At 37.4% G+C, this 922,746-nt stretch carries 817 protein-coding genes, 58 tRNA genes, 10 rRNA genes, 1 other RNA gene, 6 pseudogenes, 11 riboswitches and 6 other annotated features (2 of these 909 running past the window's edge); of the genes and pseudogenes, 688 read left to right on the top strand and 204 right to left on the bottom strand.

Going from position 1 to position 922,746, the window contains the following annotated elements; genetic code table 11:
* The 19 genes from guaA to purD all read left to right on the top strand — a co-directional run.
* Nucleotides 1-999, top strand: partial view of a glutamine-hydrolyzing GMP synthase gene (guaA, locus tag MHH88_RS19625; RefSeq protein WP_024363990.1) — the 3' portion only. 555 nt of this gene lie to the left of the window's left edge; 999 of the gene's 1,554 nt are visible here — the last part of the coding sequence; the start codon falls outside the window, past its left edge; its stop codon occupies nt 997-999.
* A gap of 192 nt (nt 1,000-1,191) precedes the next feature.
* Entirely contained in the window at nt 1,192-1,860 is a 669-nt protein-coding gene (locus tag MHH88_RS19620; protein WP_339260151.1) for an MOSC domain-containing protein, read from the top strand.
* Between the two features lie 1,019 nt (nt 1,861-2,879).
* Nucleotides 2,880-2,981: riboswitch (purine riboswitch) on the top strand.
* Between the two features lie 130 nt (nt 2,982-3,111).
* Nucleotides 3,112-4,416: an NCS2 family permease gene (locus MHH88_RS19615; RefSeq protein ID WP_069511267.1), complete on the top strand. Its 1,305-nt coding sequence runs from the start codon at nt 3,112-3,114 to the stop codon at nt 4,414-4,416.
* Nucleotides 4,417-4,826: 410 nt separating this feature from the next.
* A 16S ribosomal RNA gene (locus tag MHH88_RS19610) occupies nt 4,827-6,378 on the top strand.
* A 242-nt stretch (nt 6,379-6,620) separates the two neighbouring features.
* Nucleotides 6,621-9,548: ribosomal RNA gene (locus MHH88_RS19605) — 23S ribosomal RNA — on the top strand.
* A gap of 186 nt (nt 9,549-9,734) precedes the next feature.
* A 5S ribosomal RNA gene (gene rrf, locus MHH88_RS19600) occupies nt 9,735-9,850 on the top strand.
* Together the 16S, 23S and 5S rRNA genes form the textbook arrangement of a ribosomal RNA operon.
* 223 nt (nt 9,851-10,073) lie before the next feature.
* Nucleotides 10,074-10,268, top strand: a complete 195-nt coding sequence (locus tag MHH88_RS19595; RefSeq protein ID WP_024364453.1) for an NETI motif-containing protein — start codon at nt 10,074-10,076, stop codon at nt 10,266-10,268.
* A gap of 92 nt (nt 10,269-10,360) precedes the next feature.
* A riboswitch (purine riboswitch) is annotated at nt 10,361-10,459 on the top strand.
* Nucleotides 10,460-10,672: 213 nt separating this feature from the next.
* Complete coding sequence (gene purE, locus MHH88_RS19590) at nt 10,673-11,161, top strand: 5-(carboxyamino)imidazole ribonucleotide mutase (protein WP_024364454.1); 489 nt, start codon at nt 10,673-10,675, stop codon at nt 11,159-11,161.
* A complete protein-coding gene (gene purK / locus MHH88_RS19585) occupies nt 11,158-12,282 on the top strand; it encodes a 5-(carboxyamino)imidazole ribonucleotide synthase (protein ID WP_024364455.1) in 1,125 nt (374 codons plus the stop codon). Before purE ends, purK begins: the two co-directional genes overlap by 4 nt.
* A 13-nt stretch (nt 12,283-12,295) precedes the next feature.
* The gene (purB, locus tag MHH88_RS19580) at nt 12,296-13,591 is read left to right on the top strand and encodes an adenylosuccinate lyase (protein ID WP_069509576.1); all 1,296 of its coding nucleotides are present in this window, start codon (nt 12,296-12,298) and stop codon (nt 13,589-13,591) included.
* A gap of 128 nt (nt 13,592-13,719) precedes the next feature.
* The gene (gene purC, locus MHH88_RS19575) at nt 13,720-14,430 is read left to right on the top strand and encodes a phosphoribosylaminoimidazolesuccinocarboxamide synthase (RefSeq protein ID WP_339260148.1); all 711 of its coding nucleotides are present in this window, start codon (nt 13,720-13,722) and stop codon (nt 14,428-14,430) included.
* Nucleotides 14,431-14,432: 2 nt separating this feature from the next.
* Nucleotides 14,433-14,681, top strand: a complete 249-nt coding sequence (gene purS, locus MHH88_RS19570; RefSeq protein ID WP_024364458.1) for a phosphoribosylformylglycinamidine synthase subunit PurS — start codon at nt 14,433-14,435, stop codon at nt 14,679-14,681.
* A gap of 2 nt (nt 14,682-14,683) precedes the next feature.
* Nucleotides 14,684-15,367, top strand: a complete 684-nt coding sequence (gene purQ, locus MHH88_RS19565) for a phosphoribosylformylglycinamidine synthase subunit PurQ (RefSeq protein WP_025220660.1) — start codon at nt 14,684-14,686, stop codon at nt 15,365-15,367.
* Nucleotides 15,354-17,588: a phosphoribosylformylglycinamidine synthase subunit PurL gene (gene purL, locus MHH88_RS19560; RefSeq protein ID WP_069509580.1), complete on the top strand. Its 2,235-nt coding sequence runs from the start codon at nt 15,354-15,356 to the stop codon at nt 17,586-17,588. The genes purQ and purL overlap by 14 nt, the downstream gene beginning before the upstream one ends.
* Entirely contained in the window at nt 17,564-18,988 is a 1,425-nt protein-coding gene (purF, locus tag MHH88_RS19555) for an amidophosphoribosyltransferase (protein ID WP_069509582.1), read from the top strand. The genes purL and purF overlap by 25 nt, the downstream gene beginning before the upstream one ends.
* A 188-nt stretch (nt 18,989-19,176) precedes the next feature.
* Nucleotides 19,177-20,232, top strand: a complete 1,056-nt coding sequence (gene purM, locus MHH88_RS19550; RefSeq protein WP_069509589.1) for a phosphoribosylformylglycinamidine cyclo-ligase — start codon at nt 19,177-19,179, stop codon at nt 20,230-20,232.
* Nucleotides 20,232-20,801: a phosphoribosylglycinamide formyltransferase gene (gene purN, locus MHH88_RS19545; protein WP_339260144.1), complete on the top strand. Its 570-nt coding sequence runs from the start codon at nt 20,232-20,234 to the stop codon at nt 20,799-20,801. The genes purM and purN overlap by 1 nt, the downstream gene beginning before the upstream one ends.
* Before the next feature lie 187 nt (nt 20,802-20,988).
* Complete coding sequence (purH, locus tag MHH88_RS19540; RefSeq protein ID WP_024364464.1) at nt 20,989-22,515, top strand: bifunctional phosphoribosylaminoimidazolecarboxamide formyltransferase/IMP cyclohydrolase; 1,527 nt, start codon at nt 20,989-20,991, stop codon at nt 22,513-22,515.
* A gap of 193 nt (nt 22,516-22,708) precedes the next feature.
* A complete protein-coding gene (purD, locus tag MHH88_RS19535) occupies nt 22,709-23,965 on the top strand; it encodes a phosphoribosylamine--glycine ligase (protein WP_339260142.1) in 1,257 nt (418 codons plus the stop codon).
* A gap of 84 nt (nt 23,966-24,049) precedes the next feature.
* On the opposite strand, the gene MHH88_RS19530 is transcribed toward purD, so the two are convergent.
* Nucleotides 24,050-24,502 (bottom strand): YgaP-like transmembrane domain, encoded by a 453-nt coding sequence (locus tag MHH88_RS19530; RefSeq protein ID WP_339260140.1) that lies wholly within the window; start codon nt 24,500-24,502, stop codon nt 24,050-24,052.
* 311 nt (nt 24,503-24,813) lie between these two features.
* Here MHH88_RS19530 and MHH88_RS19525 point away from each other — a divergent pair, with 311 nt between their 5' ends.
* The 17 genes from MHH88_RS19525 to MHH88_RS19445 all read left to right on the top strand — a co-directional run bounded on the left by MHH88_RS19525 (nt 24,814) and on the right by MHH88_RS19445 (nt 45,179).
* Nucleotides 24,814-26,535: an adenine deaminase C-terminal domain-containing protein gene (locus MHH88_RS19525; protein WP_339260138.1), complete on the top strand. Its 1,722-nt coding sequence runs from the start codon at nt 24,814-24,816 to the stop codon at nt 26,533-26,535.
* A gap of 86 nt (nt 26,536-26,621) precedes the next feature.
* Nucleotides 26,622-27,674, top strand: a complete 1,053-nt coding sequence (locus MHH88_RS19520) for a DUF3048 domain-containing protein (protein WP_339260136.1) — start codon at nt 26,622-26,624, stop codon at nt 27,672-27,674.
* A gap of 16 nt (nt 27,675-27,690) precedes the next feature.
* Nucleotides 27,691-28,011, top strand: a complete 321-nt coding sequence (locus MHH88_RS19515) for a YerC/YecD family TrpR-related protein (protein WP_004225717.1) — start codon at nt 27,691-27,693, stop codon at nt 28,009-28,011.
* Between the two features lie 109 nt (nt 28,012-28,120).
* Complete coding sequence (locus MHH88_RS19510; RefSeq protein ID WP_069509607.1) at nt 28,121-28,810, top strand: heptaprenylglyceryl phosphate synthase; 690 nt, start codon at nt 28,121-28,123, stop codon at nt 28,808-28,810.
* 31 nt (nt 28,811-28,841) lie between these two features.
* Nucleotides 28,842-31,094, top strand: a complete 2,253-nt coding sequence (gene pcrA, locus MHH88_RS19505; RefSeq protein ID WP_339260133.1) for a DNA helicase PcrA — start codon at nt 28,842-28,844, stop codon at nt 31,092-31,094.
* Between the two features lie 14 nt (nt 31,095-31,108).
* Nucleotides 31,109-33,106: an NAD-dependent DNA ligase LigA gene (gene ligA, locus MHH88_RS19500; protein WP_339260131.1), complete on the top strand. Its 1,998-nt coding sequence runs from the start codon at nt 31,109-31,111 to the stop codon at nt 33,104-33,106.
* A 131-nt stretch (nt 33,107-33,237) separates the two neighbouring features.
* Complete coding sequence (locus MHH88_RS19495; protein ID WP_024364472.1) at nt 33,238-34,374, top strand: CamS family sex pheromone protein; 1,137 nt, start codon at nt 33,238-33,240, stop codon at nt 34,372-34,374.
* A 300-nt stretch (nt 34,375-34,674) separates the two neighbouring features.
* Nucleotides 34,675-34,962 (top strand): Asp-tRNA(Asn)/Glu-tRNA(Gln) amidotransferase subunit GatC, encoded by a 288-nt coding sequence (gene gatC / locus MHH88_RS19490; RefSeq protein WP_024364473.1) that lies wholly within the window; start codon nt 34,675-34,677, stop codon nt 34,960-34,962.
* A gap of 24 nt (nt 34,963-34,986) precedes the next feature.
* Complete coding sequence (gatA, locus tag MHH88_RS19485) at nt 34,987-36,450, top strand: Asp-tRNA(Asn)/Glu-tRNA(Gln) amidotransferase subunit GatA (RefSeq protein WP_025220652.1); 1,464 nt, start codon at nt 34,987-34,989, stop codon at nt 36,448-36,450.
* Nucleotide 36,451: 1 nt separating this feature from the next.
* Complete coding sequence (gene gatB / locus MHH88_RS19480; protein ID WP_069509620.1) at nt 36,452-37,879, top strand: Asp-tRNA(Asn)/Glu-tRNA(Gln) amidotransferase subunit GatB; 1,428 nt, start codon at nt 36,452-36,454, stop codon at nt 37,877-37,879.
* 167 nt (nt 37,880-38,046) lie between these two features.
* On the top strand, nt 38,047-38,610 hold the full coding sequence (locus MHH88_RS19475; RefSeq protein ID WP_339260127.1) for a thioredoxin family protein: 564 nt from the start codon (nt 38,047-38,049) through the stop codon (nt 38,608-38,610).
* Nucleotides 38,611-38,722: 112 nt separating this feature from the next.
* The gene (locus tag MHH88_RS19470) at nt 38,723-39,637 is read left to right on the top strand and encodes a diacylglycerol kinase (protein WP_069509626.1); all 915 of its coding nucleotides are present in this window, start codon (nt 38,723-38,725) and stop codon (nt 39,635-39,637) included.
* A gap of 338 nt (nt 39,638-39,975) precedes the next feature.
* Nucleotides 39,976-41,322 (top strand): cytochrome ubiquinol oxidase subunit I, encoded by a 1,347-nt coding sequence (locus tag MHH88_RS19465; protein WP_339260125.1) that lies wholly within the window; start codon nt 39,976-39,978, stop codon nt 41,320-41,322.
* Nucleotides 41,319-42,344: a cytochrome d ubiquinol oxidase subunit II gene (locus MHH88_RS19460; RefSeq protein WP_069509632.1), complete on the top strand. Its 1,026-nt coding sequence runs from the start codon at nt 41,319-41,321 to the stop codon at nt 42,342-42,344. The genes MHH88_RS19465 and MHH88_RS19460 overlap by 4 nt, the downstream gene beginning before the upstream one ends.
* 12 nt (nt 42,345-42,356) lie before the next feature.
* A complete protein-coding gene (locus tag MHH88_RS19455) occupies nt 42,357-42,479 on the top strand; it encodes a hypothetical protein (RefSeq protein ID WP_256093130.1) in 123 nt (40 codons plus the stop codon).
* Nucleotides 42,480-42,586: 107 nt separating this feature from the next.
* Entirely contained in the window at nt 42,587-43,954 is a 1,368-nt protein-coding gene (rlmD, locus tag MHH88_RS19450) for a 23S rRNA (uracil(1939)-C(5))-methyltransferase RlmD (protein ID WP_339263129.1), read from the top strand.
* Nucleotides 43,955-44,216: 262 nt separating this feature from the next.
* On the top strand, nt 44,217-45,179 hold the full coding sequence (locus MHH88_RS19445) for an FRG domain-containing protein (RefSeq protein WP_339260122.1): 963 nt from the start codon (nt 44,217-44,219) through the stop codon (nt 45,177-45,179).
* 205 nt (nt 45,180-45,384) lie between these two features.
* Here the strand turns inward: MHH88_RS19445 and MHH88_RS19440 are convergent, their stop codons facing one another.
* The gene (locus tag MHH88_RS19440) at nt 45,385-46,110 is read right to left on the bottom strand and encodes a FadR/GntR family transcriptional regulator (RefSeq protein WP_339260120.1); all 726 of its coding nucleotides are present in this window, start codon (nt 46,108-46,110) and stop codon (nt 45,385-45,387) included.
* A gap of 227 nt (nt 46,111-46,337) precedes the next feature.
* Between MHH88_RS19440 and MHH88_RS19435 the strand changes: the two genes are divergently transcribed.
* The 8 genes and pseudogenes from MHH88_RS19435 to MHH88_RS19400 all read left to right on the top strand — a co-directional run bounded on the left by MHH88_RS19435 (nt 46,338) and on the right by MHH88_RS19400 (nt 56,290).
* Nucleotides 46,338-47,729, top strand: coding sequence for an FAD-linked oxidase C-terminal domain-containing protein (locus tag MHH88_RS19435; protein ID WP_339260118.1), 1,392 nt, complete (start codon nt 46,338-46,340; stop codon nt 47,727-47,729).
* Between the two features lie 11 nt (nt 47,730-47,740).
* Nucleotides 47,741-48,724, top strand: a complete 984-nt coding sequence (locus MHH88_RS19430) for a bile acid:sodium symporter family protein (RefSeq protein WP_339260116.1) — start codon at nt 47,741-47,743, stop codon at nt 48,722-48,724.
* A gap of 426 nt (nt 48,725-49,150) precedes the next feature.
* A pseudogene (locus tag MHH88_RS19425) lies at nt 49,151-51,102 on the top strand (LTA synthase family protein).
* 255 nt (nt 51,103-51,357) lie between these two features.
* Entirely contained in the window at nt 51,358-52,311 is a 954-nt protein-coding gene (locus tag MHH88_RS19420; RefSeq protein ID WP_339260115.1) for a tRNA-dihydrouridine synthase, read from the top strand.
* Between the two features lie 182 nt (nt 52,312-52,493).
* Nucleotides 52,494-52,581: riboswitch (cyclic di-GMP riboswitch) on the top strand.
* A 148-nt stretch (nt 52,582-52,729) separates the two neighbouring features.
* Nucleotides 52,730-53,104 carry a hypothetical protein gene (locus MHH88_RS19415; protein ID WP_024364486.1) on the top strand — a complete coding sequence of 125 codons (375 nt, stop codon included), beginning with the start codon at nt 52,730-52,732 and terminating at the stop codon, nt 53,102-53,104.
* Nucleotides 53,105-53,141: 37 nt separating this feature from the next.
* Complete coding sequence (locus tag MHH88_RS19410; protein ID WP_339260112.1) at nt 53,142-53,858, top strand: hypothetical protein; 717 nt, start codon at nt 53,142-53,144, stop codon at nt 53,856-53,858.
* Nucleotides 53,859-53,894: 36 nt separating this feature from the next.
* Nucleotides 53,895-54,929 (top strand): methyl-accepting chemotaxis protein, encoded by a 1,035-nt coding sequence (locus MHH88_RS19405; RefSeq protein ID WP_069509659.1) that lies wholly within the window; start codon nt 53,895-53,897, stop codon nt 54,927-54,929.
* Nucleotides 54,930-55,024: 95 nt separating this feature from the next.
* Nucleotides 55,025-56,290, top strand: a complete 1,266-nt coding sequence (locus tag MHH88_RS19400) for an MFS transporter (RefSeq protein WP_339260109.1) — start codon at nt 55,025-55,027, stop codon at nt 56,288-56,290.
* Nucleotides 56,291-56,652: 362 nt separating this feature from the next.
* Here the strand turns inward: MHH88_RS19400 and MHH88_RS19395 are convergent, their stop codons facing one another.
* On the bottom strand, nt 56,653-56,847 hold the full coding sequence (locus MHH88_RS19395) for an alpha/beta-type small acid-soluble spore protein (protein ID WP_029747426.1): 195 nt from the start codon (nt 56,845-56,847) through the stop codon (nt 56,653-56,655).
* A 194-nt stretch (nt 56,848-57,041) separates the two neighbouring features.
* Between MHH88_RS19395 and MHH88_RS19390 the strand changes: the two genes are divergently transcribed.
* The 6 genes from MHH88_RS19390 to MHH88_RS19365 all read left to right on the top strand — a co-directional run bounded on the left by MHH88_RS19390 (nt 57,042) and on the right by MHH88_RS19365 (nt 63,249).
* Nucleotides 57,042-57,539 (top strand): DUF1456 family protein, encoded by a 498-nt coding sequence (locus MHH88_RS19390; protein ID WP_339260107.1) that lies wholly within the window; start codon nt 57,042-57,044, stop codon nt 57,537-57,539.
* Between the two features lie 238 nt (nt 57,540-57,777).
* A complete protein-coding gene (locus tag MHH88_RS19385; RefSeq protein ID WP_069509664.1) occupies nt 57,778-57,972 on the top strand; it encodes a hypothetical protein in 195 nt (64 codons plus the stop codon).
* A 214-nt stretch (nt 57,973-58,186) separates the two neighbouring features.
* A riboswitch (cyclic di-GMP riboswitch) is annotated at nt 58,187-58,272 on the top strand.
* 106 nt (nt 58,273-58,378) lie between these two features.
* Entirely contained in the window at nt 58,379-60,127 is a 1,749-nt protein-coding gene (locus MHH88_RS19380) for a HAMP domain-containing methyl-accepting chemotaxis protein (RefSeq protein WP_103977963.1), read from the top strand.
* Nucleotides 60,117-60,869, top strand: coding sequence for a 3-oxoacyl-ACP reductase family protein (locus tag MHH88_RS19375; protein ID WP_339260104.1), 753 nt, complete (start codon nt 60,117-60,119; stop codon nt 60,867-60,869). The genes MHH88_RS19380 and MHH88_RS19375 overlap by 11 nt, the downstream gene beginning before the upstream one ends.
* Before the next feature lie 24 nt (nt 60,870-60,893).
* Entirely contained in the window at nt 60,894-62,384 is a 1,491-nt protein-coding gene (locus tag MHH88_RS19370) for a sodium:solute symporter family protein (protein ID WP_103977961.1), read from the top strand.
* Between the two features lie 172 nt (nt 62,385-62,556).
* Nucleotides 62,557-63,249, top strand: coding sequence for a hypothetical protein (locus MHH88_RS19365; RefSeq protein ID WP_339260101.1), 693 nt, complete (start codon nt 62,557-62,559; stop codon nt 63,247-63,249).
* Nucleotides 63,250-63,319: 70 nt separating this feature from the next.
* On the opposite strand, the gene MHH88_RS19360 is transcribed toward MHH88_RS19365, so the two are convergent.
* Nucleotides 63,320-65,014, bottom strand: coding sequence for a methyl-accepting chemotaxis protein (locus tag MHH88_RS19360; protein ID WP_339260099.1), 1,695 nt, complete (start codon nt 65,012-65,014; stop codon nt 63,320-63,322).
* A 623-nt stretch (nt 65,015-65,637) separates the two neighbouring features.
* A complete protein-coding gene (locus MHH88_RS19355) occupies nt 65,638-66,633 on the bottom strand; it encodes a M23 family metallopeptidase (protein WP_339260097.1) in 996 nt (331 codons plus the stop codon).
* Nucleotides 66,634-66,838: 205 nt separating this feature from the next.
* Here MHH88_RS19355 and MHH88_RS19350 point away from each other — a divergent pair, with 205 nt between their 5' ends.
* The 3 genes from MHH88_RS19350 to MHH88_RS19340 all read left to right on the top strand — a co-directional run bounded on the left by MHH88_RS19350 (nt 66,839) and on the right by MHH88_RS19340 (nt 71,508).
* Nucleotides 66,839-68,734, top strand: a complete 1,896-nt coding sequence (locus MHH88_RS19350) for a PrkA family serine protein kinase (RefSeq protein ID WP_069509680.1) — start codon at nt 66,839-66,841, stop codon at nt 68,732-68,734.
* Nucleotides 68,735-68,891: 157 nt separating this feature from the next.
* A complete protein-coding gene (gene yhbH, locus MHH88_RS19345; RefSeq protein ID WP_069509683.1) occupies nt 68,892-70,061 on the top strand; it encodes a sporulation protein YhbH in 1,170 nt (389 codons plus the stop codon).
* Nucleotides 70,062-70,107: 46 nt separating this feature from the next.
* On the top strand, nt 70,108-71,508 hold the full coding sequence (locus MHH88_RS19340; protein WP_069509686.1) for a SpoVR family protein: 1,401 nt from the start codon (nt 70,108-70,110) through the stop codon (nt 71,506-71,508).
* Nucleotides 71,509-71,587: 79 nt separating this feature from the next.
* On the opposite strand, the gene MHH88_RS19335 is transcribed toward MHH88_RS19340, so the two are convergent.
* Nucleotides 71,588-72,034, bottom strand: a complete 447-nt coding sequence (locus MHH88_RS19335; protein WP_069509689.1) for a hypothetical protein — start codon at nt 72,032-72,034, stop codon at nt 71,588-71,590.
* A gap of 252 nt (nt 72,035-72,286) precedes the next feature.
* Between MHH88_RS19335 and MHH88_RS19330 the strand changes: the two genes are divergently transcribed.
* Complete coding sequence (locus MHH88_RS19330; protein ID WP_069509692.1) at nt 72,287-73,171, top strand: radical SAM/SPASM domain-containing protein; 885 nt, start codon at nt 72,287-72,289, stop codon at nt 73,169-73,171.
* 333 nt (nt 73,172-73,504) lie between these two features.
* On the opposite strand, the gene MHH88_RS19325 is transcribed toward MHH88_RS19330, so the two are convergent.
* Nucleotides 73,505-73,894, bottom strand: coding sequence for a helix-turn-helix transcriptional regulator (locus tag MHH88_RS19325; RefSeq protein WP_024364503.1), 390 nt, complete (start codon nt 73,892-73,894; stop codon nt 73,505-73,507).
* Between the two features lie 212 nt (nt 73,895-74,106).
* Between MHH88_RS19325 and MHH88_RS19320 the strand changes: the two genes are divergently transcribed.
* The gene (locus MHH88_RS19320) at nt 74,107-74,754 is read left to right on the top strand and encodes a restriction endonuclease subunit S (protein ID WP_339260093.1); all 648 of its coding nucleotides are present in this window, start codon (nt 74,107-74,109) and stop codon (nt 74,752-74,754) included.
* A gap of 68 nt (nt 74,755-74,822) precedes the next feature.
* Here the strand turns inward: MHH88_RS19320 and MHH88_RS19315 are convergent, their stop codons facing one another.
* Nucleotides 74,823-76,496, bottom strand: a complete 1,674-nt coding sequence (locus MHH88_RS19315) for a ribonuclease J (protein ID WP_069509698.1) — start codon at nt 76,494-76,496, stop codon at nt 74,823-74,825.
* Between the two features lie 161 nt (nt 76,497-76,657).
* On the opposite strand from MHH88_RS19315, the gene MHH88_RS19310 reads away from it, so the two are divergent.
* The 18 genes from MHH88_RS19310 (at nt 76,658) to MHH88_RS19225 (ending at nt 96,259) form a co-directional block, all read left to right on the top strand.
* A complete protein-coding gene (locus tag MHH88_RS19310) occupies nt 76,658-76,882 on the top strand; it encodes a hypothetical protein (RefSeq protein ID WP_339260090.1) in 225 nt (74 codons plus the stop codon).
* A gap of 711 nt (nt 76,883-77,593) precedes the next feature.
* Complete coding sequence (locus tag MHH88_RS19305; protein WP_339260088.1) at nt 77,594-79,003, top strand: hypothetical protein; 1,410 nt, start codon at nt 77,594-77,596, stop codon at nt 79,001-79,003.
* A complete protein-coding gene (locus MHH88_RS19300; RefSeq protein WP_339260086.1) occupies nt 78,958-79,299 on the top strand; it encodes a hypothetical protein in 342 nt (113 codons plus the stop codon). The genes MHH88_RS19305 and MHH88_RS19300 overlap by 46 nt, the downstream gene beginning before the upstream one ends.
* A gap of 1 nt (nt 79,300) precedes the next feature.
* Nucleotides 79,301-79,447 (top strand): hypothetical protein, encoded by a 147-nt coding sequence (locus MHH88_RS19295; RefSeq protein WP_339260085.1) that lies wholly within the window; start codon nt 79,301-79,303, stop codon nt 79,445-79,447.
* A 197-nt stretch (nt 79,448-79,644) separates the two neighbouring features.
* Nucleotides 79,645-81,117, top strand: a complete 1,473-nt coding sequence (locus MHH88_RS19290; protein ID WP_339260083.1) for a helix-turn-helix domain-containing protein — start codon at nt 79,645-79,647, stop codon at nt 81,115-81,117.
* Between the two features lie 305 nt (nt 81,118-81,422).
* Nucleotides 81,423-81,632, top strand: a complete 210-nt coding sequence (locus MHH88_RS19285) for a hypothetical protein (protein ID WP_339260081.1) — start codon at nt 81,423-81,425, stop codon at nt 81,630-81,632.
* A gap of 15 nt (nt 81,633-81,647) precedes the next feature.
* Nucleotides 81,648-81,851: a gamma-type small acid-soluble spore protein gene (locus MHH88_RS19280; RefSeq protein ID WP_339260079.1), complete on the top strand. Its 204-nt coding sequence runs from the start codon at nt 81,648-81,650 to the stop codon at nt 81,849-81,851.
* A 22-nt stretch (nt 81,852-81,873) separates the two neighbouring features.
* Nucleotides 81,874-82,113: a cysteine-rich CWC family protein gene (locus MHH88_RS19275; RefSeq protein ID WP_339260077.1), complete on the top strand. Its 240-nt coding sequence runs from the start codon at nt 81,874-81,876 to the stop codon at nt 82,111-82,113.
* A 93-nt stretch (nt 82,114-82,206) separates the two neighbouring features.
* Complete coding sequence (locus tag MHH88_RS19270; RefSeq protein WP_339260075.1) at nt 82,207-82,779, top strand: DUF305 domain-containing protein; 573 nt, start codon at nt 82,207-82,209, stop codon at nt 82,777-82,779.
* A gap of 477 nt (nt 82,780-83,256) precedes the next feature.
* Nucleotides 83,257-84,753 carry a long-chain fatty acid--CoA ligase gene (locus MHH88_RS19265; protein ID WP_339263126.1) on the top strand — a complete coding sequence of 499 codons (1,497 nt, stop codon included), beginning with the start codon at nt 83,257-83,259 and terminating at the stop codon, nt 84,751-84,753.
* A gap of 194 nt (nt 84,754-84,947) precedes the next feature.
* Nucleotides 84,948-85,895 carry a C39 family peptidase gene (locus tag MHH88_RS19260; protein WP_339260073.1) on the top strand — a complete coding sequence of 316 codons (948 nt, stop codon included), beginning with the start codon at nt 84,948-84,950 and terminating at the stop codon, nt 85,893-85,895.
* Between the two features lie 88 nt (nt 85,896-85,983).
* The gene (locus MHH88_RS19255) at nt 85,984-87,213 is read left to right on the top strand and encodes an ATP-grasp domain-containing protein (protein ID WP_339260071.1); all 1,230 of its coding nucleotides are present in this window, start codon (nt 85,984-85,986) and stop codon (nt 87,211-87,213) included.
* Nucleotides 87,210-87,911 carry an amino acid racemase gene (locus tag MHH88_RS19250; protein ID WP_339260070.1) on the top strand — a complete coding sequence of 234 codons (702 nt, stop codon included), beginning with the start codon at nt 87,210-87,212 and terminating at the stop codon, nt 87,909-87,911. The genes MHH88_RS19255 and MHH88_RS19250 overlap by 4 nt, the downstream gene beginning before the upstream one ends.
* A 429-nt stretch (nt 87,912-88,340) precedes the next feature.
* Nucleotides 88,341-89,489: a DEAD/DEAH box helicase gene (locus MHH88_RS19245; protein WP_069509535.1), complete on the top strand. Its 1,149-nt coding sequence runs from the start codon at nt 88,341-88,343 to the stop codon at nt 89,487-89,489.
* Nucleotide 89,490: 1 nt separating this feature from the next.
* Nucleotides 89,491-90,720, top strand: coding sequence for an aminopeptidase (locus MHH88_RS19240; RefSeq protein WP_069509532.1), 1,230 nt, complete (start codon nt 89,491-89,493; stop codon nt 90,718-90,720).
* Nucleotides 90,721-90,752: 32 nt separating this feature from the next.
* A complete protein-coding gene (locus MHH88_RS19235) occupies nt 90,753-91,685 on the top strand; it encodes an SGNH/GDSL hydrolase family protein (RefSeq protein ID WP_339260067.1) in 933 nt (310 codons plus the stop codon).
* 339 nt (nt 91,686-92,024) lie between these two features.
* On the top strand, nt 92,025-93,182 hold the full coding sequence (locus MHH88_RS19230) for an exonuclease SbcCD subunit D (RefSeq protein WP_339260065.1): 1,158 nt from the start codon (nt 92,025-92,027) through the stop codon (nt 93,180-93,182).
* On the top strand, nt 93,179-96,259 hold the full coding sequence (locus tag MHH88_RS19225) for an SMC family ATPase (protein ID WP_339260064.1): 3,081 nt from the start codon (nt 93,179-93,181) through the stop codon (nt 96,257-96,259). The genes MHH88_RS19230 and MHH88_RS19225 overlap by 4 nt, the downstream gene beginning before the upstream one ends.
* Nucleotides 96,260-96,358: 99 nt before the next feature.
* Here the strand turns inward: MHH88_RS19225 and MHH88_RS19220 are convergent, their stop codons facing one another.
* Together MHH88_RS19220 and MHH88_RS19215 are read right to left on the bottom strand one after the other, a co-directional pair.
* The gene (locus MHH88_RS19220; RefSeq protein WP_255313776.1) at nt 96,359-96,481 is read right to left on the bottom strand and encodes a hypothetical protein; all 123 of its coding nucleotides are present in this window, start codon (nt 96,479-96,481) and stop codon (nt 96,359-96,361) included.
* Between the two features lie 28 nt (nt 96,482-96,509).
* Complete coding sequence (locus tag MHH88_RS19215; RefSeq protein WP_339260062.1) at nt 96,510-96,842, bottom strand: hypothetical protein; 333 nt, start codon at nt 96,840-96,842, stop codon at nt 96,510-96,512.
* Between the two features lie 128 nt (nt 96,843-96,970).
* A riboswitch (TPP riboswitch) is annotated at nt 96,971-97,078 on the top strand.
* A gap of 125 nt (nt 97,079-97,203) precedes the next feature.
* Here MHH88_RS19215 and thiT point away from each other — a divergent pair.
* Nucleotides 97,204-97,764, top strand: coding sequence for an energy-coupled thiamine transporter ThiT (gene thiT, locus MHH88_RS19210; protein WP_339260060.1), 561 nt, complete (start codon nt 97,204-97,206; stop codon nt 97,762-97,764).
* Between the two features lie 542 nt (nt 97,765-98,306).
* Nucleotides 98,307-99,062 carry a type I methionyl aminopeptidase gene (gene map, locus MHH88_RS19205; protein WP_024364522.1) on the top strand — a complete coding sequence of 252 codons (756 nt, stop codon included), beginning with the start codon at nt 98,307-98,309 and terminating at the stop codon, nt 99,060-99,062.
* A gap of 25 nt (nt 99,063-99,087) precedes the next feature.
* Here map and MHH88_RS19200 read toward each other — a convergent pair whose 3' ends face one another.
* Nucleotides 99,088-99,801 (bottom strand): hypothetical protein, encoded by a 714-nt coding sequence (locus tag MHH88_RS19200; RefSeq protein ID WP_069509516.1) that lies wholly within the window; start codon nt 99,799-99,801, stop codon nt 99,088-99,090.
* A gap of 206 nt (nt 99,802-100,007) precedes the next feature.
* On the opposite strand from MHH88_RS19200, the gene MHH88_RS19195 reads away from it, so the two are divergent.
* Nucleotides 100,008-100,835 (top strand): polyphosphate kinase, encoded by an 828-nt coding sequence (locus MHH88_RS19195; protein WP_069509513.1) that lies wholly within the window; start codon nt 100,008-100,010, stop codon nt 100,833-100,835.
* Nucleotides 100,836-100,948: 113 nt separating this feature from the next.
* Nucleotides 100,949-101,539 (top strand): GNAT family protein, encoded by a 591-nt coding sequence (locus MHH88_RS19190; protein ID WP_051147783.1) that lies wholly within the window; start codon nt 100,949-100,951, stop codon nt 101,537-101,539.
* A 302-nt stretch (nt 101,540-101,841) separates the two neighbouring features.
* Here MHH88_RS19190 and MHH88_RS19185 read toward each other — a convergent pair whose 3' ends face one another.
* The 4 genes from MHH88_RS19185 to MHH88_RS19170 form a co-directional block, all read right to left on the bottom strand.
* A complete protein-coding gene (locus tag MHH88_RS19185; protein WP_339260057.1) occupies nt 101,842-102,591 on the bottom strand; it encodes a class I SAM-dependent methyltransferase in 750 nt (249 codons plus the stop codon).
* A 238-nt stretch (nt 102,592-102,829) separates the two neighbouring features.
* Nucleotides 102,830-103,390, bottom strand: coding sequence for a carbonic anhydrase (locus MHH88_RS19180; RefSeq protein WP_069509507.1), 561 nt, complete (start codon nt 103,388-103,390; stop codon nt 102,830-102,832).
* 183 nt (nt 103,391-103,573) lie between these two features.
* Nucleotides 103,574-103,708, bottom strand: coding sequence for a hypothetical protein (locus MHH88_RS19175; protein ID WP_255313775.1), 135 nt, complete (start codon nt 103,706-103,708; stop codon nt 103,574-103,576).
* 143 nt (nt 103,709-103,851) lie between these two features.
* Nucleotides 103,852-105,087: an aminopeptidase gene (locus MHH88_RS19170; RefSeq protein ID WP_339260055.1), complete on the bottom strand. Its 1,236-nt coding sequence runs from the start codon at nt 105,085-105,087 to the stop codon at nt 103,852-103,854.
* 199 nt (nt 105,088-105,286) lie between these two features.
* On the opposite strand from MHH88_RS19170, the gene motA reads away from it, so the two are divergent.
* Together motA and motB are read left to right on the top strand one after the other, a co-directional pair.
* Complete coding sequence (gene motA, locus MHH88_RS19165; protein ID WP_025220619.1) at nt 105,287-106,090, top strand: flagellar motor stator protein MotA; 804 nt, start codon at nt 105,287-105,289, stop codon at nt 106,088-106,090.
* On the top strand, nt 106,074-106,850 hold the full coding sequence (gene motB, locus MHH88_RS19160) for a flagellar motor protein MotB (RefSeq protein WP_339260053.1): 777 nt from the start codon (nt 106,074-106,076) through the stop codon (nt 106,848-106,850). The genes motA and motB overlap by 17 nt, the downstream gene beginning before the upstream one ends.
* Before the next feature lie 88 nt (nt 106,851-106,938).
* Here motB and MHH88_RS19155 read toward each other — a convergent pair whose 3' ends face one another.
* On the bottom strand, nt 106,939-107,160 hold the full coding sequence (locus MHH88_RS19155; RefSeq protein ID WP_024364531.1) for a DUF1128 domain-containing protein: 222 nt from the start codon (nt 107,158-107,160) through the stop codon (nt 106,939-106,941).
* Nucleotides 107,161-107,340: 180 nt separating this feature from the next.
* Between MHH88_RS19155 and MHH88_RS19150 the strand changes: the two genes are divergently transcribed.
* Together MHH88_RS19150 and MHH88_RS19145 are read left to right on the top strand one after the other, a co-directional pair.
* Nucleotides 107,341-107,667: a YtxH domain-containing protein gene (locus MHH88_RS19150; RefSeq protein ID WP_024364532.1), complete on the top strand. Its 327-nt coding sequence runs from the start codon at nt 107,341-107,343 to the stop codon at nt 107,665-107,667.
* A 24-nt stretch (nt 107,668-107,691) separates the two neighbouring features.
* A complete protein-coding gene (locus MHH88_RS19145) occupies nt 107,692-108,615 on the top strand; it encodes a YihY/virulence factor BrkB family protein (RefSeq protein WP_069509500.1) in 924 nt (307 codons plus the stop codon).
* A gap of 660 nt (nt 108,616-109,275) precedes the next feature.
* On the opposite strand, the gene MHH88_RS19140 is transcribed toward MHH88_RS19145, so the two are convergent.
* Nucleotides 109,276-111,180: a heavy metal translocating P-type ATPase gene (locus MHH88_RS19140; RefSeq protein ID WP_069509497.1), complete on the bottom strand. Its 1,905-nt coding sequence runs from the start codon at nt 111,178-111,180 to the stop codon at nt 109,276-109,278.
* A gap of 356 nt (nt 111,181-111,536) precedes the next feature.
* Nucleotides 111,537-113,072, bottom strand: a complete 1,536-nt coding sequence (locus tag MHH88_RS19135) for a fumarate hydratase (RefSeq protein ID WP_339260051.1) — start codon at nt 113,070-113,072, stop codon at nt 111,537-111,539.
* Between the two features lie 222 nt (nt 113,073-113,294).
* Here MHH88_RS19135 and MHH88_RS19130 point away from each other — a divergent pair, with 222 nt between their 5' ends.
* Nucleotides 113,295-114,095: a YwqG family protein gene (locus tag MHH88_RS19130; protein WP_339260049.1), complete on the top strand. Its 801-nt coding sequence runs from the start codon at nt 113,295-113,297 to the stop codon at nt 114,093-114,095.
* Between the two features lie 44 nt (nt 114,096-114,139).
* Here MHH88_RS19130 and MHH88_RS19125 read toward each other — a convergent pair whose 3' ends face one another.
* Nucleotides 114,140-114,325: an SE1561 family protein gene (locus MHH88_RS19125; protein WP_069509488.1), complete on the bottom strand. Its 186-nt coding sequence runs from the start codon at nt 114,323-114,325 to the stop codon at nt 114,140-114,142.
* A gap of 365 nt (nt 114,326-114,690) precedes the next feature.
* On the opposite strand from MHH88_RS19125, the gene MHH88_RS19120 reads away from it, so the two are divergent.
* Complete coding sequence (locus MHH88_RS19120) at nt 114,691-115,872, top strand: MFS transporter (RefSeq protein ID WP_339260047.1); 1,182 nt, start codon at nt 114,691-114,693, stop codon at nt 115,870-115,872.
* Nucleotides 115,873-116,425: 553 nt separating this feature from the next.
* On the opposite strand, the gene MHH88_RS19115 is transcribed toward MHH88_RS19120, so the two are convergent.
* The 5 genes from MHH88_RS19115 to MHH88_RS19095 form a co-directional block, all read right to left on the bottom strand.
* Nucleotides 116,426-117,085, bottom strand: coding sequence for a peroxiredoxin-like family protein (locus tag MHH88_RS19115; RefSeq protein WP_339260045.1), 660 nt, complete (start codon nt 117,083-117,085; stop codon nt 116,426-116,428).
* Between the two features lie 130 nt (nt 117,086-117,215).
* On the bottom strand, nt 117,216-117,902 hold the full coding sequence (locus MHH88_RS19110) for a Crp/Fnr family transcriptional regulator (RefSeq protein WP_339260043.1): 687 nt from the start codon (nt 117,900-117,902) through the stop codon (nt 117,216-117,218).
* Nucleotides 117,903-118,059: 157 nt separating this feature from the next.
* On the bottom strand, nt 118,060-119,448 hold the full coding sequence (gene rlmD, locus MHH88_RS19105; protein ID WP_339260041.1) for a 23S rRNA (uracil(1939)-C(5))-methyltransferase RlmD: 1,389 nt from the start codon (nt 119,446-119,448) through the stop codon (nt 118,060-118,062).
* A gap of 70 nt (nt 119,449-119,518) precedes the next feature.
* On the bottom strand, nt 119,519-120,337 hold the full coding sequence (locus MHH88_RS19100; protein WP_029747431.1) for a polysaccharide deacetylase family protein: 819 nt from the start codon (nt 120,335-120,337) through the stop codon (nt 119,519-119,521).
* A gap of 83 nt (nt 120,338-120,420) precedes the next feature.
* The gene (locus MHH88_RS19095; protein WP_339260038.1) at nt 120,421-121,317 is read right to left on the bottom strand and encodes a TIGR01777 family oxidoreductase; all 897 of its coding nucleotides are present in this window, start codon (nt 121,315-121,317) and stop codon (nt 120,421-120,423) included.
* A gap of 100 nt (nt 121,318-121,417) precedes the next feature.
* Here MHH88_RS19095 and recX point away from each other — a divergent pair, with 100 nt between their 5' ends.
* From recX to MHH88_RS19080, 3 genes are read left to right on the top strand one after another with little or no spacing between them, the layout of a single operon-like run.
* Complete coding sequence (gene recX / locus MHH88_RS19090; RefSeq protein WP_339260037.1) at nt 121,418-122,221, top strand: recombination regulator RecX; 804 nt, start codon at nt 121,418-121,420, stop codon at nt 122,219-122,221.
* On the top strand, nt 122,218-122,547 hold the full coding sequence (locus MHH88_RS19085) for a YfhH family protein (RefSeq protein WP_024364546.1): 330 nt from the start codon (nt 122,218-122,220) through the stop codon (nt 122,545-122,547). Before recX ends, MHH88_RS19085 begins: the two co-directional genes overlap by 4 nt.
* Entirely contained in the window at nt 122,548-122,817 is a 270-nt protein-coding gene (locus tag MHH88_RS19080) for a YfhJ family protein (protein ID WP_025220610.1), read from the top strand.
* 86 nt (nt 122,818-122,903) lie between these two features.
* Here MHH88_RS19080 and MHH88_RS19075 read toward each other — a convergent pair whose 3' ends face one another.
* Nucleotides 122,904-123,890, bottom strand: coding sequence for a metal-dependent hydrolase (locus tag MHH88_RS19075; RefSeq protein WP_103977947.1), 987 nt, complete (start codon nt 123,888-123,890; stop codon nt 122,904-122,906).
* A gap of 229 nt (nt 123,891-124,119) precedes the next feature.
* On the opposite strand from MHH88_RS19075, the gene mutY reads away from it, so the two are divergent.
* The 18 genes from mutY to MHH88_RS18985 all read left to right on the top strand — a co-directional run bounded on the left by mutY (nt 124,120) and on the right by MHH88_RS18985 (nt 143,867).
* On the top strand, nt 124,120-125,151 hold the full coding sequence (gene mutY, locus MHH88_RS19070) for an A/G-specific adenine glycosylase (RefSeq protein WP_339260034.1): 1,032 nt from the start codon (nt 124,120-124,122) through the stop codon (nt 125,149-125,151).
* 80 nt (nt 125,152-125,231) lie between these two features.
* Nucleotides 125,232-125,408 carry a gamma-type small acid-soluble spore protein gene (locus MHH88_RS19065; RefSeq protein WP_080653394.1) on the top strand — a complete coding sequence of 59 codons (177 nt, stop codon included), beginning with the start codon at nt 125,232-125,234 and terminating at the stop codon, nt 125,406-125,408.
* Between the two features lie 296 nt (nt 125,409-125,704).
* Entirely contained in the window at nt 125,705-126,256 is a 552-nt protein-coding gene (locus MHH88_RS19060) for a DUF402 domain-containing protein (protein ID WP_024364550.1), read from the top strand.
* A gap of 222 nt (nt 126,257-126,478) precedes the next feature.
* On the top strand, nt 126,479-128,224 hold the full coding sequence (locus MHH88_RS19055; protein ID WP_339260032.1) for an ABC transporter ATP-binding protein: 1,746 nt from the start codon (nt 126,479-126,481) through the stop codon (nt 128,222-128,224).
* A gap of 328 nt (nt 128,225-128,552) precedes the next feature.
* Complete coding sequence (locus MHH88_RS19050; RefSeq protein ID WP_339260030.1) at nt 128,553-129,566, top strand: ABC transporter ATP-binding protein; 1,014 nt, start codon at nt 128,553-128,555, stop codon at nt 129,564-129,566.
* Entirely contained in the window at nt 129,541-130,521 is a 981-nt protein-coding gene (locus MHH88_RS19045) for a dipeptide ABC transporter ATP-binding protein (RefSeq protein WP_339260028.1), read from the top strand. Before MHH88_RS19050 ends, MHH88_RS19045 begins: the two co-directional genes overlap by 26 nt.
* Nucleotides 130,522-130,552: 31 nt before the next feature.
* On the top strand, nt 130,553-132,169 hold the full coding sequence (locus MHH88_RS19040; RefSeq protein ID WP_339260027.1) for an ABC transporter substrate-binding protein: 1,617 nt from the start codon (nt 130,553-130,555) through the stop codon (nt 132,167-132,169).
* A gap of 246 nt (nt 132,170-132,415) precedes the next feature.
* Nucleotides 132,416-133,420, top strand: coding sequence for an ABC transporter permease (locus tag MHH88_RS19035; protein WP_069509459.1), 1,005 nt, complete (start codon nt 132,416-132,418; stop codon nt 133,418-133,420).
* Between the two features lie 15 nt (nt 133,421-133,435).
* Complete coding sequence (nikC, locus tag MHH88_RS19030; RefSeq protein ID WP_339260024.1) at nt 133,436-134,329, top strand: nickel transporter permease; 894 nt, start codon at nt 133,436-133,438, stop codon at nt 134,327-134,329.
* Between the two features lie 371 nt (nt 134,330-134,700).
* The gene (locus MHH88_RS19025) at nt 134,701-135,315 is read left to right on the top strand and encodes a TerD family protein (RefSeq protein WP_069509454.1); all 615 of its coding nucleotides are present in this window, start codon (nt 134,701-134,703) and stop codon (nt 135,313-135,315) included.
* Between the two features lie 31 nt (nt 135,316-135,346).
* A complete protein-coding gene (locus MHH88_RS19020; protein WP_069509451.1) occupies nt 135,347-135,928 on the top strand; it encodes a TerD family protein in 582 nt (193 codons plus the stop codon).
* A 36-nt stretch (nt 135,929-135,964) separates the two neighbouring features.
* Complete coding sequence (locus tag MHH88_RS19015; RefSeq protein WP_025220601.1) at nt 135,965-136,540, top strand: TerD family protein; 576 nt, start codon at nt 135,965-135,967, stop codon at nt 136,538-136,540.
* Between the two features lie 145 nt (nt 136,541-136,685).
* On the top strand, nt 136,686-137,903 hold the full coding sequence (locus tag MHH88_RS19010; RefSeq protein ID WP_103977944.1) for an HpcH/HpaI aldolase/citrate lyase family protein: 1,218 nt from the start codon (nt 136,686-136,688) through the stop codon (nt 137,901-137,903).
* Complete coding sequence (locus MHH88_RS19005) at nt 137,860-139,221, top strand: phosphoribosyltransferase family protein (RefSeq protein WP_339260021.1); 1,362 nt, start codon at nt 137,860-137,862, stop codon at nt 139,219-139,221. The genes MHH88_RS19010 and MHH88_RS19005 overlap by 44 nt, the downstream gene beginning before the upstream one ends.
* Nucleotides 139,221-140,321: a cysteine protease StiP family protein gene (locus MHH88_RS19000; RefSeq protein ID WP_339260019.1), complete on the top strand. Its 1,101-nt coding sequence runs from the start codon at nt 139,221-139,223 to the stop codon at nt 140,319-140,321. Before MHH88_RS19005 ends, MHH88_RS19000 begins: the two co-directional genes overlap by 1 nt.
* 12 nt (nt 140,322-140,333) lie before the next feature.
* Nucleotides 140,334-141,146, top strand: coding sequence for an HAD family hydrolase (locus MHH88_RS18995; protein WP_069509439.1), 813 nt, complete (start codon nt 140,334-140,336; stop codon nt 141,144-141,146).
* Between the two features lie 26 nt (nt 141,147-141,172).
* A complete protein-coding gene (locus tag MHH88_RS18990) occupies nt 141,173-142,804 on the top strand; it encodes a YceG family protein (protein ID WP_103977941.1) in 1,632 nt (543 codons plus the stop codon).
* 22 nt (nt 142,805-142,826) lie between these two features.
* The gene (locus MHH88_RS18985; protein WP_339260014.1) at nt 142,827-143,867 is read left to right on the top strand and encodes a toxic anion resistance protein; all 1,041 of its coding nucleotides are present in this window, start codon (nt 142,827-142,829) and stop codon (nt 143,865-143,867) included.
* Nucleotides 143,868-143,985: 118 nt separating this feature from the next.
* Here the strand turns inward: MHH88_RS18985 and MHH88_RS18980 are convergent, their stop codons facing one another.
* Nucleotides 143,986-145,074, bottom strand: coding sequence for an aromatic acid exporter family protein (locus MHH88_RS18980; protein ID WP_069509431.1), 1,089 nt, complete (start codon nt 145,072-145,074; stop codon nt 143,986-143,988).
* Nucleotides 145,075-145,394: 320 nt separating this feature from the next.
* On the bottom strand, nt 145,395-146,681 hold the full coding sequence (locus MHH88_RS18975; protein WP_339260012.1) for a glutamate-1-semialdehyde 2,1-aminomutase: 1,287 nt from the start codon (nt 146,679-146,681) through the stop codon (nt 145,395-145,397).
* A gap of 131 nt (nt 146,682-146,812) precedes the next feature.
* On the opposite strand from MHH88_RS18975, the gene bcp reads away from it, so the two are divergent.
* The 5 genes and pseudogenes from bcp (at nt 146,813) to MHH88_RS18950 (ending at nt 150,116) form a co-directional block, all read left to right on the top strand.
* Nucleotides 146,813-147,286, top strand: coding sequence for a thioredoxin-dependent thiol peroxidase (gene bcp / locus MHH88_RS18970; protein ID WP_069509424.1), 474 nt, complete (start codon nt 146,813-146,815; stop codon nt 147,284-147,286).
* Nucleotides 147,286-148,230 (top strand): D-2-hydroxyacid dehydrogenase, encoded by a 945-nt coding sequence (locus MHH88_RS18965; RefSeq protein WP_339260009.1) that lies wholly within the window; start codon nt 147,286-147,288, stop codon nt 148,228-148,230. Before bcp ends, MHH88_RS18965 begins: the two co-directional genes overlap by 1 nt.
* A gap of 115 nt (nt 148,231-148,345) precedes the next feature.
* Nucleotides 148,346-148,789, top strand: coding sequence for a peroxide-responsive transcriptional repressor PerR (gene perR / locus MHH88_RS18960; protein WP_024364570.1), 444 nt, complete (start codon nt 148,346-148,348; stop codon nt 148,787-148,789).
* Between the two features lie 211 nt (nt 148,790-149,000).
* Nucleotides 149,001-149,480: pseudogene (gene tnpA, locus MHH88_RS18955) on the top strand (IS200/IS605 family transposase).
* A 273-nt stretch (nt 149,481-149,753) separates the two neighbouring features.
* The gene (locus MHH88_RS18950; protein WP_339260007.1) at nt 149,754-150,116 is read left to right on the top strand and encodes a hypothetical protein; all 363 of its coding nucleotides are present in this window, start codon (nt 149,754-149,756) and stop codon (nt 150,114-150,116) included.
* Nucleotides 150,117-150,178: 62 nt separating this feature from the next.
* On the opposite strand, the gene MHH88_RS18945 is transcribed toward MHH88_RS18950, so the two are convergent.
* Complete coding sequence (locus MHH88_RS18945) at nt 150,179-150,532, bottom strand: YgzB family protein (protein WP_024364572.1); 354 nt, start codon at nt 150,530-150,532, stop codon at nt 150,179-150,181.
* Nucleotides 150,533-150,682: 150 nt separating this feature from the next.
* On the opposite strand from MHH88_RS18945, the gene MHH88_RS18940 reads away from it, so the two are divergent.
* The 20 genes from MHH88_RS18940 to MHH88_RS18845 all read left to right on the top strand — a co-directional run bounded on the left by MHH88_RS18940 (nt 150,683) and on the right by MHH88_RS18845 (nt 158,429).
* Entirely contained in the window at nt 150,683-151,567 is an 885-nt protein-coding gene (locus MHH88_RS18940; protein ID WP_069509412.1) for a nucleotidyltransferase-like protein, read from the top strand.
* Between the two features lie 351 nt (nt 151,568-151,918).
* A 16S ribosomal RNA gene (locus MHH88_RS18935) occupies nt 151,919-153,470 on the top strand.
* Nucleotides 153,471-153,771: 301 nt separating this feature from the next.
* A 23S ribosomal RNA gene (locus tag MHH88_RS18930) occupies nt 153,772-156,699 on the top strand.
* Between the two features lie 116 nt (nt 156,700-156,815).
* A 5S ribosomal RNA gene (rrf, locus tag MHH88_RS18925) occupies nt 156,816-156,931 on the top strand.
* 18 nt (nt 156,932-156,949) lie between these two features.
* Nucleotides 156,950-157,026: transfer RNA gene (locus MHH88_RS18920), tRNA-Asn, on the top strand.
* A 5-nt stretch (nt 157,027-157,031) separates the two neighbouring features.
* A tRNA-Ser gene (locus MHH88_RS18915) sits at nt 157,032-157,123 on the top strand.
* Nucleotides 157,124-157,148: 25 nt separating this feature from the next.
* Nucleotides 157,149-157,223: transfer RNA gene (locus MHH88_RS18910), tRNA-Glu, on the top strand.
* A gap of 20 nt (nt 157,224-157,243) precedes the next feature.
* Nucleotides 157,244-157,319: transfer RNA gene (locus MHH88_RS18905), tRNA-Val, on the top strand.
* A gap of 25 nt (nt 157,320-157,344) precedes the next feature.
* Nucleotides 157,345-157,419, top strand: a tRNA-Met gene (locus MHH88_RS18900).
* 5 nt (nt 157,420-157,424) lie between these two features.
* Nucleotides 157,425-157,500 (top strand) — tRNA-Asp (locus tag MHH88_RS18895).
* A gap of 19 nt (nt 157,501-157,519) precedes the next feature.
* Nucleotides 157,520-157,592 (top strand) — tRNA-Phe (locus MHH88_RS18890).
* Between the two features lie 12 nt (nt 157,593-157,604).
* Nucleotides 157,605-157,680, top strand: a tRNA-Thr gene (locus MHH88_RS18885).
* Between the two features lie 9 nt (nt 157,681-157,689).
* Nucleotides 157,690-157,773: transfer RNA gene (locus tag MHH88_RS18880), tRNA-Tyr, on the top strand.
* Nucleotides 157,774-157,783: 10 nt separating this feature from the next.
* Nucleotides 157,784-157,857, top strand: a tRNA-Trp gene (locus tag MHH88_RS18875).
* A gap of 12 nt (nt 157,858-157,869) precedes the next feature.
* Nucleotides 157,870-157,945: transfer RNA gene (locus MHH88_RS18870), tRNA-His, on the top strand.
* Between the two features lie 36 nt (nt 157,946-157,981).
* Nucleotides 157,982-158,057: transfer RNA gene (locus MHH88_RS18865), tRNA-His, on the top strand.
* Between the two features lie 4 nt (nt 158,058-158,061).
* Nucleotides 158,062-158,136, top strand: a tRNA-Gln gene (locus MHH88_RS18860).
* A gap of 5 nt (nt 158,137-158,141) precedes the next feature.
* Nucleotides 158,142-158,216 (top strand) — tRNA-Gly (locus tag MHH88_RS18855).
* A 7-nt stretch (nt 158,217-158,223) separates the two neighbouring features.
* Nucleotides 158,224-158,297, top strand: a tRNA-Cys gene (locus MHH88_RS18850).
* A gap of 51 nt (nt 158,298-158,348) precedes the next feature.
* A tRNA-Leu gene (locus MHH88_RS18845) sits at nt 158,349-158,429 on the top strand.
* 499 nt (nt 158,430-158,928) lie between these two features.
* Here the strand turns inward: MHH88_RS18845 and MHH88_RS18840 are convergent.
* Nucleotides 158,929-160,224: a S8 family peptidase gene (locus MHH88_RS18840; RefSeq protein WP_069514781.1), complete on the bottom strand. Its 1,296-nt coding sequence runs from the start codon at nt 160,222-160,224 to the stop codon at nt 158,929-158,931.
* Nucleotides 160,225-160,360: 136 nt separating this feature from the next.
* Here MHH88_RS18840 and MHH88_RS18835 point away from each other — a divergent pair, with 136 nt between their 5' ends.
* A complete protein-coding gene (locus MHH88_RS18835; RefSeq protein WP_339260002.1) occupies nt 160,361-161,581 on the top strand; it encodes a tetratricopeptide repeat protein in 1,221 nt (406 codons plus the stop codon).
* A gap of 1,039 nt (nt 161,582-162,620) precedes the next feature.
* Nucleotides 162,621-163,712, top strand: coding sequence for an S-layer homology domain-containing protein (locus tag MHH88_RS18830; protein WP_339260000.1), 1,092 nt, complete (start codon nt 162,621-162,623; stop codon nt 163,710-163,712).
* A 36-nt stretch (nt 163,713-163,748) separates the two neighbouring features.
* Here MHH88_RS18830 and MHH88_RS18825 read toward each other — a convergent pair whose 3' ends face one another.
* Entirely contained in the window at nt 163,749-164,492 is a 744-nt protein-coding gene (locus tag MHH88_RS18825; RefSeq protein ID WP_339259998.1) for an arylamine N-acetyltransferase, read from the bottom strand.
* Between the two features lie 196 nt (nt 164,493-164,688).
* Here MHH88_RS18825 and nagB point away from each other — a divergent pair, with 196 nt between their 5' ends.
* Nucleotides 164,689-165,402 (top strand): glucosamine-6-phosphate deaminase, encoded by a 714-nt coding sequence (nagB, locus tag MHH88_RS18820; protein ID WP_339263124.1) that lies wholly within the window; start codon nt 164,689-164,691, stop codon nt 165,400-165,402.
* Between the two features lie 326 nt (nt 165,403-165,728).
* Here nagB and MHH88_RS18815 read toward each other — a convergent pair.
* Both MHH88_RS18815 and MHH88_RS18810 read right to left on the bottom strand, forming a co-directional pair.
* Nucleotides 165,729-166,879 (bottom strand): IS3 family transposase gene (locus MHH88_RS18815; RefSeq protein ID WP_339259661.1). Its coding sequence is split into 2 segments (ribosomal slippage): nt 165,729-166,606 and nt 166,606-166,879, totalling 1,152 coding nucleotides; the frame shifts between segments, so codons are not numbered across the junction.
* Between the two features lie 140 nt (nt 166,880-167,019).
* Complete coding sequence (locus MHH88_RS18810; RefSeq protein WP_069514766.1) at nt 167,020-167,898, bottom strand: DMT family transporter; 879 nt, start codon at nt 167,896-167,898, stop codon at nt 167,020-167,022.
* Between the two features lie 119 nt (nt 167,899-168,017).
* On the opposite strand from MHH88_RS18810, the gene MHH88_RS18805 reads away from it, so the two are divergent.
* Entirely contained in the window at nt 168,018-168,920 is a 903-nt protein-coding gene (locus MHH88_RS18805; protein WP_339259995.1) for an LD-carboxypeptidase, read from the top strand.
* Nucleotides 168,921-169,047: 127 nt separating this feature from the next.
* On the opposite strand, the gene MHH88_RS18800 is transcribed toward MHH88_RS18805, so the two are convergent.
* From MHH88_RS18800 to MHH88_RS18790, 3 genes are all read right to left on the bottom strand, one after another.
* The gene (locus MHH88_RS18800) at nt 169,048-170,622 is read right to left on the bottom strand and encodes a catalase (protein WP_339259993.1); all 1,575 of its coding nucleotides are present in this window, start codon (nt 170,620-170,622) and stop codon (nt 169,048-169,050) included.
* Between the two features lie 281 nt (nt 170,623-170,903).
* Nucleotides 170,904-171,413 (bottom strand): hypothetical protein, encoded by a 510-nt coding sequence (locus MHH88_RS18795; RefSeq protein WP_024362339.1) that lies wholly within the window; start codon nt 171,411-171,413, stop codon nt 170,904-170,906.
* Nucleotides 171,414-171,426: 13 nt separating this feature from the next.
* Nucleotides 171,427-172,116, bottom strand: a complete 690-nt coding sequence (locus MHH88_RS18790; RefSeq protein WP_339259991.1) for a phenylalanine--tRNA ligase beta subunit-related protein — start codon at nt 172,114-172,116, stop codon at nt 171,427-171,429.
* A 59-nt stretch (nt 172,117-172,175) separates the two neighbouring features.
* Here MHH88_RS18790 and queG point away from each other — a divergent pair, with 59 nt between their 5' ends.
* Together queG and trmL are read left to right on the top strand one after the other, a co-directional pair.
* On the top strand, nt 172,176-173,306 hold the full coding sequence (gene queG / locus MHH88_RS18785) for a tRNA epoxyqueuosine(34) reductase QueG (RefSeq protein ID WP_103977660.1): 1,131 nt from the start codon (nt 172,176-172,178) through the stop codon (nt 173,304-173,306).
* 14 nt (nt 173,307-173,320) lie between these two features.
* Nucleotides 173,321-173,794 (top strand): tRNA (uridine(34)/cytosine(34)/5-carboxymethylaminomethyluridine(34)-2'-O)-methyltransferase TrmL, encoded by a 474-nt coding sequence (trmL, locus tag MHH88_RS18780; RefSeq protein WP_069514752.1) that lies wholly within the window; start codon nt 173,321-173,323, stop codon nt 173,792-173,794.
* A gap of 88 nt (nt 173,795-173,882) precedes the next feature.
* Here trmL and MHH88_RS18775 read toward each other — a convergent pair whose 3' ends face one another.
* Nucleotides 173,883-174,917 (bottom strand): LLM class flavin-dependent oxidoreductase, encoded by a 1,035-nt coding sequence (locus MHH88_RS18775; RefSeq protein ID WP_339259989.1) that lies wholly within the window; start codon nt 174,915-174,917, stop codon nt 173,883-173,885.
* Nucleotides 174,918-174,929: 12 nt separating this feature from the next.
* Entirely contained in the window at nt 174,930-175,775 is an 846-nt protein-coding gene (locus tag MHH88_RS18770) for a VOC family protein (RefSeq protein WP_339259987.1), read from the bottom strand.
* A gap of 462 nt (nt 175,776-176,237) precedes the next feature.
* On the opposite strand from MHH88_RS18770, the gene MHH88_RS18765 reads away from it, so the two are divergent.
* On the top strand, nt 176,238-176,372 hold the full coding sequence (locus MHH88_RS18765; protein ID WP_339259985.1) for a hypothetical protein: 135 nt from the start codon (nt 176,238-176,240) through the stop codon (nt 176,370-176,372).
* Between the two features lie 369 nt (nt 176,373-176,741).
* A complete protein-coding gene (locus tag MHH88_RS18760; RefSeq protein ID WP_339259983.1) occupies nt 176,742-177,572 on the top strand; it encodes an aldo/keto reductase in 831 nt (276 codons plus the stop codon).
* A gap of 49 nt (nt 177,573-177,621) precedes the next feature.
* Here the strand turns inward: MHH88_RS18760 and MHH88_RS18755 are convergent, their stop codons facing one another.
* The 3 genes from MHH88_RS18755 to MHH88_RS18745 form a co-directional block, all read right to left on the bottom strand.
* The gene (locus tag MHH88_RS18755) at nt 177,622-179,796 is read right to left on the bottom strand and encodes a 5'-nucleotidase C-terminal domain-containing protein (protein WP_339259982.1); all 2,175 of its coding nucleotides are present in this window, start codon (nt 179,794-179,796) and stop codon (nt 177,622-177,624) included.
* Nucleotides 179,797-180,053: 257 nt separating this feature from the next.
* Entirely contained in the window at nt 180,054-180,893 is an 840-nt protein-coding gene (locus MHH88_RS18750) for an RluA family pseudouridine synthase (RefSeq protein ID WP_339259980.1), read from the bottom strand.
* A gap of 220 nt (nt 180,894-181,113) precedes the next feature.
* A complete protein-coding gene (locus tag MHH88_RS18745; protein ID WP_103977666.1) occupies nt 181,114-181,539 on the bottom strand; it encodes a disulfide oxidoreductase in 426 nt (141 codons plus the stop codon).
* A gap of 214 nt (nt 181,540-181,753) precedes the next feature.
* Here MHH88_RS18745 and MHH88_RS18740 point away from each other — a divergent pair, with 214 nt between their 5' ends.
* Together MHH88_RS18740 and MHH88_RS18735 are read left to right on the top strand one after the other, a co-directional pair.
* Nucleotides 181,754-182,869, top strand: a complete 1,116-nt coding sequence (locus tag MHH88_RS18740; RefSeq protein WP_103977667.1) for a GAF domain-containing sensor histidine kinase — start codon at nt 181,754-181,756, stop codon at nt 182,867-182,869.
* 13 nt (nt 182,870-182,882) lie between these two features.
* Nucleotides 182,883-183,530, top strand: coding sequence for a response regulator transcription factor (locus MHH88_RS18735; protein ID WP_024362328.1), 648 nt, complete (start codon nt 182,883-182,885; stop codon nt 183,528-183,530).
* A gap of 109 nt (nt 183,531-183,639) precedes the next feature.
* On the opposite strand, the gene MHH88_RS18730 is transcribed toward MHH88_RS18735, so the two are convergent.
* Complete coding sequence (locus tag MHH88_RS18730; protein ID WP_069514730.1) at nt 183,640-184,761, bottom strand: response regulator; 1,122 nt, start codon at nt 184,759-184,761, stop codon at nt 183,640-183,642.
* A 409-nt stretch (nt 184,762-185,170) separates the two neighbouring features.
* Between MHH88_RS18730 and MHH88_RS18725 the strand changes: the two genes are divergently transcribed.
* Both MHH88_RS18725 and MHH88_RS18720 read left to right on the top strand, forming a co-directional pair.
* The gene (locus MHH88_RS18725) at nt 185,171-186,097 is read left to right on the top strand and encodes a YafY family protein (protein ID WP_339259977.1); all 927 of its coding nucleotides are present in this window, start codon (nt 185,171-185,173) and stop codon (nt 186,095-186,097) included.
* A 91-nt stretch (nt 186,098-186,188) separates the two neighbouring features.
* A complete protein-coding gene (locus MHH88_RS18720) occupies nt 186,189-186,935 on the top strand; it encodes an effector binding domain-containing protein (protein ID WP_339259975.1) in 747 nt (248 codons plus the stop codon).
* Between the two features lie 58 nt (nt 186,936-186,993).
* Here MHH88_RS18720 and MHH88_RS18715 read toward each other — a convergent pair whose 3' ends face one another.
* The 4 genes from MHH88_RS18715 to MHH88_RS18700 form a co-directional block, all read right to left on the bottom strand.
* Nucleotides 186,994-187,902, bottom strand: coding sequence for a cation diffusion facilitator family transporter (locus MHH88_RS18715; protein WP_339259973.1), 909 nt, complete (start codon nt 187,900-187,902; stop codon nt 186,994-186,996).
* A gap of 74 nt (nt 187,903-187,976) precedes the next feature.
* Complete coding sequence (locus MHH88_RS18710; RefSeq protein WP_176723253.1) at nt 187,977-189,302, bottom strand: hemolysin family protein; 1,326 nt, start codon at nt 189,300-189,302, stop codon at nt 187,977-187,979.
* Between the two features lie 477 nt (nt 189,303-189,779).
* Complete coding sequence (locus tag MHH88_RS18705; RefSeq protein ID WP_339259971.1) at nt 189,780-190,190, bottom strand: hypothetical protein; 411 nt, start codon at nt 190,188-190,190, stop codon at nt 189,780-189,782.
* 170 nt (nt 190,191-190,360) lie between these two features.
* Entirely contained in the window at nt 190,361-190,564 is a 204-nt protein-coding gene (locus tag MHH88_RS18700; protein WP_024362321.1) for a YheE family protein, read from the bottom strand.
* A gap of 221 nt (nt 190,565-190,785) precedes the next feature.
* Between MHH88_RS18700 and MHH88_RS18695 the strand changes: the two genes are divergently transcribed.
* From MHH88_RS18695 to MHH88_RS18685, 3 genes are all read left to right on the top strand, one after another.
* The gene (locus tag MHH88_RS18695; protein WP_339259968.1) at nt 190,786-191,928 is read left to right on the top strand and encodes a DUF445 family protein; all 1,143 of its coding nucleotides are present in this window, start codon (nt 190,786-190,788) and stop codon (nt 191,926-191,928) included.
* Nucleotides 191,929-191,943: 15 nt separating this feature from the next.
* Complete coding sequence (locus MHH88_RS18690; protein WP_024362319.1) at nt 191,944-192,288, top strand: YlbF family regulator; 345 nt, start codon at nt 191,944-191,946, stop codon at nt 192,286-192,288.
* A 163-nt stretch (nt 192,289-192,451) separates the two neighbouring features.
* Nucleotides 192,452-193,114 carry a ribonuclease H family protein gene (locus tag MHH88_RS18685; protein ID WP_339259965.1) on the top strand — a complete coding sequence of 221 codons (663 nt, stop codon included), beginning with the start codon at nt 192,452-192,454 and terminating at the stop codon, nt 193,112-193,114.
* 152 nt (nt 193,115-193,266) lie between these two features.
* Here MHH88_RS18685 and MHH88_RS18680 read toward each other — a convergent pair whose 3' ends face one another.
* Complete coding sequence (locus MHH88_RS18680) at nt 193,267-193,644, bottom strand: hypothetical protein (RefSeq protein WP_339259963.1); 378 nt, start codon at nt 193,642-193,644, stop codon at nt 193,267-193,269.
* 178 nt (nt 193,645-193,822) lie between these two features.
* On the opposite strand from MHH88_RS18680, the gene MHH88_RS18675 reads away from it, so the two are divergent.
* The 14 genes and pseudogenes from MHH88_RS18675 to MHH88_RS18610 form a co-directional block, all read left to right on the top strand.
* Entirely contained in the window at nt 193,823-195,328 is a 1,506-nt protein-coding gene (locus tag MHH88_RS18675) for a coproporphyrinogen III oxidase (protein WP_339259961.1), read from the top strand.
* 263 nt (nt 195,329-195,591) lie between these two features.
* Nucleotides 195,592-196,728 carry a glycerate kinase gene (locus MHH88_RS18670; protein WP_339259959.1) on the top strand — a complete coding sequence of 379 codons (1,137 nt, stop codon included), beginning with the start codon at nt 195,592-195,594 and terminating at the stop codon, nt 196,726-196,728.
* A gap of 158 nt (nt 196,729-196,886) precedes the next feature.
* Complete coding sequence (locus MHH88_RS18665; RefSeq protein ID WP_339259957.1) at nt 196,887-197,675, top strand: HAD family hydrolase; 789 nt, start codon at nt 196,887-196,889, stop codon at nt 197,673-197,675.
* Nucleotides 197,676-197,970: 295 nt separating this feature from the next.
* Nucleotides 197,971-199,755, top strand: a complete 1,785-nt coding sequence (locus MHH88_RS18660; protein ID WP_339259955.1) for a XylR N-terminal domain-containing protein — start codon at nt 197,971-197,973, stop codon at nt 199,753-199,755.
* A 171-nt stretch (nt 199,756-199,926) separates the two neighbouring features.
* Nucleotides 199,927-201,465, top strand: a complete 1,539-nt coding sequence (locus MHH88_RS18655) for a 4-hydroxyphenylacetate 3-hydroxylase N-terminal domain-containing protein (RefSeq protein WP_069514693.1) — start codon at nt 199,927-199,929, stop codon at nt 201,463-201,465.
* Between the two features lie 20 nt (nt 201,466-201,485).
* On the top strand, nt 201,486-202,451 hold the full coding sequence (locus tag MHH88_RS18650) for a catechol 2,3-dioxygenase (RefSeq protein WP_024362311.1): 966 nt from the start codon (nt 201,486-201,488) through the stop codon (nt 202,449-202,451).
* A gap of 92 nt (nt 202,452-202,543) precedes the next feature.
* Nucleotides 202,544-203,023 carry a flavin reductase family protein gene (locus MHH88_RS18645; protein ID WP_339259952.1) on the top strand — a complete coding sequence of 160 codons (480 nt, stop codon included), beginning with the start codon at nt 202,544-202,546 and terminating at the stop codon, nt 203,021-203,023.
* A gap of 10 nt (nt 203,024-203,033) precedes the next feature.
* Nucleotides 203,034-203,822 (top strand): fumarylacetoacetate hydrolase family protein, encoded by a 789-nt coding sequence (locus MHH88_RS18640; protein WP_069514686.1) that lies wholly within the window; start codon nt 203,034-203,036, stop codon nt 203,820-203,822.
* Nucleotides 203,823-203,824: 2 nt separating this feature from the next.
* Nucleotides 203,825-204,709, top strand: coding sequence for an acetaldehyde dehydrogenase (acetylating) (locus MHH88_RS18635; RefSeq protein ID WP_103977674.1), 885 nt, complete (start codon nt 203,825-203,827; stop codon nt 204,707-204,709).
* Between the two features lie 15 nt (nt 204,710-204,724).
* On the top strand, nt 204,725-205,738 hold the full coding sequence (dmpG, locus tag MHH88_RS18630; protein WP_339263121.1) for a 4-hydroxy-2-oxovalerate aldolase: 1,014 nt from the start codon (nt 204,725-204,727) through the stop codon (nt 205,736-205,738).
* A gap of 20 nt (nt 205,739-205,758) precedes the next feature.
* A complete protein-coding gene (locus tag MHH88_RS18625) occupies nt 205,759-206,550 on the top strand; it encodes a fumarylacetoacetate hydrolase family protein (protein ID WP_339259950.1) in 792 nt (263 codons plus the stop codon).
* A 16-nt stretch (nt 206,551-206,566) separates the two neighbouring features.
* Nucleotides 206,567-206,764 (top strand): 4-oxalocrotonate tautomerase, encoded by a 198-nt coding sequence (locus tag MHH88_RS18620; protein ID WP_339259948.1) that lies wholly within the window; start codon nt 206,567-206,569, stop codon nt 206,762-206,764.
* A 13-nt stretch (nt 206,765-206,777) separates the two neighbouring features.
* Nucleotides 206,778-208,253, top strand: coding sequence for an aldehyde dehydrogenase (locus MHH88_RS18615; protein ID WP_231785067.1), 1,476 nt, complete (start codon nt 206,778-206,780; stop codon nt 208,251-208,253).
* Between the two features lie 390 nt (nt 208,254-208,643).
* Nucleotides 208,644-208,958 (top strand): annotated as a pseudogene (locus MHH88_RS18610) (transposase); the annotation flags it as partial.
* A 158-nt stretch (nt 208,959-209,116) separates the two neighbouring features.
* Here MHH88_RS18610 and serA read toward each other — a convergent pair.
* Nucleotides 209,117-210,724, bottom strand: coding sequence for a phosphoglycerate dehydrogenase (gene serA, locus MHH88_RS18605; RefSeq protein WP_069514668.1), 1,608 nt, complete (start codon nt 210,722-210,724; stop codon nt 209,117-209,119).
* Nucleotides 210,725-211,536: 812 nt separating this feature from the next.
* Here serA and MHH88_RS18600 point away from each other — a divergent pair.
* A complete protein-coding gene (locus tag MHH88_RS18600) occupies nt 211,537-213,201 on the top strand; it encodes an FAD-binding dehydrogenase (protein ID WP_339259944.1) in 1,665 nt (554 codons plus the stop codon).
* 61 nt (nt 213,202-213,262) lie between these two features.
* Here MHH88_RS18600 and MHH88_RS18595 read toward each other — a convergent pair whose 3' ends face one another.
* Nucleotides 213,263-214,225 carry a rhodanese-related sulfurtransferase gene (locus tag MHH88_RS18595; protein ID WP_339259942.1) on the bottom strand — a complete coding sequence of 321 codons (963 nt, stop codon included), beginning with the start codon at nt 214,223-214,225 and terminating at the stop codon, nt 213,263-213,265.
* A 138-nt stretch (nt 214,226-214,363) separates the two neighbouring features.
* Here MHH88_RS18595 and MHH88_RS18590 point away from each other — a divergent pair, with 138 nt between their 5' ends.
* Complete coding sequence (locus tag MHH88_RS18590; protein ID WP_339259940.1) at nt 214,364-215,146, top strand: enoyl-CoA hydratase; 783 nt, start codon at nt 214,364-214,366, stop codon at nt 215,144-215,146.
* A gap of 224 nt (nt 215,147-215,370) precedes the next feature.
* On the opposite strand, the gene MHH88_RS18585 is transcribed toward MHH88_RS18590, so the two are convergent.
* Nucleotides 215,371-215,556, bottom strand: a complete 186-nt coding sequence (locus MHH88_RS18585; RefSeq protein ID WP_024362299.1) for a YhzD family protein — start codon at nt 215,554-215,556, stop codon at nt 215,371-215,373.
* 288 nt (nt 215,557-215,844) lie between these two features.
* Between MHH88_RS18585 and MHH88_RS18580 the strand changes: the two genes are divergently transcribed.
* From MHH88_RS18580 to yhaM, 3 genes are read left to right on the top strand one after another with little or no spacing between them, the layout of a single operon-like run.
* A complete protein-coding gene (locus MHH88_RS18580) occupies nt 215,845-217,059 on the top strand; it encodes a DNA repair exonuclease (RefSeq protein ID WP_339259937.1) in 1,215 nt (404 codons plus the stop codon).
* Between the two features lie 5 nt (nt 217,060-217,064).
* Nucleotides 217,065-219,956, top strand: a complete 2,892-nt coding sequence (locus MHH88_RS18575) for an AAA family ATPase (protein ID WP_339259935.1) — start codon at nt 217,065-217,067, stop codon at nt 219,954-219,956.
* Complete coding sequence (gene yhaM / locus MHH88_RS18570) at nt 219,953-220,891, top strand: 3'-5' exoribonuclease YhaM (protein ID WP_069514654.1); 939 nt, start codon at nt 219,953-219,955, stop codon at nt 220,889-220,891. The genes MHH88_RS18575 and yhaM overlap by 4 nt, the downstream gene beginning before the upstream one ends.
* A gap of 67 nt (nt 220,892-220,958) precedes the next feature.
* On the opposite strand, the gene MHH88_RS18565 is transcribed toward yhaM, so the two are convergent.
* Complete coding sequence (locus MHH88_RS18565) at nt 220,959-221,915, bottom strand: peptidylprolyl isomerase (RefSeq protein ID WP_069514651.1); 957 nt, start codon at nt 221,913-221,915, stop codon at nt 220,959-220,961.
* A gap of 142 nt (nt 221,916-222,057) precedes the next feature.
* On the opposite strand from MHH88_RS18565, the gene MHH88_RS18560 reads away from it, so the two are divergent.
* Nucleotides 222,058-222,165: a YjcZ family sporulation protein gene (locus MHH88_RS18560; protein WP_080647610.1), complete on the top strand. Its 108-nt coding sequence runs from the start codon at nt 222,058-222,060 to the stop codon at nt 222,163-222,165.
* Nucleotides 222,166-222,346: 181 nt separating this feature from the next.
* On the opposite strand, the gene MHH88_RS18555 is transcribed toward MHH88_RS18560, so the two are convergent.
* The 6 genes from MHH88_RS18555 to MHH88_RS18530 all read right to left on the bottom strand — a co-directional run bounded on the left by MHH88_RS18555 (nt 222,347) and on the right by MHH88_RS18530 (nt 225,719).
* Complete coding sequence (locus MHH88_RS18555; protein ID WP_010857338.1) at nt 222,347-222,532, bottom strand: hypothetical protein; 186 nt, start codon at nt 222,530-222,532, stop codon at nt 222,347-222,349.
* 70 nt (nt 222,533-222,602) lie between these two features.
* Nucleotides 222,603-223,148, bottom strand: coding sequence for a DUF3267 domain-containing protein (locus MHH88_RS18550; protein ID WP_339259930.1), 546 nt, complete (start codon nt 223,146-223,148; stop codon nt 222,603-222,605).
* A 121-nt stretch (nt 223,149-223,269) separates the two neighbouring features.
* Nucleotides 223,270-223,830, bottom strand: coding sequence for an HTH-type transcriptional regulator Hpr (locus MHH88_RS18545; RefSeq protein WP_029747195.1), 561 nt, complete (start codon nt 223,828-223,830; stop codon nt 223,270-223,272).
* A gap of 156 nt (nt 223,831-223,986) precedes the next feature.
* Nucleotides 223,987-224,382, bottom strand: a complete 396-nt coding sequence (locus MHH88_RS18540; RefSeq protein WP_339259928.1) for a YtxH domain-containing protein — start codon at nt 224,380-224,382, stop codon at nt 223,987-223,989.
* A 207-nt stretch (nt 224,383-224,589) separates the two neighbouring features.
* On the bottom strand, nt 224,590-225,126 hold the full coding sequence (locus MHH88_RS18535) for a tryptophan transporter (protein ID WP_069514646.1): 537 nt from the start codon (nt 225,124-225,126) through the stop codon (nt 224,590-224,592).
* 179 nt (nt 225,127-225,305) lie between these two features.
* Nucleotides 225,306-225,719, bottom strand: a complete 414-nt coding sequence (locus MHH88_RS18530; protein WP_107895431.1) for an HIT family protein — start codon at nt 225,717-225,719, stop codon at nt 225,306-225,308.
* Between the two features lie 104 nt (nt 225,720-225,823).
* Between MHH88_RS18530 and MHH88_RS18525 the strand changes: the two genes are divergently transcribed.
* Together MHH88_RS18525 and MHH88_RS18520 are read left to right on the top strand one after the other, a co-directional pair.
* On the top strand, nt 225,824-226,573 hold the full coding sequence (locus tag MHH88_RS18525) for an ABC transporter ATP-binding protein (RefSeq protein ID WP_069514640.1): 750 nt from the start codon (nt 225,824-225,826) through the stop codon (nt 226,571-226,573).
* Nucleotides 226,557-227,741, top strand: a complete 1,185-nt coding sequence (locus MHH88_RS18520) for an ABC transporter permease (RefSeq protein WP_339259925.1) — start codon at nt 226,557-226,559, stop codon at nt 227,739-227,741. Before MHH88_RS18525 ends, MHH88_RS18520 begins: the two co-directional genes overlap by 17 nt.
* A gap of 69 nt (nt 227,742-227,810) precedes the next feature.
* Here the strand turns inward: MHH88_RS18520 and MHH88_RS18515 are convergent, their stop codons facing one another.
* Nucleotides 227,811-228,971: an amidohydrolase gene (locus MHH88_RS18515; protein ID WP_069514634.1), complete on the bottom strand. Its 1,161-nt coding sequence runs from the start codon at nt 228,969-228,971 to the stop codon at nt 227,811-227,813.
* 22 nt (nt 228,972-228,993) lie between these two features.
* Nucleotides 228,994-229,509 (bottom strand): antibiotic biosynthesis monooxygenase, encoded by a 516-nt coding sequence (locus MHH88_RS18510; protein ID WP_339259923.1) that lies wholly within the window; start codon nt 229,507-229,509, stop codon nt 228,994-228,996.
* Nucleotides 229,510-229,742: 233 nt separating this feature from the next.
* Between MHH88_RS18510 and hemE the strand changes: the two genes are divergently transcribed.
* From hemE to hemY, 3 genes are all read left to right on the top strand, one after another.
* Nucleotides 229,743-230,795 (top strand): uroporphyrinogen decarboxylase, encoded by a 1,053-nt coding sequence (hemE, locus tag MHH88_RS18505; protein WP_069514628.1) that lies wholly within the window; start codon nt 229,743-229,745, stop codon nt 230,793-230,795.
* A gap of 122 nt (nt 230,796-230,917) precedes the next feature.
* Nucleotides 230,918-231,838, top strand: coding sequence for a ferrochelatase (gene hemH / locus MHH88_RS18500; protein ID WP_339259921.1), 921 nt, complete (start codon nt 230,918-230,920; stop codon nt 231,836-231,838).
* A 14-nt stretch (nt 231,839-231,852) separates the two neighbouring features.
* Complete coding sequence (gene hemY, locus MHH88_RS18495) at nt 231,853-233,283, top strand: protoporphyrinogen oxidase (protein WP_069514622.1); 1,431 nt, start codon at nt 231,853-231,855, stop codon at nt 233,281-233,283.
* A gap of 301 nt (nt 233,284-233,584) precedes the next feature.
* Here the strand turns inward: hemY and MHH88_RS18490 are convergent, their stop codons facing one another.
* Together MHH88_RS18490 and MHH88_RS18485 are read right to left on the bottom strand one after the other, a co-directional pair.
* Nucleotides 233,585-235,342 (bottom strand): collagen-like protein, encoded by a 1,758-nt coding sequence (locus tag MHH88_RS18490; protein WP_339259918.1) that lies wholly within the window; start codon nt 235,340-235,342, stop codon nt 233,585-233,587.
* A gap of 220 nt (nt 235,343-235,562) precedes the next feature.
* Nucleotides 235,563-236,648, bottom strand: a complete 1,086-nt coding sequence (locus MHH88_RS18485; RefSeq protein WP_339259917.1) for a glycosyltransferase — start codon at nt 236,646-236,648, stop codon at nt 235,563-235,565.
* Between the two features lie 183 nt (nt 236,649-236,831).
* Between MHH88_RS18485 and MHH88_RS18480 the strand changes: the two genes are divergently transcribed.
* The 6 genes from MHH88_RS18480 (at nt 236,832) to MHH88_RS18455 (ending at nt 243,362) form a co-directional block, all read left to right on the top strand.
* Nucleotides 236,832-237,800, top strand: a complete 969-nt coding sequence (locus MHH88_RS18480; protein WP_256093283.1) for a YncE family protein — start codon at nt 236,832-236,834, stop codon at nt 237,798-237,800.
* Nucleotides 237,797-238,480 (top strand): response regulator transcription factor, encoded by a 684-nt coding sequence (locus MHH88_RS18475; protein ID WP_081328071.1) that lies wholly within the window; start codon nt 237,797-237,799, stop codon nt 238,478-238,480. Before MHH88_RS18480 ends, MHH88_RS18475 begins: the two co-directional genes overlap by 4 nt.
* Nucleotides 238,477-239,865, top strand: a complete 1,389-nt coding sequence (locus tag MHH88_RS18470) for an ATP-binding protein (protein ID WP_339259914.1) — start codon at nt 238,477-238,479, stop codon at nt 239,863-239,865. The genes MHH88_RS18475 and MHH88_RS18470 overlap by 4 nt, the downstream gene beginning before the upstream one ends.
* Nucleotides 239,866-239,870: 5 nt before the next feature.
* Complete coding sequence (locus MHH88_RS18465) at nt 239,871-240,380, top strand: FixH family protein (protein ID WP_069514614.1); 510 nt, start codon at nt 239,871-239,873, stop codon at nt 240,378-240,380.
* A 123-nt stretch (nt 240,381-240,503) separates the two neighbouring features.
* Nucleotides 240,504-241,073, top strand: a complete 570-nt coding sequence (locus MHH88_RS18460) for a TetR/AcrR family transcriptional regulator (RefSeq protein ID WP_069514611.1) — start codon at nt 240,504-240,506, stop codon at nt 241,071-241,073.
* A gap of 102 nt (nt 241,074-241,175) precedes the next feature.
* Nucleotides 241,176-243,362, top strand: a complete 2,187-nt coding sequence (locus MHH88_RS18455) for a YhgE/Pip domain-containing protein (RefSeq protein ID WP_339259911.1) — start codon at nt 241,176-241,178, stop codon at nt 243,360-243,362.
* A 473-nt stretch (nt 243,363-243,835) separates the two neighbouring features.
* On the opposite strand, the gene yhfH is transcribed toward MHH88_RS18455, so the two are convergent.
* A complete protein-coding gene (yhfH, locus tag MHH88_RS18450; RefSeq protein ID WP_069514604.1) occupies nt 243,836-243,961 on the bottom strand; it encodes a protein YhfH in 126 nt (41 codons plus the stop codon).
* A gap of 142 nt (nt 243,962-244,103) precedes the next feature.
* Here yhfH and MHH88_RS18445 point away from each other — a divergent pair, with 142 nt between their 5' ends.
* From MHH88_RS18445 to MHH88_RS18305, 29 genes are all read left to right on the top strand, one after another.
* A complete protein-coding gene (locus MHH88_RS18445; RefSeq protein WP_069514601.1) occupies nt 244,104-245,096 on the top strand; it encodes a lipoate--protein ligase in 993 nt (330 codons plus the stop codon).
* 221 nt (nt 245,097-245,317) lie between these two features.
* The gene (locus MHH88_RS18440; RefSeq protein ID WP_339259908.1) at nt 245,318-246,022 is read left to right on the top strand and encodes a response regulator transcription factor; all 705 of its coding nucleotides are present in this window, start codon (nt 245,318-245,320) and stop codon (nt 246,020-246,022) included.
* On the top strand, nt 246,022-247,005 hold the full coding sequence (locus MHH88_RS18435; RefSeq protein WP_339259906.1) for a sensor histidine kinase: 984 nt from the start codon (nt 246,022-246,024) through the stop codon (nt 247,003-247,005). The genes MHH88_RS18440 and MHH88_RS18435 overlap by 1 nt, the downstream gene beginning before the upstream one ends.
* Nucleotides 247,006-247,016: 11 nt before the next feature.
* Complete coding sequence (locus MHH88_RS18430) at nt 247,017-247,448, top strand: hypothetical protein (RefSeq protein WP_339259904.1); 432 nt, start codon at nt 247,017-247,019, stop codon at nt 247,446-247,448.
* Nucleotides 247,449-247,460: 12 nt separating this feature from the next.
* Nucleotides 247,461-248,237, top strand: coding sequence for an ABC transporter ATP-binding protein (locus MHH88_RS18425; RefSeq protein ID WP_025220500.1), 777 nt, complete (start codon nt 247,461-247,463; stop codon nt 248,235-248,237).
* The gene (locus tag MHH88_RS18420; protein WP_069514589.1) at nt 248,209-250,149 is read left to right on the top strand and encodes an ABC transporter permease; all 1,941 of its coding nucleotides are present in this window, start codon (nt 248,209-248,211) and stop codon (nt 250,147-250,149) included. Before MHH88_RS18425 ends, MHH88_RS18420 begins: the two co-directional genes overlap by 29 nt.
* Before the next feature lie 141 nt (nt 250,150-250,290).
* A complete protein-coding gene (locus MHH88_RS18415) occupies nt 250,291-251,838 on the top strand; it encodes a fatty acid--CoA ligase family protein (RefSeq protein WP_069514586.1) in 1,548 nt (515 codons plus the stop codon).
* A gap of 305 nt (nt 251,839-252,143) precedes the next feature.
* Nucleotides 252,144-252,794: a VTT domain-containing protein gene (locus MHH88_RS18410; RefSeq protein WP_069514583.1), complete on the top strand. Its 651-nt coding sequence runs from the start codon at nt 252,144-252,146 to the stop codon at nt 252,792-252,794.
* 431 nt (nt 252,795-253,225) lie between these two features.
* Nucleotides 253,226-254,455 (top strand): HDOD domain-containing protein, encoded by a 1,230-nt coding sequence (locus tag MHH88_RS18405; protein ID WP_069514579.1) that lies wholly within the window; start codon nt 253,226-253,228, stop codon nt 254,453-254,455.
* A 300-nt stretch (nt 254,456-254,755) separates the two neighbouring features.
* Nucleotides 254,756-255,604, top strand: a complete 849-nt coding sequence (locus tag MHH88_RS18400; protein ID WP_069514576.1) for a YitT family protein — start codon at nt 254,756-254,758, stop codon at nt 255,602-255,604.
* 50 nt (nt 255,605-255,654) lie between these two features.
* Entirely contained in the window at nt 255,655-255,981 is a 327-nt protein-coding gene (gene cccB, locus MHH88_RS18395; protein WP_069514573.1) for a cytochrome c551, read from the top strand.
* Between the two features lie 226 nt (nt 255,982-256,207).
* Nucleotides 256,208-257,143, top strand: a complete 936-nt coding sequence (hprK, locus tag MHH88_RS18390) for an HPr(Ser) kinase/phosphatase (RefSeq protein WP_069514570.1) — start codon at nt 256,208-256,210, stop codon at nt 257,141-257,143.
* A 37-nt stretch (nt 257,144-257,180) separates the two neighbouring features.
* Nucleotides 257,181-258,002 carry a prolipoprotein diacylglyceryl transferase gene (lgt, locus tag MHH88_RS18385; protein WP_339259898.1) on the top strand — a complete coding sequence of 274 codons (822 nt, stop codon included), beginning with the start codon at nt 257,181-257,183 and terminating at the stop codon, nt 258,000-258,002.
* A 12-nt stretch (nt 258,003-258,014) separates the two neighbouring features.
* A complete protein-coding gene (gene ppaX / locus MHH88_RS18380; RefSeq protein ID WP_069514564.1) occupies nt 258,015-258,656 on the top strand; it encodes a pyrophosphatase PpaX in 642 nt (213 codons plus the stop codon).
* Nucleotides 258,657-258,660: 4 nt separating this feature from the next.
* Complete coding sequence (locus tag MHH88_RS18375) at nt 258,661-259,203, top strand: acyltransferase (protein ID WP_024363886.1); 543 nt, start codon at nt 258,661-258,663, stop codon at nt 259,201-259,203.
* A 399-nt stretch (nt 259,204-259,602) separates the two neighbouring features.
* Nucleotides 259,603-260,775, top strand: coding sequence for an ATP phosphoribosyltransferase regulatory subunit (locus MHH88_RS18370; protein WP_339259895.1), 1,173 nt, complete (start codon nt 259,603-259,605; stop codon nt 260,773-260,775).
* Nucleotides 260,768-261,391, top strand: a complete 624-nt coding sequence (gene hisG, locus MHH88_RS18365) for an ATP phosphoribosyltransferase (RefSeq protein ID WP_024363888.1) — start codon at nt 260,768-260,770, stop codon at nt 261,389-261,391. The genes MHH88_RS18370 and hisG overlap by 8 nt, the downstream gene beginning before the upstream one ends.
* Before the next feature lie 89 nt (nt 261,392-261,480).
* Complete coding sequence (hisD, locus tag MHH88_RS18360; RefSeq protein ID WP_339259893.1) at nt 261,481-262,755, top strand: histidinol dehydrogenase; 1,275 nt, start codon at nt 261,481-261,483, stop codon at nt 262,753-262,755.
* A 4-nt stretch (nt 262,756-262,759) separates the two neighbouring features.
* Nucleotides 262,760-263,359, top strand: a complete 600-nt coding sequence (hisB, locus tag MHH88_RS18355; protein WP_069514555.1) for an imidazoleglycerol-phosphate dehydratase HisB — start codon at nt 262,760-262,762, stop codon at nt 263,357-263,359.
* Nucleotides 263,356-263,988, top strand: a complete 633-nt coding sequence (gene hisH / locus MHH88_RS18350; protein ID WP_069514552.1) for an imidazole glycerol phosphate synthase subunit HisH — start codon at nt 263,356-263,358, stop codon at nt 263,986-263,988. The genes hisB and hisH overlap by 4 nt, the downstream gene beginning before the upstream one ends.
* The gene (gene hisF / locus MHH88_RS18345) at nt 263,982-264,743 is read left to right on the top strand and encodes an imidazole glycerol phosphate synthase subunit HisF (RefSeq protein WP_339259890.1); all 762 of its coding nucleotides are present in this window, start codon (nt 263,982-263,984) and stop codon (nt 264,741-264,743) included. Before hisH ends, hisF begins: the two co-directional genes overlap by 7 nt.
* Nucleotides 264,740-265,357 (top strand): bifunctional phosphoribosyl-AMP cyclohydrolase/phosphoribosyl-ATP diphosphatase HisIE, encoded by a 618-nt coding sequence (gene hisIE / locus MHH88_RS18340; RefSeq protein ID WP_069514546.1) that lies wholly within the window; start codon nt 264,740-264,742, stop codon nt 265,355-265,357. Before hisF ends, hisIE begins: the two co-directional genes overlap by 4 nt.
* A 90-nt stretch (nt 265,358-265,447) precedes the next feature.
* Entirely contained in the window at nt 265,448-266,965 is a 1,518-nt protein-coding gene (locus MHH88_RS18335; RefSeq protein ID WP_024363894.1) for a tetratricopeptide repeat protein, read from the top strand.
* Between the two features lie 105 nt (nt 266,966-267,070).
* Nucleotides 267,071-268,015: a thioredoxin-disulfide reductase gene (trxB, locus tag MHH88_RS18330; RefSeq protein ID WP_024363895.1), complete on the top strand. Its 945-nt coding sequence runs from the start codon at nt 267,071-267,073 to the stop codon at nt 268,013-268,015.
* A gap of 580 nt (nt 268,016-268,595) precedes the next feature.
* Nucleotides 268,596-269,063 carry an 8-oxo-dGTP diphosphatase gene (locus tag MHH88_RS18325; protein WP_024363896.1) on the top strand — a complete coding sequence of 156 codons (468 nt, stop codon included), beginning with the start codon at nt 268,596-268,598 and terminating at the stop codon, nt 269,061-269,063.
* A 9-nt stretch (nt 269,064-269,072) separates the two neighbouring features.
* Nucleotides 269,073-269,966 carry an RNase adapter RapZ gene (rapZ, locus tag MHH88_RS18320; protein ID WP_339259887.1) on the top strand — a complete coding sequence of 298 codons (894 nt, stop codon included), beginning with the start codon at nt 269,073-269,075 and terminating at the stop codon, nt 269,964-269,966.
* Between the two features lie 4 nt (nt 269,967-269,970).
* Entirely contained in the window at nt 269,971-270,942 is a 972-nt protein-coding gene (locus tag MHH88_RS18315; RefSeq protein WP_069514536.1) for a YvcK family protein, read from the top strand.
* A 90-nt stretch (nt 270,943-271,032) separates the two neighbouring features.
* Entirely contained in the window at nt 271,033-271,980 is a 948-nt protein-coding gene (whiA, locus tag MHH88_RS18310; protein WP_024363899.1) for a DNA-binding protein WhiA, read from the top strand.
* A gap of 112 nt (nt 271,981-272,092) precedes the next feature.
* Entirely contained in the window at nt 272,093-272,350 is a 258-nt protein-coding gene (locus MHH88_RS18305) for an HPr family phosphocarrier protein (protein ID WP_024363900.1), read from the top strand.
* Between the two features lie 167 nt (nt 272,351-272,517).
* On the opposite strand, the gene clpP is transcribed toward MHH88_RS18305, so the two are convergent.
* On the bottom strand, nt 272,518-273,105 hold the full coding sequence (gene clpP / locus MHH88_RS18300; protein WP_024363901.1) for an ATP-dependent Clp endopeptidase proteolytic subunit ClpP: 588 nt from the start codon (nt 273,103-273,105) through the stop codon (nt 272,518-272,520).
* Nucleotides 273,106-273,412: 307 nt separating this feature from the next.
* Between clpP and MHH88_RS18295 the strand changes: the two genes are divergently transcribed.
* The 4 genes from MHH88_RS18295 (at nt 273,413) to MHH88_RS18280 (ending at nt 276,306) form a co-directional block, all read left to right on the top strand.
* Nucleotides 273,413-273,487 (top strand) — tRNA-Arg (locus MHH88_RS18295).
* 505 nt (nt 273,488-273,992) lie between these two features.
* On the top strand, nt 273,993-274,787 hold the full coding sequence (locus tag MHH88_RS18290) for a basic amino acid ABC transporter substrate-binding protein (protein WP_024363902.1): 795 nt from the start codon (nt 273,993-273,995) through the stop codon (nt 274,785-274,787).
* Between the two features lie 95 nt (nt 274,788-274,882).
* Nucleotides 274,883-275,587 (top strand): amino acid ABC transporter permease, encoded by a 705-nt coding sequence (locus tag MHH88_RS18285; protein WP_024363903.1) that lies wholly within the window; start codon nt 274,883-274,885, stop codon nt 275,585-275,587.
* Nucleotides 275,584-276,306: an amino acid ABC transporter ATP-binding protein gene (locus tag MHH88_RS18280; RefSeq protein ID WP_339259882.1), complete on the top strand. Its 723-nt coding sequence runs from the start codon at nt 275,584-275,586 to the stop codon at nt 276,304-276,306. The genes MHH88_RS18285 and MHH88_RS18280 overlap by 4 nt, the downstream gene beginning before the upstream one ends.
* A 49-nt stretch (nt 276,307-276,355) precedes the next feature.
* Here MHH88_RS18280 and MHH88_RS18275 read toward each other — a convergent pair whose 3' ends face one another.
* Nucleotides 276,356-276,970, bottom strand: a complete 615-nt coding sequence (locus MHH88_RS18275; protein ID WP_069514527.1) for a spore coat protein — start codon at nt 276,968-276,970, stop codon at nt 276,356-276,358.
* 157 nt (nt 276,971-277,127) lie between these two features.
* Between MHH88_RS18275 and MHH88_RS18270 the strand changes: the two genes are divergently transcribed.
* The 18 genes from MHH88_RS18270 (at nt 277,128) to ssrA (ending at nt 296,945) form a co-directional block, all read left to right on the top strand.
* On the top strand, nt 277,128-277,709 hold the full coding sequence (locus tag MHH88_RS18270) for a LemA family protein (protein WP_339259879.1): 582 nt from the start codon (nt 277,128-277,130) through the stop codon (nt 277,707-277,709).
* A 32-nt stretch (nt 277,710-277,741) separates the two neighbouring features.
* A complete protein-coding gene (locus MHH88_RS18265) occupies nt 277,742-278,467 on the top strand; it encodes a TPM domain-containing protein (RefSeq protein WP_339259877.1) in 726 nt (241 codons plus the stop codon).
* Between the two features lie 234 nt (nt 278,468-278,701).
* The gene (locus tag MHH88_RS18260) at nt 278,702-280,978 is read left to right on the top strand and encodes a S9 family peptidase (RefSeq protein ID WP_339259875.1); all 2,277 of its coding nucleotides are present in this window, start codon (nt 278,702-278,704) and stop codon (nt 280,976-280,978) included.
* Between the two features lie 147 nt (nt 280,979-281,125).
* Nucleotides 281,126-281,353 carry a glutaredoxin family protein gene (locus tag MHH88_RS18255; RefSeq protein WP_339259874.1) on the top strand — a complete coding sequence of 76 codons (228 nt, stop codon included), beginning with the start codon at nt 281,126-281,128 and terminating at the stop codon, nt 281,351-281,353.
* Nucleotides 281,354-281,719: 366 nt separating this feature from the next.
* Nucleotides 281,720-281,842, top strand: coding sequence for a hypothetical protein (locus MHH88_RS18250; protein WP_255313811.1), 123 nt, complete (start codon nt 281,720-281,722; stop codon nt 281,840-281,842).
* Between the two features lie 246 nt (nt 281,843-282,088).
* Nucleotides 282,089-283,117, top strand: a complete 1,029-nt coding sequence (locus MHH88_RS18245) for a sugar-binding domain-containing protein (protein ID WP_339259870.1) — start codon at nt 282,089-282,091, stop codon at nt 283,115-283,117.
* A gap of 37 nt (nt 283,118-283,154) precedes the next feature.
* Entirely contained in the window at nt 283,155-284,171 is a 1,017-nt protein-coding gene (gap, locus tag MHH88_RS18240; RefSeq protein ID WP_339259868.1) for a type I glyceraldehyde-3-phosphate dehydrogenase, read from the top strand.
* A 427-nt stretch (nt 284,172-284,598) separates the two neighbouring features.
* Nucleotides 284,599-285,783, top strand: a complete 1,185-nt coding sequence (locus MHH88_RS18235; protein ID WP_069514501.1) for a phosphoglycerate kinase — start codon at nt 284,599-284,601, stop codon at nt 285,781-285,783.
* A 54-nt stretch (nt 285,784-285,837) separates the two neighbouring features.
* Nucleotides 285,838-286,599: a triose-phosphate isomerase gene (gene tpiA, locus MHH88_RS18230; protein ID WP_339259865.1), complete on the top strand. Its 762-nt coding sequence runs from the start codon at nt 285,838-285,840 to the stop codon at nt 286,597-286,599.
* Nucleotides 286,592-288,133 carry a 2,3-bisphosphoglycerate-independent phosphoglycerate mutase gene (gene gpmI / locus MHH88_RS18225; RefSeq protein WP_339259863.1) on the top strand — a complete coding sequence of 514 codons (1,542 nt, stop codon included), beginning with the start codon at nt 286,592-286,594 and terminating at the stop codon, nt 288,131-288,133. Before tpiA ends, gpmI begins: the two co-directional genes overlap by 8 nt.
* A 2-nt stretch (nt 288,134-288,135) precedes the next feature.
* The gene (gene eno, locus MHH88_RS18220) at nt 288,136-289,428 is read left to right on the top strand and encodes a phosphopyruvate hydratase (protein ID WP_024363916.1); all 1,293 of its coding nucleotides are present in this window, start codon (nt 288,136-288,138) and stop codon (nt 289,426-289,428) included.
* Nucleotides 289,429-289,704: 276 nt separating this feature from the next.
* The gene (gene secG / locus MHH88_RS18215) at nt 289,705-289,932 is read left to right on the top strand and encodes a preprotein translocase subunit SecG (protein ID WP_024363917.1); all 228 of its coding nucleotides are present in this window, start codon (nt 289,705-289,707) and stop codon (nt 289,930-289,932) included.
* A gap of 204 nt (nt 289,933-290,136) precedes the next feature.
* Entirely contained in the window at nt 290,137-290,883 is a 747-nt protein-coding gene (locus MHH88_RS18210) for a carboxylesterase (protein WP_339259860.1), read from the top strand.
* 37 nt (nt 290,884-290,920) lie between these two features.
* The gene (gene rnr, locus MHH88_RS18205) at nt 290,921-293,371 is read left to right on the top strand and encodes a ribonuclease R (protein ID WP_339259858.1); all 2,451 of its coding nucleotides are present in this window, start codon (nt 290,921-290,923) and stop codon (nt 293,369-293,371) included.
* Nucleotides 293,372-293,432: 61 nt separating this feature from the next.
* A complete protein-coding gene (gene smpB / locus MHH88_RS18200; RefSeq protein ID WP_339259856.1) occupies nt 293,433-293,900 on the top strand; it encodes an SsrA-binding protein SmpB in 468 nt (155 codons plus the stop codon).
* A 562-nt stretch (nt 293,901-294,462) separates the two neighbouring features.
* A complete protein-coding gene (locus MHH88_RS18195) occupies nt 294,463-295,002 on the top strand; it encodes an RNA polymerase sigma factor (RefSeq protein ID WP_339259854.1) in 540 nt (179 codons plus the stop codon).
* The gene (locus tag MHH88_RS18190) at nt 294,983-296,347 is read left to right on the top strand and encodes a hypothetical protein (RefSeq protein WP_339259852.1); all 1,365 of its coding nucleotides are present in this window, start codon (nt 294,983-294,985) and stop codon (nt 296,345-296,347) included. Before MHH88_RS18195 ends, MHH88_RS18190 begins: the two co-directional genes overlap by 20 nt.
* 242 nt (nt 296,348-296,589) lie before the next feature.
* Nucleotides 296,590-296,945: a transfer-messenger RNA gene (ssrA, locus tag MHH88_RS18185) on the top strand.
* Nucleotides 296,946-297,090: 145 nt separating this feature from the next.
* Here the strand turns inward: ssrA and MHH88_RS18180 are convergent.
* The 5 genes from MHH88_RS18180 to MHH88_RS18160 form a co-directional block, all read right to left on the bottom strand.
* Nucleotides 297,091-298,254: a site-specific integrase gene (locus MHH88_RS18180; protein ID WP_339259850.1), complete on the bottom strand. Its 1,164-nt coding sequence runs from the start codon at nt 298,252-298,254 to the stop codon at nt 297,091-297,093.
* A gap of 290 nt (nt 298,255-298,544) precedes the next feature.
* Nucleotides 298,545-299,723, bottom strand: a complete 1,179-nt coding sequence (locus MHH88_RS18175) for a tyrosine-type recombinase/integrase (RefSeq protein WP_339259848.1) — start codon at nt 299,721-299,723, stop codon at nt 298,545-298,547.
* A 79-nt stretch (nt 299,724-299,802) separates the two neighbouring features.
* Nucleotides 299,803-299,988 (bottom strand): helix-turn-helix domain-containing protein, encoded by a 186-nt coding sequence (locus tag MHH88_RS18170; RefSeq protein ID WP_258860346.1) that lies wholly within the window; start codon nt 299,986-299,988, stop codon nt 299,803-299,805.
* An 89-nt stretch (nt 299,989-300,077) separates the two neighbouring features.
* Nucleotides 300,078-301,790, bottom strand: coding sequence for a YfjI family protein (locus MHH88_RS18165; RefSeq protein ID WP_339259846.1), 1,713 nt, complete (start codon nt 301,788-301,790; stop codon nt 300,078-300,080).
* A gap of 410 nt (nt 301,791-302,200) precedes the next feature.
* Nucleotides 302,201-303,316 (bottom strand): competence protein CoiA family protein, encoded by a 1,116-nt coding sequence (locus MHH88_RS18160; protein WP_339259844.1) that lies wholly within the window; start codon nt 303,314-303,316, stop codon nt 302,201-302,203.
* A 214-nt stretch (nt 303,317-303,530) separates the two neighbouring features.
* Between MHH88_RS18160 and drmA the strand changes: the two genes are divergently transcribed.
* From drmA to MHH88_RS18110, 10 genes are all read left to right on the top strand, one after another.
* Nucleotides 303,531-306,638, top strand: coding sequence for a DISARM system helicase DrmA (gene drmA, locus MHH88_RS18155; RefSeq protein WP_339259842.1), 3,108 nt, complete (start codon nt 303,531-303,533; stop codon nt 306,636-306,638).
* A complete protein-coding gene (locus MHH88_RS18150; protein ID WP_339259840.1) occupies nt 306,635-308,365 on the top strand; it encodes a DUF1998 domain-containing protein in 1,731 nt (576 codons plus the stop codon). Before drmA ends, MHH88_RS18150 begins: the two co-directional genes overlap by 4 nt.
* 18 nt (nt 308,366-308,383) lie before the next feature.
* Nucleotides 308,384-311,638 carry a helicase-related protein gene (locus MHH88_RS18145; RefSeq protein WP_339259838.1) on the top strand — a complete coding sequence of 1,085 codons (3,255 nt, stop codon included), beginning with the start codon at nt 308,384-308,386 and terminating at the stop codon, nt 311,636-311,638.
* Nucleotides 311,635-312,363, top strand: a complete 729-nt coding sequence (locus MHH88_RS18140; protein WP_339259836.1) for a DUF4391 domain-containing protein — start codon at nt 311,635-311,637, stop codon at nt 312,361-312,363. Before MHH88_RS18145 ends, MHH88_RS18140 begins: the two co-directional genes overlap by 4 nt.
* Complete coding sequence (locus MHH88_RS18135) at nt 312,356-314,332, top strand: site-specific DNA-methyltransferase (protein ID WP_339259834.1); 1,977 nt, start codon at nt 312,356-312,358, stop codon at nt 314,330-314,332. Before MHH88_RS18140 ends, MHH88_RS18135 begins: the two co-directional genes overlap by 8 nt.
* A 12-nt stretch (nt 314,333-314,344) precedes the next feature.
* The gene (locus MHH88_RS18130) at nt 314,345-317,299 is read left to right on the top strand and encodes a DEAD/DEAH box helicase family protein (protein WP_339259832.1); all 2,955 of its coding nucleotides are present in this window, start codon (nt 314,345-314,347) and stop codon (nt 317,297-317,299) included.
* 18 nt (nt 317,300-317,317) lie between these two features.
* On the top strand, nt 317,318-317,533 hold the full coding sequence (locus tag MHH88_RS18125) for a YdbC family protein (protein WP_315060156.1): 216 nt from the start codon (nt 317,318-317,320) through the stop codon (nt 317,531-317,533).
* Between the two features lie 67 nt (nt 317,534-317,600).
* Nucleotides 317,601-318,050, top strand: coding sequence for a hypothetical protein (locus MHH88_RS18120; RefSeq protein ID WP_339259828.1), 450 nt, complete (start codon nt 317,601-317,603; stop codon nt 318,048-318,050).
* On the top strand, nt 318,019-318,282 hold the full coding sequence (locus tag MHH88_RS18115) for a hypothetical protein (RefSeq protein WP_339259826.1): 264 nt from the start codon (nt 318,019-318,021) through the stop codon (nt 318,280-318,282). The genes MHH88_RS18120 and MHH88_RS18115 overlap by 32 nt, the downstream gene beginning before the upstream one ends.
* A gap of 97 nt (nt 318,283-318,379) precedes the next feature.
* On the top strand, nt 318,380-319,447 hold the full coding sequence (locus MHH88_RS18110) for a DUF4145 domain-containing protein (RefSeq protein WP_339259824.1): 1,068 nt from the start codon (nt 318,380-318,382) through the stop codon (nt 319,445-319,447).
* A 202-nt stretch (nt 319,448-319,649) separates the two neighbouring features.
* On the opposite strand, the gene MHH88_RS18105 is transcribed toward MHH88_RS18110, so the two are convergent.
* The 4 genes from MHH88_RS18105 to MHH88_RS18090 all read right to left on the bottom strand — a co-directional run bounded on the left by MHH88_RS18105 (nt 319,650) and on the right by MHH88_RS18090 (nt 324,261).
* Entirely contained in the window at nt 319,650-320,570 is a 921-nt protein-coding gene (locus MHH88_RS18105) for a ParB/RepB/Spo0J family partition protein (protein WP_339259823.1), read from the bottom strand.
* A 20-nt stretch (nt 320,571-320,590) separates the two neighbouring features.
* On the bottom strand, nt 320,591-321,499 hold the full coding sequence (locus MHH88_RS18100; RefSeq protein ID WP_066037118.1) for a ParB/RepB/Spo0J family partition protein: 909 nt from the start codon (nt 321,497-321,499) through the stop codon (nt 320,591-320,593).
* 26 nt (nt 321,500-321,525) lie between these two features.
* Nucleotides 321,526-322,152 carry a hypothetical protein gene (locus MHH88_RS18095; protein ID WP_339259819.1) on the bottom strand — a complete coding sequence of 209 codons (627 nt, stop codon included), beginning with the start codon at nt 322,150-322,152 and terminating at the stop codon, nt 321,526-321,528.
* A gap of 1,764 nt (nt 322,153-323,916) precedes the next feature.
* Nucleotides 323,917-324,261, bottom strand: a complete 345-nt coding sequence (locus tag MHH88_RS18090) for a helix-turn-helix transcriptional regulator (protein WP_258860361.1) — start codon at nt 324,259-324,261, stop codon at nt 323,917-323,919.
* A gap of 115 nt (nt 324,262-324,376) precedes the next feature.
* On the opposite strand from MHH88_RS18090, the gene MHH88_RS18085 reads away from it, so the two are divergent.
* The 3 genes from MHH88_RS18085 (at nt 324,377) to MHH88_RS18075 (ending at nt 325,978) form a co-directional block, all read left to right on the top strand.
* A complete protein-coding gene (locus MHH88_RS18085; RefSeq protein ID WP_339259816.1) occupies nt 324,377-324,667 on the top strand; it encodes a hypothetical protein in 291 nt (96 codons plus the stop codon).
* Nucleotides 324,668-324,967, top strand: coding sequence for a hypothetical protein (locus tag MHH88_RS18080; RefSeq protein ID WP_339259814.1), 300 nt, complete (start codon nt 324,668-324,670; stop codon nt 324,965-324,967).
* Between the two features lie 390 nt (nt 324,968-325,357).
* A complete protein-coding gene (locus MHH88_RS18075; RefSeq protein ID WP_339259812.1) occupies nt 325,358-325,978 on the top strand; it encodes a hypothetical protein in 621 nt (206 codons plus the stop codon).
* A 554-nt stretch (nt 325,979-326,532) separates the two neighbouring features.
* Here the strand turns inward: MHH88_RS18075 and MHH88_RS18070 are convergent.
* Nucleotides 326,533-329,448, bottom strand: coding sequence for a DEAD/DEAH box helicase (locus MHH88_RS18070; RefSeq protein WP_339259810.1), 2,916 nt, complete (start codon nt 329,446-329,448; stop codon nt 326,533-326,535).
* Nucleotides 329,449-330,000: 552 nt separating this feature from the next.
* Between MHH88_RS18070 and MHH88_RS18065 the strand changes: the two genes are divergently transcribed.
* The 6 genes from MHH88_RS18065 (at nt 330,001) to MHH88_RS18040 (ending at nt 343,972) form a co-directional block, all read left to right on the top strand.
* Nucleotides 330,001-331,713 (top strand): cation diffusion facilitator family transporter, encoded by a 1,713-nt coding sequence (locus MHH88_RS18065; RefSeq protein ID WP_339259808.1) that lies wholly within the window; start codon nt 330,001-330,003, stop codon nt 331,711-331,713.
* Nucleotides 331,714-331,870: 157 nt separating this feature from the next.
* A complete protein-coding gene (locus MHH88_RS18060) occupies nt 331,871-333,040 on the top strand; it encodes a hypothetical protein (RefSeq protein WP_339259806.1) in 1,170 nt (389 codons plus the stop codon).
* Nucleotides 333,037-334,191 (top strand): AAA family ATPase, encoded by a 1,155-nt coding sequence (locus MHH88_RS18055; RefSeq protein WP_339259804.1) that lies wholly within the window; start codon nt 333,037-333,039, stop codon nt 334,189-334,191. Before MHH88_RS18060 ends, MHH88_RS18055 begins: the two co-directional genes overlap by 4 nt.
* An 851-nt stretch (nt 334,192-335,042) precedes the next feature.
* Entirely contained in the window at nt 335,043-339,749 is a 4,707-nt protein-coding gene (gene avs4 / locus MHH88_RS18050; protein WP_339259802.1) for an AVAST type 4 anti-phage nuclease Avs4, read from the top strand.
* A gap of 568 nt (nt 339,750-340,317) precedes the next feature.
* Nucleotides 340,318-340,515, top strand: a complete 198-nt coding sequence (locus tag MHH88_RS18045) for a hypothetical protein (protein WP_339259800.1) — start codon at nt 340,318-340,320, stop codon at nt 340,513-340,515.
* Nucleotides 340,516-340,567: 52 nt separating this feature from the next.
* Nucleotides 340,568-343,972, top strand: coding sequence for an AAA family ATPase (locus MHH88_RS18040; RefSeq protein ID WP_339259798.1), 3,405 nt, complete (start codon nt 340,568-340,570; stop codon nt 343,970-343,972).
* Nucleotides 343,973-344,982: 1,010 nt separating this feature from the next.
* Here MHH88_RS18040 and MHH88_RS18035 read toward each other — a convergent pair.
* Both MHH88_RS18035 and mutT read right to left on the bottom strand, forming a co-directional pair.
* On the bottom strand, nt 344,983-347,874 hold the full coding sequence (locus MHH88_RS18035; protein WP_339259796.1) for a DEAD/DEAH box helicase: 2,892 nt from the start codon (nt 347,872-347,874) through the stop codon (nt 344,983-344,985).
* A gap of 24 nt (nt 347,875-347,898) precedes the next feature.
* Complete coding sequence (gene mutT, locus MHH88_RS18030) at nt 347,899-348,297, bottom strand: 8-oxo-dGTP diphosphatase MutT (RefSeq protein ID WP_339259794.1); 399 nt, start codon at nt 348,295-348,297, stop codon at nt 347,899-347,901.
* A 345-nt stretch (nt 348,298-348,642) separates the two neighbouring features.
* On the opposite strand from mutT, the gene MHH88_RS18025 reads away from it, so the two are divergent.
* From MHH88_RS18025 to MHH88_RS18000, 6 genes are all read left to right on the top strand, one after another.
* On the top strand, nt 348,643-349,560 hold the full coding sequence (locus MHH88_RS18025) for an HNH endonuclease (protein WP_339259792.1): 918 nt from the start codon (nt 348,643-348,645) through the stop codon (nt 349,558-349,560).
* Nucleotides 349,533-350,441 carry a GIY-YIG nuclease family protein gene (locus tag MHH88_RS18020; RefSeq protein ID WP_339259791.1) on the top strand — a complete coding sequence of 303 codons (909 nt, stop codon included), beginning with the start codon at nt 349,533-349,535 and terminating at the stop codon, nt 350,439-350,441. Before MHH88_RS18025 ends, MHH88_RS18020 begins: the two co-directional genes overlap by 28 nt.
* 105 nt (nt 350,442-350,546) lie before the next feature.
* Nucleotides 350,547-351,119 carry a branched-chain amino acid aminotransferase gene (locus tag MHH88_RS18015; protein WP_339259789.1) on the top strand — a complete coding sequence of 191 codons (573 nt, stop codon included), beginning with the start codon at nt 350,547-350,549 and terminating at the stop codon, nt 351,117-351,119.
* Nucleotides 351,120-351,477: 358 nt separating this feature from the next.
* On the top strand, nt 351,478-353,181 hold the full coding sequence (locus tag MHH88_RS18010; protein WP_339259787.1) for a hypothetical protein: 1,704 nt from the start codon (nt 351,478-351,480) through the stop codon (nt 353,179-353,181).
* Nucleotides 353,182-353,444: 263 nt separating this feature from the next.
* Nucleotides 353,445-354,452, top strand: coding sequence for a hypothetical protein (locus MHH88_RS18005; protein ID WP_024364191.1), 1,008 nt, complete (start codon nt 353,445-353,447; stop codon nt 354,450-354,452).
* Nucleotides 354,453-354,723: 271 nt separating this feature from the next.
* Entirely contained in the window at nt 354,724-355,572 is an 849-nt protein-coding gene (locus MHH88_RS18000; protein ID WP_339259784.1) for an MBL fold metallo-hydrolase, read from the top strand.
* Nucleotides 355,573-355,633: 61 nt separating this feature from the next.
* On the opposite strand, the gene MHH88_RS17995 is transcribed toward MHH88_RS18000, so the two are convergent.
* The gene (locus MHH88_RS17995; protein ID WP_069514431.1) at nt 355,634-356,812 is read right to left on the bottom strand and encodes a nucleoside transporter C-terminal domain-containing protein; all 1,179 of its coding nucleotides are present in this window, start codon (nt 356,810-356,812) and stop codon (nt 355,634-355,636) included.
* Between the two features lie 361 nt (nt 356,813-357,173).
* Between MHH88_RS17995 and MHH88_RS17990 the strand changes: the two genes are divergently transcribed.
* From MHH88_RS17990 to MHH88_RS17980, 3 genes are all read left to right on the top strand, one after another.
* On the top strand, nt 357,174-357,881 hold the full coding sequence (locus MHH88_RS17990) for a DNA alkylation repair protein (RefSeq protein WP_339259783.1): 708 nt from the start codon (nt 357,174-357,176) through the stop codon (nt 357,879-357,881).
* A 126-nt stretch (nt 357,882-358,007) separates the two neighbouring features.
* Nucleotides 358,008-358,457: a GNAT family N-acetyltransferase gene (locus tag MHH88_RS17985; RefSeq protein ID WP_339259781.1), complete on the top strand. Its 450-nt coding sequence runs from the start codon at nt 358,008-358,010 to the stop codon at nt 358,455-358,457.
* Between the two features lie 214 nt (nt 358,458-358,671).
* The gene (locus MHH88_RS17980; protein ID WP_339259779.1) at nt 358,672-359,538 is read left to right on the top strand and encodes a M23 family metallopeptidase; all 867 of its coding nucleotides are present in this window, start codon (nt 358,672-358,674) and stop codon (nt 359,536-359,538) included.
* A 65-nt stretch (nt 359,539-359,603) separates the two neighbouring features.
* On the opposite strand, the gene MHH88_RS17975 is transcribed toward MHH88_RS17980, so the two are convergent.
* Nucleotides 359,604-359,975, bottom strand: coding sequence for a hypothetical protein (locus MHH88_RS17975; protein WP_025220440.1), 372 nt, complete (start codon nt 359,973-359,975; stop codon nt 359,604-359,606).
* A gap of 326 nt (nt 359,976-360,301) precedes the next feature.
* Between MHH88_RS17975 and MHH88_RS17970 the strand changes: the two genes are divergently transcribed.
* The gene (locus MHH88_RS17970) at nt 360,302-360,598 is read left to right on the top strand and encodes a hypothetical protein (RefSeq protein WP_024364198.1); all 297 of its coding nucleotides are present in this window, start codon (nt 360,302-360,304) and stop codon (nt 360,596-360,598) included.
* A gap of 100 nt (nt 360,599-360,698) precedes the next feature.
* Here MHH88_RS17970 and MHH88_RS17965 read toward each other — a convergent pair whose 3' ends face one another.
* Nucleotides 360,699-366,503 (bottom strand): NPCBM/NEW2 domain-containing protein, encoded by a 5,805-nt coding sequence (locus tag MHH88_RS17965; RefSeq protein WP_339259775.1) that lies wholly within the window; start codon nt 366,501-366,503, stop codon nt 360,699-360,701.
* Nucleotides 366,504-366,682: 179 nt separating this feature from the next.
* Nucleotides 366,683-366,769, bottom strand: a riboswitch (cyclic di-GMP riboswitch).
* Between the two features lie 262 nt (nt 366,770-367,031).
* Here MHH88_RS17965 and MHH88_RS17960 point away from each other — a divergent pair.
* The 3 genes from MHH88_RS17960 to MHH88_RS17950 all read left to right on the top strand — a co-directional run bounded on the left by MHH88_RS17960 (nt 367,032) and on the right by MHH88_RS17950 (nt 370,003).
* The gene (locus tag MHH88_RS17960; protein ID WP_339259773.1) at nt 367,032-368,039 is read left to right on the top strand and encodes a hypothetical protein; all 1,008 of its coding nucleotides are present in this window, start codon (nt 367,032-367,034) and stop codon (nt 368,037-368,039) included.
* Nucleotides 368,040-368,280: 241 nt separating this feature from the next.
* Nucleotides 368,281-369,315 carry an ABC transporter permease gene (locus MHH88_RS17955; protein ID WP_337982713.1) on the top strand — a complete coding sequence of 345 codons (1,035 nt, stop codon included), beginning with the start codon at nt 368,281-368,283 and terminating at the stop codon, nt 369,313-369,315.
* Between the two features lies 1 nt (nt 369,316).
* Complete coding sequence (locus tag MHH88_RS17950) at nt 369,317-370,003, top strand: ABC transporter ATP-binding protein (RefSeq protein ID WP_339259770.1); 687 nt, start codon at nt 369,317-369,319, stop codon at nt 370,001-370,003.
* A gap of 289 nt (nt 370,004-370,292) precedes the next feature.
* Here the strand turns inward: MHH88_RS17950 and MHH88_RS17945 are convergent, their stop codons facing one another.
* A complete protein-coding gene (locus MHH88_RS17945) occupies nt 370,293-370,742 on the bottom strand; it encodes a GyrI-like domain-containing protein (RefSeq protein WP_339259769.1) in 450 nt (149 codons plus the stop codon).
* A gap of 161 nt (nt 370,743-370,903) precedes the next feature.
* Between MHH88_RS17945 and MHH88_RS17940 the strand changes: the two genes are divergently transcribed.
* The gene (locus tag MHH88_RS17940; RefSeq protein ID WP_339259768.1) at nt 370,904-371,542 is read left to right on the top strand and encodes a hypothetical protein; all 639 of its coding nucleotides are present in this window, start codon (nt 370,904-370,906) and stop codon (nt 371,540-371,542) included.
* An 87-nt stretch (nt 371,543-371,629) separates the two neighbouring features.
* Here MHH88_RS17940 and MHH88_RS17935 read toward each other — a convergent pair whose 3' ends face one another.
* Nucleotides 371,630-372,529, bottom strand: coding sequence for a 3-hydroxyacyl-CoA dehydrogenase (locus tag MHH88_RS17935; protein WP_069514400.1), 900 nt, complete (start codon nt 372,527-372,529; stop codon nt 371,630-371,632).
* A gap of 478 nt (nt 372,530-373,007) precedes the next feature.
* On the opposite strand from MHH88_RS17935, the gene MHH88_RS17930 reads away from it, so the two are divergent.
* Nucleotides 373,008-374,066, top strand: coding sequence for an S-layer homology domain-containing protein (locus MHH88_RS17930; RefSeq protein WP_069514398.1), 1,059 nt, complete (start codon nt 373,008-373,010; stop codon nt 374,064-374,066).
* A gap of 76 nt (nt 374,067-374,142) precedes the next feature.
* Here MHH88_RS17930 and MHH88_RS17925 read toward each other — a convergent pair whose 3' ends face one another.
* Both MHH88_RS17925 and MHH88_RS17920 read right to left on the bottom strand, forming a co-directional pair.
* A complete protein-coding gene (locus tag MHH88_RS17925) occupies nt 374,143-374,799 on the bottom strand; it encodes a zinc transporter family protein (protein WP_339259764.1) in 657 nt (218 codons plus the stop codon).
* Nucleotides 374,800-375,050: 251 nt separating this feature from the next.
* A complete protein-coding gene (locus tag MHH88_RS17920; protein ID WP_339259762.1) occupies nt 375,051-375,959 on the bottom strand; it encodes a MerR family transcriptional regulator in 909 nt (302 codons plus the stop codon).
* Nucleotides 375,960-376,176: 217 nt separating this feature from the next.
* Between MHH88_RS17920 and MHH88_RS17915 the strand changes: the two genes are divergently transcribed.
* From MHH88_RS17915 to MHH88_RS17905, 3 genes are all read left to right on the top strand, one after another.
* Entirely contained in the window at nt 376,177-377,484 is a 1,308-nt protein-coding gene (locus tag MHH88_RS17915; protein ID WP_339259760.1) for a globin-coupled sensor protein, read from the top strand.
* A gap of 233 nt (nt 377,485-377,717) precedes the next feature.
* Nucleotides 377,718-378,425, top strand: coding sequence for a TspO/MBR family protein (locus MHH88_RS17910; RefSeq protein ID WP_339259758.1), 708 nt, complete (start codon nt 377,718-377,720; stop codon nt 378,423-378,425).
* Nucleotides 378,426-378,690: 265 nt separating this feature from the next.
* On the top strand, nt 378,691-380,382 hold the full coding sequence (locus MHH88_RS17905; protein ID WP_339259756.1) for a GNAT family N-acetyltransferase: 1,692 nt from the start codon (nt 378,691-378,693) through the stop codon (nt 380,380-380,382).
* A 123-nt stretch (nt 380,383-380,505) separates the two neighbouring features.
* Here MHH88_RS17905 and MHH88_RS17900 read toward each other — a convergent pair whose 3' ends face one another.
* Nucleotides 380,506-381,102 (bottom strand): NUMOD4 domain-containing protein, encoded by a 597-nt coding sequence (locus tag MHH88_RS17900; protein ID WP_339259754.1) that lies wholly within the window; start codon nt 381,100-381,102, stop codon nt 380,506-380,508.
* Between the two features lie 193 nt (nt 381,103-381,295).
* Here MHH88_RS17900 and MHH88_RS17895 point away from each other — a divergent pair, with 193 nt between their 5' ends.
* The 11 genes from MHH88_RS17895 (at nt 381,296) to MHH88_RS17845 (ending at nt 391,173) form a co-directional block, all read left to right on the top strand.
* Nucleotides 381,296-381,502, top strand: a complete 207-nt coding sequence (locus MHH88_RS17895) for a helix-turn-helix transcriptional regulator (RefSeq protein ID WP_024364213.1) — start codon at nt 381,296-381,298, stop codon at nt 381,500-381,502.
* Nucleotides 381,502-381,804 carry a hypothetical protein gene (locus tag MHH88_RS17890; RefSeq protein ID WP_069509408.1) on the top strand — a complete coding sequence of 101 codons (303 nt, stop codon included), beginning with the start codon at nt 381,502-381,504 and terminating at the stop codon, nt 381,802-381,804. The genes MHH88_RS17895 and MHH88_RS17890 overlap by 1 nt, the downstream gene beginning before the upstream one ends.
* 22 nt (nt 381,805-381,826) lie before the next feature.
* Entirely contained in the window at nt 381,827-382,297 is a 471-nt protein-coding gene (locus MHH88_RS17885) for an SACOL1771 family peroxiredoxin (protein WP_339259751.1), read from the top strand.
* Between the two features lie 146 nt (nt 382,298-382,443).
* Nucleotides 382,444-383,079 carry a sugar transferase gene (locus MHH88_RS17880; protein WP_339259749.1) on the top strand — a complete coding sequence of 212 codons (636 nt, stop codon included), beginning with the start codon at nt 382,444-382,446 and terminating at the stop codon, nt 383,077-383,079.
* A 46-nt stretch (nt 383,080-383,125) separates the two neighbouring features.
* Nucleotides 383,126-384,226: a glycosyltransferase family 4 protein gene (locus MHH88_RS17875; protein ID WP_339259747.1), complete on the top strand. Its 1,101-nt coding sequence runs from the start codon at nt 383,126-383,128 to the stop codon at nt 384,224-384,226.
* A gap of 1 nt (nt 384,227) precedes the next feature.
* Complete coding sequence (locus tag MHH88_RS17870) at nt 384,228-385,901, top strand: GNAT family N-acetyltransferase (RefSeq protein WP_339259745.1); 1,674 nt, start codon at nt 384,228-384,230, stop codon at nt 385,899-385,901.
* Nucleotides 385,882-386,628: a hypothetical protein gene (locus MHH88_RS17865; protein WP_339259743.1), complete on the top strand. Its 747-nt coding sequence runs from the start codon at nt 385,882-385,884 to the stop codon at nt 386,626-386,628. Before MHH88_RS17870 ends, MHH88_RS17865 begins: the two co-directional genes overlap by 20 nt.
* Complete coding sequence (locus MHH88_RS17860; protein WP_339259741.1) at nt 386,616-387,620, top strand: polysaccharide deacetylase family protein; 1,005 nt, start codon at nt 386,616-386,618, stop codon at nt 387,618-387,620. Before MHH88_RS17865 ends, MHH88_RS17860 begins: the two co-directional genes overlap by 13 nt.
* Before the next feature lie 286 nt (nt 387,621-387,906).
* Complete coding sequence (gene hutI / locus MHH88_RS17855) at nt 387,907-389,178, top strand: imidazolonepropionase (RefSeq protein ID WP_339259739.1); 1,272 nt, start codon at nt 387,907-387,909, stop codon at nt 389,176-389,178.
* Nucleotide 389,179: 1 nt separating this feature from the next.
* Complete coding sequence (locus MHH88_RS17850) at nt 389,180-390,178, top strand: agmatinase family protein (RefSeq protein WP_069509360.1); 999 nt, start codon at nt 389,180-389,182, stop codon at nt 390,176-390,178.
* Between the two features lie 107 nt (nt 390,179-390,285).
* The gene (locus MHH88_RS17845; RefSeq protein WP_069509357.1) at nt 390,286-391,173 is read left to right on the top strand and encodes a 5'-3' exonuclease; all 888 of its coding nucleotides are present in this window, start codon (nt 390,286-390,288) and stop codon (nt 391,171-391,173) included.
* On the opposite strand, the gene MHH88_RS17840 is transcribed toward MHH88_RS17845, so the two are convergent.
* Together MHH88_RS17840 and MHH88_RS17835 are read right to left on the bottom strand one after the other, a co-directional pair.
* Nucleotides 391,166-391,669 (bottom strand): C39 family peptidase, encoded by a 504-nt coding sequence (locus MHH88_RS17840; RefSeq protein ID WP_339259736.1) that lies wholly within the window; start codon nt 391,667-391,669, stop codon nt 391,166-391,168. The genes MHH88_RS17845 and MHH88_RS17840 overlap by 8 nt on opposite strands.
* Nucleotides 391,670-391,802: 133 nt before the next feature.
* Nucleotides 391,803-392,147, bottom strand: coding sequence for a thioredoxin family protein (locus tag MHH88_RS17835; RefSeq protein WP_081327870.1), 345 nt, complete (start codon nt 392,145-392,147; stop codon nt 391,803-391,805).
* 402 nt (nt 392,148-392,549) lie between these two features.
* Here MHH88_RS17835 and MHH88_RS17830 point away from each other — a divergent pair, with 402 nt between their 5' ends.
* The 19 genes from MHH88_RS17830 (at nt 392,550) to MHH88_RS17740 (ending at nt 417,680) form a co-directional block, all read left to right on the top strand.
* On the top strand, nt 392,550-394,934 hold the full coding sequence (locus MHH88_RS17830) for a 3-hydroxyacyl-CoA dehydrogenase/enoyl-CoA hydratase family protein (RefSeq protein WP_339259734.1): 2,385 nt from the start codon (nt 392,550-392,552) through the stop codon (nt 394,932-394,934).
* A gap of 48 nt (nt 394,935-394,982) precedes the next feature.
* Complete coding sequence (locus MHH88_RS17825; protein WP_069509344.1) at nt 394,983-396,155, top strand: acetyl-CoA C-acetyltransferase; 1,173 nt, start codon at nt 394,983-394,985, stop codon at nt 396,153-396,155.
* A 76-nt stretch (nt 396,156-396,231) separates the two neighbouring features.
* The gene (locus MHH88_RS17820; RefSeq protein WP_069509342.1) at nt 396,232-398,016 is read left to right on the top strand and encodes an acyl-CoA dehydrogenase family protein; all 1,785 of its coding nucleotides are present in this window, start codon (nt 396,232-396,234) and stop codon (nt 398,014-398,016) included.
* A gap of 209 nt (nt 398,017-398,225) precedes the next feature.
* The gene (locus MHH88_RS17815; RefSeq protein ID WP_339259730.1) at nt 398,226-398,579 is read left to right on the top strand and encodes an arsenate reductase family protein; all 354 of its coding nucleotides are present in this window, start codon (nt 398,226-398,228) and stop codon (nt 398,577-398,579) included.
* Between the two features lie 81 nt (nt 398,580-398,660).
* Complete coding sequence (gcvH, locus tag MHH88_RS17810) at nt 398,661-399,041, top strand: glycine cleavage system protein GcvH (protein WP_024362696.1); 381 nt, start codon at nt 398,661-398,663, stop codon at nt 399,039-399,041.
* A 198-nt stretch (nt 399,042-399,239) separates the two neighbouring features.
* A complete protein-coding gene (locus tag MHH88_RS17805) occupies nt 399,240-399,581 on the top strand; it encodes a hypothetical protein (RefSeq protein WP_024362697.1) in 342 nt (113 codons plus the stop codon).
* Nucleotides 399,582-399,595: 14 nt separating this feature from the next.
* Nucleotides 399,596-399,907 (top strand): thioredoxin family protein, encoded by a 312-nt coding sequence (locus MHH88_RS17800; protein ID WP_339259727.1) that lies wholly within the window; start codon nt 399,596-399,598, stop codon nt 399,905-399,907.
* A gap of 56 nt (nt 399,908-399,963) precedes the next feature.
* Nucleotides 399,964-400,068, top strand: a riboswitch (SAM riboswitch).
* Between the two features lie 83 nt (nt 400,069-400,151).
* Entirely contained in the window at nt 400,152-401,180 is a 1,029-nt protein-coding gene (locus MHH88_RS17795; RefSeq protein WP_107894885.1) for a methionine ABC transporter ATP-binding protein, read from the top strand.
* Complete coding sequence (locus MHH88_RS17790) at nt 401,170-401,838, top strand: methionine ABC transporter permease (RefSeq protein WP_069509329.1); 669 nt, start codon at nt 401,170-401,172, stop codon at nt 401,836-401,838. The genes MHH88_RS17795 and MHH88_RS17790 overlap by 11 nt, the downstream gene beginning before the upstream one ends.
* A gap of 67 nt (nt 401,839-401,905) precedes the next feature.
* Nucleotides 401,906-402,763, top strand: a complete 858-nt coding sequence (locus MHH88_RS17785; RefSeq protein ID WP_069509326.1) for a MetQ/NlpA family ABC transporter substrate-binding protein — start codon at nt 401,906-401,908, stop codon at nt 402,761-402,763.
* A 619-nt stretch (nt 402,764-403,382) separates the two neighbouring features.
* Complete coding sequence (locus MHH88_RS17780) at nt 403,383-404,708, top strand: nucleotide sugar dehydrogenase (protein ID WP_069509323.1); 1,326 nt, start codon at nt 403,383-403,385, stop codon at nt 404,706-404,708.
* A 16-nt stretch (nt 404,709-404,724) separates the two neighbouring features.
* Nucleotides 404,725-406,152, top strand: coding sequence for a polysaccharide deacetylase family protein (locus MHH88_RS17775; RefSeq protein WP_339259725.1), 1,428 nt, complete (start codon nt 404,725-404,727; stop codon nt 406,150-406,152).
* Between the two features lie 5 nt (nt 406,153-406,157).
* Entirely contained in the window at nt 406,158-408,029 is a 1,872-nt protein-coding gene (locus MHH88_RS17770) for a glycosyltransferase (protein WP_339259723.1), read from the top strand.
* Nucleotides 408,026-409,777, top strand: a complete 1,752-nt coding sequence (locus MHH88_RS17765) for a polysaccharide deacetylase family protein (RefSeq protein WP_339259721.1) — start codon at nt 408,026-408,028, stop codon at nt 409,775-409,777. The genes MHH88_RS17770 and MHH88_RS17765 overlap by 4 nt, the downstream gene beginning before the upstream one ends.
* A 22-nt stretch (nt 409,778-409,799) precedes the next feature.
* On the top strand, nt 409,800-410,846 hold the full coding sequence (locus tag MHH88_RS17760) for a glycosyl hydrolase family 18 protein (protein ID WP_339259719.1): 1,047 nt from the start codon (nt 409,800-409,802) through the stop codon (nt 410,844-410,846).
* A 309-nt stretch (nt 410,847-411,155) separates the two neighbouring features.
* On the top strand, nt 411,156-412,040 hold the full coding sequence (locus MHH88_RS17755) for a response regulator (protein ID WP_069509311.1): 885 nt from the start codon (nt 411,156-411,158) through the stop codon (nt 412,038-412,040).
* A 65-nt stretch (nt 412,041-412,105) separates the two neighbouring features.
* Entirely contained in the window at nt 412,106-413,083 is a 978-nt protein-coding gene (locus MHH88_RS17750; RefSeq protein WP_339259717.1) for a HEAT repeat domain-containing protein, read from the top strand.
* Nucleotides 413,080-414,501 carry a glycosyltransferase gene (locus MHH88_RS17745; RefSeq protein WP_069509305.1) on the top strand — a complete coding sequence of 474 codons (1,422 nt, stop codon included), beginning with the start codon at nt 413,080-413,082 and terminating at the stop codon, nt 414,499-414,501. Before MHH88_RS17750 ends, MHH88_RS17745 begins: the two co-directional genes overlap by 4 nt.
* The gene (locus MHH88_RS17740) at nt 414,498-417,680 is read left to right on the top strand and encodes a hypothetical protein (protein WP_339259714.1); all 3,183 of its coding nucleotides are present in this window, start codon (nt 414,498-414,500) and stop codon (nt 417,678-417,680) included. The genes MHH88_RS17745 and MHH88_RS17740 overlap by 4 nt, the downstream gene beginning before the upstream one ends.
* Before the next feature lie 841 nt (nt 417,681-418,521).
* Here MHH88_RS17740 and MHH88_RS17735 read toward each other — a convergent pair.
* Nucleotides 418,522-419,424 carry a LysR family transcriptional regulator gene (locus MHH88_RS17735; protein ID WP_025220406.1) on the bottom strand — a complete coding sequence of 301 codons (903 nt, stop codon included), beginning with the start codon at nt 419,422-419,424 and terminating at the stop codon, nt 418,522-418,524.
* 247 nt (nt 419,425-419,671) lie between these two features.
* Here MHH88_RS17735 and MHH88_RS17730 point away from each other — a divergent pair, with 247 nt between their 5' ends.
* From MHH88_RS17730 to MHH88_RS17645, 18 genes are all read left to right on the top strand, one after another.
* Entirely contained in the window at nt 419,672-422,617 is a 2,946-nt protein-coding gene (locus MHH88_RS17730; protein ID WP_339259712.1) for a histidine kinase, read from the top strand.
* A complete protein-coding gene (locus tag MHH88_RS17725; RefSeq protein WP_339259710.1) occupies nt 422,589-423,347 on the top strand; it encodes a response regulator in 759 nt (252 codons plus the stop codon). Before MHH88_RS17730 ends, MHH88_RS17725 begins: the two co-directional genes overlap by 29 nt.
* Before the next feature lie 780 nt (nt 423,348-424,127).
* Nucleotides 424,128-424,913: a Fe-S cluster assembly ATPase SufC gene (sufC, locus tag MHH88_RS17720; RefSeq protein ID WP_172583049.1), complete on the top strand. Its 786-nt coding sequence runs from the start codon at nt 424,128-424,130 to the stop codon at nt 424,911-424,913.
* Between the two features lie 18 nt (nt 424,914-424,931).
* The gene (gene sufD / locus MHH88_RS17715; RefSeq protein WP_024362715.1) at nt 424,932-426,239 is read left to right on the top strand and encodes a Fe-S cluster assembly protein SufD; all 1,308 of its coding nucleotides are present in this window, start codon (nt 424,932-424,934) and stop codon (nt 426,237-426,239) included.
* A complete protein-coding gene (locus MHH88_RS17710) occupies nt 426,239-427,468 on the top strand; it encodes a cysteine desulfurase (protein ID WP_069509294.1) in 1,230 nt (409 codons plus the stop codon). The genes sufD and MHH88_RS17710 overlap by 1 nt, the downstream gene beginning before the upstream one ends.
* Nucleotides 427,458-427,886: a Fe-S cluster assembly sulfur transfer protein SufU gene (gene sufU, locus MHH88_RS17705; RefSeq protein ID WP_069509291.1), complete on the top strand. Its 429-nt coding sequence runs from the start codon at nt 427,458-427,460 to the stop codon at nt 427,884-427,886. The genes MHH88_RS17710 and sufU overlap by 11 nt, the downstream gene beginning before the upstream one ends.
* A 24-nt stretch (nt 427,887-427,910) precedes the next feature.
* Nucleotides 427,911-429,308 carry a Fe-S cluster assembly protein SufB gene (sufB, locus tag MHH88_RS17700; RefSeq protein WP_024362718.1) on the top strand — a complete coding sequence of 466 codons (1,398 nt, stop codon included), beginning with the start codon at nt 427,911-427,913 and terminating at the stop codon, nt 429,306-429,308.
* A 116-nt stretch (nt 429,309-429,424) separates the two neighbouring features.
* Nucleotides 429,425-430,282 carry a DUF72 domain-containing protein gene (locus MHH88_RS17695; protein WP_339259705.1) on the top strand — a complete coding sequence of 286 codons (858 nt, stop codon included), beginning with the start codon at nt 429,425-429,427 and terminating at the stop codon, nt 430,280-430,282.
* Entirely contained in the window at nt 430,282-431,103 is an 822-nt protein-coding gene (locus MHH88_RS17690; protein ID WP_069509868.1) for a sulfite exporter TauE/SafE family protein, read from the top strand. Before MHH88_RS17695 ends, MHH88_RS17690 begins: the two co-directional genes overlap by 1 nt.
* 16 nt (nt 431,104-431,119) lie before the next feature.
* Nucleotides 431,120-432,487 carry a bifunctional UDP-sugar hydrolase/5'-nucleotidase gene (locus tag MHH88_RS17685; protein ID WP_069509866.1) on the top strand — a complete coding sequence of 456 codons (1,368 nt, stop codon included), beginning with the start codon at nt 431,120-431,122 and terminating at the stop codon, nt 432,485-432,487.
* Nucleotides 432,488-432,522: 35 nt separating this feature from the next.
* Nucleotides 432,523-433,632, top strand: a complete 1,110-nt coding sequence (locus MHH88_RS17680; protein ID WP_069509864.1) for an HD-GYP domain-containing protein — start codon at nt 432,523-432,525, stop codon at nt 433,630-433,632.
* 65 nt (nt 433,633-433,697) lie between these two features.
* Nucleotides 433,698-434,447 carry a sporulation protein YunB gene (yunB, locus tag MHH88_RS17675; RefSeq protein ID WP_069509888.1) on the top strand — a complete coding sequence of 250 codons (750 nt, stop codon included), beginning with the start codon at nt 433,698-433,700 and terminating at the stop codon, nt 434,445-434,447.
* 115 nt (nt 434,448-434,562) lie between these two features.
* Nucleotides 434,563-435,486 carry a lipoyl synthase gene (gene lipA / locus MHH88_RS17670; RefSeq protein WP_069509861.1) on the top strand — a complete coding sequence of 308 codons (924 nt, stop codon included), beginning with the start codon at nt 434,563-434,565 and terminating at the stop codon, nt 435,484-435,486.
* 34 nt (nt 435,487-435,520) lie between these two features.
* Entirely contained in the window at nt 435,521-435,874 is a 354-nt protein-coding gene (locus MHH88_RS17665; RefSeq protein WP_069509858.1) for a YutD family protein, read from the top strand.
* 793 nt (nt 435,875-436,667) lie between these two features.
* Complete coding sequence (locus MHH88_RS17660) at nt 436,668-437,423, top strand: hypothetical protein (protein WP_339259700.1); 756 nt, start codon at nt 436,668-436,670, stop codon at nt 437,421-437,423.
* A 154-nt stretch (nt 437,424-437,577) separates the two neighbouring features.
* Nucleotides 437,578-437,760, top strand: a complete 183-nt coding sequence (locus MHH88_RS17655) for a hypothetical protein (protein WP_069509855.1) — start codon at nt 437,578-437,580, stop codon at nt 437,758-437,760.
* Nucleotides 437,761-438,177: 417 nt separating this feature from the next.
* On the top strand, nt 438,178-438,702 hold the full coding sequence (locus MHH88_RS17650) for an HAD family hydrolase (protein WP_069509884.1): 525 nt from the start codon (nt 438,178-438,180) through the stop codon (nt 438,700-438,702).
* A 60-nt stretch (nt 438,703-438,762) separates the two neighbouring features.
* A complete protein-coding gene (locus tag MHH88_RS17645; protein ID WP_069509853.1) occupies nt 438,763-438,942 on the top strand; it encodes a hypothetical protein in 180 nt (59 codons plus the stop codon).
* Nucleotides 438,943-439,103: 161 nt separating this feature from the next.
* Here the strand turns inward: MHH88_RS17645 and MHH88_RS17640 are convergent, their stop codons facing one another.
* Nucleotides 439,104-439,370 carry a DUF3055 domain-containing protein gene (locus MHH88_RS17640; protein WP_069509851.1) on the bottom strand — a complete coding sequence of 89 codons (267 nt, stop codon included), beginning with the start codon at nt 439,368-439,370 and terminating at the stop codon, nt 439,104-439,106.
* An 88-nt stretch (nt 439,371-439,458) separates the two neighbouring features.
* Here MHH88_RS17640 and MHH88_RS17635 point away from each other — a divergent pair, with 88 nt between their 5' ends.
* Together MHH88_RS17635 and MHH88_RS17630 are read left to right on the top strand one after the other, a co-directional pair.
* On the top strand, nt 439,459-439,911 hold the full coding sequence (locus MHH88_RS17635) for a DUF86 domain-containing protein (RefSeq protein ID WP_069509848.1): 453 nt from the start codon (nt 439,459-439,461) through the stop codon (nt 439,909-439,911).
* Nucleotides 439,908-440,660 carry a TIGR01457 family HAD-type hydrolase gene (locus MHH88_RS17630; RefSeq protein WP_069509845.1) on the top strand — a complete coding sequence of 251 codons (753 nt, stop codon included), beginning with the start codon at nt 439,908-439,910 and terminating at the stop codon, nt 440,658-440,660. The genes MHH88_RS17635 and MHH88_RS17630 overlap by 4 nt, the downstream gene beginning before the upstream one ends.
* Before the next feature lie 100 nt (nt 440,661-440,760).
* On the opposite strand, the gene MHH88_RS17625 is transcribed toward MHH88_RS17630, so the two are convergent.
* A complete protein-coding gene (locus tag MHH88_RS17625) occupies nt 440,761-440,997 on the bottom strand; it encodes a YuzB family protein (RefSeq protein ID WP_024364838.1) in 237 nt (78 codons plus the stop codon).
* Between the two features lie 383 nt (nt 440,998-441,380).
* Here MHH88_RS17625 and MHH88_RS17620 point away from each other — a divergent pair, with 383 nt between their 5' ends.
* The gene (locus MHH88_RS17620) at nt 441,381-442,448 is read left to right on the top strand and encodes an NAD(P)/FAD-dependent oxidoreductase (RefSeq protein ID WP_069509842.1); all 1,068 of its coding nucleotides are present in this window, start codon (nt 441,381-441,383) and stop codon (nt 442,446-442,448) included.
* Between the two features lie 89 nt (nt 442,449-442,537).
* On the opposite strand, the gene MHH88_RS17615 is transcribed toward MHH88_RS17620, so the two are convergent.
* Nucleotides 442,538-442,873 (bottom strand): YuzD family protein, encoded by a 336-nt coding sequence (locus tag MHH88_RS17615; protein ID WP_024364840.1) that lies wholly within the window; start codon nt 442,871-442,873, stop codon nt 442,538-442,540.
* A gap of 84 nt (nt 442,874-442,957) precedes the next feature.
* On the opposite strand from MHH88_RS17615, the gene MHH88_RS17610 reads away from it, so the two are divergent.
* On the top strand, nt 442,958-443,194 hold the full coding sequence (locus MHH88_RS17610) for a NifU family protein (protein WP_024364841.1): 237 nt from the start codon (nt 442,958-442,960) through the stop codon (nt 443,192-443,194).
* 50 nt (nt 443,195-443,244) lie between these two features.
* Here MHH88_RS17610 and MHH88_RS17605 read toward each other — a convergent pair whose 3' ends face one another.
* Complete coding sequence (locus MHH88_RS17605) at nt 443,245-443,937, bottom strand: DUF2225 domain-containing protein (RefSeq protein WP_339263116.1); 693 nt, start codon at nt 443,935-443,937, stop codon at nt 443,245-443,247.
* Between the two features lie 182 nt (nt 443,938-444,119).
* Here MHH88_RS17605 and MHH88_RS17600 point away from each other — a divergent pair, with 182 nt between their 5' ends.
* On the top strand, nt 444,120-444,494 hold the full coding sequence (locus MHH88_RS17600; RefSeq protein ID WP_069509836.1) for an iron-sulfur cluster assembly accessory protein: 375 nt from the start codon (nt 444,120-444,122) through the stop codon (nt 444,492-444,494).
* Nucleotides 444,495-444,835: 341 nt separating this feature from the next.
* On the opposite strand, the gene MHH88_RS17595 is transcribed toward MHH88_RS17600, so the two are convergent.
* Together MHH88_RS17595 and MHH88_RS17590 are read right to left on the bottom strand one after the other, a co-directional pair.
* Nucleotides 444,836-445,180 (bottom strand): hypothetical protein, encoded by a 345-nt coding sequence (locus MHH88_RS17595; RefSeq protein WP_339259695.1) that lies wholly within the window; start codon nt 445,178-445,180, stop codon nt 444,836-444,838.
* Nucleotides 445,181-445,275: 95 nt separating this feature from the next.
* On the bottom strand, nt 445,276-445,674 hold the full coding sequence (locus MHH88_RS17590; RefSeq protein ID WP_339259693.1) for a topoisomerase: 399 nt from the start codon (nt 445,672-445,674) through the stop codon (nt 445,276-445,278).
* 367 nt (nt 445,675-446,041) lie between these two features.
* Between MHH88_RS17590 and MHH88_RS17585 the strand changes: the two genes are divergently transcribed.
* On the top strand, nt 446,042-447,127 hold the full coding sequence (locus MHH88_RS17585) for an SH3 domain-containing protein (RefSeq protein WP_339259691.1): 1,086 nt from the start codon (nt 446,042-446,044) through the stop codon (nt 447,125-447,127).
* Nucleotides 447,128-447,421: 294 nt separating this feature from the next.
* On the opposite strand, the gene MHH88_RS17580 is transcribed toward MHH88_RS17585, so the two are convergent.
* Nucleotides 447,422-447,985, bottom strand: a complete 564-nt coding sequence (locus tag MHH88_RS17580) for a hypothetical protein (RefSeq protein ID WP_339259689.1) — start codon at nt 447,983-447,985, stop codon at nt 447,422-447,424.
* A 272-nt stretch (nt 447,986-448,257) separates the two neighbouring features.
* The gene (locus MHH88_RS17575) at nt 448,258-448,749 is read right to left on the bottom strand and encodes a CarD family transcriptional regulator (RefSeq protein ID WP_339259687.1); all 492 of its coding nucleotides are present in this window, start codon (nt 448,747-448,749) and stop codon (nt 448,258-448,260) included.
* Nucleotides 448,750-448,785: 36 nt separating this feature from the next.
* Between MHH88_RS17575 and MHH88_RS17570 the strand changes: the two genes are divergently transcribed.
* From MHH88_RS17570 to MHH88_RS17560, 3 genes are all read left to right on the top strand, one after another.
* Nucleotides 448,786-449,343: a MarR family transcriptional regulator gene (locus tag MHH88_RS17570; RefSeq protein WP_339259685.1), complete on the top strand. Its 558-nt coding sequence runs from the start codon at nt 448,786-448,788 to the stop codon at nt 449,341-449,343.
* Nucleotides 449,344-449,478: 135 nt separating this feature from the next.
* Nucleotides 449,479-449,976, top strand: coding sequence for an NUDIX domain-containing protein (locus tag MHH88_RS17565; RefSeq protein WP_069509818.1), 498 nt, complete (start codon nt 449,479-449,481; stop codon nt 449,974-449,976).
* Nucleotides 449,977-450,115: 139 nt separating this feature from the next.
* Nucleotides 450,116-450,445: a YuiB family protein gene (locus tag MHH88_RS17560; RefSeq protein ID WP_024364851.1), complete on the top strand. Its 330-nt coding sequence runs from the start codon at nt 450,116-450,118 to the stop codon at nt 450,443-450,445.
* Between the two features lie 63 nt (nt 450,446-450,508).
* Here MHH88_RS17560 and MHH88_RS17555 read toward each other — a convergent pair whose 3' ends face one another.
* Complete coding sequence (locus tag MHH88_RS17555) at nt 450,509-450,991, bottom strand: divergent PAP2 family protein (RefSeq protein ID WP_036205676.1); 483 nt, start codon at nt 450,989-450,991, stop codon at nt 450,509-450,511.
* A 124-nt stretch (nt 450,992-451,115) separates the two neighbouring features.
* Between MHH88_RS17555 and MHH88_RS17550 the strand changes: the two genes are divergently transcribed.
* The 7 genes from MHH88_RS17550 (at nt 451,116) to cysI (ending at nt 458,457) form a co-directional block, all read left to right on the top strand.
* Entirely contained in the window at nt 451,116-452,624 is a 1,509-nt protein-coding gene (locus MHH88_RS17550; protein WP_103977751.1) for a leucyl aminopeptidase, read from the top strand.
* A gap of 65 nt (nt 452,625-452,689) precedes the next feature.
* Entirely contained in the window at nt 452,690-452,908 is a 219-nt protein-coding gene (locus MHH88_RS17545; protein WP_069509812.1) for a uroporphyrin-III methyltransferase, read from the top strand.
* A 310-nt stretch (nt 452,909-453,218) separates the two neighbouring features.
* On the top strand, nt 453,219-453,995 hold the full coding sequence (cobA, locus tag MHH88_RS17540; RefSeq protein WP_339259682.1) for a uroporphyrinogen-III C-methyltransferase: 777 nt from the start codon (nt 453,219-453,221) through the stop codon (nt 453,993-453,995).
* 12 nt (nt 453,996-454,007) lie between these two features.
* Complete coding sequence (locus MHH88_RS17535; protein ID WP_339259680.1) at nt 454,008-454,757, top strand: sirohydrochlorin chelatase; 750 nt, start codon at nt 454,008-454,010, stop codon at nt 454,755-454,757.
* Complete coding sequence (locus tag MHH88_RS17530) at nt 454,757-454,906, top strand: YezD family protein (RefSeq protein WP_080653410.1); 150 nt, start codon at nt 454,757-454,759, stop codon at nt 454,904-454,906. Before MHH88_RS17535 ends, MHH88_RS17530 begins: the two co-directional genes overlap by 1 nt.
* A 28-nt stretch (nt 454,907-454,934) precedes the next feature.
* Nucleotides 454,935-456,719 (top strand): assimilatory sulfite reductase (NADPH) flavoprotein subunit, encoded by a 1,785-nt coding sequence (locus MHH88_RS17525; RefSeq protein ID WP_339259678.1) that lies wholly within the window; start codon nt 454,935-454,937, stop codon nt 456,717-456,719.
* Nucleotides 456,720-456,735: 16 nt separating this feature from the next.
* On the top strand, nt 456,736-458,457 hold the full coding sequence (gene cysI, locus MHH88_RS17520) for an assimilatory sulfite reductase (NADPH) hemoprotein subunit (RefSeq protein WP_339259676.1): 1,722 nt from the start codon (nt 456,736-456,738) through the stop codon (nt 458,455-458,457).
* Nucleotides 458,458-458,608: 151 nt separating this feature from the next.
* Here cysI and MHH88_RS17515 read toward each other — a convergent pair whose 3' ends face one another.
* The 4 genes from MHH88_RS17515 to MHH88_RS17500 are packed head-to-tail and all read right to left on the bottom strand — an operon-like array spanning nt 458,609 to nt 462,477.
* On the bottom strand, nt 458,609-459,679 hold the full coding sequence (locus tag MHH88_RS17515) for a sulfate/molybdate ABC transporter ATP-binding protein (protein ID WP_339259674.1): 1,071 nt from the start codon (nt 459,677-459,679) through the stop codon (nt 458,609-458,611).
* A gap of 15 nt (nt 459,680-459,694) precedes the next feature.
* On the bottom strand, nt 459,695-460,570 hold the full coding sequence (cysW, locus tag MHH88_RS17510) for a sulfate ABC transporter permease subunit CysW (RefSeq protein WP_339259672.1): 876 nt from the start codon (nt 460,568-460,570) through the stop codon (nt 459,695-459,697).
* A gap of 9 nt (nt 460,571-460,579) precedes the next feature.
* Nucleotides 460,580-461,413, bottom strand: coding sequence for a sulfate ABC transporter permease subunit CysT (cysT, locus tag MHH88_RS17505; RefSeq protein WP_339263115.1), 834 nt, complete (start codon nt 461,411-461,413; stop codon nt 460,580-460,582).
* Between the two features lie 11 nt (nt 461,414-461,424).
* On the bottom strand, nt 461,425-462,477 hold the full coding sequence (locus MHH88_RS17500) for a sulfate ABC transporter substrate-binding protein (RefSeq protein WP_339259670.1): 1,053 nt from the start codon (nt 462,475-462,477) through the stop codon (nt 461,425-461,427).
* Nucleotides 462,478-462,996: 519 nt separating this feature from the next.
* Between MHH88_RS17500 and MHH88_RS17495 the strand changes: the two genes are divergently transcribed.
* Genes MHH88_RS17495 through cysC form a run of 4 tightly spaced genes read left to right on the top strand, consistent with a single transcriptional unit; the run spans nt 462,997 to nt 466,548 of the window.
* Complete coding sequence (locus MHH88_RS17495) at nt 462,997-463,698, top strand: phosphoadenylyl-sulfate reductase (protein WP_339259668.1); 702 nt, start codon at nt 462,997-462,999, stop codon at nt 463,696-463,698.
* A gap of 13 nt (nt 463,699-463,711) precedes the next feature.
* On the top strand, nt 463,712-464,776 hold the full coding sequence (locus MHH88_RS17490; RefSeq protein ID WP_339259666.1) for an inorganic phosphate transporter: 1,065 nt from the start codon (nt 463,712-463,714) through the stop codon (nt 464,774-464,776).
* Nucleotides 464,777-464,818: 42 nt separating this feature from the next.
* Complete coding sequence (sat, locus tag MHH88_RS17485; protein WP_339259665.1) at nt 464,819-465,958, top strand: sulfate adenylyltransferase; 1,140 nt, start codon at nt 464,819-464,821, stop codon at nt 465,956-465,958.
* The gene (cysC, locus tag MHH88_RS17480) at nt 465,955-466,548 is read left to right on the top strand and encodes an adenylyl-sulfate kinase (protein WP_339259663.1); all 594 of its coding nucleotides are present in this window, start codon (nt 465,955-465,957) and stop codon (nt 466,546-466,548) included. Before sat ends, cysC begins: the two co-directional genes overlap by 4 nt.
* A gap of 416 nt (nt 466,549-466,964) precedes the next feature.
* Here cysC and MHH88_RS17475 read toward each other — a convergent pair.
* The 8 genes from MHH88_RS17475 to MHH88_RS17440 all read right to left on the bottom strand — a co-directional run bounded on the left by MHH88_RS17475 (nt 466,965) and on the right by MHH88_RS17440 (nt 474,014).
* A protein-coding gene (locus MHH88_RS17475) for an IS3 family transposase (RefSeq protein ID WP_339259661.1) occupies nt 466,965-468,115 on the bottom strand; the annotation gives its coding sequence in 2 pieces (ribosomal slippage) (nt 466,965-467,842 and nt 467,842-468,115; 1,152 coding nt in all).
* A gap of 137 nt (nt 468,116-468,252) precedes the next feature.
* Nucleotides 468,253-468,621, bottom strand: coding sequence for a monovalent cation/H(+) antiporter subunit G (gene mnhG, locus MHH88_RS17470; RefSeq protein ID WP_024364867.1), 369 nt, complete (start codon nt 468,619-468,621; stop codon nt 468,253-468,255).
* Entirely contained in the window at nt 468,605-468,886 is a 282-nt protein-coding gene (locus MHH88_RS17465) for a Na(+)/H(+) antiporter subunit F1 (protein WP_024364868.1), read from the bottom strand. Before MHH88_RS17465 ends, mnhG begins: the two co-directional genes overlap by 17 nt.
* Nucleotides 468,883-469,362, bottom strand: a complete 480-nt coding sequence (locus MHH88_RS17460; protein ID WP_069509773.1) for a Na+/H+ antiporter subunit E — start codon at nt 469,360-469,362, stop codon at nt 468,883-468,885. Before MHH88_RS17460 ends, MHH88_RS17465 begins: the two co-directional genes overlap by 4 nt.
* A 4-nt stretch (nt 469,363-469,366) precedes the next feature.
* Entirely contained in the window at nt 469,367-470,854 is a 1,488-nt protein-coding gene (locus MHH88_RS17455; RefSeq protein WP_339259657.1) for a Na+/H+ antiporter subunit D, read from the bottom strand.
* On the bottom strand, nt 470,847-471,188 hold the full coding sequence (locus tag MHH88_RS17450; RefSeq protein WP_024364871.1) for a Na(+)/H(+) antiporter subunit C: 342 nt from the start codon (nt 471,186-471,188) through the stop codon (nt 470,847-470,849). The genes MHH88_RS17455 and MHH88_RS17450 overlap by 8 nt, the downstream gene beginning before the upstream one ends.
* Nucleotides 471,188-471,610, bottom strand: a complete 423-nt coding sequence (locus MHH88_RS17445) for a Na(+)/H(+) antiporter subunit B (RefSeq protein ID WP_339259655.1) — start codon at nt 471,608-471,610, stop codon at nt 471,188-471,190. The genes MHH88_RS17450 and MHH88_RS17445 overlap by 1 nt, the downstream gene beginning before the upstream one ends.
* On the bottom strand, nt 471,597-474,014 hold the full coding sequence (locus tag MHH88_RS17440; protein ID WP_339259653.1) for a Na+/H+ antiporter subunit A: 2,418 nt from the start codon (nt 474,012-474,014) through the stop codon (nt 471,597-471,599). Before MHH88_RS17440 ends, MHH88_RS17445 begins: the two co-directional genes overlap by 14 nt.
* Before the next feature lie 154 nt (nt 474,015-474,168).
* On the opposite strand from MHH88_RS17440, the gene MHH88_RS17435 reads away from it, so the two are divergent.
* Nucleotides 474,169-474,732 (top strand): DUF5366 family protein, encoded by a 564-nt coding sequence (locus MHH88_RS17435; protein WP_069509765.1) that lies wholly within the window; start codon nt 474,169-474,171, stop codon nt 474,730-474,732.
* Between the two features lie 148 nt (nt 474,733-474,880).
* Here MHH88_RS17435 and MHH88_RS17430 read toward each other — a convergent pair whose 3' ends face one another.
* Nucleotides 474,881-476,731, bottom strand: coding sequence for a transglycosylase domain-containing protein (locus MHH88_RS17430; protein ID WP_339259651.1), 1,851 nt, complete (start codon nt 476,729-476,731; stop codon nt 474,881-474,883).
* Nucleotides 476,732-477,079: 348 nt separating this feature from the next.
* Between MHH88_RS17430 and MHH88_RS17425 the strand changes: the two genes are divergently transcribed.
* Entirely contained in the window at nt 477,080-477,667 is a 588-nt protein-coding gene (locus MHH88_RS17425; protein WP_024364876.1) for a peptidylprolyl isomerase, read from the top strand.
* 24 nt (nt 477,668-477,691) lie between these two features.
* Nucleotides 477,692-477,901, top strand: coding sequence for a hypothetical protein (locus tag MHH88_RS17420; protein ID WP_025220379.1), 210 nt, complete (start codon nt 477,692-477,694; stop codon nt 477,899-477,901).
* 145 nt (nt 477,902-478,046) lie between these two features.
* Here MHH88_RS17420 and MHH88_RS17415 read toward each other — a convergent pair whose 3' ends face one another.
* Nucleotides 478,047-479,216: a MalY/PatB family protein gene (locus tag MHH88_RS17415; protein WP_069509758.1), complete on the bottom strand. Its 1,170-nt coding sequence runs from the start codon at nt 479,214-479,216 to the stop codon at nt 478,047-478,049.
* A gap of 73 nt (nt 479,217-479,289) precedes the next feature.
* Here MHH88_RS17415 and MHH88_RS17410 point away from each other — a divergent pair, with 73 nt between their 5' ends.
* On the top strand, nt 479,290-479,550 hold the full coding sequence (locus MHH88_RS17410; RefSeq protein ID WP_024364879.1) for a DUF1871 family protein: 261 nt from the start codon (nt 479,290-479,292) through the stop codon (nt 479,548-479,550).
* A 109-nt stretch (nt 479,551-479,659) separates the two neighbouring features.
* On the opposite strand, the gene MHH88_RS17405 is transcribed toward MHH88_RS17410, so the two are convergent.
* Nucleotides 479,660-481,000 carry a sodium-dependent transporter gene (locus MHH88_RS17405; protein ID WP_107894868.1) on the bottom strand — a complete coding sequence of 447 codons (1,341 nt, stop codon included), beginning with the start codon at nt 480,998-481,000 and terminating at the stop codon, nt 479,660-479,662.
* 244 nt (nt 481,001-481,244) lie between these two features.
* On the opposite strand from MHH88_RS17405, the gene MHH88_RS17400 reads away from it, so the two are divergent.
* From MHH88_RS17400 to yugI, 3 genes are all read left to right on the top strand, one after another.
* Nucleotides 481,245-481,793 carry a sigma-70 family RNA polymerase sigma factor gene (locus MHH88_RS17400; RefSeq protein WP_069509750.1) on the top strand — a complete coding sequence of 183 codons (549 nt, stop codon included), beginning with the start codon at nt 481,245-481,247 and terminating at the stop codon, nt 481,791-481,793.
* Nucleotides 481,786-483,444, top strand: a complete 1,659-nt coding sequence (locus MHH88_RS17395) for a hypothetical protein (RefSeq protein ID WP_339259644.1) — start codon at nt 481,786-481,788, stop codon at nt 483,442-483,444. Before MHH88_RS17400 ends, MHH88_RS17395 begins: the two co-directional genes overlap by 8 nt.
* 88 nt (nt 483,445-483,532) lie before the next feature.
* On the top strand, nt 483,533-483,910 hold the full coding sequence (yugI, locus tag MHH88_RS17390; protein ID WP_069509744.1) for a S1 domain-containing post-transcriptional regulator GSP13: 378 nt from the start codon (nt 483,533-483,535) through the stop codon (nt 483,908-483,910).
* Nucleotides 483,911-483,962: 52 nt separating this feature from the next.
* Here the strand turns inward: yugI and MHH88_RS17385 are convergent, their stop codons facing one another.
* Entirely contained in the window at nt 483,963-485,270 is a 1,308-nt protein-coding gene (locus MHH88_RS17385) for a sigma 54-interacting transcriptional regulator (protein WP_069509741.1), read from the bottom strand.
* A 148-nt stretch (nt 485,271-485,418) separates the two neighbouring features.
* Here MHH88_RS17385 and pruA point away from each other — a divergent pair, with 148 nt between their 5' ends.
* The 7 genes from pruA (at nt 485,419) to MHH88_RS17350 (ending at nt 496,717) form a co-directional block, all read left to right on the top strand.
* Entirely contained in the window at nt 485,419-486,963 is a 1,545-nt protein-coding gene (gene pruA / locus MHH88_RS17380) for an L-glutamate gamma-semialdehyde dehydrogenase (RefSeq protein ID WP_024364885.1), read from the top strand.
* Nucleotides 486,964-487,201: 238 nt separating this feature from the next.
* On the top strand, nt 487,202-488,395 hold the full coding sequence (locus MHH88_RS17375; protein ID WP_069509735.1) for an ornithine--oxo-acid transaminase: 1,194 nt from the start codon (nt 487,202-487,204) through the stop codon (nt 488,393-488,395).
* 82 nt (nt 488,396-488,477) lie between these two features.
* Entirely contained in the window at nt 488,478-489,722 is a 1,245-nt protein-coding gene (locus tag MHH88_RS17370) for a Glu/Leu/Phe/Val dehydrogenase (RefSeq protein ID WP_069509732.1), read from the top strand.
* Between the two features lie 715 nt (nt 489,723-490,437).
* The gene (locus MHH88_RS17365) at nt 490,438-493,485 is read left to right on the top strand and encodes an ATP-binding protein (protein ID WP_339259641.1); all 3,048 of its coding nucleotides are present in this window, start codon (nt 490,438-490,440) and stop codon (nt 493,483-493,485) included.
* Complete coding sequence (locus tag MHH88_RS17360) at nt 493,482-494,594, top strand: response regulator (protein WP_339259639.1); 1,113 nt, start codon at nt 493,482-493,484, stop codon at nt 494,592-494,594. Before MHH88_RS17365 ends, MHH88_RS17360 begins: the two co-directional genes overlap by 4 nt.
* Nucleotides 494,595-494,661: 67 nt before the next feature.
* Nucleotides 494,662-495,825 carry an iron-containing alcohol dehydrogenase gene (locus tag MHH88_RS17355; RefSeq protein ID WP_339259637.1) on the top strand — a complete coding sequence of 388 codons (1,164 nt, stop codon included), beginning with the start codon at nt 494,662-494,664 and terminating at the stop codon, nt 495,823-495,825.
* Between the two features lie 202 nt (nt 495,826-496,027).
* The gene (locus tag MHH88_RS17350; RefSeq protein WP_103977763.1) at nt 496,028-496,717 is read left to right on the top strand and encodes a hypothetical protein; all 690 of its coding nucleotides are present in this window, start codon (nt 496,028-496,030) and stop codon (nt 496,715-496,717) included.
* 61 nt (nt 496,718-496,778) lie between these two features.
* On the opposite strand, the gene MHH88_RS17345 is transcribed toward MHH88_RS17350, so the two are convergent.
* Together MHH88_RS17345 and MHH88_RS17340 are read right to left on the bottom strand one after the other, a co-directional pair.
* Entirely contained in the window at nt 496,779-497,762 is a 984-nt protein-coding gene (locus MHH88_RS17345; protein WP_339259634.1) for a cation diffusion facilitator family transporter, read from the bottom strand.
* Between the two features lie 12 nt (nt 497,763-497,774).
* Nucleotides 497,775-498,497, bottom strand: coding sequence for an MgtC/SapB family protein (locus tag MHH88_RS17340; RefSeq protein ID WP_069509711.1), 723 nt, complete (start codon nt 498,495-498,497; stop codon nt 497,775-497,777).
* A 131-nt stretch (nt 498,498-498,628) separates the two neighbouring features.
* On the opposite strand from MHH88_RS17340, the gene MHH88_RS17335 reads away from it, so the two are divergent.
* From MHH88_RS17335 to MHH88_RS17220, 24 genes are all read left to right on the top strand, one after another.
* Nucleotides 498,629-499,600: a DMT family transporter gene (locus MHH88_RS17335; RefSeq protein ID WP_339259630.1), complete on the top strand. Its 972-nt coding sequence runs from the start codon at nt 498,629-498,631 to the stop codon at nt 499,598-499,600.
* Nucleotides 499,601-499,798: 198 nt separating this feature from the next.
* Nucleotides 499,799-501,350, top strand: a 16S ribosomal RNA gene (locus tag MHH88_RS17330).
* 369 nt (nt 501,351-501,719) lie between these two features.
* A 23S ribosomal RNA gene (locus MHH88_RS17325) occupies nt 501,720-504,647 on the top strand.
* A 185-nt stretch (nt 504,648-504,832) separates the two neighbouring features.
* Nucleotides 504,833-504,948, top strand: a 5S ribosomal RNA gene (gene rrf, locus MHH88_RS17320).
* Between the two features lie 10 nt (nt 504,949-504,958).
* A tRNA-Val gene (locus MHH88_RS17315) sits at nt 504,959-505,034 on the top strand.
* Nucleotides 505,035-505,037: 3 nt separating this feature from the next.
* Nucleotides 505,038-505,113, top strand: a tRNA-Thr gene (locus tag MHH88_RS17310).
* A 6-nt stretch (nt 505,114-505,119) separates the two neighbouring features.
* Nucleotides 505,120-505,195 (top strand) — tRNA-Lys (locus tag MHH88_RS17305).
* Nucleotides 505,196-505,218: 23 nt separating this feature from the next.
* A tRNA-Leu gene (locus MHH88_RS17300) sits at nt 505,219-505,303 on the top strand.
* Between the two features lie 47 nt (nt 505,304-505,350).
* Nucleotides 505,351-505,425: transfer RNA gene (locus MHH88_RS17295), tRNA-Gly, on the top strand.
* Between the two features lie 4 nt (nt 505,426-505,429).
* Nucleotides 505,430-505,518 (top strand) — tRNA-Leu (locus MHH88_RS17290).
* 9 nt (nt 505,519-505,527) lie between these two features.
* Nucleotides 505,528-505,604 (top strand) — tRNA-Arg (locus tag MHH88_RS17285).
* A 9-nt stretch (nt 505,605-505,613) separates the two neighbouring features.
* A tRNA-Pro gene (locus tag MHH88_RS17280) sits at nt 505,614-505,690 on the top strand.
* Nucleotides 505,691-505,712: 22 nt separating this feature from the next.
* A tRNA-Ala gene (locus tag MHH88_RS17275) sits at nt 505,713-505,788 on the top strand.
* A gap of 26 nt (nt 505,789-505,814) precedes the next feature.
* Nucleotides 505,815-505,888 (top strand) — tRNA-Met (locus MHH88_RS17270).
* Nucleotides 505,889-505,895: 7 nt separating this feature from the next.
* A tRNA-Ile gene (locus MHH88_RS17265) sits at nt 505,896-505,972 on the top strand.
* Nucleotides 505,973-505,987: 15 nt separating this feature from the next.
* Nucleotides 505,988-506,080: transfer RNA gene (locus MHH88_RS17260), tRNA-Ser, on the top strand.
* A 54-nt stretch (nt 506,081-506,134) separates the two neighbouring features.
* A tRNA-Met gene (locus MHH88_RS17255) sits at nt 506,135-506,209 on the top strand.
* Between the two features lie 3 nt (nt 506,210-506,212).
* A tRNA-Asp gene (locus MHH88_RS17250) sits at nt 506,213-506,288 on the top strand.
* A gap of 28 nt (nt 506,289-506,316) precedes the next feature.
* Nucleotides 506,317-506,392: transfer RNA gene (locus MHH88_RS17245), tRNA-Phe, on the top strand.
* 5 nt (nt 506,393-506,397) lie between these two features.
* Nucleotides 506,398-506,471: transfer RNA gene (locus tag MHH88_RS17240), tRNA-Gly, on the top strand.
* Between the two features lie 2 nt (nt 506,472-506,473).
* A tRNA-Ile gene (locus MHH88_RS17235) sits at nt 506,474-506,550 on the top strand.
* Nucleotides 506,551-506,554: 4 nt separating this feature from the next.
* A tRNA-Asn gene (locus tag MHH88_RS17230) sits at nt 506,555-506,631 on the top strand.
* A 13-nt stretch (nt 506,632-506,644) separates the two neighbouring features.
* Nucleotides 506,645-506,735, top strand: a tRNA-Ser gene (locus MHH88_RS17225).
* A 2-nt stretch (nt 506,736-506,737) separates the two neighbouring features.
* Nucleotides 506,738-506,809, top strand: a tRNA-Glu gene (locus tag MHH88_RS17220).
* Nucleotides 506,810-506,910: 101 nt separating this feature from the next.
* On the opposite strand, the gene nadA is transcribed toward MHH88_RS17220, so the two are convergent.
* The 3 genes from nadA to nadB are packed head-to-tail and all read right to left on the bottom strand — an operon-like array spanning nt 506,911 to nt 510,404.
* Nucleotides 506,911-508,014, bottom strand: coding sequence for a quinolinate synthase NadA (gene nadA, locus MHH88_RS17215; protein WP_339259628.1), 1,104 nt, complete (start codon nt 508,012-508,014; stop codon nt 506,911-506,913).
* Nucleotides 508,001-508,861: a carboxylating nicotinate-nucleotide diphosphorylase gene (gene nadC, locus MHH88_RS17210; RefSeq protein ID WP_339259626.1), complete on the bottom strand. Its 861-nt coding sequence runs from the start codon at nt 508,859-508,861 to the stop codon at nt 508,001-508,003. Before nadC ends, nadA begins: the two co-directional genes overlap by 14 nt.
* Nucleotides 508,818-510,404, bottom strand: a complete 1,587-nt coding sequence (gene nadB, locus MHH88_RS17205; RefSeq protein ID WP_339259624.1) for an L-aspartate oxidase — start codon at nt 510,402-510,404, stop codon at nt 508,818-508,820. Before nadB ends, nadC begins: the two co-directional genes overlap by 44 nt.
* A gap of 99 nt (nt 510,405-510,503) precedes the next feature.
* On the opposite strand from nadB, the gene MHH88_RS17200 reads away from it, so the two are divergent.
* The 26 genes from MHH88_RS17200 (at nt 510,504) to MHH88_RS17075 (ending at nt 517,990) form a co-directional block, all read left to right on the top strand.
* A complete protein-coding gene (locus tag MHH88_RS17200) occupies nt 510,504-511,592 on the top strand; it encodes a cysteine desulfurase family protein (protein ID WP_339263113.1) in 1,089 nt (362 codons plus the stop codon).
* Nucleotides 511,593-512,220: 628 nt separating this feature from the next.
* A 5S ribosomal RNA gene (gene rrf / locus MHH88_RS17195) occupies nt 512,221-512,336 on the top strand.
* Between the two features lie 10 nt (nt 512,337-512,346).
* Nucleotides 512,347-512,422 (top strand) — tRNA-Val (locus MHH88_RS17190).
* Between the two features lie 3 nt (nt 512,423-512,425).
* A tRNA-Thr gene (locus tag MHH88_RS17185) sits at nt 512,426-512,501 on the top strand.
* A gap of 6 nt (nt 512,502-512,507) precedes the next feature.
* Nucleotides 512,508-512,583, top strand: a tRNA-Lys gene (locus MHH88_RS17180).
* 23 nt (nt 512,584-512,606) lie between these two features.
* A tRNA-Leu gene (locus MHH88_RS17175) sits at nt 512,607-512,691 on the top strand.
* A 47-nt stretch (nt 512,692-512,738) separates the two neighbouring features.
* Nucleotides 512,739-512,813, top strand: a tRNA-Gly gene (locus MHH88_RS17170).
* A 4-nt stretch (nt 512,814-512,817) separates the two neighbouring features.
* A tRNA-Leu gene (locus MHH88_RS17165) sits at nt 512,818-512,906 on the top strand.
* A gap of 9 nt (nt 512,907-512,915) precedes the next feature.
* Nucleotides 512,916-512,992 (top strand) — tRNA-Arg (locus MHH88_RS17160).
* Between the two features lie 9 nt (nt 512,993-513,001).
* Nucleotides 513,002-513,078 (top strand) — tRNA-Pro (locus MHH88_RS17155).
* 22 nt (nt 513,079-513,100) lie between these two features.
* A tRNA-Ala gene (locus MHH88_RS17150) sits at nt 513,101-513,176 on the top strand.
* Nucleotides 513,177-513,202: 26 nt separating this feature from the next.
* Nucleotides 513,203-513,276: transfer RNA gene (locus MHH88_RS17145), tRNA-Met, on the top strand.
* Between the two features lie 7 nt (nt 513,277-513,283).
* Nucleotides 513,284-513,360, top strand: a tRNA-Ile gene (locus MHH88_RS17140).
* 15 nt (nt 513,361-513,375) lie between these two features.
* Nucleotides 513,376-513,468, top strand: a tRNA-Ser gene (locus MHH88_RS17135).
* 54 nt (nt 513,469-513,522) lie between these two features.
* Nucleotides 513,523-513,597, top strand: a tRNA-Met gene (locus MHH88_RS17130).
* 3 nt (nt 513,598-513,600) lie between these two features.
* Nucleotides 513,601-513,676: transfer RNA gene (locus MHH88_RS17125), tRNA-Asp, on the top strand.
* Between the two features lie 28 nt (nt 513,677-513,704).
* A tRNA-Phe gene (locus MHH88_RS17120) sits at nt 513,705-513,780 on the top strand.
* Nucleotides 513,781-513,785: 5 nt separating this feature from the next.
* Nucleotides 513,786-513,859 (top strand) — tRNA-Gly (locus MHH88_RS17115).
* A 2-nt stretch (nt 513,860-513,861) separates the two neighbouring features.
* Nucleotides 513,862-513,938: transfer RNA gene (locus tag MHH88_RS17110), tRNA-Ile, on the top strand.
* Between the two features lie 4 nt (nt 513,939-513,942).
* A tRNA-Asn gene (locus MHH88_RS17105) sits at nt 513,943-514,019 on the top strand.
* Nucleotides 514,020-514,032: 13 nt separating this feature from the next.
* A tRNA-Ser gene (locus tag MHH88_RS17100) sits at nt 514,033-514,123 on the top strand.
* A gap of 2 nt (nt 514,124-514,125) precedes the next feature.
* Nucleotides 514,126-514,197, top strand: a tRNA-Glu gene (locus MHH88_RS17095).
* A 169-nt stretch (nt 514,198-514,366) separates the two neighbouring features.
* Nucleotides 514,367-515,578 carry a diaminopropionate ammonia-lyase gene (gene dpaL, locus MHH88_RS17090; RefSeq protein ID WP_339259622.1) on the top strand — a complete coding sequence of 404 codons (1,212 nt, stop codon included), beginning with the start codon at nt 514,367-514,369 and terminating at the stop codon, nt 515,576-515,578.
* Nucleotides 515,579-515,723: 145 nt separating this feature from the next.
* Nucleotides 515,724-516,485 carry a MerR family transcriptional regulator gene (locus tag MHH88_RS17085; RefSeq protein WP_339259620.1) on the top strand — a complete coding sequence of 254 codons (762 nt, stop codon included), beginning with the start codon at nt 515,724-515,726 and terminating at the stop codon, nt 516,483-516,485.
* Between the two features lie 73 nt (nt 516,486-516,558).
* Nucleotides 516,559-517,008 (top strand): TraR/DksA C4-type zinc finger protein, encoded by a 450-nt coding sequence (locus tag MHH88_RS17080; RefSeq protein ID WP_069513943.1) that lies wholly within the window; start codon nt 516,559-516,561, stop codon nt 517,006-517,008.
* A 55-nt stretch (nt 517,009-517,063) separates the two neighbouring features.
* The gene (locus tag MHH88_RS17075) at nt 517,064-517,990 is read left to right on the top strand and encodes a dipeptidase (protein ID WP_339259618.1); all 927 of its coding nucleotides are present in this window, start codon (nt 517,064-517,066) and stop codon (nt 517,988-517,990) included.
* Between the two features lie 172 nt (nt 517,991-518,162).
* Here MHH88_RS17075 and MHH88_RS17070 read toward each other — a convergent pair whose 3' ends face one another.
* Nucleotides 518,163-519,083: a 1,4-dihydroxy-2-naphthoate polyprenyltransferase gene (locus MHH88_RS17070; protein WP_339259616.1), complete on the bottom strand. Its 921-nt coding sequence runs from the start codon at nt 519,081-519,083 to the stop codon at nt 518,163-518,165.
* A gap of 207 nt (nt 519,084-519,290) precedes the next feature.
* Here MHH88_RS17070 and MHH88_RS17065 point away from each other — a divergent pair, with 207 nt between their 5' ends.
* From MHH88_RS17065 to MHH88_RS17035, 7 genes are all read left to right on the top strand, one after another.
* Nucleotides 519,291-519,422, top strand: coding sequence for a hypothetical protein (locus MHH88_RS17065; protein ID WP_339259614.1), 132 nt, complete (start codon nt 519,291-519,293; stop codon nt 519,420-519,422).
* Nucleotides 519,423-519,436: 14 nt separating this feature from the next.
* The gene (locus MHH88_RS17060) at nt 519,437-520,822 is read left to right on the top strand and encodes an isochorismate synthase (protein ID WP_339259613.1); all 1,386 of its coding nucleotides are present in this window, start codon (nt 519,437-519,439) and stop codon (nt 520,820-520,822) included.
* Complete coding sequence (gene menD, locus MHH88_RS17055) at nt 520,815-522,539, top strand: 2-succinyl-5-enolpyruvyl-6-hydroxy-3-cyclohexene-1-carboxylic-acid synthase (RefSeq protein ID WP_339259611.1); 1,725 nt, start codon at nt 520,815-520,817, stop codon at nt 522,537-522,539. The genes MHH88_RS17060 and menD overlap by 8 nt, the downstream gene beginning before the upstream one ends.
* Complete coding sequence (menH, locus tag MHH88_RS17050) at nt 522,527-523,336, top strand: 2-succinyl-6-hydroxy-2,4-cyclohexadiene-1-carboxylate synthase (protein ID WP_339259609.1); 810 nt, start codon at nt 522,527-522,529, stop codon at nt 523,334-523,336. The genes menD and menH overlap by 13 nt, the downstream gene beginning before the upstream one ends.
* Before the next feature lie 63 nt (nt 523,337-523,399).
* Nucleotides 523,400-524,218 carry a 1,4-dihydroxy-2-naphthoyl-CoA synthase gene (gene menB / locus MHH88_RS17045; RefSeq protein WP_339259607.1) on the top strand — a complete coding sequence of 273 codons (819 nt, stop codon included), beginning with the start codon at nt 523,400-523,402 and terminating at the stop codon, nt 524,216-524,218.
* Nucleotides 524,219-524,552: 334 nt separating this feature from the next.
* A complete protein-coding gene (locus tag MHH88_RS17040) occupies nt 524,553-525,992 on the top strand; it encodes an o-succinylbenzoate--CoA ligase (RefSeq protein WP_339259605.1) in 1,440 nt (479 codons plus the stop codon).
* Nucleotides 525,993-526,568: 576 nt separating this feature from the next.
* Nucleotides 526,569-527,825 carry a transglutaminase domain-containing protein gene (locus MHH88_RS17035; RefSeq protein WP_339259603.1) on the top strand — a complete coding sequence of 419 codons (1,257 nt, stop codon included), beginning with the start codon at nt 526,569-526,571 and terminating at the stop codon, nt 527,823-527,825.
* Here MHH88_RS17035 and MHH88_RS17030 read toward each other — a convergent pair.
* The 4 genes from MHH88_RS17030 to ytzI all read right to left on the bottom strand — a co-directional run bounded on the left by MHH88_RS17030 (nt 527,767) and on the right by ytzI (nt 529,549).
* Nucleotides 527,767-528,834, bottom strand: a complete 1,068-nt coding sequence (locus tag MHH88_RS17030) for a zinc ABC transporter substrate-binding protein (protein WP_339259601.1) — start codon at nt 528,832-528,834, stop codon at nt 527,767-527,769. The genes MHH88_RS17035 and MHH88_RS17030 overlap by 59 nt on opposite strands.
* 106 nt (nt 528,835-528,940) lie before the next feature.
* Nucleotides 528,941-529,174: a membrane protein insertion efficiency factor YidD gene (yidD, locus tag MHH88_RS17025; RefSeq protein WP_339259599.1), complete on the bottom strand. Its 234-nt coding sequence runs from the start codon at nt 529,172-529,174 to the stop codon at nt 528,941-528,943.
* Nucleotides 529,171-529,332, bottom strand: a complete 162-nt coding sequence (locus MHH88_RS17020) for a hypothetical protein (RefSeq protein WP_339259597.1) — start codon at nt 529,330-529,332, stop codon at nt 529,171-529,173. Before MHH88_RS17020 ends, yidD begins: the two co-directional genes overlap by 4 nt.
* A 70-nt stretch (nt 529,333-529,402) precedes the next feature.
* Nucleotides 529,403-529,549, bottom strand: coding sequence for a YtzI protein (gene ytzI / locus MHH88_RS17015; RefSeq protein WP_103976058.1), 147 nt, complete (start codon nt 529,547-529,549; stop codon nt 529,403-529,405).
* A gap of 133 nt (nt 529,550-529,682) precedes the next feature.
* Between ytzI and MHH88_RS17010 the strand changes: the two genes are divergently transcribed.
* Nucleotides 529,683-530,000 (top strand): hypothetical protein, encoded by a 318-nt coding sequence (locus MHH88_RS17010; protein WP_024363697.1) that lies wholly within the window; start codon nt 529,683-529,685, stop codon nt 529,998-530,000.
* Between the two features lie 48 nt (nt 530,001-530,048).
* Here the strand turns inward: MHH88_RS17010 and MHH88_RS17005 are convergent, their stop codons facing one another.
* The gene (locus MHH88_RS17005; protein WP_339259594.1) at nt 530,049-531,515 is read right to left on the bottom strand and encodes an L-lactate permease; all 1,467 of its coding nucleotides are present in this window, start codon (nt 531,513-531,515) and stop codon (nt 530,049-530,051) included.
* A gap of 223 nt (nt 531,516-531,738) precedes the next feature.
* Between MHH88_RS17005 and MHH88_RS17000 the strand changes: the two genes are divergently transcribed.
* From MHH88_RS17000 to MHH88_RS16990, 3 genes are read left to right on the top strand one after another with little or no spacing between them, the layout of a single operon-like run.
* Entirely contained in the window at nt 531,739-532,299 is a 561-nt protein-coding gene (locus MHH88_RS17000) for an XRE family transcriptional regulator (protein WP_024363699.1), read from the top strand.
* Between the two features lie 58 nt (nt 532,300-532,357).
* Nucleotides 532,358-532,825 carry an NUDIX domain-containing protein gene (locus tag MHH88_RS16995; RefSeq protein WP_339259591.1) on the top strand — a complete coding sequence of 156 codons (468 nt, stop codon included), beginning with the start codon at nt 532,358-532,360 and terminating at the stop codon, nt 532,823-532,825.
* A complete protein-coding gene (locus MHH88_RS16990; RefSeq protein WP_069513908.1) occupies nt 532,809-533,585 on the top strand; it encodes a prolyl oligopeptidase family serine peptidase in 777 nt (258 codons plus the stop codon). The genes MHH88_RS16995 and MHH88_RS16990 overlap by 17 nt, the downstream gene beginning before the upstream one ends.
* Nucleotides 533,586-533,661: 76 nt before the next feature.
* Here MHH88_RS16990 and pckA read toward each other — a convergent pair whose 3' ends face one another.
* The gene (gene pckA / locus MHH88_RS16985; protein WP_339259589.1) at nt 533,662-535,248 is read right to left on the bottom strand and encodes a phosphoenolpyruvate carboxykinase (ATP); all 1,587 of its coding nucleotides are present in this window, start codon (nt 535,246-535,248) and stop codon (nt 533,662-533,664) included.
* A 202-nt stretch (nt 535,249-535,450) separates the two neighbouring features.
* Nucleotides 535,451-535,569, top strand: a riboswitch (SAM riboswitch).
* Nucleotides 535,570-535,826: 257 nt separating this feature from the next.
* Between pckA and metK the strand changes: the two genes are divergently transcribed.
* Nucleotides 535,827-537,023, top strand: a complete 1,197-nt coding sequence (metK, locus tag MHH88_RS16980) for a methionine adenosyltransferase (RefSeq protein WP_025220354.1) — start codon at nt 535,827-535,829, stop codon at nt 537,021-537,023.
* A 355-nt stretch (nt 537,024-537,378) separates the two neighbouring features.
* Here metK and MHH88_RS16975 read toward each other — a convergent pair whose 3' ends face one another.
* On the bottom strand, nt 537,379-537,891 hold the full coding sequence (locus tag MHH88_RS16975; protein WP_024363704.1) for a gamma carbonic anhydrase family protein: 513 nt from the start codon (nt 537,889-537,891) through the stop codon (nt 537,379-537,381).
* Between the two features lie 135 nt (nt 537,892-538,026).
* On the opposite strand from MHH88_RS16975, the gene MHH88_RS16970 reads away from it, so the two are divergent.
* Nucleotides 538,027-538,833, top strand: coding sequence for an alpha/beta hydrolase (locus MHH88_RS16970; protein ID WP_069513902.1), 807 nt, complete (start codon nt 538,027-538,029; stop codon nt 538,831-538,833).
* A 129-nt stretch (nt 538,834-538,962) separates the two neighbouring features.
* Nucleotides 538,963-540,471 (top strand): alanine/glycine:cation symporter family protein, encoded by a 1,509-nt coding sequence (locus MHH88_RS16965; protein ID WP_339259585.1) that lies wholly within the window; start codon nt 538,963-538,965, stop codon nt 540,469-540,471.
* Between the two features lie 41 nt (nt 540,472-540,512).
* Here MHH88_RS16965 and MHH88_RS16960 read toward each other — a convergent pair whose 3' ends face one another.
* Together MHH88_RS16960 and MHH88_RS16955 are read right to left on the bottom strand one after the other, a co-directional pair.
* On the bottom strand, nt 540,513-541,139 hold the full coding sequence (locus MHH88_RS16960; RefSeq protein ID WP_339259583.1) for a class I SAM-dependent methyltransferase: 627 nt from the start codon (nt 541,137-541,139) through the stop codon (nt 540,513-540,515).
* Nucleotides 541,136-542,092, bottom strand: a complete 957-nt coding sequence (locus MHH88_RS16955) for a TIGR01212 family radical SAM protein (RefSeq protein WP_069513893.1) — start codon at nt 542,090-542,092, stop codon at nt 541,136-541,138. Before MHH88_RS16955 ends, MHH88_RS16960 begins: the two co-directional genes overlap by 4 nt.
* A gap of 292 nt (nt 542,093-542,384) precedes the next feature.
* Here MHH88_RS16955 and MHH88_RS16950 point away from each other — a divergent pair, with 292 nt between their 5' ends.
* The 3 genes from MHH88_RS16950 to sulP all read left to right on the top strand — a co-directional run bounded on the left by MHH88_RS16950 (nt 542,385) and on the right by sulP (nt 545,864).
* A complete protein-coding gene (locus MHH88_RS16950) occupies nt 542,385-543,557 on the top strand; it encodes an MFS transporter (protein ID WP_103976060.1) in 1,173 nt (390 codons plus the stop codon).
* A gap of 144 nt (nt 543,558-543,701) precedes the next feature.
* The gene (locus MHH88_RS16945; protein WP_069513889.1) at nt 543,702-544,049 is read left to right on the top strand and encodes a metalloregulator ArsR/SmtB family transcription factor; all 348 of its coding nucleotides are present in this window, start codon (nt 543,702-543,704) and stop codon (nt 544,047-544,049) included.
* Nucleotides 544,050-544,124: 75 nt separating this feature from the next.
* Complete coding sequence (gene sulP / locus MHH88_RS16940; RefSeq protein WP_339259581.1) at nt 544,125-545,864, top strand: sulfate permease; 1,740 nt, start codon at nt 544,125-544,127, stop codon at nt 545,862-545,864.
* Between the two features lie 51 nt (nt 545,865-545,915).
* Here sulP and MHH88_RS16935 read toward each other — a convergent pair whose 3' ends face one another.
* Nucleotides 545,916-546,500 carry a transposase gene (locus tag MHH88_RS16935; protein WP_339259579.1) on the bottom strand — a complete coding sequence of 195 codons (585 nt, stop codon included), beginning with the start codon at nt 546,498-546,500 and terminating at the stop codon, nt 545,916-545,918.
* 251 nt (nt 546,501-546,751) lie between these two features.
* Nucleotides 546,752-546,971: a binding site (T-box leader), on the top strand.
* A 91-nt stretch (nt 546,972-547,062) separates the two neighbouring features.
* Here MHH88_RS16935 and leuS point away from each other — a divergent pair.
* The 4 genes from leuS to MHH88_RS16915 all read left to right on the top strand — a co-directional run bounded on the left by leuS (nt 547,063) and on the right by MHH88_RS16915 (nt 551,426).
* Nucleotides 547,063-549,480: a leucine--tRNA ligase gene (leuS, locus tag MHH88_RS16930; RefSeq protein ID WP_339259577.1), complete on the top strand. Its 2,418-nt coding sequence runs from the start codon at nt 547,063-547,065 to the stop codon at nt 549,478-549,480.
* 64 nt (nt 549,481-549,544) lie between these two features.
* Nucleotides 549,545-549,712 carry a hypothetical protein gene (locus MHH88_RS16925; protein ID WP_339259575.1) on the top strand — a complete coding sequence of 56 codons (168 nt, stop codon included), beginning with the start codon at nt 549,545-549,547 and terminating at the stop codon, nt 549,710-549,712.
* A 267-nt stretch (nt 549,713-549,979) separates the two neighbouring features.
* Nucleotides 549,980-550,501, top strand: a complete 522-nt coding sequence (locus tag MHH88_RS16920; RefSeq protein ID WP_024363713.1) for a sigma-70 family RNA polymerase sigma factor — start codon at nt 549,980-549,982, stop codon at nt 550,499-550,501.
* On the top strand, nt 550,488-551,426 hold the full coding sequence (locus MHH88_RS16915) for a hypothetical protein (RefSeq protein ID WP_339259573.1): 939 nt from the start codon (nt 550,488-550,490) through the stop codon (nt 551,424-551,426). The genes MHH88_RS16920 and MHH88_RS16915 overlap by 14 nt, the downstream gene beginning before the upstream one ends.
* A gap of 55 nt (nt 551,427-551,481) precedes the next feature.
* Here the strand turns inward: MHH88_RS16915 and MHH88_RS16910 are convergent, their stop codons facing one another.
* From MHH88_RS16910 to MHH88_RS16885, 6 genes are all read right to left on the bottom strand, one after another.
* On the bottom strand, nt 551,482-552,750 hold the full coding sequence (locus MHH88_RS16910) for a TRAP transporter large permease subunit (RefSeq protein ID WP_069513873.1): 1,269 nt from the start codon (nt 552,748-552,750) through the stop codon (nt 551,482-551,484).
* On the bottom strand, nt 552,731-553,228 hold the full coding sequence (locus MHH88_RS16905) for a TRAP transporter small permease (RefSeq protein ID WP_103976063.1): 498 nt from the start codon (nt 553,226-553,228) through the stop codon (nt 552,731-552,733). The genes MHH88_RS16910 and MHH88_RS16905 overlap by 20 nt, the downstream gene beginning before the upstream one ends.
* Before the next feature lie 154 nt (nt 553,229-553,382).
* A complete protein-coding gene (locus MHH88_RS16900) occupies nt 553,383-554,429 on the bottom strand; it encodes a DctP family TRAP transporter solute-binding subunit (RefSeq protein ID WP_339259570.1) in 1,047 nt (348 codons plus the stop codon).
* Between the two features lie 56 nt (nt 554,430-554,485).
* Complete coding sequence (locus tag MHH88_RS16895) at nt 554,486-555,529, bottom strand: DctP family TRAP transporter solute-binding subunit (RefSeq protein ID WP_339259568.1); 1,044 nt, start codon at nt 555,527-555,529, stop codon at nt 554,486-554,488.
* 377 nt (nt 555,530-555,906) lie between these two features.
* Nucleotides 555,907-556,575 (bottom strand): response regulator, encoded by a 669-nt coding sequence (locus tag MHH88_RS16890; protein WP_339259566.1) that lies wholly within the window; start codon nt 556,573-556,575, stop codon nt 555,907-555,909.
* The gene (locus tag MHH88_RS16885; protein WP_069513862.1) at nt 556,572-558,143 is read right to left on the bottom strand and encodes a sensor histidine kinase; all 1,572 of its coding nucleotides are present in this window, start codon (nt 558,141-558,143) and stop codon (nt 556,572-556,574) included. The genes MHH88_RS16890 and MHH88_RS16885 overlap by 4 nt, the downstream gene beginning before the upstream one ends.
* 902 nt (nt 558,144-559,045) lie before the next feature.
* On the opposite strand from MHH88_RS16885, the gene MHH88_RS16880 reads away from it, so the two are divergent.
* Nucleotides 559,046-560,317 (top strand): OFA family MFS transporter, encoded by a 1,272-nt coding sequence (locus MHH88_RS16880; RefSeq protein WP_024363732.1) that lies wholly within the window; start codon nt 559,046-559,048, stop codon nt 560,315-560,317.
* A 354-nt stretch (nt 560,318-560,671) separates the two neighbouring features.
* Complete coding sequence (locus MHH88_RS16875; protein ID WP_069513859.1) at nt 560,672-561,364, top strand: AIM24 family protein; 693 nt, start codon at nt 560,672-560,674, stop codon at nt 561,362-561,364.
* A gap of 378 nt (nt 561,365-561,742) precedes the next feature.
* Here the strand turns inward: MHH88_RS16875 and MHH88_RS16870 are convergent, their stop codons facing one another.
* Nucleotides 561,743-562,993 carry an NAD(P)/FAD-dependent oxidoreductase gene (locus MHH88_RS16870; protein WP_339259563.1) on the bottom strand — a complete coding sequence of 417 codons (1,251 nt, stop codon included), beginning with the start codon at nt 562,991-562,993 and terminating at the stop codon, nt 561,743-561,745.
* Nucleotides 562,994-563,190: 197 nt separating this feature from the next.
* Between MHH88_RS16870 and asnB the strand changes: the two genes are divergently transcribed.
* The 4 genes from asnB (at nt 563,191) to MHH88_RS16850 (ending at nt 569,311) form a co-directional block, all read left to right on the top strand.
* Nucleotides 563,191-565,038 carry an asparagine synthase (glutamine-hydrolyzing) gene (gene asnB, locus MHH88_RS16865; RefSeq protein WP_069513853.1) on the top strand — a complete coding sequence of 616 codons (1,848 nt, stop codon included), beginning with the start codon at nt 563,191-563,193 and terminating at the stop codon, nt 565,036-565,038.
* Nucleotides 565,039-565,292: 254 nt separating this feature from the next.
* On the top strand, nt 565,293-566,906 hold the full coding sequence (locus MHH88_RS16860) for a polysaccharide biosynthesis protein (RefSeq protein ID WP_339259561.1): 1,614 nt from the start codon (nt 565,293-565,295) through the stop codon (nt 566,904-566,906).
* A gap of 8 nt (nt 566,907-566,914) precedes the next feature.
* Nucleotides 566,915-567,628, top strand: coding sequence for a pseudouridine synthase (locus MHH88_RS16855; RefSeq protein ID WP_339259559.1), 714 nt, complete (start codon nt 566,915-566,917; stop codon nt 567,626-567,628).
* Nucleotides 567,629-567,796: 168 nt separating this feature from the next.
* Entirely contained in the window at nt 567,797-569,311 is a 1,515-nt protein-coding gene (locus MHH88_RS16850) for a diguanylate cyclase (protein ID WP_339259557.1), read from the top strand.
* A gap of 68 nt (nt 569,312-569,379) precedes the next feature.
* Here the strand turns inward: MHH88_RS16850 and MHH88_RS16845 are convergent, their stop codons facing one another.
* Together MHH88_RS16845 and MHH88_RS16840 are read right to left on the bottom strand one after the other, a co-directional pair.
* Complete coding sequence (locus MHH88_RS16845) at nt 569,380-570,543, bottom strand: MFS transporter (protein WP_069513845.1); 1,164 nt, start codon at nt 570,541-570,543, stop codon at nt 569,380-569,382.
* A 139-nt stretch (nt 570,544-570,682) separates the two neighbouring features.
* Nucleotides 570,683-570,904 carry a DeoR family transcriptional regulator gene (locus MHH88_RS16840; RefSeq protein ID WP_025220342.1) on the bottom strand — a complete coding sequence of 74 codons (222 nt, stop codon included), beginning with the start codon at nt 570,902-570,904 and terminating at the stop codon, nt 570,683-570,685.
* Nucleotides 570,905-571,261: 357 nt separating this feature from the next.
* Here MHH88_RS16840 and pepV point away from each other — a divergent pair, with 357 nt between their 5' ends.
* The 8 genes from pepV (at nt 571,262) to MHH88_RS16800 (ending at nt 580,144) form a co-directional block, all read left to right on the top strand.
* On the top strand, nt 571,262-572,665 hold the full coding sequence (pepV, locus tag MHH88_RS16835; RefSeq protein ID WP_339259555.1) for a dipeptidase PepV: 1,404 nt from the start codon (nt 571,262-571,264) through the stop codon (nt 572,663-572,665).
* 174 nt (nt 572,666-572,839) lie between these two features.
* Nucleotides 572,840-573,691 carry a D-amino-acid transaminase gene (gene dat, locus MHH88_RS16830; RefSeq protein WP_339259553.1) on the top strand — a complete coding sequence of 284 codons (852 nt, stop codon included), beginning with the start codon at nt 572,840-572,842 and terminating at the stop codon, nt 573,689-573,691.
* A gap of 209 nt (nt 573,692-573,900) precedes the next feature.
* Nucleotides 573,901-574,908, top strand: a complete 1,008-nt coding sequence (locus MHH88_RS16825; RefSeq protein ID WP_339259551.1) for a nuclease-related domain-containing protein — start codon at nt 573,901-573,903, stop codon at nt 574,906-574,908.
* A 3-nt stretch (nt 574,909-574,911) separates the two neighbouring features.
* Nucleotides 574,912-575,865: a diacylglycerol kinase family protein gene (locus MHH88_RS16820; protein WP_339259549.1), complete on the top strand. Its 954-nt coding sequence runs from the start codon at nt 574,912-574,914 to the stop codon at nt 575,863-575,865.
* 76 nt (nt 575,866-575,941) lie between these two features.
* Nucleotides 575,942-576,589: a tRNA (guanosine(46)-N7)-methyltransferase TrmB gene (trmB, locus tag MHH88_RS16815; RefSeq protein ID WP_024363744.1), complete on the top strand. Its 648-nt coding sequence runs from the start codon at nt 575,942-575,944 to the stop codon at nt 576,587-576,589.
* 21 nt (nt 576,590-576,610) lie between these two features.
* Nucleotides 576,611-577,474, top strand: coding sequence for an MBL fold metallo-hydrolase (locus MHH88_RS16810; protein ID WP_069513835.1), 864 nt, complete (start codon nt 576,611-576,613; stop codon nt 577,472-577,474).
* 315 nt (nt 577,475-577,789) lie between these two features.
* Nucleotides 577,790-578,818: a PTS sugar transporter subunit IIC gene (locus MHH88_RS16805; protein WP_069513833.1), complete on the top strand. Its 1,029-nt coding sequence runs from the start codon at nt 577,790-577,792 to the stop codon at nt 578,816-578,818.
* Between the two features lie 99 nt (nt 578,819-578,917).
* Complete coding sequence (locus MHH88_RS16800) at nt 578,918-580,144, top strand: ATP-grasp domain-containing protein (RefSeq protein WP_069513831.1); 1,227 nt, start codon at nt 578,918-578,920, stop codon at nt 580,142-580,144.
* A gap of 114 nt (nt 580,145-580,258) precedes the next feature.
* Here MHH88_RS16800 and MHH88_RS16795 read toward each other — a convergent pair.
* Nucleotides 580,259-581,811, bottom strand: a pseudogene (locus MHH88_RS16795) (IS1182 family transposase).
* Between the two features lie 645 nt (nt 581,812-582,456).
* On the bottom strand, nt 582,457-582,771 hold the full coding sequence (locus MHH88_RS16790; RefSeq protein ID WP_024363748.1) for a peptidase M4: 315 nt from the start codon (nt 582,769-582,771) through the stop codon (nt 582,457-582,459).
* A gap of 166 nt (nt 582,772-582,937) precedes the next feature.
* On the opposite strand from MHH88_RS16790, the gene MHH88_RS16785 reads away from it, so the two are divergent.
* From MHH88_RS16785 to MHH88_RS16745, 9 genes are all read left to right on the top strand, one after another.
* Entirely contained in the window at nt 582,938-584,014 is a 1,077-nt protein-coding gene (locus tag MHH88_RS16785) for a M42 family metallopeptidase (protein ID WP_339259543.1), read from the top strand.
* 59 nt (nt 584,015-584,073) lie between these two features.
* Nucleotides 584,074-584,595, top strand: coding sequence for a DUF84 family protein (locus MHH88_RS16780; RefSeq protein WP_339259541.1), 522 nt, complete (start codon nt 584,074-584,076; stop codon nt 584,593-584,595).
* 94 nt (nt 584,596-584,689) lie between these two features.
* Nucleotides 584,690-585,208 carry a hypothetical protein gene (locus tag MHH88_RS16775; RefSeq protein WP_339259539.1) on the top strand — a complete coding sequence of 173 codons (519 nt, stop codon included), beginning with the start codon at nt 584,690-584,692 and terminating at the stop codon, nt 585,206-585,208.
* A 71-nt stretch (nt 585,209-585,279) separates the two neighbouring features.
* Complete coding sequence (locus MHH88_RS16770) at nt 585,280-586,104, top strand: DUF1444 domain-containing protein (protein WP_081328058.1); 825 nt, start codon at nt 585,280-585,282, stop codon at nt 586,102-586,104.
* Entirely contained in the window at nt 586,101-586,715 is a 615-nt protein-coding gene (gene ytpR / locus MHH88_RS16765) for a YtpR family tRNA-binding protein (RefSeq protein WP_339259536.1), read from the top strand. The genes MHH88_RS16770 and ytpR overlap by 4 nt, the downstream gene beginning before the upstream one ends.
* Before the next feature lie 1,317 nt (nt 586,716-588,032).
* Nucleotides 588,033-590,507 carry a DNA translocase FtsK gene (locus MHH88_RS16760; RefSeq protein WP_339263111.1) on the top strand — a complete coding sequence of 825 codons (2,475 nt, stop codon included), beginning with the start codon at nt 588,033-588,035 and terminating at the stop codon, nt 590,505-590,507.
* A gap of 222 nt (nt 590,508-590,729) precedes the next feature.
* Nucleotides 590,730-592,043 (top strand): UDP-N-acetylmuramate--L-alanine ligase, encoded by a 1,314-nt coding sequence (gene murC, locus MHH88_RS16755; RefSeq protein ID WP_069513821.1) that lies wholly within the window; start codon nt 590,730-590,732, stop codon nt 592,041-592,043.
* A 113-nt stretch (nt 592,044-592,156) separates the two neighbouring features.
* Nucleotides 592,157-592,663, top strand: coding sequence for a DUF948 domain-containing protein (locus MHH88_RS16750; RefSeq protein ID WP_339259534.1), 507 nt, complete (start codon nt 592,157-592,159; stop codon nt 592,661-592,663).
* Between the two features lie 131 nt (nt 592,664-592,794).
* Complete coding sequence (locus MHH88_RS16745) at nt 592,795-593,304, top strand: YtxH domain-containing protein (protein WP_339259532.1); 510 nt, start codon at nt 592,795-592,797, stop codon at nt 593,302-593,304.
* A gap of 223 nt (nt 593,305-593,527) precedes the next feature.
* Here the strand turns inward: MHH88_RS16745 and MHH88_RS16740 are convergent, their stop codons facing one another.
* Nucleotides 593,528-595,684 (bottom strand): cell division FtsA domain-containing protein, encoded by a 2,157-nt coding sequence (locus MHH88_RS16740; protein ID WP_339259530.1) that lies wholly within the window; start codon nt 595,682-595,684, stop codon nt 593,528-593,530.
* 172 nt (nt 595,685-595,856) lie between these two features.
* On the opposite strand from MHH88_RS16740, the gene MHH88_RS16735 reads away from it, so the two are divergent.
* Together MHH88_RS16735 and ccpA are read left to right on the top strand one after the other, a co-directional pair.
* Entirely contained in the window at nt 595,857-596,942 is a 1,086-nt protein-coding gene (locus tag MHH88_RS16735; RefSeq protein WP_069513813.1) for a bifunctional 3-deoxy-7-phosphoheptulonate synthase/chorismate mutase, read from the top strand.
* A gap of 176 nt (nt 596,943-597,118) precedes the next feature.
* A complete protein-coding gene (gene ccpA / locus MHH88_RS16730) occupies nt 597,119-598,123 on the top strand; it encodes a catabolite control protein A (protein WP_069513811.1) in 1,005 nt (334 codons plus the stop codon).
* A gap of 88 nt (nt 598,124-598,211) precedes the next feature.
* On the opposite strand, the gene MHH88_RS16725 is transcribed toward ccpA, so the two are convergent.
* From MHH88_RS16725 to MHH88_RS16715, 3 genes are read right to left on the bottom strand one after another with little or no spacing between them, the layout of a single operon-like run.
* The gene (locus tag MHH88_RS16725) at nt 598,212-599,372 is read right to left on the bottom strand and encodes an acetoin utilization protein AcuC (RefSeq protein WP_339259527.1); all 1,161 of its coding nucleotides are present in this window, start codon (nt 599,370-599,372) and stop codon (nt 598,212-598,214) included.
* Nucleotides 599,372-600,019: an acetoin utilization AcuB family protein gene (locus tag MHH88_RS16720; protein WP_069513802.1), complete on the bottom strand. Its 648-nt coding sequence runs from the start codon at nt 600,017-600,019 to the stop codon at nt 599,372-599,374. Before MHH88_RS16720 ends, MHH88_RS16725 begins: the two co-directional genes overlap by 1 nt.
* A 24-nt stretch (nt 600,020-600,043) precedes the next feature.
* Entirely contained in the window at nt 600,044-600,676 is a 633-nt protein-coding gene (locus MHH88_RS16715; RefSeq protein ID WP_025220327.1) for a GNAT family N-acetyltransferase, read from the bottom strand.
* Between the two features lie 287 nt (nt 600,677-600,963).
* Between MHH88_RS16715 and MHH88_RS16710 the strand changes: the two genes are divergently transcribed.
* From MHH88_RS16710 to MHH88_RS16685, 6 genes are all read left to right on the top strand, one after another.
* The gene (locus MHH88_RS16710) at nt 600,964-601,152 is read left to right on the top strand and encodes a hypothetical protein (RefSeq protein ID WP_339259523.1); all 189 of its coding nucleotides are present in this window, start codon (nt 600,964-600,966) and stop codon (nt 601,150-601,152) included.
* 53 nt (nt 601,153-601,205) lie between these two features.
* Nucleotides 601,206-602,927: an acetate--CoA ligase gene (gene acsA / locus MHH88_RS16705; protein ID WP_339263109.1), complete on the top strand. Its 1,722-nt coding sequence runs from the start codon at nt 601,206-601,208 to the stop codon at nt 602,925-602,927.
* 232 nt (nt 602,928-603,159) lie between these two features.
* Entirely contained in the window at nt 603,160-604,194 is a 1,035-nt protein-coding gene (gene argC / locus MHH88_RS16700) for an N-acetyl-gamma-glutamyl-phosphate reductase (RefSeq protein ID WP_339259521.1), read from the top strand.
* Between the two features lie 80 nt (nt 604,195-604,274).
* Complete coding sequence (gene argJ / locus MHH88_RS16695) at nt 604,275-605,507, top strand: bifunctional glutamate N-acetyltransferase/amino-acid acetyltransferase ArgJ (RefSeq protein ID WP_069513798.1); 1,233 nt, start codon at nt 604,275-604,277, stop codon at nt 605,505-605,507.
* Complete coding sequence (argB, locus tag MHH88_RS16690) at nt 605,470-606,234, top strand: acetylglutamate kinase (RefSeq protein ID WP_069513796.1); 765 nt, start codon at nt 605,470-605,472, stop codon at nt 606,232-606,234. Before argJ ends, argB begins: the two co-directional genes overlap by 38 nt.
* Nucleotides 606,235-606,299: 65 nt before the next feature.
* Entirely contained in the window at nt 606,300-607,430 is a 1,131-nt protein-coding gene (locus MHH88_RS16685) for an acetylornithine transaminase (RefSeq protein ID WP_069513794.1), read from the top strand.
* A gap of 139 nt (nt 607,431-607,569) precedes the next feature.
* Here the strand turns inward: MHH88_RS16685 and MHH88_RS16680 are convergent, their stop codons facing one another.
* Both MHH88_RS16680 and MHH88_RS16675 read right to left on the bottom strand, forming a co-directional pair.
* A complete protein-coding gene (locus tag MHH88_RS16680) occupies nt 607,570-608,451 on the bottom strand; it encodes an NAD-dependent epimerase/dehydratase family protein (RefSeq protein WP_339259517.1) in 882 nt (293 codons plus the stop codon).
* Between the two features lie 91 nt (nt 608,452-608,542).
* Entirely contained in the window at nt 608,543-611,626 is a 3,084-nt protein-coding gene (locus MHH88_RS16675; protein WP_339259515.1) for a transglycosylase domain-containing protein, read from the bottom strand.
* A 102-nt stretch (nt 611,627-611,728) separates the two neighbouring features.
* Nucleotides 611,729-611,932, top strand: a binding site (T-box leader).
* Between the two features lie 71 nt (nt 611,933-612,003).
* Between MHH88_RS16675 and tyrS the strand changes: the two genes are divergently transcribed.
* Nucleotides 612,004-613,272, top strand: a complete 1,269-nt coding sequence (gene tyrS / locus MHH88_RS16670) for a tyrosine--tRNA ligase (protein WP_069513788.1) — start codon at nt 612,004-612,006, stop codon at nt 613,270-613,272.
* 76 nt (nt 613,273-613,348) lie between these two features.
* Here the strand turns inward: tyrS and MHH88_RS16665 are convergent, their stop codons facing one another.
* Both MHH88_RS16665 and MHH88_RS16660 read right to left on the bottom strand, forming a co-directional pair.
* Complete coding sequence (locus MHH88_RS16665; protein ID WP_339259513.1) at nt 613,349-614,158, bottom strand: cobalamin-binding protein; 810 nt, start codon at nt 614,156-614,158, stop codon at nt 613,349-613,351.
* A gap of 124 nt (nt 614,159-614,282) precedes the next feature.
* Nucleotides 614,283-615,488, bottom strand: a complete 1,206-nt coding sequence (locus MHH88_RS16660) for an iron-containing alcohol dehydrogenase (RefSeq protein ID WP_339259511.1) — start codon at nt 615,486-615,488, stop codon at nt 614,283-614,285.
* Nucleotides 615,489-616,033: 545 nt separating this feature from the next.
* Between MHH88_RS16660 and MHH88_RS16655 the strand changes: the two genes are divergently transcribed.
* The gene (locus MHH88_RS16655; RefSeq protein ID WP_069513782.1) at nt 616,034-616,351 is read left to right on the top strand and encodes a hypothetical protein; all 318 of its coding nucleotides are present in this window, start codon (nt 616,034-616,036) and stop codon (nt 616,349-616,351) included.
* A 424-nt stretch (nt 616,352-616,775) separates the two neighbouring features.
* On the opposite strand, the gene rpsD is transcribed toward MHH88_RS16655, so the two are convergent.
* Nucleotides 616,776-617,378: a 30S ribosomal protein S4 gene (gene rpsD / locus MHH88_RS16650; protein ID WP_024363774.1), complete on the bottom strand. Its 603-nt coding sequence runs from the start codon at nt 617,376-617,378 to the stop codon at nt 616,776-616,778.
* Between the two features lie 669 nt (nt 617,379-618,047).
* Here rpsD and MHH88_RS16645 point away from each other — a divergent pair.
* Nucleotides 618,048-619,730 (top strand): GGDEF domain-containing protein, encoded by a 1,683-nt coding sequence (locus MHH88_RS16645; RefSeq protein ID WP_256093265.1) that lies wholly within the window; start codon nt 618,048-618,050, stop codon nt 619,728-619,730.
* A gap of 93 nt (nt 619,731-619,823) precedes the next feature.
* On the opposite strand, the gene MHH88_RS16640 is transcribed toward MHH88_RS16645, so the two are convergent.
* Nucleotides 619,824-620,303: a GAF domain-containing protein gene (locus tag MHH88_RS16640; protein ID WP_339259506.1), complete on the bottom strand. Its 480-nt coding sequence runs from the start codon at nt 620,301-620,303 to the stop codon at nt 619,824-619,826.
* Between the two features lie 20 nt (nt 620,304-620,323).
* Entirely contained in the window at nt 620,324-621,121 is a 798-nt protein-coding gene (gene hisJ / locus MHH88_RS16635; RefSeq protein ID WP_339259504.1) for a histidinol-phosphatase HisJ, read from the bottom strand.
* Nucleotides 621,122-621,320: 199 nt separating this feature from the next.
* On the opposite strand from hisJ, the gene ezrA reads away from it, so the two are divergent.
* From ezrA to MHH88_RS16615, 4 genes are all read left to right on the top strand, one after another.
* Nucleotides 621,321-623,024: a septation ring formation regulator EzrA gene (gene ezrA / locus MHH88_RS16630; RefSeq protein WP_069513773.1), complete on the top strand. Its 1,704-nt coding sequence runs from the start codon at nt 621,321-621,323 to the stop codon at nt 623,022-623,024.
* Between the two features lie 306 nt (nt 623,025-623,330).
* Entirely contained in the window at nt 623,331-624,488 is a 1,158-nt protein-coding gene (locus tag MHH88_RS16625; RefSeq protein ID WP_339259501.1) for a cysteine desulfurase family protein, read from the top strand.
* Nucleotides 624,488-625,696, top strand: a complete 1,209-nt coding sequence (thiI, locus tag MHH88_RS16620) for a tRNA uracil 4-sulfurtransferase ThiI (RefSeq protein WP_069513986.1) — start codon at nt 624,488-624,490, stop codon at nt 625,694-625,696. The genes MHH88_RS16625 and thiI overlap by 1 nt, the downstream gene beginning before the upstream one ends.
* Nucleotides 625,697-625,910: 214 nt before the next feature.
* A complete protein-coding gene (locus MHH88_RS16615) occupies nt 625,911-626,129 on the top strand; it encodes an alpha/beta-type small acid-soluble spore protein (protein WP_053592369.1) in 219 nt (72 codons plus the stop codon).
* Between the two features lie 107 nt (nt 626,130-626,236).
* Here MHH88_RS16615 and thiE read toward each other — a convergent pair whose 3' ends face one another.
* The 3 genes from thiE to thiM are packed head-to-tail and all read right to left on the bottom strand — an operon-like array spanning nt 626,237 to nt 628,435.
* Nucleotides 626,237-626,866 carry a thiamine phosphate synthase gene (gene thiE / locus MHH88_RS16610; protein ID WP_339259498.1) on the bottom strand — a complete coding sequence of 210 codons (630 nt, stop codon included), beginning with the start codon at nt 626,864-626,866 and terminating at the stop codon, nt 626,237-626,239.
* Nucleotides 626,853-627,680 (bottom strand): bifunctional hydroxymethylpyrimidine kinase/phosphomethylpyrimidine kinase, encoded by an 828-nt coding sequence (thiD, locus tag MHH88_RS16605; protein WP_339259496.1) that lies wholly within the window; start codon nt 627,678-627,680, stop codon nt 626,853-626,855. Before thiD ends, thiE begins: the two co-directional genes overlap by 14 nt.
* Nucleotides 627,680-628,435 carry a hydroxyethylthiazole kinase gene (thiM, locus tag MHH88_RS16600; RefSeq protein WP_339259494.1) on the bottom strand — a complete coding sequence of 252 codons (756 nt, stop codon included), beginning with the start codon at nt 628,433-628,435 and terminating at the stop codon, nt 627,680-627,682. The genes thiD and thiM overlap by 1 nt, the downstream gene beginning before the upstream one ends.
* Before the next feature lie 93 nt (nt 628,436-628,528).
* A riboswitch (TPP riboswitch) is annotated at nt 628,529-628,626 on the bottom strand.
* Between the two features lie 194 nt (nt 628,627-628,820).
* On the opposite strand from thiM, the gene MHH88_RS16595 reads away from it, so the two are divergent.
* From MHH88_RS16595 to MHH88_RS16575, 5 genes are all read left to right on the top strand, one after another.
* Nucleotides 628,821-630,407, top strand: coding sequence for an acyl--CoA ligase (locus tag MHH88_RS16595; RefSeq protein ID WP_339263106.1), 1,587 nt, complete (start codon nt 628,821-628,823; stop codon nt 630,405-630,407).
* 186 nt (nt 630,408-630,593) lie between these two features.
* On the top strand, nt 630,594-631,607 hold the full coding sequence (gene sppA / locus MHH88_RS16590) for a signal peptide peptidase SppA (protein WP_339259492.1): 1,014 nt from the start codon (nt 630,594-630,596) through the stop codon (nt 631,605-631,607).
* A 12-nt stretch (nt 631,608-631,619) separates the two neighbouring features.
* Nucleotides 631,620-632,228, top strand: coding sequence for an RDD family protein (locus MHH88_RS16585; RefSeq protein WP_339259490.1), 609 nt, complete (start codon nt 631,620-631,622; stop codon nt 632,226-632,228).
* Between the two features lie 240 nt (nt 632,229-632,468).
* A complete protein-coding gene (tpx, locus tag MHH88_RS16580; RefSeq protein WP_024363789.1) occupies nt 632,469-632,972 on the top strand; it encodes a thiol peroxidase in 504 nt (167 codons plus the stop codon).
* 88 nt (nt 632,973-633,060) lie between these two features.
* The gene (locus tag MHH88_RS16575; protein ID WP_339259488.1) at nt 633,061-633,990 is read left to right on the top strand and encodes a class I SAM-dependent methyltransferase; all 930 of its coding nucleotides are present in this window, start codon (nt 633,061-633,063) and stop codon (nt 633,988-633,990) included.
* A 48-nt stretch (nt 633,991-634,038) separates the two neighbouring features.
* Here MHH88_RS16575 and MHH88_RS16570 read toward each other — a convergent pair whose 3' ends face one another.
* Nucleotides 634,039-634,488, bottom strand: a complete 450-nt coding sequence (locus MHH88_RS16570; protein ID WP_024363791.1) for a universal stress protein — start codon at nt 634,486-634,488, stop codon at nt 634,039-634,041.
* 298 nt (nt 634,489-634,786) lie between these two features.
* Here MHH88_RS16570 and ald point away from each other — a divergent pair, with 298 nt between their 5' ends.
* Nucleotides 634,787-635,902, top strand: a complete 1,116-nt coding sequence (gene ald / locus MHH88_RS16565; protein ID WP_103976081.1) for an alanine dehydrogenase — start codon at nt 634,787-634,789, stop codon at nt 635,900-635,902.
* Nucleotides 635,903-636,285: 383 nt separating this feature from the next.
* On the opposite strand, the gene MHH88_RS16560 is transcribed toward ald, so the two are convergent.
* Nucleotides 636,286-637,374, bottom strand: coding sequence for a Xaa-Pro peptidase family protein (locus MHH88_RS16560; protein WP_339263105.1), 1,089 nt, complete (start codon nt 637,372-637,374; stop codon nt 636,286-636,288).
* A gap of 304 nt (nt 637,375-637,678) precedes the next feature.
* Here MHH88_RS16560 and MHH88_RS16555 point away from each other — a divergent pair, with 304 nt between their 5' ends.
* Together MHH88_RS16555 and MHH88_RS16550 are read left to right on the top strand one after the other, a co-directional pair.
* Nucleotides 637,679-638,362 (top strand): metal-dependent hydrolase, encoded by a 684-nt coding sequence (locus tag MHH88_RS16555; protein WP_339259485.1) that lies wholly within the window; start codon nt 637,679-637,681, stop codon nt 638,360-638,362.
* A gap of 152 nt (nt 638,363-638,514) precedes the next feature.
* A complete protein-coding gene (locus tag MHH88_RS16550; protein WP_339259483.1) occupies nt 638,515-639,822 on the top strand; it encodes a DRTGG domain-containing protein in 1,308 nt (435 codons plus the stop codon).
* An 85-nt stretch (nt 639,823-639,907) separates the two neighbouring features.
* Here the strand turns inward: MHH88_RS16550 and MHH88_RS16545 are convergent, their stop codons facing one another.
* Nucleotides 639,908-640,213 (bottom strand): YtpI family protein, encoded by a 306-nt coding sequence (locus tag MHH88_RS16545; RefSeq protein WP_024363796.1) that lies wholly within the window; start codon nt 640,211-640,213, stop codon nt 639,908-639,910.
* 90 nt (nt 640,214-640,303) lie between these two features.
* Between MHH88_RS16545 and MHH88_RS16540 the strand changes: the two genes are divergently transcribed.
* The 8 genes from MHH88_RS16540 to MHH88_RS16505 all read left to right on the top strand — a co-directional run bounded on the left by MHH88_RS16540 (nt 640,304) and on the right by MHH88_RS16505 (nt 650,475).
* On the top strand, nt 640,304-641,251 hold the full coding sequence (locus tag MHH88_RS16540) for a bifunctional oligoribonuclease/PAP phosphatase NrnA (protein WP_339259480.1): 948 nt from the start codon (nt 640,304-640,306) through the stop codon (nt 641,249-641,251).
* Nucleotides 641,252-641,291: 40 nt separating this feature from the next.
* A complete protein-coding gene (dnaE, locus tag MHH88_RS16535; protein ID WP_339259478.1) occupies nt 641,292-644,354 on the top strand; it encodes a DNA polymerase III subunit alpha in 3,063 nt (1,020 codons plus the stop codon).
* Nucleotides 644,355-644,484: 130 nt separating this feature from the next.
* Entirely contained in the window at nt 644,485-645,126 is a 642-nt protein-coding gene (locus tag MHH88_RS16530) for a GntR family transcriptional regulator (RefSeq protein ID WP_025220305.1), read from the top strand.
* Between the two features lie 21 nt (nt 645,127-645,147).
* A complete protein-coding gene (gene accD / locus MHH88_RS16525; protein WP_024363800.1) occupies nt 645,148-646,005 on the top strand; it encodes an acetyl-CoA carboxylase, carboxyltransferase subunit beta in 858 nt (285 codons plus the stop codon).
* On the top strand, nt 645,998-646,954 hold the full coding sequence (locus tag MHH88_RS16520; RefSeq protein WP_024363801.1) for an acetyl-CoA carboxylase carboxyltransferase subunit alpha: 957 nt from the start codon (nt 645,998-646,000) through the stop codon (nt 646,952-646,954). Before accD ends, MHH88_RS16520 begins: the two co-directional genes overlap by 8 nt.
* Before the next feature lie 227 nt (nt 646,955-647,181).
* The gene (pfkA, locus tag MHH88_RS16515) at nt 647,182-648,141 is read left to right on the top strand and encodes a 6-phosphofructokinase (protein WP_069513750.1); all 960 of its coding nucleotides are present in this window, start codon (nt 647,182-647,184) and stop codon (nt 648,139-648,141) included.
* A 27-nt stretch (nt 648,142-648,168) separates the two neighbouring features.
* Nucleotides 648,169-649,929 (top strand): pyruvate kinase, encoded by a 1,761-nt coding sequence (pyk, locus tag MHH88_RS16510; RefSeq protein WP_069513748.1) that lies wholly within the window; start codon nt 648,169-648,171, stop codon nt 649,927-649,929.
* 156 nt (nt 649,930-650,085) lie between these two features.
* Complete coding sequence (locus tag MHH88_RS16505) at nt 650,086-650,475, top strand: FxsA family protein (protein ID WP_024363804.1); 390 nt, start codon at nt 650,086-650,088, stop codon at nt 650,473-650,475.
* Here MHH88_RS16505 and MHH88_RS16500 read toward each other — a convergent pair.
* Nucleotides 650,459-651,424: an AI-2E family transporter gene (locus MHH88_RS16500; protein ID WP_069513974.1), complete on the bottom strand. Its 966-nt coding sequence runs from the start codon at nt 651,422-651,424 to the stop codon at nt 650,459-650,461. The genes MHH88_RS16505 and MHH88_RS16500 overlap by 17 nt on opposite strands.
* Nucleotides 651,425-651,676: 252 nt before the next feature.
* Here MHH88_RS16500 and citZ point away from each other — a divergent pair, with 252 nt between their 5' ends.
* The 23 genes from citZ (at nt 651,677) to MHH88_RS16385 (ending at nt 675,879) form a co-directional block, all read left to right on the top strand.
* Complete coding sequence (citZ, locus tag MHH88_RS16495; protein ID WP_339259469.1) at nt 651,677-652,792, top strand: citrate synthase; 1,116 nt, start codon at nt 651,677-651,679, stop codon at nt 652,790-652,792.
* An 80-nt stretch (nt 652,793-652,872) separates the two neighbouring features.
* Nucleotides 652,873-654,135 (top strand): NADP-dependent isocitrate dehydrogenase, encoded by a 1,263-nt coding sequence (gene icd / locus MHH88_RS16490; RefSeq protein ID WP_024363807.1) that lies wholly within the window; start codon nt 652,873-652,875, stop codon nt 654,133-654,135.
* Between the two features lie 178 nt (nt 654,136-654,313).
* Complete coding sequence (gene mdh, locus MHH88_RS16485) at nt 654,314-655,252, top strand: malate dehydrogenase (protein WP_024363808.1); 939 nt, start codon at nt 654,314-654,316, stop codon at nt 655,250-655,252.
* A 189-nt stretch (nt 655,253-655,441) separates the two neighbouring features.
* Nucleotides 655,442-655,882, top strand: coding sequence for a MaoC/PaaZ C-terminal domain-containing protein (locus MHH88_RS16480; protein ID WP_339259466.1), 441 nt, complete (start codon nt 655,442-655,444; stop codon nt 655,880-655,882).
* Nucleotides 655,883-655,937: 55 nt separating this feature from the next.
* Nucleotides 655,938-656,654 carry a response regulator transcription factor gene (locus MHH88_RS16475; protein ID WP_024363810.1) on the top strand — a complete coding sequence of 239 codons (717 nt, stop codon included), beginning with the start codon at nt 655,938-655,940 and terminating at the stop codon, nt 656,652-656,654.
* On the top strand, nt 656,651-658,204 hold the full coding sequence (locus MHH88_RS16470; RefSeq protein ID WP_339259464.1) for an ATP-binding protein: 1,554 nt from the start codon (nt 656,651-656,653) through the stop codon (nt 658,202-658,204). Before MHH88_RS16475 ends, MHH88_RS16470 begins: the two co-directional genes overlap by 4 nt.
* A 242-nt stretch (nt 658,205-658,446) precedes the next feature.
* Entirely contained in the window at nt 658,447-658,812 is a 366-nt protein-coding gene (locus MHH88_RS16465; protein WP_069513741.1) for a CidA/LrgA family holin-like protein, read from the top strand.
* On the top strand, nt 658,809-659,528 hold the full coding sequence (locus tag MHH88_RS16460) for an LrgB family protein (protein ID WP_339259461.1): 720 nt from the start codon (nt 658,809-658,811) through the stop codon (nt 659,526-659,528). The genes MHH88_RS16465 and MHH88_RS16460 overlap by 4 nt, the downstream gene beginning before the upstream one ends.
* Nucleotides 659,529-659,662: 134 nt before the next feature.
* Nucleotides 659,663-660,649, top strand: a complete 987-nt coding sequence (gene hflK, locus MHH88_RS16455) for an FtsH protease activity modulator HflK (RefSeq protein WP_069513738.1) — start codon at nt 659,663-659,665, stop codon at nt 660,647-660,649.
* Entirely contained in the window at nt 660,649-661,650 is a 1,002-nt protein-coding gene (locus MHH88_RS16450) for a protease modulator HflC (protein WP_339259459.1), read from the top strand. Before hflK ends, MHH88_RS16450 begins: the two co-directional genes overlap by 1 nt.
* 364 nt (nt 661,651-662,014) lie before the next feature.
* On the top strand, nt 662,015-662,446 hold the full coding sequence (locus MHH88_RS16445) for a hypothetical protein (protein ID WP_024363816.1): 432 nt from the start codon (nt 662,015-662,017) through the stop codon (nt 662,444-662,446).
* Nucleotides 662,447-662,656: 210 nt separating this feature from the next.
* The gene (gene polA / locus MHH88_RS16440; protein ID WP_339259456.1) at nt 662,657-665,284 is read left to right on the top strand and encodes a DNA polymerase I; all 2,628 of its coding nucleotides are present in this window, start codon (nt 662,657-662,659) and stop codon (nt 665,282-665,284) included.
* Between the two features lie 11 nt (nt 665,285-665,295).
* Entirely contained in the window at nt 665,296-666,168 is an 873-nt protein-coding gene (gene mutM, locus MHH88_RS16435; protein WP_339259454.1) for a bifunctional DNA-formamidopyrimidine glycosylase/DNA-(apurinic or apyrimidinic site) lyase, read from the top strand.
* A gap of 13 nt (nt 666,169-666,181) precedes the next feature.
* Nucleotides 666,182-666,775 carry a dephospho-CoA kinase gene (coaE, locus tag MHH88_RS16430; RefSeq protein ID WP_339259452.1) on the top strand — a complete coding sequence of 198 codons (594 nt, stop codon included), beginning with the start codon at nt 666,182-666,184 and terminating at the stop codon, nt 666,773-666,775.
* Between the two features lie 701 nt (nt 666,776-667,476).
* The gene (locus tag MHH88_RS16425) at nt 667,477-668,499 is read left to right on the top strand and encodes a glyceraldehyde-3-phosphate dehydrogenase (RefSeq protein WP_069513729.1); all 1,023 of its coding nucleotides are present in this window, start codon (nt 667,477-667,479) and stop codon (nt 668,497-668,499) included.
* A 168-nt stretch (nt 668,500-668,667) separates the two neighbouring features.
* Complete coding sequence (gene nrdR / locus MHH88_RS16420) at nt 668,668-669,138, top strand: transcriptional regulator NrdR (protein ID WP_024363821.1); 471 nt, start codon at nt 668,668-668,670, stop codon at nt 669,136-669,138.
* Nucleotides 669,139-669,156: 18 nt separating this feature from the next.
* A complete protein-coding gene (locus tag MHH88_RS16415; protein ID WP_339259448.1) occupies nt 669,157-670,530 on the top strand; it encodes a DnaD domain protein in 1,374 nt (457 codons plus the stop codon).
* Nucleotides 670,531-670,554: 24 nt separating this feature from the next.
* Entirely contained in the window at nt 670,555-671,484 is a 930-nt protein-coding gene (gene dnaI / locus MHH88_RS16410; protein WP_255313727.1) for a primosomal protein DnaI, read from the top strand.
* A 393-nt stretch (nt 671,485-671,877) separates the two neighbouring features.
* Nucleotides 671,878-673,812, top strand: a complete 1,935-nt coding sequence (thrS, locus tag MHH88_RS16405; RefSeq protein ID WP_339259446.1) for a threonine--tRNA ligase — start codon at nt 671,878-671,880, stop codon at nt 673,810-673,812.
* Between the two features lie 152 nt (nt 673,813-673,964).
* Nucleotides 673,965-674,110 (top strand) — a sequence feature (ribosomal protein L20 leader region).
* 95 nt (nt 674,111-674,205) lie between these two features.
* The gene (infC, locus tag MHH88_RS16400; RefSeq protein WP_024363824.1) at nt 674,206-674,709 is read left to right on the top strand and encodes a translation initiation factor IF-3; all 504 of its coding nucleotides are present in this window, start codon (nt 674,206-674,208) and stop codon (nt 674,707-674,709) included.
* Between the two features lie 31 nt (nt 674,710-674,740).
* Nucleotides 674,741-674,941: a 50S ribosomal protein L35 gene (gene rpmI / locus MHH88_RS16395; RefSeq protein WP_069513721.1), complete on the top strand. Its 201-nt coding sequence runs from the start codon at nt 674,741-674,743 to the stop codon at nt 674,939-674,941.
* Nucleotides 674,942-674,999: 58 nt separating this feature from the next.
* Nucleotides 675,000-675,359: a 50S ribosomal protein L20 gene (gene rplT, locus MHH88_RS16390; RefSeq protein ID WP_069513715.1), complete on the top strand. Its 360-nt coding sequence runs from the start codon at nt 675,000-675,002 to the stop codon at nt 675,357-675,359.
* A gap of 247 nt (nt 675,360-675,606) precedes the next feature.
* A complete protein-coding gene (locus MHH88_RS16385) occupies nt 675,607-675,879 on the top strand; it encodes a DUF1294 domain-containing protein (RefSeq protein ID WP_069513714.1) in 273 nt (90 codons plus the stop codon).
* A 61-nt stretch (nt 675,880-675,940) separates the two neighbouring features.
* Here the strand turns inward: MHH88_RS16385 and MHH88_RS16380 are convergent, their stop codons facing one another.
* The gene (locus MHH88_RS16380; protein ID WP_069513713.1) at nt 675,941-676,336 is read right to left on the bottom strand and encodes a sigma-w pathway protein ysdB; all 396 of its coding nucleotides are present in this window, start codon (nt 676,334-676,336) and stop codon (nt 675,941-675,943) included.
* 103 nt (nt 676,337-676,439) lie between these two features.
* Here MHH88_RS16380 and MHH88_RS16375 point away from each other — a divergent pair, with 103 nt between their 5' ends.
* From MHH88_RS16375 to MHH88_RS16310, 14 genes are all read left to right on the top strand, one after another.
* Nucleotides 676,440-676,925 carry a dUTP diphosphatase gene (locus MHH88_RS16375; RefSeq protein ID WP_069513712.1) on the top strand — a complete coding sequence of 162 codons (486 nt, stop codon included), beginning with the start codon at nt 676,440-676,442 and terminating at the stop codon, nt 676,923-676,925.
* Between the two features lie 108 nt (nt 676,926-677,033).
* On the top strand, nt 677,034-678,122 hold the full coding sequence (locus tag MHH88_RS16370; protein ID WP_069513711.1) for a M42 family metallopeptidase: 1,089 nt from the start codon (nt 677,034-677,036) through the stop codon (nt 678,120-678,122).
* 595 nt (nt 678,123-678,717) lie between these two features.
* Nucleotides 678,718-679,425, top strand: a complete 708-nt coding sequence (locus MHH88_RS16365) for a zinc-ribbon domain-containing protein (protein ID WP_339259441.1) — start codon at nt 678,718-678,720, stop codon at nt 679,423-679,425.
* 264 nt (nt 679,426-679,689) lie between these two features.
* Nucleotides 679,690-680,172, top strand: coding sequence for a DUF2975 domain-containing protein (locus tag MHH88_RS16360; RefSeq protein WP_069513710.1), 483 nt, complete (start codon nt 679,690-679,692; stop codon nt 680,170-680,172).
* A 369-nt stretch (nt 680,173-680,541) separates the two neighbouring features.
* On the top strand, nt 680,542-680,757 hold the full coding sequence (locus tag MHH88_RS16355; RefSeq protein WP_024363833.1) for a helix-turn-helix transcriptional regulator: 216 nt from the start codon (nt 680,542-680,544) through the stop codon (nt 680,755-680,757).
* Between the two features lie 293 nt (nt 680,758-681,050).
* On the top strand, nt 681,051-682,016 hold the full coding sequence (gene argF, locus MHH88_RS16350; protein ID WP_069513704.1) for an ornithine carbamoyltransferase: 966 nt from the start codon (nt 681,051-681,053) through the stop codon (nt 682,014-682,016).
* A gap of 296 nt (nt 682,017-682,312) precedes the next feature.
* Nucleotides 682,313-683,209 carry a LysR family transcriptional regulator gene (locus tag MHH88_RS16345; protein WP_103976090.1) on the top strand — a complete coding sequence of 299 codons (897 nt, stop codon included), beginning with the start codon at nt 682,313-682,315 and terminating at the stop codon, nt 683,207-683,209.
* 201 nt (nt 683,210-683,410) lie between these two features.
* On the top strand, nt 683,411-684,739 hold the full coding sequence (locus tag MHH88_RS16340; protein WP_339259438.1) for an LLM class flavin-dependent oxidoreductase: 1,329 nt from the start codon (nt 683,411-683,413) through the stop codon (nt 684,737-684,739).
* 47 nt (nt 684,740-684,786) lie between these two features.
* Entirely contained in the window at nt 684,787-685,800 is a 1,014-nt protein-coding gene (locus MHH88_RS16335) for an LLM class flavin-dependent oxidoreductase (RefSeq protein WP_069513700.1), read from the top strand.
* Between the two features lie 15 nt (nt 685,801-685,815).
* Nucleotides 685,816-686,094, top strand: a complete 279-nt coding sequence (locus MHH88_RS16330) for a glutaredoxin family protein (protein ID WP_069513699.1) — start codon at nt 685,816-685,818, stop codon at nt 686,092-686,094.
* A 16-nt stretch (nt 686,095-686,110) separates the two neighbouring features.
* A complete protein-coding gene (locus MHH88_RS16325) occupies nt 686,111-686,935 on the top strand; it encodes a transporter substrate-binding domain-containing protein (RefSeq protein WP_069513697.1) in 825 nt (274 codons plus the stop codon).
* A gap of 24 nt (nt 686,936-686,959) precedes the next feature.
* On the top strand, nt 686,960-687,661 hold the full coding sequence (locus tag MHH88_RS16320; RefSeq protein ID WP_339259434.1) for an amino acid ABC transporter permease: 702 nt from the start codon (nt 686,960-686,962) through the stop codon (nt 687,659-687,661).
* 13 nt (nt 687,662-687,674) lie between these two features.
* Nucleotides 687,675-688,382 carry an amino acid ABC transporter permease gene (locus tag MHH88_RS16315; RefSeq protein WP_339259432.1) on the top strand — a complete coding sequence of 236 codons (708 nt, stop codon included), beginning with the start codon at nt 687,675-687,677 and terminating at the stop codon, nt 688,380-688,382.
* Nucleotides 688,383-688,454: 72 nt separating this feature from the next.
* Nucleotides 688,455-688,967 carry a GNAT family N-acetyltransferase gene (locus MHH88_RS16310; protein WP_339259430.1) on the top strand — a complete coding sequence of 171 codons (513 nt, stop codon included), beginning with the start codon at nt 688,455-688,457 and terminating at the stop codon, nt 688,965-688,967.
* Nucleotides 688,968-689,013: 46 nt separating this feature from the next.
* Here MHH88_RS16310 and MHH88_RS16305 read toward each other — a convergent pair whose 3' ends face one another.
* Complete coding sequence (locus MHH88_RS16305; RefSeq protein ID WP_339259428.1) at nt 689,014-689,622, bottom strand: hypothetical protein; 609 nt, start codon at nt 689,620-689,622, stop codon at nt 689,014-689,016.
* Entirely contained in the window at nt 689,619-690,254 is a 636-nt protein-coding gene (locus MHH88_RS16300; protein ID WP_339259426.1) for a hypothetical protein, read from the bottom strand. The genes MHH88_RS16305 and MHH88_RS16300 overlap by 4 nt, the downstream gene beginning before the upstream one ends.
* 239 nt (nt 690,255-690,493) lie before the next feature.
* Here MHH88_RS16300 and MHH88_RS16295 point away from each other — a divergent pair, with 239 nt between their 5' ends.
* Genes MHH88_RS16295 through MHH88_RS16275 form a run of 5 tightly spaced genes read left to right on the top strand, consistent with a single transcriptional unit; the run spans nt 690,494 to nt 694,708 of the window.
* On the top strand, nt 690,494-691,126 hold the full coding sequence (locus MHH88_RS16295) for a hypothetical protein (protein WP_339259424.1): 633 nt from the start codon (nt 690,494-690,496) through the stop codon (nt 691,124-691,126).
* Complete coding sequence (locus MHH88_RS16290) at nt 691,123-691,725, top strand: hypothetical protein (protein WP_339259422.1); 603 nt, start codon at nt 691,123-691,125, stop codon at nt 691,723-691,725. The genes MHH88_RS16295 and MHH88_RS16290 overlap by 4 nt, the downstream gene beginning before the upstream one ends.
* A complete protein-coding gene (locus MHH88_RS16285; protein ID WP_339259420.1) occupies nt 691,722-692,861 on the top strand; it encodes an ABC transporter substrate-binding protein in 1,140 nt (379 codons plus the stop codon). The genes MHH88_RS16290 and MHH88_RS16285 overlap by 4 nt, the downstream gene beginning before the upstream one ends.
* Nucleotides 692,862-692,876: 15 nt before the next feature.
* Nucleotides 692,877-693,878, top strand: coding sequence for an iron ABC transporter permease (locus tag MHH88_RS16280; RefSeq protein WP_339259418.1), 1,002 nt, complete (start codon nt 692,877-692,879; stop codon nt 693,876-693,878).
* Complete coding sequence (locus MHH88_RS16275) at nt 693,875-694,708, top strand: ABC transporter ATP-binding protein (RefSeq protein ID WP_025220280.1); 834 nt, start codon at nt 693,875-693,877, stop codon at nt 694,706-694,708. Before MHH88_RS16280 ends, MHH88_RS16275 begins: the two co-directional genes overlap by 4 nt.
* An 80-nt stretch (nt 694,709-694,788) precedes the next feature.
* Here MHH88_RS16275 and MHH88_RS16270 read toward each other — a convergent pair whose 3' ends face one another.
* Nucleotides 694,789-696,168: an FAD-linked oxidase C-terminal domain-containing protein gene (locus MHH88_RS16270; protein WP_339259416.1), complete on the bottom strand. Its 1,380-nt coding sequence runs from the start codon at nt 696,166-696,168 to the stop codon at nt 694,789-694,791.
* A 77-nt stretch (nt 696,169-696,245) separates the two neighbouring features.
* On the bottom strand, nt 696,246-696,455 hold the full coding sequence (gene sspI / locus MHH88_RS16265; protein ID WP_024363844.1) for a small acid-soluble spore protein SspI: 210 nt from the start codon (nt 696,453-696,455) through the stop codon (nt 696,246-696,248).
* 236 nt (nt 696,456-696,691) lie between these two features.
* Here sspI and MHH88_RS16260 point away from each other — a divergent pair, with 236 nt between their 5' ends.
* Together MHH88_RS16260 and MHH88_RS16255 are read left to right on the top strand one after the other, a co-directional pair.
* Nucleotides 696,692-697,216, top strand: coding sequence for a sigma-70 family RNA polymerase sigma factor (locus tag MHH88_RS16260; RefSeq protein ID WP_339259414.1), 525 nt, complete (start codon nt 696,692-696,694; stop codon nt 697,214-697,216).
* Between the two features lie 212 nt (nt 697,217-697,428).
* A complete protein-coding gene (locus MHH88_RS16255) occupies nt 697,429-699,582 on the top strand; it encodes an EAL domain-containing protein (RefSeq protein ID WP_339259412.1) in 2,154 nt (717 codons plus the stop codon).
* A 103-nt stretch (nt 699,583-699,685) separates the two neighbouring features.
* On the opposite strand, the gene MHH88_RS16250 is transcribed toward MHH88_RS16255, so the two are convergent.
* The 3 genes from MHH88_RS16250 to MHH88_RS16240 all read right to left on the bottom strand — a co-directional run bounded on the left by MHH88_RS16250 (nt 699,686) and on the right by MHH88_RS16240 (nt 701,625).
* Nucleotides 699,686-699,877: an H-type small acid-soluble spore protein gene (locus tag MHH88_RS16250; protein WP_024363847.1), complete on the bottom strand. Its 192-nt coding sequence runs from the start codon at nt 699,875-699,877 to the stop codon at nt 699,686-699,688.
* Nucleotides 699,878-699,889: 12 nt separating this feature from the next.
* Nucleotides 699,890-700,048, bottom strand: coding sequence for a YfhD family protein (locus tag MHH88_RS16245; protein WP_105928897.1), 159 nt, complete (start codon nt 700,046-700,048; stop codon nt 699,890-699,892).
* Between the two features lie 170 nt (nt 700,049-700,218).
* Complete coding sequence (locus tag MHH88_RS16240; protein ID WP_339259409.1) at nt 700,219-701,625, bottom strand: LysM peptidoglycan-binding domain-containing protein; 1,407 nt, start codon at nt 701,623-701,625, stop codon at nt 700,219-700,221.
* 174 nt (nt 701,626-701,799) lie between these two features.
* Here MHH88_RS16240 and MHH88_RS16235 point away from each other — a divergent pair, with 174 nt between their 5' ends.
* The 6 genes from MHH88_RS16235 to pheT all read left to right on the top strand — a co-directional run bounded on the left by MHH88_RS16235 (nt 701,800) and on the right by pheT (nt 710,131).
* Entirely contained in the window at nt 701,800-703,149 is a 1,350-nt protein-coding gene (locus MHH88_RS16235; protein WP_339263102.1) for an FAD-binding oxidoreductase, read from the top strand.
* Nucleotides 703,150-703,509: 360 nt separating this feature from the next.
* Nucleotides 703,510-704,304: an alpha/beta hydrolase gene (locus MHH88_RS16230; RefSeq protein WP_103976095.1), complete on the top strand. Its 795-nt coding sequence runs from the start codon at nt 703,510-703,512 to the stop codon at nt 704,302-704,304.
* Nucleotides 704,305-704,331: 27 nt separating this feature from the next.
* Nucleotides 704,332-705,300, top strand: a complete 969-nt coding sequence (locus MHH88_RS16225; RefSeq protein WP_339259406.1) for a sensor domain-containing diguanylate cyclase — start codon at nt 704,332-704,334, stop codon at nt 705,298-705,300.
* Between the two features lie 112 nt (nt 705,301-705,412).
* Nucleotides 705,413-706,177, top strand: a complete 765-nt coding sequence (locus tag MHH88_RS16220; RefSeq protein ID WP_339259404.1) for an RNA methyltransferase — start codon at nt 705,413-705,415, stop codon at nt 706,175-706,177.
* Between the two features lie 486 nt (nt 706,178-706,663).
* On the top strand, nt 706,664-707,701 hold the full coding sequence (pheS, locus tag MHH88_RS16215) for a phenylalanine--tRNA ligase subunit alpha (protein ID WP_339259402.1): 1,038 nt from the start codon (nt 706,664-706,666) through the stop codon (nt 707,699-707,701).
* A 12-nt stretch (nt 707,702-707,713) separates the two neighbouring features.
* The gene (pheT, locus tag MHH88_RS16210) at nt 707,714-710,131 is read left to right on the top strand and encodes a phenylalanine--tRNA ligase subunit beta (RefSeq protein WP_339259400.1); all 2,418 of its coding nucleotides are present in this window, start codon (nt 707,714-707,716) and stop codon (nt 710,129-710,131) included.
* A 294-nt stretch (nt 710,132-710,425) separates the two neighbouring features.
* Here pheT and rnhC read toward each other — a convergent pair whose 3' ends face one another.
* Nucleotides 710,426-711,352: a ribonuclease HIII gene (rnhC, locus tag MHH88_RS16205; RefSeq protein WP_339259398.1), complete on the bottom strand. Its 927-nt coding sequence runs from the start codon at nt 711,350-711,352 to the stop codon at nt 710,426-710,428.
* Nucleotides 711,353-711,487: 135 nt separating this feature from the next.
* Between rnhC and zapA the strand changes: the two genes are divergently transcribed.
* From zapA to MHH88_RS16140, 13 genes are all read left to right on the top strand, one after another.
* Complete coding sequence (gene zapA / locus MHH88_RS16200; protein ID WP_024363855.1) at nt 711,488-711,748, top strand: cell division protein ZapA; 261 nt, start codon at nt 711,488-711,490, stop codon at nt 711,746-711,748.
* Nucleotides 711,749-711,753: 5 nt separating this feature from the next.
* A complete protein-coding gene (locus MHH88_RS16195) occupies nt 711,754-712,299 on the top strand; it encodes a CvpA family protein (RefSeq protein ID WP_069513679.1) in 546 nt (181 codons plus the stop codon).
* A 259-nt stretch (nt 712,300-712,558) separates the two neighbouring features.
* Complete coding sequence (gene polX / locus MHH88_RS16190) at nt 712,559-714,268, top strand: DNA polymerase/3'-5' exonuclease PolX (RefSeq protein WP_339259395.1); 1,710 nt, start codon at nt 712,559-712,561, stop codon at nt 714,266-714,268.
* Nucleotides 714,269-714,286: 18 nt separating this feature from the next.
* Nucleotides 714,287-716,653 carry an endonuclease MutS2 gene (locus tag MHH88_RS16185; protein WP_069513675.1) on the top strand — a complete coding sequence of 789 codons (2,367 nt, stop codon included), beginning with the start codon at nt 714,287-714,289 and terminating at the stop codon, nt 716,651-716,653.
* A gap of 21 nt (nt 716,654-716,674) precedes the next feature.
* Complete coding sequence (locus MHH88_RS16180; RefSeq protein WP_010860124.1) at nt 716,675-717,088, top strand: DUF350 domain-containing protein; 414 nt, start codon at nt 716,675-716,677, stop codon at nt 717,086-717,088.
* A gap of 455 nt (nt 717,089-717,543) precedes the next feature.
* Nucleotides 717,544-719,235: an AMP-binding protein gene (locus MHH88_RS16175; RefSeq protein ID WP_339259391.1), complete on the top strand. Its 1,692-nt coding sequence runs from the start codon at nt 717,544-717,546 to the stop codon at nt 719,233-719,235.
* A gap of 236 nt (nt 719,236-719,471) precedes the next feature.
* Nucleotides 719,472-720,053 carry a TetR/AcrR family transcriptional regulator gene (locus MHH88_RS16170; protein WP_024363860.1) on the top strand — a complete coding sequence of 194 codons (582 nt, stop codon included), beginning with the start codon at nt 719,472-719,474 and terminating at the stop codon, nt 720,051-720,053.
* A gap of 14 nt (nt 720,054-720,067) precedes the next feature.
* On the top strand, nt 720,068-720,841 hold the full coding sequence (locus MHH88_RS16165) for an enoyl-CoA hydratase (RefSeq protein WP_069513670.1): 774 nt from the start codon (nt 720,068-720,070) through the stop codon (nt 720,839-720,841).
* A 110-nt stretch (nt 720,842-720,951) separates the two neighbouring features.
* Nucleotides 720,952-721,725 carry an electron transfer flavoprotein subunit beta/FixA family protein gene (locus MHH88_RS16160; RefSeq protein WP_024363862.1) on the top strand — a complete coding sequence of 258 codons (774 nt, stop codon included), beginning with the start codon at nt 720,952-720,954 and terminating at the stop codon, nt 721,723-721,725.
* Between the two features lie 51 nt (nt 721,726-721,776).
* Complete coding sequence (locus tag MHH88_RS16155) at nt 721,777-722,754, top strand: electron transfer flavoprotein subunit alpha/FixB family protein (protein ID WP_069513669.1); 978 nt, start codon at nt 721,777-721,779, stop codon at nt 722,752-722,754.
* A gap of 181 nt (nt 722,755-722,935) precedes the next feature.
* On the top strand, nt 722,936-723,247 hold the full coding sequence (gene trxA, locus MHH88_RS16150; RefSeq protein WP_024363864.1) for a thioredoxin: 312 nt from the start codon (nt 722,936-722,938) through the stop codon (nt 723,245-723,247).
* A 156-nt stretch (nt 723,248-723,403) separates the two neighbouring features.
* Complete coding sequence (gene uvrC / locus MHH88_RS16145; RefSeq protein WP_339259385.1) at nt 723,404-725,194, top strand: excinuclease ABC subunit UvrC; 1,791 nt, start codon at nt 723,404-723,406, stop codon at nt 725,192-725,194.
* 137 nt (nt 725,195-725,331) lie between these two features.
* A riboswitch (Lysine riboswitch) is annotated at nt 725,332-725,509 on the top strand.
* Between the two features lie 103 nt (nt 725,510-725,612).
* Nucleotides 725,613-726,842 (top strand): aspartate kinase, encoded by a 1,230-nt coding sequence (locus tag MHH88_RS16140; protein ID WP_339259383.1) that lies wholly within the window; start codon nt 725,613-725,615, stop codon nt 726,840-726,842.
* Between the two features lie 101 nt (nt 726,843-726,943).
* On the opposite strand, the gene MHH88_RS16135 is transcribed toward MHH88_RS16140, so the two are convergent.
* A complete protein-coding gene (locus MHH88_RS16135; RefSeq protein WP_103976101.1) occupies nt 726,944-727,378 on the bottom strand; it encodes a YslB family protein in 435 nt (144 codons plus the stop codon).
* A 272-nt stretch (nt 727,379-727,650) separates the two neighbouring features.
* Between MHH88_RS16135 and MHH88_RS16130 the strand changes: the two genes are divergently transcribed.
* The 7 genes from MHH88_RS16130 to racE all read left to right on the top strand — a co-directional run bounded on the left by MHH88_RS16130 (nt 727,651) and on the right by racE (nt 733,365).
* On the top strand, nt 727,651-728,259 hold the full coding sequence (locus tag MHH88_RS16130; protein ID WP_024363274.1) for a succinate dehydrogenase cytochrome b558 subunit: 609 nt from the start codon (nt 727,651-727,653) through the stop codon (nt 728,257-728,259).
* A 67-nt stretch (nt 728,260-728,326) separates the two neighbouring features.
* Nucleotides 728,327-730,081: a succinate dehydrogenase flavoprotein subunit gene (sdhA, locus tag MHH88_RS16125; RefSeq protein WP_069513662.1), complete on the top strand. Its 1,755-nt coding sequence runs from the start codon at nt 728,327-728,329 to the stop codon at nt 730,079-730,081.
* Between the two features lie 5 nt (nt 730,082-730,086).
* Nucleotides 730,087-730,866: a succinate dehydrogenase iron-sulfur subunit gene (gene sdhB, locus MHH88_RS16120; RefSeq protein ID WP_024363272.1), complete on the top strand. Its 780-nt coding sequence runs from the start codon at nt 730,087-730,089 to the stop codon at nt 730,864-730,866.
* Between the two features lie 212 nt (nt 730,867-731,078).
* The gene (locus MHH88_RS16115; RefSeq protein ID WP_069513661.1) at nt 731,079-731,537 is read left to right on the top strand and encodes a thioesterase family protein; all 459 of its coding nucleotides are present in this window, start codon (nt 731,079-731,081) and stop codon (nt 731,535-731,537) included.
* Nucleotides 731,538-731,808: 271 nt separating this feature from the next.
* Nucleotides 731,809-732,030 carry a LuxR C-terminal-related transcriptional regulator gene (locus tag MHH88_RS16110; protein ID WP_004226437.1) on the top strand — a complete coding sequence of 74 codons (222 nt, stop codon included), beginning with the start codon at nt 731,809-731,811 and terminating at the stop codon, nt 732,028-732,030.
* Between the two features lie 74 nt (nt 732,031-732,104).
* Nucleotides 732,105-732,557: a MarR family transcriptional regulator gene (locus MHH88_RS16105; protein WP_339259379.1), complete on the top strand. Its 453-nt coding sequence runs from the start codon at nt 732,105-732,107 to the stop codon at nt 732,555-732,557.
* Between the two features lie 10 nt (nt 732,558-732,567).
* Nucleotides 732,568-733,365, top strand: a complete 798-nt coding sequence (gene racE, locus MHH88_RS16100; RefSeq protein WP_024363268.1) for a glutamate racemase — start codon at nt 732,568-732,570, stop codon at nt 733,363-733,365.
* 63 nt (nt 733,366-733,428) lie between these two features.
* Here racE and MHH88_RS16095 read toward each other — a convergent pair whose 3' ends face one another.
* Nucleotides 733,429-734,070 (bottom strand): hemolysin III family protein, encoded by a 642-nt coding sequence (locus MHH88_RS16095; protein ID WP_339259376.1) that lies wholly within the window; start codon nt 734,068-734,070, stop codon nt 733,429-733,431.
* A gap of 175 nt (nt 734,071-734,245) precedes the next feature.
* Between MHH88_RS16095 and rph the strand changes: the two genes are divergently transcribed.
* The 5 genes from rph to MHH88_RS16070 all read left to right on the top strand — a co-directional run bounded on the left by rph (nt 734,246) and on the right by MHH88_RS16070 (nt 738,010).
* Nucleotides 734,246-734,995, top strand: coding sequence for a ribonuclease PH (gene rph, locus MHH88_RS16090; RefSeq protein WP_103977571.1), 750 nt, complete (start codon nt 734,246-734,248; stop codon nt 734,993-734,995).
* Between the two features lies 1 nt (nt 734,996).
* Nucleotides 734,997-735,590, top strand: coding sequence for an XTP/dITP diphosphatase (locus MHH88_RS16085; protein ID WP_069513659.1), 594 nt, complete (start codon nt 734,997-734,999; stop codon nt 735,588-735,590).
* Between the two features lie 12 nt (nt 735,591-735,602).
* A complete protein-coding gene (locus MHH88_RS16080) occupies nt 735,603-736,106 on the top strand; it encodes a metallophosphoesterase (RefSeq protein ID WP_339259373.1) in 504 nt (167 codons plus the stop codon).
* A 145-nt stretch (nt 736,107-736,251) separates the two neighbouring features.
* Nucleotides 736,252-737,718, top strand: a complete 1,467-nt coding sequence (locus tag MHH88_RS16075) for a YdiU family protein (protein ID WP_339259372.1) — start codon at nt 736,252-736,254, stop codon at nt 737,716-737,718.
* 127 nt (nt 737,719-737,845) lie between these two features.
* Entirely contained in the window at nt 737,846-738,010 is a 165-nt protein-coding gene (locus tag MHH88_RS16070) for a DUF2639 domain-containing protein (protein WP_081328050.1), read from the top strand.
* Between the two features lie 72 nt (nt 738,011-738,082).
* On the opposite strand, the gene MHH88_RS16065 is transcribed toward MHH88_RS16070, so the two are convergent.
* Together MHH88_RS16065 and MHH88_RS16060 are read right to left on the bottom strand one after the other, a co-directional pair.
* Nucleotides 738,083-738,751, bottom strand: a complete 669-nt coding sequence (locus tag MHH88_RS16065) for a hypothetical protein (RefSeq protein ID WP_339259370.1) — start codon at nt 738,749-738,751, stop codon at nt 738,083-738,085.
* Between the two features lie 85 nt (nt 738,752-738,836).
* Nucleotides 738,837-739,583, bottom strand: a complete 747-nt coding sequence (locus MHH88_RS16060; protein ID WP_258841888.1) for a glucose 1-dehydrogenase — start codon at nt 739,581-739,583, stop codon at nt 738,837-738,839.
* Between the two features lie 218 nt (nt 739,584-739,801).
* Between MHH88_RS16060 and MHH88_RS16055 the strand changes: the two genes are divergently transcribed.
* From MHH88_RS16055 to MHH88_RS16035, 5 genes are all read left to right on the top strand, one after another.
* A tRNA-Arg gene (locus tag MHH88_RS16055) sits at nt 739,802-739,875 on the top strand.
* A 164-nt stretch (nt 739,876-740,039) separates the two neighbouring features.
* Nucleotides 740,040-740,279 (top strand): hypothetical protein, encoded by a 240-nt coding sequence (locus MHH88_RS16050; RefSeq protein ID WP_339259366.1) that lies wholly within the window; start codon nt 740,040-740,042, stop codon nt 740,277-740,279.
* A gap of 137 nt (nt 740,280-740,416) precedes the next feature.
* Entirely contained in the window at nt 740,417-741,016 is a 600-nt protein-coding gene (locus MHH88_RS16045; RefSeq protein WP_339259364.1) for a site-specific integrase, read from the top strand.
* A gap of 599 nt (nt 741,017-741,615) precedes the next feature.
* Nucleotides 741,616-741,759, top strand: a complete 144-nt coding sequence (locus MHH88_RS16040) for a hypothetical protein (protein WP_339259362.1) — start codon at nt 741,616-741,618, stop codon at nt 741,757-741,759.
* A 202-nt stretch (nt 741,760-741,961) separates the two neighbouring features.
* Nucleotides 741,962-743,473: a PIN domain-containing protein gene (locus MHH88_RS16035; protein ID WP_339259360.1), complete on the top strand. Its 1,512-nt coding sequence runs from the start codon at nt 741,962-741,964 to the stop codon at nt 743,471-743,473.
* Between the two features lie 281 nt (nt 743,474-743,754).
* Here the strand turns inward: MHH88_RS16035 and MHH88_RS16030 are convergent, their stop codons facing one another.
* The 5 genes from MHH88_RS16030 to MHH88_RS16010 form a co-directional block, all read right to left on the bottom strand.
* Nucleotides 743,755-744,261, bottom strand: coding sequence for a hypothetical protein (locus MHH88_RS16030; RefSeq protein ID WP_339259358.1), 507 nt, complete (start codon nt 744,259-744,261; stop codon nt 743,755-743,757).
* A 27-nt stretch (nt 744,262-744,288) separates the two neighbouring features.
* Entirely contained in the window at nt 744,289-744,843 is a 555-nt protein-coding gene (locus MHH88_RS16025) for a hypothetical protein (protein WP_339259356.1), read from the bottom strand.
* 976 nt (nt 744,844-745,819) lie between these two features.
* On the bottom strand, nt 745,820-747,793 hold the full coding sequence (locus MHH88_RS16020; protein ID WP_339259354.1) for a DEAD/DEAH box helicase: 1,974 nt from the start codon (nt 747,791-747,793) through the stop codon (nt 745,820-745,822).
* A gap of 445 nt (nt 747,794-748,238) precedes the next feature.
* On the bottom strand, nt 748,239-748,841 hold the full coding sequence (locus tag MHH88_RS16015; protein WP_339259352.1) for a hypothetical protein: 603 nt from the start codon (nt 748,839-748,841) through the stop codon (nt 748,239-748,241).
* A 404-nt stretch (nt 748,842-749,245) separates the two neighbouring features.
* Entirely contained in the window at nt 749,246-749,602 is a 357-nt protein-coding gene (locus MHH88_RS16010) for a helix-turn-helix transcriptional regulator (RefSeq protein WP_339259350.1), read from the bottom strand.
* Nucleotides 749,603-749,978: 376 nt separating this feature from the next.
* Here MHH88_RS16010 and MHH88_RS16005 point away from each other — a divergent pair, with 376 nt between their 5' ends.
* Nucleotides 749,979-750,596: a DUF6241 domain-containing protein gene (locus MHH88_RS16005; protein ID WP_339259348.1), complete on the top strand. Its 618-nt coding sequence runs from the start codon at nt 749,979-749,981 to the stop codon at nt 750,594-750,596.
* Nucleotides 750,597-751,123: 527 nt separating this feature from the next.
* Here the strand turns inward: MHH88_RS16005 and MHH88_RS16000 are convergent.
* Together MHH88_RS16000 and MHH88_RS15995 are read right to left on the bottom strand one after the other, a co-directional pair.
* On the bottom strand, nt 751,124-752,083 hold the full coding sequence (locus MHH88_RS16000) for a hypothetical protein (RefSeq protein WP_339259346.1): 960 nt from the start codon (nt 752,081-752,083) through the stop codon (nt 751,124-751,126).
* Nucleotides 752,077-752,682 carry a hypothetical protein gene (locus MHH88_RS15995; RefSeq protein ID WP_339259344.1) on the bottom strand — a complete coding sequence of 202 codons (606 nt, stop codon included), beginning with the start codon at nt 752,680-752,682 and terminating at the stop codon, nt 752,077-752,079. Before MHH88_RS15995 ends, MHH88_RS16000 begins: the two co-directional genes overlap by 7 nt.
* A 288-nt stretch (nt 752,683-752,970) precedes the next feature.
* On the opposite strand from MHH88_RS15995, the gene MHH88_RS15990 reads away from it, so the two are divergent.
* The 9 genes from MHH88_RS15990 to MHH88_RS15950 all read left to right on the top strand — a co-directional run bounded on the left by MHH88_RS15990 (nt 752,971) and on the right by MHH88_RS15950 (nt 763,784).
* Complete coding sequence (locus MHH88_RS15990; protein WP_339259342.1) at nt 752,971-753,444, top strand: hypothetical protein; 474 nt, start codon at nt 752,971-752,973, stop codon at nt 753,442-753,444.
* Nucleotides 753,445-753,664: 220 nt separating this feature from the next.
* Nucleotides 753,665-754,489 (top strand): hypothetical protein, encoded by an 825-nt coding sequence (locus tag MHH88_RS15985; protein WP_339259340.1) that lies wholly within the window; start codon nt 753,665-753,667, stop codon nt 754,487-754,489.
* Nucleotides 754,490-754,501: 12 nt separating this feature from the next.
* Nucleotides 754,502-754,717, top strand: a complete 216-nt coding sequence (locus MHH88_RS15980; protein ID WP_339259338.1) for a hypothetical protein — start codon at nt 754,502-754,504, stop codon at nt 754,715-754,717.
* A 436-nt stretch (nt 754,718-755,153) separates the two neighbouring features.
* The gene (locus MHH88_RS15975; protein WP_339259336.1) at nt 755,154-756,566 is read left to right on the top strand and encodes a Wadjet anti-phage system protein JetA family protein; all 1,413 of its coding nucleotides are present in this window, start codon (nt 755,154-755,156) and stop codon (nt 756,564-756,566) included.
* 1 nt (nt 756,567) lies between these two features.
* Nucleotides 756,568-757,197 (top strand): DUF4194 domain-containing protein, encoded by a 630-nt coding sequence (locus tag MHH88_RS15970; protein ID WP_339259334.1) that lies wholly within the window; start codon nt 756,568-756,570, stop codon nt 757,195-757,197.
* On the top strand, nt 757,190-760,540 hold the full coding sequence (locus tag MHH88_RS15965) for an SbcC/MukB-like Walker B domain-containing protein (RefSeq protein WP_339263099.1): 3,351 nt from the start codon (nt 757,190-757,192) through the stop codon (nt 760,538-760,540). Before MHH88_RS15970 ends, MHH88_RS15965 begins: the two co-directional genes overlap by 8 nt.
* Complete coding sequence (locus tag MHH88_RS15960) at nt 760,503-761,777, top strand: Wadjet anti-phage system protein JetD domain-containing protein (protein ID WP_339259332.1); 1,275 nt, start codon at nt 760,503-760,505, stop codon at nt 761,775-761,777. The genes MHH88_RS15965 and MHH88_RS15960 overlap by 38 nt, the downstream gene beginning before the upstream one ends.
* Before the next feature lie 192 nt (nt 761,778-761,969).
* Complete coding sequence (locus MHH88_RS15955) at nt 761,970-763,199, top strand: hypothetical protein (protein ID WP_339259330.1); 1,230 nt, start codon at nt 761,970-761,972, stop codon at nt 763,197-763,199.
* Nucleotides 763,200-763,394: 195 nt separating this feature from the next.
* Nucleotides 763,395-763,784, top strand: coding sequence for a four helix bundle protein (locus tag MHH88_RS15950; RefSeq protein ID WP_339259328.1), 390 nt, complete (start codon nt 763,395-763,397; stop codon nt 763,782-763,784).
* 149 nt (nt 763,785-763,933) lie between these two features.
* Here MHH88_RS15950 and MHH88_RS15945 read toward each other — a convergent pair whose 3' ends face one another.
* Complete coding sequence (locus MHH88_RS15945; protein ID WP_339259326.1) at nt 763,934-765,682, bottom strand: DUF262 domain-containing HNH endonuclease family protein; 1,749 nt, start codon at nt 765,680-765,682, stop codon at nt 763,934-763,936.
* 224 nt (nt 765,683-765,906) lie between these two features.
* Here MHH88_RS15945 and MHH88_RS15940 point away from each other — a divergent pair, with 224 nt between their 5' ends.
* From MHH88_RS15940 to MHH88_RS15915, 6 genes are all read left to right on the top strand, one after another.
* Nucleotides 765,907-766,503 (top strand): recombinase family protein, encoded by a 597-nt coding sequence (locus MHH88_RS15940; RefSeq protein ID WP_339259324.1) that lies wholly within the window; start codon nt 765,907-765,909, stop codon nt 766,501-766,503.
* Complete coding sequence (locus MHH88_RS15935) at nt 766,490-767,299, top strand: sce7726 family protein (protein WP_339259322.1); 810 nt, start codon at nt 766,490-766,492, stop codon at nt 767,297-767,299. Before MHH88_RS15940 ends, MHH88_RS15935 begins: the two co-directional genes overlap by 14 nt.
* Before the next feature lie 13 nt (nt 767,300-767,312).
* Nucleotides 767,313-768,275, top strand: a complete 963-nt coding sequence (locus MHH88_RS15930; RefSeq protein ID WP_339259320.1) for a sce7725 family protein — start codon at nt 767,313-767,315, stop codon at nt 768,273-768,275.
* A 1-nt stretch (nt 768,276) separates the two neighbouring features.
* The gene (locus tag MHH88_RS15925; protein ID WP_339259318.1) at nt 768,277-769,350 is read left to right on the top strand and encodes an RES domain-containing protein; all 1,074 of its coding nucleotides are present in this window, start codon (nt 768,277-768,279) and stop codon (nt 769,348-769,350) included.
* Nucleotides 769,351-769,785: 435 nt separating this feature from the next.
* Complete coding sequence (locus tag MHH88_RS15920) at nt 769,786-771,015, top strand: Shedu anti-phage system protein SduA domain-containing protein (RefSeq protein WP_339259316.1); 1,230 nt, start codon at nt 769,786-769,788, stop codon at nt 771,013-771,015.
* A gap of 208 nt (nt 771,016-771,223) precedes the next feature.
* Nucleotides 771,224-773,071, top strand: a complete 1,848-nt coding sequence (locus MHH88_RS15915) for an ATP-binding protein (protein ID WP_339259314.1) — start codon at nt 771,224-771,226, stop codon at nt 773,069-773,071.
* Between the two features lie 516 nt (nt 773,072-773,587).
* On the opposite strand, the gene MHH88_RS15910 is transcribed toward MHH88_RS15915, so the two are convergent.
* Nucleotides 773,588-774,703, bottom strand: a complete 1,116-nt coding sequence (locus MHH88_RS15910) for a GTPase (RefSeq protein ID WP_339259312.1) — start codon at nt 774,701-774,703, stop codon at nt 773,588-773,590.
* 283 nt (nt 774,704-774,986) lie between these two features.
* On the opposite strand from MHH88_RS15910, the gene MHH88_RS15905 reads away from it, so the two are divergent.
* The 3 genes and pseudogenes from MHH88_RS15905 (at nt 774,987) to tnpA (MHH88_RS15895) (ending at nt 780,435) form a co-directional block, all read left to right on the top strand.
* The gene (locus tag MHH88_RS15905; RefSeq protein ID WP_339259310.1) at nt 774,987-775,835 is read left to right on the top strand and encodes a Hachiman antiphage defense system protein HamA; all 849 of its coding nucleotides are present in this window, start codon (nt 774,987-774,989) and stop codon (nt 775,833-775,835) included.
* Nucleotides 775,828-779,049, top strand: a complete 3,222-nt coding sequence (locus MHH88_RS15900) for a DEAD/DEAH box helicase (protein ID WP_339259308.1) — start codon at nt 775,828-775,830, stop codon at nt 779,047-779,049. Before MHH88_RS15905 ends, MHH88_RS15900 begins: the two co-directional genes overlap by 8 nt.
* Nucleotides 779,050-779,955: 906 nt before the next feature.
* Nucleotides 779,956-780,435 (top strand): annotated as a pseudogene (gene tnpA, locus MHH88_RS15895) (IS200/IS605 family transposase).
* Nucleotides 780,436-780,905: 470 nt separating this feature from the next.
* On the opposite strand, the gene MHH88_RS15890 reads toward tnpA (MHH88_RS15895), so the two are convergent.
* Nucleotides 780,906-781,409, bottom strand: coding sequence for an ImmA/IrrE family metallo-endopeptidase (locus MHH88_RS15890; protein WP_339259306.1), 504 nt, complete (start codon nt 781,407-781,409; stop codon nt 780,906-780,908).
* A 107-nt stretch (nt 781,410-781,516) separates the two neighbouring features.
* Complete coding sequence (locus MHH88_RS15885) at nt 781,517-781,915, bottom strand: helix-turn-helix domain-containing protein (protein WP_339259304.1); 399 nt, start codon at nt 781,913-781,915, stop codon at nt 781,517-781,519.
* A 152-nt stretch (nt 781,916-782,067) separates the two neighbouring features.
* Between MHH88_RS15885 and MHH88_RS15880 the strand changes: the two genes are divergently transcribed.
* From MHH88_RS15880 to MHH88_RS15755, 26 genes and pseudogenes are all read left to right on the top strand, one after another.
* Complete coding sequence (locus MHH88_RS15880; RefSeq protein ID WP_339259302.1) at nt 782,068-782,316, top strand: helix-turn-helix transcriptional regulator; 249 nt, start codon at nt 782,068-782,070, stop codon at nt 782,314-782,316.
* A gap of 33 nt (nt 782,317-782,349) precedes the next feature.
* A complete protein-coding gene (locus MHH88_RS15875; RefSeq protein WP_339259300.1) occupies nt 782,350-783,048 on the top strand; it encodes an ORF6N domain-containing protein in 699 nt (232 codons plus the stop codon).
* A 356-nt stretch (nt 783,049-783,404) separates the two neighbouring features.
* Entirely contained in the window at nt 783,405-784,214 is an 810-nt protein-coding gene (locus MHH88_RS15870; protein ID WP_339259298.1) for a DnaA/Hda family protein, read from the top strand.
* A gap of 142 nt (nt 784,215-784,356) precedes the next feature.
* Nucleotides 784,357-784,542: a hypothetical protein gene (locus tag MHH88_RS15865; RefSeq protein ID WP_339259296.1), complete on the top strand. Its 186-nt coding sequence runs from the start codon at nt 784,357-784,359 to the stop codon at nt 784,540-784,542.
* A 34-nt stretch (nt 784,543-784,576) separates the two neighbouring features.
* Nucleotides 784,577-784,990: a LuxR C-terminal-related transcriptional regulator gene (locus MHH88_RS15860; protein ID WP_339259294.1), complete on the top strand. Its 414-nt coding sequence runs from the start codon at nt 784,577-784,579 to the stop codon at nt 784,988-784,990.
* A gap of 869 nt (nt 784,991-785,859) precedes the next feature.
* On the top strand, nt 785,860-786,255 hold the full coding sequence (locus MHH88_RS15855; protein ID WP_339259293.1) for an HK97 gp10 family phage protein: 396 nt from the start codon (nt 785,860-785,862) through the stop codon (nt 786,253-786,255).
* Entirely contained in the window at nt 786,248-786,685 is a 438-nt protein-coding gene (locus tag MHH88_RS15850) for a DUF6838 family protein (protein ID WP_339259291.1), read from the top strand. Before MHH88_RS15855 ends, MHH88_RS15850 begins: the two co-directional genes overlap by 8 nt.
* The gene (locus tag MHH88_RS15845; protein ID WP_339259289.1) at nt 786,675-786,866 is read left to right on the top strand and encodes a hypothetical protein; all 192 of its coding nucleotides are present in this window, start codon (nt 786,675-786,677) and stop codon (nt 786,864-786,866) included. The genes MHH88_RS15850 and MHH88_RS15845 overlap by 11 nt, the downstream gene beginning before the upstream one ends.
* Entirely contained in the window at nt 786,866-788,161 is a 1,296-nt protein-coding gene (locus MHH88_RS15840) for a phage tail sheath C-terminal domain-containing protein (RefSeq protein WP_339259287.1), read from the top strand. The genes MHH88_RS15845 and MHH88_RS15840 overlap by 1 nt, the downstream gene beginning before the upstream one ends.
* Before the next feature lie 15 nt (nt 788,162-788,176).
* The gene (locus MHH88_RS15835; RefSeq protein ID WP_108029912.1) at nt 788,177-788,644 is read left to right on the top strand and encodes a phage tail tube protein; all 468 of its coding nucleotides are present in this window, start codon (nt 788,177-788,179) and stop codon (nt 788,642-788,644) included.
* Nucleotides 788,645-788,658: 14 nt separating this feature from the next.
* Nucleotides 788,659-789,060, top strand: a complete 402-nt coding sequence (locus MHH88_RS15830; RefSeq protein WP_339259283.1) for a phage portal protein — start codon at nt 788,659-788,661, stop codon at nt 789,058-789,060.
* A 250-nt stretch (nt 789,061-789,310) separates the two neighbouring features.
* A complete protein-coding gene (locus MHH88_RS15825; RefSeq protein ID WP_339259281.1) occupies nt 789,311-792,025 on the top strand; it encodes a tape measure protein in 2,715 nt (904 codons plus the stop codon).
* Nucleotides 792,022-792,723 (top strand): LysM peptidoglycan-binding domain-containing protein, encoded by a 702-nt coding sequence (locus MHH88_RS15820; protein WP_339259279.1) that lies wholly within the window; start codon nt 792,022-792,024, stop codon nt 792,721-792,723. Before MHH88_RS15825 ends, MHH88_RS15820 begins: the two co-directional genes overlap by 4 nt.
* A 1-nt stretch (nt 792,724) precedes the next feature.
* Complete coding sequence (locus tag MHH88_RS15815) at nt 792,725-793,693, top strand: hypothetical protein (RefSeq protein WP_339259277.1); 969 nt, start codon at nt 792,725-792,727, stop codon at nt 793,691-793,693.
* A complete protein-coding gene (locus MHH88_RS15810) occupies nt 793,690-794,145 on the top strand; it encodes a DUF2577 domain-containing protein (protein ID WP_339259275.1) in 456 nt (151 codons plus the stop codon). Before MHH88_RS15815 ends, MHH88_RS15810 begins: the two co-directional genes overlap by 4 nt.
* Nucleotides 794,121-794,537 (top strand): DUF2634 domain-containing protein, encoded by a 417-nt coding sequence (locus MHH88_RS15805; protein ID WP_339259273.1) that lies wholly within the window; start codon nt 794,121-794,123, stop codon nt 794,535-794,537. Before MHH88_RS15810 ends, MHH88_RS15805 begins: the two co-directional genes overlap by 25 nt.
* On the top strand, nt 794,530-795,621 hold the full coding sequence (locus tag MHH88_RS15800; RefSeq protein ID WP_339259271.1) for a baseplate J/gp47 family protein: 1,092 nt from the start codon (nt 794,530-794,532) through the stop codon (nt 795,619-795,621). Before MHH88_RS15805 ends, MHH88_RS15800 begins: the two co-directional genes overlap by 8 nt.
* Entirely contained in the window at nt 795,618-796,271 is a 654-nt protein-coding gene (locus tag MHH88_RS15795) for a putative phage tail protein (protein ID WP_339259269.1), read from the top strand. Before MHH88_RS15800 ends, MHH88_RS15795 begins: the two co-directional genes overlap by 4 nt.
* Complete coding sequence (locus MHH88_RS15790; protein ID WP_339259267.1) at nt 796,268-796,576, top strand: hypothetical protein; 309 nt, start codon at nt 796,268-796,270, stop codon at nt 796,574-796,576. The genes MHH88_RS15795 and MHH88_RS15790 overlap by 4 nt, the downstream gene beginning before the upstream one ends.
* Nucleotides 796,569-797,168 carry an integrase gene (locus tag MHH88_RS15785; protein WP_339259265.1) on the top strand — a complete coding sequence of 200 codons (600 nt, stop codon included), beginning with the start codon at nt 796,569-796,571 and terminating at the stop codon, nt 797,166-797,168. The genes MHH88_RS15790 and MHH88_RS15785 overlap by 8 nt, the downstream gene beginning before the upstream one ends.
* Before the next feature lie 2 nt (nt 797,169-797,170).
* Entirely contained in the window at nt 797,171-799,696 is a 2,526-nt protein-coding gene (locus MHH88_RS15780; RefSeq protein WP_339259263.1) for a hypothetical protein, read from the top strand.
* Entirely contained in the window at nt 799,696-799,947 is a 252-nt protein-coding gene (locus MHH88_RS15775) for a hypothetical protein (protein ID WP_339259261.1), read from the top strand. Before MHH88_RS15780 ends, MHH88_RS15775 begins: the two co-directional genes overlap by 1 nt.
* Nucleotides 799,940-800,092, top strand: a complete 153-nt coding sequence (locus MHH88_RS15770; protein WP_167492614.1) for a hypothetical protein — start codon at nt 799,940-799,942, stop codon at nt 800,090-800,092. The genes MHH88_RS15775 and MHH88_RS15770 overlap by 8 nt, the downstream gene beginning before the upstream one ends.
* Nucleotides 800,093-800,175: 83 nt before the next feature.
* A complete protein-coding gene (locus MHH88_RS15765; RefSeq protein WP_108029899.1) occupies nt 800,176-800,367 on the top strand; it encodes a DUF4177 domain-containing protein in 192 nt (63 codons plus the stop codon).
* Nucleotides 800,368-800,507: 140 nt separating this feature from the next.
* Nucleotides 800,508-800,912, top strand: a complete 405-nt coding sequence (locus MHH88_RS15760; RefSeq protein WP_339259255.1) for a phage holin family protein — start codon at nt 800,508-800,510, stop codon at nt 800,910-800,912.
* Nucleotides 800,909-801,361 (top strand): annotated as a pseudogene (locus MHH88_RS15755) (N-acetylmuramoyl-L-alanine amidase); the annotation flags it as partial. The gene MHH88_RS15760 and the pseudogene MHH88_RS15755, both read left to right, overlap by 4 nt.
* 587 nt (nt 801,362-801,948) lie before the next feature.
* Here the strand turns inward: MHH88_RS15755 and MHH88_RS15750 are convergent.
* Nucleotides 801,949-802,518, bottom strand: a complete 570-nt coding sequence (locus tag MHH88_RS15750; RefSeq protein WP_339259253.1) for a hypothetical protein — start codon at nt 802,516-802,518, stop codon at nt 801,949-801,951.
* Between the two features lie 274 nt (nt 802,519-802,792).
* On the opposite strand from MHH88_RS15750, the gene MHH88_RS15745 reads away from it, so the two are divergent.
* Nucleotides 802,793-803,290 carry an ATP-binding protein gene (locus MHH88_RS15745; RefSeq protein ID WP_069513648.1) on the top strand — a complete coding sequence of 166 codons (498 nt, stop codon included), beginning with the start codon at nt 802,793-802,795 and terminating at the stop codon, nt 803,288-803,290.
* 428 nt (nt 803,291-803,718) lie between these two features.
* Here the strand turns inward: MHH88_RS15745 and MHH88_RS15740 are convergent, their stop codons facing one another.
* Together MHH88_RS15740 and MHH88_RS15735 are read right to left on the bottom strand one after the other, a co-directional pair.
* Nucleotides 803,719-804,528, bottom strand: a complete 810-nt coding sequence (locus MHH88_RS15740) for an endonuclease (protein ID WP_339259251.1) — start codon at nt 804,526-804,528, stop codon at nt 803,719-803,721.
* Complete coding sequence (locus tag MHH88_RS15735) at nt 804,528-805,490, bottom strand: S8 family peptidase (RefSeq protein ID WP_339259249.1); 963 nt, start codon at nt 805,488-805,490, stop codon at nt 804,528-804,530. Before MHH88_RS15735 ends, MHH88_RS15740 begins: the two co-directional genes overlap by 1 nt.
* A 188-nt stretch (nt 805,491-805,678) precedes the next feature.
* Between MHH88_RS15735 and MHH88_RS15730 the strand changes: the two genes are divergently transcribed.
* A complete protein-coding gene (locus MHH88_RS15730) occupies nt 805,679-805,915 on the top strand; it encodes a hypothetical protein (protein ID WP_339259247.1) in 237 nt (78 codons plus the stop codon).
* A gap of 325 nt (nt 805,916-806,240) precedes the next feature.
* Entirely contained in the window at nt 806,241-806,621 is a 381-nt protein-coding gene (locus MHH88_RS15725; RefSeq protein ID WP_069513643.1) for a DUF1801 domain-containing protein, read from the top strand.
* Nucleotides 806,622-806,974: 353 nt separating this feature from the next.
* Here the strand turns inward: MHH88_RS15725 and MHH88_RS15720 are convergent, their stop codons facing one another.
* On the bottom strand, nt 806,975-807,859 hold the full coding sequence (locus MHH88_RS15720) for a LysR family transcriptional regulator (RefSeq protein WP_339259244.1): 885 nt from the start codon (nt 807,857-807,859) through the stop codon (nt 806,975-806,977).
* Between the two features lie 106 nt (nt 807,860-807,965).
* Between MHH88_RS15720 and MHH88_RS15715 the strand changes: the two genes are divergently transcribed.
* The 6 genes from MHH88_RS15715 (at nt 807,966) to MHH88_RS15690 (ending at nt 812,887) form a co-directional block, all read left to right on the top strand.
* Nucleotides 807,966-808,790: a sulfite exporter TauE/SafE family protein gene (locus tag MHH88_RS15715; protein ID WP_339259242.1), complete on the top strand. Its 825-nt coding sequence runs from the start codon at nt 807,966-807,968 to the stop codon at nt 808,788-808,790.
* A gap of 1,020 nt (nt 808,791-809,810) precedes the next feature.
* A complete protein-coding gene (locus MHH88_RS15710; RefSeq protein WP_339259240.1) occupies nt 809,811-810,737 on the top strand; it encodes an alpha/beta hydrolase in 927 nt (308 codons plus the stop codon).
* A 249-nt stretch (nt 810,738-810,986) separates the two neighbouring features.
* Nucleotides 810,987-811,142, top strand: coding sequence for a hypothetical protein (locus MHH88_RS15705; protein WP_339259238.1), 156 nt, complete (start codon nt 810,987-810,989; stop codon nt 811,140-811,142).
* A gap of 158 nt (nt 811,143-811,300) precedes the next feature.
* Nucleotides 811,301-811,516 carry a hypothetical protein gene (locus tag MHH88_RS15700; protein WP_339259236.1) on the top strand — a complete coding sequence of 72 codons (216 nt, stop codon included), beginning with the start codon at nt 811,301-811,303 and terminating at the stop codon, nt 811,514-811,516.
* A gap of 91 nt (nt 811,517-811,607) precedes the next feature.
* Nucleotides 811,608-811,919 carry a DUF2834 domain-containing protein gene (locus MHH88_RS15695; protein WP_024363249.1) on the top strand — a complete coding sequence of 104 codons (312 nt, stop codon included), beginning with the start codon at nt 811,608-811,610 and terminating at the stop codon, nt 811,917-811,919.
* A gap of 371 nt (nt 811,920-812,290) precedes the next feature.
* Nucleotides 812,291-812,887 (top strand): hypothetical protein, encoded by a 597-nt coding sequence (locus tag MHH88_RS15690; protein ID WP_339259233.1) that lies wholly within the window; start codon nt 812,291-812,293, stop codon nt 812,885-812,887.
* 591 nt (nt 812,888-813,478) lie between these two features.
* On the opposite strand, the gene MHH88_RS15685 is transcribed toward MHH88_RS15690, so the two are convergent.
* The 6 genes from MHH88_RS15685 to MHH88_RS15660 all read right to left on the bottom strand — a co-directional run bounded on the left by MHH88_RS15685 (nt 813,479) and on the right by MHH88_RS15660 (nt 818,252).
* Nucleotides 813,479-814,573, bottom strand: a complete 1,095-nt coding sequence (locus MHH88_RS15685) for an NADH-dependent flavin oxidoreductase (RefSeq protein WP_339259231.1) — start codon at nt 814,571-814,573, stop codon at nt 813,479-813,481.
* Between the two features lie 329 nt (nt 814,574-814,902).
* Entirely contained in the window at nt 814,903-815,490 is a 588-nt protein-coding gene (locus MHH88_RS15680) for a hypothetical protein (RefSeq protein ID WP_339259229.1), read from the bottom strand.
* On the bottom strand, nt 815,487-816,071 hold the full coding sequence (locus tag MHH88_RS15675; protein ID WP_103976121.1) for a hypothetical protein: 585 nt from the start codon (nt 816,069-816,071) through the stop codon (nt 815,487-815,489). Before MHH88_RS15675 ends, MHH88_RS15680 begins: the two co-directional genes overlap by 4 nt.
* Nucleotides 816,072-816,496: 425 nt before the next feature.
* Nucleotides 816,497-816,661, bottom strand: coding sequence for a hypothetical protein (locus MHH88_RS15670; protein WP_176723179.1), 165 nt, complete (start codon nt 816,659-816,661; stop codon nt 816,497-816,499).
* 186 nt (nt 816,662-816,847) lie between these two features.
* Nucleotides 816,848-817,453, bottom strand: a complete 606-nt coding sequence (locus MHH88_RS15665) for a stalk domain-containing protein (protein WP_339259225.1) — start codon at nt 817,451-817,453, stop codon at nt 816,848-816,850.
* A gap of 394 nt (nt 817,454-817,847) precedes the next feature.
* Nucleotides 817,848-818,252, bottom strand: a complete 405-nt coding sequence (locus MHH88_RS15660) for a hypothetical protein (protein WP_103976123.1) — start codon at nt 818,250-818,252, stop codon at nt 817,848-817,850.
* 198 nt (nt 818,253-818,450) lie between these two features.
* Here MHH88_RS15660 and MHH88_RS15655 point away from each other — a divergent pair, with 198 nt between their 5' ends.
* The 4 genes from MHH88_RS15655 (at nt 818,451) to MHH88_RS15640 (ending at nt 822,742) form a co-directional block, all read left to right on the top strand.
* On the top strand, nt 818,451-819,506 hold the full coding sequence (locus MHH88_RS15655; protein WP_339259222.1) for an ankyrin repeat domain-containing protein: 1,056 nt from the start codon (nt 818,451-818,453) through the stop codon (nt 819,504-819,506).
* Nucleotides 819,507-819,648: 142 nt separating this feature from the next.
* Nucleotides 819,649-820,677 (top strand): DUF4303 domain-containing protein, encoded by a 1,029-nt coding sequence (locus MHH88_RS15650; protein WP_339259220.1) that lies wholly within the window; start codon nt 819,649-819,651, stop codon nt 820,675-820,677.
* 39 nt (nt 820,678-820,716) lie between these two features.
* A complete protein-coding gene (locus MHH88_RS15645; protein ID WP_339259218.1) occupies nt 820,717-822,003 on the top strand; it encodes a DUF1963 domain-containing protein in 1,287 nt (428 codons plus the stop codon).
* A gap of 31 nt (nt 822,004-822,034) precedes the next feature.
* Nucleotides 822,035-822,742, top strand: coding sequence for a DUF4274 domain-containing protein (locus MHH88_RS15640; RefSeq protein WP_339259216.1), 708 nt, complete (start codon nt 822,035-822,037; stop codon nt 822,740-822,742).
* A gap of 276 nt (nt 822,743-823,018) precedes the next feature.
* Here MHH88_RS15640 and MHH88_RS15635 read toward each other — a convergent pair whose 3' ends face one another.
* Entirely contained in the window at nt 823,019-824,401 is a 1,383-nt protein-coding gene (locus MHH88_RS15635) for an SMI1/KNR4 family protein (protein WP_339263097.1), read from the bottom strand.
* A gap of 196 nt (nt 824,402-824,597) precedes the next feature.
* Here MHH88_RS15635 and MHH88_RS15630 point away from each other — a divergent pair, with 196 nt between their 5' ends.
* The 3 genes from MHH88_RS15630 (at nt 824,598) to MHH88_RS15620 (ending at nt 827,396) form a co-directional block, all read left to right on the top strand.
* On the top strand, nt 824,598-824,825 hold the full coding sequence (locus MHH88_RS15630; RefSeq protein WP_069508694.1) for a hypothetical protein: 228 nt from the start codon (nt 824,598-824,600) through the stop codon (nt 824,823-824,825).
* A gap of 115 nt (nt 824,826-824,940) precedes the next feature.
* Entirely contained in the window at nt 824,941-826,308 is a 1,368-nt protein-coding gene (locus MHH88_RS15625) for a nuclease-related domain-containing protein (RefSeq protein ID WP_339259214.1), read from the top strand.
* Nucleotides 826,309-826,550: 242 nt separating this feature from the next.
* Nucleotides 826,551-827,396 (top strand): aldo/keto reductase, encoded by an 846-nt coding sequence (locus MHH88_RS15620; protein ID WP_069508691.1) that lies wholly within the window; start codon nt 826,551-826,553, stop codon nt 827,394-827,396.
* Between the two features lie 54 nt (nt 827,397-827,450).
* Here the strand turns inward: MHH88_RS15620 and MHH88_RS15615 are convergent, their stop codons facing one another.
* The gene (locus MHH88_RS15615; RefSeq protein ID WP_069508689.1) at nt 827,451-827,834 is read right to left on the bottom strand and encodes a helix-turn-helix domain-containing protein; all 384 of its coding nucleotides are present in this window, start codon (nt 827,832-827,834) and stop codon (nt 827,451-827,453) included.
* A 108-nt stretch (nt 827,835-827,942) separates the two neighbouring features.
* Here MHH88_RS15615 and MHH88_RS15610 point away from each other — a divergent pair, with 108 nt between their 5' ends.
* Nucleotides 827,943-829,127 carry an MFS transporter gene (locus tag MHH88_RS15610; RefSeq protein WP_339259210.1) on the top strand — a complete coding sequence of 395 codons (1,185 nt, stop codon included), beginning with the start codon at nt 827,943-827,945 and terminating at the stop codon, nt 829,125-829,127.
* 129 nt (nt 829,128-829,256) lie between these two features.
* Here the strand turns inward: MHH88_RS15610 and MHH88_RS15605 are convergent, their stop codons facing one another.
* Nucleotides 829,257-829,481, bottom strand: a complete 225-nt coding sequence (locus MHH88_RS15605) for a phosphoglycerate mutase (protein ID WP_069508680.1) — start codon at nt 829,479-829,481, stop codon at nt 829,257-829,259.
* Between the two features lie 200 nt (nt 829,482-829,681).
* On the opposite strand from MHH88_RS15605, the gene MHH88_RS15600 reads away from it, so the two are divergent.
* The 6 genes from MHH88_RS15600 (at nt 829,682) to MHH88_RS15575 (ending at nt 834,899) form a co-directional block, all read left to right on the top strand.
* Nucleotides 829,682-830,056 carry an HsmA family protein gene (locus tag MHH88_RS15600; RefSeq protein WP_069508677.1) on the top strand — a complete coding sequence of 125 codons (375 nt, stop codon included), beginning with the start codon at nt 829,682-829,684 and terminating at the stop codon, nt 830,054-830,056.
* A 337-nt stretch (nt 830,057-830,393) separates the two neighbouring features.
* Nucleotides 830,394-830,834: a YfmQ family protein gene (locus MHH88_RS15595; protein WP_069508675.1), complete on the top strand. Its 441-nt coding sequence runs from the start codon at nt 830,394-830,396 to the stop codon at nt 830,832-830,834.
* Nucleotides 830,835-831,538: 704 nt separating this feature from the next.
* On the top strand, nt 831,539-832,828 hold the full coding sequence (locus MHH88_RS15590; RefSeq protein ID WP_339259206.1) for a DNA methyltransferase: 1,290 nt from the start codon (nt 831,539-831,541) through the stop codon (nt 832,826-832,828).
* Complete coding sequence (locus MHH88_RS15585; RefSeq protein WP_339259204.1) at nt 832,825-833,649, top strand: hypothetical protein; 825 nt, start codon at nt 832,825-832,827, stop codon at nt 833,647-833,649. Before MHH88_RS15590 ends, MHH88_RS15585 begins: the two co-directional genes overlap by 4 nt.
* A 58-nt stretch (nt 833,650-833,707) precedes the next feature.
* The gene (locus tag MHH88_RS15580) at nt 833,708-834,274 is read left to right on the top strand and encodes a DUF4256 domain-containing protein (protein ID WP_339259202.1); all 567 of its coding nucleotides are present in this window, start codon (nt 833,708-833,710) and stop codon (nt 834,272-834,274) included.
* Nucleotides 834,275-834,476: 202 nt separating this feature from the next.
* The gene (locus MHH88_RS15575; protein ID WP_339263095.1) at nt 834,477-834,899 is read left to right on the top strand and encodes an NUDIX domain-containing protein; all 423 of its coding nucleotides are present in this window, start codon (nt 834,477-834,479) and stop codon (nt 834,897-834,899) included.
* Nucleotides 834,900-835,082: 183 nt separating this feature from the next.
* On the opposite strand, the gene MHH88_RS15570 is transcribed toward MHH88_RS15575, so the two are convergent.
* Nucleotides 835,083-835,253: a YjcZ family sporulation protein gene (locus MHH88_RS15570; RefSeq protein ID WP_081327855.1), complete on the bottom strand. Its 171-nt coding sequence runs from the start codon at nt 835,251-835,253 to the stop codon at nt 835,083-835,085.
* A gap of 55 nt (nt 835,254-835,308) precedes the next feature.
* On the opposite strand from MHH88_RS15570, the gene MHH88_RS15565 reads away from it, so the two are divergent.
* Nucleotides 835,309-835,479: a hypothetical protein gene (locus MHH88_RS15565; protein WP_339259200.1), complete on the top strand. Its 171-nt coding sequence runs from the start codon at nt 835,309-835,311 to the stop codon at nt 835,477-835,479.
* Here MHH88_RS15565 and MHH88_RS15560 read toward each other — a convergent pair.
* Nucleotides 835,461-837,197 (bottom strand): ABC transporter ATP-binding protein, encoded by a 1,737-nt coding sequence (locus MHH88_RS15560; protein ID WP_339259198.1) that lies wholly within the window; start codon nt 837,195-837,197, stop codon nt 835,461-835,463. The two genes, MHH88_RS15565 and MHH88_RS15560, sit on opposite strands and share 19 nt — an antisense overlap.
* A 168-nt stretch (nt 837,198-837,365) precedes the next feature.
* Here MHH88_RS15560 and MHH88_RS15555 point away from each other — a divergent pair, with 168 nt between their 5' ends.
* From MHH88_RS15555 to MHH88_RS15505, 11 genes are all read left to right on the top strand, one after another.
* Entirely contained in the window at nt 837,366-838,796 is a 1,431-nt protein-coding gene (locus tag MHH88_RS15555; RefSeq protein ID WP_339259196.1) for an ABC transporter permease, read from the top strand.
* A 16-nt stretch (nt 838,797-838,812) separates the two neighbouring features.
* Nucleotides 838,813-840,309, top strand: coding sequence for an ABC transporter permease (locus tag MHH88_RS15550; RefSeq protein WP_339259194.1), 1,497 nt, complete (start codon nt 838,813-838,815; stop codon nt 840,307-840,309).
* 25 nt (nt 840,310-840,334) lie between these two features.
* Nucleotides 840,335-842,146, top strand: coding sequence for an ABC transporter substrate-binding protein (locus tag MHH88_RS15545; RefSeq protein ID WP_339259192.1), 1,812 nt, complete (start codon nt 840,335-840,337; stop codon nt 842,144-842,146).
* A 151-nt stretch (nt 842,147-842,297) separates the two neighbouring features.
* Complete coding sequence (locus MHH88_RS15540) at nt 842,298-842,636, top strand: hypothetical protein (RefSeq protein ID WP_069508656.1); 339 nt, start codon at nt 842,298-842,300, stop codon at nt 842,634-842,636.
* A 195-nt stretch (nt 842,637-842,831) separates the two neighbouring features.
* A complete protein-coding gene (locus MHH88_RS15535; protein ID WP_080653336.1) occupies nt 842,832-843,032 on the top strand; it encodes a hypothetical protein in 201 nt (66 codons plus the stop codon).
* A 208-nt stretch (nt 843,033-843,240) separates the two neighbouring features.
* On the top strand, nt 843,241-844,419 hold the full coding sequence (locus MHH88_RS15530) for a beta-ketoacyl synthase N-terminal-like domain-containing protein (RefSeq protein WP_339259187.1): 1,179 nt from the start codon (nt 843,241-843,243) through the stop codon (nt 844,417-844,419).
* Between the two features lie 12 nt (nt 844,420-844,431).
* The gene (locus MHH88_RS15525) at nt 844,432-846,822 is read left to right on the top strand and encodes an EAL domain-containing protein (RefSeq protein ID WP_069508652.1); all 2,391 of its coding nucleotides are present in this window, start codon (nt 844,432-844,434) and stop codon (nt 846,820-846,822) included.
* Between the two features lie 155 nt (nt 846,823-846,977).
* Nucleotides 846,978-848,183: a hypothetical protein gene (locus MHH88_RS15520; RefSeq protein WP_339259184.1), complete on the top strand. Its 1,206-nt coding sequence runs from the start codon at nt 846,978-846,980 to the stop codon at nt 848,181-848,183.
* Between the two features lie 465 nt (nt 848,184-848,648).
* The gene (locus MHH88_RS15515) at nt 848,649-849,026 is read left to right on the top strand and encodes an SET domain-containing protein (protein WP_339259182.1); all 378 of its coding nucleotides are present in this window, start codon (nt 848,649-848,651) and stop codon (nt 849,024-849,026) included.
* A gap of 571 nt (nt 849,027-849,597) precedes the next feature.
* Nucleotides 849,598-849,801 (top strand): cold-shock protein, encoded by a 204-nt coding sequence (locus MHH88_RS15510; protein WP_024363221.1) that lies wholly within the window; start codon nt 849,598-849,600, stop codon nt 849,799-849,801.
* A gap of 396 nt (nt 849,802-850,197) precedes the next feature.
* Nucleotides 850,198-850,611: a YugN family protein gene (locus MHH88_RS15505; protein WP_069508646.1), complete on the top strand. Its 414-nt coding sequence runs from the start codon at nt 850,198-850,200 to the stop codon at nt 850,609-850,611.
* Between the two features lie 125 nt (nt 850,612-850,736).
* Here MHH88_RS15505 and MHH88_RS15500 read toward each other — a convergent pair whose 3' ends face one another.
* Nucleotides 850,737-851,150: an NUDIX hydrolase gene (locus MHH88_RS15500; protein ID WP_339259179.1), complete on the bottom strand. Its 414-nt coding sequence runs from the start codon at nt 851,148-851,150 to the stop codon at nt 850,737-850,739.
* Nucleotides 851,151-851,352: 202 nt separating this feature from the next.
* On the opposite strand from MHH88_RS15500, the gene MHH88_RS15495 reads away from it, so the two are divergent.
* On the top strand, nt 851,353-851,775 hold the full coding sequence (locus tag MHH88_RS15495) for a universal stress protein (protein ID WP_069508642.1): 423 nt from the start codon (nt 851,353-851,355) through the stop codon (nt 851,773-851,775).
* Nucleotides 851,776-851,918: 143 nt separating this feature from the next.
* On the opposite strand, the gene qoxD is transcribed toward MHH88_RS15495, so the two are convergent.
* The 6 genes from qoxD to MHH88_RS15465 all read right to left on the bottom strand — a co-directional run bounded on the left by qoxD (nt 851,919) and on the right by MHH88_RS15465 (nt 858,031).
* Nucleotides 851,919-852,200, bottom strand: coding sequence for a cytochrome aa3 quinol oxidase subunit IV (qoxD, locus tag MHH88_RS15490; protein ID WP_069508640.1), 282 nt, complete (start codon nt 852,198-852,200; stop codon nt 851,919-851,921).
* Entirely contained in the window at nt 852,200-852,799 is a 600-nt protein-coding gene (qoxC, locus tag MHH88_RS15485; protein ID WP_069508638.1) for a cytochrome aa3 quinol oxidase subunit III, read from the bottom strand. Before qoxC ends, qoxD begins: the two co-directional genes overlap by 1 nt.
* Before the next feature lies 1 nt (nt 852,800).
* Entirely contained in the window at nt 852,801-854,744 is a 1,944-nt protein-coding gene (gene qoxB, locus MHH88_RS15480) for a cytochrome aa3 quinol oxidase subunit I (protein WP_069508637.1), read from the bottom strand.
* Nucleotides 854,745-854,771: 27 nt separating this feature from the next.
* Nucleotides 854,772-855,710, bottom strand: a complete 939-nt coding sequence (qoxA, locus tag MHH88_RS15475; protein WP_069508635.1) for a cytochrome aa3 quinol oxidase subunit II — start codon at nt 855,708-855,710, stop codon at nt 854,772-854,774.
* Nucleotides 855,711-856,477: 767 nt separating this feature from the next.
* Entirely contained in the window at nt 856,478-857,320 is an 843-nt protein-coding gene (locus MHH88_RS15470) for a DUF2785 domain-containing protein (RefSeq protein WP_339259174.1), read from the bottom strand.
* A gap of 243 nt (nt 857,321-857,563) precedes the next feature.
* A complete protein-coding gene (locus MHH88_RS15465; RefSeq protein WP_339259172.1) occupies nt 857,564-858,031 on the bottom strand; it encodes a hypothetical protein in 468 nt (155 codons plus the stop codon).
* Between the two features lie 180 nt (nt 858,032-858,211).
* Here MHH88_RS15465 and MHH88_RS15460 point away from each other — a divergent pair, with 180 nt between their 5' ends.
* The 39 genes from MHH88_RS15460 (at nt 858,212) to MHH88_RS15270 (ending at nt 901,149) form a co-directional block, all read left to right on the top strand.
* Nucleotides 858,212-859,201, top strand: coding sequence for a DUF3196 family protein (locus MHH88_RS15460; protein WP_339259170.1), 990 nt, complete (start codon nt 858,212-858,214; stop codon nt 859,199-859,201).
* 274 nt (nt 859,202-859,475) lie between these two features.
* Nucleotides 859,476-860,765, top strand: coding sequence for a trigger factor (tig, locus tag MHH88_RS15455; RefSeq protein ID WP_103976143.1), 1,290 nt, complete (start codon nt 859,476-859,478; stop codon nt 860,763-860,765).
* 601 nt (nt 860,766-861,366) lie between these two features.
* A complete protein-coding gene (gene clpX / locus MHH88_RS15450) occupies nt 861,367-862,638 on the top strand; it encodes an ATP-dependent protease ATP-binding subunit ClpX (protein ID WP_024363210.1) in 1,272 nt (423 codons plus the stop codon).
* A gap of 233 nt (nt 862,639-862,871) precedes the next feature.
* A complete protein-coding gene (gene lon / locus MHH88_RS15445) occupies nt 862,872-865,196 on the top strand; it encodes an endopeptidase La (protein WP_024363209.1) in 2,325 nt (774 codons plus the stop codon).
* Between the two features lie 4 nt (nt 865,197-865,200).
* Nucleotides 865,201-865,782 carry a ribosome biogenesis GTP-binding protein YihA/YsxC gene (yihA, locus tag MHH88_RS15440; RefSeq protein ID WP_024363208.1) on the top strand — a complete coding sequence of 194 codons (582 nt, stop codon included), beginning with the start codon at nt 865,201-865,203 and terminating at the stop codon, nt 865,780-865,782.
* Between the two features lie 198 nt (nt 865,783-865,980).
* Nucleotides 865,981-866,154, top strand: coding sequence for a YjfB family protein (locus MHH88_RS15435; protein WP_080653334.1), 174 nt, complete (start codon nt 865,981-865,983; stop codon nt 866,152-866,154).
* Nucleotides 866,155-866,319: 165 nt separating this feature from the next.
* On the top strand, nt 866,320-867,972 hold the full coding sequence (locus MHH88_RS15430) for a hypothetical protein (protein ID WP_339259165.1): 1,653 nt from the start codon (nt 866,320-866,322) through the stop codon (nt 867,970-867,972).
* A 77-nt stretch (nt 867,973-868,049) separates the two neighbouring features.
* On the top strand, nt 868,050-869,498 hold the full coding sequence (locus MHH88_RS15425) for an S-layer homology domain-containing protein (RefSeq protein WP_069508622.1): 1,449 nt from the start codon (nt 868,050-868,052) through the stop codon (nt 869,496-869,498).
* Between the two features lie 17 nt (nt 869,499-869,515).
* Complete coding sequence (locus tag MHH88_RS15420) at nt 869,516-872,446, top strand: VWA domain-containing protein (protein WP_339259163.1); 2,931 nt, start codon at nt 869,516-869,518, stop codon at nt 872,444-872,446.
* A 339-nt stretch (nt 872,447-872,785) separates the two neighbouring features.
* Nucleotides 872,786-874,150, top strand: coding sequence for a glutamyl-tRNA reductase (hemA, locus tag MHH88_RS15415; RefSeq protein WP_069508618.1), 1,365 nt, complete (start codon nt 872,786-872,788; stop codon nt 874,148-874,150).
* Between the two features lie 222 nt (nt 874,151-874,372).
* Complete coding sequence (gene ccsA / locus MHH88_RS15410; RefSeq protein ID WP_024363203.1) at nt 874,373-875,200, top strand: cytochrome c biogenesis protein CcsA; 828 nt, start codon at nt 874,373-874,375, stop codon at nt 875,198-875,200.
* An 18-nt stretch (nt 875,201-875,218) separates the two neighbouring features.
* Entirely contained in the window at nt 875,219-876,151 is a 933-nt protein-coding gene (gene hemC, locus MHH88_RS15405; protein WP_069508616.1) for a hydroxymethylbilane synthase, read from the top strand.
* On the top strand, nt 876,141-876,902 hold the full coding sequence (locus MHH88_RS15400; protein WP_069508614.1) for a uroporphyrinogen-III synthase: 762 nt from the start codon (nt 876,141-876,143) through the stop codon (nt 876,900-876,902). Before hemC ends, MHH88_RS15400 begins: the two co-directional genes overlap by 11 nt.
* The gene (gene hemB / locus MHH88_RS15395; protein ID WP_069508612.1) at nt 876,899-877,879 is read left to right on the top strand and encodes a porphobilinogen synthase; all 981 of its coding nucleotides are present in this window, start codon (nt 876,899-876,901) and stop codon (nt 877,877-877,879) included. Before MHH88_RS15400 ends, hemB begins: the two co-directional genes overlap by 4 nt.
* Nucleotides 877,879-879,171 carry a glutamate-1-semialdehyde 2,1-aminomutase gene (gene hemL, locus MHH88_RS15390; RefSeq protein WP_339259159.1) on the top strand — a complete coding sequence of 431 codons (1,293 nt, stop codon included), beginning with the start codon at nt 877,879-877,881 and terminating at the stop codon, nt 879,169-879,171. Before hemB ends, hemL begins: the two co-directional genes overlap by 1 nt.
* A gap of 123 nt (nt 879,172-879,294) precedes the next feature.
* Entirely contained in the window at nt 879,295-879,741 is a 447-nt protein-coding gene (locus MHH88_RS15385; protein ID WP_069508608.1) for an SRPBCC family protein, read from the top strand.
* A 140-nt stretch (nt 879,742-879,881) separates the two neighbouring features.
* A complete protein-coding gene (locus tag MHH88_RS15380; RefSeq protein WP_339259157.1) occupies nt 879,882-880,565 on the top strand; it encodes a valyl-tRNA synthetase in 684 nt (227 codons plus the stop codon).
* Nucleotides 880,566-880,847: 282 nt separating this feature from the next.
* Nucleotides 880,848-881,170: a binding site (T-box leader), on the top strand.
* A 179-nt stretch (nt 881,171-881,349) separates the two neighbouring features.
* Nucleotides 881,350-883,995 (top strand): valine--tRNA ligase, encoded by a 2,646-nt coding sequence (locus MHH88_RS15375; RefSeq protein ID WP_103976147.1) that lies wholly within the window; start codon nt 881,350-881,352, stop codon nt 883,993-883,995.
* A gap of 124 nt (nt 883,996-884,119) precedes the next feature.
* A riboswitch (cyclic di-GMP riboswitch) is annotated at nt 884,120-884,221 on the top strand.
* Nucleotides 884,222-884,308: 87 nt separating this feature from the next.
* Nucleotides 884,309-884,710 (top strand): hypothetical protein, encoded by a 402-nt coding sequence (locus MHH88_RS15370; protein ID WP_069508603.1) that lies wholly within the window; start codon nt 884,309-884,311, stop codon nt 884,708-884,710.
* Between the two features lie 141 nt (nt 884,711-884,851).
* Complete coding sequence (locus MHH88_RS15365; RefSeq protein WP_339259151.1) at nt 884,852-886,144, top strand: folylpolyglutamate synthase/dihydrofolate synthase family protein; 1,293 nt, start codon at nt 884,852-884,854, stop codon at nt 886,142-886,144.
* The gene (locus MHH88_RS15360) at nt 886,141-887,403 is read left to right on the top strand and encodes a folylpolyglutamate synthase/dihydrofolate synthase family protein (RefSeq protein WP_339259149.1); all 1,263 of its coding nucleotides are present in this window, start codon (nt 886,141-886,143) and stop codon (nt 887,401-887,403) included. The genes MHH88_RS15365 and MHH88_RS15360 overlap by 4 nt, the downstream gene beginning before the upstream one ends.
* Nucleotides 887,404-887,713: 310 nt before the next feature.
* Nucleotides 887,714-888,358: a hypothetical protein gene (locus tag MHH88_RS15355; RefSeq protein ID WP_339259147.1), complete on the top strand. Its 645-nt coding sequence runs from the start codon at nt 887,714-887,716 to the stop codon at nt 888,356-888,358.
* A gap of 98 nt (nt 888,359-888,456) precedes the next feature.
* Nucleotides 888,457-889,050: a Maf family protein gene (locus MHH88_RS15350; RefSeq protein WP_339259145.1), complete on the top strand. Its 594-nt coding sequence runs from the start codon at nt 888,457-888,459 to the stop codon at nt 889,048-889,050.
* A 32-nt stretch (nt 889,051-889,082) separates the two neighbouring features.
* Entirely contained in the window at nt 889,083-889,754 is a 672-nt protein-coding gene (radC, locus tag MHH88_RS15345) for a DNA repair protein RadC (protein ID WP_141705613.1), read from the top strand.
* A 924-nt stretch (nt 889,755-890,678) separates the two neighbouring features.
* Entirely contained in the window at nt 890,679-891,698 is a 1,020-nt protein-coding gene (locus MHH88_RS15340) for a rod shape-determining protein (RefSeq protein WP_339259143.1), read from the top strand.
* Nucleotides 891,699-891,711: 13 nt separating this feature from the next.
* On the top strand, nt 891,712-892,623 hold the full coding sequence (gene mreC, locus MHH88_RS15335) for a rod shape-determining protein MreC (protein ID WP_339259141.1): 912 nt from the start codon (nt 891,712-891,714) through the stop codon (nt 892,621-892,623).
* Nucleotides 892,623-893,147 carry a rod shape-determining protein MreD gene (mreD, locus tag MHH88_RS15330; RefSeq protein ID WP_024363187.1) on the top strand — a complete coding sequence of 175 codons (525 nt, stop codon included), beginning with the start codon at nt 892,623-892,625 and terminating at the stop codon, nt 893,145-893,147. The genes mreC and mreD overlap by 1 nt, the downstream gene beginning before the upstream one ends.
* A 29-nt stretch (nt 893,148-893,176) precedes the next feature.
* Complete coding sequence (gene minC / locus MHH88_RS15325) at nt 893,177-893,845, top strand: septum site-determining protein MinC (RefSeq protein WP_339259139.1); 669 nt, start codon at nt 893,177-893,179, stop codon at nt 893,843-893,845.
* Nucleotide 893,846: 1 nt separating this feature from the next.
* Nucleotides 893,847-894,644, top strand: coding sequence for a septum site-determining protein MinD (gene minD, locus MHH88_RS15320; protein WP_069513299.1), 798 nt, complete (start codon nt 893,847-893,849; stop codon nt 894,642-894,644).
* 129 nt (nt 894,645-894,773) lie between these two features.
* Nucleotides 894,774-895,328 (top strand): M23 family metallopeptidase, encoded by a 555-nt coding sequence (locus tag MHH88_RS15315; RefSeq protein ID WP_069513300.1) that lies wholly within the window; start codon nt 894,774-894,776, stop codon nt 895,326-895,328.
* Entirely contained in the window at nt 895,318-895,929 is a 612-nt protein-coding gene (locus tag MHH88_RS15310) for a site-2 protease family protein (RefSeq protein ID WP_339259136.1), read from the top strand. Before MHH88_RS15315 ends, MHH88_RS15310 begins: the two co-directional genes overlap by 11 nt.
* Nucleotides 895,930-895,974: 45 nt before the next feature.
* Nucleotides 895,975-896,050, top strand: a sequence feature (ribosomal protein L21 leader region).
* 14 nt (nt 896,051-896,064) lie between these two features.
* Nucleotides 896,065-896,373: a 50S ribosomal protein L21 gene (gene rplU / locus MHH88_RS15305; protein WP_010860053.1), complete on the top strand. Its 309-nt coding sequence runs from the start codon at nt 896,065-896,067 to the stop codon at nt 896,371-896,373.
* 14 nt (nt 896,374-896,387) lie between these two features.
* Nucleotides 896,388-896,744 carry a ribosomal-processing cysteine protease Prp gene (locus tag MHH88_RS15300; protein WP_024363182.1) on the top strand — a complete coding sequence of 119 codons (357 nt, stop codon included), beginning with the start codon at nt 896,388-896,390 and terminating at the stop codon, nt 896,742-896,744.
* Nucleotides 896,741-897,040 carry a 50S ribosomal protein L27 gene (rpmA, locus tag MHH88_RS15295; protein WP_024363181.1) on the top strand — a complete coding sequence of 100 codons (300 nt, stop codon included), beginning with the start codon at nt 896,741-896,743 and terminating at the stop codon, nt 897,038-897,040. Before MHH88_RS15300 ends, rpmA begins: the two co-directional genes overlap by 4 nt.
* A 137-nt stretch (nt 897,041-897,177) precedes the next feature.
* Complete coding sequence (locus MHH88_RS15290) at nt 897,178-897,705, top strand: Spo0B domain-containing protein (RefSeq protein ID WP_024363180.1); 528 nt, start codon at nt 897,178-897,180, stop codon at nt 897,703-897,705.
* 5 nt (nt 897,706-897,710) lie between these two features.
* Complete coding sequence (gene obgE / locus MHH88_RS15285; RefSeq protein WP_025220116.1) at nt 897,711-899,000, top strand: GTPase ObgE; 1,290 nt, start codon at nt 897,711-897,713, stop codon at nt 898,998-899,000.
* 24 nt (nt 899,001-899,024) lie between these two features.
* Complete coding sequence (locus tag MHH88_RS15280; protein WP_024363178.1) at nt 899,025-899,480, top strand: ACT domain-containing protein; 456 nt, start codon at nt 899,025-899,027, stop codon at nt 899,478-899,480.
* Between the two features lie 365 nt (nt 899,481-899,845).
* The gene (gene pheA / locus MHH88_RS15275; RefSeq protein WP_069513302.1) at nt 899,846-900,727 is read left to right on the top strand and encodes a prephenate dehydratase; all 882 of its coding nucleotides are present in this window, start codon (nt 899,846-899,848) and stop codon (nt 900,725-900,727) included.
* 23 nt (nt 900,728-900,750) lie between these two features.
* Entirely contained in the window at nt 900,751-901,149 is a 399-nt protein-coding gene (locus MHH88_RS15270) for a thiol-disulfide oxidoreductase DCC family protein (protein ID WP_339259125.1), read from the top strand.
* A 149-nt stretch (nt 901,150-901,298) separates the two neighbouring features.
* Here the strand turns inward: MHH88_RS15270 and MHH88_RS15265 are convergent, their stop codons facing one another.
* Nucleotides 901,299-901,832, bottom strand: coding sequence for a transcription repressor NadR (locus MHH88_RS15265; RefSeq protein WP_069513304.1), 534 nt, complete (start codon nt 901,830-901,832; stop codon nt 901,299-901,301).
* A 143-nt stretch (nt 901,833-901,975) separates the two neighbouring features.
* On the opposite strand from MHH88_RS15265, the gene MHH88_RS15260 reads away from it, so the two are divergent.
* The 8 genes from MHH88_RS15260 to MHH88_RS15225 all read left to right on the top strand — a co-directional run bounded on the left by MHH88_RS15260 (nt 901,976) and on the right by MHH88_RS15225 (nt 909,166).
* Nucleotides 901,976-903,022 (top strand): LysM domain-containing protein, encoded by a 1,047-nt coding sequence (locus tag MHH88_RS15260; protein WP_103976154.1) that lies wholly within the window; start codon nt 901,976-901,978, stop codon nt 903,020-903,022.
* A complete protein-coding gene (locus tag MHH88_RS15255) occupies nt 903,012-903,890 on the top strand; it encodes a phosphotransferase (protein ID WP_339263093.1) in 879 nt (292 codons plus the stop codon). Before MHH88_RS15260 ends, MHH88_RS15255 begins: the two co-directional genes overlap by 11 nt.
* A gap of 113 nt (nt 903,891-904,003) precedes the next feature.
* The gene (gene ruvA / locus MHH88_RS15250; RefSeq protein WP_339259122.1) at nt 904,004-904,624 is read left to right on the top strand and encodes a Holliday junction branch migration protein RuvA; all 621 of its coding nucleotides are present in this window, start codon (nt 904,004-904,006) and stop codon (nt 904,622-904,624) included.
* Nucleotides 904,625-904,642: 18 nt separating this feature from the next.
* Complete coding sequence (gene ruvB, locus MHH88_RS15245; protein ID WP_339259120.1) at nt 904,643-905,647, top strand: Holliday junction branch migration DNA helicase RuvB; 1,005 nt, start codon at nt 904,643-904,645, stop codon at nt 905,645-905,647.
* A gap of 18 nt (nt 905,648-905,665) precedes the next feature.
* On the top strand, nt 905,666-906,709 hold the full coding sequence (gene queA, locus MHH88_RS15240; RefSeq protein ID WP_069513309.1) for a tRNA preQ1(34) S-adenosylmethionine ribosyltransferase-isomerase QueA: 1,044 nt from the start codon (nt 905,666-905,668) through the stop codon (nt 906,707-906,709).
* Between the two features lie 119 nt (nt 906,710-906,828).
* On the top strand, nt 906,829-907,974 hold the full coding sequence (gene tgt / locus MHH88_RS15235) for a tRNA guanosine(34) transglycosylase Tgt (protein ID WP_069513310.1): 1,146 nt from the start codon (nt 906,829-906,831) through the stop codon (nt 907,972-907,974).
* A 147-nt stretch (nt 907,975-908,121) separates the two neighbouring features.
* Nucleotides 908,122-908,388: a preprotein translocase subunit YajC gene (yajC, locus tag MHH88_RS15230; protein WP_024363168.1), complete on the top strand. Its 267-nt coding sequence runs from the start codon at nt 908,122-908,124 to the stop codon at nt 908,386-908,388.
* 142 nt (nt 908,389-908,530) lie between these two features.
* Complete coding sequence (locus tag MHH88_RS15225) at nt 908,531-909,166, top strand: DUF421 domain-containing protein (protein WP_069513311.1); 636 nt, start codon at nt 908,531-908,533, stop codon at nt 909,164-909,166.
* Here MHH88_RS15225 and MHH88_RS15220 read toward each other — a convergent pair.
* Nucleotides 909,163-910,680 (bottom strand): oligosaccharide flippase family protein, encoded by a 1,518-nt coding sequence (locus MHH88_RS15220; RefSeq protein ID WP_069513312.1) that lies wholly within the window; start codon nt 910,678-910,680, stop codon nt 909,163-909,165. The two genes, MHH88_RS15225 and MHH88_RS15220, sit on opposite strands and share 4 nt — an antisense overlap.
* 93 nt (nt 910,681-910,773) lie before the next feature.
* Here MHH88_RS15220 and MHH88_RS15215 point away from each other — a divergent pair, with 93 nt between their 5' ends.
* The 10 genes from MHH88_RS15215 to recJ form a co-directional block, all read left to right on the top strand.
* Complete coding sequence (locus MHH88_RS15215) at nt 910,774-911,112, top strand: post-transcriptional regulator (RefSeq protein WP_339259116.1); 339 nt, start codon at nt 910,774-910,776, stop codon at nt 911,110-911,112.
* Between the two features lie 345 nt (nt 911,113-911,457).
* On the top strand, nt 911,458-913,725 hold the full coding sequence (secDF, locus tag MHH88_RS15210) for a protein translocase subunit SecDF (RefSeq protein ID WP_339259114.1): 2,268 nt from the start codon (nt 911,458-911,460) through the stop codon (nt 913,723-913,725).
* 151 nt (nt 913,726-913,876) lie between these two features.
* Nucleotides 913,877-914,050 (top strand): hypothetical protein, encoded by a 174-nt coding sequence (locus MHH88_RS15205; RefSeq protein WP_339259112.1) that lies wholly within the window; start codon nt 913,877-913,879, stop codon nt 914,048-914,050.
* 881 nt (nt 914,051-914,931) lie between these two features.
* Nucleotides 914,932-915,249: a binding site (T-box leader), on the top strand.
* A gap of 101 nt (nt 915,250-915,350) precedes the next feature.
* Entirely contained in the window at nt 915,351-916,715 is a 1,365-nt protein-coding gene (locus MHH88_RS15200) for a chorismate-binding protein (protein ID WP_339259110.1), read from the top strand.
* Nucleotides 916,715-917,746, top strand: coding sequence for an anthranilate phosphoribosyltransferase (trpD, locus tag MHH88_RS15195; protein WP_339263090.1), 1,032 nt, complete (start codon nt 916,715-916,717; stop codon nt 917,744-917,746). The genes MHH88_RS15200 and trpD overlap by 1 nt, the downstream gene beginning before the upstream one ends.
* A complete protein-coding gene (gene trpC / locus MHH88_RS15190) occupies nt 917,743-918,534 on the top strand; it encodes an indole-3-glycerol phosphate synthase TrpC (RefSeq protein ID WP_339259108.1) in 792 nt (263 codons plus the stop codon). The genes trpD and trpC overlap by 4 nt, the downstream gene beginning before the upstream one ends.
* Complete coding sequence (locus MHH88_RS15185; protein ID WP_339259106.1) at nt 918,531-919,145, top strand: phosphoribosylanthranilate isomerase; 615 nt, start codon at nt 918,531-918,533, stop codon at nt 919,143-919,145. Before trpC ends, MHH88_RS15185 begins: the two co-directional genes overlap by 4 nt.
* A complete protein-coding gene (gene trpB, locus MHH88_RS15180; RefSeq protein WP_339259104.1) occupies nt 919,145-920,353 on the top strand; it encodes a tryptophan synthase subunit beta in 1,209 nt (402 codons plus the stop codon). The genes MHH88_RS15185 and trpB overlap by 1 nt, the downstream gene beginning before the upstream one ends.
* Nucleotides 920,350-921,144: a tryptophan synthase subunit alpha gene (gene trpA, locus MHH88_RS15175; RefSeq protein WP_339259102.1), complete on the top strand. Its 795-nt coding sequence runs from the start codon at nt 920,350-920,352 to the stop codon at nt 921,142-921,144. The genes trpB and trpA overlap by 4 nt, the downstream gene beginning before the upstream one ends.
* A gap of 159 nt (nt 921,145-921,303) precedes the next feature.
* Nucleotides 921,304-922,746, top strand: the 5' portion of a protein-coding gene (gene recJ, locus MHH88_RS15170; RefSeq protein ID WP_339259100.1) for a single-stranded-DNA-specific exonuclease RecJ. It continues 897 nt past the right edge of the window; the window shows 1,443 of its 2,340 coding nt (coding positions 1-1,443); it begins with the start codon at nt 921,304-921,306; the stop codon falls past the right edge of the window.

Raw genomic sequence — 922,746 nt, 5'->3', positions numbered from 1 at the left:
AATGATTTACTACGTCAATTCGTATTCGATATTTGTGGCGCTAAAGGCGATTGGTCAATGGCAAACTTTATCGAAATCGAAATTGCTAAAATTCGCGAAATCGTTGGCGATAAAAAAGTATTATGTGCACTTTCAGGCGGAGTAGACTCTTCTGTTGTTGCAGTACTTATTCATAAAGCAATCGGTGACCAACTGACTTGTATGTTCGTAGACCACAACTTAAACCGTAAAGGTGAAGTTGAACAGGTGATGAAAACTTTCACAGAAGATTTCGATATGAACCTAATTAAAATCGATGCACGTCAACGCTTCATGGACAAACTAGCGGGTGTATCTGATCCAGAGAAAAAACGTAAAATTATCGGTAACGAATTTATTTATGTATTCGATGAAGAAGCTTCAAAATTAGAAGGTATGGATTTCCTTGCACAAGGAACGTTATACACAGACATTATTGAATCTGGTACATCGACTGCGCAAACAATCAAATCTCACCATAATGTAGGCGGTCTTCCTGAAGACATGCAGTTCAAATTAATTGAACCATTAAAAACATTATTCAAAGACGAAGTGCGTGCACTTGGCTTAGAACTTGGTTTAGATGAAAAAATTGTTTGGCGTCAACCATTCCCAGGTCCTGGTTTAGGTATTCGTGTACTTGGTGAAGTAACAGAAGAAAAACTTGAAATTGTTCGTGAATCTGATTTCATCTTACGTGAAGAAATCGCAAAAGCTGGTCTTGATCGTGACATTTGGCAATACTTCACGGTATTACCTGATATCCGTTCAGTAGGTGTAATGGGCGATGCTCGTACGTATGACTACGCAATCGGTATCCGTGCCGTAACGTCTATCGACGGTATGACTTCTGACTGGGCACGTATCCCTTGGGACGTTCTAGAAAAAATCTCTGTTCGTCTAGTAAACGAAGTAAAACACGTAAACCGCGTGCTGTATGATATTACTTCTAAGCCACCAGCAACAATTGAGTGGGAATAATCGCAAATAGCAAGAGTCCTAAATGCCCTGGTAACACAGGGGTTTAGGGCTTTTTTGTTGCGTGAGGATGACGGGTGCAACATGGAGACAGACCATAAACCATTGTAGAAAGAGTGGAATTGCTGGAAAAGTGTTGGATGTAGTAAACTAAGTTTATGAAATGACGTTGGCTTTTAATTGAGGGGGATGAAAATGGAGAAAAGTATTGCGACGATTCACACATTAGCTGTCGGTATGCCAAAAGAATTGAACTATAGCAACGGGCGATCAATGATAACGGGAATTGAAAAACAAGAAGTACAAGAAGTTTATTTGAGAAAGAGTGGATTTGAGGGAGATGATGTAGCAGATAAAAAACATCATGGTGGACCTGATCGTGCTGTTTGTTTATATCCTGCAGAGCATTACATACAATGGGAACAAGAACTAGGAAAAAAACTGCCGACTGCAACATTCGGTGAGAATTTAACGGTAACGAACATGTTGGAAGCGGATGTTTGTATAGGAGATACTTATAAAATTGGAAATGCTGTTATTCAAATTACGCAAGGGCGTATTCCGTGTAGCACGATTGATAGATATGCAAAGGCAGATATATTGCTCAAACGTTTAATTGAAACGGGATATACGGGCTACCTTGCACGTGTGCTAATCGAGGGAACAATCAGTGCAGATTCAACGATTGAATTGATTGAAAGACATCCTGCGGGTATATCTGTTTTATATTGCAACGAAGTCTATTATAAAAACAATGATGTAGGTGCGATGAAGAACATTCAAGCGGTGGATGCATTAGCGTTAGATTGGCAACAAAAATTAGAAAAAAAGATTCAGTCGTTGCAGAGTCGAGTAGGGAAGTAAAGCACAAAAGTATAAGAACCCCCTTTAGCTTTTAGGCTATAGGGGGTTCTTATTTATGTAAGGAATTTCAATGTATTAGCTTACGATCAAATGAATTGCATCCTAAATAGCATGTTATTACAATAAAATCGTCTAAAAACTATAATTGTTTCTGTAGTAATGAGTAGTGAAAAAATTGAAAGGAATGGTTATAATGTTACGAAAATATAAGTATAGCGTGATTTTATTTAGTTACATATCACTGGTGCTTGTATTGCCAAAGCTTTTTAATTCGCCCGCTAATCAGACTGAACTAAATACTTTCTTAATGCTATTTTGTCTTGCACATGGAATGGTTTGCATCATAGCCTTTATATCATTACATAGCCAAATAATTCTTGGTTTGAAAGATATTCGAAACAAACCTTTAAAATTTATTCAATTGTTTATTGTTGGATTGTTGTTACTATATCTAGGTGTAATGTTTATAGATCCATTGGTTGATTCCTTTGCTAACTCGTCAAATCAATCTAGCGTCAACCATGTTTTGCAGATAGCGCAAGGTATGATGCTATTTATCTTTTTGTTTCCAGTCGTTTTGCTGGGGCCGGTGAATGAGGAGATAATATTTAGGGAAATCATCCTGAAAAAGTTAAAGACAAAGATAGGGGTTTATTTCTCGATTGGAATTTCAAGTTTCTTATTTGGCCTTTTACATGTACATAGTTTTTCAGAAATTGTTCAAGTGATACCTTACTTTTACTCTGGGCTCGTCTTTGGCGTCATTTATTACAAATCGAATTTTAATATCGTGTATTCAATTACCCTCCATATCTTTAATAATTGTATTGCGATGCTCTTTGCACTTTAGTGCTAACGCTAAAAAGAACTCATAGAAAAAGAGTTCTTTTTCTTTATTTTTCTGTGTTTTTTCCAAAAACTGAACATTAATTCCGTATTTTATACGAACTTTCGTATTTTTTTTATAAGAAATGTTCGGAAATGGGGTTGAAATCTAAAAAACGAAATGATATATTACGATTGTAAATTAAATAAGTCGTCGTATAATGTCGGGGATAAGGCCCGTGAGTTTCTACCAAGTTACCGTAAATAACTTGACTACGATTTTAGTTTTATACGAATGTATAGTAACTAATTTATTTCACACATTATGAGTGCTGAAATATATCGTAGACATGCGACTAGTAGAGTAGTCAGCGTGTCTTTTTTGTTTTCGGTATTGAAGACGACAATACGGAGGATCTTTCAAAAATGAAAAAATATTTCATGTTCGATGAATTAGGTACTAATTATCGCCGCGAAATAATTGGTGGTATTACAACATTCCTTGCCATGGCTTATATTTTAGCGGTTAACCCAGGTATTCTGGAAAATGCAGGAATGGATAAAGGTGCTGTATTCGTAGCAACAGCATTAGCAGCAGCAGTCGGTTCTTTGATTATGGGTATTTTCGCTAAATTCCCAATCTCATTAGCCCCAGGTATGGGATTGAATGCATTCTTTGCTTTCACTGTAGTAGGAGCGTATGGTATTCCTTGGCAAACTGGGTTAACAGGTGTGTTTTTCTCAGGGATTATTTTTATTATCCTTTCACTTACAGGTATTCGTGAAACAGTTATTAATGCAATTCCAGCACAACTTAAATATGCAGTATCAGCTGGTATTGGTTTATTTATTACATTCGTAGGGTTACAAGGAGCGGGTATCGTTGTAGATAGTCCAGCAACTTTAGTAACATTAGGTGCATTTACAGGTTCAACTCTTTTAGCGGTTTTCGGTATTATTATTTCTGTCATTCTTATCTTAAAATTCCGCAGCGTCGGTATTTTCTTAGGGATGGTTATTACAGCGGTCGTTGGTATGATCACAGGTGTCATTGCACCACCTGTATCGGTTGTATCAGCAATTCCAAGTGTAGATTCAACATTTATGGTTGCACTTAAACCGATTTTTAATGACTTTGATTCTTTAATAAACGTTAAATTTTTAGTCGTAGTACTAACATTTTTATTCGTTGACTTTTTCGATACAGCAGGGACATTAATGGCTGTTGCTACTCAAGCTGGTCTAGTAAAAGACGATAAATTACCACGCGCAAGCCGTGCACTTATGGCGGATGCATTAGCTACAACAATTGGTTCGTTATTTGGTACTTCAACAACTACTGCTTATGTAGAATCAACTTCAGGTGTAGCAGCAGGTGCCCGTTCAGGTTTTGCTGCAGTTGTTACAGCAGTGCTATTCATAATCGCGCTATTCTTCTCACCATTACTTGCTGTTGTTACTTCAGCGGTAACAGCACCAGCACTTGTTATCGTAGGTGTATTAATGGTTTCATCATTACGTTTAATTGAATGGGATAAATTTGAAATTGCAGTTCCAGCGTTCTTCACAGTATTAATGATGCCGCTTGGTTATTCAATTGCAACAGGGATTGCAATCGGTTTCGTATTCTATCCTGTAACAATGCTTTTAGCAGGTCGTAAAAAAGAAGTTCACCCAATGATGTACGGATTGTTCTTTGTCTTCCTTGCATACTTTATTTGGGTTCGATAATGTAAAGACGAAAAAGCTCCTCTTTGTGAAAACGAAGAGGAGCTTTTTATTCGAAATTGCTTGAGTACCTGACACTTAATATACTATAGAAGAAACTACTAGTTATTATTGACTGAATAGTTTTATTTCAATTAAACACTTGCAAACTATGATACGAGATGTTATATTTAAACACGTTGTTACGAAACATGTGAACAACACACTGCAAGAAAAAAATAGTTGACATCATATTGAATGTGTGTTAAATTATAAAAAGTTACTTATTAGTAACTAGCAAAATGAACCTTGAAAACTGAACAAGCAAAACGTAATCAATATAGTTTTTACTAGCTAACTTCGTTAGTGAACGAAACAAAATTTTGGACATCAAAATTGATGCCAGTAAAACAATTTGAGCTAATCAAATTTCTTTTATGGAGAGTTTGATCCTGGCTCAGGACGAACGCTGGCGGCGTGCCTAATACATGCAAGTCGAGCGAACAGAGAAGGAGCTTGCTCCTTTGACGTTAGCGGCGGACGGGTGAGTAACACGTGGGCAACCTACCCTATAGTTTGGGATAACTCCGGGAAACCGGGGCTAATACCGAATAATCTATTGTCCCTCATGGGACAATACTGAAAGACGGTTTCGGCTGTCGCTATAGGATGGGCCCGCGGCGCATTAGCTAGTTGGTGAGGTAACGGCTCACCAAGGCGACGATGCGTAGCCGACCTGAGAGGGTGATCGGCCACACTGGGACTGAGACACGGCCCAGACTCCTACGGGAGGCAGCAGTAGGGAATCTTCCACAATGGGCGAAAGCCTGATGGAGCAACGCCGCGTGAGTGAAGAAGGATTTCGGTTCGTAAAACTCTGTTGTAAGGGAAGAACAAGTACAGTAGTAACTGGCTGTACCTTGACGGTACCTTATTAGAAAGCCACGGCTAACTACGTGCCAGCAGCCGCGGTAATACGTAGGTGGCAAGCGTTGTCCGGAATTATTGGGCGTAAAGCGCGCGCAGGTGGTTTCTTAAGTCTGATGTGAAAGCCCACGGCTCAACCGTGGAGGGTCATTGGAAACTGGGAGACTTGAGTGCAGAAGAGGATAGTGGAATTCCAAGTGTAGCGGTGAAATGCGTAGAGATTTGGAGGAACACCAGTGGCGAAGGCGACTATCTGGTCTGTAACTGACACTGAGGCGCGAAAGCGTGGGGAGCAAACAGGATTAGATACCCTGGTAGTCCACGCCGTAAACGATGAGTGCTAAGTGTTAGGGGGTTTCCGCCCCTTAGTGCTGCAGCTAACGCATTAAGCACTCCGCCTGGGGAGTACGGTCGCAAGACTGAAACTCAAAGGAATTGACGGGGGCCCGCACAAGCGGTGGAGCATGTGGTTTAATTCGAAGCAACGCGAAGAACCTTACCAGGTCTTGACATCCCGTTGACCACTGTAGAGATATGGTTTTCCCTTCGGGGACAACGGTGACAGGTGGTGCATGGTTGTCGTCAGCTCGTGTCGTGAGATGTTGGGTTAAGTCCCGCAACGAGCGCAACCCTTGATCTTAGTTGCCATCATTTAGTTGGGCACTCTAAGGTGACTGCCGGTGACAAACCGGAGGAAGGTGGGGATGACGTCAAATCATCATGCCCCTTATGACCTGGGCTACACACGTGCTACAATGGACGATACAAACGGTTGCCAACTCGCGAGAGGGAGCTAATCCGATAAAGTCGTTCTCAGTTCGGATTGTAGGCTGCAACTCGCCTACATGAAGCCGGAATCGCTAGTAATCGCGGATCAGCATGCCGCGGTGAATACGTTCCCGGGCCTTGTACACACCGCCCGTCACACCACGAGAGTTTGTAACACCCGAAGTCGGTGAGGTAACCTTTTGGAGCCAGCCGCCGAAGGTGGGATAGATGATTGGGGTGAAGTCGTAACAAGGTAGCCGTATCGGAAGGTGCGGCTGGATCACCTCCTTTCTAAGGATATTTTCGGAATACAAACCTTGGGTTTGTAAGATTACGTTTTGCGTTCAGTTTTGAAGGTTCATCATTACGATGAAATACTTCAAAACTGTGCTCCTGTCGCTACGCTTTCGTCGCAAATTTGCGAAGAAGTAGAAACAGGTAGTGAATTTGTTCTTTGAAAACTGGATAAAACGACATTGAAATTGTAACAAACACATTTATTTTTTAAATTAAGTTTTTAGGCTTAATAACTAGGTTAAGTTATTAAGGGCGCACGGCGAATGCCTTGGCACTAGGAGCCGAAGAAGGACGGCACTAACACCGATATGCTTCGGGGAGCTGTAAGTGAGCTTTGATCCGGAGATTTCCGAATGGGGGAACCCACTACGTTTAATCGCGTAGTATCTTGACGTGAATACATAGCGTCTTGAAGGCAGACCCAGGGAACTGAAACATCTAAGTACCTGGAGGAAGAGAAAGAAAAATCGATTCCCTGAGTAGCGGCGAGCGAAACGGGAAGAGCCCAAACCAAGAGGCTTGCCTCTTGGGGTTGTAGGACACTCTATACGGAGTTACAAAGGAATGAGTTAGATGAAGCGACTTGGAAAGGTCCGCCAGAGCAGGTAAAAGCCCTGTAGTCGAAAGTTTATTCCCTCCAGAGTGGATCCTGAGTACGGCGGAACACGTGAAATTCCGTCGGAATCCGGGAGGACCATCTCCCAAGGCTAAATACTACCTAGTGACCGATAGTGAACCAGTACCGTGAGGGAAAGGTGAAAAGCACCCCGGGAGGGGAGTGAAAGAGATCCTGAAACCGTGTGCCTACAAGTAGTTAGAGCCCGTTAATGGGTGATAGCGTGCCTTTTGTAGAATGAACCGGCGAGTTACGATTACGTGCGAGGTTAAGCTTTAGAAGGCGGAGCCGCAGCGAAAGCGAGTCTGAATAGGGCGAATTAGTACGTGGTCGTAGACCCGAAACCAGGTGATCTACCCATGTCCAGGGTGAAGGTGAGGTAACACTTACTGGAGGCCCGAACCCACGCACGTTGAAAAGTGCGGGGATGAGGTGTGGGTAGCGGAGAAATTCCAATCGAACTTGGAGATAGCTGGTTCTCTCCGAAATAGCTTTAGGGCTAGCCTCGTGATGAGAATACTGGAGGTAGAGCACTGTTTGGACTAGGGGGCCATCCCGGTTTACCGAATTCAGACAAACTCCGAATGCCAGATATTTATACACGGGAGTCAGACTGCGAGTGATAAGATCCGTAGTCAAAAGGGAAACAGCCCAGACCACCAGCTAAGGTCCCAAAGTAATCGTTAAGTGGAAAAGGATGTGGCGTTGCACAGACAACCAGGATGTTGGCTTAGAAGCAGCCATCATTTAAAGAGTGCGTAATAGCTCACTGGTCGAGTGACGCTGCGCCGAAAATGTATCGGGGCTAAACGATTCACCGAAGCTGTGGATTGACATCTACGATGTCAGTGGTAGGAGAGCGTTCTAAGTGCGTTGAAGTCAGACCGGAAGGACTGGTGGAGCGCTTAGAAGTGAGAATGCCGGTATGAGTAGCGAAAGACGGGTGAGAATCCCGTCCACCGTATGACTAAGGTTTCCTGAGGAAGGCTCGTCCGCTCAGGGTTAGTCGGGACCTAAGCCGAGGCCGATAGGCGTAGGCGATGGACAACAGGTTGATATTCCTGTACCACCTCCTCACCGTTTGAGAAATGGGGGGACGCAGTAGGATAGGGTAAGCGCGCCGTTGGTTGTGCGCGTCCAAGCAGTAAGGCGTGTGTGTAGGCAAATCCGCACACTGTAACGTTGAGCTGTGATGGCGAGTCCGTATGGACGAAGTTCCTGATTTCACACTGCCAAGAAAAGCCTCTATCGAGGTGAGAGGTGCCCGTACCGCAAACCGACACAGGTAGTCGAGGAGAGAATCCTAAGGTGTGCGAGAGAACTCTCGTTAAGGAACTCGGCAAAATGACCCCGTAACTTCGGGAGAAGGGGTGCTCTTGAGCGTGCAAGCGCATGAGAGCCGCAGTGAATAGGCCCAGGCGACTGTTTAGCAAAAACACAGGTCTCTGCAAAACCGTAAGGTGACGTATAGGGGCTGACGCCTGCCCGGTGCTGGAAGGTTAAGAGGAGTGGTTAGCGCAAGCGAAGCTGCGAATTGAAGCCCCAGTAAACGGCGGCCGTAACTATAACGGTCCTAAGGTAGCGAAATTCCTTGTCGGGTAAGTTCCGACCCGCACGAAAGGCGTAACGATCTGGGCACTGTCTCAACGAGAGACTCGGTGAAATTATAGTACCTGTGAAGATGCAGGTTACCCGCGACAGGACGGAAAGACCCCGTGGAGCTTTACTGTAGCCTGATATTGAATTTTGGTACAACTTGTACAGGATAGGTAGGAGCCAGAGATCTCGGAGCGCCAGCTTCGAAGGAGGCGTCGGTGGGATACTACCCTGGTTGTATTGAAATTCTAACCCATGCCCCTTAGCGGGGCAGGAGACAGTGTCAGGCGGACAGTTTGACTGGGGCGGTCGCCTCCTAAAAGGTAACGGAGGCGCCCAAAGGTTCCCTCAGAATGGTTGGAAATCATTCGTAGAGTGTAAAGGCACAAGGGAGCTTGACTGCGAGACCTACAAGTCGAGCAGGGTCGAAAGACGGGCTTAGTGATCCGGTGGTTCCGCATGGAAGGGCCATCGCTCAACGGATAAAAGCTACCCCGGGGATAACAGGCTTATCTCCCCCAAGAGTCCACATCGACGGGGAGGTTTGGCACCTCGATGTCGGCTCATCGCATCCTGGGGCTGTAGTCGGTCCCAAGGGTTGGGCTGTTCGCCCATTAAAGCGGTACGCGAGCTGGGTTCAGAACGTCGTGAGACAGTTCGGTCCCTATCCGTCGTGGGCGTAGGAAATTTGAGAGGAGCTGTCCTTAGTACGAGAGGACCGGGATGGACACACCGCTGGTGTACCAGTTGTCTTGCCAAAGGCATCGCTGGGTAGCTATGTGTGGACGGGATAAGTGCTGAAAGCATCTAAGCATGAAGCCCCCCTCAAGATGAGATTTCCCATTACGCAAGTAAGTAAGATCCCTCAAAGACGATGAGGTAGATAGGTTCGAGGTGGAAGTGTGGTGACACATGGAGCTGACGAATACTAATCGATCGAGGACTTAACCAAAAAAGTTTGAAACATTCAATGTACCGTTTATCCAGTTTTGAAAGAACAATCTTTCATAAAAGGATTTCAAGATACGAGTAGTTCGCGGAAGCAATTGAGAGAAGGAAGGAGCGTATATCTGTACGTGACTGACTGAACGAATGAAGCTGACAAAGAAATACGATGTATATTGAAAGCCGTAAATAGTCTAGTGATGATGGCAAAGAGGTCACACCCGTTCCCATACCGAACACGGAAGTTAAGCTCTTTAGCGCCGATGGTAGTTGGGGGCTTCCCCCTGTGAGAGTAGGACGTCGCTAGGCAAATTTAAAAGCCAAGGATATATTCCTTGGTTTTTTTGTTTTCTCTATAATGTTTTTATGTAAAGGTACCAGTTATACAATTGCGAAGCTTGAAATATGGATATAAAACGCTACTATGATTACGAATTGTTACAATTTCGTGCATTTTTGAAGTGCCTTATCAGGTATAATGGATTACAAGTAAGGAAGAATAATCATGACATGGATTGGAAGGAAGAACAGTTTGGGCAAAAAGCAAATTTGGTATGAAGTAGAAGAAAATGAAACAATCGAACAATGTTTGGAGAGAATGCGTCAAGATGGATATATGGCGATGGGACGGAAGGAAGAGCCTATTTTTCATCTAGTAAATGGCGAACCAACGTATTTACGTCAAAAAATACAATTTAAAGCGATGTTATGTCAAGATTCTGACTAAATACGACTTAAAACCGAACGATATTTAATGGTGAAAATAAAATGTTCGCATTTTTGCATTGACGATAGTGTTTTCACTTGTTAAAATGTGATAAGGAAAACAATTAAATCCCTCATATATGCTAGAGAATTGGCTCTAGTGTCTCTACCCGGCACCGTAAATGCTGGACTATGCGGGAAAGCAACTTTTGGCATGTTACGGGAAGGTGTGTGTACAGATGTCTAAATCTGCATATTCTTTTCATAATAAGTCCTCAAGTAAGCTGCTTTCACGTGTATGTGTAGAGAGTAGCTTATTTGAGGATTTTCTTTGTTCAAAAAGTAAAGAAATGCAGTGACTATTGAATAATAGAGGCTTGCACAATAATCGATCATTTTTCTATCGTTTAAAAGGAGCGACAATTCATGAATCCGAAAATCGGTGTCATTATGGGTAGTTCAAGTGACTGGGAAACTATGAAACATGCGTGTGATATTTTAGATGAATTACAAGTACCGTACGAGAAAAAAGTAGTATCAGCACATCGTACGCCTGATTTAATGTTTGAGTACGCTGAAGCAGCACGTGGGCGAGGTATTCAAGTGATTATTGCAGGTGCTGGAGGTGCAGCACATTTACCAGGTATGGTAGCAGCTAAAACAACATTACCTGTTATTGGCGTGCCAGTACAATCTCGTGCACTTAATGGTCTTGATTCACTGTTATCAATTGTACAAATGCCAGGTGGTGTACCTGTAGCAACTGTTGCAATCGGAAAAGCAGGTGCAACAAATGCAGGTTTGCTTGCAGCGCAAATTTTGTCGACAACAGACATAGAGCTTGCTAATAAACTAGATGCTAGACGCGAGGCGACGAAGCAACAAGTATTGGAAAGCACAGGTGACTTAGTGTGACAAAAATTATTTATCCAGGACAAACGATAGGTATTATCGGAGGAGGACAGCTTGGCCGTATGATGGCACTTGCTGCAAAGGAAGCAGGATTTAAAATAGCTGTTCTTGAGCCGACAATGGATTCACCATGTGGACAGGTTGCAGATATTCGAATTGTGGCACCTTATGATGATGAGGCTGCATTAGAGGAACTTGCAGAAGTCAGTGACGTTATTACGTATGAGTTTGAAAATATTGATTACGATGGTTTAAAACGATTAACTCAAATGGCTTACGTACCACAAGGAGCTGAATTAGTACGCATTACACAAAACCGTGTGACTGAGAAGGAAGCAATTGTGAAAGCTGGCTGTCCAGTAGCTCCTTATATAGTAGCTAATACATATGAGGAATTGGTCGCGAGTATTGACAAGATCAGTTATCCGTGTATCGTAAAAACTGCAAGAGGTGGCTATGATGGCAAAGGGCAGCAGCTTCTAAATTCAGCAGCGGATTTACCATTAGCAGAAGGGCTTTTCGCTCATTCACAATGTATTGCTGAGGGGTTTGTACCTTTTGTGAAAGAAGTATCAGTTATTGTACAGCGAAACGGTGATGGAGAATTATATTGTCAGCCTGTTGGTGAAAATATTCATGTTCATCATATTTTACACGAAACAATTGTACCTGCTCGTATCGAAAAGATGACAGCACAGTCTGCTGAGCAAGAGGCTATAAAAATAGCCGATTACTTAAATTTAGTAGGGACGCTGGCGGTAGAAATGTTCGTTTTAGAAAACGGCGAAATTATTATTAATGAACTAGCACCGAGACCTCATAATTCTGGTCACTATTCAATAGAGGCATGTAATATATCACAATTCCATCAGCATATCCGTGCTATTTGTGGTTGGCCATTGCGCAAACCGCAACTTTGGGCACCATCAATAATGGTGAATGTATTAGGGCAGCATGTTATGCCACTTAGTAACTCAATTGCAAAATATCCTGAATGGTCATTGCATCTTTATGGGAAAGCTGAAGCTAAGGTGAACCGTAAGATGGGCCACGTAACGATTATGACAAAAGATTTAGAAGCAACATTACAACAAATCGAAAGTTCTGGCATTTGGTCAGAATAGAAGGAGATACGCAATGATTGAACGTTACACAAGACCCGAGATGGGCGCAATTTGGACAGAACAAAATAAATACCAAGCTTGGTTAGAGGTTGAAATTTTAGCATGTGAAGCTTGGGCGGAGATTGGCGATATTCCAAAAGAAGATGTAGCTAAAATTCGTGAAAATGCTTCATTTGATGTAAATCGTATTTTAGAAATTGAGAAAGAAACGCGTCATGACGTAGTAGCATTTACACGTGCTGTATCTGAAACACTTGGCGAAGAGCGTAAATGGGTGCACTACGGTTTAACTTCAACAGACGTGGTTGACACAGCCCTTTCTTATTTGATTAAACAAGCGAATGATATTTTACGAAAAGATATTGTGAATTTTATTGATATTATTGCAGCAAAAGCGAAAGAGCATAAACATACGGTTATGATGGGTCGTACACATGGTGTACATGCTGAACCAACAACGTTCGGTTTAAAATTAGGCTTATGGTATGAAGAAATGAAACGTAACTTAGAACGCTTTGAAGCAGCTGCCACAGTAATTGAAACAGGTAAAATGTCTGGTGCAGTTGGCACATATGCAAATATCGATCCACGCGTTGAACAATACGTATGTGATAAATTAGGGCTCGCAGCATCACCTATTTCTACACAAACATTACAGCGTGACCGCCATGCACAATATTTAGGCGCTCTTGCATTAATTGCAACATCAATTGAAAAATTCGCAACTGAAATTCGCGGATTGCAAAAGTCTGAAACACGAGAAGTAGAGGAAGCCTTTGCAAAAGGACAAAAAGGTTCATCTGCTATGCCGCATAAACGCAATCCAATCGGCTCTGAAAATATGGTTGGTATGTCACGTTTAATGCGTGGTTACATGGTAACAGCTTACGAAAACGTAGCGTTATGGCATGAGCGTGATATTTCACACTCATCTGCGGAACGAGTTATTTTACCGGATGCAACAATTACACTGAACTATATGTTAAACCGCTTCGGTAACATCGTGAAAAATTTAACAGTATTCCCTGAAAACATGAAACGTAATATGGGTCGTACATTTGGACTGATTTACTCACAAAGAATTTTATTAGCACTAATCGATAAAGGATTAGTACGTGAGGAAGCGTATGATACAGTTCAGCCATTAGCGATGCAGGCGTGGGACGAGCAAGTACAATTCCGTACATTAGTTGATGCAAGTGAAAAAATCACTTCTTATTTAACGAAGGAAGAGTTAGATCACTGCTTTGATTACAACTACCACTTACAGCATGTAGATATGATTTTTGAACGTCTTGGACTTAACTAACATTATTGAATCGATAGACAGTTAGTGCCACGACGGATGTTACGGGTTTTGAATCATACTTCAAGATTCAAAATCCATAACATCAATACGTCGAGGCGTATTTCATAATAATCTGGGGGAATGACGAAATGACGAAAGACCAACTTTTGTATGAAGGTAAAGCAAAAAAATTATATGCAACGGAAGATCCTACAATACTTTTAGTTGAATATAAGGATAGTGCAACAGCATTTAACGGTGAGAAAAAAGAGGAAATTGACGGGAAAGGCGTTTTAAATAATCGCATTACCTCATTAATTTTCGAAAAATTAAAAGCTAACGGAATTGCGTCACATTTCGTAAAACAATTATCTGCTACAGAACAGCTAGTGAAAAAGGTTGAAATCATTCCAATTGAAGTTGTTGTTCGTAACATAGCTGCAGGTAGCTTAGCAAAACGCCTTGGTTTAGAAGAAGGCACACCATTAAAGCGCCCAATCGTAGAATTCTATTATAAGGATGATGCATTAGGCGATCCATTTATTACAACGGAGCATATTGATGTACTTGACCTTGCAACATCAGAAGAAGTAACAGCGATGTATAACGGTGCATTAGCTGTGAACAAAGTATTGCAACCGATTTTTGCTGATGTGGATGTTACGCTAATTGACTTTAAACTTGAATTTGGCCGTGATACGAACGGAGATGTATTATTGGCTGATGAAATCTCACCAGATACATGCAGACTTTGGGATACAAAAACAAAGCAAAAGTTGGACAAAGATGTCTTTCGTCGAGACCTTGGTAATTTAACTGAAGTATACACTATTATTCTTTCTAGACTCGGAGGCAAATAACAATGAAAAAAGTTAAAATTTACGTAACATTACGTGAGAGTATTCTAGATCCACAAGGTTCAGCAGTACAAGGTTCTTTAGCGAAAATGGGCTACGGTGAAGTAGAAGATTTACGTATCGGTAAATATCTTGAACTAACTGTCGGAGATTCAGCGCGCGATATTGATACTCTAGTAAAAGAAATGTGTGAAAAAGTTTTAACAAATGTAGTAATTGAGGACTACCGTTACGAAGTCGAGGAGGCTAACTAATCATGAAATTCGCAGTACTCGTATTCCCTGGGTCAAACTGTGACATCGATATGTATCATGCGATTAAAGACGAACTAGGTGAAGAAGTAGAATATGTATGGCACGCAGAAACAGATTTAAGTGGCTTTGACGGTATTCTAGTACCAGGTGGCTTCTCTTATGGTGACTATTTACGTTGTGGCGCTATGGCAAACCAATCCAATATTATGGCAGAAGTAAAAAAAGCAGCAGATGCGGGTAAGCCAGTCTTGGGTGTTTGTAACGGGTTCCAAATTCTAACAGAAGCAGGCTTATTACCAGGTGCTTTACTTCGCAATAAAAACCTAAAATTCATGTGTCGTACAATACAGCTTAAAGTTGAAAACAACAATACATTATTCACAAATCAATATGAGCAAGGTCAAGTAATCAATATTCCAATCGCACACGGTGAAGGTAACTATTATTGTGACGAGGAAACATTACAAAAACTAAAAGATAACAATCAAATTGTGTTCACATACTCAGGAGAAAATCCAAACGGTTCTTTAGAAGATATCGCAGGGATTATTAACGAGCGCGGAAATGTATTAGGAATGATGCCTCACCCAGAACGAGCTGTCGATGCACTTGTGGGCGGAGCCGATGGTCTAGCAGTATTTAAATCAATTGTGAAGCAGTGGAGGGAAAATCATGTCAACAACTAAGTTTGAGCCAACAGCACAGCAAATTAAAGATGAAAAGCTATACGCTGGAATGGGGATGTCAGACGAAGAATTTGCAATGGTAGAAGGTATTCTCGGTCGCCTACCAAACTGGACAGAGACAGGTCTTTTCTCAGTAATGTGGTCTGAACACTGCTCATATAAAAATTCAAAACCAGTATTACGTAAATTCCCAACAAAAGGGCCACAAGTATTACAAGGTCCTGGTGAAGGCGCAGGGATTGTAGATATTGGTGATGAGCAAGCCGTTGTATTTAAAATGGAATCACATAACCACCCTTCGGCAATCGAGCCGTATCAAGGTGCAGCAACAGGTGTTGGTGGTATTATTCGCGACGTATTCTCAATGGGTGCACGTCCAATTGCGATGCTAAACTCATTACGCTTCGGAGAGTTAAAATCTGCACGTGGTAAATATTTATTTGAAGAAGTAGTTGCTGGTATTGCTGGCTATGGTAACTGTATCGGGATTCCAACTGTTGGTGGCGAAATTCAATTCGACCCTTGCTACGAAGGTAATCCATTAGTAAACGCAATGTGCGTTGGGCTAATTGACCACAAGGATATTCAACGCGGTATTGCTGCGGGTGTAGGAAATACAGTGATGTACGTAGGAGCAAAAACAGGTCGTGACGGTATCCATGGAGCGACGTTTGCCTCTGAAGAATTAACAGAGGAATCAGAAAATCAACGTCCAGCTGTGCAAGTAGGGGACCCATTTATGGAAAAACTACTACTTGAAGCTTGTTTAGAAGTTGTAAAATCTGATGCGTTAGTTGGTATTCAAGATATGGGTGCTGCGGGTCTTACTTCATCTTCAGCAGAGATGGCTTCAAAAGCTGGTTCTGGTGTAGAAATGAACCTAGATTTAGTACCACAACGTGAAACAGGTATGACTGCATATGAGATGATGCTATCTGAATCTCAAGAACGTATGTTACTAGTCGTGAAAAAAGGTCGCGAAGATGAAATTAAAGCGATTTTCGATAAATATGATTTAGATGCAGTAGCAATTGGTGTTGTAACAGATGATAAAATGCTGCGTTTACTTCACAAAGGTGAAGTTGTAGCGAATGTTCCAGCAGATGCATTAGCAGAAGATGCGCCAGTTTATCATAAGCCATCTGCTGAGCCTGCATACTACGCACAGTTCCAAGCAATGGACAATGCAGAACCAGTTGTAACAGATTATAAAGAAACGTTAAACGCATTGTTAAAAGCACCTACGATTGCTTCAAAAGAATGGGTTTACGATCAATACGATTATCAAGTTCGTACATCAACAGTTGTGGCACCTGGTTCAGATGCTGCAGTTATCCGTGTACGTGGCACAAATAAAGGTCTTGCGATGACTACAGACTGTAACTCTCGCTACATTTACCTTGATCCTGAAGTGGGCGGGGCGATTGCAGTAGCAGAAGCAGCGCGTAATATTGTCGCAACGGGTGGTACACCACTTGCTATTACAGACTGCTTAAACTTTGGTAATCCAGAGAAACCAGAAATTTTCTGGCAAATTGAAAAATCTGCCGATGGTATTTCAGCAGCATGTACTGCACTCAATGCACCAGTAATCGGTGGTAACGTTTCTTTATACAATGAACGTTCCGGAGAAGCAGTTTATCCAACACCAACAATCGGTATGGTAGGTCTAATCGAAGACTTAGCACATGTAACAACGCAAGATGTGAAAGCAGCTGGCGATGTAGTATTTGTTATCGGTGAAACGAATACTGAATTTGGTGGTTCAGAGCTTCAAAAATTATTAAATAACGGTGTCATCTCAGGACAAGCACCTGCTATTAACCTAGAAGTAGAAGCAGCTCGTCAACAAGCATTGTTGAAAGCAATTAAAGCTGGACTTGTACAATCTGCACATGACGTAGCAGAAGGTGGTCTTGCTGTAGCACTTGCAGAAACGACATTTGGTGCACAAGGCTTAGGTATTGATGTGACACTAACAGGCTCTGCAACAACGGCTTTATTCAGTGAAACACAATCCCGTTTCGTTGTAACAGTCAAAGAAGAAAATGCAGCTGCATTTGTAGAAACTGTAAAAGATGCACAAAAAATCGGTGTCGTAACAAACGATGCGCTTGTTAAAATCAACGGTGACAACGGTGTGCTTGTAGAAGGTACAGTGGAGGAATTCCGTTCTAATTGGAAAGGAGCAATCCCATGCTTGCTGAACTCAGAGGCTTAAACGAAGAATGTGGGGTGTTTGGTATTTGGGGTAACCCAAATCCAGCACACCTTAGTTATTACGGGCTTCATGCTCTTCAACACCGTGGACAAGAAGGTGCTGGTATCGTCGTTTCTGACGGTCTACACCTACGCGCGGTGAAAGGCGAAGGATTAGTAAATGATGTTTTCAACGAAGAGAAATTAAAAGCAGTGGACGGAAAAGCGGCAATTGCCCATGTTCGTTATACGACTGCTGGCGGTGGCGGAATCGAAAATGTACAGCCATTACTATTTCATTCATCAACAGGTAGCCTTTCAATTGCTCATAACGGTAACTTAGTCAATGCGACACACTTAAAACAGTATTTAGAGCGTCAAGGTAGTATTTTCCACTCTAGCTCAGATACAGAAGTGTTAGCGCATCTTATTAAGAAAAGCTCGCATTCACCATTCCGAGCAAAGGTGAAAAATGCCCTTTCGTTATTAAAGGGAGCGTATTCATTCTTAATTATGACCAAAGATGAAATGCTTGTTGCACGTGATCCACATGGTCTACGTCCTCTATCTCTTGGAAAACTAGGAGACGGTTGGGTTGTTGCTTCTGAAACTTGTGCTTTTGATTTAATAGGAGCAGAGTTTATACGTTCTGTGGAACCAGGTGAATTATTAATAATAAACGATGAAGGTGTAAAATCAGATCGTTTTGCAGATATGGAAAATCGCGCAATGTGTGCGATGGAGTATGTATACTTAGCACGTCCTGATTCAGATATTGATGGCATTAATGTGCATATGGCACGTAAACGTATGGGGAAACAACTCGCACGTGAATGCGCACATATTGAAGCGGATGTCGTAACTGGTGTACCTGACTCAAGTATTTCAGCAGCAATTGGCTTTGCTGAAGAAAGCGGTATTCCATATGAGCTAGGGTTAATAAAGAACCGCTATGTTGGTCGTACATTCATTCAACCGACCCAAGAATTGCGTGAACGTGGTGTAAAAATGAAGCTGTCACCTGTTGTGCAAGTTGTCAAAGGGAAACGCGTTATAATGGTGGATGATTCGATTGTTCGTGGTACAACATCACGCCGTATTGTCAAAATGCTAAAGGATGCAGGTGCAGCAGAGGTGCATGTTGTTATTTCTTCTCCACCAATGACGGACCCTTGTTATTACGGTATTGATACTTCGACACATGAAGAGCTGATTGCTTCAAGTCACAGTGTGGATGAAATAAGAGACGCAATTGGTGCTGATTCACTAACATTCCTTTCAGTTGAAGGCATGGTCGAAACGATCGCACGTCCATTTGAGGATGAAAATAAAGGTCTTTGCTTAGCATGTTTTACAAGCAAATACCCAACAGAAATTTTCCCAGATACAATCTTACCACACGAAAAAGAACTGTTACGCTAAGTGTATGTTAATCAATAAAGCCTTGTTGGAGTACCCACATTCAAACGATGTTGGGTATCCTCTAAAGGTGAAAATGACATTGAGTTAGGATTGATATTCCCAGCATGATGTTGAACATAATTTTGTACAACTCTCTATATGTAAAAGTTAGGGACTTGTGCTGAATTAATTTAAAGGAGGATCTCTGCATGTCAAAAGCATATGAACAAGCAGGTGTAAATATTGAAGCGGGCTACGAAGCTGTTAAACGAATGAAGTCTCACGTTGAACGTACGAATCGACTAGGCGTGATGGGTACATTTGGAGGCTTTGGTGGTATGTTTGACTTGTCAGAACTAAATCTTAAAGAACCTGTTTTAATTTCAGGGACAGATGGTGTTGGGACAAAATTAAAATTAGCTTTCATGGTAGACAAGCACGATACAATTGGCGTGGACTGTGTTGCTATGTGTGTAAACGATATTGTAGCGCAAGGTGCAGAACCACTTTACTTTTTAGATTACGTGGCACTTGGTAAAGCAGAACCAGCGAAAATCGAACAAATCGTCAAAGGTGTTGCAGATGGCTGTGTGCAATCTGGTGCTGCTTTAATCGGTGGTGAGACTGCGGAAATGCCAGGTCTTTATGAAGAAGATGAGTATGATTTAGCAGGATTTGCTGTAGGCGCTTGTGAAAAATCAGCAATCGTAACAGGTGAAAAAATCGTTGAAGGTGATGTGCTTGTTGGATTAGCGTCAAGTGGCGTCCATTCGAACGGCTATTCATTAGTGCGCAAAATCGTGTTTGCTGACAACGGCTATGCAGTGGATGCAGTTGTTGAAGGCTTCGAAGATTTAGGCCCAATCGGTGAAGCACTGTTAGTCCCAACTAAGTTATATGCAAAACCAGTTCTAGCAGCATTAAAAGCGGCAGATGTACATGGTTGTGCACATGTAACAGGTGGCGGCTTCTATGAGAACTTACCACGTATGATGCCAGAAGGCTTAGCAACAGAAATTGACCTAGGTTCTTGGCCGGTTCTTCGTATTTTCGAATTTTTAAAAGAAAAAGGTCAGCTTGAAGATAAGGATTTATATAATGTCTTTAATATGGGCATTGGTTTCGTATTGGCTGTACCAGCAGCAGAAGCAGATAAAGTCATTGCTACAGCAGAAGCAAATGGTGAAAAAGCATACAAAATCGGTCGCGTTGTGAAAGGCGAGGGCGTTGTATTTAACGGCTCACATGATGGGAGCTTAGTGTAATGACTGCACCAGTAAAAATTGCCGTCTTTGCTTCAGGGAGTGGCAGTAATTTTCAAGCAATTCAAGAAGCGATTGAACGTGGCGAACTACATGCTAAAGTGGAGCTTGTTGTGACAGATAAGCCTGCTGCATTTGTTGTGACGCGTGCTGAAAAATTTGGTATCCCCGTCCTAGCTTTAAATCCAAAAGAATTTGCATCGAAAGCAGACTACGAAACGGCGATTATTGAAGCCTTACGTGAATGTGGTGTGCAGTGGATTGTACTTGCAGGGTATATGCGTCTAATTAGCGAAGTATTATTGGCGGCATATCCACAGCGTATTGTGAATATCCACCCTTCATTGTTACCATCCTTCCCAGGAAAAGATGCTATTGGACAAGCAATCGAACATGGTGTGAAAGTGACGGGTGTTACAGTGCATTTTGTAGATGAAGGCATGGATACAGGGCCTATTATTGCACAGGCTGCCGTTGCTGTTATCGAAGGTGATCGTGAGGCAACTGAAATGGCCATTCATCAGCAAGAGCATGTGTTATATACAAAAGCATTACAACAATTATTAAAGTAATGGATTGGTAGGTAGTTAGGTTTGGCTCATTGTAACAGGAAACGTTATTTGTTCCTGTAAGATTCGCTCAAATCATGATGAACTCCGCTCAAGTAGAACGAGTCGTTCAATTAGCACCTAACGCCGCTAAATCAAGATGGATCGATAATTCGTGGTTTTACACGAGACAAATTAGGAGGATTTCGTTGTGACAAAACGTGCATTAATCAGTGTTTCCAATAAAGATGGTATTTTAGAATTTGCAAAAGAATTAGTGGCATTAGGTTATGAAATTTTATCAACTGGTGGTACCAAAAAAATGTTACAGGACAATAATGTCGCAGTAACAGCAGTGGATGAAGTAACAAAATTCCCAGAAATTTTAGATGGGCGTGTAAAAACTTTAAATCCAATGATCCACGGTGGACTATTAGGGAAATTCGATGATGCTTCTCATCAAGCGCAAATGAATGAGCATGGAATTGAACCAATTGAAATTGTTTGTGTTAATCTTTACCCGTTTGTTGAAACAATTTCAAAGCCTAATGTAACATGGGATGATGCCATCGAAAATATTGATATTGGTGGTCCAACAATGCTACGTTCAGCAGCTAAAAATCATCAATATGTAACAGTCATTGTAGATAGCAATGACTATGCAACTGTATTAGAAGAATTGAAAGCAACGGGTGCTACAACGATTGAAACGCGTCGTAAGCTAGCAGCAAAAGTTTTCCGTCACACAGCAGCGTATGATTCTTATATTTCCAATCACTTAACAGAGGAAGCATTCCCTGAAAGCTTAACGCTTACTTATGAATTAAAGCAAAACTTACGTTACGGTGAAAATCCTCATCAAAAAGCAGCGTTTTATCAAAAACGTCTTGGTTCGGATTTCTCATTAGCTTATGCTACGCAATTGCACGGAAAAGAATTATCATACAATAACATTCAAGATGGTAATGCCGCACTTCAAATCGTCAAAGAATTTGAAATGCCTGCAGCAGTTGCTGTAAAGCATATGAATCCTTGTGGTGTTGGTACAGGTGTAACGTTAGAAGAAGCTTTTGACAAAGCATATGCAGCCGATCCTACATCTATTTTTGGTGGAATTATTGCATTGAACATGGAAGTAGATGCGGCAACGGCAGAAAAGTTAAGCCATATTTTCTTAGAAATAATTATTGCGCCATCTTTCACGCAAGAAGCATTAGACATTCTTACACAAAAGAAAAATATTCGCTTATTAACAATTCCATTTGAGCAAGCTAAAAAAGATCAATTTAACGTTGTCTCTGTTGAAGGTGGCTTACTTGTACAAGAGCCAGATAGCTATGGCTTTGGTGATGCAGACATTAAAGTCGTGACAGATAGAGAGCCTACTGACAAAGAATGGGAAGCATTACAACTTGGCTGGGCTGTAGTTAAACATGTGAAATCAAATGCAATCGTTGTAACAGATTCTCAAATGACATTAGGTGTTGGCGCTGGTCAAATGAACCGTGTAGGTGCTGCGAAAATCGCTTTCGAACAAGCTGGCGATAAAGCAAAAGGTGCAGCTTTAGCATCTGACGCATTCTTCCCTATGAGTGATACAGTAGAAGCGGCTCATGCGGCAGGAATTACAGCCATTATTCAACCAGGTGGCTCTATTAAAGACCAAGATTCGATTGATAAAGCAAATGAGTACGGCATTGCAATGGTGTTTACAGGCGTACGTCACTTCAAGCATTAATCATCGCTATATAAAAATATACAAATAATAAAGGGTTTGTCCTAATAAGGAAAATAGTATACTGGGAGCGTTTCTAGTATACTATTTTTTCTATAAAAGCATATAAATGCTCTAACTCACATGAGATTCGAAGGATTTACTTAGAGCCGCTTATTAGACAGCTCTTACTCTTAAAGAGGAGGATTCACTAATTATGAACGTATTAGTTATAGGAAGTGGCGGTCGTGAGCATGCAATTGCCAAACAATTTAGCATTTCTCCGTCCGTAAAAAAAGTATTCGTAGCGCCAGGTAATGATGGGATGCGAGAAGATGTAGAAGTTGTTGCGATTGACACAATGGATTTTGCAGGACTTGCACAATTTGCTAAAGAAAACGAAGTAGACTTAACATTTGTTGGTCCAGAGCAACCACTTGCAGAAGGGATTGTCGATTTCTTTACGCAACGTGGTTTACGCGTATTTGGTCCAACGAAGGCAGCAGCGCAAATTGAAAGCAGTAAATCATATGCCAAAGATATTATGAATAAATATCATATTCCTACCGCTGCACATGCAACATTTACAGAATCAGAAAAAGCAATTGACTATATTAAAGCCCAAGGTGCACCAATTGTTATTAAGGCAGATGGCTTAGCGGCAGGTAAAGGTGTAGTAGTAGCTATGACAGAAGAAGAAGCGATTGATGCCGTACAGGATATGATCGGGAATCAGCGTTTCGGTGAGTCTTCATCTCGTGTCGTGATTGAAGAATTCCTTGATGGTGAAGAATTCTCCTTTATGTCTTTTGTACATAAAGGACAAATTTATCCAATGGTGATTGCTCAAGACCATAAACGAGCACATGACGGCGATAAAGGGCCAAACACAGGTGGCATGGGTGCATATTCTCCTGTTCCACAAATATCGCAGGATGTAGTAGATGTCGCCTATCGAACAGTAGTTGAGCCGACTGTTAAAGGAATGGAAGCAGATGGGGTATCATTTACGGGTATTTTGTACGCAGGTCTCATTTTAACAAAAACGGGTCCTAAAGTAATCGAATTCAATGCGCGCTTTGGTGATCCAGAAACGCAAGTCGTCCTGCCACGCATGCAATCCGATTTCGGTGCCTTTATGAACGCATTAATGGAGGAAAAACCATTTGATTTGCAATGGTCAAATGAAGCGATGTTAGGTGTTGTTATTGCTGCTGAAGGATATCCTGGTGATGTGGAAAAAGGAAATGCGTTACCGAACTTAGAAACATTATCAGCTTCACATGCAGTCTACCATGCAGGTACGAAGTTTGTAGATGGAAAGTATGTAGGGAATGGTGGGCGTGTTTTACTTGTCGCTGCAAAAGCATCTACCTTACAAGAAGCACAAGAAAAAGTGTATGCTGGTATTGCCACAGTTGAATGGAACAACTTCTTCTATCGCAAAGATATTGGCTGGCGTACATTTAAATAACATTTACAAATATTTTTCATAGACTTTTCATTTCTCTAAAAAGTAAGGAGCCGTCTCAAATTTGTATTGAGACGGCTTCTTTGACTAAGAAGGATTTTGTGCTTTTGTTGTAGAATTTTTACTGTCCGAGGAATGTTGGTTTGAAGTGCTGGTGTCAGATGAGTTAGAAGAACTTGCAGAACTTGCAGTTATATCTGACGAGTTACCAGTAATCGCAGAGGAGAAATCCTTCATAAGCTTACCAATTTGTTCAGAGGACATTGGATTTTGTTCAGAAGACATAGAATTTTGCCCACTGAACATACTTTGCATAGAGGTGTTCATGGCAGTTTCCACATTTGAGTTTAACATTGCCTTTGCAGGACAATATTTAAAAATACCCTCAGCCATTTTCATTGCCCCTAATGCGATCATCAGTCGACTTTTCAAACAGTTAGGATTTCTTGAAACTTTAGCGATACCAAATGCCGTCATACTTGTGCCAAGGGCAAAGCGGCAAAAGGCATTTTTATCACTAAGATTTGCTTGTTGCATCATATCGTTTCCTCCTTTAGTCATAGTGGAAAAAATAAAGCGGGGTGCACTTTGCTTTATGAAAGTGCTGTGTTACGATTGAAACAAGATGATTGCATAAAGCATTATTTTGCTTCATGTTGCAGATAATCTGAAATGAAGATGTACATGGCTCGGATTTTGAAAGGCGTCAACTTGTGAGTCCTATTCAAAATGCGAACGCCAATACATCCATATGCACAATGAATGCAAAAGCGTTTATGCAGTAGTAGTATGTGAATTCAAATAGGAATTACACAATGAAATTTTACGCAAATTAGGAAGGAGCGATTTACATGGATCCGGTATGGAAAATTACGGAATTGCGTCAGCATTTAGCTGTTATAGATGGCAAAAAATCGCCTAATATTGTCTTAAAAAATGCACGTTATTTACATAGCATGCTGAAACAATGGGTGATAGGGAATATTTGGATTTCAGGAGACCGTATCGTTTATGCGGGAGAAAAAATGCCTCCATTAATAGATGGAACAGAAATAGTGGATTGTTCGGATAAAACGATTGTACCTGGCTACATTGAACCACATGTTCATCCGTTCCAGTTGTATCATCCTCAATCCTTTGCTGATTTTTGTGGGCAACTTGGAACTACAGCTTTTATATCGGATAATTTAAGCTTCGTCTTATCTTTAGAAAACAAGAAAGCGTTTTCAATATTAGATGACTTAAAGAAATTACCGTTTTCGTTCTATTGGTGGACGCGCTTTGATTCACAAACTGAAATGGAGCAAGAGGAAGAAATTTTTTCAAACACTTCTATTCTAGAATGGTTAGAACGTGACGATGTATTGTTAGGTGGAGAGCTAACGGGTTGGCCACGCTTACTACATGGTGATGATTTAATGCTTTATCGCATGCAAATGGCGAAAGGATATGGCAAAAAAATTGAAGGTCATTTTCCAGGCGCATCAGAGCGCACTTTAGCGCGGATGAAATTACTTGGTGCAGATGGAGACCACGAAGCCATGACGGTGGAAGAAGTAGAACGTCGTATTATGCAAGGATTTGCGGTAACGCTTCGTCATTCTTCGATTCGTCCAGATTTACCAAATCTATTGAAAGGAATCGTAGAAAAACAACTACCGATATTCGACCATCTCATGATGACAACGGATGGCTCAACGCCTTCATTCCATCAGGATGGTGTGATGGATAAATGTATTCAAGTCGCATTAGATGCAGGAGTTTCACCAATCGATGCTTACCAAATGGCATCCTACAATGTTGCGCGTTATTACAATATGTCAAACTTACATGGTTTTATTGCGACGGGACGCTTTGCCTCACTAAATATTCTACAAGATGAATATCATCCAATACCGGAAAGTGTACTATCAAAAGGTGTTTGGTTAAAGCGTGATGGCGAACGGGTGCATCGTTTTGCTGACATAGATTATTCAGCAATTCCTTCTTTTGATTTGGACTTTTCGCTAACTTCTCATGATTTCCAATTTTCAATGCCATTTGGAATTGAATTAGTGAATGACGTTATAACGAAACCTTATAATTCATTGATTACACGAGAAGGGCAGCTTGCAAACCATGATGAAAGTTATTTAATGCTGATTAATCGAAATGGTAACTGGCATGTTAATACGATGATTAAAGGTTTTGCCACAAACGTTCAAGGTTTTGCCTCCTCCTATTCAAATACTGGGGATATTTTGCTTATCGGGAAAAATAAAGACGATATGCAAAAGGCATTTGAAGAGATGAAGGCAATGCGTGGAGGCATTGTGCTTGTAGAAAAAGGAGAGGTCGTAGCATCTGTTCCGTTAACTATCGGTGGTATTCTGTATCAAGGGAATATGGAGGAACTGACAGTGAAAGAGCTTGATTTAAAACAAGCATTGGCAGAACGTGGCTATCGTTTAGGAGACGCTATTTATACTTTGCTATTTTTACAATCTACACATTTGCCGTATATTCGAATAACACCAAAAGGGATTTTTGATGTCCTGAAGAATAAATTATTATTACCAGCAGTAATGCGGTAGTTAAAGTAGTACAATTTATGTAGCGCCAGAGCACCAGCAAGTAGACATTACATCAGAGCGGCATTGACTAAAGGAGAGTAATGCAAGTGTTAAAATCAAAAAAACTACTAGTTGGCTTAGCATTAAGCGCCTTGTTCATCGGTGGATGTTCAAAAGATGCGTCTGAATCAGATGAGGGAGCAACGAAAGTAGATGACAAGCCAGCTATCGAAGAGCCTGCAAAGCAAGAGACATTTGTGGCTCCGTTAACAGGAGAGAGTGTTAAAGAAGAAGTAACACAGCGTCCAATTATAGTAACCATTAATAATCATCCTGCCGCACGCCCTCAATCAGGTTTGGCATCAGCAGATATTATTTATGAAATGCTAGCTGAAGGAGATGTTACGCGTTTACTAGCAGTCTATCAAAGCGATTTACCAGAAAACATTGGCCCAGTACGAAGTGCACGTTCATATTTTGTAGATATGGCAAAAGGTTTTGGGGCATTTTATGTCGCACATGGCTACAGTCCAGAGGCAAAATCAATGCTTAGCAATAATGTCGTGGATAATATAAATGGTATGAATTACGATGGTACACTGTTTAAACGCTCGAATGATCGCGTAGCGCCACATAACTCTTATATTACCTCTGAAAATATATTAAAAGGTGCCGAAAAAGTAGGCGCTTCAATGAATTACAGTGAAAAAGTGCATCAGGCTTTTTATGAAGCCGATGAACGTGGTAAAATAGGCGTTGAAACAAGTCAAGTTGACATTAGCTATGGGAATAGTAATTATTTCCACAATACGTATGTGTACGATCATCAAACAAATCGTTATGGACGACAATCGGCAGGCGTGGAAACGAAAGATATGTTGACAGGCGAAGCATTATCATTTGCAAATGTTTTATTTTTTGAAATGAATCACCAAACAATTGATAATGTAGGTCGTCAAGATATTGATTTAACCTCTGGTGGAAATGCGTATGTATTTCAAAATGGTTATTTAAGAGAAGTAAAATGGGCTAATATCGATGGATTACCAATGGCTGTCGAAGAATCTGGTGACCTAGTAAAGCTCGTTCCAGGAAAGTCATGGATTCATTTCGTACCAGCTTCACCAGGGTTACAAGCAATGGTGAAAACGCAGCCTTAAGAGGGAGGAAAACTGTATGCAAATCGAAAAAATTCGAGGGCATCAAACAGATCAGTTATTTAAAGCAGTACTAGAACTGAAGGACATTGAAGAATGCTATAAATTTTTTGATGATTTATGTACGATTAGTGAAATTCAATCACTAGCACAACGCTTTGAGGTAGCACATTTATTACGTTTAAAGAAAACCTATGAATCCATTAAAAAGGAGACAGGGGCAAGTACTGCAACAATTTCTCGTGTACGTCGCTGCTTTGATTATGGTAACGATACATATGATGAAATGTTAGGTCGTTTGTATCCAGATGAAAAGCCGTTTCAAGCACCAAAAGAATAGTAGGTAAGAGGCTGGGTAGAGTTTCTGCTCAGTCTTTTATATTTTTTTGTAGAGAGCCATAAGCTATACTTGTAAACGAATAGATAGAAAATGATAGGTGGTAAAATAGATGGATTATTTAGAGTGGAGACATGTGTTCAAGTTAGACCCAGCAAAGGACATATCGGATGAAGCACTAGAAAAAATTTGTGAATCTGGAACGGATGTTATTTTGGTTGGCGGCACAGATGGCGTAACATTAGATGGCGTATTGGATTTGCTTGTCCGTGTGCGTCGCTTTGAAGTACCAATAGCGCTGGAAATTTCAACAATTGATGCAGTAACGCCTGGCTATGACTATTATTTTATTCCAACGGTGTTAAATAGTGATGACCCGAAATGGATTAAAAATTTACACCATGAGGCTATTAAAGAATATGGCGATATTATGGTTTGGGATGAGTTAGTAGCTGAAGGGTATTGTATTTTAAATCCAAATTGTAAAGTTGCAGAAGTAACACAAGCGAATACCGATTTATCGACGGATGATGTAGTGGCCTATGCACGAATGGCAGAAAACTTCTTCAAACTGCCTGTATTTTATTTAGAATATAGCGGAGAATATGGCGATATTGAAATCGTGCGTGCGGTGAAAAGTGAATTGCAAAATACAAAGCTCTTTTACGGTGGTGGCATAACTTCTTCTAAGCAAGCTGCTGAAATGGCACAAGTTGCTGATACTGTGGTTGTTGGAAATATTATATATGAGGATTTAAAAGCTGCACTTTCGACTGTTAAGGCTGTAAAAAATGCGATATAATTAAGAACAAATGTTTGTAAGGCGGTGCGAAATGGAGCATTTAACAAAAAACTTATTAGTAGGTATGAACCCCGAACAGGAAAAAGCAGTGAAAACAACTGAAGGGCCATTGCTTATTATGGCAGGCGCTGGTTCGGGCAAAACGAGAGTACTAACACATCGTATTGCGTACTTAATCATAGAAAAAGAAGTATACCCATCAAAGATTTTAGCGATTACGTTCACGAATAAGGCTGCTCGTGAAATGAGAGAGCGGATAGATGGTATTCTCGGAAATGGAACGGGCGACAGCATGTGGGTATCCACATTTCACTCGATGTGTGTACGCATTTTGCGCCGTAATATCGAGCAACTAGGTATTTCACGCAACTTCTCGATTTTAGATTCGACAGATCAGCTATCAGTTATTAAAAATGTTTTAAAAGATGAAAATATTGACCCTAAGCGTTTTGAACCACGTGCTATTTTAAATGCGATAAGTTCAGCAAAAAATGAATGCATAACTGCAGATGAATATGCAGGGCAAATCAATGAACATAATCCGTATGAAAAAACGGTTGCCCGTGTGTATAAAGGCTATGAAAAAAGATTACGACGCAATCAGTCACTAGATTTTGATGATTTAATCATGACAACGATTACCTTATTTAAACGAGTACCTGAAGTATTAGAATACTATCAAAATAAATTTCAATATATTCATGTTGACGAATATCAAGATACTAATAAATCGCAATATTTATTAGTGCAATTACTTGCGAAAAAATTTAAAAATATTTGTGTCGTAGGGGATTCGGACCAATCCATTTATCGTTGGCGAGGGGCTGATATTGGCAATATCTTATCGTTCGAAAAAGATTATCCAAATGCTAAGGTCATTATGTTAGAGCAAAATTATCGCTCTACAAAGCGCATCCTCCAAGCGGCAAATGACGTCATTCAAAATAATACAAGCCGTTATCCGAAAGAGCTGCGCACAGAAAATGCACATGGTGAAAAAATTGCTTTATATAAAGCATATAATGAGCAGGAAGAAGCGCAGTTTGTCGTGCAAACAATCCAACAGCTTATGGAGAAGGAAAATCGTTCATTTGATGATTTCGCCATCTTATACCGTACAAATGCACAGTCTCGTGTGATGGAAGAAGTGCTTGTGAAGTCCAATATGGCGTATCAAATTGTGGGTGGTACAAAATTCTATGACCGTAAAGAAATAAAGGATTTATTGGCGTATTTACGTCTAATCGCCAACAATGACGATGATTTATCGCTTGCGCGTATTATCAACGAACCGAAGCGTAGTATTGGTGCTACCTCATTTGAAAAAATGGCACGCTATGCAATTGATCAGGATCGCTCCATTTTTGATGCGATGAATGATCTAATCTTTATGGGACTAACAGGAAAAGCAGCTGCTTCAGCAGAACATTTTTATGCCATGATTAAAGGTTTTACGGAAATGCAAAATTACTTATCTGTAACGGAAATCGTGGAACAAGTAATTGAGAAGTCAGGCTATCGTGCGATGTTACAAAACGAAAAGTCCATTGAAGCGGAAAGTCGTTTAGAAAATATTGAGGAATTTTTATCTGTAACAAAAGCGTTTGAAGAACGCAGTGAAGATAAGAGCTTAATCGCCTTCTTGACGGACTTAGCTCTTATTGCTGATATCGATGCGCTCGACAAGGAAGATGCATCAAAAGGAAATATTATTTTAATGACGATGCATGCCGCAAAAGGATTAGAATTCCCCGTCGTTTTCATTATTGGCATGGAAGAAAATATTTTCCCTCACTCTCGTTCTTTAGATGACAACGATGAAATGGAAGAGGAACGACGACTGGCATATGTTGGAATTACACGGGCAGAGGAACGGTTGTATTTAACATGTGCACAATCTCGTACGATTTTTGGTCGTTCAAGCTTTAACAATGCTTCCCGTTTCTTACGTGAAATTTCAGAGGACATTTTAGAGTCAATCTCCAAAGGTGGTTCAAAACCTGAAGTACCATTTGCATCAAGTAATCGCTCGTCTAGTGGGTATTCAAAACGCACACTTGGCTCGCACCAGCATACACAACCAGCAACTGCACGCCTGCAAGCAACTGGAGGCGACCAATTCGGTTGGAAGGCTGGGGATAAAGCGATTCATAAAAAATGGGGAACAGGTATGGTTGTTAGCGTAAAAGGTGAAGGTGATAGTACAGAACTTGATATCGCATTTCCACAACCAATCGGTATTAAGCGACTATTGGCGCAATTTGCACCTATTGAAAAAGCGTAAGCGGAGGAACTTAAATGAATGAAATTGAACAGCGCATAGCAGAGTTAAATAAATTATTGCATGAATATGGGCATGCGTATTACGTGCTAGATAATCCTCTAGTTGCAGATAGTGTATATGACCAACTATTACATGAACTCATTGCATTAGAAGAGGCGAATCCTTCACTTATTTATCCTGATTCTCCGACACAGCGTGTAGGTGGTGCAATCGTAGAAGGATTTAAAAAAGTGACGCATGATTATCCGATGCTAAGTCTGTCAAACGCATTTAATGAAGCAGACTTACAAGAGTTTGACCGTAAAATTCGTCAAGCAATCGGCGATCGCTTTTCTTATGTTTGCGAATTAAAAATAGATGGTCTTGCTATTTCTTTAAAATATGAGAATGGCGTTTTTGTGCAAGGAGCTACACGCGGTGATGGCGTTGTAGGTGAAGATATAACGGCAAATTTAAAAACGATTCGTGCTGTGCCACTGCGCTTAAAAGAACCAATTACGATTGAAGTACGTGGCGAAGCCTATATGCCTAAAAAATCATTTGAAAAATTGAATGCCCAGCGAGCGGAAAATGGCGAAGAATTATTTGCAAATCCTCGCAATGCCGCTGCTGGCTCATTGCGTCAATTAGATCCTAAAATTGCCGCAAGTCGTCAATTATCAACCTTTATCTATGCAATTGGGGGAGATGGTGAGGCGTACGGAATTGATGGACATGGCGAAATGCTAGATTATTTAGAAGGAATCGGCTTCCCTTCAAATAAGGAGCGTCAACGTTGCGCGTCCATTGAGGAAGTATTGTCCTTTATTGAATATTGGACAGAAAACAGACCGAATTTAGCCTATGAAATTGATGGTATTGTTATCAAAGTCGACCGTTTTGCACAGCAAGATGAACTCGGCTATACGGCAAAAAGTCCAAGATGGGCAATTGCCTACAAATTCCCAGCAGAAGAAGTTGTCACAACATTACTTGATATTCATTTAACAGTAGGACGCACTGGCGTTGTCACACCAACTGCGATTTTAGCACCCGTACTTGTAGCTGGAACTACAGTGCAACGCGCCTCCCTACACAATGAAGATTTAATTCGCGAGAAGGATATTCGCATTGGAGATACCGTCATTATCCGAAAAGCTGGGGATATTATTCCTCAAGTAGTCGGGGTATTATTAGAGCAACGTCCAGAAGATTCAATTCTTTACGAAATGCCGGCAAATTGCCCGGTATGTGATAGTGAGCTTATTCGAATTGAGGGGGAGGTTGCCTTACGCTGTGTGAATCCAGCTTGTTTTGCCCAAATTGCAGAGAGCATCAAGTACTTTGTTTCCCGTAACGCCATGAATATTGATGGGCTTGGAGAGAAAGTTGTCGAGCAACTGTTGCGCGCTGATTTAATTCATGATGTATCCGATTTATATCAGTTAACAGTAGAGCAATTAGTAGAGTTGGAACGAATGGGTGAGAAATCAGCAACCAACCTAGTGAAAGCTATTCAAGCATCTAAGGACAATTCGATGGAACGTCTATTGATTGGGTTAGGGATACGGCATGTTGGAGAAAAGGCAGCGAAAATCGTGTCAGAGGAATTTGAGACGATGGAGGCGGTGATGGCTGCATCTGAGGAACAACTTGTTGCGATTCATGAAATTGGCGATAAAATGGCCTCGTCGCTCGTTGAGTATTTTGCTAATGAAGATGCTCGTGCTGTTATTACGCGACTTGCTGAAGCGGGTGTCAATATGACGTATAAAGGCAAAAAGGTAGAAGTAATCGTTGGAGACAATCCATTCGCAGGGAAAACAATCGTATTAACTGGTAAACTTGAGCAATTGACACGGAACGATGCAAAGGCGAAAATAGAAGAGTTAGGTGGAATTGTCACAGGCAGTGTTAGTAAGAAAACAGACCTTGTTATTGCTGGTTCGGATGCGGGTTCCAAACTAACGAAAGCACAACAACTAGGCATTGAAATTTGGAACGAAGATGACCTAATTGAGCAACTGACTTAACATCATTTAAAGTAAAGTTTCATAACGCAAGAAAACAGTAAAGCATGAAGAATATTTGCGCCCAAAAATTAGTGGCGTCAAATATAATTTGTCCAAGACGAATCTGATATTAGTAAAGGGGTACTAACATAATGAAGTCATTTCGACTCATTCCAGCAATTGTAGCTGCTGCAATGCTAGTCGGCTGTGTGCCTTCGAATAAGAAGGAGACAGAGCTTACACAGGAAACGCAACAGGAAAAAGCGGAAACAACGATTATTCCTAGTCTACAGATTGATGAATCTTTTTATAAAACACTCATTCCATATAAAGAAAGTGCAAGCCGTGGATTAGTTGTTTCGAATATTTACACGAAGTATGATATGAAGGAAGTTGAAACAGGGCTAATGCGTCTTTCTCAAAATGAGTTTGACACAGAAAATTATTACTTCCAAGAAGGGCAATATTTAGCTGAAAGCACAGTAAGCTCCTGGTTAGCGCGTAGTTCACAAACGGAGGATGGGTTAAACCCTCCGACAACAGACGCTATGACGCCAGAAGAACGTGCAACAAAAGCGCCTGTTTATTTGGCCCATATTGTCGAGCAAAACTACTTAAAGAAAACGGATGATAACAAAGTAAAACTAGGTGGTATTTCCATCGGGCTCGCTTTGAATTCTATTTATTATTATCAGAAAGAACAATATGGGGAGTATTACGAGGAGCCTATTCCGGAGTCTGCTCTTATTGAACAAGGCAAAAAGATGGCGGCTGAAATCGTTTCCCGTATGCGTACACGTGATGAACTAAAAGATGTACCGATTGTCGTTGGGCTATTTAAACAGCGAGCGCGCAATGAAATAATTCCAGGTACGTATTTTACTTATGGTGTTGCCAAAGAAGGGCAAAATGATATTGGCGATTGGCAGGCGCTTGATGAAGAATATGTGATGTTCCCTACAGATGACACACATGATGCTTATCGAGATGTAAGTAATAATTTTAAAAACTTCAAACAAGATGTTGATAAATATTTTTCTAACTATACAAGTGTAATTGGCACTGGCTTCTATCAAAATAAAAAAATACAAAAGCTCTCAATTGAAATTCCAATCCAATTTTTCGGCACGGCTGAAATTATAGGTTTTACACAATATTTGACGGGCGTCCTTATCAATCAATTTGATAATATCAATGTCGAAGTGAGCATTACATCGGTTAATGGTCCAGAAGCTTTAATTATGAAAGAAGCGAATGATAAAGACCCATATGTACACGTGTATGAGTAAAAAATAGTCAGCCTTGTGCTGGCTATTTTTTAATGTGCTAATATCCAATGGTATTTGTTGCTCTTTATTGCAATGAGGACCTTAGAGTACGGAAATCCGCTATGGATGATGTTGTCCATTTCAACAATAGCAGACATCATAAGACAACACTTTGTCATAGTAGTGAAAGTTTCTATATTTTTGGTGAAAGTTGTGATTTTTAGTAGGAAAAATGTTATGATAATGGGCATGGTTAACTTTATTCAACCCTATTGTTATCAATAAAAACAATGAATTGGATAGTATTCGGAGGTGTGAACAATGGCAAAATTAACAAAAGAAGAGGTTAAGCACGTTGCGAATTTAGCACGTCTTGCAATTACAGAAGAAGAAGCGGAAAAATTTGCTGAGCAACTTGGGAAAATTACTGACTTTGCAGAGCAGTTAAACGAGTTAGATACTACAAATGTTGAACCAACAACACACGTTTTACCATTAGTAAACGTAATGCGTGAAGACGTGGCAACAAAAGGTTTAGACCGCGATGTAATGATGTTAAATGTAAAAGAACAAGAAGATGGTCAAGTAAAAGTACCAGCTATCATGTAATTCTAAAACATAGGAGGATTCCTCATGACGTTATTTGAACGTTCAGCAAAGGAGCTACAAGCTGATATTAAAGCTGGTAACCTAACAATCGCTGACTTAACAAAAGAAGCATATGAACGAGTGGCAAAGCTTGACGGCGATGTACAAGCTTTCCTTGCTTCAAACGAAGAAAAAGCAACTGCACAAGCAGCTGAAATGGACAAAGTACCATTTGAAAAACGTGGACCACTTTTTGGTCTTCCTATTGGCGTGAAAGACAATATCGTAACAGAAGGCTTAGAAACAACATGTGCTTCTAAAATTCTTGAAGGATTTATGCCAATATACGATGCAACTGTCGTGAATAAGCTACGCGAAGCGGGCATGATTACAATTGGTAAATTAAACATGGACGAGTTTGCAATGGGTTCTTCAAATGAAAACTCATACTATAAAACAACAAAAAATCCATGGAACTTAAACCACGTACCAGGTGGTTCATCAGGTGCATCTGCAGCAGCAGTAGCAGCAGGCGAAGTGCCATTTTCACTTGGTTCAGATACAGGTGGTTCAATCCGCCAACCTGCAGCATATTGCGGTGTCGTAGGGATGAAACCTACATATGGTCGTGTATCTCGTTTTGGACTAGTAGCATTTGCTTCTTCATTAGACCAAATCGGACCAATTACACGTAATGTTGAAGACAATGCGCTTCTACTAGAAGCCATTTCAGGCTTAGACCCTAACGATTCAACTTCAGCAAATGTAGAAGTACCAAACTTCGCAGCAGCACTAACTGGCGATGTCAAAGGCTTACGTATTGCTGTACCAAAAGAATTTTTAGGTGAAGGTGTTGGCGAAGCAGCACGTCAATCCGTACTGGATGCATTAGAAGTATTAAAAGGCTTAGGTGCAACAGTAGAAGAAGTATCACTTCCTCATTCTAAATATGCGCTTGCAGCTTACTATATCCTTTCTTCTTCTGAAGCTTCATCAAACCTTTCTCGTTTCGATGGGATCCGTTATGGCTTCCGTGCTGAAAACGTGACGAACTTAATGGACCTTTACAAAGAAACACGTGCGCAAGGCTTTGGTGATGAAGTAAAACGTCGTATCATGCTAGGAACATACTCGCTTAGCGCAGGTACTTATGACGCTTACTACAAAAAAGCGCAACAAGCACGTACACTTATCAAAGCAGACTACGACAAAGTATTCGAAGACTTTGATGTAATTATTGGACCAACTGCCCCAACACCAGCATTTAAAATTGGTGAAAATGTAGATGATCCGATGACGATGTATGCTAACGATATTTTAACAATTCCTATGAACTTAGCGGGCGTACCAGCTATTTCAATTCCATGTGGCTTTGAAAATGGTCTACCACTAGGCTTGCAAATTATTGGTAAATACTTCGATGAAGCAACAATTTACCGTGTAGCGCATGCGTTCGAGCAAGCTACTGCGTTCCATAAAGAAGTTCCTCAAATTTGGGAGGGAAAATAACATGAACTTTGAAACAGTCATTGGTTTAGAAGTACACGTTGAGTTAAAAACAAACTCAAAAATCTTCTCGCCAGCGCCAGCTCACTTCGGTGCTGAACCAAATACAAACACAACAGTAATCGACCTAGGTTACCCTGGTGTCCTACCTGTCTTAAATAAAAACGTTGTAGATTTCGCAATGCGTGCAGCACTTGCATTAAACATGGAAATCGAACAAGAAACAAAATTTGACCGTAAAAACTACTTCTATCCAGATAATCCGAAAGCTTATCAAATTTCGCAATTCGATAAGCCAATCGGTAAAAACGGTTGGATTGATATTGAAGTAGATGGTTATACAAAACGTATCGGTATTACACGTCTTCATATGGAAGAAGATGCAGGTAAACTAACGCATGCTGGTGACCATTCACTTGTTGACTTTAACCGTCAAGGGACGCCGCTTGTAGAAATCGTTTCTGAGCCAGATATTCGAACAGCAAATGAAGCGTATGCTTATCTTGAAAAATTAAAATCCATTATCCAATATACAGATGTTTCAGACTGTAAAATGGAAGAAGGTTCACTGCGCTGTGATGCCAACATTTCGATTCGCCCATATGGTCAAGAAGAATTCGGTACAAAAACAGAGCTTAAAAACCTGAACTCATTCAACTACGTACGTCGTGGGATTGAGCACGAAGAGTTACGCCAAGCGGACGTATTACTTTCAGGTGGCGTGATTGATCAAGAAACGCGTCGCTTTGATGAAAAAACAGGTAAAACAATTTTAATGCGCGTGAAAGAAGGAACAGATGATTATCGTTACTTCCCAGAGCCTGACTTGGTGCGCCTGTCAATCGACGATGAATGGTTAGAGCGCGTGAAATCAGAAATTCCTGAACTGCCAGATGCTCGTAAAAAACGCTATGTTGAAGAATTAGGCTTAACACCTTATGATGCGGGCGTGCTTGTTATTTCTAAAGAAATTTCAGATTTCTTTGAAGCGATGGTAGCTGATGGTGCAGATGCAAAACTTTCAGCTAACTGGTTAATGGGCGATGTTTCAGCTTATTTAAATGCTGAACAAAAGGATCTTAAAGATACAGCGTTAACACCAGAAAACCTTGCTGGTATGGTGAAGTTAATTACGGACGGTACAATTTCTTCTAAAATCGGTAAAAAAGTATTTGCTGAATTAGTAGAAAACGGCGGTTCAGCTAATGACATTGTAAAAGCAAAAGGTTTAGTTCAAATTTCAGATGAGAGTGCCTTATTAGCAATTGTTACAGAAGTATTAGATAACAATGCACAATCAATCGAGGACTTTAAAAATGGTAAGGATCGTGCAATTGGTTTCTTAGTCGGTCAAATTATGAAAGCGACAAAAGGCCAAGCGAACCCACCAATGGTTAATAAATTATTACAACAAGAAATTGCTAAACGCTAATTTTTTGCTATTACAATGAGTCAAGAAAGTGTCTTCACTTTCTTGACTTTTTAAATGGAAAGACTATACATACTAACAAAAAGTAGCACTTAATAGTTGTCTAAAATGAGTATTCATAGCAAAATATAGAATAGAAACAATCACATCACTTAAAAAGGGGATAGTATATGAAAACTGAGCAACAATATTTTGAAGAAGCCATTTCAATTCAACAATATATGAATCATATGACGACGCTAAAGGAAGATAGCTTTGTAATTTATGATGGTTTTGAAGTGCCGACAAACGATGGTTTTGTAACGTTACTGAAGGACAAGCAACCAAAAATTTTAACCATTACAGAAGATTGGTGCGGGGATGCAATGCTAAATAATCCAATTATTCGCCGTGTTGCAGAAGCTGCAGGATTAGATATGCGTACAGTTTTCCGTGATGCAGATACGGATTTAATCGACCGTTATTTAACAAATGGTGGACGCGCGATTCCAATGTATATTTTATTAAACGAGTCAGGACAAGTGATAGGTAAATGGGGACCACGTGCGCCAGAGTTACAGGATATTGTTGTGAACAAAAGAGCGATGTTGCCAGATAAAGAAGACCCGAATTTTGAGGAAGCACAAAAATCGCTTTACGCTGAAATTCGTGAAGACAATATTACCAACAAAACAAATTGGACTTATGTATATGAAGATTTCAAAAAACATGTAACAGCAGCATTACAAAAATAAAACATTTTACTTAGCGGCAGTGGTGTTTGGGCTGGCGTAGTAATAGTAGTGCAACATTTCAACGAAAAATTCGTTGAAAGTATTAGAATCTTATGAAGCAGGAAGGTATGTTATGAAACGAGCAAGAATCATTTATAATCCTACATCTGGGCGAGAAGTGTTTAAAAAGCATCTACCAGAAGTATTGGAGAAACTAGAGGTAGCAGGCTATGAGACATCTTGTCACGCAACAACTTGTGAAGGTGATGCGATAGAGGCAGCAAAAAATGCAGTAGAACGTGGATTTGATATTATCATAGCAGTTGGTGGCGATGGGACGTTAAATGAGGTTGTTTCTGGTGTAGGCCAATTCGAAAAACGTCCGAAGATTGGTCTAATTCCTATGGGGACAACGAACGATTTTGCACGTGCTGTCCATATACCACGAAATATTGATGAAGCTGTTGATATTATTATTAAAGGCGATACCTTACCAGTTGATGTTGGATTGTTAAATGGAGAACGCTATTTCATCAATATTGCTGCTGGAGGACGTATTACAGAGCTAACGTACGAAGTACCTAGCAAAATGAAAACAATGCTTGGACAGCTCGCCTACTATTTAAAAGCAGTTGAAATGATTCCATCTATTAAGGCATCACATATGCGTATTGAATATGATGGTGAAGTATTCGATGGCGATGCCATGATGTTTTTATGTGGCTTAACGAATTCAGTAGGAGGCTTTGAAAAGCTTGCACCAGATGCGAGCATAAACGATGGCTATTTCACATTATTAGTATTAAAAAAAGTAAGCTTGCCAGAATTTATTCAACTTGCAGCAATGGCTTTACGAGGCGAACATTTAAAGGATGATCGTGTTATTTATAAAAAAGCAAGTGTCGTAAAAGTAACGACGGATAGTGAAGTTCATTTAAATTTAGATGGTGAATATGGTGGAGATGCGCCTGCGACTTTTGAAAACTTAAAGCGCCATATTGAAATTTTTGTCCCAATTGAAGATATTCGTGAGGAAGACCGTATTTAGATTAACAAAAAGCGTAAATTTTATTTTATAAATTTACGCTTTTTGTATTTTATTCCCATATAATGAAGGGTTGTGAACGAATTAAGAAAAATGTTTGGCAAATGTGCGTATATTACTTGAACAAAATTTGAAACCTTTATAATAGGCCGAAATATCGGACCATTATAAAGGTTTTTTTCGTTGGAATAGTGGAAAATATGGGTATGGGAAAGGGAAAGGAAGTGGTGCAGTTGTATAAGTCACAGGAAAAGAAGCTTATTTGGTTAAGTTTTGGTGTTGCAATTATCATGCTACTTTCCATACTTGGAAGAATATTTGGAAGTTAGGAGGGCAATGAGATGATTAATGAATCAGCAGTCTTTTGGAGTCGTGCGTTAACGGAGCTTACGTTATCATTCCACATCATTTATGCAACGATTGGTGTCGGGGTGCCGTTAATGATCATGATTGCACAATGGACTGGATATAAAAAGAACGATGAACATTATATTTTGATGGCGCGACGTTGGGCACGAGGTTTCGTCATTACCGTTGCTGTAGGGGTCGTAACAGGAACGGCTATCGGATTGCAATTATCGTTACTATGGCCGAATTTTATGCAACTTGCAGGGCAAACGATAGCATTACCGCTCTTTATGGAGACCTTTGCATTTTTCTTTGAAGCCATTTTCTTAGGAATTTATTTATATACGTGGGATCGCTTTGATAGCCAGAAAAAGCATATGTTACTCCTAATACCTGTTGCAGTTGGTGCATCTATGTCAGCTGTCTTTATCACAATGGTAAATGCCTTTATGAATGCACCTCAAGGCTTTGATATTGTGGACGGACAGCTTGTAAATATTCAACCATTTCTAGCAATGTTTAACCCAGCCATGCCAACAAAAGTTGCGCATGTTCTTGTAACAGCCTATATGACATCAGCATTCGTCTTGGCAGCCATTGCAGGCTACCGTATGCTCAAAGGCTCAGATCATGTTTACCATAAAAAGTCTCTATTTTTATTGATGAAAATCGGTTTAGTTTCATCCATTGCTGCAGCAATTATAGGCGATTTCTCAGGTAAATACTTAGCGGAATACCAACCAGAAAAATTAGCAGCGGCTGAATGGCATTTTGAAACAACAGATAAAGCATCTTTGATTTTGTTCGGTGTTTTGGACGGCGAAGAAGTTAAATACGCCATCAAGGTTCCTTATGCTTTAAGTATACTAGCACGCAATAATCCAAATGCAGAAGTTATTGGTTTAGATCAATATGCGGAGGAAGACAGACCACCACTTTATATACACTATCTTTTTAATATTATGGTCTTTATCGGCATGTTTATGGTATTAGTGTCCTTCCTTTACGTAGTAGGAAAACCCCGTGGTTGGCGCTTTATTCATACTCGATGGTTTAGATGGGTTATTGTTGCAGGTGCACCACTGTCAATTATTGCGATTGAAGCCGGTTGGTGGCTTGCGGAAGTTGGACGTCAACCGTGGATATTATACGGTATTATGCGCACACCAGACGGCGCTACAACGAGCGATCATGTAGATTTGATGATGCTGTTATTTACAGGTGTGTATACCGTACTTGGAATAGGAAGTACAGTCGTATTAGTGCGTATGTTTAAAAAGAATCCGATTGAACGTGAAATTGAAGATCGACATACAGAAAAGGGCGGTGACATCATATGACATTAGAGGTTTTAGGAATTTCAGTTTTATGGATATTCCTTTTCGGTTATGTGATGGTGGCATCTATTGATTTTGGGGCAGGTTTTTTCAATGCTTACAGTTTACTTATTGGAAAAAATCATGTCATAACCAATATTATTAAGCGTTATTTATCGCCTGTATGGGAAGTAACAAATGTCTTTTTAGTATTTTTCTTTGTAGGGATTGTAGGATTCTTTCCACAAACCGCCTTCTACTATGGAACAATCTTGCTTGTTCCAGTCAGCATTTCATTAGTGTTACTGGCAATTCGAGGGTCGTATTATGCATTTGAGGCGTACGGTGCACGCGGGCATATTGGTTACACGCTGACATATGGCGTATCAGGTTTATTGATTCCAGCTTCGCTCTCTGTTGTCTTTGCTATTGCAGGTGGTGGTTATGTAGACATTGTAGAAGGGCAACCTGTATTAAATTATTGGACATTATATACAAGTACATTTGCTTGGAGTATTGTCGTATTAAGTATAGCGGCAGTTCTCTATATATCCGCAGTATTTTTAACATGGTATGCACATAAAGCAACCGATGTAGAGGCTACAAATTTAATGCGAAAATACGCCCTTATTTGGGCAGCGCCTTTAATGATTAGTGCACTTGGTATTATGTATGAGATGAAATCCATTAACCCTGAAAGCTATCAGAATATGGTTGATTTATGGTGGATGTTTGCTATTTCCGCCGTATTATTTATCATTACAGTGATATTACTATGGATGCGAAAAAATTACGGTCTTGCAGTAGGATTATTAATCGCTCAGTTTGCGGTAGCATTTTTCGCCTATGGCATTGCACAATATCCATATTTACTGTATCCGTATTTAACAATTTACGATAGCTTCACAAGCACGCAAATGGCCGTTGCATTAGTCATCGTCTTTATTTTAGGATTATGCTTGCTTCTGCCTTCACTTTATTTATTGTTGAAATTATTCCTATTCAACAAAAATTACGTGACAGGAAAAGAAGACCATCATGCATAGGGGGATATAGGTATGGAACAAATCGAAATATTTTATGCGCCATTTATAGTCGTCATTATTAGTATCTTAATTATGTTTTGGTGGGCACCAAAGGATGATTATGTAAGAAAAAATAAAAAAGGGAGTCGCGAATAGCGGCTCTTTTTTAGCAAAATTAGTACAACCTTATAAATTCAAGCCTTGTTCTTTTTTCCTCCGCTATCACATGCTACAATAAGGAGATTGAAATGGAGGATGTACGAATGTCAGCACCCGTAAAAAAGAATGACCAACTAACAGTTTATATAGAAGATTTAACACATGATGGCAATGGTGTCGCAAAAGTCGACGGCTATCCATTATTTATTCAAGGGGCTTTACCGAATGAAACAGCAGAAGTACATGTTTTAAAAACATTAAAAAATTATGGCTTTGCAAAAGTCTTGGATATTTTAAAGCCTTCACCTGATCGAGTAGAAGCACCTTGTGATTATTTCAAGCAATGTGGGGGCTGTCAGTTACAGCACTTATCGTATGAAGGTCAGTTAAAGTGGAAGGAAAATATGGTGCGCAATGTTATGCAACGTCTAGGCAAAATCGACGCACCTGTTTTACCAGTGAAAGGGATGGCGGAACCATGGCAATATCGTAATAAAGCCCAAATTCCATTTTCCACAAATGACGCCGGTCAAGTGATTGCTGGTTTTTACAAAACAAAATCGCATACGATTGTCGATATGGATCGTTGTCTCATTCAAACAGGCGAGGCGGACGCAATTCTTTCTGGTCTCAAAAAAGAATTAACAACTATCGGCATGCAACCATACAATGAGGCATCACATGAAGGCATGCTACGTCACGTCGTAATCCGTACAGCACGTGCAACAGGTGAGGTCATGGTTGTACTTGTGACGAAAAAGAAAAAATTCCCGCAAAAAGATGCCGCTGTAGCGAGCATAGTAAAGCTAGTACCAAATGTTACATCCATTATGCAAAACATCAATAGCGATAAAACAAACGTTATTTTTGGTGATGAAACGATTAACCTTTGGGGCAAAGACGTCATTATTGACGCTATCGGCGATGTACGCTTTGAAATTTCAGCACGTTCTTTCTATCAAGTAAATCCTCAGCAAACCGAAGTGCTATACAAGCAAGCTCTCGACTATGCTGATTTACAAGGACATGAACGTGTCATTGATGCCTATTGCGGCATCGGTACAATCTCTTTATTCCTAGCACAAAAGGCAAAAGCGGTGATGGGTGTTGAAATCGTACCCCAAGCTATTGAAGATGCAAAACGCAATGCAGAGCTGAACGGCTTTACCAATACGTACTTCGAGGCAGGCCCAGCAGAGGAAGTCATTCCACGCTGGTATAAAGAGGGCAAAGAAGCAGATGTCCTAGTTGTCGACCCACCACGTAAAGGATGCGACGAAGCCCTTTTACAAACAATTTTAGAGCAGCGTCCTAAACGAGTCGTATACGTATCATGTAACCCAGCCACACTCGCACGCGACCTACGCATCCTGGAAGATGGTGGATACAAAACACAAGAAATACAACCAGTTGATATGTTCCCGCATTCTACGCATTGTGAGGCTGTTGCGTGGCTTGAACTAGCTGACTAAACCTACATTAAGCATGCTTTCAACATACACTTTATTAGTGTGAACCCTCTTTGGTATATCTAATTTAATGGTTAAAAACTTAAAAAGCAGATTTCTTTGAAGTACTAATGCATTTCAAAGAAATCTGTTTTTACTTTTATCTTTTATGAAAAAGCTAAAAATGCTTTTTCATAAAAGATAAAATGGTAGAATTGAATTATTGGATGATATTTAAAGTATTTGTAAAAATTTTCTATAAGGTAATCCAAGGAGGATGGACTAAGTGAGTAATAGTTCCTTTAATACTTATATTGTAAGAAATTTTAATGATTACATAAGGGTTATAAAGTCAATTCGAGAACAGGAGGATACAGTTTGGTTTCGAGGACAAGCGAATGCATCTTATCGATTATTGCCTAGTGCTATTAGAAATGGTTGGGAGGTAGCTAATCAATTTGGTGAAAATTTTAAACCTAAACCTTTAAAAAATAACTTTCATACTAGAGGAACCAAAGTTTTGTACCCAAACCCAAATAAAATGCTAGAAGAGTTTAAAAAATTGGCGCAGAAGGAAATACGGATTACCCCTAAGAATAATCTCGAATGGATGGCTTTAGCTCAACATTATGGCTTACCTACTTTGTTATTAGATTGGAGCACAGATCCATTGGTTGCTTTGTATTTTTCTAAGCCGGAGGAAGAATTAATTGAGGATATATCAATAGAGGATTCAATAGAAAATTTTAAGCAGGATCATTTTAGTGATTTAGGTGCAGCAATTTTTGCGATTAATCCTGGAAAAATGAATAGTATTTTTTATGAATTTAAGAATAATGCAACGGGTGAGCCTATAAATTATCCTCTGGATATTTTAAGACACGAGGATTTACTAAAAAACTATGAAGAACATAGTATATTACCTTGTTGTGTTACTACCTCAGCTATTGATAGGCGTATATGTAGGCAATCAGGTAATTTTACGATTCATGGAAGCATGGTATGGCCGATTGATTTACAATCTGAAGCACAAAAAGCAATATATAAAATCTTTATACCTTATGGAGTATATAAAGAATTAAATGAGATTTTAGATACTTTAGATATAAATAATAATACTATTTACGGAGAGTCAAACCTAGATGTTGCTTCAAAAGAGATAAGAGCTAAAGCTACAATTGCATTTAGTAATGAAATAGAACGACTAAGTCAGAAATTTAAAGTAATACCTTCACCTTCTGTTTTTTAGTTTTGTGTGACACTCAGTAGTCACCACATTGCGAGGCTGTCGCGTGGTGGCATTAGTTTAATAAAAGTACGAACATTCAATTAAATTTTTCTTTAATGTTCGTTTCTATTACTAGTAGCAATGCATGTAATTTAAAAATAAAACCTCAATAAGCTCCCGGATTTAATAATAATCCGGGGCTTTTTTTATTGAGGGTAGATGTAGTTTATTTATGTTGCTCGCCAATATGATTGAAAAGGGAGGCGGTCAATTCTCTTCGGATTTGTTTAATATGCTTTTCCATTAGTTGTTTGGCTTGATTGGCATCGCCGGCTGCAATGGCCAAGTAAATTTCTTTATGTTCATCTATAGTTTCTTGCGTACGGTCTAAGTCCTTCAAGCGCTGTGTTCGGGTCACACGGATTGTATCTTGCATATGTTCGCTAAGGGTTTGAAATAATTGCGAGAAGATTGAATTGTGAGCAGCGAGAACGATATTAATATGAAAGCTTAAATCAGCTTGAATGCCTAGTTCCACGTCATTTTTAACTTGATTCATCATTTCCAATGCTTGCCCAATTCGTTCTAAATCTTCAGAAGTGGCCCGTTGTGAAGCTAAAAAGGCACATTCTACTTCAAGTGTTTGGCGAAGCTCTAGCATTTCATAAATAAGTTTTTTTTCTGTTTTTAAAATGGTAGAGGAAAGCTCTTGTCCTAGTGAATGGCATTCAGGTGATTTCAGAAAACTGCCACTGCCTTGTTTAATGTCTATAATTCCTTTTATTTCAAGCTTTCGCAGTGCCTCTCTAACCGAAGTTCGACTTACATTAAAGCGACTCGCTAATTCTCTTTCCGTCGGCAGTTTTTCTCCAGGCTGTAATTCTCCATTTAAAAAATATTTCTGTATTTGATCTACAATAACTTGATAAGCTTTTTTCTTTGGTTGCAGCATTTCCTATGTCCTTCCCCTCAATTACATAGTAAAAGTATAAACGCTTTAATCATACAGAATTCCTACCTCGTTAGCAATGAAAGGAAATGATTAATTATTGATATTTTCTGAATATTAAGTATAATAAAAATGGTTGGACCAATTTTATTATTTATGAAGATTGGTATAACCTATTCATTTATCATTCATGACTTTGGGAAAATGGGAGAAAAGAAGGGGAGAATAAAATGATAGCAAGTGCAACAAATGAACAATTGGTGAGCGCGCTACAAGGTGTACTGTCAGAAAGCCAAGTAACGATTAATCAAACAATTTTAGAACAACATAGTAGTGATGAATCTTATCATCAAGCTAGTTTGCCAGATATCGTTGTGTTTCCAACAACAACTGAACAAGTGAGTCACATACTAACTATTGCAAATCAATACAAAGTTCCAATTGTCCCATTTGGCAGAGGAACAAGCTTAGAAGGACATGTAATTCCTTATGAACAAGGGATTACCATTGATTTTTCAGAAATGAACAACATAGTAGAAGTGAGGGAGAAGGACTTTCTCGTAAAAGTTCAACCAGGAGTAACGCGTTCGCAGTTAAATAAAGAGTTAAAACAATACGGTTTGTTTTTTTCAGTGGACCCTGGAGCAGATGCAACACTAGGTGGAATGGCCGCGACAAATGCGAGTGGCACAACATCTGTTAAATATGGAGTAATGCGCGATCAAGTTCGAGATTTAGAAGTTGTGCTGTCAGATGGTACGGTTATTCATACCGGTAATTTAGCGGAAAAATCTTCATCTGGCTTTCATTTGAACGGTCTTTTTGTAGGGTCGGAAGGAACGCTCGGTTGCTTTACGGAACTGACGCTAAAAGTTTATGGACTTCCTGAATATGTCATGGCTGCTCGAGCATCTTTCAAAACAGTCAATGATGCAGTCGAAGCAGTCGTTAGTATTTTACAGGCCGGAATTCCAATCGCAAGAGTCGAACTGGTTGATGAACCTTCCATGAAACAAGTGAATTTGCATAGTAAAACAGCTTATAAGGAGCAACCAACGTTATTTTTAGAGTTTCATGGAAATGAAGCTGGCTTAAAGCAAGATGTTGATTTTATGAAAGAAATTGTAGCAGAGCATAATTGTGAAAATATAGATTTTGAGACTGACAATGCAGCGCGAAATCAGCTATGGGAAGCTCGCCATAATTTAGCTTACGCCTATGTCCATGGACATCCAGGAAAAAAACTAATGGTGACGGATGTTTGTTTACCGATTTCCGAGTTAGCAGGGGCTATTGAACATGCGAGAAAAACACTGAATATGTTTGCCCTTACAGGGGGGATTGTTGGACATGTCGGTGATGGCAATTTCCATGTTCTTTTAATGATTGATATGCAGGATGCTAATGAAATAGCAAAGGCGGATGAATTCAATGAATTAATTGTTATGTATGCGCTTGAACGAGGGGGAACTTGTACAGGAGAGCATGGTGTCGGTATAGGGAAACAGAAATACCAAGAGAAAGAACATGGGAAAGCACTGCTTGTGATGGAAAAGATTAAACAAGCGCTTGATCCGGACGCACTGTTGAATCCAAATAAAATATTAAAAATAAAGAAATAGGGAGTGGGAATATGAAAATATTAGAAGCGATTAGTACGATAGCTGGAAAATACTTTGCGCTATGGGTCATCTGCATAGCTGTTATTGCTTTTATCGTTCCCGACCCATTTTTACTATTTGGGGGCTATATTACAATATTGCTCGGCATCGTTATGTTTGGTATGGGACTAACATTGAAAGCGGTTGATTTCAAATTAATTTTAACGAATCCTGTGCCCGTTATTATTGGTGTTTGTGCTCAATATCTTATTATGCCGCTGACTGCTTTTTCCATTGCCTATATCATGAACTTACCCGCAGAATTAGCGGCAGGGCTTGTTCTTCTCGGTTCAGTTCCAGGGGGGACTGCTTCGAACGTTATGGTGTATTTAGCGAAGGGCAATGTACCGTTATCCATTACGATGACTTCTTTTTCAACGTTATTAGCACCAATTGCCACACCATTCATACTACTATTACTTGCAGGTAAATGGATGCCGGTCGATCCAATGGCAATGTTTACTTCTATTATTCAAGTGATTATTTTGCCAATTATTTTAGGCATCGTCATACGAAAATTTGCTCCACAGATTGTGGAAAAGAGCATTAATGTCATTCCTCTTATCTCAGTAGTAGCTATTATCATTATTGTCTCTGCAGTTGTTGCTGGCAATGTTGATAGCATTGCATCGGCAGGGTTTATTATTTTTACGGCAGTAATGCTTCATAATGCATTTGGACTGATGCTTGGCTATTTAACAGCGCTACTGTTAGGACTTGATGAAAGTAATCGGAGAGCGATTTCCATTGAAGTGGGGATGCAAAACTCTGGTCTTGGGGTAGCATTAGCCACTGCCCATTTTGGTCCGTTAGCTGCCTTGCCGAGTGTTCTTGGTGCTGTGTGGCATAATATTTCTGGTCCAATTCTTGCCACGTATTGGTCGAAAAAAACGGAAAACATTAAACATCAGCTTAGTGAAAAAATACAAGAAAGCAACGTCGAAACACAAGTATAAAAGATGGTAGACGTTATCAATATAATAAGACAAGAACGAATTCCAATTTTGCTGGAATTCGTTCTTCTTTTTGCTCGTTCCAATCACATCAAAAACTTGAGCAATCCATTTTAGTAATTAGTATGGTCGTTTATAAATAGTTATTCATCATGTTTAAGAAGACACAAAGCATAGTTTGGCTTAAATTGCCCTGTAAATGTTAGTAAAACTAACGTTTGCAGGGTGATTTTATGGCAGGAACTGCACAACTAGAGAGAAACGAAACTTATTCTCTTGCAATATCGTCAACAACTTGACAGAAGTACAAAAACGGGAGTATTATACATTAGCTACCGAAAAAAAGCTATAGTGAAGTAATAATTTCCGAATTTTATACGAACAATCTAACACTAGATTGCAATTAATAAGTAATAGGTAGGTGCAGAAATGAAAAGTCTAATAAGTAAAAAAAGTGACTTATTAAACAGCTTTTTAGGGATATATATAGTAGCTGTCGTCATGTTATGGATGAAAACATACATCACGCAAACAGCACAATTTGATTTAGGTGTAGAAGGAGCGCTTCAACATTTCCTTTTACTGTTAAATCCACTAGGATCAGCAATGTTATTTTTAGGGATTGCTTTTTTAATTAGAGGAAAGAAAAGATATACATTACTGCTTGTTATTTACACGCTTATGTCAATTCTTTTATACGCCAATGTAGTGTATTATAGATTTTTTAGTGATTTTATTACGTTACCGACCATTTTCCAAACGCAAAACTTTGGCGATTTAGGTGGTAGTATTCTTTCATTATTAAAACCTTATGATATTTTGTTCTTTGTGGATGTCGTTGTCATGTTTTATCTACGATTCTCAAGCAAAGTTCCAAAAGAAACAAAATCATTTGGATATAAAAAAGCAATGGCGATTATTGCTTGTGCATTAATCGTATCCGTTGTCAATTTAGGATTAGCTGAGGCTAGTCGCCCTCAATTATTAACGCGAGGTTTTGATAGAAACTATATTGTGAAATATTTAGGTATGTATAACTATACGATTTATGATTCAGTAGAAACGATGAAAGCTTCCTCACAAAGAGCATTGGCTGATAGTAGTGATATTACCGAAGTAATTAACTATACAAAATCGAACTATGCTAATCCGAATGCAAAATATTTTGGTGCAGCAAAAGGAATGAACGTAATTTATTTACACTTAGAATCATTCCAAAACTTCCTAATTGACTATAAATTAAACGGTCAAGAAGTTACACCATTTTTAAATTCATTAGCAAAAGATAATCATACATTGTATTTCGATAATTTCTTCCATCAAACAGGTCAAGGTAAAACGTCTGATGCAGAATTTATGTTAGAAAACTCTTTATTCGGATTACCACAAGGTTCTGCCTATATTACAAAAGCACAAAATACGTATCAAGCAGCACCTAGTATTTTAAAAGATTATGGTTATACATCGGCTGTTTTCCACGGCAACAACGGAAGCTTCTGGAACCGAAATGTTATTTATAAATCATTTGGATTCGATAAGTTTTATGATGCAAGTTATTATGACACAGCTTCTTCAGATAATATGGCTGAATATGGTTTATTAGATAAACCGTTCTTTGAACAATCACAAAGTTTTTTAAATTCTTTACCACAACCGTTCTATACAAAATTAATTACTGTAGGGAACCATTATCCGTATAAAATGAATCAGGACTTAGTCACAATTGATAAAGCGAATACGGGCGATGCAAGTGTAGATAATTATTTCCAAACAGCACGCTATGCCGACGAAGCAATTGAACAAATGTTTAATCAACTAAAAGAATCAGGTTTATATGATAATTCAATGATTGTTCTTTATGGTGACCATTATGGTATTTCAGATAATCATAATGCAGCAATGGAACAAGTTATTGGGAAAGAAATTACACCATATGAAAGTGCTAATTTACAACGTGTCCCATTATTTATTCATGTTCCAGGTATGCAAGGTGGTATCAACCATACGTATGGTGGTCAAACAGACTTGCTTCCAACGCTTTTACATTTACTAGGAATTGATACACAAAACTTTATTCAATTCGGCTCAGACTTATTATCAGAAGAGCATAATGAAATTGTGCCATTTAGAAATGGCGATTTTGTGAGTCCTAAGATTTATTCAATTAATGAAAAATTTTATGATAATAAAACAGGATTACCACTAGATGATAGCCAATTAGAGGCAGCTCAAGCTATTAAAAAAGAAGTAGATTTTAAATTAGGCTTATCTGACAAAGTAGTGAATGGTGATTTACTGCGATTTTATAAACCACAGGTTACACGCCAGTAGATCCTTCAAAGTACAATTACAACAAAGATGAGAGTACAGAAGCTAAATAATAATTAGTAGGCAGTTCAAGATAATGTGTTTGATATCAAGAAGATTATGATATTGTACCGTTAGCTTGGACTGCCTTTTCACTGCTTGCTTTTTGTATTGCCTGATTTTTAAAAAGTGAAAATCTAGTTATGTGTGAAGATAAATTACAAAAGCTAGGTTATACTATAATAATGACTTTATTGCTTGAAGCAATTAAGTTTTAGGGGATAAGTGTATAACCGAATATCCTATAATGAGAGGGTTTGAATTAAAATATGACGAATAATTTTTGGCGGGATTTACCGCGACCATTTTTTGTACTTGCTCCAATGGAAGATGTGACGGATGTTGTATTTCGTCATGTCGTAAGTAAAGCAGGTAGACCAGATGTATTTTTTACCGAGTTTACAAATTCGGATAGCTATTGTCATCCAGAGGGTCAGAAAAGTGTGCGAGGACGTTTGCTTTTTACTGAAGATGAACAGCCTATGGTTGCGCATATATGGGGAGATAATCCTGAATATTTCCGACAAATGAGTATAGGCATGGCGGAGCTTGGTTTTAAAGGTATTGATATTAATATGGGCTGTCCTGTTCCGAATGTGGCATCACGAGGCAAGGGAAGCGGTCTTATTTTACGTCCTGATGTTGCGGCGGAACTTATTCAAGCGGCGAAAGCGGGTGGACTGCCTGTTAGTGTGAAAACAAGACTTGGCTTCACGGAAGTGGATGAGTGGCAGGAATGGCTTACACATATTTTAAAACAAGATATCGCCAATCTATCAATCCATCTGCGTACGAGAAAAGAAATGAGCCAAGTAGAAGCACACTGGGAGCTAATTCCGGAAATTAAAAAATTGCGAGATCAAATTGCACCAAATACGCTATTAACAATCAATGGAGACATCCCTGACCGTACAACAGGTATGAAGCTAGTTGAACAATATGGTGTGGATGGCGTGATGATTGGACGAGGTATTTTTAAAAATCCATTTGCTTTTGAAAAAGAGCCGAAGGAACACAGTAGTAAAGAATATCTTAATCTTTTAAGATTACAGCTTGATCTTCAAGATCAATATGCCGAGGAGTTACCACGTTCAGTTACTGCGTTGCATCGCTTTTTCAAAATCTATGTTAAAGGATTCCGCGGGGCAAGCGAATTAAGAAATCAGTTGATGAATACAAAGACAACAGATGAAGTACGCGAATTGCTTAATCAATTTGAATAGGTGCCAGTCACTCAAACAATTCTAAATTGTTTGAGTGACTGGCACGTACTACATTCTTACTACATAGTATCTTAATATTACTTATATTTACCTAATATTCTTTAGATAATACTACTAGTGTCGACAAAAATTGACATGTAATTTATAATGTAAAATTGTAATAATGTTAGTATTATTTTAAGAAAATGAAAAGGCAAACTTACTGAAAGGTAAGGACGCAAAGCTACGAGTCTAAAATCCTATTGGGATTATGATAGTCGGGTTGCCAAAATAATAAACGATTATTTGGCTACCCTTAATTTTTATAATAAGGGTAGTTTTTATTTTCCTAAAAGGAGACGAATTAAAGAACTATAGCGTTAATAAAGTCTTATTAGTATAGGATAGTAAAAAAACTATATGAAAAAGGAGATTAAAAATGTTAGTCGTTGATAAACCGAAATATAATATGGCGATTTATGAAGCCAAAAAAGAAGTACACGTTCAAGTTCACGGGTTTATTAAAACAGAGCTTGTAGAGGAATATATAAAAGATTTGGAAGAAACCGTGGCGAAAGTACCAAAAAAATCCTATACCTTTGTAGTTGATGCAACGTATCAATCACCTGTTCCATCTAAAGTTTCAGCGGAGCTAGGGCAAACATTAATGTTTTATGCATCACTTGGCTTCAAAGATATCTATATCGTCAATCCAGCCTCTAAAATTGCCTATGTGCAAGTGAGAAATGCTTTAGAGGGAGTGAATTTCCCAGGAACAGTAGTTGACAATGTATCACAATTAGCAACACGATAGTTTTTAAAATCACAAGAAGCATATTTTGGAGGAATGTATGATGCCAACATTACAAGATGTATATACATATGAAATCATTACAAAAGACCAACCAGATTTAATTGAAAAAGCGGCAACATGTTTAGCTAAAACATTTGTTGGAGTAGATGTAGCCGGTAAATGGGTGCAAGAGCCGATAATCGGGTACTCTTTAAAATTGCCTTATGATGATTTCTACCAATTCACGAAGGAATACATTGAAGACAATGTGCATCAAGGATACTGTGTGGTTGCGCTTGATGCAGAGCACAATGTCGTAGGCGCTCTAGTTGGTGATACAAACGCACTGGAAATACATGAAGGTGATATTTTTAGTGGTACGTTTTCTGATATGAATATTGTGATGGATGTCTTAGTGGATATTGATGTTCGTTTCCTAAATGACTATAAACAACGTTATGGGAAAGAAATGGAAGATAATGAAGTGCTGCATTTATTTTTATTAGGAGTTATAGCTGAGCACAATCGCCATGAAATTGTACAAACGTTAGGTGATATTTTAGTTCAAAAAGCATCTGAAGAAGGGTTAAGACTTGTGTTAGCTGAAGCTACAAATCCAAAGTCAATGACTTTGTTACAGAAGTATCAAGGATTTGAAAAATATGTAAATGTTGAAGGGGATTTCATTGTTCATAAATACGAAACAAATGAGCATTTAAACGATATCCCAGCGTCTGTTGCTGATGGAATTTACATTATTGTAAAAGAGTTATAAACATCATAGGTTGAGAGAATAGGAGATTATTATATCATGGATGCTATTATGCTAGTGATTATAGTATTTTTATTATGCACGTCCTTGTATTTTGCTTACCGATATTTTTCGCTTAAACGCCAGGCCGATAGTCAGAGTGAAGTGACAAACGGGGCAGAGGAATTATCTGCAAGTCAATTAAAAGAGCAATTACATCTATACGAAAAAAATATAAATGAAAAAGGTCAAAACCTTGTTGAACATGGAGAATATGCAGCGGAAAAGGCTGATATCGTTAGAGCCGCCATTGATGAGGTAGGAAAAGGATTAAAAAAACAATTAGTAGCTACTGAAGAAAGTTCAACTTCGATTGAAGACATTACAGTGGCTATCGAAGAATTATCTATTAGATCAAACCAAATTTCAGAACAATCGAATACGACGTTAGAATTGACGCAAGAAGGTAACGAAAAGCTAAAAGATTCGATGGTGAAAATGGAGCAATTTGATCAAACGATTAATACAACATTTGATGCAATCAACATCCTTGGAGAAAAATCACATGAGATTGGCAAGATTGTCAAAGTAATTACGGGGATTTCGGAGCAAATCAACTTATTAGCATTGAACGCAGCTATTGAAGCAGCTCGTGCAGGTGAACATGGTAAAGGGTTTGCTGTAGTAGCTGATGAAGTTCGTAAATTAGCAGAACAGTCACAACAGTCCGCTGCTGAAGTATCGAATATCGTAAAAAATATTCAAGTAGAGACGGATCGAGTTGTTACATCTATGAAGCAAGGAACAGAAGAGTTTGCACAAACGAATACTACCATTTTAGAAATTGGTACGATGTTCGAAAGAATTGTAGAAACGACAAAAATTATTGCTGAAAATAATGCGAATTCATCTGCAAGTACAGAAGAATTATCTTCAAGCTCTCAACAAATCATGGTGGCAATGAGAGACATTTCTTTCATTTCGCGTGAATCTGTGGAAATGTTTGAAGAGTTAGTTGAAATTAGCGATGACGAATTAAGTACAATGGATAAATTAGTGCAAGAAGCAGGAAACCTTGTCAGCTTAAAAATATAGAGAAATCGGTGCCAGACACTAAAACAATTCAAAATTGTTTTAGTGTCTGGCACTCTTTCATATATTCTAGTAAAAGCTAATGGGAGTAGATATCCATGGACAAACAAAATAGCAGATACAGATGGGTTGTATTTGTTGTTGTATTGTTTACTTATTTGTTAATGGCGAGTCAACGCACAGCGCCAGGATTAATTACAGACCAATTAATGAGCGATTTTCAGGTAACGGCAGCAACGATTGGCTTGTTAACAAGTATCCAATTTTTTGTATATACAAGCTTACAAGTACCAATGGGGATATTGGCTGATCGGTACGGTCCAAATACTTTTTTAATTTTAGGGGCGACACTTACAGGGTTAGGTACAATCATTTATAGCCTTAGCACCCATGAACTCATGCTATTTTTTTCGAGAATACTGACCGGTCTAGGAGATGCAACGATTTGGGTTAATATGGTGCTAATTTTGGCACAATGGTTTCATCGTAAGGAGTTTGTACGGTTAATTGGTCTGGCAGGTATGACTGGGAGTCTAGGGTTTTTATTGGCGACAGTCCCCTTCTCCACGTGGATTGATTTACTAGGTTGGCGGATGGCTTTTTGTAGCGCAGGACTACTATTAAGCTTGTGTGGCTTTGTCCTTTATTTTGTACTTGTCAAAAAGCCTAAAACACGCTTTATCAACGAGCAAGTTTTTGTAACCGATGAAGAACAACGTGATAAAACATCCGTTTTACTGAAAAGAATATTTTCAAATCCGCAAGCATGGGCTCTATTTTTTTGTCATTTTGGTGTAGTAGGGGGTTATGTAGGATTTATCAGTTCCTGGGCTGTACCATACGGTATGACTTTATATGAAATGACACGTTCGGATGCAAGCCAATTGATTATGGTTGGTCTTATAGGGGCACTAATCGGAGCTCCTCTAACTAGTTGGCTGGCTAGCAAGCTAGATACCATTAAAAGGCCCTATATTGTCGTGCATAGTATTGTTTTACTTAGTTGGTGTACGTTTCTTATATGCAATGGACATCCAGCTTTTTTCTTGCTGTTAGTACTATTTTTTATTATCGGCTTTGGATACGGGGCAAGTGCATTAACTTTTGCTGCTGTACGGCAATCTTTCCCTTTACACGAAGCGGGCGTAGTTTCTGGATTTGCCAATACGGGAGGCTTTTTAAGTGCCGTTTTGCTACCCATTATTTTTGGTTATTTATTAGATCATTTTCAATCTGTTTCAGGTTACGTAGATGATGGCTACTACTATGGCTTTATTGTGCCAGTTCTTTTCTCCATCATTGGTTTGTTTGGTGTGCTGTACTTTAAGGAAAAGCGAAGCGCTAAAGATACAATCTATAATTAAAAGTTTATAAATTGTGTTTATCGGAAAAAATGAAATTACTGTGAATGAATAGAAAGCTGTAGTCGTTGAATTTATTATACTAATAGAGCAGTTTAGTTGAAGAAATAGAAGTAGAAGGGTATTTTAAATAAGTAAACTAAAGTGGAAATATAGCGGTTCTATATTGGGGAATTTTTCGTTCCGCTTTACGTATGGAAGGAGTATTAGTGTTTTGGGAATAACAAGTATGGTCGGATACGTAATTATAGGTGCATTACTTATTCTTTTATTAGCATTCATCTTCGTCATGATAAAAGGAGCAAGAAAGTAAGTGCCAGGTACTAAAACAATTCTGAATTGTTTTAGTGCCTGGCACCTTTTATTTATTTTTGTCTTTTTTCAGCCATTTCTACAAGTCGTTTCGTGATTTCTCCACCTACGGAACCGTTCGCGCGAGAAGAAGCATCTGGCCCAAGTTGTACGCCGAACTCTTGTGCGATTTCATATTTCATTTGATTAACAGCTTCTTGTACACCAGGAACTTGAAGTTTATTGGAACTTCGATTTTTATTAGCCATTTTTCTCACCTCCTTGTGCTATTAGAATGGTCGGCAGTTTGATTTTCATACATTTAAAAACAAGGAAATGTGCAATCTAGATACTATAGATGAGGAATAATCACAAAGCTAGCTAAAAATACATTTTACTCTGTTATAATAAAGCCTGGCTCTTTTAAATTAAGGTTTTGCAAGAAAATCAAGGAGGTTTTGAGATGACGAATAATGATATTTTGATTCGTTTACGATATGCACTAGATATTAAAAATACGGATATGGTAGAAATTTTTAAGCTGGGCGGCATGAAATACACAAAAGAGGATGTATTAAACATGCTTATCAAAATTAAAGATGATGAAGAAGATATCCCAGAGAATTACATTAAATGTAATAATAAAATGGTAGAGGTATTTTTAAATGGTTTAATTACATTTAAACGTGGCCCTCAACAATCAAAACAAGGTCAACAAGAAGGACCACCACCGGTTACAGGGAAAGAAAGTCCGAATAATATGCTTTTGAAAAAAGTAAAAATTGCAATGGCTTTAACAACGGAAGATATGCTTGATATCTTATATGAAGGTGGCGTAACAGTATCGAAAGGTGAGCTAGGTGCGATTTTAAGAAATCCTAGTCACCGCAATTATAAAGAATGTGGCGATCGCTTTGTGAGAAACTTTTTAAAAGGGTTAACATATAAATATAGAGATTAAGTATTAATTTTCTTTATAGTGAATTGTGGTGGGATGCTTACTTACAGTAAGCGTCCCGCCTTTGTTTGTATTGGATGATGAAATACATAATATAAATGAAAGCAATAAAAAATAAATTGTAAAATCACCATTATTTTCTTTTAACTGTTGATAAATGTGACGGAATTGTGTACAATTAAATTGACACAAAGTTGTCACAAAGGGAAAAGAAATGTTCATGAACAGAGGGGTGCTTTTTATGATATTTTTTGATCTTATTTTAATTGCTATTTCTTGCATTAGTATTCCATTAATAGTTGCTGTTATGTTAGACATTTTTTACGCAGAACGCAAAAAAGTTCGTTTTTCATTACGCCGTACTTCTGTATGGTATATGTGCGTTTTTGCATTATCCTTTATTCCATCCGTCTTACTCGTAACACAACTTGCATAATTGAATAAACATTTAGGGGTAAGTGTTTATCAGAAATTTAAGCAGCAATAACGTATGTTTACGTTGTCGCTGCTTATTTTTTTTACAATAAAAAAGAATATTTTTACATAGTAATTATTTCATTGTTTGTACAGAAGTAGTAAAATAAGAGCATGGACGAAATAGTATTTTCGTAAGCTATATTGATTATTTTTTACTATTATGTTAATTTGAGGAGAAATAAGGGCAAATCTACTGAAAGGTAGAGACGCAAAGCTACAGGTCTAAGGCAGATGGCGCTATGACGGCTGGGTTGCAAAAGATTAGTCGTTATTGGGATTTATTGTTTTTTATCTTTAATAACCTATTTCTTTTGAAATAGGTTATTTTTTTTTGACCTATAAAATATAAAGAGGAGGAACTATCAATGCAATTTTTAAAAAATGTTTCATTGAAAAACAAATTATTACTTACAGTTTCTATTATTGTTTTACTGTTGATTTCTATCATCACAACACAAAGTATTAGTGAGCTAAATAAAAGAATGAATGTAGATTTGGAACAAGAGTTAAAAAGTGTTGGTATATTGACAGCTATGAATCTCGATAGTGATCAGATTAAACATTTATTAACTGAAAAAGGGGAAAGTAATCCCGATTTTAAAAATCTCCAAAAACAGCTAGACATGATCCAAGAAGAGCAAGGGATAATGAGCTGGAGTTATATTTGGGATATGAAAGATAAAGGTGTTAATCCGATAGGGTATACATCCAACTTGAATGAGGTATATGAAGCTGGTGAGATTTTCGAAGAGTTAGCAGATGAACATGTAGCAACAGCTAAGCGTGCAATTGACAATAATCAGTCTGAAGTAACGAACGTATTCGAAGATCAATATGGTGCTTGGAGAACAGTATTTACCCCTATTAAAGATGATAATGGCAAAATAATTGCTTTGTTAGGTATTGATTATTCCGCAGATTACATAAATACGATCATCAAAACAAGCATGACAAAACAAATTGCAATCGCAGTTGTTGGTTTAATTATTTTACTAATTTTACTTTACATAATTATCGATCGACTATTAAAGCCTCTTAAGAAAGTAGTCGATGTTGCAAATCAAGTGGCAAATGGTGAATTGCATCATGTTGAATTAGAAATTACGAAAGATGAAATAGGGAATTTATCGCAATCAATTCAAACGATGGTTACCAATTTACAACATATTATTTTAAATATTAGAAATACTTCTAATCATGTTTCTTCAGCTGCAAGTCAGTTAACTGTCAATGCAGGAGAGTCGTATAACAGTTCTACCGATATTGCAAAGGATATGAGACGTATAAATGAGAATGCAGAAGCAGCTATGGTGATGACAGAAGAAACTGCTGCAGCTATGGAGGAAACAGCAACAGGAATTCAACAAATAGCCGATTCAGCAAATACAGCTGCCGAATCATCTATAGCAGCGTCTCTTGCATCTGAACGTGGAGATAAAGTCGTGCAACAAGTTATATCCCAAATGGAGCTAATTAATGGTTCAGTAGAACAAATTGGCAAAACGATTAATGGCTTACATGTTAATACGAATAAAATTAGCGATATTGTGAGTCTTATTACAGCAATTGCGGATCAAACTAACCTACTTGCTCTAAACGCGGCTATTGAAGCAGCAAGAGCAGGAGAACATGGTAAAGGGTTTGCAGTTGTAGCAGATGAAGTGAGAAGGTTGGCAGAACAATCATCCCAATCAGCAACAGAAATTTATAATCTTATTAGTACGATTCAATCCGATTCAAATGCTTCCATTGTCGTGATGGAAAAAGGAAAAGCAGATGTAAAAACTGGTATGGAATATACAGATGAAGTAGGGGAAATCTTTAAAGAAATTCTTACATCATCGGAAGAAGTCGCAAGTCAAATTCGTGAAATTTCAGCAGCTTCTCAGCAAATTTCTGCTTCATCGGAAGAAGTTGCGGCGTCTGTAAATAACATTAAACAATCATCGGAGCTTTCATCAGAGTTTTCATCTAATGTCTCAAAAGCGACACAGGAACAATTAACGACGATGCAAGAAGTGAAAGAGGCTTCTTCTTCTTTAGGAATAACAGCACAAGAATTACAAGCACTTGTAGCAAAATTCAAATTGGAGAATGATGAAAATGGAAAATAATTTAACAGAAAAAAATGTTCTGATTACGGGTTCTAGTAAGGGCATCGGAAAAGCAATTGCACTTGCATTCGCAAAACAAGGTGCCAATGTATTCATTAACTATATTGGTGACGATCAAGAAGCAGAAGAAGTGCGAGCACAGGCTGAAAAACTAGGTGTGCGTGCTTATAAATACCGTGCTGATGTATCAGACTCTCATCAAGTACAGGACATGTTCCGATACATGGACAAGCATCTAGGGCAGATTGATATTCTTGTCAATAATGCAGGATTTGCCCAAGCTTCTAGCGTGCTAGATTTAACAGACGAACAATGGGACAGAATGATTAAAGTACATCTTTATGGATGTTTTTATAATTGCCGAGAAGCAGCGAAACGAATGAAGGAAAGAAACAAAGGCAAGATTATTAATATTTCTTCAGATATTGGTAGTTTAGGTTGTGAAGAGTTTACGCATTACTCAGCTGCAAAAGGCGGCATTAATGCATTTACAAAAGCTTTGGCAAGAGAATTAGCGCCCAACATATTAGTAAACGCTGTAGCTCCTAGTGGGACACTCACAGATATCCTACAAGAATTTGGAGAGAACTATATTGAAGAGGAATCCGCAAAGTATCCATTAAAACGCTTGGCACAGCCTGAGGAAATCGCAAAAAGTGTACTTTTTTTAGCCTCTGACAATGCTGATTTCTATACAGGTCAAATTTTAACGCCTAATGGTGGAGTAGTAATGAATGGATAATGTAAGAACTAAGGAGCAATAAAAATGTTGAATATTTTAATCTTTAGCTTGTACTTAATTTTTATTTATTATATTGGTTATAAGGGGTATAAGCGCGTGAATACGGCAGAAGATTTAATCGTAGCCGGTTGGAGTATGCCTCTCTCAGTAGTTACGGGAAGTTTAATTGCGGCTTTATTAGCCGCTCCGTTCTTTTTTGCCGCTGTCGGCTCTGGTTATACGAGTGGTGGCTTTGAGGGATCAGCGACTATGGGTGGTTTAGGTACCTGTATGATTCTTGGTGCGCTTATATGGACAAAACCGCTTAGAAGATTAAAAGGATGGACATTAGCAGACTACTATGGCTTAAGATATGGTAGTAAAAAGTTAGGGGCTTATACAGGGATTGTAATGGCTATCGCCTTTGGGATCTTTAATGCAGCAGCTTTAACTGTTGGCGGAACGTATATTATCCAGCAATTGCTGCAAATAGATTTTGTTCCAGCAGCATTATTATTTGTATCGTTAACAGCACTGTATTCAGTAATTGGCGGTTTATGGGCTGTAGCCTACACAGAAATCGTACAAGGTGCGCTAGCAGTAGCTGGTATTTTAGGAATTACCATTTTTGTGTTCATTTATTATCCTGATGTGACGTTTAATCCGGAGTGGTGGAATATAAGTGAATTGTTTAATAAGGCTGGAGCTGAATTTTGGACGTTATATCTTGTATTAGCGCTTGGTGACATCCCTGCTGTTGACTTAGGTCAAAGGGTGGCGGCCGCAAAAAGCCCGAAAGTAGCACAACGCAGTATGATTATCGCTGGTCTCGTTATTATAGCGATTAGTTGGATTCCAGGTATGTTAGGTGAAGCATTTAAGACAATTTATCCTAATAGCACAAATCCAGAAACGTTAATGCTAGCATTTGCACAAGGATACTTTCCTCCTCTTTTAGCTGCAATCTTTTTAACGGCAATGGCAGCGATGGGAATGTCGACTGTTGCCGCATGTTACGTTGCAACTTCTGGTATTATCACAAAGAATATTTATTTAGACTTTATTAATCGTAATCCTAATCCTAAAACTTTATTGAGATTTTCTAGACTTGTGATTTTAAGCAGTGCAGTATTAGGCTTAATATTGGCAGTTAGCTTTCAAAAAGTAATTGATTTAGCTTACTTAGCTTGGGACGTAATATTCGTGACGATTTTTTGGCCAATTGTCTTAGGTCCATTTTGGAAGCGGGTCAGTACGCCAGCTGTCTGGGCAAGTATATCGGTCGGGCTTATCTATTATATAATCACAACACTAACTTTTGTACCTAGTTTATCCATACAGTCTGAAGGCTTTATAGGTTTAATAAACGAATTATGGCAGGCACCTGTTTTCTCTGGAGTTGTCATTTCAGGTATAACGATTGTGATTGTCAGTTTGCTTGTGCCTCCTTCACAACATGTGCTTGATATGCATAAAATTGAAAAAGATAAAACATTAGATAATGTAGGTAGTAAGGATGAGCTAGTGAAACAATAAGCTTGTTTTTATCCTAAAAAGACATGTTCAACAACACGAAACACTGCAATACGCAGTGTTTCGTGTTTTTTATTATCCAAAAATGAAGCATGAAAAGAGAGATAGCTGAATAAGATTTCTACTATAGAGATGTATTTTCCCTATCTATTAATTTGTTGAAAGTGGGATAATAATGAAAACAATCTTTCTAGTATTGTTAGGTACGATATATTTGTTTTTAGCAATGGCAATGAATGCTGAACTGATAAAAAAATTGTACTTTTTAATTGGCATAACCTTAGTCATCATTGGCGTAATACGTTATATTAAATGGAAATATCATACTTTTAGAATGATGGCAGAGCTTAAAAGTGCAAGTGAAGAAGAGTTAAAGAATATCCCTCATACCCATGCCACCATCGCAAATGATGCTTTACATGCATTATTACTGAATGAGCAAACCAAAACACTTATACTGGCAGTTAGAGAAGATTGGGAAGCTGCAGTAGCAAAGAAAGAAGTCTGTTTTAATGAAATTTATGAGGTAGCGATTGTAGAGGACGGTCATATTGTGGCAAGAACTAGTAATGGTTTGTTTAGTGACTCTTTACTAGAGGAGGAAAACCGTGTATTAGCAGAAGAAGCAGAGATTGAGGAAGAAGCGTGTGAGGAACAAGAAGTGTCGCAATTAGCTTTAAAAATGGTGGTAGACAATCTAAGCGATCCAATTATAGAGTATATCTTTTTAGAACAAGAGGATGGCATTTCAATAGAAGATGATACGTATATCGAAGCAATGGCATTGTGTGAACAATGGTATCAAAAAGTCAGTATTATTATTAAGCACTATGAATTAGAGAGAGTACCTATCCGACATTGGCAATAACCTATACTAGATGTAATCTAGCCTAATAAAAAAGCTATCACGAAGACATTCGGATAGCTTTTTCCTTGTATTAAAGTGTGAATTTTTGTAGTTGTGTGTTTAGCTCTTCAGCCATTTCAGCTAATTGATTGGCACTCTTTGAAATTTCATCCATTGTTGCAGCCGTTTCTTCAACAGTAGCTGTTGTTTGCTCAACACCAGCAGCGGATTCTTGTGAAATAGAAGCCATTTCATCAATTGAACCATTAATCGCTTCGGAATGTTGGGAAATTTTTGTTAAGTTATTTGAAATCACATTAATATTGTTATTCATATCCTCTATCGCTTGGGAAATTTGATCGAAAGTATGATTTGTTTGATTTAATTGTGCTGTTCCTTTTCTTACTTCTTCATAACCAGATTGAAGGGAATTTGTGACATTGCCTGTTTCGCTTTGAATACGATGAACAATTGTTGAAATATCTGTCACAGAGAATTGTACTTGTTCTGCTAGCTTACGCACTTCATCGGCAACCACTGCAAAGCCTTTGCCATGCTCTCCTGCACGTGCGGCTTCAATGGCAGCATTTAAAGCAAGCAAATTCGTCTGGTTAGAAATTTCATCAATTACAGAAACCAACTTTGAAATTTCAGCAGACTGTTCGTTTAAACCTTCTACCTTTTTTACGGAATCTAACACAATGTCATTAATAGTTGCCATTTGTTGTGTAGATTGAACCATTAATGTTTTTCCTGTGTTTGTTAATTCATGCACTTGCCCCGAATGCTCTTTCAACTCAATACCCTCTTGCGTTGTTTCGTAAATATGGCGTTGGAACGTTGTCATGGTTTCAGCTAAATCACTAGCTGTAGAGGCTTGTGTTTCTGTTCCAGTGGCAAGCTCTTGCATTGTATAAGAAATTTGTTCTGTACCTGTTTGAACTTCATTAGAAGATTGCGCTAATTCCTCACTGCTTGCAGCTACCGTTTCTGATACATTATGAATAGAGCTGATCGTATCTTTTAATTTTTCATTTAGGTCATTGGCAGAAAGCATTAAGTGACCAATTTCATCTTGATGGGTTACGGTGAATTTTTCATTGCGTAAATTTCCATCAGCTAATTCCCTCATACGATGGGAAACTATAGAAATAGGCTTAGAGATTCTACTTGCTGTAAAAATAGCGATAAGAATTCCTGCAAGGGATAAGATGATACTTGCAATAACCCCGATTGTTTTATTGCTTGAACTTGTTGATACGACATCATTGCCGACCTTCGTAATGGCTTCTGCGCGTTTATCAGCTACTTCTTCATAGCCAGCACGCACTTCAGTTACAAGATGATTGATAGCTGTTAAATTTTCTAATGCTAATTGTTTATCACCTTGCTTGTATACTTCAAATACTTCACTATTTACTCGGTTGCTCCATTCACGAGCCATTTCTACCAGCTTTTTTCTTTCTGGCGTATTTTCATACTTTTCAACGATAAGGTTATTATCTTCAGCAATTTTACGGTATTCATTAAACGTCTCTATGTATTTTTCATCACCAGATACAACATAACTTAAGGCTGCAGATAGTCGGACACTCGTAGACATTGCTAGATTTTTACTTGCAGTTAACACCATTAAATCTTCTTCAACGAGGACTTTAGCCTGTTTCTCCATGTTTGTATTTGAAAAATAAGTATACGTAGTAAAACAAGCAAATAATACTAATAACATAATAAATGTACTTAATAAACGTGCTTTAATTGTTTTAAATTGAAATAAACGATTCATTTTTTCCATCCTTTAGCTTTTTCTTTAAAACTTATCCTACTCTATTTATTTTATTACTATTTCAAAAGAAAAGTAGAATTTTTTTGTTGAAAATACTAAAAAAGGTTTTTTGGCATAATTAAATTCATATTTTTCAAATATTCTTGTTTGTTTGCTAAAATCGTGTGTCTATTTACCTATTGTCATGGTGTTTTTAGAAAAAATAAATTTGACAATACTATATATTTTTTTAGAAGTACTATAGGGGATATCAAAAAACTGCAAGAGGCTGAGACAAAACTAAAAAAATTTAAGGAACAGAGGAAGGGTGTTCATAAATTTTAGCTATATGGAGAACTTAGCTATTCTTGCTTTTGCAATAAAAAAAATTAGAAGTGCTCATTAGTTGTTGATAGCGGAGGCGGTGGCTCCTGCTCAGAACTTACACAGCGTAAGACGCGGGCATTCTGCGCGTTAGTGAGGGTTGCGGCTTACTGTGCTGAGCGGAAAGCACAGCCGAAGCAAAAAAGTGTTAGATTGACTGCCATCAATCTAACACTTTTTCTCTTTTGTCCCAGCTTCTTGCCTTGTCTTATAGACGAATCTCCATCTGATTTCGCTGTGAATAAGAGCATTTAAGTTCTTTACTGCTTATCTTTTTTTGCTTGACGCTCCCATTGCAGTAAAGATGGATATGGATCAAATGCCCATTCTGTTCGACCATTAAATTTGTAAATACCGTAATGAAGATGTGGAGGGAATTTTCCAGATGTGCCTTCTTTTCCATAACCTGAGCTGCCGACATAACCGAGTACTTGCCCTGGTTCTACAACATCTCCAACCTTTATTTCCTTATGATAGCTCCCGAGATGGGCATAATAGTGATAAGAATTATGATTATCGCGAATGCCAATTCGCCAACCTCCGAATTGATTCCAGCCTTTAACTTCGACTACACCATAGGAGGTGGACAGTACAGGTGTCCCGTAGCCTGCAAAAATGTCAGTTCCCTCGTGGATTCGCCTGCCTCCCCAACCTCTATTATCACCCCAAGTACCTCTATAGCTGTAATCGGAGCGTGTTGGAATCGGGAATGTATGGGCATCCAACTCAGTCGTTTTAAAATGTTTATACAAAGTGGAAATCGTGACGATTTGATTAACGGCTTCTTCACTTTTGTAGTATTCCCATAAAGCAAGTTTAAAGTCCTCATCTGTAGAACCAAATTGACTTATAAAACTAGCCATGGAGAAGATCACATCTACATCATCTGAAGGGCTTGCAATTCCATCACCGTTGCCATCAAGTCCCATTCCACCAAAATAACTGATTGTTTCAGGTATCGTATCTTCCTTGACAGGATTTAATGCACCGGACCAATACTCATCAGAAAATTGAATGGCGATGAAGCCATCTCGCTTCGGAATATCTTTACGAACGGATTGAAGATTTCGCTCATATTGATCGATAGCCGCTAAAAAATGCCATGGAATTAGTAATTCATCGAATTGTACGTAATAGGACATACGTTGTTGTAAAATTTCTTCATTACTCGGTCCTTCATTTGCCAGTGTAACCGTTGGGGGAAAATAACTCCACAGCAGCATACATGTTAGAAGGAAAATTAAATAACGATTCAAAATTGGACCTCCTTTCTACAGATAGAATAACCGAAATTTTATATTTCATAAGTCCACTTTAAATGCAGTAAATCCCTTTTATGTAGCGAGAAAAAAACTTGAACAATAAGAAGAAACTAATTCAATGAAAAAGTAATGGGTATCATAATGTATCTAACTTCATACTATGTTATAAATCAAGCCCTGAAAGAATGGAGGGAAGGCTATCAACATTTTAGATAAAGTGAAGAGCTATCGCGAAGAAGAAAATCGACTGAAGTGGGAAGGTACATTTGCAGATTATTTACGCATCATAAAGGAAAGACCTGAAGTTGCTCAAACAGCCCATTCTCGCGTCTACAATATGATTAAAAGCGCTGGTGTAGAGGAACGCGATGGGCAAAAGATGTATCAATTTTTCGGAAAAGAAATTTTTGGGCTTGAATCAGCAATTGAAAGACTGGTGGAGGAATATTTCCATCCTGCAGCAAGAAGATTAGATGTTAGAAAGCGGATTTTGTTATTGATGGGGCCTGTAAGTGGAGGAAAGTCAACGATCGTAACGTTGTTAAAGCGAGGGCTTGAACAATTCTCGCGCACGGAAGAGGGAGCAGTTTATGCAATTAAGGGATGTCCAATGCATGAGGACCCGCTGCATTTAATTCCACATCATTTACGAAATGAATTTTTTGAAGAGTATGGAATACGAATTGAGGGCAGCTTATCGCCTTTAAATACGATGCGTCTTGAAAAAGAATACGATGGACGTATTGAAAATGTCATTATTGAGCGTATCACTTTTTCTGAAGACAAACGTGTGGGTATAGGAACCTTCACACCTTCTGACCCAAAATCTCAAGATATTGCAGATTTAACGGGGAGCATTGATTTCTCGACTATTGGCGTATTTGGCTCAGAGTCGGACCCTCGTGCTTATCGCTTTGATGGAGAGTTAAATAAAGCGAACCGAGGAATGATGGAATTCCAAGAAATGCTGAAATTAGACGAAAAGTTTTTATGGAATTTGTTGTCACTGACGCAAGAAGGGAATTTTAAGGCAGGAAGATTCGCTTTAATAAGTGCCGATGAATTAATTGTTGCTCATACAAACGAAACGGAATATCGTTCCTTTATTTCGAATAAAAAGAACGAAGCGTTACACTCGCGCATTATTGTTATGCCAATTCCATATAACCTAAAAGTGAGCGAGGAAGAACATATTTATGAAAAAATGATTAATGAAAGTGATATGGCTCATGTTCATATTGCGCCACATGCATTGAAGGCCGCAGCAATCTTTTCGGTCCTAACAAGGCTGGAAGTTCCGAAAAAACAAGGTGTGGATCTTATTAAAAAAATGCGCTTGTACGACGGAGAAAATGTGGAGGGATTTAATTCCGTTGACTTAGAGGAGCTGAAAAAAGAGTTTCCTAACGAAGGCATGAACGGTATTGATCCACGGTATATTATTAACCGTATTTCATCAGCAATCATTCGCAAAGAAATCCCATCTATTAATGCATTGGATGTGTTGCGCGCACTGAAAGATGGTCTTGATCAGCATGCTTCTATATCTCAAGAAGATCGAGAAAAATATATGAATTATATTGCTGTTGCAAGAAGAGAGTACGATGAAATTGCGAAAAATGAAGTGCAAAAAGCATTTGTCTACTCGTACGAAGAATCTGCCAAAACATTAATGAATAATTACCTCGATAATGTAGAGGCGTTTTGTAATAAAAACAAAATATTTGATCGCCTAACTGGCGAAGAAATGAATCCAGATGAAAAGCTAATGCGTTCCATTGAAGAGCAAATTGGCATTTCTGAAAATGCGAAAAAAGCATTCCGTGAGGAAATATTAATTCGCATTTCAGCTTATGCAAGAAATGGCAAGCGCTTCGACTATAATTCTCATGAGAGATTACGAGAAGCAATCCAAAAGAAACTATTTGCTGATTTGAAAGATGTCGTGAAAATTACAACGTCTTCAAAAATGCCTGATGAGTCACAACTGAAGAAAATTAATGAAGTTGTAGCAAGGCTTGTGGATGAGCATGGCTATAACACAACTTCAGCGAATGAATTATTACAATATGTAGGTAGTTTGTTAAACCGCTAACTTAGTGTCAGTGACAATTATGCAGGGGCGTAATGAATCGTCGGTATAGGAGTGTCCCATTTTTAGGGCACTCCTTTTATTTCTCTAAAAAGTTCAAGAAAGCTGATTGCTAGCATAGGATAGAAAAAGCGAATTTGATAGATGGGTGAGGATAAAAATGACTGAAAACGAAAATAAGCGATTTGTCATCTCTCAGGAAAATTGGTCCCTCCATCGTAAAGGGCACCAAGACCAACAACGTCATATGGAAAAGGTTAAAGATGCGATTAAAAACAATTTACCCGATTTAGTAAGTGAGGAAAGTATTGTTATGTCAAATGGCCGAGAGGTTATTAAAATACCTATACGCTCCCTCGATGAATATAAAATTCGATATAACTATGATAATTCAAAGCATGTCGGTCAAGGACAAGGTGATAGTAGTGTGGGGGATGTTGTTGCACGTGACGGTAGCAAGAGCGATCAAGGCAATGGCAATGGAAAAGAAGCTGGTGACAAGCCTGGTCAAGATTATTATGAAGCAGAAGTCAGCATGGAAGAAGTGCAAAATGTGTTATTTAAAGAGCTAGAACTCCCTAATTTACAGCAAAAAGAAAAAGCAGATATTAAAACCGAAAAAATTGAATTCAATGATATAAGGAAAAAAGGGCTTATGGGCAATGTTGATAAGAAGCGTACCATTTTAAATGCGATCAAACGCAATGCCATGGAAGGGAATGCTCAAATTACGCCTATTCATAATGATGATTTACGCTTTAAAACATGGGATGAAGTGGAGAAGCCTGAATCGAAGGCAGTCGTGCTTGCAATGATGGATACAAGTGGCTCCATGGGCACTTTTGAAAAATATTGTGCAAGAAGCTTTTTCTTTTGGATGACAAGATTTTTACGCTCGAAATATGAAACAGTGGAAATAGAGTTTATTGCCCATCATACAGAGGCAAAAGTGGTGACAGAAGAAGAGTTTTTCACAAAGGGAGAAAGTGGTGGAACGATTTGTTCATCTGCGTATATAAAAGCATTAGAGTTAATACGCGATAAATATAACCCAAGTCGTTACAATATTTACCCTGTTCATTTTTCGGATGGCGAAAACATTTCGATGGATAATGAAAAATGTTTAAAACTCGTGAGTGAATTGATGGAAGTATCAAGTATGTTTGGCTATGGAGAAGTAAATCAGCATAACCGTTTCTCGACGCTAATGTATACGTATAAAAAAATTGATGATCCCAAATTTAGATATCATATTTTAAAGAAAAAAGGCGATGTCTATGATGCCTTAAAAAGCTTTTTCCAAAAAACTGAATTGCAAAATGAAAATTAAATTGGAAGGTGCTAAGCATTCATTTCCGAAAGGAGGAGGCTGAAAAATGGAGAAGGAGCTTCACCGTGCGATTGATGAAATAACAGAGATTGCAACAGGGTTTGGTTTAGATTTTTTCCCGATGCGTTATGAAATATGTCCTGCAGATATTATTTATACATTTGGCGCATATGGTATGCCTACTCGTTTTTCCCACTGGAGCTTTGGCAAGCAATTTCATAAGATGAAACTGCAATATGATTTAGGATTAAGTCAAATTTATGAGCTCGTAATTAACTCCAATCCGTGCTATGCATTTTTACTTGATACGAATTCACTTACACAAAATAAGCTAATTATTGCGCATGTATTAGCGCACTGTGATTTCTTTAAAAACAATGTGCGATTTTCTAATACAAGACGCGATATGGTCGAGAGTATGACAGCGACAGCAGAGCGTATTGCCAGTTATGAAAGAGAATATGGCAAGGAAGAGGTGGAACAGTTTTTAGATGCGATTTTAGCCATTCAAGAACATATCGACCCTTCCTTATTAAGACCAAAGCTGTCATCCGAAGATGATGAACAAGATGAAGAAGACGTGATTACTGCCAAATCACCGTACGATGATCTTTGGAATTTAGATACGAAAGAAAAAGAGCAGAGACCAGTACGTAGAAAAATTAAACAGTTTCCATTAAAACCGGAAAAAGATTTATTACTGTTTATTGAGGAGCATAGTCGGGAGCTTGAGGACTGGCAGCGAGATATTTTAACGATGATGCGTGAGGAAATGCTATATTTTTGGCCGCAATTAGAAACCAAAATAATGAATGAAGGATGGGCTTCTTATTGGCATCAACGAATTATGCGCGAACTTAATTTAACTACAGTGGAGACAATTGAATATGCCAAATTAAACGCAGGGGTTGTGCAACCATCAAAAACATCGATTAATCCATATTATTTAGGTTTGAAAATATTTGAGGATATTGAAAAACGCTATAATAACCCAAGTGAAGAAATGCGCAGATTAGGCGTTCTACCGAACACAGGGCGTGAAAAGATGTTTGAGGTGCGAGAAATTGAATCGGATATTTCTTTTATTCGCAACTATTTAACAAAGGATTTAGCCAAGCAAGAAGATTTGTATTTGTTTCAAAAAAAGGGCAATGAATATCGTATAACAGATAAGGATCATGAAATGGTGCGTGACCAGCTTGTATCAATGCGCGTTAATGGAGGATTCCCATATATCGTTGTGAAAAATGGCGATTACCTGCGAAATGGTGAATTATATTTGGTACATGGTTATGAAGGAACGGAACTAGATCCACATTATTTAGAAAATGTCTTGCCATATATTTATCAATTGTGGGGGCGTCCTGTGCATTTAGAGACGTATGTTGAAGGAAAGCCAATGCTTTATTCGTATGATGGTACAAAAAATTATAAGCGTTCTGTTTAAAGCAAAGCTTCTATCAGGTAGGATGAAAGTACCTACAGATAGAAGTTTTACTTTTTTAGTTAGCAATGGCTTCGAACTTTTATTCATTGTGGTCGCTGTTAGATGGTTGTTCTTCAGGTACTGTATCTAGTAGCCCTTCTTCAACATCTTGAGACTGACTAGCGTGCGAATGGATATCGCTATCAATAACTAAACTATCCCGAACTTTAATACCTTGTTGTCCACCCGCCTCATCGTTATCATCTCCAGCAATTCCACTTCTGCCATTGCCATCCGCAAACTGAGAATTTAGATTTCTAGTTTGACTGTGATTTAGCGCGTTTTGCCCACCTTGGTTGGCATTTGTTCCAACATCTTTATTAATTTGACCGCCACCTTCAGCCCTTTGCTCAAAATGGTTTTCGGTATTGCCAATATTAAATGTAATATTTATTGTTACGTTATTTTTCGCTTGTTTATTAGAGCTTTCTCTTTCAGGATCCTCCGAGTGATTTGAATGTTTCGGAGAATTATAAAAACCTGTCATAGTTTCCACTCCTTTCTTTTCAGTATTATTATTAAAGTATTAAATTATTAAAAATTTACTTGTACGTGTAGCCTTATATCGACAGAGAATATGAAGAAAATTATTTGTTGCTATGTGTGAAAGTAGTAAAAAGTCATGATAGAAACATTTCATTTAGGGTATCCATCATGAATTTCTGCGCGTCATCGTGAAAATTTGTTAAAATGAATAAGATTATATGAATATCTATGGAACTGGAACGGTGAATAAACGTTGAAAACATTTAAAAAGGTTTATATAGAAATAACAAGTGTTTGTAATTTAGCTTGTAGTTTCTGCCCGCCAACTGAGCGTGCAAAGGGACTTATTAAGGTAGAACAATTTAATAAAATATTGGATGAAATACGCCCACATACGAAATACATTTATTTGCATGTAAAGGGTGAACCACTTTTACATCCACGTATTCATCAGCTTTTGGATGCGGCTCATGAAAAAGGCTTTAAGGTCAATATTACAACGAATGGTACGCTGATTAAAAAAAATCGCGAAAAGTTACTAGGAAAGCCTGCATTACGTCAAATCAATTTTTCATTACACAGCTTTGATGGGCATGAGGGGTCTGAAAATCGTGAAAAATATTTAGGGGATATTTTAGAATTTGTGCGTGAAGCAAGCAAATTTAATACGATTATTTCGTATCGTTTGTGGAATTTACAACAGGATCATATTTCAGATTTAGCCGCAAGAAGAAACCGTGAGACGCTTGAAATTATAGAAAATGAATATAATCTCGATTTTCGAATCGAAGAAAAAGTGCAGCCTGGTAAGGGTGTAAAAATTGCGAACAATATTTATTTAAATCAAGACCATGAATTTAGATGGCCAAGTCTACTTGCTCCAGAGGATGAAGGGAAAGGCTTTTGCCATGCGTTACGTAGCCAAGCAGCTATTCTTGTAGATGGCACAGTTGTACCTTGCTGCCTTGATGGAGAGGGTGTTATTAACTTAGGCAATGTTCATGAGCAATCCTTTAGTGAAATTGTAGAAGGTGAGCGTGCCAATAATATAGTAGAAGGCTTTTCAAGACGAGAAGCGGTCGAAGAGCTATGTAGAAAATGTGGCTATCGACAGAAGTTTGGGATGGAAGGAGAATAGGGGAATGAGAGTACTGTGACCGTCGATGTCCGCTAATGACGGTAGTTTCCCGCGGGCACAACGTAAGCTATTGATTTCCGTTCTATGCGCTCCCATTCCGCAGGCACGGCTTCAACTAATTTTTGCGGCTCGTGCTGTTCCTGCTTGGGTGTTGCGCCCTCCACTCATCGCAGAAAATTGTGTGAGTGACTGGCACCCACATATGATTGTAGTGAAGGGTTGCTCGACTCCTGCGGGATAAGCGTGAGACTTAAGACCCCGCACGTAGCGGAAATCAATCAACACATTAAATCTTGCAAGGCAACCCGTGTTTACAGTCAAACAGCTCTAATGTTATTCAACATTAGAGCTGTTTTTCTTTGTTTGCGCATCAATGGTATTTAGAAAATCTCTTGTGATGCGTACTACATATTTTACTTCGTCTAAATTGCGCTCTCTTAATAATGAGCGATGAATGTCAAGCATAAGATTTTTCTCTTCAATATCAGTAACACCCGATAATCGTTGGAAATTAAAGAGTTCTTCAGGTGCAATATCTAACGCCTTCATAAGCATTTCCAATGTACTTAACGTAATATTAGATTGCCCATGCTCAATATTTGAAATGCGACCTTTACTAAAACCTAACTTCCCCGTTCTCTCTGCAACTTCTTCTTGACTAAGCCCTTTGGAAACTCTAATGATACGGAGTTGTTCACCTACTAGCTTTAAAAAGTCTGACATATCATTCACCTCTATGTAAAAAGCTAGTGAAAAACAAAGAAAATGCATATACCATTAAAGTTATACAATATAGATAATATTACATTAAAATGGTACAATAATCACTATATGAATGCTAATTGAGGAAATATCTATCATTTTATTCACTAAAATCAGGCGTTAACAATTATTTATGTGAGGATGGCATATTGTGAAGAATGGAGGATCTAAACGTGTTGAAGCGTTATAGACTAGATGAAATAGCTCTTATTGTTGCTAGAACAACACCTTATATTCCAAATTTCTCAAAAGTAAATCAACCGCTTATTACCGCAGAAAAGTTAAAATGGTTGTCTCTTGGCGAAGATATTCATCGATTATCTCAATTGGATAGTGCGATAGATCAATGGAAATGGGCGAAGGTTCCCGCAAAAACAATTGTATTTGAAAAAAATAGCCTAGATGGTGCTAACAAGCATATATTTCAATGTGAAAATGTAGCGTATATAGCACATGATGTTGTCGCGATTATTCCAAATGAATCCATTATTTTAAGCGATTATTTATACTATTTTTTTAGTTGGTATCAACCAAATACAGACTGGAGACAGTTGCATCATATTCTAATAGATATACCTTCACTTGAAATGCAAACGAACATTGTCAAACTATTAAAAACAAGTCAACAACTATTGAAAAATAAAAAATCTTTACTAACGGCTGTAGAGGAGTTACCACTGCATATTGGTAATATTGCGCAGCAAACGGAACAACATACTAGACAGTTAAATGACGGCTTTGACCAACTACAAATGTATTATAATTACACACTGCATAAAATTTTTACAGGAGAGCTATTTCGGTTGAACAATACATCCTAATAGGCAAATAAAATAGAAAAGTCGGTGTAATCACTAAAGAAGTGAAGCTTACACCGACTTTTAAATAGTTAAATTTCAATAATAATAGGTAAAATCATTGGTTTACGTTTCGTCTGTGAAAAAAGATACTGGCCGACAGCCTTTTTTATTTCCCGTTTTAAAACAAACAGTTGCTGCTTGCTTTCCTCTTGTAGTTCACCAATGGTTGCTTTTACAAGAACATTTACTTTAAGAAGAAGATCCTCTGATTCTTTAGCATAAACAAATCCCCGTGAAATGGTATCAGGTTCTAAAATAATCGACCCATCTGCCTTACTAAGCGTTAACACGATAACGAGCATGCCATCCTCTGATAGTTGTTTACGGTCACGTAATACGATGCCTTCAACTTCTCCAATGCCAATACCATCTACATACGTATCGCCAGATGGAATTTTTCGCGTTTGCCTCGCTTTAGCATTTTCAATATCGACAACGTCTCCGTTTTTAATAATAAAGGTATGTCCTCTTTTAACACCAACAGATTCTGCTAACAAACGGTGTTGGTGTAACATGCGAAATTCACCATGAATCGGAATAAAAAACTTCGGTTTCATTAGTGTCAGCATTAGTTTTAAATCTTCTTGATAACCATGTCCAGAAACATGCATGCCAGTGTTACTGGATGAACCATAAATCACCTTAGCCCCAAGCTGAAATAAATTATCGACAATTCGAGAAACACCTTTTTCATTTCCTGGTATTGGAGAGGCGGCTAAAATAACGGTATCATCTGGTAAAATCTTCACTTCTCGATGGTTGCCACTAGCTAAACGGGCAAGAGCTGCTAATGGTTCCCCTTGACTACCTGTACATAAAACAACGACATCTTCTGGTGGGAGGTACTTTACTTCACGGGCATCTATTAACAAATCTTCCGGTATTGTTAAATATCCTCGCTCTAAAGCGACATCTACAACATTTACCATGCTGCGACCTAATAGTGCTAGTTTACGATTCGTTACGATTGTGGCATCTACAATTTGCTGAATACGATTCACATTGGAAGCAAAGGTAGAAATAATAACTTTGCGTTCAGCATGTAGAAAGGCTTCTTCAATATGATGACCTACCAGTTTTTCTGACGGTGTTAAGCCCGGTCGTTCAGCGTTGGTACTTTCAGAAATTAATACTAATACACCTTGTGTACCAACCTCAGCCATCTTATGAATATCAGCAAATTGATTATTTACAGGTGTTAAATCAAACTTGAAATCGCCCGTGTGTACAACATTTCCTTCGGGTGTTTGAAAAACGATTCCTAGACAGTCAGGTATACTATGATTTGTTCTGAAAAAACTAACGTCAATTTGACCGAAATGTAAAGCTGAATCAGAGCCAATCTCAATTAATTCTGTCTCTCTTAAAAGTTTATGTTCCTTTAGTTTTAGTTCGATTAAGCCTAATGTAAAACGAGTACCATAAATAGGAACATTTATTTTTTTTAAGAGGTATGGAATGCCACCTATATGATCTTCGTGTCCATGAGTAACAATCAATCCTTTTATTTTTTCTTTATGCTCCTGTAAATAAGTGATATCTGGAATGATTAGATCAATACCAAGTAGGCTTTCATCCGGAAACTTCGCACCGCAATCGACAATTAACAAATCGTCAGCGTATTGTATAACATACATATTTTTACCGATTTCATTGATGCCACCAAGAGCAAAAATAGATAATGCATTTTTTGTTACAGTCAATGTTATTACCTCCGTATAAATGTATTACGATAATTTTTAGTATTGCTTAAGTCTTCAATCTTATACTTTTGAAGGTATTCAAACTTGTCAGTAAAAGCTGACAGAGGATGACGAATTCAAGATTGGATATGATAAGTGCATGAATGAAGGAGTTGTTTAATATGAAAGAATTTAAAATAACCTATTTTTTTAATGAGCTGCATTATGTAAGACGATTTATCCATATAGAGTCACAGGAAAAAGCGCAACAATTGGTTGAAAGTGAGCGCGATCAATATATTACATTTACAGACAGCAGAGGGATTTATCATGAATTGCATACAAGGGATGTTCGGGTCATTCAAATTTCTGAATATCATCGTGTAGATAAAACAGTCAAAATGTAGAACACATAATCGTTAGATGTTTACACAGATATGGTTGATTCAGATACAATTAGCATTTTTGACTTGCATGAAGAGATGCAAACGGTGAAGAGCTCAATAAAAAGGTGAAAAGGGAGATTAGCTGAGTGAAATGCAGCCTGATGAATTATAGAAAGAGGGAAGCGCTTGAGCCTTTATAATGTATAAAAAGCAAATTGATGTGAGTTTATCCTATATGTTTGAATAACTTGTATCAGCCTACAATTCAACCTATAGCAACTGGACAGTTTAAGTCCAGTTTTCTATAGAGTATGTGTTGGACCAAATCCTCCATCCTACTTCTTCAATGGGAATAACAATCAATATTTTTCCATTCCACAATCCACGGTTTTTACCCACTTTTTCGGCTACATTACTTGTTAAATCTTAAATATGTTTTCACATTTTATCAAAAAAAAAATTCAAATTAAAAAATATGATTTTTATATCAATAGATTTTAATCTTAAAAAAATCGTTAATAAGTAATTGTATTTAAAAAGTGTAATTGTAAATTAATAAATTAGATTATAAAACCTTTTTTTGTAATATTTAATATAAAAAATCGGTTTAACTTTATTTAATTGTCTCAAAAAAAAAATAAAAATAAAAAAAGAAGGTCTTACGTGACCTGAAAAATTTATTATTCTTTCTATCAGAAATACAATGAAAATAAGGAAAGGATACATGTAGAGATGAAAAGAAAGAAAAAAAGATATAAAACACCAGCAATTTTTGCAGCAGCAGCAGTAGTAGTAACACCAGCAATAGTAGCTCCAATTGCCACTGAAGCCTCTCCTAAATCCATTGACATTAAAATGTTGGTAGACGGTGAAGAAGTAACTAATCATCAATGGAAGAACAGAACTTATCGTTTAGTCCATGAACCAAGCGGTGCATTTTATACAAGAGTACTAGCGACTGATGAGATGACAGTAGGAGTAACGGGGGCATATATCATCTATGATTTAACAGATTTACCAGACGCCGAACGTCAAAGAGCAGATGCTCATAAAAAATTACAACCAGTCGGGAAATTTGATGTGCTTAAGGAGGGTACTGTTACGCCTATTGAGTTGAATTACCATACGGTAAAAATTTATGGAGATTCGGAGAAGACTAATCTGTTAGCTACATTCTTGGTTCTTTCAGAAAACAGTGTTGAAGAGAAGCTGAAAGCTCTAAGTAAGAACAATAAATTTGTCGAGTGGGTAGTAAATAGATATGGAGAAACATTTGATATTACTAAACTGCTGGCAGCTCTTGAAGCAAGTAATATTGGCGAAAACGAAGAAGTCTTTTTTATTAAAGATGAACCAGCAACACCGATAGCACCAGAAGTAACAACAGCACCAGAAGTAACAACAACACCAGAAGTAACAACAACACCAGAAGTAACAACAGCACCAGAAGTAACAACAACACCAGAAATAACAACAGCATCAGAAGTAACAACAACACCAGAAGTAACAACAGCACCAGAAGTAACAACAACACCAGAAGTAACAACAGCACCAGAAGTAACAACAACACCAGAAGTAACAACAGCATCAGAAGTAACAACAACACCAGAAGTAACAACAGCACCAAAAGTAACGACAACACCAGAAGTAACAACAGTACCAGAAGTAACAACGGTACCAGAAGTAACAGAGGATGATTTAGAACTAGCAGATGCGTTACTAGGAGATTTATCGGAGGAGGAAGCAGACCTAGTAGTTGATTTGCTAGAGGCAGATGCGTTACTAGAAGATTTATCGGAGGAGGAAGCAGACCTAGTAGTTGATTTGCTGGAAGCAGATGCGTTACTCGGAGAATTATCGGAGGAGGAAGCAGACCTAGTAGTTGATTTACTAGAGGCAGATGCGTTACTAGAAGATTTATCGGAGGAGGAAGCAGACCTAGTAGTTGATTTGCTGGAAGCAGATGCGTTACTCGGAGAATTATCGGAGGAGGAAGCAGACCTAGTAGTTGATTTACTAGAGGCAGATGCGTTACTCGGAGATTTATCGGAGGAGGAAGCAGACCTAGTAGTTGATTTGCTAGAGAATTATCGCAGATGCGTTATTTGCTCGGAGAATTATCGGAGGAGGAAGCAGACCTAGTAGTTGATTTGCTGGAGGCAGATGCGTTACTCGGAGATTTATCGGAGGAGGAAGCAGACCTAGTAGTTGATTTGCTAGAGGCAGATGCGTTACTCGGAGAATTATCGGAGGAGGAAGCAGACCTAGTAGTTGATTTGCTAGAGGCAGATGCGTTACTCGGAGATTTATCGGAGGAGGAAGCAGACCTAGTAGTTGATTTGCTAGAGGCAGATGCGTTACTCGGAGAATTATCGGAGGAGGAAGCAGACCTAGTAGTTGATTTGCTGGAGGCAGATGCGTTAGTTTATCGATTTTGATTTGCTAGAGGCAGATGCGTTACTCGGAGAATTATCGGAGGAGGAAGCAGACCTAGTAGTTGATTTACTAGAGGCAGAAGCATTAGAAGAATTAAATGAGATTCTGTTAGATATTGAGTGGGAACTCTTCTTATCAGAGGAAGAGTAATTAGGCGGTATATGCAATAAAAATTCATCTTCAGAAAATTACTTTAATATATTGCAATAAACTACTATTCATACCCTCGATATAAAGGCAAAGTCGCTAATGGCTTTGTCTTTATATTTTTTAAGAAACTTTTAGTATCGGAGTGTTTTAATTTTAAAATTTAGTATATTGATAAAATAAAAAGGAGCTGATAGACTATGGAAAGGTTTTTAGATCGTCCAGAAAAAATACTGATTTATCTTCATTTTAACAGCGGAGAAGCAAAGATTGATGAGTTGGCAGAACATTTACAAGTTGGACGAGCAACTATAGAAAAAGAACTTCAATTTTTAATGGAGACATTAAGTAGCACAAGTTTTTCGATAAAATCTGGGGAAGTCCATGTAGATATAGTTTCTCCTTCACTTATAGACGATATGCTGAAAATACTATATAAAGAGAATATATTTTTGAAAATAATAACATTGCTTTTTGAAAAAAATATATATTCTATAAATGAAATAATCAATACTCTTAATATGAGCAAATCCACAGTATACCGTAAATTTAAAGTTATAAAAGAGTGGCTACAAGAATATAAATTACAATTAGTAACTACTCCAGTGCTAACGATTCAAGGTGATGAAAAAACTATTAGAAATTTGATGCAACAGTTTTATGACTTTTATTTATCTCGTTCTTTATCAGAAATAAGATTTTTTGACAAAGAACTCTTTGTGAAGAAAATTGATGAAATTTGTGTTGAGAATAATTTCAATTTGACACCACAAGGTCTACGGAAATTGTCAATTTCCATGGAGATTATGCATATTAGGAATCGACTTTCAAAGTATATACAATATAAAAATTTCCCTACTGAAGAAAACTCTCTTTATATAAATATAACGAAAAAGCTACAATCTTTTTTTCCTAATTATATGAACAAAAACATTAAACAATATGAGATTATTTATTATGCAACGAATTTATATAATTATTTAATACGCAAAAGAAAGGCAACGATAGATGAAATATATTCTTTAAAAGATACTAATTTACGTTATAGTATGATTTTTGATTTTTTAGATAATATATCTGAAAATTTTTATTTTAATTTCTCTTCGGACATAAGACTCGTTGAAGGGTTAAGTAGATATACAGAACTCTACTATATTGATTTACGCTTAGGAACTAATAATAGATTAAATGGGTTAAGCGGTTACATAAATATTTGTAAAAATCATCCTTTTTATGCTCTTGTAAAAGAAGCTGCATTAAAGTTATTTAAGCAATATAATTTTCTTCCTGAAATTAAAGAAATTGATATATTTGCTCTTTACTATTTGCTCTCAATAAGTCAACTTAGAATAAAAAAGATACAATCTGTATCAATAGCGATTATTACTGAATCTGAAATTGAACAAGAAAGTATTTCAGAATACCTAACATTTAAATACGGAACAAATATACAAACCTACGCATTAAACCTATACGCTTTCAAGAAGAATATATTTTATCAAGAATATGATTTGTTAATAAATATGGAAAATAATAATAATCTTTTCGAAGGTGTTGAAAGTTTAACCATCTCCCCTATATTAAGTAACGCTGATAAGAGCAAACTTGATTATAAAATTAACGAACTTTTAAATAAAAAAATGACTAAATATACTGAGCTAATCGTTTTTTAGCATAATCGCAATATGACTTTGTGCTTGCAACTCTATTTAGCAATTATTTTAGATTCCTCTTAAACATCTTCCACATGAAAAATAACCATCACTCCAAAATATATACGACAATCTTGCTCGTTCTTTTATAACTACTAAGTTGTCAATTACCCTATTAATTTGTTTTATATTCAATTATTTCTTTACCATCTAAATGCACCGGTCATCCAAATTTGCGAATATCATCGTGTAGATAAAACAGTCACAATATAAAACGCATAATCTTTGCATGTTTACACACATTAATGGAAAAGGAGTGAGCAAACATGGACAAAGAAAATGTGCCACATGAGAAGAAAATATTTATGAATTTATCAAGTAAGGACAAGCCAGATATGGTTGATTCGGATACAATTAGCATTTTTGATTTGCATGAAGATATGCAAACGGTTGATATTATCCCAATTGAAGAACTGAATAAAAGAGTGAAGAGAGAGGGAGACGAACTGATTGAAATGCAGCCTGATGAATTATAGAAAGGATGGGTTTCCTTGCATAATATAAATGAAGAACAGCTTACGGTGTCCGGTACAAATATTAGTGAAGTAAAACGTAAAAATGCACAAGCGGGTTTATCTTATAATGAAGTAAAAGAGGTTTTAGCAAAGAACGGTGGGTTTGGTACCGCCAAATATAGTGATACAAACAGTGAAGAAGTAAAGGCGGAAATAAATCAATCTATGCGCAAGCAATGATAATTAAGGGAGTGCGAACAGAATGTATGTCGTACTCCTTTTATTGTACAGTACAATGATTATGGAAAGGAGTGTGTTGGAAGTGCAATATGAAGAAAAGCGTTGCCCTTTATGTGGGAAAGAAAATCATTGTGGCGTAGAAGGTCAAAAGACATGCTGGTGTATGACGGAAAAATTTCCGGAAGGTATTTTAAAGGCAATCTCTAAGGAATCTAAAAAGTGCATTTGTCAAAATTGTTTACATACATATAAAGAGATATAGATGATCCTTGGCATTATTAGCGATTTTGGTGGTACAAATGTCTATCACACAACAACCTATTTGGCATACATTACTCTGAAAGGAGTGTGTCTAATGACCAAACCAATTCCACTTAGTAATGTAACACAGGCATATTTAGAGGAAAACAAAAGAATAATCAACAAGATGATGCAAGGGATGACGTATGTCACGATAACATGTAGCATATCCGAAAATTTCATCAAACAAATTATTCCACATCAAGTCGCAGCCATTAAAATGTCCGAAAATGTTTTGCAATATACAACGAATATCCCCGTTCAAAATTTCGCATTAGAAGTGATCAAAACGCATACTGAAATAGTAGATAATTTAGAAGCAATACAAAACAGATGCTGTATCGTCCAAAATTCAGAATATGAATTATATGAATATATGTGTACCTTTAAAGAAATTGCTGAAACGATGTTCCAAGCATTATGCTCACCACCAACTTCTAATAGTATCAATGTAAATTATCTACAAGATATGATTGTCCACCATCAAGCAGGTGTACGACTCGCCCAAAACGTTTTAAGATTCTGCATATGCCAAGAGTTAATACCAATTCTTCAATGCATGATTCAAACACTATGTTGTCAAATTGATGAAATGCAAAAATTACTGGATGGGCTACAAGATTGTTAAAAATTAAAACGCTAAAATTGTCCGCAATTTTAGCGTTTTAAAATATTTCCAATTTCTAAAATAAACTAGAAAAGAAATTTTTCGCAGTATTGGCAATCGACTTGAAAGAAGAAGCGATATAATCAATAGCTTTAGTTATAGTCGCTATTACACTAGTGAAAACTTCCATACTAGTCAACTGCAAATAGATTTTTTTGATTGAATTTCAGTAATCTTTTATAGGCGTTTTTCGCAAAGCAATGAAAGCACTTGTTGTTTCTATCTAGTTCTAAACAAACGAAAAAATAATACGTCGAAGAATATTCTGTGGCATCTTTTACATATTTTGAATGTGTAGAAAATTGCTTCAACGTCACTAGCTTGTTAAAATAGTTTGTGTAATCTAAATTTTCTGAATTTTGTTAGTATAATTTTCTTTTATTACTTGTAAGTATGGACAAGATTAGTTAGTAACGAAAAATAATGAGGGGGTTTATGATGACGATGTTTATGACAGATATTTTACAACATTATGCTACACAGCAACCAAATGCTATTGCGACAATTTATGCACAACAAAAAGTAACGTATAGTGAGTTTTATAAGCATACAGAAAGATTTGCTGCGTATTTGCAACAACAGGGCTTTGAAAAAGACGATGTCATTGCGTTATATACACTTAATTCTGATTTATTTTTAATTGCTTACATGGGTATTCAGTTAGCCGGTTTTGTTGTAATGCCTATTAATACGAAATTAGCAGCACGGGAGGTAGACTTTATTGTCAAACACTCTGAAGCAAAAGGGCTTATTTATGATGAGCGAATAGCCGAAATATTAGCGGATGTTAGCTATCCATTTCAACATATAATCGGCTTAAAGGAAATGAAAGAGGTTATTGAAGACTGTCAGGTTCAAAGAACAATTATCCCATTACATGCGAATGATACGGCAGTTGTTATGTATACGTCCGGTACGACAGGCAAGCCGAAAGGTGTCATGCTCACGCATCAAAATATTGCATCGACGGCGGCTATTTGGTCAGCATCAATGAATATGGCAGCTCAAGATAGAATGTTTATTTGTACGCCATTGTTTCATTGTGCGGGACTGCATGTATTTGCGATGCCGATGTTTTATAAAGGTGGAACCGTAATTATAGAGGAAAGCTTTTCACCTATCAATACTTTACAACAGCTTGCCAAAACGCAGGCAACAATTTTCTTTGGTGTCCCTTCCATGTATACAATCCTATTAAATACACCTGCATTTAAGAATCATAGTTTTAACGATTTACGTCTATTATGTTATGGGGCGGCTCCGATGCCATATGAACTTGTCAAGCAAGTGAAAGAGGCATTACCGAATGTAAACGTGCAAAATTTATATGGACAAACTGAAAATTCACCGGCTGCTACATCACTGTTAGACGCTGATGCATTGACGAAAATCGGTTCAGTCGGCAAACCGTTAGCACAGACAGAAGTTCGTGTAGTAGATAGTTTGGGAGAAACTGTACCAGCAGGCGAGGTTGGAGAAATTTGCGTGAGAGGGCCACAGGTGATGAAAGGGTATTTACGCAATGAGGAAGAAACGGCTCGAACAATTCGAGATGGCTGGCTCTATTCAGGTGATTTAGGAAGGTTCGATGAAGAAGGTTACTTATATATAGTGGATCGCAAAAAAGATATGATTATTCGTGGTGGGGAAAATATTTATCCAATTGAAATTGAAGAAGTGTTATATCAATTGCCAGAAATTTTAGAAGCAGCAGTTGTCGGTTTACCACATGAAGTATACGGTGAAGTACCAAAAGCCTTTGTTGTATTAAAGGAAGGAAAGGTGTTAGAGGAAGATACGATTTTAGCTTATTGTCAAACACAGCTTGCCAAATATAAAGTACCTTTTGACATTGAATTTTTAGCGCAGCTTCCGCGCAATGCATCGGGAAAGGTGTTAAAACATACACTACGACCTAAAATAGCAACTACTTAAAGTAGCAGTAAGTGCACTAGTTTTGTCTAATCATTGAAAAGTAGCAGGATAAAATATGAACACCTACTAAATTAGCGTATAATGAGACTACGACAAATAGTAAAAATAGTATAGAAGATTGCCTAATTCTTCGAAAGATAGGAGCGGAATTTGTCTTGTGGAGGGATTATAAACGTCTTTTAATAGTAGGGATTATGATTATCATGCTACTTTCTGGTTGTAATCAATTTACAAAGCAGAGTCGACCTAAAAATGAATTAACAGTTTTGACGGTAGAATTTAATAGTGGTGCACCGATTCCTAATTTATATATAAAACTGACAGATGTGGAGTCTGGTAAGAAAATCGAAGAAGCGATGGGTTCTGATGAGGGAGAAGCTACTTTTACAAACCTTGTAGAAGGTAGGGAATATACGATTACTGCAACAACGCTTAATAACGTAGGTGACAATGATGGCTATACGACAATCGAAAAATTCACGTATGACGTGACAAAGCCCTATTACCGATTGCCAGCACATTCATCTAGAGCAGAACAGGAGCTAGCAGTTCCAGTCATTATGCAAAAGCCAGAACTTCCCCAAGGTTGTGAAATTACCTCACTAACAGCAGTTTTAAATTATTATGGTATGGATGTGACAAAGCTTGAAATGGCGGATAGCTATTTGCCTAAACAGAATATTTATACAGCAGGTGGCCAGCGATATGGGCCGAATCCAGCTGTTGCCTACGCAGGAAATCCGCGCGATAAGGCTAATGGTATGTATGTCTTTGCTGCGCCAATTGTAAAAGCGGCAGAAGCGGTGATTGCAGATAAGCAATCCAACTTGCGGGTAACGAATATGAGCGGGGCATCACAAAGTGATATTTTAGAGCTTGTAGAGGAGGGGGTACCGGTTGTTGTATGGGTAACACTAGATTTATCGACACCTAAAACAACTGGCAGTAAAGGATGGATTTATGAAGGAGAAACGCTGAAACGTGATGCATACATAAATTTACATGCTGTCGTATTAACCGGTTATTCAAATAAGCAAGTTGTCGTAATGGATCCATTGCAGGGCAATGTTTCATACAATGTAGATGAATTTTTCAAGAGCTATCAGGAGCTAAATATGCAAGCGGTAGCGGTTCATAAATAATGTATGGAGAAGTACTACAGAGCGCAGCTTGGATTGCACGAAAGTATGTTACACTAATAAATAAAAAAGCTAAAGTGAGTTGAGTAGAATGGCCATTGAGCACACTTTTTTACCAGTTTTATTGGGCGATGAAATGAATGCTTACGGCATGGCACGAGCATTTTACGAGTCCTATGGCGTTAAACCACTGGCATTAAATCATACGACTATGGAAAGAATTCACCAAAGTGATTTATTAACGTTCCGTGAAGTACCAAGATTACATATTGAAGAGCGCTTTGTTGTTGCTTTACAAGCCATTGCTGAAGAATTTTCCGAAAAGAAGTTATTGCTTTTAGCCTGTGATGAGTTTTACGTCAAGAAAATTGTGCAGCATAAAGCGGAGCTATGTGATGATTATGTAATTCCCTATGTCGATGCACCGCTTGCCAATCAATTATTAACCCGAGAAAGCATGTATCAGCTATGTGAGCAGTATGGGTTCCATTATCCTGATATGCATGTATGTACGGTCAATGATTACGAGGAATTGAAGACACTTGACTATCCAGTTGTCATTAAGCCGATGAATATGACGAAGTACGCAAGTTGTATTTTCCCTGGTAAGAAAAAGGTATATATTGCACAAAATGAAGAAGAAAAAGATGCTATTTTCCAAGCAATCTATAAGGAGTCAGCATATCGCGATGACTTAATGGTTCAGCAATATATTCCAGGCGAAGATGCTAATATGCGTGTTGTGAATGCTTATGTTGGACAAGATCACAAAGTCAAGCTACTATCTGTAGGGAACCCAATTTTAGAAGAGCATTCACCAGATGGTATTGGGCGTTATGTCGCCATTATAACGACTTACGACAAAGAACTAATGGAATGTGTGAAAACATTTCTAGAGGCGGTAAAATTTCAAGGCTTTGCTACATTCGATATGAAATTTGATGAACGTGATGGGTTGTACAAATTGCTAAGTATAGAATTACATAATGAACTTTCGAATTATTATGTGACGGCAAGCGGCTATAATTTAATGCAGTATGTAGCGGATGATTTTATTCGAGGGAGTAAACAACAGCTTACATATGTGCAGAACAAGCACCTCTGGACGATTGTGCCAAATGGTGTATTATTTAAATACGTATTAAATGAAAAGCTTGTGATTGAAGCTAAAAGTTTAATTCGCCAAGGTTTAGCAACAGATTCTATTTTTAATTATAAAGATATGAATGCGAAACGTTGGTTAAATGTAACGCTTGAAAACTTAAGCTTTTATCGCAAATATAAGAAATATTTTAACAACAAAGGTCTGTCTAACTCATGAAAAAACAAACTCTAGGTATAATTGGTGGCGTTGGTCCACTTGCAACAATGTTTATTGGCGAAATGATTGTAAGACGTACAAAGGCAACAAAAGATCAGGAGCATGTCCATACTATTATTGACAATGATACAAATATTCCTGATCGAACGGCCTTTATTTTGGATAATACAAAGGAAAACCCTGTTCCAGTATTAGTGGAGGATGCGAAAAAACTAGCTTCGGTCGGAGCGAATTTAATTGCGATTCCGTGTAATACGGCGCATACCTTTTACGATGAATTAGCGCAAGGCTCTCCAGTTCCTGTGTTACATATGATTCGTGAAACGGCGAAACGTGCGCATGATTTAGGGGCAAAGCGCGTTGGTATTTTAGCGACAACTGGTACGTTAACTTCAGGTATGTATCAAAGCGCTTTAGAGGAATATGGCATTACACCAGTTATACCAGATAATCATATGAAAGAAAAAGTGATGTCAATCATTTACGATTATGTGAAAGCTGGCAAAGATGTAAGGGAAGAAGATTGGCTGCCTATCGAAGAGGCAATGTTGGCTTTAAATTGTGATCGTATCGTGCTAGGATGTACAGAGTTATCTATCGTCAATCGAGATTTAAAATTAAGTGATAAATATATAGATTCATTAATCGTTTTAGCGGAATGTGCTATTGTAGCATGTGGTTATGAATTAGTGGATTAACATGTGAGGCTAGGCTGGGACATAACTAAAAAAAATTTAAGGAACAGAGGAAAGGTGTTCGTAAATTTTTGCTATTATGGGAACTTGGCTATTTGCAAAAAAATAGAAGTGTTCACTAGTTGTTGGTAGCGAAGGCGGTGACTCCTGCTCAGAACGCACACAGCGTAAGACGCTGGCATTCCGCGCGTTAGCGAGGGTTGCGGCTTACTGTGCTGAGCGGAAAGCACCGCCGAAGCGGACAACAACGGCGCAGCAAAAAAGTGTTAGATTGATGGCAGTCAAACTAACACTTTTTCTCTTTTGTCCCAGCCTCTTTTCCATACAGGTCTTACATAAAAATAACGCGAACAATCTATTTAGCAGGAAAATGCTTGTGCACAGTTAGTGTGTTAAACTAGTGTCAAGCAGGATAATAAGGTGGGAATTAACATGTCAGTAATTAATTTATTAAAAGAAGAATTGCAAGCAAAATGGAACTTTGAAGAACCGATGAAAATTCAAGAAGAAATGATTCCAGCAATGCTTGAAGGCAAAGATATTGTAGCAGAATCCCCGACAGGCTCAGGTAAAACATTGGCTTATGTGTTGCCATTACTAAATAAAGTAAATGGGGCGAAAAAGCAAACACAAGGACTGATTGTTGCGCCGTCTCAAGAATTAGCAATGCAAATCGTCGAGGTCATCCGGGAATGGATTGCAGGTACTGATATTACAGTACAACAACTAATTGGCGGAGCAAACTCTGCAAGACAAATCGAGAAGTTAAAGAAAAAACCGACAATCGTAGTTGGTACACCAGGTCGTCTAAATGAATTAGTGCGTTCAGGGAAATTGAAGTTAAAAGAAATTGAAACCGTTATTTTAGATGAATGCGATCAGCTATTGAGCCGCGAGTATCGCGTTGTTGTAAAGTCATTTATCGAAGGTGCGGCTTACGGACGCCAAGTAGTTGTAGTTTCTGCAACAATTACGGAGGAAATTGAATTGGTCGCTAGCCGTATGATGTTTGAACCTTTACGTTTCAAAATTAAACCTGAAGATATGGTGAAGGTTGGCAAAGTTGTCCATTCATTTGTGAAAGTAGAAGAGCGTGATAAAACGGACTTATTACGTAGAATGGCGCATACAGAAGGATTACGTGCGCTTGCTTTCGTCAATAATATCGATCAATTATTAATGAAAGAAACGAAGTTACAATATCGTTCAGCGCCAATTGTCACTTTACATTCTGATATGAAAAAAGAAGAACGTAAAAAAGCATTAGATGCATTTCGTAAAGGAGAAGCGCGTATTTTAATCGCCACGGATATTGCCGCACGTGGTTTAGATATTGCCGGTTTAACACATGTTATTCATGTCGATGTACCACGTACAATTGAACAGTATTTGCATCGTTCAGGCCGTACTGGTCGAGCGGGAGCAGATGGTGAAGTCCTTACGTTGTTATCATACAACGATGAAAAAACTTATAAAAAGTGGACGCGTGAAGTTCCTGGCAAACCTGTGCAAAAAATATGGCACGATGGCAAGCTAGTAGAAGGTAATTCAAAAACAATTGGACAAAAGCGAGGGAAATAATATGACATTTGAAGAAAAATTACAAGCATATGCTGAGCTTGCGGTGAAGGTTGGTGTCAATATTCAACCAGGGCAATATTTATTAGTCAATACATCGGTGGAAGCAATAGACTTTGCGCGTTTAGTAGTGAAAGAGGCATACAAGGCTGGAGCTGGTCGAGTTCATGTGAATTTTTCAGATGATGAAATGGATCGCGCTTATTTCGAGCATGCGTCTGATGAAGAATTTAATCGTTTCCCAGAATGGGTTGTTAAAATGCGTGATGAGTTAATCGAACGCAAAGGGGCATTATTATGGATTGATGCTGCAGATCCAGATAAATTAACGGGTATTCCAGCTGAGCGATTAGCCACACACCAAAAAGTATCAGGCGCTGCATTGAAAAACTATCGTAATGCGGTGATGAAGGATTTAATCGCTTGGTCGATTGTAGCTGTACCATCAGCCAAATGGGCAGGAAAAGTATTCCCGAATTTAGCAGTGGAAAAACAAGTACCAGCGCTATGGGAAGCAATCTTTAAAACGGTGCATATTGGTGAAGGCAATGCGGTTGAAAACTGGCGTACACATGTTGCAAACTTAGAATCACGAGCTGCTTTATTAAACAATAAAAAATATGCAAAACTACATTATACTGCACCAGGCACTGACTTAACGATTGCATTAGCACCACAGCATAAATGGTTAACGGGTGGTAGCAAAACACCTGAAGGTACAGTATTTATCGCTAATATGCCGACGGAAGAAGTGTATACCTTACCAATGAAACAAGGTGTCGAGGGGTATGTAAGTAATACCAAGCCATTAGTATACCAAGGCAATATTATTGATGGCTTTAAGCTTACCTTTGAAGAAGGAAAAATTATTGATGCACAAGCGCAAGTTGGGCATGATTTATTGCAAGAGTTAATCGCTGTCGATGAAGGATCTTGTTATTTAGGAGAAGTTGCACTTGTCCCACATGAATCCCCAATTTCAGCTTCAGAGATCTTATATTTTAATACATTATTTGATGAAAATGCATCCAACCATTTAGCGATTGGTGAAGCGTATCCAACTTGTTTAGAAGGCGGAAGAGATTTAGAAAATGGTCAACTTGAAGCATTAGGTGCCAATATTTCCGTAACACATGAGGACTTTATGATTGGTAGTGGCGACATGGATATTGACGGTATTTTACCAGATGGTACTGTGGAGCCAATTTTCCGTAAAGGTAGCTGGGCTTTTTAATAGACTAACGACATTGATTGTGAGGTGAGCAGATGAAACGACTAATAAGCCTAGTAAGTATAACTGTACTTTCGTTAACACTTGGTGTTTCATCTGCCTTTGCACGTGGTGAAAATTATGTAGCACTTGGGGATTCCTTGGCGGCTGGTCAAACACCGTATCAGGAAATTGATGCAGGCTATAGCGATTTGGTTGCGATGCGGCTAGGAATGATTGGGCAATTGAATCACTATACAAAGCAGCTTGCTTTTCCTGGTTTTACAACGGCAGATGTTTTAGAGCGTGTTCAGTCTGAAGAAGCAAGCGCGCTACTAGCCAATGCAACGCTGATTACTATTTCCGCAGGTGCCAATGATTTACTACGTCTTGTGCAGGTTAACTCATCAGCTGGTACATTAACATTTTCACAGCTTCAAGTAGATTTTGCGTTAAATAGTGCGCGAAAAAATATGGCGGATTTATTAGCTGAGCTGAAATTACGCGCACCCAATGCGAAAGTCTATGTCATGGGCTATTATTTTGCCTACCCCAATGTACATGCTACTCAAAAAGAGGGAACGAATGCACAGCTCTTAAAGTTAAATACGATTCTAAAACAACAAGCTGAGCAGGCAGGGATGACTTATGTTAATGTCTACGATACTTTTGGATTGCAAGCTACTCACTACTTGCCAAATATAGCAGATGTCCATCCTAATTTTGAAGGATATCGTCAAATGGCAAATGCCTTTTTGAAATCGTATAGCGGTAGTGATGGCTTAGCTATTTCTACTACAGAGTTGCCTAAGCCGAACCCCATGACATTTCAGGAAATAATGGAGAAACAAGCAGAGTCCAACGAAAAATCTGTAGCGGAACAACAAGAGAAAGTCGCAACCGTCAGAAGCATTCAAGGTTTTATTGGCTATGCCACTTTTATAGAAAAGGTCAGAGCCAATCAGTCCTTACAGCCACTAAGAATCTAAGTGGAAAAACACCAAGAACAAAAGTATGCTAAGTACATAAATTGCCACCTATTGGGGGTAATTTAAACAACTTAGCATACTTTTTTAGTGCCGCTGTTTGAGTACCTCTGTTTGAGTACCTCTGTTTGAGTGTCTGGCACCGAAACAATTCTGAATTTAACAAGTGTCTGGCACCGAAACAATTCTGAATTTAACAAGTGTCTGGCACCGAAACAATTCTGAATATAACGAGTGCCAGTCACCCAAACAATTACCAAATAAAAGATGGTCTATTAAAACAAGAATATAGTTGCAGGCATGATAAAATAAAAGAAAAGCAAAACAGGAGGTGCATAGACAATGAAAATATTCCATACAGCCGATTGGCATTTAGGAAAACTTGTACAAGGTATCTATATGACCGAGGATCAGCGTTATATTTTACAGCAATTTTTGCATGCGATTGAAGAAGAACAACCTGATGCAATTATTGTAGCAGGCGATTTATATGATCGTTCAATGCCACCTGTAGAAGCGGTTAACTTATTAAACGATGTTTTCGCAGAAATTGTACTTGAAAAGAAAATTCCGGTGTTGGCAGTTGCTGGAAATCATGACAGTGCAGGACGATTAAATTTTGGTAGTCGTTTAATGCGGGATAGTGGGTTACATATCGTAGGGCAATTCACAAAAGAACATTCACCAATCATCCTAACAGATGAATTCGGTGAGGTGCATTTTCACCTAGTGCCATATGCAGAACCAGCCTCCGTACGCACGATTTTAGAAGATGATACGATTCAGTCACATCAAGATGCAATGCAAAAAATCATCGCCCATATTAAGCAAACGATGGATACAACAAAGCGTCATATTTTTATTGGACATGCTTTTGTGACGAAATATGGCTTTGAAGAAGAAAATACAAGTGATTCGGAACGACCGCTATCCATCGGTGGGTCAGATTGCGTGGACGCTGCCTTATTTGAACATTTCAACTATACGGCACTCGGCCATTTGCATAAAGCCCACTTTGTACTGAATAACACAATTCGCTATGCAGGTTCACCGTTGAAATATTCGTTGTCGGAACATTTACATGAGAAAGGCTTTTTAATTGTAGAGCTAGATGCTAATGGACATGTAGAGGTGAACAAACGCAAGCTTGTGCCAAGACGTGATCTACGAGTGGTAGAAGGCTTCATGGATGATTTATTAAAACTACCACCATGTGATGATTATGTCTTTGTGCGTTTAACAGACACGACACCTGTAGCCTCACCGATGGAGCGAATCCGTACTGTTTTTCCACATGCAATGCATATTGAACGTAAAGCATCACGAATACAAGTAGCCCAAGAAATACAAGCTGTTGAAACGGAAAAAGTAGAGGATATTGACTTGTTTCGTGGATTTTATGCAGACGTTTTGGGCGATCAACCTGATCCAGAAACCGAGCGCTTGTTTTTAGAAATGCTACAAGAATTATTAGATGAGGAACGGGAGGCAGTTCGATGAAACCACTCAAGTTAACGATTACTGCTTTCGGTCCATATAAACATACAGAAGTGATTGACTTCCAACAGCTTGGAGAGTACCGTTTATTTGCTATTTCAGGCAAAACAGGCGCTGGGAAAACGACGATTTTTGATGCGATTTGTTATGCGCTGTATGGTGCAGGAAGCGGTGAAGATCGTCAGGATACAGCTATGCTTCGGAGCGGCTTTGCTGCGGATGATGTTTACACTGCAGTAGAATTGGTTTTTGAAATGCGCGGTAAAGTGTATCACATTGTACGCCAGCCGGGTCATATTAAAGCAAAAAATAAAAGTGTCACAGGAAGAAAAGTTGAATTAGCAGAAATAAAAGATGGTAAATTTGACTTTAGTATAGTGGAGAAGCAGCAAACAAATGAAGTAGATAAAAAACTGCTTGAAATTATAGGGCTAACAAAAGATCAGTTTAGTCAAATTGTGATGTTGCCCCAAGGGGAATTTCGCAAATTATTAACTTCTGATTCCTCCAATAAAGAAGTCATTTTACGTAAAATTTTTAAAACAGATCGTTTTAGCGCAATGACTAAAAAACTAGATATCAAAAGGAAAGAAGCCGAAAAGGATGTCGAGCGTGCCCAACAATTGAAAGAACATTTACTTGGACAAATTGCAGGTGCATTACCACAGCGATTATCAACATTATTTACTTGTATCAGCAATAATACGGATAATATGCACCAACTAAAAAATGCCCTTGAAGAAGAGCAATTCTTTTATAATGCTAGTATCCAAACGGAACAGTTACGCTATGAAGAAGCCTATGCGCATCATCAAAAAGAACAAGAATATTACAGTATGGCAAAAGCTCTGAACGAGCAGTTCGAGCAACAGGAGCAACGACAAGCCCGTTTGCAAATGCTGTTACAACAACAACATTTATATACAGCCAAGGAACAGGAAATACAATTAGCTGAACAAGCGGAGCGTCTTCTTACTTTTGAACAACAGTGTGTAGAATTACGGACAGAGCAAAATCATAAGGAACAACTTTATCAGCAAGCTACAATAAATCATCAAAACGCTTTGGCACAACTAGAAATAGCGCAGCAATTATTTTCAGAGGAAGAAGCGAAAGAACCAGCGCGTCAGCAAATATTGCAACAAGAAATGCAGCTATTAGCGCTGTTACCGAAGTTTGAGGCATTTGAGCATAATCAGCAACAACTAGAAATAACGCAACAACTTGTTGAAAATGCTAAACGTGCAGTAGCAGATAATCTAAACATTTTAGAAAAAGAGCAAACTCAACTTCAAGAGTTAACAACTACCATTGAGCAATATGAAAAACAAATGGAGCCCTATGCAGGTTATTTAGAACAACTTCCTAAGCTTAAAGAACAAGTGACATTATTAGCTCAATTGGAAAAATATGAGCAAGCGAGTGAGCTAGCTGAGCAAGCACTTCAAAGGGCGCAACAGCTCTTTCAAGAAAGTAACAAAGCACTACAGACTAAGGAACAACAATGGATTACCAGTCAGGCTAGTATTTTAGCAGCCAAGTTAAAGGATGGCGATGCTTGTCCAGTTTGTGGCAGTACAACACACCACTTAACACATAGTGAGCCACTAGCGGTCGTGGATGAAGTGGAGCTGGAAACAATCCGCGCGACAGCTCATGCAAATGAGAGAAATTATTACGAAAAAGAAGCGACAGTCAAAACAACAAAGCAATTGCTTCAAGAGGTGGCTGAACAGGTAGAAGCTAGCCATATATCACTAGCTGATCGTGTAGAACTTACAACTTCATTACAATTCATTGAGCAACAAGTTACTGTCTTAAAAATCATTAACGATCAACTATCTATCGCACGGACTAAGCTAAAAGGGCAACTGGCAAGAAATGAACAATTGCAACACAAACAAGTCCAGTTAGAGCACTATTTTGCTGAGCAATCGAAAGAATTAATTAAACAGCAAGCAATTGTAGAAGAACAACAAAAGTACATTCCTGAACATGTAAAGTCATTGCAACAATTAAAGCAAACAATGGAAGATATAAAATCGCAAAAGAATGCATTACAAGCAGCATGGAACGCAAGTCAGCATAATCTACAAGCAACAAAAGAAGCGTCACATAAGGCAGCTATAGCAGAAGAACTGGCGAAAAAAGCATATGAGGAATTGCAAAACAAACTGAATGAAAAACGAGAACAATTTGTTACAAGCATGAACAATGTTGGTTTTACAACATATGAAGCATATGCGGCGGCAAAGCGAAGTATTGTACAAATCGAGGAATTACGTAAAGCGTGCCGTGATTACGCTTTACAACAGCATTCTTTACAGCAACAAATCTTAGATGGAGCACAACATCTTGAAGGAAAAGAGAAGCAAAATTTAACGATATTAGAAGACAAGCTTGAGATGCTGCGAGCTACATCTGAAGAGGCATTTAAAATATTACAACAGACGAAAAATTATGCAACTGCATGTGCTGACTTTATTGTTAAAGTTGATGAAACAGCGAGGGAAATACGGATACTCGAAAAAGAAGCAGGTCGTGTAAAAGAACTTTACACCGTGTTGAATGGGCAAAATCCAAAAAAACTGTCATTTGAGCGTTACATTCAAATCAATTATTTAGATAAGATTACAGCAGCAGCCAATCTTCGTTTATTCCATTTATCAAATGGACAGTTTGAATTGCGGCGCTCTGATCGCTTGGAGAAGCATGCCAAGCAAAGTGGGTTAGGGTTAGATGTGTATGATGCTTATACGGACCAATTAAGAGATGTAAAAACATTATCTGGTGGGGAGAAGTTTAATGCGTCATTAAGTCTTGCATTAGGTATGGCAGATGTTATTCAAAGCTTCCAAGGGAATATTCAAATTGAAACGATGTTTATCGACGAGGGCTTTGGTTCTTTAGATGAGGAAGCGTTAAATAAAGCAATTGATACGTTAATTGATTTACAAGATTCAGGAAGAATGATTGGTGTTATTTCACATGTCGCCGAGTTAAAAGCCGCAATGCCAGCCGTTTTACATGTTGAAAAAACGTTAAGTGGGCATAGTACAACACACTTTGAAGTAAAGTAGTGCCAGTCAAACAATTCTAAATAAAAACCCACTTGCACTCTATGGTGTAAGTGGGTTTTGTGTGCCAGTCACTCAAACAATTAAAAGAAGTCATTGCGCTTATTTTCTACGTGTTGATACGTAAGGTGTTGTCCCTTTTTTTGCAGCAACTACTTTTTTGACAATAGGAATGACAATAGGTGCAAATTTTATAGCGGTTTTCACTACTTTGGATACTTTCATGAATATGACATCTCCTTCGTACTAAATTTTAACGTATAACTCGTACAGCTTGCACAATATTCCAAATAACAATACCTAATGATACGAGTAAATAAATTGCAAATGAAGCAAACCAAATGATAATAAATGTATTCCCATTTGAAGAAGGATCAAACGTGTTCAATGACATTGAAGAAAATATAGAGATAGAAAAGAAAATGATACCTAAGACTAATGGAATCAAGTGAGAAATAAGTGCTCGAATGGAATGTCTTTTGACTTCACTATCTTTTGAAACAAAGTAAACGACTAATGGAACGACAAATGGTGCAATAAAAACACTGAGATAACTAAACGCAGATAAAACTTTTTGATTCTCCATAATTGTTCCTCCCTTTTTAATATTTACGCATAGAAAGCGTAAAAGTTTCAAAAAAAAATAATTGAGGAAAAGGTTGTAATCGCAAAGGTGTTTGCGTACAATGAGTGTGTTCAATAAAAATGAGATGTAACGACCACAAGGGGAGCTGATGATGTCAGCTGAGACTGGGCACGTAATGCCTTTACTCTTTGAACCTGTAAGTTAACACTTGCGTAGGGATGTGGATAGAAACCGACACTTTTACGATGTGAGGCTCTGTCCTGGCATCGTTTTTTTATGCCGGATTGAGATACATATCCAAATAATTGTTTTCTATTCCTGCTCTTGTATCCTACATCGGAACAAAGGAGAGAATAATAGTATGGACAAAAAAAGATTACTCATGCTGGTGGAGATTGCAATTTTCGCAGCGGTAGGACTTGTGCTCGATCAAGTTTCCTTTAAAGTATGGGCACAAGGCGGCTCGGTAAGCTTAGTCATGATACCAATAATTTTAATGGCGTTTCGTTGGGGGCTTTTGTCAGGGCTCACAACAGGTCTATTAATTGGTGTTTTACAAACAATGTTTGGTGCTTATATTGTGCACTGGCTTCAAGGATTACTAGATTACGGGGTAGCCTTTACTGTAGTAGGTTTAGCGGCAATCGTTCGTGAACCTGTATTAAAAGCCGCAACAGCACTCAACAAAAAGAAAATGGCTCTGTACATAGTGATTGGTACGGTGCTAGCTGGTTTTTTACGCTATCTTGCACACACCATTGCAGGTGCAGTATTCTTTGCGGAGTATGCGGGCGATCAAAATGCATGGATTTATTCAATTATCTATAATGGAACATATATGTTACCAGCAACTATTTTAACCGCTATTGTCGGTGTTCTATTATTTACAGCGGCGCCACAATTAATGCAACGAAAATTATAAATGAATGGAAATGAGGCTTGGACATAACTAAAAAAATTTAAGAAACAGACGAAAGGTGTTCATAATTTTTTGCTATATGGAGACCTTAGCTATTCTTGCTTTTGCAATAAAAAAAATTAGAAGTGTTCACTAGTTGTTGGTAGCGAAGACGGTGACTCCTGCTCAGAACAGCACACAATGTAAGACACGGGCATTCCGCGCGTTAGCGAGGGTTGCGGCTTACGGTGCTGAGCGGAAAGCAACGCCGTAGCGGACAACAACGGAATAGCAAAAAAGTGTTAGATTGATTGCAGTCAATCTAACACTTTTTCTCTTTTGTCTCAGCCACATTTTTTTTATAATGAGAACTACCGTTTTAACTGTAGATAGCGCGTTAGAGAAAGGCGGTTTTATGGTCTAAAGACTGTTAAAATCGTCTGTTTTTTCTATGAGGAGCACTATTGAAATCCTATTGGCATAGAATAATTAAAGCTTTTGGCGTTATGCACATAAAAAGTTATGTTATATTAAAGAGTAGATATTAGATGAAAGGGACGTTAAAAATGATTGTAAAAACCCAAGAAGAAATTGAAGCCTTTAAAAAAATTGGTCGCATTTGTGCTGAAATTCGTGAGGCGATGAAAGCAGCTACAAAACCTGGTGTGACAACACTTGAATTAGATGAAATTGCAGGACGCATGTTTGCTGAAGCAGGAGCTATTTCAGGTCCTAAGGGAGAGTATGATTTCCCAGGTTACACTTGTATTAGTGTCAATGAAGAAGTTGCCCATGGTATCCCAGGACAACGTATTATTAAAGAGGGGGATATTGTTAATATTGATGTATCCGGCTCTTTAAATGGTTACTTTGCAGATACAGGTATTTCTTTTGTAGTAGGGGAAGGTTATGAGGATAAAGAAAAACTTTGTCGCGTAGCAAAAAGCGCGTTTGATCGTGCAATGACAAAAGTAAAAGCTGGTTCGAAATTAAACCAAATTGGGAAAGCGGTAGAGCGTGAGGCTTATGCCAATGACTTAACAGTTATTATGAACTTAACGGGTCATGGATTAGGTCGTTCATTACATGATGAGCCAAACCACATTTTAAACTATTACGATGCGTGGGATTCAACAATTATGAAAGAGGGCATGGTGTTAGCTGTGGAGCCGTTTATTTCAGCAAAAGCAGAGCATATCGTTGAAGCTGGCGATGGCTGGACATTTATTACGCCTGACAAATCTTTAGTTGCCCAAATTGAGCATTCGATTATTGTAACAAAAGACAAACCAATCATTTTAACTTCATTAGATGAGCAATAAGACGAAAAAAAAACTGCTTACCGATTTATTTTTGGTAAGCAGGTTTTTTTTTGACGAATAGAATACCAACAACAAGCACACCACATAAAAATAAGGCTGCGGTCGTCACAAGCAACTCGTCAAGATGATTATGAAATGCAATGCCAATGAATGCCCAAATGAAAACGCTAGGATAGACAATATCAAAATGATGATAACGTATATGTAAGGCGATTACGACACCAATTGTCAGTAAAATAACTGCCCAAAGTGGATTGCTAAGACCGAAGCCATTCCATTCATATGAAGTTAACGTAAAACTCGTATTTGTCATCAATAAAAATGTAGACCAAGCAAAGTAAAGTGAAATCGGTAGGCGGCCAGATAATGCATTATTGGAATGTGAGTACGTATTGTAAAGGAAAAATAAGTATAGTACTAACATTACTGTACAGATGAAAAATACTATGAATAATTCATAATGCCAAAATAAAATAGAAATCGCTTGTAATATACATACATTGCTAAAGAGAACAGTCTGTTTTATAGTTGTCTTTTTAAAATTCATAACTAACCAATAAGCGAGCAAAATGTAAATGACTATCCATATCATATAACTAATATTAATAGGTGCAAACATTACGGGAAAACGATTTGAGATTTCTAACGAAGATTGACCATTTATTTTTATAAAATAGGATGAAAAGGTTAGGATGAGTGAGACAATATACGTTATTGTCATTAAAATAAACTTAGGCAAGGTTTCCTCTCCCTTCGTGTTAAATTGTATAGGGAAAAGACAAATAAGTATAGGACTGTCACAGAATATCTATTTTATTATAGCGGAAAATCCTTACAATGTATCAAGTGAATTTGTTGAAATTATCTACAATTTACCATTTGGATATGCATCCAAATACTTCTTTAGTACAATAGAAATATCCAATTTGAAGGAGTGGAATTTTAATGACTCAAAATCTAAAAAATCTTGACCTATCGATTGAACTAGATAAAAAAATGTATAAAAAGAAATTAAAAGTACTTCAATATGAAATGTTAAATGCACAGCAATTTTTACTAAATAATAAAATCGGCCTTATTCTAGTATTTGAAGGAATGGATGCTGCTGGTAAGGGAGGCGCCATTAAACGTCTTATTGAGCGGGTAGACCCTAGGGGTTACGTTGTTCATCCAATTTCAGCACCACAGCCTCACGAATTACGCTATAACTACTTGCAACGTTTTTGGAGAAAATTACCTCAGCATGGTCAGATTGCCATTTTCGACCGCTCTTGGTATGGACGAGTGCTAGTAGAGCGTATCGAAGGATTTGCAAATAAAGAAGAATGGTCTCGTGCGTATGAAGAGATTAACAACTTTGAGAAAATTTTAACGGCTGGAGACTACATTGTTATAAAATTCTGGTTACATGTGTCAGACGAAGAGCAATTGAAGCGTTTTAATGAGCGTGCGCAAGATCCATATAAATCATGGAAGTTAACAGATGAGGACTGGAGAAATCGCGAAAAAACACCAGAATATATCGCAGCAGCGAATGATATGTTTGAAAAAACAGACAAGAAAAATGCGCCATGGGTTTTGGTAGCAGGAAACGATAAAAAACATGCACGCGTACAAGTGCTACAAGAAACGCTTGCACATATTGAACGCGAGGCACAAAAGCGTGGTTTACATTTAACAAATGTTTTAGATAAGTCCGATTTAGAGGATGCTGAATCGTCTAGTATTGAATTGTTACAAATTCAACCAAAAAAACAAGTGAAAAATAAATAAATAATATGATTGATGCTGTGATAACAAGACAGGAGCTGTTTTGGTTGTAGCAGCATCTTTTTTTACATACAATGAACTTGTACTGACAATTATCGGAAGGCTTGTGGAGAGAAATGGTGCTAAAAATTTGGAATTTATTAAGGAAAAAGGGTGGAAATGTGGTCTCGATTCAGGGGGAGAAATGCTACGTTCGCACATTCCAAGAAAAAGATGCACAAAGTTTAACGGGTCTTGTAAGCCGAAACAAATATTTTTGGTCTACATATGAACCGTTACAGCGTCCTGAATACTATACAGTTGATGCACAATATAAAAAAATCCAAGAAAGTTTATATTTAATGAGCTCAAAGAGAGAATTTACTTTCGGGATATATGAGCAAGGTACAAATAATTTAATAGGTCACATTGCGTTGTATGCTATCAAACGTTTACCGTATTCAAGCGCCTTTGTTGGTTATGCGATGGATGAAATCTATATAGGAAAAGGAATTGTAACAGAAGCGGTAGAATTGGTTGTACAATTTGCCTTTGAACAAATAGGGCTACATCGTGTGGAGGCGTATGTATCGACTGAAAATAACGCTTCGATTCGGGTGTTGGAGAAATCAGGATTTCAACGAGAAGGCTTATTAAGAAAATTACTGTATATCAATGGGCAATGGGTAGATCACTATATGTATGCTCGCCTAGAGCCATCATCATGAACACACAACAAGTTATAATAATGTACAAAAAGTGTTAGATGACTGCTATCAATCTAACACTTTTTTGCTGCGCCATTGTTGTCCGCTTCGACGGTGCTTTCCGCTCAGCACAGTAAGCCTCAACCCTCTGCTTGCGCGCAGAATGCCCGCGTCTTACGCAGTGTGCGTTCTGAGCAGGAGTCACCGCCTTTGCTACCAACAACTAATGCTCACTTCTAATTAAAGAATGAATAGCTAAGGTTTCGTTAATTGTACTAACACCTTTGTTACATTTTCATTTTTTAGAACCTAAACTAGCAAAATCATTTAACAGCTTCAAAGGTGATTGTTTGATTTCGATTTGTAGGATATTGCTTATAACAATAATCAGATGAAATAACGATATCTTTAAAGCCAATTTGCATTAAAAGCCTTTTAAATTCTTGAATTCCATACCATTTTAAGGTGAATATTTCAAATTCGCTTTCGATACATTTGCCTTCTCTCCATTTATCATAGCGATGGTGGGTAGTTGTCGTTTGTTCAATATAATTGATTGCAGATTGTGTTATTTGCAATGTAATCAATTCATCTTGCTTATTTGTAAACGTTCGATATTGAGAGCTGCCTTCATGAAAATCTGGTTGCAAAAATATATCGACTATCAATCTTCCATTTGGTTCTAAATGATGATAAAAATTAGATAGACTAGTCATAGCTTTTTCATCATCAGTAATTAATAAAAATGTTCCAGTAGGGATTATGATTGCTTCATAAAGTTGATCAGATTGGAATGTCTCCATATTTGCTTGATAAATAGTTGTTTCTTTTTGTGCCTTTTTTAGATTGCCTCGACAGTAGTCTAACATTTTTTCGGATAAATCAAAGCCTTCAATAGCAAAACCTTGTTCAAGTAAAGGAATTAAAATACGCCCTGTTCCAACAGCTGGTTCTAATATTTTTCCTTTGACATGCTGAAGTCTGTCGCTATAATATTCGACATCACCGAATGATGTGCCGATTGGTTTATCTAGATTATAAACTTCTGCTGAAATCGAATGATAAGTATACATATAGTCCTCCAATTATAGTTTACTTTTTATAGTATTATTACATAAATTTACCTAATTATTATGTGAAACGCAAGATATGTTCAATAAAAGGAATGTCTACTACATTATTTACAGCGATATAATATAACAAAAGCCAATAAAAAATGTGTCTATCATTCGATAATTCGAAACGATAGACACATTTTTAAATTATATAGAAAGCTTTTCTGCCAAAAACTATGCCTTTGGCGTTATCGTTTTATTTACTACCGTCGTCAATTAAATCAAGGCGACCAGTATTTGGGTCAATAACTAAACCGTGAACAGGGACACTATCAACCATTAACGGGTGATTACGAATTGTATCGACACTTTTCTTCACGCTTGTTGCTACATCGCCGAAACCGCGTAAGAAATCTTTTAAATCAATACCAGAGTACTCCATCATCTTAATGGTTTCTTCTTTAATACCTCGGTCTACCATTTGGTTAAGCATTGCATCTGGATCAACTGCGCTCATACCACAGTCATAATGCCCAACTACATACACTTCATCAGCTTGCAATCCATAAACCGCAACGAGTAAACTACGCATTACTGCACCGAATGGGTGACTCACTAAAGCACCAGCACTTTTTACAATTTTAACGTCGCCGTTTCTTAAATTCATCGCTTTTGGTAATAGTTCTACAAGGCGAGTGTCCATACAAGATAAAATAACGATACGCTTATCTGGGTACTTAGTTGTAATAAAAGGCTCATATTTTTTTTCTTGAACGAAATCTTCATTAAACTTTAAAATCTCTTTTAACATTGTCATGAAAGTTTGCTCCCTTCCCTAATGAAATATTTTAGAGCAAAAATGTAAATATGCAAATAATAATGACAATATTCACGCAATTTTCATGAAAAAAAAAGGAGTTTGGTAAATTATTTAGCTAATCTAATATGACATATTTATAAATAAAAAAAACAGCTACTTGAAGTAGCTGTTTTTATATGATTAATATTTTTCTTTTGGTTGTGGATCTACAGTTACAGAAGATTTGCTATCTAAGCCAACTTGTAGATAGTGGATAAAGAATCCCATAGAAATTAATAATACGGCTGAAAAGCCAAGTACAGTTGTAATGAACATTATAAAAGCTCCTCTCTACTTACAATAATCTACTATATGAACTACACTAATTATACAATAGGTTGCTAGGAAAATGTAAGGATAATTTATGACATCCATAAGATACCTAGCCTAGAATAATATTATTAGGACTGACTATTTACTTAAAAGGCCCAGTTGCCATTGCGGAAAATTGGTTCAATTTGACCATCAGCTGCGATGCCATCAATATCCATATTAGCAGAGCCAATCATAAATTCAACATGCGTTAAACTTTGATTTAGACCGTGAGACAGCAATTCTTTTGATGACATTTCTTTGCCACCTTCTATACAAAAGGAATAGGCATTACCTATAGCTAAATGGTTAGAGGCATTTTCATCGAATAATGTATTGTAAAATAATAATCCGGATTGTGAGATAGGCGATTGGTGGGGAACAAGTGCTATTTCCCCAAGATACTGTGCACCTTCATCTGTTGCAACAAGTGATGCTAAAATATCTTGTCCTTGCTGTGCTTGTATATCGATAATACGACCATCTTTAAATGTTAATGTAAACTGGTCGATAATATTGCCACTATAGCTTAAAGGTTTCGTACTTGAGACAAAGCCATTGACACCTGTTTTGAGTGGGGCTGTAAAAACTTCTTCTGTTGGCATATTTGCCATAAATGTATTGCCATATATATTGACACTACTGCCACCTGTCCAAATATGCTTCTTTGGTAACTCAATTGTTAAATCTGTTCCCGGAGCTTGATAGCGCAGGAACTTAAATTGTTTCTTATTTAGGTAGTCGGCTTTGTTATGTAGCTGTTCGTCGTGAGTTTTCCAAGCATTGACCGGTTCATCTTGGTCTGTGCGTGTAGCAGCAAAGATTGCTTCCCATAATGCCTCAACTTGCTGTTCTTCTGGTAGATATGGAAATACTTTGGCTGCCCATTGTTTAGAAGGAGCAGCAATTACTGTCCAGCTAAATTTATCTGCTCGCATCATAGTATAGTAGTTAGCGAGTGCTTGACCTGATGCTTTTTGGAAAGTCATAATTTTTTCATGATCGATATCCTTTAAGAGGTCTGGGTTTTGTGAAACGATGCTTAAAAAGGCAGCACCTTGCTCTGCAAGCCATTCACGCTCTTGAATTTTCCATGGAGGATAAAAATCAAATGAGTCTTTTGGAGCTTTTTCATAACGTGTGCGCACAAGTCGATCATCTGATAAATCAACAAAAACCTGTTTTGCACCATTTTCATAAGCAATTTTAGTAATTATTTCAGCTAATTTTAAGTTATCGGTCGAACAACTCACATAAAGGTATTGATTTTTCTGGATATTTACTCCTATTTTCACGGCTAATTCGGCATATCTTAGTAATTTTGTGTCAAATGATAATAACAAATTCTTAACTCCTTTCGATAATAGACAATTTAGTGTATTATTCTTAATTCAATATAATCAAATATGGTCGAAATGTGAATAAAAAGCATTTATTTCATCGAAAAAATAATGAAATACATTTATACTATATAATATGTTTATTTAAAATATGGAAAATAGGACGAAAATAAGTAAGTATAGAAGATTTGGAGGTTCTAATATGGATTTATCGTCAGTAGTAGGGATAATTTTAGCGCTAGTTGCACTATTAACAGGGATGGTGTTAAAGGGAGTAAGTTTAAGTGCCTTTTACAATCCAGCGGCTATTTTAATTATCATCTTCGGTACAATATCTGCTGTAACAATTGCCTTTCCTATGAAGGAACTAAAGCGGGTACCAAAGCTATTTAAAATTCTTTTTAAAGAAACAAAACTAGCAGATGATATTGAAATTATTAAGATGTTTTCACAATGGGCCGATTTAGCTCGTCGTGAAGGATTGTTAGCGCTAGAAAGTAAGGCTTCAGAAATTGAAGATCCATTTTTAAAAAATGGTCTTACATTAGCAATTGATGGTCAAAACGCAGATTATATCCGTGATGTATTAACGGAAGAAGTAGAAGCGATGGAAGAACGACATATAAGTGGTTCGGCTATTTTTACACAAGCAGGTACATATGCCCCGACATTAGGGGTACTCGGTGCGGTAGTAGGGTTAATCGCAGCATTAGGAAATATGAATGATATTGATAAGTTAGGTCATGCTATATCAGGTGCATTTATGGCAACATTATTAGGTATTTTTACAGGTTACGTGTTATGGCATCCATTTGCCAACAAGTTAAAACGTAAATCAGCAGTTGAAGTAAAGCAAAAACGTATGATGATTGAAGGCATTCTTTCTGTATTAGAGGGGGAAGCGCCACGTGTTATTGAACAAAAATTATCTTCTTATTTAACGATGGAAGAGCGTCGTCAAATTACGGGTGAAAGCGGGGCGGGCGGCCTTGGCAAAGAAAGCTAAGAAAAAAAAGCATGAAGATCATGTTGATGAGTCTTGGTTAGTACCATATGCTGATATTTTAACGTTATTACTGGCGTTATTTATCGTACTTTTTGCATCTAGTTCAGTTGACCAAGAAAAATTAGAGCGTATGTCGGCAGTGTTTAATCAAATATTTGATGGTGGGTCGAGCTTTTTAGAACAACCATCTCCAATTCAAACACCAGATGCAAAGAATGATGAAACACCGCAACAGCCACAGCAAAACTCAGCGTATTTAAAAGATCAACAGGAGCTAGCTGAAATTAAAGATAGTGTCGATAATTTTATTGCAGTCAATGAGATGGAAGGTCAATTCGCAACAGAAATGACAGATGAAGGTTTACTTGTTACAATTCGCGATAGCATTTTGTTCGATCCAGGTAAAGCTACTATTAAGCCAGAGTATAACAAAATTGCTAGTGAACTTGCAGCAGTATTAGTGTCTGACCCAGCACGTAGTGTTGTCATTACTGGTCATACAGATAACGTACCACAAACAGGTCCTGAATTCGCTTCAAACTGGGAATTATCGGTAATGCGAGCGGTGAATTTTTTAAAGGTTTTAGTGAATAGTAATTCAGAACTTGATCGTGTTTATTTTAGTGCAAAAGGGTATGGGGAATATAAAGCCATTGCACCGAATAATACGGCTGAAGGGCGCGCGAAAAATCGTCGTGTGGAAGTATTAATTCAACCACTTGTTGCTGAAGATGGCTCTGCTGCGAAAAATACGCAGTAGTCAAAAGAAAAAGCTATTAGCAAATGACTTAAAGGTCCTTGCTAATAGCTTTTTTAGTGTAGAGAGGGAAGGTTATAGGGCATTGCTATTATTTGCGTAAAGAGCCCAATTCAGCAACGATAGCCTGCATTTCACTAGGGCTAAATGTGTCACGTTTCATAACCATTTCGTAAAGATAGACTAAATCTTCATAATTTGCTTCATCAAAATTCTCTGATTTCATGGCATCTACATTGACCATGCGAAGCTTATCTTTCATTTGATCGACCATATAAATAACGTTTTCTTTTGACGATATAGATAAATCCATTCAATTAACCTACCTTTCATAATCCTAGCCAATATCATTTCATTGAATAAAAAAAATGTCAACACTGTAATTGGGCGTTGCTTTAAAAATAGACTGTAATTGGGTAGAATAAGGGCAGTAAGCTGTTTAATTATAATAAAAAAGGGAATAAACATTACACAAGCAGGGGGTATATAAAATATGGGACAAAGTAAATTATTAGCATCCATCGTTGTAGGTGCTGCTGTAGGTGCTGCATTAAGCATGTTTGATCGTACTACACGAGAGAAAACGGTCGCTACTACTAAAAAAATGAAGGAAGCAGTATCATATTACGCATCGCATCGTAATGAACTGCAAGATTTAATTGAGGAAAAGGTAATCGCAGCTAAAGTACTTTGTGATAGCGTATCAGAAAATGTCAATACAATAGCTGAGAAAGTCGATGAATTTAAAGAATTACCTTCCACTATTCAAGGCATGATTAGCGATACAAAAACAGCCTTTACCTCACCAGAAAAAGAATAGGCTGTAGTTCAAGGAGGGAATTAAATGGAAAAGAAAAAAGCATCCATACGTTCTTCATTTGCGGAAGTAAAAGCATTTTTTTCGCCAAATGAAGATATGGTAGATGTGATGACATCGAAAGGCTTTATCCAAGATTTAATGCTTCGCATACAACGCGTTGAAATATCGGCGCTCGGGGCGCAACTTGCTTATTTCTTTTTGCTATCTTTCTTCCCCCTACTCATTTTCCTTGTAACGCTTTTGCCATATTTAAATTTAGAAACAACGCAAGTGTATTCGTTTTTAGTTAATTTAATGCCTGATGAAGTATACAGGTTGATAGAAAGTACATTAAATGAGGTGCTAACGAACCGTAATAGCAGCCTATTATCAATTGGTGTACTTGGGACGATTTGGTCTGCGTCAAAAGGAATCAATGCGTTATTAAGAGCTTTAAATAAAGCGTACGATACCGAAAATAGGGTGACCTTTATAGATCGAGGGCTCTCTCTTGTATTTACTATAGCTTTAGTAATTGTAATAGCAGTCGCGCTTTTATTACCTGTTTTTGGACAGCAAATTGGTCACTTTTTATTTTCAATTGTTAGTATTGAAGATGAGTTTGAATCCCTTTGGCGCAATATTCGCTGGTCGATGCCACCGTTACTTATTTTTGTAGTGTTGATGGCAATTTACTGGTTAGTACCGAATACGACACCTCGATTGAAATTAATGGGTGTTTGGCCAGGCGCAATGTTTTCGACGCTCGCATGGTTGCTTGTGACATATGGTTTTTCTTTCTATATTAGTAATTTTGGAAACTATTCTGCTACATATGGTAGTATTGGTGGCGTTATTATATTAATGCTTTGGCTATATTTTACTGGGATGATTTTAATTTTTGGTGGTGTCTTAAATGCCACGATGCAAAAGAGAGCATTGCTTAAAGCTGAAGGTGCTATTAAATAACTGTAAAAGTAGCTCAAAAGAGAAAAAGTGTTAGATTGACAGCAATCAATCTAACACTTTTTGCTATGCGTGGATATAGATACAATGGATGCTTCCGTGGGCACACCGTTGATTTCCGTTCTAGGCGCTCCCTTTCCGCAGGCACGGCTTCAACTAATTTTGCGGCTGTCGCCGCAAAAATGGATTTTCAGCTCGTGCTGTTCCTGCTGGAGTGTCGCGCCTTTCACTCCAATCAACTAATCACGCATCGCAGAAAATTGTGTGAGTGACTGGCACTAGGGAGTCTTCTTAAAGTGCAATCCACTTTGCTTTCCGCGGGCACGACGTAAGCCGCAACCCTCGCTAACGCGCGGAATGCCAGCGTCTTACGTTCTGTGACTTCCCGCAGGAGTCTACGTGGATTTTTACTTAGTAAAATTGTGTGAGTGACTGGCACCCACATATGCTAGCAGATACAAATTTTGCGATTGTAGTGAAGGGTTGCTCGACTCCTGCGGGACAAACGTGAGACTTAAGACTCCGCACGTAGCGCAGTGGAGGAGGAGGCTTAAGCCACGCCCGCGGAAAGCGAGCAACCCGTAACGAAAATCAATGGTAGTAGTTTATTTTTATGAATTGGATGACACTTTAAAAGGTGGTCTCGGTTTGAGACCACCTTTTTTATACATTTTTATTAAGCATTCGTAAGCCGTTTAAAATAACGAGAATTGTACTGCCTTCATGACCGATCACACCTAGTGGTAAATCGACAACTTGTAAAAAGTTAGAGGCAATTAATAAAACAATAATGCCGATAGAGAAGAAAATATTTTGTTTCACGATTCGTTGCATTTTGCGAGAAAGACGAACCGCATAGGCAATTTTAGATAAATCGTTTTTCATTAACACGACATCTGCTGTTTCTAAGGCAACATCTGTCCCCTCGCCCATTGCAATACCAGTAGTGGCTGTTGCTAATGCTGGTGCGTCATTGATACCGTCACCAACCATCCCTACATATTTATGTTGATCGAGGAGGCGTTTCATTTCCGTCACTTTTGTTTCAGGAAGACATTCTGCCACAAATTCAGTAACGCCTGCCTCTTTTGCAATAACTTTAGCCGTTTTCTCATTATCGCCAGTCAGCATAATGACATCAATTCCTAATTCTTTTAACAATGCGACAGCTTTTTTTGCCTCATCACGAACCGTATCTTTTAATGCAGCAAGTGCGACAATACCTTCCTTGTCACGTATAAAAATTACTGTTTTACCTTCAGCAGAAAGCTTTGATAATGCGTTATTAGCGAATGTGTTAGCTTCTTCACTTCCAACAAAATCAGGTTTACCTATTAAATACTCTGTTCCATTAACAAAGCCTTTCATGCCCCAGCCAGGGATATCTTCAATCGTTGCTTGCGCAAACTGTGATATGTGTTGTGCTTTAGCGTAGGTAGTAATCGCTTGTGCTAAAGGATGGTTTGATTGAGCTTCAATACCTGCAAGAATCGCTAATGTTTCTTCTTGATTTAAACCATCGCGTACGATGAAGTCTGTTACGATTGGTTTACCTTGTGTTAAAGTTCCTGTTTTATCGACTGCTAATGCACGTAACGCACTTAAGTGCTCGAGGTGTAAGCCACCTTTAAATAGTATCCCGTTTTTCGCGCCATTCGAAATAGCTGCTAATGTGGCGGGCATAATGGATGCAACCAATGCGCATGGAGATGCCACTACTAAAAGTACCATTGCTCGATAAAACGTTGTCGTCCAGTCCCAACCTATTAAAAAGTGGGGAAGGAACATCATAAGTGCAACAGATAGTAACACGAATTTTACATAAGTACCTTCAAATTTTTCGATAAATTGCTGTGAAGGTGATTTTTCACTTTGAGCATTTTGAACAAGCATAATAATTTTTTGGAATAATGTTTCGGAATTTGGTTTTGTCATTTCCATAGTAATCGCGCCATTTAAATTAACTGTCCCTGCAAATACTTCGTCACCTTCGAACTTGGCAATCGGTAATGGCTCACCACTAATAGCAGCTTCATCGATAGAAGACTGTCCTTTAAAGATAATACCGTCTGCTGGGACACGTTCACCAGGTTTAATCAGTAAATGGTCACCAATTTTTAGTGTTGAGACAGCGACTTTCATCGGTTCAAACCCACCGCGTACTAACCAAGCTTCCTCAGGTTGTAAATTCATGAGTGCAGATATTTCGCGGTGACTTTTGTTCATAGCATATGTTTCTAGAGCGCCACTGACAGCAAAGATAAAAATAAGAATGGCTCCCTCTGTCCAATAGCCAATAGCTGCTGAGCCAATTGCAGCTAAAATCATTAGTAACTCTACGTTTAATTTTTTTTCTTTTATAGTTTCTTCGATGCCTTCTTTTGCTTTTGCAAATCCTCCAACACAAAAAGCAACAATATATAAAAGAACTGAAGCAGTTGTTTGATCATTTGTATCTAAACGCCATGCAAGCAAGATAAATAAACCTGCCATAATAGCAGCAATTAGTTCAGCGTGCACTTTTATATTCTCAATTAATCCAACATTTTCTCGATTAGAGTACTCCATCTAAATCCCCCCTGATAATGAAAATCAATATCAAAAACCTTATAAATTAAAGAAAAACAAGCGTTTCTGTAGTTGATAACCACTTTCAATCAAGTCCTTCTTAATTTAGAATTATTATAACAAAGCTGTTTGGAAAAAGAAAGGAATAAATTTAAATTAGAATAAAAAGTACTTTGAAATATTTGGTTTAGGGGAGTTACAAATCAATATACTGATAAAATAGTGAGCTTGTTCAAGAAAAAATAGGGGTTTATCTAGCGCAAAAAAAGACACAGTATATTCACTAGGAATATTCTGTGCCTCTATATTTTGTGTTCGTTACAGGTAAATCTTTTCGTTAAAAATGTGCTATTAGCTTAGAAGACTCTTTCTGCATGTAGCGCAAGTTTCTCTAGAGAAGATTTATCTACATCAGCGTGAAGCGAGTTACCGTGAGAGTCCATTGTTACAACGGCTGTGAACCCTTCAACGTTTAAATGCCACATAGCTTCTGGAATACCGAATTCCATTAAGTCTACACCATCTACACCTTTAATGCAGTCTGCGTAGTATTGAGCGGCACCACCGATTGCATTTAAGTAAACCCCACCGTGTTCACCTAAAGCGGCAAGTGTTTTTGGACCCATACCGCCTTTACCAATTACAGCACGGATACCAAATTTTTTCATGATATCTCCTTGGTATGGCTCCTCACGAATAGAAGTAGTTGGACCAGCAGCTTTCACTGTCCAGTTACCTTCTTCATCTTTAGCCATTACAGGACCACAGTGATAAATTACTTGTCCGTTCAGATCAACTGGTGCATCGTGACTCATTAAGTGATGGTGAATTGCATCGCGACCAGTGTACATACGACCAGTAATAGACACAACGTCACCTACTTTAAGTGAACGAATTTGTTCTTCTGTGATCGGTGCAGTTAGTTCTACAACATTTGTAGAAGTCTCTTCTGCTGTTGCAGCAACTTCATCTTTAAATGTAATTTTTTCGCCTTCTTGATAGTGCCAGTTAATGATTTCACCAGTTTCTGGATTAATATCAACTGCCATACGACGGTATGCCCAGCAGTTATAGGCTACTGATACGTAGAATGATGCAGGAATACGGTGCATAACGCCAATTTTACAACCAAGTAAAGTTGCTTCACCACCGAAGCCCATTGTACCAATACCGAAAGTGTTGGCAGTTTTTACAACATATTCTTCTAATTTTGCAAGATCAGGATTTGCATTCGTATCTTCCACATGACGGAATAATTGCTCTTTTGCTAAATCATAGCCAGAAGAGCGGTCGCCACCGATACCTACGCCGATGAAGCCTGCAGAACAGCCTTGACCTTGTGCTTGGTAAACAGAGTGTAGAATACATTTACGGATACCGTCTAAGTCACGACCAGCACGACCAAGACCTTCTAACTCACATGGTAAGCTGTATTGGATGTTTTTATTTTCACAGCCGCCACCTTTAAGAATTAATTTAATCGTAATATAGTCTTTTTCCCATTGCTCGAATTTCATAACTGGTAGTCCATCACCAAGGTTGTTGCCACTGTTTGCACCAGTTAAAGAATCAACAGCATTTGGACGTAATTTTGCATCGGCTGTTGTATCGATAATTGCTTTTTTGATTGCTTCTTTAATCTCTAATTGGTTTACACCTACAGGAGTGTAGATTTTAAATGTTGGTAGACCAGTATCTTGACAGATTGGTGATACATTGTCTTCTGCCATAATAATATTATTAGAGATTGTTTCTAAACTCATTGCTGCACGAGTGCCTGCATTTTCAGCTTCTTTCGCTTTTTTAATGGCACGACGTACATCTTTTGGTAAGTTTGTTGACGTTTCTGTAATTAAATCGTATAGACTTTTCTCCAAAGTTTGAAGATTCATTTTGGTATTGCCCCCCATAGAAAATTTAATTATTTCCACGAACCATTATACTCTTTTCCACTAATGAAAAAAAGAGTGCATGTAATTGTGGTAGGAATTAGCGAATAACTTTATAGAATTCTAATGTTTCGTAATTTGCCATTAAATGTTCAAAGAGAGTAATTGCTTATCAGGAACGTTTGTTCTATAATGGAATTAACTTTAATTCAAGGAGGATATTTCATGTCAGAAACAATTTCGTTAAAGTTACCAAAGGAAGTTGAATCATATCGAAATATAATAGAAGAAACCATGAGTCCTGTTGTTGTAATGGAAGCGCATGAAAAGGAAACGACTTTATTTGCAAGTAAATTAGCAGGGAATCCATATTTTCCACTGACTATGGAATATCCTAAAAACGAGGAACAACAACCATTAAAGCTTTTAGCACAAATTAATTTTGCGGATGTTCCTAAGCACGTGCCTCATTTCCCAGAGCAGGGGATATTGCAATTTTACATTGACGGTTATGATGATGTCTTAGGGATGGATTTCGATAATGGGAAAAATCAAGCGGGTTTTCGCGTTATTTTCCACGATACAATCATTGATGATGAATCGCAACTTGTGCAAGACTTCTCATTTATCGAAAATGAGGATGAAGAAATGTATTTTCCTGTAGAGAAAGAACTGGCATTAAGCTTTAAAGCAAAATTTGAACCTTTATCAATGGGTGATTTTCGAAGCGATGAAAAGTACGCAAGTCTCTTAGCGGCTATTGAAGAAGACGAAGAATTAGCAGATGTATTGTATGATGTATTATCTGGAGCAGGGCATAAAATGGGGGGATATCCATTCTTTACACAGGATGATCCTAGAGCTTATGGCGATTATAACGATTCTACAACGTTGTTATTGCAAATAGATAGTGAAGGAGATCATATATTGTGGGGAGATTGCGGTGTTGGCAATTTCTTTATTACAGAAGAAGAACTTAAAAATAAAGATTTTAGTCAAGTTGTTTATAATTGGGATTGTCATTAAAAAGCAAGCGGGCAAATTATTTGCTCGCTTGCTTTTGCGTGTCATTATTGTTCACGAGCGTTGAATTGCTCCATTTTCTCTTCTAAATCATCCATCATTTCAATTAGACGATCAATATCCTGTAATTCAGTCGTTTCTGGGTCGATGGCATCTAATACTTCTAAAAACATTTCAAGACGTTCTTTTAAGTAAGTTACTTGTTGCTCTTTATCAGTGATTGGCTTTGACATACATACACCTCATTTCGTCCCTTACATAGTAGCTGATTTAGGACTAAATTTCAATGCCTAGGTAAACACCTAGGACTTAGAGATTATTTTGAAAAATTAATAGACAGAATATTTACAATATTGATGTTGTATGTTAAAGTTGTTTTAAGAAATAGTAAAGGAGCTGATGGTACTAAACGGTGAACTCTAACTCGAAAAGGAGGGAGTTTAAACAAGTAATCGGCAAATAAAAAGCCGAAATTCGTGTTTATACAATTGAATGGAGATAAGTGTTAGTTAAGCCTTAGCGTAAAATCACATGTGGTGAGCGCTAAGGCTTTTTGGTATGCTGTTATGTGGAAGATGACTTGATGTTGGAGGAAAAAATGACTTACTTCTCAGATTACAGCAAAAAAAGGTTTGCAATCCTAGTGTTAATTGTATCTATATCAGGGTTTTCACAAGGAATGCTACTGCCACTTATTTCTATTATTTTTGAACGTGACGGTGTATCCTCTGCATTAAATGGTTTAAATGCGACAGGTCTATACATAGGAACTTTATTAATCTCACCGTTTATCGAACAACCTTTACGAAGATGGGGCTACAAACCAATTATTTTAATAGGTGGTGCACTTGTATTTGTCTCACTCCTTGTATTTCCTTTATGGAAAAGTGTTACATTTTGGTTCGTGTTGCGTTTGCTGATCGGTGTAGGCGATCATGCGCTACATTATGCAACTCAAACATGGATTACAAGCACAGCTGATCATAAAAGTTTAGGGAAAGGCATGGCTATTTATGGGTTGTCTTTTAGCACAGGTTTTGCGGTAGGGCCATTGATGGTAAAGCTTATACAAATTGCTGAACCATTGCCGTTTATTGTGTCGTCGATTATGTGCTTATTTGCATGGTCATTTGTATTTTTATTACGCAACGAGAAGCCAGAGCGTCTAACTGGTGATATGAATGCAAGAGGATGGAATCGCTATAAGGTGGCTATTGTATTTGGGTGGATTGCATTTTTAGGCCCTTTTGTTTACGGTTTTTTAGAATCGTCGTTAAATGCTTTATTTCCAGTATACGCCTTGCGTAAAGGTTTTGATGTGGATATGATTCCCATTATTTTATCGGTCTTTACCTTTGGAGGTATTTTAACGCAAGTTCCTCTTGGCGCATTGGGCGATAAAATTGGACGGCGAAATATCTTGATGACTGGAGCATTTGGAGGAGCTATCCTTTTTAGTGTGGCCAGTTTTTTAGAGCATTCACCATTAGCGGTAGCAATCGTATTTTTCTTTGCAGGTACATTGGTTGGTTCGATGTTTTCTCTTGGAATTACATACATGGCGGATTTAACGCCGAAAGAACTGTTACCGACTGGCAACTTACTTTGTGGAATTGCCTTAAGCATCGGTAGTTTAACAGGACCGTTTTTAGGCGGGGTTTATTTAGAGTTTGTAAAAAATTATAGCTTCCTTTTACTTGTGGCGTTGCTCTTACTAACTGTGGCAATCGTTTTAATGATATTCGGGAAGCATAAAAATAAGCGACCAGTGACGGTTTAACGTCATGGTCGCTTTTATATGCAAAATAAAAGAGCGGGGCTCATCTCCCGCTCATAAAACAAAAAACGCCCAGCAAATCCGTGCTGTAATGGCGTTTTTCGGTGTGACACGGATGTTCCGTCCATGCCACGTAGGTTTGGCACCCAACAACATATTATACAGATAAGCTATTATAAAAGCAATGAGATAGTTGATAGATATATAAGGAATTAAATGGGATTCCCACGGTGATGGGGGGAATCCATTTGATAAATAGTGATACCCGCGGAATGGAGCGAAATATTCGCGAAATTAGAGTGAATACCCGCGGAATGGAGCGAAATATCCGCGGAATTAGAGTGAATACCCGCGGAGTGAAGTGAAATACCCGCGAAAGCAGAGTGAATACCCGCGGAGTGAAGTGAAATACCCGCGAAAGCAGAGTGAATACCCGCGAAGTGAAGCGAAATATCCGCGAAATTAGAGTGAATACCCGCGGAATGAAGTGAAATACCCGCGAAAGATCTCATCATAATTTTTTGAAACGTGTTCGCTTTTTAATTCGAGGATGTTGCTAAAGTGACTGGAGAATATGCATCACCTCACTAGGTTCCATGCGTTTTTTATAGTCTGCTTCGGCGCTAGCAAAACGGATAATGCCTGCTTTATCAATTACATAAGTAGCTGGTACTGGAAGTTCCCAAGAATGATCACCATTAAATGTTTCGAGTGAAATATCAAGCGATCTGTAGATAGGATATACATATTCAGGCAATTTAAATTTAAGATTATATTTTTCTGCTGTTTTATTGTGCAAGTCGCTTAAAACATGAAAATTTAATTCGTTCTTTTCTTGTACAGACGCAGAATAGTTTGGAGTTTGAGGGCTAACTGCAATCAATTGGCCCCCAATTGCCTTAATGTCATCATTCATGCGCTGGTATGCTTTCAACTCAAGGTTACAGAATGGACACCATGTACCGCGGTAAAATATAAGAACAACAGGACCTTTCAAAAGTTCTTCAGATAAAGTTATCTTTTGACCTGTAGAATCCACTAAAGTGAAGTCAGGCGCTTTGACTCCAGCTATTAAACCCCTACCGGAATCAGAAGTACGTAAATCCTGAATCGATTTTTCGAATGCATCCAGCACTTCCTTTGGGAGCACCTTTTCCATATGTGTAGCTGCTATATCTAAATCTCTTTGCAATTTTTGAAATGATGTGTTTTCCATTATGTCATCTCCGTATCGTATTATATTTTGTATGTAGTTATACGATACATCTTTTTCTAGAAGGAAGATGTAATGTTGTTTACAACTCATTTTGAAAATCTCTTTTCTACTTGATACGCTCCAGCATTTTTCAGTCTAAGAGATGTTTCTCTCCAAAAGCTTTCCGATGGATATAGATTGTTTTAAATTCTGTCTTAATGACTTCTTCTTTAACAAGTTCTTGTAAAACCACAGTTACAGCTTCTCTGGTTGCACCAACTAAATTGGCGATTTCTTGATGCGAAATAGGAAAATCTATTTTGTAATACTCATTATCACCCGTAAGTCCAAACTGATCAGATAGTTTAATAAGCGCATATAAAACTTTGTCATGTAGTTTCCCAAGAGCTAGATTTTGCGTTAATTGACTCATAAGTATAACTCGATTACTAAGTACTTTTAACAATGTCATCATAAATTGAGGCCGCTGAATTAAAAAATTTTCAAATCTTTCCTTATCCATCAAACATATATGGCTTTCCTCTATCGTTTCAATAAAATTCTCTCGGGTACCAAATGATATAATAGCCATTTCCCCAAATACATTACCTTCGTTGAGTATATCCGAAGTAAATTGCTTACCTTGAGCATTTACCTTATACAGGCGCAACTTCCCCTTTTTAACAAAGTAAAGCCCCTCCGAAAAAGTTTCTGGTGTTTGAATAAAAGTGTTTTTTGGAAAAGTCGTTATTAAAGTTAATTGTTCCATTTCTATTAAATCTTCCATCGAGAGCGAATTAAGCAGATTAAATTGCGATAAGTATTGAATGTTATCCATTTTTCCTCCTTATAATTGCATGGGCTCTACAAGACTATAACATATGAAATCAATCGACAATCATGACAGTACTCAGCTTAAGCAGAACTGTAAAAAAAGCGCAGTCTACAAAATGTAGACTACGCCTAATCAAGATCAACAAAATTTTAAAAGTATATCATTTTCGATGTTCTGCTTTAAGAACCAAGGAGCAAATGCACTCCACTTGGGCAGTTTGTGCGAACATGTCAACGGGCTGAATATATTCTATATCATAAAGTTTTGATAATTCCTGTAAATCTTTAGCTAGTGTGGATGGGTTGCAAGAAGTATAGACAAAACGTTTTGGCTTTAGTTTTAGAACTGTACGAATAAATTCTGGTGCAAGGCCTGTGCGCGGCGGATCGACTGTAATGACATCCGGCGTAAAGCCCTCTTTTCGCCATTTCGCTAAGACACTTTCGGCAGTGCCCACCGCGTATTTCGTATGTTTAAAACCATGCTTGCGCGCGTTTGTTCGAGCATCTTGAATGCTCTCGGGAATAACATCCATACCGCGAACTTCTTTCGCTTGATCAGCTAACCATAAACCAATTGTTCCCACACCACAGTAAGCATCAACAACCGTTTCTTTACCTGTTAATGCAGCTGCTTTTTTAATTTCATTGTATAAATGTACGGTTTGTGTTGGATTCAATTGGAAGAATGCACGAGCAGAAAGGTCGAAGGCTAATTCCCCAAGCTCCTCATGAATTGTTTCCTTGCCGTCCAGCACAATCGTTTCATCACCGAAAATTAGAGAAGTTTTTTCACGATTAATATTTTGTGCAATCGACACAATACTTGGGTCGATTTTTTTAATGCGTGTTATAAGCTCAGCAAGGTGGGGAATTTCTTTGCGTGTCGTTACAAGCACGACTTGCGTTTCACCTGTACGAATCCCTGTACGGACAACAATCGTACGTACTAAACCATCGAGCGTACGACCATCGTAAATCGTAATATTTAGTTTTTGTAAGATTTTACGTGTTGCCACTGTAATTTTCGATGTGATTGGATGTTGTACAAGACAATCGTTAATATTCAGTAGCTTGTTGCTGCCTTCAGTAAAAAGACCTGCATAAACACGTTTACCTTCTTTACGTACTTGGAACTGGCTTTTGTTGCGATAATGCCATGGGTTATCCATACCCAGTGTATGGCGAACTTCTACTGATGCAGCTAATGGCTTAGCATAGCGTTCTAAAGCTTGCATCACGATATCACGTTTTTCAAGAAGTTGTTTTTCGTATGTCATATGTTGAAGCTGACAACCGCCGCATTCATTGTAAACAGGGCAAGGTGCTTCCTGACGATGCGGTGATGCTTTGCGAATCGCCAGGATTTCAGCCTCTGCGAAATTTTGTTGTGTTTTTGTAACTTGAGCAGTAATTTCTTCTCCTGGAATTGCGCCTTTTACGAAGACAACGTTGCGTTTGTAAAAGCCCACTCCTTCGCCATTAATACCAAGTCTCTTTATCGTTAATGGGAATTTTTGTCCCACTTCCATCGTTGTTTGTTGCGTCAAGCGATCCACGTCCTTTAACTTTGTTCAGCATGTAAGTAAATAACGTGCTGATGTCATCTCCCCATTATAACTAAGGAGTGGACGATTGCATAGTGACAGGGAAATCTTCATACTCCAATACTAAATCATCGAGCGATAAAAATGTATAGCCCTGCTTTTTCGCTTCAGCAATAAATAAAGGAAGTGCTTCTGCATTATCTTGCGCTACTGTATGCATTAAAATGACAGCACCAGGGTGAAGTTGCTCCATTAACGCATTATACGCATAATCTGCTCCACGGCGTTCATCCTTTAGCCAATCTTTAAAAGCGACAGACCAGAAAATATGACGATAACCTTCAGCATTGCCGACTTCCAACAACTTCGCATTGAAAATTCCTTCTGGTGGGCGGGCATAAGTTGTACGATCAATGCCTGTTAATTCACGTAATTTCCCATCGAATTTGCGCCATTCTGCACGCATACCATCTCTCGTTAACCTAGCCATATTGGGATGACCATAGGAATGGTTGCCGATAGTATGACCATCTTGCACCATACGTTTAACAAGGTCACTAGCACTTTCTAAATAATGCCCCGTTAAGAAGAAAGTTGCTGGCGCTTTTTCTTTTTCTAACGTATCCAATATACTTTCGGTAAAGCCATTTTCGTATCCATTATCGAAGGTTAAGTAAACAACTTTTTTATCGGGTTTTCCTTTATAAATTGCGCCATATTGGTCGAGTAGCTTGTCAAGTTGTGCTCCTGCTTGTGCTGGTTCGCCATTCTGTGCTTTTTTAATGCCCCAATGATATTCATCTGAGCCAGAAGCAAAGTATGGATTAAAGCTAATTGCTGCGGCAATAATAAATGTAGCAATTACCGCGCCTACAATATGTTGTTTCCACATAAAAACGCATCCTTTCCTTTTCGTTTAGGATGCGTTACTTTTTAAAATTTATCCTACTTTAAGTTTCACTTTGCACTTGGATTTTATAATAAATTTTCAAGTGCTTCTTTTAAATGTGGAAATTTAAATTCGAAGTTGTGCGCTTGTAAAACAGTAGGTAATACATGCTGGCCTTCTAAGACAAGCATACTTTGTTCGCCAAGAGCTAAACGCATGGCAAAACTCGGGACTGGCAACCAATGACGGCGCTTCATTACCTGTGCGATAGTTTGTCCGAACTCCTTCATGCGTGTAGCATAAGGAGCTGTGACATTAAATGGTCCGCTGATAGACGCATTTGTAATCGCAAAATAAATGGCACGTGCCACATCCTCGATATGGACCCATGATAGCCATTGCTCACCCGAACCAATCGTTCCGCCTATATGCATTTTATAAGGCAATAGCATGGAAGGCAGCGCGCCATTGTCACGACCTAAAATAACACCAAAGCGTGCGAGTGCTACACGAACGCCTAGTTTTTCAGCTCGCAAAGCATGGCGTTCCCAATCATGAACGGTCCATCCTAAAAAATCAGTTGCGTAATCATTAAAATTTTCACTATAGGTTGTTGCTATGGAAGGTGGATAAATGCCAACTGCACTGGCATTTACAAGAACTTCAGGTGTATTATCTAGTTCCTCTATAATGCGAACGATTTCTAGTGTAGCATCCATCCGACTCGTATAAATCGCCTTCTTCTGTTTTTTTGTCCAACGGCCGTCATTTAGTGACACACCAGCCAAATTGACGAATGCATCAATATTATTTAATTCCTTTTCCGGTCGTGCGCCATCTTGTAGCCATTGGACATAATGAATGCCATTTTCGTATTTAGAATTGCTGCGTGACAAGACAAATAGTTCATGGCCTTGCTCTTGTAACAGTTTGGTTAGCGCTTTCCCAACAAAACCAGTACCGCCCGCAATAACGATTTTCATAAGAACCCCTCCTTTTCCCAAATAGATGTAACTCAACTATACACAAAGATAGAAAAAAAGAAAAAGATGTTATAATGTTTAGGCAAAGGAGTGGTTTCATATGCGTGTTATTACAAAAATTGCACGTCAAAAAAACAATCCAGAACGTTATAATATATATTTGAACGAGGAATACGCTTTCCCAGTAGATGAGGCGATTCTCATCCAATTTGGTCTGACAAAAGGGAAGGTACTCGAAGAATTTGATATTCAGGAAATTGCCTATGAAGATGAAATTCGTAAGGCATTTAATAAAGGGCTGAATTATTTATCTTATCAAATGCGAAGTGAGCATGAGGTGAAGAAAAAGTTAAGCTCACTAGAGTTCGGTGAAGCAGTCATATTAGAAGCTATCCAAAAGTTAAAATCATATGGCTTTTTAAATGATGAATCTTATTCAAAAGCATTGCTAAATACAAAAAAAGCTACCATGAAAAAAGGTCCACGGGCTATCCGACAAGATCTTATGAAAAAGGGAATCGATAAAAGTTTGCAAGATGAAGTACTGGAAACATTTAGCCATGAGGAACAAGTTAAGCTAGCCACACAGCTTGCTGAAAAAGTAATTCGTTCTGAAAAAAAGAAAACACCATCGCAAGTAAAGGCCAAAATTCAAGATTTTTTAATGCGAAAAGGGTATTCATTCACTATTGTAGATGAAGTACTTGGACAGATCGAAATCGAACAAGCAGAAGATGGATGGCAGGCATTGCTTGATGTGCAAGGCGAAAAAGTTTGGAAAAAGTATGCCACGAAGTATACTGGTTATGAATTAAAAATGAAAACGAAGCAGGCGCTTTATCAAAAGGGATTTCCTGTAGAAATTATAGATCGTTTTATTGAAGAGAAGGAGAATGAAGAATGAATGACAAAAACTATGCTGCGATGACAGAGCATGAATTACGTGAAGAAGTAGCTAAGCTTAAAGAAAAGGCTCGCAAAGCGGAACAACTAGGCATACTGAATGAATTTGCAGTATACGAACGTAAAGCTTTAATGGCAGCAGCTTATTTAGTTGATTTAGATACAATTGTCCCAGGGGAAATGTACCGAATTGATGGCTCTGACAACAACTTTTTCCAAGTGGATTATTTAAAAGGGCGATTTGCTTGGGGTCATCGTCTTGGCGGCGATAAGTATCAGGAAGCCTTACCTGTTTCTATACTATCACCAATAAAGGTGGGCAAGTAAATGCAAGAAAAAATTGACAAACTAACAACAGAATTACTGGCAAAAAACCCTGAAATGTCTGTAGGTCGTGCGCGTGTTTGGGTGGAGCTTCTTTGGAGTGATTTTGAATCTTCGTCTGCCAAAGCGGGCTACAATTACCGAGGGGCTGACTATACTGAAACGTTAGTGCGCCAATTAATCGGCAGCTATGGTGATAAGCTCCATCTATTTGCAGGGCGCAATCCTAAATACGCTCATTTACTGGATACAAGTGACGATATCGTACAATAAATCGAAAACGGAATAGGTTAAAAAAAGCAATAAAGCCGGTGTTCCTTAGTAGGATACCCCGGCTTTATTAGCTTTGTGTAGACTCTTTAATTGCTAGCGCCAATTTGTAATTTCTTCTGAAGTTTATCTTCGGTGAAAATCCAACCAGTGTAAGAGGTAATGATTTCATTGGCATCGTTTAAATGAGCGACTGCAACGAAAGGATAGCGATTGTCACTACGGTAACGAAGATCAATTAACCTTACTTCTGTTAAGCCGTTTTCAAGCTCTGAAATTTCCCATCGATATAATGGCGAGAATGACACAAAGGCATCGAGATTCGGATCTTTCATAGCAGCTTCAACAGTTGGTGTTTTCGGTAATGGTTTGATTTCAAATTTATCGTAAATATTAACTGTTCGCCCATAAGCACGACCAACATAGTAATGCGTTTTAGATTTTGCAGCGATGCGCCAGTGAAAAAATCGCATTGTAGGAGCTACAATAACATAATCTTCATCCTGTATGGTATTATGAACAGCTCTTTTAACCGCTTTTTGCACAGCAAATCGTAAAATATAATAGACGATAATAATGCCATACATGACACTAAATGTCCAAACTGGATTTGCTCCAAATGCCCATAGTAATATACCGAGGCAATGGAGAGTGAATATTATCGGATCGAATGTATTAATAACACCAAGTGCAACCCATTTTCTAGAGAATGGACGAATGGCTTGTGTTCCATATGCATTAAAAATATCAACGAAAACGTGAATGGCTACTGCAAGAAATGTCCAAAGCCATAAATGCAACACATTCGCGTCTTGAATAATTAGTGATAGCACTATTGTAATTAAAATTGGCCAGATGGCTACAGCTGGAATTGAATGAGTGATACCGCGATGATGTCGAATGTAAATCGCATTATTGCGAAGCTTTAAGACCGTATCAACATCAGGTGCTTGTGAGCCGATAATGGTACCAGCCATGACGGCGGTAAAGGTCATTGAATGATTTGCAACTACTGGGTCAGCTAAAGCGAGACCTCCGAGTGCTATGCCCATAACGAAATGTGTACCTGAATCCAAAATTATCCACTCCTAGCATGCGTGAAAAAGGCGTACAATGCATACATGTATATTTCAATATTGGTATTGCTTTATACAGTTTACCTTTCTATCGCTAAGTATTCATTCACATAATACGGTAAATCATACCGTATTAAAAATACGTTTTTGTCATATTATGCGAATTAGCTTTTCTTAATTGTATACCCTTTTTATCATAAATTAAATCGTAAAAACACGGGAGGTCACTGTGAATTATCCATATGTAACAGAATTTCGACAATCTTTAGTCGAATGGTTCGAAAAAGAAAAACGAGATTTACCATGGAGACATACAAAGGACCCTTATAAAATTTGGGTTTCAGAGGTTATGCTACAGCAAACACGAGTTGACACAGTAATTCCTTATTATAATCGCTTTATGGAAAGCTTTCCAACGCTAGAATTATTAGCAGAGGCACCACAGGAATATTTATTAAAGCATTGGGAAGGCCTCGGTTATTACTCACGAGCACGGAATTTGCAAGCAGGTGTGCGTGAGGTTTTAGAAAGTTACGGGGGAATTGTACCTGATAATCGGCATGAAATTTCAAAACTAAAAGGAATCGGTCCCTATACTGCAGGCGCTATATTAAGTATTGCCTATAATAAGCCCGAGCATGCAGTTGATGGTAATGTTATGCGTGTTTTAAGTCGTGTCCTTAATATCCATGATGATATTGCACTTCCAAAAACAAAGAAAATTTTTGAAGCGGCTGTTGCAGAACTAATTGATCCTGAAAATGCATCTTCTTTTAACCAAGGCTTAATGGAACTTGGGGCACTTATTTGTTTCCCAACTTCACCAAAGTGTTTATTATGTCCCGTCCGAGAATACTGTACAGCTTTTAACGAGGGTGAACCCGAAAATCTGCCTATTAAATCTAAAAAAGTAAAGATGAAGCATATCTCATACGATGTCTATGTTTGTGAGGATGAAGATGGACGGATATTGATGGAGCAGCGTCCGGAAGAAGGATTACTCGCGAATATGTGGCAGTTTCCAATGGTGGAACAAGAAGATGATTCATTGATAAAATTTGCTCACCATCATGATTTAAATGTCCAAGCACACCAGCAAATTTTAACATTTAAGCATATCTTCTCTCATTTAACTTGGCATGTGAATGCTTATTATATGAAGAGTAAAACAGGTGAGAAGGGTGAATGGCTGACACGTGAGCAAATAGAATTATTACCAATGCCTGTACCTATGCTGAAGATATGGCAAGCGATTAAATAGTGGAAATGAAAATTAAAAAAATTAGGAGCATAAAAGTAATCACCTCTGTACACAATAATTAGCGTGGAGGTGAATGACTGATGAAGAAAAATCAAAACAACAACCAACAAGCAAATAAAAACATGCAACGCCAAAGTGAAGAGTTTGGTTATGAAACAGACTTCAACGAAGTGCAAAAGCAAAATGCTAAAGCTGAGCAGAATAAAGCTCAAGCTTCAGGCAAATACGCTAAGAATAACCAAAACGCGAGCGAGTAATCTCTCACTTTGTAACTGCATAATTGCATTTACCTTCTAAGGGGCTGTCTAACAATCGAAAAGATGAAAAGGGCAGCCCTTTTCTATTCCTTATGACAACGTTTATATAGAAAGATAAAACATTCCAAAGGTTTTTGTTATTATGGAATTTGCTGTTAATTTACGAAAATTTGTACATAAATAACATGACACAGTGAAATTTGTAGTTTTCAACTACACCTTTCGCGTACAGATTGCTATAATATACTAGAGACTGCTAGATTTAGGTAGCATAGACGAAAAGGTGGGCTTCAAAAATGGCAATACCGGTAGAAGGAGAAACGATACAAATACATAGTTATAAGCACAACGGCCGCATCCACCGTGTTTGGCAAGAAACAATGGTTTTAAAAGGGACGAAAAACATTATAATCGGTGCGAATGAACGAACACTTGTGACAGAATCCGATGGTCGTACGTGGCTAACGAGAGAGCCTTCTATTTGTTATTTCCATGCGGAGCACTGGTTCAACATCATCTGCATGCTGCGTGAGGACGGTGTGTATTATTATTGTAATCTAAGCTCACCATTTGTTTTCGATAATAATGCCATTAAATATATTGACTACGATTTAGATATTAAGGTTTTTCCGGATATGTCGTATACCCTTTTAGATGAAGATGAATATGAACAACATCGACAGGAAATGTCTTACCCAGATGTAATCGATAAAATTTTAAAGCGCAATGTCGAAAAATTAATTAGCTGGATACAACAAAAAAGAGGACCTTTTGCACCTGATTTTATCGATGCTTGGACGAATCGTTATAAGTTTCAGCTCGATATGCAAGCAGATGATTGTCAGTAACACCTATTAGTTTAACTAATGGGTGTTTTTTTTCATGTAAAGGGTATTTTATAAAGAGAGATTGCGATGAAAGCGAAAAATAGTTAGCGCAAAAGTTTTACTCACTGTACTTCATGCTAAATATTGCTATAATACGTAAGGGCATTCAATATTGAATGTCTGTTTCTTTTTGAATGTAGAAAGCCATTGAAAAGTGGTTTCCGAATAAGGAAGTGATGATAATTGGGTAGCGTAAAGCGTTATATGCGTTTTGTCAAACCATATACATGGGAAATACTTTTAACCGTATTAATTGGTATTGTGAAATTTGCGATTCCGTTATTTATTCCATTGCTTATAAAAATAGTACTTGATGATATTATTGGTGCTGAGGATTTAACGGATACAGAAAAAACGAAGGAATTGTTTTATTGGCTAGGTGGAACAATTATTGTATTTTTCGTTATACGTCCACCAATAGAATACTACCGTCAATACTTTGCACAGCATGTGAGTAATAAGGTACTTTTTGATATCCGAAAAGAAATTTATGCGCATCTACAGCGACTAAGCCTGAAGTATTACGCAAATACAAGAGCTGGCGAGGTCATTTCACGTGTTATTAATGATGTGGAACAAACGAAAAACTTTGTTATGACCGGTTTAATGAATGTTTGGCTTGATTTTGCAACAATTGTCATTGCGGTAGGTATTATGCTAGCAATGGATGTCAAACTGACACTTGTCGCATTAATTGCATTCCCATTCTATGCAATTAGTGTAAAGTTCTTCTTTGGTAAACTACGAACTTTAACACGTAACCGTTCACAGGCACTTGCAGGTGTGCAAAGTTATTTACATGAGCGAGTAGCTGGAATGAGTATTATTAAAAGCTTTACGCTAGAAAAACATGAACAACAGTTATTCAATGAAGCAAATGGCGAGTTTTTTGAAAAAGCACTTGATCATACAAAATGGAATGCCAAGTCCTTTGCGGTAGTCAATACGATTACGGACGTGGCACCATTACTTGTTATTGCTTATGCTGGCTATCAAGTGATAAATGGCCCATTATCACTAGGAACGATGGTTGCTTTTATCGCTTATATTGAGCGTCTCTACGGACCACTTCGTCGATTAGTAAGTTCATCTACAACGTTAACACAATCTATCGCTTCGATGGATCGTATGTTTGAACTAATAGACGAGCCTTATGAAGTGAAAAATAAGGAAAATGCCCTTACATTACCGCGAGCATCAGGTGAAGTGCGATTTGAAAATGTAGCCTTTCAATATGAAGTGGATGGTTCGTCAATTTTAAAAAACATGAACTTCACCATAAAACCAGGGGAGACGGTTGCGTTTGTTGGGATGAGTGGCGGTGGGAAATCTACCATTATTAGTTTAATCCCTCGTTTTTATGATGCAACAGATGGAGCGGTTTTTGTAGATGGACATAATGTTAAAGATGTCACAATCCATTCATTGCGCGCTCAAATTGGCATTGTGCTTCAAGATAATATTTTGTTTAGCGATTCAGTTAAGGAAAATATTTTGATGGGGAAACCAGGAGCGTCAGATGAGGAAGTAATGGCAGCTGCCAAAGCGGCTAATGCACATGACTTTATTATGAACTTACCAAATGGTTATAACACTAAGGTAGGAGAGCGTGGCGTAAAATTATCGGGTGGCCAAAAGCAACGTGTTGCTATTGCCCGTGTATTTTTAAAAAACCCACCGATTTTAATTTTAGATGAAGCGACATCAGCGCTAGATTTGGAAAGTGAAGCACTTATTCAAGAATCATTAGATGCCCTTGTGCATGATCGCACAACGATTATTATTGCGCACCGACTTTCAACCATTACACATGCTGATAATATATTTGTTATTGATCATGGACAATTAATAGAAAAAGGTAATCATGAACAACTAATGAAGAAGCAAGGCACTTACTATAATTTATTCCAAGTACAACATTTAGATTAAGGATTAAACGATATACGGATGCCGATGATTTTCCCTTTAGTTTGGGTTTAAGTTCCGAATTGTTTGCGTGCCTGACACCATAAAAGAGACTTCCATTGTTAATACTTTGGAAGTCTTTTTTTGTGGAAATTTATCGATTTAGCAGAAGTTTTTAGAGGAGGGGGAGAAAAATGTAGAAAATATATGTAATTTGCAGAATAATAATGATTGAAAGAGAGAAAATATTTGGTTAGAATTATCTGAAAATAGAGAATTTAGAGATAGTTAGTATATAATATTCAATAAAATTGTATTTTTTAAAAATATTGGTAGGACGGAGCGATTGAACATGCGAAAAAAGCTGTTAGAAGTAAAAGGTTTACAAACAACGTTTTTCACAGATGATGGACAGATTCCTGCCGTTGACGATATTGATTTTTCAGTCCATGAAGGGGAAATTTTAGGGATTGTTGGGGAATCGGGTAGTGGGAAAAGTGTGACATCTTTATCCATTATGGGATTGATCCCTTCACCACCTGGAAATATTACAGGTGGACAAGTACTGTTAGATGGCAAAAATTTAGCGAAATTAACGGATAAGCAAATGCAAAAAGTGCGTGGGAAGGATGTAGCGATGATTTTTCAAGAGCCAATGACTTCCTTAAATCCTTTATTTACAATTGGCGAGCAATTAAAAGAAGCTATTTTAATCCATAATCCCAAGTGGTCGAAAAAGAAGGCTTTTGCGCGGGCGGTAGAAATTATGAAACTAGTTGGATTACCACGTGCAGAGGAACTACTAAAGGATTATCCTCATCAACTATCAGGTGGGATGCGCCAACGAGTGATGATTGCTATGGCATTGGTCTGTGACCCGAAGGTACTAATTGCCGATGAGCCGACGACTGCCCTTGATGTGACGATTCAGGCACAAATTTTGCAACTGATGAAAGATTTGAACAAGCGTATGAATACGGCTGTCTTATTAATTACGCACGATTTAGGGGTCGTAGCAGAAACTTGCGAACGCGTTATTGTTATGTACGCAGGGCAAATTGTTGAAGAAGCACCTATTCAAGAAATGTTTAAAAATCCTAAGCATCCTTATACACAAGGACTCATTAAATCTGTACCAGATATGCGTTACAAAAAAGATAGCCTGTACTCAATACCTGGAAGTGTACCTAGGCCAGGCACGATAAAAGATGGCTGTCGTTTTGCAGCACGCTGTGAATTTGCAATGGAACGTTGCCTACAACAAACACCACCTTTATTTGAAGCGACAGAGCAACATAGAGCAAGGTGCTTTTTAATGGAGGAACAGGAGGTGAACCAATATGTCGAAAGTGCTGTTGAAAGTTGAAGGGTTAAAAAAATATTTTCCAATCCGCAAAGGATTCTTGAATACGCAAGTTGGGGATGTAAAAGCGGTGGACAATGTATCCTTTGAAGTATTTGAAGGGGAAACATTAGGGATTGTGGGCGAATCAGGATGTGGTAAGTCAACGACAGGTCGCCTTTTAATGCGCTTGCTCGAACCGACCGCAGGGAACATTGAATTTGGTGGCAAAATGCTTTCTTCCTTATCGAATAGTGAAATGCGGAAAGCACGAAGGGATATCCAAATGATTTTCCAAGATCCATATGCTTCACTTAACCCACGTCATTCGATTGGCAAGATTTTAGAGGAGCCACTTATTGTGCATGGAATGGGTAATTCCAAAGAACGCAAGCACAAAGTAATCGAGCTGCTTAAAATTGTTGGCTTAAATGAATATCATGTAAAACGCTATCCTCATCAATTTAGTGGAGGACAGAGACAACGCATTGGCATTGCGCGAGCGCTGATGACCAACCCTCGTTTAATTATTGCGGACGAACCTGTTTCTGCGTTAGATGTATCAATTCAGGCTCAAGTTTTAAACCTAATGCAATCTTTGCAAAAGGAACTAAAGCTTACCTATATTTTTATCTCACATGACTTAGGTGTTGTGCGCCATATTAGTAATCGTGTTGGGGTTATGTACTTAGGTAAATTAGTAGAGCTGACCGCAAGTGAAAATTTATATGCAGAGCCGCTCCACCCATATACGCAGGCATTATTATCTTCTGTTCCTGTGCCTGACCCAACTTTTGAACGTGAGCAGCTTATTATAGCTGGAGATATTCCGAGTGCATCCAATCCGCCAAGTGGTTGTGCATTCCATACAAGATGTCCGTTTAAGAAAGCACAATGCTCAAGCGTTGTACCAAACATGCAAGAAGTGAAACCGGGTCATTATGTTGCTTGTCATCTTTATGATGCCATTCAACATTGAATGATATAAAAAAGTTTTAGGGGGAAAATAGATGAAGAAAAAGAAGCTTTGGTCTTTAAGCGTAATGCTAATCCTTGTTCTCTCGACAATCTTAGCTGCGTGTAATTCTGGCTCTGATGGCAAGGATACAGGTTCGAAAGATACGTCAACTGGCGGCGATTCAGCTAGCAGCGGTGAAAAAACATTAGTATATGGTCGTGGTGGCGACTCCACAGCTCTTGACCCTGCAACAGTAACAGAAGGTGAATCTTTTAAAGTAACAGTGAATATCTATGAAACACTTATTAATTTTGGAGAACAAGATGTTACTTTAAAGCCTGGTTTAGCAAAATCATGGGAAGCTTCAGTAGATGGCTTAACTTACACATTCCAGCTTGAAGAAGGTGTAAAGTTCCACGACGGTTCAGATTTTAATGCAGAAGCGGTTGCAAAAAACTTTGAGCGCTGGAAAGCTGGTGCAGATAAGTTCCCATACTTTATGTCTCAATTTACGATGGGCGGGGAGCAAATCATTGAATCCATTACACCAGAAGGCGATTATACAGTTGTCTTTAAGTTGAAACAACCACAAGCACCATTCTTGAAAAATTTAGCGATGGTGCCATTTGCCATTGCTTCTCCAAAAGCATTTGAAGCGAATGACGATGCACTAATTGATAATCCAGTTGGAACAGGTCCATTCAAATTTGTAAATTGGACACGTAATGATTCTATTACAATTGAGAAAAATCCTGATTATCGTATTGCAGGGTTACCAAAATTAGATAAAGTAATTTTCCGTTCGATCCCTGATAATTCAGCACGCTTAAATGCGCTAAATAATGGTGAGGTAGATGTAGTAGATGGCTTAAGCCCATCAGATAAAGGGTCGATTGAAACAAATGGCGATTTACAATTAATCGAGCGTCCATCTATGAACGTAGGCTATCTTGGATTAACAGTAACACGTCCACCTTTCGATAACGTTAAAGTTCGTCAAGCTGTAAACTATGCTATTGATAAGCAAGCGTTAGTAGATGCGTTCTATGAAGGTCTAGCTGAGCCTGCGAAAAATCCAATGCCACCAGTTATTGCTGGCTATAATGATGATATTACAGGCTATGCTTATGACCCTGAAAAAGCAAAAGCGTTGCTAAAAGAAGCAGGTTATGATGGCAAAGAAATTGAGCTATGGGCAATGCCAGTACCACGTCCGTATATGCCAGATGGTCAAAAAATTGCAGAAGCGATTCAAAAGAATTTAGCTGATGTCGGAATTCCATCTAAAATCGTCTCATTCGAATGGGCTACGTATTTAGAAAAAGCTCAAAATGGTGAAGCGGATGCGTTCTTACTTGGTTGGACAGGTGATAACGGCGATGCTGATAACTTTATTTACACATTATTAGACGCTGATAATATCGGTTCAAACAACTACACATTCTACGACAACCCTGAGTTACACAAATTATTAGTTGCTGCGCAAACAGAAGTGAATGAAGACAAACGTAATGAGCTTTACAAACAAGCGCAGGTAATTATTTCTGAAGATGCGCCTTGGGTTCCACTAGCACACTCTATTCCTATCTTAGCTGCAAGTACAAAAGTGACAAATTACTTTGCACATCCAACTGGTTCTGATCGTTTAGAAGCAGTAGATATGAATTAAACAATTAAGAAATAAAAATTGTCGCTACTCATAGTGACGTAACAAGATTTTTACAGCTTTGGACTTTGTCTAGTGTTGTAAAAACGGGTTGTGACTATGTTTGTCGCAACCCGTTTTTCTGTATGACAGACAAACCATCTAAACGTCTATCGTTTGTTGAAAGCTGTCCCTTTCTACAGTATGTGTATAGACTTCATGCTTTTCGCAGCAAAAGTATAATTAGAAAATTACAGAGAGGTGAAGAAAATGCTTCACTATATGGGAAGACGTTTATTTCAATTAATCCCAGTTTTGCTTGGAATGACTTTTATCGTCTTTATGCTCATTCGTCTAATTCCTGGTAATCCTGCACAAGTTATTTTAGGGCAGCAGGCGACGAAAGAGGCGGTTGAGGCATTAAACGCAAGTTTAGGATTAGATAAGCCTTGGTACACACAATATTTTGGCTATTTGGGTGGTATTTTTCAGGGCGATTTAGGCGTGTCATTACGTACAAAGTTACCTGTGTCACAAGAAATTTTTCCTTATTTAGCGGCAACAGCGGAATTAGCGATATTTGCAATGATTATAGCAGTCATTATTGGTGTCAATGCAGGTATTATTTCAGCTTGGTTCCAAAATTCATGGTTTGATTATATTGCTATGGTTGTTGCGTTAATTGGTGTATCTGTTCCGGTATTTTGGTTAGGTTTGATGGAACAATGGGCATTTAGCATTCAGCTTGGTTGGTTGCCTACATCTGGACGTAATGATGTACGAGACCCGATAACCGCGATTACGCATTTTTATTTGCTAGATACATTGATACAAGGCAGATTTGACCAATTTACAGAAGTGGTAAAGCGGTTAATCTTACCAGGGGTGGCGCTTGCCACGATTCCTATGGCGATTATTGCAAGGATTACCCGTTCGTCTATGCTTGAGGTCATGCGCTCTGATTATGTTCGAACAGCTAGAGCAAAAGGACAAAAAATGTTTATTGTCGTTTATAAACATGCATTAAAAAATGCTGTTATTCCAGTGTTAACAGTTATTGGTTTACAAACAGGGCTGCTACTTGGTGGCGCCATTTTAACAGAAACAATTTTCAGTTGGCCTGGCATTGGTCGTTATATTTATGATGCAATCGGGTTTCGAGACTATCCAGTAATCCAATCAGGTATTTTAGTAGTTGCTTTTATTTTCATTATGATTAATTTAATTGTTGATCTGCTTTACACTGTGATAGATCCACGCATTAAATACAAATAGGAGGGAGATGCGATAATGACTGGTGCGATAGATATAAAAAAAGAAGCAATGGCGAGTCAAGAACGGGCGGCAGGTCCTTGGAGAGAGGGCTGGCGCAGCTTTAGAAAAAGCAAAATCTCCCTTGTTGGTGCTGGTATTGTCATATTTTTTATTGTTCTTGCTGTCTTTGGCCCTTCCATTGCGCCACAAGGAATCAATGAACAGGACTTATCTAAGCGATTATTGGCACCTTCCAGTGTACATTGGTTTGGAACAGATGACTTTGGACGAGATATTTTCTCCAGAATTATTCATGGTGCCCGTATTTCGTTAAGAATTGGATTTTTTGCTGTAATTCTTTCAGTTATTGTAGGGAGCTTACTTGGAATTCTTGCAGGGTATTATGGCAAATGGGTTGATACGATTATTTCTCGAATTTTTGATATTATGTTGGCGTTTCCTAGTATTCTATTGGCAATTGCTGTAGTGGCTGTACTTGGACCATCATTACAAAATGCATTAATTGCCATTGCGATTATTAATGTACCAAACTTTGGGCGCTTAATTCGCTCAAAAGTATTGAGTGTAAAAGAAGAGGAATATATCGTAGCTGCCAAAGCGATAGGGATGCGTGATTCACGTATTTTATTCTCACATATTTTACCCAATTCGATGACACCGATTATTGTGCAGGGGACGCTTGCAATTGCGACAGCAATTATTGAAGCGGCTGCTCTAGGTTTCCTTGGATTAGGGGCACAGGCACCCGCACCTGAATGGGGAAAAATGCTAGCCGATGCGCGTATCTACTTACTTAAAGCACCATGGACGATGATTTTCCCAGGGTTAGCTATAATGCTGACGGTATTAGGGTTTAATTTAATGGGAGATGGTCTGCGGGATGCGCTCGATCCGAAAATGAAAAGCTAATATGGTAAAGAGCCTTCTACTGAAAAGCTAGAAGGTTTTTATTTAGCAAAAAAAGGGAAATACAAAAATCTACTTTCATGTGGAGCCATTATTTGAATTTTATGTAATATTATTTTAGACTTAATGTATGTTGATATACATACTATTTGACGTAATAGCTTTAAATTGAAGAATTTAAAGCAGTGTATTGAACAGTTGATTAAGAAAATGAATCGTACGATGATGATATGTATCGAAAAGTTATTCGACTTTCGCAAGAAAGCAGTAACTGAACGTTTCTATTATTGGAATTGCTAAAACCTGTTAATCAACATATTTAAAATACTATTCACGATTTTTTAGCAAGTATTCAGATTAAGGAGGGCTTTAACATGGGGATTAATTTACAAAAGGGACAGCGTGTAGATTTAACAAAAGGCAATGCTGGTTTAAATAAAATTAAAGTAGGCTTAGGATGGGATCCGGTAGGCCAAACAAAAAGTGGTGGCTTATTAGGTGGCTTATTTTCTAGTGGTAGATCAGGAGGTAGAGATGTTGACTGTGATTCTTCAGTTTTAATGTTGCAAGATGATCGTATAGTGGCAGGAGATGACGTCGTTTACTTCGGGAAATTATCAAGTAAATGCGGATCAGTTAAGCATTCTGGCGATAATTTAACAGGTGATGGTGCAGGTGATGATGAGGTCATTACAGTGGAGTTAGGAGCTGTGCCTGCACAATACAATAAATTAGTATTTGTTGTAAACATCTATGATGCAGCTGGTCGTAATCAACATTTCGGTATGATTCAAAATGCGTATATTCGCGTATACGATGACAAGACAGGCAATGAATTAATTCGCTATAATTTAAGTGATGATTATTCGAATTTAACAACACTAGTATGTGGTGAAATTTATCGTCACGGCAACGAGTGGAAATTTGCCGCTATTGGTAACGGTACAAATGATGTAAAACTTGGTGATGTAGTTCGAAGATATCAATAATTATAAATAATAAATTTGAGGAGGAATACAAATGGGTATTTCATTACAAAAAGGTCAAAAAGTTGATTTAACAAAAACAAATCCAGGATTATCAAATGTTATTGTAGGTTTAGGCTGGGATACGAATAAGTACGATGGCGGACATGATTTCGATTTAGACTCTTCTATTTTTTTACTTGCTGATACAGGGAAAGTAGCAGACCAAAATGATTTTGTCTTCTACAACAATACTATCGGTGGTAATGGTTCTGTTGAACACTCTGGCGATAACTTAACAGGGGTTGGTGAAGGGGATGACGAAATCGTTAAAGTTTCGTTAAAAGAAGTACCTGCCCATGTGCAACGTCTAGCATTCACCGTTACAATCCATGATGCAGAAGCACGTAGCCAAAACTTTGGTATGGTATCGAACGCATTTATCCGCATTATTAATGCTGCGACGAATGAAGAAATCGTGCGCTATGATTTAGGTGAAGACTTTAGTATTGAAACTGCAGTTGTTGTCGGAGAACTATACCGTCACAATGGTGAATGGAAATTCAACGCAGTTGGTGCTGGATACCAAGGTGGTTTAGCGGCACTTTGTAATGATTATGGTTTAAGTGTAAACTAACTTTTAACTTTATATGAGAAAGGGAGTTTCTTCTAAATGGGTATTCAGTTAAGTAAAGGACAACGCATTGATTTAATGAAGCAAGACCCAGGCTTAAATAATGTAGGTATTGGTTTAGGTTGGGATGTTAAACAATTCGATGGAGGAAATGACTTTGACTTAGATGCATCTGTATTTTTGTTAGATGCATCGGGAAAATGCCGTAATGAACAAGACTTTATTTTCTATAATAATTTAACAAGTCCAGACAAATCTGTTCAGCATATGGGTGATAACCGTACTGGTGTAGGTGATGGAGACGATGAAAAAATTCTTGTTAATTTAAAACAAGTGTCTCCTCAAATCGAAAAAATTGTTGTAACCGTGACAATTTATGATGCGGAAGGTCGCCGTCAAAACTTTGGACAAGTACTAAACGCTTATGTTCGATTAACGAACGAAGAATCCGGTTCAGAAGTACTTCGTTATGATTTAGGTGAAGATTTCAGCATAGAGACAGCGGTCGTATTTTGTGAGCTTTACCGACATAATGGCGAGTGGAAATTTGCTGCTGTTGGCTCTGGCTATCAAGGTGGTTTAGCTGCATTAATTAATGCTTATGGACTGCAATAATTAAAATACCATTTATAACTAGATGGTTGTGATTGTGAATTGAATAGGGAAAGCGACGTAATGGAAGGCACTGTATTAGTCTGTATAAAACAGGTTGATGCAGTGTCTTTTTTACAAAATCATTCTTAAATGGGGAGAGAATTGGATGCAATATTTTGCAACAGAAGCGGAGACGATTTTTTATCAACAACCACACAAATTTACGAAATTAGATTCACCTAATATTTTGTCCTATGCATTAGGTGCAACATTATATATGCCTGCGTCTATGCCTAACATTATTGACATGATACAATCGCAAAAATATCAAGAATTAAAGTCACTTGTTATCGATTTAGAAGATGCCGTTGGGGATGCAGAGTTAACAAGCTGTGAAGAAAAAATTATAGAAGATATAAATACGCTTTATACTTTATATCTTCAAAAGAATATTTTACTTGAAGATTTACCGCTTCTTTTTATTCGTGTGCGTAATGTTGAGCAATTTAAGCTTTTAACCTCTAAATTAGGAAAGCGTCAAGAAGTGATTACAGGATACGTGTTTCCTAAATTTACAGCAGTACAAGGGAGAGCTTATTTTGAAATACTAGAGCAAACAATCGCACAGCATCAACTAACGTTATATGGGATGCCGATTTTGGAAAGTCAGGACATCTTATATAAGGAGTCGCGCATGACAGCATTATTTGCGATTAAAGACGTACTTCGTCAATACAGAAAACGTGTACTAAATGTCCGTATTGGTGCGACCGATTTTTGTGGAATTTACGGAATTCGGCGCAGAGTAGACGCAACCATTTACGATATTGCGGTAATTCGAGATTGCATTGCGGATATCATCAATGTACTTGGGCGTGAAGAAGATGACTTTGTTATTTCCGGTCCAGTTTGGGAATATTTCAGCAATGAGCGTGTATTAAAGCCAACGCTAAGAGCCACTCCGTTCAGTGAACAAGGAGCGTTGTTTGCCCGTAAGGCACTACTCGATGATTATTTAGATGGCCTAATGAAGGAAGTACTATTAGATCAACAAAATGGTATTTTGGGTAAAACGATTATTCATCCTAGCCATATTCGAATTGTTCATGCTTTATATGTTGTTTCGTATGAGGAATATTTAGATGCCATCAGTATTGTTGAAAATAATAATGGGCAAAAGGGTGTTTTAAAAAGCCATTATGCCAATAAAATGAATGAAATGAAACCACATATGAGATGGGCGCAGCAAATTTTACGCCAAGCACATATTTACGGTGTATACAATGAATCTGCAAATTTTGCCTCTCTTTTATTGAACACAACAGTAGGGGGAACGACGGATGACGAAGCTCGACAACAAGTTGAACATTATTCAGGATTATAAAATTGCAATTGAGATTACCGACAATCCTTATAATTTTGCCATAACAGATTTATTTAAAATGGCGACACGTATTAATAAAAAGAGACAGTTTTTATTTGTTAGTACAGTTCTTGGTAAGCATTTAGCAGTCCAGCCACAAGTACCGATACTGACAGGGGCTTTACTAGCTATGATGTATTATGAGCGATTGACAGGAAAAGAGCCTTTGTTAGTACAGTCTGTTGTACAGGCTATGCAAAATAGAGATAATGTGCAAGAGATTTTGCAGCAAGTGGAGGAACAAGGATTGGAACTAGCAGAAGACGTGCTATTTATTGGCTTTGCTGAAACAGCAACAGCGTTAGGGCATGCAGTATTTAATGTTTTTAAGTCTAATGCTACGTATATTCATACGACGCGTGAACTAGTGCCAGAGCTTGAACCATTTGTTACATTTGAAGAAGAACACTCACATGCCACAAGTCATCGAGTATATTGCGAACAACCAGAAAAATTGCTACAAGCAAAACAGATTGTGCTTATTGATGATGAAATAACGACGGGCAATACAGTAGTAAATATTATCGAAACCTTGCAACGAAAATTCCCTCATGTCCAACGCTACTCGGTATTATCAATTTTAGATTGGCGTTCATCTAAACAACGAGCAATGTTTGCTCAGCTAGAAGCGCAATGGGGGATAACAATAGATTTTGTAGCTATTATGTCTGGGCACTTTACTTGTGAGGGTACACCGCTTTTAACGAGCAACCAAGTAGCAGCTACATTACCGCAAACAGCTGACATAACTTTGCTGTCGGTGGACGAGGTAGTCGAACAAAAACAGTACCATTCTATTGCTGAGAATGGCGTTATCAATAGAGCGCCATACATGTTAGCGACAGGTCGATTCACGATAACAGCCGAGCAGCATGTTGCGCAAAAGCAAACACTGCAAGCCATCGCGGATCAATTACGAGCACTTCGTACGGGTGGTCCAGCACTTGTCATTGGGACAGGTGAATTTATGTATGTGCCAATGCAAATAGCGACTTGTTTAGGACAGGAAGTATATTTTCAATCAACAACACGTAGTCCTATTTATTGTGCAGATGACCCTTCCTATACCATTACTGATAAAATAGCTTTCGAAAGTCCAGAAAATAATGGTGTCGAAAATTACTTATACAACTTACATAGTCATCCGTATTCGGAACTTTTTTTAGTCATAGAACGTATAGCCAATCAAGAGGTCGTTGCAAGGACAGTGCAAGCATTGAAGGCAGTGAGTAACGCAAATATTTACGTTATTTGTATGCACGACTGGGGGACTATATAATGCATGAAATAAAACAACCAGATAAAATGGGAAGCTATTCTTCAGAAGATGTTGTGTTTTTGCTACGAGATATTAGTAACATAAGCTTAGAAATAGATAATGAACAGCGGGAACAACTTATTCAATCGGGGACACATTATTCAGAAATGTTACCAGTAGAATATCTTCCTTCCGAAGCGTACATGACGTTGTTTTATCAAACATTGGAAGACTATGCAGAACGCATTGCACTAGCTGTTGGTGTGGTGGCACAGCAAATTGTAGCACGTCAAGGTTTAGAGCATTTAGTGCTTGTTAGTTTAGCAAGAGCAGGAACGCCAATAGGTATTTTAATTAAACGATATATAAAAATGCATTATAACGTCAGCGTTCCGCATTATACGATATCGATTCTTCGTGGTCGTGGTATAGATGAGACTGCTATTCGATATATATTTACTCAGCACCCACATGCACGCATCCAATTTATTGATGGTTGGACAGGGAAAGGGGCCATAACAAGGGAATTACAACAAGCGTGCGCAAGCTATAATGAACAAAATATTCAACAACTGGATGCTACATTAGCTGTGCTTGCTGATCCAGGACATTGTGCAGCTATTTACGGCACGCGAGCAGATTTCTTAATACCTTCCGCATGTTTAAATTCAACAGTTTCAGGTTTAGTGAGCCGTACGGTATGGAATGAGCAGTTTATGGATGTCAATGATTTTCATGGGGCGAAATATTATAAAGAACTACAAGATGCCGACGTATCCAATTTCTATATAGACCGTATCAGTGCCCATTTTTCACAAGTACAGAAGGCTGTAGCGCAACAACTTAGCGAGCGAAAATCATCTGCTATTACATGGCAAGGAATGGAATCGGTTGTGGCTATTCAACAACAGTATGGCATTACCAATCATCATCTAGTAAAGCCGGGCGTGGGCGAAACAACGCGCGTCTTACTTCGAAGAGTTCCGTGGAAAATTTTAGTTAACCCAACATATGTACAGGAATTGGCGCACATTTTACTATTAGCGAAAGAAAAAAATGTTCAAATTGAAGAATATCCACAAATGTCCTATGCATGCTGTGGTTTAATAAAAGAAGTGTAGAGGAGAGAAGACATGCTACTATTTACATCAGATTTAGATCGTACGCTTATTTACTCCCAGCGCATGATGGAGAAATTCCCATCGAAAACAGCACCGATTATAGCTGAACGAAAAGAAGGAGTGGGCCTTAGTATGATGACGGAAGTTACGATGTCATTATTGCAGCAAGTTCACCAACAAACCTTATTCGTACCAGTTACAACACGAGCTGTGCATCAATATGAACGCATCCATGTTATAAAGGAATTGCGTCCTACTTTTGCAATTACGAGCAATGGCGGTACAATAATAGAACAGGGACATCCTAATAAGGAATGGTCAAAAATATTACGTAAAAGAATAGAAGATTCCTCTATTCCAAAGGCGGATTTGGTACGCAAATTTAATAGCTACCAATCAGATGAATGGCTTCAACAATCGTTTTATGTTGATGAGCTATTTTATGTCCATTATGTCGATGTCAATGTTATACAGGATGTCGAAGTGCAAGCAATGATTCATGAATTTGCAGTCCATGGTTGGCACGTCTTGCTGCAAGGAAGAAAATTATATTTTTTGCCAAAAGTGCTTACAAAAGAAGCTGCAATCTCGTATTTGAAGGAGCATTGTACATATAATATGCACGTGGCGGCAGGCGATTCCATAATGGATTACGGCATGCTCGCTATTGCTGATAAAGGCTATACACCAAATCACGGTGATTTAAAAGACAAACAACCACAAATACTAAAGAACACAATGTATTCGGCTCATAGTGGTGAAGCATTTACGAAATATTTACTCGAGGATGTTTTACAATTGGCTAATAAGCAACCAATTGTGTAAGTATGATGTAAGGAGGTGACGCTTGTATGCAAACAGTCACAATTGAATCTGTTTTAGAAAGAGATTCTTATGATTGGCTACAAGCCTTCCAAGATTCAGCGAATGTGCGAACAGTTTACGAGGTGACACCACAGCAGGTCCGTTTTAGTCGTATCGCTGTTCGTATATTGGGCGTACCGATTGAAGAAGATGATTATTTTAATTCCTTATATACAATGTCCCAAAATCCCAATGTTCATATATTAAGTGAAGAATTAAATAAACATATTGAGCAAAAGGATTTTCAAGCATTGCAAACGATTTTAGAGCAACATCAGCAATCCCCTAAAGGCTTGTCTATAAATCGACTGATTGCCATGATGTATGGTCATCAACTCATTCCTAAGCACGATGATGCTTCAATGAATCGTCATTTACAGCTAGTGACGATGCGTGTAGTGGAACGCTTCCGAGAGCAGCAATCACTCGGTTTACTTGCCAATGATTTTCGACGCTTTTTAATAGATATGGTCAAGTGGCTAAAAAATCATTGGATTCAGTGGACAAAAACGATGAAGCCGACAGATGATTTTCCTAAGGTTGTTTGGTATGGTGAGACAACAATGAGTCAGCGCTATTTTCTTCTATTACTAATGGAGCTGGGCTGTGATGTGTTAATCTTCCATCCATCAGCGATTGATGAGTTTGCAACAGTAGATCCTACTGATGCATTTTCTGTTTCGTACGCCTACGTCAGTCAAACAGCGTTACAACCATTTCCTGATAAATTACGAGAGCGTCAAGCAACTGTTGGCTATAGTTCTAGCCAACATTACGAGCATTTAATGCATGACCATCAATCGGGTGTTTATCGACCTTGGCAATTTAAAGATCATATGCCACAATCATTAACATTACGCATGACCTATGATGATATTTTTATTTATGCTAACGAAAAGGCAATGGTTCGTCCGAAATTTGAGGCTCTCCGAGATAAAGTAATTATTCCTGTTATTTTCGCCAAAATAAGCGGTGTTTCTAGTAGACGTGAAGAGTATTGGGCCAATATGCATCAGTTGCTAGCTAGCCCGCAAACTGTATTTGTACAGGAATTTCCGTATGCTAAAACGAGCAGAGCGAATTTCCATTTTCACTATAAACATTGTTTAGTAAATGGTGAGCTATCTACGGAGCGCATCTTGCAAAGTGATTGGTGGCAATACGGGGAGTTAACACTGGAGTTACAACAAGCCATTGCTCATACGATTAAAACTTCTTGTGAACAGCCATTGCTTAAACGACAACCTAATGAGTCGCCATATGATTTGCAATTATTTTTATTTAAGCAAATGACGATGATCCCAAAGGAAATATTGCGCCTGTTACAAAGCTTTGATTATGCACAGGAAGTACCAAAGTTGGTGCTTTATCAATCACCTCAGCAACCGGCATTGTCCCGCGAAGATATTGCATTATTTGCATTTTTAAATCGCTTTGGTGTGGATATTATTTTCTACAACCCAACAGGAAAGCTTGATATAGAAAAGCACTTACTAGAGGATACGTTTGATGGGCATCGTTTAGAGCATATGGTGTTTGACTTACAATTTGAAGAGCCAAAGCAGCAAAAGTCAAAACCGGATAAAATGATTAAAAAATTGTTTAACCGTTTCTTCTGACTGCTTGGAAAGGAGGAACTTGATGTCAAATAGCGCAATAACTATAGAACGATTGACAGCAGAAACCGCAGATTTTACAAAACAACAGCTATGTCAAAGTCCTGAAGTTCAGCATATTGCCAATCATATTAATGTGAAAAATAAAATAGAACTAACAGAGCTTGGTAAAGAGCCTGCCATTAAGCTTTCGCGATTCTCCGATCAAATATTAAGAACAATTGCCCAGTCAAAAGTAAATGAATCGAATGACTTATTAAAGCAGCTTGAAGCCTTAATGGAGCAATTCGATAAAAAAGAAGTGATGGAGCAACAAAGTTTCTTTAGTAAACTGTTTAAACGAGCACCAAGAAATAAAGAAGATTTGTATGCTAAATATAATCGTCTTGGCAGAGATATCGAAAAAATTCATTATCAATTTGTTCTAATGGAAGAAGCATTGGCGAATGATAATCGGATGCTTGCTCGTTTGTATAACGAAAATTTGACATACTATCTGGAGCTTGAAAAATACATTGTAGCAGCAGAAATGAAGCTAGAGGAAATCAAGACAACATTAATTCCGATGTATGAAAAACAAAGTGAAGCAGGAAATCAAATCGCTCAAATGGAGCTTACAACGTTACAAGCGATTGCCGAAACACTTGCCCAAAAAATTGATGAGCTTGAGAAATCGCGTATGGTAGCTATTTTAGGGGCAACACAAATGGATATGTTACGCAATGGCAATAGCGCATTAATGGAGCAAATAAACGGAGCTTTTGTCACGACCATTCCTGTATTTAAGATGGGGATTATGAATGCAGTAAATGAAAAACGCCAACAGCTACAAGATAAATCGGCAGCCGCTTTTGAAAAACGTATGAAACAATATGGTGAAACAAACAGCAATACTGTTACGCAGAGTATAATGCATGCGCAACAAAATGAGCCGACACTGACGCTTGAAGAAATGTGGGAGACAATCATTACTGGTATTGCAAGTTACCGTCAACTACGCGCCGAGCACACAACAAAGCGCCAACAAATAGAGCAGCAACTAATGGCTTTAACTAGTGAAGCCTAACAATAATTGTGTGAGTGACTGGCACTTAGCAAAAAGCCGCAACCTCCGCTGTCACGCGGATTGTTGCGGCTTTTATTTGCGTTGTTCAGGGAAATTGTGTGAGTGACTGGCACTTAAATTAAATAAATTCTTCTTCGATTTCTAAGTTGATTTCTTCACCATGATGGCTTTGGTATGACACAATGAGCGTATCCAAATGTTCTAAGTTTTCTTCGTAATCTAGAATACGCGATAAAATATAAAGGAGATGATAGCTAGAAAATTCCGTATCTCCTTCTGCGTGTGCATAGGTTATTTGATTGATGAAAATTTCCATTAACTGATTGCGCTGAATGTAGTCGATATGCTTACTCCATTCTGAATGCTCAGGCTTTAATTTCCCTGTATATTTCAGTAACAGTTGCTCATGGTAGGTAAGCAGGAAGTCCAGTCGTTCTTGAATCATTAAATGAAATTGAGTCGGCAGTTGTGCCAATTCATTTTCATGCTTATGCAACCGTTGTAACAATTCTAAACTTTTTTTAGAAGTTGTAATCATTTGGCGATAGACAACTAATTTCCGTGCTTTAACAAATTTTTTATTTTTAAAGTAATTGCGTTCTTCCTTGAAAAAATCATAGAGTGTGTCCACTCGTAGCATACGGTCTTTAAATTTGCTTAAAGCAGTTTTAGTAGACGTATGTTCAGAGGCTTGACGAACAGCTAAACGCGTCCAACGGATAATGTCATCCTGTAAAAAGTAAATTTTACGGAAAAGTTTTACTTCGTATTTAGGTGGCAAAAACACAAGGTTGACGACAAATGCTGCTAAAACCCCAACTAAAATGGTAAGAAAGCGGATAAGACCGAATGTCAGAAAGTCATCGCCTTGAATTTCCATAATAGCTACAACAGATACAAGTGCTAAGGAAAGAGACTTTTCAAGCTTGAATTTTAACATTATGCCGATTGCTGTAATGACTGCAATGCCAACAGCCACAACGTGATGGCCGAAAAGTAAACCAAAAATAACTGCAATGGTAGCTCCTATAACGTTGGCTTGAACTTGCTCAACAATCGTTTGATAGGAGCGATAAATTGACGGTTGAATGGCAAAGATTGCTGCGATTCCAGCAAAAACTGGAGACGGTAATTGCAGGAGCTCAGCAACAAATAACGCAAAGACAATAGCTACACCAGTTTTAAATACGCGGGCACCTAATTTCATAAAAAAAACGATGTCCTTTCTGTCTAAAATTTTTAACTTGCTTCAGCAGCAGTTCACCACTTCAATAACAGTGGACAATCATGTCTATACACTGGCATCAGTAAATTTAAACATCTGCTCAATCAAGTTAAAGACCTCGCGGATGTCGCAGATTTTTACTTGAGCTTTTCGGGATAGACTCAAAAAACTGGACGTATTTACGCCGAGGGTAATGGATGCTTCTTTACATTATAGAAGGAAGTTTCTATAAAATACATAGATTTGTATAACAGGATAAAAAAAAGACGACGCTCAAATGAGTGTCGCCTTTTTTGTTTCTATTAAAGCTGTGAAAATGCATAGTCGACAGCTTCGATTGTTTCACGAATATCTGCTTCTGTATGCTCTGTAGTTAAAAACCATGCTTCATATTTTGATGGAGCAAGGTTAATACCTTGGTTAAGCATTAATTTAAAGAATCGACCGAAAATTTCTCCGTCACTGCTTTCTGCTTGCTCATAGTTTTCAACTTTTACATCTGTAAAGTAAATTGTTAGTGCACCTTTTAGACGATTTAAAGTGATTGTGACACCGTGTTTTTTGGCTGCAGTTAAAATACCATCTTCTAAAATAGCACCAAGACGATCCATTTCATCGTAAATGCCTGGAGTTGCTAATACTTCTAGGCATGCTATACCTGCTTGCATCGATGCTGGATTTCCTGCCATTGTTCCTGCTTGATATGCTGGTCCAAGTGGGGCAACGGTATCCATAATTTCTTTGCGTCCACCATATGCACCGATAGGTAAACCACCACCAATGACTTTTCCTAATGCAGTAAGGTCAGGTGTTAATCCAAGTAGCGTTTGTGCGCCACCGTAATGGAAACGGAATGCAGTAATAACCTCATCATAAATCGTAAGTGCCCCTTTTTCTTTAGCTGTAGCGTGCACTAACTCCAAAAATCCAGGGTTTGGTTCAACAATACCGAAGTTGCCGACAATTGGCTCTATTAAAATAGCAGCGATTTCATCGCCCCATGCATCCATCGCTTCAGTAAAAGCTTGTGGATTATTAAACGGTACGGTAATCACTTCTTCAGCAGTCGCAGTCGTTACACCTGCTGAGTCTGGTGTGCCTAATGTAGCTGGGCCAGAACCTGCAGCTACTAATACTAAGTCAAAGTGACCGTGGTAACAGCCAGCGAATTTCATAATTTTTGTACGGCCAGTATAAGCACGAGCAACACGAATCGTTGTCATGACCGCTTCTGTACCAGAGTTATTAAAACGTACTTTATCCATTGAAGGAATGGCTTCTTTTAGCATTTTTGCGAAAGTTACTTCATATTCAGTTGGTGTCCCAAATAATGTACCGTTTTCAGCAGCATGAGAAATTGCTTTCGCAATATGTGGATGTCCATGCCCTGTAACAATTGGACCGTATGCAGCTAAATAGTCAATATAACGGTTGCCGTCAACATCCCAGAAATAAGCTCCTTTTCCTCGGGCCATTGCAACAGGGGAGCCACCACCTACTGCTTTATAAGAACGAGAAGGGCTGTTCACACCACCAACGATATGCAAAAGCGCTTCTTCGTGTACTGCTTCTGATTTTGAGTGATTCATTAATATTGCCTCCTAAGTCATTATACTTAATCTATTGTAGACCTATCAGTGTAAGAAATCCAAAGAAAATAAGGGATATGACTTGATTTGTGACTTAGAGTAAAATAAGACATGCAAAGGAGGAGTTTAATATGACTTTAGTAGAAGGACAGAAAGCACCGGATTTTTCACTTGTTAATGACAAGGGGGAGCAAGTGCAATTAGCAGATTTCAGAGGCAAATATGTTATTTTGTATTTTTATCCGAAAGATATGACACCAGGTTGTACGACAGAGGCTTGTGATTTCCGTGATAAGCACGATGACTTTAGTCAGTTGAATGCAGTTGTATTAGGTGTGAGCCCTGATGATGCTCAAAAGCATACGAAATTTATTGATAAGCATGGGCTGCCATTTTCTCTTTTAGTGGATGAGGATCACGCTGTAGCTGAGGCTTATGGTGTATGGGTCTTAAAAAAAATGTATGGACGTGAATATATGGGGATCGAACGTTCTACTTTTTTAATTGATACGGAAGGTAAGCTTGTAAAGGTATGGCGGAAAGTGCGTGTGAAAAATCATATTGAAGAAGTTTACGCTTTTTTAGCCAAGCAGGAGGAGCACTAATGAGAATCTATTTTACGTTTGAGCCAAGACCAGATTTACGTAAACCGTTAGTAGAGGAATTCCCACAATGTGATTTTGTATTTGAAAATCGTTTATCTACGGATGAATTACAAAAAGCAGATGTACTGGTTACATATGGTGAAGATTTAAATGATGCCAATATACAGTATGCTACAAAACTAAAGTGGATTTTTGTTGCTTCAGCAGGTGTAGAGAAAATGCCAGCACAAGCCATTATGGATCGGGATATTTTAGTATCTAATGTGCGAGGGATTCATAAAACACCGATGGCCGAGTCAATACTTGCTCATATTTTAGCCATTAAGCGTGCATTGCCATGGATGTATGAGCAACAAAAGAAAAGTGAATGGTCGAAAAAAGGAAAGCAAACGGAATTACGAGATAGTACAGCACTTATTTTAGGACCGGGTGCCATTGGATCGGAAGTAGGTCGATTACTACAAGCGTTTGGGGTAACAACAATAGGCTGTAACCGTTCAGGCAATGCAGCACCTTATATGGATGAGATGGTGAATTTCACCGAGTTAACAGAAGCTTTGCCTAAGGCGGATATCGTTCTTTCTGTCTTACCGAAAACACCGGATACTACGCACTTATTGAAGGATGAGCATTTTAATGCTATGAAAAACGATGCCATTTTCATGAATTTTGGTCGTGGAAATTTAGTAGATGAGAAAGTTCTTATTCGTGCTATTGAAGCGGGTGAGATTGGTTATGCCGTATTAGATGTGTTTGAAGAAGAACCACTTAGTACAAACAATCCTTTATGGTCATACTCGAATGTAATTGTTTCACCACATGTTTCAAGTCATTCTTCACGTTATGTAGAGCGTAGCTTAGATATTTTTAAGCCAAGTTTGACGAAATGGTTGGATGGAGATACCGCTTTAGAAAATGTTATGGATTTGTCGAGGGGCTATTAAATTGTAATTTAATTTAGATGACGCATAGGCGAATGTTGACAGATGTTAGCTTAATTCGATACACTAATTGTAACAATTATAAATTAATAATACTTATGAAAAGGGGTGCATGACGATGTCTATACCGCATTTACAGGATGCACTTGACACGTTAAAAACAACTGGTGTGCGCATTACTCCTCAGCGTCATGCTATTTTAGAATATTTAATTCAATCGATGACACATCCAACTGCCGATGAAATTTATAAAGCACTTGAAGGGAAATTTCCGAATATGAGTGTGGCAACTGTCTACAATAATTTACGAGTTTTCAGGGAAGTAGGATTAGTGAAAGAGTTGACGTATGGGGATGCTTCTAGCCGTTTTGATTTTGTGACCAACGATCACTATCATATGATTTGTGAATGCTGTGGTAAGATTGTCGATTTCCATTACCCAGGTTTAGATGAAATCGAACATTTCGCTTCTCAAGTAACAGACTTTGATGTGCATTCACACCGTCTAGAAATATACGGCACATGTCCAGCTTGTAAAGATGTTGAAGCGAAAGTACAGTAAATTTCTTGGGGTCTTTGGGTTTTAATAAGGTTAAGTGAATAATTTAAAGAGGCAAGTGGGCGTTTCGCTCGCTTGCTTTTTATTGTATCTTTTGAAAACCCCTTGCTATGCGAGGGGTTCTAAAGAGCTTCTAGCTATGGACAAGAAAAAAACCCCAGCCGTACAATGAAATCAGGTCTGGTCAACCGACTCCGTACGAAAGGGGATCCAAATGGATAATAAAAGTTTAGCACACACGACATGGAATTGTAAGTATCACATCGTCTTTGCGCCAAAATATAGAAGACAGATTATCTATGGACAAATCAAGGCAGATGTTGGTCGAATTCTTCGGCAGTTATGTGAAAGAAAAGGTGTAGAAATTATCGAAGCCACGGCATGTCCTAATCATATTCATATGTTGGTAAGTATCCCACCAAAATTAAGTGTTTCATCATTTGTGGGTTATTTGAAAGGGAAAAGTAGTTTAATGATATTTGATCGACATGCGAATCTGAAATACAAATAGGGGAACAGGAAGTTTTGGTGCCGAGGATATTATGTAGACACCGTGGGAAGAAATAGAAAAATTATTCAGGAATATATAAAAAATCAATTACAAGAAGATATTCTAGAGGATCAAATGAGCATGAAAGAATTCATTGACCCATTCACAGGAGAAGAAATAAAAAATAAGAAGAGAAAAAAATAAACCCACTTTAGTGGTAGCGTGAAAACGGAGTGCGGGTGGTGGACCTTTCAGTGTGTCTTTAGACATGGGCCAGTACCCCAGCGTTTCACGCGTAGAGCAAACCACCAGTTAGACTGGTGGTTCTGATTGTGGAGTGGCGAAAATTACTTTAAATAGCCGATATATTCACGATATTAATAGCGTAATGAAAATTGACAAGGTGTTGATGGTTCAAAAAACTGCTGTGTTGCTATAGCAACTTTGTATTAACAGTAACTAGAGAGGAGGGATTGAATGAATGTACAATTAGGGAGTAGTAATTACTTTAGTACATTGAAAAAAGAAGAGCGTTTATCGGAGGATTTATTTTTAGTAAAGAAAAGAAAAGCAACATATGAAATAAGAAAAGAGAATGGTTATATACGTCATATAGTCACGAAAGAAAATGGGGAAAAGGTCGTTGTAAGAGAAGTGAAAATTTCAAAGCAAGAAGAAAAAGAACATTCTTTTGGTGACATAAACGATATGATTGCACAAAAATTAGTAGACCAAATGATAAAATCATTCGATGACAGACAGAACCAACAAAAATTATTAAAAACAGGCATAGCTGGTCTAAAAGAAAAACAAATTACTAAATATATAGTGAGTATATAATTGGTAGTAGTGATTAACCAAAATATCAACAAAGCAAAAAAATCCTAGCTCTTGTATAAGGTCTAGGATTTTTTTGCTTTGTTATTATAAGATTGGTCAAACTCTTTTCCTTCAAGTGTAGGATCAAGTGTTAACGGTTCATTACAGTACATGCACATATCAACACGGCCTAAAACTTTCGTATGTTTATGACAATTTGGGCATTCTACTTGAACGGCTCTTGTGGACAGAAGACCAATCCAAGCATAGACAACTGTACTACCAATAATACATAGTAAACCAAGTGTCATGAAGATTAAGACAAGGATGGGATTGTTTTTAAAGAATATCCCCCCATACATAACAACAAAGCCGATAAAAATAAGTGCTAATGCGAATGAACGGATTTTATTAATTTTACTTTTGTAAGGTTTCATACAATATCTTGCCTCCCAATCTAAAATCTACTATAACATATAAGAACGAAGTATTTTAGCTTTGAGTAGGAGTCAAAGAAGGAATAGTTTTAGAGTATGTCGAAATTTTAACGAAATAAAGGTCTTACAATAAATAGAGGAGGGCTGAACATGGAGCAAGTATTGCGTCCTATATATCAAGAACGCGCGAGTCAGTCTAATACATTAGGTGTTATTTTAATGGAGAAACGTGAAGAGCAAAGTAATGTTACTGACACATTTGATACGGTATTACTAATTATCGTGAAGGAAGCGGATCAGCCTGTTTATACAAAGCACTACCTATATGAGGGGAATAAGGTAGCCTTACATACTGTTACAGAAAAATTGTTACGGAAGTGGTTACTAATCGGCTCTAATAAGAAAGTCGTTGATTGGATTTTCTTTGGGAGAGTGTTGTTTGATCGCAATGAGTTCCTTCATAAACTAAAAATTGAACTGCAAGAGTTTCCGTTTAGTGGTCGGAAAATTAAAACGGGTATTCAATTCTCAAAGTTAATTCGACGTTACTTAGAAGGAAAAGAATATTTTGATAAGGGTAGTTACCTAGATGCATACAATCATGTAGTGGATTCCTTGCATCATTTAGGGCGATTGTCCATTATAGATAGTGGGTTGTATCCAGAAGTTACAGTCTGGGCACAAGTGAAAAAAATTGAACCAGCCATTTACAAGCTCTACGAAGAACTAGTTATGAGCAGTGAACCAATTGAAAAGCGTTTAGAGCTTCTATTTTTAGCAAGTGAGTTTTTAATTCATTCACGTACACATGACGGAGCGCAACATATATTAGAAGTAATGCAAACAAAAGAGTCATGGACTATTCAGGAATTACATGATCACCATGAGCTTGTAAACTATTCTGTTGACTTAGAAGTATTCGTAGAATATTTAGTGGGGAAAGGCTACATTTTGATTGACCCTGTCGTTGCAAAAAGTGAGATGATATTTCATCGACATTATAAGGTGAATAAAGAGTCTATAGAAATTGAATAAACCTTGTAGTATGCTAGTAATCGAGGTATAAAAATGTACCTCGATATTTTTTTGAAAAAAGTGTTGACGTTTAATATACTGATATTGTATTATATTAATTGTCGCTAAGACGTAACAGAAACATTCGAGAAAATTAGTGAAAAAAACTTTTAAAAAGTTGTTGACACAAATTGAATGAGATGTTAATATAAAGAAGTCGCTAAAAAACGACGAAACAAAATGAACCTTGAAAACTGAACAAGCAAAACGTAATCAATATAGTTTTTACTAGCTAACTTTGTTAGTGAATGAAACAAAATTTTGGACATCGAAATTGATGCCAGCAAAACAATTTGAGCTAATCAAATTTCTTTTATGGAGAGTTTGATCCTGGCTCAGGACGAACGCTGGCGGCGTGCCTAATACATGCAAGTCGAGCGAACAGAGAAGGAGCTTGCTCCTTTGACGTTAGCGGCGGACGGGTGAGTAACACGTGGGCAACCTACCCTATAGTTTGGGATAACTCCGGGAAACCGGGGCTAATACCGAATAATCTATTGTCCCTCATGGGACAATACTGAAAGACGGTCTCGGCTGTCGCTATAGGATGGGCCCGCGGCGCATTAGCTAGTTGGTGAGGTAACGGCTCACCAAGGCGACGATGCGTAGCCGACCTGAGAGGGTGATCGGCCACACTGGGACTGAGACACGGCCCAGACTCCTACGGGAGGCAGCAGTAGGGAATCTTCCACAATGGGCGAAAGCCTGATGGAGCAACGCCGCGTGAGTGAAGAAGGATTTCGGTTCGTAAAACTCTGTTGTAAGGGAAGAACAAGTACAGTAGTAACTGGCTGTACCTTGACGGTACCTTATTAGAAAGCCACGGCTAACTACGTGCCAGCAGCCGCGGTAATACGTAGGTGGCAAGCGTTGTCCGGAATTATTGGGCGTAAAGCGCGCGCAGGTGGTTTCTTAAGTCTGATGTGAAAGCCCACGGCTCAACCGTGGAGGGTCATTGGAAACTGGGAGACTTGAGTGCAGAAGAGGATAGTGGAATTCCAAGTGTAGCGGTGAAATGCGTAGAGATTTGGAGGAACACCAGTGGCGAAGGCGACTATCTGGTCTGTAACTGACACTGAGGCGCGAAAGCGTGGGGAGCAAACAGGATTAGATACCCTGGTAGTCCACGCCGTAAACGATGAGTGCTAAGTGTTAGGGGGTTTCCGCCCCTTAGTGCTGCAGCTAACGCATTAAGCACTCCGCCTGGGGAGTACGGTCGCAAGACTGAAACTCAAAGGAATTGACGGGGGCCCGCACAAGCGGTGGAGCATGTGGTTTAATTCGAAGCAACGCGAAGAACCTTACCAGGTCTTGACATCCCGTTGACCACTGTAGAGATATGGTTTTCCCTTCGGGGACAACGGTGACAGGTGGTGCATGGTTGTCGTCAGCTCGTGTCGTGAGATGTTGGGTTAAGTCCCGCAACGAGCGCAACCCTTGATCTTAGTTGCCATCATTTAGTTGGGCACTCTAAGGTGACTGCCGGTGACAAACCGGAGGAAGGTGGGGATGACGTCAAATCATCATGCCCCTTATGACCTGGGCTACACACGTGCTACAATGGACGATACAAACGGTTGCCAACTCGCGAGAGGGAGCTAATCCGATAAAGTCGTTCTCAGTTCGGATTGTAGGCTGCAACTCGCCTACATGAAGCCGGAATCGCTAGTAATCGCGGATCAGCATGCCGCGGTGAATACGTTCCCGGGCCTTGTACACACCGCCCGTCACACCACGAGAGTTTGTAACACCCGAAGTCGGTGAGGTAACCTTTTGGAGCCAGCCGCCGAAGGTGGGATAGATGATTGGGGTGAAGTCGTAACAAGGTAGCCGTATCGGAAGGTGCGGCTGGATCACCTCCTTTCTAAGGATATTTTCGGAATACAAACCTTGGGTTTGTAAGATTACGTTTTGCGTTCAGTTTTGAAGGTTCATTCTTCTGAATGACTTCAAAATTTGTTCTTTGAAAACTGGATAAAACGACATTGAAATTGTAACAAACACATTTATTTTTTTAAGTTTTTTATAGGCTTAATAACAAATGAAGGTTTCGAGATACGAGTAAGACAAGGAAGCGATTGAGTGAGAGAAGGAGCGTACCTCTGTACGTGACTGACCGAACGAATGAAGCTGACGCTGGATTACGATGTATATCGGAAGCTGCAGGTTAAGTTATTAAGGGCGCACGGCGAATGCCTTGGCACTAGGAGCCGAAGAAGGACGGCACTAACACCGATATGCTTCGGGGAGCTGTAAGTGAGCTTTGATCCGGAGATTTCCGAATGGGGGAACCCACTACGTTTAATCGCGTAGTATCTTGACGTGAATACATAGCGTCTTGAAGGCAGACCCAGGGAACTGAAACATCTAAGTACCTGGAGGAAGAGAAAGAAAAATCGATTCCCTGAGTAGCGGCGAGCGAAACGGGAAGAGCCCAAACCAAGAGGCTTGCCTCTTGGGGTTGTAGGACACTCTATACGGAGTTACAAAGGAATGAGTTAGATGAAGCGACTTGGAAAGGTCCGCCAGAGCAGGTAAAAGCCCTGTAGTCGAAAGTTTATTCCCTCCAGAGTGGATCCTGAGTACGGCGGAACACGTGAAATTCCGTCGGAATCCGGGAGGACCATCTCCCAAGGCTAAATACTACCTAGTGACCGATAGTGAACCAGTACCGTGAGGGAAAGGTGAAAAGCACCCCGGGAGGGGAGTGAAAGAGATCCTGAAACCGTGTGCCTACAAGTAGTTAGAGCCCGTTAATGGGTGATAGCGTGCCTTTTGTAGAATGAACCGGCGAGTTACGATTACGTGCGAGGTTAAGCTTTAGAAGGCGGAGCCGCAGCGAAAGCGAGTCTGAATAGGGCGAATTAGTACGTGGTCGTAGACCCGAAACCAGGTGATCTACCCATGTCCAGGGTGAAGGTGAGGTAACACTTACTGGAGGCCCGAACCCACGCACGTTGAAAAGTGCGGGGATGAGGTGTGGGTAGCGGAGAAATTCCAATCGAACTTGGAGATAGCTGGTTCTCTCCGAAATAGCTTTAGGGCTAGCCTCGTGATGAGAATACTGGAGGTAGAGCACTGTTTGGACTAGGGGGCCATCCCGGTTTACCGAATTCAGACAAACTCCGAATGCCAGATATTTATACACGGGAGTCAGACTGCGAGTGATAAGATCCGTAGTCAAAAGGGAAACAGCCCAGACCACCAGCTAAGGTCCCAAAGTAATCGTTAAGTGGAAAAGGATGTGGCGTTGCACAGACAACCAGGATGTTGGCTTAGAAGCAGCCATCATTTAAAGAGTGCGTAATAGCTCACTGGTCGAGTGACGCTGCGCCGAAAATGTATCGGGGCTAAACGATTCACCGAAGCTGTGGATTGACATCTACGATGTCAGTGGTAGGAGAGCGTTCTAAGTGCGTTGAAGTCAGACCGGAAGGACTGGTGGAGCGCTTAGAAGTGAGAATGCCGGTATGAGTAGCGAAAGACGGGTGAGAATCCCGTCCACCGTATGACTAAGGTTTCCTGAGGAAGGCTCGTCCGCTCAGGGTTAGTCGGGACCTAAGCCGAGGCCGATAGGCGTAGGCGATGGACAACAGGTTGATATTCCTGTACCACCTCCTCACCGTTTGAGAAATGGGGGGACGCAGTAGGATAGGGTAAGCGCGCCGTTGGTTGTGCGCGTCCAAGCAGTAAGGCGTGTGTGTAGGCAAATCCGCACACTGTAACGTTGAGCTGTGATGGCGAGTCCGTATGGACGAAGTTCCTGATTTCACACTGCCAAGAAAAGCCTCTATCGAGGTGAGAGGTGCCCGTACCGCAAACCGACACAGGTAGTCGAGGAGAGAATCCTAAGGTGTGCGAGAGAACTCTCGTTAAGGAACTCGGCAAAATGACCCCGTAACTTCGGGAGAAGGGGTGCTCTTGAGCGTGCAAGCGCATGAGAGCCGCAGTGAATAGGCCCAGGCGACTGTTTAGCAAAAACACAGGTCTCTGCAAAACCGTAAGGTGACGTATAGGGGCTGACGCCTGCCCGGTGCTGGAAGGTTAAGAGGAGTGGTTAGCGCAAGCGAAGCTGCGAATTGAAGCCCCAGTAAACGGCGGCCGTAACTATAACGGTCCTAAGGTAGCGAAATTCCTTGTCGGGTAAGTTCCGACCCGCACGAAAGGCGTAACGATCTGGGCACTGTCTCAACGAGAGACTCGGTGAAATTATAGTACCTGTGAAGATGCAGGTTACCCGCGACAGGACGGAAAGACCCCGTGGAGCTTTACTGTAGCCTGATATTGAATTTTGGTACAACTTGTACAGGATAGGTAGGAGCCAGAGATCTCGGAGCGCCAGCTTCGAAGGAGGCGTCGGTGGGATACTACCCTGGTTGTATTGAAATTCTAACCCATGCCCCTTAGCGGGGCAGGAGACAGTGTCAGGCGGACAGTTTGACTGGGGCGGTCGCCTCCTAAAAGGTAACGGAGGCGCCCAAAGGTTCCCTCAGAATGGTTGGAAATCATTCGTAGAGTGTAAAGGCACAAGGGAGCTTGACTGCGAGACCTACAAGTCGAGCAGGGTCGAAAGACGGGCTTAGTGATCCGGTGGTTCCGCATGGAAGGGCCATCGCTCAACGGATAAAAGCTACCCCGGGGATAACAGGCTTATCTCCCCCAAGAGTCCACATCGACGGGGAGGTTTGGCACCTCGATGTCGGCTCATCGCATCCTGGGGCTGTAGTCGGTCCCAAGGGTTGGGCTGTTCGCCCATTAAAGCGGTACGCGAGCTGGGTTCAGAACGTCGTGAGACAGTTCGGTCCCTATCCGTCGTGGGCGTAGGAAATTTGAGAGGAGCTGTCCTTAGTACGAGAGGACCGGGATGGACACACCGCTGGTGTACCAGTTGTCTTGCCAAAGGCATCGCTGGGTAGCTATGTGTGGACGGGATAAGTGCTGAAAGCATCTAAGCATGAAGCCCCCCTCAAGATGAGATTTCCCATTACGCAAGTAAGTAAGATCCCTCAAAGACGATGAGGTAGATAGGTTCGAGGTGGAAGTGTGGTGACACATGGAGCTGACGAATACTAATCGATCGAGGACTTAACCAAAAAGTTTGAAACATTTCAATGCACCGTTTATCCAGTTTTGAAAGAATGAAAAAGTATTTCTTAAATACTTGTAATTATAATGATATATGTTATAATAGGTAATGTCTTTCAAATAGTCTAGTGATGATGGCAAAGAGGTCACACCCGTTCCCATACCGAACACGGAAGTTAAGCTCTTTAGCGCCGATGGTAGTTGGGGGCTTCCCCCTGTGAGAGTAGGACGTCGCTAGGCTATACATACTAAAATTATTCCGAAGTAGCTCAGTTGGTAGTAGCACCTGACTGTTAATCAGGTTGTCGCAGGTTCGAGTCCTGCCTTCGGAGCCATTCTTGGAGAGTTGTCCGAGTGGCCGAAGGAGCACGATTGGAAATCGTGTAGGCGGTTAACACTGTCTCAAGGGTTCAAATCCCTTACTCTCCGCCAGCACTTTAGGATTCCAATCATTAAAGGCCCCTTGGTCAAGCGGTTAAGACACCGCCCTTTCACGGCGGTAACACGGGTTCGAATCCCGTAGGGGTCACCATTTATAACGAATACCCAGATGGAGGATTAGCTCAGCTGGGAGAGCATCTGCCTTACAAGCAGAGGGTCGGCGGTTCGAGCCCGTCATCCTCCACCATTTTTTAAAATCAAAATAGCATTATCGCGGGGTGGAGCAGTGGTAGCTCGTCGGGCTCATAACCCGAAGGTCACAGGTTCAAATCCTGTCTCCGCAACCAAAAATGGTCCCGTGGTGTAGCGGTTAACATGCCTGCCTGTCACGCAGGAGATCGCCGGTTCGATCCCGGTCGGGACCGCCATTTTTAAAATAATAAATATGGGTCAGTAGCTCAGTTGGTAGAGCATTAGATTGAAGCTCTAAGTGTCGGCGGTTCGATTCCGTCCTGACCCATCATGTTTTTTTGCCGGTTTAGCTCAGCAGGTAGAGCAACTGACTTGTAATCAGTAGGTCGTGGGTTCGATTCCTATAGCCGGCACCATGTTTTCCCGGAGGGGTAGCGAAGTGGCTAAACGCGGCGGACTGTAAATCCGCTCCTTAGGGTTCGGCGGTTCGAATCCGTCCCCCTCCACCAGTTTTTTTATAGGGGCATAGTTCAACGGTAGAATAGAGGTCTCCAAAACCTTTGGTGTGGGTTCGATTCCTACTGCCCCTGCCAATTAATTTTATGGCGATTGTGGCGAAGTGGTTAACGCACCGGATTGTGGTTCCGGCATTCGTGGGTTCGATTCCCATCAGTCGCCCCATTTACTATAAAATTAAAATATAACTATAAAGCAATGGCGATTGTGGCGAAGTGGTTAACGCACCGGATTGTGGTTCCGGCATTCGTGGGTTCGATTCCCATCAGTCGCCCCATTGTTGGGGTATAGCCAAGCGGTAAGGCAACGGATTTTGATTCCGTCATGCCTAGGTTCGAATCCTAGTACCCCAGCCATTTATGCGGAAGTAGTTCAGTGGTAGAACACCACCTTGCCAAGGTGGGGGTCGCGAGTTCGAACCTCGTCTTCCGCTCCAATAATATGGCGGCATAGCCAAGTGGTAAGGCACAGGTCTGCAACACCTTTATCACCGGTTCAAATCCGGTTGCCGCCTCCATATTTTTTTCTTAATCGGATACTCCGATTTTTTTTATCTCTAAAGTATTATGCCGGTGTGGCGGAATTGGCAGACGCGCACGACTCAAAATCGTGTTCCTTTGGAGTGTCGGTTCGACCCCGACCACCGGTATCATCACGTACATATACGTTACGTTTAGTAAGATTAGAAAGCTCACAAACCTTGACAGAACAGGGTTTGTGAGCTTTTTACATTTCTTGGGTTACAATAGGAAACGATAAGAATCGAAATCTTTTTACACACAGGCAGGTTCATTTTACACAAGTTTTTACACAAGCTGCAATCCGATAAAATGTGATCGATAAAGGAGAGCAAACTAAAAAAGCTCATGTTTGAAAAATAAACATGGGCTTTTTAATTGGATTTAATAAAAGAGGATAATTGTATGTTTGATTCGGCAGCATAGCATGCCTCTGCCTTATGAATAGACCGAACGAAGGAATGTAAGCGCAAATGACGCAAAGAGACATGGGAGATACGTCGTCATAAGTATCACAAAGATTCATTGTGTATAAGGGTACTGGTGAATACGTTTAGAACCAAGAAAATAGTAATACAAACCAAAGCGATGGTTTGTATTACTAATGTTAGTATGCTTCACCTTTTAAAATTATTGAACGCGAGCAAATCCAAATCCTGAAGCGTAGTCATCACCTATAGCAGCTCCATAACCACCTTTAATATCTACTGATTGTGCTCTCGCTTGTAAGTTAGAACGTAGTTGCGTGTTAGACAATGACGGATTTTCAGCCCAAATTTTCGCTGCTAAACCAGAGACATGAGGAGTAGCCATTGATGTGCCGCTAATTGTATTATAACCGCCATTATACCATGTAGAATAAACGGATGAGCCAGGAGCTGAGATTTCAATATCACCTTCCTGGATTACATAATCTCCAGCTGTAGATATATAACCACGTGAAGAGTAATCAGCTACACGATAAGTCCCATTTTGTTGTACATTTTCTAAAGCTGCAACGGCGATTGCATTTGGTAATGCCCCCGGATAACCAATTGTTCCTTGCGCATAGCCTGAATTACCAGCTGCAGCTACTATTAGAACTCCTTTACTGTATGCGTAATTGACAGCACTTGAAATGAGGCTATTATTCGCTGAAGAACCTAGAGACATACTAATAATTGTTTTGGTACCAGTAGCTGTTGCTTGATCTGCTGCATGTCGAATAGCAGCAGCAATATCATCTGAGTATCCAGAGCCGCTATCTAATAACACTTTGTAAGCCCAAAGATCAGCATTTGGAGCTACACCGTAAACGCCTGCTTGATCGCTTCCACCATCAGCTAAGGCCGTACCAGCAACATGTGTACCATGTCCGTTTCTGTCTGTACAGCTGTTGTTAATGGGTGTTGTCGCACCTGTAAAGTCTTTACATTGCTCTACGTTATTGACAAGGTCAGGATGAGAAGTATTTACACCCGTATCGAGTACAGCAATATTAATGTCACTTCCTCCAGTTGTCGATGTTAAAGTATCATTGTTATAAATTGCTTTAATTCCCCAAGGTATTTGTTGAGAAGCTCTTAAAGAAGTTACCAAATCCAGGGTTTCATTTTCTACCATACTATCGTCTTCCAAACCTATCGTATCTAATGTAACGATAGGAACTTTTGTAACTGTGTAATTTTTATTCTTCTGTAATGCTTCGAATTGTTTTTCATTCATATCAGTTGAAAATCCATTCTCTGTTAATTCCCAACGAACAGAATATTGATTTTTTAATGTTGATTTTTCTGATTTTTTGTTTGTCTCAACATAAACACGGAATTTCTCCTGACCACCGTCGTTTCCTGAGCTATCTTCGCTATCCATCGCTGTTGCGTACACCGGATTTATTACTGATCCTGCAATCAAAAGACTTAGCAACGTACTTTTCACTTTTTTCATTCATTCCAACCCCTTTTCAAATTTAAGTTATAGTACTACAATTTGAATCTACCATAATTTAGGTTTTTTGATTATTGGGAAAATTATGATTATAATAAATGTAAAATATAGTCATTCTATACGGGAGGTTATGAAAATGAAGATAGGTTCATTAATTAAGTACTATCGTACAAAGCTAGGAATGACACAGAATTCAGTGGCGATGGGGATTTGCTCGATTCCTCATTTAAGTAAAATTGAGAATAATAATAAAGAAGCAAATAGCGAGACAATACGTCTACTGCTAGAACGATTAAATATTAGTATTCACGATGTAGAGAATAACGAACAAAATATTATTTGCCTATTAAATGATTTACAAAAACAAATAAATTACCTAGAGAATGAGAAAGTAAAAGAGACAATGAGCAGATTAAAAGAATATGAAGAAATAATAGGTTTTACAGAATCTATTTATTTATATGAACTTTATAAGTTACGTTATTATGTGTTTGTTAAAGAGCACAAATTAGCAGACAATCAATTAAGATGGCTAAATGCCCACCGACAAAATTTTTCCCAACATGAAAGGTATTTACATTCATATTATTATGCATTAGTTTTAATTACAAAAGGTAAATATGAGGAAGCAGCTAAAGAACTAACTCAAATACTTCAAATACATCCAGAACTAGGGTCACTAGAAGGAGAGTTTTACTATCATTTCGCTTTAATAAAAGGGCGGTTAGAAGAACCAAGTCAAGCAATTATTTATGGGAAAAAAGCTCTTCAATTCTATAAGGACCAATTTAATTTTAAGAGAATTGTTTTTACATTAATGTCTCTGGCACTCAATTACTCTCGAGGAAAAGTGTTTCACGAAGCAATCGAAATCTATGAACATTTAGTGAGAAATGCGGAGCTATTACAGCAACAGCAGCTATTACCTGCTATATATCACAATTTGGGGGATTTGTACCAAATGAGATGGGAATATGAAAATGCATTAATTTACTTTGAAAAAAGCGCTTCTTTAATGTCAAAGAACTGTGATCATTATCTGCTTTGCTTATATAATTTAGGTGTTACACAATTTCGCTTAGAACAAACAGAAAAAAGTATAAAAACCTTTACTATTCTAAAGGAAGAAGCAAAAAATAAGAAAAAATTAAGTTTTAATTTATTTGCTACTTTTTATTTATATTTGCTAGGAGAAGAAAAAAAGAAAGCAATGGATTTTTTAGAAGGGAGGTTAATTCCATTTACAGCAGATAATGAAGAATTAAAAGAAATGCACCAACAATTTTCTAATTTATTGGGAGAGTATTATCGACAAGAAAAGCAGTTTGAGAAAGCTATGCAATTTATTGAAATCTAAAGGAGAGTGTGAATATGAAGAAAAATGTTGGATTATCAATCTTAATACTGAGTGCTGCAGTAATAATTATATCTGTTCCAATTCATCCACCGGTTTTATAAAAGGCAAGAGTGGTAGAAGGTAGTGGCTCTATCTTATGTTGCATATGTATTAAGGGTTCTCATTAATTTGAGAACTCTTTTTTGTTTGGATAGGCTACACTTAGTTGGACAGTTTTATAGAGGGTAATGTGCAATTACTAAGCCCTTCAACGAAGAAGAGCTTTATATGGAGCAATGGGCATGATAGCCTCGTTTGGCTAAGCCAGCCCTATTTAGCTGGATTCTTGGCGCAATGAATCATGCCTATAGAGGCTCCATGTCAAGCAACCTGTCCGTCCCTTATGCTTTAAAGGAACCCTTAAAAAAGTTGTCCAAAAGTGTTACCATTCCAGTTTTATAAGGAATCGTCTTATTACAAGAGGTAGTTAAACATCAAGGGGATTATAAGAATTAAACGCAACTCACATTGAAATGGTATAAAAAATTACAAGAAATTACTAAGTGCATAAAGCTAGCTAGAACATAGCTAGTTAGCGGATATTGCAAATCCATATTTTATCATTTTACTCCAAAACAAGAATTTAGTTTTATGGTACAATATATTTTAAATGTTATTTAGGTATATTATGTATAAAAAGGGGTATTTCTACTAACTGCTTGTGGAAGTAGTGAGAGTAGTTCTGCTAAGGCAAATGGGGAATGGCGTTGATGAAGTAAATAATCTCTCTTACTAATAAGGGAAGCTAGAGTGATAATTTGCTAGGCTTTGATTTATATAAAAACTACAAAACTTAATAGACCTATCAACACCCCTTGCAACGTATTGCAGGGGCATTTTGCTTTAGAAAAGCTATGTAAGCAATTAGAAGTGTAAATATAAGATGACTTGGGTATATGGACACTAATGCAATGCAACTCTTCAAAACAGTTTTTAGTTAATATTTATTTTACTTGATGAATAGGATAACAAAGATGGAAGTAAATATAGGGGGAAAAGTATGAAAAAAATAAGTAAGATTTTGATTGTAGTTTTAATTTTAGGGATACTCCAGATTCAGCCTGTTTATGCAGCTAGTTTTAAAGATGTATCATCGGACAATACGTTAAGTACGGAAATAGATTATTTAGTAGAGCGGGGGATTATTAAAGGGTATCCTAATGGTACTTTTAAGCCAAATGAATATGTCACAAGGGCACAGGTAGCTGTTATGATAACACGTGCGTTAGCCTTAAAAACAACGAATGTAAAAAATCCGAAGTATCAAGATGTACCGACATCTCATATTTACTATAAGGAGATTGCTGCGACTCAAAATGCTGGAATATTTGATGCAACCAAAAAGTTTAATCCAAACGGTACGTTGACGAGAGCAGATATGGCTATTGTTTTGCAACGAGCTTTTAAATTAAAGGGAACGACGAGCCCATATTACTTTACAGATGTTACAGAAAAGACACCGGGTTATAAAGAAATTTTAGCGGTAGCGAACAATAATATTACGAGCGGTTATCAAGATGGCTCATTTAAACCAAAATTGCCATTAACAAGAGCTCATTTTTCAGCATTCGTAGCTCGTGCATTAACTCTTTCAAATCCTAATTTATTAAAGGACCCAGCCTATACCTATACTTATGCCTATTATTCACCTGATGATGGTCTAAGATATACATTAAATTATCAATATAGTCATAATGATAATAAAAATGATGTTTGGACAATTACGAATATGACTAATAATAAGCCGTTTTATGATGAATTATTATATTATGATGGCTCAGTATATGCGCAAGCAATCGCTCAAGAGTATAGCTCACATTACGATTTTTATATAGGGCTACCACTAAGAATTGGCGTGATAGTTCATGAAGACGATGAACGTCCTGTAAACGGCAATCGCATTACCGTCCAAACGACGGATGGAACAGTTCGAGCAGGTGGTGTTAACTATAAAAATGTAGCGATATTAGAAGAAAGTTTTAAATATATTGATGTAGTGAAGACGTATTATTTTGTAGATGGTATTGGCTTAGTTAAGGAACTTCACAATGGGGAAGTTGTTTATGAGTTACTAAAACGAACAGCAAATTAAAGATTGAAAAGGATGCATTGAAAAATGCATCCTTTTTTAAGTAAGCGATATATGAAAAAAACGTTTAAGCGCTTGTAGCCATTCTTTATCGGTATGTGTTGTATAAGTTGTTAATGATTGCCCTTCGTATATACGAAATTCATTATTGAACATCGTATGTCGACCAGTAGGGGTGCGAATCATGGCGATTTTATTCTTTTGTTGAGAAAGACGTGGTGCAAAATTGGCATCATTCCCGTTATCCGTGAAATTGTACAGTAGGCGCCAATTGTGTGATGTTTGCTCATACAGCATCCAACCGTACGTGTCATGCCATTCAATTTTGTAAAGCTCATTGCCTTCGCGATGTTCGTGATGTGCAATTAAAGGCACTGGTTTACACGGAGCTAAAGCACCTACACCTACGTCCGAGATATAAGCTATGCCGTCAAATTGAACGAGGAGTAGCTGATGCATGGGAACTTCTTCAATCGGTGTACTATCATCCGTATTACGCCAAAATTGCGCATAGCGATTTGTTACAGAAAAACCGAGTTCTCGAAGTAGCCAACTATATAAAATGTTAAGTTCAAAGCAATTGCCTCCGCGTTGTTGAACAATAATTTTTTGAAAAATATCTGGGATAGCAAAGGAAATGTCACGTTTCAAAGCAATATCTAAATTTTCATAGGGAATGGTATGTAGATGTTTCGTTTGTAATTGACCAAGTAGCTTTATAGACGGCTCTAAAGATCCTTGAAATTGAATGAATTTTAAATATTGTTGAATTTGAGCATTCATAAAATCGCCTCACTTCCTTACTAATTAACATAACCGAAATAGCACTAGAATACACGTGAAAAATAGAGAAAGAAAATAATAGAAATAGAGCTAAATAACTTGTAAAATTAATATATTCACTACTAGTTCGTAATGAATTTCCCATTTTTAGTTAAAAATAACGTTTCTAAAGGTAGGTATATAAATGAAGAATGAAATAAAATGGATTGAAGTAAATTCATATGATGAAATGAGTAACGTAGCTGCACATATTTTTACTGAGCAACTACAAGCAAAACCAGCTAGCATACTAGGGCTTGCAACAGGGGGTTCACCAGTTGGGATGTATAAGGAATTAGTTAAGCGTCAACAAGCTGGTGATATTTCTTTCAAGGAAGTTACAACATTTAATCTAGATGAATATGTGGGCTTAGAACAAAATAGCCCAGCAAGCTACTGGACGTTCATGCATGAAAATTTATTTAATCATGTGGATATTAACGAAGAAAAGATACATTTACCAAACGGCAAGGCAACTGATTTAGAAGCCGAGTGTGTGGCATATGATGCGCAAATTGCCGAAGCAGGTGGAATTGATTTACAGTTGCTTGGAATAGGGGTAAATGGACATATAGGTTTTAATGAGCCTGGTACATCATTTAATTCACTGACAAACATTGTAGAGCTTACAGAATCAACACGAACTGAAAATGCTATTTATTTTGACAAACCAGAAGCTGTGCCTACTCATGCTATTACAATGGGTATTCAATCTATCATGAATGCAAGGGCGATTGTGCTCATCGCATTTGGTGAAAAAAAATTAGAAGCCATTGAAAAATTAAAAGGTGGAGAAGTGACTGAAGCTTTTCCAGCTAGCAGATTATTAAATCATCCAAATGTAACGATTATTTATGGCGGTACAAAATAAAAGAAACAAGAGGCTGGGACATAACTAGAAAAATTTAAGGAATAGAGGAAAGGTGTTCGTAATTTTTCTATATGGAGACCTTAGCTATTCTTGCTTTTGCAATAAAAAAATTAGAAGTGTTCACTAGTTGTTGGTAGCGAAGGCGGTGACTCCAGCTCAGAACAGCACATAATGTAAGACGCGGGCATTCCGCGCGTAGCGAGGGTTGCGGCTTACTGTGCTGAGCGGAAAGCACAGTCGTAGCGGACAACAACGGCATAGCAAAAAAAGTGTTAGATTGATTAGGGGGACTGACCCCGATATATAAGACAGTAATCAAAAAAGCATCACTCAACCAGTTGTCGGTATTGAACCGGCGACTGGTTGTTTAGTTTCGTTTGAATACGGTTATTGTTATAATAGTTTATATAGTCTTTGACAGTTTGTTCTACGATGGCCGTCGTAGTACTGTTCAAATTGTCTAAGTAGAATGTTTCAGACTTTAACACAGAATGAAACGATTCGATTGGGGCATTATCAGCGGGCGTACCTTTACGGGACATGCTCATGGTAATGCCTTTTGCTTTTACGGCCTGTTGATAATCATACGATGTGTATACCGCCCCTTGGTCACTGTGCAACGTACACCCTTCGGGCAAATGGTGAAGTTGAGCTAATGTATCCAGCACAAAATCAGTATCTTGACAGTCTCCAATCGAATAGGCAATAATTTCACCATTATATAAATCTTGAATACTTGAAAGATACAACTGTTTTTGACCAAATGGCAAGTAAGTAATATCAGTTACGAGCTTCTGTAACGGTGCTGTGGCTTCAAAATCGCGATTTAATAAATTTGCTGCGATTGCATATGGTTGTCCTGTTCGTTTCCGTTTTTTCACTTTCACGCGACATTGCCAACCATATTTTTGCATGATACGTTGAACAACTTTATGATTGACGCACATTTCTTGACGTAAGAGTGCTGTAATTTTTCTGTAGCCATAGCGAAATTTATTTGCACGACAGAGTTCACCGATACGTCTCTCTATTGCTTGACGAGACCTTGCATCGGTAGATGCCTGTTTCCAACGATAGTAGGTAGATCGTGCAATCCCAAAGTGTTTACAAATGTCCTTTACAGACATCATGCTTCTTAGTGACGCAACTAACTGTACAGCTACTTCTCCAACCACTTCCTCTCCAACTCTGCGTACTTTTTTAGCACCTCAATTTGTTGCTTTAAATAACGGTTTTCCAATGCTAATTTCGTTTGTTCATTGTCCGGTTCAGGACCTTTATTAAAGATATATTGTTTGCCTACAGGTTGTTTCAAACGATTGACTTCACCATTTCTATACCAACGCACCCATGTTTCGACCTGTGTTTTATGGCGTATATTTAATTCCAATAGAATCTGTTTGACAGGTACCCCCGCTAATCGCATCTCAATCGCTTTCATTTTTACTTCATATGGATAACTCACTCTTGTTCCCATAGAAAAAACACCTCCAAATTGAAATTTAAGTATCTATACCCGAATTTCAATCGAAGATGCTTTTTTTATTTGTCTTTACCTATTGGGGTCAGTTCCAGGTTCAATCTAACACTTTTTCTCTTATGTCCCAGCTACTTATTTTATTTTTTACTTGATAATAGGACACCTGCAACGACGGCAAGACCGCCGATAATTTGAAAAATATGTAGTTGCTCATCTAAAAAAAGCACGGCAAAAATAGAGGCAAAGACCGGAATAAAGTTTAAATAAATACCTGCTTTATTCGCGCCAAGTTGTACGACCCCATGATTCCAGCATAGAAATGCTACAATAGAAGCAAAAATACCTACATATAGAATAGCGGCAATCGTTGACCAGTGCCAGTGTATAGCGTTGGTCATTGTTGTGATTTCGTATAGGTAAAATGGCAAGAGCATGACAGCACCAATAAAGATTGTGACAAGAAATGTTGACTGTCCTGGTAAACGACCCGCGTAATGTTTTACAAGAAGTGAATAAATACTCCAACAGAAAACGGCGACGACAACAATTAAGTCCCCTTTATTGAACGTAAAATCGACTAAGCTTGCAAACGAACCTCCTGAAATAATAAAAAGGACACCGCTAAGTGATAGTGCAGTTCCAAGAATTTGGAATGACGAGAGTTTTTCCTTCAAAAATATAAAGGATAGTATGTAAATCATAATGGGTGTCGAAGAATTCATCAATGATGCATTGATCGAAGTTGTATAGTGGAGAGCAATATAGACGAGCGTATTAAAAGCTGCCACACCAGTAAAGGCTAGTATAAGGACAATTTTCCAATGTTCTTTGAGCATGTGCCACTCACGTTTTACGCTGCGATAAGCAATCGGTAAAAATACGATAAAGGCGACACACCAACGAAGAAAAGCCAATGTAAAGGGTGGGATATTGCCACTCACGGCTCGGCCAATGACAAAATTACCACCCCATAGAACGGTAGCAAGTAATAATAACGCATATGGTGGGATTTTCATGAAGCGATAACTCCTTTTAATTTAAAATACTAATGTCAATTATAGGCATTAAGGGAGTGAATAATCAATGCTACATATATCCATATGCTAGAATGAGAGAAAGAATAGGAGGAAGTAAAGTGATAAGTACAGTAGCGCATTTAAAAAAAGGGGATACAGTTGGCATTGTATGTTTGTCCAGCCTTGTTGAGCCAGAGAACTTAGGAAATGCTTTAGCCTTTTTAGATGAGCTGGGTCTCCGCTATAAAATAGGGGATACGATAACGGCAAAACATGACTATTTAGCAGGTAGTGATGACGTAAGACTTGCGGACTTTCATGCTATGGTTCAAGATCCTGACGTGAAGGCCATCTTTTGCGTAAAGGGTGGCTATGGCTCTGCTCGTATTGCTGGAAAGATTGATTATGAGTTGCTAGCTGAAAATCCAAAAATTTTCTGGGGCTTTTCTGATCTTACCTATTTGCATTGTGCTATTAATGAGTATGCAAATATCGTGACGTTTCATGGACCGATGCTAATGGCTGCCAATGACATGGATGAGTTATCGAAAAAAATGTTTTTACAGCTGTTTTCTCCGATTGAAATACAGTATACAGAGGCTATATCTCCATTAACTGTAGTTACCCCTGGCTTTGCACGTGGACCAATTATTGGTGGTAATTTACGTCGAATAGTCAGCACTTTAGGCACAAAATTTGAGGTTCGAACTGAAGGCAGAATTTTATTAATAGAAGATATTGCAGAGACAATTCCACGTATTGATTCGATGTTGCAACAGTTAAAACAAGCTAGAAAGCTGGAACAATTAGCGGGGGTAGTAATTGGCTCCTTTACAGAAACAGGAGCAAGTGATGAGGCTCTTCTAGTGTTAATGCAAGAATATTTTGGTGATTTAGAAATACCTGTTGTAGCTGGTTTTAAAATAGGGCATGAAACGACGAATATTGCCATCCCATTAGGGGTCGATGCCATTTTAGATGCACAAGAAAAAGTGCTTCGAATTTTACCAGGCGTCTATTAAGTGTTTGAATTGTGCGAATTGTGTGGGTGACTGGCACTCGAGCAATATGAAAGCCGCAACTCTCGCTACATGCGATTTGTTGCGGCTATTGTTTTGTGCGTAAAATTGTGTGGGTGACTGGCACTTCTTAGTAAGGTTCGGCATCATGGCCTTTATCGACTGCGTCTTTTGGTGCATTATCACCGTTAATGTTACCAAGAGGCTTTGCAGACGAAGTGTTTTGCTGCGCCTTTTGTAAACCTTCTTTTAGTAAACGTCCATATTCCTCATCTGCTTCAGCAGCCAATGCGATCATCGCCTCTTGGATAGCTGTATTACATGCGGATAAATCCCGAATTAAATTTGCTAGTAATTCGTCACGTTCCCATTGTTCAAAATTACGATAAGTTTCACCAGCTTGCTTCGTATTATTTTGGCGATCAATGGATTCGCGCACTAAATTGCCTTCAATATATGGTGTGTATTCTTTCGCCGTTTGGGTAGCTTCTTTTAAACCATTTAACATTGATGGCTCATAGTTAATATGTGGATTTTGTCCTGGTGCTAAATCTCGTTTATACATCATTTGCCCACCGCTTTGGTTGGTCGCTACTCGTTTCTTCGGCGCATTGATTGGTAATTGTAAATAGTTGGCACCCACTCGATGACGTTGCGTATCAGAATAAGAGAAAGTACGCCCTTGGAGCATTTTATCGTCTGAGAAATCCAATCCATCAACGAGGACACCTGTGCCGAAAGTCGCTTGTTCTACCTCGGCAAAATAGTCTTCAGGGTTTTTATTTAATACCATTTTTCCGACTGGATACCAAGGGAATTTGTCATTCGGCCATAGCTTCGTATCATCCAGTGGGTCAAAATCAAGCTCAGGATGAGGGCCATCCTCCATTATTTGTACATTTAACTCCCATTCAGGATAATCTCCACGTTTAATAGCGTCGTATAAGTCTTGTGTGGCATGGTTGAAATTTTTTTGTTGAATTTCTTCTGCTTCTTTTTGTGTTAAGTTTTTAATGCCTTGTAATGGCTCCCAATGGTACTTCACAAGGACTGCTTTGCCCTCACTATTTACCCATTTATACGTATTGACTCCAGAACCTTGCATCATGCGATAGTTGGCAGGAATGCCCCAAGGTGAATAAATAAAAGTGACCATATGGAAGGATTCAGGAGAACTTGTACAGAAATCAAAGAAGCGCTCGACGTCTTGAATATTTGTAATAGGATCTGGCTTAAAAGCATGAATCATATCTGGAAATTTCATGGCATCACGGATAAAGAAGATTTTTAAATTGTTGCCAACTAAATCCCAGTTTCCGTCTTCTGTATAAAACTTGACAGCAAAGCCGCGCGGATCACGTAATGTTTCCGGTGAATGTCCACCATGAATAACCGTAGAGAAGCGGACGAAAACAGGTGTTTGTTTGCCTTTATCCTGAAATACTTTTGCTCTTGTATAGTTAGAAATAGGCTCATCGCCAACAACTCCATATGTTTCGAAGTAGCCATGTGCTCCAGCACCACGAGCATGCACAACACGTTCAGGAACTCTTTCTCGGTCAAAATGACTTATTTTTTCAAGGAAATCATAATTTTCAAGAGTTGCTGGCCCTCGATTGCCGACTGTTCGTAAATTTTGATTGTTGGTAACCGGATGACCTTGGCGATTGGTTAATGTATCATCTTTTTCATGAGAATGGTTCATGACTATTGCTCCTTCCAATTGTACTAAACAAAGTTTGTCCAATTGATTAGCAAAATAGACATAAAAAAACTCTCTTACACACAAGGTGTAAGAGAGTTTCGGATGGCGTTTTCCAATTCATCTGATTGAGTTTTTTCATGCCATTGCCAATAGTTGGTGATAGGTCATCGGTCATAAAGTAACTGGTCACATGTCATTGGTTGATCTAAGTTTTAAGTCTACATTAAAGTAGTTTTGAAAACAGCACATCCGACTCGGTTTGGAGTCTCACCGCCCCGAGTTTAGAAATAGCGAGAATCGTCAAATTGTATTTCAACGCTATAGTTTTTGGCATTAATCAAATTAGAGAGCTTATGTGCATCCTTTTCTAGTTGAAGTGAACGTTCACGGTATGCATCTGGCTCGAACATAGCAATTTCATATAACATTGTACCTTCACCATAGCCCATACGTACAGTTTCTTTTTCATGTGTGCCCAAGTGTTTACAAAGTTCAGCTTCAGCGCGAAGTTGTGAAGCCAGTTCAATTGCCTCTACAAGTGCAAGTTGCTCGCCTTTAAAGTCTACTTTGTTCTGAATATTCGCCTCATAGACAAGGCGATCTAATGTGCGTATATCAAGGCGTACTTGCGCTAGCTCACTTTCAATAACAGCCATTGCGCGATTACTCGTTTTAGGAGCTTGTCCTTTTTCAACAGTGACAAAAGAACTGCGATGTAATTCATTAATAAGCTCTTGAACCTTCTTAGCTAAAATGCTTTTTAGTTTAACTGCTTCTGCAAGATTAATCATGAAAACACTTCCTTTATAGTGTAGTAGATGGTGTTGCATTCGTTAAAAGGGCAATTTGATAGTCTCCACCATGAATTTGGTTGAACATTTTTCCCGCAGAGGCAAGAAGCTTTTGTGCATCCACAGTTGCAAGGGAAGGGCGAAGATAGAAAATATGGAGCGCTTCAGTTGTTGCTTCGGAGACAGCTGTACGTTGTGAATCAACGAATGGTGAACCAAAAGGCCCTTCCTCGTCTCGACTAAACAGAATATGATTGAGCGTATTGAAGCGCGCATTTAACCCTTCGTAGCCCGTTTCTTCATTGCCAAGTGCAATTTCTATGTTTCCTTTAAGGTGTGCTATATCATAAATGCCAACTGGAATTTCGTATTGTAGGGAGAAAAAATTATTTAAATCGACACCAGAATGCAACGGTGTTAAATAGTTTTGCTTACTTACTCGACGCATTAAGCTTTCAGCCGAGTGACGATAACGGTTCGGATCAGCGCCAAGTTGTTTCCAAAGTTGTCGCCATTCTGCAATACCTTCACGTTCAGTTACAGGTTGATCTTGCATTTCTAAATAGAGGTTTTCCTGATATAATTGCAGGCGACCTTTAATCATTTGGGGCGATTCTGCTACGACAATTTTGGTATAATGAATAATGCCGATTTTCAGCTCTGGAAGTTGCGTTAACAACGATGGATTAAGTGAGACTTCCATAAAAAATCACCTACTTTATTTGTTTCTATTATTATATCATGTAAGGAGTTGGAAATAAAATGAACATACATGACCTACAACGAGAGTTTGTGGCGTATGCAATGTCCATTGGCGTTGATAAGATTGGCTTCACAACGGCAGCTCCCTTTACAGAATTGAAAAATAGACTGCGTCGCCAGCAGGAGCTTGGTTTCCAATCAGGTTTTGAAGAGAGCGATATTGAAAAACGTACGGAGCCACTTCAATTATTAGAAGGTGCAGAAAGTATTGTTGCGATAGCTGTCGCATATCCTTCAAAGATGAAGGACGCACCTGCTGGTAAAAAGGGGGCTCGACGTGGGATATTTTGCAGAGCTTCTTGGGGCGTCGATTACCATACAGCATTACGACAGCGTTTAGCATTATTAAAAGCTTGGCTGGAGGAGCGAGTGAGCAATGTACGGATTGAATCAATGGTTGATACAGGTGCGCTTGTAGATAGGGCGGTGGCGGAGCGTGCAGGTATTGGCTGGAGCGGGAAAAACTGCTCGATTATAACACCGGAGTTTGGTTCATATGTTTATTTGGGCGAGTTAGTGACAAATATCCCATTTGCACCGGACAAGCCAATGGAGGACGAGTGTGGGGAGTGCCGTTTATGTTTGGATGTTTGTCCAACAGGTGCGTTAATCGAAGGGGGACAACTTAATTCACAGCGTTGTATCGCCTTTTTAACGCAAACGAAAGGTTACCTCCCAGATGAATTCCGCTCACATATAGGAAACCGGCTATATGGCTGTGATACTTGTCAAACAGTCTGTCCAAAAAATAAAGGCAAAATCAATTGGATACATGAGGAATTTAAACCCGATCCAGAGCTTGCAAAACCCTTACTAACACCACTTTTAACGATTTCTAATCGGGAATTTAAAGCAAAGTTTGGTCATGTTTCAGGCTCATGGCGAGGAAAAAAACCAATTCAACGCAATGCTATATTAGCGCTAGCGCATTTTAAAGAGGACGCAGCAGTACCTGATTTAATTGAGCTTCTCGAAAAAGATGAGCGACCAGTTATTCGAGGGACAGCGGCGTGGGCATTGGGGAAGATTGGTGGAGAGCAGGCGGAAAATGCTTTACTCGCTGCGCAGGATCAAGAACAAGATGAGGAAGTCCTCGTGGAAATAAACAAAGGTTTACAATTTTTTAGCTAAGGAAGTGTTTCGTTATGCCATTGCATATCGTTTTATATCAACCAGAAATACCAGCAAATACAGGCAATATTGCACGTACTTGTGCTGGTACGAATACCTCACTCCATTTAATACGGCCGCTTGGCTTTTCAACCGACGATAAAATGCTAAAACGTGCTGGCTTGGATTATTGGCATAGTGTTAACGTGGTGTACCACGATTCCCTTGAGGATTTTTTAGAAGTATCAAAAAATGGGGATGTCTATTTAATTGAAACGTATAGTGAAGAACCGTTTACTACGCATGATTTTAGTGATAAGGATCGGGATATTTACTTTATGTTTGGAAAAGAAACGACAGGTTTGCCAAAGGATTTTGCCTATGAGCGTAAAGAAATGTGTTTACGCATTCCACAAAGTGAACATGTGCGTTCACTAAATTTATCGAATACAGCCGCAATTGTTATTTACGAGGCTTTACGACAACAGGGCTACCCAGGGCTACACTAATAAAAAGCGTTCGATTGTTTCGAACGCTTTTTGTTATGTCGCAGATGCCCGTTTTGCATGGAAATTGTGTTAGTACCTGGCACCACTTTTATTCTTTTAGCGCTTTATTGACTGCCGGCATAATATGAGTGCCAAGCAGCTCAATAGATTTAGCCACCTGCTTGAATGGTACTGCGCCAATATCAAGCTGTGCCATAAAACGTGAATGACCGAATATTTCATGCTGCATTAATATTTTTTCAATGATTTCATTTGGACTACCAACAAATAGCGCATTTTGACCAGCTGTCATATTGTCAAAGCCTTCTTTAGATAAATGATAGCGCATACCACGTTGTGCATTAACATAGTGCCAATAATTTGAGTAATGTGGATAAAATTCATCCTTAGCCTGCGCTAAATTTTCAGCAAAGTATGCGTGCCCTGAAACAGTGATTTTTGCTTTAATCTCATCGTGTCCTGCTGTGAGTAATGCTTCGCGGTAAATATCAACCAAATGTTTGAAACGTCTTGGATCCCCACCTAAAATGGCTAAGTTTAGACCTACGCCATAACGACCCGCTCGACTAGCACTTTCAGGCGTTCCACCCACACCGATATGAATGGGGATTTCACGACTAGCACGTGGTGCAATGTCAGCATGTTGAAGCGGCTTACGATAGCTGCCACTCCACGTTACACGCTCTTCTCGATTTATCTTTAACAGTAAGGCTAAATGTTCCTCAAATAGTGCATCATAATCATCTACATCATAACCAAACAACGGGAACGATTCGATAAATGCGCCTCGTCCAGCAACAATTTCTGCACGACCATTTGACAGTAAATCCAGTGTTGCGAAATCTTCGTATAAGCGCACTGGATCGACCGTGCTAAGTACAGTCGTCGTACTTATTAATTGAATGTTTTTTGTCCGCTGGGAAAGTGCAGATAATACGACTGGTACGGCTGAAACAGCATAATCTAAACGATGATGTTCTCCAACACCAAATACTTGAAGACCAGCTTCATCCGCTAATTGCCCGTATTGCATTACTTCATCGAGGCGTTCTTTAGCAGTTGGCATATAGCCATTCACCGGATTTTGTCCGATATCTGCCAATGTGTAAATACCAAATTCCATACGATAGCCTCCTTAAAATTTCAGCAAAATAACATTCCCAGCAGGATCTTCTGTTTGGAAACCACCCTCTATATCAGTAACAGGCGCTCCTAAGTGTCGCAAGTTTGCTTTTAATGTATTTGCCTGCTCTTCATTATCTAGACGCAGTGTAAAAGATTTTAGACCAATTTGATTTTCCCCAAGTTTTGATGCACCTTCAGAATACCAAGTATTTAAACCGATATGATGGTGATAACGGCCAGTAGAAATAAATAATGCTTGCTCACCATAACGAGTGACAATGTCAAAGCCTAAGCCCTTTGTATAGAACGTTTCGGCTGCAACTAAGCTTGAAACCGATAAATGAATATGCCCCATAACCGTATTAGCAGGTAAACCATGCCATTGTCCATCAGCTTCTACCAATATAGAAGGAATATTAAGCGGCTCAGTTACCATATGCACTTGGTCTGAGCGCCAAGTCCAGTCATTTTCAGGGCGATCTACATAAATTTCAATACCATTTTCATCTGGATCACGTAAATAAAGTGCTTCACTCACATCGTGATCAGAGGCACCAAAGTAAACGCCTGATTGACGGAAATGAGTAATGATATTTGCTAAATCACGGCGTGTAGGTAATAGTAGTGCAAAGTGATAAAGTCCACTTGTTGAGCTCGTTTTTTGTTCAATTGTTTCCAGTTGAACAATTGTAAGCAATGCTGTTTTACCGTCAGCGGTTAAGGTAGCTCGATTCGCTTCCTGCTGCAAAACTTTAAAGCCAATAATGTCTTGATAGTATGTTAAAGATTGTTGTAAATCACTTACTTTAATTTCAACATTTGTGACATATGTGTTCGGTTGTTCATGAAAATGCATGATAGTATTCCTCCAATATTTTAGTTATCATTAATTATCAAGTTACTTAATGTAAGTAAGTATATTTTATAAAGTGATGGAAGTCAAGTAGTTAAATTGGTCGAAAAAAAGAAGTAACCGCAATGGCTACTTCTATAAAATAAGAAAATCACTAAGTATTAAAATATACTTAGTGATTTTCTTGGAGTATTATTTGTCCGCTTTGTAGTCGCCTTCGTACCCAGCAGTGAAAATAGCAGCTAGGAAAGCAACAGTTACACCAATAATTAATAATAACTTCATGGAAGAACCCTCCTCATGTTTATAAGCAATCTCTTTTTAGTATAGCCTATCTATTATAAAAATGAAACGACCTTGCTGAATAAAATATGTCAGAAATGGTTCAGACTTTAATATTTCGGGAAAACTATAACAGAGGTGATAAAAATGGAAAAGAAGGTTCCTAATATAGAAAACGGGACAATGGCTAGAAATTTTAAAGAGTTGCAAGATCTAGGCAAACAAATGGAGCATTTGCGAGATGGTCTTGAACTTGCCGAGGATGAACGCATTGCAGACCCAATTCAAGTAGATGATGAACCCGAAGACAAACAATAGGTAGAAGATCAAAGGAAATACCTGCTTGAGTAGGAGCTTTACCCGCGGGTGAGGAGAGTTACCCGCGGGATAGAAGTAAAGCCCCACGATTGAGGTGAGATACCCGCGGAATGAGAGAGAATACCCGCGAAATAGAGGTAAATACCCGCGGAAAGGGAGAGAATACCCGCGAAATAGAGGTAAATACCCGCGGAAAGGGAGAGAATCCCCGCGAAGCAGAGGTAAATACCCGCGAAGCAGGAGTAAATCCCTCGGAATGAGAACAATCCTTGCGCACAGCAGAAAGAATTCGATAACAGAAACGAATGGTATTATTTTTAATCCAATTTTTTGTATAATGAAACTAGGAAAAGAAAGGGGCTGATGTTTTTGAATATACAATCAACAAAAACGTTAACAAATGGTATTGAAATGCCTCGCTTTGGTCTAGGCGTATACAAAATGACGGAACGTGATGAAACATTACAGGCGATTGATAAGGCATTGAAAGTGGGTTATCGTGCAATTGATACTGCTTCGTTATATGGTAATGAGGTGGAAGTGGGTGAGGCGATTCGTTACTCAGGCATTAAGCGCGAGGATATTTTTGTCACAACAAAGGTTTGGAATACGGACCAAGGTTATGATGAAACGCTGCGTGCCTTTGAAGTGTCACTAAAAAAATTAAATATGGATTATTTAGATTTATATTTAACGCATTGGGCAGTGCCTGAAACATTTGAAGAAACGTACAGAGCTATTGAGCGTTTGTATGATAAGAAGTTAATACGAGCAACAGGTGTGTCGAATCACCATGAACATCATTTACAAAAACTATTATCAAAAGCCAATATCGCGCCAATGGTCAATCAGGTTGAATTACACCCATACTTACAACAAGAGGCATTAAAAGCATTTTGTGCAGAGCATGGAATTGCAGTCACAGCATGGTCACCACTAGGGCGTGGGGGTGTGCTTGATAATCCTACTATTCTTGAAATCGCTCAAGAAATAGGGAAGACAGCGGCTCAAGTCGTACTTCGTTGGCATTTGCAAAAAGATACATTGATTATTCCGAAATCTGTAACAGCCAGTCGTATTGAGGAAAATGCACAAATATACGATTTTGAATTAACGCAGGCTCAGATGGATCAAATGACAACATTAAATCGTGATCATCGTTTTGGTCAAGATCCAGATAATTTCAAATTTAATTTTTAACTATAGAAAATCCCGCTATCAAACTAGTTGAAGCGGGATTTTGTTCATGTTATTTCGATTCTTTTACATAAGGGATATAGTTTGATAGCATTTTTGCCATATGCGCACGTGTCGCATTGTTACTTGGCATGAATTTGCCATTTGAACCGCTAGCAATCTTTAAATCTTGCATAAGTGCGATAGCATTTTGTGTTTCTTTATTGTATTTAGAAATATCGCTGAAATCAGCAGTTAAACCAGTTTTCGCATCATGTTGTAAGTTATAGGCACGTGCAAACATTAATGCAAGTTGAGAGCGCGTTACTTTTGCATTAGGGTTGAACTTGCCATTTTGACCTTGAACAATGCCAGCTTCTGCAAGTGCTGTAATCTCTTTTTGAGTCGCTGCTTCTAAACTAGTAATATCAGAGAATGTTGTTGCACCTTTTGCTTCTAGTTTTAAGACACGCGCAATAAATGATGCAGCTTGTGAACGAGTTAAGTTAGCATTTGGCGAATAGGTTGTTGCCGATGTACCTTGTGTTAAATCACGATAGTAAAGATCACGCACGTAACCTTCTGTTTCAGAACCTTTAGCAATATCCGTAAATGGAATTGTTGCGATAATGCGTCCTTCCACGTTAGCGTCTACTGTTTTAAGTGAATTTAAGTGATCAATGAACATTTCAAAGTCTACTGTACCAGGTTCACTTACACGGCCGTCTGCATAAACTTTTGCAAGTGTTTCGTAGCCATCGCCACCTTTAGCAGTGAACGTATTTGTAGCACCTTTATAGTAAGCTGCTTTATCAAGTTCTTTACCGTTTAATTTAATGGATTGAACACGTTTGCCAGCAGGTGCCTTTCCATCAAATTCTACTTGTAGACCAGAGAAGTGTAGGAAGCCACCTGATTCTTTCGGGAACTCTTTTACGCTATGTTCAGCAATTTCATAGAGTTCAGCACCTGTTAATTTTACGATACCTAGTGCATTACCGAAAGGCATTACCGTCATTACTTCCCCAACAGTGATATCTCCTGCGTCAATGCTCGCACGGATACCGCCACCATTTTGGAATGCGAATTGTACTTCTGGGTCAATTTTTTTAGCGCCAGCTAGCATACCATCCGTAATAACGTTCCCTAGATTTGTTTCACCAGCACGAACGCCCCAAAGTCCACGTTTACCATCAAGTACTGAAACAGCTGTATTGCCTGTTGATTGTTGCTTAACTGCTGCAATTTTTTCATTATAAGGCGCTAATAGTTTCGTTGCATCAGCATCTGCTGCTACAGGATTTTCTTTATTATTTAAAGCATGTAATTGGCCGAAGTATTCAACAACAGCACCGTTATCGTCAAACGTTAAATCTAGCTCACCTAAGTTTTCACTATATTGTCCTGTTTGTACAATAATTGTTGGATTTTTAAATGAAGTATCTGCTTTCACAGCTTTATCTAGTTTTGTATGTGTATGTCCACCTACAATAACGTCGATACCTTCTACTGCTGATGCCAGTAGTTTATCATTATCCCAATCAGCAGAATCGTCATAGCCTATATGAGTAAGGGCAATAATTTTATTGACACCTTGTTTTTCAAATTCAGCTACTGCTTTTTTTGCAGAGTCGATATAGTTTGCAAATTGTACGTTTGCTACGCTTGAAATAGATGGTGTTTCCTCTGTCGTTAAACCGAAAATACCAACTTTTTCACCGTCAACATCTTTAATTATGCCGTTATAGATTTTACCGTTTTGGAAGTCTTTTGTTACTGTTTGGAATTGTAAGCCATCAAATAATGGGTCTTTTGAGAAGTCGAGGTTGCCTCCAAGTAATGGGAATTCAGCACCTTTAACAAATTTTGCAAGAGCAGCATGACCTTCTGGGCTTGACCCTAAATCGAACTCATGGTTACCAAATGTCATCGCATCGTAACCCATTAGGTTCATTAACTTCATTTCTACTTCTCCAGTAAATTCGTTGAAGTAAAGCGTACCAGTTAATGCGTCACCTGCATCTAATAGAAGTGAATTTGGATTTGCTGCACGTAACTCTTTAATTTTTGTTGTACGTTGCTGAGCATATTCAGCGTGCGAATGTGTATCATTAGAATGTAAAATTGTTAAATTAAAGCCTTCCTTTGTAGCAGCTGGTGCTGTTTCTGCTGCATGTGCGGCAAAGCCTGGTGAAGCTAGCAAACTGGCAGCTAGAGTTGTTGCTGCAATACTTTTAACCCATTTCATATAATGAATTCCTCCCTCATGTATATGTCAGATGACTGACAATTTACTCTATTCTAACATGAAAGAAATCCATCGTCATTACCAATATTGGAAAAATCAATATTAAAATTATTGTAAAAAATAGGTGAAGTAATTATTAATTCATAAATTCATATTTTAATTTGAAATAAATATTAAAAATGGATATTTTTATTTTCGGAACTTTTCCATAAAAAAATAGCACAAACCTTGAGCAGGTTTGTACTACGATGAGGTTGCTATGATTCGTCTTTCACTAAAATGAGCTTATTTAAAAATGGGTGTTCCAATTCTAATTGGATAGCATGTAGTTCATAGTCACCACTTGCCGTTTCACGTGCACCGTACATTGTATCGCCAATAATAGGATGTCCGATATGCGCCAAATGTACACGAATTTGATGTGTACGACCTGTTTCTAGGACAAGATGGACAACACAAGAATGTTTATAGCGTGCTACAACTTCATAGTGTGTGACGGCATGTTGACCTGTATTTGACACGACGCGTCGTGTCGGGTGGTGACGATCTTTCCCAATAGATTCAGCAATCGTACCAGATGTGGAGCGAAGATTGCCTTGTACCTCGGCAGCATACGTACGAATAATCGTCTTTTCTTCAATCATCCGATCAAAAATGGATTTGGCTAGAGGATGTTTTGCAACTAATAACAAACCTTCAGTGCCCTTATCTAGACGATGTACATGCTCTGCATAGTGAAGGCCTTGCTCTTTCATATGAGCCATTACATGGTTCATACAAGTATGTGTATCATGGTCATCATTTGGATGGGTAGACATACCCTTTGGTTTAGAGACAATTAAACAGTGATCATCTTCATAAACAACATCAATTGCACAAACAGGTGTTGGCTTATAGCTAGAAGCTGGGATTGGGAATGTGAATTTTAGCATGGTTCCTGCTGGAAGTGGCTCCTTCCAAAGTAAGGGCTCGCCATCTATTGTTGTGACAGCCTTTGCCATACGTAATTCATGTACTAGCTTTTTTCCCAGTCGCCAATGATTTCGCAAAAGCTCCTCAACTGTGATATTACTGTCTTTTATTTCATATTGAAACATCGATTTTCCTCCGTGGAATAGGGTTTATTTAGATACCCTTGTTTTTGATACAAAAAAATCCGCTCCATTTCCGCAGGTGATTCACACGAAACAAATGTTAAAGCCGCTAAATAATCTAGCTTGAATCGCAGTCCCGCAGGCATAGCGCGAATTTTCTTATGTTATTCTGTCTTTCAAACATTATACTTACATGAAAGAGAACTTTACGCATTAAGTTGGATTACTTTGCAGCTTTAGAAGCCTTTAATAAATAGAAGCTAGCTCCTGCAATTAAAATAAATGCAGTTAGAGCCAAAAACGGGATTGTAATGAACCCAAGCCAGTTTATGTATTGACCTGTACAAGATACAGCACCACAAGATGGGGCAGATTCAGCTAAAAAGCTTAGTTTCTGAATACCATAATGATAAAGTGATACTGTACCACCCATCATAGCAAAGACGGCTGTTGTTACCGCAATACGTGTATTTTTTTGAATAAGGGCTATAGTAGTCATGATTACAATTGGATACATAAATATACGTTGAATCCAACACATTTTACAAGGCTCGTAGTGACGGATTTCAGAAAAATATAAAGAACCGAGTGTTGCTACGACGGACACTATCCAAATAAATAATAAACTATTTTCCTCTTTTTTTGACATATCAAAACTCCCTTTAATATAACGCTGTACTTGTTAAGATTATATGTGTTTTAAATTTAGAAGTAAAATGTTTCAATTATAACCAGCCAATACGCTTATACCATTCCAAAATCTGTTGGAAATTCAGTCTAAAGTATGAATGGCTTAGGCAGACACCTGCGACTTGGAAATGTTATCATTATTAGAAGTAATGCCAATAAAAAGAGGTGTTTTTGTGAGAGAGAACGAGCACTCCAATATTAGTATTTTAAAGGAAATTGCTGAGTTATTGAACGAAGAAACAGAAATCGTCACAACATTAAAAGGCGCACTAGTAAAGTTTTTAAATGGCACAAATTTTGAAACAGGCTGGATATTCTTTATTGATGAAAAGGGACGATCAGAGCTCGTTGTCCATGAAAATTTGCCCGAGGCACTTGAATATAAAAATTGTCACTATTTAAAAAAGGGTGGTTGTTGGTGTGTATCCCGCTATCGCAATGAAGAGTTAAAAAAGGCTTCGAACATTATTGAATGTCAACGTATTGAAAGTGCAATTGCTGCGAATGTTGGCGATCATGATGGTATCACACATCATGCAACAGTACCTCTTCAATCGGGGCAGGAACGTTTTGGTGTCTTGAATGTAGCATCCAAAAATACGGTGCGTTTTTCAGAGGAGGAGCTCGCTTTACTTGAATCAGTTGCCTTTCAAATGGGCTCGGCTATTAAACGGATATTATTGACCAAACAGGAGCAGGAAATGGCACTTGTGAAAGAACGTAACCGATTAGCGCGTGACTTACATGATTCTGTCAACCAGCTATTATTTTCCGTGACATTAACGGCGAGGGCTGGCATTGAAATGAGCAACGATAGTGAAGTAAAGGAAACGTTTAAGGAAATTCAACATTTAACACAAGATGCTTTAACTGAAATGCGTGCACTAATATGGCAGCTACGACCAAAAGGCTTGGAAAATGGGTTACTAGAAGCGATAAAAGTGTATGCAGAAATGCTTGGCTTAAAGCTTCATGTTACCGTATCAGGCGTACTGCAATTTCCATCTCGTATTGAAGAAACATTATTTCGTGTGGCACAAGAGGCACTTAATAATGTCCGTCGCCATGCTGGAGTACTTGAGGCGGCACTTTATATTACTGTCACAGCTACGGATATATTATTAGTTATTCGTGATGAGGGACGAGGCTTTGTGATTGATCATAATACGAAGCTTCTATCCATGGGCTTACAATCGATAAAGGATCGGGCTAAATCGGTAGGAGGTACTGCTGACTGGGTAAGCGAAATTGGCAAGGGAACGGAACTGCTAATTCGTTTACCGTATTGAGGGGGGAACGAAAATGATTCGTGTACTAATTGCAGATGACCATCATGTAGTCCGACGAGGATTATTATTTTTTTTAAAGACACAGAAAGATATTGAAGTGGTAGGGGAAGCGAAAAATGGTGTGGAAGCGGTCGCACTTGCTGAAAGTATACAGCCGGATATTATCTTAATGGATTTAGTAATGCCAGAAATGGATGGTATTCAAGCAACGAAACGTATAAAAGCTAAGTTTCCACAAATCGAAATTTTAATGTTGACGAGTTTTTCTGACCGTGATCATGTTGTACCAGCTATGGAAGCTGGAGCAGCAGGCTATCAGCTAAAGGATATTGAGCCCGATGAATTAGTATTATCAATTCGTCGCATTATGCAAGGGGAACATACTTTGCACCCTGAAGCAACATCGACGCTTGAAATGGATCGACAACAATCAGAAAATGCACTACATGTCTTAAATCCACTAACCCCGCGTGAGCAAGATGTACTTGCTGAACTGACGAAGGGAAAAAGCAATCGAGAAATTGCATCATCTTTATTCGTTACGGAAAAAACAGTGAAAACACATATTTCAAATATTTTTACAAAACTACAAGTACAAGATCGGACGCAGGCTGCGCTTTATGCAGTAAAGCATGGATTGACAGAGGGCAGTGGTCAGTAGAATAACCAGAAATGGGACAAAAGCGAAAAAGTGTTAGATTGCCGTTAATCAATCTAACACTTTTTGCTATGTGCATTTTGCAAAGAGTCACCATGTCGTTCATATAAGTTTATTGATTATGACTAAATAATTTGTTCGACATTTCTTGCAATGTAGTACTAGGTGTAAGGGCCAAGTCTTCATTTAATTTTTGTTCGTAGGTTAAAAAAACAGAGTGAGCCTGTTTTTGCATTCCTGCATCAATCAACAGTTGTAAGTATTGTTCGATTTTATAATCATTATAAGGGTCGAACTCTAATAAGCGATTCAGATAATCTATGGCCACTTCGGTTTCGTTCATTATGCTAATTTGAAAGCCTTTTTCCAATAACTCTATGTAGGATTTAGTTAGCTTATCTCTGTCTGCAGTAGCCCATTCATAATCATCAAAAATGAGTAGCCCATCTTTGTAGATGGTAAGGCATTGATTGATTAATGACAGAGGGGGGCAATCTAACTTCTTGAAATCACTAAAATAATCTTGGAAGTCATATAAATCACACATAATATTCGGTTTTTCAAAAACATAATACTTATTTGAAAATATAATACAATTGGAATAACCCAAATTATTTAACGTTTTTCTTAAATAGGATAAGGCTGTATGCAAATTCGATTTTGCGCGAACATAATCTAAATTTGGCCAAAGAATTTCAATGAGAACATCCCGATGAATGGGCATGTTTGGATGTAATATGAAATAAGCAAATAATTCCTTTGTTTTTTCTGTTTTGAAGGAAACGAGACTATTGTTGCTATAGGTAGCGAATTGATTAAAACATTGGACGTTTAACGTAGTATTAGAAGTTTGATGTACCAACTGTTGCATAGAAAATTCATGTTCAATACGTGATACGGTTTTTTCTAATCGTGCTAGGCTAATCGGTTTAAGTAAATAATCAAGTCCTCCAATTTCATATGCTTGTATGGCAAAATCTGAATACGAAGTAATAAAGATAACAATTACATGTGGTCGATTGCTTTTGATAATATCAGCAACTTCAAGCCCATTCAGTTCATCAAGCTTTATTTCTAAAAATATGACTTCAAAGTCCAGTGATGGAAGGCTATTTAAAAATAGCTTTACACTAGTGAAGGTTTTAGTAACCTCTATTTGTTGAAAGTTTTGTAGCTTATTTTGAAAATAGTGTAAAGCTAGAGGTTCTTTGTCTATTAAAACGGCTCGAATCACATCAAAATCTCCTTTATACAATTAAATTGAAAACCATTAAACTCTAGTTCATTGTTTTTGAAAAGGTCTCCCCTTATATAGAGGATAGAAGTTTTTTATGTACTGTTAAGAGAATTGAAATAATTGTATAAGCGTTTATAATTAAACTATTTTGAAAAAATAAAAATATAATAGTTAAACTAGAAATTTGATTGAAGGGTTAAAGTTTGTTTTTTTTCTTATTTTATAAAACCTTTTTAATGCTTGTATTATGTAATAGCCGTTATTATAGTACATTTGACTTAAAGAAAACTCAAAAGGTACTTAAAAAATACTTAAAAATAATAGGATATAAGTAATTGAAAATTACTTTGTTGTGGAAAAGTAGTGTGTGATTTAAAAAAATGTACAAAGTTGAGGGATTGAAGAAATGAAAGTAGATCGTTTACTCACAATGACAATGATTTTAATTAATCGTAAAAAAGTAAAAGCACAGGAATTAGCCGAGTTATTTGACGTATCTGTTCGAACTATTTATCGGGATGTCGAAACCCTGAGCTGTGCGGGGGTTCCAATCTTAAGCCAACAAGGGGTTAATGGCGGAATAAGTTTAATGGATGGCTATCGAATGGATAAACAAGTATTAACAAAAGAAGAGCTAACCTCTCTTTCAATTGCCCTTAAAAGTGCTTTAACCTCCTATGAGGATGCCCACGCCAAAGCTGTTTTAGAAAAATTAACTGGTGTAGCAGATGAGCAAGTAAAACAATCCATTGATCATTTTTTTATTGATCTTAGTCCATGGGGACAAAATGTACTATTAAAAGAACAAATCACATTATTGAAAAAAGCAATCGAGGGCGAGCATTGTGTAAGCTTCTATTATTCGACTACTCATGGTACGATGACCAATCGAATAATAGAGCCGCACACTTTAGTGCAAAAGGGCAAAATGTGGTATATCTACGGCTATTGCACATTAAGAAACGGTTTTCGCTTATTCAAAATATCAAGAATGAAGCAAATTAAAGAGGAGCAACGCAGTTTTGAACGAAAGGAAGTACATTTATCTGATCTTCCTTGGGATAAAGCATGGCAACAACCAGAAAATTTAGTAGAGCTCACACTGTCATTTGATGCACAGATTTTAACATTAATGGAGGAAACATTTGGTGTGGAACAGATAGATTATGAGAGGTCCATCGTGCAAGTTGCATTGCCGGAAGATGAATGGCTCTATGGCTTTTTGTTAAGCTTTGGTAATCGAATAAAGCTTCTTGACCCACCTTACTTAGTTGATATCGTGCAAAAACGGGCACAAGAAATCGTCGAAATATATACAGCAAATAATAGGTAAAATCATTTTTGTCCTTTCAATAGATGACATACAGATGTCAAGTTTGCTTTGTTATAGTAATAACAAATTAAACGAAGGGTGGACGTAAACTATGCAAAGTTATTGCCAAAGCTGTGGGATGCCATTAGTGCATGAAAAATTATTTGGAACAGAAAAAGAAGGGCAAGTTTGTCGGGACTATTGCACATATTGTTACGAATTAGGAGCGTTTAAACAGCCGAATGTAACGATCCATGAAATGATTGACATATGTGTACCTCATTTAAAGGAAGAAGGGATGGCAGAAGAAGAAGCACGACAAATGTTAGCTTCCTTTTTACCACGTTTAAAAAGATGGAGAGCAGATACTGGCAAACAACCTGTGATGAAAGAAAAACAAAGCTTTCATATCGCTGGGATTTCAGCAAAAACGAATAATGCGAACGAAATCACGGCACAAGCGAAAATACCGCAATTATGGACCACTTATTACCAGCAAGATATTGCAGGTCAATTACCAAGTCTAAAAAACAATGCCGTCATGTATGGGCTGTATTCAGATTACGAAACAGATGTGAACGGAGAATATACACTCACACTTGGAGTGGAGGTATCGGCTGACGAAGAAGTTCCAACAGGAATGGTCATTAAAACAATCCCAGCATCAAAATATTTAGTGTTCACTTCAGAAAAAGGGCTAATGCCGGATATTGTAATCCAAGCTTGGCAAGATATTTGGTCTTGGTTTGCCAATACTACGGAAGTAGAACGAACGTATAGTGGGGACTTCGAATTGTATGATGAACGATGTGCCCAAACTAATGAGGCACAGGTGGATATTTATATTGCAATCAAGTAAATACAATACTGTTAGTTAAAACGCGGGTGTCATAATGTAAAAAAGCCAGCACCTACCATCAAGTGGTAGGTGACTGGCTTTTGCTTGTTGGAGGTAGTTCTTCGATATGTGGTTCAATATGCACAAGCACCTGACAAAAGCGATTTTCGCGCATAATGGTATGTTCTATTTCCTCTGTAATACGATGACTTTCAAAGACATTTAAATAAGGATTGACAGTCACTGTTACATCGATAAAGTACATATTCCCATGCGCACGCCCTTTGAAATCTAAAAGCTCAATAACACCACTAACATTGCGAATTAATACCGATAATGTCTCGACTTCATCAATATCGAAGGCATCTGTAAGACTTTGAACTGCTTCCCAAAATATTTCTACAGCAGTTTTAATTATTAGAAAAGCGACAACAAGGGCTGTTAATGTATCAATAATCGGAAAGCCAAAAATTGCTCCGAATATCCCGATGGCTGTGCCGATACTGACCAGCGCATCCGAGCGATTATCATAGGCAGCAGCTTTTACAGCCGCACTTCGTATTTTTTTTGCCAGCGCTAAATTATAACGATAGACAACATACATGACGGCTGCACTTCCGATTGCAACAAATGCTGTTAACAAAGATGGTGTTGTGCCAGATGGCTCCCATAGTCCTTGTAAAGAAGCAATTAAAACTTGTAAGCCGACGATTAGCATAATAAATGAGGCAACGAGTGACGCAACAGTTTCAGCTCGTAAATGACCATATTGGTGATTTGAATCTGGAGGTCTTTGAGCAATGCGTAAGCCGATTAAAACAGCAATGGATGCGATGATATCCGTTGTATTGTTTAATCCATCTGCTTTTAAAGCTTCTGATGTTCCGATATAGCCAATTGTTAGTTTTACTGAGCTCAGTATTAAGTAAGTGGCAATTGATAGCCAAGCTCCTTTTTCCCCTTGACGTAAATTTGTATAGAGCTCCATTTTGTTTCCTCCTCGCAAAACTTTCGGGCATTATAAAACGACCCCCTTATATGAAAGGGAGTCGTTTTGCATTTTTATTTATCGTCTTTCGATTCTTCGATTTCATTTGTTAAATCAAGTTCAGGTAATTTCAGAACTTCTAAGTATAATATGTGGTGACCATCTAATTCTTTTGCTGTAAATTCATAACCTTGCTCTTCAATGCTATCACCTTCGATTGCATCAAAACGCTTTGTCATGAACCAACCACCAATCGTATCGATATCATCATCTTCTATGTCAGTACCTAGCATATCATTGACGTTTTCTAGTAGCATTTTTGCATCTAAAATAAAATGATTTTCTGCAATTTCCTGCACTTCTGGAATTTCATCTTCATCAAACTCATCTTGAATATCCCCGACAATTTCCTCGATAATATCTTCAATGGTTACAAGACCTGATGTACCACCATACTCATCCATTAAAATAGCCATATGAATACGTTCACGTTGAATCTTGAGTAACAATTCGTTAATTTGCGTAGTTTCCATCACGCGAATAATCGGTTGCATATAGTCAATTACTAATTTATCGCCATTTGCAGGGTCTTTAATATAAGCAGTTAATAAGTGCTTCATATTGACTAAACCAATAATATGGTCTTTATCCCCGTCGATAATTGGATAACGAGTATATTGCTCCACACCCATTAAATCAAATACTTCTTTAATCGTAAGTTCTTTCTCAATACCGACGATTTCAGTACGTGGCACCATGATTTCTTTTGCAAGACGATCTGAGAACTCGAAGATACTGTTAACATATTCATATTCTGCGTTATTAATTTCTCCACCTTTTAAACTATCTGACAAAATCATGCGCAATTCTTCTTCAGTATGTGCAACTTCTGATTCTGACATCATTTTAAGACCGAATAGACCTGTTAAACCACGTGCAGAGCCATTCAATAATTTAATGATTGGATAAGTAATGTTGTGGAATAAAATTAATGCACCAGAAAAGTTTAATGTTACAAATTCTGCTTTTTGGATGGCTAAAGTTTTTGGCGCCAATTCCCCAATAACTACATGCATAAACGTGACGATTGAGAATGCAAGTATAAATGAAAGGATAGATGTTATGCTACCGCTCAGATTTAGAAACTCGAACACTGGATGTAAAATGATTTCAAATGTAGGTTCACCTAGCCAGCCAAGTCCAAGTGCTGTAATGGTAATACCTAACTGACATGCAGATAAGTACTCGTCTAAATCCGATACAACACGTTTTGCATTTTTCGCTTTTTTATGTCCTTCTGCGAGTAATTGATCGATGCGGGTAGTTCTTACTTTTACGATTGCAAATTCAGTTGCAACGAAAAATCCTGTCATTATAATTAGTAGGGCGAATGCCGCCAACCTAATGGTTATTTCCAATATGTCTCCGTCCAAATAATTCCTTTGTCCCCGCCCAAATGAGGGAAGTAAACAAAGTGTACACCTCCTATGATTTAAAAAATTGTTGGATGTTTTAATCATAAGTTATTTGTAACTAAAACACAAATATTGACAACGACTTTTTTATACTATTTTAAGATGAATTTGCGAATAAAGAAAACGGATACTTTCAGATGACAAATGATTGAAAAACAATTGGCATTATGCTAACTTTAAATGGAGCAAGGATAGTTTGTTTAGAGAAAGAAGCATTTGCATCTCATATAAAACGACACGTCAAAAATCTCAAGAGAGCTTTACTTGCGGATTTTTTTAAATGAATTATTTTAATATGCAACAAAAAAAGGTTGTCTCATATGAGGCAACCTTTTTTGCGCGAACGAGAAGCACATGTACGGACACTTTTATAATATGTATTTCTAAAAAGGCAATAATTATTTACTGTTGGAAGCGCAACTTTAGACAAGCTTTTTCCACATCGTGAACAGTTTCTTTTAAAGGAATCGTGTCTAAGTGTGTGGAGATGGTGATAGGAGCCTTTTCTGTTAGTCCTTGTTGTGTTAGGATATACTGTTTCCCATTGTAAGATAAGTATAAATGTTTAATGGAACGTTTTCCTATAGCACTTGGAGATTCAAAAATAGCTTTTAGTTGGCTGCAATACTCATTGTAAAAATTACTACTGTATCCAGATAGTGCTTCGAATTTTTTACTATCGATTGAACTAGACTCATCGACTAACTCGAAAATTTTTGCGGAAAATTCGGAAAAAAGTTCTTTTACTTTAGCGCGAATTAATGCTTTTGTATTATAGTTGTTTAAGTCATCAGAAAGTGCGACTTTACTCATTGAAATAGCCCCCTGCATATAAAACATTTAGAATTAAATTCATTTATTAAATGTATAAGAAAAATACAGGAATATCAATATAAACAGACACTTTTCGTATAATAGCAGTGTTTTTAATAGTAAAAATTAGGCGTTTTTAATTAGACAAAGGCAAAAATATATTGGTTTTTTTAGTCATAAATATGGAAGAGCATTAACTCATGAATCATTTTTTTAACATCTTCTTCATGTGGAGGAATAGGACCAATCCATTGGATGACGCCATCCTTTAAATATTCTGCCGCGTAACGTTCACGTTGATAGAAAAAGGAAATGGCCCATCCAGGAAGCTGTGTATTTTCAAATAAAGGTTTAAAGCTAAAATGCTGAATCATATACAAACCCCATTTCTAATGATATGTATTTAATATTATTCAAGGATAGTGGTAATATTGCAACTAAACAATATCGGATGATGTTTTGATAGGAACAATTATGCTTTGTCGTAATAAAATGGAGGGTATTTCTTTCGTTGGATTTCATTGCTCTGCTATAATGAGTGCAATAGGCGACAAATTACGCCAAATGTGAATACGATTGAAATGAGAGGATGCTAATGGACAATTTTTTAGTGACATTATTATTTATGGCAATTATCGGCGCCGCAATCGGTGGTATAACAAATCATCTAGCGATTAAAATGCTTTTTCGACCGCACGAAGCGATCTATATTAAAAATTGGCGCGTACCATTTACACCGGGTCTTATTCCAAAGAGACGTGATGAACTAGCGAAACAACTTGGTCTTACAGTTGTAAATTATTTATTAACACCTGAGACGTTTAGAAAGAAATTTTTCTCTAAAGATATTCAAGATAAAGTTGAACAATTTGCACAAGTAAAAGTGGAAGAGACATTTTTCACGAACGATAAAACAATTCAGGACTGGTTAGATTTAGCTGGCTTCTCCAATATGCCTGCTACTATTGAACAAAAGGTAGAACGAATTGTAGCGGGACAATTTGAATCAGTAAAGAATACATTATCTACGAGATCAATTCGTACACTGTTATCGGAGGACATCCAAAATACGATTGATGCTAAAATTCCATTAGCAGTGGGACATATTTTAGAGAAGGGTGAGGAGTATTTTTTATCACCCGCAGGCGAGATGACGATAAAAGCAATGATTGATGACTTTTTATCGTCAAAAGGGTCACTTGGCGGTATGATTAATATGTTTTTAGGGGATTCCTCCTCACTTGTCGGCAAAGTACAACGCGAGCTTGTAAAGTTTTTACAAGCCCCAGGTACAACATCGCTTCTGACAAATATTTTTACGCAAGAGTGGGAGAAGTTAAAGGATCGACCAGCTATGGATTATTTAGGGGATATTGACTTTGAACCGATATTGGCAAATTTACAAAGCTATGTAAAAGAACAATTAGCAGTAGCAGAACGCTTACAGCATCCTATTTCCTATTATTGGCCAACAGGTAGTTCTTGGATGAGGGAAACGGTAATACCTCAAGTAATTGATAAAGCATTTGTTAGAGCGGAAGATAAATTAGAAGATGTACTAAAACGTTTAAATTTACAAGAAGTAGTTCGTGAACAAGTGGATTCGTTCCCAGTATCGAAACTAGAAGAGCTTGTACTTGGTATTTCTAAACGTGAATTTAAAATGATTACAGTGCTAGGTGCAGTTCTTGGTGGTTTAATTGGTATTGTGCAAGGTTTAATTGTCTACTTGATTTAGAAAGGGGAAATAAAAATGGTTAATATTTATAATGAAATTAATGCTTTGGAGGCTACTTTCCGTAAAACAGAGGAGTTTAAAGCATTGGAAGCGGCAGTAGCTGTCGTGAAAGCAGATGAAGATGCGATAAAGTTATTCCAAAACTTCCGCAAAATTCAGGTGGATTTACAGAAAAAACAAATGGCTGGTGAGGATTTACAAGAAGATGAACTGATTTATGCACAAAAAACTGCTCAGCTTGCGCAACAAAATGAGAAAATTGTAGCGATGCTGGAGGCAGAGATGAAGCTTAGTGGTGTAATCGAAGAAGTAAATCGCATTTTAGTAAAACCGATACAGTCGTTGTATGAAGGCATGTAAGTAAGTCAGAAAAAATAGTTGTCGATAGTCTGTTACGTGTTGCGACGAATAAATAAACGGTTATTTGCACATATAACAAAGTAAGTAGGAAAACGTGTCTCGGCTATTCGGGACACGTTTTCACTTTAGCTAATCGTAGGTTATATATTATGGAGGGAATGTCATGCATGTTTTAATTGAATGGGCTTACAAGACACCAAAGGGTGCGGGAACAGTATTAAGGTCAGAAGAAATGCCGGCAGCACAAGCTTTATTGTTGGCAGAGGATATGGAACGTACTGGACGTGTCAAATCACTACAATTTATTGACCGTCAGGATACGAACTGGTCTATTAAGGAGCTTAAGGCATATTTAAAGGAAGTTGAAACAGAACCTCATAACATTACTGTTTATTTTGATGGGGGCTTTGACCGTGCAACGAGACAATCTGGTCTTGGGTGTGCTATTTATTATGAGCAAAATGGTAAGCCTTATAGATTAAGAAAAAATGCATTTTCTTCGGAACTTAAATCAAATAATGAGGCAGAATATGCCGCGCTATATTTAGGTTTAGTAGAGCTTGAATTATTAAATGCTCACCATTTACCGATACAGATTGTAGGCGATTCGCAAGTAGTTATTAATCAGCTAACTGGCGAGTGGCCAGCTATGGAAAAGGATTTGTCAGGCTGGGCAGATAAAATTGATGCAAAACTAAGCGAGCTTGGTCTGCAAGCAGACTATCAACTTATTTCAAGAAAAGAAAATACTGAAGCGGACAGATTGGCTACACAAGCATTAAACGGTATTGATATTACAGGAGTGAGTGAAATGATAAAGGAATAACACACTAGAGAGCAGTGTCAAAATTACTGATAGCTCTCAAGACTGAAGATTAGGTCAAAGAAATTTGACATTGTCTTCAGTCTTTTTATTGACCATACATATTGAGTCTTGGGATGTTTTTAGGTAGGATTTTTCGTGCTTTCTTACTTGTCCTATATGAGTTGTTTATTTGTTATATACTTTGGGTACTTTTTGGCGAATTGCTGTAAAGCTTGCTTGAAATGAAATGTATGCATAAAGTTTTTAGCTAAACGTAATTCATCCGAATAGAGAAGGATATGGCGAAAATGTTGTTGAATAAAGTTTCGGGCGTGTTTATAATGCTCGTTGATAGAGATAGCACCGTACATTTCTTGTTGATTGATAAGATAAATCAAATCACAAAGAACTTTTTGCCCACGATATTTCAGTAATATCGTCACATACAGAGTTTTTTCATCACAGCGTTGTAAATCAAAATGATGGAAAGCCACTTCTAATTGCTCAATGAAGCTAGAAACAGGAGAATACTTGTCTTTAACTAGAACCACTATCAACACCACCTTTTTTTAAAATTATAAGTAATAGTACTTAATATGTCTATCATTAGACGGAATATTCTGTCATTATGGCAGTTTTGCTTATCATTAATAAAATTTGTTAAACTATTGAGGCAATCCATTTATTGAACAAAGTACATTGGAATATTGAAAGAAGAGAGCGAATACGATGAAAATTATTCAAATAGATCAAAAGTATCCTGAAGATTGGATTCGCGTGTTAAATCATATTGCGAATTTATTTTTTGAGGATTCGAAGTTAAGTACAAATGCACAAGAAGCCGAGATGTCCGTTGCATTCAGTTACCGCGTTGATGCTAATTTTACTGTCTATACAAGCGCGGTATTAGAGGTTGATGGTAAACGCTATACAAATGATTACCATATTGAATATGCGACAGAAGCTGTTGGACGTGAGCAAAATATACGTATGAAACGTGCATTATCGCATGTATTTTTAGATGTGCTCGAGCAACATACGGGGATGCATCAACAATGGGGTATTTTAACAGGTGTCCGTCCGACAAAGCTCTATCATAAATTCCGTAAGGCTGGTATGGATGACGCAGCAATTGCGGAAGTGTTAATTCGTGATTTTCGATTGTCAGAGGAAAAGGTAGCATTGTTGAAAAACATTGTTGAACGACAGTTAGTCACAATTCCTGACTTAGATCATATCGGGAAAGAGATTAGCGTTTATATTGGCATTCCGTTCTGCCCAACCAAATGCGCTTATTGTACTTTCCCAGCCTATGCGATTGGTAGTAATCGTAAGCAGGGGCGTGTAACCACGTTTTTAGATGGACTACACATTGAATTACGTGAAATGGGTAAATGGCTGACAGAAAATAATATGACCATAACTTCTATTTATTGGGGCGGGGGTACACCAACTTCAATCGAAGCACATGAAATGGACGCATTATATCAAACGATGTATGACGCTTTCCCACATCCTGAAACGATTCGAGAGGTAACAGTTGAAGCTGGTCGTCCGGATACGATTACACCAGAAAAATTAGCTGTTTTAAAAAAATGGGGCATTGATCGAATTAGTGTTAATCCACAGTCTTATACAGATGAAACACTGAAGGCAATCGGACGCCATCATACGGTACAAGAAACGGTTGATAAGTTTTGGTTAGCACGTGAATCCGGTATGAATAATATTAATATGGATTTAATTATTGGCTTGCCCAATGAAGGGACAGAGGAGTTCCAACATTCGTTAGAGGAATCCGCAAAAATGCAACCAGAGTCGTTAACTGTGCACACGCTATCCTTTAAGCGTGCTTCAGAAATGACGCGTAATAAAGATAAATATAAAGTAGCTGATCGCGATACGGTAGCAGAAATGATGCAGATGGCACAAGTATGGACGAAGGAAAATGATTATGTTCCCTATTATCTATACCGTCAAAAAAATATTTTAGGTAATTTAGAAAATGTAGGCTATAGTAAAGCAGGCGAAGAAAGCATTTATAATATTGTCATTATGGAGGAAGTGCAGACGATTTTAGGTATTGGCTGCGGAGCATCTTCTAAATTTGTTCACCCTGAGACAGGGAAGATTACACAGTTCCATAATCCAAAAGATCCGGCGGCTTATATCATGACGTTTGAAGAAGCCATAGGTAAAAAAATTGAGCTATTAAATGATTTATATCATGCATAAAGAGCAAAGTGTTAGATTGATTGTGACCAATCTAACACTTTTTGCTGTTTAAAAGTTTGTGAATCGCCACTAAATGACCAAGAATCGCTACAAAGGCAGGACAAATAGCTGCACAACCTTCCCTTAGGAATCAACGAAATGTGCAGGTCATTTTAATGTTTTCTGAATTTATTATCATTATAATAATTTGTAAGCGCTTAATATTTTATAGGATTGTCTGATTGCTAACACGAAGGAAAATATGAACAGAGTGGGGGTATAAAATGAAAGTCATTATTTGTCCAGATTCTTATAAAGGTACTTTATCTGCATTTGAGGTTGCAAATGCAATGCAGGCAGGCGTCATGGATGTAGATCAAGCAATTAAGACCGTTATTTTACCAATAGCGGATGGAGGAGAGGGTACATTAGAATCACTTATTGCTTCAACGGGCGGGAGATATATTTCAGCAAGTGTACTTGATCCGCTAGGTAGAATGATTAAAGCAAACTATGGAGTGCTTGGGGATGATGAAACCTGTGTTATTGAGATGGCACAAGCTTCGGGTATTCTGCTGTTGCGGGACAGCGAAAAAAACCCTGAGCTCGCATCAACGTATGGCACGGGACAGTTAATTAAGGCTGCACTGGATAAAGGTTTTCGTCAGTTTATTATCGGTATTGGTGGCAGTGCTACTAACGATGCGGGTATTGGTCTATTAAAGGCACTTGGGGTGCAATTTAGGAAAGGTGATGGTTCATCCATTGCTAATGGCGTGTCGGGATTACTAGATTTAGCATCCATTGATAGTAGTCAACTCGATGCACGTCTGTCTGAGGCAACATTTACTATTGCCTGTGATGTGGATAATCCTTTGGTTGGAGAGCGCGGAGCTACAGCAATTTTTGGTCCGCAAAAGGGTGTCAAAGAGCATGAAATTGCTTTGTTTGATGAGTGTTTGAAACGTTTTGCAGATATTGTAGAAAGACAATTTCACATTCGTTTACACGATTATAAAGGAGCTGGTGCGGCAGGAGGCGTTGGTGGCGCATTAATTGCCTTTTTAAACGGCACTTTCCAAGCAGGCATAGATATTGTGTTAGAGGCTGTACAGTTAAAAAGGCATCTACTAGACGCTCAAATAGTTTTTACTGGTGAGGGGAAATCGGATCGTCAAACATTACATGGAAAGGCGCCATTGGGGGTAGCACTAGCTGCAAAATCAACAAATGCACATGTCGTGCTATTGTCTGGTGCTATTGATGAAGAACATAAGCCTGCTTTGCTGGAGCATTTTACCGTTGTGGAATCACTAGTAGATGAATCGACTACTGTTGTGCAGGCAATGCAAGAACCATATCGTTTCATTCGCATGAAAACAAAACAACTAGTTGAGCATTACGTAAAAAATGGCGGATGAGTAGATGTTGTATTTCAGTGTCAGTCACGCAAACAATTATGATGTTTGTAGGAGCGAGAACCTGCTCAAAAAGCTATGCTAACTATTTTGAAAATATGCTAAAATAAGCGATATGAATGCTTTTTGTTCAAGTAGAAAAGAAGCTAGGAGCTGACACTATGTCAATTAATACAATTATTTTTGATTTGGATGATACGTTGTTATGGGACAAAAAATCTGTTAAAACAGCTTTTGAAAAAACATGTGAATATGCAGCGACAATACATAATGTGGATTCAGCAGCATTAGAGGAAGCTGTGCGCAAAGAAGCACGTGCACTTTATGAGGGCTACGAAACATATGATTATACAGTGTTAATCGGTATTAACCCTTTTGAAGGGCTTTGGGGAACGTTTGATGACCCTACTGATTCTTTTCAAAAAATGAAAGAACTTGTGCCAGGTTATCGTACTGAAGCATGGACAAAGGGTTTAGCGGCACTTGGTATAGACGATGCAAAGTTAGGTGCAAAACTAGGAGAACGCTTTGTAGCTGAACGCAAAGTTTCACCTTTTTTATACGAAGATACGTTTGCAGTTCTAGATGAGCTAAAAGGCAAATATCAACTGATATTACTAACGAACGGTGCACCAAGTTTACAAAATTTAAAGCTTGAAATTACACCTGAAATCGCACCGTACTTCGACCATATCATTATTTCTGGTGACTTTGGTAAAGGAAAGCCTGATGCCTCTATTTTTGAGCATGTAATGGAAACGGCGGGCATTACTGCTAACGATGCTATTATGGTTGGCGATAACTTAAATACGGATATTTTAGGTTCTTCTCGAGTGGGCATGCGCAATGTGTGGATTAACCGTGAAAACAACAAACTAACTGGGAATGTAACACCAACCTTTGAGGTAGATTCGTTAACAGCCTTATTAAAGCTTGTACAAGAACTTTAATATCTTTACTATTTTTTAAGTACTGATTCTTAAATGGTCAGTACTTTTTTTATGCAAACATATTGGCGTCTAGTAATTTAAATTGTCTGAAAACTAAAAATATACTATGATTGTTAGTAAACTTAAACACTTTAAATCTTCGAATTATCTATCTGGCAACGCTTTTGTGCTCTTCTTTGTTTAATGTCAAGAAAACGCTTACTTATTCGTATGGGAAATCGTAGTAGTAAGGGAAAATGTGTAGACAGTAAAAACATGATGGGAGAAAACAGCATGTTTATGGGGGTGCCTATTCATGAAAGCAAATCGTTTAGTGTTTGAAAATGCTATAGATATTAATCCACGCTCAGGCATTATAAAATTCAATGGGAATCGAATGATTTTAAAGTCAGCTGAAGCGCTTGGCTTTTTTAGACGTGATATTATTCAAACCTTGAATATGGAGCGTGCAAAAGGTTTTTTATTACGATATGGCTGGGCATGCGGCTACAGTGCTGGTGGCTCTATCAAGAAAATGTACAACTGGAAGGAGTTAAAAGAGTTAATTAGGGCTGGTGCTGCCATTCATACATTAGAGGGCGTTGTCAGTGTACAAATTGATGTATTGGAAATAACTAATGATAAGTTCGAAATGGAAGGGAAATGGTTTCATTCTTACGAGGCAGAGGAACATGTCCGCCATTTTGGTTTTAGTGATGAAAGTGTTTGTTGGACATTAATCGGTTATGTAGCAGGATTTTTAGCCAAAACGTATCCAAAAGAGATTGTCGTTTTTGAGGAGAAATGTCGGGGGAAATGCGATGATTATTGTAAATTTGTTGTACGGACAAAGGAGCACGCTACTGAAGAACAGTTGGAAATATTGCGCTACTTTCAAGATACTTCGTTAGCTGATGAATTAGATAATACATTTAATGAGTTAAAAAGTCTTAATAATTCCATTGTGCATTCAGACACAATTCATAAACAAATGACACATGCAATGCTTGAAGGATATACATTAAACCAGCTGTTATACCTGTTAAGTGATGCGTTACAATGCAGTGTAACTGTGGAACGAAGATACTTAATGAAACCAATTGGTTACTATTTTATGCATGAAGACGATGAACGAGTTTATATAGAGGCGAGTCGTAAGAAAAAAGAGTTTCGCCATGAATATGATATTATGACGATGAAAAAACAATTGGGTACATTGGTAATTTTAAGTCACAAAGCATTAACACGTGAACAGGAAATGATTATTGAACGTGCTGTAACGGTTTTTTCGATTTATTTATATACGCAAATACAAATTGCACAATCGCAGTGGAAGAAAAAATCGGATTTTTTAGATGAAGTTATGAGTCAACAATCTCCCTCAGAGGAGCTTATTAAAAAAGCACGAAATATTTTTTATTTTGATCCGAGTAAAAATAATCGTGTTATCGTTATAACAATGGAACATGAAGAACCGGAAATAGTGCATAGCTTTTTAGCGACTGAGTATTTAAACGTGGAGTGCTTTATTAAAAATCAGGAAGTACTGCTTATTCTTGAAGACTGCAAGAAAGATGTTCAATATATGTCGAACTTCCTTAGTGCCTTATCGAAAAGGGTAATGGAGCGCTTTAAGCAAGCAACTTTCCAAATAGGCGTAGGAAAAAATGCAGAGAAGTTAGAAGAAATCGGGAATAGCTATAACGATGCGAAATTAATATGCCAATTTTTACGTTACGCAGCGCCACAACAGTCACAAGCGGCCATTTACGAAAACTTCCAACATATTATGTTATTTTTAAAAACGACAAATCCAAGAGAGCTTTTACAGTTTTACAAAGAGGTACTTGGTCAGTTATTAGAATATGATGAGCAAAATCATGCAACCCTTGTCCATACGTTAGAAGTTTTTTTAAACCATAGTGGTAACGTCAATCAAACTGCAAAAGCTTTGAATCTATCAATCCCTGGTTTTCGTTATCGAATGGAAAAAATTGAATCATTATTGCAGGAAGACATGCGTACAGGGGATGGCCGTTTTCGCTGTCATTTGGCATTGAAAATTTATTATGCAATTAAAACTTTAGAAAATAAAAAGTGAGAAAAGCCAGCGATTTTGCTGGCTTTTTTCTAGTTTATACGAAAATTTCTTTCAAATTTTAAAGAAAAAAAAGAGAAGACTATACTTTTTGTTAATTATCTAAAAATTCAAAAAGTATTAAATTGAAATAGACATGTCAAACAAGAAAAAAGATTTGTAGGAGGGAAGAGAATGGTTGTTCAACAAGGTACGAAGCCATTGACAGGGCAGGAATATTTAGAAAGTTTAAAGGATGGTCGGGAAATTTGGTTACATGGTGAACGTGTGAAGGATGTCACGACACATCCAGCTTTTCGAAATTCAGCACGATCGATTTCACGTTTATATGATGCCATGCATGACCCGCAATACAAAGATATTTTAACTTGTGAAACGGATACGGGGAGCGGGGGGTATACACATAAGTATTTCCGAGCAGCACGGAGCGCAGATGATTTAATTCAAGGGCGAGACGCAATTGTTGCTTGGGCAAAACTGACTTATGGACAAATGGGACGCACACCAGATTATAAAGCATCCTTCCTTGCAACGCTCGGAGGAAATCCCGAATACTATTCACCTTTTCAAGAAAATGCAAAGCGTTGGTATAAAGAGTCACAAGAGCGCAATTGGTTTTTCAATCATGCCATTGTCAATCCACCAGTGGACCGCCATAAAGACGTGCATGAAGTCGGCGATGTATTTATTCAAGTAGAGCGTGAAACGGATAAGGGCTTAATCGTCAGTGGTTCAAAAATGGTGGCTACTGGCTCTGCAATCACAAACTACAATTTCGTTGGTACGTATGGTTTACCTATCAAAGATAAAAAATTTGCGGTGGTTTTTATTGCACCTATGGATGCACCAGGAGTGAAGCTTATAAGCCGTGCTTCATATGAAATGACGTCTGCGATTATGGGAAGTCCGTTCGATTACCCATTAAGTAGCCGCTTCGATGAAAATGACGCAGTACTTGTATTCGAACAAGCGCTTATTCCGTGGGAAAATATTTTAATTTATGAAGATATGCAGAAGACGACTTCATTCTTTGTAGAAAGCGGTTTCATTAATCGTTTTACGTTCCAAGGTGTCACACGCTTAGCTGTGAAATTAGATTTTATTATCGGTGTCTTGCTAAAGGCATTAAAGACAGCAGGTACGGATCAATTCCGAGGTGTTCAAGTGCATATTGGTGAGATTATGGCATGGCGTCATATGTTCTGGTCATTAAGCGATGCGATGGCGCTGAATCCAGAGAAAAAAGAGAATGGCATTGTCATTCCAAATTTAAATGGTGGCTTAGCCTATCGCGTATTTTTGCAGGAAGGCTGGCCGAAGATTAAAGGCATTATACAGCAAATCGTAGCAGGGAATTTAATTGTACAGCCATCCAGTGCTAGAGACTTTTTAAATGAGGAATTCCGTCCAACATTGGATAAGCTTTATCGAGGTTCAAATGGTATTGAGGCTCTTGAAAAAATTAAAACAATCAAGCTACTGTGGGATGCCATTGGTACAGAATTCGGTGGTCGAAGTGAGCTATATGAACGAAATTACGCTGGAAACCATGAAGACATAAGATTACAAACGTTGTTTGGTGCACAGGGAAGCGGGAAAACAGACGAGTTTATCGCTTTTGCTGAGCAATGTATGGCTGATTATGATTTAACGGGTTGGACAGACCCAACTTGGGTAAATCCGGATGATGTGAATTACTTTACAAATAAATAAAAAATCAGGGGGAATGATGGATGACAAATTTTGATGTAGCACAGTTAGCGCACGTGGAGCTTTTTACACCGAAACCAGAGGAATCTTTAAAATTTTTCACCGATTATATGGGGCTACAAATTACAGCGCGTGAAGGGCAATCGGTTTATTTACGAGGGTATGAGGATTTTTATCATCACACATTAAAGTTAACAGAAGGTAAAGAAGCAGGTCTTGGACATTCGGCATGGCGTGCAAGTTCACCTGAAGCGTTAGAACGAAGGGTTGCATCGTTAGAGAAAAGCGGCTATGGAAAAGGTTGGATTGATGGCGATTTAGGGCATGGTCGTGCTTATCAATTTGTTACACCTGATGGTCATAAACAAGAAATTTTGTGGGAAGTAGATTATTTCCAGCCAGCGGAAGATCAAAAAACATTATTAAAAAGCCGTCCACAAAAACGACCATTAATGGGTGTCCCTGCCCGACGTTTAGATCATATCAACTTAATGTGTAGAGATGTAGCAAAAAATCGTGAATTTATGTCTGAACATTTAGGCTTTAAGCTACGTGAACAAATTGTCTTGAATAATAATGAAGAAATTGGTGCGTGGATGAGTGTGAGCCCATTAGTACATGAAGTGGCATTAATGAACGATCAAACTGGTAATAGTGGTCGCTTCCATCATATTGCATTTTGGTATGGCTATCCACAGCATTTAATGGATACAGCGGATATTTTCGTAGAAAACGGAATTCAAATAGAAGCGGGCCCAGGAAAACATGGTGTAAGCCAAGCGTATTTCATGTATGTAATGGAGCCTGGTGGAAACCGAGTAGAATTATTTGGTGACTCTGGTTATCTTATTTTCGACCCTGACTGGAAGCCAATCACTTGGCGCGAAAATGAGTTAGACGAGGCGATTATTTGGTATGGCTCACCTCTACCTAATGAGTATTTCTTATATGGCACACCTGATCGTGCAGTGAAAGTTCCAGTGAAATAAATAGATGAGTAATAAATAGCGTGCCTAAATAGCTGTCTTAACTACTACTTTTTAGTATTTGAGACAGCACTAATTGATGAGGAGGTTATGTAATGGATGATCGTCTTTTTAGAAATGCAATGGGGAAATTTGCAACAGGTGTAACTGTCATTACAACAAATGTGAATGGCACTATTCATGGCATGACGGCAAATGCGTTCATGTCTGTTTCACTTAATCCAAAACTAGTAGTGATCTCGATTGGGGAGAAGGCTTCAATGCTGGAGCATATCAAGCAAAGTGGGACATTTACAGTCAATATATTATCTGCACAACAGCAAGAATTATCTATGTTATTTGCCGGCCAAATAAAAGAAAAGCGCGAGGTCCAATTCAGTGATTTACAAGGGGCCCCGACAATTGAGGGCGCGCTTGCACAAATTAGCTGTAAGGTAGCGAGCACATATGTTGAAGGCGACCACACTTTATTTATCGGCAGTGTAAAGGACATTCAACTAGAAGATGGAGAGCCGTTACTATTTTTCAATGGAAGATACGGCTCACTTGCAGTGGAAACAACAATGCAGGCTTAGGAGGTTGACAATGGATAGACAACTTTATGCAAAGAAGTTATTAGAAGCAGAAGAAGCAAAGCGACCTATTGCCCCATTAACGTCCACTGTACCAGATATTACTGTCGATGACGCTTATACGATTCAATTACTTCAAATTGCAGCAAAGCAACAAATGGGCAAACAAATTATCGGTAAAAAAATAGGTTTAACAAGCAAGGCGATGCAACAACAATTTCAAGTAACAGAACCAGATTACGGTCATATTTTATCGGATATGGTTGAGGTGGACGGTGCAACCATTTCTCTCAATCATTTTATTCAGCCGAAGTTGGAATTTGAAATAGCATTTATCTTGAAGAAGGATTTATATGGGCCCTCTATTACGGAGATGGATGTTATCGAAGCGACAGATTATATTGTGCCAGCTTTAGAAATTATTGATAGTCGTATTACCGATTGGAAAATTAATTTTGAAGATACAGTAGCAGATAACGGTTCTTCCGCAATGGTTATTATTGGCGGCACTCCAACAAAATTGACTGAGGTAGATTTACCGCATATTGGTATGAATGTTTATCGCAATGGCGAGCTTTTTGATAGTGCAGCAGCGGCTGCTGTAATGGGAAATCCACTACGGGCAGTAGCATGGCTTGCTAATAAGCTAAGTAAATACCATATTGGCTTGCAAGCAGGGGAAATGGTTTTAGCAGGCGCATTAACATCAGCCGTAACGATAGAAGATGGAGATAGTTTTACAGCGGACTTTGCTCATCTTGGTGCAGTTTCCGCCACGTTTCGAAGAAAGGAGGAGAAATAAAAGTGGTCAAATTGAAAGTTGCCATTTTAGGCTCTGGAAATATTGGGACAGATTTAATGTACAAAATTGAGCGCAGTGAGTATTTAACGATGAGTGTAATGGTGGGAATAGACCCTACATCGGATGGCATTCAGCGTGCGAAGGATCGTGGCTATCATACCATTACAAATGGTATTGCGGGTTTAGTTGCATGCCCAGAACTCTTCGATATTGTGTTTGATGCAACAACTGCCAATGCCCATACTGCGCACAGTGAACAAGTACTGGCACTTGGCAAAAAGATAGTCGATTTAACACCAGCGGCTATTGGTCCATTTGTTGTGCCGTGTGCAAACTTGGAAAAGTACGTGGCGGTTGACAATGTCAATATGGTGACTTGTGGGGGGCAAGCGACGATTCCTATTGTGTATGCCATTAATCAAGTGGTGGATGTTACGTATGCAGAAATTGTGGCAACGGTGGCGAGTAAAAGTGCAGGGCCTGGCACACGGGCTAACATTGATGAATTTACACGCACAACAGCTAGGGCGCTGGAGGAAGTAGGCGGTGCAAACAAAGGGAAAGCCATTATTATATTAAATCCCGCAGAGCCGCCAATTATGATGCGTGACACTGTACATGTATTAGTGAATGAAGGTGGCAAGGAAGAGGAAATTACAAAGGCTATTGAAGAGATTGTGAACGCTGTACAACAATATGTACCGGGTTATCGCATGACGAGTGCGCCTATTTTTGAAGGTCAACAAATATCAGTTTTTTTGGAAGTTGAGGGGGCGGGAGACTTTTTCCCACCGTATTCAGGAAATCTCGATATTATGACAGCGGCAGCAGTGCAAGTCGGAAATCAAATGGCTAAGCTGCAACATGGAACAGTCAAGTCGAACTAATTGGAGGTGAGGATGATGACAAAACAATTAACCGTTTTAGATGTGACATTGAGGGATGGCAGTCATTCAATGCGCCATGCATTTACGGAGCAGCAAGTGCGAGATGTTGCAAGAGGTTTAGGAGAAGCAAAAGTGAAATACTTTGAGGTTTCCCATGGGGATGGATTAGGTGGTTCCTCTTTGCAATACGGTTTTTCGAAAGTGGATGAACTGAAGTTAATAGCGGCGGCAAAAGAAGAATGTGGTGATTCGGCAATTTCAGTCTTAATATTACCTGGAATTGGTCTAAAGGAAGATTTAAAAAATGCTGTGAAGGCGGGCGCTACCATGGCGAGGGTTGCAACGCATGTCACGGAGGCAAATGTTGCTGGTCAACATATTTATTTAAGTCGAGAATTAGGATTGACAACAGTCGGCTTTTTAATGATGGCACATATGGCTCCGACGTCAGTAATAGTGGAGCAGGCGAAATTATTTGAAAGTTATGGAGCTGAAATTATCTATGTGACAGATTCAGCAGGTGCCATGCTTCCCCATGAGGTGAAAGAGCGGGTAGCTGCACTAAAATCGCATGTTTCTTGCGAAATTGGCTTCCATGCCCATAATAATTTATCACTTGCTATGGCAAATACGATGGCTGCAGTCGAAGCAGGTGCTACGTATGTGGATGGTAGTTTACGCTGTTTAGGTGCGGGTAGTGGAAATACTCAAACAGAAGTAATGGTAGCGGTTTTCGACCGTCTAGGCTATGAAACAGGCATTGATTTATATCGAACAATCGACGTTGCCAATGAAGTCGTAGCGCCATTTATGCCACGACCACAGGAAATAACGGGGTCTAGCTTAATGATGGGCTATGCAGGCGTTTACTCAAGCTTTTTACTATTCACTCAAGAAGCAGCGAAAAAATATAACGTAGATGAACGCGAAATTTTAGTAGAACTTGGCAAAATGAAAGCAGTAGGTGGTCAGGAAGATTTAATAGCAGAGATTGCACGTAACATAGCAGATGTGAAACAGTCAGTATAAAGAGAATGGAGGAACGAGCGATGATGAAAACCGATACGCTAGATCAAATTGCATATGCGTTGTATTTAGCAGAGCGGGATGTGTATGAGGTTACGAAGTTTGTCGAGCGCTATCCAGAATTAACCGTTGAAACAGCTTATGATATTCAAGACAAACTTATTGAACTAAAGTGCAAACATGAGCAAACATCCATCTCGGGACTTAAGCTCGGTTTAACAAGCAAAGCTAAACAGCAAATGATGGGCGTGCATGAGCCTACTTATGGCGTGTTATTAGCGAATATGGCGGTCAATGCCCAACATCCAATATCATTAAAATCACTTATTCACCCCAAAATTGAGCCAGAGATTGCCTTCGTGTTTAAGGAAGATTTAGTCGGCCCAGTAGTGACTGTCGCGCACGTACTGACAGCAACTGCCTATGTTGCACCTGCCATGGAAATAATTGATAGTCGCTATTTAAACTTCCATTTTACATTGCCAGATGTAATCGCTGATAATTCCTCTTCCTCTCGCTACATAGTGGGTTCGCAAAAATATGCAGTGAATGAAGTGGATCTGGTGAATATGGGCTGTATTTTTACACAAAATGATGAAATGATTGCGACGAGTACAGCAGGTTCCGTTATGGGGCATCCAGCAAGAGCCATTGCATGGATGGCGAATAAATTAATTGCCCGTGGGCAGCATATTCGAGCAGGAGATATTGTACTTAGTGGCGCATTAACAGGTTCTGCCACAATGCATGCAGGAGATAGCTTTACTGTCAGTTTTGACGGAATGGAATCATTATCCGTTCAAGTAGAGCGATAGATAAGGAGGAGTTGAGATGCCATTTATTCAAGTAACGTTTATTGAGGGGCGAACGAAAGAACAGAAGGAACTATTAATAGAAGAACTAAGTAAAACCGTTTCTTCGGTACTCGATGCACCACTGGAAACGGTTCGTGTATGTTTAAATGAAATCCCAAGTTCTCATTGGGGGATTGCAGGAAAGTCCATCCAACGTCGACAAAATGAAGAGTAAGGAGTGGTCTATCATGGCAAATACACAAACGAAATTGAAGGAAGTTAAACTATTCATAAATGGAGAATATGTAGAATCTTCTTCTCAAACATTGTTCGAGGTGAAAAATCCAGCGACTCAGGAAATTATTGCAAAAGTTCACGAAGCTAGTTTTGAAGATGTGGATCGTGCTTGTGAAGCTGCACGTCAAGCTTTTGAAGAAGGTCCTTGGCGAACGATGCCACTATCGGAACGTTGTGCAAAAATTCGACGGATGGCAGAAATCATCATCGAACGCAAAGAAGAGTTAGCACGCTTAGAAGCATTAGACGTAGGGAAGCCTTACCAAGTAGCATTAGAGCGTGAAATCCCACGGGCAGCAGAAAATTTAAAGTTTTTTGCGGATTTTATGGAACAGCAAGGTGGTGAGGTATATCCAATGGATGATGCGTATTTAAATTATACGCGTTATGAGCCAGTTGGAGTGGCTGCATTAATTACTCCATGGAATTTACCTTTTATGCTGACAACATGGAAGCTTGGGCCTTGTTTAGCTTCAGGGAATACGGCAGTTATTAAACCAGCAGAAATTACTCCATTAACCGTATCGTTACTTGGAGAGATTGCACAACAGGCTGGTATTCCAGATGGGGTCGTTAATGTCGTGCATGGTTTTGGTGTTCAGTCGGCAGGAGAATTTATGACGACACATCCTGAAGTTGATTTAATTTCTTTTACGGGGGAAACAACAACAGGGAAAGCTATAATGAAAAATGGTGCAGATTCATTAAAAAAGGTATCGTTTGAATTAGGTGGAAAGGCAGCTAATATTATTTTTGAAGATGCGAATTTAGATAAGGCCATTCCTGTCTCCATTCAGGCAGCATTTATGAATTCGGGTCAAGTATGCTTAGCAGGATCACGTATTTTAGTGCAGCGTACTATTTTAGATGAATTTCTCACACGTTTTAAAGAAGCGGCTGCAGCATTAGTTGTTGGCGATCCGCAAGATGCTAAAACGAATATGGGGCCAGTCGTAAGTCAAGCCCATTACAACAAAGTAACTAGCTATTTAAGCATTGCTGAATATGAAAACTCGACGCTTATTTATGGTGGCAAACGTCCTGAATTACCAGCACATTTAAGCACGGGTTATTACCTACAACCGACTATATATTTGCAGGAAAATGCTCAAGCACGTATTTGCCAAGAGGAAATTTTCGGGCCAATCGTTACGATTATTCCATTTGACACAGAAGCGGAAGCATTAGCGATTGCAAATGGCACAGAATATGGATTGAATGCAGTGGTCTGGACGGAAAATTTACAACGTGCTCATCGTATTTCACATGATGTGCGGGCGGGAACAATTTGGGTCAATTGCTGGTTTGTACGCGACTTACGTGCCCCGTTTGGCGGCTTTAAAAAGAGCGGTGTAGGGCGTGAAGGTGGTCACCATAGTCTAGAATTTTTCACCGAGGCAAAAAATATTTGTATTGCGTTAAAATAACATCCCAAGCAAAAAGTAAGGCAGACAACAACGGCATAGCAAAAAGAGTTAGATTGACTGCCATCAATCTAACTCTTCTTTTTTTGTCCCAGCTTGTTAAAATAAACTCCGTTTTTCATGAATAAGAAAAAAAGCAGAGAGTAATCACTCTCTGCTCAGACTGTAGACAAACTCGAAAAATTTCGAGTTTGCCTACAGTCTTTTTTCATTTTAAAATAAAAATAGATGTCTACTCCCGTTGATTTCCGCTACGTTCGGGCGCTTTCCGCGGGCACATCGTAAGCCGCAACCCTCGCTAACGCGCGGTCTGTTGCGTCTTACGTACTGTGCGTTCCCGCAGGAGTCGCCCGCCCTTCGCTCCAATCAACTTGATATGAATTGCTATCAATCAACTATAAATTTTGTGCTAATTGCCCCTGGCTATCACAATGTACAGAAAGCAAGAATCATCAAAAACTTATTCAACGTCATATATGGGAAACATATATGGAAGAAGCTGAACATTTACGCCATTCATATGATATTAAACAAATTTATGCAAAGCGCAAAGAAACGATTGAACGTGTCTTTGCAGATGCAAAAGAAAAGCATGGTATGCGATGGACAAACTTAAGGGGTCTTAAAAAATTGTCCATGCAGGCGATGCTTACTTTTGCTGCCATGAACTTGAAAAAGCTTGCTACTTGGACATGGCAAGCTGCTTAAGGAGAGTAGATCTGCTCATAGAGAATGGTCAACTTGGGAATGAAATCCAATTATTTACTATAAAAAATGACAAAAGGCATCAAGGTTAAAACTTCTTGATGCCTTTTGTCGACAATCTGAGCAGAGAGTAATCACTCTCTGCTTGTGTATGTTAATGATTAAAGATCAATTGCTTTTACTTCGTCGATGTTTTCAAGTTGTGCAACGAATGCTAAATCTTCTTCTGTCACAACATTATCAATAGTAAGCATCATAACAGCTGTTCCGCCAATTTCAGCGCGTCCCACTTGCATCGTAGCGATGTTAATGTCTTTTTCAGCTAACTTTGTTGCCACACGTCCAATTGCACCTGGTTTATCTGTGTTTTTAATGTAAAGAAGGTGACCTTCTGGTACAACGTCTACTACGTAGTTTTCTACTTTTACAATACGTGCGCCAAGGCCATTTAGTAATGTACCAGCTACTGTATGTGTTTCATTTGCTGTTTTTACTTCAATCGTAATTAAGCTTGTGAAGCCTTTAGCAGTAGTAGTTTTATGTTCGTTAATTTTCATGCCGATACGTTCAGATAAGTAGCGAGCATTAACGTCATTGACGTGGTTACCATGGTTTTTAGCTAGTAATCCTTTTAATGCATTTGAAGTTAAAGGACGTACGTCGTAATTTGCTACTTCACCAGCATAAGATAAGTTAATCTCTTTTACTGGTTCTACTGTTACTTGTGATAAGAATGAACCAAGTTTTTCAGCTAATTCAAAGAAAGGTTCTACTTGTGCAAGAAGTTCTTTTGGAATTGAAGGCATATTAACTGGGTTTGTCACTGTACCTGTTTTGTAGAATTTAATAATGTCATTAGAAACGTCAACCGCTACAGATTCTTGCGCCTCAATTGTAGATGCACCTAAGTGAGGTGTTGCAATAACTTGTGGTAAAGTTAGTAATTTATGATCAGTTGCTGGTTCAGAAACGAATACGTCTAGTGCTGCACCTGCTACTTTGCCTTCTACAATCGCATCATATAAATCGTCTTCATTGATGATACCACCACGTGCGCAGTTAATGATGCGTACGCCATCTTTCATCATAGCGAATTTTTCTTTGTTAATAAGGTTACGTGTTTCAGGAAGTAATGGTGTGTGTACTGTAATGAAATCAGCAGCAGCACAAATTTCTTCTACAGTAGATTTTGTCACACCTAATTCAATTGCACGTTCATCAGTTAAGAATGGATCGTACGCCATAATATTCATACGTTGCCCTTTTGCACGGTAAGCTACCTCTACACCGATACGACCGAAACCAACAACACCTAATGTTTTATTTTTAAGCTCAACCCCAACATATGATTTACGGTCCCATTTACCGTTTTTCAGTGTGTTGAAAGCTTGTGGAATGTGACGAGCAAGAGAAGTCATCATGGCGATTGTATGTTCAGCTGCAGAGTTTGTGTTACCATCTGGAGCATTTACTACGATAATACCATGCTCTGTTGCAGCAGCTAGGTCAATGTTGTCAACGCCTACACCGGCACGTCCGATTAATTTTAAATTTTTTGCAGCTTCGATTACTTCACGTGTCACAGTAGTTTGAGAACGCACAAGTAATACGTCGATATCAGCGATTTTTGCAATTAATTCCTCTGGTGCTAGCCCAGTATCAATAATAACGTTTAAGTTTAAATCTTTTTCTTGGCGTAGTGGGAAAATACCATCTTCACTTAGTGGGTCAGCGATAAATACGTTAATAGTTTTTGTTGCAGTTGTCATTTGTAATTAGCTCCTTTTAAATAAAATTATTAGTGGTGTCTCTATGTGACAGTCCGGATTTTGTAATATTGCGGCATCTTACAGCATGCAAACAATCTCCTTTCTTTATTCGAAACAATATAAAAGCCCTCCACGCCTTACAAACACAGGTATTGTGTCGTAAGGGGCGAAAGGCTGAATAAATATAGGTTCGCGGTACCACCCTTAATCACTGAACGAAAGGATTTCGTTGCAGTCTTAGCTATATGCGTAACGTGCATGTGACGGATAGGCTTACTTTGACAGTTTCGGCTTATCTATTCGGGAGTGGAACTATATCGTAGAAATCACTGATTTACACCAACCATCAGCTCTCTTTGGATTTTCTTTCGACTAGCGTGTCTCCGTCGTTATATTTTTGTGTGATTAAATTTGATAACATCATAATCCTTATTGTTCACCTTTGTCAACAATAAATCGAAAAAAGATTAAAATTCTTCACTTCAAAAGTCTGAAAAATACCTAAAAACGAACTATATCAACTTTTTAATTTAATAATGTTCGTCTTTTTGTAGAGGACAATGTAAGCGCTAACGAATCTGTCAAGACAGGTGACATGGGGATTTCTAGAGAATGAAATGATGAAAAAACAATAAATAATTATTGGAATATAATAGATTATTTCCAATAAACTTTCTTTATTTTGATGCGGAAGGCGAACAATTTTGTGCTGAAACATTTTTGGCAAAGTAATAAAAAGTTAGAAGGTAAAGCAACCACAAGAGAAGAATGTATGTAAAGAAAGCTGGATTTAGATTTTAGGGGGTGTGGGCATGAAATATGATGTAGCGATTGTTGGTGCTGGACTGGCTGGACTTGTTGCTGCCTGTGAATTAATAGATGCGAAGAAGCGTGTACTGTTAGTAGATCAGGAGCCGGAAAATTCGATGGGGGGACAGGCATTTTGGTCTTTTGGTGGCATCTTTTTAGTAAATTCACCAGAGCAAAAGAGGCTTGGCATTAAGGATAGTAAAGAACTTGCATGGCAGGATTGGCTAGGGACTGCTGGTTTCGACCGATTGGAAGATGAGGATGCATGGGCTTACAAATGGGCACGAGCGTATGTAGATTTTGCTGCCGGAGAAAAATATGCTTGGCTTAAATCGTTCGGAATAAAGTTTTTCCCTGTTGTTGGTTGGGCTGAACGTGGGGGCTCATTAGCAGGTGGTCACGGTAATTCAGTTCCGCGTTTTCATATTGTGTGGGGCACAGGTCCAGGGATTGTAAAGCCATTTGCCGATAAAGTGAAAAAAGCGATTAAGGAAGGCTTTGTAGATTTTAAGCCGAGGCACCGTGTCGATGAATTTATACAAAAAAGCGACAAAATTGCAGGGATAAGTGGCACAATTTTAGCAGAAAGCTTTGCCCAACGTGGAGAGCAAAGTTCGCGTCTAGGCATTGGTGCATTTTCCTATGAAGCAGATGCGGTTATTGTAGCAAGTGGTGGTATTGGTGCCAATATTGACTTAGTGCGCAAAAATTGGCCAGCTCGACTTGGGGCACCACCAAAAAATATGGTATGTGGTGTGCCAGCATATGTAGACGGCCGAATGCTAGAAATTACTGAACATGTAGGTGGTCGTATCGTTAATCGTGATCGTATGTGGCATTATACAGAGGGATTGAAAAATTGGGATCCAATTTGGCCCAATCACGGTATTCGTATTTTACCAGGCCCATCTTCTTTGTGGTTTGATGCCGAGGGAAATCGCTTTGGGACACCCAACTTTCCAGGGTTTGATACATTAAGCACATTAGAGGCTATTCAAAAAACAGGTTATGATTATTCATGGTTTATTTTAACGGAGAAAATTATTGAAAAGGAGTTTGCTTTATCTGGTTCAGAGCAAAATCCAGATTTAACAAATAGAAGCATCCCGCAGTTGCTGAAACGTATATTGCCTGGTCCACCTGCGCCGATTCAAGCATTCAAAAATCATGGTGAGGACTTTGTTATAGCGAACGATTTAAAGCAACTCGTCGATGGTATGAATAAACTTGCAGGTAATGACTTGCTTGATTTTATAAAAATTAAGGAACAAATTCTAGCACGAGATCGCGAAATGGATAATAAATTTACGAAGGATGTACAAGTGAATGCTATTTACGGAGCGAGAAATTATATTGGTGATAAGGTCGTGCGCGTTGCAAAGCCTCATAAAATGTTAGATACAAAAAATTGGCCACTAATTGCAGTGCGCTTAAATATTTTAACCCGTAAAACATTAGGGGGATTACAAACCAATTTAGATGGAGCTGTAATTGGTATGGACGGACTGCCAGTACCAGGGTTATTTGCAGCTGGAGAAGTGAGTGGTTTCGGTGGCGGTGGGGTACACGGATACCGCGCGTTGGAAGGCACATTTGTTGGCGGATGTTTATTCACTGGACGGCAAGTAGGACGTTATTTAGCCGGTGCCAGTCACTCACACAATTAGGGCTTCTGCGGGAAGCACGAAATGTAAGTCGCTTGCCCGCAGTGCCAGTCACTCAAACAATTTAACGTTGAACTTGTGCAATTTTTGCGATTTGTTCTTCCACTTGCTCTTCTGTCCAGCCATTTTCTTCAACAAAGAAATTCCGTTTGGCGCGACGACAATCATCTGAACAGCTGCGCATATAAAATGCCTCATGCTTTTCCTCGCATAGCATTAATTTATGACATTCCGGATTAGCGCAATTTGTATAACGCTCTGTTGGCTCTCCTGTGAAATAGTCTTTGCCAACAATCACATGCTCTACCTGATTAATCGGCACACTGCGACGGCGGTCAAAAACAAACATCTGTCCATCCCATAATTGTCCCTGAACGTCAGGGTCTTTAGCATACGTGGCAATACCGCCATGTAATTGACCGACACTTTCACCGTAGCCCTCTCGCTTTAACCAACCAGAGAACTTTTCGCAGCGAATGCCACCTGTGCAATAAGTTAAAATGTCTTTACCAACAAAATCCTCTTTATGTTCCTCCATCCAAGCAGGAAGATCGCGGAAGTTTTCGATATCTGGACGCACAGCATTGCGGAAATGTCCTAAATCAAATTCATAATCATTTCGTGCATCGATAATAACGGTATTATCTTTCTGCATAAGCGTCATAAATTCCTTAGGTGTTAAATAATCGCCTGTTATTTCTAATGGGTTAATATCCTGTTCTAGCCCTAGGTGGACAATCTCTTTGCGAGGACGTACATGCATTTTTTTAAAGGTATGTCCTTCTGCTTCATCGATTTTCCACATAATATCTTTAAAACGAGGGTCCGCCTTCATATGATTCATATACTGTTCCGTTTGTTCAACCGTACCAGAAACTGTCCCGTTAATGCCCTCTAATCCTACTAAAATACGACCGAGTAATCCAAGTTCTTTACAGAATGCTAAATGCTCTGCTGCAAATGCTTCAGGATCCTCGATAGCAACATATTTATAATAAAGTAATACACGAAAGTCCTTTTGTGTCACAAAAATACCCACCTTTAATTTCATTATTCGACATTAAATATAGCATAACAACCGCTATTTTGCGTAGAACAGAAGGAGTTTTCCAAAAAAAGCCGAATAGTACATAGTGAATGACTATTCATATTTGGGGGTGTGGACATGGAATTTTCAACAATTACATTAGAAAAATTAGAGCGTCGTGCAACATTAACGCTCAATCGACCACAAGCGATGAATGCAATGGATGATGTGATGATGCGTGAATTAGCAGAGTGTTTTGAAGCATTACAGCAAGAACAGGAAATACAGGTTTTGGTTATTCGCGGGGAAGGTAAAGTTTTTTCTGCGGGCGGGGATATTAAGGCAATGCTTGATCCTCATAAGCCGTTAAATATTGATGAGGCAATGGGCTATTTAACCCGAATTGTTAAGGCTTATTACCAACTACCAATGATTGTGATAGCTGCAGTTCATGGTGCTTCAGCGGGGTTAGGATTTAGTTTAACACTTGGTGCAGATATTATCGTTGCTTGTGAAAATAGCAAGCTGGCAATGAACTTTATCGGGATTGGCTTAATACCAGATGGTGGGGGTCATTTCTTTATGAAGGAAAGAATTGGCACTGTAAAGGCAAAACAAATGATTTGGGAAGGAAAAGTGCTAACAGCCGAGGAAGCACATAGTGTAGGCTTAATTGATTATGTTGCACCTGAAGGGTCGGTTTTTGCAGTGGCTGATCAGTTAGTAGGAAAGATGCTTGCTTCACCAATTGCGTCAATGATTATGACAAAAAGAATTTTGCATAGTCAGAATATGCCTCAATTAGAGAGCATTTTAGCGATGGAAGCTCAAGGGCAATCTGCTATGCGAAAAACGGCAGATCATTTAGAAGGCATTCATGCATTTGTTGAAAAAAGAACACCTGTCTTTGTAGGACAATAAGGCATTTATGTAATCAAAGATATAGGTCACAGCTTAACATTTTCGAAAAGAATAAATGATACAACGTAAGCCCCGCCACGAACATTTCTGTAGCGAGACAACGAGATTCCATTGCATGCATGATGCAAGGAGAGAATGCTCGTTGCTCGACCACAAAAAGCGAAGTGGCGGGGCTTACCTATTTTCACAAATATAGCTGATTACAATGTGACATGCGTCATCAATTAAACATGGAATAATATTAATTTTCCTGAAGAGTTCACAAGGCGGTGTGTTTTTTCCGCAACTCCCTTTTCTTCGATTTGCTGTTGACCGTTTACTTTTGCTGCTTCATCGTTTTCAAATGTCCAAGTTTCATCATACAAAGTTTCCCCAGTTTTCTCAAAAGCTGTAAAACGATAATTATTCATACACAAACCCCACCCTTTACTAAATTATATCTCTATTATACATAGAAGAAATATAAACTTCACGGTATATCTAGCGAATATTTCGATAATTTACGAAAATTGTGGAAAATTTAGTACAACCTCAAGAAGGGCTGTTACATGAATTCGTTTCTCATATTGTAGGAAGTATGATAAAATAGAACAAATATTCGCTTTTGATTCATCCTTTCTGTAGATAGCACAAATCTACAAGCAAAATCAAAATCTAGACTTAATTATGAGATTCCATTTATTTATAGAGGTGATTAGATGTCCGCAATTCGTTTTTTCCATATGGCAGATTTACATTTAGATAGTCCTTTTAAAGGCTTATTTGGATTACCTGACAATAATCTTAAGAAAATTAGAGCAAGTACCTTTGAAGCATTTGATAAAATTATTCATAGGGCAATCGAAGAAAGACCGGATTTCTTGCTTATTGTTGGTGATATTTATGATGGAGAAAATCGCAGTTTACAGGCACAAAGACGTTTTCAATCAGCAATGGAAACACTTTTTGAGCATAACATCCCTGTTATTGTCAGCTATGGCAATCACGATCATTTACACGGTTCTTGGACACGCTTTGCCTTGCCGAGCAATGTTTACGAATTACCAGCAGATACAAGTGTTGTGCAATTAAAAATTCGTGGTCAGCAGGTAAATATTTATGGCTTCAGCTATGGTCAGCGTCATGTAAAGGAAGCGATGATCCACCATTATCCAGTTGCGCAGGATCAGCATGCTATCCATATAGGTATGTTGCATGGCAGTGAAGCTAGTGATTTAACACACGCGGTCTATGCACCATTTAAAAAAGAGCAACTTCTTGCAAAAGGATATCATTATTGGGCGCTTGGGCATATTCATAAACGACAGTTATTACACAAAGAACCGCCAATAGTTTATCCGGGCAATATTCAAAGCCGCCATCGTAATGAACAAGGCATAAAAGGGTTTTACGATGTAACCTTGTCACAAACCTCTGCTAATTTAACATTTGTACCAACCTCTGCTGTTGTTTATAACGTCGTAGAAGTGGATTGTACAAATGTAATGCATGCCAACGAGTTACTGCAAAAATGCGAGGAGGCCATCGCCATTAATCGTATGGAATATGGTGCCTCTGTTATTGACTTGCACCTAAACCATATAGATGATGAGGCTGAAGCATTATTTGAACATGCCACAATAGATGAATGGCTAGAAACCATTCGCGAAGCAGAGGATGGCATTGAACCGATGGGGTGGGTGCAAAAACTATTTATCCATAAGAGTACAGCATCTTCTGAACCGACAGCTATAACAGAATCGGTAATAAGTGTTATGGATCAATGGGACATTACGGAGTGGAAGGATATTTTAAAGGATTTGTACCAACATGCGAGTGGTGCGAGATTTGTTGAACCTTTAACGGAACGAGAAATTAAGCATTTGAAGCTTGAGGCGCAGGCGTTATTAGCGGATGAAATTCAAAGGGTGTGAGAACTTTGTTAACGATACAGAAAATCCACATTTACGGCTTTGGTAAACATGAAAATATCACCATCTCTCTCCAAGACGGTGTGACCATTTTTTACGGTATGAATGAAGCTGGGAAAACGACAATCCAGCAATTTATACTGCAGATGCTTTTTGGTTTTCCAACAAAGCAGCAAAGCCAGCGGAAATATGAGCCGAAAACATCACCGAAATTTGGCGGTCAGTTGACCATTCAACACCCAATCTATGGTCAGTGTACAATTGAACGTGTAAAAGGAAAGGCAACGGGTGATGTCACAGTTTATACAGCAGATGGTACAAAGGGGCATGAGGAACTGTTAGCGAAGCTTTTATATGGCTATTCACGCGCATCATTCGAAGCTATTTTTTCATTTTCCATTCATGAACTACAAGGCATTGAAAAAATGTCGGAGGATGAACTGACGCATTTATTGCTCGCATCGGGAACGACCGGTATTCATCAACTATCTGCACTTGAAAAGAAAGTAGACAAAGATGCTGGCGAGCTTTTTAAAAAATCTGGTAAGCTGCCACTTATTAATCAAAAGATTGAGCATTTAAAGCAGCTTGAAAAGACGATTAAAAAAGAACAGGCGACCATTCAGACCTTTGAAGCTAAATCGCTTAAATTACAGCACCTCGAACACCAGCTAAAGGATTTATACGGCCAGCAAAAAACTTTGCAACATCAATGGCAACAACTCACTATCATGAAACAAGCGCTGCCACTGATTGAACAGCAAGATAAGCTACAGCAGTCACTGAATAGCAATGCACCTGTTCAATTCCCTCCAGAAGGAATTAGACGCTATGAACAGTTAAAAGATCGACTGACGCATGAAACGTTGCAACTGACGCAACTAGAGGACCAATATCAAGCTCTACAAAGTAAGCTACAATTGACCGCAGATGAAAAGACCATTGAAGAAATAACAAGGCTGATGCATAAAGAAGCAACGTGGAATCAGCTTGTTGTTAAAGAACAGAACTTAAAGGACGAGCTATTTGTCCTACAGCAAGACATCGAAGCCCAGTTTCGTTTATTAGGTGTACAAGAAAAAGAGGCGCAAGCAATACTTCTGGAGGGAACTGTATCATTACAACAAGAAGAACAATTTCAACGACAATTGACCGTCTTAAATACAACAGAAGAAGAGCTGAAGTTTTATTTACAATCATTAGAGCAAATACATGCGGAATTAGATAACATTGCTCGACAGAAAAAGCAGCTTCAACAGGAGGCATTAACCGCTGAAGAAGAACATATTTTAGCACAGTGGCCCCAGAAAAAAAGGCGCTTGGAACAATTACGGCATGTTCAGTTACAACGCTCGAAACCGAAGCAACCAATACTTTTTATTTATCTCGTGTTAGCTATAAGTATTGTGGCAGTTGTTTATGGTGTTGTTGAAAAGAATTGGGCGGTCATTGTAATAGGAGCCATCTTAGGCTTATTATTCTTATTGTTTTTAAACCATGCTAAACAAGTGGAAGAAGAGCCGCTAGAGCGTAATAGCCACTTACTAAAGGAATTAGAGCAAGAAGAACACGTAGTTCAACAGTTGCTTGTAAACAAACAGCGTCTTGAGGATCGATGGATAGTAGCTAATGAACAACAGCGCGATAAAGAACGTCAGTATGCACAGCTCGAACATAAAATTCAACAAGCAGAACAAACAAGCGCTGAAGCAAATCAAATGCTGGAAAACTTTTTGCGGCGTTTTCATTTAGAAGGAAATGTACCAAGGACTTTATTGCCGGAGTTGTTTATGCGCATTCGCGCTGTACAGGAAATGGACGTAAAGCAAAGGAGCACATTCAAGCTTTTGCATGCGATACAAAATGAAAAAAACGAGCTTTATGAAGCGGTACAGCAAGTTTTAAAAAATGAATATAGTGAGCAGGAAATTTTTATGCATCTGCGCACAAGCTACTTAGCGATTCAGCAGGCACAACAACAAATGTTACAAACAACAGAACAAGTTGCCCATCTACTTTCAAAAAAGCAAGAGACACAATCACTTTTGCAAAACTATGAATCGCAAATAAAACAGTTATTTACTAGCGCAAACGTCAATTCAGAACATGCTTTTTATGAGACGTTTGAGCTCTTTCAGCAGCAACAAAAGCTACAAGGACAATTACAAACGATTCAAAATCAGTTAACTTCTCTAGAGATACAGCAGCAAGAGCATTTGCTAAATGGGGAACAACTTCATGAAAAAATACAAGCTGTAGAAGAAGAGCGCAATGCCCTTCAAGTGACAATTGATCAATGTCTAGAAGAGCGAGCTACATTGCAGATTGAAAAAGAACAATTGCTCAACGACGAAAAATATGGACTATTGCTGCAACAATTTGAGCAAGAAAAAGCACTATTGCAACAACTGATAGAACAATGGGCTAGTAAAAAAATGTTAGCAACCGCAATTCATGAAACATTATTCCGCCTACGTGAGGAGAAATTGCCACATGTCCTTACGCAGGTAAATGCTATTTTCAATTCCTTAACAGCTGGCCGTTACGATAAGCTCTTTATTCATGAAGAAGGCTATTTTGAAGCACAAGCCGTTTCTGGCTTACGCTATCATGTAGCAGAATTATCACAAGCTACAAAGGAGCAAGCTTATATTTCACTGCGAATGGCACTTGCGAAAACCCTTGCAACTTCAGCACCATTCCCGTTTATAATGGATGACCCTTTTGTCCATTTTGATCGAAACCGTACAAACAAAATGGTACAATTAATGAAAGAAGTAGGATATGAACGTCAAATTTTATATTTTACTTGCCATGAAGGGATGCTCGAACTTTGGCAAAAAGAACAAATTGTCGATCTAGGAGCACTAGCAAATGAAAGGGGAGTGACGTCCACATGAAAGGTATTACGACGCTCCAAGTAGGAGAATCAGTTGATCAATTTTTATTAATTAAACAGTCGACAAAAGGGGTTACTACTGTAGGTAAGCCATTTATGTCACTATTACTACAAGATAAAAGTGGAGATATTGAGGCGAAACTATGGGACACAAACGAAGAGCATGAAAAAATGTATCATGCAGAGGCGATTGTTCATGTAGGTGGAGAAATTCACGACTATCGTGGTAAAAATCAATTACGTATTAAAACGATTCGTGTGGCAAAACCAGAGGAGGGAATTGCAGTTAATGATTTAGTTCCTTCGGCAGCTACTCCAAAAGAACAGCTTTACGAAGAATTAACACAATTTTTCTTTGATATTAAAAACCCGAATATTTCCCGTATTACACGTGCAGCTATTAAAAAGCACCAGGATGCTATTTTAGTATATCCTGCAGCAACAAAAAACCATCATGATTATGCTTCTGGCTTGCTGGATCATATGGTATCGATGCTGAGACTAGGAAAAGCAATTGCTGATTTATATCCAACGTTAAATCGAGATTTATTATACGCGGGTATTATTTTACACGATATAGGAAAAGTTGTTGAATTATCCGGACCTGTGGCAACAATGTACACAGTGGAAGGGAATTTACTTGGTCATATTACCATTATGGTCAATGAAATAGCTAAAATCGCAAGTGAGCTTGGAATCGAAGGCGAAGAAGTGATGCTTTTACAACATTTAGTGCTTTCACATCACGGGAAAGAAGAATGGGGCAGTCCGAAAAAACCGATGATTCAAGAAGCAGAAATCTTACATTATATTGATAATATTGATGCGAAAATGAATATGCTTACGCGAGCATTGGGTAAAACGGCTCCTGGAGAATTTACAGAGCGACTATTCCCGCTCGATAATCGTTCGTTTTACAAGCCAAGTATTCAGTAAACAAAAAGGAAATAAAAAGGGTTACGCTTTATCAGCGTAACCCTTTTTTTCTATCGACAAGCCTTGATTATTTAGACTCTTTATCAGTAGACTCGTCTTTGCTTTTTTCTTCAGCTTTTTTAGCAGCTTCTTCAGCCGCTTTTGCTTGTTCTTCAGATGTTGTTGTAAATGATTGTAATGCATCTTTTAATTCTTTATCAGAAGTTTTAAAGTCTGCATCTTTTGCCATTTTTGCAACAATGTCTTTTAGCAATGTTTGAGCTTCACCAGATTGTGTTAATTTGTTAATCATTGTTGTACGAATTTTATCTTCTTCGTCTTTAAATGAGCCAACACCTTTTACATCGCGCTTTTCCGTAATTTCAATTACGTGATAGCCGTAGCTTGATTTAACTGGTTCGCTTAATGTATTTAATGGAAGTGCATAAGCAGCATCGTTGAACTCATCTACCATAGAGCCAACAGTAAACCAACCTAACTCGCCGCCTTTTGCTGCAGAACCAGTATCAGTTGAGTATTCTTTTGCAACATCAGCAAAAGATGCGCCTCCTTTGATTTTCTCAATAGCTTCTTTCGCAGTTTTTTCATCTGCTACAAGAATATGACGACCATTTAATTCTGTTTTCATTTGTTCATAATATTTTTTTACGTCTTCTTCTTTAATCGCTTTGTCTTTTAAAGCTTTTTCTTGAAGCAGTTGTACACGTAAAGAATCTTTAAAGCCTTGTTCTGTTAAGCCGTTTTCAGCAAGTGCTTGTGCGAAGCTATCACCAAACTGTGATGCTGTTGCGTCGTATTGTTCTTTAATTTCTTTATCAGTCACTTCATATTTGTCGGCTAAAACTTTTTCTGTCACCATCTGTTGTAATACATAAGAGCCTGTTAAAGTCTTTGCTTTGTCGTTAAAATCAGATACTGAAATATCGCCTACTTTAGATGTAACTAACGCTTTATCAGCTCCACTACAAGCACCAAGAGCTAAAATTGAGGCTGCTAATGTTAAAGATAATACAGTCTTTTTCATATGGATATTCTCTCCTTATTTCGTTTCGTCCATTTTTTACTATAACATAAACGTTTTAAAAACAAAATGGTTCCCCCTTGAGTATAGCCTAAATTTCAAATTTCAACGCGCATAGGATATAGAAAAGAAAGGGGGTGAAGTTATGAGCAACGGAGGATACGGTGGTGGCGGTGGCTACGGCTCAGGCTTTGCTTTATTAGTTGTGCTATTTATTTTATTAATTATTGTTGGTGCAGCGTTCCTATACTAATTAATAAAATGCCAAAAAGCTAAGGATATGTTTTTCCTTAGCTTTTCTTAGCAATATCTAGGCATTCGCACCGCACGCTTGGGTCGAGGCCAAAAGAATTTTGGCGTCACTTAAAACCGATAGCTGTTTCACTATTTTAAAAATAAAGACCCGCGTGCGGACGGGCGCGGATGCGTCTTCATTAGACAGCAAATAAAATTTCAACATAAAATGATACAAGTAAAATTGTAATAAGTATATTGATAGTTCGGAATATCTTTGGTTGGTTTTCTTCGGGAATTTCACGTCGCATGCACAGTGCGTATGTCATGCGGTTAATTTGAAATAAATAGAATACCGAGAATAGAACTACAATCATTAATAGCAAGTCTATTCCTCCCCTCTTTCAGTATTATTAGCATATCAAAAAACTTCAATAAAACACAAGTACAAGCGAATCAATGAATCGTAGGTGGTACTAAAATTTCATAGCCCTTCGGTGTTTCTTCGATTTGGGCATCTTTAGGTGAATTCAATAAATATTTCACGTAAAGAATATCAATTAAACATAAACTGCAATGATACGCTAAAAGTAATGTTCCATAATGTGTATAGGCAGGTAATAGCCATGTACCGATAACGATACTTGTATTTAACACAATAAAGGGTGCAAGTAATGCAAAAATATATCTGGTTTTTGATAAGGGCTCTCGGATACGCATGTGTAGTACAGGAATAACGTAAAATTGGGTACGGACACGTAATTTGAGATGCTGGCGTAAGTCAAATAATGCGAGAAAGTGTATATATTTATGGATAGGGTAAAGAGCAAGTACAACAACCACGAATAGCCAGAATAAATGGTCAGTATAGTACTCATCATTGAATAAATTAAATGTCACATAGGACACTGAAAAGACAGATAGAAAGACGATTACAGCCATCATGATGATACGTGTCGTGCCATAATGATGTTCGAGGTTTAAAATTTTCCAGCAATGCATGTTCAATATCAACTCCATAATAGGGAAGGGTCCTATTTAATGTAAATTGATTTCTAACAGAATGCAAGAGAAAGGAGGTATTTCAGAAATGTTTCTGAAACGCCTCCTTTTTAACATACATTTATCCTTTTACAGTTGAACGTTCTTCTAACGTGTCAAAGGAATCACGGAAGTGTTGAAATGAGCGTTCAAAAATATCGATAAAGTCTTCACCATAAATATTACGAATAACAGCCATCACATCTAAAAATTCCGGGAAGCGACCATATAAGTCTTTTAACGCTAACGAGCCCTCAAGTACAGAATGATATGTGTTATGATAATTGCTATTCATTTCAATAATAAGGTCTGTCCCTGTTTCAGTGAGCTCTACATAAGTATTACGTTTGTCATCATCACGTTTTGAAAACTTTAGTAATCCACGTTCTTCTAGTTTTTTAGAGAAGTTAAAAGCGGTTGAAACGTGCATTACGCCAAATTTTGCTACATCTGAAATGGAAGCCCCTTTTAAATGATAGGAAATCCACAGTATATGGTGCTCGTTAATGTTTAGATCATAAGGTTTAATCCACTGTTGCCAATCCTTTTCAACTGCTTTCCATAAGGCCTTTGATAACTGTGCAATTCTTTGACTGTAAAGCATCGCTTCTTTTTGCGTGTATAATTCCTCTGACAAAGCCATCACCTGCTGCTTTCTTTAACGTTTTAAAATTATTATAGCAATAAAGAAAAAAAGTTTAAAGTTAGAAAAATTAAAAAATTGAAAAGTGGTTAAAAAATAATATTTTGATGATTATTTTTGATAAAAAAACGTGATTTTATTTCGGTTTGTGAAACTTTATGCCTGTTCTTTTTCTTGTGGTTTTTTCTTTTTGTCAGTAAATTGTGCAATGTTTTTCTCGATTTCGTTAATTGAATTCTGTAATGCTTCTATTTCTTGTTGTAAATTATTCTTTGTCGGTTCGATTTCCTGTGAGAAAGTAGTAATCGACTGTTTTAGATCATTTATTATTTGTGGTATATTATTTTTCGCTTCATTTGTTAATGTGCTAACGGATTGTTTCACGTTGTTGACTTGATATTTTACATCTTGAAGCTTTTCTTTTGCACTATCTGTGTTTGACAGTAAAGTAGTGCGTAATTGTTGGCCTGATTGAGGTGTTGAAAAAAGGACCGCAATGGCGCCACCAATAATGCCTGTTGTTAATCCGAGTAAAAATGGTCTTGCTTTCATAATTAAGTACCCTCATTTCTATATTTGTTATCTTTTCCTCTATTAAACCATGAAATCTATAGATTCAAAAAGAAAAAAGAAGCTAAACGAGTGATTTTGCTTCACATTTTAGCTTCTTCCCTTATATTTAGGCTTGAAACGTCGTACGTTCGTACCTGTCTTCATTGTTCGTTTAAAAAGTGTAGCAACAAGCAATAGCTGCTGCTGTTATAAAGCTTGTGAAATGGCCGTGTTGAATTTAGAGCGTTTCACTAATTTTGCAACGATTGGATAGATAATCACAAAGGCTACGACGTTAAATGCAACAGCTGGTATGACAACACCAACAAATAACATTGTGAATGTTGCGCCAACGTTTGCGTTAAACACAAAAAGGGCAACGGATAAAAAGACTGTACCTGATAAAATGGTACCTAACCCAACTAAAATAGCTGATACAGCAAAATGACTCACGACTTTTTTCAGCACGATCAGTATTGCTAAAAACGCAAATCCAGTAACTGCTTTATCAATAATATTTGGGATAAAGCCTGCTGGGAAAGTTGTAAACAAACCTGATAGTACCCCTGTTGACAAGGAAAGTAAAAACGTTTCTTTTATTGTAGGGAACAATAAAATACCGATAAACATCATTGTTAACATGAAGTCAGGTTTCATGCCATTAACCATACCTGGTGTGACCACATAAAGGGCAGCACCGACACCAACTAAGAGTGCCATTAACACTAAATTTTTTGTATTCATTTCTAATCTCTCCTCAACTATGCTAATCTAGTCATCTCCTAACGTGTCCTCTTGACCGTTAGCGAAACTTACTAGTGATTGTACGCTAAAATTGTTCGTTTGACAATAGCGTTTCATGTCCAATTGTAACCAGCATTCATGTATGCAAATTGTTTGCGTGCCTGGCACCAAAGAATGGATTAAAGATTCGCTTTAATGCTGTCGGCAACTTCTGTCAATTGCGCTGGGGTATATTTTTGTGTTTGCCAAATTAAGCCTAAGCCTTCTTTTTCGTCATAACGCGGAATAAAATGTAAGTGGTAGTGGAAAACAGTTTGTCCAGCTGCTGCACCATTGTTATTAATAGTATTCATGCCAATTGGGTTAAATGCTGCTTTAATGGCATTGGCTAGCTTAGGTGCGACCGCATATAAATTACGCGCTACATCTTCAGGCATTTCAAATAGGTCTTGGCAGTGCTGTTTAGGTATTAATAAAGTATGACCTTTTGCAACAGGTGCAATGTCCGTGAATGCATAGACATGTTCATCTTCATATACTTTTGTGCTTGGAATTGTTCCATCAATGATTTTGCAAAATAGGCAATCGCTCATTCGTAAAATCCCCCTTATTTAATATGTAAGTTTATTCTATCATACTCATAACTGAATCATTTGCTAATTTTTGATAAAATAATAACTAGAAGAGGAGTGAGGGTATGTCGGTATTAGAAGTGCAACATGTGACAGGTGGTTATACGAAAAAGCCTGTTATTAAAGATTTGTCATTTACAATAGGTAAAGGAGAACTTGTCGGGCTAATAGGTTTAAATGGTGCAGGTAAAAGTACGACCATTAAACATATCATAGGTACAATGCTTCCAAAAGAAGGCGACATTCGTCTAAATGGCGTAACGTTAAAAGAAAACACGGACAAGTATCGAACAGCATTTTCATATATTCCTGAAACACCAGTTTTATATGATGAGTTAACATTGCGTGAACATCTGGCATTAACAGCAATGGCCTATGGTTTAGATGAGGCTACACTCGCGGCCCGTTCTGAACTATTGTTAAAAGAATTTCGAATGGAAAAGCGTTTAAACTGGTTTCCATCGCATTTCTCTAAAGGGATGCGTCAAAAAGTAATGATCATGTGTGCGTTTTTAGTTAATCCAAGCCTCTATATTATAGACGAGCCGTTTGTTGGGCTCGACCCGCTTGGTATTCAATCATTGCTAGATCAAATGGATACAAAGAAAAAAGAGGGGGCATCGATTTTAATGTCTACGCACATTTTATCGACGGCCGAAAAACATTGTGACCGCATTATTTTATTGCATGAAGGAAGAGTGCGAGCGCAAGGAACGATGGCTGATTTACGTAAAGCATTTGCAATGCCACATGCAACGTTAGATGACCTCTATATTGCTATGACGAAGGAGCGGGACCATGAAGAACATGCGTGATGTATGGTCCTCGCGCTTCATGCACTATATCAGTGAAGTACAAAAATATATGCAGTTTATTTTTACTGGACATATTGCGATTGTACTTGTATTTCTTGTTGGAGCCGGGGGCTATCAATATAGTGAATGGTTGAAAATCGTAGAAACAGATTTTCCGGCGGAAGGGCTCATTGCTTTAATAATCGGTATCCTATTAGCATTTAGCCGCCCAACAACATTATTGCGCGAGCCAGACCAAGTATATTTATTGCCATTAGAATCAAAAATGTCACAGTATTTTAAAAAGGCGCTAGCGTGGACATTTTGGTCACAAGTTTGGATTGTGGCAATTGTTTATATCATTAGTATTCCGTTAATAAAAGCTGTCACAGAGTTAACAACTTTTAATATTTGGTCCATATTTTTTATTGTCATCGCCTTGAAATTTGTAAGTGTACAGGGAGAATTTAGTTATCGTTATAGTGAACGTGGTCACTATGTATGGGTCGATCGATTAGTACGCGCGATCATATTTGGTGTAACCGTTTATATGGGGCTTCAAATGCAGCTTCTTTTAGCACTCGTTGTGGCGGTCATCGGATGTATCTATGTATTGGTGTTTCGCAAAAAATGTGCGAATGAGCCTGTACCGTATGAACATTTTGTAAAACTAGAACAAAATCGCATGATGAGTTTCTACCGTTTTGCAAATTATTTCACAGATGTACCCCATCTGCATGGAAGTATTCGACGGAGAGCGTGGCTTGACTGGTTTTACAATTTTATTCCCTACCAAAAGGGCAATGCTCAAAAGTATTTAGTGTTCCGTACTTTTATTCGTACAGACGATCATTTTTATTTATGGCTTCGATTAACGGTTATCTCAGCCGTAATTGCAGCCTTTGTCAATATCCCATTGGTAACATGGATTGTGGCGGGTGCACTTAGCTTTGCAACGACGATTCAGCTAAAGCAAGCATTAATAGCTAGTGGAGAATTCCGTATGGACATGCTTTATCCATTGCCAGAAAATGCACGTAAAGTTGCCGTTCAGCAACTAGTGCGCTTGACTATGATTGCTCAGGCTGTCATTGTTGGTCTTTGTGGCGTGACACAGCCGATGTTTTATGTGACACCAATCATTATCTTTGTAATAAGTGAATTGACTGCCAAGATGTCTAAGTCTTAAAAAGGATGTTTGTGGCAATGTTAAAAAGCTCATTTTCCCTATTTTTCGTAGGTAAAATGAGCTTTTTGTTTATTTTACATATTGATATTCGAGCGCAGCGTTTAACATAACTTTTGCTGCGACAAGCATACCTTTTTCATCAATATCAAATTTTGGATGATGATGTGGTGCATATTCAGTAGGAGCAGCTCCTGTGAAGAAAAATGTCCCTGGCTTTTCCTCTAAATAGTACGCGAAATCTTCTCCGCCCATTGTAGCTGGTATTTCAACAACATCGCAAATATCTTGCGCGATATCTCGAACAAAACATGTTTCTTTTTCATGATTGACAATGGCTGGATAGCCTCGACGGTAATCAAGTTCTATCGTGCAATCTTGAGCAATTTCAGTACCATGTACAACCCGTTTAAATTCACGTTCCATCGTTTCACGTACCTCTTTGTCAAAAGTACGGATTGTTCCATTTAAATAGGCTGTATCTGCAATAATGTTATCAGCATTCGAAGCAACGAATGAGCCAACTGTAAGAACTGCTGACTCAGTTGGCGCTACACGGCGTGCCACAAGTTGTTGCAAGTTCATAACAAGTTGTGAGCCAATCACAATAGCGTCTTTTGTTTGATGAGGGTGTGCGCCATGTCCACCTTTACCTTGAATTTTCAGTTCAAAACTATCAACTGCCGCCATTAATGGACCAACCCTGTAGCCAATCATACCCGTTGGATGATTGGATGATAGATGTGTTCCAAATATAGCATCAACCCCGTTCAGTGCCCCTGCTTGTACCATACCGATAGCACCACCTGGATCGGCTTCTTCAGCATGTTGATGAATCAGCACATATTCTCCTGCTAAGTCATCGCGCATTTCCCATAAAAGTTTCCCTATGATTAATAATGTAGCGGTATGCCCATCATGACCACAAGCATGCATAACACCAGCTACTGTCGATTTGTAAGGGACGTCCTTTTCATCTTGGATAGGAAGTGCATCAAAATCTGCACGTAAGGCAATTCTTTTACCAGGTTTGTTCCCTTTAATGCGCGCGATTAGTCCGTAACCGCTAACATTTGGTTCAACAGGGACACCGAGCTTTTGATAATATTGCATAATATAATTGGCTGTTTCTTGTTCTTGGAAGCTTAGTTCTGGATGCATATGTAGATGGCGGCGAATCGCCACCATTTCTTCAAAATGAGCATCAATTTTTTCGAGTAATTGTTGATTCATAAATAAGTGCTCCTTTTAAAAATTAAGCCTCTTCTTCTTGAGGGGCAACGCTATATGTTGAAACATAGGAAGCGGCAGAAAAAATATTTTGTTGTCGCACGCCAGTCGGCTCTTCACGTTGGGCATGAGCTGTTTTATAAGCTTGTGAGCTTTTCCATGCTTCGAATGAGTGTGGTCCATTCCATTGTGTCATGACAATATACGTGTCACCATTTGCTGGGCGTAGTAGGCGGAATGCCACAAAACCAGGCTCGTCCTCAATTGCACGTGCGCGATTTAAAAAACGATGTTCAAAAACAGGACGACCTTCATCAGTAACAGGAATATTGTTGAAGACAAAGAAGCCGCGTTCTTCTAATTCGTTTACAGAATCCAATACTTCGAATTTACGTGGCGTTGCAAAAACAGATTTGCCTTCTGTTTCATGTATAAGCACAGAATTTCCTTCTCCGTGCAATAAAATCATTTGCTCATCAGGGTACTTATTTTTCACCTGTTCCATAAATTCTCCTGTGCCAGAAGTTAAATAAATATACATTATTTTGCCCTCCTTATAAATAGCTAAAATTGCGTGATTAACTCCATTTAAGTGCAAGTCGAACGCTTTGTCAAAAAAGAAGGCGCGTAGAAAGAACAATTTTATGACATTTCATGAGGAAAACTATACAATAGCAGAGGAAGCGTTTACTATTGAAAACGGATATCAATAATAATGGAATAAACAAGTGATTTTTTAAGATTTGAATTTCATCGAGGGGAAGGAAATAATCAATGACAACACATTTTAATGATACACTTTTACGTGCTGCAAAAGGAGAAAGGACTGAACATACACCAGTCTGGTATATGCGACAGGCAGGTCGTTCTCAGCCAGAATATCGTGCAATTAAAGAAAAATATTCATTAGAAGAAATTACACATCAACCTGAGCTTTGTGCGTATGTAACACGTTTGCCGGTAGAAAACTACAATGTGGACGCTGCAATTTTATATAAAGATATCGTAACGCCACTACCAGGTATCGGTATAGATGTGAAAATTAAAGCGGGTGTAGGCCCAGTTATTTCTAATCCAATTCGCTCAGTAGCAGATGTAGAAAAATTAGGTGAGTTCAATGCAAAGGAACATACACCTTTCGTATTAGAGACAATAAAATTACTAACAGAAGAACAACTTCATGTGCCATTAATATGTTTTGCAGGAGCGCCATTTACATTAGCGAGCTATATGATTGAAGGCGGACCTTCTAAAAACTATAATAAAACAAAATCATTTATGGTTTCAGAACCACAAGCATGGTTTGCGCTAATGGATAAATTAGCAGATATGATTATTGCGGACGTTTCTGCACAAGTAGAAGCAGGTGCTAAAGCGATCCAAATATTTGACTCATGGGTAGGTGCTTTAAGTGTTGAAGACTATCGTGTCTTTATTAAACCTGTAATGACACGTATTTTCGGCGAGTTAAAAAAAGAAAATGTACCACTTATTCAATTCGGTGTAGGTGCAAGCCATTTAGTAAAAGAATGGCATGATTTACCAATCGACGTAGTAGGCTTAGATTGGCGCTTACCGATTAAAGAAGCGCGCGCAAAAGGTATAACAAAACCAGTACAAGGAAACTTAGATCCTTCATTATTACTGGCTGATTGGTCAGTAATTGAAAAACGAACAAAAGATATTATCGATCAAGGCTTAGAGGTGCCAGGTCATATCTTTAATTTAGGCCATGGTGTATTCCCAGAGGTTGATCCAGCCGTATTAAAACGTTTAACAACACTTATTCATGAATATAGTGCCCAACAAATTCAAGCACATTCGTAAAGTAGTGTAAGTAAAAAGCAAATTTAACTAAACGATTACACTTCTTTTGATGTAGTTGTTGTTAACGTATAGAAACCATACAAAAAATATAGCTTAACAATTATTTAGAGGTGAAAAGGACTATGAAAAAAGTTAAAGGTTTATTAGTGATGGCATATGGTACACCCTATAAAGAAGAAGATATTGAACCGTACTACACACATATTCGTCATGGACGTAAACCATCTGACGAGCATTTAGAAGATTTACGCGGTCGCTATGAGGCAATTGGTGGTTTATCACCACTGGCTGCTGCAACAGAAGCACAGGCTGAAGCTTTGTGTGCACGTTTAAATGAAGTGCAAGATGAGGTAGAATACAAGCTATTTATTGGTTTAAAGCATATTCATCCATTTATTGAGGATGCAGTAGAGGAAATGGTCGCTGCGGGCATTAAAGAAGCCGTATCAATCGTCTTAGCACCACATTTTTCAACATTCTCTATTAAATCATACAATGGCCGCGCAGCGGAAACAGCAGGTGACCGCCTAACAATTACGTCTGTTGAGTCTTGGTATGATGAGCCTAAGTTTATTGAATATTGGAAGGAGAAAGTGAACGAAACATTCGATGCTATGTCTGCTGAAGAACGCGAGAAGGCTTGCTTAATCGTATCAGCGCATTCACTTCCAGTAAAAATTAAAGAACTAGGCGATCCTTACGAAGACCAATTAATAGAAACAGCTCGCTTAATTCAAGAAGCTACGGGTGTGAAAAATGTAGAAGTGGGCTGGCAATCAGCAGGACAAACACCAGAGCCATGGTTTGGTCCAGATGTACAAGATTTAACACGTGATCTTTATGAGCAAAAGGGGTACCGTTCATTTGTTTACACACCAGTAGGATTTGTAACAGAACATTTAGAGGTACTTTACGATAACGATTATGAATGTAAAGTTGTTTGCGATGAGTTAGGTGCTAACTATTATCGTCCTGCAATGCCAAATACACATCCATTATTTATTGATGCGATGGTAGATGCCATTCATAAAAAATTAAGCTAAGCGAAAAGAAAGTGATGATGTTGGTGACTCAAAAAAGACGAAAGGTAGTTGTTGTTGGCGGTGGCATTACAGGCCTTACAGCTGCGTTCTATATGCAAAAACAAGCGCGTACAAAAGAATTGCCGGTAGATATCGTACTTGTCGAGTCGTCATTACGTCTTGGCGGAAAAATCCAAACGCTTAGAAAAGACGGCTTTATTATCGAGCGTGGACCAGAATCCTTTTTCGATCGTGAAAATCATGTGCAAGCATTGGCAAAAGAGCTTAGTATTGAACATGAGATGATTACCGGAGATTCGGGACCTACTTATGTAGCTGTAGGAAGTAAATTGTACCCTATTCCGAGCAGTCTGATGTCAGGAGCAACGCCACATATCTCGTCATTCATTACATCTGGCTTGTTTTCACTTAGTGGAAAAATTCGTGCAGCGGGAGATTTTATTCTCCCGCGTTCTGCACGGGATGACGACCAGCCATTAGGGGAATTTTTTCGAAGAAGATTTGGCGCAGAGGTTGTAGAAAACCTAGTGGAACCTTTACTTGCAGGAACCTTTGCGGGGGATATTGAACAATTAAGTATGCGCTCTATATTTCCACAGCTTTACGAATTGGAGCAAAAATATCGTAGTTTGCTTTTGGGTATGAAGAAATCAGGGACAAATTTTCTAAGTTACAATCAGATAACGAAGGATAAGGGAATTTTTCAAACCTTTGAAAATGGACTTGAGACACTTATCGAAAAGTTAGAAGAATCTCTACTTCCAGGGACAGTTATGAAGGGTGCGAAAGTAGAACAAATTGATCATGGTAAAGATGGTGCTGTGCAAGTCGTACTAAATAATTTTTCGCATATAACAGCAGATGCAATTATTATCGCAACACCATTTAATGTTGCACAAAAGATGTTTAATAAGCATCAGCTTTTGACAGAGTTAAATACGATGAAAGCCGCAACTATTGCTACAGTGACAATGGCATTTAAAAAAGAGCAGCTTGGAGACTTAGATGCACTTTCGTTTTTTGTCTCTAGAAATAGTGATTTTTCAATAACATCTTGTACGTGGATTAACCGAAAATGGCCGAATGCTACCCCTGAAGGCTATGTATTATTACGTAGTTATATTGGTCGTGTCGGTGATGAAACAATAGTTGCCTTATCTGATTCAGAGATTGAAAAGACAGTATTACAAGATTTAAAGAATACAATAGGGCTAGACGGTGAACCCGTGACAACCGTTGTCTCTCGTTGGAAAAACGCTATGCCACAATATACTGTTGGACATGAAGCGAAAATTGCTCGTGTAAAGGAAGAACTTTATGAACACTTTCCAACAGTTAAACTTGCAGGTAGCTCTTTTGAGGGAATTTCAATTCCGGAATGTGTTGAGCAAGGCTGTAAAGTGGCAAATGAAGTTTTAAGTAATATGTTTAAACAGGAACAGTAAAAGAGTAGTGCAAATTTACATTTGTACTACTTTTTTTGATAGGATGTTTTTTAATTATTTGTTTAAATAATCATAATAGCAATCATTGAAAGCACTTCTTTTGTTCTTCACAGTGTTGGATTACTTAAATGTTGAAATAAAGAAAGGCGCCTTAAAACCAAATTAGCATGGCAATTTTAAGGCGCCCTATTGAAAAGAAACTGCAATGTTAATTAGGATGGGAGCACGATGGATTAGTAGATTTCCATCTTTCTTAAAAGTGATAGGAGTTGTTGAACATAGAATAGACTATGTCTAGCAATTAAGAAATTCTGTGGCATGACCAAACAATACCACCTGAGTTAGCGCCCCCTAAGGTCAATGCAATGCTTAATCCATTTGCATCATAAAATAAATCAATCAAATCGCCTGCATTCAAATTGACTTCTCCAGCTAATGTAACAGTACCATTACCGAGAACTGCTCTAATGGTTAAAAGGGTAACAGCTAAATTTAATACTGGGAATAAACCACTTATTAAATTAGTTGTTGTATTTCTACGAATTGTAAATGAGGGGTTAACACCTGCGCCAATGCCCAGACTGATCGCAGCTACTGTTGAGTAGTTAATTGTTGCTTCAAAGCTATACCTTCCAGTTGTTGGAACTGTGAATATACCAGTTGTTGGGTTAAATGCAGGTGTTGTGAAATAAGGTGAGGCTACACTCCAATTAGTTAAGGTAGCAGAGTTACTAACAGATAGAGTATTTAAAAATGCAGAGAAGCCTTCTGTAAAAGCAGGCCCTGTAGGTCCCGTCGCCCCCGTAGCGCCAGTGTCGCCCGTAGGCCCAGTTGGCCCAATAGCGCCAGTAGCCCCAGTAGCCCCAGTGGAACCCGTTGCGCCCGTAGGTCCGGTAGGCCCAATAGCGCCAGTGGCCCCAGTGTCACCCGTAGGTCCAATAGCCCCGGTCGCGCCAGTGGAACCCGTTGCGCCCGTAGGTCCAGTCGGTCCAATAGCCCCAGTCACGCCAGTGGCCCCAGCAGGACCGATAGCGCCGGTGATGCCTGTCGCGCCCGTAGGCCCAGTCGGCCCGATGTCACCGGTCGCGCCAGTGGCTCCAGCAGGACCGATAGCGCCAGTGATACCCGTCGCGCCCGTAGGCCCAGTCGGCCCGATGTCACCGGTTGCGCCAGTGGCCCCAGCAGGACCGATAGCGCCGGTGATGCCTGTCGCGCCCGTAGGCCCAGTCGGCCCGATGTCACCGGTCGCGCCAGTGGCTCCAGCAGGACCGATAGCGCCGGTGATGCCTGTCGCGCCCGTAGGCCCAGTCGGTCCGATGTCACCGGTCGCGCCAGTGGCTCCAGCAGGACCGATAGCGCCAGTGATACCCGTCGCGCCCGTAGGCCCAGTCGGCCCGATGTCACCGGTCGTGCCAGTGGCTCCAGCAGGACCGATAGCGCCAGTGATACCCGTCGCGCCCGTAGGCCCAGTCGGCCCAATAGCGCCAGTGATGCCTGTCGCGCCCGTAGGTCCGGTAGGCCCAATATCGCCAGTGGCCCCAGCAGGACCGATAGCGCCGGTGATGCCTGTCGCGCCCGTAGGTCCAGTCGGTCCAATAGCCCCAGTTGCGCCAGTGGCCCCAGCAGGACCGATAGCGCCAGTGATACCCGTCGCGCCCGTAGGCCCAGTTGGTCCAATAGCACCAGTGGCCCCCGTCGGTCCAATCGGTCCAATCGGTCCAATAGCGCCGGTCGCGCCAGTGATACCCGTTGCGCCCGTAGGCCCAGTCGGCCCGATGTCACCGGTTGCGCCAGTGATGCCTGTCGCGCCCGTAGGCCCAGTCTGCCCAATAGCGCCAGTGATGCCTGTCGCGCCCGTAGGCCCAGTTGGCCCAATAGCACCAGTGGCCCCCGTAGGTCCTGTAGGCCCCGTTGCGCCCGTAGGCCCAGTCGTCCCTGTTGTACCAGTAGGTTTAACAGGCCAAATTGAACAGTTTTGCTCTGGTCTATTAACACAACGGCATGGATAACTATTACATCTCTTGCAAATATTATTTAAAATAAAATCATGGAAATTCATTTATTCACCTCCTCTCTCAAATATCCTATTCATGAAAATGATAGAGGAAGTGGACGGTTAACTACTTTGCTTATTCATATAAGAATTTAAAATCTGTCGAACTTATAACTACGATTTAATAGGGTAGAGAAAGGCGGTAAGGGGCTTGGGATTAAAGAGACTTTCTTATAAAACTAGAAATCCCCTGAATTTGGTATATACTTCTGAATTAATAGTTAATCTAATTGTTATCATGTATCTTTTTAAACATCTGCTCAAAATAGGTTTTGTTGTGTAGGATTTTTTCATCGTTCGGTAAGTAGGCTCGTGCTAATTCATTATGGATATTGGCTAATTCATATTGTTGTAAACGGTCATAGAGGACACAAAGTTGTATATGAGGTAACCACGTGGTGAAAGTTGTATTTAGAAATGGAGCGTTTGGTTTTGTTTTTATTGTCAATGCTTGTTCATACCAAAAGATTGCCTCCTGATTTTTCCCTTGTTCCATAAAATGATGGCCAAGCCTACAGCATGCCTCTGGACGTGGGATATCATATTCAAAGCTTCTTAAAATAGAACTTACATTATTTTCTTTATCATTTAAAGTCGTGTAACAGTCTGCTAGTTTAAAACAAGATTGAATATTATCTTCTACCCAACCACGTTTTGATGTTAAAAAAAGTTCATAATAAAAGATTGCATCCTCAATTTCATTATGATCTAGTAATTCATTGGCATAATAAAATGTGTCACGTGGAGTTAATGCTTCACCTGATTCAATGAGTTTCTTATAAATAGTAATATTCCGCTGGTGGTCATGATGAAGTGGTAAGTGGCTAACAGCGACATCACTTTCGTAAAGATGTCCACTAACCTCTAAATATTCATGAACTGCTCCAATCCATTTAAATTGCTTATCTCTTTTAACTAATCGATATCTTCTTAAAAGAGAATTCACTTTTCCTTCAGCATCAAAGCTTAAATAATAATTCATCGAGACAGCATCAATTTCAGGTGTTAAAGATTCCTTTAAGGCTTTAAATTTCTCTTGATCTTCCGCCAATAACACATCATCAGCGTCTAACCAAAGAATATAGTCCTGTGTAGCTTGTTGGAATGAAAAATTTCGCGCTTGGGCAAAATGATGCACCCACTCAAATTCAAAAATACGATTAGTAAACTGTTTTACAATTTTCTTTGTATTGTCCGTGGAGCCAGTATCTACTATATTTATTTCATCAACTAAATCCTTTACTGATTCAAGACATCTGGCAATAACATCTTCTTCATTTTTCACAATCATACATAAACTAATGGTTACCATAATGTGATTCCTCCTTACGATAATCTTTGTAGTATATGTGTGAATAGGCTTTTTTGCGATGCTTAAGTCTTTTGCTATTGATAGGAAACACGCGCTGTTATCAGCTGGGAATGTGTCATAAATTTACCTTCCAAGTTTCACGCAGATTTCACAAATGTGAAGTATAGTTAGAGGGCAGAGGTGATGATTTTGAAAAAATGGGCATTCTTCATTTTTTCTTTTATACAAATTATTTGGTTAGCAGGGTGTACAGAGATATCTTTTGAGCCAATTGAACGTAATCAGCATTTTATTGCGTCTCTCAATATTCAAGAACCATCGCTTGATTTTATTGATGATCAGGGTGGAGTTTTTGCATCTTGGACATTTGACAAAGCCTATACAGGCGCAATACTCCTCGATAAGGACCGAGTTTTACTATATGGTCATCAATTAGATGAAATAGATGTTTTTGCACTTTCGACAGGTAAAAAGCTCTATTCAAAAAAAGTAGAAATTGGCACGACCAATGTGTATTATGCGCCGAAGTTCAAACAATTTTTTATTACGAATAGTAAGATGAATACAGTGACAAGCTTTGATGTGGAAGGCAATGAACTTGCTTCACAGCGACTTGGCAACTATCCGATGTCGATGGCAACGTATAAAGATAAGCTTTATGTCGTGAACTATAAAGACACCAAACTATCCGTGTTATCCATTAAGGATTTAACGATAGAACAACAGTGGCCAATAGAAAAATCGTCACATGGGATTGTCATTATTGAAGAGACAAATGAGTTATGGATTGGTGGACATGGTGAAGGCAGCAAACCAAATAGTTCGGTGAAGCGTTATGATCTTACAACGGGTGCTGTTCATGGTGAAATAGAAATGCCTTTAATGCCAGTAGGTTTAACAAAGACGAAAGATAATGTGTTAGTGGTCAGCCATGGTCATAATGAATTATATGTCGTTGATTTTAATGGAACGGTAAAATGGCATAAAGAGGTAGGGGCTAATCCATTTGTTGTAAATCAATTTAAGAATTATATTGTTGTAGCTGGCTATGACGACCACACATTATATTTTATAAAAGACGGTCAGGTACAAAAAACAGTTGATGTTGGTAAAGGTGCATTTCAACTGTTAGTAAGGGAGGAAGAAAAGTGACAACGGTATTAATTGTTGATGATGAGCAAGATATGCGTAATTTAATCGAGATGATGCTCAATAATTCCAAGTTCGAGACCTTTACAGCTGCAAATGGAACTGAGGCGTACGATATTATTGTGCGGGAAAAAATTGACTTAGTTCTATTAGATGTAATGATGCCGCATGAAGATGGTTTTACAGTTTGTCAAAGTATTCGTGCGATGTCGAATGTCCCTGTGATTTTCTTAACGGCACGAGATGCGAATGAGGATAAAGTAAAGGGTCTGACACTCGGTGGAGATGATTATATCGTAAAGCCGTTTACAAATGATGAACTAGTGGCACGAATGCATGCTGTATTAAGAAGAAGTGGCTCGAATATAACCGATTTGCAGCAAAAAATTATTGTCTTTGGGTCCATTAAATTAGATGAAATTTCTCGGAAAGTTTCTGTTGAAGGAAAAGTGATTCCGTTAACTTTAAAGGAATTTGAATTATTACATTTATTTATGAAAAATCCAGGCAATGCCTATTCACGTGAACAATTGTTAGAGCGTATTTGGGATATAGATTATTTAGGGGGAACAAGAACGGTTGATACCCATATTAAAACATTACGCTTGAAGCTTGGAAAGGAAGCGGCAGGGTATATTCAAACCGTTTGGGGAGTAGGCTACCGCTTTGACCCTGGCGAATGAAAAAGATTTCCACACGTATTTGGCTACTAATATTTGCATTTTTGATTATTACAGTTGTTTTTATGTATGTTCTGACTGATTTTTTATATGAACAGCTTTATGTGGAAGATACAGAAAGCATGATGATCGAGGTCGGTACAAAGTTACAAACAATGTATACGAGTGGCAAAGTGACAGATGAATTTATTGCTGATATTGAACATTATAATAATTATTCTAATTTAAATATTTTTGCTGTTAGAAATCCACGTGAACTTAGTGCATGTGTTCCGTTTGATATTGATTATGAAACATTGATAGGCGCAGAAGAACGGCAACAATTGCTAGAAGGTAATTATGTGCAAAAGATTGGCTATGAGCCTCGGTTCGATCGGCAACTTATTTCAGTTGTACTACCCTTAGTAGATCAAAACAGGCTAGAGGGCATTATTTATATTTACTTCCCATTAGCAAAAATCAGTGAGTTAGCAAGCCAAGAAGTGATTTTCTTATTTTTGAGCGCATTTGTCTTTTTGATTGTGATGAGCTTCTTTGTATATAAAGGAATTCAACGTATTATGCGCCCATTAAATAACTTGCAAACAGCAGTGGAGCAAATGTCGTATGGACATTATGAAACACGAGTGCCTGTTAAATCTAGTGATGAAATAGGTAAACTATCCAGCACTTTTAATGGCATGGCGGAGGCTATACAACGTGAAGATGAAGTACAAAAAACATTTTTAGCAACTGTTTCTCATGAATTACGAACACCTATTAGCTATGTAAAAGGGTATAGTGAAGCAATGCAAAATGGTATTATTGCAGAAGAGCAAAAACAAGAGACCATTCAGTTAATCGTGCGAGAAGCAAATCGTATGGAACGTTTAACAAATGAGCTTCTTCAACTTGCTCGAATGGAAAATGAACAGAAGGATATTGCTCTTTATCCGATTCCACTTGCAGAAACATTACGGGAAGTACGAAAAATTTTAATGCATCAAGCTCAAAAAAAGAATATTACGTTGCATCTTAATGTAGATGATGAACTAATTGTCAAAGCGGATGAAGTGAAGCTTAAGCAAATATTTATTAACATTATCGAAAATGCTATTAATTACTCTTATGAACAGTCAAAAGTGGACATTGTCGCAATCGAAAATAATGGGAATGCACTTATTACGATAAAGGATGATGGCATTGGTATACCGCTGGAAGATTTATCACATGTGACAGAGCGTTTCTATCGTGTTAATAAAGCGCGCAGTCGTGCAGATGGTGGTAGTGGTTTAGGCCTATCTATAGTGGAACAATTATTAAAGCAGTTACATGGTAAAATTGAAATCGAAAGTGAATTAGATAAAGGTACAACAGTAAAGATTACGATGCCGTTAATGGAGGAATAGAGAACATGAAGAAGTGGATTTTGACATTGTTAGCTGTACCCGCATTATTAGTTGGGTGTGGGGATAAGAAAGAACCAGCTTCACCTGCCGCATTAGAGGAGCCTCAAATGTTGGAAGTAGACATTTTAACGTCAAAAGAAGTAGCAATTAATGCTCCGATAGAGCTTGCTGCTCACGTTACGCAAGGTGATAAAAATATTGATGATGCAATCGTAGAATTCGAAGTGTGGGAATCAGGTAAACGCGATGAAGGTCAAATGTTAGAAGGTAAATTAGAGAAAGATGGCGTCTATAAAGCCCAGACAACATTCGATCATGACGGCGTATATTATATGTTTGCACATACTACAGCTAATGGCATTCATAATATGCCGAAACAGCAAATTACTGCTGGTACACCTGATATGACAAAAGTAATTCAAGAAGATGAAAAAGCCAATATGAACATGCCAAATCAAGGTACAGATTCATCAGAGGGCACAGAGCAACAAGAAAATGAAAAAAATCATCATTAAAAGCTTGCATTATTTTTAAAATAGGAATATTATAATGACCAGATGACCGAAATGGTTTTCTGGTCATTATTTAATTTCAGTGTACAAAAGGTGTACATAACTTAACAGGAAAGGATGTCACAAATGGATCGTAGGCAGGAAATTATTGAAGCAGCTGCAAAATCATTTACGTTGTTTGGCTACAAAGCAACGACGATGGAACAAGTGGCGAAAATTGCGAATGTCGGTAAAGGAACGATTTATACATTCTTTGCAAATAAAGAAATTTTATTTCAAGAGATTGCGATGTCACTTGTACGTGAGATGAAGGCGGAAGCGGATGCAGTGTTGGATGTATCAGCAAGCTTTATGGATAATGCGCATCATGCTTTGATGAAAATGCTACAGTTCCGTGAGAAGCATCTTTTATTTGCAAAGTTAATAGAAGAAGAAAAAGAATTACGTACGCCAGCGGTCAAACAAGTTCTAATTCGCATTGAGTCTGAAATATTATCTTATGTAGCAACATTAATTCAACGACGAATTGATAAAGGTGAAATTCGAGATTGTGATGCAGAGTTAGTAAGTTACCTGTTATTAAAAGCGTATTTAGCGTTCGTAGTAGATTGGCATGAGCTACATGGCGACATGATTCCAGAAGAAAAGATACTCAATCTTTTCAAGGAGACAATCTTTCGAGGGCTCGTTCTTTAAGAAAAAATCTACAAATTTTACACATGATGAAGTTTACGATTTTTTTGCAATAAAATGACCAAATGACGTTTTCGGTCAACAAGTATAGGAGTGAGAAAAAATATGATTAAAGCTGAATGGCTGAAAATCCTTAAAACAAGAAAAATGCTTGTTTCAATAATCGCTGTCCTATTTATTCCGGTCATGTATGCAGGCATGTTTTTATGGGCGTTTTGGGATCCATATGCAGGTATGTCTAATTTGCCGGTAGCGATTGTTAATGATGATAAGGGTGCAGAAATGGATGGAGTGAAGTTAGACTTAGGAAATACCTTAGTCGACAAACTCGTCGATAGTAAGCAATTTGACTTTATAGAAGTGTCAAAAGAAGAAGCAGAAAAAGGTTTAAATGGTCGAGACTATTACATGATTTTAGAAATCCCAACAAATTTCTCAGAACATGCTACGACTTTACTTGATGATAAACCTTCTAAATTAGTAATGAATTACATTCCGAATGAAGGCTTGAACTTCTTAGGAGCACAAATTGGCGAGACAGCAATGGATCGCATTCGTGCGGAAGTAAATACGCAAGTTTCTGCTACGTATGCAGAAAAATTATTTGATTCTATTGCCACAATGGGAGATGGCTTTACAGAAGCAGCTGATGGTTCTGTTAAGTTAGACGAAGGCGCTCAAAAAGTAGCAAATGGAGCAAAAGATTTAAAAGGATACTTAGAGCAGTTAGCTTCTAGCACAATCGAACTTTCTGATGGGACAGATAAAATTACCAAAGGTGCAGCGAAAGCGGCTACTGGTGCTAACGACTTATCAAGTGGTCTTGTGAAATTAGAAAACGGTACAGTGCAGTTACAGCAAGGTGCACAGCAGGCGGCTGACGGTGCAACAAGTCTTCAACAAGGTCTATCTCAATACACACAAGGTGTAGCGAAAGTAGAAGCAGGTCTTACAACAATAACTGAAAAACAACAGCAAATCATTGCCGGTGCAACATCAGTTGCTGAAAATGCTGGTAAGCTAAACAGTTCAGCAAATCAGTTATCTACTGGTTCTGCACAAGTGGAAGCGGGTATTGCGGCTTTAACAGCACAGTTAAAAAGTACAATTGATGCAATGCCAGCAGAGCAAGCCGCTGCTTTAAAACAAACGTTAGCTGAGCTACAAGCTGGTAGTACCAATGTGCATAATGGTTTAAATGCATTAGCAGCAGGTACTGAAAAATTACAAGCTGGTGCTAACCAAGTTAGCGGTGGTGCATCACAAATAGCAGCAGGTCAAAAAGATGTTTTAGCTGGTGCAAATGCATTAGCAGCAAAAAGCAATGAACTAGTGCAAGGTGCACAAAGCCTTCAAGCTGGTAATGCAACTCTTGCTAGTAAACTAGGTGAATTACATGCAGGTGTAAACACAGCTGTTGCTGGTTCACAAACATTAGCTTCAGGATTAAATGACTTAGCGAGTGGTACAACAACATTGAATAAAGGCACTTCAACACTTGCTTCAAAATCTGGTGAGTTAGCAGAAGGCTCTGCAACACTTGCTGATGGTTCAACTGAACTTGCTGATGGTACAGCGACATTATCTAGCAAATTAGGTGAAGCTAGTGAAAAAGCAAACGAAGTACATGCAAATAATGACACATATGATATGGTCGGTAGTCCGGTTGAAGTAGAAAAAGAATCAATCAACCATGTTCCAAACTATGGTACAGGTTTCGCACCTTACTTTATTTCACTTGGATTATTTGTTGGAGCATTGCTAATTTCAATCGTATTCCCACTTGTAGAACCAGCAATTCGTCCGAAAAATGGCGCATCATGGTTTACAAGTAAGGTGACAGTCCTTGCATTCGTAGGTTTAGTGCAAACTTTATTAACAGTTGCCATTGTAAAATGGGGATTAGGTCTTGAAGTACAAAATTTAGGTTACTTTGTACTAACGGCGTTACTAACAAGTTATGTGTTCTTAGCTTTAATTCAAATGTTAGTTTCTATTTTCGGTGATCCAGGTCGTTTCATTGCCATTGTTGTACTGATTTTACAGCTTACAACAAGCGCGGGTACATTCCCACTTGAACTGATTCCATCACCATTGCAAGTATTCAATAAATTATTGCCAATGACATATACTGTTCAAGCGTTTAAAGCAAGCATCTCAACAGGCGACATGACATATTTATGGCAAAACTACGGTATGTTATTTGGCTACCTAATTGTGTTCTTAGTCATTACTTTTGGTTATTTCATGTTATTACACACAAAACGTTACTCAAAAGTAGCGGAAGATTAACAACACTTTGCACCCACCATTTACTTGGTGGGTGTTTTTTAGTGCCAGTCACTTAAATAATTTAGCACCTAGCATAATATAGGCTCCTAAATCGTAAAAATCCACTTCGCTTTCCGCGGGCACAGTGTAAGCCACAACCCTCGCTGTCGCGCGGTTTGTTGCGTCTTACAACTTGTGCTGTTCCCGCAGGAGTCTACGTGGATTTTTACTTAGTAAGCTATAAAATATACAGCTAGCATGGAAATTGTATTAGTGTCTGTACCCGCCCTAATGTCATGGCTGGCACATATGCAAAGTGCCAGTCACTTAAACAATTTCATTTTAAAGTAAAACAGCAGCTGATATGAGCGTATCAGCTGCTGTTTTGTGTAAGTGTAAGAGATTTAATTAATGGTTCATCATAAATGTATGATGAGTGGTGTCATTATTAGTTCGTGTGGGGCACGAAATGACGTTACAGCATAGGCAAATGCTTATAGGCAGTTACATTTTTCACAAGTGTTGCTGTAGCATTCGCTTTGTTCTTCGATCTTTTCACCGCATTCTGTGCATTGTTTTGCAGGTAAGTTCTTGAAAAATTCAACTACGTTTTCTAACATTGTGGACTCCTCCTTTAAGTTCATCTGTACTATTACTGTTTTATTATTTTCTAGTGTATTATAACAGATGCGTTTCGTCAACACAAAATGCCTAATTTACGTTAAAATAAAATATGGATATTTTGTGAAGGAGGAAACGACTATGATTTTCGTTGATAATAAAGGGATTCATGATCCACGCATTAACCTTGCCATTGAGGAGTATTTACTAAAGACAATGGATGTAGAGAAGGAACCAGTGCTGTTATTTTACATAAATCAGCCATCTATTATTATTGGGAAGAACCAAAATACGATTGAAGAGATTAATACAGATTATGTTGAAGATAATGGTATCATCGTTGTGCGCCGCCTTTCTGGTGGTGGTGCGGTGTATCATGACCTTGGAAACTTGAACTATAGCTTTATTACAAAGGACGATGGCGATAGCTTTATGAATTATAAGAAATTCACACAGCCAGTTGTCGACGCGCTTGCAAAAATGGGCGTAAATGCTGAACTATCAGGTCGTAATGATATTTTAGCTGAAGGACGTAAAGTATCTGGTAACGCGCAGTTTTCTACTAAAGGCCGTATGTTTAGTCATGGGACATTACTGTTTGATACAGAAATAGATGCAGTTGTATCTGCATTGAAAGTAAAGAAAGATAAAATTGAATCAAAGGGCATTAAATCCATTCGTTCACGTGTAGCCAATATTTCCGAGTTTTTAGAGGACAAAATGACGGTTGAAGCATTCCGCTTAGAAATTTTAAAATCCATTTTCGGTGGAGAAGAAAACATTCGCTATTATGAGCTTTCAGAGGAAGACTGGGCAAATATTCATCAATTATCTGCTGAACGCTATCAAACTTGGGAATGGAACTACGGTAAATCTCCTCGCTTTAATATTCAAAAAACACATCGTTTCCCTTCAGGTGGGATTGACATTCGCTTAGAAGTGAATCACGGTGTAATTGAAGAAGCACATATATTCGGTGATTTCTTCGGTGTAGGCGATATTGCAGATGTTGAGCAACGCTTAGTTGGTACAAACTATGATCGTGCTGCGATTGCGAAGTCTTTAGCGGATATTAATATCCCAACATACTTTGGTGGCATTGCTACAGAAGAGTTTTTACAGTTAATTTATTAAACAGCAGGCAAAAAATAGTTGGCGAATGCCTTTTCCTAAAAAAGATATTTTAGCCTAACTTGGCGCATGTGATGGCAGTTATATTGCTGAAAAATTTCAAGGCGAAATATAATGAAATCACTGAAAATGATGTTACCAATATATTCACAATAAATAGGGCACGCGCAATTAGGGCGCGTAGCCTTTTTTTGGTACAATATATGATAGAAAGGAGTGTCATTATGGAGAAGCATCGAATATTTATTGTCGAGGATGATGTGAAGATTGCATCATTGCTTGCAGAAACACTAAGAAAATATCAATACGAAGTGGAAACGATTCAAGAATTTGACCACTTAATAGAAGAATTTACAGCTTTTAATCCACATATGGTATTGCTTGATATAAATTTACCTGCGTATGACGGCTATTATTGGTGTCGTCAGCTACGTCAACATACAACATGTCCCATCATTTTCATTTCAGCGCGCTCTGGCGAAATGGATCAAATTTTTGCGCTTGAAAATGGGGGTGACGATTTTATTACAAAGCCATTTAATTATGAAATCGTTCTCGCTAAAATCCGTAGTCACTTGCGTCGTACATATGGAGAATATGCCGCTAGACAAGAAGAACGGACGATTAAACAAGGACAGCTTGTACTGCATTTAGAGCGAATGGAGCTGCACAAAAATGAGTTAGAAATTCCATTACAGAAAAAAGAATGTATTATTTTAGAATTGTTAATGGGCCATGCACCTAAAGTAGTTACGCGTGAGCAACTGTTAGAGGAGCTATGGGACGATCAAGCATTTGTCGATGAAAATACGTTAAATGTGAACATGACACGTGTTCGCAAGAAGCTAGCCGATTATCATATTGCCTCAACAATTGAGACGGTTCGCGGAGCAGGCTATCGTTTTATATTAAGTGCGGGTGAGTTGTAATGGGCTGGAAATTATTTTTACGTGATTATGCAACATTTTTTATTTTTCAACTGATTTTAGTCGGTTTTATTATGGTGTTGTACTGGCTCGATGGCTTTCGTAACGTCGATACGGCTATTTATTCTGTAAGTATTAGCTTGGTATTACTATGCTCATTTTTACTTATTCGTTATTTAATGCGCCAAAGTTATTTGGGTAAAATATTACATCTGCCAAAATCAATGGAGGATGTGTTACAAAAAAATGCCAAGACACCAGAAGCCGTGCAAGTTGAAAAATATATGCATGAACTGTACCGACTCTATCAGCATGAGCTTCATTCCTTGTATGCTAGTCAAAAGCGCCACGATCAATTTATGAATCAATGGGTACACCAAATGAAAACGCCTATTTCTGTCATTGAGATGCTGTTGCAGGATGAGCGCCCTCTCGATAAAAAGAATGTGCAAGAGGAAATAGATCGTTTACGTAGAGGATTGGATATGGTGCTTGTTAACGCACGTCTAGAAAACTTTGAAGAGGATATGCAAGTCGAACAAATTCCGTTAAAAACAATTGTCACTGCAACTGTTAATGAAAATAAACGTTTATTTATTACGAATCGTGTTTTTCCGGAAATCCATATTGAGGACGACATTATCGTAGCAAGTGATTCAAAGTGGCTTCGATTTATCATCGGGCAATTTGTAACAAATGCAGTGAAATATACATTTGAAGAGAATAAAAAGATCGTGATGTCTGCTATTAAACAAGATGATCATATTCAGTTAGCGATTTGTGATGAAGGAATTGGTATTCCTGCTTCTGACCTTTCACGTGTGACCAAAGCTTTTTTTACGGGTGAAAATGGGCGTAAAACTGGGGAATCCACAGGTATGGGCTTATATTTAGCAAAGGAAATCTGCGAAAAATTAGGGCATAAATTGGACATTATATCAGAAGTAGGCAAAGGTACGATTGTCACCGTGACATTTACAAATTAGGGGGAGCAGAAATGGGAGAAGTACGGATTGAAGACTGGGTATTAAATATTGAATTAGAAAAAACGAAGGAGTTGTACGCGTCACACACAGAACTTTGTGACTGTTTGTTTTGTGAAAATTTCCGTCAGGCTAGCTTCTTACTGCAAGATGAAGTTGTGCATTTTTGCGATGCACTTGGGCTAAACTTACATAAACCAAGTCTCCTAAATGCTTTTCCAGTTGAAGGCGAGCAAGTGATGTATAGTGGGCACTATTCAGTTTATGGTGAAATAATTGAAGGTGAGTTAGATGCATGGGATGTCGTAGTTGGAGAACATTGCTTTAGTCTAGTGCAAGAAGAAGGAAAGAATGCTTCAGCCCTAATAGAACCGCACTTTCAAATTGGCTTTGAGGTCGTATTCAATTGGCTTTTACCAAAATCTATGGAATTAATCGAGAAATAAGGTGAACAAAGTATGCCTATTTTAGAAATAAAAGATGTTACGAAAGTATATGAGGGCAAGGTGACGCATCGTGCACTCAATCAATTAAGCTTTGAAGTTGAACAAGGCGAGTTTTTAGCGGTAATGGGTCCATCAGGAAGCGGCAAGACGACATTATTAAATTTGATTTCTACAATTGATGAACCAACAAGTGGGGAAATCATCTTAGATGGCATGAACCCGCATAAGTTAAATGCGACAGAGCTTGCCTATTTTAGAAGAAGACAGCTCGGTTTTGTATTTCAAGATTTTAATCTATTGCATATGCTTACGGTTGAAGAAAATATTGTATTGCCGTTAACGCTCGATCAGCAACCATTAGAAGTAATGGAGGAGCGCCTTGCAGGTATTGTAGAAAAGCTTGATTTAACGTCCTTTTTGCATAAACGTCCAAATGAAATTTCAGGTGGACAAGCACAAAGAACCGCTATTGGACGGGCGCTGATTCACAACCCAAGCCTTATTTTAGCGGATGAACCAACAGGGAATTTAGATTCGAATTCGTCTCGTGATGTCCTTGAACTATTAACCAAAATTAATAAGGAAAAACAAACGACAATCGTAATGGTGACACATGATCCCATTGCCGCAAGTTATTGTGATCGTGTGCTCTTTATTAAGGATGGAGAATTTTTCAATGAGATTTATCGTGATGATCGCCGTCAAATGTTTTTCCAACGGATTTTAAATGTATTGAGCTTACTAGGAGGAGGGCAAGTAGGTGACCTTTCGACAATTCGCTTACCGTAATGTCGTACGGAACAGCCGTATTTACGGTGCCTTTTTTATGGCAAGCTTTTTTTCTGTGGCTGTATTTTTTATCTATTCAATGCTGATGTTTCATCCAGATATTGAACGAGGTATTTTAGGAGAAGTATCGTTAGTCGGCATGATTGGTGCAGAAATCGTACTTGTCCTCTTTACTTTGTTCTTTTTATATTATTCCATGAGTGCCTTTTTAGAGGCGAGATCCCATGAGTTTGCTATTTTATTGCATCTTGGTATGGAAAAGCGCCAAATGAACAAACTTGTCTTTTTAGAAACAATGATTATTGGCTCTGGTTCGATTATTGTGGGCATTATTTTTGGCTTCTCATTTTCTAAGTTTTTCTTTATGATTGTTCGAGAAATTTTACATTTAGAGAATTTGCCGCTCTATGTATCTTGGCAACCTTTTTTACTAACGATAGGGGTCTTCACTAGTGCTTTTGTGGTTATTTCGTTTATTAGCGTATATTTTACACGTGAGAGAAAATTGCGAGATCTTATCAAAGGAAATGATTATTTAACTAGTGTAGCTAGTTATTCAAAGATTCGCGCAGCATATGGAGTTGTTTTGATTTTAGCAACGTATGCATTGGCAGTTATCGTTTCCCATACAACGATGATAGGTTTAACGTTATTGATACCTTTCTCGGCAACTTTTGGAACGTATTATTTTTTTAGTGATTCAGTACCGTTCTTTTTAGAAATTGCACGAGGGAAACGTAAATTTCATTGGCGACGTTATCGCTTATTATCGTTAGCCGAGCAGACACATATTATGATGGATAATGTGAAAATGTTTTTCGTTGTCACAATGGTTTCGACACTAGCATTTTTATCAGTCGGTGTTTTAGCTACAATGTCTTCTTATACGACGCAATATGACCGATTAAATCCATTGGGGCTTATTTATAAAGGGGATATTAATAATCCGTTTGAGGCTGAACATATTAATTCTTTGCGTATGCAGTTAGAAGACAAGGGCTTATCCTATCATTTATCCCGTTTTCTTGTTGTAAAGCAAACATCCTCCTTTACACATAATGAGGTAGAAGTGTTTCGCGAATCTGATATGAATGTCTTGTTGTCTTCTTTTAACTATCCGTTAATTGATTTGGCGTCTGGTGAGGCAGTGTTTATACCATATTCCGAAGAGTCTTTGAAAAAACTTAAAAATATAGTAGTCCATACAATTTTAGAAGAAAACGACATTCCTATTACCATTGATAGTGTCTATCCTAAAATCGTATTCCCAGGTTCCATTGTTAGTGTAAACTCGATTGTGATCAGTGATGAAGACTTTGTAAAGCTTGTAAAGCCGATTACTAGTAAGGGCGTTGTCCAACCAGTCTATCATTTATTTACATTTGATATTCCACAGTGGATGGAGACGAAGGAAATTGGCAAGGACATAGTGGATGTTGCCTCAACGGAATATTTTTATAGTATAAAGAAGGGCAAGCATAGTCCATTTTATTTTGAAAATGCAGGATTAAATTATTCTTATATATTAGCTACCTACTCATTATTTACATTAGTTGGTGTTTTAGTGGCCACTGTATTTTTATTAGCTGCTGGTAGTTTTATTTACTTTAAATTGCATACCTCACTTGAACGAGAAAAGCGAAAATTTGATGTGTTAAAACGCATGGGCTTAACAGATATTGAGTTGAAAAAGCTAGTCAACCGTCATTTATTCCCACAATTTTTCTTACCTTGGGGCGTTGCTATGATGCACAGTGGCTTTGCTTTCTTTATGGTGCAGGGCATTTTAAAGGACATTGCTAATATTTCAATTGTGAAAGAAGTGTTTTTTGCATTTGGTTTCTTTGTCCTAATACAAGTTATCTATTTTTACTTAATTCGTTGGCGTTACATCTCCCATATCCGTTCTTAAAAATACGTACAAAAGAGAAAAAAATGATTTTTTTAAAGGTAATATTGACACGAAATAAAAAGTTTCATTGTTTTTTAGATATATTTCTTATATAATATTACTGAATAACGATTCATTTTATACGATAAGGGGATGGTGTAATTGAATTTAGTTTCATGTGTTCGTCAACAAGCAGTAGAGCAGCCGGAAAAAATTGCGTATCATTTTATGGGGAAAGATACATCCTATGGGGAATTTGAGCACACAGTTGGTCGCTTTGCACAGGGGTTACAAGATTTAGGGGTACAAAAAGGGGACCATGTGGCGTTTTTACTCGGCAATACGCCACATTATTTAATCGCTTTATATGCAACGCTGCGTCTAGGAGCAACAGCAATTCCTGTGAATCCAATCTATACGCCAGATGAGATATCTTATATTTTACGAAATGGCGATGTTAAAGCGGTTATTGCACTCGATGCACTGCTTCCATTAGTAGAAGTAGGTGTACAGGCATTCCCAGAAGTAGTGACATTTGTCGTTTGTGAAACAACAGCGGATGTAGCTGAAAAAATAGCTGCTTTATCGGAAGCGGCAAAAGCGAAAACACATTTATTTTCACATATTATTGCAAGTGCTTCGGGATCGTTAGAACCGGCAGACGTAGCACCAGATGACACGGCCATTATATTATACACTTCGGGAACAACAGGCAATCCAAAAGGTGCTATGCTGACTCACGGAAATGTTTATTCAAATGCACGTGATGTCTCAACGTATTTAGGGTATCGAGCAGATGATCGGATTATTGCTACATTACCAGTTTTCCATGTGTTTGCATTAACAGTTGTAGTCAATGCACCATTAATTAGTGGAGCAACCGTTTTGCTTACACCTCGCTTTAGCCCAAGTGAAATTTTCACATTGGCGAGAGAGCAACAGGCAACTGTCTTTGCGGGTGTGCCTACGATGTATAACTTTTTGTATTTATTACCAGAAGGCAAGCCGGAAGATTTTTCAACCATTCGTTTAGCCATTTCAGGAGGCGCATCATTACCTGTTGCACTATTACATAATTTCGAGAAGAAATTTAATGTACGTGTATCAGAGGGCTATGGCTTATCAGAAGCTTCACCAGTTACATGTTTTAATCCATTAGACCGTGAACGAAAAGCTGGCTCTATCGGTACATCTATTAATAACGTTGAAAATAGAGTGGTCGATGTTAATGGCATAGATGTTCCTGTCGGTGAAGTTGGTGAGTTAGTCGTTCGTGGTCCAAATGTCATGAAAGGCTATTATAAAATGCCTGAAGAAACGGCGATGGCCATTCGTGATGGTTGGCTTTATACAGGGGATCTTGCAAAAGTGGATGACGAAGGTTATTTCTATATCGTCGATCGTAAAAAGGATATGATTATTGTTGGCGGTTATAATGTCTATCCGAGAGAAGTAGAGGAAGTATTGTTTGCACATGATAATATCGTAGAGGCGGCAGTTGTTGGCTATCCAGACCCTAATTTTGGTGAAGCAGTACATGCATATATAGTACTCAAAGAAGTAGCGGCAACGACAACAGATGATATTTTGGCATATTGTGCAAAGCATATGGTGAAATATAAAGTACCAAAAGTTGTAGAAATATTGGATGAGCTACCGAAAAATACAACAGGTAAAATTTTGCGTCGTACTTTAAAAGAAAAAGTATAAACGAATTGATAAGTCAGGCCCACCACAGAAAGTTTGTGGTGGGCTTGTTGGTTTTGGAACAGCTACCAATTTGAATTGTCAGAATTGTTTGGGTGTCTGGCACTTACGGCGAAATAAGTTGAGTGCATAGAGCTGGAGTGATAAAATCAGTCATGTGTAATCCTTCTACATACTTTAAAAGGGCTTGTCATATAGTAGGGGAGTAGTAACTTGTATACTTTGTTGTATTGTTTTGGAACCCTTTTGTGCGCAACAACGTCCAAGCTATTAAGAAAAATTAAATTGAAAGAGAGCATACAAAACCAATGATAGGACTCATTCAAGAGTTAATAAGTTTTATAATGCATATTGATGTGCATTTGGAAGAAATCATTCGTGATTTTGGTAATTGGAGTTATCTTATTTTATTTGCCATTGTCTTTGTTGAAACAGGTGTTGTCATTTTCCCATTTTTACCGGGTGACTCATTACTTTTCGCCAGTGGAACATTAACAGCCGCAATGGGCGCCTTTGACTTATGGATACTAATTCCTGTATTTTTGGCAGCAGCAATTTTAGGCGATACAATGAATTACCATATCGGTCATAAAGTTGGGACATCAATTCCTCCGAAAAGTTTTTTAGGCCGTATCGTTAAAAAAGAACGTATGGAAGCAGCGGAGAAATTTTTTAACACGCATGGTGGCAAAACAATTGTAATTGCTCGTTTCATGCCTTTCATTCGTACGTTTATTCCGTTTGTTGCAGGGGCAAGTAAGATGCATTATAGCTACTTTTTACTGTACAACATTGTAGGCGCTGTTTTATGGGTATTCAGCTGTACACTCCTTGGGTATTTCTTTGGGAATATTCCAATTATTAAAGATAACTTCTCGGTAGTTCTTATTTTAATCATAGTTATCTCAGTCGTACCGGCTGTTATTGGTGCTCTTAAATCTAAATTTGGTGGAAAATAAAAAGATGCCTCAGATAACAATTGCGAGCTGACACTAAAAGAAATTTATGTGAAGCATTATTTACACCGGCAAGCCCTACCACTATTTTGGATGGTAGGGCTTTTTGCTATATTCCATAGCAAGAGGAAAAATGAAGTTAGTTACATAAAGAGTGCATCTTCTTAGCACCAATATAAAAAAATACATTATCTTAAAAATTTACTATAACAATGCAAAATAGTAGTAGTATGCAAGTGAAAAGTGAAAGCAAATTTTTAATATAAATGCATAAATTAGTACTGCTTTATCTTTTTAAGTAATAAAATTCCAATTTTATAGGTAAATGCTAGTTTATCGATAAGAAAAATTTATTATAGTGTTGAAAAAATAAGCGTAAGGTAATGAAAAGTGCTATAATAATTACTAGAAAATGGTGAATTGGGGGCAACGAAATGGAAGTATTCATCGGAAGACAGCCAATCTTTAATCTTCACGAACAGGTCGTTGCATATGAGTTGTTATATCGAAACAAAAATGTAAATTCATTTCCTGATGTCGATTCAGATGCTGCAACAGTGGATGTGTTAGTGAACTCATTTTTATCAATTGGTATTGATGAGGTGACGAAAGGTAAGCCTTGTTTTGTTAATTTTACGGAAAACTTGCTTATGAGTTCCATCGATGAATTTTTAGATCCTTCACAAGTAGTAATCGAGATTTTAGAAGATGTACCACTAACACCAAATCTAGTTAAGCGTGTCATTGAGCTGAAGTCGCATGGGTTTAAAATAGCGTTAGATGATTTTATTTTAAAAGAAAATGCACCAATATATGATAAGCTTTTCCCGCATATTGATTTAATTAAAGTGGATTTTTTAATATCTTCTTTAGTTGAAAGAATGGAAATTGAAAATATGGTAAAGGAAAATTTCCCCCATATTAAATTGCTTGCGGAAAAAGTGGAAACACAAGAGCAATATAGAGTCGCCAAGCATTCGGGCTATGAGTTTTTTCAAGGTTACTTTTTTGAGCAACCTCAAATCATTAAAGCGATGGATATTCCCGCAAATGCTATCCAATATTTTCATATAATTTCGCTCTTAAAGGAAGAAGAGCCGAACGTTCATCTGTTAGCAGAAAATATTGAACGGGATATATCGTTGACGTATAAATTATTACAAATGATCAATAATTCTAGTAAACGTTCAAAATCGAAAATACGCTCCATTAAGCAAGCCATTTTATTACTTGGCTTAGCAAATCTTCGAAAGTGGATTTATTTACTAGCTCTGCGTGAATTCGATGACAGGGCGGATACAGATCTTTTTCAAGAGTTGATGCGAACATCTTTGTTCAGAGCAAAGGTTTGTGAAAAATTAGCAAAGCGATCCTATAAGCAAAACTTTTCTGAATACTTTTTAGTTGGGATGTTTTCATTGATCGATGCGATCTTACAAAGACCGATGAATGTTATTTTGCAACAATTACCTTTTTCAGAGGCGATTACAGAAACAATATTAGGTGGTCAAACAGAGATGACACCTTATCTTGAATTTAGTATTGCGCTAGGAAAATTAGATTGGCAACGATTAGAAGAATTAGCACCACAAATCAATATTGAAATGGCAAGCATTGATCTTTTATATAATGAAGCACTAGAATGGGCTGAAACATCATTATAGTTAGGGCAAACTACAGAAAAAACATTCTTCCTTATAGGAGTTACTTGTAGCAAAGAGGTGACTCCTGTTGAAAGGTATTGCGCCGCAAGAAGGGATTACGGTGCGGAGCGGAAAGTGCACCTGTAACGGACATCGACGGCTTAGAAAAAGTGTTGGATTGATTGGAATCAATCTAGCACTTTTTCTCATTTATTCCAACTACTTTCTCTTTATCATGATGAAGTTCTCAACGTTAAAACTATTTGCTATAATCATGTCGTCATCTTTAGAAAAATCTGATAGTTGAGTGGGCGTGAGGAAATGAATCAAACACAAGATGTAAGGGCAAGTATTGTGGAATATGTTTATGTGATTGTTGGTGCCGCAGTAGTGGCAATAGGTTTTAATGTCTTTTTACTACCAAATCAAGTAGCGTCAGGTGGAGTTAGTGGCATAAGTACCATATTGCATGGTTTATTTGGTTGGAATCCTGGCCTTGTACAATATGCATTTAATATCCCATTGTTTCTAGCAGGAGTAATAATACTGGGTAAAAAGTTTGGCGTAAAATCTTTTATTGGGACAATAACATTACCGTTTATTGTGTTATTGACAAATCACTGGGAGCCGTGGACAGATAATCCTTTACTTGGTGCGCTTTTTGGCGGAATTGTAGTTGGCTTAGGAATAGGACTTGTCTTTAAGGGGAATGCTTCTACTGGTGGCACTGATTTACTAGCCCAAATTATTACAAAGTATACCGGATTATCGCTTGGTACAAGTGTACTGTTAATTGATGGAATTATCGCAATTAGTGCGGCAATTGTTTTTGACTTAGAAAAAGGGCTCTATGCGTTAATCGGACTGTATGTTACAACGAAGACGATTGATATTATCCAGCTAGGTTTTAGTCAATCGAAAATGGTTTATATTATTACGTTAAAACAAGATGAAGTGCGTGATGCGATATATGCCGAAATTGATCGTGGTGTGACAAAGTTACCTGCAATTGGCGGTTATACAGGAGAAGCACGACCAGTTCTGATGGTCGTTGTCTATCAAACAGAGTTCACAAAGCTGAAACAACTCATTAAAAACGTTGATCCATCAGCGTTTGTCATTGTTTCTGATGCTTATGAGGTGTTAGGCGAAGGTTTCAAACGTGCATAATTTTGGTATAATAGCTTGGAAAGATATTCATTTACTTAGGAGGGGTACTAATGAAAAAAGCAATGTTAACATTAGTGTTCGGTTCAGCGATTTTCTTAGCAGCATGTGGTGGTGGCGGAGATAAAGCAGCTACAGGTAACAAAGATACTGCTGCTGAACCAGACGGTAAAGCAATCGCAATGAAATCATGTGTTTCTTGTCACGGTGGCGAGCTACAAGGTATGGGTAATACACCTGCACTAAACAATGTAGGTTCTCGTTTATCTGAGCAAGAAATTTTAGACGTAATTAACAATGGCCGTGGGGCTATGCCAGCTGGACTTATTAAAGGTGCAGATGCTGAAGCCGTTGCAAAATGGTTAGCTACACAAAAATAATAGAATGAAAAAAACTAGCGGTTCTGGAGACCGCTAGTTTTTCTATTTTTATCATGTGCATAAGCTTTCTGAAGTAGTTTTACATTTGTTATGTACCACCTTTAACTAGAACTAAGTATAATAGTGTTACTAATAATCATGCACGCAAGTGTAAATTCATTTCTTTTATACATAGGCATGCTAAAATAAAACAATATTCAATTCGTTTGAATGGAGGCTGCAAATATTGGTCGTAGTATTGACAAGGGATGTAATGGAAAAATTTAAGCTAGAGTTATTAGGCGGCGAGGAAGGTATAGGAAGAACAATTACCACAAGTGATATTTCTAGACCAGGGCTTGAAATGGCTGGGTATTTTACGCATTATCCTGCTAATCGAGTACAGCTACTAGGGAAAACAGAGCTTTCCTTTTTTGAAATGTTACCAGCGAATGTTAAACTTGAACGCATGCGTTTGCTATGTTCACAGGATACGCCTGCTATTATTATTTCACGTGATTTAGAAGTACCGGAGGAGCTTATACAAGCATCAAACGAAAAGCATGTACCCGTATTTAAAACACATATGACAACAACGAAATTTTCGAGTAGGTTAACCAATTATTTAGAGGGACGTTTAGCACCTATGACAGCGGCACACGGTGTGTTAGTCGATGTATATGGCATTGGTGTGCTCATTATCGGAAAAAGCGGGGTTGGGAAAAGTGAAACAGCTCTCGAACTTGTAAAAAAAGGGCATCGATTAGTTGCAGATGATTGTGTGGAGATCCGTCAAGAGTCGGAGAACTTTTTAATAGGGAGTCCGCCACCGCTATTAGAACATTTATTGGAAATACGAGGTATTGGTATTATCGATATCATGACACTTTTTGGGGCAAGTGCCGTACGACCATATAAACGTATTACCTTAATTATTGAGTTAGAAATATGGGATCCAGACAAGGTTTATGATCGTTTAGGTTTAGAAGAAGAAAAAATGAAAATCATTGATACGGAACTAACAAAACTCACAATCCCAGTACGACCTGGACGAAATGTATCCGTAATTATCGAAGTAGCGGCGATGAATTACCGTTTGAAGAAAATGGGTGTCAATGCAGCGGAAGAGTTTTCAAGACGCTTAGATGAAGTTATTGCTTCATCAGATGAGTTAGATGATTAATCGGAAACGGATTGTAACATATTGAGAGGAGCATAAGATGGATTTATTACTATTAGATATTAACCCGATCGCCTTTCACTTAGGGCCAATTCCTGTGCGTTGGTACGGACTTTTAATTGTATCGGGGATAATATTAGCATATTTTGTTGGACAAAGAGAGGCAGTAAAACGCGGATTACCTGAGGATTTTCTAGCTGACTTATTATTATGGGCAGTACCAATTTCCATCGTCTGCGCGCGCATCTATTATGTTTCTATGCGTTGGGATTATTATAGTGAAAATCCAGGCAATATTATTGAAATTTGGAATGGCGGTATTGCGATTCATGGTGCGCTATTAGGTGCATTTGCGACGGCTTACATATTTACGCGGATAAAAGGGGTAAGCTTTTTACGAGTGGCTGATATTGCAGCACCGAGTATTTTGATTGGTCAAATTATTGGTCGTTGGGGCAACTTTATGAATCAAGAAGCATTTGGCGGCCCAGTGTCACGTTCATTTTTAGAAAACCTGATGCTACCTGATTGGATTATTAATCAAATGTACATTGAAGAACTAGGCACATATGTACATCCTACATTTTTATATGAATCTGTTTGGAATTTCATCGGTTTATTAATATTACTGGCATTACGAAAAGTGAATTTAAATCGTGGTGAAATTTTCTTTAGCTATTTAATATGGTATTCAATTGGTCGTTTCTATATAGAAGGTTTACGTACAGATAGTCTTTATTTAGTAGGAGACTTACGTTCAGCACAAGTTGTTTCCATTATCGGCATTGTGATAGGTCTTGGGGCAATTATTTACCGAAGATTGAAAGTAAAGCCTGCTGTGAAATATTTGGACAATAAGTAAGGAGTGTGTCATATGGCTGTAAAAGCATTACTTTTTGATTTTGATGGTACATTGTTAAATACAAATGACTTAATCATTCAATCATTTATGCACGTGTTAGAAGAACGATTTCCCGGGCAATATTCGCCAAAAGATTGCTTGAAATTCATGGGTCCGTCATTAAAACAGACATTTAGTGTTTTAACGCCAGGAGAAGAAGATGAAATGATAGCAAAATACCGCGCTTGGAATGAACCGCATCATGATGAGCTTGTCACAGAGTTTCCTGATGTTGTGTCAACTTTAGAGCAATTAAAGTCAATGGGGATTAAATTAGCCATTGTCTCAACAAAGCGCAATGCGATGATTGATCGAGGGTTAAACATCCTAGGTGCTAGTCATCTATTTGAGGTGATAGTGGGAACCGATGATGTCCAACATGTGAAGCCTGATCCAGAGCCAGTTTTACTTGCTCTTACACGTCTTGGTGTCGCAAAGGAAGACGCCATTATGATTGGTGATAATTCGCATGATATTGAAGCTGCACACAATGCGGGTGTAAGAGCTGCGGGTGTCGCATGGTCCATTAAAGGGGAGCAATATTTACAGCAGTTTAAGCCAGAATATCTATTGCACCATATGAAGGATTTACTTGCTATTGTGAAAGAGGGGTAATGGCATGGCGCGTAAAACGGAAAGATATCGTGTCGAAGGAGCAAACTCGCTATGGAATGTATATGATACGGTGTCCTTTTGGAAGGTGATGAAGTGCTTCATTGTCATTCAAATTGGACGCTTCACACCTTTTTTACGCGTGAAGAACTGGCTGTATCGTACTTTTTTAAAAATGAAAATTGGTGACCAAACGTCTTTCGCTTTAATGGTCATGCCAGATACGATGTTTCCAGAGCGTATTCATGTCGGCAATAATACAGTCATTGGCTTTAATACGACAATTTTAGCGCATGAATACTTAATTGAAGAGTATCGTTTAGGAGATGTCCATATTGGCAATGAAGTAATGGTTGGTGCCAATTCGACCATTTTACCAGGAGTGACAATAGGGGACGGTGCTATTGTGTCTGCGGCAACACTCGTACATAAGGATGTACCAGCAGGTTGTCTAGCAGGTGGCAACCCGATGCAAATTATTTACACTGCGGAACAGATGGCGGAGCGCAAACGAAGTGAAGTTGTTCAATGGTGCACGCCGAAAAAGTAAAATAATGAAGATGAAAAGTGTTAGATTGACTGCAAATCAATCTAACACTTTTTTGCTATGCCGTTCGTTGTTGTCCGCTATGGCGGTGCTTTCTGTTCAGCACAATAAGGCTGCAACCCTCAACTCGTTTCGCCTCCAATTATTATATTTTTGCCAAAGCAAGATGAGCTAAATTTACAGTGATGTCCGCACTTTGATGTTCCCTACATAAGTGAGGCAATAGTCTCGATTAACGTTCCACTTTATATAAATAGGTGTATAATTAACAGAAGTATTGAAATTATTTGTGAATTTAATGTGTAAAACATTGACTGAACTGAAGGAATGAGTTAAAATACTTTCATATTCTAATTCTCTAATACTCTAGTGAATTAAAGTGAAACGTAAGGAAGTGTCCACATGTCGTCGATTAAAATGTTCGAAAAGCCACTTGGTATGCGTGATAAATTTCCGCAAATTTACGAAAAAGTAGAAGCTGTAAGACATACAGGTCGAAATTTTTTACGCTCAAGAGGCTATGAATTTATTAAAACGCCTACAGTAGAGTATTTCGATACGGTAGGGAAAGCATCTGCAATTTTCGATGCGCATTTATTTAAGCTTGTAGATAGCCAGGGCAATACGCTCGTCCTACGTCCTGATATGACAACACCGATTGCTCGAGTAGCCACTTCAAAATTATTAAAAGAAATGATACCGCTGCGCTTAGCTTACTTTGCAAGTGTATTCCGTGCACAGGAAACAGAAGGTGGACGTCCCGCAGAATTTGAGCAAATGGGCATTGAGTTAATAGGTGATCATTCCGTGTTTGCGGATGCTGAAGTAATCGTTACAGCAATGGAGCTATTAAAACAATTTGGATTAGAAAATTTCAAAGTCACAATAGGCCATGCAGGTGTCTTGAATTGTATTTTGCAGGACTATACTGAAAGCATTGAACAAGAAGATGTTCTACGTACACTGCTTGTACAGCGCAATTATGTAGGCTTTGAGGAGGCGGTTGCATCATTTGATTTACCAAAAACAAAATCAGATGCATTGTTACAGTTTATTGAAGAGGCGATGACCTTAAAGGAAATTCGCGATATTGAAAAATATGTACGTAAAAATGACGCATTAGAATATATGCAACAACTTGCAAAATTATTAGAAGTCGCTGATCTTGCACAGTATGTCGCGTTTGATTTTACTCTTTCAAGCCATATGAGCTATTACACAGGTATGTTATTTGAAGTATTTGCTTCAGGCAGTGGTTTCCCATTAGGAAATGGTGGCCGTTACGACGGTTTGCTTGAAGTATTTGGATCAAAGGTCGGTGCTACAGGCTTTAGCATTCGTGTAGATAGATTATTAGAAACGATTACTGCACAAGCTTCGGACAAGGAAGAAGCCATTGTGGTGCTATTCGAGGAAGAAAATTTTGAAGAGGCTCTAGAAAAAATAGAGGCTTTAAGAGCAGCGGGTAAACAAGCGACTTTACAGTTGAGAAGTAGTTTAGTTGATGAAGCAGCCTTTTTAACGCATTTTACAAAGGTAGTTGTTGTTGGACAGGAGGAAATTCGCGGTGAATGAATTAACCATTGCTATGCCGAAAGGGCGCATTTTTGAAGAGGCATACCAAATGCTTATTGAAGCAGGCTTTAATTTACCAGAAGAGGTTGAAATGTCGCGTAAATTAATGATCGAAATCCCAGAAGAAAAAATTCGTTTTATTCTAGCGAAACCTATGGATGTACCTGTTTATGTTGAGCACGGTGTAGCCGATATTGGAATTGCTGGCAAAGATGTTCTACTGGAGCAACAGCGCGTGGTACATGAGCTTCTTGATTTGAAAATAAGTACTTGCTATATTGCTTCAGCGGGCTTACCGAATACGACGATGAACGAACTTGCGCCACGCATTGCGACGAAGTATCCGAACATTGCTATGAAGTATTATAAAGGGATTGGCGAACAAGTAGAAATTATTGAATTAAACGGGTCGATTGAGCTTGCGCCAATGATTGGTTTAGCGGATCGTATTGTGGATATCGTATCAACTGGACGTACGTTAAAAGAAAATGGCTTGGTCGAGTATGAGTATATTACGGAAGTGTCATCACGCTTAATTGCCAATCCAGTAAGTTACCGCATGAAAGGTGACCGCATAATCGATTTGGTGAAACGTTTAAAGAAGTGTGTCGACTAATGAATGTTGTTTCATCGTAATAACTGCAAAGACGCAAGTTGCGAAAAGGAACTGCACGAATAGCTAGAAATTTAAAGGAGACTTTTTCCATGAAAATCACAAAGTTAGCAAAAGGTATTTCCTTGAAACGACCACTTGAAGGTGGCAACGAAGAACAATTAAAAATTGTACGACAAGTATTGGCAGATGTTCGAGCGCAAGGTGACAGCGCAATACGTACATATACAGAAAAATGGGATGGCTTTGCTCCAGACAATTTACGTGTTACAAAGGCAGAGATTGAAGAGGGAGTAAGGGCAATAGACGCGCAATTATTTGCAGATTTAACAGAAGCTGCCCACAATATTCGCGTTTATCATGAGCAACAAAAACGTTCTGGCTATCGTTTGGAATTAGCGGATGGCTCTTGGCTTGGGCAACGAATTACTGCACTCGATGCAGTAGGTCTTTACGTTCCAGGAGGAACAGCGGCCTATCCTTCTTCCGTGTTGATGAACGTTATTCCTGCTCAAGTAGCTGGGGTTAAGCGAATTGTTATCACATCACCTGCGGGGCGTGACGGGAAATTACCTGCTGGTGTACTTGCCGCAGCTCATATTTTAGGTGTGGAAGAAGTATATAAAATTGGCGGGGCACAGGCAATTGCAGCACTTGCCTATGGAACGGAAACAATTCAAGCCGTCGATAAAATAACGGGTCCAGGTAATATTTACGTTGCACTTGCTAAACGCGAAGTATTTGGTGAGGTCGCGATTGATATGATTGCCGGACCAAGTGAAATTGCCGTAATCGCAGATGAAACAGCTTTTGCAGATGAGGTAGCTGCAGACCTATTATCACAAGCAGAACACGATAAGATGGCCTGCGCCATTTTAGTGACAACGTCTGAGCAACTTGCTCACGATGTAGCACTTGAAGTGGAAAGACAATTAGCGACTTTACCACGTGAAGAAGTAGCGCGTGCCTCAATCGAAAATTTTGGCGCGATTTATATTGCTGAAACGATGTCAGATGCAGTGGAGGCAATTAATTCATTAGCACCTGAGCATTTAGAAATCGTGACTAAAAATGCCGAAGCGGTGGCAGAGCAAGTGCGCCATGCAGGTGGTATTTTCATCGGTCGATATAGCTCCGAGCCTGTTGGAGATTATTTTGCTGGCACAAACCATGTGCTACCAACAAACAGCACAGCGCGTTTTGCAAGTGGCTTAAATGTAGATGACTTCGTAAAAAAATCGAGCATCGTTTATTATACTGAAAAAACTTGGGCAATGAACGCCCCGAAAATTGCACGCTTAGCTCGGATGGAAGGCTTAGAGGGCCATGCTCGTGCTGTAGAATCTCGTGGATGGGAAAAGGAGTAATACGATGACAGAACAGAAACGCTACGCAAAGGTAGAACGCAAAACAAATGAAACGCAAATTTCAGTTGCCATTGACTTAGATGGCGAGGGCAAAGCGGATATCAAAACTGGTGTTGGTTTTATGGATCACATGCTGGATTTATTTATTAAACATGGTCTATTTAATGGCACAATTCAAGCGAACGGTGATACGCATATTGACGATCACCATACAACGGAAGACCTTGGCATTGTATTAGGACAAGCCATTCGTCAAGCGCTCGGCGATAAGAAAGGCATTAAACGTTATGGTAATGCCTTTGTACCAATGGATGATGCACTGGCACAAGTTGTTGTCGATTGTTCAAATCGTCCACATTTAGAGTATCGTGTGCCTGAACTAAAAGAGAAAGTAGGAACTTTTGATACTGAGCTAGTGCATGAGTTTTTATGGAAATTCGCACTTGAAGCAAGAATGAATGTCCACGTTATCGTACCGTATGGTCATAATACACACCACATTATCGAAGCTATTTTTAAAGCATTAGCTCGTGCCATTGATGCGGCAGTTGAAATTGATCCTCGCGTTAAAGGTGTACCTTCTACAAAGGGGCTGTTAACGTGAAAATAGGTGTCATTGACTATGGGATGGGTAATTTATTTAGTGTTGAACAAGCACTAAAACGACTTGGCTGTGAAGTCATTGTAACAGCACAAGAACAGGAACTAGATAAAGCTGATGCCCTGTTACTGCCAGGTGTGGGCGCTTTCCCCGATGCTATGAAACGTTTAGCTGAAACAAAATTAGATTGCTATTTACAAAAAGTACAAGCAGAAAGTCGACCATTGCTCGGTATTTGTTTAGGTATGCAGTTATTATTTGAGGAAAGCGTAGAGGTGACACCTACGAAGGGACTAGGTTTCTTCAAAGGTAGCATTCAACGTTTTAGCGGCATTCAGGGGGAGCAGTCTTATCGAGTGCCTCATATGGGGTGGAATGAATTAATTGTGACGAATCGACCAGCATGGCTCAAAGACGAGGCACCTGCCGAGCACGTTTATTTTGTTCATTCTTTTTATGCGACGAATATTGAACCGACAGAACTAGTGGCCTATGCTGACTACCATGGCATTGAAGTCCCAGGGATTGTTGCCAAAGGCTCGATCACAGGTATGCAATTCCATCCTGAAAAATCGGGTGAGTTAGGCGTGTACTTATTAGAACAATGGTTAAAAGGGGTGGCGGCGTGCTAACGAAACGTATTATTCCATGTCTTGATGTGAAGGAAGGACGAGTTGTTAAAGGTGTACAGTTCGTATCATTACGTGATGCAGGAGATCCGGTAGAACTTGCAAAGTTTTATGATGAACAAGGTGCAGATGAGCTTGTTTTCCTAGATATCTCCGCATCGCATGAAGGCCGTGAAACAATGGTCGATGTAGTGCGCCAAACTGCGGCGACACTAGCTATACCATTTACTGTTGGTGGCGGTATTCGCTCGTTAGAGGATATGAAGCGTATTTTACGCGCTGGAGCTGACAAAGTATCTGTTAATACTTCTGCCTTAGAACGCCCAGCGCTGATTAAAGAAGGTTCTGACTATTTCGGTGCACAATGTATTGTTGTTGCCATTGATGCGCGCTATAGTGAAGAAGACGGCACGTGGATGGTCTATACACACGGTGGTCGCAACAAAACATCTTGGCAAGTAATAGAGTGGGCAAAAGAAGCTGTCCGTTTAGGTGCTGGTGAGATTTTATTAACAAGTATGAATCAAGACGGTGAAAAATCTGGCTTTGATTTAGCTTTAACGAAGGCTGTACGACAGGCCGTGACAGTCCCAGTCATTGCAAGTGGTGGTGCAGGGAATGCCGAACATTTTTACGAAGTATTAGCGGAAGATGTTGATGCTGATGCAGCACTTGCAGCATCCATTTTTCATTACAAAGAAACGAGTGTAGCGCAAGTAAAACAATACTTACGTGAAAAAGGAGTGGCAGTAAGATGATAGAGAACATTAAATTTGACGATAAAGGTCTTGTGACAGCAGTTGTGCAAGATGCCAATACAAAAGAAGTATTAACTGTAGCCTATATGAATAAAGAATCATTAGAAAAAACATTAGAATCAGGCGAAACATGGTTTTACTCACGTTCTCGTGAAGCGCTTTGGCATAAAGGAGAGACGAGTGGTAACGTACAAAAAGTAGTGTCCATTAAAGCAGACTGTGATGGCGATGCATTAGTTGTAGAAGTACTTCCTGCTGGTCCTGCATGCCACAATGGCACAACATCTTGCTTTACGAAGGTACTGCAAGAAAAAGCAAAAGTTGGTTCGGTTAGTATTATCCCTGAGCTAGTTAAAGTAATTGAAAAACGTGAGCAAGAAATGCCAGAGGGTGCATATACTACATATTTATTCGATAAAGGCATCGATAAAATTTGTAAAAAAGTTGGGGAAGAAGCTACAGAGGTAGTTATTGGTGCAAAAAATCGTGATGCAGAAGAAGTAAAATGGGAAGCGGCTGATTTAATTTACCACTTATTAGTTTTACTGCAAGAACAAAAAGTAAATGTTTTTGACGTATTACATGTGTTGGAAAAACGTCACGAGGAGAAATAACAGCATATCGCTTATTGTATGGTATAATATAAGTTACTGTAAAAAGGAACGTATAATGCGTTCCTTATTTCTTGTTTCGGAGGAAATATTTTGGAAAAGAAACGTCAAAAAGAGAAGCAAACGAATGTCGTATCGTTCATTCCAACAGGCGACTATTATTATAAAAAATCAATTCAAGCGATGAATAGTGGTCAAATGGACAAAGCCTATAAATACTTACAACGTGCTGTAGATTTAAGTCCAGATGATCCAATGATTTTATTGCAATTAGCGATTGTAGAGTTAGAAGGTCAAGGTTTTGAGGAAGCCTATGATCTGCTTCGTCGTGCCTATCAATTAGACCCAAATGAGCCGGAAATTATTTTTTATATGGCTGAGGTATCAGGATGTGTCGGCATTATTCAAGATGCCAAACGCTTTGCAGAGCAATACTTAGAAATGGAACCTGAGGGTGCATATGCGGACGAAGCGGCAGAGATATTAGACTTTGTTGCTTTTGAGCACAATGAATATGAAGAGCTTGAAGGCAGTGGCGAGGATTTATATCGTCAAGAGCAAGCACGTCGTTGCATGGAAAAGGGTGACTTTCCAGAAGCAATCAATATTTTAGAACAATTAGTAGAAGATAGACCGGAATTTTGGTCAGCGTACAATAATTTAGCTTTAGCTTATTTTTATGTAGGTGAAGCGGAACAGGCTAAAGCGATTTTGAACACGGTTTTGCGTGAGAATAAAGGGAATCTCCATGCATTGTGTAATCTAACGGTTATTGCCTACTATGAGAAAAATGATGAGGAATTAAATGCTCTTTTAGAAGTATTGGTGAAAATTCAACCTTATGCTTGGGATCATCGTTACAAATTGGGCGCAACGCTTGCACTGATTGGTCAATATGAAACTGCATTTAAATGGCTACGAAGCATGCAGAAGCGTGGTTATTTAGGTGATCCAGGGTTTTACTTTTGGTTATCTCATGCGGCCTACTTTTCTGGTTACGATGATATTGCCAAAAATGCTTGGGAGCAGTTGCTTGAGTTAGATCCAGATAAAGAAGGTTTTGAACCTTGGCGTCAGCAGGAAAATACATATGAGCTTGACGCATTAGAGCATGATCGTGACTTCATTGTAGCGAAGCTTGAAAGTGAGTATATAAGTGATCGTTTATTTGGCTTATTTTTATTACGAGGAACAGCGCATAAGCAGGAAATCATTGCGCATCCTAAATGGATAGATGTAGAGCAATTTGGTGCTTTTGAAAAGCTTTTTTTAGCTTATGCACTAGGCCATCAGTTTGATGAGAAAAACAAAGTAGAGGCAAGTTTTTTAAGAGCCGTACGTGTACCCGAGATTTTGTTGGAGCACTATGGAAAATTGACGACAATCGTCGCACCGATGTTCCAAATGTGGTTCGTGCTTTGTGAACAAGCACTTAGTCAAAATTATCGCTTTACAAATCCGGCTGCTATTGCAGGTGCAAATGACTTTTTATTCCGCTCATCTCGCATGTTGAAGGTGACGAAAAAAGAAATCGCAGAGCAATATGGCATATCTGTAGCAACATTATCGAAATATATAGATGAAATATTAATGTACTTACCAACGAGTTAAATTGAAGTTGTGAGCAACTTAGTTGAATAACTTCATGCTTTCACATACGATGAACATACTGAACGTTATTATAAAAAAGTATTACAAGTTTAGGAGGAAGTAAGTATGTCAGAAGAAAAAATTTATGATGTTGTAATTATTGGTGCAGGTCCTGCCGGAATGACTGCGGCTGTTTATACATCACGTGCAAATCTTTCAACATTAATGATTGAACGTGGTATCCCTGGTGGACAAATGGCGAATACGGAAGAAGTAGAAAACTATCCAGGATTTGATACTATTTTAGGGCCAGAGCTATCTACTAAAATGTTCGAACATGCGAAAAAATTTGGTGCTGAATATGCTTACGGTGATGTCTCAGAAATCATCGATGGTGAAGAATATAAAACGATAAAATCTGGTGCTAAGGAATATAAAACACGCTCAATTATCCTTTCTACTGGTGCAGAATATAAAAAAATGGGTGTACCTGGCGAAAAAGAGCTTGGTGGACGTGGTGTCAGCTACTGTGCCGTATGTGATGGTGCATTCTTTAAACAAAAAAATCTCGTTGTCGTAGGTGGCGGAGATTCTGCTGTTGAAGAAGGTGTGTATTTAACGCGTTTTGCTGATAAAGTAACAATTGTTCACCGTCGTGATAAATTACGTGCACAAAAAATTCTACAAGATCGTGCATTTGCAAACGACAAAATTGATTTCATTTGGAATGCAACAGTGAAAGAAATTAACGAAGCTGATGGTAAAGTAGGCAGCGTTACATTGCAATCAACTGTCGATGGCACAGAATCTGAATTTGCGGCTGATGGCGTATTTATTTACATTGGGATGTTGCCATTAACAAAACCTTTTGAATCTCTAGGCATTTTAAATGAAGCTGGTTATATTGTGACTAACGACAATATGGAAACAAATGTACCAGGTATTTTTGCTGCTGGGGATGTGCGTGAAAAAACGCTTCGTCAAATCGTTACTGCGACTGGCGATGGCAGTATTGCAGCGCAAGCAGCACAACATTATGTTGAAGAGTTATTAGAGAAAATTAACGCATAATAAGTTATACCAAGTGACGGTCTAAACAATTGTGAAAGTGTATTGTAATTGGCCGTTATTACCGGAAAAAAATACAAATTTTTAATACGGTTTTAATATTGCTGTAACTTGAATGACATATAAAAGGTGTAATATAAATACTGTAATTAGCAATCCCCCTTTTATTTTTTTAGTAGGTTGTTTCCGCCTAAATCAGGTGGGAGCAACCTATTTTTAGTGCCAGGCACCCAAACAATTCTGAATTCTTAAAGCGTTGCAAGTAGCTAAATCCACTTAGACTCCTGTGGCTTAGGTCGTGCCCGCGGGAAGCGAAGTGGTTTTTTACGCAATAATAATGCTTATTATTTTTGGATATGTCATGTCTTACAGTAGAAAACTGTATACTAGTTGTATAAGGGGTAGTGTAAAATAATGGTTATTGAAAGATGTGTTGACTTTTTCTGCATGAATTCAAAACCCTTTGGATTAAGTTGATATAATCATTTTTTTGCGCAAGATTCCATAGTTGTGAAATGAGGACAAACTCTGATAGGTCTTGCTATAATAAAAATAGAATGCAAAAGAGATTAGAGGTGTGCCTATGCAAAGAATTGCAAACTTGATAGCCGTAAAAGACGGCCAAGTATTATTACTTCAAAAGCCGAGACGTGGCTGGTATGTAGCACCAGGCGGAAAAATGGAGAGCGGTGAGTCTATTTATGAGGCCGCATTACGTGAGTTTCAGGAAGAAACAAATGTAATCCCATTGAAAGCGCATTTAAAAGGTGTCTATACGATGGTTATTAAAGAAGATAACGTTAAGGTAGATGAATGGATGTTGTATACTTTTGTAGCGAAGGATATAGAAGGTGTACCATTCGAAGAAACAAGAGAAGGTAAGCTTGCATGGCACCCAATTGAGGATTTGAAACATTTGCCAATGGCTGAAGGTGACCGAACAAATTTACAATTTGCTGTATCACAATCAGGCATTCAGTACGGTACATTCGAATACACGAAGGATTTTGAATTACTTCATGAAAAAATACAAATATCAATAGAACAATAAAGGAGCTGCATGACAGTGGTGGTTGAAAGTCAACAATGTACACATGAATTGGTCATTATTACAGGAATGTCTGGAGCTGGAAAAACCGTAGCTATTCAAAGCTTTGAGGATTTAGGGTATTACTGTATTGATAATTTACCACCAGCGTTACTCCCAACTTTTTTAACTTTACTTAGAGATTCAGGTAAAAATATTACACGTATTGCCGCAGTCATGGATATGCGTGGCGGTGACTTTTTTGATTCGCTCATTGGTGCGCTTGACCATATATTAAAAGAAGGCGATATCGTAGCTCGCATTTTATTTTTAGATGCAGATGATCAAACGCTTGTAAGACGATATAAGGAAACAAGACGTGCACACCCATTAGCTGTTACTGGTTTACCGTTAGATGGTATTAAACAAGAACGCGTACTTCTATCCGAAGTAAAAGGTCGCGCTAAATTTGTTTACAATACATCCAACATGAAACCAAAAGAGCTACGCGAGAAAATCGTCAATGAATTTGCAAGCGATGCAGATCATACTTTTTCAATTAATATTATGTCCTTTGGATTTAAACATGGTATGCCAATAGATGCAGATTTAGTATTTGATGTGCGCTTTTTAAAAAATCCATATTATGTGGAGGAATTGCGCCATAAAACAGGTTTGCAAACAGAAGTTTCTTCTTATGTATTAGCGTTAGAGGATACACAAATCCTAATTCAAAAACTAACGGATTTGTTTGAATTTATGGTACCGCTTTATAAACAAGAGGGGAAATCACAACTTGTCATTGCTTTTGGTTGTACAGGAGGACAGCATCGTTCGGTGACGTTGGCAGAATATTTTGGTGCTTGCTTAGCCAAAAATGAAAATGCTGTGATATCGCACCGTGACATCAATCGAAGAAAGGATTGAGTGAATGGGGAAAAAGCATACAAGGCTAGTTGTAATAGGTGGTGGTACTGGCCTTTCCACGTTACTGCGTGGTTTAAAGCATCACCCGTTTGATATCACTGCAATCGTAACCGTTGCGGATGATGGTGGTTCCTCAGGACGTCTACGTGATGACTATGATATTCCCCCACCTGGGGATGTCCGCAATGTCATCGCTGCATTATCAGACGTGGAGCCACTTGTTGAGCAAATGTTTCAATATCGTTTTTCAGTATCAGATGATTTGAACGGTCATTCTTTAGGTAATTTAATGTTAACGGCTTTAACAGATATCACTGGGGATTTTAGCCATGCTATTAGTGAGATGGGAAAAGTGCTAAAAGTACATGGGCGAGTGATTCCAGCTGCAAATAAAAAGATTACTTTACATGCCGAGTTAGAAGATGGCGTAATAATTGAAGGTGAGTCTAAAATCCCGACAGCATCAAAACGCATTAACCGCGTTTTTTTAGTGCCTGAAAATGTGCAACCGCTACCAGAAGCAATACGGGCAATTCATCGGGCAGACTATATTTTAATAGGACCTGGAAGCTTATATACAAGTATTATTCCGAATTTGCTTGTGAAAGCAATTGGGGAGGCTGTTGTAAAAGCAAGGGGCCGCAAAATTTATGTATGTAATTTAATGACTCAAAAAGGTGAGACAATTTCCTATACAGCAGGGGACCATGTGCAAGCAATACACAAGCATGTTGGTAATTCTTTTATCGATTCTATTTTAGTCAATGATGAGCAACTGCCACATCCTGTTAAAGAACTGTATAAAGAAGAATGTGCAGAGCCCGTAACATTTGATGTAGGAAAGCTTGAAAGTATGGGATTAGAGGTTATTAAACGAGATATTGCAACCATTCGACCTGATGGGACAGTTCGCCATAATGCGGCAAATGTTGCAAAATGGCTTGTGGATTATGCAAAAATCTTACCCAAAAAGTAAGGAAGCCTACAATAGAGTCCTAAAGAATGCTTGTTGTATATGGTAAGATGAACATATACATAGAAATAAAGGTCGAAAGGGGGGCGTGCTATGTCATTTGCTTCAGAAACAAAAAAAGAGCTTACACAGGTAGAAGCGGACGATTACTGTATGAAAGCGGAAGTATCCGCGTTAATTCGTATGAATGGTTCGTTATCTTTTGCTAACAAACAACTTAGCTTAGACGTGCAAACCGAAAATGCTGCAATCGCACGAAGGCTTTATACGATAATGAAGAAGTTGTATCCATATAATGTGGAGCTACTTGTACGTAAGAAAATGCGATTGAAAAAAAATAATGTGTATATATGTCGTGTACGTGAAGGTGCACGTGAATTGCTCATTAACTTAGCTATTATTTCAGATGATTTTCAATTTAATCATACGATTTCTAAAGAGCTGATAAAAAAGAGTGGTCATAAAAGAGCCTACTTACGTGGAGCGTTTTTAGCAGGTGGCTCGGTAAATAATCCTGAAACGTCTGCCTATCATTTAGAAATTTATTCTTTGTATAAAGAGCACGGTGAGGCATTAATGGATTTAATGAATGAATTTGAATTGAATGCAAAAACCATTGAACGCAAGAAGGGCTTTGTGACATACTTAAAGGAAGCAGAAAAGATTTCCGACTTTTTAAATATTGTCGGAGCCCATCAAGCCATGATGAAATTTGAAGATGTTCGTATATTACGCGATATGCGCAATAGTGTGAATCGGATTGTCAACTGTGAAACAGCAAACTTGAATAAAACGATAGGTGCTGCACTGCGTCAGGTAGAAAATATTCGATTTATCGAAAATTCCATTGGCTTGGATCAGTTGCCAGAAAAACTGCGCGAAATTGCACGCCTACGTGTGGAATACCAAGATGTGACGTTAAAAGAACTTGGTGAAATGGTATCAAGTGGAACGGTTAGTAAATCAGGAGTCAATCATCGATTGCGTAAAATAGACGAAATAGCAGATGCATTAAGAAGAGGTGAAAAGATAGGCGGTTAAGTTTTCATGCGTATTTGATATGAAAGCGAGCACAATCGCTTATTGTTCTTCTGCAGTTAAGTGAGGTAATATAATACTAATAGATGAACGGTAGTGAAGGGGAGTATTGCGAATGACTGAAAAAACAGTCCAGGTAAAATTAAAATTAGGACTTCAAGCTAGACAAGCAGCGTTGTTTGTACAGGAAGCAAATCGTTTCAGCGCTGATATTTTTCTTGAGAAAGACGATAAAAAAGTAAATGCCAAATCCATTATGGGTGTAATGAGCTTAGCCATTGCAAAAGGCACAAAGGTTGTTTTAAGCAGTGAAGGTAGCGATGCAGAGCAAGCGGTTTCATCCTTAGCTGCGCTTATTGAAAAGGAAGACTAATCAAAAACCTCTAAGTCACAAGAGCTTAGAGGTTTTTAATATGGCCGTTGCGCGGACACACATGAAAGTTGCGACTCTCGCTAGTGAGCGGATGTTTTATGTCTTACGTGAGTGCTTAGCACCCATTAAAAAACCGCTAAGTCATTTGAGCTTAGCGGTTTTTCTAATTAGCGTTCGTTACGTACAAAAATATGGTCGATTAAGCCGTATTCTTTCGCACGTTCAGCTGTCATGAAGTTATCACGGTCAGTATCTCTTGAAATGACTTCTAATGGCTGACCTGTACGTTCAGATAAAATACCATTTAATTTTTCGCGAAGGAATAAAATGCGTTTTGCCGCAATTTCAATTTCAGTCGCTTGACCTTGTGCACCACCAAGTGGTTGGTGAATCATTACTTCTGCATTTGGTAATGCATAACGTTTACCAGGTTCACCAGCAGCAAGCAGGAATGCACCCATAGATGCAGCCATACCAATACAAATTGTTTGTACTTTTGGCTTGATGAATTGCATTGTATCGTAGATTGCCATACCAGCTGTAATCGAACCACCTGGTGAGTTAATATAAAGAGAAATATCTTTATCTGGATCTTCTGCTTCTAAGAATAGAAGCTGTGCAACGATTGAGTTTGCAACGTTGTCATCAATCGCACTACCTAATAGGATAATACGGTCTTTTAGTAGTCGTGAATAAATGTCATAAGCACGTTCACCACGACTTGTTTGTTCAATAACTGTAGGAATTAAATTCATGTTAAATCCTCCTTAAAAAGCTAAATTCGAATACTTTTACTGAAATCATCCATTATATTTCAGTTGTAACCTTATCATACACATTATAGTCAGGGAAGGTCAAATATTAACGCTGATATTAAAAAATAAAATACATAACAAAAATAATAATTTATAGTTGAAAAATGGGCAAGACGTTTGTATAATGGAAAGGTCGTAAGTTAAAGTACAGTACACTATTTTGCAGGTATGCTTCTGAAATGAGGATTATCTACATGATGCTTTACCGTAAAGCCTTAGAGTGAGTACTTTTTTTTTATGTTCAATTGCCCTCGTGGTGTAATGGATAACACGTAAGATTCCGGTTCTTGCACTGGGGGTTCGATTCCCTCCGAGGGCGCCATTTTACTGATTATTTGATATACTTTTATAGCTCGTTCTCCTATAAGTAGTTTAGCAGCCTGCTTAGGGGAGAAAGAGAGGAATAGGGGGGAATATTGTCCCGTAGGCATTATTCCCAGATTTATTCCTTTCTAAACCTTCAAAAAGCAACAACTCCAAAAAGTTTTTTAGTGAACATACCGAACGTGAGGCTAGCACGCTAGCCCAAAAGAAGAATCCTATCTGAGGGGATTCTTTTTTTGTGCTCCAAAATATCTAAAATCTGTATAAAAACAATCTTAAAATTGCATAAGTATACATTTTGCGACAAGCATCTTGTTTTTATTACATAATTTTTCTTTATTATGTTTAGTAAAATTCATTTTTATGAAAAAATAATCACTTTTATACGAAATCGTATTGTATATCAACTCTATTGACACTATAATTGACCTAATAGTCTAACATTTCCGAATTGAGAAAAATGAAGTGATCGGAAAATCATTAAATGTTTAGGGGGAAAAACTATGAAAAAACGTTTTTGGACGTTATTGATGATTGTGGCGGCATTTACGCTTGTGCTAGCGGGCTGCGGTGCTAAAGAAGATACATCTACTGGTGATGCACCGGCTGATGGTGGCGCGAAGGACAAGGTGTATAAGGTAGGAACAGAGGCTACATTTGCACCGTTCGAGTCAATTGACGATAAAGGGAATATTGTGGGATTAGATGTCGATATTTTGCAAGCGATTGCGGATGAAATGGGCTTTAAAGTAGAATGGGAAAACATTGGCTGGGAGCCAGTATTCCAAACAATTAAAAATGGTGAAACACATATCGGTGCTTCTGGTATTACGATCAATGAAGAACGTAAAGCATCATTTGATTTTACAGAACCATATTATGAATCTCAATTATTAATCGTTGTAAAAGAAGATTCTGATATTAAGTCTTTAGCAGATTTAAAAGATAAAAAGATTTCTGTACAAATTAATGCAACGGGTCATATGGCAGCAAAAAAATTACAAGGTGATGCAAGTACAAACATCATGGCATTTGAAAACCAACCTGTTGCTATTCAAGAAATGTTAAACGGTAACGTAGATGCAACAATTGGCGACAATGCAGTTATTTATGAATATATCAAGGCAAATCCAAATGCAAAACTTAAAGTAATTGAAGATGATGCATTTGAAAAAGAATACTATGGCTTTATGGTGAAAAAAGGCAATACGGAGTTATTAAAACTATTAAATGAAGGTCTACAAAAAATTAAAGACAATGGTAAATTAGCAGAAATTACTGGTCAGGACTTTAAGTAATAAACGATGCCGTTAGCCCTAATCATGCTAGCGGCTCATTTGATTTATTAGGGGATTTAATAGTAGAGAATTTGAATGGGAAAGTAGGGGTTCTGATGGACATCTTTGATTTACAATGGGACATAGTTTGGAACTACCGTGATATGTTTATACGTGGTATAGGTATAACAATCATTTTAACACTCAGCGGTTATTTTGGTGGTATTATTTTAGGCTTACTATTAGGTTTAGGAAAACTATCGCAAAATAAATTAATTTACTGGCCATCTAAACTATATGTGGATTTATTCCGTGGAACACCAATGCTTGTGCAAATTTTACTAATTCATTTAGCGGTTATTCCAACAATTTTTGGTCATTCATTAGGTTATATGGTTTCTGGTATTACAGCACTTGTATTAAACTGTGCTGCTTATAATGCAGAAATTTTTCGTGCGGGTATTCAGAGCATTGATAAAGGGCAAATGGAAGCAGCACGTTCACTTGGCCTAACACACAATCAAGCGATGAAAAAAGTAATTTTACCACAAGCTTTTAGACGTATGATTCCACCACTTGGTAACGAATTTATTGCGTTACTAAAAGATTCTTCTCTAGTAACGGTTATTGCAGCACCAGATATTTTATATGCAAGTAAAGTAGTAGCGGGTGCGAGCTTCCGTTTCTGGGAACCGTATATTGTCGCTGCCCTACTATACTTGGTTTTAACATATGTTGTAACAAAGGTAGTCGCATTTATAGAGAAGCGATTTAGCAATAGTTATGTCCCTCGTAAAGCAGAAGGGAGAGAAGCAAGATGATTAAAATTGAAAACCTACACAAATACTTTGGGAAGCTAGAAGTATTGAAGGGTATTGATTACGAAATACAAGAGAAGCAAGTGGTTTGTGTCATTGGTCCTTCAGGGTCAGGGAAAAGTACTTTTTTACGTTGCATCAATATGCTCGAAGAAGTAACGGACGGTGCCATTTATATAGAAGATATCAAGATAAATGCACCAAAAACAAATATTAATACCATCCGAGCAGAAGTCGGGATGGTGTTCCAACAATTTAATTTGTTCCCTCATATGAATGTCATTGATAATGTTACAATGGCGCCAATGCAAATTCGTAAAATGAGTCGTGCGGATGCAGAGCAATTAGGTCATGAGCTTTTGAAAAAGGTCGGTCTTGATAGCAAAGCTTATAGCTATCCAGAACAGCTTTCAGGTGGACAACAACAACGAGTAGCGATTGCTAGAGCGTTAGCGATGAAACCAAAGGCTATATTATTCGATGAACCAACTTCTGCACTTGACCCAGAAATGGTGAAAGAAGTATTAGATGTTATGAAAAATCTAGCATCTGAAGGGATGACAATGATTGTAGTCACACATGAAATGGGCTTTGCGCGAGAAGTGGGCGATCGTGTTGTGTTCATGGATGGTGGTTTTATTGTAGAGGAAGGTACGCCAGAAGAGATTTTTGGTAATCCACAAAATGAGCGAACAAAAGCCTTTTTAGGGAAAGTTCTTTAATATTAGGAAAAACCATTCATCGCATTTCGCAGTGAATGGTTTTTTGTTATTAATGAAGGGGATTTGTAGTAGTAGCGAACGAATCAAGCATTGCACGCATATCTTGTTGCGAGTATTGCGGCACTTGATAATAGCCATGCTTATTTTGGTAAATAGAAAGTTCGTATGCCATTTCGATACAGTTGGGAATACTATCTGCAACAACACGACGCACAACTGGATTTGTTGTTTCTGTCGCTGCTGCCGTTAAACATTTAGCAGACCCTTTATGTGCACCAAGCAAGAAGCCAGAAATGATTTCATCATTGATTTCACTTACATTTTGCATTGGCTTTTTCGGCTGTGAAGGTGTAATGCCGTATTGGAAGTTGTTTCCTGTTTGCATTTCATAACGACCTGTTGGCACAGATGGATCATGCCCTGTTTTAAATGACTCCACAATCGTATTGTACATACCGAGTGTGAAATTATATTGATTGTCCAAAATGCTAAGTAATTCTGGATCTTTTACTTGCGGACGTAAAAGCATGGATTGATTCAGACATGCAATAATTTCGCCAATTGCTTCATGCATGTCCATTACTTCATGTCCACCGTGATTTAGGCTTTGTTGTTGGTTTGATGATGTTACATCATTTGATTCATTATAAAAAGATTGTGACAAAAAAAACGCCTCCTGAATGTATAGTTTGTTGCAGTAATTAGTATGTCTTGTTCGCCATATTTCATACGACATAAATCTGTTTGCATATATTTAGCATAGCGATGTTTTTTTGCAACACATTAGAGGTATAAGAAAAGAAAGTAAGGAGGCTGTAAAATTGAAAAAAGTACTTGGACCTGTCGCAATAATCATCATTATTTTAGGTGTATGCGCTTTATTATTTATTCCAAAATATAATAGCCTTGTGACCGCAGAGGAAAATGTGGATTCGAAATGGGCTCAAGTCGAAAATCAGCTACAACGCCGCTATGATCTAATTCCGAATTTAGTGGAATCGGTCAAAGGATACGCAAAACATGAGCAAGAAGTCATTGCCAGCATAACAGAGGCACGTGCGCAGTTAGGTAATGCACAAACACCAGAGCAACAAGCAATCGCCAATGATGCGTTAAATGGTGCGCTTAGTCGATTGCTGGTAGTAGTAGAAAATTATCCGAATTTAAAAGCAGATGCGAATTTCCGCCAATTAATGGATGAACTTGCAGGCACGGAAAATCGTTTAGCAGTAGCACGAGAAGATTACAATAATGAAGTGCAAGGCTTTAATAAAATAGTAAAACGCTTCCCAGGTAATATAGTAGCAAGTATGTTTGGCTTCGAGCAAAAGGAATACTTTAAGGCAGCAGCTGGGGCTGAAAAAGCGCCGGCAGTAGATTTTAGTGATTCAGGTAAACAATAATGAAGCGTTTGACCGTAATAATTGCTTGTTTCATGTTTTTTGTAATAGTCAACAATGCATATGCCCAGTTCCCAACACCGATGAAAAATACGTACATTCATGATTTCGCCAATGTACTATCAACGCCTGTAAAGGAAGAACTCAATTCTTATTCAGAGCAGTTAGATAAAGGCACTGGTGCTGAAATTATGATTGTAACGGTGGATAGTATTCATGGGCAAGAGGCTAAAATGTATGCCACCCAATTGATTCGTGCTTGGGGCATTGGTGATGCACAGAAAAACAACGGTGTTTTGCTACTGGCTACATTTGGGCAAGGGCAAGGAAAAAATGATGTGGTGATCGCGGTGGGCCAAGGTCTTGAGGGAGCGTTACCAGATGGGAAATTAGGACGGATATTGGATTCTGCTTTTTATCCTTCTGCAAGTAATGGTGAAATTGACCAAGCATTTCAAGCGACGTATACAGCATTGTATCAAACTGTAGCACAAGAATATCATTGGGAAGGTCAAATGCCAACTCAAACAGTAGAGGATGAATCGATGCCCACTTGGATGTTTGTACTAATCGTGATTCTCGTCCTCGTCGTCATTATCTTCTCCAATGGAGGAGGCGGACCACGTTCAAGAGGACGGGGAAGAGGAGGATATCCAGGTGGTTTTGGTGGTGGTTTTGGCAGAGGCGGCTCCGGTAGCGGAGGATTTGGCGGCTTTGGCGGTGGATCATCTGCTGGTGGCGGCGCTAGCCGAAAATGGTGACCGAAAATGGTGACAGGCACCCAAACAATTTTGTCACTAGAACCGCAGTGGATTGACCCGTTTTCGTAATAGAATAATTAACTTGCTAAAAGACTCTTCCATAGAGTCTTTTTAATTTGGATAAAGAGGATAATTAAATAAGTTTTATCATTTATTGACAAAAAAACTAGATTTGTTATAATTTCTTTGTATCGACTAACGATATAACGCACACTGATATAAGGAGGAATCATTTTGAAAAAAAGATTTTTGTCAGCATCTTTAGCGGTCATTTTAACAGCTTCTGTTGTCTATCCTGTTTCCATTCAGGAAGTACGAGCTGCAAATGAAACGAGCAATGTGATTGTTGCACAAGAAGAGCGCCTAACAGCAAAAGAATTTCTTGAATTGGCTGTGACTTCTTTAACATTCCAACATGGGTCAGAGGCAATGCGTCAAGAAATCATGGATAAGTGGGTTAAAGAGGGAGAATTACAAAATTTAAGTACGGCCATTAAACGTGATGAAGTTGCTCGAATTTTAGTAAGAGCTCTTGATAAAGAGGAAAAAGAAGCATCATTAGCAGATTATTTGGAAAAAGCGAATAAGCTAGGCTTATTTAAAGGTATCTCTGAAAATAGTGAAACCATTTCAAAACAAGATGCTACTAAAATCTTTTCAACTTTTAAGACGATCAAAAACGGAACGAATAACGAAGGGGTAAAAGAAATTTCTGTAGAGGATTTTATGAAAAATCCAGGAAACTTCGGTTACCAATTGTCGCCAGATGGTAATTACATTACATTTGCTTCAGCATGGGAATCTCGTTCGAATGTATTTGTAAAGAAAATGAATGACGATAGTGAACCTGTTCGTGTATCAAGTTCAAAAGATCGTGATATTTCAGGATTCTTCTGGAAAGACGATACATTGCTTTATGCCAAAGATAAAGGCGGCGATGAGAACTTCCATATCTATTCATCTTCATTTAATGGGAAAGAAGAAAAAGATTTAACACCTTATCCTGGGGTAACTGTAGGCGTATTAAGTAATTTACAAGGTGTTAAAGATGAAATATTAATTATGATGAACAAAGAAGATGCGAAAGTTTTCGATGTGTACAAGCTTAATGTCAAAACAGGCGAAACAAAACATGTTGCAAAAAATCCTGGGAACGTATCGAATTGGGTAGCGGACCGTGATGGCAATATTCGTATCGCTGTCGTTTCAGATGGTGTAGAAGGTACAATTTTATACCGAGAAACAGAAAAAGATGAATTCAAACCATTTATTGAAATGGCGGCAGGAGATGAAGTAAATCCACTTGCCTTCTCTAAAGATAATAAATATATTTACGCAACTTCAAATAAAGGTCGAGATAAAGTACAAGCAGTGAAATACGATCTTGAAGGTAAAGAAGAAGTGATTATGTCGAACGATGAAGTAGACGTTGCAGGCGTATTATATAATAGTGAAAAAGATAAAATTTTATACGGTGCTTATATGACTGATAAAGCACATTACCAATTCTTTGATGAAGATTTTGAAAAACTATTCCGCAAAATTCAAAACAAACTAGGTGTTGAAGAAAGCGAACTAGGTATCAATGACTACAATAAAGAAATGACTAAGTTTATCGTCAGCGTGTCAAGTGACACTGTGTACGGCAAATATTATTACTATGACTCAACAACAGATGAAATGACAGAACTAGCAACATTAAGTCCTTGGTTAAAGTCAGAAGAACTTGCTGAAATGCATCCAATTTCGTATAAGAGCCGAGATGGACTGACAATTAACGGTTATTTAACATTACCGAAAAACAAAGAAGCAAAAGACTTACCGCTTATCGTAAATCCACACGGCGGTCCATGGGCACGTGATATGTGGGGCTTTAACCCAGAAGTACAGCTTCTTGCAAACCGAGGATATGCTGTGCTACAAGTGAATTTCCGCTCTTCAACTGGATACGGAAAAGAATTTTTACAAGCTGGTAATAAGCAATGGGGTCTAAAAATTCAAGATGATATTACAGATGGCGTGCAATGGGCAATCGATCAAGGCATCGCGGACCCTGAGCGCATCGGTATTTATGGTGCATCATTCGGTGGCTATGCTACATTAGCTGGTATTACAAAGACACCTGATTTATATGCTGCGGCAGTTGACTATGTTGGTGTATCAAATATCTTCACATTGCTTGATACAATCCCACCTTATTGGGAAACAATGCGTAACATGTTCTATGAGCGTGTAGGGCATCCAGAGACAGATAAAGAGCTATTAACAGAAGCTTCTCCTGTCTTCCATGTTGATAAAATTAAAACACCATTATTTGTTGCGCAAGGTGCAAACGATCCACGAGTTAATCAGGCAGAATCTGATCAAATCGTAGAAGCATTGCGTGCTAGAGGTGTGGAAGTAGAGTACATGCTGAAAGAAAATGAAGGGCATGGCTTCCAAAACGAAGAAAACCGCATTGAATTCTATAATGCAATGGTTAAATTCTTCGACAGCCATTTAAAAAAATAACAAACGATGAGACTGTGCAAAAATTACCTTGCACAGTCTTTTTTCATTTAAAATAAAGATAAATAGTTACGCCAAAATCACAAGTAAATCGAAATTGTTTGCGAATTGTTTGCGTGCCTGGCACCATAAAGTAAAGGGGTTGGTAAAATGGACGTGAAATTTTTTAGTCGTTCCCAGTGTGAGCTTTGTGTGGAAGGATTGCGCACATTAAAGCTTGTTCAAGAAGAGTTAGGTTTTACCATTGATATAATCGATATTGAAACCGATGAAGCGATACATGAAAAATATATGCTGATGATACCGGTAGTGGAAAAGGATGGAGAAGTTATACAGTATGGCAATTTAGATTATGTAACATTAATGGAACGTTTGTGACAAATCAAAGAGCCATTACGTGAGAAGAGCATAGATATTTAGCCAACAAAATTATCATTTACTAAATGGAGTAAAATCGAATGAGGTAAAAGGTTATAAATAAAGCGAAAAAATTCGTTATTCTCTAGTCGAGAGAATAACGAATTTTTTATTTTAAACCTGAAAATGCATGTTATTCACAAATTGTTCAATGAAAGCGTTATGAATATGAACAGTTTGTGAAGACCTTCACACAAAGCTTTCTTTTTTAAAAAATAGGAGTAGAATAAGAATCAAGTAAAGGTTGTTATAAAACAGTTTAGAAAAAGTACCGCATTTTTACGTGGTTGTTATATTACAAAAATAAACTTAAAGGGAGATTTGACTATGTGGGTTATTACAGTATTTGAACAAAAGGACGTTCGTATTTTTGAATACACAAACAAAACGGAAGCTACAAAAGCTTTAGCAGGCTTCAAGAAAAACGCAGTATTATCTTTCACTAAATAAGAACCAAGCCATCTCGCAATCATAATGGATGATTGCGAGATTTTTTTTGCCAACAAAACAGACAGCGTGGCATTTTTACTTTCCTAATAATGGGTTTCGCTATGTATAAAGGTTGTACTAGCAACACATACCATTAATTACTTGCTCTTTTTTATAAAGCATATTATAATTAAATTGTAAGTGGGACATTATTTAGTATAGTGGGTTAAAAAACGACCCACTGTAAGTGAAAGGGAGTAGATAGATATGTTAACTGTACCTGAGGCACAGCGAAGACTACTTCCGGAAATGAATCCGCTTCTACAATCGAGATATCGTATTCTACAATCGGTACAGCTGATGCAACCAATTGGCAGACGAACGCTTGCAGAGTCCCTAAAAATGACAGAACGTGAAATCCGTAAAGAAACAGATATTTTACGTGAGCAAGGGTTATTAGATTCCAAAAAGTCGGGTATGGTATGTACGAGTGATGGCGAATTAGTGATTGAACAGCTAAGAGCATTAGTGTATGAATGGTCGGGTCTTACTCAACTAGGCAAAGCGCTCGAACAACAATTAGGGTTGCAACATGTGCTCGTTGTTCCAGGTGATTACAACGATGACGAAACCGTTTTAACATTGCTCGGAAAAGAAGCGGCACAGCAATTTCTTTCGACTATTGCCAATGAGCAAGTAGTAGCTGTTACTGGAGGGAAATCAGTTGCCTCCTTAGCGCAGTTTTTACAACCAGTCGATCATCAGCAAAACATTACATTTGTTGCTGCTCGTGGTGGTATTGGTCATGAAATGCACATGCAGGCCAATACACTTGTTGCTACGTTCGCTATGCAAATGGATGCCCAGCACCGTACATTATTTTTACCAGAGCATTTAAGTGAACAGGCTTATCAAGCCATGTTAACAGAGCCTATGGTAACAGAAATAATGGCTTACTATGACCGTGCTGACTGCGTTATTCATGGCATCGGCTCTGCTGAAGAAATGGCGATTCGTCGTAATACATCCGCCGAAGATTTACGTATTCTCGAAGAAAAAGGTGCTGTTAGTGAAGCATTCGGCTATTATTTTAATGCCGAAGGACAAATTGTGCATCGTATTCGCACGATTGGTATTCAACTTGAACAAGTTGAAAAATGTAAGCATATTATTGCGGTGGCAGCAGGCAAACAAAAGGTGAATGCCATGCTATCTTACTTTAAGGTAGCACCGAAGCAGACGATTTTTATAACTGATGAAGCTGCAGCAAAGGCAATCGCTGAACGTTTACTGTAAAAATAAATCAATGAAAACATTATTGGAGGAATTGACAATGGCATTAAAGTTAGCAATTAATGGATTTGGACGTATTGGTCGTTTAGTATTTCGTGAAGCAATGAAGCATGATGAATTTGAAGTAGTTGCAGTGAATGACTTAACAGATGCTAGTCAGCTTGCACACTTATTAAAATACGATTCTGTACATGGTATCTATGATGCTGATGTAAATGCAGATAAAGATTCTTTCGTCGTGAATGGAAAAACGGTTAAAGTATATGCTGAAAAAGATCCAGCGCAATTGCCTTGGGGCGAGCTTGGTGTAGATGTTGTGCTTGAATGTACAGGTCGATTCCGTTCAATGGAAGATGTAGGGAAGCATATTGAAGCAGGTGCTAAAAAAGCCATTTTATCTGCACCAGCTAAAGGAGATATGCCGACATTCGTAATGGGTGTGAATCATGAGGATTACAATCCAAAAACAGACGATGTCATTTCAAATGCATCTTGTACAACAAACTGTCTTGCACCAGTAGCCAAAATTTTGGATGAAAAATTTGGCATTGAACGCGGTATGATGACAACAATCCATTCTTATACAAACGACCAACGTATCCTGGACTTCCCGCACTCTGATCCGCGTCGTGCGCGTGCAGGGGCAGTGTCAATGATTCCAACAACGACAGGTGCAGCAGTAGCGGTTTCTAAAGTATTACCTCAATTAAAAGGTAAACTAGATGGATTTTCTATGCGTGTTCCAACACCGAATGTATCATGTGTGGATTTAGTGGTAGAACTAAAAGCAGATGTTACAAAAGAGTCTATTAATGCCGCTTTAAAAGAAGCTTCAGAAAATGAGCTAAAAGGTATTTTAGGCTACAATGAACTACCATTAGTATCAATTGATTACAATGGTAATCATCATTCTTCAACAGTAGATGGCCTTTCTACAATGGTTTTAGAAAATAGTATGGTGAAAGTTCTTGCTTGGTACGATAACGAAATTGGTTACTCTACTCGTTTAATGGATCTTGCATTATACATTGCTCAACAAGGGTTAAATCATAAATAAGTGTCATAATTCGCAATTTGAAGTAAAAAGTGTGACATAATACCGCTTTTTACGCAAAAATAGTATAGCCTTTATAATATCGAAAAGATATAATATACAAGGGTAAAAGGAGTAAGGGATGTACCCTTACTCCTTTTTTTAATAAATATATTTAGCGCATGGCTTGTTATAACGTACACAGATATAGGAGATGTTTGATTGGCTTGTGCAAGACATCAAACGGTACTTTTGCTACTATTAAAATTGGTAAAGGTATACTTTCACTTGCTTGGACATTTTGCCATTCGATAAGCAAAGGAATTTTACAAGCATAGTCCAAAAATCTTGTTACCAAAACTGTTATTCGCCAATTCAAAATGTGAATAGCCAAGATGGGTGAAGCACATTTTATTATGTCCGTACTACAAACTTTGAAGGGGGTTTCTTCATGTTAAATAAGAAAACAATGAAAGATATTGATGTAAAAGGTAAGCGCGTCTTCGTACGTGTTGATTTTAATGTACCAATGGCAGATGGGGTCATCACAGACGAAACGCGTATTCGTGCAGCCATTCCTACGATTGACTATTTAGTCGAACAAGGGGCAAAGGTGATTTTAGCATCTCATTTAGGTCGTCCTAAAGGTGAAGTAAAAGAAGATATGCGTTTAACAGCAGTCGGTATTCGCCTAGCTGAAATCATTGGCAAGCCTGTCACTAAATTAGACGAGTCCATCGGTCAAGACGTAGAAGCAACTGTCGCGAACATGCAAAACGGCGATATCGTTCTGCTTGAAAATGTACGCTTCCATGCGGGTGAAGAGAAAAATGATCCTGCATTAGCGGAACAATTTGCTAAAATTGCGGACGTCTATGTGAACGATGCATTCGGTGCTGCTCACCGTGCACATGCATCAACAGAAGGCATTGCTAAGCATGTTCCTGCTGTATCAGGTTTCCTTATGCAAAAGGAATTAGATGTGCTAGGTAAAGCATTATCAAACCCAGAGCGTCCTTTCACAGCCATTATTGGTGGCGCAAAAGTGAAAGATAAAATCGGTGTGATTGAGAGCTTACTTGAAAAGGTCGATCATTTAATTATTGGTGGGGGACTATCATTTACCTTCATTAAAGCGCAAGGTCATGATATCGGTAAATCTTTATTAGAAGAAGATAAAATTGAACTAGCAAAATCTTTCATTGAAAAAGCACAGGCAAAAGGCGTGCAGTTACATATGCCAATTGATGCGGTAGTAGCAAATGAATTTTCGAAAGATGCAGAGACAAAAATTGTCGATGTTGATGCTATTCCTGCTGATTGGATGGGTCTTGATATTGGACCGAAAACAGCTGCGCATTATGCAGAGGTGATTAAAAAATCGAAGTTAATCATTTGGAATGGACCAATGGGCGTATTTGAAATGGAACCATTCGCAAATGGTACGAAAACTGTAGCAGAGGCAATGGCAACAACTGCTGGTTACACGGTAATCGGTGGCGGAGATTCTGCAGCAGCAGTAGAAAAATTCGAAGTAGCTGATAAGATGGATCACATTTCGACAGGTGGCGGTGCTTCACTTGAATTAATGGAAGGCAAAGAGCTTCCTGGCATTGTGGCATTAAACGATAAATAATAGCGTTTATTAAGTAATCTTTTTAGCAAACATAATAGATAGGAGGCATAAACGATGCGTAAACCAATTATTGCAGGTAACTGGAAGATGTATAAAACATTTGAAGAGGCAATACAGTTTGTCGAAGCTGTGCAGGATAAACTACCTTCAAATGACAACGTAGATGCAGTTATTTGCGCACCGGCACTATTCCTACCAACGCTTGTGCAAATTGCTAGTGAAACTGAATTAGCAATTGGCGCACAAACAATGCATTACGAAAATGAAGGGGCGTTTACCGGCGAAATTAGCCCGTCGCAGCTTGCCAGCGTTGCTGTGGACTATGTCATCTTAGGTCACTCTGAACGACGTGAGTATTATAACGAAACAGATGAAGCCATTAACAAAAAGGTGGCTGCAGCACTTTCACATAATATCGTGCCAATTATTTGCTGTGGTGAAACATTGCAAGAACGTGAGGCTGGCACGACAGAGCAAAAGGTAGCTGGTCAAATTACAGCAGCCCTTGCCGGTTTTGCCGCACAGGATGTGGAGCATATGGTACTTGCCTATGAGCCTATCTGGGCAATCGGCACAGGTAAAACAGCAACGGCAGAAGATGCCAACCAAGTATGTGGTGCTATTCGTGCAGTTGTTGAAAAATTATACGATACCGCAACAGCACAGGCTGTTCGTATTCAATACGGCGGTAGCGTAAAGCCTGATAATATTGAAGAACTGTTATCAAAAGAGCATATCGATGGTGCGTTAGTCGGTGGTGCGAGCTTACAAGCCGAATCATATTTAAAATTATTGGAGGCGGCAGCAAATGCCTAAAAAGCCAGTAGCATTAATTATTTTAGATGGTTTTGCATTTCGTGATGAAACATTCGGAAATGCAGTTGCGCAAGCAAAGAAACCAAACTTCGATCGTTTTTGGAATCAGTTTCCACATGCAACATTAACAGCGGCAGGTGAAGCAGTAGGGTTGCCAGACGGTCAAATGGGGAACTCTGAAGTAGGGCACTTAAATATTGGTGCCGGTCGTATCGTCTATCAAAGCTTAACACGTTTAAATAAGTCGATTCGTGAAGGAGACTTCTTTAAAAACCAAGCATTTTTAGATGCTGTAGCGCATGTAAAAGCACATAGGTCGAAGCTACATGTAATGGGTTTACTATCAGATGGTGGCGTTCACAGCCATTATGAGCATATGTTTGCGCTGTTAAAGCTAGCGAAGGAACAAGGCGTAGATGAAGTATTTGTACATGCATTTTTAGATGGTCGTGATGTAGGTCCAACGACAGCAATCAACTATATTGAAGAAACTGAAAAACAAATGGCTTCTATTGGCATTGGTAAATTCGCTTCGATTCATGGTCGCTATTATGCGATGGACCGTGACAAGCGTTGGGATCGTGTAGCATTGACGTACAATGTGCTGGTGGATGGTGTAGGACAAACAGCGGACAGTGCAATTGCTGGTGTGAAGGAGTCCTATGAGCGTGAAGTAACAGATGAATTTGTTATTCCATTTAGTGTGCAAGAACATGGTGAAGCAGTTGCGACAATTGCAGATAATGATGCGGTTATTTTCTTTAATTTCCGACCTGACCGCGCGATTCAATTATCAAAAGTATTTACAAATCCAACATTTGACGGTTTTGCGCTGTCAGCAAAACACCCGCAAAATGTAAAATTCGTATCGTTCACTCATTATAGTGATGAAGTGAATGCGCAAGTTGCTTTTGAAAATGACAACTTAAAAAATACGATTGGTGAAGTGTTAGCCTCTAATGGGAAAACACAGCTTCGTATTGCAGAAACAGAAAAGTATCCACATGTTACATTCTTTATGAGTGGTGGTCGTGAGGAGAAATTCGCTGGTGAAGAACGTATTTTAATTGCTTCTCCAAAGGTCGCAACATACGATTTAAAACCTGAAATGAGTGCATACGAAGTAACAGAAGCATTGCTTGCAGAGATTGCAGCCGATAAATTTGATGGCATCCTTCTAAACTTTGCCAACCCCGATATGGTGGGACATAGTGGCATGTTAGAGCCAACAATCAAAGCAATTGAAGCAGTGGATGAATGTCTTGGGAAAGTAGTAGATGCTCTGCTGGCAAAAGGCGGTGCAGCTATTATTACAGCTGACCACGGTAACTCTGACGAGGTTGTTACGTTAGAAGGGGAACCGATGACAGCTCATACAACAAATCCTGTTCCAGTAATTGTGACAAAACCAAATTTAATGTTAAGAAATGGTGGCATTTTAGCCGATTTGGCGCCAACCATGTTAGAATTATTAGAGGTGTCACAACCTATTGAAATGACAGGGAAATCATTAATCGAAAAAGAGGAGAATTAGTTATGCCATTTATTACACAAGTTTATGCGCGCGAAGTTTTAGACTCACGTGGGAACCCAACAGTAGAAGTTGAAGTATTTACAGAATCAGGTGCTTTCGGTCGCGCAATCGTGCCATCAGGTGCCTCTACAGGTGAATACGAAGCGGTAGAATTACGCGATGGTGACAAATCACGTTACCTAGGCAAAGGTGTATTAAAAGCTGTCGAAAATGTCAACACAATTATTGCACAAGAATTAGAAGGTAATTTCTCAGTTCTTGACCAAGTAGTAATTGACAAAGCTTTAATCGAGCTAGATGGCACAGAAAACAAAGGTAAACTAGGTGCGAACGCAATCCTAGGTGTATCAATGGCAGTTGCACATGCTGCAGCAGATTATTTAGATGTACCTCTTTATCAATATCTTGGCGGTTTCAACTCAAAACAATTACCAGTACCAATGATGAACATCTTAAATGGTGGTGCGCATGCGGATAACAACGTAGACATCCAAGAATTCATGGTAATGCCAGTAGGCGCAGAAAACTTCCGTCATGCATTACGTATGGGTGCTGAAATTTTCCACAGCTTAAAAGCAGTATTAAAAGACAAAGGCTACAACACAGCTGTAGGTGATGAAGGTGGTTTCGCACCGAACCTTGGTTCGAACGAAGAAGCAATCACTGTAATCCTTGAAGCTATCGAAAAAGCTGGCTACAAAGCTGGTGAAGAAGTGAAATTAGCAATGGACGTTGCTTCTTCTGAATTATTTAATAAAGAAGACGGCAAATACCATTTAGATGGTGAAGGTGTTGTCAAAACATCTGAAGAAATGGTGGACTGGTATGAACAGTTAACGGCTAAATACCCAATCATCTCAATCGAAGACGGCTTAGATGAAAACGACTGGGCTGGTCATAAATTATTAACAGATCGCATTGGCGCTCGCGTTCAATTAGTAGGAGACGATTTATTCGTCACAAATACGAAAAAATTAGCTGCTGGTATTGAGCAAGGCGTTGGTAACTCAATTTTAATCAAAGTAAACCAAATCGGTACATTAACAGAAACATTCGAAGCAATCGAAATGGCGAAACGCGCTGGTTACACAGCTGTTATCTCTCACCGTTCTGGTGAATCTGAAGATGCGACAATCGCTGATATCGCAGTTGCGACAAATGCTGGTCAAATCAAAACAGGTGCGCCATCTCGTACAGACCGTGTTGCGAAATATAACCAACTTCTTCGCATCGAAGATCAACTTGGTGCAACATCAGAATACCTTGGTTTAAACTCTTTCTATAACTTAAAATAAGGTGAATCGCTAGTACTAGCCGTTCCTTTATGAAAATGAAAATTGCCTCGAAAGCATGAATGTGCTTTTAGAGGCAATTTTTTTTAGGCGAGTGCTAAAATTGTGTGACTTTCACTGACATGCATTCTCGCAGGAGTTTACATAGAGATTTTTTAGTATTATAAAATTCTGAATTGTTTCGGTGCCTGTCACCCTATATTCTGTGTTTGTCATGAGAACCTTTATTTGTTATAATATAGTATGTTGTGATGTTTCAAAGTTCGGGAGGTGCAGTGTATGCATACAGCAGTATTAGTAGCTTTAATTATCGTATCATTAGCATTGATTGTCGTAGTCTTATTACAATCTAGTAAAAGTGCAGGCTTGTCAGGTGCCATCTCGGGTGGAGCTGAACAACTATTCGGCAAGCAAAAAGCACGTGGTATGGATTTAATTCTTCACCGTACAACAATTGTATTATCTATTTTATTCTTTATTTTAGCAGTTGCGATTGCAAAACTATAATAGTTGAAGATATGCCGCCTAACCTCGAATGGTTGGGCGTTTTCTTTTATCTTTTAGTTCAAAGCGTAATGTTGATATTATGTACATAGACAAACGAAGATAAATAGGTATGAATTATACTAAATATGCACTAAAATAAGCCAATGTATCATGGATATGGCTATAATAGAGTGTAGATGTTTTACAGTGAAGGAGAACTTGCAAATGAATAAATCATTATCACAGCCATTTTTCTTTCAAGCAGGCCCTCGTGCTGTGTTATTATTACACGGCTTTACAGGTAGCTCGGCAGATGTGCGTATGCTTGGTAGATTTTTAGAGAAAAAAGGGTATACTACATTAGCGCCGCATTATAAAGGCCACGGTGTGCAACCTGAAGAACTCATCACAACAGGTCCAACTGATTGGTGGCAAGATGTCAAAGCGGCCTACCAACAATTACAAGATGCTGGCTATCAAGAAATTGCGGTGGCAGGCTTATCACTTGGCGGTGTGATGGCTTTAAATGTAGCGCTCAACAATCCTGTACAAGGTATCGTGACAATGTGTGCACCAATGACCATGCGAACAACAGATATAATGTTCGAAGGCGTCTTAAAATATGCAAAAGACTATAAAAAATTTGAAGGTAAAACTGAAGCGGAAATTGATGCAGAAGTGGCGTTAATTGCTGACAAAGGGATGCCATCATTACAAGAACTTCGTGAGTTTATTGCGCAGACTCGAAAAGAAATTGATATGATTTATGCCCCTATATTTGTCGTACAAGCGACAAATGATGAGGTTATAGAGACAGAATCTGCCAACATTATATATAATCAAACTGAATCACTAGAAAAGTATATCAAGTGGTATGAAAACTCAAAACATGTCATTACATTAGATCAAGAAAAAGATCAACTACATGAAGATATTTATCGTTTTTTAGAAGGGCTAAATTGGGCACACTAAAAATGAATAAGGATTTTTATATGAGGGAGGGAATAGTATGACAGACAAAAAAGATTCACTACAAAGTCGTTTACTCGATTTTTTCGGTGAAGAAGAATATAAACCGTTAACCGTTGGAGAAATTGAAGACGAATTCGGCTTTGAAGATGCAGAAGAATTTAAGGAGCTTGTCAAAACACTTGTGCGAATGGAAGGGCAAGGCTTAGTTGTTCGCTCACGCTCCAATCGCTATGGCTTACCGGAGCGTATGAATTTACTCCGTGGTAAATTTATCGGTCATGCAAAAGGATTTGGCTTTGTGACACCGGATATTGAAGGGATGGATGATGTTTTCATTCCACCGCACGAAGTAAATGGTGCCATCAATGGCGACACGGTCCTAATTCGCGTATTAAAGGAATCCTTTGGCGATCGCCGTGAAGGCACTGTGACAAAGGTTGTGGAACGCGGACAAACAACATTTGTAGGCACATTCCAAGCAAATAGAGGCTTTGGCTTCGTCGTATTGGACGATAAAAAACTACCAATGGACATCTTTATCGCAAAAGGCGATACATTAGGTGCGGTTGATGGTCACAAAGTTGTCGTGGAAATTGCCACATGGCCAGAAGATTTAAAATCAGCAACAGGTTATATTACAAAAATTTTAGGGCATAAAAATGACCCAGGTGTCGATATTTTATCGATTCTGTATAAACATGACATTCCACCAGAGTTTCCGGAAGAAGTCATCGCAGCTGCACAACGTGTGCCAGATGAAATTTCACCAGCCGATTTAGAAGGTCGTCGTGATTTACGCCATGAAACCATCGTTACAATTGATGGTGCAGATGCAAAAGATTTAGATGATGCGGTAACAGTGACAAAAAATGTAGACGGTACTTACAAGCTTGGCGTACATATTGCAGATGTCAGCTACTATGTAACACAAGGCTCTGTAATTGATATTGAAGCATATGACCGAGCGACAAGTGTCTATTTAACAGACCGCGTTATCCCAATGATTCCACATCGACTGTCAAATGGTATTTGTTCATTAAATCCACAAGTAGACCGACTAACGCTATCATGTGAAATGATTATTGATGGCAATGGGAATGTGATTGCGCATGAAATTTTCCAAAGTGTCATTAATACGACAGAGCGTATGACGTACAAAGATGTTTATAAAATTCTAGAAGAACAAGATGAAGCATTAATTGCTCGCTATGAGCCACTTGTACCGATGTTTAAAAACATGGCAGAGCTATCGAAAATCTTACGTCGCAAACGTGAACTACGTGGTGCTATTGACTTTGACTTTAAAGAGTCGAAAGTAATCGTCGATGAAGATGGCTGGCCAGTCGATATTGAACTACGTGAACGAACAGTTGCAGAGAAGTTAATTGAAGATTTCATGCTTGCTGCCAACGAAACAGTGGCAGAACATTTCCACTGGATGAATGTACCGTTCCTATACCGTATTCACGAAGATCCAAAGCCAGAAAAACTACAACGCTTCTTTGAATTCGTCACGAACTTCGGTATTTTAATTAAAGGTACAGGCAATACAGTGCATCCAAAAGCATTGCAAGATGTGTTAACAGCCATTGAAGGCATGCCAGAGGAGCCAGTTATTTCGACGATGTTACTACGCTCGATGCAACAAGCGAAGTACTATCCAGAAAGCATTGGTCACTTCGGTTTATCGACAGATTTCTATACCCATTTCACATCACCAATTCGTCGTTATCCTGACTTAGTTGTCCACCGTTTAATTCGCACGTACTTAATTAATAAAGATACGTCGAAAGAAACGCTTGCACAATGGGCAATGGCAATGGATGAAATTGCCGACCACACATCTGAACGCGAACGTCGTGCAGTTGATGCAGAACGCGATACAGACTCGCTGAAAAAAGCACAATATATGTCTGATAAAATCGGTGAAGAATTCGAAGGTATTGTGTCTTCTGTTACAAACTTCGGTATCTTTATCGAGCTACCAAACACGATTGAAGGACTTGTGCATATTAGCAACATGACCGACGATTACTATCGCTTCGATGATCGCCAAATGATGATGATTGGTGAACGTACAAACCGCCAATTCCGCATCGGTGATGAAGTCAAAGTACGTGTTGCAAACGTCATTATCGAGGAGTCATCAATTGACTTTGAAATCGTAGGAATGGTAACTTCTTATGGAAGAACAAGAAAAGCAGCTCCTACTGTTATTCATGCACGTAAAAACTATAGCGACAACAAAGATGGGCGCAGTAGCCGTAGCAATCGTTCAGGCGGTGGCAGAGGTCGCCGTGACGAGGAGAAACAAAGCCGTGGCGACTCATCAAAACGCAGAGAACGCGGTGACAGCAGCGATCGCGATCCACGTGGCCGACGCAAAGATAGCTCAAGCCCTGGCCCGAAAAAAGGCGTAAAACAAAAACAAAAGTTCTACGAAGGCATCGCCAAAAAAGGCAAAAAGAAAAAAACAAAACGTAAATAATGAAAAAATCCAGCGTGAGCAGGCTAAGCCCTGCTCAACCTTTGAATAGAGGGTGAACTAAATGGCAAAAGGTACTGGGAAAGTATTAGCACAAAACAAAAAAGCGGGACATGACTACTTTATTGAAGACACAATTGAAGCGGGCATGGTACTAACAGGCACAGAAATTAAAGCTATTCGTGCAGGCAAAGTCCAATTGCGCGACTCATACGTTCGAATTGCAAACGGCGAAGCATGGATTAGCAACATGCACGTTAGCCCATTCGACCAAGGGAACCGTTTCAACCACGACCCATTACGCGCCCGTAAATTGCTACTACATAAAAAGCAAATCGGCGAACTAGTCGGCGCAGTCAAACGCGACGGTTACACCATCATCCCTTTAAAAATGTACATTAAAGACGGCTATGCCAAACTGCTAATCGGCGTCGGCAAAGGGAAAAAAGACTACGATAAACGCGACGACATGCGCAAAAAAGAAGCAAAACGCGAAATGGAACGCACCTTCAAAGCAAAAAATCAATACTAATAGATTAAGAGGAAGGCTCACCACTTGTTGTGGTGAGCTTTTTTCAATGATGTTCGCGGGTATTTAAGCGGGTGAGGTGGTTTACCCGCGGAATTGTGGGAAATACCCGCGAAGAGAGGAGGTTTATCCGCGAAACGAGGGAGAATACCCGCGAAAAGAGGTGGTTTACCCGCGGAATAAAGAGAAATACCCGCGAAGAGATGTGATTTACCCGCGGAATAAAGGAAAATATCCCGAAGAGAGGAGGTTTATCCGCGAAACGAGGGAGAATACCCGCGAAGTAAGATTGTTTACCCGCGGAATAAAGAGAAATACCCGCGAAGAGATGTGATTTACCCGCGGAATAAAGGAAAATACCCCGAAGAGAGGAGGTTTATCCGCGAAACGAGGGAGAATACCCGCGAAGTAAGATTGTTTACCCGCGGAACAAAGAGAAATACCCGCGAAGAGATGTGATTTACCCGCGGAACAAAAGAATCCCACCTAAAGAACAAAAAAATTTTCCATTTACTTGAGATTTTTTAAAAGTTTTTACGTTGTTAAAGTAAGGAGGTGGGGTCTCATGGATATGCAGCTGATACAAAAAATCATTGCCGGGGATCAACAAGCTTTTCGCATCATTGTTGATACATATAAGCAGCCACTTGTCAGCTATTTAACATATCAAACGAATGACGAGGAATTGGCGAAAGATATTGCACAAGAGTCATTTATTAAATGCTATGAAAACTTACTTCATTTTAAAGGTGGCTCTTTTAAGGCTTGGCTTTTTCGCATCGCGATTAATCAACTGATTGATTTTAAAAGAAAGCATAAGGAAGATGCAACACCACTTGAGGAAACACCCTCATTAGAAACACCTGAAGTATTAATAATCAAAAAAGAACAGAACGCGTTACTTCAGCAATGGCTTGCAACATTGGAACACAAAACGTACCAAGTTTTCGTCCTCAAGTATGCCAGTAATTGCTCTTACGAAGAAATCGCTGAGACACTTAATATTCCAATATCCGAAGTACGAAACCGACTGCATAGAACAAAGAAACGGCTAAGAAACGCTATGTTGAAGGGAGAGATTAATAATGAACTGCTTATCAACTGAAGAAATGCACGATTTTATCGATGGACGAATAGAAGATAACAAAATGATGCAAATAGACAAGCATATTCAATCATGCGCAACCTGCTCTGCATTATTGGATGAACAACTTGCAACCGAACAGCTAATAAGCTCCCTGTTTCCTCCAGTACATGTTGACGATTCATTTACAAATCAAGTGATGAATCAATTACCAAAGAAAAAGACTTCACTTACAAAAAAGCGAGACTGGCGAGCAACTTTTGTAGCAGTCGCATTCGTCACAGCGGCATTATTATTTCTAGTATTCTCGACTATGCAGCAGGAGCCAACAACTAGTTCTACACCCATTACGATAAAAGTAAAAGACGTTAAGCTCACAGACGCTTACATTACAGTGACTCTAGCTACATCTGGCTACAATGGTGATGAAAATTTCTTCAATGAAGCAACCGTGGGGGATGTAGCACTCGTACTACCAAGCGGAAAAAGTGAAATAGCTAGTTATACTGCAGAGCAATCAATGAATGAGATTAAATTTGAGTTCCCCTTATTTAATGTGACACATGATAAATTTAAACTTCTTTTTAACTATCAACACATTTATGACGTAGATGGTCAGTGGACGTTTGAAGTACCGATTGATCGCAAGGAATTGTTAGCTCAAACAGAGACTGTCACGCTACGTTCTGCGTTTGAAAAAGACGGCGTTGACGTAAACTTTATCCGTGCACAACATGGACCACAAAACTCTCTCTTCAAATTTGAAACAAAATTTACGGAGGACATGGCAACATTTGTAGAGCAACAAGTTGAAAAGTTTACATCTGATTTACCGCTAGCAGAAAAAGAAGCTTATGCAGGCTATAATGCACAAATATTATATGACGTTATTGACGCTGATGGACAAAAATTACAACGCTCGATGCCTGAAGATAACGTCAATATTCAAAATGATCGTTACGCTCATACGGAAACAATTAGTGCCTATCCAAGTGTAAAAGAAGGCGGCTATATAGCTGTTACTGGAGCCAAGTTTGAGTTGCCGACGAATGTCCGACATCCGCTAACTTTGGACCAATTACCTTACTCCTTTACTTATAAAGATACAGTATATGAAGTAAAGCTCTTAACCAACCAACGTCTTGAAATTTCGTCAGACGCAAAGGCAACGACGATTAACGACTGGCATATTACAGTGAATAATAAACCAGCATGGGATACATCCCGTGTCCGAAAAGATAAAGAAAAACAGTATACAACAATCACATTCGATAAGGGGATTCAACTAGATTCGTTTATCCTTTACGGTCAAACAGAATTACAATATGTTTACTTTGATGAACCAGTTCGTGTGGATATACGATAACCTAAACACCTTTTGATTAATAACTTTCAAAAGGTGTTTTTCATTTGCTATGCTTTTTTGGCATTGAAAGGGGACCTATCAATCTGTAAATAAGGTACTATACTTGAAGTAAAGCTTGGTTTGTTTTATAATATGAATTGTTAATGCCAGATGTATTGAAGCGTAGTACTACTCTTCAACCGTACTAGAAGCAATTCTAGCTCTTTGTTTGATCGACGCCACGTGCCTCGCATCATATTCAAGGGGACGTTACGGATTCGACAGGGATGGTTCAAGCTTTAGTCGCGCGTCGGAGGTCTCGGCTCCGTCATCAACGGAAGTTATATAATAACTGGCAAACAACAAAACTTAGCTTTCGCAGCGTAAGCTCGTAAGCGCTCTGCCTCTCTATCGCCCATGTAGAGTACGTAGGGCCCAACTTTAGTGGGATACGGTCGATGGTGCCACCTGAGTCACCGGCAAGAGATTTCCAGGTTAGCGTACAGGACGCCTGTTTGTCGGCATAATGCTACGCGAATCGCAAATGGACAAACTACACGCGTAGAAGCTGAAGTATTGGAGTCTTTGGACGCGGGTTCGACTCCCGCCGTCTCCATACAGTGAAATTTACTGAATTTCATGGAGTGTCATAAATGTTGATATATCAACGTTTATGGCGCTTTTTTATTGCCTTTGAGTTGTACTGAATAGGATTGAATCCTTATTAAAAACCTTATTAACCTTTGTTAAACCTTTGTTAGAAATTAATCGGATTCATTGTTTAAAAAGGCTGTAAATTTATTAATAGTACCTTCTTTCGTTTTTCGCGTAACATGGGCATAAATTTCTAATGTTGTTTTCACATCGTTATGGCCTAAACGATACTGAACTTCTTTAATCGAGGCACCCGCTTCGAATAACAACGAGCAATGTGTGTGACGTAGTCCGTGTGTCGTAATATGCACCAAACTGTGTTTTACAAGGAAGTCTGAAAGCCATTGTACAGTTTTATTAGGGTCTTGAAGAACGTTGTAAATATTAGAGAACACTAATTGTAGCTTCTTATTAGTGTTAATCCCTTTCTCAGCAAAAATCTTTTCTTGCTCACTTCGCCATAATTTTAAAATCTCAATGGTTTCTTCATCAATTTTGATTGTTCGAGGTTTACCATTTTTTGTTGGTCCAAGATAAAGTCCTTTCTCGCCACGTTTCACTGCTTTAGTAATTCGAACATCAAAAGTATCAAAGTCGATATCCTTCCATTTTAAAGCGAAAATTTCCCCTTTACGCATTCCAGAGAAAGCGAGCAAACGAAAAACAGCTCGCTTTTTAATATTAGGGTCTTCTTGTAAAAGGGTTAAGAACTGTACAAGCTCCTCACGCGAATAAAAATTTTCAAACTCTTCATCGTCCTCATCAATTGAAATTTTTGCTTTGATAATAGGCATTTCGATTAATTCAAAAGGGTTATTATCAATGATGCCATGTTTCATAGCGTACTTCATAACAAGAGCTGCATAGTTCTTCACCATTTTGAAGCGCTTTAGTTTTTTGGCCCATTGGTTTACATGCTTTTGGCAGATTGCGGCATCAATATTAGCAATTCGATATGATCCGAAGGAAGTTAAAATGTGATTGCTGAAAATACGTTTAGTTTTTAATAGGGTGCTATCCTCTACTGTATTTTCATATTGTTCTAACCATAATTCATAGACCTCTTGATACGTGTCTTTAGAAACTTTTCCAAAAGTACCATTTTTAATTTCTTGTTGCAACTCATAATAAGCCTCTTTAGATTCTTTCTTTGTTTTAAAGCCGCTACGAGTAGTTGTTTTTTCCTTGCCTGTTAATGGATCTGTGCCAATATAAATGTGGAATTTATATCGGATTTCATTAGTTTTTAGTTTGTAACTTTTAATATTAACCATATGTTCCTCCTGTTTCGTGCTTACGGAGACAAAGAGGTTGTAGTAACTAGTACTACAGTTTCAGTTTATGTGATAGGCGACGCTTTAGCAAATAAGACATTGTAAGACAACAAAAAACGCAATAGAGTTTTGAGGCTCTATTGCGTATAACTATATGTTTATGCGACTAGATATGTGAAGGTAAAGAGTGAAAAGTCATCGAATGAAGTGAATTCCTTCGTGAGGTATTCTTCGCACATTTTAAGTCTGGTATTTTCTTTTAAATTTCATTTTTCTGTTTTTCCTCCTGATTAATTGATATCAAATTCTTTATAGTAATCAAGTAAACATTGTAAAGTATTTTGTTTTATTTTATTTGTAGCATGCGAATAAAACATATGAGTCGTATTCTCCTTTTTTGAATGTCCTACACGATCCTTAATACCAAAAAAGTCTGCTTCGGCTTCAAGAAGGTGTGTCACGTGGGTATGGCGTAAACCATGAACTGTAACATACTTGATATTAGCTTTATCAATAGCTTCAGTTAGATAGTCATTTGGAGAACTTGTTTTTAAATATTTATTGACTGTGTTATTGAAAATTATCTGTTCGTTATCCGATTTACGAGGTAGACCCAATTGCTTCAACTGTCTAAATTGTAACTCTTCCCATGTTTTCAACATCTCTAAGGTTGTAGGGTCTAAAGGAATAATATGACTAATTTTCCCTTTGGTAAGACCAACATTTTTACCCCTGTTATGTTTTGAAAAGGAGTAAGCTGAATGAATCGAAAGTTGTCCGTTATCAAAATCTACATCAGACCAGGTTAAAACCAATAATTCGCCTTTACGCATCCCTGTATACATAAGAAGACGTAATAAACATTGTTTTTTATAATCTAGTTCGGGTAAAACTTGAAGTAATTTTTTGAAATCTGCTACTTCGATGTAATTATCGTTTTGAGTATGAGGTACTTCCTTTGGAATTCGTGCAAACTTGAAAGGATTTTTATGAATATCTCCGAGACGAAACGCTGTTTCCATAACATCTGAAGCATAGTTAATAATGTGATGAAAATACTTCAGTTTTTTTGAAAGTCCGATAGCAAATTGCTCGCACATTGCGACATTAATTTTTGCTAATTTCTTTTCGCCGAAGAACGGTAAAATATGATTTTTAAAATAACCCTCTGTTTTAGAGTAAGTACTCATCGTAATTCCTGATACTTTATATGCTTCGTCCCAAAATACATAAGCATCTTTAAACGTCTTTAACATATTTGAGGGATTTAGCCCGTTACTAAATTCAAATTTTAACTTTTCAATTGCTCGCTCCGCTTGTTTTACAGTTTTAAATTTACTTCGAGTTACGATTTTTTCTTTACCTGTTAAAGGATCAACGCCAAGGTATACGGTAAAACGAAATACTGTTGTTCCATCCTTTAATTGATATGATTTAATTTGTGGGTACTTTTTTGAAATATTTTGCATGTTATATATCCTCCTCGATTGAATTTTATTTAATTGAAGAGATTAATTTTGCGAAGTAATTCCCCTCAAATTCCTAGTTTTAAAAGCTATTTTGTTTCATAAATTCATCTAATGCTGATTTTGATACACGTCGAATACGACCGATTTCTGCTACCTCTAATCCCTTTGCACGAAAAGACATTAGCGTTTTGTAAGATACATTTAAATACTCAGCAGCGGTTTTTAAATTCATCCATTCTTCATTTTCTAATTCACGTGGTTGCATTGAATTTCCTACCTTTCTCTAATCTAGCTTTGTTGTTTAAAAGCTGGAAATATAATAACAGCCGTTTTTTCATATTCGAATAGCTACTGTTAAGTTTTTTTATCTTTGTTTACAAAAGGTGATAAGATAATAAATTCTTTTCGTCCTGATTTACCACCGAAGTCAAACTGGATAAAACCGCGCTCTTCTAAAATTTTTAATGATAGGTTAAAGGTTGGGGCAGTAGTAAAAATCTTTTTTGTCTTTTGCCATAAATCTTGCTTAGAAACTTTACGCTGTTTCTTTTCTTCTGTTAGTAGTTCTAACTTACCTAGTAAATATTGAGCCATATCGTTCGATTCTTTGCTAAACATGATGCCATAAGCGTTAATAATTTGGGAATCAAAATATTCCTTTAACTTTAGTGCTGCCTTTAAAGTTTTTACTTCAATTGTTGTAGGAATATCTGATTTGTCCTTTGCAATGTCGGTGTGTTTAGCAACATGTAATAAACCTGTAATTCGTAATAAATTACCGATAATTTTCCCACCCCAACTTTTTAAAGAGTCACAATATAGCTGTTCTGGTAAAAATAATGTCTCCACATGGTGTTCAAATTTCTTCAGGACATCGTATGATTCCGAGGAAAGTTCAAGTGCAATAGAATCTTTATCTTCGAAATTTAGTAGTTTAGAAATTAAATTGTTATATAAATATTTAGTTTCTGAATCTACTGGTTTAGCATTGTACACATCTCGTTTACCTAATAAATCTTCAGGCATAGAGATTAAAAAACGAGGAATTAAGCCTCGATCAATGATTTTCTGAGGCATATCCTGAATAACGGTCGGCTGGGCTGAGATGCAAATTGTTACTAAAGGTTCTTCTATTCGTTCAGTATCTCTTGAGATTCGGTCAGTTCGCAGGTAGTCACCCGAATAACCCTTTAAATACACATCTAGTTTACTTGCTTCAAATTTAATAGATGATTTTAACCGTTCAAATAAATCTCCTTCTGAAGAGGCAATCGCAATACGTTCAGAATTTTGGGAAATCCTAGATACTATTACTTCTTCAGTTGAGTTATCTAAAATGAGAGTTGGAGCTGGCTTTGGTTTTAATTTTTCTCTTAAGGTCCACAAATTTTCCAAATCGTCTAGTGGCTCAGTGTCACCTGATTTTGCATATTCATTTTCAAGTTTATCTATACGCCTATTTAGTAAAGATAGATGTTTTTCATTCTTTTTCTGCACTTCTTGATGCGATTTAATAAGATTCGATTCATAATCGAATAAAGGTCCAATCATTAATCCAAAAACAGCCGACTTACGATTTGATGCTTGTAATAGCACGGCTGTGTATGTGTTTAAAGGTTCTTTCCATCCTTTGATTGGTTCAACGTGAAACTTTTTTTGTAAAACAGTTGATAGTACACCAATTAAACAAATTGCAGCAAGATCTACTGGGGTCTGTGTAAAGCGACTTACTGCTAAAACCATATTTTTTAAAGTGTTAGGAAAAATATTAACGTCAAATTGCTTTAGAGCTGATTCTTCAAATGTTATGGGTGGTTGCCATTCAAACCCATACTCATCTAGGCTATTAATACTTTCGTACAACTCTTCATACAACTCTTCATACAATTTAATACTTGATTGTTGTCCGTCGCTTTGAACATTAGATGGCTTTTCCTTAGCATGTTTTTTTTCACTTTTAATATCTAGTTCTAATTTAGCTTCAGCTAATTTTAGTTCTGAAAAATCGTCTTCTACTTCTTGATTTTCTTTTTGTTCGAATTCATTACATTCCTGATTGTTTTGCATATCGAATTTTCCTCCGTTATTACTAATTTCATGCCTAGGTACCTAAAGATTAAAAAAATGCATTAATAGCAACCCTTCCTTCTAGGATGCTGTTGAATCCTAGAAGGACTAAAAAGGCTTGTCCTACTAAAATTTGAAGTATTCTACCATGGCTTTTTAAGTATTCGAATAACTTTGATCATTTTTTTGATTATTTTCGAAAATGTAAATGGCAGTGAATTGTTTCAAATCTGCAAATCATTATATCTTTAAACTTTTTAATTCTTATAGGTCTAAAGAATCTTTTTGAAGGTTGTAAAATAGTATTGTAATTAGCAATGAAAAAAGCAAAAAGGGTCACCCGTTAGGACAACCCTTTTCGCTTTTTGATATATGATTTGGTTTCAATTGAGGAAAAATAAATTTTGCATTTAATTATTAGAAAGGAAGGCTTTCATTACTAGTTCACGCTTTTTATCCTTATCTGATTTTACATAGTTACTTTGACTATATCTTTCTAAAAATGTTTGCTGGTTTTCGATAGCTTGTTTTCTGTTTTCTTCCGCCGCTAACTTAGCTGAAAGAGCCTTTTCTTCAAGTTGGCGTTCAAAAGCTTCCTTTGCCTGTAAAAAATGTTCAGCGTATTTTGATTGATTATTAATTTCGATGTCTAGGTCCGCTAGGCTAAGTTTTTCATTGTTTATTTTAAATGCTTGAGCAAATGTTAGTTTATAAGGCATTGAGAAGAAGTGTGCTTTAAGTGGTAAAGTGTTTGGGTGTTCTAAAACATGGAAAGCTTCAATAGAAATGGCTTCATTAGCAGGCGTAATATACATTATACTTTTCACGTTTAAGTCTGTTTTAGGTAACTTTAGTACTGCCTGTAGGTCCCCTAATTCCCCTAGTTGTTTTAAAAAATTCTTCCAATGAATATCCGCTTTTTGACTTGTTAACGCCTGTAGTTCGGTTTTCCATAGAACAAGTGATTGTCCATCAATATCAATGCCCAGATGGTTGCGCTCAATGAAAAATAGTGGTTCATAACCTAATGATGCATAATAATTTTTTTGATTTTGAATGGATTTTGCAATAGCTTGATCTGTAGAAGCAGTAATGTGAGTGACAACTATAATTGCGTACTTATAATTATTAATTTTTAAAGTGATGTCTGGAATGTGTTTTGAAAAGTCCTGGTTTAGATATCCTGGGTTGACTGTAACGTGTGGATAAACTTTTGCTAATACATTTAATTCGTCGTTTATTAAAGCTACTATATGTGGTTGTCGTGGTGTGTCGTTCTTCTTTTGCTTTTCATACTTGTTATAACGTGCTTCGCTTTGTTTGGATGCTTCACAACTCTCCCCATGCAAATGTGAAAAGAAATTCCCTAAAATTTCTCCGCTTTTTACATATAACTTTGCTTTGCAGTATTGGCAAATAAACGTACCTTTTTTGGCAATTTGCTTGTAATTATCTATTTCAACGGCGGGTAAATTTTGTGGGATTATGTATAGTTTCTCTTCGTTCGTATGCCAAGCTTCTCTCATAATATAACCTCCTATAAAATGATATTTATAAGGTATACGGGTAATATCAGTAGAAGGTTTCAATATTTTTACATTTAAATAGGTTGGATTCTAAATATAGGGAATTTATACAAAATATTTTAAATTATCATTATTCTACACAAAATTTACTTCCTTTAATTACAAGGTGCTATAATAGTAGAAACTACCTAAAGTGAAAGGCTGTGTAAGTCAGATGGAGCAATATTCAATTTTACGTAAAGACTTAATTCATGAATTAGAATCATATTTAGTTGGCCCACGCAGAGAAGATGAAATACTTGGTGAAAACATTAGACCGATGCAGTTTTATTTAACAGGTAAATTAGTTCCGTTAGGTTCAACATCGGATGTAGTAAATGAGCGAGATAACGCAATAGAAACGCATATACAAGTAAGTGAAGAAGAGTTAAGTGAGCAACTTACAACAAAGAAGCTCTTTCGTCCTTCTACGATGGGATTTAGTTTTAAATTACAGGAATTAACGACTGTTGAAATAGAAGCATCTTGGGCTATCTATGAGGATAAAGAACATAAACGTATGTCACAATCAGAAAAGTGGCAAATTGACCTTTCAAAAAATAGAACCGATTCGCTGGAAAATTTGAATGACTCTAAGTACGGCAAAGTACGTTATACCGTTACTTATCGAAATAACTTGTATCACGTAAATATTTTTTTAATGAATAGTTTAAAGCGGGAACAGTACCCATTACAAAATGAGGTCATGTTTCAAAGCTCGTTAAAGGTACATATACCTACAATTCATGTTGCTAAATTTACATCAAAGGCTGATCAGTATAATGTCCAAAATGAACTTCTTTATCGTGATAAAGAAGAGCTAGCAATAGGGCATGGTGTAGGGGTTGATTGGGAAGTAGTTGGAAATATTACAACGATTTATTCAACATGGATGCCACGATATGAATTGCCGAATGTGGAGCATTGTAAAATCGAAAATCAGTCATTTAAGATGAAGGATTTAAGTGAATATACTGCAGATATATTGAAAGAAAAATTAAGTGTTATACCAGCAGCTTATAAATTGTGGTTGAATCATGAAATGCAAATAGTAAATGAGCTACAAGATCATTTAAAAGTTGAGGCAGAACAAAACGTTTTAAAAGTAAATGAAATTATTCAACGTTTAGAAGAAGGTATTTCACTTGTGACGGAAAGTAACAACTCTCTATGTTATCTAGCGTTTCAGTTTGCTAACCGCGCAATGTTATTGCAACGTGCGCAATCTTCAGTGGCTCAAACATATCGTACAACAGGTGAGCGAATAAAACCCACATTAGATGGCGAATGGCGTTTATTCCAATTAATATTTTTACTCATGAATATTGCAGGCGCATCGGATGAACAACATCGAGATAGAGAAATTGTTGATTTAATTTGGTTTCCAACTGGTGGCGGTAAAACAGAGGCGTATTTAGGAGTAGCTGCTTATGTCATGGCTTACCGCCGATTATTAGCGCCAAATCAAATAGACAAGTACGCTGGAGTTACAGTTTTTATGCGATATACATTACGTTTATTAACAACTCAACAATTCCAACGGGCTGCAGCTTTGATTTGCGCGGCAGAAGTTTTGCGTAAGCCGAATGCAAAATTATTTGGAGAAGAGCCATTTAGTATAGGGCTGTGGATTGGAAAGGATTCATCACCTAATAAATTTGAAGATGCAATGGATAAGCTTGAACAATTACTAGAAGGTAAGGAAGTTAAAACTGGCAATCCTATTCAGCTAATGCATTGTCCATGGTGTGGGTCGGAACTAGGTCCAGAGCAGTATGAAATTAACTATAATTCTCAGAAAATATGTTGTTCTAATAATGAATGTACTTTTAAACATGGGATTCCTGTATATACAATCGATGAGGCAATTTACAAGAAGTTACCAACATTGTTAATAGGCACAGTGGATAAAATCGCACAGTTACCATGGAAACAAGATATGCATGAGCTATTTGGAAATAAAAATGTTTATCACCGAGAGAAAGGATTTGAATATAGCGAATCTACTCCAAGAGGATACAGTCGTATTAATCGTTTGAAACCACCTGAATTAATCATTCAAGATGAGCTTCATTTGATTTCAGGTCCACTAGGCTCTTTAACAGGCTTATATGAGGTAGCGATTGATTTATTAACAAGACATAATGGAAGACCGGCTAAAGTCATCGCTTCAACTGCGACGATTAGTGGTGCGGACGAGCAAATTCGAGCGCTCTATGGACGAAAAATGCAGCAGTTCCCATTAGCTGTGCAAAAAGTAAATGATAATTTTGTTTCAAAGGAAGTCCCTACTTCTGAAAAGCCAGGGCGATTTTATGTAGGAATATGTGCGCCGGGGGTAAGTAATAAAATTCAAGCGATTCAAACATATAGTGCTTATGCAACAATTACCAGAAGTGAACCAAAGTATAAACAAGATCCATATTATACAATGCTAGGTTATTTCAATACGGTTAAAGAATTGGCAGGGATGGTCACTACGTTTAAAGACGAAATAAACTCACGATTAAATATGTTAGATCCAACTAACAAATTTGAACACGATTTAATAGTTGAAGAATTAACTAGTCGAAAAAAAGCCCAAGAAATTCCTCAATTACTCACGCAAATGGAAAAAACAATGGATGAAGCGGGCGTTCTTGACGCAGTACTCGCAACGAATATGATTTCTGTAGGCGTCGATGTGGATCGTTTAGGAACGATGATTGTACAAGGACAACCTAAAACGACTTCAGAATACATTCAAGCAACAAGTCGTGTGGGGCGTAAATATCCAGGGATTGTGTTTATTCTATTAAATTCACTGCGTTCTAGAGACTTATCACATTTCGAACGTTTTAAAGTGTATCATCAAGCGTTATATCGTCATGTAGAAACGATGAGTGTGACCCCGTTTGCTAAAGGGGCATTATATAAAGGGTTGACAGGTACATTTATTGGGTATATTCGTCAAACGATTATGGAAATCAATGCTGAGCAAAGTCCGAAAAAAATAGTACAGCTACAAAATAAAGTAGATACTGCTACCGTTCAATTTTTAGAAAGAGTCCTGGAAGCTTACGGTGCAACAATCGAATCGGAAGTAAAGGATATATTAGAATGGTGGCAAGAGCAAGCTTTCAAATATGCAGAAAATACATTAGCCTATAAAGAATCGAAATATGTAAAAGCATATTTATTAAAAAACTTTAATGAAGAAGTAAAAGTAAAAGATGCTCGTCCAGCTATGATGTCACTGAGAAACGTAGAAGCAGCTATTGAAATTGAGGTGTTAAAATCATGACCGAACAAAATGAAACAATCAGACCGTCCCAATTAATATATCAATCAGGACCAGGGGCAATCGTTGAACTATTAAATCAAAGTGTTATTGTTAAATCTGCGGATCAGTGGCAAACAAGAAGGGCGCCACAAGAAAAGGATGTCCGAATTACATCTTTTCTTGGTGTAGATCATGTACGTATTTTAAATGAAAATCCTGATAAACAAAAAATAAAAGCAGTTGAATTCCCAAAATGGAAAATCTGTCCGAAATGCCACAATATGACGAGGTATGATAATGCTACGTGTTACTATTGTACGCGCAAAAATGAAGACGATCTACAGGAGCTATATGCAAGCCGTTTTGTATTAGCATGTGAAAATGGACATCTTTCGGATTTTCCTTATGATGAATGGATTCATCGAAATAAGCCTTGTACAGAACAATCTAAAGATCCGCGATTAATGTTGAAAACGCGTGGATCAAGTGGATCATTATCAGACTTACACGTAATTTGCTTGCATTGTAAGCATAGTGAAAGTTTGGGGAATATTATGAAGCCCGAAGAAAGAGATAATCACAGTTTATTTGATTGCCAAGGGGAAAGACCTTGGATTAGTGAAAGTGCAAAACAGAAATGTAACTGCAAAATGAAAACAACATTACGCGGGGCCTCTAATGTATATTCACCGTCGATTGTGAGCTTTTTACAGGTTCCTTTAACAACTTCTAGCTCTGAATTCGATGTTCTATATTTAGTAGAAAAAGATAAAGAAAATTTTAGTAAAGCGTATCTAGGTATGGGTGAATCAGGTCTTGAGATGGCGTGTAGTTTCAAAAATATCCCTTCTTCATTTGTACCTATTATCAAACGATATTTAGATGGGGAAATAACGCTTGAAGAAAGTTCGACCTATGAATCGATTAAAAAGCAGGAGTGGAATACATTAATACAGGATGAAATAAACGAAGAACATTTTTCATCTAAAAAAGTCGACATTGCACCAATTTTAGTACCGTATTTTGATGGTATTTTCCGCATAGATTCTGTACCGGAAGTTCAAGTGCTAAAAGAATTTACTCGTCTAGATTACATTGATCGGTTTACAGATGATGAAGTGAAAACACAGCCAGTCGTTATAACAAATGAACCCAAATGGCTACCTGCTGTGCGAAATTACGGTGAGGGTATTTTCTTTCAATTTAATATAGAGAAGTTACTACAATGGGAACAAACCGAACAGGTAACGAGCGCTATTATTAAGTCATATAATGCTTACCGTGAAGAATTTAATAATACTCAATTAGATATTTTGCCACGTCAAATCTTGCTGCATACATTTAGTCACGCATTGTTACAACAATTAGCTGCTCATTGTGGTTACACAACGACATCTTTAAAAGAGCGTATTTACGCGAGTGAAGATATGTATGGCGTATTTATTTACACTGCTTCTGGCGATTCAGAAGGAAGTTTAGGTGGTTTAACAAATTTAGCACAGAGTGAGAAGTTATTACCTATTATTATTAGGTCGTTGGAGAAAATGAGCTATTGTTCTTCAGATCCAATCTGTTCAGACGGAGAATTTGAATATCATACGTCAGCGAACGGGGCGGCATGTCATGCATGTACTTTCGTATCTGAAACATCTTGTGAATGGGGCAATTTATTGTTAGATCGTCGCACATTAATCAATATTAATCCGAATGAAAAAGATGGTTATTTCGATCAATTATTAGAAATGTAAGGTAAGAGGTGTAGATGGTTGAAAATAGATTTAGTCGATAATAAAGGGAACAACACCCTCGTCCAAGTTATGAAAAATGAAATAAAAAAAGGTTCCAAAATTGCAGTTGCTTCTGCAAAATTTAGTATGAATGTCTTTCAAGAGTTAAAGAAAGCGTTAGCTAAAGGTGAATCTTTACGTTTTCTCTATACAGAGCCAACTTTTTATAAACAAGAAATCGATGAAAATAATCAATTTAAATTGGTAGAACGAAAAGGCCAACAGATTCAGTTAGAGGGAAATCAGTTTGAAATTCCTTTACGAAATCAGATGGTAGCTAAACAGATCGCAAGAGAATTATCAGAATGGATTCGTGAAAATGCGGAATTTAAAACGATTTTAGGGGAAGTAATGTATCCTAAACAAATTATGATTAAAAACAAAACAGATGAAGACGTTTTTATTCAATCGGAAATTGAATTTACAGCGGATGGATTAGGCATTACACCTTCGAATCGACAAGCTAGTTATACTGTCATGAAAGAAACGATGGGTGTTACACAAAACATGCTCTCAGAGTTTGATAGACTTTGGCAGGATGAAACAAAATCTAAGGAAATTACTGCTGAAGTATTGCAACAACTGGACGCCTTTTATAAAGAAAATGCACCAGAGTGGCTATATTTTGTCACGCTTTATAATATTTTTTCTGAAAATCTAGAAGGTCTTTCAGAGGATAATATTATTAAAGAGGGAACCAATTTTAAAGATACGGTCATTTGGAATAAGCTTTACCCATTCCAACGTGACGGTGTACTCGGCATGATTGATAAAATGGAGAAATATAATGGCTGTATTTTAGCTGATAGTGTCGGGTTAGGGAAAACTTTTTCGGCTCTAGCAGTCATTAAATATTATGAACTGCGAAATGATCGTGTACTAGTTTTATGTCCGAAAAAACTACGTGATAACTGGACTGTCTATACGCAGAACGATAAAAGAAATGTCTTAAATGAAGATCGCTTTAACTATGATGTATTAAATCATACAGATTTAAGCCGTGAAAGCGGTATGTCAGGTGAAATACGTCTCGATACGGTAAATTGGTCAAATTATGATTTAGTTGTAATCGACGAATCGCACAACTTCCGCAATAACAATGCGCACAAGGGCCGACTAACGCGCTATCAAAAGCTTATGCGGGATATCATTAAAAAAGGTGTAAAAACGAAAGTGCTATTACTTTCTGCTACACCTGTAAACAATAAAATGAATGATATTAAAAATCAAATTGCCTTTATTATGGAAGATAATGACCATGCACTACAACAAGAAGGTATTGAGAGTATTGAACAAACGTTACGAGCTGCACAAGCTGCGTTTAATCGTTGGACAGCATTGCCGGCACCGAAGAGAACTACAGAAGAATTTTTAAATATGGTCGAGCAAGACTATTTCCAATTGCTTGATTTATTAACGATTGCTCGTAGTCGTAAGCATATTGAAAAATATTATAACGTTGAAGATATAGGTAGTTTCCCAACACGATTAAAACCGATTTCAATTAAAGCGGATGTGGACACAGAACAACGCTTTGTAGAAATGAACGAAGTCAATGAGCGTCTGGAGTCATTAAGTTTTAGTATTTATCAACCAATGAAATATGTCTTACCACATAAACGTAAGCATTACGAAGAAATGTATGACACAAAAGTAAAAGACGGTCAATCGACTTTTAAACAAACGGATAGAGAATATGCAGTAGCAGCATTAATGAAAGTTAACTTGTTCAAACGTTTAGAAAGTTCAATTCATGCATTTAGGCTTACGCTTGAAAAGTTAGTCGCACGAATGCAAGGGACACTTCAAACTTTAGAGCTTCAAAACGAGCAAACATATTCGGAACAGTATGACGATGCAACGGAGCTTGATGATGAGCAACTTGAAGCAATCACAGTTGGTAGTGACAAAGTTCAAATTCAATTAAATGATATTGACGCATTAAAATGGGCAGGCGATTTACGTGCTGATTTAGCTACATTGCAGGATTTATTGCAACAAGCAACGCAAATTTCGACTACGCGCGATGCAAAGCTTGAACAATTAGTAAATTTAATTCAAGAAAAAATCGATAACCCAATAAATCCAGGAAATAAAAAGGTTATCATTTTCTCAGCCTTTGCTGATACAGCCAAATATTTGTACGACCATTTATCAGAGCGTTTACTGAATAAGCAGCTTCATTCCGCGTTAGTTGTAGGAAGCGGAGCGAACAAATGTACATTAAAAGGTGTTCGGTTAAAAGACATTAATGACATATTAATCAACTTTTCACCGAAATCGAAAGAACGACACAAAGTGGATAATAAACGTACAGATGAGATTGATATACTTTTTGCGACAGACTGTATTTCAGAAGGTCAAAACTTACAAGACTGCGATTATTTAATTAACTATGATATTCACTGGAACCCAGTACGTGTAATTCAACGTTTTGGACGTATTGATCGTATCGGCTCAACAAATACACAAATTCAACTAGTTAACTTCTGGCCGAACATGGATTTAGATGAATACATCAATTTGGAAGAACGTGTAAAAGGACGTATGAAAATATTAAATACTTCTGCTTCGGGGGAAGAAGATATTTTAGATGCGTCATCAAAGGAAATGAATGATTTAGAATATCGTAGAAACCAGCTAAAAGCGTTGCAAAATGATGTATTAAACTTAGAAGATGTTTCTGGTGCTATTTCAATTACTGACTTAACGTATACGGATTTTAAAAGCGATTTAAGTACAGCGTTAAAATCATATAAAAAAGAGCTAGCAATTGCACCGAAAGGCTTATATGCAGTTGTTAGTAATGAGATTCTGCCAGAAGCACAGCCAGGTGTTATTTTCTGCTTTAAACAGTATAAAGACGTAGCGATAGAAAGTAATAGTCTTGCTCCATACATCTTATTGTATGTTACTGATGCAGGTGAAGCGTTTATTCATTACACACATGCGAAGAAAGTTTTAGATGTTTATCGTAAACTAGTACTTGGAAAAAAAGAGCCTGAGATTGATGCAGTTCAATTGTTCAATGAACAAACAAGTGATGCGTCGGAAATGGAGCATTATCAGGATTTATTGAAGCAGGCGGTAAATATAATTAAAGATAAACAAGAAGAGGTTGGGTTTGAAAGCTTGTTTAGCTTCGGTGCAAATACATTACAAGCTCAGTTAGACTTAGGTGACGATGAAATCGAATTAATTTCATTTCTAGTTGTAAAGGATGAAGCGCAATGAATGAAAGCCAGTTATTAAAAGCAATCAGTTTTCCTAAAGCAACACAAATACTGAAAACATTGCCGTATAATCAAATGGAAAACAAGCTAACAACTGCTCAAAAAAAAATCATTTCTGAACAAATTGTTTCGAGAGGTATTCGTATATTAGCGACAATCCAAACTAATAATACGAATATTAAAGTATTTGAAAGTGAAACAGAGCGTTACGATTCAATCGTTTTTTTAGCAGTAAACGTAAAAGAACTAAAGAAGTTAGCACAAATTTTTAAAGTGTTTATGAGCATTTTGCCAAATCCATTGGTTATTTTATTCTTTGATGAAACACGTACTAAATGGGTGTTTGCGACACATGAGAAGAAAAAGGATGGTTTGTTAGCAAGTAAAACTCTTTATGAGGTGCAAGAAATCGTAACACTTCAACAAGTGGAAGAACAGTTGAACTTTGAAAATCTTAATAAAACTAATTTAAAAACGTTTTATGAATCGTGGCTTGAGCGATTGTTACAAATTGAATTACATTCTCGTTATAACATTTATTCACCAGTTTCATTACAAAATAATTTGCTAGAGAAACTCGTTGTCATGGAAGCACAAATTGATGATTACGTGAAGCAGGCAAAAAAAGAAACACAACTTAATAAGCGTATTGAGTTACAACAAGCAGCAAATAAAGTAAAGCTTGCAAAAAAAGCATTAATAGAAAAGGAGCAAGGTAATGGTTAATAAAATGAACGGAGAATCATTAGATATAACGGCACAAAATATTGCACGTTTAAAAGAATTATTCCCAGAAATCTTAACAGATGGCGATAAAATTGATTTTGATATGCTCAAAACAGTATTAGGAGAAGTTGTAGAAACGGAACAAGAACGTTACCAGTTCACATGGCTTGGTAAGAAAAAAATGATCTTAGGCGTTCAAAAACCTTCAAAGGGTACATTACGACCTGTTTCAGAAAAAAGTAAAAACTTTGATACAACAGAGAACCTTTATATTGAAGGAGATAACTTAGAAGTATTGAAACTTCTACAAAAATCGTATAATGGCAAAATTAAAATGATATATATCGATCCTCCATATAATACGGGGAATGATTTTATATATAAAGATAACTTTAAGGATGGTATAAATAATTATTTAGAGCAAACTGGTCAAATAGATTCTGAAGGAAATAGGCTTTCAACGAACACGGAAAGTAACGGAAGATTTCATACAGATTGGTTAAATATGATTTATTCTAGGTTGAAAGTTTCTAAAAATTTGTTGAGTGAAGATGGTATTGTTTTTATTAGTATAGATGACAAGGAACAAAGTAACTTAAAGAAAGTTTGCGATGAAATATATGGAGAAAATAATTTTATTGCACAGTTAATTCATGTAAATAATTCTTCAAAAAATCAAGCAAAGCATATAGGCACTAATCACGAATATTGTTTGGTATATTGTAAAAATAAAAATAGTTTAACAAATTCTAATTGGAATGTACCAAAAAATAATATTAAAGAATTTATTAAACGGGCAAATTATTTAGTTTCACAAAACTTAAGTCAAACCGAAGTTGAAAATGAATTAAAACAACTAGTTAAATATCCTAGATTTTATGACTTTGACCATTATTATTATGTTGATAATAAAGGTGTATATAGAACCGATAATCCGGGTGGAGTTTCTGATGGAAATACTGAAAGTGAAATCATTCATCCTATAACTCAGAAACCATGTAACAAACCTTCTCATGGATGGCGATATAAAGAAAGTACTATAAGGGAAATGGAATCACAGAATATGTGGCACTTTGGTAAAGATGAAACAATAATACCTACTCCTAAGCGATATCTATTGGATTATCCTGTTCAAACTCCTAAATCTGTACTATTCTATGATTCACAAATCGATTCGAAAATTTTGTTGAAAGAGAAATTATTTTTTGATTTCCCTAAACCGGTTGCATTCATTAAACAACTTTTAGTAATGCATACAAAAAAAGATGATATAGTTTTGGATTTCTTCTCTGGCTCAGCAACTACAGCACATGCAACGATGCAACTGAACGCTGAAGATGGTGGGAACCGAAAATTCATTATGGTACAGTTACCAGAAGTTTTAGATGAAAAATCAGAGGCTTATAAAAATGGTTACCGTACAATTTGTGATATTGGTGAAGAACGTATTCGTCGTGCAGGAGAAAAAATAATAGCTGAACTAAAAGAAAAGCAACAAAAAGCGGGTATGCTTGATGAAAATACTGTAGATCTAGATTCACTTGACATTGGCTTTAAAGTGTTAAAACTTGATACATCTAACATTCGTGAATGGAATGTTGATTTTGCTAATTTAGCAGATGAACTAGATTTATATGAAACTCCGTTTATCGATGGTCGTTCAGAGTTAGATATTGTGTATGAAATTATGTTAAAACAAGGTTTAGAGTTAACATATCCAATTGAAACATTTGAAGAAAAAGGAAAAACGATTTACGACATCGCTTATGGAAGTCTGTTCATTTGTTTATCACAAGAGATTACGACAGACATTGCTAAAGCGATTATTGCACGCCGTGATGAGCATGGTACAGAGACAAGTAGCGTGATTTTCAGTGATGCAGGTTTCAGCAATGATTCAGATAAATTGAATTGTATGGAGATTCTAAAAGATGCAGGTTATCCAGAAGATAACTTGTTAACGATTTAGAGGTGAGTAGAAATGAAAATTCAATTTGATGAATTAACGTATCAAACAGATGCAATAAACGCTGTATTAAGTGTATTTGAAGGGCAACAAATTCGTAAGTCAGAATTTACGATTATGGATCAAGATGCACAAGGAAAGCTATTTGGTGAAAAGGGAATCGGAAATAAAATAGATGTCTCGGAAAGTAAACTTTTACAAAACGTGCAGCAAATTCAAATTAAGCAAGGTATTCCGATTACTCAATCTATCCCATCTCTATTTCCACAATTTAATATCGAAATGGAAACAGGGACAGGGAAAACATTCGTTTATTTAAAGTCGATATTAGAAATGAACCGTAAATATGGATTTACTAAATTTATCATTGTCGTTCCTTCTGTAGCGATTAAAGAAGGGGTCATGAAGACGTTACAAATGACAAAAGATTATTTTAAAACGCAAATGCATGGAATTGTTTATCGCGAATTTATGTACGATAGTTCTAAGTTAGAGAATGTACGAGCATTTGCTTCAAACGAAAATGTGGAAATTATGGTTATCAACATTCAAGCATTCAATAGTGAAGATAATATTTTTAATCGTAATGATCGTGATAGCTTATATGGTATTTCACCTAAGGATTATATTGCGGAAACGAATCCAATTGTCGTGATTGACGAGCCACAAAGTGTAGATAATACAGCCAATGCAAAGGCTGCGGTTGCCGCCTTAAATCCGTCGTTTGTTTTCCGTTTCTCTGCAACGCACAAAGAAGAAGGTTATCCTCTACTTTATAAATTGGGACCAGTTGAAGCGTATCAAAACAAGCTAGTAAAGCAAATCGAAGTGGCAGGCGTTAAACGTACAATCGATGGTAATGTGGCTCACTTACGATTACTAGGTATTAAAGCGACAAAGACTTCTGTTACAGCAACCGTAGAGGTTTTTGAAAAAAAGAAAACTGGCATTGAGAAAAAGATTATCTCATTAAAGAAAAATGATGACTTAGTAAAAAAGACAAAGTTAACGGCGTATGAAGAGATTGGTTATGTTCGCGATATATCGTCTGAAAAAGATAATGAGTACATTGAGTTTTCAGGCGAGCCATCAGTTATTCATTTAAGCCAGGCACACTATGCCGATTTAGAGGTTAAGCGCGGTCAAATTCGTAAAACAATTGAGGAACACTTAAATAAAGAGCTAAAGCTAAATGCTTCTGGAATTAAAGTGTTAAGTCTTTTCTTCATCGATAATGTAGCAAACTACCGAAAGTACGATGAGGAAGGTAAGCATTATTTAGGTGAATATGGTCAAATTTTTGAAGAAGAGTATAAGGATGTATTAAAATCTCCTAAATATAAAAAGCTTCGTGATTGTCATGTTCCTGTTGAAGAAGTGCATAATGGATACTTCTCAATCGATAAAAAAGGTAATTTTAAAAATGGTGGGGAAAAGGATGAAAGTGCCTTTCAAATCATCATGAAAGACAAAGAAGATTTACTGACGATGTATGATGAAGAAAAAGGGAAGACGAAAACAGCTCATAAATTGCGTTTTATTTTCTCACACTCAGCCTTAAAAGAAGGATGGGACAACCCAAACGTCTTCCAAATTTGTACGTTAATTGATTCGAAAGATGAACTTACGAAGCGCCAAAAAATCGGTCGAGGTCTCCGCATAGCTGTTAATCAAAATGGTGAGCGTGTACATGGCTTCGAAGTAAATACATTAACGGTTATGGCAAACGAAAGTTATGAGGACTTTGCAAGCGGTTTACAACATGAGTATGAAAAAGATGGCATGGAGTTTGGTATTTTCACGAACGAAACCTTTAGTTCTCTAGTTTTAGAAGTAGATGAGCTTACTGGATATCAAAAACCATTAGGTCATGAATATTCGAGAAAACTTGTTGAATATCTAACTGAGCAAGAATACATTGATTCAAAAGGTAAAGGGACCGTTGCATTAGCGAAAGCTATTAAAGATCAAGTGTTTGAACTGCCTGAAGAGTATACAATACTCGCACCAGATATGACGGAGAAGGTTATTGCTGCAATTGAGTTGAAGTTTAATACGGAAAAGGTCGAAATTAAAGATCATGCGAAAAAAGAAACGGTTAGATTAAATAAAGAGGCGTTATCTGGACCATTTATTGAACTATGGGAACGCATTAAATATAAAACGACTTATTCGATTTATTTTGATAGCGAGCAATTTATTAAAGATGCAGCAGACAAATTACGTGATGAACTCCTAGTACGTATTCAAAAACTCGAATATGAGCGCAGGCAGTTAAAAATTGAAGAAGCGGGAATTGAAGAAAAAACTACTGTTAAAACAAGCTTTAGCACGGTTCAGCGTGAATATACGAAAGCACCAGATATTTTAACAGAGTTACAACAAGATACAAAGCTGACTCGTAAAACGATAATTGCTATTTTAAAGCAAAGTGGCACGTTACATGATTTTAAACGTAATCCACAAATGTATATGTTAGAGGCAGCACGCATTATTAATGCTGCAAAGCGATTAGCGATGGTTGATGGCGTTAAATATGAAAAACTAGAAACAGAAGAAGTGTACGATCAAAGCTTATTCAATCAAGAAGAAATTGAATCGTATGAAGATAGTATTGTGAAAGTTTCAGACAATCGTTCTCCTTATGATCATGTTATTGTTGACTCTAACATTGAACGAGCTTTTGCAGAATCGTGCGAACAAGATCCGAATGTAAAGTTTTATATTAAATTGCCAGCAGATTTTAAAATCAAAACACCGCTCGGAAACTATAATCCTGACTGGGCATTATCTGTTGAAGAAGACGGTAAAGAGAAACTGTACTTTATTGTGGAGACAAAAGGAAGTGTAGCGGCGGAAGATTTACGCAAAACAGAAATAGGAAAAATTCGCTGTGGAGAAAAGCACTTTGCCGCTATCAATACAGGCATAACATTCAAACGAGCAGTCGAACTAGAGCAAATTTACTAAAAGTTAGGGGATTCTTAAATGGCAGAAATCAAATTTGAAGTTGTTGAACACATTGGTGTGTTATCTGAATCAGCAAAAGGTTGGAAGAAAGAATTGAACCGTATTAGCTGGAATGGTAATGCCCCGAAATATGACATCCGCGAATGGGCGCCAAATCGTGAGAAGATGGGGAAAGGTATTACGTTGTCGGAGGAAGAATTTGAAGCGTTAAAGGGCTTGTTAAATCAAATATAACGAACAGAGAGCGTATCATGTTTTTAAACTGGTACGCTTTCATTTTAAATTTATGGAGGGTTTTTTTATGCACTTAGAATTAATCAACAATACATTAACAACCATGCTACTTGACTGTATTAGCCATTATCCAAAGCGCGGTCAGCAAAAGGAATGCTTTGGTTTAATATTTGGTGAACAAAATGAAATGTCAATCGGTGAATATACGTTTCCAATTGGGAACGTTATTGAGAAAACAGCGGATAGTGTATTGCCAGATGAATATGTAAATATCATACTTAGAGAATCGAGAAAGCTAGTAACGACGAGTGATTTTGTAGCATATTATCATAGCCATCCATATGATGAGCTGTTCGATTCTTGGGCAGATCCAAGTGTTGGTGATGTTCGTTTTGCACAATCTATAGGGGAAAACCACCTACAAATTATTTTTGCTGTCGTAAAAAATGAAGCGGAAGATTCGAATGCTAATCTTCAGTTTGAATATGCAACTGATAAACAATATCTTTTTTTTTGATAAGAAAGGAAGACGGACAAATGTTTTTCCTAAACATGAGCTAAAAAGTGAAAATGGACAAATTATTACAGGTTATTATAAAGATTATGATTTCCAAGTAAGAGCGTATTTTTGGACTGGGCAAGCTCTTGAAGAAGTACATCTATACTCATCCGAAGTGGAAATGAATCTATTATTACACAAAACAACATCATACTCGAACAATTGCCAAAAGAAGCAATGTATCATTTGAAAAAGCTAGAGTACTCTTTACGCTTAGCAAACAAAGATAAGTATAAAGAAAAAATTCCATATTTTATTGAAAAAATTAAACAAGTAGGTGTGAAATAGTGTCACAAAAATTACAAGAAATTTTATACGGAATTAATCCAAGTTTAGCTGAGCTAACGCAAGATATCGAAAAGCTCCTTTTTGTTTCACCCAGAGCAGCGATGCAAACAGCGCGAACAATGGCAGAAACTTTAGTTCGTCAAGTTGCACAATTGGAAGGGTTTGAGCATAGCGAGTTCAATTTCGGTGAATTACAAATGAAGTTAAAAAATGAAGGTATTGTTACCCCGACAACGGATAATGCGATTCACTTCGTTCGTCGCCAAGGAAATACAGCAAGTCATGATGGTACGCGCAAAATGTTAATTAGAGAAGCATTAACTTGTTGGGAGTATCAACATTTGATTTTGACATGGTTTATCGAAATATATGCATCACCAGAAATTGAGGTACCTGAGTATATTGAGCCGATTCCTGAGAAAAGCACGGCTGATAGTGAATATTTAATTGAACATATTGAAGCATTAATGCAGACGTTTGTACAAAAACAGCCGAGGCCAGAAAATGTTGTAACCGAGCAAAAGGTTAGTCGCAGAATTTACTATAAAGAACAATTTGTAGAGATACCAGATTTTTTACGTGATGCATTTTTATTGCCACAGCGTTTCCCAAAATCGACAACGTTTTTAATTCGTTTGAATGGGGAACAGCAAGCACATATTATGAGTGAACTGCCATATCAATTAGAAGGTATGCACCGGCATGTAAAGCGATTTAAAGAAGTTAATGATGAATGTTTCTTTGAAGAATTACGATTATTCGTTGAAGAAGAACAAAAGCGCAAAATATTGATGGAGCAATATCGCGGCGAAGTCTTGTTATTTTACAAATCAGATTTTGTTATTTTAACAGAGGCATTAGGAAATGTTGCGTTAACGAAGGACGACTTTCCTGGGCAAACGAGCTTGCTTAACTCGTTACAAGAACAAGGTTTTTTACATGTTAAAGATCTCCCGAAAGAGCTAGTACTATTAGGCAAGTACCGCAATGTCGGCGAGACGGCATTAGCGAATTTATTTAATCAGTTGAAGGTGAAGGGAATGGAGTTTACAAAGGTTGAGATTTAAGGTTAGTAAAGGGTGTGTTACTCTAGTATAAAGAAATATATATAAGAAGAAAATATGCTACAAGCAAATAAAGTGTAAGAAGATAACCTAATTACCCCATCGGTTCTGGCCTCCAGTAAGTGTTACGAAGGAAGAAGGATATATTAAAGGGTTGACTAAAAGTACATATGCCTTTAAAGATTTGGCACATGTACAAATATAGTTATTTATTTAAGTATTCTTCAAGTTCTTCTTTTTTCAACTTAATAAAAATGTCTAGTGATTCTAGCTCTTTAAACAATTTAATGGAGTCTTCAGTATTATTAGTGTCCATTTGAGAAATTTCGGTAGTTCTTTTTTGTAATGTTTTAATCTCTCTTTTAATTTTTGAATCGATGATTATTTCATCTTCTTCAATCAAAGAATAAACTTCCATATAATTCATTTTAGGTGTTCTAAAAAATGTTTTTAGAACGGATTTAGGAGCAGTTTCTAACAATTTATCTGATCTCAAATGATTGGAAGTAATTCTTTTGTGTTCAGCTTTATTAACTAGACTATCACGAATCATTTGTTCAGAAAGTTCCTCTACAATATCAGGGTGATGTTGTTTTAATTGCCCAATAAAATCTACTATTCTTGCTAATATAGTAATGGAAAGATTCTTTTTCTGAAGTTTTTCTTCAATATCCATATGAGGATAATAATTAAAAACTTTTAAAGCTTCTCGTACAACTTTCACTCCTTTGTCCGTTTTATATGCAAGCTCTTTCATAGTCCAATTTTCTGTACTATTATTAGAAAGGTCAAAAATATATTTACCCCATTCATAGGTAGTCCAATCCTCCTTACCTCTTTGAGCTGAAGAAAGTCTATCTAATTCTTCTTCAATACTCTCAGGAGGAGAAACAACATATACTGGTATTTGCTTCATTCCAATTTGGTTAGCTGCATAATGTCTACGATGACCAGATAAAATAATATATTTTCCATCTTTCGGATAGCAAGTGATAGCAGTTTCCCATCCACGATTTTCAAGAATACGTTGTAATTTTTCAGAGTCAATTTTATAGTCTTTGCGGGGGTTTAAAGGGTTGGGTTTTATTTGTTCTATAGGGATATATTTTAAATGTAAACGTGTCATTTGATTACTCCTATCTGTTATTAATTAGAATTTAATTTTTTTAATAAGGTTTCAACTTGATTCTCTAAGTTCCTGATTTCTTCTAGTATTTTTGATGCTTCATTTTTTCTGTTGTATTTAATACCATTAATGTTTTTTGTCGCCTTTTTTATGATGGATACATTTGTTTTGACATCATAATTTTTAGTTGTGTTATTTAATAAATTTACTTCCTGTATAAAAGAAGATATTTTCTTGTTTGGGTCAAAGAGAAAAGTCATTAACTCATTTTGGGTAGCCTTTTCTATATAATTGCCCTTTAAAATTTCACTGTGTAGACACTTGTTTTCAAATTTTCTAAGCATTATCTCTTTAATATATTTTTCGCCTAAATCATGGTACAAGTTGGGATGGAATTTTTTCACTCTTAAACACCATAGGCGAATGGTATCTAACATATTTACAGAGTAGGTATTATTGTTTAACTGAACTTCAATTTCATTTCTCTCGTAAAACTTACCCACAGCAATGCGTTTTTTTATTGTGGGAATAGACTCACTTAATTTAATTGCAATATCTTCGATTTTAGAATTTAAATCATTTTCAAATAAATTTATAGTGTGCGTAATCCATTCATATGGACTCCAATCAGTTTGATTACCTTGAATTGATCCCAATCTTTCTAATTCTTCCAAGGTGTTTTTAGGTTCTGGAACTAAATAAATAGGGATTTCTTTCAATCCAAGAGACTGACTCGCTTGCCATCTTCTGTGACCACTAAGTATGCAGTAAAAAGGACCAGATTTATAAGCAACGATAGCTTCTTCAAACCCTTTAGTCTTAAGAATATGTTTCATTTCTTTTGATTTGAAATTAGGGTCCTTTCTAGGGTTTTTGGGATTAGGAATGACTCTATTTATATCAGCCCAAATGAGTTTGTTAGTTAGCATAGTTATAGACTCCTATATGTTCAAAATTAGTTTTTGTTTTTTGATGCTTTTCTTTTTCTTTCACGATCTTTTTGTTTTTTATATTCATCTCGGCAGTGAGGATGGAGAATGGTTCTATGATTGCTTAAATTACTTTTTTGTTTTGGTGTAACATTAAAAATAGGCTCTTTACAGAAGCTACAAATGTAATATTCTTTTTTCATGTGGATGTATTTAGCGGTAATAAAAAAGAGATATTCTCGTACAGTATTAAATTTAAAAGTAAGTATAGGTGAAGCATCTGTAAGTGTTGGTACAATTTGCAGTTCAGGATTAACAACAGAAATCTCTGAGTTAATCAAGCTATATATTCGGTTTATAGCATTTCCAGATGTACTATTCTTTTTTAAGTCATCTAATAACATTTTAATTTCATTAGTTAGACTATTTAGGAATCCTGCGTTATTAAAAGACACAAAAATAAAGTTTTCAACTGTAAGTTTATCTGTGATATTTTTCAGATCTTCTCGAGGAAGTAGTTTATAAAGCAAAGGAAAAAAATCTTCCATACTTATATACTCGCCTTTAAAAGGTAACTTATGAGCTAGATGAGTAATGGACTTTATGTCTTTAAAATCTGTTGATAACAATATTAAGAAGATGTCATCATTCATTATATAGACCTCTTTTTCTAAAGTAATTAATAATAATGAAATGATAATAGTTATTAAGTCCTTATTCAAGAAGGAAACGGGGTGGAAATGATAAAATGGTTCTAAATAACTTTATAAATACCTTTTTTAGGTAATACAAAGTACTTTGGATATAATTTTTTCGGTTCTTGAATTTAAAAAGAGATCGTTCTATTGCAAACATTGAGTTATAGATAAGTTAGAGGAGTTGTTTGGTAGTTTAGTCATTCGGTAATCCGGAGTGTAGAGATTAGTAACTGCTTTTCTTTTTTTCAGTGCTGCTAGGACCGTTGTATTCTATGTAACCACTATTAGCCAAACATGCCATTAATCCTTACTTACTTCGTTTTTATCAAAACAGCACCAACAAGAAATGTCGCAGGATGTGTTAGGGGATGAACATTCACTTTATAAGAGACTTGGAATAAAAGTTGATAGCATTTGCTAAAAAGGTGGTTTATATTATTGTAGTTAAAGAAGAGTGTGAAAGTAAATAAAATAATAAATGCCTAAATTGTAAGTGCCTTTGAGAAATAGAATACCTTTAATCCTTAGGTATTTGAAGTCACTAAAAGACTCTGATTAAAGCTAAAAATATTACAAAATAGTCCCCAAAAATGTGATGTGATGTGACTTATATATTTTTTGATCATTATAGGGGTTTTCCAGAGATATTTGTCTGCTCGGAAGCCATGTAATTGCACGTATGAAACATAGACGTATAAAGGCCTTATATAGGTTTGGGGTTATGAAGTCGTTCATACACTTAAAGGGGTATACTTAGCTATACCCCCTTAAGTGTATGAAACGATGGTTGAATAGATTAAAGAAATTAGAAATTTATTAATACGGAGGCATAAATAATGAAAAAATCATTCGTAATAAAATAAGTTGCAAACAGTGTAATGACAATTGAATCTTAGCATAATTATGATTTTAGGTACTATAAATGTAATTCAATTTTTAAGGATGGAGGCAAAGAGTATCAGAAGTTTGGAGGGCATAAAATAATCCAGAAGAAGGAACAACGGTAGATGATTATATAGATTTTAGTTATTCAATTTATGATGAGAATGGATAATTAATTTTGACACTATTAAAAATCGCTATAGCTTTCTATCATTTAAAACGTAAAGCAAATATTAGTAATGCCATTTACATCATAACAGATAGTTAGATTCCTAATTATTAGCGAACCGCTTCATTTGAAATCCCCTAAATGATATCGAATAGATACTATTAAAAGTACTTATTTGCCAATATGATAACTAATAATAGTTACTATAAAAAATGTTATAGTAACCATTATCGGTGACTATTCAGAATCCCTTCTATAAAGGGGAGATGACCAGTTTAGTCAAGTAGCAATATGTTTAATATTATCAATTTAAACTATTGGTTACTATAAAAGAGCCAATAATGGCAACCACTAGTGGTAACTATTCAGAGTCTCTCTTCTAAAGGTAAACATTTGGTTTTAGTTATAATAAATAAAGTTTTAACTCTATATGTAGCATGTAAAGGAATAATCTCAATTTCCAACGCAGCTCTTCCATTTTGTCATTCTAATATTAGACAGTCTTTAAAGTAAATAAGGATTTTTTTAAATAGTTCGGCTTTGAGTATATTTCGCGTATTCAATTTTTGCTTTTTTACTAGTAAATTTAGTATTTTGAAACAAAAACACTTCCAGGTATTATCTTTAAAAAGTAAAAATCGCCACTTAGATTCTAAGTAGCGATTTTTTCATTTTACATATGGTTGTAATAAAACATACAGCCCCTTTTTTTGATCATCTGATAACTGCTGGATGATATCAATTAATTTGTCGTCGATGGTTTTAACTTCTACAGGAGAGACATCTAATTTAAAGTCCATTTGCTTTTCGACCATAGCAAAAAATTCAGTTAGTGTAAGTTCAAATACTTCACATACATTTGATAGTTGTGCAAAGTTTATATCAGTGACACCGCTTTCTAGTCTAGAGATTGAGGCCTGAGATAGTGCGACTTTATCGCCTAATTCTTGCATACTCATATTGTTTTGTTTTCGTAAACTTCTTATTGTACGTCCGATTGATACTGAATTCATCGTCCTATCAACTCCAGTTAATTAGTCAATTTAAGCGTACAATTATTCCGTTTTACAATCAATATTTAATGTTTTATACTATTATTGAGAATTCTAAAAAACTGCATAAAAGGAGATGGCTATTATCGATAATTTTAATGCAGCAATGCAACAATTTTTGAATCAACGCGTTGATGGAGTATTGTATGAAATCAGTTTAAATGTAAAAAATGAAGGTTTATCGCAGAGTATCGACAAATTGCTAAATCAATCTAATTTATCTTTGAATAAAGAGGCACGGGATGAATTTACAGAAAAAATTCATGATTTAGTGTTTGAGTATCAGCATAATATTCTGCAACAAGTTTATCTAGTTGGGTTTCTGGATGGATTAAAACTTGATTCTAAAATGAAAGAGGTCTTATAAATGCTAAAGTGGTACAACGGTCAAATTACAATTCAGTTAAGTACAATTGTTGAAGAACAAGAAGATAGCACAAAAGAACGCAACTCTGCACACGATGCTATCAGTCTCGATTTTTTAACTGAATTAAAAGAGTTAGTGAAGGCTAAGGGCTACTCTTCAAATTTCGTTGGCTTTGATTTGCAACTCGCTGGCGATGCTACTTCGACTGACATTGAAGAGTTAGAGAAAAATGTTCGTCAAGCTAAAGCGAAGGAAGATGTAATTCGAGGAAAAGCTACTGTTACTAAAATTTATTTTTAATACGTGGACGTTAAACAGTCATTTTCTGTTGATTGTTTAACGTTTTTTATTTAAAAATTTATTTAATCATATTACAGATTAAAATAATCTTACGAAGGATAAGATACTAAAAAATTCAGGAATTATGAGAATTAGAGGGTGATGGCAATTCTAGTATTGAAGAATAAAAGCAACAATTTGAAAAGGATTTATTATACATATATCCGAAAAGAGAAGAAGACGAGCGAAAGAAAGGATACTTCTAAACACAATTCGATTTAAAGTTCTACCTATTCAAACTACTAATGAGATTTCGAAACTTTTACAAATCCTTGCAAATGTGGGAGTTCCAACTATAATTAAAGTTAGTATTGCTAGTTCTATTTAAAAGGGATACATAGGAGGATATTTATGTTATTTGTAACTAGGCAACCTGTAAATGTAATGAATTATCTTATCCAGACACAAAAAGATTATTATGCACCAGCATTTTCAAAGTATACGAACGGTGAAGGAGTTAGTAATTTACCTATTGAAAAATTATTTGGATATACACCAATCTTTGTTTCTTCAATAGAAAGTGATGAAGATTTAATTTTTACTGCAATTACATCTAGCCCTAGTGTAATTGAATGTTATATTGTATTTGAAACTGAAGATTTTGATGTAATTAGTTTAAGTAAATGGTTAGACTATTTGAAACATAGAGACGTTAATGTAAATTTATCATTACAAAAAGGAGAAGAACCGGAGTATGTTGTAAAGAAGATTTGCTATCACCAAATAAGAAAAATAATACCTGTAGCAGGCGCTTTTAATAAGGGGCAAGATTTTAGTTATCTTTTATCTGATAATTTTTATAAACAAACTCCTCTTTTTAATAAGACAGGAGGAGCTATAGGTTCTTTTTGTGAATCAAGAGTAAATGAATTAAATAAAATTACTGAAGATTTCTTGAAAATAGCTATAAATGATAATTATAAAAAGGCATTAAATAATTTAAGAAAAGATTTAAGGGATTTATTATCTTAAAATAATAATAAAATGAGTTATATTGATTTATGACAAAGCAAAGAATTATGATTCTACTACATCATTATATAATCATTAATCCACCCTCAACACTCATTAAAATGTGAAGCGATGGCAGGGTTAAGTATGAATTAAACTAGCTATAATGTACAAATATAATTAATATTTTATAGTTGTTTTTTTATTGAGTTTAAATGCAGTATAATCAATTTTGGAAATAATGGATATTGTTATGGAGGAGAAAAGTGGTAGAGAAATTAAAGAGTGGAGTTTTACTAAATAAAAATTAAAAAACTCATTCATACCGAACATTGTGAATCTGTTTCTTAGCTTGAACTAGTTGACTAATTCTTACCTAACTATTTTTTGAGACATAATTATTGTTAGCATCAGACTTAAAAATATCTAATTCAATATTCGTTGAAACATGAAAAGCAGACGGTTTAGAAGTGCGATAATGCACCTCTAATTGGCCCTGCTTCAAATAAGCGAATTTTTTTACTTCTGTACTTAGATTTAGAATTTGGAATCTTTAATCGATATTATTAGTTTTCTTATTTAATAGGTACAGTCCAACTCTTACTAATCTTATATTGAGAATACAAATCGTTAGATTCTGACATTTGCCATGCCTGCAATTCATAAAGTATCCCTTTTGTCCAATAATCATTTACGTAGACAAGACCATCTTTCGGAATTTCTAAGTTTCTAGTAAAAGGATAATCTACCCATGCTCTTGTATTCCCACTGTCACTAAATAAGATATGGCTAAAAAGTGAGCGATAACTTCTAATTGTTTTAAGTTTTGTATCATAGTCTATTTTTAAATTTAACAACGCTTTATATTCTTCATCAATTTGTTCATTAACAACAACTTCCTTTAACATCACAACACCGGATGATACGGTACTGCCAGCTATTTCATTCCATTGCTCTTTGTAAGACAGCAGCTGTGGATACTTAGTTTCTAGCAACAACATTACACGTTTGTTTTTTTCTAGATTTTTAAAGTAAGGGAAATCTCCTTCTCTTAGCACATGTTCTTTAAACAATACTTTGGCGTAAACTTCCTTACGGGAGCCATGATAAATGATTTTCAACCAATTGGAAGCTTCAAATGTATTCTCTTCATTACTGATTAATTTTATGCGTAACTTCTTTGAATCATCTTCTGAAAATTTGTTTATCTCTTCACGCATTGCGTCACCTAATTCAAAAATATGATTATTTATATATTTGATAGCCTTTGCAAAATGATTCCCATCAGAATACTTCATTCTAGATCCAGTTATTGAATAATCATTTGTCATACTTCTCTTACACAAATTTAATGAAATCTCTTTAAAATACATGAAAACAGGTAATGTCTCCACCCAACCATCCACTTCATTGAGGATCACATCACGCTCATCTTTATTACGATTTTCTTCCACAAATTGTTTCAACTCTGAATCTTCTTCCATTGCTTTTTTGATTTGCTGTTGATAGGTTTCATTTACTATATAAGGAAACAAATTAATAAATTTATTTTCTAAGAACATTCTTTCGAAATATTCATTTAATGGCTGCTTAATTTTATTGAAAATGTATGTGTTCTTTAATTCATCCATAAACTGTTGCTTATAGATGTTAAACTCCGGTGATTTCTTGATAAAATTTGCACAACCTGATATAGCATTAATTGTCCCTAATGATTCAAACGAATCATCCTCATTTTTCTTCTTATAAAAAATTTCATCCCATATGTATTCTTTTTTATTAAGTAAGTCCTCTGCTAATTTTCTTCGCTTTTCTTCGCTTTTACTATCAGTGACTTCTAATTCTATTAGCTGACTCAGAAACGCTTTAAATAAAGACAGCTCTCGTACATATTCTGACTGCGTTAACTCTTCTTGTTCACTATTAATCTCAAATCGTTCCTCGCCCTCTAATAACGCGATTAATATCTCTGCCTCTTCATTTGCTTTTTCTAAGATGGTCTCTTGTTTTTGATTATTGTTTGAATGAGTCGTCTCATCTTCTACATTCTCTATATCTTCTACGTGTACATGTTGTTTTTCTTGTTCAATATAAAAGTCAAACGCAGTCTTTACTGCCAATATATTTTCAACAGCCTGTTGTAATTTATCATGCATATCCTTTCTATGTTCGCTAATATCTAAATAATTTTGTAAAGTCTGCTTCGATAAAATTACATTACGAGAAGGTAAGTGCTTTAATAAATTATGTAAACTAATTGAGACAGCCTTCCTAAAATTTTCTTCATTTGTTCCATAGTTACCGCTTCTTAAAATGAAGCAATTGAAAATTTGCTTATATCCATCCTTAGTTAGACGATCAATCCTACCATATCTTTGCTCTAATGCAGCTGGATACGCAGGCACATGATAGTTGATGATATGGTTGAATCCTGGTAAATTTACTCCCTGTTCTGCTAATTGATAAGAAACAATTAAAATTTGTGGTAAATTCTCGTCGCTTTTAGTCTTTCCAGAATACCTTGCTAGCTCCCAACTATTTTCCCCCGTTACTTTGGCATATGTTTTTTCTGTTTCCTCACAAAATGGTTTATAACCCTCATATTGGTATAAATAATCAGCGATATATTGTGCCTCTTTTTGTATATATCGCGTAAAAATCACGAACCTTGAATCAGGCTCCTCTTTTAGTCTGCTGTTTATAAAACGAACCAATGCTTTAACACGTAATTCATCCCATTCTTTGTAATTTCCATAATTAACATCATAATTTTCGATTAACGTATGATAGCGTTTAGAAATTTCTTTTTCAAAGTTATCAATATTTAAATCCTGAATCGTATCTTTAAAATAACGAGTAACAGGTAATTCTTTATTTAAAAAGCTGCAAATTAATTGTTCTGGTTTTTTGCCAATTGTTGATACTGTATTTTTTAAGGTCTCAAACGTAATACCATTGTTTTCTTCTAAAATTTCATCAGCAATTGTAATATATACATTTAAATCTTGTTCGGAATTTTTAATAGGTGTTGCCGTTAAAAATACAACTTTATGTGCGTTCATTTTTATTAACTGTTCATATTTTTTTGTCTTTTTTTCAATAAATAAATGCGCCTCATCAATTATGATAAGTCCATAATTACCAATGTTTTTTTCGATATTTTTGAAATGATTATTTATTAAATGAACGCTATTTTCAAATCCCATTTCTTTAAATGGTAATTTACTAAACCAGTCATTTAAAAATTGCCCATTATTTCCTTGACCACCCTTTGATAATGCATTTGTTGTAATAACCAATACTTTTTCTTTCGGGTTTTTCTCTAAATAGTCTAATGCCATTAAACCACTACTGATTGTTTTCCCACTACCAACTTCATCAAAAATAAATACGGCATCGTTCGCTTCTAAGCGATCACAATTTGCAAATTGAATTGGGTATAAATCTACTTTTTTAGGATCTACTACTTCTAACCACTTTCTTTGGCTCACAGAAACAACCTCCCAATTTATTAGTAACCTTCATTAGATTGTAATAAATACCCAATAAAATATCCATACTGATTATTATTTTTATAAAATAATAATCAATAACATTTATTCCTTATTCACTCGAACTAATGACCAATGTTTACTTTGCTTAACAAAATGGACAAAACAGACTATAAATGTAGAACATTTAAATACAACTTCCTGAAAATAGCACTGTCAGAATGCTCTTTTACTCTTTTCATGGATGGTAAACACGAGCAGAATAATTGGAAAATTATTATCAGATTTTATTCAATAATAGGCCCATTATCTTAAATAACCTTCCAGAATAAACAAGAACACGGAGGTTATATCATAAAAGAAGGAGGTGTCTACATTCAAAATAGGCACCTTTTAACATTCTAATAATGTTAGAGATAATTTATTTAGGTGTTAATCAAAATAAATTGTTTCAAAGTATTCAATTGGAATTTACATATATTAGAATTATAATATGAATTAAGAATTATAAGGGTTGATAATTATGTTTAGAGGAAAAATCGAGGTGGAAAAATGTCAAAAGAAAATGCTGAATTAAATATTAATAAAATCGAAGTTGCTGATTCGTTTGACTTTGATGAATTGGAAAATAAATTACAAAGCGAGCTAGAGCTTCAACTTTCTGATTTAGATGTTTTGAAAGACGAAAAAGAAAAAATCGGTAATGAAGATAACTTAGGAAATATAATTAAGGATGTAGTTTGGGAACAATTTATAAATCAAATTGCTGCCAAGGCAGGGACGGATTTTATAAAGGAAAATAAAGAACTTACTTTAGATTTAAGAAAAGAAGCTCATATTCAGACCACTGAAAACTTTGAAAAAGGTAAAATAGCAAAACATAATACTTATATAAACTATCAGGAACGGTACGACAATTATCAAGATAGCTTTGAAAAGAATGAGAATGGGGAAATTAAAACAAGATATGATAATAGAACCGGAACATATAAAAAGGTTTTGCGACAAGATAAAAAGGATGAAAATAAAAAGATAGTTAGATATGGTTTACGACATGAGTTTGATCAAGGAAGAGATAAAGGTTCTTCCAGTGTACACAAGGATCATACTGTTTCAGTAGGAGAAATCGTTAGGGACCCAGAAGCCAATACACATCTAAGCAGAAACGAACAAATTACTTTTGCTAACAGTGATAAAAATCTCAATGATTTAGATTCAGTGGCAAATCAATCTAAGGGCGACAGTAGCATGAATGATTGGTTAGAAAGTGAACGTGAAGGTAAAAAGCCAGCCGAGAGATTTAACATAAATGAAGAAAAGTTGAGAGAACAAGAACGAATTGCACGCGAAGAATATGAGAAAAAAAAGCAAGAAGGTATTCAAAAATCTATGGAAGAAGGCAAAAAATCGCGTAAGGAAGAAGCCTTCAGAATAACAGGAAAGGCACTTCGTACAGCGGTTATGCTGATGTTTACCGAATTTATTAAAGAAGTAATTAGCAAACTGATTAAGTGGTTGAAATCAGCTCAGAAAAATCTGAATACACTATTTGAACATATTAAAGAAGCGATTAATTCATTTATTAGTAAAATGAAAACATATTTGAGAAATGTTGGAAATTCAGTATTAACAACTATTTTCACTGCTATATATGGCCCAATCGTTGCTACTATTAAAAAAGTATGGATTTTATTAAAGCAAGGATGGAAATCTATTAAAGAGGCCATTAATTATCTAAAAAGTCCTGATAACAAAGACAAACCTCTAGGTATACTTTTGTTAGAAACTGGGAAAATAGTGATGGCAGGATTAAGTGCTGTTAGTGCAATTGTACTTGGGGAAGTGGTAGAAAAAAGCTTAATGACAATTCCTTTTCTTGCAGTTGAAATTCCGTTGTTGGGGAGTTTGGCTAATTTGATAGGGTTATTCACAGGTGGTATAACAGCAGGGATAATTGGAGCTATTGCCATAAACCTAATCGATAAAGCTGTCGAAAAAAAACAAATAAATTATAACGTAAGTAAACAAATTGAAAAAGGGAATGAAATTTTGAATACCCAATCTCAATTAATTGCAGTGAGTAGCGAAAAACTTTCTAATACTAAAGAAACAGTATCTAATTCAATAACTGAAAGACATGCAAAGGCTAGAGATGAAGTGAATGAATCATTGGATTTAATTTTTAATGAAGATGTATCGAATTCGAAAAATAATAAGGATACATTCGATGAAATGGAGAAAATTATAAAAGGCCTTTTGGATTAAATATTGATTCAGATGGAAAATGGGATATTGTTATGATATTTAAATCGACTTTAGATTTTTTTATGGAACTAGTACTGAAGAAAATAGAAATGATGATGAATTTGATTTTCTAGCTAATGAACTCAAAACATTATCTAAATAAAGATAGAGGGTTAATATGAACAAACTTGTTATTCAAACGCATAATTTTGAGAAAGCTAAAAATCAGTTAAAAGAATTTTCATTGACAAAACCTGAAGAATTGGCTTTAAAGGAAGTTGAAATAAACGGAGGCCTATTTAACTGGTTTGATCATAAGGTAACGGGACAAGAATTAAATGATTTAACAAATCAAATACAAGGTTACTTAGTCAAATTTAATACGCTAAATACAAAGTTTATTAAAGAATTTGGTGAAGTTTATAATGCTTTAGAGGCTTTAGACAAAGAATATATACAAGCAATACTTATTTCCATTAAAGCGGCTGAGAAAGCTAGTAAAGAAGCGAAAGATGCTCAGCAAGATATTAATAAAACAATAGAAGTACAAAAGCAAACAATTACAGTCTTAAAAAAGTTTAAAGAAAAGTTAGATAAATATGAACATCTTGAAAATGTTGATGAGGTTTGGAAAGACACCCAAAGGTTTGGAAAAGAGCTGAAATTCATTAATAAGCAAATCGATAATATAAAACAAACTTCTGAAGAACAGTCTTATTCAATTTTACAATTGGATAAGTTTCTAGAAGAATTAAGAAAATTCAAACATCTGGCAAATATCGATGTCTTATGGGAAGAAGTTCAAGTTTTTAAGCGCAATATAAATTCACTTAACGAACAAATAAAAAACAGTAAAAATGTGATTGAATTTCAAGGACAAGCATTAGGGACTTTACAAAATTTCAAGAAAGATTTAAATAAACTTAATCATCTTTATGACATTGATCAAGTATGGGAAAATACACAAACTATCTGTGAAAATATTGATTCAATTAAAGAGCAGATTAGTGATTTTAAAAAGACAATTAAAGTCCAGGCGAATGAAGTAGAAGCTTTAAATCAGTTCATAGAGATGATAAGAAAGTACAAACATCTTAAAGACATCGATCAAATATGGGAGGATGTTCAAAAATCTAAATTTGAAGCTAAATCGCTAAAAGTAGAGGTGGATGATCTTGAAGAAAGGCTGCTTGAAACTAAGCAACAAATGGGTGAAGATAAGACTAATTACGAAAGTCAAATAAATTCTCTGTTTAAGAAAACGAAAATTGCTTATGCTTTAGCTGGAGGTTCTATAGGTATTGCATTACTTCAATTTCTATTGAGTTTGATGGGGATTCTAAAATGAGAAATAAATATGAAAACGACTTTTTAGATTTAGCTTCGAAATTAGATGCATTAGTCGGCGAATATGGAGAAATAACGAAACATGCAATAGCAATTACGGATAGTCAAGACCATCAGGCAACGATTACATTACTAAAAAAAATATCTGACGTAGCTGATTTGAAAAACAATATTCCGGGAGTTAAATTGTTGGCAAAAACATTGAAAGATAGCTTGGTTAAATATTATGGGTATATTACAGTCCTAGATATCTGTAATAAGGAATTGATAGTTGAAGACAATCGTACTTTGCCTGAACTACTATCTGAACTGAATGCGTTAATAGGTTTGGATAATGTGAAAACAAAAGTAAATGACCTTATTGCTTATCAAAAGGTACAGCAAATGCGAAAAGTTAAAGGTTTAACTTCGACTAAAAATACTCTTCATCTAGCTTTTCTAGGAAAACCAGGTACTGGGAAAACTACTGTGGCTAGAATTGTAGGAAGAATTTATAAACAACTAGGTTTGCTTTCGAAAGGGCATTTCATTGAAGCTTCAAGAACAGACTTAATAGCAGGTTATCAAGGTCAGACTGCTTTGAAAGTTAAAAAAGTTATTGAAAAGGCAAAAGGAGGAGTCTTATTTATTGACGAGGCCTATAGTATAACTGAAAATGACCACAGTGATTCTTACGGTCGAGAGTGTTTGACTGAACTTACAAAAGCATTAGAAGACTATCGGGAAGATCTGGTCGTAATTGTAGCAGGCTATACAGAGCCGATGAATAAATTTTTTGATTCTAACCCTGGACTTAAATCTCGTTTTAATACATTTATAGAGTTCGAAGATTATACAGCTATTGAATTAGAAAAAATTTTAATGACGATGTGTAGTGGTAATGAGTATGTTTTGAGTGAGGAAGCAAAAATGAAAATTAGATTGGCATTAAAAGAATTAGTTAAAACAAAAGACGAGAGTTTTGCCAATGGGCGTCTCGTTCGAAATATATATGATGAGTTGATTATGAATCACGCTAAAAGGGTCGTGAATATCGAAAATCCTAGTAAAGAAGAATTATCAATTATAACTGCTGATGATTTTAAGGGATTACAATTGAATCAAACAGTTAATACAGAGGATATAGCAGTTTTGTTAGATGGGCATAATTGAAAAACTACAGGTGATCTCACTGCATCTTTTTTTGATTTTTGTCCACGTTCACACTCATGGCATTGTGAAGCTGTCGCATGTAGAGTTAGTATAATGAAGAAGAACGAAATTTCCAATATGGAATTCGTTCTTTTCTTTGTAGTTCTTAAAAGGTTAAAGATTTTTTTGTTGAATTTATTGTAATAGATAATAGTACAGTCTAGTTTAAAAAGTAGTTAGTTTTGTTCAATAATGGGGTGCGATTGTGCCAGAAGCTTCCCTTTACTTAATTCACTTCCATGAAAAGTTGAATAAGAAAAATAGGCTCGTTCCACAGAGATAGGAATCGAGCCTAATTTAACCCTCCAACACATTGTAAAGCGGTGGCTTGGCTTGAACTAGCTGACTAAACCTAATTTAAGCGTGTTTTTCAACGTATGCTTTATTTGGTATATCTAACTTAATATTGGTTGAAACGTAAGCGTCAAATAGCGTTAAACCTGTTATTTAGGGGGCGCTATTATTACAGTGTTTCTACAACTGTTGGTTTTTTAGGAATATGACAATTAGACGGTATTTTAACACTTAAAGAAACTCGCTTAATCTATAAAGATGGCCGTTTACCAAGTAGGCTAGAGGCTACAACATTATTTGTTGATATGCCGGAGGAAGAAGGTATCACAGCAAAAGAAAAAAGATATATTAAAGGGATTTTTGAGTAAGTGAACTTAGAAGCATGTCTTAGGAAACTAAGATGTGCTTCTTTTACTTAGAAACTAATTAATTTCAAATAAAGATAGAAGGGAAAAAGAGTCTATAAACCCAATAATTGTTGTAAAATAAAGTGAAATCATATGAAATGAGGTGTGATTATGATTAAACCTGATTGGAAGGTTTTTGAGGCTAAATTTAGTGAGAATCCACAAAGTAATTTTGAATGGCTTTGTTATATTCTTTTTTGTTTAGAGTTCAAAAAAGAAACTGGGATTTTCAGGTATAAAAATCAATCTGGAATTGAGACAAATCCGATTTCTATGAATGAAGATATCATTGGATGGCAAGCAAAATTTTATGATACGACTTTATCAGCACATAAAAAAGAATTAATCGAGTCTTTAGTTAAAAGCAAAAGAGATTATCCACAAGTTAACAAAATTCTTTTTTATACTAATCAAGAATGGGGGCAAAGTCATCATTTTGATAAACCGGAACAAAATGATCCTCAAGCCAAAATTGATATTGAAACCAAAGCTAATGAATTAGAAATACGAGTAGAATGGAGAACTGCTAGCTTTTTTGAATCTCCATTTGTGACTTTGGAAAATGAACTTATCGCTAAACACTTTTTTACTTTCGAAATGAGTATCTTCCAATCATTATTGGAAAAGAAATCACATACTGAGTCGATTTTAGAAGGAATTCAGACATCTATTACTTACCGAGATAAGAGTCTAGAAATTAATAGAACCAATTTATTGCAAGATATTCTAGATAAAATCGAAAGAGAACAGGTTTTAATTGTCACAGGTATGGGCGGTGTTGGTAAAACAGCTGTAATTAAAAAGTTATATGAAGATATGAAAGGGAGTAATTCTTTCTACATTTTTAAATCAAGTGAATTTGAAATCAATAATATAAATAACCTATTTAGTGGCTGTAGTTTTAGGGGTTTTATAGAAGCTCATAAAGAAGATGAAAAAAAGTTAATAGTGGTCGATTCTGCTGAAAAGATTTTAGATTTAGAAAAGACTGATCCATTTAACGAATTTATTAATACTTTAATTAAATTCGGATGGAAAATTATATTTACGGCAAGAAGTAATTATTTGTCTGATTTAGATATGAAGTTTATAGATCATTACAAAATGAAGCCTTTTAAATTTTATATTGAGTCTTTATCGATGGAAGAATTAGTAGAATACGCTCAACAATATGGCTTTAATTTGCCTAGTGATGAAAAGTTACTTGAGGTACTTAGGAATCCGTTTTATTTAAATGAGTATTTAAGATTTTATGATAATGAAGAGGTAATTAACTATCTGAATTTTAAAGAAAAGTTATGGGACAAGGTAATAAAAAAATCGAAGCCATCTAGGGAACAATGTTTTATGAAAATTGCTTTTCAAAGGGCAAATGAAGGTCAATTTTTTATTTCACCAAACTCTAATGAAATGACAATTTCTACTCTAGTACAGGATGGTGTTTTAGGGTATGAAACTGCAGGTTATTTTATAGCACATGACATATATGAAGAATGGGCATTAGAGAAAATAATAGAATCTGAATACATTAAAAGAGTTAGCTTACTTGATTTTTTCAATAAAATCGGAGAATCTCTGCCTATTCGGCGAAGTTTTAGAAAATGGGTATCTGATAAACTTTTACTGGAGGATAGTTCGATTGAAAATCTTATTGAAGAAGTTTTTGAAGCCGAAGATATCTCTTATTTTTGGAAAGATGAAATCATAGTGTCTGTTTTACTTTCACCATATTCTGATTATTTCATTAGTTTATTTGAAGATGAAATATTTAGAAATAATCATAAGTGGTTAAAAAAAATCACCTTTTTATTAAGGGTAGCATGCAAAGAAGTTGATGAGGATTATCTAAAATTAATTGGTTTAGATAAATATTCAATATCAGATATGAAGTATATAGTAACAAAGCCAAAAGGACATGGTTGGGCAAGTGTAATTAAGCTAATTTATCAATACAAAGAATCTTTTGAAATAGAAACAGTAAACTATATATTACCTGTAATTTATGAATGGAATAATAAATTCAGAAGTGGAGAAACAACAAGGCTAGCAGCTTTGATAGCTTTGAAATATTATAAATTAATTATAGAAAAAGATAATTATGCTTTCAGGGCAAATGAAACTGAAGAGAAAACAATCCAAACTATTTTATATGGGGCAAGCGAAATTAGCAATGAACTTACAGAGGTTTTTTCAGAAGTAATTAATAATAATTGGAGAAAATATAGAGATCCGTATTATAGTCTTGTAAACGCAGTTTTATCTAAGTTAGGCGATAATCAAGAAGTTATAAAAATCCTTCCTAATTATGTATTAAAGTTAGCTGAATTATATTGGATTAAACCAAGTGAGCCACCTCACCCTTTTTATAGTAGATCAGATGTTTCAGATGATTTTTCGATTAGTAGTGATAAAAGGGATTACTATCCTTCTAGTGCATACCAAACCCCTATTTATTGGCTCTTGAAGTACTCTTTTAAAGAAACCATTGATTTTATTCTCAAGTTTGTAAACTATGCTGTCGAAAGCTATGCAAATTCTGATTTGGGTAAAAGAGAAGTAGAAGAAGTAGAAGTTAATATTAATAAAAAGGTAATCAAACAATATATAAGTAATAGGCTATGGAATACCTATAGAGGAACACAAGTTTCACCGGAAATATTTGAATCTGTACATATGGCTCTAGAGAAATTTTTGTTGGAAAGGTCAGAACATACGGATTCAGAAATATTGGAAAATATTCTACTGTATTTATTAGAAAATACTAAGTCTGCTTCTATAACAGGGATTATTTCAAGTATAGTCATAGCTAATCACGAGAAAACATTTAATGTAGCAAAAGTTTTATTTCAAACAAAGGAATTCTTTTTTTATGATAGTAGTAGAATGGTTTTGGACCAAACAGCAATAAGTACATTTAGGTTTGGATATGGTTTGAATTATAAAGAGAAAATTCATAAGGATGAAAGAATAGAAAGTTGTGACCATGAACATAGAAAAAAAACTCTTGAAACAATTGCGCTGATGTATCAGTTTTTTAGAAACGAAGAGATACCAGATGAGATAGCTACTAAAAGAATGGAAGATTTATGGACCATTTTTGATAAATACTATGATGAACTTGAAAACTATTCCTTTGCAGAAGATAAAACTTGGAGGCTTTTTTTAGCACGTATGGATAGAAGGAAAATGAAACCTACTGTTGAAAAAGTGGATCAAGGCGTACAGATTGATTTTAATCCTGAGATAGATGCAGACTTAATGGAATATAGTGAGTTAGCACTTCAAAAAAGCTCTAAAGCAACAAAATATTTACCGTTAAGATTGTGGGCTGATTCTAAATTTAAAAATGAGGGTCAGTCAAGTGAGTATAAAAAGTACGAGAAAAATCCTTTATTAGCTCTACTAGAAATTAGAGAAATGTTAGAAGACTTACATGATGGTAACGGCGAAGATTATATTTTTGCAGAAGGTGTGCCATCATATGTATGTGCTGTTTTACTTCGAGATTATTATAGTCTTCTGTCACAAATGGATAAAGAATTTTGTAAAGAAGTTATTCTAGCTTTTGCTTCATCTTCTTTGGAGCCTAATTATGCTTATCAAATTGGAGATGGTGTTGAAGCTGCCATTTCAAGTTTACCAATTCTGTTGAGATATTTTCCTGAAGACAAAGAACCTATTAAAGTTATCCTATTATTTACTCTGCTCGATAATCATCCTATAGGGATATCTATAGATTTTTCGAGTTATTCAACTAAAACAATCTTAAATGGATTATGGAATATAAATTTTGAAGATGCACAATCTTTATTATTAGGATATTTATATTTAAAACCTAAGTATGAAGATATGAAAGAGCGATTGCATATAGAAAGTTTTGAAAAGTATAGACGAATAGATGGTGAAGAGGGTTTTTTAGAAAGATTTTCAGAAGAATATGAAGTAGACATAGAGAAAATTATAGGTGACGAAATAACCTTTGAAGAAATTGGAAAAATAAATAATATCAATCCACGCATTTTAAAAACAGCTTTTCAATTAATACCGTTAGATACTAATAATGACGTTCATAAGCATTTAATCAAAAATATAATAATAGTTTTTGCTGAGAAGCTATTATTGGATGATAGAAGAAATAGAATGGATTATGAAGTTAGTCATGATTTTCTAGTAAAGTTAGCAGAAATTATTTTATCTTCTTCAAGTGATGACATACCAGAATATTTAAGTCCGTTTATAACAAAATTTAATAATAATGAATCTATGGCTGACTTATTTAAAGAATTTATTTATGTAGAAGATACTCTAAAAAAATATGATAACTTTTGGTTGGTATGGGATTTATTTTTCGAAAAAGTTGTTGAGTTAAATAATAAACGAAAAAATAGTTATGGTAATTCGCGACTCATCAAAAGCTACCTTTTTGCCGAAACATTATGGAATGATAACATTAAAGAATGGCATTCTTTAACTGAACAAAACAAAAGGTTTTTAATGAAAGTTACAAGACGATTAGGAGATTCACCAGCAGTTCTATATTCTATCGCAAAATTATTAGATGGAATAGGACAAAAATTTATTAATGACGGAATATCTTGGATTTCACGTATGTTATTAGAAAATCAAAGTATATGGAGTGCTGAATTAGAAGATTGTACTGTATATTATTTAGAAAATGTCATTAAAAGATATATTCATATCAATCGGGAAAATATTCGAAGAGAAGTTAGATTAAAGGGAGAAGTTATAATTGTACTGGATTTCCTAGTTGAAAAGGGATCGGTACCTGGATATATGTTAAGGGAAAGCATATTATGAAAGATATAATTTGTTTTAAAGACCGATATAGAGAACGATTTTTTAGAGGTAATTTATAGTTAATTATTGGTGACTCTAATACATCTTTATTTTTAAATTATCCACGCTCAGCACTCGTGGCATTGTGCATGGTTAGAATAAAAATGATGAAAAAAGAGGCTCGATTCCACTGACCTTGGAGTCGAGCCTCTATAACTAATCCCACCAACATCCTTTGTGTTGCCACATACATTCGACACATGTGGAGTGTGTGCTATTGATGTCGATAGTGTAAGACCTGATTTTACTAGGGAGCTGAAATAAATTAATCTTACCTATTTGACCTACAGGATAAAAATGAGTTCTTGGGAACATATGATAGAAAAAGGGCCAGAAAATGAAGTAAGGTTGAGTGAATAGCTTGGATAACATTTAAAGGTTGCAGAGTTATAATATATATAAAAATAGCATTAGTTCCAATCGTCCTTAAAACACTTGGTTTGCGATTTTTATATTCATAATACACAAAATATGGAAGTGCATATATAATGTTATTAACAATATTGTTAATAAGGAGATGACCAATGTTTTGATTGATAAAGAAGAGAAAGTTAAATCACAAACAACCTATGTACAACACTTTTCAACAAGAATTCCCTGGAAGGATAACGATTATACAGGGAGGATTGACAATAATCCTAGGTTTAATGTAGCTGCTCAAGTAATCCCAAATATTGCATCATCACGGGACTTGGAGTTTGAGGAAACTAATAAAGAAAAGTTATGAACAAGTAGGATCGGTAAAAATGCAAAGCTGGATTACAGAGAACGCTGCTTTCATGAGTGATACCAAGCTTAATCTTAAAATGAACCATCCATATAAAAAAGGAAATGCAAATGATAAGTTCAAGCATTTCGAAGAAACAACTTTTGAGATGGACCCATATTCATTCTTATTACGTCCCTTTTCATGGACTTTAAAGGATAATGCGAATGAGAAGAAAAGATATTACAATTTTCATTTTGACTTAGATAAAACAGAACAAATGCTGAGCTGGTCAAGTGCGTGGGTATCACATGGAGAATCTCAAAAAGGGATTTTTGATTACTTCTTTTCGGGAATTAGTCCACACAATTCATTGATATTTCCGTACTACAAACAAGTTCCATTTATTGAAGATAATCGGCGTGTAATTGCAGGAATAGGAAATATAGTATCAAATGTAGAAATTCATGAGTATGATTCAGATGGAAGTAGTGATGAAAAAAACTACATCTGGGAGACGAATGCAGCACATTCAATAAGATTAGATGGCAAGACTGGGTTTTTAATGCCATATCTCGAAATTGCCAAGTATGCAAAAAAGCATCCTGATTTTGATGTATCGAGTGTCACATTGTTTGAAGCGGCAGGTTTTAAATCGGAGTTTTCATATGCAGCTGAATGGGTTAGCTACGATGCGGCTATTGATGTGCTAAATCAAGCGAAAAATGCATTGAAAAATATAGTGAAACTTAATCTGAAAGAAGCTAATCATGAATGGGTTAATATTCAACTTGAATATGTAGATAATCAATTAAAAAATGTTTGGAATCAACGTGGTATTTTCCCTGGATTAGGTTCGATTTTATCAGCTTTCGGTGTTAGATATGGTTTTGATGTTGCTCGTCATGTTGATATTTCTGAAAACGACTTGATGTCTGAATTGAAGTTATATTTCACAGGGGAGAGAGAAACTGGCAACGAGAAACTGGATGACGGTTTGGCTGATAAAGAGGATGAGTTTTTTGGTTTATTAAGAGATGAAAACAAAACTCGGTATTTCGAACTTTTGTCACGATTGAATCTTTCTGTTGAACAAGCTATTTATGCCTGGGGTCATCTGAAAAATTATGCAGCTGAAATTGTTGGAAACCCATACCGATTATTTGAACTTACACGAAAAGAAAAGCACGAACACCAAGTTACTATTTCGCAAATCGACAATGCAATGTTTGTAAATCCGTTAGTGGAAAATAGATATCCTCTAAATAAACCAACCAAAATGAGAACTGAAGGTGATAAGCGCCGATTTAGAGCTATGGTGATATTTGTTTTAGTTCAAGCCGCAAATCAAGGCCATACGTTACTCAGCTATGATCAAATTGTTGAAGAAATTAACAAATTACCATTAGATCAAAAAACGGATTTTCAAACTGAAAAAATTGAAGGTGTTTTAGATTTCTTGCAGGATGGTGAATTGTATGTTGATACGGAAAATTCGTACATAAAGCTGAAAGAATATCAAGATTATAAACAATTGGTAGTCGATATAGTAAATAGCCGTTTAGAAACTAGTTTATCGAGTGAACAAAACTGGGAAAAGATTATTAACGACCAATTTGGAAAACTTCAAGAAAATAATGAAGAAAACGATAAACTGGCTCGTGATGAAAAGGCGACAGCGTTAAAGATACTTGAGTCATCTAAAATATCTGTCTTATTGGGAAGAGCGGGAACGGGTAAAACATCAGCATTGGGGATTTTAGCTTCTTCAAAAGAAATTAAAGCTGGTGGAGTATTAGCATTGACTCCTACTGGGAAAGCAAGGGTTCAACTTGAGAATTCATTTAGGAAGAATAGTGTTGCAGCTGAGTTTATGACTGTGGCACAATTTTTAATTCGTTCAAAGGGTTTCTGTTGGAACACAATGAGTTATAAGATGCCAAGCCAACCTAGTTCGAGTATTGCCAAAACAGTCATTATCGATGAAAGTTCAATGCTGACTGAAGATATGTTTGCTGGCATACTAAAGCTTGTTGATTCTCATGCTGAAAGAATTATCTTTATAGGAGATCCAAATCAATTACCTCCAATAGGAGCAGGACGCCCATTTGTTGATTTGATTAATTATTTGGAGAGTACTTATCCTGATAAGGTTGCAAAGTTGAAAACTGAGATGAGACAGGGTTCAGGTGGTGATGATTTATCTTTTGCTCAAATATTCTCTAATTCAGATTTAGTAGATAAAGATGTAATTTACCGTATACACAACAGTCAAACAGATAATCGTCTTAAATATATTCAATACAACAATTTAGACGAGTTCGAAAAATTGTTCTTTGATGAAATGGTAGAAATTATTAATATGACATCTGTAGATGATATTGATGGTTTCAATAAAAGTTTAGGCGCTGAGCAGAACGGTAAATATACAAATTATAATACCGGAAAGCATATTGAAGACTGGCAAGTTCTATCTCCTACTAAATTTATTGGTACGGGGAGTTATTATTTAAACAACCAAATCCATCAAAAATATCGACAAAAAACAGTTGTGAATTGGCAAACATGGGAATGGAAAAATAAATATAAACCTCAATCTGTTCAAAATATTGTTTTAGGTGACAAAGTTATTTCAAATAGAAATGAAATTAGAAAAGCCTGGGATAAGGCGGAAGAATATATAGCAAACGGTGAACTTGGAATATTAAGTAGAGTTCAAAAAAATGAATCTTATACTGCTTCATATAGCTTCCGTTTCGGCTCATTTGAAGGAAAATTATTTTCATATACAAAATCAGATTTTGGTGGAGAAAATAGTGACTCTAAATTAGAGCTTGCATATGCCCTTACTGTTCATAAGTCACAGGGTTCTGGTTTTGGTAAAACAATAGTAGTTATTAATGGCAAAAGTTCATTTGTTACAAAAGAACTTTTATATACTGCATTTTCTCGTCAAAGAGAAAAACTAATTGTATTAAGTGATTTGTCAATTCAAGAATTAGTTCAGTATGCAAATGATTGGTATTCGGATACTAAACAACGATATACAGATTTATTTGAAGTTCCAAACATCATTGAGATAGAGTTTGGTAAACAAAAACGGTACTTTGAAGAAAGATTGATCCATAAAACAATTCGTGGTGAAATGGTAAGATCAAAGTCCGAAGTAATCGTAGCTAACATTCTTGATAAGATGAAAATTGAGTATTCCTATGAAGAACCATTAGATGTTAGTGGTAAAACTTATATTCCTGATTTTACTCTACGCCACCAAGGCAAAACTGCTTATTTAGAACATCTTGGAATGCTAAGAGATAAATCATATAAAAGGGATTGGGACAGAAAAAGAGCAAATTATGAAAGTGTAGGAATTTCAGAAATTCATGGAAATTTAATTATTACAGAGGATGGAATAGACGGAAGTTTGGATGCAACGTTAATTGAGAGTAAAATTCAAACATGGATAAAAAATAGTTGATTTATTCCCACCAACCAACATACAAAATTAGATAACTCGCTATTTTCCTTTATACCCGACATCTACTTCATCTGATCACGGAGCAGGTGAAGTAGCCGATTATATCGGAATTCGAACAACAGGCAAAGAAATATTTATTGATTTATTTCATATAAAGGCAATGAAAGTAAATACCTATAATAATTCAGTGAATAATTTATATGATCTTTTTAGGCCAATCAATCAAATCGGTTATTTAGCTAACAACTAAACCCATATAGCGTCAGAAGCTATCTAGTAGAAGAAAGAGAGGATATTGTAATTATTTAATAGATACAGATGAAAATTTGAAATAAATTTGTTTTCGAATAGAATTATAAAAGCAAAAATTATAGTAGTTCAGCCATCTATTAGAAAAGAGTTTAAAATGAAAGATAAAGTAGCTGAATTACTAGCTGTTACAAATCATTATATTAAACATACTGGAACTTCTTAAATAATGTAGCTTAGTATTAAACTAGTCTCCGTAAGCATTTTTACCAAACCTTATTAATTCCTTTGTAAGAGCTATTTTTGACCCTCAAAAAAGCCCTTCAAACGTTGATTTAATAAGGTTTGTATGTTTTATAGACTGAACACCCGCCGTCTCCATAAGTTTAGTTTGGCGGAACTTAATAGACATATAAAGATATTCCAAAAGAAAATAAATGATAATCCTAATAGCAAAAAAGTTAAAGAATGGGAAGTAGAAATTAAAAAAGCTAAATCACAGAGAAAAAAGGCTACGGTGAATGGATATAAATAGATATGAACACAGAAGAGAACTGCACTTTCATTATTTTCGATAAACCTTATCATATGTAAGTGCGGATTGAGTATTTACTAAAATAAGTTTAAATAAAAATAATATATAATGGAGTGTGTCATTGTCTCACTCCATTATTATTATTTAAAAAATTTATGCTTGGTATAAGCAGGGAGAAATAAAGATGGGAAAAACCGAAGCAATTAATTCACTTCGAGTTTAACTTCTATTCACCAACTAAATAATGATAAATATCATAATGTACAGGTTGCTTTAGTATTAAATTCATTGTAACGACTGATAGATGATTTCCTTTCCCATCAGGCATTACTTCGTTTTTGGCACTACCTTCTGCAATGTCTGCCTCACCCAGGTAATAGAAATCTGTGCCTTCACCGTCATCTTTTTTCGTAAATAGATGAATTTCCATCCCTGACTTTTTATAATTTAATATGTTCTTTACTTCACTGGACTCCAGTGTTAAGCGATTACGGGTGAACCATCTAAATAATTCGGGTGCTAAAAATTCATCACTATAAGCTTGGCTTGTTTCGACTTCATCCTTTTTATGATATGTAACAAAGATTGGACAAGTGTTATGCTTTGCGCGGTAACCGTAAATGGTTGATGAATCATCATGTGGCCAATTCAATAATCGGCAAGCATCACGACGGGAATATTTTTCAAATAACGTCAATGCTTTTGTTTTATCATACTTTTTATTTTTTTCATAAGCGCATTTTACAATATCCTCAATATGTCCTTTGAAATACGAATTTCTCAAACTCTCTTGAATTTCCTTGTTAAATTGATAGTGTCCATCAGAGGTTTCAATAATTGGCTTAAATTTATACTTTTTCACGTCATTTTGAACATGGAATTTTAGTGAGAACATGTTTTCAACTGATTGAATTGTTGCATCATCTGTATATGTTCCAAATTCCTCTAATTTTCGAACGAAAGACTCTCTTGAAATGGATTCATCAGAAAGTAACGTTTCAATTAAAAGAATTTCGTGTATTCGATTTCCATTCAAAAACTCTTTTGAAAACATTGTTAAAACAGAAAGTTCGTATTCAGTGAGAGAAGGAATGGACTCTTTCATTTTTAATATGAAACTATAATAGTTATCTGCATACCCTATAATAACTTCGGGGTCGATTGAGTTTTGCTCAATAAAGTCAATGAGGAAAGGGATTCGACCCAAACGGTTTTTCATTTCTGTATAAGCATCCCGTAAAGTTTTTAATGTCGATAAATTTGTATTGTTAATAGCATCAAAAATTTTCTTTTTGGCAATTTCCTCGAAGTTTATCGTCGATACACCGTGTATATATTCTGTATTTACCGTTTTTCGGCGGATGTTATCTTTGTTCATAGTTTGGTCCCCAGAGAGTGCGATCGGAATTAGATAGTTATTTTTATAGTTTCCAATAAAATCAATAATTGTTACATACTCTTTAGAATTGTGTTTACGTAGACCACGACCAAGCTGTTGTATAAATATAATGCTCGATTGCGTTTGGCGAAGCATTACGATTTGATTTAAGTATGGGATATCAATGCCTTCGTTAAAAATATCAACTGTTAAAATATACTCCAGTTCACCACTATTCAATTTTTGAATTGCTTCTTCGCGTTCATTTTGAGAATTATCACCAGTTAAACCAATTGTTTTAAGACCTTCACTGTTTAAAGAAGTAGAAAGTTCATGAACTTCCTCCTTGGAACTACAAAACATTAATCCGCGAATATGATCACCTGAATAGCCATAATAATTAATCTTTTCAATAATATGTTTTACACGTTCAGAAGATACTAATTTTTGAAGTTCTGTTGCATCATCAATAGTTATTCCATCTTTTTCGTAGTCCAAAACACCGAAATAATGGAAAGGGCAGAGCATCTCTTCTTCAAGGGCTGCTTGTAGACGGATTTCATAGGCGATGTTGTAATCAAACAACTCATAAATATTGAATCTATCTGTTCGTTCAGGTGTTGCGGTCATACCAAGTAAGAAATTTGGAGTAAAATAATTGATAATTTTTAAATAGGATTCAGCACCTGCTTTATGAACCTCATCTATCAACACATAATCAAATTGATCTTTCGAAAATTGTTGTAAGTATCCGTCCCTTGAAATTGTTTGGATTGTTGCAAATAAGTATTTAGCATGAACATCTTTTGAAGTACCGGAAAGAATGCCAAAATCATCTTCATTTCCACCAAGAATTTTCCGATAATCTTGCATCGCTTTCTTTAAGATTTGCTCACGGTGTACAATAAATAGCATTTTTTTAGGTGAAAAGCTTCGAACATCAAAAGCAGATAAATACGTTTTACCTGTACCTGTTGCAGAGATAATTAATCCTTTTTTAGCGCCTGTTGCACGAAGCGTATTTAATTGTTCTAATGCAGCTGTTTGCATTTTATTTGGTTGAATTGCTAAGCTTTCTTTAAGCGTATTTGTTAAATATTCAGCATTTAGTTCTAATGTATTCGAAGTAGTATATTTAACAAGAGGCTGTAACTCGTAATGTTGTTTGTAATAAGCAATCCATTCTTCCTTTAAAGGAAGCGCTTTATTCCAAGCATCTTCAAATTGATTTTTTAATTGATTAATAATTTCTCCATTTACTAATGAAGTTAAAAATACATTCCACTCATAGTTTGCTTTTAAAGCACTATCAGTTAAATTGGAGCTTCCGACAATTAAAGAGTAGTAGTCTTGATGTTCAAAAATATAGCCTTTTGAATGAAAACCTTTTTCACTAGTTACTCGCACTTCAACGTTTTCAAGTTTAAGAAGCTCTTTAAACATTTTCGGCTGGTTAAAGTTTAGAAACGTTGACGTTAAAATGCGCCCATTAATTCCTTTTTGCTTTAAGTCGTAAAGCATTGTTTTTAAGGTTGCTAAACCCCCCTCAGTAATAAAGGCGACTGAAAAAATAAATGTCTTACATGTTTTTAATTCTTGAAGTATTGTCGATAAGACAGTTTCATGATGCTTGTTTGTTAGAAGTTTTGGTTTAAATTGTGCAGTGACAGTCTTGTTTTGATCTATAAACCCCTTGTAAAGAGAGTTTTCGATTTTTTGAATCAGTTGCAATTGCTCCATATAAATTCACATCATTTCATTCATTTATTTTGCTTCATTTGTAATCTTCACTACTGCAGGGACATCCGCAGGGGCGAAATTCAACTGTGTAAGTTTATCTCGCGTAACCCATTTTGTGGCAGCATGTTCTAATGCATTTGGTTGTCCTTCTTCTAATTTTGCTTTGTATGTTTCTAGTCGAACAATTACTCTTTCATATTCATATGTTGTATCTTCTACTTTTGCACCTACTTGAACCGTACAAGCAAATTCCTCCTGAATTTCTCGTTTTAACGCTTGTTCAGGTGTTTCTCCAATTTCAATTTTCCCACCAGGAAATTCCCAGTGATTTGCTAAATCCATTTCTGGACTTCTTAGGGCACAGAAGATTTCATTTTTTTCATTTTCGATAATCGCCCCAACGACATGGACAGTTTTTTTCATAATATATCACCCTTTTTCTTTTTAATAATTTAAGTTTAGCTTATTTTAGTAGCATATTACATCTCATAGACGAACTCAATCATATTCCTTAAAGCCTAGTTTTATAAATAATGCTTAGGTTTTTCTTATTTTTGAGGATAAGATTTATCTGGAAGGTGAACAAAAAAGTAAAAATAATCAAAAGCATACTAAAAACAAAGGTCTCATATGATGACGGGATTAAAAATAAGTACGTTATTAAAAAGAAATGGTACAAGAACAAAAGAAAGACATTCATTCTATTGATCAAATGAAATTGTTCTTTAGTTATAATAGAAGAAATGGATAATAGAATAGGAGAAAAAAATGAACCACTACATCGTCATGCAAGGGCACACCTATCAAGAAGAAAAAGAAGCACAAATCATTTGGTCACCACAAAAAGATAAAGGCGGAAACACTCCGCACTCATGGCGACGTATGATGGAAGTGAACGAGGGAGACCGTATTTTTCATTATGTAAAAGGTAAGATCGTCGCAATTAGCATTGTTTTGTCTAATTGTGAGGAAGGCATAAAGCCTACGTCAATGACATCATATGACCAATGGGAAGAGCGAGGTTTTCTCGTAAAGCTGCAATATCATGAATTAGAACAACCATTAACGATTAAAGATTATTTTAATGAGTTAAAAATGTTATTGCCTGTTAAATATTCAGCTTTTCAGCAAGATGGGGATGGAAACCAAGGTTACCTATATCCCTGTAATGAAGAGCTGGCAATCAAGCTGCTGGATATTATTAGTGATATGAATATTTATCAAGTAGATGATGAACAGCTAGAATTTGCGATTGGAACTGTAGTACGGACAGAACGAAATACGCTTATTCCTGTGATTACAGAAACAGAAGCTGAAGCGAAACGTAAAATACGTATTGGTCAAGAGAAATTTAAAGCAGCTTTATTACCTTTATGGAATCATCAATGTGCACTTTGTGGTATCGAGCTACCGGCTCTTTTACGTGCAAGCCATTCAAAGCCTTGGCGCGAGAGTTCGAATGAAGAACGCTTAGATCCGTATAATGGTGTGTTGCTTTGCTGTAATCATGATGCGTTATACGACCAAGGTTATATTACATTTGATGGAACTGGCTTAATTCACATTTCAGAACGGATTCCAGCCACAGACTATGGAATGTATAACATCCATCAAAAGATGAAGGTTTCAAGGTATGAAGAGAATAAGCTGTACTTTAGATGGCATCGGAAATATATATTTCAATAAGCAGGGAGGCGTTAAAGCTTTCCTCAATAGGAGTGATTAAAATGACTTTCGGCAAAACAATAAAAATGTTTTTGATTGATGGAGACCCAAGTGGAAGATTAACGTGTGAATTATCTAACTGGACGGGGCTGGCGTATAGAATTCCTAGAACTGAAGTGAAAAAATGCTTGGATCGTCCTAATTTGAATTCTACTGGTGTGTATATGTTATTTGGTCGAAATATTGATGATAAAGAGGCTGTATACATAGGGGAAGCAGAGGAAGTTTATACTCGATTACAAAGCCATTTGCGTGAAAAAGATTTTTGGAATGAAGTGATTGTATTTATAAGTAAAGATGAGAATCTAAATAAAGCTCATATTAAGTACATTGAAAACAAGTTATATGAAAAAGCTAAAGTCGCAAATCGTTACTTTCTAATGAATGGCAATATCCCTCCCATGCCATCCATTTCTGAAGCAGACCGTGCAGAAATGGATGAATATATTAGCAATCTTGTAATGATGGTCAATACATTGGGCCATAAATTATTTGAAGAGATCAAAGATAGCTCAGAAGTTAATGCAGATGATGTTTTATCTATAAAATCGACTCGTGGTGTGGATGCTAAAGGTATCCAAACACAAGAAGGTTTTGTCGTATTAAAGGGATCTAAAATTGCAAATAGCATTGTAAATTCGTATTCAGAGCGTTTATTAGCAAAAAGAAATGATTTATTACATACAGAAAAAGTGAAAGTTGTTAATGATGAATTTATAGTAATGGAGGATCTTTTATTTACTAGTCCTTCGGCAGCAGCTGATATTGTAACGGGGCGAAGTGCGAATGGATTGATTGAATGGAAAGATAGAAATGGAAAAAGTCTGAAGGATTTAGTTTGATAATTTGATCCAATTGGGGGAAATCCTATTTATAAATTATCTCCATACTCCACCCTTCCTAAGCTATACTTATACCTAAACCAATCGAATGGAGCAGGATACTAAGTGTTAAAAAATCAAATTGAATCAATAATAAATGAGCAAGCCCATAGTAAATTACTAGATGTAGAAAAGACATACGCCCAAAAGCACGAATTGTTAGACGAGGATGCAACAGTAGAAGCAATTTCTTTGCCATTTGACGTGATTGAACGTTGCCATAAGGAAACGGAAGAATTACTAGCGGAAGAAACAGCTTCTTTTCTAACAAAGCCTGTGCATTATTTAAAAGAGCATGCGAATGAATTTATGTATGTGACGTCTGAACGTTTGGATGTGATCCGTGTGGATTCGTTTGCGCTTGAATTTGATGGGGCGTTTGGTGTGTACAGTGCCATGTTTGGACTGCGATTGCAAAAGAAGTATAGTGCGTTTTTGCATTCGTATTTAACAGCACATTTGCAACATAAGCAGATGACGTATAGTGCGGTATTTTCTGGGGAAGACGGTCTTTGGGAAGTGAATCTTGCATTAGATGCACTCGATGGATTTAGTGCACAACAGCCGTTTGATGAAGTGTTAACACAATTATATTGTCTTGTTTTTGGGCTTCTTGAAGAACTTGAGGCGAGCGTATAACAAGGATACTTTTGAAAGCTAATTATAGTATTTAAATAAAAAATGACCAATAAAGTCCAAATAAGACTTTATTGGTCATTTTTTTATCCTACTAGGCTACCGTAATCTTTTGACATTCAGAAATTATATACCGCTAGAATATCTTAGGTTAGCAAGTATGATGGAGGTCGAGAGCGTAGACTGTTTTAATTCTTTAAAAATCATTGCTTGCTTTGATATAAATTTTATAAAAAGATTATAATGGACTTATTTTGTCCAATACATGGTATATAATCGAGTTTAATATCCTTGTTTTATGTAAAAAATATGAAACTGGATGGGATAATAATATTATCGTAAATGAAGTTGAGGTGATTATATGGCTATTGAAACTTATGGGGTCCTTAATGAGTTACAAAATAATGAAATAGAGGATTCTAATGAAAGTACCCTGAAAAAACTATTTAATGAATATGAACAAGTTATTGTAAAAAGTTTAATTACCTCATTTGGAATGGATTTTTTATTAATTAAAGATCGACATGGTGGAGATGTGGATACTATTCATAATGTTCGCCAAATGCAAAAGGGTGATAATCGCTTTGATGGATATGCAAATAAAAAGAATGAGGATACTTATTCTAAAAATGAAACATATGATAAGCATATTTCGCATGATTATCACAGTGATTCACGTTACATTGAGCGAAATAGACAAGCTTCTGTGCAAAAGGATAATGGTACTTTAGTAGATGCGTATACAGGAAAGAAGATTGCTCAAAATGAAAAAGTTGATTTGGATCATGTGATATCTGCTAAAGAAATACATGAGGATGCTGGGCGCATATTAGCGGAGATTAACGGTGTAGAATTAGCCAATCAAAATACTAATCTACAGCATACTAATCGTTCTGCCAATCGTTCCAAGGGAAAGAAAACTGTAAATCAATTTGCAGATACGTTAGAAAATAATCGTCAAATTCGCCAAAATCGTATAGCGGAACTAAAAACAACTAAGCATTTAACAGATATAGAACGTAAAGAATTACGTAAGCTTGAAAATTTAGAAGCAGTAGACATCAAAAAAATGAAAAAGGCTGATGAAGTAGCTCGTGCAGCTTATGAAAAAGAAATAGCTTCTAAATATTATACAAGTCAGAAGTTTATTAATGACACATTGAAAGCTAGTTATAAAAAGGGAATGCAGATGGGTCTTCGACAGGCTTTGGGAACTATTTTAACTGCTGTGTGGATGAGTGTTCGTGAAGAAGTGCCAAAACTAGTAACAAAGTTAAAAGTAAAATTCGACTTAAAGTGTTTCTTTAATGGGCTAGTAGACATTTTTAAAGGGGCTTTCAAAAAAGTTCAAGAAGCATACAAAGAAGTAATTCAAAGTTACTCAAATGGGTTACTTTCTGGTATTTTATCATCGTTAATGACAACGTTTATTAATATTTTTACTACATCTGCAAAAAATGTTGGGAAAATAATTCGTGAGTGTTGGTCGTCAATTGTTGAAGCGTTAAATATTTTGTTATTTAATCCAAATAAATTACCATTTGGAGATGTCATAAAAGCAGTTGCAGTAATCATTTGTACAGCATCCTCTGTAGTGTTAGGAACGGTTGTTTCTGAAGCAATGGGACAAATTCCAGCATTAAAAATTCCTATTATAGGTGATGTATTACCTAATTTTGTAGGTGCTGTCGTGACAGGGCTAATGAGTATTAGTTTATTGTACTTTTTGGATCACTCTTCTATGGTTCAAAAATTTGTTGATTGGGCAAATCAATTAAAGTCGTCGATAGATTATAAAATTGACTATTATCGTGAAGTACATGCAGAACTTGTAAAATATGCAGCAAAGTTAGCTGAAATTGATTTAGATACGTTTCAAAATAAAGTGCATGCTGTACAAAAAATGAGTGTAAGTTTACAAATGGCAAATACAACACAAGAAATGAATGTTACTTTAACATCAATTGTTAAAGAATTCAAAATAGATTTGCCATATGATGGAACCGTTGAAGGGCTAAATCAATTTATAAAAAATAAAAATTCAACGTTAACATTTAAACTATGATGAAATTTAATTGTGATCAATGTGGATTATGTTGTAAAGCACTTAATGATTCGGAGCTATACAAAGATCTAAATCGTGGTGATGGAATATGTAAGTATTTTAGTGAAGCTACGAATCTTTGCACTATTTATGATAACAGACCGTTAAAATGTCGAATTGACGATATGTATGACAAATACTTTAAAGAAACATTAACGTTAGAACAGTACTATGAGCTAAATTATGAAGGTTGTAAAAACTTAAAAATGAAGGAGAAGATTTGAATGCCATTACCAATTATCGTTGGAGGAATTGCACTTGCAGCAGGTGCAGCAGGACTAGTAACAGGAGCAAAAGGTGCAAAAAAGATTGCTGATGCAAAATCGCGCGTTAATGAAGCTGATGAAAAATATGAAAATTCTAAATCTCTTTTAAATGAGACGGAAATGAAAACGACAAATCAATTAGATATATTAGGTGCTTTAAAAGTACAAGTGTGGAAAGATTTTGAGCGTTTTTCAAATGCATTTGAAAAAATTCATAATCGTCCAGACTTTGAAGAAAAGATTTCTGGAGAATTTACTATGCCTAAGCATGCATTAATTGAAATTAAACAAGTTCAAATTAAAGCTATTGAAATTATTGGTACTACAATGGCTTCTGCAGGTGCAGGTGCTGTAACTGGGATGGCTGCATATAGTGGTGTACTCGCTTTAGGCACAGCATCTACAGGGACAGCAATTAGCTCATTATCCGGTGTAGCTGCAACGAATGCGGCATTAGCAGCATTAGGAGGCGGTTCAATTGCTAGTGGTGGTGGTGGCATTGCATTGGGTACACAGATTTTAACAGGTGCAGTAGCAGGGCCTATAATTGCAGTTGGTGGATTATTATTAAATGCCAAAGGAAATTCTAGTCTCGATAAAGCGGAAGAAGCTGAACGTGAAGTTGAGAAAATAGTGTCTGTTATCAATAAGTCAGTGCAATTTTTAAAGAAAGTAACTTTACTTGCCAAAAATTTTGAAAAGGAATTATCAATTATTCACAATGTTTATTTAAAAGAGGTTTCTAAGTTAGAAGCTTTAGTTGCATATAAAAACGATTATGATAATTATTCATTTGAAGAACGTCTAATCGTAGATAATAATATAAAGTTAGTGTCAATATTATTTAAATTATCAACACAAGATTTAATAACGCCTGCAGAAAAAGAAGACCAATTACCTACAGTATTAGTAGAAGAGGTCAATGAAGTTATTTCATTGTCAAAAGAAGCAGTAAAAAATATTTAAGAGACAAAGCGTATTGAGGCGGTATTCTAAAAATTCATCTTTATTAAGTATTACATTTTGTTGTTATTTGAAATTTAAAACGTCAAAACCTTTAAATTTAAAGGTTTTGACGTTTTTACCTTTTCTAATAACAGTATAAGTGGGACTGCTAAAACGGTAGCTACAATTCCTAAAGTGATTCTAAAGCGGTTATATGTATAAAAAAAATTCTTTCAAAGAGTAAATTGCCCTTTTTTGAATTAAACTATTATGAAAGGGGGGCTTACCCATTATGCATTCAATAAATAAAATAGGTGATTGTTTTTGGTATATGACGCCTATAGCGGAAACGGATCGTCCCATTTTAGGGATGGTAGTTGGTCAAAACAAAACATTAATGATCGATGCAGGGAATTCGGAGGAGCATGCACATTATTTTCAGGAAGAACTTTTAAAAATGGGCGTTCCTAAACCGGATATGGTCGTTTTAACGCATTGGCATTGGGATCATATTTTTGGACTTTCTGCATTACGTCATATGGTGTCTATCGCTTCGGAAAAAACAAAAACAGCGATGGAGAAGTTGATTCCATTTTCTTGGTCAGATGAGGCGCTTGATGCACGTGTGAAGGAAGGGATAGAAATTGAATTTTGTGCCAGGGCTATTAAAGAAGAATTCAAAGATCACCGAGATATTCAGATTGTTTTGCCGAATGTCACGTTTGATAAACGGGTGGAGATTGACCTAGGTGGTGTCACTTGTATCCTTCAACATGTTGGAGGGGATCATGCGGCTGACTCGGTTGTGGTTCATATAAAAGAAGAAAAAATTCTGTTCCTTGCTGATTGTATTTATCCTAATCTGTATGCTGAAAAAGTACATTATACAGTTAAGAAAACGCTTCGTCTGTTGGCTGAATTAGAACAATTTGATGCGGATACATATATTCCTTCGCATCAACAGCCAATAACAAAAGAAGCGTTTAATCAAGAAGTAGCGATGCTTAGAACGATTGCTACATATACCGATAGTTGTGATGGAGATTCACAAAAAATTATGCAAGCATATAAAAAGCATGTGAAAAGAGAACTAACAGAAGATGAAATTGAAACTATCTCTGACTTTGTGAATGGTTATTAACAATCGTCAGAATTGTTTTAGTGCCTGGCACAAGGAAGTGGAGCTCACCACTTCCTTTTCTTTATAAAATTAAGCTTACGATAATACCTGAAAGGACACTTACAAGGGTAGCACCAAATAATAATTTTAAGCCAAAGCGTGCGACAACATTTCCTTGTTTTTCGTTAAGACTTTTTACAGCACCGACAATAATACCAATTGAAGAGAAGTTGGCGAAGGACACAAGGAATACGGAAAGAATGCCCATTGTCCGCTCACTAAAGTGATAATCGCCTCCAGATAAATCCAACATCGCTACGAACTCATTTGTTACTAGTTTCGTCGCCATAATGGATCCTGCACTAACCGCTTCCGAGGAAGGAATGCCCATAATAAAGGCAACTGGCGCAAAGATATAGCCTAGAATCGTTTGGAAAGTAACGCCGAACAGTAACTCGAAGACACTATTAAATCCTGCCATCAATGCAATAAAGCCGATTAACATGGCACCGACAATAATTGCCACCTTAAAGCCATCCAAAATATATTCGCCAAGCATTTCAAAAAACGATTGCTTTTCGTGCTCGATTTCTAAAATATCTTCTTTCGGGTCAATGTCATATGGATTCATAATTGAGGCGATGATAAAACCGCCAAATAAATTTAAAACTAAAGCCGTGACAACATATTTTGGTTCTAGCATCGTCATATATGCACCAACGATGGCCATGGATACAGTGGACATCGCTGACGCACAAAGTGTATATAAGCGCTGTTTTGACAGCAGACCAAGTTGTCTTTTTAATGTGATGAAAACTTCTGATTGACCGACCATTAATGAAGCAACGGCATTATAAGATTCCAATTGCCCCATGCCGTTTACTTTACTTAAAACCCAGCCAATACCTTTCATAATAAAGGGGAGGATTTTTAAATGTTGAAGAATACCAATTAATGCTGAAATAAAAATAATGGGTAGCAATACGGTTAAAAAGAACGGCGTTTCTCCCTCATTGGCTAAGCCGCCAAATACAAAGGTAACTCCTTCACTTGCATATTCCAGTAATTTGTTAAAGACAGTAGCAATTCCCTTAATAATAATTAAGCCAAATTGTGTATTTAACAACAGTAATGAGAACAGAATTTGAATGATCATCATTGTAATAATTGGTTTGAATTTAATCTCTTTTCGATTGGAACTAGCAAGCCAAGCGAAAAACAATACAATGAGAATACCTAAAATAGAAATAACGTATTGCATATGTAACCTCCTGATGTTGAAAACATGATGTGATAATTACCTTCGCATAGTACCTTTATTAATTGTGAGTGTTGTCTTGAATATGTTGTCCAAATTACTAAAAAAGAACCGCACTTATTTAATATAAATACCCTTTGTTGAAGAAAGGTAACATAGAGATATTAATAGAAAGTTATTAAAAAAGCAAAAAAATATCTATTTAACTGAAATTTTGATAGGCACTAGGGAATAAAAGCAAGGATTATGCTTTTTTTTACAATATAGAGCTAGCTGACAAATGCCCTAGTGATATAGCATAATGAAAATAAATTGAAGATGGGCAAAATTGTAACAATGCTAACGTAAGGAGAGTGCAGTGAAAATGAATGTTGAAATGGTGATGCAAGAGCTTGAAGCACTTGGTAAGGAGCGTACGAAAAAAATATATATGTCAAATGGTGCACAGGAGCCACTTTTTGGGGTGGCTACGGGGGCGATGAAGCCAATAGCTAAGAAAATCAAATTGAATCAACCGTTAGCGGAAGCGCTTTATGCCACAGGAAATTATGACGCAATGTATTTTGCAGGTATTATTGCGGAGCCAAAAGCTATGACCGAGTCGGATTTTGAGCGCTGGATTGATGGGGCGTATTTTTATATGTTGTCTGATTATGTGGTGGCAGTGACGTTGGCGGAAGCGGATATTGCGCAACAGGTTGCCGATAAATGGATTGCTAGTGGGGAAGAACTAAAAATGTCTGCTGGCTGGAGTTGTTACTGCTGGCTATTAGGAAATCGTCCCGATGTTGAATTTTCCGAAAGTAAAATGGCTAATATGCTTGAATTGGTGAAAAGTGCGATTCACGATTCACCTGAACGAACAAAATCTGCTATGAATAATTTCCTCTATACGGTAGGGGTCTCGTATGTCCCGTTACACGACAAAGCGTTAGCTACAGCACAACAGATAGGGCCTGTAGAACTTAAAAAGAATAATAAAAAAAGTAGTTTCCTCAACGCTTATGAAAGTATTCAAAAGGATGTAGAGAAAGGCAGAATTGGCTTTAAACGCAAATATGTAAGATGTTAAATCCTAGCAAGTACCAAATTACGATTCCCTGTGGATTTCGTGGCGATAACACAAGATTACATGCCGATTCCAGCGCATCTCCCGTGGAATAAGCATATTCCATCTCTATAAAAAGGAGGCACAATAATGACGCAACAAAAAATAATGATTATACCGTACAAATCTGCATTTGCAGAGCAAACAGTAGCGATGTGGCGAGATAGCAAGGAACAGGCTATTGGTCAGAAAGAAATGCATAGCGTTGAAAATCATGTGTACTTTTTAAATCATCTATTACCAGAACAGTTTCAAATTGAGTTAGCGATTATTGATGAAACAGTTGTTGGTATGATTGCCTATAACGATAGTGAAATAAGTCAACTGTATATTCATATAAACTATCAAGGGCTTGGTATCGGGCAAACATTGTTGGATAGAGCGAAAGCCCAATCAAGTGGAAAATTAACTTTATATACATTTGAAGTAAATGAAAAAGCCCAACGTTTTTATGAAAAACACGGATTTAAGGTGATCGGTAGAGGGCATGAAAATGAAGAAAATTTACCTGATATTTTATATGAATGGATTTTCGAATAACGAGAGAGCGAAAAATGGGAGCTTGTCCTGCGTTTAGTTTTCTTTTATAAAACAAGCAAGAAACTTACAATCTTTTTGCTTGTTTATTTTGTCTGCGATTTTTTGATGGCGATGCGTACATAGTCCTTTACCTGAATTTGAAATGGTAAATATTGAAACTTATTATCCGATCAAACGTATAAGTAATATAGTCAGCGTAAAGGGGATGTTTAGAATGCGAATTAGTTCAAGTGAAGTAACACCTCAAAATTTCGGGATGTTTTTTTTGGAAGAAAGATTTGATGAAATTTATAACCAATGTCATGCAACGTTTCAAGACATGGTTTCGAATGAGCAATTTAATGAATTAGCTCAATCTTTTAATGCCAATGTACAAAACTATGAGTTATTTAATGAATCAACAATCGCTCATTATCATCAATATGTTTGGTTGGATAATCGACAAGAGAAAGCGATTCAGGTAACGATGGATTCAAGTAATATTATTTATAGCTTGTTAATTAAGCCTTATGTGGTTTTTCCAGAAAGCGATAAAAAGTATAGTCAAAATACATATATAATGCCTATAAAAGAGGAGTGGTTTGTATTTTGGGGAGGGGTTAATGAGTTTGTCAATTACCATTACGCATATGAAGCACAAAGATTTGCATATGACTTGGTGATCATGAAAAATGATTCGACCTTTAAAGATTCTCCTAACGTCAATGAAAACTATTATGCCTTTAATAAAGAAGTTACTGCACCTGCAGATGGAAAGGTAATTAAAGTTGTCAATCATCTAGAAGATAATATCCCTGGAGAAATGTATGAAATGGAGCCAGCAGGAAATGTAATTATTATCGAACATACCAATCATGAATATAGTATGGTAGCGCATTTAAAAAAGAACTCTTGTCTTGTGCAACAAGGAGATACGGTTAAACAAGGTGATGTGATAGCGCTTTGCGGAAATTCAGGAAATTCCTCAGAGGCACATATCCATTTTCAAGTGATGGACGCACCAGACTTTCTGAATTGTCAATCTTTACGCATTCGTTTTGCGGATGGTTTAGAGCCCATTCAAGGTGATGTTGTAAAATAAAATAGTTAAAGGACCGATGAGCGAATTTCCCGTTCATCGGTTCTTCTTTATAGGACTAATCACTATTAAATACTTTGAATTAATTCGCTATATTTTAGGGAAAGTAAGTTTAATGAATAGTTTTTAATTTTATCGGTTGCAATAATACCCGTTAGGATACATTCAATCATTTCTTTATATTGATAGATTAAATGGACTTCCTGCATAAAAGATGAATCAATCGTAATGCCGTTCGTCATCGTTTTTAAAATTACTTGTTGCTCTTCATATAAGTAAACTAATTCGAATTTTGAATTATGTATTAATGTTGTAATTTCTGGAAAAATAGTAGCGTCGTTTAAAGCCGCTACTATATCGTCGACCGGCTTTACACCTTCTATTGATTGTAAATACGAGAAAGTTTCTCTTAGTTTTTCTTCTAAAAAATCAGTACTCATTGAAAATGCTCCTTCGTGTTGTGCTTCATCCATTTTAATCATTTTATGATTATTGTATGCCTATTTTAGTAGTAAAAATTATTAAAAAACTTACTTTTTTTTGAATTAATCAGGATAATTTCATTTTAAATAAATAATTTATAGTAGTAAATACTATTTAAATAAAATCGTAAATATGGACTATACTAATGAGTGTTATCCATTTTATTAGGAAAAACGGTTCGGTTAATGCGCATTTATTTAAAAATCTATTATTTTCTGTTTGAAATAAAAGTAGTAAAATATAAAAAATAAATTTTTTACAGCATTTTATGGAGGTGCAGAGTATGAATTATGTTAGGGTCGAAATAATTGATACTGTGGGGTTAAATCCAAGGGAAAGAAAAATGTTGCAAAATACGGTGTTAAACTTTGTTGCGATGAGCAATGCGTTAATTTTGAAAGAAGATGTCGTGATGAACCCGTTGGAACCCAACAACGAAAATATTGGGATGATCTTAATTTATGCCAAATCACTGAATGAAGAACAGTGTAAGACAATAACAGAGGCATTGTCCAATCGATTCACCACGTATTTTAAAATGAGTGAGTTGGATTTGGAAGCGCAAATTAGCGTTTATTGAACGATGCCACGTGCAGTTCTCTGTATATAAGCTAAAACGCCCACGGAAAAATCCGTGGGCGTTATTTATAAGAGAGGATTATTTATCTACAGCACAATGCTTAGTTTTTTACATAATAAGTTAATTGGATCAGTGTGTCTTCGTTTAATTTATAAGCGATGACGAGCATATATGTGCCTTGTTCTTCGTATGAAAGGTCGATTGTAAAGTGGTCTGTATTTGGTGTAAGTAGTTCCACATCTACGTAGATTTCTTTCATAGTTTTCGTATTTCTTAGACCGATTTGATAAGGGTTTAAGTATTGCCCATCCAAACCTTTTACTAAGTTCTCAACCGTCGCTATTGGACCTGTTAAGCTTGATACTTCCACAACTTGTGGATGCGCAGTGATAGTATCTAATTGACCTAGACTTTGCAATGGTGAGAAATCGGTAATACTATTCGCCGAAATATCGAGTGATGTTAAATTTTTAGCATATTGTAAGCCTTCTAGATTTGTAATACGGGCATTGGGTGCATGTAGACTTGTTAGTGTAATCATATCACCTAATGTGATTTCCCCAGACAGTCCCAATGTTTGCTGAATTGCCTGTTTAAGATTGTAATCTGCAATCGGTATGATTTGAGTAAAGTCAATAGCGATAAGGGCAGCTTTAGTGCGTGTTAATTCCTCTAATGCTTCATCGATTTGTGCTTGAGTTGCTTGAGGATTGGCAAGTACTTCCTCAGCTTTTGCTATACTCGCTTGTAATGCTTGAATGGACTCCGCTGTATAGTTTTCTATAGGAATGGCTTTGGCATCCTCTAGTGCTAGCGTTAATGCTTGTGTAAAAACGCGCTCTGCATTTGCGAAATGTAATTTAGTATCTCCCCATGAAGCATGGTCTGAACCGTTGCCGTTGCCGCCATCAGTTACGACCAGTTTTAGTTCTTTGGCGCCTGTAATGCTTACTTCAATGTATTGTTGAGGGTCTCGCGATTGCATCAAGCCACTGTCAAATTGCTTCTCTCCATCAACAAACACTTGGAATGTAACAGAGCCAACCGTACCGTACATTTGACGGTCTACACCAACAAAGGCAGTAAAGAAATCGGCATTTTTATCGCTTAAATCATAGATAATAGTAGAATTTGAATGAGCGCCAATACCTCTTTCGTATGCTTTCTCACGACCATCATCACCTGTTAGGCGAATGGCATTATGACTAATAGAAACATCTTTTAATGGTGCTGTATAGCTGTTTTGTGTAGATTGCCATTCAAAATCAGTTAAGTAATGATAATCATCCATGTTAACTACTGAAATCATGCGTTTTTTCGATACTTTATTGCCATCACTGTCGACAACCGTATACGTAATGTCATAACGACCAGCGCGATCGAAGTTTACTTGATCTAAGCCCGTTACTTGTACTTGAGATGTTAAATCGCCATCTTCAGCATCAGTTGCCACATAGCTATCGTTCATGGTAATAGGTGTTCCAACTTTTGTTGCGATTGATTTTGCAATTGTTAGTTCTGGCATCCCGTTTGATACATAGAACTTAGCATCAGCAAAGTTAGCGTGATCGGATGCATTACCATTGCCAGAGTCATGTGCAATCAGTTTTAACTCGTTAACACCTGCAAGTGGAACTCTTACTAATTTTGCTTCTGTTTGATATTTCATCACGCCGCTGTTATATACTTCTTGTCCATCAGCAAGTATTTTAAATGTTACGCTAGAGTTATTGTTTTCAGCTATGTTGCGGTCAATGCCAACAAGTGTTTCGAAATAATCATAGTTTTTGCCTGTTAAATCGTAAACAATTTCAGAATTCGCATGCGTACCAATACCTTTGGCAAAAGTTTTTACTTCACCATTCGTTAATACTTTAATTGAACCGCCTGATGATGCTTTGTCTTTGTTGACGGTACTATATGCAGTTTGTGCCGATTGCCAACCGATGTCAGAGGCGAATTTTTCATCGCTATAAACATAGACAGTTCTTGTTGCAGTGACGACATTGTGATCACTATCTGTTACGGTATAGTCGACTTGGTAAGTACCTGTTTTCTTCGTATTAAAATCGTTGGCAGTGACTAGGATTTGATTACTGACATCACCGTCTTCGATATCAGTTGCTGTTACATCGCTTAATAAATCGAAATCACTGTTTAATTTCACCATCGTCAAATCTTCAGGTAGCGTTAAAGTAGGTTGACTCGAGTCTTTACCGAACTTAGCATCAGCCCAAATCGTATGGTCTGAAGAATTACCACTATCATTGGCATCTGTTGTAATGAGCTTTACTTCCTTTGCTCCTGTAACAGGGATATGGATGTAGCCGTGATCTGTGTTTGCTTTGAATACATCACTGGCAAATTTTTTCTCACCATCGACCCAAACTTCAAACGTGGCAGATGAAGCTTTGCCTTTTGAAACTTGATCAATACCGATGTAACTTTCAAAGAAGGTAAAGCCTTTACCATCTATGTTATATACGATTTCTGAGTTTGCGTGTGCACCGAGTCCTTTGGCATACGTTGCCTCAACACCTTGTCTTAATAACGTAATAGTGTCACCTGCAACAGATTTATCTTTTTGTAATGAACCCCAACCTACTTTGGCAGAGGTAGCTGTCATATCAGAAATATACTGCATATCACTTACGACATTGACAGTCATAGTTTTTGTTTCTTGGATGCCTTCATCGTTGATTTCATAGACAACTTCATAGATTCCTTTTTTTGTCGTATCCACTGTATTCGATTTAATAACGACCGTATTCGTGATATCTTTGCCATTATAGGAAATTGCTTTAACATAATCCATTGGATCGAATGTTTGATGTAGCTTGACTGTAACCTTATTTTCAATAGATAGGGTAGGGGTAAATGCCTTTACTTCTACTGGTTGAAGTGTATTTAATTGTTTATCATAGCCAACAACCTTGTACGTGTAATTTTTTGTACTATCGATATGTTGATCGATAAATTGTTGAGTGCTTGTAAAGCCGATTAATTCATTATCTCTAAAAATTTCATAACCTAAAAAGTCATCTTGCTTTTCTTTATCAACGGATAAATAGAGCGTATTTGTTTTAGCAGCTTGGTTTGAGGCCAATGTTACGTTTACTGCTTTTCCTTTCAAACCATTCCCTTTATAGTCGACCGCGCTATTATTTAAATACCATATTTTTTTATCTGGTTTTGGATACTTACTTGTTTTTGCTCTTGTTTCGTCCGTTACAACAAAGCCATGACGAGCAAAGTGTTCACTTAAATCTAAACCAAGAGCTTCAGAAGAAAACTCGACTAAGTATTGTTGTTTAGAACGTTCACCATCTGTTAGTGTCACATTTTTTTCGCGGTAAAGAGCGTTTAATTTTCCCCAATAGCCAGGGCTATACATTTCAAGTTGCCAGTAAACGGCTAGTTTTTCAAACAAACCTTGATCGTTATAATCTTTTGTGTTTTCTTTCAGTACGTTTTTATAAACGTTCGTTTCATATGGAATGCGTCCATCGATTTTCCCGTAAAGTGCTGACATATGCTGTGGAAGCATATTGTTTGTTACTTCGCCGATTGTTCGTACACCTATATCCATACGGTGACCGATTTCATGGATAAGGCCCCAAGAACCGCCTTTTTTTTCTAACGGAACTAAAATATCAGCCACAACATCATCGAGTGTGCCAATATGATCGCCAGCTGCATACATGTACGCATAAGGCTGTGCGAGTCGTACGTTTTCTCTTATTAGTTTTGGATCATGTTTTTCACTACGTCCGTCTAAACCGTAATATTTAAATAATTCGTCCATAAGGCGATTATATGATTCAATGGTTTGGAGCGGGCTGTAGCCATTTTCTATATAGGTTTTGTAAGCACCTGTTGCAGTACCTGTCCAAAATAAATGGTCACCAACGACTTCTACAATATCAAGCACTTTGCGATCTTCAACATTTGGATGCTTCGCTATATCTTCATCAATTTTTTTCTTATAGTCGATTAAAAATTGTTTGAACTCCTCTACGTTTGTAGACTTTGTTGCAAATGGAATTCTCTCAACACCTTCGAATCTTAAGGTCGGTGCTTTACCTTGCTGTTCCGCTGTATAAGGATTTTCAATATAGATTGTGCCACCAGGTGTAACGGCCTTCTTATTATAAGAAGTTTTAGGGATGGCAGGAACAGTAATGACGTTTTTACCGACTTTTAAGCTGACACCTTGTCGCCAACTATTCCAAGCACCTTCTTGTTGTGAAAATGCCAAGCGTGGTAACGGACCAGTTGATGATGCGTCAACGTAAACGGTAATTTGATCACCCGGTTGGGCAGCAAGGCCAGTTGGTTGTAAATTGTTACCGAAGCCGAATTTCAATTGTTGATTGGCATGTTTGACCATATCCCCGTGTTGCTCGGCTACTATAATTCTTCCTTCTGTAACCACTTCACCGTTAAGTATTTTTTTGGCTAATTCGATATTGTCTTTATAAGTAGCATATAGTGGATGTGTTTTCGCTTCTTCTTCTAATGCGTTAATATGTTCGATGCTGTTGAATGCAGGGGAAACTGTATTCATCGTTCCGTCAGTAAATAACTGCGCCATTTTATCGTCTAATGCATCTTCTTTATAGAAGGCGAATTCAGAAAGCGTTGCCCAATTTTGATTGGATTTAGTGAATTTAAATTTCACCCGTTTAAATGTCGTCGTTGCAAATTTTGCCTCTACTAATCCTGCGACCATATTGTGTTTACCTGTTGACACAAGTTCATAGGTATCGCCTTTTGATGTTTGGGAAGCGTAAATTTCAAATTCCTCGGCAAAGCCTTTACGGTCAGAAGGTCTTGCTCCATAAATAATACGATTTAAAGTAACAGGTTCTATAAATTCAACTTCTACTTCATTTGAGAATGTAGCTGTGTTGCTTCTATTTGTTTCCCAATATGTATGAACATCGCCATCGATAGCATTTTTGATAACGGCGCTCGCATAGTGTCCGCCATTGTTGGTAATTTCTTTGATGTTAGCCTTATCCATTCTAAATCGCGTTGAATACGCTTCGTTGGCATAATGGCTAAATGACGAAGTTAGTGCAGTGGTCGCTGTAATTTTTTCATTGCTTAGCAGTGCTTTCGCATTGTCAATATCTTCTTTGAATTGTGCGTAGAAGGGGTGGCCTTGGGCTTCGACTTCTAATTGATTGATAGCATCTATGGTGTTGAATTTGTCACTTACAGCGCTCATTGTATTATCTGTAAAGAGTGTCGCCATTTTGTCAGAGACAGAATCTTCTTTATAAAATTGAAACTCGGATGCACTTGCCCAATCTTGATTTGCTTTCGTAAAAACAAATTTTAGTCGTTTAAATTTTGTAGGGTTGAATTGGATTTCGACAATATCTCCTGTAGAACCTGTATATTGTCCTGATGAAACGAGTGTAAAATCATCGTCTGTATCTGTAGTGGAGCTATAAATTTCAAACTGCTGTGCAAAGCCTTTCCCTTTTGTAGAAGATTGACGAGCTGCATAGACAATTCGATTTAATGTAGATGCTTCATGGAACTGAATGATCACTTCATTTGTGAAGGAGGTACTATTTGGTTTCCCTGTTTCCCAATGGCTGTTCATATCACCATCAATCGCTTTATCTATAGTAGAACTTCCATATTTTCCGCCGTTGTTCGTAATCGATTGAATGTTTGATTTTGCCATTTTAAATACGTCATCGTATGCTTTTAAAATATCTGTTCCGTACAATTCAAATTTTTTCACCGAAGCGATGGAATAAATAGTACGAGCTTCGGTTGAAGTTCTAATGATGTCTCCATTTGGATTTTCAGCCGCTAAAACATTCATTGGACCACCGACTAAATTTAAAGCAAGGGCAGACACTGTTACAATCTTTACTACTTTCATCTATATTCCTCCTTATGCATTTTTCCTACAGAGTACATAAAAAAGCTACTCAAAAAAGAGTAGCTTTATTTCAAATAAGGCAATCATAAAAAATCCCACATACAGAAAAATGCCTTTTATAAATTATATTCTGTGGGTTGTATGTTACGTCCTTACTAAACAAAAAGTAGTATGTACTCTTCGGCAACTGGCAGACATAGTTATTTAAAACCTTAGTCCCTATAGCTTTGCGTCCCTAAATTTCTTTAGGTTTGCCTATTAAATTTTCTACAATAAAGAATAGCATAAGGAAAATTATTGCCAAAGTACAATTCGCACTATATTTTACCACCTTTAATTCGGGTAAAATGGGCGAGTTTTTTTATGGGGTGAAAAATAATGTCATTTAATGGTGGTTCGATTGTTATGTGTAAAAGACTTTAGTAAGAGAAAGATGGTTTATCTGTAAACTACTTATGTCATGGGTACTGATATTGAAAATATTTACAATAGGTGGAATAATATATTTGATACTATTAATGAAAGGAAATGGTCTACATGTTATATAAATTAAATAAGTCCTCATGGGATTATGAAAAGGTTAAAAGAGTGAGTCTTGATGCGATTGGCTGGAAAGAAAAGGATTTAGAAAGGTTAGTATCTAACCATCTGCAAGATTTTATTTCTAGTAAAGATTTAATGACAATATTTAACGAGCGTCCAAGACAAGAAGAACCCGATATTTTAGCTGTTGATAAAGATGGCGATTTATACATATTTGAATTGAAAAGATGGGGTTCAAATCAAGAGAATTTGTTACAAGTATTAAGATATGGTCAATTATTCGGCAATAGTAGTTACGATGAGCTCAATGAAAAATACCTTAAATATAGCCAAGGCAATATATCGTTAATGGATGCTCATAAAGAGTATTTTGGTAAAGACGCAAGTAATCAAATTACCCAAGAGATGTTTAATAATAAACAACATTTCATTGTGATGACAAATGGCTTAGACCAACAAACGGTAGAAGCAATTATTTATTGGAAGAAGAACGGTTTGACTATTGATGCCATTGTCTACTGGATATTTGAAGTGAATGGTGAACATTATATTGAGTTTAATATGTATTCTCCAATTGAAAGTTATTTAGAATATGAGAGTAGCGCCTACGTTTTAAACACGAATCATAACAATAATCCACTAACGACAGACGAAATGTTAACTGGAATGAAAGCAGCGGCTTATCATAAAGGATGGCAAGAAAAAATAGAAAAGATTCAAAAGGGCGATATTGTATTCCTTTATAAAAGCGGCGCTGGAATTGTAGGATACGGAAAAGGTTCGGGTAAATATAACAAGCAAGATTATAATGGCTATGCTAATGCAGAGACAAATACACCTTTACAAGATTTTTGTATATTAAAGCGTCCGTTAAGCGCTTCAGAAATGAAAACTATTTGTGGACAAGGTTTTAACTTTAGACAAACGATGTTCTCAATTAGTGAAGAAAATGCCAATAAATTAATGCGAGTAATTCAAAAACATTACTTGTAACGATTCTTTTAGGAGCGTTATTCTAGCCGTTTAGCTTTACTGCGGTAAACGAGCTTCCATCCCCATTTAAAAAATCTTCTACGTCATTATGCGTAGAAGGTTTTTTATGTTTGTTTGAGTAGGAAGCGGCAGCGATGTTCAACTGTAATGTTTAGTTCATCTTCCGTTCATGTTCAGTTCATGTTGTGTTCATGTTGACTCTTTATTCTAAGAATGTAAAAAGAAATAGGAGGGGTTTAAAATGAACCTGGCTTTAAAAGAAATGAAGAAAAATAAAGTACGATTTGTGATTTTAGGTTCGATTGTTTTTCTGGTGAGTTTATTAACCTTTATTATTTCGGGTTTGGCAAATGGATTATCGCAAGACAATGCTGCGCTTATTAAAGATTTACCAGCGGGGCAGTTTTACATGAACGAAGATGCAGATGAAACATATAATCTTTCTAGAATAGATAGCAGTACCCAAGATGAAATTTTAAGCAAACAAAAAGATGCTGTCGCCTTTTCTATTCAAATGGGCTTTATTAATGATAAGGCAGGGAAGCAGCAAAGCGTGGCATTTGTAACAGCTACCGACTCGCCGTTATTTGCAAATGTTAAACATGAAGAAATTATTTTAGATAGCTCATTAAAGGATAAAGGTATACAGATAGGCGATACAGTAACAAACAATCAGTTTAGTGGCAAGTTTATTGTAAAAGATTTTGTTGAACAAAAGAAATATAGCCATGCGCCAGTAGCCTATATTAGTATGGAAGATTACCAAGAAATTTATCGAGTTAAAGAAATGCAATTAGTGTTTACACCAGATGGAGATGCCTCACAAGCGTACACAGGATTACAAGCTTTTTCAAAAAGTGATTTTTTAAATACGATTCCGAGTTATAGCGCAGAACAAATGTCTCTTAATATGATTGTCTGGTTTTTAGTTGTCATTAGTGGCATGCTGTTTGCAATCTTTTTCTATATGATGAACGTTCAGAAGATTGGCTTATATGGTATTTTAAAAGCAATTGGTTTAAAAACAAGTAAGTTATTCAAAATGATTTGGACGCAAATGATTGTGATTACTGCGATTTCTCTGGTGCTATCAATTACACTAAGCCAAGTTTTTAATCAGTTTGCACCACAAGGAATGCCATTTAGTTTAAGTTTTGCTACAATAACACAATTGTCGATTGTATTCCTTATTATTGGATTTATCGGAGCTACTATTTCTGGTATCCAAATTAAAAAAATTCAACCATTACAAGCGATACAACAAGGAGAGGTCTAATATGACACAATTTACAATGGAGAATGTTAGAAAAACGTTTACAAATGGTGAAGTGCAGGAAGAAATATTAAAAGGCATTAACCTGACCCTGAAAGAAGGAGAAGTAACAGCATTAGTGGGCGCTTCAGGTTCTGGTAAAAGTACACTACTAACGATTGCAGCAGGTTTGCAACCTACAACCGATGGGCAGGTAATCTTTGAAGGGAAAAACATGACGACATTGAGTGCAGATCAAGTTCGTCAAGTACGGGCAAGTAAATTTGGCTTTGTCTTTCAATTTGCACATTTAGTGCCGTTTCTTACGGTAGAAGAACAGCTTCTGCTGATGTTGGAAGTTTCTGAATCGCCATTAAAGAAACACGAGCAGCAAAGAGAGGTAGAGCGTATTTTAAATTTAGTAGGGATGGATCATCGTAAAAATGCCTATCCTTCTTCATTATCAGGTGGGGAGAAGCAGCGAGTTGCTATTGCCCGAGCGATTATTCATAAACCGAAAGTGCTCTTTGCGGATGAGCCAACAGCAAGTCTGGATTCGACACGATCGAAGGACGTAATGGAGTTAATTCGAAATCTTACTAAATCATTAAATATCACGACGTTAATGGTTACACATGATGAAGAAATGCTTATGTATACAGATCAAGTCATTAAAATGAATGACGGTAAAATTTTGCAAAATGTAAATTAATAAAATGTACAAAAAGTGTTAGATTGATTAGGTTCAATCTAACACTTTTTTGCTGCGCTGTTGTTGGCCGCGTCTTACGGTGTGGGCGTTCTGAGCAGGAGTCACCGCCTTCGCTATCAACAACTAGTGAACACTTCTAATTTTTTATTTTTGCAAAAGCAAGAATTGCTAAGTTCCTATAATAGCAAAAATTTATGAACATCTTTCCTCTGTTCCTTAAATTTGTTTAGTTATGTCCCAACCTCTTATTTTGCATTAACGTTGACCCCGAGAAGTCAATTCGAATACTTTACTGAACCGGAACTAATATTTCGCATAAATGATTATCAATCATTTGCGATGTATATCTTTCAATTATTGGTTCTTGTCTCATGATTAGCTGATGTTGTTCGATTTCTGAAAAGACAGTGCTCCAAAATGTGCTGATTGCTTCTTTAGTATGGTCGAGCAAGAAAACAGCATATTTCCCGCCACTAAATGTACCAACATGTGCAGGTTTTGACACATGGAACTTTTCATGAATCATTATGCCCACATCATATCGACATTGCTCTTTAGGAGTTATTTCGGGATTATCTTGCGCTATGCCGAATATGGCTGATTGATTCAACAAGTCATTTAAATGTGCCCATTGTTTAAAAGACTCCATTAACCCTTTGTTTTGTCGTTCACCATATTCACCAACGTTTCTAAAAAAGGCAATTTTTGAAGCGGGTAATTCTTCGATTGTGATTTTCATTGTATCGTCCTCCTTCTTTAGCTAAGGTAATATGATTAAAAATGTTTCTCAAGAACTTTTTTTAAAGTAATGAAAGAATGCAAATTAACAAGAAACATCGTGTGGATGATGGCATTTTTTATGTTTTCTATGTCATACCTTCTAATTAGGGGGAATGCACGGTGAGAAAGATAGTAATGATTGTTGGTGTGTTACTAGTGACTATAGTTACTTTTAACTTTGTCGATAGGCTTTTAGCAGATGATACTTTAAAAAATAATGAGGGGCAGGATTCATTCATTAGTCAAGAACAATTAAGTATGGCTACATTGAAAGATAAGTTGCGTGCAATCTATGTTGGAGTAGATGTGAAAACGACACCAAAGAAAGAATTGGTGTTACAAGTTGTTGCGGACGAAGATTACTTTAATTTGGTAACAAAGGATATGGAACCGATTGCCAAAAGTGTGATAGCAAACTCTCCATTTATGGACTATACGCTTGTTTTTGAACGCTGGGAACTAACCTCACAGGATGAAGAGGATATCAATCTCGATAATGGGGTATCCAATTTTATTAAAACGATTGTGGAAAGTCTTGAAAGTTATACAGTATTCAAACATGTAACGACGGATCACCAGTCTTTCATTACTATCCAAACGACAATAGATAGTTCTGAGAAAGACGCGCAAAAATTAGCGCTGGAGATGGAAGAGACAGTTTATGAAATAATTAATTTTCAAAACCGAAATGAGCAATCTCAGAAGAGTACATATGACATTAAAATAGTGAGTGCTCAGGGAAAAGTATTAAATCAATAAAATTGTGTGGGTGACAGGCACTAAAAAAAAGCCGCTACATGCGCTAAGTGCGACATGTTGCGGCTTAAATTGTATGAGTGACAGGCACTAGCCTTTTAGGAAATCGGGTTTAGCGAAGCTTGGGTTAGGGTATTGGTAGAAGCCTTCACCTGTAGCTCGTCCTAATTTACCTTTATCGATATACTCTGTTTTCAACAAGTTAGCTAATTTTTTCATGTTTTCATCCCCTGTAGCGGCAGCTTTTGCTTCTACAATGTTATGGGCTGTATTAATACCTACAACGTCTAAAATAGCAAATGGTCCAAGAGGAGCGCCAGTACCAATCATCCATGTTTTATCAATTGTTTCAGGGTCAGCTACTTCTTTTACTAATAGCATTTCAGCAGCATCTAAAAATGGCACTAGTAAAGAGTTTAAAATATAGCCAGGCTGTTCTTTATATAAAGGTAGTGGGACCATGCCGATAGCACGTGCAAATTCCACCACTTCATCGAATACTTTCATATCTGTACCTGGGTGTTTCATAATTTCAGCCGTATTGTTTACCCAAATAGTATTAGCAAAATGTAATGCTAAAAATTTTTCTGGACGACCTGTTGCCTCTGCAAATTGGCTAGGTAATAAAGTGGATGAGTTTGTAGCAAAAATTGTTTTTGCAGGTGCAACTTTACCAAGGTTTGTGTAAAATTCAGTTTTAATTTTTACAACTTCAGGAATAGCTTCGATAACTAAATCAGCATTTGCTACAGCATCTGCTAAATCACTATTAAATGATAGACGAGCGTAAGCAGCATCTACTTCTTCCTGTGTGGCACCTAAATCGTGCTGATACAATGGTTTTAACTTTGTAATACGCTCTTGCGCATTTTTTAAAGCATCGTCATTAATATCGTATACAGTAACGTTAAATCCTTTAAATGCAGACTGATAAGCAATCTGGCTTCCTAAAACTCCGCTTCCTGCTACAGTAATGTTTTGATAATTCATCTGACTTCCTCCTCTGATAATGTTACATCAATATAATAGTTTCATTGTAAAATGACTTCTTTGTTACACTCCCATAGTACTGCTTCCAATGAACTAAAATCAAATAATAAACTCAATTATTATAATGATATAAAAATATGTCTGATTACTATTTAAATTTACCTTTTTAGAGTATGTGCTGATGGAGAATAAAAATAACAGCACATCTACATGTTTTTAGATGGAGGTCTCTAAGACTAGATGAGTACCGTACAAATGTTGTTGTTGTGAATCAAAAAGACTATATGAGGTGAGGAGTTATCCCTTTTGTGAATAAATGTATTAATGAATTAGACCTATGTAACTAATTATTTTGACGGTAAATTTAGTTTTTAGAATATAGGACTTTATTATAATTTTGAATAATTTACATATATTTATAGATTTGTTAACAGATGATTTAGTACACTAAATTTATGAATTGAAAGGGGAAAGAAAAATGAAGAAAACGATTTTAGCTGGAGCTTTAAGTATTGCTTGTTTTACAGGAGGTTTTGCTACACAAGCACAAGCTCAAGGTAATGACAATATTGCCAATATTATTCATCCAAATCAGGTTGTTGTAGCAACAAACCAAGCGCAGTCTATGTCTTATCAAGATATCTACAAAATGCTATTACTTTCAGAATTAGGTATTGACAATCCTGATAATATGACTGTAGTAACAACTAAAAATAGCATTACTTTGAAAGTTTCACTAAAGGCAGTAATGGATAGCTATTCAGATGGGACAAACTTATATCCTGAGGGTGAAAAAGAGTTTAAAGAAAACTACGAAGAAATTAAAAAGCTATTTGGTGATGCTATGCAAATGCGCTTTATTCAATCTGGTAATAGTTACAAGGCTGAAGTTTATGCAGAGGGGAAATGGCAAACTGCAAGTAATGAAGATGTGAATGATTGGTTGACAGTATTAAACCGTGCAGATTTTGATCTTAAACCAGGTGGTTATTTTACAGATGCAATTGGTCACTGGGCTGAAAGCTATATCCAATTACTTTATCAAGCTGGAATAGTGACAGGTGTTACGGATACAACGTTTAATCCGAATGGTCAAGTAACACGTGGACAATTAGCTGCGATGATTTTCCGTGCTTCAGGACTAGATGTTAATGAAGATTATGAAGGTCCAGCTACATACAAAGATATGCAAGGCTTCTGGGGGGCAAAGGAAGTAGCGATTTTACAAGAGTATGGATTACTCGAAATTTTTGATGGAGAAAATTTCGAACCAAATAAACCGGCTACACGTGAGGAAATGGCTCATGTAACGGCAAGCTACTTGGAATCAGTAGAATTCGATGTAGAAAAGGCTAATAAAAATAATACTTTTACAGATAAAGGTGACATGCGTCAGGAAGCGGTAGCATCGATTGGCTTATTACAGCAATTAGGAATTATTGAAGGCGCAAATGGTAAGTTTAATCCAAAAGGCAATTTGACTCGTGCGCAATTTACGAAAATCTTATCGCTTACACTGATGACAGTAAATAAATAGTAAGAGTAAAAAACCACTTTGCTAAGGCAAAAGTGGTTTTTTTACGTGCCAGTCACCGAAACAATTTTGACACAATTCATCCTGCAAGTACGTGGAACATATAGCTTAAAAAATAGCCTAATAATATATAGGTGAGAAAGGCTTTACAAGTGACTGTTTGTACATGGTGCAAAATAAACTCTGAAATACTAGCCGTCCCGATTAACCCGATTGATAAGCCCATTAATATTCCTTGTGCTCTTATTGTTAAATCCCAATACTGACCAATTAAAATAAAAATGATAAAGAAGATGGAGAAGCCGATGAAATAAATAAATAGCTTCCATAGCTTTTCACTTTGTGAGAGAAAGGCTGTTGTAAGTGCAAAGCCTTCAGGGAGATGATGAAGAATAATGGAAGCAGTAATCGTTATACTTAATGCAGAATTTCCTAGTAAATTGCCTACTGTAAGACTGATTGGGATGGTATGAATGACCATTGCAATGGCGAGCAAGGAAACGGAGGGATTTTGATAATTAGTAGGGTGAAATAAGCTACTAAGTAGTTGGAAAATTAAATAGCCGATGAGAATGCCTAGTATGATGCCAAAAGACTTGTACATTTGAAATGAGGATGGAATGATGTCTAGTATAAGCAATCCTACTAAAAATCCGCCACATAATAACGATAAGCCCTGGGTTGTATGTTGAAAAAGCTTAGAGAAAACCCAAGCAATTGTTCCTCCTATACTCACGCTGAAAAAAAGAAAACCTCCAAGTATCATTGCACTCAACTGCGAAATTCCCCCGCCCCATTATAATCTGAAGTCCGTTTTACAAAATATATGCAATTCAAGGGTTTATATGAGGATAAGCTGTTAAAAATATACAATCTTGCTATCTATGTTGTAGAGCAGGAAAACACAAATTAGCAAATAAACTTACAGCTCGTACAAATGAAAAGGAGCAGTATCAAGCTTCCCTTCCATCTGTAGACCGTATAGGGTTATTGGAAGACTTCTTCAATCGTTTGAGCAATGGTAATGAAATGTAAGTCTTTATCTTTTGTATATTCGATTGCGCCAGCTCCACCTAAATAAAATTGTATAGCTGGATACTTTGAAGCAAAATCCTCTAATTGCTGTAAAAGAGCAGGGTACATTTCAAAAGGCATAGTTGTTAGAGCGGACAAAATTACAATTTGAGGCTGAAACTTCGAAACGAGCGATTCAATTGCCCCTAGTGCAGGTGAGCTCCCTATTAAAAATGACTTCCATCCGAGCAACATCGCTTGTAAAAGCAAAATATGGAGTGGGACTTCATGATATTCCCCTGGTAAACATGCCCCCATAATGAGAGGGGCGTTGTCTTTGTATTGATAGTTGCGTCTAATCTGTACTAAATAATCTCGGATTACCATCGTCATAACAGATTCCTGATATTCTGACCATTCCCTTTTTTCCCATCGCATACCTACTTCATGTAACAAAGGAATAACTACAGTCGATAGAAATTTGGGTAAGCCAAGCGCATAATGGGCTTCTTGAAGAATTCGGTTAATTTCTATTTCGTCACAATGCGCCCCTTTTTCTAGTAGAAGAAAAACATAATCGTTCATTTCGTGATGGATAGTTGGAACAGGAATTGGTTTAGAATCCGATTCTTGTTGTGTCTCCATTGTTTTGATAACTGTGGCGGCTTGTTTTATAGAATATCCTTGTTCGGATAGTTTTCGTACCTTTAGCAGTATTTGAATATCTTGTTCTGTGTAAACTCTGTGGCCGTTATCTAATCGCTTTGGTTCAACAAGTTGATAGCGTTCTTCCCATTTTCGAATGACTTGCTTAGAAAGACCCGTTACTTCAGAAACTTGTTTAATATTATAATGCCATGTTGTTGAATTGACAGATGTCATTGTTCGTCAACCCTCTTTCCAGTTTGAAAAGTATCGAATTATCATAACAATTATACTGTAGATTTATCAAGTGGAAAATTTAAACCTATAGCTCTATTTTAAACGATAACACATAATTTGTATAATTTTTGTATAACTATTATAACTAATAGTTTGACAATGTTTAATTTTTCATGATATACAGGTACTAAACAATTATGTGATTGAGGTGGAGAATGTGGCGAAATGGTGGAAACGGAAGTTAGAAGCTTCTAAAGATGAATTGTTTAGTTTGGAAGATGGCTTTGAACCAGTTATAGAATTGTCTGCTATGCCAGAGTTAGAAAAACAGATGGTATTAATAGGGCTTAAACGAGAAGATCTTTACATAATAAAAGCATGTCAGCCATTTGTTCGCGACGGTATCGAAGAAGTAACGGCTGTATTTTACCAAAACATACTCGCTGTTCCATCGTTGCGTAAAATCATTGAGGAGCGTACCCAAATCGATCGCTTAAAAAAAACATTAGGGAACTATTTAATTGCAATGTTTGATGGAGCTTTTAATGTAGAAGCAATTGAAAGAAAAAGAAAGCTAGCTCGCATGCATTTTAAAATTGGCCTAGAGCCAAAGTGGTATATGGGTACTTTTCAACATATCCAAGAAGCAATCATCAATTTGATTGTGAAAGGGATGACAGCACCTGCTCTTCGTGAGCAAATTATGCTAACTATTTCAAAATTAATTAATCTTGAAATGCAAATTGTGTTGGAAGAATACGAAAAGGAAAACGTTAAAATAAGAAATGATCAATACAATCACATTAAAAATGAGCTAAAACAAAAGATATCTTTAATCAGTCAAGATTTGGCTAATTTAACGGAAGAAACAAATTCGTCTATTGATGAAGTAGATGTTCAAACGACGATGATTGCACAAGTAATTGAAAGAAATGTCGAGACTGTTCATCATATTAATCAAGATGCAGATGTTGGTAATCAACATGTCATGAAGTTGGAACAAGAGATGCGCCATATTTATAACCGGACAGAAGAAATGGGTGCATTAATCGGCAACTTAAAAGTGTCTTCGGATCGTATTATTGATATTGTTTTGCTCGTCAAAGCCATTGCAGATCAAACCAATTTGCTTGCCTTAAATGCCTCTATTGAAGCGGCAAGAGCAGGTGAACATGGTAAAGGATTCGCGGTAGTTGCTCAGGAGGTACGCAATTTAGCTGAACAGTCAAAACAATCTGTCGAGGAAATTACGAAACTTGTTCAAACATCTACTACTTTAACGATGCGTGCGGTTGAAATGATTGATCGTATTGAAGAAAGCGTGGCAGATGGTGTGGAGGCTGCTGTTGAAACACAATCGAAATTTCACGATATCCTACAAGCTATTGTGGAAAATGAGCGATGTATTGTACAGGTAGAAACGGATGTAAAAAATTTAGAAAAGGTAATTGGCTCTATTGGGAACGAAACACGCACTGTTGCCAGTACAGCCGATAGTTTATATCAGACAGCCATGCATTTGTAGAGAACACATATACTGATAGATTTTTCACTAAGATAGAACGATCTCCAACTGTAGATCATTCTATTTTTTTATGTCCTTGAGTAGAAACAATCGGTCTCTGTTCATCATGGACTGTTTTAAAAGTAGCTACTACAGGTATAAAAGGGGAGAGCGTGTTTTTAAAGGAAACATGTATATCAATAATTAAAAGGCTATATAGTAACTTATATAGATAAAAATAAGGAGGGATGGCTATGAAATGGGTTGCACTGTTAAGTTATATAGCAATGATTATTATCAATGGTTTAGCAAGTACAATTGGTATTAATGGCAAAACAACAGCGGAAATATCCAATCAATTAGAAGTGCTTTTCACACCAGCAGGCTATGTTTTTGCCATTTGGATTGTGATTTATATTGTTTTGGGTATATGGATTTTTCTTCATCTATTTTCGAAAGCAGAAAATCAGGAGACCGCCATTATCAATCTAGTTACATTAACGTGTTTGTTTAATATTGCGTGGCTTTTATGTTGGCATTATGCATATTTCGTATTATCCATTGTAATGATGGTAGGTCTCCTTATAAGTTTAATCTTGATATACAGTAGTTATCCAAAAGGGGATACTCGTTTTGCAGGAAGATTACCGTTCTCGATTTATTTAGGCTGGATTAGTGTAGCCTTAATGGCAAATATTAGTTTTGTACTGAAATATTATCAATGGAATGGCTTTGGTATCTCTGAAATATGGTGGACAAATTTATTGCTCTTTGTCGCTACATGTCTTGCCATTTATATACGCACTGTAGAAGTAGATGTTGTGTTTCCACTAGTTATTATTTGGGCTTTTATCGGCATTGCTGTCAAAAATGGAGTGGATGCAGGAAGTTTATTTTATATGCCTATACTGTATAGCATAGTGCTCTTGATATGGATTTTTGTAGGAAAGCGGAAAGAGTAACTAGTTGACGGTAACAGCCATCAACGACATAGCAAAAAGTGTTAGATTGATTGTAGTTAATCTAACACTTTTTCGCTTTTGTCCCAGTCTCTTTCATTCATTGGATTATGGTCAAGGACCGTGCTAGTTGTTCTAATTTTGTTCTTATATGAATATAGTGGCTACTAAGTGCTGAAATAGGATGCGAAGTGTAACACTAGAAAATAAGCGTTTGGCAAAGAACGTGATGCTTTGTTATTGAAGGCAAAAAGGAGTGACTACACACGTGCTAGAGTATAGACTCGTGACAACGATTGACGAGCTTGAGTCGTATAAGGAAACTTGGTCTGAAATACTTGAACGTGAAAAAAATGATAATCCATTTATAGAGTATCGTTGGGTGTCGACGTGGTGGACGATACTTGGGTGCGAAGAAAATGTGGAAATTTACGTAGTTGAGCATAGTGGAGAGCCGATTGCGTTTTTTCCATTTGTTCATGCTATTCGATTTGGTGGCATTCATCAATTTAGCTTTTTAGGACAAGGACTTGCTTCTTATATGGAGGTGATTTCCGAGAAAATTTGGAAAGAGCGAGTGGTGCAATATTTATTAAAAGAACTGATAAACCAATATAAACGGGTTCTTTTCTTGTTCCATGGTTTGCTTGAAAGTAAGGATACTTCTCAGATTTTAGAAAAGTATACTTTAGAACGGCAATTGCCTCATTCAATTTTTCGTGTGGTCACACCTTATATAGATTTTAGAGCAATTGAATTATCGGATTTTTTAAAGAAGCATAAGCGTAAATTTAAAAGTATTCATCGTCGAGAGAAACGATTAAAAGCATATGGTCAACTTACGTTTCAAAAAGTTGAGGATGGAAATTTAGATACTATGTTTCAGTTGTTCGAAAGAAGATGGCAAAAGAAAGTAGATACGAGTGGATTTACAAAGGAGCGGACGCGGACATTTATTGAACAGCTTGCAAAACAACAAGATGCAGTATTGGGTTTACAAGTTCATCGTTTGCAATTTGAAAATATTTGGATTGGCTTTACAGTAGATATTTGCTGTCGAGGTAGAAACTTTTGTCACACAATGGGGCATGAGCCGGATTTCAATATGTTCGGACCTGGACGATTGATTGAGAAGGAAAATATGCTGCAAGCACATAGTACAAACTTACATCTTTACGATTTTGGCAGTGGCTACGAACCTTATAAGTTTGAATGGTATACTCATTTAGATTTTACAAGAAAATTCATTATGAGTACGACAGGAATTAGGGAACGACTTTTTCGAAATGCATTGGTGCTCCATGAAACGGTTTTAACAATAGTAAAAGCAAATCGCAGAATTGTTGAATGGAAACGCAATACATTAGGAGAAGTGCGATACTGGTTGACAAAGGCAACTTTGCACGAGTGGTTTTCAATGCTAAAATGTAGGGTGTTTAGTGGACGGCTATTTCATATTTATTATTTACAGACAAAACGAGGTCATAACAAATCGAACTTTCACGAAATCTATATCCCATCCGTGCTGGAACACGATAAGCGTTCCGAGCTTCTTATACATTATTTTAAAGGCTATAAACTGTACGGACAAACCAAACAGGAAATCGCTTATTTGCGACATGATCAATTGATTCATGAGGAAACAATTGGATTTATACAGGAGTTGCCACCGAATACTACATATATTAAAAATTATGAACTACCAAATCTCCCAATAATAGTCGGGGAAGTGCAACGAGAAGGGCGAGCAATTTGTACGTCTGCCAATTGGTTTGAATGGCGGAAACGTAAGAAGTTGTCAGCATTAGGATTTCAAAAGGTAGAACGTGTATGGATAACTCAATTTTTAAAATGGAAAAAAATATATCGTCAACAGGATAAGTGGGGAAAGTATTTTTTAAAACAAGGGCATACATTAGAACATATTTGGCATCTCGCCATACTTTCTTTACTTATATAACAAAAAATCCTTAGCACCTTTTATGGATGCTAAGGATTTTTTAGCTTGTCTAATTTTAATTATAACTGTCATGCTATCATGCAGGTGATATTTTGTTTACGTAGTGCATTAGCAAAAATCAAATTAAAAGTGAATGCCAGGTTTGTCAATTAGCTTACAGCCTGTGCCGTATTTCGCTTTTAAGGCACCTTTAAAGTGTGTTTGTTCAAGCTCTGGGAATGTCTGCTTCCATAGTTCGAAGACATTATGATTGGACGCTGTGCCGTCTTTTGTTAGGCGGACAATATGGAAACCGTATTCGTCATTACAACGAGCGAGTGGACGATTTTCTCGCACTGTTATAATGCGCCCGCTTGCTGTTATTTCATAGAGTCCTTCATAGCCTACAATTGCACGGCTTTCTTCATCTAAATTAGTTGTTTTAATAACTGCTTTGTCAACAGGTTTTTGTTCTTGAGCAGGCGCTTCGGGTTCCTTTTCCTCTGGAAGTTGTTCAACGACAATAAAATCTTTATTGGAAGCTTTATCGCTCATCGTTGCCATTACGTTCATAATGGAGCCTACATAATGTAATGGTTTGTCGCTACCTTTTTCATAGACAAAAATATTATAGTCAGTTTTATTTACCTTTTTCATAATAATGTTTCCTGTCGTAATCGTAAAACCGATAAATTTGTTTTTATTTAGTGCTTGTAGTGCTTGTTGCTTTGTTAAAGTCATTATTAATTCTCCTAAAAAAATGTTTTTTCTATTTTACCATAAAATTAGGAATGCTGTTTTCGAATCTTGTTGCAATAACCGTAGGAATGAAAAATGCAAGCAATTCAAGGAAGATATGTAAAGGATGCTTTACAAAATAAAAAAAGTAAAGTACACTTTACGTAAAGTAAGCTTTACATAGGGGTGGTGAAAAATGGAACAACGCATAAAGGAGCTAAGGGCTTCCTTTGGGTGGACACAGGAACAGCTATCCGAAAAATTAGGTGTTTCTAGACAAACGATTATTTCGATAGAGAATGGTCGTTATAATCCGTCTTTAGAACTGGCGTATAAGATTGCAAAATCATTTCAACTAAGTATTGAAGAGGTATTTATTTTTGAGGAAGGTAGTGATGAGTGATGACTTTGGAACAAATGCTAGGCTTACTTGGTATTGTATTAGGACTTTCAGGTGGTCTTTTTGGACTATGGTGGGGACGTAGAATGGCTGCACGTAAAAATGGGCTAGATGAAAGATATGAAAAAATTACAGTTCATTCACTGGCGACTGGTTGGAAAATAACTATTATCTCCATTTATCTGCTACTCCTTTTAGTGATTCTTGGTACGCAGTTTTCTACTGCCCAAGTATTAGGGATTCTGTTATTCATTCATATGGCAGGATGGGCATTTTCAACATTGTATTATAATTTAAAGTTTTAGAGTTGAAGGGGGCAAATTCAATATGCAACATCAGTTTAGTATGAATTTATCTTGGTCACAAGGAAGAAATGGTACAGGCAATTTATCAGCCGCTCATTTGAAAACAAATGTATCTATTCCTCGGGAAATGAATGGGCCAGGAATAGGAACAAATCCGGATGAGATGTTATTGGGTGCTTCCGCAACTTGTTATTTAATTACATTTGCTGCTTTACTTGAAAATTCTAAAATTCCTGTCGTGGCATTATCAATGGAGGCAGAAGGATTTGTCGATGTAACGGATGGTGTTTTTACATATGAAAAAATTATCCACAAACCGAATGTCAAAGTAGCTCATCTCACGGAGCGTGAGAAAAGACGTATTAATCGATTAGCACATAAAGCAGAACAAACTTGTATGATTAGTAAAGCTTTAAAAGGAAATGTGCAAATTGAATGTCACCTGCAAATTGATCATTCGTCTGATGGTCAACCATCCACCTCAAAGATTTAATGATGAAAGGAATTATGCTAGAAGTTTTTCTAGCGTAATTCCTTTTGTCATTTTTACATAGTATTTACTTGGATTGAAATAGTTCTATAAATGGGCGAAATGAATATATAAAGTTAAGCACTAAAAAAATAAAAAAGGGTGATGTATTGCACGTACAGACAGCCGAGACACTCACATTTTACGGTCAGTATGGAAAACGAATTTTTGATATAGTAGGGGCACTTGTTTTATTGTTTTTAACAATTCCTCTTATGATAGCTATTTTCCTCCTATTACTCATTACGACAGGGCGCCCCATCTTTTTCAAACAAATTCGAACGGGATATGATCATCAACGTTTTATCATATGGAAATTAAGAACCATGTCCATACAGGCAACACCTGTCAACATGCCTTTGATATGTACAGATGGTATACCAGATGATTTCTATTTTAAAACTGACCAAGATACGCGCATTACAAAAATCGGTGCAGTCCTTCGTAAGTTAAGTATTGATGAAATTCCACAACTTCTCAACGTATTAAAAGGTGATATGAGTATTGTTGGGCCCAGGCCTGAAATTCCTGCAATTACAAATAGCTATAGCGCATTACAAGCACGTCGTTTGGAAGTAAAGCCAGGTTTAACAGGGCTTGCCCAAATTAACGGTCGCTCTAATATATCGCATGGACAAAAAATCACATATGACATTCACTATGTGGACCATGTAACTTTTTGGATGGATGTAAAAATTGTTGTAAAAACGCTTTATGTCGTGCTAGCTAGAACAGGTGCTTATTGAAAGCAGGAGGTGGAGGATACTGAAGATTGTTCAATTAATCACACGTATGGATAAGGTAGGTGGCGCTCAAAAGCATGTCGAGGCGCTTGCTATAAAATTAAAGCAAGATGCCCATGAAGTGACGATTGTGACAGGGAGTTATGATGCATCTTTATGGCGCTTACAAGAGGCGCAAATTGAAGTTATCAGTATCCCAGCCATGCAGCGAGCAATTCATCTGACAAAAGATATGCAAGCGCTTTGGCAATTACGAGCAGCATTTAAAAAAATGCAGCCTGACATTATTGCGGCACATTCTTCTAAAGCAGGTGCCATTGGACGTGTTGCCGGTCGTCTTTTACGTATTCCAACAATTTTTACTGCGCATAGCTGGAGCTTTACAGAGGGAGTGCCGCCCAAAAAACAATTAATGTATCGTCAGCTTGAAAAAACTGTCCAACCATTGACAACAAAAATTATTACTGTATCTGATTACGATCACAAGTTGGCGCTAACGAAAGGAATTGCACCCGCTCATAAAATGCAGACCATTCACAATGGGATAGAACATTTAGAAAGCGTAATGGCACCAAATAGAGTACGGAATGAGCAGCCTCAACTTGTTATGGTCGCTCGCTTTGAGATACCGAAAAGACAGGATCGATTGCTAGAAGCTTTGTTGGCGTTACGTGACATTCCTTGGCATCTTCAATTTATTGGGGATGGTTCTTTACGTCTGCCATTAGAAAATTATGTGAAAGACAAAGGGTTATCAGAGAGAGTGACCTTTTTAGGCAATCAATTGGATGTCACAACATTACTTGCTGAAAGTCAAATTTTTGTTTTGTTATCCGACTGGGAGGGCCTGCCTATTTCAATTATTGAAGCGATGAGAGCTGGGCTTCCCATTATTGCGACGGATGTTGGTGGAGTGAATGAGTTAGTGACTGATGGTGAAAATGGATTTTTAATTCCTCGTGACGATGAAAATCAGAGTCTATTAATAAAAAAACTAAAACAGCTTTTAACAGATAAAACACTGTGCGAAAAAATGGGCGATGCAAGCGAACGCCGTTTTTTACGAAACTTTACGTTTTTGCCTATGTATCAAAAGACGCTCGATATTTATGAACAAGCTATTTCAAAGTTTGCTAAGAAGGGTGATTAAATTGCAATTACTTCGCATTCGAACGGACGATGAACTTGTGCTTTATAAGGAGATATGGGATGACATTTTAGCGCATGAACAAAATGATAATCCATTTATTGAATACGCATGGTTTTATAACTGGTGGATCACGATAGGAAGAAAAGAACGAGTGGAGCTATATGCTGTTCAAAAGGATGAGGATATTATAGCGTTTTTGCCATTTACGGTAAAAATGCTTTGGGGAGTGCGCATATATGCTTTTACAGGTGAAAAAATAGCTCATTATACAGGAATCGTCGCAAGGAAAGAGTGGCAACTCTCTGCCATTACGTTCGTATTTGATGAACTTATGAAAAAGCACCGCCACGTACTATTTTCTTTTCATGGATTACTAGAAAGTAAAGAATCATCCAAAGTAATCGAACAGTATTTTGTTGAAAAGCAATTACAACTTCGTATTTTTCGAGATGTCACACCTTATCTCGCCTTTAGCGAAGTTGATTTCGATAACTATTTTAAGGAAAGAGAAAAAATGCATGATGTAAAACTTCGGAAAAATAAGCTGCGAACACTTGGCTATTTGCGCAAGAAATCCCCCGTACAAGAAGACCTAAGAGCATTATTTCAGTTATACGATAGATGTTGGGTAAAAAAAATAGATACTAGTGGGTTTACGGTAGGAAAGAAAAAAGATTTCTTTGAAAGGCTTATGCTCCTGAAAGGAGAAGCAATGCAAGTCGAGGTAGATGCTCTTGCTTTTGACAATCAATGGCTCGCTTTTAATTACGGTATTTGTTGTCGGGGACGTTATGTAACGTATGCAAGCGGTTATGAGCCAAACTTTACAAGTTTTGGGGTAGACCACTTACTGAATCAATCCACAATAAAACGTATTTTTACAGAAAACTATCTTTTGTACGATATGAGTGCTGGTTATGAGCCCTCTAAATTAGCGTGGCGTTCTGGCATTGATTTTACAAGGCGGCTAGCGGTGAATAGTAACACGAAGCGTGCCAAGTTATTATTTAGACGATTAGTATGGAAGGAACGCATAAAGGGGATGCTGCGCAGTAATCAACGCGTTGTCAAATGGACACGTCATACGCTTGGTCATTTACGCTATTTAGTAAAGTATGGGAAAGGGAAAGATTGGCTAGAATATGGACAACAATTCGTTGAAAAGTTTGTTCGTTTAAAGCGCGTGGAATTGTACGAGTTATCCCCAACGGATCGGGTAATACCACAGCAACCAGTAGGAGAGTTGTTTGAGGAAATGACGATTCAAGAGGCGATACAAATCGATCAGGAAGAGCTTATTTCCTTATTATCTAAGGGATATACCATCTATAAAGATTCCTTTGCCCAAACGAGTAAGCCTGCTTTTGCTTTACATACGGAAAATTTACGTGTGGATGCATTGCAAATTGTTGAACCGTTGCCAAAGCAAACCTATTTTTTAACCTATGATCTCTATAAAAATATCGACATTATCACAGCGTATATTCAAAAAGTAAAACCAGATAAAACACTGTGGATAACGGCAAGTTTTTGGCAATGGCGTAAGCGAAAACGTCTACAACAAATAGGCTATAAACGTATTTCTCGAATGAAGCATTTTAAATGTGCTCGTTATGAGCGCAATCATGTAGAAAATTACACAGAGAGTGGGGGCGATGTTCATTCTATCCATTAGAAGTAAGCGATGGAATATCGCGATGCAGCATATTTACTTTGCAGAAAAGCTAGCAAATACTAGAAAGCCGATGAAGTTAGTTTGTCACACACATTCACTTGTTCCAAGTCGTAAGTTGATTAAGCGTGAAGCGGTTCATATTCGATTAACAGATGATGAGTACACGATGTTGAGCGCACTGTCGAAAAACACTCGGAAACTATTGCGTCGTGCACAAGAAGAGTCCTATCAAGTTTTCTTATATAAAGAGCCTTCGGAGGAAAATTTACGAGCATTTCAACAGTTTTATAATGAGTTTGCCAAAAGGAAAAAAATCGACCAAATAAATAAGCCTCAAATGGAAGCAATCATGCTGTTAAATCAACAACATGCTTTGTTATTGTCAGAGGTGCGAAGTATTTGTGGACAAACCTTATGCTATCGACTGGATATTGTCCATGCACAAAAAGCGATGTCCTATTATGTAGCAACCTGTCATGCTTGCACATTACCTACACATTTAAAACGTCCTATGCGCTATGCGAATCGTTTCTTGTTATGGCACAATTTCATGTATTTAAAACAGCAAGGGTTCGTTTTATATGATATGGGTGAGCTAACAGATATCGAAACGGTTCGTCAATTTAAATTGAGTTTTGGTGGACAAGTTGTAAACGTATATTCTGGTTACATCGCACATTCGAGAATAAGTGCGTTGTTATTGGGCGTGCAAAAGTGGAGAAAATAGCAAGCAAAGTCAATCATGGTGGTGGTGGTTTTGTTATTTCATTGGACTTTGAGCTAAATTGGGGTGTCCATGATGTATTTAGGCATGGGCAATATAATAAAAACTTATATGGAGTACGTCAGGCCCTACCTAAAATCCTAATGCTGTTTAAGGAATATGAAATTCATGCAACATGGGCTACTGTAGGCTTATTATTTGCTGAATCTAAAGGAGAAATGGCGCACTACTTGCGAGGCATTCCAGTGAAGTACGAGCAAATGAAATATGCCGCACATTCACAGCTTGCAAAAGTAGGTGAAAATGAGCAAGAAGATCTTTTACACTTTGGCAAATCGTTAATAGAACAAATTATTCAAACACCTTATCAGGAAATTGGTAGTCATACGTTTTCGCATTATTATTGTTTAGAGAGTGGACAAATAGAATCGGATTTTGAATCGGATTTACAAGCGATGGCCATGATTTGTGAAGGATATATTGCACCGATGAAGTCGATTGTTTTTCCACGTAATCAAGTAAACGACAACTATTTTGCGGCGTGTCAGCAAGCAGGATATGTTTGCTATAGAGGAAATGAACGTCATGATTTATACAATCCGAAAAAGTTCACAACAAAAAATCGACTATCATTAGGTGCGATGAAATGGCTGGATAGCTATGTTAATATAACGGGCAATCATATGGTCCGATTAGAAGAAATGACAGAGGATGCCTTTATCAATGTTCGAGCAAGTGCATTTTTAAGGCCTTATAGTAGTATTTTACGTGCATTTGAGCATCGCAAGATACAACGAATCAAAGAAGGGATGCTTGCTGCTGCGAAGGAAGGGGCTTTTTATCATTTGTGGTGGCATCCGCATAATTTTGGAAGACATATTGATAAAAATTTAGCGATGCTTGAGGAGCTTTTGCAATATTATCAAGAATTGCAAAGAGACTATGATTTCCAAAGTTATTCCATGTATGAGGTAGCAATGCTATGTAAGCAATAACATTTCTGAATAGAGTGTTATTGCTTTTTTATTTGGCTTGGTTCAAAATTTAGCCTCTACTCTACGTGGTCATTAAGCGTGCTGAAACTAACTCGCTGGATGTTAGGTTTTATAGAAATTTTAAGACAATAAGAGGGAATTGCGCGGGGCGTGACGAAGATGTAAGTACCTTACTATAGGACTGCTTTAGAATGACTATGCGTGTGCACGATTTTAGTGAAGGAATCATAGTAATGAAAAGTGCATTTAACGGAGAGGGTTATACATAGACAAAGGGGAGTTAGGGATGAAGGACAAGCAACAAAAGCCAATTTGGATTCAAAATATTTCTCAATTAGTAACACTTGCGAGTGACAAGAAAGGACCGCGAGTACGAGAAGAAATGCGAGAGCTTGCTATTATTGAAGGAGGAAGTGTTTGGCTTGAAGATGGTGTGATTCAAGATCTTGGTACAACACGAGAAATGATATTAAAATATTTACCCCGTGCAGAGGAAGCGGAGATTGTGGATGCTACAGGGAAAATTGTCACGCCCGGTTTGATTGATCCTCATACCCATGTTGTTTTTGGCGGTAGTCGTGAACATGAATTTGAGATGCGTTTAGAAGGCGCGAGCTATATGGACATTATGAATGCTGGGGGAGGCATCCATGCAACAACTCGAAAAATGCGCTCGTTGACAGAAGAACATATTTTCAATCAGACGACGAGACGCTTGGACTTATTTTTACAACATGGTGTTACGACGTTAGAAAGTAAAAGTGGCTATGGCTTAGACTTAGAAAACGAGTTAAAACAATTACGGGTTATGCAACGATTGCAAAATAAGCATCCGATGGACATTGTGCCGACCTTTATGGGCGCACATGCAGTACCAGAAGAATATCGAGAAAACCCAGAGCACTTTGTTAACTTAGTTATTAATGAGATGATTCCTGCGGTGGTGGAAGAAAAGCTTGCAAAATTCATTGATGTATTTTGTGAAGTTGATGTCTTTACACCCGAGCAAGCAGAACGTATTTTATTGGCTGGCAAGGCACGAGGGCTTATACCTAAAATACATGCCGATGAAATTGAAGAAAATCAAGGTGCGCATGTTGCGGCAAGAGTAGGTGCTATTTCTGCTGAGCATTTATTAAAAGTGTCGGATGAAGGTATTGAAGAACTTGCTAAATCGGGCGTAATTGCATGCTTATTACCAGCAACAGCATTATATTTAGGTGAAAAACCAGCACGTGCCCGAGCTATTATTGACGCAGGTGTACCTGTAGCGATTTCGACTGATTGTAATCCAGGTTCTTCGCCGACAATTTCGCTACCACTTGTTATGAACTTAGCATGCATCACAATGAAAATGACGCCGGCAGAAAGCTTATGTGCTGCTACCTATAATGCGGCTTGTGCATTGCAAATTGAAGATCACGTAGGCTCTATCGAAATTGGAAAACAAGCTGATTTAGTGCTGTGGGATGTCCATAATCATCAAAAGTTACATTATATTTTTGGTGTAAATCATGTGAAAAAGGTTTGGAAAAAAGGTGTGAAGGTGGTAGGTTAAGATGTTTATCCAACCTGAATGGCAATGGAAACAAGAAAACGGCTCAGGCATGCATCAGTGGATTAAGCAAAAGCAAAACCCACATGCAAATGATGTAGATATTATTGTCTATGGCGCCTTATTATCTTATGCGAGCGATCCAATGAAAAAAGCACAGTATCCTACTGCTTTTCGGAAAGCGTGGTCGAGCTTTCAATCCTATAATTTAGATGAACAAGTAGATTTGCGTTCATTAGCAATTGTTGATATTGGAGACGTGGCAATCGACTCGACCAATCGTATGCTTTCGGAATCTGCTATTGAGGCAGCTGCTGAAAACTTAAGTATCGCTTATCAAAAAAGCTTCACTTGCCTGATTGGTGGTGATCATGCAATCACGGCTTGTTCATTAAGAGGGATTAAAAATGCTTTTCCGAATGAGCGAATTGGTATTATTCAACTTGATACGCATTTAGATGCAAGAAATCAAGAAGATATAGGTTTAGCTATGAATTCACCGATTCATCAACTAATCGCATCAGGCGTTGTAGAAGGGAAACATATTTATAACGTTGGCTTGCACGGCTTTTTTAATTCACCAGAAATGATTTATTATGCTCGTGAACAAGGAATTCATATGATTACGTTAAAGCAGATGCGACGTGATGGTATCCAGTTGACTATCCGTGAAATGCTACGTCAGCTTATGTATGAGGTAGATAGAATTTATGTATCCGTGGATTTAGATGCATTGGATATTACGTTTGCCCCAGATGTACCTGCTGCTACACCTGGTGGATTAACGGCCTATGAATTATTTGATATTTTAAAGCTCATTGGTGAAAATGAAGGTGTACGTCATATTGACTTTATTTATCCTGATCCAAAACAAAATGAACTTCGCTTAGAAACGGTGAAAACGGGGGTTACTGCATTTTTGCAATGGCTAACTGGCATTCAATTGGATCATCGTAATCGTATATCAAGGAAAGAAAAGGCAGGCTATGGAGCTACTCCATAGTCTGTTTTGCTACGGGTGGACGCTTTCTGCGGGCACATCTAAATTGTTTGGGTGCCTGACACCTTAAACTGTTATAATAGAATAATAGATAAGAGAGGATTTTTATTATGACTACAAAACCAAAATTACTCATTGTTGATGGTATGGCGTTGTTATTTCGTTCTTTTTTTGCATCAGCAGCAATGGGGCATTTTATTCGATTAAAGGACGGCACACCAACGAATGGTGCGCAAGGATTTGTGCGCCATGTGTTGACGGCGCAATCTATTATGCAACCAACACATTTAGCTATTTGCTGGGATATGGGGGCACAAACATTCCGCAATGAATTATATGATGGCTATAAAGCTAACCGCCCAGCACCGCCAGAGGAAATGCTTCCTCAATTTGATATGGCTAAAAATTTAGCTCAACATATCGGATGGCAAAATTTTGGCGTTGTCGGTATGGAGGCGGATGATGTAATCGGCTCGATGATTACGAAGTGGCAGGATGAAGCTGATATTACGGTTATTAGTGGGGATAAGGATTTATTACAATTGCTCACGCCGACAACGCAAATTGCTTTTACAAAAAAAGGTTACACTGAATATGATCTTTATACACATACACGCTTTAAAGAAGAATATGGTATAGAGCCAATTCAATTTGCGCAAGTAAAAGCGTTTATGGGGGATACGAGTGATGGCTACCCAGGAGTTAAAGGAATTGGTCCTAAGCAGGCACTGACACTTATACAAATGTATGGCTCGATTGATAATGTGATCGCTTCCTTAGAGGACTTAAAGCCTGGTCAGCGTACCAAAATTAAAGACAATCTGGATATGTTGAAGTTATCACACGAACTTGCAACGATACAAACGAATGTACAGATTGAAGCGGACTTTGCCCATTTAGCAGTACCAAACTATGAGCACCAGACAATTAATGCAATAGAGGAACGTGGCTTTACACTTATTGCGAAGCAAGCACGTTCATTGTATGCCCTTAGTTAGGCGCTATTTTAACGAAGCGTAACACGTTTTTATTTTGATGAAATAGAGCACTATGGATTTGACTGTCGCGATTGTTTCCTCCGTTATCGTGGAAAATTAACAATAGCTTATCAGCTTGCACTTCATAGCCAATAAGTGGTACCCAATGGTAGGCAAAGGTTGATTTTTTATCAAACCATTGTAGGCTAAAATAACGGTCAAAGCGCATTGCTACGGGGCGACCTGCGTCAATTTCTTGCAGTGCCTCTTTTAATGTGCAATTGCGTATATCCCATGTTGGTAACAGCTTTCGAAGGTTAGTAATTAAACGCCATTTAAACAAACCAACTTTGGTGCTACCTAGGATTTGGTAAAGGTCATTTACCGATGGAGCTAAAGGATTAAAGTACTTTAGGATGACATGGACTGTTGTCGGTCCACAGGCAGAGTTACGATAATGAGCTGCGATGGATGCATCGTATTGTGATGTGCCTTGTAATGACAAATGCTGTTTCATTATTATCTCCCTTCCAAAATACGCTTTATTATGTACGTGTTTTTAATAAGGTGTTTGTTTTCGATTGATATAGAAGAAAAAATAGTATGCCAAGGGATACCCAGCATACTATTTTTACGTTTGTTACGATGTATTATTGTTGAGCAGCTAAAAACTCAGTAACTTGTTGAGGTGTTTTAGCGTTCGCACTATGTAAGTGGGCTAATTTTTCACCGTTTTGGAAAATTAATAAACTTGGAATACCCATTACATCGTATTTATCAGCGATTTCAGGTAGCTCGTCACGGTTAAGCTCATACCAATCAAATTGGTTGTACTCTTCAATAATTGGATCGATGAACATATTCATACGTGTGCAATCTGGGCACCAGCCAGCATAAAATTTTACAAGTACTTTTTGTTCACCAGCAATAAGCTCATTAAATTGCTCTGCAGTTGTTATTGTTTTCATTAGTAAATCACTCTCCTTGCTTTCCATTTTACACATTTTCTCTTCAACCTGAAAGTTATCTGTTTGGGATATGTGGAAGCTACTTATTGTCTTGTTTTCGCTCGTAAAAAACAAAAAAAGTTGTATATCGCAAAAATAATTATAGAAAAAAGATTGCTAATTTAGACAAAATAATCTACACTAAAAACAGAAAAAGTAGTTTTATTTTCATTCAGTGGAAGACATTTCTCGTAATTTAAGAAAGTGAATTGAGTGAAAATAAGTGTTTAGCGACTGTCACAGATTTTGAGCGATGCTAGTGTGAAAACTTCGCATTCAGGCTATATGGGCCAAAATCTATGCACAAAAACGCCGAAGCACAATTTTGATTTTTTTTGACCAAAAAATGAATGGTCATTCATTCAATGGGAGAATAAGGGGGAATTGCTTGTGACTTACAACATTAAAAAAGCGGCTGTTCTAGGTTCTGGGGTAATGGGTTCTGGCATTGCAGCACATTTAGCAAACATCGGTATTCCAACATTATTATTAGACATTGCACCGAAGGAACTAACGAAAGAGGAGGAAGCAAAGGGGCTTACGTTAGCACATCCAACTGTAAGAAACCGCTTTGTAAATGGAGCTCTTCAAAAGTTATTAAAGCAAAAACCAGCACCACTTACTTCTAAGAAAAACTTATCGCTTCTAACGGTGGGGAATTTTGAAGACGATTTAGACAAACTGAAAGATGTTGATTGGATTATTGAAGTTGTCGTAGAAAATCTAGCGATTAAACAAAGCTTGTATGAAAAAATTGATGCTGTTCGTACGCCAGGTACAATAATCAGTTCTAATACATCGGGCATTAGCATTAATGCGATGGCTGAAGGACGTTCAGAAGATTTCCAACAACATTTTTTAGGGACACACTTCTTCAACCCTCCGCGCTATTTAAAATTACTTGAAGTGATTCCGGCAACGACAACAACACCAGACGTTGTTGACTTTATGAAAAAATTTGGTGAGGACATTCTTGGGAAAGGTGTTGTCTTGGCTAAGGATACACCAAACTTTATTGCCAATCGCATCGGCACATACGGTCTGTTAATCACTTTACAGCAAATGATGCAAGGTGGTTATTCAGTCGGAGAGGTAGATTCAGTGACAGGGCCGCTCATTGGTCGCCCAAAATCAGCTACTTTCCGTACATTAGATGTCGTTGGATTAGATACATTTATACATGTGGCAAAAAATGTATATGACCAAACGGCAGGCGAGGAACAGCAAGTATTTGCAGTACCTGAGTTTCTACAAAAAATGGTTACGAACGGCTGGCTAGGTGCAAAGTCTGGTCAAGGTTTCTTCCAAAAGCAAGGAAAAGAAATTTTAGAAATTGACCCACATACTTTAGCTTATAGTCCAGCTAAAAAATTACAAACACCTTCGATTGAAATGGCGAAACAAACGCGCGGACTAGCGAACAAAGTGAAGACATTAACATACGCAAAAGATCGTACAGGTGAGCTTTTATGGGGAATTTTTGCACCTACACTAATTTACTCTGCGCAGTTACATGGTGAAATTGCTGATGATATCGTCGCAATAGATAATGCCATGAAGTGGGGATTCGGCTGGCAGCAAGGCCCATTTGAAATTTGGGATGCTATTGGTGTAACAGAATCTGTTGCGAAAATGGAGGCAGAAGGTCGAGAAGTTCCACTATTTGTGAAAGATATGTTAGCGCAGGGCTTTACTACATTCTATTCAGAAATAGATGGTGACGTAGCGTATTATAACGGCTCACAATACGTGAAAGTTCCAGTGAATGAGAAAGAAATTAACTTAAAGCGTTATAAGAAAAAACATGGTGTTATTAAGTCTAATAGCGGTGCTAGCTTAATAGATTTGGGTGACGGTATTGCGTTACTAGAGTTCCATTCCCAATCCAATGCCATTGGTTTAGATATTATTCAAATGATTAACTACGCAATAGACGAAGTAGAAGCAAATTATAAAGGCTTGGTAATCGGAAACCAAGGTAAAAACTTCTGTGTCGGAGCGAACTTAGGCATGATTTTAGTAGAAGCACAGGATGATAACATTTTCGAATTAGATTTTGTTATTAAAGCATTCCAAGATGCTATGCAAAAAATAAAATATTCAAGAAAACCAGTTGTCGCTGCACCGTTCGCTATGACATTAGGTGGGGGCGCAGAAGTATGCTTACCTGCTGCACATATCCAAGCGACGATGGAAACTTATATGGGCTTAGTAGAAGTCGGTGTTGGCTTAATTCCTGGGGGTGGCGGTAACAAAGCACTTTACCAAAAATTCTTAAAAGGTTTACCGCATGGTGTGGAAGTAGATTATCAACAAATTGCCAATAAAGTATTTGAAACAATTGCCATGGCGAAAGTATCAACTTCAGGTGAGGAAGCACGCGACAATAATTTCCTAAACTTTGCAGATGGTATTTCAGTCAATGCAGATCACCAAATTTATGATGCAAAGCAGGCTGCTTTGGCACTCTATGAGGCAGGCTACCAACCACCGGTGCCAACAAAAGTTCCTGTTGTCGGTGCATCAGGCTATGGTACGTTACTAATCGGTGCTCAAGGGATGTTTGAATCAGGCTTCATCAGTGAACATGATTTAAAAATTGCCAAGAAGTTAGCGTATGTTATCGCAGGTGGAAAAGTACCATACGGCACATTAGTAGATGAACAATATCTATTAAACTTAGAACGTGAAGCATTCTTAAGTCTGGTAGCAGATCCACTATCGCAGCAAAGAATGCAACATATGTTGTTAAAGGGCAAACCACTTCGTAACTAATTAGATAGATGACTATATTTGCACATGAAACAAAGGGGGATTTAGACGATGCGTGAAGCCGTTATTGTAGCAGGAGCACGAACTCCTATTGGAAAAGCGAAAAAAGGTTCATTAGCAACAGTAAGACCAGATGATTTTGGAGCAGCAGTTGTCAAAGAGACATTGAAAAGAGCGGGCTATGAAGGTCCTATTGATGACTTAATTTTAGGGTGTGCGATGCCTGAAGCAGAGCAAGGCATGAATGTAGCACGTAGCATTGGTGCGCTTGCAGGGCTGCCAGATACGACACCTGCTTTGACTATTAACCGTTTTTGTTCATCGGGTTTACAGGCAATAGCGTATGCAGCTGAACGGATTATGCTTGGTCATTCAAAGGCAATTCTTGCTGGCGGTGTTGAGTCTATGAGTATGGTACCAATGGTAGGGAATACACCACGCTTAAATCCAACATTAGCTGAAACAGCCCCTCAATATTATATGGGGATGGGACATACAGCCGAGGAAGTCGCACGACAGTATAATGTTAGCCGTGAAGATCAAGATGCATTTGCGGTACGCTCGCATGTGCTTGCAGAAAAAGCAATTCAAGAAGGCAAATTTAATGATGAAATCGTCCCAATTGAAGTAGAACAACATTATGTGGATGCTAATAATAAACTACAGGTGAAAAAATTTACTTTCAGTATGGATGAGGGGGTCCGCCCTGGCACATCTGTAGAAGGTTTAGCGAAACTTCGTCCTGCCTTTCATGTAAAAGGTAGTGTGACAGCAGGTAACGCTTCACAAACTTCTGATGGTGCAGCAACAGTTTTGGTGATGGATCGTGAGGAAGCTGAAAAGCAAGGGATGACACCAATGGCGAAGTTTTTAGGCTTTGCGGTGGGCGGTGTTCCTCCAGAAGTGATGGGCATCGGTCCAATCGTTGCAGTACCGAAAGCACTTGAAATTGCAGGTTTATCTATAGAGGATATCGATTTGTGGGAAATTAACGAAGCATTTGCTTCGCAGTCTTTACAAGTTGTACGTCATTTAGGCATCGACCAAGAGAAGGTTAATGTCAATGGTGGCGCAATTGCATTAGGACATCCGCTTGGCGCAACCGGTGCAATTTTAACATTAAAACTTATTCATGAGCTGAAACGTCAAGGTAAAAAATACGGAGTTGTCACAATGTGTATCGGCGGCGGTATGGGCGCTGCTGGGGTATTTGAGATTCTATAAATTGTGTAAAAATTAATTGTTTAAGAATTGCGAATTGTATGCGTGCCTGGCACCGAAAAATAAGGAGGAATTGGACATGACAGAAAAAACTACAGATATCATTAAAGGCGGCGGATTTATTATTGAGGATGTGGCGTTAGATCGCGTATTTACACCTGAAGATTTTACAGATGAGCAAAAAATGATCGCCAAAACAACGGAAGAGTACGTTGCGAATGAAGTATTACCTGTCGTTGAAAACTTAGAACATCATGAGTTCGAACATTCCGTACGTTTACTAAAAACTGCTGGTGAGCTAGGTCTATTAGCGGCGGATGTACCGGAAGAATATGAAGGTCTTGGTTTAGATAAAGTTTCTTCGGCATTAATCGCAGAAAAAATGTCTGTAGCAGGTGGTTTCTCGATTACACATGGTGCGCATGTGGGGATTGGTTCATTACCAATCGTGCTTTTTGGGAACGAAGAGCAAAAGCAAAAGTATTTACCAAAGCTTGCTTCAGGTGAGTTAATTGCAGCGTATGCTTTAACAGAGCCAGGTTCGGGTTCAGATGCATTAGGTGCTAAAACGACTGCCAAGCTAAATGCTGCTGGTACTCATTATGTTTTAAATGGTGAAAAACAATGGATTACAAATGCTGGATTTGCTGACGTATTTGTTGTGTATGCAAAAATCGATGGCGATAAATTCTCGGCATTTATCGTAGAACGTGCATATAATGGTGTTTCTGTTGGGCCAGAAGAAAAGAAAATGGGTATTAAATCTTCATCAACTCGTACATTAGTGCTTGAAGATGCAGAAGTACCTGTTGAAAATCTGCTTGGTGAAGTAGGTCGTGGACACGTCATTGCCTTTAACATTTTAAATATCGGTCGCTATAAATTAGGTGTCGGTACAATCGGTGGCTCAAAACGTGCATTAGAGCTAGCGATTCAATATACGAACCAACGTCAACAATTTAAAACAAAGCTTTCTGATTTCAACCTAACAAAAGAAAAGCTATCGACTATGGCGTCTCAATTATATGCGTCAGAATCATTAAATTATCGTACAGTGGGATTATTCGAAGATCGTCTAAGCCAATTAAGCCCTGAAGAACAAAAGCAAGGGAAAGTCATTGCTAATGCAATAGCAGAATATGCAATTGAATGTTCGATTGCGAAAGTGTTTGGGTCAGAAACATTGGATTATATTGCTGATGAAGCGGTACAATTACATGGTGGCTATGGCTTTATGGCAGAATATGAGGTAGAGCGCATTTATCGCGACTCTCGTATTAATCGCATTTTCGAAGGAACAAATGAAATTAACCGCATGATTGTGCCTGGCACATTTATGAAAAAAGCATTAAAAGGCGAATTGCCATTATTGCAAGTCGCACAAAATTTACAACAAGAATTGCTGATGATGATGCCAGAAGAAGTAGGTACAGAACCATTAGCACAAGAAAAATACCTTGTGAAAAATGCTAAGAAGATCGCTGTGTTAGCAGCAGGTATGGCAGCACAACGCTATGGTGCGAAGCTTGACCAAGAGCAAGAAGTATTGGTAAATATCGCGAATATTGCAAACCAACTATTCGCTATGGAGTCTGCTGTGTTACGTACAGACAAAGCGATTGCGCGTGAGGGTGCAGAAAAATCACAACAAAAATTACTTTACACGCAAATTTTCTGCCAAGAAGCATTTGCAGAAATTGAGAAAGAGGCAAAGGATACGATTCTTGCTTCAGCAGATGGAGATGCTGCACGGATGACATTGTCAGCGCTTCGCAAACTGACTCGCAACAACCCTTATAACCTTATTGCTAAAAAACGTGAAGCTTCAGTTAAACTTATCGAAGCTGAAAAATTCATCGTCTAATACTAGCTATGAACAGACTGTAGATACCTTAATCTACAGTCTGTTTTAGTGCCAGGCACTCATACAATTTGCCCGCGGAAGTGCCAGGCACCGAAACAATTCTGAAATCCACTGGTGTCAGGCACTCAAACAATTATAATTGTTTCATTTTGGCACATACTAGTTATGATGGTATACTACAGAAAATGATAGTAGAGGAGCCTACAAATATGATTCAATTTATCCATTATCCTAAATGTACAACTTGTAAAAAAGCACAGAAGTGGTTAAACGACAATGGCGTTTTATACGAAGAGGTACACATCGTTGAACAAGTACCTACGAAAGAACAATTAAAGCAATATTGGCAAGCGAGCGGGTTGCCACTGAAGAAGTTTTTTAACACTTCTGGCATGAAATACCGTGAACTTGGATTGAAGGATAAATTGGCGGAAATGCCGGAAGATGAGCAACTTACACTGCTTGCGTCAGATGGTATGCTAATGAAACGACCAATCGTGACAGATGGAAAAAAAGTAACATTAGGTTTTAAAGAAACAGAATTTGAGCAAGCTTGGAAATAACTGCTTTTATCCTTGTTTTTATGATAGAAGTATGGCACACTGATAGTGAATATATTACATATTTATGGAGGGGTTTTTGGCATGAGCACACCTAAAGACTTACGTTACTCTGAAGAACACGAATGGGTAAAATTAGAAGATGGTAAAGTACGTATCGGTATTTCTCACTTCGCACAATCAGAACTAGGAGATATCGTTTTCGTTGAGCTTCCACAAGTTGGCGATGAAATTAAAACAGATGATCCATTCGGTAGTGTAGAATCAGTAAAAACTGTTTCTGAACTTTACGCACCAATTTCAGGTACTGTAGTTGAAGTAAATGCAGACTTAGAAGATAGCCCAGAATTCGTAAATGAATCACCATATGAAAAAGCATGGATGATCGTTGTAGAGCCTGCTGATGCATCAGAGATTGAAAACCTTATGACAGCTGAGCAATACGAAAAATTGATTGCAGAATAAACAAGCCTGTAATAGAAAAACGTCGGAAAATTTGCCGGCGTTTTTTATTATATCATGCTACAGTTTTTCGGCGCATCATAGGAATTGCTAGCTCAATAAGTTATCACAGAAACGCCCGAAATTGCGATGCAATAGTATGAAATTCGGTTATTCAAATGGTATGCTGTAGTAGATAACTGTCTAAATGGGGGTGGCGTGATGTTCGAAGGGAAATGTTTAATCGTGGAAGGCCGTTCGGATAAGCTTCAAATTGAACCTATTCTGAGTGAAGATGTTACAATCCTTTGTACAAATGGTACAATTGGTGTGCATCAATTAGAAGAATTACTCGACCCATATGAGGGCTGTGAGCTCTATACATTTTTTGATGCGGATACATCAGGCGATAAACTACGAGCATTAATGGATAGACATTATCCAGAGGCTGAGCATTTACGGACAATGCCAACATATAAAGAAGTAGAAACAACACCGAGGAAAGTGCTAGCGACGATTTTATTGCGTGCACATTTTTCAATCCATAATGAATATATTTTGTAAGGTTGCGTGAAATCATGGAAGAATGGTCAAAAGAGCAGTGGGAAACGGCTGTAAAGTCTGGAGACAAAACTGCCTTTTATTTATATACACCGATGTGCGGAACTTGTGCCGTTGCATCCAAAATGATGAATATCATTGAACAGTTACTACCAGAGGTGAAAATAGGCAAGGCAAACATCAATTTTCTAGGACAAATAGCTTTTGATTTTCAAATTGAAAGTGTACCTTGTTTACTCGTTAGCGATGGTGGAAAGGTTATTGATAAGATTTATGCATTTCAATCCGTACCATTTTTATACGAATTGTTAAAAAAACCAATTGACTGAACTTTGCTAGCGTGGTAAAGTAACAAATATATTAAAAAACTATTAAATATATCGAACTCTTATAAAGAGCGGCGGAGGGAAGTGCCCTATGAAGCCCGGCAACCATCACATTTGTGAAAAGGTGCCAAATCACCCAAAGATTTATCTTTGAAAGATGAGAGAACGGTTTAGCGTATAAAGTACGTGACCCCTTCTACTTGTCTTGAGAGAAGGGGTTTTCTATATGAGAAAAGGAGTATTCGCTATGATACAGCTTCAAAATATTACGAAGAAATACAAAACCGCAAATGGCGAATTGACTGCTGTCAAAGATGTAAATCTTTCGATTAACAAAGGTGAAATTTTTGGCATTATCGGCTACAGTGGTGCTGGTAAAAGTACGATGATTCGTTTATTAAACGGTTTAGAAAAACCTACGACAGGTACAGTGAAGGTCAACAACCAAGAATTTTCATCTATTAAGGGGCAAAAGCTCCGTGATGCTAGACAAAAAGTAAGTATGATTTTCCAACATTTTAACTTACTTTGGTCTCGAACAGTGGCAGAAAACATTGCTTTTCCACTAGAAATCGCAGGCGTTTCTAAGCGTGAGCGAGAAGCACGTGTGAAAGAACTAATTGCACTCGTTGGCTTAGAAGGTCGCGATAAAGCGTACCCATCACAGCTATCAGGTGGTCAAAAGCAACGGGTTGGTATAGCGCGAGCACTTGCCAATAATCCTGAAGTATTGTTATGTGACGAAGCTACATCTGCACTTGATCCAGAAACTACAGATGCAATTCTCGATTTACTTGTTGATATTAATGAACGATTAGGCTTAACCATTGTGTTAATTACGCATGAAATGCATGTTATTCGCAAAATTTGTCATCGCGTGGCGGTGATGGAGGCTGGAGAAATTGTAGAACGCGGAGAAGTATTGCAAGTGTTCCAAGCACCTCAAGCGGCCATTACAAAAAAATTCGTCTCTCAAATTACTGATACGAAGGAAACGCAAGAGACTGTTGCACAGCTTAGAGCAAATTATCCTACAGGACAACTGGTCAAACTTGTCTTTGTAGGAGAAAAAACCGAGCAACCCGTAATATCGCATTTAGTGAAGCAGTTTGATGTAGAAATTAGTATTGTTCATGGTAATATCTCACAAACTAAAAACGGCGCATACGGCACACTTGTTGTGCAAATTGATGGCTCAGAGACAAATGTAGCAGCTGCATTAAATTATTTGAATACAGTTGAAGTACAAACGGAGGTGATTGCAAATGCTAACTAGTCTCTTTCCGAATGTCGACTGGGAAAAAATGTGGTCTGCCACATACGAAACACTTTATATGACCACTATTTCAACGGTCATCACATTCATACTTGGTTTAGCCATTGGTATTATCCTCTTTTTAACGAGCCCAAACCAATTATGGGCAAATAAAATCGTTAACTTTTTAACGGGGTCGATCGTCAATATATTCCGTTCGATACCATTTATCGTGTTAATTATTTTACTAATACCGTTTACAAAGTTTTTACTTGGGACAATCCGTGGAGCAGATGCAGCTTTACCAGCACTTATTATTGGTGCAGCACCATTCTATGCCCGAATGGTATTAATTGCACTACGAGAAATTGATAAGGGCGTTATAGAAGCAGCTCGCTCAATGGGTGCTAAAACGTCCACGATTATATGGAAAGTACTAATTCCAGAATCATTACCAGCACTTATTTCCGGGATTACGGTAACGGCTGTTGCCCTTGTTGGCTATACGGCGATGGCTGGTATTATTGGTGCTGGCGGTCTAGGAAACTTAGCCTTTTTAGATGGCTTCCAACGTAATCGCCAAGATGTGACATTAATGGCAACTATTTTAATCTTAGTAGTCGTATTTATCATCCAATGGATTGGCGATATGATTACTTCGAAAACAGACAAACGTTAAAAAGGTTATACCGGTTATTTACCGCTAACATATTATGGTTTGAACAAAATAAAGGGAGTGTAGACAAATGAAGAAGTTATTAGCAGGATTATTTTTATCAGTACTTGTACTAGCTTTAGCAGCTTGTGGTGCTGGTAACAAAGATGAAGCAGGCTCTGGAGATAAGGCAGACGACAGTGCAAAAACTGAAGAAAAAGTAACATTAAAAATAGGTGCTTCTAACACACCTCACGCAGTTATTTTAGAAAAAGCAAAACCGATTTTAGCTAAAGAAGGCATTGACTTAGAAATCGAAACATACCAAGATTATGTATTACCAAACCAAGATTTAGATTCAGGAACAATCGATGCAAACTATTTCCAACATATCCCTTATTTAAATTTACAAATTAAAGATAATGGCTATGACTTTGTAAATGCTGGCGGTGTACATATCGAGCCAATCGGTATTTACTCTAAAAAATATAAAACTCTTGAAGACCTTCCTAAAGGTGCAACAATCTTATTATCTAATTCTGTTTCAGACCATGGTCGTATGCTGTCATTATTAGAAGCGAAAGGCTTAATTAAATTAAAAGATGGTATCGATAAAACTGCAGCTGAAATTAAAGATATTGTAGATAATCCGAAAGACTTTAAATTTGATGCGAATACTGCACCAGAACTACTTGTTCAAATGTTTGAAAATGAAGAAGGCGACGCAGTCCTTATCAACTCTAACTACGCAATCGATAATGGTCTAAACCCAATCAAAGATGCAATTGCGCTAGAAGACAAAGAATCTCCATATGTGAACATTATTGCGGTACGTGCTGGAGATGAAAATAAACCAGAAATTAAAAAATTATTAGAAGTATTAACTTCTAAAGAAATCCAAGACTTCATTCTAGATGAATGGAAAGGTGCAGTAGTACCAGTTAAATAATATGTAGCTTTTAAAAAGAGTATGTAAGTGAAAACTTACATACTCTTTTTTTATGTAAGAATACTATCCGTAATCACCCTCTTACGTACGTAAGAGGGTTCTAAAAAACGATAGAAAGAATGTTAAATGTGAATTATTAACATTGTTCAGTGTTACAACGGGACTTTAATTAATACAGTTAAAAAGAGGTGCGTGAAAAGGTGAACAATTTTGAAAGGGTCTTTCCATTTTAATGTAATGCAATAAAACTGTTGTTCCATAATGATTGTATAGCAAGTTTACATGCAATCGGAGTGGGACGATACTTTTTTGTTTAATCATTTTTATCTTTGTATCTAGTTAATTATATTTAGAAAAATAGTGCATGTATTAATTTACCAAAAATGATATAATACTAAAGGATTATATTGAATTTTTTGGAGAAATTAACTTATTTAAAATAGTTATTTATACATTTATTTAAAAATTGTTTAGAATTTGTTTAGTTGATATTAGTACTATAGGTATGTTGGAAATGTGTGCTTTTTTGTGGTGGCAAAAATCAATATAAATGCTTTTTGCACGAAAAAGGATTTTTTTGTATTTAATGTTTAAAAATAGGTAAAGGGGTAATTTGTTTATGGGGATTAAAATTGACTCACCAAAAATAGCTTTATCGAAAAAAATCATAACAAAACAGGCGAAAATTGGTGTAATCGGGCTCGGATATGTAGGATTACCACTCGCTATAGAAATGGTTAAAAAAGGGTTTCAAGTAATCGGTATTGATAAAAGTACCGAAAAAATCGCTAAGTTAACGAATGGAGAAAGTTATATTGCAGATTTATCTAATGCTGTTATCCAAGAGGTCTTAAAAGAAGAGAAATTTGAAACGACTGCGGATTTTTCAAAGCTTGCAAATGTAGATGTCATGATTATTTGTGTTCCAACTCCAACATCAGCAGATGGTACGCCGAATATTACTTACATTGAAGATGCGTCCGAATCAATCGCACAATATATTTCTGCTAATACTCTAGTGATTCTTGAAAGCACGACGTACCCTGGAACGACAGAAGAGGTCGTTCAACCAATTTTAGAAAAAAGTAATTATGTGATTGGGCAGGATATCTTTTTAACTTATTCCCCTGAACGTGTTGATCCTGGAAATATTAATTTTACCGTTTCAAATACACCGAAAGTAGTCGGTGGTGTAACAGAAGCATGTTTAGAAATAGCAAAACTATTTTACGAAACAATCATCAATACCAATGTTTTTCCTGTTTCTAATCCAAAGGTTGCTGAGATGGAGAAGTTACTCGAAAATACATTTCGCCAAATCAATATCGCACTTGTTAATGAGCTAAGTAAAGTATGCTACAAAATGAATGTAGATATTTGGGAAGTAATTGAAGCTGCTTCCACAAAACCATATGGATTTATGCCATTTACACCTGGTCCGGGGGTAGGCGGGCATTGCATCCCTGTTGACCCTAAATATTTATTATGGGCAGGACAGCAACATGGTATTACAGCTTCATTAATTGAGACGGCAGATAAAATCAATGATTCAATGCCAAGCTTTGTGGTTGAAAGATTGGAAAATTATCTAATGGCACAGAAGAAAGAGCTTCGAGCAGGAAAGATTATTGTTATTGGTGTCACGTATAAGCCAAATATTAATGATTTCCGTGAATCTCCTGCGCTCCAAGTCATCCAAGAATTATTGGAGAAGCAATATGATGTCATGGTTGTGGACCCATTTATCGAAACTTTTTCAGTCAACCAATACACACTTAATACTGTTGCATTATCGAAACAATTAATTGAAGAAGCTGAAGCTGTATTAATTTTAACGAATCATGCAGAAATTGATTATGGATTGCTCGATCAATATGCTGCATTAATTTTTGATACACGGAATACCCATTTTTTATTTGCCAATAAAAACTATCATAAATTGTAAGGAGAACTGTGTGGAAATGAAAAGACTAAAATTATGTAGTTTACTAGTCGCTTTGTTCATAGCAGGATGTCAATCCGAAACACAAAGTCAAGTTGCACCAGTAGATTCGTCGATTGAAATAAAAGAACATGATGGAACGATGAGCGATATTTTACGTCATGCCAATATTCTTACTCCGAAAGTGGCATTAACGTTTAATGGACTTGCGGACAATGAGACAATGCAAAAGCTTTTAAAGGTATTGGACCAATCGAATATCAAGGCAACGTTTTTTATCGAAGGTATGCGTCTAGCACAAGAACCTGAATTGGTTAAGGACATATTGAGCAAAGGCCATGAAGTAGAAAACGGTACATTAACGTTCCCTGATATGGCAGATATTGATTATGAAGAAACTTATAAGGAAATATATTTAACAAATGAAATTTTTGAAGAGCAATTAGGTTATACACCGAAGTATGTGAGAAGTCGTTCAGGGGACGCAACAGACAATATGCGTTATGCTACAAATGCTCTTAATATGAAAGCTGTTGTAGAGGCATCTGTTAATCCGAAAGATCGTAATATGCAAAGTGCAGATGAAATGATGACGTATATTCGAAAGTATGTAGATAGTGGTTCAGTCATCCATTTAAATACGTATATTAATCCGGCTGTCATTGATGTTGTCCCGTTACTTGCACAGTTTGGCAAAGAAAAAGGCTTTATATTTTCTACGTTAACGGACGTATTTGAAAACGAATATTTGGTTAAATCGTTAGAAGATATTAAAGGCTATGATGCGATAAAAATAAATCCGGCATACGAAAATGTCCAACCGCATGTATATTATCGAAAAAATACAACAAAAAAAGAAATTGCTATATCCTTTGATGACTGGGCAAGTGAGGAACGAACGAAGGAAATTTTAGATGTTTTAGATAAGTACAATATTCAATGTACATTTTTCTTAATCGGGAAGGGTGTAGAAAAAAACCCTCAATTAGCACGATTAATTGTTGATCGAGGACACGAAGTAGCGAGTCATTCTTATAATCATGTTGATGTAACAACGATGACACCAGAGGAGTTACAAGAAGATGTATTGAAGGCACACCAAGCACTCACGTATGCTCTACAGGAATCACCGTTATTGTATTTTAGACCAAATCAAGGTGTTATCAATGAGGAGTCTGCTAAAATTATTGCCGCTACTGGCGTTCAAACCATCGCCATGTACGATATTGCATCATTTGATTGGAACTTAGATTATACGGCACAAGATATTTATGATCGGGTTATGAGTAGGGCTGCTCCAGGAAAGGTAGTGGTGATGCATATATTAGACGGTACAAAAACAGTCGAAGCACTGCCATTAATTATTGAACAACTTCAAAAGCAAGGCTATAGTTTTGCAAAAATGTCGACTTGGATTGAAGAAGATTCAAATAAGAAAGTGAATTGATAATCATGAAAAAGAAAAAAGAGATTTTAACAATGCCGCGCTCTGATCGACGTATTTTATCGAATATTCCTGATCCTGAAAATGTGCGGAGCCTCGTTAATCGTCGAGGGGCTTCGTACCAAACAGAAGGCGGGGATATTGACCCTACAAATGTAAATGAAATTTATCGTTTACAGTTATTAAGTTTGCGTTATGAAACTGCATTTGAAGTGAACATTAAAAGAGCTAGACAAAAGAATCCTTATCAATATTATGCTGAAGATATTTCGGTGACAGGTATCCTTGTTTATACGGATAGTGCAAATAAATTATTAGCTGATGAAATTGTTACGATGCAGTTCACAATACCTGATGGAGCGATGCCTGAGGGTTATGAATCAAAAGTAAAGTTAAAAGCTAAAGTAGTCCGTCAATTTACAAAAGAGGTAGATGGAAAAACGAGATACTACTATGCGTTTGAATTTTTAAATCCTTTAAATGAGTATTTAACGAAAAAACGTTGGGGACTTTCAATTTTTGTAGCGAGTTTATTTTTATTTATTGTTTCACTTATCGTTGTCTTAATGCGTGCTGAAAGTGTCATCTATTTTAAGTTTAATAAGTTCTTATATTTATATAGTATAATCGCAGCTACATTTCTTCTAAGTAGATATTTGTTTGGTATTTTCTATAGGAATGTGCCAATCAATCCTCAATATGAACCTGGTGTTTCTATTATTATTCCAGTATTTAATGAAGAACAATGGATTCATAGAACCATTTTAAGCTGTATCAATCAATATTACCCTGTGGATAAATTAGAAGTTATTGTCGTAGATGATTACTCTACAGATAGAACAGAGGAAGCCGCCAATAACATGATTGAGCTGATTCATCGGGAAGGTGGGCGTTTTAAAACAGAAGGACGTTTGAAATTTCATAAGTTACCTCAAAATGGGGGGAAGCGTGAAGCGTTAATAGCGGGAGTGCATTTGGCCAAACATGATTTAGTCGTTTTCGTCGATTCAGATAGCTTCTTAGAGCCTCACGCCATTCGAAATTTAGTACAACCTTTCCAGGATCCTAAAATGGGCGGTGTAGCAGGAAGAACAGAAGTAGAAAACAAGTTTACAAATGCGCTAACAAAACTACAAACGGTTCGATATTATATAGCCTTTCGTATAATGAAAGCGGCAGAGTCTTGGTTTGACACCGTAACATGCTTATCGGGGCCACTGGCATGCTATCGAAAAGAACTTATATTAAAAAATGAAACAGCGTGGTTAAATCAAAAGTTCTTAGGGCAACCGGCAACTTTTGGTGATGATCGTAGTATGACGAACTATATTTTAAAGACGCATCGCACAGGTTATCAAGATAATGCCGTATGTTCTACAATTGTACCTTCAGAGACAAAAGTCTTTTTGTCGCAACAAATGCGCTGGAAACGATCATGGTTACGAGAGTCGTTACGAGCATTTTTATTTATGTGGAAAAAAGAACCTTTTATGTTTTTGTTCTTTATCATTGGTTTAATTGTACCAATCGCAGCACCGATTGTCGTAGTTTACAATTTAATCTATGTGCCTATTATGCATGGGATATTTCCAACAACATTTTTAATGGGCCTAATGTTAATGGCAATGCTGATGAGCTTGGCCCACCTATTCTTTAGACGAAGTAAGTTGTGGACGTTTGGCTTTATATTTGTCCTTTTCTACGAATTTATTTTACTTTGGCAAATGCCTGTGGCGTGGGTGACATTTTGGAAATCAACTTGGGGCACAAGAGAAACACCTCAAGATGTATTGGCAAGGGAAAAGAAATTGGAAAAACAAAAGATTCGGAAATCCCGATTTTCAATGCTGAAAATAAGAAAAATGGGTGAGAAGGAATGAGTGAAAAAAATGTTGTATTAGATCCAGCTAAAAAAAATCGCAGAAAATTACTTCGTTCTATTGCTCAATTCGTTATCGTTGTATTTTTAGCGGTGATTTTAATACGTGTCGTGTTCTTAACAGAAAAAAAAGAAGAGGAAACAGTTCCTCTAATTAATAAAGATGGTTTTATTGCATTATCCTACTTTGGCGTAAGTAGAAATGATTCTCCAAAATACGTGTCCAGAAAGAACTTGGAAAAACAGTTGGAGTTACTTGAAGGGCAAGGTTACAAAACGATTACCCAGCAAGATATAGTAGATTTTTATGAAAAGAACAAACCTCTACCCGAGAAAGCATTGTTTTTATCATTTGAAGATGGACGCACAGACTCAAGTATTTTCGCTCAAAACATTATGGAAGAGTTAAATTATAAAGCAACCATGTTTACGTATGCCAATAAGATGGATACGAGAGACAATAAATTTTTAAAACCTAAAGATTTATTACTGATGCAAAAAAGTGGCTTTTGGGAATTAGGTTCCAATGGATACCGTCTGACGTACATTAATATTTATAATGATCAAGGACAGTCATTAGGCATGATCGACGAGAATGATGTGCCAAATAAAACGACAATCGAATATTATAATCACTATTTAATGGACTTTATTCGCAATCAGTTTATGATTCCGAGTGAAACGCGTAAAGAAATGGAGACGCGAATTAAAAAGGATTATAAATTAATGCACGATATTTATGAAGAAAAGTTAGATGAAGTGCCAAAGGCGTATGCCATTATGCATGCCAATGCACTTTACAATAACATGGACCCTTTAGTAGAGAGTATTAACGATACCGAAATTAAAAAGACATTTGGTATGCATTTCAATTTAGAGCTAGGTGCCTATAATAACAAAGACGCAGATCTCTATAACTTAAGCCGATTACAAGTATCGCCATATTGGTCAACAAACCATGTGATGATGAAAATCCGCCAAGCGAGTAAACAAAATGTAGCATTTGAAGTAGGGGATGCGCAACAAGCAAAAAAATGGTCCATTATTAATGGCGCTGCAGAATTTAAAAATAATGAAATCATTATAACGTCTGCCCCATCAAGTGAAGGGCGCATTATTTTAAAGGATGAATTGCCTAATCAATATAATGTCAATTTTGCTTTTAAAGGAAATGTAGTAGGGCAGCAATCTCTATATGTGAACTATGATGAAAAAAGCAATAGCTATATGCGTATTGCATTAATAGACAATGAGATCGTTGTGTCAGAAAAATTACCTGGAGCAAGTGTTGTTGAAAAGGAACGCTTACAGTTAAATGATATTAAGTGGGATGAAGAACAATACGCATTTAATAAAGCAACTGTTTATAACTATCAAGATACACAAAAAGGTTCGAGAATTGATGAAGATGAATATCCACGAAATTTAACACAAAAAAGAGTATTTAATATCGCTGTGAATAAAGATAAAATAGAGATAAATGTCGACGATGAATTATCGAAGACAATAAAGGTAAATCCAGTTATTAATGGGACACAATTAGGAATCGGAGCAATGTATAGTAAAAAAGATACGACACATGAACAGTATGCAGATGATATTTACGATACATTGATCGACGATCTATTAATAACAGATGGAAACAAGACGACACTCTTTTCAAATCAATATACGAATTTTGATAAAGTGAAGTATAAAACAACGACTTTGTTTAATAACGTTGTAGACTTCTTTATTGAAACCTTCTAAACCGAGGGGAAGTTAGATTCACGTGAGAAAATTTATTTTGTTTATCTGTATGGCACTACTAATTATCACAGCATGTAGCAATAGTAAAGAAGTTCCGGTTGAAGCAAAGGAAGAGCTAAAGAATAAAAATAAGTTGCAATTATCTATTTGGTTGCCCGAATGGCAAAAAAAATCAGCAATAGAAGATGTGAAAAATTCACAGCAGGGTCTACAGGATGTTCGTGTATTTGGCGCTTATTTCAACAGTAAAGATCAATTATTATTAACAGATAATGCGGTAGAGATGTTGCAACAAACACAGCAACAATTTCATGCAACACATTCTGTGATACTTACGTTAATCAATGACTATGTTACAGATAACGCCCCATCAGTTCAGAAGGATAGTAAGTTATTACATCGCCTGCTCCAAGATACTTCAACAAGACAAAAGCATATCGATAATATATTGCAAATTGTTGAGCAATATCAGGTCAAGGGAATAGAAATTGATTATGAAAAGGTAGCGAAAGAGGATCTTCCGAAATATCTACTTTTTTTAGAAGAGCTTTATCAACAATTATCCAAAAAAAATATCACACTAAATGTTGTATTAGAACCGCGTTATCCATTTGATATGAAATTGCCCGATGGCCCAAAGTATACTGTTATGGCGTACAATGTCCATGGTTATCATAGTGGACCGGGAGCGAAAGCAACATTCTCATTTTTAGATGACTTACTAAAAAAAATACAAAAGTCTAATCAAGACTTAGCCATTGCTTTTGCAACGGGCGGATTTAAATGGCCTGCACAAGGGAAAGCAGTTGCTTTAACGGAAATTGAGGCAGAGCAACTACTCGCCAAAACGAAAGCAAAGAAACAACGAGATCAAGCAAGCGGGGCTGCATATTTCACTTATTCAGATGACAATAATGTGCGTTATGAGGTATGGTATGCGGATCAAGAGACACTTGAAAAATGGATTAGCTATGTCCAACAAAAAAGCTATCATGAGGTAGTATTATGGCGCGCTGGCGGTTTAAGTTCAGATACATTAAAGTGGATTGACAAACAATCTATCAAATGAAGGATAGATAAGTCAATTAAACGTATTTTTTACTGTAGTTTGAAATAGCGAAAAGCTATATAATGATTAATTATGACAAGCCCCACCATTTAACTTTTTGTGGGCGAGCATCGAGCATCCTCAATATGGCATGTGTCATATTGAGGGGGCTTGTCTGACTCGCTTTCCTATAAAAGTTTATTTGGTGGGGTTTACCTTGTTTATCAAACATAATGTACGGTTAGTACAAGGTTTATTTTTGTTCCTATCGGGCACTAAACAAGTAAGGCTTTGAATTATTTCGAGGAGAGCTACAAGGAGGTAGGAATAATGAATGAAGTAATTTTCACAAAAGATATAATGCTAGAACAAGATGTTAAAAAATATTTTGAAATTATGCTTGAAAGTGCTATTCGTTCACATATGACGATTACCACAATTTTTTTAAAGTGTGTACACAGTACCTCTTCAGAAGTAAATCAAAGCAATGTAAATACTCAAATTACTGATTTTTTAACGGAAAATATTCGGAAGACAGATTTACTCTTCCAATTGGAAGATGGAGAGCATTGGGGCATTATTTTTTTACAAAGTAGTGATGTTGAAGCGAATGCATTTTTAAAAAGAATCTTCCAGTTACTAAAGAAAGATACAACGCTAGAAAGTCGCGTTGCCTTAAAAGCTTCTATAACAGAAATACGTAATAATCAGATCAACTTTGAAATACTAGTAGAAAAAAATAAAGCATTGCTGGCTGACAACAATCAACAGCCATGGTGGATTGAACAGATAGAGGATTATCGTTTACAATCCATTGAACTTGTAAAAGTGAGTATTATTGAACAAAATGCAATTTTTAGAAAAGTACTAGAAACGACTTTAAATTCCATGGATATCGCTAATTTCACCTTTGATGTCACAGCATATGAAGATGGTTATAGTTTTTTACAATCTAATACTTATCAATCTGGGCATCTGCATTTAATTATTATGAATGATATTTTACCGCGCAATAATGGCTTAGAAATTTTACACAGCTTACGAACAATGCCGAACGAAAAAAAATTCCTTATTTACATGATGTCTGAACGTAACTCAGAGATCGCTGCACTAAATGCTTATGAAGGTGGCGTAGATGAATTTATAGTCAAACCGTTTAATTTACGTTTATTAGAAGCAAAAATTAAACGAACTTTTGCGAGGTATTGGCTATGATAGACTTATCGCTTGATTTTCTTTTATCAGTAATAGCTATACTGTTCATTGTTCTGTGCGGCTTCATGATATATATATTTTATCAACGTCAAAGTGAAGTGCGTTTTAAAAAATCGAGAGATATCTATTTAAAAGACTACTCACAGCTTTGGTATGAATATCTTTTTAATAATGAAATTTTTTCAGTGGTGCTTATACCTCGTGGCAAGCCCCAAGTTCAGGCAATCGAAATGATTTTTTCATCCTATTTAAAGAACATTACGAATGATGATATGAGATGGAAAATGAAGAATTTTGCCAATCAGTATTTAAAGACATTTTATGAAAATGATTTAATGAATAAACGTTGGAGCATTCGCATGAACGCTTTATATCGTATCGCCGATTTGCAGCTCGATGAATTGCTCGATGCTTGTAAAAAATTAGAGACAACGAAATACTCTAAGGAAGAGTTTTTTCAATTGCTTAAAATATATTCCTTATTTCAGCCAGAATTATTTATTCAAAAAATTAAGGTTCCCAATGCAAATTACTCTGAAAGTGAGTATAGAAGATTATTCGTTTTATTAGAGGAAGATATATTTATGCGATTTTTTGATGAGTTTACGAGCTGGTCAATGAGCATTCAGTTTGCTGTAATTGATACAGCTGCTGCCAAAAAAAATATGAAATATATTGGGGAATTAGAGCAATTATTAACGAATGAAAATGATGAAATTAAAATACGCGCGCTAAAGGGCCTGTTTGAAATCGGCGTAATTGAAAATATCAATCCGTATATTCCTTTTGTAACGTCAGATTTATGGGAAGTGCGTTTAATGGTAGGGAAGATTTTTAAATATGTCCCCTTGTCCTATTCTTATCCATATTTAGAACAGCTTCTTCAAGATGAAAATTGGTGGGTTCGCTCTCAAGCTGCGAAGACGATTGCTGAAGACCGTGAAGGATTAGAGAAATTAAAAGAGTTTATTTCTTATTCTACTGATCATTATGCAGTAGAGATGGCACAAGAAACAATAATGAGAAAGCAGGGAACGAGATGAAAATTTTACATTACTCCATGTTGTTTTTTGGCGGCGTAATTGTATTTTATATGCTGTTTGTTATTGTTTCGTATTGCACCATGTTAATCATCGCAATGCTTGATTTGCGTAAGCGATATCGTTTAGACCCTTCGGAGTATGACGATGCGCATATTGATGCCTTTTATTCCAAGCCTGTGTCCTTACTAGTTCCTGCCTATAATGAAGAAGTAGGTGTAGTAGATACCGTCTATTCATTGCTTAATTTACGTTATCCGCAAACAGAAATTATTATTATTAATGATGGTTCCACTGACAATACATTACAAACGGTCATTGAGCACTTTCAAATGAAACCTGTAAATAAAATTATAAAAACAAATATTCATACGAAGCAAGTGATCCAAATTTATGAATCAGAAATTTATATGAATTGTATATTGGTAGATAAAGTGAATGGTGGCAAGGCTGATGCATTGAATGTCGGTATCAACGTATCACAATATCCGTATTTTTGTTCCATTGATGGGGATTCCATTTTAGATGAAAAAGCATTGCTTCGTGTGATGAAGCCGATTGTTTTATCTGATGGAGAAGTGATTGCAGCTGGGGGCAATATACGTATCGCCAACGGAGCGAAAATGCAGCTTGGCTCGATTTATGATATGCGCTTACCTAGTAATTATTTAGTTATCATGCAAATAATTGAATATTTGCGAGCCTTTTTAATGGGGCGAATTGCATTAAGTAAATTTAATCTTGTGTTGATTATTTCAGGTGCATTTAGTGTCTTTTCAAAAAAATGGGCTGTTGAAGCAGGAGGCTATTCGACCAATATTATTGGTGAAGACATGGAGCTTGTTGTCAATGTTCATCGACTTATTAAAGAGAAAAAAGTAAATAAACGAATTGAATTTGTACCAGACCCTGTCTGTTGGACAGAAGCACCACATACATTAAGTGTCTTGCGAAATCAACGCAGACGTTGGCATCAAGGAATGTTTGAAAGTCTTTGGAAACATAAGAAGATGACGTTAAATCCACGATACGGTTTGATTGGTATGGTTTCGTTTCCGTATTTTTGGTTAGTAGAATGTTTAGGGCCTGTTGTAGAACTAGGTGGCTATATCTATATTATTATCGCGTTTTTCTTAGGGCAAATTTATTATGAAATGGCGATTTTGTTATTATTACTTTTTGTTATTTATGGTGTTATTTTTTCCGTTGCTTCCGTATTATTTGAGGCTTGGAGCATGAATACGTACCCAAGAAAGAGAGACTTGTTACGTATGATTACTTTAGCGTTTACTGAAATTTTTTGGTATCGCCCACTTACACTGCTATGGCGTTGTGAAGGGTTAATTCGATTTGTACGTAGAAAGAGTGAATGGGGAAATATGAAGCGTGTCGGGATTGCTGAAAAGGAGAAAAGTGTATGAAGCGAATATATATAGGGATTATCATTACATTAATGCTCATTATTACTCCGATTATTATTTGGTACTTGGATGATAATACCCCGCTAAACGTAGCGATTTTAGATAAAACAGTTCCAAATGAAACATATCGCGAACATCTCGGCGTGAATTGGTTTTTAAATCATTACAAGTATACGATGGACAATCAGCCTTATGATTTAGTTGACAGTTATTTCGGTACGCAACCAGATGACAAATTAAAAAGTGTAACGGAAAAAAAATTCCCAACAGACTACAGTAACTATGATGTGATTTATTTAGCAGATACGTATGGTGTGTATAAAGATGATTTGGGACAAGAAAAAAGGCTAGGACAACGCTCAGAAAAAATTGTCGGTGGTTTAGAGATGGAAGAGTGGCAGTCAATTGTATCTCGACTAGCTAGTAATAAAAAAAGCATGTTAATAGCCGAGTACAATACATTCGCTTCGCCAACAACGGAAGCTGTCCGAAAAGAGCTTCAAGATTATTTGGGAATTTCATGGTCAGGATGGATTGGGCGTTATTTTGATGAGCTCGATTATCATAAAAATTTAGAAATACCACAATGGATAGTAGATGAATACGGAGACGATTGGTCCTATAAAGGCGGAGGATTTATCGTATTTAATGAAATTACAGAAAAGCTCGTAGTATTAGAGTTGGACAAACATATTAAAACGCCAGGGATTGAGCTTCAATTTACGGAAGCAGGTAAGCAATTTTTTAATACCTCTAGCAGTGCAAAATATGAGTATTGGTTTGATATTATTACGCCGAAATATGCTGAAGATGCATTAGCCAACTATAAGTGGGATTTAACTAAAGAGGGGTCCAAGATTTTAGATGACAATCATATTCCACAACAATTTGCAGCGATTGTCTCGCAGGATAAACGTTATACAACAAGCTATTATTTTGCGGGAGACTTCAATGATATGGATCGTTTACCTACGCTATCTAAAGTCAAAGGTTTACCTACTCTTTATAAATATGCTGAGAAGTTTGCGGACAGCTCTTTTTATTGGTCTATTTACATACCAGTTATGCACAAAGTATTTGAGACATTTGAGAAAAAAGAAGTGCAAGAAACAAATCATGCAAACAAATTAAACTATAATGCACGTGTTCAAGGTGAAACGTTTGAAGTGTTACAGGATGGAAAATGGGCGCCGATAACATTCAAAGGTGTCAATATTGGTATGGGGAAACCAGGTGCATTTCCTGGGGAAGCGGCAATCACTGAAGAAGAGTACTATCGTTGGTTTAATCAAATTGCTGCTATGAATGCCAATACGATACGGGTATATACGTTACATCCGCCAGGCTTCTATCGAGCGTTGGCAAAGTACAACGAAGAAAATCCTAATCGACCATTATACGTTTTACATGGTGTTTGGATTAATGAAGAAGGCTTATCTGAATCACTTGATGCCTATGATGCAACTACGTTAAAGGATTTTCAACATGAAATGAAGCGCATGGTTGATGTTATTCACGGTAACATTTATGTGAAGCCTGTTACAGGACATGCATCCGGCTTATACGATGTAGATGTTTCAAAATATGTAATCGGTTGGGTGCTTGGGATTGAGTGGTATCCACATATGGTCGTCGGAACAAATGAAAAGCATGCTAATTTAGGGCAATATAATGGAACATATTTCGAAACGAAAAATGCGACACCTTTTGAGCATTGGCTTGCTGAGCAGATGGACATGATTACAGTATATGAGAAAGAGAAATACAATTGGATGCGACCGATGAGTTTTACCAACTGGGTAACAACAGATTTACTAGAGCATCCATCTGAACCATCAGAAGATGAAGATTTAGTAGGCGTTAACCCGAATGTCATCTTTACAAAAGGGGACATGCAAGCACCAGGACAATTTGCTTCATATCATGTCTATCCTTATTACCCAGATTTCTTTAATTTCGATAAAGATTATTTAAATTATGTAGATTTCCGTGGTCAAAAAAATAGTTATGCAGGCTATCTAAATGAATTGCATAAGGCGCATACAATGCCTGTACTTATCGCGGAATTCGGCATTCCAGCATCGCGTGGAATGACACATGAAAATGTCTACGGTTGGAATCAGGGGCACATGTCTGAAAAGAAACAAGGGGAAACATTGCAGCATTTGTATGAAGATATCATGCATGAAGGCTTGCTTGGTGGGCTTGTATTTACATGGCAGGATGAGTGGTTTAAACGCACGTGGAATACAATGGATTACGACGACCCGAATCGTCGACCGTTTTGGTCCAATGCTCAAACCAATGAACAGCAATTCGGTCTAATGAGCTTTGATCGAAATAAAGTAAAAGTGGATGGAAAGCTAAATGATTGGGAAGAAGGTACACAATTATATAAAACTTCGCCTTCTAGCTCGACTGATTTTGCAGTGGATTACGATGAAAAGTATGTGTACATGAAGTTGAAAAGTGATGAGATAAAAACGGCATCACCACGTATTTTACTAGACGTAGTACCAGAGCAAGGCAATACATCTGCAACAACTATTAAAAATATAACTTTTTCAAATGGTATTGACTTTATTGTTGAGTTAAATAAAAAAGGCGATTCTCGAGTTGTCATTGATGAATACTATGATTTCTATGATTATTTCTATGGACATCGTTTAAGCATGATTCCACCACGCATGAAAGCAGCGGTTAAAAATAGCGGTAAGTTTGCGCCGATTTATTATGTTTTAAATAAACAACTGTACTTACCTGAACAAAAAAAGACGACAGACTTTAGCTTTTATGAAACAGGTAAATTGCTACAAGGAAATGCAAATCCTGAAGCGTCTAACTATAATTCACTCGTTGACTACACATGGACAGATGATAATGTGATTGAGCTACGAATACCTTGGCTTCTGCTACAATCCAAAGATCCAAGTCAGCGAGAGTTTATGGGAGATTTATATGCGAATGGTGAAACAGCGTCAGTTAAAGTGGACAATATTTTTGTAGGTGTAGTATTTGTTAATGAAGAAGGAAAAGTAGTCCAATCTTTACCGAAGGCTACGAATAATATATTACCGGCATTAGATTCATATAGTTGGGATACTTGGCAACAACCGAAGTACAATGAACGTTTAAAACAATCGTATTATATTTTACAAAAAGTATTTAAAGACGATTAACGCCTACACTTGAAGCATTGTATAAACAGAAAAAGAGGTTGGGACAAAAGAGAAAAGGTGTTAGATTGATGGCAGTCAATCTAACACTTTTTTGCTACGCCGTTGTTGTCCGCTACGGCGGTGCTTTCCGCTCAGCACAGTAAGCCGCAACCCTCGCTAACGCGCGGTCTGTTACGTCTTACATTGTGCGCTGTTCTGAGCAGGAGTCACCGCTTCCGCTACCAACAACTAGTGAACACTTCTAATTTTTTATTTATTGCAAAAGCAAGAAAAGATAAGTTCTCCATATAGCAAAAATTTATGAACACCTTTCCTCTGTTCTTTAAATTTTTTTAGTTATGTCCCATCCTCTTTTTTTACTGCGCTGCTGTTGTCCGCTTCGGCGGTGCTTTCCGCTCAGCACAGTAAGCCGCAACCCTCGCTAACGCGCGGGTTCGTTGCGTCTTACGCTGTGTGCGTTCTGAGCAGGAGTCACCGCCTCCGCTACCAACAACTAGTGAACCCTTCTAATTTTTTATTTATTGCAAAAGCAAGAATAGCTAAGTTATCCAAGTTCACCATATAGCAAAAAATTATGGACACCTTTCCTCTGTTCCTTAAATTTTTTAAGTTATGCCCCATCCACTTTTTTTACTGCGCCGTTTTTGTCCTCTACGGCGGTGCTTTCCGCAGGCACACACGAAAGCCGCAACCCTCGCTAACGCGCAGAATGCCAGCGTCTTACGCAGTGTGGCGTTCTGAGCAGGAGTCACCGCCAAAATTTTAAGGTTATGTCCCATCCTCTTTTTTACTGTGAATGTTGTTATCCGCACCGTCGTCGGACGCATCTCAATTATTTAGTTCATTGAAACTGTGAAAGTCGAGAATAGAAATTAGTAACGAACTCTAAAAATATTTTTTCAGATGGAGCGATTTCACGATTTATCGGTGAAATAATGCCAACAGTTCTTGGAATTGTAGGTGATTCAATGGGTACCTTAATCGTGAAGCGGGCAGCTGAATCATATAGTGAGCTTTCAGGAAGTAAGCTAACGCCAATTCCAGCTGCAACTAGACCTTTTAAGGCATCTAAGTCTTCACCTTCCGATATTACATTCGGTAAAAAGCCAGCAGCACGACAGGCGTCCATTGCAACTTTATGCAATATATAGCCATCTGGAAATAGAACGAAAAGGTCATTACGTAAGTCTGCCAGTTGAATACTTTCTCGTTTAGCTAATGGATGGTTTGCTGGCAATAAGGCTGCAATGTTTTCTGTAAATAGTATAGTTGATTGGATTGCCTCGTCCTTTGGTGGAAGCGGTCCTAAAAATGCTAAGTTTAACTCACGGTTTTTGACAGCATCAATTAAAAAGCGATAGGAGCCCTGACGCAATTGGAATTGCAAATCTGGGTATTCCCGCTTAAAGGCTGAAATAACGGTCGGCAGCACATAGCTTGCTAAGCTTGTAGGAAAGCCTATCTTAATAGTGCCTTTTGCAGGGTCTAAATATTCCTCTACCTGCTTCGCTGCAAAATCTATGGCTTTTAAAGCAGTAATGGTATGTTCGAGAAAAGTTTTTCCGATCGGTGTTAATTTTACATTTCGACCGACGCGTTCAAAAAGTGGTGTGCCTAATTCGTCCTCTAAATTAGCAATTTGACGACTTATTGCTGACTGAGCAACATGAAGATGTTCAGCAGCTTCAGAAATATGTTCCCGTTCTGCAACCTCCACAAAATAACGTAATTGACGTAACTCCACTGGATATTCACCTCTATTAATCGAAAAATCCGATTGATTATACTTTAATTATATAATATTTAATATATAAATAGTCTGAAAAAATAGCATAGTGCGAAATAAAAATATGATAAATTACAGAAAAGACAATTGAAACAAAAAGATTTTAGACAATCTTTTAATGATTATATTAAAAAAGGGAAATTACACTTATTCTGTTAGTAATTTGAGAGTTGGGTCTTATAAGATGTATATGAGGTGGAAATTTATGATAAAGAAAGGAATTAGCTGGCTACTAATTCTACTGGCCATTACAATGTTAGCTGGTTTAACATTTAACGATCAAGATACGAGCAATACAGATTTGCAAGCAAAAGATGGCATATTAGATCTTACGGGTATTTCTAAAAATGAAAAAGTAGTTGCCTTGTCAGGTGAATGGAAGTTTGTTGGCAATGAATACGTAAAACCAACAGATTTTCTGCAAAATGCTAAGGTGGAAATGGTACCAGGGCCTTGGAAAGAAAACGTCCAATATGGTACTTATCAGCTTCAAGTTGAATTGCCTACCCATTTCGATAAAATGGGCATTCGTGTACGAAATATTTGGTCTGCACATCGCCTCTTTATTAACGGAGAAGAGTTGGCGTCTTACGGAACGCTTGTAACAAAAAAGGAAGGGGCAGTACCGAGTAATCCAGTGTATGAAATATATTTTAAGCCTAAAACAAAATCACTGAACATTACATTGCAAGTAGCAGATTTCTATAATGCACGGCATGGCGTCATTTTCCCAATTGATCTTGGTGATGCAGAAACGATTGCCAACGATGTTGTAAAGGATGTTAATTTAGAAAAAACGACAATCATTATCCTATTTATTTTTTCAATCTTTCATTTTAGCTTGTATTTATTGAGGACAAAAGATCGAGCTTTTTTCTACAGTGCTCTGTACTTTTTCACACTGGCATTGTTAGTATCGACAAGAGGTGAACGGACGCTTATTCGGGAGTACCCTGCCATCTCCTTCGAATGGTACTTTCGATTGCAAGATTTTATAACTTATATCAATGCCGTTACATTATTCTTTTTCTTTGTCTATACAGTTGAAACACTAGTGAAGCGTCGAACGGCTATTACGTTGGCGATGCCCCTTATTTTATATGGAGTAGGAACGCTACTCTTTCCTGCAAGGTCATTATCATTTTTACAATATTTCTTCTTTGGATACATAAATGTTTTGGCTTTAATCATTATTGGGAGATTGGTCCACTTACTTATCACTAAAAGTACGAAAATACCTAGAAATGAACTAATGATTTTAAGTGCCTCGATGTTTTCACTCCTTATCTTTTCGATAAGTGGCACAGTCGATCAGCTTTTTTTCTCTGGCAAAAATGTTCTAAATCGAGCTGGATTACTATTTTTTATTCTAGGCATGAATGTCTTTCTTGCAATGCGTCTAATTAATCGAACGACGGAAGCAGAAGTTTTTAGCGAAAGATTGGAAAAGGCTACAATAGGTAAAGATTCTTTTTTAGAAGTTACAACAAAAGAACTCGAACAACCTCTTTATCATGCACTGAACGTCACAAAATCATTATCTGCACATCGAACTTTAATAGAGCATCAATTACTTGAGCAACAGCTTGAACGTTTATTATATTTAGTAAATGACCTAAAGGATTTTACAAGAATTCGTTTCCAAGATTTTCAAATTGATGTTCATCCGGTAAATGTGCAAATGGTTTTTCAGCATGTTGTGAAAATGCATGAACGGACGATGGAAAAAGCGAATATCCGATTTTATACGCATGCAGATAGTCAATTGCTAATACAGGCAGATGAACAAAGAATTAGTCAAATTGTTTATCGTGTAGTAGAAACAGCCATTGCTCACGCGGTCAATGGAGAAGTCGTCCTAACAATTATGCATCTTGATGCAGATGTAAGAATAGTAGTTGAAGGGACTGGACCTGACGTTATCAAGCAAATCGCTGCAGATGAAACGGGCCAATCCATCGGAAAAGCAATAATTGAACAAATGGGTGGCAGCTATTCCGTAGATATTTTACATAATGGCATAAGGTTTTTAATCACATTGCCTTTTGGGGGATATGAGAAAAAACTACATAATAAAACAGATTATATTCTGCCATTATCTCTACCAACACTAAATGATAATTTACCAAATTTATTGATTGTGGAGGATGATGTTATACATGCGGAAGTATTGCGAAGTCTCCTTCAGAATCATTACGCAATATCTTTAGCGCATAGTGCTGAAGAAGCGCTTTACACTATTCAGCATAAAAAACCGGATTATTTATTAATTGATGAAGTGATGCCAGTGATGGATGGCTTAGTGCTAACCCAAAAAATAAGAAGTCAATATAGCTATATTGATCTACCGATTATTATGCTAGTAGCTAATGAATATCCTACGAATATTTCACTTGTACTTGAATCAGGCGCTAACGATTATATTCGAAAGCCTGCATCCAAGGAATCATTATTGGCACGACTCTCTGCCATTTCTTTAACGAAAGAAGCGATGACGAATGCTATTGAGCATGAAATGAACTTTTTACAAGCGCAAATTAAACCACACTTTTTATATAATGCACTTAGTAGTATTATTTCCTTTTGCTATACAGATGGAGAACGTGCAGGCCATTTATTAACCATGTTATCTACGTATTTACGTTATATTTTTGATTCTGGAAAGGAAGGCCATCGAGCAACGCTTGAAAAAGAACTGGAAATTATTCAGGCTTATGTAGAAATTGAACAAGCTCGTTTTGGTAGTAGATTAAGTGTTGTAATTGAAATTGATGAAACAATTGATACAGCAAAAGTTGAGGTGCCAAGCCTACTAATACAGCCTCTTGTCGAAAATGCGATTCGTCATGGGATTTTTGAAAAAGAAGGAAATGGCTGTGTAATTGTGAAAATAGAAAAAGAAGAAGATTTCCTTGTAGTTCAAATTGTCGATGATGGCGTTGGGATGACAGCAGAACAAGTAGCCGCTTTAACAATGGGTAAAAATATCAGTTCAAATGGCATTGGTTTTACGAATGTCTTACGCCGTGTTAAAGAGTTACCAAAAGCTTCGCTTGTGATTCAATCTAAATTGGATGAAGGAACAACTATGATTTTAAAACAACCTTTAAAGGAGCATGCCAATGTGGAAAATTATTATGGTAGAAGATGAAGAACCTATTCTAAACTTGCATAAGCGTTTACTGGAGAAGAGTGGTCTTTTTAAGGTTATTGCATCTTATGCGTCGCCCATAGAAGCAGCCAAAGAGCTTTCAACAATTCAGGCAGATGCGATTCTGTTAGATATCGAAATGCCTAAAATAAATGGCTTAGAGCTTGCGTTAAAGCTAGTAGAGGAAGGGATTGATGTACCGATTATTTTTTCGACAGCTTATACGAAGTATGCAGTAGATGCTTTTCGCGTACAGGCGCTTGATTATGTCTTAAAACCGATGACACCCAATACGGTTCTACAGTTAGATGAACGACTTGCAAAATATTATGGTCGTCAGAAACAGCACAATATTTCGAAGCTTGAAGTTCGCCTTCGAGGTGAGGCTGGAACACGTATGAATGGTCAAGCGATTAAATGGCGCACAAAAGTTACAGAGGAACTGTTTTACTATTTGTTGCTGAATGAAGGAGTAGTCGTTTCTAAATATCGTATTTTAGATGATATTTGGCCAAATCTTGATGAGCGAAAGGCATTGGCGAACCTTTATAATACGATTTATCGCTTGCGCCAGCTATTTAATGAATTAGAAGTGCCAATCCAAATTGAACGTATCAATGATGGCTATGAGTTAAAAACAAATAATGCTGTTGTGCTGCAAATGCCCAATGAGCCTGATTCATTCCTTCTTGAATCAAAGGGCTATTTATGGGCATATAAAATAAGCTAAATAAAAAATAGTAAAAGAACAGATTTAAGTAAAAAGCGTTAGATTGGTTGCTAGCAATCTAACGCTTTTTGTTATGTTGCTAATGGCCTGTTACCGTGGCTATGCTTCCGCCGGCACACAGTAAGCTGCACCCCGTTATATGCCACGTTTTGTTGACCTTCATGGCTATGTTGTTCCTACTATAGCCATGTCCTTTGCTACAACTCGTATGCTTTTTACATTGGTAAAATAATTGTACAGGAAGGAATCACTAGGTTTTCCATTCATTGAACCTAGCTAAAAGTTACGAACAAGTTTATCCTTGTTTTTTATATTTGCATACAAATTTTATGGAGACTTCTGCTGAAAGCAAAGTAAATTTTTATCATACAGTAAAAAGTGTAAATTTGCTAAACGTGTTTATTATGCTAGTACTCTATAATTTTATTTCTTGAAGTGATTCCATTAGAATGAAATAGGATATAGTATAGATAGGGTTGTTTGTGCGTATTTGTCACAAAACCGTTACAATTAACGCTCTATGCGAGGTTTCCACTATGTAGCTAGATGAAATCTATTCTCAATTAGGGATATTTCATTGAAAATAAACTTTGTTGATTCTCATTGTCAGTTTCGATTTCCAATAATCTGAAAATGCTTACAAAGTCTTTATATTTCACGATTTCATCATTGAAAAGTGAAAGTGGTCAAAATGGTTTGCATAGAGAACGATTTTCAGTTAAGATTAGAATGATAATAATTAAGGAATGGTTGCCCATTCATAGAACACATTATGGAGGTATTTTCATGTCAACTTTAGTAATTAAAGATCTTCACGTTGAAATCGACGGGAAAGAGATTTTAAAAGGCGTAAACCTTACAATTAATACAAATGAAATCCATGCAATTATGGGACCAAACGGAACTGGTAAATCAACACTAGCTTCTGCAATTATGGGACACCCTAAATACGAAGTTACTTCTGGTACAGTTGAACTTGATGGTGAAAACGTACTTGAAATGGAAGTTGATGAGCGTGCACAAGCAGGTTTATTCCTTGCAATGCAATACCCATCAGAAATCGCTGGTGTGACGAACGCTGATTTCTTACGTTCAGCTATTAATGCTCGTCGTGAAGAAGGCGACGAAATTTCACTAATGAAATTTATTCGTGAATTAGATAAAAATATGGAATTCCTTGAAATGCATGAAGACATGGCGCAACGTTATTTAAATGAAGGTTTCTCTGGCGGTGAGAAAAAACGTAACGAGATTCTTCAATTAATGATGATTAAACCAACTTTTGCGATTTTAGATGAAATTGACTCTGGTCTTGATATTGATGCACTTAAAGTTGTGTCAAAAGGTATCAATGCAATGCGTGGCGAAGGCTTCGGATGCTTAATGATTACGCACTATCAACGTCTACTAAACTACATCACACCAGATCATGTACACGTAATGATGCAAGGTCGTGTTGTAAAATCAGGCGGCGAAGAATTAGCACAACGTTTAGAAGCAGAAGGTTACGATTGGATTAAAAAAGAACTAGGAATCGAAGAAGAAACAGAAGAACAAGAAGCATAAGAAGGAGGACGAACTAGCATGACAGTGGAACTTAACTTGCCTGTAACAGTACAGGACGTGCGCTCGTTCTCAGAAGCGAATGGTGAGCCAACTTGGTTTGCAGAGCTTCGTACGGCAGCACTAGACAAAGCAGCTGGTTTAGATATGCCAAAACCAGATAGAACAAATATTACAAAATGGGATTTCATGAATTTCCCAACTCACACAGTTGTCAGTGAAGAATTAACTTCATTAGATGAATTACCAGAAGAGGCAAGAGGGTTAATTAATCTTGAGTCTCAAGAAAACTTATATATTCAACGTAACAACACACCAGCGTTTATTAAAACGTCACAGGAGCTTGCTGACAAAGGCGTTATTTTTACAGATATGTTAACAGCTGTACGTGAACATGGTGAGCTTGTACAAAAGTATTTCATGACTGAAGCAGTAAAAGTCGATGAACATAAATTAACTGCACTTCATGCAGCACTTGTAAATGGTGGCGTATTTGTTTACGTACCGAAAAATGTCGTTATTGAGCAACCGTTACAAGTAGTATTTTTAAATGATAATGCCGAAGCTTCTCTATATAACCATGTATTAGTTGTTGCTGAAGCCAATGCAGCTGTCACATACGTAGAAACATATATTTCTACAGTTGAAGAAGCGAAAGGTCAGGCAAATATAATTTCCGAAGTCATTGTACAAGATAACGCGCAAGTAATTTACGGTGCGGTTGATGTACTTGCGAAAGGTTATACTACTTATGTAAATCGTCGTGCTCGTTTAGCGCGTGATGCAAAAGTAGACTGGGCACTAGGTTTAATGAATGATTCGGATACAATCTCTGAAAACATTACTCACCTTATCGGTGATGGTTCTCATGCTGATACAAAAACAGTTGTAGTTGGTCGCGGAGAGCAAAAGCTAAACTTCACTACAGAAGTTCGTCACTGGGGTAAAAACTCAAATGGTCACATCTTGAAACACGGTGTGATGAAAGATGCAGCACAGTCAATCTTTAATGGTATTGGTTACATTGAACACGGTGCTACAAAGGCGGATGCACAGCAAGAATCACGTGTGCTAATGCTTTCTGAAAAAGCTCGTGGCGATGCGAACCCAATTCTTTTAATTGACGAAGATGATGTAACAGCAGGACACGCAGCATCTGTAGGACGAGTAGATCCACTACAACTTTATTACTTAATGAGTCGTGGTATCTCGAAAGCAGAAGCAGAGCGCCTTGTTATCCATGGATTCCTTGCGCCAGTTGTTACGCAATTACCAATTGAGGGCGTTCAAAAGCAACTGACGGAGGTTATTGAAAGGAAAGTTCGCTAATGATCAATAAAGACATTAAAAGCTATTTCCCAATATTAAATCAACAGGTGAATGGTCACCCGCTTGTTTATCTTGATAGTGCAGCAACATCTCAAAAGCCTATTCAAGTAATTGAAGCAATTAAGCATTACTATGAATTTGATAACTCAAATGTCCACCGAGGTGTGCATACATTGGGGAATCGTGCGACTGACAAATACGAGGGTGCTCGTGAAAAGGTTCGCAATTTCATTAATGCGAAAACAACAGAAGAAATTATTTTCACTCGCGGTACAACAACTGCGTTAAATACAGTAGCTTCTAGTTATGGTCGTGCAAATGTTGAACAAGGTGATGAAATTGTCATCACACATATGGAACACCATTCCAATATTATTCCTTGGCAACAGCTTGCAAAAGAAAAAAATGCAACATTAAAGTACATCGACCTTGAGGCAGATGGAACGCTTGATCTAGAAAAAGTTCGAGCAACTATTACGCCGAAAACAAAAATCGTGTCTGTATCAATGGCATCGAATGTTCTCGGTACGATTAATCCGATTAAAGAAATTGCTAAAATCGCACATGCCAATGGTGCAGTTATGGTAGCAGATGGTGCACAAGCAGCGCCGCATATGAAAATTGATGTGCAAGATTTAAATATCGATTTCTTAGGATTTTCAGGACATAAAATGTGCGGACCGACTGGAATAGGTGTACTATATGGAAAAAAAGAGCACCTAGAAAAGATGGAGCCAATTGAATTTGGTGGCGAAATGATCGACTTTGTTGGACTGCATGATTCAACGTGGAAAGAATTACCGTGGAAATTTGAAGGTGGTACGCCTATTATTGCAGGTGCAATTGGTTTAGGAGCTGCCATTGATTTCTTAAATGAAGTAGGGTTAGACAATATTGCACAGCACGAGCATAAGCTTGTAGGCTATGCGATGGATCAGCTCGAAACAATTGACGGACTTAAAATTTTTGGCCCACGCGATCCTATGAAGCGTTGTGGACTTGTTACATTTAATTTAGATGATGTACATCCGCATGATGTTGCAACTGTTCTTGACATGAATGGCATCGCTGTTCGTGCAGGACATCATTGCGCGCAGCCACTAATGAAATGTCTCCAACAAGTAGCGACAGCGCGTGCAAGCTTTTATCTGTACAATACGGAGGAAGATATTGACCGCTTAGTTGCTGGGTTGCGTTCTGCGAAGGAGTATTTTGGCGATGTCTTTTAATAATTTAGATCAACTATACCGTTCAGTAATCATGGATCATTATAAAAATCCTCGAAACAAAGGATCTTTAGAAACAGATGCTGTAACAATTGATATGAACAATCCGACTTGTGGTGACCGTATTCACTTAACGCTTAAAGTGAATGATGGTGTTGTAGAAGATGCGAAATTTGACGGTGAAGGCTGTTCAATTTCAATGTCTTCTGCATCGATGATGACACAAATTATCAAAGGGAAAAAAGTAGAAGAAGCATTAGAACTTGCTGATATTTTCTCGAAAATGATGATGGGTGAAGAATATAGCGACAAATACGACCTAGAGGATGTTGAAGCATTGCAAGGTGTTTCACAATTCCCCGCACGCATAAAATGTGCGACATTGGCTTGGAAAGCAATGGAAAAAGGCGTAAAAGAATAATAATTCGTGAACGGAGGAGAAATAATGGCTAAAAAAATGCCGGATATTGGCGATTACAAATACGGATTCCATGACAAGGACGTATCAATTTTCCGTTCAAAACGTGGTTTGACTGAAGAAATCGTCCGTGAAATTTCAAATATGAAGCAAGAGCCAGAGTGGATGCTTGAATACCGCTTAAAAGCGCTTGAAACTTTCTATACAAAACCGATGCCACAATGGGGTGGCGACCTTGGCGATTTAGATTTCGATGAGATTACGTACTACGTAAAACCATCTGAAGCGACGCAAAAATCTTGGGATGAAGTACCTGAAGAAATTAAAGCAACGTTTGATAAATTAGGTATTCCTGAAGCAGAGCAAAAATATCTTGCTGGTGTATCAGCTCAGTACGAATCTGAGGTAGTATACCACAACATGAAACAAGATCTTGAAGACCTTGGTATTGTGTTTAAAGATACTGATTCAGCTTTACGTGAAAACGAAGAGATTTTCAAAAAATATTGGGGCAAAGTAATCCCATACACTGATAACAAATTTGCTGCATTAAATTCAGCAGTTTGGTCAGGTGGTTCATTTATCTACGTGCCACCAGGTGTAAAAGTTGAAACGCCTTTACAAGCATACTTCCGTATTAACTCTGAAAACATGGGGCAGTTTGAGCGTACGTTAATTATCGTTGATGAAGGCGCACACGTACATTATGTTGAAGGATGTACAGCTCCAGTTTATACTACAAACTCTTTACACTCTGCAGTTGTAGAGATTATCGTCGAAAAAAATGCCTACTGCCGTTATACAACAATTCAAAACTGGGCAAACAATGTTTACAACCTAGTAACAAAACGTACAGTTGTTGAAGAAAATGGTACGATGGAATGGATTGACGGTAATATCGGTTCAAAATTAACGATGAAATATCCAGCTTGTATCCTAAAAGGTGAAGGCGCTCGTGGTATGACATTATCAATTGCATTAGCTGGTAAAGGACAACACCAACATGCTGGGGCAAAAATGATTCATATGGCACCTAATACATCTTCTACAATCGTTTCTAAATCGATTGCCAAACAAGGTGGTAAAGTAACATATATGGGTCAAGTTCGTTTCGGTCCTAAAGCAAGTGGTGCACGTGCTAACATTGAATGTGACACGTTAATCATGGATAATCAATCTACTTCGGATACAATTCCTTACAACGAAATCTTAAATGATAATGTTTCTTTAGAACATGAAGCGAAAGTTTCAAAAGTTTCAGAAGAGCAATTATTCTACTTAATGTCTCGTGGTATTTCTGAAGAAGAAGCAACAGAAATGATCGTAATGGGCTTTATCGAACCATTTACGAAAGAATTACCAATGGAATACGCAGTAGAAATGAATCGTCTTATCAAGTTCGAGATGGAAGGTTCAATCGGCTGATTTTTTGATAATGTATATGCGACTAGAGCTATTTTAGCTTTAGTCGCTTTTTTATTTTTGTAAGTATTTGCACTAGAAAGTGTATGCTATCATTAGGTACATAGGGAGGGAGTCTTATGATTCGAATTGGGTTAACAGGCTGGGGCGATCATCCTTCGTTATACAGTGGTGTGACTGCCTCAAAGGACAAATTATTTGATTATGCAGGTCATTTTTTGACAGTAGAAGTAGATACATCATTTTATGCTATTCCATCAGTTGACAATGTGCGAAAATGGTGTGAACTAACACCAGATTCATTTCGTTTTGTTATAAAAGCTTATCAAGGAATGACTGGTCATTTACGTGGGGAAATTCCCTTCGAATCCAAAAATGATATGTTTAACGCGTTTATCGAATGTGCCAATGAATTTAAACGTCATGGAAAATTAGCGATGGTACTCGCACAGTTTCCACCATGGTTTGATTGTCAGTCAAAAAATGTCCAATATTTATTGTATATTAGGCAACAATTAAAAGAGTTTAATGTGGCAATTGAATTTCGTAATCGCACGTGGTATGCAGACAAGCTTGTCCAGCAAACAATGGATTTCTTAAAGGAACATCAATTTATTCATACGATTTGTGATGAACCACAAGCGGGTATTGGCTCTGTTCCCTTTTACCCTGAAGTAACTGCTAATAGGGCACTCGTACGTATTCATGGTCGCAATATTCATGGCTGGCGTAATACTGGCAATATGGAAAACTGGCGCAAAGTTCGTTTTCTATATGATTATAATAAAGAAGAGTTGCAACAACTCAGTCAGCATATTCAAGCTATACAGCCGAAGGTACAGGAGCTATTTGTGTTATTTAATAATAATTCAGGATTGCATGCTGCGAAAAATGCAAAGGAGCTTCAGGAGCTATTAGCAATACGAGATGTTGGTTTAGCGCCAAAACAATTAAATATGTTTGAAGGAGAAATATAATGGAGTTTATTCTTTTAGTTATCATTGCACTAGCATCGGGGCTAATCGGCTCTCTTGTTGGGCTAGGTGGAGGGATTATTTTAGTACCGGCTACTTTATTTGTTGGCTTAAATCTTGGGTTGCTTCCAGATATAACACCGCAAAAGGTGGTTGGGCTATCTGTTGTGATGATGATTTTCACCGGGCTAGCATCAACATTAAGCTACATGAAATCCAAAACTGTGGATTATAAAAGTGGTTTTATATTTTTTTTAGGTAGTGTTCCAGGAACAATGGTGGGTGCATGGGTAAATAAAGGGTTGGATTTACCTTCATTTAATTTATATTTTGGGTTATTGTTGATTGTTATATCGATTATTTTACTTGTACGCGATAAATTGAAACCTGTACAATGGTTTGTGAAAAACGGTACACAACACCAATTTATTGATGCATCTGGACAAACATATGTTTACGGCTATCCGATTTGGTTTGCGTTGTTGTTCTGCTTTGCAGTTGGCTTTGCATCTGGATTATTTGGTATTGGTGGCGGCTCGATGGTTGTGCCTGCAATGATCATATTATTTTTATTTCCACCACATGTGGCAGTGGCAACATCCATGTTTATGGTCTTCTTAACATCCATTGTGAACTCTGCAAGCCATATTTATTTAGGTCATATACCTTGGCTTTATACGATTCCAGTTATTCCTGGAGCTTATATTGGAGCTAAGCTAGGAGCAGCACTCAATAAAAAAATTAAATCAGATACACTTGTCCTGGCACTTCGAATTATTTTATTATTATTAGGAATTCGTTCCATTATAGAGGGCTTATTGTAAAGAAGAGGTGGCTGGAATGCTGGAAAAAATTCATATTTTTCATACAAATGATTTGCATAGTCATTTTAAGTATTGGCCACGCATGCAAAACTATGTCAATGCGCAACGTGCTCAATATGCGGCTCTAGGGGAAACTAGCTTTTTAGTTGATGTTGGAGATCATCTAGATAGGTCAAATATTTATACAGACGCGACTATTGGTAAGGGGAATGTCAAATTATTAAACGACGCCGGTTATGATGTTGTGACAATCGGTAACAATGAAGGCATTACACTGTCTCATGAGGAGTTGTTTCATCTATACGATGACGCGCTATTTGAAGTCGTAGTGGCGAATGTTAATGCCTCGAAGGGACAAAATCCAATGTGGTTAAAGCCTTACGTTGTGTTAACCACAAAAAATGACACGAAAATCGCGGTTATTGCAGCAACAGCTATGTTCGAAATTTATTATAAGGAATTGCAATGGCAAATAGACGATGCACGAAGTTCCCTTATTCGATTAACCCATCAACTGCGTAAAGAAGTAGACATTGTTGTTTGTCTGTCACATTTAGGAATTACTGAAGATGAACTGCTAGCAGAGGAATGTCCTGAAATCGATGTTATCTTTGGGTCTCATACGCATCATACGTTGCCAAATGGGAAGTTTATCAACGGTGTATTGCTTACTGGTGGAGGAAAATTTGGCCAATATACTGGACATCTCGCGATAGAATATGATAGAAAAACAAGAGAAATTGTTGAAAAAAAGGATACTTTAATTCATAATAAGGACTTGCCAATTGTTGAAAATGAAAATGAATTTTTGCTAACTTTAGAAGAAGAAGGCAAAAGGTTATTAGACAAGCCTGTATTTTCGACAGAAAAAATGTACAATAAAGAATGGTTCCATTACTCACAATTATCTCACCTATTTGCGCAAGCAATTATAGAAAAAAGTGGTGCAGACTGTGCGTTATTTAATGCAGGGATTTTTCTAGAGGGCCTTCCAAAAGGAACAGTAACCGCGCTTGATTTACATAAAATTTTTCCACATCCAATTAATTTATGTACAATCGAATTGTCGGTATCCGAAATAAAAGAGATTTTTCAGCAATCGAAAAATGAAGAATGGCCCAATATGGAGCTTAAAGGATTAGGGTTTAGGGGCGTTGTTTTTGGTAAAATGCTGACGTATGGCTTTGCAATGAATGAGGAGCGTCAATTGCTCATTAATGGAAAAATTGCAGATAATGAGCGAACTTATAAATTAGTGACGCTGGATTTGTTTACGTTCGGTTATTTTTATCCTAGCTTTAAATATGCAAAGAAAAAATATATTTTACCTGATTTTTTACGAAACATTATGTTAGATTATGGGCAAAGTTTCTTTAAGCGATAGATAAAATGCTTTAAGAATGGATTGGGGAAGAAGTCATGCGATTAATTTCAATCGATGTATTAAAAGAAGGAATGGTACTAGGAAGAACCATTTGGAATGAGGCAGGTCATCCACTTTTAAAGAAAGACGTTGTCATTAATGAACGTATTATTGAAAGACTTCAACAGTTGAATACGCATTATTTATATATTGATGACAAAATTTCTGAAGGCATTGAAGTCAAGGAGACAGTTCCTCCTGATGTCCGGAACAAAGCCATTTCAACTATTAAAGATTCTTTCCAATCATTGAATGGTTTAAGTACGGTGAATGCCTCTTATGTACTAGATCAGCAGTCGAAAGCGATTGTTACGATTGTCGATGAACTACTCTCAGCTATTACGGGTAATAATGAAATTTTAACGGTTTTAACAGATGCTTATTTATTTGATGAATACTTATATCAGCATTCTTTTCATGTGACTTTATACTCGATTGCGATTGCAAAAGAATTAGGTCATTCTGCTGAAGATCTTCGTTTAATTGGTATTGGTGCCTTATTGCATGATGTTGGAAAGCTTATGGTGCCGAAAGAGATATTAAAAAAACCAGGTCGCTTATCGCATGAGGAATTTGAAATGATGAAAATGCATACGCGTTACGGCTTTGATTTATTACGTAATTTGCACTCAATTTCCTTACTGGTTGCACATTGTGCTTTTCAACATCATGAACGCATTGATGGGAGTGGCTATCCACGTGGCTTAGTTGATTTCGAAATCCATCCATTTGCCAAAATTATTGGTGTAGCGGATGTATTCGATGCAGTGACGACAAATCGTGTATATCGTGAAAAAATGCTACCATCACAAGGGCTTGCCATTGTTGAAGCTGGCTCAGGCACTATTTATGATGCACGAATTGTCAATGCATTAAAAAGATCGGTTGTCCATTATCCGAATGGGCTGATTTTAAAATTATCAGATGGTCGCCGAGGCATTGTTTCTAAACAAAATACTTTGGATGCTGCCTTGCCTTGGATTCGCATTTTTGAAGAGCGTAATGAATTACTTACAGCGACATATGAAATTAATTTAGTGGACTATCCAACTGTAAAAATTGATAGTATTGAAACCGATTATGTAGTGCCAACGAGAGTCGTATAATTTGCTCCTCCTGTTCATACGTTGTAGAACAGGAGGAGATTTTTTTGTTTTTCCCTCGAAAAAGGATGAAATTGCGAACGAATCATAAAAGAGGAATGCAGCTTAATCGTTTAACCTTATTAATCGTTGCAAGTATTATTTGTATAGCATTTTTTCTGTATTTTTTAAATGAGCGTCTTAAACCCACATATTTAGAATATGCAGAAGTGCAGACAAATAAAATTGCGTCGTATGTTGTTAGTAAAGCCATTAACTCACGTACTTCTAACGTATTGGACGTTAATGATATAATCGAAGATGTACCATCTGGTACGTCAGTGACCACAAAATTTAATACAGAAATTATTAATAGAGTGCGTGCTGAAACACTTGAACTTGTGAAAATGTATTTAGAACAAGCTGAACATGGAGAATTGTCCCACTTACCAGATTTAGATAATGTCGAATATGATGTCAATAAAATTCAACAAGGAGATGGTATTGTCTTTTTCGTACCCCTTGCACAGGCGGCAGATATTCCTTTGCTCGGTAATTTAGGGCCTAAAATACCAATACGTTTTCATGTAATTGGCAATGTCCATAGTAATGTTACAGCAGATATTAGAGAATTTGGTATTAATAGTGCGTATGTCGAAGTTGGCATTCATATAGAAGTGAATGTCCAAATAATCGTGCCATTTGCCAGTAAGTCAACGACGGTATCACAAGATATTCCTGTAGCTATGGGGTTAACGAGAGGACCAGTACCAAATATTTATACGAATGGCACAGATGCGGTACAGCCATCTATAGAAGTGCCGGTGCCATATCAATAGAAATGTTAAGTTGAGAGTAAATGTTAGTTGTTGCAGTTCGTGTAATATGATACATTGACAACAGTGATGGTAGATCATATTCAACAAAAGATTACTTTGATAGGGGCGAAATTGTATGACATCCTGTAAACCTACTAGCAATGAAAAAGAAGAACATGTAAGAAAACCTGATTGGCTTAAAATTAAACTAAACACGAACGATGAATATAAGGGTCTTAAAAAGCTTATGCGTGAAAAAAATCTTCATACAGTATGCGAAGAAGCACGTTGTCCAAATATTCATGAATGCTGGGGTGAGCGCCGAACAGCGACAATGATGATTTTGGGTTCAGTTTGTACACGTGCATGTCGTTTCTGTGCTGTCAAAACGGGTTTACCAAATGAGTTAGACCTTGCAGAACCAGAACGTGTGGCAGATTCAGTAGCAATTATGAACTTAAAGCATGTTGTTATCACCATGGTGGCACGTGATGATTTAAAAGATGGTGGTGCAGAAGTGTTAGCAGAAACGGTGCGCGCTATTCGTCGTAAAAGCCCTTTAACATCAGTAGAAGTATTGCCTTCAGACCTTGGAGGTATAAAGGAAAATCTTCAACTTCTAATGGATGCAAGACCAGATATTTTAAATCATAATATTGAAACAGTACGACGTTTAACGCCAAGAGTACGTGCACGTGCAAAATACGAACGTTCTTTAGACTTTCTTCGTTTAGCAAAAGAGATGCAACCAGACATTCCTACAAAATCATCTTTAATGATCGGTTTAGGTGAAACGCATGAAGAAATTTTAGAAGTAATGGACGATTTACGTGCAAATAACGTGGATATTATGACAATTGGTCAATATTTACAACCAACTAAAAAACATTTACCTGTAAAAAAATATTATTCACCGATTGAATTCGGTAAACTTCGCAAAATTGCAATGGAAAAAGGCTTCAAGCATTGTGAAGCAGGCCCACTTGTACGCAGTAGTTATCACGCAGACGAGCAAGTGAATGCCGCAACAAAAGAGCGTCAATTACAGGCCGAAGTGTAATATAATTTAGTAGATCTAGAAAGGTGGTGTCACTTTGATCATCATTGAAGGATATGAATACGAAGTTGTTGAAGATTACCGTGAAGCTTTTCAGGAAGAAGCCTTTAAGGAGCGGTACTCAGACATTTTAGTCAAATATGATTATATTGTAGGCGACTGGGGCTATAATCAATTGCGTTTAAAAGGTTTTTTTGATGATAAAAATCAGAAATCTACCTTTGATACAAAAATCAGTACGCTACAAGATTACTTATATGAGTATTGTAATTTTGGCTGTGCTTATTTTGTATTGCGTAAATCCGGTAAAGCTATTTTGCAGCCAGACGTTGTAATAAATGAAGCTACCGAAGTGACAAAACCAAATGACAATGAACAAATAGTAGAATAGCTATAACGACCTGATGCCAAATGTGCATCAGGTTTTTTTATATTTATTTTATAGGGGTTATAAAATATTTAAGAGCATTCAACTAATTTAGAGTGCAATTATTATAATGTATAATAACTACCTACTATTTTAAAAATTTTTGAAGAAGGAGAAGAACAACTATGGCACTTTTTAATCTAATTAAAGCTCTCTTTTAATAAATATGCTATTGATTATCAAATGACGGAATCTAGTTTAAGTCATGGAGCTCGTTATCATTTGTATTATCAATCACCAAAAATAGAAGGTGAAATAAGCTTGGTAATAAAGAAACGTTCTTAATATTATTTTCTGTAGTATGACTGTATTTTTTAGGTGAATTACAGGAAAAATGCAAATATATAGATTGAAAATATCATTTTATTCTTGAAATATCTTTTATATCATACTAAAATGAAATTAATTTAAGAATCAGCCATTTTAATGTTTTACATAGTAAAGAATAATTAACACTTATAATCCATAAAGACTTGAGGAGCTTCTTTTCCCCCTTCGTCTGAGCTGCTGGCTTATTTTCAACACTTCTTCTTATTAGATAATTAATCTTTTTGTTCCTCGAGCATACCTTATTAATTTCCGAATGTTGTATAAAAACTTCTGTAATGCCTTATCAATTGCTAAAAGATTTCTATTTATTTATTCTACTTTCTGAAAATTGAAAAATGTTATTACTTTTATTCTAAAAAAATCTATTTTTGTTTAAAAAGTATTTAATGTTAATTAATAATTAAGAAAAGGGAGAATATTTAGTATTATGAGAAAAATAAGCAAAATGGTAGTTTGTGTTCTATTAATCTCAGCACTATCGTTTCTTAAATTAAATGATAGTGCTAAAGCTGCTACTTCTTTTAAAGGTTCTACGCCTCTTGTTGATAGTTATATTAGTGTTTCTAATATAGTTAAAGATTATAGTGATGGAACTATAAGAGTTTATTACCATGTGAAAATAAGAAATGCTGGTAATACAGGTGTCTGTATAGGCTATGAATGGCCTAGCCAATATAGGTTGTCAGATAGTACTTGTGTTACAGTAGCTAATACAGTTGGTTTCCATACTCTTACTATACCTAGGCCTCGGATTAATATTATCGGTACACAATATGTTGTTGCGAAATTTAATAAAAGATATTCAGAATCAAAATCGCTTGGGACATTTTACAATTATCCATCAGGTCAAGTAGTAACTGAATACTACACAGTTTCGAGAGCAAATGCCTTAGCTGAATATTTTGTAATCGGTGGTCTTGGTGTTGGTGTGAAGTTTTTAAAAAATAATACTATTGGTTTCATAACAAAAACGCTTTATGCAGGATTTACCACTTATTATGCATTTACTTCGATTGGAGTAGTATCAGGATTCCCACCTAAAGCAGTAGGGCAATACTATAAAGTTGAAACTTGGTATAGTGAAAGTGGTCTTCATGTAAAAACTACAGTATGGAATAATAAAGAAGCTTTCGATAGAAATCTCACACCAATTTATTCAGGTACACAAATTTCTAAGTGGTAAATTATAAAGAAAACCTGATATATCAGCGTTTTCTTTATTGAAATTACAGAGAAAAATTCAGCAAATCAAAACTAACTTTACTAAAAAAATAATACAGATATCTGTTGAATAAATTATATGCTTTTTCGGAGTTATTTAAAAAGGAGGAGTGTTAATGAATATTGGGAATAGCACTATTATTATAGGTGTTGTCCTCATTTTGATTGGTCTAGTTTACAAACTCGGCTATAATAGCTTTATTTATTTTAAATATTCATTTGAGATAGGGTTTATGTTATTTGGCATAGGTATTCTAATTGATGGGATTGAAAAAATGAAGAAGAAAAAGAACATATAGGAACTATAGAGGTACCAAAGGATTGGATATTTTTAATTTTTTAATAATATTTAAATTGATAGTCAAGTTTCCAATGAAATTAAACATAGGTAATGGTAGATTTAAAAGCAGCCATCAAAAAGTAAGAGCGTCTATAAGGATATGAATTAGCCTTATAAAAATGACTGTTAGGGATTCAAGAGTTAAAAAAATATTTATAAATTTTTACATAATTGGTAGTATAATAATTATTCAACTACGGGGCTATAGTCTAAAGACTTTTCTATGAAAAATAGAAAAGTCTTTTTATATGTTTCGCAATATAAACTGTAATATAAAGACAAGAAGGTATGATGGACATACGCTGCTATTGCCAGTGACTAAGTTCAATTACAATGGGGCACGATATAATTGATTCTTATTAAAGGTGTGATTGATATAAAAAGAGCAGTATTTTTGGATCGAGATGGGGTAATTAACGAAGTGTTGACGAAAAGAGTTAAATTTGTGAATAAACCGCAGCAACTGTTTTTCTTACCACGTGTGCCAGAAGCGATTAAAAAATTAAACGACTCGTTTGATTTTGTCTTTGTTGTAACAAATCAAGGTGGTGTAGGCTTAGGATTTATGAAAGAAGGTCAGCTCAAAAAAATACACACGCATATGACAAATGAATTAAAAAAACAGGGAGCAATTATCGATGAAGTCGTATATTGTCCTCATAAACCAAAAGCTGGTTGTGATTGTCGGAAACCAAATAGCAAGTTAATTGTAGACCTCGCTGAAAAATATAATGTGGATTTATCAAAATCTTATATGGTGGGAGATACAGATACAGATATTATTGCAGGGAAACGAGCTGGTACAAAAGGTGTTTTTTTAGGTAGCTATGATCCACTTGCGGATGCCGTATTCCCAGATTTAATAAGTGCTGTTGACTGGATGATTGAGGATGCACATTAGTTTTTTGTATAAGTATAAATCATTTAAAAAAGGAAAGTTTATAAAGTGGAGGTGATAATTTTGGCTAACGAAAAGCAAAAGAAAAAGCAATTAGACCGTGAAGAGTACGGATATGGCTTTGATATTAGTGTAGATGATTTAGCTGTTATTGGGCAAAATAAACAAGCGAAAAAACAAAATGATAATGAAAACAAAAACAAGCCCCATAATAAAGATAACCCTTCCACTTTAAATAAATAATGATACGTAAGGGATTCTATTTAGTGTAATTGGTTCAAATAATAAATTGCGATAGACATGATGGGATTTTGACAAAAAAATTTCGCTATATACCAAAGGGGCTATTGCAGTCCCGAGCAAATGGATTAGCGAAATTTTTTTATTTAAATCTTTTAACAGTATTAGTTTAGTAATTCCCGTAAGTATTCACGCAGTTCGACTGTCTCTTCTTCAGAACGGTTGTATACGTGTTCCAGATAGCCAGGTTCTTCTATGTCATCTGGTCCTATAATCGCAAAGCGGCCAAATTGGATATCCATCACAAGTACTTTGCCAAAGAAGCGGCCAGATTGTAAAATGGCTAAATCGTAGCGTAGTTTCTGTCCTGCAAAACTAACAAAGCGTGTTTTTGTATCTTCTACATCATCATATAAGAAAAAACGTTCCATCTTTTAATCTCCTTCCAGTCCTATAGATATGGTACTATAGAAGAGAAAAGACTATCAACTTTAAATGATTTGAATGGGGGCTTTCCTTGTGTATTTTGTAGATCGAAATAAAATCACAACAAACTTACAGTACTTAGATAAACTATTAGCTATTTTGGAGACAGAGGAAAACTGGCTACAAAATGATATTAAGAAATTAGCGATTGAACGTATTGGTCATAATGTGATGGAATCAATGATGGATGTAGGGAACTTGATGATTGACGGTTTCATTATGCGTGATCCAGGTAGCTATGAGGATATTATTGATATTTTAATCGACGAAAAAGTCGTATCGACTGATATGGAAGCATCGTTAAAAGCTGTTGTAGGCTTACGTAAAATGCTCGTTCGTGAATTCGCATCTGTAGATATTTCAGAAGTTGTGACGGTTTTAACAGCAAGCTTACCTGCTTTAAAGCAGTTTGGACCAGCAGTGAATAATTACTTAACAAATGAGTTAGGTCCCGTATCAGCATTTTTACCTGAGGATCATCAATGAAAACCTATAAGGCTTATTGCTTTGATCTAGATGGTACTGTCTACCGCGGAAAGGAAGGTATTCCTTCTGCGGTTGCTTTTATACAGCAATTACAGCAGCAAGGGATTGAGCCGTTTTACGTAACAAATAATTCTTCTAAAACGAGAGAGCAGTTACAAGAAGCATTATACGCAATTGGCGTAGAAGCACCACTTCATCATATTTATTCAAGTGCTTTAGTAACCGCAAAATATGTTGCTATAAATTATCCAGATAAAAAAGTAGCGATGATGGGCGCTGACGGTATTCGATTGGCGTTGTTAAATGAAGGAATTGAACCTGTAGACAATGAGCCAGATGTATTTGTTATGGGAATCGATCGCACATTAGATTATATGGCACTAGCAAAGGCTACAATTGCTGTACAAAATGGTGCGGCCTTTATTGCAACTAATCAAGATATTAAATTTCCAACAGAATATGGATTTTTACCTGGAAATGGCTCATTTGCGCGCCTAGTAGGAGAGGTTGCTGGGGTTGAACCAATCTACATCGGGAAGCCGTCTGCTGCAATGCTCGACATTATTGCGTTAGAGCATCGTTTGACAAAAGATGAGATGGTTATGATTGGTGATAACTATGATACGGACATTATGTGTGGTATTCATTTTGGCTGTGATACCATTCATGTCAATACAGGTGTAACACCAACAAGCGAAGTATTAACAAAAGAACAGCAACCTACTTATTTAATGGAAACGCTACTTTAAATGAGGTATAAATTAACAAAGGATGTTATGCCGATTTTGGTATAACATCCTTTTCATATGTGTAACTTTATTTTGTTGGGACTCAAACTTTGACGAACAATTACCATAATGGATTTTCATCAATAAATTGATATATAGCTTTTGTGAGCTCCTCTGGTGAAGCAGCTTCCACTAATTCACCATTTACAATCGCGTAAAAAGATTCAGAACACTTTGTACAGTAGCTAAGGCAGCCATATTCCAAAACGTCGATATTTGGATCGCGTTCGAGTATTTCATAAGTTTTTTGTGAGCCATTTGCTAAATTACTTACACAAAATTCAACCATTGGATTCATATGTTCACCTCACCATTGATATGCTACTAGCTTTTGAAACGTTCGTCAATCATTTAAATTGATTGAGCTGAAGACCTTCACATTTATAGGAATGCTACTAGGCATTTACATTCAGTAGGAATGCAAATTATTGAAGGATACTTTTGAATGGTATAAATTTTAAGTTGAACTTTTCAAGTCGGCTTGTAACCACAGGGTACAAATTATGCCGAGATATAATTGACTTTGGCATAATTGTTGTGTAAAAACGCAAAGAAGTGATCGATATTGTGAAATCTTTCACAAAAATGCAATCTTATATTGTGAAACTTCTCACAATCGGTTATACTCATTTGTGGATACTTTGTGAACAATTATTATTAGATACATTAAAGGAGACTATTATGGGGAAATTAGTACTTTTAGGTGGCGGCTACGGCAATATGCGTGTCATGCTTCGACTTTTACCAAACAACTTACCTTTGGACACGGAAATCGTGTTAGTAGATAGAGCACCTTTCCATAGTTTAAAAACAGAATTTTATGCATTAGCAGCAGGGACTTCAACAGATAAAGAAATTCGTGTAAGTTTCCCAGAGCACGAGCGTTTAACGGCTGTGTATGGTGAAGCCGTTGAGATTAACCGTGCTGAAAAAGTAGTCATTCTAGAGGATGGGCAACGTATTGAATATGACGATTTAGTTATTGGTCTAGGCTGTGAGGACAAATACCATGGTGTACCAGGTGCAGAAGAGTACACATACAGCATTCAGACGATGGCAAAATCACGTGCAACATTCCAAGCGTTATGTGGTTTACCAGCAGGCTCAACTGTCGGCATTGTCGGTGCTGGTTTAAGCGGTATTGAGTTGGCGAGTGAGCTACGAGAAAGCCGTGCTGATTTAAAAGTAAAATTGTTTGACCGAGGTTCACGTATTTTAAAAGACTTCCCAGAGAAGCTTAGCAAATATGTGAAAGATTGGTTTACAAAACATAATGTAGATGTTATTGCGAATTCTAATATAACAAAAGTAGAACCAGGGAAAATTTTTAACCATGAAGAGGAAATACCACTGGATGCAGTAGTTTGGACTGCTGGTGTGCAGCCTGTTAAACTTGTGCGTGAAATGGATGTTGAAAAAGATCGTCAAGGTCGTCCGATTGTCACTCAATACTTTAATGTGTTGGATGATGAGCATGTATACGTTGTTGGTGACTGCGCTTCTTCTGACTTTTCTCCTAGTGCACAATTAGCAGAAGAGCAGGCAGAGCATATCGTGAAAGTATTACGTATGCGTTGGAAAGGTGAGCATTTACCAGAAAAAATGCCTGATATTAAACTAAAAGGTTTCATGGGATCATTAGGTAAAAAACAAGGTTTTGCTTACTTAGCGGATACAACTGTTACTGGTCGTATTGCACGTTTAATGAAATCTGGATTACTATGGATGTACAAATATCAAAATGATTAATGCGTTGCTCACGTTCTTTTGAGCATACTAGTAAATAATAAAAGGGATTGCTCAAAGTTTAACTTGTGAACAATCCCTTTCATTTATTATTAAACGGTTTCGTCTGGTGTAAAGCCAAGGTTTTCAAGGGCATTAAAGACCGGCTTTAATTGGACATAACCTTCTCCTACTACTTCATCATTGATGAGCACGAGTGGATAGAAAAATTCATCTTCTTGAATACGTCTAGCATAATCCAAATCACGTTCATTCTCAATTGGACCTTCAATATCGACATAGCGAATAGCATAAGCTTGGTCTGGATATTTACGATCAATAGCGGCTTGCAACCACTCATATGTATCCTTAGAAGATGGTGCATTGACACAGCTAGCACAGATGACCGCAGTGCCGTAAATTTCGATAATTGGTTTTGTTTGATCCATAGTATTTATTCTCCCTTGTGATTCTATATTGGATTTTTTCTGTTGCTAACATTATAATCATTATAAGGAAAGGAGTCGAGACAAATGGCAGAAGCAACAATTAACGACCAAGTTCAAGAAGTATTAGATAAATTACGTCCATTCTTATTACGTGACGGTGGAGACTGTGAATTAGTAGATGTAGAAGATGGCGTTGTAAAATTACGTTTATTAGGTGCATGTGGTAGTTGCCCTAGTTCTACGATTACATTAAAAGCAGGTATTGAACGTGCTTTATTAGAAGAAGTACCAGGAATTATTGAAGTAGAACAAGTTTTCTAACATTTACGTACAAAAAAGTTCTAGCTAATTTTGGCTAGAACTTTTTTTATTTACGCTTGTCGAGATTTTTCTTTTTCTTCGCGAATCAGTGTCCATTGTTCCTTTGCCATATCGATAATTTTTGCTTCGCCACCAATACTTTGTTTCTCAATAACCTTAGAAAAGAAGCGTGTCGCATTTTCAATATCACCGATACGTCGTGATAGCTCGGCAATCATATACATAATGCGTACATCGGACATTTGAGTTGTGCTGTAGTCCTCATTTGAATAGGAATCCATATAAAGATCTCGCGACATTTTCATAAAACGCTGCTCTTGGCCTTCATTTTTTAATGAACGATATAACCACGCAAGGCGTAAAGTCAGACCAGCAGTAGCAACGAATTTTTCTTTTTTAATGGTAGCGCATAAAAATGCTAATTTATAGGCTTGAATCGCTTGGAAGACCGTACGTTCACCTTTAAAATCATGGTGAACCCATTTTTCTGTAATTTGTGTCTTTAGCTCATCTTGTACGCCAGGGGCAAAATATTTTGTAAAGTCCTCTGTAAAGGAGAAGCCACAATGCTCACAAACAAATACATTGTAGTAAAGAGCATTAACATCGTCTGCATAAATCGGCTGAAAATCGGTTTCTGTATGATCCACTTTTATGAATTTAGAGCGTACTTTTAATGTTGGAAATTCTTTTTTACAATTAAGACATTGGATTTTTTTTTCGTAATACGGGGAAATCTCCATAATATATACCTCTTTCATCGATGTAATTATAACTATTATACCAATAGATGCATTTAACACATGAATAAAAAATACTAATTAAGTGAAAATATCGGGAATTTTGCTAATAATCTACTTCAAGCTGAATGTTTGTCATACAATAGTCAAAATTGATATGATAAGTAAGAAGGAAGGTGATTGGGATGACAAGTTTAAAGCAAGTAATAGAAGTGACTGAAGCGGCTGCATTTCATATTAATGAAATGATGGAGCATAATGAGGAGCAAGGTTCTTTTTTACGCGTAGCTGTTAATGGTGGCGGATGTAGTGGTCTATCGTATGGCATGCATTTCGATAAAGAGAAAAAAGAAGACGATTTTGAAGATGTACAACATGGTTTAACGATTCTTGTTTCCCGCGAAGATGCGCCTATTTTAATGGGAACAAAAATTGACTATAAACAATCGTTAATGGGCGGTGGCTTCACCATCGACAACCCAAATGCCATTGCATCTTGCGGCTGTGGCACAAGCTTTAAAGCGGCAAAACGTGAAGGTACGCCTGAAGTTTGTGAATAATTAAACGTGATATAAATATTGAAGAAGGGTTGTATAGGTCTATACACTCCCGATTATAAGTAAACACAACCCTAAATTAGTGTCGTTAGGGCTGCGAATACCAAGCCTTTTTGATTTGTCTGTTGCGGAAAGCATCACAAATTGAAAGGGCTTTTTTATATGGTTAAAAAAGAGTAAATAAACAGTGGAAAGATGGCAATGTAGAAAGAATATCCAAAAACTTAGAACAATCAATTGACCTAATGGTTTCTGCTAAAAATGCAGAGGGGCTTCCTATTCTTATTATAGTAACTGCGTAAGTGAAAAGTGTTCCTTCTTATAACAGGAAACCAATATCATAATTATTTTTCTTTTATAAAAAAGAAACCTGTTCCATTTTCTTGTGGTATAAATCCTTCTTTAATGGACATTTTTTCTATAGTGTTTTGTTCATCTGCTGTGATTACAGCGGTAACATCCTTTTTTTCAGCTGGCTCCCCTTTAATAAAAAAGAAACCTGTTCCATTTTCTTGTGGTACAAATCCTTCTTTAACGGACATATTTTCTACCATTTTTTGTTCTTCTTTTGTTATAACCGTAGTAATGTCTGTTTGTTCTTTAGCTGATCCTATATTGTCTTTTGCAAAACCAATTGTAAATGCTAAAACGTCTGTTAAACCAATAGTGAAGACTAACTTCCCTTTCATATAAAAACCTCCATTTGAATGTAGTTTGAACTAATAACATATTTCTTTATAATTTTTCCTTATACAATCTTAGAAAGCAACTTAGAACTTCTCCATTAGAGTTTCTCAATTTTTATTGTTATATTTTCTTCGCTAATTGTGATGTTTTCTGTTTTAGATACTTTCTTTATAGAATCTTTAATTATTTGTTTAATCATCTTATCATCAACTTTTATATCTTTCGAAAAGCTTATTGATATATCAATAATTCCTTTAACGGGACTACCACTTACCATTATTCCTTCTATTGACTCATTATCCATTTCCGTTTGTTCTGTTATAGATGCCATTATTTCTGTTTTAAATTCTGAAATTAAATTTAATTCTTTTGATTCTGATATTACATTTGCATCATTTTCCTTATTTCCCGTAATATCTATAATTTCCTCTTTATTGCAGCCAACTAACAAAATTGAACTAAAAACAATTCCTGAAAGCATAGCTCTTTTTAACACTTCTACCCCACCTTTATAAATAAATTACATATTTTGAAAAAATATCAATACTAAGTTTAACGATATATATTGGCGAAAGTTTCAATTTAAAACATAATATGGTGCATGTTGCTTACCTTATTGAATTGATAAAAGTGAGTGAATATATACACATATTTATAAAGAAAGACTAAAGTATTTTCTAGAACGCCTTAAAGCTCATTTAAAATATATCAAGGTTGTGCACAGTCGAAGCAATGAAAGAGGATTACATTACTTGTTTATTCATGTATGTTCAGCTTTAAAAATAGGTAAAATTTATTATGGAAATATATACAGTAAATAGTAAAAATGGTAGAATAGTGAAGATTAAAAGGAGGTCATTTGATTGAATATACTTAAGAAATGGTTTGTTGCAGCCTTTGTACTCATTATGTTATTTAGTTTTCAGCACCAAGTAGCCGAAGCAGCAGACTATCGAACAGTAAAAGTTGTGAGTGGCTCCAGCTTAATTGTTAGAGAGTCGCCGAGTGATACAGCAAATTCGGTTGGTAATCTAGATAAGAACCAATTTGTAATAGAGTTTTCTACTTCTAATGGTTGGTCTCACATTCAAGCTGGTGATGTTAAGGGATACGTTAATACTTCATTTTTAAGCGTTCCACCTTCAACAATAAAAATTGCAAATTCTAAAAGTGGTCTTGTTGTAAAATCTACGCCATCACTATCGGCAGCCACATTAGCGACATTGAAGTACAATATGGTCGTTGAAGATTATGGTTCGGTAGGGAATGGATGGTCCTATGTGCAATATGGTAATGTGATAGGCTATGTTAAATCGGATTTTATGGGAAAGACTAAAACATCGACTAAGTATGTAAATACAAGTAGTGGGGTTGTTGTTCGCAATATTGCCAGTCAATCTGGAGCTTCAGTAGGTTCATTAAGCAATGGTACACAAGTAACAGTACATTCTACATTAGTAGGGTGGTCTTATGTAACGGCTGGTAATGTTAAAGGGTATGTAGTCGATTCATTTTTATCGAAAAAGAAACCTGTTGTACCTTTCAATAATATTAACTTTAAATTGTCTATTCGTGATGTAGAGAGAAATGAAAAATCAACGTTTATTCAAAAAATTCAAGACGATAGAGAAACTTATTTAATTTATGAGACGAAAAAATATGGCTATTTTGCAGAGTTAACGTACATTTTTATAGGTGGGCAATTAGAGTATATTAGCTATGATTTCTATCCAGATCAAAATAGTTATCATACATGGGATGAAATGTCTGTTTTACATGATATTCTGCATAGAAAAGGAGTTGAAGAATTTGGTAATGACTATCAATTCACATATGAGAAATATAATAGTTTATATACAACTTGGGAAAAGAGTGGTTACAAGGCATTGCTAACAGTGCACGATAACTATCTTTATACAACGGCAAAGTTAATATATTATCGTAAATAAAATTCATATAGTTAGAACTATTAGATATAAAGCCTTTTAAGTAGGTGCTTGCAAAAGCATAATTAATTTAAAAGGCTTTTTTGTATGATTTTAAAGAAGGTGAAATTTGCAATAGAGAATGAATATTCAGTGTTAGTGATCTGGTTGTATTTATAAAAAAGCCTCACATTGTTGTAATGTAAACCTACAGTAGCGATTGAGAAAGCAGCATAAAAAGACTTGTGCTGAATAGTCGTTCGACGCACAAGCCTTCACAAAAGTATTTCTTTGAAAATATATAATCCTATTAAGATGTTAAGGATACCAAGAAAGTTTGGAATCACTATATAATGGTTTATTTTTTATTTCCTCACTCAATGTATTAAACCATTGACGTGAAATTTCTTCTGCTTTGAGATTGATATCGTCATTATCTTCCCAGATTATATGAGAAAACCAAGCTCCTGTTGCCCATTCAAATTGCAGTTCAGCAAATGAAATTTTAGGATGGTTCACTTGAATAAATTTATCATTTACTGCTTTAGAAACGTTAGAAGCTTGAGGTAGTAACTCATTTTGAATTTTTTCTATAATTGTAGGATTTTCAAGCTCATGCCACTTCAATAGATTCCCATCAATTTGGTAAAAAATATGGAAAGATGGCTGTACACCCATATCTATTAAAATAAAGGCACGTTCTACTGTGTTGTCAGTCGCCTTCACTGCGTTTACGATAATATTTTGTGCAATTTCCTTCCAAAAGTCATTTGCCTCATCTAATGGTGACGCTAGAGTAAACGCAGACTCAAGTTCAGAAATATCAGCTTCTGCTTTATTAACCTCTTCAACTTTTTTAAAAAATCTATTAAAGAACCCCATTAATTGCCTACTCCCCGATTTTAATTATGATAAATAATTTTAGTATTGTTGCTTATTTGTTAACTAAAATATATCTATTACAAATAATAACATATAAAAGTAATAAATAAATGGTTATGTAAATTTTTAGGGGCATAGGGTGAGCAGGGTGTTGTAGATAAGTTTACTTTGATTTTGGTGAAAGGGGATATTCGTACAAGTAAGAAAGAAGCTGCGATATATCTTCTTAAATAGAGATATTTGCGGCTTCTTTATGTACCGGTAAAAGATGGTTAGCTAAGTTTCGCTACTACATAATCATAAATTTCCTCTGAAGGTTTATCGAGTGCAATGGAGAACTCCGAAAATATAATTTCTTGTAAAGAGTGCAGTAATTTTTCTTCTTGATTTGGGAATTTTTTTTCGTTCGCTTCATATTCGAACTTTTTGCGTAGCAGTGTATTTAAGAGGTTCGCTTGCTTTTGTCGATCACCGGTTTTAATAATTTCTACGTGAAATCTCATACGATGTGTGTTTTGTTCAATCCATTCCACACCAGGAGACGTAAAGGATTGTAAAATTTGAATGGCTTCTTCTTTTTTTATAACATCTCTAAGCTGTTTTTTTGCATTGTCAATAGGAGTACGTATCGTTAATTTTGAATCGTTTAGTGGTTGTAAAACGTAGTAAGTTTTAGTAATGTCGCTAAAGGTTTGTTCACAAATATCTTCAACTGAACAAAGTCCATGTGATGAATAAATGACTACATCGCCAACATTATACATGTATATTCCCTCCATCAAACATTATTGTCAACTTGGTTGACTAAATTAATTGTAAACAATAAAGGAACTTTTGTCAACTTAGTTGACGATGGCTTCGTTTTTTTGTATAGTAATTACGAAAATTATGGAATGAAGGTGAACGAGTTGAAGGACGAATTGCAAAATCGAGATGTCATTGATTTGTTGAGCGAACGTCATGAAATACTTCGACGACTTGCTGAAGAGAAATGGAATAAACATAATACAGTCCATATATCCAACTCAGAATGGCATATTTTAAGCAAAATTTATAAAAACCAACCGACTATTTCAGAAGTAACAAAAGTTGTGGATTTTTCTCGCCAAGCCACTCATAAATTTATTAAAAGTTTAGCAGCTAAAGGTTTGGTGGAAGTGAGCAATGCTGAGAATAGTAAAAAGCACAAAGTAATTCGAATGACGAGCTTCGGTGAAATATGCTATGAGCAAAATGAACGTAATAAAGCAGAAATTGAACAGCAATTAGTTCGTACTATCGGAGAAGAGCAAGTAGCGAAATTAAAAAATATCTTACAACTTAATTGGATGGAGTGCCAGTCACCGGAACAATTCTGAATATTTCTATCTATTGCGCAGGACGAGTGTGCTGATTTTAAGGCTTCTTCTGCAACGATATCTCTTTTTTCTACAATTAAAACTTCTACCTATAGAAAGCTTAACGCTATAATATGGACATAGAGGTGAATGGATATGAAAAAGGATCGAGGCAAAGTTTGGTTAGGAGTCGCGGGTTGTACTGTCAATGAGCTTGGACAATGGCTTGTTGTCAAAAAGGCGTATAGCGGTTTAAAGGGGCGCTGGTCATTACCAGCAGGTTTTGTAAATGCAGGTGAAACAGTGGATGAGGCGATTGTCCGGGAATTACAAGAAGAAACAGGTTTAGATTGTTATGTGTCGGGCTTAATAGGCTTTCGTACAGGTGTGATTCACGGTGAAGTTAGTGATAATATGGCTATTTTTTATTGTAAGATGAAAGACGAGCGACAAAAGCTGTGTATTCAAGAAAATGAATTGTTAGAGGCAAAATGGTTATATCCATGGGAATTGGCACAGGATGAAATGACATCGGTCATGTTAAAGGAAATGGTTTCTAATCAGTTTGAACAGCATCAATTAGATGCCATTGAGGGTATCAATCCAGGAGAGGTATTCGGTTACACTTCTTACCGTTTATTCTTTAAAAAATAGTGCAAGGAACAGCAAGTATATTGACTGAAAGTTGACGATTTACTAAAATATGACGAACATGCGAAATGAAGGATGTCTTCATTGAAAGCACTCTCATAATCATGTAAACTAATGAGAGGAAAACGGAGGTTATACATACATGGGTGGTTCAGTTTCATTAGTACAGTTAATCATTTCAATTGTGTTATTTTTCGTCATGTTTTTTGGTATCGGATTCTTATTGAATATGTTACTGCGAATGACATGGTTAATGGCAATTGTATATCCAATTGTTGTTGTTTTTATTGTCGATGAAGTAAGCTTTTTAGACTATATTTTTAAACCTGGTTCAGCTTTCCCAGCGCTGTTAGAGAAATTGCAAGCACTTCAAACAGTAGATATTGCTATTTTATCTGGCGGCTTCGCAGGAGCGATTGTAGCAGGAATTGTGATGATTTATTTACGTAAAAGTGGATATCGAATGTTTTAATATTTACAAGACACAATGTAATTGTGAAAGGAGCTGGTTCGAGGATGTGAACCAACTCTTTTTTTATTGAATAAATTGATAGGCTATGATGGCGATAAAGATGCCAGTCAATGCTCCGAAAAATACCTCACTACGCTTATGCCCAAGCAAGGTTTTTAATTCTTCCATTTTTTCTTGCCCATCCATTTGTGGCCAATCCTTAATATCACGTAGCAATGTTTGAAAATCTTTGCGCAATTGATTTAAAACAACGGCATGTTGTCCTGCTTGGTATCGAACACCACTTGCATCATACATGACAATAAAAGAAAACATAGCCGCTATGGCAAAAATGGGAGAATCTAAGCCTGTTTCATAAGCGATTGACGTTGTTAACCCTGTAACAGAAGCGGAGTGTGAGCTAGGCATGCCTCCAGTAGATGTGAATAGTCCCCATTTCAATTGTTTGGTCATTAAAAAGTGAATGGGGATTTTAACAAACTGTGCAAAAAGAACGGAAAAGAGGGCGACGAGTAGAGGCGTATTTTGAAGTATCGACATATTCATCACAACCTTCACTTGTAATTATTTTTATTATAACATTCATTATTTTCTAAAAGAAGAAATAGCTAAATATTACGTGCATTTCTGAAAGTTAGGTATAATAGAAATATTGAATGGAGGAATATTTATGCATATTGTTAAAGAAGCAAAAACATTTGAAACGATTTCTACAGAAGTATTAGTGGTGGGGGTCACAAAACATCGTGAACAAATGCAAGATTGGGCAAGTTTTTCGACTTTTTACGGAGAAGCTCTGAATAGTTGGCTTAGTGCAGGTGATGTTTCGACTGAACTAAAAGCCATTACGAAATTGCCATTTATGAAGGAGCATGCCCATCTAAAACGAATTTTATTTGTTGGCTTAGATGAACGTAAAAACTTAACGGAAGGCGATTTGCGTGCAGCCTTTGGTTTAGTCGGCAAAGAGCTAAATGCTTTAAAAGTGAAAGAGTATTCCATTTGGTTAGAATCATTTACAACTGAAACAATAACGGTAGATGATGTAGCATTTTTAGCAGGAGAAGGCACAACGCTAGGCTATTATACGATTCCGCATTATAAAACAACTTCAAATGAAGTGGATAAGCGCATTGAAGCTGTACATTTCGTGACTACTGCTGAAGATTTAGACAATGTTGTGGCTAGCTTTGAGGTTGGAATTATTTATGCAGATGCCGTAAATGAAGCACGTAGCTTAATTAATCTTCCACCAAATTTATTAACAGCGACAGATTTAGCAAATTATGCACAGTCCCTTGCTATTGACTATGATTTTGAAGTGGAAATTTTAGATAAAGCCCAACTAGAGGAACTGGGAATGGGTGGTATTTTAAGTGTAAATCAAGGCTCATATGAGGAACCTCGCCTTATCACTTTAAAGTATAAAGCAACAGAAGATTTCACTGATCCGATTGGGCTTGTCGGTAAAGGTGTAACGTATGATACAGGGGGCTATTCTCTAAAACCTAAAGATTCGATGGTTGGAATGAAGGGCGATATGGGTGGTGCAGCAGCTGTGCTTGGCGCTATGAAAATTATTGGTGAATTACGCCCTAATAAAAACGTCGTAGCCGTTATTGGTTCTACAGACAATATGGTTTCGGATACAGCCTTTAAACCTGATGATGTGATTACAACTTATAGCGGTAAAACGGTTGAAATTTTAAATACTGATGCTGAAGGTCGTTTAGTACTGGCAGATGCTACTACATATGCTAAACAACAAGGTGCAACTGCGCTAATCGACGTTGCCACTTTAACTGGTGGTGTTATTACAGCTCTTGGTTTAGATAAAACGGGTGCGCTTTCTAATAACGATGAATTCTATGCGAGTTTTATGGAGGCAGCACAAGAGACAGATGAGTTTGTATGGCGTATGCCGTTAACAGAAAGTGATAAAAAGCGAATTCGGAAATCAGATATTGCAGATTTAAACAACTCTCCTGGTCGCGATGGCCATATGATTTTCGGAGGTGGCTTCGTAGGTGAGTTTGTTGGGGATTTACCATGGATTCATTTAGATATTGCAGGTACATCGGATGCAGTCTCTGCACATGATTTAGGACCAAAAGGCGGTACAGGTGTCATGGTGCGAACATTAGCAAACTTTGTGCAACGTTTAGGTGAAGAGAAATAGAGTAGGCAAAGGACTTGCGGTATATGTACCTCCCTTCATACGATAGAGAAAAAGGGAGGTAGCATATGCGGAATTTCGGAGGATATCCAGGAGGCTTCGGTGGCTTCTTTTGGCCAATTGGCGCACCATTTTTTGGAGGATTTTTAGGCGGTCTACTTGGATCACAATTTAATCAATATCCAAACTATCCAAACTACCCTAATTATCCAAACTATCGTCCATACCCACCAGGTCCATTTTACCCGCCAGGTAGACCATACCCGAGGTATCGTAGACCTTATTAATGTGATTTAAATGGGGCCAGCAGTTTAACAGTTGGCTCATTAAAAAGTAAAAAAGTATGCTAGGAGTATTCGCTCCTAGCATATTTTTTTGCGTCTTGTAACGATTGGTTTTTTCGTTGACTTGTAAAATGAATAAAACAACTGTTGACAGAATATACTAAATTATTTATTATTCTTATTATATTACTAAGAATTAAAATTAAAAATAAAAGCTGACTAGCAAACTAGAGGCTCTTATTATCCAAAGGCAGGACTGTGTCTATGGATAGTATGAGTCTCTTTTTTTATCAATGGAAAGGAGTGCAACGACATGGGGAAAGTGTTCATAGTAGGAGCGGGTCCTGGAGATGTTGATTTGATTACAGTGCGTGGATTGCGCTGCATTGAACAAGCAGATGTCATTTTATATGACAGACTGGTCAATAAGGAATTATTAGCCTATGCGAAAAAAGGTGCCAAGTTAATATTTTGCGGTAAATTACCAAATCGGCATGCCATGATTCAAGAGCATATTAATCATTCTCTTGTAAGCTATGCTCAACAAGGTTTTATCGTCACAAGGTTAAAAGGAGGTGACCCATTCGTCTTCGGTAGAGGGGCGGAGGAAGCTGAAGTACTGGCACAACATCATATACCATTTGAAGTCATACCTGGTATTACATCTGGTATAGCTGCACCTGCCTATGCAGGTATTCCTGTTACACATCGGGATTTGAGTTCAAGCTTTGCAATGGTCACAGGGCATATGCGAGAAGGAAAAGATGATGGAATTCAATGGGAAAGCCTTGCTAAAGGGATTGATACACTTGCGATTTATATGGGTGTTGGCAATTTACCTTATATTCAACAGCAGTTACTGCGATATGGACGTGATGCGCAAACGCCTGTCGCACTTATTCATTGGGGAACATGTGCACAACAAAAAACGGTGCTAGGTACATTGGCAACTATTGTGGATGTCGTACAACAAGAAAAAATTCAAAATCCGAGCATGATTGTAATTGGTAAGGTGGTGACATTAAGGGAAAAAATCCAATGGTTTGAGGAAGTTTGTCCACAAATGCCTTTCAAAGAGATGTCAGTATAAGGAAGTGTTTTGATGCAAGCGATTTTATATGTAGCACATGGAAGTCGTGTGAAAGCTGGTGTAGAGCAAGCAGTTGCATTTCTACAACGCGTGCAACAGGACATTGCATTACCAATACAAGAAATTTGTTTTTTGGAACTAGCCGAACCGACGATTGCCCAAGGTATAGAAAACTGCTTCCGCCAAGGAGCAACAGCCATTGCGATTATGCCAATTTTATTGTTAGCCGCGCAGCATGCCAAGCATGATATTCCAAAGGAAATTGACAAAGCACAAAAGCGATATCCAACAGTGCATTTTACATACGGTGAACCACTCGGCGTACATGAACTATTAATTGATACACTTCAAAAACGAATTTTAGAAACACAACTCCATTCTAACAATGCAAGTGTATTACTGATTGGACGTGGCAGCAGTGATCCAGCAGTAAGAGAGGATTTAACAAAAATTGCATTAAGATTACGCGATAAATATGGTTATGGAAAGGTTGATACGTGCTTTTTATACGGGGCGGGTCCTAATTTGGAGGAATGGTTAGCACAAAGAAAACAAGACAATGAGCAGGTATTTATTGTGCCGTATTTATTGTTTACAGGCATTTTACGTCAAAGTATTGCTAAGCGTTTACAAGGATATGAGGTAAAAAACATGATTTTATGCAATAGCTTGGGCTATGACGATAATGTAAGAAAAGTATTAGTGGAACGTATTATCGATTTAATAAAACGAAATTATTTGGAGGAAGGGTGTTTTTCGTAATGGTAGATAAAAGAAAAGAAAATATAAATCTAGCATTAGATAATGTCCGACAAATTTTAAATACAGTTAATCATGGCTCAATTACATTAACTGTTCAAAACTTTTACGTTGTACAAATTGAAAAGAAAGAAAAAATACGTCTTAGATAATTTAATAATGATACGTGAGGTGGCTTAGTTGAAACTGCAAGTAATTAACAGTCCTTTTAATGAGGAACAGGTGAAGCTATTAAATGAACTTCTACCTAAATTAACTGGAGAACAAAAAATATGGTTGAATGGATACTTAAGTGCTCCACTAACAACACTAGATACCGTTGTAGAAGAAGCAGTATTGTCGGTAGTACCTGAGACGAAAACGGTGACGCTATTATATGGCTCACAAACAGGAAATAGCCAAGGACTCGCTGAAAAATATGCAGCTGCATTAAAAGCAAATGATATTGAGGTGACTGTCACATCTTTAGCAAAGTTTAAGCCAAATAATTTGAAGAAAATAACGAATCTTTTGCTCGTAGTGAGTACGCATGGTGAAGGGGAACCACCCGATCAAGCAATTCAATTCTATGAATTTTTGCACAGTAAACGTGCACCTAAATTAGAACATCTGCACTTTTCCGTTTTGGCATTAGGAGATAGCTCATATGAATTTTTCTGTAAAACTGGGCAGGATTTTGACGCACAATTTGAAAAGTTAGGTGCGAAACGCATCGTGTCACGTACAGACTGTGATGTTGATTACGATGAGCCAGCAGCCAAATGGTTTACAGCTGTTCAACAGGCATTATTACAGCAAAGTGATACAAAGATTGTCTCGAATGCAACGCCATTATTAGAAGCAGAGGCTACATATTCCCGCAAACATCCGTATTATGCCGAAGTACTGGAAAATATCAATTTAAATGGTCGTGGCTCGAATAAGGAAACACGTCATATTGAGTTGTCCATTGAAGGTGCAAATTTACATTTTGAGCCTGGAGATAGCATTGGTATTTTGCCAGAAAATGATGACTCTTTAGTAGATGCATTAATCACAGCCTTACAGTTTCATCCCCAAACAGCAGTAACGGTGTTTGAGGAATCCATGCAATTAAAAGAGGCGCTTCAAAAAAAATTAGAAATTACAGTGTTATCGAAGCCTCTTTTACAAAAAATAAGTGCATTTACGGTGCATAAAGCATTGGCAGAGCTATGTGAAAGTGCTACAGCATGGAAGGATTATGCAAGAGGAAGAGATTTACTTGATGTCGTTGAAGATTTTGCTCCTTTTACTTGGGATGCACAACAGTTTGTAGCCCTTCTTCGTAAAATTCCAGCGAGATTGTATTCCATTGCTAGTAGCCAATTGGCCAATAGTGATGAAGTCCATTTAACAATTGGTAAAGTGAGTTATGAAACGGCTGGTCGAAAGCGTTTAGGCGTGTGTTCGGGCAGTATTGCAGAGCGAATTCAAGTGGGCGATACAGTACCGATTTATGTCCATAAAAATCCAAACTTTAGATTGCCAGAACAAGCAGATACACCAATTATTATGATTGGGGCGGGCACAGGTGTTGCGCCGTATCGTGCTTTTTTAGAGCAGCGAGAAGAGGTAGGAATAACAGGGAATTCTTGGCTGATTTTTGGCGATCAACATTTTGTCACCGATTTCCTTTATCAAACAGATTGGCAACGCTGGCTTGCTTCAGGCACATTAGCTCAAATGGATGTTGCTTTCTCACGTGATACAGATAAAAAAGTATACGTCCAACATAAAATTCTCGAAAAGGCACAAGTATTTTATAAATGGCTTGAGCAAGGGGCTGTTATTTACGTTTGTGGTGATGAAAAATCGATGGCTGCGGATGTTGATCAAACAATCTGTCGCATTATTGAGCAGCAAGGGCACAAAACGCCTGAAGAAGCGAAAGCATATATCAATGATTTGAAACAACAAAAGCGCTACCAACGTGACGTTTATTAGTAAAGGAGCGAGATAAATGACTGGAAAAATTATTTTACCCCCACAACCTGGAACACCAAGTGATGTCGAGCGTATTAAAAGCGATAGTAATTATTTGCGTGGGACACTGGAAAGAACAATGAACGAACCTTTAAGTTCAGGTATTCCTGAAGATGATAATCGCTTAATGAAATTTCATGGCAGTTACTTACAGGATGATCGAGATTTAAGAAATGAACGGCAACGTCAAAAATTAGAGCCGGCGTATCAGTTTATGGTGCGCGTACGTACACCTGGTGGTGCGGCAACACCTGCACAGTGGCTTGTTATGGATGAGATGGCAAGAAAATATGGCAATGGTTCATTAAAATTAACAACGCGTCAGGCATTCCAAGTGCACGGGATTTTAAAATGGAATGTCAAAAAATATATGCAAGAAATAAATGAAGTACTGTTAGATTCTCTTGCTGCATGTGGGGATGTTAACCGCAATGTAATGTGTAATGTCAATCCCAATCAATCAGCATTACACGAGGAAATTTACAATTGGTCGGCAAAGTTAAGTGAGCATTTATTGCCTAGAACACGTGCCTATCACGAGTTATGGCTAGATGGCGAAAAAGTAGTGGATAGCCAAGAAGAAGAAATCGAGCCAATTTACGGTGCACAATATTTGCCTCGTAAATTTAAAATTGGTATTGCGATTCCACCGAGTAATGATGTCGATGTTTATTCACAAGATATTGGCTTTATTGCAATTGTTGAAGATGAGCAGCTTGTAGGTTTTAACGTAGTCGTTGGTGGAGGTATGGGGATGACACATGGTGATTATGAAACGTATCCACAGCTTGCGCGTATGATTGGCTTTATTACGCCAGATAAATTACTTGAGACGGCAGAGAAAATTATTACGATACAGCGGGATTATGGCAATCGTTCAATTCGTAAAAATGCCCGTTTTAAATATACAATTGATGCACGTGGACTCGACTGGTTTAAAACAGAATTACATCGTCGGCTAGGGTGGGAAATACAAGCGGAGCGTCCATTTACATTTGAGCGAACGGGCGATGAATTTGGTTGGATTAAAGGTGCAAATGGTAAATGGCATTATACGTTATTTATTCAAAATGGGCGCATTAAAGATTTTGAGGATTATGAGCTGTTAACAGGTTTACGAGAAATTGCCAAAGTGCATACGGGTGACTTCCGGTTAACACCAAATCAAAATTTAATGATTGGCAATGTATCGCAACAGCAGAAGGAAATCATTGCTGCGCTTATTGAGCAGTATAAGTTAACAGACGGTGCCCACTATTCAGCGTTGCGTCGTAATTCCATTGCTTGTGTGTCGTTGCCTACTTGCGGTTTAGCAATGGCAGAGGCGGAACGTTATTTGCCTTCACTTATTACGAAAATTGATACGATTATTGATGAAGCGGGTTTACATGATACGGAAATCGTTATTCGTATGTCGGGTTGCCCAAATGGGTGCTCACGTGCTGCAATGGGTGAAATCGGCTTTATCGGCAAAGGTCCAGGAAAATATAACATGTATCTTGGCGCAAGCTTTACAGGCAATCGTTTAAATAAAATTTATCGCGAAAATATTGGGGAAGAAGAAATTTTAGTCGAACTACGTCCAATTTTGCTGCACTATGCAAAGGACCGTGTAGAGGGCGAGCATTTCGGGGATTTTGTCATTCGTGCAGGTTATGTAACAGCCGTCTTTGATGGTCGAGAATTCCATAAGGAATGAGGGTGTCAGGCACTCAAACAATTCTGAATTCTACTAGTGCCAGGCACTCAATAGAGGTAAGAACGCTTCCAGCAAAACGGACATCAACAGCATAGCGAAAAGTGTTAGATTGAAGGCAGTCAATCTAACACTTTTCTTTTTTGTCCCAGCTTTAAATAGAATAATCTTCTGGGATAAATACTTTTAATTGCTTTGGTCGCACAAATACATTGTCGCCTACTTTAAGATGAAGACTTAAAAATTGTTCTTTTGTCAGTTCTGCCTCTAAAAATTCATCCATGTCATAACGACGGAGTTCAATTTGAACAATCGGTCCAAGCAAATGAATATGGCTTATATAAGCGGGGACAGTGCCTGCTACCGCTGTTTTTTCAATTTGTATATCGTGTGGTCGCACATAGCCTACTGCATCTTCTTGTGTATGGGCATGCGTATCTGGCACATCAATGGCAAATTCTCCATGTGTCAACTTACCGTTATGTAAACGCCCTTTAAAGAGGTTAACATTACCTAAAAAATCATAAACAAATGGACTTTTAGGATGGGTGTACACTTCATCTGGACTTCCAATTTGCTCAATTTTACCGTTGTTCATCACGACGATACGATCTGCGACATCGAGTGCTTCTTCTTGGTCATGCGTAACAAAAATACTTGTAATATGAAAATCATCATGTAACTTCCGCAACCAACGCCGTAATTCCTTACGCACTTTTGCATCAAGTGCTCCAAATGGTTCATCTAGTAAAAGGACTTTAGGTTCCACAGCAAGTGCACGTGCAAGTGCAACTCGTTGACGTTGGCCACCAGATAGCTGTGTTGGATAGCGATCCGAAAAATTGTCTAGTTTAACAAGTCGCAGTAGGGTCATTACTTTATCGGTTATTTCTGCTTTGGATGGTCTTGTTTTACGTGGTCGTACTTTCAATCCATAGGCAACATTATCGAAGACCGTCATATGGCGAAAGAGCGCATAGTGTTGAAAGACAAAGCCTACGTTTCGTTCCTTCGGGTGACGATTAGTAATTGTTTGACCGTCAAATAAAATTTCGCCGACATCCGATGCTTCTAGCCCTGCAATCACGCGCAGTAAAGACGTTTTACCAGAACCAGAAGGGCCAAGTAGCGCTACCAATTCACCAGATTGAATATCGATGGATACATCTTGTAAAGCTTGAAAAGAACCAAATTTCTTAGAAACATTTTGAATTTGAATGCTCACGCAAGAATACCTCCTTTAAATTGATTTCGATTTCCATGCAACAATATCTTTTATAACAAGCGTAATAATCGCTAGCACACTCATCAATGAAGCAACAGCAAAAGCTGCTGAAAATTGGTATTCATTGTATAAAATTTCGATATGAAGCGGCATAGTATTCGTCATACCTCGAATATGACCTGAGACAACAGAAACTGCGCCAAACTCGCCAATGGCACGTGCATTACATAAAATTAAACCGTAAATTAACCCCCATTTAATATTGGGTAATGTTACATACCAAAAGGTTTTAAAGCCATTTGCACCAAGAGAAATAGAAGCTTCTTCTTCAGCGTTCCCTTGTGCTTGCATTAACGGGACAAGCTCACGTGCAACAAAAGGCAATGTTACAAATATAGTCGCAAGCACAATGCCAGGTAAGGCAAAAACAATTTTAATATCATTAGCAAATAGCCAATCTCCAAATAGTCCTTGTGCACCAAATAGCAAGATAAATACTAAGCCTGCAATAACGGGCGATACAGCAAAAGGTAAGTCAATTACTGTTAATAATAAATTTTTACCTTTGTAATTGAATTTCGTTAATGCCCAAGCAGCCATAATGCCGAAAATGGCATTTAAAGGAACGGCAATGGCTACTACTGTTAAGGTCAACTGAATAGCAGCTAAAGCATCTGGATGTGCGATTGCTGCAAAGTAGACGTCTGCCCCTTTTTGAAAGGCTGTAATAAAAATCGATACGAGGGGGAGAACGATAAAAAATGCTAAAAATGCCAGTGCAATAAATGTTAATACATAACGAAAGAAGCGAGGCTCCTGTAAGGCAGCGGGCTTTGCTGCTACAATCCGTGTTTGTGGAGCCGAAGGTTCAATAATCGTAGACTGATCCATAAATACCTCCTAATGTATAAAGCGGCGATTTGCTAGCCATTGAATAAGATTCATTGTAAATAATAAGACAAAGGATGTAATCAGCATAACAGCAGCAATAGACGTGGCACCCGCGTAGTCATATTGTTCAAGCTTTGTCATAATGATTAACGGTGTAATTTCTGTTTTCATCGGCATGTTACCAGCGATAAAGACAACTGAACCGTATTCTCCTAATGCACGTGCAAAGGCTAATGAAAAGCCAGTCAAAATGGCTGGTGCAAGTTCAGGAAAAATAATCTTATATACAGTTTGCAGACGTGTTGCCCCTAAACTTGCTGAGGCTTCTTCAACTTCCACACTAATATTTTGTAAAACAGGTTGCACAGTACGCACAACAAATGGAAGACCGATAAATGTTAGAGCAATTATAATACCGAGTGGTGTAAAGGCGATTTTAAAATCGAAAAACTGGCCAATCCAGCCATTCGGAGCATATAGCGATGTTAAAGCAATACCTGCTACTGCCGTAGGTAAAGCAAATGGTAAATCTACAAGACCGTCAATAATACGTTTAAACGGGAAGTGGTAGCGTACGAGTACCCAAGCGATAATGGTGCCAAACACAACGTTTACTAAACCAGCAGCAAGTGCAGTGCCAAAGCTTAGCTTGTAGGAGGCAATTGCTCGAGGGTCGGTGACAATTGCCATAAACTCTTCCCAGCTTAACGACATGGTCTGAATGAAAATCATGGCTAAAGGTAAGAGCACGAGCAAGCTTACGTAGAGCATCGTATAACCAAGTGAAAGGTGGAAGCCGGGAATAACACGAGCCGGCTTCTTTTTAAATGTTAGGCTAGTCATCATATGCCTCCTTATTGTGGAACGTAAATTTCATCAAATGTACCACCATCTTTAAAATGTGTTGTCTGAGCTTCTGTCCAACCCCCAAAGTCTTCAATGGAAATAAGTTCAAGCTTAGGGAATTGTGCTTGGTATTTTGCTAATATATCTTTATTGCGTGGTCGATAGTAGTTTTTTGCGGCAATCTCTTGGCCAATATCACTATATAAATGTTGTAGGTATGCTTCTGCCACTTTACGCGTCCCTTTTTTATCTACAATTTTGTCAACGATTGCTACAGGAGGCTCTGCTAAAATACTTAAAGAAGGTGTAATGATTTCGAATGCATCTTTCCCTAATTCATTAAGTGATAAATAAGCTTCATTTTCCCAGGCAATTAACACATCACCAATTTTCCTTTCAACAAAGGTAGTCGTTGCCCCGCGAGCACCAGAATCCAGTACCTCTACATTGCGATACAAAGCCTTCATAAAATCTTTTATTTGCTTCTCGTCATTGTTATACAATTTCGCTGCATAGCCCCATGCGGCTAAGTAATTCCAACGGGCACCACCTGAAGTTTTTGGGTTTGGCGTTATGACTGAGACATCGTCTTTTACTAAATCATCCCAATCTTGAATCGCTTTTGGATTCCCTTTTCTTACTAAAAAAACAATGGTAGAAGTATAAGGTGTAGAATTATTTTCAAATTCTGTTTGCCAGTCTTTGTTTAGTAGATTACGAGCTTGGGCAATTTCATCAATATCATAAGCAAGTGCTAATGTGACAACATCGGCTTCTTGACCATCAATAACCGCACGCCCTTGTTTACCTGAGCCACCATGTGATTGATGAATTTTTACATCTTGCCCTGTTTCGCTTTTCCACTTTGCGATAAAGTCTTGATTAAATTCATCGTAAAGCTCACGTGTTGGATCATAAGATACATTTAGTAATTCAACTGTTTTTTGTGTGTCTTCCGAAGTTGTATCGTTATCTTTGGACGTGCTATTACATCCTGTTAACATAATTGTTAACCCCGATAAGAGTACAATTGTTTGAAAAATAGTCTTTCTTTTTTTCATTGAAAATCGCTCCTTTTTCTTACAAAATGCAAAAGGACCATCTCTTTCAACATGTATTAACACATGTTAAGGAGATGGCCTTCAGATAATCTGATCAGCATGTTTTGTTTTTTTAGCTTAGTACCACATTAAACATATATTTCCTATTAGTCAACAAGGAATTATAAAATATTTGAAATTTTTAGATAGGTTTTTCCCTAAGTGTGGTAACGAGTAGCAAAAGACTCTTTTTATGAATAAAATTATTTGTATATAACGAAAGTGACAGTTCTAAAAGGTGTAAAACGACATTCTTTAAATATGTTTATATTTTTACAAAACCTAGTTGACTACTAGGTGTAATTTAGTATATATTGGGTAATAAGAAGATTGTTGAATGAGGTACAAGATTACTAGTTTACAATCATCATAAATGCTGGCTAGTCAAACTAGAGGCGTTTTAACGAAGATACAATGCATTATTGTATCTGTTGTTAAAACGCCTTTTTCTATATCCGAAAATGTTTCGAGGGGGATTTTATGTTAACGTATGCAACTTGGCAGGAGCCAACGACTAATTTTGAAGTGGATGAATCCTATAAGGGTGCACTTGAGGTGTTACGCTGGAGTTATGCACAATATGGCGATGAGATTGTATATGCGTGTAGCTTTGGTATTGAGGGAATTGTGTTAATTGATTTGATTTCAAAAGTAAAGCCAAATGCTACGATTGTTTTTTTAGACACAGATGTTCATTTCAAAGAAACGTATGACACGATTGAACGAGTAAAAGCAAACTATCCGCAGCTAACGATTATACTGCAAAAGCCTAAGCTGACACTTGAAGAGCAAAAGACACAATATGGCGATGAATTATGGAAGTCCAATCCTAATCAGTGCTGTGACATCCGAAAAATAAAGCCATTACATGAGGCGTTATCAGGAGCAAAAGCTTGGATTTCAGGGCTGCGCAGAGATCAATCGCCAACTCGGCAACAGACAAATTTTATCAATCGGGATGAAAAATTCAAATCCATTAAAATTTGTCCGCTTATTCATTGGTCATGGAAAGATATATGGCGTTATGTTTCCAAGCATAACCTAACGTACAATCCATTACATGATCAAGGCTATCCGAGTATTGGCTGTGAACACTGCACACAACCTGCGTTTACGATGGATGATTTACGTGCAGGTAGATGGCAAGGATCGGGTAAAACTGAATGTGGGTTACATGAATAGGGGCGTTTAAATCATGCTGGAATATATTGCATTAGCTATAAGTTTATTTTTTGCAATGAATATTGGGGCAAGTGGTGCAGCAGCGTCAATGGGTGTTGCTTATGGGGCAGGCGCTATAAAAAAAGCATGGCACGCATTGTTAATTTGTGCAATAGGGGTTTTGGCAGGCGCTATATTGGGTGGCGGTGAAGTTGTCAAGACTATCAGTTCAGGGATTATGCCACAACAGTATATTACTGTGAAAATCGTCATCATTATATTAATTTCTGCGACAAGTGCGTTGTTTCTTGCCAATTTGTTAGGCATTCCCTTATCGACGAGTGAAGTGACCGTAGGAGCTGTCGTAGGTGTAGGAATTGCCTACCGTGTGCTATATGTCAAATCATTGCTCGTGATTATGTCTTTTTGGGTAATCGTTCCCGTTATTGCGTTTGTTATTGCCTTTATAGTTGGCAAAGTACTGTATAAATTTCAAGGGAAGAGTTTTTTGACAAATCACCCTATTTTAACAGTGCTACTCGTATTTGCGGGATTTTTTGAAGCTTTTTCTGCAGGTATGAATAATGTTGCCAATGCAGTAGGCCCACTTGTTGGTGCTGGTATGATTACGGTGACAAAGGGTATTTGGCTAGGCGGTGCTTTTGTTGCACTAGGGGCGTTGTTGCTAGGAAGACGTGTACTCGAAACAAATGGCAAAAAGATAGTGCGTTTTGAAAAAGCTGAAGGCATTCTTATTTCAACTACAGGTGCCTTGCTTGTTGGTATTAGTTCCTTGTTGGGATTACCTGTGCCATTAACGCAAGTAACTTCCTCTTCTATTATTGGTATCGGAATGGCGAAAAGCGGTAAACGAATTTTTCATAAACATATTGTAAAGAAAATTATGTGTATTTGGATTGTATCACCTATTTTTTCATTAGCGATTTCTTATAGTCTGATTCAGTTATTTATGGAGAAAGATTTATATGCCATCGTCATTATGGGGAGCGTTATAATCGGAACGCTTGGTGCTATTAGTTTAATGCGAACAATGCGTGAAGAAGAACAATCCATATACGATGCTGGTGAAGGCATTTAAATATAAAACATAGTATTCGAATAAAATTAGGGGGAATATTGAATGAGTTTACAACCACATGGCGGCACTTTAGTGCAAGCTTATAATCCACAAAAATCAGTAGTACATATTAAGAAGGAGATTGTTTTAGATACCATTGCGTTAAGCGATTTAGAATTAATCGCAATTGGAGGGTATAGCCCAATCGACGGTTTCTTAACTAAAGAAGATTATGAATCTGTTGTTGAACATACAAGGTTGGCCTCTGGCGTTGTGTGGAGTATTCCTATTACACTTCCTGTTGATCAGGCAGTAGCAGCAACTTTACAACCAGGGGATGAAGCAAAATTAATATATGGTAACGATGTCTATGGTGTTATTCATATCGCGGATATATATGAACCAGACAAGCAAAAAGAGGCACTACTTATTTACGGTACACAAGACTTAGCCCATCCTGGTGTGAGAAAGTTACATGAACGGCGGGCGATATATGTTGGTGGTCAAATTACGTTAATTAAGCGTCTAGAGCAACCATTCCCTACGTATTCATTTGATCCAACAGAAACAAGACAGTTGTTTAAAGACAAAGGATGGCAAACAATTGTTGGCTTCCAAACGCGTAATCCTGTTCACCGTGCGCATGAATATATTCAAAAGGCGGCATTAGAAACAATTGATGGCTTATTTTTAAATCCATTAGTCGGTGAAACGAAGTCGGATGATGTATCAGCCGCTATACGTATGGAAAGTTATGAAGTGCTTTTGGAAAATTACTATCCTCAAAGTCGTGTGCAGTTAGGTGTGTTCCCAGCGGCTATGCGCTATGCAGGGCCTAAGGAAGCCATTTTCCATGCACTAGTGCGGAAAAATTACGGCTGTACCCATTTTATTGTTGGACGTGACCATGCAGGTGTAGGGGACTATTATGGCACATATGATGCGCAAAAAATCTTTGAACAATTTACCGAAGATGAACTTGGCATTGTGCCTTTAAAGTTTGAACATAGTTTTTATTGCACTCGATGTGAAGGCATGGCAACTACAAAAACTTGCCCGCATGATAGTGCATCACATGTAATTTTGTCAGGAACGAAAGTCCGGGAAATGCTCCGTAATGGAGAAGTGCCTCCAAGTACATTTAGCCGTCAAGAGGTTGTCGATGTACTAATAAAAGGCATGCGTAAGGAGGTATTAAAATGAGTTCTAATATCGCATGGCATGAAGCTTCTATTACGAAAACAGAGCGTCGCACGCAAAACAACCATCATAGCTTTATTTTATGGTTTACAGGATTATCGGCATCAGGGAAATCTTCCGTAGCAAACGCCTTTGCACGTACATTATTTGAGCGAGGTAATCAGGCGTTCGTATTAGATGGTGATAATGTAAGACATGGATTAAATAATGATTTGGGCTTTGACGAAGGAAGCCGTAAGGAAAATATAAGACGTATCGGGGAAGTTTCTAAGCTTTTTGTGGAGAGTGGTCAAATTGTGCTTACGGCCTTTATTTCACCTTATCGACAAGATCGTCAAGTCGTTCGACAGCTAGTGGAAGATGGAGAATTTTTAGAAGTGTATGTAAGATGCTCCGTAGAAACATGTGAACAGCGCGATCCAAAAGGTCTATATAAAAAAGCGCGCAATGCGGAAATTGCTAATTTTACAGGTATTAGTGCGCCCTATGAAGAACCTGAACATCCCGAATTTATTTTGGATACCGAGCTCTATTCTATTGAGGAATGTGTAGAGCAGTTAACAACATTTTTAACAGATAAAGGCTATATATAAAGGGTGCCAGGCACTCAAACAATTTCAATGATTGCCCTAGAGCAATGATTGGGCAAGAGAAACCGCCACCGTAACAGACAAAGATATAGCAAAAAAGTGACGGGACATAACTAAAAAAATTTAAGGAACAGAGGAAAGGTGTTCATAAATTTTTGCTATATGGAGAACTTAGCTATTCTTGCTTTTGCAATAAAGAAAAAATTAGAAGGGTTCACTAGTTGTTGGTAGCGGAGGCGGTGACTCCTGCTCAGAACGCACATAGCGTAAGACGTGGGCATTCTGCACGTTAGCGAGGGTTGCGGCTTACTGTGCTGAGCGGAAAGCACCGCCGAAGCGGACAATAACGGCGTAGCAAAAAAGTGTTAGATTGATTGTAGGGACTGACCCCGATATATAAGACAGTAATCAAAAAAGCATCACTCAACCAGTTGTCGGTATTGAACCGGCGACTGGTTGTTTAGTTTCGTTTGAATTCGGTTATTGTTATAATAGTTTATATAGTCTTTGACAGTTTGTTCTACGATGGCCGTCGTAGTACTGTTCAAATTGTCTAAGTAGAATGTTTCAGACTTTAACACAGAATGAAACGATTCGATTGGGGCATTATCAGCGGGCGTACCTTTACGGGACATGCTCATGGTAATGCCTTTTGCTTTTACGGCCTGTTGATAATCATACGATGTGTATACCGCCCCTTGGTCACTGTGCAACGTACACCCTTCGGGCAAATGGTGAAGTTGAGCTAATGTATCCAGCACAAAATCAGTATCTTGACAGTCTCCAATCGAATAGGCAATAATTTCACCATTATATAAATCTTGAATACTTGAAAGATACAACTGTTTTTGACCAAATGGCAAGTAAGTAATATCAGTTACGAGCTTCTGTAACGGTGCTGTGGCTTCAAAATCGCGATTTAATAAATTTGCTGCGATTGCATATGGTTGTCCTGTTCGTTTCCGTTTTTTCACTTTCACGCGACATTGCCAACCATATTTTTGCATGATACGTTGAACAACTTTATGATTGACGCACATTTCTTGACGTAAGAGTGCTGTAATTTTTCTGTAGCCATAGCGAAATTTATTTGCACGACAGAGTTCACCGATACGTCTCTCTATTGCTTGACGAGACCTTGCATCGGTAGATGCCTGTTTCCAACGATAGTAGGTAGATCGTGCAATCCCAAAGTGTTTACAAATGTCCTTTACAGACATCATGCTTCTTAGTGACGCAACTAACTGTACAGCTACTTCTCCAACCACTTCCTCTCCAACTCTGCGTACTTTTTTAGCACCTCAATTTGTTGCTTTAAATAACGGTTTTCCAATGCTAATTTCGTTTGTTCATTGTCCGGTTCAGGACCTTTATTAAAGATATATTGTTTGCCTACAGGTTGTTTCAAACGATTGACTTCACCATTTCTATACCAACGCACCCATGTTTCGACCTGTGTTTTATGGCGTATATTTAATTCCAATAGAATCTGTTTGACAGGTACCCCCGCTAATCGCATCTCAATCGCTTTCATTTTTACTTCATATGGATAACTCACTCTTGTTCCCATAGAAAAAACACCTCCAAATTGAAATTTAAGTATCTATACCCGAATTTCAATCGAAGATGCTTTTTTTATTTGTCTTTACCTATTGGGGTCAGTTCCGTAGTCAATCTAACACTTTTTCATTTTTGTCTCAACTTGGGTTATTTGATACCTTGTTCTTTTTTCATTTTCTCAATTTCTGGTCCTAGCTCATCACGTACGGTTCCTTTCCATGGCTTAACACCTGCTATGTAGGAGGAACGAGTCATAATATGTCCTCCGACAGGTCCAGTTATGAATAGAAACAAAATACCTAATAAAATACGTGGGTTAAAATGATCCTCAATCAGCCAAAAATAAAAGAATACACCTACCAACACACACATTACACCAAGTGTGGCACTTTTAGATGCGGCATGTGCCCGTGTATACAAATCAGGTAATCGAATCAGCCCAATAGCTGTTACAACGATAAATAGTACACCAATCGAAATAAATAAAATAACTAACGTATTAGCGAGAATTGTCACGTTTAATGATATCTCCTTTCTCTATAAATTTAGAGAAAGCAACAGTACCGATGAATGATAAAATCGCTAATAATAAAACAATTTCTAGAAAGAAGCTTGTTTCCACTAAAACTGAAAATAATGCGATTAAAGAAATAAGTGATACACCTAAGGAATCAAGTGCTACGACACGATCTGATGCAGAGGGTCCTTTCACCATACGGTAAATCACTGCAATCATTGATAAGCAAATCACTACGATCGCTGCAATAATAAACGTCATCATGATTTACTCACCTCCAAAATAGCTTTTTCAAAAGAGTCGCGAATGGATGCAATGGCATCATCTACATCACTAATATCAATAGCGTGAACAAACAATGTTTTAGCATCATCTGAAACATGCACTACAACAGTCCCAGGAGTCAATGTAATGAGACTTGATAATAATGTAATTTCCCAGTCTTCTTTCAATACAGTTGGGTAAGCAAAGAAGGCAGGTTGCATGTCCAGTTTGGGCTTTAATACAACTTTCAATACTTGAATATTGGCTAATAGTAATTCCTTGAAAAAGAGAACAGTGAGTTTAATAATTGCCCATACTCGAAATACATAGAGACGTGTAAAGAAAAATCTTCTCATAATGACGAGCAATACAATACCAAGGATGAAGCCTACTATAAAGCCTGTTGCTGTGTAATTAGATGAAAGGAACATCCAAACGAAGGCAAGAGCAAAATTTAAAATAATTTGAAATGCCATAGCTCTAATCCCCCTTCATTACAGCATCTATATAAATAGATGGGTCATTTAATAGTTTTGCAGCATCATTCATAAATGGTGTTATCCATTCCGAACCAACACCATAGGCAACAGTAATAAGCACTAATAGGACAGTCGGCGCAAAAAGTGTAGTATAGACTTTTTTATCGACAGTTCCTTTAGTTGCCTTTTCCTCTCCCCAAAAGGCATATAGGAAAATACGGGTAACCGACAGTAATACAAGTAAAGAGGAGGCTAAAATAAAGATACTGCTCCACATACTGCCAGCCTCAAAGCCCCCTTGCACAATTAATAGCTTGCCAACGAAACCACTAAGCGGGGGAATCCCTGCTAAACCAAAGGCAGCAATTAAATAGAACCATCCAAGAACAGGATATGTTTTCATAAGACCGCCCATTTTACGTAAATCTGATGTACCGGTAATGTAGATGACAATACCAATTAACATAAAGAGTGCTGCTTTTATAAGCATGTCATGAATCAAATAGAACATTGCGCCCTTTAGCGCCATTTCATTCATTTGGGAAACACCAAACAAAATGACACCTACTGCAATCACGATGTTGTAAATAATAATGAGCTTGACATCGAAATAGGCTAGTGCGCCGATACAGCCTGCAATAATTGTTCCAATGGCTAGCACCATTAGTAAATCATGTGTATATGATAAATCGTGGACAAAAAATAATGTGTATGTGCGCGTAATCGCATAAACGCCAACCTTTGTTAGCAGTGCACCGAAAAGTGTTAACACAGGAATAGGCGCAGCAGCATAAGAGGTTGGAAGCCAGAAGTAAAGCGGGAATATGGCCGCTTTTAGTCCAAAAACCATTAAAAACAAAACAGCAATTACGGTTATAATACCTGGCTGATGAATGTCGCTAATCTTTACTGCGATGTCTGCCATATTTAGTGTACCCACAACCGAGTAAAGGTAGGCTACCGTAATAACAAACAAAGCAGAAGAAATAACATTAATTAAAATATATTTAATGGAGCCTTTCAGTTGTCCTTTTTCTCCACCTAGCACAATTAGTAAATACGACGCCATTAAGAGTACTTCAAAGAATACAAATAAGTTGAAAATATCTCCTGTCGTAAAGGCGCCATTTACACCTGTTAAAATAAACATCATACCAGGGTAATAGAAAAAGCGTTCACGCTCTTTTGTAATAGAACCAAAGCCGTACCATACAACAAAGAATGCAATGAGTAGCGATGTAGTTACTAACAGTGCTGACATCATATCAGAAACCATTGTAATACCGTATGGTACTGGCCAATTGCCAAACGTGACTTTCTGAATGCCATCATTTTTAACTTTTAGTAACAGCGAAACGGCTGAAACAAAAGCAAGTAGGATGCCTAGTAAAGCAAACGAACGCTGGTATTTTAAATTTTTTTGCCCAAACATTAAAATCATACCGAAGAAGAACGGAATGATAATCGGCAGTAAAAGGAAGTTATTCATCCTCATCACTTCCTCTCATTAAGCTAATATCATCTGTCTCAAGCTCTTGATAGGAGCGATATGCGAGTACTAGGAAGAAAGCCGTTACCCCGAAGCTAATAACAATCGCCGTTAAAATCAATGCCTGTGGTAAAGGATCAGCAAACGTTTTGGCTCCTTCTTTTAAAACAGGAGGTGCCTCACCTGTTAATCCACCCATTGTTAAAATAAGTAAATGTGCACCATGACTTAAAAGTCCAGTACCAATAATAATGCGTAATAAGCTCTTCGATAATATTAAATAAACCGCTGCCATAAACAGAAAGCCAATGACAAACGCCATAATTATTTCCATTATTCATCCTCTCCAATCGTTTGAATAATGGTCATCGTAACGCCAACAACAACCAAGTAAACACCGCTGTCAAAAAGCATTGCTGTGTGCAAAGATTGCTTACCTAGAAGCGGCAATTCGAAATAATCAAAGAAATGTGTAAAAAATGGTTTTCCTAAAAACATCGGGAATGTGGCTGTCGCAAATGCCAATAATAAGCCTGTAGCCGTTAAATACGTGTAGTTTATCGGTAAAACATTTCGCACTGTATTTAAATCAAAGGCAAGGACTAACAGGACAATGGCACTGGATGTTAAAAGCCCCCCGACAAAGCCGCCACCTGGTGTATAATGTCCAGCTAGGAAGATATGAATGGAGAAGAAGAAAATAATGAAGAATACAATTTTAGCTGTAAATTGTATAATCACATCATTTGTTTTCATGTGGTTTCTCCTTTCTATTCATACGCAGCTTAATCATTGCTAAAATTGCCATACCTGCAATACCTAATACTGTAATTTCAAATAATGTATCAAAGCCACGATAGTCTACTAAAATCACATTGACAATATTACCGCCACCCGCTTTAGAATAGACGGTTTCTTCATAATATTTTGAGATGGTCGGCACAAGTTTTTGCGAATGTGCAGATAATGCGATAAGTGTCACCATCACACCAACTGCGATTGAAATAATCGCCCGATTTAATTGAAAGCGCATGCGTTCTTCGCGCTTGCCAAGCTTCGGAAGATGATAAAACGCCAATAAAAATAACGCAACCGAAATGGTTTCAATAACTAGTTGAGTTAACGCTAAATCAGGTGCATTAAAAATAACAAAGAATAATGCAACAGTATAACCGACAGAGCCTAGTCCAATAATTGCTGTCAGTCGTGATTTTGCAAAAATTGTGATTGCTGTTCCAATCATTAACACGACAATTAAAATTAGTTCGTATGAGCGAATTGGTGCTGCACCTTCAAAAGATAATGAAAAGGCATCTTTTACAAATAAGGTTCCAATTGAAATCGCGGTAATGCCACTAAACATATACAGTAGATAGTGACGCATAGACCCCGTCATATAAAGACGTGATACACGATTTAACCCTACATCTAAAGCAAGCATCATTTTGTCATAGGCATTATTGAACGTTAGAGTACGCGGGAATAGGTTGTAGATGCCTTTCCATTTAGGTAAGGCAACAAATAATAAGACGCCTATAATAACAATGCCAACTGTCATAACTAATTCTGGTGTAATTTCGCCATGCCAAGCGGACACGTGAATGTTGATATCTTCAGGTGCATTATATAAAAACGGCTGAATAGCTTGTACAGCCGGCTTCACAAACGTATCACCAATAAGATTCGGAATGAAGAAAATAATCACGACTAATGATGCTAAAATCATCGGCGATATAAGCATGCCTATCGGAGCTTCGTGTGGTTTATGAGCGTAAAGTTCTGGTTTATATTTTCCTGTAAATGTTCTACATACAAAATAAAAGCTATAAATAAACGTAAATATACTCGCAATCCAAGCGACAATTGGGAACAGCACACCCCATGTATCAAAGCCGAAAAATTCGAAATTCTGAAGTGATAACATCGCCGTTAAAAACATTTCCTTACTTAGGAAGCCGTTAAATGGTGGTAAACCGGCCATTGAAAAACTACCGATAGCCGCAACCGTAAAACTAAGAGGCATAATGCTCATTAATCCTCCAAGTCTACGTATATCACGTGTACCTGTTTCATGATCGATAATCCCTGCAATCATAAATAAGCTACCTTTAAATGTTGCATGGTTAATCAAGTGGAAAATGGCTGCAAAAGCTGCATATTTAAACACCGAATCAGCTGCTCCATTTACATGAAATGCAACTGCACCAGCCCCTAATAATGACATAATTAGCCCAAGCTGACTGACTGTAGAAAAGGCAAGAATACCTTTTAAATCGGTTTGCTTTACTGCAAAGAACGAACCCCAGAAGAGCGTTAGCAGACCAACCCCTGTAACAAGCCAAATCCAAAGTTCAGAAGCTGCAAAAATAGGGGTGAAGCGAGCAACTAAGTAAATACCTGCTTTTACCATTGTTGCAGAGTGAAGATATGCGCTGACAGGTGTCGGTGCCTCCATTGCATCAGGTAACCAAATATAAAATGGGAATTGTGCAGATTTCGTAAACGCCCCTAACAGCAATAATATAAGGGCCCAAATGAATAACGGATGTTGCACTAAGTTTGGCGCCATAGCAATAAGTTCACGAATTGAATATGTTCCACCCATTAAATAAAGAAGGATAAATCCTCCTAACATCATTAAGCCGCCAAAAACGGTAATCATCATCGATTTTAGTGCACCGAAGCGAGAAGCATCGCGTGTGTACCAATAACCAATCAATAGGAAAGATGAAATAGATGTTAATTCCCAGAAAAAGTACAAAGTAATTAAATGATCTGATTGTACAACACCGAGCATTGCGGACATAAATAGTAATAAGTAAACATAAAAATTATGTAGTTTTTCTTTATGTTTATCTAAGTAGAAAATGGAGTAAAGCACAACAAGTGAGCCAATTCCAGTAATTAGTAATGAAAATAATAAACTAAGTCCGTCTAAATAAGATACAACAGAAATATCAAGTGATGGTATCCAAGGAATCCCATCGTAAAATACTTCGCCTTGCGCAACTCTCGCTATATAAGTAGCATAAATCACAGCGAGTGTAGCAGGTACTGCAAGAACAAACCAGCCTGTGTGAATATTTTTAATGCTTTTATATATAAAAGGCACAAAAATTGCAGCAAGCATCGGGATGAAAATATAGAGTACTTGTAACAAAAAAATCCTCCTTTATGCAGGTAAGTGTAATAATTATAACGTACTTTTGTAGGGAATGCATATCGACTAGTAGGATTTAGCTTGGATACAAGGAGAATTTTAGCTATATTATAAATAGGAAGTTATCAAAAAAAAATGAGGAAAAAAATTTTTTATGAGGAACCCTTACATATATGGTTATTTACCATTAATTACAATTTTATTATTTAGTTTAACGTTCGGCATGTATGCCGTAGGTGAAGCATTACAGTTGTTTCAAGCAATCGGTGTTTATTCAGGAATGCGTGAATTTTTATCGGATTTTGAATTACGTGTATTGTTACTCGTTGTATTTGCTCTTATTTTTTTTATGGCGTTTTCAGCACTTAAATTAGTTGGAGAAACAATTCATGAACTAGGAATGTTGTTTTTTTCGAAGGACAATGAAGGGGCTGCGGTGAGCCAAGCACGTGGAGGCTATGTCATTTTATTTATTGGTGCAATGTGTTCTGCCTTTGCAATTCAATCTATCTATGTATTGGCAGGTATTTTTGTATTAACGGTTTTTATATATTTCATTTATCGTATTTATAAAATGAGCCTTTATATGTCTATGGGCGGAACAATTGGATTACTCATATTTGAGCTATTCATGTGGACATTACTATTCTCGTTATTAGTTTATGTCATTTTAAAATTGTACAACGGCGTACTAGCAAGTCTCCCATTTGCCAAATAAAGTGCCAGTCACCCAAACAATTCTGAATTTTTTCTAAGTAAAAACCCACTTTGACTCCTGCGAAGGCTTACGAAATGCCCGCAGATAGTGAAGTGGGTTTTTTATGCTAGTGCCAGTCACTGAAACAATTTGCGCTGATAATAGAAAGTTACTCTAGTAAAACATTAAAGAGTTTGTGATGGATTTTGTACGCTTCTAGTTTTTCCATTGGCTGAGGTTTATCATAACCAAGCCACACGGCAGCCGTATATTGATCATTCAAACCTGCTAGCCAGTAATCACGGTAATCATTTGTTGTACCTGTTTTAGCCCCAACATAGCTACTATTGCTATAAACCCCTTGCCCTGTCCCATTTGAGACAACTTCTGCAAGCAGCCCACGCATATATTTTACGGTTTTAGGCGACCAAATCTGGTCACGTGCCTTGTCCCAACTATATAGCACAGTGCCATCATTAGCGGTTACTTTTCGAATACTGTGGGCTAGCACATAAGAGCCATCGATAAAGCTTGTATAGGCATCTGCAAGCTCAAGAGCCGTGACGCCATATGTTAATCCACCTAATGAAGCAGCGTAAGTATGATCCTTTGCCACCATGGAACGGAAATGGAAACGGTCAAGATAACTGAAAGCTGTATCCACCCCCACAGCATTAAAAATGCGAAGAGCGGACGTATTGTAACTATTCCGGAATGCTGTATGAATTGACACATCACCGTATTGATACCCTCCATAATTTTGTGGACAGAAAGAACCGACACAATAGCTACCACCATTGACAATAGAATCTGGGGTATGGGTTGTTGTTTCAAAATAGGGTGCATAGACAGCAAGTGGCTTAAAGGCTGACCCTGGCTGTCGCGGACCTTGATAGGCTCGATGATAATCAAATTTTTCATAATTTTTTCCAGCATAAAGGCTGACGACTTCACGAGACGAATTGTTAATAACAGCACCCGCCGCCTGTAATTGACCATTGCCTAAAATAGCAGTCATACGCTCTTCATCATGATTCTGTTTAACTGGGTCCAGTGCAGTATAAATAGTTAAACCATTCTGATATAAAGTATTAAGCCGATTGTCTAGTTGTGCTTGAATGGTTTTCTTTTCTTCTTCACTTTGCGTGTTTAGCAGTCGATCTGTATAGCCTTCCTTCTCGGCTACTAGCCAGCGTAACTCTTGAAGAACGTAAGTACTATACATCGGATAGCTTTGTACCTTGTTCTTAACATTTAATGTGATTGCTTCTGCTTTATACGTCATTGCATCTTCTTTTGTAATAACGCCACTTGTAGCGAGTGTATCAAGGAGACGCTCTTGTCTTGCCTTGGTATCATCAAAATGTTTTAAAGGGTTATAAAGAGAAGGATTGTTAGGAATAGCTGAAATAAACGCTATCTGTGCAATCGATAATTCTTGGATAGGCTTTTGAAAATAATAGCTTGCTGCACTACCTATTCCATAAACTTGATTGCTAAAATAGGATTCATTTAAATACATCGTTAAAATGGCATCTTTATCATATTTCTTTTCAAGTTCATAGGCATAAAATAGCTCCGTCAGTTTTCTTTCGTATGTTTTTTCATCAGATAAATAACGCATACGAACAAGCTGTTGGGTAATGGTACTACCTCCTTGTGAAGCTGAATTGGTGTTTGAGTTAGCGACAACCGCGCGTAGGATAGCACTAAGATCGAAGCCGACATGATTATAAAAGTCTGCATCCTCACTGGCAATAAAAATTTCCTGGGCAATTTGTGGGATTTCTTGTAAAGTTAAAGGCTGTCGCCATTCGACATATTCCTCACTAAAGGTTTGGCCGTTCTGATCAACTAGTGTGACTGGAAGCTGTACCTGTACTTCAGGCACCTCAATTTTCTCCTGAATTTGTTGTTCGTGGGCTTGTGCTGTATTCAGCTCTGCTCGTATATTTGTACCAATCCACCAAATGGTAGGTAAACATAGCGTTACAATAATAAAACCAAACACTTTTTTCATACATGCCTCCAACTTTGAAAATAAGTCTTTCATCAGAATAGCATATTTTGGATGTATTCCAAATACTCGTTCAGACCTATTTACACAATACTAAATTACAAAATAAGAATAGCTTTGAGGTCGTCTGTCATTCCAACATGATTTTGGGTTATACTACCATTGGTACTACACAGAAGTTTCTAGATTTTCGCAATCATAATTGGCTAAACGATTGTAAAATTGCAAAATTCGTCAATACTTTGGTGGAGAAAACAGCTAGGAAGTATGTTAGACTAATATGAGGTCAGAAATGATGAGGTATAATCATTTTCGTTGAAACTGAAATTTACATTTAAAGGAGAGACTCCAATGTTTCCACAATTAACAACTGAAGTACAAGAAGGCGAAGTACTAGTAGAAATGAAAACAACGTTAGGTGCATTAAAAATTAAATTGTTCCCAAAACAAGCACCAAAAACAGTTGAAAACTTCTTAGGGCATGCAAAATCAGGTTATTATGATGGTATTATTTTCCATCGTGTTATTCAAGATTTTATGATTCAAGGCGGTGACCCTACTGGTACAGGTATGGGTGGAGAGTCAATTTGGGGTAACTCATTTGAAGATGAGTTTTCTGATGAATTATTTAACCTACGTGGTGCATTATCAATGGCAAATGCTGGTCCAAACACAAACGGTTCTCAATTCTTTATCGTACAAATGAAGCACCTTCCAAGTGATATGCTTCGCCAATTACAAGGTGCTGGTTTCCCAGAAGAAATTATTGAGGCATATGCACAAAATGGTGGAACACCATGGTTAGACCATAAACATTCTGTATTTGGTCATGTTGTAGAAGGTATGGATATCGTTGATAAAATTGCTGAAGTAGAAAAAGACTTCCGTGATAAACCTGTTGAAGATGTGAAAATCGAGTCAATTACAGTTTTTGAATAATTATTGTAAGGACGTGTAGAAAATATGGAACATTTGATGTATCAATTTTTATATTTCCCTGAAGATAAATCAGCGTATATTCCAGCAGCTTTTGAATTTTTAATTATGCTTATTTTATGTATAGGCGTATTTATGATTTTCCGTAAAATTTCTAAAAAGCAGGAATTAAAATCTAAGGAAATCGAAGCACGTATTTTAGCTGAGAGAAACAGCACCAACAATAGACACAATTAAAAAAGCACTCTGCAAAAGAGTGCCTCCGACTATAGACAAACTTGAGATTTCCCGAGTTTGTCTATAGTCTTTTTATATACATCCCGACAGCAGGCACAGTGTAAGCCACAGCTTGAAAATTCAAAATTGTGTGAGTGACTGGCACTTATGACAATGCGAGCTTAAAACGAGCAACGGCATCTTTTACCGTATCAAAGGAGCAAGCTACATTCATGCGCAGGAAGCCACGACCTTCTTCACCATATTTTGAGCCAGGTTCTAGTGCAAGTTTTCCAACTTCAAGCAAACGTTGCATTAATTCTTTTTCATTGAGACCTAGTTGGCGGCAATCGATCCACAGTAAGTACGTACCTTGAGGCTTGGCAATGTGTATGCCAGGCAATTGCGTTAACTCGGCTATAACATAATTCATATTATTTGAAATATATAGAAGTAACTCTTCTAGCCATGGCAATCCTTCTGCGTAGGCTGCTTGCAGTGCTACAGGTGCAAAGCTATTCAATGAACCTTGCCCGCTAGCCATATTAACCGCCTCTAAAAGCATTTGCTTTTTCTTATCAGTCGTAATAATATAAGCAACTTGAATTCCTGCAAGATTAAATGTTTTTGTCGGTGCCATACAGGTAATAACACGATTAATTTCATCTCCTGCCAATTTTGCAAGCGGAGTATGTTGTGCACCATCTAACATTAAATCAGCATGAATCTCGTCTGAAATAATGAGCACATCATATTTTGCACATAAACGAATAATTTCTTTTAATGTGGCTTCATCCCATACATAGCCTCCTGGATTATGTGGATTACACAATATGTAAGCTTTAACGTTTTGGGCAAGTGCCTGTTCAAAAGCCTCGAAATTATAGACATATGTTCCATCTTGCGCGACTAAAGGGCAAGTAACCACTTCGCGGTCATTGCTTTTAGGAATGCTAAAAAATGGCGGATAGAAGGGGGTAGAAATAAGCACTTTATCTCCTTGCTGAGTCAGTGCAGTCAAAATATTTGCCAAAGCTGATAGGACACCGTGGCTGAATGAAATAGATTCTTTCTCAATATGCCAATTGTATCGTTTTTTTTGCCAATCTACTATTGCTTGTTTTGCTTCCTCGCCTACATAGCTATAGCCAAAAATCGCTTCTTCAGCATGTTTTTGTAGTGCTTTTGAAACGGCAGAGGGTGGAGCAAAGTCCATGTCCGCTATCCACATTGGTAATATATCTGTTGTATCGCTTAATTCATAAACTTTCTCCATTGTGTCCCATTTTACTGAGTTAGTACAGCGACGATTTAAAGTTTGATCGAAAATCGACAAGCAAATCCCTCTTTTCTTTTTTTTTTACTATGGTATCATACCTATTAAGATTAAAGGATAATAGGTGAGTATTTTGGATAATATAAAAATGAATCGAACAGCCGTGCATCTGCTAGCAGAGTGGGATCCATTCCACTTAGGTGCTGAGCATTATGATACAGAAACAGCGGATGTTGTTGCAGCACTACAAAGTATTGATGACCCATCTGCTCTTGCAAAGGTCATTCAAGAAACCTACGAGCACTCGTTTGAACAGTGGATTCCAATTGAAGATTGTGTTGCCATTTCATATAAACTACTGGCCATTAAGTTTGAAGCAAAATGTATTATTTAATCGACATATAGTGTTTTTTTATTGGAAAGGTTTGAGTGCAAATGATTGCACGAAAGCTGCTTCCTTATAAAAGTGAGGTTGTCTTCTGTGTTTAGACAACCTCACTTTCTTATTGAAATAATGGCAAAATACCTTGGATAAAAATAAGCAAAATCGCAATAGGTGACACATAACGAATTAAAATATACCAAGTGTTAAACAGTAGACTTGAGGAAGCAAGCTCTTTGCGGGAAATATCCTTCGTATAATAATAGCCTGCAAAAATAGAAATCAGTAAGGCACCGATTGGCATGCCGACACTATTTGTAATAAAGTCTACAAAATCAAAAATGGAACGATCTAATATTTTGACATCTGATAGAATACCGAAAGATAGGGCACTCGGTATACCGAAGATGAAAATAATAAGTCCACCAATCCATGCGATTTTTTTACGCTTCTCGGGTTTGTCTCCAATGGCGATAGCTACTACAATTTCTAACATTGAAATCGAAGAAGTCACGGTAGCAAACAGTAAAAGAATAAAGAAAATCGTTAGGAAAAGGCCCCCAAGTGGCAATTGCTCAAAAACGGCAGGTAAGATAATAAAAACAAGCCCTGGCCCTTGGTCGGGTGTATAGCCTAGTGCGAATACAGCTGGGAAAATAACTAAACCTGCAAGAAGCGAAATAATAATATTCATAGATGCTACATTAATGGCTGAATTACCGATTTTTTCGGTTTTAGGGAGATACGATGCGTACGTAATCATAACAGCTATACCAACACTTAAGGAGAAGAACGCTTGTCCAAGCGCTTTTAAAAATGTTTCGGCATTTAAGTAAGACCAGTCAGGTACAAACATAAATTTTACGCCTTCCATTGCACCATCAAGTGTTAAGGAACGGATTACTAACACAATAAAGAAAATAAATAGTAATGGCATCATCCACGTACTTGCTTTTTCAATCCCACCTTTAATGCCTCCAGATACGATAGCAATCGTTAACAGTAAAAATAACCCTTGCACAAGTACCGCTTCAAATGGACTAGAGATAATATTGCCAAACAAATCAGCATAATTCCCGTTATGACCATCACTCGTTAATTGAAACGTTAAGGAACGTCCTAAATAACTTAAAATCCATCCGCCTACTACACTATAGAAGGATAGTATTAAACCCGCAATAATCATGCCGCCCCAACCTATTAAAAACCATGGTTTTCCTGGGGCTTGTTGTTTGAATGACGTGACAGCATCCTTTTGCCCACGACGTCCAATCATAAATTCTGCAATTAACACCGGTAAACCGATGAAAAATGTACATAAAATGAATAATAAAATAAATACACTTCCGCCGTTGGTTCCCGCCATATAGGGGAATTTCCAGATAGCGCCTAATCCTATGGCGCTACCAGCAGCAGCTAAAATAAATCCAATTTTTGTTGAAAATTGATCTCTAGATGACACGAAAATAAAGCCTCCTTATACTAAAGTTCTATTTTACCGCAAATACGGCATAACACAAGGCAAATTTCTGAAAATTGATTATAAATACTTTTTACGTACCAACGTTTTAATACAAGTGAATTTTGGAGCGACAATGCATGATGTACTATCAATTTTAGCGACTTCCACATGCGCTATTCGTCATTTAAAATTAATGTAACAATTGGGAAGAACAGGTCGTTACATAGAAAAGGAGGGGTAATGAGTGAGTGAAACGGAATTAATCGAGCGAGCACAACAAGGTGACAAAGAAGCTTATATTGAACTAATTCGCATCCATCAGCGAACAGTTGAAAAATTTGCCTTTCAATGTGGCGTACATAGTAGTGATTTAGCGGATGTTTCACAAGAAGTTTTTGTTAAGCTATACCGTTTTTTACATCAATTTAAGCAGGATCGATTTACGACATGGCTTTATAAAGTCACACTTAATGCTACCCGTGATTATTATCGAAAAGAACGACGTGAGCAAGCAAAGGAGGAGCTATTAAGCGCACAGCGACAAGTCCCAAGTCCTTCAGCTGAAAAGCATGTCCTTAATTTTGAGGAAGACCGCGTATTGCATCACAGCATTCAAGCACTTGATGAAAAATATCGCTATCCGCTCGTCTTATATTACTTTCATGAGTTGAAGTATGAAGAAATTGCCGAGGTACTTGGCATTTCGTTATCCACTGTCAAAGTACGCATATTGCGCGCAAAAGAAAAGCTTAAACTAGCTTTGACACAGGAAGGGAGTGTTGAGAATGGATGATCAACAATTTGACAAGCGCATGGCACTGTTGAAAAAATCATACGACCGAATGGAACTTCAATTAAATCCCGACAATGTTTTCAAGCAAATCGAAGAAGAAAAAGAAGAAGAAGCACTACCTAAGCAATCGAATACCGCACAACAAAAACACGCCTTAAAATGGCAGAAGCCAGCAGTATGGATAGCAAGCGTTGCAAGTGTGTTGCTAGTTGGTCTGTTAGTGTCGTTCTATACATTGAATCAACAGGAAAATACACACAGTGAACTAACACAAGATGTGTCTGTTGAAAAGGCAGTTGAGGAAGAGGTAGCAGATTACTTAACGGAAAAATTTAATAGTAAAAAGGAGGATATTAGAAAGGAATTAAAAGTGACCAAAGATGAGCTAGAAGCGTTTGATTTTATTAAAAACGCAAATTCAATGTTAGATTTTTATCTAACGACTAATTTGCATTTGAAATTAACGGATGAAAACTATGTTGAAAATATGGAAGAAAATATAATGAATCGGTTAATAACTCCTAAGCGGTCGTTAGAAAAGATAAAAACCTTTAGAAATTTAAGCTTTGAGGAATCGTTTGCAGTTTATAGTAACTACGTTATTTCGGTAGAGGAATTGGAGCGTTTTTATAGCAAGCTTCTTGAGCCTTATCAACAGCAATTAAAGGAAAAAGATGATGTAAAACAATATCCATCTGATTTACAAGCTATTATTGAAGCGGCAAATAATCAATATATGGAGTTGAAAACGGATGGAAATGGCGTATTTTACTTTAAAGCAAATCCAATCGATGGGGAATTTGCTCCGCAGTATATCAACCAATTACATCCGGATGTTTTCGGGTATTTCGAATATTTAAAAATGGGTTACTTATTATTGGCTGATGACTTACGATATACGCGAGAAGAAACGGCGCGCTCACTTAAAATAATGGAACGTACATTACTTGCAGATGTAAATGCGGATTCTACCGATTACAAGCTATTACAGGAAACCTATAAAAATACGTGGGTGGTCTTATTGCTAGGTACAAAACAATATCCTGCCATAGCAAATGACGGGCAACCTAATCGGGACTATATGAAATTTTTAGAGGAAGTAGCTAGTGGAAAGTATGGTGAAGTAATGCAAAAGACCGCTGCTACAATTTTAGGAGAATTACAGCAAACGCAACACTCCGCTACATTATCACAACTCACACCTTATGATATTTGGACAATACTTTTACAAACACGGCAAGAAACAACAGGTACTATTAACGACAGTGACTTTAATGTTGTCGATATGAATGAGTCTCGTATTGCACAAATAAAAGGAATATATGAACAATATAAAAACAATAATGATGAAGCAATCATCAATCAACTACACCCAATCAATATTGCCTCACTTTACTTATACGCCGTGACCATAGACGATAAGGAAATGCAAAATGCTTTGTTAACACCAGATGCCGAAGTGGATGCAAATATGTTACAAACCATACAGAGTCTTGATGTTTTTAGTCAGCTAGGCGAATATAATGGAATTATTCCTACCGTCGCTGCTCGCGTTGCTATAGGGAGTCAGGAAAAGTACGGAAGGCAGTTCCTCATCAAGTTTTCAAAATCAGAGGAAGGTTATTATCGTATCACAGCCATCATGGATTGATGGGATGATTTTTTGCCCCACTTATTGACGTATGTTATAATTTATCGTGATATATACGTAGCAAACATATAGAAAGTGGGCAAAGGTTATGGCAAAAAAATATGAATTAGGAGACGTATTGACCGGAAAAGTTACAGGTATTCAACCGTACGGTGCATTTGTAGCACTTGATGACGATACACAAGGGCTCGTGCATATTTCTGAAATTACGTACGGCTTTGTAAAAGACGTCAGTGAGTTTTTATCAGTAGGGCAAGAGGTTGAAGTAAAGGTACTTGAGATCGATGAAGCGGCCGAAAAAATTAGTTTATCGATTCGTGCCTTACAAGAGCGCCCTGCAGCAACAAGAAAAAAAGACGCACCACCCCGAAAATCATTACAGGATCGTGTAGATGAATCCGATGCGAATGGTTTTAATTCCTTAAAAGATAAATTACAGGACTGGATCGAACAGTCAGGACACTAAAAAAAGAGGATGCCTTCATGTGAAGGCATTCTCTTTTTTATTATTAATCATTTTAGCCCTTTTTCATCTTCCGTATGCGATATTGCAGGTTTTGCCGGCTCATACCGAGAGCACCAGCAGCCTTCGTTATATTGCCTTCATATAGATTTAAGACATTTTGCACATAATAGGATTCGGCTTCTCGTAAATAAGCATCGAGGGGCATGACATCGTTTTGCTGGTGGAACATGAAAAATTCAGGTTCATGGTCAGATGTGTCTTGGCTTTGCACTTTAAATCGAAAATGAACAGGTAGTAAATCAAACGTAACGGTTGATTCCGTTGTCATAAACGAAACGATTTCATCTAGCAATAGTTCGAGTTCCTTTAGATTTCCAGGCCAATCATATTGTAAGAATAATGCTTGGACATCCGGTGCAAGTTCTGCCACGTTTGACGCAAATCGTTCACGATGACGACTAAAATAATCTGCCACGAACGGTAAAATATCTTCTTTGCGATCTGTTAAATTTGGAATAGTAATGGACATTGTTGCAAAGAAATAATAGAGAGACTTAGAAAGTTTATTCTCTGCAATAAGCGTAATTGGGTCACTGCCGACACTGCCGATTAGCATATATTTGGATGGTGGTAATGACTGCAATAACTCGAGTAGCTGTTCCTGAATAGGAAGGCTTAAAAAATCAATACGTTCAAAGAAAAAAGTATAGGCTTTATCATCTTGTAAAAGTTCTTGCACCTTATCGAGCACGGATTTTGCAGAACGACGACTAAATAGTGTAACAAAGGCTTCTGGATCAGTAGATGCTGCATGGTGAATACCTTCTGCAACTAAATCTTTACCTGTACCAGATTCTCCGATAAGTAAAACAGGTAATTTTACTGCAGCCGCTTTTTTAGCATTGACAATAACTTGCTGCATTGCTTCAGACACTGCCGTAATCATATCAAAAGTTAAAGGCTCACCATAACGTCGTAGCGGCTGATAGACTAATTTTTCTAAAGATGTGATATCACGTGCAAATTCTATAGCACCAATTAATTTATTTTTTTTGAAAAGTGGGAATGTATCGTTAATGGTTGTAATTTCATGACCGTTTTTATTCCAATAGGTTTGTTTCACATTCATTTCTTGTAAACCGGTTTGTAACACCCGCATTAAAGTACTTTCATGTTGACGGAAGGAAAACAATTCAATAATTGAACGATCTGCTAATTCATCAAAATGAAATCCTTCGATTTCTTTCATTTTTGAATTATAGATAATTGTTTTACCCGTTATGTCAATCGCATGTATACCAACGGATACATTAGTTGCAATAAACTCATAAAAGGGTAGTAATGGTTCAGAATTATTCATAAAATGTGCACCTCAAAAATTTTTTACTTGAAATATGCAACGAAATTTTGCATTATAATAAGTGTAAGAATATTTTATACGCAAAAATATTTTGCGTCAATAGTTTTTGCATACTAAATATTTACAGCTCACAAAAGGAGGATATAGTATGATTCCATACAAACATGAACCATTTACAGATTTTTCTCAAGAGGCAAATTACAACGCATATTTAGAGGCATTAAATAAAGTCGAAAGTTATTTAGGTCAAGACTATCCATTAATTATTGGTGGAGAGCGCATTACTACAGAAGATAAAATCGTTTCATATAACCCAGCTAAAAAAACACAAGTGATTGGTCGCGTTTCAAAAGCAAGCAGAGAATTAGCTGAAAAAGCAATGCAAGTAGCTGACGAAACATTTAAAACATGGAAAAAAGTAGACCCAGCGATTCGCGCTGATGTGTTATTCAAAGCGGCAGCAATTATCCGTCGTCGTAAACATGAGTTTTCAGCATTATTAACAAAAGAAGCTGGTAAGCCATGGAATGAAGCGGATGCAGATACAGCAGAAGCAATTGACTTCTTAGAATACTATGGTCGCCAAATGTTACGTATTAAAGACGGCCAACCAGTAGAAAGTCGTCCAGGTGAATACAACCGTTATGATTACATCCCATTAGGAATCGGTATTGTTATTTCACCATGGAACTTCCCATTTGCAATTATGGCGGGTACTACTGTAGCAGCTTTAGTAACAGGGAATACAGTATTATTAAAGCCTGCTTCAACTACACCAGTTGTTGCATATAAATTTATCGAAGTTTTAGAAGAAGCAGGATTACCAGCAGGTGCCGTTAACTACGTACCAGGTTCTGGTGCAGAAGTAGGGGATTACTTAGTAGATCATCCGAAAACGCGCTTTATCAGCTTCACAGGTTCTCGCGATGTAGGTTTACGTATTAACCAACGTGCAGCAACACATAACGAAGGTCAAATTTGGATTAAACGTGTTATCGCTGAAATGGGCGGTAAAGATACAATTGTTGTTGATAAAGAAGCGGACTTAGAGCTTGCAGCACAATCAATTGTAAAATCAGCTTTCGGCTTCTCAGGTCAAAAATGTTCAGCATGCTCTCGTGCTGTTATCGTAGAAGATGTTTATGATACAGTAGTGAACCGTGTAGCAGAGCTTACTAATGAATTAACAATTGGTGACCCAGCTGACAACAGTAACTTCATGGCAACAGTAATCGACCAAGCAGCTTTCAATAAAATTACTGAATACATTGAAATCGGGAAAAAAGAAGGACGCCTTGTAGCAGGCGGTACAGCAGATGATTCAGTTGGTTACTTCATCAATCCAACAGTGTTTGCAGACGTAGACCCTTCTGCTCGCATCATGAAAGAAGAAATTTTCGGACCAGTTGTAGCAATTGCAAAAGCAAAAGATTTCGATGAAGCGATTGAAATTGCAAACGACACAGAATACGGCTTAACAGGTGCAGTTATTACAAATAATCGTATGAACCTAGAAAAAGCGCGTGAAGATTTCCACGTTGGTAACTTATACTTCAACCGTGGTTGTACAGGTGCTATCGTTGGTTACCAACCATTTGGTGGCTTCAACATGTCTGGTACTGACTCAAAAGCTGGTGGCCCAGACTACCTACAACTTCATATGCAAGCAAAAACAACTTCAGAAATGCTTTAATTTTTTACTGATTTAATGTGGAACGCACCACATGTTCATCAAAGATAGACTGTTCTAGTAAGTAGAAAAAGTTAGCAACACCTCGTAGAAAATAAAACAACCTACGAGGTGTGCGACTTAATCGCATTAAGGTGAACTAAAATTTTTTGTTTCTATTATATAGCTCCTTTTTCAGCTCTACTATGCAGTCCTATCTTTCATAGATTTTTATTATGAGTTAGTAGGGAGAGAGTGCTTTATGACAAAATCACAACAAGTTATTGAACAAACACAAAATTACGGTGCTGCAAACTATCATCCACTGCCAATCGTTATTGCAGAGGCTGAGGGTGCTTGGGTTAAAGATCCAGAAGGAAACAAATACTTAGATATGTTATCAGCATATTCTGCAGTAAATCAGGGACATCGTCATCCTAAAATTATTGCTGCATTAAAAGAACAAGCTGATAAAGTAACATTAACTTCTCGTGCATTTTACAGTGAAAACTTAGGTGAATGGTATGAGCTAGTAGGAAAATTAACAAATAAACAAATGGTTTTACCTATGAATACGGGTGCAGAAGCAGTGGAAACTGCATTTAAAGCAGCTCGTCGTTGGGCTTATGACGTAAAAGGTGTCGAAGAAGGGAAAGCAGAACTAATCGCATGTAACGGAAACTTCCACGGACGTACGATGCTAGCTGTATCTTTATCATCTGATGAAGAATATCGTCGCGGTTTCGGACCGATGTTACCAAATATTAAACTTGTTGATTATGGTAATTTAGAAGCATTAAAAGCAGCAATTACACCAAATACAGCAGCATTTTTAATTGAGCCAATTCAAGGGGAAGCTGGTATTGTGATTCCACCAGAAGGTTTCTTAAAAGCTGCACGTGAACTATGCCGTGAAAATAATGTATTATTTATTGCGGATGAAATTCAAGCTGGGTTAGCTCGTACAGGTAAAATGTTTGCATGTGATTGGGAAGAAGTAGAGCCTGATATGTACATCTTAGGTAAAGCATTAGGCGGCGGTGTATTCCCAATTTCTTGTGTAGCTGCTAACCGCGATATTTTAGGTGTCTTCAACCCGGGTTCACACGGTTCAACTTTTGGAGGAAATCCTCTAGCATGTGCTGTGTCAATCGCATCTATTAAAGTATTATTAGATGAAAAATTAGCAGAGCGTTCACAAGAACTAGGTGAATATTTCAAAGGGAAACTACGTGAAATCAACAACCCGGTGATTAAAGATGTTCGTGGTCGTGGTTTATTTATCGGTATGGAATTAACAGAGGCAGCTCGTCCATATTGTGAAAAGTTAAAAGAATTAGGCTTATTATGTAAAGAAACACATGATACTGTTATTCGTTTTGCACCACCATTAGTTATTTCTCAAGAAGATTTAGATTGGTCAATTGCTCAAATTGAAAAAGTATTTAAACTTTAACAAAATGTTCACATTTTATTTCGGAAGTGTGTTACAATGATGCCGATATACTATCATTATAAAAACAAAGAGGCGATTTAATATGTCTGAAAACTTAAATCTGTTCACATCAACTCAAGATGTTATTCAAGAAGCTCTTAATAAACTAGGCTATGACGAAGCAATGTATGAATTACTGAAAGAACCGCTTCGTATGCTACAAGTACGCATTCCAGTTAAAATGGATGATGGTACTACAAAAGTATTTACTGGTTACCGTGCTCAGCACAATGATGCAGTAGGACCAACAAAAGGTGGTGTGCGTTTCCACCCAGCTGTTTCAGAAGAGGAAGTTAAAGCGCTTTCAATGTGGATGACATTGAAATGTGGAATCGTTGATCTACCGTATGGCGGAGGTAAAGGCGGTGTCATCTGTGACCCACGTCAAATGTCTATGGGTGAGATTGAACGTCTAAGCCGTGGTTATGTACGTGCAGTAAGTCAAATCGTAGGACCAACAAAAGATATTCCTGCGCCAGACGTATTTACAAATGCACAAATTATGGCATGGATGATGGATGAATATAGCCGTATGGACGAATTCAACTCTCCAGGGTTCATCACAGGTAAGCCACTTGTACTTGGTGGTTCTCAAGGTCGCGATCGTGCAACTGCTCAAGGTGTTACAATCGTTATCGAAGAAGCTGCAAAAAAACGTGGTATTGATATTAAAGGTGCTCGCGTTGTTATTCAAGGATTTGGTAACGCAGGTAGCTTCTTAGCTAAATTCATGAATGATTTAGGTGCCAAAGTAATTGGTATTTCAGATGCATATGGTGCACTTCATGATCCTGAAGGTTTAGATATCGACTACTTATTAGATCGTCGTGATAGCTTCGGAACTGTAACAACATTATTCGAAAACACAATTTCAAATAAAGATCTTTTAGAGCTTGATTGTGATATTTTAGTTCCTGCCGCAATTGAAAACCAAATTACTGCTGACAATGCGCATAATATTAAAGCAAACATTGTCGTAGAAGCAGCAAACGGTCCAACAACAGCAGAAGCAACTAAAATTTTAACAGAGCGCGGTATTTTACTTGTACCAGATGTATTAGCATCTGCAGGTGGTGTTACAGTATCTTACTTCGAGTGGGTACAAAATAACCAAGGTTATTACTGGACAGAAGAAGAAGTAGAAGAACGCCTTTACAAAAAAATGGTTGAAGCATTTGACAATGTTTATACAACTGCCACTACACGTAACATCAATATGCGCTTAGCTGCATATATGGTTGGTGTACGTCGTACTGCAGAAGCATCACGCTTCCGCGGATGGGTTTAATCTATACAAAAAGGGTCGTCTCCAATTTGGAGCGACTCTTTTTTGTATAGAATGAAGCCGTTTGCCCTTTAGCTAAAGGTAATGCTAACAAAACTATTTTACGGAGATTTTTTTTTGTTTGTAAGTATGAGATGTTCGAGCCGTTGCTCCAACACTTTTTTCTTTTCCACGCGCCTCTTTCTTAATTGCATTATTCGCAATACTAGCAAGCTCCCCAATATAATTCCGCATCCAATGATTGAACTAATAAGCATAAACAAAATTCCTTTATGATGTAATAGCTTAACTATATAAAGTATGTCTATACAAAATCTGAACAGCTACACCTTACTCGTTAGGAAGCGTTCATTATTGAATATTTGTTTGTTAAAAACTAACTATCAAAAATTCTTATTGTTCATAAGAAAACGGCAAGAAATTTTTTGTAAAATAAACTCTGGTACAACGGTTCAGTTTTTGTTCAACTTATGTATGGTAGGATACTAATTAAAAATAATAATTTTGAAGAACCAAAGGCGATCGTTTACTCTCACTCTAATTATTAAGTATTGAGGCTGTTAAAAATAAAAGGTAGATTGAATCTGAGAACGCTTAAATCAATAGTAGAATTTAGTTGATTCTATTTCTTTTAATTACTTATATACAGCGACTATCCAACTAGAAGGGGAAATGTGGCAAATGCAAAAAGGGAATTAAAAATTAAGGAGGCGTGATAATGAAAAAAAATATTGGAATTATCGTAACTATTATCATGCTATTTATGGTCGTGTTTTTCATCGGTAATCGTCATTACTTTTTTGTAGATAACCCGCAAATTGTCCATGATGGTGCTGTCACAATTGATGCAGAACAATTACAAAAACATAAGACTGTAAAACTAGAAGGGACATGGGCTTTCTATCCAAATGTATTAATTCCATCGTGGGAGTCCCTTTCTAGTTATGAAAGTAAAAGAATTCCTATTACTGTACCTGCAAATTGGCATGACTATGTTCAGCGAAATACAGAAGGGATCACAGTTGGAACTTATCATGTCAAAGTAAAAGTACCAGTTGACGGACAGTATGGCTTATACATACGGACAATACGCCAGTCGAGCCGTGTATTTATTAATGGCACGGAAGTAGGCGCAAGGGGCAATCCAAGTACAGAAATAACTGATTTTCGTACGGAAAATGATGATAAATATACGGTCTTTGCACAAAGTGACAACAGTGTACTTGATATCGTGATACATGTAAGCAATTTTAATTATCCACAGGCGGGTATTATTTACCCGATAGAATTTGGCACAATAGAAGCCATCGAACATCACTATCGAGTTAAAGTTTTGGCAGATGCTTTGGTTAGTATGGGGTATATTATTTTTGGCATTATTTATATCATATCGTATGCGCAAAACCGTCAGCGCAAGGAAGAACTGCTTTTTGGTTTGTTTACGATATTATTAGGGTGCTATATGTCATTTATCAATCAAAAATTATTTTTCTTATTAATCCCCGATATTTTAACAATCTACCAAATTCGTTTACAATTAGGCATCTTACCGCTCGCGCTTATTTGTTTAACACTTTTTATTTATTTTTTGTATCCGCAGTTGGCGAAAAAAAGAGTTATTTATGCATTGGTTATTTTGCTTAGTATCGTTTTTATTATTTATGGAATTTATAATCCATTTACTCAGAGAGCTACCTCTGCACAAGCTCTAACGACTAGAAAAATTATTTATATTGCAGTAATAGCTCCAGTTGTACTTTATAATGTGTGGATTCTTATCCGTATTATGATGAAGCGTATCGAAGGGGCACAATATATTTTAATCGTTTTTGCCTCTCTTTGCTGTTATGCAACGTTATTAATCTTTAATTTTTTAACGGGTTTCCCGATTGATTATACGGAAATCATCTTATTTTTACTTGTACTATTGGGATTCGCCTCATTGTTAAATTTCCGTTTTAATACAGCATTTATAAAAGTGCAAACATTATCGGAGGAGCTGTTTGCACATAACAAAATGAAAGATGAATTTCTGCTGAAAACTTCCCAAGAGTTACGCATACCTTTGGATGGAATTTTAAATCTGTCAAAATCGTTAATGGAAGGCGTACAGGGACCATTAAAGCGTGCACAGCAGGAGCATGTGATTTTAATTCATCATGTCACACAACGTTTAGGCTATTTAGTTGAAGATTTATTATTTTCCTCGAACCATATGATTGGAGAAGTGCGTGTTTCACCTCGTGTGGTTCCGGTAATGGTTATTAATGAAATGATAGAAGAAATGCATAGCGTGATGCCGCATGATAAAAATGTACGTTTAATCAGTAAGGTTGATTCAACCTTGCCTGCAATGTATACAGATGAGTTACGCTTTAAACAGGTGCTATACAATTTATTACATAATGCCATACAGCATACGGAAGTTGGACAAATTACAGTAACTGCTCGTATAGATGATAATCATATGGTCATTGCCGTAAGTGACACAGGTTCTGGCATTCCACATCATGAATTAGAGCGCATCTTTAATGCTTTCTATCAGGTGAATATCGATCATAAAAAAGAAGGTCTCGGCTTGGGGTTAAGCATTGCAAAGAATATCGTAGAAAAATTGCAAGGTGAAATTTTTGTAGAAAGTATCCTTGATAAAGGAACTACTTTTACATTTACAATGCCCCTAGCAATGGCAGTAGATAGTAACAAAGAAAAACAACTTACGCTTGTTTCAGATGCACAAGCGTTGCGTCTCGATTTACCGCTACTTTATAAAGGAAATGACAAAAAAATCCTTGTTGTAGATGACAATCACTTGAATATCAAAGTATTAGCAGATGCACTCATGCAAAAAGGCTATACGGTTATTGGGGTAGATAATGGCTTTGAGGCGATGGAATATATTAAATCGCAAAAAGTGGATTGCATGTTAATTGACCTGATGATGAACGGCATGTCGGGCTATGAATTATGTAGACAAGTGCGTAAACAATATGACATGTTGGAATTACCGATTATTGTTTTAACTGCAATCATGAAACATTCAGATTTAGTGTTAACATTACAAGGAGGAGCCAATGATTATTTACGAAAGCCAGTTGCCATGGATGAATTGTTTATTCGCATTGAGTCATTGTTAGCTGTGCGGCAATCATCATTAGATGCTATTGAAGATGAGATGAATTATTTATATACGCAAGTGACACCTCACTTTGTTTACAACACGCTGAATACGATTATTGGATTAAGTTATGTAGATGTGGAAAATACTAGAGAAGCACTCTACTGTTTAGCAACGTATTTTCGGGCAAAGCTGAATGTCCATTATCGCAATAGTATGGTGCCGATTGAAGAAGAAATGGAACTTGTTAAAGCTTATCTTTATATTGAAAAAATGCGCTTTGGTGATCGTTTGATTGTTAAATATGATTTGGACGAAACCATTCAACTGCTTATCCCTGCCTTGTCAATTCAGCCATTAGTAGAAAATGCTGTTTTTCATGGGATTTCAAAAAAAAGGGAGGGCGGTACAATTGAAGTGAGCGTCAAGCGAGAGGGGCAATTTGTTCGTATTAAAGTATACGATAACGGTGTCGGAATACCAGATGATAAATTACAACAATTATTAAACGAAGAAAGCTCTCGTATTGGTTTTACAAATCCATTGAAAAAATTTAAGTTAATGAAAAATGCAAGTCTCCGATTATATAGTGAAGAAGGTAAGGGTACAACCATTTTAATATTATTACCAGAAGGTGATGGAGCATGAATATAATCATTATCGATGATGAAAAGATGGGCATAGATGTATTAAGTATTATGTTAGGGCGACTTATGCAATTTCAGATTTCTATAAAAGGGGCATTTACTACTATGGCTGATGCCCTTATTTTACTTGAAAAAGAAACAATTGATCTTGCCTTTTTAGATATAGAAATGATAGATATGCACGGTTTACAAGTTGCAAAACAGCTATTGTTAAAACAACCATCTTTGCAAATAATTTTTGTCACAGCGCATGCACAGTTTGCGGTGGATGCATTCGACATTGAGGCTACTGATTATTTGTTAAAGCCTGTTCATGAGAAACGACTTAGCAAAGCGATAATGAAGGCACAGCAAAAGTGGCAATTACAAAAAGAAACAACTAGAGATAAAAGAGTAAGCCCATTGTATGCTCATACACTCGGTAGTTTTTATTTACTAGATGCGCAGAAAGAGATGGTGAAATGGCGTACTAGAAAAGTTCGAGAGTTGTTTCTATATTTATGGTTTCATCGAAAGAGACCCTTATTAAATGTGGTTATTCTAGAGGAATTATGGCCAGAATTAGAGTTTGAAAAGGCCGCAAGTAATTTGCATACGTCTGTCTATCAATTAAGAAAAATTTTAAAAGAAAATGGTTTTGAGGACCCGATTCAGTTAGTCAATAATCATTACCAACTAAATGTTGAAATTGATAGTGATTTTGAAGAACTGGGTCAATTACTTGAACGAGAACATCACAGTGAACAAACGATTCAACAAGTGTTAAATTGCTACGAAGGTGATTTTTTAGCAGAGGAAGAATATTCTTGGGCGATTCAAATGCAGCTCCGTTTAAAACAAGGTGTACTCCATTTGCTTGAAACGTATATTGCGAATACGAAGGAAATAAATCCGCTCTTACAATTAAATTGTCTACAAAAAATGCTTGAACTAGATGAATTTAATGAACAGTATATGTTTTTACTGTTGCAATTTTTAATCAAGCAAAATAAAAAACAAGAATGCATCCTTTGCTACGATGAAATACAGAGAAAATTACAAGATGAATTAGGTGTACCTGTGCCTGAAAAAATACATAGGGCATATGCGGATTATTGTATGCGCGTATAATGGTGCATAAATCTTTGCTTTCTACTCTAGAAATATGAGAAAATCCAACTAGAAAGGGGCGATTTCCATGAATTCATTTACATTTTATAATCCAGTGAAGTTACATTTTGGTGAAGATGCGTTAGAGAAATTACCGAAAGAATTAGCGCAGTTCGGTCAGAAAGTGCTAGTTGTTTATGGCGGAGGTAGTATTAAAAAGAATGGTGTGTATAATGCTGTCGTTGAAAAATTACAAGAAGCGGGCAAGACCATTTTTGAATTGAGTGGTGTTGAGCCCAATCCGCGTGTAGAGACAGCTCGTCTAGGCATAGAGATTTGTAAAAAGGAAGGGATTGACCTTGTGCTCGCTGTCGGAGGTGGTTCTGTTATTGACTGTTCCAAATTAATAGTAGCTGGGGCTAAATACGACGGGGACGCATGGGATATTGTCAAAAGAAAATTTGTGGTGAAAGATGCCCTACCGTTAGGAACGGTGTTAACACTAGCTGCAACGGGCTCTGAAATGAATTCCGGTTCGGTCATTACGAACGCTTCAACAGAAGAAAAATTCAGTTGGGGTAGCCCTGCTGTCTTCCCTAAGTTTTCTATTTTAAATCCAGCATACACAGTGACTGTGCCAAAAAATCATACAGTCTACGGTATAGTGGATATGATGTCCCATGTCTTTGAACAATACTTTCATAATGCAACCAACACACCCATTACTGATGAAATGTGTGAAGGTGTACTAAGAACAGTAATTAGCACGGCCCCTAGACTTATCGAAGATTTAGAGAATGTGACATTACGGGAAACGATTTTACTAGCAGGAACAATTGGTTTAAATGGCTTTTTATCAATTGGTTCCCAAGGGGATTGGGCTTCGCACAATATTGAACATGCCGTATCAGCCATTTATGATATACCGCATGCAGGTGGTTTAGCAATATTGCAACCACATTGGATGCGTCTAAATGTATCGGTTAATCCTGAGCGCTTTGCGGGTATTGCGACACGCGTCTTTGGTGTTGATGCAACTGGAAAGACAACAGAGGAAGTTGCTCATGAGGGGATTGATCGTCTATCGGCATTTTGGACATCTTTAGGTGCACCAAATCGTTTAGCTGATTATGATATTGATGATGCAAAATTCGACCAAATAGTTGAACATGCCATGGAAAATGGACCTTTTGGCAACTTCAATAAGTTACAAGAAGAAGATGTACGTACAATTTTACAAAATGCACGCTAGGTTATAGTGTGACAGATAAGGATGTATCAAAGAGTGAGATTATCACTTTTGATACATCTTTTTTCTTTTACTCATTACATAAAATCGACTACAAACAACTGTCGATTATTTGGGTTAATTGTCAAAAATGTTCAGAATTTGTTCAGGTAATTTTTTTAAAATGAATGTAATCATTTTTGAATTGACAGGGGATGTAGAGAGAATGTTAAAACAATTGATTGAAAACCATATTACGATGCACTGTGAGAGTCATTTTTTTCAGCCGAATATTTACGAACTGAAAAATTGTATCGAAGTATTAGGAATTGAAGCGACTGCGTTACGAATGGACAATGATCAAATTGCCGCAGGATATGTAGTCGACAATCGTATATTTTTTAAAAGCATGCGATATGGACAAACGACGATCACATTAACTGATGGTCAAAGGGAAGCGATTGTGCACCTTTATGTTCGTCCTTCTGGAGAAATGATGCTGGAGGTAACGCCGAATTTAGAAGATGCTGAAATCGTGCTAGTATATTATCGAACGATTTTAGCTGAAACGGCGATTGCAATTGATTTAAAAGGGGCTTTAAAACACTATTTAGTAGCGCATAATCTTATGAATGATGAAGATGCCATTACCGAAGTGCATTATAAATCGATGCATCCGAATGTACTGAAAGATTCCTATGCAGGTAATTTTGTTTTAGGTTGTCATCCAAACGGAGAGCCGTTAACAAATGCTGAAGAATTTGAATTAGCCAATCGTCTGGCTACATTAGAATTTTCGAAAATTATGATTCAACAGGGTGGCGTACAAAAAATGATTTGTTTAAGAATGCTTCTAACTTTTATGATTACAGATTATGTAATTGTCTCACAGAAACTTGAATGCATTTGTAAATGATAGACTTTTTTACGTATTTTATATTAAATAGCCAACTGCCTAGCTGGCAATTGGCTATTTGTTATTGTTCTTTTGTAGGTCGTTCCCCAACATGCTGCCAATTTAATCTACCATCATCCTCATCAAATAAAATAGCTACTTTTGAAACGCCTTTTTGACTTAGTAGTACTTCTGTTAAATGGTCGCGTACATCATCCAAATATGCAAGGGATAGATTCGGGTCAGCTTCTGCCACAAGCTCTACATGTAAAAATTCTCCTTCTTTAATTACTTCTAAACGCACGATATCTTTAATATTTGAGTTATCCATTACAAGATGAGCAATATGATTCAGCATTTCCTCATCCGTTTCACCAATAACACCACGTGCGTTATCTAGGAATACCTTGCCAACTACATAAAACATCATACAGCCAATAATGATTGACACAAGTCCTTCAATTCTCGCCCAACCAGTAAAATGCGCAATAAGGATTGCGGCAAAGGCTAAAACGTTACCACCTGTAGCTACTAGATCTTCCATAAAAACTAATTTAGTTGCAGGTTTTGCACGTTTTAAATACGTAAATGCTTTTGCGATAGAAGCGAGGCCAGCTTTTTCTTGTCCAGCCTCATGTAGCACCTCGACTGCTGCTTTTGCAAGAACCGTACCTTCTAATACAATCCCAATAAACAACACACCGAGTGCAATAAACATTCCTTTCGATTCACCTGAAGGATGCATAAAATGATGCCAGCCTTCCTTAATCGTCTCATAAGATAGGATGGCTACAATAATTACGGCGAATAAACAAACAAGATTAACAATTCGCCCAAAGCCTCCTGGAAATTGCTTTGTAGGTGCTTTTTTCGAAAGGGCGGAGCCGATATAGACGAAAAATTGGTTTGCAGCATCACCAAGGGAGTGCATCATTTCGGCAAACATAGCCACATTGCCTGTGAAGAAAAAAGCAATCCCTTTAATGATTCCTAAAAAGGCGTTTACAAATGCAGCCATCAGGGAGGGTTTATTACCGTCTTTTAATAGTTTTAATATTTCTGTCATAGAGTCCTCCAACTAGTTTAAAATTTCCATTTCTATTTTTTCAATATAAGGTAAGGTACGTAATGAACGATAAAACGACAGTAAGTTATCTGAGACAATTAACGATAAACGGAAATCTAATTCGTGTAATACTTGATCATTCGCTATTGGTATATCTTTAATACGAATATTTTCAATTACAATGTTGTTTTCCTTTAAAAAAAGAAGAAATGATTCTGTATGGTCATCATTATCAATCTGGACTTTTAATGATACTTCTCGCATCCGAATTCGTTTTGGTCCGATTTTCATAAGAAAAGGAGATAAAACTTCGATGCCGAAAACAATGATAATTACTGCAAGTGTTGCATCCATGTAGAAGCCTGCACCAACAGCAATCCCAATACCAGCAGCTCCCCAGATCATAGCTGCAGTAGTTAAGCCAGAAATACTATCATTACCTCGTCTTAAAATGACACCTGCTCCAAGAAATCCGATGCCGCTAACTACTTGTGCTGCTAAACGAAGGGGATCCATTGTAATATTTATATCTCCTCTTGGAGGTGTTGAGTATGCAGTTTCGATAGAAATAATGGTAAGTAAGCAGCTAAATGTAGCAATCACCAAACTAGTTTTTAATCCAACAGGCTTCTTTTTTAATTCCCTTTCAATACCGATTACTAAACTTAATGTGGCTGCAATCACTAATTTTATTCCAACTTCATATGTAATCATATTCTCCAATAATGTTTCCAAACGCAACCCTCCATTGTTATTTCGTATTGCTAAGAGATATGCAAGCTGTCATTATTATATGTACATTACTTTTTTGTATTGTACATCACGCAAGTAATGAAGTATAAGCTTTTTTTATGGAGGTGTATTCAATGAACGAACCAAAGATTCATCCATATATCCCAATTTTTATAGGTGTTATTTCAGTATCTTTATCAGCTATATTTGTGAAATTAGCAACTGCGGATGCTGGTGTTATTGCTTTTTATCGTATGTTGTTTTCTGTCATAATCATGGCACCACTATTTTTTTGGAAATATACCAATGAATTAAAACAGCTATCTATTCGAGATTGGTGTTTTTCTTCTATAGCGGGTGTTTTTTTAGCTTTTCACTTTATTTTGTGGTTTGAGTCACTAAATTACACATCTGTTGCAAGCTCAACTGTGCTTGTGACACTTCAACCACTTTTTGCGTTTATAGGTACATACTTTTTCTTTAAAGAGGCGATTACTGTAAAAACTATTTTTGCAGGGGCTATTGCCATTGTTGGAAGTGTATTAATAAGCTGGGGTGATTTTAAACTAAGTGGATCTGCGTTTTATGGGGATATGCTTGCTCTAATTGCTTGTGCACTTATTACAATATACTTATTATTTGGCCAAGATGTACGAAAACGATTATCTCTTGTGACTTATACAATGATTGTTTACGCAGTAAGTACGATTACATTGTATTTCTATGTTTTATTAAAAGGGGAATCATTTGGTCCATATTCGTCTATGGATTGGATGTGGTTTATTTTATTAGCAATTGTCCCTAATTTATTAGGACATACTTTATTTAATTGGTCTATTAAATATGTTAGTACGAATGTTGTATCAATTGCTATATTATTTGAACCAATCGGAGCGGCAGTATTAGCTTTTATTATTTTTAAAGAGTATTTAATCGCTACACAAATCATTGGTGGATGCATTGTAATAGCAGGGATTCTACTATTTGTAGTGGATGATAAAAAGATTTTAAAGTTTTTTTATGAAAAAAGCTTGATTTTTATATTGGTATATTATATATTATTACTTGTCCTTAACAAGAAGGACGACTTGAAAATAAAGAATTAAAAAGTTGTTGACTTCTTGTTGAATACAAGTTATGATAATAAAGTCGCTGAAAACAAGCGGCAATAAATGAACCTTGAAAACTGAACAAGCAAAACGTAATCAATATAGTTTTTACTAGCTAACTTCGTTAGTGAACGAAACAAAATTTTGGACATCAAAATTGATGCCAGCAAAACAATTTGAGCTAATCAAATTTCTTTTATGGAGAGTTTGATCCTGGCTCAGGACGAACGCTGGCGGCGTGCCTAATACATGCAAGTCGAGCGAACAGAGAAGGAGCTTGCTCCTTTGACGTTAGCGGCGGACGGGTGAGTAACACGTGGGCAACCTACCTTATAGTTTGGGATAACTCCGGGAAACCGGGGCTAATACCGAATAATCTATTGTCCCTCATGGGACAATACTGAAAGACGGTCTCGGCTGTCGCTATAGGATGGGCCCGCGGCGCATTAGCTAGTTGGTGAGGTAACGGCTCACCAAGGCGACGATGCGTAGCCGACCTGAGAGGGTGATCGGCCACACTGGGACTGAGACACGGCCCAGACTCCTACGGGAGGCAGCAGTAGGGAATCTTCCACAATGGGCGAAAGCCTGATGGAGCAACGCCGCGTGAGTGAAGAAGGATTTCGGTTCGTAAAACTCTGTTGTAAGGGAAGAACAAGTACAGTAGTAACTGGCTGTACCTTGACGGTACCTTATTAGAAAGCCACGGCTAACTACGTGCCAGCAGCCGCGGTAATACGTAGGTGGCAAGCGTTGTCCGGAATTATTGGGCGTAAAGCGCGCGCAGGTGGTTTCTTAAGTCTGATGTGAAAGCCCACGGCTCAACCGTGGAGGGTCATTGGAAACTGGGAGACTTGAGTGCAGAAGAGGATAGTGGAATTCCAAGTGTAGCGGTGAAATGCGTAGAGATTTGGAGGAACACCAGTGGCGAAGGCGACTATCTGGTCTGTAACTGACACTGAGGCGCGAAAGCGTGGGGAGCAAACAGGATTAGATACCCTGGTAGTCCACGCCGTAAACGATGAGTGCTAAGTGTTAGGGGGTTTCCGCCCCTTAGTGCTGCAGCTAACGCATTAAGCACTCCGCCTGGGGAGTACGGTCGCAAGACTGAAACTCAAAGGAATTGACGGGGGCCCGCACAAGCGGTGGAGCATGTGGTTTAATTCGAAGCAACGCGAAGAACCTTACCAGGTCTTGACATCCCGTTGACCACTGTAGAGATATGGTTTTCCCTTCGGGGACAACGGTGACAGGTGGTGCATGGTTGTCGTCAGCTCGTGTCGTGAGATGTTGGGTTAAGTCCCGCAACGAGCGCAACCCTTGATCTTAGTTGCCATCATTTAGTTGGGCACTCTAAGGTGACTGCCGGTGACAAACCGGAGGAAGGTGGGGATGACGTCAAATCATCATGCCCCTTATGACCTGGGCTACACACGTGCTACAATGGACGATACAAACGGTTGCCAACTCGCGAGAGGGAGCTAATCCGATAAAGTCGTTCTCAGTTCGGATTGTAGGCTGCAACTCGCCTACATGAAGCCGGAATCGCTAGTAATCGCGGATCAGCATGCCGCGGTGAATACGTTCCCGGGCCTTGTACACACCGCCCGTCACACCACGAGAGTTTGTAACACCCGAAGTCGGTGAGGTAACCTTTTGGAGCCAGCCGCCGAAGGTGGGATAGATGATTGGGGTGAAGTCGTAACAAGGTAGCCGTATCGGAAGGTGCGGCTGGATCACCTCCTTTCTAAGGATATTTTCGGAATACAAACCTTGGGTTTGTAAGATTACGTTTTGCGTTCAGTTTTGAAGGTTCATCATTACGATGAAATACTTCAAAACTGTGCTCCTGTCGCTACGCTTTCGTCGCAAATTTGCGAAGAAGTAGAAACAGGTAGTGAATTTGTTCTTTGAAAACTGGATAAAACGACATTGAAATTGTAACAAACACATTTATTTTTTAAATTAAGTTTTTAGGCTTAATAACTAATAATAGGGTTTCAAGACACAAGCAGTTCTAGGAAGCGAACGAGTGAATGAAGGAGCGTACTTACGTACGTGACTGATTGAACGAGAGAAGCTGACAACGAAATGCGCAGTGGATTGGAAGCCGATAGGTTAAGTTATTAAGGGCGCACGGCGAATGCCTTGGCACTAGGAGCCGAAGAAGGACGGCACTAACACCGATATGCTTCGGGGAGCTGTAAGTGAGCTTTGATCCGGAGATTTCCGAATGGGGGAACCCACTACGTTTAATCGCGTAGTATCTTGACGTGAATACATAGCGTCTTGAAGGCAGACCCAGGGAACTGAAACATCTAAGTACCTGGAGGAAGAGAAAGAAAAATCGATTCCCTGAGTAGCGGCGAGCGAAACGGGAAGAGCCCAAACCAAGAGGCTTGCCTCTTGGGGTTGTAGGACACTCTATACGGAGTTACAAAGGAATGAGTTAGATGAAGCGACTTGGAAAGGTCCGCCAGAGCAGGTAAAAGCCCTGTAGTCGAAAGTTTATTCCCTCCAGAGTGGATCCTGAGTACGGCGGAACACGTGAAATTCCGTCGGAATCCGGGAGGACCATCTCCCAAGGCTAAATACTACCTAGTGACCGATAGTGAACCAGTACCGTGAGGGAAAGGTGAAAAGCACCCCGGGAGGGGAGTGAAAGAGATCCTGAAACCGTGTGCCTACAAGTAGTTAGAGCCCGTTAATGGGTGATAGCGTGCCTTTTGTAGAATGAACCGGCGAGTTACGATTACGTGCGAGGTTAAGCTTTAGAAGGCGGAGCCGCAGCGAAAGCGAGTCTGAATAGGGCGAATTAGTACGTGGTCGTAGACCCGAAACCAGGTGATCTACCCATGTCCAGGGTGAAGGTGAGGTAACACTTACTGGAGGCCCGAACCCACGCACGTTGAAAAGTGCGGGGATGAGGTGTGGGTAGCGGAGAAATTCCAATCGAACTTGGAGATAGCTGGTTCTCTCCGAAATAGCTTTAGGGCTAGCCTCGTGATGAGAATACTGGAGGTAGAGCACTGTTTGGACTAGGGGGCCATCCCGGTTTACCGAATTCAGACAAACTCCGAATGCCAGATATTTATACACGGGAGTCAGACTGCGAGTGATAAGATCCGTAGTCAAAAGGGAAACAGCCCAGACCACCAGCTAAGGTCCCAAAGTAATCGTTAAGTGGAAAAGGATGTGGCGTTGCACAGACAACCAGGATGTTGGCTTAGAAGCAGCCATCATTTAAAGAGTGCGTAATAGCTCACTGGTCGAGTGACGCTGCGCCGAAAATGTATCGGGGCTAAACGATTCACCGAAGCTGTGGATTGACATCTACGATGTCAGTGGTAGGAGAGCGTTCTAAGTGCGTTGAAGTCAGACCGGAAGGACTGGTGGAGCGCTTAGAAGTGAGAATGCCGGTATGAGTAGCGAAAGACGGGTGAGAATCCCGTCCACCGTATGACTAAGGTTTCCTGAGGAAGGCTCGTCCGCTCAGGGTTAGTCGGGACCTAAGCCGAGGCCGATAGGCGTAGGCGATGGACAACAGGTTGATATTCCTGTACCACCTCCTCACCGTTTGAGAAATGGGGGGACGCAGTAGGATAGGGTAAGCGCGCCGTTGGTTGTGCGCGTCCAAGCAGTAAGGCGTGTGTGTAGGCAAATCCGCACACTGTAACGTTGAGCTGTGATGGCGAGTCCGTATGGACGAAGTTCCTGATTTCACACTGCCAAGAAAAGCCTCTATCGAGGTGAGAGGTGCCCGTACCGCAAACCGACACAGGTAGTCGAGGAGAGAATCCTAAGGTGTGCGAGAGAACTCTCGTTAAGGAACTCGGCAAAATGACCCCGTAACTTCGGGAGAAGGGGTGCTCTTGAGCGTGCAAGCGCATGAGAGCCGCAGTGAATAGGCCCAGGCGACTGTTTAGCAAAAACACAGGTCTCTGCAAAACCGTAAGGTGACGTATAGGGGCTGACGCCTGCCCGGTGCTGGAAGGTTAAGAGGAGTGGTTAGCGCAAGCGAAGCTGCGAATTGAAGCCCCAGTAAACGGCGGCCGTAACTATAACGGTCCTAAGGTAGCGAAATTCCTTGTCGGGTAAGTTCCGACCCGCACGAAAGGCGTAACGATCTGGGCACTGTCTCAACGAGAGACTCGGTGAAATTATAGTACCTGTGAAGATGCAGGTTACCCGCGACAGGACGGAAAGACCCCGTGGAGCTTTACTGTAGCCTGATATTGAATTTTGGTACAACTTGTACAGGATAGGTAGGAGCCAGAGATCTCGGAGCGCCAGCTTCGAAGGAGGCGTCGGTGGGATACTACCCTGGTTGTATTGAAATTCTAACCCATGCCCCTTAGCGGGGCAGGAGACAGTGTCAGGCGGACAGTTTGACTGGGGCGGTCGCCTCCTAAAAGGTAACGGAGGCGCCCAAAGGTTCCCTCAGAATGGTTGGAAATCATTCGTAGAGTGTAAAGGCACAAGGGAGCTTGACTGCGAGACCTACAAGTCGAGCAGGGTCGAAAGACGGGCTTAGTGATCCGGTGGTTCCGCATGGAAGGGCCATCGCTCAACGGATAAAAGCTACCCCGGGGATAACAGGCTTATCTCCCCCAAGAGTCCACATCGACGGGGAGGTTTGGCACCTCGATGTCGGCTCATCGCATCCTGGGGCTGTAGTCGGTCCCAAGGGTTGGGCTGTTCGCCCATTAAAGCGGTACGCGAGCTGGGTTCAGAACGTCGTGAGACAGTTCGGTCCCTATCCGTCGTGGGCGTAGGAAATTTGAGAGGAGCTGTCCTTAGTACGAGAGGACCGGGATGGACACACCGCTGGTGTACCAGTTGTCTTGCCAAAGGCATCGCTGGGTAGCTATGTGTGGACGGGATAAGTGCTGAAAGCATCTAAGCATGAAGCCCCCCTCAAGATGAGATTTCCCATTACGCAAGTAAGTAAGATCCCTCAAAGACGATGAGGTAGATAGGTTCGAGGTGGAAGTGTGGTGACACATGGAGCTGACGAATACTAATCGATCGAGGACTTAACCAAAAAGTTTGAAACATTCAATGAACCGTTTATCCAGTTTTGAAAGAACAACCTTTCATAAAAGGGTTTCAAGATACGAGTAGTTCGCGGAAGCAATTGAGAGAAGGAAGGAGCGTACATCTGTACGTGACTGACTGAACGAATGAAGCTGACAAAGAAATACGATGTATATTGAAAGCCGTAAATAGTCTAGTGATGATGGCAAAGAGGTCACACCCGTTCCCATACCGAACACGGAAGTTAAGCTCTTTAGCGCCGATGGTAGTTGGGGGCTTCCCCCTGTGAGAGTAGGACGTCGCTAGGCATAATACCCAGGAGGATTAGCTCAGCTGGGAGAGCATCTGCCTTACAAGCAGAGGGTCGGCGGTTCGAGCCCGTCATCCTCCACCATATGCCGGTTTAGCTCAGCAGGTAGAGCAACTGACTTGTAATCAGTAGGTCGTGGGTTCGATTCCTATAGCCGGCACCATTTTTTGAGCCATTAGCTCAGTTGGTAGAGCATCTGACTTTTAATCAGAGGGTCGAAGGTTCGAGTCCTTCATGGCTCACCATTTTTAATTGCCAACAATAAGATGCGGGTGTGGCGGAATTGGCAGACGCACTAGACTTAGGATCTAGCGCCGCAAGGCGTGGGGGTTCGACTCCCTTCACCCGCACCATTTTATTTGAATTTGATAATTGCCAGGATAAATAATCTTATGCACATGCGGAAGTAGTTCAGTGGTAGAACACCACCTTGCCAAGGTGGGGGTCGCGAGTTCGAACCTCGTCTTCCGCTCCAATGTGCCGGGGTGGCGGAACTGGCAGACGCACAGGACTTAAAATCCTGCGGTAGGTGACTACCGTGCCGGTTCGATTCCGGCCCTCGGCACCATTTTATCAAGCGCCCGTAGCTCAATTGGATAGAGCGTCTGACTACGGATCAGAAGGTTGTGGGTTCGACTCCTGCCGGGCGCGCCAATAAATGAACGGGAAGTAGCTCAGCTTGGTAGAGCACTTGGTTTGGGACCAAGGGGTCGCAGGTTCGAATCCTGTCTTCCCGACCATTTTCAAAAAATTGTAACTTATGGGGCCTTAGCTCAGCTGGGAGAGCGCCTGCCTTGCACGCAGGAGGTCAGCGGTTCGATCCCGCTAGGCTCCACCATAATTTATAACCAGTATAAAGATCCTGGCGGCGTAGCTCAGCTGGCTAGAGCGTACGGTTCATACCCGTAAGGTCGGGGGTTCGATCCCCTCTGCCGCCATCTTAAAGGACCTTTAGCTCAGTTGGTTAGAGCAGACGGCTCATAACCGTCCGGTCGCAGGTTCGAGTCCTGCAAGGTCCACCATTTATATAATAGTACGGAGGTATACCCAAGTCTGGCTGAAGGGATCGGTCTTGAAAACCGACAGGCGGGTAACACCGCGCGGGGGTTCGAATCCCTCTACCTCCTCCAGTTTTAATTTTAGTAAATGGTGTACAAAAAACTCGAAGTGAATAAACATATTATCGCGGGGTGGAGCAGTGGTAGCTCGTCGGGCTCATAACCCGAAGGTCGTTGGTTCAAATCCAGCCCCCGCAACCAAATGGTCCCGTGGTGTAGCGGTTAACATGCCTGCCTGTCACGCAGGAGATCGCCGGTTCGATCCCGGTCGGGACCGCCATTTTAAAATAGGTTCAGTCAAAGTATATGGGTCAGTAGCTCAGTTGGTAGAGCATTAGATTGAAGCTCTAAGTGTCGGCGGTTCGATTCCGTCCTGACCCACCATATACGCGGGTGTAGTTTAATGGTAAAACCTCAGCCTTCCAAGCTGATGTCGTGAGTTCGATTCTCATCACCCGCTCCAATGGGCCTATAGCTCAGCTGGTTAGAGCGCACGCCTGATAAGCGTGAGGTCGATGGTTCGAGTCCATTTAGGCCCACCATTATTCCGAAGTAGCTCAGTTGGTAGTAGCACCTGACTGTTAATCAGGTTGTCGCAGGTTCGAGTCCTGCCTTCGGAGCCATTTTTTTATTTATGGGGAAGTACTCAAGAGGCTGAAGAGGCGCCCCTGCTAAGGGTGTAGGTCGGGTAACCGGCGCGAGGGTTCAAATCCCTCCTTCTCCGCCATTGGCCCCTTGGTCAAGCGGTTAAGACACCGCCCTTTCACGGCGGTAACACGGGTTCGAATCCCGTAGGGGTCATACTAAAACACAGTCGCTATGAGCAATCATAGCGACTGTGTTTTTTTTGTCTAGATCATTTTAAAAATCGTCTACCATTAAATCGGTAGACGATTTTTTGCTTAACTACGTGATAGCATTCTTTCAAGAGAGCTACGAGCTTCTTCAGCCGTTGACGCATCCACTTGAATGCGATTATGTGGCTTGCCTTGGTCAATACTTTCAAGTGACCAAAGTAAATGTGGAAGGTCGATTCGATTCATTGTAAGACAAGGGCAGAAGTTTTCGTTTAAAGAGATTATATGTTTATCAGGATGTTGTTGAATAATGCGGTTTACTAGATTCATTTCTGTTCCGATTGCCCACGCCGAGCCGCTTGGGGCGTTATTAATCGTATCGAGAATATATTTTGTAGAGCCTGCATCATCTGCAGCAGCTACCACTTCACGGCTACATTCAGGATGAACAATAATGCGCATATTTGGATATGTTTGACGAACCTTAGCAGTATGTTGTACTGTAAAACCTTCATGCACCGAACAGTGTCCTTTCCACAATATGACTTTGATTTTTTCTGGTGATTGGTCTGTTTCAAGTGTATTTGTATGAGGATTCCAAACCGCCATACTTTCTAGTGGAACACCTAAGTCAAATGCAGTGTTTCTACCCAAATGCTGATCTGGTAAAAATAAAATACGCTGCTTTTGTGAAAAAGCCCATTTTACCATTTCTTTGGCATTGGAGGAGGTTACGCAAGCTCCACCGTGACGACCAGTAAATGCTTTAATGGCTGCAGTCGAATTTACATATGTTAACGGCAATATTGTATTGCCAAAAAGTTGTTGTAAAATAGGCCAAGCTTGCTCTGTTTGATAAATATCCGCCATATCTGCCATGGAACAACCTGCACGCATATCAGGTAAATAAACATGCTGTCTTTCAGTAGTGAGCATATCAGCTGTCTCGGCCATAAAATGTACTCCACAAAAAACGATATGTTCTGCTTCTGTATTAGCAGCAGAAATTTGAGCAAGCTGTAAGGAATCTCCTGTGGCATCAGCAAATTGAATCACTTCATCTTTTTGATAGTGATGTCCAGGAATAAAAAGCTTCTTACCTAGTTTCTTTTTAATAGCTAAAATTCGAGACTCCATTTCGGTCGTTGATAATGTGCGGTAATGCTCAGGAAGTAATGAAGTTTGTTGTAGTAGACTAGTGATGGACAAGTGTATGCTCTCCTTTCATTTGTACAAGTGCACTTATATCAAAGGCTTTTACTGAATGAGTTAGTGAACCTAGTGAAATCCATTGAATACCTGACTTTGCATAAGCATGTAAATTTTCTAATGTAATACCACCAGAAGCTTCAGTAGCAATATGTGATGGAACGGATTGAATCCAAGCTGCTATTTCTTCAGGCGTACAATTATCGAACATAATAATGTCTACACCTGCTGCAATGGCTTCATCTAATTGAGTTTTCGTTTCAATCTCTACCTCGATTTTTACCGTATGCCCAATTTTTTTACGAGCGGTTTGTACAGCTTCTGTAATACTACCAGCAAAAGCAATATGATTATCCTTGAGCATAATCGCATCGTATAAACCACTTCGATGATTATAAGCACCACCTATACGTACAGCATATTTATCAAGCATTCTTAAGCCTGGAATCGTTTTACGTGTATCGCAAATTTTTGCAGTAGTTCCTGCAGTTTCCTGAACTGCTCTATTGGCTGCCGTGGCGATAGCAGACATGCGCTGAATAAGATTTAAAATCACCCGTTCTCCTATTAATAATTTCTGTAGTGGTCCTTTAATAACTGCAAGAATATCACCATAGTTCACGGCATCACCATCATTTTTATGCATTGTGATCTGCATGGAAGGATCGAGTAACCGAAAACCATGTTCGATAATAGGTGTTCCACAAAAAATACCACTATCTTTTGCATAAAAGGAAAAGGAACCTGTTTGCTCAACTGAAAAGATAAGTTCGCTTGATAAATCCCCATCTCCTATGTCCTCATTAAAAAATTGTTTGAGCATTTCCTCGAGCTTGATGATATTCATACAATGAATTCCTCACTTTCATTTGTCCTTGTTGAAAAATAATCCAGCGCCGTGCCCAGTCTGTATCACTGTTAGGCGTATCGTTGCGAATATGAGCGCCACGAGTTTCTGTTCGTGTAAGAGCTGCATGCACCATCAGCGAAGCAACAATATGCATCATGTAGAGTTCAAGATGCTGTGCATTGAAATTCATCACATTCACTTGAAGTAAATCTTGTAATGCAGGCAATTGCTCTGCAAAATGCCGCATATCGATAGGGTTTCGAACGATGCCTAATGTATGCATCATTGTTTGTTGTAATTGCTCTTTCGGTAATAATGGGGGCATCGACTGATGATATTTTGCATCAGCAAGCGTGAAATTCGTTTGGTTGCAACCAGTTTGTATGATATATTGAGCCATCTTTTGGCCGAATGTGATGCCTTCCAGTAATGAATTGCTAGCTAAACGATTTGCTCCATGAACGCCCGTACAAGCAACTTCGCCAACAGCATACAGGTTAGCAATCGTAGTTCTTCCTATGTCATCAGCTATAACGCCCCCCATTAAGAAATGACTTCCAGGTGCTACAGGGATTAGGCCATTTTGTAAATCAATACCGTTGTCATTGCAAAGTTTTGTAATCGTAGGGAATTTCTCTTCAAAGTGCTGAATGCTTGTAATATCAATAAATGTTTCTTGCCCAGATGCGCGCTTTATATATAATGTGTGGGCAGTAATATGACGTGGTGCTAAATCAAGCAGTGGATGTACACCTGCCATAATAGGTTCACGTTGTGCATTAACAAAAATACCTCCAGCGCCTCGAACAGCTTCAGAAACTAATCCTTTAGCCTCTCCATGACACCATAATAAACTTGGATGAAATTGCATAAATTCCATATCACTGATGGCAGCGCCTGCGCGATATGCTAATGCAATACCATCTCCCGTATTCGTGGCATAGTTAGAAGTGCTTGGATAAAGAGCACCTGCACCACCTGTAGCAAGAATGACATGATGGGCAAAGTAACGTTTCAATCCTTCTTCACCCTTTGTTAGGACGCCAATACACGCGCCATTGCTGTTTAACATCAATTCATAAGCCAATTCATTGCAATGAATAGAAATGTTTGGCGGTAGGTGTTTAAGTAAGTAATCAATCAATATTTGACCAGTCCTATCGCCCCCAGCATGTAAAATACGATGATGACTATGAGCTCCTTCTAAGCCAAGTGCTGGTTCACCGGTTTCTTGCCGATCGATGGGCAATCCCTCTAAGAGAAATTGTCTCATAATGGTAGAACCATCCTTTATAAGTGTTTCAACAAATTTTTTCTCATGATGGAATTCACCGGCAGCTAATGTATCAGCAATATGCAAATTTGTATGATCTTCAGGACTAGTAACGGCAGCTATGCCTCCTTGTGCACGATAAGAGCTACTCATTTTAACAGAGGATTTCGTAACAATCTGTACTTGAAAATGCTGTCCAAGTAGTCGTGCTGCTTGAAGTGATGCAATGCCACTACCAATAATTAGTATGTCTGTCTTTACATCCATAGGTCTACCTTCTTTACAGTTGTCTTGACACATATCTTTACATAAAATAAAAAGGAAAACAAGACTTGATGACTGGAAAGGGAGAATTAGATGATTTACATGGATTATGCAGCAACATCCCCAATGTCGAATAAAGCACTTGAGGCTTATTGTGAAGTAGCAAAACGTTATTATGGAAATAGTGCGAGTTTACATGATTTAGGAGGACAAGCAAATTACTTTGTAGAACAGGCGAGAGCTATTGTAGCAAGAACGCTTGGCGTTAAAAGTGATGGGATTATTTTTACTGGAAGCGGAACAGAAGGGAATTTACTCTCGATTTTATCACTGGCTTTAGCTTCAAAAAAAGGCAAGCATATAATTTCATCGCAAGCTGAGCATACGTCTGTCCATGCAGCATTAAATACACTTGAGAAAATGGGTTATTCCGTTACAAAATTACCTTTACAACTGGATGGGTGTATTCAAGTCAATCAGGTACGAGAGGCTATAAGAGAGGATACAGCATTAATAACAATTCAACATGTAAATTCTGAAATAGGCTCTATCCAACCAGTGGAAGAAATTGCTTTAATAGCAAACAGTCAAAATATATTTTTTCATGTAGATTGTGTACAGTCCTTTTGTAAGCTTCCAACTACTTCTTTTTGTGCAAATGTAGATGCAATTACCATTTCCGCCCATAAAATAGGAGGGCCCAAAGGATGTGGAGCTATATTTATAAATCCTCAAATTCGAGTGCCATCTTTAACACCTGGCGTGACACATGAACGTGGTTTACGTGGGGGAACATTAGATACACCTGCCATTGTATCGTTTGCGACAGCCATTGAAAACTATCATTTTGAGCGTCAACATTATGAATTGTTGCGCAAATATTTACAAAGCAATTTACCATCAGCTTGTCGATTAATTGAGTGTGTGGAGCAACTACCTAATATATGTGGTTTGATGATGGACAAAGTGGAAGGTCAATACGTGTTACTAAAATTAAACGAAGCCGGGATTTGTATTTCAACTGGTAGTGCTTGTGATATACACAGTGAATCTGGCACAAAAGCAATTATATCAATGGGTTATACAGTGGAGGAAGCACGACAGTTTTTTAGAATATCATTTGGACCAACAACAACATTTGAAGAAATTGATCAATTAACCTTTGTGTTGTCTAATATTGTAAAATTCTAAAATAAAGTAGGATATACGTTAGAACTGTATTGAACAAAGCCTTTAATTTTAACTTATAATTATTACTTCCTGTGGAAATTAAAGGCTTCTCGGTTCTGATAAATTGCTTCTTGACGTTACTAGTATAAGCATGAGCTTTAAGTGATAACTCAAAAGCGGTAACATCTAAAACTTAATGTTGAAAAGAAGTAATAACTACCTTTACGATAGGGATGTAAACTAGCACGACCATTAAAGAAACAGTAGTAGTGTTTGTTAAAAAATATACGTCCTTTTGTCGACAATCTAACTATTTTATTTATTTGTGTAAATAAAATGTTTTCTTTTGGAAAAACAATTGCTATAATGGTTAGTAGAGCGATAAATTCTCTCACATAGCAAAAATATCTTCAAAAAGTAATAATTTCTTTTTTTTATAAAAAAGTGTTGCATTCTCTAGATAAACGTTATACAATAATTCTTGTCTTGAAGGACAGGTAAATAACTTCAAAACGAAATACATAAAAGTTTCGAGATAAAAGCTATTCGCAAAAGTGGTTGAGAGAAGGAAGAAGCGTACTCTAGTATGTAACTGACCGAACACATGAAGCTAATGCAGTAATACTTTGGATTGAAAGTCGAAACATAGTCTAGTGATGATGGCAAAGAGGTCACACCCGTTCCCATACCGAACACGGAAGTTAAGCTCTTTAGCGCCGATGGTAGTTGGGGGCTTCCCCCTGTGAGAGTAGGACGTCGCTAGGCATAATACCCAGGAGGATTAGCTCAGCTGGGAGAGCATCTGCCTTACAAGCAGAGGGTCGGCGGTTCGAGCCCGTCATCCTCCACCATATGCCGGTTTAGCTCAGCAGGTAGAGCAACTGACTTGTAATCAGTAGGTCGTGGGTTCGATTCCTATAGCCGGCACCATTTTTTGAGCCATTAGCTCAGTTGGTAGAGCATCTGACTTTTAATCAGAGGGTCGAAGGTTCGAGTCCTTCATGGCTCACCATTTTTAATTGCCAACAATAAGATGCGGGTGTGGCGGAATTGGCAGACGCACTAGACTTAGGATCTAGCGCCGCAAGGCGTGGGGGTTCGACTCCCTTCACCCGCACCATTTTATTTGAATTTGATAATTGCCAGGATAAATAATCTTATGCACATGCGGAAGTAGTTCAGTGGTAGAACACCACCTTGCCAAGGTGGGGGTCGCGAGTTCGAACCTCGTCTTCCGCTCCAATGTGCCGGGGTGGCGGAACTGGCAGACGCACAGGACTTAAAATCCTGCGGTAGGTGACTACCGTGCCGGTTCGATTCCGGCCCTCGGCACCATTTTATCAAGCGCCCGTAGCTCAATTGGATAGAGCGTCTGACTACGGATCAGAAGGTTGTGGGTTCGACTCCTGCCGGGCGCGCCAATAAATGAACGGGAAGTAGCTCAGCTTGGTAGAGCACTTGGTTTGGGACCAAGGGGTCGCAGGTTCGAATCCTGTCTTCCCGACCATTTTCAAAAACTTGTAACTTATGGGGCCTTAGCTCAGCTGGGAGAGCGCCTGCCTTGCACGCAGGAGGTCAGCGGTTCGATCCCGCTAGGCTCCACCATAATTTATAACCAGTATAAAGATCCTGGCGGCGTAGCTCAGCTGGCTAGAGCGTACGGTTCATACCCGTAAGGTCGGGGGTTCGATCCCCTCTGCCGCCATCTTAAAGGACCTTTAGCTCAGTTGGTTAGAGCAGACGGCTCATAACCGTCCGGTCGCAGGTTCGAGTCCTGCAAGGTCCACCATTTATATAATAGTACGGAGGTATACCCAAGTCTGGCTGAAGGGATCGGTCTTGAAAACCGACAGGCGGGTAACACCGCGCGGGGGTTCGAATCCCTCTACCTCCTCCAGTTTTAATTTTAGTAAATGGTGTACAAAAAACTCGAAGTGAATAAACATATTATCGCGGGGTGGAGCAGTGGTAGCTCGTCGGGCTCATAACCCGAAGGTCGTTGGTTCAAATCCAGCCCCCGCAACCAAATGGTCCCGTGGTGTAGCGGTTAACATGCCTGCCTGTCACGCAGGAGATCGCCGGTTCGATCCCGGTCGGGACCGCCATTTTAAAATAGGTTCAGTCAAAGTATATGGGTCAGTAGCTCAGTTGGTAGAGCATTAGATTGAAGCTCTAAGTGTCGGCGGTTCGATTCCGTCCTGACCCACCATATACGCGGGTGTAGTTTAATGGTAAAACCTCAGCCTTCCAAGCTGATGTCGTGGGTTCGATTCCCATCACCCGCTCCAATGGGCCTATAGCTCAGCTGGTTAGAGCGCACGCCTGATAAGCGTGAGGTCGATGGTTCGAGTCCATTTAGGCCCACCATTATTCCGAAGTAGCTCAGTTGGTAGTAGCACCTGACTGTTAATCAGGTTGTCGCAGGTTCGAGTCCTGCCTTCGGAGCCATTTTTTTATTTATGGGGAAGTACTCAAGAGGCTGAAGAGGCGCCCCTGCTAAGGGTGTAGGTCGGGTAACCGGCGCGAGGGTTCAAATCCCTCCTTCTCCGCCATTGGCCCCTTGGTCAAGTGGTTAAGACACCGCCCTTTCACGGCGGTAACACGGGTTCGAATCCCGTAGGGGTCATACTAAAACGCAGTAAATGTGATTTCACATTTACTGCGTTTTTTTTGCTAGATTAAAAATTTGAGAGAGCATCGTTTCCGACTGTCTATTTATAAATCCAATGATGATTCTCTTTACTAGTATTATTAGGTAATATAGGTATAAGCAATAATAGAGGGGGATCATACGAATGAGCGAAAACTTAAGATGGGTGTATAATCGACAATATCATTTACAAGAGAATTTAGAACAAGGTAAAGATATACTACAAAAATTTACAGTAGAACAGGTTAATTGTGTGGAAAGATTCCATCATACATATGAAAATTTTGAAAAAACACCTATACATGATTTAGATGCTTTAGCACTGCATCTTGGGGTTAGTAAGATTTTTGTTAAAGATGAGTCCTATCGCTTTGGCTTAAATGCGTTTAAGGTGTTAGGTGGTATTTATGCGATTGGCAAATATATTGCGAAATTGCTAGATCAAAATATTGATGAATTGTCTTTTGAACAATTAAAACTACCTGAAGTGAAAGAAAAATTAGGCGACTGTACCTTTATTTCAACGACAGATGGCAATCATGGGCGCGGGGTTGCTTGGGCAGCAAGGGAACTTGGCTGTAAGGCGCGAATTTATATGCCTGCTGGTAGTGCGGAAGAGCGCTTGCAAAATATTAAAAATGAAGGCGCATATGCAGAAATCACTTCAATGAATTATGATGAAACGGTAAGGTATACCTCACAGCTTGCAAAGGATAATGGCTGGATAGTGATACAGGATACAATGTGGGAAGGTTACGAAGAGATTCCATTATGGATTATGCAAGGCTATACAACATTGGCAAAAGAGATTGTTGACCATTTGCAAGAAGCACCGACCCATGTATTTTTACAGGCAGGTGTAGGTTCATTTGCAGGAGCTATAGTCGCTTTTTTACAACAATATTATGGTCAGCAACTAACATTTGTTTTAATTGAACCAGATGCAGCTAATTGCTTTTATGAGAGTTTTAACCGAGGAACAGGACAGTTTGTTACTGTCGGTGGAGAAATGCAAACCATTATGGCTGGCTTAGCATGTGGGGAGCCTAACCCTATCGCTTGGGATATTTTAAAAGCATATACAAAGGTAAGTATTAGTTGTAGTGAGAAGGTAGCTGCAACGGGTATGCGCGTCTTGGGAAATCCACTTGGCGCGGATAATCGTATTGTTGCAGGAGAATCAGGAGCAGCGCCATTTGGATGTTTTTATGAATTAATGACAAATGAGGATTACTATGATTTAAAGGTAGCTTTACAGCTCAATCCAAAGTCAAAGATATTGTTTGTTAGTACAGAGGGAGACACAGACGTAGAAAACTACAGAAATATAGTGTGGCATGGGAAGTATGCTAAATAGGAAAGGTGAGCATCTTGGAATTTTCTGAGATGTTCTTTTTTATGTTATGGTTTTGATAATTCAGCGATTATGTATTTTATATTGTTTTAACCCTTGACCTTAACGCTGCGGAAAGGTTTACAGTATAAATATGGAGGTGAAAGCAATGGAGTATACCATTTTACAGCTTGCTAAATTGTCAGGGGTAAGTACGAGAACGTTGCGGTATTATGATGAAATTGATTTACTAAAGCCGGCAAGAACAAATGAAGCAGGGTATCGCTTTTATGGGCAACAAGAAGTCGATATTCTTCAGCAAATTTTGTTTTATAAAGCGTTAGATATGAAGCTTGAAACCATTTACAACATTATTCATGCACCTGAATTTCAACATATATCAGCATTAAAAACACATCGTGATGCTTTATTACAACGAAAAAAACAGCTAGATCAATTATTAAAAACAGTGGAACAAACCATTCAATCGATTGAGGAGGAACAACCAATGACGAACGAAGAGAAATTTGAAGGCTTTAAAGAAATGCTGATTGAGGAAAATGAAAAACAATACGGTAAAGAAATTCGTGCAAACTATGGCGATGAAAAGGTCGATGCATCGAATGCGAAGTTTAAGAATTTATCAGAGGAACAATATAAGGCAATGCAGCAACTCGAACAGCAACTATTTGAACGATTAAAAGAGGCAATGGCTATAGGCGACGTGAAAAATGATGTCGCCATGGAAGTGGCAGAACTGCATAAGCGTTGGCTGAGCTTTTCGTGGTCGCAATATACAAAGGAAGCACATGCTGGTTTAGCACAAATGTATATAGCAGATGAACGTTTTACTGCATATTACGATCAACATGTGTCAGAAGGTGCTACTCAATTTCTCCATGATGTAATTAGAGAATACACACAAAACTAATGGAATCCTTCTCATACAGATGTTTTAGAAATAGATATTTAGGAAAAAATGAAAGTATGAGGAGGAGATTTTTTTGAATCAACAAATGATCGAAAAGTTTAAAAACCAATTACAGCAGGAATTACAAGAACTAGAGAAGCAGCTAGAAGAATCAGAGCGACCGCAGGCAACAGAGCTCTCAAATTATGATAACCATCCAGCTGATAATGCAAGTGATTTAACAGACCAACTTACAGAGATGGCCATTGATGAACATCGCAGTGACCATGCTGAAGAAATCGAGCATGCGCTGCAAGCAATAGAAGATGGCACATATGGTAAGTGCGCTGTATGTGGCGAAGAAATTCCGTTAGGCCGTTTAGAGGCTATGCCACATGCATTGACATGTGTAGAGCATGCTGAGCAAAGAGACGATTTACTGCGACCAGTAGAAGAAGATGTGTTATCCTCTTTACCAAAATCAGATGATTTCGAAGAGCTTGAGGAATTTGGTTCGTCTGATACACCATCAGATAAAATGTAAAAAATAAGAGCATTTCTTCCCTTAAACAGTATAATAACTGTATGAGGTGATTGACATGGAAATAATTGATTTACATTGTGATGTTTTATTAAAGTTAACGACATTAGAAGAACCGAAATTTGGAAATGATAGCCGATTACATGCTAATAAAGAAAGACTGCAATTAGGGCAAGTAAAAGCACAAGTATTTGCCATTTTTATCGACCCTGAAATACCTCAAAGTATGCAATTTTTAGAGGTTATGCGCCAAATTGAAGCCTTTCATACACAAGTATTACAAACAGAGGGCATGGTGCATATTACGGAATGGTCACAACTCGATACGTTAGCACCTCATGAAATTGGTGCTATCTTAAGTTTAGAAGGCTGTAGTGCAATTGGCGAGGATTTGACAAAGCTTTCCGCCATTTTGGATGCAGGTGTTATGTTAGTAGGTCTTACATGGAATGAAGAGAATGCTGTAGCCTATGGTGCTGAGCAAGATGCTAGCCTCGGTTTAAAGCCATTTGGTAAGGAAGTTGTTAATATGCTAAATGAGCGGGATATTATCATTGATGTTGCCCATTTAAATGAGCAAGGATTTTGGGATGTACTGCCGCTAGCAAAGCATATTATTGCTAGCCATAGCAATGCACGTGCCATTTGTGACCACCCGCGTAATTTAACAGATCAACAGGCTAAGGCACTTGTTGAGCATGGGGGGCATATTCATCTAGTCTACTACCCGCATTTTATTGGCGACAATGCAACAATGGATGATTTAATTGAGCATATAAAGCATCTGGCAAGTGTCGTTGGAATAGAGCATCTTGGGGTAGGTTCTGATTTTGACGGAATAGATATGACAATCAAAGGTCTTGCACATGCAGGTGAGGCGCAAAATTTATTAGAGATGTTACGTGAGCATTTTTCAGATGAAGAAGTTCGCGGAATTGCGCATAATAATTTCAAACAATATTTAAAAAAAGCAGCAACTAAATAAAGTTGCTGCTTTAGCGTGTCAACAGAGTAAAAATCGCTACGAAGTTATTTCTGCTATAGGCAAACGCACACCGATAGTCGCCATTTTCTAACTTGCCTGTGATGCGCCCACATTTAACGTTTTATGTTGTGCTCGTTGAAGTCGCTGCCTCCGTTGCAATCAACTAACCATATTAATAAAAGAAATAATTTACTAATAAACCAATTGCTAATAGGAAACCGAAGAATGTATTTGTTTGCGCTGTAAATTTCATCGCGGGCATTACTTCTTTGGCTTCTTTTTTATCGCGGAAAATTTGGATTGCTCGGAGTGGCTTCGGTACACTTAGGAAAATGATAAGCGCCCAAAAAGTAATCCCATCAATGGCTACTAATGCGATAACCCAAAGGTACGAAACGATGAAAAAGCCAGATAACACAGAAATAGCACGGTCGCGGCCTACTAAAATGGCCAGTGTTTTACGTCCACCTTCTGTATCGCCAACGATGTCACGAATATTATTAGAAAGCATAATGGCGCCAACTAAAATCATACTCGGAACAGAAAGTAATACCGCATCTAATGTGACAGTAAGTGTTTGAATGTAAAAGGCAATTAAGACAATACCCATCCCCATGACTGCGCCTGAAACAAGCTCTCCAAAAGGTGAATATGCGATAGGGTACGGCCCTCCTGTATATAGAAAACCTATAAGCATACATACTAGTCCAACTGCAGCAAGCCACCAAGAAGTGGAAGCACAAATATAAATGCCAAGTAGCATAGCTAGTGCATAAAAGCTTAAGGCAATCAGCATAATCGTTTTCGGTTGAACACCGTGACGCACAATCGTGCCACCAATGCCGACAGAATGTTCATTATCTAATCCTAACTTGTAATCATAATATTCGTTGAACATATTTGTTGCTGCTTGAATCAGCATACTGGCAATCAGCATTGCAAAAAACAGTCCAAAATGAATGGTTTCTTTTTCAATTGCTAGCGCAATCGCTGTTCCTAAAAATACTGGAACAAATGAAGCGGTTAAAGTATGTGGACGAGTTAAATGCCACCAAACTTTAAAACCCCTATCAGCTTCAATGACTTTGGTCATAAGGTCTTTCTCTCCTTCAACTATTGTAGACTCTTCTTATTTTATACGAAGAAAGAGAAATTGGATAGGTTCACAGCTTATTACATACTGTTATGTTTAAAAAAATGATACAATAGTACATGCATTTGAGAGATGGGAATATAAATTAAGCAGTAGAAAGAACAGAGCCGTCAAACATATAGGACGGCTATTTTAGCGGAACAAGTAATGCTAAAGACGGATGTCACAGATGGATTTGTGAGTGATATCAAAGCGACAGACGTAGGATGTTATGTACGTGAAGGACAACGCAACACGTACCATAACGCGAAAACATCATTGATATGTACATTGCAATAACGGAGGTAATTTTCATGCAACAGAAGTGGTACCAAGCCACAGAAGTAGAAGTGGACTCTTTGGGCCAAAACCTTCATTTTTATATGGAAACAATCGAAGTAAGTCGCTTATCGGCTCTTGCATTTTTTGCAGCGGGCGAGGAGCGTTATAAAGGTGAACGATTTTATTGGCAAAATAGAGAAAAAACAATGACATTAGTTGGGCTAGGACACGCTCACACAATTCAAAATAACGAAAAAAATAACCGCTTTGATGCTGTAGAAGCAGAGTGGAAGCGCTTAACGAAAAATTGCGTAAAAGGTCAAGTTGAACTACAACCAATTTTATTTGGTGGTTTTACATTTGATCCACAAAATAATGTAGGTGGGGAGTGGACGGACTTTCCAGAGGCTTATTTTGCCTTAGCAACGTATCAGCTTGTTTTACGTGATGATAAAGCCTATATAGGCATTCACCTTATTGCAAATGCTGCTGAGGCAGATGGACAATTAGAGGCGTTGCGTAAAGAACGAAATCATTTAATCCATGCTGCTCAAGTAAAAGAAGTGAAAATGTATGCGAAGCCCGAAATCACAAATTATTTCGAGCCTTATAAGGATCCTTATTTAGCATCAATTGATCAAGTGACAGCATTAATTAAAGCAAAGAAAGCGGATAAGGTTGTCATTGCACGTTCCCTTGCGCTGCAATTTAAGGAGCAAGTAACTTCACCTCAAGTATTAGCTCAAATAATTCACGAACAGCCTGAAAGCTATTTGTTTGGGTTGGAGTGGCAAGATTTATTATTTTTCGGCGCATCTCCTGAGCGTCTTGTAAAGGTTGAAAATGGTCGTGCCTACTCATCATGTGTTGCAGGATCTATTCAACGAGGAAAAACGGCGGAGGAAGATGAAGCCTATGGACAAAGCTTATTAAATGATCCGAAAAATGGTGGAGAACATCAATATGTAGTCGATATGATTGCGGAAACATTCCGAAAAAACTGCGTTGAAATGAAAATACCTGATGGACCACGCTTACTAAAAATTAGAGACATCCAACATTTATTTACACCTGTTGAAGGTCAGCTAAATAACGAAGCAACCATTTTGCAGTTGACGAAGCATTTGCATCCAACACCTGCTTTGGGCGGTGTGCCAAGAAAAGAGGCAATGACCGCTATACGTAAATACGAGCCAATGAACCGTGGTCTTTACGCTGCACCTATTGGCTGGTTAGATGCGGAGGGTAACGGAGAATTCGCAGTTGCGATTCGTTCAGCAGCTCTACTAAAAGATAAAGCTTATTTATATGCAGGTGGCGGTATTGTAGCTGATTCAGAGCCACAATCTGAATATGAGGAAACATTAGTGAAATTCCGTCCAATGCTTCGAGCGTTAGGAGGACAAGTACATGAGTGAACGGAAAATATTGACTGATTATGTTTATAAAATGGTTGCATCATTAGTACAGGCAGGTGTCCAACATGTTGTTGTAAGCCCAGGGTCACGGTCGACGCCACTAGCTTATGCTTTTGCCTCAACAAAGCAATTGACGATGTACCGTCAAGTAGATGAGCGAGCTGCTGCATTTTTTGCGCTAGGCATTGCTAAGGCGACTACTAAGCCTGTCGTTTTGTTATGTACATCTGGTACTGCGGCGGCAAACTATTATCCTGCGATTGTGGAGGCCAGTTATGCAAGAGTACCACTAATTGTTATAACAGCCGATCGTCCACATGAATTACGTGAAGTAGGAGCACCACAAGCCATTAATCAGACGAATTTATACGGAGCACATGTAAAGTGGAGTGTGGATTTTCCGCTAGCGGATGGTGCTGCACCGACATTGCCATTTATTGAACGTCATATTGCACGTGCAGTAGCTATTGCAACAAGTGCACCATTTGGACCAGTACATCTTAACGTACCGTTCCGTGAACCGTTGCTCATTGATTTTCGAGAGGAGCTTCCAACTGTTACATTTAAGCAAAGCCATATTGGACAGTTAACGCCACCGAAAGATGCACAAGTAGAACTAGCATCTATTTTACGAGACACTAAAAAAGGATTTGTTGTTGTTGGGGAGCTTCCGCTCGGGACAGATTTAACTGTTATGTGGGAGTTTGTGCGCCAATTAAAATGGCCAATCATTGTGGAGAGTCTATCGAATATGCGAACTTCCGTGCCAAAGGATTGTTTGCCATATGTTATGACAACATATGATGCCATTATGAAAAACGATGATTTTAAAGCGCTAGTAGAACCTGAAACAGTTCTGCGCTTAGGGGCACAGCCTGTATCGAAATTTATTATGCAATTTATTACAAAGTCACAGCCTCAAGCTTATATTGTTGTCGATGAAGATCCGATGTTCCGTGATTCAACAGGGGTGTCCACTCATTTTCTGCATGCAAGCATTGGCGAATGGCTCGTACAATTAGACCTTGCTGAAACTGTGCTAGAGGCGGCATATTTAGCGGAGTGGCAAGATGCGAATGATATTGCACTTGAGTATATTGAGCATTATACAGAAGGCGCAATTGACGAAGGTGCTATGGTAAGCCGTTTACTTGAAATCATTCCAAATGGCAGTGATATTTTTGTTAGCAGTAGCATGCCGATTCGTGATATCGATACGTTTTTAATGGCAACGTCAAAAGATATTCGAATTTTTGCGAATCGTGGAGCTAATGGCATTGATGGCGTCGTTTCAACGGCAATGGGCGTAAGCCAAGGAAATAACCGTGAAACCTATCTACTTATCGGAGACCTAGCTTTTTTACATGATGTCAACGGCCTAATTGCGTCACGCTATCAAGCATGTAATATGACCATTATTGTCATGAATAATGATGGTGGTGGTATTTTCTCTTATTTACCGCAATCTACGGTAGAGGCTCATTATGAAGATTTATTTGGTACACCGACTGCACTTGCATTCCAAGACATTGCGCATATGTACGATATGGACTACATTTGTGTTGAGGATATTGCACAGTTAGTGCCGAAATTTAACACGGTGAAAAAAAATCCGTTACGATTAATTGAGATTTTTACAAACCGTGAAGAAAATGTCTATGCACACCGCGCGCTTTGGAATCGTATTAATGCAGGGTTAAAAGCATGGCAAAGCTAATGATTCGTGGGCTTGAGACACATGTGGATATATGGAATGAAGAAGCGGGGCAAACACTAGTTGCCCTGCATGGCTTTACAGGTAGTACTGCTACATGGCGAAATTTAGCAAAGGATCTTCCACATGTGCGAGTTGTGGCGATTGATTTAATTGGTCATGGTCAAACAGCCGTACCGGAGCAAGTAAGTCGCTTCACAATGGCTGAACAATTGCGTGATTTAGAAGAAATATTTTGTCAGTTACAATTAGAAACTTTTGCATTGCTCGGTTATTCAATGGGTGGCCGTATTGCACTATCCTATACGATTGCTTACCCTCAACGTGTCAGCAAGTTGCTGTTAGAAAGTGCTTCTCCTGGTTTGCGAACTGCAAAAGAGCGTATGGAGCGATGCGAGCGTGATAAGGCGTTAGCGGAGAAAATAACAACGAATGGTTTACAGTCCTTTGTTAATTCGTGGGAAAATATTGCGCTATTTGAATCGCAGAAGCGTTTAGCTAAAAATGTAAAACAAGCAGTTCGAGCAGAACGATTGTCCCAAAGTGAAAAGGGCTTGGCAGGCAGTTTACGAGGAATTGGAACAGGCATGCAACCATCGAACTGGGATAATTTAACTCAATTAGAATTGCCTGTACTATTAATAACGGGTTTATTAGATGTTAAATTTTGTAATATTGCATTGGAAATGAAAGCGTTATTAAAAAATGGAAAGCATATGACAGTAAATGACGCTGGACATGCAATTCATGTGGAAAATCCAGCTGAATTTGCTACAATAGTAAAGGAGTATTTAACGTAATGTTTTTTACGTTAGCGCCTCTTAGTAGCAATGAGGCGAATTTTATAATTAGGAGGTATTTCAATGTCACGTCAATGGACTACATTACATACTTACGAAGATATTAAGTATGAGTTTTATAACGGTATCGCTAAAGTGACGATTAACCGTCCAGAAGTGCGCAATGCATTTCGACCAAAAACAGTTATGGAAATGATTGATGCATTTTCTCGTGCCCGCGATGATAAAAATGTCGGTGTTATTATTTTAACAGGTGAAGGCGAGCATGCTTTCTGTTCAGGTGGAGACCAAAAGGTACGCGGCCACGGTGGCTATGTAGGGGAAGATGAAATCCCACGTCTAAACGTTCTTGATTTACAACGTTTAATCCGTGTAATTCCAAAACCAGTTGTAGCGATGGTTGCTGGTTATGCTATCGGTGGAGGACACGTATTACATGTTGTATGTGACCTTACAATTGCAGCAGACAATGCTCGTTTCGGACAAACTGGTCCTAAAGTTGGTTCATTTGATGCTGGTTATGGTTCAGGCTATCTTGCACGTATTATCGGTCATAAAAAGGCGCGTGAAATTTGGTACCTTTGCCGTCAATACGATGCTCAGCAAGCGCTTGATATGGGCTTAGTCAATACAGTTGTTCCTTATGAACAATTAGAAGACGAAACGGTGCAATGGTGTGAAGAAATGCTACAAATGTCTCCAACAGCTCTACGCTTCTTAAAAGCAGCTATGAATGCTGATACAGACGGCTTAGCTGGTCTTCAACAAATGGCAGGCGATGCTACACTTCTTTACTACACTACTGATGAAGCAAAAGAAGGTCGTGACGCATTTAAAGAAAAACGTCAACCAGACTTTGGTCAATTCCCAAGATTCCCTTGATTCGGAATATTGGAAGGAAGCTGGGACAAAAGTGAAAAGGTGTTAGATTGATGGCAGTCAATCTAACACTTTTTTACTGCGCCGTTGTTGTCCGCTTCGGCGGTTCTTTCCGCTTAGCACCGTAAGCCGCACCCTTTGCTAACACGCAGAATGCCCACGTCTTACGGTGTGCGTTCTGAGCAGAAGCCATAACGAAGTTCGCCATATAGCAAAAATTTATGAACAGCTTTCCTCTGTTCCTTAAATTTTTTTAGTTATGTCCCAGCCTCTTTTTCTGTCTATAACAGGCTAAAAGCAGTACCATATCAGTGTAAATGATCGGAGGAAGCAAACAATGTATCCAAATTGGATTTTGCAGCGAGCGTCTATTACGCCATTACGTAGCGCTCTCACATATGAAGGACAAACTTGGACCTTTCAACAAGTAAATGAGCTATCCTTAAAACGAGCTCGACAATTAACAGTACTTGGGGTGCAGCAAGGGCATCGCATCGCTATTATGGGCCCGAGTACGCCTGCACTGGTCGTTATAATGTATGCTTGTATGCATTTGCAATGTGAGATGGTGATGCTTAATCGCAGGCTGACTCAAGCTGAGATCGCATATCAATTAGAAGATTCACAAGCAACGATTGTGCTAGTCGCAGATGAGGATGTAGAAAAATTACCGTCATCCGTACCCTATCATCAATTTACGGCAATAGAAAAAGGTAAAGAGCAGTATGTTGATATTGCAAAAGAATGGTCACTCAATCAAACAACATCCATTATGTATACGTCTGGTACGACAGGCTTCCCAAAGGGCGTTCGTCAAACAGTTGGCAATCATCAGGCAAGTGCTACAGCCTCTGTTCTAAACATAGGTTTACAAGCCGATGATGTTTGGTTGTGTGCAATGCCATTATTCCATATAAGTGGTTTTTCCATTTTAGTACGTTCATTGTTATACGGCAATAAAGTGCAACTATATGAGCACTTTAATGTTGATGCTATCACGCAAAATATTATGGATGGTGATGTCACCCATATGTCAGTGGTCGCTGTAACATTAGAACGCATTTTAAATACCCTTGAGTTAAACAAGGCGCAGGCTTCACCACGCTTTAAATTGATGCTAGCCGGCGGTGGCCCTGTACCAGTAGATTATCTAGAGCGAGCAAGTGCAGTGCATTTAGCAGTAGCTCAAACATATGGTATGACAGAAACTTCATCACAAACGGCTACACTGGCAAGTGAAGATGCGATGAAAAAGATTGGTTCAGCAGGCAAGCCATTGTTTTTTAACCAAATAAAAATTTCAGCACCCAATGCACAAGGTGAAGGGGAAATATGTATTCGAGGTCCCCACGTAACGCCTGGTTACATAGGTCGTTTTGCCGGGAAAAGCGCAACTGAAGAGGGCTGGCTTCACACGGGAGACATTGGCTATATGGATGAGGAAGGTTATTTATTTGTTGTGGATCGTCGGGCAGATTTAATTATTTCCGGTGGTGAAAATATTTATCCAGCAGAGATTGAAAATGTGCTATTGGCACATCCGGCTGTTCAGGAAGCAGGGGTATGTGGCATTGAAGATGAAAAATGGGGGCAAGTTCCTATAGCTTTTGTTGTTTTAAAAGAAGCAATCACGATGGAAAACTTAAAGCAGCATTGTGAAAAGAAACTGGCTAAATATAAAGTTCCCAAACAAATTAAGATAATCGATACACTTCCGCGCAATGGAGCAAATAAGCTGCTAAGAAGAAAACTAGCAGCGTTACTTTCAAGTGAATAACTTTCAATAACGGATTAAGCCTTTACAAATGAGGCTGGGACAAAAGAGAAAAAGTGTTAGATTGAACCCAATCAATCTAACACTTTTTTGCTATGCCGTTGATGTCCGCTACAGCGGTGCTTTCCGCGGGCACACCGTAAGCCGCAACCCTCGCTACGCGCGGAATGCCAGCGTCTAACATTATGTGCTGTTCTGAGCTGGAGTCACCGCCTTCGCTACCAACAACTAGTGAACACTTCTAATTTTTTTAATTGCAAAAGCAAGAATAGCTAAGGTCTCCATATAGCAAAAATTTATGAACAGCTTTCCTCTATTCCTTAAATTTTTTTAGTTATGTCCCAGCCTCATTTTTTTTACTTCAAGTGCCAGTCACTCAAACAATTCTCAAACAATTGTATAAAGTATATGTGCCAGTCACTCACAATTTTAAAGCTTCGTATTGTGCCACAATGGCTCATGCACTATCCGTTTTTAGGCTTCTATTATTGAAATTATATTTTTTTGATTAAATTAATTATTCTTTAACATAATAAATAATGGGGGGCATAAACTATTTAGTAAAGGAGAATGACTCATATGAGAAAAACTATATATAATGTTGTCATTATATTATTTGTTTTACAAATGAGTCATGTGCAAGTATTCGCAAATTACGAATCACAGAATATAGCAACAGCTAATACAATCGAAATATTACAACAGCAAATTCAGAAAGAAGTGATGCAATTGTCTACTGAATTTGAAATTCGTTACACTGGTAAAACTTCTGAATTACAAAACGAACTAACAGAGCTTATCAAACATGCCATTTTAGATCCATATATTTTCGCCAATATTTCCAGCTTCCAATGGAAGTATGATGGCTATGCTAATAATATTGTCATTCATTTTCAATTTACTTATCATATTTCACAGGAAGAGGAGGCATTTACAGAGCAAACATTGACAACTATTGTTGCGTCTATGCATGGATTAAGCGAATTAGAAAAAATACAGGCTGCACATGATTATATCGTTTTAACAACAGAGTACTCAAAAGATAGTGTAGGAAGCCAATATTCGCCTTACACATTGCTTAGCGAAGGCAAAGGTGTCTGTCAGGCCTATGCTTTAGTGCTTTATCGAATGTTAGATATGCTAGGTTTTGAAGTGCGATATGTGCCGGGTAAAGTAGGCGAACAATTGCATGCATGGGTGTTAGTGAATTTAGATAATGAATGGTACCATATTGATGTGACATGGGATGATCCATTGCCAGATCGAAAGGGCGAGGTACGTTATAACTATTTTCTCGTTTCGGATCAGCAATTAGCAAAAGATCATACATGGGATTTTGCGAGTTTTCCTTCAGCAACAAGTGAAAAATATGCAGGTTGGCAAGAGCAAAGTAGGATTGAAGTTCTTACGCAACCATTAGCTAATCTTTTTACCCCTAATCGTGAGCTAGCTAAGATAGAAAATAATGCACTTCAAATGAAGCAATTATTAGAACAGTCTGCTCAATTACCAAATGACTTTCAACTTCCCACCAAGTATAATCAATTCTTTTTTTATGAACAACAGGATAAAGTTGTTCTACAGAGCGCTCTTATGGTCCGTCCCGTTATTGTAAAGACGAAAATAAATGGGAATGCAAGGATGAAGAGGCTTATTAGTTTTGGCAAAATTGAAAAGCGTATGCCGCAAGAAAAGTACGTCATAATAAAGGAGGTGTCCCTAAGCATTACGGGGCACCTCCTTCTTCATCCTAAATCGTTAACTTCGTATCGTTGTTTTACTTGTGTTCATTTAGAGCTGTTTCTAAAGTTTGCATATTTTTTTTCATTAGAGTAAAGTACGTTTCATTATTTTTCACATCATCACTTGTTAACACGCTTAAATTATGTAGGACAAGTGATTGAGCGCCAACTTCTTTTTGAATGACTTCGGCTAATTTAGAAGAAACATTTTGCTCGAATAAAATATAATGAATATTTAAGTCTTTTGCTTTATCTACAATCGCTGTTAATTCCTTTTGAGACGGTTCATTTTGCGAGTTTAACCCTGCAATTGGAACTTGTGTTAAGCCATATTGACCCGCGATGTAGCCAAATGCAGCATGCGATACAAAGAACGTTTTGTTTTGCGTTGTGTCAGCCATTGCTTTATATTCAGTGTCTAAATCTTGTAGCTCTTTTACGAGCGCTTCATAATTTGCTGTAAATGTCGCTTCTTGAGCTGGCATTTTTTCAACTAATGCATTTTTAATGGATAATGCTAAATCTTGACTAATAACAGGCGACAGCCATACATGGGGATCGACACTACCATGAGCATGATCTCCATGATCAGCATCCTCGTCATGTGCGTGATTATCTTCCGTAGTCGCATCTTCGTGCTCGTCATGTGCGTGGTCATCTTCCGTAGCGGCTTCATGCGCATGATCAGCTTCATCTTCTGCGTCATGCGAATGACCCGTGCTAATGGCTAATTTTTCATCAGGTATTTGAGATGCCGTAGCAACCATAGTGACATCTTCGTTGGCTAATGTCTTTTTCGTATTTTCTACAAAACCTTCAAGGCCTAAGCCAATATAGAAAAATATATTCGCGTCAGCTAATTTCATCATATCCTTTTGCGTTGGCTCAAATGTATGCTCGTTTGTACCAGGAGGATATATAGAAGATACTTCTACATAATCGCCACCAATACGCTCTGTAAAGTAGCTTAAAGGATAGACGGTTGTGTACACAGTTAATTTATCTGTTTTCTCCGTCTGTTTCGACGATGATGACTTATCACCACAGGCAGCTGTAAATACTGCTAGTACAGCAACTAAGAAAAATAGAAATACTTTTTTCATATAATAGATACCTCTTTCAAATAGTAATGATTACGATTTGTTTTTTTAACAGTTTCTATAATAACGCACATCGGATAAAAGTACAAGAAAAAATGACCTTCGAAAATTATTTCTTTTTCGAAGGCCATTTATCTGGCACAGGATCAAAGCCACCAGGGTGAAGTGGTTGGCATTTTAAAATACGTATGACGGTCAAAATTAGACCTTTAATAGCGCCATGCTTTTGCAAAGCTTCTAGACCATAAGAAGAGCATGTTGGATAGAAGCGGCACGATGGTGGCGTCATTGGTGAGATAAATTTTCTGTATAACTGAATGAGCCATATAAAGGGATATTTCATGCTTGTCCATCCTTGTGATGTGGATTGTTTTGTTTTGGCTTTGCATCGATTGTTTGTGTAAAAAAGTCACCTTTTTTCTTCAGGATAACGATTACGGAAACACCAAACATTAGCATCATCATCGCAATCATAATGATTATTGGTAAAGGAACACCCATTGTTTTCACTCCAAATTCTATTTGATATTGTTATTATAAGTGATATTGCTATAAAAGGGTTGAATTTGAACTACTCGTCATGCTGCTGAAAATTTTGTTTCGGTTTTTCATCGACCGTATGTTTAAAAGCATAGGCACGATTTACACTTAGAATGGTTGCGACTGTTACTAATATCACGATAATGATTGCAACCGTGATTAGCGAGGTTAAACTCATTGTATTCACTCCGTTCTTGTTCGTTATATCTATTATAAATTAGAAGCACTAACTTAGTTGTGAAGGAAGTTTGACATTCCAGCGAATAAAATAAGCACTGAACCACCATACTATGGAAAAAGGAGTGTTATCTATGGATCGTCAACGTGTTTATTTTTCACTTGCCCATAAAACGTATTATACAAATCCTTACGAAGGGCAATGGAATTTCGAACTTAATGTAGACCGACAAGCGTTAGATGTTTTTGAAAAAATATTTCAGCAAATGCAACTATTAGAAATTGCAAACGGTTGGCGCGCACAATTGCCTTATTTGCAATACCATTTGGATCGAGAAAATGATGAGTTAGATTTACGTTTGAAGAAAATTTATGCACTTATACATGAGTATGGGGATGATGATACAAAGCAATTTGTAGAACAACTTCCCTATTTCAATAAACGTGTCTAGCTATTGGCTAGACATTTTTTATATTTGCATAACCTGTATAACATTATGCTAGTGGAAGCGTGATAGAAAAATAATTTCTAGAAAAATAATAGCAAGTGTACTAAGTCCAACTAGCGCCATTTTTCTTTGAATAATATTTTCAAATGAATGTATTTTACAAACTGAACAACTTAATGCCACTCTAGATGGGTTGACCATTGTCATGAACGAAGAACTAACATTTTGAATGCAAGCAAGTATAGTAGGTGACAGACCTATGTGCGTAGCAGTTTCTGTTTGTAGTCGAATAAACATAGTATTGGACGCAGTATTACTGCCAGTTAAAAAACCACCTGTTGCGCCAATTAAAGGTGTTATGAATACAAAGTATGAACCAAATGTGTTTGCAGCAGTTACGGATAGTAGCTGAATCATCTCGGCCTCTGCCATCATTTCGGAAACCACAATATATAAAAAAGTTGTTAGCAATACAGGATAACATTTATTGATTGTTAATTTGATACTATCGAAAATGGATGCCTTACTTAAACGGAAGAGCGTACAAGTAAAGAGACAAACAATAAAGAGAAAAAATCCAGGCGAATAAAGAAACGATAATTGGAATTGATAAGACGCAATCGTTACGGTAAGCAGGCTCGTTAAAAAATCTTTAATCGGATTAATAGTTCTTGATGCGATTAATAGAGCGATTAACAACAAATAAGGAGAAATATTTTTTAAAAAGATATTAGAATAATATTGTTTGTTTCTATTTTGCAAAGAAATCATAATAAAAATAGCCGCCATCATCGTTAAAGAGCCCACTACTCCTGCAAGTTCCACACTGATGAACCGATTACAAATCCACACGCTTAAACCTAAAACTAATCCCATCGATAGTATCCCCCATTTTTTCTTTTGCATTGCTTCTTTTCCGACGCCTATGTATGTAACTAAGAAGGCAAAGTAAATATAAATAGGAATGCACATCAGAGCGCTTCCAACACCTAAATCTTCTAAAGGAATGTTTCCTAATGATGCACCAATAATTGTCCCCATTGCTAACGTGCCCCAAGGTATGATACATAAACTAATTAATGCAATGAAGGAAGATTGTAAGGAATTGAAACCTAGAGCCATTAAAATAGGTGCAATAACAATGACTGCTAGACCAAAGCCGCTAACGGATTCAATTAAAGGAGAGAGCCCCAAGGCTAATAATAATACTTGGTCAATCCGATTATCAGTAGAGGTGGCAATAGAAGAAGCTATTTTTTGGATGGACCCTGATTTTTCCATTAGATGATATAATAATATTCCAAAAAATAAAACATAGGTAACTGGCAATGTTATAAGAAAACTGTTGATAAAAGGTTTAGGCAGTAATGCGATGTTTAGGTGAAAAACAGGAGAAGTAGCAATAACTGTTGTAAGTAGGCAAGCAAAAATGCCAGTGAAAATAGAAGATTTCTTTAAAATAAAAATCATAAACAAAATACTAACAAGAGGGAATAGTGCTAATACGACTTTTAACATAAAACAACACTCCTATACTTGATTATTCACTATAGTATATTTTATTTTCACTAAAGTGTAAATATCTTATCTTGCATGAAATGATTCAAACATCTTCTAGGTTGATTGTGATTGATAATGTACAATATCATAGTAGAAGGGCTAACGAAGATAAGTTTTTAATTGCATTTCACTATAGTAAAAATAATAGTAGGCGAACAAAGTAGTGAAAGGAGCTTTATTCATGGGATTTGGAAAGCAAGTAAATGTAATGAGGAAGAAAAACAAAATGACATTACAGGAGCTTTCAGCCGCAAGTAATGTGAGTGCCTCGATGCTATCTCAAATTGAAAGAGAGGAAAAAAATCCAACGATACAAGTAGCTTGTCAAATTGCAGAAGCTTTAAATACGACACTTTCAGCTTTATTAGATCAGCAGGAAAAAAGGGAGGTTGTCGTCATAAGAAAAGATGAACGACCCATTTATGTTGACGAAAAATCTGGTTTTCAACGACATTTATTATCACCTTCCGTTCCATCAAGAGGTATTGAGTTTGTGTTAAATATTATTCCACCAAACAAAGAATCAGGCATATTTCCCGCGCATAAAGCAGGCGTAAAAGAGTATATTTTTGTTAAAAGCGGAAAGTTACGAGTTGAATTGGGGCATGGTGCTTTTTCTGAAGAATTAGAAGCAGGCGATTCTCTTTTTTTTGAAGCAGATACAGCGCATAGATTTATCAATATGACGAATGACGAATGCCACTATTTTCTTGTGATTGATTCCTCACAGTACATGAAATAATAAGACGAATAACATAATGAATACATTCGTGACAATATAATACGAGGAGTTGAATGGCATGTTTTCATTTCAAGATTTGAATGGATTTCAAGTGGATTTAAGCTTTACAAGAGGGGAGTTTCAAGTTGAACCAAAGCATGTCCTTGTCTTTTTAAAACATGAACAGAAATGGCTATGTACGATTCATAAGCGTCGTGGCGTGGAAGTGCCAGGAGGGAAGGTAGAATCAGGCGAAACATTAGAGCAAGCTGCTGTTCGGGAAGTATTTGAAGAGACGGGTGTGCATGTGAAAAATCTTCAATGGTTTGCAGAATATGCTGTCCACGGTGAACTCTTGTTTTGTAAAACAGTCTTCACTGCGGAATTTGCCAGTCAGGAGAAGATAGATTTTGATTTGGAAACTTCGGGTATGGTGTGGTTAACTGATGAAGAGTTTGCAAACCATCCAAATTTAAGCTTCCATATGAAAGATGAAGGCATGCAAAAAATGCTAGAGGAGCTGAAGCGTTTTGACAATCAATGGTGAAATAGTTGAAAAACGTCCATATCCTTCACCGAATCCAGCTATTCGATTAACAGAAATTACGTATCTATCCCTTGGACTACGTGTCAAAGGCTTGCTAGCAGAGCCTAAAGCAGAAGGTACATATGACGGTTTTTTATATTTGCGTGGAGGTATGCAAAGTATCGGCATGGTAAGACCAGCACGTGTTGCACAATTTGCAGCCCAAGGTTTTATCGTGTTTGCCCCTTATTATCGGGGGAATAGAGGTGGAGAAGGCCGTGATGAGTTTGCAGGTCAAGATCGTTTTGATGCAGTGCATGGAGTAGATGTGCTAAAACAATTTTGCAACGATCATATCCATGTGTTTGGTTTTTCACGTGGAGGTATTATGGCGCTCTGGACGGCCATTTTACGGAAGGATATTACATCCGTTGTGACTTGGGCAGGCGTTTCGGATGCCACTGCTACATACTGGGAGCGAACCGATATGCGTCGTATGATGAAACGGATTATTGGTGGGACACCTAATCGTGTACCAGAAGCCTATGATGCACGCACACCTTTATTTCAAGTCGAAAAGATTACAGCCCCAGTGCTAATTATCCACGGCTATCGGGATGAAAATGTAGATATTGAGCATGCAAGGCAGTTAGCATTTTACTTAGAAGATGCCAATAAGGTGTATGAAACTTGGTATGATCAACGTTTTGCCCACCAATATCCACCAGCACAAAATCGTGAAATGGTTCGTGCATTATGTGAGTGGATGAAGAAACAGTGAAAATTGTTTGAGTGCCTGGCACTAAAAAAAGACACTAAAAAAAGGGAACGAATACATCGTTCCCTTTTTGTATGCATTATTTTAATGGACCACCAAGTTTAGTGATTGCTTCAGAAACATTTGAGAATTTCTTGAAGTTGTCGTTGAATAGACCAGCAAGTTCAGCAGCTTTCACATCGTAAGCAGCTTTATCTGACCAAGCATCGCGTGGGTTCAGTACTTCTGATGGTACACCTTCAACCGCTGTAGGGATGTGTAAGCCAAATACAGCGTCTTGAATTGTTTCAACGTTGTTTAGTTTTCCGTCGATAGCAGCACGTACCATTGAACGAGTATAAGAAAGCTTCATACGGCTACCTGTACCGTATTCGCCACCAGTCCAACCAGTGTTTACAAGGAATACTTGTGCGCCATGCTCATCGATTTTTTGACCTAACATTTCTGCATACACAGTTGCTGGAAGTGGAAGGAATGGAGAACCGAAACATGTAGAGAATACTGGTTCTGGCTCTGTTACACCACGTTCAGTACCTGCAAGTTTAGATGTGAAACCACTTAGGAAGTGATACATTGCTTGTTCTTTTGTTAATTTACTGATTGGAGGTAAAACACCAAAAGCATCAGCAGTTAAGAAAACGATTGTTTTTGGGTGACCTGCAACAGATGGATCAACGATATTTTCGATATATTGGATTGGATAAGCAACACGTGTATTTTCTGTTAATGAACCATCATCGTAATCGCAAACACGAGTTTCAGGATCTACAGCTACGTTCTCTAGTACAGAACCGAAGCGGATTGCGTTGTAGATTTCAGGTTCTTTTTCAGCAGAAAGGTTAATTGTTTTTGCGTAGCAACCGCCCTCAATGTTAAATACGCCGTTGTCAGACCAACCGTGCTCATCGTCACCGATTAATTTGCGGTCAGGATCAGCCGATAAAGTCGTTTTACCAGTACCAGATAAACCGAAGAATAATGCTACATCACCAGCTTCTCCAACGTTTGCTGAACAGTGCATTGATAGGATACCTTGTTGCGGTAAAAGGTAGTTCATAATACCGAAAATAGATTTTTTAATTTCACCAGCATATTCAGTACCACCGATTAGGATGATTTTCTTTTCAAGTGATACAATGATGAATGTTTCAGAAGCTGTACCATCAACAGCTGGATCTGCTTTAAAGTTAGGAGCTGAAATAATTGTGAAATCAGCAACGTGAGAAGCTAATTCTTCTTCAGTTGGACGGATAAATAATTGATGGGCGAAAAGATTGTGCCAAGCATATTCATTGATTACTTGAATACTTAATTGTGAATCTTTGTCAGCACCTGCAAAACCTTTAAATACAAATAATTCGTCACGTTCTTTTAAGTATTTAACTACTTTTACATATAAGTTATCGAACACTTCAGAAGAAATTGGTTGGTTTACTTTACCCCAGTCAATTTTATCTTTTGTGCTTTCTTCTTCTACCGTATATTTATCTTTAGGTGAACGACCAGTGTATTTGCCAGTTTCTGCACGAACTGCGCCATCTACTGTTAACATTGCCTCACCACGAGATGTAGCTTTTTCAGCTAATTGTGGTACTGAAAGTTGAACGTTAATGTTCCCGCCGTTTAATAATTCCTTCAGTTCGTTTGCAATTTCTACTGAATTCATCGATTAAATACCATCCTTTTTTATAGTATTCCCTTGAGTTTGAGGGAGTTTTTCTTAATTTCAAAAATAGTATAACACAATTGCTTTAATAATCTATACTAATTCAAAAATTATTTTCGAGTTTTAAATACTTTTCAACAAAACGACATAAAATAATTGACATTGTTCTACCTTTTCCGTAAGATGAGGAATTGAACGGATACTCTTATCCCGAGCTGGTGGAGGGTCAGGCCCTGTGAAACCCGGCAACCTGCATGAACTATTTCACGACATGCGTTGGTGCCAACCTGATGCAAGGGGATACCCCTTGAACGATAAGAGTGAAAGGTTACGCAGTCATTATTCCTTTCCTCATGTTAAGTACACGTGAGAAAAGGATTTTTTTTATTTTTAAAATGAATGTAAAGGTAAGTATGTGCAATTCTTTCCTTATTATAATGACGGATCTTTCGAAATCCTCATGTTAAAAGCAACAACGGCTTGAGAGTTCAATCCTTTAGGAGCGGACTTGACATGGGTAATGAGTACCGTATTAATTTCGCAAATACTATTTGTAAGAGTAATAGGAGGAAAACCAAATGACAAACCGTCGATTGTTTACATCAGAGAGTGTAACAGAAGGACATCCCGATAAAATTTGTGATCAAATCTCGGATGCTATTTTAGATGCCATTTTAACAGAAGATCCTAATGCCCGTGTAGCGTGTGAAACAACAGTCACAACAGGCTTAGTATTAGTAGCAGGAGAAATTACTACTTCTACTTATGTAGATATTAAAGGCATTGTGCGTGATACAGTAGCAGAAATCGGCTATACACGAGGCAAGTATGGCTTTGATGCTGAAAACTTAGCTGTACTAGTCGCAATCGGAGAGCAATCACCTGATATTGCCCAAGGTGTAGACCAAGCATTAGAAGCGCGTGAAGGTTCAATGACAGATGCGGATATTGAAGCGATTGGTGCAGGTGACCAAGGATTAATGTTCGGTTATGCATGTAATGAAACACCTGAATTAATGCCTTTACCAATTAGTTTAGCGCATAAATTGGCTCGTCGTTTAACAGAAGTACGTAAATCAGGTGAATTAGCATATTTACGTCCAGATGGTAAAACGCAAGTAACAATTGAGTATGATGAAAACAATGTCCCTGTTCGTGTTGATACGATCGTTATTTCAACTCAGCATGATGAAGAAGCAACACTTGAACAAATTCAAGCAGATTTAAAAGCATTAGTAATTGCTCCAGTAGTTCCTAGTGAGTTATTAGATGCACAGACTAAATACTTCATCAACCCAACTGGTCGTTTTGTTATTGGTGGTCCAAAAGGAGATGCTGGACTTACTGGTCGTAAAATCATCGTTGATACATACGGTGGTTATGCACGTCATGGTGGTGGTGCATTCTCTGGTAAGGATGCTACGAAAGTGGACCGTTCAGCAGCCTATGCAGCTCGTTATGTAGCGAAAAATATTGTTGCAGCTGGTTTAGCAGAACGTGCAGAAGTACAGCTTGCTTATGCTATCGGTGTAGCGCAACCGGTATCGATTGCCGTTGATACGTTTGGTACAGGACGAGTAAGTGAAAGTGAAATCGTAAAATGGGTTCGCGAACTTTTCGATCTACGTCCAGCAGGCATCATTAAAATGCTTGATTTACGTCGTCCAATTTATAAACAAACGGCTGCATACGGTCACTTTGGCCGTACAGATTTAAATGTACCTTGGGAAAATACGGACAAGGCAGATGCACTAAGAGAAAAAGCGAGTTTATAATCTGTTTTATCAAGAACATTCGATTTGGTAATGAACAAACGTAAATGTTTTATTGAAAGGGGCTAGCTAGTGGCCCCTTTTTATCTTGCCTTTCACATTTCTTCTTACTGCTACTAGGTCGGGGAGAAATGCACCTTCTATTTAAATTGTGAAGGCAACTAGTGCTCTCTAATCAAGTGAAAGACTTAAGCGAACTTTACGTAAGTGATTGAAAAAATTCGCTTTCTTCCCGTACGTCTAGCATACAAGATGTACTGAAGGCGGTTGGAAGAAAATTGCGAATTTATTTCATAAAGAGTTGTTTCGTATTTAAACACCTACAACTATGGGGCAATGTGCCCGAATTGAGCAACCATTATTTTTGAAGAGATTTGTAATATTGTCCTTTTTCCGCGTATTCTCTAACGATACGTTCCATATCTTCTTTATCTTCAGCATTTAATTCACGTACAACTTTCGCTGGACGTCCTAATGCTAAACAATTGGGAGGTATGACTTTACCTGGAGGGACAAGACTACCCGCACCGATAAATGCACCTTCTCCTATCTCTGCCCCATCTAACACAATTGATCCCATACCAATTAAGGCATTTTTTCGAATTGTACAGCTATGTAAGGTTACTTGGTGTCCAACTGTTACTTCATCTTCGATTATTAATGGATATTTTGGACTTTGATGTAGACAACAAAGATCTTGGATGCTTACTCGTTTACCAATAATTGTAGGGGATACATCGCCTCGAATCACTGTATTAAACCATATTGTTGTCTCTGCTCCAATCGTTACGTCTCCAGTAACGGTTGCATAGTCAGCAATAAAAACTGATGGATCGATTGTAGGTGTTTTGTCTTTAAAAGGATAAATCATGCTAATCGCCTCTTTTCTTTCTTTGATGTAGTATTATCGTATCAAATACGCAATTTTATGCAAATATAATTTTATAATGGTACGAATATTTCGTTATAATTATTGTGTAACTAATTATTTAGGAGGACTATGTGAATGTGGAAATGGGAAGCTGATGGACAAGCGAAGGCTGTGATTGCTATTGTTCACGGTGCATATGAAAACCACCGTTGGTACGCATGGCTGATTGAAAAACTTAGAATGGAAGGCTTCCACGTAGTCATGGGCGATTTACCGAATCATGGGGCAAATGCGAAACTATCACGTGTCCATGATGAGGACTTTAAAGAATACAACAAGTATACTAGGCATTTAATTGAAAATGCCTTTTCATATAATTTGCCAGTATTTTTAATAGGGCATGGACTAGGAGCAACGTTAATACTGCATACAATGCATAAGAGAAAATATGAATGTGCAGGAATTGTCTTGACCTCACCTTGGCTGCAATTGAACTTACAGCCTGGAAAATTATCGAATGCATTAACGAGCTTAAGTGCTTTGACGGCAAGTGTTAAGATGACACATGATATTACTTTCGACAAGTTATCACGTAGTGTCGAAGGTAGAGATGAAATGAAGGACGAGTTTCCTTTTATGTCTGTCATCTCAGTAAAATGGTATCGTGAGTTACAACAGATGATGCGCAATTTAGTGATTATGCCGAAAGCAGAGTTTCCAAATACCCCTATGCTTATTATGACTGGAGAAAGAGATAGCATTACAGAAACTAGACAAACACGTAATTGGTTACACCAGCAGGAGTTTGCAGAATTCCAATTTAAAGAATGGGCAAAATGCTACCATAATCTGTTCCATGAAATAGAGAGAGATGAGATTTTTTTCTATATCCGTGATTTTATTAATAATGCTTTGCGTAGAATTGGTTATATAATTCGATAGAATGTTTCCCCTCCGAAAAATATTGTTGAATAAGATGTATAGTAACTTAAAAATAATGTTGTAATTTTCAGAAAAATGTAATACTATAATGTCTTAAAGAACGAATATTCATATTTTGGGAGGGGTAAGATGGAAAGTATTGTTAGTTTTCTGAACAGTATTTTATGGGGGCCGTGGTTTATTTATGGTATTTTATTAATCGGTTTATTCTTTTCAATTATTACACGGTTCCTACAAATAAGACATATTAAGGACATGTTTGTCTTAATGTTTAAAGGGGAAAAATCAGAAAAGGGAATTTCTTCCTTTCAAGCAATGTCGATTGCATTATCTGGGCGCGTTGGTACAGGGAACATTGCTGGTACAGCAACTGCCATTGCAATGGGGGGACCTGGTGCTATTTTTTGGATGTGGGCAATTGCCTTCATCGGTGCAGCGACAGCTTATGTGGAGTCAACATTAGCGCAAATATACAAAGAAGAGAAAGAAACAGAATATCGTGGTGGTCCAGCCTTTTATATTGAAAAAGGGATGGGGCAGAAGTGGTTTGCAATTATTTTTGCGATTGCAGCGTTAATAGCCATGTTGATACTAATGCCTGGCGTTCAATCAAATGCAATAGCAGGTGCCGTTGAAAACGCTTTTGGAATGGAATCTTGGATTACAGGAATTATTATTGTTGTATTATTAGGTGCTATTATTATCGGTGGGGTTAAATCCATTGCAAATGTTGCACAAGTAGTTGTCCCATTCATGGCTTTAGCTTATATTCTAATGGCAATCGTTATTATTTTTATGAATATTTCAGAAGTACCTGCTGTATTTTCGCTGATTTTTTCAAGTGCTTTTGGTGCACAAGAAGTATTTGGGGGGATTATTGGTTCAGCAATCGCTTGGGGGGTTAAGCGTGGTATTTATTCCAACGAAGCGGGTCAAGGAACTGGTGCGCATCCAGCGGCGGCAGCTGAAGTTTCACACCCTGCTAAACAAGGTATTGTGCAAGCGGCATCTGTGTACATTGATACATTATTAGTTTGTTCGGCTACAGCATTTATGATCTTATTTACAGGTATGTATAATGTACAGAATGAGAAAGCTGCGGAAGGTACAGATCCGTTTATTTACGTTGGTGAATTTAATGAAAATGGCCTTACGGGTGAGGAGCAAATTACCTTTGCGAAAAGTATTAAAGAAGGTGCTGCGTATACACAATGGGCAGTGGAATCTTCATTGCCAGGCATTGGCTCAAGCTTTGTAGCAATCGCTTTATTCTTCTTCGCATTTACGACAATTATGGCGTACTACTATATAGCAGAGACGAATGTGGCCTATTTATTCTCAGGGCAAACCGAAAAGATTTTCATTTGGATAGCTAAAATCGCCTTTTTAATTGCAACATTTTTTGGAACGATTCGTACATCTGACCTTGCATGGGCAATGGGTGACGTTGGCTTAGGATTAATGGTATGGATTAACGTTATTGCCATTTTAATTATTATGAAGCCTGCGATTCTCGCATTAAAAGATTACGAGAAACAGAAAAAAGAAGGCAAAGACCCTGTGTTTGATCCTCGTAAACTAGGAATTAAAGGTGCGGATTTCTGGGTTGATTACAATGATAAACGCAAAAATAAATAATGTATAAAAAAAGTCCTCTCATTATGAGAGGATTTTTTATTTTAATTGCCGTCGCAACCGGCTGCTTGTGCGTTCAGAATTGTTTGCGTGACTGGCACCGGGAAGTCTTTCATTTTTTCTAATGCAATGACAAATGGTGGATCGTTTTGTTGGTTTAAAAATTCGTATTTTAACACATGGATATATTTTTGTGGTAACTGACTAACATAGTTGATGACTGCGTCACGTTCTTCTTTGCCGCCTGGATGCCCATGGTAAATGACAAGGACAATTAATCCACCGATTTTTAGCAGTTGTAATAAATCTTGAATTGCTAGAATCGTTGTATTTGGTTTTGTTACGATATCATGGTCACTGCCAGGTAAATAGCCAAGATTGAATATAGCAGCCGCAACTGGTTTTTGAACATGCTTGGCTATATTTTCGTGCCCCGTATGTAACACAAAGGCACGGTGTTCTAAGGCATTGTCTAGCAGACGGTGCAAAGTAGCATCGACTGCATTTTTTTGCACGTCAAAGGCATAAACTTGTCCGTTATCACCAACAAGTTGAGCTAAAAATAATGTATCATGGCCGTTTCCAGCCGTAGCATCGACAACAGTATCGCCTTCTTGTATTGACTCTATTAATAATTGCTGTGCATATTGTAAGACGCGTTGAAGCTTCATTTTGTGACCTCGGCATTATAAAATTTACCTTGCCAACTGCCCCGACGTTCTAACTCTGCATCAATGCCATTCAATACTTCCCACTTATTGACACTCCACATTGGACCAATCATTAAATCAATTGGTCCATCACCTGTAATACGATGGATGACCATTTGCGGTGGTAAAATTTCTAACTGGTCTGCAACTAGTTTTGTATAGACATCTTGATCTAAAAATTCTAGCATGCCTTTTTCATATTGTTTAACCATTGGCGTCCCTTTTAATAAATGAAGTAAATGGATTTTAATGCCTTGGACATCCAGTTTAGCAACTGCACGTGCCGTTTCCATCATCATGTCATAATCTTCAAGTGGAAGGCCATTGATAATATGTGAGCATACACGAATCCCATGTTTACGCAGCTTTTCAACACCTTCTACATAGGTTGCGTAATCATGTGCACGATTAATGAGGTTTGCCGTTTTTTCATGGACGGTTTGTAGGCCTAGCTCAATCCATAAATAGGTGCGTTCATTTAGTTCTGCTAAATATTCAACAACATCATCAGGTAGGCAATCTGGGCGTGTGGCAATGGACAGTCCGACTACACCTTCTTGTGCTAACGCAGCCTCAAATTTTTCCTTTAAAACGGGAAGTGGTGCATGGGTATTTGTATATGCTTGGAAGTAAGCCATATACTTGCCATCTTTCCATTTTTGATGCATTTTGTCACGAATTTCTGCAAATTGCACATCAATAGGATCAACTTTATTACCAGCAAAATCACCTGACCCTGCAGCACTACAAAATGTACAACCTCCGAAAGCGACTGTTCCATCTCGGTTCGGGCAATCAAAACCTGCATCGAGTGCTACTTTAAATACTTTATGACCGAAGTGGTCACGTAAATAGCGATTCCATGTATAGTATCTTTTCCCCTCTGTGGGAAAAGGAAAGTTTGTTTCTGTCATGTATTTCACTCCTCTAACATTATATTTTATCATGTGCGTAAGGTTCCGTCATGGAGTAAGAATTTAAATATGCAGAGACAAATGTTATGCCGCTTTATTTATTGAATAAACAATTTATTTCCGTGGTAAAGGGACAGAACTGTTGGCTGTTATAACGAACGCATAAAGGACGAAAAAACTGTTTATTTAAGAAATTTTTTGTGAACAAAGGGTAAATTTATTTTCCTTGTACTTTTTTATTTTTCATCATAAACTAGCTATTTAGAGAAACGAAATAATGGGGGTCAAGGATATGCCAAAAAGTGTTTGGTTTTTAATTATCGGTATGCTTGTGAACACGACGGGCAACTCTTTTTTATGGCCTTTAAATGCCATTTACATGCATGATTATTTAGGGAAATCACTTGCAATGGCTGGCTTTGTTTTAATGTTGAATTCGGCTGCAGGTGTATTAGGCAATCTATTAGGTGGATTTTTATTTGATAGAATTGGTGGCTATAAATCGATTATGCTAGGCATTTTATTGACCGTTGCTTCGTTAATAGGATTAACAATCTGGCATGGCTGGCCACATTATGTGTGGTTTTTAACCATTCTTGGATTTAGTGGAGGCATTGTATTTCCAGGGATGTTTGCGTTAGCGGGAGCGGCTTGGCCTGAGGGTGGTCGTAAAGCATTTAATGCGATTTATTTAGCGCAAAATTTAGGTGTTGCTGTAGGGCCGGCATTAGCTGGGATTGTGGCAGATTATCAATTTGATTATGTTTTTGTCGTTAATTTAGCGATGTATATTTTATTTTTCTTTATCGCATTGATTACATTTAGAGGAATAGATGCGGAAAGTATTGCATTGAAAAATGTAGTAAGTGAAAGTAAACGTATTACAAATAAGGCACCATTTTATGCCTTATTAATTTTAAGTTCATCTTCCGTGTTATGCTGGCTTGCCTATTCGCAATGGAGTGCAACCATTTCATCCTATACGCAAGATTTGGGCTTAGGGTTAAAACAATATAGTTTACTTTGGACGATTAATGGGCTCCTTATTGTTGTTGGGCAACCACTAATCGCACCGCTTGTGCGCCGTTGGGAACATCAACTTAAGCGTCAATTAGTATTTGGCATTACGCTTATTGCAGCTTCGTTTGGTATTGTAGCATTTGCCGAAGATTTTAAAATGTTTGCTGCTGCAATGGTCGTATTAACATTTGGGGAAATGTTTTATACACCAGCTTTACCGACCATTGCGAATCAGCTTGCACCAAAGGGACGCGAAGGTTTTTACCAAGGTATTATAAATAGTGCGGCTACAACAGGTCGTATGATTGGTCCATTGTTCGGCGGTATTATGGTCGATCAGTTTGGTATGATAGCCCTTGTTTCAATTTTAGTAGTTATTGTATTACTAGGCATTTTCCCATGTCTGATTTATGACCGTGGGTGGCAGGCACGCAAACAATTCTGAAAATTAAAGTCAATTTACTTTAAAGCGAATGTTATAGCATTCGCTTTTTTATTTTTTTAGATTGAAATAGTTGACGCAAAAGGATACAATCATACATATTCAAATATTTGAATATGTGAAAATGAATGATGTGGAGGGATTAACGTGGAAGAAGGCTTACAACAGTTTAAAGCCGATTTTTTTAAAGCCTTAGCACACCCGTTACGGATAAGAATTCTTGAATTATTGGTCGATGGCAAGAAAAGTGTGAATGAGATTCAAAGTTGCCTAGAAAAAGAGGGCTCGGCAGTTTCGCAACAGTTAAGTGTTTTACGGGCAAAAAATATTGTTTATGGTACAAAAGAAGGGAAAAAAGTTTACTATTCTTTAAGTGATCCAATGATTGTTGAATTGTTACGTGTTGCAAAAGATATCTTTGACAACCATTTAATTCATACAATTTCAAGATTAGAAGAAATGACCGTCAGTGAAAATGACGAAGAGATAATGTAGGGGATGTAATACATTTACCACCCCTTACTAAACTGGATTCGAAAAACTTAATTATTTCGAAGGGAAGATTATTGTATGAAATCACTGTTTACAGGTCGGTTTGAAGGGTATTCAGTTGATCATTTTAAAAAGGACTTATTATCTGGCATAATTGTTGGGATTGTTGCAATTCCACTGGCTATGTCTTTTGCCATTGCTTCCGGTGTAAAACCGGAATATGGGATCTATACAGCGTGTATTGCGGGCATACTTATTTCGCTATTTGGAGGTTCAAAATTCCAAATCGGTGGACCAACAGGCGCTTTTGTGCCAATTCTTTTAGGCATTGTCTTATCGTATGGCTATGAAAATTTATTAATTGCGGGGTTAATGGCGGGAGTGCTGCTATGTTTAATGGGCATTTTCAAGCTAGGTACTCTTATAAAATTTATTCCACGCCCAGTAACGATAGGCTTTACTGCGGGTATTGCGGTTATCATTTTTACTGGGCAAATAGCTAATTTTTTAGGTTTAACAAATATTACACGTCATGAATATTTTATCTCAAATATGAAAGAGTTGTTCGTGCATATAGGAACAATCAATTATTATAGTATTTTCATAGCGATTATTTGTCTTGTAATTATTCTTTTAACACCTAAATTTTTCCCAAAAGTACCTGGCGCATTAGTAGGCATTGTTGTTTCTACCCTTGTCGCTACCTTCTTTTTTTCAGGACAAGTTGCAACAATTGCTACGGCTTATGGTCAAATCCCTAATACGTTACCAAAGTTTTCTATACCAGAAATTACCTTGGAACGATTACAATTATTGATTGGACCTGCCTTTGTGATTGCCATTTTGGGCGGGATTGAGTCGCTTTTATCAGCAGTTGTTGCTGACGGTATGACCAATACTAAACATAATAGTAATCGTGAGCTTGTAGGACAGGGTATAGCGAATATTATTACACCTTTATTCGGAGGGATTCCTGCTACTGGGGCGATTGCACGTACGGCAACCAATATTAAAACGGGTGCTGCATCACCAATGTCAGGTATTATTCATGGTGTTTTTGTATTAGTCACGTTATTGTTATTAGCGCCCTTTGCTTCGCATATTCCGTTAGCAAGTATGGCACCAGTACTAATGGTCGTTGCGTGGAATATGAGTGAACAAAAACATTTTGCTCATATTGTAAAAGCGAAATCTGGCGATTCACTTGTATTAATCATTACATTTTTGCTTACTGTTTTCGCTAGCCTAACGATTGCTGTTGAAGTAGGTCTTGGCTTAGCCGTTGTGTTGTTTGCTAAACGAATGAGTGAGAAGTTGGTTATAGATAAAGTATTACCAGACCATACAAAAAAGAATGGAAAGGTACAACCTTATGTTGTCAATCAAAAGCATGATTGCCCACAAATTAGTATTTATACGATTGAGGGTCCACTGTTTTTTGGTGCAGCGCAAACGTTTGAAGAGACATTACTGCATTCTATGCAAGAGCAACCAAGCGTCCTGATTTTACGTATGGGGAAAGTGCCATTTATGGACTCCACAGGTGAGTCTTATTTTAGCAATATTGTGGAGAATTTTACAAAGCGTGGTGGCAAGGTCTTCGTCACGGGTATACAAGAGGACTTAAAAGCAGCGCTCATGCGTAATGGATTATATGCTCAAATTGGACAAGAGCATTTTTTTGAACATACAGGAGAAGCTATAAATCGAGCATTGACACATTTAGATATGAATAAATGCCTTGGTTGTAAACATTTCGCCTTCCATGAATGCGCTGACTTTTCGAGTGACAGGCACGGAAAAGATTCTGACAATTGATAGTTTTTGAAGAGTGAAGCTCCACACGATGGATTGTCGTGTGGAGCTTTTCTATAGGGGTGCTACATTAAATGATTTGCCTTCATGTTCCTCGCAATACTGACAATAGGATAGTGATTGAGCTTGTGAGGTTTGAAGTAAATAACTTTTGAGAATACTTGTATCAAAGAATGGGTAGTTTGAAGATATATCATGCTTGTAGAAATAATACGAGCTATAAGGGTAGTCCTCCATCTTAGCAACCATAGGGGGAGACGTTGAGATAGGATTGCGGTGAATATAGCGACTAACACTAAGCATGTCGAGTTGTGAGGGAACAAGGTCTGCAAAATATCGACTTTCGTAAAGATGACCGCAATAGTGATACTTCTTTTTAAAGTAATTGCTGTAGCGCCAATTTACATTGGCCATCACTTTGCCTAGTGGTACTTTGGGTGAACGAATCAGCAGGTGATAGTGGTTAGACATAACGCAATAGGTAACAATCTTAAACGAATATTTATGATAAGCATATTGCAATACACGAAAGAAAGCATCGTAATCTGCAACATTGTGAAATATAGTTTGACGATTATTACCGCGCACTACTACATGATGATAATGATCTGGGGACCAAAGCCGTTTTTTTCTTGGCACACGCGATTGCCTCCTTTAGCTTTTTTCTTTAGCATAAAAAAGCATGTAAAGAACGTCAATTAGACGGGAGTTACGAAAGTAATGACTATTTTTATTTTTCATCTGCATAGAAGGTTGAAATGAAAAATTGTTGGTGAAAATAATCATAAAAAATTTTTTTTAATAATTGTGTGGAAATTGTGTGCGTGTCAGGCACCATAAAAAGATGCTTGTGCTTTTCAGAACTTTCCATTAGAATAAATGCAATACATGTAAAGACATTGATGAGGAATAGTAAATTTGTGGTTCTTTTTAGAGAGCTAGCGGTTGGTGGAAGCTAGTAAGGATGCAAGTTGAACTCGCCTGCTGAGTCTGCATACGTAATATGTAATTGTTACGTTTGCCGTTATTTCCGCGTTAAGGAAGCTTGAGCCGAGTGTAATCACTAATTTGGGTGGTACCGCGGGAGTTAAGAATACTCTCGTCCCTTTCTGACAAAGGAAGGGGCGAGTTTTTTTATTTTTTAAATATTTTGTCAATTCTTACGATAAGTGGTACTGCACATATATAAGGAGGAAAAATAATGAGCTTTAATCATCAACAAGTTGAAAAAAAGTGGCAACAGTATTGGGATGTCAACAAAACATTCAAAACAGAAAATGAAACGGATAAACCAAAATTTTATGCGCTTGATATGTTCCCGTACCCATCAGGAGCGGGACTTCACGTAGGGCATCCAGAAGGATATACAGCAACAGATATTCTTTCACGTTTCAAACGTATGCAAGGCTTTAATGTTCTACATCCGATGGGATGGGATGCCTTCGGATTACCTGCCGAGCAATATGCACTTGATACTGGGAATGACCCAGCAGAATTTACAGCAAAAAATATTGCAACATTTAAACGTCAAATTCAAGAGTTAGGCTTTAGCTATGATTGGGATCGTGAAATTAACACAACAGATCCAGAATACTACAAATGGACGCAATGGATTTTCATTCAATTATATAAAAAGGGCTTAGCTTATGTAGATGAAGTGGCGGTAAACTGGTGCCCAGCTTTAGGTACAGTGCTAGCGAATGAAGAAGTGATTGATGGAAAGTCTGAACGTGGCGGACATCCAGTAGAACGTCGTCCAATGAAACAATGGATGCTTAAAATTACAGCGTATGCGGATCGTTTAATTGACGATTTAGAAGATGTAGATTGGCCAGAATCTATTAAAGACATGCAACGTAATTGGATTGGCCGTTCAGAGGGTGCAGAAGTAACATTTAGCATTGAAGGATCGGACAAAAACTTTACGGTATTTACAACACGCCCTGATACACTATTCGGTGCAACATATACAGTGCTTGCGCCAGAGCACAAACTAGTGGCTGAAATTACAACAGCTGAACAACAAGCTGCTGTCGATGCATATCTTGAAAAAGTAAAAATGAAATCAGACTTAGAGCGTACAGATTTAGCCAAAGAAAAAACAGGCGTATTTACAGGCGCTTATGCGGTAAATCCGATTAACGGCAAAAAAGTACCGATTTGGATTGCTGATTATGTGTTAGCTACTTACGGAACTGGTGCGATTATGGCTGTTCCTGCGCATGACGAACGTGATTATGAATTTGCTAAAGAGTTTGGTTTAGACATCGTTGCTGTGCTTGAAGGTGGCGATATTGACAAAGAAGCATTTACAGGTGACGGTCAACACATTAACTCTGATTTCCTTGATGGTTTAAATAAAGCAGATGGTATTGCTAAGGCGATTGAATGGTTAGAGGAAAAAGGTGTAGGGGAGAAAAAGATATCTTATCGTCTTCGTGACTGGTTATTCTCTCGTCAACGTTATTGGGGTGAGCCAATCCCAATGATCCATTGGGAAGATGGTACAACAACTCCAGTGCCAGAAGCAGAGTTACCATTAATGCTTCCAAAAACGGATAATATTCGTCCATCTGGAACAGGGGAATCACCATTAGCGAATATTACGGATTGGGTAAATGTTGTAGACCCTGAAACAGGCAAAAAAGGTCGTCGTGAAACCAATACAATGCCACAATGGGCAGGTTCTAGCTGGTACTTCCTACGTTATATTGACCCTAACAACAAAGAAGCGATTGCTGATCCAGAGTTGCTAAAACGTTGGTTACCAGTTGATATTTATATTGGTGGAGCAGAGCATGCCGTATTGCATTTACTATACGCGCGCTTCTGGCATAAAGTACTATACGATTTAGGGATAGTGCACACAAAAGAGCCATTCCAAAAATTATTTAACCAAGGTATGATTCTTGGTGAAGGTAATGAAAAAATGTCTAAATCAAAAGGCAATGTCGTGAACCCTGATGAAATCATAGAGTCACACGGTGCAGATACACTACGACTTTATGAAATGTTCATGGGTCCATTAGAGGCTTCAGTTGCATGGTCTACTAATGGTTTGGACGGAGCTCGTCGTTTCTTAGACCGCATCTGGCGTTTGTTTGTCAACGAAGAAGAAGGTACGCTATCAGCAAAAGTTCAAACTTCAGATGATACGTTTTTAGAAAAATCATATCACCAAACAGTGAAAAAAGTGACAGAAGACTATGAAGGTATTCGCTTCAATACTGCTATTTCACAAATGATGGTATTTATTAATGACTGCTACAAAGCAGAAGTACTTCCAACAGCCTATGCTGAAGGATTTGTGAAAATGCTAGCACCAATCGCTCCGCATATTGCTGAAGAGCTATGGCAACTATTAGGTCATGAAAATACATTATCTTATGAAGAATGGCCATCGTATGATGAGTCTAAGCTAGTGGACGATGAAGTGGAAGTTGCTGTTCAAGTGGCAGGTAAAGTACGTGCAAAAATTATCGTAGCAAAAGATGCTTCAAAAGAAGAAATTGAAAAAGTAGCATTAGCCGATGAAAAAGTACAAGAATATATGGCGGGCAAAGACTTGGTGAAAATTATTGTCATCCCAGGAAAGCTTGTTAATATTGTTGTTAAATAATTAAACAAAGAGCCGTGAAATACGTTGTAATAAGCGTACTTCACGGCTTTTTTTATAAATGCCGTTGGGAATAGGAACATTACATGCATTGGATGAACGATGGATGGATAGAGGGATTGAGCGGAAAGGAAGCGAACAGCAACCCGCTAACAATGTAATGGGAAGAAAAGATGGCAGGGGTTCAACCTATGATAGATGCTACATCGAATGTAGCCCAATTATGAAGTATTAGCATCAGCGCCAACAGATAAATCATATAGAGCGGAAAATATGGCACAAGCATGCAACCCAAAATGGCAATGTTTATAAGTTAACGTCAGTTATGGACGAAATAGAAAACAGCTCTAAGCAAATTAAAATGTTAGAAATAGGGACGATTCTAAAGTTTTAAAACGATGCTACGAAAAAAGTGTCCAAAACAGGGGCACTTTTTTGTTAAAGTGAAACCAACTTTAAAAATTTTACGACTATAGGATGAATGAATAAAGGAGGGGCTCTAGTGAGTGAGCATTTAACAGCCATTATGGAAGAGCACGGCGAGTATTGCCTTCGTGTGGCCTATTTATATGTACGAGACTGGTCGATTGCAGAAGAAATCGTACAGGATGTATTTCTGGCCTACTATTTGCAACAGCATCGCTTTGAACAAAGAGCTTCGCTTAAAACTTATTTAGTAAAAATTACAGTACATAAAAGTCATGATTATTTAAGAAGCTGGAAAAATAAACGCCATCAATTACTTAGTAAATTTCATTTTGGTATTAGTAAAAGAACTCCAGAAAGCGATGTCATTAAAGCGGCGGAACGAGTTACATTGCAAGCGGCATTATTTGAGTTACCTATTACTTATCGGGAAGTATTGATTCTTTATTATTATCAGGAATTAAAAGTACGTGAAATTGCAGATGTACTAGGTAGTACAGAAAATACAGTGAAAACGAGGTTGCGTAGAGCGAGACAACTGTTACAAAACAAACTCGAACGAAGCGATTGGGAGGTGCTAGGCGATGACATCTTTTAAAAAGAAGCTGAATGAGGAAATAGGCGAAACACCACGTTTTACAAAAGGATTAAAGGAGCGCATTGTGCACCAAGCCGCACAACAACAGTACAAACAAAATAGCAAATGGCAATATCCTGCAATAATTGTAGGGATAATGGTGACGCTACTTTTTTTGATTGCGAGTGGGCCATGGCAGCAAATGGAATATGTACAGCATGCCTCAATTGTTGAACTAGCGCAAAATGAAGAAATACAGCAATTGTCAATTGCACAAAATTGGTATGAAGATTCATTTAAAGCGGGGAGAACAGGTTGGGTAATAGGGCAACAAGAGTACGTAAAAGGGACTGAGACAAAGCTGTTTGAGAACATGCTTCAAAAGGCAGTGGTAAGCCAAAAATCAGAGGAGTATTACTTAATTAATAATTTATGGATAGAATTTAGTAATGGGCAAGTGGTAAAGCTCCAGATGTTTAAAAGTGATGACAAATTTGCCTTTCTCGATATAAAAACCAATAAATTTTATGAGGTCAATGATAGGGAGGCTATATCCGCATTTACAGACTTTAATTTTAAGAAATTGGACTTTAACTTTTTGGTCTTTCTCGTATGGATTGGTTTCATTTGGCTAGGGGCTTGGGTAGCGGAGAGAGCCGTTCGCTGGAAATTCCATATTCCAAAAGAGCCGAAGTATGTAAATGACAATCATAAGAAAGTCGTATATCTTAATAAGTTCATCAATGTTATTGTTCTATGTATATTTAACTTAAAATCATGGATTATATTTATTGCTGCTGACTTTGTGCTTATTTTAGTTATATTGTTACCTAATTTAGCAATCGAATATTATTTTGGCAGACATGAAAAAAGACATTACGTAGCATTAACAACTACAACTTATACCTCTATTATATTTATCGCTTTCCTTATTTGGATTTTTTAAGTGTCAGGCACCGAAACAAATTCGAAAATTCAGAATCGTTTGGGTGCCTGGCACGTTATTTCATTTGTTCTGGTAGCCAAAGTGATATTTGTGGAAGAATGATAACGAGTGCTAAGAACACAATCATTAAAATAATAAAAGGAATAACGCCTTTAACTACTTCTCCGAGTTTTTCCTTTGCAATACCACTTACTACAAAGAGATTTAGACCGACAGGAGGTGTAATCATACCAAGCTCCATATTGATTGTCATAATAATCGCAAAGTGAATAAGGTTGATATCAAAATGAACAAGGATTGGTAGCAAGATTGGTAGCGTTATGAGTATAATGGATACTGCTTCTAAGAACATCCCCATGATAAAGAATAAAATATTGACGATAATCATGAAAATCCATTTGTTCAAGTCACTTTCCGCAATCCAAGCACCAACTTGTTGAGGAACTTGTGCGTTCGTTAAATATAAACCGAATAAAGACGCAGCACCGATAATTAAGAAAATCATCGCTGTAATATTAATAGACTCAACTAATACTTCGCGGAAGTCTTTTAACTTCATTTCACGGTAGATAAATAGTGACACGACCAATCCGTAAAATACTGCAATCACAGCCGATTCAGTAGGTGTGACAACACCAGAATAAATCGTTCCTAAAATTAAAAACGGTAAGAAGCCACCCCAAATGGCTTTCAATGATTTACGCCAGCGTTCTTCCCAAGATGCCGGCTCATCGCCTTTAAACCCATTGCGTTTTGCATAGAAGATAGCAGCAACGATTAAAATACCAGTTAACGCAAGACCTGGAATAACCCCAGCCATAAATAATTCACCGATAGATTGCTCGGAAGTTATCCCATAAATGATTAAAGGAACACTTGGAGGAATTAAGATGCCTAGCGTACCACCGGCTGCTACAAGACCCATAGAGTAACGCTTTTTATAGCCAGCTGAAATCATGGCAGGAATCATAATGGAACCGATAGCAGCAGCAGTAGCAGGGGAAGAACCTGAAATCGCTGCAAATATCGCACAGGCAACAATGGTTACGACTGCGAGACCGCCAGGGAGATGTCCAATCCAAGCGCGTAATGCTTCTATTAAATACTTAGAAATGCCCCCACGTGCCATCAGTACGCCAGCAAGAACGAATCCCGGAATAGCCATCATCGGGAATGAATCGAGAGCTGTGAAAATACGCTGTGGAATCATATTCATATTAAAATCAATTTGGAAGAACACTAAAATCGTTGAAAGCGCTAAGCTCACTGCGACAGGTACACGTAAAAATAATAAAATAAAGAAACTAAGTAAGAGGATTAGCATATTCTTCGTCCTTTCCTCTTAAAATATTGACTAATCTTTCTACAAATCGTAGTAAAAATAATACACCTGAAATCGGCAGTACTAAGTAGACTACCCACATAGGAATGCCAATATCTAGTGAAACCATACCGGATGTATAACGGTTTTCAACTAAAATAAATCCATAGTACGTATAAATCAAACAAAAGACGATGCTTAAGCATGTTGCCACTAAATCTAAAATTCGTTTATTGGATGGTTTTAATTTATCGTATAAAATATCTACTTGGATGTGTTGATTGTGACGAAGTGCTAAACCAAAACCAAGAAATGTACCCCAAATAATTGCGTAGCGCGCTAATTCTTCTACCCAAGCTTGAGGTTCGTTAAAAATATAACGCATCATTACACCGTAGAAGATCAGTGCAATTCCGGTTACGAAAAAGAATCCAGCAAGGATTTCCTCTAAATAACCCCATAGTTTATGTAAAAATTTCATGCGGATACCTCCTTAAAATATGATGATAGTATTTTCCGATTTATAAAGTAGAACAAGGATTCATTCTTTCTATCAATTTTCAAAATATTGTAAGCGATTTACTTGAAGAAAAAGAGTGAGTGTCGATAAGTCATCGACACTCAATTTGAAGCACTTATTTTAAATCACGAATACCATTAATTAAATCTTCAGTAATCGCTTTGCCAAACTCTTCGTAAACGGGCTCAAGTTCAGCTTTGATAGCCTCTTTTTGAGCGACTGTTAATTCAATCACTTCAATGCCAGAGTTCTTAATGTTTTCATACGATTTTGCGTTTTCTTCAGCAGCTAAATCCCAAGCTAACGTTGTAGCCTCATCTAAAGAATCTTCAATCGCTTTTAATAAATCGCTTGGAATATTATCCCAGAAAGGTTTGTTTACAAAGATAGCGTAATCAAGACGACCGTGTTCAGATACAGAGAAGTACTTTTGAACTTCTTGGTATTTTTGTGTATCGAAGTTGTTGAACGTATTTTCTTGTCCATCGACAGTTCCTTGTTGCAGAGCAGCGTATGTTTCACCGAATGAAATCGTAGCAGAGCCAGCTTTTAATGCTTTAAATTGTGCTTCAAGAACTTTACCAGCTTGTGCACGGAATTTTAATCCTTTAAAATCTTCTACATTTACAAGTGGGTGTTTGTTATTTGAAAAATGTTTAAAGCCATTTTCCCAAAATACTAAACCTTTAATATCATTTGCCGCTAATTGATCGGATTCAAGAATTGTTTTTGCTACGTCAGAATCAAAGAATTTACGAACATGCTCTTCATTTTCAAAAAGGTAAGGCATGTCCACGTATTGCCAACGAGGGTCAATTTTCACCATTTTTGTAACAGAAGGAGCAATCATATGTACGTTTCCAGATACTAATGCATCCAGTTCATCATTATCGCCATATAATTGAGAAGAAGGATAAACTTCAACTTTCACTTTACCGTCAGTTTTCTCCTCAACTAATTTTGCAAAAGCATCGGCAGCTTTTCCTTTAACACTGTCAATTGATGTAACGTGAGAAAATTTAATAATGAGCGGTTTGTCTTTTGTATAACCACCATCACCTTCAGCTGCTGGAGCAGAAGCTTTTTCTTTTTTGTCGCCTCCACACGCGGCTAATGCTAGTACAAGCACAGCCATCAGTGACATAAGAAGCCATTTTTTCATGTCAAATCCCCCTTAAAGTTTTGATTATAGTTGAAAGGATCCCCTTTAAACCCAAGTTAATGACGTGATTGGTTTTTTGGCAGTGCAAGTATATATTTCTTGCTATAGTTATTTGCGTAATACTTATATACTGGTTCAAATGCAGATTCCCATTGCTGAATATCTTCATCTGTAAAGTAATGAATATTGATACAACTACAAGCTTCCATTTCTTGCAAACGTTCTGTTGTGAGATTTTCTGCCAGTTGCCATTCCCATTCTTGTACCTCAGCAAGTGTTTCAATAAGCAATGTTTGAACATCCTTCGGTAAGGATTGCCAAAACTCATTGTTCATCAGTAGCAAATAACCTAAATAACCATGATTACTAATAGTTAAGTAGTCTTGTAAGGAATGAAGATTTTTACTTGTAATATTTGTTAATGTATTTTCCTGTCCATCTACATTGCCTTTTTGTAGTTGATGAAAGACCGTGTTGAAATCTATGCGTTTTGGATAGGCACCAACACTTAAAAATTGCTCTGCTAAAATATCGCTTGGCATGATGCGCATGCGTAAGTCCTTTAAGTCAGAGACATCTTGGATAGGGCGGATACTATTACTCAATTGTTTGAATCCACTATCCCAAACACCCATTGAAAACAGATTATGATCATTTAATTTCTTCATTAATGATTGACCCACTTCACTATCAATGTATGCATGTACTTCTTCCGCATTTTTAAATGCATAGGGTAAGTCCATCACTGACCATTCGGGAACGAGTGTTGTAATTTTTGAAATGGCTGGTGCGATCATTTGAATATCTCCACGTAAAAGCGCATTCATTTCTTCACCATCTTTATAAAGAACACCATTTGGAAAGACCTGAATTTCTACATGACCATTACTTCGTTGTTTAATGAGCTCGGCAAACTTTACTGCTGCCATTCCCTTTGGTGTGTTTTCACCAACTACATGTGAAAAGCGAATAACAATTTGTTCTTCATGACTTAATTGCTCATTGTCTGTAGGGTAATCTTGTTGTTGACAAGAAATTAACAGCACTGTCAGTAAAATGAGAACGCTCACAAATTGTTTGTGAATACGATTGCGCCACATATAAATTCACCTCTAATCTATTGAAGATGTGAACGCTTTTTATTGTATTGTATATTTTGAAATACTCAATATTATGGTATTAATGAACATTTTGGTATTTATGGTATATAACAATTTATTATTTTAATAAACTGTTACAAAACAGAGGACGTACTTATTTTTTTATGAATAGGTAAGTGATTTTAACTGCTTTAATGTTATAGAAGCCTCTCAAAAGAAAAGAATCTGCACGCCTTGCATGGGAAAACGATAGCAAAGCAAAATCCTGAAGATAACGTGGAGATTGCTATGGCTTGTTGCTTACCCACAAAAAGCGAGCAGATTCTTATATATTGCTATTAGTAATCAGAAACGTGGATAGACGGCGCAGGATGTCATTATTTAATGGAATAGTATTTTGTAGGTCGTCCAACAGTTCCGTATTTTAATTCGATTTGCACTGTACCTTTTGTTGCTAAAAAGTCTAGGTACTTGCGGACAGTTACTCGCGCCATGCCAACATTTTGTGCAAGCTGTTCAGAAGTAATAGGTGCTTGAAGTGTTGTCAAATAGCCTAAAATTTGGTCCATCGTAATGTTGTTCAAGCCTTTAGGAAGTTCAAGCATTTCGTGCTGGATGCCTAACCACTGATCAATATCCTCTTGGTTAATTGTAGTGGTGCTTAGTAAACTTTTTGTAGCGTTTCGATATTGTTGTAAAGCTTTTTCGAAGCGATCAAAACGAAATGGCTTTATAAGATAATCGATTGCACCGAGTCGAAGAGACTCTTGTACAGTAGGTGCATCACGAGCGGCTGTAATCATAATAATATCGGATGGAATACGCTGCGCTCGAATTTTTAAAAACAATTCCATTCCGGTCATATCTGGTAAGAACATATCAAGTAAAATGAGATTAGGTTTTTGAATAATGATTTTGTCGTAGGCATCACGTCCGTTGACAGCCTCTCCGATAAGCTGAAAACCAGTCATTTTATTTAAAAACCCTTTGTTAACCTCAAGCACCATTGGATCGTCTTCTACGATAAAAACTGTGAGTTTGCTCATTGTTCGTCCATCACCCCTATATTAATTGTAATTGTTGTACCAATATGAACAGTGGATTCTACTTGAATTGTTCCCTTATTGGATTCGACAATTTGTTTGACTAGTGCAAGACCAATACCGTGTCCATCTTTTTGTTTCGTACTAAATCCGTAATCAAAAATACGCTGTGGTACGCCTTCAATTCCTTTACCACTGTCCTGCACTTCGATAATTAAAAAATGCTTATCCCCAATGATGGTTAAGTGAACATCTTTATGCGGACATTCGAAGCATGCTTCCATTGCATTGTCCAGTAAGTTGCCGATAATGGTGATAATGTCACCACACGATAAACCACTCATAAAATCCACAAGGTTCGAATCTTCATCAATTGTTAGTTCCACTCCTAGTTCCTTAGCACGTGAGTATTTGCCAAGCAATAAGCCTTGAATTGAATAATCTTGAAATTTATCATGCAAGCTTTGAATGATTTCCTCTTCATCTGTAATTTCATCGATAATGAGGCTTAATGCATCGTCATTTCGTTCCAATTGAATAAGCCCTGCAATACTATGGAGACGGTTCATATATTCGTGTTGCTGTGCTCGCAAGGAATCGACAAGCATTTTAATACCCGTTAATTCTTCGGCAAGCATATTTGCTTCTTTACGGTCGGTTAACATGATGAGATATCCCGCATTTTGCTCCATAATCCGAATCGGAAATGTTCGAACTAAATACATTTGATCGAACATTAACAGTGGTCGATAGACTTCGTGCTGTTGAATGGTATCCTCTGCCAGCCAAGTGTTTTTAAATAATGATTTTCTGGAAACTTTATGCCCGAAGAAATGCGTATATTGCCTCGCTAATCGGTTAATAAATGTTACATTCCCGCTTTCATCAGTCGCCAAAATACCAATATCCATCGCTTGAATAATACCTGAGCGTTCTTCTACTAGCCGAGCAATTTCATAAGGTTCTAAATTAAATGTTTGGCGTTTTAAATGGTTAGCTACCCATACAGATCCACCTAAACCAATAACGAGTCCCCAAAAAAGAGAGACTAAAATATCAAATTGATATTGGTCTAAAAGGTTATACCATTTTGGTGCCAGCAGCCCAACGGTAATAACGCCAACCTGTTTGGTACCTTCCTCATTCATAATTGGTACAAATGCTCGTATGGAATAGCCAAGCACACCGTGTGCCTTTGATATGTACTCATGCTGTGAAAAAGCTTCTATTTCATCGCCACCTTCAAAAACTGTACCAAGTTTACTTTCAGATGGATGGGAGTAACGAATACGTTTCATATCAATGATAACAATGTAATCAACATCCGTTGTTAATCGGATGCGTTCAGCAATGGGTTGAATCACTTCAAAACCTTCTTTTGTGCCTACATGTTTTTGGACCTCTGTCAGCTGTGAAACGGTTCGTGCAATAGCTATTGCACGGGCACCGAATTCTTTTTCCAAAGCACCAGCAAGATTATGAATCATAATTGCACCACTCGTCGTGATAGAAAAAATAACAATTATGAACGAAAAGATAAACATTTTTAGTCGCAACGATATGTTCTTCATAAGTATGTAAAAGGAATGCTGAAATGGCAGCCCTTTATCATTTCATCACCTCTGTGGTATAAGATTTCGATCAGCAAGCGCATGGATTATGTAGATTAGCAAACCCTATTTTTCTAACAATGAACTAGGACTATCATTCTATAATAAAGTAACATAAAAGAATAGCTTGTTGTAATACAATTACCGCTTTAACGTATTCATTTCAATGGTGTACTATAACAATGAACTTATACGTTTTTTAAAGAAAAAAATATAAAAAGTGGGAAGTGCTATGAAGGTTTTGTTGTTCTAATATTCGTTGAGTGTTTTCGGTAAATCAAAAAATTTATATTTGAATAATAAAAAATAATAGGCATTTTAACTTGTAAAGTACGTTATACATATCGTTTGTGTAAATTAATTTACATTTTAAATGCTTACTGGTTGGATTTACATATGTTGTGATAACTTGATTTCTTTTGCGCAAAGAAAATTTGCTTCGATAAGTTTTTAAAATTCTCTTTTGTTCTTAATATTTCTGCCTATCAATTATTTGTATTTTCTTACCCTTTATTTCGATAGGTTTTGTATCTAGTGGCAGCCTAGGAGAATACATGGCTTAATATGTGAAAATATGCACAAATTTAACTATTTCAAAATAATTTATTTAGTGTGAATAAGTACGGTAGAAAAATAATAATAGCTAAAATATGTTGGTGATATCGTTTGATAAACGCCTTTTTGCTTAGAGGCTGTAAGGATTTTGATGTTGTTGATATGTATTGACTAGTCGAAAACTTTTTGGAGAAATAATATTTTTTAGAAAAACATCTTGCATTCGAATAATTATAAGTGGTAAATTGTTTTACATGGACGTTCATAGAATCTTCACAGGTAGCAAAAGAGGGGAGAAATGAGAATTTATGAATAAAAATAGATGGTTAATTGCATTATCTGCAATCGCTATTCACCTTTCCATTGGTGGAGCCTATGCATACAGTGTATACAAGCTGCCGATTGTCACAGAAATGGGATGGAGTGAAACAAAGGTTACGATAGCCTTTACAATTATGATGGGGCTTGCTGGTTTTTCAGCAGCGTTATTTGGTAGTTTAGTAGAAAAAATGGGTCCACGTAAATCGGCCATGGTAGCAGCAGTACTGTTTGGAGCAGGACAAGCTGGTGCAGGTGTTGCAATCTCTATGGATTCTGTCACATTATACTGGTTAACTTACGGCTTACTTAGTGGTTTAGGTATGGGGATTGGTTATATCGCACCTGTCTCTACATTAGTAAAATGGTTCCCAGACCGTCGTGGTTTAGCTACAGGTATGGCTGTACTAGGATTTGGATCGGGAGCATTAATTACTGCACCGGTAGCAGCAAACTTAATGGAAGCAGTTGGAATTTCTACAACTTACTTTATTTTAGGGGCAAGTTACTTCACGTTAATGATTTTAGGGGCTTCTTATATAGCGCCGCCAAAACCAGGTTTTATGCCTGCGAATATGAAAGCGGCAGCAGAAAAAGGCAAGGATGTAGTGAAAAAAGATTTAGCAGTAATGTCAGCTCGTGAAGCTGTGAAAACAAAGCATTTCTGGATGTTATGGTCAATGCATTTAGTCAATGTAACTGCGGGTATTATGATGATTTCTGTCGCATCACCGATGGCACAGGAAATTGTAGGTTTATCAGTTGCAGGAGCTGCAGCAATGGTAGGCGTTATGGGGTTATTCAATGGTGGCGGTCGCTTAATTTGGGCTGCTGTGTCGGATTATATTGGTCGATCAAACGTCTTTGTAATATTCTTTACAGCACAACTTATTACATTTATCGTATTGCCACATACGACAAACGTTATTATTTTCCAAGCACTTATTTTCTTAGTAGTTAGTTGTTATGGTGGCGGTTTCTCAAACCTACCTGCATTCGCAAGTGACCTATTTGGTACGAAGCAACTTGGTGTTATCCACGGTTATTTACTAACAACATGGTCTTTAGGTGGCGTTTTTGGTCCACTTCTAGTGAGCGCTATTAAAAATGCTTATGATAGTTACATTCCTGTATTCTATGTATTTGCAGGTTTAATTGCTATTTCATTAATTATTTCATTAACGCTACGTGCAGATGTGCGTAAACAAACAGCATTAAAAACAGCAGAGCAAAAGGTTGGAGACGTCTCCGCTACACGATAATTTTTACTTTCAATTCGCACTTGAAAAGTATAGCCGTATTAGTGTCATTTCGCATATGACGCTAATGCGGTTTTTTATTTGTAGCGATTGTTATACAACACTTGATTAATCTTCGTCTAACATATAACAGCTCATGTTTGATGTCAATAAGATTATGGTAAATAAAGTGATTTTGCTACTAAAAGAGAAATTTTGCAACGTTATTCTATTTATAGGTGACAGCAATTTACTATAAAAATAATCAAAATAATAGTATATGAAGGGCTATATGTCTGTAGTGATTGACTGTGACAAAGAATGGTGAATCTTTTCATGGCAATTAACGTATATAAGGGTATAAAGGAGGCGGACGCTATGGGAAAGTATTCATTAAATGAATTCATTAAGACAACGCAACAAGATGATTATGAGAACGAATATTTCGAGTTAGAAACAGAGCGTGTATTAGAGGTTAATTTAGATGGTGAAGTCTGGTCAAAAATGGGGGCTATGATTTCATACATAGGCGACATTAAGTTTGAGCGGGAACGTGTTTTAGAACATGGCCTTTCAAAAATGTTTAAAAAAGCATTAACAGGCGAAGGAACGCAACTTATGAAAGCAAAAGGAAAAGGGCGTCTCTATTTAGCGGATCAGGGGAAAAAGGTGACTATTTTTGATTTGAAGGATGAAAGTATTTGTGTCAACGGTAATGACTTGCTGGCATTTGAACCAAGTATTAATTGGGACATTCAATTAATGCGTAAAATGGCTGGTATTATGTCTGGAGGGCTGTTTAATGTAACGCTGCAAGGAAGCGGTAAAGTAGCCATTACAACGCATTTCGAGCCGTTGACGTTGTTGGTAAAGCCTGGTGAAACAGTTTATACGGATCCTCATGCTACAGTTGCATGGTCAGGCAATTTAACACCTGAATTTAAAACAGATATTAGCTTCCGTACGTTTATTGGACGTGGCAGTGGTGAATCGATTCAAATGGCTTTCTCTGGCGAAGGGTTTGTCATTATCCAACCGTATGAAGAGGTTTATTTGTCTAGCGAAAGTTAAAAAAGTAGGGACAAAAATGCAAAAAGTGTTCGATTGACTGCTATCAATCGAACACTTTTTCGTTGTTGTCCGCTTTGGCGGTGCTTTCCGCTCAGCACAGTAAGCCGCAACCCTCGCTAACACGCGGAATGCCCTCGTCTTACGTTCTGTGCTGTCCCGCAGGAGTCACCGCCTTCGCTACCATCAACTAGTGTAAACTTCTCATTTTTATTTACTGCAAAAGAATGAACTGCTAAGGTTTCATTCCTCTTCATAGAGGAAAATCCCATCAATCGAACACTTTTTTGTTATACGGCTATGTTTGCTGCGGCGGTGCTTTTACTACTGTTTTTTAGCTTATATTTCGACTCTTAGTCCTTGCTAAATGGAATCGAGTGATTACAAGTCAGCGTTCATTCCTGCAATTCGTCCTGTCACAAGCGCAGACGTAATATTATAGCCGCCTGTGTAGCCATGAATATCTAATATTTCTCCGCAGAAAAATAAACCTGCCTTTTTCTTAGACGCCATCGTTTTTGGTTCGATTTCTTTCACAGAAACGCCTCCACCTGTAACGAATGCTTTGTCGAGCGATTGTGTACCGCTAACCGTCATTGTGAAATTCACTAGTAAATGTGCTAGCGCGCGAATTTTTTCTTGAGATAATTCAATGCCAGTCATTTGAACATCAATATTTGCACGGTTACATAAAAATAGCAGCCAGCGTTCTGGTGCGACGCCTTTCCAAACATTTTTCACTGCTTTTTTCGGTTCTTCTTTTATAAGCTTATTTAAATATTGAAGACATGTTTCCTCATTGAAATCTACAAGCGTTTGGATACGCATTGTGACAGGTTCATAACCCGTTTTCATTAACTCCTTGACGACAAACTGACTACAGCGTAATACAGCAGGGCCGCTTAATCCGAAATGCGTAAAGAGCATGTCCATTTGATGTGTTATTAGTGGCTTACCTTTTTTATTGAGAACGGATACCGCGACATCTCGTAATGCTAATCCTTGTAGCTCTCTCGTTTGAATAAACTCCTCTTTTGATAAAACGGGCACTTCTGTTGGAAAGAGTGTTGTCACATTATGTCCAGCACGTTCGGCCCAAGGGTAGCCATCGCCTGTTGAACCTGTTTGTGGCACTGCCTTGCCTCCAACTGCTACAATAACAGCCTTACAGCGTACTTCTGTCCCATCTTCTAAGCGCACACCAAGAATCTTTTCATCATCCATCAATAACTTGTTAACGGGTGTATGTAACCGTACTTCAACATGTAGTCGTTGCAATTGACGAATCAATGCATCGACTACATCTTGCGCACGGTTGGACATAGGGAACATACGACCATGGTCTTCTTCTTTTAATGCGACACCTAGCCCTTCGAAAAAGGCAATAATGTCCTCATTGTTATAAACAGTAAAGGGGCTATATAAAAAACGACCGTTGCCAGGAATATGTTTAACAATTTCTTCAACAGGTAGTCTGTTTGTTACGTTACAGCGACCACCACCAGAAATCGCGAGCTTTTTCCCAAGCTTTGTCCCTTTTTCGAGAAGTAAAACTTTCTTTTTTCGTTCTCCAGCTGCGATGGCGGCCATTAATCCAGAGGGGCCACCACCGATAACGATTACATCATACATATATGTGAACTCACTTTCTTTTCATTATTAGGAACTTTTCCTATTATACATGAAGTCTATATAGAGGGCGGCTACTTTACATTGAAAATTATAATAAAGTGCTTTATAATTTTTTATCTATAATGACAGCATGAAATGAATGGCTTTTCGTGCTATGATGATAGAGGTTATGCACTAAATTATGAGGTGAAAAATAGATGTGCGGATTTATTGGCTATATTAATGGAACAAATGTGATTGATCATCACCAAACAATTGAAAATATGATGAATACAATTATTCACCGTGGACCAGATAGTGGTGGTATTCATAGTGACGATAAAGTAACGTTAGGTTTCCGTCGTTTAAGCATTATTGACTTATCAGACGTGGCAAATCAACCTCTTTATAGCCCAGATGGCAACATTGTGCTTGTTTTCAATGGGGAGATATATAATTTCCAAGAGTTGCGTAAGGACCTACAAGAAAAGGGTCATACATTTAAAACGAAATCGGATAGTGAAGTGTTAATCTTCGGTTATCTGCAGTATGGTGTAGAATTTGTCAAACAGCTTCGCGGTATGTTCGCATTCTGTATTTGGGATAAAAAGAATGATTTACAATTTATCGCGCGTGATGGCTTTGGTATTAAGCCACTGTACTACACTGAAAACACGACGGATGGAACATTTATTTTTGGTTCGGAAATTAAATCTTTCTTGCCTCATCCAGCATTCATTAAAGAATTAAACAAAAATGCATTACGTCCTTATTTAACGTTCCAATATTCTTCAATGGACGAAACATTCTTTAAAGGTGTATTTAAATTACCACCAGCGCACTATATGGTCATTAAAAATGGACAAAAACAAATTGTGCAATATTGGGATAAAAAATTCCATGCGAAAGAAGCGCCGATTGAAAAATATGTGGAAGATATTCGTTCAACAGTAAAAGAGTCAGTAGATGCCCACCAAATTAGTGATGTAAAGGTTGGTTCTTTCCTGTCTGGCGGTATTGATTCTAGTTATATTACATCATTGCTACGTCCTGATAAATCATTCTCTGTTGGTTTTTCGGACTATGAAGATATGTTCAATGAGACAAACTTAGCAAAGGATTTATCGGATACATTAAATATTCAAAACGAGCGTAAATATATTACAGCAGATGAGTGTTTTGAAGCTTTACCGAAAATTCAATGGCATATGGATGAGCCACAGTCAAACCCATCTTCTGTACCGCTTTACTTCCTATCGGAGCTAGCGGCAAAGGATGTAACAGTTGTACTTTCTGGTGAAGGTGCGGATGAGATTTTTGGAGGCTATTCGTGGTACCAAAACTCTGGCAGAATGCAAAAATACGAAAAGGTGCCATTTGGTCTGCGTAAAGCATTGCGTGGCATTGCAGAGGCGCTTCCGAAAAACCAATATACACATTTCCTTGTAAAAGGTGGTCAAACCGTAGAGGAACGCTTTATTGGTGAAGCGGTTGTATGGGATGAGGATGACGCATTAAACGTCTTAAAACCAGCTTATAAAAACGGTCCTTCTGTACAAACAATTACGAAACGTATTTATGATGAAGTACCTGGTGATGATGATGTTACAAAAATGCAGTATTTAGATTTGAATTTATGGATGCCTGGAGATATTTTATTAAAGGCAGATAAAATGAGTATGGCGCACTCTATCGAATTACGTGTACCATTTTTAGACAAAGAAGTAATGGAGCTAGCAAAAAATATTCCATCAAGATATCGTGTCAATGATATTGATACGAAATATGTTCTTCGTCAAGCGGCACATCAGGAATTACCAGAAGAGTGGGCAAAGCGTCCGAAGCTTGGCTTCCCTGTACCAATTCGTCACTGGCTGCGTGAAGAAAAGTATTACAATATGGTCAAGGACATGTTTACAACGGACTTTGCCAATGAATTTTTCGATACGAAGCAACTAGTGGGTTATTTAGATGAACATTATGAAGGCAAAGCTAATCGTGGTCGCTATATTTGGACAGCTTATGTGTTCTTAGTATGGTATAAACAATTCTTTGTTGATATGTAACACAGAAGTAGCAGTTCAAAGAATCTAGTAGATTTTTTGAACCGCTATTTTTTTGGAAATATACAAGACAATTCATATCGATTTGTTCTAATGAACGGGGAATTGTGGATTTCAAAAACTTTTCTGTGTTTTTTGCATCTGTTTTCTTGTAAATATGTTAAGATAACAGTTGGTTTACTCGTTTTAATGTTTGAAAAGTGATGATGTTCCATCACTCATAAAAGCTTGATTTTACTAATGAATGGATGGATACGATGTCCAATTTAATGAAAGGTACTGCGATATTAACGTTAGGGATGTTTTTATCTAAGGTGCTTGGATTAATTTATATTTTTCCCTTTTATGCGATTGTTGGGCAGGAAAATATTGCGCTGTATCAATATGCATATATTCCTTACTCAATCATGCTCGCAATAGCCATTTCAGGTGCACCAATTGCTGTATCGAAATTTGTTTCTAAATACAATGCCTTAGGAGACTATCAATCAGGACGCAAGCTGATGAAGTCAGGTATCGTGATAATGTTGATAACGGGTATGTTGTCCTTTGCTGCCCTCTTTATCTTGGCAACACCGATTGGTGAACTTGTTATTAAAAGTGATGAACAGAAATTTACAGTCGAGCAAATTGCGTCTGTTATTCGCTGGGTAAGCTTTGCGCTTATTGTTGTTCCATTTATGAGTTTGTGGCGTGGCTTTTTCCAAGGCTATGACAAAATGGAACCGACAGCAGTTTCACAGTTAGTGGAACAAATTGTCCGAATTGTTGTGTTATTAGGCGGCTCTTTCTTAGTAGTAGTAGTTTTTAATGGCAAAGCGCAAACAGCAGTTTCCTTTGCGGTATTCGCAGCTTTTATCGGGGCAATTGGCGGCTTAATGGTGCTCTATTACTACTGGAAAAAATACCAACCTGAATTTAATTTATTGCGTAGTCAAAGTGTTACGTCGACCCAGCTACCAATGTCGGATATTTATAAAGAAGTGATAACGTATTCCATTCCGATGGTGTTTGTAGGGGTGGCTAATCCATTATTTCAATTAGTGGATATGGTAACGTTTAATGGTGCTATGAGTTCCATTGGTTTAGCCAAAGTAACGGATGAGTATTTATCAATGATTAACTTTACAACACATAAAGTTGTCATTATTCCTGTTATGTTAGCAACAAGTTTTTCAATGGCGTTAGTACCGACGATAACAAAATATTTTACACAAGGTGAGTATTTATCGTTACGACATGCGATGGATAAAACGTATCAAATTTTAATTTTCATTACATTACCAGCAGTAGTTGGTATTTCATTATTAGCAAATGAAATTTACTTTATGCTTTACTCTGAAAGCGAGATGGGCGCAACGATTTTAGCTCATTATGCACCAGTAGCAATTTTATTTGCGTTGTTCCAAGTTACAGCCGCGTTGCTACAAGGTATTGACTTCCAAAAGTGGATTGTCTTCAGTCTACTATCAGGTATTTTAGTAAAGCTAACCCTTAATATTTCGTTTATTCGTTGGCTAGAAGCGGACGGAGCCATTTTGGCAACAGCGATTGGTTATAGTGTTTCAATTATTATTAATTTGCTAGTGCTTCGAAAAACGCTTAATTATAAATCAGAAATGGTTATACGTCGTGTCATGCTTATCTCACTTTTAACAGCTGCAATGGCTGTCAGTGTTTTAATCGTTCATAAGCTATTAGAACTTGTGATGGGACCAGTGGATGGTAAATTCTCTGCACTTGTCTATTCTGTTATTTGTGCAGCAGTAGGTGCTGCTGTTTATGGCTATTTGTCATTACGCTTAGGTTTAGCACAAAAACTACTTGGTGAGCGCATAACAAGAATTACAAGTAAATTGGGATTTAAATAGGAGGAACTATGCGTTTAGATAAATTACTAGCCAATATGGGCTATGGCTCACGAAAGGAAGTTAAGCAACTCCTAAAACAAAAGGCCGTTTCTGTTGATGGTACGTATGTAAAAGATGCGGCCATGCATGTTGATCCAGAACAACAAAATGTTGTAGTGTTCGGTGAACGTGTTGTATATACAGAGTTTGTGTATTACATGATGAATAAGCCGCCAGGTGTTATTTCTGCAACAGAAGATTTACGAGATGAAACGGTCATTGACTTACTAGACCCACTACATCAACATTTTCAACCATTTCCAGTTGGTCGTTTAGATAAAGATACAGAGGGCTTGTTACTGTTAACGAATGATGGTGTTTTAGCCCATAACTTACTATCTCCAAAAAAGCATGTGCCTAAGGTGTACTATGCTAAAATAGAGGGCATTGTTACGCAAGAGGATGGAGAACGATTTGCTCGTGGTGTTGAACTAGATGATGGCTACGTAACAAAGCCAGGCAAGCTCGTTATTCTGAAATCTGCCCCACAATCAGAAATTGAATTAACGATTCAAGAAGGTAAATTCCATCAGGTAAAACGGATGTTTGAAGCAGTAGGTAAACATGTTATCTACTTAAAACGCCTTTCTATGGGGAGCTTACAACTTGATGAAAGCTTAGCATTAGGTGAATATCGCGAGTTAACGCCAGAAGAATTAGCAGGCTTACAAAATAGAGAGTAAAGAAAATCCTCGATGCTATACTTTTAGTATCGAGGATTTTTTTTATACAAGTTTGTCCCATTAACTGTATAATATGATATATCAATAAAATAACGTGGGAGAGGCTTGACGTACCGAAAATATTTTTTGTTCAAAAAATGATAGTGAAGATGAGTAGAGGACATGTTAATGAAAAAACTACGGATTAAATTATTAATATCTTTAATTGCCTTTGCATTAATACTTGTTGCTGTAATTTCTTATGTAAACAGACAAATTCTTGTGACAAATATTGAAACACAAGAAGCTAGTAATCGAACATTAATTGAAAATCATATTCTTGCAGATATGCAAACTGTAGATAATGCGCACTTTTATTTTGATAAAAACATTTCGGATCAGATGGAAAAAGAGTTAAAAGCATTAGCTACTTATTATAAACAAAATCCAAAAATAGACACTTGGAACTTACAACAAATGAAAAATCAACATGGTATGGATATATACATATTGGATCAAACAAATACGGTAATTTATACTACATTTCAAAAAGATTTAGGTCTAAATTTTTCGCTTTGCTGTAAAAGCTTTTCGGCATTATTGGATGAACGAAGAGAGAGTGGGCAATTATATACAGATGGTATAGATATTTCGACCACAACTGGTGAGTACCGCAAATTTAGTTATTTAGCAACGCCTGATAAAAAGTATTTATTAGAGCTTGGTTTGAAATTAGATGAAGTCCCTGTCTTTCAAACATTTAACTTTGGAAAAACCGCTGCGTATTTAGTTGAAAAGTATAATGATTTGCTAGATGTTCGAACGATTAGTGCAGGTGGTGTTTTTTTCTCGGACACAGAATCCGCTCGGATAACTGTAAAAAATCAAACAAAAAAATTTCAGGATCATTTTAAGGCTGCACTACAAACGATGAAGCCAGCTGAATATCAGCAAATATTAGACGATGGCTATATCGAAACCTATCGTTTTTTACCGTATGAAGCAGAGACGGTGCGTGGTGCCTCAACAAAACGGGTAGTCTATGTCAAATATGGCAATCGTACAGAGTTAAATGCACTTGCCAATAATACAAAACAGTTTTGGTATGTTTTAATGATTGCATTAGTAACAGCGTTAATTATGTTGGTCGTTATTAATAGGCTATTTTCTAAAACGATACATCTTGCAACCTATGATCCACTAACAAATGTTTATAATCGTGCAACATACATTAGTAAAATGGATAAATTATTGAAAAAAAGAAAAGCCAATACACCTGGTTTATTATTAATAGATTTGGATAATTTTAAGCAAGTAAATGATCGATTTGGACATGCTGAAGGAGATAGGATTCTTATTGAAACGGCTAAAATTTTAAAAGACGTCGTTAGAACAGAAGGTTTCGTTGTGAGATTTGGTGGAGATGAATTTGCAATTGTCCTATATGATACGAACAATGAACATATGGTACAAGTAGCAAGTGCGATTTTGGAGAAAATCCGTAGATTAAAAAATGTAGAGAATCATAAATGGTCGGTTATTTCTGTGAGTATGGGCGGCGTAATTTGTGAAAAACTAAATGAAACCGAGTTAAGTTTATTTGAACGAGCAGATAAGGCTTTATATCAGTCTAAGAAAGCAGGGAAGGACCAATATTCTAGTTATCATGAAGTAGCTTCAACAGAAGAAAAATACAATTCATAAACGTAGTTTTACAACGGTTATAAGTAAAAGCACGAGACAAGTAGGTTGCCTACTGGGCTCGTGCTTCTTTATTGTGTTTTGGGTCGATAAAATAGGGAACTACATAAAACAAGTGCAGCAATGACGATAAACATTGTATCAATATAGTGTGTTAACAGCCAGCCACCTATAATAGGACCAATAAAACCGCCTAAATTTTTAAATTGGGCCGCACCTAAATATGTAGCTTTCTGTGTCTCTGGGGCAATTTCATCAATCATGACATTCATTGTTGGGAAAGTAAATATTTCACCAATTGTAAAAAGAACCATTGCACAAATAAACAACGGGTAGTTAGTAGATAGGCCAAATAATGTTAAACCAATGACAAAGAACAAAATACCGATAAGAAGTATTGTTGGTGATGAGAAGCGCTCTGAAAAAATACTAATCGGTAATTGCAGTAAAAGCACAACCGCAGCATTTAATGAAATCAGTAGGGAATAGAGCTTGGCTCCATCTTCAATTTTGAGCTCAATAAGTTGAGGGAGTGTTGAGTCGAATTGGGAGTAGCCAATATTTATTAAGATTGCCCCGAAAATAAAGCTTAACAGTACACGATTTGTTAAAAGAATTGTAAAGGTTTGTAGCACTTTTGTGTGTATCATCGGCTTTTGCTGTTGCATTTTGTAACGATTCAAAACGAAAAATAAAAACATTGCATAAACAATATACATAGCGCCTGTTAACATAAACGGCACGCTAGGACTGGATAATGTCGCGATATACACACCAATAAGAGGTCCTATGACTGCGGCGATATTAATGGCTGTGTAGCGCAATGAAAACAATCGCTTTCGTTTATCAGCGGGAGTAAAGTCAATCATTAAAGCTTGTGTAGAAGGTTCAAAGAAGGAGCGACATAACCCGTTCAACGCATTTAAAATGACGAAAAACCAAATCGTATGCGCTGTTGCAAAGCCAAAGAACACAATACTCCATACGAGTATCGTAAGTAAAATAACACTTTTTCGACCAAAACGATCTGTTAAGTAGCCACCGAAAAACCCACCTACTGTAGAAATAAGTGGCGCGATACCAATGGTCAACCCTATTTGTAAAGGGGAGGCATCAATTTCGTTATGTAAATAGATAGCTAAAAAAGGCATTGCCATAAAGCTTGCAACGCGTGTGAAGATAGTTCCACCTAAAATAATCCAAACAAGTGGATGAAACATTTTGGATAGTTTCATAGAATTATCCTCCTCTCAACATGTAGAATGTTTCGAGTGTAACGGATAATAAAGTGCTTTGTAAATAGAAAAAAAGAATGACCCCGACGAAAGGTCATTCTTTTTCTTACAAAAATGCTTTACGCAAAGTGCGCAAAAACTAAGACGTCAATTTTACTTTTTTACTCGTCGTTGTCCATTTGCCTCGACTTGGACTCATCACCAAATCGTTAAAGGCTAACACGTTCAAATCTCTTTGAACGGTGCGAGGAGTGATGCTAAACTCTTCGACTAAATCCTGTGTAGACACGGTTCCTTTGTCTAAAATAAACATGTACACATCTTTAATACGATTAAGCATTCGATCAGTAGTTGGTTTCATAAATGAACCACTCCTTCATCTTAATTCACTTGGCAAAGACTAGCGGACGACAATATGTGCGGAGTGCACTGAGGCTATTAAGTAGCTGCCTTAGACATCCCCTTTTCTAATTTTATGTTCAGAACAAATAATTCTGATAAATCTATTATATAGAATAACGATGTGATTTTCTAGTGAATGCCGTGGAAATTTACAATTAATTCATAAAGTTTGCGCTGTATTTTGTGGAGATTAGTGAAAAAGATGCTATATGTGGTAGTGTAAAGGAAAGATAAGAAATGATAGTTAGAAAGATGATTGAATTTTTTTTAGTAAAGAGTAGAATAATCTTATTATAAAATGGAGGAGGTACATAGAATGGATTGGTTACAGGCTGCAAAAGAAAGACAAGATGAATTAATTCAAGAGTTGCAAGAGCTTGTGCAAATTAATAGTGTACTGGATGAAAAAACAATAACTGCGGATGTGCCTTTTGGTGAAGGACCGTTAAAGGCATTGGAATGGTTGTTAGCAAAAGGGAAAGCACAAGGGTTACAAACAAAAAATGTTAATAATTATGCTGGACATATCGAAATGGGCCAAGGTGAAGAGTTACTGGGTATTTTATGTCACGTAGATGTTGTCCCTGTAGGTGATGAATCAAACTGGACGTATCCACCTTTTAGCGGCACGATTGCAGATGGCAAATTATTTGCGCGCGGTGCTATTGACGATAAGGGCCCAACAGTTGCTGCATGGATGGCAATGAAGCTTGTAAAAGATGCAGGTATTCAATTAAACAAACGTGTGCGTATGATTATCGGGACAGATGAAGAAACAGGCTTCCGCTGTGTCGACCACTATTTTAAAAACGAGGAAATGCCAACAATCGGTTTCGCTCCTGATGCGGATTTCCCACTGATTAATGCCGAAAAAGGCATTGCTGCGCTTGTATTCTCCCAAAAGCAGATTGGGGATGCAACGAAAGAACAGCTACTACTATTTAATGCTGGAAAGCGTTCAAATATGGTACCTGATTTTGCAAAAGCGACAGTTCAATTCGTATCTTCACCATTCGAACAGAATTTTCAAACATTTTTAAGTAAAAATCAGCTAGAAGGCTCTTTATTAATGGAGGGTTCTCACTATATAATAACTATCAAAGGAAAAGCAGCCCATGCAATGGAACCTGAAAAAGGTGTCAATGCAGCTGTTTACCTTGCAGCGTTTTTACAACAAGAGTTAACGACTGTAGGAAGTAAGCAATTTGTCGATTTTATCGTTGATGTATTCCATCAGGATCATTATGGTCACGCACTAGCATTACAATATGAAGATGACATGTCCGGACAAACTACATTAAATCCTGGTATTGTAACGTATGATGCAACGCAAGGTGGCAATATGGTTATTAGTTTCCGCTACTCTGTAACGTATCCATTTGATGATAAAATAACAGAAGCGCAACGATTAACTGCAGACAAAGGATTTTCACTCGATATTCAAGAAAACTCAAAACCTCATTATGTTAGTGAGGACGATCCGTTAATCCAAACGTTAGCTGGTGTTTATCGCCGACAAACGGGAGATAACGAAACACCTTTGCTTTCAACTGGCGGTGGCACGTATGCACGCGTCTTGAAAAAAGGTGTAGCATTCGGCATGCTTTTCCCTGGGGATCCAGATGTCATGCATCGTGCGGATGAATATGTAATTGTTGATAAATTAGTACAAGCTGCTGCTATTTATGCGGAAGCCATTGCAGAACTAGCTGGGAAGTAAGTGTAAGTAAGAGCGTGATGTTCTTGCTAAAGAGATACAAAGCATCACACGCAAAGCACTTCACTGAAAAATCTACTTTGATTTACTGCATCTGGTCTTACTTGATTGTATAGTGGGAATCATTGTACTTGAAAATGTGAAAATAACTTAAAAATGAAAAGGATGTTTTTAAACATGGCATACTCATTATGGAATGATCAAATCGTTGAAGAAGGATCTATTACAGTTTCACCAGAAGACCGTGGTTATCAATTTGGTGATGGTATTTACGAAGTAATCAAAGTATATAACGGACATATGTTCACAGCACAAGAGCACATTGATCGTTTCTATGCTAGTGCCGATAAAATTCGTCTTGTTATCCCTTATACAAAAGATGTGTTACACAAATTATTGCATGATTTAATCGAAAAAAATAATTTAGAAACAGGTCATGTTTACTTCCAAATTACACGTGGAGCAACTTCTCGTAACCACATTTTCCCTGATGCAAGCGTACCAGCAATTCTAACAGGGAATGTTAAAACAGGTGAACGTTCAATTGAAAATTTCGAAAAAGGCGTAAAAGCCACATTGGTGGAAGATGTTCGTTGGTTACGTTGCGATATTAAATCTTTAAATTTACTTGGCGCGGTACTTGCGAAACAAGAAGCATCTGAAAAAGGTTGCTACGAAGCCATTTTACATCGTGGTGATATTATCACAGAATGTTCTTCTGCTAATGTCTATGGTATTAAAGATGGTAAACTTTATACGCACCCAGCAAATAACTACATCTTAAATGGTATTACACGCCAAGTGATATTAAAATGTGCAGCTGAAATAAATTTACCAGTGATTGAAGAGCCGATGACAAAAGGCGATTTATTAGCAATGGATGAAATTATTGTGTCTTCTGTTTCATCTGAAGTGACACCGGTTATTGATGTGGATGGTCAGCAAATTGGCGCAGGTGTTCCTGGTGAATGGACTCGTAAATTACAAAAAGCATTTGAGGCAAAATTACCAATTTCAATTAATGCTTAATATGTATAAATGATAAAAAAGAGCTACCTAAAACTTGGTTATTAGCTGAGTGATGAGGGTAGCTCTTTTTTATAGAACAAAATATGCATGTATTCTCCTGAAACGTCATGTAAAATAAAAAAGATAGCGCCTTTAGTCGATATCACGATGATACCGACTAATAACGAGGCGAATTTGATATGGGGCAGTAAGATTGGAGTGACCAAAACATGGCACAATTAGTGAAAATACAAGATTATATTTCACGTTATCAAATTGATTTAGCTAGATATCCAACTCAATTTGTACGTTTAAAGAAAAGTCAATGGGATCGAATTAAACGTAGGTGGGAATTGGGCGAAGATATTACCGAGTGGCAGCATACGGCGAATGAAAAAGACAATGATGTATTGGAAGAAAAGGAGCGCTTCTCACTCTTTAAAAAGATTTTTGCAGGGCGACACAAAGAAGACGTACAAGAAGATATTGAGCAAATCGACGTTACAAACGAATTAACAAATGACGAAGATATTATTCCTGAAGAAGAAACAACTTTATCATTTGAACCGAATATAGTGTACGCACCTCAGTCTATTCATGAGTTGAAGCGAATGTTTATAGATCAGTTTTTTCATTTCCAAATGAAGTGGGCGAGTTCCACTTTGCGAGAAAAATCTTATGTCGATCCTCGATTTTTACGTGATTCTTTGTTACGAACATTGCTACAAAAACTACCAGATAATTATTTAGTTTTTTACTATCCTATTTTGCAAGTGAGAAAGGCACCAATTGAGCTAGATGTTGTGTTAATGTCTCCTACGGAATGTATTTGTATTACTGTACTTGAGGCAGAGAATCAAGCAGTGTATGTAGGTGGAAGTGAACGTTTTTGGGAGAAAAAAGTGGGCACAAAAGATTCTAAAGTACTGAATCCAATGATTAATTTAAGTAGAATGGAATCTGTGTTAACGCAATTATTTAAGCAAGATCAAGTCGACATGCCGATTCGCAAAGTTATTTTAACACGCAATGGCTATTTCGATTATCCAGGCTCATCTTTTAACATTCGATTAGTGGATCGTCGTAATTATAATGAATGGTTGCATGCTTTAAGAAACGTATCATCTCCTATGAAGCATATGCAAATCCGCGCTGCACAAACAATTTTAAATAACGTCCAAACGACTTCGTTTAATCGTGATATTTGGCAACAGACATCTTCAAAAGCTGAGGACTAACAGATGCATGTATTATTTATTGTCAATGAGCGTGCAGGGAATGGCAAAGGGAAAATTGTTTGGAATAGACTACAACGACATTTAACAATTGATTATCAAGTGGCTCTGACACAATATGAAGGACATGGACAAGAAATTGCAAGCGAATGGGCACAAAACGGGCAAATAAAAAAGTTAATCATTGTTGTTGGTGGAGATGGCACCGTTCATGAGGTGGTTAGTGGCATTGTACATAATAATTTTGTTGTGATTGGTGTGATAAGTGCAGGCTCTGGTAACGACTTTGCACGTTATTTTCCAACATTTCAAAATGCAACACAAATTGAAGCTTACGTCAGAACGGAAATGCTTGAGCGTTCGATAGATATAGGAAAGATTCAACTAGGAACTATGCACGATGAAATATTCGTCAATAATGCAGGGCTTGGCTTTGATGCCTATGTCACAAAGCATATTAATAAGTCACGTCTAAAATACTATTTTAATAAAATTGGGTTAGGAAAACTATCTTATGCTGCGGCAGTAGTTAGGGGACTGTTTCGTTTTACTTGTTTCGATGTAACGGTTTATACAAACAATCAAACACAGCGATTTCAAAATGTATGGTTTGTAGCAACGAGCAATCAACCGTATTTTGGTGGAGGAATGAAAATTTCACCTATGTCTAATGCATTGGACGGCCAAATTGAATTAACCATTGTTCATAATATTGCAAGATGGAAGCTACTACTAGTTTTCGCTACTGTTTTTTTTGAGAAGCATACAAAATTCCGAGAAATAACTTTTTTACAAAGCAATCAATTTGAGATTGTTGTACATGCAAAGAGCGTTGATTGTCATACAGATGGTAACTACATTGGTGCAATTGGACAGGATACAATTGTGCGCTGTACAATCCAACAACAAGCATGGAAATGTATAAAATTAGAAAAAACAAAAAACGTCATTTCGCAATAATATCATGCGAATATGACGTTTTTACGTTATACTATAAAAAATCAATAATTTCACTATTAAGAAATGAGGAAGAAAATTGAGATTACGAAATAAGCCTTGGGCAGAGGAAATGATTACAAATCATCCAGAGGTGATTATTCCAAATCCTGAAGACTTTAAAGGAAATTGGCAAGCGGTTTTTGGCAACAATCACCCATTACACATTGAAGTAGGTACTGGGAAGGGTCAATTTGTAACCGGAATGGCTCTGCAAAATCCAGATATTAATTATATCGGTATTGAGCTTTATGATAGCGTCATCGTTTGCGCATTAGAAAACATTCTTGAAGCTAAATCTCCAGCGAATTTACGTTTGTTAAAAGTAAATGGCGCAGATTTAAATAAATTCTTTGAAAAAAATGATGTAGACCGCGTGTATTTGAATTTCTCAGATCCTTGGCCAAAATTACGCCATGCAAAGCGTCGTTTAACGCATGAGGGTTTTTTGAAATTATATGAGTCGATTCTAGTGGATAACGGGGAAGTTCATTTTAAAACGGACAACCGTGGACTGTTCGAGTATTCGTTAGTTAGTATGTCTGAATATGGTATGTTACTGAAGTATGTATCACTCGACCTACATGCAAATATGCCAGAAGATAATATTATGACAGAATACGAGCAGAAATTTTCTGCTAAAGGTCAGCCGATTTATCGCTTAGAATCGCAATTTATTACAAAATAATAGATAGCAGGGGGAGTAAGGATGGATCAGTTAAAGTTTCACAATATGACATTATCATGGCTAAACGGGGGTGTCACTTGCCTTGATGGCGGTGCAATGTTTGGCGTAGTACCAAAACCACTTTGGTCACGTAAATATCCAGTAAACGAAAACAATCAAATTGAATTACCAACAGAGCCTATTTTAATTCAATATGGTGAAAAAAATTACCTTATTGATACGGGTGTCGGTTTTAACAAATTAAATGAAAAGCAACTGCGAAACTATGGCGTAACAGAGGAATCGACGTTAGCTGATAGTTTACAAGAACTTGGTCTAACAACTGCTGATATTGATGCAGTCTTAATGACACATTTACATTTTGATCATGCGGGTGGTCTGACACAATGGGAAGGTGAAGTTTTAGTTCCTACATTCCCGAATGCCAAAATCTATGTAACACAAATTGAGTGGGATGAAATGCGTGAGCCAAATATTCGCTCGAAAAACACGTATTGGAAAGAAAACTGGGAGCCTGTACAGCATTTAGTTGAAACGTACGAAAGCTCTTTAGAGGTAGCTCCTGGCATTGAAATGATCCACACAGGTGGTCATAGTGATGGACATGCCATCATTAAGTTGTCACAAAATGGTGAGGTCATGATACATATGGCCGATATTATGCCAACTCATGCACATCAAAATCCATTATGGGTGTTAGCATATGATGATTATCCGATGACGAGTGTATTTGCCAAGGAAAGAATGATGAAAGAAGCTTTAGCAAACGGCTACAGTTTTATTTTCTACCATGATGCGTATTATCGAATGGTTAAATGGAATGAAACAGGTAAGGAAATGGTTGCTAAGTTAGAACGCAGCAGACAAGCGGTTATAACATTTTAATCATAGACATAGTAATTTTATACGTGTGAACGTCTAAAGTTCAGACACTAGACTACAGGCAAGCGAAAGATTTGACGCTTGCCTGTAGTCTTTTTTATTTGTCATGGTGTAATTGTTTATGTGCCTGGCACCGATATTTTTTGTGCAGTTTTCAGCTAGTTGTAAACGACTACTTTCTGACTATGGATGGAATATGCTGTTTACCAATATTAGTATACAATATTCTGAATATTTCATATTGACCGATTAGTCTAATATTAATATACTGAGATAACATCAACGAGCGTTATATTGTCAGAAGGGAAATGAAATACAATGAAAAATTTTATTAATAATGTACTAACCGGTATGAGTATGGGGATTGTCGTTTGTTTAATTCCAAACGCATTAGTTGGAGAAATATTAAAACTAATTATTCCCTACGTACCTCAGTTAGAAATTATTTTAAATACATCGGTTTTAGCTATGAGTCTATTGCCAGTTGTTATAGGTGTAATGACAGGTATTTGCTTTAAATTAACGCCTGTTCAAACATGTAGTGTTGGACTAGCTGCATTTGTCGGTAGCGGTGTCTACACAATTGATCCTGATACAGGCATTACCATCGCCGGTATAGGTGTGGTAATTAATATCGGGATTACGACAGCTTTGGCTGTACTTTTTGTGCAATTTTTAGGAAATAAGCTGAAAGATTTTACACTTCTTTTAATGCCTGCACTTGCTATGTTCGTACCTGGTTTAATCGGAAATGCGATTTTACCGTATGTGCGTACAGGCTCAGGCTATGTTGGTCTGATGATTGAGCATTTAACGACATTACAACCTGTTGTAATGGGCTCGCTAATTGCCATGATCTTCTCTATCTTAATCATTTCACCAATCTCTACAATCGGTGTTGCGACAGTTATTATGTTATCAGGCATCGGTGCAGGGGCAGCGAATCTCGGTGTTTGTGCATCTGGCGTTGGGATGTGTATTGCAAGTTATAAAGCAAATAATATTGGGACAGCGATTGCCCATGTTGCTTCTGCAAAAATTCAAATGCGTAATTTTTTCATGAAACCAAAAATAGCTTTTCCGATGATTATCACGGCGGGAATATTAGGGGCATTAGCAGGGCTGTTTGAAATCGTAGGTACCCCATACAGTGCAGGTTTCGGTTTAGGTGGTTTTGTTGGACCGTTGAAATATTTAAGTTTAGTCGGATGGACACCTTATACAATCACTGTAGCTATTACACTATTTATCGCCTTACCAATTATATTAAATGTCATCTTACTACGAATCTTCTCGATGAAATTAAAATGGATTACATCCAATGATTACAAAGTACATTATGAATAATGGAAAAGTCTCCGTATGGGGGCTTTTTTTTCGTGAACATTTTGGAAAATGTGATACACTAAAAGCTATACTAAAACACAAAAGAGAGTTGAAATAACGATGGCAACGGAGCAACCATTTTTACCAGTATTATTAGGATCAGATATGAATGCATACGGCATGGCCCGAGCATTTTATGAAGCATATGGCATTAAGCCACTTGTATTAGGACGTTCACATTTAACAGCAACACAGGATAGCCATATATTGGAGTTCCAAGAAATCGATCGTTTAAATGAACAGGACGTATTTGCACCAGCCCTTGCACAAGTTGCAAAACAATACGCTGATAAAAAATTACTGCTACTTGCTTGTGGCGATGATTATGCAAAACTAATTATTAAAAACAAACCGGTCCTACAGGAACACTTTACAGTACCTTATATTGATGAGTCATTAATGGATGAAATATTATTGAAAGAAAATTTTTATAAAATGTGTGAGAAGTACGACTTTAAGTACCCTGGGACAACAACAGTCACAGCCAAAAACTATCAAGACTTTACACCACCATTTGACTATCCAATTATTTTAAAAGCGTCCAATTCAGTGGAATATTGGGCTTGTAAATTCCCAGGAAAGAAAAAGGTCTTCGTTGCACATGATGAAGCGGAAAAAACAGCTATCTTAAAAGCGATTTATAGCTCTACTTACCAAGATACAATGATTATTCAAGAATTCATCCCTGGTGATGATTCGTATATGCGCGTGTTAAATGCATATGTAGGGAAAGACGGGAAAGTGAAGCTAATGTGCCTAGGTAACCCAATTTTGGAAGAGCATTCGCCTGAAGGAATTGGTAGTTATGCAGCAATCGTAACGACATATGATAAAGCGCTAATGGACCAAGTGCGCCACTTTTTAGAGGATATCGGCTATACGGGCTTTGCTAACTTCGATATGAAATATGATATTCGCGATAAACAGTATAAGTTATTTGAAATTAATTTACGTAACGGTCGCTCAAGCTATTATGTAACCGCAAGTGGTCATAATTTAATGAAATATGTAGCGGATGACCATATGTTAAATATTGAGCAACAGTTAACATATGTTGAGGATAAACATTTATGGATGATTATTCCGAAGGGTGTGCTATTTAAATACGCTTCAAACGAAAAGCTTAAACTAGAAGCGCAAAAATTGATTCGTGAAGGGAAGTACACCAATTCACTTTACTTCGATAAAGATATGAATCCAAAGCGATGGGTAAAGCTTACGCTAAATAATCTAAACTATTACCGAAAATATAAAAAGTATTTTAATAATAAAGGTTTAGAAGAATAAGATTACTTAAAAGAGGCTGGGACATAACTAGCTTCGATTAGTGAGAAATCCGAATTTGAATAAATTCAAATTCGGATTTCTCTGTTTGTTTTTTATGTTGTCTCCATATAGCTTTTAGCTAATGGCTGTGAATTTTCTTAAATTCACAGCCATTAATGCGAGACCCATCTCGTTATCAACCTTCGATTTTCCTCGTACAGAAAATCGAGTGAAACGCAAATTAGCCTTCAAGAATCCAAAAACAGGTTCCACGTCAATTTTGCGTTGACGATAAATGGTACTCGTTTTTTCTTCTGAAAGCTTTGTTCTCACATGTTCTTTTTGTTGTTCCCACTTCTCATTCACTGTTAACTTTCGATTCGTTCCTTCTTTTGCTTTTGTACAGAATGAACGGAGGGGGCAGCCGGAACAGTCTTCACATTCGTATACCTTAAACTCACGCGTGTACTCATACTTATCTGTTTTCGTGGTACGATATTTAAATTTAAGCTGTTGTTGGTTTGGGCAAGTATATCGATCATTTTCTTCATCATAAGCCCAGTTCCCTGTATTGAATTCGTTTTGCTTATACGGTTTCCTCTGTTCTTTTACATACATGTTGTATGTGATTAAGGCTTCTCGCTTACGGTTCACAAGGATATCATCATAATTTTGTTCACTTCCATATCCAGCATCTGCTACGATATGTTTTGGTAACTTCAAATAATGTTGTTCGATTTCATCCAAAAATGGGATTAATGTACGTGTATCCGTTGGATTCGAAAAAATGCTGTAGGCAAGCGCATACTGACCTTCTGTTGCTACTTGTATGTTATAACCTGCCTTCAATTGACCATTTTTCATATAGTCATCTTTCATACGCATACTGTTTTCGAGTAACTATTTCGTCCGTCAAAGATTTCGAAGTCTCTTTGATATTTTAGTTTGCGTTCCATATAGTCGATTAATTGTTTGCGCGTTTGCTTTGGGAATTTTCGTTCCTTTCTTAAAGCCTTTCGCTCTGCCACATCCGATGAGTCCTCAATTTTTCGATCGTATTCAGAAATCACTTCATCTACTTTTTTGACCATTTGGTCAAGGTCTTCTAATGCTAATTCCTGTTCATTTTCCCGTTCCATTTCGGGTATGATTTCTTTTTCAAGTAGCTCATTGTATAGCTGGTTGGACTTTTCAATGAGTCCGTTATGATATTTCTCAATCGACTTTTTCCACACGAATGTAAATTTATTTGCATTCGCTTCAATTTTTGTTCCATCAATAAAAATCGCTTCCTGATTAATTAATTCTTCCTGTACCAGCTGGCAGCGGAATTGAACGAAGCATTGTCGAATCAACTCTTTGACTTCTGGGTGGACACGGAATCGGTTGATTGTGCGATAGGTTGGTTCATACCCTTGTGCTAGCCACATCATCCGAAGACTATCTTTTAAAAGCGCCTCCATTCGGCGCCCTGAGAAGACGGATTGCGTGTAGGCACATAAGATAATTTTAAGCATCATGCGTGGATGATAGGCAGGACAGCCCTCATTTCGAAGAAATGGTTCAAACGCTTCGGGCGGGATACTTTCGACTAAATGATGGACATGGAAGGCAATGTCATTCTTTTGTAATTTCATTTCTAAATCTAAAGGCAAAACTAATTGATTCATGTTATAATTTTTGAACATAAGAACCCTTCTTTCAGAGATTTGGTATGTGGTGTACTTTTATCTTATCAGAAGTGGTTCTTATTTTTATGTAAAAATAATCAAAGCCGTTGAAATTTTACTCGTCGTAAAATTTCAACGGCTTATTAGTTTTCAGAGGAGTGTTTTGTCCCAGCCTCTTTTATTTGATTTCTCTCGGAGCGAAGTGATTTACCCGCGAAAGAGAGAGAAATACCCGCGGAGTGAAGTGATTTACCCGCGAAAGAGAGAGGAATACCCGCGGAGTGAAGTGATTTACCCGCGAAAGAGAGAGGAATACCCGCGGAGCGAAGTGATTTACCCGCGAAAGAGAGAAATACCCGCGGAGTGAAGTGATTTACCCGCGAAAGAGAGAGAAATACCCGTGGAGTGAAGCGATTTACCCGCGAAAGAGAGAAATACCCGCGGAGTGAAGTGATTTACCCGCGAAAGAGAGAAGAATACCCGCGGAGTGAAGTGATTTACCCGCGAAAGAGAGAGGAATACCCGCGGAGTGAAGTCATTTACCCGCGAAACAATGAAAAACCTGAGCAACATCGTTCATTCTTTCCCTACATATATGTAGTTATAAAGAAAATAGCATATGGACGTATCACAATGTCCACATGCTATAGTAACGGATTATGTTTAGACTTCGATTAATTCTACGACAACGCCAGAGCGTGCGTCGGCAGCGAACTCGAATGTTTGCATTTCACCCTCGTGCATGCGTGAAATACCACCACGATAAACGGGAATTGTCATAAAACCATTTGTGAAATTATCTGTTTTCATAAAGATCCAAGAACCGTCTATTGGCGCATCTTTTTTAAATTCCTTTTTTATGTTTTCAAGTACTTGTCCTGCTGGCACATACGGAGAAACTTTTTCACTGGCTTCTTTAATAATGACTGCCGCGGCGAGGCCTGTTGCAACACCAATTAAAAAATCACGTAATTTCATGGGTTTTTTCCTCCTTTTCCTATAGCTCTATTTTAGCATAGCACAAAGAGTGAATGCACGTTCATTGCAAAGGACTTTTATGAAATATATCAATATTTCGACTTCTGAAATAATTATGATACAATAAGCAAGGAAGAAAATTCTACTTCGTGGGGAGAGAGTCATCATGAATGAGGAAACATTACAATTATTTAAAACTTTAACGGAATTACCGGGTGCACCAGGCAATGAACATGCAGTACGTGCATTTATGCGTTCAGAGCTACAGAAGTACTCAGATGAGGTTATCCAAGATCATTTAGGTGGTATTTTTGGTGTCAAGCATAGTGAAGTAGCAGATGCCCCTAAAATACTTGTAGCAGGTCATATGGACGAAGTAGCATTTATGGTTACATCTATTACTGATAATGGATTAATTCGTTTTCAAACACTTGGAGGCTGGTGGAACCAAGTGATGCTTGCACAACGTGTAGAAGTATATACTAAAAACGGTGCGATTCCAGGTGTAATTTCATCCATTCCACCGCATTTACTTACAGATGCAGAACGTGCAAAACCAATGGAAATCAAAAATATGCTGATTGATGTCGGCGCGGACAATAAAGAAGATGCGATTGCTCTTGGCGTTCACCCAGGACAGTCGATCATCCCAGTATGTCCATTCACGCCAATGGCCAATCCGAAAAAAATTATGGCAAAAGCGTGGGATAATCGCTATGGCTGTGGACTGGCGATTGAATTAATGAAAGAAGTAAAAGATGAAAAATTAGCTTCACATTTATATTCAGGTGCCAATGTTATGGAAGAGGTTGGATTGCGCGGCGCACAAGTATCAGCGAATATGATACAACCTGATTTATTTTTCGCACTAGATGCATCACCTGCGAACGATATGTCTGGAGATAAAAATCAATTTGGTCAACTTGGTAAAGGGACATTATTACGAATACTTGACCGTACGATGGTCACACACCGTGGTATGCGTGAGTTTATTTTAGATACGGCAGAATCTAATCATATCCCATATCAGTATTTTGTATCGCAAGGCGGCACCGATGCTGGTCGTGTACATACATCAAATGACGGTGTACCGAGTGCTGTGATTGGTGTGTGCTCGCGTTATATCCATACGTCAGCATCAATCATTCATATTGATGACTATGCAGCAGCTAAAGCATTAATCGTAGAATTAGTGAAAAAAGCAGATCGTTCGACATTAGAGACGATTCGCGCTAATGTATAAGTAACAGAAAAAGATGCCTTTAGGGCATCTTTTTTCTATGTAAAGAAAGAGGGATAAGAATGGAAATAGCGATAGGGACGACGAACAAAGCGAAAATCCAGGCAGTGCAAGCAATTGTTAATCAATATTTTGAAAAAGTAAATTTTACATATGTTAAAGCAGCCTCACAAGTATCAGACCAACCTTTAACTACGGAAGAAACAAGATTAGGGGCCATCAATCGGGCGAAAAATACAGCCCTTGCGACCGATGCAGCACTATCCTTTGGACTTGAAGGTGGTGTCACGGAAATAGATGGTATGATGTATGTTTGCAATTGGGGAGCACTAACATTAGCTGATGGCACAACGTTTACCGCAGCAGGGGCACAAATTATTTTGCCAGAAGAAATTGCCCAGGAAATAAGGGATGGCAGGGAGCTTGGTCCTGTAATGGAACAATATACGCAACGTTTAGATATTCGTCAAGGCACAGGAGCTGTAGGTATTTTTACGCAAGGGATAGTGAGTAGACAGACGATGTTTGAGCATATTGTCGCGCTGCTTGTTGGACAATATTTGTTCACATTAGCACAACGATAGTGTTTGATAACTAGTGAGAACGGAGCAGTGAAGTTGCAACTTATCTAGAATTTTTTTAAAATAGAAAAAAGTTAGCAATGAAAGGAAGATTGAAATGTCTTATGCAAGGCTTCAAGCATTAGGTTTACTGCTATTACTATTGGGGCTTTCGGGTTGTAATCAATCGGTTGATGAACAAATTGCTAGTGGACTTCAAATGACGGAAAAGGTATTTGCTGAAGAGCCGGAAGCGTATACCGACAAAATTGGTCAAATTCAACTTTTTTTACCGTCAAAGTTCAAAATTGAGGATAGTTCAGATGCCTATAATATTTTAATATCAAAAGGAACGAATTCCTTTATTCTTTTTATCAATGATCGTGAACAAGATGATAGTAAGCTTTATTATAATCTGCTAAAAGAAGATCGTTCAAAGAAAGTCATTAATGAAACTACATATGACAAGGATGGTATTTTCGGCTTCTCTGCGGTGTCTAAAACAGATAATAAAGATGAATTTGAGTTAATTGTTAGCAGTGGTGGTGTAAAAATGACGACTATTTCAACAGCAAATAATATTGAAAATAATCTTCATGAGATGACGAAAATCGTTCATTCGGTTAAGATTAAATAATTGCATCGTTTTGAAGAGCGGTTCACAAATCCATGTGAGCCGTTTCATTATGAAGAAAGGACGTGAGCGAATTGAAACAAATAAAATCAGAGCAACTTGTGTCCCTATTAAAAAAACAGTTAAATGAGCAAAAGTTTGATTTTCAATTTGATAAAAAGCAAGATAAATTACGCTTAAATCATAAAAAACTAGACAAAGGGATGGAGCTCTCTTTACCAGGGATTTTAGCAAAATATAATGAAAAGCAAGAAGCAGCGATTGCAGAAGTGGTCTATACGATTGAGCAAACTTTTTTAGCAATGGAACAGGAGCAGGAGCAAGGCTTTGAACAATCTGGGCACATCTATCCAGTTATTCGCGCCACATCTTATCCGAAAGCTTCGAAAGAAGGGCATGCTTTTATCACAACGGAGCATACTGCCGAAACACGTATTTTCTATGCGCTCGATTTAGGAAAAACGTATCGCTTTATTGATGAATCCATGTTAGAAACGTTAAAATTAACTGTAGAGCAAATCCGAGAAATGGCGCGTTTTTCTGTTAAACAATTGCCAACCAATTATAAGAAAGACGAAGTAGCTGGCAATGTCTTTTATTTTGTTAATGCCAATGATGGCTATGATGCCAGTCGTATTTTAAATGAAAGCTTTTTAAAAGATATGCGCTCAAAAATTGAAGGAGATATGACTGTATCTGTACCTCATCAAGATGTATTAATACTAGGTGATATTCGCAATGAAACAGGGTATGATGTATTAGCACAGATGACGATGCATTTCTTTACGGTAGGAACAGTACCGATTACGTCATTATCATTTATTTATGAAGATGGAGAGCTAGAACCGATCTTTATACTAGCAAAAAACAGAGTAAAGAAGGAGCAAGAAAAACAATGAATGTATTTTACAACAAAGAACATGTGGGAGATGTCCTATTAGTACAATTAGCAACAGAGGCAATTGTGAAAACAGAGGTAGAACGTGCTGGAGATATTGCCATTTTAAAAGAAGCACAAACAGGGGAAATAAAAGCATTTAACTTATTTAATGCAAGCAAGTATATTCAAGTTGAAGCGCAGGGAAATGTAGAGATTACACCAGAATTTGTTGCACAGTTGGAAGCTGCTATTAAGAACAATGGAGCTACAATTAGCCTGGATGTAGATTTTTCACCTAAATTTGTTGTGGGCTATGTAGAGACAAAAGAAAAGCATCCAAATGCTGATAAATTAAGTATTTGTACTGTCAATGTAGGAGAACAAACGCTACAAATTGTATGTGGTGCACCGAACGTTGATGCTGGTCAAAAAGTAGTCGTTGCTAAAATTGGAGCTGTTATGCCATCAGGTATGCTGATTAAAGAAGGTAATTTACGTGGTGTTGACTCTTTTGGTATGTTATGCTCAGCGCGTGAATTAGCCATTCCTAATGCACCATCTGAAAAAGGTATTTTAGTTTTACCTGAGGATGCTGTAGTAGGTAGTGCATTTGAAACACCAAGCCGTTAAACGAATAAATTTTAAGCAAAAATCGTTATGCTACCAATAGCTGGTGGTATAACGATTTTTTGTCTAGATTGAGCCTATAAATACGAGTTTCTATATCATTTTTATGGTATGCTTTTTGATGTGGACATTGAATATAGTTTTAGTACTTGATTTTAATAGTCTTAGACAATGTTATAAAAGAAGTGTAAGAGAAATGAGTGAAACAACGTGAATTGGTTTAAAAGAAAATTAGATAAAATTTTAAATAGAGATGACTATGAATATGAAGAATATTATGAAGAGTATGAGGAGCAACCAGAGCACCAACAGCCGATAAAGGAGACGCAAGCACCTACTCAAAAGGCTTTTCGTTTCCCTTTAATTGATGATGAACCAGAGATGGCGCAACCTTCTTCACAATCAAAAGAAATGTTTAATCAAATGGACGATGTATATGGCCAAATTGAAGATTTATCTTTACCAAAACATTTAAATCATCAAGTCGTGGATTCCCGTGTATATGACATAGAAGTTTCTGGAATTCGCGATCTTTTAGAAAATCGTTCGAAACGAACTGGCAGAACGACAATTTCACGCGTTCAACCTAAGCAAGAATATCCGACAAAAGCGAGTATGGTTTTTCGTGATGCACAAATTGAAGCAGCACCTGTTTTAAAAGAACCGCAAGCGAAACAGGAAAATACTTCTGAAAGCACGCCACAAAATCGAAAACGTTTTGTGCCAACGGATGTCCCTTCACCAGTTTATGGTTTTGCAAAACCAAGTCCAATCGAGCAATTATTAAATAAACGCAAGGAAGAACATGAAGCGGAAAAGCCCTCCATTGCTATGAATGCAAAAGAAGCGACAACAAATAAGCCTATTGAAAATATACTAGAAGAAAAAGAGCCTACCATTACGCCAAATGATTTACATGAACAGCTTGAAATACCAAGCCTAAAGGAAGTGCCAGCGAAGCATTCAAGTGGATTTGAGGATGTTGAAGTGACAGAGCAAAATCAAGCTATCGTTGATGCAAATGGCAAAGCTACTTCGAAGCAACCAATTATTTTTGAAGAAGTTGAAGTGACAGAGTCAAGCAAAGTAGCTTTTGAAGCAAATACGGACGCTAAACCAAAGCAGCCGATTACATTTGAAGAAGTTGCAATTACAGAGCAAAGCGAACTGACAGATAAAGCAGAAAAAGAGCTACCTATACCACAAACTACATCTTTTGCTGTAAATTTTGAAGCTCAAATTAAAGATGCTATGCAACAAGAACTAGCAGTTGAACAGCTATCAGCAGATCAATCCGAAATTCATGTAAAAGAAGTCGTTGTGGAACAATTACAAATAGAGAATTCCACAATTCATATTGGGGAAGTGACGGTTGTTCAGCCGTCAAATGAAGAAAATGAACAGCAGGTAGTTGAGGAGTCATCTGTAAAGCAAGAAAAGAGTCGCATTCCATTTAATGTCTTAATGTTAAAAACAGATAAAGAAAAATGGCGAATTTCACAACAATTAAAATCGAAAGTGCCGGCGACTACAGAAAAAATTCAAAACGAGATAGCGGTTACTACTGATGATGACAAAATCGACGATGGAGCATTGTCAGAACATGTTACTACATCTTCAATCGAGACATCATCCCAAGAACCATTTTCCAAAATGACACAATCAAATAATAATCCTGTTATTACAATATCTCCTGTTGCAACAATGACGCCGATGCCAACTGAAAAACAGTCAAGTGAAGCGGATACACTTGAAGTAAAACCAGTATCACCGATTGTCACAAATGAAATACGTCGAGCAGAACAGTCAGCAAGTGAAGCAGATAACTTAGAAGGAAATCCTGTATCACCGATTATCACAAATGAAATACAGCAAGCAGAACAGTCAGCAAGTGAAGCAGATAACTTAGAAGGAAATCCTGTATCACCGATTGTCACAAATGAAATACGTCAAGCAGAACAGTCAGCAAGTGAAGCAGATAACTTAGAAGGAAATCCTGTATCACCGATTGTCACAAATGAAATACGTCAAGCAGAACAGTCAGCAAGTGAAGCAGATAACTTAGAAGGAAATCCTGTATCACCGATTATCACAAATGAAATACAGCAAGCAGAGCAGACAGCGATTGAAGTGGATACTCTTGAAGAAAATCTTACACCCCCGTTTGTTGCAAATGATTTACACCAAGCAGAACAAACGGCAATTACAGTGGATGCAAGTGAAGAAATTTCTGCAACGCTTTTGGTCGGAACGGATTTATTACATGGAAAAACTATCCAAGAATCAAATGATAATCAAAACATCATTGAAGAGAAACTTAATGATACATTGGAAATTTTAAATATAGAGCCTGAAAAAGAAATAACACCTCAAAAGCCTATTCATGTGTACCAAAAGCCCACAGATGAATTTTTGGAGCCACCTGAGGAGAAAACACAGGATACAGAGTGGATGGAGCAACAAGGGGATACACTAGTTGAAGCACTATCTTATTTCCAAGTGTCAGCACAAATAGAATCGATTATGCAAGGTCCTGCCGTTACTCAATTTGAAATTACAGTTAGTCATGGTACAAAGGTAAGTAAAATTCGTAATTTAGCAGATGATTTAAAACTGGCTTTAGCTGCAAAAGACATTCGAATACAGGCACCGATTCCTGGAAAGAGTTCAATCGGAATAGAGATTCCTAACCGTGTATCTCGTGCTGTTCGTTTATCGGAAGTGACAAATAGTGCCTCATTCCTGGATTCTGATTCACCACTTGAAGCGGCACTAGGTCTCGATTTAACAGGGAAGCCAGTGACAATTGATTTACGTAAAATGCCACATGGCTTAATTGCTGGGGCGACTGGTTCAGGAAAGTCTGTTTGTATCAATTCCATTTTGGTTAGTTTATTATATAAAGCTGCACCGCATGAATTAAAACTTATGCTGATTGACCCAAAAATGGTAGAGCTTGCGCCATTCAATCATATTCCCCATTTAGTCAGTCCGGTTATTACGGATGTAAAGGCTGCAACAGCAGCGTTAAAATGGGCAGTAGAGGAGATGGAGCGTCGTTATCAGCTATTTGCACATGCGGGTGCGCGTGATATTACACGTTATAACGCTTTAGCAGATAAAAACAATGAGCATAGTTTAAAATTACCGTATATTTTAATTGTTATTGATGAGTTAGCAGACTTAATGATGATGTCGCCAGCAGATGTTGAGGAAGCGATTTGTCGTATTGCCCAGAAGGCACGTGCTTGTGGTATTCATTTAATAGTTGCCACGCAAAGACCTTCTGTCGATGTTATTACAGGTCTAATTAAATCCAATATCCCAACCCGTATTGCCTTTGCGGTTTCTTCACAAATCGATTCACGTACAATATTAGATGGGCAAGGGGCAGAGCGCTTACTGGGACGAGGCGATATGTTATATCTAGGTAATGGCATGTCGGCTCCTGTACGTTTGCAAGGGACGTTTGTAACAGATGATGAAATAGAAGCGATTATCGATCATGTTCGTGAGCAAGGTGAACCTGATTATATATTCGATCAAGAGGAACTTTTAAAGAAATCAGAAGTTACTGCAGAGCAAGATGATTTGTTTGAGGATGTCTGTCGCTTTGTTTATGAAGCAGGTGGGGCCTCTACTTCTCTTATTCAACGTAAATATCATATCGGTTATAATCGTGCTGCACGTTTAATTGATATGTTGGAATCACATGGTTTTGTGTCAGAAGCACGAGGTAGTAAACCGCGTGAAAGTTATATTACTGAGCAAGATTTAATTGCTATGTTTGAATAAGAATTGCGGTGTTTTCGTCAAGATTATCTGACTTTCGTCAAAATTAGTTTTTTTAGAAAAGTTGCACATTTATCCTTGTGCATAAATAGTGCTATAATAGACAAGATGTTTTAACATAGTACGTATTTTTCTGTACGTGTAAAGGTATTAATACCTAGTACAAAATACGATACACCTAATAGATGATAGATGGGATATTGTATTTCCCGGGGGGTTTAATTAATGACAGTTTTTCATTTCACAGGCATTAAAGGTTCTGGCATGAGTTCGCTTGCACAAATCTTATTTGATGCTGGTGAACAAGTACAGGGCTCAGATATTGATAAGTATTTCTTTACGGAACAACCGTTACGTGAACGAAATATTCCAATTCTTACTTTTAATGCGGATAATATTAAAGAAGGTATGACAATAATTGCAGGGAATGCTTTTCCTGATGACCATCCTGAATTAGTCCGAGCACGTGAAATCGGTGTAGAAATTATTCGTTATCACAAATTTCTTGGTGAGTATATTGGCAATTACACATCCATTGCCATTACAGGTGCACATGGCAAAACCTCTACAACGGGCTTAATGGCGCATGTTGTTGGTGGGTATAAACCAACATCGTATTTAATCGGTGATGGTACAGGTGCAGGACATGAAAATGCAAACTTCTTTGTGATGGAAGCATGTGAGTATCGTCGACACTTTTTAGCCTATAATCCTGATTATGCAGTCATGACGAATATTGACTTTGACCATCCAGATTACTTCGCGAACATTGAAGATGTGTATGCAGCCTTTCAATCACTTGCCTTACAAGTGAAAAAAGCAATTATCGCATGTGGTGATGATGAGCATTTGCAACGTATTCAAGCGAAAGTACCTGTTGTTTATTATGGATTCGGAGCTGAAAATGACTTCGAAGCACGTAATGTTGAAAAAACAACGGAAGGCACAACATTTGATGTATTTGTTCGCAATGAATTTTATAGTACTTTCTTTATTCCGTTATTTGGCGACCATGCAGTGTTGAATACATTAGCTGTTATTACACTTTGCCAATACGAGGGTATTTCATCAGAAATCATTCAAGAACGTTTAAACACCTATAAAGGTGTAAAAAGACGTTTTACGGAATCGAAAATCGGGGATCATGTGTTAATTGATGATTACGCACATCACCCAACAGAAATACGTGCAACGATTCAATCGGCTAGACAAAAATATCCAGAACGTGAATTAGTAGCTATATTCCAGCCACACACATTCACACGCACGCAAGCATTTTTACAGGACTTTGCTGATAGCCTTAGTTTGGCAGATGCAGCATACCTTTGCGATATTTTTGGTTCTGCAAGGGAAACGCAAGGTGCACTGTCAATTCAAGATTTAGCCTCTCTTATTGAAGGCAGTGCTGTAATTACTACAGAAGGTATTGATGTTTTAACAAAGCATAAAGGCGCCGTGTTCTTATTTATGGGCGCAGGCGATGTGCACAAATTCCAAGATGCCTTTGAAGATGTACTAAAAAACAACGAAACAGCTTAATCCGTAAGGAATAAGCTGTTTTTCTAAAATTTGAGAAGGATTTAAGTTTTATTTGTCGAAGATAAGGTAAGTAATAGTATAGAGAGAATTCTTACTAGCAGGAGGTCTATTTTATGGAAGTCATTTTGTATATCGCAGCAATTATTGCAGCAATCGGTTTTTTATTTTTGTGTGTCAGCGTCGGTATGACGTTATTTTCGCTCAAATCAATTCTTAGTAGTTTATCGGGTACATTATCGGGCATTGAGAAACAAATGGAAGGCATTACACGTGAAACGACTTCTTTGTTAATTAAAACAAATAGCTTAGCCGAAGATATTCAAGAAAAATCTGAGCAGTTAAATTCTGTTGTTCATGCAGTGAAAGGAATGGGTGAGTCTGTAAACGGTTTAAATGCATCCGTACAGCAAATTACGTCTTCTATTTCTAAAAGCGTTGAACAGAACGAAGAAAAAATTGCGCAAGTTGTACAGTGGAGTAATGTCGCAATGGGCATTGCAGATAAATGGAAGAAGCGTAAAATAATTGAGCAGGCACCAGAAATAATGCCTGAGGATGTATATAATTTTGAACAAGTTCAATCGGACAAGCCGAAAAGAAAATGGGGTCGCAAAAAATAATTATTATTTAGCAGGTGCTTTATTGACACCTGCTGAATATAAATAAAGCCTTAGGCGATTTTCATGTGTTGCTCGCAAGTAGTAATACAGATGTCTAGGCGCATTAGATTATAAAATGGGAGGAATTGTCCATGACTACACAAAAGCCAAACTTTAACGAAGTGAAAGAACAACAACTTGAAAGTACATTACCACAGCTTTATAATTCACAGGAATCGATCTATGAAGAGGAGCGTGTAAACATGAAAGATTTCGTCATTGGCGCTTTAGTTGGAGGTATAGTGGGGGCAGCAGCAGGGTTATTATTAGCTCCAAAATCAGGGAAAGATTTACGTAGTGATGTGGCAGTGCAAGCCGTTAATTTCAAAGATAAAAGTGCAGACTTCTCGTCAACAGCGAAGGATAAAACTGTACAACTATCAAAACAAATTCAAGAGCAATCTTCACAATTGGTAGAGAAAGTTAAAACGCTTAAGTCCGCAAAAGCACCAACTGTTTTTGATGACGGTACGGTTTCTTTTGAAGGGGAAGAGCCACTTGATGAATTCATTGATGGCGTTGAAGTAAAACAAGAGGACGTAGCAGAAGCAACGGAACAAACTGTTGAAAAGCAAGAGGACGCACAAGAGGTTCGTGCGTAAACTAAAGGGGAATTTAGGATTTCCTATAGAACACGACACTAGTACTAGTTGATGATAGCGGTGGCGGGACTCCTGTGAGCATGTGGAATGTATCGTAAAGCACGCAGATAAGATGTTACAAACCGCGCAGGAAGCATCCGCCGTAGCTTGACATCAACAACATAGCAAAAAAGTGTTAGATTGATTACAGTCAATCTAACACTTTTTCTTTTGGCACCTACTTTTACAATGATAAAGGTGCTTCTTCGAGTACAATTTCTAATTGATCGCCACCGAAAATTTCTGTATCAAAGGTTGCGGGTTGTCCGTTACGCAAAATCGTAAAGTTGCCTTTAAATGTTGTTGGGAGCTGCCAATTCGAGAAGCGGAATACATCCTGATAAATCCAAGGACTTCGATCTTTCTCTTGAATGCTAACTGTCGCTCCATTAGGAACCGTAGAAAGCGGAGAAACAACAGCTTGATTCACAAGCACTTCATTCGTCGTTTTTCTTAGCTCTAACAGTTCCTGTTGAAAATGGACAATGATTTTGTCCTCCAGCAACACATTCAGATGATCAGCAATTCGCTGTACTGTTGGTAACGATGGTTGCGAAAAAGTAATAGTATCGTTATGTTGAACAGCATAAGACAGCTTTCCTGGTTTTCCGTTAATTAGTAAATTCGCGGAAAACGCTGGTAAATATAATGGCTTGCCATCGACATATATAACATACGATTCAAATTGTTTTAGTATATGGGTATTGTTCGTCGATGTAAACACGTCTTCTACTGTTTCAGCTATTTCATATGCGATAATATCACGATCGTTTACGAGAGCATCCATTGAAACGGATGCACCGTTAACTGTAATTTTAGGTTCAATGACATATTTTGTTTCTTGAATTGTGATCGTTTTAATGACGGCTTGATCCACTATATCTCTTATTGTAGCAGTAGCTGGAAGACCATCTTGTCCTTCTATTAGCTGAATGGCATCACCCGTTTTAATAATTGTTTTTGTAGAGGATTGTTGTCCATTTACTAAAATTTGTGCTGGTTGGCCGTGGCCACCAGGTATAAAAATATCTTGTCCGTTCACACTAATGGATAAACCATGACCTGGCTTGCCATATAATTGTTTAGCACGAATATTGGCAGCTAAAAAGGCATCGCCAACAGTCATTTCTTTTAATTCAAAAAGGCGTACAATTTGTTCATTTACCGTTAAGCTCATATATTGAATCGGCATTTTCTTTGCAGCAATAGCTATGCCAATAGGTGTTACTAATTCAGGGGATGCTTTAATGTGCGCTTCCTTTGTTAAATTTTGAATGGCATCGACACCACGAACGGCAATACGATTTGCTGGTAAATCAAGGACTAGACCGATTTCCGTTGTAAGGTTAGGTGTTAAACTACCTCCACCAACGAGCATTACGGCTTTAGGAGCAGTTCGATTATTAAGACGTAATATTTCTTCTCCAATCGCCTTTGCAAGTTGTTTAACAGCTGGTTCAATTGCAGTAAGCACTTCTTCTTTAGGATAATATTGATTGAATCCTAAAATATCTTGAATTAAAATCTCCTCTGAACAATGCAGTTGGCGCTTTGCCTCTTCCGCAACAGGGAAATCGAGCAAATAATGGTCACTAAGTGCTTCGGTGATTTCATCTCCTGCTGTCGGCACCATACCATAGGCAACAACTGTACTTTTATCGGTAATGGCGATATCTGATGTACCAGCACCAATATCGACAAGTGCAACATTTAAACGGCGCATCGTAGGTGGAATGAGCACATTAATGGCAGCAATGGGCTCTAATGTTAGTGCATCCATCTCTAAATTTGCCCGTTTTAATGCGGCAATCAGTGATTCCACTACAACACGAGGAAGGAAAGTGGCAATCACTTCGATTTGTGCCTCATCACCTTGCTGATCAAGAAGGCTACCGATTTCTTCACCATCTAGACGATAATAAAGGACCGAATAACCAACGCAATAATAGTGACTTGTTTTTGTATCCTCTTTATGTTGTAGGAGCTGTTGCTGGGCTTGTTGAACCGCCTGTAATTCTAAGCGACTAATATCTTCTTCAGTAAAAATAGGACGGTTACGAATATTAATGGTCACACTTGCCTGCTCCGTTTTTAATGAACGACCTGCAGCAGCAACACTTACTTTGGACAAAGGTCCATGCTTTTCTTCGAGCTCTTGTTTTATCTCATTAATTAACTCTGCCACGTACATGACATTATGTATTTGACCATCTACCATGGCCCGTTCTTTATGCTCTTTTACTAAAATATCTTGTACATGAAAATGATCATTATCTTCCTCTAAAATAATGCCAACAACAGAACGTGTACCGATATCAAGCGCAAATAATTTTGAACTCAATGTAATCGCTTCCTTCCTCGAAATATCTCAAAATAATTTAGCGAGTTGAAGCGCTAAATTAAAAATGCGTGACATTCTGAACAACTTTGATTATAATGATGCTAATATCTAAAAATGTAACATACATTTCAGAGTTCTGAAAGTGTCTGTCATGGGGAGAGGAGCAAGAAGTATGAGCCAAAAGGATTTAGAAAGCTTACGTAGTCAGATTGATGGATTAAACTTAGAAATTCTTCGTCTAATTAACGAACGTGCAGCTGTAGTAGATGAAATCGGTAAAATTAAAGAAAAACAAGGTGTTAATCGCTATGATCCATTGCGCGAACGACATATGCTTGATCTAATTAAAGAGCACAATCACGGTCCATTAAACCAAATGACGGTAGATTATATTTTTAAACAAATCTTTAAAACAGCTTTAAAACAACTTGAAGCGGATAAAAAGAAAGAATTACTTGTATCACGCAAGAAAAAATCAGAAGATACTGTCATTAATGTTAATGGTGAACTAATCGGCCAAGGAAAACCATCTTTCGTATTTGGTCCATGTGCTGTTGAATCATATGAGCAAGTAGCAGCTGTTGCAGCATCTATTAAAGCTAAAGGTGAAAAGTTAATCCGTGGTGGAGCATACAAACCTCGTACTTCTCCATATGACTTCCAAGGTCTTGGATTAGAAGGGCTTAAAATTTTAAAACGTGTATCGGAAGAATATGGTTTAGGTGTTATTACAGAAATTGTGACACCAGGTCATTTAGAAGAAGCGCTGGATTACATTGATGTGATTCAAATTGGTGCTCGTAATATGCAAAACTTCGAATTATTAAAAGCAGCTGGTGCTACAAACAAACCGGTACTATTAAAACGTGGTTTAGCAGCAACGATTGACGAGTTCATTCATGCAGCAGAATACATTATGTCTAAAGGAAATGAGAACATCATCCTTTGTGAACGTGGTATTCGTACGTACGAAAAAGCAACACGTAACACATTAGATATTTCAGCAGTACCAATTTTAAAACAAGAAACACATTTACCAGTATTTGTCGATGTAACACATTCAACTGGTCGACGCGACTTATTATTACCATGTGCGAAAGCAGCAATTGCCATTGGAGCAGATGGTGTAATGGCAGAGGTGCATCCAGATCCATCTGTAGCACTTTCTGATTCACAACAACAAATGGATATTCCAACATTCGATACATTCTACGAAACGCTACAAAAATTCATGAAGAATCATGAAATTCATGCCTAATGATTTCACACCGCTTGCGCATTAAGCAGGCGGTGTTTACTATATCGTGACAATTTAATGTCTAGAACAGTACTATTTGTACTTGGTATTTCCGTTCACGTACGTACTTCTTCTTGAAAATGATGCGAAAATTATCGTATGATAAGGCTATAAAAGGAAAAAGGGAGGCACGTACGATGACTGTTACAATTTATGATGTTGCACGAGAAGCAAATGTTTCGATGGCAACCGTTTCTCGTGTAGTTAATGGTAACCAAAATGTAAAACCAGCAACACGAAAAAAAGTATTAGAAGTAATTGAACGATTAGAATATCGTCCGAACGCAGTAGCGCGAGGGTTAGCGAGTAAGAAAACAACAACAGTTGGCGTGATTATCCCAGATATTGCAAATAACGTTTATGCGGAGCTGGCACGTGGTGTGGAGGATATTGCGACAATGTATCGCTACAACATTATTCTTGCCAACTCAGACCAACATGAAGATAAAGAGCTACAGCTGCTAGATACAATGTTAGGCAAACAGGTGGACGGTATTGTCATGATGAGTGATGAAGTAACAGAGAAAATGCAACAATCGATGGATCATTCGCCAGTTCCGATTGTTCTTGCAGGTTCTGTAGATGAATCACAAACAATTGCCACTGTGAATATTGATTATTTCCAAGCAGCGTATGAAGCGATTTCGTTACTGATTCAAAACGGTCATACACGAATCGGCTTTGTAACAGGTCCACTTACTTATACAATTAATGGAAAATTCAAGCTTGAAGCTTATAAAAAAGCATTGCAAGATGCAGGCTTAAGTATAGATGAATCACTAATTGCTGCAGAGGAATCTAGCTATGATATGGGCTTAGAGGCATGGGAAACGTTATCTGCTCTAGAAAATCCTCCAACTGCTTATTTTGCAGGCAGCGATGAACTCGCTATCGGATTGATTCATGGTGCGCAGGATGCTGGGAAAAATGTGCCAGAGGATATCGAGGTCATCAGTTTTGAAAATTCTAAGTTAGCTCGTATGGTACGCCCACAGCTTACAAGTGTAGCACTACCGTTATATGATATCGGAGCTGTTGCGATGCGATTATTGACTAAACTTATGAATAAAGAGCCTGTTGAAGATGAAGCGGTTATTTTACCACATCGCATTGAACATCGACAATCTGTTAAAAGCAAATAACAAAAAACACGTAAATCTAATGGTAAGATTTGCGTGTTTTTTTATTGTAGTGAATTGTTTGGGAATTGTTTGGGTGACTGGCACCGGCTTAACTGCGCTTTTCAGTGCGAATAATATGTAGCGCCTTTTCTAACATTTGCGCGTTCTTTTCTTCAATTTCTGCCTTTCGTGGAATAGGCTCATAAAGAGGATTTGGGTCCTCCCATGTAGGAATAAACGGAACGGGTGCCTCCGGTTGCCAGCGCTCTAACCATGCTTGTGGTAAGGGACCTGTTGGTATTTCTTGATTGGTCATTTCTAACCATAGCATCGACCATGCGCGTGGCACAACACGCCAAATATCGTAGCCTCCACCACCAACCGCAATCCATTTGCCATCACAATATTCGTGCGCTAGCTTGTGCGCTAACTTAGGAATCTCCTTATAAATATTCATTGTACCGTATAAATGTGTTAATGGGTCAAAATAATGTGCATCTGCACCGTTTTGCGTTAATACAACATCGGGTTTGAAAAATTCAAAGACTTCGCGCATTGCCTGTTCATAGATGTCTAAGAAACTATCATCCTCGGTAAATGCATCGATTGGAAAGTTAAATGAAGTTCCATAGCCTTGCCCATTGCCTCGTTCAGTTACATTACCTGTTCCAGGGAATAAGTAGCGACCTGTTTCATGAATTGATAATGTACATACATCGGGGTCATCATAGAAACTCCATTGTACGCCATCCCCATGATGGGCATCCGTATCAACATATAGCACCCGCGCTTTGTATTTGTCCTGTAAATAACGTATAGCTACAGTACTATCATTATAAATACAAAAACCTGATGCGCGCCCACGGAAACCATGATGTAGCCCACCGCCCAGATTTAGCGCATGTTCGGCTTTTCCTTCCATCACATAATCGACAGCAGTTAATGTGCCACCTACAAGTTGGGCACTTGCTTCATGCATATTTTTAAAGATAGGTGTATCCTCCGTGCCTATCCCATAGCTTGCACATTGTGCCTCGCTGAGTTTACCATGCCCTGCACTTTTTACAATTTCAATGTATTTTGGATCATGTGCGAGCAAGAGTTCTTCTTCTGTTGCAATACGTGCAGGAACGATATCGACATCATCGAGCGCCCCTATATTTTTTAGTAAATCCATCGTTAGCGTCAAGCGTTTGTGATTGAAAGGATGTGTATCTGAAAATTTATATCCGAGTTGCTCTGGCGAATAAACAAAGACAGCCTTTTTCATTATAAAGAAACACCTGGTAGATTAGGCCATAACACGTCGAAACCTTCTTTACGAAGATTCTCAATGATAGCAAGTGGGTTTAGTGTTTTTACTCGGACGCTTAAAATTTTATTTTGTGTATTTTCAGAATCAGGATATACTAAGACGCTTTGGACATTTGCATGATGTAGATTAAAAATTTTTGTAATTTCAAATAACACTCCCGGTGTATCGCACACGCGTATTTCAATTTTAGAGCCGGGTTCAGTTGCACCAGTTAACTCAATATAAGTGTAGAGTAAGTCGGTTGTAGTGACGATACCGACAAGTTTTCCCCCAGAGACAATTGGTAAACAACCGATCTTCGTTTCATAAAAAGTGAGTGCAACTTCCTCTACAAAATCAAGAGGATGACCAACTAGTGGATTTTTTATCATAATATCTTCTACCTTGGCACTAAAGACAGGAGAATTGGGTTCATCCTTCAATGGCGAAGGCAGTGCTTCTTTAATATCTCGCTCTGTAATAACACCTAGAACATGGCGTTCATTGTCTATAACAGGTAAATGACGCACCTTCTTCTCACGCATTAATTTCAGCGCTTCTAACACAGTATTTGTAGGAGCCAGTGTATAAGGCTCGTCATTCATAATTTCTTCTACAATCATATACTCATCCCCTTTGTGTTGGTTTTAATACATGAAGCGATTTCTAAAACGGAGCCTATCGAATCTTTCCATTGTTTCAGGAGGCACTCTTTTGCCTTCCCGAGCCATTAGGCAGTTAGCTGGATGTGATGTAATTTCAGGATCATCTGTAGCAAAATATTCGAAACCAGCCGAGCTCATCATCCGTTCCATCATTTTGCGATAATCCCATACATTTAACCCAGTCCCTTTTAAGTCCCAATGCCAATAATATTCAGTTGTAATAACAAGGTAATCCTCCATCTCATCCCCCATAAAGGACACCGAAAGCAAGGCTTTACCAGCCCCAGTCCCACGATAGTCAGGAATTACCTCAATGGCTCCTAACTCAATCATATTATCAATGCGGTCCTCTGCCCAACGTTCAAGCGGATCGGGATATAAATAGGTGACGTAGCCTACAATAATGTTGTCTTTCCGAATGATAATAATGCGACCTTCAGGAAGCCCTGCGATTTCTATAATGGCTTGCTGTTGTTGTTTAGGAGGTCTAAAGGCAACTAATCCCTCGTGGAATGTATACGTAGCTAATTTTTCTGGAGGAACAGGCCCTTCCACATAAACAGTACCATGCTTTGTCTCCTTTGTAACAGAAAAAAAAGTCTTTTTATGTTCCATAATTACACCACCTGAGTTTAATAATTCCATTATAGCTGATTTAAAGCCGGAAAACGCTTAAATTTACGAAATATAACTACATTTTTGGAAAAATAAAAATATTGAGACATTATTGAAAAATTCGTGTAAAATAGATGTATATTGCAACTGTTATTTAACAGATGAATGTTGTATTGTAAGCATTGTTCATATTTATAGCGCATAAACTGTTCTATAACAATTGCTACATAACGTATTTGTCTTTGGAGAAAGTGGCGAATTTTAATAGCATTCAGTAGCTGTTTTATATGGCGAAATTGTTTCAATTGCCATTATTTAAATTTAATTTTCCATATGGGGATGGAGGCTCTCTTTTTATCCTTTATAAGAGACTTCAAGGGAAATTATATTGCACGCAAGCAAAGTGCGAACGATGTGACAGGCAGCTACGCTTACGTCAAGGCGTAATTGCCAAGGGTATCGTGAGTGCGATTTAAAATTTGCTTACGAATGGACTAAAGCAAAAAAAGAAAGGGGTAATTTCATGGGGATGAAAACAATGGAGAAATTGAAAGCAATACCAGGGCACTATAATTTGCCAAATTATGAGGAGGCAGCAGCGAATCATGATTGGGCTGAAACTGAAAAGGCATTTAGTTGGCATAAAACAGGATTAGTAAACATGGCTTATGAGGCTATTGATCGCCATACAGAAACGTCTAGAAAAAATAAAGTCGCATTGTATTACACGGATGGAAAACGCAAAGAAGCCTATTCTTTTAATGAAATGAAAAGGCTGACAAACAAAGCTGCCAATGTTTTTAAATCTGCGACAAACTTAGAAAAAGGCGATCGTTTATTTATTTTTATGCCGCGTTCACCAGAGCTTTACTTTTCTTTATTAGGCGCATTAAAAATGGGAGTTATTGTAGGGCCTCTATTCGAAGCATTCATGGAAGGAGCGGTATATGACCGTCTTTCAGATAGCGATGCAAAAGTGTTAGTTACAACGCCTGAATTACTGGGTCGAGTACCGTTAGATAAACTTCCTAACTTGCAACATGTATTTTTAATAGGGTCTGATATAGAAGAAACACCGCAAATTTTAGATTTTAATAAACGGATGAAAGAGGCTGCTGCTACATTTGACATTGAGTGGATGGACCGAGAAGACGGTATGATTTTGCATTATACTTCTGGCTCGACAGGTGCTCCAAAAGGCGTGTTACACGTGCACAATGCAATGATTCAGCACTATCAATCTACACAATGGGTACTAGATTTAGGCGACCGTGATATTTATTGGTGTACAGCAGATCCAGGTTGGGTAACGGGGACATCCTATGGCATTTTTGGTCCGTGGTTAAATGGTGTGACAATGCTGATTGTTGGTGGTCGCTTCTCACCACAAGCATGGTATCAAGCAATCGAGGATTACAGTGTTACAGTTTGGTATAGTGCGCCAACAGCTTTCCGTATGTTAATGGGGGCTGGTAGTGGAATGTTAGAAAATTATGATTTGTCATCATTACGCCATGTATTGTCTGTTGGAGAACCTCTTAACCCTGAAGTGATACGTTGGGGATGTGACGAATTAGGGCATCGTATTCATGATACGTGGTGGATGACCGAAACCGGCGCGCATATGATTTGTAACTATCCAAGTATGGATATTAAACCGGGTTCCATGGGGAAACCATTGCCTGGCGTCTATGCGACAATTGTAGATGATGCGGGGAATGAAGTACCACCATTTACTATGGGGAATTTAGCGGTACGTCGAGGTTGGCCTGCGATGATGCGTCAAATTTGGGGTAATCCTGAGCGATACGAATCATACTTCCTAAAAGGTGAGTGGTATGTGTCGGGCGATTCAGCTTATATGGATGACGAAGGATATTTTTGGTTCCAAGGTCGAGTAGATGATGTCATTATGACAGCTGGGGAACGTGTAGGACCATTCGAAGTAGAAAGCAAGCTACTAGAACATCCAGATGTCATTGAAGCAGGTGTAATTGGAAAACCAGACCCTGTTCGTGGAGAGATTATTAAGGCATTTGTATCTTTGCGTGAAGGTGTTGAACCATCAGATGCTTTAATTGAGAATATTCGCGAGTTTGTCAAAAGGGGATTATCAGCTCATGCGGCCCCGCGTGAAATTGAGTTTAAGGAAAAGCTACCTAAAACAAGAAGTGGTAAAATTATGCGACGTGTGTTGAAGGCATGGGAGTTAAATTTACCAACTGGTGATCTTTCGACGATGGAAGATTAAGAAGGGGAATAGGTAATTTATTTTTATTCAATCAGAAAACATATAGAAGGTAGGAATTCATTCGACTATGAAAGAGTTCCTACCTTCTTTTTTCTAAATTTATCGTAGCCATTCTTTATTACTGTAATTTATAACAGAAGATTAAGAAAATACTAGTATTAAATAAAAATTCAGTTGACTTAATATTTATGCAGACGTATACTATTTTTAACTTATTTTAGAGGTGAGTGGAATGAAAGTAGGAATTGTTGGTGCAACAGGTTATGGAGGATTAGAATTAATTCGTTTTTTACATAATCATCCAGCGGTTGAACAGATAGATTTATTTACATCTTCTGAAGAAGGTGTCGTTTTTTCTTCGAGGTTCGGACATTTAGTAAAGATTATAGATTCGCCATTGCAAAAAATAGATTATGAAGCATTATCGAAATTGGATGTAGTATTTGCAAGTACGCCTTCTGGTGTGACAAGTGAGTTATTACCACCTTTAGTTGGAAAAGGTCCGAAGTTAATTGATTTATCAGGTGATTTTCGTTTAAAGAATCCAGCAAGCTATGAACAATGGTACGGGAAAAAGGCAGCACCACTAGAAATTATTGAGCAAAGTGTTTATGGCTTAACAGAGTGGAATGCACATAATGTAAAAAATGCCTCTCTTATTGCGAACCCAGGATGCTATCCAACAGCTGTTCTGCTGTCGTTATTACCTTTATTAAAAGCGCAATTGATCGACCCGAATTATCTCGTTATAGATGCGAAAAGTGGTATTTCTGGTGCTGGCAATAAACCATCGCAAACAACGCACTTTAGTGAAGTGAACGAAAGCTTCTCCATTTATAAAACAAATACACATCAACATATTCCAGAAATTGAGCAAGCCATTTCAATGTTTGCTAATGTGGAGACGACCATTACTTTTAATACACATTTAGTTCCAATGACACGTGGTATTTTATCGACAGCATACGCACCTGTAATGCCAGGCATCACAGAGGAACAATTAGTGGCTTGCTTACAAACAACATATGAAAAACATCCATTTGTACGGGTGATAACAGATATTAATAGCCTTACTACAAATCGTGTGAAGGGCTCTAACTATTGTGATATTTTCGTAAAAGTTGATAGCCGTACAAATCGAGCAACCATTGTTGCTGTTATTGATAATTTAGTTAAAGGTGCTGCTGGGCAAGCGATTCAAAATATGAATGTGCAATTGGATTTACCACAAACAACAGGCCTAGATGTCGTGCCATTGTTCATTTAAGTGCCAGTCACCCGAATGATTTTGAATATTTAGAATTGTTTTGGTGCCAGTCACTCTTGAAACTGAGGAGGAATTAGTTTATGACATTAACAGCGTCAACAAACGTTATGAAAAAATTATCAAGTAAAAACATCGTATCGCCTCAAGGATTTAAAGCAGCGGGGTTACACTGTGGATTAAAGCATAAGAAAAAAGATTTAGCTATTTTAGTTAGTGACGTACCAGCAAGTGTAGCTGGCGTATTTACTACAAATGCGGTTCAAGCAGCACCATTAAAAGTTACGAAAGAAGTTGTCTACACAACGAAAAAAATGCAGGCAATAATTGTGAACTCTGGTAATGCGAATGCTTGTACGGGTAAGCAAGGTGTAAAGGATGCGCAAACAATGCAAGCTTTAACTGCTGAAAAGTTAGGGATTGCAGCAAATTTAGTTGGTGTGTGCTCAACGGGTGTAATTGGTGAAATTATGAATATGGAGCCAGTAGCTAGTGGGATATCGCAACTACAACCAAAAGATTGCTTAGAGAGTGCAATTGATTTTGCACAGGCTATTATGACAACTGATACTGTTATGAAAAATACAAGCTATAGCACAATCATTGATGGCAAAGAGATTATTATTGCAGGTGTAGCGAAAGGTTCGGGAATGATTGAACCTAATATGGCAACAATGCTAGGTTTTATCACAACAGATGCGAATATTGAATCGCATGTATTACAAGCAGCTTTATCAGATATTACGAACCTAACATTTAATGCCATTACAGTGGATGGGGATACATCGACAAATGATACGGTCGTCGTGATGGCAAATGGTGTAGCTGGCAATGATTCTTTAACATCAGCACACCCTGATTGGCATAACTTCTACTATACCTTAAAAACCGTGGCACAAGACTTAGCCAAAATGATCGCAAAAGATGGAGAAGGTGCAACGAAACTAATTGAGGTGGAAGTTGAAGGTGCTATTTCAGATGATGAGGCACGTAAAATCGCGAAAACAGTAGTTGGTTCGCCACTTGTTAAAACAGCTGTATTTGGTTGCGATGCGAACTGGGGACGTATTATTGCAGCGGTTGGCTATAGTGGCGCGACAGTTGACCCTGACAAAATTACCATTCAAATTGGTGGCGCAACAATGGTTGAAAACGGAGAGCCTATTGCCTTTTCAGAAGATGAATTAATCCAAATTTTAAAAATGCATGAAGTTAAAATACACGTGTCACTTGGTATAGGTGAAGGCAAAGGGCATGCTTGGGGATGTGACTTAACGTATGACTATGTTCAAATCAATGCATCATACCGCTCGTAAACGCATGGTGATTAAGCTAGGCGGTAGTACGCTTGAAGGCTTAAATGACGATTTTTTTGACAATTTTAAAAAGCTACAAGAAAGTGGCGTTGAACTGATTATTACACATGGGGGCGGCCCTGCTATTAATCGTGAGCTAGCTGCACGAGATATTGAATCTCATACATTAAATGGTATTCGCGTAACGAGTGAAGCAGCAATGGATGTTGTCCAGTCTACATTAATCGGGAATGTTAATCCTGCACTGGTACACGAGTTAACAACAGCGGGGATTGCGGCAGTCGGTTTAAATGGCTTTGATGGGCAATTACTTGTAGCAGACTTTTTAGACAAGGACATATACGGCTTTGTAGGTGAGATACAATCCGTGAACACATCGCTGTTAGAAGCATTAATTGCTGCTGGAATTGTGCCAGTCATCGCGTGTGTTGGAGCGAATCTAAAGGGTCAAGCGCTTAATATTAACGGAGACACTGTGGCGAGTGAAGTAGCCCTCGCTGTGGGCGCGGAGAGCTTACTTCTTGTTACGGATGTCTCCGGTATTCGTATTCAAGGTGACTATCAAACAGAAGTAACGCCTTCTTTAATAACACAGTGGATTGAGGAAGGTCATATTTACGGTGGAATGATTCCTAAAGTGCAAGGGGCAATCGAATGTCTAAATGCAGGAATTCCATCAGTGCAGATTGTTGGAGATACATTAGTAGGTACAACGATTTTGCCGTAAGGGGAAGGTATGGACGTCATGTTGTGGAGATGGCGTCCAAAAAAATAACTTGAGGAGCTGATAGAATGAGTGCTTTATTTGGAAACTATGGCAAACGTCGTGCACAAATCGTAAAAGGGCAAGGAACTGTTGTGGAAGATGCAAGTGGCAAAAAATATTTAGATTTCACAAGCGGCATTGCCGTTGTTAGTCTTGGGCATGCACACCCTGCTATTGTCAAAGCGATTCAAGAACAAAGTGAAAAACTTTGGCATATATCGAATTTATTTGATATACCTGGGCAAGAAAAAGTTGCTCAAAAATTAGTGGCAGATACACATTTGAAGTATGCGTTTTTCTGTAATAGTGGTGCTGAAGCTAATGAAGCGGCCATCAAACTAGCACGTAAGCATACTGGAAAACATCATATCATTACTTTTGAAAAATCATTCCATGGTCGCACGTTTGGCGCAATGTCAGCAACTGGTCAAGGCAAGGTACATAATGGATTTGGACCACTTGTCGATAAATTTACAACACTTCCATTCAATGATGTAGCGGCACTTGAAGCAACCGTTGACGATTCTGTGGCAGCCATTATGCTGGAGATGATTCAAGGTGAAGGTGGTGTGAATAGTGTCACGCCTGAATTTGCAGCTGCTATCGCAAAAATTTGCGAAGATAAAGGTATTTTATTAATTGTCGATGAGGTGCAAACTGGTATCGGAAGAACAGGAACGCGCTATGCATATGAGCAAACCGTATTACAACCCAATATTGTGACATTAGCAAAAGGCTTAGGCGGAGGATTCCCAGTAGGAGGAATGTTAGGAACAGCAGAGTTCTATGACACATTCGGTCCTGGGACGCATGGTACAACATTTGGTGGTAATCCATTAGCAATGCATGTTGCGGAAACGGTTCTTGATTATGTATTTGAGCCAAGTTTTTTAGAAAATGTGCAAGACTTATCTTCCTATTTTGTGAAGCAATTGCAAGCCAATTTACCAACAAGTTATACGGTACAAGGGCAAGGATTATTACTTGGAATCGGTTGCGGTGATGCAGAAGTAGCACCTTATATTACAGCAGCGGAGGAAAAGGGTTTACTACTGGTAGGCGCAGGCCCAAATGTCATTCGACTTTTACCACCGCTTACAGTGACTAAAGCAGAGATTGACGAAGCTGTACAAATTTTAAAAACAATTTTACTATAATCTATAGTTGGCTTGTAAACTACTATAGATAAGCCCAAAAAAGTGTTAGGTTGACTGCGGTCAATCAAACACTTTTTTGCTTTGCTGTGCGCTACGGCAGTTGTTTTGTGGAAGCTTTCCTAGCGATTCACTAGATATTTTATTGGAGTTGTTTGACTAATGTCGTAACAAGATTCGGAAGCCAATCGTTTAAATGGCTAAATTTGAAGCCAGCTGCTTCTGCTTTTGCATTCGACATATACCAATGTGTTGGAATGCCATACGGTGACTGTGATGTTTCATCACCGCCAATTAGTGATATTTTGGCTCTTTTTCCAGTTTCCTGCTCAATAAGTGCAAGTAATGCCTGTAATGAAATAGTACCTGTTGCTGTGGCGTTATACGGACCTTCAATCGGTGCAGTTCCAGCAAAATATAAAAATGCTGCTGCTTCATCATCGGTAATATAGCTCATTTTTGCTTCAATATTTGGCATGGATATTGGTTGCCCATTTAAAATGCGCTCAACATGAAAATGTAGGCGACGAGTGTAGTCATGCTCACCAAGGACAATTGGGAAGCGTACAGCGACAACTGGAAATGCTGCTTCTTTAAAAAGGACAGCTTCTGCTTGACGTTTGCCTTCACCGTATGTGAAATCATCTCTATCGCCCATACGAATCTCGTAGTCATACGGATTAAAATCAGTTTCAGATTTCATCTTTCCATCCGCTTCATACGTCGAGAGCGTAGAGGTAAAGACGAGCTTTTTAGTTTTATTTTGTAAGATCTGCGCAATTTTCTGGGCCTCATTTGGAGAGTAACAAATATTATCGTAGACGATATCCCACGTTGTAGTAGCGAGTGCTTTTGTCAATGCTTCAACATCATTGCGATCAACCGAAAGCTGTTGAACTTGTGCTCCGAAAGGATTGCCGCTTTGACAGCGAGTTAAAATTGTAACGTCATGGTTATTCTCGAGGCAAAGCTCCACCAATTTTTTACCGAAAAAGCGTGTGCCCCCTAAAACTAGAATTTTCATGTTATCTACCCCTTTGTTTAGTAGTCCTCTTAATAATGACAAAAAAATAGGCTTACTACAATTGATATTTCAATGTAGTAAGCCTAAATGATTATTCTGTTGGCGGTTCTGTAGGTGGTGTCGTCTCTCCGTTATTTCCTCCAGTAGAGCCGGAGCCACTGTTAGACCCGTTGCCACTAGAGCCGGAACCATTGTTACCATTAGACCCGTTGCCGCTAGAGCCAGAGCCATTGCCACTAGAGCCATTGCCACTAGAGCCGTTGCCGCTTGAACCGGAGCCATTGCCACTAGAGCCGTTGCCGTTAGAGCCAGAGCCATTGCCACCAGAACTAGAGCCATTATTGCCAGAGCCATTGCCGTTATTCCCATTCACTGGTGGAATAGGAACCTCTGGCGTCGTTGGTTGTTCGTCTTTGTCCTCTTCTTCTGGTTTTGTCTCACTACCACCTGTCGACGCAACATTTGACTGTGGTGAATTTAAACCAGTAATGTCAACTGCTACAACTACATAAGCTTGTCCGCTTGCGACGGTTATACTTTGCGTTGCTTCTAGCACTGAAGTAACTAGTGTGTGACCACCATTTGTTACATTATAAATTCGATAGCCTACCACATCATTAGATGAGCCACTCCAAGACAGTGTATTGCCTGAAATGGATGCTGTTACAGCCACTGGTGGACTACCATCTGCTGGGAAGTCGACAGCTGATACAGATGAATTTGATAGTGATGAATTTTTAGGAAGTAGGCTTGCAGGGTTCCCACCCAGTCTACCTAACATCCGTTTAATAAAGGCTTGGTTAATACCAGCGCCACTAGATTTTACAAATTCTGCTGGTGTGTTTGGATGTGCATTATACGTTTTACCTTTAATCGTTACGACGCTTGAGGAAGCGAGGCTATCATCCGGTCGTGACGGTAAAAATACTTTTGCGTTAAATAAATCTGAGCGTACCAATCCTGCATTTGCACAAGCAGCAGAAGGTGCTAGACCAGAAATACCACAGAATGAAGCAGTCACAACATTTTTTGGTGCCTTAAAGTTTGAAGGAGCATCAATTAATTTAGGATCTACATCATACATAGAATTCATTAAAGTACCCCATAGCTTGTTAATACGTACACTTGGTTGTAAATACGTATTATTAAAGGCATAAAGTGAGCGTTGTTTATCGTAGCCCATCCATACACCAAGTGAAACATTTGGGTTATAGCCTACTAACCAGACATCATTATAGTTTTGTGAAGTACCTGTTTTAGCTGCAAAATCAGAAGAGAATTTTAATGTATTTCTTGCAACTGTACCTGTTCCTTTTGTTAAAACATCTCGTAACATATCCGTTACGATATAAGATGTCTCAGGGCTAAACACTTGTACAGGTTCAACTTTATGTTGGTAAATAAGATTTCCATCTTGGTCTTCGATTTTTTCAATCATATAAGCATCGATAAATTGACCGCCGTTTGCAAAAGTTGCAAACGCATTTGTATTTTCTTCAACAGTTGTACCTTTTTGTAAAGCGCCAATCCCTGTTGCAAGGTTTGTATAGTCTTCAGGTTTTAATTGTGAGAAGTCCATTTTTGCTAAAAATTCAGCAGGACGTCTATTTAAAATATCATAGTATAAGCGTAGGGCTGAAATGTTTTGTGAGTCAGCTAACGCTTCACGTGCTGGAATAAGGCCGCGCTCATCATTTGTCAAATAGTTGTTAGGACTCCAAGAGCCGATAGAGAACTTGACGTCAACTAATGGACTTCCTGCACCAATTACGCCATATTCAATGGCTGGCGCATAGACAAGTAATGGTTTCATAGTTGAACCGTTCGAGCGATAAGCTTTAGTAGCGTGGTTTAATTGATTTGTTTTAAAATCACGACCACCTAGGAAGCTTAAAATTCGACCTGTGCTATTTTCGATTAAAATACTACCAACTTGAACAGGCATTTGCACATCGATTTCCTCACCTGTTACAGGATCTTTGTCTTTACCCGTATATGTCTGACCGTAGTATTTAAAATTATCGGCTGCTTTTTGCATAGCATCAAACATATCCTTGTTGATAGTGGAATAAATACGATAACCTTTTGAACGAATGTCTCGGTCTGCCAAAATCGAATATTTTTCTTGTAATTTTTCTTCCGTTTTTAAACGTTCTGAATCAATACCATCTTCATTGGCTAGTTTTTCAGCAATAATTTCTTTTGCTCGTTCCTCTAGCTCAAACGTTAACCATGGATAACGATCCTCAGGACGTGCTTCTGGTGTACGGAAGTCTGCTGTAATATCATATGCGAGCGCATCTTCATACTGTTTTTCATTAATGTAGCCAGCTTCATTCATGCGGTAGAGCACCGTTTTCATACGATCGATGCCTAATTTTAATGCTTCTTCACTTTTTAGCACACCTGTATTTGTAAATGGTGTGTAAGTATAAGGTGCCTGAGGAATACCAGCTATGTAAGCGGCTTGAGGAAGCGTTAAATCCTTTGCTTTCACATTAAAAATACCTTCAGCTGCTGTTTCAATACCTGCGATATTACGCCCTGTTGCATTTCGACCATAAGGAATAATATTTAAGTATGCCTCTAATATTTCTTCCTTTGTCATAAAGTGCTCTAAGCGCATGGCAAGTAGCAGTTCCTTCGCTTTTCGCTCATAGGAAACTTCATTTGTTAACACTTGGTTTTTAATAAGTTGCTGTGTTAATGTAGAGCCACCTGTCTGTGTGGCAGAGTTTGTAACGTCTTGCAGCAATCCTCGAATAACAGCTTTTGGAACAATCCCATTATGTTCACGGAAATATTCATCTTCCGTTGCGAGTACTGCATTAATTAAGTCAGGGGCTACTGCGCTAAGAGACGTTTCACGACGTTCTAAATCTGTACGCAATTTTCCCATATAAATATCGTTGGCAAAATAAATTTCACTTGTTTCCTCATAGTTGAAGATAAGGTTTCGTAACTCTTCTTTCGAACGTAAAGGCTCTTCTTGTACAAGTGAGGCAAAATAGCCGGCGCCAACAGAACCAACAAATACAGTGCCTACCAATGCAAAGACTAAAAATAGTAAAAATAAGTTCCAGACGACGCTGCCTGAAATACGTAATGTCTTCATCCATTTTTGTTCGAGAAATGCATCGATCTTTACATTGATTTTCTCAATCCAATCCTTCAAGGTATCGACCTCCTAAAATCTTGTTTATTATAGCATATAATGAATTGTCTCGAACATAGTTATTGACATTGAAAGAGAATCGTATAGAATAATGCTTATAGTTTTCTAGTGATGAAGAGTTTGCAGTAGTGTCTATATTCCCTGTTTAGAGAGCCAGCGGTTGGTGAAAGCTGGTCATAATGTAGAGACGAATTACGTACTTGGAGCTTAGACGTGCGCGCCTGCGATAAAGGCGGCTGAATGAAGAGGAAGATGGATGACATCTTCAAGCTGGGTGGTACCGCGTTAATTATTAACGTCCCTGCATGCAATTTGTTGCGTGTAGGGACTTTTTTGTTTCTACACGCTAAAAGATGACAATTTAGGAGGAAGAAACAATGACAAACGAATTATTACAAGATTTAGAATGGCGTGGATTGTTGTACCAACAAACGGATGCTGAGGGCATGGCAAAACTTCTAGCAGAACAGTCTGTTTCTCTATACTGTGGGGTAGATCCAACAGCTGACTCAATGCACATCGGTCACATCGTCCCTTTATTAACGCTTCGTCGCTTCCAAAAAGCTGGCCACCGTCCAATTTTACTTGTTGGTGGAGCAACAGGAATGATTGGGGACCCTTCTGGACGCTCTGAAGAACGTCAGCTTCAAACAGTGGAGCAAATTGACAAAAACGTGCAAGCCATTCGTGGACAATTAGAGCGTATTTTTGATTTTGCACAAGATGGAAATGGCGCGCAACTTGTTAATAACCGTGATTGGATTGGGAATATTAGTACAATTGAATTTTTACGTGATTACGGGAAATTAATCAATGTTAATTACATGTTAGCAAAAGATACAATTGCTTCACGTCTTGATTCAGGTATTTCATTTACGGAATTTGCTTATACATTAATTCAAGGTATTGATTACAATCACTTGTACAACAATTACAATTGTCGCATTCAAGTGGGTGGCTCAGATCAGTGGGGCAATATTACAACTGGTTTAGAAGTTATTCGTAAAACACATGAAGAAGAAACAAAAGCATTTGGTATTACAATTCCGTTAGTAACAAAAGCAGATGGTACAAAATTCGGTAAAACAGCTGGTGGTGCTGTATGGTTAGATAGCAAAAAAACATCTCCGTACGAATTCTACCAATTCTGGATTAATGCTGCGGATGCGGATGTTATTAAATACTTAAAAATCTTTACGTTCTTAACACGTGAAGAGATTGAAGCATTAGCTGTATCTGTGGAAGAGGAACCTCATTTACGTAAGGCACAAAAAGCTTTAGCAGAGGAAATGACACGCTTAATCCATGGTCAGGAAGCGCTAGACCAAGCTATTCGCATTACGGCTGCATTATTCTCTGGCGATTTAAAAGCACTTTCAGCACAGGAAATGAAGGATGCATTTAAAGATGTTCCTTCTATTGAAATGGCTAAAGAGGCAAAAAATATCGTAGATTTACTTGTGGAAGCAGGGATTTCATCTTCAAAACGTCAAGCTCGTGAAGATGTGACAAACGGTGCCATTAGCGTAAACGGTGAAAAAATCACAGATTTAGAATACAACGTCGATGCAAAAGACCGTTTAGAAGATGCCTTTAGCATTGTACGTCGCGGCAAGAAAAAATACCATATGGTCAAATTTGTTTAGGGTGTCAGGCACTCAAACAATTTTCACACAATTCAACCTCCCTTCGAATGTTTTAGTTCGAGGGGAGGTTTTTATTTTAGCAGTGTAAGAAATTAGGTAGAGTGATTTGCTGATAGCTTTCAGGGTGTAGCAGTTGAGCAAGTTTAAGTGCACCTTCCACTAATCGAGGGGATGGACGGCAATATAACCACTCTTCCATTACGTATACATGTTGCATTTGAACCGCTTGTAGCTCGCTGGCACCTGGTCGTTTTAATAAATGGGCTGGTTTAATTCGCTCATAGGCAACACCTACCCACGCCATCAGTATATAATCTGGATTACGTCGAACAATTTCTTCCCACTCTGTTTGGACATTTGCTAACTCAAAATCGTGAAATAAATTTTGGCCTCCTGCAAGTTTGCTAATTTCGGTTAACCAATTGACTTGACCAGGCGTGAAAATAGGATTTGGCCACCACTCCCAATATAAAGTAGGGTGAGTGGAAACCGTTTGTGCCACCGCTTGAAGCTGGGCAATAAATTGTAAATATTCCGTTGCAACTTTTTGGGCGTGCTCCGTTACGCCACAAGCAGCACCTAATGTTAGAAGATCTTGCGCAATTTCGTTTAATGAGTTGGCATTAAAAACAATGTGGGGAATGTTCCTTTCCTGTAATGCTTCTATATTTTTCTCCATGCCTGGTACACTTAACGAGGCAAGTACTAAATCGGGCTGCAATGCTTCTAATGCATCCATATCAATTGATAAATCGGGACCAAGCTTTGGTAATGCATGCACAGATGCAGGCCAATCTGAAAAATCATCAACACCTACAAGTTGATGGGTCAATCCTAAGTAAGCAACAAGCTCTGTGTTGCTTGGACAAATGGAAATTAAACGCATATGTTTCCCCCATATCTTTTTAAGAAAAGTATAGCTGTCACTAGGCACACATACAATAAGCGATTGTTTTTTGTTCCACAGAAAATGACGTGCCTCTAGGAGACACGTCATTGTTATTAATATTTTAAGACAGTGCAACCGCTTCAAGTGACTCTGTAGGTTTTCCTACAGGCCCCATTGCAGCAGTAATAATTTGTTTAATGTCCTCCAATGTAGCTTTACGAGGATTCGTTGCTGCACAAACGTCTAGCATTGCATTTTTAGCTAAAACTTCAATATCTTCATCCTTCGCACCTAACTCACGGAAGCCGCTTGGGATATTTAAATCTTTTGATAATTTTTCAATGGCAGTAATTGCTTTTTCAGCAGCATCACGTTTGCTAATCCCTTCAACATTTTCACCTAATAACTCAGCGATGCGTGCAAACCGCTCAGTACGTGCTGTTAAGTTGAAGCGGCACACATGTGGCAATAAAATCGCATTACATACACCGTGTGGTAAGTTGTAGAAGCCACCTAATTGATGAGCAATCGCATGTACATAGCCAAGTGAAGCATTATTGAATGCCATACCCGCTAAAAATTGTGCATACACCATTTGCTCACGTGCTTCTAAATCAGCACCGTTTGCATAGGCACGAGGTAAAAATTCAGGCACTAGCTGAAGTACTTTTTCCGCACAGGCATCAGTAATTGGTGTTGCATTAGTCGATACAAACGATTCGATTGCATGTGTTAATGCATCTACACCCGTTGCAGCTGTTAGAGCTGGAGGTAAGCCAATCATTAACTCAGGGTCATTAATCGATACAAGTGGTGTCACATGTTTGTCAACAATCGCCATTTTTACTTTCCGAGCAGTATCTGTGATGATTGTAAAACGTGTCATTTCGCTTGCTGTACCAGCAGTTGTATTAATCGCGATTAATGGCACCAGTGGGTTTTCTGATTTGTCAACGCCTTCATAATCATGAATGCGTCCACCATTCGAAGCAATAAGTCCAATACCTTTGGCTGCATCATGTGCACTACCGCCTCCAAGCGATACGATAGAATCACAATTTTCTGCATGATAAACAGCAATTCCATCTTCGATGTTTTGATCTGTTGGATTTGGTTCTGCTTTAGGGAAAATTGCAACATCAATTCCAGCTGCTGTGATGATGTTAGCAATTTGTTCTGAGAGACCTAACTTGTGTAAGCCCTCATCTGTTACGATTAATGTCTTCTTCACTTCTAAATCATTTAAGCGCTTACCAACTTCTTGAATTGCTCCAGGTCCAAATAAGTTTGTTTTTGGCATTACAAATTGCTTTAGAACGTCTGACATATTTCCAACCCCTTTGAAATAATTGTTATTGCTTGAATGATGGCGAACCACCTTCCGAAATCCATATTATTCTATTTTTTTTGAAAGTTCAATACGTATTTTTATTAAAATTGTTAATTTTACCACTGTTATTATTTCACAAAAAAGTAAGTTTGGAATTGAGGTAGTAAAAGATAATAAGGAGTAGGAAGGTTGATTTAAATACATTTTAAGAAATGCTATCGTATAAAAGTAAAATATATTTTTTGGTATTTTGTTCTATTTTGCACCTTACTTGAATAGTAAATAACTGATATTTGATTGTTAATATATTAATAGTGTTTACGTTGTTTGGTGTGGGGATTATTATTATTTTAATGTACAGGAAAATAAGTGCTTTTTATTTTATTTAGGATGGAACAGTAAGTCATGTCCGTATTATTTATAATAAAATAGAAAAACACCAACCTTTGTATAATGAAATTGAAAAAAGCTACTACCAAATGCTAGATATTAATGTTAGTCTAAATTAAGCATGTGGTAAATAATGGTAGGAGGTGTGGCTTATGACTAGGGAAAGACAATATCAAATTTTGAAACATGAATATGAGTTAATAGATTATATTTATTATTTACAATATGAAAAAGAAAAGGATGACATAGTTGTAAAAACGGCAGACGCCTATTTCATGGTATGGGAAGGTAGTACTTTTAAAGTGAACGGTGATGAATGTTCTTCAAAAGAGTTCTATGACATACTTGATAGATGTCAAAAACCTGTAGAATGCAATGGTATTGTTTTTGAGAAGAAGGGTAATGTATACGTAAGTACTAAAGAAATAGAAGTAAAAAAGGAAGTAATAAGTACAATAATTAAGTTTTAAGAAATGAAATCCCGGTGCCAGGCACGCAAACAACTCTGATAATTCACTTCAATTTATGAAAAAACATTGAATGGGTTGTGGGGAAGAAAGTCGTAAGTGAGAGAAATCGGACTTGCGGCTTCTTTGTATTTTTACTGCTAAACGTAGATTCGGCGATTATCAGATACTACGAGATCTACCGTTGTATCCAGTGCTAGGTACACGAACAATCAAAGTATTAGTTTTATAGAAACGCTGATGCAGCAACACTTATGCTATTACGCACCTATTTCTATGTACATGTTTCGCCAGTTAGTTCCAACGCCCCAAATTAATGTTATTTTGTGCCCGAATTGCATGAATAGATAAAAATAAGAAAAGCCCTAGAAACCTTTGCAACAAGGTTTCTAGGGCTTTTTGTGTTGCTAAATGCAACGAGCGTTTATTAACGAGAGTAGAACTCTACGATGAATGCTTCGTTGATTTCAGCAGATAGTTCAGAACGCTCTGGAAGGCGAGTGAATGTACCTTCTTTTTTATCTGCATCAAAAGTTAAGTAGTCAGGTACGAAGTTGTTTACTTCGATAGCTTCTGTAACTACAGCAAGGTTTTGAGATTTTTCACGAAGAGAAATCGTTTGACCTGGTTTAACGCTGAATGATGGGATATCAACGCGTTTGCCGTCTACTAAGATATGACCGTGGTTTACTAATTGACGAGCTCCACGACGAGTGCGAGCTAAACCTAAACGGTAAACTAAGTTGTCAAGGCGAGTTTCAAGAAGGATCATGAAGTTTTCACCGTGAACACCTTTCATTTTACCAGCGCGGTCGAATAGCGTACGGAATTGACGTTCGTTCATGCCGTACATGTGACGAAGTTTTTGTTTTTCTTGAAGTTGTAAACCGTATTCTGATAATTTTTTACGTTGGTTCGGGCCGTGTTGACCTGGTGCGTAAGGGCGTTTTTCGATTTCTTTACCAGTACCGCTTAGTGAGATACCAAGACGACGTGATAATTTCCAAGATGGACCTGTATAACGAGACATATTGTTGTCTCCTCCTTTAAATTTGGTTTTTTTGTTGTAAAACAAAAACCAGTAGTACCCATTCTTATACGCATTTTATTTTCATGTATTTTCGCCTATGCAGCCGTTAGGTTACACAATACACCATCTATTTTGCCACTGAGAGTTTTTGTGTAGTAATACTCAGTAAAATTGAGGAATAAAATACAGTAATAAGCTTATACCACTGCTGCGTTTATTTTACACAAACTTCATTGTAACTGCTTAGAGCGTAGACGTCAATTATTAGTATTGCAATTTTTAAAAAGAACTATAGTAGGAATTTCCTTGAGAGGAATTTAACACTAATACGAAATGGTTATTGATGCGGTAGTAAATGTAAAATGTAAAAGTAAGGTAGAATTACATAGTCAAAATGACACAAATTATGTATAATACATTATAAGTTAATAGTAATTGATTTGTACGTTATATAGAAAAGGTGATTTCATGACAGACCATTTACAAACGCTGAAATATATAAAATCTGATGTTTTGAGCATTTGGGTGAGTTCGAATGGAGGACTAGTCAGTTTTAATGAGTATTTTTATTCATTTAAACAGTGTCTAAAGAAGCACTTGAAAATTGAAAATGCGGCCTTTCTTAGTTTTGAGGGGAATAGTTTAATACCTGTAGAAGAATTGGCCTCGTTGACAATCGAAACAAAACTAAATGCTGTGTCATGGCTAATGATAGAAGCTAGCTTTTACCAACAGAAAGTTGTAAAGCTTCCTTATATACTAAAAGAAAAAACAGCCTATAATATGATGACAGATATGGTGCTTTTCCAGACGGAGGGCAAAGAGCCTATGGGTGTGTTACTTGTTGAAGCCACCGATACTTGGACGGACTTTATGACTTCGGATTACGGTGAAGAGTGTGTAGAAACGCTTACAAAAGTTTTACAAATGCTGATTGAAAATCTCGAAGTAAAGTTGAATGAAGATCAATATAGAAAACTTTATAACATGACCGATTTATTTCACTCAACAATGGATATTGATTTGATTTTAGAAAACGTTTTAAAAAATATTCGTGATAATTTTCCAGAATTTAATGTGGAACTTATATTATCTAACGATCAAGATCGCCATACGACTATTGATATTAAACTTTTTGATTATTTGTCTGAAAGACCGGCTACAATCGAAGCTTTTGTATCAGGAGAGTTGACTACTGAACTAGCTGGAGACTTGAACTGTCGTTTATTAAATGCCCCTATAAAAGGGAGACAAGCTATTTATGGCATTTTGCAAGTGAGTGCACCAACCACATATCTTTTTTCAGCAACGGAAAAAGACTTTGTGCGCATGTTAGCACAAGCATCTGGAAATGCGCTAGAAAATGCAAAATTATATCATCAATCGCATCGCCTCGTAAGTGACTTACAACTCATCAATGAAACATCGCATCGATTAAATATGCGCATTGATATTAATGAAATGTTACTTTTCCTACAAAAACAATTAATGAAGTCTTTCCAACCAATGGAAGTTTGTTTCGCTTTTAAAGATCATGCTACCTATGAAGTGACAGATGCTAGTACATCGTTATTTAAATCAGAAGAAGGCAATACTTATATTAGACATGTTGAACAACATTTTGAGCATACAAATGATCCACTCTTTATAGCAGATTTTAGCCGATTAACCCCAAATCAAATAGAATATCGTTCAATTATGGCGATTCCTATCTTAATGGAGGAAAAAATAAATGGCTTTAGTATCGTACTGCACAAAGAGCCTTATTTCTTTTCATTTGATAGCTTTAAACTAATGCAATCTTTAATCCATCATTCTTCGTTAGCAATTGCCAACTCGATTTTACGAAATCAGCTACAAGAAATGGTTGACCGTGATCATTTAACAAAATTATATGCACGCAGTTATTTAGATCAATATGTAGAAAAATCTTTGAAAAAAGATCAATCAGGTATGTTCTTGCTTATTGACATTGACAATTTTAAACGCATTAATGATACCTACGGCCATCAAACAGGCGATAAGATTCTTGTGCAAATTGCCGTGAAACTAGAAGAAACAATAGGTGCAAGCGGTATTTGTGCTCGCTGGGGTGGAGAAGAAATGTCGGTGTATGTACCAAATGTTGGTGAGCAAGAGGCAATTGAACTAGCTTCAACAATAGTTGAAGTCATTCCGAATGCCACTGACCCTAAAGTAACGATTTCAGCGGGTCTTATAACATGGGATCAATACTATCGACCAGCTTTTCAAGCGGTTTTTCTACACGCCGATACAGCTTTATATGAAGCGAAAAACAATGGCAAAAATAGATTTTGTATCCATGATCGGACGTTACAAACAAATGCATAATAGATGGTTCACTATAAAAAATGCCCCGAAATGATATATTTATAATCCATTTCAGGGCATTTTTTAGTGGTTATGAGATAATATTGCGAAATATTAAATATGAAGCAATAGTGTTTCGACAAAATGTTCTAAGCCAGCTTGATCTTCCTGTGAAAAGCGATTTTTAATAGGGCTATCAATATCAAGAACGCCAATTACCTTCTCTTGTCGAATAAGTGGAATGACAATTTCAGATTGAGAGGCAGCATCGCACGCAATATGCCCTGGAAATGCGTGAACATCTTTTACGACAAGTGTCTCTTTTGTTGTTACAGCTGTTCCACATACACCGCGACCAATTGGAATTCTTACGCAAGCAGGTAAGCCTTGAAATGGTCCTAAAACTAGTTCATCCTCTTGTAAAAGGTAAAAGCCAACCCAGTTAATGTCTGTAAGAAATTGATTAAGCAAAGCAGATGCGTTGCCTAAATTGGCAATACGATCGGTTTCGCCAGTGAGTAATGCATCTAATTGATTTGCTAATGTCTTGTATTGATCGGCAATAGATCCTTCGTAATTAATTTGTGTAAACATATGAGCACCTCGTTTAAACGTTATTTGTCTGGAAATATAGTTTTATAATGCTGATGTAAATCGACAGCAGCATGAGCATCTGAACCGAAAACGATAGGTAAACCAATCGTTTTACTATAATCAATAAAGGCAAATGGTGGATAGGGTTCCTGACAATATGTTTTACTTAAGCCAGCACTATTTAAATCTAATTCATATCCTTTTTGCTGCATAGTAGTTAATACTTCTTGGATGCGGCCAGTGTCATCAACTTGCTGATGATGGGCTAGTTGAAATTTATGAATAAGTGTTGGATGCCCGATGCGCTTCGGTTTGTATTGTCCTAAGTCAGCTTCAATTGATTGTAGGACAGTATCATAATATAAATGATAGAGTCGTTCAACAGAACCTACTTTTTGGGCAAAATTTATAAAACTTTCAGCAGAAAAATCAATGCATTCATACGTATTCTGCCATTGTAAAAAATGAACAGATAAAATGGCATCGTCTAAAAAATGTCCATATGTATCAAGAAAATGACGTGTTTCTTGCTCGAAGCCGACAATATAGTCGATTTCTAAACCGATGCGAATGCGAATATCCTGTGCATATTGTTTTTGAAGTCGTTGTAAGTCTTCCAAATAAGGCATTAAAAAATCTGGGCGCATACCACTATCCTTTTCAGGTGTAGGGTCTTGGAAATTAGAGGGTAATGGTGCATGTTCTGTAAATGTAATATCCGTAAAGTTTTCAGCAATTGCTTTTTCAATATATTGTGTAAATGAATCAGATGTCCCATGTGGGCAATAGGGGCTATGGATGTGCCCGTCTCTTTTCATACATTTTACACTCCTTTAACTATTAAAATGATAAATACATATTTACGCTCTATGTTCAATGACATAGGGGAAGCTGTCAATATGTAGGTCGTGAATACACTTTTCTGAAAATCACTTAAATTTTAGTACAAAAGGCGAAAACATAGTATATAATAAATACAACTAGCCAATTCGTTTATTGTAGAATAGGAGGCTTACGATGGAGTATATCATCATTCCGATTATCCTACTATTAATTTTAGCCATAGTAGGATTAATGATGCGAAGAAAACATACAACAATTATTGCACAACTTGAAAATGAAAAATTACAAATACAAAACAATCCCATAAATGAAGAAATTTCTAAAGTTAAATCTTTAAATATGAATGGCGAAACAGAGGAAATGTTTGAAAGGTGGCGTAATAGTTGGGATGAAGTCATCGACGTACATATGACAAAAATTGATTCGCTTTTATTCGATGCCGAAGACCAAATCAATCGTCTTCGTTTTAAAAAAGCAACGTTGATTGAGCGTGAAATAGAGGATTATATTCGTAAGTGTGAAAAAGATAAAGATAAAATCTTAGAAGAACTTAATGAATTAATTGGCAGCGAAGAAAAAAACCGTATTGAAATTGAACAATTAAAAGAATATTATCGATCAGCACGCAAAACACTGCTTGCACATCAGCACTCATTTGGCGTAGCTTTACCAGCACTTGAACAAAAGTTAGAAGTGTTTGTACAAAAATTTGAAGAATTTGATGTACTGACAAGCGAGGGCAATTATTTACAAGCGCGTGAAATAGTAATTAGTTTAAATAATGAATCCCAACAAACGTTTGAATATATTAATGATGTGCCAACTATTTTAACGGAACTACAAGTAAAATTACCAGGTGCGATTCAAGAATTACGCAATGGTCAGCGTGAAATGGAAGAACAATCTTACTACTTGCATCATTTAGAACTTACAGAGGCGTTGGACAAACTGGAAGTGGAGTTTGCTTCGTTAAAAGAGGAACTAGCAGAGCTGAAGTTAACATCTGTAAAACCCCGTGTTGCTGAAATAAATGAAGAAATAGACCATTTTTATGACTTACTTGAAAAAGAAGTGATTGCTAAAAACTATGTCGACCAAAATTGTGAGCGCTTATTAGGATCAATTACGAATGTTATTAGCTCCACTCGATTAGTAAGTGATGAAGCAACATTTGTCCAGCAAAGCTACCACTTGAATGAAAAAGATGCAGAAATTCCAAAAGCGGCGCTAAAACAATTAGAAGCATTACAACGTCGCTATGATTTATTGGCGATGCGTGTGTCGGAGGAAAAATCGGCCTATTCAAGCTTACAAGAGGAATTAATTGAAATTAGTGAAGAACTGGAGCGCATACACGAAGAGCAAGGGCATTTATCGAATACAATGAAAAAACTTCGCATTGATGAAAATAAGGCTCGGACACAAGTGGACAACTTGAAAAAAACGCTACAAGAAACAGATCGTCTGTTAAATAAGGCGAATATTCCAGGTATTCCTGAAGAGATGGATGCGCGATTAGATGAGGCAGCGGAGCATATTTACGTTGTGATGCAAAGTCTACAAGAAGTACCGCTCAATATGGGAACTGTCCATAATAACTTAAATGCAGCGACACTTTGTGTTGAAGATGTTCACGCGAAAGCACATGAATTGATTGAAAACGTCATGCTTATCGAACGTATTATTCAATATGGCAATCGCCACCGTGCAACAAATCCAAAGTTAAATGCTCGTTTAAAAGAAGCAGAAGAGGCATTTCATCAATTCCGTTATGCAAAGGCTTTAGAAGAAGCAGGGACTGCAGTAGAGGAAATGGAGCCAGGTGCTTTGAAACGCATTGAGGCCATTGTTGCCGAAGAAGCGTTTACAAAGTCATAAACGCTTTGCAACAGTAACAAATACAAGTGAAATAGCTGCCTAAAAAGTGAAATGACCTTTTTAGGCAGCTATTTTTTATGACCGTATTTTTATGTTAAAAATTTTTCTTCAATTTTGGGGATTTCATGCTGAATAAATGTTTACCAAAATCTATTTTTGTAGTGTGAAAGCATCTAAAATTCACAGTATATAAGCTATGCTAAGTGGACTTAAAATGATGAAATTAGAATAATTAGTAGTCAATCGCGACAGATTGCGTTATGATAAATACCGTTAAATCAACGTTTTGAAAGTGTGTGAAAAATAATGAAAGTTAATACAATTTATCTTGATAATAGTGCTACAACAAAGCCTTATCAAGAAGTGATGCAAACATTTATGGCAGTAAATGAGCAATATTATGCAAATCCTGCATCAATCCATGCCATGGGTGTAGAATCAAATGCATTATTAATGCGTGCACGGGAGCAAGTAGCAGATATTTTGAAGACTGAAGCAAAAAATGTGCTATTTACTTCAGGTGGAACCGAATCGAATAATACAGCTATTTTAGGTTTAGCACGCGCTAATACGCATAAAGGGAAACATGTTTTAACAACGGAAATTGAGCATCTTTCTGTGTTAGAGTCAGTCAAGCAGCTTGAAAAGGAAGGCTTTGAAATAGACTATTTACGTGTCAATAAACAAGGCGTTATTTCATTAGATGAGTTAAGAGCTAAAATACGTAAAGATACGATATTGGTTAGCATGATGCATGTCAATAATGAAATGGGCGCAATTCAACCTATTTTTGAAGCGGCTGCTATCGTCCATGCAGAAAGTAGAGCGGCATTTCATGTGGATGCAGTTCAAAGCTTTGGAAAACTGCCATTAACGTTTAAAGGGGAAGATGGGCCAGATTGTATTACGATTTCTGGACATAAAATACACGGATTTAAAGGTTCGGGTGTTTTAGCTTTTCGTAAGCAAATGCAATGGCAACCTTATGCTTTAGGTGGTGGACAGGAATTCGGCTTACGTAGTGGCACAGTAGCTGTACCTCAAGCGGTAGCATTGGCAAAGGCGGCTCGAATGGCAGTCGAAACAATGAAAGACCGTTCTAACAACTACCGTAATTGGCAACAGCAACTACGTACAGCGCTAGCACATTTTGGTGATATGGTGCATATCATCTCTACTCCAGCGTGTGCAGCTCATATTTTATCGTTTAGTGTACGTGATATAAAAGGTGAGGTACTTATCAATGCTTTGCAAAAATATGGCGTAATTGTTTCGACTTCCAGTGCTTGTTCTTCCAAACAAACAAAGACAAGCCATGTTGTCGAAGCCTTAAATATTGATGAACATTTTAAAAAAGGTGTTATTCGTATTAGCTTTGGTGCACATGTAACATCAGACGATATAGCACAATTAATACAAGTTATCAATACAGTATTGAAGGAACTTAAAGGAGAACGATTATGATGATTTGGAAAGAAATTTTAATTCGTTATGGCGAACTATCGACAAAAGGACGTAATAAAATGGATTTTATCCGTCGTTTACGTGAAAATATTCGCTATGCATTTGCAGATTTAGGCCATTTACACATTCGCACAGAACGCGACCGAATGTTTATTGCCATTGAAGATGAGGCACAAATGAATGTATTATTAGCAGGCTTACCGAAAATTTTTGGGATTCAATCATTTAGCCCAGTTGCTGCCTGTGAAAAAGATATGGATGCCATGAAACAACTTGCGATTACGATTATGGATACATTTAAAGATCAACAGCTAACATTTAAAGTTGAAGTGAAACGTACAGATAAAACATTCCCATTAGATTCTCACAGCATTCAGCGTGAAATTGGTGGATATGTTTTACCGCAATATCAAAACTTATCAGTAAAAGTGAAACATCCAGATGTAGAATTACGAGTAGAGGTGCGCCACGATTCTACTTATATGATGGCGCAAGTGATTCCAGGCGCAGGTGGTATGCCAGTTGGCTCAAACGGCAAATCATTATTAATGCTGTCAGGCGGTATTGATAGTCCTGTTGCTGGGTATTTAATGATGAAACGTGGTGTACGTTTAGAAGCAATTCATTTCTTTAGCCCACCATATACAAGTCAAAATTCATTGGAAAAAGTAAAAGTGCTTGCAAATGAACTAACAAAATTTGGTGCAAGTATTCGCCTGCATGTTATTCCGTTTACAGAAATCCAAGTCCTTATTAAAGACAAAGTGCCGTCCAATGTGTCAATGACAACGACACGTCGCATGATGTTAAAGGTGGCAGATAAAGTGCGTGAGGAAATTAATGCACTTGCCATTGTTACAGGTGAAAGTCTTGGACAAGTAGCAAGCCAGACGCTAGAAAGTTTAACTGCGATTAATGCTGTAACGAATACACCAATTTTACGTCCGCTTATTTCAAATGATAAATTAGAAATTATTGATATTGCTGAAAAAATCGGCACATATGAAACGTCAATTCAGCCATTTGAGGATTGCTGTACAATTTTTACCCCAGCTAGTCCGAAAACAAAGCCAAAGCTTGAAAAAGTAGAGCATTATGAAAGTTTTTCTGATTTTGATGAACTAATTGAACGTGCTGTGAAAAACCGTGAAGTGTACATTTTCCCGAAAAAAGAACAGCCTACAGATAAATTTGCAGATCTTTTATAAAAAATTTATGGATTTAAACTAAAAAAATGTTCTGATCTTATAAAGACCGATTACGACATTATAATAAGAAGGAAGCCGTCTCAAATTTCTAATTGGGACGGTTTTTTTTAATGTTTTCTAGACTTTTTCCTTTAGAGTTACATTTTACCTATAAAATTTTCGTATTAAAAATCGAATATCGCACATTCTATATTCACAAGGAGGTGAGACAGACATGGCGAACAATAACAACCGCAGTTCAAATCAGCTTGCAGTACCTGGTGTACAACAAGCACTTGATCAAATGAAATACGAAATTGCGCAAGAATTTGGTGTTCAATTAGGAGCTGACGCATCAGCTCGTGCTAACGGTTCCGTTGGTGGTGAAATCACTAAACGTCTTGTACAAATGGCAGAATCTCAATTAAAAGGTATGCCAAACAACAACCAATAATTGCAGAAAACGCATTTATTGAACTTAAAACCAGTGACCGTAAAAGGCACTGGTTTTAGTTTGTTTATTTTTGCTTTTTTTATGACTGCGTAACTCGAATAATTCAATCAATACGATTTAAAGGTCTCTACGGTTTGTTGAATATTATGACTTTCACAAATGGCGGAAATAACTGCTATACCGTCTGCACCAGCTTTGAATACTGTTTCTGCATTCTGACAGTTAATGCCACCAATTGCTACAATCGGCAACTCGGGATAATGACGACGTGCTTGTTGTAAAAATTCAGTACCACTTGGCGCTTTGGCATCAATTTTAGAAGTGGTAGCAAAAATGGGACCAATACCTACATAATCTGCTCCATTTTCTATAGCGATGTGTAATTCATCCGCTGTATGAACCGAAACACCAAGTATTATTTCCGCACCAATTTTTTCTCGTACTAATGAGATGGGAAAATCATCTTGTCCAATATGAATACCGTCTGCCTTGAGTTTTAAGGCAAGCTCAATATCATCATTTACGATAAATGGAACATTGTAGTGATGACATCGTTTTTGGCATTGACGGGCAAAATGTTCATAATCTTCATTTGTCAGTGCATCTATTCCTTTTTCTCGAAATTGGAACATCGTAATGCCAGCTTGCAATGCTTCCTCTAGTATTGCTAATGGTTGTTTGATTTTGGCATTCGCTGTGCCCATTATAAAATAGAGCTGCAAATCACTGCGTTTCACCTATGATCACCTCGCAACTTTCTTTGAATTTTTGGTAAGCAAAATGATTGGTTGGTCCATTGCCATGACCAATTGATAAGTTATGAGTAATGGCTAGTTGAATGAATTTCTTAGCCTCAATAATGGCTTGCTCTATCGGCATTTGACGGCCGATAAAAGCTGTTAATGCGGCAGAAAATGTACACCCTGTCCCGTGTGTATTTTTCGTCGCAATTCGACTAGTCTGCATTGAGAATGATTTGCCATCTTTAAAAAACACATAATCTATAGCAAAATCTTCGTTCGCAAGATGACCACCTTTGATAATCACGCATTGAACACCTAGCTGTAATAACGATTGCGCCGCAAGTCGAATGTCAGACACGGTTTCGATTTTTCTTGCAGTTAATGTTTCAGCTTCTGGTATATTCGGCGTTACAATCGTGGCAAGTGGTAATAAATTGTTTCTTAATGCCTCAACAGCCTCTTGCTGTAATAAAGTTTCACCGCCCTTTGCAATCATGACAGGATCAACAATAAGAGGGATGGTTAAATTCGTCATAGCTAGCGCAATTGTACGAATAATATCAGAGGAAAAAAGCATGCCAGTCTTAATGGCGCTAATTGAAAAATCCTCTAAGAGAGCATGAAATTGTTTATTTATAAAGGCTTGTTCAATTGGTAGCACATCCATGACACCTTGTGTGTTTTGGGCAGTTAAAGCTGTAATTACGGACGTTCCGAATACATCTAATTCTTGAAATGTTTTTAAATCCGCTTGGATACCTGCACCACCACCGCTATCAGAGCCCGCTATTGTTGTAACAATGTACATTAACTATCACCATCCTGAGATAAACGATGCAATCCATTTAAGACAGCTACTGCGAAATCTCCATTATAAGGAGCAGCTGAATGAGCATGTTCAGCAATTTTTTTATAGCTCGTTAATGTATCACATAATTGGGAAAAAGGCTCATTACCCGCAATATAAGCAGCACAACAAATGGCACTTAATAAACAGCCAGTACCTGTCACTTCTGTCATTCGAGTATGACCACCAACAATCCATTGTGCAAGGTTCCCATCGGTTATAAAATCTTTTTCACCCGTTATAATCACGATGCAATTATATTTTTTTGCTATTTCTTTTGCTTTATCCTCAACAGAAATTGAACCAGTACCACTATCAACGCCTTTTTGTTGCCATTGTACATTAGCAATCGCGGCAAGTTCGCCAACATTACAGCGGATAACAGCAAAATGAATTGTGTCTAATAACTGTAGTACCGTTTGTTTGCGGTATGCTGTAGCGCCAGCGGCTACTGGGTCCAAAATTACTGGTACACCAAGGGCATTCGCTTTTTTTCCTGCAAGTAACATCGACTCTTTTGTGCGTGTAGTAAGCGTTCCTATATTTACCAATAACGCTGATGCGATGGATACCATTTCTTCGGCTTCTTGCGGATCATCCGCCATTACCGGTGATGCACCAATGGCTAGTAAGCCATTTGCTTGAAAATTTGCCACTACATAATTGGTTATGCAGTGAATCAACGGTTGTTTTTTACGAATCGTTTGAAAAATCATTGTAGTCCTCCTCTTTTGGTGGACGTAAGCATGCAAAAAAAAAGCTCTTTTCGTTCGGGCACAAGGCACACGTAAAAAGAGCTTTTCATCAATAAAAAGATGTGTATTGCTCCCTACGTCAGTATTAACTAACAGGTTCAAAGGGTCAGGTTTTACCTTCTCAACTCACTAGAGTCCCCCTGCAATTATGAAAATTTTAGTTGACCAAAATGTAACATACCTTTTCGTAGTATTCAATAGCATTTTATCATTATTTGGAAAGCAGTGACTGATGCCATATACTAGACCATGATAATTGTCATGACTTTTTTAAAATAGGGTCCTTCCATTGAAAATCGTAAAAAATGAGTTTTATAATGAACCTAGTATTAAGGAGGAAGTTATGATGAAAAGACAGGATTTAATTGCACCAGAATGGTATAACATTGTGGAGGAAATTGAAAAGTATGCTCAAGATCCATCTAAAAATGCATTAATTGTTTATAATGACAACGAAGAAATTCAATATATTACATACGCAAATTTACTGGAAAAGGCGAATCAGGCTGCCCATGTATTTACTTCGCAGGGATTAACGAAGGGCGATGTGCTATTAGTGATGGTTCCAAGATCTGTCGAAGCTTATATTGTTTACATTGCGGCACTGAAAGCGGGTTTAACTATTATCCCTAGCTCTGAAATGTTACGTACAAAGGATATTGAATATCGTATTACACATGCCGATGCCAAAGGTATTATCGCCTATGAGCCATATATTGAGCAATTTGACGACGTAACAAATTTAAAAGGAATTATGCAATTCGTTATTGGTCACGCACATGCACCATGGCAACCATTGCTTGAAAAAATGAAGGAGCATCCTACAAATTATCTAAACCCTACACCGACAAAAAGTACAGATAATGCCTTTTTAGCTTATACAAGTGGAACAACAGGGAATCCTAAGGCAGCTGTTCATACACATAGCTGGGGTTATGCGCATTTACGTACGACAGCACCGAATTGGTTAGGCGTACAAGAAAATGATATAGTTTGGGCTACTGCTGCACCTGGTTGGCAAAAGTGGATTTGGAGTCCGTTCCTAGCAACGTTAGGTAGCGGAGCAACAGCATTTGTCTATAAAGGAAAATTTGATGCTTCTACTTACTTGTCATTGCTAGAAAAATTTAAAGTAAATGTGTTATGTTGTACCCCAACAGAATATCGCTTTATGGCCGCACTTAACAATTTACAGGACTATAATTTAAGTGCCATCCGTCAAGCTGTATCAGCGGGTGAACCGTTAAATAGTGAAGTTGTTAAAGTGTTTTCAAAAACGTTTAATATTCAAGTGCGTGATGGCTATGGCCAAACAGAAAATACATTGCTTGTTGGGACACTGGTTGGCATGGATGCTCGCGTCGGCTCTATGGGTAAACCGACACCAGGCAATACAGTAGAAATTATTGATGATTTTGGAAATCCTGTTGCGGTTGGCGTTGTTGGAGATATTGCTGTCCATCGTCAAACACCTGCACTGTTTAAAAAGTATTTCAAAGACCCAGAACGCACTAGCATGCAATTCCGTGGAGATTGGTATATTACCGGTGACCGAGCATATAAAGATGCAGATGGCTATTTTTGGTTTGAGGGACGTGGTGATGATGTCATTATTTCGTCAGGCTATACAATTGGGCCATTTGAAGTGGAAGATGCCTTAATGAAGCACCCTACTGTTAAAGAAGCTGCTGTTGTGGCAAGCCCTGATGAAGTAAGAGGAAATATAGTGAAAGCCTTTATCGTCTTGCGTGAAGGAGTAACAGGTGATGATACGCTTATTCAAAAGCTACAAAACCATGTGAAGCTGATGACAGCACCTTATAAATATCCACGGGCAATTGAATTTGTTGAAGCATTACCAAAGACTGCATCTGGAAAAATCCGTCGTGTCGAATTACGACAACAAGAAAAAGCCTATTACACACACCAATAATTATTTCCTAGGAAATAATGTCGAAAAATCAAAGTTCATGCTTTATGATGAACTTTTGATTTTTTTGTACATCCCTATTTCGTTTATGGCAAAATAATAAATGTGAGAAAAACTTTTACATAAAAATCACTTAAAAGTGAAACGTTTTGGACATTTAGACGTATAACGTGAAGAGGAGGCGATTATATGAATACAAAAAGGTGGATAGCCTTAGCAGTTGCAGCTGTATTATTAGTGTTTTCATTAGGACTTAACACAATTATGGCGATTTTTAAATCAGATTTCTTTAGTAATTTTGATAGCGTGATGGCTGGCAAAAATTTAGATGTATACGAAACGATTATTGAAGGTGAAGATCAAACTAAACGTATCGCATATTTGAAAGTGGATGGGACGATTCAAGATGTTGGATCGAATACATTATGGCAATCCGTTTCTTACGATCACCAGTTTTTCTTAAATCAATTGGATAATATTTTAGCTGATGATACAGTACAGGGGATTGTACTAAGTGTGAATACTCCAGGTGGTGGAGTAAAGGAATCGGCAGAAATTTATAAGAAATTGTTAGAAATTAAAGAAGAGCGTCAAATTCCTATCTACGTGTCGATGGATTCAATGGCAGCGTCGGGTGGTTACTACATTTCAGCACCAGCAGATAAAATTTATGCACATCGTGATACAATAACAGGTTCTATTGGTGTCATTATGCAATCTATTAATTATCAGGAATTAGCCGAAAAAGTTGGTGTGAAATTTGAAACGTTTAAATCAGGGCAACATAAAGATATGCTAAGCCCTACGCGTGAAATTACTGCAGAAGAACGTGCTATGATGCAAGATATGATTAATGAATCTTATGAAGAGTTCGTTGATATAGTTGAAAAAGGACGAAATATGTCTGAAGCGGATGTCAAAAAGGTAGCCGATGGTCGAATTCTTGGTGGTACAAAGGCACTTGAAGCAGGCTTAATTGACGAAATAGGCGATGAGCAAGCGGCAATTGCAGCTTTACGACAAGATTTTGGATTAGAGGATGCTGTTCTTTTCGAATACTCGTATAATCAAGGAGGCTTACCGTCATTAATTGGCATGAAAGTTGGTTCACTATTTGGTCCTTCGGCTGAAGAAAAAATGTTGATGAAAATTATGACGGAATATAAGGCACCAAAAATGATGTATTTATATGGTGAATACTAAGGAGGGCATACCATGACAAACAATGATTTCGTTTTGCAAGGGGTACCCTCGATAAGCCAAGAATTACTAGATAAAACAGTGACGCCTACAGTGATGACAAACTATCAATTGAAGACAGCAGGATTTTGGGTACGTTTTTGGGCATTTGTCCTAGATGGATTAGTTATTTCTGCTATTATAGGAATTGCTGTTAATCCAATATTTTACTTAATGGACTGGTCATTATCAGAATCGGTGTGGTATGCACCTATCTCAATTATTTCAGCTGTTCTTTATTATTGTTACTTTGTCTTGATGACGAAATTTTTCGGGCAAACTTTAGGGAAAATGGCATTGGGGTTACGCGTTGTATCGCTGAAACAGGATAAACTACAATGGTCAGATGTGCTGTTCAGAGAATGGATTGGTCGCTTAATCAGTAATATCTTTACGCCGCTGTATATTTTAGTTGCTATTTTACCGGACAATCAAGGTATACATGATTACTTTGCTGAGACTACGGTTGTTCATGAAAAAGTGTATATAGCAAAAGAGACTGTGCAAGCAACGGTACAAACGCCAGCAACTATTCAGGAAACCGCTAAAGAACCTGAAAAGCTGGAGGAAAAACCTGAGGAATGATCAACAGGTAAAACACAACTTTAAGTGACTTTTAAATTTTTAATATGTAAAGTGTTAGATGATTACAGTCATCTAACATTTTTTTTGGTAATTATCTTCAAAAATGTTTATGAACATTGTAAATAGGAGTGGTAGCTGACAAGCCATCACAATAATTGCATGAAGATAAGCTGTCCTAGTTGCAATTATTTCCCTACATTTAGTAAGATTATGTACATATGATGATTAGGAGGCGTTAACATGGCACAAATTACATTTAAAAAGGGTCCAGTAACACTAATAGGTAATGAAGTAAAGGTTGGAGACCAAGCACCAGATTTCACAGTATTAGCAAATGATTTATCACCTGTTTCTTTAAAAGATTCAGAAGGTAAAATTCGCTTGTTTAGCGTAGTCCCATCATTAGATACAGGTGTATGTGATGCACAAACGCGCCGTTTTAATGAGGAAGCTGCAAATTTAGGCGATGATGTAGTAATTTATACAGTATCAGTTGACCTGCCATTTGCTCAAAAACGTTGGTGCGGAGCTGCAGGAATTGATGCTGTTCAAACAGTTTCAGATCATCGTGACCTGTCATTTGGTGAAGCATATGGCGTATATATTAAAGAATTACGCCTTCTAGCACGCGCCGTTTTTGTGGTAGATGCAACTGGCAAAGTGACTTATGTCGAGTATGTACCTGAGGCTACAGATCATCCAAACTATGAAGCAGCAATTGCAGCAGTGAAAGCACTAGCATAATTTGCTTCTTTTAGGCTAAGATAATACTAGACAAAAGGGCTGTGACAGGTTTTGTCACGGCTCTTTTCTGCGTGAAAGGAAGTTATGTATGGAAAAAATTGAAAAACTATTTGGGATGCTGAATGAGCATGCAGAAAAAATAGAAAAAGAGCAAGATGCGACATTGCTTGAAGGTGTGCTTGATGGACTAGAGGCATGGCTTGATGGAGAAGTAGATTTCTCCCAACAAGGAGCAACGAAAGAAGATGTGCGTAAATCTATTCAAATTGCGATTTTAAAAGGGATGCGTAAAGGTTCCCAGCCAAATCATCAAATGACACCAGATACGCTTGGTCTATTAGTTGGTTATTTTGTTGAACAAATTTTTGCGGATCGATTAAAGAAAGAAAAGCTGACAATCATGGATCCAGCAGTGGGAACAGGTAATTTATTGTTAACAGTTATGAATTTACTTGATGGAAAATTAGAAGCATCAGGTGTGGAGGTAGATGAGTTACTTATCCAATTAGCTGCAGCAACAGCAGATTTAACAGAGCAACCAGTTTCTTTATATCGCCAAGATGCGTTGCAAGACTTATTGGTGGATCCTGTAGATGCGATTGTTTGTGATTTACCAGTCGGATACTATCCGAATGAGGAAGTAGCACTAGATTATGAGCTTTGTGCTTCTGAAGGCATGAGCTATGCTCATCATTTATTTATTGAGCAATCTATCAATTATACGAAAGACGGAGGCTATTTATTTTTCTTAGCGCCAACACATCTTTTTGAATCGGAACAGTCGAAGCAACTGCATAAGTACATCCAAAAGCATGCTTGGATTCAAGCGATTATTCAATTGCCAGATACAATGTTTGCCAATAAAGCACTAGAAAAAAGTATTGTGATTTTACAAAAGCAAGGGGAAGCTTTTAAAGCCCCGAAAGAAGTATTATTGGCGAAAGTACCAAATATGCAAAATAAACAAGCGCTTGCGATGTTTTTTGAGAAAGTGAAGATGTGGCAAGAAGGAAAATAAAATAATAAAAAAGGTATCCAATTTTGGATACCTTTTTATGTATTGCGATTAAGCTTCTGGTGTACGGATAACAAGTACGTCGCAATTTGCAGAACGTACGATTGCTTCAGATACTGAACCGATTAGGAAGCGTTCTACTGCATTTAAACCAGTAGCGCCACAGATAATTAAATCTGCATCAACGATTTTAGAAAGCTCTTTTGTAATAATATTTTTAGGAGATCCATACTCGATTACAAGGTTTACGTTTGTTAAGCCTTCTTCTTCAGCTTGTTTTTTGTAACCATTTAATAATTCTTCAGAGAAAGCTTGTGCACGCTCTGCAATTGAACGGTCATATGCTTCAATAGCAGCGAATGAACGCGTATCAATAACATTTACTAGGTTTAAAACCGCACCTTCGTTACGTTTAGCAACGTCGATTGATTTACGAAAAGCGTACTCTGCCTCTTTAGAACCGTCTACTGCAACTACAATGCTTTTATAATGATTAGCCATTTGTATTACCTCCCTATTTGTATAATGATATTATATCAAATGATTTTCTAAAGGAAATACTTTCCGAAGAAAATTTGTGAAAAAGTGAAGGCATTTACTGTACAATGCCTCTTATCTCTTTAATAATCTAACTATTTGATATTTTATAAATATTGTAAATTTAATTAGTGTTTGCTTTAATTAAAGCATTTTTTGCACATGTTTGGTAAGATGGAAATGCAAGGGGTGCATCATTTACGATGAATCGTATTTTGATGAATATTGCTTAGTTTATAGGTTATGAAAGGGGATTGGAAATATGAAGATTGGTATTCCAAAGGAAATTAAAAACAACGAAAATCGCGTAGCAATGACACCAGCAGGGGTTGTCTCCTTAACGCATGCTGGGCACGAAGTGTATATTGAAACAGGAGCTGGTATCGGTTCAAGTTTTACAGATGCAGATTACGTAGCAGCAGGTGCACATATCGTTGCGTCGGCAAAAGAAGCATGGGCTCAAGAAATGATCTTAAAAGTAAAAGAACCCGTAGCATCGGAATACGATTACTTTTATGAGGGACAAATCTTATTTACCTACTTGCACTTAGCGCCAGAGCGTGAATTAACGCAGGCATTAATAGAGAAAAAAGTTGTAGGTATTGCCTATGAAACGGTTCAACTTGGCAATGGTTCATTACCTTTATTAACACCAATGAGTGAAGTAGCTGGTAAAATGGCAACTCAAATTGGTGCGCAATATTTAGAGAAAAATCACGGTGGTAAAGGGATTTTACTAGGTGGTGTATCAGGTGTACAACGCGGTAAAGTAACAGTAATTGGTGGCGGAATCGCCGGAACAAACGCTGCGAAAATTGCAGTTGGTATGGGAGCAGATGTAACAGTTATTGATTTAAGTCCAGAACGTCTACGTCAATTAGAAGATATGTTTGGCCGCGATGTTCAAACATTAATGTCTAACCCATATAATATTGCAGAATCTGTGAAACACTCTGATTTAGTTGTCGGTGCTGTTCTAATTCCTGGAGCAAAGGCACCAAAGTTAGTTTCGGAAGAAATGATTCAATCAATGCAACCAGGTTCTGTTGTTGTGGATATTGCCATTGACCAAGGTGGAATTTTTGCGACATCTGATCGTGTTACAACACATGATGATCCAACGTATGTTAAGCATGGGGTCGTCCACTATGCTGTTGCCAATATGCCAGGTGCAGTGCCACGTACTTCAACGATTGCTTTAACAAATAATACAATCCCGTATGCATTGCAAATTGCCAATAAAGGCTATAAGCAAGCATGTATTGATAATCCTGCATTGAAAAAAGGTGTGAATGCATTAGAGGGGCATATTACTTATAAAGCGGTAGCAGAAGCACAAGGCTTGCCATATGTGAATGTGGATGAATTAATACAATAATAATGCATAACTAAAATAAATATATCTTGCGGTAGCTATTCGTTACGTATGGATACATCTGAACCGTAAAATGTCAAAAGAAGGATAGCAGTGTCCATTTTAAATAAGTGGATCAGCATTTTCTATTTACAATAAATAAAAAATTAGAAGATAGCACTAGTTGTTGGTAGTGTAGGCGGTGACTCCTGCTCCACTATATCAGACGTGGGCATTCCGCGATGTGGCTTACAGTGTCCCCGCGGAAAGTCCCGCCATAGCGGACAACAACGATAGAGAAAAAGTGTTAGATTGACTTTAGTCAATCTAACACTTTTTCTCTTTTGTCACTGTGGAAAAGAATCCATAGAAACTGAGTTATCCTCTACATCGTAAAATACCTTGTCTTACAGTACGATTAAGTCTTTAGGGAATTTTGTTAATACTTCCACACCATCTTTTGTAACCACGACATCATCTTCAATACGAACTCCTGTCACATCAGATTTGTAAACACCAGGTTCGATTGTAAATACCATGCCTTCTTCCATCATCATGTCATTTGTTCCTGTAATAGATGGGAATTCATGAACGGAAATGCCAAGCCCATGGCCAAGTCGATGTGTGAAATATTCACCAAATCCTGCGTCTGTAATAGTATCGCGCGCAATTTTATCTAAATCCATTGCACGTACGCCAGGCTTTACAGCTGCAATGGCATTAGTATTAGCTGCTAATACAGCATGATAGATTGCCTTTTGTGGAGCAGATGGTTCACCGAAAGCTACTGTACGTGTAATATCAGAGCAATAACCATCGTAAATTACCCCTAAATCAAACAACACCATATCGCCTTTTTCGATTTTACGTGAACCAGGTTTACCATGTGGTGAAGCCGATTTTGGTCCACTTAATACCATTGTTTCAAAGGACATTTTACAGCCTTTTTCTTGAATAGCATTTTCAATAGCAGTTAAAATCTCCATTTCAGTTTTACCTTCAGCAATTTCTTTACAACCTACTTCAATCGCATAATCGGCAAGTTGAGCCGCTTTGCGTAGCTTATTTAACTCATTTTCATCTTTAATCACACGCATGGCATTAATTTTTTCATCAAGGCGTACGAATTGAGCTTGTGGAAATGATTGTTGTAAAGCTTCTAAACGTTCTACGATAAGCTGTGCTTTTTCAATCGCAAATGTTGATGGATTTACGTTGCGCTTCTTAATCGCTTGTGCAAGAATATCCATAGCATTATCTGTATCTTGATGACCGATTACTTCATATGACCAGCCGGCAGCTTGCGCATCTGGAATTTCCATTTGTGGACAAATTAAAAAAGGTTGTGCTTCTTTAAAAATCATCACACCTAGTAATCGTTCGTGGGGATTACTTTTAAAACCTGATACGTAATAGACATTATCGGGAGTCGTTACGAATGCGGCATCAATTTGATTTTTTTGTAAATAGTTTTGGATTTCTTGTACTTTTGACATCATCCATTTCCTCCTCATAATTGCATCTAGTTTTTTACTGATGTTAGTTTACAACATCATCTTTCAAGTGGCTTCATTAGGTAGCAATGCAATGCTTACGTTTATTTGGAGCACCCGCAGCGCGGTTATAACAAAAAATGATTTAGCACGACGTTTCTTTTCTCGGCATGTACATGTCAAAGGAAAAGCTAGCACTATAGCACTTTTCATATCCTGTACAAGCATATCAAAAAAAGGGAAAAAGCGCATGGATAGCGAATTAAAAGATGGAGCAAATATTATGCGTGTTGGGAGGAACGTTTTTATGCAAATTAGTTATCATGGTCATTCTGTCGTTAAAATTCAGACAAATGATCATACAATTTTAATTGACCCTTTCATTAATGGAAATAGCCAAACCGATTTGAAGGTTACAGATGAGGCACCGGATATTATTTTACTTACACATGGGCATAATGATCATGTAGGTGATACGGTGGAACTTGCTAAGAAAAAGGATGCGCTTGTTATTGCACCAAATGAATTAGCAAACTGGATTTCATGGCAGGGTGTGAAAGCGCATCCAATGCATATTGGTGGAGCAAAACAGTTCGATTTTGGGAAGGTGAAGTTTACACAGGCTTTCCACGGCTCCTCTTATATAACAGAAGACAATGAAATCATTTACATGGGAATGCCTGCCGGCGTGCTATTATTTATCGAGGGATTAACGATTTATCATGCGGGGGATACAGCGCTATTTAGCGATATGAAATTAATTGGTGAACGTCATCCGATTGATATAGCCTTTATACCAATTGGAGATAACTTTACGATGGGCCCTGAAGATGCTGCATGTGCTGTAGAATTTTTAAAACCAAAAATTGTTGTACCGATACATTATAATACATTCCCTCCAATTGAGCAGGATCCGCAAATTTTTGCAAATTTAGTGCAAAATGCAGAGGTTCAAATTTTAAAAGCTGGTGAAAAAGTAAACTGTTCCTAATCATTTACGGTGCTGTACTATAATAATTGACACCACGTGCGTAGTTGAAATAATAGGAAGCGTTAAACATTTTACACCTTTATACTCAATATTTTCTCAAAAAATATGGTACACTAAGAACAGAATTCATTGCTTGAGAAATAGGTGATATTTTGTCAACAAAACATGAGAAGATTTTACAATACATCGAGTCACTACCCGTGGGCGATAAAATTTCAGTACGACAAATTGCAAAAGAGATGCAAGTTAGTGAGGGAACGGCTTACCGCGCCATCAAAGAAGCGGAAAATCGTCGGTTAGTAAGTTCTATTGAGCGTGTCGGAACAATTCGTATTGAGAAGAAAAAGAAAGAAAACATCGAACGGTTAACATTTGCAGAAATTGTTAATATTGTAGATGGCCAAGTGTTAGGTGGTAAAACAGGTCTACATAAAACATTAACAAAATTTGTAATCGGTGCGATGCAATTAGAAGATATGATGCGTTATACAGATGCTGGTAGCTTACTTATCGTCGGAAACCGTATAAAAGCGCACGAAAATGCGCTACGTGCAGGTGCTGCTGTATTAATTACCGGTGGCTTTGACACAACAGATGACAATAAGCAACTTGCCGATGCACTGGATTTACCGATTATTTCTACTAGCTATGATACTTTTACCGTTGCCACGATGATTAACCGTGCTATTTATGACCAGTTAATTAAAAAAGATATTTTATTTATTGAGGATATCTATGTACCAATGGTTGAGACATCGGTGTTACGCAATGATGAAACGATCCATCATTTCCACAAGTTGAATGAGCGTACAACACATGGTGCATTCCCAGTAGTAACTGCCAACAATAAATTGGTCGGAATGGTTACTGTTAAAGACGTTATTGGTAGGGAAGAGGACGAGCTGATTGAAAAGGTTATGACGAAAAATCCAATTGCTGGTTCAATGAAAATGAGCGTCGCGTCTGCAGGACACCGCATGATTTGGGAAGGAATCGATTTACTGCCGATTGTCAATGACGATAATGTTCTACAAGGGGTTATTAGTCGTCAAGATGTGCTTAAGGCATTGCAACTGGCACAAAGACAGCCTCAACATGGTGAAACAATTGATGATTTAGTAAAAAATGAGATGAAAGTGCTAGGTGATGAAGATTTAATCGTTGAGTTTAAAGTGACACCGCAAATGACAAACCAATATGGGGCTATTTCTTACGGAGCATTTACAACTTTACTAGCCGAAGTTGGATCATTTGCATTAAAGCGTCGAAAACGTGGCGATGCAGTGGCAGAAAACATGACGATTTATTTCATTAAGCCTGTTCAAATGGAGAGCACACTTACTGTTAAACCTCGCATATTAGATATGAGTCGGAAGTTTGTTAAGATGGACTTCGAAGTATTTAATGAGCAGATGCTTGTCGGTAAGGCGATGATGATGTTCCAGCTATTGGAGCGCTGATTACACAAAAAGGGATGGCCTAGTGCAAATACTAGGTCATCCCTTTAATCGTTATGTTCAATAATATGTGCCAGACATTTAGGAATTAACGGTTGATACGATATTCTTCATCCACAAATTGACCATAGTGGCGAGCTTTTTTAATATTTTCTACAATAACAAAGATGCCTAATATCACAAGAATTGCTACAATGATAAATGTAAACATTCCAGGGAATAAGTAAGCTTGGTTCAAAGAAAATGCAAGTATAAAGGAACCAAAGCCTATATTCGCCTTACTTTTGTACCAATTTTTAGCAATAGGTAATGGAGAACGGAACTGTTTTGTTTTAAAATAAAAATAAAAGACAAATGATATGATAATTGCGAAGACAAAAATTAAATTGAGCATAGTAAACCTCCTAGCATAACTAGACATTATTGTAACGATTATTGAAGAAAAATGCTAACGGTTATTACTATCATTTTGGGGGAAATCATTTTGAAAAGACAAATCATCGACACAATTGCTGCATATGAGACAATCGTTATACATCGCCATGTGCGTCCTGATCCGGATGCGTACGGATCACAATTAGGGTTAAAAGAATTGATTTTAGCCAATTATCCCGATAAAAAAGTGTACGCTGTAGGCCAGCATGATACGTCTTTATCGTTTTTAGCAGAGCCCGATCAAATTGCGGATGCTGTTTACGAAAATGCTTTAGTTATTGTGACAGATACAGCGAATACGGAGCGTATTGACGATCAACGCTATACAAAAGGTAAGATGGTTGTAAAAATTGATCATCATCCGAATGACGACCAATACGGCGATTTATTGTGGGTAGATACAACAGCAAGTTCGTGCAGTGAAATGATTTATGAGCTTTTTGAAACAGGTAAAGAAACATTGGATTGGCGACTATCGGATGCCTCTGCTAGATTATTATTTGCTGGAATTGTAGGAGATACTGGGCGTTTCCAGTTCCCAAGTACGACTGTAAAAACATTTAGAGTGGCAGCAGAACTCATTACATATCATTTTGATCGAAATCAAATTTTCGATGGGATGTATGAAATGGAACAAAAATTATTAACTTTACAAGGTTATATTTATCAAAACTTCATAATGGATGAACATGGAGCGGCGTATGTTAAACTGACAAAGGAATTACTTGCTGACTTTAACGTTGTGCCGTCAGAGGCATCTCTATTAGTCGGTTGTTTAGGCAGTGTAAAGGGAATTTGTGCTTGGGTTATATTCATAGAAGAGGAAGACCAAATTCGAGTTCGTCTCCGTTCTAAAGGTCCGATTATTAACACATTGGCAAAGGAATTTAATGGTGGGGGACATCCTCTTGCTTCAGGGGCAACTGCCTATTCATGGCAAGAAGCAGAGCTTGTCACGGCACGTTTACAAGAAATTTGTCAATCATATCATTCGTAATTGAAAGGCGGGGATTCTTTTGACACATGTATATACACAAATGCATACGAGCGCGGATTTATTGCAAAGCACGATTCGGCTTGAACAATTGATCCCTTTTTTACAAGAGCAAAATACGCAGGCCTGTGCAATTGTCAATTCGAAATTGTACGGGCTTTTGCCTTTTTGTCAAGCGATGCAGCAAGCAAATATCCATGCGGTAATAGGGCTTACAATAAAGGTGCAGTGGGATGAAAAAACAATTCCGCTTGTGCTGTATGCGCAAACACAGGAAGGTTATCAGCATCTACTAAAGATTAGTAGTGCTGTTTCTATTCGACAAGACGAGGTATTGCCTTGGAAATGGCTTGAAGGCTATGCGGCAGGATGTATAGCATTACTGTCAACGATTGATATAGCCGATAGTGCAGAGTGGCAAGCAATGACAAGTGCGCTACAGCAAGTGTTTGGAAAACGTCTATATGCAGGGATTGCAAGACCAGGAGGAATAATAACAGACAATGAAGCGATGATTTCGCAGTGGTGTGAAGCTGAAAATATTGCCATTGTAGCCACGCAGCGCTGCTATTTTTTACGACCAGAAGACCATTTTGCTTATGAAGTGGCCAGAGCAATCGATACAGGGGAAAAGCTTCAAAACACGATGCTTACAGCGCATTTAGAAAACTATTTTGTACCAACAGAGGAACAGTGGAAAGGTTGGTTTGGAGATCGTTTAGAATGGCTTGAAGCAAGTGCCAGCATGCTGGCTAGCTGTGTAGCAAAAATTCCAGAAACACATGTTCAAATGCCTACATTTCCTGTACAAGAGGGGGAAACAGCCGAAAACTTGCTTGTCAAAAAGGCATTTTTAGGGTTAGCTGCACGTTTGAAAGTGTCTGAGCTACCTGAAGTTTATCGAGAGCGACTACAATATGAGCTTGAAATCATCTGTTCAATGGGCTATGCTGATTATTTTTTAATTGTTGCAGATTTTATGCATTTTGCCAAAGAACAGCGTATTTTAACTGGACCAGGTCGTGGATCTTCCGCAAGTTCTCTCGTTGCTTTTAGTCTCGCTATAACACAGGTCGACCCACTCGCCTATGGTTTATTATTTGAACGCTTTTTAAATCCTGAGCGTGTTACATTGCCTGATATTGATATTGACTTTGTGGACAGTAAACGACATCAAGTCATTCAATACGTCGTACAAAAATATGGCAAGGCTAATGTCGCACAAATTATTACTTTTGGTACTTTGTCTGCAAAAGCAGTGGCGAGAGATGTGGCGCGTGTGTTTGGGTTTGAGGCTGAAGTGATGGAAAAAATATCGAAAATGATACCCAATAAACCAGGGATGACTTTACAAAGAGCAGTTGCAGAATCACCAAATTTTCAAACTTGGTTAGCGGAAAATGAATATCATCAACGTTGGTATGAAGTGGCATTAAAACTAGAAGGCTTGCCGCGAAATTCCTCTACCCATGCGGCGGGTGTTGTGTTAGCACCGACACCTTTAGTGAATACAATTCCAATTGAAGATGGACATGATGGTGTGTATATTACGCAGTGGCCAATGGGTGATGTGGAGGCGCGTGGGCTTGTAAAGATGGACTTTTTAGGGTTGCGCAATTTAACAATTTTAGAGCAAGTACGTTGGTCTATTTATAAAGCTGGGGGACCATGGATAGAATTTGACCTTATTCCAATGCATGACGAGCTGACGTTCCAATTGCTTCAAAAGGGTGATACAGTTGGTATTTTTCAGCTAGAATCAGAAGGGATGAAACAAGCATTACGTGATATTCATCCAAGCCATTTTTCAGATATTGTAGCTGTCAATGCACTTTACCGTCCGGGACCAATGGACTTTATCCCTGTGTACGCTAGAAGAAAAGCAGGCAAGGAACAAGTGTCGATGCCCCATCCGTTACTGGAACCTATTTTACGCGAAACATTTGGTGTTATTGTTTATCAGGAGCAAATTATGCACATTGCAGCAACGATGGCAGGTTTTACAATGGGGCAGGCGGATTTATTGCGTCGGGCGGTGAGTAAGAAAAATCGTGATATTTTAGACGAGCAACGAGCTGCCTTTGTCAATGGGGCATTGAACCAAGGGTTTGATCGACATATTGCAGAAGATGTCTATGCGCTAATTGTCCGCTTTGCAGACTACGGCTTCCCAAAAAGTCATGCTGTTGCCTATAGTGTCATCTCATATCAAATGGCGTATTTAAAGGCGCATTATCCGCAAAGTTTTTATGCTGCATTATTAACGAATGCAACGGGAAATGCGGAAAAAATTCAGCAACTAGTAGCGGAAGCGAAAGATAAAGGAATTACATTTTATCCACCTTCGCTGTTGCACAGTACAAAATTCTTTTTAGTTGAAAAGGATGGAATTCGCTTTAGTTTATCCGGCGTTAAAGGTGTGCCACATACGTTTATAGAGAAGATAGTGGCAGTGCGCAAAACAAATCCAGAAGCTTTTCATAATTTATTTGATTTGGCAGTCGCTTTAAGTGCACAACATTTCAAACCGAAAGTAATGGAAACTTTAGTTTATGCAGGTGTGCTTGATTATCTAGGAAAAGATCGTGCGGTGCTCATAGCTACTTTAGAGGCAGCGCTAATGCATGCAGAACTGTTGCGCCCAACAGAAGATGTAGATATTGAAACGGCAACTGCCTTTACTTTTGGGAAACCGAAGTATATGCAAGCAGAAGCGATGTCCCAGAAGGAAAAACTCCAGCATGAAAAAGAAAGTCTAGGCTTTTATATATCAGCTCATCCTGTTTCAGAAGTAAGAAATTACTGGGCAGATGTGAATATTACATGTGCAGAACTGAAGCATGCACGTGAGGGAATGTATGTCAAAATGATTGGTCTGATTGACGAAGTAAAAAAAATCAGAACGAAAAAAGGAGAGCAGATGGCTTTTGTCCAACTCCAAGATGAGTTTGGTACAGTATCTGTGACATTATTCCCGCAAGTATTTCAACTCGTACAGGAAATATTGTTGGAAGATGGGTTCCTATATATTGAGGGCACGCTGGAAAAACGTTTTGGGAAACCACAAGTGAAAGTAAAACATGCACAATCGACTGAAAAATTATGAAATTAAACAAGAATTTAGAAACTGCATAGAATTCTATGCAGTTTTTTCTTTACTTTTCATCAGTTATTTTGTAAGATATAGTCAATGCTAAAAAGTGGTCAGACCACTTTTGACAACGGGAGTTAATCATATGGATAAACAAACCGAACAAAAAAAAGTGTTTTTAGAAATCGTTCAGCAATTGCGTCAACTGATTCGAATGGAAAAAATTCAAGCGGGAGAAAAGCTTCCTTCTGAACGTGTATTATCAGAAAGGTTAGGTGTTGGGCGATCCTCTGTAAGGGAGGCACTGCGCAGTTTAGAGTTACTTGGACTCATAGAAACACGCCACGGTGGGGGTACATTCCTTGCCTCAACACATAAGCATCAGCTTGTTGAAGTACTGTCGATGTTTATATTAGAAGATGAAAAATCAAAAAAAGATGTCGAATTAACGCGACAAATTCATGAAAAGGAAGCAATTCGCGTAATAAGTTGTACAGAGATTCTTCGTACACTACCTGTGTGGGACAGTTTTTTTGTGAAGCTGGAGATTGAAGGAACAGTCAATTGTCGCGATGTGTTACGAGAAATAATTATTACATCAGGCAATCGGCTTTCGCTGAAAATCTGGTTTCAACTTGCAGCTTATGACGGTGACCGTTTAAATCGAAACTCAACGGAAGATGAAAAACTTATCCTTCAAACAATGTTGAAGTCGATGCAGCTTGGTTATGAAAAAGAAGCTTTACGAGCTTACGAGCAGTGGATGGGTACTGGTCAAACTTTTTAAACAACAAAGGGGGAGTCAAACATGGCAATACGCGACATATTTAGCGCAAATCGAAAAAAGAAACAGGATGGTCAAGAAAAGGCATTTCCAGAAGGACTCATGACAAAATGTCCAGAATGCCGCCATATCCAGTTAACAAAAGAATTAGAGAAGCATCACAAAGTATGCACGAAATGTGGTCACCATTTTAAAATGACGGCACAGGAGCGTGTAGCAGACTTCTTAGATGAAGGTTCGTTCGTTTCTATGGACGATCATTTACAAACAAGCAATCCACTAAATTTCCCTGCCTATGTAGAAAAAATTAATGCGGATCAACAAAAAACAGGTTTAAATGAAGCGGTATTGACAGGGTTAGGCACACTGGATGGGGAAGAGATTGTCGTTGCCATTATGGATTCTCATTTCCGTATGGGATCAATGGGCTCTGTTGTTGGAGAAAAGATAACACGCGCTGTTGAAAAAGCAACAGCATTACGTGTACCATTTATTATTTTCACTGCAAGTGGTGGCGCACGAATGCAAGAAGGCGTTTTATCGTTAATGCAAATGGCAAAAACGAGTGTGGCGTTAAAACGTCATAGCGATCAAGGGCTATTATTTATTTCGATTTTAACGCACCCAACGACAGGCGGTGTTTCTGCAAGTTTTGCCTCTGTGGGGGATATTAATATTGCGGAACCTCAAGCACTTATCGGCTTTGCAGGTAGACGTGTAATTGAAGAGACGGTAAGAGAAAAACTACCGAATGATTTCCAAACAGCAGAATTTTTATTAGAACATGGTCAACTAGATGCCATCTTCCATCGCAAAGATTTACGTAAACAAGTAGCTGTGCTTGTAAAAATGCATACGAAGGGTGGCGTACAACATGTCTAAAAATTTAGCTTTTGAAGAACCAGTAGTACAATTACGTGAAAAAATTGATGAATTAAAAACGATTGCTGCTGATGCGGATGTAGATATGACTGGTGAGATTGAAAAGCTGGAAACACGTTTAACGCAATTGGAGCAATCAATCTATGCCAATATGAAGCCGTGGGATCGAGTGCAAGTGGCACGTCATCCAGAACGACCAACAACATTACAATATATTGAAGCGATGTGTGAAAACTTTATTGAACTACATGGTGATCGTACGTTTGGAGATGATGCTGCGATACTTGGTGGGATTGCTCTTTTTGAAGGACAACCTGTCACTATCATCGGGCATCAACGTGGCAAGTCCACAAAAGAAAATATTCGTCGTAATTTCGGTATGCCCCATCCAGAAGGCTATCGTAAGGCGTTACGCTTAATGAAACAAGCTGAAAAGTTTAATCGTCCAATCATTTGTTTTATTGATACAAAAGGTGCTTACCCAGGGAAGGCAGCAGAAGAACGTGGTCAAAGTGAAGCGATTGCTCGTAATCTAGTAGAAATGGCAGGGTTATCCGTACCAGTTATTAGCATTGTTATAGGAGAAGGTGGTAGTGGCGGTGCTTTAGCTTTAGGTGTAGCAAACCGTGTGTTCATGTTAGAGAACTCTACTTATTCAGTTATTTCTCCAGAAGGTGCGGCTTCAATTCTATGGCGTGATGGTAGTCTTGCAAAGCAGGCGGCTGAGGCAATGCGTATTACTGCACCTGATTTAAAAGAGCTTGGTGTCATTGATGGGATTATTCCTGAAATCACTGGCGGTGCTCATCGCAATGTAGCAAAGCAAGCTATGTATATAAAGGAATGTATTAGTGACACACTAAAAGCGTTGAATTCTTTAAATGGTGAGCAACTAATTGAAGACCGCTATGAAAAATTTAAAAAAATCGGACAATATACAGAAGTGTAGACCAAACACATAACAAAGCGCTGACTGTCTAAACGTTAATTTATAACGAAGAATTTTTAAGAAATGTTAAATTTTAGATGCTTTGTGATGGGAAGAATGTGTGAAAGCGCATTCTTTTCATTTTTTATGTAAAAGTTATGTTTTTCTAACGTCAGAACCCTTACATAGTTTGTTTTTTCATGTTAATGTGAATAATATTAGATAACACTGCAGGAGGTTGTTCGACAATGAAGAAAATTGCCGTATTAACAAGTGGTGGAGATGCACCTGGCATGAACGCAGCCATTCGAGCAGTCGTTCGTAAGGCAGCTTATCATGGACTAGATGTTGTTGGAATTAAGCATGGCTATGAAGGTTTAATTAAAGGATCTTTTGAGCTACTTGATTTAGGCTCTGTAGGTGGCATCATTCAAAGAGGGGGTACGAATTTATTTTCAGCTCGTTGCCCTGAATTTAAAGAGGATGCTGTCCAACAACAAGGTATTGCTAAAATGCGAGAAGCAGGTATTGAAGGTCTAGTTGTTATCGGGGGTGATGGTTCCTATCGAGGTGCAATGGACCTTGTAAAAAAAGGTTTCCCAGTTGTTGGTGTGCCTGGAACGATTGATAACGATGTTCCTGGAACAGAATACACAATTGGCTTTGATACTGCGCTGAATACAGTCGTTGATTCAATCGATAAAATTCGTGATACGGCGACTTCCCATGAAAACTCTTTTATTGTTGAAGTTATGGGGCGCGATGCTGGTGATATCGCATTATGGGCAGGCCTTGCAGCAGGTGCTGAAACCGTCTTAATTCCCGAGGAAGATTATGATTTAGACGACATCGTATCGCGTCTAGAGCGTGGTGAAGCACGAGGGAAAAAGCACAGTATCATTATTGTAGCAGAGGGTGTAATGTCAGGAAGCGATTTGGCAAAACTACTAAAGGAAAAGACGGGAAAAGAGACGCGTGTTTCAGTTCTTGGTCATATTCAACGCGGTGGTTCTCCAACAGCACGTGATCGTGTCCTCGCAAGTCAATTTGGTGCACATGCAGTAGAATTATTAATGGAAGGTAAATCTGGTCGAGCTGTAGGCATACGCAACCATACAGTGATTGACTATGATATGCCAGAAGCTTTTGAAAAGCATCATGAGTCAGATGTAAGCTTGTATACTTTAATGAAAGAACTATCAATATAATTTGGCGTAAAACGGAGTGGGCAGAAAATGAGAAAAACAAAAATCGTATGTACAATTGGTCCAGCAAGTGAGTCACCGGAAGTTTTAGAAAAACTAATTGAGGCAGGTATGAATGTAGCCCGCTTAAATTTTTCACATGGTTCACATGAAGAACATGAAGTGCGCATTAATTTAATACGTGAAGTTGCAGATAAGTTAGGAAAACCAGTAGGTATTTTGCTCGACACAAAAGGACCTGAAATCCGTACGCATAATATGCAAAATGGAGAACTGCATTTAACAGCAGGTCAGGTAATCGATATTTCGATGACAGAAGTAGAAGGAACAGAGGCTAGCTTCTCTGTTACGTATGATCGACTAATCGAAGACGTAGAACAAAACTCCATTATTTTATTGGATGATGGTTTAATTCAATTACGTGTGCTAGCAACAGATACGGAAAAAGGGCTTATCCACACTATCGTAGAAAATGCTGGGGTCTTAAAAAATAAAAAGGGTGTTAACGTCCCTGGCGTTTCAGTGCAATTACCAGGTATTACTGAAAAAGATGCACAAGATATATTATTTGGTATTAAGCAAGGTGTCGATTTTATTGCCGCTTCATTCGTTCGTCGAGCGAAAGATGTATTAGAAATTCGTGAATTACTTGAGCAAAATGGTGGTAGTCATATTCAAATTATCCCGAAAATCGAGAACCAAGAAGGTGTCGATAATATTGACGAAATCATTTTAGTATCAGATGGATTAATGGTTGCACGTGGTGACCTTGGCGTAGAAATTCCAGCCGAAGAGGTACCTTTAGTTCAAAAGAAATTAATTCTAAAATGTAACCAAGTTGGGAAACCAGTTATTACAGCTACTCAAATGTTAGACTCAATGCAACGTAATCCTCGTCCAACACGAGCAGAAGCAAGTGACGTTGCGAACGCCATTATTGATGGAACGGATGCGATCATGCTATCTGGTGAAACAGCAGCAGGAATTTACCCAGTGGAATCTGTACAAACGATGAATAAAATTGCACAGCGTACTGAAAATTCATTGGATTATAAAGCAATCGTTTCAACACGTAGTCGTGAAAAAGAAGCAAATATGACAGAGGCTATTTCTCAGGCAGTAGCTTACACTTCGATAAACTTAGGCGTAAAAGCGGTATTGGCACCGACAGAAAGCGGAAATACAGCGAGAATGATTGCAAAATATCGTCCTGGTGTACCAATTGTTGCTGTTACGGGCTCTGCTAATACAGCCAATACATTAACGCTTGTATGGGGTGTCTATCCTGTAGTATGTCAACGTGTTACAACGACAGACGAAATTTTAGAACTGGCAGTAGACGAAAGCTTAAAACATGGCTATGTCACACATGGTGATGCAGTTGTGATTACGGCTGGTGTTCCTGTTGGTGAAGCAGGTACTACAAACTTAATGAAAGTTCACATTATTGGTGATCTACTGGCGCGCGGTCAAGGAATCGGCAAAGCGTCTGTAATCGGTAAGACAGTCGTAGCAAAAAATGCAGCAGAAGCATTAGCATATGACACAGATGGCTGCATTTTAGTAACGTTAGGTTCAGATCGCGATATGATGCCAGCGATTGAAAATTGCATCGGCCTTATTACAGAGGAAGGCGGACTGACTAGTCATGCTGCTGTTGTAGGGCTAAGCCTTGGAATCCCGGTAATTGTCGGCGTAAAAGAAGCGACAACATTAATTCGCCACGGTCAGGAAATAACAATGGATGCTGAAACAGGTGTTATTTATAAAGGACATGCAAGTGTACTTTAATAAATAATGACAAGGCTCTAGTAGGGGGAACCGTACTAGAGCCTTTTACATAACTAGTGAAAAATAGTATTTACATGTATTTGTTTTTTAGATGAAACTTATTGGGCTATAATAACGTATAGAAGGTATAGCTTTTTCAATAGAAAGGAGAAAAATATGAAAAAATTTTTTCTTAGTTTTGTTGTATATGCATTAGCCGAACTGGCGTTATTAATAGTTATTGGTCAGAATATTGGCGTTTTCAATACATTATTACTTGTTGTCGCAACGACAATTATTGGTATTTATATAGCGAAAAATAAAGGTATTAATTCAGTAAAAAACGTAAAACATATGGTAGCACGAGGGGAAGCTCCGGGACCGGCATTAGTCGATGCAATGTTGAATTTTAGTGGTGGTGTACTTTTAGCACTACCAGGTTTTATAACAGATGTTATCGGGTTGTTATTGCTCCTACCTATAACACGAAAATTATTCCAACCCTTAGTATTTTACTGGATGCGTAAAAAAATGAAAAAAGGACAATTTATCATTGTTCAAAAATAGATTTTTCTTTCAACTTAACAGCTAAAAATAAAAATAGTGGGCTAAGTAAAATACCATAAAAGCCGAATAACAAAATGGAGGCAGCGCTGATGAAAAACGTGTGAAATGTTCGCAATTGCAGTGTGTTCGACCAAAGCATAGATTCAGCGAGCTGCCTTGTAAGTTGGACAAACAAATACAATAGTAAAATGGCGACACATAAAAAGGTATTACCATTAAAATAAAAGTAAATGCTCATTGGAACAAGAAAAACGCCAATGCCGAAAAAGGGTAGTACGTCCGCAAAAGCAACAATAAATGCTTTCGTAATAGCTTGTTCAAATTGGAATATCATAAAGCCAGCGCAAAGAATGAGCAGTGTAATCGTAAATAACTGAAATTCCACAAATACAAAGTAATGAAACAGTTGCATAACTTTAGAAAAATGAGATTGCCATTCATTTCGATATTTTTTAGGGGCATATTGGAAAAACCAATAACGAGATTTCCTTGTTTCTAATAAGGCAAAATAATATGCAACAAGAAATATAAAAACTTCAATGACGTGCTTCATAAATATTTGAAATAAATTTGCTGTATAAACGACGATTGAATCAAAAATAGACAGTGATTTCTCCTGTAAAAACTGCATGAAAATGGATTCATATTCAGTGAATAGTGGGAAGTTTTGGAGTGTGTCTCGTATTTCTGGAAAGATGAGTATAATGCTGTTTATTGATATAATAATGAGGAGAACAATGCAAGAAAGTATCAATATTTCAACGATAATTGCAGCAATCCAATAAGCGATTTTACAGTACTTATGAAGAAAATTTATTATAGGATATGTGGTAAATGATAAAAATATAGCAAGAGATACAGGTAATACGAACCAAAGAATTACTAAATAGAAAATAAACCAGAAAACATTAATAGTTCTTTCGTATGAAAAATATTTAATATTCCTCATTTTTACAAAATCACCCCGATTCAAATGAAAAAATATTGTCAAAATATACAAAACACCCTCTTTAGTACGTATATATAGTCGCTCGTCCGACTTTTTCTTTATTTAAAGGATTTTCATTCACAAAGCTGTCAAAAATGATTATAATAGCAATGTAAGCGATTTACTTAATGGTTCATGTGAGCAAAAAACGTAAATGCTATGTTTGAAAAAGCGTTTACAATAAAAATTATTAGTATGAGGGAGCGATAATTTATGTCAGCAACAAAAGGTTTAGAAGGTATCGTAGCAGCGGAATCTAAAATCAGTTCAATTATCGATGACACACTTACATATGTTGGTTACAACATTGATGATTTAGCAGACAACGCATCATTTGAAGAGGTTATTTACCTACTATGGCACACTCGTTTACCTAAAGCGGACGAGCTTGCTGAGTTAAAACAACAATTAGCAGACAACATGTCTATTCCACAAGCTATTGTAGACCAATTCAAAACGTACCCACTTTCAACTGTACATCCAATGGCTGCACTTCGTACGGCAGTATCTTTACTTGGTGTATTCGATGACGAAGCGGATGTGATGGATCCAGAAGCTAACTACCGTAAAGCTATCCGTCTACAAGCTAAAATTGCAACAGTTGTGACTGCATTTGCACGTGTACGCAAAGGTTTAGAGCCAATCCAACCAAAAGCAGAGCTTAGCTATGCAGCGAACTTCCTATATATGTTAAAAGGCGAAGAGCCAGCAGCAATCGAAGTAGAAGCGTTCGATAAAGCATTAGTATTACATGCTGACCACGAATTAAATGCCTCTACATTTACAGCACGTGTATGTGTAGCAACATTATCAGATGTTTATTCTGGCGTAACTGCAGCTATCGGTGCATTAAAAGGACCACTTCATGGCGGTGCAAATGAGCAAGTTATGAAGATGTTAACTGAAATTGGTTCTCTTGAAAACGTTGAATCTTACATTCAAAATAAATTAGACAACAAAGAAAAAATCATGGGCTTCGGTCACCGCGTATACCGCAAAGGCGACCCACGTGCACCACACTTACGTGTAATGTCACAAAAGTTAACTGAACTAACTGGTAAACCAGAACTTTATCAAATGTCAGTTAAAATCCATGACATGATCGTTGAACAAAAGAAATTACCTGCTAACGTAGACTTCTTCTCTGCATCAGTGTACGATTCTTTAGGTATCGATCATGACTTATTCACACCAATTTTTGCAGTTTCACGTACTTCTGGTTGGGTAGCACATATTCTTGAACAATATGCTAACAACCGCCTAATCCGTCCACGTGCAGAGTATGTTGGACCAGGCATGCAAAAATATGTTCCAATCAGCGAGCGCTAATTTGGAATTTATGCTAGAATATTTGGGACTGTGTTACCTATAACACAGTCCTATGATTATGAATTTAGGAGGCAACATCCATGTCAAACAAAATTGTAGTTGAAAACGGCGTACTTAATGTACCAAACAACCCAGTAATCCCATTCATCGAAGGTGATGGAATCGGTCCAGATATTTGGGCAGCAGCATCTCGCGTAATTGACGCAGCTGTAGAAAAAGCTTATAACGGCGAAAAGAAAATCGAATGGTTAGAAGTTTTAGCTGGTGAAAAAGCATTCAACCAAACAGGTGAATGGTTACCACAAGATACTTTAGACAAAATTAACGAATACCTAATTGCAATCAAAGGTCCTCTTACTACACCAATCGGTGGTGGTATCCGCTCTCTAAACGTAGCATTACGTCAACAACTTGATTTATATGTTTGCTTACGTCCAGTACGTCACTTTGACGGAGTACCTTCTCCAGTTAAACGTCCAGAAGACGTTGATATGGTTATCTTCCGCGAAAACACAGAAGACATCTACGCAGGTATCGAATTCGAATCAGGCTCTGAACAAGCTCAAAAAATCATCAACTTCCTACAAACTGAATTTGGTGTTAACCAAATCCGTTTCCCAGAAACTTCAGGTATCGGTGTAAAACCTGTATCTAAAGAAGGTACTGAGCGTTTAGTACGTTCTGCTATCGAATATGCAATTAAACATAACCGTCCTTCTGTGACTTTAGTTCACAAAGGAAACATCATGAAATTCACTGAAGGTGGATTCAAAAAATGGGGTTATGAATTAGCTGAAACTGAATTTGCTGATCAAACATTCACTTGGAACCAATATGATGCAATCAAAGCTGACCAAGGTGAAGAAGCAGCAAACAAAGCACAAGCTGAAGCTTTAGCAGCTGGTAAAATCTTAGTAAAAGATTCAATCGCTGATATCTTCTTACAACAAATTTTAACTCGTCCAACTGAGTTTGATGTAGTAGCTACAATGAACTTAAATGGTGACTATATTTCTGATGCATTAGCTGCTCAAGTTGGTGGTATCGGTATCGCTCCAGGCGCGAACATTAACTACGTAACTGGTCACGCGATCTTCGAAGCTACTCACGGTACAGCTCCAAAATATGCTGGCTTAGATAAAGTTAACCCATCTTCAGTATTACTTTCAGGTGTATTAATGCTTGAACACTTAGGATGGCAAGAAGCAGCTGATCTAATCACTAAATCTGTAGAGAATACAATCTCTTCAAAAGTTGTAACTTATGACTTCGCTCGTTTAATGGACGGCGCTACAGAAGTGAAATGTTCAGAATTCGCTAACGAACTAATTAAAAACCTATAATTTTTACGAAATAGCGTAAAAATGATCACTGTAACAATCCGGAATGTGTCAACAGACGTTTGTTTCATGTAAAATTGGTTTGCTACAGTAATATTAGTACCTGGTTTAATCGAGGGAGAGAGAATTTATTCTCCTCCCTTTTTTAGCATATATCCTAAATTAAAAGGAGCGTATTCAAATGACTTTGAAACGTAAAAAAATCTCAGTAATCGGTGGCGGATTCACCGGCGCAACGGCAGCTTTTTTAGCAGCACAAAAAGAACTTGGCGATGTTGTATTAGTTGATATCCCACAAGCTGAAAATCCAACAAAGGGTAAAGCTTTAGATATGTGGGAAGCTGCGCCAATACAAGGTTTTGATTCTTTTGTAAAAGGTACTTCTAACTATGCAGATACTGCTGATTCTGATGTAGTCATCATTACTGCAGGTGTCGCACGTAAACCTGGCATGAGCCGTGACGACTTAGTTCAAATCAACCAAGGCGTTATGAAAACTGTTTCAAAAGAAATCGCTGCTCATTCACCAAACGCAACCATTCTCGTATTGACAAATCCTGTTGATGCGATGACTTACACAGTATTTAAAGAAACTGGCTTTCCAAAAAACCGCGTAATCGGACAATCAGGTGTACTTGATACCGCTCGATTCTGTGCTTTTGTAGCTGAAGAGCTAAACATCTCTGTAAAAGACATTACTGGTTTTGTATTAGGTGGTCATGGTGATACAATGGTACCACTTACTCGTTATTCTTTTGCGGGTGGTATTCCTTTAGAAACTTTAATCGCTCCAGAGCGTTTAGCAGCAATTGTAGACCGCACGCGCAACGGTGGTGCAGAAATCGTCAACTTACTTGGTAACGGTTCTGCATACTATGCTCCAGCAGCAGCACTTGTTGAAATGGCTGAAGCAATCATTAAAGATCAAAAGCGTATACTTCCATCTATCGCCTACTTAGAAGGTGAATATGGTTACAATGATATTTATTTAGGTGTACCAACATTACTTGGTGCAAACGGTATTGAAAAAATCTTTGAACTGGCATTAACGGATGAAGAAAAGGCTGCATTAGATAATTCTGCTGACGCTGTCAAAGCAGTTATGAAAGTTTTAGCTTAATCAAAGTTTATGAAATCGAGTAAGATTCATTCTTACTCGATTTTTTTATGCAGAAAAATATTATAAAATCGCCTCTTTTGTACTTTATACTATGCCTAATTATAAAATGGTTATTCTGCTTTTCGTTGTACTTTTAGAATAAAATTGATACTATGAAGGTAGTATGATAGAAAAGGGGTTGGCGTATCTTTGCTTCAAAAGAACAGTAAGCTTGGTCTCACTATTGATGAAATTACAGTTGGCGAGAAAATTCATATTACTGAAAAAATAGAAGATAAGGATTTATTGCTTTATTTAGGACTTACAAATGATAGTAATCCATTATATATTCAACATGAATATGCAGCGATGACGCCTTTTAAAAAGCCAATTGTACCAACTATTATGTTAAATGGCATAATTACGTCAGCTGTCTCAAAGTATATACCTGGACCAGGAGCGCGTATTATCGAACAACATTTAACGTATTTAGGACCACTCTATCATTATGAATTATTTGATACATTTTTAGAGGTAACAGCAGTCAACAAAGTACAGAATACTATTACTGTATCTGTGCTCTCCTATAATGAACAAAAGCAGCTTGTAATTAAAGGTACATTGCTGGTGACACCACCACTGGCATTATAGCGAGCGTCTTAAGATTTGAAATGGGGGTTTCAAATCACTAACGGAGGCAATATACATGACAAAGACAATTTTAGTTGTAGAAGATGAGTTTTCTATTGCGACCTTATTAAAATATAATTTAGAACAGGCTGGCTATTTAGTTGAGACGGCAGCCGATGGTCTAGAAGGGCTAAATAGAGCCATGGAAATTCAGCCTGATTTAATCCTTTTGGACTTAATGCTTCCAAAGTTAGATGGTATGGAAGTTTGTAAGCAAATTCGTCAACAACGAATGAATACACCGATTATTATGTTAACAGCAAAAGATGATGAATTCGATAAAGTACTTGGTTTGGAATTAGGCGCTGACGATTATATGACAAAGCCTTTTAGTCCACGTGAAGTATTAGCACGTGTTAAAGCGGTTTTAAGACGCTTTACACAAAATGTTGTGATTGAGGATAAGGATGCATCTCAAGAAAAAATGTACGAATTTGGACAATTACGAGTATTTCCTGAGCGTTTTGAAGTATTTTTACAAGAGGAAGCATTGGAATTTACACCGAAAGAATTTGAGTTGCTTATTTATTTACTCGAAAACAAAAACCGTGTCTTAACGCGCGATCAGCTTTTAAGCGCTGTTTGGAAGTATGATTTTGCAGGCGATACTCGTATTGTAGATGTGCATATTAGTCACCTCCGCGATAAAATTGAAGAAAATAGTCGTAAACCGATGTTTATTAAAACAATTCGTGGTCTTGGCTATAAATTTGAGGAGCCGAAAACTTCATGAAATCAATGAGTAACCGCTTATTCTTGACATTCATGCTCTCACTCGGAACGATTCTAGCTGTCCTAATGATTGTTATAGGTCAGCTTTTTCCTGTTTATGTAGAACAATACAAAGATCAGGCGAGCTCATCAAGTCAAGAAGCAATAGAAAAAGTGCTAGAGGAACGCCATATTACTTTATCTGAGGAAGATAAAAAAGCATTAGTTGCATCTCAAACAATCGAAATACAGGACTCGCTCTTGTCATACGTGCGTGCTCGTCTGTATGGTGTTTTGGCGATATTATTTACGATTACGCTGTTATTAATAGCCGTTGTAAGTCGTTATATGATTGTCAATTTCACCGCGCCGATTGATAATGTAACCGAAACGGCACTGGAATTAGCAAAGGGAAATTACCGTGCTCGTGCACACGAAAATGAGCAGGAACGCATGATGCCTCTCAGTCATTCCATCAATATTTTAGCGCGTAATTTACAGGATATTACAACTATTCGTGAAGTAGAAGAAGAAAGACTAAAAACGTTAATTGAAAACATGGGAAGCTCACTTATGATGATTGGACGTGAAGGAAATATTTCAATCGTCAACCGTGTGTTTTTAGAGCGCTTTGGCATGCAACTAGAGGATGTACAAGGAAAAGTTTTTCGTACGATTGGTTTACCGAAAACGCTTGAGCAATTTATAGACCATGTATTTTTAACTGAAATGCCTTATCGCCAACAAATAAAAATGGAAGTACAGCAGGAATTATATAATAAAGAAGTGTACGGTGCACCTGTTATTGGCGACCACGGACGTTGGCTAGGCGTTGTCATTGTTATGCATGATATAACAGAGCTTGTTCGCTTAGAGCAAATACGGAAAGACTTTGTAGCCAATGTATCACACGAACTGCGTACGCCGATTACATCTATTAAAGGCTTTTCTGAAACACTGCTTGATGGTGCATATAAGGATGAAAAGATGCTGCTGTCTTTTTTAGAAATTATGCATAAAGAGAGCAATCGTCTTCAAATGCTCATCCAAGATTTATTAGAGTTATCTAAAATTGAGCAACATGGTTTCACAGTAAATATTATGCCTATGGGCTTGCAGGATGTACTGATACGTGGTGCAGAACTAACAGGACCACGACTCGATGAAAAAAATATGAGTTTTCATGTGGATATTGCTCGTGATGTGGAAGTAATGGGGGATGCGAATCGCGTTATTCAAATTGTAACGAATTTAATCACAAACGCAATCACCTATTCACCTGAAGATACAACCGTCACAATCCGCTTGAAGGAAAATGATATGTATGGAATTATTGAAATTGAAGATGAAGGTATAGGGATTGAAAAGCATGAAATTGCACGTGTCTTTGAACGTTTTTATCGTGTCGATCGTGCACGTAGTAGAAATTCGGGTGGAACCGGTTTAGGGCTAGCCATTGTTAAGCATTTAGTGGAGGCACATCATGGGCGAATTCAGGTAGAAAGTAAAGTAGGGGTTGGCACAAAAATGATTGTAATGATTCCTAAAAAATTAACAAATTCTTTACAATAATTATATGTAAGATTCAAAATAGAGGGCTATACTGTTTTATAGAAACCCCCTATTTTGTGAAGACGAAAATAATTTTAAAAAATCTTGATAACTTGTATGAAGATTTTTATGGTTGCTACTTTAGCTTTCGCCACAGAAGAATCTATTTCCAAATTTATTTTGGGAATGGATTTTTTCTGTTTTACACGTAGTAGATTTAGGTGTAAAGTATAGTAGCATAAAAAATTGAGAGAAGGTTGACCATGAAAATCGTCAAAAGTTTCGTGCAAATTGGCTATCTTTATATAATATTATTTATTGGAAATAGCATTGCTCGTTTACTTCACTTGCCGATTCCCGGTAGTATAATTGGACTTGTTTTATTATTTTTAATGTTACAGTTTCGTCTTATTAAGTTAGAATGGATTGAGTTAGGCGCAGGGTTATTACTTAGTGAATTGTTATTGTTTTTCATACCTTCCGCGATAGGTATCATTGATTATGATGCATTATTTGGTATACAAGGTGTGAAAGTAATACTTGTTATTTCAGTCAGTGCATTTGTAGTAATGTTAGTGACGGGTTATACTGCGCAGTGGTTAGAGAGAAAGAAGGGTGATCCTGCATGAACATAGTGATTGCTGTCATTAGTTTATTAGGGACCATAGCGATTTTTTATGCTTGCAAAGCGCTCTATCAAAAGTATAGTAAAGAATGGCTTACGCCAATTTTGATTAGCCCGTTAGTTATTATTTTATTGTTGCTAGTAACTGGTACATCCTATGAATCTTATAATGCAGGGGCTGATATTTTATCGAATTTATTAGGGCCTGCAACCGTTGCATTTGCTGTACCAATTTATAAAAATTTTGATCTATTAAAAAAACATGCATTTGAAATTGTCCTTAGCATTGCAATCGGGTCAGCCGTTGCAATTGCTTCTTCCTTTATTATAGCGTTAATAGTTGGGCTAAATGATGAGCTTGTTCATAGTTTAGTGCCACGTTCTGTCACAACGCCTATTGCGATGGATATTTCCAATATGATAGGTGGTTCACCTACGCTTACTGCTGTTTTTGTTATGACAACGGGTATTTTAGCTAGTCTGCTTGCACCTATCGTGATGCGGATATGTCGTTTCCAAAAGCCATCTGCAAGAGGGTTGATGCTTGGTATGGGCGCGCATGGAACGGGTACGTCAAAAGCATTTGAATTAGGGGAACTAGAAGGTACTTTTGCTAGTTTAGCGATGATTGTAGCTGCCCTAATAAGCATTGTGTTGTCAGCTACATTTTTCCCAGTGTTAGAACATTTCGTTATGAATATCCTGTTACCTTCATGGTGACGGGGTATTTTTTTGTAATTGTATGTGTGCCAGTCACTCAAACAATTTATCTAATTTTACTTTATGAAATTATTTTGAATCTTTTTAAGAAATATCCCGTATACAATAGTACTAAGCATAAGGGAGGAACAGACATGAGTGTGAAAAGGACACTAATGATGGTAGGGCTTGGGATTTTCGGCATTGTAGCACTAATTGCTGTATTTACTTCATGGTACACAGTCGATGAATCGGAGCAAGCAGTTGTCATCACGTTTGGCCGTGCTGATGAAACGGTAACAAATCCAGGTTTACATTTTAAATTGCCTTGGCCTGTACAATCCGTTGAGATTTTGTCGAGAGAAACATTTAGTTTACAGTTTGGCTATAAGCAAAATAAAGAAGGCGAATTGGAAGCATATGATGTTGAAACGAAAATGATTACAGGTGATGAATATATTGTTCTAACAGATCTTGTAGTGCAATGGAAAATTACAGATCCTAGCAAGTACTTATTTAATGCACAAAATCCAGAAGAAATATTACATAGCGCTACATCAAGCGCCATTCGGTCAATTATTGGTAGTTCAACAATTGATGCTGCGTTAACAGATGGAAAAGCGGATATTGAAGCAAAAACGAGAGAATTGCTTGTTTCACTGATAGAAAAATATGATATTGGTATCGGTGTTCTAGGTGTCAAATTGCAGGATGTTGAACTACCAAATGCAGAGGTACGTGCAGCATTTACAGCGGTAACAGATGCACGTGAGACAAAAAATACAAAAACCAATGAAGCGCAAAAATATAAAAACCAACGCATTAGTGAAGCGAATGGTGAAAAAGATGCCATCATTTCAAAAGCAAATGGTGCAAAAACAGCACGTATTGAACAAGCTTATGGTGATGTAGCAGTGTTCAATAAAATGTATGAACAATATAAGGGCAATCAACAAATAACACGAGAACGTTTAATTTTAGAAACGCTCGAAAATGTTCTTCCAAAGGCACAAATTTATATTATGAATGATGATGGTAGTACGATGAAGTATTTGCCATTACAAGCATTACAACCAACAGCACAACAGGAGCCAAAAGAGCAACAGACACCAACAGACAAAAAAGAAGGGAGCGGTAATTAATGGACCAGAAAAATAAAGATCTTGAAAAATTTCTAAATTTTTTATCAGGGAAATCAAAAAATACTGCTCCAAGTGATGGAGACAATGTTATCAAGATGTCAAAAAAGGACCCGTTGAATCCTAAAAAATACATTTCTCTTGTTGTCACATTAACTGTTGTATTTGCTATTGCGATTATTCTTTTTGCTAATGTATATATCGTAAAAGAATCTGAATATGCTGTTGTTCGACAATTTGGGGAAGTAGTAAAATTTGAACGGGATCCAGGGCTTAAAATGAAAGTACCGTTTATTCAAAGTGTAACAACGCTACCGAAAAATCAAATGACCTATAATATTTCAGAGGAAGAGATTAATACAAAGGACAAAAAACGTATCATTATTGATAATTATGCAGTATGGCGCATTACAGACCCAAAAGCATTAATCTCCAATGCGGGTACGCTGACAAAGGCGGAATCTAGAATGGAGGAGTTTATTTATTCTGTCATTCGAACAGAGCTTGGTCAACTTAAATACGATGAAATCATTAATGATGAAAATTCCTCACGAGGTAGTTTAAATGATCGTGTAACAGCACGTGTGAATGAATTATTGCTAAACGATAAATACGGAATTGAAGTAGTAGATGTACGTATCCGTCGAACGGATTTGCCAGCAGAAAATGAGCAATCTGTATTTACGCGTATGGTTTCAGAACGACAATCAACTGCACAACTATATTTATCAGAAGGCGATGCGGATAAACGCCGTATCGAAGCACAAACAGATAGAGAAGTGCAAGAAATGCTAGCAACAGCCAATAAAGAAGCAGCATTGATACAAGCAGAAGGAGAAGCGGAGGCAGCGAAAATTTACAATAGCTCCTTCTCTAAAGACCCCGAATTTTATTCGCTCTACCGTACGTTAGAATCGTACAAGAAAACAGTTGGTGAGGATACGGTGATTATCTTGCCGTCTACTTCACCGTATGCAAAAGTGTTATCAGGCTATATAGAGTAATACTGGAATCCTTGCAGGGGTTAATAAAGAATATACTAAATATAATAGATAGTACTAGTTGTTAGGAGCTAAGCGGTGACTTCTGCTCTGAACGCACACAGCGTAAGACGCGAGCATTCCGCGCGTTAGCGAGGGTTGTGGCTTACGTGTGCTGAGCGGAAAGCACCCCGAAGCGGACAACAACGGCACAGCAAAAAAGTGTTAGATTGACGACAATCAATCTAACACTTTTTCACTTTTGACCTTGTAGTAATGCTAGTGTCCAATCTATGAAAATAATTCTAACAAATAATTGGTTGTGTTATAGACTGCTATTTTCTGATAAAATGATGTTGTTTAGAAATGATAGATGGGGGTAATAGCTGTGAAACTAACCATTAGCACGTGGCTCCAAAACCTAGGGATTGCTTGTAGCATCGCATCGTTTTTTACACTTTTCTTTCGTATATCTGATTTTGCTTGGATGACGAACAGTGTTTATCATATACCGGTATTTTTTGTTATTTTATTTTTATTAGGATTAGTCATTGCAGAGGATGTACGCAAAGCTTTTAAAAAAATATTTTGGTACGAGAAACGGCAAGAGAAACGCCCAATTTGGCAGGTGGGCATTGGTTTTATTTTCTTCCTCGCGCAAATCGGCGTGGTCATGGTGTTTAGTGCAGGACTAACACAGTTAAAGCTAGGCGGTATGCCGCTATTTTTTGTTATTGCTTTTATGAATGCTTTCATGATGACAGTTATTTATGAAGAAATTTTCTTTCGTAAAGAAAGAGCTAAAAATGTTAGTCAATAAGAGTAGAGTCGATTGCATGTGCAATTGACTTTTTTTATGGATTTAACTGAAAATATCATGGAATGTTCCGTGATTTTAATTTTTCAACTGATCTGCGTCCCTATGATTGGTAAAAAGTCTGTTTTCCCGATAAAGTAGAGGAAAGAGGCATTTTCAAACATACGTTTTCGTTTTACAATGAAAAGAACGACAACTTCAGGAGGAAATAAGATGACTAAGGAAAAATTGCTATTACTAGACGGTAATAGTTTAGCTTACCGCGCTTTTTTTGCATTGCCACTGCTAACAAATGATAGCGGTATTCATACCAACGCAGTGTACGGCTTTACAACGATGTTGCAACGAATTTTGGAGGAAGAACAACCGACGAAGATGCTCGTTGCTTTCGATGCAGGGAAAACGACATTCCGTCACGATACATTTACGGAATATAAAGGTGGCCGTCAAAAAACGCCACCAGAACTTTCAGAGCAGTTTCCTTATATTCGCAAACTTATTGATGCTTATGGAATTAAACGCTATGAACTTGATATGTACGAAGCGGACGATATTATTGGCACATTGGCAAAAGAAGCAGCGGGACAAGATATGGAAGTAATTATCGTGTCAGGAGACCGTGACCTTACCCAGCTCGCAACGGACAAGGTAACAGTGTACATTACGAAAAAAGGCATTACAGAAATCGAAAAAAACACACCTGCATTTATCGAAGAAAAGTATGGCTTAACACCTCTTCAAATTATAGATATGAAAGGTCTAATGGGGGATGCCTCTGATAATATTCCTGGAGTACCCGGTGTTGGCGAAAAAACGGCTGTTAAATTGTTAAAAGAGCATGGCTCAGTTGAGGCACTGTATGGAGCGATGGATACGTTAAAGGCTTCCAAGATGAAAGAAAAGCTTGTTGCCAATGAAGAGCAGGCATTAATGAGTAAAAAGCTTGCTACAATTTTTACTGAAGCACCGATTGATTTAACGTTAAATGACCTTGCTTATGGTGGACCAAATGAAGAAGAACTAATAAGTGTGTGGCAGGAGCTCGGCTTCAAATCACTATTAGATAAAAGTAATTTTACTGTGGAAGAACACCAACAGGCACCATTTGCTTTTGACATTGTAAAAGAAGTGAAGCCAGAGCACTTAAAGGACGTTATGGCGATACATGTAGAGTTAGAAGATGAGCATTATCATACTTGTCAGCAACTAGGTATTGCTTTAACGGATGGCACAGCTACGATTTATGTGCCATTTGAAGTGGCTTCTACATCAGATTTGCTACGTCGGTGGTTAGAAGACGCTACGAAGATTAAATATATAACAGATACGAAGGCAGCACAGGCGGCTTTAAAGCGTGTGGGTATTCGTTTAGCAGGGGTGGAGTTTGACCTATTGCTCGCATCCTATATTAATAACCCTGCACTTAGCGGTGATGATGTGGCAACACTTGCAAAAGATTTAGGCTATCGAGAAGTACAAGCAAATGAGGCGGTTTATGGTAAAGGAGCAAAACGTGCTATACCAGCAAGTGATGTACTAGCTGAACATGTTAGTCGTAAAGCGTTTGCTGTGTGGACATTACAACCTAAACTAGAGGCATTGTTAAAGGAAAATGAACAGTTTGAACTGTATAAAAACTTAGAACTACCACTTGCGTCGATTTTAAGTCAAATGGAAAGTGAAGGGATTACAGTAAATCGTGCCACACTTGAAACGATGGGGCAGGAGCTAAATAATAAATTAGTAGTGATTGAGCAGGAAATTTATGCGGAAGCGGGCGAAGCATTCAATATAAATTCACCAAAGCAATTAGGCGTTATCCTTTTTGACAAGCTAGGTTTACCAGTGATTAAAAAAACGAAAACAGGTTATTCCACAGCAGCAGATGTGTTGGAAAAATTAAAGCCAGAGCATGCCATTATCGAGCATATTTTACTGTACCGTCAGCTTGGTAAGTTACAATCAACGTATATTGAAGGCTTGCTAAAAGAAATTCATAAAGAGGACGGAAAAGTACACACACGCTTCCAACAGGCATTAACGTCAACAGGTCGCCTAAGCTCAACGGATCCTAACCTACAGAATATTCCAATTCGTTTAGAGGAAGGGCGGAAAATTCGTCAGGCATTTGTGCCATCACAAGAAGATTGGATTCTTTTCTCGGCGGATTACTCTCAAATTGAGTTGCGTGTACTGGCTCATATGTCAGAGGATAAAAACTTAGTGGAAGCTTTCCGCGAAGGCATGGATGTTCATACACGTACTGCGATGGATGTTTTCCATGTAACCGCAGACGAAGTTGATAGCAACATGCGTAGAGCTGCCAAGGCAGTTAACTTTGGTATCGTTTATGGCATTAGTGATTATGGTTTATCACAAAATTTAGATATCACACGTAAGGAAGCAGCCATTTTTATTGAGAAATATTTTGCCAGCTTCCCTGGTGTAAAAAACTATATGGAGGAGATTGTCCAAGACGCAAAATTTAATGGTTTTGTCACAACGTTATTGAATCGTCGTCGCTATTTACCAGATATCACGAGTTCGAATTTCAATCTACGAAGCTTTGCAGAGCGTACAGCGATGAATACGCCGATTCAAGGAAGTGCGGCAGATATTATTAAAAAAGCAATGATTGATATGGATGCTCGCTTGAAAAAGGAAAACATGCAAGCAAAACTTCTTTTACAGGTGCACGATGAATTAATTTTTGAAGCGCCTAGAGAAGAAATTGCCATGCTCGAAAAAATTGTACCAGAGGTTATGGAAAATGCCATTGAGTTGATTGTTCCATTGAAAGTGGACTTCAACTATGGGGCAACTTGGTACGAAGCAAAGTAAGGAGGGGTAAAATGCCTGAATTACCAGAGGTAGAAGGTGTCGTGCAGGCATTAAAGCCGGAAGTTGAAGGTCGCACAATTAAACAGGTTCAACTGTCAGAAATTATCCGATTTTCTTATGATGAAGGAAAGCAATGTATTGTCAAGCAAGCTGAGCCTGATGCATTTGAGATGGCATTATCTCAGATGACGATTACGAAGATTGAGCGCCGTGCAAAATATATATTTTTTCATTTGATGAAAGAAGACGTGTCCTATGTATTGGTCAGTCATTTAGGCATGACAGGTGCATGGTTTATCGTTAACACGCCCGATGAAATCAATGAGGAAAAATTTAAAAAACATATTCATGCAACGTTTCAAATGGCAGATGGTGGCTATTTAATTTATTCAGATATTCGCCGTTTTGGTGAGTTGCGATTTTTAACGAAAATTGAAGATCATGCGCCACTGACAAAAATGGCACCTGAACCGTTTGATGAGATAGCATGTGATTATTTTATAGCCAAATCCATGTTACCGAAATACGAGAAAAAGGCTGTTAAAGAAGTGATTATGGACGGACAAGTGATTTCGGGCTGTGGCAATATATATGCGACAGAAGCATTATTTGCACAAAAAATTCATCCTGCCCGCAAAATGAACCGTATAAGTGAAAAACGAAAACGTGCACTTTTTGAGGCAATTGTTGACGTCCTGCGCCAGAGCATTGATGCGGGAGGTTCAACGATTTCGGATTATCGTAATATTAATGGCGAGGCAGGGAGCATGCAAAACCGATTACAAATGTACGGTAAGAAGCTATGCCCAGTGTGTGGGACAGGGACGAGTCAAATGACAATTGGTGGACGTACATCCGTGTATTGTCCTAATTGTCAACATTAAAGGGGAATTTACTATGATTATCGGACTAACAGGAAGTATTGCAAGTGGTAAAAGTACAGTCGCCAAAATGATGACAGAACTTGGTTTACCGATTGTCGATGCAGATGTTGTAGCGCGTGATGTTGTGGAACCAGGAACGGAGACGTTGGCACTTATTGTCCAAAATTTCGGTGCAGACATTTTACTTGAAGATGGCAATTTAAATCGTCCAAAGCTTGGTGATATTATTTTTCACGAGCCAGCGAAACGCAAAATTTTAAATGATATTATGCACCCTGCTATTCGTCAGGAAATGTTACGCCAACGCGATGCATATATAGATGCTGGACAAAAGCATGTTGTGATGGATATTCCATTACTGTTTGAAAGTAAATTGGAGCATTTTGTAGAGCGAATACTTGTTGTTTCAGTTAGTGAAGAGGTGCAGCTTCGACGATTAATGGAGCGCAATCAATTATCAAAGGAAGATGCGCTAGCTCGTATGCATTCACAGTTACCCATGTCTGTGAAAGAAAAAAGTGCACATGCGGTGATTTACAACAATGAAAATTTACAACAAACAGAAGAGCAGTTAAAGAAAATTCTGACGCATTGGGGCGTACTTTAGTCAAAAAGCGCAACGTTAATTACTACACATAGAAGTTCAAAGAGGCTGGGACATAACTAGAAAAATTTAATGAACGGGGCTGGGACATAACTAAAAAAAATTTAAGAAACAGACGAAAGGTGTTCATAATTTTTTGCTATATGGAGACCTTAGCTATTCTTGCTTTTGCAATTAAAAAAATTAGAAGTGTTCACTAGTTGTTGGTAGCGAAGGCGGTGACTCCAGCTCAGAACAGCACATAATGTTAGACGCTGGCATTCCGCGCGTTAGCGAGGGTTGCGGCTTACTGTGCTGAGCGGAAAGCACCGTCGTAGCGGACAACAACGGCATAGCAAAAAAGTGTTAGATTGACTGCCATCAATCTAACACTTTTTCTCTTTTGACCTAGCCTCTTTGTTATTTTTCACCCTCTTGTTACACATCTTAGGTTAGTTGGCGTGCTCGCCCGTAGAAGAAATCAATCAGTATGTAGCCAAAGGCATTCTATGCACAGCAATTATTGCTGTGCATTTTTTTGTTTATAAGCGTAATAATAAGCATGAAGTACTGAATTTTTTTATTTCAAAAAAGGTGCTATTTTTCAGAAAATAAGAACTTTTTTATTATGGATATATAATGTTCATCTTTTTTAAAATTGTGTTATACTAATCAGCATAAAGTATATAATGAATATGAGTATGCACTCACAGGAGGATTTTATAATGACAGTATCAGTTGCTATTAACGGTTTCGGACGTATCGGACGTATGGTTTTCCGCCAAGCGATCGTACAGGAAGGTTTAAATATTGTTGCAATTAACGCGAGCTACCCAGCGGAAACGTTAGCACATTTGATTAAGTATGACACAAATCACGGAACATTCGAAGGTACGGTTGAACCAGCAGACGATGCTTTAATTGTAAATGGTAAACGTGTCCAAATTATTAGCGAACGTGATCCATTAAAATTACCATGGGCTACAATGGGCGTGGATATTGTAATTGAAGCAACTGGTAAATTCAATGATCGTGAGAAAGCAGCAATGCACCTTGAAGCAGGCGCAAAGAAAGTAATCTTAACAGCACCAGGTAAAAACGAAGATGTTACGATTGTTTTAGGTGTAAATGATGAAAAGCTTGATGTTGAAAAACATGATGTTATTTCAAATGCTTCTTGTACAACAAACTGCTTAGCACCAGTTGCAAAAGTGTTAAATGATACATTTGGTATCGAAAGCGGTTTAATGACAACAGTTCACGCATATACAAATGACCAAAAAAACTTAGATAACCCACATAAAGATTTACGTCGTGCGCGCGGTTGTGCACAATCGATTATTCCAACATCTACAGGTGCTGCAAAAGCATTAAAATTAGTGTTACCAGAATTAGAAGGCAAAATTCACGGTATGGCACTTCGCGTTCCAACACCAAACGTATCACTAGTTGACCTTGTTGTAGATTTAAATACAGACGTGACAGTTGATTCGGTTAATGCTGCATTTGTCAAAGCAGCAACAGAAGGGCCAATGAAAGGCATTTTAAACTTCTCAATTGAGCCACTTGTATCTGCTGATTACAACACAACAACTTACTCATCTACAGTTGATGGACTTTCAACAATGGTGATGGGTAATCGTAAAGTAAAAGTACTTGCTTGGTACGACAATGAGTGGGGCTATTCTGCACGTGTTGTAGACCTAGTGAAAAAAGTTGCAAAAGCGCTAGAAACAGTTAACGCATAATGAACGCTATTGGCACATTGAAATCTTATGGTTTCAATGTGCTTTTTTTGTTAGGTACGATGTAAAGCAAATTGTTTGAGTGCCTGGCACCAAATGAACTTTTCTTATTTGTAGGAAATTTGTTATAATACAAATATCAAATTGTTGTGGAATCAGGAGAGTAAAAATATGAGATGTCCTTCTTGCCAATTTAACGGAACACGCGTAGTGGATTCCAGGCCAGTAGATGATAATAAAGAAATTCGTAGACGTCGTGAATGTGAGTCGTGTGGCTTTCGTTTTACAACGTTTGAAAAAATTGAAGAAACACCGTTAGTCGTTGTGAAAAAAGAAGGCTCACGGGAAGAGTTTAGCCGCGAGAAGGTACTGCGCGGTCTTATTCGTGCTTGTGAAAAACGTCCGGTTGCTTTAGATGTTTTAGAGGGACTTGTACTATCTATTGAAAAAGACCTTCGCCGTATTGGGAACGCTGAAGTACGTTCAGAGGATGTTGGAGAAATGGTGATGGATCGTTTGGCAAAAATTGATGAGGTGGCCTATGTTCGTTTTGCCTCGGTTTATCGTCAGTTTAAGGATATCAATGTATTTATTGAGGAAATAAAAGAAATTATTCAACGTCAAACAGAGCAAAAATCTTAGGGAAAACAGAGAGGGTGAATGACGTTGATTCATTTGTATAAAGAATTGCAACCCGCAGATACTTTTGACATTCGTCTACCTCATGCGCTTTCCACGATGGAACGTCAATTAGTCACATTATTTTATCAACCTTTAACGGGTGCTGAGCCAATCAGTCTTTATTTAACACTATGGGCTGAAGCAGAGCAAATGCCTAAACAGCAAATGAATCATTATTATTTAATGAATGTGCTAGGACTACCAATCGGTAAAGTGTTCGAAGCACGCATCGCACTTGAAGCAATCGGTTTATTGCGAACTTGGAAAAAAGAAGAGGCAGAACAGCGAAGCTTTTTATACGAGCTTATGCGCCCGCTTGATGCAGATAGCTTTATGAAAGATCCTTTATTATCAATGTTTTTGTTTAGTAAAATCGGAGAGCAGGCATATCGGAAGTTGCGCCAACGTTTTATTCAGCCAGTAAGGGGTACAGCATATAAAGATGTATCACGCGCCTTTATGGATGTTTTTAAACCGGTTAATACCAATATTCCTACCGATTTGCAGGGTGGCATTGATAGCAAAGAAAATGCACAAAAGGTTTATCCGTTTTATTTTGAGCAATTTGATTTTGAGTTGCTACAGGCAGGATTATCTGACCAGTTAGTACCCGCAAATTTACTGACGCTTGAAGTGCGTGAAACAATTGCCAAATTAGCATTCCTCTATCATTTAACGGCATTGGATATGCAAAAAGTTGTTATTTTAGCGCTTGATGATGAGTTGGGTATTTCACAAGAACGATTACGCAAAGCGGCAGCCGATTTTTATAAGCTTACTGTTTCAAAAGAGCCACCAAAGCTTGCCAAAGTATACGCGCCACCGGTTGAGGAAGATGCTGTTCAAAAAACAAAAGATCAGGAGTTGCAACATTATTTAGAGTCAACACCTCCTGTCCAAGTGTTGCGAGATATTAATAACGGCAAAGAGCCATTACAAACATCTGTACAATTAGCTGAGAGCTTAATCGTTCAGCATGGGATGCCAGTAGGCGTGGTCAATGCACTGCTTGAATATGTCATGCTATCTACGGATATGAAGCTTCCTAAAAAGTATGTGGAAACCATTGCCGATCATTGGGTACGAAAAAACATTAAGACGGCAAAGGAAGCAATGGAGCTTGCACGTCAAGAACATGATAAATATACAACGTGGAAAAATAAACCACAGGTGCCGGCTAAAAATAATAATCAGTATGTCAAAGGGCGAGCGGATAATCAGCGTAAGGAAAAAGTACCTGAATGGTTTTATAAACGCAATGAGCAACCAGACGAGAGCGCTTCTTCAAGTACGATGGATTTTGAAAAAGAGCGCCAAAAAATATTAGCAATGCTTGGAAAAAGCGATAAGTAAAGTAGGTGAACGGTAATCGAACCAATTAATAAAGCATTAAAAAGAGCCATTAATGTACCATCATTTCAAGAGCGATATGAAGCGATGAGGCGAGAGATTTTAGAACATCCTCGTGTGCAGGCCTTTTTAGCAGAACACGCAGAAGAACTAAGCTACGATGCTGTTGAGCGCAATTTACCAAAGCTTCATGAATTTATTAGTCAATCGACGGTGTGCTGTGGTTGTGATCATACAGCGCATTGCACCAATTATTTAAAAGGTTTTATTCCGACTTTACGTGTTGTACGTAATACGGTTGAAATTGATTACGTACGCTGTGAACAAAAGGTGCGTGAGGACGAACGTCGGGATGTTGCGAATATGATTGCTAGTATGCATATGCCGAAAGATGTGTTGCAAGCGACAATCCAAGATTTAATGATTGATGATGAATCCCGTGTGCTTATCGCGCAACGGGCGGCACAATTTGTTAAGAAAACAGAGGAAACAGGGCAGCTACCAACGAAAGGCTTTTATTTATATGGGAAGTTTGGTGTAGGGAAATCCTTTGTGCTTGGTGCACTTGCGAATGAACTGGCTTCCAAAAAAATCCGTTCAGTCGTCGTTTTTGTACCAGAATTTTTACGTGAAATGAAAAATGCAATCGGTGATAATACGTTAAATGAAAAAATAGATTATGTGAAAAAAGCGCCGGTATTGATGCTTGATGATTTAGGGGCAGAAACAATGTCAGCTTGGACACGCGATGAAATTTTAGGGACAATCTTCCATTATCGAATGGCAGAACAATTGCCAACATTCATTACCTCTAATTTTAACTATGATGAATTAGAGCATCACTTAGCGCAGTCTCAAAAAGGGGATATTGAGGTCGTAAAAGCTGGCCGTATTATGGAACGTGTGAGAGCTTTGACGGAGCCAATAGAAATGCGTGGCAAAAATCGACGTTTGTAACATTGACAGTTGCAATTTACGACAATCGAGCGTATACTGTCTCATATACTATATAGCACAATGCAATGATGAGGACATGAATTTTGTGTAACGGCTTTTAGAGAGGGAAGTCATCGGCTGTAAGCTTCCTAGTTTGGACACATTATTTACTACCTACTGAGCAGCGAAAGGGCATATCTTTCGCCGGTCCCTAGCCCGTTAGCTAGCCTTGAGCTTCGTCTGATGATTTTATCGGAAGGAAGAAGGGTGGAACCACGAGCATACGCTTCGTCCCTTTTGTGAGGGACGGGGCTTTTTTGTTTTTCAGGGTTTTTTGTGCAAGCTTACGTTAACCATAAGATTCGCTGTTTCATCATGCATCACTAAATTTAACCAAACAAGGAGTGCAACAAAATGTCAGACATGATTAAATTAACGTTCCCAGATGGCGCTGTAAAGGAATTTGCAAAAGGTACATCTACTGATGATGTGGCATTATCTATTAGCCCAGGACTTCGTAAAAAAGCCTATGCAGGGAAAGTAAATGGGGAATTAGTAGACTTAAAAACACCAATTGAAGAAGATGCAACAATTGCCATTATTACACAAGATGATGAGGCAGCATTAGAAATTCTTCGTCACTCAACAGCCCATTTAACAGCACAAGCGATTAAACGCTTATTTCCTGAAGTAAAACTTGGTATTGGTCCGGTTATTGAAGGAGGCTTCTACTACGATATTGATGCACCAACACCAATTACTGCTGAAGATTTACCAGCAATCGAAAAAGAAATGAAAAAAATCATTGCTGAAAATCTAGAAGTAGAGCGTAAAAACGTTAGCCGTGCAGAAGCACAAGCAATTTATGAAGAAATCGGCGACGAATATAAATTAGAATTACTTGAAGCGATTCCCGCTGATGAGCAAGTGTCTATTTACTACCAAGGTGAATTTTTCGACCTATGTCGCGGTATTCACGTACCATCAACAGGTAAACTACGTGAGTTCAAATTATTATCATTAGCAGGTGCCTATTGGAGAGGGAACTCTGATAACAAAATGCTGCAACGTATTTACGGTACGGCTTTCTTTAAAAAAGAAGAATTAAAGCACCACCTTCAAATGTTGGAAGAAGCAAAAGAACGTGACCACCGTAAAATCGGGAAAGAATTAGAATTATTCACTACTTCTCAAAAAGTAGGTCAAGGTTTACCACTTTGGTTACCGAATGGTGCAACAATCCGTCGTGTGATTGAACGTTATATCGTAGATAAAGAATTAGCGCTTGGTTATAAACATGTCTATACACCAGTACTTGGTTCTAAAGAGCTTTACCAAACTTCAGGTCACTGGGATCATTATCAAGATTCCATTTTCCCACCAATGGAAATGGATAATGAGACATTAATTATGCGTCCGATGAACTGTCCACACCATATGATGGTTTACAAAAACAGCATGCACTCTTATCGTAATTTACCATTACGTATTGCTGAACTTGGAACAATGCACCGTTATGAAATGTCGGGCGCTGTTTCAGGGTTACAACGTGTACGTGGGATGACGTTAAATGATGCACATATCTTTGTTCGTCCAGACCAAATTAAAGCAGAGTTCCAAAAAGTTGTGCAGTTAATTTTAGAAGTGTACAAAGACTTTGATTTAAAAGATTATTCATTCCGTCTATCTTATCGTGATCCAGCAGATACAGAGAAGTACTTCGATGACGATGCAATGTGGGAAAAAGCACAAAGCATGTTAAAAGAAGCAATGGATGAGCTTGGCTTAGATTACTTTGAAGCAGAAGGTGAAGCGGCGTTCTATGGCCCTAAACTTGACGTACAAGTAAAAACTGCTATTGGTAAAGAAGAAACATTATCAACTGTACAATTAGACTTCTTATTACCAGAACGCTTTGACTTAACATACGTAGGTGAAGATGGTAAACCACATCGTCCAGTCGTTATTCACCGTGGTGTTGTATCAACAATGGAACGTTTTGTTGCCTTCTTAATTGAGGAATATAAAGGGGCATTCCCAACTTGGTTAGCACCAGTACAAGTAGAAGTAATCCCAGTATCAAACGAAGCGCACTTCGACTATGCGAAACAAATCGAAGAGCAGTTGACTGCAGCAGGCTTACGTGTTGAAATGGATGACCGTGAAGAAAAACTAGGGTACAAAATCCGTGAAGCACAAATGAAAAAGATTCCATACATGCTTGTTATTGGTGATAAAGAAGTTGAAGCTAACGGTGTAAACGTGCGTCGTTACGGCTCAAAAGATTCAGAAACAATTTCATTCGAGGACTTCTTAGCGAATATTAAAGCGGAAGTTGCACGTTTTTAATTAATAAGGTACTTGATTATCTTTAATTCTTTGTATTATAATGACGTATAAACTGTAAGTGTATTACACATACTAATTAAGAGATTGTAAAAATATTTGACAATCTAAATTGTACATGCTAATATAATTAAGGTTAATGAATACAAAGTTTGTGGTTGAAGTAGAGGCTGCCCGCTTCTCACCTGATACAACGCTTAGGCTGTGAACAGGTATGACACGTTGAATTGTTTTGCGTACACTTACGCATGCACATATAGCGGGCGGACATCTTCAAAAATGTCCGTCCTTTTTTTATGGACATGGCAAGAGGATGTACCGTTCAACCGGGCAAGGCTTTGCCCAAACCATGTATTCGCGACAACTACTTGGAGGTGGATTACTATTAGCAAAGACATGTATGTAAACGAAGGCATTCGCGCACGTGAACTTCGATTAATCGATCACAATGGTGACCAGCTTGGTGTAAAGACACGTAACGAAGCGCTAGAAATCGCCACTCGTGTAAACTTGGATCTTGTCCTTGTGGCCCCTCAAGCCAAGCCGCCAGTCGCTCGTATCATGGACTATGGTAAATTTAAGTTTGAACAGCAAAAGAAAGACCGTGAAATTCGTAAAAATCAAAAAGTCATCGTAATGAAAGAGGTTCGCTTGAGCCCAACAATCGATGAACATGATTTCCAAACGAAGCTACGTAATGCGATTAAATTCCTTGAAAAAGGCGATAAAGTAAAATGTAGCCTACGTTTCAAAGGTCGTGCGATTACACACAAAGATATTGGTCAACGTGTGTTAGATCGTTTTGCTGAAGCTTGTGCTGAAGTATCTACGGTTGAACAAAAACCGAAGATGGAAGGCCGAAGCATGTTCTTAGTTCTTCAACCAAAGAACGAGAAATAATATTAGACGAACAGTTTAGGAGGAATTCGACATGCCAAAAATGAAAACTCACCGTGGAGCTGCGAAACGTTTCAAAAAAACGGGTTCAGGTAAATTAAAATATGACCGTGCTTACGGAAGCCACTTATTCGCAAACAAATCTACGAAACAAAAACGTCACCTACGTAAAGCGAACGTTGTATCATCTGGTGACTTCAAACGCATCAAATCATTACTTGTTTACATGAAATGATTGATAACACAAAATAAACTAATATTCATTTTTTAATGAAAAGCAGGAGGTAATTCATATGCCACGCGTAAAAGGCGGAACAGTGACGCGCAAACGTCGTAAAAAAGTATTGAAATTAGCTAAAGGTTACTATGGTTCTAAACATACATTATATAAAGTTGCTAACCAAGCAGTAATGAAATCAGGTCAATATGCATACCGTGACCGTCGTCAGAAAAAACGTGATTTCCGTAAATTATGGATCACTCGTATCAACGCAGCTGCTCGCATGAACGGTCTTTCTTACAGCCGTTTAATGCACGGTTTAAAAGTTGCTGGTATCGAAGTTAACCGTAAAATGTTAGCTGACTTAGCTGTAACAGATGCTTCAGCATTCACACAATTAGCAGAAGCTGCTAAAAAAGCAGTAGCGAAATAAAAAAGAGCGACTAAGTCGCTCTTTTTTATTTCTGCCCCGAAAGCGGAAGCGGCAGGGGCAAAATAAGGTTTCTGCCCCGAAAGCAAAACGGCAGGGGCAAAATAAATAAATTTCTGCCTCGAAAGCAAAGCGACTGAGGCAAAAGATAATTGGCATTGAAGCGAAGCGACAAATGCTAATAAATTAGTGTATAGTGAAGACTGGTGGGGTTATTTCATCAGTCTTTTTTACATAGGAGGTTGTGTTAATGGCTCAAGCTTTACTTGCCTATATGGCAATTGTTTCAGTTGTATTGCTTGTGATGATGGGCATGGATAAATCACGTGCAAAAAAGCAGGAGTGGCGCATTGCGGAGCGTACATTGTTTACCTTGGCAATTGCAGGAGGTGCTGTCGGTGGCGTATTAGGTATGTATTTATTCCGTCATAAAACACGCCATAACAGTTTTGCCTTTGGCTTTCCATTGATTGCAGCAATTCAAATTTTTATAATCGTGCAATTATGGAGTAGCTCATTATAAAAACACTTAAATTGTCTAGAATTGTGTGAGTGACAGGCACTTACACATCCGTGACACCTCCTCATGAAGAGGAGGTGTCACGCATAAGTTGTTCAATGGGTTGCTTCCAGTTGATTTTCGCGTTAGGATAGTTAAATAAAATTTCTTGTTGGAGATATTCGAAGTCACTCCTTGTAAATCCTTGTAAAGTTGCAGTGTCGCGGGCACCAACAAAAATTGTAACGACCTCAAACGCATCTTCGGTCGTACCTAAGTATTTTTCACCTTCAAACAGCGCACCCTTATAAGAAATAAAGAAATTCTTTCGAACATTTTTTACGTCATCATAAAAGTAATATTGGCCCTTTTCATAGGCCTCATCGAGTTTTCGTTTAGGATCGGTTATATATCGAATCGCTTTATAGAATACATAGATAATAAGCGCAATCACAGCAAGTCGAATAAGTAACGGTAACATCTTAAAATTCCCCCTTGAAGAAAGGTTATTCCTACCTATACGATTGGGGGTGACATTTAGTTTCACTTTATACAAAAAAATTTTAGAAATTTAGGAGAAAAAAATGAACTTACAACAATTATTTACGATGCAAAAAGAACTTGATAATTTTATTGAAAAAACACAAAAAATCGAACACGATGTCTTTAAAGAAAAAGGCTTAGCGTTAATGGTTGAGCTGGCGGAACTTGCTAATGAAACACGTTGCTTTAAGTTTTGGAGTACGAAAGGGCCATCAGCGCGGGAAGTGATTTTAGAGGAGTATGTGGATTCGATTCACTTTATTTTATCGCTAGGGTTATTAAAAGGCTATACGGCTATAGAAAAATGGCCAGTTGTTGAAGAGAAGCGTGATTTAACAGAGACATTTTTAATGACGCAAAACTACATATTAACATTTATAAGCCACCCAACAGAGCATAGTTATGCAGCGATTTGGCAATGCTATGGGTTACTTGCATATAATCTCGGTTTTACATTTGAGGATGTCGTGTCAGCGTATATTGAAAAAAACGAAGAAAATTATAATCGCCAACGTAGTGGCTATTAATTTACTAGACTAAAAAGTAAAAAAAACATCAATTTTCAGACGACTCACTAGGAATATTTCGGTAAACGAAGTATAATAGAGGGGATACAAAATGTAGGAGGCAAAAGGATGACACAACTAGATTCAACTTTGCAAATGTTTAAAGATTTAACAGATGCGAATGGCATTGCGGGCAACGAGCGTGCACCACGCGAGGTTATGAAAAAATACATCGCACCATATGCAGATACTGTAGAAACAGATCATTTAGGGAGCGTCATCGCTAAAAAAGTAGGCGATGAAAACGGCCCTAAAATTATGGTAGCTGGTCATTTAGATGAAGTAGGCTTTATGGTCACTCAAATTGATGATAAAGGATTCATCAAATTCCAAACAGTGGGTGGTTGGTGGAGCCAAGTAATGCTTGCGCAACGCGTGACAATTACAACACGTAAAGGTGAAGAAATTATTGGGGTAATCGGTTCTAAACCACCTCATATTTTACCAGCCGATGTACGTAACAAAGTGGTAGACATTAAAGATATGTTTATCGACGTGGGTGCTGCTTCTAAAGAAGAAGTACTTGAATGGGGAGTATGTCCGGGTGACATGGTAACACCTTATTTCGAATTCAATGTCATGAAAAATGATAAGTATTTATTAGCAAAAGCATGGGATAACCGCATTGGCTGTGCAATTGCCATTGATGTCATGAAAGCATTGAAAGATGAAAAACATCCAAATATCCTATATTCTGTAGGGAATGTACAAGAAGAAGTAGGTCTTCGTGGAGCGAAAACAGCAACTCATAAAATTCAACCAGATATCGGTTTTGCTGTTGATGTAGGTGTTGCAGGTGATACGCCAGGGGTAACACCGAAAGAGTCAACTAGTAAAATGGGTGCAGGTCCACAAATCGTTGTCTACGATGCATCAATGGTTTCACACCGTGGTTTACGTGAATTTGTTTTAGATGTGGCGGATGAAAACAATATTCCATATCAATTTGAAGCAATGGCTGGTGGCGGTACAGACGCTGGCTCAATCCACGTAACAGCTAATGGTGTACCTGCTTTATCAATCGGCATTGCGACACGTTATATCCACTCACATGCAGGGATTTTACACCGTGATGACTACGATAACGCTGTTAAGCTAATGGTTGAAGTTATTAAAAAATTAGACCGTGATGCTGTGAACAAAATTACATTTGATTAATCATGCCATAATGCAGTTTGGCCTTCTAACTAAAATGTTAGGAGGCTTTTTGCGTTGGCTAGACCAAAGAAGTATATAAATGTTGACATTGATGCGAAGATTTGGCGATTCGAGCTCAAAAGTAAGAAGAGCCAATATCAGAGGAAAAAAGCATTTTAGATAAGGCGACCATTAACAGTTAGGGCTGGAAGGTCTGAATGATTAAGGTCATGCAGGTTGTATCATATGTTTTAGGAGTTTCAGAGTTCCTCATTAAACGAAGGATATGGATTAACGGCAATTGCACTGGCAGGTGTACAAGTTTTAACAACTATCAGGGGCAGAAGTAGATTAGTAGATGTAATGTGAGGAATCTCACATTAACAAGGGAATACATATACGGATACCTTAAATGAGGGATTCATGTACATATAGCGATGGCTGTCTAAGTTTTAGATTCTATTAATTAGCATCTAAAGCATAGGCAGTTCATTTTTGCATCAAGCCTTTGTCCTCAATTCTGGCTTCTTGATGCACCATAATAATGTAAATTACAGTATATATAATCCAAATATTGTGGTATGATTATTTTACTATATATTCTTGAGGTGATTAGGTGTTTTGTAATGAATGCGGGCATGAGAATGGTGAGATTAGCAAGTTCTGTTCAGAATGTGGTAAAGGTTTAACAACAGTAAAAGATAACAATAAAAATGAAGAATTGCCAACTAAGAAAAAATCAAAGAAGAGGTTAATTATTAGTTTAATTCTAAGCCTAGTAGTAATAGTTGGTGGAGTAATTGCTTTCTTGTATTATAAAAAGACACAAGAAGAAAAAAGAGTGCAAGAATACGTTGGTGAGATGGCTGTAAACGCATTTAACATGTATACGGAAACAATAAGCAATGCAATGGTTATTTCCTCTTATTCTGAACAGTGGGATGATGCTATTGACGATGGACGAGATTTTAATGTCGCATTAGCAAACTTAAAAAATACATATGAAGAGAAAGGTCTTTTACAAGACTTAGTTGATGGTCAAACAGAAATTCAAGAAAGTATGAAATATTTACAAGATGTACCGGAGGGTTATGAAGATGCTTATGATGTGCTAAAAGAAATGTATACTGTTTATGTTGAGTTTTCAAAACAAGCACAATCGCCAACAGGTTCTTTATTAACGTTTAATAACAAAACAAATGACCTATTCTCAGAGTTTAATACATTATTTGAAGAGTTTTTAATCACAATGCCTGCGGATGTTAAAGAGGAATATGAAACATATGTAGAGAAGTATGAGAATGAAGAGGATGCAGATATTTAAGAATGAACGGTTGCCAATGGGTGACCGTTTTTTGTTTACGGGGTATTAAAGCTTATTGTTCTAGTAGATACAATGAAAGCTAGTGTCAACAGTACCATCTACAAACTATATATAATCTTTTTCGATACGAAAAGAAAAAAGCGAGCCCTAGTGATACGAGTGGATATTGAGTGTCATATTTTAATGGCAATCAATGATTATTTATTGTAAAACGATAAATAATATATTAAAATCAAATTGAATATAAACCAATGAGGTGTTTTCATGAAAATAGCAACAACTTTGTTTTTAAAAATAGCGGTCATACTCATGGCTATCCCAGTTTTAGCACTATGTATTTTGCTTGTACCGGAGCTAGGGAAGCTTTCAGAAAAGTTATTACCTGCGTTTTCTTCGATACAATATATCGTATCCATTATTTTGTATGCATCTTCCATTCCGTTTTACTTTGCTTTGTATCAGGCGTTTCAACTATTACGCTACATTGATCAAAACAAAGCCTTTTCGGAACTGTCTGTAACATCTTTAAAGAAGATTAAATATTGTGCCATTATCATAAGTAGTTTACATGTCCTGATTTTGCCACTTTTTTACCTTTTTGCTGAGAAAGACGATGCACCAGGTGTGATTTTTGTTGGACTGCTTGTACCTTTTGCCTCTATGGTAATAGCAGTATTTGCTGCTGTTCTTCAACGACTTTTACAGGAAGCGGTCGATATTAAATCTGAAAACGATTTAGTTGTTTGAGGTGAGTAACTTAGCATTACGAATGCTTTTTTAATAGCAACTTATGTATTTTCTTTACCATGTTTTATTGCGTGCTATCAATGTATATAAGCTGTTGCTTAACATGAATAGGAACAGACATGTTCAGAAGTATCAGTCAAGGCTTTAAAAGTGATCAAGTTCTGTGCTATTGTTATCAGTGCTTTTGTTGTAGCGGGAATTCTCGTTGTTGCGATTTTAAGTAAAGGTGATAGAGTGGAATTGCTGGCATTCGGTTTGTATTTTACATTTGCTACGAATGTTATCGCAATCGGATGTTTTCCTAACGCTTGAATAAAGAAATCGTAGACATAAAATCAGAAAATGATTGAATAGTGTGAGGTTGAGGATATGGCGATAATTATTAACATCGATGTGATGTTAGCTAAACGAAAAATGAGCGTAACAGAGCTTTCGGAAAAGGTTGGCATAACAATGGCGAATCTTTCTATTTTAAAAAATGGAAAGGCAAAAGCAATTCGCTTAACTACTTTAGAGTCGATTTGCAAGGCGTTAGACTGTCAGCCAGGCGATATTTTAGAATATCGAAGTGATGCCGAAGAGTAGTAGAATATCTAGAATCGCTTTAAATAACTGCATAAGTGTGACCAGAGCAGGCCTTCGGGTAGGCTCTTTTTTTTATGATAACAAACAGGTTATATGAAATGGTTATCAATGTAACTATGGCAGTAGTATGCTGACAATACATTCTATATGCATAAATATTCAAATTGACGTATTTTTGTCACAAATAACTGATGAATTCTAATTTTTGAAAATAAACATAAAAATTCAGTTGATTTTATATTTATGCATGTGTATACTAAGTTCAACAGTAACAAAAGCAAGGAGCGAAGGCTATGAAATTATTAGAAGAGGTACAGTTAAAGTTAGTGTCAAGCTTAAAAGGAAAAGACTTACTAACTTTGCTAGACTATACAAGTGAAGAAGTTCAGCAGTTAGTTGCATTATCATCTCAACTAAAAATTATTACAAAAGAAGGTAAATGTCCGAAATTACTTGAAGGTAAAACACTCGGCATGATTTTTGAAAAACATTCAACGCGTACTCGTATTTCATTTGAAGTAGGCATGGAACAATTGGGCGGTAAAGGTATGTTTATGCATGCACGTGATTTACAAATTGGACGCGGTGAATCAATTTATGATACTGCACATGTGTTATCAGGTTATTTAGATGGCATTATGATTCGTGCAAACTCTCATGCAATGGTTAAAGAGTTAGCTGAGCATGCAACAATTCCTGTTATTAATGGTTTAACAGATATTTATCATCCTTGTCAGGCATTGGCAGATTTAGAAACAATCTTTGAAAATAAAGGTGAATTACAAGGTCTTAAAATTGCCTATGTTGGAGACGGCAACAATGTAGCGCACTCATTAGTAGTCGCTTCTGCACATGTAGGAATGCATGTAGCTGTTGCAACGCCTGTTGGCTATGAGTGTGATGCGGAAGTTATCGCAAAAGCACAAAAGATTGCAGAGAAAAATGGTAGTACCATTACGATTACAAATGATCCTGTAACAGCAGTCCAAGATGCAGATGTGGTATACGCAGATGTTTGGACATCAATGGGGCAAGAAGAGGAAGCTGCAAAACGTTTACAAGATTTTGCTGGTTATCAAATCAACGATGAACTTGTTGCACATGCAAAGTCAGACTATATGTTCTTACACTGCTTACCAGCTCATCGCGAAGAAGAAGTGGCAACATCAGTTATAGATGGCCCTAATTCTTACATCTTTGAGCAAGCAGAAAATAGACTTCATGCTCAAAAAGCTGTTCTAGCTTCTATTATGGCTTAACGTTAGGCTAGATAACTTTCTTATGGAGAGTTGCTATATAGAGAGTTCACATTGACAACAGTGGGTGTCATCTGTGAATAACATAAAGTAGCATACAGACAGAGGGATGTAGCTGCGCGCGATGTACGTTGTCAAGATGGATGACCTCATCGCTACATAGTGAAAGTAACCTGGGAGACGCTGGGTTGCTTTTTTTTTATGTTTATTGATAATAACATAGTTTTCCAATCTGTTATAGAGAAAATTGATGGATATCGATATAATAGGGACAATACGAAATTTTAGGAGGGCTTTATTTGAACATTGATCATATCGAGGCATTTTTATATGTTGTCCATTATAAAAGCATTCATAAGGCTGCCAATGCATTGTTTTTATCACAGCCAACAGTTACAGCTCGTATCAAATCATTGGAACGTGAGTTAAACGTTGAATTATTTTATCGTGATGCAAGGAGTGTCATTTTATCAGAGAAAGGAAAAGATTTTTTACCATTTGCCACACAGATTGTGCAAACGTTTCAGCAAGGAAAAAAACAATTACAGGAAACGCAAACAACAAATGAAGTTTGTATTGGTACGAACGGTGTGACAGCTCAATATTTTTTGGCATATGCCTTACCTAAATGGAAGGAAAGCTTTCCTCACATGCGCTTTCAAATCATCACAGGTCCTACAACAATCCTATTAGAAAAATTACAGAGTCACCAAATTGATATAGGGTTTATGCAATATGTGCATCAACAAGGAGTATGCAATGAGTTGTTATTAAGCAATGCAGTAAAGCTTGTTATGCATCGGGACCATACTTTGACACAAGGAGTCGTTTTAAAGGCAAAAGAATTAGCGCAGCAAAAAATGGTGTTTTTTGAATGTGGCGCATTTGATTGGAACTATGTCCATAAAATGTTCGAGGTAGAAGGCGTATCGGCAAATATTGAAGTGCGAACAGACCATTTAGAAGTAGCGAAGGCATTTATTCGAACGAAAGGTTATATGAGCTTTTTGCCACATCTATGTGTGAAAAACGAGCTTGAAAGCGGCGAGTTTGTTGAGATTGATGTGAAACATTTATTCGATATGAACCAGCATATTTTTTTAACTTATTTGAAGAAAGATACACTGGAACCTGCTTTTTGGGACAATATTTTAAATACAGCTATTCAGTTTGAAAATACCCAAACGTTTTCATGATAAAAAAATTTATAGCTTGAAAAATTTTTTCTATTATAAGACCTATTGCATAATCGTTTAATGAACGGTAATATCTTCCTCAATCCTATTTTATTTATGCATGTCTGCCCGACAGTATAAGTGAAATATTATTTTTTAACTAAAAACATACTTAACCACTAAGTTTAGTAAAAATAAAAATTTTTAAGGAGGAGAACAGGTATGGTTAGACAGGATAAAATTCGATTTGGGGCGATTATTCATGGTGTAGGTGGCAATATTTCGAGCTGGCGTCACCCAAAAGTAGCAAGCAATCAAAGTGTAAGCTTGCCGTTTTATATACAACAAGCGCAGAAGGCGGAACAAGGGAAGTTTGATGTTGCTTTTATTGCAGATGGTTTATTTATTAATGAAAAGTCAATCCCTCATTTTTTAAATCGTTTTGAGCCGTTAACGTTATTATCGGCACTAGCAGTTTCAACAAACCACATTGGACTTGTAGGGACGGTATCCACATCCTATAGTGAACCATTTACTGTAGCACGACAGTTTGCATCGCTCGATCATATTAGCAATGGGCGAGCAGGATGGAATGTAGTGACGACACCATTAGAGAGCACGGCGTTAAATTATAATAAAACAATTGACCAGCATCCTAGTCATGCAGAACGTTACCAAATTGCTGAGGAATACTTAGAGGTGACAAAGGGACTTTGGGACTCATGGGATGATGATGCTTTTATAGCAGATGTGGAAAATGATGTATTTTTTGATCCAGCAAAGCTACACACCTTACAACATAAGGGGAAATACTTTTCGGTACAAGGCCCACTCAATATTGCGCGCTCAAAACAAGGGCAACCTGTTATTTTCCAAGCAGGGTCTTCGGATGCGGGTATCCGCTTAGCCGCAAAGGATGCGGATGCCATATTTACGCATGGTGCATCGCTTGAAGAAGCACAGAAGTTTTATAAAAAAGTCAAAACAGCGGTTGCAGATGTTGGACGAAATCCCGATGAAGTGAAGATTTTCCCAGGAATATCACCTATTATCGGAGACACAATCGAAGAAGCCGAGGCAAAGTATCAAGAAATAGTAGAGCTTGTTTCCATTGAACGTGCACTTGCCTATCTTGGTCGTTATTTTGATCATCATGATTTTACTCAGTATGATGTGGATGCATTATTCCCAGAGCTAGGTGACATTGGAGCAAATAGCTTCCGTAGCACGACCGATTATATAAAAACCTATGCAAAAGAAGAAGGGCTCACACTTCGTCAAGTAGCATTACGTGAAGCTACACCGAAAACGACATTTTTTGGTACTGCTGAACAGATTGCTGATTTAGTACAGGAATGGTTTGAAAAAGAAGCAGCGGATGGCTTTATTGTAGCTGTAACAGTGCCTGATGCACTTGATGATTTTGTCGATAAAGTAGTACCTATCTTGCAGGCACGAGGTCTATACAGAGAGCAATATGAGGCAAATACATTGCGAGGTAATTTAGGATTACCATTTAAAGAAAGTCGTTATGTCACACAGTCTGTTTGAAAACCAAGTAAACTTATTTGAATAAAAATATTTTAAGGAGGTATTGTATGAGTTATTCTTTAGGTATTTTAGACCAAAGCCCAATTATCGACAATGCAACAAACGAGCAAGCATTGCAAAATACAGTAGCGTTAGCACAAAGGGCTGAGCAGTTAGGATATACGCGTTTTTGGGTGTCAGAACATCATAATACCGATACATTAGCAGGCACATCACCAGAAGTTTTAGTATCGTATTTACTTGCAAAAACGACCTCAATTCGTATTGGCTCAGGGGGTGTTATGTTACAACATTATAGCCCATACAAAGTGGCAGAAAATTTCCATGTGCTCGCAACGTTAGAACCAGGAAGAGTAGATTTGGGCATTGGAAAAGCGCCAGGAGGTCTACCATTGTCCACAAAGGCATTGCAATTTGGCACGGTGAACAATGGTGAGGACTTTGAGGAACGACTAACGTTTTTACAGCAATTAATGGACAACGCGCTACCATCAGAGCATGAGCTAAATGGAGTTCAGGCAACACCTATTCCTAAAGTAAAACCGTCGTTATTTTTACTTGGCGCAAGCCCCCAAAGTGCAGCCCTTGCAGGTAAGCTTGGCATTGCCTTTGTTTTTGCACGCTTTATCAATAGTGATCCAGCAGTTTTACAGGAAGCCGCTAAGACCTATCGCACACATTTTCCAAATGGTCATTTTGCATTATCAATTGCAACCCTTGCCGCACCTACAAAAGAGGAGGCACAGGCATTAGTAGGAGAACAAAAAATTACGAAAGTACATTTGGCAAGTGGTCGTAGTTTGACGCTACAATCGGTGGAATTAGCAGAAAAATTCGGGCAGGAATCAGGAGAAGCGTTCACTGTACAGCAGTATGATGCAGATGTTTTATACGGTACGCCTGAAGAGATAAAAGCCACATTTGATGCCTTTCACAAGCAATATCAAATTGATGAGTTTATTTTGCATACACCGATTTTAAAGGCATTTGAACGACAGCGGTCATTTGACTTATTAAGTCCAGTAAATTTACATTTACAACAACATGAAGCAGTAAGTTAAGGAGGATTATCCAACATGGCAAAAAAAATAGATGTAGTTGTATGGTCAAAGCAAGGTTGTAGCTATTGTGAGGAAGTTAAAGCCTATTTACAAGGGCAAGGAATTACCTATAGAACAGTTGATGTTACACATAACGATGCTTTTCGTGACATTCTTGATACAAAGTATGGCGTACGCTATGTGCCAGTAGTTGAAATTGGTTCAAGTGAGGATGGTGTGTACAAAGCCGTTACAGAACTTGGACTTGAACATATTAAGACAGCACTTGCTATTCATTTACCAACACAAGTTTAGGAAAGGGAGTGATACGATGAGGAAATTAACGTTTTATTTAACATGCGTACTGATGTTATTTTTAACGGCTTGCTCAAGTACAGAAAAATCACAAATAGATAGTAGTAAAGATGCGAAAGCACAAGGTAAAAATAACGTTCAAACAATACTAGTTGGAACAGGTACGCAATTTCCTAATATTTGCTTCCTTGATGATAAGGGGAATTTAACAGGCTATGATGTGGAGCTTGTCAGAGCGATTGATGAAAAGCTACCGGAGTATAATTTTGAATTTAAAACAATGGAATTTTCAAACTTATTACTAAGTTTAGAAACAGGGAAAATTGATTTAATCGCACATCAGATGGAGGTCAATAGTGAACGGGAGGAAAAATTTCTATTTAACAAGGAGCCATATAATGTATTCCCATTACAAGTAACGGTCAATGCGAAAAATAATGACATCCAATCGATTGCTGATTTAACAGGCAAAAATGTCAGTGTGTCGCCAACGAGCAACTCTGCTGTTTTTATTGAAAAATATAATAAAGAGCATAATTTAGGGGCAAATATTGTGTACTCCTCTGGATCAGTGGATGTTAATAATCAACTTGCGACAGGTCGTCTTGATGCGATTATTACAACCCCATTTGCAGTGAAGTACTATAACGAAAGCAATGAAGCTCAACAAAAAGTAGTGGGTGATGCACTATTAAACTCGAAAGTTTACTTTTTACTAAACAAAGATGAAGTACCTTTACAGGAGCGTATTGATGAGGCGATTAGAGAGCTTAAAACAGAAGGCGTAATTAGCGAGCTTAGTAAAAAGTGGTTAGGTGATGACTATACTGTAGATTTCTAACACATAGGAGAGGATGAGGGAAGTATGGGCAATGATTTTGACTGGATGCTAATAGCGAATGTACTTCCGATATTGCTTCAATATTTACCCGTAACACTGGAGATATTATTTTTTTCGATTGTTTTTGGCATATTGTTTGGTATCGTAGTTGCCCTACCAAAGCTATTGCAAATACCCATTTTAAAACAAATGGTTACGATTTATATTTCGTTTATTCGTGGCACACCTATTTTAATTCAGTTGTTTTTAGTGTTTTACGGTGTACCTGCTCTATTAAAGATGATTCATATTGATGTAACAAGACTGGATGCTATGTATTTTGTCATCATAACGTATACATTCAGTAATGCTGCATCGTTTGCAGAAATTTTTAGAGCGGCTATTTTAACGATTGACCGTGGGCAATTAGAAGCGGCTTACGCTGTCGGCTTAAATCGAGCGCAAGCATTTTTACGTATTATCTTGCCACAGGCGCTACGTATCGCCTTTCCAAATATGTCGAATACAATGATTAGCTCATTAAAGGATACGTCATTGGCATTTTCGATTGGTGTTATGGATATGGTCGGTCGAGGAGAAACGCTGATTGCTTCGACTACAAGAGCACTAGAAATCTATTTGGCACTATCAGTCGTTTATTATGTGATTGTGTTGTTCGCAGAAAAGGTGTTGAAACGTAATGAACGCTATCTCAACCGTTATATGAAAGAAGTAGCGTTGAGCTAGGGAGGAACGAACAATGACTATAGATATAGCGTTTATATGGCACGCTTTACAGGAAATTTTTAAGGTATTGCCTTTAACTTTGTTTATGACATGTACACCTGTTTGTTTAGGTATTTTAATCGGCATCATCGTCGCCTTTGTTCGCATAAAACAACTAAAAATACTAGCACCGTTATTAAACTTTTACGTTTCTTTTTTCAGAGGCACACCGATTATTATGCATATTATGCTTATTTACTTTGGAATACCAATTGTTGTAGATGCAATTGCACAAGCTTTGAAATTGGACTTTCAGTCAAATACGATTCCAGTATTATTTTTTGTCTTACTAGCGTTGACGTTAAGTGCGGGGGCTTATGCTTCAGAAATTATACGATCTGGTATTTTAGGTGTGCCACAAGGGCAATTAGAAGCGGCGTATGCAGTTGGGCTAACGTTTTCGCAGGCAATGCGACGCTTAATATTACCTCAAGCATTTAGTCAATCCATACCGAATTTTACAAATGTCTTTATTGGGTTTTTACATGCAACGTCTTTGGCATTTTTTGTCTCAATTAAAGAGTTAACAGGCGCAGCGAATATCGTAGCTTCCGTTAATTTAAAGTTTTTAGAGGCATTTATAGCAGTCGGCTTAATCTATTGGGGTGTTTCTATAATTGTGGAATGGTTTGCTCACCAAATCGAACATAGGGTGACGGCTTATCGTAAGGGTAGTATCTAGTTGTGTGCAATTTCAACGTATGAGTGCTTATCCAGTTTTCTAATCAAAAAAGAAGTGAAAGGAGTGTTGTTGATGACAGTAGCACAAATTGTTATTGAACATTTACGACAAGAAGATTATCCAGCTTATTTGGAAGTGCTTGTGGACAGTTATGCGCAGTATGAGAAAGATTACAAAGACCCAGCGCATTGGGCTCAATATTTACAAGATATTCGGGCGTCTGTTGGCAATCCAAATGCAGAGACGATATTAGTTGCAAAGCGTGAGCAGGAAATTGTAGGAGGCTTGCAACTATTTACAAATGCTGAAAAAGCATACGGTCTTCCTGAACTTGGTATTGAGTCAACGATTGTACGCTTATTAGCAGTTCATCCGAAAGGGAGGGGGCAAGGTGTGGCTAAAAAATTATTACAAGAAAGCTTTGCTTTTGCTCGCAAGCGTCAAGATCAATCTCTCTATTTACATTCTGGAGATATTATGCAAGTTGCCATCAACCTTTATTTATCACTAGGTTTTGTCCGAGACGAGTCAAAAGAGTTTTATAAAGGCGATATCTTGGTGAAAAGCTTCCGCTATGATTTATAACCAATAACCCGCTGAAAAGTATTCAGCGGGTATTGTTAGGTGTTGCTTAAATCTTTCCAAATGCAAGGTAAGGGAAAAATCCTTCAAAAAACCTTTCTGTGGCGGGCATGAAATAGGAACCAAAGTGGAAATCAGGGTCTAGTGTTGTAATAATCCATTTTCCAGCGTTGGAGTGTGCATCTATATAAAGCACCGCACCACCGTCTTCTGTAGAAATTAAAATATCTGCATGCTCTGGTGGCCAAAAAACACCATGTTGATGCCATGTACAATCAGCTAAAGTGAGGTAACCATTGAACAATGGATGAGCTGGATTTTGCAGGACTAAGCCGCTAGAAGCATCTTTATCAAGCCACCACCAGAAGTTTGTTGGTCGTTCTTCCCATTGCTGCGCAGGTAACCAATTCCAAGGTTGTGGGCCAAAAGCAACGATAATGCCACCGTTTTCCGCAAATTTGTGGATTTTCGCAGCGCTTGTTAACAATAATTGATAGTTTAATTGGGAGGGGACAATTAGGACATCGAGGTCGTCAATATCGGTTTTTAAAAAATCTGGATGGTAAATAAGCTTTGCAATAAATTGCTTAAATTTTGGTTCGTGGAACGTACGATAATGTGCTTCATTCCCACTGTAAATTACGCCAATTTTTCTCATTGACCATTATCCTCCTTTAAAGCATGAACCTCTGTTTCTAGCCATGCTAAAAACTGTGGGCGGATGCGATCTGTTGATGTATGTTCATCTGCATAACCAAGTAAATCACGGCCGGCATGTACTAAAATCGTACCATTTGTAGAAAAGCGGTCAATGTATGTAACCGGTTTGCCATTTGCAAACGTTAATAAAATTTCAGCGTTTGCAGGTGCATGATGATAGCCTCGAGCAAAAAAGCCTGCAACCCCTTTTTTGAATGTCATATCTTCAGTTGAAACTCCCTTGAAAATCACTGATTGCCCAGTCGGAAATACTTCATAATCTTTAAAGTTTTGGATGTGCTGGGGCATAAACGGACCACATCCTGGCAACCATTGTCGAAATAAATGCCCACAAAAGACAACGATTTTCTTACTTGCTAAAAAGGCAGCAATTTTTTCGCGCTGTAAAAATAACCATTCTTGATCCACAAAATTGGGAATCAAAAGAACGTCCACATTATCTAAATTCGCGTATGGAAAATCATATTGTTCCACGATTTTTGCTTCATTACCTACATCTTTCTGCATACGGCCATTGACACCAAAGGCATGTCCTGGGTCTAGCTTCAGCATTGTAAATGAAATGCTCATCATAATTCCTCCTCGTAACATAACTAATCGCTTAGTCCATTTTGGAAATAATATTAATAAAACAATTAATATGCACTTATATTATTTTTGACCCAAAATATATCTTGAAATAATTGAATATAGTGAAGTGCTCACAAAATCAAATTGACAATGAGAATCATTATCAATATACTGTAGTGTATATTCTATTGCAAATGATAATCATTTTCGATATATTTTAAAAGAAAGTAGTGGATGTTTTGAAACCAATTGCTTATGTCGGTATTGATATACAATTCGCCAGATTATCGGATGAGGATCGCAGACGTGGATTGACATTTTTATATTTATACGATTTACCTTATGCCGATTTACGTGCTTATGCAGGCCTTATTATAACGAATTTAGTGGAGGAGCAGTTTTTGTTAGAGCATAAAGCAGTGCTAGAGCATTATTTAAACCAAGGGGGTGTCATTTTTTCGCTCACCGAGACATCGTTACCTTGGTTAGTTGGTGTTCCTAACTGGAAACGTTCTCCGATTCCATTAAAGGATCGTGAAATTGTGATGAAAGAACCTACCCACCCATTGTTTGTGGGGATTGATGCAGATGACATTAACTACCGCAAGGGTGTTAGGGGATTTTTTTCACGCGGATATTTTGAAAAAATTCCGCTGCATGCAGAGATCCTTGTGACAGACCAAAGCGGAGCAGTTATTCTTTATGCTGATTATGATTCAACGAATGGCACGATTTTTGCTGGTGCAGGCACAGATATCTATCGTGTGTTCATTGACGAAGACAATAGCTCTCGTCGATTAAGTGTGCAAATGCTTGCTTGCATTCGGGCGGAATATGCACGCAATCAGGTAAAGGGAGGTCAAGCATTATGATTGGCATTGTCACAAATGGATTGCCATTTCAAAATCGCTTTTTGGCAGAGGAGGAGTTTCGTTATTTATACGATGATCAATTACATATTCGGGAATTACATCGTTATGATTTAGCGAATTACGATACATTAATTTTATCTTGTCGTTTAGATATTCCTCATTTAAAACGTTATCAATCACAGCTTTTAGCGTTTATTGAGTCAGGCAAACGGCTAGTTATTTTTGGTGAAATTTTGGACCATTGGTTCCCTACGATAGATTGGCAAGACTCCGAAGTGAATTTTAGCTGGTGGGTGCGAAATGGTGGAGACTTGCCTATGACAGCGCACAATAAGACACATCCTTTATTTAAATACATCACACTACGCGATTTGAAATGGCATTATCATGGCTCATTTTTACCGCCAGAAGGAGCACAGTCTTTACTAGATATTCCGGACGGTCGCTCGCTATTTTATATCGATGATGTGACTTTTAATGGCGAATTAGTTGTTACAACATTGGATCCTATGTTCCATATTGGGCTAGGGTTTATTGATCAATCAAAACCATTTTTACACGGTATAGCCAAATGGCTTAGAGAGGAAGAAGGGCAATGAAAAAATATGGTTATCTTGCAACATTAGCACTAACGGCAATGCTAGTAGCATGTAATGGTCAAGAAGAGGCAGTCACACAGCAACCGTCTGGCTCTTCTGCTTCAGAAGTACAAACAACTGCTGAAGAAAAAATAGTGACAGACCAATTAGGACGTGAGGTAACAATACCAGAGAAAATCGAACGTGTTGTGACAGGGGGGATTTTACCGTACTTTTCCACATGGTATGTCGCGACAAACTCGACAAAAGAAATAGTAGGGATGCATCCAAATTCGTATAATGCAGCAAAGAACTCGATTTTAGCGAAAATTTCACCCGACGTGTTACATGCGAAAACGTCATTTATTCAAAATGGGGAAGTCAATATTGAGGAGTTATTAAAAGTAAATCCTCAATTGTATGTAGAAACGTCAACCGATGAAAATTCGATAAATAAAATTACGGAAGCGGGCATTCCCGTTGTTGGGGTACAAACCATTGATGCGGCTGCTGCCGAACCGTTAGCAACATTTAACAGTTGGCTAACATTAACGAGTCAAATAACAGGAACGACTGATCGGGCAGACCGTTTTTTACAAGAAGGTAATAAAGTGCAATCTGAACTTGATGCTACATTGAAGGATGTAACAAAAGCGAATAAGCCACGTGCATTAATATTATTTATGCATAATGATAAATCCATTACGGTAGGTGGTAGTAAATTTTTTGGCAATCAATGGCTAAATGCAACGGGTGCGATAGATGTTGCTGAACAAGATGTACAAGGAAGAAAAGAAGTCAACATGGAACAAATTTACGCTTGGAATCCAGACATTATTTACATTACGAACTTTACCGAAACACAACCAGTGGATTTACTAAAAAATAAAGTAAATGGACAGGATTGGAGTCAAGTAAAGGCTGTGCAAGATGGCAAGGTTTATAAAATTCCACTCGGTATTTACCGTTGGTTCCCACCAAGTGGCGATGCACCGCTCATGCTAAAATGGATGGCGCAAAAAAATCACCCCGAGTTATTTACGTATAGGATTGAAGATGAAATTAAAACGTATTACAAAGACTTCTACGAATTTGACGTAACAGATGAAGAAATTCACGATATATTAAATCCTTCTTCTGACGCGGCAAAATATTAAGGATTGGATGGTTAGATGAAAAAATGGATTGTTGCATTGTTATGGTTGCTACCAATAATTGTAGCCATCGTTTCACTCGGTGTTGGTCGTTTTGAAGTGGGGCTAGACCATATTATAAAAATATTAACATCACAAGTGTTTCCACTTGAACAAACTTGGACGAAGATGGAAGAGACCGTTGTTATGAATGTTCGGTTACCGCGTATTTTGCTTGCGCTATTAATTGGCGGGGGCTTAGCGATAGCAGGTGCAGGTTTCCAAGGTATGTTTGGTAATCCATTAGTATCACCAGATATTTTAGGTGTTTCAGCTGGTGCAGGTTTTGGGGCATCTTTAGGGATTTTATTATTTGGTCAAAACTTTTCGGCACAAATAATGGCACTTCTTTTTGGTCTGGGTGCAATTGGTTTTACATTTTTAGTGGCAGGAGCAAGAAAAAATGCGCCTATTTTTATGTTCGTTTTGGCTGGTGTCGTTACATCAGCACTTTTTAATGCGTTGATTTCCCTTATAAAATTTGTTGCAGATCCGGAAGAAAAACTACCAGCCATTACCTATTGGCTAATGGGCAGTTTGGGCACAGCGACATATAAGGATTTATTAATCGGTGGTCCGCTTATTCTTATAGGTATTCTGATTTTGTATGTACTGCGTTGGCGATTAAATATTTTAACATTGCCAGAGGATGAAGCAAAGTCAATGGGGATTCCAGTTGCGCGCTTAAAATGGTTCGTTATATTTGGTGCCACTCTTATTACAGCAGCCTCTGTGGCTGTGGCGGGCATTGTGGGCTGGGTTGGTTTAATTATTCCCCACGTTGCACGCATGCTTGTTGGTAACAACAATCAATATGTTCTACCTGTATCTGTTGCAATCGGCAGTGTGTATTTATTAATAATTGATGATTTAGCACGCTCAATAACGGCAACAGAAATTCCATTATCTATTTTAACAGCTATTATTGGTGCACCATTCTTTGCTTATTTATTACGTCGTTCAGGAGGTGGCTGGGGATGAAAATCGAAGTGGTCGGCGGCAATTATTATTATGAGCAACGTCGTTCAAAAATGCCTAATTTATATGCTAAAGATATTCATTTCACCTTAGCGTCTGGTGAAATAATGGCTATTCTTGGCCCGAACGGTGCGGGGAAAACGACCATGCTGAAGTGTATTACAGGGCTTCTAGAGTGGAAAACAGGCAAGACGATGATTGATGGTAAACCTCTTGCAGCAATGAATCGAAAAGAGCTATGGAAGCGGGTCGGTTATGTGCCACAAGCGCATAAGATGGTATTTGGTTTTACAGTAGAGGAGCTTGTTGTCATGGGGCGTGCTCCGTATATTAGTACATTGGCACAGCCTTCAGCAAAGGATATGGAAGCGGCGCATATGGCACTGAAGACGATTGGAATAGAACACCTTGCTAAAAAATCATGTAATGAAATTAGTGGTGGAGAGCTACAGTTGGCTTTAATTGCACGTACGCTCGTATCAAATCCTGAAGTGTTAATTTTGGATGAACCTGAATCACATTTAGATATTCAAAAGCAAATTGTCATATTGCAAACAATCAAACGCTTATCACAGGAGCGAGGAATCTCTTGTATTATTAATACACACTATCCGAACCACGCCTTTTACCTTGCAGATCGTGTGCTAATGACTGCGAAAGAAAAAGATGTTGTGTATGGCAATGTACAAGAGGTCATGACAGAGTCTCGGATGAAGGAGTTTTTTGGCATTGAGCTGAAAAAAATCATTTACGAAGAAGAAGATTATCTCGTCGAAACAATGGTTCCACGTGCACTTGGTACAGAACGTGAAACAGGTGCCTGTCACCTTTAATCACGTTAAAAACACGACCTTCTCCTGAGTTGGAGGGGTCGTGTTTTTTCTCAATAAATGAAAGCAAAAATTTATCGCTACTACAAGTTGAAAATTTTTCCTGGATTCATAATATTATGTGGGTCAAGTGCTGCTTTAATGCTTTTCATAACAAGTAATGAGGCACCGTGCTCCATCGATTGATATTTCATCTTCCCAATCCCTACACCATGTTCTCCTGTACAAGTTCCACCGCGAAGTAACGCATACTGTACAATATGTTCATTAAAACGGTCAGCTTGAGCTTGTTCCTGCGCATTCGTTGGGTCTAACATTAATAAGGCATGGAAATTGCCGTCCCCGACATGTCCGACAATACCTCCTACTAGACCGACTGAGTTTAATTGTTCGCGTGCATAGAGTATCGTTTCCGCTAATTTTGAAATCGGTACGCAGACGTCGGTTGACATCAGTTTTTTACCAGGGTACGCATGAATATATGCATAGGCTAAAGAATGACGTGCCTCCCACAGCTTATTGCGTGCTGCATTATCTTGTTCAAATTGGACACTTTTACAGCCGAAATCATCAAAGATTTCTGTAGCAAATTCAATATCTGCACGCATACCTGCATCATTGCCGTGGAATTCTAAAAATAGCGTAGGTTTTTCATCATACGTTGTTTCATTATAAATATTCACTTGTGTAATAGAAGCTTCATCGACTAGTTCAACGCGACCAACGGAGATGCCTGCCTGTAATAATGCGGCTACTGCACTGACAGCATCGCCTACTGTTTCAAAGACGGCGCGGCCAGCAGTCACAAATTCTGGAATACCGTAAACTTGCAATGTCAGTTCTGTAAAGCATCCTAACGTACCTTCTGAACCGACAAATAAACCGTTCAAATGATAGCCAGAAGAAGATTTCGCTGCTAAGTTGCCCGTATGAATTACAGTTCCGTCTGCAAGTACTACTTCTAAATCCCTTACTTGGTCGCGCATTACGCCGTAACGAACTGCTGTCGTACCGCTGGCGTTTGTTGCTGCCATACCACCAAGTGTCGCATCCGCTCCTGGATCTACCGTAAATTGTAGTCCATGTTTTTTTAGTTCTTTATTTAATTGTGCACGTGTCACACCTGGTTGCACTTTTACTAATAAATCTTCTGGACGAATCTCTAAAATTGCATTCATTTCAGAAAAATCGATAGATATACCATTGGCAATCGGAATAGCATTGCCTTCTAAACTTGAGCCAACACCAAATGGAACAACGGGTATAAGATTGGCATGTGCGATTTTCATGATGGCACTTACGTCTCCTGTAGAACGTGGGAAGACGACGATATCTGGTAAGTTCATCGCATGATGAGATTCATCTTTGCCATGTAGTTCTCGTACTGTGTCGTTTGTCGACACTTGCTCATCCGATAATACCTCTCTAAGTTGGTTTACTATTAGCTCTATTGCAACAGTCATTCCAATCCCTCCAAACTTTCTGATAAATCTAATTTATCATGCGATTAGTGGAATTGGAATGAAGTGTTCATAAAAAATCAGTGTGCAAATACTTTTTCAAGCTTTTGTACGAATGCATCTTGTTCTTCAGCAGTTGATTGTTGCCACCATTTTTCAAAAAATACACCAAGCCCAGGAAGTAGATGCTCCTCACCACGTGAAATAGCATCTTGCACTATATCCTTAAATTCTGCTGCTGATTGTCCATGTACGTTTGCTGATATGGCATCTCTTATTTGAAAATTCATCTATTTCGCCTCCTTAGTCATAATGTGTCCAGTGAAAAAAGAAATATGTATCATCTGAAGGTAAAACATACGATTTGTTTAAATACTTCTTAATATTTCTGCTAAATTAAGGCGAGTTTTTAACTATTTCGTTGATGATTTTTTATAAAAGCGTTTTTCGACGATTTTGTAGTCGCACGTTAAGCTATTAACACCTAGGAATAATGGACTGTGCACAAGTCGTTAGGAAAGTAATAGTGTCACAAGACAAGCATAAACAAATTCTTTCGCCACAACAGCCATTTGAGGAAATATTAGAATTAGTCCAACCGATGATTACCTCTATCTTATTAAAGTGCCATATTTACAAAGATTTTGCGTATTATCGTCATATTGCAGCAATTGCTGTGTGGAAAGCTTATCAAAAGGCCAATCCATCGAACGGGCAGTTTTCTGCATATATTTATACAACTGTTAAAGGAGAAATTTTGAAAGAACTATCAAAGAATAAACAATTCCAAGACAATGTGACATTTCTAGCTGATGACAAATTAAACCGTATAAGGTGTCAGCGGGAACAAATTAATCGACTAGAAGCATGCTTATTAGTAGAGACGATCATGGGTAATTTAAATGAGTTAGACCGAAAGATACTGCAACTTTATTACCTAGAGGGCTATACGTATGATGAAATAGCTAAAGAACTACATCTGTCTGTAGCGGCAGTCAAAAAGAGACGTACTAGACTGATGTGTAAGCTCCGCAGCCATTACCGTCAATAAAGATATTACTACAAAAAGATAGTAAAAGTATGCTAATATCAAAATAAATTGAATATTAGCATACTTTCGCTTGGTGCATACAAAGTCTAATAAAAGTGCTATGATTTGTAAGAAGTCTAAGATATATACAATTTCAATATCGTTGCTATGAATTAATAGATATAAATACCTATCTATTTAAAATGAGTTTAACTTGGTATGGAGGGTTAGTATTGGAAAACGCGCGTAATAATATAGTTATAGACAAAAAGGAGCTTGGATTTAGTGCGATACCGTTGCTACTATTACTACCACTAATTGTTTTTAACCATCAGCTTTTTGCTATTTTTGAAGGTAGCTTTGTTTATTTAAGTTTAATCATGAAAATTTTAATCGTAGTTTTTACTATGACCATTGCTATTCATTCATGGTTAACCTTTTCACAGCTATTATCAAATCAAACATTATACATAGGTAGTATATTTTTCGTTGTTGCTTTGTTAGAAATTGCGAACATTGTTATCGCGGTTTCTCAAAGCCTAGACATAATGTTAATAAGCGTTTGGATACAGATTTTCATGCGCTTCGCTTTAGTAATTGGTGTATTACTTATGATTGTAAAGCCTAGAAAAAAGTTAACGTTGGCACATCGTAGGATTGCTTATGGCATTGCTGTTTTATCTGTTGCCTTATTACTCATGATATTGTATAAGGTACAACCATTTATTGGAGGCAATCAATTTGTGACAACAATACAAAGTAGCGTGCAATTATTAACTGCGCTGTTACAAGGTGTTTCAATCTATTTTTTAAGTAAGCATTATAAGGAGGCACCTAAACAAACTGTATGGCTAATGAGTGGGTCAGTTTACTTGATTTTGAGCGATTTTTTATTTGTTTGTAGCAATAACTTTAGTGGTATTTGGATGTTCGCTGCACTCTTTTATCAATTTTTTGCATATTATATTTTTTTAAAGGCTATCTACTATACATCAGTTGAAAAGCCCTATCAACAGCTATTAAAAATTAAGCTAGACTTGGAACAGTCGCAAAAGGAACTAACTTTTCAAGCTTATCATGATGATATTACCCAACTTCCGAATGAGCGTCTTCTTTTAAAAACATTAAAGGAGAAGCTGCGTAAGGATGGTAGGCAACAGGCCATTATCTCCATTGAAATTGATCGTCTGGCAACCATTAGTGACTCCTTAGGCATTAGTTATTCTAATAAGATGATGAAACTTGTAGCTGAAAGAATTCAAGCGATGCTGCCACCACATTATTTTGCGACAAAGTTACGGGAGAGCCAGTTTGTTATTTATATTAATCATGTACAAACAAAAGAAGAATTGATACAGTTTTGCTTGAATTTAAAAAGTGTCATGAATCAACCGCTGCAAGTACAACTTTTTTCATTAAAAGGCAATGTCAATATTGGCATTGCATTCAATGACGCCAATTGTTCGGCGGAACAATTATTGACGCATGCGCAGCTAGCAATGCGTGAAGCGAGCCAACTACCGCAACGTCTTCTATTTTACCAACAGCACATGTCAACCGGTGTGGCAGATCGTATTTTACTAGAGCAGGAGTTACATAGGGCGCTCGAGCGTCAGGAATTTTATTTGGCTTATCAGCCACAAATTAATTTGAAAACAGGAAAAATAGAATCTGTCGAGGCGCTAGTGCGCTGGCGTCACCCAGATCGGGGACTTGTCCCACCTGATACGTTTATCGAGATAGCAGAAGAGTCAGGGCTAATTATTCCTTTGGGTAAATGGATTCTTGAAACAGCATGCTTACAAGTAAAAGCATGGGAAGCGCAAGGCTTGCCGCCAATGAAAGTTGCGGTTAATTTATCTCTTGGCCAATTATTTCAGCAAGATTTAGTACAAATGGTGAGAGAGATTTTGCAACGAAGTAAGTTGGAACCAAGCTATCTTCAATTGGAAATTACAGAAAGTATGACAATGAATATTGATCAAATGACGCAGCTATTACATGAATTAAAGGCACTGGGGATTCAAATAGCTGTCGATGATTTTGGGACAGGTTACTCGTCTTTATCATATTTAAAAGATTTTCCAATCGACTGTTTAAAAATTGATCGTGCTTTCGTACATAATATTCAACATGACCCAAATGATGAAGCGCTCGTATCCATGATTCTTTCAATGGCAAAGCATTTACGTTTAAAAGTTGTCGCTGAGGGGATAGAGGAAATTGCGCAACTTGCTTTCCTTGTTGCAGGGGATTGCGATTATATACAAGGTTATTTATTTAGTAAGCCTATTTCAGCTGAACAGCTTGCAACAACGTTTAAAGACTTACATATGCATGCAAATGACATTTTAGAGCGTTTTAACGGGGAAGAATACAACATTTAAAAAGATAGTGAATGAAAATGGTAATCCGCTTTGACTTAATTAGGCTGCAAAAAGATTGCACCTAATTAAGTACAATGCGGATTTTTGGGGAGGCCTTATTATTTTAATGAACGAGGTATTCTTCTTTCAGTTCTGAAATATTGACTTCAGAGCGTTCTTCTAGCGAGCGTCGTAAATGCACAGTGGCTGTTTTGCGATCATCATGTAGCTTGTCAATCCATATAGAAACGCCATTGTAGCTCACTTCATATTCCGATGGAGAGGCAACAATTTCTTGTGCGCGTTGATACTCCAATTGAATACCCCCTTATTTTTTTTGCTTGTTTTTCGTCACAGCATTAATAAGTTCTGTGAATTCTTGGGAAAACTCTTCTTTTACTTTATCAGGTGCAATTTTTTGGTTTTTTGGTGTCTGTGGTAATGAACCTTTATTTTGGCTTTTCCCTTGTTTATTATCTCTTCCCATTGTGCTATCTCCTTTCGGTTTGATATTTCTTAATATGGCTTTCAAGTGCTATTTTTATCATGGGAATACTAGGGAAACATAAGAAATTCATGAAAGGATGTCAAAAGGTTTGGCCTAGATTCATAAAAGCTTATGAAAGATAGCGTTTCGGGAAATTCTAGTAGTAGTCCTTATTTTTTTATAGAGAAATCATTTTCTAATAGCGCCCAATTTTGAGGGAACGGAAAACCTAAAGCCCAATAGCTCACACCACGAAGATGATACTGCTTGAGTAGGTCGAATTTAGCTTGTGCGCTTCTGGCGTCTTCAAACCAAACCTCATGGTTTCTTCCTTGCTTGTCAACGTAGCGGAAAAATGGTGATTGTGTAGTGCGATCATATTGAATTGTAGCGCCGAACTGTTTGGCTCTTGTAATGGCTTCTTGCGGGCTAAAGGTTTCCGCTTCTTGCCCTTTGACATGAGGAACTAGCCAATCCCGTGCATAAATTTGAAAGCCTAAAAAAATTTTATTAGCGGGAATTACTGTTAGAGCGTATTCTACAACTTTCTTCATTTCATTGATGGGCGAGATGGCCTGCGGAGGTCCAAGGCGATAGCCCCATTCATAGGTCATTAACACAACAAAATCCACAATTTTGCCATGCGCCTCATAATCATATGCTTCATATGTTGACCCTGCTGAAGAAGGTCTTGTTTTTGGAGCGAGTGCAGTTGATACTAAATAACCTTGTGGGTGTAGACGATCAACGGCTAATTGAAGGAATTGGTTGTACTGTTCTCGGTCTGTTGGAAGAACGTTTTCAAAGTCTATGTTTAACACTTTATAGCCTTTATCCTGCATCACATGTAATAGATTATCCACCACTTTTTCACGTAACGGTTCGTTAGATAAAATAATATGGGCTAAGTTGGAGCCGCTTTCTGTAGATGTAAAGTTTGTAATAGTTAGCATTGGTAGGATGTTTTGCGAATGTGCTGCGTCAATCATTGCCTGGTCATTAATCGGTTGTAATGTACCGTCTTCCTCTATCATATAAGCAAACGGGCTAAAAAAAGTGAGAAGATGACCGATTGCATGTAATGACTGAACAGCTTCTTCAGGCGGTTGATACGTATAGGCATTTACTTCAATGGAAGGCTTGGCTCTAGGAATAACTAACTGTGAACCGACATAAATCATATTTGGGTTTGTCATGCTATTTTCTTCTACAATCGCTTGAACGGTTGTACCATAGTGGCTAGCGATTTGTGTTAATGTTTCGCCAGCTTGTACAGTATGTGTAACGGGAGGAATAATCAGTTTTGTTCCAGGTGTTAAAACATCCGGATTCGTAAGGTGATTCATATGAATAATTATTTGTATGGATACGTTATATTGTTTGGCAATCGTCGATAATGTGTCCCCTTTTTTGACGATATGCGTTGTGTAAGCAGAAGGAATCACGAGTGATTGTCCGATTATTAATTGATTTGGGTTAGATAACGCATTTAATTGAATAATCGCTTGCAGTGGCACAGCATAACGGTTTGCAATGTGCCATAATGTTTCACCAGCACGCACTACATGTATTAACATTGTTCTCCCCCTAATAGGTTTTGTTAATGCATCATATGAAACAAAATAGATAGCTGATGATGAAATGCCATGTTATTTTTCATTCTTTCCCATTTTAAAATGCATATTTTTTCCTCAATAAATATACATAGTATAGTACATGCGCATTGCATTATTGGAGAAAGGGGCTGTATGTTGAAGAAAGTAAAGCTCACAGGAAGAATTGTTAGTCCAGGTGATCCAGATTACGATGAAGCGAGGACAAATAATAACTTAAGTTTGCCAAAATTCCCGAGTAAAATTGTCTTTTGCCAAAGGACGAAAGATGTCGTGAATGCGTTAAAATGGGTTAGGGAAAATAATGAGGACTTCCGAATCAGGAGTGGGCGTCATAGTTATGAAAATTATTCCTTAATCAATCACGGTTTAGTCATTGATGTGAGTGAAATGAACGACATAACCATTAATTTAGATTATGGAACTGCTCGCATTGAGGCGGGTGCGAACTTAGGGCAAGTATACCGTACATTATGGGAACATGGTATGACAATCCCAGGAGGAACTGAAAGTAGTGTAGGAATTGTGGGTTTAACGCTTGGTGGAGGTATCGGTATGCTTTCTCGTCCTTTTGGGCTTACTTGCGATCAATTAATTGAAATTGAAATGGTTGGAGCGAGTGGTCATCAAGGAGCGGAGCTGATTCGAGCAAATCGGCAGATGAATAGTGATTTATTTTGGGCTAGCTGTGGTGGCGGTGGTGGGAATTTCGGAGTTGTCACAGCACTTACGTTTAAGCTACACCCTATAGCGGAAGTGTCTCTTTTCAATATTACATGGGACTGGGATGATTTTGGGGTTGCTTTTGATGCATGGCAGAAATGGGCGCCTTATACAGATGAACGTTTAACCTCACAAATAGAGCTAAAAGCAAAGGAAGTAGGGGACATTGTTGTGCAAGGTATATTTGTTGGCGCGGCATCGGAATTAAAAAAGCTATTACGACCATTAAGGAAAAGTGGTTCACCAACGGATGTATGGATAAAAGAAGTCCCGTACATGAAAGCGGTTCGATTTTTTGATGTCCCGAGTGGTAACCAGCCGGCACTCCGTAAAAGATCAGGTTCCTTTATTGAAAAACCATTTCCTCATGCTGCCATCTTGACTATGAAGCAATTTTTAGCAAATGCCCCCAACAGAAATGCGAGCATCTGGCACCAATCGCTAAGAGGTGCTGTTAATCACATTGCACCAAATCGTACTGCCTATTACTATCGGGACGCTCTTATTGCCCAAGAGTACATCACTTCATGGGAACAAACTCAAGATGAAAAGGAAAATGTGCAGTGGGTGGAAGATTTAAGAAGGACATTATCCCCGTTTACAATGGGTGATTATGTGAATTTTCCAGATCAATCGATTGAAAACTGGCCAACTGCATACTATGGGCGTAATTTCAGACGATTAAGAGAAGTGAAAACCAAATACGATCCATTCAATGTATTTCGATTCCAGCAAAGTATCCCTCCGATTCGAAAATGGCTGTAGTGAAAGTAAAGTTTGGACATAAGGAAAAAGTGTTAGATTGCGTGCGCACAATCTAACACTTTTTGCTATGTTTTAAAGGTAAACGGGCGAATTTCTCAATAGCTTGCATATCCTCCGTTGTGTGCTTTTCCGCAGGGGTTCCTGTTGTAGCTAGCCTCAACTAGTTACTAAATTTTTTTGTAAAAGAGCTATTTTTCACAGCAAAAATGGAAAAACACAGAGCCCTTGTTTCGAAATTATTAAAAAATTATGTCCCGATGCCTTTTATTATTCATTTCGCACTCGTTATTTCCCTTGATAATTATTGAATACACCGTCAAAATGGAGATATTACATATATTTCTAGAGGGAGTAAATGCGATGAAGGATGTAGTTGTACGCAATAATGTGAAAATAATCGGCAAAGGGAAGCAACCAATATTATTTGCACATGGATTTGGTTGCGATCAAAATATGTGGCGTTATATTACACCTGCATTTGAGGAACACTATCAAATTATTTTATTTGATTATGTTGGTTCAGGTAATTCTGATTTTAATGCTTATCAATCCCAAAAATATCAGTCACTTCAGGGGTACAAACAGGATGTTTTGGATATCATTGAGACACTTGAACTGCAACAGGTCATTTTTATTGGTCATTCTATTAGTTCAATGATTGGCTTACTTGCCTCCATTGAACGCCCAGATTATTTTGAAAAACTAATCATGATTGGCCCTTCACCTCGTTATTTAAATGATAGAGATGGCTATGTTGGTGGATTTGAGCTAAGTGACATTATGGAAATACTAGATATGATGGAAATGAACTTTTTGGGTTGGGCTAGTTTTCTAGCGCCTATTGCTATGAATAATCCTGAGTCTCCAAAATTAACAAATGAGCTTGAACAAACTTTTAAATCAGCAGACCCAGTCATTGCAAGGGAGTTTGCGGAAGTTACTTTTTTATCGGATCATCGAAGTGATTTATCTAAGGCAAGTGTCCCTATTTTAATCATGCAATGTTCGGATGATAGTATCGTTCCAATTGAGGTTGGAGAATATCTACATCAGCATTTAAAAGCTAGTACGTTGCGTTTAATGACAGCAAAAGGCCATTATCCACATATTAGCCATCCGCAAGAAACGATTGATTTAATTACACAATTTCTTTAATGGAAAATGAAAGGATTATTATCAGACATGGATAAACGATTGAACTATGCACCTTGTGGATTTATTGCCATTACACTTGATGGCATCATGATTGAGGTGAATCAGACCTTTCTGCAGTGGATGGGTTATGAACGGGTGGATATATTACACCAGCATATTGAAATTCTCATGTCCAAGCCTAACAAAATGATTTTTCATTCATATTTTTACCCGACCATTAATTTGCACGATTATGTGGAAGAATTATTCATCAGTTTAAAGCATGACAATGGTACAGCCATTCCTTTTCTGTTGAACGGTCGGAAATATGCGGTGGGAGAGGTAGAATGTATTGATTGCATTTTTGTGCCGATGAAAAAGCGCATTGATTATGAATTAGAATTACGTGCGGCTAAAAAGCAACTAGAGGCAGCTTATTTAGAAAAGGATCAAGCATTAGCAAAATTAAAGCAAATCCATTTGGCAATTGAGCACAAACAAGAAGAGCTATTAAATATGAACGCTACGCTTGTAGAACTTTCCATTACGGATAAGCTAACAGGTTTGAAAAACAGAAGATTTTTTCAAGATAAACTTGAGGAACAGTTTGCTATGTTCAGTAAAACGGGGATCCCTTTCTCACTATTAATTTTGGATATCGATCATTTTAAAAAGGTCAATGATACATTTGGACACCAAGTAGGAGATGAGGTGCTTGCCCAATTGGCGCAAATTTTAGATGCACAAGCTCGTCCTGGCGATGTAGTAGCGCGCTATGGTGGAGAAGAATTTGTCATTATTTTACCTGATACTAGTGTCGATGATTGTTGGGCTATTGCCGAACACCTTCGTCAAACGGTTGAGCAGGCTCGATGGCAGACGGGAAGCATTACGATAAGTATCGGCATTGCCACAGCAACCGAGAACGATTCCGATGCGACGATTTTGAAAAAGGCGGATCAGGCTTTATATACTTCGAAAGAGAACGGAAGAAACAGAGTAAGTGTATTTGAGTGACTGGCACGCAAACAATTCTGACAATTCACTACGTTTTACTGGACTATGTAATTTGCGGTTTTCTACTGTATAATAATGAACAGTAAATAGGATAAAGGCGGTACAAACTACGATGAAAAGAATAGAATCTACGCAAAATGCGTTAGTGAAATATTGGAAAAAGCTAGCAACTACGCGAAAGGAGCGGGAACGTTCGGGTGAGTTTTTAGTTGAAGGCTTCCATTTAGTAGAAGAAGCGTTGAAAAACAATAATCAAGTGTTACAGCTCATTGTGCGCGAGGGCGTTGATTTACCGTTGCTATGGCCAATCGACAATGTAGCAATGGTGGAAGTAACAGCAGCAGTAGCAAAAGAATTTGCTGAAACAGAGACCTCTCAAGGAGTTTTTGCAGTATGCAAACAGCTAGCTGTAGAAGAAGATGCAATGGCTTCTTGGCGCAAGGTACTTCTAATTGATGCTGTGCAAGACCCAGGTAATATTGGCACAATGATTCGAACAGCAGATGCTGCTGGTCTCGATGCAGTGATTTTAGGCAAAGGTTGTGCAGATTTATATAACCCGAAAACATTGCGTTCTGCCCAAGGGTCACATTTCCATATTCCTGTAATCCGTGGTGAATTAGAAGATTGGATTGATATGCTTCAGGGTAATGGTGTACCTGTATTTGGGACAGCTCTTGATGAGGATGCAGTCGTTTATCATGAAATTCAGCATACGGGTGCTTTTGCGATTATGATGGGCAATGAAGGTAGTGGCATTAATCCACAGCTATTAGCGATGACAGATCAAAACATTATTATTCCCATTTTCGGACAAGCAGAATCGTTAAATGTCGCTGTTGCAACAGGTATTGTGTTATATGGCTTTGTCAAATAAAAATTGGTATATAATGGAGGTTAATACCGATAAACAAGTGTAAATCACCTGTAAAGTAAACCTTCCAACAACGCCGATAAAATAATGCTAAAGTGAAGCTTGCACAGATGCCCCTTGATTTGAAGTGGTATCATATTGTATAATCACATTTAAAATGTAATTCTGTATAATGAAATGCTTTGACCAGGAAGTAGTAAAGATTGTGAATGGACGACAGGGAGCGTAGGCCGGAGATTGAGAGCCAGCGCCGAACCAATGCAATTTTGAATTCATCCTGCGAGCAGCTACCGGGACCAGCAAGAATAGATGCTGTAAAGGTAAGCCGGCTTCAATCGAGTCGTTATGGCAATGAAGTGATTGTGCGCACTAAAAGCGCGCAATAACTAGGGTGGTACCGCGAATATGTCCTCGTCCCTTTTTTGGGGGCGAGGTTTTTTTATGCCATTTGAGCAAGCGGGCATTTATATGATCAAGGAGGTTTTTTACATGGAAGAGCAATTAAAGCAGTTAGAACAAGAAGCGCTAGCAAAAATTGAAGCAGCAGCAAATCTAAAAGAATTAAATGATGTGCGTGTCGCTTATTTAGGGAAAAAGGGACCCATCACAGACTTACTAAAAGGAATGGGGAAATTATCGGCTGAAGAACGTCCGAAAATGGGGGCTTTAGTTAATACAGTTCGTGAAAATGTTACAGCAGTGTTAGAAACAAAAGCGACTGTATTAGAAGAAGCAGCAATTGCCGAAAAATTAGCAAGTGAGTCGATTGATGTCACATTACCAGGGCGTGCTATTAAAGTAGGTAACCGTCATCCTTTAACACGCGTTATTGAAGAAATTGAAGATTTATTTGTCGGCATGGGTTATGAAATTGCGGAAGGTCCAGAAGTGGAAAAGGATTACTATAACTTTGAAGCGTTAAACTTACCAAAAGGTCACCCTGCACGTGATATGCAGGATTCATTCTATATTTCCGAGGAAATATTATTACGTACACATACGTCTCCAGTTCAGGCACGTACAATGGAAGCGAAAAAAGGCGAATCGATTCGTATTATTTGTCCAGGGAAAGTATTCCGTCGTGATAATGATGATGCAACACACTCTCACCAATTCATGCAAATTGAAGGTTTAGTTATTGGTGAAAATATTCGTATGAGTGATCTGAAAGGGACATTAGATACACTAGCGAAAAAAATGTTCGGTGCTGACCGTGAGATTCGTCTGCGCCCAAGTTTCTTCCCATTCACAGAGCCGTCTGTTGAAATGGACATTTCTTGCTTCAAATGCGGTGGTGCAGGTTGTAACGTATGTAAAGGCACAGGCTGGATTGAGATTTTAGGTGCAGGTATGGTACACCCAAATGTACTTGGAATGGCTGGTTATGATCCGAAGAAAGTTTCTGGTTTCGCATTTGGTATTGGAGCAGAACGTATCGCTATGTTGAAATATGGCGTCGACGATATTCGTCATTTCTATACAAGTGACACACGTTTCTTATCACAATTCGAGCGAACAGAGGCGTAAGGGGGACTATAAATGTTAGTATCATTAGAATGGTTAAAAGATTATGTAAGTACACAAGGCTTAGCGCCTGAAGAATTAGCAGAAAAAATTACTCGCTCAGGCATTGAAGTAGACGCAGTAATTGACCGTGCAAGCGGTATGGATAAAATTGTTGTCGGCTATGTTGTATCAAAAGAAAAACACCCTGAAGCTGATAAATTAAATATTTGCCAAGTAGATGTTGGAGAAGAAGCACCACAACAAATTATTTGTGGAGCGCCAAACGTGGATGCAGGGCAAAAAGTAATTGTTGCGCGTCCAGGTGCACATTTACCAGGTGGCATTAAAATTAAAAAAGCAAAACTACGTGGGCACGAATCGAACGGTATGATTTGTTCATTACAAGAGCTTGGTATTGAAGGGAAAGTAGTACCGAAAGCTTATGCAGAGGGCATTTACGTGTTACCAGCAGATGCAGAAGTGGGCGCTGATGCGCTAGCGCTTTTAGGTCTTCGTGATACAGTGCTTGAGCTTGGCTTAACACCAAACCGCTCAGATGCGCTTTCGATGTTAGGGGTAGCTTATGAGGTGGGTGCTATTCTATCAGAGGAAGTAAAGTACCCAGAAATCGCTTATAGCACATCTTCTGACAAAGCGGAGGATTTACTAAAGCTTCGTGTCGAAGACTTACAAGCGAACCCAATGTACGTAGCGAAAGTTGTAAAAAACGTTAAAATTGCAGAATCACCAATGTGGTTACAGCACCGTTTGATGGCAGCTGGCGTACGTCCACACAACAATGTAGTCGATGTGACAAACTATATTTTAATGGAATATGGTCAACCACTTCATGCATTTGACTATGATAGCTTAGCAACAGGTGAAATCGTTGTGCGTAAAGCAACAGAAGGTGAAAAAATCACGACTTTAGATGACCAAGAGCGTACATTAAAGGCATCTGATTTAGTGATTACGAATGGCAAAGAGCCAGTGGCAATTGCAGGCGTAATGGGTGGAGCCAATTCGGAAGTAACAGCATCTACAACGACCGTTGTTATTGAATCTGCTTATTTCGATGGCTTAACAGTACGTCAAACTTCACGCAATCTAGGTCTTCGTTCAGATGCATCAGCTCGCTTTGAAAAAGGTGTTGACCCTAACCGTGTTGTGCCTGCAGCTGAACGTGCAGCGGCATTGCTTGCTGAATTAGCTGGCGGTGAAGTGTTAGAAGGCACTTGTATCGTAGATGAATTAGATAAAACACCAGCACGTGTTGTAGTCTCTCCAGATTTTATTAACGAACGTCTTGGTATGAAAATTTCATTAGAAGATATGCTTTCGATTTTAGAGCGTTTGAAATTCGGTGTAGAAGCAGCAAATGGCTTATTAATCATTGATGCACCAACACGTCGTCAAGATATTAAAATCGAAGAAGATATTGTCGAAGAGATTGCACGTTTATATGGCTACGATGAAATCCCTATGACTTTACCAGAAGGTGCCAACCAAGTTGGGCAACTGACAGCGTATCAAGCAAATCGTCGCGTTGTACGTAACTTTATGGAAGGTGCGGGGCTTTATCAAGCGGTTACTTATTCATTAACGTCTGAGGCGTTATCACAACGCTTTGCACTAAAAGCGGAGCCCGTAACACGTTTATTAATGCCAATGAGTGAAGAACGTTCAACACTTCGTCAAAGCTTAATTCCACATTTAATTGAAGCGGCGGCATATAATGTAGCACGTAAAGCGGATAGCGTAGCATTATACGAGGTTGGTTCTGTCTTCCTTGGTCAAACAGCAGAGGGCTTACCATTTGAGGAAGAGCATGTAGCAGCTGTGTTAACGGGTAAATGGTTAGATCATGCTTGGCAAGGTGAGAAAAAAGAAGTTGATTTCTTCGTATTGAAAGGTATTATCGAGGGTGTTATTGGCAAGCTTGGTTTAACAGAGCGCATGACGTTTGTGAAAGCAGAAGTAGCTGGCTTACATCCTGGTCGTACCGCTAGCATTTTATTAGATGGTGAACAAGTGGGTATTATCGGTGGTTTACATCCTGCGGAGCAAAAAGCATGGGGTGTAAAAGATACGTACGTGATGGAAATGAATCTAGTAGCATTACTACAAGCCAATGCAAGTGAAGCGCCACTTGGCTATAAACCGGTGCCTCGTTTCCCAGCGATGTCTCGTGATATCGCACTTGTGATGAATCGCGCAACAACAGCGGGTGAAGTAGTAACGATTATTCGTTCGGCAGGAGTGAAACTGTTGAAGGATATTAAAGTATTCGATGTTTATGAAGGTGAAAAAATGGAGGCAGGTAAAAAATCTGTTGCCTTCTCCCTCACATACTTCGATCCAGAACGCACGTTAACTGATGAAGAAGTTGTTGCTGCGCATAATAAAGTATTGAAAGCCATTGCTACAATTGAAGGAACAGAAGTACGTTAATTTACATTAATTATAAGCTGTCTCGAATACGGAGATAGCGCAGAATGTTGACAAAAGGCATCCAGAGGTTCGCTCTAGATGCCTTTTGTCTTTTTTATATTATTGATGAGCATTAAATAAAATAGTTTTGCAATTATATTCACCTGATTGCAGCGAAGGGCTGGAGACTCCTGCGGGACAGCACAGCACATAAGACGCGGGCATTCCGCGCTTTTAGCGAGGGTTGCGGCTTACTGGCTGAGCGGAAAGCTTCCAGTCCGAAGCAGAAATCAACTTGCAGAAACCCCTATAAACCTATTTTAACTTCCGAGCTTTTTCGGTGTTGGCAAAATGCCATTTCGTAATGGAGCGTAAAAATTCCTCGCCTTGTCCACGCCAAATACGGGCTGCTAAGACATCAACCTTGCTAGATGCACCTTTTTGTAACGTCACGCCAGCAAGCTCACTGAGTCGATCCATTTCTTTTAAGAATGCTGCACGCGCCAAAATGGAAGCGGTGGCAACGGAAACATGTAATTGTTCTGCTTTCGTTGAAAATAGGACGCCATCTCGGACAATTTCACGCTCATTTTTTAAATAATTATAATATACCCCGCGTTCTGCAAACTGATCAATTAAAATATGCGCAGGTTTTTCGGGCGCCATTTTCGCTAATGTATGTCCAAGTGCCTTATTATGCATCATCGCTTTCATTTTGCCCTGTGAATAGCCTTTTGCTTGTAAAGCATTATATTTTTCATTGCGCAATACGAGTACGCTATGAATACATGCCGCACGTAAATCAGGGGCAATTTTTCGCATATAGTCATCCGTAAGCATTTTAGAATCTTTCACGCCAAGTTCATTAATCAATTCTATTTTTGAAGAAGGAACGTAAACGGCTGCCACTGTTATCGGTCCGAAATAATCGCCAGTTCCTGTTTCGTCAGAGCCTAACACAGACATGGCGGCAAAACCTGCTGGAAGTGTATCTCCTTTTGCACCAACAGTTGAAGCCTTTTGCGTAGCTGATGCCCCAGAGCTTCCCCATCGTGCGGCTTCTCGCTCAGCACCGCCTCCTTGAAACATACATTTTCCTGATTTATACATCGTAATGGCTGTATCAGGCAGTTTTGCGGCGAACACAACACCAGGTGCTTTTCGCTCCACATAATAATTTGCGTAGTAGGACATTACCTCTTTTTGTGCAGTTGTTGAAATTAAAAGTACAATATTTGACATTAAACCGTTCCTTTCTATCCTCATTGTTCACAATTTTATACCTTTCATGGTATGATAATATATAGCTTTTTTGTATGGACGTTGCTCATAACGAATAAAACTGTGAGCAAAAAGATTTTACTGGAGGGTGCGACTATGGAAAATCAAGAAAAGAATAAAATTTCTGTGGAAATATATGGTCATACATATAAAATGGTCGGCTCCGAATCCATTGGACATATGCGACTTGTCGCTTCTATTGTTGATGACCGTATGCGCGAAATGAATTTACATAATCCCTCACTTGATAGCACAAAGCTTGCCGTCCTTACAGCCGTAAATACGGTGCATGATTATTTACTCTTAAAAGAGCAAATAGAATTACTAGAAGAAGAATTGAAAAAATTAAAGGGTTGAAGTAAATGCTAGATTTAATTATATTAGTAGTTCTATTAGGTGGACTGCTAGTGGGGGCAAAACGTGGCTTCATTGTACAAATGATGCATATAGTTAGCTTTGTTGTTGCCCTAATTGTTGCGTATATTTATTATAAGCCATTAGCACAGAAATTTGTGTTTTGGGTGCCATATCCAGGTGTTACAGATTCGGGAAGCCTTGGAGTTGTCATTGACAGCTTAGATTTAGACCGAACATTTTATCGTGTCATTGCGTTTGCGGTTATTTTCTTTGCAGTAAAGATTGCCTTGCAAATAGTGGCATCCATCTTTGATTTCATTGCGTATTTACCAGTGTTAAGTACGGTCAATCGCTGGCTTGGTGCACTGCTTGGCATGATTGAAAATTATTTAATTTTGTTTATTGTATTGTATGTTATGGCATTAGTACCGATTGATTTCATTCAGAATTTAATGTCGAAGTCGTTTATATCAGGCCTTATTTTGGAACATACGCCGATTATTACAAAGATGTTCCAAAATTGGTGGTATATTTATCTCCATGCTTCCTAAAACAATTTGGCATCTACGCATGGAAAATTGAATGTAGTATTCACTCATTTGACCGTAGAAATCTGCTAAATGGCGAAATTTCTGTTAAGGGCATAGCTGTTTTGTGCACAAGCCGATTGTAAAATTTGTTGAATGTTGATTGCCTATCGCAATGTAAGCTAAAACAAAGTTGCGCAAAAGCCGTAATGAATAGGCAATAGTAAATGATGCACTTCTCTCGGACTAGAGGGAAGTGTTTTTACGATAGGGGGAATTCTAAATGAACAAAAAAACAATTATTCGTACATTAGAAAAAATTGCATTATATATGGAGTTACAAGGTGAAAATCCGTTCAAAGTATCCGCATTCCGCAAAGCTGCAGCAGCATTAGAAGGTGACGAGCGCTCGCTTAGTGAGATGGAGGATGTAACAAAGCTTAAAGGAATCGGTAAAGGCACCGCTGCTGTTATTGAAGACTTAATCGAGACAGGTGAATCGAGTCTGCTTAAAGAATTACAAGATATTGTCCCGAAAGGATTACTGCCATTACTGAAGTTACCAGGCTTAGGCGGCAAAAAGATTGCGAAGCTTCACCAAGAGCTAGGCATAGACTCTGCTGAAAGCTTACAAGCTGCATGTGAAGCGGGTAAAGTACGTGAGCTAGCAGGCTTTGCCGCCAAAACAGAAGAAAAGATTTTAAAGGAACTTGCTAATTTTGCCAATCGTTCAGAACGTTTGCCAATTTGGCAACTTGAGCCTGTCGTTTTACAAATTGAAGCACTTCTCGGTAGTATGGAAGAAGTGACGCGTTTTTCCGTAGCAGGCAGTTTCCGTCGTGCATCTGAAACAAGTAAAGATATTGATTTTATTGTTGTCACTGAAGCAGTAGAGACGGTACGAGAAAAAATATTGAGTGCACTCGCTATTCAAGAGGTAGTGGCAGCCGGAGATACAAAAATTTCCGTTATTTTAGATTTAGATGATGCTGTAAGTGTTGATTTTCGATTAGTAAAGGATGTTGAGTATGCCACAGCCTTGCACCATTTTACAGGCTCAAAAGAGCATAACGTTCGCATGCGCCAACTTGCCAAAACACGTGGGGAAAAAATTAGTGAGTATGGTGTAGAGCAAGCCGATGGTTCTGTGTTGACATTTGCAGACGAAGCGGCATTTTTTGCCCATTTTGATATGCCATTTATCCCGCCTAGTTTACGAACAGGGTCAACAGAGTTTGACCGGCAAAGTGAAGTCAAGGATTTAGTTAAGCTAGAGGATATTGTTGCTGATTTGCATATGCATACAACATGGTCAGATGGCGCGTACTCTGTGGCGGAAATGGGCGAGGCGCTGATTTCCCGTGGTTATCAATATAGCGTTATTACCGATCACTCACAATATTTAAAAGTGGCAAATGGTTTAACACCTGCACGCTTAGTGAAGCAACGAGCTGAAATTGATGCTTTTAACGAAACACATTCTGACTTTTATTTATATGCAGGCACAGAAATGGATATTTTACCAGATGGTTCGTTAGATTTTGATGATGAAGTACTGCGGAAATTGGATTTCGTGATTGCCTCCATTCATTCGAGTTTTACACAATCACAGGATAAAATAATGGCGCGATTACATACCGCGATGCAAAATCCGTATGTACATATGATTGCTCATCCGACGGGTCGCATTATTGAAGACCGGGCTGGTTATAATCCAAATATCGCGCAGTTGATTGAATGGGCAAAGGAATATGGTAAAATTTTAGAGTTGAACGCCAATCCCTATCGTTTAGATTTATGCGTTGAGCATTTAGAAATGGCTGTTGCAGCAGGTGTACCAGTAGCGATTAATACCGATGCCCATGATATCGCGCATTTACGTTTTATGGATATTGGTGTGCGCTATGCAAATAGGGCATGGCTGAAAAAAGATATGATTGTCAATACATGGACGCGCGAACAGTTCGAGTCGTTCATTCGACGAAATAAATAGGTTGAGGAGGTGTTCTCAGTGATCGCAGACCGCGCATTGAAAACACTAGAATATGATAAGGTACGTCAACAAGTGGCTACATACTGTACTTCTTCAATCGGCAAATCAGCCATTGATGAACTTGTGCCACAAACAGACTTTGAAAAAGTCGTTCAATTATTAGAAGAAATGGATGAAGGGCTATCCATTTTACGTGTAAAAGGCAATGTGCCAATGGGTGGTATTTTCGATGTACGACCAGCAGCAAGACGTGCTCAAATCGGAGGCATGCTTTCAGCGATGGAATTAATGGAAGTGTCTAGTACGATTCGAGCTAGCCGTATACTGCGGAATTTCTTAGAAGATTTAGAGTCAGATGAAATTATTGAAATCCCTCATTTTATCGCTAAAAAGGAAATGATGCCTGTATTAACAGGTTTACAGCATGAAATTAATAACTGTATTGATGATAATGGTGCTGTTTTAGATTCTGCAAGTCAAACGTTGCGCTCTATTCGCCAGTCTCTACGAGCAGAAGAGGCTAAAGTGCGTTCAAAGCTAGAGAGCTTAACGCGAGGAAGTAATGCAGCCAAAATGCTTTCAGATGCAATTGTAACGATTCGTAACGACCGTTATGTGATTCCAGTTAAACAAGAATACCGCTATCACTATGGTGGCATTGTGCATGACCAATCATCGTCTGGTCAAACGTTATTTATTGAACCAGATTCAGTTGTACAAGCGAATAACGAAATACACCGTCTCAAAATGAAAGAGCAAGTTGAAATTGAGCGCATTTTGCTTGCGTTAAGTGCAATGGTTGAAGAGGTGGCACCTGATTTATTTAATTTAGTAAAACTATTAGGTGAGATTGACGTTATTTTGGCAAAGGGTAAATATGGCCAAGCCAATAAATGTACGATGCCTAAAATGAACAAGGATGGTTATATCCGTCTTGTGCGCGCACGCCATCCGCTATTACCTATCGAAACGGCGGTTGCCAATGACATCGAATTTGGCAAAGATATTACGGCTATTGTAATTACAGGACCCAACACAGGTGGTAAAACCGTGACGTTAAAAACAGTAGGCCTTTGTACATTAATGGCACAAGCAGGCTTACCGGTGCCGGCATTAGACGGTTCAGAGCTAGCGGTATTTGAGCAACTTTTTGCTGATATTGGTGATGAGCAATCAATTGAACAATCGCTTTCAACATTTTCATCACATATGGTGAACATTGTCGACATTTTACAGCAATTTGATCACGAATCACTTGTGTTATTCGATGAATTAGGGGCCGGAACGGATCCACAAGAAGGAGCTGCCTTAGCGATTTCTATTTTAGATGAAGTGCATGGTCGTGGCGCTCGTGTCATGGCAACGACGCACTATCCTGAATTAAAAGCGTACGGCTATAATCGCCCTGGTGTTGCTAATGCAAGTGTGGAATTCGATATTGAAACGTTGAGTCCGACTTATCGCTTACTTATTGGTGTACCGGGTCGCTCCAATGCTTTTGAAATTTCTAGTCGTCTCGGTTTGCCAGAGTCAATTATCGATCGTGCTAAAAGCTTTACAGGAACGGATCGTCATGAGGTGGAATCCATGATTGCGTCCTTAGAAGCAACTAGACGCCAATCAGAGGATGATGCAGAGCGTTCCCATGATTTACTACTAGAGTCCGAAGCACTACGTAAAGAGCTTCAGGACAAGCTTCAAGCTTACGAAGAACGCAAAGAAGCCCTTGATAAAAAAGCGAAGGAAAAAGCACGCAAAATTGTCGAAGAAGCGAAACGAGAAGCTGAAACGATTATTTCAGAGCTTCGAGAAATGCGTAAAAATGCCGATCAAGTAGTGAAAGAACACGAGCTGATTGAGGCGCGGAAACGATTGGAAGAAGCGACACCACTTGAGCATAACAAAGTATTGAAAAAAGCAGCACAAGTCAAGGCGCGAGCACAAAACTTGGTTGTCGGTGATGAGGTAAAGGTGTTAAGCTATGGTCAACGAGGTACGTTGCTTGAAAAAGTGTCTGATGTTGAATGGGTTGTACAAATGGGCATTTTAAAAATGAAAATTGCCGATACCGATCTTGAATACATTAAACCAGAGAAAGCACCTATACAACGTGTTGCTGGTGTGAAAAATCGAGATAGCCATGTTAAATTAGAATTAGATTTACGTGGGGAGCGCTATGAGGATGCCTTAATTCGCACTGAAAAATATATAGATGATGCGCTACTTGCAAACTATGGTCGAGTGTCGATTATCCACGGTGTTGGAACAGGAGCATTACGTCAGGGCATTCAAAGTTACCTGAAAAAACATAAACGGGTGAAATCCTTCCGTTTTGGAGAAGCAGGCGAAGGTGGATTTGGCGTCACTGTTGTGGAATTGAAATAAGCTGTAAAGGGGACGGAGAAAATGCTAAATTCTAGCTTTTGGCGATATCCAATTATCGAAACGGCAGGATATTTTAGTGTTGTTGTGTTATGTTTAGTCGTCTCGATGGCATTGTTCGAAGTCGTTACGAAATATAAAAACTGGGAAGAAATAAAAAATGGTAATGTAGCTGTGGCGCTTGCAACGGGAGGTAAAATATTAGGTATTTGTAATATTTTTCGATATTCAATTGCTCGCCATAGCACGCTGAGTGAAATGATTGGTTGGGGACTATTTGGCTTCACGTTGCTAATTGTTGCATATTTCTTATTTGAATTTATGACCCCTCGTTTTAACGTAGATCAAGAAATTGCTAACGACAATCGCTCAGTTGGCTTTATTTCCTTTACGATTTCAGTCGGTTTATCGTTTGTTATTGGGGCAAGTATTGCATAGGAGTGTTATAGGATGGAAAAATTAGCGAAAGTTCTAATCGTAGTCTGTATCGCATTTTTGGCAGTCGGCGTCTACTATATGTTGACCGTATAATGAGACGAGGGATTTAACTGTAGGTAAACTTGAATTTCAAGTTTGTCTACAGTTTTTTTTGTTTAGAAATCTGTAGGAATCGCCACAAAACCAATCGCACGTTGATGGAAATTGCTTTTTTAAAAATTTTTCTAATATAGAAATATAATGGCAATCAGTTGCATAAAAAGCAAAACAATGAATGAGTATTCATAATGATATCAACGGAGAAGATATTAAGGGGTAGTAATATAAATGTTGTTAAATGCATAATAATTAATCGAAAATGCATTTATTTTCTATTTTACGTTTGAAAGTACATTCCTTTTTCATTATAATTAAAATAAGAATTTACAAAGTTTGGGACAAAGGGGAGAGGACGTATGACAGCAAAACCATGGCTAGCAAATTATCCTGAAGAAGTACCACCGTCTTTAACGTTTGAGGAAATTCCTGTGCAAGAGTTTTTAACGCGTGCCTATAAAAAGAAGCCATCGAAAGTGGCAATTCATTTCATGGGTAAAGATTTGACGTATACCGAGTTATATGAATCTGCACTTAAGTTTGCAAACTACTTACAAGCACTTGGCGTGGAAAAAGGAGATCGTGTAGCGATTATGCTACCAAACACGCCACAAAGTGTAATCGCTTACTATGGGGCAATGTATGCCGGCGCAGTCGTAGTACAGACAAATCCACTTTACACTGAACGAGAATTGCAGTACCAAATGGCGGACGCTGGTGCGAAGGTAATTTTAGTAATGGATATCTTGTATCCACGTGTTATGAAAATCATGAAAGAAACAGACCTTGAAAATGTCATTGTAACAGCAATTAAAGATTACTTACCATTTCCAAAAAATTTAGTGTATCCATTCATTCAAAAAAAGCAGTACGGTTTTAGTGTGAAAGTAGAGCATAGTGGACAAAATCATTTATTTACAGAAATCATGAAGTCTTCACCTGTAAAAATGATTGAACTGCCATTTGATTTCGAAGAAGACCTTGCATTGCTTCAATATACAGGAGGGACGACAGGGTACCCGAAAGGCGTTATGTTAACGCATAAAAACTTAATTGCCAATACGACAATGTGTGATGCCTGGATGTATAAATGCGTACATGGCGAAGAAACAATTATGGGTATTCTGCCATTCTTCCACGTCTATGGTATGACAACTGTGATGCTACTATCTGTTTTTACCCAAAATAGAATGGTATTGTTGCCGAAGTTTGATGCTGAAACAGCTTTAAAAACAATTGATAAGCAAAAGCCAACATTGTTCCCTGGTGCACCGACATTATATATTGGTTTATTAAATCATCCAGATATTGCGAAGTATGATTTATCGTCTATTAAAGCATGTTTAAGTGGTTCCGCTTCACTGCCTGTAGAAGTACAGGAACAATTTGAGGCTGTAACAGGTGGGAAGCTTGTGGAAGGTTATGGGTTAACTGAAACCTCTCCCGTAACGCACGCAACACCCATTTGGGGTAACCGGGTTATCGGTTCAGTAGGTTTACCGTGGCCGAATACCGATTCAGTCATTTTACGTACGGGGGATACTGAACAACTTGCTGTCGGTGAAGTAGGTGAAATTGCTGTCAAAGGTCCACAGGTTATGAAGGGCTATTGGAATCGTCCAGAAGATACGGCTGCAACTTTTGCAGATGGCTGGTTTTTAACAGGAGACCTTGGCTATATGGATGAGAAAGGTTACTTCTATGTGGTGGACAGGAAAAAGGATTTAATTATTGCGGGTGGCTTTAATATTTATCCTCGTGAAGTCGAAGAAGTTTTGTATGAACGGGAAGAAATTCAAGAATGCGTTGTAGCAGGTATTCCTGATCCGTATCGAGGAGAAACAGTAAAAGCATATATTGTATTAAAAGAAGGATATTCGATTACTGAAGACGAATTAAATAAATACTGTCGTCAGCACTTGGCTGCTTTTAAAGTGCCACGCATTTATGAATTCCGAGATGAACTACCAAAAACAGCTGTTGGAAAAATTTTGCGTCGTTCCTTAGTGGATGAAGAAAAAACAAAATTAGCGAATAAAGAAGCAAAATAACTACGTGTGAAAGTATTGACAAGCGCGAGTGTAAAATATAATATGAAAATATGAATGAATAACCATTCATATTTTCATATTTTTTTGTTTCTATTGACCACGCCGTATTTAGCTAGGATGTACCGCTCAAATTTTTGTATCGGGAACTTCAGCACTTATTAGTACTGATTGGCAAATAAGCAAAGTGCCACAGATGGAAATGGGCGTGCGTATGTTTTTTAGGTGGTGATATAAAGATGAAACGAGATAAGCCAAAATATAAGCAAATTATTGATGCAGCTGTCTTCGTTATTGCAGAAAATGGGTATCACCAAGCGCAAGTATCGAAGATCGCAAAACAAGCTGGGGTGGCTGACGGAACGATCTATTTATATTTTAAAAATAAAGAAGATATATTAATTTCTGTCTTTAATGAAAAAATGGCTGTTTTTGTAGAGTCATTACAAGATATAATAGAAAATGGAAGCACGTCGAAAGACAAACTTTCACGCATGATTGAAAATCATTTTAATGTTCTAGCTACAGATCGATCATTAGCGACTGTGACTCAATTAGAACTTCGTCAATCAAATAAAGATTTACGCCAAAAGATCAATGCAGTATTAAGAGATTACTTGCAATTGCTTGATCAGATTCTAATTGAAGGTATGGTTACTGGTGAGTTCAATCAAACGATGGATGTACGTTTGGCACGTCAAATGGTATTTGGCACAATTGACGAAACGATTACATCGTGGGTGATGAATGACTATCGATATGATTTGATAGAACAGGTTCCGAAAGTTCAGGCATTAATCCTGAACGGCATTAAAGCTTAAAAGGATGTGGAGAAATGGAATTTCTAAGTTGGAAAGTAGAAGATGGAGTAGCAATTATTACGATTGCACGTCCTCCAGCAAACGCATTATCTCGTGGAATCATTGCAGAAGTAGATGCTGTGCTAGATGCCGTAGAAAACGATGACGCTGTACGTGTCCTTGTACTTCATGGTGAAGGCCGTTTCTTCTCAGCGGGTGCAGACATTAAGGAATTTACAGAAGTTGAGTCTGGAGATGAATTCACAAAGCTTGCAGGCAATGGGCAACAAGTATTTGAACGTGTTGAAACGTTCTCAAAACCTGTTATTGCAGCGATTCACGGTGCGGCACTTGGCGGTGGTCTCGAACTAGCAATGAGTTGCCATATGCGCTTTGTAACGGAATCTGCGAAATTAGGGTTGCCTGAATTACAACTAGGTCTTATTCCAGGCTTTGGTGGCACACAACGTTTACCACGTTATGTTGGCGTAGCGAAAGCAGCGGAGATGATGTTTACAAGCGAACCTATTTCAGGAGCAGAAGCTGTGCAATGGGGCTTAGCGAACCGTGCATTTACCGATGAATCATTACTTGAGGAAACGCTAAAGATTGCTAAAAAAGTCGCTAAGAAGAGCCCGATCGCTTTGAAAGAAGCAATTCAAGCATTGCAATATGCGAAGCCGGCTTCATTCTATGAAGGTATTGAAGCAGAAGCTAAATCCTTTGGTACGGTCTTTGTATCAGCAGATGCTAAAGAAGGTATTCAAGCATTTATTGAAAAACGCGAGCCTGTGTTTACTGGCAAATAGTTTTCCATCAGTGTAGGTAACGACTGAAAGGGGAGTTCATCTACGTTGAAAATATATAATATTTACAAGTTTACTTGGAAATTAAAAAACGTTGCAGGGGGTATGAATATATGAATATTTTTGCATTAATTAAACGTACGTTTGATACAGAAGAAAAAATCGTTGTGTCAGGTGGTAAAATCCAAGAGGACGGCGCTGAATTCATTATTAATCCTTATGATGAATATGCAATTGAGGAAGCAATCCAAGTTCGTGACGCAGCTGGTGGTAAAGTAACAGTTGTCACAATTGGTGGCGAAGACGCAGAGAAACAATTACGTACAGCGTTAGCCATGGGTGCTGACGAAGCGGTTCTTATTAATACAGAAGATGATCTAGATGAATTAGATCAAAATGCAGCTGCTTATATTTTAGCTGAGTACTTAAAAGATAAAGAGGCGGACTTAATTTTAACAGGCAATGTGGCAATTGACGGCGGTTCTGGTCAAGTAGGTCCACGCGTTGCTGATTTATTAGGCATTAACTATGTAACAACAATTACAAACCTTGAAATCGATGGCACATCTGCAAAAATCGTGCGCGATATCGAAGGAGATTCAGAAGTAATTGAAACATCTTTACCACTTTTAGTAACTGCTCAACAAGGTTTAAATGAGCCACGTTACCCATCTTTACCAGGCATCATGAAGGCGAAGAAGAAACCGCTTGCAGAGCTTGAATTAGATGATTTAGATATCGATGAAGATGATGTTGAGGTAAAAGTAGAAACAGTCGACATTTACTTGCCAGCTCAAAAAGCAGCAGGTCGTATTTTAGAAGGCGAGCTATCTGCTCAAGCAAAAGAGCTAGTCAACCTACTTCATTCAGAAGCGAAAGTAGTTTAAGTCATTTGTTAACGCAAATCGAATCTTAAAGGGTAACGGAGGGAATATACTATGTCAAAAAAAGTATTAGTATTAGGTGAAGTTCGTGAAGGAAGCTTACGTAATGTATCTTTCGAGGCAATTGCAGCAGCAAAACAAATCGCTGATGGCGGCGAAGTTGTAGGCGTACTTTTAGGGGATGCGGTTGCAGGGTTAGCAAGTGCATTATTCGAGCATGGGGCAGATCGTGTTGTGACAGTGGAGCATCCACATTTAAAACAATATACATCAGATGGCTATGGACAAGCTTTATTAGCTGTTATCGAGCAAGAAAATCCAACAGGCATCGTATTTGGTCATACAGCTAACGGTAAAGATTTATCGCCTAAAATTGCGAGTAAATTACAAGCAGGACTTGTTTCTGACGTCACTTCGATTGAAGGTGCCGGTGACGATGTAGTCTTTATCCGTCCAATTTATTCTGGTAAGGCTTTTGAAAAGGTAAAAGTAAAAGATGGCGTAGTGTTAGCTTCTATCCGTCCAAACAATATTGCACCTTTAGAAAAAGCGCCAGGTAAAACAGGTGATGTATCGTCTATTACGGTTGATATTACAAACTTACGTTCCATCATTAAAGAGGTTGTACGTAAATCTTCAGAAGGCGTAGATCTTTCAGAAGCCAAAGTGGTAGTAGCAGGTGGTCGTGGTGTTAAATCAGAGGAAGGCTTCGAACCGCTAAAAGAATTAGCAGATTTACTTGGTGGTGCAGTTGGTGCATCTCGTGGAGCATGCGATGCTGAGTATTGTGATTATTCATTACAAATCGGTCAAACGGGTAAGGTTGTGACACCAGACCTTTATATCGCAGCAGGTATTTCTGGGGCTATCCAACATTTAGCGGGTATGTCAAACTCAAAAGTCATTGTAGCGATTAATAAAGATCCTGAGGCAAATATCTTTAAAGTAGCAGACTACGGTATCGTAGGAGATTTATTCGAAGTGATTCCATTGCTAATTGAAGAATTTAAAGCGTTAAAAGTGAACGCATAAGCTAGGGGTCTTCCCTAGCTTTTTTAATGCTTGAGAGAAGAAAAAATGGGGAATAGTGAAATAGGGGAACAGGATGCCGATTGTATGTAAAGCCTAAATTAGACATTGCAGGCAGATTGTTCGCTCAACATAAATTAACCATGCTATACTACAAACATAGTAAGTTTAAGGAGGATTTCAAATGGCAATTGTACATGCAACAGATGCGACGTTCCAAGATGATATTAAAGAAGGCTTAGTATTAGTCGACTTTTGGGCTGCTTGGTGTGGACCATGTAAAATGATTGGACCAGTTCTTGAAGAAATGGATGCTGCGGGTAGTGCTGCTAAAATCGTCAAAGTTGACGTAGATAACAACCAAGGTACTGCTGCACAATACCAAATCATGTCTATTCCTTCACTGCTTTTATTCAAAAATGGTGAATTAGTAGACAAAACTGTTGGTTTCCAACCAAAAGAAGCATTAGAAGCTTTCATCGCAAAACATGCTTAATTCGTAAAAAAAGAGCTGAGCCATCTTTAGATGTGCTCGGCTTTTTTTCGTTATATAATAAAAGAGAAGCAACCGTTAAATGTTGATATTTGATATCCGTTTAGGCATCGCAAATGGCGCTTTTATTTAGCATCAAAAAAAGGGGGCAGGTAGGCGATGAATGATTTAATTAAACGAAAGCTTGATATTTTACCAGATCAGCCTGGCTGCTATTTGATGAAAGATCGACAAGGGACAATTATTTATGTAGGTAAGGCAAAGGTGCTAAAAAATCGAGTGCGCTCCTATTTTACAGGAACACACGAAGGCAAAACACAACGCCTTGTTGGCGAAATTGAAGATTTTGAGTATATTGTGACTTCATCAAATTTGGAGGCACTTATTTTAGAGTTGAACCTTATAAAGCTACACGATCCTAAATACAATATCATGCTTACGGATGATAAAACGTATCCGTATTTGAAAATTACGAACGAGAAATATCCACGACTTATTACAACACGTAAAGTAAAAAAAGATAAGGCGAAATATTTTGGTCCTTATCCAAATGCTTATGCAGCAAGTGAGACGAAAAAACTGCTGGATAGACTATATCCACTGCGAAAATGTGTGCAATTACCAGCCAAGGTTTGCTTGTACTATCATATGGGACAGTGTTTAGCTCCATGTGTAAAGGATATCGATGCTCACATCTATCACGATATGATTGAAGATATGACGAAGTTCTTAAATGGCGGTGTTGAGACAGTAAAAAAAGAACTGGAGGACAAGATGCTAGTTGCTGCAGAGCAACTAGAATTTGAGCGCGCGAAGGAGTTCCGCGATCAAATTGCACATATTGAGACGGTTATGCAAAAACAAAAAATCGTGTCTAGTGATACGACCAACCGTGATGTCTTTGGTTATGCAGTTGAAAAAGGTTGGATGTGTGTGCAAGTGTTTTTCGTTCGTCAAGGCAAGTTAATTGAAAGGGATGTCTCCATTTTCCCAATTTATCAGGACGTGGAGGAAGAATTTTTAACGTTTGTCGGACGCTTTTATGAAAAGCTAGAGCATATTAAACCGAAAGAAATTTTCATTCCACAGGCTATTGATGCGGCAATTTTAACCGAATTATTAGGGGTTAAAGTACTGACACCCAAGCGAGGGCAAAAGAAAGAGCTAGTTGATTTGGCTATGAAAAATGCGGAAATTGCTGTGGCAGCTAAATTCCAATTGATTGAACGACAAGAAGAACGGACAATTGGCGCATGCGAAGCACTAGGCGAAGCAATGGGCATTTCAGCACCACTGCGCATTGAAGCATTCGATAATAGTCATATGCATGGTACGGATGCAGTATCAGCAATGGTTGTTTTTATTGATGGTAAACCAGCAAAGAAAGAATATCGTAAATACAAAACACGAACAGCCGCAAAACATGACGATTACGGGGCAATGCAGGAAGTGATACGACGCCGTTACACGAGGGTATTAAAAGAAGGCTTGCCATTGCCCGATTTAGTGCTAATAGATGGCGGTAAAGGACAGATGGAAGTGGCACGAGAAGTGTTGGAAGATGAACTTGGTCTTGTTATTCCAATCGCTGGTTTAGCAAAAGATGATAAGCATAATACATCTCAACTCTTATTCGGAGATCCGCCTGATGTTATCGCATTAAAACGAACGAGTGATGGCTTTTATTTACTTCAACGTATTCAGGATGAAGTGCACCGTTTTGCTATTACATTCCTACGTCAACAGCATGAAAAAAATGCTATTCAATCTGTACTCGATGGCATTGAAGGTGTTGGACCGAAACGAAAGCAACAGCTATTGAAGCATTTTGGCTCAGTTAAAAAGATTCGTGAGGCGAGTGAGCTTGCCCTTCAAGAAGCAGGAATGCCTGCAAACTTAGCGAACATTATTTACACTTATTTTCAGCAGCAGACGTTGTCAAAGGATTAGACATATGCTAATGTTGGAATAGAACATGGCAATGGTAATACCATTATGTTCTAACGATCCTTGTATGAACGATTGTGCAGTAAAGCATAATAACGCAGTATTTTCGTAAAGGGAAAAAATTACATTTCACTATTTTAAGTGATGATAGAGGTGCAAGGTTCAATAGTAGCACATCGAAGGATGGACAAATCCAGTGATGATGTGTGAAAGGGGAGCTTGCCGAAGTGAAGTATCGTTGTTCCGATACTTTGCTGGTTTTGCATTTAACAGATGTAGGACTGTCGAATCTTGACGTTTCGGAGAGCTATCACACATGCGCAAGCTATTTTATTGTACATGTTGCAGGCAGCTTTCACGTTATGTGAGGGCTGCCTTTTTGCTGTTCTAGAAACGAATCTAAAAAAGGAGAATGATAAAAATGGCAAGTATTATATTGAAATTTGGTGGACCTGCAATCGCCTCAACAGAGCGGATTCAGGAGGTCGCTAAAATTGCAATGGCAAAAAAAGAGCGTGGCTATGATGTAGTAGTAGTGACAGCAGCGATGGGCCGTACAGCTAAAGACTTAACGAAAATGGTACGTGCATTATCAGATGATGCCTCTAAACGTGAGATGGATGTACTGTTATCGACGAGCTCACAACTATCAAGTGCACTATTTGCAATCGCTTTGCAAGAGGCCGGTTATGATGCAGTGTCATTAACTGGCTGGCAAGCTGGTGTGCAGACAGATGCAAAACATTTTAATGCACGTATTGATCAAATCAATGTTCGTCGCATGCAAGGGCATATGACGCAAGGACAAATTGTTGTCGTTGCTGGGGAACAAGGGATAAATGCTGCCAACAATATTACAACACTTGGTAAGGGTGGAGCGGAAACGACAGCAGTAGCCATTGCAGCAGCATTAGATGCGGAGCGTGTTGAGATTTATACAAATGTCGATGGTGTCTATACAGCTGATCCAAGTCATATTGAAAAAGCGAGAAAGTTACAGGAGATTTCCTATGATGAAATGTTGGAACTTTCGCATTTAGGGTCACATATTCTACATCCACGTGCAGTGGAGTTGGCAAAAAAATTCCAAATACCAGTAATTATTCGTTCAAGTGTAGTGGATACAGTCGGTACTTTATTGAAGGAGGAAGTTGAAATGGAGAAAAATTTAATTGTACGTGGTGTTGCTTTCGAAGCAGATATTATTCGTTTAACAATCGGCTATGATACATATTCTACTGCATCGTTAGCAGATATGTTTGCGATACTGGCAGAAAACCGCATTAATGTTGATATTATTGTTCAAGCTATTATTGAAGGTGTGAAACCATCTGTATCCTTTACCATTTTAAAAGAGGAATTCGCTGAAGCTTTACGTGTGTTAGAAAATAGTAAATTGTCGCTTGGTTTTAGCTTTGCTGATTTTGAGATTGGCTTAGCGAAAGTTTCGATTATTGGATCTGGGATGGCATCGAATCCTGGAGTAGCTGCCAGAATGTTTGATCGCTTACGTCGAGAGGATATTCCAGTAAAAATGGTGAGTACGTCGGAAATTAAAGTCTCTGTTGTTGTACCGCAAGACGAAATGATTCGTGCTGCCAATGCATTACACGAGGAGTTTAATTTAGAAGAAGAGATTCACAAACAGTAACTACTATATAAAAATGATAAAAGGCATCAAGAGTAACATCTTGTTGCCTTTTGTCTACACGCATAAGGTTTGCTTTTCTACCAAAAAAATCCTTTAGACTTTTATTCATTTGTTATTGTATTCATAATGCGTTCTTTAACATCCCATTTGACTGTAAACGTGACAAGCTGTTGTTTTTCACGCTTCTCATCATAACATTCAGTCAAGTAACCTTTTACTTGCTGAATTTGTTCAGCAATAAAGCCTGCTTCAAGTCTAAAGCTACGATTTTGAATTTGTAAAAGGGTTGGTTCATTCACTAAATGGAAAATACGTCCATCTTTAGACTCCTTTGTCAATACTAGAGTACCCCAGCACGCATCTGCGAAAAATGCGATAAGTTCATCTTGACTTTTACAAGGAAACTTCCGCGCAAGCTCCTTGCCAGCCCAATATAGTACGTCATCCTCATGTTTACCGAGTATTGAAGATAGGACATGATCACGAATTAACTCATATCCAAATGATGAGATAGTATTAGATGGATTATTTAACATAGAAATCCTTCTTTCTTAGAATTTTCTTATAATTTAGCACCAATAAAGTAATGATAGATTTTTCGAGAAGAAACGACACGTTATGTACTAGATTACTTCTTTAATAAGGTCTAGCAAAAACTCTATGTTACCTTGACGCTCGTAGCTCTTGAGAGTACAATAAACATGTCATAATATTGTACCATGATGAAATACACAGTCAATGGAGTATCATTTACAAAATGATGACTTCTTTTGTTGTGCTATTTTAAGTACTAAGGGGGGTAACAGTCTTGTCGAAAGATCGAGAGTTTTTATGGCGTCGCTTACATTCTCTACTTGGGATCATTCCAGTAGGTCTGTTTTTAACGATGCACCTATTCATTAACTTTACAGCAACAGGCGGAGCAGAAAGTTACAATGATGCTACCGCAGTAATGGAAAAAATTCCATTTCTTATCCTAGTTGAGTGGATTGTCATCTACATTCCATTAATGTTCCACGCATTTTATGGTGTGTTCATTGCATTCACAGCTACACCAAATACAGGGCGTTTCAGCACATACCGTAACTGGATGTTCTCATTACAACGCTTCACAGGTGTATTTTTAGTAATTTTCATTGCATGGCATATTTTCCAAACTCGTATTCAAAAAGCGCTTGGTACACACGTTGATTACGACATGATGGCAAATATCGTTGCAAATCCATTTATGCTTGGATTCTACATTGTTGGTATTTTATCAGCAACTTTCCACTTAACAAATGGTTTGTGGTCATTCTTAGTAAGCTGGGGTATTACACAATCACCACAGTCTCAAAAGATTGCTACTTATGTAACAAACGTTCTTTTCGTAATTCTAAGTGTAGTTGGTGTGGCTGCTATTTTAGCTTTCGTATAATTCAATAGAAGCTACTATAAGAGTACATGCAATCATTGCAATTTTTTAAGAGGAGTGAGAAATAATCATGGCGAAAAGCAAAATAATTGTTGTCGGTGGCGGTTTAGCTGGTCTGATGGCAACGATTAAAGCAGCTGAAGTTGGTACTGAAGTTGATTTATTCTCATTAGTTCCTGTAAAACGCTCACACTCTGTATGTGCGCAAGGCGGAATTAATGGTGCCGTAAATACAAAAGGTGAAGGGGATTCTCCTTGGATTCACTTTGATGATACAGTATATGGTGGGGATTTCTTAGCGAACCAACCACCAGTTAAAGGTATGTGTGATGCTGCCCCTGGTATTATTCACTTAATGGACCGTATGGGTGTAATGTTCAACCGTACACCAGAAGGTTTACTTGATTTCCGCCGTTTCGGTGGTACGTTAATGCACCGTACAGCATTCTCAGGTGCTACAACTGGTCAGCAATTACTATACGCGCTGGACGAGCAAGTTCGTTCTCACGAAGTAGCTGGTTTAGTTAACAAATATGAACACTGGGAATTCCTTGGTGTTGTTATCGATGATGACGGCGTTTGCCGTGGTATCGTAGCTCAAAACATGCGTACAGAAGAAATTCAATCATTCCGTGCAGACGCTGTTATTATGGCGACTGGTGGCCCTGGTATTATCTTCGGTAAAACAACAAACTCTGTTATTAACACAGGTTCTGCTGCTTCTATCGTATACCAACAAGGTGCTTCATACGCGAATGGTGAGTTCATTCAAATTCACCCAACAGCGATTCCTGGGGACGACAAAAACCGTCTAATGTCAGAATCTGCTCGTGGTGAAGGTGGCCGTATTTGGACATATAAAGACGGTAAACCTTGGTACTTCTTAGAAGAAAAATACCCTGCATATGGTAACTTAGTACCACGTGATATCGCAACACGTGAAATTTTCGACGTTTGTGTAAACCAAAAACTTGGTATCAACGGCGAAAACATGGTATACCTAGATCTTTCTCATAAAGATCCACATGAATTAGATGTAAAACTTGGTGGTATCATTGAAATCTACGAAAAATTCGTAGGTGATGACCCACGTAAATTACCAATGAAAATTTTCCCTGCAGTTCACTACTCTATGGGTGGATTATGGGTTGACTACAACCAAATGACTGAAATTCCTGGTCTATTCGCAGCGGGTGAATGTGATTACTCTCAACATGGTGCAAACCGTCTTGGTGCTAACTCATTATTATCTGCAATTTATGGCGGTATGGTTGCTGGTCCAAATGCAGTAGATTACGTTAAACATCTTAAAAAGCATGCTGAAGATTTATCGCAAGATATTTACGATGTACGTGTTAAAGAAGAACAAGCTAAGTGGGATGCTATCATGAAAATGGACGGCACAGAAAACGCTTACCTTCTTCACAAAGAGCTTGGTGAGTTAATGACTGCTACAATGACAGTTGTACGTTATAACGACCAACTTGAAGAAACATATAAAAAACTTGGTGAATTCCAAAAACGTTGGGAAAACATTAACATCAACGATACTCAAAAATGGAGTAACCAAGGTGCTCACTTTACACGTCAGTTGAAAAACATGCTTTACCTAGCGAAAGTAATGACAAAAGGCGCTTTACTTCGTAATGAATCTCGTGGTGCGCACTATAAACCAGACTTCCCGCAACGTGATGATGAAAACTTCTTAAAAACAACGATGGCGAAATTCGACCCAGCTACGGGCGAGCCAGTTATCACATATCAAGAAGTAGACGTTTCATTAATCCCACCACGTAAACGTGACTACTCTGCGAAAGGAGACTAAGAATTATGGAAATCGCAGCTAATACTGGAAGAATGGTAAAAGTTGAAATTTTACGTCAAGATACACAAGGTGGCCAAAGCTACTGGCAGAAATTCGAAGTTCCTTACCGTCATGGTATGAACGTTATTTCTGTGTTAATGGAGATTCAAAAAAATCCAGTGATGGCAAACGGTGAAAAAACTACACCAGTTTCATGGGATATGAACTGTCTTGAAGAAGTTTGTGGCGCATGTTCAATGGTAATCAATGGTCGTCCTCGTCAATCATGTTCAACATTGATTGATCAATTGACTGAACCAGTTCGCCTTGAGCCAATGAAAACTTTCCCGGTTGTACGTGACTTACAAGTTGACCGTGATCGTATGTTCAACGCACTGAAAAAAGTTAAAGCATGGGTACCAATCGATGGTACGTATGATTTAGGTGAAGGTCCACGTATGCCAGAAGGTAAACGTCAATGGGCTTATGAATTATCTAAATGTATGACTTGTGGTGTATGTATGGAAGCATGTCCAAACGTGTCTGAAAAAGCTTCATTCATTGGACCAGCACCATTATCACAAGTACGTCTATTTAACACTCACCCAACAGGTGCAATGATTAAAGACGAACGTTTAAATGCAATTATGGGTGACGGCGGTCTTGCTAACTGCGGTAACTCTCAAAACTGTGTAGCTGCTTGTCCTAAAGGTATTCCTTTAACAACATCTATCGCATCTTTAAACCGTGCAACAACAGTGCAAATGTTCCGTAACTTCTTCGGTTCTGACCATTACGTTGACTAATTGTACAATGCTACTCCCTTACACAATAGTGTAAGGGAGTTTTTTTATAGACTGTTAGATAGAAGATGAGTGAAATCATGAATAAAACACTAAAATTTCTGATTTTTCTATCATAATTGCCTATATTCCTATATAATGAATTTGTATTCATTTTTGAACTATGGTAATACGAATAGATTAACAGTAGGCAATCACACAAAGGGGTTGGGGATATGAAAGCAAATTATATTGAAGACTTTGAGAAATGGGCAGAGGATTTTTCATTTTATATTGAGGTACGTGTTCGTTTTTCAGAAACGGATATGTATGGGCATATGAATAATACCGTTAGCTTTACATATTTTGAACAGGCTAGAATCGATTATTTTAATCATTTAGGCATCTTAATGCCTTCTGCATTGGATGACAAGGTAAAGGGGATTCCGATTGTAGCAGATTTACAATGTGATTATCGAAAGCAAGTTTTCTTTAATGATGTACTTCGTATATATACAAAAGTAGCGAAATTAGGTAACTCATCAATGGATATCCATTACTTAGCGAAAAATCAAAAGGATGAAGTATGCTTTACAGGTCGTGGTACAGTAGTACAAATGGATCCACGAACAGGTAAAAGCGTGCCGATATCAGAAGAAGAAAAGGCGCAATTAGCACAGTTAGCGATTATGTAATTTGCTATTCAGTGAGTGCTTCATCCTTGTAAGTGAGGTAGAATGGAGGGCATGGGATTCCACTTGGCAAGTATCGCAGATTGTTTAGAGCATGCTCGAAAAAATAAGTCAAGGTGTTTCAGTTTACAATTTTACCCATTTTTATGCGCTATAAAAGAAGAACTTCCGAAATTTTTGTGGAAACTCGGTGTATTCATGAAAATAGCCGTCACCGCTCAACACTCCTTAACATAAGTTACAATACGTGCGGGGGAGGAGGGTGTGACTGAAAATGAATGGCTCTCATCATCGTTCTCTTTTAACAAACCGAGAACGTGAAATATTTGCGCTTTTATTAGCTGAAAAAACAACGAGGGATATTGCAGAGCAGCTTGGTATTAGTGAAAAAACAGTGCGAAATCACATTTCCAATACAATTCAAAAGCTAGGTGTAACAAATCGATCTCAAGCGTTAATTGAGCTGTTACGCTTAGAAGAATTCAAATTAGACTAATGGACACTTGCTATTTCGTGAAAAAAACGACAAAATAGAACTATTCAACGCATGTTTAGGAGTGGAATAGTTATATGTCGGATGAAGTAACAAAGCACTCACCTGAAACCGTTGCAACGGTTGAAAAGGAACTACGCTATATTGCGGCCATTGTGAAGCAAAAAGGAAGAGAAATTGTTTCACAATATTCAATTACGCCGCCACAATTTGTTGCATTACAGTGGTTAGAAGAGCTCGGTGATATTACAATTGGCGATTTATCAAACCGTTTATACTTAGCTTTTAGTACGACAACAGATTTAGTGGATCGAATGGAGAAAAATGAATTAGTCAAGCGAGTGCGTGATGAAAATGATCGCCGGGTCGTTGTCGTTCATCTTCTCGAAAAAGGCGAACGAATTATTCAAGAGGTTATTGAAAAAAGACAGCAATATTTACAAGAAATGCTTGTAGGATTTAACGAACAAGAAGTCGCGCAATTATCGAGCTATTTACAAAAACTACATGTACACATGAAACAGGATTGAGGCGGAAAGTATGAATGCCCCGATAGGCGTTATTGATTCAGGAGTAGGCGGTCTAACCGTAGCAAAGGAAATAATAAAACGATTACCAAACGAAACGATTTATTATATCGGTGATACAGCAAGATGTCCGTATGGTCCACGAACTCGACAGGAAGTACGGAATTTTACTTGGCAAATGGCCAAAGCACTCGAGAAAATGAATATCAAGATGCTCGTCATTGCTTGTAATACAGCGACTGCAGTAGCACTCGAAAGTTTACAACGTAATATGCCTTTTCCGGTACTAGGCGTTATTAATGCTGGCGCACGTGCAGCTGTAAAGAAAACGAAGCGACATGAAGTCGTTGTGCTTGCAACAGAAGGTACAATTAAAAGTGGGGCGTATGAAGAAGCCTTATTGTCTTTGAATACGTCTACCCACATTATTCCATTGGCTTGTCCAACGTTCGTACCACTAGTAGAAAGCGGCGAATATAAAGGACAATTTGCAAATAATTTAATTGCAGAAGGCTTAAAACCGTTAAAAAACGAACAATTTGATACGGTCATTTTAGGATGTACGCATTACCCGATTTTGCAAAAACAAATTGAAGCTGTCGTCGGAGAAGATGTTTTCGTGCTATCTTCTGCGGAAGAAACAGCAAAGGATGTCGAGGAAATGCTTGCGTATAATGGTACTTTAGCAGATACAAATGCTAAGCCTGCACATAAATTTTATGCAACGGGTTCTGTGCCCATTTTCCGTTCCATTGCAGAAAATTGGTTAGAACAAGGTACGCTTGACATACACCGTATTACATTAAAATAAAATCAGCTTAGCTTACGAGCTAGGCTGATTTTTTTATGCGTCATTATATTGGAATAGACAATTTTACATAAACAAATAAATCGCAACGAACATCGCTGCACTTCCTGCCATTACAAAGACATGCCATATTGCGTGGTTGTACTTTATTTTTTTGTTTTTATAAAAAAATGTGCCAGCAGTGTAAAAAATACCGCCGAGTAAAAGTGTCATAAACCCGTCGAATGAGATATAGGCAACCAATGGTTTATAGGCAAAGACAATCAGCCATCCCATGCCAATGTAAACAATCAACGAGATTTTTTTGAAACGATGGACGAAAAATTGTTTTAAGACGATGCCGATAAAGGCAAGAACCCATTCGATGATAAATATGCTCATTCCTAATTTTCCACCTACGGCAATAAGCGCTACAGGTGTATATGTTCCTGCGATTAATAAGAAGATGGAGCTATGATCTAATTTTTTCAAAAGCACTTTATGTGTGGGCAGTGCATGATATAAGGTCGATGCTATGTATAAACAAAACATCGAAATACCAAAAATAATGTAACTAATAAGCTCGGTGTTTGTACCGGTTGTTAAAGCTTTATGCACTAATAGAAGGGTAGCAGGAACTGTTAAAAATGCACCGATTCCATGTGTTAGCGCATTCCAAAATTCTTCCTTTATGGTATAACTACTATGCTCAATTGTTGATTGAGACATGACCATCACCTCTTTCTTTATTATATTACTATAACAGCTTAAGGTTTTTCATTGTAGATGAAAATGTAATGCAATTGATATGATAAATATCATATATTGCATGTAGTAAATCGTCGCATCAGTGGAAAATATGATAAAATAAGGGCGCGAAAGATTTTAGGAGGCACGATGAATGATGACAAGATTTGATGGTAGAGATGCAGATGCATTGCGTCCTGTAAAAATGGATAGCGAGTATTTATTGCATCCAGAAGGCTCAGTATTGATCCAAGTTGGAAATACGAAAGTAATTTGTACAGCAACAGTTGAAGATAAAGTACCGGGTTTTTTACGCGGACAGGGAAAAGGTTGGATTACAGCTGAGTATTCGATGTTACCTCGTGCCACAGCACAACGAACACCACGTGAATCGTCACGCGGGAAAGTGAACGGACGTACAATGGAAATTCAACGTCTGATTGGTCGTGCATTACGTGCTATCGTCGATTTAGAAGCGTTGGGAGAACGTACAGTATGGATTGACTGTGATGTGATTCAAGCAGACGGCGGAACACGAACTGCTTCGATTACAGGGGCATTTGTCGCAATGACACAGGCAATTGCCAAGCTTGCGGAAGAAAAACAACTAGAAAAATTCCCTGTTACCGATTTTTTAGCGGCTACAAGTGTTGGCATTGTTGAAGAGCAAGGTGCCGTTTTAGACTTAAATTATGTAGAAGATGTAGATGCAGCGGTAGATATGAATATCGTCATGACCGGAGCAGGCCGTTTTGTAGAATTACAAGGGACTGGTGAAGAAGCGACCTTTTCACGTGAGGAGTTAAATAACTTGCTTGCATTAGGCGAAAAGGGCATTCGCGAGCTTATTGACTTACAAAAACAGGCGCTTGGAGAAATAGCTCATAAAGTAGGAGGAAACTGCTAATATGAAACAAGTTGTAATTGCTACAAAAAACAAAGGCAAAGCAAAAGATTTCGAAGCATTGTTTGGGCCGCTCGGTTATGAAGTGGTGACAATGTTTGAAGTCGCACCGGACATGGAAATTGAAGAAACAGGCACAACATTTGAAGAAAATGCCGTGTTAAAAGCCGAGGCTTTAGCAAAAGAGCTTGCAACGATTGTTATTGCGGATGATAGTGGTTTAGCTGTAGATGCGCTTAATGGGGAGCCAGGTGTTTATTCGGCACGCTATGCTGGTGATCATGATGATGCGGCGAATATGGTAAAACTATTGCATAATTTACAAGGTGTAGAAGATGACAAGCGTACAGCTCGCTTTTGCTGCTGTATTGCGATTGCAGGTCCTGATTTTGAAACGACAACAGTGTTCGGCACGTGCGAAGGTGTCATTGCACATGAAAAACGTGGAACTAATGGCTTTGGCTATGACCCTGTCTTTTTTGTACCAAGTTTAAATCGTATGATGGCTGAATTAACACCAGAAGAAAAAGGGGCTATTTCTCACCGAGGAAATGCCATTCGCAAGTTAAAGGAACAATTGCCAAATCTTATTAAGTAAGAGGTGATATCCATGCAAATAGTGGTCATGAGTGATACACATGGAGATAGCCATGTTATTGACCGAGTATGTGGCTTTTATCCGCAGGTCGAAATAATGATTCATTGTGGCGATAGCGAACTGCCCTTTTCCCATGCTGCATTAGATGGCATGAAAAAAGTAAGGGGAAATTGTGATCTTGATAAAGCTTTTCCAGAGGAAATAATTGTGCAAGCAGGAGATGCTGCCCTTTTTGTGACACATGGTCATTTATTTAATGTCAAATCATCCATGTTGGCATTATCGTATCGAGCAAAGGAAGTCGCTGCACATATTGTGTGCTTTGGTCATTCTCATCTATTAGGTGCCGAGATGATTGATGATGTCTTATTTATCAATCCAGGAAGTTTATTAAAGCCAAGAGGTGGCAATGAAAAAAGCTTTGCAGTTATAGACATTCAAGCTAGCTATTATCAGGTGGATTTTTTCACAGAGAACAATGATCGTTTGTCAACGCATACGTTTGTTCGCGCATAACTAAACTTATTAAAAACGCTTAAGATTCTATGAAAAGAGAGTTTAAGCGTTTTTCTATTTATGGATTACAAAGGCTTGGAAAATACGACCACGAATGAATTGCATGTTAGTAGAAAGACTAAATGAAAAGAACAAGGGTGATAAAATGACTAAGGCAAACAATATTGGTTGGAATTTTGATAATAGCTATGCTCGTCTACCAAGTTCATTCTATAGCCAACTTCAATTAAATCGCGTGCATGCGCCCGAATTGGCGATTCTAAATGAAGCAGTGGCAAAGTCCCTTGGATTAGATTATAGTGCGCTTCAACAAGAAGATGGTATTGAGGTGCTTGCAGGTAACGAGATACCAAAGGGAGCATTGCCGCTTGCACAGGCATATGCAGGACATCAATTTGGGCATTTTAATATGTTAGGGGACGGTAGAGCACTCCTTCTAGGCGAACAAATAACACCTTCAGGGGAGCGCTATGACATCGGACTCAAAGGTTCAGGACGAACACCTTACTCTAGAGGAGGAGACGGCCGCGCAGCACTTGGTCCGATGCTTCGTGAATATATTATTAGCGAAGCAATGTATGCGTTAGGCATCCCAACTTCCCGTAGTTTGGCAGTAGTGACAACAGGAGAAACAGTACTTCGTGAAACAGAACTACCTGGTGCGATTTTGACGCGTGTTGCAAGTAGTCATTTACGTGTAGGGACATTTCAATATGCGGCACAATGGGGTAGCGATGAAGAGCTTCAGAAGTTAGCTGATTATGCAATCCAACGCCATTTCCCAATGATTGAACAGACGCAAAATCGCTATTTGAGCTTGCTTCAAGAAGTTATGAAAAGACAGGCAGCCCTTATTGCCAAATGGCAACTAGTCGGCTTTATCCATGGTGTAATGAACACAGATAATATGACGATTAGCGGTGAAACGATTGATTATGGTCCTTGTGCTTTTATGGATCGTTATAATCCAGCAACAGTTTTTAGCTCCATCGACCGACAAGGACGCTATGCCTATGGCAATCAGCCGCCTATTGGAGGATGGAATATTACGCGTTTTGCTGAAACGCTCCTTCCACTTATCCATGACGACCCTGAAGATGCTGTAGCATTAGCTCAGCAAGTAATTGAACAATATCCGCAGTTGTATTATACAAACTGGTTAGCGGGAATGCGAGCAAAGCTTGGTCTCTTTAATGAAGAACAGCAAGATGCCACACTGGTAGATGAACTTTTAACGTTAATGGAAAAGCATGAAGCTGATTATACAAATACATTCCGTTCACTAACGTTTCAAAGATGTGAAGGAACGGCACTTTTTGATAGTAAGGAATTTAAAAAGTGGTACGAACAGTGGCAAGCAAGAAGACAAAGGCAAGAACCATCCAAAGCACAATCACAGCAGTTAATGCGAGACACGAACCCTGCAGTTATTCCGCGAAACCATCGGGTAGAAGAAGCGTTAGAAGCGGCTGTTACACGCGGTGATTATCGTGTTATGGATAAGCTATTACAGGTGCTATCTCAGCCGTACGCGCATTTAGCGGAACAAGAAGCATATGCCACACTACCAGCACCATCCAACTGTCCATATCAAACGTTTTGTGGCACATAATTGACTGAAAACAAAGGATTATTTCTTGTCCTTTGTTTTTATTTTGTCGTAACACGAGGGAGCGGTAACAGCACAAAACCTTTGCGCATACGCTATGGATGACTAATAGAAAAGGAGACGGTGCAACGTGCATCAATATTCAAAAGGTTGGTTTGTCAAAGAGCTACGCGCAAAAGGAATTTTAGTGCATCCTCAATTAAAAACACATCTAGGCAAGTTTAAAGAATCTGAATTACGAAATTTATATTACCGCTACGTGGAACTACAACAAACCGATACGGAGCAATCATAGTCTTTTTCACCAAGACGAAAAACCAGATTGATGGACAAATGCACATTGTCGATGAATCTGGTTTTTTATTTATTATGAATAAAAGCTGTAGCAAAACTGCATGACGATCGCATTTGCAATCATGTCCGACATAGCAAGTGCCTCTGCCTCTATATCATCAAACACTTGCACGTCTGATTGATAGTCTTTTTGAATCATCGTCACGGCTTCTTTTTTCGTTAAAGCTAAATGGCGATAAAACATTTGCTGCACAGCTTCTTTAGTTAAATATGGATTAATGGAACTTAAAAATATGGCAATGTCATCTGCATTACGATACCATTCTTGTTCTTTTGCCGCTGCTGTTGCCGCATCTCCTTTATTCGCCGCTGTGACAAGCTGCGCTGCAATAAGTAAATGCTCTTTTATCAACTCTGCATAGCGATCTGCTATTTGATCGCCATAAAATGGGCGCAGACAATTGCCTAAATCCGTCGCATTGCGTAAAAGACGTGCTTGCACAAATGGTAAATCCGGCAAACTAAAGACAATACTTATAATGGTCATCCTCGTCCAATTAACATGCTCCATCCACAACAGTCGATTCATCGCCATAAAATCAGACTCTGCTTTACTAATGCACCTGCGATGATCCTGTTGTGGCTGTAAAAAGTGCCGAATAGGCGCAGTATATTGGTTGGATGGAGCTGTATAGATGGCGCTTAAAGAATTCCCGAAATAGCTGTTTGAATATGGAAACAATGCACATTCACTCCCTTAAAAAATTCATTCTAGTGTAGAATACTCTACACGATCCTGGAATGTGCAAAAATCAAGGCACGTTTCATTATTCCTCATAGATCATTTTCTTTGTCATGCCTCCATCGACCGTAATATTAATCCCTGTGACAAATCGATTCGCTGGATTTGTTAAGTACAAACATGCTTGCGCAATATCTTCCGGCACACCAACACGCCCTACTAGATGTTGTTCATGATCAATAGCACGTAGCTGTTCATAATCACCTGTTTCAATCCAACCAGGTGATATACAATTGACCGTAATGTTATCTGGACCGAAAGAGCGGGCTAATGCATGCGTTAACGCTACAATACCGCCCTTGGAAGCGGCATACGCTTCACTATAAGGCTCAGACATAAAAGCCCTTGTAGAGGCTAAAGAAACAATCGAACCACCAAGCTCATTTGTCCGCATGATTTTAGCCGCTTCTCTAGAACAGAATAAAACACTCGTTAAATTCGTTTGTAAAAGATTATGCCATTGCGCAACCGTAATATCATAAGGTGACACATGCTCAAACTTACCCGCATTATTAATTAAAATCGTAATCGTCCCAAAATGTTGGACCGTTTGCTGCATTAACGCAACAATATCTTGTTCCTTTGACACATCCGTCTCCACAAACAATGCCGAATACCCTTGCTCATTACACTCTTGCGCTAATTGATGACCCAGCTCTACATTCACATCTGCAATTACAACCTTGGCACCACGCTGTGCATATGCTCGTACAATCCCTTCTCCAATTCCTTGCGCACCACCAGTCACCACAACCACCGACTTTTCAAACATACACATACCTCCATTTTTGCTTATTATTTTAACAAAAAATAAGACAATGTAATGCAGTGAAATAACATAAAGAAAGCTATAGCTTCATACAATAAATAGGTATATAATATTTTCAAGGCAAACCTTGCCTCCATAGTAAAATTCATGTTGACATTATGTAATAAAGGACATATAATAAATATTGTCTTTCCTAAGAGGTTTTTAGGAACACACACCATGTCTCAGTAGCTCAGCAGGATAGAGCAACGGCCTTCTAAGCCGTCGGTCGGGGGTTCGAATCCCTCCTGGGACGTCTAAAAACAGGGTTTAAGGCCTTGAGGTATAAGGGTTTGAGAGAAATTAGGGATTCGGTCAGGGCTTCGGTCCGAGAGGTTGAATCCCTTTTTTCGTTCCTCAAATATTTATGAGTTTCCGAAATCATCTTCCAATCAAAATTTTGAATGGAGGATTTTTTTTATGACAAAAAAGTCTGGATTGTTTGAAGTAGATATTGATTTAGCTTTATTAAAGCTTGAGTCAGAAATATTGGTTGAACCTAAAAAAGAAGCATCGAAAAAGATTGATGAAGCGGTTGAAATTGTGATTAAACAAATGGAATCTAGTGGCTATCGACCTCGTACCATAATAGATTATGAAACGATTGTGAGAAACTTAAGAAAGCCCAAGCTATCGAGTATTTATCAGAAATTACACTAGGTACTATCTATAACTGGCTGGACCAAATGCAAGTGTGTAATCAAACAAAACAAACACGATTAAAGGCTCTGAAATCGTTTTTAAGTAAGTGTTTTAATAATGGTTGGTACAATACAAAGTTTTGGCAGACAGTTAATGTGAAGGTTGATAAAAAAGTAAAGAGTGGAGCGAATGAGAGTGATGTGAAATTATTGTTATCACTTTTGGATGTGAATACATTTGTGGGATTGCGTGATGCAGTTGCCATTTTGACCATGTATAAAACAGGCATTCGTATTAATACATTAGGGCAGTTAGAAGAAAAGCATATTGATTTAGAAGAGGGATTACTAAAGCTTGATGGTGACATTTTGAAAAATCATAAATTACTAAAACTACCTATTGATAATCAATTACTCCAGCTATTTAAAGTACTTATTCACCAAAACAATAAAATTAGAAATCATTATGGCGAGAAAAATGAAAACATCTTCGTTTCTAATAAAGGGACGCCAATAAATACAAAATCAACGAATAATGCTATCTCCAAACAACTCACTAAATACAGTAAAAAATACGGTTTGAAGAATATTAATGCACATGCTCTAAGACGTGCTTTTGCGAAAAACTTATTGAATAAGGGTGCGAATATAGCATTAATTTCTAAAGCTTTAGGCCATTCAAATTTGGAGGTAACGACGCAATATTTGGATTTAGATGTTGAGGAAGTTGCGAGTAATCTACGAGATTTTTTGTGATTTGTAAATTAAAGTAAATTTGGTAAATGTGTTATCAATGATAATTCAGGTTATATTATTATTCCCAACTGCCTCAAATTGTTTCAATAAAAGATTTTTTTGCCTTATTGTCAGAACATAAAAGAGTGCTACTTCTGATAACAATCAAAAATAGAATAAAACACTGCGCTGTCGTCGGAGCAAAGAAAGGGGAACAGGAGAAATCTCACGGATTTACCCGCTTTTTCGTGTAGAGGGCACGATGGTTTGATTTATAGCCAGTCGGCTATAGTAGTAATGTTTATATTGATAGATTACGAGATGAAGAATTAGTATCCTATATTGGCAATATATAAATGGATGCATTTCTAACAGTATTTGTCGGGCATTATACAAATGACTTTTTGAACTCATGTAAAGTGTGATTTGCACAGAAGAGAGAAATAGTTGGACAAAGCTTTTTGTACGATACACTCCTCAAAACAGAAGCACATTGCGACATCTTTAATGCTCCAATTTTTAAAGATACATCTAAAGCAGTTATTCGAAATGAAGTAAGTAGTTGGAAAGCGTAAGAAAAAGCAATCACTAGAATCCCTATTTACTGAAAGAAAAGAGCAATGGTTAAAGTACTATCTAAACATCTAATAGCTACACGTAAAGAATTAAGCAAAGTCAACTATAGTTTGTACGCATGGTTATGGATTCATGAACGCAAGTGGTTTGATGAAGTGATACCGAAAGGTCAACGTAATAATGTGTGAATGTTAAATGGAGTGTATGTTGTGTTAGCAATGTTGATATCTTCAAAGAGTTGAAAACACCATTGGTAAGTTTGAAGCACCAAAGTATAAAAAAATGGTGGATAAAAATGGCGTTTTTGAATCGGCCTTGATATAGTTATAAGAAGAGATATTACATTTAAAATGTAAAATTATTTAAATATTGATAGGTGGCTGAAATGAAATGGCGGAAGTAAATGAGGTATCTAGTTTAACTGATTTTATTAATAATGATAGTTGTTGTTTGATTTTTGATACAAATATTTATCTTAATTTATATGAATATTCTCCAGAAACAACTGATTTCTTTGTGAAATTGTGTGAGCATATCAAACATAAGCTATATTTGCCAAGTACAGTTAAAAGGGAGTTTGATAATAATCATCATTCTTCTTTAAGTAGACAAAGAAATAAATTTAAAAATGCTGTATCGAATTTAATTAATCCATTGAATCAGATGGAAGCTAAATTAAGCCACCAATTTGAGATTTTAAGGTCATTTAATTTTCCGAGTATAGATGATTTACAAGAAACTGTTAATGCAAATATAGGAACTTTAAATAGGACTTTAAACACATATATTGATTCACATCAAGAGTTTGAAGAGATAAATAGTCGATTTTTAGATAGTGACATTGTAAATGAATTGATTTGCGAAATAATAGAAAATGACCGTATGCTAGAAGCTTTTACACTTGAAGAAATATATCAACATTGTAGCGACGGGGAGAAAAGATACAAAAATAAAGTGCCACCAGGATATAAAGATGATGAAAAGAAAAAAGGAATTAATGCCTTTGGCGATTTTCTAATTTGGAAAGAAGCTTTAAATTTTTGCCAAGCAAATAATAAGAACCTAATATTTGTTACAGATGATGTTAAAGAAGATTGGTATAGGATGGAAAATTCTAGAAGAATCGGATTCAGAGAAGAACTCGTAAATGAATTTAAGAGGATAACATCTTGTGAAGTAATAGGTGTTACTTCGAGTGAATTATTTAGTGAACTAGCAGAAGTTTATGGAGAAGAAATTCCATCAACTGCTGAATGGATAATCGGATACGATGTGGAAAATTATTTGGATGCGGTTAAAGATTCAGGCATAGATATGGATATTGAAGAGTTATTGTTAAATTCTTTAGAAGGTTATATAGATACGTCATCATTATCTAGCTATGATGGGACAAATTTTGAGTATCAGGATGATTCGTTTGAAATCGCATATATTTCAGGAGCTTTTGAAGGGTATGATGATGGAACAGCAGAATATAACCTAACATTTGATATAAAGGCTAAATGTGATACTAATGAATATTACGGGAGAGATGGAGATTCTAAAGAAATCCTCCTTTCACCAACAAGGACTCATGATATAGAGGGAAGGTTTGAGGTACGATTAGTTAGAAGGATTGATTCATATTTAGATTACTGGGATGATGTAAATCTGTATGATGAAATTGAGATAATTGATGGTTTATTTGTGGAAACTTCAATTCTTAGAAGTGAAGATATTTGTATTGAGTGCGGTGTACGGAGAGGTATTTATTTAGATTATAATCAAGAGCCTATTTGTGAAAGATGCATTGATAGTAACGAACATGGAGAGATATGTACAAGTTGTGGTTTTAAATTTCCTGTAGAGCATATGTTTGATGAAAGTACTTGTTATGGATGTTCTTCCCGTGAATTTGATTGAACCTTAGAGATTTGCCCGTTTTCCTACTATGTTAGAGCATAACAAGCTTGCGCAAAATTAGTACAAAACTTGCTACAATGTAAGATTAGAGCTAAAGTAAAGAGACTAGGACAAAAGAAATTTAACAAGAAAAAACCCCGGACTATATTACGGAATATTAATTCAATATTTCGAAATATAGTTCGGGGTTTTGGTTTATATGCTTCGTTAATTTAAAAAATTATCCGAATTTTATAACGGTTTTAGTTATGTCCTTGTCTCTTTTTTGTGTGAGAAATACATTAAATGGCTATTCGATTTCTTTTTTGTCTTTGTTCCTCGAAACGCCATTTTGTTAATGCTTCTGCTTTTACGTCACTAACTACGTGTGTAATATCTGTTTTTAATAATGTATAAACGACTTTTAAGCATAAATTTATATCATTGGTTGTATAAGGAGCTGGCGGCTCATCACCATGTGCAGCGGGATTTCTTAAATCTCTATAAATTGCCGAAAATCTTTTGCATTCAAATTCAGTAAAGTACCCTTTTGAGTTACTTAATGCGGATAATCTAAAACTAAAAGGTATATTTTCCTCGTGTTTTGTATAATCTATTTTTCTATTTACTATACGTTCAGTTATGCTACCTGTTAAAAGGAAAATTGTTAAATAATCTTTATTCCAAATGGCATTCTTTAGTGATTTTTTATAACTCCATTTCTTTTTATTTAATATTGATAGAGTAGTGGGATTTGCATTTTTTATTGCATTATTAAATTGCTTTTTCAATTGTTTTTTCTTTAACATTTTAAATACCTCCCTGTTTATTCTATATTAAAATTCGTCTTTTTTTACCATCTTTATAATTTCCTTTAAGCCAAAACTGTACTCTATAAGGTCAGTATTTCGCTCATAAAAATTGTTTGTCGCGTCATTTAAAGAATCAAAATAACTGAAATCAAATATTATATCACGTTCTCCAAAATAAAGAGCTGTAGCATATTCTTCTTTACTGATTTCAATCAAGAGAACTGCATCTGCTATTGGAGTGAATTCGTCTTCGTCAGTTTCGTATTCCTCAATATTAATATCTAATATTTTGTAATTCGTATTAGTTTTTTTTAATTGGGCATGGATTTTATCCTTAATATTTTCTGATACATATCCATTGTCTATTAAGTATTGTTGGAATTCAGAATCTGCTGTGGCAGTCTGATATTCTTTTCTAATTAAGTTACTAATAGTATGGGTTCTATTGCTTGTAACATTAATCAGATAATCGTTTTGTTTTTCTATTGAGTAAATATTATAGATGGTTAGGTAGTCAAGTTTTTCTAAATCCTCTTCAGATAGTCTGAATCCAGTTACTTTATTTTCGGGTTTTTTCATAAAATATTTGCTCCTTTTCTATATGTTGTTATAAAGTTAACATTATAACAACTTGCAGTCAATGCAAAAGTTAACTTTATAATTATTTTATTGAAAGTATGCTATTTGTTTTTATATAGATAAAGCCATACATAATGCATTGGTTTTTTTTATGTGGAAAATTATACAAAAAATGATGTCGTTTAATGTGTAACTTCTGTTAACAAAAGTTAAGTGTATGAAATTTTAAAGGTGTTAGCCAGTTGAGTTGAGGGGATTTAAAGTCTCTAAAAATTGAACAGTTGAAAGGGGAAAGCTCTTTCAAGATTCAAGCCGATAAAACCAAAAAGGGACCGTCTACTTAAATTGATGGTAGATATTGCAGATTATATTGAAACACTACCAGGGAGTGAGGTGAATCTGTTCCAAAATAACGAAATTTATATTACTAAGTATGATAAAAAATTAAATGAATAGGCTACTAAAAATTTTTTAGAAGAAATCAGAAAAAATGAAGGATTATAAAAGTTTAACCATGTATCGAAGTTAGTTTTGATACATGGTTTTATAGTATTACTTTTCTGAGAAATACTTTGAACTTGAAATGCATTGCATACTTAGAAAGTATGGCAATCCACCAGATTTGAAGAAAGAAGCTGTGAGACTGTTACCAAGCATACGGAACTGATGGTGCTCCTTTTTTGTAACGGCTGAATTGACACTATTCGATAAAAACTTATCTGATTTGAATGCCGTCTTGCAAGTATGAACTAAATTAAATCTGAGACAGAAAAGACGGCAAATCAATTTATCGTGAAGTATTAAATGCCCATCAATATAAAACCTTATAACTATTTATTGTGAAAAAAGTAGACGTTTTTTTTAGTAAATATTATATAAAAAGTTTGAAAAAGTGTATACCTTCTAACAGTAGAATAAAATAGTAAAAAGCGAAACAAACAAATCTCCAAATAAGGAGACTATTTCGCTTTTATTATTAAGCTTCGAATGTACATAAAACTGTTTCTAGCTGTACAAGTAGAGCAGTTTTATTTTTAGTATATTCTTTTTGAATAAACATTTTTAATATATCGTGAAGCTCATGTAGTTCTAGGTTGCCGAAGTCTGCTAAATTATAGGGTGTTAATTTATTTATAATACGGTAGCGAGCAACTTTCTTTGATTTAAATTCCACATGAAAATATTTTTTCACCGTTTTGTTTAGGTCATTATAATTTGTAAATTCAAGTTCGGAACTAATTGTATTAAGTATCTTATTATATTCGTCTTTGGACAATGAAACATTACAATATTGTTCTAACTTTTGTATAGCAACTTTTGTTGGTACAATTTGCTTAGTAACATCCCACAATAATAATTGAATATAACCATCTAATTTTGTTTTTAATTGATTAACTTTTTGAGTAGAATCTAAAGATGGTACAATTTTTAAAAATACCTCGTACGCAATATACGGTCCGATACTAAGCAATACTTTTGCTTCTAGTTTTGTGAGAATGCTTTTAGTACGGATTTTGTCCCCGTTATCAAATTTTGTCATCAGCTCTTTATATTTCTCTGGAGATAATCTCTGATGAAGAGGAATGGATTTTAATTCTTCTTCCGAAACTTCTAAAAGGTGGTTGTATGTGTCGGTCCAATCATAAGACAAATAAGTTAATTCATTAGTGAATAGATTAGCAACATCGCAAATAAAAGAATTTCTTTTGCGTTCATATGCGTATTCTTTTACAGTAATTAGTTTATTACAAATGGCAAATTTGTCTACCTGTAACAGGTTATTTTCAATCGTTAGAAAATTGTTTTGTTCTAATATAGATAACGTTTCAAGGTGAAAATATCCAATATCCTCGTTTAATAGAGCTACTAAATGAGAGGTTTTGTTTAGTAACAAATCATAGATTTTCTGCGTATTATGAATTTCTTCATCTATATCACATTTTTGATATAAGATAGTAAATTGTTCGAATTGTTGACGGAAACGATGACTCATTTGCTCAACTGTAGTTAAATTGAATAATCGGGAATTGTGGTTAGCAACTACGACTGTTTCAAACAAATCATTTGATACATTTTCTAAGCTAACACCTTCTGCTATTACTGAAGTGGCAAGTATTACCTCATAATTTTCAGGATATAATCGCTTGTCTTCAATTGTTTTATAGGCAGGCATTTCTTTTTTTTCTGAATCAATTACTGCCGTTTTTATATTGAGTTTATTTAGCAATAAAGCTACATGTTCATTTACGTCAATAGATTGGCAATAAATTAATAATTTATGCTGCGGTAAACGTGTTAAAACATAATTTACTATAGCGTTCACCGCATCTAACTCCATCGGATAGGATACAGCAACTAAATTATTGAAATGTGGTGAATCAGGCTTTTCAACGGAGATGATTGTTGTAAATTCATCTTTAGGAATTTCACTTGTGGTGCCACTAAGTGCTATCATAGATTTTGCTGTTTTTTGACTAGAATACATATTTGAAATGGTTTGATAACGAAAATCAGTCTTATAATCCAGAATAAGTCGGTGGAACTCATCAATTACTAGATGATATATCATTTCAGGACGTTCTGCTTTTAGGGTATCTATCAAAAATGGCAGTTTGTCATATGTGCAGATAAAAATCCGATTTCCTTCCGCTAGATGATGAGTAATCTCCATTTTTAAATGGTTATTACCACCCTGAACTAAGAGAGAAGACTTAGTATGTTTCTGATAAGATTGTGAGCCAATAAAGCGAGTGGGGGTCGTGAGAATAAAGAATTCGTCTTTTGTCTCATCTGATAGTTTTTCAAATGCATTTAGAATACTAGTAGTTTTCCCAGAATTAGGAGGCGAATCAATTAGTATTCTTTCGTTGCGTGTAATCCATTCTACTGCTAGTTTTGTTGGGATTTTCCCCTTTTCTAATTCCGTTTGTTTGATAATTTCTTTTTTCATTGGTTAGTCCTCCATTAATGAATGTTTTTTGGCATACAAGACGATTCAAAAAAATGAAGTAACTATGGCTTCTGATATAAAATATCGTTATAATTGAGTTAGTTTTTATGGTTAGCACATAGCTACCGTATTTTGAATGATTGTCATTGGGGAATGACAGTCTTATAGTTGAACCTCTACGTTGGCGCTTAGAGGTTTTTTATTTCACAGATATTATAATGCAAATTTTGATTTGAAAAATCGAAAACATGTTCTAGCCTGTGTTGAGTAATAGTAACATGGTGTTTCGTATATGTAATGAGAAAAAATAACTATTTTATAGTATAAAATACTCATATGTTCAGAAGTGAACATATGAGTATTTTGGTGTTTGAAAGATAATGTATAAAAACCCGTTCTTATTTTGTTTAATGTTTGAAAGTAAACATTTAAGGAAGAAGAATGTTTATATTTTATTAAAATAGATTTCCCCTCCATTATGCCAATCAATAATTTTATTTGGGTGAATATGCGATATGACATTAGTTGCAAGAATAGGTGAATTGGTATGATATCCACCGCTAGTGTTTTTTTGAATGATGTTACTTTCTAAACATTGAAGCCAATCTACAGAAATATTTGATAATGGAATATCAATAGAAAAAATAGTAGGAATACCATGATTCTTTAATAAGTCATGGCTCAATAAATCAGCAGCTACTGCTTGTATAAACTCACTTCCATAAATCATATAGTGTCCAGAATTCAGCAATTCTTCGGTGGAAACAGTGAACCAAATACCTTCTTCGGAAGAGAGTTCCGACTGCCAACGTTTTTCAAAAGCATTTCTTATTTTTTTATCGTCAATGTAGGTACCTTTCAAGCGATGAAGTGTTTCTAAAAGCATATCATTCTTAGTAAGCGGTTTTATCCCATTTAAATAATAGGTCTCAACATCTAGTGGTCGACAGCCGTGATATCCTCGAATATGGGTATATTCCTTGGACAAATTAAAAGTTGATGTTAATTTTACTTCAACCAATTCTTCAATAATTGCTATCCTTTTCAATTTAATTTCCTCCTTCAAAATATAAAGTTCATTAGGTGTAGCGATAGACTTCGGGGTTCGACCACTTTTCATCCACAAAGTCTATTATTTCTCATATACTCAATATATCAAAATAGAAAAGTTGATATTTATGGAATGTAAAGATTTTAATTAGGCAGTACAATATTGAAATAGGGCAGAATGTGCAATGATAATGCTAGTTAAAGATACGGTAGGGGTTTGGACAATCGTTTTTGGTTGCAATTAGTAGGATGCCTAGCATAGCAAGTTTTTTGATAGCGTTATAGGGGAAAAAGTTAACTTCCCAGCGCAATTTATAACAACATGTGTAACGAGATAATCGATAGCCTACTTTGATTCTACAAAAAAAGTAACCAGGAATACCGGTTACTTTAAGTGGACTATTATTGATGAACAGATAGTATAGCTGCATTTATCATCATTTCTTTTTGTTCTTCTGTTAAAATTTTTCCTTCGTAATACAATTCCTGAATTAAAAAGAAATCTCGTATCTCTAGTGGTTGAACCAGCATTGATTGCAACTGGTCATCTAAAAATAGGTTTGGATTTGCATTTAGTGCTTTGCAGATTAATGAGAAAATTGCCAAACTCATATTTGTATGAATTTCATTTTCTAATTTAGATAAATACGATGCGGTGACGCCAGTTTTGTTTGCTAACTCTCTTAAAGATAATCCACGGTCTGAACGTAAAATTCGTATGATGTTACCACAGCTAAGTTTTCCAATTTCTTTTGACATAGATATTACCTCCAATAATGTCTCGGTTAGAGAACCCCTTTTTTCTCGAAAGATTTTTCATTATAGATAAAAGTGAAAATAATTATTCCTATGTATAAAAGAATTATTGAAGATTTATTAAACTGTTATAAAAGTATTAAATGCTATACGTTAGTGTACTTTATTAAAGATTTTAATAAGAATTAATGTATTGATAATTATGAGCTACTAAAGAATTATATACAAAATCTACCACCTATGATGGCAACCATTAGTTTTCTAATTTAAATTGCCTTGCGGAAAGTCTGTAGTGGGGGCTTCTGTTTTTGTGCTTATGTTTACATAGTAGGGTCTATATGGTAATTTAGAGGTAATTATTAATAAAGGTGGTAAAAAAGTGAAGTGGATTCATGTTTTAGGCATCGTTATTTTAACAGCAATATTGAGTATAAGTGGTACGTTTTTGATTATGAAAAAGAACTCTGACAACGAAACTACTAAAACCGAGAGAGAATCAGATAGCGGTCAATCAAATTCAAAAGGCACTGCTAAAAAAGAGTTTGTATCAACAGTGGATACAAGCGGTATGGGGTGGGAAAATGCTACTTATTCCAAAAGGATTGATGAATGGAAAAGTGGAGATGAACCCTTCGTTGACAATCTAGTATCAGAAGTGCTTCAACAGATGGCGCATCAAAAGATTATCGCTGAACTGAAAGAAGGTTCTATTATGATTACGCCAGAAAGAATCAACATTCTATTACAGATGGTCGAAGCAAACAAAGATAACTATGAAAATTATGAAACGTATCTTGATATATTACAACGTTGGAAAAAGGGTGATTTTTCAACAGTTGATGATGACCATAATGTTTTGATGCGTAAGCAAGGGGGCAAACTCCCAGAAGGTGCAGCGACAGGTATTGCTTCAGAAGAACAAGAGAAGGATTATATATTCCAAGTCTTTTCTAAAGAGGTAGATGCAGTTTTTGGAACGACAGAAAAGCGTAATTAAATTATGTTTTTTCATAAGAAAGGCAGTAATGACAAGGGTTTATTCTTTGCTATTACTGCCTTCTTCTAATGGCAAGTAAAGTAATAATGTATGAACAAGAATAAAACATTTAAAAAAGGTTGTTAAATCGAATAATATTCCCCTTAGGAGGATAACCTCTCTGCTATTCTGCTTCCTCTCACGTGGAAATATTGTTTAACGGTGTATGAAGGTCAATTGTACGTTTTAAATATCTTATATTCTCATCATTTGATAAGGAAGAGGTGAATCATAATATAGCTATTTGTGCGATATTTAATCCTTTAATATACATTAGTTTCTTCTGAATCTTTCTTTCATTTTTTCAGAATGCAGTTTTACAAGGTTAAATATAACTCACCAATTAAATGTTTTTTGATTGCCATTAATTTAGTGACATGTGACGTTCTTAGCGTGATTGTAATATCACTTCCTTTTAACATGTGAATAACAACTACTTTTTTGTCAGATTTCGACATTGTATACAAATGAGTAGTTAAATATTACAGCTATTTAAGTAGATGTACGCCACCAAATACATCGTTTAATATATTTAGATTCAGGATTTCTATTTCATCTAAAACAAGGTTCTCTACAAAGTTTTTATATTTTTGATTATTCCTCAATTTATTCTCCAATTGCATATCTTCAACAACAAGTTTGAACTGAATCGTAAATCCTTGAGGTGTATCTAAAAGATAACTAAAGTATTCACGGATTTGTTTTAAGTTTTCTTCTAACTTTGGAATGTAGTTATATTTTTGATTGATATTGAAAATATAAATAATAGGGCCATGAAAGCTAACACGAGATTCAACTTTATTTTCAATGACCCAACCACCGAGGTAAATATCCCGCGCTTGCATAGCATTCAAATTGAAATTGTAGTAATAAAGTGGCTTTTCGATTGCCTTAACGTTTTGCAATTTTTGTATATTTGTCAGGCGTATACGCTCTAACTCCTCAAGTTCAAATCTAATTTTCTCCCAGCTATGCTTATATGATTGTATGCTTAACAGATTAGTCAAAATATGATGGTTTGATTTATCTTTAGCTAAAAGAGTAGTTCTTTTAGCAATCTCATCAATATACAGGTCTAACGATTCTACAACTTCTAGTTGCATAAGATTGTACAATAATACTGCATTGATATAGGCACTTTTAATCGCTTTTGATGTAGTAAAAGTAATACTGGCTACAGACGTTCTTTCTTTACTTGTTAAATAGTAAATAGCCAATTTTTTTAAACGAATGATATGACGATTACAGTAACGATGAATATGAATAATATCTGCATCTTTTAAATCCTTTAGAGCAAGAATGAATTCCTTTTCAGATATTGCAAAAAAATGCTGTAGGTATTGTTTTAATTGTGTACGCCACATAATGCCTTTTCCCAGATGGTAAATGATTTTTAAAATGTCACTGTATTGTTTAGCAACTTTCTCTTTCTTTTGTATTGTTAGCATACAGATTCCTCCTTTCTATTTAAGTAGTAAAAATCTATTGGACAGTTAATCATCTCTGCAAATATCTTTTTGGCTTTAATGTCTTCCACTGAATAATTTGACGTAATGACCTCGTAAAGACAAAGCCTACCATCCAATATATATCCTCCATCAGTTGGGCTAATCTGCTTACTTCGGATTAAGTCCTCGATTTCATCAGCTCGTGCATATTGTTGTGTTTCTTCATAAATCTTTAACGTTTGGTACAAAACATTTTGAAGTTCCTTTTCTGTTTGCCAAGTCAGACGCGTTCCTAATGGCAAATTCATATATTTTTTTGCAACAGCTAAATCATGTATTACAGACGAGGAACGATAAAAGTTTGTAATATTAAATTGTTTTGCTAATCTTTGTCCTCTTTGCGTTAATGTATAGATGAAAGTAGACATATCTTTTTTTACAAATGTAGCTTTCTTATTTATATAGCCATTTTCAATGAAGATTAGTAACCGGTGATTTGAGATGTACTGAAGAATATGCTCTTTTAACAGCACACCACATGACCGCAAAGCTTGAAGCAAGTAAATGTCGTTTTGATAGATTGAATGAATATTTTTCATTTGCATAACCCCTTTCTACTTAGAATGAGAGCGTGGAAAAAGTGAAGACCTGCATTCCCACATCTGTGCTCCTGTTATTGATAGAACGCCATATACTATACAAGTATGGGGATAGATATAACTTTTCTTCTTAAAAACATGGAAAATGATGAGTTAAATAGAGTTTATAAAAGTTTACAACCGTACTATTTTGAATTAATTTAAAACATTTTTTGATGAAAACAGTAATAATTAGTAGTGACTTTGTATACGATGAAAAAACTTATTTATAGAGGGAGGGAAATATAGTTGGAAAAATTACAGTATAAAATGTTACCGATTGAAGAAAAGTTGGTATGGCTTAATGAAGAGTTACGAAAAAAAGAACTGAAGCAAGTTGCTAGTGAAATAGGAATGTCGGCCAGCAGCCTAACAAAAGATATTTGTATAGCAGGTTATCGCTTTGACAGAACTGCTAGACAATATGTTGTTGCACAAGTGAAAAAGGAAGACGTTACTGATGAAGTGTTAGCTTATATAATGCAGCACTTTAATGCTATACAAGCTTTAATAGAGGAAGATAGGAATAGACGGAATCTATGTTTAGAGATAGATAATCGTTTATACGCTGCGCCAACAGAAGCATATCAAACTAGAAGTTTTAAGATACATCAAGAAATTTACAATGAGTTTGTTCAACTGTATGAGGAACAATTTCGACATTTAAAAATGCAACATGTGGTTTCGTTAGCGATTGCAAAATTTGTGAAAAGGTATAAATAGAATTGATTATTTCTGAATATAAATAGGAGCCAAAAGTGTAATGAAGTGAACATTTTGAATAAACAGTGTTATTTAAAAACGGAATTTTTCTATTAAAGTTTATTTAAAATCAAACTGGAAGCGGGAGCAATTTCTAAAAGGAGGTTGCTTTTTTTAGTTGGAATAATTCTGGCAATAAGTTACAATCTGAATTAAGGATAAGGTTGGAGGGGTTAAAATAATGGGAGATAAGTATTTACCTCTATATCAGTATTTAGCAAATAGAAATGATGCAACAGTAATGCTAGATTTCGAAAAAATAGAATCAATCATAGGGTGTAAATTACCTAATTCAGCGTATCAATATCCAGCGTGGTGGGCTAATCAAAAAAACCGCCATAGTCAAACAGGGGCATGGATGGATGCAGGTTATTTTGTCCAATCTGTTAGTTTTGGCAAAACCGTAACGTTTGTAAAAGAGGCTGTTTCCATACAACTAACAACGAAAAATGTAAGTGAGACCAATACACAGCACCCTATGGATAAGATAGCGTTAAAAGTTAGTGCACTAAAAACTATAGTAATAGAAGGAACTCCTAAATTTGATGGAGAGAATCTAGATGAACAGTTCCATTTCATTAGAAAATTGTCTCGTACAATTGGGAATATAAGCAATGATTTAAGTTATTTGAGTTGTCATTATATAGAGGCATTTTTAAACAAGAACTTTAAGATGGAATTTTGCTCAGTCTTAACAAAAGCACAAGGAGCAGCGGGGCTAGATGTGGATGAGGTTACTGTTGATGGACAGAGAATTATAGGTGAACTAAAGACAACATATCCATATGCTGAATATGATTTGGGAGCAGCGCAAAAAAACAATTTTAAGAAAGATTTTGAACGTTTGCAAACTGTACAAGCAGAATTTAAATATTTTTTTGTCATTGAAGAAAAAACATTTGATATATTAAAGGAAAAATATCGGCATTTGTTGCAAGGTATTACATTGGTCTTGTTACCAGATGCACTAGATGACGTTAATGCTGTTGTATGTATAAATGAATAGGAGGGGAAATAATTGAAATTCGTATATTATAACGATACAGGAAGAAAAGTCTCTATCCATCCAGCAACAAAAGAAACATATAAAGTAGAATGTGATACGAGTACTATTCAGCCCTTGCAAGAACGTATATTTTATTTGCCAGATAACACTTACCCTTGGGTTAAAATGTGGGATTACGGGGAGAAACGAGGTCTTAGTATTATAGTAATACCACAAACTGATGAGTAATCTGAAAATGCCTCATCTTATTTAGCCTAAGAATGCATTTAAAATTAATGTTGCTTTTTATATATTTAGTATGTTAACTTTAAAGAAGTACTTTTAACATTTTTTAAGAGTTGTTAAAGTAGTTTCGAATAATTAAGAAAAAAACAATGTTTTGTTATTAATGGTATGATTAGAATGATTATATAAGTATTATAGAAGATATATTAAATAAGTATCTGTGCATATATGCAAATGGTTTTAAAAAAAATCCATTTGTTGTTTATATGTAACAGATACTTTTTTTATTGTCTTATAGAGAACACAATTTCGTTTTTTTATGTAAATATATGTAAAATATGAAGCTTGCTAGTTTTGAGACACGTAATCTTTAAATAATTAAAAATTGTATTTAATATCAATTATTGTGTAAAATAATGTAAAAATATGTTTGGTGGTGATGGAAATTAGTCTTAATTTGTTTACAAACATACCTAATAACTTCTTCTCAATCCTCTCAGGAAATCTAAAAGAAGTCCATACGGATTTGCTTTATTTAGTATACGAACATTATAAAAAAACGATTTACGTCATCGAAAAAGATGTTGTTATTGATTTATTTGTCGAGTATTTAGAAATCAATGACGATACAGATAAGTATACAGAAAATGAGGAGTTTATAAAAGACTTACGTGAAAGAGCGCACCATTATCTTCTGAAATTTTGTCAACATGGGTGGTTGTATCAAGAACAATATTTAGATTATAGATATAGAATATCTATACCAGATTACTCTATAAGACTACTAGATACCTTTGAGAAAATTTCATCTGGATACCAAATGGAGTTTAGTGGAACTGTACTTGCAATCTATCAAAATTTATCGGGAGAAGCGGGTAGTTCTTATTATGCCATTCAGCAAGCATATGAGAATACCGTTTCATTAATAAATGGTTTAAAGGAACTCAATCACAACATCAAAAATTATATAGAAAAGTTAATGGAGCAAGATAATGCTAAGGAAGTATTAGAGCAACTATTCAATGAGTACAACGAAAAGGTATTAGGAAGACATTATTATAGGTTGAAATCCTCGGATAATGTATCAAAGTATAGGACAAAGACCATAGATAGAGTGAGGAATTTAAGGCATCAGCTACATAATATTGAAGCCCAAGCTCAGATTATGGTCAAAGAGCAATTTGCTAATACAGTAACAGAAGCTGAAAATATGTTATTTGATTGGTTAGAAGCTATTGAAAATGCCTTTGAAAATATCTATGCAATAATGAGAGAAATTGATGAAAGGAATAGGAAGTATCATAGAGCTGCTATTACACAAATTAATTTTCATCTTAATAAATCCGGCAACTTTACATCAATGGTAAATAACATTTTATGCTTTTTAGCTAATGCTTCAAAAGAAGGAGATAGCTCTTTTAAAAATCAAATTGAGGATGAATTAGAGCAATTTATTGAGTTATATACTCAACAGTATATAGATGGAAAAAGTATAAAAACTATTAATAAAAGAAAACAAGTAATTCAACAGACTCCTATGAAAAATAGAACAGTTAGTGAAGATGTAAAAAACAAAAAAATTAAAGAATATAAGCAACAATTACAAAATGAAATCACAGTACAAAAAGTTAATAAATATGTAAATACAATTTTAACGGATAGGTCTAGTCTAAACTTATCAGATTTTCCTTTCAATAATAAAGAAGACTATATCAATATGATATTTACTGTACTACACAGTACTAACAATAAAGCTACTTATTTAGTGAAGCTGAAAGATGAAAAAATAAAACATTTAGATGTTGAGAAGGGGACTATTCCAAATATGGAAGTAGAAAAAAGGGAGGAATGAAATGGTGGAATGGGTAGAAGAATATTCGAATTTGACTGAGAAGGAAAAATCAATGTTTGAAGATTGTGCTAATAGATTATTGGCGCATTCAATATTGGTTGCTAAAAAGGATGAAGATAAACCATATTATAGATTTTGCGAACGACATCTTGAAATTTTTAAAGGGTATTTTTTAGTTGCCGGATGGATATTAAATTGTTCGAATAGCCGGGTAATATCCTTGAAAAATAAAACAGGAAAAAATCGAGTACAACTATCGTTATCAGAAAGTATTATGCTTTTTATTGTATGTAAATTATTTTATGAGAAATCTAGAGAATTAAAGCTTACGAATGGAGTACATATTACGAATTTAGAAATCAGAGAACAATATATGGCACTGCAAATCAATAACCGCTTACCGGCTAGAGACGAGGTTAAAAGGGTGCTGAAAAGATTTCAACGACATTCATTAATTGATTTGGTTAGTGGTGAGTGGGGTGAAGAAAATGCCGTAATAGTAATATTTGATTCCATTACTGAAGTAATAACAACAAAATCACTCTTTGAAATGGAGAAATGGATAGATGATATGAACGGAAAAGGAGAGGATGATGTAGATGAGAATAGTTTCGAGATTGAAAATGATTAGATGGCATTATTTTGATAATCAAATTATAGACTTTAAAGGAAAAAGTACGATTCTAACTGGAGATAATGCCTCTGGCAAATCAACAGTTATTGATGCAATGCAAGTGATATTAATCGGGCATTTAAAAGAAATAAAGTTTAACTCTTCTGCCCATGAACAGAAGACAGAAAGAACATTATTATCATATTTAAGAGGGAAAATTGGAAGTGGTTCTTATGCAGAAGAAGGAGATTATTTAAGAAATGAAGATTTTACTTCGTATCTAGCTATAGAAATTGAAGTGACTAATAAAAAATCAAATTCACCTCAGTATTACATATTAGGGGTAGTTTTTGATTATCATTATAAAAGTAATATAGAAAGCCATAGTTTTTTTAAGATAGACGGGCAGCAGCTAGACGATAGTTTATTTTTTATTGAACCAAATCTCCCAAGAACAAGAGAACAATTTATGTTCTATTTAAAGAATCAAGGATATGATTTTGAAAAATATCAGACGATAGAAAAGTATAGAAATGATATACGACACTTGCTAGGAGGCGTTAAGGATACTTTTTTCACTCTACTTTCTAAAGGTATTTCATTTTCTCCTATAACTAATTTACGAAAATTTGCATATGATTATATACTAGATGCTCACGAAATAGATATTTCTTTAATGCAAGATTATGTAGAACAGACGAATGAATTAGTTGATAGTATTAAAATAGCAGAGGAACAAATTGACCAGTTAAAGAAAATAAAAAATAAATTCGATGAGATAGAACATATTATTAATGAGATATTAATTACGAATTATATGCAAAATAAAGCTGAACTCGAAATATTAGCGGAAGAAATAAGTAAATTAAAACAGCAGCTATTAGATGAAGAGCAATTACTAATTGATAATAATAAGGTTAAGGACGATTTACTAGTTGAACGAGAAAAGTTGGACAATAGAAATACTCTACTTAGTAACGAACTAAATAAGCATGATATTAAATTAAAGCAAACCTTTTTAAATGAACAAATTGAAAATCTCATTGCGAAAGTAGAAGAATTTAAAAGGAACAATAAAAATATAAAGCATAAATTGAAAAACGAATTGATTGAACTTGAAGAAATGATAAAAATATTAAAATATGTTGAAATAGATAAGCAAGTAGTGATGGAGTTATCTAGACAAAAATCACTGTTTGAAAATGTAGTTAATAGTTCTGAGTATATTACGTGGTCAAGTGAAATGTCTGAATTTAATAAACATTGGGAAATCGGTTATCGATTTATTTTACAAAAACAAATTGAATGGAATTCTGAAATCGAGAATTTACAAACAAAGAAGAAAGAAATTGAATTAACCATCTCAGAGCTGAATCGTAATCAAATTTTATCTTCAAGTTCATCGCAAATGGTATTGAAAAAATTATTAAAAGATGAGTTTAATTCAATGGGGCATGATATATCTGTGGACTTATTGTGTGAAGTAATAGATGTTAGAAGGCCAGAGTGGAGAAATGCTATTGAAGGTTATTTACACACACAGAAGTTTAATATCTTAGTTCCACCTAGTTACTTTAATCAAGCTTTAAATATATATGAAAAGAATAAATATAAGTATAATCTTGAAAGTGTTGGCTTAGTGGATACGGATAAAGTACTAAAAAATATAAATGGACGAAAAATAAATAGCTTGGCAGAAGAGATTGTTGTAGACATCGCTAAGGATTATGTAATTGCTTATATTGATTATTTATTAGGCTCTTTGATTAAATGTGAGAATGTCAATGAATTAAGAAATTATAGTAGAGCGATAACCAGAACTTGTATGGTTTATCAGGGATACACTGCACGACAAATCCCTAAAAATAGGATTGAACAATTTTATATAGGTAAAAATGCAATACAAGCAATGTTAGCAAAAAAACAAATCGAGCTTATTGAAGTAGAAGCTTCTATGAATTCTGTAACTAATAAGCTTAAACTTATTCAAAATGTTTTGGGCTATACTTCATCAAAACACGATAGATTAATCCAGTGGAAGAATAGTTGGGTAGAGGAAGCTGAACTAATAAGTTTAGAAGGAGAGTGTGAAAGGCTAAATAAAGAATTATTTAGTTTAGATACTTCGGAAATAGAGGAGTTAGAAAAACAAATAAAAAATAATAAGGTTAGATTAAATGAAATTGCCACAATGTCTGAGAGTATTAATAAAAAGATTTGGGATAATGAAACTGCAATTGCTGGTATGAAATCAATGATAAAAACAAATTTAAATGAATTAGAAGATAAAGAAAAAGTATTCAATGAATTTTGTTTAAAACAAAACGAATCTATATTAGCAATTGCATGTGAGAGATGGGTTAAAGAAGAGAAAAACCCATTGTTAATTTTAACTAAATGTAAAAATAGTATAAATAAATTAGAAAAAAATAAGTTGGAAGAGAGGACAAATTTAATCGAGGTTAGAGTAAATTATAATAAGGATTTTAGATTTTTTGCTGGTGTTAAGAATGAGAGTAATTATGAATACAATGAAATGTTAAGAATATTGGAAGAGTCTGAAATTACAAAGTATAAGGAGAAAGCTGAGGAAGCACGATTAAAAGCACAACAATCTTTTAGAGAAGATTTTATAGCCAGGTTAAAAGACCAAATTGAAAAGGCTAAAAGTGATTTTAAAGAATTAAATAATATTTTAAGAGGGCTTAAATTTGGAACAGATAGATATCATTTCAGAGTCTCCCCAAATGAAAACTATATTGACTATTATAAAATGCTGACAGATTCTAATTTAGAAAGTGGCTATTCGATATTCAGTGGCACATTTGATGATGAATATGGACATATTGTTGAAGACTTATTTGAGAAGATAAGTGGAGAAAACAGTGAAAAGAATCTAGATTTACTGGATTATAGGACTTACTTAAGCTTTGAATTAGAAGTGACTGATAATAGTGGGAAAATAACTCGATATTCTAAAGTAGCCCTTGAAAAATCAGGAGGAGAAACACAAGTACCATTCTATGTATCAATTTTGGCGTCATTTTACCATACGTATCATATGGGGAGAAAAGATGATTCTTTTAGATTAGTGATTTTTGATGAAGCGTTTAATAGGATGGATGCTAATCGTGTAGATGAGGCTATTCAGTTCATTAAAGATTGCGGATTCCAAACAATTATAGTTGCTCCTACAGGTAAAGTAGCTCTGTTAGCACCACACTTTGAGAATTCAGTAATAGTTATGAAAGAAAATTATCATAGTTTTGCAGTACCTGTAGCTATTAATGAATTACTAGAATTTGAAGTAGAGGAAGATTATCATGAACCTTTCCAAGACGCAGAAGTTACTATTAAATGAGTTAATTGATAAGTACGAAAAAAAGCAAGGATATGGAACAGAACAAGCAAATAAGCGTGGTACTATTATTGATGTTAAAAAATTTTTTAAGAATTATACTCATGTAAGTAATAGCATATTTAAAAATGAGATTAATTTTGAACTTGTAGATTTAGAAAAAAAGCAATTCATAAAATTACAATGGGAAAAATATTATGAGGACGAATATCTTGAAAAAGTTTATTTAAATGAAGCCATTTTAAATGAAATATACAGTGTTTTGGGGAGAGTTCCTAAAATAGAAAAATGTAAGGTGATGCGGCAAGTATTATTAGACTTCAGAAAGACAGCGATGGAAACATTATATACTTTCATTGATGCTAATATAGAAAAGTTAGAGAGATTCGAAACACCTAATACAATGATTGATTTAGATAATATCTCATTAAGCTTAGACCTTTTAAAAGGATTATCTGAGCTAATAACACCAAAAGATAAAGAAATAAGTAAAAGACAATGGAGTATTCAATTATATAATGACTCCAAAAGATGGGAAGCTTTAGAAAGTAAAATAATTTCAGTTGTAAAAAAAGAGATATATCCTGAATATGATGGACTTACAACAGGCACCATCTTGGGAGAGTTTGGTATTATAGAAAATCCTAAAGCAATAGATATATGTGGGTATTGTGTTATGAGTAAAGATGGAAAGGAGGTAGATTTTTCGATTGATGAAAATGGGATTGGTATGTATCCATCTTTCTTTAGACACTGTGAGATAGTATCAATCGAAGTTGAAAGAATCGTAACGATTGAAAACAAAACTAGTTACCATGACTATCTGGCTTGCTTCAAGAATAGTAGAAAAAAAGAGTTGGTGATTTATCTAGGTGGTTTTCACAATCAAATAAGAACTACTATTTTAAAGAAGCTCTCTAAATTTGTTCAGATGAATAATTTAAATATCCCTTTTTATCATTGGGGAGACATTGATTTAGGAGGTTTATCAATACTAGTCAATTTAAGAAATAAAATAGGTGTTGAATTCAAACCTCTTTTAATGGATGAAAAAACATATTTGGAAAACATAGAGTATGGTAAGCAGGTTAATGATAGTAGCTATTTTAAAAAAATTGAGCGCTTATTAGAAAGTGAGCCTTATAGGGAATTTAAAGATTTAATAGAGCTGTTACTACTAAATAAGATAATAATTGAACAAGAGAGCATCGATATTGAAAAATCTCTTGATGAAAAGTAAATAATAAATTTATAGAAGCTAAGTAGCTAAGAGAGTTGAGTTTTTAAATTCAACTCTTTTATTATATCGTTGTGAAATGCCTAATAATGTAGATATAGAAAAAAGAATATTTCCAGGAATAGAAGTCTCATTAAAAAACGTATAAGAGCGTAGTCTCTTCAAAAATCAATAGATAAGATAGGGTGATATGGTGTGAAATTGAATTTTCCAGGACCAGTGACAAAAGATGAGTTTTTAAATAGAATGTATTCTTTTTTATCTGAATGGGGAAATGATTCTTCAACTAGATTTCTTATAGGAGAATTTAATCTGTCTTTGATAGTAGATGGCAAACAATATGATGTAATCGGAAAAGATAGAAAAGAAGCTGTTTTTCATATTGGTTTCGAATCAGAAGAAGTGAATGAGGAAGATTCTTCGGTTTTAGATGAGAACCAGCCGGAAAACGAAGATTGTTTCATAGAGTTGGGTGAACTGACAGAGTGGATGTTTATCAAAAGCTTTAACGTTTTGAGTGATATTGAAGATGAACTAGTATATGTTGGTGATACGAAATGTCTATATGATGGTAGGGTTCTGCCCGTTTATTCAATTGAAACTTATTGTCATAAAAGAGGTTTGGCTTTTATTAAAGAAGTAGATTACACGTATGTCCAGCAGTCTGTAGCAGCTGAGTTGATTTCTAAGGATTTGCTAAATACTTTGAAAACTACAGCTATCTACTTAAAAGATGGCTTGGAGGAATGCATAAATAGAATTGAGCTAGAAGAGGCGTTGGGGGAAAAAATATATACTAGCCTTCCAAAAGATAAATCCCTAGTAACTATAGATAATATTGTTAAAATGACTCCTTACCTTAATATAAAAAGTTCTATTGGTAAATTGTACAGGCGTTTCTATAAAGTTACTGAATCTAATTGGAATTGCTTTGAAAACATCTATGATTTAAATTCCCTTATGGAGGAAAATTCCCTTAGTTTTTTGTCCGAAGAAGAATATAATAAAAAACGTTTTATCGAATTTATATCTTCGCAGGATTTAAACGCTTTTCCTAAAAAAATGCAAGTTAAAGAAAAGGCTGATGTTTTTGGTGGTAGGATTGAAAAGAAGACTTTTGGATATGAGGTTAAACCTTTCTTTAGACTCGACCAAATTCTTAATGACTATTCTGATATTTTATATAAGGAAGTATTAAAGAATGAGCACCTTTGTTGTCCAATACGCTATTTACATAAATTAAAACAGATAGCGAATAAAGAGGGGTTCGAGTACAATAATCTACTTCCACTTGGAGTCATGACACATAATCATTTAGTTTTTGATAATATTCCAACTGGTATAAAAGTAAAAATGGAGCAGTTTCTTAATATAAAAGAAATGCAAAATGAAATCGAGGCGCTGAAAAGAAATTTTTATAAATAGTTGGATTTGTAATTATTATTTCACTATATTTCCATTTTGAGAGAGTCAGTCTTTCTAGACGTTTTTAGAAGGGGTAGAACACAATTTGACTCCCAACATATTGATTTTATTATAAAATATAGTTAGAACTTGTTTAGAAACAAAACAAACTGATGATGAATAATACTTAGAATCTATTATATGGAGGAAAATAAAATGGAAGTCATAAAAGAAATAAAAGTGAAAAATCCAAGAAGTTTAACAGTCTATAAAAAGTGTATGGACCTAAACAAAATGGTATATCAACTTGTGAAGCGATTCCCTAATGAAGAAAAATATAGGATGGAGTCACAAATTATACGGTCTTGTACAAGTATAGGAGCTAATTTGACAGAAGGAAATGGGCAAATTTACAGTGCGAAGGAATTATCTTTCCTAAATAATAGCCTTGGTAGTGCTCAAGAGACAATTTATTGGTTAGAGTTGGCCAAAGAGAATTCTTATATCTCTTCTGAGCAATTTAAAATTGCTGAAGGGCTTACGCAAGAAATTATGCGAATGTTAATTGGAATGATGAAAAAACTAAAAAGTGAAGAAATCGCTTAATTGATATTTACTTTTTTTACAATTGTTCATTTATAAATAGGCTTGGTTTGCTGGAATTGAACCAAGCCTATTTTTTTATTTAAAGTAAAAACATTGAGAGATATTTTGTCTAGCTTTTTTAATATATGTTTTGTATAAAGGAATCCTTATTATTTGCCATCAATACTCCAAAAGGATTGAGCAAATTTTATAAGGTGTTCGGTACGAGTATTAATTTTTTGATAATCCCAATCTGAATATAGCTGACCAATTTCTTTAGCTGCATTTATATCAGATGAATTATAAATTTCAACCTTTGTTTTAAAATCAGAATTACTAGCTTTAGAGTTAAGTCTTGATGGCAATAAAATTAGATTACCTAAAACATGTCTGTAATAATCCTTATTTTTTATTACTTTACCTTTCCAATTATCTGAGTCTTGTTGAGGGTAAATATGTTCTATAGTATTATCTATATTTTTACTCCAGATAACATCCCAATTTTTCTCCGAAAAATAAAAATTTTGATTTTTAGATAATTCTTTTTCATAATGATAAAGAAAATATCTCAATTCTGAGTTCCATATACCATATGACTTTTCCTCTTTTAAAATTCTACCTATATCCTTCAATGGATGTTGGTGTGCTATTTCAATTAATTTTTCTTTAGTTTTTACAAATCTTGCATTTGCATATTGATTTGGTGTTGTATCAAATCCCATTATAAAGTGACCTGAACGAACATATTCTCCAACCAAATGTCTACTATCTTTCCTATAAAGACCAAATACTCTAAAAGTAGTTAGTTCCCAAATTTTAAGTAATTCATCTTCTTCGGCTGGTGAGATATGGCTAGAAAGTTTAATTGCAACTTGAAGAAAACGAGCTTGAATTACTTTATTAACGGCTTTTTTCTTATTATTTTGTTCAATTAGTTTTAATTGATGTGTTACATCGTAAAGCCATTTTGATACTTCTAAAACATTCTCAACATCTTCAATACAAACTGATTTAAGGTATTCCATAGCGGCATCTATTTTCATAATTTTGCTATTTTGATGTGGATTGTATAATGTTGCAGTAAAAGTAACTATATCTTTGCCATCAATATTTAAGACGCCAATTTCTTCATATATTCTTGTCCAATATTCACGTAACCAATGCAGTTTATCTTCAAGCATAATTCTATTATTATTAGATTGTTCAAAAGCAATACCCATTAACATACTCTTACATTTATCTAACCAATCTACTGCCAAACCTCTACTATTTAGAACTTCAAACACAGTATAAACTGTTGCTTCATCTTCTATTATATGTAGTATAAAATACAGGTCGTTTCGTATTAGGATTAATAAATCTGTAATTTCATACTTCTCACACCAGTCATCAACAAATGATTCACAGTCTTTAAAACCACTATTCAACGCTTTTGCAGCATGAGTGTTAATTTCTCGAGGATAGGTACCTTGTATTAAGTATTCTCTTAATATAGTGGAACTTGAATGATTAGTTTGGATTAATACTAACCTTTTATTATCATCTTTCACCAATATATCCCGAATATAATTTAAAGACCTATTATACTTATTATCCTGATTTATAGCATCTAACTTTTTTTCTATTGCCTTAAGTAAAATTATTAAAGTAGTTATACGTTGTTGTCCGTCTACAATATTTACAACATTATATAGTTCAGTATCATATGTTTCGTTTCTATTATCATTATGGCACACTACCGTTGCCATAAAATGACTTTTTCTTTCGGTTGTATCATTTGAATTATGTAATTTTTCAATGTCATTAAATAAATCTTTACGTTGTTTAGTGTCCCAGCTATATGCTCTTTGATAACTAGGTATTTCAAAAAGTCTTTTTTGGAGCAGTTCATCAAAACTTAGGTATTTAGGTGTTAACATTAGGAACCCCCTCAAATCTACATTTTTATATCATTATAACATAATTTGGTAAAATATTTCCGAATTATATAAGTCTATTTAACCTTCGTTTAATGGACAAAATAGAGGCGAAGCATAAATTAACGTTTATGCTTCCTTTTTTTATTGTTTTTGTCTATAAACTCGTCTAATATAAAAAGTATATAAAATGTATGGGAAAATAGAAAGTGGTGAACTGTGTACATATGAGTAGAATTATTGGGTATTGTCGTGTGAGTACTGAAGAACAAAATTTAGATATGCAGGAACAGTCTATTAAGAAGTACGCAAAAGACAAGGGACTTGAACTTGTTTTGTATATTGAGAAGGTATCCAGTCTTAAGAACGAACGTAGCGAATTGCAAAATGCCATGAAGGCAGCTACAAAAGGTGATTTATTTGTAGTGTATAAATTAGACCGACTTGCTCGAAGTACGAAAGAATTGTATGAGCTAACAGACCAATTAAAAGAAAAGGAAGTTAATTTTGTTTCAATAAATGATTCCTTTGATACTTCAACACCAACAGGAAAAGCAATGTTTGGTATGTTAGCTGTATTTGCTGAATTTGAAAGAGACGTTATTCAGCAACGAACAAAGGCTGGATTAGAAGCTGCTCGTAAACGCGGAAGAGTAGGTGGAAGGCCAGCAATTGATGAAAAGACTAAGAAACGTGTGGAAAAATTATTTAAATTAGGTGAAAGTGCAACTGATATTGCAAAGGAATATAATATTGGAAGAGCTACAGTGTACAAGATTATTAATGAAAAGAAGAATTCAGGTGAGAAAAATGCAACAAAATAATCTAGCGAGTATATATTCAAAAAAGAATATAGAGAGAATCATTAAAAAGTATGATTATTATAAAGATTTAAGAGCTGTAAATGAAAATATAGAAGAATTACAAGAAAGTTATAAAATAATGAAAAAGTCATATAGGAATGAGTATTTTTATAAAAATTCATTATTTAACAAACTTGTTTTAGGTAAATATAATCTAAATACTACATTTGCGATGAATGAAGTAACAATAAATAAATCGAAGGCTGACATGATAATTGTAAATAAAAAATTACCAGTAGTGTATGAAATAAAGACTGAACTAGACAATTTTGATAAATTAGAGCACCAAATTATTGACTATTACAAAGTTGCTTCTTTGGTTTATGTTATTACTGCTGAAAATTGTTTTTATCCACTTTATAGAATTTTAAAAGATACTAAAGTTGGAATATATGTTTTAACAAATCGGAATACATTAAGTTTGAAGAAAAAAGCAGAGGGAAATGAGGAGTTTTTAAATCATAAAACTTTATTTAAGTTGCTAAGAAAAAGTGAATATGAGAAAATAGTAATGGGTTATTTTGGGTATTTGCCAGATGTTAACGCTTTTGAGTATTATACTGAATGCCTAAAATTATTTATGCAAATCGATATATTAGATGTGCAAAAATTAGTTTTTGATGAAATTTGGGAAAGAGAAGAAGGGTTTGTAAAAGAATCCATTCAAATTATACCTTATGAATTAAGATGGTTGGTATATAGTAGCAAATTCAATAAAACGGTTTATAAAAAAATAATTGAAATTTTTAACGAATAAGGGAGTGTAGTCTATGTATTTTCCGTATTTAAGAGGTAGGCAATTTGATTTAATTGCAATTCGTGAGTTAGTAGAGAAGGATTTAATAGATGAGCTTATAGTTCCGATAATAGAGCCTATAAAACTCTCTTCAACTCTTATTTCAACATTGAAAGCTTTTATAGAAAAACAAAGGAAGGTACTTCTGATTCAAAATCCTTGTGTGGGCAATTTTGCAGATGAATTGGAAGCCCATGATTTATTCGAAAGTTATGTAGAATTATTAAAGAGTCAATATATTATTATTACACACTTTTTCAACGAAAACTCAACAAATGATATATATGAGATAACAACTAACATTGACAAAAATATTGAAGATATAGCTATTATCCATGACGGAGAAAAAGTAGGGCTACTGAAACAATATAAAGAAATTTATGCTAATACTAAACCGAAATACAATATTATTCCATATGAACAATCTTTTAGAAGGAGATTGAGAGGTCAAAATTTAATATGCTTAAAAGACGAATTTAAAAAACAGAAAAGAAATACTGACTACGCTTTAAAAGTTGATGAATTTTTTTCTGAAGAGCACTTACATTATGAGTCTGAAGGACTTCTAGGATTTTCTGATTACTCTATAGCAGGGAATGATTATAGTGAGGGTGGATTTGCTCCATATGCAATAGCGCTTCACATTGTTTATTTTTCATATGACGATGATAATGCTGAAGATGTGTTGCGGATTAGACATTTTGTATCAGATTCAAATGATGATATCCGTGACCCAGCACTAAAATGTTCAGAAGCTCTAGCAAAACTTGAAGATTGGACAAGAACTATTGAAAAAGAAAAAATCAATACATATGCGATAGAGCAATTATTAGAACATTTTTATAGAGGTTCATATCCGGGGTTACCATCTTTAAAAAAACTTGCATTAATGCATCATATTCAACTAGTGAATGTTTTTTTGAGAGGTGAATACTAGGGTGAACTGTTGTGAAAAATGTTTTAAGGATATAGAGTTAATAGCGATTATTCAAGGTAAGCAGAATAAGGGGCAATGTGATATATGTAATTCTAGAGATGTTTATGTCTATGATATGAAAAATGATGAAGGTTTAGATATCTTATTCGATGATTTTTTAAGTATTTATAAACCTAAGACGATGCTACCTGAAAGTTTTCCAAATTCTAAATTGTGTTTTTTAAAAGATGAGCTAGTACATAATTGGAATATGTTTGATTTAGACTCAAGTCAGGTGTATATTTTGTTATCAGTTTTAATGGAAAAACAATTTCCTATGAAAGTGAAACTTTTGGATGAACCAGTTGGTATTCCACAGTTAGCAGACTTAGATTTCATAGCTACCAACAGTATTTTAAAAAGCTATAGCTGGGAAGAGTTTGTTGAATATTTAAAGCATGAAAACCGATTTCATTCAGCCCATATAAATTACGATGTTTTAGATGAATTTTTAAAAGGTTTAATTGTAACTATTGAAAAGGATTCTAAATTATATAGAGCTAGAATATCTAATGAAACCGATTTGAAAATTGATGATATGGGCGCTCCTCCTAAAGAAAAAGCAACAGCAGGTAGGGCTAACTCGGAAGGGATAAGTCATTTATATTTAGCTACTCATGTAGATACTGCTATAAGGGAGATAAGACCAGGAGAGCAGGATAGGATATATCTTGGTGAATTCACATTAGATGAAGAGTTGGTTATCGTAGATTTAAGAAGTTTGGAAAGTATAAGTGTATTTCAAGGATTTGATAAGTTAAGATATGCTCTTAATTTATCTAATATAAAAAAAATAAGTAACGAGATTTCAAAACCTGTAAGGAGAAATGATAGCAAGTTAGATTATTTACCAACGCAATATATAGTTGATTATATAAAAAGTAAACGGATAGAAAAGGAATTTGAACATTGCGTTGGGATTGGATTTAAAAGTACGCTTTGTCACAGGGGTTATAATATAATGATTTTTAACCCAGAAATATTAAATTGTAATAATTTAACTAGTAGAGTTATAACACAAGTTATTTATAATTAAGTTTTGAAAAAGGATATAGTTAGGTGACTATGTCTTTTTTTATTACAAGCTAAAGTTAGCATTTTAATCATACTGTAAAATCTTACTTTACCTAACAAATAGTATTATTATAAGTCTATTATTTTCAAACACAGCGTAGTTTGCAAGGGGTCCATATCATAATACATCCTTAATCCGAACTTGAATATCATTTATATTAATTATATTAGATAAACCCAAAAGTGATACGCATATTTTTTGTATATACATAATTATAATGAACTGGGAATGCTGTTAGAACTATGTTTAATTGAGGTGAAAACGAAATGACTACTATTCATGAAGTCCAAGATATTGCATTTGAACGTGGTGGAAAATGTAATATGGTTTGTTGTATTGATGTTCTGGAAAAGCAAGAATATAGCATCTCGTTCAATTTTAAAAGGAGATGATAAGATGGAGGAAAAGAAACCATTAACATTGGTGGATTGTGCCACTTTATTAGGAAATATGCTAATGGAAAATTATTGGAGAAAATTATGGAGTCTTCTAGAAGAAAATCCTGATTTAAAAAGGAATTTCACAAAATTCTTACTGAATCCAGAGAAGGTAATATTCTATTTAGGCAAAACTCATTGGGGTGTAGAGTATATAGGGAATGCTAATTCTAAAGAAATTAGTTCAGAACATACAGTTGAGGTAAAAATTTTAGACTATTCAAAAGAAGATAATCTATTAACAGACATATTAGGTATTGATTATAGTAAACAAACAGGCATAGTGATGCCATTACCTGAGTATAATGAAGACCTAGTTCATCCTACTAATGAAGCAATGGATATTATGTTAGAGAATGGTTGGAATTTAGCTGGTCAATCAATGCTAATAGGTTTCAATGTAGGCGGATTTGAATTACAGGAAGGTACGTTTCATAGAATAGTTAATGGTTTCTTTTATGGAACTAACAGGTCGGGGTTGGTTACCAGAAATGTAAAGTGGTTAGATTTGTTTCCATTAAAAATAGATGATATGGATGTAGGAGTAGATGAATTCACATTTTATATGTGGCCTAACCTTGCAGATGTCATAATGCATGATGCCCATTTTCAATATCCCAGACCCTCTGGTTTTAGAGAAGAAAAATGGTTTAGTTTAAATCGCTTCGTTGAATTGATAAGTTCTAAGGATACGAGTGAACCTCAAATAACTACTTTTCTAGCTGAACCTGAAAATCAGTTTATATTAAAAATGGCCTTTATGGGTAAAAATATATCTCCTGAATGTGAATTAGAATGGCAATCAGAAGACCGTAAAGCTATTAGACCAGACTTTTTTATAGAAGGGTCAAATGGTTATTCGGACATTGTTGAATTTAAATTACCTAATTTGAAAAATATAAATAGCATAGTAGGGCGGGAGAATAGAGAAACCTTCAGTGCGGAGATTCATTCATATGTTAGTCAAACAAGAGACTATGAATACTATTTCGAAGACCCTAAAAATAGAGAGTTTGCGGAAGAAAAGCATGGAATAAAAGTTTATTATCCGAAAAGAATTTTAGTAATGGGAAGAAGATGGATGCTAGATACCCCAGATTGGAGAAGGTTAGAAAATGATTATAGAAACATTATGATTAAAACTTATGATGAAGTTATAGATTTGGTTTTAAGTCATTTATATTCATAATCTTATTTATTAGAGGGATGGAGAATTAAGCAACATTGTTTTAACTATAACTAAGTGTTACTATTACTGCTTATTAAACATAAAGTTTATGTATCGATTCGTCAGAAATGTAGATGTAGGTTAATTATTATCAATTTCTGTGGATTATAGTGAATATTACAAGTTTAATTTGGTATTATTTACTTATAATCCGAAAGGAGTGAGTTGTGTGAAGTTAGAAAAAGTAATTATAGAAAACTTTCGTTCATATGAAAAAATAACAGAAATAAACTTCAATGATTTAACAACTATTGTTGGGAAAAATGATGTAGGTAAATCAACTATTTTGGAAGCATTGGAGATTTTCTTTAATAACAGTACAGTGAAAATTGATGCCAATGATTCTTGTGTAAAGACAGATAATCCTAATGTGTTAATTGGATGTGTCTTTTCTGGTTTTAAAGAAGAAATTATTTTAGATGAGACTGCACCGACAACTTTTAAAAATGAATTTTTACTTAATGAATCAGGAATGTTAGAAGTTCATAAGATATATGATTGTTCCAAGAAGACAATTAAACCAGAAATTTATTTAAAAGCATTGTACCCTAATGAAGCTATAGAGAATGGTAAATCCTTAATTCAATTAACGCAAACTGAATTGCAACGAAAAGTAAGGTCTATAGAGTTAGAAAGTGGGCCAACAGATTTAAGGACAAATCATTTAATGAGAAAAGATATTTTTAGTTCTATAGATTTAACAAATTTAAACAATCATCGTATCGCCTTAAATAAAGGGGATAGTGGTACAGTTTGGGAAAAAATAAATCCGATGTTACCTATTTTTACTTTGTTTCAATCAGATAGACCAAGTTTAGATGGAGATTCGGAAGTTCAAGACCCTATGAAAGTAGCCATTAAGGAAGCTTTGGAAGAAGTACGAGAACAACTAGAGGATATTGAAAAATTAGTTCAAGAGAAAGCAATGAATGTGGCAACGTTAACATTAGAAAAATTAAAAGAAATGGACCCTTTATTAGCAAACGAGTTAACACCTAGCATTCCAGAAACGCCAAAATGGCAAAATGTATTTAAATTAACACTAGATGGTGATGATGGTATCCCGGTAAATAAACGGGGAAGTGGAGTAAGAAGGTTAATCCTGTTAAATTTCTTTAGGGCTGCTGCTGAAAAAAAAGATAATAGCACTGGTAGAAATATAATTTATGCAATTGAAGAACCTGAAACTGCACAACATCCGTCTAATCAAATTATGTTGGCAGAGGCATTACTTGAATTAAGTAAAAAAGAAAATACACAAGTTATACTAACAACTCATGTCCCAGCATTTGCTAGCTTATTACCTTCAGATTCTTTAAGGTTAATTTTAAATACGGAACAAGGTAAAAGTATTTTAAGCTCAAATGCTGATGAATCAGTATTAGAAAAAACAGCTGAAACTCTAGGTGTGTTTGCATCACCTATCAATAGAGGAGTAAAGGTAGCTGTGTTTGTTGAGGGGCCAAATGATTTAAGTATTTTAAAAATATTAAGTTCGATAATTGCCCGAAAAAATCCTCAAATTGTAGATTTATCAAATTCTGATGATGTAGTGATTATTCCTTGTGGAGGAGATACATTAAGAGGGTGGGTAGAAAATCAATATTTGAAACAATTAAATGTCCCTGAGATACATATTTATGACAGAGATATTGTAGAAGAAGGTAATGAACCAAAGTATGAGAAGTGGTGTAAAAAAGTAAGAGAAAGAAATGACGGTTCGGTAGCTTATTTAACGACTAAAAGAGAGATTGAAAATTATATTCATCCAGATGCTATAAAAGCGTTTTATGGATTAACTGAATTGGTTTTTGGTCCTAATGATGATGTACCTAATTTGGTGGCTAGTTTAACTAGATACGGAGAGAATAATGTAAAGAAAAAACTTAATAATCATGTTGCTAAAAGTTTAACATATGAACAGATTAAAGAAATGGATACTGAAAATGAAATTGAAGGAAAGTGGTTTTCATTTATCAGTCAATGTATTAAGGGTATACCAGTTGGAACTGCTTAGGAATATGTTATTCTAAAAATAGGTCTCCGAATCAAATCTCATATGACTGTAATTGTCGACAGTATTGGAGTTTTTGGAGGCGGGTTCGGCTCCTAAATATTTTTATGAGTATGACATGAAAAAAGTATTAGTTGTCCTTCTATTTAAACAAAGTAAGGGTATTAAAAAATGCGATTAAATGTGTGATTAAATTATTGAAAGCACTAAATGTATTGAATTGAAAATGATGTATTTTGCAAAGAAAAATACATAGTTTTGCAATTGCTATTACACAATGTGGCAACTTGATATGGAGCCTCTGAGGGCATGAGTAATAAGCCAAGAAGCCAGCTTTATTAAGGGCTGGCTTTGCCTACACGAGGCATTCTAGGGTTATTAGTGATTTGAATTGGCCATATTAATGGATGTTTTTGCTTGGAATAAGTAAAGTATCTTCCCTGTTAGTTTAAGATAGAGAAGATACTTTGAGTTTTATATGTTACGAATAATGATTGTAGGAATGTTAATAAATTTCTCTTAAGACTTTAAACTCTTTTCGTAAACATCTTTTGTCATATTGGCTATTTCTTCGGCGTTTAATAACCGACCTTTATATTCTGATTCAGCTACTTTTTTCATAACCTCGATGTAGCTCATAGCTAAAGCAGTAGTTAAAATACTTGCAGTTCCTCCACTAATAGCTCCACCAACAACTGTTCCTACACCAGGGATAAATTTTAATAGGTTTGATACAATGTATCGCCCAGCCATTGCCGCACCGCCACTTCCAACTACTGAACCAACGATACCAGAAATTATTGATTTATCAAGTGAGACACCAAATATTGTTGTGATGTGTGCTAACATGCCCACTTGTAATGGAACTAAAACTGCTGCATCCGAAAATGGTATAGGTGTAAATCCTGCTCCAAAGCTTCCAGCAATATATGCTGTAGACCAAGTTAAGGCATCTTCGGCTTTTTTATTGATGTTAACTTGTTGTGCATTAGTAAAAGACTTTTTTACCGCTTCAGGGAGTAGTTGGTAGGTGCGGTCTACAAGTTCAATCAATCCATTAGGTTTAATAATAAAATCATCGTCGATTTCCACATCTTCGGCAACTACTGCTTGGACTGCCTTAACATTAAGGTTTTTGTCATCTAGAAGTTTTTTAAATTCCTTTGCATCTTTTCCATAACATTGAGTTAGTACCAAAATAACAGGAACCTTTTTAGAGAACTTCGTCATTAAATCAATTTCTAAATCTTCTATTCTTTTTGATTGTGCATTAATACAATACCAAATAACATGAATGTATTCTTCTTCATTACGACTTAAATAGAGTTCTTCTATCTTCCCTTCGATTTCTTTTGTGATTTCTTCTTGAGTTTCGTTTTTTAACTCAAGACCTTTAGTATCATAAATATTAATGGGAAGCCCCTTTTTATAGATTTTTCTTAAATGCTGTGTTACAGGTTCGCCCATACCGGTTTCAGCTAATTTTTCGCGGAATACATTGTTAATTAGTGTGCTTTTTCCGACACCTGTTTTTCCAATAATCATAATATTAACAGGTTTAAGTTTTTCATTTTCGGTTTTTAGTTTATCTATGAAAATATCTACAAAATCTATATTGGCTGTAGGATTAACCATAAATATTCCTCCTTAACATATTAAATCACAAGTGCTATTCCAATATTAACATAAATTTCATTTTAATAGATATTAAGGTTTTTAATGGTTATACTTAGATTATCTATAAGTATTAATTCTTTTAATGGGATGTTACAGAATAAAATGTGCTTTGATTGTATTCGAATGTATTATTACTATGAAAAGTGTATTTAAATTATACTAGCAAAACCTAACTTACTAGACATGGTAAGTTAGGTTTTTGTTTGGTAAAATTTAGTTATGTATCTGTAGGGAGTGATTAATGATGACAGAAAACCTTATTGTATTTTCGCATTTAGATAAACACCCAGAAGAAAATACGTTTTTTGCGGATTGGCTCATATCTGAAGATAATTTTATTGAAAATGCGGATAGCACATATAAAATACATCGTAAATTAAATGTTAGGCAGGATGTGGAGAACCCTTTTGATGAATTTGTATCTTTAATAGAGAAACATCATATTTCGCCAGAAAGAATGGTTTCCTTAGAAAGGAAAAAAAGAGTATTAGATAAATATGCTTATGGAAAGTATTTAGAAGGTCAGCAATTACTCCCAAAAAGTAAAAAGACTCAGAGGGGGAATTTAGGTGAGATACTATTAGGTGAATATCTCGAAAAAGTTACGCCTAATAGATTATTTATCTATAGGCTTCGATATAACACAAATGTAGAGCAATCAATGAAAGGAGACGACGTATTACTTTTAAATAAAGAAGCGCCTTTTTCAAAAGTATATACAGGAGAAGCGAAATTTCGTACTACACCAAATCAACAAGTTGTAAATGATATATGCGATGACTATGGTAAAAGTATTGTGCGCCCATTATCCTTGGGGTTTACAATTGAATTGTTTTACGGCATGGGAAAAATCGAGGAAGCTGAAATCCTAGAAGAATTGTTAGATAAAGTTGCCAAGAGTGAAGTGGAGATAATCAATATAGGACTATTATTAAGTAATCATAACACTGCTAGAATTATTGATACTCATATGAAATCTAAAAATAAAAATTTTGGAATTATTTCATTAAGTATGATGGACCCGGCTCGATTTGCAGACATCAGCTATGATAGAGCATTTAAAAATTTAGGAGTGGATACAGATGAATAATGTTCTAGAAAACTATAATCGAATTAATAGTGACGATTATTTTCAAAATTTAATTGCTCAATCATATTCAAGAGCCGTTCTTAGAGATGTTAACGAACCACCTGAAAATTATCCAAAATATGATGAAGACCTAGATACAAAATTAATAGCTATATTCCAGATGTATTTAAATACAGCATTAAGAGTTGATTTTGATGAAATGGATTATGAATTAATAAGTATAAGAAATAACTCGTTTAAAATGGCAGCGGATATTCTAAAAAATATGTACCATTATGGAACTAATAAAGCTGAAAAGGACTATTATTTACTTATTTCTTCGATGGCGTACTATATTTCTGGAGATTATTCAAAATCATTTGCAATAATGAAGTATTTCGATGAGAAAAATGAAATTACGAAAATGGTGGCTTATTATCTGAAGAAAGAGTATAACCTTTTGTATGAAGAAGTCTTGTTTAATATGAACATACAGAAATCTGATTTCGATAGTGACATTGAAAGGGATAGCCATATTTATTTAGGTATACTTTCGATTGCGATGAATAATTATTTAAGATATATAAGTACAGGAAATGACGAATTTATTTATGCAGCTATAGAAAATACTGCTGATTTGGTAGAACTGAGTGAAATAGATAATGATGTTTTTGCATGGTATATTTTTAAACTATTAAATTACTTATTTAAGACCTTTCATAGAGCATCTTTGTGGAAAGTAATACCACCTTTGATACAAGACAGTGAAATAGTTGAAAAGTTTATTTTACAAAATTTATTTAGTTCACCAAGCATTGTTGAATTATTTCCTTTTCAAATTGATGCTTTAGTAAAAAGCATGAATCCATCGGGTTCAGTATTAGCCTTACCTACAAGTAGTGGGAAAACTAAGATAGCGGAAATAAATATACTGAAAACATTAGTAGAAGAGCCTACTGCAATTATCATGTATTTGGCACCATTTAAATCTTTAGCTTTTGAAATAGAAGAGACATTAAAGAAAAATTTAAGTAGTTTAGGAATAAAAATTTCTAATATGTATGGCGATGGTACAGAGTCTTTATTTGATAAATTTTTAATAGGTGATTCAAACGTTTTAATTGTTACCCCAGAAAAAGCAAAAATGATTCTTAGAAATGATAATGACATTAAGGCTCGACTTAAGTTGATTATTTTAGACGAAGGGCATTTAATTGGCGGAGATATAAGATTTACTAGGAATGAATTATTCTACGAAGAACTCAAATATTATGTGATGAAAGTGAATGGTAAGTTTCTTGTTTTATCAGCTATCTTGCCAAATTCTTCAGAAGTGGCAAAATGGATTACCCAAGCTGATGGTAACGAGTATGTGTTAAATCAGTCTATAAATGAGAAGAGATATGGCGTTCTTTTGTTTAAAGGAAGCAATGTCACTATTAAATGGAAAGGTGAAAATAATCCTTATAATCATAACTTTGTAGAAAATATAAATCTACCAAGAAAAGTTGTTTTGCCTAATGATAAAAGAACTGCTGTGATGCTAACTGCACTAAAGTTTTCTGATTCAGGAAAGGTATTGATATACCTAGCTAGGAAAAACATGGTGAAGGGGTACATTCAGTGGTATCAAAGAATTCTAGATTATATTGAAGACCATACGTGGGAAAATATTTTCTGGGAAGATTATTTATTTTCTTTAAAAGCGTATTATGGGGAAGACAGTATTTACGAGAAAGCTGCTTTGAAAGGAATAATAGTTCATCATGCTTCTTTACCAAACGATTTGAGAATTGCTACTGAAAAAATCCTTAGATATTCAAATCCAAAGATTATTGTAGCAACAAGTACCTTGGCTCAAGGTGTTAATATAGGTGTTTCAACCGTTATAATTGCTCATTACCGAATGACTAGAGACGTAATTACTAATGGTGAATTTCACAATATCATTGGTCGTGCAGGTAGGTCTTTTATAGATGTTGAAGGCAGGGTATTATTTGCTATAGATGGAACTAGGGGAAATAGCAAATGGGAAATAGGGATTTTTGAAAGTTTTATAAATGGGACAATTGAAAGAGTAGAAAGTGGAGTTTATGATGCTTTAAAAGATATTTATGACATTGCATTAAATAATGGTGTTGAATTTGAAATATTGCTAGAAATTATTTCAAATGAAGAAAGATTTGAAGATGATTTGAATTTATTTGTCATCGATGATACTTTATTGGCGATTTTAAATGAAGAGAATTTTGAGCTGGGTAGCTTAGATGAATTTATTACAAAAAGTTTTGCGATGATATCAGCTGGAAATAAAGCAGGCGATTTTGACGAAGAAAAATTAAAAAGAATAATAAAAGCTAGAGCGAATTATGTTAAAGCAACATATCAAAATAGCGAGAAAAAAGAGCTCTATTTACAATCGGGCATTGCTTTATCATTCATAAGGTTACTAGAAGGAAAATTACCTGTTCTTCATGACATCCTAATGAAAGAGGACTTTAAAGATGATTTAATTTCCTTCTTATTAGATATAGCGAATTCTGAATTGAATATGTATCGAAGCGATAATAGAGATATAGTATTTGAACAAATAGCTCAGTGGATATCTGGTGAGAGATTAAATGAAAGAACATTTGATAATTTTAATTGGTCTAAATTGTATTATGAGTTGCCTTTAATAATTAATACTTTCTCTAAAATTTGTGCATATAGTAAACTTGAGGAATGTAATGTAAAACTTCTTGAATTTAACGAACTACTAAAATATGGTCTGCCTAACTTGGAAGCGGTGAAGATTTATTTAATGGGACTAAACTCAAGAGAAGTAGCTGCTAAAATTTCCAACAAATATCGCGATACAATTAGGGTGTATGATGATAAGCTGATGCTTAAAATATTTTTGATTAGAGTTTCGTCTAGTATTCTTGAGGAATTCAGAGAAACAGAATATTTTGCTTTGATAAAATCGTGGTATGAGAATGAGTTATCGAATAAAGCAGTTAAAGATAAATCATTTAGTTACATATTGAAAAATATCCCACATGAAATAAATGAATTCCGTTTAATCAAAAATGATGGAATGTATTATTTGGTAACCCTGGATTTAAAAAATAAATATAAATTAAACTTATCAGTTGATGAGATGAAGGAAAAAGAGTTTGCTATAAATAATTTTAAGTATTCATTAAAACGGAATAGTGATGACATATTTGTATTAAAAATTTATGGTAACTAAATTTACCTTTTCTCTGTAAGTAGTGGTATAGAGGGAGTAGAAAAAAGTTATTTTTAAAGTTACTGCAATAACAACTATCAAAATAACTGCTTAGAACGTTGGTATGACAGTATGTACAATTTATAAGGGGGTATAACCCACCGTCTCCATACATAAAGTGGCTGTGGATTGGCTCTTGGTATTTTTATGAGTATGAAATGAACATATGTATTAGTTTGTCCTTATATATGAATTAGGTAAGGGTTATATAAAATGTGATTAAATGTGTGATTAAATTATTGAAAGTACTATATGTATTGAAATGAAAATGAATTTACAGAGGGCCTTTTTAAAGGTTCTCTTTTTATATATGTGAAAAGTTTAAGGAAATTGTTTAAAAAATTTCGGATAAAATTGTGAATGAGAATTAAGTGAGAAGGAAGACGCCCTAGTGATTTTTACAATAAAGATAAGAGATAGAGTAAATAATGATAAGCAGAGTTTGGGAAAAAAGTCAGGAAAGAACTTGATTAATTTGAGATACGCGTGATGTGCGATTTAGAGAATGTACTTTCAATGGGCGAGATATGATGATAATATGATATTAAAGATGATTTCGGTCCGAGTTCGTAAATTGAACGAATCCCACCTTGAGAAGAAAAGACCTTTTAACCCGCACCATTACCGCTTTTTTAGATGATAAAATAGTGGAGCCTCTATAGAGGAGTTCGGGGGTTCGAATCCCTCCTGGGACGCTAACTTAAGCCTTACAGCCACAACGGTTGTAAGGCTTTTTATTGTATTTTTTTGAAAACCCCTTGCTATGCGAGGGGTTCTAAAGAGCTTCTAGCTATGGACAAGAAAAAATCCCCAGCCGTACGATAAATTCAGGTCTGGTCAACCGACTTCGTACGAAAGGGGATCCAAATGGATAATAAAAGTTTAGCACACACGACATGGAATTGTAAGTATCACATCGTCTTTGCGCCAAAATATAGAAGGCAGATTATCTATGGACAAATCAAGGCAGATGTTGGTCGAATTCTTCGGCAGTTATGTGAAAGAAAAGGTGTAGAAATTATCGAAGCCACGGCATGTCCTAATCATATTCATATGTTGGTAAGTATCCCACCAAAATTAAGTGTTTCATCATTTGTGGGTTATTTGAAAGGGAAAAGTAGTTTAATGATATTTGATCGACATGCGAATCTGAAATACAAATAGGGGAACAGGAAGTTTTGGTGCCGAGGATATTATGTAGACACCGTGGGAAGAAATAGAAAAATTATTCAGGAATATATAAAAAATCAATTACAAGAAGATATTCTAGAGGATCAAATGAGCATGAAAGAATTCATTGACCCATTCACAGGAGAAGAAATAAAAAATAAGAAGAGAAAAAAATAAACCCACTTTAGTGGTAGCGTGAAAACGGAGTGCGGGTGGTGGACCTTTCAGTGTGTCTTTAGACATGGGCCAGTACCCCAGCGTATCACGCGTAGAGCAAACCACCAGTTAGACTGGTGGTTCTGGTTCTGGTTCTGATTATACAAAATCCTAACCTAATCACAATGGAATGACTTTAGGGCTTGTCCATCTTGAATTATTAAGGCTGTTGAAGTATACCGTATATCATCAAAATGTATCTGAGGTAAATGGAGGTACCTTCTTGTATAGTGGATACCTCCATTAGCTAATTGTGTCAGGGCAAAAGGGTTGCGCATTCATTTGAAAATAATATGGTTATTCTATTCGTTTATCGGCATCATCTTCGAACTGACTATTTTTGATGTTCTTAGATAGAATGGTTACTACTTTTTTCGTTTACACTATTTCACTCTGACTAACACTAATTATTGCAGTTAATCAATCGTAATTTAACGTACTTCACAATAATTACTCCCTTCAGTGAGTCTATAACCATCAAAATAATGATTATTAAGATAGTGATATAATCTTTTCTTCGCAAAATCGTATTCTACATGAAAGAACGCTTGAATTGTAATAATTGCTTTTTCCTCATTTGAAGGTAGTTTTAGCTTATTAAGCATAAAAGTGGGTACACAGGCTTGGAGAGCAAAACTATTTGCTTTCCATTCTTGATATTCTCTAAAAAGCTGAATTGATTTAGCTTGATTACCAGAGTGTACCGTCGCATGACATAACTCATGCCCGAAATCCTGCCACTGCCTTTCTTCAGACAATCTAGAATCAATAAAAATTACATTTCCTGTATTGGTAGAATCGTAAGGTAAAAAGTATAGTGTAAAACCAAGGCGTGAGGCGATTAATCCTGGATTAAGAAGTTTAGGTGTTGTCACATCAATACTTGTATATAATTCACGAATATAATCTTCTAGATGAGTATAAATAAAATTCATAATATCCCCCTTTTATCAAACATATGTTCTGTTTATGGTAACAAAAAAATTCACCAAAGAAAAGGCGAATTTTAAAATGATTGGAAATGTTGCAAATTATTGTGATTTTATTTTTTGTTTTCTTGTTGACGTTTCAATACTTCATAGAAAACTTCAAATTGTTCTAACGCATCCAGTAAATTTTCTGGCTGGTTTTTAAAAAATAAATCTTCTCTAGTTAAAAAGAAATCAATTACCTCTTTTTGATATGCACTTAGATTGTTGTATTCATTATCAGAGATGCCAGCTTGGGTATGTAAAGCTCCTTTATTATCTGTTCTCCCTAAAAGATAATCTATAGACACATTATAGTAGTCCGCAATTTTTTCTAAAATTTCATAATCAGGATTTCTCTTACCTTGTTCATAAGCAGTATAAGCTGGTCTAGTAATGCCTAGAATGTCTGCTATATCTTGTTGCGTTTTGTTATTTGATTTTCGTAGATATTTCAAGCGTACACCTAGCATAATTTCACCTCGCGTTTCTAAATATCATTATATGTAACAAATTGTTACTAATCCAATAAAAAATAAAAATGTAACGAAACGATACAATTTTGTTGACTAAGTAACGAATTGATACTATATTATAAATAAGCTATATGAAAGATGGTGAATAATTGGAAAATCGAACTTGGTTAAAAACAAAACGTTTAGAAAATAATCTGACTCATGATGATGTCGCTAAAGCATCTGGAATTAAACGAGCATATTACACCATGATTGAACAAGGTAAACGCAGACCTTCTGTACATGTTGCTAAATCTATTGCGGTAGTACTAGATTTTGAGTGGGTTCTTTTTTTTGATGATAAAAGTCACGATTCGTTACAAAGTGGCTGTGTAAAATGTATTTGTGTAGCGATATGATACAAGGTTTATTAATAAAGGAGGTTATTTGACATGAAATTATTACAAATTATCTTATATGAAAATCGTCCCGTCCTTGCGACAGCACAAATTGCTGAAAGTTATGGAACAATCAGTGAGCATATTTATAAGAATTTTTCAGAAAATAAAGATCAATATAAAGAATATAAGCATTTTTTCAAATTAGAAGGTAAGGAATTATTGAATTTCCGAAAAACGCAACAACAATTACATATTTCCAAAATGGCTAGAGCGTTATATCTTTGGACTGAAAAAGGAGCTTTGCTACATGCTCAATCTCTTAATACAGACGAAGCTTGGGACTCGTACGAAATCTTAGTAGACGAATACTACATGGTGAAAGAAAATGTAGTTCCTTTATCTAAAAATCAAGCACTAGGGACTGTTCTTCGTACAACTGCTGATTTAGTGGAGGCTCAAGCAATTAAACAAGAGCAGCATGAAATAAGGCAGGAACTGTCTATGATTATCGAAAAAGTTAATGAACAAATAACATTAACTTCTGGTGAACAACGCGCTGTACGAAAAGAAGTTGCCATAAAAGTTTATGAGATTGAAGATGATACAAAAATCCAACCGAAATTATTTAGTGATTTGCATCGTGAAATTAAGAATCGTTATGCGGTAGCTAGTTATAAAGATATTCGTAGGAAAGATTTGCAAAATGTACTTAATTACATTCGATCTTGGATTCCTCGAAAAGTATCTTAACTCTGGTTTTAAGCGTGGATATAATAATTGTTGAAATTTGGTTTGAGAGTTGAACAAGGGTGTTGTCATCAAACAATTAGTTAGCACCAATCTATAGTCTTAGCAAAGGGCGAGTATCAAAGTTAATTTCAAGTCTAAAAGATAAGGGCTATGTCATTGTATACCTAATCTACAAACTTGGCGCAAAAGTTATTGACCGACATATTAATAAAACGACTAGAGGGTATGTTCGAACGTGTTGATACCCTTTTAGATGTAAACAGTCAGGAGAATAATGCAGTTTTTAATAATACATTGCAATGTAATAACTTATTCAGATTGGTCGGTGAAGATCAGTGCAAAAAACGGGCGACAGAATGGCAGAAGTCATGGCGAGAAGCAAGCTATATTCGGAAACTACTGTAGCGATTGAAGAAACTCAGTATAACTGTTCTAAGTGTAAAGATACTGGTAGTTACTTAGAACGTAAAAAGAATGGTTACTATATCCGAGGTGTTGAAGTGGAGCAAGACTATTATATCGTTTGTGAATGCAATAAGATGCTCAAGATTAATAGACTTATTGAATCTAGTGCAATTACAAAAGAGTTTCAGAAAATGAGCCTTAAAGACTTCTCGACGGATAATGTTCATCCCAAAGTTGTAGAAATGAAAAGTAAGGTGAAACAGTATTATGCAGCCTTTGAAGAAATTAGAGGTTTCAGACAAAATAGCATCATGCTTGTGGGACAACCTGGGTGTGGCAAGACACATTTATTAACCGCGATATCTAACTATCTGATCCATTCAAAGCAAGTGCCTGTTCTTTACTTCCCATACAAAGATGGCTTGAACAATATCGCAGCTAACAATTTTGAACGTAAAATGGAAATTATGACTCAGATGAAAGAGGTTGATGTCTTGTTCATTGACGATTTATTTAAGCCATTCGGTGGGAAAGTTAATGTGAAGTCGTGGCAGACTGATGTCATCTTCGAAGTGGTCAACGCACGTTATTTGAGCAACAAACCTTTATTAATATCTAGTGAATTGTCTCTTGATGACATGCTTTATATCGATGAGGCTTTAACTAGTCGACTTTTAGAAATGACTCAAGATTTCATAGTAACTATTCAGAAGGATAAGAAAGTGAACTATCGATTGCGCAAACTATTTGAAAAAAGATAGAGAGACGCACATCCCCTTATCGGTGCGAGAAAAGATGACGAAACGACAGGGAAAAAACGTTTTTGTTTTAGTAAAAGGATATAAAGCATTTAAGAGTTGAGTATTAACAGTTAGTTATGAATGGGATATGGGAGGTAGCAGTTTGAATCCAATATTTTTAGGTTTTGGAGTAAAACCTTACGCCGTTATTATATGGCGTAAAGGGGATGAGAATAAGTCGAAAACAATTTGCTTTGACGAGTATGAATTACAAACAGCATTAGCATTGCATGTTAAACCCAATGGCTTCTATCATCGATATGAGCCAAAAATTTACTACTCTGCATAGGGGAGAATATCATTACACTTAGGAGGAAAAATCTATGTTAAAAGAGAGAGCTTTCGTTATTACACCGGATGTTTTAGATTCAATGATTACAGACTACCATTGGATGGTTAACGCTATCAAAGAAATGCGAGAAGAAATGGTCATAGGGGCAAAGACGGCACAATATGGTATTGAGGCTTCATTACCAAAGGCGGTAGGCGGGATAGGTGATCCAATTATGCAAGAGGCTATTAGACGTTCGAAAAATAATAAACGTGTGGCAGATTACGAGAAAAAGATATTAGAGGTTCAGAAACTTCTCGAAAAAGTTACAGGCGATAGGGAGATACAAGTATTAAATTGGATGTTAGATGGAAAATCTAAACGTTGGATAGCAAAAAAAATGGAATTGAGTCACACACAAATACAAAATATTAAAGAAAATATTTTAATCAAAATGTTAGCTTAAAAAGGATCCCTCATATAAAATGAGGGATCCTAAAATTTTTTATTGGCCTGAAACTTTGTCTACTTGTGTCGTTATAAATCTTTTTTTAAAAAAGGATAACTGCAAGCTGCATTTTGTTCAATTTTTATTCATATAGCAATTTGGTAATTCTTCAAGCATTTTAACTAATAGTCTTAGGGATTCACTAAATGAGAGCAAACAGTAGAAACATTCCATACTTTCCAGAGTTGCCATACTTTAAACATTATGTGAGTTAGAATTTATAATGTAAACTAGGCTATAGGCAGGTTAGGTAAGATTATCTTTTGTTTATATTATATTTTGAATATAGGGAGAGCCAACAGTTCCAAAGTTCATGCGAACAACCTAATTCAAAAGAAAGATAAGTATATAAAAGGATTTTATCTATCGGTCGTAGGTAACTACGATTTCAAACTTTCCAGAGTTGCCATACTTTAAACATTATGTGAGTTAGAAATTATAATGTAAACTAGATATAGGCGGTTCGCTAAGATTTTCTTCTGTTTGTATTATATTTTGAATATGGGGAGAAACAACAAAGAATTCTAAAGTTAATGCGAACAACCTAGTTCAAGAAAAAGATAAGAAAATAAAAAGATTTGATCAATCGGTCGTAGGTAACTACGACTTTTTATTATGCCTATTCTCGTCTTTTTCGAACTTGTAGACGTTAAAGAATAAGTTTTCAAATTATGCCGTTACACTATTTTTTAGGAAAGGGAGGGCTAGAACTATCAAAAGAAAGTTGTTTTGTTTCATTTTATTAGGATGAGGAGGTGCTATTAGCTAAAAAATGATTTCTCTAAGTATCGAACGAAGATGTACTTTAGAAGGAAGGTGTTTGCTTAATGGCATTTGAATTTAAGGAAGTAAAGCAGTTAGCTGAAAACTTAAAAGAACTCACTTTTACAACTGAGAAGATACACAAAAAAGTGGCTGAGAGAGTTGCCCAAATCGCTATTAAGAAAGTGAAAATGCTTACACCTGTAGATAATAATCGGTTTCGTGATAACTGGAAATACCATATTGTTAAAGAGGGTAATAATTTTATCATTATTATTTATAATCAGTTAGAATATCCGCTTTTTGTTGAGAAAAGGCATAATGTTATGACTGGACGAACAGTAGGTTTTGTAGATGGTCAATATATACTTAAACTCACGGAACAAGAAATGGAACATCTTATACCTCAAATGTGGGAACACGAAATCGAGAAGGAATGGAGGCGTAAAATGGGTGGTTAATGTAACAGATCGTATTAAAACGTTAGCAATCATGCAATTACGATCTTTGTATCCTGATAACAATCAATATCAAATTTACAATAAACCAGTTAAGCAAGACTTAAAATTACCTGCATTTTTAGTTCGAATCATAAACGTGCATCAAGAGCGAAGTATGAAGAATCAAGCAATTCGGACCTATTCATTTAGCATCGTCTATTTACCATCTACAGATGAAATAGATGATGAATGCTTAAATGTACTGGAAGTTATCCAAAACAACTTTAAATACCTTGCGGATAGTTTCCAAATACATGAAATAGAAGGGGAAATAGTTAATGAAACACTAATGATTAATTTTCAAGTGAAAGCGAGACTTTACGACAGTCAAGAAGAAGCGAAAATGAAAACATTGGAGGGCGTTGAATTTGACACAAATAATGACTTTTAAACCAAAAACAGTGAAGCAGCCAGGGAATAAAAAATTCTCTAAGGCTGCTTTTTTAGATAGCGCTCAATCTTCAAAAGAGCGTTTAGAGTATCAAGTTGTGCTTCAAGATGGCGTAACTTATACAAAAATAGAAGCTGATAAACAAGTATCCGAGTGGAAGCAAAAAGGAGGAATTGCATAATGGGTGGAATTTGGGAAACGCAAAATAAAGTACGTCCTGATGCTTATATTAATTTTGAAACAAACAGTTTAAATACAATGGGACTTGATTCTAATGGGGCTCTAGTTGTACCTGTGACACTTGATTGGGGTGATGTTGGTAAGTTTACTAAACTCTCTTCAAATACAAAGTTTAGGAGCTTATTCGGTAAAGCACTGGGTGATATTTTACCTCTTCGAGAAGCTTTTAAGGCTACTGGAAATGTTTATTTGTATAACCTTAATGGCGTTGGTGAGAAAGCGAAAGCGACAGTTGAAGGATTAACAGCTACTGCGAAGTTCGGTGGAACTGATGGAAATAAGATTCACATTATTACGACAACTGGATTAGACGGTTCTACAACAGTAAAAACCTATTTTGACGGTATTCAAGTGGACTTACAAAAGGTGATTACTTTCGAAGATTTAAAATCAAATGAATATGTATTGTTTAATGGTTCATTACCAACAGGTGATGCTACTTTGACTTTAGCTGGTGGAACAACAGTAGCTGCTACAAACGAGTCCATATCGGAGTTCGCGTCTGCATTGGATACTTTGAATTTTAAGGTAGTGGCATATGGGACTGCTGACAATACAATAAAAGAGCTACTTGCCTTAAAGGTAAAAGAACTGCGAGAACAAGCAGGTAAACGCGTTACATTCGTTACAAATAATTATAATGCAGCAGACCATGAAAGCACAGTATCGATTAAAAATGGCGTCACACTTGATGGTGGGGAAATCTTAAGTGCAAATGAGGCGGTGTACTGGTTTGGTGCAGCATTTGCAGCATCCACTGTAGGTTCATTAACATATGCAAAATATCCGGGTGCAATAGAAGCGGAAGCGATGACCAATGATGAAATCATTAAAGCATTACAAGACGGTCATATTGTCTTCACTTTCAATAATGATGAAGTAGTAGTAGAGCAGGATATAAATACTTTCCATTCATTTACACCGTCTAAAAACCAAGATTTCCGTAAAGGAAAAATTGATCGAGGAATGACTATTGTTGAAAATAACACACGCCACATTTTCCGAAAATACTTCATCGGTAAAGTGAACAATAATGAAGATGGAAGAGATTTATTTAAGAAGCAATTAATGAAAACGGTGCTCGATCCATATGTTCGGTTAGGGGTGATCAATCCATATTTGCCTGAAGATATTACTGTTGAGCAAGGTGATGAAAAAGATGCCGTATTTGCAGTGATTGGTATCAAGTTTATCGATGCAATGGAAAAATTATATATGCGCGTTGAGTGTAAATAAAAGGGGGAAAATTAGATGGCAGCAAACGTAATGCAAACAAAAGACGCAATGTCCTCTCGTGAGGGCTTGGTATTTATTAATATTGAAGGGCAAACATATGAATTTGCAGAAATTCTTAAATTCAAGGCGGAAGTAGAATACAACAAAGTAGAAGTAAAACGGTTAAATGCTCGTATGGAAGGTTCAAAAATTGTCGGAGCAAAAGGTGTCGGTGAAATGACGATGTATTACCATCGCCCAGAGGTTCGAGCGATGGCCATGAACTATCTACGTTCAGGGAAATCGCCAATGTTTGATGCAACAATTGTCAATGCGGATATTACTAGTGCAGCTGGTAAACAAACCGTGGATGTCCGAAATATTGTTCCAGATAAAACATTACTAGCAATGCTTGATGCAGATAGTGCAGACACATTAAAAGACGAATTTTCATTCACATTTGACGATTTTGAAATCTTAAACCAATTTAGTGTTATCCAATAAGGAGGAAACTGTAAATGAGTAACTTTAAAGCATTCATGAAAGAAAATGTAATGGCGGTAGAACCTATCGAGTTATCCCTACAACGTTTTGCAGAACCTATTAAATTACTACCTGTTCCATCTGAAGAAGCCGATTTGATTAACGATAGATGTTTTAAAAATGTAGCTGGCAAAAGAGGACGCCAAGAACGAGTATTTGATCCAGTAGCATACAACCGTAGATTAAACGTAGCAGCTATCGTATACCCAGACCTAAATAATACAGAATTACAACAATCTTATGGCGTAAAAGGTGCAGAGGCCTTATATGGGAGAATGTTTCTAGCAGGTGAAACATCGCTGATTTCAGAAAAGGTATCCGAAATTAGCGGAAGTGATATTACGCTCGAAGATGAAGTGGAAGAAGTAAAAAACTAATACAAGGCAGTGACGATGAGCGCGACGGACTAGCATTTTATGCACATGTTGCGCTTCATCGGTTCAATATACTGCCTAACTCGTTTTTAAGTATGGATCGCAAAGAGCGCGCATTCATTATAGCAAGTTTGGATGTAGAACTTGAAAAAGAGGCAGAGGCCTCGAAAAAGTAATAAGACAATTATAATTATATAGAAAAGGCATGCCTTGTTGGGTATGTCTTTTTTAGCCCTAAAATGAGGTGAGTGTTATGTCAGTGCGTACAACCATGACCTTGACCGATAGAATGACGGGTACTCTTCATAAGATGATGAAAGCTATGAATAGTACAATCCGAACGATGGAGCAAATGCATATATCATCCAACAGAGCAGGGGATATGCGTAGCCTGCAACGTGCAACGGTCGTTATCCAGAGTGCGAGTGTAGCTTTTAATAGATTAGGGACTAGTGCAAGACTTGCACATCAAAGTATTAGCAATGTGGGTGATGGATTTATAGGGACTTCGGGAGGGATAGAAGCCGCCACAAGTGGAGTAGATAATTTTTTTAGTAAATTTGTTGGTTTTGCTTCTAATATTTTATCGGTAAAGAATTTAACTGAGAGTTTTAAGAAGTTAGCAAGCGCTTCTGATTCTTTTAGTAATACTAATACGCGAATCGCTAATATTAATGACGGTTCGCAAACACAAGCGGAGTTGCAGGATAAGATTTATAGAGCTTCTCAGCGAAGTTTAAGCTCTTATAATGATATGGCTACTAGTGTTGCTAAATTAAACGCTAGTGATACTTTTAGTAGCAATGATGAAGCTATCCGTTTCAGTGAGCTGATGAATAAATCTTTCGCTGCTTCAGGAGCTAGTAGTCAAGAAAAGGCTGAAAGTATAAAACAATTAACGCAAGCAATGGCTTCTGGAGGATTGAAAGGAGATGAGTTTACATCAATCGCAGAAAAGGCTCCATTGCTTGCAGATGCAATTGCAGATTCTTTAGGAAAAAGTACAAGTGAACTAAAACAAATGTCATCAGATGGAGAAATTACAGCGGATATTATCAAAAATGCGTTATTTAATGCTGCTGACGAAATTGAAGATAAATTTAGTAAAACGCCGATAACATTTTCAGATGCAATGACTGTATTTAAAAACTATGCGCAAAATGCATTTGAACCTATATTTAAACGATTCAGCGAATTTGTTAATTCGGATGCATTTGGGGTTTTAGCAGGTCATGCAATGATGTTTATTAATCTATTTGTAGCTGGATTATCACTTGTTTTTGATGCTCTTGAGATGATTTACAACACAATCGGTGCGGTAGGAACATTTATGTATGATAACGCTAATTGGGTGGTGCCTATACTTGTAATAATGGGTGTTGTTCTAGGATCAATTGTAGCAATTTTGCTAACCAAATATGCTGTTTTAGGATTAATTAGGACAGCAACCCTTGCGTGGGCTGCAGCACAATGGATAGTAGATGCTGCTTATTTAACAAGCCCTATTACGTGGATCATAATTGGAATTATTGCAGTAATTGCTTTAGTTGTAACCGCAATGGTGATGTGGGCTGAACAAACTGCAACTGTAATTGGTGCAATTGTTGGAGGCGTTTATTGGCTAGGTACTGCCTTCTATAACGTTATGATAGGTATTGCTAACCTTGCTATTACCGTTGCCGAATGGTTCGTTAATACATGGAATCAGGCTATATTTTTTGTACAACTCGCATGGATTGCCTTTAATCTTATGGTTAGAACTGTATTAGATGCCATAGGAAATAATATTATTAGCGTAGCTGAGTGGATTGCAAATACATTCAACGATTTAGTGTATGGTGTACAGATGGCATTTTATACGATGGGAACTATGGTGCTGAAAACGGTTGGTGGTATAGCAGATGGTATTTTTAATGTCATTAATAATGCATTAGGCGGAATATCTGATCTTATCAACGGTGCAATTGGTGGAGTGAATTCATTCATAGGTTTACTTAATGGTGTGCTGGATACCGATCTTTCTAAGATAGGTACAGTAGATTTAAAATTAAGTAATGGTGCAACTAACTTTGGGGAAACGCTTCAAAATCTTATTAAAGCGCCTACAAAGGCTGACAAGATTACTCTGGGAAGAATGAACACCGCTGGGGATTATATGAATAATGTAACTATGCCGACTGCACCAATCAAAAAACAATTTGAGCGTTTAGATTACAAAGACTTAGGTAATGCATACGACAAAGGATATGAATTAGGAAATTCTCTTTCACTTGCTGGCAGTGAAAAATTAAGTAGTTTAGTAGACAAAGCAAAAGGGCTAGCGGGATTAGTGAAGAAAGATGAAGAGAATACTAATCCATTTCCATCTAGTTTGACAGATGATGTAGTAAAATCAGCACCTTCAGATTCGAGTCTTGGTCAAATAAATGCACCTTCAGAATCAGGTCTTGGAAAAAATGCTGATGATAATCAAAAACTTAATGGTGGAAATATAGATAAAGTTGGGAAGATTGAAGACAAAATCAATCTAGCAGACGAATATCTCGAATTATTTAAAGATATTGCGGAAGGTAAAGTGATCAATAACATTGTTTCGCTTACACCAAATTTACAGGTCCATAATAATTTTGAAGATACAACTGGTAGTGCAATGGAAAAAATGCTTAATAAATTCGGTGATTTATCTAATGCGAGTGGCAACGTTGCCAAAATAAATGACTATGTATCACAAGCATTGAATGTTCCAGTTAGGGATGAAGTTGAAGTATCAAACGAAGTACGAGAGAAAATTTCTGCTTCACCTATAACAAATACTAGTAAAGATGTTGTGCAGCATATTCAAAGTGAACCGAAGTTTTATTTCACTGGTGATATTCGTGAGAAAGTGGATGTTCATGAAGTTGTAAAGTTTATTACACAAGGTTTGAAAGATGAGCAGAATCGTTCGGTAGAGGGGGTATATGGATGATAGGAATCTATCTAAGTGCTAACAATGACAAAGAAGGGTTTCGTATCCCTGTAAATCCGCCAGAATTATCATTTAAACAGGATGCAGATGGAGAAGAATTTTCAGTCGCTAAGATTGGAACTGTTAAAGTGCCTAAGCCTATGAAATTACCCGAGTTCTCATTCTCTTCGTTTTTTCCGGCGCAGGATACACATTACGCTGATACACAATTTATTGAACCTAAAAAGTATATTGACCAAATAAAAAAGTGGATGGCCGAAGAAACGGTTATTCGCTTTGTTTATGTAGGCGGTTCATTCTCTATTAACGGCCAGTTTACTATTGAAAGCTTTGAAGCAAAAGATCAATTTGGTACGTCCGACGTGGATTATACTATCTCTTTTAAAAAGTATGTGCCATTTGGATTTAAAAAAATGGAACTGGTTCATAAGAGTAATGTGCCAACTGTGTCTGCCAAGAAAAAGACAGTGAAGAAAGTCGTGAAAAAGGAAGCTCCAAGAGAAAACTCTAAGCAAATACCACAGACGTATAGTTTAGTAAAGGGTGATTCGCTTTGGAAAATCGCGCAAAAGTATACCGGAAACGGAGCAAATTATAAAGCATTGCAAACCTTGAACGGGATTAAAGATAGTGATTTAAGGAAGTTGCCAATTGGGTTGAAAGTGAAAATTCCGCCTGAATGGACGGCTAAGAAATGAGGTGGTAGGTATAGAAGTATTAATTGATAATCGAGATGGAAATATATACGAAGTGCCTGTCACTTCACTTAGCTGGAAGACTGAAAAAACAGGGAAAGCATCAGAGCTTAATGTTTCTTTGCTAAATCCTAAGCCACTTGAAAATAAAATTGTATCTGGTGCGATTGTAAGAGTAATTGATGGAAAACATAAAGTATTTTATGGCTATTCCTTTAAAGCAAGTTTTAGCAAGGATAGTGAATTTAATATCATTGCCTACGATCAACTAAAGTATTTAATGTATGAAGATACTTTTGTTATTCCATCGATGTTAGCAGAAAAGGCTATTGAGCGTATTTGCAGTATGGCAAATCTTAAGTTGAGTTCTGTAGCGAAAACAGGTTTTACAGCGCCAGGAATGGTTGAAGAAAATAAGAAGACATTAGATGTCATCATGAAATACATTGATTCAGCTATTGTGGCTACAAACCAGAGCTTTGTTTTTATGGATGATTTCGGCTCACTAGGATTGCATAATATTAGCGATCTTGTTATACCCCCTACAGATTTTTATATTGGTGAAGAAAGTCTTTTATATGACTTTGATTACTCAGTATCAATTGAGGATTCTTATAATCGAGTAAAACTGGTATTAGATGATAAAGAGGCTTCCAAGCGAAGAGTATTTATTGCGCAGGATAGTAGCAATATCGCTAAATGGGGTCAGCTGCAGTATTACAAAAAGGTAGACGAAAATATGACACCCGCCCAGATTGAAAGCTTATTGAATGTATTACTCGCGGTTCACAATAAAGAAAAAAAGGAATTATCCTTAAAGTGCTTAGGTGATTGGCGAGTACGAGCTGGAAAGATGGTATTTATCTATATCGAAAAATTGGGGATTAATAAGTTGTTTTTGGTTGAGACATGTACACATGATTGGTCCGCTAAAGTCCATACAATGAGTTTAGAATTGAAGGTGATTTCTTGAGTTTACTAGAGCTAATTAAAACGACAGCACTAGCAGCATTTCAAGCGTCCAATCCAGTAAATATTGTTTTGGGTAAAGTCATTGAAGCAAAGCCGTTAAAAATAGAAATACACTCGAAACTCATCTTGTCCGATGAGTTTTTACTTGTTGCGGAGCATCTTACTAGACATGAAAGAATTGCCAGTATTCAATTCGAATATCCGAAAAGTTACACCAAAGGTCAAATTGGTGATGAAGGTAAACAGACAAGTTCGAAACGACAAAATCAAGGCGAATCGACTGCGGTGCCTTATGAAGAATATGAAATGAAATATCTAAAGCTCGTCTTAGAAGATGGTTTAAAAGAAGGTGATAAAGTAATAATGCATCGAGTACAAGGTGGCCAAAAATATTTTGTATCAGACAGATATAAGGAAGGGGATAGCGTATGGCACTACCAACAGAAGCAATAACAATTACCCCTGATATTGAAGTAATGGACGCTGTTGAATTACCCACTCGAACGTATCATTTAGATTTCAAACGAGGTAGCTGCAGCGGTTTAATAGATGGTCAAAAAGCTATGGAACAAGCAATTTTTAAAGTGTTAAATACTATTCGATTTGAACATCTAATTTATACAAACAATTATGGTTTTCAAAACATGGTTGGCTATGATGAGTTATATGTGCGCGGGGATTTAAGTAGGCGAATACACGATGCCTTGTTACAAGATGAACGTATTACATCATTAGAAAATTTTAGTCTTGAATTTATCTCAAAAGATGATGTATTAATAACATTTGTAGCTCGAACAATTTATGGTGATGTTAGTCTGTTAAAGGAGGCGATTAGAATTGCTTGAGTACTTAGAGTCACAATCATACGAAAGTATTTTAGCTGAACTTCTAGAACGTGTGCCAGATGACGTAGACAAGCGTGAGGGTAGTGTAATATACGATGCACTTGCACCTACCGCATTAAAGTTAGCAGAAACATATTGGGATATGTCAGTATTATATCGTCGTACTTTTGCTGCAACAGCGGACGGAGCTGATCTTGAAAAACGAGTAAATGAGCATGGAGTCGAACGAAAGAATGCAGGAAAGGCTATTCGCCGAGCTTTATTTACAGATGGTGATGGTCAACCTCTAGATGTGACTATAAATAGCCAATATCGATTAGAGGCAATTGTCTATAATGTAATTGAGCGATTAGATGTCGGGGTATATAAAGTAGAGGCACAAACAGCAGGTGCAGTTGGTAACAAGGATTATGGAGAAATGCTGCCTCTAGAAGCAAATAACAAGCTAGGTAAAGCTGTATTAGCTGATGTACTTGTGCCTGGTGAAGATGATGAAACAGATGAGTCCTTATATTTAAGATTTGTCGAACATATCCGTGAAAAAGCTTTTGGTGGTAATCGCGCGGACTATAAGAAAAAGCTGAGAGCAATTCAAGGCGTTGGTGGTGTACGTCTGCGTCGAGTTCCATTTGGTGGCGGAACAGTAAAAGCAATCATTATTGATTCGGATTTTAATGCTCCGACACCTGAGTTTGTATCTTATGTTCAAGAGATTATGGATCCATTAGAGTTTAAAGGTGAGGGTTATGGTACTGCGCCTATTGGTCATGAAGTAACAGTTGAAGGTGTAGGGAAAAATAATATTGAAGTTGAAATTGAACTCATCTTGAATGGTGCATCTATTGGACAAATTGAAGCACAAGTGAGTGCAACGTTAGAAACGTATTTTGCTGAATTACGTGCAAGTTGGTTTAAAGATTTAGACATCAATGTTCGTATTACTCATATTGAATCTCGGCTATTAGAGATTGAAGGAATAGAGGATATTGCTTCAACATTGTTGAATGGCTTAGCAAATAACATTAACTTGATCGAAGAAATTCCAGTACTTTCTAAAGTAATACTGAAGGAAGTGAGTACATGACCAATGCTTTTTTAGAGGAGTTACCATCCTACTATAAAAATATAAAAGAGTTTCGGGAGTTGTCCAATACAGTTACGCTTAACTGGGATAAACTTGACGAAGCTCTTTTTGGTGTGGATAATGATCAATTTATTTTAACTTCAACCGAGGCTGCTATTGCTATAAGAGAAAAGGATTTTGGTATTCGCGCAGATCGAAAGAAAGAGACATTGAAATTTCGAAAACTCCGATTACTGGCACGAATGCAAGAAAGTGCACCTTATGTGTTGGAGTACTTATCAAAGGCCTTATCAAGGTTAATCGGAGAAAATAATCATCAGATTTTATTAGATATTAATGAATTTCAAATGGAAGTGGCAATCGAAGTTGAACAGTCGACTTATTATAACGAAGTTGTGCAGTTAGTTGAAAGAATTGTTCCGTTAAATATTGATTTAATGACAACAATTTTAGCTTTAAAAGAATGCCTAATTATTATAGGTGGCACCTATGCATGGCCTATCAATTACAAAATATGTGGCCGTTTTAAAACAGCAGAAACGCATGGTGCTTTAGGGAATGAAATTTTAGTAGTATCTAATGAGATATACGGCTTCGTTATGAACAATCAGATTTGTGGTCGATTTAGAGCGGGAGGTGTGAGGGATTGAATGAAATACAACCATTAATGATAGATTTAACTCAACAATTTTTAAGTAATCTTACAGTTGGCGCAAAGGTTACTATTGATGGTGTTGTTTATGATAAAGAAATCTATCATACCAGCACAAAGTTCGGATTAAGAAAGTACGTAAAGTTATCGACAGAACAAGGCTTGGTAACAAGGGCTGTTTTAGTCGATAGTTACGGGCGGGAATTGTACGAAAAAACAATGAACTATCAAAAAGGTTCGAAGGGGTATGTAATAGCATTTCCTCTACAACTTGAATCAAAGGAAGTGAAAGTAAATGAGTAACTATATGAATGGTGAAATACCGCTGAATTTTAAGAAAAATCCTTACGAGCGTACCGAATGGTATGATGACGTAACAGATCCAGTAACAGGAGAAGTTATCGAGGACGGGACGCTGTTCATGTCAGAGTTTGCTAATAACTTCGAGTGGGGAATCTTTAACGCTTATCGTTTTATGATTGAAATGTACCGTCAATTAGAACGAATGCGCATTCAAATGGAACTAGATGGCCGTGTACCAGGGAACAGCGGAACGTTTGCAGACACGCTTGACGGTAGCATGAATAAAATCAAATTAGATGCAGCTAAGACCGACATTATTGAGGCTGTCATAATAGGAACAACTACATTAAAAGTGGCTAGTGTTGATGGTTTTACACCGTTTACACAAGTCACTATTTTTGATGATGTAGCAAGTGAGGACGTTGTAATTACAGCGATAGGTCAAGGTACGATTACCGTTTCTGCACTTACCAATGCATACAAAAAAGGCGCAAAAGTGGCTCGAAGTAATGTTCAAATTGATATGGTTAACGCTGAAATGGGTGTCGGTGATTGGCAGACATTCAACGTTGAATTAGTGGAGGTGGTTTAAGGATGGTTCAGTATTATTATGACAAGTTTACGGCGATAAGCACACCTGTCTATAGCTGGCAAATTGTATGGGGAACAGAAGAATTTTTAGATGCCGAATCTGTGGGCGGGTACGAAGATTATACGCTAGACCAAAACACGGGCAAAGTGTCTACTATCGGGGCTTCAAAAAGCGCAATTGTCAACATGAACACTGTAGTATACACAAATTACAACGATAACCTTATACGATACCAGGGCAGGTATGGGGTTTATACTATATCTAAGCTACCAGGCACACCAACCTGGTATCAATCTTCTACAAACTACTCAAAAGGCTCACTAGTGCAATCAAACATCACGGCAGAAGATGGCACATATCCGGCAAACGGACGTCATACAGACGGGTATTGGTATGTAAAAGGCGCGGCAGTTGGACCTTTGTCTCCAGGTACTGTAATTAATCAGCCATATAGTACAGCGGGTAATGGCGGACGCAAGTTAGTTAGATTAAATGATGGTACGTTAGTAGCTTGTGTTCTAGGGCAAGTAGCTACTGCCTGGTTTCTTCATGTATATAAATCAACAGACAACGGTAACTCATGGACATTCTTAGGTAAAAACGGTAGTTGGTCACTGTTATCGACAGCCTCATGGGCCCTTACAACAAACGGGACAAGTGTGTTTGTCCTGGTTACAGTAAGCACTAACGTTGTCCAATTCAAAGAGTTACGTATAAGTGAAATGAATGGCGGAGATTGGTCTCTAGGCACTAACGACCAGGGTAAATACGCCCGACTAGACGACAATCAATCAGCACTAGCCGGTGCGTCCCTAGCAATCGACCCAACCAACGGACACCTACACGCAACATGGGCAAGTAAAAATGCAACGTATCCAAATTCGTTTAATATCCGTTATACAAAGAGTACAGATGGTGGGGTTACGTGGTCAGCAGTTGAGCAAGTTACTAATATGAATCAATCCCCTATTAATATATCGAATCCAACAATAGTGATTAGAAATTCAGACGCTTTAATAATAACAGAAACGATATGGAGTACAAATGACAAATGTATAGATGTATTTAGTAAAAAGGTTGGTTTATCTGGTATTCACGGGGCTTCTGGTGCTTGGAAAAATAAAACTATTTACAACGGATACTCATACGCTCAATCCAGTCCATCAGCAGTAGTGGACAAAGACGGCGTGATTCATGTTGCCTGGCATGGGACTTCGTCCGATTCGGGAGGCTACAATAATCTATACTACGCTAAGTCTACAGATGGTGGCAGTACGTGGACTAGCGCGGAGAGCGTGCTAAAAGGTACTTCGCAGGGGCACTATGCAATGGCATCTATAACAACAGACAAGACAGGCGACTTAATTATCTTGGTAGGTGGCGTGAAAAACGTAGCCATGCTAAAAAAAGGCAGTACTCAATGGACAACACAGGTAGTAGACTATTTAATGACCTATCCGTCTACTTTATATGATGCTACTTTTAAACAAACTTTTGGTGTTATACCACCTACGGTTTATGCACAGTCAACAAAGAGCGTTCAATATGTCGGAACACTTAACACAAACAACGACCCGACAATCGCATTGATAACACCGACAAACAATCAAACGTTATACGAAAACGACACACTTAACCTTTCGGGCGAGGCATATGACGCTGACAAAGACCAATCTGTCACAGCGTACTATCAAATAAACAGCGAACAACGAAAGGTATTAGCAACAAACATAAGTCAGACGCAAATTGCTTTATCAAAGCAGCTAACCTTCAAAGGTGGTAAGTTATATGACGGTGATACTGCCCTCACAGGCACACTAGCCGATGGTGTAGCACATAAGTTAAAAGTATGGGCCGAGGATAGCGAGAAAGCTTCGTCTGCGATTGTTGAGCGTACGTTCTATGTTGTACCTAACCGAGCGCCTTTGTTATCTGTGGATGCTGTTGTACCTTCTGGCGTAGTTGATGAGGACAAGTTTAAAATTAGTGGTACAGCCTCCGACCAAGATGCTAATTCAACGGTCAAGGTAACTCGTCGTATTAACGCAGGGAATGTTGTTGAAATATACAGTGGTACAGGTGGAGCGTGGGAATTTGATTTAGCTCTATCACAACTTGTAGTTGGTCAAAATACAATTGTGATTGAGGTCGTTGATAACTATGGGGCAAAGACTAGCAAGACAATCACACTAAATAAAAAAGAAATGAAAACACCTATTTTGCAATCTGTTGCTCGGTATAAAATTGAGCCACCGAAGGGATCAGCGAAGGGTGTTTTATTATTTATTCAACGTGATGAGGAACTGGATGTAAAAGTTGAGTTATCCATGACTTTAAGTGGTGAGCAAGAACAGTACGAAACATTAACGCCTGTGAACACTGCGCCAGTACAACAAGGCGTAGTAGAGGATACTTTCGAACACGAGGGGTTAGAAGCAAAACAAAATATCATTCTCAAAATCACACCATCACGAACAGATTTATCTTTTAATCATAAAATACATTTAATTTCAGGGGCGGTGGACTAATGCCATTTCAATATAAAGTACGGAACGCGGACAGCACATTTGGTGATATGAAGAAATTCGGAGTAGAAGAAACACCGAAAGAAAAGGCAACGCGCTTAGAGCAAGAAAACCAGCTACTGTTAAACAGTATGATGGAGATGTCATCCTATATGGCTAACCAAGAACAACGTATAGCAGGTCAAGAAAGCGCCATTATGGAACTTTCTACACTTATCGCTGCTACATTACCAGGAGGTGAAAGCAATGTTTAATGAAAACAGCGGGCTTGTATGTATCTGGTGTAATTATGTGAAAGTAAATCCAGATAAAAAAGAGCAGGTGCCAAATCTTTCAAATCTGCGCCAAGTGGTGTACAGCAAATTAGAACAAGAAACGGATAGTAAAACGCAAGCATAGGCTTAGCGTTATTTTATTGTCTAAATAAAAGGTAATACCTTCCTTTTGTCGAATAGTGTAGTGTAGAGGAGAGGAGGTTATTTATGATTTGGGAATATAAAGTTCAAAATTTTGTAGCTGAAATTAACGGTATGGAATTTGGTAATGTAAATGAACTATTAGGGAATTTATTAAATCAAATAGGTTCTGAGGGTTGGGAATTAATTTCTTCTACTCCTATTGAACCAAATAAGGTTACGAATATTCAATTAGTTTTCAAAAGACCAAAGGAATAAGTTTTAGCACTCTCAACCGAGGGTGCTTTTTATTATGCGCTGTGAGAGCAATCGAGATGGGCAACGGTACATGTTACTGATTCTCGAAGCTTCTCATGGCGCTTGTTTATTTATAATAAAGGGCAAAGGACGGTGTATAAATGGAAAGATTTTTTGTATCAGTATTAGGAGGAGCTTTATCGTTTTTAATTGGGGGTTGGGGGCTATTGTTAACGGTTCTATTAGTATTTAACATCCTTGATCTCTTAACTGGTACGGCTGCCAATTGGGGAGCTATTAATAGTAAACGAGGTTACCAAGGCATTATTAAAAAGGGCATGATGTGGGTTTGGATAGTAGTGGCTAACTTAATTTATTTAGTGCTTCTAGACCAAGGCTTTTCAATTGGTCAAATTATTCCTGATGCTGTAGCAATTTTATTTATCTTAAATGAAATTGTGAGCTTAGGTGAAAATAGTGCCAAGTTAGGTTTGGACATGCCTGGACCAGTAAAACGTGCATTAGAAATCTTTAATAATCACGAAAAAGAGGGTGAAAGCAAATGAGTTACATTTTTATACAAAACCTATTGCCTGCTAGTAAGTATCCTATAAAAGCGCCTTATTCTATGGCACCACAATATATTACGGTACACAATACCGAGAATGATGCTTCTGCAAGCAACGAAATTAAATACATGATTACTAACAACAATCAGGTATCCTATCATGTTGCTGTTGACGATAAAGAAGTGATTCAAGCCATTCGATTCAACCGCAACGCTTGGCATTGTGGGGATGGACAGGACAACGGTAATCGTAAATCAATCGGTATTGAAATTTGTTACAGCAAAAGTGGCGGTGCCCGTTATGCTGCCGCAGAAGAAAATGCAGTACAATATATTGCAAAATTACTTAAAGAGTTTGGTTGGGGCATTGAGCGAGTTAAAAAACATCAAGATTGGAACGGAAAATATTGTCCACATCGGATACTAAGCGAAAGCCGCTGGAATAGCTTCTTAAAACGAATTGAAGAAGCTATGAAGCCAAAAAATACAATTCAACAAAAGGAGGAAACGAAAGTGCCAAACACACTAACATCAACAGCTAAAGAGGATTTGAGAGGATTGTTAAAAGCGACTTATCAAAAAGGAATCTTGAAGGTGGACCATAGCGAAAGAGTTGGTTCAATGACAGATGGTGAAGCTTTAGGATTACTCATTTCTGTTGTAAAACGGACATTATAACATTAAAAATGGCCAAAAAGTTTTTCGATAGCTTTTTGGTCATTTTCAGATACAAGAAAAAACGAATAAAGCAAGTAATGGAAAATAAATTAGAAAGTATAATTTACAGGTTTTTTAATATTTAAATCGAATTTTTGTATAAAACTCTCAAGTGAGGTTTGTTGTTGTGCATTACGTTCATTTAAGTTCTGTTCAAATTGAGAATCAATAGAACTTCTTTTTGAAACTATATCCTGTAAAATTGATTTTGCCTATTTTAAAGACTCATTATCTGAAGGAACATTTTTTTCTTTCATTTGAGTTATTGCTGTATTAAGACCTGTGATTATTCCATCAATACTAACTAAAGCTTCATTTTATTTAGTAAGAAGGTCAGATCTTAAACATTCAAACAAACTTGTATGTTTAGATTTAAATTCCTCAAGAATATTTGACTTTATGTCATTAAAACCGGTGCGTAATTTTTCTTTCGTATCTGCCTCTAATTTCTCAGATTTCTCCTTCATTTCAATTGCAACATTAACCAACTTAAATTCAGGATATTTAATATTTATTTCAATTTCTCTCATTTCAATATTTGGTACACTCATAATAAAATCTTGTCTTTGCATTGAAATTTGTGGTAACCCAATAACTATACGTTGTTCTTTACTTTCGCAAACAGGAACCTTTGTGATTATATCTTTCCATATCACTGTAGTGCCACGAATTTCAGGATATCTCCCGACAACTTGGTTTTCCATACGACATTCTGGGATGTGGAATATGATATCCTTATCCACCATGGTAACTGTTGGTATATCTAATGACATATGTTTATCTTTTATAGTGATTGTTGGTAAATGAAACTTAATTGGCTTTTCTGTCCAAGTAACATCAAAGTTAAAAGTTAAGCCTGTATTACCATGAGGATCCTCTTCTTTCAATTTGTCTACTTCAGCTGTAGCTTCATTTTCAATCGCTACCCCTTTATATTAAAGAAAAAAAGATATGCTTCTTTATTGATTAAAGAAACGATATATATACTAGAACAGGAAGAAAACTATAACAACTTTTTCCTTTATAGTGATATTGGGATAATAGGGAGTTTTCTAATAATCCCTTTGTATGCAACTTCATTACATAACAATTACTATTATTAATAAGCTTGGTTACAAGATAAGGAAATAACCGATAAAATAAGATGGAGGGATAAAAAATATGAAAAAACTAGGGACTCTATACTTTTTCTGCGGAAAAATGGGAGCTGGAAAAACGACTAAATCAAAACAAGTGGCTTTAGAGAAGCAAGCAGTATTGTTATCTGAGGATGAATGGCTTGCATCTCTTTACCCTAATCAGATTACAACATTTGAAGACTACCTTAAATTCTCAGCGCAACTCAAGCCGATGATGAAAAAGCATGTCCAAAACATATTAAGTGTTGGTACAGATGTAGTCATGGATTTTCCAGGTAATACTCAACAACAGCGAAAATGGTTTTTGGATATTGCATCAGAGATAAATGCGAACCATCAACTAATTTTCCTTAATTTAAATAATGAGCAATGCTTACGTCAAATTGCACAAAGGTGTATCGAACAACCCGAAAGAGCAACTTTTGACACAGAAGAGACGTTTATTCATGTTACTAATTTTTTTGAAGAACCAGAAGTATCCGAGGGTTTAAATATTTTAGAGTTTAGTGGGGAAGAATAATAAGGTTTGCAACATATCCTTGAAGATTTATAAAGTATGTAAAAAATACCGAAAGAGATCAGCGATAGTTTCTATTAAAGGTATTGTTCGGATTTAGATGATTACATTAAAGGCGATTGGCATTCTAGTAATTCACCCTACCCAGTAAGGTATAGAGGGTGATTTACTTTTTTTTTGAAAAAGTAAATGACAACGCAAGAATCGTTACAATAAGTGTAGCGAAACTAAACATGAGCGTTATAGACTCATAAACTGTCATTGGAACCATCTCCTTTATTTTCGTTTGAAACGAATTTTTGGAATAAAAGATGACCAATCACCCTTAATATCTCGACCAACTACATGTAGAAATTATACCTTTATTGGCGTTTAATATTAAAAAAGCGAACACTAATTCTTTTGAACAATTATAAGGGAATTAGTGTTTTTTAATTTGTTACGATACATTCTGCAATCTCTGGAAAATCAATAAATGGATTCCGATTGCCTTGAAGTTCATGGATAGCTAGGTTGCGATGCTTTTCATAGATAGATACTGGAAAAGATTGATGCCATTTTAACAATAAGGAGATATTCTCTAGTTCTTTTTTTATTATGTTTGGATAGCGAATTAGGAAATAGAGTGTTGCTCTAGCAACGATTCCTTTGCCGTATTCTGGTTCGAATTTACTTTCTTCAGCTTTGCCGCAGCCATCTTTGATTCCTAAAACTAATCCTTCAGGGATATAATCATGGAAATCGTAATAAGGGTAGTTGCTGCGACTGCTATTGCAGGTAGGATTGCAGGCGAATAAATGATGCAAGTCTCCTCTCATTGGTTCTTTTTTATCGAACCATGATTGAGGCACTACATGTTCACAGTTAAATAAATTATCCGATAAGATGCTTATTAACCCTTTTGCCTGCATTTCGTGGAGCCGAACGTCCTCCTCTATAACAGAAAGGGGATCCATCCTTTTTCCAGAATAAAGGCTTTTTAATAAACCGTTTTCCTGTAAATCAACCCAAGGGTACACATAACGGTGCGGGCTGTAGTTTAACTGATCGGTATGTGTTTTTTCAAGCAATGTGTGAAGGTTGTCCAAAAGATTAGCATCCGTGAATGAAATGCTATGATAGTATTGATTTCTGACTTCCTTATCTTTCTTTTCGTCATAATAGGGTCGATTTTCCTGATAGTTTAAAAAATCTGACTTGGCCGTTTCCCATTCACAGTATAGCAAATCTAGTTTTTCCATTATATTTTCAACGCCTGTCCAGATAATTTTTGGTTGAATACATCCGATAAGTATTCCTCTGTTGTTAAGTACAGCATGCCGTTGCCTTCGAGTTTTGGCGAGTTTCCTAAAGGAATCGTTCTTTTTATTAATTGTGCATACAGCTCAGCCTCTGTCAGATTTCGCTCAAAGTTTCTGTTGGCATTCTCTTTTATGAGTGCAAGTGCACCAGATATATGCGGTGTTGCCATCGAAGTTCCGCTTAGTTTTGCATAAGTTCCGTTTAAATACGTGGAAAGGATTTCTTCACCAGGGGCTACTAAGTCGACTTCATTATTCGAATTTGAAAAATTAGAAGATCTGCGTTGGAGGTTAATCGATCCGACGCTGATGACTTCATTGTAGCATCCAGGATAGGCCAGTTCATTTGAAGAACTCTGTCCATCTCCCTCATTACCAGCAGCACAAACTACTAGAATTTGATTAGTGATTGCGTTTTGAATAGCTTGGTGTAACTCAGGTACATCGACAGAACCTCCGAGGCTCATGGAGATGATATCCACCCTTTGTTCAACTGCATAGTTAATACCCTTTATGATCCAGTCATATTGCCCTGATCCATATTTATCAAGCACTTTTAAAATTAATAAACTTGCTTCAGGTGCAACACCAACTACTCCGGTGCCATTATTGATTGCAGCGATTGTGCCAGCCACATGGGTTCCATGGCCATTATAATCGATGTATTGATCAGGTTGTCCATCATCATCATGAGTGAAATTCCACCCACCGATAATACGCCCACTCAAATCAGGATGGGTGACGTCGCAGCCTGTGTCCAATATCGCTACAGTAATCCCCTTCCCTTTAGAATCCTCCCAAACTTTTGGAGCTGCAATAAGTTCAATACCTTCTGGCACCACTTCGACCACTTCGACCACTTCATTCACTTGAAACGGAATTAAATGTAACTTTTGCTTCATTTGTATCCCTCCTGAAAGAAATTAGGTTTTAAGTGTAATATTGGTAATTAATAATATTCTAACAATTCTGAATTAAGATTAACAGTTACAATAGATGTGTTTTTATCTAAAATATCAGATTTTTAATAGTGAAAATAGTATTGGTATCTATTAGTCAATATCGCATGATAACATCTTAAAGATTGTGGATGTTTGTACTTAAAATAAACTGCATTAGAGAAGTTGAATTTCATGGAACAGAAGATGCTTATAAAGGTATCGAATTAATACGTGTACATAAACTTTCTAAAAATACAACATTAGCTGAAGTAGAAAATCTATTCTCTATGCTATTTCACAAAGGTGAAAAGGGCTATAAAAATCCAAAACAATGCGTGGGTAAAATTACAATTCGAGCAAAAAAAGAAAATGGTGAAATTGTATAAGAAGGACACGATTGAGGGGGAAAATAGAATTTAAAGTTTTCAACAAACGGGCGCGATTTGGAATAAGTATTAGCGTTCGTTTTCATTAAAGGGCCATTAAATTGAGCAACATATTTTAAAGAATATTGTTAAGGGCAAAAGAAAATGTGAGGATTTTCATTTAAACAAAATGGACCAAAAATATTTAAATCAATTCAACAATATTAAATTTGAAATATTTGGAGAGAGTGAGAAATAGATAAAAAGAAATAGATAAAGAATATTTACTTTAATATTAAAGTGTTTTAAAATCCTTTAAATACTTAAATTTACAAGGAGGCATATTATGGATCAAAACATTCCTGAATCAATTGATGAATATATTTTACAATATCCTCAAGAGATTCAAGAAATATTAAAAACAATAAGAAAGGTTATAAAGGAATCAGCACCAAATGCCGAGGAAAAAATAAGTTACCGAATGCCTACTTTTGTATTAAACGGAAATCTGGTACATTTTGCTGCATACAAAAACCATATAGGCTTCTACCCAACTTCAAGCGGGATTAATAATTTTCAGCATGAATTATCGGGATATAAAACCTCTAAAGGTGCAGTTCAATTCCCAATTGGAAAACCCATCCCTTATGGATTAATTAGTCAAATAGTAAAATTTAGAGTTGCTGAAAACCAAAGTAAAGTGGAAGGGAAAATAAAAAAGAAATAATTTGTAGATGGCAAATTTCCCTTTGTTTATGAACTGTAACAAAAATCATAGTAACAGGATTTATCAACAATCGGCGCGATTCTATAGTATGGATCAGCGCTCGTTTTCATTAGAGGGTTAGATTATTGAATAACATGCTTTTGTAAATGTAACTAGACGATTCTTTGGGTGCTTTTTTCAACAAACATTGTAGTATAGTTAAATGTAAAAGAGGGGACAGAGTATGGATAACCAATTTTTCTGTTTCACTATTTATACCAAAGCCGTACACATTTGTTTCATTCCATAATCGAGCCATATTGTAGAATAACATTCTTTTATGAAAAGTTACCAAACGGAGGTTTGATAACTTATTAGTTATTATTTAAAAGAAAATCTAAAAACAATTCAGAACTAGTATTTGGCTGCATGTTTAATCGTGTACATACATGTACAGGGCGTATAATTTCTATGTTTTTCACATAAATCCTCTGCAGTTGTTTAGTATCTAAATACCTTTCGACAGCAATAGATGGAGATAAAGTAATACCATAACCTGAAAGAACTGCTTGAACCGATTCCGTTAATCCATTAAAAACTAAACCTATTTTAGGAAATGGCACACCTTGAGTATGACAAATGGATTGAAAAAGTTTTCTTGTTGAACTCCCTTCTTCTCGCATAACAAATGAGTATTGAACAAGTTCATCTAAAGTGACCTCTTTATTTGCTAATTTATGCTTTGGGTGAGTAACAAAATAAAACTCAATATCTTTCCAATGTTTACTTACTATATTAGACTCATCTATATTTTCAGTAACAATAATTCCTATATCTGCCTTATAATTTAGCAAATTATGAATCATGTCTTTCGTGTTTCCTGATTGAAGTACGAATTGAATATGCTCATTTTCATCTTTATACTTCGAAATGAATGGTGGAAGTATAGCCGTAGCTGGTAAATAGGTCGACGCAATGACAATTGTTTCAGCTGCTTGTTTTTTTATATTTGCGATTTTTGTTTCTATCGAGGTTTCTAATGAAAAAAGGTTTTCCGCCTCTTTTGCAAGAATGCGTCCTACTTTCGTTAATTGAATTCCTCTACCTTTCGATTGGATCAATGTCACATCAAGCTCTTTTTCTAAATGGCGAATTTGTATCGTTACAGCTGGCTGACTCAAACATAGATACTCTGCGGCCTTTGTTACATTTTCAAATTCAGCTACCGTTTTAAATATTCTTAAAGCGTGTAGATTCATGAAAATCCCCCTTGTATAAATATTATTTATGAATATTACTTAATTATATATTAGATTTATTGATAATAGCGTTGTATGGTTTGTATAAAAAGTTGAGGGAAAAATAATGAGAACATTGATTAATCTTTCAATGATATTTGCAGGTGGGGTTTTTCTATTATTACAAATTAATTCTACAACAAACATCCCGTTTCTCAGTATCATTATTTGCATTGGCATGTTAGGTTCATTTATAGGGACACTTGCAGGAGGCGGGGGCTTAATTACGTTACCTGCAATGCTACTACTTGGAATTCCTATTCATTTTAGTATCGCAACAAATAAATTTTCTTCAGGAATCGCGTCATTATCTAGTTTATTTGTTCTTCTAAAGACAAAAGAGTTGAATATGAAAATAATGAAATCCTACATTATTTCTTCGATTATCGGAGGAGGCTTTGGTGCGCTAGTTACGTCAATTCTTCCAGAGAAATGGCTAAATCTAATTGCAGTTTGTTTGCTCATATTTACATTTTTTGTATCTATTAAAAGTAAGAAATGGTATAGCGAACTACAAGCAAATAATACAAACCTTAATAATAATCGTTCTTCTAAAGTGATGTCATTCTTTATTGGGATGTATGATGGTGGATTTGGTCCTGGGTCATCAACATTCAGTATTTTATACTTTATAAAATCTAAAAATACTTATGTAAAGGCAACACAAATGAGCAGAGTGTTAAATTTCGGTAGCTGTTTTGGGGCATTTATCATTTTTTATCAAACGGGTTATTTACAATGGGATTATGCTATTGCTTTGGCTACGGGATCTATCATTGGTACACAAGTTGCATTAAAAATCGTATCAAAAATACCTTTAAAAATTGCTAAAGGGTTAGTAACTACCATCCTAATTTTATTAATCGTTCAAGTAGCATGGCAATTTAAGTAGATATGCAGTACTAAATCACGATCTTAAGCAATCGGGCGCTTTTCTTGAAGATTATTGAGTTGTATAGGCAGCTCTTTTTTCTTATTCAACTAACGGTGCAGTTTAGTTGAATAAGTAATGTTTCAATAACTAGGAGGTAATTAATAGAAAATTACTAAGAACAATGGTTTTGATTTTTTTATTGTAAGAGAAGATAAAATACATGATTATCTACGATTAGCTGGCTCATATGCAGTAATCAAGTGAGACGACAAATATCTTTTAGGTTATAACACTTGGAGAAAGCAATGGGAATTGCCAGCAGGACAATGAGAAAAGAATGAAATGTCAAAGGATTGTGCAATCAGAGAACTTTAAGAAATATTAAAAATTAGGAACAAGTTTGAACCAACTGAAAAGCGCTTCAAATCCTTTAATATCAGGGTTTGGGGCGCTTTTAAAGTTAGAAAAGGATAGAACATGAAAAGTTTCTCCACATTTTCTCTAAAAAAATGTTGCTAAGTTGCTTCGCGACTGTTATGAACTATGCTGCAAAAAGGTTAGGGTAACTATAAATAGCCGAGCAGACTTCAAGGTAACCTATATTTCATTTATTTTATTAATCAATCAATTCTTTTTTAATCATTTAAATAGTGTGTGGAGAAAGGGCAGTTTCACAATAAATATTTTTTAATGAAGGATTTTAAAAAAGTATGATTAGTCGTTTGCAAAATCATAAATGTATTTAAAAATGTGAATTAATTTATTCAACAAATGGGCCATTTGATTGAATATCGCTTAGAAACATAAATTGGATTTTTTGTGTTATTATTTACAAGTGAGTTCTAATATATTTTCTGTAACTCGTTAGTTATCTTAAATCATTAGGGAAGTAAAACCGAAAAAAATTGGATTAAAAATAATGTACTTATTTAGATGGGAGATAGCTATGATGGATTCTGATAAAGAAATACTTGGCTATCTCAAATCATTCGTGTGAAGGAACAAGATGAATAAAAAGTTTAAAGGAGAGAAATCAAAATGAGTGTAGAAATTTATACTGAAGAACGTTCTGAAGAAAGTATTCAATTTGAAAAATGGATAACTTCCCAAGGTAATAAAAAGAGTTTTTCTAGTATTGAAAACACCAAAAGCTTCCTTAAGCAAAGGGGAACTGAAAATACTAAGCCCTATGTTATTGAGGAAAATGTTAATTTTTTAAGTGATATTCAGGAGTTGACATTCGAGGGCATGCAAGTCTTCACATTAAATGACCTAAAGTCCTCGAATCAAAAAGTTATTCTTTATATACACGGTGGTGCTTGGACGAGTCAACCTTTAGATTTACACTGGTTGTTTATGGATAATATGGCACAATCTTTAGATGCAAAAATTATTGTTCCTATTTATCCTAAAGTACCTCATTTTAACTATAAGGATACCTATCCGAAAATCCTAAACCTATATAAAGAAATTCTTGGAACTGTTGAAAGTATCAATCAATTGACTATCATGGGAGATTCGGCTGGCGGAAATATTTCACTTGGACTGGCCCATCTTTTAAAGATGGAAGATCTGCCTCAACCGAAAGATATTATTTTATTATCTGCATGTGTTGATATGAGTTTGAGCAATCCTCTTATACCTGAATATGATGAAAAAGATCCTCTGTTAGCTCGTGAAGGAATGGAAGAAATTACAAAGATATGGGCAGCTGATAAAAGTGTAACGGATCCTTTGATTAGTCCAATTTATGGTGAATTTAAAGGACTTGGGAAGATCACTCATTTTATTGGAACACATGAAGCTTTATATCCAGATGCTATGAAACTTGATGAAAAACTAACAGAACAAGGAATTGAAATCAATACCTTTGTTTATCCTCAAATGATCCATGTGTTTGTTGTTATGCCAATCCCTGAAGCCAAAGATGCTCAACAGAAAATAATTAATATAATTAGTAACTAAGTGTTTTCTTTTTAGTCTTATGGAACAGTTGTTTTATATGGAAATGTAGGCAGGTTAGCAGGCAATAGGTAGAAATCACAAACTTGATATTAGGCAATCGGGCGCATTTCTTTTATAAGGAGTGCGTCTAGTGGGGATACGATGAAATTATTCCGTTAAGTTATATAATCTTTATTCAATCATTATTTCGAAATATACCTAAATCCCACTTTGGGGACGTTAAACGTTAATACACGAGGGGGCGAAAAAATGGATTATACTAAAATTTATAATGATGAACTGATTGCCTCAGTAAAAGAGAAAATAAAGTCAGTCGGTGAAATTAAAGCGGTGAAGTTTTTAAGAGAGCAAACAGGTATGTCTTTAATACAGGCAAAAAAATTTGTAGATTTTTGTAAAGAATAGATATAAAAATTAGAGTCAATAAATTAACCTGTGTTTTATTGCAACAACGATTTATAACGTATACATTAACAAACCTAATAACGTTCCAAAACGCAAGTTTGGTGACACACTTTAAAAGCCAAGAATGTTGTGAAATCAACACGTTCGTGGCTTTTTGTATGAACATTGTTTTATGGGTTGTTTTATGCACTTTAAGCGCTGTATTTATACGAGCGTATAGCAAAGCTTTAGAGCGTTTAAATATGAATCTATATAAATCATCTTCTATAAAAGAAACTCCATATAAAGAAAGTCCAGTACATTTTTACAATTGGTTAAATGAAGGTGATAGCCTTCCACTATTAATGGTGCATGGTGAACCATCGTTAGAATGATAAATGGAAATATTTATTCAAATTAATTTTTTATGAGGTATTATTAAACTATATTATTTGTGAAAAGCATAGAGGGGGAAGTTTATTTTAAATGAGAAAAGTTTACTTGTTATTTGCTATTATTGGCACAGTATTTCCGTATTATTTTTTGGTGCAATTCTTGAACGAAAATGGATTTGATTTAGGGTTATTAATAGATTTATTATTTGCAAACTCGATATCGACCTTCTTTGCTGTTGACTTTTTTATTTCATGTTTTGTTTTTATCATCTTTATGTTTAATGAGTCGAGAAAGTATAACATTAAAGAAAAGTGGATATGTCTATTAACTTTGTTTACAGTTGGTTTATCATTGGCATTACCATTATTTTTGTTTTTCAGACAGCCATATATAAAGAAATAAGGGTGTTAAGCTATATAGGCTTTAATTAAATACTCCGTGATGAGTGGTCTTTGACAATACGTTCTAATAGATAAGTTAATAAAGAAAATTACGCATTTATTCACTAATTGGTGTCCTAGAGGTGCTTGAATTAGAATTTTATATTGTTATTGGATTTATTTTCAATTTACTAGAAATAGTAGATGTGTTTAGGAATATTGTTAAACGAAATTTAGGTGTGAAATTTTCTTTTTCTTATAATTATTTGGCCTTATTTCGAAGGGATTTTTTGAAATAAATTGTACTATGAGGCACTCAAAATGTTTATTTTGTATTGAGTGAAATTTTAATTATGATACCATATAGATTAATACATATTTGGAGGAATAATTATGGAAAATAGTAAGATAAAGTTATTATTATTACTAAGTTTATTTTATGTTTTAATTTTATCAGCATGTAATCAGAAAGAAGAAAGTGTTGATAAATCAGGTGTGAATGAACAAGAGAAAGTAGAAACTTTAAATCAAGAGGAAAAAGAAAAAGTAAGTACATCAAATCAAGATGGTTTAGTTGAAAGTGTCGAGAAAATTTCCAAAAATGAAGAGATTGCTGAAGACAATCATTTAAATACATCTTTGACATTAGTTTTAGAAGATGTTATTCCTAGGGATCCAAGTATTGATGATAATGTCTATGGATATGAATTAAATTTTATTATGAAATATATGAACCATACAGATAAAGACATAAAAGGATTTATAGCAGAAACATATTTTTATGATATGTTTGGTGAATTAGTATACACATTAGATTCCAAATATGAGTGGGATGTTATTCCTGCAAATGGTTCTTCAAACTTCAATACTGCTGTTGATTTAAATCAATTCAAAGATGAAGATATGCGTTTTTATAATTTGCCATTTGAGAATATGAAATTTAAATACAAAATTAAATCCATAATCTTTACGGATGGAACAAGTATTTAAAAAGTAAGGGGCTGGGACATAACTAAAAAAATTTAAGAAACGGACGAAAGGTGTTCATAATTTTTTGCTATATGGAGACCTTAGCTATTCTTGCTTTGAAAATTAGAAGTGTTCACTAGTTGTTGGTAGCGAAGGCGGTGACTCCAGCTCAGAACAGCACATAATGTTAGACGCTGGCATTCCGCGCGTTAGCGAGGGTTGCGGCTTACTGTGCTGAGCGGAAAGCACCGCCGTAGCGGACAACAACGGCATAGCAAAAAAGTGTTAGATTGATGGCAGTCAATCTAACACTTTTTCTCTTATGTCCCAGCCTCATTTTATTTTGGAACCCTGCAGCGCCTTAAACCTTTTTACATCAAAGGTTTGAGACGCTTTTTCTTTATTGAGAATACGTAAGAAAATGAACTGTGCAGGGAAGTCTTGAATAGTTGTTACACGCTTAGTTATAAATGAAAGTCCACAAATAATTGTTGGCCATCGCTAGCATCCATACAATCTGTTGCTTCCCTAAGCAGATCATTGTATATCATTTGTTCTTTATGTTGTGCCATTTGTTTGAGTTTAGTTCGTTATGGTGGTTCGTTTTTACAATTACTTTACGCCAGGGACCCAACCTACATTACGTTTCATCATGTTCATTAGGGGCTCCGGTATGTTATTATCGCGGCTCATATCCATTTCAGTAATAACGGGTTCACCAGCGGCTACTTTTTCCACCCAGTGTGCTTCAATTAATAGCTCACGACCAAGTGCAAGTAAATCAGCACCTGTTTCCATCGCTTCTTTCGCATCTTCTGGTGAATAAATGGAACCAACACCGATAAACGGTATTCGTCCGTCAATGACGCGTTTTAAAATTTTAATACGGTTTTCTTTTTCACCGCTATAACGATGTGCTTTAGAGCGGAAATCACCTAATGAAATGTGCAAGTAATCGAGCTTTTCATCTGCTAAACGATTGACAAGTTGAACCGTTTCATCTAGCGAGATACCGTCTTCTTCAGGCTCTTCTGGGCTAAAACGATAACCAATGATAAATTGATCATTCGCATATTGCGCTTTAGCACGGTTTACACTTTCGATAATTTCTAATAAGAATGTCATACGTTTTTCAACAGAGCCACCATAACGGTCTGTCCGTTTATTTGTAAAGCCTGAGAAGAATTGTTGTAATAGATACGTATTTGCACCGTGAATCTCCACACCGTCAAATCCTGCTTCAATAGCGCGACGTGTCGTTTCACCAAATGCTACGACAATTTCCTCAATTTCTTCTACCGTTAATGCACGTGCCATACCGCCATCTGCTGCAACGGTTTCACTTGCGCTTACGATATCGCCATTTGGCACAAGGTCGCGTACTGCTTGGCGACCGCCGTGATATATTTGTAAAATTGCTTTTGCGCCACCGTCGTGAATCGCATCAGCAATACGTTTTAAGCTCAAAATATATTCATCGCTATGTGCCGAAATTTGACCCGGGAAGCCTTTCCCATTAGGAAGTACGTAAGCACATGCTGTAATCACCGCACCGACGCCAAATGAGCGTTCACGGTAATATGTAATCTCCGCATCTGATACCGTATCATCCGCATTTGCTGAGTAAGTGGTCATTGGTGCCATTAAGTAACGATTACGAATTTTGACGCCGTTATGAAAAGTAAATGGTGTTAAAAAAGTTGTCATGTTATTCACTCCTTCTAAAACAAGAGTAAATTTATAGGATTTAAAAGTCAAAGATCATGCTTACGGCTATCTTCTATTTACTACATCATAATGAAAAAATCAGAAATGGCCTAAAATATTGATCCACAGCATACTGCCATAATTGGAGCCTTTGAAAACGACTATTCGTTATTTCACTCTTACACAATGCGCAAGATACATCTTACTTCACGTTAGCGGCACGAAGGACACTTACGTATTCTAATAAAACTTAGAAAAAAAGCGTCCAAAGAGTCGCTTTTTTCCATGTCATTAGCTTCCAATATTGTGTAACCTTTTAAACTAGCCCATTACTTAGGTATCGTAGAAAACAACTCAACATCATCAAAGTAATGAATCGCATCTTTATCTTGGTCATAAATATATAATCCATAACCATTTTTATTTTGTACTAGCTCTTTTATTTCACTAGTAGTCATCGGTTTTTCTACTTCTATATTAAGAGTAACAATATATTTTAGTGCATTAAATTCCATAATAGCTCCAGGAACTAACCCTGTACTATCTTTGTTTATTATTGAAGAAATATTTTCGGGTATCTTCAATTCAAAATAATATTTACTATCAATTTGTCTTAACACATCATAAAGCTGGGGACTGATTCTGTAAGAAATTTTAAATTCCACTAATTTATCATTAGCGTTTACTTTAAATTCATCAACTCCAAAATTTGGTGGAATAAATTGCTTTTCTAAAGAAACGGTACTACTGACTTCCTCCATTTGTTGTTGTTGATGATTATTTTGTTTTTCCTCTAATTGCTGATTGTTACTTTGTTTATCTTCAATTTGTTGATTACTATCGCATGCTACAATCATAAAAATAGATGTTAAAATAACTAGAATAAAAATAAAATATTTACGCTTAATTTTTATCATTGTTTAACCTTATCGCTCCAACTAGTATACGTCCATTTTCCTGTCACAGTCTTAGAACTTATTACTTTGCCTGCACTCCATAGTTTTTCAGTTCCACTTGCTTGAACCCAACTGCTTCCTGCTCTTAACAAATAATTTGAATTGGCGGGAATAGACCATGTGATTGAAAGTGTTTTTGTAGTGGATGTACCTAGTTCTACTTGAGTTGAAACCCCAACTTCAGCCACCATTGACTTAAAAGTAGCACTAGTAGCAACATTAGCTGAAGAAGATTGCGTAACAGCTACTGAATAACTAACAGAATCCGTGACTGAACTAGGATTTTTAGCTAAATGTTGAAATTCTAGTTGATTGTTTCTAGAGGAACTAGAATGCACATATTCATACCCTGACATATCACTGGCATATGGCGCAATACTTGGCAAAGTTTCAAGTGGAGCGTTATCGTATTCTGTATAGTCCTCCGAGTTTGTAAAGTCTACTGCGTTTGTAAGCTCTACAGGTTCTTCAGCGCCAGCACCACTAACAGCATGTAAAGAAAGTAAACATAACATTGATGTTGCTAATAAGGTTTTCTTCATAAACATCCTCCATTCATCATACAAATTTTAACCTAAAATTTTCCAATAATTAGGTTAGTGAAATTATATAGTACCTTTTCTTAATTTTCAAATTTTTTACATAAACGTGTATTTGTTTTTTAAACAAACGTTTTAAAAACAATCAAGGTTTGTACTCTCTTTTTATATTGTATGTATCTATAAACTCGACTATTTATATGACTAAACATGTTGGTGAAAAGAGGCATTTGAAGGGCAGCGTAAGGTAAATAGACGCCAAATGAAAAGGGATATCCCGCATGTTATCTATAAATCATGGCTAAAATGTATTCTCATCAGAGAAAATGATTTATTTGTTGTCGTACTTCTAACATAAAACAGATTCTCTGAAAAGAAAAAGACCACCCCAAATGAAGTGGTCAAAATATAGGCAAAAATGGTCTTATTTATAATGAAGTCGACTTACTTTTTTTCTCATCCATAATTAGGTCTTCTTCATGTTTTGGGCGAGGGGGTTCAGTATGCCCGACACGCGCATTAGGTTTTTTAATATTGGATGGTTTTGTTGACTCGTCTGTTGCAAATTCTGTATCTTTTTTATCCCTTTTCATTTCGACACCTCCTAAAAATAGTATTTAACGTATCTCCATAAAATATCCTTGTTTTTTTCAAATTCACATTTTCAAAATTATTTTTCCATCCACTAGTAGACAGGCTTTGATAACGACGATAATGGATGGCACACAAAAATAAAAAAACAGACAACTAGTAGTAGTTATCTGTTTGATATGAGACGTTTATTTTGTGATCTTTACATTATTAAATTTGTAATCTTCCCAGTTAGCAGTTAGGGCAATATTAATTGAATCAGCATTGACAGGTTCAAAGAAAATTACATTTTCGGCAGTTACACCTGGTTCAATATATGAATCAGCATGAGGAACATCTTTTTTATACCATCTATCAAAATTGAAATCATGTTTGTAACTGTATTGCTTGCCATTTGCCACTATCCTAGATAAAGAAACGCTAGTGTTTATTTTATCATTTGAGTTATTAATATACGTTAAATATACTTTTAGAGAATCTGAATCCTGAATGACTTTGTCAATTTTCACCGTAACACCGTTAATCGTTTTTGATAATTCCGATTGGGTAGTAGAAGTATTACTAGAATTGGATGTAACAGCATATGTTTTAGATTTGCTATCGTAAGTTACTTTCCCACCAAATAGTTCTGTAACTTCATTTAGTGGTACATAAGCCTTATTATTAATTAACTGTACATCGATAGATTTTTTGTTGCCGTCGAAAGTGAAATTGTACTTAGTGGCAGCGTAAGCACCCATACTAAACGTAAATAGTAAAATGAATACACTCAATATAACTGTTGATTTTTTCAAATTAAATCCTCCTTTTTTAACCATAATAGGGAATTGAATAAGTTTTGTATATAACAAAAAACAGATAACCATAATAGGTATCTGCTTAAATAGGTTTCTTCTAATTAGGATAAAAGGATAATTTTGTGATTGGAATGAGAAATAGCGTCCAAACTAAAGAAAATCTTTGCATATATTGTGAAATTACAAAAAATAGGTGGCTTAATAAAATAGCTAATACTACCTTAAATCAATACTTCTTTTTCATTTGATATACATATAAAAGCGTAGAATTCGATTTCCTAGTTAGTGGAAAACTGCCACTGAGATAATAAGAGTAATCTTCAATTTTGGGGATCGTAAAAAAAAATCCTGGTATGTAGAAGGAAATAATTAGGAACAAGCTATCCTTGATTTAAATTTGGGTATTAAAGCTGCCTAATATCATGAAATCGACTACTACGCCACTTACGGGGTTTTCTGAACCTAAAACGTTAATGCCTAAAACTGTTACACCACTTATATTTGTAACATTAGCAGAGACATATTTTGCAGCGATGTTCTTTTCTCTCATTTGTACCCTCGGTCTGGCATTAATCGATGAATTGGTGGAATAGACGCTTGACACTGCGTAGTCGATTGTGGATAACAGGGTATTGCCCGTAGCTAATGCATTATCTGTAAAATAAAACGTCGCTACACCATTAGCATCTGATGTAGCTTGCCCATAGATAATACGCATTTCCTTTTTAGGATTGGACTCGCCTGCTTTAAACACATGAAATAATGTCGGTGATAATGTAATAACTTCAATGCTCATAGCCATCCTCCATTGCATTTTACAATAGCCTATGAACTATTGCTTCGTTTAATACTTTAAATATGCATTATTAAACTTTTCGTTAGAAGCAGACGATTAACACGATATTTATGGAAAATGCATACTACAAGAAATGAATAAGTAGTAAAATATAGGAATGGAGTGATTTTAAAAAACTGACTTAAGGAGAGAACGTAAATGGGCAGGAAGCGAAAAACCTTACCGAAAAATTTCGAGGAACTCATTGAAGTAGGCGATTTATCAGCGTTAAAAGAGGTATTTTCACAATGTGAATTAGATGCCCGTGGTGGTTACAGTAAATCAACAGCTTTGAGTTTTTTTAAAGTACCGAATGATTTGGTTCGCTGGCTTGTGAAGCAGGGGGCTGATATTAATGCGCGTGATAGTTACGGAAGAACGGCTCTACATAAACAGGCAATGAGTTGGTGCGGAAATATAGAATTGCTGCTTGAGTTGGGTGCAGCGATAGAAGCACTGGATTATCAAAATGAGACACCTTTATTTGCAGCGGCAGGGTCATTTAATCCAAATGCAGTTTACACATTAGTTGGCAAAGGCGCAAATTTTAGCGCAGAAAACAAGATGAAGCAAACACCCTTAGAAAAAGCTTTGGCAACGTGTCGAAACATAGATATCGTCAATATGGCAAAGGTTGCTGAAATTTTGCTAAACGCTGGAGCAACTGTAACGCAGGATATGCAGAATGCTATTAAGCGAATTGGCAACGATTTTGAATTTCACCGAGATAACTTTAATAAGGAATATTTGAATCAAACGGATGAGGCTCTTTACCGTCTATATCAGCTATTTGCTGTTCCCCCAGTCGGAAAACGAAAAACGCATGATGGCAGCTCTCCAATAACGGTATCCACAAAAGGTTGGCAGGCGCAGCATAATGAACTATGGAGTTTACTTATTCCTTCACAAGGTCATGCGAAAACCGTACAGGGTGAGGCGATTCGTATTACTGGTAAAGTAGCTTATGAAATTTTAGATAACGGCGGTATCAACTGGGATAATCAATATCGTAAGATGCTCCATAGTTTGAGCCATTATTTTCGTATGGGCACGCCATTCAACCCTGCTACCTTGCAGGAGGCTGAAACATTAGTGAAAAAACTTCATAACGGCAATGGTAATGATGAACCTGCAAGACTGTGCGAACTAGCTGTGCATTGGGTACTTAGCAATCCGAATCCAATGACATTGGAACAGCCAGATTATAAGCGATAACTACGTATGACTTGTTCAGCCCATAAGCATCTAATGCACTAGCAATCCTTTTGCTTTACCAGCTGAAAAGGAGAATCGGGCAGATAAAATGACAGAACAATGTTATTAAATCATTAAACATATTTGGAGGGATTATTTCACTATGAGTTATGATGTTCATATCGGGAAGTTAATTAGTGGGAGAAGAGAATTAGAAGGTAAGGGAAGTTATCTACTTTGTACGGCCAATCAAACGATTCAAGAAATAACGACATTTGGTTCCGAAGATGGGATATTCATTAGTACACGTGATTTGGAGAATGCCCTTTACGACTTCTGCCAATCTGCCATTGCTAACTATATAGAAGAAGGAGGAAATAAAGATGTGTATACTTTCTCGCTCTATACGGATAGCTATAATGGCAGCTATATAGTGTACATTAATAATCGGGATTCTTTAGAGCAAACGGTTGCTCAATACTACGCCCAATATCAAGAAAGTTACTTAAGAACTGGTAGCAAGTTTTACAATCAAACCCTAGAGCAAATCTATAGTTCCTGTAAATTTAGTGAAGGCGATTATCCCTTTATGTACGACGAGTTGCCGAATGGCCTTGAAACCTATCTTGATATGTTCACCTGTATTAGCCAAGAAACACCCGAGTATTTAAGCAATGAGGAAAACTACATATTTGAAAAGACCATTATAGATTCAGAACTCTTTTTAATGGCCATCCAAGTTATTCATCGATTGCAAAACGACCTAAAGCAATTGAATCGTACCAAGGACTTTATTGCTTACGTGTCAGCCGCGGATGGCGTTGGTGGTGACTATTTGACATTAAGTCAGCTTATAAGAAAAACTGTACCCGAAGATCAATTGTATCAAACAATGCCTGACTTAATGAAGAAAGATATGGAATTCCGTTCTGCTGTCGAAACTATACAGCAACGCCCCCTTGTTGAACAGGTAAAACATTGGGTAGATGTGATCGAAAGAGGAGAGTTTGGTAAAGGGAGCATGCGAAGCTTCTGGCGAACAGATTATGAGGCTTATGAACAACTAGTGGAACTTGGAGGTCACGCCATCCCACATATTCAGGAGCATCTGAACAGTGAACTTAAAGATGAGACTAGGCGCATTCTAATGGTGGTGTTAGAAGATATGGAAAAACAAGGTGCTCGCTTATAATTTTTATAAAAATCGCATAAGGCGAAGGGGGAATCCAGTATGACGGACCGGATACCATGTAAGACGGAAGGTTGTAGCGCAACAATACTCCCGACTACAGCAGCCAAAACAGATGGTATTTGTATGCCATGCCATCAGGAGCATGCACGAAAAAAGCAACAAGGGTATATTGAGCAGCACCGCAAAACGGTTAATCCCTATGAAGGACTTACGAATTATGTGGACATTCTTAAGGTAATGCATGCGCCGAGAACGTATGACCCACTTATCCAATACATTCCTTATCCGTTAAGCATGGAGCAGATATACATAGCGTTATCAGAACAAGAAGCGGACAATATGCTGAAATATGCCATGGAATTACTCGCTATAAACAATGAAAGTGAAGCAGAGGAAATTCTATTGTCGCTAGTATGCTATCGAAATAAAAATATCGCCAATGCTTTACCTGAACTGATGGAGCGTAGTTTGTTTCATTATCCACTTGTTTTTAAAGATGCACCACCAGATACACAACAGCTCCTTTTAGAGCGTGTTAAATGGGATCAAGATAACCGAAACCATCTTCTCCTTATGCTCGGTTGGATTGGTAATGCCATGGTCATAGAGCAGTTTCGGCAATGGCGAAAACAGCCGCCAATATGGACAGAGCAGTTGTATGTAACGCCAGAAACCTACGCTCTTGAAGGCGGATGGGAGCTTAGCCGTGAAGGAAAGAAGCGTGACCTAATTAACCATGTCTGCTATGCAATTAGGCAAACAGATCAACAAATTGAAGATTTCAATGAAGAGCAGTATGCGCATTTTCTTGAGACAAGTCATTCAACCTGTCCGTGGTGTCATAGGAAGTTAACGAAATTAATGGACGTGGCTACCTCACATCCATCCTTGCATTATCTCAACATGCACAAGAACTTGCAGGTAATAACCTGTGATTTATGTGGAAGCTTTAGCACAATCTACATGGAGTTGGACAATGATGGTGTGCCTGTTTGGAGCCGTTATAATCAAAAACCAGCGTATCTTCCAGATATTGATGACGTAAACAGCTCTATTGAAATCATACCTAGGTTAGCCCTTGCACATGAGCCACAATCACCATACTATGCTGCGCTTTGGACGATGTCACAATTAAATTCGCAGATTGGTGGTTATCCAAGCTGGGTGCAGGATCCAACATATCCGCTTTGCCATTGCTGTGAGCAAAGAATGCGTTTTATAGGGCAGATTGATTATGCTGATTTTGATGAATATGCTGAAGGTATTTTTTATATGTTTGTCTGTCCAAAAGACAATATTACAGCAACTATCTATCAGCAAAGCTAAATAACGTTACTATGTCAAAGGGGGAATAACCTTGCATTGGAAGGAAGTTAGCAAGGCAGATAATCTACCACTTGTCCACAAGGCAGCGATGGAACTGGATGTGAATGAACGGGACGAGCGGGGGAGGACACCGCTGATGCTTTTTTTAACTAATCGTATGCCTGTACAAGCGATTGAAATATTAATAGAGCACGGAGCAGAACTTGAAGCACAAGATAAACTGGGTGAAACGCCACTTAAAAAAGCTGTAAAGTTCAAGCAAGTGGATGCTATATTGAAGCTGATCGAAGCGGGAGCCGAACTGGATTCGCCACTGGGTATTTTAGCGACGGCTTGGAATGCAGCTCGTACAGATAAAAAGCTTGCTGATCTTCTACTTGCAACAAAAGGAGCGGTTCGCCTTTCGTTGACAATGGAAGAGCAAAGCTTTGTTGAGGAGCTGTTGTATGAAGAGTCACAGAACAAACTATGCGAGAAGATAGCACACATTAATTCGCCAGAAATATTACATGCCATTGTGAACGGATATAACTGGGATGATGGTCCGGAACCGATGCTGTCCGTTTTTCATAATCCAGCAACGTCTGAAATTACACTTCTTGATATGTATGATTTGTTAGATGGGGATTACTGGATGGACAAGAGGGATTCACATGATTTACTAAACACAGAAGAGGAGAAGCGCTTTACGGAGCTTGCTGTTGCACTGTATAAAAGATTAGAGCAGTGCCGTCACTAATGATAAGAAGAGGCTGCGCCGTTGTTGTCCGCTTCGGCGGTGCTTTCCGCTCAGCACAGTAAGCCGCAACCCTTGCTAGCGCGCGGTTCGTAGCGTCTTACGCTACGTGCATTCCCGCAGGAGTCACCGCCTTCGCTACCAACAACTAGTGAACCCTTTTAATTTTTTATTAATTGCAAAAGCAAGAATAGCTAAGTCCTCCATATAGCAAAAATTTATGAACACCTTTCCTCTGTTCCTTAAATTTTTTAGTTATGTTCCAGCCTCTTTGCATTATTAGTAAGCATTTAATTTATTGATGATTTCCTCTGCTAACACATTGCTAAAGCGAATAATTCCATGTTCTTGTACAATCAGCCCTTCGTTCAGGCGTTGATTGAGCCAATCTGTAATAAAGGAAGGCGCATACCCACCTAGACCGAACTCACTGCCAAATGCGATGATGTTTTGATAAGCTTCTATATATTGGTCGTAACTAGTTTCAGGATACGACTTCGTATATAACCAAAATTGCACATCATACATGGTATAGGATAATGGATCTGCATGAAAACTAAAATGGCCTTTCTCTTCGACAATCTGTGTACATATGCTACGGATTTTCTGTTCCACTTGTTCCACCTCTGTTACACGAGAGCACAGCTCCTCCAGCAGAGGAGAAAACTTCCCGTTTGCTACTTTAGCCAGGGCTTCTTCTTTGTCTTCTTCAGAAGTATCATATTGTTCTTCACTCACTAAGCCTTTAATAAACGCTTCAAAATTATCGGCAAGGAACGTAATCTCATAATCATCTTCTTGATCGACATGAATCACTTCAGGTTCACCATCTCGACCACATGCTCGATAGTCTAACATCACGACATCATGCCCGGCTGAAGGACAATCACAAATAACTACTCCAATGTCTGGATATCCCCATTCCTCTATCATAAACGGACTACCCAAATCTCCGCATAGGGAATAGCTTTTCTCACGTCCAATACCCATAATACCTGTAATGGCAATATGATCTTCCGCCCAGGAAGTTGCCATCTCTGTTGGAAAGCAAGTATTCCTCGGTACTCCGCCATTGTGTTGCTTCATTATATAAATATACGAAGCGGGGAGTTTATAACCAAGTTCTTTCTCTATAGAGGCAATTAGTTCATCTGACGGTGGCTCAGATTGATAGGATGTTCTTGCATACTCGCTATCTTCCCAAAATGCACTTAGAGACATATTTGAAAAAGGAATCCTCTTTTCTACGGAACCGCCTCGCTCGGAGTAGGCCTTCTTCTGGGCAAGCCGAAGTGCTTCACTTTTTTGCTTCTTAGCTTTAAGGGTACTCTGTCTTAGAAAATACTCGGTGCTGCGATCTCCGGAATCTAATTGGTCAGATATGCTGAAAGCTTGAGCTGCTTCCTCATAGCGGTTTAAATAATAGAAAGCAAAGCCTACCCGATAATGCCATAGCGCATCTTGTTTACCTGCCTCAGAAATTTTACTAAAATGATTGAGCGCTTCTTCGTAAAGACCCAAATTGTTATAGGCTCTAGCCAAAATGCTAATCAATTCATCGTCTCGTTCTTCTTCAGGAATTGCTAAAAGTGTATCGACAATTCGCTGATGTTCGTCTACTTCATGCCACTCGTTCAATTGATTTATAAGCTTTTGTTCCATTTCTACCTCCAAATGATTTCTCAATAAATACTACATATGTATCTGATAAATCTCTACCTTTAAATAGTAACATCTATAAATGAAGGATTCTAGAATTTTCCTGTATGAAACCATAGCGGGGTTTACATATTGATTGTTTATTGATTACTTCATGCCCATTTATCCCATGCTATAGATAGATGGGGGGTGCTGGCTAATGGATTATGAATATACCGTGAAGTTTTACTTTAATGAAAGCCGTGAAGAAGAATATAAAATTAAACAGAATATTGGACAAGAAACATTTGTAGAAGAACTGTCTAATGGATTCAATGAAAAGCCTTGGTATTCATTTACCGAAACTGAACATTTTAAAACGATATTAATTAGTACGAAAGAAGTGTATAAGGTATCGGTCGTGCAAAATGTTGTCACATTTGATTAATCCAATGCATTAAGTCATCTCCAATTGTGGGGTGGCTTTTTCTTATGTCCCACATATGTTTGTGAAAAAAGGTATGCTAAAATAGAAATACAAAGAAATGAGGGGAGTATACACCATGTTTGGATATAAAGAACCAGACCTTACAACTTATTTGAAGAATCGGAAAAATATAATCGTAGAAAATTACAAGGTAACTTTGTTATCAAAAATTTTACCTAAAGTGATTATTTTTTACGTAATTGCGTGGCTTTATAAAGGATTTAATACAAGGGCAGGTCTGAATGAGACTGCTAGTGAAGTGATGTTAAGAATATCAATAGAACTGATTATGCCAACGATTTTGTTATTTATATTAGCTGCTCTTATTCTTTGGTTTTTTAGAATAAGGACATATAAGCAAGAAATGAAAAAGGTAGAGCATTTAGAGTCGATCCTTCAAATCTTAAAAGAAAAATATTTTCCGTTCACTTCTTGGAATGATGTGCAGGCAAACAAAGGTTTCATAAACCCGACTATTTTTCCTCTCCAACCTCAACTGGTAAATGTTCCGAATAATGAACAACCCGAATACATAAAACAACAAATAAATGAATTAGATGGCTTAAAGTTATATAGTGATAATGCCACGAAGGTTTTTGAAACGATTAACAGTCTCGATTTTGGCTATCCGACTTATGTCTCTTTAATACTTGACTCATTCATTCAAAAGGGAACAATTGATATTGAATTACTTACTAATCAACAAATGCTGATTAGAGCATACAATGATGAGTGGGCAAAGGCGTATCATACATATGAAAAAAATGAGGGGATTGCTAGTGCTGGTAATCGAGGCGAAGAGCGTGTAGAAAATGAGTTAAAGATGCTTTCTGAATATTGTTCATACTTATCAAATGTTCGGATAGAAGTAGATGGACAATCGGTAGAAACGGATAATATCATTTTTTCACCAAATGGTATCTTTATATTAGAGGTTAAAAACTTCTCTGAGAGTGGTTCATACAGCTTAAAAATTGCAAAGGATGGACAATGGCAACGAGTATATGCTAATAGTGTTCAACCGATGAAGGATGTCACAGCACAAAACAACCGCCATATTTTCTTAAAAGAACGACTGATCCGAGAACAATGGACATTACTTTATGGAGAAGCTGCTCCAAAAATTCAACTTCGTACCTTAATTGTTATTGCCAATGATAAAGTTATGATAGAAAATGAATCAGATATCCCAGTTATTCGAATATCACAAATTTATCACCAAATTCAAAAATTTAATGATAATCTATCTCAAGATACTTTAAACAAAGTGAAAAGCATTATACAATCCAATCGTCTTCCGCCAAAGGTCTATCCAATTGAAAATTATAACCATCAATTGCGTGACGCCCGAAAAATGATTAATCTTGTAGAAGGCTATGGGGCAGACATATTCCATTTGATTCATGAATACAAAAATGAGGCAAGTAAAGGTACAAAAAAATAAGTCAGTTTAGAACAAACTTTGAAAAGACACATACCACTTAGGCATGTGTCTTTTCATTATTTTATGCTGTAAGAGCTCTTTTTCCAAGAAACTATTAAAAATATTTTTCCTCCGAAGCATTGTCAATTCACAAATGTTACCTCGACGTTACTATGAAACGAAAATGTGCGTACTTTTATTTCCTCTTGCTGGACTTCATAATGAGAAAGCAATCAAGCAAACAGACAAATGGAGGAATAAAAATGATTCAACATTTACAAGATACAATCACATTAAATAACGGTTTACAAATGCCTGGAATGGGGTTAGGTGTTTTTCAAGTAGAAAATGATGCTACTGCTGAGATGGTGAAAAATGCCATAGAGGTTGGCTATCGAAGTATTGATACTGCTGCTATTTACGGCAATGAAGTGGGCGTAGGTGAAGGTATTAACTTAGCGCTTGCATCTACTAACTTACGTCGTGAAGACTTATTTATTACATCAAAAGTATGGAATGACGGATTAAGCTATGACGATACCATTGCGGCATATGAAGAAAGCCTACAAAAACTAGGATTAGAATATTTAGATCTTTACCTTATTCATTGGCCAGGTAAAGACAAGTATGCAGAAAGTTGGAGAGCACTTGAAGATTTATATGAACAAGGCAAAATCAAAGCAATTGGCGTATGTAATTTCACAATAGCGCACTTAGAAAACCTATTATCATTTGCTCGTATCAAACCTGTTGTCAATCAGGTAGAATTTCACCCACATTTACAGCAAGTGGAGCTTCGCACATTTTGTGATAAGCACCAAATTCACCTAGAAGCATGGGCACCATTAATGCAAGGTGGACTGCTTGAAGATGACACGATTGCACAAATTGCGACTAAATATGGAAAATCTATTGCTCAAGTTATTTTACGTTGGGATGTGCAAAATGGTGTTATTACAATTCCAAAATCTGTACGTAGAGAACGCATGCTGCAAAATGCTGATATTTTTGACTTTCATTTAACAGACGAAGAAATGGCTATTATCAATTTGATGAACCTTGAACAACGTGTTGGACCAAACCCAGATGAATTCGACTTTGCACTATAAGCATTCAAAAGGAAAAGAGACTGTCTAGTATGTGACAGTCTCTTTCTTCTCTTATTACGATGTATGCTGCATCGCGATATCTTCATCACGTTGTTTTAAAACGACGTCTTCACCTTTATTTTGTAATACTTCAACATGCTTTTCGCCCCATGTGCAAAGCATATTCAAAATAGGTTCCATTTCTTCTCCATAAGGCGTTAAGGAATATTCAACTTTCGGCGGAACTTGATTGAAGACCATGCGATTAATTAATCCAGCTTGCTCTAGTTCTCTTAATTGACTAGTAAGCATTTTTTGCGAAATTTTTGGAATCAATCGGCGAAATTCATTTGTGCGAATTTTACCATGGTGGTTTAAATGACATAGAATGATTGGTTTCCACTTTCCACCTATCACTTCAAGCGTTGCTTCAACACCAATATTATAAATTTTTTGCATGGTAACCCCCGTAATATTCAATAGTAACTAAAAGTACTCTATAGACATTTTAGATATGTATGGATATTACTACACTTAAAAAGAAAAATCAAAGGAGATCGTTATTGTATGTCACATTTAAAAAAGCCAAATGCTAAATTAACTTTGTTAGCACTTGCAATTAGTGCTTTTGGTATAGGGTCCACTGAATTTATCAGTGTAGGGCTACTACCATTAATAAAAGATGATTTTGATATATCGTTAAGCACAGCCGGATTAACCGTTTCGATATATGCAATAGGTGTAACTATTGGTGCGCCATTATTAACAGCCTTAACATCACGCCTTCGTCGCAAAACGGTTTTATTGCTTGTAATGGTCATTTTTATAATTGGTAATTTAATAGCAGCGTTAGCACCTATTTTCTCTATTTTAATTATTGGACGTATTATTTCAGCGTTAGCACACGGTGTTTTCATGTCCATCGCTTCTGTTATTGCGGCAGATGTAGTTGAACCACATAAACGAGCAAGTGCCATCGCTTTTATGTTTACAGGTTTAACATTAGCGACTGTAACAGGGGTTCCACTTGGTACCTTTATTGGTCAAGTAATGGACTGGCGCATGTCTTTTCTCTTTATTGTGGTAATTGGTGTCTTAGGTTTAATTAGTAACGCAATGTTAGTACCTAATCATTTGTCAAAAGGCAATCCAATCTCTTTGCGTGATATCGGCCAAGTACTAAGTAATATTCGCATGTTACTCATACTTTTCATTACTGCAATTGGCTATGGTGGTGCCTTTGTTGCTTACACCTATATTTCACCTATTTTAGAGCAATACATGGGATATTCACCCTATGCTGTTGTTGTAATTTTAGTTGTTTATGGTATTTGTGTTGCAATTGGAAATACATTAGGAGGCCACTTTGCTAATCAAAATCCACTTCGTTCAATCTTTATCATTTTTCTTGGACTTGCCTTTGCATTACTTGGCATTAACTTTACATTGAACTCACCAATTATCGGTTTAATGATGGTACTGTTAATGGGACTATTTATGTTCATGAATGTCCCAGGGTTGCAACTATATGCAGTGATTTTGTCTGAAAAATATGTACCAACAGCTATTTCGATGGCTTCCGCATTGAATATTTCTGCTTTTAACATTGGTATATTTCTAGGATCTTATAGTGGGGGCTTTATTATTCGCCATCAATCGTTAGCATATACACCGCTTTATGGATTTTTCATGGTTCTGCTTGCAGCAATTGTTACACTATCATGGATACTTTTCGATAGAAAGAGAAAATAGATTGTCAGTTTCATAAGTAACGATATTGAAAAAGGAAGCTCAAAAAAGGCTTCCTTTTTGTTGATATTATTTTAGCTAAAATATATAAATACAAATCGAACCTTATTGTCGCGCTATAGAAGAGGGCGATCAGTTCGTATGTTTCGTTTCATACTGGATGTTTACTTTAATTTTGTGCAAGTCCCTATCAATTTTTGAAATTAACATATGTATTTCTTCATTTTCTGAAGCGTTAAACGTTTCTCCTCTTCGTTTGCTTAATGTGACTGTTTGATTGATTAACCGCAAACAAGATTTAATTAACGCTAAATCTGTTTTGATTGCTTCTTTATTTAAAATGTCTATTTCATCCATTAATATGCACCCCCACTATAAATAATACAATATCAGTAATAATTAACCAATGCACAGCGCTGTCCTTAAAAAACTAAGGAACTATATAGTAACCAGTTCATCTGTTGTTCATCTTGCCTTTGTAAAATAAATCTGGGCAATAAGTGTATGCATTCTTATAACGGTACATTTAAATTTGTGCTATGAATCGGGTGATTGAAATGCTAATAGTGGCTACAATATTTATTACAGCAGCATTAATTTTTTATTCAGTAGGCGTTTGGTCAGAAAAATTTCAAAAAACATTAAAATTGTGGCATGTGATCATTTTTTGGATAGGCTTCATATGCGATACGCTTGGAACGACCTTGATGGAAAAAATGGCTACAGAAGGATTTTTATTTAGTTTTCATGGTGTAACAGGTTTATTAGCTATTGTCTTAATGTTATTTCATGCCATTTGGGCTTCCGTTGTATTGGTGAAAAATGACTCGAAAATGAAGCATAAGTTTCATAAGTTAAGCATGGTCGTATGGTTTATCTGGTTGATTCCTTATATATCCGGAATGATATTTGGGATGATTAATAAATTTTAGTTGGTACTTTGAAAAGGTTGAATCAGTTATAAAAATTACACTTTTATTATTATGTCACAATACTTTCATTTGATATTCAAATCATATATGGTATGGTGTTGAATGGGGCATTTACTGAATTCCAATTTTCAATAGGCGCTATCTAAATCAACATTATATTTTAGCTCTAAAATAAATGTACGAGCAAAATAACATCCAATTAGATGGTTACGATTAATGTAAATCCCTTTTAATTGAGTAGTGGATGAAACATCCCTCTTGAGACACTGAGCAATGAAGGTGATACAAATAAATTACTTGCTACTACATTAATAAATTATGAAAGAGCTGATAAGATATGACATGGGGTTTAGTTATGACAATAGTGATTGGATCTATTGTTAAATTGGTAATGAGTCCTCCAAGCATCGTTGTAGGATGGACTGTCAGTAAATTTGAACTGCACAAAAAACTGGATGCAAAAGATGTTACCGTAACCTATAACGGAAAGAAATTAGAAGAAGAAGAAAAAAGTAGATTTACTAACTATTTTAATGAAGCTTCATTTTTAAAAAAGCATTATATTTTCCCAGGTAATGAAAAGTTATTTTTAGAACCTGAATCAAATGTCACACCATTTGTTATCAATTTGAAAAAAGGCAAAAAGGATATACATTTCTTTGTTTTTAATTATGATAATCACGTTGACATCGTGAAGAAATACAAGGAAAATATCGTTTCATACAGTGTAAGTTCTGATTGTTTACAAAACTTTTCAACGTCCAAAGGTTTAGTATAAAAAGCTTTCATAGCAAATGATTCAACCAGTTGTCGCTATTATAGCGGCGAACACCTAGTGGAGAAATTGCAATACAGAATTAATTATAAAGAGGCTGGGACATAAGAGAAAAAGTGTTAGATTGACTGCCATCAATCTAACACTTTTTTGCTATGCCGTTGTTGTCCGCTACGGCGGTGCTTTCCGCTCAGCACAGTAAGCCGCAACCCTCGCTAACGCGCGGAATGCCAGCGTCTAACATTATGTGCTGTTCTGAGCTGGAGTCACCGCCTTCGCTACCAACAACTAGTGAACACTTCTAATTTTTTTAATTGCAAAAGCAAGAATAGCTAAGGTCTCCATATAGCAAAAAATTATGAACACCTTTCGTCTGCTTCTTAAATTTTTTTAGTTATGTCCCAGCCCCTTTTATTGCGTCGTCTTCTTTAAAATAGTAAAAAAATTGCTATCGTTTGAGATTTATAGTCCTCTTTTTTTTACGTCGTATTTATTTGAAATTGACTAGGATGGATTTTGTTTATAAAATTTGTACTGTGTTTAGTAAGTTAAATGGTTTTTACAGCACAAAATAGCTTTAAGTTAGCAGCATTTGCCTTCTATAAGAATTAGCAAATACATGAATTACACGTGATTTTCTTACTAATGGTTAGAGGTTAGTTAAAATTATTAATAATACATGGCGTTTGAATGGATGGTGTCAGTAAATGTTAACAGAAAATATAAGGTCAGCTAAAAGAGGAAAAAATGAACGGAATGGTATTCACAATTGGCATCCCTATTATGCTAGTTACTCTGAATACTTTGTGGAGGATATGCTAGATTATTTAGGAGCTAATGAGAGCTCGATTGTACTCGATCCTTGGATGGGTAGTGGGACAACGGCTTTAGTGTGCCAAAAGAGAGGAATCAAATCTTTTGGTATAGATATCAACCCAGTGATGGTCATTTTTTCGAAAGCTAAAACTAGAAATTTAATTGAATTGAATTTGGATAGTATCGGAAATGCTATTAAGGAAACTGCTAGTCATGTGAAACTTGCAGAAGATGAATTTTTAAATAATGAAGACACATTAGAATTTGTAAGTGATAAACATCTAAATGTGTTAAATAAAATTCAACTAGCTATCGACGATGTTTGTAAGCATCACAGCGATATTTCGGATGCCCCATTATCAGATACAATACGAGCTTTTTACTTTGCAGTTCTATTTAGATGTTTAAGATACGTAGGGAAATTCAAAATAGGTAAAAATCCAACATGGCTAGTGAATGAAATACGTAAAGCGAGAACCGACGAAGTAGATACATATCATTTATTTTATCATTATGTAAAGGCCATGATAAAAGACTTAGAAACATACTATACGAATATTTTAAATTGTGACTATTCCTATCCCTCTTTGTATGAAGGGGATAGTAAAAAAATGATTTTTTCTGATTGTACCGCAGATAATATCATTACTTCTCCTCCGTATTTAACACGCATTGATTACGCTGTTTCTACAAAGCCAGAACTATTGTTTTTAGGCTATAAACAAGATACGGATTTTGATAGAGTGAGAAGAGCAACTATGGGAGCTCCTGTTATTGCTGATAAAAATATAGACATAAACGAAAAATGGGGTAGTTGTATTTGTTCCTTTTTAAAACAGGTGAAAGAACATCATGCAAAAGCCTCCCAAAGTTATTACCTACCTATATTTCTACAGTATTTTAGAGATGCATTTGAGTCATTACATGAAATCAAACGAGTGTTAAAACCAAATGGAAAAGCTTGTCTTGTGGTGCAATCTTCTTATTATAAAGATGTAGAAGCTAAACTAGGAGAAATGTATGTGGAAATGGCTCAATCCCTTAATTTAGAATCACAAATTATTAAACGAGATGTTGTGAAACATCATTTAGCCAATGTTAATACGAAATCTTCGAAATATGTGAAAAATAAAATTTACTATGAGGATGCTGTTCTTATAAGAAAGAAGGGGAAAAATTGACGGAGTATAGTAGCCATAGAGAACAAGTAGCACAAGTTCATGGTGTGTCAGATAGACAAAATATCGTCGAAAATGCTTTATTACACGCATTCGAACCTTTTATTTTTATAAAAGAAGTACCATTTATTAATTTTGGTAATATGACTGCTGGTGAATTAGCGAATGCATTTCGCGCTTACCCTATCGTGGTCAAATCCATTTTAGCGACGGTAAATGTTGCAGGAAGGGCGATTAAGCGAGATTTAGATATATCTATTGATACATATTGTGATAAGTTACCGAAAGAAAAAGCGGCAATTTTAGCAGGTTATATTAAACCGATGTTGCCCAATGAACTTGCAATTCCTGCAATATGTGAATTGGATAGATGGTTTTATGTAGATAAAGAAATAAGAAAATTTAAAGGTAGTTGGGAAAAAGCGATTCTTACTATTTTAAAAAAGAATGCCGTAACAGATGATTTTAAAAAAGTTAAGTTTGAATGGGATGGGGAAAACTTTCAATTAGATGCAGTACATCCATCCAATGCGCCCTATAAGGTTGGTATCGATGTCAGAAGAATTGAGGCAAAACAAGATATCCATAAAAGGGCAGATGAAATCATCAATAAGGCGAGAAAATTTAAAAAAATTTGTCCAAATGCTAGCTTTTACGCAATAATTTATTACCCATTTACGAGTGAACATATTAATTTACAAACCAGATTAAAAGATGAACATATTAATGGTGTTTTTTTTGCTACCGAATCATTTTCAAGTATTGAACAGCAGACAAAGTATATTTTAAGTTCAGAAGGTTTACTGAAGGACGAGATTTATTAGATAATGAATAAATAATAGGTTATGAAGCAAAGTTAGAAATAATAAGGAGGAAACAACTATGTCAAAGAAAAATAAAGCGTTATCACTCGAACAATGTGAGGAATTACTTCAAACTTTGCAAGAGCGATTTGAGAAAAATATGAATCGCCATCAAGGACTTGATTGGACTTCAGTACAAGCAAAGCTCGAGACGAAAGCTGAAAAACTATGGTCACTCAATGAAATGGAAAACACTGGCGGTGAGCCTGATGTCGTAGGGTATGACGAAAATACGGGGGAGTTTATTTTTTATGATTGTGCAACGGAGAGCCCGAAAGGTCGCAGAAGTGTTTGTTACGATCGTGAAGCATTGGAGTCAAGGAAGAAGCATCAACCAGAAAATACTGCGATAGATATGGCAACGGTTATGGGCATTGAACTTTTAACAGAAGAACAATACCGAGCATTGCAGGAACTAGGTACTTTCGATTTAAAAACGTCGAGCTGGGTACAAACACCTGCAAATATTCGAAAACTGGGCGGGGCCATTTTCTGTGATCGTCGCTACGATACGGTCTTTATGTACCATAATGGAGCGGATTCCTACTATGCTGCAAGAGGCTTCCGTGGCGCGCTTAAAGTATAAATATAAAAAACTTCGGAGAGCTTTCTAGAGCGTTTATGCTTTTTAGAAAGCTTTTATTTATTACAATTTAGTATTAAGGGGAGTGGTTATGTGATTTTCAGCAAAGTATTTGAGGAACCAAATAGTACACATTGTACAAATACAATTTTTAGGGAAGCTGTTAGAGCCATCATTTTAAATCAAGATAAAGTTTTGCTAGTTCATTCAAATAAGGGAGATTACAAATTTCCAGGAGGGGGACCTAGAGGACAATGAAACTCATTTACAAGGGTTAGTACGGGAAGTAAGGGAAGAAACAGGTTATGTGAATTGCTATGTTTATAACAAGCTGGGCTTGATTTATGAAAAGAAAGTGGCTGATGATGACGACAACACATTATTCCAAATGACATCCCATTATTATCTTTGTGAATTAAATGATACAAGGATGATAGCACAGCAACTAGAAGCATACGAATCCGAACTGCAATTTACTCCGAAATGGGTATTAATTGATGAAGCAATTAAACAAAATGAAAACTTGGGGAATACATTAGAGAACAACCGATGGCTACAGCGTGAAACCTTTGTTTTAAAAGAGCTGAAAAGATACGTAGCGTCAGGATTATTAAAGCTATCATATTAACGAAAACAGTCATCCATGCAAATTTGCAGGGTGACTGTTTCTTTCATATGAAAGCGGGAGCTAGTGAAAAATGTAAAGATAGTATTTCAACCAGCTCGTCTATTTTGAAACACAATGAAAAGGGTCACTAGGCTGGGAATAACCCTTTTTTAAAGAGAGGTGCAATCAATCTGTATGTTAGAATTAGCAGTCTTCTTTGCTATTTATGAAAGTAGCGCCAACAATAATTAAAAGAATAAATAATACAACGATTAGAGCGAATGTTGAACCATAGCCATTGTTATTACCGTATTCATAGTTACCACAATAATTGTTGTTCCAACTGCCCCCTACATTTCCGCCGAAGTATCCCATGGAAAATCCCTCCTTTCTTCAATATATAGTATGTATACTACTAAGAAGTGGAGGGGTGTTTATCCATTGGGGTAAGAAAAATAATGAAATCGCCATTAAAATAGTTGGAATCGCCAGCAGAACAAAGGAAATCGCCACAAATGCACAAGAATCGCCACAAAAACCTCCACAATCGCCACAAAAACCATTTGTGCAATTCGTTATTGGTTACTTTGCAACCCAGTGATTTTTAGAAACTTCTACAAGTTGTGTATTGTCTAAGTTAAAACGGTTTACCATCAACTCTTCCTCGGTCATGACTTGGCGTTTCTTTTGTTTTTCAATGGCTGGGTCTGGAATCGGAATAGACTGTAGTAACATCTTTGTATAAGGATGTTGTGGATTGGCATACAGCTCTTCGCTCTCTGCTAATTCTACAATTTTTCCTCCATACATAACGGCAACGCGATCGCTAATATGTTTGACCATCGACAAATCGTGGGCGATAAATAAATAGGTTAAACCTAAACGTTGTTGTAAGTCTTTCAGTAAATCCACTACTTGCTTTTGAATGGAAACATCTAGAGCAGACAGTGGTTCATCACATACTATAAAATTTGGCTCGACAGCTAAAGCACGTGCAATGCCAATACGTTGACGTTGCCCGCCACTAAATTCATGAGGGTAGCGTAAAGCATGTTCCTTTTTTAAGCCTACTAGTTCGAGTAATTCTTCAACTCGTGCACGACGTTGTTCTGTTGATGTCGTTAATTTATGTACATCAAGCGCTTCCCCGATAATATCCAGCACCTTTTTACGAGGGTTTAGTGATGAATAGGGGTCTTGGAAAATAATTTGCATATGACGTCGCATGCTTTTTAACTCATTTTTAGATAAGCGTGTAACAGGTACCCCTTTATACAACACTTCACCGTCTGTTGGTTCATGGAGCTGTAAAATCGTACGCCCGGTTGTTGATTTGCCTGAACCAGATTCACCAACGAGCCCCAATGTCTCGCCAGGGAAAATACGGAATGATAAATCATCGACTGCCTTTAAAAGCTCACCTTTCTTTAAATCGAAATGCTTTGATAAATTGCGAACTTCAATAAGCGGTACAGTTAAATCTATATTTTGTGCTAGATGGGGTGGCTGTTTCGGTTCTTTTTTTTCATGAAGCTTTGGCAGAGCGTGTAACAGACGCTTTGTATAGGGGTGCTGTGGATTAGCAAATATTTCTTCTGTAGTGCCTTCCTCAACGATTTCTCCCTCTTTCATGACAATGACACGATCACACATACCGGCAACTACACCTAAATCATGTGTAATTAAGATGATAGATGTCCCTAGACGCTCTTGTATTTGTTTCATAATGCTTAAAATTTGTGCTTGGATAGTGACATCCAGAGCTGTTGTTGGTTCGTCAGCAATTAACAGGGCAGGGTTACAGGCAAGGGCCATGGTTATCATGACACGTTGACGCATACCACCACTAAATTCATGCGGGTACTGATGATAACGCTCCTCACTATTTTTTATACCAACAGATTTTAATAATTCAATCGTCTTTTCGTATGCTTGCTTTTTAGACAGTTTTTGATGCTTCATTAAACCTTCAGCAATTTGTTCACCAACACGAATGGTTGGATTAGTGGATGTCATCGGGTCTTGGAAAATCATACTAATATCTTTTCCCCGAATCGCTTCCATTTGCTTTTCCGATTGTGTCACTAGATTGTCCCCTTGGAAAAGAATTGTTCCAGACTTTAAAAAAGAAGGGGGGGAAGGAAGAAGACGCATAATGGAGCGAGCCGTTACACTTTTACCGCTACCCGATTCGCCTACAATGCCCACTGTTTCTCCTTTATTGACATAAAAGTTAACACCTTTTACTGCTTCAAATTCACTCTCTCCCGTAATAAAAGAAACGCGTAAATCTTGTATTTCAAGAATTTTTTCACTCATCGAATGCTCATCCTTTTATAAATTTTAAATATTCTTGTTGACGAAATGTAGTCGTTCATACATACTATACTATACAGGTAGGGATTGTACAATATAACCTGTCATGTAAATTATTTCGTTTGATTTTCATACCTTACTACTATAGTAAACGCAGAAAGGAGGAAATACATGATTAATTTTCAGAATATTAAAAAGTTTGAGGAGAATTATTATTTCAAACGGATTTTTAGTGAGATAACGAGGAAACATAGTTATTCAATTGCGCTATTTTTACTAGGATTCCCAGTTCATGTTGTTACATATTTTTTATATTTGTTAAAAAAGAATGAAAATTTATATGTGCCGTTGTTTGCACAAATGAAACAACAATTTATTTCAGAGGGAAAAGTACATGCTTGGGCAGCGGAATATAAGCAACAGGAACAAACAAAGGCTGCATTTTTTAATGAATCACTGAATGAACGTCAACTGGATTTGGTTGTTAATCAATTAACAGAACAAAAGCTACATAGAGAAATAGAAAAAATATTAACAAAGGATGGTTTAGCAAAGCCTTCCTATAAGAGTTATTTTAGCGAACTGCTTGAAAATCCACTGTTTTTAGTTTTGTCATTTATTCCAGGCGTTTTTATGTATGTTTTCCTTATTTTATGTAGTAATGCATTTAGTCGGTTTATCGTTGAACGTTTAGTTCAAAGTGCCTTTGTCATCGTTGGTGTTGCCACATTAGTCTTTACGATTTTATATTTATCGCCATTTGATCCTGCTCGTAATTTGTTAGGTATTGAGGCTACACCTGAACAAGTTGCAAATTTTAATAAAATATATGGACTCGATCAACCTTACTTAGTGCAACTATGGCATTCATTATCTGGGCTGTTTACGTTTGATTTAGGCAATTCGTTTGAAGGTAAGGAAAATATTACGCAAAGTATTATGAATAAATTTCCTGTGACATTGGAAATTGCCCTATTGTCATTACTAATGGCGGTGGCAATTGCCATTCCTGTTGGGATTATCTCAGCAGTAAGACCGAATTCCTTTGCAGATTATGCATTTATGTTGATCGCACTTATTGGTTTATCCATACCGAGCTTCTGGCAAGGTTTGATTTTTATTTTAACGTTTTCATTAAAATTACAATGGTTCCCGGCTACGTATAATCCGAATAATTGGTTATCCATTGTTATGCCAGTTGTTGTATTAGGTACTTCTATTACAGCATCGATTGCTCGCATGACAAGGTCGAGCATGCTTGAAGTGATTCATGAGGATTATATTATTACAGCCAAAGCGAAAGGATTAAGTGAGCGCAAGGTTATCACAAAGCATGCGATTCGCAATGCAATGATTCCTATTGTTACGGTAATCGGTCTGTTATTTGGTGGTATGCTTGGCGGTGCTTCTGTTACGGAAAAAGTATTTAACATCAGTGGTATTGGGAGCTATATCGTTGATAAACAATTTATTCCGGATATACCGGCACTCCTTGGAGGGGTTGTCTATATTGCGATTACGATTTCGATTGTCAACATGGTGATTGATGTGTTATATGCATTCTTTGATCCACGTATTCGTTCAAAAATGAAGAAATCTTAGGAGGAGAGGGGATAGTGTGAAATTCATCTCGAATGTAAAGCTGCTAATGAAAATAACGCAAGAATATGTCAATGCACAGTTTACCATTGTCTTTTCTGCTATTTTTTCAGTGTTGTTTTTACTAAATAGTTTTAATTTTGCTGACGGTGTATGGCGTCCCTATGTCCTTGGGTTTTTTATAATTTACGTTACGACAACTTTGTATATATGGGTCGCAACGTGGCAAATAAAAAAGGATTTAGCTAAACAACGAGAAATTCAAAAGCGAACAAGATTGCTTGGTTACCCATTAATGCTAACAGTCGTTGTGGGCAATGTCTTTGCGGCAGGTTTTGGTTTTATGCTCGCAACAAAAAATAAAACGGCAGAATATACTTTTGCTATCTACGCCTTAATTACACAAATTTGTATAATCGTTATTTCAGCATTGAATTTATTTAAACCCTATGTAGTCGATACATTTTTATTCGCAATGGGTGCGTTTTTAGCACTCGCTGTCTTTTATGCCATGATGGCTGTACTTGTCGCACGTTACGTTACGGCTAGTAATGCGCCAAAATGGATGATACCACTTGGTGTGATGTTACTTTTACCTACACTAACTGGCAATTTATTTTCATTACTGCTTGGCTTGACATTAATTAAAAAAGCGCGCAATACAGATCCATCGGCAGTAGAAAAATGGCAAAAAATATGGAGTAAAATCTTGCGCAATACGATGGCTGTATTCGGCATGTTCTTCATTATTTTTATGTTCTCGCTGTCAGTCGTGAGTTCATGGACATTTGATTACGACTTTGCAGTGCAAAATAATTATAGTGCCTTGCTGCAAACACCTTCTTTAGAATATCCGCTCGGAACTGATAATTTTGGTCGAGATTTATTTTCTAGAATCGTATTTGGTGCTCAAATTTCATTAATCGTTGGTTTCTTTTCTACGATTATACCAGCTGTAATAGGAGGGGCACTCGGTGCATTTTCAGGCTATTACGGAAAAAATACAGATAATATTATCATGCGTTTGCTAGATATTTTATATGCTGTCCCAGGGATTTTACTAGCTATTGCAATTATTGCAGCATTTGGCGCAAATACAGTGAACTTAATTATTGCATTGAGCGTGGGGGCTATTCCAACCTATGCAAGAACGATGCGCGCCAATGTGATGCAAATTGCCAATTTTGAATTTGTTGAATCAGCAAAGGCGTTAGGGGTATCAGATGCCGCCATTATTTTTAAACATATCGTACCGAACGCTCTTGCGCCGATGATAGTAAAAGCGACTTTAACAATTGGCGGAGCGGTCATATCGACTAGTAGTTTAAGCTTCCTTGGACTCGGTATAGAGCCGCATATACCAGAATGGGGCAATATTTTAAAAGTTGGTAGTACGTATTTAGAAACCAATTCTTATGTGGCTATTTTCCCAGGGTTATGCATTATGTTACTCGTCTTATCGTTTAACTTTTTCGGCGATGGATTACGCGATGCCCTTGATCCGAAAACAAATTAACTTATTATATTGGAGGAAAAGACAGATGAACAAAAAATTATTTACATTGGCTACATCAGCAACTGTTGCTGCGGTGGCGTTAGCTGGTTGTGTAGAAACAAAATCAAATGTAGAAAATAAAGATGATCAATCAGAAACAGCTAGTACTAAACCAGTTCTTGAAGTGCTAGGGATGGCTTCACAAGAACAAGATATGAATATTGTACGAGACCAATTAGTGAAAAATGGTTTTGAAGTGAAGTTAAATATTCAACCAGACTTTGGTTCTTACTCGGCACAAAAAGATGCTGGCAACTATGATGTAGCGATATCTAGCTGGACAACTGTAACCGGCAATCCAGACTATGCAGTAAGAGGGTTATTTAAAACAGGTGGAGATTACAGTGTGACTGCCGATGCCACTGTCGATAAATTAATAGATGAAGCAAGTACGTTAACGGGGGATGCTGCAAAAGAGAAGTATAAAGAGCTAGAGCAAGCACTAGTGTTTGATAATGCGTATATTGCACCATTATATATTTCTCAAAAGTTCCAAGGAATTTATGCAAAAGAAGTAAATCCAGACACTGTCCGTTTACCAAAATCACGTGCACAAGCATGGGAAACAATTTCATTTAATGATACCGCTAAAAATGCAACAGATACATTAGTTTTACATCAAGGGATTGCTTCCTTAACTTCTCTTGACCCGGTAAAAGGAAATGACGGTTCCATTAATACATTAAATACAAATATGTATGTACGATTAGTGAATTTATCTGATACAGATGAGGTCGTTTCTAATGGTTCACTATCTTATAATCACGCAATTTCCGAAAATAACAAAGAATACTATTTCGTCTTACGCGATGATATCAATTTTGCTAAGGTGGAAAATGGCAAAGCGGTAGATAGTGGCGATTTAGTATCGGCTGAAGACGTTGTATTCTCTTTACAACGCGCAAAAGATCAAAATTCAGTACCAGATCACCGCACATACTCTATTCATGAGAATATTGATTCTGTAGAAATTGTTTCAGATTTAACTGCACTTGAAGCAGTGAAAACAGCTGACGGTCAATCAGTTTTAGAGGAATTATCGGCTAAACTTCCTGCAGCGATTGCACAAGTTGTAACGGACGAAGCGAGTGTAGACAATGCAGCAGGTAAATATCAAGTTGTGAAAATAACAACACCGAATCCTTTCCCACAAGTGCTAAACTATTTAGCTCACCAATCGGGCGGAATTGTGTCTGAAGCGGCAGTTAAAGCAGTCAATACATTTGACGTAGCAAGTTATGACCCAAATGTAAATGTGGCATACGGTGACCAAGCCACTGTAACGGAAGGGGCAACATATGCCAATCATTTAGCGGCATCTGGACCTTACATTTTAGTTCAAAAAAATGATTATGAAGCAACGTTTGTCAAAAACCCAGCTTACCAAGTAGGGACTGAAAACGAGCCGAAAATCAATCATATTAACGTTCGATTCATTGAAGATAATGACTCAGCACTTTCTGCTCTACGTAATGGTGAAATTGACGTATTACAATCTGTGCCTGAAACGAAAATTGATGTTGTAAAAGGTGATGCAAACTTAGCGTTAAAAACAGCGGATAGTAATGCCGTATCCTATTTACTAATCAATCCAAAAGGCCGTGAAGTTTCGAAATCTGCAGACTTGCGTAAAGCCATCCTTTACTCGATTAACCAAGATGAATTTATTAGTTTCTATCAAGGTAATAAAAAACCAGCCGTTTCAACAGTTTCCCCACTTGTTGATACAGGTCTAACACTAACAGCAGATAGCACAAAGGTAAAAGAATTCCTAAGTGCTTATAAAGCTAGTAAATAAAGTATCTGCCACTTTATGTAAAGCACTTCAAAGCCATTTTTTATGGATGAAGTGCTTTTTTAGTACAAAGCTACATTATTTGTTTAAAATTGGAACTTTTCTGTGTTTTAATCGTATATGGAGAAAAAGATAAAGAAGGGGAGTTAGGCATATGCGAAAGAAAGATGTACTTATTATGCTAGTCACTTTGATTGTAGAAGGAATCATTACTTATTTGATTGCATCGTTTTTCTCTATTCGATTTATCGAAATTATGTTTTTTGTTGGCTTTGCCATTGCTGGCGGAATTTTTTACTTTTTGAGTAGTGGTGGACCAATGGCTAGATACAATGAAGTTCAAGTTACTGCGCAAACAGGAATCATTCACAAAAGCGAGCGATTTACTACCAAGAAAGGTCCGATATTTTTGGCTTCGGTATTATTTTGCTTAATTGGACTGGTGTTTTTTCTCCTACTAATTGCAGAGATTATTCCACCTAGTGCAAAGTAATATAGAAAAGTTATGCAGCTTTTATACCTATATTTAAAAAGCCATTCTAACCATTATCCGACGGTTAGAATGGCTTTTGCTGTTGACATGATAAAACAAAATAGAGGACATTCTAGTGTCAGTTGTAAATCAACGTAACGAATAATTCGCATAGTAATTGGAAAGTACTTTAAGAAAAAGTCGGAGTTGATTGTTGTGATTTTTAATCAAGATAAAGAAATTTACTGCTATAGCTGTCGTAAAAAGACGGTCTTTACATGTAAAGATCGACACAATAAAAGCGGAGTAGAAAGTCATTGCAGTGAATGTAGTGGCATTTGGTTTGAATGGCAAAATCGAGCCGTTGAGCGAGAAATGGAAAAGTGGGTTGAATATAACCACAAAATCGTCAATTAATACTAGTACTTCCATAAATAATGTTATTCTTCCTTGTAAAATATTAGATGAAAAGAAAAACCTTGCTTAAAATATTACGAGATTTTGCTTAAATTTGATACAAAATATCCATTTCAATCACCTATTTAGAACTTAAGGCTTGCCAATATGGCTATGTCTGATTTAGTTGTATATAATAAAATAAAGTTAACGCGTGAAGGTGATTGTATTGGACGACATAGTCATAACAGGGTATGGCATTAAAGCTCCTGGAATTCTAGATAAACATAGTTTTTTAAATGTATTAGAAAAAGGTATTTGTACACAGCGTATTTTAAACAATGCGCATCAGCCTCAAGCCAATATTGTTGCGGGCGTAATTGATCAGAACTTTCAGGAGATTAATGGCGTAAATTATCGCCGACATCCACGTTCTGTAAGAATGGCAATTGCCGCGGCATTGGATGCAATCGAAATGGCAAATTTAAAAGATGTTCAACCACATCGAATTGCTGTCATTATGGGGACATCCGCTGGAGCGATTTTGGAAATTGAAAAATATGCCGCGGATGGTTTTGATTTGAGAAAATTCCCGATTCATGGAGTTGCACTTGTTGATACCCACACGCTTTCGAGCTCTGTTGCAGAAGCTATCGGATCGTGTGGTTCGGCATTTACCGTCACAACTGGTTGCAGTGCTAGTTTAGATGCTATTTTAATAGGGAAACAATTATTACAGTCTGGAAGTGTCGATGCTTGCATTGTAGGAGGAACAGAGGCTCCTTTAGGCCAATGGACAATTAATGGCTTTAAAAAATTGAGGTCTCTTTCAACGGAGAGCTCAATCGAAAAAGCGGGTGTTCCCTTTTCAACGCTGCATCAAGGCTTTGTTTTATCCGAAGGAGCTGGCGTTATGATTTTAGAACGTAAACAAACCGCAAATGCACGAGGACAGAGCATTTACGGGAAGGTTGAACGGGTTATTTCAAGAAATGAAGGGCAGAAACTATTAAATTCTGATAGTACTGGTAGACATATGTTAGACGTTTTTCAAGAAACGGTTGGGGATACACGACCAAGTTATATAAATAGTCAGGCATTAGGCATAGCATTGAATGATCAAATTGAACGATTTATTTTAAAAGAAACATTTGGATCAAATGTGCCCATTACTTCTATTAAAGGAATGATCGGTCACGCGTTTGGCGCAATGGGGGCAATGCAAATCATATCCGCTTTGTTGTCAATGGAATATGGGTTTATCCCGCCAACGATTAAAACATTAGGGCATGGATTTGAAGATATACCGATTGTTTATGAAACGAGGCATCAAGCGGTAGAGTCTGTATGTATTACTACTCATGGTAGTAGCGGGAATAATGCTTGTTTATTACTGACACATACTTAGGAGGCTCTTTATATGTTTTTTATTTTTTTACTTTTGTTATCTTGTATTCCCATTTGTGTTGGAATTACGATTTTAGTGTTATTCAAAAAAAATAAACTATCCAAAATTATTTTTCTATTTCTTCTTTTGGCGTCTTTTTGGCACATAGATGTTTCATTTTTATATGCTGTTCAAATGTTTAGCCAAGAGACCATTATGTTCTTTTTCAAGCTTTTTCGATTCGGGTCAATTATGTTAACACCAACCATTTTTTATGTTGGATATACGATTGTTCAAGAAATGCTCCCATCGGAGTATCAAAAAAAGTGGGGGTCTATTGTTAATCGGACTACTGTGTTCATCTCTTATGCGTTTGCTTTATTTGTTTACATAATAGGATGGAGCTCTAAAAGTATTCGTGGATTAGAACTTATTCAAATGGATACAAGTGTTTTTTACTTTCCTGTTGATGGAGAGTTATCATGGATTTTTAATTTTAATGTATTTCTATTTATCGTCACAATTATTATTTGTTTGTTGATTAGTTTAGATGTACAACATAAAAGTGAACGTTCTTTTTTATTTTATTTTACTATTTTCACGTCCATCGGCTTTGCTATTGGTTATTTAAATATGTTTCCAACTTCCAGATTGTACCCAAGCTCGATTGCTATTTTAGTCTTTGCGATTTCTATCTTAATTCTTTCGAGTAGAATGCACCTTGAAATCGTCAAAAATATGAATAAAAAGCTATACGAGCAAAAGCAGTTTTTATTCAGGGTCATTGATTTAAATCCGAATTATATTTATGCGCAAGATGAAAGTGGTCGTTATACGTTAATGAACAAATCTTATGCACAGTTAATGGGCATGAGCTTTCAAGATATGATTGGGAAAACGGACGGAGATTTACTAGCTGACTTCACTGATGGAGAAGATTGCAACAATCCAGACAATATGTTTAAGTTGCCAGAAAAGTATTTTATAAAAGAAGAAGCTATTACATCTGCTTCGGGGGAAGTTGTATGGGTACAAACGGTCAAAGTTCCGATTCATATCAATGATAGTGCTACATTACTGGCAGTTTCCACTGATATTACGGAACGCAAGCGCTATGAAGATGAAATCAAGTTTCAAGCTAATCATGATGCATTAACAGGGTTACCAAATAGAAGGATGTTCAATGAAGATTTAATAGCGCTTTTAGAACAAGCAAAACTTGAAGGAAGTCAAAATGCCATATTATTCTTTGATCTCGATCGTTTTAAATATATTAATGATTCACTTGGGCACGATGTGGGTGATCTCTTATTGATTGAAGTATCAAGGCGTATTGAAATATTGCTAAAAGAAAAACATAGCAAGGCAACGATCTATCGACTCGGTGGAGATGAATTTACCATTTTACTGCCTTATTATGATGCTTGTGAAAGTGAGAGATTTGCTAAAGATTTGTTATGTCAATTTAATACAGCTTTTTGGATTGATGGAAGTGAGTATTTCATTACACCGAGTATTGGTATTAGCACTTTCCCTAATGATGGGTATGATGCGAATACATTGATTAAGCATGCAGATACAGCCATGTACTACGTAAAAGAACGAGGGAAAAATAACTATCAATTATTTACTTCAGAAATGCAACAACACTTCTATCGAAAGATGATGATTGAAAAGCAATTACGAACGGCATTAGATAATGAGGAGTTTGAGCTTTATTACCAGCCTATTATTGATGTGAAAACGAATGAAATTATTGCTATGGAATCACTCATTAGATGGAATAATGAGGTGCTTGGTCAAGTTACCCCAGATGAATTTATTTCGGTTATGGAAGAAACAGGGATGATTATTCCGATAGGTAAATGGATATTGACGACAGCCATTGCACAAACTGCCCGCTGGCACAATGAAACAAATAAGCCTTTAAAAATAAGTATTAATGTATCGGTGAAGCAGCTACTTGAATCAACATTTGTAGAAAGTGTAAAGCAAGCAATAGAGGATACATCATTCGATGCATCCTATGTTGTGTTGGAGATTACGGAGAGTATTGCGATGTACGCTGAGTCAATGATTGAAAAATTATATGCATTGAAAAAACTAGGGATCAGTCTATCAATGGATGATTTCGGCACAGGCTATTCATCGCTTAGCTATTTAAATAAATATCCATTGGATTCCTTAAAAATTGATAAATCATTTGTTATTGGGATGAACCAAGATGATGAAAACAAAGCGCTTGTCAAAACCATTATAGCGATAGCCAAGCAGCTCGATTTGAAAGTAATAGCGGAAGGAGTAGAAGGGGAGGAAGAATACGAATTCTTAGCCGAAATTGGCTGTGACTATGCGCAAGGTTATTTGTTTAGCCGACCACTGCCTGTCGCAGCATTTAAAGCGCAATGGCTTACCATTAACTGATGTACGCCCCATTCATTAACGGTTAAAATTTGTTAGCTAGGCTTTCTCTTTTGAGGAAGCCTTTGCTGTAACAATTACTATAATTGTATGGCGACTATACGGTTGAACAAAATAGTGGAGATAGACAAATAGATTAAAAGGAGCGAATGGTGTTTATGAAAAAATGGATAGTATTCTTTACGCTAATAATATGCTTAAGCTTTCAATCAAATACAGAAGCAAAGGTTATTTGGGATGGTGCGGAAATTACAAAAGGGCAAACAGGTAAATTAACCTTTTCAAAAGATGTGAAAATATATAAAAAAAATGCTGATGGCACGTTCACCTCACTCGTTGTTAAGAAAGGAGAATTTTATCGTGTGTACGGTCACGAGTATTCAACTGTTGGCAAAGTATACAAGATGAGTGGCGGCTATCGTGTACAAGCAACCGATTTAGTGATTTACAAGGATGTTCCGTTAGCTATTCAACAACAAGTAGCAGGTGAAAAGTTTACGGTTGGCACACCTATATTTGCAAGCTCAGCAAAAGGCGTTTCTATTAAAGAAGCCCCGAATAATTCAGCAAAAACTATTATGCATACGCCATATGGAACTGTCTTTAAAGTAGTGGAGCTAAGTGGAGATTATGTAAAAGTAGAATACAATCCAAGAACGGATTCGACAATTGATTATGTATGGGGATATATACCGCAAGACTATGTTTCCAATCTACCTGAAGGAACTATTCAATATGTAAAAGAAAATGTTGATGTATCCGTTCGTCCTGGCTGGCAAAGTCAATCATTAAAGACGGGCACATCTGTTGCAGTCTATTTCACAACAGCAGATGGTCGTGCCTACGTGTCTTCAAATAAAATATATGGATACCTCCCTGCAAGTGCTTTATCTAAAACGCCAATCATGGACAAGGAGCTACTAAGTTTAGCAGAACCGTCGAACATTTTATTTGATGCAACGAAAAAGATTTCCTTATCACAAACAGCCCCAGATTACTATTTAGCCGAGTTTTCACCGACTGCTAGTAATCGCTGGCAAGGCTATATGCAACTAGTAAATGATGAAGAAATTAGTGGAGGCAAACAACTAGTAGGAGTTCTTAGCTATGCACTTGTAAATAATAAGCTAACTTATCATTTAGCAAGTGAATTACACGATCATAAAATAACGATTCAGTTCCCGCTAAAAGTAAATGATACAATTTATATCAATGGAAACGAGCAAAAAGTGACCAAAATATATGAGCACTTATCTTTAAATATAACAGGGAGTTATGAAACATTTAACAATGTAGTAATCGCAGGCGATTATATTATTGCTAAAGGGTTAGTGAAGGGTCATTACGATTATTGGGTTCAATAAGTCTAAGGTAGACCTTGTTAAAGCGCTGATAACTATGCTTTGGGACAGTAAGGAGCGATTAATAAAATGATATATCGATTTTTATTGATAATGGCGACATTCATCTTTATACTCAATTTATTTGTTCTTCTTACATTTTTTGCCATTGAGTCAGATGATACAGGTACTTTTATTGGCTTAATAATCATAGTGGTTATACTTAATCATCTATTAAAAAACAATGCTAAAAAATTGATTTGACAAACTATATTTCGTGTAGCGCATTTGAATGGTGATGTGCTGCACGATTTTTTTGCAATGAAAATAGCTACCAGAAGCATTAGATTACCTAATTTTTTGTCTTTTAAAAGACTGTAAATGGATTTAAATTGAAAAAAATTGCCCAAATGATTAAAAAAATGAGCTCATGGACTAAATTAATGGTACAGTTGTAAGTATATTTTAATAGTGAGTAGGAGAACGAATATGATAGAAATTAAAACATCTCCATTAAGTGATGGAGAATTCAATAGAGGGGTATTTGCTAAGTGCGATATCCAAAAAGGAGAGCTGTTGCATGAAGCACCAGTCATTTCTTATCCAAATGAACAGCATCAATATATCGAGCAAACATTGCTTGGTGATTATGCTTTTGAATATGGTATAGGTCAATCTGCAATTCTTCTTGGTTATGGGATGTTGTTTAACCATTCTTATGAACCAAATGCAACCTATGAGATTAATTTTAGAAACCAGACATTTGATTTCTTTGCTTTCAAAGACATTAAGGCTGGGGAAGAAATATGTATTAATTATAATGGTGATGTAGATAATCAAGACCAATTATGGTTTAATGAGAAATAATAAAGAGTGAACAGAAGCTAGGACAAAAGAGAAAAGGTGTTAGATTGATTGCAGTCAATCTAACACTTTTTTTGCTGCGCCATTGTTGTTCGCTACAGCGGTGCTTTCCGCTCAGCACCGTAAGCCGCAACCCTCGCTAACGCGCGGAATGCCAGCGTCTTACATTGTGTGCTGCTGTTCTGAGCAGGAGTCACAACCTCCGCTACCAACAACTAGTGAACACTTCTAATGTTTTATTTATTGCAAAAGCAAGAATAGCTAAGTTCTCCATATAGAAAAATTTACGAACATCTTTCCTCTGTTCCTTAAATTTTTGTAGTTATGTCTCAGCCTCTTTTGAAAAGATTTAAAAGAATATGAATAAAGAAATTGAAAGTTGTTTATACTAGCACTAGACAAAGGAAATTTTGTAGTATATAATAAAATTAATAAGATCGTTTGCGAAGAAACAATGAATTCACATGTTACAAAGAGTAATCGTGTTATTTGTTCGGTACTTTTTGTAATATGTGAATTTTTTTCTTTTGAGGAAATCGGATATTATTAAATACAATTAATGGAGGTCATTTAAATGACACAACAAGGTACAGTAAAATGGTTTAACGCAGAAAAAGGTTTTGGTTTCATCGAAGTTGAAGGCGGAAACGATGTATTCGCTCACTTCTCAGCTATCCAAGGTGACGGTTTCAAATCACTTGACGAAGGTCAAAAAGTGGAATTTTCTGTAGAAGAAGGCCAACGTGGACCTCAAGCTACAAACATCGTTAAACTTTAATTTTTATTAAACTGACGATAGGCATCTTCATTGATGCTTTAGACTGTAGGCAAACTCAAAGCAATTTGAGATTTGTCTACAGTCTTTTTTAATTTCCATGCTATTTAGATAACTGACAATAAGCCTATTCATTGAAGCTTTCTAACAGCATGTGTACGCTCTTTTAAACATTGAATGATTCTTTCCCTTTATATGAAGAGAAAAGGTAATAGGGAGCGTAGAGAAGCGCTTAAAACGTATCTGTACTTCTGTAAATGGTTTTATGCAAACAGAGAACTTAACTTTGCTTAAATAAATCGAGTTTAGAATAAATAAATAAAAAACACTATGAATAAACTTGTTTGTATTTCGTGTCTTTAGGATAGACTGCAATCAACAGCAAAGGAGGGTATCGAATTGTTACAAATTGAATCTAATATTGTCGGAAAAGAAATAAGCTTTGGTTACTTACGTGATCATATAGAAAGACATGGGTTTACAATTGGAGGAAATTGGGAGTATCACAAAGGAAGTTTTGATACGATTTTATCGAGTGAGGGTGGAGAAACCATCTATTTGCGAGTGCCTTTTATTGTAACGCAAGGTGAACTAGATTTTTATGATGCACAAATTCGCTTTCAGAACCCATTTGTTATCAAACATGTAACAAACGTCGGATTGGATTATGATGAGGGCTCTTTGCTAGATGCAACGGGAGCGAGCCAATTCCAAACACCGCTTGATAAAGATGGCTATATACATGATAAAAGTAAATGGATAGAGATTGGTGAAAAGGTAGTGGCTGATAAAGTTCTCCCTTATTTTCACTAGTAATCGTTTTACGCTAGTCACACTTTTAAAAAGTAGTGGCTTTTATTATGCCTATAAACTTAGTGACAAATCTTCTTAAAATAGTTTCTTAAATTATAGTGGTCATGTATCGTTATGCCAGCTTGTTATATTGTACCTTGGTCATAGTAGAGCGCATGACTTTCATAAAGTTTGTCAATTCCTTCACTATAATAAGGCATTCTACCATTAGCTATATCGATAGGAACCCATTCAATGTTGTTTATTTCATCGGGCGATGCTATTTCTTCTACCCCACCTATGATGTGCGCTTCAAAAGTGAAAAATAAAGCGTGATGATTCCTGCTTGTTAATTTTGATTCATTTACTGCGAGTAATTTACCTACTTCCACAAGATAGCCTGTTTCTTCATGGACTTCACGGATTGTAGCTTCTATCAGCGTTTCATCTAGTTCTACTTTTCCACCAGGAAGTGACCAATGTCCTTCGTGATTATGAACCATTAATAGATGATGATTGGTATTTTTGATTAATGCATAGACGACTTTCACTTCTTCCATTAGCCTCTCCTTAGCTTTCTTTTTTGTTAAATACATACATAATAGCGTATTGGAACTTATTTGGAAAGGGAATATTGTGAATAGGTACTCTCTAGTATTAGTTGAATTGAAAATATGGTAGTAGACGGGGGAATCCATTCCTTTTATGATATAATGATTGAGAAAACTTTGAATGCGTAAGAAAAGATGAGGGGGATTAATGATGGCTACGAATTATAAAAAAATCGCTGTCGCAATAGATTTTTCTGAACAGTCGTTGAAAGCGTGTGAGCGCGCGGTAAAATTGGCAAAAGAATATGGCGCAACATTACAATTAGTGAATGTGATCGATACGAAATCGTTTGGTGCTATTACTGCATATGACTTAAAGTATGCAGAGAAATTGAAAGAGGACCATCTTACTAAAATCGAAAAGTTAAGATTAGAGGCTCAAACAGCTGGCGTAACAGAGGTATTGGCTGTTGTAGAAACAGGTTCACCAAAAAGCATTCTTACGCAACTGCCTGCTGTAGACTTAATTGTATGTGGTGCAACGGGCTTAAATCAGTTAGAAAAAATGGTAATCGGTTCAGTAGCGGAGCGTATTGTCCGTTTAGCTACATGTGATGTGCTAATCGTTCGCTAATACGAATTTTATGAACGAATAACAGCCTAGAGCAAGTTCACTATTTTTTTACAATCTAAAGCTAGTTTCGATATTTTCGAGACTGGCTTTTTTGTTGTATTTTAAAAGCCGAGAAAATGAGGACATTTTCTCGGCTCTTTTTATTAGTAACCCCAGATCATTGCGAATAATGTACCAAGGATTGTTACAACAGCTACGAATACTGAATATAAAATTGTTGTATATAACGTTTTCTTATCTTCAGATTCCCCGATGTGCATGAATAATACTAATTGAACAGTTGCTTGCGCAAGTGCAGTCACTAACAGGATCGCAAATGCCATATTGTAAGACATATCAAATTTCACAACTGCTAAAGCGATAATTGTTAATAATAGTGAGAAGCCGAAGCCCATCACATGTTGTTTTGGGAATAGTTCCTTCATCAGCTAATCAGTCCTTTCAAGTAGACGAAGCTGAAGATGAAAATCCAAACTACGTCTAGGAAGTGCCAGTACAGTGAGAAGATAAACGCTTTGTTAGCCGTTTGTGGGTTTAAGCCACGTTTTGCTACTTGGATTAAAATTGCAACGCCCCAGAAGAAACCGAATGTTACGTGGGCACCGTGCGTACCAAGTAAAGTCATTAATGAAGATAAAAATGCACTTGTTGTAATTGTTGCACCTTCATGAACATAAGTGACGAACTCGTCAATCTCAATAGCTAAGAAGCCAAGACCTAAGATAAGGGTAATGATGAAGAATGTCATCATTGCTTTTTTGTTGCCAAGACGCATAGCATGAACGCCAAGACCGATTGTAAAACTACTTGCTAGAAGTAGGAATGTTTCTAGTAATACTGGTGTTAACTCGAAAATCTCAGCACCATTCGGGCCACTGCCTGTGCGATTGTGAAGCACAAAGTAAACAGCAAAGAGTGTAGCGAATAACATGATTTCGGCGCCAAGGAAAACCCAGAATCCAAAAATCTTTAAGCGGTTTTCTTCTGTACTATATTCTAATGGAAGTGAAGAATCGATTTTCATATTATTTATCACCTCTCAAACTTTTTTCAGTTTCCATAATTTCTTCAACTGAAATGTAACGACCATGATCATCTTCAAATGAACGATGAGCCATGAAGCCAAATACAACAAGCATGCTGATGATGGCTGGAATCCATAGATTAAATACTGCAAAGAATGCTGCTAGGAATAAGAAACCACTTGTCCAGAAAGGTGTACCTGTGTTGTTAGGCATGTGGATTTTCTCGATTTTACCTGCAGTAATATCGCGACCTTCTTTTTTCGCAAACCAGAACTCATCTAAACGTGTAATTGTTGGTACTACTGCAAAGTTGTATTCAGGAACTGGAGAATGAGTAGCCCATTCTAATGAACGACCATCCCACACATCTGCTTTCTCGTTACGAGGCATATGTTTCCAGCTGTAGTAAATGTTATAGCAAATTAACGCAAAGCCGACTGCGAGTCCAAGTGCACCGATGAACGATAGCAAGTTAAGTGGACCATAACCAGTAGATTCAGAGTATGTGTACATACGACGAGCGTAACCATCTAAACCTAAAATAAATAGAGGGAAGAACGCTACGTTGAAGCTGATAGCGATAAACCAGAAACCAGCTTTCCCTAATTTCTCATTTAAACGGAAACCGAACATTTTTGGCCACCAGAAGTGGTAACCTGCAAGTACACCAAATACTGTACCTGGAATTAATACATAGTGGAAGTGGGCAACTAAGAACATCGTATTATGATATTGATAGTCGGCACTTGCCATTGCGAGCATTACACCTGTAACCCCACCGATTGTGAAAATCGGGATAAAGCCAAGTGCATAAAGCATTGGGGTAGTAAATTGAATCTTACCGTGCCTCATAGTGAGCAACCAGTTGAACATCTTAACCCCTGTTGGAACAGCAATCGCCATTGTTGTAATAGAGAATACACTGTTTACCATAACGCCGTGACCCATTGTATAGAAGTGGTGGGCCCATACTAAGAATGATAGTAATGAAATAACAACCATACTCATTACCATTGATTTGTAACCGTATAAGTTTTTACGAGCAAATGTTGCAATGACTTCAGAGAAGATACCGAAGGCAGGAAGAATAACGATGTAAACTTCAGGATGTCCCCAAACCCAGAATAGGTTGGCCCAAAGCATGTCCATACCGCCGTCTGTCATCGCAAAGAATTTTGTACCGAATTGACGGTCTAACATCATTAATGCAAGTGCTACAGTTAATACTGGGAAAGCAAATACGATAATAACGTTTGTGATTAAAATTGACCAAGTAAACATTGGCATTTTCATTAAAGTCATACCAGGAGCACGCATTTTAAAGATTGTCGTGATGAAGTTAACACCAGTTAATAACGTACCGATCCCTGATAATTGTAGTGCTAAAGAATAATAGTTGTTCCCAACAGTTGGACTAAATTCTGTACCTGCTAATGGGAAGTAGGCTGTCCAACCTGAATCTGGTGAACCACCAATAATGAATGATAGGTTCAGTAAACCACAACCTGCTGCGAATGCCCAGAAGCTGACAGCGTTTAGACGTGGGAACGCAACGTCACGAGCACCGATTTGTAATGGAATAACGATGTTCATTAAACCGATAACAAATGGCATCGCCATGAATAAAATCATGATTAAACCGTGCGTAGTGAAAATCTCATTATAGTGTTGTGCATCAAGTAGTCCGTTATCAGGAACTGCTGTTTGTGCACGCATTAAAAGTGCGTCGATACCACCGCGGAAAAGCATTAAAAGTGCAACGGCGATATACATAATACCGATTTTTTTATGATCGACTGTTGATAGCCAGTTTTTATAGAAGTAGCCCCATTTTTTAAAATACGTAAGGCCTGCTACGACAACTACTGCTCCAACTACGATACTAATAGCTGCTGCTAAAATCATCGGTTCTTGCAGTGGATGGAATAATTCTTCCATACTCATAGGATGCGCTCCTTTCAAATTTGAAAATTAGTGTGAATGTGTTTCGGCATCTGTTTTGGAATGATCCATATCTTCATGGTTCATATCTTCGTCAGACATGTCCATGTTCCCATGGTCCATACCTTCCATATCCATGTCACCATGTGCCATTGGTGCAGGGCTGAAATCTAAGTGAGTAGAAGAGTAGCTTGAACGACCTACATGTTCAGCTGCTAATAATTCTTTGAATTTTTCTTCAGTTAATGGTTTTTCGTTCGCTTTTACGTCTTTAACCCATTGATCGAAGTCTGCTTGTGTCATAGATTGTGCTTCAAATTCCATTTCCGCGAATCCGCGACCATTAAAGTTTGAGTTACGCCCCATGAATGAGCCAACTTCATCAGCTGCAAGGTGAATAGTTGTTAACATGTCACTCATCGCATATTTTTGACCAGCTAACTGTGGAATCCAGAAACTTGTAATTGGACCGAATGAATACAGTTTGAATTCAATAGGACGATCTGTTGGAATGTTTACATAGTTCACAGTTTCAATACCTTGTTCAGGATAGCTGAAGTGCCATTTCCAGTTTGAAGATGCTGCATAAATAACAAGTGGTTCTTTATTGTCATAACCTTCTGGTGTTGTTTCTACCGTACTAGTAGTTTTTACAGTAACAATTGCTAGGAATGCTACGATAATAATAGGAATAACTGTCCATGTAATTTCAAGTACATGACTACCTTCTTCATGAGGTGGCTCATAATCGGCAGAAGCTTTTGATGCACGGTATTTTGTTAGCATAAATGCAAAAAGCACATACACGACTAGTAAAATAACTGCCATTGTAATAATGGATAAAATAATTGTGTTTGATAATGTTTGAGCATTTGGTCCTTTTGGATTGAAAACAGTTAATGGTTCACAACCAGACAGGATTGCGATAGCGCCAAATGCTAGTAACATTAAGCTAAATTTTTTATTCATGTTTGACTCCTTTCTATAAAACGGCTATTCATAAATTTCATGTGTAGTAGTATTGATTCACATTTATAAATAGTGGGTATTGAGGTCACCTCTTTTATCTGATGTACCAATCAAATACGTTTGCATTAACAATGACAATGGCATGGTTCAATATGAAGCATAAAGTCTAGTAAATGATTGGTCTTTTGCAAGCGTTCACAAACATGATGATGTATGCACCATAAATTGGACAATTTTTCAATGTAGATGGTCGCATCATGTCTTTGTTTGCATATAGGATTATACGCCCGCTTCACTAGAAAAAAAAATATTTAATTATAGAACTGATAATGAATAGGGGGTGATTATGAACATTTTTTGAACAAAAAAAGCTATTTTACTATTGGTATTTTAAGGTTTTGTTAAATTAACACTGTATAAACGTTGAAAATACTGCGTTTGTCGTATTTAACTAAGTAAATAATTTTTTTGTGAAAATTATCATTTCACATTTTAGACGATGTTTTGTAATAAAGTCCATGATGCAACTATGTTTTCGGTACTTTTTTGTTGCGTTTTATCTAAAAAAGGAGTATGAGAAAAGTCGGTTTTAAGTGCTTGAAAGGATAAATTTTCTATGTAAGGGATGATTATAAAGGGGGATATTGGTACATTGTTGAAATTATGTTAACATAATTAAACGATTTGAAAAATTAACAAATATTAGTATATTGATATTGGTTTTCGCAAAAAGAACATCCAAATGCGTTGGATGTTCTAGTTTGTATTTAAGAACCGAGCTTCAACCACTTTGCGATTTGCAAATACAGTGTGTTTTGAAGTTTTGGTGCTAGGTTATTCATTTTTAAAGAGAAATACAAAGTCTTCATTGCGTTCAATGTGCAAGTACGCCCACTAAAAAAGCTTTGATTGTAACCTTGTGTTACTAAATGTATTTCGAATTTATCAAAAACTTGCTCTACCCATTCAGATAGTGCTTCCTCGGAATAATTCCTTGCTAATAATGCTTCAATAATATTTACAAGGCGCTCTTCCTCGTCGTTGATAAAAACAACATCTTTCCAAGTTACTAGTTTAAGTGCATGTAAGATAGAAGGAGCATGTTGCAAATCAAACTTCGGATGTTTAATTGTCATTGCCGCTAAATCTGCCCCGTGTGCAACACTATGTGCCCAGCCTTTACCTTCTACAAATCCTCTTGTATCATTTTCAAGTAACAAATAGCGCCCTATTTTTTTAAAGAAAGATTGTAAGCTTGTGTCATTTAAAATAAGGAGTTCACTATCTTTTGCCAAAATGCCTGCTACAAGTAAAGCTGAAAAAGAGCGAGTGAAAACACTATCCGTCATTTGTTCGCCAATGTTAGCGTATAGGAAATCTTCGCTGGTTGCTGTGTCAAATAAACCTTGTAATTGCTGACCACTTAGGAAATTATCGCTCAATAAGTCGATAAATAGTCTATATATCAGGTGATCGCGTAGTTCGGCGTCTGTTGAACCGATATGCGCTACCATTTCCTTTAGCAACCATTCGCCCTCTTTATTAAAAAAAGCTTGCCGTTCGGAAAGTGTCATAGATGAAAATGTTTGTAATGTTTCTTTAATCTCCATGCTGAATGCCTCCAAAAATAAATCTCTCATTCATTATACATTTTTACTCAAGAAATTTGTCTGTAGTGAATTATTTAATGCTTACTTTCACAATAGGAATACCGGAAACTATAGAAAGCTGATATGATAATAGCGCAAAGGCTAGTCAATTCATAGCCTGATTCACGACAAAAAGACATACTTTTAGTATGTCCAAGGCTGCGGTTAAATGTAGTTTTACATAAACGTGTTTTATTTTGCTTCCTATAAAATAACGGCAGATTTGATGCCGAGTGGCCATTCAATCAATGTATTTTGATTTGTTTTTAATTCCATAAGGATACTAGCATTTTTGATGGCATCTAAAAGCCACTCACTATAATAGAGAGTGGGATGAGGATGCTGTAAAATACGTTTCATATCATTTATGTCAATTTGCAAAAGTTTATAGTTGCATTCAATATGAACGCTTTGGGGAATAATAAAAAGTGACGCTTGATGTTGATGGCCAATCGAGATGGAACCGGGAATATTGCCATGCATACTTGTAATATGTGTCGTTGCTTCTTTTGTAAATGTATTTAATTTTGTCTGTGTAAAAAATTCAAAGTCAATTGAATAATCTTGTAGCGGACCGTGTGCTGTCGTAATCGATATAACTTTAATAGATAATTCCTCAAAAACGGGGGAGATGCGACTATCAAATTCCATGATTGTATCCATTAATGGCATGTATTACACTCCTTATGAACAACTTGTATTGGTCTTGCTGACAATGAATATAATGATGTCTGTTATGAAGGAAAAAATATGGGTATTATTAATTATAATTCAATTTATTACAAAATATGAATAGAAATTCAATAGTTTTTGTTAAAAATAAACAATTAGTGAATCTAAAGAGGTGAGAAAATGACAAAGCATAAGCGTCATGTTATTAAACATGACAATATTGTTGTTTTTCCTGGTGCCATCCAAACATTAATTCGAGAGGGCCATATGTTGGCGGAAAAATACCAATATGAAGATGCAGTGGTATGCTTTGAAAAGGCGTTTTTATATGAAAGTGGTGATGAAAAAGCCTTATGCACCTATGCATATGCTTTATATGAGCTGAAGCGCTATGTGGAGGCAAAGGAAGTGTGTGAACAACTGCTAGCTCTGGGCACCTCAATGTATGTGGAAGTAATGGAACTATACATTACAATATGTATGCAGTTGAAGGAATACCATCAAGTGGAGTCGATAATAACTACTTTGATAGAAGAAAATGTACTTCCAGAAGCTCAACTAGAAAAATTCGAACGTTTAAAAAGTATAAATAGTGAAGTGGCTAAAAAGCTTCAGCAAAGAGAAGCCGTACAAGAACTTATTGAAGAACAAGAATATGATTTGGAGAAGTTCATTGCTTTAACACCAAATGAGCAATCGTTGCGACTGCATCGTTTAATGGATACCAATGTTCGGCAATTAAAAAATGCATTAAAGGCTATTATCGAATGTGCTGATATCCACCCATTTGTGCAAAGTCTTGCATTAATTTTACTTGTTGAGCAAGAAGTGTCGATTGATATTATCGTTTCTAAATTTAAACAAACTAAAACGGTTAATCCAATACATCTGGCATTGCCGAATCAATTAAAACAATATAATGACATAAAAAAAATGATAGAATCTAAATTAGAGCAAGACCCATCAACGTTGGAAATGGTACAATATTTAATGGCTAAGCATGCTATTGTTACTTATCCATTTGAATGGTTTCCTTTTGAAGCCGATGATATTGCATATAGCTATATAGATTTTGTACAATCGATGCTTGGTAAGGTTCAGGAAATGGACTATGAAATCATTGACTTTTTACAAATGTTAGAAAAACTAACAGAACTCCATGAAGTATGAAATAAGTTGAAACTATACGCATCTATGATATACTAAAATGGTTGTCAAAATCGTAGTTACGAATAAATTGTCTAACATTTAAAATTGATCAACCAAATCCTTTACTTCACATTAAGTAGGCGGATTTAATGTCAATGGCTTTAACTTTCTAGTAGGGTATGAAAACTTGAGCTAAATGTTAAGTCGCTGGCATATGTTGCGGATTTTTTTAACAAATCCGGACGCAATTACGTCAAGCGTGATTGAAATTAGATTATTTTGGAGGTATTTATACATGTCAGCAAAATGGGAAAAACAAGAAGGTAATATCGGTACTCTAACAATTGAAGTACCAGCTGCAGAAGTAGACGCAGCGATGGACCAAGCATTCAAAAAAGTTGTAAAACAAATTAACGTACCAGGTTTCCGTAAAGGTAAAATGCCTCGTAAAATGTTTGAACAACGTTTTGGTATTGAATCTTTATACCAAGATGCTTTAGAAATCATCGTTCCAGATTCTTATGCAAAAGCAATCGACGAAGCTGGTATTATGCCAGTTGATTACCCAGAAATTTCTGGTACAGAAAACTTCGTACATGGTCAAGATTTCTCATTCACTGCACAAGTAACAGTGAAACCAGAACCAAAACTTGGCGACTACAAAGGCTTAGAAGTTACGAAACTTCCAGTTGAAGTAACAGACGAAGAAGTTGAAGCTCAAATCCAAGAGCAATTAGCGCGTAAAGCAGAACTTGAAATCAAAGAAGATGAAGCAATCGTAGAAGGCGACACAGCGGTAATTGACTTTGAAGGCTTTGTAGGTGAAGAAGCATTCGAAGGCGGAAAAGGCGAAGATTACCCATTAGAAATCGGTTCAGGTTCATTTATTCCAGGATTTGAAGAGCAATTAGTAGGTGTAAAAGCTGGCGAAGCAAAAGATGTTGTTGTAACTTTCCCAGAAGAATACCACGCTGCTGAATTAGCTGGTAAAGAAGCTACTTTCAAAGTTACTGTAAAAGAAGTGAAAACAAAAGTACTTCCAGAGCTAAACGATGAGTTTGCAAAAGAATTAGATCCAGAAGTTGAAGGCGTAGAAGCATTACGTGCAAAAATTAAAGAACAAACAGCGACACAAAAACAAGCAGAATCAGATGCTACACTTCGTGATGAATTAGTAGAAAAAGCTGCTGACAATGCAGAGTTTGAAGTACCAGCTGGAATGGTTAACTCTGAAACAGATCGCATGTTACAAGAGTTCGGTCAACGTTTACAAATGCAAGGTATGAACCTAGAGCTTTACTACCAATTCTCTGGTCAATCAGAAGAAGATTTACGTGGTCAAATGAAAGAAGAAGCTGAAAGCCGTGTACGTGTTTCATTAACACTTGAAGCAATCGCTGACGCTGAAAAAATCGAAGCTACTGAAGCTGACATCGAAGCTGAATTAGAAAAAATGGCAGCTCAATTTAATATGACAAAAGAACAAATTACTGGTGCGTTAGGCGGTACTGCTGTTCTTGAAAATGATATCAAAATCCAAAAAACAGTTGAATTTTTAGTAGAAAACGCTAAAATTACTGAATAAGATTTTTTAACGTAACTAGATAGAAAAATTAAGAAAACAAGGTACGGCGCAAACCGTGCCTTGTTTTATCACACATAGCTTTTTAGTTTAGACTAAAGGGGCCCCAACCTCTCAAGGTCGAGGAATGAAAAAATCCAATTTTTACTAACTGTTATGCTTTTGGAGGCAACTTTAGTTAATATCTTATACATAGTATTGTTGTTTAATTTTTTACACGATGCTAAACTTTAACTTCATTGTAGTAAAGCCGACAAGTAGCAGTAGTATAGTGTCTCCGTTAAAATGGAAGAAGAACGCACTTAGGTTTTACGACTGAGGGAGCTAAAACCTCAAAAATGAAGCTGAAAAATCAGACAGTGGTCATGGGTTCGTCTGAAAGCTCGCATCAACACGAATTATTTGCATAAAAGCAAGTAGACAGCCATTAATGTTTTTGCGCAAATGCTGCAATTACTTAGTTAACTGGTCGATCGTTTGAATAGACTTGAAAATAATTCAAAATTTAGATGCATTTGCGCCATGACGTAAATGTTGCAATCAATTTATTTGATAATGATTCAATAATCTTGTAAGATTGTAGCTTGAATAGGGGTGAAACATATTGTTCAAATTTAATGATGAAAAAGGCAATTTAAAATGCTCATTCTGTGGGAAGCCACAGGAACAAGTACGTAAATTAGTTGCAGGTCCTGGTGTTTATATTTGTGATGAATGTATCGAACTTTGTTCAGAAATCGTTGTAGAAGAACTAGGTGTTGAGGAAGAAATTGATTTCCAAGATATTCCGAAACCAAAAGAAATCTTATCGATTTTAAATGAGTATGTTATTGGACAAGAGCGTGCTAAAAAAGCCTTAGCGGTTGCGGTTTACAATCACTACAAACGCATCAATACAAACAGTAAAATTGATGATGTGGAATTAGCAAAATCGAACATTGTGTTAATCGGCCCAACTGGTAGCGGTAAAACATTATTAGCTCAAACATTAGCACGTATATTAAACGTTCCATTCGCAATTGCAGATGCTACTTCTTTGACAGAAGCTGGTTATGTAGGTGAAGACGTTGAAAATATCTTATTAAAATTAATCCAATCAGCAGATTATGATATCGAACGTGCAGAAAAAGGGATCATCTATATTGATGAAATCGATAAAGTTGCACGTAAATCAGAAAATCCATCGATTACACGTGATGTTTCTGGAGAAGGTGTCCAACAGGCATTGCTAAAAATTTTAGAAGGTACAGTTGCAAGTGTGCCTCCACAGGGCGGACGTAAGCATCCACACCAAGAGTTTTTACAAATTGATACAACAAATATTTTATTTATCGTAGGCGGAGCATTTGATGGTATTGAATCCATCATTAAACGTCGTCAAGGTGAAAAAGTGATTGGTTTCGGTTCAGATCCTAATAAAGTTGAAGTGGACGAAGGTTCATTAATGTCGAAATTAATTCCTGAAGATTTGTTGAAATTTGGTCTTATTCCAGAATTCATCGGTCGTTTGCCAGTACTTGCAAGCCTAGAACAATTGAATGAGGCTGCGCTTGTACAAATTTTGACGGAACCAAAAAATGCGCTAGCGAAGCAATATCAAAAAATGCTTGAACTAGATGGTGTTGAGCTTGAGTTTGATGAAGGTGCCCTTTCTGAAATTGCAAAGGAAGCAATTGAGCGTAAAACAGGTGCACGTGGTCTTCGTTCAATTATTGAGTCAACAATGCTTGAAGTAATGTACGAATTACCTTCACGTGATGACGTGAAAAAATGTATCATTACGGCAAAAACAATTACGGATAAAGAGAAACCGAAATTGCTTCTTGAAGATGGCACTGAACTCGATGAAGGTAGCGACACAAAAACTTCAGCATAATAAACAGACAAAAGCTGTCTATTGTTATGAGAAAAAGAGTAACTTAGCTGACTTCGATTGTGCAATGTTCGCACATATCGAGAGTCAGCTTTTTATTCATACATAAAGCCGGCGACTGTAAATAAATGAAATTTTTGGCTCGTTTGAATAGATAGTGTGAATCGGTTTTTTAAACACATACTAGAAGCGCGGGATTGTGAACAAGAAAATTTTTGACGGAGGTGAATACCCGCATGGTAACAATTCAAAAAACAACAAATGTACCATTATTGCCTTTACGTGGACTTTTAGTATACCCGTCGATGGTGTTACATATTGATGTGGGTAGAAATCGTTCTGTAGCGGCGCTTGAACAAGCAATGTTAGAGGACCAATTGATTTTATTGGTGACACAAAAAGAAATGCACGATGAACAGCCAGAAGAACAGGATTTATATCAAGTCGGTACGATGGCGTATGTAAAGCAAATGCTTAAATTGCCAAACGGCACACTACGTATTTTAGTTGAAGGTGTTGCGCGTGCAACTTGGTCTAATTATCAAGCATTAGAGAAATTTACAGTTGTTGATATTGATGTAAAAGAGGATAAAGTTGAGAAAGATGTAGAAACGCAGGCCTTAATGCGTACATTGCTAACGTATTTTGAAAGATACGCTAAATCCTCCAACAAAATCACGACAGAAACGATTAATACAGTGGCTGATATTGAAGAACCAAGCCGCCTTGCTGATATTATAGCCTCGCATTTACCAATCAAAATTGCGGATAAACAAGAAGTTTTAGAAATGTTAAATGTTAAAAAACGTTTAGATCATTTAATTATTCGCTTGCATGATGAACAAGAGGTGCTGGACCTTGAAAAGAAAATTAATACAAAAGTAAAGCAATCGATGGAGCGTACACAAAAAGAATATTACTTACGCGAACAAATGAAAGCTATTCAAACAGAGCTAGGGGATCGAGAAGGAAAAACTGGTGAAGTTGCGGAATTGCGTAAACAAATCGATGAAACGGGCATGCCTGACTCGACAAAAGAAGCGGCACTAAAAGAGCTTGATCGATATGAAAAATTACCGAGTGCTAGCGCGGAAAGTGGCGTTATTCGCAATTACATTGACTGGTTAGTCTCCTTACCTTGGACAAAGGCAACCGAGGATCGAATGAATATTACGCATGCAGAGGAAATTTTAAACCGCGATCATGATGGGTTAGATAAAGTAAAGGAACGTGTGCTAGAATATTTAGCTGTGCGTCAGTTGAAAAATTCATTACGTGGTCCAATTCTTTGTTTAGCTGGCCCTCCAGGTGTGGGTAAAACTTCATTAGCACGTTCAATTGCGGAAAGTTTAGATCGCAAATTTATTCGAATTTCTTTAGGTGGCGTTCGCGATGAATCTGAAATTCGAGGCCATCGTCGTACGTATGTTGGTGCAATGCCAGGTCGTATTATTCAAGGGATGAAAAAAGCTGGTACGATTAATCCGGTATTTTTACTTGATGAAATTGATAAAATGTCTAATGATTTCCGAGGAGATCCTGCAGCAGCAATGCTAGAAGTGTTGGACCCTGCGCAAAACAACACATTTAGTGATCATTACATTGAAGAACCATATGATTTATCTAACGTTTTATTTATTGCAACAGCCAATGATTTAAGTACAATTCCTGGCCCTTTATTGGACCGTATGGAAGTCATCTCGATTGCAGGCTATACAGAAATTGAAAAAGCGCAAATAACAAAAAATCATTTAATACCAAAGCAATTAAAAGAACATGGCTTGAAGAAAACACAAGTTGTTATTAAAGATGAAGCGGTGCTGGATATCATACGCTATTATACGCGTGAGGCAGGTGTCCGTGGTTTAGAGCGCCAAATTGCAACGCTGTGCCGTAAAATCGCTAAAGTTATTGTGTCTGGCGAAAAGAAACGTGTTACAGTAAGTTCCAAATCGGTTATCGAATACCTTGGAAAACACCGTTTCCGCTATGGACAAGCGGAAGAGGAAAATCAGATTGGTGTCGCAACTGGGCTAGCGTATACAACCGTTGGCGGTGACACGTTGCAAATTGAGGTTTCTTTAACTCCTGGTAAAGGAAAAATACAGTTAACGGGGAAACTCGGAGATGTTATGAAGGAATCGGCACAAACGGCATTGTCCTATGTGCGTACAAAAATAGAAGAACTTCATGTGGATTCGGAATATTTCGAGACGCATGATATCCACATCCATGTACCAGAAGGCGCAGTACCAAAGGATGGCCCTTCAGCAGGTATTACGATGGCAACAGCAATTGTTTCTGCGATTTTACATCGCCCGATTCGTCGTGAAGTAGGCATGACAGGTGAAATTACATTACGTGGTCGCGTTCTACCGATTGGCGGTTTGAAAGAAAAAACATTAAGTGCACACAGAGCAGGTTTAACAACGATCATTTGCCCAAAAGATAATGAACGTGATATTGAAGATATTCCTGAAAGTGTACGCGAAAATTTAACATTTAAACTAGTGTCATCTGCTGATGAAGTATTAGCAATTGCACTAGACGGAGGTTTTTAAGGAAATGAAAGTCCATAATGTCGAAATGGTCATAAGTGCAGTAAGACCGGACCAATACCCAGAAGATGGACTGCCAGAATTTGCATTAGCAGGTCGCTCAAATGTTGGGAAATCATCTTTTATTAACAGAATGATTGGACGTAAAGCGTTAGCGCGTATTTCTTCTAAACCTGGGAAGACCCAAACGCTAAATTTTTACAAAATCGAAGAACAACTGTTTTTCGTCGATGTTCCGGGATATGGTTATGCCAAAGTCTCAAAAACAGAGCGTGAAGCTTGGGGGAAAATGATTGAACGTTACATTACGGGCCGTGAAGAATTAAAAGCGGTCGTTCAAATTGTAGACTTACGTCATCCTCCAACTGCTGATGATCGTATGATGTATGATTTTTTAAAACATTACAGTATCCCTTGTATCGTAATTGCAACGAAGGCAGATAAAATTCCAAAAGGTAAGTGGGATAAGCACAAAAAAGTTGTCAAGGAAACATTAGATATGGATAAAAATGATCCGCTCATTGTGTTCTCTTCTGAAAAAGGCATCGGTTTTGAAGAAGCTTGGCGTACAATTGAAAATAAAATGTAAACTAAAAACATCTATTGCGTCTTATGTAGCACAGTAGATGTTTTTTTGCATTTTGAAGAAGCATATCGTAGCAATTATTTTTCATGAAAAGCGCTTTGACACTTTTTTATTACTAGCATGAAAGTTATGGACAAATATAAGAAAATTGCTTGATGAACGCTAAAATTAGCCGATAAATGAAATAGGAGGTGGACTAGAATGGATATTGCAGCTTTATCAATCGCAATGAATCAATCAAATCTTATGCAAAATGTCTCTTTAGCTGTTACAAAGCAAGCGATGGAGATGCAACAGCAAAATACTGAACAGTTAGTTGAAATGTTAGACGCTCCACATCCAACAGCCGGACATACAATTGATATCCAAGTATGATGTTGACAGGGTAGCTTGAAATTGGAAGCTACCTCTACCTTTTTGTCTATGGTAGATTCGAAAAAATAGAAAAACATGTGAAAATGTAACTTTTTGAATAAGAAAAACTACCAATAATACGATATACTATTTATAAATAACAATTTTATAAGGAGGCGGGAATTGTTGAAGAAGATTCCATACATATTGATTGTTCTATGTTTAATGGTATTTAGTTTACCATCAATACCTACTGTTCAGGCCGCACAGTTAGTAACAGGAACCTTCGTAGATGTAACGTATTCAGAATATACGAATGCAAGCGGGCAAGTAGAAAAACAGCTAAGTAAAATCACTTTAGAAAATGCGAGTGGTCGCCAAGTAACGTACAATATTAGCAATAGTGCCCGCCTGTACATTAATAATACGGAAACAACGATTGAAGGTTTTAAACTGGGTATGAAAGTAGAAGCTGAAATCTCCCTGCGTAGTGTAGTGGAGCTTCGTGGTACTTCCAACACTACTGAGGAAACGACAACAGTCGCACAAAATCCTAAAACGATAGCCGGCGTAATCACAAGCATTGATCCAAATGGTATGTTCATTATGGTAAAGCCAGATGTCGGTAAAGAAACTACATATTATTTGAATAAGGACACAGCGTTTCAAAAAGCTTCCTCATCAGTTGATATTAGTGGGCTGTATGTAGGAGATCGTGTAAAGCTTCATCTGAAAAATACTAGTACTTCGATTGTGACAAAAGTAGATATTAGTGAGACGGGAACATTAGTTGAAAACCTGTACAAAGGTGAAATACAATCGGTTAATATCAATGCAAACAAATTAACGGTTAAAAATCAAAATGCCTTTGTGAACTGGCAATTTGGTGCAGCGTCAACAACTGCACTATCTACAATGAGTTTTTCTACAAAGGTGCCTATTTACGTTGGAAATACGAAAATAGAAAAGGGCCAGTTGAAAAATTATATTGGTAGCGAAGCATATTACGCGACAGTGAAGCAATTTGGTAAAGAGGTTATTGAGAAGATTGTTGTATTGAAAAATAATGAACGTACGTACTATGAGCCAATGATTGCAGTCGATACAGATTACCAATTATTAAAGCTGAAAAATGCGGGTACGCTGTACTTCCACGATGGATCGATTTTGATTCGGAATGGCCGTTTTGTTCAACCAACTGGATTATTAGCATATGGTACTGCCTTTGTTATTACTGACGGTACTGCTCGTGATCATTATGCACAAGTGGTGGATGTAACAAGCGATAGCTTTATGTCACCAAACTTAGCATCACATGAATTGTATTATGGTCGTTTAATTCAAGCAGATGGCTATTTAATTGAAATTGATGATGCAATGAAAATCGAATCAAATGTTTTCAAGAAAACAGATAAGACTGTACTATCTGTGAGTAATACGACAAAGGCAATGGTTGATGATGGCAATAAAACATACAGTGTCATGCCAGATATTGAACTGTATTTATCAGAAGGGGATTATGGTTACTTCTATGTGAACAATGGGCATGTACAAGCTCTTCACATGTTAGATAATGCAAAACCAGTTGCTCCATTAATGCTAGTAGGTAAACTTCAGTCAGTAAAATCGACATATCCAGCTACTATTAATGTGAAAAGTGTGAGTCAATGGCAAAATGGTCGTTGGTATGAGGCGGGCCAAATGGTTGATATGAATATTGATCAAGCGACGCTCATTAAAGCAGGGAAAGTTATTCAACCATCTGATTTGAAACCTTCCGATCGTTTAGTCGTGCTATCTGACCGTTTTGTAAAGGCACATTTTATTCTAGTAGATTAATAAGATAGAAGCTATCTCTCTATGTAGGGATAGCTTCATCTGTGCATATGCATGGGAAGAAAGAGAGGGAAAAACAGATGCGAAAACATGTATTGAAAGTGCTGTTAGCCTTTATGATGGTGTTCGTTATGGGGACTAGTATACTAGCAGATGCTTCTGCCACATCGGTGGAAACGACTGGTGCCGTAAAAAATGAATATACATATGAAGAAGCCGTGTTCATTACTGGAACACCAATTATTTTTAAAGGTACGAGTAAAGATATTAAAATTACTCAAAAAGAATCAAAAGGGAAATTAACAGAAACGTATAATTTAAAATTAAAAGCAAGTAATGGCGCGACATTAACAAGAAATATTGCATATGAATCAGATGTTGTTAACTATGCTACGATTGGGCAAAAGACATCGAATGGAGTTGTGAAAAAGTACGCTGAGAAAATTGTCGTCGGCAGAATAACGTATACATTAGCAGACTACCAGTTTTCACAAGGAACTGTAACAGATAACCGCGCAGCATCTGATTACTACTCAGGAAATGTTATTTCAAGAAAAACATATACCTATCAGACAGGCTCAGGCAACAACGCAAAAACAAATACTGTAACAATAGAAACAGATAGTCGTCATGCAGGGTACGAAAATTTCTGGGGAGCTACAGAAACTCAAATTACAGAATCTGTTTATTCGTACAGTGATGGTACAACAAGCCATGTGAAAAATCGCCTATCAACAAGCAAATCACGTGTGCTCAATTATGAGGAAAATCCAGGCAGTTTAGCTAGCTTTGATGGAGGCTATGCGGTCGTTAGCGAAAAGGACGTAATTTCAGAATATACGTATGATTTAGCTTCTGGACAAAAAGGTAAAGTGGATTTAAATACAGAATTTACGCCGACTATCGAACGTCTGATCATTCCGAAATTCCGTGATTTATCGAATCATTATGCAAAAGCTGCTATTGAAAAACTATACTCACTAGGTATCTATTCCGATACAAGTAATTTCTTTTCACCAAATACGCCGATGAAACGAATTGACTTTACTATCGCAATTGGTAAAGCAGTCGATCTTCGTGTTATGGAAGAAAAGAATACGAAAAAAACATCTACAAGTGTCTTTAAAGATGTTAAACGTACGATCAAAGATTACGCCTATATTGAATCGGCAGTCAATAAAGGCATTATTAATGGTGTGACACCAGATTATTTCAAACCAGATAATCCAATTACACGTGCGCAAGCTGCGGCAATATTTGTCCGTGCATTAGGGCTTGAAAACAAAGCGCCAGATCCTGGTTATGTTACAAAATTTAAAGACGATGCACAAATTCCTAACTATTCAAGAGATGGTATTTATATCGTCAATGAGCTTGGTCTTATGACAGGCGACCCTGTAACAGGTCGATTTAATCCAAACCAACCATTAACTCGTGCCCAAGCATCGGCTGTGCTTGAGCGTTTCTTAAACTATTTAGAGAATGATTTAAAACAAAACTACCGAGACGATATTTTATTCTTTAACTAATGAAAGGACTGAAATGAATGCAATATGCGAAAAAGGCATTGCTATTATTGGCCTGCTTTGTACTAGCCTTTATGACTGTAACACCAATGGTCTCACTAGCTGCTACAACGATCCAAGATGTGCCAACAACGGATAGTAAATACAAAGCTATTTCTTGGGCAGTCGATAATGATTTACTAGCATTAAATAGTGCGAATAACTTTTTGCCAAACGAACAAGTAACAGAGCGAGAGCTTGTCACAATGTTTGCAAAGCTTGATAAAAACTATGCGCTATCCTATAACGAAAGTGTTGCCTATAATTTTTATAGTGATTTATATTTACCATTCGATGGAACACATGTAATGGCAAATCGTTCAAAAGCCATTACACGCGGTCACTTTGCACGTATATATGCTGCATTTAAAGGGTTAGATTTAGATGAACCGCAGGCAGTACAATATTTATATACAAATGATATTTCAACTGGCAGTACAGGCAAAAAAACATTTGCTGATTTTAATCCCTCTACGAAACTATCTCGTGGTGATGCAGCCGAGTTTTTATATCGTAGTGTACAAAACAGTTCCTTTGCTGTCCTAGGTTTGAAAAAATCTGCGGCAGGTCGTGATAATGATAAAATAACGTTACCAGCAGGCTTTATGGGTTCAAATAGCGGGGAGTTTGAAGAACCGAAGGATAACGATAGTGATTTTACAGGTCCTGACTACGTTAATAATGCCCTGCAAAGTATTGAAGTTGAAAAACCAGATTTAATTGCAAACGGTGAGGATATGACGCCGATTACAGTATCTTTAAAGGCATGTAACGGTGACCCAATTGCTGATGATAAGTCCTATACGTTCCGTGTGACGTCTTCAGAGGGAGCAGATATTGTCAATTCAGCTGGAGAAGCTGTTCGCAACGTTCAATCCGACGGTTCAACTGTAACAGCATTTGTGAAAGCGAAAAAGCTAACAAAATCAGTACGTGATACGATAAGTTTTGAACTTATTAACAACACAGACCCTAGCATGAAGTGTCTTGTTGGAGAAAAATTAAATGCACACGTGCGTTACGCGCCACAGCCAGAATTGCGCATTGATTTTAAAGTGTATGACCCAACGAATACAGATGACAACGGTACTGTAACACCACCTTATGTACAATACGAAAAGCCACCTGAGTTTTTCACTGAAAATGTCATTGATGTTTATGGTCCCGTGCCATTAAATCCTGATGCAGATGAAAAACGTTTTAGTATCGGACAACAAACGAATGTTACCAATTCTCTAGGCGTTGTACAAAATATGTATTTACAATATGGCGGCGCGGATCTGAAGTATCCCGCTCTCGGTTATGAGAATGCGATTTTACAATTCGAAAACTATAATATCTCTGTATATTTATTTGAAAAAATATTGAACGATCGTCTAAAAGATTCTGTGACAACACCAGCGAAGACTGAGATTATGTATATGATTTCAGAGGATGGTCGCCCGATTTATCGCATCCAAGGAATTGATGATAATATTGCTTCACAAGTGGAAAATATTAATCCAGTCGGTACGATTATTCAGTTAATGAGTCCGAAATATATGCCGGAAGAAAAGAATTTAACATTAGAGCATTATGATAGTGTGATGAAAATTTATGCTATATTAACGGGCTTAAGTAACTATGAACGTACAGTATTATTAAAATACCAAGGCGGTAAATTGCTAGGACAAGTAGAAGCTTATAAAAAACGTGTTGAGGCGTTAAAAGAAAGTGCAGATGCTGCGGCAAGACCATCTGGTAAGGACCGATATACACAAGTTATGGTAACGTTAGTGCGTCCAGGTGGGGAACCAATTACGGACTATCAAGGAACTGTAAAAATTAAATTTGATGGTGTAGAAAAAACGGCATCCTTTGTCACAAATACTTCGGATTACTTGAATAATACAGGTGGTCCAGGGACTGCGGTAGCTTACTTTGACTCGATCATTTATGGGAAATCTAAAATAGAAGCTACACTTGTCAATAAAGTTGACCCTCGTTATGCAACAATATTGAAGTCTATTACGGATAAAACGATTACGAAAGAAATCTTTACAAATCCTTACTTTAGTAAAAATGCTTGTAGTTTAGCAACTGAAGTCGCATATGTAGTGGATTATTCTTCTTCTATGAAACGTATCGACCAAACGAATTATCGCGGCACAAAAATGATGGAATTAATCAATCAAATTCAGGCAAAAAATAATATTGTCATTGAAACGAATACAAGCGCAACAGTATTAGGTGAAGGTAGTACAGAAAATGTCCTAAAGAAAGACCTGTATCGTACATCGACGGATAAGGGAGCTACAGATATCTTTACGGGTATAGAATTGGCTCTTACTAAGTTCTCGAATGATACTAAAACTTCGAAATCCATTATTGTTGTATCTGATGGAAAAACTAGTAAATCGAAGATGACGAAAGTTATTAACGATGCGAAAAAGAAAGGCATTAAAATTTACACTGTAAGTATGGGTAAGAAAAACCAAATTAATGAGGCAATACTTACACAAGTGGCTACAGAAACAGGTGGCACTTACTATCATGCAATTGATAATTACCAGTTCCATCAGGTCGCTCAAAAAATAATTGATGCGATTCTATGTAAAACTGCGCCATCGAGCTGTATCAACCCTGATGATTTATTTGAGGAAGCAGCAGTATCCATACGAAAAGGCTATATTACAATGAATGCAAGAATTGATAGTAATTGTTCAAATGTTGCAAATGTCGTTGTTCGTTATTCCTCTGTCAGCGGTGATGTTCAATTTGATCTTAAAAAGCGAAGCGATAGTGTGTTTATGTTGACAAAAAATGTCCAAACTATGGTTGATTTTAAAGTCAATGGCGACATCGAGTTTTTAGCTTATGATAAAGACGGAAAAATAATTTCGCAGAAAACCGTTAAAATTACAAATTCATAAAAGCTCTCAATGTAGAGCTATTCGACTGTAGACGACAATATGCTTAGTTTGTCTACAGTCTTTTTCTATTATGTAAAAGAGGTAAGTGCCATTTTTAGAGAAAGCTATCTAGCAGAACATTCTATTTTTGAACTTTCCTTGACATAGTGGAACGGCATTAGCTAGTGTGCAGTTTTTAAATTTGATACAATACGTATAATTTGTTAAACTTAGTTTATAATAATTCTAAAGTAGAAAATGAATTATAGTTCTTCATGACATGTTCACAAATAATAGATGAACTATTGTCGAACTGTGCTATAATGAGATTTGTGAATTAGAACGTGTGAGGTGTTATTCATGCATACCATCGTAGTAGGCTTGAATTATAAATCAGCGCCAGTTGAAATTAGGGAAAAGCTATCTTTCGTAGAAAGCGAGTTACCGCAAGCAATGGAAGCGCTGCAAAAACAAAAAAGCATATTGGAAAATGTTATCGTTTCAACTTGTAATCGAACAGAAATATATGCAGTCGTCGATCAATTGCATACTGGACGTCACTTTGTGAAGCAATTTTTAGCAAATTGGTTCAACTTGCCTGTGGAGACTTTTTCTTCTTACTTAACAATTCGAGAAGAAGATGAGGCATTAGAACATTTATTTAAAGTAACAGCTGGAATTGATTCAATGGTGCTTGGTGAAACACAAATTTTAGGACAAGTGAAAAAAAGCTTCTTAAATGGACAAGAGATTGGGACGACAGGTACGGTCTACAATCAGTTATTTAAACAAGCAGTTACATTTGCGAAGCGAGCACATAGTGAAACAGCTATTGGGGAGAATGCGGTATCTGTTTCTTATGCAGCAGTAGAATTAGCAAAGAAAATTTTTGGATCTTTACAACGCAAGCACGTCGCTATTTTAGGGGCAGGTAAAATGGGTGAACTTGCTATCGAGAACTTGTATGGTAACGGCGTAGGAAAAGTGACGGTTATTAATCGTACTTTTGAAAAAGCTGAAAGTTTAGCAGCCAAGTTCCAAGGTGAAGCGAAGTCAATGAGGGAATTACAATGCTCACTACTTGAAGCGGATATTTTAATTACGTCCACAGGTGCGACAGATTTTGTCATTGATTATGAGCTAATGCAACTTGTTGAACGTCTGCGTAAAGGTAAACCACTGTTTATGGTCGACATTGCGGTACCCCGTGATATTGATCCACGTGTTGGTGATCTGCCAAACGTATTCTTATATGATATCGATGATTTACAAGGTATTGTTGAAGCTAACTTGGCAGAGCGCGAACGTGCGGCAGCGGAAATTACACAAATGATTGATAAAGAGGTTGTTCAATTTAAAGATTGGTTTGCAACGCTTGGTGTCGTGCCAGTCATTTCAGCTTTACGTAAAAAAGCAAACCAAATTCAACAAGAAACAATGGTCAGTATTGAAAATAAAATGCCAGAGTTAACGGATCGAGAACGTAAGATTTTAAGTAAGCATACAAAATCAATCATAAATCAATTGTTAAAAGAGCCAATTTTACAAGCTAAGGAAATGGCAAATTCACCAAAAGCAAATGAACAGTTACGTTTATTCCAACAAATTTTTGGCATAGAGGATGCTGTGGAAGATGAAGTGGATATGATGAGCAAGCAAGAGCTTGAGCGTAAAGAACGTTTACGATCATCGCAAACACCTACTGAACCAAAGTACTCTTTCTAAGATGTCTAGACATTCGAGCTCCACAATCGCTTGAGGCTCACGATTTGAGTCATGTAGCAAATTTTTGCTTATTGCATGGTTTTGCTGACGTGTGCGAACTTGAAATTACATGAGGCGTTTTCGTATCTGTATGGTAAACTAAAGATACGAAAACGTCTTTTTTAGGCTGGGATACTGTTTATAGTAGCTTTAGCACTTTTTGAAATAAAGAAGGGATGTCCATTGGCTGATTTGACAATGACAAGGCTCTATGAAGTGATGATCGTCTTGTATGCGATCAGTCTAGTGTTTTACTTTACTGATTACTTTTATAAACAAGTACGTGCAAGGCGGATTGCTTTTTGGCTTGTTTCATTTGTATGGGTAATTCAAAGTGCCATTATTATACTAACTTTTATCGAAACAAAGCGTTTCCCGATATTATCCTTATATGAAGGAATTCTGTTCTATTCTTGGTTGCTAGTAACATTATCGATTATTCTCCATTGTATAGCGAGAGTCGATTTACCAGTATTTATTATCAATATACTAGGATTTTTATTTGCTAGTATTTTTACATTTATGCCAAAAAGACCAACGGGAGCAGTAGGCGATACATTAATTTCGGAAATGCTCTTTATTCATATTTCATTTGCGATATTATCGTATGCTGCTTTCACGTTAACTTTTGTGTTTGCGATATTATATTTAGTTTTATATCGCTTATTAAAAAAGAAAAAATGGTCACAATTATGGACACGTTTGCCATCATTACAGCAAACGAGCAATTGGATGAACGTATCATTTTTTATAGGGATTCCAATGTTATTCATAAGTTTAATATTAGGCTTTGAATGGGCATTATTAAGACTAGAGAGTTTATCTATCTTTGATGCGAAGATAATAGGGTCCTTTATTATTTTAGTATTATATTGCTGTATTTTATATGTGAATCGCAAAAGTAAGCTGACGGGTACTAATTATGCATGGGTTCATATTTATGCTTACTTATTAGTTGTCGTAAATTTCTTTTTAGGAAGTAGCTTATCTCGATTCCATTTATGGTATTAGAAGAAAGGTTGGAGACTGTTGAGAAAAATTATTGTAGGTTCTAGGAGAAGTAAATTAGCATTAACGCAAACAAATTGGTTCATCAATGAGCTAAAGGCAGCAGGTGCGCCGTTTGAATTTGAAGTAAAAGAAATTGTAACTAAAGGCGATCAAATTTTAGATGTTCAACTTTCTAAAGTTGGTGGTAAAGGGCTTTTTGTAAAAGAAATTGAACAGGCGCTTTTTGACAAGGAAATTGATTTTGCTGTTCATTCGATGAAGGACATGCCTGCCATACTACCAGAAGGTTTAGTTATTGGTTGTATTCCACCTCGTGAGGATGCGCGCGATGCATTTATTTCTAAAGGTCATGTGAAATTTGCAGATCTTCCTGCAGGAGCAGTAGTGGGGACAAGCTCTCTACGACGAAGCGCTCAACTCTTAACATTGCGTCCTGATATTGAAATAAAATGGATTCGCGGAAATGTCGATACACGTTTAGCAAAACTTGAAACAGATGAATATGATGCCATTATTTTAGCTGCGGCAGGTTTAAAGAGACTGGGCTGGAGCGATGATGTCGTAACAGAGTTTTTATCAGTGGAGGACTGTCTTCCAGCTGTAGCACAAGGGTCTTTAGGGATTGAATGTCGACAAGACGATGCGGAATTATTAGCTGAACTAGCAAAATTAACTGACAGTGCTACATGGAAAGAAGCACATGCAGAACGTGCTTTCTTAGCTGCTATGGACGGTGGTTGTCAAGTGCCTATCGCAGGTTATGCCAAGTATAATGGGGAAGAGATTACACTAACAGGGCTAGTTGCCGCACCAGATGCAGCAGTTATTTATAAAGAGACTGTAGTAGGTACTGATGCCGAAGCAATTGGTCATGAACTAGCTGACATGTTAACGAAACAAGGTGCCTATGATTTAATTCAACGTGTTAAGGCAGAGCAAGATGCTAAATAATTTACCTTTGCAGGGTAAAACAATTATTTTAACTGGAACGTCTAAAACAGCAACAGTTGGAGACGATATTTCCGCTTTAGGTGGTCAGGCAGTTTTTGCCCCATTAATAGAAACTTGCGAAATAATTGATCGAAATGATGATGTGCAATTAGAATTTGCACGTCAATTTAACTGGTTAATCTTTACGAGTCAAAATGCGGTAGATGCTTTTGCTAGTAAGATGAATCGTTGTCATTTAAGTGCAAGCCATTTTCAAGGGAACATTGCATCGATTGGAACGAAAACGACTGCGGCATTAGAAAAGTTAGGCTTTCAAGTTAGCTTTATGCCTTCTATATTTAGTGCCGATGTATTTGTTAAAGAGTTTCCTATTGTTGCAGGGCACAATCCAACATGTTTATTTATTCGTGGGGAAAAAGCGAAAAAGACATTAAAGGAAGGGTTGCCCTTCAAATTAAATGAATGGACGGTTTATGAAACGATTGAGCGCCACGACCAAAAACAAGTAATTATCGACTGTATCCAGCAACATTCAGATGTTACCGTGATTTTTGCAAGTCCTTCGGCTGTAGATGTCTATGCAATGGATGTAGCGTCAGTCGTTGGATGGAAAGCGGTACGTGTGGCGGCAATCGGACACATTACAGAAGCAGCTATTGTAAACCACGGTGCAACTGTAGACATTATGCCAAGTATTTATACAATGCAAGCAGTCATCGAGGAATTAACGAAAGTAGAGGAAAGAACATGACAAATTTACAATTTCAAAGACATCGTCGTTTACGCGCAAATGCAATGATACGATCTATGGTAAAAGAAACTTACTTACACAAAGAGGACTTAATTTATCCTATTTTCGTGATGGAAGGCGAAGATATTAAAAATGAAGTTCAGTCAATGCCAGGTGTTTTTCAATTCTCATTAGATAATCTTGGTGCTGAAGTGGATGAAGTGGTTGCTTTAGGTATTCCAGCAGTTATTTTATTTGGTTTACCAGCTGAAAAAGATGAAGTGGGGACAGGTGCTTTCCACGATCATGGAATTGTTCAAGAAGCGACACGCCTTATTAAAGAGCGTCACCCAGAGCTGTTAGTGATTGCTGATACATGTCTGTGTGAATTTACAGACCATGGTCATTGCGGCTTGATTGAGGGCGATCAAATTTTAAATGACGCTTCTTTAGATGTTTTAGCACGTACTGCCGTATCACAAGCAAAAGCTGGTGCAGATATTATTGCACCGTCAAATATGATGGATGGCTTTGTTACTGCCATACGTACTGGTCTTGACGCAGCGGGCTTTGAAAATGTACCAATTATGTCCTATGCCGTAAAATATGCATCGAGCTATTACGGCCCTTTCCGTGATGCGGCTGATGGAGCACCACAATTTGGTGATCGTAAATCATACCAAATGGACCCATCAAATCGCATGGAAGCTTTCCGTGAAGCAGAATCTGATATTGAAGAAGGTGCGGATTTCTTAATCGTGAAACCTGCCCTAAGCTATTTAGATATTATTCGAGATATGAAAAATAACTACACATTACCGATTGTTGCTTATAACGTTTCTGGTGAATATGCAATGATTAAAGCTGCAGCTATCAATGGTTGGATTGAAGAGAAAAAAGTAGTGCTTGAAACATTGCTAGGTATGAAACGAGCAGGCTCGGATTTAATTATCACTTATCATGCTAAAGATGTAGCACGTTGGTTGGAGGAGAAATAATGGCGCGTTCTTACGAAAAATCAAAACAAGCATATGCAGAAGCTATCAACTTAATGCCAGGTGGGGTTAGTAGTCCCGTACGTGCATTTAAATCAGTAAATATGGATCCAATATTTATGGAATCTGGTCATGGTGCAATAATTACAGACATTGATGGCAATGAATATATTGACTATGTACTATCATGGGGCCCTTTAATTTTAGGGCATACTCATCCGGAAGTTGTAAAAGCCATTGCAGAAACTGCAGCGAAAGGTTCTTCTTTTGGAGCTCCTAGCTATACAGAAAATCGTTTAGCTAAGCTAGTATTAGAACGTTTACCTGGCATGGAGATGATTCGCTTTGTATCGTCAGGGACAGAGGCAACAATGTCTGCATTACGTGTAGCACGTGGTGTAACTGGTCGCGACAAAATTTTAAAATTTGAAGGCTCTTATCATGGTCATGGCGATTCATTATTGATAAAAGCTGGTTCAGGTGTGGCGACATTAGGCCTACCTGATAGCCCTGGTGTACCTGCAGATATTGCACGTAATACATTAACGGTAGCTTACAATGATTTAGCAGGTGCTAAACAAGTATTTGAAAAATTTGGTGCAGAGCTTGCGGCAGTGATTGTTGAGCCAGTGGCAGGGAATATGGGCGTTGTCCCACCACAGCCAGGTTTCCTAGAAGGCTTACGTGAATTAACAACAGAGCATGGAGCGCTGCTAATCTTTGATGAGGTTATGACAGGCTTCCGTGTTGACTATGGCTGTGCGCAAGGTTACTTTGCTGTAACACCAGATATGACAACGCTAGGGAAAGTAATTGGCGGCGGTCTACCTGTAGGTGCTTTCGCGGGTAAGAAGGAAGTGATGGAGCAAGTAGCACCAGCAGGTCCAATTTATCAAGCTGGTACATTATCAGGTAATCCATTAGCAATGACAGCAGGCTATGAAACGTTATCCCGACTTGATGAAAACTCCTATGAGTATTTCAAAAAGTTAGGAGACCAACTAGAAGCAGGATTTAGAGCTGCAGCTACAAAGTATAATATTCCACATACGGTGAATCGCGCTGGCTCCATGATTGGTTTCTTCTTTACAAACGAAGATGTAATCGATTTTGCTTCAGCGAAAACGTCTGATTTACAATTATTTGCGGAATACTTCCGTTTAATGGCAGAAGAAGGTATTTTCTTACCGCCTTCACAATTTGAAGGATTATTTATTTCTACTGCACATACAGAGGAACATATCGCGAAAACGGTCGATGCTTTCCATAAAGTGTTTGCCCAATTAGCAAAATAAGTGATCTAAAGCCATCCATTGGGGTGGCTTTTTTTTGTCAAAATTAAAACTTTCAGCATAGCCAAATAGTGGGCGTTTTAGTTTATAATAGAGCTATTCAGAAAAGAAAGTAGTGGTTTTGAAATGGCAACAGGCACACATACAGTAGAAGTACCCGTAGCAATTGAACATGTTTGGGAATTCGTGAGTGACATGGAAAAATGGGCAAAGCTTGTCCCAGGTTATAATGCACATACGATGATAGATGATAAACACTCTACGTGGACATTTAAAGGTAATGTTGGTGTACTGAAAAAAACGGTAGAAGTAGAGATTACAATTTTAGAGTGGACAGCACCTTCAAAAGTAACTTTTGAATTAAAAGGTCTATCAGATAATTTCACAGGAAATGGCTATTTCTTAGCGGAAAGCATTGATGCAAACAATACAAAAATGACAGGCTTTTTAGAAGTTACAGCTGGAGGCTTAGCTGGTCCTGTATTAAATCCAATCTTCAAGCCAATCGTTCCAAAAGCTACCCAAATGTTGACAGATCGCGTAGCAAATAAAATAAAAATGGTAAACGTATAAGCGTAAAGGCATGCCTGAATAAAATCAGGCATGCTTTTTTAATGGTAAAAATCTTGTAACAAACGTTGGCTAGCATACATTCTGATTGCAATTCATATGATGCTAAGGGAGGGATTATTATCGAACAGAAAACTTGGAATATGCGTGAAACATTTTGTTTTCCGGGATATGGTTGCCCAACAGAAATTGCGGCTGTACAGATAAAGCCGCAATGGCAATCGATGCAATTAGAAGACTCGTTAAGATTAAATGGGATTTATCATATTACAGCGCATGTACGCTTCGATTTTCAAGACATGCAAACGTTCATGGATGCCGAAGATTTAATCAGTATTGATGCACTCGATATTCAAGGAGATACTGGCTATTTTGAATATGCAGTCCCATTAAATGTTGATTTACCAAAAGAGGCAGCGATTGAAGATTTAATGGTGAAAGACATTCGTCCAATACTGTCCAATCAAATGTGTCAGCTTGAATGGACAGTGACGAGTACATTTCGAAGTGACGCAATACCAATGCCAGTAGTAGAAAAAGTCGATGTTGTCGAGGAACAGGTTGTTGTAGCCAAGACGCAACTTCCTATAGAGGAGTCTACGTTTATTGAGCAAACTGTCCAAGAAATGAAAACGACACCTGTAGAAGCATCCGCAAAAGCTAAACAATCGGTACCAGCCGAACAACAAAGAATTGTCCTTAGAGAATCTTCCAGTCACTCTGCTGTGCGTGAATCAAGTTCCTGGAATGAAGTAGAAACAATGATTTGGGATTTAACAGAAGACTATACTCCGCTCAAAGTTCGTGTATCAAATGATATCTTTTAAAAGTAAATAGCATAGAAGTAGTAAAAGTAATAAGATGATAAGATCTCCAGAAGTTGGGATGATGATAACACGGATAAACTGAAAACCACAAATCGGTACAATAATTGTTCTACAATAAAATCGGAATTGTCGTAGCCAAGGTGGTAAAAGCCAAGGGTTATACTTACGTCGTCGCATATGAATAGTCACTTCCTTTTCTATTTACTTTTTTAAGACTAGCTGAAATTAACTAAATCACTTGAAAAAATAGATGAATTTGCGGTACAATGTGGAAAGCTGAATATGGATGCTATGACAGGGAAGAGTAAATTATTTGTGCATTTATAGAGAGGAAACGGTAGCTGAAAAGTTTCTATTTGTGCGTAATCGAACGTAGCCCTCGAGCAGCTTTAGTGAACTAATAGTAGTTAAAGCCGGTTAAACACCGTTAACGAATTGAGAGCCAGCTGTAATAAGCTTAAGACATCCAGCATGAATTCTTCCTTCTAATGTATAAGGGCATTTAAAGTGCGCTAATAGGAGAAGTAGTGATGTGCGAGTGTTGCTTATCTTACTCTGCTGGAATTAAAGGTGGTACCGCGAACTTAAACTCCTTCGTCCTTTTGTTGACGATAGGAGTTTTTTTATTTGCTAAAAAGATGTCTGCATTTTATTAGCGAATAATCCAAAGGCATTTGTCACTGATTTATTTGATGTGAATACACTGGTAAATCAAGACGAGTAATTATGAAGCTTGCCTAAGCGCATAAATGTCAAAAATTATTTCACAACAGGAGGAGTCAATATGACAGAAAACATTTCAATGCCAACGAAATACGATCCGCAGTCTATTGAAACGGGTCGCTATGAATGGTGGCTACAAGGTAAATTTTTTGAAGCGCAACCTGAAAGCGGGAAGGAACCTTATTCAATCGTTATTCCACCACCGAACGTAACAGGGAAATTGCATCTTGGTCATGCATGGGATACAACATTACAAGATATATTAATTCGTATGAAGCGTATGCAAGGTTATGATGCACTTTGGTTACCAGGAATGGACCATGCAGGTATCGCTACACAAGCAAAAGTAGAGGCAAAACTACGTGAAGATAATATTACACGTTATGATTTAGGACGTGAAAAATTCCTGGAAAAAACTTGGGAATGGAAAGAGGAGTACGCTGGGCATATTCGCGCGCAATGGGCGAAGCTTGGCCTTGCATTAGACTACTCTCGTGAACGTTTCACACTCGATAAAGGTTTATCGGATGCCGTTAAAACGGTTTTCGTGCAATTATATGAAAAAGGCTTAATTTATCGTGGGGAGCGTATCATTAACTGGGACCCAGCAGCGAAAACAGCCTTATCGGATATTGAAGTTATCTATCAGGATGTACAAGGTGCATTCTATCATATGAAGTACCCATTAGCAGATGGTTCTGGCTATGTGGAAGTTGCAACGACACGTCCTGAAACAATGCTTGGGGACTCTGGCGTAGCAGTTCACCCGAAAGATGAGCGTTACCAACATTTAATCGGTAAAACGGTTATTTTACCAATCGTGGGCCGTGAAATTCCTATCGTAGCAGATGATTACGTTGATATGGAATTCGGTACAGGTGTAGTAAAAATGACACCAGCTCATGATCCGAACGACTTTGAAGTTGGTAATCGTCATAACTTAGAACGTATTCTGGTAATGAACGAAGATGGCACAATGAATGAACTTGCGGGTAAATACAATGGTATGGATCGTTTTGAATGCCGTAAGCAAATTGTTGCCGATTTACAAGAAGCAGGTGTCCTAATCAATATTGAAGAGCATATGCACTCTGTAGGACATTCTGAACGTTCTGGTGCAGTTGTAGAACCTTATCTTTCAGCACAATGGTTCGTTAAAATGCAACCACTTGCAGATGCCTCTTTAGAACTGCAAAAAGACGAGGAAGGTAAAGTTCACTTCGTTCCATCACGTTTTGAAAACACATATTCTCGTTGGATGGAAAATATCCGTGACTGGTGTATCTCTCGCCAATTATGGTGGGGACACCAAATTCCTGCATGGTATCACAATGAAACAGGTGAAATTTACGTAGGTAAAGAAGCGCCTGCAGACGCAGAAAATTGGACACAGGATGAAGATGTGTTAGATACATGGTTCTCATCAGCACTATGGCCATTTTCTACAATGGGTTGGCCTGACGAGGCAAATGAAGAATATCAACGTTACTATCCAACAAGTACGCTTGTAACAGGATACGATATTATTTTCTTCTGGGTATCTCGAATGATTTTCCAAGGTATTGAATTTACTGGACAACGCCCATTCAAAGATGTATTAATCCACGGATTGGTACGTGATGGCGAAGGACGTAAGATGAGTAAATCACTTGGTAATGGTGTGGACCCAATGGATGTTATTGAGAAATACGGAGCGGATTCACTACGTTATTTCTTAGCAACAGGTTCATCTCCAGGTCAAGATTTACGATATACAACGGAAAAAGTAGAATCTGTTTGGAACTTTGCTAATAAAATTTGGAATGCTTCCCGTTTCGCACTTATGAACATGGATGGAATGACATATGATGAAATCGACTTAACTGGTGAAAAATCAGTAGCCGATAAATGGATTTTAACGCGCTTGAATGAAACAATTGAACGTGTGACTTCATTAGCAGAACGTTATGAGTTTGGTGAAGTAGGTCGTGAACTATATAATTTCATTTGGGATGATTTCTGTTCTTGGTATATTGAAATGGCGAAACTACCGCTGAATGGTGAAGATGAGGCTGCTAAGAAAACAACTCGATCTATATTAGCTTACGTATTAGACCAAACAATGCGTCTATTACATCCGTTTATGCCATTCATCACAGAAGAAATTTGGCAACATTTACCTCATGAAGGTGAGTCAATTACAGTGGCAGCATGGCCTACTGTGCGTACGGATCTTCACTTTGCTGAAGAAGCAGACAATATGAAGCTCCTTATGGATATTATACGTTCGGTGCGTAATATTCGTGCGGAAGTTAACACACCTATGAGCAAAAAAGTACCATTGTTCATTTCTGCTAAAGATAGTGCAACAGTTGCTACTTTGGAAGCGAATAAAGCCTACTTAGAAAAATTCTGTAATCCTGAGACGTTAACAATTGGTGAAGGCTTAGAGGCTCCGAGTCAATCAATGACGGCAGTCGTAACAGGAGCAGAGCTATTCTTACCGCTTGTAGGTCTTATCAATCTAGAAGAAGAAATCGCTCGTCTAGAAAAAGAACTAGAAAAGTGGGCGAAAGAAGTGAAGCTTGTTACTGGTAAGCTGTCCAATGAAAAATTTGTTTCAAAGGCTCCAGAAGCATTAGTAAATGCAGAACGCGAAAAATTAGCGGATTATGAAGAGAAACATGCAGTGGTATTAAAACGTTTAGAAGAATTAAAAAACATGTAATAGCATAGTGATTTGAAGAAACAGCAGATGGCGAAATAGTCATTTGCTGTTTTTCTTTTTATGAATCAAAAGTTATGTATTGAGTTAGGAAAAAATATATAGTATTATCTATTTTAGTTAGTATAATAGATAAAGGCAAACTATCCGAAAGGGTAGGACGCAAAGCCTAGGGTCTAAGGTGAAGAGAAATGAGTATTTTTCAAACTATGATCGCCTGGTTACCATTAAATGAAATTTTTATTTAATTTTATGGCCATTCTATGTCGAGTAGAATGGTCTTTTACTTTGAATGCAAGAATAACGGGGGTTTATTATGTCAGGAAATATTGGAACAATTGTAGTGAAAGTAAACAAAGCTTGTGATGATTTAGATTTTGTGAGCGCTAGGGGCATTATAGAAGCAAATCTTTTAAAGTTATCTGAGGCAAAATATTATCGACTATTAAATGCAAGTGGACGTGTTCTTATTAAGCATATTCTAGCGGATAATAAGGGGCAAAAAGATACGAAGATTTCATTAACACGTACAGATTTACTAGTGATAAATAAGATTAATGAGTATTGTTCAAATTTTGATATTTCGATGCTGAAAAGAACATTAAAAAATTCGTTAGAACTAGTGCAAAGATCCGATGTTCTGCCACTTTTAAATAATGATGCAAAAATAATTTTAGATGATATGGGAGCGCTATTAGGCATCCATCAATTACAATAATTTGTTGTTTATTTGAAAAAAACTAGTTAAAAACACACAAATGATCACTCCTACAGTGGTTTTCTGTGTGTTTTTAAATTTGTATCAGAATTGTTTGTGTGCCAGTCACCCTTTATACTGGAGTGAAAGGGAGTGTTTCTTTTGTTTACTACGATAAAAGCATGTACAGATTTTATTTTTACATTAAAGGCGGTTGATCATAAACGTGAACCTTTAGTCATGATGCGTGAAGTATTGGCGCGTTTAGGAGACCCGCATAACAAGCTGCGCGCTATCCATTTAGCTGGTTCCAATGGCAAGGGATCCACCGTAAATGTACTGAGAGAAATGTTAGAGAATGCGGGATATCGGGTTGGTGCTTTTACTTCACCACATTTAACACGCGTCAATGAACGTATGACCATCAATGGAAAACAAATTCCGGACGAGCAATTTTTACAGTATATGAATAACGTAGCTTCAATTATTGAGGCAAATTATAATGGGGACTATCCAAGTTTTTTTGAGGTCGTCACACTTATTATGTTCCAATATTTCGCAGATGAAGAAGTGGATTTTGCGCTAATTGAAACGGGGCTTGGTGGACGACTAGATGCGACGAATGTCATAACACCACTTGTATCCATTATTACAACGATTTCTTTAGAGCATACGGCCTTTTTAGGCGATACATATGCGAAGATTGCTTTTGAGAAGGCAGGTATTATTAAAGAAGGTGTACCCGTAGTAGTTGGTGTGCAAAATAAAGAAGCACTTGCTACGATTCAAAAGGTTGCACAAGAACGTCAAGCTAGATGTCTGGTTCTAGGGGATGATTTTAACATTGTTGCACAGGAGCAGGAGATGGGCATGCAATCATTCCATTATCACAATGCATATCTTGATCTAACAAATATTCAATTAAAAATGGCAGGAGCGCATCAAATTGCTAATGCGAGTCTAGCTATTACAGCGATGGATATATTACGTGAACAAAGGCTCATTCATTTATCCGAAGAGTCGATGCGGCAAGCGCTACAACATGCACAGTGGGCAGGTCGCTTTGAACAATTCCCTAATAATATTGTATTAGATGGTGCTCATAACTCAGAAGGAACAGCCGCATTGATTCAAACATTACAGAAGGTCTATCCAAATCAACGCTATCGATTTATTTATGCAGCACTTTCTGATAAAGACCATGCCAATAGTATTGCGTTAATGGATGCAGTCGCAACTTCTATAGCTTTTACCCAAATCGGACTGCCCAATGCCATGCCAGCTGAACAGTTAGCGATGCTGTCAACGCATCAAGACAAACAATATAACGAAAATTGGCAAGTGATAGTGAGTGAAGTTATACAACATAAGGACCAACAAGATATTGTCGTGATTACAGGTTCACTGTATTTTATAGCTGAAGTTCGCCAATGGATACAGGAGGGAGCACAATGATTCCTCAGTTCGATGATTATAAGGAAAAATGGGCTTTAACGAGTGATGATGTAATTAAGCCAGGGCTTACAGCGATTGAAGAAGCATTGGCACTTGTAGGGAATCCAGAAAGAACATTGCAAATTGTGCACCTTGCAGGCACGAATGGCAAAGGCTCAACATTAACATTTTTAGAGTCAATTGCGCAGGAACATGGCTTAAAAGTAGGCAAGTTCATGTCTCCATGTATTTTGAATGTGCATGACCAAATTCAAGTAATGCAACAACCTATTTCAGCACTAGAGATGGATCGCGTTTTTCAACAAATGAAAAATGCGGGGCTTAGCGGTAAACTAACGGATTTCGAACTATTAACAGTCGCTGCATTTTTGCATTTTGTCCATTGTGATGTCGATATTGCATTAATCGAAGCGGGTATGGGGGGCTTACTAGATAGTACGAATGTAGTGCAACCTATTGTCTCGATTATTCCGAGTATAGCGCTAGAGCATACAAAATTTTTAGGTCCGACTATTGAAAGCATTGCACAGCATAAAGCAGGGATTATTAAACAGCATCGACCAGTTGTCATCGGGGATTTACCTTGGGAAGCAAAGAACATTATTGAGAGAGAAGCTAATGCAAAGCAAGCACCTGTTCTAGAGCTGAACAAGCAATTTCATATTGGGCGGATGCATGACTATGAGAACTATAAAAATGATACTATGGACTTACATATCACAAATCTTACACGTCATATGAAAGGACCTCATCAAGCGAATAATATGGCATTAGCCATTACTGCATTTTTGGAAGTCGCTGCTGCGCTAAATGTAGCAATCAACGTGGCAAGTATACGCCAAGGTATTAAAATGGCAAGCATTTTAGGACGATTTGAAGAGGTGTTGCCATATATTATTTTTGATGGTGCGCATAATCCAGCTAGTGCAGAAAAATTGGTAGAAACGGTTCGCCAAGCGTTTCCTAATGAGTCGATTACCTTTGTTGTCGGCATATTAGGTGATAAGGATGTAAAAGGCGTTTTGCAGTACTTAGAGCAAATTAGTGAGACATTTTATTTTGTTGATTTTGATAATCCGCGTGCGATGTCAGCAAAAGATATGTTGGCATTATGTCATGCCCCGCAAAAAGCAATTTTGCAAAATACAATTCCATTTTTACAACAACAATCAGAGAAGAAGTGTAGAACAATCGTAACCGGCTCTTTATATTTATTAACAGAAGTGCGCGGTAGCTTGCTTGGTGTAAACGAAAATTAGTGACCGACATCTTTTCCATCCCATTCGGCATACTTCTACCGAAAGCTACGTAATATTACGTATAGCTATTAACTGCAATGTGTATGGACATAGTGTTAGATAGACAATACAATGCGCACTGTACATTTCGTTTTGACTAGTGTAATTAACTTTTGTATAAGATGACAGGTTAAACAACTCGATAGGCAGTTCTTTAAAAATAAAGGCGATATTTGCTAGTTCATAGCGATAAATTTTTTAGGCGAGACGACAGCAGTCTCGTCTTTTTTTATGTTGATTTTGATAGGTTGAAGGAAGAGGTGATGAACGTATGAAAATAGTTAGTCATGTAATTAGAAAACAAGTAGTGCGTGCAATGCTAATTGGTGGTATTGTTGGGCTTTTTGGTGTAGCGATTTTTTTAGGGGTTCTCCAAGCTAGTACCCAATTTTCTTTAAAAAAGGAAAGTGAAGTAGCGAACAATAAAACCGAAACCGAGGCAGAATCTGCAACAATTCCGACAACAGGCGGTACTGCAAACTCAACTATGTTTTTTGCAAGTCAAGCGGGCGTATTTTCGAATTATGCAAGTGCAAGTGCCTTTGTCTCTGAACATCCGTCATTGCAAGAAAGTGCAATTGTAGAAGTAGAGGGCAAGTTTTATGTATGGACAAGTATAGTGAACGAAGAAAGTGAGTTAGTGTTTCTAAAGGACCCACCAACATTTAAAAAAGTGTTTAGTGTTAGTGGTGAAAGTTGCAAGGAGGCGACAATTGCTGAAGTGATAAAAGTATTAGCTGATAAAAATACGACAAAATTAAATTTTAAAGAGGCAACAAAGGATTCCACTCTTCCTGCTGATTGGCAAAGTATTGGCAAGGCAGCAACCTCTATTTCTAGTGATTTAAGTATCGTACGTCTTCAAATTTTTGCACATTATAAGTCTAAAAATGCTTGTCTTCAAACGAAATTTTAAGTCGAATCGTTAGCTATATGAGCGTTATCTTGATTTTTTGAAAATTTTCAAAAACCGTATTCTCCGTTATGATAGAGAGAAGGAGGAATGGTGAAATCATGTTTGAAACAAATCATAAATTAGTACTTGCTTCTGCTTCACCACGACGAAAGGAACTGCTTGCTATGTTGGACCTTCCGTTTGAAATTGTAACAAGTGATGTAGAAGAGACAAGTGTAAAAGCAACAACCATGCAGGATTATGTAACAGGTGTGGCACTGCTAAAAACACGAGATGTAGCTAAGAAAGTGCCAGCAGCAACGATTATTGGCGCAGATACAATCGTCGTTTTTAACAATGAGTTACTGCATAAGCCAAAAACACGGGAGGAAGCTATTTCACACTTATCTCGTTTATCAGGCAAGCGTCATGCGGTGATGACAGCAGTTGCCATCATTGAAGCGAATGGTATAGAAACAACATTTGTAGAAGAAACAGCAGTTGTATTCCATACTTTATCTCAGGAGCTTATAGAAGCCTATGTAGCATCTGGAGACCCTTATGATAAGGCGGGCGGTTATGGTATTCAAACAGCTGGAACCCTTTTAGTTGAACGAATTGAAGGAGATTACAACAATGTTGTAGGCTTACCACTTGCAGCGTTGTTTGCGCAATTGATAGCGAAGCATATTATTCAATTTGCGAAGGAGTGAAGCTATTGCCAACAGATGTTTTACCAAAAACGATGATTCGTGACGTCAATAGGGCAGATCGACCACGTGAAAGACTACTGCGTCAAGGTGCAATGAGCTTATCGAATCAAGAGCTATTAGCTATTTTACTAAGGACAGGTACTAAGGAAGAATCAGTTCTTGCACTGGCGAATCGTGTATTAAGTACATTTGAACGTTTACACCATTTAAAACATGCAACCATTGAAGAAATGATTGCCATCAAAGGTATAGGGGAGGTAAAGGCAATCCAAATTTTGGCTGCCATAGAGCTTGGCCGGCGCTTGTCTCAAAAGCAAAATGATGATAAGTTTACCGTTCGTTCTCCGCAAGATGCCGCTGCATACCTTATGCCGGATATGACCTCTCTAAGTCAAGAACATTTTGTTGCCCTTTTCCTTAATGTCAAAAATCAAATTATGCATAAGAAAACGATATTTATTGGGAGCCTAAATGCCTCCATTGTGCATCCGAGAGAAATCTTCCGTGAGGCTGTCAAGCGCTCTGCCGCTTCTATTATTTGTGCGCATAATCATCCAAGCGGAATACCTACCCCAAGTCCAGAAGATATTGAGGTAACGAAAAGAATTCAGGAAGCTGGCTTTATTATTGGCATTGAGTTACTGGATCACATCATTATCGGTGACCACCAATTTATTAGCTTAAAAGAAAAAGGATATTTTTAGTCTTAATAAAGTAAAGGCTTTCCTACATACGTTTGTGCATTGAACTGTTGTTGGATAAAGTTATAGGCATGTCAAATCCTGCGCGAAACGAAATAAAGATAAGGGCTTTAACATCCTCCGTAGAGCGCGTGCAATATGTTACGAGACAGATTAAGAAGAGAAAGTGCAACGAACCCAAGAAAGCGCTTGAAACGGCTTATTCCTTTTTTATTTCAGATATATCGTAATGCACATTGAAGTTATTTGGACAAGTTTAAAAAGGCTGGGATATAACTAAAAAAATTGAAGGAACATAGGAAAGGTGTTCATAAATTTTTGCTATATGGAGAACTTAGCTAGTCTTGCTTTTGCAATAAATAAAAATTTAGAAGTTCTCACTAGTTGTTGGTAGCGGAGGCGGTGAATCCCGCGGAAAGCACCGCCGAAGCGAACAACAACGGCGCAGCAATAAAGTGTTAGATTGATGGCAGTCAATCTAACACTTTTTCTCTTTTCTCCCTGCCTCTTTTTAGATTTTTTGCGAAAGGTACTTAAGGGCTTTAAATGGTTGTAAATACTTCCAAAGAAGATATCAGTTTTTAAAAGATAAAATTTTTATAGTATAATCTAGAAGTAGTATAGTTGTAGCAATTTTAAAAGTGGGTTAACTCAAAACGAACCTTTTTAATTGAATGACGTTATTGTATTCGTAGAAATATCTATAGCATTCACAAAAATTGGTAGCCTATAATGCGTTGTCTTACGTGAAAAAAAATAATATGCTAATCTATACGTACTATATTTAGTTTAAGAGGGAATTAAAATAGTAAGTTTTCTGCAAGAAGCGGTATGTGGCACTACAAATTCTTGCATTTATCCGTTATAATGAACGGTATGATTTTATGTCAACGATAGTATGGCTTAAATAGAAAGGGAGTACACAATTTGTTTGGATTAGGTAGTAAAGATGTCGGGATTGACCTTGGCACAGCGAATACATTAGTTTTTATTAAAGGGAAGGGAATCGTTTTACGCGAGCCTTCTGTAGTAGCGAAAAATACAAAAACAGGAGACATCGTTGCAGTTGGTAATGATGCAAAAAATATGATTGGTCGTACACCTGGATCTATCGTGGCGATTCGTCCGATGAAAGATGGCGTTATTGCTGATTATGATATTACAACAGCGATGATTGAATATTATTTAAAAGAAGCTTGTAAAAACTCTGGCGGTAATTGGAAAAAACCAAATGTAATGATTTGTGTGCCATACGGTATTACATCGGTTGAACAACGTGCAGTAATTGATGCCTCTCGTCAAGCTGGCGCAAAAGAAGCCTTTACAATCGAAGAGCCATTTGCAGCAGCTATTGGAGCGAACTTACCAGTTTGGGATCCAACTGGGTCTATGGTTGTCGATATCGGTGGCGGTACAACTGAAGTAGCAGTTATTTCTTTAGGTGGTATCGTGACAAGTGAGTCTGTACGTATCGGCGGGGATGCAATGGATCAAGCGATCATTTCCTATATCCGTAAATCGTATAACTTAACGATTGGTGAGCGTACGGCTGAAGCAGTAAAAATGGAGATTGGTACAGCATTTGCTGAAGGTCCAGAAGAAAAAATGGAGATTAGAGGCCGTGATCTTTTAACAGGTTTACCAAAAACGATTGAAATTTCGTCTCATGAAATTTCAGAATCATTACGTGAAGCGGTATCGTCAATTATTGACGGTGTACGAAAAACGTTGGAACAAACACCACCAGAATTATCTGCTGATGTGATGGAGCGAGGTATTGTCCTAACAGGCGGTGGCGCGCTATTAACGAATTTAGATAAAGTTATTAGCAAAGAAACAAATATGCCTGTATTTATTGCTGAAGATCCATTAGACTGTGTCGCTATTGGGACAGGTAAAGCTTTAGATCATATTGATTTAATTCGTCAACAACAAGTAAAAGGGTAAGGAGGTTTAGGCAATGCCACAGTTTTTTTTCAATAAGAAAGTAATACTGCTACTTGTGGGCATGGTTTTTCTTGTGGCATTGATTAGCTTCTCATTACGAGATCGGACGAATGCAACTTTACCAGAGCAAATTATTAAAGATACTGTCGGCGTCGCACAATCTATTGTTGCGAAGCCGGCGAATTACATAACTGGTATTTTTAATAATATTGACTCCCTCTTAAACACGTACGAAGAAAATAAACGTTTAAAAGCACGCTTAGAAGATTTTGCAGCTGTACAAGCCGAAGCATTGGTTTTAAAATCTGAAAATGAAAAGCTAATGGAACTTTCAAAAGCTGAAAGTTTAAAAGCTTTTAATCCAATTCAAGCAACGGTGATTGCTAGAAATCCTGACCAATGGGAAGAAAAAATTATTTTAGATAAAGGTTCTTCTCATGGGGTAGAAAAAAATATGGCAGTTATGACAGCGAAAGGGCTAGTAGGTAAAATTACGCTCGTAACCCCTTTCACATCTGAAGTAGAGCTTTTATATACAAACAATCCTAACTACCGTGTTTCCGCGATGGTTTTAGGAGAAAAAGAGGCATACGGTTTAATCGAGGGCTTTGATAAAGAACGAAATGAACTCATTATGAAGCGAATCGATTCTAGCTTAACGGTGAAAGAAGGAGAAAAAGTAGTTTCTTCTGGTCTTGGTGGTATTTTCCCTAAAGGTGTACCAATCGGAGAAATTACGGAAGTAAGTACAGATGATTTTGGCTTAACAAAAATGGCTTATGTAAAACCATCTGCAGATTTTTCGATTTTAGAAAATGTTGTTATTGCTAAACGAACATTGACAGTTATTGATGGTTCAGATGGTGATGCGACAAATGAAGATTTATCAAATCCACAAAAGGCTACTGTAGAGGGGGAAAAGTAATGGTTCGATTTCTCATTCCCTCTGTTGCAGTATTGCTATTTTTACTAGAACCAGAGTTTGCTATGCTTTCACCGATTGAAGTAAGTGGGCATATCTATTATCTAGTACCCCGATTTTTAATTTTATACTTAATATTTATATCCATCTATTACAGCCGTCAACGTGCGGTAATGTATGGACTTTTTTTTGGTGTCTTGTATGATGTGTTTTACATTGATATTATTGGATTATATTCGGTACTCTATCCACTTATTTGTTTTTTAGCAGGGTCGATCGTGAAAATAATTCATCAGCACTTAGTTGTGACAACAACTATTTCAGTTGTTTTAGTAGCAATTTTAGAATTCGTACTCTATCAATTCTTCTATCTAATCGCTTTTACAACAATACCGTTAACGGAATTCTTACAATCACGACTACTGCCAACAATCATTGCTAATACATTATTTTTAATGATTCTTGGTTGGGCCTTCAAGTATCTAATTAATGCGCGTGTCTTACAGAGAGCACGTGAAGTTTCTTAATAACAAGAGCAACGTGAGGTGAGGCATTCATGAAAAAACAATTAGTTAATATGAAGGGGACAAAGGACGGTTTTGTTCTTCGTTTAGACGATCAATGTTCGTATGCCGATTTAGTAGAAGAGCTAAAAGGGAAAGTTTCGGAAGGCGGTATCGATGGCAAGGTAGATGTCCAATTACATTTAGGCTATCGATACTGTTCAGATGAACAAGTAAAAGAGCTAGTAAAAATTGTTCAAGAAACGGAACAGCTAATTGTAGCAAAAGTGCAAAGTGAAGTACTGACTGTCCATGAAAGCAACCAGAAAATGATAGAAAGCCAACAAGATACATATGTAGGAGTGGTCAGGTCGGGACAAATTCTACGTGCCTCGGGGGATATAGTAATTGTGGGGAATGTGAATCCGAATGGACGTGTAGAAGCTGGTGGTAATGTATATGTCCTTGGTAGGCTAAAGGGAATTGTGCATGCAGGTATACATGGCAACAAGGAAGCCATTATTGCGGCATCTCGTTTAGAAGCCACACATATAATGATTGCCGATCAAGTTGAGGCAATGTCAGATGAACATGTAAAAGCGATTAATCAAGCAGACATGGCTTGTGCATTTATCGGCTATGATGGGCGTATTACGTACGATCAAATTCATGCGTTAAAAAATATTCGACCATTGTTAAATGTGTCTAAGGGAGGAAGCTAGTGTGGGAGAAGCAATCGTCATAACCTCAGGTAAGGGCGGTGTCGGTAAAACGACAACAACGGCTAACCTCGGGACTGCATTGGCTCTACAAGGGAAAAAAGTATGTTTAGTAGATACAGATATTGGTTTAAGAAATTTAGATGTAATTTTAGGTCTCGAAAACCGTATTATTTATGATTTAGTTGATGTTGTTGAAGGACGTTGTAAAATCCATCAAGCGTTAATTAAAGATAAACGTGTAGATGATAAACTATTTTTATTACCTGCTGCTCAAACAACAGATAAAAACGCTGTCACACCTGAGCAAATGGAGAGCTTAGTAGAGGAATTAAAAAGAGACTATGATTATGTTTTAATTGATTGTCCAGCGGGAATTGAGCAAGGCTATCGTAATGCAGTAGCTGGTGCAGACCATGCTATTGTCGTAACGACACCAGAAATTTCTGCTGTTCGCGATGCGGATCGAATTATCGGACTGCTTGAGCAGGAAGAAATTACTGCGCCAAAACTTATCATTAACCGTATTCGTCAGCATATGATGAAAAATGGCGATACGCTAGATGTCAATGAAATTACGACGCACTTATCAATTGACCTGTTGGGTATTATCGTCGATAGTGAAGGTGTTATCTCTTCCTCAAATAAAGGTGAGCCAATCGTAATGGATCCAGCGAATAAAGCATCTTTAGGATACCGTAATATTGCGCGCCGTATTTTAGGTGAATCTGTGCCGCTCATGGCTATAGAGGATGAGCAAAGAGGTATGTTTTCAAAAATTAAAGCATTGTTTTCAAGATAATTTAAACCTTTTCGTGCGTATGCGCGGAAAGGTTTTTTATGTTGAGGTTGAATTGTGTGAGTGACTGGCACGTTTTTTTGTGCATGAATGGACATGCTGCCTCATATAGTGTGAAAAAAGGATGAGAGCTTGTTTAAAAAATGGAAATGGGTAGTTATGATTTTGCTTGTGGCTACAATCATACTAGTGATTCGATTAGAAGACCAAGGTGTAATAGAAACACCGGTGCGAAAGCTTGTAACAACTTCAGCAGATATGACATATTTAAGTGAGCTCGGAAAAAGTTGGCTTAAAAAAGAGGATGAAACGATAATGGTTTCAAGTGATGTAGGGCAAACTGAGCTATTAACATTCGCCAATGCGCAAGTTTTTAAAGAAGGTTTTTTGTTGCAATATGAAGTGGGCCTCCCTGTTTATGCGGGGCAAAGTGGACTCGTTGTTTTTACAGGCCATACAAAATATACAGGTAAAACGATGACGATTAGCTATGAAGATGGTACAACCGTCACTTACGGCATGCTTGATAGTTTAGCACAGCTTCCATATACGACTGTGCAGGCGAATGATTTAATTGGCATGAAGCAGACTGGACAACTCTATATTTCGATTGAAAAGGAAAAAACTCATTATAATTTAGAACAAATTGTACAGTGGCTTGAGTCGACGGAGACCGATGAAAGTTAAGTTGCACTTACTTTGTATCCCTCTGATCTTATTCATGATTTTTAGTGGCCAAATTGCTTACTATGCAATTATTTTAACTTCGTTGCTCTGGCATGAAGCGGGTCATTTATTGGTCGCGATGCTTTGTGGCGTTAAGATAAAATCATGTGTTATTTCACCTTATGGAGGGGAAATTGAATTTGAAAATCCAGCAGCTGTGCAGACATCTTCACTACTTTGGATTGCACTAGGAGGACCAATCGCCACAATACTGGGGATTGGCCTTGCTTTTTTCATGCCGGAGTTAATTGCAACACGATTAATTAATGTACAACTAGTGTTGCTAGCAATCAATCTCTTACCAATCATTCCACTCGACGGTGGCAGAATAGTATTAGCCTGTTTGTTTTTATTTTATCCAAGCGTGCGATTAGTTGAATATTATTATTCGCTTTCTCTTATTTTTGCGACTATACTATTCTTTATAACTTTAATAACTTTACCACAATCCATTTTTCTAGCGATTCTTTGCTTATTTATATGGCTACAAGTACTAAAAGAATGGAAATATCGCAAGTATCGTGTAGCATTTGAGAAATATGTAATGAACAGGTTGACTTGATAGAATTCGTGTGGTAGTATTTTAATGTTATTGTTTGTAGCACCCGTGCTACTACAACCGCTCTGGGAAGGTTTAAGTATCTTTGGATCACCTTCATATACAGGCGAGTCTGAGTCTAAGAGGAGGTGCAGTAAAATGTACGCAATTATTGAAACTGGTGGTAAACAAATCAAAGTAGAAGCTGGTCAAGAAATCTATGTTGAGAAATTAGGCGTAGAAGCTGACGAGGTTGTAACTTTCGATAAAGTTCTATTCGTAGGTGGCGAAAACGTAAAAGTTGGAGCTCCATTCGTAGAAGGCGCTACAGTAACAGCTAAAGCTGTGAAAGAAGGCCGTCAAAAGAAAATCGTTGTTTTCAAATTGAAAGCTAAAAAGAACTACCGTCGTAAACAAGGTCACCGTCAACCTTATACAAAATTAGTTGTTGAATCAATCAATGCTTAATTGTGAGGTGTAACATGATAAAAGTTACGATACATCATGATGAAAATAGACATGTGTCTGCATTCGAATTTTCAGGACATGCTGAGTACGACGAATCAGGAAAAGATTTAGTATGTGCAGGTGCATCTACCATTGCGATTGGCACGGTAAATGCAATTTATGCGCTACTACAATTACAACCAGAAGTTGAACAAGCAGCTGAAGGTGGAGGCTACCTGAAGGTAGATTTACCAACAGATTTAGAGCCTGAAATTGATACAAAACTACAATTAATTGTCCAAGTGATGACTGCCCAAGTGTATTCTATGGTGCAAAATTACGGACAATATATCCAAATCAACTACAACCAAGTAGGAGGTGGAACAGAATGAAATTGTTATTAGCATTAGACCTTCAACTTTTCGCATCGAAAAAAGGGGTAGGTTCTACTAAAAACGGACGTGACTCTGAGTCTAAACGTCTTGGCGCTAAACGTGCTGATGGCCAATTCGTAACTGGTGGTTCTATTCTTTACCGTCAACGCGGTACAAAAATTTACCCAGGTACAAACGTAGGTCGTGGTGGTGATGATACACTATTTGCTAAAGTGGATGGCGTTGTTAAATTTGAACGCTTAGGTCGCGATCGCAAACAAGTATCAGTATACCCAGCTACACAAGAAGCTTAATTTTAATAAAGTAGACATAAAGCGGAGGACTGCATTTATTGCAGTCCTTTTTTTGGCTAAATTTCAATGAAGAATTAAGGGAAAAATACATCAAAACTTGTTATACTAGTTAAGATAACTTTATTGGAGTGAATGGGATGAACAATCAATCACTAACCATTAGTGAGGTACTACGTTTTGCAAATCATGATTATGTGAATCAACTTCAACTGATTCGCATGAATTTAGATTTAGGTAGAATTGATGAATCGAAAGAACTTATTCAACACTATTCGGAACAGCTACGAGTATTGTCTATCATGAATCGTCTACAATTACCACAAACAATGGAGTGGCTACAAACAGCAGGATGGCGCTATCCGGCGTTACCGCTGGAGCTTAATGGTGAGATCAAAAAACCAGTCACAAATAATATTGACAAGGATGTTGTAGAGTACTTAAACAAAACAGTTATGCATGTTTATGATACATTAGATCCATTTACGGAGCAGCGCTTAGCGATTGATGTACGTGTTGACGATCATACATTTGTTTTGGCATTTACGCTAAATGGACTGTGGAGTGCAGACGCATTCACCGAAAAAGGTTTGAAACAATTCGACATTCAAACAATTGTGCAGACAAATACGTGCTGGCAATATGTGTTGAGTGCAAATAGGGAGTGAATTAAATGTTTGTCGATCACGTAAAGATATATGTAAAAGGTGGCGATGGCGGTGATGGAATGGTTGCCTTCCGCCGTGAAAAATATGTGCCAAATGGTGGTCCAGCTGGAGGCGATGGTGGTCACGGAGGGAACGTTGTATTTGAAGTAGAAGAAGGTCTACGTACGTTAATGGATTTCCGTTATAAACGCCATTTCAAAGCTGATCGTGGAGAGCACGGGATGAGTAAAGGGATGCACGGAAAACGCGCTGAAGATTTAATTGTTAAAGTGCCACCAGGTACAGTTGTAATGAATGAAGAAACAGGTGCTGTAATCGCGGATTTAGTTGAGCATGGCCAACAAGCCATTATAGCAAAAGCAGGTCGTGGTGGACGTGGGAATTCTCGCTTTGCTACACCAGCGAACCCTGCTCCTGAACTTTCTGAAAAAGGTGAGCCAGGACAAGAATTAAATGTTATATTAGAGTTAAAAGTGCTAGCAGATGTTGGGCTAGTAGGTTTCCCAAGTGTTGGTAAATCAACACTGTTATCAGTTGTCTCTGCAGCAAAACCCAAAATTGGTGCTTATCATTTTACAACAATTGTACCGAATTTAGGCATGATTGAAACAGAAGATCACCGAAGCTTTGCCATGGCGGATTTACCAGGACTTATTGAAGGAGCGCATGAAGGGGTAGGATTAGGGCATCAATTTTTACGCCATATTGAGCGTACCCGTGTCATTGTGCATGTAATCGATATGTCAGGCATGGAAGGTCGGGACCCTTACGAAGATTATTTAACAATTAACGAAGAGTTAAAACAATATAACCTTCGTTTAACGGAACGTCCTCAAATTATTGTAGCAAATAAAATGGATATGCCAGAAGCAGAAGAAAACTTAGTGGAATTCCGCAAAAAGGTGGGCGAAGATGTGCAAATCTTCCCAATCTCAGCGATTTCACGCCAAGGCTTAAAAGAATTGTTATTTGCTATTGCTGATTTACTTGAAGTAACGCCAGAGTTCCCTCTATTTGATGATTTAGAGGAACAATCGGACGCGACAGTAATGTACAAGCATGAATCACAAGGTGAAGATTTCGAGATTACACGTGATGATGACGGCACATTTATCATTAGTGGTTACTCGATTGAACGTCTATTTAAAATGACTGACTTTAGTCGTGAAGATGGTATTCGCCGTTTTGCTCGCCAATTACGAGGTATGGGTGTGGATGAGGCATTGCGTGAACGTGGTGCACAAAATGGTGATACAGTTCGTCTGCAAGAGTTTGAGTTTGAATTTGTAGATTAAGACAGGTGTTTTAGGGGGAAGCGTATGAAGAATGTTGCGAATCAGCGATATTATTTAGTTCGTGAAGATGTATTAACGGATGCTATGCAAAAAACGTTGGAGGCGAAGCACTTACTATCGAGTGGTTCAGTTTCCTCCATTTGGGATGCGGTCAAGCAAGTGGATTTATCGCGCAGTGCGTTTTACAAATATCGTGATGCTGTATTTCCTTTTCACTCCATTGTACAGGAGCGCATTTTAACAGTCTTTTTACAGCTTCAAGATCGAAAAGGAACATTGGCAAAGCTATTAGAAACTGTGACAAATTCGCATTGTAATGTACTGACAATTCATCAAACCATTCCAATTCAAGGACGTGCAAATGTTACATTATCATTGGATGTGACGAGTATGACTTCTGAACTTGATGACTTAATACAGCAGTTAAAAAGGCTCGATTTCGTAGAGTCGGCTGAAGTCATTAGTTCTGGTGCATTGTAAAGGGGCTGTTTGTAAAGCCCCTTTGTCTTTTAGTAGTTAATGCTGGTAGATGTTGATACAAAATTTCGCTTCCTTTCCGCATGCGATGAGCAAGCCTCGCCGAAGTTAAAACCTCAGTGGGGTTTCGCTTAACTCGCGATCCTGCAGAAATACTGCGGAATTTTTTTAAAATTTCCAATCAACATTTGTAAAGGCTGCAATAGAAATGCACAATTACATTTCAAACAGCTAGCAAAAGCAGTACGTATTTTCACAATACTTTTTAGAGAAGGCTGTTTTACATAGCCTCTTCTTTTTTAGCAAGAGTTTTCCAAACATTAAAAATGTTTAATATACTACGAATTGTAGCGGAGGAGGTCATTTTGATGACAGAGCAACAGTGGGAAAAGCGTATTGCATATTTAGGACCAGAAGCATCATTTACATATTTAGCTACAAAATCTATTTTTCCAACTGACTGGCTTGTTCCATGTACAACAATCCCAGAATGTATTGAGGCCGTGGCAGAGGGGAAAGTTGATTTAGCAGTTGTACCATTAGAAAATGCACTAGAGGGCTCAGTTCCGCTGACACTGGATTATTTATTCCATGAGGCAACGCTTTATGTAACCGGTGAACTACAGCTAAAAATTCAACAACACTTAATGGTCAATGAAGCGCAGAAGGACAATTGGGAATCGATTGAAGGTGTTTATTCACATCCGCATGCATTAGCTCAATGCCACAAATATTTATTTTATCGTTTTAGTGATGTACCGTTACATCAAACAACATCAACAGCAGCCGCTGCAAAATTTGTATCCGAAAATCCTGATAAATGTATTGCTGCAGTTGGTAATGCAGCCGCCGCCGCAAAATACGGTTTAACTATCGTGCAAGACAATATTCATGACTTTCATTTTAATCATACTCGTTTCTTTGTATTATCAAAACAAAATAAGCGATTACCACAGGAATTATCAGAAGGGCAAGCAAAGACAACTTTTATGATTACATTACCGACAGATCGCTCAGGGGCTTTACACCAAGTTTTATCGGTATTTGCATGGCGACAATTAAATTTAAGTAAAATTGAATCACGTCCATTAAAAACAGGTCTTGGAGATTATTTCTTCATGATTGATGTTTTAGCAGATGAAAAAGACCCAATGATGCGAGGAGCTATGGAGGAACTGGCGGCACTTGGTTGCAAGGTGAAGTCGCTTGGTACATACTTTACGTATTTAACAACATCTGACGAAGAATAACAGCAACTTAGGGGGTGATACATGTGGGTGGCATTATATTATTTGATGGCATTTGTAATTTTTGTAATAGTAGTGTGCAATTTATTATTAAACGTGACCAAGCGGCGTTTTTTAAATTTGCTTCGATTCAAAGTGAAGTTGGTCAAGCACTTCTTGAACAATACAAGGTACCAACAAATATAAATAGTGTGATTTACATTGAGCAAGGAAAAGTATACGTTGAATCAACGGCAGCACTTAACATTACTAGACACTTAGATGGCTTATGGCCTGTGTTTTATGTGTTGATTGTTATACCACCTTGTATACGAAATACCGCCTATCAACTTTTTGCTAAAAATCGCTATCGTCTTTTTGGTCAAAAGCAAGCTTGTTTATTACCTTCACCATCACAACGCGAGCGTTTTCTGGAACAACGATAAACAGCATAAAAAATCCACTACGAATGCTACAGGAACGTAAGCCGCTACAAGCCATGAGCTAGCTGGCTGCTTACGTTGTGCTGTATGGAAATCGGAGTGGATTTTTACATTGGAATTTTCAGAATTGTTTGCGTGACTGGCACACCGGATTATTGATCTGTGATTAGATAGCCTTTTTTTTGTAGGGACTGCTCTATTAAGTCTAAAATGTCCACTGACGGTGCAGAAATAACATGGAGATGCGTGCCACCTGTAAGTGCAGATAAGTAGTTGGCTTGTGTGTCGTCTACACGTTGTACAAATTTATCGACATCATGCCGATTGGAGACCATTAAAGAAGCGGTAATTTCTCCGTAGATGGGGTGCTCAACAATCACGTTTTTAACCGTCCCACCGCAGTCTACGATTGTTAACAATTCGTCTTTGGCGTCTTCAGGTGTGTGAAAACAAGGAATTGTTCGTTCAACAGTTTGATTGAGTTGCTCTTGGTGCATATAAATATAGCCTTGGCTTGTTGCAATGATTGGTTCGTTTCTAGCCTTTAATAATGTCATATCATTCACAATAACTTGTCTAGAAACATTTGCAAATTTAGCGAAGTCTGTCCCAGTAATAGGTGTGTTGCTTTTTTTTAGCAGTTCTAGAAGTTGCAGTCGGCGTTCCTCGCCTAACATTTTTTTCATAAAAGATCACCTCTGCCGTGTAATAAAGGAAGTAGTATTCCTTATGCATTAGTGTACCATGAAGCATTTCCACCATGCGTGAATTTTTTGTATCCAAATGAAACATTGAACATATGATACGTAGAGAGGAAGGGAGGAAAAAATTGCGTATTCATATTGTTCAAAAGGGAGATACATTGTGGAAGATTGCCAAGGAGTACGGTATTTCATTTGAGGATTTAAAACGACTCAATGCCCATCTTGCCAACCCTGATTATATTGTTCCGGGCATGGAAATTATTTTGCCTGAAAAAATAAATAAGGAAACTCATAAAGAAACACATAAAGAAACACAAGTCCATAAAGAGATGCCTACTACTCAAACAAGGCCAAGTAAGGAAAGTGTAAAAAAAGAGGTGCAAAAGCCGATGCCGGCACCACCTCCGATTGTGGTTCAACCACCAGCACCGATGCCGATGCCAGAGCCGCAAATGATACCAATACCATTCCCGATGCCGATGCCAATGCCGATGCCGCAACCACAGCAACCGATGTGGGTGCCACAGCCAGTAGAACTTAGCTGGAACCAACAATTAGTAATGCCACAGCAACCGGCACCTATACCAGCACCACCAGTAGCACAACCAGCACCGCCACCGCCACCACCGCCGCCGCCAGCACCAGCACCCGCGCCACCAGTTCAACATGTACCGCATATGCCTATGGTGCCTCATTGTTCTAGTTGCCATCAGCCAGTGCATCATCAAATGTGGTGGCATATGCCAATGCAACCACAAATAGAGGCTTACACAATGCCGCAGCAACCGATGCCATGTGCTATGCCACAACAACAACCAATGCATTGTGCTATGCCAGCTAATGCGGTAGGGGGAGAAAATTTCCTAGAATCGAGCACATCGCCATTCTTTAATCCGAATGCCGGACAAATGCAGCCTCAATTTGAGCAAATGCCAATGATGCCAATGATGCCAATGAATCAATCTTGTGGATGTGGCACACAACACGGAATGGGGCAGTCTTGTGGATGTGGCTCACAGCACGGAATGGGGCAATCTTGTGGATGTGGCTCTCAGCCGGTAATGATGCCAAATTGGCAATTTGACCCATGCCATTGTCCGCCACCATGTTCAGCTGGACCATGGATGTCACCGCACTTTTTCCCAGGCGGGATGACGCCTTATCGATGGTAAAAAAGCCTATATTGTCGAGGAAGTAAAGCCTAATATTTGGAAGTACAAATATCAATCTAAACATTATTTTGTAAAACGAGCAAAGCAGTTAGAAATAGCAGATAAAGTGAGGGCAATTCATCGCCATTTGGGACGACTAGAACCCTCACTCGTCCTGCCGTTAGTAAAAAGTGATGATGATCAACTCATTGTTCAAATGTGGCAAGAGGGAAGTCATAGTGCGAATTTTGCTTATAAAAAAGATAGAGAACAATCTTTAAAGCTATTAATCGATTTGCATGACACGAACCAAAAAATTGCGTGGCAACGAGTACCAGGTTTGCATACCTTTTCTCAGCTTTTAAAATGGCAGATGCGTCATATGCGTTTTAAAAGTAGGCGAAATGACTTGCGAGCATTTTTAACGAGAGAAGAAGTGGAGCAAATTATTCATTTCAGCGAAAAGGCTTTGCAGTTAATGGAACTAGAAGATGTGCAGGAAAAAGACATTACGCTATTACATGGTGATGTGGTGCACCATAATTTCTTATGGTGTACAGATGGAGAATTACGTTTAATCGATTTTGACTTAGCCCATCTCGGAGAAGCGGATGATGAATATATATTATGGCTGCATCGCGTGTTGCCCGCAGTAGATTATGATCTTGCTAGTATTTTAAGAGAATTACCAGCACTTGAACGGTTAGATAAAAGAAAGTTCCATCGTTTAAAGTTTCCAAATGAGCTGTTGCGAGAATGGTTATTTGCTATCGATTTACCATTAGAACAACAGCTAGTATTTTTAGATTATTTAATACCATTTACTAAGCGAGCGCTAACATACTGGCCGAAACTGTGGTACGATATTGATAGAGTGATGAAGAGATGACCGTCCCCAAGGCGGTCATTTTTGTATGGAATCGGGGCTATTGCTATAGCATATAGTCGAGCATTCGTTCGCTATATGCTATAATCGAAGACGATGAATGTGAGGGATATACTATGTATGATTATTTAAAAGGTCAAGTAGTGCGTATTACGCCAGAGTATGTCGTACTTGAGCAACAAGGGATAGGTTGGCAATTGAATACACCGAATCCATTTGCATTTCGTGCGTCAGCAGTTGAACAACAAATTTACGTACACTTGCATGTTCGGGAAGATGCACAAGTGCTGTATGGTTTTCCGAATTTAGACCAACGAGAGTTATTCCGAAAATTAATTTTAGTGTCAGGCATTGGACCTAAAGGTGCACTAGCGATTTTAGCGACAGGTAATCCTCAACAAGTGATTAGTGCCATTGAACGAGAAGATGAAACGTTTTTAGTGAAATTTCCAGGTGTCGGTAAAAAGACAGCACGTCAAATGATTCTAGATTTAAAAGGTAAACTTGGTTCTTTACTAGACACAATGGAACTACCTAGTTCGGAAGATGAGCTGCCTTTATTTGGCGTTAATCCATATAAGCATGAACTAGAAGAAGCCATTCTAGCATTAATGGCTCTAGGATACTCGGAAAAAGAACTCGATAAAATCCGACCGCAACTAGAAGATAATGATAAGCTGGAAACAACAGATGCGTATATGAAGCAAGCATTACAGTTGTTATTAAAGCTGAAATAATGGAAGGGAGGCAGGTACATGTCGGAACGTATGATAGCAAGTGAAGCTGGCCGTTATGATGAACAATTTGAATTATCTCTTAGACCCCAAAGATTAGCACAATATATTGGGCAGCATAAGGTGAAAGAAAATTTACAAATTTTCATTGAAGCAGCAAAGCTTCGGCAGGAAAGTTTAGATCATGTACTATTATATGGTCCTCCTGGATTGGGAAAGACGACATTAGCCGCTGTCATTGCAAATGAAATGAATGTTAATGTTCGTATGACGAGTGGTCCTGCCATTGAACGTCCAGGAGATTTAGCAGCGATATTAAGCTCGTTGGAGCCTGGGGATGTATTGTTTATTGATGAGATTCATCGTCTTCCACGTGCAATTGAAGAGGTGCTATATCCAGCTATGGAGGATTTTTGCTTAGATATTGTTGTTGGAAAAGGACAGGAAGCTCGTTCAGTGCGTCTTGATTTGCCACCGTTTACGCTCGTTGGTGCAACGACTAGAGCCGGTGCGTTATCCGCCCCGCTACGAGATCGATTTGGTGTACTGTTACGATTAGAGTATTACGATAATACGTCACTTGCTGAAATTGTCGTAAGAAGTGCCCATTTATTTGATGTGGATATTGAGCAAATAGCGGCAGGCGAAATGGCGAGACGTTCTCGTGGTACACCACGTATTGCTAACCGTTTACTGAAACGAGTACGAGATTATGCACAAGTGCTTGGAGATGGTATGATAACGGAGGACCTTGCTAAGCAAGCGCTAGAGCTTTTACAAGTGGATCCTAGAGGGCTTGACCATATTGACCATAAGCTTGTGACCAATATGATTGAGCGCTTCAGTGGTGGCCCAGTAGGCTTAGATACACTTGCTGCTTCAATAGGTGAAGAACGTGTGACGATAGAAGATGTGTACGAGCCATATTTAATGCAGATTGGCTTTATTCAACGTACACCGCGTGGACGCGTCGCAACGCATCTGGCTTACGAACATTTTGGATATGATTATCCACAACAAACATAAAAGAAGGAAGTTTTTTTCATGCGTGTAGAAGATTTTGATTTTGAATTACCAGAGGAGCTTATCGCACAAACGCCCCTTGTCGATCGTACGGCAAGTCGGTTAATGGTTGTGACACCGGGCTCAGAAAAAGTCGAGCATCATCATTTTGCTCATATTTTAGAGGAGTTACATGCTGGTGACTGCCTTGTACTAAATGATACAAGAGTATTACCTGCTCGTTTAATGGGTGTAAAAGAAGAAACGGGTGCTCATATTGAAGTATTGCTCTTAAAGCAAACGGCTGGAACGGATGAATGGGAAACACTTGTAAAACCAGCGAAACGTGTTAAAGTAGGTACCGTTGTCACATTTGGAGACGGTTTACTAACAGCTACTTGTACAGCAGAGCTAGACCACGGTGGTCGTATGTTTGAATTCAAATATGATGGCATTTTCTATGAAATTTTAGAGCAACTTGGCGAAATGCCATTGCCTCCATATATTCGCGAAAAATTAGATGATAGTGAGCGTTATCAAACTGTTTACGCGAAAGAACGTGGCTCGGCAGCAGCACCTACGGCAGGTCTTCATTTTACACAAGAATTATTAGCGCAAGTACGAGCAAAAGGTGTCGAGATTGTTTTTATTACACTACATGTTGGACTTGGCACATTCCGCCCAGTAAGTGTGGATTCGATCGAAAACCATGAAATGCACGCTGAATTTTATAGTGTGACAGAAGAAGCCGCAGCTACGATTAACCGTGTAAAAGCAAATGGCGGACATGTCATTGCTGTTGGTACAACATCTACTCGAACGCTCGAAACAATTGGCTCTAAATATGGAGAAGTGCGCGCAGAGCAAGGATGGACATCTATTTTTATTTATCCAGGCTATCAATTTACAGTGGTGGATGGTTTAATTACAAACTTCCATTTACCGAAGTCAACATTAGTAATGCTTGTCAGTACACTTGCGACAAAAGATACGATTTTAAGCGCCTACCATCAAGCAGTAGAAGAAAAATATCGCTTCTTTAGCTTTGGTGATGCTATGTTTATACGTCCTAGTTTACAAAAATAATTCATTTCTGTTGCAACATCAAAAGAGATGCAACAGGAATTTTGATTTGTCCAATTGATTAATCAAGCAAGAAATCGGAGTACTGTTTTTACTTTAGATAAGAGAGGATTTAACATTTTATGACACAACCAGCAATTCGTTATGAACTACTTCATACATGTAAGCAAACAGGAGCACGTCTTGGCATCGTCCATACACCACATGGCTCTTTTGAAACACCAGCATTTATGCCTGTAGGGACACAAGCAACTGTTAAAACAATGTCTCCAGAAGAATTAAAAGAAATGAATGCAGGCATTATTCTTTCGAATACGTACCATTTATGGCTGCGTCCAGGGAATGATATTGTGAAGGAAGCAGGTGGCCTGCATAAATTTATGAACTGGGATCGTCCAATCTTAACGGATTCAGGTGGCTTCCAAGTATTCTCGTTAAGTCAATTCCGTAAAATTGAAGAGGAAGGTGTGCACTTCCGTAATCATTTAAACGGGGACAAGCTGTTTTTAAGTCCAGAAAAAGCGATGGAAATTCAAAATGATTTAGGGTCGGATATTATGATGGCATTCGATGAATGTCCGCCTTACCCTGCAACATATGATTATATGCTTCAATCAGTTGATAGAACGACTCGTTGGGCAAAGCGATGCAAAGAAGCACATGCTCGTCCAGAAGATCAAGGATTATTTGGTATTATTCAAGGTGGAGAATACGAAGAATTACGTCGTCGCTCTGCAGAAGCATTAGTAGAACTTGATTTTCCAGGTTATGCAATTGGAGGCTTATCAGTAGGCGAACCGAAAGATGTGATGAATCGAGTGCTAGAGTTTACAACACCGTTAATGCCGACTAATAAGCCGCGCTATTTAATGGGTGTAGGTTCACCAGACTCTCTAATTGACGGTGCTATTCGAGGCATTGATATGTTTGACTGTGTATTACCGACACGAATTGCCCGTAATGGTACATTAATGACGTCTGAAGGTCGTTTAGTTGTTAAAAACGCTAAATATGCCCGTGATTTTGGTCCAATCGATCCAAACTGTGATTGCTATACTTGTAAAAACTATTCTCGTGCATATGTGCGCCATTTAATTCGCACGGAAGAGACATTTGGTATTCGTTTAACTTCTTATCATAATCTACATTTTTTACTGAAGTTAATGGAGCAAGTGCGTGAGGCGATTCGTGAGGATCGTCTAGGTGATTTCCGAGAAGAATTTTTCGAAAAGTACGGTTTTAATGGACCGAATGCAAAAAACTTCTAAAATTGGAATGATACTTAGCGAAAATTTACCTGTTATAGAAAAACTATTGATAATATAGAAAAATTTTGGGCTTGTTCATCGCTTTTTTAGGGTGAAATAGTCTATACTAAAAAAGTGAGATTTGGAAAGGGGGCTAGCATTTTGAATATGGAATCAATATTAGGATTTGCACCGATCATATTGATGTTCGTGGCGATGTGGTTCATTTTAATCCGTCCTGCAAAAAAAAGACAGCAGGAAACGCAAAATATGCAAAGTAGCTTACAGCGTGGAGATAAAGTTATTACAATAGGTGGCTTGCATGGTGTTATCGACTCAATTGAGGACACAGCTGTCACTTTAGTAATCGCTGATAATGTGCGCGTTAAATTTGACCGTCAAGCAATCGGACGTGTCGTAAATGATCAAGTTTAATATGATTAGGCGTTGTCCCAAATAACCTTTGGACAACGCCTTTGCCATTTTAAAGGCTATGTCGAAATGCGTATAATTTTGCCACAATTTTTTGTATAAAAAGCAACAGATACGGTCACCTTGATAGAGTGGGGGTGTTCGTATGGAAGAATATTTAGCAATTATTTTTAGAACATGCTTTTTATATGTTTTTATACTTATTGTTTTTCGACTAATGGGCAAGCGAGAAGTCGGTGAACTATCTGTTATTGATTTAGTCGTTTTCGTCTTGATTGCAGAAGTAGCTGCCTTTGCGCTGGATGATTATGAAAACCCATTATTTAATGCTATTTTACCGATTATTATTTTGCTCTTTATTCAAATATTGAGTGCTTATTTATCGTTGAAGTATAAGAAAATACGTGATTTGGTTGATGGCGATCCAGCACTGCTTGTCAAAGATGGGATTATCCAAGAAAGCGAGATGCGAAAACAGCGCTATAATTTAGATGACCTATGTCAGCAACTACGTGAAAATGGCATCTCCTCTGTTACGGAAATTGCGTATGCTTATTTAGAGCCTTCCGGTAATCTTTCCGTTTATAAAAAAGATGAAAAGGCCTTTGTCTATCCGCTTATTATTGATGGTGATATCCAAGATCGACATTTAATGCTTATCCATAAAGATGAAAAATGGTTAATGGAAGAGTTAGCTAAAAGTAATATTCATGATAGTAGCACGGTGTTCTTTTGTATATGGGAGGACAGTCGACTTCATATTCAATTGAAGGAACATTAGACCTTTTTGGCTAATTTCCGAATATAGTGGAAGTCTGTAAAACGTAATTGATTAGACATTAATAATAACGTAAAGAGTAAAAATAATGTGACACAGCTACTTAAAATAAATGGTAGTGGCAGTATTTGCATAAAGAAATACTGGGCAATACAAACGGCAATAAAACAACTATAAGGTACAACAAACATACGGAAGCCGGCGCGTAAATTTTTGCGCTGTCTGACCGTAGCGATATGCAAGAAAGATGTGAGCAAAACGCCAAAGCCAATGGCTACAACAGCCCCTTTTTCTTGGATTCCAGGTTGAGAGGCCAGTACAAACATAACGAATAGTTTACCGAGCCCACCATAAATGGAGTTCATCATGGCAGCGCGCGCTTCACCAACTGCCTGCAAAATGGAATGTAATGGACTTTGAATATAATAAAAATAAAATATAGGTGCTAAAATTTTCACATAGCCTCGATTTTCTTCTAAGTGAAATAATTTCATGGCTAGCTCGTCACCGTGAACGAAAAAATAAGTGGCGGCGATGCAGCCTACTAAAGAAGATAAGCGCAGCGAAACGGAAATACGTTCCTGTAAAAGCGCATTGTGTTGGCGTGCAACAGCATCACTAACGGCAGGAATAAGGACAATGGAAAGTGCTGTAGACACAAAGGCTGGGAATAGTAGCAAGGGCACTAAAACCCCTGAAATGACCCCATATAAAATGGTAGCGGCAGAGGCCGTTAACCCTGCCATCGTTAATGCTTTTAAAAAAATAATCGGTTCTAAAAACCAAGTGAAGGAGCCAAATAGTTTGCTTCCTGCAGACGGGATGGCTACCCGTAGCATTGGTGAAGCCGGATAGGACTCCACTTTGCTTTTCTTTGGTAATAATTTCTTCTTTGAAACGGCGTAATGGAGCCATAAATACAGGAACGCAACAACTTCAGCTAAAAGTGTGATACCCATAGCAGAAGCCGCCGTTATGGAAGCATTATTATAAGCTGCAACTAATGGTAGCATAAAGGTAATAAAGCCGATGCGGACAACTTGTTCAAGCATTTGTGCCCAAGCAGTTGGTGTGATTTTAGCAACGCCCTGTAAATAAGCGCGGAGCAATCCTGAACCGACTGAAACAGGCACGGCAAACAGTGCAATCCAAAGTGTAAATGTTGTTTGTTCATTATGTAATAGTGTAGTAGAAATATAAGGTATTGTTAGGGCTACAAGTGGCATAAAAACAATCATGCCAATAAATGACCAAATGATTGCGGTACGCATCACGCCAAAAATGTTTTCTCGTTTATTTTTTGCTAGTAATTCTGCTACAATTTTAGCTACAGCGATAGGTAGTCCAAGTTGAATGAGTGAGATGAAGAAAATAAATGCAGGATAGGCGGTCATATAAATACCGACTGCTTCTTCACCGGCAATGCGCATAAACTGCATTCTATAAAAGAAGCCAAAAAGTTTAGATAAAAAAATAACAAACATTAAAAATAGTGTACCTCGTACAAAAGAACTCATGCCATCCGTCCCTTCTCAAGCCGCAAAAATTCATTTACACTATTTGTATGCAAACACTTCTTACGATACAACTTTGATTGGAGATGATTCAAAATGAGTATGCAACATGCACAACTATTTGAAAAAATTCGTCCGGCAATTGATAGTAAGATTGCAGAGTTTAAGTATTATAAATATGATGCGATTTCCGCAGAAGAATTATGGCGTTATTGTGTAGAAAAAAAATGGCGCAAAAAAAATGTTGAGCAATTACGGTTATATGAAGTTATTGCAACTATATTTGCAGTATCGCCGTCAGATATTGTATCATTCAATCAAGTAGAATTTTTACAAAGTGATGATTGGTTTGCAGAAATAAACACCGAGGAATTAAAATCGTTGCTTGGGCCATTAAAAACACAAGAAGAATATGTCGTTTCTGTAAAAGATTAATAAGAATACTACAGTGTTGAATTGACACCAAGCGCAACGTGTTTCATAATGAGTGTGTTGCGCTTTTTTACTTTGTACAAGCCATGTCGAAAAATAGGCTGTAAAAGATTGTAAGGGATTTTTCTTTCCCTACATAATTGTTCCGCTTACTATTCATAATGAAATGGAAGACGCATACGGAATTTGCGCGTTATTGAACGATAGAAATAAGTAAAGCAAACCTTTTGAAGCACAAGCTACATAATTCTAAAGGAAAAGGAGGAATACACGTTTCAAAAGGCATTGCTAGTATACTTGTTTGCAGTGTAAGGGATGCCCTTGCACCAATTCGAGGAGGATTTATAGATGAAATTAAGAAGTCGAATTGTTGCATTCGTGCTACTTTTGGTGCTATTTTTTTCTACCATGGGTACGACTGCACAAGACATCTTAAAGGACATTAAGCTTGGTCTTGATTTACAAGGTGGGTTTGAGGTACTTTATGAGGTCAAAGAATTAAAAGAAGGACAAAAAATTACACCGGAAGTTGTAACCGCAACGTCAACTGCACTTAATAGACGTGTCAATGAGCTTGGTGTAAGTGAACCAAGCATTCAGGTTGAAGACAAAAACCGTATTCGTGTGCAATTAGCAGGGGTTGAAGATCAAGAATCTGCTCGTAAAATGCTATCTACTTCTGCGAATTTAACATTCCGTGATGTGGATGACAATTTACTACTAGATGGTGATGATTTAAAAGCTGATGGTGCGACGGATTCCTTTGACCAACAAAACCGTCCAATTGTTTCGCTAACGTTAAAAGATGCGAAAAAATTTGCAGACATTACAAGTAAAATTGCTGCTAAACCACAAGGTCAAAATTTACTTGTTGTATGGCTAGACTTTGAAGAGGGTGTCGATTCTTATAAAGCAGAATCACAAAAAGCAAAACCTCGCTATGCATCTGCAGCAACAGTAAGTCAAACGTTAAATACAACAGATGTTATGATTAGCGGTAATTTTACAGTTGAAGAAACAAAAAATTTAGCAGGCATTTTAAATGCTGGTGCACTTCCTGTGAAGCTTGATGAGATTTACTCTACATCAGTGGGCGCACAATTCGGTGACCAAGCATTGAAAAGTACAGTGTTTGCAGGTATTGTTGGCGTAATTGTTATTTTCCTATTTATGCTATTCTACTACCGTTTACCGGGCTTTATCTCAATCATTACACTTACTATTTTTACATTCTTAGTTCTCCTTGTGTTCGACTGGATTAATGCCGTATTGACATTGCCTGGTATCGCGGCGATTGTACTCGGAATAGGGATGGCTGTGGATGCGAATATTCTAGCGGCAGAACGAATTCGAGAAGAGCTTCGAGTAGGCTATTCTACTAAACAAGCCTTTCAAATTGGTTCTAAACAATCATTATCAGCGATTGTCGATGCACAGTTAACAACTTTATTAGCTGCAGCAGTACTGTTTTATTGGGGAACAAGCTCTGTTAAAGGATTTGCAACAACATTAATCATTAGTATTTTACTAAGCTTCCTAACGGCTGTGTGGGGTTCACGTGTACTACTAGGGTTACTTGTAAATAGTGGTTACTTCAATAATCCAGCATGGTTTGGTATTCCAAAATCGAAACAACATAATTTGGATGAAAAAATCAGCACATTAAATTTATCAACAAAATTTGATCGTTTCGACTTTGTACACAACCGTAAAAAATTCTATACATTCTCGTTAGCTATTTTTGTAGCAGGGATTGTTGTACTTGGCATTTTCCGCTTAAATCTTGGTATTGATTTTTCAAGTGGTACGCGCGTGCAAATTGAAGCAGATCAAACTTTAACGAAAGAAGAAGTTTCAAAATATGTGGCTAGCATCGGTTTCCCATCTGATGATATTGTTCTTTCAGGTGAGAAAAGTAAAATGGCGGTTATCCGTTATAAAGATGACTTATCACAAAGTGACATTTTAAAATTCAAAAAGGTAGCAGGAGAAAAATACGGCCATGAGCCTGGGGTAAGTACTGTTTCTCCAACTATCGGTAAAGAGCTAGTGAAAAATGCTATTAAAGCATTATCTATTGCTGCACTTGGGATTATCATTTATGTAGCCATTCGATTTGAATGGCGTATGGGTGTAGGTGCGATTATGTCACTACTACATGATGTATTCTTAATTATTGCTGTCTTTAGCTTTATGCGCTTAGAAGTGGATATTACGTTTATTGCTGCCGTACTGACAATTGTTGGTTACTCTATTAACGATACAATTGTTACATTTGACCGGATGCGTGAAAACTTAGCGCAATATGATACAATTAAAGACCGTGAAGTATTAGCGAACATTGTTAATAAATCGTTGCGTCAAACGATGGGACGTTCGGTGAATACGGTGTTAACTGTAATTATCGTAGTCGTGTCACTCCTTATTTTCGGTGCACCATCTATTGAAACGTTCTCTATCGCATTGTTAATCGGTTTAATTACAGGTATGTATTCTTCTATCTGTATCGCAGCCCAAATCTGGTACTCATTAAAAGTACGTGAGATGAAAAAATCAGATGGTCAACTGCGTAAAAAAGAGAAAAAACAATGGGGAACAGACGAGCCTACTGTTTAATAAATACTTAAAAGAGCCCTCTCAACTTATGTTGAGAGGGCTCTTTTTTTGGCATTTTACATTGATTTTCATTCATTCTTAATTTAAAAATTATATAATACAGGCAATAAATAAAATAAACCAAAAAGTGATTTTATAGGAGGAATTTTCGATGAAATTGCTGAAAATCGTATTAAGTTTATTGATTGTACTGGTGGGCTCTTTCTTTTTAAATACAACAGTAAAAGATGAATTCTTTAAAAATATTGTATTGGATATTTTGGGGGTTATGTTTTTGTTTGTCGGTCTGTTTTATCTCGTAAAAACAATGAAAGTGCCTCGGTGATTATAAGAAAGTTATGAAATTAACGAAATACTATTGGGATCCAAACAGAACCGCTCAAGCAAAAGTATATGTTGAATAAATTAGACAAAATCTCTCTAATTAATTTGATAGCCTTTTTTGTTATATACAGAAAGAGGGTGAATTTATTATAAAAGCAAACTTTTTTATGATGTTTTTGGGCATAATGATTGGGTTAACAACCGGTTTTCTAATCATTAATAATGAAATAGAGGTAACTACAAGCATATTTCTAATAGTATTCTTGATATTGGCAGTGCTCATGTTAATGGCTCTGTTATATAAAAATTATAAAGTTAAACTTCAAGAAAATAATCAAGACGACTAGTAAAACTGGTGGTTTCGGGGTATAGACAAACTCCGAGGTTTTCACGTTTGTCTACAGTCCGTTTTATTTTAATTATTGAAAATACTGCTGTTGATTTTTCCTGCGTACTGAAGCTTTATGCAAAAAAGATTACTAAATAAAGGTAAACTGTGACAAATAGGAGACCTTGTTGGTCAATATCAACTCCTACTTAATGAATGGGCAAAGTTTAAATGAATTGAAGTGAAGATTTGCTCGACTCTTGCGGAACAACATGAGACGTAAGACACCAAACGCAACGGAGGAGTGCCCAAAGGAAGCAAGCAGTGCAGAAACACAAATCAATAAGTCTTAAAAAATTTGAAGGATAGTGCTTATAATTCACTAACAAATACAAATAGAAATAAGCTGCTTTTTAATCTTTTTATCAGAATTGGTTGACAATTATTGTAGGTTGGCATAGAATAAGGCTAACTTTTCGTTCGGTATATGGTAGAAGGTCTCGGGAGCGGGATCGACCTTAGAACAGATGAGCAGAGCATAGAGGAGAATAGCTGAGAAATTGTTGAATAAGAGTAGTAGCATAAGTGTGCAATGTAGAGAGTCAGTGGCCGGTGTAAACTGATTTGTAGCTTATGTGAATGGACTTATGAGAGTTGCTATGTATAATAGCAAACGGATTCCCCACGTTATCGGGGGTGCTTCCATTCTGACGGTTGTTTTACACAACTGTTGATTAGGCGCATGCCTGTAAATCCTTCGCCTGGAACCACAGCGATTGATTTATTTTACGATAGGTAAATGGTTGAAGCACATAAGTGAGAGCTTTTTCGCTCTAATATGAGGTGGCAACGCGGTCATGATCGTCCTCTGTAATTAGGAATTTTCCTTTTTGCAGAGGGCTTTTTTGTTTTGTTTTGATGCTTTTCCCAACTCGTATATGCAAATTTAATTTAATAAAGGGGTTTTGTCGATATGCAAACAACCAGTTCAAGAACAAAGATGAAAACAATCAATGGGGATTCATTAACACCAATCTTAATTTTTAGACGCTTGCAAGGCACCCATAAATTTTTACTGGAGAGTTCAGCACAGCATGAAGGCGCAGGCCGGTATTCTTTTATCGGCGCTAATCCACGAAAAACCTATAAAGGCGTGGGCGATGAGATAGAGGAATATTCCTATAAAACAGGAAAAACGTATACACATAAAGGTGATCTTTTTGTACTGTTGAAGCGCTTGATGCCACGTATTTCTAATACAACCGAATTTCCCTTTTCAGGTGGTGCCATTGGTTATATTGGTAGTAATGCAACAAACATCGTTTTAAATCATCAAGGCATGTTAGAACTACCAGATGTTTATTTCCATGTCTATGAAACCATTATTGTTTTTGACCATCTAACGGATGAGGTGACTTGCATTCATACGAACATTGATGCTGAAAAAAAAGAGCCAAATTTAGAGGAGCTAGCTCAACAGTTGTTAACGGGCAATGAAGAGGAGGATACTACATGGAGTTATGATGGGTTAACAACGCTATCAGATCAAGAACTTGAATCCACTGTGACATCGTTAACTAAGACGTTAAGCGAAGAGCATACACGTGTTGTCCTGTCCAAACGCTTTATTGCTAATTTTCAAGGAGATGCATTTGCGCTCTATCGCCAATTACGTAAAAAAACGCCTGCGCCGTATATGTATTTTGTCACTTTCGATGATCATATTGTGATGGGAACATCACCTGAAAGTTTAGTTCGAGTACAAGGTGAACACGTCATTGCGACGCCAACGGAAGGCTCTTGTGCACGAGGTGCAACAAACGTAGAAGATTTAGATAATGAACGTCAGCTATATGAAAATATTGAGGTAAGGAAATCACATGCAAGTCTTGTTACGGCTATACAACAAAAACTAGCCACTGTCTGTTTCCCTGATTCTATCAAGCTAGTTGAAACGATGAAAATTGAGCGGTCAAAGCAAGCAATGCATATGACATCACGTCTGGAGGGGCAGCGGTTACCGATGCTTCATGCAGTAGATGTATTGGCTGCTATGATGCCAACATTTACATCAATTAATATCCCAGAGGGGCAAATAAAAGAAAAAACAGCCCAAACAGCAGATGTTTTTGGTGGAGCTATTGGCTTTATAGGTTTTAATGGGCATTTAGATTTTTCATTAACAGGCAAATCCATTGTAGTGGAAAACGAAAGGCTGCATACACAATCCACTGTTATGGTAACTAAATATGCCAATGTCGGCAGTGTACTGACACAAGTAACAGCAGAACAACAGTTGTTTTTACAACATTTAGAAAATGAAAGTGAGGCTAAATGATGGACAGCATACAAAGAAAGGTACAGCAACGACAGCATTTAATGTATGAAGAAATGATTGAAGCTGCACAATGGATGTTCCAACAGGAAACGCCAAAAGAAGCTATCGCCAAATTTTTAATAGACTTATCTGCAAAGGGTGAAACGGCACATGAAGTTGCAGCATTAGCCACTGTAATGCGTTCGTTTGCACTCCAAGTACCAGCAGCAGCTGGGGTTTATATGGATAACTGTGGTACAGGCGGAGACGGCTTAAATACATTTAATATTAGTACCGCATCAGCCTTTGTCTTGGCAGGAGCAGGCGTTAAAATGGCGAAGCACGGGAACCGCAAAATTTCTTCTGCATCAGGTAGTGCAGATGTGTTAGAGGCTTTAGGTATTCATACGAATATTTCCATTGAACAAACACTGACACTTTTAGAAACAGAAGGAATTGCCTTTTTATATGCTCCAAATGTCCATCCGAAATTGAAACGCATTGGGGAAGTACGACGTGCCTTAGGAAAGCCCACTATTTTTAATCTTGTTGGTCCGCTAACAAATCCTGTCCCATTAGCAACGCAATTTACGGGCATTAATCGTCCCAACTTTGTAATGGAATATGCTTCTGTTTTACAAATGTTAGGACGGGAGCGGGCGATTGTCGTTTCTGGTCCGAAAGGGTTAGATGAAGCATCACTTGCCGGTCAAAATACAGCCATCTTAGTAGATAAAGGTGACTTAATTCCATTTGCTTTAACAGCAGAAGATGTCGGGCTACACTATGCACCTCTAGAAGCGATACGCGGTGGCAATGCTGATGAAAATGCAACTATTATGCGTAAATTACTCGCTGGTGAACAAAGTGCCTATTTCGATACGGTATTGTTAAATGCCGCAATAGGTTTGTTCAGCCAAGGAACAGCACAAACCGTTCACGAAGGTGTTGAAATGGCAAAAGATAGTATTTTCAGCGGCCGTGCATTGCAGAAATTAGAGGCAGTTGTAGCCTTTAGTGAAAAAATAAAAGAAGTGGAGATTGGGCTATGAATATATTAACTAAAATAATTGAACAGAAGAAAATAGAAGTAGATACATTGCTTACACAGCCAGATCCATTAGCCAATTTCAACGAGATAAAACGTGACGCTCTTTTTGCAACGTTAAAGTCTGCTGATACTTTACAAGTCATTGCCGAAATGAAGCGTGCATCTCCATCCAAAGGTCTTATTGCAGAGGGAGCTAATCCAGTAAAACAGGCAAAAATTTATGCACAAGCTGGTGCAGCCGCCATTTCGGTTTTAACAGATAAAACGTTTTTTCAAGGTTCGTTTGAAGATTTAGCAGCCGTTGCGAAGGCGGTTCAAACGCCACTTCTATGTAAAGACTTTATGATTGACTGTGTGCAAATTCGCTTTGCGAAGGCTGCTGGAGCATCAATCATTTTACTTATTGCTGCAGCACTTGACGATGCAATGTTACAAGATTTATATCGTTTCGCGACAAGTTTAGGTCTTGAAGTATTAGTCGAAGTGCACGATATTGAAGAGCTTGAACGAGCACTCGCTGTTGGGGCAAAACTAATAGGGGTTAATAACCGAGATTTGCGTACATTTGAAGTCGATTTAGAGCGAACAAAGGAAATTGCAGAGGCTTTTCCATTTGGGGAGCAACGTGTGCTTATTAGCGAAAGCGGTATTTGGCATAGTGATGATGCCAAAAAGGTTGCAGCGATGGGGGCAAGTGCTGTTCTTGTAGGAGAGTCATTAATGCGTAGTGGCGATGCAGGTGTAGCACTTCAACAATTACAAGTAAATAAAGCAGGTGCATTACTATGACGAAAGTGAAAATTTGTGGTTTGAAAGAAGTCCAACATGTGCAAGCCGCAGTGCAGGCAGGTGCAGACGCCATCGGTTTTGTCTTTGCGCCAAGCAAACGTCAAGTAACCATTGAACAAGCGCAACAATTGGCCAAACATGTACCCGATGGAATAAAGAAAATTGGTGTCTTTGTCAATCCAACGCCTGAAGAATTACGTTCGGCAGTATTAAGTGTGCCATTGGATTATGTCCAGTATCATGGTGAGGAATCTCCTGAGTTTATTATTCAACAAGGCTATCCATCAATTAAGGCTTTGTCTGTCCGTTGTGCAGAGGATGTGCAGGCGGCTACTAACTACGATGTGGATTATTACTTATTTGATGCACCAGGCACAGATTATAAAGGTGGTAGTGGACATACGTTTGATTGGACATTACTTGAAGCTGCTGGTATTCCACAACATAAGCTAATTTTAGCTGGTGGGTTAAAATTAGACAATATTCAAGAGGCACTGTCACTCGTATCACCTTTTATGGTAGATGTTTCAAGTGGTGTGGAAACAGAGGGTAGTAAGGATACAGCAAAAATAACAGCATTTCTACAAGCAGTAAAGAGGGGGAGAGTATAATGCATTCATTGGCAAATAGCGTACCAACAAAGGAAGGACGCTACGGAAAATTTGGTGGGCAGTATGTCCCGGAAACTTTAATGACAGCATTAATTGAATTAGAAGCGGCGTTTGATGAAGCGATGGCAGATCAGGCATTTACGAACGAGTTAGCTTATTATTTAAAGGAATATGTAGGACGTGAGACACCACTGTACTTTGCTGAAAATTTAACAAATGAGCTTGGCGGTGCCAAAATTTATTTAAAACGCGAAGATTTAAACCATACAGGCGCACATAAGATTAATAATGCGATTGGCCAAGCACTTCTTGCTAAGCGTATGGGAAAAAAGAAAATCGTCGCGGAAACAGGTGCAGGGCAACATGGTGTAGCGACAGCGACTGCTTGTGCTTTATTAAACTTGGAATGTGTAGTATTTATGGGTGCAGAAGATATTAAACGACAGCAATTAAATGTTTTCCGTATGGAGTTACTTGGCACAAAGGTCGAGTCTGTAGAGACGGGGTCAAAAACATTAAAAGATGCTGTCAATGCTGCACTACGTTACTGGGTGACGAATGTTGAAGATACACATTATATTTTAGGTTCCGCTTTAGGTCCACATCCATTCCCAAAAATTGTACGTGATTTCCAACGTATCATTGGTGTGGAGACTAGATCACAAATACTGGAAAAAGAAGGGCGTTTACCTGATGCGGTAGTCGCATGTATCGGCGGTGGTAGCAATGCGATTGGTATGTTCCATCCATTTGTAGATGATGAAGCGGTCGCATTATATGGTGTAGAAGCAGCTGGCAGTGGTATTGACACTGGAAAGCATGCAGCAGCTATTGCAGGTGGGCAGTTAGGTGTTCTGCACGGAGCGTATATGTATTTACTGCAAGATGACAATGGTTTTGTGCAGGAGGCTCATTCCATTTCGGCTGGGCTTGATTATCCTGGTAAGGGGCCTGAACATTGTTATTTGCATGATATTGGTCGAGCGAAGTTTGATTCGATAACAGATACTGAGGCGCTCGAAGGTTTACAATTACTAAGTCGGACGGAAGGAATATTACCTGCATTAGAAAGTGCCCACGCCATTGCCTATACTGCAAAGCTTGCGCAAGAAATGGATGCAGATGATATTATTGTTGTTTGTTTATCGGGTCGCGGGGATAAGGATGTCCATACGGTACGTGCAGTACTTGGAGGTGAGCAATCATGACAACTTTACAACAGGCAATTGAACAAGTAAAAAATGCAGGGAATAAAGCTTTTGTGCCCTATATTATGGCGGGCGATGGAGGACTTAGTACAGTAAAGCCGACAATCTTGTCGCTACAAAAAATGGGGGTAACAGCGATTGAGGTCGGAATTCCTTTTACCGACCCAGTTGCAGACGGTCCTACTATTGAGATGGCTGGTGAGCGCGCATTAGCAGAAGGTGTAACATTGCGCAATGTTCTAGAGACACTGGCATCATTCCGTCATGAAATTACAGTGCCATTAGTCGTGATGACTTATTTTAACCCTGTTTTAGCTTATGGCTTAGAGCAATTTGCTAGTGCTTGTGTGGCAGGGGGTGTCAAAGGATTAATCGTCCCTGACGTACCACTTGAAGAAAGTGCGATACTGCGTCAAACGTTAAATCCACATGGTGTGGATATTGTGCAGCTTGTATCATTAACAAGTCCACCAGAGCGAATTGCTCGTATTGCAGCGGCTAGTCAAGGCTTTGTCTATGCTGTAACGGTGAACGGCATTACAGGAGCACGTGCAAGTTTTGCGGATGATTTAGAAGGTCATTTTCAACGTTTGCGAGAGATGTGTCAAATACCAGTATTAGCGGGCTTTGGTATTTCAACACCACAACAAGTTGTGAGCATGGGGGCACTTGGGGACGGTGTCATCGTAGGGAGTACAATAGTAGAGGCTTTGCATAAAGGCAACGTTGCAAAGGTCGAAGCATTAGTCGCTGCCTCAAAAGGAACGATTGAGACGTCAACGCCTTTATAGCAAATTGTGCGAGAATTGTTTGCGTGCCTGGCACCGAGTCTACTCTTATTTAGAGTAGGCTTTTTTTATGGATGCCATGAGGATAAAACTAGTAAGCTAGTGAATAGTGCGTATATGCTTGATTTTCGGTATAATAGCTTTCGTGAGGAAGTGAGAAAAATGATTTTATCGAAAAAAAGATGGCAGGTCGAGCGTCCAGATGCCCAACTTGTCCAAACATTACAAAATGACTTACAACTTTCTGCTATTGCAGCGAAAATTTTAGCAGCACGAGGCTGTACAACATCAGCCGATGCAGAAAGCTTATTAAATATGACAGAAGCAAATATTCACGACCCATTTTTAATGCATGGTATGGCAGAAGCGGTAGCGCGTATTCAACAAGCGCTTGAAAATAACGAGAAAATATTAGTGTACGGAGATTATGACGCGGATGGTGTAACAAGTACGACAGTAATGCTCCATGTCTTACTAGACCTTGGCGCAGATGTGTCCTTTAAAATACCGAATCGCTTTTTACATGGCTATGGTCCGAGTGAAGCATTATTTCGTGAAGCCCATGAAGAGGGAGTTCAATTAATACTAACAGTCGATAATGGTATCTCTGGGATTGAGCCAATCCGAGTGGCCAAAGAACTTGGAATGGATGTGATTGTCACAGATCACCATGAGCCAGGGGAGGAGTTACCACAGGCAGATATCATTTTACATCCGCGTGTACCTGAAGGACATTATCCGTTTGGTGAGCTGGCAGGTGTAGGCGTGGCGTTTAAATTAGCGCATGCCCTTTATGGCGAGCTGCCAACCCATTTATTTGAATTTGTAGCAATTGGTACGGTTGCAGATTTAGTTCCTTTAGTGGACGAAAATCGTTACCTTGTCAAACGGGGCATGGAGGAAATGCGTCGTTCCCTTAGTCCTTGGATACAGGCGATGTGTGAAGTGGCAAGTGCTGAGCAAGCCACGATTAATGAAGAAACAATTGGCTTTTACTTTGGACCGCGCTTAAATGCAGTTGGGCGTCTAGGTGAAGCATCGCCAGCTGTTGAGTTGCTTATGGCAGAGGATACAGCAAAGGCGACAGCATTAGCCAAACAGCTAAATGGATGTAATACAGAGCGCAAAGATATTGTGAAAAGTATTACCGATGAAGCGATTGCTCTTATCGAAGCAGATAAAAAAATTGGTGATTCTCTTGTGTTAGTTGTTGCGGGAGAAGGCTGGAATGCTGGTGTTGTAGGAATTGTCGCATCCAGACTTGTTGAACTTTATTATCGTCCAACAATTGTACTGTCACTAGATTTTGAGAAAGGGACAGCAAAAGGGTCTGCCCGTAGTATCGAAGGCTTCCATTTATACAATGAATTGGCGAAAAATAGAGATATTTTACCGCATTTTGGCGGACATCCGATGGCAGCGGGGATGACGTTACCGTTAGAACATGTGGATGAACTGCGCACACGTTTAGATGCGCAAGCAAGAGCATGTTTAACCGAAGAGCAATTAACGCCAGTTCTTGCTATTGATATACCACTTAAAATTGATGAGATTTCCGCAGATGCTATTGAAGAAATTGCCACGCTCGGTCCATTTGGCACTGAT

The organism is Lysinibacillus sp. FSL K6-3209 (genome assembly GCF_037976175.1).
In the GTDB taxonomy this organism is placed as follows: domain Bacteria; phylum Bacillota; class Bacilli; order Bacillales_A; family Planococcaceae; genus Lysinibacillus; species Lysinibacillus sphaericus_D.
This window is presented reverse-complemented; position numbering and strand designations above follow the sequence as displayed.

Bases quoted from the DNA above. Each gene is read 5' to 3' on its own strand.
- MHH88_RS19620 (WP_339260151.1), top strand. From the start codon at position 1,192: ATGGAGAAAAGTATTGCGACGATTCACACATTAGCTGTCGGTATGCCA.
- MHH88_RS19615 (WP_069511267.1), top strand. From the start codon at position 3,112: ATGAAAAAATATTTCATGTTCGATGAATTAGGTACTAATTATCGCCGC.
- purE (WP_024364454.1), top strand. From the start codon at position 10,673: ATGAATCCGAAAATCGGTGTCATTATGGGTAGTTCAAGTGACTGGGAA.
- purB (WP_069509576.1), top strand. From the start codon at position 12,296: ATGATTGAACGTTACACAAGACCCGAGATGGGCGCAATTTGGACAGAA.
- purC (WP_339260148.1), top strand. From the start codon at position 13,720: ATGACGAAAGACCAACTTTTGTATGAAGGTAAAGCAAAAAAATTATAT.
- purS (WP_024364458.1), top strand. From the start codon at position 14,433: ATGAAAAAAGTTAAAATTTACGTAACATTACGTGAGAGTATTCTAGAT.
- purQ (WP_025220660.1), top strand. From the start codon at position 14,684: ATGAAATTCGCAGTACTCGTATTCCCTGGGTCAAACTGTGACATCGAT.
- purL (WP_069509580.1), top strand. From the start codon at position 15,354: ATGTCAACAACTAAGTTTGAGCCAACAGCACAGCAAATTAAAGATGAA.
- purF (WP_069509582.1), top strand. From the start codon at position 17,564: ATGCTTGCTGAACTCAGAGGCTTAAACGAAGAATGTGGGGTGTTTGGT.
- purM (WP_069509589.1), top strand. From the start codon at position 19,177: ATGTCAAAAGCATATGAACAAGCAGGTGTAAATATTGAAGCGGGCTAC.
- purN (WP_339260144.1), top strand. From the start codon at position 20,232: ATGACTGCACCAGTAAAAATTGCCGTCTTTGCTTCAGGGAGTGGCAGT.
- purD (WP_339260142.1), top strand. From the start codon at position 22,709: ATGAACGTATTAGTTATAGGAAGTGGCGGTCGTGAGCATGCAATTGCC.
- MHH88_RS19530 (WP_339260140.1), bottom strand. From the start codon at position 24,502: ATGATGCAACAAGCAAATCTTAGTGATAAAAATGCCTTTTGCCGCTTT.
- MHH88_RS19525 (WP_339260138.1), top strand. From the start codon at position 24,814: ATGGATCCGGTATGGAAAATTACGGAATTGCGTCAGCATTTAGCTGTT.
- MHH88_RS19515 (WP_004225717.1), top strand. From the start codon at position 27,691: ATGCAAATCGAAAAAATTCGAGGGCATCAAACAGATCAGTTATTTAAA.
- MHH88_RS19510 (WP_069509607.1), top strand. From the start codon at position 28,121: ATGGATTATTTAGAGTGGAGACATGTGTTCAAGTTAGACCCAGCAAAG.
- pcrA (WP_339260133.1), top strand. From the start codon at position 28,842: ATGGAGCATTTAACAAAAAACTTATTAGTAGGTATGAACCCCGAACAG.
- ligA (WP_339260131.1), top strand. From the start codon at position 31,109: ATGAATGAAATTGAACAGCGCATAGCAGAGTTAAATAAATTATTGCAT.
- MHH88_RS19495 (WP_024364472.1), top strand. From the start codon at position 33,238: ATGAAGTCATTTCGACTCATTCCAGCAATTGTAGCTGCTGCAATGCTA.
- gatC (WP_024364473.1), top strand. From the start codon at position 34,675: ATGGCAAAATTAACAAAAGAAGAGGTTAAGCACGTTGCGAATTTAGCA.
- gatA (WP_025220652.1), top strand. From the start codon at position 34,987: ATGACGTTATTTGAACGTTCAGCAAAGGAGCTACAAGCTGATATTAAA.
- gatB (WP_069509620.1), top strand. From the start codon at position 36,452: ATGAACTTTGAAACAGTCATTGGTTTAGAAGTACACGTTGAGTTAAAA.
- MHH88_RS19475 (WP_339260127.1), top strand. From the start codon at position 38,047: ATGAAAACTGAGCAACAATATTTTGAAGAAGCCATTTCAATTCAACAA.
- MHH88_RS19470 (WP_069509626.1), top strand. From the start codon at position 38,723: ATGAAACGAGCAAGAATCATTTATAATCCTACATCTGGGCGAGAAGTG.
- MHH88_RS19465 (WP_339260125.1), top strand. From the start codon at position 39,976: ATGATTAATGAATCAGCAGTCTTTTGGAGTCGTGCGTTAACGGAGCTT.
- MHH88_RS19460 (WP_069509632.1), top strand. From the start codon at position 41,319: ATGACATTAGAGGTTTTAGGAATTTCAGTTTTATGGATATTCCTTTTC.
- MHH88_RS19455 (WP_256093130.1), top strand. From the start codon at position 42,357: ATGGAACAAATCGAAATATTTTATGCGCCATTTATAGTCGTCATTATT.
- rlmD (WP_339263129.1), top strand. From the start codon at position 42,587: ATGTCAGCACCCGTAAAAAAGAATGACCAACTAACAGTTTATATAGAA.
- MHH88_RS19440 (WP_339260120.1), bottom strand. From the start codon at position 46,110: ATGCTGCAACCAAAGAAAAAAGCTTATCAAGTTATTGTAGATCAAATA.
- MHH88_RS19435 (WP_339260118.1), top strand. From the start codon at position 46,338: ATGATAGCAAGTGCAACAAATGAACAATTGGTGAGCGCGCTACAAGGT.
- MHH88_RS19430 (WP_339260116.1), top strand. From the start codon at position 47,741: ATGAAAATATTAGAAGCGATTAGTACGATAGCTGGAAAATACTTTGCG.
- MHH88_RS19420 (WP_339260115.1), top strand. From the start codon at position 51,358: ATGACGAATAATTTTTGGCGGGATTTACCGCGACCATTTTTTGTACTT.
- MHH88_RS19415 (WP_024364486.1), top strand. From the start codon at position 52,730: ATGTTAGTCGTTGATAAACCGAAATATAATATGGCGATTTATGAAGCC.
- MHH88_RS19410 (WP_339260112.1), top strand. From the start codon at position 53,142: ATGATGCCAACATTACAAGATGTATATACATATGAAATCATTACAAAA.
- MHH88_RS19405 (WP_069509659.1), top strand. From the start codon at position 53,895: ATGGATGCTATTATGCTAGTGATTATAGTATTTTTATTATGCACGTCC.
- MHH88_RS19400 (WP_339260109.1), top strand. From the start codon at position 55,025: ATGGACAAACAAAATAGCAGATACAGATGGGTTGTATTTGTTGTTGTA.
- MHH88_RS19395 (WP_029747426.1), bottom strand. From the start codon at position 56,847: ATGGCTAATAAAAATCGAAGTTCCAATAAACTTCAAGTTCCTGGTGTA.
- MHH88_RS19390 (WP_339260107.1), top strand. From the start codon at position 57,042: ATGACGAATAATGATATTTTGATTCGTTTACGATATGCACTAGATATT.
- MHH88_RS19385 (WP_069509664.1), top strand. From the start codon at position 57,778: ATGATATTTTTTGATCTTATTTTAATTGCTATTTCTTGCATTAGTATT.
- MHH88_RS19380 (WP_103977963.1), top strand. From the start codon at position 58,379: ATGCAATTTTTAAAAAATGTTTCATTGAAAAACAAATTATTACTTACA.
- MHH88_RS19375 (WP_339260104.1), top strand. From the start codon at position 60,117: ATGGAAAATAATTTAACAGAAAAAAATGTTCTGATTACGGGTTCTAGT.
- MHH88_RS19370 (WP_103977961.1), top strand. From the start codon at position 60,894: ATGTTGAATATTTTAATCTTTAGCTTGTACTTAATTTTTATTTATTAT.
- MHH88_RS19365 (WP_339260101.1), top strand. From the start codon at position 62,557: ATGAAAACAATCTTTCTAGTATTGTTAGGTACGATATATTTGTTTTTA.
- MHH88_RS19360 (WP_339260099.1), bottom strand. From the start codon at position 65,014: ATGAATCGTTTATTTCAATTTAAAACAATTAAAGCACGTTTATTAAGT.
- yhbH (WP_069509683.1), top strand. From the start codon at position 68,892: ATGACTGAAAACGAAAATAAGCGATTTGTCATCTCTCAGGAAAATTGG.
- MHH88_RS19340 (WP_069509686.1), top strand. From the start codon at position 70,108: ATGGAGAAGGAGCTTCACCGTGCGATTGATGAAATAACAGAGATTGCA.
- MHH88_RS19335 (WP_069509689.1), bottom strand. From the start codon at position 72,034: ATGACAGGTTTTTATAATTCTCCGAAACATTCAAATCACTCGGAGGAT.
- MHH88_RS19325 (WP_024364503.1), bottom strand. From the start codon at position 73,894: ATGTCAGACTTTTTAAAGCTAGTAGGTGAACAACTCCGTATCATTAGA.
- MHH88_RS19310 (WP_339260090.1), top strand. From the start codon at position 76,658: ATGAAAGAATTTAAAATAACCTATTTTTTTAATGAGCTGCATTATGTA.
- MHH88_RS19305 (WP_339260088.1), top strand. From the start codon at position 77,594: ATGAAAAGAAAGAAAAAAAGATATAAAACACCAGCAATTTTTGCAGCA.
- MHH88_RS19300 (WP_339260086.1), top strand. From the start codon at position 78,958: ATGCGTTATTTGCTCGGAGAATTATCGGAGGAGGAAGCAGACCTAGTA.
- MHH88_RS19290 (WP_339260083.1), top strand. From the start codon at position 79,645: ATGGAAAGGTTTTTAGATCGTCCAGAAAAAATACTGATTTATCTTCAT.
- MHH88_RS19285 (WP_339260081.1), top strand. From the start codon at position 81,423: ATGGACAAAGAAAATGTGCCACATGAGAAGAAAATATTTATGAATTTA.
- MHH88_RS19275 (WP_339260077.1), top strand. From the start codon at position 81,874: ATGTATGTCGTACTCCTTTTATTGTACAGTACAATGATTATGGAAAGG.
- MHH88_RS19270 (WP_339260075.1), top strand. From the start codon at position 82,207: ATGACCAAACCAATTCCACTTAGTAATGTAACACAGGCATATTTAGAG.
- MHH88_RS19265 (WP_339263126.1), top strand. From the start codon at position 83,257: ATGACGATGTTTATGACAGATATTTTACAACATTATGCTACACAGCAA.
- MHH88_RS19260 (WP_339260073.1), top strand. From the start codon at position 84,948: ATGATTATCATGCTACTTTCTGGTTGTAATCAATTTACAAAGCAGAGT.
- MHH88_RS19255 (WP_339260071.1), top strand. From the start codon at position 85,984: ATGGCCATTGAGCACACTTTTTTACCAGTTTTATTGGGCGATGAAATG.
- MHH88_RS19250 (WP_339260070.1), top strand. From the start codon at position 87,210: ATGAAAAAACAAACTCTAGGTATAATTGGTGGCGTTGGTCCACTTGCA.
- MHH88_RS19245 (WP_069509535.1), top strand. From the start codon at position 88,341: ATGTCAGTAATTAATTTATTAAAAGAAGAATTGCAAGCAAAATGGAAC.
- MHH88_RS19240 (WP_069509532.1), top strand. From the start codon at position 89,491: ATGACATTTGAAGAAAAATTACAAGCATATGCTGAGCTTGCGGTGAAG.
- MHH88_RS19235 (WP_339260067.1), top strand. From the start codon at position 90,753: ATGAAACGACTAATAAGCCTAGTAAGTATAACTGTACTTTCGTTAACA.
- MHH88_RS19230 (WP_339260065.1), top strand. From the start codon at position 92,025: ATGAAAATATTCCATACAGCCGATTGGCATTTAGGAAAACTTGTACAA.
- MHH88_RS19225 (WP_339260064.1), top strand. From the start codon at position 93,179: ATGAAACCACTCAAGTTAACGATTACTGCTTTCGGTCCATATAAACAT.
- MHH88_RS19220 (WP_255313776.1), bottom strand. From the start codon at position 96,481: ATGAAAGTATCCAAAGTAGTGAAAACCGCTATAAAATTTGCACCTATT.
- MHH88_RS19215 (WP_339260062.1), bottom strand. From the start codon at position 96,842: ATGGAGAATCAAAAAGTTTTATCTGCGTTTAGTTATCTCAGTGTTTTT.
- thiT (WP_339260060.1), top strand. From the start codon at position 97,204: ATGGACAAAAAAAGATTACTCATGCTGGTGGAGATTGCAATTTTCGCA.
- map (WP_024364522.1), top strand. From the start codon at position 98,307: ATGATTGTAAAAACCCAAGAAGAAATTGAAGCCTTTAAAAAAATTGGT.
- MHH88_RS19195 (WP_069509513.1), top strand. From the start codon at position 100,008: ATGACTCAAAATCTAAAAAATCTTGACCTATCGATTGAACTAGATAAA.
- MHH88_RS19190 (WP_051147783.1), top strand. From the start codon at position 100,949: ATGGTGCTAAAAATTTGGAATTTATTAAGGAAAAAGGGTGGAAATGTG.
- MHH88_RS19185 (WP_339260057.1), bottom strand. From the start codon at position 102,591: ATGTATACTTATCATTCGATTTCAGCAGAAGTTTATAATCTAGATAAA.
- MHH88_RS19180 (WP_069509507.1), bottom strand. From the start codon at position 103,390: ATGACAATGTTAAAAGAGATTTTAAAGTTTAATGAAGATTTCGTTCAA.
- MHH88_RS19175 (WP_255313775.1), bottom strand. From the start codon at position 103,708: ATGTTCATTACAACTGTACTTGGCTTTTCAGCCGTATTATTAATTTCT.
- motA (WP_025220619.1), top strand. From the start codon at position 105,287: ATGGATTTATCGTCAGTAGTAGGGATAATTTTAGCGCTAGTTGCACTA.
- MHH88_RS19155 (WP_024364531.1), bottom strand. From the start codon at position 107,160: ATGGATTTATCTATATCGTCAAAAGAAAACGTTATTTATATGGTCGAT.
- MHH88_RS19150 (WP_024364532.1), top strand. From the start codon at position 107,341: ATGGGACAAAGTAAATTATTAGCATCCATCGTTGTAGGTGCTGCTGTA.
- MHH88_RS19145 (WP_069509500.1), top strand. From the start codon at position 107,692: ATGGAAAAGAAAAAAGCATCCATACGTTCTTCATTTGCGGAAGTAAAA.
- MHH88_RS19140 (WP_069509497.1), bottom strand. From the start codon at position 111,180: ATGGAGTACTCTAATCGAGAAAATGTTGGATTAATTGAGAATATAAAA.
- MHH88_RS19135 (WP_339260051.1), bottom strand. From the start codon at position 113,072: ATGAATCTTCAAACTTTGGAGAAAAGTCTATACGATTTAATTACAGAA.
- MHH88_RS19130 (WP_339260049.1), top strand. From the start codon at position 113,295: ATGTCAGAAACAATTTCGTTAAAGTTACCAAAGGAAGTTGAATCATAT.
- MHH88_RS19125 (WP_069509488.1), bottom strand. From the start codon at position 114,325: ATGTCAAAGCCAATCACTGATAAAGAGCAACAAGTAACTTACTTAAAA.
- MHH88_RS19120 (WP_339260047.1), top strand. From the start codon at position 114,691: ATGACTTACTTCTCAGATTACAGCAAAAAAAGGTTTGCAATCCTAGTG.
- MHH88_RS19115 (WP_339260045.1), bottom strand. From the start codon at position 117,085: ATGGAAAACACATCATTTCAAAAATTGCAAAGAGATTTAGATATAGCA.
- MHH88_RS19110 (WP_339260043.1), bottom strand. From the start codon at position 117,902: ATGGATAACATTCAATACTTATCGCAATTTAATCTGCTTAATTCGCTC.
- MHH88_RS19100 (WP_029747431.1), bottom strand. From the start codon at position 120,337: ATGTGGAAACAACATATTGTAGGCGCGGTAATTGCTACATTTATTATT.
- MHH88_RS19095 (WP_339260038.1), bottom strand. From the start codon at position 121,317: ATGAAAATCGTTATTGCGGGCGGTACTGGTTTTGTTGGGAAAGCGCTA.
- recX (WP_339260037.1), top strand. From the start codon at position 121,418: ATGCGTGTTATTACAAAAATTGCACGTCAAAAAAACAATCCAGAACGT.
- MHH88_RS19085 (WP_024364546.1), top strand. From the start codon at position 122,218: ATGAATGACAAAAACTATGCTGCGATGACAGAGCATGAATTACGTGAA.
- MHH88_RS19080 (WP_025220610.1), top strand. From the start codon at position 122,548: ATGCAAGAAAAAATTGACAAACTAACAACAGAATTACTGGCAAAAAAC.
- MHH88_RS19065 (WP_080653394.1), top strand. From the start codon at position 125,232: ATGAAGAAAAATCAAAACAACAACCAACAAGCAAATAAAAACATGCAA.
- MHH88_RS19060 (WP_024364550.1), top strand. From the start codon at position 125,705: ATGGCAATACCGGTAGAAGGAGAAACGATACAAATACATAGTTATAAG.
- MHH88_RS19050 (WP_339260030.1), top strand. From the start codon at position 128,553: ATGCGAAAAAAGCTGTTAGAAGTAAAAGGTTTACAAACAACGTTTTTC.
- MHH88_RS19045 (WP_339260028.1), top strand. From the start codon at position 129,541: ATGTCGAAAGTGCTGTTGAAAGTTGAAGGGTTAAAAAAATATTTTCCA.
- MHH88_RS19040 (WP_339260027.1), top strand. From the start codon at position 130,553: ATGAAGAAAAAGAAGCTTTGGTCTTTAAGCGTAATGCTAATCCTTGTT.
- MHH88_RS19035 (WP_069509459.1), top strand. From the start codon at position 132,416: ATGCTTCACTATATGGGAAGACGTTTATTTCAATTAATCCCAGTTTTG.
- nikC (WP_339260024.1), top strand. From the start codon at position 133,436: ATGACTGGTGCGATAGATATAAAAAAAGAAGCAATGGCGAGTCAAGAA.
- MHH88_RS19025 (WP_069509454.1), top strand. From the start codon at position 134,701: ATGGGGATTAATTTACAAAAGGGACAGCGTGTAGATTTAACAAAAGGC.
- MHH88_RS19020 (WP_069509451.1), top strand. From the start codon at position 135,347: ATGGGTATTTCATTACAAAAAGGTCAAAAAGTTGATTTAACAAAAACA.
- MHH88_RS19015 (WP_025220601.1), top strand. From the start codon at position 135,965: ATGGGTATTCAGTTAAGTAAAGGACAACGCATTGATTTAATGAAGCAA.
- MHH88_RS19010 (WP_103977944.1), top strand. From the start codon at position 136,686: ATGCAATATTTTGCAACAGAAGCGGAGACGATTTTTTATCAACAACCA.
- MHH88_RS19005 (WP_339260021.1), top strand. From the start codon at position 137,860: ATGACGAAGCTCGACAACAAGTTGAACATTATTCAGGATTATAAAATT.
- MHH88_RS19000 (WP_339260019.1), top strand. From the start codon at position 139,221: ATGCATGAAATAAAACAACCAGATAAAATGGGAAGCTATTCTTCAGAA.
- MHH88_RS18995 (WP_069509439.1), top strand. From the start codon at position 140,334: ATGCTACTATTTACATCAGATTTAGATCGTACGCTTATTTACTCCCAG.
- MHH88_RS18990 (WP_103977941.1), top strand. From the start codon at position 141,173: ATGCAAACAGTCACAATTGAATCTGTTTTAGAAAGAGATTCTTATGAT.
- MHH88_RS18985 (WP_339260014.1), top strand. From the start codon at position 142,827: ATGTCAAATAGCGCAATAACTATAGAACGATTGACAGCAGAAACCGCA.
- MHH88_RS18980 (WP_069509431.1), bottom strand. From the start codon at position 145,074: ATGAAATTAGGTGCCCGCGTATTTAAAACTGGTGTAGCTATTGTCTTT.
- MHH88_RS18975 (WP_339260012.1), bottom strand. From the start codon at position 146,681: ATGAATCACTCAAAATCAGAAGCAGTACACGAAGAAGCGCTTTTGCAT.
- bcp (WP_069509424.1), top strand. From the start codon at position 146,813: ATGACTTTAGTAGAAGGACAGAAAGCACCGGATTTTTCACTTGTTAAT.
- MHH88_RS18965 (WP_339260009.1), top strand. From the start codon at position 147,286: ATGAGAATCTATTTTACGTTTGAGCCAAGACCAGATTTACGTAAACCG.
- perR (WP_024364570.1), top strand. From the start codon at position 148,346: ATGTCTATACCGCATTTACAGGATGCACTTGACACGTTAAAAACAACT.
- MHH88_RS18950 (WP_339260007.1), top strand. From the start codon at position 149,754: ATGAATGTACAATTAGGGAGTAGTAATTACTTTAGTACATTGAAAAAA.
- MHH88_RS18945 (WP_024364572.1), bottom strand. From the start codon at position 150,532: ATGAAACCTTACAAAAGTAAAATTAATAAAATCCGTTCATTCGCATTA.
- MHH88_RS18940 (WP_069509412.1), top strand. From the start codon at position 150,683: ATGGAGCAAGTATTGCGTCCTATATATCAAGAACGCGCGAGTCAGTCT.
- MHH88_RS18840 (WP_069514781.1), bottom strand. From the start codon at position 160,224: ATGAAAAAAGTGAAAAGTACGTTGCTAAGTCTTTTGATTGCAGGATCA.
- MHH88_RS18835 (WP_339260002.1), top strand. From the start codon at position 160,361: ATGAAGATAGGTTCATTAATTAAGTACTATCGTACAAAGCTAGGAATG.
- MHH88_RS18830 (WP_339260000.1), top strand. From the start codon at position 162,621: ATGAAAAAAATAAGTAAGATTTTGATTGTAGTTTTAATTTTAGGGATA.
- MHH88_RS18825 (WP_339259998.1), bottom strand. From the start codon at position 164,492: ATGAATGCTCAAATTCAACAATATTTAAAATTCATTCAATTTCAAGGA.
- MHH88_RS18810 (WP_069514766.1), bottom strand. From the start codon at position 167,898: ATGAAAATCCCACCATATGCGTTATTATTACTTGCTACCGTTCTATGG.
- MHH88_RS18800 (WP_339259993.1), bottom strand. From the start codon at position 170,622: ATGAACCATTCTCATGAAAAAGATGATACATTAACCAATCGCCAAGGT.
- MHH88_RS18795 (WP_024362339.1), bottom strand. From the start codon at position 171,413: ATGATTAATCTTGCAGAAGCAGTTAAACTAAAAAGCATTTTAGCTAAG.
- MHH88_RS18790 (WP_339259991.1), bottom strand. From the start codon at position 172,116: ATGGAAGTCTCACTTAATCCATCGTTGTTAACGCAACTTCCAGAGCTG.
- queG (WP_103977660.1), top strand. From the start codon at position 172,176: ATGAACATACATGACCTACAACGAGAGTTTGTGGCGTATGCAATGTCC.
- trmL (WP_069514752.1), top strand. From the start codon at position 173,321: ATGCCATTGCATATCGTTTTATATCAACCAGAAATACCAGCAAATACA.
- MHH88_RS18775 (WP_339259989.1), bottom strand. From the start codon at position 174,917: ATGGAATTTGGTATTTACACATTGGCAGATATCGGACAAAATCCGGTG.
- MHH88_RS18770 (WP_339259987.1), bottom strand. From the start codon at position 175,775: ATGCATTTTCATGAACAACCGAACACATATGTCACAAATGTTGAAATT.
- MHH88_RS18765 (WP_339259985.1), top strand. From the start codon at position 176,238: ATGGCTAGAAATTTTAAAGAGTTGCAAGATCTAGGCAAACAAATGGAG.
- MHH88_RS18755 (WP_339259982.1), bottom strand. From the start codon at position 179,796: ATGAAATGGGTTAAAAGTATTGCAGCAACAACTCTAGCTGCCAGTTTG.
- MHH88_RS18750 (WP_339259980.1), bottom strand. From the start codon at position 180,893: ATGTTTCAATATGAAATAAAAGACAGTAATATCACAGTTGAGGAGCTT.
- MHH88_RS18745 (WP_103977666.1), bottom strand. From the start codon at position 181,539: ATGTCAAAAAAAGAGGAAAATAGTTTATTATTTATTTGGATAGTGTCC.
- MHH88_RS18735 (WP_024362328.1), top strand. From the start codon at position 182,883: ATGATTCGTGTACTAATTGCAGATGACCATCATGTAGTCCGACGAGGA.
- MHH88_RS18725 (WP_339259977.1), top strand. From the start codon at position 185,171: ATGAAAGTAGATCGTTTACTCACAATGACAATGATTTTAATTAATCGT.
- MHH88_RS18720 (WP_339259975.1), top strand. From the start codon at position 186,189: ATGCAAAGTTATTGCCAAAGCTGTGGGATGCCATTAGTGCATGAAAAA.
- MHH88_RS18715 (WP_339259973.1), bottom strand. From the start codon at position 187,902: ATGGAGCTCTATACAAATTTACGTCAAGGGGAAAAAGGAGCTTGGCTA.
- MHH88_RS18705 (WP_339259971.1), bottom strand. From the start codon at position 190,190: ATGAGTAAAGTCGCACTTTCTGATGACTTAAACAACTATAATACAAAA.
- MHH88_RS18700 (WP_024362321.1), bottom strand. From the start codon at position 190,564: ATGATTCAGCATTTTAGCTTTAAACCTTTATTTGAAAATACACAGCTT.
- MHH88_RS18695 (WP_339259968.1), top strand. From the start codon at position 190,786: ATGGACAATTTTTTAGTGACATTATTATTTATGGCAATTATCGGCGCC.
- MHH88_RS18690 (WP_024362319.1), top strand. From the start codon at position 191,944: ATGGTTAATATTTATAATGAAATTAATGCTTTGGAGGCTACTTTCCGT.
- MHH88_RS18685 (WP_339259965.1), top strand. From the start codon at position 192,452: ATGCATGTTTTAATTGAATGGGCTTACAAGACACCAAAGGGTGCGGGA.
- MHH88_RS18675 (WP_339259961.1), top strand. From the start codon at position 193,823: ATGAAAATTATTCAAATAGATCAAAAGTATCCTGAAGATTGGATTCGC.
- MHH88_RS18670 (WP_339259959.1), top strand. From the start codon at position 195,592: ATGAAAGTCATTATTTGTCCAGATTCTTATAAAGGTACTTTATCTGCA.
- MHH88_RS18665 (WP_339259957.1), top strand. From the start codon at position 196,887: ATGTCAATTAATACAATTATTTTTGATTTGGATGATACGTTGTTATGG.
- MHH88_RS18660 (WP_339259955.1), top strand. From the start codon at position 197,971: ATGAAAGCAAATCGTTTAGTGTTTGAAAATGCTATAGATATTAATCCA.
- MHH88_RS18655 (WP_069514693.1), top strand. From the start codon at position 199,927: ATGGTTGTTCAACAAGGTACGAAGCCATTGACAGGGCAGGAATATTTA.
- MHH88_RS18650 (WP_024362311.1), top strand. From the start codon at position 201,486: ATGACAAATTTTGATGTAGCACAGTTAGCGCACGTGGAGCTTTTTACA.
- MHH88_RS18645 (WP_339259952.1), top strand. From the start codon at position 202,544: ATGGATGATCGTCTTTTTAGAAATGCAATGGGGAAATTTGCAACAGGT.
- MHH88_RS18640 (WP_069514686.1), top strand. From the start codon at position 203,034: ATGGATAGACAACTTTATGCAAAGAAGTTATTAGAAGCAGAAGAAGCA.
- dmpG (WP_339263121.1), top strand. From the start codon at position 204,725: ATGACAAAACAATTAACCGTTTTAGATGTGACATTGAGGGATGGCAGT.
- MHH88_RS18625 (WP_339259950.1), top strand. From the start codon at position 205,759: ATGATGAAAACCGATACGCTAGATCAAATTGCATATGCGTTGTATTTA.
- MHH88_RS18620 (WP_339259948.1), top strand. From the start codon at position 206,567: ATGCCATTTATTCAAGTAACGTTTATTGAGGGGCGAACGAAAGAACAG.
- MHH88_RS18615 (WP_231785067.1), top strand. From the start codon at position 206,778: ATGGCAAATACACAAACGAAATTGAAGGAAGTTAAACTATTCATAAAT.
- serA (WP_069514668.1), bottom strand. From the start codon at position 210,724: ATGACAACTGCAACAAAAACTATTAACGTATTTATCGCTGACCCACTA.
- MHH88_RS18600 (WP_339259944.1), top strand. From the start codon at position 211,537: ATGAAATATGATGTAGCGATTGTTGGTGCTGGACTGGCTGGACTTGTT.
- MHH88_RS18590 (WP_339259940.1), top strand. From the start codon at position 214,364: ATGGAATTTTCAACAATTACATTAGAAAAATTAGAGCGTCGTGCAACA.
- MHH88_RS18585 (WP_024362299.1), bottom strand. From the start codon at position 215,556: ATGAATAATTATCGTTTTACAGCTTTTGAGAAAACTGGGGAAACTTTG.
- MHH88_RS18580 (WP_339259937.1), top strand. From the start codon at position 215,845: ATGTCCGCAATTCGTTTTTTCCATATGGCAGATTTACATTTAGATAGT.
- yhaM (WP_069514654.1), top strand. From the start codon at position 219,953: ATGAAAGGTATTACGACGCTCCAAGTAGGAGAATCAGTTGATCAATTT.
- MHH88_RS18565 (WP_069514651.1), bottom strand. From the start codon at position 221,915: ATGAAAAAGACTGTATTATCTTTAACATTAGCAGCCTCAATTTTAGCT.
- MHH88_RS18560 (WP_080647610.1), top strand. From the start codon at position 222,058: ATGAGCAACGGAGGATACGGTGGTGGCGGTGGCTACGGCTCAGGCTTT.
- MHH88_RS18550 (WP_339259930.1), bottom strand. From the start codon at position 223,148: ATGCATTGCTGGAAAATTTTAAACCTCGAACATCATTATGGCACGACA.
- MHH88_RS18545 (WP_029747195.1), bottom strand. From the start codon at position 223,830: ATGGCTTTGTCAGAGGAATTATACACGCAAAAAGAAGCGATGCTTTAC.
- MHH88_RS18540 (WP_339259928.1), bottom strand. From the start codon at position 224,382: ATGAAAGCAAGACCATTTTTACTCGGATTAACAACAGGCATTATTGGT.
- MHH88_RS18535 (WP_069514646.1), bottom strand. From the start codon at position 225,126: ATGAATACAAAAAATTTAGTGTTAATGGCACTCTTAGTTGGTGTCGGT.
- MHH88_RS18530 (WP_107895431.1), bottom strand. From the start codon at position 225,719: ATGAGCGATTGCCTATTTTGCAAAATCATTGATGGAACAATTCCAAGC.
- MHH88_RS18525 (WP_069514640.1), top strand. From the start codon at position 225,824: ATGTCGGTATTAGAAGTGCAACATGTGACAGGTGGTTATACGAAAAAG.
- MHH88_RS18520 (WP_339259925.1), top strand. From the start codon at position 226,557: ATGAAGAACATGCGTGATGTATGGTCCTCGCGCTTCATGCACTATATC.
- MHH88_RS18515 (WP_069514634.1), bottom strand. From the start codon at position 228,971: ATGAATCAACAATTACTCGAAAAAATTGATGCTCATTTTGAAGAAATG.
- MHH88_RS18510 (WP_339259923.1), bottom strand. From the start codon at position 229,509: ATGTATATTTATTTAACTTCTGGCACAGGAGAATTTATGGAACAGGTG.
- hemE (WP_069514628.1), top strand. From the start codon at position 229,743: ATGACAACACATTTTAATGATACACTTTTACGTGCTGCAAAAGGAGAA.
- hemH (WP_339259921.1), top strand. From the start codon at position 230,918: ATGAAAAAAGTTAAAGGTTTATTAGTGATGGCATATGGTACACCCTAT.
- hemY (WP_069514622.1), top strand. From the start codon at position 231,853: ATGATGTTGGTGACTCAAAAAAGACGAAAGGTAGTTGTTGTTGGCGGT.
- MHH88_RS18490 (WP_339259918.1), bottom strand. From the start codon at position 235,342: ATGAATTTCCATGATTTTATTTTAAATAATATTTGCAAGAGATGTAAT.
- MHH88_RS18485 (WP_339259917.1), bottom strand. From the start codon at position 236,648: ATGGTAACCATTAGTTTATGTATGATTGTGAAAAATGAAGAAGATGTT.
- MHH88_RS18480 (WP_256093283.1), top strand. From the start codon at position 236,832: ATGATTTTGAAAAAATGGGCATTCTTCATTTTTTCTTTTATACAAATT.
- MHH88_RS18470 (WP_339259914.1), top strand. From the start codon at position 238,477: ATGAAAAAGATTTCCACACGTATTTGGCTACTAATATTTGCATTTTTG.
- MHH88_RS18465 (WP_069514614.1), top strand. From the start codon at position 239,871: ATGAAGAAGTGGATTTTGACATTGTTAGCTGTACCCGCATTATTAGTT.
- MHH88_RS18460 (WP_069514611.1), top strand. From the start codon at position 240,504: ATGGATCGTAGGCAGGAAATTATTGAAGCAGCTGCAAAATCATTTACG.
- MHH88_RS18455 (WP_339259911.1), top strand. From the start codon at position 241,176: ATGATTAAAGCTGAATGGCTGAAAATCCTTAAAACAAGAAAAATGCTT.
- yhfH (WP_069514604.1), bottom strand. From the start codon at position 243,961: ATGTTAGAAAACGTAGTTGAATTTTTCAAGAACTTACCTGCAAAACAA.
- MHH88_RS18445 (WP_069514601.1), top strand. From the start codon at position 244,104: ATGATTTTCGTTGATAATAAAGGGATTCATGATCCACGCATTAACCTT.
- MHH88_RS18440 (WP_339259908.1), top strand. From the start codon at position 245,318: ATGGAGAAGCATCGAATATTTATTGTCGAGGATGATGTGAAGATTGCA.
- MHH88_RS18435 (WP_339259906.1), top strand. From the start codon at position 246,022: ATGGGCTGGAAATTATTTTTACGTGATTATGCAACATTTTTTATTTTT.
- MHH88_RS18430 (WP_339259904.1), top strand. From the start codon at position 247,017: ATGGGAGAAGTACGGATTGAAGACTGGGTATTAAATATTGAATTAGAA.
- MHH88_RS18425 (WP_025220500.1), top strand. From the start codon at position 247,461: ATGCCTATTTTAGAAATAAAAGATGTTACGAAAGTATATGAGGGCAAG.
- MHH88_RS18410 (WP_069514583.1), top strand. From the start codon at position 252,144: ATGATAGGACTCATTCAAGAGTTAATAAGTTTTATAATGCATATTGAT.
- MHH88_RS18405 (WP_069514579.1), top strand. From the start codon at position 253,226: ATGGAAGTATTCATCGGAAGACAGCCAATCTTTAATCTTCACGAACAG.
- MHH88_RS18400 (WP_069514576.1), top strand. From the start codon at position 254,756: ATGAATCAAACACAAGATGTAAGGGCAAGTATTGTGGAATATGTTTAT.
- cccB (WP_069514573.1), top strand. From the start codon at position 255,655: ATGAAAAAAGCAATGTTAACATTAGTGTTCGGTTCAGCGATTTTCTTA.
- lgt (WP_339259898.1), top strand. From the start codon at position 257,181: ATGGATTTATTACTATTAGATATTAACCCGATCGCCTTTCACTTAGGG.
- ppaX (WP_069514564.1), top strand. From the start codon at position 258,015: ATGGCTGTAAAAGCATTACTTTTTGATTTTGATGGTACATTGTTAAAT.
- MHH88_RS18375 (WP_024363886.1), top strand. From the start codon at position 258,661: ATGGCGCGTAAAACGGAAAGATATCGTGTCGAAGGAGCAAACTCGCTA.
- MHH88_RS18370 (WP_339259895.1), top strand. From the start codon at position 259,603: ATGTCGTCGATTAAAATGTTCGAAAAGCCACTTGGTATGCGTGATAAA.
- hisD (WP_339259893.1), top strand. From the start codon at position 261,481: ATGAAAATCACAAAGTTAGCAAAAGGTATTTCCTTGAAACGACCACTT.
- hisB (WP_069514555.1), top strand. From the start codon at position 262,760: ATGACAGAACAGAAACGCTACGCAAAGGTAGAACGCAAAACAAATGAA.
- hisIE (WP_069514546.1), top strand. From the start codon at position 264,740: ATGATAGAGAACATTAAATTTGACGATAAAGGTCTTGTGACAGCAGTT.
- trxB (WP_024363895.1), top strand. From the start codon at position 267,071: ATGTCAGAAGAAAAAATTTATGATGTTGTAATTATTGGTGCAGGTCCT.
- MHH88_RS18325 (WP_024363896.1), top strand. From the start codon at position 268,596: ATGCAAAGAATTGCAAACTTGATAGCCGTAAAAGACGGCCAAGTATTA.
- rapZ (WP_339259887.1), top strand. From the start codon at position 269,073: ATGACAGTGGTGGTTGAAAGTCAACAATGTACACATGAATTGGTCATT.
- MHH88_RS18315 (WP_069514536.1), top strand. From the start codon at position 269,971: ATGGGGAAAAAGCATACAAGGCTAGTTGTAATAGGTGGTGGTACTGGC.
- whiA (WP_024363899.1), top strand. From the start codon at position 271,033: ATGTCATTTGCTTCAGAAACAAAAAAAGAGCTTACACAGGTAGAAGCG.
- MHH88_RS18305 (WP_024363900.1), top strand. From the start codon at position 272,093: ATGACTGAAAAAACAGTCCAGGTAAAATTAAAATTAGGACTTCAAGCT.
- clpP (WP_024363901.1), bottom strand. From the start codon at position 273,105: ATGAATTTAATTCCTACAGTTATTGAACAAACAAGTCGTGGTGAACGT.
- MHH88_RS18290 (WP_024363902.1), top strand. From the start codon at position 273,993: ATGAAAAAACGTTTTTGGACGTTATTGATGATTGTGGCGGCATTTACG.
- MHH88_RS18285 (WP_024363903.1), top strand. From the start codon at position 274,883: ATGGACATCTTTGATTTACAATGGGACATAGTTTGGAACTACCGTGAT.
- MHH88_RS18280 (WP_339259882.1), top strand. From the start codon at position 275,584: ATGATTAAAATTGAAAACCTACACAAATACTTTGGGAAGCTAGAAGTA.
- MHH88_RS18265 (WP_339259877.1), top strand. From the start codon at position 277,742: ATGTTTTTTGTAATAGTCAACAATGCATATGCCCAGTTCCCAACACCG.
- MHH88_RS18255 (WP_339259874.1), top strand. From the start codon at position 281,126: ATGGACGTGAAATTTTTTAGTCGTTCCCAGTGTGAGCTTTGTGTGGAA.
- MHH88_RS18250 (WP_255313811.1), top strand. From the start codon at position 281,720: ATGTGGGTTATTACAGTATTTGAACAAAAGGACGTTCGTATTTTTGAA.
- MHH88_RS18245 (WP_339259870.1), top strand. From the start codon at position 282,089: ATGTTAACTGTACCTGAGGCACAGCGAAGACTACTTCCGGAAATGAAT.
- gap (WP_339259868.1), top strand. From the start codon at position 283,155: ATGGCATTAAAGTTAGCAATTAATGGATTTGGACGTATTGGTCGTTTA.
- MHH88_RS18235 (WP_069514501.1), top strand. From the start codon at position 284,599: ATGTTAAATAAGAAAACAATGAAAGATATTGATGTAAAAGGTAAGCGC.
- tpiA (WP_339259865.1), top strand. From the start codon at position 285,838: ATGCGTAAACCAATTATTGCAGGTAACTGGAAGATGTATAAAACATTT.
- gpmI (WP_339259863.1), top strand. From the start codon at position 286,592: ATGCCTAAAAAGCCAGTAGCATTAATTATTTTAGATGGTTTTGCATTT.
- eno (WP_024363916.1), top strand. From the start codon at position 288,136: ATGCCATTTATTACACAAGTTTATGCGCGCGAAGTTTTAGACTCACGT.
- secG (WP_024363917.1), top strand. From the start codon at position 289,705: ATGCATACAGCAGTATTAGTAGCTTTAATTATCGTATCATTAGCATTG.
- MHH88_RS18210 (WP_339259860.1), top strand. From the start codon at position 290,137: ATGAATAAATCATTATCACAGCCATTTTTCTTTCAAGCAGGCCCTCGT.
- rnr (WP_339259858.1), top strand. From the start codon at position 290,921: ATGACAGACAAAAAAGATTCACTACAAAGTCGTTTACTCGATTTTTTC.
- smpB (WP_339259856.1), top strand. From the start codon at position 293,433: ATGGCAAAAGGTACTGGGAAAGTATTAGCACAAAACAAAAAAGCGGGA.
- MHH88_RS18195 (WP_339259854.1), top strand. From the start codon at position 294,463: ATGGATATGCAGCTGATACAAAAAATCATTGCCGGGGATCAACAAGCT.
- MHH88_RS18190 (WP_339259852.1), top strand. From the start codon at position 294,983: ATGAACTGCTTATCAACTGAAGAAATGCACGATTTTATCGATGGACGA.
- MHH88_RS18180 (WP_339259850.1), bottom strand. From the start codon at position 298,254: ATGGTTAATATTAAAAGTTACAAACTAAAAACTAATGAAATCCGATAT.
- MHH88_RS18175 (WP_339259848.1), bottom strand. From the start codon at position 299,723: ATGCAAAATATTTCAAAAAAGTACCCACAAATTAAATCATATCAATTA.
- MHH88_RS18170 (WP_258860346.1), bottom strand. From the start codon at position 299,988: ATGCAACCACGTGAATTAGAAAATGAAGAATGGATGAATTTAAAAACC.
- MHH88_RS18165 (WP_339259846.1), bottom strand. From the start codon at position 301,790: ATGCAAAACAATCAGGAATGTAATGAATTCGAACAAAAAGAAAATCAA.
- MHH88_RS18160 (WP_339259844.1), bottom strand. From the start codon at position 303,316: ATGAGAGAAGCTTGGCATACGAACGAAGAGAAACTATACATAATCCCA.
- drmA (WP_339259842.1), top strand. From the start codon at position 303,531: ATGGAGCAATATTCAATTTTACGTAAAGACTTAATTCATGAATTAGAA.
- MHH88_RS18150 (WP_339259840.1), top strand. From the start codon at position 306,635: ATGACCGAACAAAATGAAACAATCAGACCGTCCCAATTAATATATCAA.
- MHH88_RS18140 (WP_339259836.1), top strand. From the start codon at position 311,635: ATGAATGAAAGCCAGTTATTAAAAGCAATCAGTTTTCCTAAAGCAACA.
- MHH88_RS18135 (WP_339259834.1), top strand. From the start codon at position 312,356: ATGGTTAATAAAATGAACGGAGAATCATTAGATATAACGGCACAAAAT.
- MHH88_RS18130 (WP_339259832.1), top strand. From the start codon at position 314,345: ATGAAAATTCAATTTGATGAATTAACGTATCAAACAGATGCAATAAAC.
- MHH88_RS18125 (WP_315060156.1), top strand. From the start codon at position 317,318: ATGGCAGAAATCAAATTTGAAGTTGTTGAACACATTGGTGTGTTATCT.
- MHH88_RS18120 (WP_339259828.1), top strand. From the start codon at position 317,601: ATGCACTTAGAATTAATCAACAATACATTAACAACCATGCTACTTGAC.
- MHH88_RS18115 (WP_339259826.1), top strand. From the start codon at position 318,019: ATGCAACTGATAAACAATATCTTTTTTTTTGATAAGAAAGGAAGACGG.
- MHH88_RS18105 (WP_339259823.1), bottom strand. From the start codon at position 320,570: ATGACACGTTTACATTTAAAATATATCCCTATAGAACAAATAAAACCC.
- MHH88_RS18100 (WP_066037118.1), bottom strand. From the start codon at position 321,499: ATGCTAACTAACAAACTCATTTGGGCTGATATAAATAGAGTCATTCCT.
- MHH88_RS18095 (WP_339259819.1), bottom strand. From the start codon at position 322,152: ATGAATGATGACATCTTCTTAATATTGTTATCAACAGATTTTAAAGAC.
- MHH88_RS18090 (WP_258860361.1), bottom strand. From the start codon at position 324,261: ATGAATTCAGTATCAATCGGACGTACAATAAGAAGTTTACGAAAACAA.
- MHH88_RS18085 (WP_339259816.1), top strand. From the start codon at position 324,377: ATGGCTATTATCGATAATTTTAATGCAGCAATGCAACAATTTTTGAAT.
- MHH88_RS18080 (WP_339259814.1), top strand. From the start codon at position 324,668: ATGCTAAAGTGGTACAACGGTCAAATTACAATTCAGTTAAGTACAATT.
- MHH88_RS18075 (WP_339259812.1), top strand. From the start codon at position 325,358: ATGTTATTTGTAACTAGGCAACCTGTAAATGTAATGAATTATCTTATC.
- MHH88_RS18065 (WP_339259808.1), top strand. From the start codon at position 330,001: ATGTCAAAAGAAAATGCTGAATTAAATATTAATAAAATCGAAGTTGCT.
- MHH88_RS18060 (WP_339259806.1), top strand. From the start codon at position 331,871: ATGAACAAACTTGTTATTCAAACGCATAATTTTGAGAAAGCTAAAAAT.
- MHH88_RS18055 (WP_339259804.1), top strand. From the start codon at position 333,037: ATGAGAAATAAATATGAAAACGACTTTTTAGATTTAGCTTCGAAATTA.
- avs4 (WP_339259802.1), top strand. From the start codon at position 335,043: ATGATTAAACCTGATTGGAAGGTTTTTGAGGCTAAATTTAGTGAGAAT.
- MHH88_RS18040 (WP_339259798.1), top strand. From the start codon at position 340,568: ATGAGTGATACCAAGCTTAATCTTAAAATGAACCATCCATATAAAAAA.
- MHH88_RS18035 (WP_339259796.1), bottom strand. From the start codon at position 347,874: ATGGAGCAATTGCAACTGATTCAAAAAATCGAAAACTCTCTTTACAAG.
- mutT (WP_339259794.1), bottom strand. From the start codon at position 348,297: ATGAAAAAAACTGTCCATGTCGTTGGGGCGATTATCGAAAATGAAAAA.
- MHH88_RS18025 (WP_339259792.1), top strand. From the start codon at position 348,643: ATGAACCACTACATCGTCATGCAAGGGCACACCTATCAAGAAGAAAAA.
- MHH88_RS18020 (WP_339259791.1), top strand. From the start codon at position 349,533: ATGGCATCGGAAATATATATTTCAATAAGCAGGGAGGCGTTAAAGCTT.
- MHH88_RS18010 (WP_339259787.1), top strand. From the start codon at position 351,478: ATGGCTATTGAAACTTATGGGGTCCTTAATGAGTTACAAAATAATGAA.
- MHH88_RS18005 (WP_024364191.1), top strand. From the start codon at position 353,445: ATGCCATTACCAATTATCGTTGGAGGAATTGCACTTGCAGCAGGTGCA.
- MHH88_RS18000 (WP_339259784.1), top strand. From the start codon at position 354,724: ATGCATTCAATAAATAAAATAGGTGATTGTTTTTGGTATATGACGCCT.
- MHH88_RS17995 (WP_069514431.1), bottom strand. From the start codon at position 356,812: ATGCAATACGTTATTTCTATTTTAGGTATTCTCATTGTATTGTTTTTC.
- MHH88_RS17990 (WP_339259783.1), top strand. From the start codon at position 357,174: ATGAATGTTGAAATGGTGATGCAAGAGCTTGAAGCACTTGGTAAGGAG.
- MHH88_RS17985 (WP_339259781.1), top strand. From the start codon at position 358,008: ATGACGCAACAAAAAATAATGATTATACCGTACAAATCTGCATTTGCA.
- MHH88_RS17980 (WP_339259779.1), top strand. From the start codon at position 358,672: ATGCGAATTAGTTCAAGTGAAGTAACACCTCAAAATTTCGGGATGTTT.
- MHH88_RS17975 (WP_025220440.1), bottom strand. From the start codon at position 359,975: ATGAGTACTGATTTTTTAGAAGAAAAACTAAGAGAAACTTTCTCGTAT.
- MHH88_RS17970 (WP_024364198.1), top strand. From the start codon at position 360,302: ATGAATTATGTTAGGGTCGAAATAATTGATACTGTGGGGTTAAATCCA.
- MHH88_RS17965 (WP_339259775.1), bottom strand. From the start codon at position 366,503: ATGAAAGTAGTAAAGATTGTAACAGTGTCTGCCCTTGCTTTAAATTTA.
- MHH88_RS17960 (WP_339259773.1), top strand. From the start codon at position 367,032: ATGGTCTACATGTTATATAAATTAAATAAGTCCTCATGGGATTATGAA.
- MHH88_RS17955 (WP_337982713.1), top strand. From the start codon at position 368,281: ATGAACCTGGCTTTAAAAGAAATGAAGAAAAATAAAGTACGATTTGTG.
- MHH88_RS17950 (WP_339259770.1), top strand. From the start codon at position 369,317: ATGACACAATTTACAATGGAGAATGTTAGAAAAACGTTTACAAATGGT.
- MHH88_RS17945 (WP_339259769.1), bottom strand. From the start codon at position 370,742: ATGAAAATCACAATCGAAGAATTACCCGCTTCAAAAATTGCCTTTTTT.
- MHH88_RS17935 (WP_069514400.1), bottom strand. From the start codon at position 372,529: ATGAATTATCAAAACATTACTGTAGCAGGAAGCGGAGTTTTAGGAAGC.
- MHH88_RS17930 (WP_069514398.1), top strand. From the start codon at position 373,008: ATGAAGAAAACGATTTTAGCTGGAGCTTTAAGTATTGCTTGTTTTACA.
- MHH88_RS17920 (WP_339259762.1), bottom strand. From the start codon at position 375,959: ATGACATCTGTCAATTCAACAACATGGCATTATAATATTAAACAAGTT.
- MHH88_RS17910 (WP_339259758.1), top strand. From the start codon at position 377,718: ATGAAATGGGTTGCACTGTTAAGTTATATAGCAATGATTATTATCAAT.
- MHH88_RS17900 (WP_339259754.1), bottom strand. From the start codon at position 381,102: ATGACTTTAACAAAGCAACAAGCACTACAAGCACTAAATAAAAACAAA.
- MHH88_RS17895 (WP_024364213.1), top strand. From the start codon at position 381,296: ATGGAACAACGCATAAAGGAGCTAAGGGCTTCCTTTGGGTGGACACAG.
- MHH88_RS17890 (WP_069509408.1), top strand. From the start codon at position 381,502: ATGACTTTGGAACAAATGCTAGGCTTACTTGGTATTGTATTAGGACTT.
- MHH88_RS17885 (WP_339259751.1), top strand. From the start codon at position 381,827: ATGCAACATCAGTTTAGTATGAATTTATCTTGGTCACAAGGAAGAAAT.
- MHH88_RS17875 (WP_339259747.1), top strand. From the start codon at position 383,126: ATGGATAAGGTAGGTGGCGCTCAAAAGCATGTCGAGGCGCTTGCTATA.
- MHH88_RS17865 (WP_339259743.1), top strand. From the start codon at position 385,882: ATGTTCATTCTATCCATTAGAAGTAAGCGATGGAATATCGCGATGCAG.
- hutI (WP_339259739.1), top strand. From the start codon at position 387,907: ATGAAGGACAAGCAACAAAAGCCAATTTGGATTCAAAATATTTCTCAA.
- MHH88_RS17850 (WP_069509360.1), top strand. From the start codon at position 389,180: ATGTTTATCCAACCTGAATGGCAATGGAAACAAGAAAACGGCTCAGGC.
- MHH88_RS17845 (WP_069509357.1), top strand. From the start codon at position 390,286: ATGACTACAAAACCAAAATTACTCATTGTTGATGGTATGGCGTTGTTA.
- MHH88_RS17840 (WP_339259736.1), bottom strand. From the start codon at position 391,669: ATGAAACAGCATTTGTCATTACAAGGCACATCACAATACGATGCATCC.
- MHH88_RS17835 (WP_081327870.1), bottom strand. From the start codon at position 392,147: ATGGAAAGCAAGGAGAGTGATTTACTAATGAAAACAATAACAACTGCA.
- MHH88_RS17825 (WP_069509344.1), top strand. From the start codon at position 394,983: ATGCGTGAAGCCGTTATTGTAGCAGGAGCACGAACTCCTATTGGAAAA.
- MHH88_RS17820 (WP_069509342.1), top strand. From the start codon at position 396,232: ATGACAGAAAAAACTACAGATATCATTAAAGGCGGCGGATTTATTATT.
- MHH88_RS17815 (WP_339259730.1), top strand. From the start codon at position 398,226: ATGATTCAATTTATCCATTATCCTAAATGTACAACTTGTAAAAAAGCA.
- gcvH (WP_024362696.1), top strand. From the start codon at position 398,661: ATGAGCACACCTAAAGACTTACGTTACTCTGAAGAACACGAATGGGTA.
- MHH88_RS17805 (WP_024362697.1), top strand. From the start codon at position 399,240: ATGTTCGAAGGGAAATGTTTAATCGTGGAAGGCCGTTCGGATAAGCTT.
- MHH88_RS17800 (WP_339259727.1), top strand. From the start codon at position 399,596: ATGGAAGAATGGTCAAAAGAGCAGTGGGAAACGGCTGTAAAGTCTGGA.
- MHH88_RS17795 (WP_107894885.1), top strand. From the start codon at position 400,152: ATGATACAGCTTCAAAATATTACGAAGAAATACAAAACCGCAAATGGC.
- MHH88_RS17790 (WP_069509329.1), top strand. From the start codon at position 401,170: ATGCTAACTAGTCTCTTTCCGAATGTCGACTGGGAAAAAATGTGGTCT.
- MHH88_RS17785 (WP_069509326.1), top strand. From the start codon at position 401,906: ATGAAGAAGTTATTAGCAGGATTATTTTTATCAGTACTTGTACTAGCT.
- MHH88_RS17780 (WP_069509323.1), top strand. From the start codon at position 403,383: ATGGGGATTAAAATTGACTCACCAAAAATAGCTTTATCGAAAAAAATC.
- MHH88_RS17775 (WP_339259725.1), top strand. From the start codon at position 404,725: ATGAAAAGACTAAAATTATGTAGTTTACTAGTCGCTTTGTTCATAGCA.
- MHH88_RS17770 (WP_339259723.1), top strand. From the start codon at position 406,158: ATGAAAAAGAAAAAAGAGATTTTAACAATGCCGCGCTCTGATCGACGT.
- MHH88_RS17765 (WP_339259721.1), top strand. From the start codon at position 408,026: ATGAGTGAAAAAAATGTTGTATTAGATCCAGCTAAAAAAAATCGCAGA.
- MHH88_RS17755 (WP_069509311.1), top strand. From the start codon at position 411,156: ATGAATGAAGTAATTTTCACAAAAGATATAATGCTAGAACAAGATGTT.
- MHH88_RS17750 (WP_339259717.1), top strand. From the start codon at position 412,106: ATGATATATATATTTTATCAACGTCAAAGTGAAGTGCGTTTTAAAAAA.
- MHH88_RS17745 (WP_069509305.1), top strand. From the start codon at position 413,080: ATGAAAATTTTACATTACTCCATGTTGTTTTTTGGCGGCGTAATTGTA.
- MHH88_RS17740 (WP_339259714.1), top strand. From the start codon at position 414,498: ATGAAGCGAATATATATAGGGATTATCATTACATTAATGCTCATTATT.
- MHH88_RS17730 (WP_339259712.1), top strand. From the start codon at position 419,672: ATGATAAAGAAAGGAATTAGCTGGCTACTAATTCTACTGGCCATTACA.
- MHH88_RS17725 (WP_339259710.1), top strand. From the start codon at position 422,589: ATGTGGAAAATTATTATGGTAGAAGATGAAGAACCTATTCTAAACTTG.
- sufD (WP_024362715.1), top strand. From the start codon at position 424,932: ATGACAGTGGAACTTAACTTGCCTGTAACAGTACAGGACGTGCGCTCG.
- MHH88_RS17710 (WP_069509294.1), top strand. From the start codon at position 426,239: ATGATCAATAAAGACATTAAAAGCTATTTCCCAATATTAAATCAACAG.
- sufU (WP_069509291.1), top strand. From the start codon at position 427,458: ATGTCTTTTAATAATTTAGATCAACTATACCGTTCAGTAATCATGGAT.
- sufB (WP_024362718.1), top strand. From the start codon at position 427,911: ATGGCTAAAAAAATGCCGGATATTGGCGATTACAAATACGGATTCCAT.
- MHH88_RS17695 (WP_339259705.1), top strand. From the start codon at position 429,425: ATGATTCGAATTGGGTTAACAGGCTGGGGCGATCATCCTTCGTTATAC.
- MHH88_RS17690 (WP_069509868.1), top strand. From the start codon at position 430,282: ATGGAGTTTATTCTTTTAGTTATCATTGCACTAGCATCGGGGCTAATC.
- MHH88_RS17685 (WP_069509866.1), top strand. From the start codon at position 431,120: ATGCTGGAAAAAATTCATATTTTTCATACAAATGATTTGCATAGTCAT.
- MHH88_RS17680 (WP_069509864.1), top strand. From the start codon at position 432,523: ATGCGATTAATTTCAATCGATGTATTAAAAGAAGGAATGGTACTAGGA.
- yunB (WP_069509888.1), top strand. From the start codon at position 433,698: ATGAAATTGCGAACGAATCATAAAAGAGGAATGCAGCTTAATCGTTTA.
- lipA (WP_069509861.1), top strand. From the start codon at position 434,563: ATGACATCCTGTAAACCTACTAGCAATGAAAAAGAAGAACATGTAAGA.
- MHH88_RS17660 (WP_339259700.1), top strand. From the start codon at position 436,668: ATGAGAAAAATAAGCAAAATGGTAGTTTGTGTTCTATTAATCTCAGCA.
- MHH88_RS17655 (WP_069509855.1), top strand. From the start codon at position 437,578: ATGAATATTGGGAATAGCACTATTATTATAGGTGTTGTCCTCATTTTG.
- MHH88_RS17640 (WP_069509851.1), bottom strand. From the start codon at position 439,370: ATGGAACGTTTTTTCTTATATGATGATGTAGAAGATACAAAAACACGC.
- MHH88_RS17630 (WP_069509845.1), top strand. From the start codon at position 439,908: ATGAAAACCTATAAGGCTTATTGCTTTGATCTAGATGGTACTGTCTAC.
- MHH88_RS17625 (WP_024364838.1), bottom strand. From the start codon at position 440,997: ATGAATCCAATGGTTGAATTTTGTGTAAGTAATTTAGCAAATGGCTCA.
- MHH88_RS17620 (WP_069509842.1), top strand. From the start codon at position 441,381: ATGGGGAAATTAGTACTTTTAGGTGGCGGCTACGGCAATATGCGTGTC.
- MHH88_RS17615 (WP_024364840.1), bottom strand. From the start codon at position 442,873: ATGGATCAAACAAAACCAATTATCGAAATTTACGGCACTGCGGTCATC.
- MHH88_RS17610 (WP_024364841.1), top strand. From the start codon at position 442,958: ATGGCAGAAGCAACAATTAACGACCAAGTTCAAGAAGTATTAGATAAA.
- MHH88_RS17605 (WP_339263116.1), bottom strand. From the start codon at position 443,937: ATGGAGATTTCCCCGTATTACGAAAAAAAAATCCAATGTCTTAATTGT.
- MHH88_RS17600 (WP_069509836.1), top strand. From the start codon at position 444,120: ATGACAAGTTTAAAGCAAGTAATAGAAGTGACTGAAGCGGCTGCATTT.
- MHH88_RS17595 (WP_339259695.1), bottom strand. From the start codon at position 445,180: ATGAAAGGGAAGTTAGTCTTCACTATTGGTTTAACAGACGTTTTAGCA.
- MHH88_RS17580 (WP_339259689.1), bottom strand. From the start codon at position 447,985: ATGGGGTTCTTTAATAGATTTTTTAAAAAAGTTGAAGAGGTTAATAAA.
- MHH88_RS17575 (WP_339259687.1), bottom strand. From the start codon at position 448,749: ATGTATAATGTTGGCGATGTAGTCATTTATTCATCACATGGACTTTGT.
- MHH88_RS17565 (WP_069509818.1), top strand. From the start codon at position 449,479: ATGAAAAAGGATCGAGGCAAAGTTTGGTTAGGAGTCGCGGGTTGTACT.
- MHH88_RS17560 (WP_024364851.1), top strand. From the start codon at position 450,116: ATGGGTGGTTCAGTTTCATTAGTACAGTTAATCATTTCAATTGTGTTA.
- MHH88_RS17555 (WP_036205676.1), bottom strand. From the start codon at position 450,991: ATGAATATGTCGATACTTCAAAATACGCCTCTACTCGTCGCCCTCTTT.
- MHH88_RS17550 (WP_103977751.1), top strand. From the start codon at position 451,116: ATGCATATTGTTAAAGAAGCAAAAACATTTGAAACGATTTCTACAGAA.
- MHH88_RS17545 (WP_069509812.1), top strand. From the start codon at position 452,690: ATGCGGAATTTCGGAGGATATCCAGGAGGCTTCGGTGGCTTCTTTTGG.
- cobA (WP_339259682.1), top strand. From the start codon at position 453,219: ATGGGGAAAGTGTTCATAGTAGGAGCGGGTCCTGGAGATGTTGATTTG.
- MHH88_RS17535 (WP_339259680.1), top strand. From the start codon at position 454,008: ATGCAAGCGATTTTATATGTAGCACATGGAAGTCGTGTGAAAGCTGGT.
- MHH88_RS17530 (WP_080653410.1), top strand. From the start codon at position 454,757: ATGGTAGATAAAAGAAAAGAAAATATAAATCTAGCATTAGATAATGTC.
- cysI (WP_339259676.1), top strand. From the start codon at position 456,736: ATGACTGGAAAAATTATTTTACCCCCACAACCTGGAACACCAAGTGAT.
- cysW (WP_339259672.1), bottom strand. From the start codon at position 460,570: ATGGATCAGTCTACGATTATTGAACCTTCGGCTCCACAAACACGGATT.
- cysT (WP_339263115.1), bottom strand. From the start codon at position 461,413: ATGACTAGCCTAACATTTAAAAAGAAGCCGGCTCGTGTTATTCCCGGC.
- MHH88_RS17500 (WP_339259670.1), bottom strand. From the start codon at position 462,477: ATGAAAAAAAGAAAGACTATTTTTCAAACAATTGTACTCTTATCGGGG.
- MHH88_RS17495 (WP_339259668.1), top strand. From the start codon at position 462,997: ATGTTAACGTATGCAACTTGGCAGGAGCCAACGACTAATTTTGAAGTG.
- MHH88_RS17490 (WP_339259666.1), top strand. From the start codon at position 463,712: ATGCTGGAATATATTGCATTAGCTATAAGTTTATTTTTTGCAATGAAT.
- sat (WP_339259665.1), top strand. From the start codon at position 464,819: ATGAGTTTACAACCACATGGCGGCACTTTAGTGCAAGCTTATAATCCA.
- cysC (WP_339259663.1), top strand. From the start codon at position 465,955: ATGAGTTCTAATATCGCATGGCATGAAGCTTCTATTACGAAAACAGAG.
- MHH88_RS17465 (WP_024364868.1), bottom strand. From the start codon at position 468,886: ATGATGACGTTTATTATTGCAGCGATCGTAGTGATTTGCTTATCAATG.
- MHH88_RS17460 (WP_069509773.1), bottom strand. From the start codon at position 469,362: ATGGCATTTCAAATTATTTTAAATTTTGCTCTTGCCTTCGTTTGGATG.
- MHH88_RS17455 (WP_339259657.1), bottom strand. From the start codon at position 470,854: ATGAATAACTTCCTTTTACTGCCGATTATCATTCCGTTCTTCTTCGGT.
- MHH88_RS17450 (WP_024364871.1), bottom strand. From the start codon at position 471,188: ATGGAAATAATTATGGCGTTTGTCATTGGCTTTCTGTTTATGGCAGCG.
- MHH88_RS17445 (WP_339259655.1), bottom strand. From the start codon at position 471,610: ATGAAAACAAATGATGTGATTATACAATTTACAGCTAAAATTGTATTC.
- MHH88_RS17435 (WP_069509765.1), top strand. From the start codon at position 474,169: ATGAGGAACCCTTACATATATGGTTATTTACCATTAATTACAATTTTA.
- MHH88_RS17430 (WP_339259651.1), bottom strand. From the start codon at position 476,731: ATGAAAAAAGTGTTTGGTTTTATTATTGTAACGCTATGTTTACCTACC.
- MHH88_RS17425 (WP_024364876.1), top strand. From the start codon at position 477,080: ATGTTTCCACAATTAACAACTGAAGTACAAGAAGGCGAAGTACTAGTA.
- MHH88_RS17420 (WP_025220379.1), top strand. From the start codon at position 477,692: ATGGAACATTTGATGTATCAATTTTTATATTTCCCTGAAGATAAATCA.
- MHH88_RS17395 (WP_339259644.1), top strand. From the start codon at position 481,786: ATGGATGATCAACAATTTGACAAGCGCATGGCACTGTTGAAAAAATCA.
- yugI (WP_069509744.1), top strand. From the start codon at position 483,533: ATGGCAAAAAAATATGAATTAGGAGACGTATTGACCGGAAAAGTTACA.
- MHH88_RS17385 (WP_069509741.1), bottom strand. From the start codon at position 485,270: ATGAATAATTCTGAACCATTACTACCCTTTTATGAGTTTATTGCAACT.
- pruA (WP_024364885.1), top strand. From the start codon at position 485,419: ATGATTCCATACAAACATGAACCATTTACAGATTTTTCTCAAGAGGCA.
- MHH88_RS17375 (WP_069509735.1), top strand. From the start codon at position 487,202: ATGACAAAATCACAACAAGTTATTGAACAAACACAAAATTACGGTGCT.
- MHH88_RS17370 (WP_069509732.1), top strand. From the start codon at position 488,478: ATGTCTGAAAACTTAAATCTGTTCACATCAACTCAAGATGTTATTCAA.
- MHH88_RS17365 (WP_339259641.1), top strand. From the start codon at position 490,438: ATGAAAAAAAATATTGGAATTATCGTAACTATTATCATGCTATTTATG.
- MHH88_RS17360 (WP_339259639.1), top strand. From the start codon at position 493,482: ATGAATATAATCATTATCGATGATGAAAAGATGGGCATAGATGTATTA.
- MHH88_RS17355 (WP_339259637.1), top strand. From the start codon at position 494,662: ATGAATTCATTTACATTTTATAATCCAGTGAAGTTACATTTTGGTGAA.
- MHH88_RS17350 (WP_103977763.1), top strand. From the start codon at position 496,028: ATGTTAAAACAATTGATTGAAAACCATATTACGATGCACTGTGAGAGT.
- MHH88_RS17345 (WP_339259634.1), bottom strand. From the start codon at position 497,762: ATGACAGAAATATTAAAACTATTAAAAGACGGTAATAAACCCTCCCTG.
- MHH88_RS17335 (WP_339259630.1), top strand. From the start codon at position 498,629: ATGAACGAACCAAAGATTCATCCATATATCCCAATTTTTATAGGTGTT.
- nadC (WP_339259626.1), bottom strand. From the start codon at position 508,861: ATGAATATCATCAAGCTCGAGGAAATGCTCAAACAATTTTTTAATGAG.
- nadB (WP_339259624.1), bottom strand. From the start codon at position 510,404: ATGGATGTAAAGACAGACATACTAATTATTGGTAGTGGCATTGCATCA.
- MHH88_RS17200 (WP_339263113.1), top strand. From the start codon at position 510,504: ATGGATTATGCAGCAACATCCCCAATGTCGAATAAAGCACTTGAGGCT.
- dpaL (WP_339259622.1), top strand. From the start codon at position 514,367: ATGAGCGAAAACTTAAGATGGGTGTATAATCGACAATATCATTTACAA.
- MHH88_RS17085 (WP_339259620.1), top strand. From the start codon at position 515,724: ATGGAGTATACCATTTTACAGCTTGCTAAATTGTCAGGGGTAAGTACG.
- MHH88_RS17075 (WP_339259618.1), top strand. From the start codon at position 517,064: ATGGAAATAATTGATTTACATTGTGATGTTTTATTAAAGTTAACGACA.
- MHH88_RS17070 (WP_339259616.1), bottom strand. From the start codon at position 519,083: ATGACCAAAGTCATTGAAGCTGATAGGGGTTTTAAAGTTTGGTGGCAT.
- MHH88_RS17065 (WP_339259614.1), top strand. From the start codon at position 519,291: ATGCTAAAGACGGATGTCACAGATGGATTTGTGAGTGATATCAAAGCG.
- MHH88_RS17060 (WP_339259613.1), top strand. From the start codon at position 519,437: ATGCAACAGAAGTGGTACCAAGCCACAGAAGTAGAAGTGGACTCTTTG.
- menD (WP_339259611.1), top strand. From the start codon at position 520,815: ATGAGTGAACGGAAAATATTGACTGATTATGTTTATAAAATGGTTGCA.
- menH (WP_339259609.1), top strand. From the start codon at position 522,527: ATGGCAAAGCTAATGATTCGTGGGCTTGAGACACATGTGGATATATGG.
- menB (WP_339259607.1), top strand. From the start codon at position 523,400: ATGTCACGTCAATGGACTACATTACATACTTACGAAGATATTAAGTAT.
- MHH88_RS17040 (WP_339259605.1), top strand. From the start codon at position 524,553: ATGTATCCAAATTGGATTTTGCAGCGAGCGTCTATTACGCCATTACGT.
- MHH88_RS17035 (WP_339259603.1), top strand. From the start codon at position 526,569: ATGAGAAAAACTATATATAATGTTGTCATTATATTATTTGTTTTACAA.
- MHH88_RS17030 (WP_339259601.1), bottom strand. From the start codon at position 528,834: ATGAAAAAAGTATTTCTATTTTTCTTAGTTGCTGTACTAGCAGTATTT.
- yidD (WP_339259599.1), bottom strand. From the start codon at position 529,174: ATGAAATATCCCTTTATATGGCTCATTCAGTTATACAGAAAATTTATC.
- MHH88_RS17020 (WP_339259597.1), bottom strand. From the start codon at position 529,332: ATGGGTGTTCCTTTACCAATAATCATTATGATTGCGATGATGATGCTA.
- ytzI (WP_103976058.1), bottom strand. From the start codon at position 529,549: ATGAGTTTAACCTCGCTAATCACGGTTGCAATCATTATCGTGATATTA.
- MHH88_RS17010 (WP_024363697.1), top strand. From the start codon at position 529,683: ATGGATCGTCAACGTGTTTATTTTTCACTTGCCCATAAAACGTATTAT.
- MHH88_RS17005 (WP_339259594.1), bottom strand. From the start codon at position 531,515: ATGTTAAAAGTCGTATTAGCACTATTCCCTCTTGTTAGTATTTTGTTT.
- MHH88_RS17000 (WP_024363699.1), top strand. From the start codon at position 531,739: ATGGGATTTGGAAAGCAAGTAAATGTAATGAGGAAGAAAAACAAAATG.
- MHH88_RS16995 (WP_339259591.1), top strand. From the start codon at position 532,358: ATGTTTTCATTTCAAGATTTGAATGGATTTCAAGTGGATTTAAGCTTT.
- pckA (WP_339259589.1), bottom strand. From the start codon at position 535,248: ATGAATTCAGTAGAAATTGCAAACGAACTGAAGGAATTATTAAACGGC.
- metK (WP_025220354.1), top strand. From the start codon at position 535,827: ATGACAAACCGTCGATTGTTTACATCAGAGAGTGTAACAGAAGGACAT.
- MHH88_RS16975 (WP_024363704.1), bottom strand. From the start codon at position 537,891: ATGATTTATCCTTTTAAAGACAAAACACCTACAATCGATCCATCAGTT.
- MHH88_RS16970 (WP_069513902.1), top strand. From the start codon at position 538,027: ATGTGGAAATGGGAAGCTGATGGACAAGCGAAGGCTGTGATTGCTATT.
- MHH88_RS16965 (WP_339259585.1), top strand. From the start codon at position 538,963: ATGGAAAGTATTGTTAGTTTTCTGAACAGTATTTTATGGGGGCCGTGG.
- MHH88_RS16960 (WP_339259583.1), bottom strand. From the start codon at position 541,139: ATGAAGCTTCAACGCGTCTTACAATATGCACAGCAATTATTAATAGAG.
- MHH88_RS16955 (WP_069513893.1), bottom strand. From the start codon at position 542,092: ATGACAGAAACAAACTTTCCTTTTCCCACAGAGGGGAAAAGATACTAT.
- MHH88_RS16950 (WP_103976060.1), top strand. From the start codon at position 542,385: ATGCCAAAAAGTGTTTGGTTTTTAATTATCGGTATGCTTGTGAACACG.
- sulP (WP_339259581.1), top strand. From the start codon at position 544,125: ATGAAATCACTGTTTACAGGTCGGTTTGAAGGGTATTCAGTTGATCAT.
- leuS (WP_339259577.1), top strand. From the start codon at position 547,063: ATGAGCTTTAATCATCAACAAGTTGAAAAAAAGTGGCAACAGTATTGG.
- MHH88_RS16915 (WP_339259573.1), top strand. From the start codon at position 550,488: ATGACATCTTTTAAAAAGAAGCTGAATGAGGAAATAGGCGAAACACCA.
- MHH88_RS16910 (WP_069513873.1), bottom strand. From the start codon at position 552,750: ATGCTAATCCTCTTACTTAGTTTCTTTATTTTATTATTTTTACGTGTA.
- MHH88_RS16905 (WP_103976063.1), bottom strand. From the start codon at position 553,228: ATGAAATTTTTACATAAACTATGGGGTTATTTAGAGGAAATCCTTGCT.
- MHH88_RS16900 (WP_339259570.1), bottom strand. From the start codon at position 554,429: ATGAAAAAATGGCTTCTTATGTCACTGATGGCTGTGCTTGTACTAGCA.
- MHH88_RS16895 (WP_339259568.1), bottom strand. From the start codon at position 555,529: ATGTGGCGCAATCGTATTCACAAACAATTTGTGAGCGTTCTCATTTTA.
- MHH88_RS16890 (WP_339259566.1), bottom strand. From the start codon at position 556,575: ATGAGCAAACTCACAGTTTTTATCGTAGAAGACGATCCAATGGTGCTT.
- MHH88_RS16885 (WP_069513862.1), bottom strand. From the start codon at position 558,143: ATGAAGAACATATCGTTGCGACTAAAAATGTTTATCTTTTCGTTCATA.
- MHH88_RS16880 (WP_024363732.1), top strand. From the start codon at position 559,046: ATGAATAAAAATAGATGGTTAATTGCATTATCTGCAATCGCTATTCAC.
- MHH88_RS16875 (WP_069513859.1), top strand. From the start codon at position 560,672: ATGGGAAAGTATTCATTAAATGAATTCATTAAGACAACGCAACAAGAT.
- MHH88_RS16870 (WP_339259563.1), bottom strand. From the start codon at position 562,993: ATGTATGATGTAATCGTTATCGGTGGTGGCCCCTCTGGATTAATGGCC.
- asnB (WP_069513853.1), top strand. From the start codon at position 563,191: ATGTGCGGATTTATTGGCTATATTAATGGAACAAATGTGATTGATCAT.
- MHH88_RS16860 (WP_339259561.1), top strand. From the start codon at position 565,293: ATGTCCAATTTAATGAAAGGTACTGCGATATTAACGTTAGGGATGTTT.
- MHH88_RS16855 (WP_339259559.1), top strand. From the start codon at position 566,915: ATGCGTTTAGATAAATTACTAGCCAATATGGGCTATGGCTCACGAAAG.
- MHH88_RS16850 (WP_339259557.1), top strand. From the start codon at position 567,797: ATGAAAAAACTACGGATTAAATTATTAATATCTTTAATTGCCTTTGCA.
- MHH88_RS16845 (WP_069513845.1), bottom strand. From the start codon at position 570,543: ATGAAACTATCCAAAATGTTTCATCCACTTGTTTGGATTATTTTAGGT.
- MHH88_RS16840 (WP_025220342.1), bottom strand. From the start codon at position 570,904: ATGAAACCAACTACTGATCGAATGCTTAATCGTATTAAAGATGTGTAC.
- pepV (WP_339259555.1), top strand. From the start codon at position 571,262: ATGGATTGGTTACAGGCTGCAAAAGAAAGACAAGATGAATTAATTCAA.
- dat (WP_339259553.1), top strand. From the start codon at position 572,840: ATGGCATACTCATTATGGAATGATCAAATCGTTGAAGAAGGATCTATT.
- MHH88_RS16825 (WP_339259551.1), top strand. From the start codon at position 573,901: ATGGCACAATTAGTGAAAATACAAGATTATATTTCACGTTATCAAATT.
- MHH88_RS16820 (WP_339259549.1), top strand. From the start codon at position 574,912: ATGCATGTATTATTTATTGTCAATGAGCGTGCAGGGAATGGCAAAGGG.
- MHH88_RS16810 (WP_069513835.1), top strand. From the start codon at position 576,611: ATGGATCAGTTAAAGTTTCACAATATGACATTATCATGGCTAAACGGG.
- MHH88_RS16805 (WP_069513833.1), top strand. From the start codon at position 577,790: ATGAAAAATTTTATTAATAATGTACTAACCGGTATGAGTATGGGGATT.
- MHH88_RS16800 (WP_069513831.1), top strand. From the start codon at position 578,918: ATGGCAACGGAGCAACCATTTTTACCAGTATTATTAGGATCAGATATG.
- MHH88_RS16790 (WP_024363748.1), bottom strand. From the start codon at position 582,771: ATGAAATTACGTGATTTTTTAATTGGTGTTGCAACAGGCCTCGCCGCG.
- MHH88_RS16785 (WP_339259543.1), top strand. From the start codon at position 582,938: ATGAATGAGGAAACATTACAATTATTTAAAACTTTAACGGAATTACCG.
- MHH88_RS16780 (WP_339259541.1), top strand. From the start codon at position 584,074: ATGGAAATAGCGATAGGGACGACGAACAAAGCGAAAATCCAGGCAGTG.
- MHH88_RS16775 (WP_339259539.1), top strand. From the start codon at position 584,690: ATGTCTTATGCAAGGCTTCAAGCATTAGGTTTACTGCTATTACTATTG.
- ytpR (WP_339259536.1), top strand. From the start codon at position 586,101: ATGAATGTATTTTACAACAAAGAACATGTGGGAGATGTCCTATTAGTA.
- murC (WP_069513821.1), top strand. From the start codon at position 590,730: ATGACAGTTTTTCATTTCACAGGCATTAAAGGTTCTGGCATGAGTTCG.
- MHH88_RS16750 (WP_339259534.1), top strand. From the start codon at position 592,157: ATGGAAGTCATTTTGTATATCGCAGCAATTATTGCAGCAATCGGTTTT.
- MHH88_RS16745 (WP_339259532.1), top strand. From the start codon at position 592,795: ATGACTACACAAAAGCCAAACTTTAACGAAGTGAAAGAACAACAACTT.
- MHH88_RS16735 (WP_069513813.1), top strand. From the start codon at position 595,857: ATGAGCCAAAAGGATTTAGAAAGCTTACGTAGTCAGATTGATGGATTA.
- ccpA (WP_069513811.1), top strand. From the start codon at position 597,119: ATGACTGTTACAATTTATGATGTTGCACGAGAAGCAAATGTTTCGATG.
- MHH88_RS16725 (WP_339259527.1), bottom strand. From the start codon at position 599,372: ATGAAAAAGGCTGTCTTTGTTTATTCGCCAGAGCAACTCGGATATAAA.
- MHH88_RS16720 (WP_069513802.1), bottom strand. From the start codon at position 600,019: ATGATTGTAGAAGAAATTATGAATGACGAGCCTTATACACTGGCTCCT.
- MHH88_RS16715 (WP_025220327.1), bottom strand. From the start codon at position 600,676: ATGGAACATAAAAAGACTTTTTTTTCTGTTACAAAGGAGACAAAGCAT.
- MHH88_RS16710 (WP_339259523.1), top strand. From the start codon at position 600,964: ATGGCGAAATTGTTTCAATTGCCATTATTTAAATTTAATTTTCCATAT.
- acsA (WP_339263109.1), top strand. From the start codon at position 601,206: ATGAAAACAATGGAGAAATTGAAAGCAATACCAGGGCACTATAATTTG.
- argC (WP_339259521.1), top strand. From the start codon at position 603,160: ATGAAAGTAGGAATTGTTGGTGCAACAGGTTATGGAGGATTAGAATTA.
- argJ (WP_069513798.1), top strand. From the start codon at position 604,275: ATGACATTAACAGCGTCAACAAACGTTATGAAAAAATTATCAAGTAAA.
- argB (WP_069513796.1), top strand. From the start codon at position 605,470: ATGACTATGTTCAAATCAATGCATCATACCGCTCGTAAACGCATGGTG.
- MHH88_RS16685 (WP_069513794.1), top strand. From the start codon at position 606,300: ATGAGTGCTTTATTTGGAAACTATGGCAAACGTCGTGCACAAATCGTA.
- MHH88_RS16680 (WP_339259517.1), bottom strand. From the start codon at position 608,451: ATGAAAATTCTAGTTTTAGGGGGCACACGCTTTTTCGGTAAAAAATTG.
- tyrS (WP_069513788.1), top strand. From the start codon at position 612,004: ATGACAAACGAATTATTACAAGATTTAGAATGGCGTGGATTGTTGTAC.
- MHH88_RS16665 (WP_339259513.1), bottom strand. From the start codon at position 614,158: ATGCGTTTAATTTCCATTTGTCCAAGCAACACAGAGCTTGTTGCTTAC.
- MHH88_RS16660 (WP_339259511.1), bottom strand. From the start codon at position 615,488: ATGTCAGACGTTCTAAAGCAATTTGTAATGCCAAAAACAAACTTATTT.
- MHH88_RS16655 (WP_069513782.1), top strand. From the start codon at position 616,034: ATGACTAGGGAAAGACAATATCAAATTTTGAAACATGAATATGAGTTA.
- rpsD (WP_024363774.1), bottom strand. From the start codon at position 617,378: ATGTCTCGTTATACAGGTCCATCTTGGAAATTATCACGTCGTCTTGGT.
- MHH88_RS16640 (WP_339259506.1), bottom strand. From the start codon at position 620,303: ATGTTTACACAAATTAATTACGAAGGATCTATTGCCGATCAATACAAG.
- hisJ (WP_339259504.1), bottom strand. From the start codon at position 621,121: ATGAAAAGAGACGGGCACATCCATAGCCCCTATTGCCCACATGGGACA.
- ezrA (WP_069513773.1), top strand. From the start codon at position 621,321: ATGGAGTATATCATCATTCCGATTATCCTACTATTAATTTTAGCCATA.
- MHH88_RS16625 (WP_339259501.1), top strand. From the start codon at position 623,331: ATGAAAGTTAATACAATTTATCTTGATAATAGTGCTACAACAAAGCCT.
- thiI (WP_069513986.1), top strand. From the start codon at position 624,488: ATGATTTGGAAAGAAATTTTAATTCGTTATGGCGAACTATCGACAAAA.
- MHH88_RS16615 (WP_053592369.1), top strand. From the start codon at position 625,911: ATGGCGAACAATAACAACCGCAGTTCAAATCAGCTTGCAGTACCTGGT.
- thiD (WP_339259496.1), bottom strand. From the start codon at position 627,680: ATGTACATTGTTACAACAATAGCGGGCTCTGATAGCGGTGGTGGTGCA.
- thiM (WP_339259494.1), bottom strand. From the start codon at position 628,435: ATGATTTTTCAAACGATTCGTAAAAAACAACCGTTGATTCACTGCATA.
- MHH88_RS16595 (WP_339263106.1), top strand. From the start codon at position 628,821: ATGAAAAGACAGGATTTAATTGCACCAGAATGGTATAACATTGTGGAG.
- sppA (WP_339259492.1), top strand. From the start codon at position 630,594: ATGAATACAAAAAGGTGGATAGCCTTAGCAGTTGCAGCTGTATTATTA.
- MHH88_RS16585 (WP_339259490.1), top strand. From the start codon at position 631,620: ATGACAAACAATGATTTCGTTTTGCAAGGGGTACCCTCGATAAGCCAA.
- tpx (WP_024363789.1), top strand. From the start codon at position 632,469: ATGGCACAAATTACATTTAAAAAGGGTCCAGTAACACTAATAGGTAAT.
- MHH88_RS16575 (WP_339259488.1), top strand. From the start codon at position 633,061: ATGGAAAAAATTGAAAAACTATTTGGGATGCTGAATGAGCATGCAGAA.
- MHH88_RS16570 (WP_024363791.1), bottom strand. From the start codon at position 634,488: ATGGCTAATCATTATAAAAGCATTGTAGTTGCAGTAGACGGTTCTAAA.
- ald (WP_103976081.1), top strand. From the start codon at position 634,787: ATGAAGATTGGTATTCCAAAGGAAATTAAAAACAACGAAAATCGCGTA.
- MHH88_RS16560 (WP_339263105.1), bottom strand. From the start codon at position 637,374: ATGTCAAAAGTACAAGAAATCCAAAACTATTTACAAAAAAATCAAATT.
- MHH88_RS16555 (WP_339259485.1), top strand. From the start codon at position 637,679: ATGCAAATTAGTTATCATGGTCATTCTGTCGTTAAAATTCAGACAAAT.
- MHH88_RS16545 (WP_024363796.1), bottom strand. From the start codon at position 640,213: ATGCTCAATTTAATTTTTGTCTTCGCAATTATCATATCATTTGTCTTT.
- dnaE (WP_339259478.1), top strand. From the start codon at position 641,292: ATGCATACGAGCGCGGATTTATTGCAAAGCACGATTCGGCTTGAACAA.
- MHH88_RS16530 (WP_025220305.1), top strand. From the start codon at position 644,485: ATGGATAAACAAACCGAACAAAAAAAAGTGTTTTTAGAAATCGTTCAG.
- accD (WP_024363800.1), top strand. From the start codon at position 645,148: ATGGCAATACGCGACATATTTAGCGCAAATCGAAAAAAGAAACAGGAT.
- MHH88_RS16520 (WP_024363801.1), top strand. From the start codon at position 645,998: ATGTCTAAAAATTTAGCTTTTGAAGAACCAGTAGTACAATTACGTGAA.
- pfkA (WP_069513750.1), top strand. From the start codon at position 647,182: ATGAAGAAAATTGCCGTATTAACAAGTGGTGGAGATGCACCTGGCATG.
- pyk (WP_069513748.1), top strand. From the start codon at position 648,169: ATGAGAAAAACAAAAATCGTATGTACAATTGGTCCAGCAAGTGAGTCA.
- MHH88_RS16505 (WP_024363804.1), top strand. From the start codon at position 650,086: ATGAAAAAATTTTTTCTTAGTTTTGTTGTATATGCATTAGCCGAACTG.
- MHH88_RS16500 (WP_069513974.1), bottom strand. From the start codon at position 651,424: ATGAGGAATATTAAATATTTTTCATACGAAAGAACTATTAATGTTTTC.
- citZ (WP_339259469.1), top strand. From the start codon at position 651,677: ATGTCAGCAACAAAAGGTTTAGAAGGTATCGTAGCAGCGGAATCTAAA.
- icd (WP_024363807.1), top strand. From the start codon at position 652,873: ATGTCAAACAAAATTGTAGTTGAAAACGGCGTACTTAATGTACCAAAC.
- mdh (WP_024363808.1), top strand. From the start codon at position 654,314: ATGACTTTGAAACGTAAAAAAATCTCAGTAATCGGTGGCGGATTCACC.
- MHH88_RS16475 (WP_024363810.1), top strand. From the start codon at position 655,938: ATGACAAAGACAATTTTAGTTGTAGAAGATGAGTTTTCTATTGCGACC.
- MHH88_RS16470 (WP_339259464.1), top strand. From the start codon at position 656,651: ATGAAATCAATGAGTAACCGCTTATTCTTGACATTCATGCTCTCACTC.
- MHH88_RS16465 (WP_069513741.1), top strand. From the start codon at position 658,447: ATGAAAATCGTCAAAAGTTTCGTGCAAATTGGCTATCTTTATATAATA.
- MHH88_RS16460 (WP_339259461.1), top strand. From the start codon at position 658,809: ATGAACATAGTGATTGCTGTCATTAGTTTATTAGGGACCATAGCGATT.
- hflK (WP_069513738.1), top strand. From the start codon at position 659,663: ATGAGTGTGAAAAGGACACTAATGATGGTAGGGCTTGGGATTTTCGGC.
- MHH88_RS16450 (WP_339259459.1), top strand. From the start codon at position 660,649: ATGGACCAGAAAAATAAAGATCTTGAAAAATTTCTAAATTTTTTATCA.
- polA (WP_339259456.1), top strand. From the start codon at position 662,657: ATGACTAAGGAAAAATTGCTATTACTAGACGGTAATAGTTTAGCTTAC.
- mutM (WP_339259454.1), top strand. From the start codon at position 665,296: ATGCCTGAATTACCAGAGGTAGAAGGTGTCGTGCAGGCATTAAAGCCG.
- coaE (WP_339259452.1), top strand. From the start codon at position 666,182: ATGATTATCGGACTAACAGGAAGTATTGCAAGTGGTAAAAGTACAGTC.
- MHH88_RS16425 (WP_069513729.1), top strand. From the start codon at position 667,477: ATGACAGTATCAGTTGCTATTAACGGTTTCGGACGTATCGGACGTATG.
- nrdR (WP_024363821.1), top strand. From the start codon at position 668,668: ATGAGATGTCCTTCTTGCCAATTTAACGGAACACGCGTAGTGGATTCC.
- MHH88_RS16415 (WP_339259448.1), top strand. From the start codon at position 669,157: ATGACGTTGATTCATTTGTATAAAGAATTGCAACCCGCAGATACTTTT.
- thrS (WP_339259446.1), top strand. From the start codon at position 671,878: ATGTCAGACATGATTAAATTAACGTTCCCAGATGGCGCTGTAAAGGAA.
- infC (WP_024363824.1), top strand. From the start codon at position 674,206: ATGTATGTAAACGAAGGCATTCGCGCACGTGAACTTCGATTAATCGAT.
- rpmI (WP_069513721.1), top strand. From the start codon at position 674,741: ATGCCAAAAATGAAAACTCACCGTGGAGCTGCGAAACGTTTCAAAAAA.
- rplT (WP_069513715.1), top strand. From the start codon at position 675,000: ATGCCACGCGTAAAAGGCGGAACAGTGACGCGCAAACGTCGTAAAAAA.
- MHH88_RS16385 (WP_069513714.1), top strand. From the start codon at position 675,607: ATGGCTCAAGCTTTACTTGCCTATATGGCAATTGTTTCAGTTGTATTG.
- MHH88_RS16380 (WP_069513713.1), bottom strand. From the start codon at position 676,336: ATGTTACCGTTACTTATTCGACTTGCTGTGATTGCGCTTATTATCTAT.
- MHH88_RS16375 (WP_069513712.1), top strand. From the start codon at position 676,440: ATGAACTTACAACAATTATTTACGATGCAAAAAGAACTTGATAATTTT.
- MHH88_RS16370 (WP_069513711.1), top strand. From the start codon at position 677,034: ATGACACAACTAGATTCAACTTTGCAAATGTTTAAAGATTTAACAGAT.
- MHH88_RS16360 (WP_069513710.1), top strand. From the start codon at position 679,690: ATGAAAATAGCAACAACTTTGTTTTTAAAAATAGCGGTCATACTCATG.
- MHH88_RS16355 (WP_024363833.1), top strand. From the start codon at position 680,542: ATGGCGATAATTATTAACATCGATGTGATGTTAGCTAAACGAAAAATG.
- argF (WP_069513704.1), top strand. From the start codon at position 681,051: ATGAAATTATTAGAAGAGGTACAGTTAAAGTTAGTGTCAAGCTTAAAA.
- MHH88_RS16340 (WP_339259438.1), top strand. From the start codon at position 683,411: ATGGTTAGACAGGATAAAATTCGATTTGGGGCGATTATTCATGGTGTA.
- MHH88_RS16335 (WP_069513700.1), top strand. From the start codon at position 684,787: ATGAGTTATTCTTTAGGTATTTTAGACCAAAGCCCAATTATCGACAAT.
- MHH88_RS16330 (WP_069513699.1), top strand. From the start codon at position 685,816: ATGGCAAAAAAAATAGATGTAGTTGTATGGTCAAAGCAAGGTTGTAGC.
- MHH88_RS16325 (WP_069513697.1), top strand. From the start codon at position 686,111: ATGAGGAAATTAACGTTTTATTTAACATGCGTACTGATGTTATTTTTA.
- MHH88_RS16320 (WP_339259434.1), top strand. From the start codon at position 686,960: ATGGGCAATGATTTTGACTGGATGCTAATAGCGAATGTACTTCCGATA.
- MHH88_RS16315 (WP_339259432.1), top strand. From the start codon at position 687,675: ATGACTATAGATATAGCGTTTATATGGCACGCTTTACAGGAAATTTTT.
- MHH88_RS16310 (WP_339259430.1), top strand. From the start codon at position 688,455: ATGACAGTAGCACAAATTGTTATTGAACATTTACGACAAGAAGATTAT.
- MHH88_RS16305 (WP_339259428.1), bottom strand. From the start codon at position 689,622: ATGAGAAAAATTGGCGTAATTTACAGTGGGAATGAAGCACATTATCGT.
- MHH88_RS16300 (WP_339259426.1), bottom strand. From the start codon at position 690,254: ATGAGCATTTCATTTACAATGCTGAAGCTAGACCCAGGACATGCCTTT.
- MHH88_RS16290 (WP_339259422.1), top strand. From the start codon at position 691,123: ATGATTGGCATTGTCACAAATGGATTGCCATTTCAAAATCGCTTTTTG.
- MHH88_RS16285 (WP_339259420.1), top strand. From the start codon at position 691,722: ATGAAAAAATATGGTTATCTTGCAACATTAGCACTAACGGCAATGCTA.
- MHH88_RS16280 (WP_339259418.1), top strand. From the start codon at position 692,877: ATGAAAAAATGGATTGTTGCATTGTTATGGTTGCTACCAATAATTGTA.
- MHH88_RS16275 (WP_025220280.1), top strand. From the start codon at position 693,875: ATGAAAATCGAAGTGGTCGGCGGCAATTATTATTATGAGCAACGTCGT.
- MHH88_RS16270 (WP_339259416.1), bottom strand. From the start codon at position 696,168: ATGACTGTTGCAATAGAGCTAATAGTAAACCAACTTAGAGAGGTATTA.
- sspI (WP_024363844.1), bottom strand. From the start codon at position 696,455: ATGAATTTTCAAATAAGAGATGCCATATCAGCAAACGTACATGGACAA.
- MHH88_RS16245 (WP_105928897.1), bottom strand. From the start codon at position 700,048: ATGGGAAGAGATAATAAACAAGGGAAAAGCCAAAATAAAGGTTCATTA.
- MHH88_RS16240 (WP_339259409.1), bottom strand. From the start codon at position 701,625: ATGTTAATACATGTAGTGCGTGCTGGTGAAACATTATGGCACATTGCA.
- MHH88_RS16230 (WP_103976095.1), top strand. From the start codon at position 703,510: ATGAAGGATGTAGTTGTACGCAATAATGTGAAAATAATCGGCAAAGGG.
- MHH88_RS16225 (WP_339259406.1), top strand. From the start codon at position 704,332: ATGGATAAACGATTGAACTATGCACCTTGTGGATTTATTGCCATTACA.
- MHH88_RS16220 (WP_339259404.1), top strand. From the start codon at position 705,413: ATGAAAAGAATAGAATCTACGCAAAATGCGTTAGTGAAATATTGGAAA.
- pheS (WP_339259402.1), top strand. From the start codon at position 706,664: ATGGAAGAGCAATTAAAGCAGTTAGAACAAGAAGCGCTAGCAAAAATT.
- pheT (WP_339259400.1), top strand. From the start codon at position 707,714: ATGTTAGTATCATTAGAATGGTTAAAAGATTATGTAAGTACACAAGGC.
- rnhC (WP_339259398.1), bottom strand. From the start codon at position 711,352: ATGTCAAATATTGTACTTTTAATTTCAACAACTGCACAAAAAGAGGTA.
- zapA (WP_024363855.1), top strand. From the start codon at position 711,488: ATGGAAAATCAAGAAAAGAATAAAATTTCTGTGGAAATATATGGTCAT.
- MHH88_RS16195 (WP_069513679.1), top strand. From the start codon at position 711,754: ATGCTAGATTTAATTATATTAGTAGTTCTATTAGGTGGACTGCTAGTG.
- polX (WP_339259395.1), top strand. From the start codon at position 712,559: ATGAACAAAAAAACAATTATTCGTACATTAGAAAAAATTGCATTATAT.
- MHH88_RS16180 (WP_010860124.1), top strand. From the start codon at position 716,675: ATGCTAAATTCTAGCTTTTGGCGATATCCAATTATCGAAACGGCAGGA.
- MHH88_RS16175 (WP_339259391.1), top strand. From the start codon at position 717,544: ATGACAGCAAAACCATGGCTAGCAAATTATCCTGAAGAAGTACCACCG.
- MHH88_RS16170 (WP_024363860.1), top strand. From the start codon at position 719,472: ATGAAACGAGATAAGCCAAAATATAAGCAAATTATTGATGCAGCTGTC.
- MHH88_RS16165 (WP_069513670.1), top strand. From the start codon at position 720,068: ATGGAATTTCTAAGTTGGAAAGTAGAAGATGGAGTAGCAATTATTACG.
- MHH88_RS16160 (WP_024363862.1), top strand. From the start codon at position 720,952: ATGAATATTTTTGCATTAATTAAACGTACGTTTGATACAGAAGAAAAA.
- MHH88_RS16155 (WP_069513669.1), top strand. From the start codon at position 721,777: ATGTCAAAAAAAGTATTAGTATTAGGTGAAGTTCGTGAAGGAAGCTTA.
- trxA (WP_024363864.1), top strand. From the start codon at position 722,936: ATGGCAATTGTACATGCAACAGATGCGACGTTCCAAGATGATATTAAA.
- uvrC (WP_339259385.1), top strand. From the start codon at position 723,404: ATGAATGATTTAATTAAACGAAAGCTTGATATTTTACCAGATCAGCCT.
- MHH88_RS16140 (WP_339259383.1), top strand. From the start codon at position 725,613: ATGGCAAGTATTATATTGAAATTTGGTGGACCTGCAATCGCCTCAACA.
- MHH88_RS16135 (WP_103976101.1), bottom strand. From the start codon at position 727,378: ATGTTAAATAATCCATCTAATACTATCTCATCATTTGGATATGAGTTA.
- sdhA (WP_069513662.1), top strand. From the start codon at position 728,327: ATGGCGAAAAGCAAAATAATTGTTGTCGGTGGCGGTTTAGCTGGTCTG.
- sdhB (WP_024363272.1), top strand. From the start codon at position 730,087: ATGGAAATCGCAGCTAATACTGGAAGAATGGTAAAAGTTGAAATTTTA.
- MHH88_RS16115 (WP_069513661.1), top strand. From the start codon at position 731,079: ATGAAAGCAAATTATATTGAAGACTTTGAGAAATGGGCAGAGGATTTT.
- MHH88_RS16110 (WP_004226437.1), top strand. From the start codon at position 731,809: ATGAATGGCTCTCATCATCGTTCTCTTTTAACAAACCGAGAACGTGAA.
- MHH88_RS16105 (WP_339259379.1), top strand. From the start codon at position 732,105: ATGTCGGATGAAGTAACAAAGCACTCACCTGAAACCGTTGCAACGGTT.
- racE (WP_024363268.1), top strand. From the start codon at position 732,568: ATGAATGCCCCGATAGGCGTTATTGATTCAGGAGTAGGCGGTCTAACC.
- MHH88_RS16095 (WP_339259376.1), bottom strand. From the start codon at position 734,070: ATGTCTCAATCAACAATTGAGCATAGTAGTTATACCATAAAGGAAGAA.
- rph (WP_103977571.1), top strand. From the start codon at position 734,246: ATGACAAGATTTGATGGTAGAGATGCAGATGCATTGCGTCCTGTAAAA.
- MHH88_RS16085 (WP_069513659.1), top strand. From the start codon at position 734,997: ATGAAACAAGTTGTAATTGCTACAAAAAACAAAGGCAAAGCAAAAGAT.
- MHH88_RS16080 (WP_339259373.1), top strand. From the start codon at position 735,603: ATGCAAATAGTGGTCATGAGTGATACACATGGAGATAGCCATGTTATT.
- MHH88_RS16075 (WP_339259372.1), top strand. From the start codon at position 736,252: ATGACTAAGGCAAACAATATTGGTTGGAATTTTGATAATAGCTATGCT.
- MHH88_RS16060 (WP_258841888.1), bottom strand. From the start codon at position 739,583: ATGTTTGAAAAGTCGGTGGTTGTGGTGACTGGTGGTGCGCAAGGAATT.
- MHH88_RS16050 (WP_339259366.1), top strand. From the start codon at position 740,040: ATGACAAAAAAGTCTGGATTGTTTGAAGTAGATATTGATTTAGCTTTA.
- MHH88_RS16040 (WP_339259362.1), top strand. From the start codon at position 741,616: ATGGTTAAAGTACTATCTAAACATCTAATAGCTACACGTAAAGAATTA.
- MHH88_RS16035 (WP_339259360.1), top strand. From the start codon at position 741,962: ATGGCGGAAGTAAATGAGGTATCTAGTTTAACTGATTTTATTAATAAT.
- MHH88_RS16030 (WP_339259358.1), bottom strand. From the start codon at position 744,261: ATGTTAAAGAAAAAACAATTGAAAAAGCAATTTAATAATGCAATAAAA.
- MHH88_RS16025 (WP_339259356.1), bottom strand. From the start codon at position 744,843: ATGAAAAAACCCGAAAATAAAGTAACTGGATTCAGACTATCTGAAGAG.
- MHH88_RS16020 (WP_339259354.1), bottom strand. From the start codon at position 747,793: ATGAAAAAAGAAATTATCAAACAAACGGAATTAGAAAAGGGGAAAATC.
- MHH88_RS16010 (WP_339259350.1), bottom strand. From the start codon at position 749,602: ATGTCAAAAGAAATTGGAAAACTTAGCTGTGGTAACATCATACGAATT.
- MHH88_RS16000 (WP_339259346.1), bottom strand. From the start codon at position 752,083: ATGCTAACAATACAAAAGAAAGAGAAAGTTGCTAAACAATACAGTGAC.
- MHH88_RS15995 (WP_339259344.1), bottom strand. From the start codon at position 752,682: ATGAAAAATATTCATTCAATCTATCAAAACGACATTTACTTGCTTCAA.
- MHH88_RS15985 (WP_339259340.1), top strand. From the start codon at position 753,665: ATGGGAGATAAGTATTTACCTCTATATCAGTATTTAGCAAATAGAAAT.
- MHH88_RS15975 (WP_339259336.1), top strand. From the start codon at position 755,154: ATGGAAATTAGTCTTAATTTGTTTACAAACATACCTAATAACTTCTTC.
- MHH88_RS15970 (WP_339259334.1), top strand. From the start codon at position 756,568: ATGGTGGAATGGGTAGAAGAATATTCGAATTTGACTGAGAAGGAAAAA.
- MHH88_RS15965 (WP_339263099.1), top strand. From the start codon at position 757,190: ATGATTAGATGGCATTATTTTGATAATCAAATTATAGACTTTAAAGGA.
- MHH88_RS15960 (WP_339259332.1), top strand. From the start codon at position 760,503: ATGAACCTTTCCAAGACGCAGAAGTTACTATTAAATGAGTTAATTGAT.
- MHH88_RS15950 (WP_339259328.1), top strand. From the start codon at position 763,395: ATGGAAGTCATAAAAGAAATAAAAGTGAAAAATCCAAGAAGTTTAACA.
- MHH88_RS15945 (WP_339259326.1), bottom strand. From the start codon at position 765,682: ATGTTAACACCTAAATACCTAAGTTTTGATGAACTGCTCCAAAAAAGA.
- MHH88_RS15940 (WP_339259324.1), top strand. From the start codon at position 765,907: ATGAGTAGAATTATTGGGTATTGTCGTGTGAGTACTGAAGAACAAAAT.
- MHH88_RS15935 (WP_339259322.1), top strand. From the start codon at position 766,490: ATGCAACAAAATAATCTAGCGAGTATATATTCAAAAAAGAATATAGAG.
- MHH88_RS15930 (WP_339259320.1), top strand. From the start codon at position 767,313: ATGTATTTTCCGTATTTAAGAGGTAGGCAATTTGATTTAATTGCAATT.
- MHH88_RS15920 (WP_339259316.1), top strand. From the start codon at position 769,786: ATGGAGGAAAAGAAACCATTAACATTGGTGGATTGTGCCACTTTATTA.
- MHH88_RS15910 (WP_339259312.1), bottom strand. From the start codon at position 774,703: ATGGTTAATCCTACAGCCAATATAGATTTTGTAGATATTTTCATAGAT.
- MHH88_RS15905 (WP_339259310.1), top strand. From the start codon at position 774,987: ATGATGACAGAAAACCTTATTGTATTTTCGCATTTAGATAAACACCCA.
- MHH88_RS15900 (WP_339259308.1), top strand. From the start codon at position 775,828: ATGAATAATGTTCTAGAAAACTATAATCGAATTAATAGTGACGATTAT.
- MHH88_RS15890 (WP_339259306.1), bottom strand. From the start codon at position 781,409: ATGAATTTTATTTATACTCATCTAGAAGATTATATTCGTGAATTATAT.
- MHH88_RS15885 (WP_339259304.1), bottom strand. From the start codon at position 781,915: ATGCTAGGTGTACGCTTGAAATATCTACGAAAATCAAATAACAAAACG.
- MHH88_RS15875 (WP_339259300.1), top strand. From the start codon at position 782,350: ATGAAATTATTACAAATTATCTTATATGAAAATCGTCCCGTCCTTGCG.
- MHH88_RS15870 (WP_339259298.1), top strand. From the start codon at position 783,405: ATGGCAGAAGTCATGGCGAGAAGCAAGCTATATTCGGAAACTACTGTA.
- MHH88_RS15860 (WP_339259294.1), top strand. From the start codon at position 784,577: ATGTTAAAAGAGAGAGCTTTCGTTATTACACCGGATGTTTTAGATTCA.
- MHH88_RS15855 (WP_339259293.1), top strand. From the start codon at position 785,860: ATGGCATTTGAATTTAAGGAAGTAAAGCAGTTAGCTGAAAACTTAAAA.
- MHH88_RS15845 (WP_339259289.1), top strand. From the start codon at position 786,675: ATGACTTTTAAACCAAAAACAGTGAAGCAGCCAGGGAATAAAAAATTC.
- MHH88_RS15840 (WP_339259287.1), top strand. From the start codon at position 786,866: ATGGGTGGAATTTGGGAAACGCAAAATAAAGTACGTCCTGATGCTTAT.
- MHH88_RS15835 (WP_108029912.1), top strand. From the start codon at position 788,177: ATGGCAGCAAACGTAATGCAAACAAAAGACGCAATGTCCTCTCGTGAG.
- MHH88_RS15830 (WP_339259283.1), top strand. From the start codon at position 788,659: ATGAGTAACTTTAAAGCATTCATGAAAGAAAATGTAATGGCGGTAGAA.
- MHH88_RS15825 (WP_339259281.1), top strand. From the start codon at position 789,311: ATGTCAGTGCGTACAACCATGACCTTGACCGATAGAATGACGGGTACT.
- MHH88_RS15820 (WP_339259279.1), top strand. From the start codon at position 792,022: ATGATAGGAATCTATCTAAGTGCTAACAATGACAAAGAAGGGTTTCGT.
- MHH88_RS15805 (WP_339259273.1), top strand. From the start codon at position 794,121: ATGGCACTACCAACAGAAGCAATAACAATTACCCCTGATATTGAAGTA.
- MHH88_RS15795 (WP_339259269.1), top strand. From the start codon at position 795,618: ATGACCAATGCTTTTTTAGAGGAGTTACCATCCTACTATAAAAATATA.
- MHH88_RS15785 (WP_339259265.1), top strand. From the start codon at position 796,569: ATGAGTAACTATATGAATGGTGAAATACCGCTGAATTTTAAGAAAAAT.
- MHH88_RS15780 (WP_339259263.1), top strand. From the start codon at position 797,171: ATGGTTCAGTATTATTATGACAAGTTTACGGCGATAAGCACACCTGTC.
- MHH88_RS15775 (WP_339259261.1), top strand. From the start codon at position 799,696: ATGCCATTTCAATATAAAGTACGGAACGCGGACAGCACATTTGGTGAT.
- MHH88_RS15770 (WP_167492614.1), top strand. From the start codon at position 799,940: ATGTTTAATGAAAACAGCGGGCTTGTATGTATCTGGTGTAATTATGTG.
- MHH88_RS15765 (WP_108029899.1), top strand. From the start codon at position 800,176: ATGATTTGGGAATATAAAGTTCAAAATTTTGTAGCTGAAATTAACGGT.
- MHH88_RS15760 (WP_339259255.1), top strand. From the start codon at position 800,508: ATGGAAAGATTTTTTGTATCAGTATTAGGAGGAGCTTTATCGTTTTTA.
- MHH88_RS15745 (WP_069513648.1), top strand. From the start codon at position 802,793: ATGAAAAAACTAGGGACTCTATACTTTTTCTGCGGAAAAATGGGAGCT.
- MHH88_RS15740 (WP_339259251.1), bottom strand. From the start codon at position 804,528: ATGGAAAAACTAGATTTGCTATACTGTGAATGGGAAACGGCCAAGTCA.
- MHH88_RS15735 (WP_339259249.1), bottom strand. From the start codon at position 805,490: ATGAAGCAAAAGTTACATTTAATTCCGTTTCAAGTGAATGAAGTGGTC.
- MHH88_RS15730 (WP_339259247.1), top strand. From the start codon at position 805,679: ATGTTTGTACTTAAAATAAACTGCATTAGAGAAGTTGAATTTCATGGA.
- MHH88_RS15725 (WP_069513643.1), top strand. From the start codon at position 806,241: ATGGATCAAAACATTCCTGAATCAATTGATGAATATATTTTACAATAT.
- MHH88_RS15720 (WP_339259244.1), bottom strand. From the start codon at position 807,859: ATGAATCTACACGCTTTAAGAATATTTAAAACGGTAGCTGAATTTGAA.
- MHH88_RS15715 (WP_339259242.1), top strand. From the start codon at position 807,966: ATGAGAACATTGATTAATCTTTCAATGATATTTGCAGGTGGGGTTTTT.
- MHH88_RS15710 (WP_339259240.1), top strand. From the start codon at position 809,811: ATGAGTGTAGAAATTTATACTGAAGAACGTTCTGAAGAAAGTATTCAA.
- MHH88_RS15705 (WP_339259238.1), top strand. From the start codon at position 810,987: ATGGATTATACTAAAATTTATAATGATGAACTGATTGCCTCAGTAAAA.
- MHH88_RS15700 (WP_339259236.1), top strand. From the start codon at position 811,301: ATGAACATTGTTTTATGGGTTGTTTTATGCACTTTAAGCGCTGTATTT.
- MHH88_RS15695 (WP_024363249.1), top strand. From the start codon at position 811,608: ATGAGAAAAGTTTACTTGTTATTTGCTATTATTGGCACAGTATTTCCG.
- MHH88_RS15690 (WP_339259233.1), top strand. From the start codon at position 812,291: ATGGAAAATAGTAAGATAAAGTTATTATTATTACTAAGTTTATTTTAT.
- MHH88_RS15685 (WP_339259231.1), bottom strand. From the start codon at position 814,573: ATGACAACTTTTTTAACACCATTTACTTTTCATAACGGCGTCAAAATT.
- MHH88_RS15680 (WP_339259229.1), bottom strand. From the start codon at position 815,490: ATGATAAAAATTAAGCGTAAATATTTTATTTTTATTCTAGTTATTTTA.
- MHH88_RS15675 (WP_103976121.1), bottom strand. From the start codon at position 816,071: ATGAAGAAAACCTTATTAGCAACATCAATGTTATGTTTACTTTCTTTA.
- MHH88_RS15670 (WP_176723179.1), bottom strand. From the start codon at position 816,661: ATGAAAAGGGATAAAAAAGATACAGAATTTGCAACAGACGAGTCAACA.
- MHH88_RS15660 (WP_103976123.1), bottom strand. From the start codon at position 818,252: ATGAGCATTGAAGTTATTACATTATCACCGACATTATTTCATGTGTTT.
- MHH88_RS15655 (WP_339259222.1), top strand. From the start codon at position 818,451: ATGGGCAGGAAGCGAAAAACCTTACCGAAAAATTTCGAGGAACTCATT.
- MHH88_RS15650 (WP_339259220.1), top strand. From the start codon at position 819,649: ATGAGTTATGATGTTCATATCGGGAAGTTAATTAGTGGGAGAAGAGAA.
- MHH88_RS15645 (WP_339259218.1), top strand. From the start codon at position 820,717: ATGACGGACCGGATACCATGTAAGACGGAAGGTTGTAGCGCAACAATA.
- MHH88_RS15635 (WP_339263097.1), bottom strand. From the start codon at position 824,401: ATGGAACAAAAGCTTATAAATCAATTGAACGAGTGGCATGAAGTAGAC.
- MHH88_RS15630 (WP_069508694.1), top strand. From the start codon at position 824,598: ATGGATTATGAATATACCGTGAAGTTTTACTTTAATGAAAGCCGTGAA.
- MHH88_RS15625 (WP_339259214.1), top strand. From the start codon at position 824,941: ATGTTTGGATATAAAGAACCAGACCTTACAACTTATTTGAAGAATCGG.
- MHH88_RS15620 (WP_069508691.1), top strand. From the start codon at position 826,551: ATGATTCAACATTTACAAGATACAATCACATTAAATAACGGTTTACAA.
- MHH88_RS15615 (WP_069508689.1), bottom strand. From the start codon at position 827,834: ATGCAAAAAATTTATAATATTGGTGTTGAAGCAACGCTTGAAGTGATA.
- MHH88_RS15610 (WP_339259210.1), top strand. From the start codon at position 827,943: ATGTCACATTTAAAAAAGCCAAATGCTAAATTAACTTTGTTAGCACTT.
- MHH88_RS15605 (WP_069508680.1), bottom strand. From the start codon at position 829,481: ATGGATGAAATAGACATTTTAAATAAAGAAGCAATCAAAACAGATTTA.
- MHH88_RS15600 (WP_069508677.1), top strand. From the start codon at position 829,682: ATGCTAATAGTGGCTACAATATTTATTACAGCAGCATTAATTTTTTAT.
- MHH88_RS15595 (WP_069508675.1), top strand. From the start codon at position 830,394: ATGACATGGGGTTTAGTTATGACAATAGTGATTGGATCTATTGTTAAA.
- MHH88_RS15590 (WP_339259206.1), top strand. From the start codon at position 831,539: ATGTTAACAGAAAATATAAGGTCAGCTAAAAGAGGAAAAAATGAACGG.
- MHH88_RS15580 (WP_339259202.1), top strand. From the start codon at position 833,708: ATGTCAAAGAAAAATAAAGCGTTATCACTCGAACAATGTGAGGAATTA.
- MHH88_RS15570 (WP_081327855.1), bottom strand. From the start codon at position 835,253: ATGGGATACTTCGGCGGAAATGTAGGGGGCAGTTGGAACAACAATTAT.
- MHH88_RS15560 (WP_339259198.1), bottom strand. From the start codon at position 837,197: ATGAGTGAAAAAATTCTTGAAATACAAGATTTACGCGTTTCTTTTATT.
- MHH88_RS15555 (WP_339259196.1), top strand. From the start codon at position 837,366: ATGATTAATTTTCAGAATATTAAAAAGTTTGAGGAGAATTATTATTTC.
- MHH88_RS15545 (WP_339259192.1), top strand. From the start codon at position 840,335: ATGAACAAAAAATTATTTACATTGGCTACATCAGCAACTGTTGCTGCG.
- MHH88_RS15540 (WP_069508656.1), top strand. From the start codon at position 842,298: ATGCGAAAGAAAGATGTACTTATTATGCTAGTCACTTTGATTGTAGAA.
- MHH88_RS15525 (WP_069508652.1), top strand. From the start codon at position 844,432: ATGTTTTTTATTTTTTTACTTTTGTTATCTTGTATTCCCATTTGTGTT.
- MHH88_RS15520 (WP_339259184.1), top strand. From the start codon at position 846,978: ATGAAAAAATGGATAGTATTCTTTACGCTAATAATATGCTTAAGCTTT.
- MHH88_RS15515 (WP_339259182.1), top strand. From the start codon at position 848,649: ATGATAGAAATTAAAACATCTCCATTAAGTGATGGAGAATTCAATAGA.
- MHH88_RS15510 (WP_024363221.1), top strand. From the start codon at position 849,598: ATGACACAACAAGGTACAGTAAAATGGTTTAACGCAGAAAAAGGTTTT.
- MHH88_RS15500 (WP_339259179.1), bottom strand. From the start codon at position 851,150: ATGGAAGAAGTGAAAGTCGTCTATGCATTAATCAAAAATACCAATCAT.
- MHH88_RS15495 (WP_069508642.1), top strand. From the start codon at position 851,353: ATGGCTACGAATTATAAAAAAATCGCTGTCGCAATAGATTTTTCTGAA.
- qoxD (WP_069508640.1), bottom strand. From the start codon at position 852,200: ATGAAGGAACTATTCCCAAAACAACATGTGATGGGCTTCGGCTTCTCA.
- qoxC (WP_069508638.1), bottom strand. From the start codon at position 852,799: ATGAAAATCGATTCTTCACTTCCATTAGAATATAGTACAGAAGAAAAC.
- qoxB (WP_069508637.1), bottom strand. From the start codon at position 854,744: ATGAGTATGGAAGAATTATTCCATCCACTGCAAGAACCGATGATTTTA.
- qoxA (WP_069508635.1), bottom strand. From the start codon at position 855,710: ATGAATAAAAAATTTAGCTTAATGTTACTAGCATTTGGCGCTATCGCA.
- MHH88_RS15470 (WP_339259174.1), bottom strand. From the start codon at position 857,320: ATGGAGATTAAAGAAACATTACAAACATTTTCATCTATGACACTTTCC.
- MHH88_RS15465 (WP_339259172.1), bottom strand. From the start codon at position 858,031: ATGCCATTAATGGATACAATCATGGAATTTGATAGTCGCATCTCCCCC.
- MHH88_RS15460 (WP_339259170.1), top strand. From the start codon at position 858,212: ATGACAAAGCATAAGCGTCATGTTATTAAACATGACAATATTGTTGTT.
- tig (WP_103976143.1), top strand. From the start codon at position 859,476: ATGTCAGCAAAATGGGAAAAACAAGAAGGTAATATCGGTACTCTAACA.
- lon (WP_024363209.1), top strand. From the start codon at position 862,872: ATGGTAACAATTCAAAAAACAACAAATGTACCATTATTGCCTTTACGT.
- yihA (WP_024363208.1), top strand. From the start codon at position 865,201: ATGAAAGTCCATAATGTCGAAATGGTCATAAGTGCAGTAAGACCGGAC.
- MHH88_RS15435 (WP_080653334.1), top strand. From the start codon at position 865,981: ATGGATATTGCAGCTTTATCAATCGCAATGAATCAATCAAATCTTATG.
- MHH88_RS15425 (WP_069508622.1), top strand. From the start codon at position 868,050: ATGCGAAAACATGTATTGAAAGTGCTGTTAGCCTTTATGATGGTGTTC.
- MHH88_RS15420 (WP_339259163.1), top strand. From the start codon at position 869,516: ATGCAATATGCGAAAAAGGCATTGCTATTATTGGCCTGCTTTGTACTA.
- hemA (WP_069508618.1), top strand. From the start codon at position 872,786: ATGCATACCATCGTAGTAGGCTTGAATTATAAATCAGCGCCAGTTGAA.
- MHH88_RS15400 (WP_069508614.1), top strand. From the start codon at position 876,141: ATGCTAAATAATTTACCTTTGCAGGGTAAAACAATTATTTTAACTGGA.
- hemB (WP_069508612.1), top strand. From the start codon at position 876,899: ATGACAAATTTACAATTTCAAAGACATCGTCGTTTACGCGCAAATGCA.
- hemL (WP_339259159.1), top strand. From the start codon at position 877,879: ATGGCGCGTTCTTACGAAAAATCAAAACAAGCATATGCAGAAGCTATC.
- MHH88_RS15385 (WP_069508608.1), top strand. From the start codon at position 879,295: ATGGCAACAGGCACACATACAGTAGAAGTACCCGTAGCAATTGAACAT.
- MHH88_RS15380 (WP_339259157.1), top strand. From the start codon at position 879,882: ATGCGTGAAACATTTTGTTTTCCGGGATATGGTTGCCCAACAGAAATT.
- MHH88_RS15375 (WP_103976147.1), top strand. From the start codon at position 881,350: ATGACAGAAAACATTTCAATGCCAACGAAATACGATCCGCAGTCTATT.
- MHH88_RS15370 (WP_069508603.1), top strand. From the start codon at position 884,309: ATGTCAGGAAATATTGGAACAATTGTAGTGAAAGTAAACAAAGCTTGT.
- MHH88_RS15360 (WP_339259149.1), top strand. From the start codon at position 886,141: ATGATTCCTCAGTTCGATGATTATAAGGAAAAATGGGCTTTAACGAGT.
- MHH88_RS15355 (WP_339259147.1), top strand. From the start codon at position 887,714: ATGAAAATAGTTAGTCATGTAATTAGAAAACAAGTAGTGCGTGCAATG.
- MHH88_RS15350 (WP_339259145.1), top strand. From the start codon at position 888,457: ATGTTTGAAACAAATCATAAATTAGTACTTGCTTCTGCTTCACCACGA.
- radC (WP_141705613.1), top strand. From the start codon at position 889,083: ATGATTCGTGACGTCAATAGGGCAGATCGACCACGTGAAAGACTACTG.
- mreC (WP_339259141.1), top strand. From the start codon at position 891,712: ATGCCACAGTTTTTTTTCAATAAGAAAGTAATACTGCTACTTGTGGGC.
- mreD (WP_024363187.1), top strand. From the start codon at position 892,623: ATGGTTCGATTTCTCATTCCCTCTGTTGCAGTATTGCTATTTTTACTA.
- minC (WP_339259139.1), top strand. From the start codon at position 893,177: ATGAAAAAACAATTAGTTAATATGAAGGGGACAAAGGACGGTTTTGTT.
- MHH88_RS15310 (WP_339259136.1), top strand. From the start codon at position 895,318: ATGAAAGTTAAGTTGCACTTACTTTGTATCCCTCTGATCTTATTCATG.
- rplU (WP_010860053.1), top strand. From the start codon at position 896,065: ATGTACGCAATTATTGAAACTGGTGGTAAACAAATCAAAGTAGAAGCT.
- MHH88_RS15300 (WP_024363182.1), top strand. From the start codon at position 896,388: ATGATAAAAGTTACGATACATCATGATGAAAATAGACATGTGTCTGCA.
- rpmA (WP_024363181.1), top strand. From the start codon at position 896,741: ATGAAATTGTTATTAGCATTAGACCTTCAACTTTTCGCATCGAAAAAA.
- MHH88_RS15290 (WP_024363180.1), top strand. From the start codon at position 897,178: ATGAACAATCAATCACTAACCATTAGTGAGGTACTACGTTTTGCAAAT.
- obgE (WP_025220116.1), top strand. From the start codon at position 897,711: ATGTTTGTCGATCACGTAAAGATATATGTAAAAGGTGGCGATGGCGGT.
- MHH88_RS15280 (WP_024363178.1), top strand. From the start codon at position 899,025: ATGAAGAATGTTGCGAATCAGCGATATTATTTAGTTCGTGAAGATGTA.
- pheA (WP_069513302.1), top strand. From the start codon at position 899,846: ATGACAGAGCAACAGTGGGAAAAGCGTATTGCATATTTAGGACCAGAA.
- MHH88_RS15265 (WP_069513304.1), bottom strand. From the start codon at position 901,832: ATGAAAAAAATGTTAGGCGAGGAACGCCGACTGCAACTTCTAGAACTG.
- ruvA (WP_339259122.1), top strand. From the start codon at position 904,004: ATGTATGATTATTTAAAAGGTCAAGTAGTGCGTATTACGCCAGAGTAT.
- ruvB (WP_339259120.1), top strand. From the start codon at position 904,643: ATGTCGGAACGTATGATAGCAAGTGAAGCTGGCCGTTATGATGAACAA.
- queA (WP_069513309.1), top strand. From the start codon at position 905,666: ATGCGTGTAGAAGATTTTGATTTTGAATTACCAGAGGAGCTTATCGCA.
- tgt (WP_069513310.1), top strand. From the start codon at position 906,829: ATGACACAACCAGCAATTCGTTATGAACTACTTCATACATGTAAGCAA.
- yajC (WP_024363168.1), top strand. From the start codon at position 908,122: ATGGAATCAATATTAGGATTTGCACCGATCATATTGATGTTCGTGGCG.
- MHH88_RS15225 (WP_069513311.1), top strand. From the start codon at position 908,531: ATGGAAGAATATTTAGCAATTATTTTTAGAACATGCTTTTTATATGTT.
- MHH88_RS15220 (WP_069513312.1), bottom strand. From the start codon at position 910,680: ATGAGTTCTTTTGTACGAGGTACACTATTTTTAATGTTTGTTATTTTT.
- MHH88_RS15215 (WP_339259116.1), top strand. From the start codon at position 910,774: ATGAGTATGCAACATGCACAACTATTTGAAAAAATTCGTCCGGCAATT.
- secDF (WP_339259114.1), top strand. From the start codon at position 911,458: ATGAAATTAAGAAGTCGAATTGTTGCATTCGTGCTACTTTTGGTGCTA.
- MHH88_RS15205 (WP_339259112.1), top strand. From the start codon at position 913,877: ATGAAATTGCTGAAAATCGTATTAAGTTTATTGATTGTACTGGTGGGC.
- MHH88_RS15200 (WP_339259110.1), top strand. From the start codon at position 915,351: ATGCAAACAACCAGTTCAAGAACAAAGATGAAAACAATCAATGGGGAT.
- trpD (WP_339263090.1), top strand. From the start codon at position 916,715: ATGGACAGCATACAAAGAAAGGTACAGCAACGACAGCATTTAATGTAT.
- trpC (WP_339259108.1), top strand. From the start codon at position 917,743: ATGAATATATTAACTAAAATAATTGAACAGAAGAAAATAGAAGTAGAT.
- MHH88_RS15185 (WP_339259106.1), top strand. From the start codon at position 918,531: ATGACGAAAGTGAAAATTTGTGGTTTGAAAGAAGTCCAACATGTGCAA.
- trpB (WP_339259104.1), top strand. From the start codon at position 919,145: ATGCATTCATTGGCAAATAGCGTACCAACAAAGGAAGGACGCTACGGA.
- trpA (WP_339259102.1), top strand. From the start codon at position 920,350: ATGACAACTTTACAACAGGCAATTGAACAAGTAAAAAATGCAGGGAAT.